At 70.9% G+C, this 922,746-nt stretch carries 813 protein-coding genes, 10 tRNA genes, 1 other RNA gene, 17 pseudogenes and 1 riboswitch (2 of these 842 only partly in view); of the genes and pseudogenes, 330 read left to right on the top strand and 511 right to left on the bottom strand.

The annotated features are described in order from the left end of the window. The 11 genes from gatA to O7601_RS12655 form a co-directional block, all read right to left on the bottom strand. Window positions 1-1,193, bottom strand: partial view of an Asp-tRNA(Asn)/Glu-tRNA(Gln) amidotransferase subunit GatA gene (gene gatA / locus O7601_RS12705; protein WP_281566362.1) — the 5' portion only. 283 nt of this gene lie to the left of the window's left edge; 1,193 of the gene's 1,476 nt are visible here — the first part of the coding sequence; it begins with the start codon at window positions 1,191-1,193; its stop codon lies off the left edge, out of view. Beyond that, a complete protein-coding gene (gene gatC, locus O7601_RS12700; RefSeq protein WP_281566361.1) occupies window positions 1,190-1,495 on the bottom strand; it encodes an Asp-tRNA(Asn)/Glu-tRNA(Gln) amidotransferase subunit GatC in 306 nt (101 codons plus the stop codon). The genes gatA and gatC overlap by 4 nt, the downstream gene beginning before the upstream one ends. A 159-nt stretch (window positions 1,496-1,654) precedes the next feature. Continuing rightward, window positions 1,655-4,087 carry an EAL domain-containing protein gene (locus tag O7601_RS12695; protein ID WP_281566360.1) on the bottom strand — a complete coding sequence of 811 codons (2,433 nt, stop codon included), beginning with the start codon at window positions 4,085-4,087 and terminating at the stop codon, window positions 1,655-1,657. A gap of 144 nt (window positions 4,088-4,231) precedes the next feature. Continuing rightward, window positions 4,232-6,364, bottom strand: a complete 2,133-nt coding sequence (gene ligA / locus O7601_RS12690; protein WP_281566359.1) for an NAD-dependent DNA ligase LigA — start codon at window positions 6,362-6,364, stop codon at window positions 4,232-4,234. 42 nt (window positions 6,365-6,406) lie between these two features. Further along, window positions 6,407-7,432 carry an ADP-ribosylglycohydrolase family protein gene (locus O7601_RS12685; protein WP_281566358.1) on the bottom strand — a complete coding sequence of 342 codons (1,026 nt, stop codon included), beginning with the start codon at window positions 7,430-7,432 and terminating at the stop codon, window positions 6,407-6,409. Window positions 7,433-7,535: 103 nt separating this feature from the next. Continuing rightward, the gene (locus tag O7601_RS12680; RefSeq protein ID WP_281566357.1) at window positions 7,536-7,904 is read right to left on the bottom strand and encodes a VOC family protein; all 369 of its coding nucleotides are present in this window, start codon (window positions 7,902-7,904) and stop codon (window positions 7,536-7,538) included. Window positions 7,905-7,940: 36 nt separating this feature from the next. After that, window positions 7,941-8,939 (bottom strand): methionine synthase, encoded by a 999-nt coding sequence (locus tag O7601_RS12675; RefSeq protein ID WP_281566356.1) that lies wholly within the window; start codon window positions 8,937-8,939, stop codon window positions 7,941-7,943. Window positions 8,940-9,117: 178 nt separating this feature from the next. Then, entirely contained in the window at window positions 9,118-10,191 is a 1,074-nt protein-coding gene (mnmA, locus tag O7601_RS12670) for a tRNA 2-thiouridine(34) synthase MnmA (protein WP_281566355.1), read from the bottom strand. A 48-nt stretch (window positions 10,192-10,239) separates the two neighbouring features. Next, entirely contained in the window at window positions 10,240-11,415 is a 1,176-nt protein-coding gene (locus O7601_RS12665) for a cysteine desulfurase family protein (protein ID WP_281566354.1), read from the bottom strand. Between the two features lie 60 nt (window positions 11,416-11,475). Continuing rightward, on the bottom strand, window positions 11,476-12,126 hold the full coding sequence (locus O7601_RS12660) for a class F sortase (protein WP_281566353.1): 651 nt from the start codon (window positions 12,124-12,126) through the stop codon (window positions 11,476-11,478). Then, entirely contained in the window at window positions 12,123-12,953 is an 831-nt protein-coding gene (locus O7601_RS12655; RefSeq protein ID WP_281566352.1) for a DUF4397 domain-containing protein, read from the bottom strand. The genes O7601_RS12660 and O7601_RS12655 overlap by 4 nt, the downstream gene beginning before the upstream one ends. Before the next feature lie 230 nt (window positions 12,954-13,183). Here O7601_RS12655 and O7601_RS12650 point away from each other — a divergent pair, with 230 nt between their 5' ends. Both O7601_RS12650 and O7601_RS12645 read left to right on the top strand, forming a co-directional pair. Further along, on the top strand, window positions 13,184-13,786 hold the full coding sequence (locus tag O7601_RS12650) for an RNA polymerase sigma factor (protein WP_281566897.1): 603 nt from the start codon (window positions 13,184-13,186) through the stop codon (window positions 13,784-13,786). Next, complete coding sequence (locus tag O7601_RS12645; protein ID WP_281566351.1) at window positions 13,740-14,495, top strand: anti-sigma factor; 756 nt, start codon at window positions 13,740-13,742, stop codon at window positions 14,493-14,495. Before O7601_RS12650 ends, O7601_RS12645 begins: the two co-directional genes overlap by 47 nt. 104 nt (window positions 14,496-14,599) lie before the next feature. On the opposite strand, the gene O7601_RS12640 is transcribed toward O7601_RS12645, so the two are convergent. From O7601_RS12640 to O7601_RS12625, 4 genes are all read right to left on the bottom strand, one after another. Continuing rightward, a complete protein-coding gene (locus O7601_RS12640; RefSeq protein WP_281566350.1) occupies window positions 14,600-15,559 on the bottom strand; it encodes an electron transfer flavoprotein subunit alpha/FixB family protein in 960 nt (319 codons plus the stop codon). A 12-nt stretch (window positions 15,560-15,571) separates the two neighbouring features. Beyond that, entirely contained in the window at window positions 15,572-16,351 is a 780-nt protein-coding gene (locus O7601_RS12635) for an electron transfer flavoprotein subunit beta/FixA family protein (RefSeq protein ID WP_281566349.1), read from the bottom strand. A 124-nt stretch (window positions 16,352-16,475) separates the two neighbouring features. Further along, entirely contained in the window at window positions 16,476-16,892 is a 417-nt protein-coding gene (locus tag O7601_RS12630) for a hypothetical protein (protein ID WP_239093581.1), read from the bottom strand. Between the two features lie 2 nt (window positions 16,893-16,894). After that, window positions 16,895-17,692: a GNAT family N-acetyltransferase gene (locus O7601_RS12625; protein ID WP_281566348.1), complete on the bottom strand. Its 798-nt coding sequence runs from the start codon at window positions 17,690-17,692 to the stop codon at window positions 16,895-16,897. Window positions 17,693-17,733: 41 nt separating this feature from the next. On the opposite strand from O7601_RS12625, the gene O7601_RS12620 reads away from it, so the two are divergent. From O7601_RS12620 to O7601_RS12610, 3 genes are read left to right on the top strand one after another with little or no spacing between them, the layout of a single operon-like run. Then, window positions 17,734-18,123 (top strand): DUF202 domain-containing protein, encoded by a 390-nt coding sequence (locus tag O7601_RS12620; RefSeq protein ID WP_281566347.1) that lies wholly within the window; start codon window positions 17,734-17,736, stop codon window positions 18,121-18,123. Continuing rightward, complete coding sequence (locus O7601_RS12615) at window positions 18,120-18,422, top strand: DUF202 domain-containing protein (protein ID WP_281566346.1); 303 nt, start codon at window positions 18,120-18,122, stop codon at window positions 18,420-18,422. Before O7601_RS12620 ends, O7601_RS12615 begins: the two co-directional genes overlap by 4 nt. A gap of 30 nt (window positions 18,423-18,452) precedes the next feature. Next, window positions 18,453-18,866 (top strand): PLD nuclease N-terminal domain-containing protein, encoded by a 414-nt coding sequence (locus O7601_RS12610; RefSeq protein WP_281566345.1) that lies wholly within the window; start codon window positions 18,453-18,455, stop codon window positions 18,864-18,866. Between the two features lie 22 nt (window positions 18,867-18,888). On the opposite strand, the gene O7601_RS12605 is transcribed toward O7601_RS12610, so the two are convergent. Further along, window positions 18,889-20,511: an acetolactate synthase gene (locus O7601_RS12605; protein WP_281566344.1), complete on the bottom strand. Its 1,623-nt coding sequence runs from the start codon at window positions 20,509-20,511 to the stop codon at window positions 18,889-18,891. A gap of 77 nt (window positions 20,512-20,588) precedes the next feature. Further along, on the bottom strand, window positions 20,589-21,362 hold the full coding sequence (locus O7601_RS12600) for an enoyl-CoA hydratase-related protein (RefSeq protein ID WP_281566343.1): 774 nt from the start codon (window positions 21,360-21,362) through the stop codon (window positions 20,589-20,591). A 193-nt stretch (window positions 21,363-21,555) separates the two neighbouring features. Here O7601_RS12600 and O7601_RS12595 point away from each other — a divergent pair, with 193 nt between their 5' ends. The 3 genes from O7601_RS12595 to O7601_RS12585 are packed head-to-tail and all read left to right on the top strand — an operon-like array spanning window position 21,556 to window position 23,278. Continuing rightward, window positions 21,556-22,032, top strand: a complete 477-nt coding sequence (locus O7601_RS12595; protein WP_281566896.1) for a DUF6232 family protein — start codon at window positions 21,556-21,558, stop codon at window positions 22,030-22,032. Window positions 22,033-22,080: 48 nt separating this feature from the next. After that, on the top strand, window positions 22,081-22,560 hold the full coding sequence (locus tag O7601_RS12590; protein WP_281566895.1) for a DUF6232 family protein: 480 nt from the start codon (window positions 22,081-22,083) through the stop codon (window positions 22,558-22,560). A gap of 46 nt (window positions 22,561-22,606) precedes the next feature. Beyond that, a complete protein-coding gene (locus tag O7601_RS12585; protein WP_281566342.1) occupies window positions 22,607-23,278 on the top strand; it encodes a hypothetical protein in 672 nt (223 codons plus the stop codon). 75 nt (window positions 23,279-23,353) lie between these two features. Here O7601_RS12585 and O7601_RS12580 read toward each other — a convergent pair whose 3' ends face one another. After that, entirely contained in the window at window positions 23,354-23,812 is a 459-nt protein-coding gene (locus O7601_RS12580; RefSeq protein ID WP_281566341.1) for a rhodanese-like domain-containing protein, read from the bottom strand. Between the two features lie 72 nt (window positions 23,813-23,884). On the opposite strand from O7601_RS12580, the gene O7601_RS12575 reads away from it, so the two are divergent. Continuing rightward, window positions 23,885-24,889 carry a helix-turn-helix domain-containing protein gene (locus O7601_RS12575; protein ID WP_281566340.1) on the top strand — a complete coding sequence of 335 codons (1,005 nt, stop codon included), beginning with the start codon at window positions 23,885-23,887 and terminating at the stop codon, window positions 24,887-24,889. Window positions 24,890-24,932: 43 nt separating this feature from the next. Here O7601_RS12575 and O7601_RS12570 read toward each other — a convergent pair whose 3' ends face one another. After that, entirely contained in the window at window positions 24,933-25,832 is a 900-nt protein-coding gene (locus O7601_RS12570) for a ribokinase (RefSeq protein ID WP_281566894.1), read from the bottom strand. A 30-nt stretch (window positions 25,833-25,862) separates the two neighbouring features. After that, window positions 25,863-26,705 (bottom strand): ABC transporter ATP-binding protein, encoded by an 843-nt coding sequence (locus tag O7601_RS12565; RefSeq protein ID WP_281566339.1) that lies wholly within the window; start codon window positions 26,703-26,705, stop codon window positions 25,863-25,865. Window positions 26,706-26,807: 102 nt separating this feature from the next. Here O7601_RS12565 and O7601_RS12560 point away from each other — a divergent pair, with 102 nt between their 5' ends. Further along, window positions 26,808-27,977, top strand: coding sequence for an ATP-binding cassette domain-containing protein (locus O7601_RS12560; protein WP_281566338.1), 1,170 nt, complete (start codon window positions 26,808-26,810; stop codon window positions 27,975-27,977). A 111-nt stretch (window positions 27,978-28,088) separates the two neighbouring features. Here the strand turns inward: O7601_RS12560 and O7601_RS12555 are convergent, their stop codons facing one another. After that, window positions 28,089-29,261: an ROK family transcriptional regulator gene (locus tag O7601_RS12555; protein ID WP_281566337.1), complete on the bottom strand. Its 1,173-nt coding sequence runs from the start codon at window positions 29,259-29,261 to the stop codon at window positions 28,089-28,091. A 165-nt stretch (window positions 29,262-29,426) separates the two neighbouring features. Here O7601_RS12555 and O7601_RS12550 point away from each other — a divergent pair, with 165 nt between their 5' ends. Continuing rightward, complete coding sequence (locus O7601_RS12550) at window positions 29,427-30,878, top strand: glycoside hydrolase family 3 N-terminal domain-containing protein (protein ID WP_281566336.1); 1,452 nt, start codon at window positions 29,427-29,429, stop codon at window positions 30,876-30,878. A 35-nt stretch (window positions 30,879-30,913) separates the two neighbouring features. Continuing rightward, a complete protein-coding gene (locus O7601_RS12545) occupies window positions 30,914-31,435 on the top strand; it encodes a TetR family transcriptional regulator C-terminal domain-containing protein (protein WP_281566335.1) in 522 nt (173 codons plus the stop codon). A 76-nt stretch (window positions 31,436-31,511) separates the two neighbouring features. On the opposite strand, the gene O7601_RS12540 is transcribed toward O7601_RS12545, so the two are convergent. After that, entirely contained in the window at window positions 31,512-32,171 is a 660-nt protein-coding gene (locus O7601_RS12540) for a GNAT family N-acetyltransferase (protein WP_281566893.1), read from the bottom strand. Between the two features lie 156 nt (window positions 32,172-32,327). Between O7601_RS12540 and O7601_RS12535 the strand changes: the two genes are divergently transcribed. Together O7601_RS12535 and O7601_RS12530 are read left to right on the top strand one after the other, a co-directional pair. Beyond that, on the top strand, window positions 32,328-32,516 hold the full coding sequence (locus tag O7601_RS12535; RefSeq protein ID WP_281566334.1) for a DNA repair protein: 189 nt from the start codon (window positions 32,328-32,330) through the stop codon (window positions 32,514-32,516). Between the two features lie 101 nt (window positions 32,517-32,617). Then, window positions 32,618-33,136, top strand: a complete 519-nt coding sequence (locus O7601_RS12530) for a hypothetical protein (RefSeq protein ID WP_281566333.1) — start codon at window positions 32,618-32,620, stop codon at window positions 33,134-33,136. 4 nt (window positions 33,137-33,140) lie between these two features. Here O7601_RS12530 and O7601_RS12525 read toward each other — a convergent pair whose 3' ends face one another. Beyond that, on the bottom strand, window positions 33,141-33,854 hold the full coding sequence (locus O7601_RS12525; protein WP_281566332.1) for a Clp protease N-terminal domain-containing protein: 714 nt from the start codon (window positions 33,852-33,854) through the stop codon (window positions 33,141-33,143). Between the two features lie 189 nt (window positions 33,855-34,043). On the opposite strand from O7601_RS12525, the gene O7601_RS12520 reads away from it, so the two are divergent. From O7601_RS12520 to O7601_RS12510, 3 genes are all read left to right on the top strand, one after another. Then, the gene (locus tag O7601_RS12520; RefSeq protein WP_281566331.1) at window positions 34,044-35,291 is read left to right on the top strand and encodes a family 16 glycosylhydrolase; all 1,248 of its coding nucleotides are present in this window, start codon (window positions 34,044-34,046) and stop codon (window positions 35,289-35,291) included. A 220-nt stretch (window positions 35,292-35,511) separates the two neighbouring features. Then, window positions 35,512-36,255: a hypothetical protein gene (locus O7601_RS12515; protein WP_281566330.1), complete on the top strand. Its 744-nt coding sequence runs from the start codon at window positions 35,512-35,514 to the stop codon at window positions 36,253-36,255. A 34-nt stretch (window positions 36,256-36,289) separates the two neighbouring features. Then, complete coding sequence (locus tag O7601_RS12510) at window positions 36,290-37,117, top strand: DUF72 domain-containing protein (protein WP_281566892.1); 828 nt, start codon at window positions 36,290-36,292, stop codon at window positions 37,115-37,117. Between the two features lie 29 nt (window positions 37,118-37,146). Here O7601_RS12510 and O7601_RS12505 read toward each other — a convergent pair whose 3' ends face one another. Further along, the gene (locus O7601_RS12505; protein WP_281566329.1) at window positions 37,147-38,154 is read right to left on the bottom strand and encodes an alpha/beta hydrolase; all 1,008 of its coding nucleotides are present in this window, start codon (window positions 38,152-38,154) and stop codon (window positions 37,147-37,149) included. A gap of 53 nt (window positions 38,155-38,207) precedes the next feature. On the opposite strand from O7601_RS12505, the gene O7601_RS12500 reads away from it, so the two are divergent. Next, window positions 38,208-38,798, top strand: a complete 591-nt coding sequence (locus tag O7601_RS12500) for a TetR/AcrR family transcriptional regulator (protein WP_281566328.1) — start codon at window positions 38,208-38,210, stop codon at window positions 38,796-38,798. Window positions 38,799-38,897: 99 nt separating this feature from the next. On the opposite strand, the gene O7601_RS12495 is transcribed toward O7601_RS12500, so the two are convergent. Continuing rightward, window positions 38,898-39,707, bottom strand: coding sequence for a metallophosphoesterase family protein (locus tag O7601_RS12495; RefSeq protein ID WP_281566327.1), 810 nt, complete (start codon window positions 39,705-39,707; stop codon window positions 38,898-38,900). Window positions 39,708-39,997: 290 nt separating this feature from the next. On the opposite strand from O7601_RS12495, the gene O7601_RS12490 reads away from it, so the two are divergent. Continuing rightward, window positions 39,998-41,236: a PQQ-dependent sugar dehydrogenase gene (locus O7601_RS12490; RefSeq protein ID WP_281566326.1), complete on the top strand. Its 1,239-nt coding sequence runs from the start codon at window positions 39,998-40,000 to the stop codon at window positions 41,234-41,236. Window positions 41,237-41,566: 330 nt separating this feature from the next. Here O7601_RS12490 and O7601_RS29480 read toward each other — a convergent pair. Further along, window positions 41,567-41,959: pseudogene (locus tag O7601_RS29480) on the bottom strand (replication-relaxation family protein); the annotation flags it as partial. A gap of 1,135 nt (window positions 41,960-43,094) precedes the next feature. Between O7601_RS29480 and O7601_RS12480 the strand changes: the two are divergent. After that, entirely contained in the window at window positions 43,095-43,547 is a 453-nt protein-coding gene (locus O7601_RS12480) for an NUDIX hydrolase (RefSeq protein WP_281566324.1), read from the top strand. A 66-nt stretch (window positions 43,548-43,613) separates the two neighbouring features. After that, window positions 43,614-44,270 (top strand): HAD family hydrolase, encoded by a 657-nt coding sequence (locus O7601_RS12475; RefSeq protein WP_281566323.1) that lies wholly within the window; start codon window positions 43,614-43,616, stop codon window positions 44,268-44,270. Between the two features lie 37 nt (window positions 44,271-44,307). On the opposite strand, the gene O7601_RS12470 is transcribed toward O7601_RS12475, so the two are convergent. The 4 genes and pseudogenes from O7601_RS12470 to amcA form a co-directional block, all read right to left on the bottom strand. Next, window positions 44,308-44,976, bottom strand: a complete 669-nt coding sequence (locus tag O7601_RS12470; protein WP_281566322.1) for a pentapeptide repeat-containing protein — start codon at window positions 44,974-44,976, stop codon at window positions 44,308-44,310. A gap of 88 nt (window positions 44,977-45,064) precedes the next feature. Further along, window positions 45,065-45,271 (bottom strand): annotated as a pseudogene (locus O7601_RS12465) (radical SAM protein); the annotation flags it as partial. Next, window positions 45,268-45,543 (bottom strand): hypothetical protein, encoded by a 276-nt coding sequence (locus O7601_RS12460; protein ID WP_348650261.1) that lies wholly within the window; start codon window positions 45,541-45,543, stop codon window positions 45,268-45,270. The gene O7601_RS12460 and the pseudogene O7601_RS12465, both read right to left, overlap by 4 nt. Window positions 45,544-45,611: 68 nt before the next feature. Then, a complete protein-coding gene (gene amcA / locus O7601_RS12455) occupies window positions 45,612-45,779 on the bottom strand; it encodes a multiple cyclophane-containing RiPP AmcA (protein WP_281566319.1) in 168 nt (55 codons plus the stop codon). 370 nt (window positions 45,780-46,149) lie between these two features. Between amcA and O7601_RS12450 the strand changes: the two genes are divergently transcribed. After that, the gene (locus O7601_RS12450) at window positions 46,150-47,376 is read left to right on the top strand and encodes a helix-turn-helix transcriptional regulator (RefSeq protein WP_281566318.1); all 1,227 of its coding nucleotides are present in this window, start codon (window positions 46,150-46,152) and stop codon (window positions 47,374-47,376) included. 6 nt (window positions 47,377-47,382) lie between these two features. Here O7601_RS12450 and O7601_RS12445 read toward each other — a convergent pair whose 3' ends face one another. From O7601_RS12445 to O7601_RS12435, 3 genes are all read right to left on the bottom strand, one after another. Continuing rightward, window positions 47,383-48,063: a YdcF family protein gene (locus tag O7601_RS12445; RefSeq protein ID WP_281566891.1), complete on the bottom strand. Its 681-nt coding sequence runs from the start codon at window positions 48,061-48,063 to the stop codon at window positions 47,383-47,385. A gap of 16 nt (window positions 48,064-48,079) precedes the next feature. Continuing rightward, window positions 48,080-48,286, bottom strand: coding sequence for a hypothetical protein (locus tag O7601_RS12440; RefSeq protein WP_281566317.1), 207 nt, complete (start codon window positions 48,284-48,286; stop codon window positions 48,080-48,082). Between the two features lie 70 nt (window positions 48,287-48,356). After that, window positions 48,357-48,797, bottom strand: a complete 441-nt coding sequence (locus O7601_RS12435; RefSeq protein WP_281566316.1) for an NUDIX domain-containing protein — start codon at window positions 48,795-48,797, stop codon at window positions 48,357-48,359. A gap of 148 nt (window positions 48,798-48,945) precedes the next feature. On the opposite strand from O7601_RS12435, the gene O7601_RS12430 reads away from it, so the two are divergent. Further along, the gene (locus tag O7601_RS12430) at window positions 48,946-49,836 is read left to right on the top strand and encodes a hypothetical protein (RefSeq protein ID WP_348650248.1); all 891 of its coding nucleotides are present in this window, start codon (window positions 48,946-48,948) and stop codon (window positions 49,834-49,836) included. Here the strand turns inward: O7601_RS12430 and O7601_RS12425 are convergent. Then, a complete protein-coding gene (locus O7601_RS12425) occupies window positions 49,826-50,122 on the bottom strand; it encodes a DUF4326 domain-containing protein (protein ID WP_281566315.1) in 297 nt (98 codons plus the stop codon). The genes O7601_RS12430 and O7601_RS12425 overlap by 11 nt on opposite strands. Before the next feature lie 180 nt (window positions 50,123-50,302). Continuing rightward, window positions 50,303-50,378, bottom strand: a tRNA-Lys gene (locus tag O7601_RS12420). Window positions 50,379-50,565: 187 nt separating this feature from the next. Here O7601_RS12420 and O7601_RS12415 point away from each other — a divergent pair. Together O7601_RS12415 and O7601_RS12410 are read left to right on the top strand one after the other, a co-directional pair. Beyond that, window positions 50,566-51,828 (top strand): Ig-like domain-containing protein, encoded by a 1,263-nt coding sequence (locus O7601_RS12415; RefSeq protein WP_281566314.1) that lies wholly within the window; start codon window positions 50,566-50,568, stop codon window positions 51,826-51,828. Between the two features lie 125 nt (window positions 51,829-51,953). After that, the gene (locus O7601_RS12410; RefSeq protein ID WP_281566313.1) at window positions 51,954-53,222 is read left to right on the top strand and encodes an Ig-like domain-containing protein; all 1,269 of its coding nucleotides are present in this window, start codon (window positions 51,954-51,956) and stop codon (window positions 53,220-53,222) included. A 153-nt stretch (window positions 53,223-53,375) separates the two neighbouring features. Here O7601_RS12410 and O7601_RS12405 read toward each other — a convergent pair. Together O7601_RS12405 and orn are read right to left on the bottom strand one after the other, a co-directional pair. Beyond that, window positions 53,376-53,448: transfer RNA gene (locus O7601_RS12405), tRNA-His, on the bottom strand. A 125-nt stretch (window positions 53,449-53,573) separates the two neighbouring features. Next, window positions 53,574-54,164, bottom strand: coding sequence for an oligoribonuclease (gene orn / locus O7601_RS12400; protein WP_281566312.1), 591 nt, complete (start codon window positions 54,162-54,164; stop codon window positions 53,574-53,576). A gap of 73 nt (window positions 54,165-54,237) precedes the next feature. Between orn and O7601_RS12395 the strand changes: the two genes are divergently transcribed. Further along, window positions 54,238-55,533 (top strand): glycosyltransferase 87 family protein, encoded by a 1,296-nt coding sequence (locus O7601_RS12395; protein WP_281566311.1) that lies wholly within the window; start codon window positions 54,238-54,240, stop codon window positions 55,531-55,533. 414 nt (window positions 55,534-55,947) lie between these two features. On the opposite strand, the pseudogene O7601_RS12390 reads toward O7601_RS12395, so the two are convergent. The 3 genes and pseudogenes from O7601_RS12390 to O7601_RS12380 form a co-directional block, all read right to left on the bottom strand. Next, window positions 55,948-56,175 (bottom strand): annotated as a pseudogene (locus O7601_RS12390) (hypothetical protein); the annotation flags it as partial. A gap of 667 nt (window positions 56,176-56,842) precedes the next feature. Continuing rightward, window positions 56,843-57,613, bottom strand: coding sequence for a YcnI family protein (locus O7601_RS12385; protein WP_281566310.1), 771 nt, complete (start codon window positions 57,611-57,613; stop codon window positions 56,843-56,845). 13 nt (window positions 57,614-57,626) lie between these two features. Further along, entirely contained in the window at window positions 57,627-59,291 is a 1,665-nt protein-coding gene (locus tag O7601_RS12380) for a copper resistance protein CopC (protein ID WP_281566889.1), read from the bottom strand. Window positions 59,292-59,590: 299 nt separating this feature from the next. On the opposite strand from O7601_RS12380, the gene O7601_RS12375 reads away from it, so the two are divergent. From O7601_RS12375 to O7601_RS12360, 4 genes are read left to right on the top strand one after another with little or no spacing between them, the layout of a single operon-like run. Then, window positions 59,591-60,148 (top strand): sigma-70 family RNA polymerase sigma factor, encoded by a 558-nt coding sequence (locus O7601_RS12375; protein ID WP_281566888.1) that lies wholly within the window; start codon window positions 59,591-59,593, stop codon window positions 60,146-60,148. Continuing rightward, window positions 60,145-60,642, top strand: a complete 498-nt coding sequence (locus tag O7601_RS12370) for a MauE/DoxX family redox-associated membrane protein (RefSeq protein ID WP_281566309.1) — start codon at window positions 60,145-60,147, stop codon at window positions 60,640-60,642. Before O7601_RS12375 ends, O7601_RS12370 begins: the two co-directional genes overlap by 4 nt. Then, window positions 60,635-61,351 (top strand): thioredoxin domain-containing protein, encoded by a 717-nt coding sequence (locus O7601_RS12365; protein WP_281566308.1) that lies wholly within the window; start codon window positions 60,635-60,637, stop codon window positions 61,349-61,351. Before O7601_RS12370 ends, O7601_RS12365 begins: the two co-directional genes overlap by 8 nt. Then, on the top strand, window positions 61,348-62,445 hold the full coding sequence (locus O7601_RS12360; protein WP_281566307.1) for a hypothetical protein: 1,098 nt from the start codon (window positions 61,348-61,350) through the stop codon (window positions 62,443-62,445). Before O7601_RS12365 ends, O7601_RS12360 begins: the two co-directional genes overlap by 4 nt. Here the strand turns inward: O7601_RS12360 and O7601_RS12355 are convergent. From O7601_RS12355 to O7601_RS12340, 4 genes are read right to left on the bottom strand one after another with little or no spacing between them, the layout of a single operon-like run. Then, entirely contained in the window at window positions 62,435-63,205 is a 771-nt protein-coding gene (locus tag O7601_RS12355) for an ABC transporter ATP-binding protein (protein WP_281566306.1), read from the bottom strand. The genes O7601_RS12360 and O7601_RS12355 overlap by 11 nt on opposite strands. 7 nt (window positions 63,206-63,212) lie before the next feature. Continuing rightward, the gene (cbiQ, locus tag O7601_RS12350) at window positions 63,213-63,983 is read right to left on the bottom strand and encodes a cobalt ECF transporter T component CbiQ (RefSeq protein ID WP_281566305.1); all 771 of its coding nucleotides are present in this window, start codon (window positions 63,981-63,983) and stop codon (window positions 63,213-63,215) included. 5 nt (window positions 63,984-63,988) lie between these two features. Then, on the bottom strand, window positions 63,989-64,375 hold the full coding sequence (locus O7601_RS12345) for a PDGLE domain-containing protein (RefSeq protein ID WP_281566304.1): 387 nt from the start codon (window positions 64,373-64,375) through the stop codon (window positions 63,989-63,991). Continuing rightward, window positions 64,372-65,088 carry an energy-coupling factor ABC transporter permease gene (locus O7601_RS12340; RefSeq protein ID WP_281566303.1) on the bottom strand — a complete coding sequence of 239 codons (717 nt, stop codon included), beginning with the start codon at window positions 65,086-65,088 and terminating at the stop codon, window positions 64,372-64,374. Before O7601_RS12340 ends, O7601_RS12345 begins: the two co-directional genes overlap by 4 nt. A gap of 153 nt (window positions 65,089-65,241) precedes the next feature. Here O7601_RS12340 and bcp point away from each other — a divergent pair, with 153 nt between their 5' ends. From bcp to O7601_RS12325, 3 genes are all read left to right on the top strand, one after another. Next, window positions 65,242-65,718, top strand: a complete 477-nt coding sequence (bcp, locus tag O7601_RS12335; RefSeq protein ID WP_281566302.1) for a thioredoxin-dependent thiol peroxidase — start codon at window positions 65,242-65,244, stop codon at window positions 65,716-65,718. Between the two features lie 56 nt (window positions 65,719-65,774). Continuing rightward, window positions 65,775-65,861: transfer RNA gene (locus O7601_RS12330), tRNA-Leu, on the top strand. Between the two features lie 90 nt (window positions 65,862-65,951). Continuing rightward, on the top strand, window positions 65,952-66,500 hold the full coding sequence (locus tag O7601_RS12325; protein ID WP_281566301.1) for a GNAT family N-acetyltransferase: 549 nt from the start codon (window positions 65,952-65,954) through the stop codon (window positions 66,498-66,500). 127 nt (window positions 66,501-66,627) lie between these two features. Here O7601_RS12325 and O7601_RS12320 read toward each other — a convergent pair whose 3' ends face one another. The 3 genes from O7601_RS12320 to O7601_RS12310 form a co-directional block, all read right to left on the bottom strand. Further along, entirely contained in the window at window positions 66,628-67,641 is a 1,014-nt protein-coding gene (locus tag O7601_RS12320) for an expansin EXLX1 family cellulose-binding protein (RefSeq protein ID WP_281566300.1), read from the bottom strand. 54 nt (window positions 67,642-67,695) lie between these two features. Next, window positions 67,696-68,001, bottom strand: a complete 306-nt coding sequence (locus O7601_RS12315) for a hypothetical protein (RefSeq protein ID WP_281566299.1) — start codon at window positions 67,999-68,001, stop codon at window positions 67,696-67,698. Between the two features lie 101 nt (window positions 68,002-68,102). Next, entirely contained in the window at window positions 68,103-68,921 is an 819-nt protein-coding gene (locus tag O7601_RS12310) for an MOSC N-terminal beta barrel domain-containing protein (RefSeq protein WP_281566298.1), read from the bottom strand. 96 nt (window positions 68,922-69,017) lie between these two features. Here O7601_RS12310 and O7601_RS12305 point away from each other — a divergent pair, with 96 nt between their 5' ends. From O7601_RS12305 to O7601_RS12275, 7 genes are all read left to right on the top strand, one after another. Next, on the top strand, window positions 69,018-70,091 hold the full coding sequence (locus O7601_RS12305) for an LCP family protein (RefSeq protein ID WP_281566297.1): 1,074 nt from the start codon (window positions 69,018-69,020) through the stop codon (window positions 70,089-70,091). A gap of 359 nt (window positions 70,092-70,450) precedes the next feature. Beyond that, complete coding sequence (locus tag O7601_RS12300) at window positions 70,451-71,746, top strand: sugar transferase (RefSeq protein WP_281566887.1); 1,296 nt, start codon at window positions 70,451-70,453, stop codon at window positions 71,744-71,746. 140 nt (window positions 71,747-71,886) lie between these two features. Next, window positions 71,887-72,849: a glycosyltransferase family 2 protein gene (locus O7601_RS12295; RefSeq protein WP_281566296.1), complete on the top strand. Its 963-nt coding sequence runs from the start codon at window positions 71,887-71,889 to the stop codon at window positions 72,847-72,849. Further along, entirely contained in the window at window positions 72,849-73,913 is a 1,065-nt protein-coding gene (locus tag O7601_RS12290; protein ID WP_281566295.1) for a glycosyltransferase, read from the top strand. The genes O7601_RS12295 and O7601_RS12290 overlap by 1 nt, the downstream gene beginning before the upstream one ends. Continuing rightward, the gene (locus O7601_RS12285) at window positions 73,910-75,259 is read left to right on the top strand and encodes an oligosaccharide flippase family protein (RefSeq protein WP_281566294.1); all 1,350 of its coding nucleotides are present in this window, start codon (window positions 73,910-73,912) and stop codon (window positions 75,257-75,259) included. Before O7601_RS12290 ends, O7601_RS12285 begins: the two co-directional genes overlap by 4 nt. 1 nt (window position 75,260) lies before the next feature. After that, window positions 75,261-76,604, top strand: coding sequence for an O-antigen ligase family protein (locus O7601_RS12280; RefSeq protein ID WP_281566293.1), 1,344 nt, complete (start codon window positions 75,261-75,263; stop codon window positions 76,602-76,604). A 70-nt stretch (window positions 76,605-76,674) separates the two neighbouring features. Further along, entirely contained in the window at window positions 76,675-78,786 is a 2,112-nt protein-coding gene (locus tag O7601_RS12275) for an acyltransferase family protein (protein ID WP_281566292.1), read from the top strand. Between the two features lie 20 nt (window positions 78,787-78,806). Here O7601_RS12275 and O7601_RS12270 read toward each other — a convergent pair whose 3' ends face one another. Then, complete coding sequence (locus tag O7601_RS12270; RefSeq protein ID WP_281566291.1) at window positions 78,807-80,630, bottom strand: trypsin-like peptidase domain-containing protein; 1,824 nt, start codon at window positions 80,628-80,630, stop codon at window positions 78,807-78,809. A 191-nt stretch (window positions 80,631-80,821) separates the two neighbouring features. On the opposite strand from O7601_RS12270, the gene O7601_RS12265 reads away from it, so the two are divergent. The 6 genes from O7601_RS12265 to hutH are packed head-to-tail and all read left to right on the top strand — an operon-like array spanning window position 80,822 to window position 88,660. Further along, the gene (locus tag O7601_RS12265; protein WP_281566290.1) at window positions 80,822-81,652 is read left to right on the top strand and encodes a MurR/RpiR family transcriptional regulator; all 831 of its coding nucleotides are present in this window, start codon (window positions 80,822-80,824) and stop codon (window positions 81,650-81,652) included. 16 nt (window positions 81,653-81,668) lie between these two features. Next, the gene (gene hutU, locus O7601_RS12260) at window positions 81,669-83,342 is read left to right on the top strand and encodes a urocanate hydratase (RefSeq protein ID WP_281566886.1); all 1,674 of its coding nucleotides are present in this window, start codon (window positions 81,669-81,671) and stop codon (window positions 83,340-83,342) included. A gap of 9 nt (window positions 83,343-83,351) precedes the next feature. After that, entirely contained in the window at window positions 83,352-84,572 is a 1,221-nt protein-coding gene (locus O7601_RS12255; RefSeq protein ID WP_281566289.1) for an allantoate amidohydrolase, read from the top strand. Continuing rightward, window positions 84,569-85,930, top strand: coding sequence for a formimidoylglutamate deiminase (locus O7601_RS12250; protein ID WP_281566288.1), 1,362 nt, complete (start codon window positions 84,569-84,571; stop codon window positions 85,928-85,930). Before O7601_RS12255 ends, O7601_RS12250 begins: the two co-directional genes overlap by 4 nt. Continuing rightward, window positions 85,923-87,128, top strand: coding sequence for an imidazolonepropionase (gene hutI / locus O7601_RS12245; RefSeq protein WP_281566287.1), 1,206 nt, complete (start codon window positions 85,923-85,925; stop codon window positions 87,126-87,128). The genes O7601_RS12250 and hutI overlap by 8 nt, the downstream gene beginning before the upstream one ends. After that, entirely contained in the window at window positions 87,125-88,660 is a 1,536-nt protein-coding gene (gene hutH, locus O7601_RS12240) for a histidine ammonia-lyase (RefSeq protein WP_281566286.1), read from the top strand. The genes hutI and hutH overlap by 4 nt, the downstream gene beginning before the upstream one ends. 22 nt (window positions 88,661-88,682) lie before the next feature. Here hutH and rdgB read toward each other — a convergent pair whose 3' ends face one another. The 11 genes from rdgB to O7601_RS12185 all read right to left on the bottom strand — a co-directional run bounded on the left by rdgB (window position 88,683) and on the right by O7601_RS12185 (window position 97,996). Continuing rightward, entirely contained in the window at window positions 88,683-89,300 is a 618-nt protein-coding gene (gene rdgB, locus O7601_RS12235) for an RdgB/HAM1 family non-canonical purine NTP pyrophosphatase (protein ID WP_281566285.1), read from the bottom strand. Beyond that, window positions 89,297-90,025, bottom strand: a complete 729-nt coding sequence (gene rph / locus O7601_RS12230) for a ribonuclease PH (RefSeq protein ID WP_281566284.1) — start codon at window positions 90,023-90,025, stop codon at window positions 89,297-89,299. Before rph ends, rdgB begins: the two co-directional genes overlap by 4 nt. Window positions 90,026-90,114: 89 nt before the next feature. Continuing rightward, window positions 90,115-91,224: a glycosyltransferase gene (locus O7601_RS12225; RefSeq protein WP_281566885.1), complete on the bottom strand. Its 1,110-nt coding sequence runs from the start codon at window positions 91,222-91,224 to the stop codon at window positions 90,115-90,117. 113 nt (window positions 91,225-91,337) lie between these two features. Further along, window positions 91,338-92,483, bottom strand: coding sequence for a glycosyltransferase family 1 protein (locus O7601_RS12220; protein WP_281566283.1), 1,146 nt, complete (start codon window positions 92,481-92,483; stop codon window positions 91,338-91,340). A gap of 90 nt (window positions 92,484-92,573) precedes the next feature. After that, window positions 92,574-93,320, bottom strand: a complete 747-nt coding sequence (locus tag O7601_RS12215) for an MBL fold metallo-hydrolase (RefSeq protein ID WP_281566282.1) — start codon at window positions 93,318-93,320, stop codon at window positions 92,574-92,576. A gap of 267 nt (window positions 93,321-93,587) precedes the next feature. After that, complete coding sequence (locus O7601_RS12210; protein WP_281566281.1) at window positions 93,588-94,553, bottom strand: pyridoxal-phosphate dependent enzyme; 966 nt, start codon at window positions 94,551-94,553, stop codon at window positions 93,588-93,590. Between the two features lie 10 nt (window positions 94,554-94,563). After that, window positions 94,564-94,923, bottom strand: coding sequence for a MoaD/ThiS family protein (locus O7601_RS12205; RefSeq protein ID WP_281566280.1), 360 nt, complete (start codon window positions 94,921-94,923; stop codon window positions 94,564-94,566). Between the two features lie 67 nt (window positions 94,924-94,990). After that, complete coding sequence (locus tag O7601_RS12200) at window positions 94,991-95,479, bottom strand: M67 family metallopeptidase (RefSeq protein WP_093401918.1); 489 nt, start codon at window positions 95,477-95,479, stop codon at window positions 94,991-94,993. A gap of 54 nt (window positions 95,480-95,533) precedes the next feature. Then, window positions 95,534-96,028: a DUF2017 domain-containing protein gene (locus tag O7601_RS12195; protein WP_210940216.1), complete on the bottom strand. Its 495-nt coding sequence runs from the start codon at window positions 96,026-96,028 to the stop codon at window positions 95,534-95,536. A 2-nt stretch (window positions 96,029-96,030) separates the two neighbouring features. Beyond that, window positions 96,031-96,321 carry an ATP-dependent Clp protease adapter ClpS gene (gene clpS, locus O7601_RS12190; protein ID WP_091084354.1) on the bottom strand — a complete coding sequence of 97 codons (291 nt, stop codon included), beginning with the start codon at window positions 96,319-96,321 and terminating at the stop codon, window positions 96,031-96,033. Between the two features lie 157 nt (window positions 96,322-96,478). Continuing rightward, complete coding sequence (locus O7601_RS12185) at window positions 96,479-97,996, bottom strand: hypothetical protein (protein WP_281566279.1); 1,518 nt, start codon at window positions 97,994-97,996, stop codon at window positions 96,479-96,481. A 199-nt stretch (window positions 97,997-98,195) separates the two neighbouring features. Here O7601_RS12185 and O7601_RS12180 point away from each other — a divergent pair, with 199 nt between their 5' ends. From O7601_RS12180 to O7601_RS12165, 4 genes are all read left to right on the top strand, one after another. Then, window positions 98,196-100,871, top strand: coding sequence for a LuxR family transcriptional regulator (locus O7601_RS12180; RefSeq protein WP_281566278.1), 2,676 nt, complete (start codon window positions 98,196-98,198; stop codon window positions 100,869-100,871). A 16-nt stretch (window positions 100,872-100,887) separates the two neighbouring features. Beyond that, the gene (locus tag O7601_RS12175) at window positions 100,888-102,174 is read left to right on the top strand and encodes a nicotinate phosphoribosyltransferase (RefSeq protein ID WP_281566277.1); all 1,287 of its coding nucleotides are present in this window, start codon (window positions 100,888-100,890) and stop codon (window positions 102,172-102,174) included. A 14-nt stretch (window positions 102,175-102,188) separates the two neighbouring features. Then, the gene (locus tag O7601_RS12170) at window positions 102,189-102,770 is read left to right on the top strand and encodes an isochorismatase family protein (RefSeq protein ID WP_281566276.1); all 582 of its coding nucleotides are present in this window, start codon (window positions 102,189-102,191) and stop codon (window positions 102,768-102,770) included. A gap of 71 nt (window positions 102,771-102,841) precedes the next feature. After that, window positions 102,842-104,074 (top strand): MFS transporter, encoded by a 1,233-nt coding sequence (locus O7601_RS12165; RefSeq protein WP_281566884.1) that lies wholly within the window; start codon window positions 102,842-102,844, stop codon window positions 104,072-104,074. A gap of 659 nt (window positions 104,075-104,733) precedes the next feature. Here O7601_RS12165 and ctaD read toward each other — a convergent pair. Together ctaD and O7601_RS12155 are read right to left on the bottom strand one after the other, a co-directional pair. Then, complete coding sequence (gene ctaD / locus O7601_RS12160; protein ID WP_281566275.1) at window positions 104,734-106,491, bottom strand: cytochrome c oxidase subunit I; 1,758 nt, start codon at window positions 106,489-106,491, stop codon at window positions 104,734-104,736. 118 nt (window positions 106,492-106,609) lie between these two features. Beyond that, window positions 106,610-107,716, bottom strand: a complete 1,107-nt coding sequence (locus O7601_RS12155; protein WP_281566274.1) for an FAD-dependent monooxygenase — start codon at window positions 107,714-107,716, stop codon at window positions 106,610-106,612. A 350-nt stretch (window positions 107,717-108,066) separates the two neighbouring features. Here O7601_RS12155 and O7601_RS12150 point away from each other — a divergent pair, with 350 nt between their 5' ends. Beyond that, complete coding sequence (locus O7601_RS12150; RefSeq protein ID WP_281566273.1) at window positions 108,067-109,200, top strand: cellulose binding domain-containing protein; 1,134 nt, start codon at window positions 108,067-108,069, stop codon at window positions 109,198-109,200. Between the two features lie 157 nt (window positions 109,201-109,357). On the opposite strand, the gene O7601_RS12145 is transcribed toward O7601_RS12150, so the two are convergent. Continuing rightward, a complete protein-coding gene (locus O7601_RS12145) occupies window positions 109,358-110,143 on the bottom strand; it encodes an aldo/keto reductase (protein ID WP_281566272.1) in 786 nt (261 codons plus the stop codon). Window positions 110,144-110,245: 102 nt separating this feature from the next. Here O7601_RS12145 and O7601_RS12140 point away from each other — a divergent pair, with 102 nt between their 5' ends. Together O7601_RS12140 and O7601_RS12135 are read left to right on the top strand one after the other, a co-directional pair. Beyond that, a complete protein-coding gene (locus tag O7601_RS12140) occupies window positions 110,246-111,292 on the top strand; it encodes a DNA polymerase ligase N-terminal domain-containing protein (RefSeq protein ID WP_281566271.1) in 1,047 nt (348 codons plus the stop codon). Between the two features lie 16 nt (window positions 111,293-111,308). Beyond that, window positions 111,309-112,502 carry a threonine synthase gene (locus O7601_RS12135; RefSeq protein ID WP_281566270.1) on the top strand — a complete coding sequence of 398 codons (1,194 nt, stop codon included), beginning with the start codon at window positions 111,309-111,311 and terminating at the stop codon, window positions 112,500-112,502. A 42-nt stretch (window positions 112,503-112,544) separates the two neighbouring features. Here the strand turns inward: O7601_RS12135 and O7601_RS12130 are convergent. The 4 genes and pseudogenes from O7601_RS12130 to O7601_RS12115 all read right to left on the bottom strand — a co-directional run bounded on the left by O7601_RS12130 (window position 112,545) and on the right by O7601_RS12115 (window position 116,603). Next, window positions 112,545-114,341, bottom strand: a pseudogene (locus tag O7601_RS12130) (glycoside hydrolase family 15 protein). Between the two features lie 87 nt (window positions 114,342-114,428). Next, entirely contained in the window at window positions 114,429-114,833 is a 405-nt protein-coding gene (locus O7601_RS12125) for a cupin domain-containing protein (protein WP_281566269.1), read from the bottom strand. Between the two features lie 248 nt (window positions 114,834-115,081). Then, entirely contained in the window at window positions 115,082-115,489 is a 408-nt protein-coding gene (locus O7601_RS12120) for a hypothetical protein (protein ID WP_281566268.1), read from the bottom strand. Window positions 115,490-115,655: 166 nt separating this feature from the next. Beyond that, entirely contained in the window at window positions 115,656-116,603 is a 948-nt protein-coding gene (locus tag O7601_RS12115) for a sulfotransferase domain-containing protein (protein ID WP_281566267.1), read from the bottom strand. Between the two features lie 94 nt (window positions 116,604-116,697). Here O7601_RS12115 and O7601_RS12110 point away from each other — a divergent pair, with 94 nt between their 5' ends. Further along, the gene (locus O7601_RS12110; protein WP_281566266.1) at window positions 116,698-117,702 is read left to right on the top strand and encodes a hypothetical protein; all 1,005 of its coding nucleotides are present in this window, start codon (window positions 116,698-116,700) and stop codon (window positions 117,700-117,702) included. On the opposite strand, the gene O7601_RS12105 is transcribed toward O7601_RS12110, so the two are convergent. From O7601_RS12105 to O7601_RS12085, 5 genes are all read right to left on the bottom strand, one after another. Then, entirely contained in the window at window positions 117,686-117,967 is a 282-nt protein-coding gene (locus O7601_RS12105; protein WP_093401937.1) for an adhesin, read from the bottom strand. The genes O7601_RS12110 and O7601_RS12105 overlap by 17 nt on opposite strands. A gap of 193 nt (window positions 117,968-118,160) precedes the next feature. Next, entirely contained in the window at window positions 118,161-118,478 is a 318-nt protein-coding gene (locus tag O7601_RS12100; protein WP_281566265.1) for a hypothetical protein, read from the bottom strand. A 92-nt stretch (window positions 118,479-118,570) separates the two neighbouring features. After that, window positions 118,571-118,918, bottom strand: coding sequence for a DUF1330 domain-containing protein (locus O7601_RS12095; protein WP_281566264.1), 348 nt, complete (start codon window positions 118,916-118,918; stop codon window positions 118,571-118,573). Between the two features lie 81 nt (window positions 118,919-118,999). Then, window positions 119,000-119,539, bottom strand: coding sequence for a hypothetical protein (locus O7601_RS12090; RefSeq protein ID WP_281566263.1), 540 nt, complete (start codon window positions 119,537-119,539; stop codon window positions 119,000-119,002). A 136-nt stretch (window positions 119,540-119,675) separates the two neighbouring features. Continuing rightward, complete coding sequence (locus O7601_RS12085) at window positions 119,676-120,272, bottom strand: pentapeptide repeat-containing protein (protein WP_281566262.1); 597 nt, start codon at window positions 120,270-120,272, stop codon at window positions 119,676-119,678. A 72-nt stretch (window positions 120,273-120,344) separates the two neighbouring features. On the opposite strand from O7601_RS12085, the gene O7601_RS12080 reads away from it, so the two are divergent. The 3 genes from O7601_RS12080 (at window position 120,345) to O7601_RS12070 (ending at window position 123,817) form a co-directional block, all read left to right on the top strand. Next, entirely contained in the window at window positions 120,345-121,577 is a 1,233-nt protein-coding gene (locus O7601_RS12080) for a serine hydrolase domain-containing protein (RefSeq protein ID WP_281566261.1), read from the top strand. A 46-nt stretch (window positions 121,578-121,623) separates the two neighbouring features. Beyond that, window positions 121,624-122,268: an NAD(P)H-binding protein gene (locus O7601_RS12075; protein WP_281566260.1), complete on the top strand. Its 645-nt coding sequence runs from the start codon at window positions 121,624-121,626 to the stop codon at window positions 122,266-122,268. Between the two features lie 106 nt (window positions 122,269-122,374). Then, window positions 122,375-123,817, top strand: a complete 1,443-nt coding sequence (locus O7601_RS12070; RefSeq protein ID WP_281566259.1) for a M20/M25/M40 family metallo-hydrolase — start codon at window positions 122,375-122,377, stop codon at window positions 123,815-123,817. Window positions 123,818-123,856: 39 nt separating this feature from the next. On the opposite strand, the gene O7601_RS12065 is transcribed toward O7601_RS12070, so the two are convergent. Both O7601_RS12065 and O7601_RS12060 read right to left on the bottom strand, forming a co-directional pair. Continuing rightward, window positions 123,857-124,321, bottom strand: a complete 465-nt coding sequence (locus O7601_RS12065; RefSeq protein WP_281566258.1) for a PPOX class F420-dependent oxidoreductase — start codon at window positions 124,319-124,321, stop codon at window positions 123,857-123,859. A gap of 19 nt (window positions 124,322-124,340) precedes the next feature. After that, entirely contained in the window at window positions 124,341-124,970 is a 630-nt protein-coding gene (locus O7601_RS12060; RefSeq protein ID WP_269739628.1) for a hypothetical protein, read from the bottom strand. A 301-nt stretch (window positions 124,971-125,271) separates the two neighbouring features. Here O7601_RS12060 and O7601_RS12055 point away from each other — a divergent pair, with 301 nt between their 5' ends. Next, window positions 125,272-126,060 (top strand): D-Ala-D-Ala carboxypeptidase family metallohydrolase, encoded by a 789-nt coding sequence (locus O7601_RS12055; protein WP_281566257.1) that lies wholly within the window; start codon window positions 125,272-125,274, stop codon window positions 126,058-126,060. 91 nt (window positions 126,061-126,151) lie between these two features. Here the strand turns inward: O7601_RS12055 and O7601_RS12050 are convergent, their stop codons facing one another. The 3 genes from O7601_RS12050 to O7601_RS12040 form a co-directional block, all read right to left on the bottom strand. Beyond that, window positions 126,152-126,664, bottom strand: coding sequence for a hypothetical protein (locus O7601_RS12050; RefSeq protein ID WP_281566256.1), 513 nt, complete (start codon window positions 126,662-126,664; stop codon window positions 126,152-126,154). Window positions 126,665-126,777: 113 nt separating this feature from the next. Continuing rightward, a complete protein-coding gene (locus O7601_RS12045) occupies window positions 126,778-127,485 on the bottom strand; it encodes a response regulator transcription factor (RefSeq protein WP_281566883.1) in 708 nt (235 codons plus the stop codon). Between the two features lie 8 nt (window positions 127,486-127,493). After that, window positions 127,494-128,738 carry a histidine kinase gene (locus O7601_RS12040; protein ID WP_281566255.1) on the bottom strand — a complete coding sequence of 415 codons (1,245 nt, stop codon included), beginning with the start codon at window positions 128,736-128,738 and terminating at the stop codon, window positions 127,494-127,496. Between the two features lie 133 nt (window positions 128,739-128,871). On the opposite strand from O7601_RS12040, the gene O7601_RS12035 reads away from it, so the two are divergent. Genes O7601_RS12035 through O7601_RS12025 form a run of 3 tightly spaced genes read left to right on the top strand, consistent with a single transcriptional unit; the run spans window position 128,872 to window position 131,290 of the window. Further along, window positions 128,872-129,804: an ATP-binding cassette domain-containing protein gene (locus tag O7601_RS12035; RefSeq protein ID WP_281566254.1), complete on the top strand. Its 933-nt coding sequence runs from the start codon at window positions 128,872-128,874 to the stop codon at window positions 129,802-129,804. After that, complete coding sequence (locus O7601_RS12030; RefSeq protein ID WP_281566253.1) at window positions 129,801-130,592, top strand: ABC transporter permease; 792 nt, start codon at window positions 129,801-129,803, stop codon at window positions 130,590-130,592. The genes O7601_RS12035 and O7601_RS12030 overlap by 4 nt, the downstream gene beginning before the upstream one ends. Next, window positions 130,589-131,290 (top strand): hypothetical protein, encoded by a 702-nt coding sequence (locus O7601_RS12025; RefSeq protein ID WP_281566252.1) that lies wholly within the window; start codon window positions 130,589-130,591, stop codon window positions 131,288-131,290. The genes O7601_RS12030 and O7601_RS12025 overlap by 4 nt, the downstream gene beginning before the upstream one ends. 123 nt (window positions 131,291-131,413) lie before the next feature. Here O7601_RS12025 and O7601_RS12020 read toward each other — a convergent pair whose 3' ends face one another. Further along, the gene (locus O7601_RS12020) at window positions 131,414-132,886 is read right to left on the bottom strand and encodes a serine hydrolase domain-containing protein (RefSeq protein WP_281566251.1); all 1,473 of its coding nucleotides are present in this window, start codon (window positions 132,884-132,886) and stop codon (window positions 131,414-131,416) included. 104 nt (window positions 132,887-132,990) lie between these two features. After that, window positions 132,991-133,491, bottom strand: a complete 501-nt coding sequence (locus O7601_RS12015) for a helix-turn-helix domain-containing protein (protein ID WP_281566250.1) — start codon at window positions 133,489-133,491, stop codon at window positions 132,991-132,993. Window positions 133,492-133,591: 100 nt separating this feature from the next. Between O7601_RS12015 and O7601_RS12010 the strand changes: the two genes are divergently transcribed. After that, complete coding sequence (locus O7601_RS12010) at window positions 133,592-134,524, top strand: AAA family ATPase (RefSeq protein ID WP_281566249.1); 933 nt, start codon at window positions 133,592-133,594, stop codon at window positions 134,522-134,524. A gap of 76 nt (window positions 134,525-134,600) precedes the next feature. Beyond that, on the top strand, window positions 134,601-134,828 hold the full coding sequence (locus O7601_RS12005; protein WP_281566248.1) for a Rho termination factor N-terminal domain-containing protein: 228 nt from the start codon (window positions 134,601-134,603) through the stop codon (window positions 134,826-134,828). A gap of 11 nt (window positions 134,829-134,839) precedes the next feature. Here O7601_RS12005 and O7601_RS12000 read toward each other — a convergent pair whose 3' ends face one another. Then, the gene (locus O7601_RS12000) at window positions 134,840-135,046 is read right to left on the bottom strand and encodes a hypothetical protein (RefSeq protein ID WP_281566247.1); all 207 of its coding nucleotides are present in this window, start codon (window positions 135,044-135,046) and stop codon (window positions 134,840-134,842) included. Between the two features lie 247 nt (window positions 135,047-135,293). On the opposite strand from O7601_RS12000, the gene O7601_RS11995 reads away from it, so the two are divergent. From O7601_RS11995 to O7601_RS11985, 3 genes are all read left to right on the top strand, one after another. Continuing rightward, window positions 135,294-136,280, top strand: coding sequence for an aldo/keto reductase (locus tag O7601_RS11995; protein ID WP_281566246.1), 987 nt, complete (start codon window positions 135,294-135,296; stop codon window positions 136,278-136,280). A gap of 275 nt (window positions 136,281-136,555) precedes the next feature. Beyond that, the gene (locus O7601_RS11990) at window positions 136,556-137,572 is read left to right on the top strand and encodes an ATP-binding cassette domain-containing protein (protein WP_281566245.1); all 1,017 of its coding nucleotides are present in this window, start codon (window positions 136,556-136,558) and stop codon (window positions 137,570-137,572) included. Next, window positions 137,569-138,426 (top strand): ABC transporter permease, encoded by an 858-nt coding sequence (locus tag O7601_RS11985; protein ID WP_281566244.1) that lies wholly within the window; start codon window positions 137,569-137,571, stop codon window positions 138,424-138,426. The genes O7601_RS11990 and O7601_RS11985 overlap by 4 nt, the downstream gene beginning before the upstream one ends. Window positions 138,427-138,572: 146 nt before the next feature. Here the strand turns inward: O7601_RS11985 and O7601_RS11980 are convergent, their stop codons facing one another. From O7601_RS11980 to O7601_RS11955, 6 genes are all read right to left on the bottom strand, one after another. Then, complete coding sequence (locus tag O7601_RS11980) at window positions 138,573-142,067, bottom strand: AAA family ATPase (protein WP_281566243.1); 3,495 nt, start codon at window positions 142,065-142,067, stop codon at window positions 138,573-138,575. 47 nt (window positions 142,068-142,114) lie between these two features. Next, window positions 142,115-142,477: a hypothetical protein gene (locus O7601_RS11975; RefSeq protein WP_281566242.1), complete on the bottom strand. Its 363-nt coding sequence runs from the start codon at window positions 142,475-142,477 to the stop codon at window positions 142,115-142,117. Window positions 142,478-142,515: 38 nt separating this feature from the next. Next, a complete protein-coding gene (locus O7601_RS11970; RefSeq protein ID WP_093401959.1) occupies window positions 142,516-142,776 on the bottom strand; it encodes a hypothetical protein in 261 nt (86 codons plus the stop codon). A gap of 19 nt (window positions 142,777-142,795) precedes the next feature. After that, window positions 142,796-143,458: a hypothetical protein gene (locus tag O7601_RS11965; RefSeq protein ID WP_281566241.1), complete on the bottom strand. Its 663-nt coding sequence runs from the start codon at window positions 143,456-143,458 to the stop codon at window positions 142,796-142,798. A 145-nt stretch (window positions 143,459-143,603) separates the two neighbouring features. Continuing rightward, window positions 143,604-144,947, bottom strand: coding sequence for an AAA domain-containing protein (locus O7601_RS11960; protein ID WP_281566240.1), 1,344 nt, complete (start codon window positions 144,945-144,947; stop codon window positions 143,604-143,606). 606 nt (window positions 144,948-145,553) lie between these two features. Beyond that, the gene (locus tag O7601_RS11955) at window positions 145,554-147,164 is read right to left on the bottom strand and encodes a DHA2 family efflux MFS transporter permease subunit (protein ID WP_281566239.1); all 1,611 of its coding nucleotides are present in this window, start codon (window positions 147,162-147,164) and stop codon (window positions 145,554-145,556) included. Window positions 147,165-147,426: 262 nt separating this feature from the next. On the opposite strand from O7601_RS11955, the gene O7601_RS11950 reads away from it, so the two are divergent. Continuing rightward, on the top strand, window positions 147,427-147,747 hold the full coding sequence (locus tag O7601_RS11950; protein WP_281566238.1) for a GYD domain-containing protein: 321 nt from the start codon (window positions 147,427-147,429) through the stop codon (window positions 147,745-147,747). 160 nt (window positions 147,748-147,907) lie between these two features. Then, window positions 147,908-148,879 (top strand): cellulose binding domain-containing protein, encoded by a 972-nt coding sequence (locus O7601_RS11945; protein ID WP_281566237.1) that lies wholly within the window; start codon window positions 147,908-147,910, stop codon window positions 148,877-148,879. A gap of 118 nt (window positions 148,880-148,997) precedes the next feature. On the opposite strand, the gene O7601_RS11940 is transcribed toward O7601_RS11945, so the two are convergent. The 13 genes from O7601_RS11940 to O7601_RS11880 form a co-directional block, all read right to left on the bottom strand. Then, window positions 148,998-150,179, bottom strand: coding sequence for a Wadjet anti-phage system protein JetD domain-containing protein (locus tag O7601_RS11940; RefSeq protein WP_281566236.1), 1,182 nt, complete (start codon window positions 150,177-150,179; stop codon window positions 148,998-149,000). Continuing rightward, the gene (locus O7601_RS11935; RefSeq protein WP_281566235.1) at window positions 150,176-153,535 is read right to left on the bottom strand and encodes an SbcC/MukB-like Walker B domain-containing protein; all 3,360 of its coding nucleotides are present in this window, start codon (window positions 153,533-153,535) and stop codon (window positions 150,176-150,178) included. The genes O7601_RS11940 and O7601_RS11935 overlap by 4 nt, the downstream gene beginning before the upstream one ends. Further along, window positions 153,532-154,125 (bottom strand): DUF4194 domain-containing protein, encoded by a 594-nt coding sequence (locus O7601_RS11930; protein WP_281566234.1) that lies wholly within the window; start codon window positions 154,123-154,125, stop codon window positions 153,532-153,534. The genes O7601_RS11935 and O7601_RS11930 overlap by 4 nt, the downstream gene beginning before the upstream one ends. After that, complete coding sequence (locus O7601_RS11925) at window positions 154,125-155,582, bottom strand: DUF3375 domain-containing protein (RefSeq protein WP_281566233.1); 1,458 nt, start codon at window positions 155,580-155,582, stop codon at window positions 154,125-154,127. The genes O7601_RS11930 and O7601_RS11925 overlap by 1 nt, the downstream gene beginning before the upstream one ends. Window positions 155,583-155,776: 194 nt before the next feature. Next, a complete protein-coding gene (locus O7601_RS11920; RefSeq protein ID WP_281566232.1) occupies window positions 155,777-156,223 on the bottom strand; it encodes a nitroreductase family deazaflavin-dependent oxidoreductase in 447 nt (148 codons plus the stop codon). A 195-nt stretch (window positions 156,224-156,418) separates the two neighbouring features. Next, window positions 156,419-157,174, bottom strand: a complete 756-nt coding sequence (locus O7601_RS11915; protein ID WP_281566231.1) for a DUF6082 family protein — start codon at window positions 157,172-157,174, stop codon at window positions 156,419-156,421. 78 nt (window positions 157,175-157,252) lie between these two features. Beyond that, complete coding sequence (locus tag O7601_RS11910; RefSeq protein ID WP_281566230.1) at window positions 157,253-157,873, bottom strand: DUF6879 family protein; 621 nt, start codon at window positions 157,871-157,873, stop codon at window positions 157,253-157,255. Next, entirely contained in the window at window positions 157,866-158,135 is a 270-nt protein-coding gene (locus tag O7601_RS11905) for a hypothetical protein (RefSeq protein WP_281566229.1), read from the bottom strand. Before O7601_RS11905 ends, O7601_RS11910 begins: the two co-directional genes overlap by 8 nt. 126 nt (window positions 158,136-158,261) lie before the next feature. Continuing rightward, complete coding sequence (locus tag O7601_RS11900) at window positions 158,262-159,581, bottom strand: FAD-binding oxidoreductase (protein WP_281566228.1); 1,320 nt, start codon at window positions 159,579-159,581, stop codon at window positions 158,262-158,264. Further along, the gene (locus O7601_RS11895) at window positions 159,578-159,838 is read right to left on the bottom strand and encodes a DivIVA domain-containing protein (RefSeq protein ID WP_281566227.1); all 261 of its coding nucleotides are present in this window, start codon (window positions 159,836-159,838) and stop codon (window positions 159,578-159,580) included. The genes O7601_RS11900 and O7601_RS11895 overlap by 4 nt, the downstream gene beginning before the upstream one ends. Next, window positions 159,835-160,089, bottom strand: a complete 255-nt coding sequence (locus tag O7601_RS11890) for a hypothetical protein (protein WP_281566226.1) — start codon at window positions 160,087-160,089, stop codon at window positions 159,835-159,837. Before O7601_RS11890 ends, O7601_RS11895 begins: the two co-directional genes overlap by 4 nt. A 178-nt stretch (window positions 160,090-160,267) precedes the next feature. Further along, the gene (locus O7601_RS11885; protein ID WP_281566225.1) at window positions 160,268-161,071 is read right to left on the bottom strand and encodes a hypothetical protein; all 804 of its coding nucleotides are present in this window, start codon (window positions 161,069-161,071) and stop codon (window positions 160,268-160,270) included. Window positions 161,072-161,134: 63 nt separating this feature from the next. Then, window positions 161,135-161,593, bottom strand: coding sequence for a hypothetical protein (locus O7601_RS11880; RefSeq protein WP_281566224.1), 459 nt, complete (start codon window positions 161,591-161,593; stop codon window positions 161,135-161,137). Window positions 161,594-161,771: 178 nt separating this feature from the next. On the opposite strand from O7601_RS11880, the gene O7601_RS11875 reads away from it, so the two are divergent. After that, a complete protein-coding gene (locus O7601_RS11875) occupies window positions 161,772-163,271 on the top strand; it encodes a helix-turn-helix transcriptional regulator (RefSeq protein WP_281566223.1) in 1,500 nt (499 codons plus the stop codon). Further along, complete coding sequence (locus O7601_RS11870; protein ID WP_281566222.1) at window positions 163,268-163,819, top strand: GNAT family N-acetyltransferase; 552 nt, start codon at window positions 163,268-163,270, stop codon at window positions 163,817-163,819. Before O7601_RS11875 ends, O7601_RS11870 begins: the two co-directional genes overlap by 4 nt. Before the next feature lie 96 nt (window positions 163,820-163,915). Here the strand turns inward: O7601_RS11870 and O7601_RS11865 are convergent, their stop codons facing one another. Then, window positions 163,916-165,631: an AIPR family protein gene (locus O7601_RS11865; protein ID WP_281566221.1), complete on the bottom strand. Its 1,716-nt coding sequence runs from the start codon at window positions 165,629-165,631 to the stop codon at window positions 163,916-163,918. Between the two features lie 348 nt (window positions 165,632-165,979). Here O7601_RS11865 and O7601_RS11860 point away from each other — a divergent pair, with 348 nt between their 5' ends. The 5 genes from O7601_RS11860 (at window position 165,980) to O7601_RS11840 (ending at window position 173,332) form a co-directional block, all read left to right on the top strand. Beyond that, complete coding sequence (locus O7601_RS11860; RefSeq protein ID WP_348650247.1) at window positions 165,980-169,048, top strand: DUF3427 domain-containing protein; 3,069 nt, start codon at window positions 165,980-165,982, stop codon at window positions 169,046-169,048. Between the two features lie 489 nt (window positions 169,049-169,537). Further along, window positions 169,538-171,754: a choice-of-anchor J domain-containing protein gene (locus O7601_RS11855; protein WP_281566219.1), complete on the top strand. Its 2,217-nt coding sequence runs from the start codon at window positions 169,538-169,540 to the stop codon at window positions 171,752-171,754. 149 nt (window positions 171,755-171,903) lie between these two features. Next, window positions 171,904-172,257, top strand: a complete 354-nt coding sequence (locus O7601_RS11850) for a nitroreductase/quinone reductase family protein (protein ID WP_281566218.1) — start codon at window positions 171,904-171,906, stop codon at window positions 172,255-172,257. Between the two features lie 29 nt (window positions 172,258-172,286). Continuing rightward, entirely contained in the window at window positions 172,287-172,721 is a 435-nt protein-coding gene (locus O7601_RS11845; RefSeq protein ID WP_281566217.1) for a VOC family protein, read from the top strand. A gap of 146 nt (window positions 172,722-172,867) precedes the next feature. Further along, window positions 172,868-173,332, top strand: coding sequence for a DivIVA domain-containing protein (locus O7601_RS11840; RefSeq protein WP_281566216.1), 465 nt, complete (start codon window positions 172,868-172,870; stop codon window positions 173,330-173,332). A gap of 18 nt (window positions 173,333-173,350) precedes the next feature. Here O7601_RS11840 and O7601_RS11835 read toward each other — a convergent pair whose 3' ends face one another. Beyond that, entirely contained in the window at window positions 173,351-174,583 is a 1,233-nt protein-coding gene (locus O7601_RS11835; protein ID WP_281566215.1) for a multidrug effflux MFS transporter, read from the bottom strand. A gap of 108 nt (window positions 174,584-174,691) precedes the next feature. On the opposite strand from O7601_RS11835, the gene O7601_RS11830 reads away from it, so the two are divergent. After that, window positions 174,692-175,135 carry a MarR family winged helix-turn-helix transcriptional regulator gene (locus tag O7601_RS11830; protein ID WP_281566214.1) on the top strand — a complete coding sequence of 148 codons (444 nt, stop codon included), beginning with the start codon at window positions 174,692-174,694 and terminating at the stop codon, window positions 175,133-175,135. Between the two features lie 131 nt (window positions 175,136-175,266). Here the strand turns inward: O7601_RS11830 and O7601_RS11825 are convergent, their stop codons facing one another. From O7601_RS11825 to O7601_RS11810, 4 genes are read right to left on the bottom strand one after another with little or no spacing between them, the layout of a single operon-like run. After that, window positions 175,267-175,425, bottom strand: coding sequence for a hypothetical protein (locus O7601_RS11825; protein ID WP_281566213.1), 159 nt, complete (start codon window positions 175,423-175,425; stop codon window positions 175,267-175,269). Then, window positions 175,407-175,601 carry a hypothetical protein gene (locus O7601_RS11820; protein WP_281566212.1) on the bottom strand — a complete coding sequence of 65 codons (195 nt, stop codon included), beginning with the start codon at window positions 175,599-175,601 and terminating at the stop codon, window positions 175,407-175,409. Before O7601_RS11820 ends, O7601_RS11825 begins: the two co-directional genes overlap by 19 nt. Next, entirely contained in the window at window positions 175,598-175,705 is a 108-nt protein-coding gene (locus tag O7601_RS11815) for a 3-hydroxyacyl-CoA dehydrogenase NAD-binding domain-containing protein (RefSeq protein ID WP_281566211.1), read from the bottom strand. Before O7601_RS11815 ends, O7601_RS11820 begins: the two co-directional genes overlap by 4 nt. Further along, the gene (locus tag O7601_RS11810; protein ID WP_281566210.1) at window positions 175,702-176,571 is read right to left on the bottom strand and encodes an NAD(P)-binding domain-containing protein; all 870 of its coding nucleotides are present in this window, start codon (window positions 176,569-176,571) and stop codon (window positions 175,702-175,704) included. Before O7601_RS11810 ends, O7601_RS11815 begins: the two co-directional genes overlap by 4 nt. Before the next feature lie 149 nt (window positions 176,572-176,720). On the opposite strand from O7601_RS11810, the gene O7601_RS11805 reads away from it, so the two are divergent. Continuing rightward, on the top strand, window positions 176,721-177,077 hold the full coding sequence (locus O7601_RS11805) for a helix-turn-helix domain-containing protein (RefSeq protein ID WP_281566209.1): 357 nt from the start codon (window positions 176,721-176,723) through the stop codon (window positions 177,075-177,077). Between the two features lie 211 nt (window positions 177,078-177,288). Here O7601_RS11805 and O7601_RS11800 read toward each other — a convergent pair whose 3' ends face one another. The 10 genes from O7601_RS11800 to O7601_RS11755 form a co-directional block, all read right to left on the bottom strand. Continuing rightward, a complete protein-coding gene (locus tag O7601_RS11800; protein ID WP_281566208.1) occupies window positions 177,289-178,443 on the bottom strand; it encodes a hypothetical protein in 1,155 nt (384 codons plus the stop codon). Between the two features lie 181 nt (window positions 178,444-178,624). Continuing rightward, complete coding sequence (locus O7601_RS11795) at window positions 178,625-178,909, bottom strand: antibiotic biosynthesis monooxygenase family protein (RefSeq protein WP_281566207.1); 285 nt, start codon at window positions 178,907-178,909, stop codon at window positions 178,625-178,627. Between the two features lie 71 nt (window positions 178,910-178,980). Then, window positions 178,981-179,739, bottom strand: a complete 759-nt coding sequence (locus O7601_RS11790) for a MerR family transcriptional regulator (RefSeq protein ID WP_281566206.1) — start codon at window positions 179,737-179,739, stop codon at window positions 178,981-178,983. A 36-nt stretch (window positions 179,740-179,775) separates the two neighbouring features. Beyond that, the gene (locus O7601_RS11785) at window positions 179,776-182,100 is read right to left on the bottom strand and encodes an EAL domain-containing protein (RefSeq protein WP_281566205.1); all 2,325 of its coding nucleotides are present in this window, start codon (window positions 182,098-182,100) and stop codon (window positions 179,776-179,778) included. Between the two features lie 512 nt (window positions 182,101-182,612). After that, window positions 182,613-184,106 carry a hypothetical protein gene (locus tag O7601_RS11780; RefSeq protein ID WP_281566204.1) on the bottom strand — a complete coding sequence of 498 codons (1,494 nt, stop codon included), beginning with the start codon at window positions 184,104-184,106 and terminating at the stop codon, window positions 182,613-182,615. 64 nt (window positions 184,107-184,170) lie between these two features. After that, window positions 184,171-185,304 (bottom strand): hypothetical protein, encoded by a 1,134-nt coding sequence (locus O7601_RS11775; protein WP_281566882.1) that lies wholly within the window; start codon window positions 185,302-185,304, stop codon window positions 184,171-184,173. Window positions 185,305-185,451: 147 nt separating this feature from the next. Then, the gene (locus O7601_RS11770) at window positions 185,452-186,312 is read right to left on the bottom strand and encodes an SRPBCC domain-containing protein (RefSeq protein WP_281566203.1); all 861 of its coding nucleotides are present in this window, start codon (window positions 186,310-186,312) and stop codon (window positions 185,452-185,454) included. Continuing rightward, on the bottom strand, window positions 186,305-186,862 hold the full coding sequence (locus O7601_RS11765; RefSeq protein WP_281566202.1) for a helix-turn-helix domain-containing protein: 558 nt from the start codon (window positions 186,860-186,862) through the stop codon (window positions 186,305-186,307). Before O7601_RS11765 ends, O7601_RS11770 begins: the two co-directional genes overlap by 8 nt. 103 nt (window positions 186,863-186,965) lie before the next feature. Beyond that, the gene (locus O7601_RS11760; RefSeq protein ID WP_281566201.1) at window positions 186,966-188,306 is read right to left on the bottom strand and encodes a class I SAM-dependent methyltransferase; all 1,341 of its coding nucleotides are present in this window, start codon (window positions 188,304-188,306) and stop codon (window positions 186,966-186,968) included. A gap of 22 nt (window positions 188,307-188,328) precedes the next feature. Then, window positions 188,329-189,708 carry an FAD-binding oxidoreductase gene (locus O7601_RS11755; RefSeq protein ID WP_281566200.1) on the bottom strand — a complete coding sequence of 460 codons (1,380 nt, stop codon included), beginning with the start codon at window positions 189,706-189,708 and terminating at the stop codon, window positions 188,329-188,331. Window positions 189,709-189,832: 124 nt separating this feature from the next. Between O7601_RS11755 and O7601_RS11750 the strand changes: the two genes are divergently transcribed. After that, window positions 189,833-190,531: an RICIN domain-containing protein gene (locus O7601_RS11750; RefSeq protein ID WP_281566199.1), complete on the top strand. Its 699-nt coding sequence runs from the start codon at window positions 189,833-189,835 to the stop codon at window positions 190,529-190,531. Window positions 190,532-190,597: 66 nt separating this feature from the next. Here the strand turns inward: O7601_RS11750 and O7601_RS11745 are convergent, their stop codons facing one another. Both O7601_RS11745 and O7601_RS11740 read right to left on the bottom strand, forming a co-directional pair. Then, window positions 190,598-192,550, bottom strand: a complete 1,953-nt coding sequence (locus O7601_RS11745) for a VWA domain-containing protein (RefSeq protein WP_281566198.1) — start codon at window positions 192,548-192,550, stop codon at window positions 190,598-190,600. Window position 192,551: 1 nt separating this feature from the next. Beyond that, window positions 192,552-194,006 carry a sigma 54-interacting transcriptional regulator gene (locus tag O7601_RS11740; RefSeq protein ID WP_281566197.1) on the bottom strand — a complete coding sequence of 485 codons (1,455 nt, stop codon included), beginning with the start codon at window positions 194,004-194,006 and terminating at the stop codon, window positions 192,552-192,554. 79 nt (window positions 194,007-194,085) lie between these two features. On the opposite strand from O7601_RS11740, the gene O7601_RS11735 reads away from it, so the two are divergent. From O7601_RS11735 to fxsT, 3 genes are all read left to right on the top strand, one after another. Next, window positions 194,086-194,541 (top strand): GNAT family N-acetyltransferase, encoded by a 456-nt coding sequence (locus O7601_RS11735; RefSeq protein WP_281566196.1) that lies wholly within the window; start codon window positions 194,086-194,088, stop codon window positions 194,539-194,541. A 390-nt stretch (window positions 194,542-194,931) separates the two neighbouring features. Further along, the gene (locus O7601_RS11730; RefSeq protein WP_281566195.1) at window positions 194,932-196,221 is read left to right on the top strand and encodes a TIR-like protein FxsC; all 1,290 of its coding nucleotides are present in this window, start codon (window positions 194,932-194,934) and stop codon (window positions 196,219-196,221) included. Further along, window positions 196,208-200,254 (top strand): FxSxx-COOH system tetratricopeptide repeat protein, encoded by a 4,047-nt coding sequence (gene fxsT / locus O7601_RS11725; protein WP_281566194.1) that lies wholly within the window; start codon window positions 196,208-196,210, stop codon window positions 200,252-200,254. The genes O7601_RS11730 and fxsT overlap by 14 nt, the downstream gene beginning before the upstream one ends. Here the strand turns inward: fxsT and O7601_RS11720 are convergent. From O7601_RS11720 to O7601_RS11705, 4 genes are all read right to left on the bottom strand, one after another. Then, complete coding sequence (locus O7601_RS11720) at window positions 200,223-202,226, bottom strand: HEXXH motif-containing putative peptide modification protein (RefSeq protein ID WP_281566193.1); 2,004 nt, start codon at window positions 202,224-202,226, stop codon at window positions 200,223-200,225. The genes fxsT and O7601_RS11720 overlap by 32 nt on opposite strands. After that, a complete protein-coding gene (locus O7601_RS11715) occupies window positions 202,223-203,419 on the bottom strand; it encodes an FxsB family cyclophane-forming radical SAM/SPASM peptide maturase (protein ID WP_281566192.1) in 1,197 nt (398 codons plus the stop codon). Before O7601_RS11715 ends, O7601_RS11720 begins: the two co-directional genes overlap by 4 nt. Next, a complete protein-coding gene (gene fxsA / locus O7601_RS11710; protein WP_281566191.1) occupies window positions 203,401-203,571 on the bottom strand; it encodes an FxSxx-COOH cyclophane-containing RiPP peptide in 171 nt (56 codons plus the stop codon). Before fxsA ends, O7601_RS11715 begins: the two co-directional genes overlap by 19 nt. A 197-nt stretch (window positions 203,572-203,768) precedes the next feature. Next, window positions 203,769-204,737, bottom strand: a complete 969-nt coding sequence (locus tag O7601_RS11705) for an aldo/keto reductase (protein ID WP_281566190.1) — start codon at window positions 204,735-204,737, stop codon at window positions 203,769-203,771. A 71-nt stretch (window positions 204,738-204,808) separates the two neighbouring features. Between O7601_RS11705 and mgrA the strand changes: the two genes are divergently transcribed. Both mgrA and O7601_RS11695 read left to right on the top strand, forming a co-directional pair. Continuing rightward, window positions 204,809-205,804 (top strand): L-glyceraldehyde 3-phosphate reductase, encoded by a 996-nt coding sequence (mgrA, locus tag O7601_RS11700; RefSeq protein ID WP_281566189.1) that lies wholly within the window; start codon window positions 204,809-204,811, stop codon window positions 205,802-205,804. Window positions 205,805-205,913: 109 nt separating this feature from the next. Next, on the top strand, window positions 205,914-206,915 hold the full coding sequence (locus O7601_RS11695; protein ID WP_281566188.1) for a 2-hydroxyacid dehydrogenase: 1,002 nt from the start codon (window positions 205,914-205,916) through the stop codon (window positions 206,913-206,915). 85 nt (window positions 206,916-207,000) lie between these two features. Here the strand turns inward: O7601_RS11695 and O7601_RS11690 are convergent, their stop codons facing one another. After that, a complete protein-coding gene (locus tag O7601_RS11690) occupies window positions 207,001-207,909 on the bottom strand; it encodes an AraC family transcriptional regulator (protein ID WP_281566187.1) in 909 nt (302 codons plus the stop codon). An 80-nt stretch (window positions 207,910-207,989) separates the two neighbouring features. Here O7601_RS11690 and O7601_RS11685 point away from each other — a divergent pair, with 80 nt between their 5' ends. Further along, on the top strand, window positions 207,990-208,961 hold the full coding sequence (locus O7601_RS11685; RefSeq protein ID WP_281566186.1) for an SDR family NAD(P)-dependent oxidoreductase: 972 nt from the start codon (window positions 207,990-207,992) through the stop codon (window positions 208,959-208,961). A gap of 162 nt (window positions 208,962-209,123) precedes the next feature. On the opposite strand, the gene O7601_RS11680 is transcribed toward O7601_RS11685, so the two are convergent. The 4 genes from O7601_RS11680 to O7601_RS11665 form a co-directional block, all read right to left on the bottom strand. Next, complete coding sequence (locus tag O7601_RS11680) at window positions 209,124-210,437, bottom strand: aminotransferase class III-fold pyridoxal phosphate-dependent enzyme (protein ID WP_281566185.1); 1,314 nt, start codon at window positions 210,435-210,437, stop codon at window positions 209,124-209,126. 2 nt (window positions 210,438-210,439) lie between these two features. Continuing rightward, window positions 210,440-211,405: a transketolase C-terminal domain-containing protein gene (locus O7601_RS11675; RefSeq protein ID WP_281566184.1), complete on the bottom strand. Its 966-nt coding sequence runs from the start codon at window positions 211,403-211,405 to the stop codon at window positions 210,440-210,442. Then, window positions 211,402-212,358, bottom strand: coding sequence for a thiamine pyrophosphate-dependent dehydrogenase E1 component subunit alpha (locus O7601_RS11670; RefSeq protein WP_281566183.1), 957 nt, complete (start codon window positions 212,356-212,358; stop codon window positions 211,402-211,404). The genes O7601_RS11675 and O7601_RS11670 overlap by 4 nt, the downstream gene beginning before the upstream one ends. Before the next feature lie 82 nt (window positions 212,359-212,440). Then, window positions 212,441-213,799: an MFS transporter gene (locus O7601_RS11665; protein WP_281566182.1), complete on the bottom strand. Its 1,359-nt coding sequence runs from the start codon at window positions 213,797-213,799 to the stop codon at window positions 212,441-212,443. Between the two features lie 243 nt (window positions 213,800-214,042). Here O7601_RS11665 and O7601_RS11660 point away from each other — a divergent pair, with 243 nt between their 5' ends. The 3 genes from O7601_RS11660 to O7601_RS11650 all read left to right on the top strand — a co-directional run bounded on the left by O7601_RS11660 (window position 214,043) and on the right by O7601_RS11650 (window position 217,388). Next, window positions 214,043-214,807 carry a ferritin-like domain-containing protein gene (locus O7601_RS11660; RefSeq protein ID WP_281566181.1) on the top strand — a complete coding sequence of 255 codons (765 nt, stop codon included), beginning with the start codon at window positions 214,043-214,045 and terminating at the stop codon, window positions 214,805-214,807. Window positions 214,808-214,988: 181 nt separating this feature from the next. Next, window positions 214,989-216,818, top strand: a complete 1,830-nt coding sequence (locus O7601_RS11655; protein WP_281566180.1) for a RiPP maturation radical SAM C-methyltransferase — start codon at window positions 214,989-214,991, stop codon at window positions 216,816-216,818. A gap of 6 nt (window positions 216,819-216,824) precedes the next feature. Then, entirely contained in the window at window positions 216,825-217,388 is a 564-nt protein-coding gene (locus tag O7601_RS11650) for a DUF5825 family protein (RefSeq protein ID WP_281566179.1), read from the top strand. Here O7601_RS11650 and O7601_RS11645 read toward each other — a convergent pair whose 3' ends face one another. From O7601_RS11645 to O7601_RS11635, 3 genes are all read right to left on the bottom strand, one after another. After that, a complete protein-coding gene (locus O7601_RS11645; RefSeq protein ID WP_281566178.1) occupies window positions 217,389-218,000 on the bottom strand; it encodes a hypothetical protein in 612 nt (203 codons plus the stop codon). Window positions 218,001-218,193: 193 nt separating this feature from the next. Further along, entirely contained in the window at window positions 218,194-218,463 is a 270-nt protein-coding gene (locus O7601_RS11640; protein WP_281566177.1) for a hypothetical protein, read from the bottom strand. 54 nt (window positions 218,464-218,517) lie between these two features. After that, entirely contained in the window at window positions 218,518-218,658 is a 141-nt protein-coding gene (locus tag O7601_RS11635; protein ID WP_281566176.1) for a hypothetical protein, read from the bottom strand. A 226-nt stretch (window positions 218,659-218,884) separates the two neighbouring features. Here O7601_RS11635 and O7601_RS11630 point away from each other — a divergent pair, with 226 nt between their 5' ends. Continuing rightward, window positions 218,885-219,856: a helix-turn-helix domain-containing protein gene (locus tag O7601_RS11630; RefSeq protein ID WP_281566175.1), complete on the top strand. Its 972-nt coding sequence runs from the start codon at window positions 218,885-218,887 to the stop codon at window positions 219,854-219,856. 64 nt (window positions 219,857-219,920) lie between these two features. Here the strand turns inward: O7601_RS11630 and O7601_RS11625 are convergent, their stop codons facing one another. From O7601_RS11625 to O7601_RS11550, 16 genes are all read right to left on the bottom strand, one after another. After that, on the bottom strand, window positions 219,921-220,355 hold the full coding sequence (locus tag O7601_RS11625; RefSeq protein WP_281566174.1) for a hypothetical protein: 435 nt from the start codon (window positions 220,353-220,355) through the stop codon (window positions 219,921-219,923). Between the two features lie 67 nt (window positions 220,356-220,422). After that, window positions 220,423-221,175: an SDR family oxidoreductase gene (locus O7601_RS11620; protein ID WP_281566173.1), complete on the bottom strand. Its 753-nt coding sequence runs from the start codon at window positions 221,173-221,175 to the stop codon at window positions 220,423-220,425. Between the two features lie 74 nt (window positions 221,176-221,249). Continuing rightward, window positions 221,250-222,269 carry a guanitoxin biosynthesis L-enduracididine beta-hydroxylase GntD gene (gene gntD, locus O7601_RS11615; RefSeq protein ID WP_281566172.1) on the bottom strand — a complete coding sequence of 340 codons (1,020 nt, stop codon included), beginning with the start codon at window positions 222,267-222,269 and terminating at the stop codon, window positions 221,250-221,252. Beyond that, window positions 222,266-222,493 (bottom strand): MbtH family protein, encoded by a 228-nt coding sequence (locus O7601_RS11610; RefSeq protein WP_281566171.1) that lies wholly within the window; start codon window positions 222,491-222,493, stop codon window positions 222,266-222,268. The genes gntD and O7601_RS11610 overlap by 4 nt, the downstream gene beginning before the upstream one ends. 1 nt (window position 222,494) lies before the next feature. Continuing rightward, window positions 222,495-223,535, bottom strand: a complete 1,041-nt coding sequence (locus O7601_RS11605; RefSeq protein WP_281566170.1) for a class I SAM-dependent methyltransferase — start codon at window positions 223,533-223,535, stop codon at window positions 222,495-222,497. An 18-nt stretch (window positions 223,536-223,553) separates the two neighbouring features. Further along, window positions 223,554-224,243: a hypothetical protein gene (locus O7601_RS11600; RefSeq protein ID WP_281566169.1), complete on the bottom strand. Its 690-nt coding sequence runs from the start codon at window positions 224,241-224,243 to the stop codon at window positions 223,554-223,556. 158 nt (window positions 224,244-224,401) lie between these two features. Further along, window positions 224,402-225,220 carry an alpha/beta fold hydrolase gene (locus tag O7601_RS11595; RefSeq protein WP_281566168.1) on the bottom strand — a complete coding sequence of 273 codons (819 nt, stop codon included), beginning with the start codon at window positions 225,218-225,220 and terminating at the stop codon, window positions 224,402-224,404. A gap of 22 nt (window positions 225,221-225,242) precedes the next feature. Next, a complete protein-coding gene (locus O7601_RS11590) occupies window positions 225,243-227,192 on the bottom strand; it encodes a RiPP maturation radical SAM C-methyltransferase (RefSeq protein WP_281566167.1) in 1,950 nt (649 codons plus the stop codon). Beyond that, window positions 227,180-227,722 (bottom strand): flavin reductase family protein, encoded by a 543-nt coding sequence (locus O7601_RS11585; protein ID WP_281566166.1) that lies wholly within the window; start codon window positions 227,720-227,722, stop codon window positions 227,180-227,182. The genes O7601_RS11590 and O7601_RS11585 overlap by 13 nt, the downstream gene beginning before the upstream one ends. Continuing rightward, window positions 227,719-229,281, bottom strand: a complete 1,563-nt coding sequence (locus tag O7601_RS11580) for a tryptophan halogenase family protein (RefSeq protein ID WP_281566165.1) — start codon at window positions 229,279-229,281, stop codon at window positions 227,719-227,721. Before O7601_RS11580 ends, O7601_RS11585 begins: the two co-directional genes overlap by 4 nt. 2 nt (window positions 229,282-229,283) lie before the next feature. Next, the gene (locus tag O7601_RS11575; RefSeq protein WP_281566164.1) at window positions 229,284-229,496 is read right to left on the bottom strand and encodes an MbtH family protein; all 213 of its coding nucleotides are present in this window, start codon (window positions 229,494-229,496) and stop codon (window positions 229,284-229,286) included. A 27-nt stretch (window positions 229,497-229,523) separates the two neighbouring features. Continuing rightward, complete coding sequence (locus O7601_RS11570) at window positions 229,524-239,945, bottom strand: non-ribosomal peptide synthetase (protein ID WP_281566163.1); 10,422 nt, start codon at window positions 239,943-239,945, stop codon at window positions 229,524-229,526. Between the two features lie 35 nt (window positions 239,946-239,980). Next, a complete protein-coding gene (locus tag O7601_RS11565) occupies window positions 239,981-246,601 on the bottom strand; it encodes a non-ribosomal peptide synthetase (protein WP_281566162.1) in 6,621 nt (2,206 codons plus the stop codon). Further along, window positions 246,588-250,784 carry an amino acid adenylation domain-containing protein gene (locus O7601_RS11560; RefSeq protein WP_281566161.1) on the bottom strand — a complete coding sequence of 1,399 codons (4,197 nt, stop codon included), beginning with the start codon at window positions 250,782-250,784 and terminating at the stop codon, window positions 246,588-246,590. The genes O7601_RS11565 and O7601_RS11560 overlap by 14 nt, the downstream gene beginning before the upstream one ends. Then, window positions 250,781-252,559, bottom strand: coding sequence for a carbamoyltransferase C-terminal domain-containing protein (locus O7601_RS11555; protein ID WP_281566160.1), 1,779 nt, complete (start codon window positions 252,557-252,559; stop codon window positions 250,781-250,783). Before O7601_RS11555 ends, O7601_RS11560 begins: the two co-directional genes overlap by 4 nt. After that, entirely contained in the window at window positions 252,556-254,508 is a 1,953-nt protein-coding gene (locus O7601_RS11550) for an amino acid adenylation domain-containing protein (RefSeq protein ID WP_281566159.1), read from the bottom strand. The genes O7601_RS11555 and O7601_RS11550 overlap by 4 nt, the downstream gene beginning before the upstream one ends. A 423-nt stretch (window positions 254,509-254,931) precedes the next feature. On the opposite strand from O7601_RS11550, the gene O7601_RS11545 reads away from it, so the two are divergent. The 4 genes from O7601_RS11545 to O7601_RS11530 all read left to right on the top strand — a co-directional run bounded on the left by O7601_RS11545 (window position 254,932) and on the right by O7601_RS11530 (window position 259,185). After that, entirely contained in the window at window positions 254,932-256,185 is a 1,254-nt protein-coding gene (locus O7601_RS11545) for an MFS transporter (RefSeq protein ID WP_281566158.1), read from the top strand. A gap of 27 nt (window positions 256,186-256,212) precedes the next feature. Then, a complete protein-coding gene (locus tag O7601_RS11540; RefSeq protein ID WP_281566157.1) occupies window positions 256,213-257,511 on the top strand; it encodes a cation:proton antiporter in 1,299 nt (432 codons plus the stop codon). Window positions 257,512-257,630: 119 nt separating this feature from the next. Then, the gene (locus tag O7601_RS11535) at window positions 257,631-258,674 is read left to right on the top strand and encodes a trypsin-like serine protease (RefSeq protein ID WP_281566156.1); all 1,044 of its coding nucleotides are present in this window, start codon (window positions 257,631-257,633) and stop codon (window positions 258,672-258,674) included. 112 nt (window positions 258,675-258,786) lie between these two features. Next, window positions 258,787-259,185, top strand: coding sequence for a carboxypeptidase-like regulatory domain-containing protein (locus O7601_RS11530; RefSeq protein ID WP_281566155.1), 399 nt, complete (start codon window positions 258,787-258,789; stop codon window positions 259,183-259,185). Between the two features lie 48 nt (window positions 259,186-259,233). Here O7601_RS11530 and O7601_RS11525 read toward each other — a convergent pair whose 3' ends face one another. Next, window positions 259,234-259,644: a MarR family winged helix-turn-helix transcriptional regulator gene (locus O7601_RS11525; RefSeq protein ID WP_281566154.1), complete on the bottom strand. Its 411-nt coding sequence runs from the start codon at window positions 259,642-259,644 to the stop codon at window positions 259,234-259,236. Here O7601_RS11525 and O7601_RS11520 point away from each other — a divergent pair. Together O7601_RS11520 and O7601_RS11515 are read left to right on the top strand one after the other, a co-directional pair. Further along, entirely contained in the window at window positions 259,628-259,864 is a 237-nt protein-coding gene (locus O7601_RS11520) for a hypothetical protein (protein WP_281566153.1), read from the top strand. The two genes, O7601_RS11525 and O7601_RS11520, sit on opposite strands and share 17 nt — an antisense overlap. A 217-nt stretch (window positions 259,865-260,081) precedes the next feature. Then, window positions 260,082-264,005, top strand: coding sequence for a ThuA domain-containing protein (locus tag O7601_RS11515; RefSeq protein ID WP_281566152.1), 3,924 nt, complete (start codon window positions 260,082-260,084; stop codon window positions 264,003-264,005). Window positions 264,006-264,097: 92 nt separating this feature from the next. Here O7601_RS11515 and O7601_RS11510 read toward each other — a convergent pair. Beyond that, window positions 264,098-264,166, bottom strand: a tRNA-OTHER gene (locus tag O7601_RS11510). Between the two features lie 282 nt (window positions 264,167-264,448). Here O7601_RS11510 and O7601_RS11505 point away from each other — a divergent pair. Next, window positions 264,449-264,628: pseudogene (locus O7601_RS11505) on the top strand (transposase); the annotation flags it as partial. On the opposite strand, the gene O7601_RS11500 reads toward O7601_RS11505, so the two are convergent. The 3 genes from O7601_RS11500 to O7601_RS11490 all read right to left on the bottom strand — a co-directional run bounded on the left by O7601_RS11500 (window position 264,625) and on the right by O7601_RS11490 (window position 278,138). Further along, window positions 264,625-265,338 carry a hypothetical protein gene (locus O7601_RS11500; RefSeq protein WP_281567106.1) on the bottom strand — a complete coding sequence of 238 codons (714 nt, stop codon included), beginning with the start codon at window positions 265,336-265,338 and terminating at the stop codon, window positions 264,625-264,627. The pseudogene O7601_RS11505 and the gene O7601_RS11500 overlap by 4 nt on opposite strands. Further along, complete coding sequence (locus O7601_RS11495; protein WP_281566881.1) at window positions 265,335-271,604, bottom strand: RHS repeat-associated core domain-containing protein; 6,270 nt, start codon at window positions 271,602-271,604, stop codon at window positions 265,335-265,337. The genes O7601_RS11500 and O7601_RS11495 overlap by 4 nt, the downstream gene beginning before the upstream one ends. Window positions 271,605-271,733: 129 nt before the next feature. Beyond that, entirely contained in the window at window positions 271,734-278,138 is a 6,405-nt protein-coding gene (locus tag O7601_RS11490; protein WP_281566151.1) for a carboxypeptidase regulatory-like domain-containing protein, read from the bottom strand. 396 nt (window positions 278,139-278,534) lie between these two features. On the opposite strand from O7601_RS11490, the gene O7601_RS11485 reads away from it, so the two are divergent. After that, entirely contained in the window at window positions 278,535-278,657 is a 123-nt protein-coding gene (locus tag O7601_RS11485) for a hypothetical protein (RefSeq protein WP_281566150.1), read from the top strand. Window positions 278,658-278,967: 310 nt separating this feature from the next. On the opposite strand, the gene O7601_RS11480 is transcribed toward O7601_RS11485, so the two are convergent. Both O7601_RS11480 and O7601_RS11475 read right to left on the bottom strand, forming a co-directional pair. Next, window positions 278,968-279,040, bottom strand: a tRNA-Ala gene (locus O7601_RS11480). Window positions 279,041-279,130: 90 nt separating this feature from the next. Next, window positions 279,131-279,721, bottom strand: coding sequence for a YqgE/AlgH family protein (locus O7601_RS11475; RefSeq protein WP_281566880.1), 591 nt, complete (start codon window positions 279,719-279,721; stop codon window positions 279,131-279,133). A 283-nt stretch (window positions 279,722-280,004) separates the two neighbouring features. Here O7601_RS11475 and mdlC point away from each other — a divergent pair, with 283 nt between their 5' ends. Then, on the top strand, window positions 280,005-281,600 hold the full coding sequence (gene mdlC, locus O7601_RS11470) for a benzoylformate decarboxylase (protein WP_281566149.1): 1,596 nt from the start codon (window positions 280,005-280,007) through the stop codon (window positions 281,598-281,600). 70 nt (window positions 281,601-281,670) lie between these two features. Here the strand turns inward: mdlC and O7601_RS11465 are convergent, their stop codons facing one another. The 8 genes from O7601_RS11465 to pruA form a co-directional block, all read right to left on the bottom strand. Then, window positions 281,671-282,621: a hypothetical protein gene (locus O7601_RS11465; RefSeq protein WP_281566148.1), complete on the bottom strand. Its 951-nt coding sequence runs from the start codon at window positions 282,619-282,621 to the stop codon at window positions 281,671-281,673. Between the two features lie 207 nt (window positions 282,622-282,828). Further along, window positions 282,829-283,204, bottom strand: a transfer-messenger RNA (tmRNA) gene (gene ssrA, locus O7601_RS11460). 105 nt (window positions 283,205-283,309) lie between these two features. After that, window positions 283,310-283,789 (bottom strand): SsrA-binding protein SmpB, encoded by a 480-nt coding sequence (smpB, locus tag O7601_RS11455; protein WP_093406601.1) that lies wholly within the window; start codon window positions 283,787-283,789, stop codon window positions 283,310-283,312. Window positions 283,790-283,920: 131 nt separating this feature from the next. Next, window positions 283,921-284,796 carry a permease-like cell division protein FtsX gene (gene ftsX, locus O7601_RS11450; protein ID WP_281566147.1) on the bottom strand — a complete coding sequence of 292 codons (876 nt, stop codon included), beginning with the start codon at window positions 284,794-284,796 and terminating at the stop codon, window positions 283,921-283,923. Window positions 284,797-284,863: 67 nt separating this feature from the next. Further along, window positions 284,864-285,544: a cell division ATP-binding protein FtsE gene (gene ftsE, locus O7601_RS11445; RefSeq protein ID WP_093406596.1), complete on the bottom strand. Its 681-nt coding sequence runs from the start codon at window positions 285,542-285,544 to the stop codon at window positions 284,864-284,866. Window positions 285,545-285,662: 118 nt separating this feature from the next. Further along, window positions 285,663-286,784, bottom strand: coding sequence for a peptide chain release factor 2 (gene prfB / locus O7601_RS11440; protein ID WP_281566146.1), 1,122 nt, complete (start codon window positions 286,782-286,784; stop codon window positions 285,663-285,665). Between the two features lie 87 nt (window positions 286,785-286,871). Beyond that, window positions 286,872-287,387 carry a PadR family transcriptional regulator gene (locus O7601_RS11435; RefSeq protein WP_281566145.1) on the bottom strand — a complete coding sequence of 172 codons (516 nt, stop codon included), beginning with the start codon at window positions 287,385-287,387 and terminating at the stop codon, window positions 286,872-286,874. A gap of 210 nt (window positions 287,388-287,597) precedes the next feature. Next, a complete protein-coding gene (pruA, locus tag O7601_RS11430) occupies window positions 287,598-289,226 on the bottom strand; it encodes an L-glutamate gamma-semialdehyde dehydrogenase (RefSeq protein ID WP_281566144.1) in 1,629 nt (542 codons plus the stop codon). Window positions 289,227-289,509: 283 nt separating this feature from the next. On the opposite strand from pruA, the gene O7601_RS11425 reads away from it, so the two are divergent. Then, window positions 289,510-290,547 (top strand): hypothetical protein, encoded by a 1,038-nt coding sequence (locus O7601_RS11425; RefSeq protein WP_281566143.1) that lies wholly within the window; start codon window positions 289,510-289,512, stop codon window positions 290,545-290,547. Between the two features lie 27 nt (window positions 290,548-290,574). Here O7601_RS11425 and O7601_RS11420 read toward each other — a convergent pair whose 3' ends face one another. Continuing rightward, window positions 290,575-291,093 carry a hypothetical protein gene (locus tag O7601_RS11420; RefSeq protein ID WP_281566142.1) on the bottom strand — a complete coding sequence of 173 codons (519 nt, stop codon included), beginning with the start codon at window positions 291,091-291,093 and terminating at the stop codon, window positions 290,575-290,577. A 211-nt stretch (window positions 291,094-291,304) separates the two neighbouring features. Between O7601_RS11420 and O7601_RS11415 the strand changes: the two genes are divergently transcribed. Further along, window positions 291,305-291,532: a helix-turn-helix domain-containing protein gene (locus tag O7601_RS11415; RefSeq protein WP_281566141.1), complete on the top strand. Its 228-nt coding sequence runs from the start codon at window positions 291,305-291,307 to the stop codon at window positions 291,530-291,532. Window positions 291,533-291,642: 110 nt separating this feature from the next. Further along, the gene (locus O7601_RS11410; RefSeq protein ID WP_281566140.1) at window positions 291,643-292,323 is read left to right on the top strand and encodes an Rv3235 family protein; all 681 of its coding nucleotides are present in this window, start codon (window positions 291,643-291,645) and stop codon (window positions 292,321-292,323) included. Between the two features lie 127 nt (window positions 292,324-292,450). Here the strand turns inward: O7601_RS11410 and secA are convergent, their stop codons facing one another. Further along, window positions 292,451-295,378, bottom strand: coding sequence for a preprotein translocase subunit SecA (gene secA / locus O7601_RS11405; protein ID WP_281566139.1), 2,928 nt, complete (start codon window positions 295,376-295,378; stop codon window positions 292,451-292,453). A gap of 169 nt (window positions 295,379-295,547) precedes the next feature. Here secA and O7601_RS11400 point away from each other — a divergent pair, with 169 nt between their 5' ends. Together O7601_RS11400 and O7601_RS11395 are read left to right on the top strand one after the other, a co-directional pair. Continuing rightward, a complete protein-coding gene (locus tag O7601_RS11400) occupies window positions 295,548-296,693 on the top strand; it encodes a GNAT family N-acetyltransferase (protein ID WP_281566138.1) in 1,146 nt (381 codons plus the stop codon). Window positions 296,694-296,760: 67 nt separating this feature from the next. Beyond that, entirely contained in the window at window positions 296,761-297,888 is a 1,128-nt protein-coding gene (locus O7601_RS11395; RefSeq protein WP_281566137.1) for a GNAT family N-acetyltransferase, read from the top strand. Between the two features lie 86 nt (window positions 297,889-297,974). Here O7601_RS11395 and raiA read toward each other — a convergent pair whose 3' ends face one another. The 5 genes from raiA to mtrA form a co-directional block, all read right to left on the bottom strand. Beyond that, window positions 297,975-298,625 carry a ribosome-associated translation inhibitor RaiA gene (raiA, locus tag O7601_RS11390; RefSeq protein WP_281566136.1) on the bottom strand — a complete coding sequence of 217 codons (651 nt, stop codon included), beginning with the start codon at window positions 298,623-298,625 and terminating at the stop codon, window positions 297,975-297,977. A gap of 246 nt (window positions 298,626-298,871) precedes the next feature. Next, window positions 298,872-299,534, bottom strand: a complete 663-nt coding sequence (locus O7601_RS11385; protein WP_281566879.1) for a phosphoribosyltransferase family protein — start codon at window positions 299,532-299,534, stop codon at window positions 298,872-298,874. Window positions 299,535-299,577: 43 nt separating this feature from the next. Then, window positions 299,578-301,377, bottom strand: a complete 1,800-nt coding sequence (locus O7601_RS11380; RefSeq protein ID WP_281566135.1) for an LpqB family beta-propeller domain-containing protein — start codon at window positions 301,375-301,377, stop codon at window positions 299,578-299,580. Then, entirely contained in the window at window positions 301,374-303,143 is a 1,770-nt protein-coding gene (gene mtrB, locus O7601_RS11375; protein WP_281566134.1) for an MtrAB system histidine kinase MtrB, read from the bottom strand. Before mtrB ends, O7601_RS11380 begins: the two co-directional genes overlap by 4 nt. A 13-nt stretch (window positions 303,144-303,156) precedes the next feature. Beyond that, window positions 303,157-303,846, bottom strand: a complete 690-nt coding sequence (mtrA, locus tag O7601_RS11370) for an MtrAB system response regulator MtrA (RefSeq protein ID WP_093406568.1) — start codon at window positions 303,844-303,846, stop codon at window positions 303,157-303,159. A 207-nt stretch (window positions 303,847-304,053) separates the two neighbouring features. Here mtrA and O7601_RS11365 point away from each other — a divergent pair, with 207 nt between their 5' ends. From O7601_RS11365 to O7601_RS11345, 5 genes are read left to right on the top strand one after another with little or no spacing between them, the layout of a single operon-like run. Continuing rightward, complete coding sequence (locus O7601_RS11365) at window positions 304,054-304,896, top strand: hypothetical protein (RefSeq protein WP_281566133.1); 843 nt, start codon at window positions 304,054-304,056, stop codon at window positions 304,894-304,896. Then, window positions 304,893-305,465 (top strand): DUF4129 domain-containing protein, encoded by a 573-nt coding sequence (locus tag O7601_RS11360; RefSeq protein WP_281566132.1) that lies wholly within the window; start codon window positions 304,893-304,895, stop codon window positions 305,463-305,465. The genes O7601_RS11365 and O7601_RS11360 overlap by 4 nt, the downstream gene beginning before the upstream one ends. Next, window positions 305,462-306,841, top strand: coding sequence for a DUF4350 domain-containing protein (locus O7601_RS11355; RefSeq protein ID WP_281566131.1), 1,380 nt, complete (start codon window positions 305,462-305,464; stop codon window positions 306,839-306,841). Before O7601_RS11360 ends, O7601_RS11355 begins: the two co-directional genes overlap by 4 nt. Beyond that, on the top strand, window positions 306,838-307,824 hold the full coding sequence (locus tag O7601_RS11350; protein WP_281566130.1) for a MoxR family ATPase: 987 nt from the start codon (window positions 306,838-306,840) through the stop codon (window positions 307,822-307,824). The genes O7601_RS11355 and O7601_RS11350 overlap by 4 nt, the downstream gene beginning before the upstream one ends. After that, window positions 307,821-309,131 (top strand): DUF58 domain-containing protein, encoded by a 1,311-nt coding sequence (locus O7601_RS11345; RefSeq protein ID WP_281566129.1) that lies wholly within the window; start codon window positions 307,821-307,823, stop codon window positions 309,129-309,131. The genes O7601_RS11350 and O7601_RS11345 overlap by 4 nt, the downstream gene beginning before the upstream one ends. A gap of 41 nt (window positions 309,132-309,172) precedes the next feature. Here O7601_RS11345 and O7601_RS11340 read toward each other — a convergent pair whose 3' ends face one another. After that, a complete protein-coding gene (locus tag O7601_RS11340; RefSeq protein ID WP_281566128.1) occupies window positions 309,173-310,180 on the bottom strand; it encodes a stage II sporulation protein M in 1,008 nt (335 codons plus the stop codon). A gap of 41 nt (window positions 310,181-310,221) precedes the next feature. Here O7601_RS11340 and O7601_RS11335 point away from each other — a divergent pair, with 41 nt between their 5' ends. Both O7601_RS11335 and O7601_RS11330 read left to right on the top strand, forming a co-directional pair. Next, on the top strand, window positions 310,222-311,115 hold the full coding sequence (locus O7601_RS11335) for an RDD family protein (RefSeq protein ID WP_281566127.1): 894 nt from the start codon (window positions 310,222-310,224) through the stop codon (window positions 311,113-311,115). Beyond that, the gene (locus O7601_RS11330; RefSeq protein WP_281566126.1) at window positions 311,112-311,267 is read left to right on the top strand and encodes a hypothetical protein; all 156 of its coding nucleotides are present in this window, start codon (window positions 311,112-311,114) and stop codon (window positions 311,265-311,267) included. The genes O7601_RS11335 and O7601_RS11330 overlap by 4 nt, the downstream gene beginning before the upstream one ends. A 143-nt stretch (window positions 311,268-311,410) precedes the next feature. On the opposite strand, the gene ahcY is transcribed toward O7601_RS11330, so the two are convergent. The 8 genes from ahcY to O7601_RS11290 all read right to left on the bottom strand — a co-directional run bounded on the left by ahcY (window position 311,411) and on the right by O7601_RS11290 (window position 319,900). Then, window positions 311,411-312,910, bottom strand: a complete 1,500-nt coding sequence (gene ahcY, locus O7601_RS11325; protein WP_281566125.1) for an adenosylhomocysteinase — start codon at window positions 312,908-312,910, stop codon at window positions 311,411-311,413. Window positions 312,911-313,200: 290 nt separating this feature from the next. Then, the gene (gene manA, locus O7601_RS11320) at window positions 313,201-314,358 is read right to left on the bottom strand and encodes a mannose-6-phosphate isomerase, class I (RefSeq protein ID WP_281566124.1); all 1,158 of its coding nucleotides are present in this window, start codon (window positions 314,356-314,358) and stop codon (window positions 313,201-313,203) included. 3 nt (window positions 314,359-314,361) lie between these two features. Then, window positions 314,362-315,315 carry a cation diffusion facilitator family transporter gene (locus O7601_RS11315; protein ID WP_281566123.1) on the bottom strand — a complete coding sequence of 318 codons (954 nt, stop codon included), beginning with the start codon at window positions 315,313-315,315 and terminating at the stop codon, window positions 314,362-314,364. Continuing rightward, the gene (locus O7601_RS11310; RefSeq protein ID WP_281566122.1) at window positions 315,312-316,508 is read right to left on the bottom strand and encodes an SIS domain-containing protein; all 1,197 of its coding nucleotides are present in this window, start codon (window positions 316,506-316,508) and stop codon (window positions 315,312-315,314) included. Before O7601_RS11310 ends, O7601_RS11315 begins: the two co-directional genes overlap by 4 nt. Then, on the bottom strand, window positions 316,505-316,687 hold the full coding sequence (locus tag O7601_RS11305; RefSeq protein ID WP_203991675.1) for a Trm112 family protein: 183 nt from the start codon (window positions 316,685-316,687) through the stop codon (window positions 316,505-316,507). Before O7601_RS11305 ends, O7601_RS11310 begins: the two co-directional genes overlap by 4 nt. Before the next feature lie 62 nt (window positions 316,688-316,749). Next, window positions 316,750-318,129 carry a phosphomannomutase/phosphoglucomutase gene (locus O7601_RS11300; RefSeq protein WP_281566121.1) on the bottom strand — a complete coding sequence of 460 codons (1,380 nt, stop codon included), beginning with the start codon at window positions 318,127-318,129 and terminating at the stop codon, window positions 316,750-316,752. Window positions 318,130-318,198: 69 nt separating this feature from the next. Next, window positions 318,199-319,557 carry a hypothetical protein gene (locus tag O7601_RS11295; RefSeq protein ID WP_281566120.1) on the bottom strand — a complete coding sequence of 453 codons (1,359 nt, stop codon included), beginning with the start codon at window positions 319,555-319,557 and terminating at the stop codon, window positions 318,199-318,201. Window positions 319,558-319,669: 112 nt separating this feature from the next. After that, window positions 319,670-319,900, bottom strand: coding sequence for a hypothetical protein (locus O7601_RS11290; protein ID WP_281566119.1), 231 nt, complete (start codon window positions 319,898-319,900; stop codon window positions 319,670-319,672). A 136-nt stretch (window positions 319,901-320,036) separates the two neighbouring features. On the opposite strand from O7601_RS11290, the gene O7601_RS11285 reads away from it, so the two are divergent. Further along, window positions 320,037-321,245 (top strand): SUKH-3 domain-containing protein, encoded by a 1,209-nt coding sequence (locus tag O7601_RS11285; RefSeq protein WP_281566118.1) that lies wholly within the window; start codon window positions 320,037-320,039, stop codon window positions 321,243-321,245. A gap of 57 nt (window positions 321,246-321,302) precedes the next feature. Here O7601_RS11285 and O7601_RS11280 read toward each other — a convergent pair whose 3' ends face one another. The 16 genes from O7601_RS11280 to O7601_RS11205 form a co-directional block, all read right to left on the bottom strand. After that, window positions 321,303-321,980 (bottom strand): hypothetical protein, encoded by a 678-nt coding sequence (locus tag O7601_RS11280; RefSeq protein WP_281566117.1) that lies wholly within the window; start codon window positions 321,978-321,980, stop codon window positions 321,303-321,305. 120 nt (window positions 321,981-322,100) lie between these two features. Continuing rightward, window positions 322,101-322,736, bottom strand: coding sequence for a M15 family metallopeptidase (locus tag O7601_RS11275; RefSeq protein WP_281566116.1), 636 nt, complete (start codon window positions 322,734-322,736; stop codon window positions 322,101-322,103). Next, window positions 322,733-323,857, bottom strand: coding sequence for a D-alanine--D-alanine ligase family protein (locus O7601_RS11270; protein WP_281566115.1), 1,125 nt, complete (start codon window positions 323,855-323,857; stop codon window positions 322,733-322,735). Before O7601_RS11270 ends, O7601_RS11275 begins: the two co-directional genes overlap by 4 nt. Further along, window positions 323,854-324,825 (bottom strand): pyridoxal-phosphate dependent enzyme, encoded by a 972-nt coding sequence (locus tag O7601_RS11265; protein WP_281566114.1) that lies wholly within the window; start codon window positions 324,823-324,825, stop codon window positions 323,854-323,856. The genes O7601_RS11270 and O7601_RS11265 overlap by 4 nt, the downstream gene beginning before the upstream one ends. Then, entirely contained in the window at window positions 324,774-326,108 is a 1,335-nt protein-coding gene (locus O7601_RS11260) for an acyltransferase (protein ID WP_281566113.1), read from the bottom strand. The genes O7601_RS11265 and O7601_RS11260 overlap by 52 nt, the downstream gene beginning before the upstream one ends. 279 nt (window positions 326,109-326,387) lie before the next feature. Then, on the bottom strand, window positions 326,388-327,446 hold the full coding sequence (locus tag O7601_RS11255) for an ATP-binding protein (protein ID WP_281566112.1): 1,059 nt from the start codon (window positions 327,444-327,446) through the stop codon (window positions 326,388-326,390). Then, window positions 327,443-328,108 carry a response regulator transcription factor gene (locus tag O7601_RS11250; protein WP_281566111.1) on the bottom strand — a complete coding sequence of 222 codons (666 nt, stop codon included), beginning with the start codon at window positions 328,106-328,108 and terminating at the stop codon, window positions 327,443-327,445. Before O7601_RS11250 ends, O7601_RS11255 begins: the two co-directional genes overlap by 4 nt. A gap of 231 nt (window positions 328,109-328,339) precedes the next feature. After that, window positions 328,340-329,185 (bottom strand): type IV toxin-antitoxin system AbiEi family antitoxin domain-containing protein, encoded by an 846-nt coding sequence (locus O7601_RS11245; protein ID WP_281566878.1) that lies wholly within the window; start codon window positions 329,183-329,185, stop codon window positions 328,340-328,342. A gap of 210 nt (window positions 329,186-329,395) precedes the next feature. Then, window positions 329,396-329,860 (bottom strand): G5 domain-containing protein, encoded by a 465-nt coding sequence (locus tag O7601_RS11240; RefSeq protein WP_281566110.1) that lies wholly within the window; start codon window positions 329,858-329,860, stop codon window positions 329,396-329,398. Window positions 329,861-330,403: 543 nt separating this feature from the next. Further along, on the bottom strand, window positions 330,404-331,219 hold the full coding sequence (locus tag O7601_RS11235; RefSeq protein WP_281566109.1) for an ABC transporter permease: 816 nt from the start codon (window positions 331,217-331,219) through the stop codon (window positions 330,404-330,406). A 55-nt stretch (window positions 331,220-331,274) separates the two neighbouring features. Beyond that, complete coding sequence (locus O7601_RS11230; RefSeq protein WP_281566108.1) at window positions 331,275-332,201, bottom strand: ABC transporter permease; 927 nt, start codon at window positions 332,199-332,201, stop codon at window positions 331,275-331,277. Next, window positions 332,198-333,349, bottom strand: coding sequence for an ABC transporter ATP-binding protein (locus O7601_RS11225; RefSeq protein ID WP_281566877.1), 1,152 nt, complete (start codon window positions 333,347-333,349; stop codon window positions 332,198-332,200). The genes O7601_RS11230 and O7601_RS11225 overlap by 4 nt, the downstream gene beginning before the upstream one ends. A 1-nt stretch (window position 333,350) precedes the next feature. Next, on the bottom strand, window positions 333,351-334,535 hold the full coding sequence (locus O7601_RS11220) for a spermidine/putrescine ABC transporter substrate-binding protein (protein ID WP_281566107.1): 1,185 nt from the start codon (window positions 334,533-334,535) through the stop codon (window positions 333,351-333,353). 642 nt (window positions 334,536-335,177) lie between these two features. After that, complete coding sequence (locus O7601_RS11215; protein WP_281566106.1) at window positions 335,178-335,372, bottom strand: DUF397 domain-containing protein; 195 nt, start codon at window positions 335,370-335,372, stop codon at window positions 335,178-335,180. Then, entirely contained in the window at window positions 335,363-336,151 is a 789-nt protein-coding gene (locus tag O7601_RS11210) for a helix-turn-helix transcriptional regulator (protein ID WP_281566105.1), read from the bottom strand. The genes O7601_RS11215 and O7601_RS11210 overlap by 10 nt, the downstream gene beginning before the upstream one ends. A 303-nt stretch (window positions 336,152-336,454) precedes the next feature. After that, the gene (locus O7601_RS11205) at window positions 336,455-336,832 is read right to left on the bottom strand and encodes a DUF3499 domain-containing protein (protein WP_281566104.1); all 378 of its coding nucleotides are present in this window, start codon (window positions 336,830-336,832) and stop codon (window positions 336,455-336,457) included. 152 nt (window positions 336,833-336,984) lie between these two features. Between O7601_RS11205 and O7601_RS11200 the strand changes: the two genes are divergently transcribed. Next, window positions 336,985-337,434: a metallopeptidase family protein gene (locus O7601_RS11200; protein WP_093406503.1), complete on the top strand. Its 450-nt coding sequence runs from the start codon at window positions 336,985-336,987 to the stop codon at window positions 337,432-337,434. Window positions 337,435-337,510: 76 nt separating this feature from the next. Here O7601_RS11200 and O7601_RS11195 read toward each other — a convergent pair whose 3' ends face one another. The 3 genes from O7601_RS11195 to O7601_RS11185 form a co-directional block, all read right to left on the bottom strand. Further along, on the bottom strand, window positions 337,511-337,768 hold the full coding sequence (locus O7601_RS11195) for a WhiB family transcriptional regulator (RefSeq protein ID WP_013731688.1): 258 nt from the start codon (window positions 337,766-337,768) through the stop codon (window positions 337,511-337,513). A gap of 889 nt (window positions 337,769-338,657) precedes the next feature. Further along, the gene (locus O7601_RS11190) at window positions 338,658-341,237 is read right to left on the bottom strand and encodes a bifunctional FO biosynthesis protein CofGH (RefSeq protein WP_281566103.1); all 2,580 of its coding nucleotides are present in this window, start codon (window positions 341,235-341,237) and stop codon (window positions 338,658-338,660) included. 106 nt (window positions 341,238-341,343) lie between these two features. Then, window positions 341,344-342,417, bottom strand: coding sequence for a hypothetical protein (locus O7601_RS11185; RefSeq protein WP_281566102.1), 1,074 nt, complete (start codon window positions 342,415-342,417; stop codon window positions 341,344-341,346). A gap of 97 nt (window positions 342,418-342,514) precedes the next feature. Between O7601_RS11185 and cofD the strand changes: the two genes are divergently transcribed. Both cofD and O7601_RS11175 read left to right on the top strand, forming a co-directional pair. Then, window positions 342,515-343,462 (top strand): 2-phospho-L-lactate transferase, encoded by a 948-nt coding sequence (cofD, locus tag O7601_RS11180; protein ID WP_281566101.1) that lies wholly within the window; start codon window positions 342,515-342,517, stop codon window positions 343,460-343,462. After that, window positions 343,459-344,547 carry a coenzyme F420-0:L-glutamate ligase gene (locus O7601_RS11175; protein ID WP_281566100.1) on the top strand — a complete coding sequence of 363 codons (1,089 nt, stop codon included), beginning with the start codon at window positions 343,459-343,461 and terminating at the stop codon, window positions 344,545-344,547. Before cofD ends, O7601_RS11175 begins: the two co-directional genes overlap by 4 nt. Window positions 344,548-344,755: 208 nt before the next feature. Here the strand turns inward: O7601_RS11175 and O7601_RS11170 are convergent, their stop codons facing one another. Further along, a complete protein-coding gene (locus O7601_RS11170; protein ID WP_281566099.1) occupies window positions 344,756-345,748 on the bottom strand; it encodes a winged helix-turn-helix domain-containing protein in 993 nt (330 codons plus the stop codon). Between the two features lie 338 nt (window positions 345,749-346,086). Between O7601_RS11170 and O7601_RS11165 the strand changes: the two genes are divergently transcribed. Then, window positions 346,087-346,698, top strand: coding sequence for an NUDIX domain-containing protein (locus O7601_RS11165; protein ID WP_281566098.1), 612 nt, complete (start codon window positions 346,087-346,089; stop codon window positions 346,696-346,698). Here the strand turns inward: O7601_RS11165 and O7601_RS11160 are convergent. Together O7601_RS11160 and O7601_RS11155 are read right to left on the bottom strand one after the other, a co-directional pair. Continuing rightward, window positions 346,667-347,758: a sugar phosphate nucleotidyltransferase gene (locus tag O7601_RS11160; protein ID WP_281566097.1), complete on the bottom strand. Its 1,092-nt coding sequence runs from the start codon at window positions 347,756-347,758 to the stop codon at window positions 346,667-346,669. The two genes, O7601_RS11165 and O7601_RS11160, sit on opposite strands and share 32 nt — an antisense overlap. A 48-nt stretch (window positions 347,759-347,806) precedes the next feature. Beyond that, entirely contained in the window at window positions 347,807-348,952 is a 1,146-nt protein-coding gene (locus O7601_RS11155) for a glycosyltransferase family 1 protein (RefSeq protein WP_281566096.1), read from the bottom strand. A gap of 150 nt (window positions 348,953-349,102) precedes the next feature. Between O7601_RS11155 and O7601_RS11150 the strand changes: the two genes are divergently transcribed. Next, window positions 349,103-349,813 carry a TIGR03089 family protein gene (locus O7601_RS11150; RefSeq protein WP_281566095.1) on the top strand — a complete coding sequence of 237 codons (711 nt, stop codon included), beginning with the start codon at window positions 349,103-349,105 and terminating at the stop codon, window positions 349,811-349,813. A 575-nt stretch (window positions 349,814-350,388) separates the two neighbouring features. On the opposite strand, the gene O7601_RS11145 is transcribed toward O7601_RS11150, so the two are convergent. Next, on the bottom strand, window positions 350,389-352,371 hold the full coding sequence (locus tag O7601_RS11145) for an acetoacetate--CoA ligase (RefSeq protein ID WP_281566094.1): 1,983 nt from the start codon (window positions 352,369-352,371) through the stop codon (window positions 350,389-350,391). 198 nt (window positions 352,372-352,569) lie between these two features. Continuing rightward, entirely contained in the window at window positions 352,570-353,091 is a 522-nt protein-coding gene (locus O7601_RS11140) for a hotdog domain-containing protein (RefSeq protein ID WP_164446051.1), read from the bottom strand. 23 nt (window positions 353,092-353,114) lie between these two features. On the opposite strand from O7601_RS11140, the gene O7601_RS11135 reads away from it, so the two are divergent. Next, window positions 353,115-353,768, top strand: coding sequence for a hypothetical protein (locus O7601_RS11135; protein WP_281566093.1), 654 nt, complete (start codon window positions 353,115-353,117; stop codon window positions 353,766-353,768). A gap of 72 nt (window positions 353,769-353,840) precedes the next feature. Here O7601_RS11135 and O7601_RS11130 read toward each other — a convergent pair whose 3' ends face one another. After that, the gene (locus tag O7601_RS11130) at window positions 353,841-355,004 is read right to left on the bottom strand and encodes an acyl-CoA dehydrogenase family protein (protein WP_281566092.1); all 1,164 of its coding nucleotides are present in this window, start codon (window positions 355,002-355,004) and stop codon (window positions 353,841-353,843) included. 254 nt (window positions 355,005-355,258) lie between these two features. Between O7601_RS11130 and O7601_RS11125 the strand changes: the two genes are divergently transcribed. Then, window positions 355,259-356,686, top strand: coding sequence for a UDP-glucose/GDP-mannose dehydrogenase family protein (locus O7601_RS11125; protein WP_281566091.1), 1,428 nt, complete (start codon window positions 355,259-355,261; stop codon window positions 356,684-356,686). 110 nt (window positions 356,687-356,796) lie between these two features. Then, complete coding sequence (locus tag O7601_RS11120; RefSeq protein ID WP_281566090.1) at window positions 356,797-361,725, top strand: permease; 4,929 nt, start codon at window positions 356,797-356,799, stop codon at window positions 361,723-361,725. Between the two features lie 8 nt (window positions 361,726-361,733). Here O7601_RS11120 and purE read toward each other — a convergent pair whose 3' ends face one another. The 3 genes from purE to O7601_RS11105 are packed head-to-tail and all read right to left on the bottom strand — an operon-like array spanning window position 361,734 to window position 365,508. Continuing rightward, window positions 361,734-362,225, bottom strand: coding sequence for a 5-(carboxyamino)imidazole ribonucleotide mutase (purE, locus tag O7601_RS11115; RefSeq protein WP_281566089.1), 492 nt, complete (start codon window positions 362,223-362,225; stop codon window positions 361,734-361,736). Between the two features lie 5 nt (window positions 362,226-362,230). Next, window positions 362,231-363,418 carry a 5-(carboxyamino)imidazole ribonucleotide synthase gene (locus O7601_RS11110; protein WP_281566088.1) on the bottom strand — a complete coding sequence of 396 codons (1,188 nt, stop codon included), beginning with the start codon at window positions 363,416-363,418 and terminating at the stop codon, window positions 362,231-362,233. Between the two features lie 50 nt (window positions 363,419-363,468). Then, a complete protein-coding gene (locus O7601_RS11105; protein ID WP_281566087.1) occupies window positions 363,469-365,508 on the bottom strand; it encodes a thioredoxin domain-containing protein in 2,040 nt (679 codons plus the stop codon). Between the two features lie 140 nt (window positions 365,509-365,648). Here O7601_RS11105 and O7601_RS11100 point away from each other — a divergent pair, with 140 nt between their 5' ends. Beyond that, entirely contained in the window at window positions 365,649-366,683 is a 1,035-nt protein-coding gene (locus O7601_RS11100; protein ID WP_281566086.1) for a phosphatidylinositol-specific phospholipase C domain-containing protein, read from the top strand. A 118-nt stretch (window positions 366,684-366,801) separates the two neighbouring features. Here the strand turns inward: O7601_RS11100 and O7601_RS11095 are convergent, their stop codons facing one another. The 3 genes from O7601_RS11095 to mca all read right to left on the bottom strand — a co-directional run bounded on the left by O7601_RS11095 (window position 366,802) and on the right by mca (window position 370,737). Next, window positions 366,802-369,270 carry a bifunctional diguanylate cyclase/phosphodiesterase gene (locus tag O7601_RS11095; protein WP_281566876.1) on the bottom strand — a complete coding sequence of 823 codons (2,469 nt, stop codon included), beginning with the start codon at window positions 369,268-369,270 and terminating at the stop codon, window positions 366,802-366,804. Between the two features lie 240 nt (window positions 369,271-369,510). Continuing rightward, complete coding sequence (locus tag O7601_RS11090; RefSeq protein ID WP_281566085.1) at window positions 369,511-369,807, bottom strand: hypothetical protein; 297 nt, start codon at window positions 369,805-369,807, stop codon at window positions 369,511-369,513. A gap of 48 nt (window positions 369,808-369,855) precedes the next feature. After that, the gene (mca, locus tag O7601_RS11085; protein ID WP_281566084.1) at window positions 369,856-370,737 is read right to left on the bottom strand and encodes a mycothiol conjugate amidase Mca; all 882 of its coding nucleotides are present in this window, start codon (window positions 370,735-370,737) and stop codon (window positions 369,856-369,858) included. 220 nt (window positions 370,738-370,957) lie between these two features. Between mca and O7601_RS11080 the strand changes: the two genes are divergently transcribed. Together O7601_RS11080 and greA are read left to right on the top strand one after the other, a co-directional pair. After that, a complete protein-coding gene (locus O7601_RS11080) occupies window positions 370,958-371,392 on the top strand; it encodes a DUF4307 domain-containing protein (RefSeq protein WP_281566083.1) in 435 nt (144 codons plus the stop codon). Window positions 371,393-371,505: 113 nt separating this feature from the next. After that, window positions 371,506-372,003 (top strand): transcription elongation factor GreA, encoded by a 498-nt coding sequence (greA, locus tag O7601_RS11075; RefSeq protein WP_164446063.1) that lies wholly within the window; start codon window positions 371,506-371,508, stop codon window positions 372,001-372,003. Window positions 372,004-372,132: 129 nt separating this feature from the next. On the opposite strand, the gene ilvA is transcribed toward greA, so the two are convergent. From ilvA to O7601_RS11055, 4 genes are read right to left on the bottom strand one after another with little or no spacing between them, the layout of a single operon-like run. Continuing rightward, window positions 372,133-373,353: a threonine ammonia-lyase gene (gene ilvA / locus O7601_RS11070; protein ID WP_281566082.1), complete on the bottom strand. Its 1,221-nt coding sequence runs from the start codon at window positions 373,351-373,353 to the stop codon at window positions 372,133-372,135. A 2-nt stretch (window positions 373,354-373,355) separates the two neighbouring features. Next, window positions 373,356-373,520: a hypothetical protein gene (locus O7601_RS11065; RefSeq protein ID WP_281566081.1), complete on the bottom strand. Its 165-nt coding sequence runs from the start codon at window positions 373,518-373,520 to the stop codon at window positions 373,356-373,358. A 23-nt stretch (window positions 373,521-373,543) separates the two neighbouring features. Continuing rightward, window positions 373,544-374,953 (bottom strand): amidase family protein, encoded by a 1,410-nt coding sequence (locus O7601_RS11060; protein ID WP_281566080.1) that lies wholly within the window; start codon window positions 374,951-374,953, stop codon window positions 373,544-373,546. Window positions 374,954-374,969: 16 nt separating this feature from the next. Beyond that, the gene (locus tag O7601_RS11055) at window positions 374,970-376,112 is read right to left on the bottom strand and encodes a cystathionine gamma-synthase (protein ID WP_281566079.1); all 1,143 of its coding nucleotides are present in this window, start codon (window positions 376,110-376,112) and stop codon (window positions 374,970-374,972) included. Between the two features lie 76 nt (window positions 376,113-376,188). On the opposite strand from O7601_RS11055, the gene O7601_RS11050 reads away from it, so the two are divergent. The 9 genes from O7601_RS11050 to O7601_RS11010 all read left to right on the top strand — a co-directional run bounded on the left by O7601_RS11050 (window position 376,189) and on the right by O7601_RS11010 (window position 385,380). Then, window positions 376,189-376,515 (top strand): hypothetical protein, encoded by a 327-nt coding sequence (locus O7601_RS11050; RefSeq protein WP_281566078.1) that lies wholly within the window; start codon window positions 376,189-376,191, stop codon window positions 376,513-376,515. A 2-nt stretch (window positions 376,516-376,517) separates the two neighbouring features. After that, complete coding sequence (locus O7601_RS11045) at window positions 376,518-377,210, top strand: nucleotidyl transferase AbiEii/AbiGii toxin family protein (protein ID WP_281566077.1); 693 nt, start codon at window positions 376,518-376,520, stop codon at window positions 377,208-377,210. Window positions 377,211-377,262: 52 nt separating this feature from the next. Next, a complete protein-coding gene (locus O7601_RS11040) occupies window positions 377,263-377,679 on the top strand; it encodes an HIT domain-containing protein (protein WP_281566076.1) in 417 nt (138 codons plus the stop codon). Window positions 377,680-377,791: 112 nt separating this feature from the next. After that, the gene (msrA, locus tag O7601_RS11035; RefSeq protein ID WP_281566075.1) at window positions 377,792-378,454 is read left to right on the top strand and encodes a peptide-methionine (S)-S-oxide reductase MsrA; all 663 of its coding nucleotides are present in this window, start codon (window positions 377,792-377,794) and stop codon (window positions 378,452-378,454) included. Window positions 378,455-378,756: 302 nt separating this feature from the next. Next, window positions 378,757-380,541, top strand: coding sequence for an N-acetylglutaminylglutamine amidotransferase (locus O7601_RS11030; RefSeq protein ID WP_281566074.1), 1,785 nt, complete (start codon window positions 378,757-378,759; stop codon window positions 380,539-380,541). A gap of 2 nt (window positions 380,542-380,543) precedes the next feature. After that, on the top strand, window positions 380,544-382,436 hold the full coding sequence (gene ngg, locus O7601_RS11025) for an N-acetylglutaminylglutamine synthetase (protein ID WP_281566073.1): 1,893 nt from the start codon (window positions 380,544-380,546) through the stop codon (window positions 382,434-382,436). Continuing rightward, window positions 382,433-383,626: an osmoprotectant NAGGN system M42 family peptidase gene (locus O7601_RS11020; protein WP_281566072.1), complete on the top strand. Its 1,194-nt coding sequence runs from the start codon at window positions 382,433-382,435 to the stop codon at window positions 383,624-383,626. The genes ngg and O7601_RS11020 overlap by 4 nt, the downstream gene beginning before the upstream one ends. A gap of 318 nt (window positions 383,627-383,944) precedes the next feature. Then, the gene (locus tag O7601_RS11015; RefSeq protein ID WP_281566071.1) at window positions 383,945-384,874 is read left to right on the top strand and encodes a ribonuclease Z; all 930 of its coding nucleotides are present in this window, start codon (window positions 383,945-383,947) and stop codon (window positions 384,872-384,874) included. Further along, on the top strand, window positions 384,871-385,380 hold the full coding sequence (locus tag O7601_RS11010; RefSeq protein ID WP_281566070.1) for a GNAT family N-acetyltransferase: 510 nt from the start codon (window positions 384,871-384,873) through the stop codon (window positions 385,378-385,380). Before O7601_RS11015 ends, O7601_RS11010 begins: the two co-directional genes overlap by 4 nt. Before the next feature lie 125 nt (window positions 385,381-385,505). On the opposite strand, the gene O7601_RS11005 is transcribed toward O7601_RS11010, so the two are convergent. Both O7601_RS11005 and O7601_RS11000 read right to left on the bottom strand, forming a co-directional pair. Next, entirely contained in the window at window positions 385,506-386,876 is a 1,371-nt protein-coding gene (locus O7601_RS11005) for a cystathionine beta-synthase (protein WP_281566069.1), read from the bottom strand. A gap of 82 nt (window positions 386,877-386,958) precedes the next feature. Next, the gene (locus O7601_RS11000; RefSeq protein ID WP_281566068.1) at window positions 386,959-387,315 is read right to left on the bottom strand and encodes a YkvA family protein; all 357 of its coding nucleotides are present in this window, start codon (window positions 387,313-387,315) and stop codon (window positions 386,959-386,961) included. A gap of 139 nt (window positions 387,316-387,454) precedes the next feature. Between O7601_RS11000 and O7601_RS10995 the strand changes: the two genes are divergently transcribed. The 3 genes from O7601_RS10995 (at window position 387,455) to O7601_RS10985 (ending at window position 390,705) form a co-directional block, all read left to right on the top strand. After that, window positions 387,455-388,507 carry an SGNH/GDSL hydrolase family protein gene (locus tag O7601_RS10995; protein ID WP_281566067.1) on the top strand — a complete coding sequence of 351 codons (1,053 nt, stop codon included), beginning with the start codon at window positions 387,455-387,457 and terminating at the stop codon, window positions 388,505-388,507. A gap of 46 nt (window positions 388,508-388,553) precedes the next feature. Continuing rightward, a complete protein-coding gene (locus O7601_RS10990; protein WP_281566066.1) occupies window positions 388,554-389,357 on the top strand; it encodes an SGNH/GDSL hydrolase family protein in 804 nt (267 codons plus the stop codon). A gap of 85 nt (window positions 389,358-389,442) precedes the next feature. Beyond that, window positions 389,443-390,705, top strand: coding sequence for an acetyl-CoA C-acetyltransferase (locus tag O7601_RS10985; protein WP_281566065.1), 1,263 nt, complete (start codon window positions 389,443-389,445; stop codon window positions 390,703-390,705). Between the two features lie 547 nt (window positions 390,706-391,252). On the opposite strand, the gene O7601_RS10980 is transcribed toward O7601_RS10985, so the two are convergent. The 3 genes from O7601_RS10980 to O7601_RS10970 all read right to left on the bottom strand — a co-directional run bounded on the left by O7601_RS10980 (window position 391,253) and on the right by O7601_RS10970 (window position 393,052). Next, complete coding sequence (locus tag O7601_RS10980) at window positions 391,253-391,591, bottom strand: hypothetical protein (RefSeq protein ID WP_281566064.1); 339 nt, start codon at window positions 391,589-391,591, stop codon at window positions 391,253-391,255. A gap of 242 nt (window positions 391,592-391,833) precedes the next feature. Further along, complete coding sequence (locus O7601_RS10975) at window positions 391,834-392,667, bottom strand: Bax inhibitor-1/YccA family protein (RefSeq protein ID WP_281566063.1); 834 nt, start codon at window positions 392,665-392,667, stop codon at window positions 391,834-391,836. A 301-nt stretch (window positions 392,668-392,968) separates the two neighbouring features. Beyond that, window positions 392,969-393,052: transfer RNA gene (locus O7601_RS10970), tRNA-Leu, on the bottom strand. 101 nt (window positions 393,053-393,153) lie between these two features. Between O7601_RS10970 and O7601_RS10965 the strand changes: the two genes are divergently transcribed. Further along, window positions 393,154-395,007: a hypothetical protein gene (locus O7601_RS10965; protein WP_281566062.1), complete on the top strand. Its 1,854-nt coding sequence runs from the start codon at window positions 393,154-393,156 to the stop codon at window positions 395,005-395,007. Window positions 395,008-395,040: 33 nt separating this feature from the next. Here O7601_RS10965 and O7601_RS10960 read toward each other — a convergent pair whose 3' ends face one another. The 13 genes from O7601_RS10960 to eno all read right to left on the bottom strand — a co-directional run bounded on the left by O7601_RS10960 (window position 395,041) and on the right by eno (window position 406,456). Continuing rightward, entirely contained in the window at window positions 395,041-396,366 is a 1,326-nt protein-coding gene (locus O7601_RS10960; protein WP_093406382.1) for an NAD(P)/FAD-dependent oxidoreductase, read from the bottom strand. Window positions 396,367-396,521: 155 nt separating this feature from the next. Next, on the bottom strand, window positions 396,522-397,085 hold the full coding sequence (locus O7601_RS10955; protein ID WP_281566061.1) for a hypothetical protein: 564 nt from the start codon (window positions 397,083-397,085) through the stop codon (window positions 396,522-396,524). Beyond that, entirely contained in the window at window positions 397,085-398,476 is a 1,392-nt protein-coding gene (locus tag O7601_RS10950; protein WP_281566060.1) for a DUF58 domain-containing protein, read from the bottom strand. The genes O7601_RS10955 and O7601_RS10950 overlap by 1 nt, the downstream gene beginning before the upstream one ends. Window positions 398,477-398,482: 6 nt before the next feature. Next, complete coding sequence (locus O7601_RS10945; protein WP_281566059.1) at window positions 398,483-399,490, bottom strand: MoxR family ATPase; 1,008 nt, start codon at window positions 399,488-399,490, stop codon at window positions 398,483-398,485. Continuing rightward, window positions 399,490-400,077: a hypothetical protein gene (locus O7601_RS10940; RefSeq protein WP_281566058.1), complete on the bottom strand. Its 588-nt coding sequence runs from the start codon at window positions 400,075-400,077 to the stop codon at window positions 399,490-399,492. The genes O7601_RS10945 and O7601_RS10940 overlap by 1 nt, the downstream gene beginning before the upstream one ends. Continuing rightward, window positions 400,074-400,802 (bottom strand): DUF4129 domain-containing protein, encoded by a 729-nt coding sequence (locus tag O7601_RS10935; RefSeq protein WP_281566057.1) that lies wholly within the window; start codon window positions 400,800-400,802, stop codon window positions 400,074-400,076. Before O7601_RS10935 ends, O7601_RS10940 begins: the two co-directional genes overlap by 4 nt. Before the next feature lie 74 nt (window positions 400,803-400,876). Continuing rightward, entirely contained in the window at window positions 400,877-401,617 is a 741-nt protein-coding gene (locus O7601_RS10930; protein ID WP_281566056.1) for a uracil-DNA glycosylase, read from the bottom strand. Continuing rightward, the gene (locus O7601_RS10925; RefSeq protein ID WP_281566055.1) at window positions 401,610-402,296 is read right to left on the bottom strand and encodes a dienelactone hydrolase family protein; all 687 of its coding nucleotides are present in this window, start codon (window positions 402,294-402,296) and stop codon (window positions 401,610-401,612) included. Before O7601_RS10925 ends, O7601_RS10930 begins: the two co-directional genes overlap by 8 nt. Window positions 402,297-402,423: 127 nt before the next feature. Beyond that, window positions 402,424-403,377: a Ppx/GppA phosphatase family protein gene (locus O7601_RS10920; RefSeq protein WP_281566875.1), complete on the bottom strand. Its 954-nt coding sequence runs from the start codon at window positions 403,375-403,377 to the stop codon at window positions 402,424-402,426. Window positions 403,378-403,433: 56 nt separating this feature from the next. Then, the gene (locus O7601_RS10915) at window positions 403,434-403,928 is read right to left on the bottom strand and encodes an amino-acid N-acetyltransferase (protein ID WP_281566874.1); all 495 of its coding nucleotides are present in this window, start codon (window positions 403,926-403,928) and stop codon (window positions 403,434-403,436) included. 14 nt (window positions 403,929-403,942) lie between these two features. Next, window positions 403,943-404,500 carry a DUF501 domain-containing protein gene (locus O7601_RS10910; RefSeq protein WP_281566054.1) on the bottom strand — a complete coding sequence of 186 codons (558 nt, stop codon included), beginning with the start codon at window positions 404,498-404,500 and terminating at the stop codon, window positions 403,943-403,945. A 22-nt stretch (window positions 404,501-404,522) separates the two neighbouring features. Continuing rightward, entirely contained in the window at window positions 404,523-405,143 is a 621-nt protein-coding gene (locus O7601_RS10905) for a septum formation initiator family protein (RefSeq protein WP_281566053.1), read from the bottom strand. Window positions 405,144-405,172: 29 nt separating this feature from the next. Further along, the gene (gene eno / locus O7601_RS10900; protein WP_281566052.1) at window positions 405,173-406,456 is read right to left on the bottom strand and encodes a phosphopyruvate hydratase; all 1,284 of its coding nucleotides are present in this window, start codon (window positions 406,454-406,456) and stop codon (window positions 405,173-405,175) included. A 221-nt stretch (window positions 406,457-406,677) separates the two neighbouring features. Between eno and O7601_RS10895 the strand changes: the two genes are divergently transcribed. Further along, window positions 406,678-407,370 (top strand): hypothetical protein, encoded by a 693-nt coding sequence (locus O7601_RS10895; RefSeq protein ID WP_281566051.1) that lies wholly within the window; start codon window positions 406,678-406,680, stop codon window positions 407,368-407,370. A gap of 31 nt (window positions 407,371-407,401) precedes the next feature. Here the strand turns inward: O7601_RS10895 and O7601_RS10890 are convergent, their stop codons facing one another. From O7601_RS10890 to mfd, 4 genes and pseudogenes are all read right to left on the bottom strand, one after another. Then, window positions 407,402-409,021 carry a DUF885 domain-containing protein gene (locus tag O7601_RS10890; RefSeq protein WP_281566050.1) on the bottom strand — a complete coding sequence of 540 codons (1,620 nt, stop codon included), beginning with the start codon at window positions 409,019-409,021 and terminating at the stop codon, window positions 407,402-407,404. 138 nt (window positions 409,022-409,159) lie between these two features. Then, the gene (locus O7601_RS10885) at window positions 409,160-410,158 is read right to left on the bottom strand and encodes a nucleoside triphosphate pyrophosphohydrolase (protein ID WP_281566049.1); all 999 of its coding nucleotides are present in this window, start codon (window positions 410,156-410,158) and stop codon (window positions 409,160-409,162) included. A 2-nt stretch (window positions 410,159-410,160) separates the two neighbouring features. Then, complete coding sequence (locus O7601_RS10880; RefSeq protein WP_281566048.1) at window positions 410,161-410,928, bottom strand: hypothetical protein; 768 nt, start codon at window positions 410,926-410,928, stop codon at window positions 410,161-410,163. Between the two features lie 122 nt (window positions 410,929-411,050). After that, a pseudogene (gene mfd, locus O7601_RS10875) lies at window positions 411,051-414,542 on the bottom strand (transcription-repair coupling factor); the annotation flags it as partial. Window positions 414,543-415,242: 700 nt separating this feature from the next. Between mfd and O7601_RS10870 the strand changes: the two are divergent. After that, window positions 415,243-416,154, top strand: coding sequence for a cyclase family protein (locus tag O7601_RS10870; RefSeq protein WP_281566046.1), 912 nt, complete (start codon window positions 415,243-415,245; stop codon window positions 416,152-416,154). Window positions 416,155-416,302: 148 nt separating this feature from the next. On the opposite strand, the gene O7601_RS10865 is transcribed toward O7601_RS10870, so the two are convergent. Beyond that, entirely contained in the window at window positions 416,303-416,446 is a 144-nt protein-coding gene (locus tag O7601_RS10865; RefSeq protein WP_281566045.1) for a hypothetical protein, read from the bottom strand. Between the two features lie 250 nt (window positions 416,447-416,696). On the opposite strand from O7601_RS10865, the gene ppc reads away from it, so the two are divergent. The 3 genes from ppc (at window position 416,697) to O7601_RS10850 (ending at window position 424,282) form a co-directional block, all read left to right on the top strand. After that, on the top strand, window positions 416,697-419,483 hold the full coding sequence (gene ppc / locus O7601_RS10860) for a phosphoenolpyruvate carboxylase (protein WP_281566044.1): 2,787 nt from the start codon (window positions 416,697-416,699) through the stop codon (window positions 419,481-419,483). Window positions 419,484-419,682: 199 nt separating this feature from the next. Further along, entirely contained in the window at window positions 419,683-420,852 is a 1,170-nt protein-coding gene (locus O7601_RS10855) for a DNA recombination protein RmuC (protein ID WP_281566043.1), read from the top strand. Window positions 420,853-421,015: 163 nt separating this feature from the next. Then, window positions 421,016-424,282, top strand: coding sequence for a S8 family serine peptidase (locus O7601_RS10850; RefSeq protein ID WP_281566042.1), 3,267 nt, complete (start codon window positions 421,016-421,018; stop codon window positions 424,280-424,282). A gap of 76 nt (window positions 424,283-424,358) precedes the next feature. Here the strand turns inward: O7601_RS10850 and O7601_RS10845 are convergent, their stop codons facing one another. The 3 genes from O7601_RS10845 to O7601_RS10835 form a co-directional block, all read right to left on the bottom strand. Further along, window positions 424,359-425,303, bottom strand: a complete 945-nt coding sequence (locus tag O7601_RS10845; protein ID WP_281566041.1) for a hypothetical protein — start codon at window positions 425,301-425,303, stop codon at window positions 424,359-424,361. 147 nt (window positions 425,304-425,450) lie between these two features. Next, window positions 425,451-425,897: a hypothetical protein gene (locus O7601_RS10840; RefSeq protein ID WP_281566040.1), complete on the bottom strand. Its 447-nt coding sequence runs from the start codon at window positions 425,895-425,897 to the stop codon at window positions 425,451-425,453. 98 nt (window positions 425,898-425,995) lie between these two features. Next, window positions 425,996-426,988, bottom strand: coding sequence for a 4-hydroxy-3-methylbut-2-enyl diphosphate reductase (locus tag O7601_RS10835; RefSeq protein ID WP_281566039.1), 993 nt, complete (start codon window positions 426,986-426,988; stop codon window positions 425,996-425,998). 166 nt (window positions 426,989-427,154) lie between these two features. On the opposite strand from O7601_RS10835, the gene xseA reads away from it, so the two are divergent. Further along, on the top strand, window positions 427,155-428,393 hold the full coding sequence (xseA, locus tag O7601_RS10830) for an exodeoxyribonuclease VII large subunit (protein WP_281566873.1): 1,239 nt from the start codon (window positions 427,155-427,157) through the stop codon (window positions 428,391-428,393). A gap of 197 nt (window positions 428,394-428,590) precedes the next feature. Beyond that, a complete protein-coding gene (locus tag O7601_RS10825) occupies window positions 428,591-428,812 on the top strand; it encodes an exodeoxyribonuclease VII small subunit (protein WP_281566038.1) in 222 nt (73 codons plus the stop codon). A gap of 163 nt (window positions 428,813-428,975) precedes the next feature. Here the strand turns inward: O7601_RS10825 and O7601_RS10820 are convergent, their stop codons facing one another. The 3 genes from O7601_RS10820 to O7601_RS10810 form a co-directional block, all read right to left on the bottom strand. Further along, window positions 428,976-429,806: a hypothetical protein gene (locus tag O7601_RS10820; protein WP_281566037.1), complete on the bottom strand. Its 831-nt coding sequence runs from the start codon at window positions 429,804-429,806 to the stop codon at window positions 428,976-428,978. 225 nt (window positions 429,807-430,031) lie between these two features. Then, complete coding sequence (locus O7601_RS10815; RefSeq protein WP_281566036.1) at window positions 430,032-430,814, bottom strand: hypothetical protein; 783 nt, start codon at window positions 430,812-430,814, stop codon at window positions 430,032-430,034. A gap of 191 nt (window positions 430,815-431,005) precedes the next feature. Then, the gene (locus O7601_RS10810; protein ID WP_281566035.1) at window positions 431,006-431,581 is read right to left on the bottom strand and encodes a DUF4245 domain-containing protein; all 576 of its coding nucleotides are present in this window, start codon (window positions 431,579-431,581) and stop codon (window positions 431,006-431,008) included. Window positions 431,582-431,724: 143 nt separating this feature from the next. On the opposite strand from O7601_RS10810, the gene glpX reads away from it, so the two are divergent. Then, on the top strand, window positions 431,725-432,756 hold the full coding sequence (gene glpX, locus O7601_RS10805) for a class II fructose-bisphosphatase (protein WP_281566034.1): 1,032 nt from the start codon (window positions 431,725-431,727) through the stop codon (window positions 432,754-432,756). A 26-nt stretch (window positions 432,757-432,782) separates the two neighbouring features. Further along, window positions 432,783-433,781, top strand: a complete 999-nt coding sequence (locus tag O7601_RS10800; protein WP_281566872.1) for a DMT family transporter — start codon at window positions 432,783-432,785, stop codon at window positions 433,779-433,781. Here O7601_RS10800 and O7601_RS10795 read toward each other — a convergent pair. The 5 genes from O7601_RS10795 to O7601_RS10775 all read right to left on the bottom strand — a co-directional run bounded on the left by O7601_RS10795 (window position 433,711) and on the right by O7601_RS10775 (window position 438,032). Then, complete coding sequence (locus O7601_RS10795) at window positions 433,711-434,364, bottom strand: rhomboid family intramembrane serine protease (protein ID WP_281566033.1); 654 nt, start codon at window positions 434,362-434,364, stop codon at window positions 433,711-433,713. The genes O7601_RS10800 and O7601_RS10795 overlap by 71 nt on opposite strands. Before the next feature lie 101 nt (window positions 434,365-434,465). Further along, window positions 434,466-435,140: a lytic transglycosylase domain-containing protein gene (locus O7601_RS10790; RefSeq protein WP_281566032.1), complete on the bottom strand. Its 675-nt coding sequence runs from the start codon at window positions 435,138-435,140 to the stop codon at window positions 434,466-434,468. 287 nt (window positions 435,141-435,427) lie between these two features. Next, a complete protein-coding gene (locus tag O7601_RS10785; protein WP_281566031.1) occupies window positions 435,428-436,843 on the bottom strand; it encodes a PhoH family protein in 1,416 nt (471 codons plus the stop codon). Between the two features lie 387 nt (window positions 436,844-437,230). Then, a complete protein-coding gene (locus O7601_RS10780) occupies window positions 437,231-437,659 on the bottom strand; it encodes a hypothetical protein (RefSeq protein WP_281566030.1) in 429 nt (142 codons plus the stop codon). A gap of 28 nt (window positions 437,660-437,687) precedes the next feature. Continuing rightward, a complete protein-coding gene (locus O7601_RS10775) occupies window positions 437,688-438,032 on the bottom strand; it encodes a hypothetical protein (protein WP_281566029.1) in 345 nt (114 codons plus the stop codon). 264 nt (window positions 438,033-438,296) lie between these two features. Here O7601_RS10775 and O7601_RS10770 point away from each other — a divergent pair, with 264 nt between their 5' ends. The 3 genes from O7601_RS10770 to otsB all read left to right on the top strand — a co-directional run bounded on the left by O7601_RS10770 (window position 438,297) and on the right by otsB (window position 440,155). Continuing rightward, window positions 438,297-438,737 carry a helix-turn-helix transcriptional regulator gene (locus O7601_RS10770; RefSeq protein ID WP_281566028.1) on the top strand — a complete coding sequence of 147 codons (441 nt, stop codon included), beginning with the start codon at window positions 438,297-438,299 and terminating at the stop codon, window positions 438,735-438,737. Window positions 438,738-438,897: 160 nt separating this feature from the next. Continuing rightward, window positions 438,898-439,251, top strand: a complete 354-nt coding sequence (locus tag O7601_RS10765; RefSeq protein WP_164446118.1) for a hypothetical protein — start codon at window positions 438,898-438,900, stop codon at window positions 439,249-439,251. A 79-nt stretch (window positions 439,252-439,330) separates the two neighbouring features. Beyond that, the gene (gene otsB / locus O7601_RS10760) at window positions 439,331-440,155 is read left to right on the top strand and encodes a trehalose-phosphatase (RefSeq protein ID WP_281566027.1); all 825 of its coding nucleotides are present in this window, start codon (window positions 439,331-439,333) and stop codon (window positions 440,153-440,155) included. A gap of 27 nt (window positions 440,156-440,182) precedes the next feature. Here otsB and O7601_RS10755 read toward each other — a convergent pair whose 3' ends face one another. From O7601_RS10755 to O7601_RS10740, 4 genes are all read right to left on the bottom strand, one after another. Beyond that, complete coding sequence (locus O7601_RS10755; protein WP_093406300.1) at window positions 440,183-440,953, bottom strand: isoprenyl transferase; 771 nt, start codon at window positions 440,951-440,953, stop codon at window positions 440,183-440,185. A 31-nt stretch (window positions 440,954-440,984) separates the two neighbouring features. Further along, entirely contained in the window at window positions 440,985-442,127 is a 1,143-nt protein-coding gene (locus O7601_RS10750) for a geranylgeranyl reductase family protein (protein ID WP_281566026.1), read from the bottom strand. 484 nt (window positions 442,128-442,611) lie between these two features. After that, window positions 442,612-443,472, bottom strand: coding sequence for a hypothetical protein (locus tag O7601_RS10745; protein WP_281566025.1), 861 nt, complete (start codon window positions 443,470-443,472; stop codon window positions 442,612-442,614). A gap of 31 nt (window positions 443,473-443,503) precedes the next feature. After that, entirely contained in the window at window positions 443,504-445,354 is a 1,851-nt protein-coding gene (locus O7601_RS10740) for a phosphoenolpyruvate carboxykinase (GTP) (RefSeq protein WP_281566024.1), read from the bottom strand. Between the two features lie 417 nt (window positions 445,355-445,771). Here O7601_RS10740 and O7601_RS10735 point away from each other — a divergent pair, with 417 nt between their 5' ends. Both O7601_RS10735 and O7601_RS10730 read left to right on the top strand, forming a co-directional pair. Continuing rightward, complete coding sequence (locus tag O7601_RS10735; protein ID WP_348650260.1) at window positions 445,772-446,299, top strand: GtrA family protein; 528 nt, start codon at window positions 445,772-445,774, stop codon at window positions 446,297-446,299. A gap of 63 nt (window positions 446,300-446,362) precedes the next feature. Then, window positions 446,363-447,079, top strand: coding sequence for a GtrA family protein (locus O7601_RS10730; RefSeq protein ID WP_281566022.1), 717 nt, complete (start codon window positions 446,363-446,365; stop codon window positions 447,077-447,079). A gap of 67 nt (window positions 447,080-447,146) precedes the next feature. On the opposite strand, the gene O7601_RS10725 is transcribed toward O7601_RS10730, so the two are convergent. Next, window positions 447,147-447,704: a PH domain-containing protein gene (locus tag O7601_RS10725; RefSeq protein WP_281566021.1), complete on the bottom strand. Its 558-nt coding sequence runs from the start codon at window positions 447,702-447,704 to the stop codon at window positions 447,147-447,149. Between the two features lie 170 nt (window positions 447,705-447,874). Continuing rightward, window positions 447,875-448,750 (bottom strand): biotin--[acetyl-CoA-carboxylase] ligase, encoded by an 876-nt coding sequence (locus O7601_RS10720; RefSeq protein ID WP_281566020.1) that lies wholly within the window; start codon window positions 448,748-448,750, stop codon window positions 447,875-447,877. 75 nt (window positions 448,751-448,825) lie between these two features. Between O7601_RS10720 and O7601_RS10715 the strand changes: the two genes are divergently transcribed. After that, window positions 448,826-450,409, top strand: coding sequence for an acyl-CoA carboxylase subunit beta (locus tag O7601_RS10715; protein ID WP_281566019.1), 1,584 nt, complete (start codon window positions 448,826-448,828; stop codon window positions 450,407-450,409). 48 nt (window positions 450,410-450,457) lie between these two features. Here O7601_RS10715 and O7601_RS10710 read toward each other — a convergent pair whose 3' ends face one another. The 3 genes and pseudogenes from O7601_RS10710 to O7601_RS10700 form a co-directional block, all read right to left on the bottom strand. Next, complete coding sequence (locus O7601_RS10710) at window positions 450,458-450,748, bottom strand: hypothetical protein (RefSeq protein WP_281567105.1); 291 nt, start codon at window positions 450,746-450,748, stop codon at window positions 450,458-450,460. Between the two features lie 32 nt (window positions 450,749-450,780). Further along, window positions 450,781-451,022, bottom strand: a pseudogene (locus O7601_RS10705) (sigma factor); the annotation flags it as partial. Window positions 451,023-451,091: 69 nt separating this feature from the next. Beyond that, window positions 451,092-451,832, bottom strand: coding sequence for a M50 family metallopeptidase (locus tag O7601_RS10700; protein WP_281566018.1), 741 nt, complete (start codon window positions 451,830-451,832; stop codon window positions 451,092-451,094). Between the two features lie 298 nt (window positions 451,833-452,130). Between O7601_RS10700 and O7601_RS10695 the strand changes: the two genes are divergently transcribed. Further along, a complete protein-coding gene (locus O7601_RS10695; protein WP_281566017.1) occupies window positions 452,131-452,880 on the top strand; it encodes a GH25 family lysozyme in 750 nt (249 codons plus the stop codon). A 117-nt stretch (window positions 452,881-452,997) separates the two neighbouring features. Here O7601_RS10695 and O7601_RS10690 read toward each other — a convergent pair whose 3' ends face one another. Next, window positions 452,998-453,234 carry a hypothetical protein gene (locus O7601_RS10690; RefSeq protein ID WP_281566016.1) on the bottom strand — a complete coding sequence of 79 codons (237 nt, stop codon included), beginning with the start codon at window positions 453,232-453,234 and terminating at the stop codon, window positions 452,998-453,000. Window positions 453,235-454,474: 1,240 nt separating this feature from the next. Next, a pseudogene (locus tag O7601_RS10685) lies at window positions 454,475-455,848 on the bottom strand (protein kinase); the annotation flags it as partial. A 91-nt stretch (window positions 455,849-455,939) separates the two neighbouring features. Here O7601_RS10685 and O7601_RS10680 point away from each other — a divergent pair. The 6 genes from O7601_RS10680 (at window position 455,940) to O7601_RS10655 (ending at window position 460,723) form a co-directional block, all read left to right on the top strand. Next, complete coding sequence (locus tag O7601_RS10680; protein ID WP_281566015.1) at window positions 455,940-456,152, top strand: acyl-CoA carboxylase subunit epsilon; 213 nt, start codon at window positions 455,940-455,942, stop codon at window positions 456,150-456,152. 110 nt (window positions 456,153-456,262) lie between these two features. Beyond that, the gene (locus O7601_RS10675) at window positions 456,263-456,790 is read left to right on the top strand and encodes a hypothetical protein (RefSeq protein WP_281566014.1); all 528 of its coding nucleotides are present in this window, start codon (window positions 456,263-456,265) and stop codon (window positions 456,788-456,790) included. Then, window positions 456,787-458,154 carry a hypothetical protein gene (locus O7601_RS10670; protein WP_281566013.1) on the top strand — a complete coding sequence of 456 codons (1,368 nt, stop codon included), beginning with the start codon at window positions 456,787-456,789 and terminating at the stop codon, window positions 458,152-458,154. Before O7601_RS10675 ends, O7601_RS10670 begins: the two co-directional genes overlap by 4 nt. A gap of 44 nt (window positions 458,155-458,198) precedes the next feature. After that, entirely contained in the window at window positions 458,199-459,323 is a 1,125-nt protein-coding gene (gene mycP, locus O7601_RS10665; RefSeq protein ID WP_281566871.1) for a type VII secretion-associated serine protease mycosin, read from the top strand. Window positions 459,324-459,403: 80 nt separating this feature from the next. After that, window positions 459,404-460,060 (top strand): nucleoside triphosphate pyrophosphatase, encoded by a 657-nt coding sequence (locus O7601_RS10660; protein ID WP_281566012.1) that lies wholly within the window; start codon window positions 459,404-459,406, stop codon window positions 460,058-460,060. A gap of 9 nt (window positions 460,061-460,069) precedes the next feature. Continuing rightward, on the top strand, window positions 460,070-460,723 hold the full coding sequence (locus tag O7601_RS10655) for an O-methyltransferase (protein WP_281566011.1): 654 nt from the start codon (window positions 460,070-460,072) through the stop codon (window positions 460,721-460,723). 167 nt (window positions 460,724-460,890) lie between these two features. On the opposite strand, the gene O7601_RS10650 is transcribed toward O7601_RS10655, so the two are convergent. Together O7601_RS10650 and O7601_RS10645 are read right to left on the bottom strand one after the other, a co-directional pair. Further along, window positions 460,891-461,646: an ABC transporter permease gene (locus O7601_RS10650; protein WP_281566010.1), complete on the bottom strand. Its 756-nt coding sequence runs from the start codon at window positions 461,644-461,646 to the stop codon at window positions 460,891-460,893. A gap of 17 nt (window positions 461,647-461,663) precedes the next feature. Continuing rightward, entirely contained in the window at window positions 461,664-462,623 is a 960-nt protein-coding gene (locus O7601_RS10645; protein WP_281566009.1) for an ATP-binding cassette domain-containing protein, read from the bottom strand. A 185-nt stretch (window positions 462,624-462,808) separates the two neighbouring features. On the opposite strand from O7601_RS10645, the gene O7601_RS10640 reads away from it, so the two are divergent. After that, on the top strand, window positions 462,809-464,563 hold the full coding sequence (locus O7601_RS10640; RefSeq protein ID WP_281566008.1) for a biotin carboxylase N-terminal domain-containing protein: 1,755 nt from the start codon (window positions 462,809-462,811) through the stop codon (window positions 464,561-464,563). Window positions 464,564-464,580: 17 nt separating this feature from the next. Here the strand turns inward: O7601_RS10640 and O7601_RS10635 are convergent, their stop codons facing one another. Further along, the gene (locus tag O7601_RS10635) at window positions 464,581-465,477 is read right to left on the bottom strand and encodes a LysR family transcriptional regulator ArgP (protein WP_281566007.1); all 897 of its coding nucleotides are present in this window, start codon (window positions 465,475-465,477) and stop codon (window positions 464,581-464,583) included. 71 nt (window positions 465,478-465,548) lie between these two features. On the opposite strand from O7601_RS10635, the gene O7601_RS10630 reads away from it, so the two are divergent. Together O7601_RS10630 and O7601_RS10625 are read left to right on the top strand one after the other, a co-directional pair. Continuing rightward, window positions 465,549-466,145 carry a LysE/ArgO family amino acid transporter gene (locus O7601_RS10630; protein WP_281566006.1) on the top strand — a complete coding sequence of 199 codons (597 nt, stop codon included), beginning with the start codon at window positions 465,549-465,551 and terminating at the stop codon, window positions 466,143-466,145. A 14-nt stretch (window positions 466,146-466,159) separates the two neighbouring features. Further along, complete coding sequence (locus tag O7601_RS10625; RefSeq protein WP_281566005.1) at window positions 466,160-467,599, top strand: GuaB1 family IMP dehydrogenase-related protein; 1,440 nt, start codon at window positions 466,160-466,162, stop codon at window positions 467,597-467,599. Between the two features lie 17 nt (window positions 467,600-467,616). Here O7601_RS10625 and thrS read toward each other — a convergent pair whose 3' ends face one another. After that, window positions 467,617-468,834 (bottom strand): threonine--tRNA ligase, encoded by a 1,218-nt coding sequence (gene thrS / locus O7601_RS10620; RefSeq protein ID WP_281566004.1) that lies wholly within the window; start codon window positions 468,832-468,834, stop codon window positions 467,617-467,619. Between the two features lie 486 nt (window positions 468,835-469,320). Between thrS and O7601_RS10615 the strand changes: the two genes are divergently transcribed. Next, window positions 469,321-469,935: a DedA family protein gene (locus O7601_RS10615; protein ID WP_281566003.1), complete on the top strand. Its 615-nt coding sequence runs from the start codon at window positions 469,321-469,323 to the stop codon at window positions 469,933-469,935. A 106-nt stretch (window positions 469,936-470,041) separates the two neighbouring features. Continuing rightward, window positions 470,042-470,779, top strand: a complete 738-nt coding sequence (locus O7601_RS10610) for a DUF998 domain-containing protein (protein WP_281566002.1) — start codon at window positions 470,042-470,044, stop codon at window positions 470,777-470,779. Here the strand turns inward: O7601_RS10610 and O7601_RS10605 are convergent. Further along, the gene (locus O7601_RS10605) at window positions 470,713-472,116 is read right to left on the bottom strand and encodes an NAD(P)H-quinone dehydrogenase (protein WP_281566870.1); all 1,404 of its coding nucleotides are present in this window, start codon (window positions 472,114-472,116) and stop codon (window positions 470,713-470,715) included. The two genes, O7601_RS10610 and O7601_RS10605, sit on opposite strands and share 67 nt — an antisense overlap. A 106-nt stretch (window positions 472,117-472,222) precedes the next feature. On the opposite strand from O7601_RS10605, the gene O7601_RS10600 reads away from it, so the two are divergent. Further along, a complete protein-coding gene (locus O7601_RS10600; protein WP_281566001.1) occupies window positions 472,223-472,678 on the top strand; it encodes a gamma-glutamylcyclotransferase in 456 nt (151 codons plus the stop codon). Window positions 472,679-472,770: 92 nt separating this feature from the next. Here the strand turns inward: O7601_RS10600 and O7601_RS10595 are convergent, their stop codons facing one another. From O7601_RS10595 to O7601_RS10585, 3 genes are all read right to left on the bottom strand, one after another. Beyond that, a complete protein-coding gene (locus O7601_RS10595; RefSeq protein ID WP_281566000.1) occupies window positions 472,771-473,508 on the bottom strand; it encodes a hypothetical protein in 738 nt (245 codons plus the stop codon). Window positions 473,509-473,582: 74 nt separating this feature from the next. Further along, the gene (locus tag O7601_RS10590) at window positions 473,583-474,518 is read right to left on the bottom strand and encodes a hypothetical protein (protein ID WP_281565999.1); all 936 of its coding nucleotides are present in this window, start codon (window positions 474,516-474,518) and stop codon (window positions 473,583-473,585) included. 4 nt (window positions 474,519-474,522) lie between these two features. Beyond that, entirely contained in the window at window positions 474,523-475,155 is a 633-nt protein-coding gene (locus O7601_RS10585; protein ID WP_281565998.1) for an MBL fold metallo-hydrolase, read from the bottom strand. A 114-nt stretch (window positions 475,156-475,269) separates the two neighbouring features. On the opposite strand from O7601_RS10585, the gene O7601_RS10580 reads away from it, so the two are divergent. After that, the gene (locus O7601_RS10580; protein ID WP_281565997.1) at window positions 475,270-476,247 is read left to right on the top strand and encodes a DUF4349 domain-containing protein; all 978 of its coding nucleotides are present in this window, start codon (window positions 475,270-475,272) and stop codon (window positions 476,245-476,247) included. A 153-nt stretch (window positions 476,248-476,400) separates the two neighbouring features. Continuing rightward, window positions 476,401-477,189 carry a hypothetical protein gene (locus O7601_RS10575; RefSeq protein ID WP_281565996.1) on the top strand — a complete coding sequence of 263 codons (789 nt, stop codon included), beginning with the start codon at window positions 476,401-476,403 and terminating at the stop codon, window positions 477,187-477,189. On the opposite strand, the gene O7601_RS10570 is transcribed toward O7601_RS10575, so the two are convergent. From O7601_RS10570 to O7601_RS10545, 6 genes are all read right to left on the bottom strand, one after another. Next, window positions 477,145-477,741 (bottom strand): maleylpyruvate isomerase N-terminal domain-containing protein, encoded by a 597-nt coding sequence (locus tag O7601_RS10570; protein ID WP_281565995.1) that lies wholly within the window; start codon window positions 477,739-477,741, stop codon window positions 477,145-477,147. The genes O7601_RS10575 and O7601_RS10570 overlap by 45 nt on opposite strands. Before the next feature lie 51 nt (window positions 477,742-477,792). Beyond that, complete coding sequence (locus O7601_RS10565) at window positions 477,793-479,175, bottom strand: glutamate-cysteine ligase family protein (protein WP_281565994.1); 1,383 nt, start codon at window positions 479,173-479,175, stop codon at window positions 477,793-477,795. Between the two features lie 30 nt (window positions 479,176-479,205). Beyond that, the gene (locus O7601_RS10560) at window positions 479,206-480,246 is read right to left on the bottom strand and encodes a hypothetical protein (protein ID WP_281565993.1); all 1,041 of its coding nucleotides are present in this window, start codon (window positions 480,244-480,246) and stop codon (window positions 479,206-479,208) included. Next, window positions 480,231-480,992: a histone deacetylase gene (locus tag O7601_RS10555; protein WP_281565992.1), complete on the bottom strand. Its 762-nt coding sequence runs from the start codon at window positions 480,990-480,992 to the stop codon at window positions 480,231-480,233. The genes O7601_RS10560 and O7601_RS10555 overlap by 16 nt, the downstream gene beginning before the upstream one ends. Beyond that, a complete protein-coding gene (locus tag O7601_RS10550; protein ID WP_281565991.1) occupies window positions 480,989-482,284 on the bottom strand; it encodes an amidohydrolase in 1,296 nt (431 codons plus the stop codon). Before O7601_RS10550 ends, O7601_RS10555 begins: the two co-directional genes overlap by 4 nt. A gap of 524 nt (window positions 482,285-482,808) precedes the next feature. Beyond that, a complete protein-coding gene (locus tag O7601_RS10545) occupies window positions 482,809-484,392 on the bottom strand; it encodes a methylmalonyl-CoA mutase family protein (protein ID WP_281565990.1) in 1,584 nt (527 codons plus the stop codon). A 214-nt stretch (window positions 484,393-484,606) separates the two neighbouring features. On the opposite strand from O7601_RS10545, the gene O7601_RS10540 reads away from it, so the two are divergent. Together O7601_RS10540 and O7601_RS10535 are read left to right on the top strand one after the other, a co-directional pair. Continuing rightward, a complete protein-coding gene (locus tag O7601_RS10540) occupies window positions 484,607-486,697 on the top strand; it encodes a serine/threonine-protein kinase (RefSeq protein ID WP_281565989.1) in 2,091 nt (696 codons plus the stop codon). Between the two features lie 47 nt (window positions 486,698-486,744). Next, window positions 486,745-488,424, top strand: coding sequence for a phospho-sugar mutase (locus tag O7601_RS10535; RefSeq protein WP_281565988.1), 1,680 nt, complete (start codon window positions 486,745-486,747; stop codon window positions 488,422-488,424). 74 nt (window positions 488,425-488,498) lie between these two features. Here O7601_RS10535 and O7601_RS10530 read toward each other — a convergent pair whose 3' ends face one another. Then, a complete protein-coding gene (locus tag O7601_RS10530; RefSeq protein WP_210826232.1) occupies window positions 488,499-489,173 on the bottom strand; it encodes a GPP34 family phosphoprotein in 675 nt (224 codons plus the stop codon). Window positions 489,174-489,246: 73 nt separating this feature from the next. Continuing rightward, window positions 489,247-489,879, bottom strand: coding sequence for a uracil phosphoribosyltransferase (upp, locus tag O7601_RS10525; RefSeq protein ID WP_281565987.1), 633 nt, complete (start codon window positions 489,877-489,879; stop codon window positions 489,247-489,249). 134 nt (window positions 489,880-490,013) lie between these two features. On the opposite strand from upp, the gene deoC reads away from it, so the two are divergent. From deoC to O7601_RS10470, 11 genes and pseudogenes are all read left to right on the top strand, one after another. Then, window positions 490,014-491,003 carry a deoxyribose-phosphate aldolase gene (gene deoC / locus O7601_RS10520; protein WP_281565986.1) on the top strand — a complete coding sequence of 330 codons (990 nt, stop codon included), beginning with the start codon at window positions 490,014-490,016 and terminating at the stop codon, window positions 491,001-491,003. A gap of 5 nt (window positions 491,004-491,008) precedes the next feature. Next, entirely contained in the window at window positions 491,009-492,439 is a 1,431-nt protein-coding gene (locus O7601_RS10515; RefSeq protein WP_281565985.1) for an aldehyde dehydrogenase family protein, read from the top strand. Beyond that, complete coding sequence (locus tag O7601_RS10510) at window positions 492,432-493,256, top strand: aldehyde dehydrogenase family protein (protein WP_281565984.1); 825 nt, start codon at window positions 492,432-492,434, stop codon at window positions 493,254-493,256. The genes O7601_RS10515 and O7601_RS10510 overlap by 8 nt, the downstream gene beginning before the upstream one ends. Window positions 493,257-493,949: 693 nt before the next feature. Then, complete coding sequence (locus tag O7601_RS10505) at window positions 493,950-495,155, top strand: IS110 family transposase (protein ID WP_281565983.1); 1,206 nt, start codon at window positions 493,950-493,952, stop codon at window positions 495,153-495,155. A gap of 334 nt (window positions 495,156-495,489) precedes the next feature. Next, window positions 495,490-495,843, top strand: a pseudogene (locus O7601_RS10500) (BlaI/MecI/CopY family transcriptional regulator); the annotation flags it as partial. 235 nt (window positions 495,844-496,078) lie between these two features. Then, window positions 496,079-496,984: a M56 family metallopeptidase gene (locus tag O7601_RS10495; protein WP_281565982.1), complete on the top strand. Its 906-nt coding sequence runs from the start codon at window positions 496,079-496,081 to the stop codon at window positions 496,982-496,984. 114 nt (window positions 496,985-497,098) lie between these two features. Further along, window positions 497,099-498,352 (top strand): cytochrome ubiquinol oxidase subunit I, encoded by a 1,254-nt coding sequence (locus O7601_RS10490; RefSeq protein WP_281565981.1) that lies wholly within the window; start codon window positions 497,099-497,101, stop codon window positions 498,350-498,352. 10 nt (window positions 498,353-498,362) lie between these two features. Then, complete coding sequence (gene cydB / locus O7601_RS10485) at window positions 498,363-499,370, top strand: cytochrome d ubiquinol oxidase subunit II (RefSeq protein ID WP_281565980.1); 1,008 nt, start codon at window positions 498,363-498,365, stop codon at window positions 499,368-499,370. Further along, window positions 499,367-501,040: a thiol reductant ABC exporter subunit CydD gene (gene cydD / locus O7601_RS10480; protein ID WP_281565979.1), complete on the top strand. Its 1,674-nt coding sequence runs from the start codon at window positions 499,367-499,369 to the stop codon at window positions 501,038-501,040. Before cydB ends, cydD begins: the two co-directional genes overlap by 4 nt. Then, the gene (cydC, locus tag O7601_RS10475; RefSeq protein WP_348650246.1) at window positions 501,037-502,926 is read left to right on the top strand and encodes a thiol reductant ABC exporter subunit CydC; all 1,890 of its coding nucleotides are present in this window, start codon (window positions 501,037-501,039) and stop codon (window positions 502,924-502,926) included. The genes cydD and cydC overlap by 4 nt, the downstream gene beginning before the upstream one ends. A 67-nt stretch (window positions 502,927-502,993) precedes the next feature. Beyond that, entirely contained in the window at window positions 502,994-503,665 is a 672-nt protein-coding gene (locus tag O7601_RS10470) for a permease prefix domain 1-containing protein (RefSeq protein WP_281565978.1), read from the top strand. A 4-nt stretch (window positions 503,666-503,669) separates the two neighbouring features. On the opposite strand, the gene O7601_RS10465 is transcribed toward O7601_RS10470, so the two are convergent. Further along, window positions 503,670-504,011, bottom strand: coding sequence for a helix-turn-helix transcriptional regulator (locus O7601_RS10465; protein WP_281565977.1), 342 nt, complete (start codon window positions 504,009-504,011; stop codon window positions 503,670-503,672). A gap of 79 nt (window positions 504,012-504,090) precedes the next feature. Here O7601_RS10465 and O7601_RS10460 point away from each other — a divergent pair, with 79 nt between their 5' ends. The 3 genes from O7601_RS10460 to O7601_RS10450 all read left to right on the top strand — a co-directional run bounded on the left by O7601_RS10460 (window position 504,091) and on the right by O7601_RS10450 (window position 508,868). After that, window positions 504,091-505,113, top strand: a complete 1,023-nt coding sequence (locus tag O7601_RS10460; RefSeq protein ID WP_281565976.1) for a DNA primase — start codon at window positions 504,091-504,093, stop codon at window positions 505,111-505,113. 40 nt (window positions 505,114-505,153) lie between these two features. Continuing rightward, the gene (locus tag O7601_RS10455) at window positions 505,154-507,502 is read left to right on the top strand and encodes a transposase (protein WP_281565975.1); all 2,349 of its coding nucleotides are present in this window, start codon (window positions 505,154-505,156) and stop codon (window positions 507,500-507,502) included. Window positions 507,503-507,650: 148 nt separating this feature from the next. Continuing rightward, window positions 507,651-508,868 (top strand): ABC transporter substrate-binding protein, encoded by a 1,218-nt coding sequence (locus tag O7601_RS10450; protein WP_281565974.1) that lies wholly within the window; start codon window positions 507,651-507,653, stop codon window positions 508,866-508,868. Between the two features lie 98 nt (window positions 508,869-508,966). Here the strand turns inward: O7601_RS10450 and O7601_RS10445 are convergent, their stop codons facing one another. From O7601_RS10445 to O7601_RS10430, 4 genes are all read right to left on the bottom strand, one after another. Next, entirely contained in the window at window positions 508,967-509,560 is a 594-nt protein-coding gene (locus O7601_RS10445; protein ID WP_281565973.1) for an ATP/GTP-binding protein, read from the bottom strand. A gap of 1 nt (window position 509,561) precedes the next feature. After that, on the bottom strand, window positions 509,562-509,939 hold the full coding sequence (locus O7601_RS10440) for a DUF742 domain-containing protein (RefSeq protein WP_091634396.1): 378 nt from the start codon (window positions 509,937-509,939) through the stop codon (window positions 509,562-509,564). A gap of 100 nt (window positions 509,940-510,039) precedes the next feature. Then, on the bottom strand, window positions 510,040-510,444 hold the full coding sequence (locus tag O7601_RS10435) for a roadblock/LC7 domain-containing protein (RefSeq protein WP_013731521.1): 405 nt from the start codon (window positions 510,442-510,444) through the stop codon (window positions 510,040-510,042). After that, window positions 510,441-513,926 (bottom strand): nitrate- and nitrite sensing domain-containing protein, encoded by a 3,486-nt coding sequence (locus O7601_RS10430; RefSeq protein WP_281565972.1) that lies wholly within the window; start codon window positions 513,924-513,926, stop codon window positions 510,441-510,443. Before O7601_RS10430 ends, O7601_RS10435 begins: the two co-directional genes overlap by 4 nt. A gap of 460 nt (window positions 513,927-514,386) precedes the next feature. Here O7601_RS10430 and O7601_RS10425 point away from each other — a divergent pair, with 460 nt between their 5' ends. Beyond that, window positions 514,387-514,731, top strand: a complete 345-nt coding sequence (locus O7601_RS10425) for a hypothetical protein (RefSeq protein ID WP_281565971.1) — start codon at window positions 514,387-514,389, stop codon at window positions 514,729-514,731. A gap of 18 nt (window positions 514,732-514,749) precedes the next feature. Here O7601_RS10425 and O7601_RS10420 read toward each other — a convergent pair whose 3' ends face one another. Beyond that, entirely contained in the window at window positions 514,750-515,829 is a 1,080-nt protein-coding gene (locus O7601_RS10420) for an adenosine deaminase (protein ID WP_281565970.1), read from the bottom strand. A 144-nt stretch (window positions 515,830-515,973) separates the two neighbouring features. Between O7601_RS10420 and O7601_RS10415 the strand changes: the two genes are divergently transcribed. Next, window positions 515,974-516,870, top strand: coding sequence for a putative RNA methyltransferase (locus O7601_RS10415; RefSeq protein WP_281565969.1), 897 nt, complete (start codon window positions 515,974-515,976; stop codon window positions 516,868-516,870). Here the strand turns inward: O7601_RS10415 and O7601_RS10410 are convergent. The 9 genes from O7601_RS10410 to O7601_RS10370 form a co-directional block, all read right to left on the bottom strand. Continuing rightward, window positions 516,867-517,547: a DUF4272 domain-containing protein gene (locus tag O7601_RS10410; protein ID WP_281565968.1), complete on the bottom strand. Its 681-nt coding sequence runs from the start codon at window positions 517,545-517,547 to the stop codon at window positions 516,867-516,869. The genes O7601_RS10415 and O7601_RS10410 overlap by 4 nt on opposite strands. 106 nt (window positions 517,548-517,653) lie before the next feature. Further along, a complete protein-coding gene (locus O7601_RS10405; RefSeq protein WP_281565967.1) occupies window positions 517,654-518,934 on the bottom strand; it encodes a thymidine phosphorylase in 1,281 nt (426 codons plus the stop codon). A gap of 232 nt (window positions 518,935-519,166) precedes the next feature. Next, window positions 519,167-519,871, bottom strand: coding sequence for a cytidine deaminase (locus O7601_RS10400; RefSeq protein WP_281565966.1), 705 nt, complete (start codon window positions 519,869-519,871; stop codon window positions 519,167-519,169). Window positions 519,872-520,105: 234 nt separating this feature from the next. After that, complete coding sequence (locus tag O7601_RS10395; RefSeq protein ID WP_281565965.1) at window positions 520,106-521,386, bottom strand: ABC transporter permease; 1,281 nt, start codon at window positions 521,384-521,386, stop codon at window positions 520,106-520,108. Window positions 521,387-521,389: 3 nt separating this feature from the next. After that, window positions 521,390-522,715: an ABC transporter permease gene (locus tag O7601_RS10390; protein ID WP_281565964.1), complete on the bottom strand. Its 1,326-nt coding sequence runs from the start codon at window positions 522,713-522,715 to the stop codon at window positions 521,390-521,392. Window positions 522,716-522,791: 76 nt separating this feature from the next. Next, window positions 522,792-524,429, bottom strand: coding sequence for an ABC transporter ATP-binding protein (locus tag O7601_RS10385; protein WP_348650259.1), 1,638 nt, complete (start codon window positions 524,427-524,429; stop codon window positions 522,792-522,794). Window positions 524,430-524,682: 253 nt separating this feature from the next. Next, the gene (locus O7601_RS10380; RefSeq protein WP_281566869.1) at window positions 524,683-525,747 is read right to left on the bottom strand and encodes a BMP family ABC transporter substrate-binding protein; all 1,065 of its coding nucleotides are present in this window, start codon (window positions 525,745-525,747) and stop codon (window positions 524,683-524,685) included. Between the two features lie 276 nt (window positions 525,748-526,023). Then, complete coding sequence (locus O7601_RS10375) at window positions 526,024-526,365, bottom strand: hypothetical protein (protein WP_281565962.1); 342 nt, start codon at window positions 526,363-526,365, stop codon at window positions 526,024-526,026. Window positions 526,366-526,383: 18 nt separating this feature from the next. Further along, entirely contained in the window at window positions 526,384-527,355 is a 972-nt protein-coding gene (locus O7601_RS10370) for a hypothetical protein (RefSeq protein WP_281565961.1), read from the bottom strand. A 102-nt stretch (window positions 527,356-527,457) separates the two neighbouring features. On the opposite strand from O7601_RS10370, the gene O7601_RS10365 reads away from it, so the two are divergent. Continuing rightward, window positions 527,458-528,054 carry a TetR/AcrR family transcriptional regulator gene (locus O7601_RS10365; protein WP_281565960.1) on the top strand — a complete coding sequence of 199 codons (597 nt, stop codon included), beginning with the start codon at window positions 527,458-527,460 and terminating at the stop codon, window positions 528,052-528,054. A 58-nt stretch (window positions 528,055-528,112) separates the two neighbouring features. Here the strand turns inward: O7601_RS10365 and O7601_RS10360 are convergent, their stop codons facing one another. The 3 genes from O7601_RS10360 to O7601_RS10350 form a co-directional block, all read right to left on the bottom strand. Then, window positions 528,113-528,967 carry a sugar ABC transporter permease gene (locus tag O7601_RS10360; protein ID WP_348650245.1) on the bottom strand — a complete coding sequence of 285 codons (855 nt, stop codon included), beginning with the start codon at window positions 528,965-528,967 and terminating at the stop codon, window positions 528,113-528,115. Continuing rightward, window positions 528,967-529,983 (bottom strand): sugar ABC transporter permease, encoded by a 1,017-nt coding sequence (locus O7601_RS10355; RefSeq protein WP_281565959.1) that lies wholly within the window; start codon window positions 529,981-529,983, stop codon window positions 528,967-528,969. The genes O7601_RS10360 and O7601_RS10355 overlap by 1 nt, the downstream gene beginning before the upstream one ends. 105 nt (window positions 529,984-530,088) lie before the next feature. Beyond that, the gene (locus O7601_RS10350) at window positions 530,089-531,393 is read right to left on the bottom strand and encodes an extracellular solute-binding protein (RefSeq protein ID WP_281565958.1); all 1,305 of its coding nucleotides are present in this window, start codon (window positions 531,391-531,393) and stop codon (window positions 530,089-530,091) included. Window positions 531,394-531,722: 329 nt separating this feature from the next. On the opposite strand from O7601_RS10350, the gene O7601_RS10345 reads away from it, so the two are divergent. Then, a complete protein-coding gene (locus tag O7601_RS10345; protein ID WP_281565957.1) occupies window positions 531,723-532,802 on the top strand; it encodes a LacI family DNA-binding transcriptional regulator in 1,080 nt (359 codons plus the stop codon). A 172-nt stretch (window positions 532,803-532,974) separates the two neighbouring features. Continuing rightward, window positions 532,975-534,615: a glycoside hydrolase family 13 protein gene (locus O7601_RS10340; RefSeq protein WP_281565956.1), complete on the top strand. Its 1,641-nt coding sequence runs from the start codon at window positions 532,975-532,977 to the stop codon at window positions 534,613-534,615. Between the two features lie 148 nt (window positions 534,616-534,763). On the opposite strand, the gene O7601_RS10335 is transcribed toward O7601_RS10340, so the two are convergent. From O7601_RS10335 to O7601_RS10315, 5 genes are all read right to left on the bottom strand, one after another. Continuing rightward, window positions 534,764-535,201, bottom strand: a complete 438-nt coding sequence (locus O7601_RS10335) for a hypothetical protein (protein WP_281565955.1) — start codon at window positions 535,199-535,201, stop codon at window positions 534,764-534,766. A gap of 74 nt (window positions 535,202-535,275) precedes the next feature. Next, complete coding sequence (locus O7601_RS10330) at window positions 535,276-536,199, bottom strand: YhjD/YihY/BrkB family envelope integrity protein (protein WP_281565954.1); 924 nt, start codon at window positions 536,197-536,199, stop codon at window positions 535,276-535,278. 63 nt (window positions 536,200-536,262) lie between these two features. After that, window positions 536,263-536,832, bottom strand: coding sequence for a 2'-5' RNA ligase family protein (locus O7601_RS10325; RefSeq protein WP_281565953.1), 570 nt, complete (start codon window positions 536,830-536,832; stop codon window positions 536,263-536,265). Between the two features lie 36 nt (window positions 536,833-536,868). After that, window positions 536,869-537,894, bottom strand: a complete 1,026-nt coding sequence (trpS, locus tag O7601_RS10320; RefSeq protein ID WP_281565952.1) for a tryptophan--tRNA ligase — start codon at window positions 537,892-537,894, stop codon at window positions 536,869-536,871. Window positions 537,895-537,926: 32 nt separating this feature from the next. Then, a complete protein-coding gene (locus tag O7601_RS10315; protein WP_281565951.1) occupies window positions 537,927-538,925 on the bottom strand; it encodes a hemolysin family protein in 999 nt (332 codons plus the stop codon). Between the two features lie 81 nt (window positions 538,926-539,006). Here O7601_RS10315 and galE point away from each other — a divergent pair, with 81 nt between their 5' ends. Together galE and galK are read left to right on the top strand one after the other, a co-directional pair. Next, window positions 539,007-539,990, top strand: coding sequence for a UDP-glucose 4-epimerase GalE (gene galE / locus O7601_RS10310; RefSeq protein WP_281565950.1), 984 nt, complete (start codon window positions 539,007-539,009; stop codon window positions 539,988-539,990). Next, entirely contained in the window at window positions 539,987-541,156 is a 1,170-nt protein-coding gene (gene galK, locus O7601_RS10305) for a galactokinase (RefSeq protein ID WP_281565949.1), read from the top strand. The genes galE and galK overlap by 4 nt, the downstream gene beginning before the upstream one ends. A 122-nt stretch (window positions 541,157-541,278) precedes the next feature. On the opposite strand, the gene cysN is transcribed toward galK, so the two are convergent. The 9 genes from cysN to O7601_RS10260 all read right to left on the bottom strand — a co-directional run bounded on the left by cysN (window position 541,279) and on the right by O7601_RS10260 (window position 549,665). Then, window positions 541,279-542,580 (bottom strand): sulfate adenylyltransferase subunit CysN, encoded by a 1,302-nt coding sequence (gene cysN / locus O7601_RS10300; protein WP_281565948.1) that lies wholly within the window; start codon window positions 542,578-542,580, stop codon window positions 541,279-541,281. Then, window positions 542,580-543,488, bottom strand: a complete 909-nt coding sequence (gene cysD / locus O7601_RS10295; protein ID WP_281565947.1) for a sulfate adenylyltransferase subunit CysD — start codon at window positions 543,486-543,488, stop codon at window positions 542,580-542,582. Before cysD ends, cysN begins: the two co-directional genes overlap by 1 nt. 74 nt (window positions 543,489-543,562) lie before the next feature. After that, entirely contained in the window at window positions 543,563-544,396 is an 834-nt protein-coding gene (locus O7601_RS10290) for an inositol monophosphatase family protein (protein WP_210937689.1), read from the bottom strand. A gap of 176 nt (window positions 544,397-544,572) precedes the next feature. Then, window positions 544,573-545,163, bottom strand: a complete 591-nt coding sequence (gene pth, locus O7601_RS10285; protein WP_281565946.1) for an aminoacyl-tRNA hydrolase — start codon at window positions 545,161-545,163, stop codon at window positions 544,573-544,575. 116 nt (window positions 545,164-545,279) lie between these two features. Further along, a complete protein-coding gene (locus O7601_RS10280; RefSeq protein WP_281565945.1) occupies window positions 545,280-545,969 on the bottom strand; it encodes a 50S ribosomal protein L25/general stress protein Ctc in 690 nt (229 codons plus the stop codon). 269 nt (window positions 545,970-546,238) lie between these two features. After that, window positions 546,239-547,219 (bottom strand): ribose-phosphate diphosphokinase, encoded by a 981-nt coding sequence (locus O7601_RS10275; RefSeq protein ID WP_164446188.1) that lies wholly within the window; start codon window positions 547,217-547,219, stop codon window positions 546,239-546,241. A 63-nt stretch (window positions 547,220-547,282) separates the two neighbouring features. Then, window positions 547,283-548,818: a bifunctional UDP-N-acetylglucosamine diphosphorylase/glucosamine-1-phosphate N-acetyltransferase GlmU gene (glmU, locus tag O7601_RS10270; RefSeq protein WP_348650244.1), complete on the bottom strand. Its 1,536-nt coding sequence runs from the start codon at window positions 548,816-548,818 to the stop codon at window positions 547,283-547,285. Between the two features lie 101 nt (window positions 548,819-548,919). Further along, window positions 548,920-548,991 (bottom strand) — tRNA-Gln (locus tag O7601_RS10265). Between the two features lie 35 nt (window positions 548,992-549,026). After that, complete coding sequence (locus O7601_RS10260; protein WP_281565944.1) at window positions 549,027-549,665, bottom strand: resolvase; 639 nt, start codon at window positions 549,663-549,665, stop codon at window positions 549,027-549,029. A gap of 128 nt (window positions 549,666-549,793) precedes the next feature. Between O7601_RS10260 and O7601_RS10255 the strand changes: the two genes are divergently transcribed. After that, window positions 549,794-550,753 (top strand): acyl-CoA desaturase, encoded by a 960-nt coding sequence (locus O7601_RS10255; protein ID WP_281565943.1) that lies wholly within the window; start codon window positions 549,794-549,796, stop codon window positions 550,751-550,753. Window positions 550,754-550,859: 106 nt separating this feature from the next. Then, on the top strand, window positions 550,860-551,546 hold the full coding sequence (locus O7601_RS10250; protein WP_281566867.1) for a TetR/AcrR family transcriptional regulator: 687 nt from the start codon (window positions 550,860-550,862) through the stop codon (window positions 551,544-551,546). 26 nt (window positions 551,547-551,572) lie between these two features. Here the strand turns inward: O7601_RS10250 and O7601_RS10245 are convergent, their stop codons facing one another. The 7 genes from O7601_RS10245 to O7601_RS10215 all read right to left on the bottom strand — a co-directional run bounded on the left by O7601_RS10245 (window position 551,573) and on the right by O7601_RS10215 (window position 557,985). Continuing rightward, entirely contained in the window at window positions 551,573-552,049 is a 477-nt protein-coding gene (locus O7601_RS10245; protein WP_281565942.1) for a DUF4383 domain-containing protein, read from the bottom strand. A 281-nt stretch (window positions 552,050-552,330) separates the two neighbouring features. Then, on the bottom strand, window positions 552,331-552,786 hold the full coding sequence (locus O7601_RS10240; RefSeq protein WP_281565941.1) for a DUF4383 domain-containing protein: 456 nt from the start codon (window positions 552,784-552,786) through the stop codon (window positions 552,331-552,333). Window positions 552,787-552,911: 125 nt separating this feature from the next. Continuing rightward, window positions 552,912-554,714: an ABC-F family ATP-binding cassette domain-containing protein gene (locus tag O7601_RS10235; protein WP_281565940.1), complete on the bottom strand. Its 1,803-nt coding sequence runs from the start codon at window positions 554,712-554,714 to the stop codon at window positions 552,912-552,914. Window positions 554,715-554,957: 243 nt separating this feature from the next. Then, on the bottom strand, window positions 554,958-555,905 hold the full coding sequence (locus tag O7601_RS10230; protein ID WP_281565939.1) for a 4-(cytidine 5'-diphospho)-2-C-methyl-D-erythritol kinase: 948 nt from the start codon (window positions 555,903-555,905) through the stop codon (window positions 554,958-554,960). Next, the gene (locus tag O7601_RS10225) at window positions 555,902-556,153 is read right to left on the bottom strand and encodes a Uma2 family endonuclease (RefSeq protein WP_281565938.1); all 252 of its coding nucleotides are present in this window, start codon (window positions 556,151-556,153) and stop codon (window positions 555,902-555,904) included. Before O7601_RS10225 ends, O7601_RS10230 begins: the two co-directional genes overlap by 4 nt. Window positions 556,154-556,185: 32 nt before the next feature. Beyond that, window positions 556,186-557,058: a 16S rRNA (adenine(1518)-N(6)/adenine(1519)-N(6))-dimethyltransferase RsmA gene (gene rsmA / locus O7601_RS10220; RefSeq protein WP_281565937.1), complete on the bottom strand. Its 873-nt coding sequence runs from the start codon at window positions 557,056-557,058 to the stop codon at window positions 556,186-556,188. A gap of 18 nt (window positions 557,059-557,076) precedes the next feature. Then, a complete protein-coding gene (locus O7601_RS10215) occupies window positions 557,077-557,985 on the bottom strand; it encodes a TatD family hydrolase (protein ID WP_281565936.1) in 909 nt (302 codons plus the stop codon). An 89-nt stretch (window positions 557,986-558,074) separates the two neighbouring features. Between O7601_RS10215 and O7601_RS10210 the strand changes: the two genes are divergently transcribed. Further along, complete coding sequence (locus O7601_RS10210) at window positions 558,075-559,331, top strand: hypothetical protein (RefSeq protein WP_281565935.1); 1,257 nt, start codon at window positions 558,075-558,077, stop codon at window positions 559,329-559,331. Window positions 559,332-559,413: 82 nt separating this feature from the next. After that, window positions 559,414-560,265 (top strand): alpha/beta hydrolase, encoded by an 852-nt coding sequence (locus tag O7601_RS10205; RefSeq protein ID WP_281565934.1) that lies wholly within the window; start codon window positions 559,414-559,416, stop codon window positions 560,263-560,265. A gap of 108 nt (window positions 560,266-560,373) precedes the next feature. Here the strand turns inward: O7601_RS10205 and metG are convergent, their stop codons facing one another. Beyond that, window positions 560,374-562,176, bottom strand: a complete 1,803-nt coding sequence (gene metG / locus O7601_RS10200) for a methionine--tRNA ligase (protein ID WP_281565933.1) — start codon at window positions 562,174-562,176, stop codon at window positions 560,374-560,376. 150 nt (window positions 562,177-562,326) lie between these two features. Here metG and O7601_RS10195 point away from each other — a divergent pair, with 150 nt between their 5' ends. Continuing rightward, window positions 562,327-563,274 (top strand): hypothetical protein, encoded by a 948-nt coding sequence (locus O7601_RS10195; protein ID WP_281565932.1) that lies wholly within the window; start codon window positions 562,327-562,329, stop codon window positions 563,272-563,274. Between the two features lie 9 nt (window positions 563,275-563,283). Here the strand turns inward: O7601_RS10195 and rsmI are convergent, their stop codons facing one another. After that, window positions 563,284-564,132 (bottom strand): 16S rRNA (cytidine(1402)-2'-O)-methyltransferase, encoded by an 849-nt coding sequence (rsmI, locus tag O7601_RS10190; RefSeq protein WP_281565931.1) that lies wholly within the window; start codon window positions 564,130-564,132, stop codon window positions 563,284-563,286. A 192-nt stretch (window positions 564,133-564,324) separates the two neighbouring features. Here rsmI and O7601_RS10185 point away from each other — a divergent pair, with 192 nt between their 5' ends. Beyond that, window positions 564,325-565,905 (top strand): phospholipid carrier-dependent glycosyltransferase, encoded by a 1,581-nt coding sequence (locus tag O7601_RS10185; RefSeq protein ID WP_281566866.1) that lies wholly within the window; start codon window positions 564,325-564,327, stop codon window positions 565,903-565,905. A gap of 337 nt (window positions 565,906-566,242) precedes the next feature. Here the strand turns inward: O7601_RS10185 and O7601_RS10180 are convergent, their stop codons facing one another. After that, window positions 566,243-566,548 (bottom strand): hypothetical protein, encoded by a 306-nt coding sequence (locus O7601_RS10180; RefSeq protein WP_281565930.1) that lies wholly within the window; start codon window positions 566,546-566,548, stop codon window positions 566,243-566,245. Window positions 566,549-566,781: 233 nt separating this feature from the next. On the opposite strand from O7601_RS10180, the gene O7601_RS10175 reads away from it, so the two are divergent. The 3 genes from O7601_RS10175 to O7601_RS10165 all read left to right on the top strand — a co-directional run bounded on the left by O7601_RS10175 (window position 566,782) and on the right by O7601_RS10165 (window position 569,598). Further along, window positions 566,782-567,438: a 4'-phosphopantetheinyl transferase superfamily protein gene (locus O7601_RS10175; protein WP_281565929.1), complete on the top strand. Its 657-nt coding sequence runs from the start codon at window positions 566,782-566,784 to the stop codon at window positions 567,436-567,438. Window positions 567,439-567,510: 72 nt separating this feature from the next. After that, window positions 567,511-568,803, top strand: a complete 1,293-nt coding sequence (locus tag O7601_RS10170) for a VWA domain-containing protein (protein ID WP_281565928.1) — start codon at window positions 567,511-567,513, stop codon at window positions 568,801-568,803. A 3-nt stretch (window positions 568,804-568,806) separates the two neighbouring features. Further along, window positions 568,807-569,598 carry a peptidase gene (locus tag O7601_RS10165; RefSeq protein ID WP_281565927.1) on the top strand — a complete coding sequence of 264 codons (792 nt, stop codon included), beginning with the start codon at window positions 568,807-568,809 and terminating at the stop codon, window positions 569,596-569,598. Window positions 569,599-569,757: 159 nt separating this feature from the next. Here the strand turns inward: O7601_RS10165 and O7601_RS10160 are convergent, their stop codons facing one another. The 8 genes from O7601_RS10160 to O7601_RS10125 all read right to left on the bottom strand — a co-directional run bounded on the left by O7601_RS10160 (window position 569,758) and on the right by O7601_RS10125 (window position 579,555). Continuing rightward, a complete protein-coding gene (locus O7601_RS10160; protein ID WP_281565926.1) occupies window positions 569,758-571,206 on the bottom strand; it encodes a family 43 glycosylhydrolase in 1,449 nt (482 codons plus the stop codon). Between the two features lie 279 nt (window positions 571,207-571,485). Next, window positions 571,486-572,229 carry an SDR family oxidoreductase gene (locus O7601_RS10155; protein ID WP_281565925.1) on the bottom strand — a complete coding sequence of 248 codons (744 nt, stop codon included), beginning with the start codon at window positions 572,227-572,229 and terminating at the stop codon, window positions 571,486-571,488. A 545-nt stretch (window positions 572,230-572,774) separates the two neighbouring features. Continuing rightward, window positions 572,775-572,851, bottom strand: a tRNA-Ala gene (locus tag O7601_RS10150). Between the two features lie 280 nt (window positions 572,852-573,131). Then, window positions 573,132-574,082 carry a hypothetical protein gene (locus O7601_RS10145; protein WP_281565924.1) on the bottom strand — a complete coding sequence of 317 codons (951 nt, stop codon included), beginning with the start codon at window positions 574,080-574,082 and terminating at the stop codon, window positions 573,132-573,134. 184 nt (window positions 574,083-574,266) lie between these two features. Next, window positions 574,267-574,875: a GNAT family protein gene (locus tag O7601_RS10140; protein WP_281566865.1), complete on the bottom strand. Its 609-nt coding sequence runs from the start codon at window positions 574,873-574,875 to the stop codon at window positions 574,267-574,269. 61 nt (window positions 574,876-574,936) lie between these two features. After that, window positions 574,937-576,250: a gephyrin-like molybdotransferase Glp gene (glp, locus tag O7601_RS10135; RefSeq protein ID WP_281565923.1), complete on the bottom strand. Its 1,314-nt coding sequence runs from the start codon at window positions 576,248-576,250 to the stop codon at window positions 574,937-574,939. Continuing rightward, a complete protein-coding gene (locus tag O7601_RS10130; protein WP_210937715.1) occupies window positions 576,247-577,200 on the bottom strand; it encodes a UTP--glucose-1-phosphate uridylyltransferase in 954 nt (317 codons plus the stop codon). The genes glp and O7601_RS10130 overlap by 4 nt, the downstream gene beginning before the upstream one ends. A 261-nt stretch (window positions 577,201-577,461) precedes the next feature. Then, window positions 577,462-579,555 (bottom strand): diguanylate cyclase, encoded by a 2,094-nt coding sequence (locus O7601_RS10125; RefSeq protein ID WP_281566864.1) that lies wholly within the window; start codon window positions 579,553-579,555, stop codon window positions 577,462-577,464. Between the two features lie 130 nt (window positions 579,556-579,685). Between O7601_RS10125 and O7601_RS10120 the strand changes: the two genes are divergently transcribed. Beyond that, the gene (locus O7601_RS10120) at window positions 579,686-580,342 is read left to right on the top strand and encodes a 5-formyltetrahydrofolate cyclo-ligase (RefSeq protein ID WP_281565922.1); all 657 of its coding nucleotides are present in this window, start codon (window positions 579,686-579,688) and stop codon (window positions 580,340-580,342) included. Continuing rightward, window positions 580,299-580,544, top strand: a pseudogene (locus O7601_RS29475) (FmdB family zinc ribbon protein); the annotation flags it as partial. The gene O7601_RS10120 and the pseudogene O7601_RS29475, both read left to right, overlap by 44 nt. 14 nt (window positions 580,545-580,558) lie before the next feature. Here O7601_RS29475 and O7601_RS10110 read toward each other — a convergent pair. From O7601_RS10110 to O7601_RS10090, 4 genes are all read right to left on the bottom strand, one after another. Next, on the bottom strand, window positions 580,559-580,759 hold the full coding sequence (locus O7601_RS10110; protein ID WP_281567104.1) for a hypothetical protein: 201 nt from the start codon (window positions 580,757-580,759) through the stop codon (window positions 580,559-580,561). A gap of 230 nt (window positions 580,760-580,989) precedes the next feature. Further along, on the bottom strand, window positions 580,990-581,163 hold the full coding sequence (locus tag O7601_RS10105) for a hypothetical protein (protein ID WP_281565921.1): 174 nt from the start codon (window positions 581,161-581,163) through the stop codon (window positions 580,990-580,992). 402 nt (window positions 581,164-581,565) lie between these two features. Then, the gene (locus O7601_RS10100; protein ID WP_281567103.1) at window positions 581,566-581,766 is read right to left on the bottom strand and encodes a hypothetical protein; all 201 of its coding nucleotides are present in this window, start codon (window positions 581,764-581,766) and stop codon (window positions 581,566-581,568) included. A gap of 321 nt (window positions 581,767-582,087) precedes the next feature. Beyond that, a complete protein-coding gene (locus O7601_RS10090) occupies window positions 582,088-582,573 on the bottom strand; it encodes a DUF2231 domain-containing protein (protein ID WP_281566863.1) in 486 nt (161 codons plus the stop codon). Window positions 582,574-582,700: 127 nt separating this feature from the next. Here O7601_RS10090 and O7601_RS10085 point away from each other — a divergent pair, with 127 nt between their 5' ends. Then, window positions 582,701-583,558 carry an oxygenase MpaB family protein gene (locus O7601_RS10085; RefSeq protein WP_281565920.1) on the top strand — a complete coding sequence of 286 codons (858 nt, stop codon included), beginning with the start codon at window positions 582,701-582,703 and terminating at the stop codon, window positions 583,556-583,558. 85 nt (window positions 583,559-583,643) lie between these two features. Here O7601_RS10085 and O7601_RS10080 read toward each other — a convergent pair whose 3' ends face one another. The 11 genes from O7601_RS10080 to O7601_RS10030 form a co-directional block, all read right to left on the bottom strand. After that, window positions 583,644-584,579 carry a PD-(D/E)XK nuclease family protein gene (locus O7601_RS10080; protein ID WP_281565919.1) on the bottom strand — a complete coding sequence of 312 codons (936 nt, stop codon included), beginning with the start codon at window positions 584,577-584,579 and terminating at the stop codon, window positions 583,644-583,646. A 43-nt stretch (window positions 584,580-584,622) separates the two neighbouring features. Further along, entirely contained in the window at window positions 584,623-585,237 is a 615-nt protein-coding gene (locus O7601_RS10075) for a MarC family protein (RefSeq protein ID WP_281565918.1), read from the bottom strand. Window positions 585,238-585,277: 40 nt separating this feature from the next. Continuing rightward, complete coding sequence (locus tag O7601_RS10070) at window positions 585,278-586,138, bottom strand: PHP domain-containing protein (protein ID WP_281565917.1); 861 nt, start codon at window positions 586,136-586,138, stop codon at window positions 585,278-585,280. Between the two features lie 24 nt (window positions 586,139-586,162). Next, on the bottom strand, window positions 586,163-587,326 hold the full coding sequence (locus O7601_RS10065; protein WP_281565916.1) for a hypothetical protein: 1,164 nt from the start codon (window positions 587,324-587,326) through the stop codon (window positions 586,163-586,165). A gap of 92 nt (window positions 587,327-587,418) precedes the next feature. Further along, entirely contained in the window at window positions 587,419-588,159 is a 741-nt protein-coding gene (locus O7601_RS10060) for a SigE family RNA polymerase sigma factor (RefSeq protein ID WP_281565915.1), read from the bottom strand. A 100-nt stretch (window positions 588,160-588,259) separates the two neighbouring features. Continuing rightward, a complete protein-coding gene (locus O7601_RS10055; RefSeq protein WP_281565914.1) occupies window positions 588,260-589,132 on the bottom strand; it encodes a PH domain-containing protein in 873 nt (290 codons plus the stop codon). Window positions 589,133-589,138: 6 nt separating this feature from the next. Next, the gene (locus O7601_RS10050) at window positions 589,139-589,297 is read right to left on the bottom strand and encodes a hypothetical protein (protein WP_007455302.1); all 159 of its coding nucleotides are present in this window, start codon (window positions 589,295-589,297) and stop codon (window positions 589,139-589,141) included. Between the two features lie 116 nt (window positions 589,298-589,413). After that, window positions 589,414-590,097: a TFIIB-type zinc ribbon-containing protein gene (locus O7601_RS10045; protein WP_348650243.1), complete on the bottom strand. Its 684-nt coding sequence runs from the start codon at window positions 590,095-590,097 to the stop codon at window positions 589,414-589,416. Between the two features lie 189 nt (window positions 590,098-590,286). Next, window positions 590,287-590,910, bottom strand: a complete 624-nt coding sequence (locus O7601_RS10040; RefSeq protein WP_281565913.1) for an RNA methyltransferase — start codon at window positions 590,908-590,910, stop codon at window positions 590,287-590,289. A gap of 65 nt (window positions 590,911-590,975) precedes the next feature. Beyond that, window positions 590,976-591,443 carry a hypothetical protein gene (locus O7601_RS10035; RefSeq protein ID WP_281565912.1) on the bottom strand — a complete coding sequence of 156 codons (468 nt, stop codon included), beginning with the start codon at window positions 591,441-591,443 and terminating at the stop codon, window positions 590,976-590,978. Window positions 591,444-591,581: 138 nt separating this feature from the next. Then, window positions 591,582-592,097, bottom strand: coding sequence for a MaoC family dehydratase (locus tag O7601_RS10030; RefSeq protein ID WP_210937730.1), 516 nt, complete (start codon window positions 592,095-592,097; stop codon window positions 591,582-591,584). A 602-nt stretch (window positions 592,098-592,699) separates the two neighbouring features. Here O7601_RS10030 and trxA point away from each other — a divergent pair. From trxA to O7601_RS10015, 3 genes are all read left to right on the top strand, one after another. After that, entirely contained in the window at window positions 592,700-593,062 is a 363-nt protein-coding gene (gene trxA / locus O7601_RS10025) for a thioredoxin (RefSeq protein WP_281565911.1), read from the top strand. 146 nt (window positions 593,063-593,208) lie between these two features. After that, on the top strand, window positions 593,209-593,649 hold the full coding sequence (locus O7601_RS10020) for a hypothetical protein (RefSeq protein ID WP_281565910.1): 441 nt from the start codon (window positions 593,209-593,211) through the stop codon (window positions 593,647-593,649). Next, on the top strand, window positions 593,646-594,725 hold the full coding sequence (locus O7601_RS10015; protein WP_281565909.1) for an HTTM domain-containing protein: 1,080 nt from the start codon (window positions 593,646-593,648) through the stop codon (window positions 594,723-594,725). The genes O7601_RS10020 and O7601_RS10015 overlap by 4 nt, the downstream gene beginning before the upstream one ends. A gap of 193 nt (window positions 594,726-594,918) precedes the next feature. Here the strand turns inward: O7601_RS10015 and O7601_RS10010 are convergent, their stop codons facing one another. Beyond that, window positions 594,919-595,317, bottom strand: coding sequence for a DUF393 domain-containing protein (locus O7601_RS10010; protein ID WP_281565908.1), 399 nt, complete (start codon window positions 595,315-595,317; stop codon window positions 594,919-594,921). Between the two features lie 91 nt (window positions 595,318-595,408). On the opposite strand from O7601_RS10010, the gene O7601_RS10005 reads away from it, so the two are divergent. Both O7601_RS10005 and O7601_RS10000 read left to right on the top strand, forming a co-directional pair. Continuing rightward, window positions 595,409-596,455, top strand: a complete 1,047-nt coding sequence (locus tag O7601_RS10005) for an Rv2578c family radical SAM protein (protein ID WP_281565907.1) — start codon at window positions 595,409-595,411, stop codon at window positions 596,453-596,455. Window positions 596,456-596,551: 96 nt separating this feature from the next. Further along, window positions 596,552-596,959, top strand: coding sequence for a CoA-binding protein (locus O7601_RS10000; protein WP_281565906.1), 408 nt, complete (start codon window positions 596,552-596,554; stop codon window positions 596,957-596,959). A 3-nt stretch (window positions 596,960-596,962) separates the two neighbouring features. Here the strand turns inward: O7601_RS10000 and O7601_RS09995 are convergent, their stop codons facing one another. Further along, window positions 596,963-598,159, bottom strand: a complete 1,197-nt coding sequence (locus O7601_RS09995; RefSeq protein WP_281565905.1) for an acyl-CoA dehydrogenase family protein — start codon at window positions 598,157-598,159, stop codon at window positions 596,963-596,965. Between the two features lie 206 nt (window positions 598,160-598,365). On the opposite strand from O7601_RS09995, the gene O7601_RS09990 reads away from it, so the two are divergent. Beyond that, window positions 598,366-598,839, top strand: a complete 474-nt coding sequence (locus O7601_RS09990; protein WP_281565904.1) for a DUF4190 domain-containing protein — start codon at window positions 598,366-598,368, stop codon at window positions 598,837-598,839. A gap of 6 nt (window positions 598,840-598,845) precedes the next feature. On the opposite strand, the gene O7601_RS09985 is transcribed toward O7601_RS09990, so the two are convergent. Continuing rightward, window positions 598,846-599,682, bottom strand: a complete 837-nt coding sequence (locus O7601_RS09985; RefSeq protein WP_281565903.1) for an SDR family NAD(P)-dependent oxidoreductase — start codon at window positions 599,680-599,682, stop codon at window positions 598,846-598,848. A 190-nt stretch (window positions 599,683-599,872) separates the two neighbouring features. On the opposite strand from O7601_RS09985, the gene O7601_RS09980 reads away from it, so the two are divergent. Continuing rightward, window positions 599,873-600,442 carry a DUF4190 domain-containing protein gene (locus O7601_RS09980; RefSeq protein WP_281565902.1) on the top strand — a complete coding sequence of 190 codons (570 nt, stop codon included), beginning with the start codon at window positions 599,873-599,875 and terminating at the stop codon, window positions 600,440-600,442. Window positions 600,443-600,496: 54 nt separating this feature from the next. Here O7601_RS09980 and O7601_RS09975 read toward each other — a convergent pair whose 3' ends face one another. Continuing rightward, window positions 600,497-601,453 carry a CoA ester lyase gene (locus O7601_RS09975; protein ID WP_281565901.1) on the bottom strand — a complete coding sequence of 319 codons (957 nt, stop codon included), beginning with the start codon at window positions 601,451-601,453 and terminating at the stop codon, window positions 600,497-600,499. A gap of 110 nt (window positions 601,454-601,563) precedes the next feature. On the opposite strand from O7601_RS09975, the gene O7601_RS09970 reads away from it, so the two are divergent. Together O7601_RS09970 and O7601_RS09965 are read left to right on the top strand one after the other, a co-directional pair. Further along, window positions 601,564-602,388 (top strand): SDR family NAD(P)-dependent oxidoreductase, encoded by an 825-nt coding sequence (locus tag O7601_RS09970; RefSeq protein WP_281566861.1) that lies wholly within the window; start codon window positions 601,564-601,566, stop codon window positions 602,386-602,388. 95 nt (window positions 602,389-602,483) lie between these two features. Then, window positions 602,484-603,203, top strand: coding sequence for a GNAT family N-acetyltransferase (locus O7601_RS09965; RefSeq protein WP_281565900.1), 720 nt, complete (start codon window positions 602,484-602,486; stop codon window positions 603,201-603,203). Window positions 603,204-603,219: 16 nt separating this feature from the next. Here O7601_RS09965 and O7601_RS09960 read toward each other — a convergent pair whose 3' ends face one another. Continuing rightward, window positions 603,220-604,182, bottom strand: a complete 963-nt coding sequence (locus tag O7601_RS09960; RefSeq protein WP_281565899.1) for a DMT family transporter — start codon at window positions 604,180-604,182, stop codon at window positions 603,220-603,222. A 108-nt stretch (window positions 604,183-604,290) separates the two neighbouring features. Between O7601_RS09960 and O7601_RS09955 the strand changes: the two genes are divergently transcribed. Further along, entirely contained in the window at window positions 604,291-605,001 is a 711-nt protein-coding gene (locus O7601_RS09955; protein ID WP_281565898.1) for an HAD family hydrolase, read from the top strand. A gap of 44 nt (window positions 605,002-605,045) precedes the next feature. On the opposite strand, the gene O7601_RS09950 is transcribed toward O7601_RS09955, so the two are convergent. Both O7601_RS09950 and O7601_RS09945 read right to left on the bottom strand, forming a co-directional pair. Then, window positions 605,046-605,570, bottom strand: a complete 525-nt coding sequence (locus tag O7601_RS09950; protein ID WP_281565897.1) for a hypothetical protein — start codon at window positions 605,568-605,570, stop codon at window positions 605,046-605,048. Between the two features lie 22 nt (window positions 605,571-605,592). Further along, complete coding sequence (locus O7601_RS09945; RefSeq protein WP_281565896.1) at window positions 605,593-606,462, bottom strand: PhzF family phenazine biosynthesis protein; 870 nt, start codon at window positions 606,460-606,462, stop codon at window positions 605,593-605,595. 108 nt (window positions 606,463-606,570) lie between these two features. On the opposite strand from O7601_RS09945, the gene O7601_RS09940 reads away from it, so the two are divergent. From O7601_RS09940 to O7601_RS09930, 3 genes are all read left to right on the top strand, one after another. Continuing rightward, window positions 606,571-607,881 carry a CBS domain-containing protein gene (locus tag O7601_RS09940; protein ID WP_281565895.1) on the top strand — a complete coding sequence of 437 codons (1,311 nt, stop codon included), beginning with the start codon at window positions 606,571-606,573 and terminating at the stop codon, window positions 607,879-607,881. Further along, window positions 607,874-608,503 carry a DUF1003 domain-containing protein gene (locus O7601_RS09935; protein ID WP_281565894.1) on the top strand — a complete coding sequence of 210 codons (630 nt, stop codon included), beginning with the start codon at window positions 607,874-607,876 and terminating at the stop codon, window positions 608,501-608,503. The genes O7601_RS09940 and O7601_RS09935 overlap by 8 nt, the downstream gene beginning before the upstream one ends. Before the next feature lie 65 nt (window positions 608,504-608,568). Continuing rightward, window positions 608,569-609,717, top strand: coding sequence for a P-loop NTPase (locus O7601_RS09930; RefSeq protein WP_281565893.1), 1,149 nt, complete (start codon window positions 608,569-608,571; stop codon window positions 609,715-609,717). A 186-nt stretch (window positions 609,718-609,903) separates the two neighbouring features. Here the strand turns inward: O7601_RS09930 and O7601_RS09925 are convergent, their stop codons facing one another. Both O7601_RS09925 and O7601_RS09920 read right to left on the bottom strand, forming a co-directional pair. Further along, on the bottom strand, window positions 609,904-610,323 hold the full coding sequence (locus tag O7601_RS09925) for a preprotein translocase subunit TatB (protein ID WP_281565892.1): 420 nt from the start codon (window positions 610,321-610,323) through the stop codon (window positions 609,904-609,906). Window positions 610,324-610,396: 73 nt separating this feature from the next. Beyond that, entirely contained in the window at window positions 610,397-611,716 is a 1,320-nt protein-coding gene (locus O7601_RS09920) for a trypsin-like peptidase domain-containing protein (protein WP_281565891.1), read from the bottom strand. Window positions 611,717-611,967: 251 nt separating this feature from the next. On the opposite strand from O7601_RS09920, the gene O7601_RS09915 reads away from it, so the two are divergent. Further along, window positions 611,968-612,576, top strand: a complete 609-nt coding sequence (locus O7601_RS09915) for an O-methyltransferase (protein WP_281566860.1) — start codon at window positions 611,968-611,970, stop codon at window positions 612,574-612,576. Window positions 612,577-612,658: 82 nt separating this feature from the next. On the opposite strand, the gene O7601_RS09910 is transcribed toward O7601_RS09915, so the two are convergent. Both O7601_RS09910 and O7601_RS09905 read right to left on the bottom strand, forming a co-directional pair. Continuing rightward, a complete protein-coding gene (locus tag O7601_RS09910) occupies window positions 612,659-614,125 on the bottom strand; it encodes a leucyl aminopeptidase family protein (protein WP_281565890.1) in 1,467 nt (488 codons plus the stop codon). A gap of 150 nt (window positions 614,126-614,275) precedes the next feature. After that, entirely contained in the window at window positions 614,276-614,443 is a 168-nt protein-coding gene (locus O7601_RS09905) for a DUF3117 domain-containing protein (RefSeq protein ID WP_013283866.1), read from the bottom strand. Between the two features lie 190 nt (window positions 614,444-614,633). On the opposite strand from O7601_RS09905, the gene O7601_RS09900 reads away from it, so the two are divergent. Both O7601_RS09900 and O7601_RS09895 read left to right on the top strand, forming a co-directional pair. Next, the gene (locus O7601_RS09900; RefSeq protein WP_281565889.1) at window positions 614,634-615,458 is read left to right on the top strand and encodes a PaaX family transcriptional regulator C-terminal domain-containing protein; all 825 of its coding nucleotides are present in this window, start codon (window positions 614,634-614,636) and stop codon (window positions 615,456-615,458) included. Beyond that, on the top strand, window positions 615,455-616,246 hold the full coding sequence (locus O7601_RS09895; protein WP_281565888.1) for an enoyl-CoA hydratase-related protein: 792 nt from the start codon (window positions 615,455-615,457) through the stop codon (window positions 616,244-616,246). The genes O7601_RS09900 and O7601_RS09895 overlap by 4 nt, the downstream gene beginning before the upstream one ends. Window positions 616,247-616,342: 96 nt before the next feature. On the opposite strand, the gene O7601_RS09890 is transcribed toward O7601_RS09895, so the two are convergent. Genes O7601_RS09890 through O7601_RS09875 form a run of 4 tightly spaced genes read right to left on the bottom strand, consistent with a single transcriptional unit; the run spans window position 616,343 to window position 618,798 of the window. Further along, window positions 616,343-616,966, bottom strand: coding sequence for a hypothetical protein (locus O7601_RS09890; RefSeq protein ID WP_281565887.1), 624 nt, complete (start codon window positions 616,964-616,966; stop codon window positions 616,343-616,345). Window positions 616,967-616,970: 4 nt separating this feature from the next. Continuing rightward, window positions 616,971-617,561 (bottom strand): DNA-3-methyladenine glycosylase I, encoded by a 591-nt coding sequence (locus O7601_RS09885; protein ID WP_281565886.1) that lies wholly within the window; start codon window positions 617,559-617,561, stop codon window positions 616,971-616,973. 59 nt (window positions 617,562-617,620) lie between these two features. Next, window positions 617,621-618,118 (bottom strand): SRPBCC family protein, encoded by a 498-nt coding sequence (locus O7601_RS09880; protein ID WP_281565885.1) that lies wholly within the window; start codon window positions 618,116-618,118, stop codon window positions 617,621-617,623. Then, window positions 618,115-618,798, bottom strand: a complete 684-nt coding sequence (locus O7601_RS09875; RefSeq protein WP_281565884.1) for a DivIVA domain-containing protein — start codon at window positions 618,796-618,798, stop codon at window positions 618,115-618,117. The genes O7601_RS09880 and O7601_RS09875 overlap by 4 nt, the downstream gene beginning before the upstream one ends. 131 nt (window positions 618,799-618,929) lie before the next feature. Between O7601_RS09875 and folP the strand changes: the two genes are divergently transcribed. Then, window positions 618,930-619,799: a dihydropteroate synthase gene (gene folP / locus O7601_RS09870; RefSeq protein ID WP_281565883.1), complete on the top strand. Its 870-nt coding sequence runs from the start codon at window positions 618,930-618,932 to the stop codon at window positions 619,797-619,799. A 16-nt stretch (window positions 619,800-619,815) separates the two neighbouring features. Here folP and O7601_RS09865 read toward each other — a convergent pair whose 3' ends face one another. Continuing rightward, on the bottom strand, window positions 619,816-620,193 hold the full coding sequence (locus O7601_RS09865) for an NADH-quinone oxidoreductase subunit A (protein ID WP_093408387.1): 378 nt from the start codon (window positions 620,191-620,193) through the stop codon (window positions 619,816-619,818). Window positions 620,194-620,315: 122 nt separating this feature from the next. On the opposite strand from O7601_RS09865, the gene O7601_RS09860 reads away from it, so the two are divergent. The 3 genes from O7601_RS09860 (at window position 620,316) to O7601_RS09850 (ending at window position 624,922) form a co-directional block, all read left to right on the top strand. Further along, window positions 620,316-621,788, top strand: coding sequence for a hypothetical protein (locus O7601_RS09860; RefSeq protein ID WP_281565882.1), 1,473 nt, complete (start codon window positions 620,316-620,318; stop codon window positions 621,786-621,788). A gap of 256 nt (window positions 621,789-622,044) precedes the next feature. Then, window positions 622,045-623,892: a 2-oxoacid:acceptor oxidoreductase subunit alpha gene (locus tag O7601_RS09855; RefSeq protein ID WP_281565881.1), complete on the top strand. Its 1,848-nt coding sequence runs from the start codon at window positions 622,045-622,047 to the stop codon at window positions 623,890-623,892. Beyond that, window positions 623,885-624,922 carry a 2-oxoacid:ferredoxin oxidoreductase subunit beta gene (locus tag O7601_RS09850; RefSeq protein WP_281565880.1) on the top strand — a complete coding sequence of 346 codons (1,038 nt, stop codon included), beginning with the start codon at window positions 623,885-623,887 and terminating at the stop codon, window positions 624,920-624,922. Before O7601_RS09855 ends, O7601_RS09850 begins: the two co-directional genes overlap by 8 nt. 83 nt (window positions 624,923-625,005) lie before the next feature. Here the strand turns inward: O7601_RS09850 and O7601_RS09845 are convergent, their stop codons facing one another. Then, a complete protein-coding gene (locus O7601_RS09845) occupies window positions 625,006-626,019 on the bottom strand; it encodes a potassium channel family protein (RefSeq protein WP_281565879.1) in 1,014 nt (337 codons plus the stop codon). 161 nt (window positions 626,020-626,180) lie between these two features. Between O7601_RS09845 and O7601_RS29470 the strand changes: the two genes are divergently transcribed. Continuing rightward, entirely contained in the window at window positions 626,181-626,936 is a 756-nt protein-coding gene (locus tag O7601_RS29470) for a helix-turn-helix transcriptional regulator (protein ID WP_348650242.1), read from the top strand. 244 nt (window positions 626,937-627,180) lie between these two features. After that, window positions 627,181-627,768, top strand: coding sequence for an ATP-dependent Clp protease proteolytic subunit (locus tag O7601_RS09835; protein WP_281565878.1), 588 nt, complete (start codon window positions 627,181-627,183; stop codon window positions 627,766-627,768). Between the two features lie 13 nt (window positions 627,769-627,781). Here O7601_RS09835 and O7601_RS09830 read toward each other — a convergent pair whose 3' ends face one another. Beyond that, on the bottom strand, window positions 627,782-628,144 hold the full coding sequence (locus tag O7601_RS09830; protein ID WP_348650241.1) for a helix-turn-helix domain-containing protein: 363 nt from the start codon (window positions 628,142-628,144) through the stop codon (window positions 627,782-627,784). A gap of 119 nt (window positions 628,145-628,263) precedes the next feature. On the opposite strand from O7601_RS09830, the gene O7601_RS09825 reads away from it, so the two are divergent. Next, window positions 628,264-629,112: an SDR family oxidoreductase gene (locus O7601_RS09825; RefSeq protein ID WP_281565876.1), complete on the top strand. Its 849-nt coding sequence runs from the start codon at window positions 628,264-628,266 to the stop codon at window positions 629,110-629,112. A gap of 381 nt (window positions 629,113-629,493) precedes the next feature. Then, window positions 629,494-629,826: pseudogene (locus O7601_RS09820) on the top strand (transposase); the annotation flags it as partial. A gap of 61 nt (window positions 629,827-629,887) precedes the next feature. Here O7601_RS09820 and O7601_RS09815 read toward each other — a convergent pair. Then, a pseudogene (locus O7601_RS09815) lies at window positions 629,888-630,220 on the bottom strand (DNRLRE domain-containing protein); the annotation flags it as partial. Here O7601_RS09815 and O7601_RS09810 point away from each other — a divergent pair. Next, window positions 630,207-630,485, top strand: a pseudogene (locus tag O7601_RS09810) (MFS transporter); the annotation flags it as partial. The pseudogenes O7601_RS09815 and O7601_RS09810 sit on opposite strands and share 14 nt — an antisense overlap. A 71-nt stretch (window positions 630,486-630,556) precedes the next feature. Next, complete coding sequence (locus O7601_RS09805; protein ID WP_281565875.1) at window positions 630,557-631,270, top strand: MFS transporter; 714 nt, start codon at window positions 630,557-630,559, stop codon at window positions 631,268-631,270. A gap of 422 nt (window positions 631,271-631,692) precedes the next feature. Here the strand turns inward: O7601_RS09805 and O7601_RS09800 are convergent, their stop codons facing one another. The 14 genes and pseudogenes from O7601_RS09800 to O7601_RS09735 form a co-directional block, all read right to left on the bottom strand. Next, window positions 631,693-632,913 (bottom strand): alpha/beta fold hydrolase, encoded by a 1,221-nt coding sequence (locus tag O7601_RS09800; protein ID WP_281565874.1) that lies wholly within the window; start codon window positions 632,911-632,913, stop codon window positions 631,693-631,695. A gap of 244 nt (window positions 632,914-633,157) precedes the next feature. Beyond that, window positions 633,158-633,622 carry a G1 family glutamic endopeptidase gene (locus tag O7601_RS09795; protein WP_281565873.1) on the bottom strand — a complete coding sequence of 155 codons (465 nt, stop codon included), beginning with the start codon at window positions 633,620-633,622 and terminating at the stop codon, window positions 633,158-633,160. 929 nt (window positions 633,623-634,551) lie between these two features. After that, a tRNA-Arg gene (locus O7601_RS09790) sits at window positions 634,552-634,627 on the bottom strand. A 392-nt stretch (window positions 634,628-635,019) separates the two neighbouring features. After that, window positions 635,020-635,495: pseudogene (locus tag O7601_RS09785) on the bottom strand (SitI3 family protein). A gap of 160 nt (window positions 635,496-635,655) precedes the next feature. Further along, window positions 635,656-636,105, bottom strand: a complete 450-nt coding sequence (locus O7601_RS09780; protein ID WP_281565872.1) for a SitI3 family protein — start codon at window positions 636,103-636,105, stop codon at window positions 635,656-635,658. Window positions 636,106-636,118: 13 nt separating this feature from the next. Then, window positions 636,119-636,505, bottom strand: a complete 387-nt coding sequence (locus O7601_RS09775; protein WP_281566859.1) for a hypothetical protein — start codon at window positions 636,503-636,505, stop codon at window positions 636,119-636,121. Window positions 636,506-636,714: 209 nt separating this feature from the next. After that, window positions 636,715-637,242 carry a DUF6244 family protein gene (locus O7601_RS09770; protein ID WP_281565871.1) on the bottom strand — a complete coding sequence of 176 codons (528 nt, stop codon included), beginning with the start codon at window positions 637,240-637,242 and terminating at the stop codon, window positions 636,715-636,717. A 114-nt stretch (window positions 637,243-637,356) separates the two neighbouring features. After that, entirely contained in the window at window positions 637,357-638,034 is a 678-nt protein-coding gene (locus O7601_RS09765) for a histidine phosphatase family protein (RefSeq protein ID WP_281565870.1), read from the bottom strand. A 17-nt stretch (window positions 638,035-638,051) separates the two neighbouring features. Then, on the bottom strand, window positions 638,052-639,164 hold the full coding sequence (locus tag O7601_RS09760; RefSeq protein WP_281565869.1) for a glycosyltransferase family 4 protein: 1,113 nt from the start codon (window positions 639,162-639,164) through the stop codon (window positions 638,052-638,054). Between the two features lie 3 nt (window positions 639,165-639,167). Then, the gene (locus tag O7601_RS09755; protein ID WP_281566858.1) at window positions 639,168-640,295 is read right to left on the bottom strand and encodes a glycosyltransferase family 4 protein; all 1,128 of its coding nucleotides are present in this window, start codon (window positions 640,293-640,295) and stop codon (window positions 639,168-639,170) included. Continuing rightward, window positions 640,292-641,194, bottom strand: coding sequence for a phosphotransferase (locus O7601_RS09750; protein ID WP_281565868.1), 903 nt, complete (start codon window positions 641,192-641,194; stop codon window positions 640,292-640,294). The genes O7601_RS09755 and O7601_RS09750 overlap by 4 nt, the downstream gene beginning before the upstream one ends. Continuing rightward, window positions 641,175-642,116, bottom strand: coding sequence for a glycosyltransferase (locus O7601_RS09745; RefSeq protein WP_281565867.1), 942 nt, complete (start codon window positions 642,114-642,116; stop codon window positions 641,175-641,177). The genes O7601_RS09750 and O7601_RS09745 overlap by 20 nt, the downstream gene beginning before the upstream one ends. Next, window positions 642,113-643,114 (bottom strand): hypothetical protein, encoded by a 1,002-nt coding sequence (locus O7601_RS09740; RefSeq protein WP_281565866.1) that lies wholly within the window; start codon window positions 643,112-643,114, stop codon window positions 642,113-642,115. Before O7601_RS09740 ends, O7601_RS09745 begins: the two co-directional genes overlap by 4 nt. Further along, window positions 643,111-644,115 carry an NAD-dependent epimerase/dehydratase family protein gene (locus tag O7601_RS09735; RefSeq protein ID WP_281565865.1) on the bottom strand — a complete coding sequence of 335 codons (1,005 nt, stop codon included), beginning with the start codon at window positions 644,113-644,115 and terminating at the stop codon, window positions 643,111-643,113. The genes O7601_RS09740 and O7601_RS09735 overlap by 4 nt, the downstream gene beginning before the upstream one ends. A 225-nt stretch (window positions 644,116-644,340) precedes the next feature. Between O7601_RS09735 and O7601_RS09730 the strand changes: the two genes are divergently transcribed. Together O7601_RS09730 and O7601_RS09725 are read left to right on the top strand one after the other, a co-directional pair. Continuing rightward, window positions 644,341-645,246 (top strand): hypothetical protein, encoded by a 906-nt coding sequence (locus O7601_RS09730; protein ID WP_281565864.1) that lies wholly within the window; start codon window positions 644,341-644,343, stop codon window positions 645,244-645,246. After that, window positions 645,239-645,934 carry a RibD family protein gene (locus tag O7601_RS09725; RefSeq protein WP_281565863.1) on the top strand — a complete coding sequence of 232 codons (696 nt, stop codon included), beginning with the start codon at window positions 645,239-645,241 and terminating at the stop codon, window positions 645,932-645,934. Before O7601_RS09730 ends, O7601_RS09725 begins: the two co-directional genes overlap by 8 nt. A 199-nt stretch (window positions 645,935-646,133) precedes the next feature. On the opposite strand, the gene O7601_RS09720 is transcribed toward O7601_RS09725, so the two are convergent. Both O7601_RS09720 and O7601_RS09715 read right to left on the bottom strand, forming a co-directional pair. Further along, the gene (locus O7601_RS09720; protein ID WP_281565862.1) at window positions 646,134-647,009 is read right to left on the bottom strand and encodes a DMT family transporter; all 876 of its coding nucleotides are present in this window, start codon (window positions 647,007-647,009) and stop codon (window positions 646,134-646,136) included. A gap of 34 nt (window positions 647,010-647,043) precedes the next feature. Continuing rightward, the gene (locus O7601_RS09715; protein ID WP_281565861.1) at window positions 647,044-648,381 is read right to left on the bottom strand and encodes a hypothetical protein; all 1,338 of its coding nucleotides are present in this window, start codon (window positions 648,379-648,381) and stop codon (window positions 647,044-647,046) included. A gap of 527 nt (window positions 648,382-648,908) precedes the next feature. Here O7601_RS09715 and O7601_RS09710 point away from each other — a divergent pair. The 8 genes from O7601_RS09710 (at window position 648,909) to O7601_RS09675 (ending at window position 656,326) form a co-directional block, all read left to right on the top strand. Further along, window positions 648,909-650,225: an ISL3 family transposase gene (locus O7601_RS09710; RefSeq protein ID WP_281565860.1), complete on the top strand. Its 1,317-nt coding sequence runs from the start codon at window positions 648,909-648,911 to the stop codon at window positions 650,223-650,225. Window positions 650,226-650,254: 29 nt separating this feature from the next. Next, complete coding sequence (locus O7601_RS09705; protein ID WP_281565859.1) at window positions 650,255-651,565, top strand: APC family permease; 1,311 nt, start codon at window positions 650,255-650,257, stop codon at window positions 651,563-651,565. Then, window positions 651,562-652,590, top strand: coding sequence for an acetamidase/formamidase family protein (locus O7601_RS09700; RefSeq protein WP_281565858.1), 1,029 nt, complete (start codon window positions 651,562-651,564; stop codon window positions 652,588-652,590). The genes O7601_RS09705 and O7601_RS09700 overlap by 4 nt, the downstream gene beginning before the upstream one ends. After that, window positions 652,587-653,267 carry a GPP34 family phosphoprotein gene (locus O7601_RS09695; protein ID WP_281565857.1) on the top strand — a complete coding sequence of 227 codons (681 nt, stop codon included), beginning with the start codon at window positions 652,587-652,589 and terminating at the stop codon, window positions 653,265-653,267. The genes O7601_RS09700 and O7601_RS09695 overlap by 4 nt, the downstream gene beginning before the upstream one ends. Window positions 653,268-653,625: 358 nt before the next feature. Further along, window positions 653,626-654,273 carry a hypothetical protein gene (locus O7601_RS09690; RefSeq protein ID WP_281565856.1) on the top strand — a complete coding sequence of 216 codons (648 nt, stop codon included), beginning with the start codon at window positions 653,626-653,628 and terminating at the stop codon, window positions 654,271-654,273. Between the two features lie 60 nt (window positions 654,274-654,333). Continuing rightward, window positions 654,334-654,984 (top strand): GNAT family N-acetyltransferase, encoded by a 651-nt coding sequence (locus O7601_RS09685; RefSeq protein ID WP_281565855.1) that lies wholly within the window; start codon window positions 654,334-654,336, stop codon window positions 654,982-654,984. Between the two features lie 8 nt (window positions 654,985-654,992). After that, window positions 654,993-655,265: a hypothetical protein gene (locus O7601_RS09680; protein ID WP_281565854.1), complete on the top strand. Its 273-nt coding sequence runs from the start codon at window positions 654,993-654,995 to the stop codon at window positions 655,263-655,265. Next, window positions 655,250-656,326: a hypothetical protein gene (locus O7601_RS09675; protein WP_281565853.1), complete on the top strand. Its 1,077-nt coding sequence runs from the start codon at window positions 655,250-655,252 to the stop codon at window positions 656,324-656,326. Before O7601_RS09680 ends, O7601_RS09675 begins: the two co-directional genes overlap by 16 nt. 100 nt (window positions 656,327-656,426) lie before the next feature. Here the strand turns inward: O7601_RS09675 and O7601_RS09670 are convergent, their stop codons facing one another. The 4 genes from O7601_RS09670 to O7601_RS09655 form a co-directional block, all read right to left on the bottom strand. After that, entirely contained in the window at window positions 656,427-656,594 is a 168-nt protein-coding gene (locus O7601_RS09670; RefSeq protein WP_281565852.1) for a hypothetical protein, read from the bottom strand. Between the two features lie 71 nt (window positions 656,595-656,665). Next, window positions 656,666-657,271: a methyltransferase domain-containing protein gene (locus tag O7601_RS09665; protein ID WP_281565851.1), complete on the bottom strand. Its 606-nt coding sequence runs from the start codon at window positions 657,269-657,271 to the stop codon at window positions 656,666-656,668. Window positions 657,272-657,358: 87 nt separating this feature from the next. Next, window positions 657,359-658,828, bottom strand: coding sequence for a site-specific integrase (locus tag O7601_RS09660; protein ID WP_281565850.1), 1,470 nt, complete (start codon window positions 658,826-658,828; stop codon window positions 657,359-657,361). 199 nt (window positions 658,829-659,027) lie between these two features. Further along, the gene (locus tag O7601_RS09655; protein WP_281565849.1) at window positions 659,028-659,348 is read right to left on the bottom strand and encodes a helix-turn-helix domain-containing protein; all 321 of its coding nucleotides are present in this window, start codon (window positions 659,346-659,348) and stop codon (window positions 659,028-659,030) included. A gap of 1,827 nt (window positions 659,349-661,175) precedes the next feature. Here O7601_RS09655 and O7601_RS09650 point away from each other — a divergent pair. Beyond that, window positions 661,176-662,039 (top strand): hypothetical protein, encoded by an 864-nt coding sequence (locus tag O7601_RS09650; protein ID WP_281565848.1) that lies wholly within the window; start codon window positions 661,176-661,178, stop codon window positions 662,037-662,039. 181 nt (window positions 662,040-662,220) lie between these two features. Here the strand turns inward: O7601_RS09650 and O7601_RS09645 are convergent, their stop codons facing one another. After that, window positions 662,221-663,060 (bottom strand): IS5 family transposase, encoded by an 840-nt coding sequence (locus O7601_RS09645; RefSeq protein ID WP_281562259.1) that lies wholly within the window; start codon window positions 663,058-663,060, stop codon window positions 662,221-662,223. Window positions 663,061-663,395: 335 nt separating this feature from the next. On the opposite strand from O7601_RS09645, the gene O7601_RS09640 reads away from it, so the two are divergent. The 3 genes from O7601_RS09640 (at window position 663,396) to O7601_RS09630 (ending at window position 666,463) form a co-directional block, all read left to right on the top strand. Next, window positions 663,396-664,364: a replication-relaxation family protein gene (locus tag O7601_RS09640; protein WP_281565847.1), complete on the top strand. Its 969-nt coding sequence runs from the start codon at window positions 663,396-663,398 to the stop codon at window positions 664,362-664,364. Between the two features lie 612 nt (window positions 664,365-664,976). Continuing rightward, a complete protein-coding gene (locus tag O7601_RS09635) occupies window positions 664,977-665,912 on the top strand; it encodes a replication-relaxation family protein (protein ID WP_281565846.1) in 936 nt (311 codons plus the stop codon). Window positions 665,913-666,190: 278 nt separating this feature from the next. Then, complete coding sequence (locus O7601_RS09630) at window positions 666,191-666,463, top strand: hypothetical protein (protein ID WP_281565845.1); 273 nt, start codon at window positions 666,191-666,193, stop codon at window positions 666,461-666,463. Between the two features lie 228 nt (window positions 666,464-666,691). Here the strand turns inward: O7601_RS09630 and O7601_RS09625 are convergent, their stop codons facing one another. Genes O7601_RS09625 through O7601_RS09605 form a run of 5 tightly spaced genes read right to left on the bottom strand, consistent with a single transcriptional unit; the run spans window position 666,692 to window position 676,638 of the window. Further along, the gene (locus tag O7601_RS09625; RefSeq protein WP_281565844.1) at window positions 666,692-667,195 is read right to left on the bottom strand and encodes a very short patch repair endonuclease; all 504 of its coding nucleotides are present in this window, start codon (window positions 667,193-667,195) and stop codon (window positions 666,692-666,694) included. Between the two features lie 2 nt (window positions 667,196-667,197). Next, complete coding sequence (locus O7601_RS09620) at window positions 667,198-672,078, bottom strand: helicase HerA-like domain-containing protein (protein WP_281565843.1); 4,881 nt, start codon at window positions 672,076-672,078, stop codon at window positions 667,198-667,200. Further along, window positions 672,075-673,613: a hypothetical protein gene (locus tag O7601_RS09615; RefSeq protein WP_281565842.1), complete on the bottom strand. Its 1,539-nt coding sequence runs from the start codon at window positions 673,611-673,613 to the stop codon at window positions 672,075-672,077. The genes O7601_RS09620 and O7601_RS09615 overlap by 4 nt, the downstream gene beginning before the upstream one ends. Further along, window positions 673,613-675,487, bottom strand: a complete 1,875-nt coding sequence (locus O7601_RS09610) for an ATP-binding protein (RefSeq protein WP_281565841.1) — start codon at window positions 675,485-675,487, stop codon at window positions 673,613-673,615. Before O7601_RS09610 ends, O7601_RS09615 begins: the two co-directional genes overlap by 1 nt. Continuing rightward, entirely contained in the window at window positions 675,487-676,638 is a 1,152-nt protein-coding gene (locus O7601_RS09605; RefSeq protein ID WP_281565840.1) for a DNA cytosine methyltransferase, read from the bottom strand. The genes O7601_RS09610 and O7601_RS09605 overlap by 1 nt, the downstream gene beginning before the upstream one ends. A 331-nt stretch (window positions 676,639-676,969) precedes the next feature. Between O7601_RS09605 and O7601_RS09600 the strand changes: the two genes are divergently transcribed. Further along, complete coding sequence (locus O7601_RS09600; RefSeq protein WP_281565839.1) at window positions 676,970-677,665, top strand: hypothetical protein; 696 nt, start codon at window positions 676,970-676,972, stop codon at window positions 677,663-677,665. Further along, complete coding sequence (locus tag O7601_RS09595; RefSeq protein WP_281565838.1) at window positions 677,662-678,771, top strand: ImmA/IrrE family metallo-endopeptidase; 1,110 nt, start codon at window positions 677,662-677,664, stop codon at window positions 678,769-678,771. Before O7601_RS09600 ends, O7601_RS09595 begins: the two co-directional genes overlap by 4 nt. A 316-nt stretch (window positions 678,772-679,087) precedes the next feature. On the opposite strand, the gene O7601_RS09590 is transcribed toward O7601_RS09595, so the two are convergent. Genes O7601_RS09590 through O7601_RS09580 form a run of 3 tightly spaced genes read right to left on the bottom strand, consistent with a single transcriptional unit; the run spans window position 679,088 to window position 686,222 of the window. Beyond that, window positions 679,088-681,775 (bottom strand): RNaseH domain-containing protein, encoded by a 2,688-nt coding sequence (locus O7601_RS09590; RefSeq protein WP_281565837.1) that lies wholly within the window; start codon window positions 681,773-681,775, stop codon window positions 679,088-679,090. Then, on the bottom strand, window positions 681,772-685,107 hold the full coding sequence (locus O7601_RS09585) for a hypothetical protein (protein ID WP_281565836.1): 3,336 nt from the start codon (window positions 685,105-685,107) through the stop codon (window positions 681,772-681,774). The genes O7601_RS09590 and O7601_RS09585 overlap by 4 nt, the downstream gene beginning before the upstream one ends. Beyond that, entirely contained in the window at window positions 685,104-686,222 is a 1,119-nt protein-coding gene (locus tag O7601_RS09580) for a hypothetical protein (RefSeq protein WP_281565835.1), read from the bottom strand. The genes O7601_RS09585 and O7601_RS09580 overlap by 4 nt, the downstream gene beginning before the upstream one ends. Window positions 686,223-686,524: 302 nt before the next feature. On the opposite strand from O7601_RS09580, the gene O7601_RS09575 reads away from it, so the two are divergent. The 5 genes from O7601_RS09575 to O7601_RS09555 all read left to right on the top strand — a co-directional run bounded on the left by O7601_RS09575 (window position 686,525) and on the right by O7601_RS09555 (window position 698,122). After that, on the top strand, window positions 686,525-687,187 hold the full coding sequence (locus O7601_RS09575) for a hypothetical protein (protein ID WP_281565834.1): 663 nt from the start codon (window positions 686,525-686,527) through the stop codon (window positions 687,185-687,187). A 23-nt stretch (window positions 687,188-687,210) separates the two neighbouring features. Next, window positions 687,211-692,547, top strand: a complete 5,337-nt coding sequence (locus O7601_RS09570) for an ATP-binding protein (protein ID WP_281565833.1) — start codon at window positions 687,211-687,213, stop codon at window positions 692,545-692,547. A gap of 295 nt (window positions 692,548-692,842) precedes the next feature. Beyond that, window positions 692,843-693,721, top strand: a complete 879-nt coding sequence (locus tag O7601_RS09565) for a hypothetical protein (RefSeq protein WP_281565832.1) — start codon at window positions 692,843-692,845, stop codon at window positions 693,719-693,721. Window positions 693,722-694,568: 847 nt separating this feature from the next. Next, window positions 694,569-695,561 carry an AAA family ATPase gene (locus O7601_RS09560; RefSeq protein ID WP_281565831.1) on the top strand — a complete coding sequence of 331 codons (993 nt, stop codon included), beginning with the start codon at window positions 694,569-694,571 and terminating at the stop codon, window positions 695,559-695,561. A 95-nt stretch (window positions 695,562-695,656) separates the two neighbouring features. Continuing rightward, the gene (locus O7601_RS09555; protein ID WP_281565830.1) at window positions 695,657-698,122 is read left to right on the top strand and encodes a S8 family peptidase; all 2,466 of its coding nucleotides are present in this window, start codon (window positions 695,657-695,659) and stop codon (window positions 698,120-698,122) included. 606 nt (window positions 698,123-698,728) lie between these two features. Here the strand turns inward: O7601_RS09555 and O7601_RS09550 are convergent. Further along, window positions 698,729-699,898 (bottom strand): annotated as a pseudogene (locus O7601_RS09550) (IS110 family transposase). A gap of 563 nt (window positions 699,899-700,461) precedes the next feature. Between O7601_RS09550 and O7601_RS09545 the strand changes: the two are divergent. Continuing rightward, a complete protein-coding gene (locus tag O7601_RS09545; RefSeq protein WP_281565829.1) occupies window positions 700,462-701,022 on the top strand; it encodes a hypothetical protein in 561 nt (186 codons plus the stop codon). 40 nt (window positions 701,023-701,062) lie between these two features. Here the strand turns inward: O7601_RS09545 and O7601_RS09540 are convergent, their stop codons facing one another. From O7601_RS09540 to O7601_RS09525, 4 genes are all read right to left on the bottom strand, one after another. Then, on the bottom strand, window positions 701,063-701,908 hold the full coding sequence (locus O7601_RS09540) for a hypothetical protein (protein WP_281565828.1): 846 nt from the start codon (window positions 701,906-701,908) through the stop codon (window positions 701,063-701,065). Continuing rightward, window positions 701,905-702,486 (bottom strand): RNA polymerase sigma factor, encoded by a 582-nt coding sequence (locus O7601_RS09535; RefSeq protein WP_281565827.1) that lies wholly within the window; start codon window positions 702,484-702,486, stop codon window positions 701,905-701,907. Before O7601_RS09535 ends, O7601_RS09540 begins: the two co-directional genes overlap by 4 nt. A gap of 129 nt (window positions 702,487-702,615) precedes the next feature. Further along, on the bottom strand, window positions 702,616-703,749 hold the full coding sequence (locus O7601_RS09530; protein WP_281565826.1) for a hypothetical protein: 1,134 nt from the start codon (window positions 703,747-703,749) through the stop codon (window positions 702,616-702,618). Window positions 703,750-703,755: 6 nt separating this feature from the next. Next, the gene (locus tag O7601_RS09525; protein ID WP_281565825.1) at window positions 703,756-704,067 is read right to left on the bottom strand and encodes a hypothetical protein; all 312 of its coding nucleotides are present in this window, start codon (window positions 704,065-704,067) and stop codon (window positions 703,756-703,758) included. A 61-nt stretch (window positions 704,068-704,128) separates the two neighbouring features. Between O7601_RS09525 and O7601_RS09520 the strand changes: the two genes are divergently transcribed. The 4 genes and pseudogenes from O7601_RS09520 to O7601_RS09505 all read left to right on the top strand — a co-directional run bounded on the left by O7601_RS09520 (window position 704,129) and on the right by O7601_RS09505 (window position 709,405). Next, the gene (locus O7601_RS09520) at window positions 704,129-706,477 is read left to right on the top strand and encodes a DEAD/DEAH box helicase (RefSeq protein ID WP_281565824.1); all 2,349 of its coding nucleotides are present in this window, start codon (window positions 704,129-704,131) and stop codon (window positions 706,475-706,477) included. A gap of 53 nt (window positions 706,478-706,530) precedes the next feature. Then, window positions 706,531-706,908, top strand: a pseudogene (locus O7601_RS09515) (hypothetical protein); the annotation flags it as partial. A 134-nt stretch (window positions 706,909-707,042) separates the two neighbouring features. After that, window positions 707,043-708,305 (top strand): ATP-binding protein, encoded by a 1,263-nt coding sequence (locus tag O7601_RS09510; RefSeq protein ID WP_281565822.1) that lies wholly within the window; start codon window positions 707,043-707,045, stop codon window positions 708,303-708,305. 539 nt (window positions 708,306-708,844) lie between these two features. Then, on the top strand, window positions 708,845-709,405 hold the full coding sequence (locus tag O7601_RS09505) for a hypothetical protein (protein ID WP_281565821.1): 561 nt from the start codon (window positions 708,845-708,847) through the stop codon (window positions 709,403-709,405). A gap of 313 nt (window positions 709,406-709,718) precedes the next feature. On the opposite strand, the gene O7601_RS09500 is transcribed toward O7601_RS09505, so the two are convergent. The 4 genes from O7601_RS09500 to O7601_RS09485 all read right to left on the bottom strand — a co-directional run bounded on the left by O7601_RS09500 (window position 709,719) and on the right by O7601_RS09485 (window position 712,831). Continuing rightward, entirely contained in the window at window positions 709,719-710,468 is a 750-nt protein-coding gene (locus O7601_RS09500; RefSeq protein WP_281565820.1) for an ABC transporter permease, read from the bottom strand. Continuing rightward, window positions 710,465-711,406, bottom strand: a complete 942-nt coding sequence (locus O7601_RS09495) for an ATP-binding cassette domain-containing protein (RefSeq protein WP_281565819.1) — start codon at window positions 711,404-711,406, stop codon at window positions 710,465-710,467. Before O7601_RS09495 ends, O7601_RS09500 begins: the two co-directional genes overlap by 4 nt. Continuing rightward, window positions 711,403-711,837: a hypothetical protein gene (locus O7601_RS09490; RefSeq protein WP_281565818.1), complete on the bottom strand. Its 435-nt coding sequence runs from the start codon at window positions 711,835-711,837 to the stop codon at window positions 711,403-711,405. Before O7601_RS09490 ends, O7601_RS09495 begins: the two co-directional genes overlap by 4 nt. Window positions 711,838-712,030: 193 nt before the next feature. Beyond that, the gene (locus tag O7601_RS09485) at window positions 712,031-712,831 is read right to left on the bottom strand and encodes a GNAT family N-acetyltransferase (protein WP_281565817.1); all 801 of its coding nucleotides are present in this window, start codon (window positions 712,829-712,831) and stop codon (window positions 712,031-712,033) included. A gap of 190 nt (window positions 712,832-713,021) precedes the next feature. On the opposite strand from O7601_RS09485, the gene O7601_RS09480 reads away from it, so the two are divergent. Then, window positions 713,022-713,909 (top strand): LysR family transcriptional regulator, encoded by an 888-nt coding sequence (locus O7601_RS09480; RefSeq protein WP_281565816.1) that lies wholly within the window; start codon window positions 713,022-713,024, stop codon window positions 713,907-713,909. Between the two features lie 311 nt (window positions 713,910-714,220). Here O7601_RS09480 and O7601_RS09475 read toward each other — a convergent pair whose 3' ends face one another. Genes O7601_RS09475 through O7601_RS09465 form a run of 3 tightly spaced genes read right to left on the bottom strand, consistent with a single transcriptional unit; the run spans window position 714,221 to window position 716,187 of the window. After that, the gene (locus tag O7601_RS09475; protein ID WP_281565815.1) at window positions 714,221-715,075 is read right to left on the bottom strand and encodes an aldo/keto reductase; all 855 of its coding nucleotides are present in this window, start codon (window positions 715,073-715,075) and stop codon (window positions 714,221-714,223) included. A 34-nt stretch (window positions 715,076-715,109) separates the two neighbouring features. After that, the gene (locus O7601_RS09470; RefSeq protein ID WP_281565814.1) at window positions 715,110-715,757 is read right to left on the bottom strand and encodes a carboxymuconolactone decarboxylase family protein; all 648 of its coding nucleotides are present in this window, start codon (window positions 715,755-715,757) and stop codon (window positions 715,110-715,112) included. A 22-nt stretch (window positions 715,758-715,779) separates the two neighbouring features. After that, the gene (locus tag O7601_RS09465) at window positions 715,780-716,187 is read right to left on the bottom strand and encodes a cupin domain-containing protein (protein ID WP_281565813.1); all 408 of its coding nucleotides are present in this window, start codon (window positions 716,185-716,187) and stop codon (window positions 715,780-715,782) included. A 183-nt stretch (window positions 716,188-716,370) separates the two neighbouring features. Here O7601_RS09465 and O7601_RS09460 point away from each other — a divergent pair, with 183 nt between their 5' ends. The 6 genes from O7601_RS09460 (at window position 716,371) to O7601_RS09435 (ending at window position 722,794) form a co-directional block, all read left to right on the top strand. Continuing rightward, the gene (locus tag O7601_RS09460) at window positions 716,371-717,246 is read left to right on the top strand and encodes a helix-turn-helix transcriptional regulator (RefSeq protein ID WP_281565812.1); all 876 of its coding nucleotides are present in this window, start codon (window positions 716,371-716,373) and stop codon (window positions 717,244-717,246) included. A 761-nt stretch (window positions 717,247-718,007) separates the two neighbouring features. Further along, window positions 718,008-718,415 carry a four-helix bundle copper-binding protein gene (locus tag O7601_RS09455; protein WP_281565811.1) on the top strand — a complete coding sequence of 136 codons (408 nt, stop codon included), beginning with the start codon at window positions 718,008-718,010 and terminating at the stop codon, window positions 718,413-718,415. Between the two features lie 191 nt (window positions 718,416-718,606). Then, window positions 718,607-719,041, top strand: a complete 435-nt coding sequence (locus tag O7601_RS09450; RefSeq protein ID WP_281565810.1) for a ChaB family protein — start codon at window positions 718,607-718,609, stop codon at window positions 719,039-719,041. Window positions 719,042-719,511: 470 nt separating this feature from the next. Next, window positions 719,512-720,810, top strand: coding sequence for an NAD(P)/FAD-dependent oxidoreductase (locus O7601_RS09445; protein WP_281565809.1), 1,299 nt, complete (start codon window positions 719,512-719,514; stop codon window positions 720,808-720,810). Between the two features lie 528 nt (window positions 720,811-721,338). Then, entirely contained in the window at window positions 721,339-721,755 is a 417-nt protein-coding gene (locus O7601_RS09440; RefSeq protein ID WP_281565808.1) for a hypothetical protein, read from the top strand. A gap of 13 nt (window positions 721,756-721,768) precedes the next feature. Then, window positions 721,769-722,794, top strand: a complete 1,026-nt coding sequence (locus O7601_RS09435) for a polyprenyl synthetase family protein (RefSeq protein WP_281565807.1) — start codon at window positions 721,769-721,771, stop codon at window positions 722,792-722,794. A 52-nt stretch (window positions 722,795-722,846) separates the two neighbouring features. On the opposite strand, the gene O7601_RS09430 is transcribed toward O7601_RS09435, so the two are convergent. Genes O7601_RS09430 through O7601_RS09420 form a run of 3 tightly spaced genes read right to left on the bottom strand, consistent with a single transcriptional unit; the run spans window position 722,847 to window position 726,960 of the window. Then, window positions 722,847-724,037 carry an ABC transporter substrate-binding protein gene (locus O7601_RS09430; RefSeq protein WP_281565806.1) on the bottom strand — a complete coding sequence of 397 codons (1,191 nt, stop codon included), beginning with the start codon at window positions 724,035-724,037 and terminating at the stop codon, window positions 722,847-722,849. Next, window positions 724,034-724,438, bottom strand: a complete 405-nt coding sequence (locus O7601_RS09425) for a roadblock/LC7 domain-containing protein (RefSeq protein WP_281565805.1) — start codon at window positions 724,436-724,438, stop codon at window positions 724,034-724,036. Before O7601_RS09425 ends, O7601_RS09430 begins: the two co-directional genes overlap by 4 nt. A 38-nt stretch (window positions 724,439-724,476) precedes the next feature. Continuing rightward, window positions 724,477-726,960: a nitrate- and nitrite sensing domain-containing protein gene (locus tag O7601_RS09420; protein WP_281565804.1), complete on the bottom strand. Its 2,484-nt coding sequence runs from the start codon at window positions 726,958-726,960 to the stop codon at window positions 724,477-724,479. A 322-nt stretch (window positions 726,961-727,282) separates the two neighbouring features. On the opposite strand from O7601_RS09420, the gene O7601_RS09415 reads away from it, so the two are divergent. The 4 genes from O7601_RS09415 (at window position 727,283) to O7601_RS09400 (ending at window position 731,889) form a co-directional block, all read left to right on the top strand. Then, window positions 727,283-729,334, top strand: coding sequence for a copper-translocating P-type ATPase (locus tag O7601_RS09415; protein WP_281565803.1), 2,052 nt, complete (start codon window positions 727,283-727,285; stop codon window positions 729,332-729,334). Between the two features lie 118 nt (window positions 729,335-729,452). Continuing rightward, on the top strand, window positions 729,453-730,046 hold the full coding sequence (locus O7601_RS09410) for a copper chaperone PCu(A)C (protein ID WP_281565802.1): 594 nt from the start codon (window positions 729,453-729,455) through the stop codon (window positions 730,044-730,046). A 17-nt stretch (window positions 730,047-730,063) separates the two neighbouring features. Beyond that, window positions 730,064-731,263, top strand: a complete 1,200-nt coding sequence (locus tag O7601_RS09405) for a Dyp-type peroxidase (protein WP_281565801.1) — start codon at window positions 730,064-730,066, stop codon at window positions 731,261-731,263. A 17-nt stretch (window positions 731,264-731,280) separates the two neighbouring features. After that, a complete protein-coding gene (locus tag O7601_RS09400) occupies window positions 731,281-731,889 on the top strand; it encodes a copper resistance CopC family protein (protein WP_281565800.1) in 609 nt (202 codons plus the stop codon). Here the strand turns inward: O7601_RS09400 and O7601_RS09395 are convergent. From O7601_RS09395 to O7601_RS09385, 3 genes are all read right to left on the bottom strand, one after another. Then, window positions 731,886-732,989 carry an L-dopachrome tautomerase-related protein gene (locus tag O7601_RS09395; RefSeq protein ID WP_281565799.1) on the bottom strand — a complete coding sequence of 368 codons (1,104 nt, stop codon included), beginning with the start codon at window positions 732,987-732,989 and terminating at the stop codon, window positions 731,886-731,888. The two genes, O7601_RS09400 and O7601_RS09395, sit on opposite strands and share 4 nt — an antisense overlap. Before the next feature lie 145 nt (window positions 732,990-733,134). After that, on the bottom strand, window positions 733,135-735,102 hold the full coding sequence (locus O7601_RS09390; protein ID WP_281565798.1) for an ATP-binding cassette domain-containing protein: 1,968 nt from the start codon (window positions 735,100-735,102) through the stop codon (window positions 733,135-733,137). A 213-nt stretch (window positions 735,103-735,315) separates the two neighbouring features. Beyond that, window positions 735,316-735,651, bottom strand: a complete 336-nt coding sequence (locus O7601_RS09385; RefSeq protein ID WP_281565797.1) for a YnfA family protein — start codon at window positions 735,649-735,651, stop codon at window positions 735,316-735,318. Between the two features lie 186 nt (window positions 735,652-735,837). Here O7601_RS09385 and crcB point away from each other — a divergent pair, with 186 nt between their 5' ends. Both crcB and O7601_RS09375 read left to right on the top strand, forming a co-directional pair. Continuing rightward, window positions 735,838-736,326, top strand: coding sequence for a fluoride efflux transporter CrcB (crcB, locus tag O7601_RS09380; protein WP_281565796.1), 489 nt, complete (start codon window positions 735,838-735,840; stop codon window positions 736,324-736,326). Beyond that, on the top strand, window positions 736,323-736,697 hold the full coding sequence (locus O7601_RS09375; protein WP_281565795.1) for a CrcB family protein: 375 nt from the start codon (window positions 736,323-736,325) through the stop codon (window positions 736,695-736,697). Before crcB ends, O7601_RS09375 begins: the two co-directional genes overlap by 4 nt. A 46-nt stretch (window positions 736,698-736,743) precedes the next feature. On the opposite strand, the gene O7601_RS09370 is transcribed toward O7601_RS09375, so the two are convergent. Both O7601_RS09370 and O7601_RS09365 read right to left on the bottom strand, forming a co-directional pair. Then, a complete protein-coding gene (locus O7601_RS09370) occupies window positions 736,744-739,395 on the bottom strand; it encodes an HAD-IC family P-type ATPase (RefSeq protein WP_281565794.1) in 2,652 nt (883 codons plus the stop codon). 206 nt (window positions 739,396-739,601) lie between these two features. Further along, window positions 739,602-740,357 carry a potassium channel family protein gene (locus tag O7601_RS09365; protein ID WP_281565793.1) on the bottom strand — a complete coding sequence of 252 codons (756 nt, stop codon included), beginning with the start codon at window positions 740,355-740,357 and terminating at the stop codon, window positions 739,602-739,604. A 309-nt stretch (window positions 740,358-740,666) separates the two neighbouring features. Between O7601_RS09365 and O7601_RS09360 the strand changes: the two genes are divergently transcribed. The 3 genes from O7601_RS09360 (at window position 740,667) to O7601_RS09350 (ending at window position 744,879) form a co-directional block, all read left to right on the top strand. Next, window positions 740,667-742,277: a potassium/proton antiporter gene (locus O7601_RS09360; protein WP_281565792.1), complete on the top strand. Its 1,611-nt coding sequence runs from the start codon at window positions 740,667-740,669 to the stop codon at window positions 742,275-742,277. A 113-nt stretch (window positions 742,278-742,390) separates the two neighbouring features. Beyond that, the gene (locus tag O7601_RS09355) at window positions 742,391-743,278 is read left to right on the top strand and encodes an ABC transporter ATP-binding protein (protein WP_281565791.1); all 888 of its coding nucleotides are present in this window, start codon (window positions 742,391-742,393) and stop codon (window positions 743,276-743,278) included. Further along, complete coding sequence (locus tag O7601_RS09350; protein WP_281565790.1) at window positions 743,275-744,879, top strand: hypothetical protein; 1,605 nt, start codon at window positions 743,275-743,277, stop codon at window positions 744,877-744,879. The genes O7601_RS09355 and O7601_RS09350 overlap by 4 nt, the downstream gene beginning before the upstream one ends. A 58-nt stretch (window positions 744,880-744,937) precedes the next feature. On the opposite strand, the gene O7601_RS09345 is transcribed toward O7601_RS09350, so the two are convergent. Then, window positions 744,938-745,303, bottom strand: coding sequence for a sensory rhodopsin transducer (locus O7601_RS09345; protein ID WP_281565789.1), 366 nt, complete (start codon window positions 745,301-745,303; stop codon window positions 744,938-744,940). After that, a complete protein-coding gene (locus O7601_RS09340; RefSeq protein ID WP_281565788.1) occupies window positions 745,303-746,508 on the bottom strand; it encodes a D-arabinono-1,4-lactone oxidase in 1,206 nt (401 codons plus the stop codon). Before O7601_RS09340 ends, O7601_RS09345 begins: the two co-directional genes overlap by 1 nt. Window positions 746,509-746,630: 122 nt before the next feature. Between O7601_RS09340 and O7601_RS09335 the strand changes: the two genes are divergently transcribed. Both O7601_RS09335 and O7601_RS09330 read left to right on the top strand, forming a co-directional pair. Further along, window positions 746,631-747,257 (top strand): universal stress protein, encoded by a 627-nt coding sequence (locus O7601_RS09335; protein WP_281565787.1) that lies wholly within the window; start codon window positions 746,631-746,633, stop codon window positions 747,255-747,257. A gap of 111 nt (window positions 747,258-747,368) precedes the next feature. Further along, window positions 747,369-748,229, top strand: a complete 861-nt coding sequence (locus O7601_RS09330) for a zf-HC2 domain-containing protein (protein ID WP_281565786.1) — start codon at window positions 747,369-747,371, stop codon at window positions 748,227-748,229. A 9-nt stretch (window positions 748,230-748,238) separates the two neighbouring features. Here O7601_RS09330 and O7601_RS09325 read toward each other — a convergent pair whose 3' ends face one another. Continuing rightward, window positions 748,239-748,814: a sigma-70 family RNA polymerase sigma factor gene (locus O7601_RS09325; RefSeq protein ID WP_281565785.1), complete on the bottom strand. Its 576-nt coding sequence runs from the start codon at window positions 748,812-748,814 to the stop codon at window positions 748,239-748,241. Window positions 748,815-748,930: 116 nt separating this feature from the next. On the opposite strand from O7601_RS09325, the gene O7601_RS09320 reads away from it, so the two are divergent. Further along, a complete protein-coding gene (locus O7601_RS09320; RefSeq protein WP_281565784.1) occupies window positions 748,931-749,776 on the top strand; it encodes an MEDS domain-containing protein in 846 nt (281 codons plus the stop codon). Beyond that, the gene (locus O7601_RS09315; RefSeq protein WP_281565783.1) at window positions 749,773-750,732 is read left to right on the top strand and encodes a sensor histidine kinase; all 960 of its coding nucleotides are present in this window, start codon (window positions 749,773-749,775) and stop codon (window positions 750,730-750,732) included. The genes O7601_RS09320 and O7601_RS09315 overlap by 4 nt, the downstream gene beginning before the upstream one ends. Before the next feature lie 58 nt (window positions 750,733-750,790). On the opposite strand, the gene O7601_RS09310 is transcribed toward O7601_RS09315, so the two are convergent. From O7601_RS09310 to O7601_RS09295, 4 genes are all read right to left on the bottom strand, one after another. Further along, on the bottom strand, window positions 750,791-750,964 hold the full coding sequence (locus tag O7601_RS09310; protein WP_169598605.1) for a CsbD family protein: 174 nt from the start codon (window positions 750,962-750,964) through the stop codon (window positions 750,791-750,793). A gap of 73 nt (window positions 750,965-751,037) precedes the next feature. After that, complete coding sequence (locus O7601_RS09305) at window positions 751,038-753,287, bottom strand: heavy metal translocating P-type ATPase (RefSeq protein WP_281565782.1); 2,250 nt, start codon at window positions 753,285-753,287, stop codon at window positions 751,038-751,040. An 11-nt stretch (window positions 753,288-753,298) separates the two neighbouring features. After that, on the bottom strand, window positions 753,299-754,270 hold the full coding sequence (locus tag O7601_RS09300) for a hypothetical protein (RefSeq protein WP_281565781.1): 972 nt from the start codon (window positions 754,268-754,270) through the stop codon (window positions 753,299-753,301). Window positions 754,271-754,307: 37 nt separating this feature from the next. After that, complete coding sequence (locus tag O7601_RS09295; RefSeq protein WP_281565780.1) at window positions 754,308-754,517, bottom strand: copper ion binding protein; 210 nt, start codon at window positions 754,515-754,517, stop codon at window positions 754,308-754,310. A gap of 115 nt (window positions 754,518-754,632) precedes the next feature. Here O7601_RS09295 and O7601_RS09290 point away from each other — a divergent pair, with 115 nt between their 5' ends. From O7601_RS09290 to O7601_RS09280, 3 genes are all read left to right on the top strand, one after another. Beyond that, window positions 754,633-754,929 (top strand): metal-sensitive transcriptional regulator, encoded by a 297-nt coding sequence (locus tag O7601_RS09290; RefSeq protein WP_099847797.1) that lies wholly within the window; start codon window positions 754,633-754,635, stop codon window positions 754,927-754,929. Window positions 754,930-755,204: 275 nt separating this feature from the next. Beyond that, window positions 755,205-756,554, top strand: a complete 1,350-nt coding sequence (locus O7601_RS09285) for a YibE/F family protein (RefSeq protein WP_281565779.1) — start codon at window positions 755,205-755,207, stop codon at window positions 756,552-756,554. A 166-nt stretch (window positions 756,555-756,720) separates the two neighbouring features. Continuing rightward, window positions 756,721-756,852, top strand: a riboswitch (cyclic di-AMP (ydaO/yuaA leader). Between the two features lie 3 nt (window positions 756,853-756,855). Further along, window positions 756,856-757,872, top strand: coding sequence for a hypothetical protein (locus O7601_RS09280; RefSeq protein WP_281565778.1), 1,017 nt, complete (start codon window positions 756,856-756,858; stop codon window positions 757,870-757,872). A 121-nt stretch (window positions 757,873-757,993) separates the two neighbouring features. On the opposite strand, the gene O7601_RS09275 is transcribed toward O7601_RS09280, so the two are convergent. Next, window positions 757,994-758,692: a carbonic anhydrase gene (locus tag O7601_RS09275; protein ID WP_281565777.1), complete on the bottom strand. Its 699-nt coding sequence runs from the start codon at window positions 758,690-758,692 to the stop codon at window positions 757,994-757,996. 200 nt (window positions 758,693-758,892) lie between these two features. On the opposite strand from O7601_RS09275, the gene O7601_RS09270 reads away from it, so the two are divergent. The 4 genes from O7601_RS09270 (at window position 758,893) to O7601_RS09255 (ending at window position 762,073) form a co-directional block, all read left to right on the top strand. Next, window positions 758,893-759,228, top strand: a complete 336-nt coding sequence (locus tag O7601_RS09270; RefSeq protein WP_281565776.1) for a helix-turn-helix domain-containing protein — start codon at window positions 758,893-758,895, stop codon at window positions 759,226-759,228. A 96-nt stretch (window positions 759,229-759,324) separates the two neighbouring features. Then, window positions 759,325-759,723: a hypothetical protein gene (locus O7601_RS09265; protein ID WP_281565775.1), complete on the top strand. Its 399-nt coding sequence runs from the start codon at window positions 759,325-759,327 to the stop codon at window positions 759,721-759,723. Window positions 759,724-759,950: 227 nt separating this feature from the next. Beyond that, window positions 759,951-760,739: a hypothetical protein gene (locus O7601_RS09260; protein ID WP_281565774.1), complete on the top strand. Its 789-nt coding sequence runs from the start codon at window positions 759,951-759,953 to the stop codon at window positions 760,737-760,739. A gap of 92 nt (window positions 760,740-760,831) precedes the next feature. Continuing rightward, window positions 760,832-762,073, top strand: a complete 1,242-nt coding sequence (locus O7601_RS09255) for an AI-2E family transporter (protein WP_281565773.1) — start codon at window positions 760,832-760,834, stop codon at window positions 762,071-762,073. A 344-nt stretch (window positions 762,074-762,417) separates the two neighbouring features. Here the strand turns inward: O7601_RS09255 and O7601_RS09250 are convergent, their stop codons facing one another. Beyond that, a complete protein-coding gene (locus O7601_RS09250) occupies window positions 762,418-763,086 on the bottom strand; it encodes an alpha/beta fold hydrolase (RefSeq protein ID WP_281565772.1) in 669 nt (222 codons plus the stop codon). A gap of 167 nt (window positions 763,087-763,253) precedes the next feature. Here O7601_RS09250 and O7601_RS09245 point away from each other — a divergent pair, with 167 nt between their 5' ends. Continuing rightward, complete coding sequence (locus O7601_RS09245) at window positions 763,254-763,433, top strand: hypothetical protein (RefSeq protein ID WP_281565771.1); 180 nt, start codon at window positions 763,254-763,256, stop codon at window positions 763,431-763,433. Window positions 763,434-763,449: 16 nt separating this feature from the next. On the opposite strand, the gene O7601_RS09240 is transcribed toward O7601_RS09245, so the two are convergent. The 11 genes from O7601_RS09240 to O7601_RS09190 form a co-directional block, all read right to left on the bottom strand. Continuing rightward, window positions 763,450-765,825 (bottom strand): glycosyl hydrolase family 65 protein, encoded by a 2,376-nt coding sequence (locus O7601_RS09240; RefSeq protein WP_281565770.1) that lies wholly within the window; start codon window positions 765,823-765,825, stop codon window positions 763,450-763,452. After that, complete coding sequence (locus O7601_RS09235; protein WP_281565769.1) at window positions 765,822-766,574, bottom strand: HAD-IA family hydrolase; 753 nt, start codon at window positions 766,572-766,574, stop codon at window positions 765,822-765,824. Before O7601_RS09235 ends, O7601_RS09240 begins: the two co-directional genes overlap by 4 nt. A gap of 109 nt (window positions 766,575-766,683) precedes the next feature. Next, window positions 766,684-767,268, bottom strand: coding sequence for a hypothetical protein (locus tag O7601_RS09230; RefSeq protein WP_281565768.1), 585 nt, complete (start codon window positions 767,266-767,268; stop codon window positions 766,684-766,686). Window positions 767,269-767,823: 555 nt separating this feature from the next. Further along, complete coding sequence (locus tag O7601_RS09225; RefSeq protein WP_281565767.1) at window positions 767,824-768,288, bottom strand: DUF4442 domain-containing protein; 465 nt, start codon at window positions 768,286-768,288, stop codon at window positions 767,824-767,826. A 124-nt stretch (window positions 768,289-768,412) separates the two neighbouring features. Beyond that, the gene (locus tag O7601_RS09220) at window positions 768,413-768,799 is read right to left on the bottom strand and encodes a Scr1 family TA system antitoxin-like transcriptional regulator (protein ID WP_348650240.1); all 387 of its coding nucleotides are present in this window, start codon (window positions 768,797-768,799) and stop codon (window positions 768,413-768,415) included. A gap of 269 nt (window positions 768,800-769,068) precedes the next feature. Continuing rightward, a complete protein-coding gene (locus tag O7601_RS09215; protein ID WP_281565766.1) occupies window positions 769,069-770,370 on the bottom strand; it encodes an ABC transporter ATP-binding protein in 1,302 nt (433 codons plus the stop codon). A gap of 145 nt (window positions 770,371-770,515) precedes the next feature. Further along, a complete protein-coding gene (locus O7601_RS09210; RefSeq protein WP_281565765.1) occupies window positions 770,516-772,705 on the bottom strand; it encodes a bifunctional glycosyltransferase family 2 protein/CDP-glycerol:glycerophosphate glycerophosphotransferase in 2,190 nt (729 codons plus the stop codon). Window positions 772,706-772,720: 15 nt separating this feature from the next. Continuing rightward, window positions 772,721-774,754: a DUF5941 domain-containing protein gene (locus O7601_RS09205; RefSeq protein ID WP_281566856.1), complete on the bottom strand. Its 2,034-nt coding sequence runs from the start codon at window positions 774,752-774,754 to the stop codon at window positions 772,721-772,723. Between the two features lie 41 nt (window positions 774,755-774,795). Next, window positions 774,796-775,542: an ABC transporter ATP-binding protein gene (locus O7601_RS09200; RefSeq protein WP_281565764.1), complete on the bottom strand. Its 747-nt coding sequence runs from the start codon at window positions 775,540-775,542 to the stop codon at window positions 774,796-774,798. Then, entirely contained in the window at window positions 775,542-776,369 is an 828-nt protein-coding gene (locus O7601_RS09195; RefSeq protein ID WP_281565763.1) for an ABC transporter permease, read from the bottom strand. Before O7601_RS09195 ends, O7601_RS09200 begins: the two co-directional genes overlap by 1 nt. A 118-nt stretch (window positions 776,370-776,487) precedes the next feature. Beyond that, the gene (locus O7601_RS09190; RefSeq protein WP_281565762.1) at window positions 776,488-777,930 is read right to left on the bottom strand and encodes an L-serine ammonia-lyase; all 1,443 of its coding nucleotides are present in this window, start codon (window positions 777,928-777,930) and stop codon (window positions 776,488-776,490) included. Window positions 777,931-778,392: 462 nt separating this feature from the next. Between O7601_RS09190 and O7601_RS09185 the strand changes: the two genes are divergently transcribed. Further along, on the top strand, window positions 778,393-778,599 hold the full coding sequence (locus O7601_RS09185; RefSeq protein WP_281565761.1) for a PspC domain-containing protein: 207 nt from the start codon (window positions 778,393-778,395) through the stop codon (window positions 778,597-778,599). Between the two features lie 570 nt (window positions 778,600-779,169). Here the strand turns inward: O7601_RS09185 and O7601_RS09180 are convergent. From O7601_RS09180 to pdxH, 7 genes are all read right to left on the bottom strand, one after another. After that, window positions 779,170-779,922 (bottom strand): DUF4230 domain-containing protein, encoded by a 753-nt coding sequence (locus O7601_RS09180; RefSeq protein ID WP_281565760.1) that lies wholly within the window; start codon window positions 779,920-779,922, stop codon window positions 779,170-779,172. Between the two features lie 97 nt (window positions 779,923-780,019). Next, the gene (locus O7601_RS09175; protein WP_281565759.1) at window positions 780,020-781,180 is read right to left on the bottom strand and encodes an acyl-CoA dehydrogenase family protein; all 1,161 of its coding nucleotides are present in this window, start codon (window positions 781,178-781,180) and stop codon (window positions 780,020-780,022) included. Continuing rightward, window positions 781,177-781,482 carry a type II toxin-antitoxin system VapB family antitoxin gene (locus tag O7601_RS09170; protein WP_093404142.1) on the bottom strand — a complete coding sequence of 102 codons (306 nt, stop codon included), beginning with the start codon at window positions 781,480-781,482 and terminating at the stop codon, window positions 781,177-781,179. Before O7601_RS09170 ends, O7601_RS09175 begins: the two co-directional genes overlap by 4 nt. Window positions 781,483-781,670: 188 nt before the next feature. Then, complete coding sequence (locus O7601_RS09165; RefSeq protein WP_281565758.1) at window positions 781,671-782,273, bottom strand: nitroreductase family protein; 603 nt, start codon at window positions 782,271-782,273, stop codon at window positions 781,671-781,673. A 41-nt stretch (window positions 782,274-782,314) separates the two neighbouring features. Next, entirely contained in the window at window positions 782,315-783,244 is a 930-nt protein-coding gene (locus O7601_RS09160) for an aldose 1-epimerase family protein (RefSeq protein WP_281565757.1), read from the bottom strand. A gap of 10 nt (window positions 783,245-783,254) precedes the next feature. Continuing rightward, complete coding sequence (locus O7601_RS09155) at window positions 783,255-784,595, bottom strand: MFS transporter (RefSeq protein WP_281565756.1); 1,341 nt, start codon at window positions 784,593-784,595, stop codon at window positions 783,255-783,257. Beyond that, the gene (gene pdxH, locus O7601_RS09150; RefSeq protein ID WP_281565755.1) at window positions 784,592-785,245 is read right to left on the bottom strand and encodes a pyridoxamine 5'-phosphate oxidase; all 654 of its coding nucleotides are present in this window, start codon (window positions 785,243-785,245) and stop codon (window positions 784,592-784,594) included. The genes O7601_RS09155 and pdxH overlap by 4 nt, the downstream gene beginning before the upstream one ends. Before the next feature lie 254 nt (window positions 785,246-785,499). On the opposite strand from pdxH, the gene O7601_RS09145 reads away from it, so the two are divergent. From O7601_RS09145 to sepH, 3 genes are all read left to right on the top strand, one after another. Next, window positions 785,500-786,606 carry a citrate synthase 2 gene (locus O7601_RS09145; protein WP_210937455.1) on the top strand — a complete coding sequence of 369 codons (1,107 nt, stop codon included), beginning with the start codon at window positions 785,500-785,502 and terminating at the stop codon, window positions 786,604-786,606. A 378-nt stretch (window positions 786,607-786,984) separates the two neighbouring features. Continuing rightward, complete coding sequence (gene serC, locus O7601_RS09140; protein ID WP_281565754.1) at window positions 786,985-788,112, top strand: phosphoserine transaminase; 1,128 nt, start codon at window positions 786,985-786,987, stop codon at window positions 788,110-788,112. Between the two features lie 297 nt (window positions 788,113-788,409). Then, entirely contained in the window at window positions 788,410-789,492 is a 1,083-nt protein-coding gene (gene sepH, locus O7601_RS09135; protein WP_281565753.1) for a septation protein SepH, read from the top strand. Window positions 789,493-789,625: 133 nt separating this feature from the next. On the opposite strand, the gene O7601_RS09130 is transcribed toward sepH, so the two are convergent. From O7601_RS09130 to O7601_RS09110, 5 genes are all read right to left on the bottom strand, one after another. Further along, window positions 789,626-790,300, bottom strand: a complete 675-nt coding sequence (locus tag O7601_RS09130; RefSeq protein WP_281565752.1) for a 2'-5' RNA ligase family protein — start codon at window positions 790,298-790,300, stop codon at window positions 789,626-789,628. Window positions 790,301-790,317: 17 nt separating this feature from the next. Further along, entirely contained in the window at window positions 790,318-790,848 is a 531-nt protein-coding gene (locus tag O7601_RS09125; protein WP_281565751.1) for a hypothetical protein, read from the bottom strand. Window positions 790,849-790,988: 140 nt separating this feature from the next. Further along, entirely contained in the window at window positions 790,989-792,266 is a 1,278-nt protein-coding gene (locus tag O7601_RS09120; RefSeq protein ID WP_281565750.1) for an MFS transporter, read from the bottom strand. Between the two features lie 81 nt (window positions 792,267-792,347). Further along, window positions 792,348-792,797 carry a MarR family transcriptional regulator gene (locus O7601_RS09115; RefSeq protein ID WP_281565749.1) on the bottom strand — a complete coding sequence of 150 codons (450 nt, stop codon included), beginning with the start codon at window positions 792,795-792,797 and terminating at the stop codon, window positions 792,348-792,350. Window positions 792,798-792,911: 114 nt separating this feature from the next. Further along, entirely contained in the window at window positions 792,912-794,390 is a 1,479-nt protein-coding gene (locus O7601_RS09110) for an NCS2 family permease (RefSeq protein WP_281565748.1), read from the bottom strand. Between the two features lie 89 nt (window positions 794,391-794,479). Between O7601_RS09110 and O7601_RS09105 the strand changes: the two genes are divergently transcribed. Continuing rightward, window positions 794,480-794,722: a DUF2530 domain-containing protein gene (locus O7601_RS09105; protein WP_281565747.1), complete on the top strand. Its 243-nt coding sequence runs from the start codon at window positions 794,480-794,482 to the stop codon at window positions 794,720-794,722. A 21-nt stretch (window positions 794,723-794,743) separates the two neighbouring features. On the opposite strand, the gene O7601_RS09100 is transcribed toward O7601_RS09105, so the two are convergent. Then, the gene (locus O7601_RS09100) at window positions 794,744-795,580 is read right to left on the bottom strand and encodes a DUF3027 domain-containing protein (protein ID WP_281565746.1); all 837 of its coding nucleotides are present in this window, start codon (window positions 795,578-795,580) and stop codon (window positions 794,744-794,746) included. 87 nt (window positions 795,581-795,667) lie between these two features. On the opposite strand from O7601_RS09100, the gene O7601_RS09095 reads away from it, so the two are divergent. The 3 genes from O7601_RS09095 (at window position 795,668) to O7601_RS09085 (ending at window position 798,932) form a co-directional block, all read left to right on the top strand. Further along, the gene (locus O7601_RS09095; RefSeq protein ID WP_281565745.1) at window positions 795,668-797,284 is read left to right on the top strand and encodes an MFS transporter; all 1,617 of its coding nucleotides are present in this window, start codon (window positions 795,668-795,670) and stop codon (window positions 797,282-797,284) included. Continuing rightward, on the top strand, window positions 797,281-797,931 hold the full coding sequence (locus O7601_RS09090; RefSeq protein ID WP_281565744.1) for a futalosine hydrolase: 651 nt from the start codon (window positions 797,281-797,283) through the stop codon (window positions 797,929-797,931). The genes O7601_RS09095 and O7601_RS09090 overlap by 4 nt, the downstream gene beginning before the upstream one ends. A 152-nt stretch (window positions 797,932-798,083) precedes the next feature. Further along, entirely contained in the window at window positions 798,084-798,932 is an 849-nt protein-coding gene (locus O7601_RS09085) for a 1,4-dihydroxy-6-naphthoate synthase (RefSeq protein WP_281565743.1), read from the top strand. Here O7601_RS09085 and O7601_RS09080 read toward each other — a convergent pair. Continuing rightward, window positions 798,893-799,279, bottom strand: coding sequence for a cold shock domain-containing protein (locus O7601_RS09080; RefSeq protein ID WP_281565742.1), 387 nt, complete (start codon window positions 799,277-799,279; stop codon window positions 798,893-798,895). The genes O7601_RS09085 and O7601_RS09080 overlap by 40 nt on opposite strands. Window positions 799,280-799,307: 28 nt before the next feature. Beyond that, window positions 799,308-799,931, bottom strand: coding sequence for an HAD hydrolase-like protein (locus O7601_RS09075; RefSeq protein WP_281565741.1), 624 nt, complete (start codon window positions 799,929-799,931; stop codon window positions 799,308-799,310). An 83-nt stretch (window positions 799,932-800,014) separates the two neighbouring features. Here O7601_RS09075 and O7601_RS09070 point away from each other — a divergent pair, with 83 nt between their 5' ends. Further along, the gene (locus O7601_RS09070; protein ID WP_281565740.1) at window positions 800,015-802,483 is read left to right on the top strand and encodes a helicase-associated domain-containing protein; all 2,469 of its coding nucleotides are present in this window, start codon (window positions 800,015-800,017) and stop codon (window positions 802,481-802,483) included. Between the two features lie 11 nt (window positions 802,484-802,494). On the opposite strand, the gene O7601_RS09065 is transcribed toward O7601_RS09070, so the two are convergent. Further along, the gene (locus O7601_RS09065) at window positions 802,495-802,734 is read right to left on the bottom strand and encodes a hypothetical protein (protein ID WP_281565739.1); all 240 of its coding nucleotides are present in this window, start codon (window positions 802,732-802,734) and stop codon (window positions 802,495-802,497) included. 479 nt (window positions 802,735-803,213) lie between these two features. On the opposite strand from O7601_RS09065, the gene O7601_RS09060 reads away from it, so the two are divergent. After that, complete coding sequence (locus O7601_RS09060; RefSeq protein ID WP_281565738.1) at window positions 803,214-804,893, top strand: DNA repair helicase XPB; 1,680 nt, start codon at window positions 803,214-803,216, stop codon at window positions 804,891-804,893. 108 nt (window positions 804,894-805,001) lie between these two features. On the opposite strand, the gene O7601_RS09055 is transcribed toward O7601_RS09060, so the two are convergent. Continuing rightward, window positions 805,002-805,754: a TIGR03089 family protein gene (locus tag O7601_RS09055; RefSeq protein WP_281565737.1), complete on the bottom strand. Its 753-nt coding sequence runs from the start codon at window positions 805,752-805,754 to the stop codon at window positions 805,002-805,004. Window positions 805,755-805,871: 117 nt separating this feature from the next. Here O7601_RS09055 and O7601_RS09050 point away from each other — a divergent pair, with 117 nt between their 5' ends. Beyond that, the gene (locus O7601_RS09050; RefSeq protein WP_281565736.1) at window positions 805,872-806,909 is read left to right on the top strand and encodes a hypothetical protein; all 1,038 of its coding nucleotides are present in this window, start codon (window positions 805,872-805,874) and stop codon (window positions 806,907-806,909) included. Here the strand turns inward: O7601_RS09050 and ligD (O7601_RS09045) are convergent. Both ligD (O7601_RS09045) and ligD (O7601_RS09040) read right to left on the bottom strand, forming a co-directional pair. Beyond that, complete coding sequence (gene ligD / locus O7601_RS09045; protein ID WP_281565735.1) at window positions 806,906-807,817, bottom strand: non-homologous end-joining DNA ligase; 912 nt, start codon at window positions 807,815-807,817, stop codon at window positions 806,906-806,908. The genes O7601_RS09050 and ligD (O7601_RS09045) overlap by 4 nt on opposite strands. Further along, complete coding sequence (gene ligD / locus O7601_RS09040) at window positions 807,807-808,748, bottom strand: non-homologous end-joining DNA ligase (RefSeq protein ID WP_281565734.1); 942 nt, start codon at window positions 808,746-808,748, stop codon at window positions 807,807-807,809. The genes ligD (O7601_RS09045) and ligD (O7601_RS09040) overlap by 11 nt, the downstream gene beginning before the upstream one ends. Before the next feature lie 85 nt (window positions 808,749-808,833). Here ligD (O7601_RS09040) and O7601_RS09035 point away from each other — a divergent pair, with 85 nt between their 5' ends. The 5 genes from O7601_RS09035 (at window position 808,834) to O7601_RS09015 (ending at window position 813,479) form a co-directional block, all read left to right on the top strand. Beyond that, window positions 808,834-809,841, top strand: a complete 1,008-nt coding sequence (locus O7601_RS09035) for a Ku protein (RefSeq protein ID WP_281565733.1) — start codon at window positions 808,834-808,836, stop codon at window positions 809,839-809,841. A gap of 190 nt (window positions 809,842-810,031) precedes the next feature. Then, window positions 810,032-810,667 (top strand): FKBP-type peptidyl-prolyl cis-trans isomerase, encoded by a 636-nt coding sequence (locus tag O7601_RS09030; protein WP_281565732.1) that lies wholly within the window; start codon window positions 810,032-810,034, stop codon window positions 810,665-810,667. A gap of 179 nt (window positions 810,668-810,846) precedes the next feature. Then, window positions 810,847-811,671: a hypothetical protein gene (locus tag O7601_RS09025; RefSeq protein WP_281566855.1), complete on the top strand. Its 825-nt coding sequence runs from the start codon at window positions 810,847-810,849 to the stop codon at window positions 811,669-811,671. Window positions 811,672-811,770: 99 nt separating this feature from the next. Further along, window positions 811,771-812,427, top strand: a complete 657-nt coding sequence (locus O7601_RS09020) for an HAD family phosphatase (protein WP_281565731.1) — start codon at window positions 811,771-811,773, stop codon at window positions 812,425-812,427. A gap of 41 nt (window positions 812,428-812,468) precedes the next feature. Beyond that, complete coding sequence (locus O7601_RS09015) at window positions 812,469-813,479, top strand: NADPH:quinone reductase (protein WP_281565730.1); 1,011 nt, start codon at window positions 812,469-812,471, stop codon at window positions 813,477-813,479. Window positions 813,480-813,629: 150 nt separating this feature from the next. Here O7601_RS09015 and O7601_RS09010 read toward each other — a convergent pair whose 3' ends face one another. Next, complete coding sequence (locus tag O7601_RS09010) at window positions 813,630-815,312, bottom strand: fatty acid--CoA ligase (protein WP_281565729.1); 1,683 nt, start codon at window positions 815,310-815,312, stop codon at window positions 813,630-813,632. A 55-nt stretch (window positions 815,313-815,367) separates the two neighbouring features. Between O7601_RS09010 and O7601_RS09005 the strand changes: the two genes are divergently transcribed. Continuing rightward, complete coding sequence (locus O7601_RS09005) at window positions 815,368-815,859, top strand: NUDIX domain-containing protein (protein ID WP_281565728.1); 492 nt, start codon at window positions 815,368-815,370, stop codon at window positions 815,857-815,859. A 61-nt stretch (window positions 815,860-815,920) separates the two neighbouring features. Here O7601_RS09005 and O7601_RS09000 read toward each other — a convergent pair whose 3' ends face one another. After that, complete coding sequence (locus O7601_RS09000) at window positions 815,921-816,469, bottom strand: type 1 glutamine amidotransferase domain-containing protein (protein WP_281565727.1); 549 nt, start codon at window positions 816,467-816,469, stop codon at window positions 815,921-815,923. A gap of 146 nt (window positions 816,470-816,615) precedes the next feature. Between O7601_RS09000 and rfaE2 the strand changes: the two genes are divergently transcribed. Both rfaE2 and O7601_RS08990 read left to right on the top strand, forming a co-directional pair. Then, the gene (gene rfaE2 / locus O7601_RS08995) at window positions 816,616-818,520 is read left to right on the top strand and encodes a D-glycero-beta-D-manno-heptose 1-phosphate adenylyltransferase (RefSeq protein ID WP_281565726.1); all 1,905 of its coding nucleotides are present in this window, start codon (window positions 816,616-816,618) and stop codon (window positions 818,518-818,520) included. Beyond that, the gene (locus O7601_RS08990; protein WP_281565725.1) at window positions 818,517-819,383 is read left to right on the top strand and encodes a glycosyltransferase family A protein; all 867 of its coding nucleotides are present in this window, start codon (window positions 818,517-818,519) and stop codon (window positions 819,381-819,383) included. Before rfaE2 ends, O7601_RS08990 begins: the two co-directional genes overlap by 4 nt. Before the next feature lie 13 nt (window positions 819,384-819,396). Here the strand turns inward: O7601_RS08990 and O7601_RS08985 are convergent, their stop codons facing one another. Genes O7601_RS08985 through O7601_RS08975 form a run of 3 tightly spaced genes read right to left on the bottom strand, consistent with a single transcriptional unit; the run spans window position 819,397 to window position 821,545 of the window. After that, window positions 819,397-820,500, bottom strand: a complete 1,104-nt coding sequence (locus tag O7601_RS08985; RefSeq protein ID WP_281565724.1) for a glycosyltransferase family 9 protein — start codon at window positions 820,498-820,500, stop codon at window positions 819,397-819,399. Between the two features lie 8 nt (window positions 820,501-820,508). Further along, entirely contained in the window at window positions 820,509-821,042 is a 534-nt protein-coding gene (locus O7601_RS08980; protein WP_281565723.1) for an Hsp20/alpha crystallin family protein, read from the bottom strand. Continuing rightward, window positions 821,039-821,545, bottom strand: a complete 507-nt coding sequence (locus O7601_RS08975) for a DUF2231 domain-containing protein (protein ID WP_281565722.1) — start codon at window positions 821,543-821,545, stop codon at window positions 821,039-821,041. Before O7601_RS08975 ends, O7601_RS08980 begins: the two co-directional genes overlap by 4 nt. 151 nt (window positions 821,546-821,696) lie before the next feature. On the opposite strand from O7601_RS08975, the gene O7601_RS08970 reads away from it, so the two are divergent. Beyond that, window positions 821,697-822,314, top strand: a complete 618-nt coding sequence (locus O7601_RS08970; protein ID WP_281565721.1) for a pyridoxamine 5'-phosphate oxidase family protein — start codon at window positions 821,697-821,699, stop codon at window positions 822,312-822,314. 110 nt (window positions 822,315-822,424) lie between these two features. Here the strand turns inward: O7601_RS08970 and O7601_RS08965 are convergent, their stop codons facing one another. From O7601_RS08965 to O7601_RS08955, 3 genes are all read right to left on the bottom strand, one after another. Then, a complete protein-coding gene (locus O7601_RS08965; RefSeq protein WP_281565720.1) occupies window positions 822,425-823,108 on the bottom strand; it encodes a GPP34 family phosphoprotein in 684 nt (227 codons plus the stop codon). 97 nt (window positions 823,109-823,205) lie between these two features. Further along, entirely contained in the window at window positions 823,206-823,925 is a 720-nt protein-coding gene (locus tag O7601_RS08960; RefSeq protein WP_281565719.1) for a hypothetical protein, read from the bottom strand. Window positions 823,926-823,951: 26 nt separating this feature from the next. After that, window positions 823,952-824,833 (bottom strand): ABC transporter ATP-binding protein, encoded by an 882-nt coding sequence (locus tag O7601_RS08955; protein WP_281565718.1) that lies wholly within the window; start codon window positions 824,831-824,833, stop codon window positions 823,952-823,954. Window positions 824,834-824,941: 108 nt separating this feature from the next. Here O7601_RS08955 and O7601_RS08950 point away from each other — a divergent pair, with 108 nt between their 5' ends. From O7601_RS08950 to O7601_RS08935, 4 genes are all read left to right on the top strand, one after another. Further along, window positions 824,942-826,093 carry a histidine kinase gene (locus tag O7601_RS08950; RefSeq protein WP_281565717.1) on the top strand — a complete coding sequence of 384 codons (1,152 nt, stop codon included), beginning with the start codon at window positions 824,942-824,944 and terminating at the stop codon, window positions 826,091-826,093. Beyond that, a complete protein-coding gene (locus tag O7601_RS08945) occupies window positions 826,090-826,695 on the top strand; it encodes a response regulator transcription factor (RefSeq protein WP_281565716.1) in 606 nt (201 codons plus the stop codon). The genes O7601_RS08950 and O7601_RS08945 overlap by 4 nt, the downstream gene beginning before the upstream one ends. A 29-nt stretch (window positions 826,696-826,724) precedes the next feature. Further along, the gene (locus tag O7601_RS08940; RefSeq protein ID WP_281565715.1) at window positions 826,725-827,117 is read left to right on the top strand and encodes a DUF4260 domain-containing protein; all 393 of its coding nucleotides are present in this window, start codon (window positions 826,725-826,727) and stop codon (window positions 827,115-827,117) included. Between the two features lie 524 nt (window positions 827,118-827,641). Then, window positions 827,642-828,316, top strand: coding sequence for a hypothetical protein (locus O7601_RS08935; RefSeq protein WP_281565714.1), 675 nt, complete (start codon window positions 827,642-827,644; stop codon window positions 828,314-828,316). Window positions 828,317-828,458: 142 nt separating this feature from the next. Here the strand turns inward: O7601_RS08935 and O7601_RS08930 are convergent. After that, window positions 828,459-828,531: transfer RNA gene (locus O7601_RS08930), tRNA-Thr, on the bottom strand. Window positions 828,532-828,659: 128 nt separating this feature from the next. Between O7601_RS08930 and O7601_RS08925 the strand changes: the two genes are divergently transcribed. Further along, window positions 828,660-830,447: a metallophosphoesterase gene (locus O7601_RS08925; protein ID WP_281565713.1), complete on the top strand. Its 1,788-nt coding sequence runs from the start codon at window positions 828,660-828,662 to the stop codon at window positions 830,445-830,447. A gap of 107 nt (window positions 830,448-830,554) precedes the next feature. Here O7601_RS08925 and ricT read toward each other — a convergent pair whose 3' ends face one another. From ricT to tmk, 6 genes are all read right to left on the bottom strand, one after another. Next, window positions 830,555-831,394 (bottom strand): regulatory iron-sulfur-containing complex subunit RicT, encoded by an 840-nt coding sequence (ricT, locus tag O7601_RS08920; protein WP_281565712.1) that lies wholly within the window; start codon window positions 831,392-831,394, stop codon window positions 830,555-830,557. Between the two features lie 411 nt (window positions 831,395-831,805). Beyond that, a complete protein-coding gene (locus tag O7601_RS08915; RefSeq protein WP_281565711.1) occupies window positions 831,806-832,510 on the bottom strand; it encodes a hypothetical protein in 705 nt (234 codons plus the stop codon). After that, window positions 832,510-832,815: a type VII secretion target gene (locus O7601_RS08910; RefSeq protein WP_281565710.1), complete on the bottom strand. Its 306-nt coding sequence runs from the start codon at window positions 832,813-832,815 to the stop codon at window positions 832,510-832,512. Before O7601_RS08910 ends, O7601_RS08915 begins: the two co-directional genes overlap by 1 nt. A gap of 1 nt (window position 832,816) precedes the next feature. After that, on the bottom strand, window positions 832,817-833,146 hold the full coding sequence (locus tag O7601_RS08905) for a YbaB/EbfC family nucleoid-associated protein (protein ID WP_281565709.1): 330 nt from the start codon (window positions 833,144-833,146) through the stop codon (window positions 832,817-832,819). Between the two features lie 144 nt (window positions 833,147-833,290). Beyond that, window positions 833,291-834,505 carry a DNA polymerase III subunit delta' gene (locus O7601_RS08900; RefSeq protein WP_281565708.1) on the bottom strand — a complete coding sequence of 405 codons (1,215 nt, stop codon included), beginning with the start codon at window positions 834,503-834,505 and terminating at the stop codon, window positions 833,291-833,293. After that, on the bottom strand, window positions 834,505-836,601 hold the full coding sequence (tmk, locus tag O7601_RS08895) for a dTMP kinase (protein WP_281566854.1): 2,097 nt from the start codon (window positions 836,599-836,601) through the stop codon (window positions 834,505-834,507). The genes O7601_RS08900 and tmk overlap by 1 nt, the downstream gene beginning before the upstream one ends. 382 nt (window positions 836,602-836,983) lie before the next feature. Between tmk and O7601_RS08890 the strand changes: the two genes are divergently transcribed. Beyond that, the gene (locus O7601_RS08890; RefSeq protein WP_281565707.1) at window positions 836,984-838,192 is read left to right on the top strand and encodes an amino acid deaminase/aldolase; all 1,209 of its coding nucleotides are present in this window, start codon (window positions 836,984-836,986) and stop codon (window positions 838,190-838,192) included. A 140-nt stretch (window positions 838,193-838,332) separates the two neighbouring features. On the opposite strand, the gene O7601_RS08885 is transcribed toward O7601_RS08890, so the two are convergent. Then, on the bottom strand, window positions 838,333-838,986 hold the full coding sequence (locus O7601_RS08885; RefSeq protein WP_281566853.1) for a TetR family transcriptional regulator: 654 nt from the start codon (window positions 838,984-838,986) through the stop codon (window positions 838,333-838,335). A 224-nt stretch (window positions 838,987-839,210) separates the two neighbouring features. On the opposite strand from O7601_RS08885, the gene O7601_RS08880 reads away from it, so the two are divergent. Continuing rightward, window positions 839,211-840,527, top strand: coding sequence for a D-arabinono-1,4-lactone oxidase (locus O7601_RS08880; protein WP_281565706.1), 1,317 nt, complete (start codon window positions 839,211-839,213; stop codon window positions 840,525-840,527). Between the two features lie 64 nt (window positions 840,528-840,591). Here O7601_RS08880 and O7601_RS08875 read toward each other — a convergent pair whose 3' ends face one another. From O7601_RS08875 to O7601_RS08840, 8 genes are all read right to left on the bottom strand, one after another. Then, window positions 840,592-841,239, bottom strand: a complete 648-nt coding sequence (locus tag O7601_RS08875; RefSeq protein ID WP_281565705.1) for a DUF559 domain-containing protein — start codon at window positions 841,237-841,239, stop codon at window positions 840,592-840,594. A 28-nt stretch (window positions 841,240-841,267) separates the two neighbouring features. Further along, window positions 841,268-841,471 carry a hypothetical protein gene (locus O7601_RS08870; protein ID WP_281565704.1) on the bottom strand — a complete coding sequence of 68 codons (204 nt, stop codon included), beginning with the start codon at window positions 841,469-841,471 and terminating at the stop codon, window positions 841,268-841,270. 442 nt (window positions 841,472-841,913) lie between these two features. After that, window positions 841,914-844,706 (bottom strand): type I DNA topoisomerase, encoded by a 2,793-nt coding sequence (topA, locus tag O7601_RS08865; RefSeq protein ID WP_281565703.1) that lies wholly within the window; start codon window positions 844,704-844,706, stop codon window positions 841,914-841,916. A gap of 302 nt (window positions 844,707-845,008) precedes the next feature. After that, on the bottom strand, window positions 845,009-845,773 hold the full coding sequence (locus O7601_RS08860) for a hypothetical protein (protein ID WP_281565702.1): 765 nt from the start codon (window positions 845,771-845,773) through the stop codon (window positions 845,009-845,011). Continuing rightward, complete coding sequence (locus O7601_RS08855; protein ID WP_281565701.1) at window positions 845,764-846,306, bottom strand: hypothetical protein; 543 nt, start codon at window positions 846,304-846,306, stop codon at window positions 845,764-845,766. The genes O7601_RS08860 and O7601_RS08855 overlap by 10 nt, the downstream gene beginning before the upstream one ends. A 119-nt stretch (window positions 846,307-846,425) precedes the next feature. Beyond that, on the bottom strand, window positions 846,426-848,804 hold the full coding sequence (locus tag O7601_RS08850) for a sodium-translocating pyrophosphatase (RefSeq protein WP_281565700.1): 2,379 nt from the start codon (window positions 848,802-848,804) through the stop codon (window positions 846,426-846,428). 305 nt (window positions 848,805-849,109) lie between these two features. Further along, on the bottom strand, window positions 849,110-849,544 hold the full coding sequence (locus O7601_RS08845; protein ID WP_093404069.1) for an ATP-binding protein: 435 nt from the start codon (window positions 849,542-849,544) through the stop codon (window positions 849,110-849,112). After that, window positions 849,544-849,885 carry an STAS domain-containing protein gene (locus tag O7601_RS08840; RefSeq protein ID WP_099847876.1) on the bottom strand — a complete coding sequence of 114 codons (342 nt, stop codon included), beginning with the start codon at window positions 849,883-849,885 and terminating at the stop codon, window positions 849,544-849,546. The genes O7601_RS08845 and O7601_RS08840 overlap by 1 nt, the downstream gene beginning before the upstream one ends. Before the next feature lie 218 nt (window positions 849,886-850,103). Here O7601_RS08840 and O7601_RS08835 point away from each other — a divergent pair, with 218 nt between their 5' ends. The 3 genes from O7601_RS08835 to O7601_RS08825 all read left to right on the top strand — a co-directional run bounded on the left by O7601_RS08835 (window position 850,104) and on the right by O7601_RS08825 (window position 853,476). Further along, window positions 850,104-852,512, top strand: coding sequence for a DEAD/DEAH box helicase (locus O7601_RS08835; RefSeq protein WP_281566852.1), 2,409 nt, complete (start codon window positions 850,104-850,106; stop codon window positions 852,510-852,512). A 106-nt stretch (window positions 852,513-852,618) separates the two neighbouring features. Next, entirely contained in the window at window positions 852,619-852,825 is a 207-nt protein-coding gene (locus tag O7601_RS08830; protein ID WP_093404067.1) for a hypothetical protein, read from the top strand. A 72-nt stretch (window positions 852,826-852,897) separates the two neighbouring features. Beyond that, the gene (locus O7601_RS08825; RefSeq protein WP_281565699.1) at window positions 852,898-853,476 is read left to right on the top strand and encodes a hypothetical protein; all 579 of its coding nucleotides are present in this window, start codon (window positions 852,898-852,900) and stop codon (window positions 853,474-853,476) included. A 111-nt stretch (window positions 853,477-853,587) separates the two neighbouring features. Here the strand turns inward: O7601_RS08825 and O7601_RS08820 are convergent, their stop codons facing one another. From O7601_RS08820 to ssd, 7 genes are all read right to left on the bottom strand, one after another. Beyond that, window positions 853,588-853,956 (bottom strand): Rv3654c family TadE-like protein, encoded by a 369-nt coding sequence (locus O7601_RS08820; protein WP_281566851.1) that lies wholly within the window; start codon window positions 853,954-853,956, stop codon window positions 853,588-853,590. 182 nt (window positions 853,957-854,138) lie between these two features. Next, window positions 854,139-854,507, bottom strand: coding sequence for a TadE family type IV pilus minor pilin (locus O7601_RS08815; RefSeq protein ID WP_281565698.1), 369 nt, complete (start codon window positions 854,505-854,507; stop codon window positions 854,139-854,141). Beyond that, window positions 854,504-854,632 carry a DUF4244 domain-containing protein gene (locus tag O7601_RS08810; RefSeq protein WP_205808979.1) on the bottom strand — a complete coding sequence of 43 codons (129 nt, stop codon included), beginning with the start codon at window positions 854,630-854,632 and terminating at the stop codon, window positions 854,504-854,506. Before O7601_RS08810 ends, O7601_RS08815 begins: the two co-directional genes overlap by 4 nt. Before the next feature lie 62 nt (window positions 854,633-854,694). Then, window positions 854,695-855,279: a type II secretion system F family protein gene (locus O7601_RS08805; protein ID WP_281566850.1), complete on the bottom strand. Its 585-nt coding sequence runs from the start codon at window positions 855,277-855,279 to the stop codon at window positions 854,695-854,697. Between the two features lie 272 nt (window positions 855,280-855,551). Beyond that, on the bottom strand, window positions 855,552-856,463 hold the full coding sequence (locus tag O7601_RS29465) for a hypothetical protein (RefSeq protein WP_348650239.1): 912 nt from the start codon (window positions 856,461-856,463) through the stop codon (window positions 855,552-855,554). Window positions 856,464-856,882: 419 nt separating this feature from the next. After that, the gene (locus O7601_RS08795) at window positions 856,883-858,082 is read right to left on the bottom strand and encodes a TadA family conjugal transfer-associated ATPase (RefSeq protein ID WP_281565697.1); all 1,200 of its coding nucleotides are present in this window, start codon (window positions 858,080-858,082) and stop codon (window positions 856,883-856,885) included. Continuing rightward, complete coding sequence (gene ssd, locus O7601_RS08790) at window positions 858,079-859,182, bottom strand: septum site-determining protein Ssd (RefSeq protein ID WP_281565696.1); 1,104 nt, start codon at window positions 859,180-859,182, stop codon at window positions 858,079-858,081. The genes O7601_RS08795 and ssd overlap by 4 nt, the downstream gene beginning before the upstream one ends. Before the next feature lie 265 nt (window positions 859,183-859,447). Between ssd and O7601_RS08785 the strand changes: the two genes are divergently transcribed. From O7601_RS08785 to O7601_RS08775, 3 genes are all read left to right on the top strand, one after another. Beyond that, window positions 859,448-860,323 carry a hypothetical protein gene (locus O7601_RS08785; RefSeq protein WP_281565695.1) on the top strand — a complete coding sequence of 292 codons (876 nt, stop codon included), beginning with the start codon at window positions 859,448-859,450 and terminating at the stop codon, window positions 860,321-860,323. After that, window positions 860,320-860,838 (top strand): hypothetical protein, encoded by a 519-nt coding sequence (locus O7601_RS08780; RefSeq protein WP_281565694.1) that lies wholly within the window; start codon window positions 860,320-860,322, stop codon window positions 860,836-860,838. The genes O7601_RS08785 and O7601_RS08780 overlap by 4 nt, the downstream gene beginning before the upstream one ends. A gap of 457 nt (window positions 860,839-861,295) precedes the next feature. Beyond that, window positions 861,296-862,102, top strand: coding sequence for an HAD-IB family hydrolase (locus tag O7601_RS08775; protein ID WP_281565693.1), 807 nt, complete (start codon window positions 861,296-861,298; stop codon window positions 862,100-862,102). Window positions 862,103-862,208: 106 nt separating this feature from the next. On the opposite strand, the gene O7601_RS08770 is transcribed toward O7601_RS08775, so the two are convergent. Next, window positions 862,209-862,952, bottom strand: a complete 744-nt coding sequence (locus O7601_RS08770; RefSeq protein ID WP_281565692.1) for an oxidoreductase — start codon at window positions 862,950-862,952, stop codon at window positions 862,209-862,211. Window positions 862,953-863,524: 572 nt separating this feature from the next. Here O7601_RS08770 and acs point away from each other — a divergent pair. The 4 genes from acs to O7601_RS08750 all read left to right on the top strand — a co-directional run bounded on the left by acs (window position 863,525) and on the right by O7601_RS08750 (window position 869,820). Next, on the top strand, window positions 863,525-865,519 hold the full coding sequence (gene acs / locus O7601_RS08765; protein ID WP_281565691.1) for an acetate--CoA ligase: 1,995 nt from the start codon (window positions 863,525-863,527) through the stop codon (window positions 865,517-865,519). A gap of 266 nt (window positions 865,520-865,785) precedes the next feature. Next, window positions 865,786-868,191 carry an immune inhibitor A domain-containing protein gene (locus tag O7601_RS08760; protein WP_281566849.1) on the top strand — a complete coding sequence of 802 codons (2,406 nt, stop codon included), beginning with the start codon at window positions 865,786-865,788 and terminating at the stop codon, window positions 868,189-868,191. 119 nt (window positions 868,192-868,310) lie between these two features. Beyond that, on the top strand, window positions 868,311-868,799 hold the full coding sequence (locus O7601_RS08755; RefSeq protein WP_281565690.1) for a DUF5818 domain-containing protein: 489 nt from the start codon (window positions 868,311-868,313) through the stop codon (window positions 868,797-868,799). 88 nt (window positions 868,800-868,887) lie between these two features. Continuing rightward, the gene (locus O7601_RS08750; RefSeq protein ID WP_281565689.1) at window positions 868,888-869,820 is read left to right on the top strand and encodes an alpha/beta hydrolase; all 933 of its coding nucleotides are present in this window, start codon (window positions 868,888-868,890) and stop codon (window positions 869,818-869,820) included. Window positions 869,821-869,835: 15 nt separating this feature from the next. Here O7601_RS08750 and O7601_RS08745 read toward each other — a convergent pair whose 3' ends face one another. Then, a complete protein-coding gene (locus tag O7601_RS08745) occupies window positions 869,836-870,201 on the bottom strand; it encodes a hypothetical protein (RefSeq protein WP_281565688.1) in 366 nt (121 codons plus the stop codon). Further along, window positions 870,198-873,074 (bottom strand): SseB family protein, encoded by a 2,877-nt coding sequence (locus O7601_RS08740; RefSeq protein ID WP_281565687.1) that lies wholly within the window; start codon window positions 873,072-873,074, stop codon window positions 870,198-870,200. The genes O7601_RS08745 and O7601_RS08740 overlap by 4 nt, the downstream gene beginning before the upstream one ends. 151 nt (window positions 873,075-873,225) lie before the next feature. Here O7601_RS08740 and mycP (O7601_RS08735) point away from each other — a divergent pair, with 151 nt between their 5' ends. Further along, window positions 873,226-874,476, top strand: a complete 1,251-nt coding sequence (mycP, locus tag O7601_RS08735; protein WP_281565686.1) for a type VII secretion-associated serine protease mycosin — start codon at window positions 873,226-873,228, stop codon at window positions 874,474-874,476. A 38-nt stretch (window positions 874,477-874,514) separates the two neighbouring features. On the opposite strand, the gene O7601_RS08730 is transcribed toward mycP (O7601_RS08735), so the two are convergent. Together O7601_RS08730 and O7601_RS08725 are read right to left on the bottom strand one after the other, a co-directional pair. Further along, window positions 874,515-874,808, bottom strand: a complete 294-nt coding sequence (locus tag O7601_RS08730) for a WXG100 family type VII secretion target (protein ID WP_281565685.1) — start codon at window positions 874,806-874,808, stop codon at window positions 874,515-874,517. Between the two features lie 28 nt (window positions 874,809-874,836). Then, window positions 874,837-875,157: a WXG100 family type VII secretion target gene (locus O7601_RS08725; protein WP_281566848.1), complete on the bottom strand. Its 321-nt coding sequence runs from the start codon at window positions 875,155-875,157 to the stop codon at window positions 874,837-874,839. A 410-nt stretch (window positions 875,158-875,567) separates the two neighbouring features. Here O7601_RS08725 and eccE point away from each other — a divergent pair, with 410 nt between their 5' ends. The 4 genes and pseudogenes from eccE to rarD all read left to right on the top strand — a co-directional run bounded on the left by eccE (window position 875,568) and on the right by rarD (window position 878,978). Then, the gene (eccE, locus tag O7601_RS08720) at window positions 875,568-877,277 is read left to right on the top strand and encodes a type VII secretion protein EccE (protein ID WP_281565684.1); all 1,710 of its coding nucleotides are present in this window, start codon (window positions 875,568-875,570) and stop codon (window positions 877,275-877,277) included. A gap of 45 nt (window positions 877,278-877,322) precedes the next feature. Further along, window positions 877,323-877,709, top strand: coding sequence for a phage holin family protein (locus O7601_RS08715; RefSeq protein ID WP_093404048.1), 387 nt, complete (start codon window positions 877,323-877,325; stop codon window positions 877,707-877,709). Between the two features lie 130 nt (window positions 877,710-877,839). Next, a pseudogene (locus O7601_RS08710) lies at window positions 877,840-877,968 on the top strand (GNAT family N-acetyltransferase); the annotation flags it as partial. A 74-nt stretch (window positions 877,969-878,042) separates the two neighbouring features. Beyond that, entirely contained in the window at window positions 878,043-878,978 is a 936-nt protein-coding gene (gene rarD, locus O7601_RS08705; RefSeq protein ID WP_281565683.1) for an EamA family transporter RarD, read from the top strand. 12 nt (window positions 878,979-878,990) lie between these two features. Here the strand turns inward: rarD and O7601_RS08700 are convergent, their stop codons facing one another. Together O7601_RS08700 and O7601_RS08695 are read right to left on the bottom strand one after the other, a co-directional pair. Continuing rightward, window positions 878,991-879,683, bottom strand: coding sequence for a zf-HC2 domain-containing protein (locus tag O7601_RS08700; protein ID WP_281565682.1), 693 nt, complete (start codon window positions 879,681-879,683; stop codon window positions 878,991-878,993). Further along, window positions 879,680-880,201: a sigma-70 family RNA polymerase sigma factor gene (locus O7601_RS08695; RefSeq protein ID WP_281565681.1), complete on the bottom strand. Its 522-nt coding sequence runs from the start codon at window positions 880,199-880,201 to the stop codon at window positions 879,680-879,682. The genes O7601_RS08700 and O7601_RS08695 overlap by 4 nt, the downstream gene beginning before the upstream one ends. A gap of 220 nt (window positions 880,202-880,421) precedes the next feature. Here O7601_RS08695 and O7601_RS08690 point away from each other — a divergent pair, with 220 nt between their 5' ends. Beyond that, window positions 880,422-882,545, top strand: coding sequence for a PhoX family phosphatase (locus O7601_RS08690; RefSeq protein WP_281565680.1), 2,124 nt, complete (start codon window positions 880,422-880,424; stop codon window positions 882,543-882,545). A gap of 82 nt (window positions 882,546-882,627) precedes the next feature. Here O7601_RS08690 and O7601_RS08685 read toward each other — a convergent pair whose 3' ends face one another. Continuing rightward, entirely contained in the window at window positions 882,628-883,410 is a 783-nt protein-coding gene (locus O7601_RS08685) for an IclR family transcriptional regulator C-terminal domain-containing protein (protein ID WP_281565679.1), read from the bottom strand. 154 nt (window positions 883,411-883,564) lie between these two features. Between O7601_RS08685 and O7601_RS08680 the strand changes: the two genes are divergently transcribed. Further along, complete coding sequence (locus O7601_RS08680; protein ID WP_281565678.1) at window positions 883,565-884,764, top strand: MFS transporter; 1,200 nt, start codon at window positions 883,565-883,567, stop codon at window positions 884,762-884,764. Window positions 884,765-884,791: 27 nt separating this feature from the next. Here the strand turns inward: O7601_RS08680 and O7601_RS08675 are convergent, their stop codons facing one another. From O7601_RS08675 to mqnC, 20 genes are all read right to left on the bottom strand, one after another. Further along, the gene (locus tag O7601_RS08675) at window positions 884,792-885,877 is read right to left on the bottom strand and encodes a polyprenyl synthetase family protein (RefSeq protein ID WP_281565677.1); all 1,086 of its coding nucleotides are present in this window, start codon (window positions 885,875-885,877) and stop codon (window positions 884,792-884,794) included. A gap of 91 nt (window positions 885,878-885,968) precedes the next feature. Then, on the bottom strand, window positions 885,969-887,519 hold the full coding sequence (gene nuoN, locus O7601_RS08670; RefSeq protein ID WP_281565676.1) for an NADH-quinone oxidoreductase subunit NuoN: 1,551 nt from the start codon (window positions 887,517-887,519) through the stop codon (window positions 885,969-885,971). Between the two features lie 108 nt (window positions 887,520-887,627). Then, window positions 887,628-889,160 (bottom strand): NADH-quinone oxidoreductase subunit M, encoded by a 1,533-nt coding sequence (locus tag O7601_RS08665; protein ID WP_281565675.1) that lies wholly within the window; start codon window positions 889,158-889,160, stop codon window positions 887,628-887,630. 79 nt (window positions 889,161-889,239) lie between these two features. Then, window positions 889,240-891,186, bottom strand: coding sequence for an NADH-quinone oxidoreductase subunit L (gene nuoL, locus O7601_RS08660; protein ID WP_281566847.1), 1,947 nt, complete (start codon window positions 891,184-891,186; stop codon window positions 889,240-889,242). Between the two features lie 24 nt (window positions 891,187-891,210). Next, complete coding sequence (gene nuoK, locus O7601_RS08655; RefSeq protein WP_013731028.1) at window positions 891,211-891,528, bottom strand: NADH-quinone oxidoreductase subunit NuoK; 318 nt, start codon at window positions 891,526-891,528, stop codon at window positions 891,211-891,213. Continuing rightward, entirely contained in the window at window positions 891,525-892,295 is a 771-nt protein-coding gene (locus O7601_RS08650) for an NADH-quinone oxidoreductase subunit J (protein WP_281565674.1), read from the bottom strand. The genes nuoK and O7601_RS08650 overlap by 4 nt, the downstream gene beginning before the upstream one ends. Further along, window positions 892,292-892,933, bottom strand: coding sequence for an NADH-quinone oxidoreductase subunit NuoI (gene nuoI / locus O7601_RS08645; protein WP_093404032.1), 642 nt, complete (start codon window positions 892,931-892,933; stop codon window positions 892,292-892,294). The genes O7601_RS08650 and nuoI overlap by 4 nt, the downstream gene beginning before the upstream one ends. Window position 892,934: 1 nt before the next feature. After that, the gene (gene nuoH, locus O7601_RS08640; RefSeq protein WP_281565673.1) at window positions 892,935-894,281 is read right to left on the bottom strand and encodes an NADH-quinone oxidoreductase subunit NuoH; all 1,347 of its coding nucleotides are present in this window, start codon (window positions 894,279-894,281) and stop codon (window positions 892,935-892,937) included. Continuing rightward, complete coding sequence (locus O7601_RS08635) at window positions 894,278-896,773, bottom strand: NADH-quinone oxidoreductase subunit G (RefSeq protein WP_281565672.1); 2,496 nt, start codon at window positions 896,771-896,773, stop codon at window positions 894,278-894,280. Before O7601_RS08635 ends, nuoH begins: the two co-directional genes overlap by 4 nt. After that, entirely contained in the window at window positions 896,773-898,089 is a 1,317-nt protein-coding gene (gene nuoF / locus O7601_RS08630; protein ID WP_281565671.1) for an NADH-quinone oxidoreductase subunit NuoF, read from the bottom strand. The genes O7601_RS08635 and nuoF overlap by 1 nt, the downstream gene beginning before the upstream one ends. Then, on the bottom strand, window positions 898,086-899,126 hold the full coding sequence (nuoE, locus tag O7601_RS08625) for an NADH-quinone oxidoreductase subunit NuoE (protein WP_281565670.1): 1,041 nt from the start codon (window positions 899,124-899,126) through the stop codon (window positions 898,086-898,088). Before nuoE ends, nuoF begins: the two co-directional genes overlap by 4 nt. Beyond that, the gene (locus O7601_RS08620) at window positions 899,123-900,448 is read right to left on the bottom strand and encodes an NADH-quinone oxidoreductase subunit D (protein ID WP_281565669.1); all 1,326 of its coding nucleotides are present in this window, start codon (window positions 900,446-900,448) and stop codon (window positions 899,123-899,125) included. The genes nuoE and O7601_RS08620 overlap by 4 nt, the downstream gene beginning before the upstream one ends. Beyond that, window positions 900,445-901,176 (bottom strand): NADH-quinone oxidoreductase subunit C, encoded by a 732-nt coding sequence (locus tag O7601_RS08615; RefSeq protein WP_281565668.1) that lies wholly within the window; start codon window positions 901,174-901,176, stop codon window positions 900,445-900,447. Before O7601_RS08615 ends, O7601_RS08620 begins: the two co-directional genes overlap by 4 nt. Beyond that, on the bottom strand, window positions 901,173-901,850 hold the full coding sequence (locus tag O7601_RS08610; RefSeq protein WP_093404021.1) for an NADH-quinone oxidoreductase subunit B: 678 nt from the start codon (window positions 901,848-901,850) through the stop codon (window positions 901,173-901,175). The genes O7601_RS08615 and O7601_RS08610 overlap by 4 nt, the downstream gene beginning before the upstream one ends. Before the next feature lie 13 nt (window positions 901,851-901,863). Then, the gene (locus tag O7601_RS08605) at window positions 901,864-902,229 is read right to left on the bottom strand and encodes an NADH-quinone oxidoreductase subunit A (protein WP_210828576.1); all 366 of its coding nucleotides are present in this window, start codon (window positions 902,227-902,229) and stop codon (window positions 901,864-901,866) included. 108 nt (window positions 902,230-902,337) lie between these two features. Then, window positions 902,338-903,612 carry a geranylgeranyl reductase family protein gene (locus O7601_RS08600; protein WP_281565667.1) on the bottom strand — a complete coding sequence of 425 codons (1,275 nt, stop codon included), beginning with the start codon at window positions 903,610-903,612 and terminating at the stop codon, window positions 902,338-902,340. A 177-nt stretch (window positions 903,613-903,789) separates the two neighbouring features. After that, window positions 903,790-903,999 carry a hypothetical protein gene (locus tag O7601_RS08595; protein WP_281565666.1) on the bottom strand — a complete coding sequence of 70 codons (210 nt, stop codon included), beginning with the start codon at window positions 903,997-903,999 and terminating at the stop codon, window positions 903,790-903,792. A 96-nt stretch (window positions 904,000-904,095) separates the two neighbouring features. Further along, window positions 904,096-904,806 carry a demethylmenaquinone methyltransferase gene (locus O7601_RS08590; protein WP_281565665.1) on the bottom strand — a complete coding sequence of 237 codons (711 nt, stop codon included), beginning with the start codon at window positions 904,804-904,806 and terminating at the stop codon, window positions 904,096-904,098. A gap of 136 nt (window positions 904,807-904,942) precedes the next feature. After that, entirely contained in the window at window positions 904,943-906,124 is a 1,182-nt protein-coding gene (locus tag O7601_RS08585) for a cell wall anchor protein (RefSeq protein ID WP_281565664.1), read from the bottom strand. A gap of 575 nt (window positions 906,125-906,699) precedes the next feature. Next, window positions 906,700-907,890, bottom strand: a complete 1,191-nt coding sequence (gene mqnC / locus O7601_RS08580) for a cyclic dehypoxanthinyl futalosine synthase (RefSeq protein ID WP_281565663.1) — start codon at window positions 907,888-907,890, stop codon at window positions 906,700-906,702. Between the two features lie 250 nt (window positions 907,891-908,140). Between mqnC and O7601_RS08575 the strand changes: the two genes are divergently transcribed. Both O7601_RS08575 and O7601_RS08570 read left to right on the top strand, forming a co-directional pair. Continuing rightward, on the top strand, window positions 908,141-908,470 hold the full coding sequence (locus O7601_RS08575; RefSeq protein ID WP_281565662.1) for a hypothetical protein: 330 nt from the start codon (window positions 908,141-908,143) through the stop codon (window positions 908,468-908,470). A 25-nt stretch (window positions 908,471-908,495) separates the two neighbouring features. Beyond that, window positions 908,496-909,023, top strand: coding sequence for a hypothetical protein (locus tag O7601_RS08570; RefSeq protein WP_281565661.1), 528 nt, complete (start codon window positions 908,496-908,498; stop codon window positions 909,021-909,023). 199 nt (window positions 909,024-909,222) lie between these two features. On the opposite strand, the gene paaE is transcribed toward O7601_RS08570, so the two are convergent. From paaE to paaA, 5 genes are read right to left on the bottom strand one after another with little or no spacing between them, the layout of a single operon-like run. Further along, the gene (gene paaE, locus O7601_RS08565; protein WP_281565660.1) at window positions 909,223-910,362 is read right to left on the bottom strand and encodes a 1,2-phenylacetyl-CoA epoxidase subunit PaaE; all 1,140 of its coding nucleotides are present in this window, start codon (window positions 910,360-910,362) and stop codon (window positions 909,223-909,225) included. Continuing rightward, the gene (paaD, locus tag O7601_RS08560) at window positions 910,359-910,835 is read right to left on the bottom strand and encodes a 1,2-phenylacetyl-CoA epoxidase subunit PaaD (RefSeq protein ID WP_281565659.1); all 477 of its coding nucleotides are present in this window, start codon (window positions 910,833-910,835) and stop codon (window positions 910,359-910,361) included. The genes paaE and paaD overlap by 4 nt, the downstream gene beginning before the upstream one ends. A gap of 4 nt (window positions 910,836-910,839) precedes the next feature. Further along, the gene (paaC, locus tag O7601_RS08555; protein ID WP_281565658.1) at window positions 910,840-911,565 is read right to left on the bottom strand and encodes a 1,2-phenylacetyl-CoA epoxidase subunit PaaC; all 726 of its coding nucleotides are present in this window, start codon (window positions 911,563-911,565) and stop codon (window positions 910,840-910,842) included. After that, the gene (paaB, locus tag O7601_RS08550; protein WP_281565657.1) at window positions 911,562-911,849 is read right to left on the bottom strand and encodes a 1,2-phenylacetyl-CoA epoxidase subunit PaaB; all 288 of its coding nucleotides are present in this window, start codon (window positions 911,847-911,849) and stop codon (window positions 911,562-911,564) included. The genes paaC and paaB overlap by 4 nt, the downstream gene beginning before the upstream one ends. Continuing rightward, window positions 911,846-912,901 carry a 1,2-phenylacetyl-CoA epoxidase subunit PaaA gene (gene paaA / locus O7601_RS08545; protein WP_281565656.1) on the bottom strand — a complete coding sequence of 352 codons (1,056 nt, stop codon included), beginning with the start codon at window positions 912,899-912,901 and terminating at the stop codon, window positions 911,846-911,848. The genes paaB and paaA overlap by 4 nt, the downstream gene beginning before the upstream one ends. 356 nt (window positions 912,902-913,257) lie before the next feature. On the opposite strand from paaA, the gene O7601_RS08540 reads away from it, so the two are divergent. Next, a complete protein-coding gene (locus O7601_RS08540) occupies window positions 913,258-914,235 on the top strand; it encodes a hypothetical protein (RefSeq protein ID WP_281565655.1) in 978 nt (325 codons plus the stop codon). Then, window positions 914,235-915,170, top strand: a complete 936-nt coding sequence (locus tag O7601_RS08535; RefSeq protein WP_281565654.1) for a serine hydrolase — start codon at window positions 914,235-914,237, stop codon at window positions 915,168-915,170. Before O7601_RS08540 ends, O7601_RS08535 begins: the two co-directional genes overlap by 1 nt. 131 nt (window positions 915,171-915,301) lie before the next feature. Here O7601_RS08535 and O7601_RS08530 read toward each other — a convergent pair whose 3' ends face one another. Genes O7601_RS08530 through O7601_RS08520 form a run of 3 tightly spaced genes read right to left on the bottom strand, consistent with a single transcriptional unit; the run spans window position 915,302 to window position 918,165 of the window. Beyond that, entirely contained in the window at window positions 915,302-916,153 is an 852-nt protein-coding gene (locus O7601_RS08530; protein WP_281565653.1) for a menaquinone biosynthesis protein, read from the bottom strand. 33 nt (window positions 916,154-916,186) lie between these two features. Beyond that, window positions 916,187-917,542 carry an MFS transporter gene (locus O7601_RS08525; RefSeq protein ID WP_281565652.1) on the bottom strand — a complete coding sequence of 452 codons (1,356 nt, stop codon included), beginning with the start codon at window positions 917,540-917,542 and terminating at the stop codon, window positions 916,187-916,189. A 41-nt stretch (window positions 917,543-917,583) separates the two neighbouring features. Beyond that, window positions 917,584-918,165: a metalloregulator ArsR/SmtB family transcription factor gene (locus O7601_RS08520; RefSeq protein ID WP_210828548.1), complete on the bottom strand. Its 582-nt coding sequence runs from the start codon at window positions 918,163-918,165 to the stop codon at window positions 917,584-917,586. A 173-nt stretch (window positions 918,166-918,338) separates the two neighbouring features. Here O7601_RS08520 and O7601_RS08515 point away from each other — a divergent pair, with 173 nt between their 5' ends. From O7601_RS08515 to O7601_RS08505, 3 genes are all read left to right on the top strand, one after another. Next, window positions 918,339-920,417 carry an AAA family ATPase gene (locus O7601_RS08515; RefSeq protein WP_281565651.1) on the top strand — a complete coding sequence of 693 codons (2,079 nt, stop codon included), beginning with the start codon at window positions 918,339-918,341 and terminating at the stop codon, window positions 920,415-920,417. A gap of 135 nt (window positions 920,418-920,552) precedes the next feature. Then, entirely contained in the window at window positions 920,553-921,323 is a 771-nt protein-coding gene (locus tag O7601_RS08510) for a VOC family protein (RefSeq protein ID WP_281565650.1), read from the top strand. A gap of 73 nt (window positions 921,324-921,396) precedes the next feature. Further along, window positions 921,397-922,161 (top strand): VOC family protein, encoded by a 765-nt coding sequence (locus tag O7601_RS08505; RefSeq protein WP_281565649.1) that lies wholly within the window; start codon window positions 921,397-921,399, stop codon window positions 922,159-922,161. A gap of 6 nt (window positions 922,162-922,167) precedes the next feature. On the opposite strand, the gene O7601_RS08500 is transcribed toward O7601_RS08505, so the two are convergent. Beyond that, window positions 922,168-922,746, bottom strand: the 3' portion of a protein-coding gene (locus tag O7601_RS08500; protein ID WP_281565648.1) for an ABC transporter ATP-binding protein. The gene runs 219 nt beyond the window's last position; 579 of the gene's 798 nt are visible here — the last part of the coding sequence; its start codon lies beyond the right edge, outside the window; it ends in the stop codon at window positions 922,168-922,170.

Raw genomic sequence — 922,746 nt, 5'->3', positions numbered from 1 at the left:
GCGGTGAAGTCGCGGGTGATCAGCGTACGCACCTTCTGCGCCTGCCCGTAGTAGGCGTCGTAGTAGCCCGAGGAAAGCGCGTACGTGCCGAGCATGATGCGCCGCTTGACCTCGGGACCGAAGCCGGCCTCCCGGGTCAACGACATGACCTCCTCCAGCGACCGGTTGCCGTCGTCGCCGGTCCGCAACCCGAACCGGACGCCGTCGAAGCGGGCCAGGTTGGAGGAACATTCGCTGGGCGCGATCAGGTAGTACGCCGGCAGCGCGTACCGGAAGTGCGGGCAGGAGATCTCGACGATCTCCGCGCCGAGCTTGGTCAGCGTGTCGACGGCCTCGTTGAAGGCGGCCGTCACACCCGGCTCCGCGCCCTCGCCGCCGAACTCGGTGACGATGCCCAGCCGCACCCCGCTCAGGTCGCCGGTCGCGCCGAGTTTCGCCGCGGCCACCACGTCCGGCACCGGGGCCGGGATGGAGGTGGAGTCACGCGGGTCGTGCCCGCCGATCGCCGCGTGCAGCAACGCCGCGTCCAGCACGGTACGCGCGCACGGGCCAGGAGTGTCCAGCGAGGAGCAGAAGGCCACCAGCCCGTACCGGGAGGTGCCGCCGTAGGTGGGTTTCGCGCCGACGGTGCCGGTGACCGCCCCGGGCTGGCGGATCGAGCCGCCGGTGTCCGAGCCGATCGCCAGCGGCGCCTCGTACGCGGCGAGCGCCGCCGCGCTTCCCCCGCCGGAACCACCCGGGATGCGGTCGGTGTCCCACGGGTTGCGGCTCGGCCCGTACGCCGAGTATTCCGTGGAGGAACCCATGGCGAACTCGTCCATGTTGGTCTTGCCGAGCATCACCGTGCCGGCGGCGCGCAGCCGCTCCACGATCGTCGAGTCGTACGGCGGACGCCAGCCCTCAAGGATCTTCGACCCGACGGTGGTCGGCACCCCCTTGGTGGTGAGGACGTCCTTGACCGCGACCGGCACCCCGGCCAGCGGCCCCAACTCCTCGCCGGCCGCCCGGCGAGCGTCGATGTCGCGGGCGGCGGCCAGCGCGCCCTCGGCGTCGACGTGCAGGAAGGCGTTGACCCGGCCGTCGACGTTGGCGATCCGGTCCAGGTGAGCCTGGGTGACCTCGACGGCGGAGGCCGCGCCGGTGGCGACGAGCCCCGCGATCTGCGTCGCGGTCATTGCGGTGACGTCGGTCATGAGGCCACATCCTCGTCCAGGATCCGCGGTACGCGGAACCGCTGCTCCTCCGCGTCGGGGGCACCCGACAACGCTTCCTCGGGCGTCAGGCACGGCGACACGACGTCCTCGCGGAGCACGTTTGTCAGCGGCACCGAGTGGGAGGTCGGCGGGATGTCCGCGGCGGCGACCTCGCCCACCTGCGCGACCGCCTGGAGGATCACGTCGAGCTGACCGGCGAAGGTGTCCAACTCCTCCTCTGTCACGGCGAGCCGCGACAGTCGCGCGAGGTGCGCGACCTCCTCGCGGGAGATGGCGGCCATCGGTGCCCCCTTCGTGGCTGTGCTGCGTCTGCCTGACCTGCGCCCACCGCTGCCGGGTACGCGACGCGCGGTGACCGCAGCGAGTCTATTGTTTCCCGCCCGGCCGGCCGTTGCCGCCTCCCCGGGGTGCCCGACCCGGCCGGTCCCGGCCCCGCCGGATCAGCGGGCGTGCCGGCGGGGGATCTCCGCCTCGTCGTGGCCGCCCAGCGGGCGGAGCGGACGGTACCGGGCCAGCCAGGCGACCAGTTCCTCGGCCGGCATCGGCCGGGCGTAGAACCAGCCCTGGGCGGCGTCGCAGCCGGCCGCGTGCAGCATCCGCCAGGTCCGCTCGTCCTCCACGCCCTCGGCCACCACCCGCAGCCCCAGCGCCTTGGCCAACTCGATCGTCGAGCGGACGATCGCCGCGTCGTCGGCGTCCTCGGCCATGCCGAGGACGAACGAACGGTCGACCTTCACCTCCGACAACGGCAGTCGGCGCAGGTGCTGAAGGCTGGAGTAGCCGGTGCCGAAGTCGTCAAGCGCGATGCCCACCCCGATCCGGTGCAGCCGGGTGATGGTGGTCAGCACCCGACGCGGGTCGGCCATCAACGCGCCTTCGGTGATCTCCAGTTGCAGCCGCTCCGGCGCCACGCCGTAGCGGGCGAGCCGATCGGCGATCTGGTCGGCGATCTCGCCGGTGTGCAGGTCCCGCACGCTGACGTTCAACGCCGCCCGCAGCCCGAGGCCGGCCGCCGACCACTTGGCGAGCTGCTCCACCACGTCGTCGACGACCCGGCGGGTGAGCAGCCGCATCACCGCGCTCTGCTCGGCGACCCGGATCAGTTCCTCCGGATCGACCATTCCCCGGCGTGGGTGCCGCCAGCGCAACAGCGCCTCCACCCCGACCACCTCGCCGGTGACGATGGCGACCTGCGGCTGGTAATACATCATGATCTCGCCCGCGTCCGTGACCGGCTCAGCGTCGGAGCGGTCGCAGCCGGGATCCGCTCCGCCACCGCCGGGATCCGGCTGGCCACGCGTCCGCGACCACACCGCGCCGTCGGGCGGCGCAGCATCCGAACCCCCGTCCCGGGCCGCCCGGCGCAGGGTCGGGTCCGCGCCGGTGATGATCCGGGCGATCAGCTCGTCGTCGTGGCGCAACACCCGGGGGCGACGTCTCCGCCGACTCCACCGCCGGATGCCGCCCGGCTCCTGAAGCGGCGCGGAGGTGGGCAGCACCGCGCCGTCCCCGCCGCGCACGGTGGTCGCCTCGGCCGACGCGGACCTGTCGGCCCGCGCCGACGCACCGACCTCCAGCACCCGGCGCAGGTCGGCCAGCAGCCCCAACCGCTCGGCGGAGTTGTGGTCGGACTCGGCGGTGTAGACGGCGACGGTGTCGTTGCGGTGCTTCGCGTCGTACATGGCCACGTCCGCGTGCCGCATCAGGGTGGCGAAGTCCTCGCCGTGATCCGGAAACAGGGCGATGCCGATCGAGCCGCCGACGTCCAGCGGCAGCCCGTCCAGCGGCACCGGCTCGGCGAGGGCCTGGACGACCTGGTCGGCCAGCGTACGGGCCTGGTCTACACCGGTTAGCGCGGTCATCACGATCGCGAACTCGTCGCCGCCGAGCCGGGCGACCATCTGCGGTGGCGCGACCACGTCGGTCAACCGGGCGCTCACCTCCACCAGCAGCCGGTCGCCGACGGCATGGCCGAGCGCGTCGTTGACGTTCTTGAACCGGTCCAGGTCGATCAGGAGGAGGGCGAGGCGCGTCTCGGGCTCTCCTCGGGCGGCACGCTCGGCGTGCCGGTGCACCTGCTCGTTGACCTCGGCCAGCAACGCCTTGCGATTGGGTAGCCCGGTGAGCGGGTCGAGTCCGGCCAACTGGTGCTGCTCCACGGTGAGCCGGGCCATCCGGTAGACCGCGAACAGCGGCACCAGCACCAGCGGCACCAGGGCGGCACTGGCCCTGGCGGCGGTTACCAGCACCGGCGCGAGCAGCAGCAACGACCCGGTGGAGAGCAGCTCGAAGGGCAGGCCGTGCCAGGCGTTGGGCCACCACCGCTCCCCGAAGCGCAGCCGCACCGCGGTGGTGACCAACCCGTAGTTGACCGCGAACCAGGCGACCCCCGCGCCACCGATCGCGACGATGTCGCTCCAGCCCAGCGCCGCGCCGTCGTAGATCCCGCCGGGGCCGAGCCTGGTGATCGCGTACGCCGCCGCCAGCGAGCAGGCGTACTGCCCGGCGTTGAACGCCGTCCGCCAGGGCGCGTGTCGCATCCGGACCCCGGACACCACGACGGCGACCGCCTGCACCGCGACCGCGGGGCCGAGCCCCCAACCGAGCAGGATCGCGAAGGTGAAGCAGGTCGAGGGGAAGACCGCCGAGGAGGATTGCCCGCGACCGGGCGGCAGGAATGGCCGGGCGTCGCAGGCCACGGCGAGCACCGCCATCGTCCAGAACGCCGCCGGCAGGTCGGGCAGGGCCGAGGCGAACGACACCAACCCGTTCGCCGAGACGAGCACGGCCACCACGAGCACAGCCGCGACGAACGTCGCGAACTGCGCCGTCCGCCCGGGCGGGACGAGGTTGCGCGGATCGGGCGACTCCATCACACCTCCCGGCACGAGACCGGCCCGTGGTTCCACGCGCCGTGCCCCAATGAAACGCCCCCACCATCACTTACCCGCCGCGACAGTCACGAATCGGTCGTAGTCGTAATTAAGTTGGTATCCGACAGAGTGCCGTAAAGATCATCACTCCTCGACGCGGGCCACCTGCCGGGCCGCTTCGGGGCCGGCGTCGAGGAGCACCTGGAAACCCTCCTCGTCGAGCACGGGGACCTTGAGGCTGGCCGCCTTGTCCGCTTTGGAGCCGGGGTTGTCGCCCACCACGACGAAGCCGGTCTTCTTCGAAACCGAGCCGCTGACCTTGCCACCCCGGGACTGGATCGCCTCGGCCGCCTGATCCCGGGAGAAGCCGCCGAGCGTGCCGGTGACCACCACGGTCACCCCTTCCAGCGGGCGTGGCCCCTCCTGCACCGCCGCCTCCGCCATGCGGACGCCCGCCCCGGCCCACTTCCGAACCACCTCGCGGTGCCAGTCGACGGCGAACCACTCGCGGATGCTGGCGGCGATGGTCGGGCCGACACCGTCGACTGAGGAGAGTTCCTCCTCGGTCGCCTGGTCGATCGCCTCGACCGAGCGGAAGTGTCGGGCCAACGCCTGGGCGGCGGTCGGCCCGACGTGCCGGATGGAGAGGGCCACCAGCACCCGCCACAGGTCACGTTCCCGGGCCGTGGCGAGGTTGTCGAGCAGCTTGACGGCGTTGCTGCCGAGGCTGCCGTCCTTGTTGACGAAGAACGGAGCGCGGGCCAACTGCTCGGCGTCGAGCGAGAACAGGTCGCCCTCGTCGGTGATGATCTGCGCGTCGAGCAGCGCGGCGCCACTCTTGTAGCCGAGCGCCTCGATGTCGAAGGCGCCGCGCCCGGCCAGGTGGAACACCCGCTCCCGCAACTGTGCCGGACAGCTGCGCGAGTTGGGGCACCGGATGTCGACGTCGCCCTCTTTCGCCGGGGCGAGCGGGGTGCCGCAGGCCGGGCAGGTGGTCGGCATGACGAACGCTCGGGCATCCGGCGGACGCAGGTCGACCACCGGGCCGAGCACCTCGGGAATCACGTCACCGGCCTTGCGGATCACCACCGTGTCGCCGATCAGCACCCCCTTGCGTTCGACCTCGCGGGCGTTGTGCAGGGTGGCGTACTCGACCGTGGAGCCGGCCACCCGGACCGGCTGAAGCACCGCCCGGGGCGTGACCCGGCCGGTCCGCCCGACCTCGACCTCGATGTCGAGCAGGGTGGTGTTCACCTCCTCCGGCGGGTACTTGAAGGCGATCGCCCAGCGTGGCGCCCGGCTGGTCGAACCCAACCGCCCCTGGATGGGCACCGGGTCGACCTTCACCACCACGCCGTCGATCTCGTGCTCGACGTCGTGCCGGTGCGCCGCGTAGTGCGCGATGTAGTCCCGAACGCCGGCCAGGTCGGGCACCACCCGCCAGCGGTCGCTGGTGGGCAGCCCCCACGCCGTCAACGCCGCGTACGACTCGGACTGGGTGGCCGGCTGGAAACCGCGACGGGCGCCGATGCCGTGCACCACCAGGCGCAGCGGGCGCGAGGCGGTGATCCGTGGGTCCTTCTGCCGCAGGCTGCCGGCCGCCGCGTTGCGAGGGTTGGCGAAGGGGGCCTTGCCCTGCTCGACCAGGCCGGCGTTGAGATCGGCGAAGGCGGCCACCGGGAAGTAGATCTCGCCCCGCACCTCGATGAAATCGGGGGCCGGGCCGAACTCCGTCGAGTCGGTCAGCCGACCGGGCACGTCCCGGATGCTGCGCACGTTGGCGGTGACGTCCTCGCCGGTGCGGCCGTCGCCGCGGGTGGCCGCCCGGACCAGCCGGCCACCTTCGTAGGTGAGGTTGATCGCCAACCCGTCGACCTTCAGCTCGCACAGGTAGGGCACCGGACCACCGGCGTCCCGCTCGACCCGCTCCGCCCAGGCGGCCAACTCCTCGTCGGCGAAGGCATTGTCCAGCGACATCATCCGTTCGGCGTGGGCGACCGGAGTGAAGTCGGTGGAGAACGTGCCGCCGACCCGCTGGGTCGGTGAGTCCGGGGTGCGCAACGCGGGGAACTCCGCTTCCAGCGCCTCCAACTCGCGCAGTTGGCGGTCGAAGTCGGCGTCGGAGATCGTCGGTGCATCGAGCACGTAGTAGCGGTACTGGTGCTCGGTCAGCTCCTGACTGAGCGTGGTGTGCCGCTCCCGCGCCTGCGGCGTCGGCTCGGGGCCGGCGGCCTCCTGCGCCGCATCGACCTGCTGGGGAACCGCTTCCTCCGACACCCTGCCGCCTCCGGACACCGCTGTCGACCTCCCGTGATCGTGCTACCTCCGCACGGTAGTCCCCGGGTGGGACAACCGTGCGGCCAGCGCGGCGAGTTGATCGGCGTACTCGATCCGGCCGGCCCAGTCCACCGGCCAGCCGGCCATCCCGTTGGCCGCACCGACGAAGGCTCCGGCGAGGGCGGCGATCGAGTCGGAGTCACCGGCGCTCCGCGCACCCCGGGCCAGCGCGTCGACCGGGGCGTCCGGGTGCCGGAGCGCGCAGTACAGGGCCGCCGTGAGCGCCTCCTCCGCGATCCAGCCCGCGCCGGTGACGCGACACGGGTCGTCGCCGTCGTCCGGGGCGGCCAGGGTCACGTCGAGCCGGCCCAACGCCACCAGGCACTCGTCCCAGCCGCGGGCGATGAACTCCTCCGGCGTCCGCTCGCCCGGCCGTTGCCACAGCTCACCGAGCCAGTCGGCCCGGTAGACCGTGCGCTGCTGCCGGGCCCGGGCGGTGAGCAGGCCGGGCAGGTCGGTCAGCGGAGCGCCGTCGACCAGCAGCCGCACGGCGTACGCGGTCAGCTCGCTGGCCGCCAGTCCGGTGGGGTGTCCATGGGTCAGGCCGGCCTGGAGCTGGGCCAGCCCGGCGAGGGTGTCCAGGTCGATGTCGAGCAGCCCGACCGGGGTGACCCGCATGTTAGCCCCGCACCCCTTCGAGCCGGCCTCGGTCGCCTGCTGCCAGGGCAGGCCCCGGGACAGTTCGGCGCAGGCCCGCAGGCAGGTCATCCCCGGGGCGCGGTTGTTGTCCGGGCTGGCCGCCCAGTCCAGGAAGCGGCGGCGCAGCAGCGGCTCCACCGCCTCGGCGGTGTACGTCGGCGCGTCGTGCAGCGCCCAGCCCACCGCCAACGCCATCTGGGTGTCGTCGGTGACCAGCGCCGGATCACCGACGAGCTCACGCGGGCCGGTCGGCCCGTACATCTGGTCGATCTCGGCGACGGTGCGGAACTCGGTGGGTTTGCCGAGGGCGTCACCGAAGGCGAGCCCGAAGAGCGAGCCGGCGGCGCGCTGAGGTGCAGGGCTGATCATGACGGTGATGATGCCCGTCGCCCGCAAGTCCGCGCAGCGCCCCATCGGACCACCACGGTCGGCCTGCCGGCCCGGCGGAGGTCGGCACCGGCAGGCCCGGCGGTCAGTCCCAGCAGAGGCAGAACGGGTGGCCGGCCGGGTCGGCGTAGACCCGGAAGCCCTCGCCCTCGCCGGGTAGCCGGCGGGCGCCCAGGGCCAGGGCCGCCTGCTCCGCCACCTCGATGTCGTCCACCGTCACGTCGAGGTGGAACTGCTGGGGCCGTTCCGGGTCGGGCCAGGCCGGCGGACGCAGGTCGGGGGCCCGCTGGAAGGCCAGCCGGGGTAGGTGGCCGGGCGGGCCGCCGAGCACCACCCAGTCGTCACCGTCGGAGTTGTCCTCGATCAGCGGCAGGCCGAGCAGCTCCGCGTAGAAGCCGGCCAGCGCACGCGGGTCGGGACAGTCGATCACCGTCGAACGCAGCTGTCCAATCATGGCGAGCATGGTGCCCGACGGGTACGACGAGAAACCTCACTCCTCGGACAGCCGACGCCCGGCGTCCCGACAGGCCGCGAGAACCGCCCGGGCGTAGGCCGCGTCCGCCCCGGCCAGGCCGCAGGCGGGGGTCACCACCACCTGCTCGGCGAGGCGGCGGCGCGGAAACCCGAGGCGGTCCCAGAGGGTGCGTACCCGGGCGGCCAGCTCGGCGGAGGTCGGCGCGCGACCGGTCGGCGTCGTCGGCGCGGCACCGGCCAGCAGCCCGAACCCGGCGTCGAGCGCCTCGCCGAGCGGGTCGAGGTCGGTGAGCAGACTCAGGTCGAGCGCGACACCTATCGCTCCGGTGGTGCGAAGCAGCTCCAGCGGCACGTCCGGGGCGCAGCAGTGCACCACGGTCGGCACTCCGACCGCCTCGACCACCGTGCTCAGCAATCCACGGGCGTCGCCCGACTCCACCGCCCGGTAGGCACCGAGACCACTCTCCGTGGGAACCCGGCCGGCCAGCACCGCTGGCAGGGACGGTTCGTCCAGTTGGAGCAGCACCGACGCCCGGGGCAACCGGCGGGTCACCGCCTCGACGTGGCCGCGCAGCCCCTCGGCCAGCGAGCCGGCGAGGTCCCGCAGCGCGCCGGGGTCGCGCAGCATCCGACCACCGATCGGTAGCTCGATCGAGGCGGCCAGGGTCAGCGGGCCGGCGGCCTGGATCTTGAGTGGGCCGGCGTACTCCTCGGCCTGCTCGGCGAGTTGGTCCAGGTCGCGCTCCATCAGGTCGCGGGCCCGGCGGAGGTCGCGGCCGGGACGCGGGGCCACCCGCCAGCGCGCCGCGTACAGCTCGATCGGCAGCTCCACCAGCAGACCGCCGGTACGTCCGATCACGTCGGCGCCCGGCCCACGGGCCGGCAGCTCCGGCAGATGAGGCAGGTCGGATAGCTCACCGAGAACGATCCGTTGCGCCTCGGCGATGTCGGTCCCCGGCAACGACCCCAGCCCCGTCGCCGCACCCACTCCCCACGGCAGCCCCTGATCACTCACCGCCGCAGGGTACCTTTCGCGATCCGGACCACAGTGCGGTCACGGCTTGCGGCATGTCGGGCCATCACGGCGACGGGAAGGCCCGACATGCCGCAAGCCGCGACTCGATCCGGCGGTCCTCCGGCGACCGGTTGCGTCGCCGGGCGGCGGGCGGGTGGCGGGCGGCGGGCGGCCACGGTCAGTCGGAGATGGTGGCGGAGCCGAGGACGATGTCACCGGCGGGGTCGGGGCGGTACGCGACGACGGCCTGGCCGGCGGCCACGCCGCGCACCGGGTGGCGCAGGTCGGCGTGGAGGGTGTCGCCGGCCACCGTGACGGCGGCGGGCACCACCACGCCGTGGGCGCGCAGCTGCACCTCGCACTCGATCGGGCCCTCAGGTCGCCGGCCACCGGTCCAGACCGGGCGGGTGGCACGGACCGTCGAGACCTCCAGCGCCTCCGCCGGGCCGACCGTGACGGTGTTCGTCTTGGGCGTGATGGAGAGCACGTAGCGGGGCCGGCCGTCCGGGGCCGGTCGGTCCAGGTGCAGACCGCGCCGCTGGCCGACGGTGTACGCGTACGCACCGGCGTGCTGCCCCACCACCGCACCGGTGCTCGCGTCGACCACGTCGCCGGGCGTCTCGCCGAGCCGCTGGGCCAGGAAGCCCCGGGTGTCACCGTCGGCGATGAAGCAGATGTCGTGCGAGTCCGGCTTGTCGGCGACGGCGAGCCCGCGCTCGGCGGCCTCCTGCCGGACCTGCGCCTTGGTCGAGTCTCCCAGCGGGAAGATCGAGCGGTCCAGCTGCTCCCGGGTGAGCACGGCCAGCACGTACGACTGGTCCTTGGCCGCGTCGACGCTGCGGCGCAACAGGCCGTCGGGGCCGAGCCGGGCGTGGTGACCGGTGACCACCGCGTCGAACCCCAGGGCCACCGCCCGGTCCAGCACCGCGGCGAACTTGATCTTCTCGTTGCACCGCAGGCACGGGTTCGGGGTACGCCCCGCCGCGTACTCGGCGACGAAGTCGTCGACCACGTCGGCGTGGAAGCGGTCGGCCATGTCCCAGACGTAGAACGGGATGCCGAGCACGTCGGCGGCCCGCCGGGCGTCCCGCGAGTCCTCAAGCGTGCAGCAGCCCCGCGCTCCGGTGCGGTAGGTCTGCGGGTTGCGGGCCAGCGCCAGGTGCACCCCGGTCACGTCATGCCCGGCCTGCACCGCCCGCGCCGCCGCCACGGCGGAATCCACGCCGCCGGACATCGCCGCCAACACCCTCACCCGGACCACTCTCCCTTCCCACCGAGCCTATCTCCGCCCGCCACCGATTCAGCGGGGCGTACGCGGTGCCGCCGCCCGCCGGGCCCGTTCCACGGCCCCCGGGAGTGCGCCGATGAGCGCGTCGACGTCCTCGGTGGTGCTGGTGTGGCCGAGGGAGAACCGTAGTGACGAGCGGGCCCGGTCGTCGTCCGCGCCCATCGCCAACAGCACGTGGGAGGGCTGTGCCACCCCGGCCGAGCAGGCCGAGCCGGTCGAGCAGGCGATGCCCTGCGCGTCCAGCAGGAGCAGCAGCGCGTCCCCCTCGCAGCCGGGGAAGGAGAAGTGCGCGTTGCCCGGCAGCCGGTCGGTCGGGTCGCCGTTGAAGACCACCTCGGGGACCGCCTGGCGGACCCGCCGCACCAGGTCGTCGCGGAGCGTGGCCAGCCCGGTTGCGTACTCCTGCTGGCCCTTGACGGCCGCTTCGACGGCGACCGCGAAGGCGACGATGCCGGCCGCGTCGAGGGTGCCGGAACGCACGTCCCGCTCCTGTCCCCCGCCGTGCAGCAGGGGTACCGCAGCCACGTCCCGGCCCAGCAGCAACGCGCCGACCCCGACCGGGCCGCCGAGCTTGTGGCCGGTCACGGTGAGCGCGGCGACGCCGCTGGCGGCGAAATCGACAGGCACCTGACCGACCGCCTGGATGGCGTCGGTGTGGAACGGCACGCCGTACTCGGCGGCCACGGCGGCCAACTCGCCGATCCGCTGGACGGTGCCGACCTCGTTGTTGGCCCACATGGCGGTGACCAGCGCCGCCCGGTCGCCGTGTTCGGCCAGCTCCGCACGGAGCGCGTCCGGGCGCAGCCGGCCGGCCCCGTCGACGGGCAACCAGCCCACCTCGGCGCCCTCGTGCCGGTCCAGCCACTCCACCGCATCGAGGACGGCGTGGTGTTCGACCGCACTGGAGATCACCCGACACCGCTCGGCGTCGGCGTCCCGTCGCGCCCAGAAGATGCCCTTCACCGCGAGGTTGTCACTCTCGGTGCCGCCACCGGTGAAGATCACCTCGGATGGCCGGGCACCCAGCGCGGCGGCCACCCGCTCCCGCGACTCCTCCACCCGGCGACGGGCGCGCCGGCCGGACGCGTGCAGGGAAGACGCGTTGCCGACCTCGCGGGCGGTCGCGACGTACGCCTCCAATGCCTCGTCGAGCATCGGAGTGGTCGCGGCATGATCCAGGTAAGCCATCACGGTTCAGCCTAACGACCACTCCGGTGCCGACCGCAGACCGGATTGCCTGGCGGGACGTCAGGCCGGTACGGCGGTGACCACAATGTTGTCCCGGTAGCGGCGGGCGTCGGCGTCGAACGGCCCACCACAGGTGATCAGCGTCAGCCGGGCACGGCCGTCGCGGGCGAAGTAACGTTCCAGCGGGATCTTCGTCTTGTCGTACTCTTCGCGGGCCACCACCCGGTAGGTGCGCTCGGTGCCGTCGTCGCCGGTGGCCGTCACGGTGTCGCCCGGCGCCAGCTCCCGCAGCTGGTAGAAGGCACCCTTGCCCTGCTCGGCGCTGTCGACGTGCCCGGCGATCACCACCGAGCCGGACTCCGCCTCCAGTCCCGGGCCATAGCGGTACCAGCCGATCTCGTCGATGCTGGGCGGTACGTCGAACTCCTGGGTGCGCTCGTCGACGCCGACCGGGTCGACCCGCGCGGTGACCCCGATCGCGGGGATGCGCAGCCGGACCGGGCGTACCGGTTCGGCGGCGTCGGGCAGCGCACCCGGGGCCACCGCCACGGCGGGTCCGGCGCGCGACGGCGTGGGGCTGGCCAGGGCGGCGGCCTGCTCGACGCCGACGTTCCCCGCCGGCCTGGACACGACCGCCCCCACCGCCGCCACGGCGAGCGCGGCGGCGCCGGCGGCCACCGCCGCCAGCGCCCCACGTTTGCCGACGGTCACCGGCGACCCGACCGGACGACAGCCGCCCGCGCACCGCCCGCGACCAGCAGCAGGATCCCGGTGCCCGCCAGGGCGTACCACCAGGTGCCGAGGCCGGTGTCGGCCTGCCCGCCGGTGCCGCTCGGCACCCCGGACGGCGCCGAGTGCAGGCCGTCGATGGTCTGCGCCACGACGGAGAGGTTCTCCGCCTCGGCGGAGCCGATGGCGTAGACGATCGTCGCCGTACCCTCCCGCAGGTTGAGGTCGGCCGGCCCGATCACCACGGTGTCGGTGCCGGCGAGCACCACGTCCGCCGAGACACCGCCCGCGTCCACGTCACCCTTGGCCTCGTTCGGGTTGGTGAGGCCCTCGAAGACCGGGCTGCCGCCGGCCCGCACGTCCACGGCCGGCGCGGCGGCGGTGTGCCGGACGATCAGCCGGGCCTTGCCGGCGTCGACCTTCGCGGTGTCGTTGACGAACGGGGTGATCGTGGGCTCACCGTCGGCGTCGAGGTGAGCGGCGATGCTGATGTTCGCCCCGCCGGGCACCTCGGCGTCGTCGGCGGTGAGGATGGCCTGATCGATCGGCTCTCCCGGCCTGGTCAGGGCGAGGTCGTACTGCCCCTCGGGCAGGTCCAGCGGCCCGGCCACGTCACCGGGCTCGAAGTTCTCCAGGGTCTTTTCTCCGTTGACGTAGACGTCGACCGGGGTGTCCGGAATGCCGTGCACGACGGAGACCTTCGAGTCGGCGGCGTACGCCGGGGTCGCCGTCGCGATGCCGGCGCCGACGAAGGTCAGCGCGGCGACCGCGCCACCCGCGGCGACGCGGCGAAGGTACGCGAATTGCATGTCTGCCTCCTGGTGTTTCATCACACTTCGTCATGCTTGCTGGGCACCCCGAGATACGCCGGCTCCGCGCCGCCCGGATGCGGGCCGGTGCGACTTTCTTTTTCCGCTCGTGACCGCATCCGTCGGGCATCGAGCGGACGAAGAGAGGCCGAGAAGACACTGGGCTGACAGAGGGGACGGCACCGGTGCGAGCTACAGTCGGGCATGCCCCCAACCAGGCGAACCGTCCCGTGACCGGGGTCCGGCAGCAACCGGGCACACCCGAGGACGAGCTGGCCCGCCGCTTCCGGGCCGGCGACGAGCTGGCGCTGCGTGAGGCGTACGACCGTTACGGTCGGGCCGTTCTCCACCTGGCCACCAGCACGCTGGTGAACCGCAGCGACGCGGAGGACGCGACGCAGGCCACGTTCGTGGCCGCCTGGCTCGGCCGGGAGACCTTCGATCCGACGAAGGGTTCACTGGTCGGCTGGCTGCTCGGCATCGGCCGGCGCAAGGTGGTCGACCGGCTCCGGTCCGCGGCCCGGGAGAGCCGGGTGGTCGAGACCGTACGCCAACTGCCCGAACCGGCACCCGCCGGCAGTGACCCGGACACCGTGGTCGACCGGCTGGTGGTGGCCGACGAGTTGGCACGGCTGCCGGACGAACAGCGACGCATGCTGGAATTGGCCTTCTTCGACGACCTGACCCACCAGCAGATAGCGACAGTGACCGGGGTGCCGCTCGGCACGGTCAAGAGTCACATCCGGCGGGGCATGGCAAGTCTGAAGCGCAGATGGGAGGTGGACGGTGCAGCACCTGGAGCACGACCGGCTGGTATTTCTGGCGCTCGGTGAGAGTGAGGTGGACACCTCCGACCGCACCCACCTCGACGCCTGCCCGCACTGCCAGGCGGAAGTGGAGAGCCTGCGCCACGTCGCCGGCCTCGGTGCCGCCAGTCAGGAGCTGCGTGATCTGCCCGACCCGCCGGAGCACGTCTGGCAGGGCATCATGGCCGAGATCACGGCGGCGAAGGGCCTGCCCCGGCTCGCCGCCGACCGGCCAGGACCGGACCCGGCCGACCCGGTAACCACCGACCCGCCGACCGTGTCACGCCGGTCGCGGCGCGGGCGCTGGTCCCGGCTGGCCACGACGGCGGTCACAGCGGTCGCCGCCGCCACCGTCGGTGTGGTCGGCACGGCCGCCCTGCTGCGCGACGGTACGCCCGCCGAGCCGACCGTGGTGGCCAGCGCTCCGCTGGCGGCGTACGGGTCGACGCCACCGACGGCCCGGGGCGACGCCCGCGTGCTGGGCAGCGGCGAGTTGCACCTGCACGTGGCGAATCTCCCGGCCGTACCGGGGTATTACGAGGTCTGGCTCATCAACCCGCGAAACATGGAGATGTTCTCGGTCGGTGTGCTCGGCGACGGCTCCGACGTGCTGCTGCCGTTGCCGCCGAACGTCGACCTGGGGCAGTACTCGGTCGTCGACGTCTCGGCCGAGCAGTTCGACAACAACACCGCCCACTCCGGCGACAGCCTCCTGCGGGGCTCCCTGACGGGCTGATCGGCGGGCCGGTTCAGCTCCCCGGCCCGCCGATCAGCTCCCCGCGTGCCACCGACGACACAGCCGCCGCCCGCAGTTGCGGGCGGCGGCTGTGTCGGTACGACTCACTTGCGCTTGCGGATCTCCTCGGCGGCCTGCGGAACGATCTTGAACAGGTCGCCGACCACGCCGAAGTCGGCCAGCTCGAAGATCGGCGCCTCGCCGTCCTTGTTGACCGCGACGATGGTCTTCGAGGTCTGCATGCCGGCCCGGTGCTGAATCGCGCCGGAGATGCCCAGCGCGACGTAGAGCTGCGGGGAGACCGTCTTGCCGGTCTGGCCCACCTGGAACTGGTGCGGGTAGAAGCCGGAGTCGACCGCGGCCCGGGAGGCGCCGACGGCACCGCCGAGCAGGTCGGCCAGCTCCTCGACCAGCTTGAAGTTGTCCGCGTTACCGACACCGCGACCGCCGGAGACGACCACGCCGGCCTCGGTCAGCTCGGGGCGGGAACCCTTCTGCTCGGCCACCCGGTCGACGACCTTGGCCAGCTTGTCGCTGTCGGTGACGGCGACGGTGAGCTGCTCGACCGCGGCGGTGGCCGCGGCCGGCGTCGGGTTGACCGAGTTCGGCCGGACGGTGACCAGCGGCAGGCCCCGGGTGACCTTGGACTTCACGATTGTCGACCCGGCGAAGGCCACCTGGGTGGCGGTGCCGTCGGCAGCCAGGCCCACCACGTCGGTCAGGATGCCGTTGTCCAGCTTGACCGCCAGCCGGGCGGCGATCTCCTTGCCCTCCTGCGAGGAGGCGAGCAGCACGGCGGCCGGCTGCACCCGCTTGACCAGTTCGGCGACCACGGTGGCCTTCGGCGCCACCAGGTAACCGTCGATCTCGTCACTCTCGGCCGCGTAGATCTTCTCCGCGCCGTACTCGCCCAGCTTGCCGGCGAGAGCCTCGGCGGCGCCGGCTCCGCCGAGCACCACCGCCGACGGGGAACCCAGCTCACGGGCGAGGGTGAGCATCTCCAGGGTGACCTTCTTGACGCCGAACTCCGCAGTGGCTTCGACGACGACGAGAACCTCAGACATGTCCCACACCCCTCACACGAACTTCTCGGTGGCGAGGAACTCGACGAGCTGCGTGCCGCCGGAGCCCTCATCGGTGACCTTGACGCCACCCGAACGCGGCGGACGCTTGCTGTGCTCGACCACGGTGCTTGTCGCTCCGTCGAAGCCGACCTCGTTCGCGGCCACGCCCAGGTCGGTCAGGGCGAGCGTCTGCACCGGCTTCTTCTTGGCGGCCATGATGCCCTTGAACGAGGGGTACCGGGGCTCGTTGATCGTGTCCCACACGGAGACGATGGCCGGGGTCGAGGCGGTGACCACCTCGTAGCCCTCCTCCGTCTGCCGCTCCACGGTCAGCGTGGCCCCGTCGACGGTGAGCTTGCGGGCACCGGTCAGCGCCGCGATGCCGAGCCGCTCGGCGAGCATGTGCGGCATCACCTGCACCCGCCCGTCGGTGGACTCCGAGCCGCAGAGCACCAGGTCGGCGTTGAGCTGCCCCAGCGCGGCGGCGAGCACCTTCGAGGTGGCGACGGCGCAGGAGCCGTGCAGGGCGTCGTCCACGACGTGCACCGCTTTGTCCGGGCCCATCGACAGCGCCTTGCGGATCGACTCGGTCGCCCGGTCCGGACCCATGGTCAGGATGGTCACCTCGCCGCCGTGCGCCTCCTTGATCTTCAACGCCTCCTCGATGGCGTACTCGTCCATCTCGTTGATGACGTTGTTCGCCGAACCGCGGTCGACAGTGTTGTCGTCAGTACGCAGGTTGCGGTCCGCGCCCGAATCGGGCACCTGCTTGACGAGTACGACGATGTTCATCGCGCTTCGACGACCCTCCTGCTGTGGTTATGTGATCTTTTCGCCCCAGATCTGGGCGCAGCCTCGCGCGTGCGGTGCCGTCCGGTCAACCATGAGCTGCTGTGCGGTTGCCCACGGCGTCATGTTACCTGTCAGTAGCATCGGCGCCCAGCACGCCCCTGATCCGTTCGATGACCTCGGCCTCGGCCGGACTCACGCCGTCGTGGGCGCGGGCCGTACGATCGGCCGCCGCCAGCACCACCGCGCGGTAGACCGGGACGTCCTGCGGGACCTTCTCGGTCAGGATCTCGACCCCCCGGCGCAGCGCCGGCAGCACCACCGACTCCACCTCAAGCGCCGAGTCGCGCGGCAGCTTCGGCAGCGGCCCGCTGGTCAACGCCTCCTTCACCACCCCGCTGGCGTCGGCCATCGCCCCGGAGGCGGCGAAGCTCTCCCGGAACAGCGCGAGCACCCCCGGGTCGGCGTTCGAGACCATGAGCACCGCACCGAAGGCACCCGTCTTCAGGGTCATCTTCTCGTCGTCCGTCAGCCGCTGGCCCATGATCACGGAGTGTAGACGTAGGGCGTGGTGGTGGTGACCGGGACAAGCCCGAGCCGCTCCAGCACCGGGCGGCTCTCGTTGGACGCGTCGACCTGCACCAGCGTCCGGCCGCGCGCCCCGGCCAGCCGCGCCCGGTAGGTGACCAACGCCCGGTAGATGCCCTTGCGTCGCCACTGCGGCAGCGTCGAGCCGCCCCACAACGTGGCGAACGTGCTGTCGACCGGGTACCGCACCCAACCGGCGCTGACCATCGCCTCGCCCGCCTCGGCCACCACGACCGTGATCGCCTGCGGATCGGTGGCGATCTCCCGGGCCAGCGCGTCGACCAGTCCGGACAGGTCACGCCCCCACACCCGCAACTTGAGCGCCGCGATCCGGTCCAGGTCCGCGCGCCCGGTCACCTCCCGCAGGCGTACGCCCTCGGGCAACACCGGCAGCGCGGAGGCCAGCGGGGCGACCGGGCCGACCACGACGGTCTCCTGCTCTTCCGGCACGAATCCGGCGGCGCGCAGCCGCTGCGGCAGGTCGGCCGGCTCGTCATGGCCGTGCAGCTTCCACTCGACCGGCTCACCCCGCTCGCGGAACACCGCCACCTGCCGGGCGATCAGCTCGTCGAGCTCGGTACCGGCCAACCCGCCGAGGTCGCGGTAGGTCACCATGCCCCGCTGATCCAGGCCCCGCACCCGGAACACCGGACCGTCCGGCTCGATCACGACGCCGTCAGGCACCGGGTCGGGCAGATCCGGCCGCAGCTGGGTGTCGTACGCCACCCTCAGGGTGGTCGCGTCAAGATCCGTCATGCCCCCAACCTATTCCCGTCGGAAACCGGATAATCACCACCGTGTGGCAGATGATCAGGAACTGGTTCGATCCGCAGGAGATGCGGTCGGTGGGTAGCACCCCCGACTACCGCTTCTCCCTGGCCAACGAACGCACCTTCCTGGCCTGGCTGCGTACCGGACTGGCGTTGATCGCCGGCGGACTCGCCGCCGCGCAGTTCCTGCCGACCCTGTCCCTGGTCCACCTGCGCGAGGCGATCGCCGTGGCGTTGCTGCTGCTCGGCGGCGTGGTCGCGATCCGGGCCGTCGACCACTGGGCCCGCACCGAACGGGCCATCCGGCTCGGCGAGGAGTTGCCCGCGTCCCACTTCCCGGCCGTCCTCGCCCTGACCGTCGGCCTCGGCGCGCTGGCGCTGGTGGGGGCGGTACTGGCCGGCGCGATCAGCGGATGAGCACGGTCCGCGACCCGGGGCTGCAACCCGAACGCACCCGGCTTGCCTGGCGGCGCACCCTGCTCACGCTGACCGTGGTGGCGCTGCTGACCGTCCGGCTCGCGCTCACCGGCGGCCCAGGCGGGGCCGCACCGGCCGCGCTGACCATCCTCGGCTGGGGCATGGTCGTCACGCTCTGTTGGCGACGGGCCACCGGCAGCGGCGTACCCCGTGTCGGCGGTCGACTCCTCGCCCTGGTGGGGCTGGCCGCCGCCGGATTCGCACTCCTCGGAGCGCTGCTGGTGCTGCGCGGGCTGTGACCGCTGTGCGAGGTAGGTAATGATGGTTACATGGCCCGGCTGTACATCCTTCTCTTCCTGGTGCAGGTCGTCCTCGCCGTCTGTGCCCTGATCAGCTGCCTCTCCGCCGAGGAGGACGGCATCCGCCACCTCCCCCGGATCGCCTGGCTGCTGATCATCCTGTTCTTCCCGCTGGTCGGCTCGATCGCCTGGTTCGTCGCCGGCCGGGAGCGCAAGCCCGTCGGCGGATCGACGTCCTGGGCGGCGGGCGCACGCCCGGCCGAGCGTCCCCGGCCGGTCGCCCCGGACGACGACCCGGAGTTCCTTCGCTCGATCGAGGAGCGTTCACGCCGGGAGGACCAGGAACTCTTCCGCCGCTGGGAGGAGGACCTGCGCAAACGCGAGGACGACCTGCGCAAACGCGAGGGCGAGCCACCGCGCGAGGAGCCCCGCCCCGAGCTGTAGGGGCCGAGGCGGGGCTCCCGACTCACGCCAGGTTCGAGGAGCGGGGGTAAGCGTCGGCCGGGTCGGTGAGCACGTTGACCAGGTACGGCACCCCGGCGTCGAAGGCCCGTTGCAGGGCCGGCCCCAGCTCGGCGGCCTTGGCGACCGTCTCGCCCGCACCGCCGAGCGCCCCGACCACCTGGTCGTAGCGCAGCTCGGGCTGGAGATCGGCGGCCACGTCGTAGCCGTACATGGCCCGCATCGGGTGCTTCTCCAGGCCCCAGATGCCGTTGTTGCCGACCACGATGACCACCGGCAGTTTCTGCCGGGCCAGCGACTCCACGTCCATCAGCGAGAAGCCGGCCGCGCCGTCGCCCATCAGCACACAGACCTGCCGGTCCGGGTGGGTGACCCGGGCGCCCATCGCGTAGCCCATGCCGGTGCCGAGGCAGCCGTATGGTCCAGGGTCGAGCCAGGTGCCGGGCTGGGCCGGCTCCAGGTACCGCCCCGCGTACGAGACGAAGTCGCCGCCGTCGCCGATGGTGACCGCGTCGCGGGCGAGCACCTTGCGCAGCTCGCCGTAGATCCGGGCCGGGCGGATCGGGTCGGTCTCGGCCGCCATCTCCTCGGCGTCGCGGGCCTTCGCGGCGTCCTCCGCGGTCCGCAACTGGGCGACCCAGTCGTCGTGGTCGACCCGGTCGCCGGGGTGCTCGGCCAGGGCGGTGAGGATGCCGCGCAGGTCACCGGCGGGGGCAGCGGCGGGCTGTACGTGCCCGGCCCGCTGGCTGGGCGCGTCGACGATGTGCACCACCTGGGCCTCGCCGAAGTCACCGAAGGATAGCCGGAAGTCCAACGGGGTGCCGATCACCACGACCACGTCGGCGTTGGACAGGGCCACCCGACGGGCCTTGGCGAACGCCAACGGGTGCTCCGGTGGCAGGGCGCCCCGACCCATGCCGTTGGTGAAGACCGGCACGGTGAGCGCCTCGGCCGCGGCCCGCAGTTCGTCGACGGCGTCACCGGTCCACACGTCCGATCCGGCGATGATCACCGGACGTGCCGCGCCCGCGATCAGCGCGGCGGCGCGGGCCACCTCGGCGGGGTCGGCTTCGAGCGGGCTGAGCTGCGGCCCGGCCGGCAGCTCCGCGTCGCCGACCGAGAAGATCGCCTCCAGCGGGAAGTCGAGGAACACCGGCCCCCGGTGTGGGGTGAGGGCGGTGGTCAGCGCGGCGGCCACCGCCCGGGGGATGTCGTCCGCGCTGAACACCGTCTCCGCGTGCTTGGTGACCGGGGCGACCAGCGGGAGGTGGTCCATCTCCTGGAGGCTGCCCGAGCCCCAGCGGAACTGGGGTGCCCGGCCGCCCAGCACGAGCACCGGCGAGGCGTTGAAGAAGGCGCTGGTCAGACCGGAGATGCCGTTGGTCACGCCGGGACCGGCGGTGAGCACCGCCAGCCCGGGTCGGCGCTGGAGCTTCGCCACCGCCTCGGCGGCGAAGACGGCGGACTGCTCGTGCCGCACGTCGTAGATCGGGAAGTCGGTCTTGTGCGCGGCATCGTAGAGCGGGAACACGTGCCCGCCGGAGAGGGTGAACATCTCCCGCACCCCGTACGCGCGCAGCGCCGCGATGGCGAGTTCCCCGCCGTGGCCTTCGATCCGCTCCGTCATTCCCGCTCCTTCTCGTCGCCTGACCGGAGTCACACGCTACTGGCCGGTAGGAGGAATGTGAACCATTCTCGGCGCGCTCAGCGTCCGGTGAAGTCCGGCTTGCGCTTCGCCACGAAGGCCGCCATCCCCTCGCGCCGGTCGTCGGTGGCGAACAGCGCCGCGAAGAGCTGGCTCTCCCAGGCCAGACCCGAGTTCAGATCCATGTCCAGGCCACCGTCGACGGCCAGCTTCGCCGCCCGCAGCGCCTGCACCGGACCGGTCAGGTACGGCCGCACCATCGCCACCGCGGTGTCGTACACCTCGGCCGCCGGGGCGATCCGGTCGGCCAGGCCGATCCGCAACGCCTCCGGCGCGTCCACCATCCGACCCGACATGATCAGATCCTTGGCGCGGGCCGGCCCGACCAGCCGGGCGAGCCGCTGGGTGCCTCCCGCACCGGGGATGATGCCCAGCTTGATCTCGGGCTGGCCGAGCTTGGCGTCCTCGGCCACCACCCGCCAGTCACAGGCCAGCGCCAGTTCGCAGCCGCCGCCGAGGGCGTAGCCGGTGATCGCGGCGACGACGGGCTTGGGGATGCGGGCGATCGCGCCGAGCGCGCTCGACAGGTCGGCGGCCCGCCCTGCCATGTCCACGTAGGACATGTCCGCCATCTCCTTGATGTCCGCGCCGGCGGCGAAGACCTTCTCGCCGCCGTACACGATGACCGCACGGACGCCGTCGTCGGCGGTCGCGGCGGTGGCGGCGGCGCGCAACTCCTCCTGCACCTGGGTGTTGAGGGCGTTCATCGGCGGCCGCTCCAGCCGGATGGTGCCGATGCCGTCCCGGGTCTCCAGCCGCACGAACTCGCCCACGCTGAGCCTCACTTCCTCGTCGAAGTCGCGTGCCAACCTTACGACCCGGGTCGTTGGGGTAAGTAGTCTGGTGCCAGCCCCGTCAGTCGGGAGTCGCACGATGAACCCTCGTCAACCCGAGCCGCGCGCTGGCCGCGCCACGACGCCGTCGCCGCACCCCGGCGGGACGCACGGGCACGGCGAGAGGCGTTCCGTGGTCACCTACTACGACGACCGGTCGGTGCGGGTCACCTCGGCCGCCGTGACCGTCGAGGGCCGGGTCTACCCCCTGCCCGAGATCAGCGAGATCTGGCACCAGCACGGCACCCGCTCCTGGCGGGTGCTGGCCGGGCGGGGTGCCATCGGCGCCGCGCTCGTCGCCCCGCTGGTGGCCGCCGCTGCCGGAGTCGCGCTGGCCATCCGGCTGGACCGGTCGGCAACCGTGACGATCGCCATCGTCGGGGCGTCCGTGCTGGTCGGGCTGGCGATCGGGCCGGTCGCCGACTTCCTCTTCGAACACCTCGACCGCTCCTACGCCCGGGGCAGCCGGCAGCGGGAAGTCTGGATCCGCTGGCGGGGCGGCCCGGTGCAGTTGCTCCGCACCCCGGACGCGCTGCGGTTCGGGCAGATCTACCGCGCCGTGCAACGCGCCATGGAGGTCGGCCGCCCGATACCACCCCGTCGACGCTGAGCGACGGCACGACAGCACCACGTTGCCCAACGGTGCTTAAGCTTAGTGATGGCGCTCTATTACCGGGACGACGCGGTGCAGGTGACCTCCGAGGCGATCCGGGCCGGTGGGCACGTCATTCCGATCACCGAGGTCACCTACGTCTGGCATGCCAAGGGGCGCACCACCCTCGCCGTACGAGGGCGGGTCATCGGTCGGGGCGTCCTGGTGCTGCTGCTGTCGCTGCCCCCACTGGTGGGGCTGGTCTGTGTGCTCTCGCTGGCCTGGTCCGCACAGGACCGGGGCGAGTGGCTGCCGGCGCTGGTCGTGCTCGCCGCGTGCGTCATCGTGCCGCTCGCCTTCGTCCCGTTCCTGGAGATACCCCTCGGCTGGCTGGACCGCTCCTACGAGCGCGGCAACCGGGTCCTGGAGCTGTGGGTGCAGTACCGGCGGCAGGAGGTGCTGGTGCTACGCACACCGGACGCGCTGCGGTTCGGCCAGATCTACCGGGCGGTGCAGCGCGCCGTCGAGCAGCAGGGCGATGGTTGAACCCGTCGTCGGGCGGTGCTGGCCCGCCCGACGCACACTTGATCCCATGGCACTCCCCCTTCCCCGGCCGACCGCGGTCCTCGGTCTCACCCGTTCTGCCCTCGACCAGGCCGCGTCCTTCGCCGCCATCCCGGCCCGCGCGTTCGCGGTGCTCGACGAGGTGGAGGCGCTGCTGTCCCGGATCAACGGCGTGGTGGACCGGGTCGAGCAGACCCTGGACCGGACCGACCAGATGGTCGTCGACGCCGAGGTGGCGGTCCGTGAGGTCGCGGTGATCAGTGCCGCCGCCACCGCTGCCGTGGACAATGCCACCGAGGTGGCCGCAGCGGCGGCCGTCGTCGTGGAGTCGGCGCGGTCGGTGGCCGGGCGGGCCGCCGAGACCGTGGGTACGGCGGCGGAGGCCGCCGCCACCGCTGCCGAACTGCTGAAGGCGTACGAACCGGCGCTGCGCCGGGCCGCCCCGATGGCCAGCCACTTCGTCGAGCAGCTCAGCCACGAGGAGGTGACCGCGGCGGTCCGGCTGGTCGACGAATTGCCGAAGCTGCGGCAGCACCTCACCGCCGACGTCCTGCCGATCCTGGCCACCCTGGACCGGGTCGGCCCGGACCTGCACGACCTGCTCGACGTGACCCGGGACCTCAAGCTCGCGGTGGCGGGCATCCCCGGCCTGTCGATGCTGCGCAGGCGGGGCGAGAAGCTCAACGACGACGCCGGCTGACCAGCCGGCCCGCGCCCCGCCGGTTCGGCCGGGGCCGGGCCGTGTCCGCTGGACGGGCCGGGTGGTCGCCAGCGGTCAACAGTCGCAGGCGACGGCGGTGCGTGGGGCGGTCAGGTCGTCGACCGGCCGGTGGGTGAGTCCGGTGGCGGTCACCACGGGCAGGCCCTCCCGGACCCAGTACTCGTAGCCGCCGCGCATCTCCTTGACCGGGTAGCCGAGCCGGGCGAATTCCAGCGCGGCCCGGGTGGCGCCGTCACACCCGGGCCCCCAGCAGTAGGTGACCACGCGCGCGCCGGCCGGCACCGCCCCGGCGGCCCGCTCGGCGATCAGTTCGGTGGGCAGGTGTACCGCGGCGGGCAGGTGACCCTGCGCCCAGGCCGCGTCGCCGCGCGAGTCGACCACGACCAGGTCGGGCACGCCGGCGGTGAGATCGGTGTGCACGTCGGCGACGTCGGTCTCGAAGCGCAGTCGGGCGAGGAAGTGGGCGACGGCGGTGGACGGATCGGCAGCCGGTACGGCGAAGGCTCGGGTCATGCCCTGGATCATCGACCGACGTCGGCCGGTGGCACGAGTGGCGACAACGCCGTACTCCGCTAACATCCGGCCATGGAACCGGTCGACCGTAGCGTGGCCGTGCTCGCGTACCCCGGTATGTCGGGTTTCGAGACCGGCATCGTCACGGAGGTCTTCGGGCTGCCCCGGCCGGAACTCGACGTGCCCTGGTACGACCTGCGACTCTGCGCGGAACGGCCTGGCCCCGTTCCGCTGCTCGGCGGCGCCAGCCTGCACAGCCCGTACGGCCTCGACGTGCTGGCCGCCGCCGCGACCGTCATCGTTCCCGGCGTGCCCGACGTGCACGGCACACCGTCGCCGGAACTGGTCGCGGCGCTGCGTCTGGCCCACCGAGCCGGGGCCCGGCTGCTGTCCATCTGTTCGGGCGCCTTCGCGCTGGCCGGTGCCGGGCTGCTCGACGGTCGACGGGCCGCCACCCACTGGCGGTACGCGGACCTGCTGGCCCGCCGGTACCCACGGGTCACGGTCGACGCCGAGGTGCTGTATCTCGACGACGGGGACATCCTCACCAGCGCTGGCAGCGCCGCCGGCCTTGACCTGTGCGTACACGTGGTGCGACGGGACCACGGCTCGGTCGTGGCCAACGCGGTGGCCCGCCGGCTGGTGATTCCGCCGCACCGCGACGGCGGCCAGGCCCAGTTCATCGAGGCGCCGGTGACGCTGGACCCGGACGACGACCGGATCGCCGGCAGCCTCGACTGGGCGCTGGCCCACCTGACGGAGCCGCTCACGGTGGCCCGGCTGGCCCGCCAGGCGCACATGTCGACCCGTACCTACCTGCGGCATTTCGCGAGAGCCACCGGCACCAGCCCCATCCGGTGGCTGGTCGAGCAACGGGTGCGGGCCAGCCTGGCGCTGCTGGAAACGACCGATGCACCGGTCGGGCAGATCGCCACGGCCGTCGGCTTCGACGCCGCGGTCACCTACCGTCACCACTTCACCCGGGCGATGCGGACCTCACCGTCGGCGTACCGCCGCGCGTTCCGTACCGGTGACGCCGCCGCGCGTTCCGTACCGGTGACGCCGCCGCGCAGGTGAGCCGGGCGGGGCGGCCGAGCCCGGCCGAGCGGCGCTGATCCGGTCAGGGAGCGGGCACGTACAGCTGGTCGATCTCGACCCGGTGCGGCAGCGAGACGCTGGCGCCGAGCCGGCGTACGCAGCCGGCACCGGCGGCCGAGGCCCAGCGCACCGCGTCCGCCAGGTCGCGGCCCTCACCCCAGGCCACCGCGAGCGCGCCGGTGAAGGCGTCACCGGCGGCCGTCGAGTCGACCGTGTCCACCCTCACCGCCGGCACGTGCACCGCCGCGCCGTCCCGGTCGCCGTACCAGGCGCCCTGCGCGCCGAGGGTCAACACCGCCCGGGGCACCAGGTCGAGCAGCGCACGCGGGTCCTCCCGACCTCGTCCGGTGTACGCCTGCGCCTCGCTCTCGTTGACGACCAGCACGTCCACGGCGGCGAGCAGCTCCGGCGGAAGCGGCACGGCCGGTGCCGCGTTGAGCACCACCCGGGTACCGGCGGCGCGGGCGGCCACTGCCGCTCGGGTCACCGTCTCCACCGGGATCTCCAGCTGCGCGACCAGGACGTCGGCGTCGCGGACGGCGTCGAGTTCGGTCTCGGTCAGGTCGGTCAGTGACGCGTTGGCTCCCGGAGTCACCAGGATCGCGTTCTCGCCCTCGGCGTTGACCATGACCAGGGCCACCCCGGATGCGCCGTAGGTGGTGCGCAGCTGACTGGTGTCGACCCCGGCGGCGGTGATCCGGGCGCGCAGGGTCACCCCGAAGGCGTCCGAGCCGATCGCGCCCAGGAAGACGCTGGCGGCACCGGCTCTCGCGGCGGCGATGGCCTGGTTGGCCCCCTTGCCCCCGGGCACGGTGACGAAGTCGGTGCCGAGCCTGGTCTCCCCCGGACGGGGCAGCGCCTCGGCGGTGGCGACCAGGTCCATGTTGGCGCTGCCCACCACCACGACGCGGGTCTGTGGCACGGGCACCTCCCGAGGGTGGCGGGCGTCGCCTCAGGCGGCGCGAGCGGTGTAGCGGTCGCCGTTGCGCTCGACGAGCAGCGGCAGCCCGAAGGTCTTGGTGAGGTTGTCGGCGGTGAGAGTGTCCCGCAGCAGGCCCTGCGCCATCACGGCGCCGTCGCGCAGCAGCAGCGCGTGGGTGAACCCGGGGGGAATCTCCTCGACGTGGTGGGTGACCAGCACCAACGCCGGCGCGTCCGGATCCTGCGCCAGGCCGGCCAGGCGGGCGACCAGGTCCTCCCGGCCGCCCAGGTCCAGCCCGGCCGCCGGCTCGTCGAGCAGCAGCAGCTCCGGGTCGGTCATCAGCGCCCGGGCGATCTGCGTCCGCTTGCGCTCCCCCTCCGACAGGGTGCCGTACGCCCGGTCGGCCAACGCGCTGACGCCCAGTTGGTCGAGCAACGCCCGAGCGCGGGCCTCGTCGGCCGGGTCGTAGCTCTCCCGCCACCGACCGACCACCGACCAGGCGGCGGTCATCACCACGTCGACGACCCGCTCCTGGGCGGGCAACCGCTCGGCCAGCGCGGCGGTGGACAGGCCGATCCGGGTCCGCAGCTCCATGACGTCGGTGCGGCCGATCCGCTCACCCAGCACGTGCGCGGTGCCGGTGGTCGGGTGCAGGCGTCCGGAGGCGATGTTGAGCAGGGTGGTCTTGCCGGCGCCGTTGGGCCCCAGCACCACCCAGCGCTCGTCCAGTTCCACCCGCCAGTCGACGTCGTGCAGCAGGGCGGTGCCGGACCGGCGTACGGCGACGCCGTCGAGGCTGACCACCAGATCCGCGTCCACGGGCGAGGGGGCGGGTGCGGCGCCGGCGGCGCCAGGGATCAGGTCACCAGTCACCAGTCCATCCAACCACGCACGCCCGTGGTGCCCCCACGGGCGGGCGTCGCCGCCGTGGGGTGAGGCGCCGTGTCGTTGCTCACCCCACCCGGAGGACCACCCATGACCAGTGGGGTCATCGAGATCGAAGGTCTCCGGAAGACCTTTTACAGCCTGCGCCGTGGGCGACGGGTCGCGGTCGACGGCTTCGATCTGCTGGTCGAGGCCGGCCAGGTGCACGGCTTCCTCGGGCCGAACGGATCGGGAAAGACGACCACCCTGCGCGCGCTGCTCGGTCTCGTTCGCGCCGACGACGGGCGGCGGATGCGGGTGCTCGGCGCCAGCGCGCCGGAGCAGTTGCCCCAGGTCGCCGGCCGGGTCGGTGCGATCGTGGAGAGCCCGCAGTTCTACGGCAACTTCACCGGCTACCGGACGCTACGGCTGCTGGCCCTCGCCGGCGGCGTACCGGTCACCCGGGTCGACGAGGTGCTGGAGCAGGTTGGCCTGGCCGACCGGGGCCACGAGCGGGTCAAGGGCTACTCGCTTGGCATGAAGCAGCGACTGGCGGTGGCCTCGGCCCTGCTCAAGCGACCCGAGTTGCTGATACTTGACGAGCTTCACCCGCCAGGCCGAGCCGCTGCTCTACTTCCTGGTGGCATATCTGGTGCTCTTCGGGTTCCTGGTCGGCGCCTCGTACATCGGCGCCGACCTGAACTCCGGCGGAGTGGTCAACCTGCTGCTGTGGCGACCCCGCCGGCTGACCGTGCTCGGGGCCAAGCTCGGCACGCTGCTCGGTGCGGTGCTGACGGTGTCGGTGCTCGCCACGCTCGCCTATCTCGTCACCTTCTGGGTCATCGCGCAGGTCGCCGGCTATCCCGGGCCGACAAACACGGCCTTCTGGGCCGAGTTGGGCGCGATCTGGGGTCGTGGGTTGACGCTGGTGCTGCTCGCGGCGGCGATCGGCTTCGCCATCGCGACGAGGGCCGGCACACGGCGGCGGCGCTCGGCGCGGTGGCCGCGTACCTGGTCGTGTGGGAGCTGGGTGGGCGGATCGTGTTGCAGATCCTGGAGGTGGCCCGGCCCGAACAGCTCATGCTCGCCAGCTACGTCGGCGCGTGGCTGGCCGGCGAGGCCAGATTCTGGGACAGCACCGCCTGCCGGACCGTCGTCGACGGCTACTGCGACGGCAGCTACACGCTGACCTGGCAGCCGGCGCTGGCGGTGCTCCTGCTGCTCACCGCCGGCCTCAGCGCCGCCGCCTTCGCCCTCTTCCGCCGCCGCGACCTCATCTGACCCACCCACCCACCTGCCTCACCCACCTCCACTCCGGTTGATCATGAAGTTGTTGTCGAAGGCAAGCGCTCTCCCACACAACAACTTCATGATCGACGGGTGAGGACGGGGTCAGGTGACTGTGGAGCCGAAGACCTCGTCGCGGACGGCGTCCAGCGCCGTGCGCAGGGCACCGTGCAGGATCGGCTCCTCGGTCAGGCCGGTCGGCACCACCCGGGGGCGTACCAGGGTGATCGCGGCGACCTCGTGCTGCACCCGCTCGGCCAGGGCCGCGCCGCCGGCCTGCCCCACCTCACCGGCGAGCACCACGAGCGGCGGGTCGAGCACCACGCAGGTGCTCGCCACGCCGAGGGCGAGCCGGCGGGCCACCTCGTCGAGCATCGGCCCGCCCGCGGCGCCGGCAGCGATCGCGGCCCGGACCGCGTCGGCCGCGGCGTCCGGGTAGCCGTGGTCCCGGGCCAGGGCGCTGATCGCGTCCGCGCCGGCCAACTGCTGGAAGGCGGGCTTCGCTCGACGCGAGACGTCGCGTGGGATGGGTGCGCCGGGCACGGGCAGGTAGCCGATCTCACCGGCCGCGCCGCTGCTGCCATGGTGTAGCCGTCCGCCCAACATGATCGCCAGACCGACGCCGGCACCGACCCAGACCAGGACGAAGTCCGCCAGGCCCTGGGCCGCACCGGACTGCGCCTCGGCCACCGCGGCCAGGTTCACGTCGTTCTCGAAGACGACCGGGGTGTCCAGGTCGTCCCGCAACGCGGCGAGCAGACCACGATGCCAGCGGGGCAGGTTGTACGCGAAGGTGATGTCGCCGGTGCCCGGGTCGACCAGGCCGGGGGTGCCCAGCACGATCCGGCGAACGCTCGACAGCTGCGCCCCGGCGCTGCCGGCCACCCGGACGACCGCGTTGTGCACCACGCCGACCGGGTCGTCGGTGTCCTGGGTGGACTGTTCGACCCGGCCGAGGACCGTGCCGGTGATGTCGGCGCAGGCGGCCACCACCCGCTCCGGGCCCACATCGACGCCGACCACGTGTGCGCTGCCGGGGTGTACGGCGTAGAGCTGGGCGTTCGGGCCTCGCCCGCCGGCCTGCTCGCCGACGCGGGTGACCAGTCCGCGTTCCTCCAGCCGCTCCACCAGTTGCGAGGCGGTGACCTTGGACAGGCCGGTCAGCTCGCCGATCCGGGCCCGGGTCAGTGGCCCCTGCTCCAGCAGCAGTTCCAGCGCCGCGCGGTCGTTGAGGGCCCGCAACAGACGTGGGGTGCCGGGCAGCCGGGTCGCACTCATGCCATCTGTCCTCAAGTTTTAGTTAACTTTGCTAACTGTATAGCCTTTGAAACCGTGAACCGAGCTGTGAACGGGTAAGCCGTAGCGTATCGGCCACGCGGGAACGCGACCCTCCGCCGACCCGGTACGAGATCCGCGCCGCCCGGCGTCGAGAGGAGAGAGCACGTGGGGCTTGATCCAGGACTGCGCCGGCTGGCGTTGGGCACCCTGCTGGCCGCGTACCCCGGCCCGGTCCCGCCCGGGTGGGCCGTCGACCTGGTCGCCGACGGGCTCGCCGGACACACCCTGTTCGGCAGCAACGTGCACGATCCGGCGCAGGTGTCGGCGAGTACGGCGGCGTTGCGGAGCGGCCGGCCCGACGTACTGGTCGCCATCGACGAGGAGGGCGGCGACGTCACCCGGCTGGCACACGCCACCGGCAGCCCGTACCCGGGCAACGCCGCACTCGGCGCGGTCGGCGACGTGACGCTGACCCGCCAGGTCTACCAGGCCATCGGCACCGAGCTGGCCGGCCTGGGCATCACCCTCGACCTGGCGCCCACGGTCGACGTCAACACCGCAGACGACAACCCGATCATCGGCACCCGGTCCTTCGGCGCCGACCCGGAGAAGGTCGCCGCGCACGCCGCCGCCGCGACCACCGGGCTCCAGGCCGCCGGGGTGGCGGCCTGCGCCAAGCACTTCCCCGGCCACGGTGCGACGGTGGCGGACTCCCACCACGAACTGCCCACCGTGGACGTCGCACCCGACCTGCTGCGCCAGCGGGATCTGCCGCCGTTCGCCGCGGTGGTCGCCGCCGGAGCGCAGGCGGTGATGACCGCACATATCCGGGTACCCGCGCTGACCGGAGACGGGCCCGCCACGTTCAGCCGGACCGTGCTGGTGGACCTGCTGCGCCACGAGTACGGCTTCGACGGCGTCATCGTCACCGACGCGCTGGAGATGAAGGGCGCGGCCCTGGCCGCCGGAGGTATCGCCCCCGGCGCGGTACGCGCCCTCGCCGCCGGCGCCGACCTGCTCTGCATCGGCGCCAAGGTCGACGCCGACCTGGTCGAGCGGGTCGCCGCCGAGATCGTGGACGCACTCGGCGACGGACGCCTGGAACGGTCCCGCGTCGAACAGGCCGCCGGCCGCACCGCGGACCTCGCCGCCTGGACGCGGACCGTCGATCGCCCCACCGCGACCCCCACCGACCTGGGGTACGCGGCGGCCCGCCGAGCCGTGCGGGTGGAGGGCGTGCCGGCCGGGCTCGACCGGTCGCTCGTGGTGCACCTGCACGCCGACTCGACCATCGCCGAGGGCCGGGTGCCGTGGGGGCTCGGCCCACACCTGGGCGGCACCGAGCAGATCCGGGTGGTGGCCGCCGAGACGGACCCGGCCGACCTGCTGCGACGCGCCGCCGAGCGTCCGATCGTCCTGGTCGCCCGTCATCTGCACCGGCTGCCCGGCGGCCCGGAGCTGGTAAACGCGCTGGCCACCACGCATCCGGTGGCCGTGGTGGAGATGGGCTGGCCGGCCGCCTGGCGGCCTGACGGCGTCCGGGCCTTCGTCACCACATACGGCGCGAGCCACGCCAACGGCCGCGCCGCCGCCGAGGTACTCGGCCTGGTCCGTTAAGCCGCACCCCCGACTTCGCCGCCCGGCTGGCGGGAGTGCTGCACGCGGGCATCGACGTGCTGACCCCGTTACACGAGTTCGCGGCGAGCTTCTTCAAGACCGCTGCGGAACCCACCTCCCCGCTGAGCCCCTTCTCCGCGGAGTCCTCCGGGCCCCGCGAGGCCGCCATCGACCTCTACGCCGAGGTGTTGGCCGGCTCCACCGCCAAGATCGACGCGGAGCTGCGCCCGCAGCTGCCCGAGCTGCTCTGGCTCGCCTACATGGGAATGGTGCTCTTCTGGGTCTACGACCGCTCGCCGGGACAGACCCGGACCCGGGAGCCGATCGACGGCGCGGTGCCGCTCGTCGACCGACTGGTGAGGCTCTCGCGACTACGCGTACTGCGGCCGGTGACCCAACAGGTCATCAGCCTGATCCACACCCTGCGTCACCGACCGAAGCGAGCGGGGAAAGGCACTCCTTCCCAGGTCAAGTCCACAATTGGACAGCAACAAGACGGTGGCGGCGGCTTGCCGAGCGGGTTCTGGATACGTAGCGTGATCGGCATTGAAGCCTGATGCGGACCTGGGGGGGGGAGGCTGCGGACCGTGGATCCGGCCCGGGATCCACGGTCCGCGCCCTGCCAGCCACCGTTCAGCTCGGGTAGACGCCGTAGGACCGCCAGCCGCGGTCGAGGAATCCAGCAGCCTCCGCCACCCGCGCCGAGGCGCCGTTGCGCCGGTCGTGCAGGTAGGTGGGGACGGCGCCGTCGTCGAGCACTCGGCGGGCCGCCTGGGCCACCAGCCGCCGAGCCAGCCCGCGCCCGCGAGCCGCCGGGACGGTGCCCACCGCCAACTCGTGTCCGTGCCGGTCATGCCGCTTGATCCCGACGCCGGCCAGATAGCGACCCCGGTGGTCGCGCACGATGAGCACCGACCGGTCGAACAGCCGCAGCCAGGAGGGCAGGCCGGCGGTGGTGGGCGGCACCCACTCGCCGACGTCCGGCAGTGCCGTCGGCGCCACACTCCACCGGAACACGTCGTCGTGCACCACCCAACTCGGATAGCCGACGGCGTTCGGCAACGCGTTAAGCAGACCGTCCGGATGCCGCGCCAGCTCACGGACGGTCGCGACCCGATCGGGCGCCACGGAAAGCACGCCGCTGGCTCCGGCGTGGACCGCGATGGCGGGGCGCGGCCGGCCGTCCCAGGCGGGTCGGGTGCGCCGCCCGGACCCGACCACGTGCAGGCCCGGGCCGGCCGGCCACTGTCCCAACCAGGTCGCCAGGTGAAGGTGGAGCCGCCGGTCGAGCATCAACACCTCCCCGTCCGTCACCGCCGACGCCGCTCACCGTACGACGACCCGGGTCGGTTCGGGGCGTAGGTAGGCCCGATCCGGGGAACTTGAACGATCGATCGACCGTCATATCCATTTCCATACATGGACAACTTTATTTGGAACGGTGGGGGCATGCAGAAACAGCCGCAGGACCGTGATGAGCAGGACCCCGAGCGCGCCTGGCGCCACCACCGGCTCGCCGGCCGCTTTCCGGCCCAGGCGGCGTACCGCGGTCACCGCGCCCGTTCCGGCACGCTCTCCTGGCGCGAGCTGGACAGCCTGCCCGCCGGCCCCGTTCGGCACCACCTGAACCCGCACTGAAACACCAGCCGGTAGGACGGCGAGCCACCGCGCGCTTTCGCACACCTGTCGGGTAACGTCTGCTGGTCCTTCGACGGGTCACGACGGGAGCTGGCACATCCATGGGCAAGAAGACGATCCACGTCTCCGACTTCAGCGGCACGGTGCTGGGCGCCGACGACGAGGCCGTCCGCGTCGTCGTTGTCGAGCACCCTGACCTGGTCGCCGGGCCCGTGCAACTGGACGCCACCCCGGTCGAGGTGGAGAGCATCGACGACGCGGCGCTGGACGTGGCGGTGGTCGAGATCCACGATCGACACGGCCACGGTGAGCCGCGTCGGGTGGTGCTGACCGCGAGCGAGTTCGACGCGATGGCCACCGACGTGCCGATGGCGCAGTTGCTGAAGACCGCGGAGCGGGTACGCCCGCCAAAGGTCCGCCGCAGCGCCGAGAAGGTCGACTACAGCACGATCGAGTACGCGGGCCGGCCACACCGCGGGCGGGTCACCGAGGAGGAGGCCCGGTTGGTGCGCGAGCGACTCGACGAGGTGAACAAGCATCTCGCCGACGCCGGGCTGCGCCAGATCGAGCCGACCGACCCGGAACACGCAGCCCGGTACGGCTTCCCCGTCGAGCCGTGATCGACTATTCGAACGTCCGCAGTTTGGCCAGGGCCGCCGCGATGTTCGCCTCGGTGGCAGCCTTGTCCACCCCGAGGCCGGTGAGCACACCCTCGCCGTTCTCCTGTTCCAACAGGGCCAGCAGGATGTGCTCGGTACCGATGTAGTTGTGCCCGAGCCGCAACGCCTCACGGAAGGTCAATTCCAGCGCCTTCTTGCCTGCGGTGTCGTACGGAATCAGCTCGGGAACCTCGTCCGACGGCGGCGGCAGCGCGGCGGTGGCGGCCTCCCGTACCGCGTCGGCCGAGACACCACTGGCGGCCAGCGCCTTCGCGGCCAGCGCCTCCGGCTCGGCCAGCAGTCCGAGCACCAGGTGGGTCGGGGTGATCTCGGCGTTGCCGGCGGCCTTCGCCTCGTTCTGCGAGGCGATCACCACGTTGCGGGCTCGGGGCGTGAACCGCTGGAAGCCCTCCTGAGGGTCCATCGCCGCACCGACGAAGCGCTTCTGGGCGGCCTGCTTGCTCACTCCCATGCTCCGGCCGATCTCGGTCCAGGACGCTCCGGAGCGCCGGGCCTGGTCCACGAAGTGGCCGATCAGGTGGTCGGCCACCTCACCGATGTGGTCGGCCACCATCACCGCGCCGGACAGTTGATCAAGGGCGTCGGAGTGGGCCTGCTTGATGGCCTGGATCAGGTCGTCGAGCCGGACGGGGTTGTTCATCTGCACGGGTTCAGTCATGCGTCAACTTTAGGTTGACGACACGATTTCGTCAACCGCAGGTTGACGGCACCCGAGCCGCGAATCGATCGATGATCGCTGTTAACAACCTTGACTAATTCTTCCCAAATCGACAGACTCGGATTCGGAGAGCGCTCTCCATCCGCCTCGCCAGCACATCCGTCCCTCCACCCCCGAGGAGATCCGATCGTGTACGCCATCTCCCGCAGCCTCCGGCGGGCAGCCGCCGCCCTGGGCGCGGCCCTCGTCACCAGCGCGCTCCTGCTACCCGTGCAGTCCGCACCGGCCACCGCCGCGATCGGCGGGATCACCTGGCAGGACGAGTTCAACTCGCCAGCCGGCACCCCGGTCGACCAGTCCAAGTGGCGCTTCGACATCGGCGGCCACGGCTGGGGCAACAACGAACGGCAGTACTACACCAACAGCACCAGCAACGCCGTGCACGACGGCCAGGGCAACCTGGTCATCACCGCCCGCCGGGAGAACCCGGCCAACTACCAGTGCCACTACGGGCGGTGTGAGTACACCTCGGCCCGGCTGCTGACCGCGGCCACCTTCAGCCAGGCGTACGGCCGGTTCGAGGCACGCATCAAGATCCCCCGTGGGCAGGGCATCTGGCCGGCGTTCTGGATGCTCGGCCGGGACTTCGGCGATGTCGGCTGGCCGGCCTCCGGCGAGATCGACATCATGGAGAACGTCGGACGGGAGCCGAACACCGTGCACGGCACCATCCACGGGCCCGGTTACTCCGGCGGCGGCGGGATCACCGGCAGCCGCACCATCGGGCAGCCGCTTGCCGACACCTTCCACACCTACCGGGTGGACTGGGAGCCGAACTCCATCCGCTGGTATCTCGACGGGTCGGAGTTCTTCCGGGTCGACCCGGGCCGGCTCGGCGGTAACCGCTGGGTCTTCGACCACCCCTTCTTCATGATCCTCAACGTGGCGGTCGGCGGTAACTGGCCCGGCTACCCCGACGGCAGCACCCAGTTCCCGCAGCAGATGCTCGTCGACTACGTCCGGGTCCACGGCTACGTCCCGGACGGCAACAGCGGCACCACCCGGATCCGGGGACAGCAGAGTGGCCGGTGCATCGACATCCCCAGCGCCAACCCGGTCGACGGTGCGCCGCTACAGGTTTGGGACTGCAACACCACCGCCGCGCAGGCGTGGACCTTCGCCGCCGACGGCACCATCCGGGCGATGGGCAAGTGCATGGACCCGGCCTGGGCCGGCACCGCCAACGGCACCGAGGTCAATCTCGTCACCTGCAACGGCAACCCGGCGCAACGATTCACCCTCAACGCCGCCGGTGACCTCGTCAACCTCAACGCGAATCGCTGCGTCGACGTACGCGACAACAACCCGAACAACGGCGGCCGGCTGCAACTGTGGGACTGCGCCGGCACCCCCAACCAGAAGTGGTCGCGAGCCTGAGACCACCCTGCACCCGGCCTGGGATCGCATCCCACACCGTCCGTAGTGGGCACCCGAGCCAGTAAGCTTCTGCAACATGTCTGAGCGACATGATCATGTCGCTCAGACATGTCTGCTCCAACCATGTTGCCGCTGAGCCGATCCCGCCGGGCGTGACACGCGTAAGAGTCGGTGACAGGCGGGTAGTAATCCGTGCGGTCATCGATGTACGGGAGGCGACGTGGAGAACACTCAGGCGGCCGGCGGACGACGGACGTGGTGGTGGATCGGTGCGGCCGTACTGGTCATCGTCGTGGTGGTGGTCGCCACCTGGACGTGGGTGACGGTCCGGGGTGACGGCCGCAACGGGCACGTCGTCACCGGTGCCGTCGGCGATCTGCGGGAGGCGACCTTCGTCCTACTCGACGGTGCCGACGTGATCCAGGTGCGCACCGCCGACCTCGGCGACGACGCGTACCGGGTGTCGACCCCCCGCGACGCCAACGTCCGTCCCGCGGTCTCCCTCACCGACGGCAGCCTGCTGACCAGCCTGCGCGGCACCGACCGGGACGGCCCGGCGGTCGTGGAGGCGGTGCTGGCCGAGTCGGTCCGCTGGCACGTCCGACTCAACGGTGGCGCCAAAGAGCAGCACCTCGACCTGCGCGGCGGGCAACTCGGTGACGTCGAGTTCACCGCCGGCGCGAACCGGATCGAGTTGACGCTGCCCGCACCGGAGGGGACGCAGCGCACCCTGCTCGGCGGCGGAGCGAGCCAGGTCGTCGTCCGCCTGGCCGGCGACGCGCCCGTGCAGGTACGCGCCGGTGGCGGCGCCGGTTCGGTCACCATCGACGGCACCACCCACTCGGGGGTGGCCGGCGGTACCACCTTCACCCCGCCGGAGTGGAACTCGGCAACGGACCGCTACGACATCGACGCGACGGCGGGCGTTTCCGCAATCACCGTCGAACGCGTCGACGCCGGCTGACCAGGTGGCCATGCGACTGCACGTCGGCTGCGCGATGTGGACCCACCGGTCTTGGCAGGGGCGACTGCTTCCCCATCCCCTGCCGGCGCAGGAACGGCTTAGGCACTACGCCGGCTGGTGCGACGCGGTCGAGGGCAACACCACCTTCTACGCCACCCCGGCCCGCGAGACGGTCGCCTCCTGGGCGGAGCAGACCGGACCCGACTTCCGCTTCGTGGTGAAGCTGCCGAAGGTGGTCACCCACGAGCGCCGCCTCACCGACATCGACCAGCCGATGCGCGCCTTCCTCGACGCGATCGAGCCGCTCGGCTCCCGGGCGTACGCCCTCTGGGTGCAGTTGCCCAGCTCCTTCGGCCCGGACGACGTACCCACGCTCGCCCGTTTCCTGCGCCGCCTGCCCGCCACCCACCGACCCGCCGTGGAGGTGCGCGACCCGGCCTTCTTCACCGAGCCCCGCGCCACCCGGCTGCTGGAGACGACGCTGGCCGAGACGGACGCCGAGTGGATCCCGTTCGACACCACCGCGTTCTTCACCGACCCGCCGACCAGCGACGCCGAGCGGGATGCCTGGACGAAGAAGCCGAGGATGCCGCTGCGTACGGTCGCGCTCACCGATCGGCCGATCGTCCGTTACCTCGGTCGCGACGACCCGGCGCGCACCGTCGAGGGCTGGCGGCGCTGGGTGGACGTGACCGCGGCGTGGCTGCGCGAGGGCCGGTCGCCGACCGTCTTCATCCACACCCCGGACAACGCCGACGCGCCGATGCTGGCCCGCCGCTTCCACGACGAGGTACGCGCCCAGGTGCCGCAGCTGGACCCGCTGCCCGAGCCGATCCCGGTCGAGCCCACCACACTCTTCTGACCGAACCCGCCGGACTCGGTCAGCGGTGGTCAGGCAGTCTCCTCGACGAAACCGGCGATATCCTCGGCGATCCGTTCGGGCTGCTCGCCGTTCACGGCGTGGGAGGCGTTCGGGTAGAGCCGGACGGTGCCCCGGGGCAGGGTTTGGCGTGCGGTCCCGGCGGCCGACTGCGAATCGTGCATCACCGACTCCCCAGCGATGATCGCCAGGACCGGCAGGTCGAGTCGACGGAGTCGTTCCTCGCTGATCCGGGTGGGCTGCGGCAGCCGGAGCTTGTAGTGCTGCATGCCGGCTTCGATCATGTCGGCCACCGGCTCGTCCTCGACCGGAGCGCCGCCAGCCGTGTACGAGTTGAAGCTGTCCCGCCACGATCTCGGCAGCCAGGGCAGTGCAGCCGGGATGGAGCGCACGATGGTGCCGAACGGCAGGTCGGCGAAGACGTAGACCGGGTCGATGAGGGTCATCGACGCGATGCGCTCCGGTCGATGCAGCGCGAGGTTGACCGCGGTCCAGCCCCCGATCGAGAGACCGACCAGGTGAAACCTGTCCGGCGGGAGCGCCTGGAGGGTCTGGTGCAACCACTCGGCCTGCGCCGCGTCGCTGTCGATCGGGCGATTCTGCACGCTCATGCCCGGCTCGCCGAGCAGATCGACGGTGTAGACGTCGCCGATCGCCAGCAGCAGGGGCATGTTGTCCGCCCAGACCGGCGTGGCCGAGGCCCGCCCGGGCAGCAGCAGCAACGGGCTGGTCGCACCGCCTTGCGCGCCGGTGCCGGCGAAGCGGTAGACGCGCACGATGCCGAAGTCGGTGCGTACGTCGATGGTCTCCGCCGGGGTGGGCAGAGCGGCGAATGCCTCCGTGTAGGCCCGCAGGAACCGGTCCTGCCCGTCGGCACTGTCCCAGTGACCGATCGGAGCGGGCTGGCGAATGGCGAAGGTGACCACCAGCGCGATCAATCCGAGCCCGGCCAGGACCAGCCGTGACCACCGTGACCTGGGCCGCAACCGGTTGAGAGCCCTCATCAACCAGGTTCGCATGGCACCTCCTAACCGATCGGTAGATTTTTCGACCGTACGGTAGAATCTGCCTTGTGACAAGGAGACGAGACGGCGCGACGGGCGAACCGACCCTGATCGAGCGCGCCCGCCGCGCCCAACTGATCGAGGTCACCATCGAACTGGTCGCCGACCGGGGTTACTCGGGTGCCTCACTGGCCGCCATCGCCGAGCGCGCCGGCATCACCAAGGCCGCCGTGCTCTATCACTTCCCCACCAAGGCCGCCGTCGTACGTGCCGCGCACGAACACGCCCTCACCGCCCTCGTCGGAGACGTCGCCGCCGCGGTCGAGGCCGCCGACACCGCGAACCGGCCCGCCGCGTACGTCAGATCGATGGTCGGGCACCTGCGGGAGCATCCCCGGCACACCCGCATGATCATCGAGGCGATGGTGCACGACGACGGCGACCACGATCCAGCCGCCCGCTGGCAGCCCCTGGCCGAGCTCATCGACGCAGCCCGACTCGCGCGCGGCGGCGGCGACATCGACACGCGCACAACGGCGATCATCGTCGGTGGCGGCATCGACGCGATCGTCGCCGAGCAGCTCCACGATCCCGACTACGACACCGCGGCAGCGGCCGAGCACCTCGCGACGATGCTCGACGCGACGCTCTCGCAGTGACCCGGAGCACAGCGCAGATGCCCGCCACGGTTACGGTTTCAGCCGCTGACCGTCCCCAGGTCACCCGTTGCCGTGCGTACGACGGCGGTGCCGGACCGGTCAGGCGGCCGGTTGTTGCGGTCTCGGCCGCCTGTGGTACCTCGGTCCGTCCGGAGCGTGCATCGCGCCCCGGTAGATGCCGTGCCGCAACTCCGAGACGTACCCCGCCAACTCGGGCATGCCCAGCCGGGCCGCCACGGCCAACTCGGCCTCGAAGTCGTACGGCACGCGGACGAACTGGATCGAGAACGGCGCGTCGGCCGCCGCGTCGAGGACACCTTCGAGGATCACGTAGACCGGGGTCGGATCGCCCATGGCGTTGCCGACGCTGCCGGTGTTGAACAGGGTGCGGCGGTCCCGGTCCACCTCGTAGAACGGATCGTGGGTGTCGCCGTAGCCCACGACCGAGGGCGCCGGTCCGTCGCCGGTGGCCGGGGTGTTGGCGAACATGCCGAGGAACTCGGCCTCGTCGTGGTCGAACCGGACCCGACGGTGCACGCTTGTCGCCGACGCGTGGAAGAGCCGCACCCGCCGCCCGCTGAGCACAAAGTCGTGGCTGAACGGCAGGCCGCGCAGCCAGTCGCCCTGGCCGGCGGCGAGCTGCGCCAGCCACCAGGCCATCGCCTCGTTGTCGTAGGTCCGGTCCGGGTCGGGGAGAAAATCGTCCCAGTTGCCGAGGATGTTGACCTCGCAGCGTTCCCGGCAGATCTCGACCACCTCGCGACCGCGCGGCCCCTTGCCGACGTAGTCACCGAGGTTGAAGATCCGCTCGATGCCGCGTACGTCGATGTCGGCGAGCACCGCCTCCAGCGCGGTCAGGTTGCCGTGGACGTCGGAGATCAGGGCGATGCGATCGAGGGACCGGGCCACCGGCCGATCGTAGCCGCGCCGTTCCGGCGGTGGGGGTGACGGTCGCGCGCTGGCGGCCCGGCCCAGCCCGTTGTCGTACAACGCGATCCGGTTCACATGCTTTCGGGCGTCGGGCGGCAGATCGCTGACCCGCAGGTCCGGCGAGCACCTCGCCCTCAGCTCGGTACGAAGACCACTCCACCGGGCCGCCGACTCCGCGCCATCGGTTAATGCATTGATGATGATTGATGTAGTGTTGGACGCGCTCCCAGACCGCGTACTCCATTCCACCTGCTCAAGGAGCTGAAAAGATGTCGCGACGGCGTTGGCACCCAGCCCCCACGCTGGCCGGGTTGCTCGTTCTGGTCCTGTCCGCGCTCCTGTCGGCGTCGGTCGCCGGCACCGCCACGGCCGGCGCATCCCGCCCCGGCCCGGTGCCGCTCACCGAGTTGACCGTGGTATCCGAGCAGGTGGCCTTCGGTCTGCGGCGTCCAATCGCACTCGCCGGGCTGCCCGACGGCCGGATGCTGATCGCGGAGAAGAGCGGCACCGTCCGCGTCTACCACCCCGACACCGGCTTGGCGGCCGACCCGGTGCTCGACCTGACCGCCCGGGTCGACACGTCGGGCAACGAGCGCGGTCTGCTCGGCATCACCCCCGCGCCGAACTTCGCGCGGAGCGGGATGCTCTACGTGGCCTACACCAGTCTTCCGGACGGCGAACTGACCCTGGCGCGACTGCCGATCAGCGCTCCCGAACGGCTACAGGTGCTGCTCACGCAGGAGCACGCCGAGTACAACAACCACAACGGCGGACAGGTGGCGTTCGACCGCGACGGCTACCTCTACTGGTCCCTCGGCGACGGCGGCCACGCCAACGACCCGTACAAGGCCGGTCAGGACCTGGGCACCCTGCTCGGCAAGATCGTGCGGATCGACGTCAACCGCAGCTGCGGCGCGAAGCCCTACTGCGTACCCCGCGACAACCCGTTCGTCCGCACCCCCGGCGCGCGGCCGGAGATCTGGCTCTACGGGCTGCGCAACCCGTGGCGCTTCTCGGTCGACAAGGTCGACAACTCACTGTGGATCGGTGACGTGGGCCAGGGCCTGGTCGAAGAAATCAACCACATCCGCCCGTGGCAGCGTGGCGCGAACCTCGGCTGGTCCTGCCGCGAGGGCACCCCGGTGTTCGACCCGGAGCAGTGCCGGCCAGGCGTGAAGTACACCGACCCGGTCTTCGAGTACGAGCACTACATGACGGAAAGCTGCTCGGTCACCGGCGGTGTGGTGTACCGGGGATCCGCCACCCCGGAAGCCTGGGGCACCTACGTCGCCAGCGACTACTGCTCGACCCTCGCCTTCGCCGTACGCCCCAAGCCCTGGGGTGGCTACGAGTCCGCCATCATCGGCAACTTCCCCATCCAGCCGACCGCCATCGACGCCGACGTGCACGGCGAACTGTACGCACTCAGCGACCTGCCGGGCTGGCTGAGCCGGATACGGTTCGAGCGCGTCCAGCCGACTCCGACCAGCGAGCCGGCGACCAGCTGAAACCTGGGCGGGGGCCGGCGGCGCAGTGCGTGATCTGCGCCGCCGGCCTGCCTGCGTGGCCTACCCGGGCCAGTTGGCCAGGTAGTCGTCGAACGGAACATCGTCAGGCCGCTGGCCGCCGATCTCGACGTAACCGTCGATGTCCCGGTCGTACGGTGGACCGACGATGATCGGCAACTCATGGGTGGAGTGCCTGGCCAGAAACCGCCAGGCCGCCCGGTTGAGCACCGGCTGCCGGGAGTTGGCCGGAGCCTCCGGACCCCCACGGTGGAAGCACAACACTCGGCCGTCGGCGTCGCGCACCGCCTGCCCCAGGCAGAGCCGTTCCCGGGTGCGGGCGTAGCCGGCGAGGTCGGTGAAGAAGCCATTCACCCCGAGCCGGTGCTCCAGGGTGCGGCTCGACGTCCACCGTCGCCGCTCCACCCGGGCGTGATCACGACGTGGTGGCCGCTCATCGCGGCCGGCGGCCACGACCTCCGCGCCGAGTTGGTCGATGACGTAGTGATACGGGTACGAGCCGCCGTCGGCGCGCTGCGGCCGGAACCGCCCGATCAACCGCAGCCGGTACAACGTCAACAACCGGCGCTGACAGAAATCCAGCGACGGGAACAGGGCATGCGCGATCTGGAACGACGTCAGCACCCCGTGGTCGTACAGCCAGCCCAGCAACACCCGATCACGGGCGGTCAACTGCGACTGCACCCGCAGAACCGGATCATCCATCCACCATCACCTCCTTCTCCGATACGCATGTGGTCTCCCCAGGGGGAGAGACCCGAGACCAGCAGGGGTCTGTCGCAGGACAACCAGCCACCGCTGGCAGACCGGCTGACCTGCGATGTGAGAACGGACCAGGGGTCCGTCCGGGAGTCCGGTCGAAGACCGACACCAACCCGGACGGCCAGCCCGACCCCGGAACGGGGGCCAAGCCGGGAACTGTCACCACCAGCGGCCACGGCGGTGGTCGAAAGCATGGGGAACAACAACGGAACTCCTTGTCGATAAGGTCACCGACGCCGGCCAAGCACGGCATCGGGTGGAAACACGAAGATCGCCCGACAGACGCCCAGCAGCGGACGAGGGGCACGGGCAGCGGCAGCCCTCCCAGACCCGGAGGTCAGAGTGGGCGAGCGCTACCACTGTGGAGTTGTCAAGAGACAAGCCCGCCCCCAGGAGGCGCATAGACGGGTACGCCACGGAGCCACGCCAAGTGACCCTGACAGCGACGCACGGAAGGCGTACATCAGCGAGAAGTGCGTTCAGACGCGATCACGCTGGGCTCGGGCCTCGCGCGAGGGGTGGACAGGGGCGGCGCCGAACCCGGCAGCCACCGACGGTGAGGCTGCGGCGGCGCACCGGCTCAATCAGCCGGGGAAAGATCCTTCATCGCGGTCCCCCTGTCACTCAGAACCCTTTGACCTGCCCGCCCAGTCCTGAGCCCTCGAACGACAGGCGACGCTCCAAAGGAGCGCCACCACATCGGCCGATCGAACCCGGCAGGCAGACCGTCAAGCGGTCGCGTGCATCCCAGTACGCCTCCGCCAGCAGCGCCCTGTCAACCACATACACCAGCGGTCGATCATGACGGCAGGACGCGTCAGCACGGGCTGACCCGCATTGGTCTCCGTCAGCACGAATTCCCCGCGATAACAGGTGAAAGAATCTTGAAGCGCAGACGCCCGTATCTCATCTTTTGAGATGAATCCCCCGCCAGCCCCCTGGGCTCGGAGCGAAGCTGAGGGCCACACACTACGGTCGCCAGCCCAGCTCGATCCGGGCGAAACGCACGAGGCGAGGCCGTAGGGTCGGTCGCGTGGCCGAGACACAGACCAAACCTGATCTTTCGTACATTGCCAACGTGACGCGCGTCCGCGCCGCCGCCGGCATCGTCCTGCGTGACGAGGCCGGTCGGGTGTTGGTGGTCCACCCGACCTACAAGGACGTGTGGGAGATTCCCGGCGGGACAGTGGAACCGGACGAGTCCCCGGCGGACGCATGTGTCCGCGAGGTCAGGGAGGAACTGGGCCTGTCGGTGCTCGCGGGAGCGCTGCTGTGCGTCGACTGGGTGCCGGCCAGCCCACCGTGGGACGGCGGACTCATGTTCGTATTCGATGGCGGCGTGCTGACAGCGGACCAGATCGCGACGATCCGCCTGTGCCCAGACGAGCTGAACCGGTACGAGTTCGTCGAACCGGAACACCTCGGCGAGGTTTTGATTCCTCGGCTGGCTCGGCGGGTAGCCGCAGCGGTCGCCGCCATCGGACGCGGTGGTGTCTACCTTGAGGACGGAGTCGCGACCTCAAGCAGGTAGTCCGCCGTACTGGCCCGGCTCGTGTTGCACGTTGATCCTGATGGGAGCACCGGGCACAATCGCCGGGTGATCGCGAGCGTGTTCTGCGATGTGGGCGAGACCATCGTCGACGAGTCCCGGGAGTACGGCACCTGGGCGGACTGGATCGGGGTGCCGCGCCACACGTTCTCGGCGGTCTTCGGGGCGATCATCGCTCGCGGCCTCGACTACCGGGAGACGTTCCAGGTCTTCCGGCCAGGCTTCGACCTGGCCGAGGAGCGGGAGCGTCGGACGGCGGCGGGCCAGCCGGAGTCCTTCACCGAGGGGAACCTCTATCCGGATGCTCGGCCGTGCCTGGCCGCGCTGCGCGAGTCAGGGCTACAGGTTGGCCTGGCCGGCAACCAGACGGCGCGGGCGGAGACGATCCTGCGTGCCCTGGACCTACCGGTCGACGTGATCGGCACCTCGGACGGCTGGGGTGTGGAGAAGCCCTCCGCAGCATTCTTCGATCGCGTGATCGCCGAGGCAGGATGCCCGGCTGACCAGGTGCTCTACGTCGGGGACCGGTTGGACAACGACATCCGGCCGGCGCAGGAGGCGGGTATCGCGACCGCCCTGGTCCGGCGCGGCCCGTGGGGTTACATCCTCGGTGACGAGGCGGTCAGCGACCGGTGCCTGTTCCAGCTCGACTCACTGGCCGAGCTGCCCGACCTCGTCCGCAAGCACAACGAGTCGGCGCGCTAGCTACCCGGCTACGGGACCAGGTGTTTCTCGGCTTCGGTCAGCCCTTGGGGCGGACGACGATGTTCAGCGCCTCAACGGCTAAGCGGGTGAGGTCAGGAATCTGGTCTTCACCGAGAACGACGCCGTGAAGGTTGTCCAACGGTGTCCTTAAGTGGTGCAACCGGCTGCCCCGCAGATCAGCGCCGTCGAGGCGGCAGGATTCCAGCTCCAGGTCGCTAAGATCGCAGGAGCGCAGGGCGATGCCGGACAGGCGACAGGACGACCAACTGCCGTGGCCGAGGGTGCAGTTAGTGAAGGCAACCGAGCCGACAGTGCTGACTCGGTTCAGGGTGGCGTAGTCGAACCGGCAATTGTCGAACAAAACGTCTTTGAGGCGGACGTCGATGAACCGAGTGCCGGTGAACCGGGATCCCGTGAACGAGCATCGCTCGATGCTGATGCCGGTCAGGGTCGCGCCGGACAGGTCCGTCCCGACAATCTCGCACCCGTAGAAGGCGCCGGCCTCCCAGCTGATCTCACCGAGGTCCGCGCCGGTGATCCGGCTGCCTCGGATGCTCTGATCCACAAGCTGCTCACCACGCCAGGAGACCCCATCGACAAGGCCGTCGCGGACGTCACTGTCGGACAGATCGCTGACCTGGTCGAGATCTTCCGGATCGAGGTCCGGCAGGAGAATGGTGACGTCACCCACGATCGTCGTCCGCATGTCTCCTCAACCTGTTCGAGCGCGGGGTGGACGCGCCACCCCGCGTCGGACGATGCTGCCAGCTGCCGAACTACTTCTTCTTGCTCCTGACCGGATGACTGCTGTTCTGCTGGGCGATCGATTCGGCGCAGGCTTGCGCGACGGCATCGGTCATCAGGCGGATGATTCTGCGGTCGGGCAGATAGCAGTAGGTGCAGTCGAGGTTGCAGAAGCTGGTGGGCTGCACGACCAGTGTGTGGAACCTGCTGGCGATCGCCGGCTGACGATTGACGCTGATGAGGCCGATGCCGTTCACGAAGTCTCCTCGTTCCCGATCGCCGTGGCGGCGTTGGCTCGGTAGGCGTGGGTACGGGCGGGCCACCCGAGGAACCGGTCAAACAGTGAGGCGGTACCACCCGCCTCACTGGGATTGAGCCGGTGCAAATCATCGATCGCGTCGTGCAGGCAGCTGGCCAGGTAGAGGAACAGGCTCACCGGGCTGTCCCGGTACTCGACCGCGAGGGCGAGCTTCGCCGCGCCGCACGGCCACGGCTGACCGCACCGCCGGCAAAGCCACAATGGCTGCATTGGCAGATGTTCCTGCCGGAACACGGCTGCACCATTCGCTCGGGCCGGGCCCTGGTCCCGGTCGCCGGTCATCGGCGGCCGGCTTCCCGGACCTGCCGCTCGAACAGTTGACGCCAGGCATGGGTGAGCAGCGGCGGATCAGCCGGGCGAGTCGTTTGTGGCGCGGGGCCCTCGGCGATCAACGTCTGTCGCCAGAGGTGGTCGGCTTTCGCATGACGCGAGACGTACACCGTCATGCCAGCACGTCCGTTCGAGACGGTGAGCGGTGGGCTCGCCGGGGGAAGGGCGAGCCCACCGCCGCCGCACGGCGGCCTCGGGCAGACCGCCGATCACTCACCCACGCAGCCCCGATGGCGGTACGCAGGCGAGGAAGACTCCGATACGGTGCGCTCCAGGACAGTCCGAGCCGGCGATTCGAGCCGCGCTTTGGTAAGCCGGTCATCGATTCCTCCATCCGCAGCTCTCTGTCAGGCGATCCAGGCCTAGGCATCGACATGCGAAGGTGACCTGGGGTGCACTGAACGTAGGGGCGACCTGTCGAAGGGACCGGGAAAATTCGTACCGGGTCAGGCGGACATCAGCGGGCAGGGTGATGGTGTGCGAGGAATGACGGACGACATGACCATCGGCCAGCGCGTCGCCTTCTACCGGCGGCGGCGAGGGCTTTCCCAGGAGGTGCTGGCCGGACTGGTCGGCAAGACCCAGGAGTGGCTACGCAAGGTCGAGACGAACCGCGCCGACCTGGACCGCCTCTCGGTCATTCGGGCAATCGCCAGGGCCCTCGATGTCTCTCTTGGGGACCTCATCGGCGCACCGAGCTTGTTCGAGTGGTCCGACGACTCAGGGCGTGAAACCATTCCCGCGTTGCGCGCCGCGCTTCACGACTACCGGCACCTCGCGCCAGCTCTGGCCAGTCCGGCTGCTGTCGATGCGCCTGCCATGCGTGAGATCGAGAATGACGTGGCCGAGATCTGGACCGCTTACCAGCATTCGCGATACGGCACCCTCGCTCGCCGGCTTCCGTACCTCATCCACGACTGCCTGACCGCCACCGAGGCCTACGACGGAGACGACGGCCAGCGTGCACACGCGATGACCGCCTATGCCCACCAGCTCGCCGCGCTGTTCCTCACCAAGCTCGGCGAAGGTGATCTCGCATGGACCGCGGCCAGTCGAGGGCTGGCCGCCGCCAACGCCAGCCACGACCACGTCGTCATCGGCTCGCTCAGCCGCTCCGCCGCGCACTCTCTGATTGCGATCGGTGAATACGCGCAGGCCCGAGGCCTCGCCGCCATCGCAGCGCAGTTCCTCGAATCACGGCTGACCAAGCCCACACCGCAGTTGCTGTCGGTCTACGGCAGCCTGCACCTCGTCTGCGCCCTCGCCGCCGCCCGCGACGACGACCGCGCCTCCGCAGACATCCACATCGCCGAAGCCGACGCCGCAGCGACCCGACTCGGCGCCGACGACAACCACGTGTGGACCGCCTTCGGCCCCACCAACGTGTCGATCCACAAGACGACCGTGGCGATGGAACTCGGCGACGTGCAACGCGCCATCGCCATAGGTACCCCACTCGATACCGGTGCCCTGCCCATCGAGCGGCAGGTCCGCCACGCCATCGAGACCGCGCGAGCGCTGGCGCGCTGGAACCGCATCGACGACGCCCTCGGCGCGCTCTTGGACGCGGAGGTCATCGGCCCAGACCAGGTGCGCTACCACCGGCTCTCCCGCGACCTCGTCCGGGACATCCTCATCCGCCCCCGCCCGCCCCGTCTGGCCGTCGAACTCAGTGAACGAATGGGCGTCCGGTCGGGTGGACCGCGCTGGTAGCCGTCGTCAGACCAGCCGGCTCGTGTAACCGGCCGCCACCAGTCGCTCGAAAGCGACCCGGACCTCGTCCGGCATCTCCTGTGGGATCGCGAACCCGCGCTCGGCGTACACCTCGATCCGCTGGGTGTCACCGACCAGCATCTCCACCACCCGCCGCGGGTCCCCGATGCTGCGCACGTAGTCGTCGAGTGCCAACGGGTTCGACGCGCAGACCACGTCGACCTCCGGCCACATCAGCCTGCAGGTGGCGTACGCCCGGCGCTGCTGGTACGGCCGCGACATGATCAGCGCTGACCGCACCGGGATACGCCGTTCGGCCAGGAGCTGCCGGGTGTACTCCAGGTTCTGGGCGGTGTTCGTGGCACGTGGCTCCACGAGAATCGAGTCCGCCGGCACGCCCTGCTCCATCGCGTATTCGCGGTAGTGCACGGCCTCGCCACGAGGGAACCGCTCCACCGTCGTCGGCGCGTTCGCCCCGGTGAACACGATCCAGGGAAACAATCCCTCGTGGAACAAGCGCGTCGCGATCACCGCGACACCAAGGTCATGGCTGCCCAGCCCGATCCCCACGTCACACGGCCTCAGCTCGTGGCCCATGTCGTGGTAGCGCCACAGCGTCTCCACCTCGACACGGATCTCGTCAGGGATCGACTCGGCCGGCGCCGCCGGGCGCTGATTCATCAACAGGTACCAGGCAGGACCGTCACCGCAGCCCTTCGTCGGATCGGCCCAACGCCGCCAGGCCCGCCCTCGCTACCTCCAGCGGCACGACAGCGGCGATCGGTTCATCCTGCTCGCTGAGGTAGACGACCTGCCCCTCACGAACACTTCGCAGCAGCTCAGGCAGCAAAGCCGAGACCGGGAGGTCATCCGGCGTGGCGTAGGTCCGGTCCGCACTGGGTTCCCTCATGCCGCCAGCGTAGGGGTTGTGCGGCAGCGGGGCGACGCCGACTCCAAGCAAGGATGCTCTGCCGAGCTGCCTACACCGAGAGCAGAGACTCCCTGTTGGAGGTGATGAACTCGGTCAGCCCTTCCGGCTTGAGATCCACCGCAGGCAGCTTCTCGATCGTCACCCGGTCGAGCTGGTAGCCACCACGCGACGGATCATCGAACTCCGGCCCGCTTCGAGCATCTTCCCGCAGCTCAAGTAGCCGACAGACGAAGAAGTGCTGCACAGAAACGCCCTCACCAGCGGGTGCGGTGAACAGGAACACCTGGACGAACCGGTCCGCCTCGGCACCGAGTTCCTCCTGCAACTCCCGACGGAGCGCAGCCTCCAGAGAGACATCCGTCGACTCCACGCCACCACCCGGCGTCGTCCAGTACGGCGCCTGGCCGGGCTTGTTCCGCTTGATCAGCACAAGGCGGTCGTCCTCGTCCACAAGAATGGCCCGCACCGACCTGCGCACGACCCGACGCATAGCTAACCCCCTATCCACGCCCAACAGCCACTGCCTACAGGGCACCCAATCGGCACAGGTCGGTCGCACCGCCCATGGCTAGCGCCCAGCAGCTTGATATGCGAAGCTATCTATGTAACGAGAAGTGCACAGATGGCCACATTAAGCGATGCTGGTGGTTCTGTTGGGACAACTTCCGTTGTGGGGACCGAGCGCGAACGAGCACCCGTCGTCCAAACCAGTACTGACACGACCAGTGACACTTCGCCTCTTGATCACCGTGAAGGCGGCGCCCAGTCCCTCCGCCCGTTACGGGGAGACGGTCTGCGTCGGTGCGCTCGGGCTTGACCCGCCCTGGACGCGTTGGACGCGCCTCTACCCGATCCACTTTCGGGAACTCGCTGCCGACAGCAGGTTTCGCAAGTACGACATCGTCCGGCTCCAGGCAATGCCCGCCAAGAAAGACGTGCGCCACGAGAGCTGGACGCCGATCGTGGACACCATCACCACCGAGCAGCACCTTGCCAACCAGCAGTCACGTCGCAATCTCCTCGATCCACTCGTCGAAGACTCCATGTGCCGGCTCAACGAGCAGACCCGCGACGCCCCGAGCGCCCGATCGATCGCCCTGATCCGCGTCGCCGATGTCTCGTCCATGCAGATCAAGCGCCATCGCGGCTGGTCGGCGGAAGACCGCAGAAAGATAGCGGGCTACCTCAACCAGCTCGACCTGTTGGAGCCGTCCAAGCCCACCCCTCTCCAGGCACCACGATTCACCGGCTCCTACCGCTACCGGTGCGCAGACCGCCGCTGCCGCGGGCACCAACAGACACTGTGGGACTGGGAGTTCGTGGCCCTACAACGTCGCCTGACCCAGCTCACCGACGCGGAGGCTGCGGATCAGCTCAGACGAAAGTTCCTCGGCCAGCTCTGCGCGTCCGACCGCGACGTCGCCTTCTACGTGGGCAACCAGGCGGCAAGACCGCATTCCTTCAGCATCGGCGGCGTCTACGCACCCAGACGACCCACCACTCGATACCGACTACACGTCAACCGATGACCTCGGCCAGCACATCAGCGTGGCAGGCATCCTCAACGCGGCACCAACACGCCAACTGCTTCCCGGCGAGTTCCCGACGCGCCCGCTCGACAAGCGCCGGCTGGCTCACAAGCCACTGCCGATACAGGCGCAACGCCTCGACCCGATCATGCTGTCGAAGACTGAACGGATTGGCCCAGGGCGAACGCCGCAGCCCGAACCCCTGCCGCCCGACATAGACCGCACCGGACGGCACGACCGGATGGTAGAGATCCCCCTGCACACGAACCCGGGACTGCGCCACCACGCGGTCAGCCTAACGGCCAACGAGAGACTTCGACGGGAGCTCGCTCATCGGTACATCGCGTCCAGGACACGCCGACCCGGTCCAACGGCTCCCGAGCACCCAGCGAGCGACCACCCACCACCGGCGTACGCGAAAAAGGCCCCGACTGGCAGAGTTCTACCAGGTCAGGGCCTTGCTCGTTGGTGCGCCGCCAGGGACTCGAACCCCGAACCCGCGGATTAAGAGTCCGCTGCTCTGCCAGTTGAGCTAGCGGCGCTCGCTGACAACGGGGGAAACACTAGCACGCACTCTGAACCGGGTTCCAATCAGATCCCGGGGTCCTACCTTCGGTCGAGCTTTCCGGACATTTGACGAGAACCCCTTGCAAAGTGTGGGACCGGGGTGATGCCGGGCGGCAGCGATGCGGCACGATGTCCGCCAGGTGCGCAACGACAGGGGTGGGGATGGGCAGGTTCGCGCGGGCCGGGGCGTTGTTTAGCGCCTTGGGGCTGGTGGCGTCGCTGGCATTGTCGGGCTGCGGCGAGGATCGCGCGCCGGCCGAGTTCGTACCCGGTCAGACACCCGGAGCGTCCGGCACCGGGACGCCGGACACGTCCGGAGCGCCGGAGGTGCCGAGTGGCCCGCCGCTGACGGTGAGCCCGGCCGACGGGGCGAAGAATCGGCCGGTCAGCGTGGAGATCGGCGCGAAGCTGCCGGGCGGCGGCGAGGTGTCGCAGGTCACCCTCAAGACCGAGGACGGCAAGACGGTCAAGGGCAAGCTGCGTACGGACGGGTCGTCGTGGGTGCCGTCGGCCCCGTTGACGTGGTCGACCCGCTACATTGCCACGGTCTCCGCGAAGGGGCCGGACGGCGCGGTGAGCGAGGGCACCAGCACGTTCACCACGATGGCGAAGCCGGGCTCGATGATCACGTCGGGGCTGTACCTGTTCGACGACCGGACGTACGGGGTGGCGATGCCGGTGGTGGCGGAGTTCCACCCGGGCATCCCGGAGAAGGACCGGGCCAAGGTGCAGAAGCGGATGTTCGTGCAGTCCGACCCGCCACAGCCGGGTGCCTGGCACTGGGTGAGCAACGGTACGCAGGCGTACTACCGCGCGCCGGATTACTGGAAGGCCGGCACCAAGCTGACCGTACGCATCGCCCTGGCCGGCATTCCGCTGAGCAACGGCCGGTTCGGCAACGTCGACCGCAACGCCACCGCGAAGATCGGCTCGGCTTTCGAGATGAAGGTGACCAACTCCGACAAGCGGATGCGGGTGTACGAGGACGGGCAGCTGATCAAGACGCTGCCGGTCAGCCTGGGCAAGAAGAAGACCCCGTCGTCCAGCGGCACCCTTGTGGTGATGGAGAAGAAGGAAGCGACGGTCTTCGACACGATGGACGACCCGGATCCGGAGAACCGGTATGTTACGGACATCGAGTTCGCCCAGCGACTCACCTGGGGCGGCGAGTACATCCACGCGGCACCCTGGTCGGAGCACGTCCAGGGGCGGCAGAATGTCTCCCACGGCTGCGTGAACGTCTCGATGGCGAACGCCCGCTGGCTCTTCCAACGTACGAAGATCGGTGATCCGATCACCATCACCGGCACCGAACGTAAGCTGGCGGCCGGCAATGGTTGGACCGCTTGGAACCTGAGCTGGTCGGAGTTCGTCAAGGGCAGTGCGCTGCCAGTTCCGGACGGTGGCGCCGGTCCGGCCGTCTGACCGGACTAAATATGTCACCATCCGGACATCCCGCTCGACGTGTTTCGGTTCACTTGTCGCAACGGGTACGTGAACTCGTGCGTCAGTGATGTGGACGGGAAGCGGACCACGACTGTGAGGACACCATGCGGATTCGGGACCAGCGCAACCGGAGGCGGGGGGTGCTCGTCGCGGGCCTGCTCGCTCTGACGTTGGCACTGACCTCCGCCTGCACCGGCGGTAAGGATGGCGACAAGGGGCCGGGGTGGCAGGACGGCGCCGATCAGCCGGCCGCGAAGGCGACGGTGAGCATCAGCGAACCGGCCGCTGACGCCAAGGACGTGCCGGCGTCGGCGGCGATCGCCTTCGCCGCCGAGCAGGCCGAGGACGTCACTGTCGAGTTGACCGACGCCGAGGGTGAGGCGGTCGAGGGTGACCTCGCCTCCGACGGCCGCAGTTGGCAGCCGTCGGCGGCGTTGACCTACGGCGCCTCGTACACCGCCACCGTCACCGCGACCGGCGACGACGGCCTGCCGGTGACCGCGACCAGCGCCTTCACCGTGATGGAGGAGCCGGAAAAGCAGGTACGGATCAGCAGTTTCCTCGGCGACGACCAGACGGTCGGGGTGGCCATGCCACTGATCGTGAAATTTGGCCGGGACATCCCGGAGAAGTACCGGGCCGACCTGCAACGCCGGATGACGGTGACCTCGGAGCCGGCCCAGGAGGGCATCTGGCACTGGGTCAGCCCCACCGAGATCCGGTACCGGCCGAAGGAGTTCTGGCAGGCCGGCAGCAAGGTGTCGTACCGGGTGCAGGCCGGCGGGCTGCCGTTGGGCGACGGCTGGTACGGCCGGGCCGACCTGACCGTCGACATCGCCATCGGCCCGAAGCTGCTGATGACGGTGGACAACCGCACCAAGCGGATGACCGTCACCAAGAACGGCGAGAAGATCAAGACGATCCCGGTGAGCCTGGGCAAGAAGAGCACCCCGTCCTCCAGCGGCACCATGGTGGTGATGGAGAAGCTGCGCAAGACGGTCTTCGACACGTACGACGAGCTGGGTCCCGATGAGGGGTACCGGACGAAGATCGACTACGCGCAGCGGCTCACCTGGGGCGGCGAGTTCATCCACGCGGCACCGTGGTCGGAGGGGCAGCAGGGCACGACGAACGTCTCGCACGGCTGCGTGAACGTCTCGATGGCCAACGGCGCCTGGCTGTTCAAGAACACGAGGGTCGGTGATCCGATCGTCGTCAAGGGCACCGAGCGCAAGCTCCAGCTCGGCAACGGCTGGACCGACTGGAACATGAGCTGGGAGGAGTACGTCAAGGGCAGCGCCCTGCCGTACGAGCCGATGGAGTCTGACTCGGCCGACCCGGACCTCTCGCCCAGCGAGGCGCCCACGACCTGAGCACCTGCGCGACGGCGGCCGTTGCCGGTAGGAGGCCGCCGTCGCCTCGCCTGTCTCACCGGCGGGAAAGAACTCCCCTACCAGCCCCCTACAACGCGTCAGGCCCCGTCTGAAGACGGGGCCTGAACTGCTGTGGAGCAGATCCACTAGCCGGGTGACTGATGGGAATTGAACCCACGACAACCGGGACCACAACCCGGTGCTCTGCCAACTGAGCTACAGCCACCATGCCGCCGCGCCCGGTCGATCGCCCGGGGCGGGTGCGGTGAAATCATACCCCCACCACGGCCGACCACGTCCAGCGGGTTGCCGCCGAGCCGCGACAGGCAAACCGCGGCAGCCTGGGGGCGGTCAGAGTTCGCCGGCGATGGCCTTGGCGCTCTCCACGTCGGGCCCGGGCAGGGGGACGAAGATGGTGCGCCGGTAGTACTCCAGCTCCCGGATGCTCTCCCGGATGTCGGCCAGTGCCCGGTGCGCCAGGCCCTTCTGCGGCTGACCGAAGTACACCCGGGGGTACCAGCGGCGGCACAGTTCCTTGATCGAGGAGACGTCGATCATGCGGTAGTGCAGGTGGGCGTCGAGGCGGGGCATGTCCCGGGCGATGAAGCCACGGTCGGTGGCTATCGAGTTGCCGCAGAGCGGGGCGGTACGCGGATCCTTGACGTGGCGGGTGACGTAGTCGAGCACCCGGTCCTCCGCCTCGGCCAGGGTGACGGTGGAGCGGCGTACCTCGTCGGTCAGCCCCGACTTGCCGTGCATCGTCCGGACGATCTCGGGCATCGCGTCCAACGCGGCGTCGTCGGCGTGGATCACCACGTCGACGCCGTCACCGAGCACGTTGAGATCGGGATCGGTGACCAGCGCGGCGACTTCGATAAGTTTGTCACCGCCGAGGTCCAGCCCGGTCATCTCACAGTCGATCCAGACGAGAAGATCAGCCACCGGGACAGCCTACGCGCAGGCCAAGTCTCGTGGCTCCGCGCCGCCACGGTCACCGACCGCTAAGGTCTTCCCCGTGTCCGCCGAACCCGCCACACCACCGAGCGTCGAGCTGGACGATTCGGGTAGCCGTACGGCCCGCCGGATCGTGGGAGCGCTGGCGTTGGCGGCGGCACTTCCCGCCCTCTACCTGCCGGGACGCACCCACGACTTCTTCGACCTGAAGATCTACATGGCGGCCATGGACTGGTGGGCTGCCGGCAATCCGCTGTACGACTACGTGCAGCCGGACCGGGTGCAGGGCGAGTTGTACTTCACCTACCCGCCCTTCGCGGCTCTGTTCCTACTGCCGTTCTCCTGGTTGAAGCTGGGTGCCACGGTGGCGATCTTCACCGGGCTGACCCTGCTCGGCGTGGTGGTCACCACCAAGTGGCTGCTCGACCCGGTGATCCGTCGCCACCGCCTGCCCCACCTGTTCACCCTCGTGGTCGGCGTGCTGATCGTGCTCGGCGTGGAGAGCACCCGGGAGACGATCACCTTCGGGCAGATCAACATGCTGCTGGTGGTGCTGATCCTGGCCGACCTGCTGTTCGCCGTACCCCGCGACAGCCGCTGGGCCGGGGTGGGGGTCGGGTTGGCGGCGGCGCTCAAGCTGTTCCCGGCCATCTTCGTGATCTACCTGTTGGCCATCCGGCGGTGGCGGGCGGCGGTGGTGGCCGGGGTGACCGCGGCCGGGGCGACCCTGCTCGCCGCGGCGGTCGCGCCCGGTGACTCGTGGCGGTTCTGGACGCACGAGCTATGGGCGACCGACCGGGTCGGCCGCACCGACTACACCGGCAACCAGTCGCTGTTCGGTGTGCTGAGCCGGCTCACCGCCCCGGAGGAGCCGGGCCGGCTGGTCTGGCTGCTGCTGGTCGCGGTGGTCACCGGGTACGGGCTGTGGCGGGCGGTACGGGCGTCGCAGGCCGGGGACGCGCTGACCGGCCTGACGCTTACCGGCCTGGTGGCGGCGCTGGTCAGCCCGATTACCTGGACGCACCACATCTACTGGTTCATCCCGGCGATGGTGATCCTGGCCGACGCGGCGCTGGGCGCCGATCCGCGCACCGTCGCCGGGGCACGCCGACGCCGCCGGCTGCTGACTCTCGCCGTCGCCGTCACCGCGATCATCGTGTACGGGGTGGTGTCCTTCTACGACTGGGGAATCACGCCGTCGCCCACCGGCAGCCCATGGGAGTTCCTGCTCCGCAACGCGTACGTGTGGCTCTGTCTCGTGCTGCTGGTCGTCCTGCCGGTGCGTCCCGACACCCGGGCCCAGCGCCGACAGCACGCAAAGTCGGACACTCTTCCCGAGACCCCCATTCATCGGTAATCTGGCCCAGGGTTACCAAAGCCCCACGGACACCGATATCCCCCGGTGAAGGGCGGCCCTCCGCGTCGGCAGCACGGAGGGCCGCCCACCCCCACCTTCCCCACCCCCACCCCCCACCCCCACCCCCTCGCCGATCTTGCAGTTTTGGTCGCCAATACGCCACCTTCGCACCCTTTGCCGGGACCAGAACTGCAAGATCGCGGGCGAGACGAGCGGGCGAGGCGCCAGGGTGGGGGCGGGTCAGGTGGGTGGGGCGGGTGGGCGGAGGGGATGTGGTGGGGTGGGCGGGGTGGGGAGTTCGGCGAGGGTGGCCGGGCGTGGGACGGGGCCGATGGCGGGGCGGCTCGTGGTGGCGGGCACGGTGGCGGCGACCGGGACGAGTTGACGTGCGGGCAGCCTGCGGGGACCGGGCGGCACCGGAGCTCCCAGGCCGGCGAGCGAGCTGACTCCGAGTCGTCCGGCGAGCACCGGCACCTGGTCCGGCTCGACCACGATGACCACCTCGCGCGGGCGCACCGGCCGCAGCAGCACCAACGCGGCGAGGATCACCAGCAGCGTCCCGCCGGTGAGTGAGCCCCAGGTGGCCGGGGCGATCCAGCCGGCCCGCAGTTCCGCACGCAGGTCGAGGGTCACCCCCGCCCCACCGTCGGGTCGCATCAGCACCAGACTCAGTCGCTGCCCGGCCAGGTCGTCGGGGTTCCATTCGAGCACGCCGTGGTCGGCGCGTACCCAGAAGGTCTGTGCGGCGGGTGCGGCCGGGACGGTGGGCGGCGTCCCCGCCGCCGGGGTCACCTGCGCCAGCCGGACCGGCAGCGGACCCCGGGCCAGCGACATCCGGAGCACCGCGGCGTGCGGCGCGCCGGCCAGCCACCGCTGCGCCTCCTCGGCCGGGGCCAGGCCGACGAACGCCGGCCCGTCGGGAGTACGCGCGTCCAGCCGTAGCCGGGCCTGCCCGCCCCGGGCGAACGGCACCTCCTGCCGGACCAGGGCGTCGAGGTCGGTCACCACCACCGCGTGCCCCGGAGTCTGCACGGTCTCGAACCGGGCGGTGAATGCCCCGTCGGGGCCGGCGTGACCGGTCAGCAGACCGAGCGCGGCCGCGCCGAGCAGCGCGGCGGTGCCGACGGTCAGCAGCAGCATTCCGGTAAGCGTCCACACGAAACGCATGCGCCCTGTTCCCCTCTGTAGCCAGACACCCGGCCGACCTTACCTACGCCGACCCGTCAATCAGCGGATATCCACGGCAGGGACGCCGAAAGCGGACAGGCCCGCCGGGGATCACCCGGCGGGCCTGTGACTGCGGTGACGCTCAGGAGGTCGGAGTGGCCGCCTCGTCGCCCGGCACCGCGCCGCTGGAACGCCGGGTACGGGCGAAGGCCAAACCGCCGAGCACCAGGCCACCGAGGCCGGCGAGCAGCCCGGCGACGCCGAGGCCCACCGCCAGGCCGTTGCCGTCCTCGTCATCGCTGTCGTCAGACGGTGCCGCAGCGGGCGCGTCGGTGGGTGCGTCCGTCGGCGTGTCGGCACCGGCGGCGGTGAGGGTGAGCACCGGCGCCGGAGCGGCCGGCTCCTCGCCCCCGGGCTGCTGCGGCGGGTCGATCCAGCGCACCACGGCGCCGTCGGAGTAGGTCTGCAACGCCTTGAACACGATCTGGTCGATCTCGGGCAGCGGGCCCATGGAGACCGGGAACTCCTGGAAGGTGCCGGGGGCGATGGCGGCTCCGTCGCCGGCCGTCCAGGTGATCTTCGACACCACCTCGGTGATCTCGCTGCCGTGCACCTGCACCGGCGGGTCGACCTGCCGCTTCTCGACGGCCACCGTCCAGCCGGGCACCGGCATGGTCGACACCGAGCCGAGCGGCGCGTTCTCCGGCAGGAAGACCTCCAGCTTCGTGGTGGAAGCGGTGTCGCTCTCGTTCGGTACCCGGAACGCCAGCCGGCCGTAGCCGCCCTGGGTTGCCTCGCGCGGATTGACCGTGACATGCGCGGAGGCCGGGGCCACGAAACCGAACACGGCTGTGGCGACGGCGCCGAGCGTCAGAGCGGCAGCGGTGGCGGCGAAACGCCGGTGACGGAACATCGGTGGAACCTCTCTATCGGACGGGCACGGTGGCGGTCACCGTGGCCTGGTCGATCTCGGTGGTACGGGCGGTGACCCGCAGCTCCCACTCGCCCGCGGCGGGCAGACTGATCTCGCCGGTGGCGTGGTTGTCGGTGAGCGGCAGCAGGGGCACCTGGATCGCCTCGATCCCGGCCGCCGGCAGGGCGACCGTGACCTGCCACTCGACGACCGGTAGTGGTTGGTTCTCCAGCGTGTACGCGTACAGGTGCACCGAGTTGTTGCCCCGGCGGGCCGGTGACACCTCGATCTGCATGGAGTAGAGCGAGCTGGTCGCCGTGGTGCTGAAGTATCCGCTGTCGGCGGCGGACACGTCCGTGGAGACGCTACGGGCGGGGGTCGTCTGGACCAGGGTGGCCGACACCCCCAGCACGATCGCGGTGATCGTCAGCTCCGCCCAGATCGCTCGGCGTACCGGGGCCGGTCGGCTGGCCGCGACCCGGGTGCGCACCAGGTGCCGGGAGTAGGCGGCCACCGCGATGACAAGTACGAAGAGCCCGATCTTGGCCAGCACCAGCCGCCCGTACGTGGTGTTCACCAGGGCCGCCGGGGTGGCCACCTCGATCAACGCCTGGACGGTGCCGGCGAGCAGCAGCGCGGAGACCGCCAGGGCCGCCCACCGGGACCAGATCGGCAGGATCGCCCCCAGTTCCCGCTCGTCGGCGCGGGGCAGCAGGAACACGGCGAGCATCACCAACCCGCCCAGCCAGACGGCCATGCCGCCCAGGTGCACCGCGTCCACGAGCACCGACACCGCCGGAGCGGGCGAGGCGGCCGGGTGCCCGGCCATCGGCCAGGTGAGCAGCGCACCCACGGCAAGCACACCGAGGATCACCAGGTCCGTCCGGCCGACCGGGCCGGCCAGCAAGGGCCGGAGCAGCAGCGCCACCGCAGTCAGCAGACCGAGGCGGACCAGGTGGGCGGCGCCGAAGGTGCTGCCGAGCACCAGGCTCAGCCCGTCCCCGGTGATGTCGAACAGTCCACCGCCGTTGGTGTACGGCACCTGGAGCAGGACCGCCGCCACCGTGGCCAGCGCCACCAGCCCGAGGCCGGCCCAGGCCAGCCGGCCCGGCCCGCGCCGGGACAGCCGGCGCGGCCAGAGCAGGGCGAGCACCAGCGCCGGCCCGATGGCCAGCAGCAGTCCCGCGTAGCCGATGAACTTGGCGACCTTGACGGCGGTGCCGACCACCGGGTTGGCCCGGCCGTCGTCGCCGCTGTCCACCGGCGGCTCGGAGGGTGCCCCCACGGAGTAGGTGAACGCGCCGGAGACCGGGTGGCTGTCCGCGGAGATGACCCGGTAGGTGACCAGGTAGGTGCCGTTACCGCGACCGGTGTCGACGGGGATGTTGACCACACTGCCGGCGAAGGTGGGCTCGCCCTGGTCGGCACGGGACCCGTCCGGCGCGATCACCCGGATCCGGTCCGGCACCTTTCGTACCGTCTCGCTGAAGGTGAGCACCACCTCGGCCGGCGCGGCGGGCACCACGGCCGAGGCGGCCGGGCTGCTGCTGGACAGCACGGCATGGGCACTGGCCGGGCTGGCGGGGACGAGCAGCAGCGCCACGACGGCGACCAGCAGGCCGGCGGTCGCGGCCAGCCGGGCGCACCGGCGGCGATGGGCGGCAGTCATGCCGCCCATCGTCGCCGACGACACCCGTTCCGGGCGAGTCAGGTCCATCCATTGATCCCGATTTTCCAAGATCGAGCGCTGGCGCGCGGACACCGGACCGGGAGTCATGGGCGGATAGTCGGCCGAAACGCCGGAAAAGTTCCCGGAGTGGCGCATCCCATGGAAGGGCCGAAGGACCCTGCTGCTCGCCACGCCGCCGCGTAACCTGGACTGTCGTGATCCCCGCCCCGCGCGACACCCCCGCCGCCGCCGACACCGGCATCGTCGGCCCGGACCGCGCCGACGGCCGACCCCGGCGAACTGCCCCAATGTCGCAGCACGGGGAGCCGGACCCGACCGACGACCCGGCCACCCGGTGGGCGCTGGCCGCCCGGAGCGGCGACCCGGTGGCCCAGGCCGCCTTCGTGCGCGCCACCCAGGCCGAGGTGTGGCGCTTCGCCGCAGCGTTGATCGATCCGGACAGCGCCGACGATCTCACCCAGGAGACGTACCTGCGGGCGTTCCGCGCGCTGCCCGCCTTCGCCGGCCGGTCCAGCGCGCGCACCTGGCTGCTCGGCATCGCCCGTCGGACCTGCGCCGACCACCTGCGCACCGTGGTACGGCGGCGGCGACTCGATCAACGCCTCACCGCGCAGGCGCAGACCGACGTGCCGCACCCCGACCCGGCCGGTCAACTCGGCGCGAGCGACCTGGTCCGCCGGTTGGCCCCCGAACGGCGCGGGGCATTCGTGCTCACCCAGTTGCTCGGCCTGTCGTACGCCGAGGCCGCCGCGGTGGAGGGGGTGCCGGTCGGCACCATCCGCTCCCGGGTGGCGCGGGCCCGGGCCGAGTTGGTCGACGCGGTCGGCGAGGCGCTGGCCGGATGAACAGCAGCCTGCGCACCTGGCGTCCCTGGCTCGGTCTCGCCGTCCGGCTCGGCCTGGCCATCGTGTGGCTGTGGGCAGGCTGGTCGAAGGTCGGCGACCTGGCCGCATCCGGTCGCGCGGTGAACGCCTACCAGGTGCTGCCGTACGACGTGGCGATGGTGGTTGGCGCGGCACTGCCCTTCGTCGAGCTGGCCTTGGCCCTGCTGCTGCTGATCGGGCTGGCCACCCGGCTGACCGCCGGAGTCTCCGCGGCCCTGCTGCTGGTCTTCATCGCGGGCATCGCCTCGGCCTGGTCGCGGGGGCTGGCCATCGACTGTGGCTGTTTCGGGGTGGGCGGCGAACTGCCGGCCGGGGAGAGCCCCAGCTATCTCCCGGAGATCCTCCGGGACATCGGCTTCCTGGCATTGGCCGGGTTCCTGCTGATCTGGCCCCGTACCGCCGTCTCCGCTGACGGCGCGCTGACGGGCGAACCGGTGGAGGACGACAATGAGTAGTCGCAAGGGACGCAAGGACGCGGCCCGGGTGGTCCGGGAGCAGATGGCCCAGGAGCGACGCCGCAAGCGCACCCTATGGATCTCCCTGAGCGCGGTGCTGGTGCTGGTCATCGCCGGCCTGATCGGCTGGAGCGTCTGGTCCAGTCAGGAGTCCGACGAGTTCACCGCGCCGCCGGGCGCCAACGAGGCCGGCACCGGCGTCGTGGTCGGATCCGGGCCGGTGACCGTCGACATCTACGAGGACTACCTCTGCCCCGCCTGTAAGCAGTTCGAGGAGACCAGCGGCGCCACCATCGAGCAGTTGATCGCCGACGGCAAGGTGCGGGTGGTGTACCACCCGGTGGCCTACCTCAACCGTTACTCCAGCACCGACTACTCGACCCGGTCCTCGGCCGCGTCCGGCTGCGCGGCCGAGGGCGGCAGGTTCACCGAGTTCAGCAAGGCGCTGTTCGAGCGGCAGCCGCCGGAGGGCGGCGCCGGCCTCAGCAACGACGAGTTGATCGACATCGGGGTCGAGGTGGGACTGGACCGCGACGCATTCGGCAGCTGCGTCCGGGACGGCAAGTACCAGCCGTGGACGGCGCACGTCACTGCCGAGGCCAGCCGGGCCGACGTCTCCGGCACGCCGACCATCCTGGTCGACGGGGAGCCGGTGCGGGAGTGGACGCCGGAGAACATCACCGCAGCGGTGGAGGCGGCCGGCCGGTGACCCCGCTCACCCGGGCCGGGCTGCTGCTCGCCGCCACGGTCACCGCGCTCCTCGCGACCGCCGCCCCCGCCCTGGCGCACGGGGCGGACGCGCCGAATGGGACGGACTACCGGGTGACCGTCACCGACGCCGGCCGCCCGGACCTGCGGGTACGGGTCATCGAGGCGGGTGCCCGGCTGGAACTGACCAACACCGGCGACACCCCGGTCGAGGTGATCGGCTACTCGGGTGAGCCGTACCTGCGGGTCGGTCCGGACGGGGTCTACGAGAACTCCCGCTCGCCCGCGACGTACCTCAACCGCACCATCGTCGGTGACACCGCCCTGCCGGCCGAGGCCGACCCGGCCGCCGAGCCGCGCTGGCGTCGCGTCGACGGCGGGACCACGGCCCGATGGCACGACCAGCGGGCCCTGTGGCGCGAGCCGTCACCGCCCGCCCAGGTCCGCGCCGCGTCCGACCGCGAGCACCGGGTACGCGACTGGGTGGTACCGCTGCGCGACGCGGACGGGCCACTGGAGATCCGCGGCACCCTGGACTGGGTACCACCGCCGGACGCGTACACCTGGTGGGTGGTGGCGATCGTCGGTGCGCTGGCGGTCGGCGCGCTCGGGGTGCTGCCGGCGGCCTCCCACCCCGGCCGGCGGGCGCTGGTCGCGCTCGGCGGGCTGCTGATCGTCGGCGGGGCCGCGGCGGTCGCGCTCGCCCTCGGACGGGCGCTGGACGCCGGGGCGCAGGGGCTGGGTGGCGTGCTGGCCGGCCTGCTGACCGGTCCGGTGTGGACCCTGCTGACCGGCCTGGCGGCGATCGCCGCCGGGGCGCGGGCGATGACCGGCGGCGGCCACGCGTCGGCCGGTGCACCGGCACCGCACTCCCACGTCGATTTCCTGATCGCGCTCACCGGGGCGTGCCTGGCGTTGTTCGCCGGGGTGACGAATATCGCCGGGTTCGCCCGCGCGGTGCTGCCGGTGCCGTGGCCGCCCACGATCGCCCGGGTGCTTGTCGTCCTCGTGCTGGCCGGGGGTGCCGGCGCGTTGGCCGCCGCGTTGCTGCGCCTGCACGCCGCCGGCCGCCACGCGACGGCCGCTACTCGCTGATCGGCGTGCGCCCCGGGGCGGGACGGAACGGGTAGGGCAGTTCGAGCCGGTGCCGGGCGAGCAGATCCTCGTCGTCCAGCAGGACGGGGGTGGGCCCGTCGGCCACGATCCGCCCGCCGTCGAGGATGACCGAGCGGTCGCAGAGTTCGTACGCGTACGGCAGGTCGTGGGTGACCATCAGCAGGGTCACCGGCAGGGTGCGCAGGATGTTGGCCAGCTCCCGCCGCGCCGCCGGGTCGAGGTTGGACGACGGCTCGTCGAGCACCAGGATCTCCGGCCGCATCGCCAGCACGGTGGCCACCGCCACCCGGCGACGTTGCCCGAAGGAGAGATGGTGCGGGGTGCGGTCGCGGTGCTCGGACATGCCCACCGCGGCCAGCGCCTCCTCCACCCGGGCGGCCAGCTCCGGCCCGCGCAGCCCGAGGTTGGCCGGCCCGAACGCCACGTCCTCGCCGACGGTGGGCAGAAAGAGCTGGTCGTCCGGATCCTGGAAGACGATACCCACCCGGCGGCGGATCTCCGCAAGCGTCGCCCGGTCCGGGCCGACGGTCAGCCCGCCGACCACGATCTGCCCCTCGGTGGGCGTCAGGATGCCGTTGAGGTGCAGCACCAGCGTGGTCTTGCCGGCACCGTTGGGGCCGAGCAGCGCGACCCGCTCGCCACGCCCCACCGTCAGGTCGACGCCGTCCAGCGCCAGATGGCCGTCGGGGTAGGCGTACCGGACGCCGCGGACGTCCAGGCTGGGCGGGGTGGGCTGCACGCTTCGATCATGTCAGGACGGCGGCCGTGGCGGCGACGGTGCCCGCCAGGACCGGCACGGTGGCCGCCATCAGCCACTGCCCGGTCGTCGCCACCGAGGTCGCCTGCCACACCGTCGGCAGGCGACCGGTGTAGCCGCGCGACAGCATCGCCAGGTAGACCCGTTCGCCGCGCTCGAAGGCGCGCAGGAACAACGCCCCGATGCCGGCGGCGAAGCCGCGCAGCTGCCACACGAAGCGCGGGTCGTCGCCCCGGGAGATCCGGGCGACCCGCATCCGCCGTGCCTCGCCGACCAGCACGTCGAGGTAGCGCAGCATGAAGGTGGCGATCTGGGTGAGGATCTGCGGGCAGCGCAGCCGGTCCAGCCCCACGATCAGGTCACGGGTGCTGGTGGTCGCCGCCAGCAGCAGCGACGCCCACACCCCGAGGGTGCCCTTGGCGATGATGTTCCACGCGCCGTAGAGACCGTCGACCGACAGGTGCAGCCCGGCCACGTCCACCCGCTCGCCCGCGCCGAGGAACGGCAGGGCGAAGGCGAAGAGCACGAACGGCAGCTCGATGGTCGATCGGAGCAGCAGCCAGCGGGCGTTCACCCGGGCCAGCGCCGCGACGGCCGCGATCAGCAGGGCGTACGCGCCGAAGGCCCAGAGCGCCTCGCGGGGGGTGGCGACCACGGCGATGGTGAACGCCACCATCGCCGCGATCTTGACCTCCGGTGGTAGCCGGTGCACCGACGATTCGGACGCCCGGTACAGCACGTCGGCGTGCCCGGCCCCCACCTCGGCTACCCGCCGCTCGTGGTGGCCGGGTCGGTGCGCTCCGCCCCGGTCGCGTCCTGCGCCGCCGGCTCCCGGCGGCGGACCAGCCAGAAGCCGCCGCCGGCCACCGCGAAGGTGAGCAGTACGCCCAGCACGCCGGCGAGCCCGGTGGAGAGGAATTCGTGGTCGATGCCCGTGATGCCGTAGTCGGCAAGCGGTCCACCGATCTCGTGCTCCCGCTCCTGCTGCGCCGGGCAACTGCCGCCGGTGATCTCGTCGTCGGCGTCGAAGGTGCAGCCCTCCCGCAGCGACGAGTCCAGCCCGTCCGGATGCGACGAAGCGAAGTTGCTGACCACTCCGGCCAGCAGCAGGGCGACGAGGAGCCCGCCCACGAGGAAACCCCACTTCTTCACCGGACACCTCCGACGGTCGGGACGGCCGCCGGCGCGGCCGGCTTCAGGGCGCGTAGCGCGTACACCAGGTCGGGGCGGACCTTCGCCACGGTGACCACGGTGGTGGCCGTGATCAGCCCCTCGCCGATGCCGATGAACAGGTGGGACACGGCCATGGTGCCGGCCAGGCCGGCCAGGTTGCCGCCGAGGTCGGTGGTGCCGCCGAGCTGGTACTGCAAGACGAAGCCCAGCGCCGCGACGACCACGCTTACCAGCGCGGAGACGAAGGCGGTGACCGCCAACCCGGCCGGGGTGCGTGGCAGCACCCGGAGCAGCAGCGCGACGAGCAGGTATGCCACGGCGATGCCGATGACGGCCATGTTGGTGATGTTGAGCCCGAGCATGGCCACGCCGCCGTCACCGAAGACGAGAGCCTGCACCACCAGCACCACCGCCACGCAGAGCGCGCCGACCCAGGGCCCGACCAGCATGGCGGCGAGCGCACCGCCGAGCAAGTGGCCACTGACCCCGGCGGTGAAGATCGGAAAGTTGAGCATCTGCACGGCGAAGATGAACGCGGCGACCAGGCCGGCCATCGGCGCCAGCCGGTCGTCCAGGTCCTGCCGGCCACGCATGACGCAGTACGCCATCGCCGCCAACGCGATCACCGCGAAGACCGCGGCGACCGGACCGTTGATGATGCCGTTGGAGATGTGCATCGCCAGGGTTTCCACGTGACCTCCCACGTGCCGGCAGACCCCTGTCCACCGGCCGAGGTGAGCGTATTTCCCGTACGGCACTGTTGCCAACAGCTGGCAACAGTGCCGTACGCCTCGCTCCCGTGCGGCGCCGGCCGGGCCGACGGCGCCCGACGGTAGGGTCGTGCCATGACCGCACCCACCCGCCTCTCCCCCGGCGACCCCGCGCCCGGGTTCAGCCTGCCCACCGACACCGGCGGGCAGCTCGCCCTGGCCGACCTGCGCGGTCGCAAGGTCATCCTGTACGCCTACCCCGCCGCGATGACGCCCGGCTGCACCAAGCAGGCCTGCGACTTCCGCGACTCGTTGGCCTCGTTGCAGGCCGCCGGATACGAGGTGGTGGGCATCTCACCGGACAAGCCGGAGAAGCTGGCGAAGTTCCGCGACCGCGACGCGATCACCTTTCCGCTGGTCGCGGACACCGACAAGACGGTGCTGACCGCCTACGGCGCGTACGGCGAGAAGCAGATGTACGGCCGCACCGTCACCGGCGTGATCCGCTCCACCTTCGTCGTCGACGAGGAGGGCCGGATCGAACGGGCGCTCTACAACGTCAAGGCCACCGGCCACGTCGCCAAGCTGCGCCGCGACCTCGGCCTGGACTGAATCGAGGGAGGGCCGGGCTCGACACGGCCAGGTGTCGCTCTAGAATCACTCTGCCGGCGGGAGTGGCGGAATCGGCAGACGCGATAGGTTTAGGTCCTATTGTCCGAAAGGATGTGGGGGTTCAAGTCCCCCCTCCCGCACCACTGGACGCTCCCCACATCAGGAATCGAAGCGCTGTCTGGCTCGTCACCATCGCGCGCGGCGAAGACTACCGGCGGGTCAGGATGAGCGGCGTGAGCCTACGCTTCGTCCTCAACCCCGAACTGACCACTGAGCTGCGCGAACAGATCGTCGCGCTCTGGGTCGACGTGACGAATGCCGGCGGCGCGGTCGGCTTCGTGGCACCGGTCACCGCCGACGAGGTCCGCACCATCGCCGACCCGACGCTGATGGGCATCGCGGACGGGCCGGACCGGTTGCTGCTGGGCTACGACGGCCACCGGCTGGTCGCCATGGCGATCCTCACCGATCCCCGATTCCACCTGAAGCCGCACCTGCGGGTACTCACCCGGGTGATGGTGCATCCGGACACGCAGGGGCGTGGTTTCGGCGAGGCGCTGATGCGCGAGGCCGAACGGGTGGCCCGCCGCCTCGGGCTGGCCGCGCTGCACGTCACAGTGCGCGACGGGCTCGGGCTCGACCGGTTCTACCAACGGCTCGGGTACCGGGTGGTGGGTCGTTGGCCCGCGGCGATCCGGGTCGCCCCCGGCGATGACCGCGACGAGATCCTGATGTGGCTCGGCCTGACGGCCGACCGACAGGATCAACACACCAGCGCCTGACCGGCTTCCGGCGGGGCCGGGGGCGGGCTGCGAAGCGTCGTTGTCGCCGACCCACTCGCCGCCCGCGACTCCGGCGGGCCGGCCGGTCGAAGCTCCGACAGCCGGTGCGAGCCCGCCGATCGCAGCGTCAGCCGCAGGCGGGCGAGGGCGCGGCGGGCGGCGCGGCAGCGAACGCGTCAACCCCGGTCGACTCGACCGACGCGGTCGCGTCGATCGGCACCGCGACCGACGGCGTCGGCCGGGCCGAGGCACGCGTCGACGCGCTGGCGGACGGTTTCGGCCGCTTCGACGGCGTCGCGGTGGCCGCGACCGACCCGAGTGAGCTGCCTCCGTACATCCGGACGGAGCTGCGCTGCACCTTCCCCGGCGCCATCCGGATGCCCGCAGCGGTGACCCGGTGCCCCCTGGTGTCGGTGACCCGGAGCTGGTACGGCCCGGGCCCGGCACCAGAGTCGATCAGCCAGTAGTTGTAGCTCTCCCGCGCGGCCGCCCGCCACGGCCCCGAACCGCCCTGACGCACCTCGACCGAACGCAGCGGATTGCCGTGGCCGGCAACCAGCACGGCGAACCACCACTGCGACGCGCCCTCCTTGATCCGGAAGGTGAGCGGGCCGGACAGCGTCGGGTCGATGACCAGCCGGTAGCTGACGTCGACGATGCCGCGCACCGGGTCGGCGATGCGGGCGAAGGCCTCCCGGGACAGGTCGAGATGGCCGGGAGCGCACTCGGGGCACTGGTCCATCACCATGACCCGTACGGTGCCCTTCGGGCCGGTCACCTCCAGGTACCCGCCGCAGGCGGCACCGTCGGCGTACTCGGACGGGCCGAGCGCGACGTAGCGTCGGTCGGCCGGCGCGGCGGGGTAGGAGCAGTTCCCGCCCGCGCCCTTCGAGTCGTAGAAGGTGGCCTTTCCCTTGTGGAGGGTGCCGGCGGCGGGCGGGGCGAGCAGCGCGCCGACAGCCGGGAGCGCGGCAACCGGACGGGCCGGTGCGGCGCAGGCCGGCGCGGCACCGGAACGGAGGGCGAGGCTGAGCCCGACGACCGTGGCGAGAGTTGCCACCGCCCCGCCGGCCAGCCAACGACGCAGCGCGGAACGCTGAGTCGTTGCCTGGTCGGCGGGGCCGTCGATTCCGTCGGTCACGTGCAGACATGCTGCCGGAGACTCGACCGCCCGGACAAGCGAGCTAAGCGAAAGCTAAGACGAGATCCATCTCGGCTGGGCGGTGGCGACCAGTCGGCGCAGCGGTTCCACGGCGTCCGGCTGGCTGCGCAACGCATCCTCGATCCGGACCCGCCACACGCCGGCCTCCACGAGGTCCCGGCCGTCGTGCGGAGCCGAACGCAGCCGGTCCCGCGTCTCCCGCAGCGCCTGCGCCATCCCCTCGCCCAGCAGTCGTTCCAACTCACCGGCGATGCTGCGGAAGCGCTCGTCGTCGGGTACCGCCCCGACCAGCGTCCGGGCCGCGTCCCACGCCACCCGGGGATGATGGATCACCGACATCTCAGACTCCTTGGTCGAGGTCCCCTTCGGCCATCATCGATCCGCTAGCGGCCCAGCGGCAAGGGCTGTCCACCGCTCGTCGCCGAGCCGTGTCCACCTGGTCAGTCGCACAGTTCCACCGGGTCGCCGAGCTTCACCTCACCCGCCTCCAGCGGCACCAGGTTGAGTCCGAACAGGAGCTTGCGATCGATGTTCCGGTGCCGGGCCAGGGTACGCAGCGGCTCCCGGCCGCGTACCCCAGTCTCCTGGTCGATGCTGATGACCAGACAGCGGGCCGATAGGTCGGCGGCGCGGAAGCGGACGGACCCGATCCGCAGCCCGCGCCCGACCCACTCGTCCTCCGCCCAGGCAGGAGCGCCGTCGACCACGAGGTTCGGCCGGAAGCGGGTCATCGGCACCGGTTGCGCACCATCCGCGACGAGCCAGTCGCCGAGCACGGCCAGCGACGCCGTGCTGGTCAGCAGCACCGGGTACGCGTCGGCGAAGCTGACCTGGTCACCGGGGTCGTACTTCCGGTCGCCGCGCGGGACGTGCCGGGCCGGGCGAGCCAGCCGGACCAGCCGGACCGGCCGGTCGAGCACCGCGCCGAACCAGGCGTCGGCGGCCGGGCCGGCGGGCAGCGCGTCGACAGTCAGCACCCGCCTGCGGAAGGTCCGCACCGCAACCGGCGGGACGTCGGTCGGTACCGGCACCACCAGCTCGGGCTGGCCGTCGGCGCGCAGCAGCAGCCCGTCGGGGCCGGGGCGGGCGTCCACCCGGGCCAGTGCCGTGACCTCACGCTGGGTGACGCCGACCCCGGCGGCGTCGACAAGCATCCAGCGTCGGTCGTCCTTAAGCCCCCACGGCTGTACGACGGCCGCGTCGTGGACGAGGCCACGGCAGCCCTTGACCGGATAGGTGGTGATGCCGCTCAGCCGCACCTGGTTACCATGCCACGCCGATGCCGTCGCCCGGGTACCAGTGGGGCCGGGGACAGGGGCCCACGGCCGGAACATGAAGTCAGTAGCATCTCCGCCATGTCGAGTGGAGAGCAGGCGGGGACCACCTCCCCGGAGCAGACCCTGCCGACGGGGGACAACGACGGTTCGGAGAAGATCGGCGGGCCGGCAGGAAAGCCGCGCCGCCGGTGGCTGCGGATCACGCTGATCGTGCTGCTGGTGCTGTCGCTGCTCGGCGTGGGTGCCGTGGTGGCGAGCGGCTTCTATCTCAAGTCCGTCGAGTCGGACATCGAGCGGGTCGACGCGTTCGACAACGTACCCGAGGAGACCCGACCCGAGGTGGTCGTCAAGGGTGCCTTGAACATCCTCATCCTGGGCAGCGACTCCCGCGACCCAGAGAGCACCGGTGGCTCCCGAGCGGACACCATCATTCTGGCGCACGTGCCGAAGGACCGGTCCACCTCGCAGCTGATCTCGATCCCCCGCGACACCTGGGTCGCCGTGCCCCGCTCGAAGGAGGGCCGGGGAGGGCGCGATGCGAAGATCAACGCCGCGTACGCCTGGGGTGGACTGCCGCTGATGGTGCAGACCGTGGAGCAGTACACCAAGGTCCGGATCGATCACGTCATGTTGGTGGACTTCGCCGGATTCAAGGAGATCATCGACGCTCTCGGCGGCATCGACGTCACCTCGGAAAAGCGTTTCACCTCGATCCATCCTCCGTTCCGCACCTTTGAGCAGGGCAGGCAGCGGCTCGACGGTGCGGCCGCCCTCGACTTCTCCCGCCAGCGCAAGCAGTTCGCCGACGGCGACTTCACCCGGATCAAGCATCAGCAGCAGGTAATCAAGGCGATCCTCGACGAGGCCGCCTCCGGCGGCATCCTGACAAACCCCGCCCGGCTCAATTCTTTCGTACGCGCCACGTCGAGCTCAGTCTCTGTTGATCGGGACATGTCGCTTGTGGACATGGCGATGGAGTTGCGGAGCCTGCGGGGAAACGATCTGACCTTCATGACCAATCCGACCAGGGGAACGGGCCGGGTCGGCAACGAGAGCGTGGTCCTCGCCGATCCGGAAAGGGCGAGGCAGTTCTACGAAGCTGTGCGGCGTGACTCAGTCGAGGACATCCTCCAAAGCGGAAAGTCGGGCTGATTTGCCCTAGCGGCTCTGGCGGCCGTCACCGGCGCGGTCGTATCCTTCGATCGCTCCGGTGGCCCTTTCTCAGGTGTCAGTGGTGCCGCATCACGGGGGAGGAACTGTAGATGTCGAGGCAACCTGTCGCGGGTTACCCGGCTACGAGCGAACATGGCAGTCTCGGGACAACACCTCCGGCGGGCCGAAGCCGCAGGGTCGAGTCCGGCGTGAACACTCCGACCAGCGGTCTCGGTGCGGACGGCGTGACGGAGATCGGCCCCGGCGCCGGCGACGAACGTCCGGGTCTCGACGTGACCACGGTGCTGCCGTACGCCGGCTCGCGCGCCTCGACCCGGACGCGGGCCCTCCGAGCCTGGATGTTGACGGCACCGGTCGACGTCGTCGCGTTGCTGTCCCCGCTTGCCGTCACCCAGCAGCATTGGCGCGGCACTCTCGCCATGACCGTGCTGACCGTGGGGGCTTTCGCCACCGGAGGGCTCTATCGGGCCCGTCGTCACGTCAGCATCCTCGACGAGTTGCCCAGCCTCTGCGGTCGGCTGCTGGCCACCGCGGCCGTGGTGGCCATCATCGCCGCGCTGCGACATGATTCACCGGCATATCTGGTCGGCTTCATCCGCGGTGTGGCCATGGCCGCCGTCCTGGTGATCGTCGGGCGACTCGTGACGCGGGAGGCGGCCACCCTCGCCCGCCGGCGCCGCTGGGTGGAGCACAACGCGATCGTCATTGGCGCCGGTGCGACCGCCGTGGAGGTCGCTCGGCTGCTACGCCGGTATCCCCGCTACGGGCTGCGGTTCGTCGGGCATGTCGACAGTTCCCCTCCGTCGGACACGCAACCCGCTCCGACCATCGGCACCCTCGACCAGCTACCCCAGCTCGTACGGCTGGCCGAGTGCGATGTCTTGGTCATCGCCGATCCACAGTGCCCGGAACCCGCGCTGATGGAGGTCCTGCGTCACCCGGTGGTGGCCGGATGCGATCTGTGGGCAGTCCCCCGGCTCTGGGGCTCACGCTCCCATGGCGACCACATCGGAGCCATTCCCATCGTGCGGGTCGGTGACACCACGCTGTCCGGGCCACGCTGGGCGCTGAAGCGCAGCTCGGATGTGACGTTCGCCGCCGTGGCTCTACTTCTGCTGAGCCCGATCCTGCTGCTCTGCGCAGCGCTCGTACTCATGGACGGCGGTCGCGGCGTCTTCTTCTACCAGGAACGGATCGGCCGGCACGGGCGGCCGTTCAATATCATCAAGTTCCGCACCATGCGACCGCTCGATGAGCACGAGTCCCAGACCAACTGGTCGATCGCGCACGACCGGCGGGTGTCCCCCATCGGGCGCCTTCTGCGCCGCACCTCCCTCGATGAGCTGCCTCAACTGTGGAACATCCTCAAGGGCGACATGAGTGTCGTCGGACCACGACCGGAACGTCCGTACTTTGTCCAGAAGTTCTCCGCGGAGTACCCGAGCTATGCGATGCGTCACCGGGTTCCGGTTGGCCTGACCGGTCTCGCGCAGGTCAGTGGCCTGCGCGGAGACACCCCGATCTCCGACCGTGCCCGGTTCGACAACTATTACATCGAGAACTGGTCGCTCTGGTTGGACGCCAAGGTGCTGCTGCGAACCGTGGCCGAGGTGTTCCGCGGCGGTGGTCGCTGAGCGACCTGTCAGCCACCCGGCCGCCGCCCCGGCCGACCGGGCGGCGTGTCCATCCCGGCCCTTGACGCATCCCGGCGTCCGAACTCGGACGCAGCAGAGGTCAGCGGCCGGGGTTCAGCCGAACTGCTTGGAGTATCCCGATGCCGGACGTTTCGGTAGTCATCCCGACGACGGGCAGGCCCAGCCTCGCCGAGGCGGTCGCGTCAGCCCGCGCCCAGGTCGGCGTCTCCGTGCAGGTGGTGGTCGTGTGTGATCTCGCCCGCGTGCCGGACGGTGTCGCGGCGATGCGTGGCCAGATCGACGAGATCGTTTGCACCGGCGGTGGGCGACGCGGTTCCCATGCCCGCAACCTCGGTGTCAGGCATGCCGCCCCCGACAGCCACGTGGCCTTTCTTGACGATGATGACGCCTGGCTCCCGGGCAAGTTGGCCGCTCAGTTGCCGGTCCTGGAGCGGCTGGCGGCAGAGAACTGGCTGCCCGTGGTGTCATCGCGGACGTTGCAACGCAGGGCGGGCGGCGCTCCGTTGCCCACTGCCGTGCCGGCCACGCTGATCGACGACGGCCAACGTCCTGAGGATTACCTCTTCCGCCGACGGCAGCTGGGCGTCGGGCGTCAATCGCTACCCACGTCGACGCTGCTTACCACCATGGACCTCGCTCGGCGGTGCCCATGGGACGAGTCGCTGCCCCGGCACCAGGACTGGGACTGGCTGATCCGGGCGGCCCGGATCCCCGGGGTGAGGATCGTGCAGGTCGAGGAGGCGACCGCCATCTACACCGTGGGCAGCCCCGGGTCGGTCTCAGCCGGTGCTGACTGGCGGACCTCCTGGTCGTGGGCGCGCCGCTGGGAGGGGGTGTGGGCACCTGAGACCTTCTCCGACTTCATCGCCGCCCAGACGCTGCGGTACGCGCTACAGGCCCGGGATCTGGCCGGAGTACGGGAGATGGTCGCCGCCATCCGCCGCAACGCGACGCCGTCTGCGCGCAACGCGCTGATCGCGGCTCTCGGGCTCGTGCCGCGTGCCGCCCTCGAACGGGTGGCGATGCGCCGATCGCAGTCCGCCGACCAGGCCACAGCTGCTTCGACGGGCGGGTCCCACTGATGCGTCTGCACTTCGTGCTTCCTCAGGTGGAACCGCTGTACGGCATGGAACTCGCCGCCGCGCTGCTGATGCGTGACCTGGTTGCCCAGGGCGTCGAGGTCTCGGCGACGGTCGTGTCCGGGTCGGTGCCCCCGGCGATGCAGGATCTCACGGTCGACACACTCGGCCTGGGCACCCGGATCACCCGTCTGATGGAAGCGGTTCCGCCGTTACGGCGCCGGCTGAGGGACCTTCCATCGGACGTGCAGATCGTGGCGAGCGGGCTGTGGGGCAGCGTGCCGGTCGGTGCGGCTCTGGCCGGCTCGGCTCGCACCTACGTCGCCTGGGAGCACTCGATACTCCCGGAACGGCTGCGCATCGACGGCCGCGTCCGCACCCTGGCTCGCCTGGTCCGGACTCGGGGTCTTCGACCCCGACTCGTCGTCGCCGTTTCCGAGGGCGTGGCACGGAGCGTCCGGCAACTCGCCCCCGGTCAACCGGTGACGACGATCGCCAACCCGGTACCGAATCGGCCGTTCGTCGCTCCCCGCGCCGTCGTGAACCGGGACCGGATGAGACTGCTCACCACGGCCGCGTTCCGTCCGTACAAGAACCATTCCTGCGCGCTCGAAGCGTTGGCGCTGCTACCCGCGACGTACCACCTGACGCTCGCCGGTGACGGCGAGGAACGTCAACTCCTTCATGACAAGGCGCGCGACCTGGGGCTGTCGGACCGGGTGACGTTCCTCGGCCGGGTGCCCGGGGTGGCGGGGCTCCTCAACGAAGCTGACGTGCTGGTACATCCGTCCCGCGCCGAGACGTTCGGATTCAGCCTGGTGGAGGCCGCCGAGGCCGGGCTGCCCGTCGCCGCCCTGCCGGTGCCGGCGCTGGACGAGATGATCCCTACATTCGTGCCGGGCACTCTGGCCACGGACACCACCCCACCGGCCCTCGCCGCCGCGATCGTGCGCCTGACCGGGGACGAACGTCCCACCGTCGCGGACTTTGAAAGGGCCTGGCGCGCACGGAGCGCAAACCTGGACCCGGCCGAGGTGAGCAGGCGGTGGGTGGTGGCGTTGTCGTGACGCCCGTTCCCGGTGGAGCGGACCGGCCCATCCCCGGCCACCCCGATCCGCAACCACGCCGAACCGATGCCCGGCGAGGCGATGGATTCCTGCGCAAGTCCGGCACATTCTTCGCCGGGACGTTGCTGCGTACCCTTGCCCAGGGCGCTCTCTTCGTGCTGCTGGCGCGGGAGATGGCACTTGACACCTACGGGTTGTTCGTCGGCGTCACGGCACTCATCGCGGTGGTGTCCCCGTTCGCCTCGGCCGGCGCGCCCAGCCTCATCATGCAGAACCATGCGGATTCGCCGGCCGAATGGGACCGGCACCTTGTCCGTGGCCTGTTCGTGTCCACGGTGTTCGGCTGCGGCGCCACCGTGCTGGTGACCGCCGCCGGTCTCGCCATCTGGGGCGCCGACGTCGGTCTTGTCGATCTGCTCTGTCTCGCCTTCGCCGATCTGGTCGCCTGGCGTCTCATCGAGGCCGTGGCCGCCTCGATCCAGGTCCGTGGCCGAATTCTGCTCGCCGCGCTGGTTCCCGCCCTGCTGCACCTCTGTCGGCTGGCCGCTGCGGTGGTGCTGGCCGTGTCGCCGGGGGCGATCGCGCTGCACGACTGGGCGGTGGCTTCGGCGGTGACCTCCACCGTCGTGTGCGTACCCGTTCTGCTGGGTGGGCTGCGAGGTGCCCGACCAGCGGCGATGAGGTTCGCGGGATCGCTCGCGCAGGCCCGGACCGGAATGCTGTTCGCCGTCGGTCTGTCGGCTCAGTCCGTCTACAACGACAGTGACAAGGTCATGCTGTCCCGCCTGAGCACCCCGGAGAACGCCGCCATCTACGCCGCGGCCTATCGGGTGGTCGACCTCGCGTACACACCGGCCCGGTCCATGAGTGCCATCGCCTACCCCCGGTTTTTCCAGGCCGGGCGGAGCGGCCCGCGGGAAACCCTACGGCTGGCCCGCCGACTGCTGCCGCGCTTCCTGGTCTTCAGCGTGCCGATGAGCCTGCTGCTGATCGCCTTCGCCTGGCTGATGCCGCTGGTGTTCGGCACCGAATTCGCGGCAGCCATACCGGCGTTGCAGTGGCTCAGTGTGCTGCTCGTGCTGAAGTCACTGCACTATCTGGCCGCCGACGCACTGTCGGGTGCCCGGATGCAGGGCCGGCGGACCGTCTGCCAGATCGGCATCGGCGTGGCCAACGCCCTGCTGAATCTCTGGCTCATCCCGGCCTACGGATGGCAGGGCGCTATCGTCTCAAGCCTGGTGTGCGACGCGCTGCTCGCCATACTGCTCTGGGGATGCCTCGCCGTCTCAGTCCGCCGCGACCCGGCCGGCACATCCGCTTCGGCACGTCCCATGGAAAGGGTCTGAGGTGACCACATTCTTCGGTGTCCTGCTGAGCCTGGGCGGCCTCGCGGTGGCCGGATGGCTGTTCCGCGCCCGGCGAACCGTCGCGGCCTCCTTCGGCAGTGGTGGGCACGCCGTCGCGCTGATCGGATTCGCGGTACTAACGAACGCAGCGCCCGTCATCGCAGGCGACCGTTCGTCCGCCCTCATCGGTGTGCTGGTCCTCGCCCTGGTCGGCTGGCTGCTCGTCGTAGGTCGGTCCCGCTTCACGGGCCCGCCGGGGATCTGGCGCCGAGCCTGCCTCGCGCTGGCCGCCGTGGTACTCGTCTGGTGCGTCGGCGTCGACGTGTTCACCGGCGACGGTGTGTACGGGTCGCGGCTGCCGGCGTACGCCGCCGCGGCGCTGCTGCTGCTCGCGGCGTGGCTGGCCGCGGGTGGCGCCACGGTGAGGCTCGGGGCCATGGCGTACACCGGGCTGGCCGTGCTGTCGTTGCTGACGATTCCCACCATCCTGTACGGACAGGCGTGGCGGCCCTGCACCTCCGGACAGTTGGAGAAGTGCTCGCTCGCAGGGGGGCTGTTCAAGAGCTTCTACGAGTCCGAGAACTACATTGCGCTGATCACCTCTTTCACGCTTGTCGCCATCGTCTGCGCGCTGCGGGGCATGGAGCGGCTGGCCACCGCCGCGTTCTGCTTGCTGGTGATCGTCGCCACCGGCTCCCGGACCAGCTACCTGGCCCTCGCCGCGGTGGGCATATGGGTGGCCGGGGCCCTGCTGATCGAACGGCGGCGGCAGTACTCGCGGATCCACGTAGCGCTCTGCGCGGGACTCGTCGCCGCGGCCACGGCCACGGCCGCCTACCTGACCTGGAGCGCATCCCGGACGACGCTGAGCAATCGTGGCAACATCTGGATCCACGCCCGGGAGCACATCGCCGGGGCGGAGATCACTGGCGTCGGTGTCTCGAAGTGGTACCAGCTGCGCGACCTCGGTGAGGCTCCGCACCACTTCTTCCACTCGGGCTACGTCCTGGCCATCTTCTCCGGTGGCTTCGTGGCGTTGGCACTGTGGGGACTCGTCCTCGTCACCCTGCTGCGGGCCCCCGTCGTCGACGGCCGGGTCCTCTCCGCCAAGGCACCGGTGGCGCTCTTCGTGATCTACTCCTTCACCGAGGTCGTCTGGAATCCGCTCTCCGTCGACGGACTCACCTGGATCTTCGCCCTGATGGTGCTGACCACGTCGGCGCTGTCTCCCGCCGACGCGTCCGGCGGGTCAGCGGAGGGCACCGACCAACCGGACGCGCTGGCTGGGCTGCGTCGGCTGATCGGACAGGGCACGCGCCGGGACGCCGTGGAAACGCCAGACTGAACCAAGGACCGCCGAGAACACCGAGCGCGGTCCGCACGGACGCGGATCCGCTGGCATGAGGAAGGACCCGATGTCGTCAGGCCCCCTTGCGACGCCGGTTCATGATGCCGCCCCCGGGGCGGCGGGAGGCGACCGCTCGGGTTTCCGCCCGGACATTCAGGGACTGCGCGCCTTCGCGGTCGTGGTGGTGATCCTCGAACACATTCTGCACTGGCCTGCCGGCGGGTTCGTCGGCGTCGACGTCTTCTTCGTCATCTCCGGCTTCCTGATCACCGGTCTGCTGATGAACGAACACGACCGGACGGGGAGCATCTCCTTCGCGAACTTCTACCGCCGACGCCTCCGGCGAATCCTGCCCCTTGCGGTTCTGGTGTTGGTGACCACGTACCTCGCGTCATCGTTGCTGTTCCTCGGTGAGCGGGTCCGCTCGACTGCCTGGGATGCCCTGTGCGCGGCGCTCTTCGCGGCCAACTGGCGGTTCGCGTCCGTCGGCACCGACTACTGGGAAACCGATGGACCGGTCTCGCCACTTCGGCACTACTGGTCGTTGGCCGTGGAGGAGCAGTTCTACCTGGTATGGCCGGTCCTGCTCGTGTTGATCCTGGGTTATGCCGCTCGACGCGGCCGGTACCGGGTCGCCGCCCGGTGGGCGGTGGGCGTAGCCCTGATCGTGATCGTTCTCGGCTCGATCGGGTTTGCGCTCTGGGAGGTCGAGCACCGGCCGACGGTCGCCTACTTCTCGACCCTCTCCCGTGCCTGGGAGCTGGGGATCGGCGCGCTACTGGCGGTGACCACACCGCTGCTGGCCCGCATACCGGCAACGGTTCGTCCCGCGTACCAATGGTCGGGGCTGGTCGGTTTGATGGTGTCGGTCTTCGCAATCACCGCGCAGACCCCGTTTCCGGTACCGGGCGCGTTCCTCGCGGTGATCTCGACAGCCCTGGTGATCGCCGGTGGCGTAGGTGGACAACGCCTGATGGCCCCGCTGACGAATCGCGCCGTGCGCTACGTCGGGGACATCTCCTACTCCCTCTACCTGTGGCACTTTCCGCTACTGATCCTGATCGGCGCGGCACTGCCCGGCGCCGCGACCGCCACGGTGGTGCTTACGCTGGGCGGTACCGCACTGCTGTCGGTACTTTCCTATCACCTGGTCGAGGATCCGATCCGCCGGTCGTCGTGGTTGGAGCGGCAGCGGACCGCCGGCACCCGTCATCGGAGCCGCAGCGCGCTGGCCCTACGGGGTGCCGGGCTGGTGGCCCTGGCCGTCACGGTCGCCGTGGTCACCACGGTCACCGTGCGTACGCCATCCTCCCAGGCACCGGCCGACTCGTGGGTGGTCACCTCCCGGTCCGAACTGGCAGCACAGGTCCGTGTGGCGCTTGACGCACGCGACTGGCCGGTGCTGACGCCTCCCCTGGGCGAGCTGGGCGCGGCAAGCTTCGCCTCGGGGGACGGGCGGGGTTGCCGACCGGCGGTCCCGGACGGCAACGACTGCGCCGTGACGGCTCCACGTCCTCGGCGACTGGCTGTCGTCGTCGGAGATTCGATCGGCGCCGCCTGGCTACCGCTGGTGCGTTCCGCTCTTGAACCGGCCGGCTGGGTGGTGCAGGACCTGACCTACGCCGGATGCCCGTTTCTCGCCTCGGACACCGTCTCCCCGATCGACAGCATCACCCGATCGTGCCCCGGTCACCGACGGACGGTGCGCACCCTCATCGACAACCGGAGACCCGATCTGGTGATCGTGGGTAACGCCTACCGGCAGCGGTTCATCAGGACCGGCGGCAGCCCGTCGCAGGCCGAATGGGAGCGGGCCGCCCGTACGGCCAGGCAGCAGTGGCTCGCGGCCGCCGGAAAGGTCGTGGCCCTGCAACCGCCACCCCTCGGCCCGGATCCCAAGACCTGCATCACTCGGCTCTCCACCCCACGCGACTGTGTCTCGACGCTGGCCGCGGAGCACCACGAATACGCCGAGGTCGATCGGAGGGCGTGGGGCGGCGGCAACTCATGGCACATTCCGACGGTCGACTGGTTTTGCGCCGCCGGGCGGTGTCCGATCTTCGTAGGCGGAATCATCGTCCGGCGCGACGGCAACCACATCACCGCCGAATACGCCCGCAAGCTCACCCCGCTGCTCGGCGAGGCCCTGGCACCGGTGCTCAACGGAGCGACGGACTAGGGCCCAGGAACCTCGGGAACTTACCGGGGGTTTCGACGCAGCCGCAGCCAGACCAATGCCGCGATGCCGCCGATCAGCGCGACGCCTGCGGCGATGAGCAGCGGCACCGCCCAGCCAGGACGGGACGGCTCGTCGCCGCCCGCAGCGACGGCGGCTTCCCGGTATGCCTCTGCCAGCGCGTTCGCGGGTAACTCGGTGGCGACCTCGGCGAATTGCGCGGCGGCTTTCGAATCGTCACCGCCGAAGTAGGCGTCCAGCGCTTCCCGGTAGAGCTGGTCCGGCCCACCGAGGGCATTCGCCACACCGGCGGCGTCGAGTACTCCGTTCACCCGCGACACCGGCACCACCAGGCGGTTCGGTCGGTCAGGCTGGAGCACGTCGTTGTCGAGGATGCCAACCACCCGCCCCTGTGGGTCGACGACTATCCCGCCCCGGGAGGAGACCCCGATGTCGTCACTGATGCGGTAGGTGGAGGACTCCAGGTCCACTTCGGTCACCTGCACCTGCTTGGACTCGACGCTGTAGGTGGCGGACTTGTAGTCGGTGTCGGCGGTGGCGTACCCGAGGGCGTGTAACTGCGTCCCTGCGGCGATCGTCGCCGAGGCATTCACCTCGGCCGCGGGTAGGTTTTCCTGGTCGAGCTTGACCAGCGCCAGGTTGCCCTCTTCGAGGGTGAGCGCCCGCACGACGCTGCCGGTAATCGCGGGGCTGCTGTTCAGGTCGCCCGTGGCCACGTTCAGCTGCCCGTACAGACTGGCCTCCGGTTGGGTACCAGGCTCGGAGCCGGTGAAGACGGCGGTCGCCATCCGGGTGCGGACGTAGCTGTCGACGTCCCCGGTCTTGAGGTCGCCGTCGGCGACCTGAGCCTTGGCCAGCTCACCGAGTGCGTGTTCGAGCAGGATGTCCGGGGTCGGCTGGACGCACTGGGCGTTGGTGACGACGTGCCCGTCGTGATTGACCACGACCCCGGTGCAGCGGCGGCTGAACGTGAACGGGTCAGGATGCAGCAGGTCGTTTCCCTGCTTACCGCGCACGTAGCCGGTGACGATGGCCTCCAGGAACACCATCGACGGCGCGGCGGTGGCGAGCGCCCGCTCCTCGTCGCTGCGGGGCGAAGCGGCCGCCCACGGCTTCAGACCAGGGGCGAGCGGGGAGGCGGACGGCGCCGGGGCGGGCGGCACGGTTCCGGGTCCGCTTGCCGAGATGGCCCAGACGCCGGCTCCCCCTCCGACAGCGGCCACCAGAAGCAGCGCGGAGATCGCGACCCAGAGGCCGGTCTGACGCTTGGGTGGGGCGGAGGGTTGAATCCGGCGTACCGGAGCGGTGAACGGGTCGTGCTGCGGCGCGTCGTCGAAGGGTGTTCCAGAGCCGGGCGACGCCGGGGTACCCGAGATCGGCTGTGACGGGCCGGAGACGGGCTGTGGTGGGCCGGAGGTGGGCTGCGGCCCACCCGACACCGGCTCGGGTGGAGAGGAGACCGGTTGGGGCGCCCCGGATACCGGCTGCGGCAGGCCGGAGAGCGTCGGTGGGGTGGCCGGCACGGGCTGGTAGTCCACGCCGAGGGCGCGGAAGAGACGCTCCGCGCCCGGTCCGGCCTCGGCCGGGTAGGCCACCCAGGGTGCGGCGGCGGAGAAGTCCGCGTAGACGAAGGGCATGCCGCCGGTCTGGGCGAGATTGTTCGTGATCGCTGCGAACGCCTCACGCCAGCCCGACGTGGCGGCCACGGTGGCATCCAGCACGGCCACCGTGACGAAACGACCCTGCCCGTCCACGGCCGCCCACGCTTTACCGACCGGTGACCCGCCCAGCAGGTGGGTGTACCGGTAGGGGCCGTCCGGCTGCATGGCAACTCCTCTACTCGACCGCGGTGCGGATCCTATCCACCTGCCGCACCCTTATCTGCCCGCCGGTCACCCCACCTCCGGGGACCGGCCCGAAACCGCAGACCAGCACCCGTCCACAGTAGAAACGAGCGATCGGCTTGCCGAATGAAAGTTTTCATGCATAGAGTCGCGGGGTGAATGAGGGAGTTGCCATGGCGTCGACGGAACGGGTCGTCGGCCTGTTCGACGGGGTCCGGCTCACCCCGACGCAGCGGCGCATCGCGCACTGTCTGGTGCAACACGCCCCCGCCGTCGGTTACCTCTCCGCCGCCGAGGTCGCCGAGCTGGCCGGAGTCAGCCAGCCCTCGGTCACCCGGTTCGCGGTGGCGCTGGGCCACGACGGCTACCCGGCGCTGCGTCGCCGGCTGCGCGAGCTGACCGCCGCCGCGCCCGGCCCGGCCCCCGCCGGCAACGAACTTCAGCAGGCGGTACGCGCCGAGATCGGCAACCTGGACCGGCTGGCCGGCCAGTTGGCCGACCGGGAGCGGATCGCCGAGACCGGACGCCTGCTGGCGACGAGCCGGCCGCTGCCGGTGCTCGGCCTGCGCTCCGCCGCGCCGTTGGCCGCGTACTTCGCGTACTTCGCCGCCAAGGTGCATCCCGACGTGCGGGTGCTCGACGACGGCGGCAGCCTGCTCACCGACCGCCTCGAACAGGCCGCCGAGGCGGGTGCGCGGGCGCTGCTGGCGTTCGTGCTGCCGCGCTACCCCCGGGAGACCCTGGACGCGCTGCGCGAGGCCCGCGCGGCGCGGTTGACGGTCGTCGCGATCACCGACTCACCGGTGAGCCCGGCGACCGAGTACGCCGACGTGGTGCTGCCCGCCGCGGTCGGCGCGCAGCTCGTGTTCGACCTGCACACCGCTCCGATGACCCTGGCCATGGTGCTGCTCCAGGCGATCTGCGACGCCGCCCCGGCCGAGACCCAGCGGCGGCTGGAGGCGTTCGAAGCCTCGGCGGCCCGTCGACAGTTGTTCCTCGGTTAGGAGGAGTCCCAATATGATGCGATCCGACCAGGCCGGGCCCGGCCCGGGAGCCAGCATCCGCGCCGCACACGGCACCGGACGCACCGCCCGAGGGTGGCCGCAGGAGGCCGCCCTGCGGATGTTGATGAACAACCTCGACCCCGAGGTCGCCGAACGCCCCGACGACCTGGTCGTGTACGGCGGCACCGGCAAGGCCGCCCGGGACTGGCCTTCGTACCACGCCCTGGTGCGGACGCTCACCGAGCTGCGTGACGACGAGACGATGCTGGTGCAGTCGGGTCGCCCGGTCGGCGTGTTGCGGACGCACGAGTGGGCACCCCGGGTGCTGCTGGCCAACTCGAACCTGGTCGGCGACTGGGCGAGCTGGCCGGAGTTCCGCCGCCTGGAGCAACTCGGCCTGACCATGTACGGGCAGATGACCGCCGGCTCGTGGATCTACATCGGCACCCAGGGCATTCTCCAGGGCACCTACGAGACGTTCGCCGCCGTCGCCGCCAAGAAGTTCGACGGCACCCTCGCCGGCACGTTGACCCTCACCGCCGGCTGCGGTGGCATGGGCGGAGCGCAGCCGCTCGCGGTCACCATGAACGGCGGCGCCTGTCTGATCGTCGACGTGGACCCCGGCCGGCTGGCCCGCCGGGCGCACGACCGCTACCTGGACGAGATCGCCGACGACCTGGACGACGCGGTGCGGCGGGTGCTCGCCGCCAAGCGGGAGCGTCGGGCGTTGAGCGTCGGTGTGGTCGGTAACGCCGCCACGGTCTTCCCGGAGCTGCTGCGCCGGGGCGTGCCGATCGACATCGTCACGGACCAGACCAGCGCCCACGATCCGCTGTCGTACCTGCCGGAGGGGGTCGAGCTAACCGACGCCCGGGAGTACGCGACGGCCAAACCGGCCGAGTTCACCGACCGGGCCCGGGCGTCGATGGCCCGGCACGTCGAGGCGATGGTGGGGTTCCTCGACGCAGGCGCGGAGGTCTTCGACTACGGCAACTCGATCCGGGGCGAGGCCCGGCTCGGTGGGTACGAGCGCGCCTTCGACTTCCCCGGCTTCGTGCCGGCGTACATCCGGCCGCTGTTCTGCGAGGGCAAGGGGCCGTTCCGGTGGGCGGCGCTCTCCGGCGATCCCGCCGACATCGCCGCCACCGACCGAGCCATCCTGGACCTCTTCCCGGAGAACGAGTCCCTCGCCCGGTGGATTCGGCTGGCCGGCGAGCGGGTCGCCTTCCAGGGGTTGCCCGCGCGCATCTGCTGGCTCGGCTACGGCGAGCGGGACCGCGCGGGCGTACGGTTCAACGAGATGGTCGCCTCGGGTGAGCTGAGCGCGCCGGTGGTGATCGGCCGCGACCACCTGGACTGCGGCAGCGTGGCCAGCCCCTACCGGGAGACCGAGGCGATGGCCGACGGATCCGACGCGATCGCCGACTGGCCGCTGCTCAACGCGCTTGTCAACACCGCCAGCGGGGCCTCCTGGGTGTCCATCCACCACGGCGGCGGGGTCGGCATCGGCCGGTCCATCCACGCCGGTCAGGTCTGCGTGGCCGACGGCAGTGCGCTGGCCGGGCAGAAGATCGAGCGGGTGCTGACGAACGACCCGGCGATGGGCGTCATCCGGCACGTCGACGCGGGCTACGAAGACGCGCGCGAGGTGGCCACCCGCACCGGCGTCCGCGTCCCGATGGCGGAGTGAGGAAGGCTCTTGTTGACACACGCGGTGGAGGAGGACGGGCACCTGCTCGGCAGGTTCCGCGAGCTGTGGGGACAGATCGCCCCTATCGGGCGGGACGAGCCCAGCGGCGGCTACCTGCGGTACGCCCTGACCGAGCCGGAGCTGCGGCTGCGGGAGTGGTTCCGGGCGCAGGCCGACGAGCGGTCCATGCCGGTGACCGAGGACGGTAACGGCAACCTGTTCGCCTGGTGGGGTGACCCGGAGGCCGGGGAGGCGGTGCTGACCGGCAGCCACTTCGACTCGGTGCCGCACGGTGGGGCGTACGACGGTCCGCTGGGCATCGTGAGCGCCTTCCTCGCGGTCGACGAGTTGCGTGCCGCGGGTGTCACGCCGGCCCGGCCGGTGGCGGTGGCGGCGTTCGTGGAGGAGGAGGGCGCCCGGTTCGGCGTACCGTGCCTGGGGTCCCGGCTGCTCACCGGCGCGCTTGACGTCGAGCGCGCGGCCGGGTTGCGCGACGCCCACGGGGTGAGCTTCGCCGAGGCGCTGGGTGACCGGCCGGCGGGCGCCCGCCCGGAGCTGCTCGGCCGCTTCGCGGCCTTCGTGGAACTGCACGTCGAGCAGGGCCGCGCGCTGGTCGAGCAGGACGCGCCGGTCGCCGTCGCGAGCGCCATCTGGCCGCACGGCCGCTGGCGCTTCGACTTCACCGGCGAGGGCAACCACGCCGGTACGACGCGGATGGCCGACCGCCGCGACCCCATGCTCACGTACGCGTTCACCGTGCTCGCCGCGAACAAGGAGGCCCGGCTGCGCGGTGCCCATGCCACCGTCGGTCGGGTGGCGGTGGAGCCGAACGCCACAAACGCGATCCCGTCGCGGGTGACCGGCTGGCTGGACGCCCGGGCGGCCGAACCGGAGACCCTGACCGGGATGGTCGACGCCGTCCACGGCAAGGCCGCCGAACGGGCCCGGCGCGACGGTACGCAGGTGACGCTTACCGAGGAGTCGGCGACCCCGCTGGTGGCCTTCGACGGCGGGCTGGCCGGGCTGCTGGCCGGGCTGCTGGGCGCGCCGGTGCTGCCCACCGGGGCGGGGCACGACGCCGGGGTGCTCGCCGCCCACGTACCCACCGCGATGCTGTTCGTCCGCAACCCGACCGGGGTGTCGCACTCCCCCGCCGAATCCGCCACCGACGCCGACTGCGCCACCGGGGTGACCGCGCTGGCCCGGGTGCTAGCGGAGTTGCTCCGATGACCGCCACCCGCTGGCTCGCGGAGTACGCCTGGCTCCCCGAGGAGGCCGAGCCGACCCCGGACGTGCTGATCGAGACCGTGCACGACCGGATCACCGGCGTCACACCCCTCGCACCGGACGGCCGGCCCGACGCCGGTGTCGAAGTGCTGGCCGACGCGGTACGGCTGCCGGGGCTGACCCTGCCGGGGCTGGCCAATGCGCACTCCCACGCGTTCCATCGGGCGTTGCGCGGGCGCACCCACGCCGGGCGAGGCGACTTCTGGAGCTGGCGCGACCAGATGTACGCGGTCGCCACCCACCTCGACCCCGACTCCTACCTGGCGCTGGCCCGGGCGGTCTACGCCGAGATGGCGCTGACCGGGGTCACCTGCGTGGGCGAGTTCCACTACCTGCATCACGGGCCGGGCGGCAGCCCGTACGCCGAATCGAACGCGATGGGCGCGGCACTGGTCGAGGCGGCGGCCCAGGCCGGGATCCGGCTGACCCTGCTGGACACCTGCTACCTGACCGCATCGGTGGACGGTCGGCCGCTGACCGGGCCACAGCAACGGTTCGGCGACGGCGACGCGTTGCGCTGGGCGGAACGGATCGACGGATTCCACCCGGACGGCGGGCACGTGCGTCTCGGTGCCGCGATCCACTCGGTACGCGCGGTGCCGGCCGAGCAGCTCGCCACCGTCGCCGGCTGGGCGCACCGCCGCGGCGCCCCCCTGCACGTGCACCTGTCGGAGCAGCCCGCCGAGAACGACGCCTGCCGGGCGGTCCATGGGTGCACGCCGACGCGCCTGCTCGCCGAGCACGGGGCGCTCGGCCGGGCCACCACCGCGGTCCACGCCACCCATCCGACGAGCGCCGACGTGAGTCTGCTCGGCGACAGCCGCACCGGGGTCTGTCTCTGCCCCACCACCGAACGGGATCTCGCCGACGGTATCGGTCCGGCCCGCCGGATGGCCGACGCCGGCATCCCGCTCAGCCTGGGTAGTGACAGCCACGCCGTGATCGACCTGTTCGAGGAGGCGCGCGCGGTCGAGCTGGACGAGCGGTTGCGTACCCGCAAGCGGGGCCACTTCACCCCGGTGGAGCTGCTGACCGCCGCGAGCAGCGCCGGGCACGCCGCGCTGGGCTGGACCGACGCCGGCCGGATCGCCGTAGGTGACCGCGCCGACCTGGTCACGGTGCGGCTGGACAGCGTACGCACGGCCGGGGTGACCCCGGCGGCCGTCTGGTTCGCGGCGAGCGCGGCCGACGTCGTGCAGGTGGTGGTGGACGGTCGGGTGCTGGTCCGCGACGGCCGGCACGTGCGCGTGGATGTACCGCAGGAACTGGCCAACGCGATCACGGAGGTCACCCGTGCCTAGTCTGCTGGTGGACGACATCGGTGAGCTGGTGACGAATGTGGCCGGTGCGGGCGAGGGCGGGCCGTTGGGGATCCGGCGACGGGCCGCGGTGCTGGTCGAGGACGGCGAGGTGGCCTGGGTCGGCCCGGCGGCCGACGCACCGGCGGCGGACCGGCGGATCGACGCTGCCGGTGCGGCGGTGTTGCCCGGCTTCGTGGACAGCCACGCGCACCTCGTCTTCGCCGGGGACCGGGCCGCCGAGTTCGCCGCACGGATGGCCGGCGAGCCGTACACCGGCGGCGGTATCCGCACCACGGTCGGCGCCACCCGGGCGGCCTCCGACGGCGAGCTGCGGGCCACCGTGCGCCGGCTGCACGCGGAGGCGCTGCGCCAGGGCACCACCACCATCGAGATCAAGAGTGGGTACGGCCTCACCGTCGCCGACGAGGCCCGCTCGCTGCGGATCGCCACCGAGGTCAGCGCGGAGACCACGTTCCTCGGCGCGCACGTGGTCCCGGCCGAGTACGCCGACCGCCCCGACGAGTACGTGGGGCTGGTGTGCGGGCCGATGCTGGCTGCCGCCCGGCCGTACGCCCGCTGGATCGACGTGTTCTGCGAGCGGGGCGCCTTCGACGCCGACCATGCCCGGGCGATCCTCGCCTGTGGTCAGGCCATGGGGCTCGGGGTACGGGTGCACGCCAACCAGCTCGGCCCCGGCCCTGGTGTGCGACTCGGGGTGGAGCTGGGGGCGGCCAGCGTGGATCACTGCACCCACCTGACCGACGCCGACATCGACGCGCTGGCGTCGACCCGGTTCGACTGCATGTGCCACGAAGGCGGGCACACCACGACCGTCGCCACCCTGCTGCCCGGTGCCGAGTTCTCCACCCGGTCGCCCTATCCCGACGCGCGTCGGCTGCTGGACGCCGGGGTCACCGTGGCACTGGCCACCGACTGCAACCCCGGCTCGTCGTACACCTCGTCGATTCCGTTCTGCGTCGCGCTGGCCGTCCGCGAGATGGGGATGACCCCGGCGGAGGCGGTCTGGGCCGCGACCGCCGGTGGCGCGCGGGCGCTGCGCCGCGACGACATCGGTGTGCTGCGGCCCGGTGCCCGGGCCGACCTGATCATCCTCGACGCACCGTCTCACCTGCACCTGGCCTACCGGCCCGGGGTGCCTCTCGTCCGCCAGGTTCTGCACAACGGAGTACCGCGATGACCGTCACCGTCCGACCCACCGGAATCACCCCCGCCGACGTGCTCGCCGTGGCGCGGGGCGGCGTCAAGGTGGTCCTCGACCCGGCCACCGTCGAGGCGATGGCCACCAGCAGGTCCATCGTGGACGATATCGAGGCCGCCGGCCGACCCGTGTACGGCGTGTCGACCGGTTTCGGGGCCCTGGCAAACACCTTCGTCACCCCCGAGCGCCGCGCCGAGTTGCAGCACGCGCTGATCCGGTCGCACGCCGCCGGCGTCGGCGCGCCGATGCCCCGCGAGGTGGTACGGGCGATGATGCTGCTGCGGGTCCGCTCGCTGGCGCTCGGCCACTCCGGGGTACGGCCGCTGGTCGCCGAGGCGCTGGTGGACCTGCTCAACCACGAGGTCACCCCCTGGGTACCCGAGCACGGCTCGTTGGGTGCCTCCGGCGACCTGGCTCCGCTGGCGCACTGTGCGCTGGTGCTGCTCGGCGAGGGCTGGGTGCTCGGCCCGGACGGTGAGCGGATGCCCGCCGCCGACGCGTTGCGCCGGGCCGGCCTCGCCCCGGTGGAGCTGGCCGCCAAGGAGGGGCTGGCGCTGATCAACGGCACCGACGGCATGCTCGGCATGCTGCTGCTCGCCATCGACGACGCCGCACACCTGTTCACCATGGCCGACGTGACCGCCGCGCTGGCGATCGAGGCGATGCTCGGCTCGGAACGGCCGTTCCTGCCGGAACTGCACGCGATCCGTCCGCATCCCGGGCAGAGCGTCTCGGCGGCCAACATTTACCGGTTGTTGCAGGAGTCCGCGGTGATGGACTCGCACCGCGACGACCTGGCGCACGCGGTGCAGGACGCCTACTCGATGCGCTGTGCGCCGCAGGTGGCCGGCGCGGCCCGGGACACCCTGGAGTTCGTCCGGACTACCGCGGCCCGGGAGATGGTCTCCGTGGTGGACAACCCGGTGGTGCTGCCCGACGGTCGGGTCGAGTCGACCGGGAACTTCCACGGCGCGCCGCTGGGCTTCGCCGCTGATTTCCTGGCCATCGCCGCCGCCGAGGTGGGCGCGATCGCCGAGCGTCGGGTGGACCGGCTGCTCGACGTCACCCGCTCCCGGGACCTGCCGGCGTTCCTCTCCCCCGACGCCGGAGTCAACTCCGGGCTGATGATCGCGCAGTACACGGCCGCCGGGATCGTCGCGGAGAACCGCCGGCTGGCCGCGCCGGCCTCGGTGGACTCGCTGCCCACCAGTGGCATGCAGGAGGACCACGTCTCGATGGGTTGGGCGGCGACCAAGAAGCTGCGCACCGTGCTGGACAACCTGACCAGTCTGCTCGCGGTGGAGCTGCTCGCCGCCGTACGCGGACTGCAGTTGCGGGCGCCGCTGGCCCCGTCGCCGGCCGGTCGGGCGGCGATCGCCGCGCTCGGCGAGACCGCCGGCGAGCCCGGCCCCGACGTCTTCCTGGCCCCGCTGATGGAGGCCGCCCGCACCGTGCTGGCCGGCCGCGACCTCCGCACCGCCATCGAGCAGGAGATCGGCCTGCTCGGCTGACCCGAAGGCCGAGGCGGAGTGGTCAGGTAGCTGGCGGGAGCACCTTGGCGACCAGGGCGGCCAGCTCGCGCAGCGCCTTACCACGGTGGCTGATCGCGTCCTTCTCCTGCGGGGTCAGCTCGGCGTTGGTGCGGTCCTGGCCGTCGCCGAGGAAGATCGGGTCGTAGCCGAAGCCACCGTCACCGCGGGGGGCGCGCAGCAGGCGACCCGCCTGCCGGCCGTCGACCAGGTGTTCCTTGCCTCCCGGCAGCACCAGCGCGACGGTGCAGACGAAGGAGGCGCCCCGGTGCTCGTCCGGCACGTCGCCGATCTGGTCGAGCACGAGTTGGAGGTTGGCCTGGTCGTCACCGTGCCGCCCGGCCCAACGGGCGCTGAACACCCCCGGCATCCCGTTGAGCGCGTCGACGGCCAACCCGGAGTCGTCGGCGATCGTCGGCAGCCCGGTACGCCGGCAGCCCTCCCGGGCCTTGATCAACGCGTTCTCGCCGAAGGTCAGTCCGGTCTCCGGCAGCTCCGGGTACGCCTCGACGTCGTCGAGCCCGATCAGGGCGACCCGGTGCGCGCCCAGCGCCCCGTCCAGGATGCGCTGCAACTCGATCAGCTTCTTCTGGTTCCGCGTGGCGAGCAGCACCTTGTTCATGGGAGTAGCGCCTTCCGCTGAGCTTCGGCCAGGTCCAGACAGCCGGCCACGGCCAGGTCGAGCAGAGCGTCGAGCTGTTCGCGGGCGAAGACGCCGGCCTCGCCGGTGCCCTGCACCTCGACGAAGTCACCGGTGCCGGTGCAGACCACGTTCATGTCGACCTCGGCGGCCACGTCCTCGTCGTAGCACAGGTCCAGGCGCGGCTCGCCGGCAACGACACCGACACTGACCGCCGCCACCGAACGGTGCATCACCTTCTCCGGCTTGCCGGTCAGGGCCTTGCGGGCGGCGAGCCAGTCCACCGCGTCGTGCAGCGCCACGTAGGCGCCGGTGATCGCGGCGGTCCGGGTGCCACCGTCGGCCTGCAGGACGTCGCAGTCCAGCACGATCGAGTTCTCGCCGAGCGCCTTGAGGTCGATCGCGGCCCGCAGGCTCCGGCCGATCAGCCGGGAGATCTCGTGGGTACGCCCACCGACCCGGCCCTTGACGCTCTCCCGGTCCGACCGGGTGTTGGTGGCCCGGGGCAGCATCGCGTACTCCGCGGTGACCCAACCCAGCCCGGAACCGCGGCGCCAGCGCGGCACCCCCTCGGTGACGCTCGCGGTGCAGAGCACCCGGGTGCCGCCGAATTCCACAAGCACCGATCCTTCGGGATGGGTGCTCCAACCGCGGGTCAGGGTCACCGGTCGAAGTTGGTCGGGTCGCCGCCCGTCAGGTCGCGCCATCCCTGCACCCTATGTGGTCCGCTGATCGACCCCTCCCCGGGTGTCCGCAGCCGGCCTCGACGCGGTAGGTCCTGCGGCACCGACACTGGTCAGCGTTCGGCGTCGTGCGCGCGGAGGAACCCGGCGATCGCCGACGGCCAGCCGAACTGCTCCGCCCGATCCCGGGCGGCGGTCCGCCGCCGCACCTCCGGGCGATCGAGGAGCTGACGGACGGCCTCGGCGAACGCCGCCGGGTCGCCGTCGGCGGCGAGCCCACCCGAGCCGATCACCTCGGGCAACGCGCTGGCCGCGTTGACCACCACCGGGGTACCGCAGGCCAGCGCCTCCAGCCCGGCCAGCCCGAAGGTCTCCACCGGACCGGGGGCCAGGACGACGTCGGCGCTGGCCAGCACCGCCGCGAGGGCACGACGATCGGGCAGGAAACCGGTGAAGGTGACCGGCAGGCCAGCCGCGCGCCGCCGCAACGCGGCGCGGCGCGGACCGTCGCCGACCATCACCAGCACCGCCGGCACACCGGCCCGGCGCAGCTGCGCCAACGCGTCGACGGCCAGCTCGGGTCGCTTCTCCACGGACAGCCGCGCGCAGTGCACCAGCAGCACCTCGCCCGGGCCCGCGTACCGGTCCCGGACCGCCGGGTCGGCGCGGCCGGGATGAAAGGTGTCCAGATCAACACCGAGCGGTACCAGGTCGACGTTCGGCACGCCGATGCGGGCGAACTCCTCGGCCGCCCATCGAGTGGTGCAGACGATCCGGTCGTAGCGGCGGGCAGTGTCCGCGTTCAGCCGGTCGGCGAGCCGCCGCCCCAACGCGGCGGGTACGCCCCAGGCATCCAGCAGGCCGGTGAGCGACTCGTGCGAGACCATCACCGACGGCACGCCGTTCGCCCGGGCCCAGTCGCCGGTCCAGCGCAACGTGGCCCGGTCGGACACCTCCAGCCGGTCGGGTGCGAGCGTGCTCAGCAGCCGTGCGAGCCGGCGTCGGGCGGTGAGCAACCGGTAGCCGCCACTGTGCGGCAGCGGCGGGCCGGCCACCGTGACGACCCGGCCCCACGGGTGTCGTTCGTCGTCGTCGCGACGGCCGGGCACCACGAGCACCGGTTCGTGTCCGGCCGCCAGATAGCCCTCCCCGAGGTGCTGCAACGCGGTGCGCAGTCCGCCCGAGGTCTCGGTGACGAAGCTGGCCAGCCGGACGATCCGCAGGGTGCCGGTGGGCGCGCTCGCGGTCTCGGTCCCGGTGGTGGTGCCGGCGGACCGGAGCGCGGTGGTGACGTCGCTGATGCGGAGCGTGCTGGTGCGGTCCGGGTGGGTGCCGGTCACGATGCCGCCGGCAGATCGATGGCGGGCATGCTGGAGCGGGCCGCCCGGTAGTGCCCGACGAGTTCGTCGCCGACCGCCGTCCAACTGCGTCCGCGCACCGCGGCGCGGGCGGCGATGCCGTACGCCTGCCGGCGAGACCCGTCGGCGGCCAGTCCAGCCACCGCCTCGGCGATCGCCGTGTCGTCCCCGGGTGGCACCAGTACGCCGGTCTGCCCGGGCGTGACCAGATCGACCGGTCCGCCGCTGGCCGGCGCGACCACCGGCACCCCGCTGGCCAACGCCTCCTGGACGGTCTGGCCGAACGTCTCGTGCGGACCGGTGTGCACGAACAGGTCAAGGCTGGCGTAGAGGCGGGCCAGGGCCTCGCCGTGCTGGACGCCGAGGAACCGCACGCCGGGCAGGTCCCGTTCGAGCTGGCGGCGGGCCGGGCCGTCACCGGCGACCACGACCCGGACACCGGGCAGGCGGGCGGTGGCGGCGAGCAGGTCGACCCGCTTCTCCGGGGCGAGTCGCCCCACATAGCCGACCAGGAGCTCACCGCCGGGCGCGAAGGCTCGGCGCAGGCTCGGGCAGCGCTTGTCCGGGTGGAATCGCTCGGCGTCGACGCCCCGACCCCACAGCCAGATCCGCTGCACGCCGTGCGCGGCGAGATCCTCGGCCGCCCCGGTGGAGGGGGCGAGGGTGCGGGCGGCCGAATTGTGGATCTCCCGCAGCCGCCGCCAGGCCGCGGCCTCTCCCCAACCGACCCGGTACGCCCGGGCGTAGGCGGCGACGTCGGTCTGGTAGACGGCGACCGTGGGCAGCCGGTGGCGGGCCGCCAGCACCGCCGCCCGGGCCCCGAGGATGAACGGACTGGCCAGGTGGACCACGTCGGGCGCGTGCTCCAGCAGCACCCCGGCCAGTCGGTTGTTCGTCGGCACGCCGAGCCGGAAGCCCTGGTAGCGCGGCAACGGCACGCTCGGGATGCGGACCACCGGGTACGGGTACCGGTCGGTGTCGCGGCGCAGCGTGCCCGGCGGGGCGGGTGCGATCACCAACGGTTCGTGGCCCCGGGCGACGAGGTGCTCGGCGGCGCGCACGACCGAGTGTGCGACTCCGTTGACGTCGGGCGGGAACGACTCGGTCACGATGGCGATCCGCATGCCTTCACCGTGGTGGTGACAGCGAAGGTCCAGGAGACGTCCACTTGACCGCCCGGCGAACAGTGCGGCACGAAACCCGCGCCCGGCGGATCAGACCTCGTAGCTGGCGCCGGGACGGACCACTTCCAGCGGGCCGGCGTACGCGGCGGAGGCGGCCGCCACGGTGAGCGCCTCGCTGCCCCAGGCGGGGACCAGATGGGTCAGCAGCAGCCGCCCGACGTTGGCCTTGGCTGCCGCCTCACCCGCCTCACCGCCGGTGAGATGCAGATCCGGCGGGTTGTCGACGCCGTCGAGGTAGCTGGCCTCGCAGAGGAACACGTCGGCGTTCTGGGCCAGCCGCAGCAGCGCCTCGCAGGGGGCGGTGTCCGAGGAATAGCAGAGCACCCGGCCGCCGTGCTCCAGGCGTACGCCGTAGGTCTCCACCGGGTGCAGCACCCGGTCGACGGTGACGGTGAACGGGCCGATCGGGAAGGTGCCGGGTTGCAGCGCGTAGAACTGGTAGACGTCCTCGACGGTGCTGTCCTCCTGCCCGTACGCGGTGGCCAGCCGGTCCGGAGCGCCGGCCGGCGCGTAGACCGGCAACGGCGGGTACGGCCCGTCCGGGGCGTACCGCCGCACCACCACGTAGGTCGCGGCGTCGAGGATGTGGTCGCAGTGCAGGTGGGTCAGGAGGATGGCGTCCGGGGCGTGCAGCCCGGCATAGCGTTGCAGGGTGGACAGTGAGCCCGAGCCGAAGTCGACCAGGAGTCGGAAGTCGTCGGCCTCGACCAGATAGGCCGAGCAGGGGGACTCGGGTCCGGGGAAGCTGCCCGCACAGCCCAGGACAGTCAGTCGCATCGAGTTGTCTCGCTGTCACGGTAGGTAGTGATCGTGCCGGCCGCCGCTCCGGCGGTGATCACTACCGACGCGTACGCCACGCTGGGCAGCCTACGCCCGCGCATGCAAGCGCAAGAATGATCTGCTGGAAGTTGTCATCAACGTGACACCGGTTTCGCCCGTCCGATCGACCACCCGTCACCGAAGTGGTCGGTTCGGGCAGACCGACGCGACGAGGGCCACCGCACGTCGCCGGTGGCCCTCGTCACATGTTGATGCTGCCGCAGGTCAGGCCCAGAGCTGGCCGTCCAGCGCCTCCTCCGCGTCGGCGAGCGTCCCGCCGTACGCCCCGGTGCTCAGATACTTCCAGCCGCCGTCACTGACCACGAACGCCACGTCGGCCCGGCGTCCGGCCCGGGCCGCCTCGTGCGCCACGGCAAGCGCGGCGTGCAGGACCGCGCCGGTGGAGAAGCCGACGAACAATCCCTCGACCTCCACCAGTTGCCGGGTACGCAGCACCGCGTCGCGGGTGCCGACGGAGAAGCGCCGGTTCAGCACGGTCGCGTCGTAGAGCTCCGGGACGTACCCCTCGTCGATGTTGCGCAGCCCGTAGACCAGCTCGCCGTAGCGCGGCTCGGCGGCGACGATCTGGATGCCCTCGACCTTCTCGCGCAGATAGCGCCCGGTGCCCATCAGGGTCCCCGTGGTGCCGAGTCCGGCCACGAAGTGGGTGATGGTCGGAAGATCGTGCAGCAGCTCGGGCCCGGTCGTCTCGTAGTGCGCCCGGGCGTTCGCCTCGTTGCCGTACTGGAAGAGCATCACCCAGTCGGGGTGCTCGGTGGCGATCTGCTTGGCCGTGGCCACCGCCTGGTTGGAGCCGCCCGCCGCCGGCGAGAAGATGATCTCCGCGCCGTACATCCGCAGCAGCTGCACCCGCTCGGTGGAGACGTTCTCCGGCATCACGCAGACCAGGCGGTACCCCCGCAGCTTGGCCACCATGGCCAGGGAGATGCCGGTGTTGCCGCTGGTCGGCTCCAGGATGGTGTCCCCGGGCCGGAGCCGGCCGGCGGTCTCTGCGGCCCGGACCATGAACAGGGCGGCCCGGTCCTTGATGCTGCCGGTCGGGTTCCGGTCCTCAAGCTTCGCCCAGAGCCGTACCGGCGGCGCACCCTCGGGCACCGTCGGCGACAGTCGGGGCAGCCCCACGAGTGGCGTCCCGCCGCAGGCATCCAGCAGGCTGTCGTACCGCGTCATCGCGGCCGCCTCAGCTCGCGGTGACGCGCGTCCGGCCCTCGGCCGGCGCGGCCGCGGCGTGCTGCGCCATCGCCGCCGCCGCGGCGAAGCCGAACGCGCCACCGGCCACCGCGGGCAGGATGGTCACGCTGTCGCCGTCGTTCAGCTTGGCGTCCAGCGCGCCGAGGAAGCGGACGTCCTCGTCGTTGACGTAGACGTTGACGAAGCGGTGCAGCGCGTCGGCCTCGGTGACCAGTCGGCCACGCAGCCCGGCGTGCCGGGAGTCCAGGTCGGTGAGCAGGTCGTTCAGCGTGTCGCCGCTGCCCTCGACGACCTTCGCGCCGCCGGTGTAGCTGCGCAGGATGGTGGGGATGCGAACCTCGATGGCCATGGTGTCGTACTCCTCGCTCGGGTGGACTGCTCGGTGACGGGGAAGGGCGTGCGGGGGCTGAGGGTGGTCAGCGGCCCGAACACTCGTAGTCGACCGTCGCCGGGCTCTGCCCGAACATGTATGACTGCACGGCGTGCGGATCCACCCCGGCGTCGAGGATCCGCACCGGCTCTTCGGTCACCACGCCGTCCACGATTCGGAAGGAGCGGATCTCCTCCGTGTCGGGCTCCCGCGTGGAGACGAGCAGATAGTGCGCGCCGGGCTCACCGGCGAAGGAGATGTCCGTCCGTGACGGGTACGCCTCGGTGGCGGTGTGCGAGTGGTAGATGACCACCGGTTCCTCGTCCCGGTCGTCCATCTCGCGCCACACGCGCAGGTGCTCCATCGAGTCGAACTCGTAGAAGGTCATCGAACGGGCGGCGTTCTCCATGGGGATGTGCCGGGTCGGCGTGTCACTGCCGACGGGACCGGCGACCACACCGCAGGCCTCGTCGGGGTGATCCCGACGGGCGTGGGCGACGATCGCGTCGACGATCGACCGGTCGATGCTCAGCACGTCGCCAAGAGTAGCGTCCGACAGCGGTCAACCGCGAGGCGGTGCCGGTCACAGTCAGTCGATCAAGGCGTTGAGCAGGGACTCCTGGAGATAGCCGAGATACGCGTAGACCGAAAGCTGGAACACCCGGCTGGAACTCGGGTCGTCGGCGACCGCGTCGTCGAGTTCCGCGCCCAGGTCCGTCCCGTCCTTGATCTCCAGCCGTACGCCCATCGCCAGCCGGGCGTCGTTGAGCGCGCGCAGCCACGCCTCCGCCGCCTCGGCGTCCAGGCGTACCTCCCCGCCGCTGTCGCCGGGCAACGCGGCCAGGATCGCGCCGGCCTGATCGATCTTGGCGGTCTTCAGGTCGCCTTCGGTGTACCGGCGGAACTCCGCAGTGCCCGCCGCGTCCTCCGGGTATGCCTCCGGGAAGAGCCGGCAGACAACCGGGTCGGAGTGGTCGAAACCGTCGGTGAGCAGGCCGACCACCTCAGAGGCGACCTTGCGGAGCACACGCACCTCGTCCACTGCGAAGGTGGCGACGTACCGGTCACCGCGGCGGCGGAACATGCTCACGACCGGTCCACCGTCGCCCAGAGCCCGTACGCGTGCAGCTGAGAGGCGTCGTGCTCCATGCGTTCCCGGGCCCCGCTGGAGACCACCGCCCTGCCCTTGTGATGCACGTCCAGCATGAGCTGCTCGGCCTTCTCCCGGCTGTAACCAAAAAGCTTCTGGAACACCCAGGTCACGTAGGTCATCAGGTTCACCGGGTCGTCCCACACGATCGTCACCCACGGTCGGTCAGCTGCCGGCACCTCATCGGTGTCCGGGGTCTCGACCGGTGCAACCTGCGGAGCCGCCATGCCCCCCATCGTGCCACCGGATCCGGGGAATCGAGGAACCGGAACGCCGGACCGGCCCGGATCACCAGCCGCAGCCGCGCCCACGCTCCGACCGGCCGCGTCCCGGACGTGCGCGGATCCCCCACCGGCACCGCCGGCAGGGTGCGGGGCGGCCCGATCAGGCGAGCAGGATGCCGTGTTCGGCAGCATCGGACAGCACCGTGCCGAGCGAGAGACGGACCGCCTCGAACCGGCGGGCGACCTCCCGTGACAGCTCCAACTCGATCTCCCGCAACGCCCGCTGCGCCCAGGCCCGCGCCGCGCTCGGGTCGTTGTTGCCGGGCGAACGCCAGTGCTGCCAGCAGCCGCCCGACAACGCCACGGCCACTGGCGGAAGCACAGCCGTACGGGGCGGTGCGGGGTAGACGGACAGCATGTCGATCGCCGCCGCACCGGTCAGCGAGGCCACGCCCGCCGTGCTGGTGACGAGGAACGCCCGTTCCAACTCCTGCCCGGTGGGATCGTCGACCAGGCTCCAGCGGACCGCCGTGTCGATGCGCCGGCGAATCCCCTGCGGCAACGGTGAGCCGAAGAGTCGACCGGCGGCGTCCTCGACGAGTTCGCCGGCATGGTGGTCGCACTGGGCGGTGGCCAGCAACGACAGCGCCGCCATCTCCCGGTCGAGCAGTTGGGGCAGACCGGCGCAGCCGACGCCGAAGACGATCTCCTGCACCAGGCGCATGTGCATGTTGGCCAGTTCCAGGGCGAGGTGCTGGCGGATGCGTCGGGCGGCGGTGCGGGCCTGCCGGTCGAGCTGTTCCGACCATTCGTTCGGTTCGGTCAGCACCGGCACCCGGCCGCGCTCGCCCGGCAACTCGGGCGGTTCCAGACTGCCCCGCCGTAGCTCCTCGCCGGAGGCCCAGTCCACCAGCGCCCGCCGCAGGTCGATCTCGCCACCGGTGACCACGGGAAACCAGCCGGCATCGGCCAGTCCGGGCACGGCGGCGAGCAGCGCGGCCCGGTGTGCCTCGACGGTGACCGTCACCGGGTCGACCACCGAGTCGCCGGACTCCCCCGACTCCCGCACCGCCGCCGTGCCCTCGCCGGCCGCCCAGCCGTCGGCGCCCGGCGTGACCGCGAAGAAGACCCGGACCGGTGTCCCGGCAAGGTCGGACAGCAGATTCAGCTCGGCGGCTGCGAACGACTGATCCGCCGCGATCACGAACAGAAGCGCGCCGGCCCGACCCACCGCCTCACGCAGGAGACCGCAACCGGTCGGCCCCAGCGTGGCGATGTCCGGCGTGTCGACCAGCACGAGGCGTTTCAACAACGGCTGGGGCAGGCTCAGTTCCACCCGGCGTGGCGGCCTGGCCAGCGCCGGCCCCGCGGCCGGCAGGTCGGGCCGGTACGAGTGCGGCGTGCGGTAGCCGGGCACATAGGCGGCCCGGGTGGGCTCGACACTGTGCCGTACCACCAGCCAGCTACCGCTGGGCACGGCGAGTAGCCCGGAATCGAGTTCCAGCAGCGTGGCGAGCACTCCGGTGCGGGAGGCATCGGCGGGACCGGCCGCGACCACCGCGACCGGCTCATGGGCGTCGGTGCTGGACACGCCGAGCCGCTCCGGGAAGGGCCGGCGACCATGCGGCCCGGCCGCGTCGTCGGGCGTACCGAGATGGTGGAGCGGGCCCGGCTTCATCAGGGGGCGGCCTCCGAGGCAGGGCGACCGGCGAGCCGGCCGCGGTGAGCATCCGGTGTCGACACTCGGATTCCGGAAGGGTAAGGGCGCGAGCGTCGGGATCGGGACAATTGCGATACTCAGCGGTAACTCCCCAACTACTCAAGTTCGCCCTCGCGCCCTGCCGTGCGAGCCACAGTTCCGTCGATATGCTGCGCGAATGAGTCGGTGGAGCTTCGTGGGCCGGGCTGAGCAACTCGACCGTCTCCGGATGGCGGCGGCCGGCGTCCGCGGCCGGGGAATCCTCTTCACCGGCAGCGCCGGCATCGGCAAGAGCCGACTGTTGCACGAAGGTGTCGACGCGCTGCCCGGGGAGAAGTACGCGGTCTGGCGGATCGCGGCCAGCGCCACCACCTCCGCGATGGCCTTCGGCGGGCTGGTCCAGGTGCTTCCGGAGCAGCCGCAGGGCCTGTCCCCGGCCGGCATCCTGCGCTGGGCCGTCGACGTGTTGCAGCAGCAGGCCGCCGGCCGGCGGATCGTCCTCGCGGTCGACGACGCGCACCTGCTCGATCCGCCGTCGGCCGCGCTGGTGCATCTGGTGGCCCGCGCCGAGAACGCCTCGGTGGTCGGCACCCTGCGCGACGGGGAGCAGATCCCCCTGCCGATTCGGGCACTGTGGACGGACGGTCTGGTCGAGCGGGCCGAGCTGGGCCCGATGACGCCGGACGAGACGGCCGCCATGCTCACCGCCATCGTCGGCGGCCAGGTGGACAACGGCTCCACCGACCGCCTGGGTCGGCTCAGTGCCGGCAATCCGCTGCTGCTGCGCGAGCTGGTGTACGCGGCCACCAACAGCGGTGAACTCGTCGAGAGATACGGCGTCTGGACCTGGACGGGGCGGCTGGAACTGGCACCCAGCCTGACCGAGCTGATCGACTTCCGGATCGGCCAGCTCACCCCCGGGGTACGGGCGGTGGTCGAGCTGGTCGCGTTCGGCGAGCCGCTCGGCCTGCGGCTGCTGCACCAGGCCGTGGAACAGCACGACGTGGAGTACGCCGAGGAGCGCGGCCTGATCACCATGGTGGAGTCCGACCGGCGGCTCGACGTCCGCCTGGCGCACCCGCTCTACGGCGAGGTGGTACGCCGGCAGTGTCCGGTGAGCCGGACCCGTCGGTTGCAGGCGCACCTGGCGGACCTGCTGGAGAAGGTCGGCAAACGGCGGCGGGAGGATCTGCTGCGGGTGGCCCGGTGGCGACTGGCCTCCGGCACCGCGCAGGACCCGGCGATGCTGATCTCCGCGGCCGGCGAGGCGTTCGCTCGTTACGACGTGCCACTGGCGACCCGACTGGCCCGCGCGGCGCTCGACGCCGGGGGCGGGTTCCACGCGGCCGAGTTGCTGGCGACCATTCTGATGTTCGCCGACCGGCCGGCCGAGGCGCTCGGCGTGCTCGACGCCGTCGCCACCGACGCCGGCCAGGAGGAACGACTCAGCCGGTGGCTGACGGTACGCGGCATGGTCAGCTACTGGGGGCTGAGCCAGGCGTCCACCGTGGAGGAAATCGCCGCCGAGGGTACGAAGCTGACCGACGCCGCCGCGCAGGCCCGGGTCCGCGCGTTCGAGGCGATCATGCGGCTACACCGGCTGGACGCGCCGGCCGCGCTACGGCTCGCGCAGAGCGTGCTGGACCGGCCGGCGGCCAGTGTCGCCGCCCGCGAGCTTGCCCGTTGCACGATCGCGCACCTGCAGGCCGTGCAGGGGCAGCTGAGCCGCAGTGCGGCCGCGGTGGACCTGGTACAGGCGAAGGTGGCCAACTGGCGGGCCGACATGCCGTACCTGCAACTGGCGGTGGAGCTGGCCCGGGGCACCCGGCTGGCCCTCTCCGGCGATCTCGCCGGCATCGACGCGCTGGTCGCCGACGAGTTCGCCGACCTCGCCGACGCGGGTGACTTCCGGCTCGGCACCGGCTACCTGGCGATCCTGCGGGCGTACGCGGCCCGGCTGCGGGGACGCAGCGACGCCGCGTTGCAGGCCGCGCTAAGTGCCTGCGCGGTCCTGGCGACCAGCCGGGTCTACGCCGGGCTGGCTCAGTCGGAGCGGGCTCAGGCCGCCGCGCTGCGCGGCGACGCCCGGCAGGCTGTCGAGGCGATGGCCGAGGCGGACCGGCTCCACTCGCCGAGTATGGGTGTGCTGTACCCGTGGCTGGAGCAGGCCCGGGTGGCGACGCTGGCGGCCGGCGGTGACCTCGCCGCAGCAGTGGGCCGGCTGCATGGCCTGGTGGACCGGCTGCGCGCCGACGGCTTCGCCGGACACGAGGCCCTGGTGCTGCATGACCTGGTGCGGCTGGGTCAGGCCGGGACACAGACCGGGCCGAGGTGTTCCGACGGCGGCCGTCGTACCATCGCCCAGCGGTTGACGGAGCTGTCGGAGCAGGTCGACGGGGAGTTGCCGCCGCTGCTGGCCCGGCACGCCCGGGCGTCGGCCGACGGGCTTCCGGAGGGATTGCTCAGCGCGGCCGACGGCTTCGCGGAGCGCGGGCTGGACCTGCTGGCCGCCGAGGCCGCGGCGGGGGCCGTGCAGCTGCTGCGGCAACGCCGGGCACCCGAGGTCGGGCACGCCCGGCAACGGCTCGGCGCGCTGCTCGCCAGGTGTGACATGGTGCACACTCCGGCGCTCCAGGCGGCCACCCCGACGCTGACCGAGCGGGAGTGGCAGGTGGCTCGACTCGCGGCGGTCGGCGGCACCAGCCGCGCCATCGCCGAGCAGCTCTTTCTCTCCGCCCGCACGGTGGAGAACCACCTGCAACGCGTGTACACGAAGCTCGGGGTGACCAGCCGGGCGGAGCTGAGGACGGCCCTCGGCACGATCCCGGGGCACGACGGCACGACAGCGGTGTGAACCCTACTCTGAGGGGGTGCACACCTCTCGTCCCGCGTTGCTGACCGACCATTACGAGCTGACCATGGTCAGCGCCGCCCTGCGGGACGGCACGGCCGACCGGCGCTGCGTGTTCGAGGTGTTCAGTCGTCGGCTTCCCGCCGGCCGCCGGTACGGCGTGGTCGCCGGCACCGCACGCCTGGTCGAGCTGATCCGCGAGTTCCGCTTCGACCCGGCCGACATCGAGTTCCTGCGTCGCACCGGCGTGGTCGACGAACCGGGCGCCGAATGGCTGTCCCGGTACCGGTTCACCGGCGAGATCGACGGGTACGCCGAGGGGGAGCTCTTCTTCCCCGGCTCACCGATCCTGACCGTCTCCGGCAGCTTCGCCGAGTGCGTGGTGCTGGAGACGCTGGTGCTGTCGGTGCTCAACCACGACTGCGCGGTGGCTGCCGCCGCGGCGCGCATGGTCACCGCCGCCCGCGGTCGGGCGCTCATCGAGATGGGCGCACGCCGGGCGCACGAGGAGGCGGCGGTCGCGGCGGCCCGGGCGGCCTACCTGGCCGGCTTCCGGTTCACCTCCAACCTGGCCGCCGGCCAGCGGTACGGCATACCCACCGCCGGCACCGCGGCGCACGCCTTCACCCTGCTGCACGACGACGAGCGGGCCGCGTTCGCCTCGCAGGTCGCCACGCTGGGCAAGGACACCACGCTGCTGGTCGACACGTACGACATCAGTCAGGGCATCCGTAACGCGATCGAGGTGGCCGGCCCGGAGCTGCGGGCGGTCCGCATCGACTCCGGGGACCTGGCCGTGATCGCCCACCAGTCGCGGCAGCTGCTGGACTCGCTCGGCGCCACCGAAACGAAGATCATCGTCTCGGGTGACCTCGACGAGTACGCCATCGCGGCGTTGGCCGCCGAGCCCGTGGACATGTACGGCGCCGGCACCGCCGTGGTGACCGGCTCCGGTGCGCCCACCGCAGGGCTGGTCTACAAACTGGTCGAGGTCGAGGGCCGTCCGGTGGTGAAGCGCTCCGAGCAGAAGGCCACCATCGGCGGACGGAAGGTCGCCGTCCGCCGACACAAGCCGACCGGTACGGCCACCGAGGAGATCGTCGTACCACAGGGGGTGCCGGACCACCGTCCCAACGACCGGATGCTGCAACGGTCGTACGTCGTGGACGGCGAGCCGATGGCCCTGCCGACGCTCGACGAGTCGCGGGAGCACCTGCGGCAGTGCCTGATCTCGATCCCGTGGGAGGGTCTCAAGCTTTCCGCGGGCGATCCCGCCATCCCGGTCACCGTGGTACCCACCGAGTGAGAGGAGTGGAGTCGGTGAGCAACGCGCTGATCATCGTGGACGTGCAGAAGGACTTCTGCGAGGGGGGCTCGCTGGCCGTTGCCGGCGGGGCAGGAGTCGCGGCGGGAATCTCCCGGCTGCTGGCTGCAGAGCCGGACCGCTGGGATCACGTCGTGGCGACGAAGGACTACCACATTGACCCCGGCACGCACTTCGCCGACTCACCGGACTACGTGAGCACCTGGCCCCGGCACTGTGTGGTCGGCACTCCCGGTTCGGAGTTCCACCCGGAACTGGCCACCGACCGGATCGAGACGATCTTTCACAAGGGCGAGTACGCCGCCGCGTACTCCGGCTTCGAGGGGCACGCCGACGACGGCGAGGGCCTGGCCGACTGGCTGCGGCGGCGTGGTGTGGAGCGGGTGGACGTGGTCGGCATCGCCACCGACCACTGCGTACGGGCCACCGCCCTGGACGCCGCCCGGGAGGGTTTCGCCACCACCGTGCTGCTGGACCTGACGGCGGCCGTCGCGCCGGACACCACCGACGTCGCGTTGCGCGCCTTCGAGGGGGCCGGGATCACCACATCCGGCGCCCCTGTGATCAGAGCCGCATGAGCCGTTAATTCGTTGGCAGCCGGGCCCCAGCCGGTCGAGGATGTCCGGCGGAGGTACGGACCGACGTGAACATGAAGCCTTACCGGGAGGCACTCGCCCTGCCCGGTCTGCGGTCACTGCTGTTCGTCGCGGTGCTGGCGCGGGTTCCGCTGACCGCCACCGGCGTCACGTTGACGTTTTACGTCGTACAGGATCTCGGGCGGGGCTACGGCGCGGCCGGTCTGGTCGGCGCGGCGATCACCGTCGGCGCGGCGGTCGGTGGCCCGCTACTCGGCCGGCTGGTGGACCGCCGTGGCCTGCGGCCCGTGCTGGTTCTCACCGCCGTGGCCGAGGCCGTCTTCTGGTCGACCGCACCGATGTTGTCGTACTACCTGCTGCTGCCGGCCGCCTTCCTGGCTGGCCTGCTGGCGCTGCCGATCTTCTCGGTGATCCGGCAGTCAATCGCCGCGCTGGTGCCGCCGGAGAAGCGCCGACCGGCGTACGCGCTGGACTCCATGTCGGTGGAGCTGTCGTTCATGATCGGTCCTGCCCTGGCCACGGTGGGTGTCACCACCATCTCGGCCCGCCTCACGCTCTACCTCGTCGGCGTCGGCATCGTCGCCGCCGGAGTGGTGCTGTGGCTGCTCAACCCGCCGGTGCGCAGCGCCGCCGAGGCGTCGACCGGGCCGCAGCCACGGGTCGCCCGCCGGCAATGGCTCACCTCACGGTTGGTGGCCGTGTTCGCGGTCAGCGCCGCAGCGACCCTGGTGCTCGGCGGCACCGACGTGGCGGTCATCGCGGTGCTGCGGGAGAACGGCGACGCCGGTTTCACCGGTGCGGTGCTCTCCGTCTGGGCGGTAGCCTCACTGCTGGGCGGATTCGCCTACGGCGCGGTCCGCCGCTCGTTCTCGCCGGTGGCGCTGATGGGCCTGCTGAGCCTCTGCACCATTCCCGTCGGGTTGGGTGGTTCCCACTGGTGGTTGCTCTGCCTGGCGTTGATCCCGGCGGGGGCGCTCTGCGCCCCGACCATCGCGGCCACCTCCGACACCGTCAGTCGGCTCGCCCCGGCCGGCGTGCGCGGTGAGGCGATGGGCCTGCACGGCTCGGCGGTCACCGTCGGCATCGCCGTGGGCGCCCCGCTAGCCGGTGCGGTCATCGACGCCTCGGCACCGCTGTGGGGGTTCGCGGTCACCGGCGCGATCGGTGCCCTGGTGGCCCTCGCGGTGTTGCCGATCGAGCTGCGCCACCGCCGCGCGGACATCGCGGCCACCACCCGGCCCGGCGACGAGCACACCACGACCGCCCTCACCTCGGCCGCCTCCTGACCCACCCCCGACGCGACGCGCTCCCGCTCCTCCGCCCGCCCGCCCCACGGCGCTCCCCGCCCCCGCCCAGTGCCGGAGCGCCCCACCACCCGACCGACCGCCCCACCCAACCAACCGCCCCGGCCGAACGCCGCCCCACCCAAACGCCGCGCCGGCATTGTGCCCCCGACCCAGGCCCGCACGTTGCGTAACCACCCACGCCACCCACCCTCCCCCATCGACTCCCTTTGCTCTGCTTCAACCCACGCAACGAATTACGCTCCGTGTCACACCGGGCCGACACGCCCTCACCAGGCCACCACATCACAGCAGGTCAATTGCTATTGCGTGGGTTGAAGCAGAGCAAAGGATGGAAGGGGGACGGGTGGTGTCCGGCCAAGGCCATCACGCAACGTGAGACTCTGCGCCTACGGCCGCTGGCCACAGAGAGCGATAACCGGTGCGGCGGTAGCGGTGCGGATGGAGTCGCGGACCTGCCACCGGCCGGGCAGCGGGGCAGCGTGATGGCCGGGCAGCGGGGTGGCCGGGCAGCGTGATGGCTGGGCGGCGGGGCGGCGGGGCCGGCATTGGTGGGAATGCCCCGGCCCGCGGCACCGGGCAGTACGAGACGGGCGCCGATCCCGCCATGGGGATCGGTGCCCGTCGTACGACGCGGTGGGTCAGCGGCGGTCGGTGTCGCTGGCCACGTCCTCGGTGTAGCTGGCGCCGCCGTCGGACTCGCTGGTGAGCGGCTTGGAACCACCCTCGGGCGGACCGGCCAGGGTCTGCCCGGCGGCCAGCTCGGGGAATTTGTGGTCGAAGGCCGGCCGCTCGGAGCGGATCCGTGGCATCCGGTCGAAGTTGCGCAGCGGCGGCGGCGAGGTGGTGGCCCATTCGAGCGAGTTGCCGTGACCCCACGGGTCGTCGACCTCGACCACCGGGCCGGCCTTGTACGACTTCCAGCAGTTGTAGATGAACGGCAGCGTCGAGATACCAGTGATGAACGCGCCGATCGTCGAGATCATGTTCAACGTGGTGAAGCCGTCGTCGGGCAGGTAGTCGGCGTACCGCCGGGGCATGCCCTCGCTGCCCAACCAGTGCTGGATCAGGAACGTGGTGTGGAAGCCGATCATCGTCAGCCAGAAGTGAATCTTGCCGAGCCGCTCGTCGAGCATCCGGCCGAACATCTTCGGGAACCAGAAGTAGATCCCGGCGAAGACCGCGAAGACGATCGTGCCGAAGAGCACGTAGTGGAAGTGCGCCACCACGAAGTACGAGTCGTGCAGGTGGAAGTCCAGCGGCGGAGCGGCGAGCAGCACCCCGGTCAGGCCACCGAAGAGGAAGGTGACCAGGAAGCCGACGGACCAGAGCATCGGTGTCTCGAAACTGATCTGCCCCCGCCACATGGTGCCGATCCAGTTGAAGAACTTCATGCCGGTGGGTACCGCGATCAGGTAGCTCAGGAAGCTGAAGAACGGCAGCAGCACCTGACCGGTGGCGAACATGTGGTGCGCCCAGACGCTCATCGACAGGCCGGCGATGGCGATGGTGGCGGCGACCAGGCCCTTGTAGCCGAAGATCGGCTTGCGGGAGAAGACCGGGATGATCTCGCTGATGATGCCGAAGAACGGCAGCGCGATGATGTAGACCTCGGGGTGACCGAAGAACCAGAACAGGTGCTGCCACAGCATCGGCCCGCCGGTCTCCGGGCTGTAGACGTGCGCACCCAGCAACCGGTCGGCGGCCAGCGCGAACAGCGCGGCGGCCAGCAGCGGGAAGACCAGGATCACCAGCAGGCTGGTGACCAGCATGTTCCAGGTGAAGATCGGCATCCGGAACATGGTCATGCCCGGCGCGCGCAGGGTCAGGATCGTGGTGATCAGGTTGACCGCGCCGAGGATGGTGCCCAGACCGGAGATGGCCAGACCGACCACCCACATGTTGGCGCCGACACCCGGGGCGTGCTCGCTGGTGCTCAGCGGCGTGTAGGCGGTCCAGCCGAAGTCCGCCGCTCCACCCGGGGTGAGGAAGCCGGCCGTGGCCATGGTGCCGCCGAACAGATACAGCCAGTAGGCGAAGCTGTTCAGCCGGGGAAAGGAGACGTCGGGCGCACCGATCTGGATGGGCACGACGTAGTTGCCGAAGGCGAACACGATGGGCGTCGCGAAGAACAGCAGCATGATCGTGCCGTGCATCGTGAACAGCTGGTTGTACTGCTCCGGCGACAGGAACTGCAGCCCGGGCCGGGCCAGCTCGGCCCGCATGATCAGGGCCATCAGGCCACCGATCATGAAGAACACGAACGCGGTGACCATGTACATGATCCCGATCTGCTTCGCGTCCGTGGTCCGCAACAGCCGCGCGATGGCCGACCCCTTGACCGGCTCCCGGACCGGCCAGGGCCGGGTCACGACCGGCTTGGGTGCGACGGTGGTCACGAGTGGCCTCCGGTTCTGGGTTGTCCCGCTCGGCACGCGCTGACTCGGCGGGCCGTCATCCGCAAGGAGGATAGTCCCCGGCAGGTGACAGCACCGCGTGGGGTCGCCCGGCGGTGGATCACAGCGGGCCGAGAAGCAGCCGGTAGTGCTCTCCGAAGATGCGGCCGCCACGCCCGCGCAGCAGCGGGTCGCGGAGCGCCGGCGGCACGTCGCGGGTGCGGTTGCGGTCCCGGGTCCGGTCCTGCACCCATCGGGTACGCGGCCGGCGGCGACTCTCGTACGCGGTCAGCGCCGCCTCGACACTGCCCGCCGCGTGCAGCGACTCGGCGAGCACCACCGCGTCCTCCAGGGCCATCGCGGCCCCCTGGGACAGGGTCGGCGCGGTGGCGTGAGCGGCGTCGCCGACCAGCACCACCCGTCCGCGGAACCAACGCCCGAGCTCAACCTCGTCGGTGGTCGTGGCGTGCACCCCGTCGAGCGCGTCCAGCACCTCCGGCACCGGTCCGCCGTACTCGCCGAAGAGTTCGCGCAGCCGGGCCGGCGGGTCCGCCGGCAGGTCGGTGCCGGCCTCGTCGGCATAGCAGTGCAATCGGCCGGCGCCGATCGGCACCACCAGGAAGCCGCAGCGCTGCCCGAGCAGGGCGGTCCACTCGTCGACCGGCGGGCCGTCACGAACGACGCCGCGGTAGACGACCTGCCCGGCGGGGCGGGGTGGACCGCCGAGCGCGGCCAGTGCCCGGATCGAGGAACGCCGGCCGTCGGCGCCGATCACCAGGTCGTACTCGGTCTGGGTGCCGTCGACGAAGGTGACGCCGACAGCGGACGGCAGCAGGTCGATGGTGCGTACCTCCGCGCCGTGCCGGACCGCGCCGCCGGCACCGCTGAGCAGTACGCGGTGCAGATCGGAGCGGGCCAACGCCCGGCACTCGCCGACCTCGGCCCAGAGTGCGTCGAGGTCGACCTCGCACAGTGGCGCGCCTGTCGAGTCGAGGAACCGCTGCCGGTGGATGACCTTTCCGTACGGACGGACCGGGTCGTATAGGTCCAGCCGGCGCAGCGCGCGGGCCGCGTTGCCGGGCAGGTAGAGCCCGGCGTCGGTGAGGTCGTGCGGCGGCGCCTTGTCGGTGAGGTCCGGCCGAAAGCCCGCCAGGCGCAGCGCCCGGGCCACGGCCAGCCCGGCGATGCCCGCGCCGACGACGAGGATGCGCAGGGGGGAGCCACGCATGGGGGTGTACGCCTCCGGAGGGGTTCGGCACGCGTTGAAGGCAAGAGACTACTCGGCGCAATCGGCACACACCAGAGGCAACCGGCCCACCTCCGACATCCCTCGGCACCCCCGGATCAGCCCGTCGGCGCCGGCCATCAGCGCGTGGAGTCGGCGAATGTCCGATCGTGGCGGCCACGACACACGTAGCAATTGACACCAATCACCCGTACCAGTTGCGCGCATTGTTTCAAGGATGTAAATGTGGCAATGAGCATGGGAGCGCTCCCGTAACGATCGACGGCGCGATCCCGACCGCTCCGTCCGCATCCGTCCCGGCGTCCGTACGGCGCCGCAGCGCTAGGAGCATCATGAGACGTACCTTGCGGGCCATCGTGGCCGTCGGGCTGGCCGCCGCCAGCTCGATCGTCGCCGTGACCCTCGGCGGAGCCGCCTCCGCCGACACCCAGATCTGCGAGCAGTACGGCTCGACCGTGATCCAGAACCGGTACGTGGTGCAGAACAACCGCTGGGGCACCACCGCCCAGCAGTGCATCAACGTGACCAGCAACGGCTTCGAGATCATCACCCAGAACGGCAGCAGCCCGACCAACGGCGCCCCGACGGCCTACCCGTCGGTCTTCCTCGGCTGCCACTACACCAACTGCTCCCCCGGCACCAACCTGCCCATCCAGGTCAGCCAGATCAGCAGCGCGACCAGCAGCATCAACTACCGGTACGTGAGCAACGGCATCTACAACGCCTCGTACGACATCTGGCTCGACCCGTCACCCAAGCGCGACGGGGTGAACCAGATGGAGATCATGATCTGGTTCAACCGGCAGGGCCCGATCCAGCCCATCGGTTCCCCGGTCGGCAACGCCAACATCGACGGGCGCAACTGGGAGGTCTGGCGGGGCAGCAACGGCTCCAACAACGTCATCTCGTACGTCGCCCCGTCCGCCATCAGCAGCGCGAACCTGAACCTGCTCGCGTTCATCAACGACACCCGTAACCGGGGCGCGATCACCAACTCCTGGTACCTGACCAGCATCCAGGCCGGGTTCGAGCCCTGGCAGGGCGGCGTCGGGCTGGCCGTGACGAACTTCTCGGCCGCGGTCAACGGCGGCGGCAACAACCCGCCGCCGAGCAACCCGCCGCCCACCACGCCCCCGCCCTCGGGCAGCGGCTCGTGTGCGGTGAAGTACACGGCCAACGCGTGGAACAACGGCTTCACCGCCGACGTGCAGATCACCAACACCGGCTCCAGCACGATCAACGGCTGGGCGCTGGCCTACTCGCTGCCGTCCGGGCAGCAGGTGACCAACTCCTGGAACGCCACGGTGAACCAGAGCGGTTCGTCGGTGACCGCCCGCAACGTCGGTCACAACGGCACGATCTCGCCCGGCGGCACGGCCAGCTTCGGCTACCAGGGCACGCTCAACGGTTCGTACGCCAACCCCACCAGCTTCACCCTCAACGGCACCACCTGCTCCCGCTCCTGACGAACGTCCGCTGGGGGTGTGGCACCCGCCGCACCCCCAGCACTGATCCGGTCGCGGTCGGCACGGTCGGTGCCGAGGCGCGACATGCGGCGTCCCGGGCTCACACCACGTCGAGGGAGCCCGGGACGCCGGATGTCGCGACGGAGGCCGGGTCGCGTCAGGAGCCGAGGGCGTCGATGTCGCGCATCTCCTCGGCGCTCAGCGAGAAGCCGAAGATGTCCGCGTTGGCGCGGATCCGCTCCGGTGTCACCGACTTGGGGATCGCCACGATCTCGTGGTCGAGGTGCCAGCGCAGCACCACCTGGGCGGGCGAGACGTTGTGTGCGCCGGCGATCCGGGTCAGCACCGGGTCGGACAGGTCGGTGGTCTTGAACGGGCTGTAGCCCTCCAGCACCACCCCACGGTCCCGGTGCTCGGCGTGCCGCTGTCGGTCGTAGAGCCGCGGCCCCCATTTGATCTGGTTGACCGCGGGGTTCTCCTCGGTCGCCTGGATCAGCGTGTCGATCTGGGCGGTGCTGAAGTTGCTGACCCCGACCGCCCTGGCCAGGTTCGCGTCGCGGGCAGCGAGCATCTCCCGCCAGACCGGGATCAGGTCACCGGGATCGTTCGGTGGCCAGTGCACCAGCCACAGGTCGACGTAGTCGACACCGAGGGCACGCAGGCTCTCCTCGATCGTCTTCCGTTCCTGGCCGACCCGCTCGGGTGGGAGCTTGGTGGTGATGAAGACGTCCTCCCGGCGCAGCCCGCTCTCCCGGATCGCCCGGCCGACCTCCTCCTCGTTGCCGTACATGGTGGCGGTGTCGATGTGCCGGTAGCCGGCGTCGAGCGCGGCGAGGACGGCCTTGTAGCCCTCCTCGCCGGTCGCCTGCCAGGTGCCGAAGCCGAGCAGCGGGATCCGGACGTCTCCGGGGAGAACTGCGGTGGGGTGGTCACTGTGGTTCATGTAGACCGTTCTACCCCCGATGACCCCCGGCATGCCCGAGATCGGGCGCGTCGAACCCCGCCCGCCGGGCGCGTCGGCGCGATTTGCCGGAGAATGCGGGACGTGGCTGACCGGCTGGAGGAGTACCGGCGCAAGCGGGACGCGGCGCGTACCCCCGAACCGGTGCCGGCCGAGCGTCCCCGACGGGTCCGGGCCGCCGACCGCGCCCGGTTCGTCATCCAGCAGCACCACGCCCGCAGCCTGCACTGGGATCTTCGGCTGGAGCGCAACGGCGTGCTCGTCTCCTGGGCGGTACCGCGTGGGCTGCCCCGCGATCAGGGGCGCAACCACCTCGCCGTGCACACCGAGGACCACCCCATGGAGTATCTCGACTTCTCCGGCGAGATCCCGGCCGGCGAGTACGGCGGCGGCCGGATGCTGATCCACGACCGGGGCACCTACCGCTGCGAGAAGTGGCAGGACCGCGAGGTGGTGGTCGAGTTGCGGGGGAAGCGGACCAACGGACGGTACGTGCTCTTCGCCACCGGCGGGCGCGACGGGCGGGACTGGATGGTGCGACGCACCGACCCGCCACCGCCGGGCTGGACCGGCATGCCCGACCTGGTCGCGCCGATGCGTCCCACGCCGGCCGGCCGGCTCCCCACCGATCAGGCCGCCTGGGGGTACGAGCTGCGCTGGGACGGGATACGCGCGGTGGCGTACGTCTCCGGCGGGCGGCTGCGGCTGCTCTCCGACACCGGCGAGGAGATCACCGGCGGCTACCCGTGGCTGCGGGCGATGGCCGAGGCGCTGGCACCGACGGAAGTCGTGCTGGACGGTGTGCTGGTCCGCATCGATCGTGCCGGGAAGGTCCGGCCGGCGCGGGGTGGGCGCAGCACCGTCGATGCCCAGTACCTGCTGGTCGACCTGCTCTGGTTGGAGGGGGTGAGCAGCCTGGAGTTGCCGTACCCGCAGCGTCGGGAGTTGCTCGACTCGCTGGCGTTGGCCGGGCCGCACTGGCAGACTCCGCCGTGGTTTCCCGGCGCCGGTGCCGAAACCGCGCGTGCGGCGCGGGAGCAGGGCCTGCCCGGGGTGCTGGCGAAGCGGCTGGACTCCGGTTACGAGCCGGGTCGCCGCAGCCGCGCGTGGCGCAGCGTGGACGCGAGCTGAGACGGCGAGGAGTGGCGTGTACCTGACCCACCTCGAATGCCCGCGCTGCGGCCGGGAGCATGACGCTGGCGTACCGCAGAACCTCTGCGAATGTGGCTCGCCGCTGCTGGCGCGCTACGACCTCGCGGCGGCGGCGCGGGTGATCGAGCCAGAGCGGTTCGGGCTGCGCCCGGCCGATCTGTGGCGTTACCGGGAGTTGCTCCCGGTGGCCGACCCCAGGAACGTCACCACGCTCGGCGAGGGATGGACGCCGATGCTGCGCGCGCCGGCCCACGGTGCGGACATCGGCATCGACGACCTACTGGTCAAGGACGAGGGGCTGACCCCGACCGGCTCGTTCAAGGCGCGTGGGGCGGCGGTGGGCGTGAGCCGCGCCCGGGAACTGGGCATCCGGCGGATCGCCATGCCGACCAACGGCAACGCGGGCGCGGCGTGGGCCACCTACGCGACCCGGGCGGGGCTGGGCGCCACCATCGTGATGCCGCTGTCCGCGCCGGCCATCTGCCGTCGGGAATGCGTGGCCGCCGGTGCCGACCTGCGCCTGATCGACGGGCTCATCGGCGATGCCGGACGCCAGGTGGCCGCGTTGGTCGCGGCCGCCGAGGGCACCGTCTTCGACGCCGGTACGCTGCGCGAGCCGTACCGCCTCGAAGGCAAGAAGACGATGGGGTACGAGATCGTCGAGCAGCTGGGCTGGCAGGTGCCCGACGTCATCATCTATCCGACCGGCGGTGGCGTGGGGCTGATCGGTATCCACAAGGCTCTCGGCGAGCTGCGGGAGTTGGGCTGGGTCGAGGACAAGCTGCCTCGTCTGGTGGCGGTGCAGGCCACCGGCTGCGCGCCGATCGTGCGGGCGTTCGCCGCCGGGGACGACCGGGCACAACCGTGGGAGGACGCCCACACGGTGGCGTTCGGCATCACCGTTCCGGCACCGTTGGGCGACGAGTTGATTCTCGACGCGCTGCGGGCCACCGCCGGCACCGCGATCGCCGTGGACGACACCGAGATCCTGACCGACCTGCGGGACTTCGCCGCCCGGGAGGGCCTGCTGCTCTGCCCCGAGGGGGCCGCCTGCCTGACGGCGGCGCGTCGGTTGCGGGCCGGTGGGTGGATCCGGGCGGGTGAACGGGTCGTCGTGCTGAACACCGGCGCGGGAGTGAAGTACCCGGAGACGATCGACGTCTCCGGCGTCCCGGTGTTGCCACGCTGACGGGCGCCGATGCCCCGCCGTCGATGCGCGACGTCGCGGGCGTCACTCGGCGGTGGGGTCGGTCAGCCGCCACGCGGCGTTGACCTGACCGATGTGGGACAACGCCTGCGGCATGTTGCCCAGGTGTGCCCCCGTGGCTGGATCGATCTGCTCGCTGAACAGCCCGACGTCGTTGGCGTGCCCGCTGATCCGCTCGAACAGCTGGGCGGCCCGCTCCCGTTCCCCGGCCAGCACCAGGCATTCCACCAGCCAGAACGAGCAGAGCAGGAAGCCCGCCGGGTCGTCGGCCCAGCGGCGGATCAGTCCGTCGTCACCGCCGAGTTCGCGCTCGACCGCCGCGATGGTCGCCCGCATCCGTGGGTCGGTGGCCGGCAGGAAGCCCACCACCGGCAGATACAGGGCCGCCGCGCCCAGTTCCCGCGACCCGAAGGCAGCGGTGAAGACGCCTCGGCGCTCGTCGAAACCGTCGCGCAGTACGGTGGCCCGGATCTCGTCGCGGATGCCGGCCCAGCGCCGCACATCCGCCTGCTCACCCAACTGCGGGGCGAGCCGCACCGCGCGGTCCATCGCCGCCCAGCAGAGCACCTTGGACGACAGGTAGTGCCGCTCCCGGTCACGCGATTCCCAGATACCCCGGTCGGGCAGTCGCCAGGTGGCCTCCACCTACTCGGTGAGGCCGAGCACCATGTCGCGCAGCTCGTCGGGGAGTTGCTCGCCGAGGTGCTCGTGCAGCCGCCACACCGCCGTGATGACCTCGCCGGCCGCGTCGAGCTGCAGTTGCCGCCAGGCGTCGTTGCCGACACGCACCGGCCCACTGCCTGCGTACCCCTTCAGGTGGGGACAGACATGCTCGGAAACGTCACGTTCCCCCTCCAGCCCGAACAGCACGGGCACCGGATCGGAGCCGACCCGACCGATCGAGCGGGCCGCCCATTCGAACAGGCGGGACGACTCGGTCGGGCAGGCCGCCACCCACAGCGCCCGCATGGTCATGGCGAAGTCCCGCAGCCAGCAGAAGCGGTAGTCGTAGTTGCGGTCGGCGCCGAGCTGTTCCGGCAGCGAGGTGGTCGGTGCCGCGGCGACCGCGCCGCTGCGGGTGTACGTGAGGCCGGTGAGCACCGTGGCGCTGTGCCGTACCACCTCGGGATAACACCCCTCGTACCGGTGGCTCTCGCGGAACGCCTCCCAGGCCAGCACCGTGTCCGCCAGCGTGCGGATCGGTTCCAGGCGGGCCGGTGGTTCACCGTACGCCGGCGCGTAGGCGAGATCGAAGCCCAGCACCTGCCCCGCGTCGACGGCAAACGTCCGCCGTACCCGGTCCTGTTCGGCGCTTAGGGGTAGCCCGGCGCAGCGCAGCACCAACGTCACCGAGCCGCCCATGGCCGCCACCGAGCCGTCGGGCAAGTCTCTCAGGTACGGGGTCAGCAGGCTGTACTCCGGTCGCGGGCGGTAGTCCAATGTCATCGGCACTCGGCCGGAGAGTCCCTCGACGACGCGCAGCAGCACGGCCGGGGAGCGCATGCCGAAATCGTGGGCGCGGGCGCCTACCTCGGCAGCGAGGGCGTCGGTGATCGCGACGCTGCCCTCCGGGGTGTGGTGCACGGTGCGCAGCACCAGCGTGTCCGGCTGGTACGAGCGCTCCACCCGGTGCCCGGCCTGTCCCGCGGCCGCCGGCGCGAGCTGCCAGTGACCGCCGTTCGGGTCGAGCAGCCGACCGAAGACCGAGGGCGAGTCGAAGCGATTCGGGCACCACCAGTCGACCGAGCCGTCCCGGCTGACCAACGCGCCCGAACGGCAGTCGGAGAGGTACCCGTAATCCGAGATCGCCGGCTGCTCCATGCGCCCGGCGTACCCGGGATTTCGGGCCTCATCACGCCGCCTCGCCGGTCTCCGCCTCCCGGGGCGGAGACCGGCGAGGTGATGGGCTCAGGAGGTGGGCGGTTCGTCCTTGCCGGCGGCCTCGGCGGCGTCGGCCTCCTCCTTCGTCCGGTGTACGGCCTGGTCGGCGTGCTCCGGCGGCCCGTAGACGGTGTAGAGCACCAGCGGGTTCGGCCCGGTGTTGACGAAGTTGTGGCGGGTGCCGGCCGGTACGACCACCAGGTCGCCCTGGACGACGTCGCGCTTCTCCCCGGCCACTCGCGCCTCACCGGTGCCGCTGACGAAGGTCAGGATCTGGTCGATGTCCTCATGGACCTCCTCACCGATCTCGCCGCCCGGCGGGATCGTCATGATCACCAGTTGGGTGTGGTTCCCGGTCCACAGCACCCGCCGGAAGTCCGGGCTCTTCTCGGCGACGGTCGCGATAGTGAAGTGCTCCATGCCCCGACACATACCCCATCGCGGGCCGGTCCACGCCGCGCTTTGCAGATGGTGGAATTCCCCACCGCCCGACGGTTTGGACCGATGCAGATCGGGGATCGACACCAGCGACCGGTGCGACCGGTCATGCCAGGTCCCCGCTGACGTACCGCCGTACGGCTGCGGCGGTGGGAGACGGCCGAGCGCGGCGCGGTTTCGACCCTCGGGTCAACGGCGCCGCGCGCTCGTGTGCGCCGTGCTCGTGTCGGCGTGGCGGGTGTTCAGGAGAGCACGGCCAGGTGGAAAGGGCGGTCGGCGGCCGACCCGACGCCGTCGAAGGTGGTCACGAAGACGGCGTTCGGAATGCCCGTTCGACCGGCCACCGCGATCTGGCCGGCGGGCGCCAGCCCGGTGCTGCCCGTGAGGCCGATGGTGCCGACCAGGCTGGCGCCGGTCACGTCCTGGTCGAAGACCACCTGGTACATCCCGGTCTGTAGCCGGTTCGCCGCGGCCGCGCCCAGTCCGCGGACCAGGAGGCCGTCGGCGCTGACCACGGCGAACAGAACTCTCGCGGTCAATGGCATGCCGACGCCGGCGCAGGTGGTGTGTTCGGCCTCGGCGTGGGCCGTGGCCTCGTCCCCCGGCACCGGCTGTGGTGCCCCCCTGCTCCTGGCTCTCGCGCTGGACATCGGACTCCTTCCCCGACCCGGCCGAGCGGCCCAGGCGTGTTGAGTTGTTGCGGCGGCTAAAGGAGGATCAGCGCCGATCAGCCCCCTTTGTTCCTCGAACGTATGTTGCGTTCCTGTCGGCAGCCAGGCGAAGAGCTGTCCGATAAAGGACATTAGATACTGCCGATCATGCCCTTGACCTGCGGTGACGCCCCGGAGCGGCACCAGCCGCCCGGGGCGTCGGCGTTGATGTGTCGGCTCGGTGCAGCCAGGCCAGCAGGTCCGGCGGTGCCAGGGTGGCGACCCGGGCGCGGTAGCGGGCACGCGCCGCCGCGTCGAGCAGTTCGTTGCCCTGGCCGGACCGACCGCTGCGAAAGAAGGCATGGCGCTCCTTCAGCACGCCGGCGGCGTCGGGCGCGAGCCGGTCGGCGCGGGCCCGCATCTGGTCGAAGGTGGCCGCTTCCACCAGGTCGGATCCGGGAGGTTCGAGGTCCAGGCGTTCGGCCAGGTGCCACATCTGCCCGGCCAGGTCGGCCCGGAGGTCGTCGTAGTGGACGAGGTGCACGTTCGGCTGGTGCCGGCGGGCCCAGGCGTCGCTCAGATGCCACAGGAAACCCGGCAGCGAGTCCAGTTCGGTGCGGGGCTCCGGATTCGCGTCGATCCACCGTACGAGCGCCTGCTCGATCGGTGGACGAGGGCTCTCCGCCTCCGGTGTCGTGGGCTGACCGGTCAGCTCGGCGAGCCGGGCGCGATCGAGATTGGCACTCTGATGGTGCAGCGAGACCGCCGCGTCGAGCGGATGCCGGGCCACCACCACGTAGTGCACCCGGGAGTCGATCGGTACCCCGTCCAGCGGGGTGTGGGTCTTGATGAAGCGACGGTGTCGCTGGGCGGCCAGCCGGGCGTACACCCGCTCCTGCGGCTCGACCAGCCAGTCGAGCCAGGGCGACAGCTCGGCCAGCGGTGCCGGCAGTTCCGGCGTACGCAGCACCAGTAGGGCGCAGATCATCTGCATCCAGGTCGTCCCGCTCTTGGAGCGGGTACTGATCACGATGTCCCCCGGACGGAAAGGAAAGCCCTGCCAGCGGGCGCTGTCCTCGTCGGCGGACCGGTAACGGATCGGTGCGTCAGACACCGCGCGAGGATAGTCGGGGAGTTGACACCTGTCCGGCGAATTGCCGCTGCTCCGCTCTGGGTGGTGGGTAATCGTCTGGCTACATTGAATTATGATGCCCGCCCCCGGAGGTCGGGCGGAGGAACCGGTCTACCGTCCCGTCCTCGCCGCACGGCGCGGAGAACTGGAGGCGCTCGGCCACCTCGACGACGCCCTCGCCCCGATGCTCAGCCCGATCCTGCAACTGTCCGAAGTCGACAAAACCATCATCGACCCGCTGACCCGACTGCCGCCCGGGCTGCTTCCCGCCGTCGACATCGGCGCCCTGCCCGACGCCACGGCATCCGCGTTGGCCTGCCGGGGCGTACCGCTGGTGCCGGTGATCGGCCTGACGGACGGTGAGCGGCGGCTGGCGGCGCTCGGCGCCGTGGCTCACGCACAGACCCAACGAGCCGTGGTGCGCATGCGGCTACGCCGGGACCGGGCCGGCCCCCACGCCACCACCACAGCCGTGGAACGGATCGGACGGCACGCAGGGCTGGCCACCGAACAGTGTGATCTGGTGCTCGACTGTGATGACGTCTGCTGCCCGGCCGACGTCCGGTTGGCCGAGCCCCGGGTCCGGCGGATGTTGGACTGGACCCGCCGGCACGCGTGGCGTTCGGTGAGTGTGGTGGCCGGTGGCATGCCGCCGGCCCTGTCCCGACTGCCCATCGACGAGCCGGTGCGGGTGGATCGTTGGGACTGGCTGCTCTGGCAACGGCTGGCCGACCTGGGTGTCACCTTCGGCGACTACGGCGTCAGCTCGGCCGCCGCCCAACCGAGTGTCGACCGGCACCTGACGGTCCCGTACACCGGCGACGGCGTCTGGTTGATCCACCGCTGGTCGCGCCGCCGTGGCCAGGGCGACCAGCGAATCGCCGACCTGTGTCGCACGCTGGTGTCCGGCCCACACTGGCCGACCACCGGGGCGAGCTTCTCCTGGGGCGACCAGGAGATCTCGCGCCGAGCCAGGCGGGGCGCCGGCGCCGGCTCGGCAACCAACTGGATGGCGTGGAGCACCTCGCACCATCTGGCCCACGTACTGAACGCGCTGGCCCGAGCTACTCCTTCTCGGTGAACCCGAACTGCACGACACCCTCGTCGTCGACTGTCGCGTCGACCGAGGCGTCACCGAGCAGGTCGGCCGCGTCGGAATCGAGGAAGATCCGGGCACCCTGGTTGTCGACCACGTGGTCGCCCTCGATCGGCGCGGGCACCAGCTCGACGGTGAGCGAGCCGGCGGTGGTGTCCGCGGCGATGCGTACGCCTCCCCCCTCGGAGACGTCCTGCTGCGCGGCGAGATCACGGATCACCAGCACGGCATTGTCGGTCATCGTGAGCATGGTGGGACTCCTCGTGGGTTTCTGGGCGCCCAGGCGGTGCCACCCACCGCCACATCGGGGCAGCTCAAGGCCCTTCCAGCACCCAACGGTGCCCGCTGTCGAGGCGTCCGTCAAATAGAGCGATGTCAGCACACCAGGAGGCATGACGGCCCCCTGTGCGGGTATCCGAGCAGGTCGCGCCCCCGCACTCCGGTCAGGCCGGAGGCCGGGGCGGCAGCGGGGCGGCGGGGTCACCCCGCTCGATCAGCGCGGCGATGTCGGCGTCGTGCAGACCGCGGAGCGCGAGCACCCGGGTGCCCCACCGATGCAGCCGGCACGGGTGCGGGCTGGCGTCGTTGCGGCAGACCGTGCCGCCCGACCAGCTTCGCGGCGCGTGCACCACGACAGCCCGGACAGCGAACTGGGCATCCTCGGCGGTCACGTAGGGCGGCAACGGGATCTCCCGCAGCCCCACCCCGGGCCGCTCACCGGTGGGCGGAGCGTGTCGGACGGTACTGCTGCTGCTGTTCATCGGCCTGGGCCTCCACACAGGACGGTCGAACACGGACAGCAGGACGTTACGGCCCGGTTGACCCGGAGTGACGGACAAACTGTCCCGTGGACTCAGCCGGTCGCCGCCTGCGCCCGCAGTGCCGCTGCGGTCTGGCCGGGGTCATAGCCCGGCCCCACCCCGTCGAAGATGATCGCCGAGGCATCGATGTGCCGGGTACGCAGCGGTAGAATCTCCTGGTAGGCCGGCGAGTCGTACCAGGCGTGCGCCTGCTGCCGGTCGGGAAATTCCAGGATGACCACGCTGCCCGGCCACTCTCCCTCGCGTACGTCCACCTCCGGGCCGTGCACCACGAACCGGCCGCCAAAAGGCTCCAGCGTCGCCTGGATCCGCTCCAGGTAGGTCAGAATATCCTCGTTGACCTGCGGGTTCCGCAGGTGCGCCAAAGCGAACGCGGGCATCGTTCGTCCTCCCGGTCGGGTGGGATGGTCGCCGACCAGGCTACTGCCGAAGCGGGCCGCCGGCCGGCCGGCGGCCCGCGCTCAACCGAGCGCTGCGGTGAGCCGGGCGATCTGTGCGGCCTCCGTGAGCGTGCTGCCCTGACCACGGACGTACCGTACGGTGCAGAAGAGCGTCACCCGGTAGCCGCCCACGATTGCCGCCACGGTCGTGCCATCGCAGTCCGGGCCGCCGGAGAGTCGCATCGCCACCAGTTCCCGGGCCTCGGCCGCGGCGTCCGTGAGATTGCTGCCGAAGCCGTTGGTGTAGGACCCCGGGCAGTAGATCTGCACGTCGAACCCGCCCACCAGCGAGTCGACGAGCGAGCCCCGGCAGCTCACACCGTAGGTGAGGTAGAGCTGGTACAGACGCAGCGCCTCCAGGTTCGCGTCGGTCAGCGTACGACCGAAGCCGTGGATGTAACCCGCGTCGCCACAGCGAAGGATGATCCGGTAGCCCCCCACGATCGCCTGCGACGACGAGGTCGAGCAACTGGCGGCCGCCGCAGCCGGCCCCGCCGGGACCACCACCGCGACCACGGTCAGCACGGCCGCGACGAGCGCGGCCCGAACGGCACGGAACATGGATGCCACCTCCTGGTCCGGATCGAACGGTCAGGTTCGCTCAGCTGAGCACCCGTCCATTAGACGCAGCTTTCATCGACACAAGGCGCGGGTTGCGCATAGACGACAGAGAATGGAAGGACGATGGCGCGGGCGGTCAGCCGTGGATGTCGAAGCCCAGGGCCCGGGCCAGGGTCGCCGCCTGCATCAGGTCGATGACCGCACCGGCGCGGTGCACCGTGGCCGGGTCGAGCCCGGCCAGGTCACTGCCGCGCAGGTCCGCCCTGGAGAGCCGGGCGCCACGCCACTGCACGTCGGACAGGTCACACCTGGTCAGCGACGCGCCCGTCAGGTCGGCCCCGGACAGGTCGATCTCCCGCATCCGCACCCCGGTGAAGCGCGCGCCGCGCAGGTCACCACCGGCGAGCGTGAGGAACGACCAGTCGCCCCCGGTGACGGTCAACGGCCGCAGGTCGCACCGGTCGAAGGTGCTGCCCAGCAGCTTGCAGCCGGTGAACTCCGCCTCGAAGAGATTGCACCTGATGAAGGCGCACCGGGTGAAGGCCGAATCGGTGTGCCGGGACACGTTGAACGCCACATCACCGAAGGTGCAGCCCTCGAAGGTCGCCCCCCGGCTGGTCGCCTCGGTGAGATCCACCCGGTGGAAGGTGCAGTTGACGAAGTGCCGGTCGACCAGCTCCTCGGCGTACCAGTCCTCGTCGTGGAAGGTGACGTCCTCGGTCGGCTCCGGCATGTCCCGCAGGCTAACCAGTGACCCCGACAACAAGCCTTCCCGCCCCGCGTACCGGCCGGTAGGTTCGCTGGGGTGAGCATGGCACCCAGCATCGAGCCGTCGCAGGTCGGATTCGACCCGACACGACTGGCCCGGATCGACGAACACTTCGCCAGCTACGTCGACACCGGCCGGCTCGCCGGCTGGCAGGCGGTGGTCACCCGACGCGGCGAAATCGCACACAGCTCGACGTACGGGCTGCGGGACCGCGAGGCGGGCACGCCGGTGCAGCCGGACACCCTCTGGCGGATCTACTCGATGACCAAACCGATCACCTCGGTCGCGGCGATGATGCTCTGGGAGGAGGGCCGCTTCGAGCTGACCGACGAGATCGAGCGCTGGCTGCCCGAGTTCGCCGACATGCGGGTCTACTCGAAGGGTTCGACGCTCAAGCCGTACACCGTGCCGGCGATCGAGCCGATCCGGGTCTGGCACCTGCTCACCCACACCGCCGGGTTGACCTACGGCTTCATGCAGACGTCGGTGGTCGACGGGCTGTACCGGGCCGCCGGCTACGACCTCTACCCACCGGCCGAGGTCGACCTGGCCGAGGCCTGCCGGGTCTTCGGTGAATTGCCGCTGCTGTTCCAGCCCGGCACCGCCTGGGGCTACTCGGTCGCCACCGACGTGCTCGGCCGGCTGATCGAGGTCGTGTCCGGGCAGAGCCTGGACACCTTCCTGACCGAACGGATCCTGCGTCCGCTGGGCATGGTCGACACCCGCTGGCACGTCGACGGCGCCGACGCCGAGCGGCTGGCCGCCCTGTACGTGCCGAACCCGACGTCCGGTCGGGCGGTACGGCACGACGCGCTCGGCGCCCTGGCGTACGAGAAGCCGGCGCTCCTCTCCGGCGGCGGTGGGCTGATCTCGTCTGCCGCCGACTACCACCGCTTCACCCAACTGCTGCTGCGCGGCGGCGAGCTGGACGGCACGCGTCTGCTCGGTCCCCGGACGGTGCGGTTCATGAGTCGCAACCACCTGCCCGGCGGGCGGGACCTGGGCACCCTGTCCACCGGCGGGTTCGCCGAGACCAATCTCGACGGCGTCGGGTTCGGTCTCGGCTTCGCGGTCGTCGACGACCCGGTGCCGAGCCGGGTGCCGAGCAGCGTCGGCGAGTACTACTGGGGCGGCGTGGCCAGCACCGCCTTCTGGGTCGACCCGGTCGAGGAGATCACCGCCATGTTCTTCACCCAGCTGATGCCGTCGAGCACCTGGCCGCTCCGCCCGCAGCTGCGCCAACTGGTCTACTCGGCACTTGTCGACTGAGCCGTTCCACCGACGGCCGCGCGATGAGATCCCTAGCCTGTAAGGCGTGAGTGATGTCGTCGTGTTCGGTGCGGCCGGCACTGCGGGTTCCCGGATCGTCAGCGAGGCGTACAACCGAGGGCACCGGGTGGTGGCCGCGGTACGGCGTCCCGAGGCGGACGCGTCGTACCTGCCGGCCGGGGTTCGGGTCGTCACCGGTGACGCGACAAGTGAGCGGAGCGTGCGGGAGCTGGCGCCGGAGGCGGATGCGCTGGTGGTGGCGATCGGCGGCGGCGACCGTACGCTGTGGCCCGACGCGGCGCGGACCCTGCTCGCCGCGTTGCGCGGGATGCCGGCGGCACCCCGCGTGATCCACGTCGGCGGCGGCGCCACCCTGCTCAACCCGGCGGGTGACCGGCTGCTGGACGACCCGGAGTTTCCCGACGAGTACCGCGACGCCGCGTTGGGGCAGGCGGAGGCGCTGGACCTCTACCGCGCCTCGGCCGACGGGGTGACCTGGACGTACGTCTGCCCGCCACCGCTGGAGTTCCACCCCGGCGAGCGCACCGGCCAGTACCGCACCGGCACCGACCAACCGGTGACCGACGCGCAGGGCCGCAGCGTGCTCAGCTACGAGGACCTGGCGGTCGTGGTGGTCGACGAGATCGAGAACGGGCGCTTCCCGAACATGCGGTTCACCGCCGGGTACTGATATCTGATCTTGAGCGACGGCGGTCCGCCGGATAGATTCGAGTCACTGTGACCCGGACGTCACACCCTGACGCGCGGGTCGGACCTCGAATCAGGAGGGCGCCGTCTTGGCCTCGCTCGACGACACCGTGACAACCCCGCACGAATCGTCCCGCACCACCGGATCAGGCTCGCTCGACCGGCGACGGATGCTGACCGTCGCGCTCGGTGGCGCCGCCGCCGTGACGCTTCCCGCCCCCGCCTGGGCGGCCTCCGACCGGCGTCCGGGCGCGCACCGGCCCCCGACCCTCACCCCCCACGACCGGATAGTCGTCGCGCAACTGTCGGCCAAGCGCGCCCTGCACCACCTGAAGGTGCTCTCCGAGGACATCGGCCCACGCATCGGCGGAACCGACTCGGAGCGCCGGGCGGCGCACTACATCGCCGGCCAGCTCGACCGGCTGCGCTACGACACCACGCTGCAACCCTTCCCGGTCGCCGACAAGTTCCTCGCCCAGCTCAGCTCGCCGGCCGGGCTGCCTCGGGACCTGAACTGGCAGGTCGGCGCGAGCGGACAGGCCGCGCTGGACACCAGGATCACCGCACCCGTGGTCGACGTCGGCGCGGGCACCCCCGGCGACTACCCGGCCGACGTCAGCGGCCGGATCGTGCTTGTGGACTACGTCGCGGCGCAGCGCGAACAGCTCGCCGCCACCGCGGTGGCGGCCGGGGCGGCGGCCGTGGTCTTCCTGCCGGCCGACCTGGTGGCACCACGTCGGGCGTCGGCGTTCTCGCCCACGCTGCCGGGATCCGCCGCCGCGCCGCTGCCGATCCCGGTCGTCGGGGTGGCCCAGGCGCAGAAACACCGGCTGCGCGCGTTGCTGGCCGCCGGGCCGCTCACCCTGACCGTGGCCACCACCGCTCACCGGGGTCTGACCTCGCACAATGTGCTGGCCGAGCGGCGCGGTCGAGCGGGCCGCGACGGCCCGGTCGTCATGGTCAGCGCACACTACGACTCGGTCATCGGCGCGCCGGGCGCCAACGACGACGGCTCGGGCACCGTGCTCTGCCTGGAACTGGCCCGGGTGTTGCGGGCGTTACCGATCAACGCCACGGTGCGGTTCGCCCTGTGGGGCTCGGAGGAGCAGGGGTTGATCGGTTCGCGCTACCACGTGGCTCAACTGCCGCAGCCCGAGCGGGACCGGATCCTCGCCGTCTACCAGAACGACATGGTCGCCACCAGCTGGGACCCGGCGACCCGGTACTGGCTGTTGTCGTTCACCGGCGAGAGCAACCGGGCCACCGACGAGGTCTCCGCCGCGGCCCGGCGACTCGGCTACGAGCCACGGATCTCGCCGGTCACCCAGCGTGGCGCCAGCGACCACCAGTCGTTCCAGGAGGTCGGCATCGCCAGCGCGAACTTCTCCTGGCGCGGTGAGGAGTCACCGGCGCTGCTGGAGCCGCCCTATCACAGCCCCGAGGACACCATCGCCAAGAACATCAGCCTGGAACGGCTCCAGGTGTCGATGGAACTGATCGGCTGCGCCGCGTACGCGACGGCTCGGCGCTGAACCCCGGCGGGGCGCGGCGTGCACCGCGCCCCGCCCACGTCATTCGGCCAGTCGGGCCGGGAAGCCGCCGGTCGCCACCGGGCCCCATCCGGTGATGGTGATCCTGATCAACGACTTGCCCTGCTGCCGCATCGCCTCCCGGTACTCGTCCCAGTCCGGATGCTCGCCGGAGATGCTGCGGAAGTACTCGACAAGCGGTTCGAGGGACTCGGGCAGGTCCAGCACCTCCGCGGTGCCGTCGACCTGCACCCAAGGGCCGTTCCAGTCGTCGGAGAGCACACAGGCAGATACGTGAGGGTCGCGGCGGATGTTGGCGATCTTCGCGCGCTCCGGATAGCTGGAGATCACCAGCCGGCCCTCAGCGTCCACCCCAGCGGCGACCGGCGAGGACTGCGGCCGGCCGTCGGCGCGGGTGGTCATCAGCACCACCCGGTGCCGGGGGCGGAGAAAGTCGAGTAGGTCGTCCCGGTCGACCCGGGTGTTACGAGCGATCATGCGTGCCATCGCTCGTTTCTACCAGCACTCAGGCGTGCTGACCGGCGGACGGCTGGCTGGGTACGCGGGGGCGCAGCGACGGTCGCCAGGCCCGGCCATTGGCGTAGATGATCCGGAAGCCCAGGTACGAGGCGAGCGGCGCCCAGTGCGCCGAGCCCATCCGCAGCTCGGCGGCGTTGTGCCGGCGGCCGTTGGCGAGCACGTCGAGCAGGACGGTCTCGAACGCCGCCGACTCGACCCAGTCCACCTCGCGGGTGAAGCCGCAGATCAACGCGGCGCCGGTGACCGCAAGGAAGTCCCGCAGCACCGGCTCGGGGGCGCGCAGCACCGAGCAGCTGCCGAAGTAGAGGCGGCGCCCCTCGCAGCGCCCGGCCATCAGCTCGGCCACCTCGGTGAGTTCGACCGAGTGCCAGTCGGTGAGGCACAGCCGGTTCGGCTCGCCGTGCATGGCGAAGAAGCCGAGCCGATGGTCGGCGTACTGCTTCAGCAGCCAGCGGTCGATGAAATAGAACAGCTCGTCGCGGGTGGCGGCGTCCTTGTGAATGAAGCGGACCTTGCCCAGCCGTTCGAGCAGTTCCAGGGTGGGCAGCACGGACCCGCGCTCGTTGAGATCCCGGTGCCACTGGCCCTCGACGCAGAAGATGCCACCACGCGCCACGCCCACCTCCCCGTCGTCGCCGGCGCTGACGTTACCGGGCCGGCCGGCCCGGGGAACATCACCCTCCGTGTCATCGGTTGCGGCATCCGCGCCGAAATGGCTGCTCTACGACCCCACGTCACCGATTGCCGGGTTCACAAACGGGTCCAATTCACAGCCAATGCTCAGGTACAGCGAATTGTGAGGACAATTCTCGTTAATCCCCTCCAATCGACAGCTCCGGTGCGAGGGTGGATCCACGGGACAGCCCGGTCGAAGTCCCGGAGGCCATCCCATTCACTCTCCTATCGGGAGGACTTCTGTGCGCGTACACACCTTGAAACGGGCAGTCGTCGCCCTCGCCCTGGCGCTGCCGGGCGCCGCGATCGCCTCGGTGGTCGCCGCGCCAGCGGCCCATGCCGACGGCTGCTACACCTGGGACCGCAACCTCTACCAGGGGCGCTCCGGCAGCGACGTGCGCGAGCTGCAACTACGGATAGCCGGCTGGGCCGGCAACAACAACGTCGTGGAACTCGACGGACGGTTCGGCCCGAAGACGGCCGCCGCGGTTCGTCGCTTCCAGTCCGCGTACGGCCTCCGCGTCGACGGAGTCGCCGGCCCGGAGACCTACCGGAAGCTCTACCAACTCCAGGACGACAACTGCACGCCCCGACACTTCGCCTACCGCGAGATGGACGACGGCTGCGGCGGCAGCGGGTGGGACGGCGGCCCGCTGAGCACCACCCAGACGCGGCAGAACGCGCTGCGCACCATGTGGAAGCTGGAGGCGCTGCGCAAGAGCCTTGGCGACCAGCCGCTGATCGTGACCAGCGGGTTCCGCAGCCGCACCTGCAACAACCGGGTGGGCGGAGCGTCGGACAGCCAGCATCTCTACGGCAACGCCGCCGACCTCATCTCCCGCGACAGGTCGCTGTGCCAGATCGCCCGGCAGGCCCGCAACCACGGCTTCAGCGGCATCATCGGGCCCGGTGTGTCGGGCCACAACTCCCACGTCCACGTGGACTCGCGGCGGGAGAACAACCAGGACCGCAGCGCGAACAACACCTACTGGGCGGCACCCGACTGCGGAATTCCCGCCGGGAACCGCTGATCGCACGACGCATCGCGACGCCGGCCCGGGCGCGGGCGGGGAATGGCCCCGCGCTCCGGGCCGGCGTCGTACCGCCGACGGACGAGCCCGCTCAGCTCGCCCGCGGCCAGCGCGGCGCGGTTGCGGGGGGTGCCACCGGCCGGCCGGAGCCGGGCGTCCGCACACCGGTACGCCCGACCGGGGCGGCCACCCGGGGTGCCGGGCCACGCGCCGGGTAACCGGCAGCCCGGTCGGGCCGCCCCGGATGCCCGGCGGCCCGCGGCGGGTAACCGGCGGCCCGGTCGGTGCCCGCCGGACGCGCGGCGGGAGTACGTCCCGCCGACGGCCCGTTGATCAGAAACGGGAACGGCACGTGCACGAACGGATTGCCGTGCCGGATCAGGGCGTCGAGCTGTCGCTCGTTGAGCCCGTGGTTCAGCAGTACCTTTCGACCCCAACGATGCAGCCGGCAGGGGAACCGGGCGCCGTCGTTGCGGCACAGCGCCCCGGACGGCCACTCCTCGGCCGCGTGCACGACCACCGCCCGGACGGCCAGCCGGACGTCCTCGGGGGTCAACGGCGTCGGGACCGGCAACTCGCCCAGAATCTGATCGATGGGATCCATCGACTGCTCATCGACTCGCACGGCAGACCTCCCGCAGCTCCGGTGGCGGTGCGCTTGAGCACCGCACCTCGAGCAGTGGTACGGCCACCGCGACGGGATGGTTCAAACGGTTTTCAGACCAGCCCGGCGTCGTGAACCAGCAGGGCCACCTGCACCCGGTTGTTGAGTCCGAGACGGGTCAACAGCCGGGAGACGTACGCCTTGACGGTGGCCACGCTCATGTACAGCTCGGCGGCGATCTCGGCGTTGGTACGCCCCATGCCCAGCGCCACGGCGACGGCGCGTTCCCGCTCGGTCAGGCCCTCGATCAGCCGCGCGGCCCGGTCCCGCCGCGGGTCGGCCGCCGGCCCCGCGGTGACGTGCTCGATGAGGGTCCGGGTGACCGTCGGTGACAGGGTCGCCTCGCCGGCCGCCACCCGACGCACCGCCCGCACGATCTCCACCGGCGGGGTGTCCTTCAGCAGGAACCCGCCGGCACCGGCCCGCAGTGCCCGCAGCACGTGCTCGTCGGCGTCGAACGTGGTCAGCACGAGCACCTCCGGCGGCTGAGGCAGCGCACGCAGCGCCTCGGTGGCGGCCAGCCCGTCCAGCCGGGGCATCCGGATGTCCATCAACACCACGTCCGGCCGGCACGCGGCGACGGCCTGGACGACCTCACTACCGTCGGCCGCCTCCCCGACCACCTTCAGGTCGGGCGTACCGCCGAGGATCATCGACAGACCGGCACGTACCAGCGCGTCATCGTCCACGATCAGGATCCGCACCGTCTGCTCGCCGCCGCCGGCGGCGGCCGCGCCACCGCCCTCGGCGGCGGCCGGCACCGGGCCGGTCACGTCGCCGGCCACGGCAGCCACGCGGCCAACCGGAAGTCGCCCTGGTCGTCGCAGCCGTGCTCCAACCGCCCACCGGCGAGACTGACCCGTTCGGCGATGCCGACCAGGCCGGTACCGGTGCCGGGGATGGCCGTCTCGGGCAGCTCACCGACCGGCCTGCGGTTGCGGATCTCCACCTGTAGCCCGTCGCCGGGCGCTCCGTCGAGGCCGACGGTGACGGCGGCGCCGTGGGCGTGCTTGCGGGCGTTGGTGAGCCCCTCCTGCACGATGCGGTAGACGCTGCGCCCCACGGCCTCCGGTAGCCGGTCCGGCGCGGCGACCCGTTCCCGCAGGTCGACACGGGTTCCGGCGGCCCGGGACTCGGCGATCAGGGCGGGTAGATCGTCGAGGGTCGGCTGGGGGCGTTCCGGGTCGCCGGGCAGCGCGGTCTCGGCGCGCAGCACGCCGATCACCTCGCGTAGGTCCTGAAGGGCGGAGTGCGCACTGTCCCGGATCACCCCGGCCGCCCGGGCCACCTCCGGTGCGGGCGCGTCGGGGCGGAACTCCAGCGCCCCGGCGTGCAGGCTGAGCAGCGAGATCCGGTGGGCGAGCACGTCGTGCATCTCCCGGGCGATGCGGGTGCGCTCCAACTGCCGAGCCTGCGCGACGCGTAGCTGCTGCTCGGCCTCGGCCCGCTCGGCGCGCTCCCGCAACGACAGCACCAGCTGCCGGCGCGCCCGCACGAACATGCCCCAGGCCAACACCAGCAGGGTGATCACCACCCCCCAGAGGGCGGACATCCAGTAGGGGCTGCCGGGCTCGGGACGCAGCAGGGCGAAGACCGTGTTGGTGACGAGCCCGGCAGCGGTGACGGCCAGGGCGACCGCCGTCCGACGGTGCACCACCGCCGTGAAGTAAATGATCAATAGGGCGATGCTGGAGGTGATGGAGACGAGCGCCACCGGCAGCGTCGCCAGCACCAGACCCACTGGCCAGCGACGCCGCAACCAGAGCGCCGCCGTACAGGCCAGACCGAAGACGGCGTCCGCGAGAATCATCCAGTCGTACGGCAGCTGTTCGGCCAACGCCGGGCTCGGGGAGGCGGCGTCGAAGGTGGCCAGCACCACCCAGGCCAGGGAGACCAGGAAGGCGAGGCTGTCGATCAGCCAGTCGCGGGGGGTACGCCGCGGCCGGCGGCCCACCCCAGGGTCCAGCGCCCCGGGCAGCAGACCCGGGTGTTCCAGTACGACGGCGCTGGTCACAGGCGCAATGGTAGGCAGCCGGTCGGATACCGGACCAGCTACCAAAGTCGAGACCTCAGCATCGACCTTGGTCTGCGCGGGCCAGACCGATGGCCGCTGCGGATGGCCGGCTGGCTCGGACAGGCTGGCAGCCATGATCGCCGTACACCAGCTCACCAAACGGTACGGGCGGCACACCGCCGTCGAGGACGTGTCGTTCCAGTGCGAACCGGGCACCGTCACCGGCTTCCTCGGCCCCAACGGGGCCGGCAAGTCCACCACCATGCGCATGATCTGCGGGCTCACCCCGCCGACCGCCGGCACCGCCACCGTCGATGGTCGGCCCTACCGGCAGTTGCCCAACCCGGGCCGCACGGTCGGGGTGCTGCTGGACGCCTCCGCTCAGCACGCCGGGCGGACCGGCCGGGAGGCCCTGACCGTGGCGGCGGCGACGATGGGCGTCGACCGGCGTCGGGTCGGTGAGGTGCTCGACCGGGTGGGGCTGGGCCCGACCGCGGCCCGGCGGCGGGTGCGGGCGTACTCGCTGGGCATGCGTCAGCGGCTCGGCCTGGCGCACGCGCTACTGGGTGACCCCCGGGTGCTGATCCTTGACGAACCGGCGAACGGCCTGGACCCGGAGGGGATCTTCTGGATGCGCGGCCTGCTGCGCGACTTCGCCGACCGGGGCGGCACCGTGCTGCTCTCCTCCCACCTGCTGCGCGAGGTGGAGGCGGTCGCGGACCGGCTGGTTGTCATCGGGGGCGGCCGGATCGTGGCCCAGGGCGGCAAGGATGAGCTGCTGGCCGGTACCGGCACCGTGGTGCGGGCCCGCGACGGAGCGGCGTTGCGGGCCGCCCTGCACCGGGCGGGCCTGACGGTCAGTGAGGGCTCCGAGGGCCTGCTGGTCGGTGCCGACACCCACGCGGTCGGCGAGGTCGCCCTGACCGCCGGGGTGGTCCTCAGCGAGCTGCGTCCGGCCGGCGGCGGTGGCCTGGAACAGCTGTTCCTCACCCTGACCGCCACCGCACCGGGTCCTGTCCTGCACTCCACCACCAGCGCCGAGCCGACCGGGGAGGTCGTCCGATGACCACTGTCAGCACCGCACCGGAACTCGCCCCGAGCCATCACCGCCCGAACGAACACCGACCGTCGCTGGGCCGGCTGACCGCCGTGGAGCTGCGCAAACTCGTCGACACCCGGGCCGGTCGCTGGTTGCTGATCACCATCGGACTGGTCAGCGCCGTGATCGTCACGCTCCTCCTGGTGTACGCCGAAGCGCCGGAACAGAACTTCACCATGTTCTTCACCACGTCCCTGTTGCCGGTCGGCGTGCTGCTTCCGGTGCTCGGCATCCTGTCGATCACCAGTGAGTGGTCACAGCGCACGGCGCTCACCACCTTCGCCCTGGTGCCTCGGCGGGAACGGGTGATCACCGCAAAGCTCGTCGCGGTGGTCCTGGCGGCGCTCGGAGCGGTGCTCAGCAGCCTGGCGTTCGCCGCCGCCGGCACGGCGATCGCCGGTGCCACGGGCGGCGCGGGCACCTGGCGGATCGAGGCGGCCCTGGTGGCGCACGCCGTGGTGTTCCAGGTGGCGAGTGTGCTGATGGGCGCAGGATTCGGTCTGCTGCTGTTCAACACTCCGTTGGCCATCGTGGCCTATCTGGTGCTGCCGATCATCTGGTCGATCGTGGGTGAACTGGTCCGGCCGCTGAACCGCGCGGCCGAGTGGCTGGACACCGGGCGGACCATGGAGCCACTGTTCACCGCCGAGGTAAGCACCGGACAGTGGCAGCGCCTCGCGGTCTCACTGTTGCTGTGGTTGGTCGTGCCGCTGGTCGCCGGTATGGTCCGCACCATGCGGCGGGAGGTGGCGTGAGGGCGTACGGGACGCCGACCGTGGTCAGTGGGGGCATCACCGAGCTGGTCGTGCTCTGGGGCGGCATCCCGCTGGTCGGCGGCGTGCTCGGTGGATTGCTGGTGGCCGGGGCGGGTTGGGTGGCCGACCTGCCCTGGGCTCCGGTGCAGGGCCTGTTCCGGGCGGTCGACGGTCTGCCCGACCAGTACGCACTACCCGGTGGGGTGGGTGTCGGTGTCCTGGTCGGGCTGGTGATCGGCGCCATCGGCACCGCCGAACGGGTACGGGTGACCGTGTCCGGCACCGAGGTGCGGCTGCGTGAGGGCAGCTCAGAACGGGAGTTCGATCGGCGGGACACCCGGGTGGTCTACCTCGACGGCAAGAACCTGGTGCTGCTCGACGCGGACGACGCCGAGCTGGCCCGGCAGTCGGTCGACCTGCCGGCGGTGGAGTTGGCCGACGCCTTCCGGGGGCACGGTTGGCCCTGGGCTGAGGCGGATCCGCACCGCGAGGCGTACCGGCTCTGGGTGCCGGACCTGCCCGGATTGCCGGCGGGCGCGGATGCGCTGCTGCGGGCCCGGCGGGAGGCGTTGAAGCACGACCGGGGCGGCGAGGCCAGGGAGCTACGCGCCGAACTGTCCCGCTACGGCGTGGTGGTCCGCGACGACGGCAAACGACAACACTTCCGGCTCACCCGCCGCGCCGCACTGCCCGACTGACCAGGCCGGGCATCCACGCCGACTGGTCGGGCAGACGGCCACGCCGACTGGTCGGGCAGGCGGCCCGCGCCGGACCGGCAACAGGGTCGCCGGTGCCGGGCGGGCGCGAGGCCGGACAGGCGGTCAGTTCAGCAGGGCGGCGGTCAGTGCCGTGGCGAAGGCCAACGAGCCGGCGGTCGCCGCCACCCGCAGCCACGGCCGGGGTGCGCCGTTGACCGGCAGGTGCCGCCAGCGGTACGCGGCCAGGGCCAGCCCGGCGCCGGAGACCGCGAGCCCCAGCGGCCAGAGCCAGCCGGGCACGGCCGACCAGTCACCGAGTTGGTGGCCCAGAGTCGGGTAGACAAGCGCCCAGACGGCGCCCGACAGCACTGCCAGCCGGTCCGACGCGGTACGCAGCACGGTGCCGAGCAGCGACAGGCCACCGATGAAGGTGAACAGCAACGCGATTCCGATGCCGATCAGGGCGGGTCGCCCCGGTGAGGCGTCGCCGGCCTGCTCGCGGGGTACCCCGAGCAGCCGCAGCCCGATGGGCTCGACGCCCCGGTCGGTGTTGCCGAGCACCACCACGCCCTGGCCGGTGGCCCGATCGAAGCCGACGTACGAGTGGAAGCCGCTGGTGGCCCCGTTGTGCCAGGTGATCTCGCGGTCGCCGTAGCGGGTGGTGAACCAGCCGTACCCGATGCGGCGGCGCTCGGTGTCGTCGAAGCGCGGGTCGCGGGCGTCGGTGCCGGGCGCGGTGCCGGCGGCGGTGGCCGCGACGAGCCGGGCGAGATCCGTCGCGGTGGACCAGTAGCCGATGCCGGCGGGAGCGTAGCCGGCGCCGGTCCAAGGGTCGGGGGTACGACCACTGCTGGCAGCGCCCTCGGCCCGCTCGGCGGGCAGCGCGTCCGAGCCGGTGACCTGGATGGTCGCGGTCATGCCCAGCGGGGTCAACAGTTCCCGGTCGAGCAGCTCGGGATAGCCGAGGCCGGCGTCGGCCGCGAGAGCCTGGCCGAGCACCGCCATCCCGAGATTCGAATAGCCGACCTCACCTCGGCCGTCGCCGGGTGTCTGGTCGTTCGCCCCGGCGCGGACCCGGTCGACGCCCTGCCCGGCGTACGGGTTGCCGGCCGCGAAGTTCGCCCAGAACAGGCGCGCCCAGTCGGTGACCGAGCTGAGTACGACCCGGGGCAGCCCGGAACGGTGGCTGGCCAGTTCGGCCAGGGTCACCTCCCGGGCGGCACCGGTGATCGCCGGCCAGGCCGCGCCGAGGGTGTCGTCGGGGCGTACCGCGCCCGCGCCGGCCTGGTGGGCCAGCAGCATGCCGGTGAGCACCTTCGGCACCGATCCGATCTCGAACGGGGTGTCCGACTCGACCGGGTTGCCGGCGCGGTCCCGTTCGCCGAGTCCGGCGGTGCGGATCTGACCCCCGTCGATCAGGGCGACGGCGAGCCCGCGGTAGCCGCCAGGATCGTCCACGACGGCCCGGGTGGCGGCGGCGAGGTCGGCGTCGCCGGTGGTCTGTGCGATGAGCCGGGGCTCCCGGGGCATGACGCCGAGCCCGGCCAGGCCAGCGACCACCCCGGCGACGAGAACGATGACGGGCGTCTTGCGCATGACGTGCTCCTTTCCGTTCCGGCGGAGGCGAGGGCCGCACCGATCCCCGATCCGGCTGGGCGTGGCCCGCTGGGGTCTGCGGACGGGTGATGACGGAGGTGCGGTCAACGACCGGCGGCGGTGAGGATGGCCAGCAGCGACACCACCCGCTCGGCGGGGATGGCGTACCGGCCCCGGCCGACGCTGCGCAGCCAGCCGGCGGCGGTGAGCTGGCGCAGGTGGTGGTGCAGTTGGCCGGTGGTGCCGAGATCCTCGATCCCGGCCAGCTCGGCGGTGGCCTGCCGGCCGCCGAGGATCTCCCGCAACAGGCGCAGGCGTACCGGGTGGGCCAGGGCGGACAGGACGGCCGGCAGGTCGGCCCAGTCGTCGGCCAGCAGATCCTCCACTCCCCGGCCGTACTGCCAGTCGTAGTGCTGCCCGTCGAGGCGGACGGTGCCGGTGTAGAGCACGCCGCCGGCACCGTCGCCGGCAAGTCGCTGCTTCAGCCCGTCGAGCGCCCAGAAGACCCCCTCCGGCGGCGTCGGGCGGTCCGCGCCGTCGAGCCGCTCCACCAGACCGGCGACCTGTTCCTCCAGCGCCGCCAACCGCTCCTCCACACTCGCCATGATGCGATAGTACGAACTTACGTAGTTACGTGCAAACGGAGGATGATCGACTTTGCGCCGGACGGCCCGCTACCGTCAGTCGTCTTGGGGAGGTACGTCGATGTACGTCGTGTCCGTGATCAACTACAAGGGTGGGGTCGGCAAGACCACGGTGACCGCCAACCTCGGTGCCGAACTGGCCAACCGGGGGATGAAGGTGCTGCTCATCGACCTCGATCCGCAGGCAAGTCTGACCTTCGGTTTCTACGACCCGGACGACTGGCGGGAGCGGCTGCGCGACACCCGGACGGTGAAACGCTGGTACGACGGCCTGCGCGAGGGCGGCCCGTCGGTCACCCTCGGTGAGCTTGTGGTCTCGCCCGGCCCGGCGAACGCCCGGCTCAGCGGCGCCGGCCGGCTCGACCTCATCGCCTCACATCTGCAACTGGTGGACATCGATCTGGCCCTGGCCCGCAGCGTCGCCGGTGGCGAGGAGTACGACGCCGAACTGTTCCGGGTCCGTGGTTCGCTCGCCGAAGGGTTGCTCGCCGACGGGCTCGACCCGTACGACATGGTGCTGATCGACTGTCCGCCGAACTTCAACGTGGTCACCCAGTCGGCCATCATCGCCAGCGACCACCTGGTCATTCCGGCCCGGGCCGACTACCTGTCCACGCTCGGCATCGACTACCTGCACGGCAACGTGCGGGAGCTGGTCGAGCAGTACAACGCCGACGCCCGCCGATTCGCCACCGTACGTCGGCACCAGAAGGTCGCTCCCGGCGTGGCCGGCGTGGTCTTCACGATGATCCAGTTGCTGTCCCAGCAGCCCATCGCCACCCACCAGAGCTACATGGACCAGGTCCGCAACCTGGGTCTGCCGGTCTTCCCCACCGCCCTGCGGGAGAACGTCACGCTCTACGCGACGAACACCCCGCGCGGCGTGCCGGTGGTGCTGCGCGACCGCGTCACGGTGCCCGCCGTCCGCGACGAGCTGCGTCGCCTGGCCACCGAGTTCCTCGACCACCTCCAGCCGGACCGGCAGCCGGCATGAGCGAGCGCCAGCGAGCGAATCATCAACTCTGCGTCTTGGTGCCTCGTGGCGGTCCGCAGCGCAGCGGAGGGCCGGCATGACCAGCCGGGGCGTGACCGACGCCGTCGACCGGTTGGCGACGATGACCAGCCGCGCCGACGGTACCGCGTACCTCTCCCCCTGGCCGCTCCGCGACCTGCGCGACCTGGCCACGGAGCTGGGATTGCGCGGCGTCGCCGGGTTGCGCAAGGCCGACCTGGTCGAACGGCTGGTCGAGCACACCATCGGCTACCGCCTCACCTCCTCCGCGCTGCGCCGCCGCTGATCCGGCGCAGCTCAGCCGCCGGTCCGCACCGCCTGGCGTGGCCGGCCGCTGCCACCGGTGGCCTGACGGCCGATCACGGTCCGCTCGGCGGTACGGGCCGTCGGTGCCCGGTCGAGCAGGGCCCGGTACGGGTTACGCAACGCCCGCTCCCGGCGGCTGGTCAAGCGCACCAGCACGACCCGCTCGAACCGTTCGTGCTCCGCGGCCCACCGCACCATCGAGTGAGTGCCGCGTACTCCAAGCCGCATGGCAGGTCCGGCAGCTGCGGCACCGGCGACTCCTCTACTCAGTGACATCGGGCAGGAACACACCGTATGGGTAGGACTGCCGATGCGCACCGGGTTCAGGTGCCACCGTCGATGGACCTTCGGCCAAGTGGGCAGGGTCGAGGGGTTGACCTCGAGTGCGCTCGAAGACGCAGGCTGGTGCCGCGTCCATCGGTTCGGACGCGCGAGAGGAGTTTCCATGCGGTACCGCACGATCGGCAGCGACCCGCGTACCCGGCGCGAGGTCAGCGTGCTCAGCCTCGGGGCGATGCTGTTCGGCACGAAGACCGACGAGGCCACCGCCTACGCGATCCTCGACCGGTTCGTCGAGGTCGGCGGCACCTTCATCGACACGTCGGACAACTACGCGTTCTGGATGACCGGCGGGCAGGGCGGCGAGAGCGAGGAGTTGCTCGGTCGGTGGCGGCGCAGCCGGGGCGTCGGCGACGAGATCGTCATCGCCACGAAGCTCGGCGCCCGGCCACTGGCCCCCGGCACCAGCTACCTGGACAACCCGGAAGGGCTGTCGGCCAAGGTGATCCGGGAGTCCGCCGAACGCAGCCGGGAACGTCTCGGCATGAACCGGCTGGACCTGCTCTACGCCCACATCGAGGATCACCGGGTGCCGCTACGGGAGACCGTGGAGGGTTTCGCCGAGTTGGTCGCCGAGGGCACCGTGGGGCTGCTCGGCGCGAGCAACCACCGCACCTGGCGGGTGGAGCGCGCCCGAGCACTGGCCGCCGCGGCCGGCCTGCCCGGGTACGAGGTACTCCAGTACCACCGCAGCTACCTGCCGGCCCGACTGGACGGCCCGACCGACCTCGACCCCGACGGCAACGTGGGCGCGGTCGGTGGCGAACTGGTCAGCTACCTGCGGGCCGAGCCTGGCCTGACCCTGGTGTCGTACGGGTCACTGCTGTGGGGCGCCTACGTCCGCGACGACAAGCCGCTGGGGCCGGGGTACGACCTGCCGAGCGCCCCGGTGCGGCTGGCCGCGCTCCGCGAGGTGGCGGCGCAGACCGGCGCGACGGCCAACCAGGTGGTGCTGGCCTGGCTGCTCGACGGCGACGTTCCCACCATCCCGCTGGTGGGAGTCTCCTCGGTGGCGCAGTTGAACGAGAGCCTCGCCGCCGTGGACCTGGAACTCACGCCCGAGCAACGGCACCGGCTCGACACCGCCTGGTAACGGGGGCCGGCAGCGCGGCTGGCCGCACTGCGGGTGGGTGGCGCGCGGACCGGTGCCGCGGGCGTCGGGACGGCCGCCGCTAGATCTGATCTAGCGGCGGCCGTCCGCTGTCTCGCGCCTCTGGGTTGAGCCGACGACTCCCGCCGGCCGGTGTCGTTGTAGCTGGCGGGTGGTCACAGGGAGGAGCATTCTGTCGTACCCGTGGGGTGTGGTGGGGCGCTGGGTCCCGGCGGCCTGGCTCATCGGCGTGACGAATGGAAGGAAACTTCGCAATCATGAGTAGACGCACCACCGGCCTCGCCATCGAGGCCGAGGGTCTGACCCGGTCGTTCGGCGAGACCCGCGCGCTCGCCGGCATCGACCTCCAGGTTCCGGCCGGCGCCGTGTACGGACTGCTCGGTCCGAACGGGGCCGGCAAGACCACAGCGGTACGCGTACTGGCCACCCTGTTGCGCCCGGACGGCGGGCAGGCCCGGGTGTTCGGTCACGACGTGGTCGGCGAGGCCGACGCGGTACGCGCCCGGGTCAGCCTGACCGGCCAGTACGCCTCGGTGGACGAGGACCTGACCGGCACGGAGAACCTAATCCTGCTCGGCCGGCTGCTCGGGTTGCCCAAGTCCGCCGCCCGGCAACGGGCGGAGCAGTTGCTTACCGCGTTCGGGCTGACCGAGGCGGCCGGACGGCAGGTGAAGAAGTACTCGGGCGGCATGCGGCGACGCATCGACATCGCGGCGAGCATCCTCAACACCCCGGATCTGCTCTTCCTCGACGAGCCGACCACCGGGTTGGACCCACGCAGCCGTAACCAGGTGTGGGAGATCGTCCGGGCCGTCGTCGCGCACGGCACCACCGTGCTGCTGACCACGCAGTACCTGGACGAGGCCGACAAACTGGCGAGCCGGATCGCGGTGGTCGACCACGGCCGGGTGATCGCGGAGGGCACCCCGGGCGAGCTGAAGTCATCGGTCGGCTCCGGCACGGTTCACCTGCGGCTGCGCAACGCCGACCAGCGGCCCGAGGCTGAGCGGTTGTTGCAGGCGACGCTGAGCGTGCCGGTCCAGCTGGAGGCCGACCCGGTGGCGATCACTGCCCGTGTCGGTGGCGACGGCAGCGAACTGGACGCCAGCGCGCAGGCCGCCCGGGCACTGGGCGAGCTGTCCCGGGCCGGGATCGTGGTCGACGACTTCTCCCTCGGCCAGCCGAGCCTGGACGAGGTCTTCCTGGCCCTGACCGACCACCCCGCCGGTGCGGCCACCGACGAACGGGACGACGAGCTGGAGGCAGCCCGATGAGCAGCGACACCGCCACCTCGACCGGCCGCGCGCCGACGGTCTTCGTACCCTCCTCCGAGGCGCTCGCGACGGTCCTCGCACCGGGCGCGCGACCGCCCCGGCCGAGCCCGCTGTCGGCGTCGCTCACCTTCAGCTGGCGCGCCCTGCTGAAGATCAAGCACGTGCCGGAGCAACTGTTCGACGTGACCGCGTTCCCGATCATCATGGTGCTGATGTTCACGTACCTGTTCGGTGGCGCGCTCGCCGACAGCCCCCGTGACTATTTGCAGTTCTTCCTGCCGGGCATCATGGTGACCAGCGTCGTGATGATCACGATGTACACCGGGGTCGGGTTGAACACCGACATCGAGAAAGGGGTCTTCGACCGGTTCCGGACGCTGCCGGTCTGGCGACCTGCCGCGCTGGTCGGCATGATCGTCGGCGACGTGCTGCGCTACGTCCTCGCCGCGCTGGTGATCCTCGGCGTCGGGCTGGTGCTCGGCTTCCGCCCCGACGGGGGCGTGATCGGCGTCCTCGCCGGGATCGGCCTGCTGGTGGTCTTCTCCTTCGCGTTCTCCTGGGTGTGGACGTTCTTCGGGCTGGTCCTGCGCAGCGAGAAGTCGGTGATGGGGGTCAGCATGATGGTGCTGTTCCCGCTGACGTTCCTGAGCAACGTCTTCGTCGACCCGTCCACCATGCCCGGCTGGCTCCAGGCGTTCGTCAAGGCCAACCCGATCACCCACCTGGTGTCGTCGGTACGCGCGGCCATGGCCGGCACCACCGACGCCTCGGCGATGATGTGGATCATGCTCTGGAGCGCCGCCTTCATCGTGGTCTTCGGCACCCTGACCATGTACCGCTACAACCGCCGCTAACCCACCCACCCCATCCCCCTGCCCCCACCCGCCCCCTGAATAGCCCCGTTGATCATGAGGTTAGCGGCACTCGTAGAGATCGAATACGCCGCTAACCTCATGATCAAACTTATTGGACAGGCGAGGTGGGGCAGGGGCGGGTGGGGTTAGAGGTGCCAGGGGAGGGGGGTGGGTGGGAGGTAGCGGCAGGCGGCGCCGGTGGAGATCGTGGCTCGCAGGTGGATGGCGAGGGGTGGGTGCCGTTCGTCAAGACGCCGTAGGGTGTCGCGGATACGGGCGGTGACCGTCTTGCGGGCCCGTTCCGCCTCGTCACCCAGCCGACGAGTACGACCGGCCAGCCCAGCGGCAGCCTTCAACTGGTCGATCAATGCCTGCCGCTCATTGTCCAACGCCACAACCCTGCGCTCGTCACCGCGCCCGGCCGCCAGGTCGATCTCGTCGTCGAGCCGTGCCAGGTGGCGCCGGTAGCGGTTCTTCGCCTCGTCGTCGAGCACCTGATCTCCGCTCATCCGACGGGCAGCGACAAGTTCCGGCCCGGCAGCCGGATCGAGCAGCTCGACCGCGGGCACGTCGGCCCCCGGGCGGCCGAGCAGGAGTCGCAGGTCGTGCAGCCCCTTGGCATCGGGTAGATGAACCGTGCCGCCGTCGAAGGTGAGCCGCCAGACGGCTCCGTCGCGCCGGAACTCGTACGCCGGTCCCACCGCACCACCGTTGCCGGCCGTCCCTACCGGTGCCGACCCCATAGCCGACCCGCCCGGCCCCCACCCGGCTGCGGCCGTCCACGCCGGGCCAGCCGCCAACCCCGCCGCTGTCCCTGCCACCGCCCCGTCGGCCGCCACAGAGCCCGCCGCCACGGAGCCCGCCTTCGCAGAGCCCGCCGCCACAGAGCCCGCCGCCACAGAGCCCGCCGTCGCGGGGCCGGCGGCCGGGAGCGTCGCGGCGTGCCGTTCGGGTTGCTCGACGGCTGGCAAGGCCGGGGCGGCGGCGAGTCGGGCCAGGATCTGCGGCATGTCGAGTTCGCGGGCCTCGCGCTCGGTCTCGACGCGCAGCGCGGCGGCGCTCGTGGCGTCTCCCGGGCCACCACGGGCGTCCAAGGCGTCGGCGAGTGCGGCCCGGGCGATCAGCGACCAGGGGCGGGCACCCATCCGGTCAGCGGCGGCGCGGGCGGCGGAGGAACCGGCTACGGCGTCGTCCCAGCGTTGCTCCACGGCGTCGACCACGGCGAGCCAATGATCGACCGGGCCGCTGACGTCGCAGCCGTACAGCGAGACGAGCCACTGGCCCCGGTACGGCAGCAGCGCCGCACGGACTTCGGCGCAGCGGCTCGGGTCGCCGACCGTGGCCTGCGCGCGCAACCGCAACCACAGCGGCGAGATCGACCCGGTGATCCGAGTACCCGCCGCTTCGAGTTCCGCGGTGAGGTCGGCCGCCGCCCGGTGGTCGCCGCGTTCGGCGGCGGTGATCGCCCGCAGCAGGCCGAGATGCGGATGATCTTTCGCGGCGAGCCCGTCGAGCAGTGCGTCGGCGTCGTCGAGCCGGCCCCGCAGCAGCTGCAACGCCCAGCGCAGATGGTGGCCGAGAAAGGCATGGTCGGCGTGCTCCCAGTCGTCCAGCTCACCGAGCTCGGCGTAGCAGTTTTCCGCCCCGGCGAAGTCGCCGCGGAAGGCGCCGATTATGCCGCCGTCGATGGCTGCCGCCATCTGGTGCCGAGGCTTGCCGGTCTGTCGTCCGCCGGTGACGAAGGCGGTCAGTTCGTCGAGATAGCGCGGATCGCCGAGTTCCAGCAACGCCACCCAGCGCAGGGAGGTGGACCACAGCTCGGTTTCCCGGTCGCCGCCGCGACGCGCGACGTCGCGGATCTCGCCGGTCAGGGCGGCCCGGTCGGTGGCGGTGCCCAACCCCCAGGTGGAGTCGTGCCGCACCCAGAGGCTGAAGGTGAGCGCCTCGTCGTCGCGCGTCGACCGGGCGAGCGTCTCGGTGGCGGTGATCAGGTCTGCTTCGAGGACCGCCGGCCCGGCGGTGTCGTCGGGCTCGCCGATCAGCCGCCGGTACGCCTCCCTCAGCAGCGCCTCGCCGTCGATGCCGGGTATCGGCTCGAGCTGCCAGTGGCGACGTACGTTGAGCGCGAAGCGGGCCAGCGTCGCCTGGTCGTCGACCGTCAGGGCCAACGCCGTGGCGTCGCTGAGCAGTTGGCGAGCCTCCTCGCGGGCGCCACAGTGAAAGAGCTGGTCGGTCAACGCCGTCATGATCTTTACCCGCTGAAGGTCGTCCCGGGCCACCTCCAGCGCCCGCCGGAGGTGCACGGTGGACTCCTCCAGCGCCAGCCGGCACCGGGCGTCCCGCGCCGCGTCGAGCAGCAACTCGGTGACGCGGAACGCCTCCAGGTGCGCACCGGCCAGCCACGCGTGGCGGGCGACATCCGCCGGGATCAGCAACCGGTCCAGCGTTTCGTGCTGCTCGACGGCCCGCACCACGGCGGCGTGCCGCGCCCTGCGGTCGTCCTCGGTCAGCGCGTCGTAGAGCGTCTCGCGGACCAGGTCATGCACGAAGGCGTAGCGGCCGTCACCCAGGCCGAACAGCAGTCGCGCGGTGACCGCGACCGCCAGCAACTCATCGACCCGGGTCGGCGGCAGGCCGACACCGGCCGCGAGGACCTCGCCGTGGAACTCCCGCCCCAGCACGGCGGCGACGGTGAGCGCCTCGGCCACCATGGCGGGCAGGTGATCCAGCCGCCGCCGCACCACCTCCCGTACGCCGGGAGGAATGGCCGCCAGCCCGCCGTCGGCGTGCCAGAGCCGGGCGGTCTGCTCCACGAAGAAGGGGTTTCCGCCGGTGCGTCGGTGTACGTCGTCGACGCAGTTCGCATCGGGCACCCGGCCGGCGGTGCGGGTCATCAGCTCGCCGACCTCGTCGCGGGTCAGGCCGGCGAGGCTGATCGTGGTGGCCTTGGCCACCAGTGACATCAGCAGCGGCCGCAGTGGATGGTCGGCGGCCTCCACCTCGGCGTCGCGGTAGGTGCCGACGAGCAGCAGCCGCTCGAACCAGGTGTGCTGCGCGGCGAACCGCAGTAGCCGCATCGACGCCGCGTCGGCCCAGTGCAGGTCGTCGAGGATCACCATGACCGGCCGGCGCTGCGAGACGGCGACCAGCGCGGTGGTGACCGCGTCGTAGAGGGCGAAGGCTTCCTGCTCCGCCGCATCGCCCTCGTCGGCGACGCTGGCCGGCATCAAGGGGGCCGCCTCGGCGTGCGCGATGTCCGGCACCGGGGAACTCGTCGCGGCGCGAGCGGTGCCCGGCGCGAGGGAACTCGCCTCACCGAGCAGCAGGGCGAGCGCCGGCTCGGCGGATTCCCTGGCGAGCGCCCAGTCCTCCGGCGACCGGCGCAGCCGGCGCAACACCTGCGTCCAGGGCCAGAATCCGGGGGCGCTCGCCGAATCCCAGCAGGCGCCACCAAGCACCAGTGCGCCCCGTCGACGGGCCTCGTCGGCTGCGGCGGTCACCAGGGTCGTCTTGCCGATGCCGGGCTCCCCGGCGACCAGCACCAGCCCGCCGTGGCTGGCGGTGGCCCGGTCGACCTCGGCCCGCAACAGAGCGGCCGGATGATCCCGCCCGATCATGAATCCACCCGCCTGCACGCCCATGGCAACCGACGGTAGCCGACCGGACCGACACGCCGGGGCGTCGCGGCTCAGCGGGCGTCGGTGACCACGTGGGCGCAGGCGGCGCAGGCGGCCGGTCCCTGTTCGGCGAACCAGCGGCAGGTGCGCCGGATGGCACAGCGGGGCAGTTCCACCTCCGGTTCGCCGACGGTCTGCGCGTACGACGCGACGAGGCGTTCGCCGAGCCCGCAGTGATCACCGGTCCAGAAGCCGCACTGGCTGGTGACGCAGGGACCGGCGAGTCGGTAGCGGGCCTCCACCGGGGCGTCCGACGTCGCTGCGGCGACGGCCACCTCGGCGGGCAGGGCCGGGGTCACGTACGCGACCCGGCCCGCCGGGGTGATCATGCCGAGGAACACCGTGGCGTTGCCCGCGGGCGTACTCGGGCACATCCGCTCCCCCGACGGAGCCGGTCCCTGCGGCGGTCCGGTCACTTCTGCAACCAGAAGCCGATGTCGTTGATCTTCTCACCGAGGTCCTGGGCGAACGGACCGTCGATCACCCACAGGCCGTACCACTCGGGCCGCAGCCGCAGGTTGGCGTGGCCGAGGGCGAGTGGATTGCTGAGTTTGGTGCCGGCGACCGAGAGCGCGGCCAGGCCAGCCTTCTGGATCTCACCGGCAATCTGGCTCTGCTGCTCGGATGTGAGGTCGACGCCGTCGACCACGAAGCGGAACTCGTGGCGTGCCATGGTGTTTCCTCCGGTTCGTTCAGTAGGTGTCCGTACGTAGCCCGCGCCGAAGTGCCGCCCTGGTGAAGGCCGCCCAGCCGGAACGGGAGACGGCGTCGAGGCGGCCCACCTGGTGGTGCCACGTGTTGGCACCGGCGGTACGCACGCCCCACAGCTCGCGGCAGGCCGCGACCGCGAAGGCGACCTGCTCGGGTGCGCCGGTGAACCCGGCCGCCGCGTCGACCACGCGCAGCCCACCATCGGCGGCGACGCTCACCTGGCCGCAGTGGTGATGCAGGCTGGCCAGGGTGCCCAGGTGCGTCCGGTCGCCTCGGCCGGCGCGGAACGCGTCGAGCGGCCGGTCCTCCAGCACCACCCGGATGGCGCGCAGGGTGAACGTCGCCCCGGCGGCGTCGGCCGTACCGACCACCTCGACGGGGACGCTCCAGCGATGCGGTGAGTTCGCCGACCAGAACGCCAGCCAGACGCCCAGCCGCTCGTGCAGGTCCGGTTGCAGGGCCGCCGGTGCGGCCAGTCGTGCGGTGGCGATCCCGTGGCGGACGACCGCCGGTGCTGCCGGGTGGACCGGGCCGGCCGCCGCAGCGGGCGAGGCGGCGACGGTTGCGGTGACGGCTGCGGCCGAGGCGACCACGGTGCCGGCGAGCAGCCTGCGCCGGGACAACGAAACAGATGGGGATGTCATGGTCCGCCTTTCTCCGACGGCCTAGGCATCCCACGCTATAGACGGCGGCAGATCATCTGAATCGCCGTTGTATCGGGACGCCGACACGAATCCCGGTGATCGACGACGGCGTGAATCCGTTCATGCTGCATGTCGTCGCCGCTGGTCAGGCCGGCGGCTGGGGCACCGCGGCGAGGTGGGCGAGAATGGCCTGGTTGGCCTCCCAGCCGTCGGGGAACCGGACCGGCACATCCAGTTGCGGCGCCTCGGTCGAGGGGTGGGCGTCCAGCAGTTCGCCGATGCCGGCCCGGGCCACCACCAGGCAGGCGTGCCGGTGCCGGGAGGTGAGCACGCAGAGCCGCCCCGATTCCAGGTGGAAGGCGGTCGCGTCGCGCCGGCCGGAGAGCGGATGCAACACGATCGTCACGTCGTACTCCCGGCCCTGGAGGCGGTTGGCGGTGTCGACGGTGACGTCCGCACCGGCCTCGCCGAGCCGCGCCCGGATGGCCGCGACCTGGTCGCGGTGGGCGGCGCCGACGGCGATCCGGTCCGCGGTGACCGGCGCGCCACCGGGCGCCTGCTCGGCGACCGCGACCGCCCCGCGCCGCAGCACCCGCAGCGCGAGCGCGGCGCACGCGGCGGCAGCTTCCCCGTCGGTACGCAGAGTGTGCCGGGCCGGCAGCTCGTACAGCGCCCAGCCGGTGGCGGCGGCCGACTCCACCGCCCGGTCGACGGCGTCACCCGACCCGGACTCGGTCAGGTGCAGGGAGCGATCGTCCGGGCCGGTGCCGGAACGGAAGCCGGTGAACGGGTAGAAGGCGCGGGAGACGATCGGGGCCGCCGAGGCCGGCAGCCGCCAGGAGACCGGCAGCCGGTGCACCGGCAGGTGCGGGTTGTGCCGCAGCAACACCGCCACCGCCGACTGCATCGGATCCCAGGTCAACCCCGCCCACCGGCCGCCTTCCACAGTGGAGAATGGGTCGAGCTGCCCCGGATCACCCACGAACAGGGCCCGCTCGAACCTGCCGGCCACGCGCAGCAGGGCGTCCGAGCGCATCTGGTACGCCTCGTCCACGATCGCCCACGGCCAACAGCCCTCGGTGACCGTCGCCCACTTGGCGGCCGTACCGATGACCACGGCCGAGGCGGCCAGGTCGCCAACCTTCGCGGCGACCCGGACCTGCGGGTGCGCCCGCACCCGGGGCGACGCCCGGTAGTCGCCTGCGGAGAGCCGCCCGACGCGCAGCTGCGGCGCCTTGGTGGCGAGCCGGTCGATCAGGTCATCGACCTGCTCATTCGTCTGCGCAATGACCATCAACGGCGCACCGGTACCCGCCAGCTCGATGGCGGCCCTCACCACCAGGGTCGACTTGCCGGCACCTGGCGGCGAGTCGACCACCACGCCCCGATGCTCGCCCGACCGCAGGTCGGCCAGCACGGCAGTGATCACCCGCTCGGCCGCTACCGGCGGCGGCACCGCCAGCTCCGGCGTCAGCCCGATCTCCCCCACCGACCGCACCCTACCGGCCCGATAGCGCTGACGAGATGCGGCATCGGATGGCCGCCGTGGCCCGGAGTGCCGCTGGAACTCGCTACCTGCGCTCGGCCCCACCGCCCCGCGACGCTCACGGCTTGCGGCCGTACCGCCCCGCGCCCCTCGCGGCTTGCGGCATCTCGGGGCCTCCGGGCACCCGGAAGCCCCCACATGCCGCAAGCCGCGAGGGGCGACGCCAAAAACGCCCTCGTGCCCGCCCCGAGGCCGAACGCCGCCCCGCCCGCCCGACGCCGAGCGCCGCCCCGCCCGTCGGACGCCGAACGCCGTCCCGCCCGTCGGACGCCGAACGCCGCCTCGCCCGCCCTACGCCGAACGCCGCCCCGCCCGTCGGACGCCGAACGCCGTCCCGCCCGTCGGACGCCGAGCGCCGCCTCGCCCGCCCTACGCCGAACGCCGCCCCGCCCGTCGGACGCCGAGCGCCCCGCGCGATATGCGGCATGTCGGGGCTTCCCCCGGCCCGGAAGACCCGACATGCCGCAAGCTGCGGGCCAAGCTGTGGGTCGGTAACGCCGAAGCGGAGCCGACCCGAGCGGGCCGGCTCCGTCGAGACGGGCGAAGCGGTCAGTGAACGATGACCGGGACCTTCGGCTGGTCGCCCGGCTGATCCCCGGGCTGGTCGTCGAGCAGGTGGGACCGTTCCCGCCGCCTGGGCAGGAACGCGGCCGGGATGAACGTCGCCGCCACCAGGGCGAACGCCACCCACAAGGTGGTGGCGAAGGAGTTGGCGGCGAAGTCCAGCCCACGCTCGATGAGTGACGGGTCGGGCAGCTGCTGCGCCAGCTCCGGCCGCTGCTGGGCGGCGATGGCCAGGCCGGCCTCGGTGACCGGGTTGCCGGCCTCGTCGGTGAGGCCGGGGATCTGCCGGGAGCCGTTCAACTCGTTGGTGAGGATCACCGACATCACCGCGGCGCCGACGGAGCCGCCGATCTGCTGGAGGATGTTCACAAGCGTGGAACCTCGGGCCACTTCGTGCCCGGTCAGCGTCTTCAGTGCCGACGTCATCACCGGCATCATCGTGCCGCCCATGCCCAGGCCCATCACGAACAGCGAGCCGCAGAGCAGCACGTACGAGGTGTCCGCGTCGAGCTGGGTGAAGGTGAAGAACCCGGCGAGGATGAGCAGCAGCGCGAACGGCACCGTCCGGCCGACCGGCACCTTGTCGGCGAGCATGCCGGCGATCGGCATGGTGACCATGGCACCGATGCCCTGCGGGGCCATCAGCAGGCCGGCGTGCAGCGTCGACTCACCGCGTACCTGGAGGAAGTAGCTCGGGAACAGCAGACCGGCACCCATGAAGGCGATGATGAAGACGAACATGGTCAACGCCGCGATGGTCAGCCTGCGATTGCGGAACAGCCGCAGGTCGAGCAGCGGGTGCTGAGGCTTGAACGAGTAGAGGACGAACGCCACCACCAGTGCGGCACCGATCAGCATCGGGCCCCACACCTCGGCATCGGCGAAGGTACCGGCCTCGGGCAGCGTGGAGACGCCGTAAAGGAAGAGGGCCAGGCCCGGCGAGAGCATCAGCATGCCGACGAAGTCGAACGACTCGGAGGGCTGCGGGCTGTCCTTCGGGAGAGCCAGCTGGGCGTACACCAGCGCGACGATGCCGATCGGCAGGTTGATCAGGAAGATCCAGTGCCAGCTCGCCACGTCGATCAGCCAGCCGCCCAGGATCGGGCCGCCGATCGGCCCGAGCAGCATCGGGATGCCGAGCACCGCCATCAGCCGGCCGATCCGGTTCGGCCCGGCCGCCCGCGTCATGATCGCCATGCCGATCGGCATGAGCATGCCGCCGCCAAGACCCTGCAAGACCCGGTACGTGATCAACTCGCCGATCGTGTCGGCGGTGGCGCACAGGCCCGAGCCGATGGTGAACAGCGCCAGCGCCATCATGTAGAGGCGTTTGGTGCCGAACCGGTCCGCGGCCCACCCGCTGAGCGGAATCACCGTGGCCAGCGCGAGCGTGTAGCCGGTCATCGTCCAGGCGACCCGGGCGTACGAGGCGTCGAACTCGCTCTGGAACGTCGGCAGGGCGACGCTTACCACCGTCACGTCGAGGATCGACATGAGCGCACCAAGCACGACGACGCCGGCCACCTTGAGTACCGCGGCGTCGAGCTTGTCCGAAGTTGGGACAGGCTGCGGTGCCGCGACGGATTGCTGTGTCACGAGGTCTCCTGTTGTCGGAACTGTCCGGGAGGACGAGCGGTGGTGGCCGACGTGGCGCCACTGGCCGGCGCGACGGCGGTGGTGAAGCCCGCACGGCACAGTAGCCCCCGCCAACGACACTTCGCCGCCCGTTTAGCGACCAGCAGAGCTTTCTGTGAGCACGGCCACGGTGACTCTGCGCCGCCAGGCGTGACCGGACGGGAAACGGGTAGGCGCGGCACGCGGTGAGGGCCGGGCAGACGACGGGAGAGGTGGTGCCAGCGTGGCGAAGTACCTGGTCACAGCGATCTACACGATCCCGGGCATGGCCGGGTTGGCCAAGGACGGCGGCACGGCGCGGGCCGAGGTCGTCAGGGCCCTGATCGAGAACGCCGGTGGGCAGGTCGAGGCGCTGTACTACGCGTTCGGCCAGTTCGACCTTTACGTGCTCTGCGACGTGCCGAACAACGTGACCGCCGCGGCACTCGGCATCGCCGTACGGGCGGCAGGCGGCGTCGACGCCCGGATCGTGCCGCTGCTCACCACCGCCGAGATCGACGCCGCCGTCCGACTCCCCATCACCTACCAGCCACCGGCCGCGTGACCTGACCAGGCCCGGTGTGAGCTGCCACCCAACACGAGATGCGGCATCTCGCGGCCTCCTGCGCATCAGAAAGCCCGACATCCCGCAACGCGGGACAGGATCGAGTCCCGCCGAACTGGGCCATTGATAGAGATGCATGTCGACCTCTAGCATGCGCACTATGCGTGCTCGTGGGGTCACCCTGGTCGCCGTCCTCGGCATCGTGCTCGGGCTCTCCGGTACCGCCGTCGCCCACGCGGCGGACGATCCGGTGTTGACCACTCCCGGCGCACCGGTCGTGGTGGCCAACGAGCCACACCGGCTCACCCTGACCTGGGCACCGTCGACCTGGATCGGCGAGCCGGGCGGAACGGCGATCCGGCACGAGATCCGAGCGTGGCTGGGCCCCAACGTGTACCGCAGCCTCGGCACCACCACCGGCACCGACCTCACCCTCACCGATCTCGCGCCGGGCACCCAGTATCGGCTCACCGTCTGGGCGTACGCCGACACCGGGTACTCCCTCGACTCGCCCGTGACCCCGGTGCGCACCGCCTACGGGAAGGCACGGGTCAGCTACCGGAACCTGAGCTGGTCACCGACAGACAACCAGATCCAGCACGTCCTCCGGGTCGTCAACACGGGCACCACCCCGCTCGACCTGGCGGACGTGCGGATCCGCTACCACCTGACGTTCGAGGGCGGGAACACCTCGCTGACCACCAACTGCGACTGGGCGGCGATCGGCTGCGCCAACGTGCAACACCACATCCAGTTCTTCCCACCGCCCCTGCCGCCAGGCCCGCCGGGTACGCCACCGCCGGCTGCGCCATCGCCGTCCGCCTCGGGATTGTCAATGGCCCCCGCGACGACCACGTCGCCGCTGCCGCCGACCCCGACGCCCACTCCGACGGTCTTCCCACCGCCCGGCACCCCGATCCCCGGCTGGATCGAACTGACCTTCACCGCCGGGCAACTGGCCCCCGGCGCCTCGACCGGCCCCATCTACCTCCGCCACCACCGGCCAAACTGGTCCGCGATCGACGAACGCGACGACCCCAGCTGGCAGCACGCCACCGGCGAGTGGGCCGACAACAGCCGGATCACCCTCGACGTCAACGACATCCGCGAGTACGGCGACACATACGCGTGAGCCAAGCGATGCCGCGCGGTGATCTTGCACTTCCTGTCGGGACAAAAGCATGCAGCCCGATCATTCCGCCGACCGAAAGTGCAAGATCTGTGGGGCGTGACAGCGGGGGGGCGACGGATTAGCCTGTCAGCGCTTGCTTCACGGCGCTGAATCGGATTCGTTCCTGTTCCAATCGCAGGGCGGGTGCGTAGTGGTCTGCGATCAGATCGTGGTGCACCTGGGACTCGGCGGGCGTCAGGTGGGTCAGCTCCGCCTTGGCCGGAGTGGCCTCCCGGCCCCAGTGGGCCCGGTGCCGCAGCAGCGTGTCGGCGTCCATGAGCGTCGACGCGGTGTGCGGAAACACCTGGCGAAGCCGGTCGAGAATGGCGAACCCGTGGGTGTCGATGTCACCCCAGTAGGTCAGCTCCCGGTCGTGCAGCCAGGCCAGCGGTGCCAGGGCGCGCACCGCGTAGCCGCCGCCGAAGACCGCGACCGTGTCGGGGACCGGCGGAAGCGCGAGGTAGGTGGTCTCGTTCTCCACGACGAGCACCCGTACGGCGTCGAGCGGGCAGGCGGCCAGCTCGTCGACGCGTACGGTCACCTCGCTGAACGGACCGAGCGCCGCCGGCGCAGGCCGGGCGAGGGCCCGCAGCCGCACGTACGCCGGCTTGGTGCGGAACCGGTACCGCTCGGCGAACCGGGCCGGCGGTTGCGCCGAGTCGACCCGTTCGGGTGCCAACTGCCGGTCCAGCAGCTGGGCCAGGACGCCCCGGTGCTGCTCGATGAACTTGGTGTCGACCCCGGGCACGTCGATCTGCCGCACATAACGCTCGGTGCCGGGGTGGCGGTCGATCCAGCGGACGACGTCGACCAGGCGGGGCCAACTCGGCTCGTGGTCCAGCACCTTGATCGGTTCGGCGATCATCAACTCGACCAGGCCGGGCACGCTGGACCGGGTGGCCTCGACCAGCCGCAGGAACGTCTCCACCTGCCGCTTCACCCGCAGTAGGGCCCACACCCGGTCGGCACTGTCGATGACGGCCCGATGCGGCACCTCGTTGCTGCCGACGAGCCGCCCGCCGACGCGTTTCCACTCCAGACGGACCAGGGTCGGGTCGACGGCCTGCCACGCGGCGAGCCAGTCCTGGGCGGCACCGAAGTTCTCGGCCAGCTCGACGGCGGTGGGCGCGCGCAGCGGCACGACGATCGGCTCCCACCGCTGCCGCGCGTACGCGGTGAGCAGCTCGCCGGAGTTCCACCGACGCCGCAGCTTCGCGACGAGGTCTGTCGGGGTGGACCAGCGCGTAGCCGGCACTGTCATTCCCCGACAGTGACCAGGTGGGCGAGCTGGTGCGTCTCGCGCTGGTGGAGGTACTCCTCAATGCTGAGACTGCGCAGCCGCGAATTGCTGCCGCTGGGGTTGTCGACGAAGCCGACGGCCGAGACGTACGGCTCGATAATGTGGATCTTCTGCAACGGAGTGACGATCAGCAGCTGCAATCCGAGCCGCTGAAACAGCGCGAGCGCGAACCGGGTCGACTCGTCGGAGCCACGGCCGAACGCCTCGTCGATGACCACGAAGCGGAAACTCTGGTCGCGGTCGGTGGTCAGGTCCAGCTTGAACTGGTACGCCAGCGACGCGGCGAGAATGGTGTAGGCGAGTTTCTCCTTCTGCCCACCGGACTTGCCGCCGGAGTCGCTGTAGGTCTCGTGCTCGCTGTCGTCCTCGCGCCACCGCTCGGAGGCGGAGAAGACGAACCAGTTGCGCACGTCGGTCACCCGCCGCGCCCAAGCCTTGTCGATGTCGGTGAACCCCGGCCGGCCCCTGAAGCGTTCGATGAGCTGCTTGACCTGGAGGAACTTCTGCTCCGAGTACTGGTCGGCGTCGTCGCGCGCGAGCGAGTTCTCGGTACAGGCGCGCAGGTCGCTGATGAAGTCGCGGATCTCCACATTGGGAGTGCGGTTGCCCTCCAACCGGATGTACCGGCCGTTGTTGTAGTCGATGTCCACGAGGGACCTGTTGATCGTGTCGATCCGTTCCCGGATGAGATCGGCCTGCTTGTGCAGCTGGGAGTGGAAACCGGCGATGTCGCGGATGGTGTTGGTGTTCAGGTACGTCTTGAACTCGTTCTCGAACCGCGGCAGGTCGTCGCGGACCAACCGCTCGTGCATCGTCCGGTACTCCGGCGCGGACTGGATGGAGCTGTCCAGCTCGGCGGCCTCCACCGGGTAGGTGTTGCGGAAGTCCTCCATGGCCCGTACCGCCCGGTTGCTGGCCAGCGCCGACCGCCGGGCCGACTCGTCGCGCTCCCTGGTGAACTGCGCCTCGGCGGTGCCGCGCAACCGGTCGTACTCCTGCGGGCTGGACAGCGGGGTCTCCCCGGCCAGCTCGGCGATGGCCGCGAACCAGCGTTCCGCGTCGCGCGCCGCCGGCTCCCGCAGCAGCGCCTCGGCGTCACGCTGGCCGTGCGTGGCCTGTTCCAGATGTACGTCGGTCTGGGCGATCCGGCGCTGTAGGGCGTCGCGTTCGGCGCTGCGGGCGTCGATCTCCTCCAGCACCGCGTTCAGCCGAGCGGTGATCCGCTCCAACTCTTGGGACGCGCCTTCGAGCTGCTGCTTCTCCTGGCGCAACGCCTGCACCCGCCGGGCGGAGGACTGCCAGTCGACGTCGGCGAAATCGGTGGCTTCGGCGAGCTTGCCCAGCACGCCGAGCCGGCGGTTGAGGGCGTCGAGCCGGTCGACGACCGCGTCCCGGTCGCTCACCGCCCGACCCTTGTCATGAGTGAGTACCCGCGCCTTGGCCAGCAACGCGTCGATCTTCGACTCGATGCTCCAGCCCAACACGTACGTGCTGCGGTCGTCGATGTGGCTGCGGTCGTCCTTCTCGTGCCGCCCGCCGGCGTCCTTGACCTGGCCGGCTCTGGTGATCGCCCGCTCGGCGCGACGGAACTCCTCGACCGTCTGCACGCACTCGTAGCCGGCGCGGCGGCGCAGCTGCCGTTCCAGCCAGGGCCGCAACGGCGACTCCTTCAACTCCAGCTTGGCGAAGAGCTGCCGCCCGGCATCGGCGGGCAGCGGCTCCGCCTGCCGGGGCACGGTCGCCGGCACCCGGTAGTAGACGAGTCGGCCGCCGAGGTGGTGCCGGTCGACCCAGCCGGCCACGGTCGGGTAATGCTCGTCGGGCACCAGGATCGACAGCGCGAAGCCGCGCAGTAGCCGCTCCGCCGCTCCCTCCCAGTCGGCGGCGTCCGCCCGGACCTGGATCAGCTCGCCCGCGAACGGCAACGCCGCCTCGGGCAGTTCCAACTCGGCACAGATGCGTGATCGTAGGTCGAGGTTGCGCCGGGGGATGTTGCTGCGCCGCTCCTGGAGGCTGCGCAGCTCGGCGTTCACCTCGCTCTCCTGCTGCTCCAGCTCCCGCACCCGCACCGCGGCGTCGGTCAGCTCGTTCTGCAGGGCGGCGCGATGCTCCTCGGCACCGGTCAGCTCGTCGGTGATCTCCCGTTGCCGGGCGGTGAACTGCTCGATCGTCTCCACCGGCGCGAGGCCGGCGTCGGCCAGCAGGCCACCGAACCGGTCGGAGCGGCGGCGCCGTTCGTCGCGGGTGCCCTCGGCGTCGGCGATCTGTCGTTCCAGCTCGGCGATCCGGTCACCGCCGTGCCCGGCGCGTTCGAGCTCCAGGCGTTGCCGCTCGGCCCCCAACTCGGTAAGCGTCGTCCCGGTCGCGGCCAGCTGCCCGTGCAGTTCGGCGAGCTCGGCGGTGTGCGCGGCAGCCCGGGCAGCGTACAGTTCGGCCTTGCCGCGCGCGCAGAAGTACGGCAGGGCCTCCCGCTTCGCGTCCAGCTCGCCGATGGCCTGACCGTAGGTGTCGTAGGCGTCGCAGGCGTCGAGCAGCGGTTTGAGCGCGGCCAACTGTTGGCGGGCCTTGACCACCGCCTCGTGGGCCTTGGTCAGATCCTGAAAGTGCTCGACGAGGCGACGGATCCAGCCGCCGGTGTCGAACGGCTCCAGCATGTGCTGGCGGACGAAGTCGTTGAGGTCACCTACCGCCTTCATCGACACGGTCTGGTGGAACAGCTCCATCGCCTGGTCCGAGGCGATGCCGAGGCGGCGGCGGAAGTCCCGGCCGTACTCGGGGAAGTGGTCGTACACCTTCGCGCCGGACTGGCGCAGCCGCCGCTTGAGCTGGCCGATCTCAGAGCCGAAGTCGGCGAAATCATCCGCGATGGTCAACTCCTGGCCGGCGGTCAGGTAGAAGCGCTCCGGCTGGCCCGGGTTACCGTCGTGCAACCAGAACACCTGCGCCAGGCTGGCCGCCGCCCCGCTGGCCGGCTCGACGAAGACACCGAGCAGCACCGAGTAGCAGGAGCCGCGGCGCAGGCCGACCGGCTCCGAGGCACCGGTCTTCTCGTTGCGCTCCGACTTGTAGTGCCCCAACACGTAGGAGCGCAGCGAGCGCTCCCGGCTGTCGGCGCCGGCCGCCTTGTTGTACGAGATCCGGTTCGCCGGCAGCAGCAGCGTGGTGATGGCGTCGACGACAGTGGACTTGCCGGAGCCGATGTCCCCGGTGAGCAGGGCGTTGGCCCCGTCGAGGTGCAGCGCCCAGACCCGGCCGTCGAACGTGCCCCAGTTGTGCAGCTCCAGCCGGCTGAGGCGGAACCCGCTCTCTGCGGTCATCGGGTCGTCTCCAGTTCGGCGGCGTACTCGGCCAGCCGGGCGTCGAAGTCCGCCAGCCACTGCGCGTCGACGAACGCCTTGATGATGCGCCGCACCTCGTACGTCGCCTCGGTGTCGTCGATGCGGCGCAGGAAGCCGAGCTCTACGATCTTGTTGAGGTGGCTGTCGATCTGGTCGATCAGCCGAGCCTCGCTGGTCGAGGTTGGCAGGAAGACCGCGCACAGGTCCACGATCTGCTGCCGGGTCAGCACCAGCCGGGTGTCGGCGTTGCTGGCGTCGAACTCGGCGAGCTTCTTGCGCAGCAACGCCAGCAGCAGGCTGGCGTGGAACGACAACGCCCGGCGCGGGATGAGCCGGGGAATGGCCGGCTGCGTCTCGTCGTCGCCGGGCTGGGAGCGCAGAAACGCGTACCCCTCGGCCTCGTCGATGACGACGGTGAGGCCGAGCACGGTGACGTAGTCGCGGACCTGTGCCTGCAACTGCGTCAGGTGATGCCACGGCACCGGATGCGTGTCGCGGTAGATGACACCCTTCATCAGGTGGGCGGCGGCCACCGAGAGACTCGGCTCCTCGCTTCTGGTCGTGGCCATCACACCTCCTGCGGCACGGGCACCCGGCGGACGAAAGAGACGGCGGGCAGGAGCGCGGTTCGCATCCGGCCGTCGGGGTCGCACCACCGCACCTGGTCGCGCCGGCCGTCGTCGAAGACCACGTCGAATCCCGGGTCGCGCAGCGACAGGTACGTCACCAGCTCCGCCAGACCCTGCTCCAACGGGCGGTCGACCAGCACGTCCGGCAGGGACACCTGAGAGCTGCGGCGCAGGGCTCCGCGTACCGCGTCGGTCAGCCGGGCCGGGTCGACGTGCACCTGCTCGAAGAGCCGGGATACGTCGATGTCCGTCTCGCCGGTGTCGACCGTGCTGTCCAGGGTCTGCTTCGCCCGGGGCCGGTACAGCGGGCGCTCCATCGGCAGCACCACCTGCGGGGCGGGCGCGTCGAGCGCAAAAACCAGGTCGTTGGTGGGCTGGTCGCGCAGCGCCAACGCATGCGCCTCGATACCGCGCAGCAGGTCCATCACCCGCCGGTTCTCCAGCCACACCTGGTCGTCGAGGAACCGGCGCAGCTGCTCCGACAGCAGCCGTACCGTCGCCTGGGTGCGCTCCGCCGCGTCGAGCCAGTCGTAGTGGATGCGCCGCATGCGCGGATCCGCCTCAGCGATGACGTCGAGCGACTGCACCCGGGCGAGCAGGTCGGTGAACTCCTGCTGGCGTTGCGGAGACAGCAGAAAATCATAGAAGGCGTGGAAGCTGCGCCCCTGGTCGGAGTCGGCGATGGCGTGCCGGTTGCCGACCACCTCGTCGAGCAGTTCACCCTTCGAGCCGCTCCAGGTGGCGATCTTCTCCCGCAGCGCCCGATCGAGCGAGCGGAAGTTCGCCTCGACCTCACGGAAGTCGGCGAGCAGCCCGCGCGCCGTCGACACGAACTGCTGGTAGCGATCCCGCTGCGCGGCACCGTCGAGCACCTCCACCTGCCCGCCGCGTACCTTGGCGATCTCGGCGTCGATCGCGTCGCGGCGCGCCTGCAACTCCGCCAGCCGGGCATCCGGGTCGGTCTCCGCGCCGTAGGCCATCTGGCGCAGCAGCTCCAGCACGATGTTCAGCCGGGACTCGGTGCCGACGAACGACCGGTCCTGCAACGACTGCACCCACGACAACGCCCGCTCCACCGCTGGCGTCGCGTCGAAGTGCACCTCGTCCGAGTCGGGCGGATAGTACTTCCGCAGCCAGCCCACCTCCGGCTGCGCCCAGTCGTCCAGGTACGCCTTGGCGGTTCGCGGGAACGTGCCGGCACCGTGCCGCTCGTTGAGCGCGAACAGCTCGTCGGACAGCCGCGCGGCCAGCTCGACGCCGGAGATGGAGCGTACGTTCTCGTCGACGAAGACCCGCCCCAGAAAGCTCAGCACGAGCGCGGCATGATCGGCACGCAACAACCGCCACGCCGCGTTGTTACGGCGCAGCCACTCAACCTCGTCGAACTCGCTCGTCACCGCCCCATGCCCACACCTGACCGCCCACCTCAACCGCCGCCCATGCTAAAGCCCGCCACGAACAACCCCGCACATCACTCCCAACCTCCCACCCCACCCCGTCGCGCTATTACCAAAGTGAATCTTGGACCCGGAGCGCCCTTCCAGGGGCACAAGCTGCCCAAGATTGCTACAAGAAGCGGGGGTGGGTCTGCTCAGGGGTTGGTAGCGGTTGGTTCGAGGATGAAGACGGGGATCTGACGGTCGGTCTTGCGCTGGTAGTCGGCATAGTCCGGGTACGCCTCGACCGCCCGGCGCCACCAGACGGCCTTCTCGTCGCCGAACACCTCACGGGCCCGGTAATCCCCTGTCTTTGTCCCGTCCTGAAGCTCGATCACCGGATCGGCGACCAGGGCGGCGTACCACTGCGGGTTCTTGGGTGCGCCACCCATCGAGGCGACGGCCGCATAGTGTCCCTCGTGCTCGACCCGCATCACCGGCGTCTTGCGGAGCTTGCCGGTCTTGGCACCCCGGTAGGTCATCAGCACGATGGGCCGGCCGGCGATCGTGACGCCGTCGGTCGTGCCGGTACGCACGATCCGCTCGACCTGCTCGCGGACCCACTCCAACGCGCTCGGCTCGTAATCACCGCTCAATCCCATGTCCCCAACCTACGCGACCTCTATGGACGCCGCCCCGCGCAACCGCCGACTGTCAAGGCTGATCGCGTCGGCAAGGTGACCCCACGTCGATCTTGCAGTTTCTGTCGAGGCAAACACCAAGATCCCGGTCATCTCGCCGACCAAAAGTGCAAGATCTGTGACGTGGCACAGGCGATGTCGAGGCTGCGGCCGCCGTCACCGTGGCCTCCGCAACCAGCCGGCCACGTACCCGCCTGCGGCGATCGCACCGGCGGTGACGGCCACGCCGACAGCAAGAGGAGCGAGCTGTCTCGCCGCCTTCCGCACAACGTTGGCCTGGTCGGGGGTGGTGACCGGAGCTGGCTCGCCCGTCGCTCGACCGGGCTGTGCGCTGTCTTCGGGCGAGCCTGCGGCAAGCGCGGCGAGATATCGCTGGTCAAGGACTGCGGTAAAGCGACGCGCCCGCCGGGACGTCTCAGCTTTCATCCGTGGTCCCCGGGCCTCGGCCCAGAAGCGCCGCCCCGATTCGCCCTTGAAGAACTGGTCGGCGAGGACTTGCAGGTGCGGCTCGCTGAGGACGTCGACCTCCCACATCAGTTGCCAGTGGGAAACGATCAGATTGGTGTAGACGTGCTTGCGGAACCACCCGACGTCGGACGGCTGCTCAATCGGGCCCCAGCACTCAAGCAGGCCGGGGTCGTCGATGGCCATCTTCAGCAGGTCAGCGTGCAGTGCCCGCAGCGTCTGTTCGCGGGCCGCCTTCGCTTCCCTGGCCTGAATAATCAGCGAGGTGACCACGCCGGTGAGCGCGAGACCGGCGAGGATCGCCGATGCCGCGCCGTACGCCTCTCCGACACTGCCCAACAGCGGCCAGTCGTAACCGGGCCGTTCACCGATCCAGAGCAGACCCAAAGGAGACAGCAGGACCGCCACGAGGATCACCAGGATCACCAGCAGCAGCGCGGTCGGCATCGCCGATCTTCGTACCCGGCCGGCAACCGTCCGCAGTTGGGGCATCACGCCTCCACGCTCACAGGTGGAGGCAGGCTACTACAGGTGCCCGCCAGGCGGCCTGCGCCCATCGACCTCCCGGTCGTAGAAGGAGTCGAACGGCTCCGCCTCGGCAAGTAACGAAGCGACCCGCTCCCGGCAGCCGTCCACCACCGCCGCGTCGGTGAACTTGTCCGCTCCGATCGGTGTCCCGCTCTCGTCGTAGCGGACCTCATAGACCGCCCGGCTGCCGACAACCATCAGCTCGGGGACGATCCCGTGTTCGCGCTCATGCTCCAGGATCGCCTCCGTGGTAGTGGCAAGCACCCGGATCAACTCCCCCACCTCGGCTCGGAAGCGGAGGAAGTGCAGCTCCCAGATCAGATAGGGACTGAGGGGCAGTGTCACGACGCGAAGCCGATGCAGCCCGGAGCCCAACTCGGCGAGACGGTCGAAGAAGCGCTTCAGCTCCGGGTTGGGCTCGGCGGCGATGCGCAGCGACTCCTCCCACTGGCCAGCGGCGAACGCCTCCCAGCTCGGGCTGCCCGGCTCGCGAAAGGTCTGCAGCCGCTCGGTCTTGAGGATCGGCCCGTCCACCGACTCGACCGCGGCATAAAAGTCGGCCTCGTAGTCGGGCAGGCTCAGCCGCTGACCGGAGCATGCCCGCAGCAGGTCACGCATTCGGGATGTCCGGCTTCGCCGCGATAATCATGCTACGTGGCAGGACCACGAGCCGCTCATCATCGCCGACGCTGACGCCTGAGGGCAGCCGACCCGCGTAGTGCGCCGTCAGGTCCCGGCCAATCACCGCGATGTCCCCGTTGGACAGCTCCCAGATATCGGGGCAGGTGGTCGTGCCTCCGCTCTCCCCGAGCTCAGCCGCCGACCGTCCGAGACGCCGCGCGAACGTCGCCGCGCGATCAACCTCCCACTGAGCTACCATCGCCACCTCCCAGAGTGATGGAGCGAGCACCCAGAATAGTTGCCATCGGGTTGCAGCCCCGGCGAGAGCGTTTCCGATTTATCGCAATCAGAAGCCGATCTCAGCACATGACGGGGTACCGAACCGTCACCGGATGTTGGGCAGGTGAATCCGGTAGGCGGGTATCCCGGTGGCGGGAAGTCGGTGGTGGGCGAGGTCGAGCATGGCGGGTGGGCCGCAGACGTAGACGTGCTGGTTGGGGCGGTAGCGGTCGAGCGCGAGAGTCAGGGCGTCGGCCTGTTCGGCGGGGGCGGCGATCGGGTCGTGGGAGAAGGTCGGCACGACGGTCAGCCAGGGGTTGGCCTGGTCGAGCTTGTCCAGGGTGATCGCATCGTAGAGGTCGGCGATGGTGCGTACGCCGACGATCAGGGTCACCCGACGACCGGCCGGTGCGGCGGCCACCTGCTCGACCAGGGCGCGCAGCGGGGACAGCCCGGTACCACCGGCCACCAGCAGCAGGTCCCGGGCAGTGGCTCGTCCAGCCCCGACCGGCGCAGCCCCGGCAGATGCCGCCTCGTCGGGGCAGTCAGGAGGGGACGGCTCCGGGGCGGTGGGCAGGCTCAGGCCGATGTCGACGGGTGGGCCGAGGTGGAGCAGGTCGTCGGGGCGTACCTCATGGACGAGGGTGCGGGAGACGGTGCCGGCGGAGACCGCGCGGACGTGCAGCTCGACGGTGCCGTCGGGGCGCGGCGCGTTCGCCGGGCAGTACCAGCGCCACCGGCCGGGATGCTGCGGCAGGCTCACCGGCACCGCCTGGCCGGGGCGGAACGGCAGCCGCCGCGACGGGCGTACGGTCAGGATGACGATGCCCTGGGCGGCCAGGTCGCGGCCGACCACCTCGGCGGGCCAGAAGGCCGGCCCGTCTCCCATCCGCCCGGCGGCGCGCTCGATAAGCGCCCAGGCCCGCCGCCACCGTCGCTCCCAGCCGACCTGCGGCGGGCACAGTCGCGGCGCCACAGGTGCCAGCGCGGCACCGATTAGCGGGCCGTGCTCGGGGCGCAGCCGGTACCGGCGGTGGACCCGGCCGAGCACCGCCAGCAGCGCCAACCGCCCGGCCCGGTCACCACCACCGCCGACCAGGCGGGCCAGCGCGGCGACGACGAGCGCCGTCGCCCGTTCCGGCAGCAGCCCCGGGGAGTACGCCTCCAGACCGGACCGGAAGCTCGCGGCAACCTGGCTGATCACCGCCTGATCACCCGTCGCCAGCACCCCGGCCAGGTAGTCGGCGGCCCGCCGCCGCTGCGCCTCCGGCAACCCCGGCCAGCCGTCGAACGCCTGTCCGCCGGCCGCGAGCTGCCGGGTCAGGTGCGCGGCGAGCCGGTCCCGATCAACCCCGATGAGGTACGCCGACAGCTCCGCGTCCGCCTCGACCAGCCGCAGCCAACGGGCCACCGCCTCCCGGCTCACCGCCGCTCCCCCGTCGGGTGGCCGTGGGTTGCCGGCCGGCAATCGGTGTGCCGGGACTGCCACTGCCGCAACGCCTGCCGGATCCGTTCCGACTCGGTGTTCGCGGTGGTCAACTCCCGGTGCAGCCGGGCGAGTTCGTCGGCGACCCGGTCGAGATAGTCGTACACCTGGGCGGGGTCCAGGCCCCGCCAGCGCCTGTCGAAGTCGACAGCTCGAACCTGATGTGCGTGGAGGCGTTCCCCGGACAGGTAGATCATCGCCGCGGTGCCTCCTGCTCGGCGATGAGCGCCTGCACCTGCCGGTCGCTGAGGCCGCGCCGGTCCAGCACCCGCCGCCCCCACCGATGCAGCCGGGACGGATGCGGCGCGCGGTCGTTCCGGCAGCGCGGCCCCTCGGGCCACTGCTCTGCGGCGTGTACGGTCACTGCCCGCACCGCGAAACCGACATCCTCTGCTGTCACGTACGGCGGCATCGGCAGCTCGCCGAGCACCTGGTCGATCGAATCCATGTCCCTCCCCTGCTGTGGTTGCGGCACCGAGGCGGGCGGGGACGGCGCACCGTCGGGGGTCGGCACAGCCGGAGCCCAGCACCCGCCCCGGGCCATGTCATGCAGAGTTGTGGATCAGCAGGGCGGGCCGTATGACGTGGGCGAAGTAGGCGACATGCACATGCCGTATGCGGTCGGGCTACCGACTGTTGCGAATCACCCGGTGGTCTCGCCATCGGCGGGCAGCATCAATCAGTGGTCCATGATGCGGGCCGGGTGCGGACCGTTGCTTGCGTTGCCACAGGCGCACGAGCGCGTCGGCGAAGGCGTGCAGCGCTTCGTCGGAGGCGTGCGCCCATGTCGGGATCTGCGCGGCCCATGCCTCGGCTCCGGCGGGAGGATGGCCGGCGCGGACGAGACGGACCAGCATGAGGGCGGTGTCGATCCACGCCGCTCCGCGCGCCGGGCTGGACCAGTCGACGAGCCGCAGCCGGTCACCGACGAGGAAGTTCCGCGGCGTCATGTCGGTGTGCAGAAGCGTTTCGCCGTCGACCAGGTCGGGAGCGATCAGCCCTCGCCAACGGTCAGCGAAGTGCTGCACCTGGACGGGCGGGCTGGGAGTGAGCAGGCGACTCTGGGTGGCGAGCAGGTCCGCGACCGCAGTCAGGTCCGGCGAGCCTGGAGCAAGGTCGGGATGCCGGCCGGCAACGTACTCGAAGCCGAGGATCAACCAGCCTTCTGCTTCAACCGTCCAGCGCAGGCGGGGTGCCACATCGGGCAGACAGGGGTTGACGCGGGCCTCGTTCCGGTAGAGCCAGCCGGACGGCCCTTCCGCCTCGCCACCCTTGCAAAAGACCCGGCCGGTGTCGGTGTCGACAACGGCGGCCAGGTCGCAGGATGCACCGGTCGGTACGGAGTAGGCCGCATGGACAGCACCGGTGCGTTGTTCGATCTGCCGGCGTACCTCCCCGGGAAGCTCGTGCCAGTCGCGGCGACGCGGCATCCGGTGGCCTCCCGAGGGCGAGCGGTCCCGGGCAGTGTATGCCCGGGACCGCTGGTGGCCCGCCTATCGAGTCGGGCTGTCGGTGCAGCCGGCGTGGCACTGGGTGCAGTCAGCCAACCGGCCGCCCCACAGCTCATGATCGACGGCGAAGCCGGCGGCGGTGATCGCGGCGACCGTCCGGGAGATTGGAGCGCCGATCGGCTCAGGTCCGGAGGGCGGCTCCTTCGATGTGGGCTCCGGCTGGTGGTGGATGAACCGACCGGCGATGCGCTCGCAGAAGTCGGCGTACTCACGGGTGTGGAGGATGAAGGTGTGCCAGCCGATGTCGACCAAGTCACTCGGCCCGAGCGGTCCGGTGGCGGTGGCGCAGGTCCCGAGGAAAGCGAGCGCCTGATCGAGGATCCTGGCCGGCAGGTCGGGGGCCAGTTCGGTGTGGTCGTGGGCGATGCGGGCGGTCAGCTGGGTGAACAGCTCGTCGGAGACGAGCGCGCGGCCGGTGCCGACGCGGTCGATGGTGAGCATCCTGCTCCTTCCGTTGGTGGTCTCACCGCAGGCTGCGCCCGGATGCCCTCGATCCTCATAGCGCTGTGGGCATTGTCGATATACGTGGTGCGTATACCGCGAGCCCAGGAAGGCGTTTGAATGGTTAGGCTCGACGGAGCGCAATGGACACAGCCGCCCGCGAACGGCGAGGTTGCCGGTGACACCTGCGAACTGCCCCCGCTGCGGGGCGCGCCTGGCCCGCGACAACGACAGCGGGCGCTGCGCGCCCTGCCAGGCCGCCGAACGCCACCGCCTGAGCGTGCCACCGGAGGTGCCGGCGTCGTTCTGGTCGCATCCGCCGCTGCGGGCGGCCCTGGTGGAACGACACCTCGGACGGGTGATCCGGGCGTACCGACACCACCCGTACCACGGTCGGGCGGCGTTACCGCAGGCCGTGGTGGCGAGTTGGCTGGGCATCACCCAGGCGCAGCTCAGCCGCGTGGAAAATGGACCCCCTCTGGTGCATCTGGACCGGCTCTCGCATTGGGCGGCCCTGCTACGGGTTCCTGAGGTTCAGCTGTGGTTCAGCCTGCCCTCGCGAACGCTGACGATGCAGACCGGGCAAATCTCAGTCGAGGTTCCGAAAGACGAACCTCCTACGATCGATGTCCCCGCCGTGGTGCCAATTACCCTGGAGGCGGCTCCCGATGAAGGAGGTGGCACCACGGACCGCCGCCGGTTCACCGCGCTGGCCGCCCTAGCTGGTCTCGCCGGCAACAGTCTCCTTGACACATTGGCGAAGGCGGACCGGAAAGCTGACGCCATCGGAATGGAGCACATACGTCTCGCCGGCTCGCTGGTCGAGCGGTTCAGGCAGGCCGACGCCGCGCTTGGGGCCGATGAGTTGTGCGATGTGGCGATGGGTATCCACACCCACCTTTCTGCCTGGGCAGCGGCCTCTCAATACGGTCGCGGGCTCGGCGAAGCCCTTCAATCCGCGCTGGCTGATCTTGCTAACCAAGTTGCCTGGCTGGCAGTCGACGCAGACCGCCGCCAGCAAGCACGCCCGTACCTGAACGACGCCATCACCCGTGCCAGGATCGCCGACGATCCGCGCGAAGAGGTTCGTGCGCTGGCCTGCCTGTCACTGCTGACTCGCGAAGATCATCCCGCCGAGTCACTGCACTGCGCCGAAGCCGCGCTCCGGGCCTCCCGAGGCTGGGCGACCCCCCGACTGAGGACTCTGTTGCGGCTGCGAGCGGCCCACGCCTACGCACATCTCAACGACGTGGGCGGGTTCAACCGGGAGATGACGAAGGCGCGTCACGAATTCGACCACGGGCTCCATGAGGACGACCTGCCGTTTCTTCAGTTCGTCACCGCCCAGGAGCTGACCGGCATCCAAGGGCTGTCATTCCTCGCTCTCGGCAAGCCAACCCGTGCCGCCGAGTCCTTCAGGGCCATCAGCAGCGGCCCCCACGCCGCGCATCGCCGCAACCAGGTGCACTACACGGTCCGCCTCGCGGAGGCCGAATATCGATCCGGTGATGTCCAGTCAGCCGCGCTGACTGGGCTTCAGGTACTGCCAGCGGTCAAGGGGCTCTGTTCGGGGCGCACCATGCGTCACTTTGCCCAGGTCAAGCAGCACCTCGGTCGCGAACAGTCGAACCCGGCGCGTACGTTCGTTGAGGCATACAGCAGGGTGTTCCAGCGATGAACGAACTAGAGATACGACAGCACGACGCCGTCGAGGCACAAGCCCTGGTTGACGTCATGGTCCAGGTCTACCTCGACGCCCATGCCGGCGACGGAGCGTTCTACAACGAAGAACGTTACCGACAGCAGCTTGCCGGGCACATGAAGGTTGCTGGCTGGACGTTGGTCACCGCCGAGGTCCGCGGACACCTAGTGGGCTATGCGTACGGTTTCCCCCTGTCGTCAAAGACTCGCTGGTGGGAGGGGATCCGGGGCGACGTTCCCCCGGACTTCACCCACGAGGACGGCCGTCGCACCTTCGCCCTGAGCGAGCTACTCGTACGCCCAGCCTGGCAGCGGAGAGGTATCGCCCGAGCGCTGCACGACAACCTGGCCGAAAGCCGACCCGAAGAACGACTGACCCTTCTCGTCCGTCGCGATAATGCCCCTGCTCAGGCGGCATACCGATCATGGGGCTGGAAGAAGATGGCGCAACTCAAGCCGGCATGGGAAGGTGCACCGATTTTCGATGTCCTGGTAGGCGGTTTCAACGATGACCGACAAATCTAGAGGCTCGCCATGACCGACAGCCCTCTCTACGAGAACGGAACAGCTATCAGCTACACCTTAAGCCGTCCATGAGCGAGTCATCGACATAAGCCTCAATCAAATTCCCACACTGCGCGTCGACGACCTGAGGTAGTGTCGCCCTCGCTCAAGAAGCCTCTTTGTCACGTCCTCGTCCTTAGCAAGCTGGTCTAAAAGATATACCCCAGAGATCCGACTACTCTGATCATATTCCTCCTGAACTAGGGTAAACATTTCCTTAGCAAGAGAGGTTCGGACTTCCACTCCCTCCAGCTTTGCTACGTCCCGCATGGTCGGCTGATTCTTCCTCGTCATCGCGACCGACAGTAGCATTGTCAGTTGATACTGGAAGTCTTCTACAGATATTTGCTTCCGATAGGCTGACAAAAAATCGCGGGACGACTGAAGCAACTGAACGCATGCATGGTAGGCGGCAAGCGGATGCCCTGGATGAAAGACCAGCTCATAAACATCTTCATCAAAGACTCGACCTGCATTCTTCCTCGCGACATGAGGGGTCTGCACAGTGGCACTAAGAACCGCCTGGCCCATCGCATCAATCGATACAATACGATCAACAGGGAACTGCCTGTTGAAATAGTGCCGCCTCCGGCGCTCGTAAAACAAATTCTTGTCGAGCAGGTACTCTTCTATCTGACGCTGCACAAGATCGGTCGCACGCAAAACGCTCGGACCGAACGCGGTTTGGCTATTTGTTGCCCGAATAATTCTGTCGCGCACGGCGTCGTCTGGCGCCTCTATAACCTTCACAAGTACGCTGCGTGAATCAGAATCCCCCTCTGCTCGCTTCTTTCGTTTGTATATCTCCGTTGATGTTTGCAGGCCGTTAACTATCTGAGGCGAATCCAGTTCAAGCATTTTATTGGCAGGCTGAACGCGGGAAGCGACTATCGTCACCCCATTATTGAGCCACCAGAAGTCGATCTCACTTTCGCCCTGCTCGAGGGTTTGCTGGATACTCCGATTGACAGCGGTTTCACCCTCATAGTCTCTAACGTTTGCCTCGAACAACCCTGCGTCCAGGTCTCCGGCAGGACCGGTAATGAAACGTTCGTAGTCGTCAAGCCTGACAACACCTACGTAACCTCCAGCCTTGTCGGTCGAAATAGGATTCTCTGCCAACTGAAGCCGTCGAACAGTTGGAGGATTGTCTCGAACTAGTGCACAAACCTCACCTGCACCCAGGAATTGGACGGACGTCTCGGAGCCACCGAAAATCCGGCCAACGGTCGTGCACAGATCATTCCCACGGAACTCAATCTGCGGGTGAAGATGAGTGGCGCGCAGCGAAGCGAAAGCAACAAAAATGCGCAACTGCGGCAAATCGAGACTCTTGTAGGTTTCAAGAAAACGGCGCGTCACTTCAATCAACTTCGGATTTACGTACTGCGCCAAGGCCTCTTCGTCGCGTCCAAAATCAAGCAGCTTAGGGAGGTTCAGCGCCAGCTTATCGATTGCGGGCTCGGCGAACCCGGAGGTGTTCTTGACTTGCAAAATTATCAGATCGAGGTTTGCCCGTCGCCCCAAACGCCCAACGGGTTCGTCATCACGAATACAAAGCGAATCGACGAAAACGTAAATTCCGTCAATGCCGCAGTCTTTCCCTCCATCCACCAAACCAGAGAGGAGATCATCGTGTGTGGGACTATATGCCTTTAGGTATTGCCGGGCGAAGAAGAAGGTATGGAAGTCGCTTATCTCAAGCTTGGAGGCGGTCTTCTTGCGCTCTCGCTCAAGCGTCGCTCCAAGCAACACGATGTCGTTAGTACTCATCTTCCTCCTCCGTCCGCCACGACCCACTCCCGACGGAATGCCCGCCGCGCGCCTGCCAGATAGGACGCTCACAGAGATCTGCACGCCGCGCCTCCACAGGGCGTGTCGGGCAGGTTACCGAACGAGTCACAGCGATGGGAGTCTTCGCAAGCCATTCGATCGGACCGAACCTCCTCGGAGTCCTTCCGGAGGTAAGCACCACACAGACAGCCGATTGCGCTGTGCAGCTTTGACCAGCGAGGAACTCAGCGCCGCCAGCCACGGCCGGTCGAGACTGTCGGCAAGGTGACATGGGATTACACTGATGCAGGTGGTGCCAAGTGCGGCAGATGTCGCTAAAGTGCGCGCGTGACGCACCTTGGCCGGGGGGTTTACGACCATCTCATCACCAGTCAGCTAGGCCAACAACTAAGCCGCATCAACCCGGCTCTCGTTCAACTGCGCTCTATGGACCCTGTCGAATCTCACGTGTACCTGACGCGACACATCGCCAAGTTGATCGATCGTGTGCTGCGTGCCGTGCCGGGGGGCGATGACAAGCTGGCTCGCCAAGTCGAACTCGCAAACCGTCTCGCGGCAGTCGCGGCCAGCCTGATATCGGACTATTCCGACACCAACGAGCAGGTCATCGATTTCGAGAACCTCTTGCACTCCATTGCACCCTCACCGGTCCCGCCCGCGCAGCCCACCTTCCCGCGACATCCCACCACCCCGCTTTCGACCGGTGCGCTCCTCGTCAACGGTCGTCACCAGCCGCGCATCGGCCACGAGGTCACCCACGAGATGGCTTCCGCCGACCAGGTCGACCTGCTCTGCGCGTTCATCAAGTGGCACGGCCTGCGAATTATCGAGCCCGCCATCCGCGACCTCATCGACCGAGGCGGTCGCCTCCGGGTCATCACCACGACCTACCTCGGCGCGACAGATCAGCGCGCCCTCGACCGCCTCGCCGAACTCGGCGCTGACATCAAGATCTCCTACGAGACCAGGACCACCCGGCTGCACGCCAAAGCGTGGCTGTTCCGCCGCAAAAACGGCATGACGACGGCGTACGTCGGGTCGTCGAACCTGTCGAAGGCGGCGCTTGTCGATGGGTTGGAGTGGAACGTCAGGATCTCGAACGTCGAGCAGCCGTACGTCATCGACACGTTCACCGCCACGTTCGAGGACTACTGGCACGATCCGGCGTTCGAGGATTACCAGCCGGGCAGGGACGCCGAGCGGCTCCGCACCGCGCTGCGCGGGGAGCGGCGCGACGAAACCCCGACCGAGATCGCCAACCTGGATGTAAGGCCGTACCCATACCAGGCGGAGGTCCTGGCGGACCTGGACGCCGAGCGGAGGGTCCACGGGCGCTGGCGCAATCTGGTGGTGATGGCCACCGGTACGGGCAAGACGGTGGTGGCGGCGCTCGACTACCGCCGGCTGCACCGGGAGAAGGCCGTCGACTCGCTGCTGTTCGTGGCGCATCAGGAGCAGATTCTGCGGCAGAGTCTGGCGACGTTCCGGCAGGTCATGGGGGACGGTAGCTTCGGCGAGACGCTCGTCGGCGGCCGGGCGCCGCAGCACTGGCGGCACGTGTTCGCCTCGGTCCAGTCGCTGCACCGGCGGGAGATCGACCCCGAGGCGTACGACATGGTGATCGTCGACGAGTTCCATCACGCGGAAGCGCCGACGTACGCCCGACTGCTGGAGCAGCTACGGCCGCGCGTACTGCTGGGATTGACGGCGACCCCCGACCGCAGCGACGGCGGCGACGTGCGGCGGTGGTTCGATGGTCGCGCCGCCGTTGAGCTGCATCTGTGGGAGGCGCTGGAGCGGCAACTGCTCGCGCCGTTCCAGTATTTCGGGCTGCACGACGATGTCGACCTGTCGCAGCTGCGGTGGAAGCGCGGGCAGGGGTACGACCCGGCGGAGCTGGACGGCGTCTACACCGGCAACGACGCGCGGGCGCGGATGGTGCTGCGGGCGGTACGGGACAGCGTCGATGTCGACCGGATGCGGGCGCTCGGGTTCTGCGTGAGCATCGGGCACGCCGAGTTCATGGCCGGCTGGTTCGGCAGGCATGGTGTGCCGTCGGCGGCGATCACGTCGCGGGTCGATGCGGCGGGGCGGCAGGCTCTGCTGAAGGAGTTCCGGGACGGCAGGCTCAAGGTGCTGTTCACAGTTGACCTGTTCAACGAGGGCGTCGACCTGCCGATGGTCGACACGATCCTGATGCTGCGGCCCACCGAGAGTGCCACGATCTTCCTTCAGCAGCTCGGCCGTGGGCTGCGCCTGGACGACGACAAGCCGTGCCTGACCGTGCTCGACTTCATCGGCGGGCAGCACGCCAACTTCCGCTTCGACCTACGGTGGCGCGCGCTGACCGGGGTCAGCCGCCGCGCGATAACCGAGGCGGTACGCGACGACTTCCCGTCCCTGCCCAGCGGCTGCCACATCCAGCTCGACCGGGTGGCCAAGGACATCGTGCTCGCCAACCTGCGCTCGGCAATGCCGACCTCGAAGACCGGGCTGGTGAAGGAGCTGCGGCTGCTCGGGGACGTGAGCCTGGGCGAGTTCCTACGCGAGGCGGGCGTGGAGATCGAGGACGTCTACCGGTCGGCGACCATCGGCGGGTGGACCGGGCTGCGGCGGCTCGCCGGGCGGGAAGCCGCGCCGGGCGGGGCGGCTGACCGCGAGTTGGGCCGGGCCATCGGCCGGATGCTGCACCTGGACGACCCGCACCGCCTCGACCTGCTGGCCCGGGTGGCGGCCGGCGAGCGACCGGCGGTCGGGCGGCTCTGGGACATGCTGCACTTCGACCTGTGGGGGCCGAACGCGCCGATTGCCGAGCGCGAAGAACGGCTCACCCGGCTCTGGGCCGAGCCGGCACGCTGTGCCGAGCTGCGGCAGGTCGCCGAGGTGCTGCGCGATCGCATCCACCGGGTGACGGTGCCGGTCGGCGGGCTACCGCTGAACGTGCACGCCCGGTACAGCCGCAACGAGGCGTGCGCCGCCTTCGGCATGCCGAACCCGGGATCGTTGCGGGAAGGGGTGAAGTGGCTGCCGGACGCCAAGGCCGACATCTTCTTCGTCACCCTGGTCAAATCCGAACAGCACTACTCCCCCACCACGATGTACGCCGACCGGGCCGTCACCGACACCCTGTTCCAGTGGGAGTCGCAGAGCACCACGTCGTCGTGGTCGGCGACCGGGCAGCGCTACATCAACCACGCCGCGCGCGGCTCCACTGTGCATCTCTTCGTGCGGGAGACCCGGGTACCGGATCGTGACCTGGGCGCACCGGCCTACCTGTACGCCGGCCCGATGACGTACCAGGACCACACCGGCGACCGGCCGATGCGGATCATCTGGCGGCTACGCCACCCGCTACCCGCCGACATGTACGCCACAGCCCGCGCCATCGCCGCATAAGCCCGTGTAGCTACGGAACGGCACGACTCCCCACCCTCAACCCACCGATCTCCTGACAACTACGGGGAAAATGTCGCCTCCCGTCGCGGCGAGGGGACACCTTCCCCGAACTTGCACCCATCCGGCCTCCCACGGCAGTCGGCGTAGTCGGCGGAGCACGCCCTTCCCTGGCGTTGGCCATCGCCATCGCTCGCCATTCCACCGCAACGTTGAGGAGATCGTCCATGCCGACTGAGGGTCGCAACACGACACGCGTGATGAACCACTACCGCTGCCGACGGTCGGCGCGAATCAAGCACCTCCCGATAATTGGCTCGAGTCTCCGCAAAAGGATGCCACTCAGTTTGTTCTGTCTGATCGATGTTGGTAGAGGGTTGCCTGATCGGGGGCGACGTGCACAGGATACGGGGACGCTCGATCAGCGTGCGTAGATCCACTGGTGCCCGGGCCACCCCGGGCCTGGTGGTCTTCCACCTATGAGGAGGTTTCGTGGCACGACGCCGCTTCGCGGGGATAGCAGCCAGCGCCATCGTCCTACCGTTACTCGTCATCGCCCAGCCGGCTCCGGCCTCGGCCACCCCGGAGGCCGCGACCGTGAAGCCGGTGCCCGCGCCGGCCACCGGGATCGCCAGCGATGTCCGGGAGCTGACCCGCAAGGACTTCACCTTCAACGGGCAGCGCCTGGAGGCCCCGACCCAGTATCAGCCGCGTACCCAGGCCCGGTCGAAGGCGGCGGCGGCCGAGACGCCGCCGGTCGGCACGGTGCGGCAGTGGCTCGCGCTGGACGACTATCAGGGCATCATCTACCTGAAGGACTACACGCTGCGCGGCGTGGGCGACAACATCGAGGTGTGGGTCGCCAACGACACGGAGTTCCCGGAGGGTGACTGTCGCCGGCAGATCGCGGACTCCACGGTGGTCACCGATGAGCAGGTCGCGGACCTGGTCAACGAGTTCGAGACCAACATGTACCCGAAGTCGACGGCCGCGTTCAGCACCCCGCCGGAGCGGGACGGCAGCAACGCGCAGATCGCCGGGGACTTCACCGGTGCCGGCAACCGGACGGTCACGCTCGTCGACAACGTACGTGACGACAACTTCTACGACTTCCCGGCCGCCCCGACCTACATCGCCGGCTTCTTCTTCTCGCTCTTCAACGAGCTGCTCGACCGCAACATCATGACCGTCGACGCGTTCGACTGGGCGCACCGTACCGGGGCGAACCCGCCGAACGAGCCCACCGACGACCTGTGCACCAGCCGGCCCGCCCGCCCGCAGCTGTACGAGGGCACGTTCATCCACGAGTGGCAGCACCTGGCGCACTACTACACCGACCCGTTCGAGACGACCTGGCTGAACGAGGGTCTCTCCGACTTCGTGCAGACGCTCGCCGGGTACGTCGACGCCACGGCCCGGGTCGACGAGCCCGGCACGGACAGCCATATCTACTGCTTCCAGGGCTTCGGCATCGTCCGGACGGACTACAACACGAATCCACGGGACTGCGGTGGCCCGGAGAACTCGATAAACCTGTGGAACGAGGGCAGTACGTCAAGTGGCGTGCTGGCCGACTACGGCAACGTCTACTCGTTCGTGCTGTTCCTGTACGACCGCTACGGCCTGGACTTCATCACGCGGTTGCACCGCGACGGTGAACTCCAGGGCTTCGCCAGCCTTGAGGCGGCTTTGAAGGCCGAGGGCGTCAAGGACATGTACAAGGTGATCCACGACTACCAGACGATGAACCTGGTGGACCGGATCGTCGGCAACTCCAAGTTTGGCGTCATGCTCGGGGTGGACAAGCGCCGGGTCACCACGGCCAGCCTCGACGCCACCGTCAACCTGGCCAACCCCGCCTCGTACGCGGCTGGCGGCGCAGCACCAAACGGCGCCGACTACGTCACCTTGCAGAAGGCCAACGGCAAGCCGCTGGGCCTTGGCGATCTGCGTTCGATCAAGTTCCAGGGCGCGAAGACGCTGCCGGCGGTCCCGCTGGCCTGGCAGATCGTCAGCGACGACCCGGATCGCAGCGGCAACCCGGTGCTGTGGTCCGGCAACGGCAACAGCCTGGACGTCGCGGCGGTCACCCCGGTGACCGTACCGGCCGCCGACCCGACGCTGACCTTCCTGGCGAAGTACGGCGCCGAGGCCGGCTACGACTACGGCTACGTCAGCGTCTCCACCGACGGCGGCGAGAGCTACACCGTCATCCCCGGCGAGGAGACCGTTGCCGGTCCGCTCGGCCCGGCGCTGAACGGCACCACCGACGGCTTCCAGCCGCACTCGTTCGACCTGTCCGCGTACGCCGGTCAGGACGTGCTGGTCAGCTTCCGGTACGTCAGCGACGGCGGTGTCAACGAGGGCGGTCTGCTGATCGACGACATCGCGGTCGGCGGCACGCCGATCAGCGACGGTTCGAGCCTGGAGCCGTTCGACTCGCCTTCGGAGATCAACCCGACGCCGGTGGCGAACTGGAACGTCCGCTTCGTCGGCATCAACGAGAAGCTGAAGCTGGCCTACCAGGTGGAGGTTGACGGCAAGTCCAACTTCACCCTCGGTCTGATCCAGACGGCGCTGCTGTCCGCCTTCCCGAAGGTGGTCGCCATCGTCGCCTACGACGAACCGACCGAGCAGGTCACGCAGTACGCCCCGTACACCCTCACGGTGAACAACGTGGTGCAGCCCGGCGGCGCACCGCTGAGCTGACCCTGAGCAGGTAACTCCCGGTGCCGCGCCACGCGGCACCGGGAGTTCTCTGTGCCGGGCGAAGCTGCCGGATCCGGCGACGCGGCCCGGCGTCGGTCCCTAGCCTGGCCAGCAGAGGTATCGTCGGGGGCAAGCAGCCGGGGGAAACCATGACCAACGCGATCGGTGACGCACTTGATGGCGTACAGGAAGTCGAGCTGACCGTGACCGGCCGCAGGACCGGGCGGCAGATCACCCATCCGGTGTGGTTCGTGCAGGAGGACGACAACGTCTTCCTGGTGCCGGTGACCGGCTCGGACAGCCAGTGGTACAAGAACGTCAAGCAGACCCCGATGGTCCAGTTGGCCGTCAACGGCACCGCGTTGAGTTCGAGCGCCACCCCGATCACCGAGGCCGACCGGGTCGATCACGTCGTGACGATGTTCCGCGACAAGTACGGTGCTGACCAGATCGCCTCTCTCTACCCGAAACACGACGTCGCCGTCCAGGTCCCCCTCGGATAGCCGTCGCAGATCCGGGCTAGGTTGCGCTGATGGAACAGCGACTCAGCCTGATCACGCTCGGCGTCGCCGACCTGGCCCGGTCCCGCGACTTCTACCGGCAGCTCGGCTGGCAGGGCCAGGAGGTCGAGCAGACCGTCTTCTTCCAGGCCGGCGGGCTCGCCGTCGTGCTGTGGTCGCGCCAGTCGCTGGCTGAGGACGCCGGTGTCGAAGACCGGGGCGCGGGCGGGTTCGCCGGGGTCGCGCTGGCCCACAACGTACGCGAGCGCGCCGAGGTGGATCGGCTGATGGTCGCCGCCGCCCGGGCCGGGGCCAAGGTCACCCAACCGGCCCGCGACACCTCCTACGGCGGGTACGCCGGCTACTTCACCGACCCGGACGGTCACCTCTGGGAGATCGCCTGGAACCCCGGCTTCCCGATCGCCACGGACGGCACGATCACCGTCCCCGACTTCGGCGCACCCTGACCCGACCCGGCGACCCCGCGACATGTCACAGCGACATGAATGCGTCTGTGTGTCAGGGATCAGCGGCGGCCGACGCCGACAGGGTCAGCGCTGGTTGCGGCGGCGTGGCTTGCTCTGCACGCCACTCAGCTGATCGAGGTGTCGCCATGGAGCTGCGCAGGAATCGACGTTCGCTGGCACCCGGGGTGTTGCTGCTCGCGTTCGGGCTCTCCCTCCTGCTGGGCTCTCCCGGAATGGGCACATCAATCTTCGCCAGTGCCGCGCTCCTGACGGGTGGTTGGATCACCGCTCGGTCGCTGCGACCGTTCCGCTTCCGGATCGGCCCCGACGGGCTGGACCTGAGGGTCGCCGGGCTCAACCGGTTGGCGTCGTGGGCCGAGATCAACACGATCGTGCTGGGCCAACCCGCCCGGGCAACGCCGGCGGGGACTGGACACGCTCGCCTCGGGGACGGCGCAGCGTCAGGCGGTCAGGGCGGAGCTGGACCCCACGACGCTCACGGCGCCCTGCGCGGCTACGACATGGGGCAGGTCGACGCCTACCTGGAGCGGCTCTCCGCCGCGCTCGCCAACGAGCCGGGAGAGCCAGCACAGCCACGACAGCCCGAGTAGCGGGCGCAGCCGGAGCTACTACCGGCCGCGGGCGGGGCGGGCGAGGGTCAGCAGCATCAGCAGGGAGGCGGCTGCTGCGGCGCTGAGGACCACGGCCATCGGGAGCGCGCTGCCCTCTCCGCCGAGCCCGACAAGTGGTGCGGCGCTGGCGGCGACCACGGCCTGAATGCCGCCGAGCAGCGCTGCGGCGGTGCCGGCGCGGGCGGCGTGCCGGTCCAGGGCTAGGGCGGTGCCGTTGGGCATCACCAGGCCGAGCGAGCCGAGAAAGACGAAGAGCGCGGCGACGACCACCGGCAGGTTGTTCAGCAGTGCCCCGGCGAGCACACCGAGCGCGGCGAGCAGACCGAGGCCGAGGCCGCTGACCAACAGTGGGCGGGGATCGTGGCGGTCGAGCAGGCGGGCGTTGAGCTGGCCGACGGCGACGAAGGCGAGCGCGTTGCCGCCGAAGACGAGGCTGAACGTGCCGGCGGAGAGACCGAAGACGTCCTGGAGGACGAACGAGGAGCCGGAGAGGTAGGCGAAGAGTCCGGCGAAGGCGAGGCCCTGGGTCAGCGCGTACCCGAGGTAGACGCGGTCGGCGAGCAGCGTGCGCCCGGCGGCGGTGGTCGCGGCCAGGCCACCGGTGCTGCGCCCAGTGGCGGGCAGGGTCTCCGGTAGCCGCAGCGCGACGGCGGTGGTGAGCAGGGCACCGACCAGGGCGAGGGCGACGAAGATGGTACGCCAGTCGCCGACGTTGAGCACCAGGCTGCCGAGGGCGGGGGCGACCATCGGCGCGATGCCGAAGATCAGGACGAGTCGGGAAAAGTACTTTGCGGCGGCCCGGCCGGAATACAGGTCACGCACTACGGCACGGGCGACGACCGTGCCCATGCCACCGCCGAAGCCCTGGGCGAAGCGGGCCACCGCGAGCGTCTCCGCCGACGGCGCGAGGGCGCAGACCAGCGACAACAGGGTGTACGCGGCGACGCCGACAAGCACCGGACGGCGTCGTCCCCAGCGGTCGCTGAGCGGACCGGTGACGAGTTGGCCCAGGGCCATGCCGATCAGGCAGGTGGTCAGGGAGAGCTGGATCTGTGCCTGGCTGGCGGCCAGGTCGCGGGTCATCCCCGGAAACGCCGGCAGGTAGGTGTCAAGCGACAGCGGACCGATCGCGGTGAGCGAGCCGAGCAGCACCAGCAGCGCGAGGGCGGCGCGACCGGTGGGCGGGGTGATGCGCTCCGGCGGGCGTACGGGCACGTCGGTCTGCGGCATCGGCGGTCCCCTCGGCGATCGGCGCCACCACGGCATGGCCGACTGCCGGGGGCGTTCGGCTACGGTAGCTCTGCCCACAGAGGTGTTGCAGCGTGAAGGGGCGGCATTGTGACCGACGAGACGCTCGACCAGCTCGGCGCGGCCCTCAGTGACCTGCACCGGGTGCTCCGCCGTCGGGCCATCCAGCGGACCGGGCGTGCCGCCCTGCCGGACGCGCAGGTCGAGGTGCTGCGGCTGGTGCAACGCCAGCCCGGGATCAGCGTCCGGGAGGCCGCCGAGCGGCTGGGTACCGCCGCGAACACGGTGAGCACCCTGGTCGGCGAACTGACCGCCGCCGGTCTGCTGCGCCGGGATCGCGATCCGGCCGACCGGCGTACCGTCCGGTTGACGTTGACCGACGTGGCGTACGAGCGCATCGCCGCCTACGGGCAGTACCGCCGCGAGCTGCTCGCCACCGCCCTCGACGCCCTCGACGCGACCGACCAGGAGCGGCTGCGCGCCGCCGTGCCCGCGCTGTGCCGTCTGGCCGACCGCACCGCCGAGCTGCCCTGACCCGGGCCGGCCGCGCCGCCCTCCGTCAGCTCCGGGCCCGGATCACCTCGTACAGGGCGGTCCCGCCCATCATCCGTACCGTGCTCAGGTCGCCCGGGTGCTCGCCGGCTACCAGTGCCCGCGCCAGCGGTTCATGCGGCCGTGTCCCGTGAGGTGTCGGGAGTGTCGGAGCTGAGGTTGACCAGGGTGCGGTCGGCCAGGGCGCCGGGCTCGCCGGCCACCGGGCCGAGAATGTCGTACATCGCCGGGTAGGCGGTGAGGCTGAGGATCGTCAGGCCGCTGGCGGCCACGGCCGCTGCCGGCAGCGGCCGCTGTCGGCGTCGGCGTCGGCGTCGGCGTCGGCGTCGGCGTCGGCGTCGGCGTCGGCGTCGGCGTCGGCGTCGGCGTCGGCGTCGGCGTCGGCGTCGGCGTGAGGGTGGCACCGTCGTCGACCAGGCCATCGGCCCGGCTCGGGGTACGGTTTCACAGGGTGACAGGATGTCCGGCCCGGATCAGGGCGGCAGCGATCGCCCGCCCCATCGGACCGAGACCGATGACGGTGACCGGTCGGAGTTCGCTCTTCCCGCTCATCTGACGCTCCGCAGTTCCTCGAACATGCGAGCGGTGCCGTGCTCGCCGAACCCGGCGGTGATCTGCCGCCGGACGAGATCGTGCACCGGCCTCAGAACCTCGTCGGTCACGCCCTGCCGGGTGCTGGCCCGCATCACTGTGGCGAGCGCCGTCTCGGTGAACCGCAAACTCTGCTGGCCCGGCCCGAGATAGTCCTGCTCGTCGATCGTCGCGGCGTAGTCGGCCAGTTGCTCAGTCATCGCGGCGAGGAACGGCGCCTGCCGCCGGACGAAATCGCCGGCCGGCACCCCCTCGGAACTGACCATGGCCGCGCCGTGCAGGAAGCCGGCGAACATCGCGTACATGCCGGCGAGCATCGCCGTGTCGTAGAGCGCCGCCATGCCCGGATCCGGCCCGAGGTAGCTGCTCTCGCCCCACAGGTCGAGCAGGAGCCGGTGTTGCGCGAAGCCTTCCGCCGAACCGCTGTAGAAGATCACCGACTCGGGGCCGCCGATCGTCTCCGGCACGGCCAAGATCGCACCGTCGAGGAGATCGATGCCACACTGACCGGCCCATCGGGCGAGGTCACGGGACTGCTCAGGCGTGGTGGTGGTCAGGTTGATCACGATGCGACCGGCCAGATCGGTCGCCACGGTTTCGAGCACCTCGCGTACGGAGGCGGCGTCGAAGAGGCACACGACGACCGCGCCCCGGCCGGCCACCGCTTTCTCGACGCTGTCGACGATGGTGGCGCCGCGTGCGCCGAGGCCGTGCGCCCGGTGGCCGGTGCGGTTCCAAGCGACGATCCGGTGGCCGGCGTCCAGTGCGGCGTTCGCGAGGGCGCTACCCATCGCGCCCAGTCCCAGGAAGGTGGTGCTGACAGTCATTTGCGATGGTCCCCTGCCTTGTTCGGTGATCTGACGGGCGCGCCGATCACCATCGTTGGCGACCACAATCCAATGGGCAAGTACCTACTATTCTGTTCAATACTTACCTAGAAGTAAGTATTGAAGATCGGTTAGTGGAAGGCGGATCCATGGCATCGAGTGAGCGGTGCGGCCCGTACATCTGCGGGATCGATGCGGCGATGGACGTGGTGTCCGGAAAATGGAAGTCGCTGATCCTGTGGGAGCTGGACAACTACGGCACCCGGCGGTTCGGCGAGCTGAAACGGAGTCTGCCCGGGGTCAGCGAGAAGATGCTCATCCAGCACCTACGTGAGATGGAGCAGGACGGTCTGGTCCACCGCGAGGTCTACCGCGAGGTCCCGCCCAAAGTGGAATACTCCCTCACCGAGCACGGCCAGTCACTCAACGAGGCGCTCGGGCCCCTGGGCGAGTGGGGGCAGCGTCGCGCCGAGCGTCTGGCCGCCGAAACCCCGGCCCCCTCCTGAACGCACCCCGTCGCCCGCCGGCCGGGTCGCACACCACTGAGCACCTTCGGGGAAACTGCGCCCTCACCCCCGTGACACACGAGCAACTTCGGGGATAGCGCGGCCTCGCACCTGGCATCACCCAGCAACTTCGGGGATAGTGCGGCTTCGCTTGGCGCTCTTCTCCACGTTGCGGATGGGTGGGGCGAGCGGATGCGTGGGGTGGGGTGGGTCAGGTCCAGATGGTGCGGCGGACGCCGCCGTGCAGACCGCAGGCCCGGGGGCTACCGCCGGCCAGGCTGACCTTGCCGTTCTCGCACTGCACCAGGTAACCGCGTCCCTCCCAGAAGCCGGGCACGCAGTCGAAGTGGTCGCACACCTCGCGGGCCGGCTCACGGACCCGTTTTCCGCCGCAGAAGTCGTACCCCATCGGGTTTTCGGGGGCGCCGCAGCGCCGCTCGGGTTTCGGGTTGGCCTTGGCTGGGCCGGTGGCACGTGGTGCCGGCGTGGAGCCGGTGGCACGCGGTGCCGGCGTGGAGCCGGTGCCGCGCGCTGCGGTCGAGGCGCTGGTCGCGGCCGGCGCTCCGGGGGCGGCAACCGCGGTCTCGGTGCTGGTCGGGTCGGACGGGCCGGAGTTGGCCAGGGCCACCGGCACCATCACGGCGAGCGCGGCGGCGACCACGGCGGTTCGTCGGCCCCCGGGAATGAGTGCCAACAACCGGGCCTGCCCGGGGGTGGCGATGCCGGGGCGGGACGGACGCAGCCGGGCGTGCTCGTCGATCAACTCGTCGAGCTGGTCGATGACCGCCTGGCGCTGTTCGATGGCGTCGGCGAAGGCCAGGGTGAGCACGAACCGGAACTCGGCCGCCACGTCCGGTCGCAGCAGCACCCCCGAGGTCCGCCGCCGGTCCAGCACCTGGATCAGGGTCACCGACGCGTGCGGGTCGTGGGCCAGACCGGTCATCCGGCCGTACGCCCAGTCGCGCCGGCCCCGCCCACCGAGCAGCACCAGCCGACGGTTGGTGATCACCGCCATGCCGGCGTCGGTGACCCGTACCCCGTCGGGCAGACGCCGCCGCAGCCGGCCGGTCGGCGCGCCCACGGTCAGATCCGGGGCGGGCAGTACGGCGTTGTGCCGCAACTCCACGAGTTGCGCCGCCGGCACCACCCGGAGCACCACCTCGTCAGGGGCCAGTTCGAGCGGGAGGCCATCGCCGGCCGTGGCCGAGCCCTGGCACTGCTCGGCGAGCGTACGCAGGCGGCGCAGTTCGACGTCGCGTCGCCGCCAGCCTCCCTCGACGCTGCGGAACAGCCGCAGCCGGCGCTCGTTCTGCCGGCGCGCCCACCGGTACCGCCATGTCGAACCCGTCGAATCAGTCCTCGCCACGCCGAACTCCTTCGCCGTGCATGCCACCAACCGCAGGCCACCAAATGGGGTGTCACAGTGTTAACGGCTGCGAGCACCGGCATGGACACGGGCAGAAGCGGTCGAATTACCCGATCGGTGGAGCAACAAGGACGAGATGGTGGTTTCGCGACGCCCGAAGAATGGCCCGGCGGCACCGGCCTCAGGGTGATTCGACCGTGCTGACCAGGAACTTGTGGACCTCGGCCTCGACGATCGCCACCCGCTGCTCCGGCTCCGGGCCCGAACCGCGGAAGTCCAGCATCTGTTCCTCGGACTCCCACCGCTCGTAGACGTTGATCCGACCCGGTTCCACCAGGTCGGGACTGATGGCGAAACCGAGGCAACCGGGCGCCTCGCGCGCCTGGCGGACGATCTCGGCGCAGGTGGCCAGGTAGGCGTCCCGCCCGGCCGGGTCGACCTGTAGCGTGCCGGCGACGATCAGCAAGGCAACCTCCGAAGATCGGGAGAGCGGACGCCAGTCATACTCTCCCGATCCTTCACGGTCCGCACGCCCGATCAGGCACGGGTGATCGCGTTGGCGTGGATCGCCTCAGCCAGATACTCCGTCAGACCGGGAGCCATCGCCTCGTAGTGGGCGGTGAACCGTTCGTCGGCCAGGTACAGGTCGGCCAGCCCGGTGTGGATCTCGTACGAGCACTCGTAGAACCACCTGCTGATCTGCTGCCGGTGTTCCTCGGCCAACTCCATGGCCGCCGGCCCGTCGGCCGGTGCGCCCGAGGCCAGTAGCGCCACGATCCGCCGCCCCCAGTCCTCGGTCTCGGCCTTGAACCGTTGCCAGTCCTCCTTGCGGTAGCTCGACGTCCGCCGGGTCGACTCCCGGTACGCCTCGGTGCCGCCCCACCGCCGCTCCGCCTCTTCGGCGTGCGCGTCCGGGTCGAAGCCCCCGAAGACCTCGAACCGCTCCTGCGGGGTCAGTGGGATGTTCATCTTGCTCGCCTCCATCGCGAATTCGATCGCCGCGACCATCTCCTGGAGGCGCTTGATCCGCACCGTCAGCAGCTCGTGCTGGCGGCGCAGGTGCGCTCCCGGTCCGCTCGCCGGGTCGTCGAGGATCACGGCGATCTCGTCCAACGGGAACCCCAGCTCGCGGTAGTACCGGATCAGCTGCAACCGCTCCAGGTCCGCCTCGGAGTAGCGGCGGTAGCCCGAGCCACTGCGCCCGCTCGGCGTCAGCAGACCGATCTCGTCGTAGTGGTGCAGCGTCCGGACCGTCACGCCGGCGAGCTTCGCCACCTGACCAACCGTGTGGGCCATGGTTCCCCCTTTCCGGAACCACGGTCCCGCCTGCCGTTACGTGAGGGTCAAGCCCGATTCTGCGACGCCGGGCACACCCGGAGGGTCAGCCTTCACCAGGAAGGTACGCAGCTCGGCCAGGGCGGTCGGGCGACCGTAGCGGTAACCCTGCCCCTGCACGCAGCCGATCGCGGCCACGGCCTCGTGCTGCCGCTCGGTCTCCACCCCCTCGGCCACCACGCTCAGATCGAACGCGTCGGCCAGCCGGGTCACCATCTCCACCGTCGCGTACGCCCGGGTGTCCTCGGGAATCCGGGCCACGAACGACCGGTCGATCTTCAACTCGGTCGCCGGGATCCGGTGCAGGTAACTCAGTGACGAATATCCGGTGCCGAAATCGTCGATGGCGATCCGGATGCCCAACTCGCGCAGCTGCCTCAGCCGGTCCAGCACCGCGTCGCTGCCCTCGATCAGCGCCGACTCGGTCAGTTCCAGGGTCAGTGCCCGAGGTGCCAGCCCGGCGCCCGCGGTGGCCTCGGTGACGGTGGCGATCAGGTCGGGGCGGCGCAGGTGCGAGGCGGCGATGTTCACCGCGACCGTCGCCGACGGAACCTGGTCCTGCCAGGTGGCCGCTGCCCGGCATGCCTCGTGGATGACCCACCTGTCGATCGGCAGGATCAGTCCGGTCTCCTCGGCCAGCGGCAGGAACCGGGCCGGGCTGAGCACGCCCAGCCGGGGATGCCGCCACCGCACCAACGCCTCCGCGCTGCGCACCGTTCCGGTGGCCAGGTCCACGATCGGTTGGAACTCCAGGTGCAGCTGCTCCTCGTCGACGGCCCGCCGCAGGTCGGCGATCAACTCGGCCCGGCTCACCGCCGACTCCCGCAGCCCCTGCGTGCACCTCCGGTACGCGGACTTGCCGGCCGCCTTCGCCGCGTACATGGCGATGTCCGCGTCGCGCAGCAGGTCGGTGTGGGAGATGTGCTGCGGTCCGTACTCGGCGATCCCGATGCTGGCCGACGGGTGCACCCCGACCAGTTCCTCCCCGGGCGACGGTTGCAGTGCCGCCAACAACCGCTCGGCGAGTCGTTCCGGCGCCAACGGCCGCCCATCGGTGACCAGCACCGCGAACTCGTCTCCGCCGATCCGGGCGATCATGCCGTCGTCACCGACCGCCCGACGCATCCGCCGGGACAGGCCGGACAGCAGCGTGTCGCCGGTGGTGTGCCCGAACCGATCGTTCACCTGCTTGAACCCGTCCAGGTCAAGCAGCAGCACGGCGACCCGATCGGTGCCGCGCAACGCACCCCGCAGCCGGCGGGTGAACGCCAGCCGGTTGGGCAGCCCGGTGAGCTGGTCGACGTAGGCGAGCTTGCGTAGCTGCACCACCAGACGCAGGTTCTCGTTCGCCGCCAACCCCTGCCGCAGCGCCAGCATGGCCAGCAACGCCATCATCGCCAGGAAGATCGGCATCGGGGTGTGACCGCTGGCGTCGCGGGCCAGCATCGTCGCCACGATCGCCCCGCCCACCGGCAGATAGGGCAGCACCACCCGCCACCACTGCGGCAACGGCGCCTCGCCGTCCTCCTCGGCGGCACCGTGGTCCCGGGGCGGGGGCATCCGGGTGGCCACCACGATCAGCAGGTAGCTCAGCGGCCAGAGCACGTCGACCGGGGTGCCGGGCTGGTAGGTGCCGGCAGCCACCAGCGACACGTAGACCGTGTCGGCCACCGCTCGTACGGTCAGGCTCGCGCCGAGCAGCGCCATCGGCCGCCACACCGGCCGGCCCGGGCCGACCACCGCGACCAGGATGGTCAGCTGCATCAGGTCGAACATCGGGTACAGCAGGCCGGCGGTGCGCAGCGGCTCGTCCAGGTCGGCCTGACTGACGTTGCGGAAGATCAGCAACCAGCCGATCGGGATCAGCGCCAGCCCGACGATCACCCCGTCGAGCAGGGTCCGGGCCCGACCCACAGTGGTACGTGGCGCGGTGACCGAGCAGAACAACGCGGCGGTGCCGGTCAGCAGGCTTGCCACGAAGATCAACCCGATGGGCAGGGTGTGTGGCAGGCTCTCCCCGAGCAGCCGCTGGGACGTCCACAGTGCCCGTCCGGCAAGCGACATCGCCATGGTGGCTGCCAACAGCAGCCAGAACCGGCGTACCGTCGGATGCTGGCGGGACGCCGCGACGCAGGCGATCGCGGCCCAGCCCGCCACGGTGAGCGCGCCCAGGTCGCTCACCAAGGCGCCGGCGGGCAGCCCGAGCATCAGCCAGAGCGCCTCGACCGCGACGACGACACCGGCACCGACCAGCCCCACACGGCCGACCCGGTCCGTTCCGGGCGAGCGCGCGGCAGCCCGCTCGACGTCCTTCCGCGACACAGCGATCGCTCCGGCTCTCTCTCGTGCGTACACCCTCGACGGCGAGGTCCTGCCCTGGCAAACCCCGAAAGCCTAGCCACGCCCGCAGCCACCCCGCCAGATCCACCGATAGGCGAGTCCGCAACCTGACGACTCCCGGTGCGGCGGCGCGGGCAACGACCCGCTCGCGGTCGCCCGTAGTCCCCTGTCGCGCTGGTCGCACCCGCACCGGGCGGAAAGGGTTCCCTCGGGGCCGGGCCTCCCGCTCCACCCGCCGATCGCGACCCGCCGCAACGCGACAATGACGCAGGGTGACCGCAACGACATATCACTAGACGTAACCGTCTGGTCCGCCAGCGACATTGCTGTCTTCCACCTTTGCTCTGCTTACCTATACGCAACCCCACGTTGAGCTGGTCTTAGCAGCGTTCACCCCAGTCACGCAGCGCAACCTGTGCGTATAGGTAAGCAGAGCAAAGCGTCCGAGGTGGCAGTGTCCCTACCGAAGGATGGTTACGATCCGCGATCCGCGCTCACGCCCATTCCTCGTCGGGCGCCGCCGCTGCGGTCGCGGGTGGGCCGCCGTGGGTCCACGGGGTCTCCTCGACGGCCGGAAACGCCGCGCCCGGCACGTAGGCATCGCTGAGCGTGGTGTAGCAGAGTCGCTCCCCCACCTCCGGCACGCTGCCCGGGTTGGCCGTCAGGCCGCGCCCCATCCCGCCGGACAGCTCCAACACCACCTCGGTCTTGCTGTCGGCCGTTGGGGTGAGGAACACCAGCCGCGCCTTCTGCCCGGGACGGGACGGGCTGGACAGGGTCGCGCCGACCGGCACCAGCACCGGGTCGGTGGTCATCAGCTGGATGCGCGGGCGCAGCACCGGCCGTCGGCCACTGTCGTCTACCCGGGTCGGGTCGGCCAGCAGCACCTCACCGACGAACGCCTCGCCGGTCAGCCGGTACTCGGCCATCACCAGCGGATCGTCGTAGGCGCGCTGCACCGCGTAGGTAGCGGCAGCCCGCTCCAGGCGGTGCAGCCGGGCGGCGGCGGCCACCGCGCCGTCCCGGCGCGGCTGCGGCGCACCGTCGGAGTCGAGGTGGTCGGCGTGGGCGGTGAAGGCGTCCCGGTCGCCGTCCCACCGCCCGGCCACCCGGGTGCCGGGCGGCAGTGCCCGAAGCAGCCCCAGGCCGCGCCACATCAGCTCCCAGGTGGGCGTCAGCTGGTCCCGCAGCAGCCGTTCCAGCTCCGCGTACGCCTCGACGCGCGTCGCCTCGTCCGTGCCGGCGGCGGCGTACGCCTCGATGGCCGGCGCCAGCAGCCGGTTGTCGAACCCGGGGTCGGTGGCCGGCCCGGCCGGCGGGCAGATCGACGGGTCCTCGGCCCGGGCGGCGGCCTCGGCTCCGGACAGCCCGGTCGGTGGGGCGATCCAGCCCAGCAGCGCCGGCAGGTGCAGATCCTCCACCGCGCTCTGCCCGGTCGCCCAGTGCAGCGTCAACGCCTGCGTCATCGCCATCAGCGCCGACGAGCCGGGATGTTCGGCCCGTTCGGCGAAGAAGGTGAGCCAGCGGCCAAGCAGTGGCACCTGCGGCGGCACCGGATACTCGCCGTCGACCCGACGGAACCGGGTGGACCGGCCGAGCAGCCGCAGGAACGTCACCCCCGCCGGGTTTGGTACCAGCAGCTGCGGGGCGTCGAGGTACCGGTAGCGGACGTCCCGGCCCCGGTCCACGGCGACCGCCTCGTTCGCGGTGCGGTGTGCGTCCACATAGGGCAGTACGATCGTGGCCAGCTCGGCGGCGAACGCGAACCGTTGGTCCCGGTTTCGCGGCTGCGGCACGATCAGCAGTCGTCCCTCGCCGGGGGCCGAGCCGACCATCGCGGCGAGCGGTGCGTTGGCCTCCCCCGCCATCGCCAGCGGTACCAGCACGAGGGGCCGCCTCGACAGGTGCAGATGCCGCACGGTGGCCACCGGTTGGGCGACTCCCGTGGCCACCGCCTGCGCCGCCGCCAGCGCCCGCAACGTGCTCAAGTCGGCACTCCGCTGCGCCGCACACCGACCTGAGGCACCACGACGCCGCGCCTGATGCGCTCGCTCATGCGGTGGCGAGGGCGTCGGCGCGCAGGCGGGCCGCGGTCCGCAGCAGCGCGGCGGCCTCCGCTCGCTCAGGGTCGGTCGCGGCTTCTCCAGCGGCGAGCGCCAGCACCTCACCGACGTCAGCGATCCCGCCGAGCGCCTCGCGGACCGGGCGGCCGAGCGCCCCGGTCTGCCCGCGCGCCTCGTGCCGGCAGAGGTACGCCAGCTCACAGCTGGCCAGGCAGTCGGGAGCGTACCGGGCCGGCACCCGGGCCAGCGAACTGGCCAGGGCCGCCGGATCGGCGGCGGGATCGGCGGTGAAGTCGGCCGGAACGTCGGCCAGCAGCGCGTCGAGCCGGTCCATCCGATCCAGTTGCCGGCGCACCACAAGCAGTTGCCGGCGTACGTCGAGCAGATGCGCCACCGGCTCGTTGCTGAAGTCCCGAGGACAGACCAGCACCACCTCGTGCGACACCAGGTACGGGTCGTGGCCTCGGGCGGTGAGCAGCTCCCGCAGCGCCAGTACGTAGACGGCGGACTGCACCGCCGCGGCGGCCAGCTTCGCCGGGTCGGCCTGGCCGTCGATCACCGGGAAGGACTTGATCTCGACCACGTGGAACCGGCCGCCCAGCCGGGCGGCCACCAGGTCCGGCTCCAGGTGCACCCGCTGCCCGGCGACCGTCAGGGCGAGCATCGGATGGTCGAACAGCGCCGCCGGCCCGCCGGTACGCGGCGGCTCCTCGGCATTGGGTGGGTCGGCGGTGTCGGCTTCGACAGAAGGCAGCGCCTCGGTGAGCAGGGTCGCCGAGCGTCTGGCTCGGGCTGCCGGTTCCTCGCCGTCACCGAGGTCCGTCCAGCCGGCCGCCGCCGGTACCGGTACGCCGAGCCGCTCCGCGACCAGCCGCAGCAGTTCGGCACCGCCGTCGGCCTTCACCTGTGCCTCGAACGTGTTGCCTCGGGTGATGGCGAAGCGGGACTGCCCGAACCGGGCGGGAAAGCCGACCCGCTCGGCCAGCGCCGGCTTGTCGACTCCGGCACCGTCCAGGACCGCCCGGCGGGTGCAGGCCGGGTTGCCGGTCAACGCCGCGATCGTACGGGCGTTGTGTCGTTTCGGCGGCGCGTCGCCCCGGATCGCGGCCAGTCGCTGCTCGATACCCGTCACGACAGGCCACGATAGCCGCGTCCGCGAACTCCGGCCCGTCGCGCCAGCCCATCAGGCGATCCGTTGCACGCCGGGTGACGCGTCGCGGGGCCGGGCGGCCACGGGGGATGTCCGGGTGGCCGCCCGCACCCGTGGGACTCAACCGGCAGTCGCGACGCCGCTCTCCTCGGGCAGCCAGATCGGCTGCCAGTCGGGCACCTCGTGGAAGCGACGCAGCTCGGCCCACCCGGACACGATGCCGGACCAGGACGCGTACGGCGGGTTCTGCTCGTCGAAGCCGCTCTGCACGAAGGTGAGCTTCGTCCTCCCGTCCGACTCGGCCAGCTCCCAGCTCGTCACACCGGGCGCTCCCCAGTCGATGGACATCTTGCGGCCCGGCTCCAGGTCGACCACCTTGGCGGCGAAGCCGCTGTCGAAGCCACCCATGGCGTACCGGCCGCCGACCCAGGGCTCGATCCCGATCGGGTAGCCGAACCAGGCGCTGGCCTGCTCGGAGTCGGTCAGGGACTCCCATACCTTGTCGGCCGGCGCGGCGATCTCCAGCTCGCCACGGAAGTCGGCGCTGGTGAAGTCCGTCCTGGGCAGCAACGGCTGGCCGGCAAGGTGGGCCTCCAGGTTGGCGATGGTGAGCGCCCAGTAGGTCTGGAGGACACCCCGGATGCTGGTGCCGTTGATCACGTCGTTGAAGTCGAAGTGGGTCTGCGACAGCCGCAGCACGGTGGCGTCCGGCCCGTCCGCGCTCAAGGTGATCTCGGTGGTGGTCTCCACCCCGTCGAGCAGCCAGGCGAAGCGCAGCCGGTCCTCGTCGGCGTGCAGCACACGCTGATGTGGAGCGTCGCCCTCGGGCGTGTAGCGGCCCCAGAACTCGTATCGCTCGGGCAGCTCGACCTCGGCATGCTCGGCCAGCCAGATGCGCAGCTCGGCGGGGTCGGTGAGGGCCTGGCGCACTCGCGCGATCGGCGCGGCGAGGCGGGCGGCGACGGTCATCGGTTCAGTCACTGTCGGTTCCCTTCGGGTAGCAGGCCACGGCGAGCTTGAAGGCGTCTCCCTCGGCGCCGCCGTAGCGCGTGAACAACTCCTGCAACGCGGACTGCAGGTCGTGCAGGAACTCCTGCCGACGCTCGGCCGGCACGCGGATCTCGCCGGAGACGCCGATGGACGGCAGCTCCGGGGCGGTGCGGTCCAGGGCGGCGACGTCGGCCTGGACCTCTTCCATCAGGTCCAGCAGGTAGCCCAGGCTCAGCTCGTCGCGGGCGCGGCGCAGCCCGATCCGACCGACCAGCCGCGGTGAGAGCCAGTACGACCGGGCGGCGGCCTGGTAGATGCCCTCGGTGATGCCGCGGACCTTGCGCCTGTCGACCTGCTCGACCAGCCCGGCCGCGACGAGTTGCTTGACGTGGTAGTAGACGCGCTGGGGCGTCTGCTCCAGCCGGGCGGCCACCTCGGTGCAGGTGCGTGGCTCGGCCAACTGCCGCAGGATCTCGACGCGCTGCGGTTTCAGCAGCACCTCGGCCTGCTCGATCTGCTCCAGGTACAGGACGTCTCTCATGGCAAAACCAGCTTGTACGTAAAAAACTTCTTTGTCAATAGCGTCGAGAAAGGCCGCGCCGGGAGCGTCCGGCGCGGCCTCGCTCAGTCGCGCGGTGCGGCGGTCAGGGCAGCCAGTCCGGGCGCAGCGGATAGCCGTTGACCGCGTCCGGTCCGTTGCGCGTCGCCACCACCTGATGCAGCTGGATGCCGTTACGCTCGAACGCCAGCCGGGATCCGGCCATGTAGAGCCCCCACACCCGGGCCGTACCCGCACCCACCTCGGCGACGCAGAAGTCCCAGTGCTCCACCAGGTTGCGGCACCAGGCGGCCAGGGTCAGCGCGTAGTGCTGGCGCAGGTTCTCCTCGTGGTGCACCTCCAGCCCGGCATCGTGGATCTCACTGATCACCCGCCCCGGGCCGGCCAGCTCGCCGTCCGGGAAGACGTACCTGTCGATGAACGCGCCGGAACGGTGCGGCGCCCGGTTGTCCGCCCGGGTGATGCAGTGGTTGAGCAGCCGGGCCCCCGGGCGCAGCCGGTCCCGCAGGAACCCGAAGTAGGCCGGATAGTTGCGGACTCCGATGTGCTCGGTCAGGCCGATCGAGGAGACCGCGTCGAACTGTTCACGCGGTGCGTCGCGGTAGTCCAGGTGCCGCACCTGCGCCAACCCGGTCAGCCCCTCCCGCTCGATCGCCGCCTGTGCCCACTGCGCCTGCGCCCTCGACAGCGTCACGCCGAGCGCCTTGACGCCGTACTCCCGGGCCGCGTGCCGGACCATGCCGCCCCAGCCGCAGCCCACATCCAGCAGCCGCATCCCCGGCCGCAGCGCGAGCTTGCCGGCGACCAGGTCGTACTTGCTCGCCTGCGCCTGCTCCAACGTGTCGTCCGGGCTGCGGTACACCGCGCAGGTGTACGTCATCGACGGGCCGAGCACCCGCTCGTAGAAGGCGTTCGACACGTCGTAGTGGTGCGAGATGGCGCTGCTGTCGCGGGTCCGCGAGTGGCGCAGGCCATCCATGATCCGTTTCCAGCGGGGCCGGGCCTCCTGCGGCGGCGCCGGCGGCGGCAGCAGCCGCTCCCAGCCCAGCTCGCGCACCAGCGCCAACCCGTCGGCCAGCGCGGGAGCCCGCATCCGTACCCCACCGAGCACCCGCAACGCCTCGTACGGGTCGCCCGGGTGCACTCCCTCCAGGGCCAGGTCACCGCTGACGTAGGCACGGGCCATGCCCAGGTCGCCAGGCGCGGTCAGCAGGTAGGACAGCCCGCGCTCGGAGCGGATCGACAGGGTGATCCCGGCGTCCGCCGGACCGATCGAGCTGCCGTCGTACCCGGTGACCCGCACCGGCAGGGGGCCCGAGGTCACCGCCCGGACGATGTCCGCCACGGTCGACCCACGCCGCCGGCCCCCGGGGGGCGGCGTGGCGGGAGCGCCTGCCGCTCCCTGGCTTCGGTCGGTGAGACTCATGCCGGCACTCCGCTTCGCTCGCTCATGCTCGTGCTACTGCCTTTTCGTACAGTCCGGTCAGCCGATGCTCCGGGTCGTACCGGTCCCGCACGGCGCGCCAGGTGCCGCCGCCGTAGAGCCGGTCGAACGCATCCCGGTCGTAGTACGCGTCGGAGTAGAGCGACTTGTGCCCGCCCGTCTCCGACACCGCGCGCTCGATCTCCCGGTTGACGTCGCCGTCGGAGGCGCCCTCAGGGATCGGCACGCTGCCCCAGAACCCGATGTTTACGTAGTCCTGCCCCGGCCGTAGCGGATACAGCGGCCAGGACCGGGCCGATCCCGGGCCGCCCGGCTCGCGCAGCCGCAGCGGACACAACCACACCGGCGTCATCCCGACGTTCGCGGCGAACCAGTGCAGGAACTCGGCGGTGCGCTCCAGCGGGATCTCCACGTCCTGCACGACCCGCTCCCGGGCCGGCTGCCCGCGCCACCTGTCAATCCGGGCCGCGACCCGGTGCCGGTGCTCCAGTCGCACGATGCGGTGGTAGACGTCGCTGCGTCGCCACCGCGCCGGCCACAACCGGCGCACCACCGGATGCTGCGCGCCGAACGCCGCCGAGCACCAGAACCAGTCGGTGTCCCAGCGCCACAGGTAGTCGTGGACGGTCAGCGCGTCGTGCGGGCGCTGGCGTAGCGAGCGGTAGTAGATCTCCTGGCCGGTGTAGTCGGAGACCGCCGGCACGTCGTCGCTGAAACTGCCCAGGACGAGGTACGCCTCATCGGGGCTGAACATCACCCCGTCCATCGCGTCGACGCTCGCACCGGCCCACCGGCGGGTCGCGGTGATCTCGCCGATCGCCTCGGTCAACGCGGTCAGGTTGGTGAACCGCAGGTTGCGCAGGCCCACGTACCGGCGGACCGGTTGCAGCTCGATCCGCAGGCGGGTGGCGTACCCGAGGCTGCCCAGCGAGTTGGGGAAGGCCGCGTACAGGTCGGCGTGTGGGCCGTCGGGCCGGGCGGTGACCACCTCACCGGCGCCGGTGAGCACGTCCAGCTCGGTCACCGACTCGTGCGGCAGTCCGTTGCGGAACGAGGTCGACTCGATGCCCAGCCCGGTCACCGCCCCGCCGAGGGTGATGGTGCGCAGCTGGGGCACCACCAGTGGCATCAGGCCGTACGGCAGGGTCGCGGCGACCAGCCGTTCGTAGGTGCACATGCCCTGCACGTCGGCGGTGCGGGCGGTCGGATCGACGCCCAGCACCCCGCCGAGACCACTGACGTCCAGGCCGGAGGCGGGGGCGCTGCGCGGACGGAACAGGTTGGAGGTGCGCTTGGCCAGCCGCACCGGCTGGCCGGGTGGCACCGCCGCATACGACCGTCTCAGCTGGGCCACCGCCAGGTCATGATCACGCACGGCGTGCATGGCATCACTTTACGCGGACCGCGACCGCCCGGCGGGATGTCCATCAGAGGCGTTTCGCACCCAGATCAGGTTTGACGCTGGGGGCGACTGGTCGCCGCCGCGCACCGTGGGACAGGATGCCGGGATGTCGGAAACCGATGGATCGGGCAGCGTCTACGGCACCCGCCGAGCCGGACCGTCCCGCGATCCACTGCTCGTGGCGGCGCTGGCGGTCGGGCTGGTCGGCGTACTGCTGGGGGTGCTGTTCGCCACCGGCGTGGTCGGCGGCGAGAAGCCGGAGCCGACGCCGACGGTGGCCGCGCCCGCCCCGAGCACGGTGCGGGCCAGCCCGACCGAGAGCGAACCGGAACCCAGCCCCACCCGGTCCGAGCCATCCCCCACACCGAGCCCCAGCGAGGATCCGGACGCGGTCACCGGACCGAAGGTGTTCCGTGGGGTCGGTTCCGGTCTCTGCCTCGGCCTCGACGGCACCGGCGAGAAGGCCGTCGCCAAACTGGCCGACTGCGGCGGCGGGCCAGAGCAGCAGTGGGTGGTGAACGCCTTCGGCCCGGACACGGTGACGCTTACCAACGCCGCCCACAACCAGTGCCTCGACGTCGAGGGCGGCAGCGGTGACGACGGTGCCCGGTTGCAGCAGTTCGGCTGCCACGGCGAGGGCAACCAGCAGTGGCGGCTACGACCGGTCGACGGCGGCGCGACCGTGCTGGTGGCCGTACACAGCGGCAAGTGTGCCCAGGCCCGCGACGGCGGCGCCGGGGCCGGCACCGACATCGTCCAGGCACCCTGCGACGGCAACCCGGCCCAACGCTGGACGCTCCAGTAGCCCCAGTTCCGGCCGGTGGACCTCGTCCAGTCCGCGTTTCATCGAACCGTGCCCGGCTACGCCGGACTAACGGCGGCCCCGGCGGGCCCGCAGGTAGTCGCTGACCACGTACTCGCCGAGGTCGTCGGCGTCCGGGGTGAACACCCGCCCACCGCTGCGGCGGGCCACCGCGTCGACGAACCGGCGCAGGCCGGGATCGTCGCCGAGCATGAAGAGGTTCAGGGTGGCCCCGTAGCGGGCGAGCCGGTCCACCTCCCGGACCGTCGCCTCGATCGTCTCCGCCGACGACGGCCAGGCGAACAGCGCCTCACCGTCGTCCGGATCCAGGTGGGCGGTCGGTTCCCCGTCGGTGACCACCAGCACCACCGGCTCCGCGTCCGGATGACGCCGCAGATGCCGGCCGGCCAGCCGCAACGCGTGTTGCAGGTTGGTGCCCTGCATCATGTCCGGCTCGATGGCGGCCAGTTCCTGCTGGGTAAGCGTCTCGGCCCGCCGGCCGAACCCGATAATCTGCAACGCGTCCTGCGGAAACCGGGTGGCCATCAGATGCGCCAGGGCCAGCCCGGTCTGCTTCATCGGCCCCCACCGCCCCTGCGAGATCATCGAGTACGACAGGTCGACGCAGAGCGCCACCGCCGCCGACGCCCGCCGTTCGGTCTCGACCACCTCGAAGTCCTCGACGGCCAGTTGCACCGGCACCCCGGGGCCGGCCCGGCGGACCGCCCGGGTCAACGTCCGCACCACGTCCAGCGGCTGCTCGTCGCCGTACTCCCAGGGCCGCGACGCCCCGGTCACCTCGCCGGCCGCCCCGGCCGAGCGCAGATCGTGCTGGCCCCTCGGGCCGGCGGTCAGCTCGGCGAAGACCTGCCGCAGCGCGGTGCCGCCGAGGCGACGCAGCGCCTTCGGGCTAAGGGTCAGACCATCGGCGTCGCGGGTCACCCAACCCTGCCGGCGCAGCTCCCGCTCCAGCTCCCGCAGCCGGCGTACGTCGTCGGCCGCGTCGCGGCCCAGGGTCCGGGTCACCGCGTCGACGTCGATGTCGTCCAGGGTCGCTCCGGGGTGCGCCTGACCCAACTGGTCGAGCAGGTCGTCCAGCTCGGCGATCTCGTCGAGCGCCCCGGTCGCCTCGCCGTAGCCCAGCGGCTGACCGCCCTGCATCCGCTCGCCCCGACCCCAGCGCAGGTCGGGCCGCAACGCCCGCAGGTTTCCCTCCAGCGCGTCCAGCTCGGCGGCGAGCCGGTCGCCGAGGGACTCGCGCATCAGCCCGGCGAGTTCCTCCCGCTGCCGCTGCGACAGCGAGTTCAGCAGCCGCTGCCCGGCCGCCGACCGTCGAGCCAGGATGTCGATCAGCTCGTCCACGTCACGCGGGCGCTCCGGGAAGAAGTCGCCGTGCCGGCGCATGAACTCGGCGAACGCGTCGGTGGTGTCCTCGGCGCGCGCGTGCCGGGCCAGCAACGCGTTGAGGTCCCGCATCATCTCGGCGACCCGCTCCTGCACCGCCGGGTCTCCGGCCAGCCGCGCCGAGTCGCGCAGCCCGGCGAAGCGCTGACCGAGCACGTCGTCGCGCAGCCCGTCGAGGATCCGCTGGTAGTTCTGCCGGGCCTCGTCGCTGGCCCACCGGTAGTCGGACAGGTCCCGCACCGCCTGCGCGGTCGAGCGGGGCAGGTCGTCAAGCATCGTCTCGGCGAACCGGGCCGCCTCGTCGTCGCGGCGGGCCAGTTCGTCCCGCTCGGCGGCCAGTGCCTGATCGAGCAGCGCCCGCGCCCGGGTCACCGCACCGTCCAGCTCCCCGCGGCGCAACGCCTCGCGCCGCAGCCGGCGGGCGCGGGCGGTCAGCCCGTCCAGCCCACCACGCCCCTGCGGGCCACGGCGCAGCAGATCCCGCAACGCGTCCCGCAGGCTGCCGCCGGCCAGCACCTCCGCGCCGACCTGATCCACCGCGGCCTGCACGTCGTACGGCGGCGCGAGCGGATCGGGGCCGCCGCGCCACTGCCCGTACCGGAACCGGTTGCCGGCCATCTCAGTCCCGGCCTCCGTAGCGGGTCCGCCCGGCGTCGGTGACGTCCTTGCCCAACCGGCGACTCAGATACAGACCTTCGAGCACGAACTCGACGGCTGCCGCGGCCTGCCCGGTGCTCGGCGCGTCACCGATGCCGAGCCGGTCGAGCACCTTGGCCAACCCCGGCACCGTGCCCACCTGCCGCAGCAGCTCAGCCGCCGACACCAACTCGCCGGTCTCGACCGCCTGCCCCTCCTCGACGAGTGCGGTGAAGCCGGACAGGTCCAGCCCGGCCAGCCGGGCCCGGAACGTCTCGGCGGTGGCCGTACGCAGCAGGTGGCCGAGCAGCTCGATCTCCCGGCCCTCCTCGCCGCTCTCGAACTCCACCTTGCCGCGCAGCGTGGACGTCACCGACACCGCGTCACCCACCCGGGCCACCGCCTCGGCCGACGGCAGTTCCGAGTCGCTGCCCAGCAGGCACGCCCGGCGCAGCGCGGCGGCGGCCACGGTCTCCGCGGCGGCGATGGCGAACCGGGCGGAGACACCGGAACGTGGGTCCACCGACGGCGACTCGCGCACCGCCCGGGCGAACCGGGCCAGCACCTCCAGCACGTGCTCCGGCACCTCGGCGACCAGGTCGGCCTCCTGCCGGATCAGCGCCAGCTCCAGCTCCAGGTCGGTCGGGTAGTGGGTGCGGATCTCCGCGCCGAAGCGGTCCTTGAGCGGCGTGATGATCCGCCCCCGGTTGGTGTAGTCCTCCGGGTTGGCGCTGGCCACCAGCAGCAGGTCCAGCGGCAGCCGCAGCTGGTAGCCGCGTACCTGGATGTCCCGCTCCTCCAGCACGTTGAGCAGCGCCACCTGGATCCGCTCGGCCAGGTCGGGCAGCTCGTTGACCGCGAAGATGCCCCGGTTGGTACGCGGCACCAGCCCGAAGTGAATCGTCTCGGGGTCGCCGAGCGTACGGCCCTGGGCCAGCCGGACCGGGTCCACGTCACCGATCAGGTCACCCACGCTGGTGTCCGGGGTGGCCAGCTTCTCGCCGTAGCGCATCGAGCGGTGCAGCCAGCCGACCGGCAGGTCGTCGCCGGCCTCGGCGACAAGCGCCCGCGACGCCGGGGTGACCGGGTGCAGCGGATGCTCGTTGAGCACCGAGCCGACGATCACCGGCGTCCACTCGTCCAGCAGCGCCACCAGCGACCGGATCAGCCGGGTCTTGCCCTGGCCCCGCTCGCCGAGCAGCACCATGTCGTGCCCGGCGAGCAACGCCCGCTCCACCTCCGGCAGCACGGTGTCGTCGTACCCGACGATGCCGGCGAACCGCGGCGCGCCGTCGCGCATCCGGGCCCGCAGGTTGTCGCGTAGCTCCTGCTTGACGGTGCGGTAGCGGTGCCCGGCGGCGCGCAACGCGCCGAGCGTGGCGGGCAGGTCGGCCGGTGGGAGCGGCGGAACAGACGAAGACTCACTCACCCCGCCCACGCTAGCGCGCACCTGCCGCCGTTGACCCCCATCGACCTGGCATGATCATGAACTCTGCCTGGATGAAGAGGAGGCGGCGGTGCTCACCATCGATCGCGAACCCTGGGAGTCGACCGACGCCACCCGGCTCCGCGCCGCCCAACGGGCCGAACTCGACGCCCGCTACGGCTGCGACGACCATGAGCCGGGCGAGGAACCCACGGCCGACACGGTGAGCGTCTTCCTGATCGCCCGCGACCCGGACGGCACCGCCGTCGGCTGCGGCGGCCTGCGCTTCCTCGCCGCCGGTTCCGCCGAGATCAAACGGATGTACGTCAGCCCGCCGGCCCGGGGCACCGGCGTCGCGACCGCCATCCTGCACGCCCTGGAACAGGCCGCCCGCGACGCCGGGGTACGCACCCTGCTGTTGGAGACCGGCACCGCCCAGCCCGACGCGATGCGCTTCTACGAGCGGGAGGGCTACCGGCGTATCGACAACTTCGGGCCGTACCGGGGCGAGACGCTCTCCGTCTGCTACGCCCGCGACCTGCCGTGACAGCCCGATCCGCCGCCCACCCCCCGTGTCGGACGACGGACGGGGCCCACCGTCACCCCTGATGGCAGCGACCGCAGGCGCCCCGCCGCGCCGAGCCCTCGGCCCGGCTCCCAGAGCTCGGGCAGGCTCAGCGTGTTGAGACCGGCCGCGGTGGCCAGGACCGCGACCAACGGACGCAGCGGCGCAGGAGTTCGCATCACCTCATGATGCCGATGCCCCGCCGGCCGGACACCGCCACCTGGGATACGACAGTTCCGCGGGCTGCCACGCTTCGTTTCCGCCCCTATACTCGCGGTGAAGCTCCCGCCGCCACGGCCGCTGGCACCTGGCCCACCGGCGACAGCCACGACCCAGCCACCCCATGGCCAGAGTCCCAGGCGCGGAGGTGCGGTGCTGTACTTCTTCCTCAGCTACGCCAGAGGCGACGAGGACGCACTCGTCCAGCGGTTCTACGAGGAGCTCAGTGCTGAGGTCCGGCTGATCGCCGGCTTGTCCCGGGACGAGAAGGTCGGGTTCGTCGATCGGACGATGCAGGTCGGCGAGCGGTGGCCGCAGCGGTTGGTCGAGGCGCTCGGCAGCTGCCGGTCCTTCCTCGCCCTGATGACGCCACGGTATTTCCAGAGCCGACCCTGCGGCCAGGAATGGCAGTTCTTCGCGGAGCGCACAGCCCGGTTCGAGAACCAGCGACAGGTGGACACCTCGCTACTCAAACCGCTGATGTGGATTCCGGCGCAGCCGGGACGGATCCATCCGGTGGCCCAGCCGCTGCAATATTCCTCCGACAGCTTCGGCGACCCCTACCAGCGCCTCGGGGTACGACAACTGATGCGCCTGCAGCGACACAGCGACGACTACCGGACCTTTCTGTTCGAGCTGGCCAATCAGATCGTGAGCAGTGTGGAGGCACATCCGTTGCCGGAGCACCGTCGCCCGGTCGAGTTGCAGGCCGTCGAGAGCGCATTCCACGCCCGGCAGACCGCGAACGGCGCTCTCCGTCTCACCGCCACCGACGGTGACGCCGAGTCGATGCTCGTCCACTTCGTCATCGCCACGTCCGACCGCGAGGAGATGCGCGACGTGCGCGAGCACCTGACCGTGTACGGCGACGATCCGTTGCAGTGGTCCCCGTACCGGCCCCCGATGCGGGAGCCTCTCGTCGAGTACGCCCGGGAGATCGCCGCGGAGCACAGTTACCGGTCCACTGTGGTCGAGGTGGAGGAGCTCTCCCGTAGCGCTGACCTCGCGGCTCGTTACAACCAGATCCTGGTGCTGATCGTCGACGCCTGGCTGACCCGCCTGCCACAGCGGCGACAGGCCCTGATCGAGCAGGCTGCCGTGGCGCTGAGCGGCCAGCAGACCGCCGCCGCGATCCTCATCCCCAGCAGCCGCGAGGACCCGGAGACCCGCGAGCACTGGCAGGCCCTGTCCCGTGCCTGTCGGGAGATCTTCGGCGGGTACACCTCCGACGACGAGCTCTACTGGTCGAACATTTTCACGCACCGGGCCTTCGAGGAGTTGCTGTCGCAGGTGCTGGAGGTTGCCCGGAACCGTCTGCTGAAGCGCAGTTGGGCACACCGGCCGATCGACTCATCGATGGACACCTCGCCGCCGCGGCTGGACGGTCCGTGGGTGCGTGACGAGAACAACGCGGAACGGGAGGACCAGCGTGACGAGCAGTGACCCGGTCGCGACGGCCACCGGCAGGGAAGGCCGGATCATCACGTTCTACTCGTACAAGGGCGGCACCGGACGCACCATGGCGCTGGCGAACGTGGCCTGGATCCTCGCCGCGAACGGCCACCGGGTGCTCGCCGTGGACTGGGATCTGGAATCCCCCGGCCTGCACCGCTACTTCCACCCGTTCCTGCTGGACAAGGACCTGCGCACCTCACGCGGGGTGATCGACATGGCGCGGGACTACGCCGACGCCGCGATACGCCCGGTGGACGAGACGGAGGACCCGGACTGGATCAGCACGGCAGCCGATGTGCTGCGACACGCGGTCTCGCTGGACTGGCCCTTCCCGCCGCCGCACCGCGACATCACCGGCAGCGACCGTCCCGGGCGGCCCGGGTTCCTGGACCTGCTGCCGGCCGGGCGTCAGGACCCGTCGTACACGAAGGCGGTAAGCACCTTCGACTGGCAGGCCTTCTTCGAGAAGCACGGCGGCACCACCTTCCTGACCGAACTGGCCGCCAGCATGCGAGCGAACTACGACTACGTGTTGATCGACAGCCGTACCGGGGTCGGTGACAGCGCCGGCATCTGCACGGTGCGGCTGCCCGACGCGGTCGTCACCTCCTTCACGTTGAACGAGCAGAGCATCGACGGCGCCGCCGCGGTGGCCCGGTCGATCGTCCGGCAGCGCGGTGACCGGCCCGTGCGGATCCTGCCGGTGCCGATGCGGGTCGACAACGCCGAGCAGCTCAAGCTGGAGGCCGGCCGGGACCAGGCACGTCGGCGCTTCACTCCGCTGCTGCCTCGGCTCTCTCCCGAGGAGAGCGACAGATACTGGGGTGAGGTCGAGATCCCCTACCAGCCCTACTACGCCTACGAGGAGATCCTGGCCGCCTTCGGTGACCGGACCCACCACGAGGCGACCCTGCTCGCCGCCTACGAGCGGTTGACCCGAGCGATCACCGATGGCGAGGTCGAGGAGCTGCCGCCGTTCGACGATCGACTGCGCCGCACCTGGCTGGCGAAGTTCGAGCGGCAACGGCTGGTAGGTGCCGCTCCCGACGTCTTCGTCAGCTACACGGCGCTGGACCGCGCCTGGGCGGAGTGGATCTGCGACGAGCTTGACGCCGCCGGGCTGCGGGCGGTGATGCGGGAGATCGACTTTCCCGCCAATCCATCCGGCGGTGACTGGGCCGTCGGCCTGGACGACGCCGCGCGGCTCGTCGTGCTGCTGTCTCAGGAATACATGCAGTCACCCAACGCGGTCGAGCTGTGGGGCCAGGCCATCAATCACGACCTCACCACCGGTTACCTGGTGCCGGTGCGGCTGGACAATTCCCGCGCCCCCGGGTTGTTCGTGGACCGCGTGCCGCTCGACCTGGTTGGGGTCAACGACGAGCAGGAGGCGACGGCCCGGCTGCTGGAGGCACTCGGACACCCCGGCCGACCCGCCCCCGACCCGGAGGACGCTCAGCGGCGTCACCGTTTTCCGGGCACCGAGCCACCGGTCTGGCGGGTGCCGCTGCCCCGCAACGTCCAGTTCGTCGGGCGCGGTCCGCTGCTGGAGGCGATGCGTGACTGGCTGTCCGGTTCGGATGCCGGGCACGTGCCGCTGGCGCTGCACGGTCTCGGTGGAGTCGGCAAGAGCCAGATCGCGTTGGAGTACGCCTACCGGTTCCGCGCCGAGTACGACATCGTCTGGTGGATCTCGGCGCAGCAGCCGAGCGTGCTGCGGCTCGCGCTGGGTGCGCTCGCCGACCGGCTGGCCGCCGAACTCGACACCCCGCTGAGCGGCAACGTCAGTGAACGGGTCACCTGGGTCCTCGACGTACTGCGCCGCGGCGTGCCGTTCCGGCGTTGGCTACTCATCCTCGACAACGCCGACGAGCCCACGGAACTGCTCGACCTCATCCCCCACGGTCCGGGGCACATCCTGGTCACCACCCGCAACCGCGCCTGGGCCCGGCCGGCCAGGATGTTGGAGGTGGGCGCGTTCGATCGGGAGGAGAGCCTCGCCCTGCTGCGCCGCCGGGCCGGACATCTGGCCGACGGCGACGCCGACCTGATCGCCGACCGGCTCGGTGACCTGCCGCTGGCCATCGAGCAGGCCGGCGCGTGGCTGGCCACCACCGGTGAGTCACCCGCGCAGTACCTCACCCGGATCCGACGTTATCTGCCGGACATGCTCGCCGAGGAACTGCCGCCCGACTACCAGAAGACCGGTGCCCAGCCGTGGCTGGTCTCGCTGGACAGCCTCCGCGAACGCAACCCGGCGGCGGCGAAGCTGCTGGAGGTCTGCGCCTTCTTCGCCAGCGAGCCCATCCCGATGTCGTTGATCACCGGTGACCGCTTCACCAGCGTGTTGCTCCCCTACGACCCGTCGCTGCGCGATTCGCTGCTCCGGGGCCGGATGCTGCGCGACATCGGCCGGTACGCGCTGGCCCGTATCGACAGCGTGCGCGGCGGCAGTCGGGCGCGCGGCCAGGGGAGCGCCGACGAGGCGGGCCAGACCAGCCTGAGCATGCACCCGTTGGTCCAGGAGTTGATCCGGGAGTCCCTCTCCGATCAGGAGAAGGAGCAGAACCGACAGCACGTGCACGCCATCCTGGCCGCCGCCAATCCCAAAGACCCCGACAACCCTCGATACTGGCCGATCTACGCCGAGTTGTGGCCGCACCTGTTGCCGTCGCGGACGCTCACCTCGGACCACCCAGAGGTCAGGCAGCTACTGCTCGACGTGGCACGCTACATGTGGATCCGGGTGGACTTCGCCACCTGCGCCGAGCTTGCCGAGCAGGCGATCGCGCTGTGGCAGCAGCGGTACGGCCCGGACGATCCGCAGACGTTGATGATGCGTTTCCAACTGGCCAACGCCCTGCGCCTGGAGGCGCGCTACCAGGACGCCTACGACATCGACTGCGACGTCTACGACCGGCTCCGCAGCGGCCTCGGTGAGTACCACGAGTACACCGTGATCGCGGCGGGGAGCCTCGCCGCCGACCTGCGCGCGCTCGGCCATTTCGAGCGGGCCCGGGAGTTGGACGTCCGCACCGAGGAACTGGCCCGGGAGGTGTTCGGTGAGGATCATCCCCGCGCGCTGATCGCGGCCCACAACCTGGCGATCTCGTTGCGCCTCGTCGGCGACCTGCGCGGTGCCCTAAGTCGCAACAAACGCACCCTGGCCCGGCGGCGGGAGACGCTCGGCCCGATGCACCCGTTCACCCTCTTCTCCGCCGGCGAGTACGGTCGCGATCTGCGCGACACCGGTGACCTCATCGAGTCCCGACGGGTGTTGGAGGCCGCGGTGGAGGCGACCCGGCTGGTGCTCGGCGAGGAGGACCCGGAGACGCTGCGGGCGTTGAAGAACTACGCGGTGACCCTGCGCAAGCTCGGCGAGTTGGAGCGGGCACACGCGCTGAGCACCGACGTGCTCATGCGGTCCCGCCGACGGCACGGCCCGGACCACCCGGACGTGCAGGCCAGTGCGATGAACCTGGCCTGCGACGAGTCGGCCCTCGGCAACGACGCCGGAGCACTGCGCCGGGCCCGCCCGGTGCACCGCTGGTACCACGACAACATGGGCGAGGACCACCTGTTCACCCTCGCGTACGCCAACAATCTTGCGATCTTCCTGCGCAAGGCGGGCGACGCGGAGGCCGCCTTCGAGGTCTCCGTGGAGGTGGTCGCCCGGCTCAGCGAGCGGATCGGGGCGGATCATCCGTACACCCTGGCGGCCAACATCAACCTGGCGAACTGCTGGTTCGGTCGGCGGCAGTTCACCGAGGCCCTGGCCAGCGACCGAGAGGCGTACGAGCGCAGCCGGCGGATCCTCGGGCCGGGGCACCCGGACACCCTGGCGGTGGCGAACAATCTCGCCACCAGCCTGAGCGTCACCGGGGACCACGGCGGTGCCCGGTCGCTGCGGGAGCAGGTCATGCCGCTGTTCCGTCGGGTGCTCGGCGAGGAGCACCCGAACACCATCGCCCTCGTCGAGGCGAACCGGCTCAACTGCGATCTTGAGCCGCCACCGACCTGACCGGTGCCGGTCCGACCGCCTGCGGACCGCCCTGCCGAACCGTCCCCGGTGCCACGCCCGGGGACGGCTCGCCAGGTGAGCGTCCGCTCGGTGCCGACCCGTCTGGTGGCGGCTCGTCCGCAGCGGGTACACACGTCACCGGGGCGAGCCAGCGGGACAGCTCAAGCGGGTCCGGTGCCGCCGTGGTCTCCGCTACCGTGCACAGGACGGCCCGGCACAGTTCCGGGTCGGCGCGCATCGCCGCCTCGCCGGTCGGGAGCCGGCCGTCGGCCAGGGTCAGGCCGACCCACGCCGCCACCTGATCGGGCTGCTGCCGCAGTTGCCGCTGGTACCAGGCACGCGCGGTGAGGTGGTCACCGGCGGCCAACGCCAGGTCGCCGGCCGAGGCTTCCGGGAGCACGTCGGCGAGGCGTTCGATGCCGCTGCGCAGCCGCTCGAAGCGCGCCGGGTCGGCCAACCGCAGCCGGACCAGATCCAGTCGCGGGCTGCGGCTCAGCCATCTGCCGTCGGCGGGGCGCACGGCAACCGGAACGGTGATCGCGGGGCAGGCCGCGCCCATGCGCCACGCCTCGGCGAGCCGCCGCACCAGCCGCGCCTCCGGCCGCCGGTTGCGCAGCCGCCACACCGTCCAGTGATCGTCGGCCGCCTCCCGGGCCAGCGCGGCGGCCTCGGCCGGCACCGCCTCGTCCCGCCAGCCGTCGATCACCTCGCCCAGCCCGGCCACGAACCGGCGGCCGGCCACCGTCAGCCGCCCGTAAGCCCGGATGTCGGCGCAGGTCCGGGCGACCCGGTCCCGCCAACGGGCAAACTCCACCTCGGCCAGTCGACTCCGGCCGGGCGGCAGCACCCGCCGTCGGGTACGCCAGAACTCCGTCACCGCGACGAAGGCGTAGACCCCGTGCAGCGCGGCACCGAGCGGGCGGGGATCGTCCCGCCAGGGCGCGTAGTAGTACCTCCGGTCCTCGGCTTCCTGCAACGGCTCGATGTCGATGGCGGCGCCGAGTTTCGCGTGCTGGAACTCGTGCAGCAGGCCGAGGGCCAGCGCCGCACCGTCGGCGGGCGGGGTCATCGAGACCGCACCGAAGGCGTCCATGCTTGTGACGTTCACCCCGGCGCTGGCCGAGTCCGCCTGTAACGGCACCACGATCCGCAACCCCTCGGAGATCGCCTCCGCATGCAAACGGTGATGCCGGACCAGGATCGGCCAGGCGTCGTCGAGGAGCCGCTGCCACCGCCCGACCACCGCCGCGTCCAGCCGCCCGGTCGCGCAGAGCCGGTGACAGTCGCGGTACGGGTCGAGGTCGTCGAGCCAGAGTGCGACGGTGAGGCCGTCGGCGCTGCTGGTCAGCCGGTGCAGACCAGACCAGCCGTCGCGGTCCACACCGGCACCCGCCGGCAGGTCACCGTCGGGGGTGGGAACCTCCACCGACCCAACCCGCACCCGGCCTCCGGACCGGGAAACGGTCACCGGGTCGACGCCGCCGCAGCGTGCCCGGCCCAGAGATGGCAGGAAGACCTCGCCCTCCGGTGCCGGGAGGGTCAGTTCGAAATCCAGGCCGGCGCGGATCGCCGCCGTGGCGGCCAGCGCGCCGAGATGTCCCAGGTCGACCTCGGCCGGATGGTCCGCCTCGGCCGGCGGCTTCAGGCCGGCGGTGGTGCGGCCGGACGCCGCCGGCACCGGGGGGCGCTCCCGCCGCTGCCGTAACCGTCGCAGGGTGACCGTGAGCCACGCGCCGGTGTGCGGCAGGGCGAGCAGTTCCGGCCCGACCGCCGGATCGTGCCGTACCGCGGCGGTGAGCAACGCGAAGTACGCCGAGGTCCGTGCCGGGTCCGCCAGGTCGAGCACCGCGCGCAGGAGCAGCATCCGTTTGCTGACCTGCCCGGCCCGCAGCGTACGCACCAGGTCGGCGCTGCCCGGGCCGGCCGCGAGCGCGTCGAGATCGACCGGCCGCAGCCGGTGGTAGCCGCTCATCGGCCCCGGCTCCGCAGGCCGGTCAGATCGGCCCGCAGCCGGCGCGACACGTGCCCGATGAGCAGCCGCAGATCATGGCAGTAGACGGAGGGGTTGCGGAAACTGCCGGCCCGGTACCGGTGCGGGTAGTTGCCGCCACCGCAGACCAGGTGGACGGGACAGGCCCGGCACTCGGCGGCCAGCGCCGACAGGCCCGCCTGACGTACGGCGACGGCAGGGTGCCGCAGCACGTCGTCGAAGGAGTGGTCGAAGACCGTCAGGTCGGTGTCGACCGCGCCGGAATACGTGGACCGTAACGTGTCGACCTGTTCGTACCCGCCGTCGGTGTTGACCACGACGGCGGCGACCGGGCTCAACCCCACCGACTCGGTCCGGCTGCTCCCACCCAGCAACAGGTTGATCAGTTCTTCGAAGAGCCGGACCCGGGTGAGCCGCACCGGCACGTCGTACCACGCGTCGAAGGCGTCGCAGAGCCAGCTGCCGTACGCGGCCTGACCCCGACCGGGCGGCGGGGCGTCCCAGTTGGCGTGCGGCAGCAGAAAGTCCACAATCGGCGGCCGATACGCCAGCAGGGCCTCGTAGGTCCGCCGGGGGTCGGCGTCGAGGTCGACCACGCAGAGAATGCCGGCGTACGCCCCGGGACGGTCGGCCAGCAGCCGCAACGCCCGGTCCACCTCGTCGAAGCTGCCGCGTCCCGAGGCGTACCGTCGGCGCCGGTCGTTGACGGCCCGGTCACCGTCCAGGCTGACCCCGATCAGCACGCCCGCGTCGGCCAGCACGGACAGCGCCCGTTCGTCGAGCAGGGTGCCGTTGGTCTGCACACTGACCCGGGCCGAGGTGGGTTGCACGGCCGCCCGTAGCCGCTCGGCCATCCGCGCCAACGTCGCGGCGCCGGCCAGCAGCGGCTCACCACCGTGCAGCACGATGCGTGCCGTGCTCAGCTCGTGCGCGCGGACGTGCTCGGCCACCCGCCGGCAGGTGAGCTCGAAGATCTCGGCGGACATCAGCGGCGGGTCGGTGCGGGCGCGGCGATCCGCCAGCTCGTACATGTAGCAGTAGTCGCAGGCCAGGTTGCATCTGCTGTGGACCTTGAGGATGAACTCGGAGAAGGGCACCGGCCGCACCGCTGCCGGAGGGTCCACCACCGCCTGACCACGCCCCTCGGCCGGCATGGTCACATCGCCGAGTTCCACCCGGCGACCGCGTCCTGCGGGCGGTCGATTTCTTCCAGGATCCGACGTAAAGAGCAGGCGAACGGCGATCCGTCCAGCTCCGGCAGATCGGCGAGGCTCACGTCGCTGAGGTCCACCAGGACTCCCAGGAAGCCGTCTTCGGTCGTATCCATAGTGATCCGTCCACCCGCGAAGGAAACTCGCGCCCGAATGAGCGATGACTTGTGCGGGAGCCGCCGGACCAGAGCCCGCCCCTACCGCCGAACCCGCCAACGAACCGGGCCATCGTAGCGGCATCGTGCAACGCGGCGACTCGGGTGGGTCATCTGGTTCAACGCTTCCGACGGTGCGGCGGACATCGGCCGCACGGTCAGCCGCGGGCCCGGGACCTGACCAACCTCGGGATCGCGGCCAGCCCGGTGACCGGTCGGAACGCTCGGGCCGCGTTGACCAGTGCGGCGTACTCGTCCTCGGTCAGATCGATCTCCGCGGCGGCGGCGTTCCGCTCCATCTGCTCCAAGCTGGAGGCGCCGGGAATCGCCACCACGTTCGGGTGACGCAGCACGTACGCCAGGGCGATCTGGCTCGGCGTCGCGTCGTGCGCGGCGGCCACCTGGCGCAACGTCTCGATCAGCGCGCTGCCGCGCTCCAGGTTCTCCGGCAGGAAGTACGGGTTGGCCCGGCGGACCGCGCCGACCGGCGGATGGTTCGCGTCGTACCGCCCGGAGAGAAAGCCCTGTGCCAGCGGGCTGTACGCGATGACCAACCGGCCGGCCTGCTCGGCGTACCGGAGAAGATCCTCCTCCGGTTTGCGGTCCAGCATGCTGTAGCGGACCTGGTTGCTGAGCACCCGCCGGCCCAGCGCCGTCTCCGCCACCTGCCAGCGGCGCAGGCTGTAGTTGCTCACCCCGACCTCGGCGACGAGGCCGACGTCCTGCAACGCGCGCATCCCGCGCATGGTCCGGTGGTGACTGACCAGCGGGTTGGGTTGGTGCACCTGGTAGAGGTCGATGCTGGTGACGCCGAGCCGCGCCGCCGAGGCGACCGCCCGCTGCTGCACCACCGACGCGACCGGCAGCACCGGAAGAATCTTGGTGGCGACAGCGACCTTGTCCCGATCCGTGGCCAGCGCCGCGCCGAGGAGCCGTTCGCTGCGACCGAAGCCGTAGACCTCGGCGGTGTCGAAGACAGTCACGCCCAGCTCGACGGCGCGCTTGACGATGTTCGCCGCCAGCCGCTCGTAGTCCGGGCCGTACCCCCACTCCCGCGAGCCGAACTGCCATGTACCGAGACCGATCCTGGACAAAGGCTTCGGAGTGTCGAGCCGCACGTAACGCATGGGTCGACGCTACCCGTCGCGGCGTACCACGGCCGCAGCTCGACTCGACGACGGGACCTCGGGTTATCGTCATGATCGTGACCTACCTCGCCGCTGACACGCGCTATGACCAGATGACCTATCGGCGCAGTGGAGCCAGCGGGCTTCGGCTGCCCGCGATCTCGCTCGGCCTGTGGCACAACTTCGGCCCGGACCGCCCCTTCGAGCGCCAGCGGGACATCGTCCGGCGCGCCTTCGACCTCGGCGTCACCCATTTCGACCTGGCCAACAACTACGGGCCGCCGCCCGGCTCCGCCGAGGAGAACTTCGGCCGGATGCTCGCCGGTGATCTCAAGCCGTACCGCGACGAGTTGGTCATCTCCAGCAAGGCTGGCTACCTGATGTGGCCCGGACCGTACGGTGAGTGGGGTTCCCGCAAGAATCTGATCGCCTCGCTCGATCAGTCGCTGCGCCGGCTCGGCCTGGACTACGTCGACATCTTCTACAGCCACCGGTACGACCCGGACACCCCGCTGGAGGAGACGATGGGTGCTCTGGACGCCGCCGTCCGCGCCGGCAAGGCCCTCTACGTCGGCATCTCCAACTACAACTCCAAGCAGACCGAACGGGCCGCCGCGATTCTGCGCGACCTGGGCACCCCGTTGCTGATCAATCAGCCCGCGTACTCGATGTTCAACCGGTGGACCGAGCAGGACGGGCTGCTCGACACGCTGGAGCGGGTCGGCGCCGGATGCATCGCCTACAGCCCGCTGGCCCAGGGGCTGCTCACCGATCGCTACCTCGACGGCATCCCGGCCGATTCCCGGGTCCGCACCAGCGTCTTCCTCGACGAGGGCGATGTGAACGAGCAGCGCCTGGCCACCATCCGGGGGCTGGCCGCCATCGCCCAGCGCCGGGGCCAGTCCCTCGCGCAGCTCGCCCTCACCTGGGCGCTACGCGACCCGCGGATGACCAGCCTCATCATCGGCGCCAGCAGCGTGGCGCAGCTGGAGGCGAACATCGCCGCGGTGGAGAACCTCGACCTGACCGCCGAGGAGTTGGCCGAGATCGACTCCCGGCTCACCTGAGCGGGCCCTCTTCGACACGAGCCCGGGCCGCCCGTCACCGATCGGCGGGTCGTCGGACCCTGCCCCCCGGGCCGGTGCCCAGTCTTAGCGTGGACGGTGGAGGTGGGCCATGCGAGTGGCAGTGTTCAGCACCAAGCCGTACGACCGGACGTTCCTCACCGAGGCGAACGCCACGGCCGGTCACGACCTGAACTTCCTGGAGCCGAGGCTCACCCCACAGACCGCCCGGCTGGCCGAGGGGTCGGACGCGGTCTGCGCCTTCGTCAACGACGACCTCTGTGCCGAGGTGCTCGACCAACTCGCCGAGATCGATGTCCGGGTGGTGGCGCTGCGCTCGGCCGGTTTCAACAACGTCGACGTGGCCGCCGCCCGCAAACGGGGCCTGAGCGTGGTGCGGGTGCCGGAGTATTCACCACACGCGGTGGCCGAGCACACCGCCGGCCTGATCCTCGCCCTGAACCGCAAGATCTACCGGGCCTACAACCGGGTACGCGAACACAACTTCGCCCTCGCCGGCCTGCTCGGCTTCGACCTGCACGGGCGTACGGTGGGCATTGTCGGCACCGGGCGGATCGGTGTCTGCGTCGCCCAGATCATGGCGGGTTTCGGCTGCCGGGTGCTGGCCACCGACCCGTACCCGAACGACGCGGCGAGCGCCGCCGGCGTGGAGTACGTGCCGCTGGAGCAGTTGCTCACCGAGTCGCACATCGTCACCCTGCACTGCCCGCTCACCTCGGACACCCGGCACCTGATCGACGCCGAACGCATCGCCCTGCTCCGCGAGGGCGTCATGCTGATCAACACCGGCCGGGGCGCGCTGGTGGACACCCGGGCCGTGATCGACGGCCTCAAGAGCGGCCGGATCGGCTACCTCGGCCTCGACGTGTACGAGGAGGAGAGCGACCTGTTCTTCGAGGACCGCTCCGAACGGGTGCTCGGCGACGACGACTTCGCCCGACTCACCACCTTCCCCAACGTGCTGATCACCGGGCACCAGGCGTTCTTCACCGATGACGGCCTGCACAACATCGCCACCACCACCCTCACCAATCTCTGCATCGTCGAACGAGACGGTCCCGACGCCGTCCCCACCCCGGCCCGGGTCTGCTGACCCCACCCCGCGACCGTGCACTTCCGGTCGCCGAGATGCCGGACAAGGCGGATCTGCCCCGACAGAAAGTGCACGATCGCGGGGGCTAGTGGGGGTGGCGGCGGTAGGCGCGGGGGGTGTGGCCGGTGGTGCGTTTGAAGGCGACACTCAGGGCGCTTTCGGAGCCGTAGCCGACCAGTTGCGCGATGCGGGCCAGGGTGTCGTCGGTCCGGCGGAGCCGGTCGGCGGCGAGTTCCACCCGCCAGTCGGTGAGGTACTCCAGCGGAGCCCGGCCCACCACCGTCCTGAACCGTGCGGCCAGGGTCGAGCGGGAGACCGAGGCGGCCCGGGCCAGTTCCGCCACCGTCCACGGGTGCGCCGGCCGCTGGTGCATCTCCCGCAGCGCCACGGCGACCACCGGGTCACCGAGGCCGGCCAGCCAGCCGGTGGCCGCTCCGGCGGCACCGGCGAGGTGGTGGCGGAGCATCTGGATCAGCATGACGAGAGCGAGATGGTCGGCGACGAGGCCGGCGGCGACCCGCTGCTGTCGCAGTTCCCTGTCGACCTGGTCGATGGCCCAGTGCAGGATGGCGGCCTCGGCGGCCGTCCCGGGCACGTGCACCACCGGGGGCAGCGCGTCGAGCAGCAGCGTGCGGGCCCGTTCGCCGAAGTGGAACGCACCGCCGACGGCCGCGAAGTCGTCGCCCGTCCCGGCACGGGCCACCCCGCCCGTCGCCGCCAGGAAGATCGGTCCCGCCGGCACCGGGACCGCCTCCGGGTCACTGAACAGGGTGTACGACCAGGAACGGGTCAGCAGGTAACAGTCGCCGGCGACCAGGGGCAGCGAGTCGGCGGAACCGTCGAGGCGCAGCCAGCAGCGCCCCCGGCGGACCGCGTTGAACTTGATTCCCGCGGGCGCCTCGAACTCGACCGCCCAGCTGCCGCCCGCCTCCATACTGGCGGAGACGTGGCCGCTGGCACCGACCAGAGCCAGCACGTCGTGCAGTGGATCCACCCCAGCTCCTGGACTGACTCGAAAGAGAACTGGACGCAAAACCATAGTACGTCCGGCAGCGGGAACCTAACGTTGCTCTCGTGAACGACAACACGAAGACCCACGCCCGGGTCGTCACCCCGTTCGGACCCCGGACGACCGCAGCGGAGGTGCTGGACGGCGTCGACCTCACCGGTCGCCGGATCATCGTCACCGGCGGCGCCTCCGGCCTCGGCACCGAGACCGTACGCGCCCTGGTCGGCGCCGGGGCGGAGGTGACCGTCGCCATCCGTAGACCAGCCGCCGCAGCCGACCTGGTCGAGGAGACGTCGGCCCTGCCGGGCTCGGCCCGGGCCGCCCAGCTCGACCTGTCCGACCTGACCTCGGTAGCCGCGTTCGTCGCGGACTGGCAGGGACCGGTGGATGCCGTCGTCGCCAACGCCGGGATCATGGCAGTGCCGCAGCGTGAGCTGACCGCGCAGGGCTGGGAGGCGCAGCTCGCCACCAACCACCTCGGGCACTTCGCGCTCGTCACCGGCCTGCACGACAACCTCCGCGCCGCCGGTTCGGCCCGCGTCGTCCTGGTCAGTTCGGGTGCGCACCTGCGGGCACCCTTCGATTTCGCCGACCCGCACTTCGAGCAGCGCGGGTACGACCGTTGGGCGGCGTACGGCCAGTCGAAGACCGCGACGGTGCTGTTCGCCGTCGGCATCGCCAACCGTTGGGCGGACGAGGGAATTATCGCCAACGCCGCCAATCCCGGCTACATCCTGACCAACCTCCAGCGGCACCTCGACGACGAGACGATGCGGGCCTTCGGGGTGCTGGACGAGGCCGGCAACCGGGTGCCGTTGGACTACTACAAGACGCCCGAGCAGGGCGCCTCGACCTCGGTGCTGCTGGCCGCCTCCCCGCTCGTCGAGGGCGTCACCGGTCGGTACTTCGAGGACAACCAGGAGGCCGAGGTGGTTCCGGTGCCCGCGGAGGCCGAGGCGGGGGTCGCCCCGCACGCCCTGGATCCGGCGGCGGCGGAGCGCCTGTGGGCGTACTCGGAGCAGGCCATCGCCGCCTGAACGGCAGCACGTGTCATCCGGGCCGTGGCCCGGGGAGGAACAAGTGTTCCTCCCCGGCCACGTCCGCCCCGGTCAGAACTGCACTGCCAGGTCCTCGTCGACCCCGACCAGTCGCAGTTGCTACAGGTCTTCACCGCCGTCCCGGGCAGCGGGCCGGCACGATCACGGCCGCAACGCCGCCACCGCCTTGACGAACCGCTCCACCAGTTCGCGGCAGTCGTTCGCGGTGACCGTCAGGTGCGGTAGCAGCGGCATCACCCCGATCGAGTAGCTGGTGAGCAGGCCGTACTCGCGGCACATCCCGCGCAGTGCGCTGACATCGCGCAGCGACCAGAGTTGGCCGTCGGCATCGTGCAACTCGACGCCGAGCATCATCCCCGTGCCCCGGACCGCACCGATGCGGGGTTCCGACTTCGCGGCGACCATCAGCATCTCGACCAGCTCGGCGGCGCGTCGACGCACCCTCGTGAAGAAGTCGTCCGCCGTGAGGATGCCGAGCACCGCCAGGCCCGCCGCCGCACCAACCGGGTGGCCGTCAGTGGTCGAGCCGTTGGGGAAGCCCAGCCGTACCGGCGGGTCGGCGAGGGCGTCGTAGATGTCGCTGGCGACGACCAGCGCGGCGAGCGGGAAGTAGCCGGCGCTGAGGCCCTTGCCGAGCACCAGCATGTCGGGAACCTCGGTGAGCCGCTCGATGTACGTCATCGCACCGACCCGGCCGGCTCCGGTGGTCACCTCGTCGGCGATCGAGTGGATGCCCCGACGCCGGCACTCGACGATCAATGTCTCCAGGTAGTGCGGCGGAGCAGGCCGGAACGAGGTGCCGGAGACCGGCTCGAACATCACGGCGGTGACTCGTTCCGCACCGACCGCCTCGACGGCCTCGATGACCGGGCGTACGCATTCACCGGTGCAGGTGGCGGGGTCACAGCTCACCGGCGGTGGGGTCGACACATGCACCACGTGCGCGTCGATCGGGGCGGAGTAGTCGTGCAGGATCGGTTCGTCGGTCAGCGCGGTCGCCAACGGTCCGGTTCCGTGGTACGCCTCGTGCAGGGCAATGACCGTGTGCCGGTCGGTCTCGCCGGTCATCCGGCGGTAGAACCGGGACAGCATGGCCGCCGACTCGGTCATCTGGCTTCCGGTGTTACCGAACCGCACGTGCCGCAGCGGTGCCGGCAGGACCGCCACGAGCGCCTCGGCATAGTCGACGGTCACCTGCGGTGGGTGCTCGTAGCGCAGGACCGTGCCGGAGGGCAGCAGATCGAGTTGACTGGTCATCGCCCGCTTCACCGGCTCGCACGAGTAGCCCAGCGTGACGTTCCACATCGACGAGCGGGCGTCGAGGTAGCGGCGTCCGGCGGCATCCACGAGGTGACTGTCGGTGCCGCTGACCAGGAACAGATCCGGACCGTTCTCCCGCAGGTGCGGGCCCATCGGGGTGAGGCCGTGCCATACCGCGTAGGGAGTGTTCGTCATGCTCATCTCCGCTGGGTGAGTGGGGCAAGGGAGTCCAGTGCCGTGCGGACGATCCGCGCCGCATCCGGTAGCAGACCGTCGAGCAGTGCCGCGCTCACCGGCGCGGGGATCGGGGCCCCCGTGAGCAGCTCGATGTGCTCGGCCCGGGCCACACCCGTGCGTACGAGGTGGTACGCCACCTCGGTCAGCACGGACCCGGTCTGTGGCTGCTCGTCCACCAGGATCACCGGTCGGTCCGGCAGCACCATCGCGGCGGCCCCGTCCCGATCCAGTGGGGCCGTGGTGCGCAGGTCGATGACTCTGGCCTGGATGCCGTGCTCCGCCAGCCGACGCGCTGCCAGCAGACTCTCGATGACGGTGTTGCCGATCCCGATCAGCGTCAGGTCGGTCCCGGGCCGGGCCAGGCCGGCGACACCGAACGGCAACGCGGCGGTGGAGGGCTCGGGCTCCGGCAGTTCCGCCCAGGTGGGAGTGAACAACCGCGGCGATTCCAGGACGACGACCGGGTCGGGGTGACGCAACGCGGTCCGCAGCAGTCCGCCGAGGGAGTTTGGCGATCCGGGTACCGCGACGACGAGACCGGGGATCTGGCTCAGCATGCCGTACGGCACGTGCTCATGCTGTGCGCCGAGCTGCTCACCGCCCCGGGTCAGCCCCCGGATCACCAACGGCACACAGAACTGACCGTCGCTCATGTACCGCCAGGTGGCGACCTGGTTGACCAGTTGGTCGAAGGCGCTGAACAGGAATGCCACCCGGTTGACGCTGAACAGCACCCGCCGGCCCACCAGTGCCATGCCCAGCGCCATGCCGAGCATCGCGTTCTCCGCGATCGGCATCCGGACCATTCTGTCGGCACCGTACTCGGCGATCAGGTCCTGCTGCTGGTAGGTGCTGAAGTGGCTCAGCGCCGGCTGGTGGTCGAACGCTTCACGGATCGCCTCGGCGGCCGGGTGGCGGCGGGTCACCGGCCCGCTCCGACCAGATCCGCGGTAACGCTGACCCCGGTCGTCGCGGTCGCCTGGTCCGGCTGCCCGGCGGCGAGCGCGGCCAGCAGTATCGCGTCGATCTCGGCGGCGACCTCGGCGCGCAGGTCGGTCAGGTCGGCCGGAATGCGTTCGGCCGCCACGGTGAGCGGATCACGCTCGGCCCACCGTCGTCGCTCCTGCTCCGGCCGGTACGACGGCGGCGGGTGCTCGCCGAGTTGGGCGTGAAAGTCACGCAGGTAGGTGTGCGCCACGATGACCTGCGGCCCGGCGCCGGCCCGGCAGGCGTCCAAGGCGACAGTGGCCGCGTCGCGTACCGCCTCGACGTCGTTGCCGTCGACCTCGACGTGCGGCACCTTCAGCCCCCCGACGAGATCGGCGGGGCTCAGATGGCGGACCCACCGGCTGTCGGTCTGGTCCTGCCAACCGTTGTCCTCGCAGACCACGAGCAGCGGGAGCCGCTTCGCGGCGGCTATGGTGAGGGTCTCGTACGCGCCACCGGCACCGAGCGCGCCGTCACCGCAGAAGACCAGTGCGGCGCGGCCGGCACCGTCGAGCCGGGCGGCCATCGCGGCGCCGGCCGCGATCGGAAGCTGGGCGGCGACGATCGATGTGGAGCCGAGCAGCCGGTGGGCCCGGTCGGCGAGGTGCATCGAGCCGGACTTGCCGCCGCAGAGCCCACCCCGGCGGCCGAGGACCTCACGGATTATCGACTCCGGCGAGCAGCCCGCAGCCAGGGCGTGACCGTGGCAGCGGTAGAAACTGACCACCCACTCATCCGGATGCCGGGCGCCCAGCACACCGACGGCGATCGCCTCCTGGCCGGTGTACGGGTGGATCGTGCCGGGCACCAGGCCCTGCTCCGCACACCGCAGCAGGCTTTCCTCGAAGAGTCGGATGGTGAGCATGTCACGGTAGGCGGACAACAGGTCCATGGCGCTTCCCGTCGTTGGCTTCTCGGCGAGTGCGGTCCCGGGCGGAGATCGCAGAGCGCGGGGCGCCATACGTGATGCCGGTTCAACTGTCGGGTCGGCGAGGTGTGGCGTCAACGGCTGGCTTCGAGGATGGCGCGTTGGTGCCAACCTGCGGGCCGCCGTCGGCGGCGTCGATTGGCGAGATCGTGCCAGAGTCCTCGACGGGCAGCACCGGGCCGACGCCGCGTAGGCCACTCACACAGCCGCCGAGCAGCGCGGCGGTGGCGAACAGGATCAACGTCGGTGTCAGACCCCACCACTGCGCGAGCGCCCCGCCGAGCAGGGCGCCGACCGGAATCGCGAGGGTCGTCGCGGCCCGGCCGAGCGCGATGACCCGGCCCAACTGGTGGGCGGGTACGAGCGACTGTTGGAGGGTCGTGGTGGCGATGAACCAGATGGTGGCGCAGAAGGAGAAGAGGGCCTCGTAGACCACGAGGGTGAGGAAGGGCGGGGCGACGACGGCCGCCGGGATCAGGAACAGCGCGGCACCGGCCAGCGGCGCGAACATCGGCACGACCCGAGCCATGCCGAGGGTGCGGATGACCCGACCCGCGATCGTGACCGCGATAATCGACACGACGCTGCTGACGACGTAGGTGATGCCAACCAGCCCGGGTGAGAGGTGCAGGTGCTGGTAGGCGAAGACGAGGTAGAGCGCGCCGAGGGCGGAGCCGCCGAAGTTGAGCGCCGCCGCCGTCACGGCCACCCGTACCAGGACCGGACGGTGCCGCAACGCCGCGATACCCTCGCGCAACTGGTCGACCATCCCACCCACGACGGCGGGAGGCACGCTGGCCGGGTCGGCGACGGCGACGGGACGCAGCCTGGCGTACCCGACGACGCTGACCAGTCGGGTAGCCGCGTCGACGCCCATCGCCACGGCGGCTCCGGCCACCTGCACCAGCCAACCGGCGAGGGCCGGACCGGCGACCTGCCCGACCGAGCGCGCCCCGGCCATGGCCGAGTTCGCCGCGACCAGTCGCTGTGGCGGCACCAGGGTCGGCACGGTCGCCTGTAGGCCGATCGTGACAAGGGCACCGAGTCCACCCGCAACCACGGCGACCACCGCGAGCAACGGAATCACGAGTACGTCGAGCAGGGCGGCGACCGGCACCGTCGATACCACGGCCGCGTAGCCGAGGCTCCCGACGACGAGCAGCCGGCGCGGCGTACGGGCCCGATCGACGAACACGCCGAGTACCGGCGATGCCAGCGCCTGGGTACCGAACTCGATGGCGAACAACGCGCTGGCAACCAGCGGCGACGCCCCCAGGTGGAGGATCGCCAGGGTGGGCAGCGCCAAGGCGGTGATCTCGGTACCGACGACACCGATGCCGTGCGCCGCGACGAGTGGGCCCAGCCCTTTTGCCCGGTGCCGCAGTCGCTCCAGTCCCGCAGTCATCAGCGCAGGGTAGGCCGGACCGGATGGCACATCTGTGCCACGACCAGGTACGGACTCCTTGACCATGATTGATGCCGTCGTTACGGTGGCGCCTAGCTCCGGGCGGAGAGGTGGCTGGCAGGACCGGCCGCAGGCAGGACGCGAGGCACCCCGAACGGTTCGGCCGAACCCATGGATCGCCGCCCGGCCTTCCCTGGCGAACGTGCTGCCGAGAACCTTTCTCCTGCTGCGTTGGAGCTGGTCATGGCACTCATTCGGCACGACGAACTCGACAGCGACGCCGTCGCGTACCGGGTCTTCGGGGTGACCCGGGACAAGAGGGCCTGGCGGGCAGCCGACATCATCGGCGATGCCTTGCGTCGCAGCGACTGGGACCGCACGGAGATCGCCTGGCGGGCCGCCTCACGTGGCTACTACGCCGAGCAGGCCGGGCTGGTCGCCGCGGCCACGCTCGCGGCACACACCGAGGATGCGCCGTTGCGCTTCAGCCTCGCCCTGGCCACGGCCGACGAGGCACGGCACGCCGACGCCTTCTACCAGTACGCCCGCGCGATCGGCGGCGATGTCGAGCCGGACGCGCAGGAGACGATGGAACCGCTGGACGAGATGCTGCTGAGCCTGCCGCACATGGGCCGGGCACTCGTCCACACGATCCTGGAAGGACTCGCGGCCGACGAGTTCATCCTGTTCAGCGAGATCTTCGCCGGAGATCCGCTCGGTCGGCTGTACCAGGCGGTGCGGACCGACGAGATCCAGCACATCGCCATCGGGCTCAACTACCTGTCCCGGGTCTCCGCCACCCCGGCCGGCGCCGAACTGTGGCGCGAGCACGGTCAGCAGTGGCACGACATCGGCTTCGACGTCACCGCACTGGACAGCATCTCCACGTCCTGTGCCCGGTTGACCGGCCGCGACCCGGAGCAGGTGCGGGCCTGGTTCGTCCGGCGGCACCGGGCCCGGCTACGGGCCGCCGGTCTGTCCTTCGTGAGGGGAGGTGAACGGACATGAAGATCAAGAAGGTGGCCATCAAGAAGGTCACGCACGGCTCGTGCAAGTACCACGTGATTCTCAAGCAGCAGGGCAAGTGAGCCCGGTGGTCCGGGCGGGACTCACCCGCCCGGACCAGCGCGGTCGCCCCTCGGCACCCACCACCTCCTGTCAACCGTGCCGGACCTCGGAGACGATGACGATGACCATCTGCCTCGCGGCCATGCCGTGGCAGTCCCTGGACTGCCCCTCGCTGCCCATCGGACTACTCAAGGCCGTCACCGTCGCCACGGGCCGACCGGAACCGCTGACCTACCACGGTGGGATCCGGTGGGCCGAGTTCCTGATCGAGGCCACCGACGGTGACCTGGGGCCATCGGAGTACACCGAGATCGCCGAGGAGGGCCTGTTCCATGGGCTCGGCGACTGGGTGTTCGCCGGGGTGCTGCACGATGACGAATCGTTCGGGATCGCGCAGTTGCGCTGCTATGCCGAGGAGCGCGGCGTCGACATCGAACGGGTCGTTCGAATGCGCGCACACGCCGCGGCCTTCGTCGAGGCGGCGGCCCGCGAGATCATCGCGACCGGGCCGGCCCTCGTCGGGTTCACCACGACGTTCATGCAGAACGCGCCGAGCCTCGCGACGGCCCGGCGGATCAAGGCTTTGGCACCGCAGGTGCCGATCGTCTTCGGCGGTGGAAACTGTGACGGCGCGATGGGTGCGGCAATCCACGCCAACTTTCCGTTCGTCGACTACGTGGTTCGCGGTGAGGGTGAGGTCGCCTTTCCGGCGCTGCTGGACGCGCTCGACGGCCGGATCGACTTGGCCGGCGTACCGGGGCTGTCCTGGCGCGGCCCGGACGGTCGGCACGACAACCCACAGGGCCCGCTGGTCCCACCGGCGCTGATGCCGATGCCGGACTACGACGACTGGTTCCAGCTGATCGCCGAGTCGCCGGTCGGTGAGTACGTGGAGCCAAAGCTGGTGCTGGAGAGCGCCCGGGGCTGCTGGTGGGGCGAGAAGCACCACTGCACCTTCTGTGGTCTCAACGGCACCGGCATGCAGTTCCGCGCCAAGCCGCCGCAGACCGTCATCGAGGAGCTGACCTCGCTGGTCCGGCGCCACCAGACGCTGGACGCCATCATGGTCGACAACATCATCGACAACCGCTACTTCCGAGAGCTGCTGCCGAGCGTGGCCGCGCTCGACTGGGATCTGCGGATTCACTACGAGGTCAAATCGAACCTGCGCCCGGACGAGATCGCGGTGTTGCGGCAGGCCGGCGTCACCCACGTCCAGCCGGGCATCGAGTCGCTGGTCAGCCCGGTCCTCAAGCTGATGGACAAGGGCGTCACCGGGGTACGCAACGTCCGGACGCTGCGCGACTGCGAGGCGGCGTCACTGACGGTCTCGTGGAACTGGCTCTACGGCTTTCCCACCGAGTCCACCGCCGACTACGAGGCGGTGCTGCGGCAGCTGCCGGCGCTGGTCCATCTGCAACCACCGGCCAGCGCGGCCCGGATCCTACTCGAACGTTTCAGCCCGTATTTCGAGAACCCGCTGCTGGGCTTTCCCACCCGCCGGCCCGCGAAGCTGTACGAGCACGTGTACGCGCTCGCGCCGGACCGCCTGATGGACATGGTCTACCTGTTCGACACCGATCCGGCCGGGCTCTCCGACGCTGAGGCCGAGGGTCTGCACAAGCTCATCGAGGTGTGGATCGACGCGTACCCCTCCAGCTCGCTGCGGATCCTGCACGCCGACGACCAGGAGATCGTCCTGGAGGACCGACGGGTCGGCTGGCCGGAACGGGACCACCGGATCACCGGATCTGGGTTCGTGGCCGCGTACCGCGAGTTGGAGAACGGGCGAACCGCCAAGGCACTTGCCGCCCGGGTGGCCGGGTACGGCCTCAGCGCGGACGACGTTACCGACTGGTTGGCGGGACTGGCCGGGAACGGACTGGTCTTCACCGAACAGAGTCAGTGGATCACCGTGGCGACTTCCACCGAACCATTGAAGGTGAGCTGATCTGCGATGACGACGGCGACGAGTACGGCCGTTACCTTCGATGCGCTGCGCGATGACCCGGCGGCCTACAGTCTGCGTGCCGTAGAACTGCCGGAGCCCCTGCGGTTCGGACACTCGCCAACGCAGGACCTCGACCTGCTGCGGCTGCTCCGCGCGGTGACCAGCCACGCGGTTCGGCTCCGGTGGGCGCTGAGCGGTCGCCCCGCGTTCCCCTTGCACACCTACTCGCACCTGCTGCCGCCATGCCTGGGGATGGAGTTCGACGACGTCGCCCACACCGTGGCCTGGGCTCGCGACTACCGCTATGGCTCGTTCTACTACCGCCGAGGGCCGGGGATAGTCACGATCAAGGATGTCCGACCCGGCCAACCCGCCGCTCGGATGGTCATCGAAGAGGGCGCTGACCGGTTCGCCCGGCTCGCCGAGTCGGTGGACGGCCGCTCGGACATCGTCGACGCGGACCTGGTCGCGGACGCGGTCGAGGCAGGCCTGGCGGTCCAGGCCGACGACCGGACGCTGGTTCTACCGTTTCGGATGCGGCACTGGCCGGTGCCGTACCTGTCGGTCTGATCAGATCCAGCCGCGACGGGCGGCATGGACACCGGCCTGGAAGCGAGTGCTGGCATCAAGTCGGTGCATCATGTCCGATACCCGCCGGGCGAAGGTACGCCGGCTCATGTGCAGGGTGACGGCTGCCTGATCGTCGGTCAGGCCCTCGCTGAGCGCGCGGATCAGGTCGTCACCCTCGTCTGACCGGGCGGTTGTCCGGGCGGACCGGGCCCGTTGCAGCGCGGTGTCCCACATCAGGCCGAACACCGTCGCCAGCGAGTCGCCCATCACGACACTGCGGATCCGCGTCAGTCGATCACTGCTCGGCCGCACCGGATCCTGGTGCGGTAAATAGACCACCGCCCGGTCCCGGACAACGAGAAAGTACGGCAGGTGCAGCGGGGTCGGCAGCGCGACCCCGTCGCGGGCGAGAGTCGCCACCGGGTCGGCCAGTGGTTCCCCGCCCGGGGTGAAGAGCACCCGTACCTTCAGGTTGCGGGCGCGAAGCTCGCCGAAGACCCCGGACGGCAGCGGCATCTGCCCGAGGGCGGGCGCGATGACCAGGAGTTCGGTTCGGGTCAGGTCGACCAGCTCGGCGCTGAGCAGGACGGCGCTGATGTCGGCGCTGAGCACGCGTCGATCCTGATAGGCGGCGCGCTGCACGAGGTTTCTGTCGGTTACGGTGGAATGTGTGACTGGATTATCATATATCACTTCATGTGCCCATCGATAACGGCAGGGGTGACCGACCGACTGCCCGGCTTTGGCGGCTTCACTTCTTCCCTGCGACCGGACATTGTCTCGACGCCTATGGTTTACGCGTCGTTCACAGATTCCACTGCCGCATGATTTCCCAGCCGTCGAGCCGGGCAGCGGCCCGCCCGCATAGATCAGCCAGATTGTGGTCGGCCGACTCGGTGTCGCAAATGGCGACGTAAGCCCCTATCCACATCAATCCGGCACGCTCAATGACCTTGACGTGTTCAACTCGGTCACCGTCCACCCGACAGCCGAGGATCAGGTCTTTGAGCCGTTCGGGCGTCAAAGGCGTCCGTGCCGTCGTCATTGGAATGAGCGTTACGGCTGACAGCTGCACGTTTCCATCCAATTGTCGTAGGCATCCCCCACCGACACCCCCGGTACACGTGGACTACCTCAGCGGCATGCCCCAGGAGAACCCGGCGGCCGGGTCCTCGACGTCGTTCACCGGCTGCCTGGGGTGGACGATCGGTGCGGACGCGCCAACCACGAGGGCCAGGGCAGCAAAAGCGATCTTGATGCGACGAGACATTGCGCCTTCCTTCCCGAATCAGGTGATTTGCCTTGCCGGTGCCAATGAGCACCGTTGATGGAGCCAGTCTCTTGACCAAGACGAAGGTGGTCAACAAGATCCAGGTGACGGGATCGCGCCAGGCGGGATTCCGTCAGCGCGATCGGATCTTGCCAGCCCTCATTGCCATCTGACAATCTCTTCCGGCAACCGCCGCAGGGCACGCACACTGAGTGGGAGGCGCAGAGTGTTCAGCACCCTGGGTATATCGACCACCGCCGAGGCCGTTTACATGACCATGTTGCGCCAGTCGACCTGGGGTATCGCCGAGATCGCCGAGTCGTTGGAGATCGACACCCAGCAGGTACACGACGCGCTCGACGAGCTGATCGAACTCGCTCTGGTCAGCGAGTCGCCGGTCAGCCCGGGCAGCCTGAGGCCGACCAGCCCCAAGGTGGGTCTCGCGGCGCTGCTCGCCCGCGCGAAGGCGGAGATAGCGCAGCAGCAGTACGAGATCGAGGCCACTCAGGCCGCCATCCATGCCCTTTCCGAGGCGCACCAGGCCGACCACCAGGACCAATTAATTCAGATTGTCCAACTCGAATCGGTACGTCAACGCTTGCAGCAACTCGCCCGGTTGACCCAGAAGGAATGCTTGTCGTTCAACCCGGGCGGCGCGCACCGGCCGGACGCGATGGCCGCCAGCAAGCCGGTCAACCAGGAAGCGCTGGAGCGGGGTGTCACCATCAAGTCGATCTACCAGGAAAGCTTCCGCAACGATCCGGGCACCCTCGCGTACGCCCGCTGGTTCAACGGCCTGGGCGGCGAGACCCGTTGTCTTCCGGTGGTCCTGTTCCAGATGGTCATCGTGGATCGCCGCATCGCGTTGCTTCCAGTCGACCCCAACGACGCCCGAAAGGGCGCCATCGAGATCCACAACGAGGGAATCACCGCGGCGCTCAGCGCGCTGTTCGACCACGCCTGGTCGACAGCCACGCCGTTCGGCGCCGCGGCGACTGTCGACGAGAACGGGCTCGAACCGACCGAACGCCAGTTGCTCCAGTTGCTCGGCGACGGCAACACTGACGAGGTGACCGCCCGCAAACTCGGGCTGTCGGTGCGTACCGTCCAGCGAATGATGTCCGACCTGACCGCCCGGCTCGGCGCGGAGAGCCGCTTCCAGGCTGGTGCCAACGCGGTCCGGCAACGCTGGCTGTGATCTCGCCCGCGCCCCCGCCCCGGAGGGGCCGTCATGCGGCACCCCGGGGCGCGGGCGCGGCCACTCACGCCGACGCTTCGCAGATCAGCCAGCCACCGTCCTCGCGGAGCAGTGACACCATCCGGTCCTGCGTCGTGCCGTCGGCGTAGTTGACGCGGACTCCCACGGTGCCGGTCGTCTTCCACGGTAGACCGTTGACCCGCAGCTCACCGGTCATCTCGTGGGAGCTTGGCAGCCGGGCATCGATCGCCGACGCGAACGCCTCCGGAGACTGGTCGGCGCGGACCTCGGGGCAGAGCATCCCGTACGCGTCGTCGAAGCGCCTCTCCTCCAGCGTGCGGTAGTAGTCGTCCACCAAATCCTTGGCGACGCCACCGCTGCGCGCGGTCAGGAAGACGATCGAGCCCGCACCGGCCAACACCAGAAACACCACCAAACCAGCCATCACCCACAACACCGTCTTTCTGGTCTGCGCCGACTCCCGCTGTCGTAGATTCATGCCAAGACCTCGTTCCGCGTCGCACCGTCATACGGCCCGACCACGCTCAGCCTGATGATCCGCTCGCTCATGCCACCGCCTCGACCTTCGTGCCGGTACCGAACACAGCGGTGGTCGCTCCGGCCGTTTCCGCGCCGTCGATGACCAACTCCTGGCCGGTGAGGAAACTCGCCTCTGCGGAGGCTAGGTAGTGAAACGCCGCAGCGATCTCGTCCGGCGCGGCGTGCCGTCCGGCCGGGATCTTGGCGTTCACGTCGTCAAGCATGGCCGGCGTGTACTCGGCCAGTTGCATCGGCGTCAGCACCGCCCCAGGGCTGACGCACGCCACCCGGATCCAGGGACTCAGTTCCAGGGCGAAAGTCCGACACAGCGCCACGATGCCGGCCTTGGTGGCGTTGTAGTCGGCGTAGAACGGGTACCCCCGTGCTCCATTGACCGAGGCGGTGGCCAGCAGGACCCCGGCCTGCTGCTGCACCATCACCCTGGCCGCAGCCTGCCACAACCCCAGCACGCCGAGCAGGTTGACGTCGACGACCCGGCGCGCATCGGCCTCGGTCAGCTCCAACACACCGTGCCGGACGCTGACTCCCGCGTTCGCGATCACCACGTCGATCGGCCCTGTCTCGGCCACCTGCCGTACCGCGGCGCGGGTCGCCGACCAGTCCGCAACATCGGCTTCGATCCACGTCACCGCAGGGTGGTGCGGAACGGTGGGAGGTCCTACGTCGAGGTTGATGACCCGGTCGCCGCCGCTGGCGAAGCGTTGCGCTGTCGCCCAGCCGATGCCACTGGAGGCACCGGAAATGATTACCGACCGCATCGGACTCTGCCCTTCCTGTGTGGCCGTGGTGGGCGCCACACCGCGCCCACCCCGGTGGTCCTGGTCTTTCCTGGTCAGACGAGCACCCGACTCCTAGCCGGCGCCCCGGTGGCCCTCCGCAGGTTGCGGCTGACCGTGATCTTCTTGAGCCACCGGTCGGTCCCGTCGTAGCGGGCCCGGAACGACTTGCGGCCGTGCACCGCCTGGTAGTTGTCCACGATCAGCAGCGTCCCGCGCTCCACCACCACATCGTGCTGATGCGCGAGCAGCTGCGTGTGCAGCGCGTCCAGCGCACGTTGGGCGGTGACGTCGTCGTCGCCCCCCACGCACTGCATGAACGGCAGGTCGATCCGCAGGTACGGCCGCGCCGGATCGCCGAACAGCACCGCCACCGGCTCCGGAGCGTCCCGCATCCGCTCGACCAACCTGAGCGCCGGGTGGTCCGGCTGGCTCAGGGTGAGCTGGCGAATGTGCTCGTCGTCGGGTCGGATGTGATACCGGGGCTGCCGGAGCACCTCGACGTCGGCCGCGTCCAGGGTCAGGTCCCGGACCGACGCCACCGTGGTGGCCACCTTGTCCTCGTTGCGCACGCCGAACAGCAACAGGTAGTCGCAACGGTGCGGATGGAACGCATCCTCGGTGTGGAACTCCAGCAACGCCTCGCTACCGTGCCCGTTCTGCCGCTCCTCGTCTCCGGCGATCGGCACGATGTTCTGCACCAGCCGTCCATCCTGAAGCGTGGCCCAGGTGAAAGGATCCCCCAACGCCATGCCGCACAGCGCCATGAACACCTCGACCTCGGTGACCTGGGCGCCACGCTGCTCGGCGTTCCAGTGCCTCGGCGTCGGCCCAGCTTCCCGATCGTCGATCGGGAAGCCGTGGACCGAGCAGGCCGCCGCCGGCTCGCCGTGCCGGAACTCGTCCAGGAACTCCCACAGGCCGGGCGGCAGGTGCCGCACCGCGTACCTGTTTCGGTCGTAGAACTCGGGGCGAAGAGGGTCAGCGAACGGTGCCGACCGGATCGTCTCGGCGATCGAGGCCAACGACGCGAGATCGGCGTCGCTGAGTTGATAGCGGGGCCAGTCGTTGCTCACTGCGACACTCCAGAGTCCGCCGCCATCGCCCGGACCAGGCTCGCCGGCCGCATGTCGGTCCAGGTGGCCTCGACGAAGGCGAGGCAGTCGTCCCGACCCGCCGGACCGTGCGCCACCGACCAGCCGGCTGGTACCGGGTTCGACTCGGGCCACAGGGAGTACTGCGTCTCGGCGTTCACCAGCACCAGGTAGGTGCCGTCCTGCCGGTCGAACGGGTTGGACATCTCAGGCGCTCCGAGGGGCGGACGGGACCAACTCGAACAGGATCCCGGACGGCGGCGCGGCCACCTGACGTTCGCGGACCAGCTGCCAACCGGCCGCGCGGAACGCCGACAGCCACTCCTCCCGACTCGGGATGTAGACGCCCATCAGCGCGTGGATCAGCTCGAAGCCGAGGGTGAAGATGGTGGTCGTCTCCGGGCTGGCCGGACCCGGGGTGCGGACCACGTCGCAGAGCAGCAGCCGCTTGACGTTCGGGAACGCCCGCCGCAGGTTCGCCAGCCCATCCACGCACCGCTGCATCGGCCAGAAGTCGTGCCCCATGAAGACACAGGTCACCACCTCCACGTCCGCGAAGACCTCGGCGGGCTCCAGGGTCAGCACGTCACCCCGCACGATGTGCACCCGACCCTCCAGGCCCGCGTCGGCCACCGACTTCTCGGCCAGTTCCACCGAGCCCTGAGCGATGTCGACACCGACTGCGGTCACTGACGGATCACGCTCGGCGATTCGGATCAGGCGTTGCCCGGAACCACAGCCAAGGTCGGCGATCGTGCCGAAGTCCAACCCGGTGATGATCTCGTCGAAGAGGGGTTCCACCTCGCTGTCGCCGATCAGGCGGGAACCGATCGCCACAGCTCGCATGTCGCGGTGGTAGAAGTCGCCGACCCGCTGCTCCGGTGCCGCGACGTCGGGAGCGATGGAGAACAACTCGCCGCAGCCCTTGACCACCCAGTAGAAGTAGCCGCGGGCGGCGAACACGTCCGCGAAACCCGGGCCGACGATGTAACGGTCGCCATCGGTGTCCACCACCTTCGCCCAGACCATGGTGTCCAGCAGGCGGCGGACGACACCGTGGTCCAGACGGTTGCCGGCCGCCGTGGCGACGTCGGTCCCGCCCTCGGCGTGCAGCAGGTCGAGCAGGCCGAGCTGGTGGCTGGCGGAGATGGCCGCGGTGACCACATAGGACGAGAAGAGGCTGGCGGCGGCACCGACCGTGTATGAGGGAGTCGTTGTCGGACGTGCCGCAGCAGTTGTGTCGGTCATTGTTTCCTCCTTGGTGGATCAGGGCGCCGCCGGAGCCGATTCGGCCCACAACGCGTCCATGGTTTCGTGTGAGATATGCCGTTCCAGATCCGTGGTGGCGGCATATCCCATATTGATGATCGTGCGGATCCCTGCGGTAATTGGATATACCCGGTGCAGGGTGGTGTCGGTGCGCATCAGATACAGGTCGCCGGGCACGAACGAGGCCGAATATGTCGGCCCGTCAAGGAACGCTCGATGAATTTGCGGGTCGTTCTTGTTCCACGTCGTGCCGGGCACGCACTGCACGAAACCGCCGTGCTCGACCGCCGGGCACTCGATGATCCACACTAATGCGAAGGCGTAGTCGTCCCAGTGCCAGCCGTGCGTGTCGCCGGACTCCTCCAGCCGGGTGATCACGTACTGCTCCGGCTCGTACGGGCACGGCAGCACGGCCTCCCCAGCCACCTCGGTGAGCAATTCGAGCAGTGCCTCCGAGTGATAGATCGCCGGGATGACGGTGCTGCGGCGCACTACCTCGTCGCGCCGCACGTTTCGCATTCTCCGTAGGGTGTTGCCGGTCGACGCGAAGCGCAGGTCACGGCGGACACCCGCCGCACCGACCAGCTCCAGCACCTCGGCCGCGACGGCAGCCTTCACCTCCTCCGGCACGATGAAGGACAGTTTCGCGAGACCGAACCGGGAGAGATGCTCGCGCGCCTCGGCCAACTGCTCCGAGTTCACCTCGTGCGCCGCGATACTTACCAGAGGATCCACCAATGAAGCTTCCATAATTACCTCCTATTCGCTTCGATTACGCATTTGTCGCCCTTTGCCGGCATCACGCTCGCGGCACGGGACGGCGCACAATCCATTGCAGGACGTGGTCATCGGACGCTTGACCGAAGAAACTCGACGAGCAAGGCGTTGACGGCTTCCGGGCGCTCCAGATAGCCGAAATGCCCGCACCGGGGGACTTCCTCGAAACGAGCGCCGGGAATGCTCTCGGCCACCTCCCGCCCCAGGTGCGGCGGCGTCACCAGATCGTCGGCGAAGCCGATCACCAGGCAGCCGTCCGGCGGCGGCGTGAGCCGGCGGTACGCGTCGAGCCGGTCAGCCATCCGTTCCAGTTCCGTCTGAGCTTCTGCTACCTCGATGGAGGGTGGAAAGAACTCCATCAGGTCCAGCCAGGAACGCGCCTGCTCCTCGTCGTTGAGCGTGTGCGGAGAAAGGCTCTGGATCAGCCGCCAAACGGCGTACGTCCGCGGTGGAAGCTTGGCCTCCCCCAGGGCGATGGTCGCCTCCGCCGAGGCGAGCACTCCCCGGAAGGTGTCGGTCCGGCCCCGGGTCGCCATCAGCACCGCCTGCTGCACGACGTCCGGACGGGCAACCATCACCTCCTGCACCACGTGCGCGCCCATCGACGTGCCGATCAGTCGGGCCCGACCGCCGCAGATGCGCTCCACCAGCGTGACGACATCGCCGACGATGTCCTCCACCGTTGGCTTCGCGGCACCCGGCGGCGACGGCGAGATCCCTCGGTTGTCGAAGGTGAGGACCCGGTAGCCGGCCGCCACCAGTGCCGGCACCTGGTGCAGTTGCCAGACGCTGCCCGGACTGCCGGTTCCCATCACCAGGACGACCGGCTCACCCGCACCACGCTCGGCATAGTTGATCCTCGTACCGTTGGCCACCACGATCGGCATGACTGGCTCCTTCGATCCGGGCCTAGGCCACGGGCACGGACAGATCCCGGATGTCCGGCGCTGGTCGGGTCGGCGACAGCGGTAGCGACCTCGTCCCACCGACCACGGTGCGGCGGGGCCGGGGCATCGGATCGACATCACTGTCGGAAACACAGAGACTCATCACCCGGTGCCCCTCGAAGAAGAGCAGCCGTCGCTCGCGCAACCCGGCCAGCCGGCTCTGAAGCACGTCCGCCAGGTGCGGCAACTCGGTGGCGAGCTTGTCCACCCGTACCGGCTTGTCGAGATGCAGCAGCAACTCCGTGTCGACGTCATCGAGCAGGTAGCTGTTTTCCTGGCCTGACCGCGTGTCTCGGATGGTGGTGACTCCGTCGGCCCGGGTGAGGCTCAGCACGGGCCCACCGCTCGCCACCCAGGCCGCGTTCCACTGGTCGACCCGGTCGCGCAGCGGACGTATCCAGGTCGCCGCCGAGATCATGTAGTCGGAGACGTTCTGGTCGGCGAAGTAGTAGGCAACGTCGCGTAGCCCCTCCGGGTCGAAGGGGTACGTGAGCCGGTAGTGATCCACCGGCTCAAGGTCGAGCCCGTACTCGGCCGCGTTGTTGAAGTAGGGGCTGAATCGGTCGAAGCGGACCGGGAAGCACCCCTGCGGCGGCGGCAGGTGGGACAGCAGCGGCAGATCCTCCACATACCGCCGGTAGGTCTCCTCCGCCTCACCGGGGAACCCGATCAACAGGTTCCACACCGGGGAAATGCCGAACCGCAGACAGTTCTTGAGGAACTGGATGTTCTGGAACGACGAGGTGCCCTTGCGCATCAGCTTGAGCGTCGGCGTCGCCATCGCCTCGATGCCGGGCTGGATCTCGTTGACCCCGGCGCGTTTCAGCACCGCCATGTCCTCGATGTCCAGACCCACCTTCACCTCGTAGAAAATCGAGATGTCCTCGGGCGGGTCGAGTTTCGGGAACACCTCGGTGAGGTAGTCCATCGGCATGATGTTGTCCGTGCAGCAGTACTTCGTCGCCCACGGCGCGTGCGAGAACAGCCAGTCGAACTGCTTGAGCGCGTTCTCCGGCCGCATCGCCCGGTAGGCCATGGTCTGGCCGTTGAGGCCGCAGAACGTGCAGTGCGCCCGCTCCCCCCACCAACAGCCACGGGAGGTCTCGAAGAACAACATCGGCTCCGCGGCGGCGGCCGGCAGCTGCACCATCTGCTCGAACGAGGCCCGGAACTCGGTGTAGTCCGGGTCGAAGTAGTCGTCGATGTCGGCGTTGGGGCCGATCGCCTTGCGGTACCGGCTCTCCATCTGGTTGCGCCGAGTCACCACGCCTCTGATCTGGTGCGCACGGTCCAGGTCGTCGTTCAGCACGCTACGCAGGAACTCGGGGAAGGTGACCAGGGCGGGGCCGGAGAAGACGAAATCGAGCTGCGGGCAGTGCCGCGCCAGAGCCGCGCCCATCGGCGCCTCGCAGTTCGCGCCCCCCATCAGCGTGGTCACCGCCGGGTTGCGCCCCTTGACCAGCCGGGCCGCCGCGAGGCTGGGCAGGTTCTGGGTGAACATCGAACTGAACCCGAGCAGTTCGGCCTCGTCGAGCCGATACTTGTCGATCATGCTGAGCAGGAAGTCCGTCAGGCCCTCACGACGGCGCAGCACCGTCCGCCGCAGGGCGGCCTTTGCCGGTCCGGTGAAGTAGCGACTGAAGTATTCGTCGACATTGTCGGGCAGTTCCGGAAAGGCGAGTTGCCGGAACATCCAGTCCCCCACACCGGCGACGTGAAAGTCCATGTCTCCGGCGATGGCGTCGTACTCCTGTGCGCCGAAGTAACGGACGAAGTCATGGTTGAGGTAACACACCCGAACGTCGAATTCGGTCGCGAAGTCGCGACGTACCAGCGCGGACAGCTGGCTGAGCCCGAACGACGGCCGACGCCGATCGGCAAACGGCATGTTGACGAGGGCTAGCTGGCGCATGTAGACCCTTCCACGGTCGAGGGCCGCCACGTCGAGTACTGGCGCAGCCCGTACAGCAGCGGCGTGTCGGCGGTGTACTGCACTTCGACGACCTGCCCCACCACCAGTGCGTGGTCGCCGACGACGCGGACGTCGGACCGGATGCAGGCCGCGAACCCGCACGCGTCCTCCACCAGCCACGGCAGGCGGTCATCGCCCCGGGGGCGCCAAACCACCTGGTGAAATCGGTCCGGCTGACCGGCGGCGAAGACCTCCGCGGTCCGCTGCCCCCGGGCGTGCAGCAGGTTGACCCCGAATCGCCCCCGGTCCTCGATGGCGGCCAGCGTCCGGCTGCCCACCCGCAGGCTCACCAGCAGCGTCGGTGGCTCCAGGGTGACGCTCATCAGCGACGAGCAGGTGAGTCCCCACGGTGCGCCCGCAGCGTCGACGCTGGTGACGACGGCCACCCCGGTGGGGAAGCCGCTCATGAAGGTCCGGCACCCCTGCACCAGGCCCGGTTCGGCAGCCGGCCGCGTCGGTACGACGGTCATGACTGAGCCACCGGTACCGGCTGAATTGTGTTTAGGTACTCGTACGCGCTGGGCAGCGTGTCGACCAGTCGCGCGGCGTCCGACCGGATCGCTGCCAACTCAGCCGCCGCCCGCGTCGGGTCGATGTGCGCCACAGCCGGACGGGCGGTCTTCGGAGCCAACCCCATGCCCAGCGTGATGGTGATCCACGAATACACCTCGAACCCGTGGTAATAGGGGTAGATCGTGCTCTCATCGAGCACCCGTACCGCGGCTGTCTCCAACCGCTCAGCCAGCCCGTCCGGAATGCTGCGCATTTTGGTTTCGCGCCAGTACGGGGTGTCCTGACGGGGCGAGGCGACGTAGTGCAGGACCAGGAACTCCTTCACTCCGTCGATCACCCGGGCGACCTTGTCGTTGTAGCCGCGGATCAGTGTTTGGTCCCAGGTGCTGTCCGGGAAGTGCTTCACCAGCTGCTCGATGGCGTGCTGGATGAAGAAGATGCCGGTGGACTCCAGCGGCTCGACAAAGCCGCTGGACAGGCCGACCGCCACGCAGTTGTTCACCCAGGACCGCTCGTTGCGGCCGATCCGCATCCGGATGTGATTGGCCTCCAGGTCGTCCTGACCGGGCGCGGCGAACTCACGCAGCGTGCGCTCCGCCTCCTCTGGCTCGCAGAACTCGTCGGAGTACACGTAGCCGGTACCGATCCGGCCGTACAGCGGGATGGTCCAGATCCAGCCGGCTCCCTTGGCGGTGGCCCTGGTGTAGGGCGCGATCCCGTGTTCAGCCATGTCCCGGGGTACCCGCAGCGCCACCGCGCGGTTGTTCGGCAGCACATCGGTGAAGGAGATGAACCGTTCCCGCAACGTCTGGTTGATCAGGAGACCCCGGAAGCCGGTGCAGTCCACGAACAGGTCGCCGGTCACAGGCCCCTGGTTGCGGGTGCTGACGTGGGTGATCCAGCCGCGTTCGTCCTGCCCCACGCCCACCACGTCGTCGACGACGTGCCGTACGCCCTGGGCGACACCCAGCTTGGTCAGGTAACGGGCCATCAGTGCGGCGTCGAAGTGGTAGGCGTAGGGAAACTGGGCCCGCTGCTCGTCGAGGGTGGAACGACCCAGGTCGCCGTCCAGGCTTGTGGTGAAGAGACTGCCGTCGAGCATCCGGGGCGAACGCTGGGCCTCGCACAGGTATGGCGTGATGAACGAGCCCCGGTCGAAGCTCTCGGTCGGGTCGCCGAGGGCCAGGTTCCACTCCGCCGCGGTGAACCCGTCGGAGGTACGCAGCCGCTCGAACGGGTGATAGAAGTGGCTGCCGTCGCCGCGCCAGTTGTCGTACTTGATGGCCAGCTTGTAGGAGCCGCTGCACTGCGGCATCCACTCGCGTTCGTCGAGGCCCAGGTAGTCGAAGAAGTGCCGGATGGTGCTGAAGGTCGCCTCGCCGACGCCTATCGTGCCGACCGCCGCCGACTCCACGAGGGTCACCGAGATCCGGTCCCGAAAGGCGGTCTTGAGGTAGGTGGCGGTCATCCAGCCGGCGGTTCCGCCACCGACGATGACAACGTCGCGAATCATCATCCCTACGCTCCCTGGGTCGCTGACTGAGCGGTCCGCACGCTGCGTGGCCGCATGTCCTTCCACACCCGGTCGATGTGGTCGAGGCACTCCTTGCGGGTGCCGTCGGTGCCCTCGTCCTGCCAGCCCGGCGGGTTGGGCCGGTCCGACCACCACACCGAGTACTGCTCCTCGTGGTTGATCACGACCTTGAAACGGATGTCATCCGACTGCGTCATCGGTGGTTCCTCTCTGTCCTGGGGATTTCAATGGCCGCGGGCGTCTCGCAGCCGGTCGGCCACCGCCGGGCCGATGCTGTCCAGCGCCGGGGCCTGCGTCATCCGGTCGTGTTCGCAGTCGACCCGCACCACGTCGACCTGACCCTCGACGTACGTCCGCCACACCGCGGCGGGGTCGAGCCGGTCGTCCCAGGTCCGCATGGCCACGAACAACTGCATGTCGCCGTGAAAGCGCCGAGGCGTGAACGCGTCCATCAGGCGGGCGTTGTTCAGCACCACCCCGGTCAGCGCCTCAACGGACTTGGCGTCGAGCAGTTCGTCGTCCGGTTTCGGCCGGAGTCCGCCGTCGGAGGGACCGGTCGCCTCACCCCGGTCGGCGGACGACTCCGGCAGACCGAGGGCGTCGAAGAGCAGCGCACGGGCTTCCACCTCGGTCTCGACCCGCACGTCCGCCACGTCGGTCGCCGGGTAGCTGTCGATCAGCGTGAGCACCGCGACGCGCTCGCCGTCGGCCTGCAGCCGGGTGGCCATGGCATGTGCAACCAGGCCGCCGAAGGACCAGCCGAGCAGGTGGTAGGGGCCGCGCGGCTGGATCCGTCGAATCTCGACGAGGTAGTCGTCGGCCATCTCCTCGACGCTGCCGGCCAGCAACGCGCCGCCGTTCGCGCCACGCGCCTGCAGCCCGTAGATCGGGCGAGCGATGCCCGCCTGCCGGAGCAGTCCCGAGTAGCACCAGCTCAGCCCACCGACCGGATGTACGCAGAACAGCGGCTCGCCGTCCCCGTGCGCACGCATCGGCAGGAGCACGTCGAACGGATCCGATGTCACCCCGGACTCGATGGCCGGGGCCAGAGTGGCGACAGTGGGATTCTCAAACAGCGTCCGGATGGTCAGCTCCACCCCCAGGGCCGTACGCACCCGCGACACCAGGCGGGTCGCCAGTAGGGAGTGGCCGCCCAGGTCGAAGAAACCGTCATCGACGCCGACCGAATCGATGCCCAGCACCTCGGCGAACAGACCGCACAGCACCACCTCACGGGGGCCGGCCGGTCCCCGGCCACCGGCACCGCCGGTCGACTCCGGCACGGGCAGCGCCGACCGGTCCAGCTTGCCGTTGGGGGTCAGCGGCAGCGAGTCCATCGACACCAGCGCCGACGGCACCATGAAGCCTGGAAGCTGCCGGCCGGCCCCGGCCCGCAGCGCGGCCACGTCGACCCGTCCGCCGGCGACCGGGCAGACGTAGCCGACCAGCCGCTGGTCACCGGGACGGTCCTCGCGCACCACGACCGCGACCTGGCCGACCGTGGGGTCCGCGGCCAGCACCGCCTCGATCTCGCCCAGTTCCACCCGGAAGCCGCGTACCTTCACCTGGTCGTCGGCCCGGCCGACGAAGCCGAGGTTGCCGTCCAACCCCCAGCGCACCAGGTCCCCGGTGCGGTACATGCGGGTGCCGGGTGGGCCGAACGGGTCGGCGACGAACCGGGTCGAGGTCAGCCCCGCACGCCCCCAGTACCCGCGGCCGAGTCCGGCACCCGCCACGTACAGTTCCCCTGCCGCACCCGGCGCCACCATCCGAAGAGCCTCGTCCAGCACGTACAGGCGGGAGTTGAGGATGGGCTTGCCGATCAGCGGTACGTCCCCGTCGGCGACCCGGTACGAGGCGGTGTCGTTCGAGCATTCCGTCTGGCCGTAGAAGTTGTAGCTGGCCGTGTCCGGCGCGGAGCGCATCGCGTCCCACAGCGTTTCGGTGACAGCCTCACCACCGACCATCAGCACCGTCGGGTGGTGCCGGCCGGCGGCGAACATGCCGGCCGCTACGAGTTGCTGCATGAACGACGGCGTGAGGTCGACGAAGCCGATCCGCTGCCGGTCGATGTAGTCGACGAAAGCCTCCGCGTCCCGGCGGACGAAGTCGTTGATCACGTGCAGCTCGTGACCGTCGAGCATCCACAGCAGGGAGTCCCACGACGTGTCGAAGGTCAGTGGCGCGGTGAAGCCGATCCGCAGCCGGCCACCGCCGGCGGCTGCCACCTCTGGCCGGAAGAATGTGTGTCGATGGCTCCAGTAGAGGTTGACCATGCCCCGGTGCTCGATCACCACCGCCTTCGGCCGGCCCGTCGACCCGGAGGTGTAGATGACATATGCGGGGTTCTCCGGTCGCAGCGGCTGGAGCCGCTCCGGGTCGGTCAGCTCCGCGTCGGAGAGCGCGGCCAGTTCGGCGCGTACCGCGTCGTGGTCGAGTTGGACCACGGGAGTGGCCAGCCGCGGCAGCGCGGCCAGGCCGTCGGCGGTGCCGAGAACGACCACCGGTGCCGCATCGGCCAGCATGAAGGCCAGCCGGTCCGCCGGATGCTCCAGGTCCAACGGCAGGTAGGCGCCGCCGGCCTTGAGCACCGCGAACAGGGCCACGATCATGTCGGCCGAGCGTGGCACGGCCAGGGCGACCACCAGCTCCGGGCCGACCCCCCGGTCGATGAGCAGCCGCGCCAGTCGGTTGGCCCGCCCGTCCAACTCGGCGAAGGTCATCCGCTGGCTGTCATGGACCACGGCGATCTCGTCAGGGGTACGGGACACCTGCTCGACGAGCAGGTCGACCAGCCGGACCGGCGGCGCGGGCAGGCTCGGGCCCATCCAGTCCTCGGTGAGTGCGCGGCGTTCGTCGTCCGACATCACCTCCAGCTCGCTCACCGGCAGGTGCGGATCGGTGGCGGCAGAGGTCAGCAGCCGCACCAGGCGTTCGGCCAGCGCACTCACGGACGGCTCGTCGAAGAGATCGGTCGAGTACTCCAGGTAGCCGCGCAGACCCGCTGGGGAGCCATCCGGGCCGTAGTCCTCGAACACGTCCAGAGTCAGGTCGTACTCCGACACTCCGTGCCGGACCGCCTCGTGGCTGACCCGCAGGCCCGCGAAGTCGAACGCGGCGGCGGCGTTGTTCTGGAACGCCAGCAGCACCTGGAACAGCGGGAACCGGGCCAGCGAACGGGTCGGACTGACCGCCTCCACCACACGTTCGAAAGGGACGTCCTGGTTGTCGTATGCGGCCAGGTCGGTGTCCCGAACCCGGTCGAGCAGTTCGGCGAAGGTGGGATCGCCACTGAGGTCGGTACGCAGCACCAGGGTGTTGACGAAGTAGCCGACCATCGCCTCCAACGCCGGATCGCCCCGGCCCGCCGACGGGGTGCCGATCGGGATGTCGGTGCCCGCGCCCATCCTCGACAGCAGCGCCGCGAGTCCGGCCTGCACCACCATGAACAGGCTCGACCGCCGGTCGCGAGCCAGTTTCAACAGCGCGTCGTGCTGGTCGGCGGCCAGGCTCAGGGCGACGGTGTCGCCCGCGTAGCTGGCGACTGGAGGGCGGGTCCGATCGGTGGGCAGGGCCAGTTCCTCCGGCGACCCGGCCAGATTCGTCCGCCAGTAGTCGAGCTGCCGGCTGATTTCGCTGTCGCGGTCAGCGTCGTCACCCAGGATCTCCCGCTGCCAGACGGCGTAGTCGGCGTACTGCACCGGCAGCGGCGGCCACTGCGGCACCCGGCCCTCGCGACGCAGCGTGTAGGCGTCGGCCAGGTCTCGGCTCAGTGGCGCGAGCGACGCCCCGTCGACGGCGATGTGGTGGATGACCAGCAGGAGGACGTGGAGTTCCGGATCAAGGCGGAACAGATGTGCGCGTAGCGGAATCTGCGCGGCAAGGTCGAAGCCGCCCGCGGTCGCCTTGGCCAGCGCGTCGGGGAGGTCCGCCTCGGTGGTGTCCCGCACCGGCATCGGCGGCCGGGTCGGGGGCAGCACCGTCTGGAACGGCGCTCCGGCGTCCTCGCCGAACACCGTCCGCAGCGGCTCGTGCCGCGCGACAAGGTCGGCTATGGCGGCGACCAACGCGTCCACATCGAGCGGGCCGGCCAGGCGCAGCGCGACCGGCGTGTTCCGGGCACCGGTGTCGGTTCCGTCCATTCGGTCCAGGAACCACAGGCGCTGCTGGCCGAAGGAAAGGGGAATACGCTCACCGCGCGGCACCGCGCGGACCGACGGGCGGGCGGGCAGGGTGGGGTCGACGGCCCTGGCGAGGGCGGCGACAGTCGGATTCTCGAACAGCGCGCGGACGGTCAGCTCCACCCCCAGCACCGACCGCACCCGGGCGACCAGTCGCGTCGCGAGCAGCGAGTGCCCGCCCAGGTCGAAGAAGCCGTCGTCGACACCGACCCGGTCGATGCCCAGCACCTCGGCGAACAGCCCGCACAGCACCGACTCCCGGTGACCGACTGGCAGCCGGCCGCCGCCCGTGCCCAGGTCCGGTGCCGGCAGCGCCGCTCGGTCCAGCTTGCCGTTCGGCGTCAGGGGCAACGCCTCCAGCAGCACGATGGCCGACGGCACCATGAAACCGGGCAGCCGCTCGGCCGCCGCTGCCCGCACCGCCTCCATATCGACCTGGGCACCGTCCGCCGCGCTCACGTAGCCCACCAACCGCTGGTCGCCGGGGCGGTCCTCGCGGACCACCACCGCCACCTGCCCCACCTGTGGGCCGGCAGCCAGCACCGCCTCGATCTCGCCGAGTTCCACCCGGAACCCGCGCACCTTGACCTGCTCGTCGGCCCGGCCCAGGAAGTTCAACCCGCCATCGGGCCGCCAGCACACCACGTCGCCGGTGCGGTACATGCGCGAGCCGGCCGGCCCGTACGGGTCGGCCACGAACCGGGAGGCCGTCAGGCCGGGTCGGGCCCGGTAACCCCGGGCCAGCCCGGGACCGGTCACATACAACTCACCGGCCGCCCCCGGCGCGACCGGGCGCAGCCCCTCGTCCAGCACGTACACTCGCACGCCCGCGATCGGACGGCCGATGTCGGCGCGTACGGTGCCCGGGTCCGGGGGGCAGGCCGGGTCGTAGCTTCGCGAGCTGACATCGATGCTCGCCTCGGTCGGGCCGTAGGCCATCACCATCCGACGGCCGGTCGACCAGAAGGCGGCCACGTCGGGCGGGCACCCCTCGCCACCGGTCACGATCGTGCTCAGGTGCGTCAGCTCCCGCTGCGGAACGGTGGCCAGCACCGAGGGCGGGATGTGCGCATGACTGATCTGGTGCTGGGCGAGATAGGCGTACAGTTCCTCGCCTGCGAGGGTGGCAGGCGCCAGCACGAGGCAGCCACCGGCCAGCAGCGCCATCGACACCTCCGCCACCATCACGTCGAAGCTCGGTGACACCAGCTGCGACACCCGCGCACCGGGTCCGGCGTCGTGCCGGGCGATCTGGTTGGCCAGCAGCCCAGCGAGGCCGCTGTGGGTCACCTCGACGCCCTTCGGGACACCTGTGGAGCCCGAGGTGTAGATGACGTACGCCGGGTGGGCGGCGCGCGACGGGCCGAGACGGTCCAGATCGGACAGGTTCGCCGGGGCTGCCGTGGTCAGGTCGAGCTCCTCCAGCACGACCCGCCCGGCCGCCGCGGCCACCGGCGGTACGGCCAGACCGGCCCGCGTGGTGAGGACCACCGTCGGTGCGCTGTCGTCCAGCAGAAAGGCGAGCCGTTCGGCGGGGTACGAGAGGTCCACCGGCAGGTAGGCGCCGCCGGTCTTGGCCACCGCTACGATGGCGACGATCAGGTCGATCGAGCGGGGCAACGCGAGCGCGACCGTCCGCTCCGGGCCGACCCCACGGGCGACCAGGGCGCGAGCTAGCCGGTTGGCCCGCTCGTTGAGTTCGGCGTAGCGGAGGCTCCGGCCGCCCGCCTCCACGGCGGGCGCGGACGGGGTGGCGGCGACCTGTGCCTCGAAGAGTTCGGCGAGTGTCGTGGCGGAGGGCTCGCCTGCCCTGCCCGCCCAGGTGCTGAGCAGATCACGCCGTTCCCGTTCGGCCAGGATCTCGACCTGGCAGACCGGTGTCGTCGGCTCGCTCACCAGGTTGCTCAGCAGGCGTACCAGCCGCTCGGCCAGCAGCGTGACGGTGCCACCGTCGAACAGGTCGGTGGCGTAGTAGAGCTCCCCGGTGAGTTGGTCACCGGAGAGGTGCATCATCAGCGCCAGGTCGAACTGGAGCGAGGTGAGCGCCAGGTCCTGCGTCCGCACCTCGACATCGACAAGATCGGCGGGCTCGTCCTCGGCGCCCGCCAGGGTGAACATCACCTGGAACAACGGCGACAGGCTCTGGTCCCGGACCGGATTGAGCCGCTCCACCACCTGATCGAAGGGCACCTCCGCGTGGCGCAACGCGCCGAGCACCGTGCCCCGTACCCGTTCCAGCAACTCGACGAAGGTCGGACCGTGCGGGGTGTCGCCGAGTTCGGTACGCACGACGACGCTGTTGACCAGGAATCCGACGACATCGGAGAGTTCGGGGCGGCTGCGGCCGGTGACCGGCGTGCCCACCGCGATGTCACGCTGGCCGCTCAGCCGTGCGAGGAGCACCTGAAAGGCGGCGAGTAGCACCATGAACGGCGTGACGCCTCGCGCCGCAGCCAGCTCTCGCAGCTGCCGTACGGTCTGCTCGGGCAACTCCAGGCGTACCCGGTCGGCGGCGAAACTGGGCATCGCGGGGCGCGGACGGTCGGTCGGCAGGCGTAGCACCGTGAGATCGGCTAGCTGCCGATGCCAGTAGCCGAGCGCTCCCTCGTACCGACCGTGCGCCTGCCGCTGCCGTTGCCACCAGGCGAAGTCGGCGTAGTGCAGGGCCACCGGGTCGAGCTGAGGTACGGTGCCGGCGCGGCGGGCTCGGTAGCACTCGGCCACCTCCCGCCACACGATCTGGTGGGACCAACCGTCGTAGGCGATGTGATGCAGCACGACGAGCAGGACGTGTTCGTGCTCGTCGACCCGCAGCAGGCAGCCACGCACCACCGGGCCCCCGGCGAGGTCGAAGGGTCGGGCCCACTCGTCGTGCAGGATCCGGCTCACCAGGTCGTCGGCGAGTCCGCCGACCGCGAGGACCGGCAGCGCGACCGGCAGCGGCGGGTCGACGACCTGCACCGGCCCCTCTTCGGTGGCGAGGTAGCGGGTTCGCAGGATCTCGTGCCGGGCGACCACGTCGCCCAGGGCACCGGCGAGGGCGCCCTCATCGAGCGCCCCATGCAGGCGCACCGCGACCGGCATGTTGTAGGCAGGTGACTCCGGTGCGTACTGCCAGAGGAAGTAGAGCCGCTCCTGCGCGTACGACAGCGGCATCCCCTCGGCCGGGCGCGGCGCCGGTGCCGGCGGCGGGCCGTCAGCGGGCCCGGCGGTAGCGAGCCGGGCCGCCATCGAGGCGACCGTCGGCGCGTCGAACACCGCCTGGACCGGCAGCTCGATCCCGAGCGCCTGACGTAGGCCGAAGACCACCCGGGTGGCCAGCAGCGAGTGCCCACCGATCTCGAAGAAGTCGTCGTGTACGCCGATTTCGTCGGCACGGCCCAGCACCTGCCGCCACACCTCGGCCACGGCGCGTTCGGTGTCATCTCGCGGGGCGACCCGGTTCACGGCATCGTCCTCGGGCGTGACCATCGGCAGCCGGGACTTGTCCACCTTGCCGCTGAGCGTGCGGGGTAGCCGGTCGATCGGCACGAAGGCCGCGACCCGCAACTGGGCCGGCAATCGTTCGTCCAGGTAGGCGCGCAGGTCGCCGGTGGACGCGGCACGGCCGGGCGCGGCCACGACGTAGGCGACAAGCCGGTGGTGGGACACTCCGTCGCGAATCGCCACCACGCACGCCTCGCTGACCGCGTCGTGCCCGCGCAGCACTGTCTCGATCTCGCCGGGCTCGACCCGGTGGCCCCGGATCTGCACCTGGTCGTCACTTCGGCCGATGAACTCGATGACACCGTCGGCGAGCCACCGGCCCCGGTCCCCGGTTCGGTAGAGCCGGCTGCCGCTGTCGCTGCCGTACGGGTCGGGTAGGAACCGGTCGGCGGTCAGTCCGGGCCGGTTGAGGTAACCCCGGGTCACCCCGTGACCGCCGACGTACAGGTCACCGACGACGCCGATCGGCACCGGACGCAACTGCTCGTCTAGCACGTGCACGGCGGTGTTCGCCACCGGAGAACCCACCGGGACGATGCCGGAGACGGTGGTGACGCCGGGCCGGGCCGCGAACATCGTGCTGTCGATCGACGTCTCGGTGGCCCCCCAGGCGTTGACGATCCGCACCCCGCTGGGCAGCACCCCCAGCGCGGCCGTGTAGTCGCTGACCGCGAAGCTGTCCGCACCGACCATCAGCAGCCTGAGGTCGGGCAGGGTACGGCCGGTGTCCGTCAGGTGCGCGGTGATCGCGGTCAGTACGGCGGGCACCGTGTCGAACGCGTCAACGCCTTCCACGGCGAGCATGTCCACCAGGGCCTGCGGGTCACGGGCGAGCGACCGGGGGCCGAGGATCAGGCAGCTACCGAAGGTCAGGCTGCGGACCAGGTCACCAACGAAGACGTCAAAAGCCGAGCTGGCGATGGTCATCCACCGGCGAAGCGACCCCGGTTCCCAGGTCGTCCAGGCCGCCCGAAGGTTCGCCGTGCCGCCCCGCGTCACCATCACGCCCTTCGGCGTACCGGTCGACCCGGAGGTGTGGATCACGTAGGCCAGGGCGGACGGGGGTGCGGTGCGGGGCGGCCGGTCGGCGGGCACCCCGGCGAGGGCGTCCGGGTCGTCGAGCCGGACCACCTGCCACGGGCCGGGTGGCAGGTCAGCGGCGGTGGCGGCGTCGCTGAGCACCACCGTGGGCGCGGCGTCGTTCAGGAGTACGGCCACCCGGGCCCGAGGCTGTTCCGGGTCCACCGGTACGAAGGCGGCGTCGGCCTTGAGCACGGCCAGTGGCGCGACGACCGTGTCGTGGCCACGGCCGACGCAGATCGCCACCCGGTCGTCGATGCCGACCCCGTGGCGACGCAGCAGGTTCGCGATCCGGTTCGCGCGCTCCTCGACGGCCGCGAAGGTGAGGACCTGACCGTCGCAGACCAGCGCGGGCGCGTCCGGTGTCGCGTCCGCGTACGCCTCGAAGTGCTGCTCGATCGAGATTGACGGCGAGTAGGTCAGCCTGGTGTTGTTCCAGTCCCGGATCTGGCGGCGCTCGTGGCTGGTCGACAGGTGGTAGTCACCGATCCTGCGGTCCGGTGTGGTGGCGATGCCGGCGAGCAGCTGCTTCAGGTGTTCCACGATCCGCTCGGCGGAGTCCCGGTCGAACAGGTCCACGCTGTACTCGAGCTCACCAGCCAGTCCGTCGGGGCCCTCGCGCAGACCGAGGGTCAGGTCGACCTGTGCGCCCTGCCCCGCCCCCGGGTACGGCTCGACGGCCACGTCGCCCAGGTTCCAGGCATCGTTGGCGGCGGCCGCGTCCCCGTCGGTGGTGAACATGACCTGAAACAGGGGGGTGGCGCTGGCGTCCCGCGCCGGGTTGATCCGCTCGACAACCTGGTCGAAGGGCACGTCCTGATGGGCCAGTCCATCGAGCACGACGGCCCGGATCCGGGTGAGCAGTTCGGTGAAGGTGGGATCGCCGGACAGGTCGCCCCGCAGCACGACGGTGTTGGCGAAGAACCCGACCAGCCCGGCGACCGCGTCCGAGTCCCGCCCGGCCACGGGGGTGCCGACCGCGATGTCCGACTGACCGGACAACCGCGACAGCAGCACCTGGAAGGCGGCGAGCAGCACGACGAACGGGGTACAACCGCTGGCCCGGCCGAGTTCACGCAGTCGGTCCGCGACCGGAGCCGGCACCCGTACCGGTACCCGATCCCCGTCGAAGGTGGGCACCACCGGCCGGGGTCGGGCGGTCGGCAGGTCCAGCACGGGCACCTGCGTCAGCCGTTCCTGCCAGTGACGCAGGCCCTGCTCGTACTCCCCGTCGGCTCTGCGACGCCGCTGCCACCAGGCGATGTCGGCGTACTGCACGGGCAGCGGTGGTAGCTGTGCCGCCGCGGCGACGCCGCCGCCGTAGACCACGGACAGCTCCCGCCACATGATCGGCAGGGACCATCCGTCGCAGGCGATGTGGTGCAGCACCAGCAGCAGCACATGCTCCTCCGGTGCCCGCCGGTACAGCATCGCCCGCAGGACCGGGCCCTCGGCGAGGTCGAACGGGCGCAGCGTCTCGGCGTCGATCAGCTCGCGCAGCTCCGCTTCCGTCCGGCGGCCGGCCGGTACGTCCACCACCGGCAACGGCACCGGGACAGCCGGGCCGACAATCTGTTCGGGACCCTGCGCGCCGTCGACGTAGCGGGTGCGCAGCACCTCGTGCCGGGCCACCACCGCCGACAGCGCCACGCCGAGCGCCGCCACGTCGACCGGCCCCCGCAGGCGCACCGCCACCGGAGCGTGGTACGCGGCCGAGGTGGTAGCCAGCCGCCACAGGAAGTAGAGCCGCTCCTGGGCGAACGACAGTGGGAGGGCGGCGTCGCGGGGTGCCCGTGGAACTCCGGTTGCACGCGCGTCGCCGCGGCCCAACCGCTCCAGCAGCAGTCGGCGTCGCTCCGGGGAGAGCTGGGCGAGCCGCTCGGCGAGGGTGTCAGACATGGCGGTCCCTTCGAACTGGACGGTCGGCGGGCCGGTCAGGAGTTCGCCAGGAGAGCGCGGACATCCGCTTCGGACATCGACTCGACACTGTCGAGCGCCTCGGCGAGGAGCTCACCCTGCTCGCCGAGGGCCTGGCTGATGGCCTTGGCCAGGTCCTCGACGTACGGTGCTTCGAGGATCCTGCGCAGTTCCAGATCCACCCCGAAGGTGGTGCGGATGCGAAATGCCACCTGCACGGCCTGGAGCGAGTGCCCACCAAGGGTGAAGAAGCTGTCACCGATACCGACCCGCTCGACGCCGAGGATGTCGGACCAGATGGCGGCCACTTCTCGCTCCAGGGCGTCGCGTGGCGCGACGTGCTCGCTGGCGAGGTCCGGGCGCTCGGGGTCAGGTTCCGGCAGCGCCGCCCGGTCGATCTTCCCGTTTGGCGTCAGGGGCAGCGCGCCCATCACCACGAACGCCGCTGGCACCTCGTACTCCGGCAGCCGTTCGGCCATGAACTCGCGTAGTTGCGCTGCGCCGACCGAGGCACCCGCCGCCGGCTCCACGTAGCCGACCAGACGCACCGCCCCGCCACCGGTACGCAGCGCCAGCACCGCACCCGACGCCACCGCCGGATGCGTCACCAGCGCCGACTCGACCTCGCCGAGTTCGACCCGGAAGCCGCGGACCTTCACCTGGTGGTCAGCGCGGCCGACGAACTCCAGCGTTCCGTCCGCACGCCAGCACACCACGTCTCCGGTCCGGTACAGTCGGGCGCCCGACGCACCGGAGAAGCCGTCCGGTACGAATCGGTCAGCGGTCAGCCCGGGACGGTTCCAGTAGCACCAGGCCACGCCCGGCCCGCCCAGCCACAGTTCGCCGGGAACGCCCACCCCCACCTGCCGACCCCACTCGTCCACCACGTAGGCGCAGGTGTTCGTGATCGGTGGGCCGATCTCGCCCGAGCTGGCCGGCACCTCGGGAAGCGGGTTGCAGGTCGAGATGCTGGTGACCTCGGTCGGGCCGTAGATGTTGTTGATCCGGGCCCCACCCGCCCGTACCGCGGCTGCGACCGAGCCGAGGTTGATCCGTTCACCGCCGACGTAGACCTGCCGCAGTGTGGTGAAGGCTTCCGGGATTTCGTTGACCGTGGAGTTGAACAGCGCGGTGACGATGGCGACCGCGGTGACCTGCTCGCGGCGCAGCAACTCGACGAAGCGCGGCGGGGAGAGCGCCACGTCGGTCGGTACGACGACCACCCGGCCGCCATTGAGCAGCGGCCCCCAGACCTCGAACAGCAGCGGATCGAAGGAGGCGTTGGAGACCTGCCCGACGGCGCGGAGGTCCTCGGGCCGGACGTAGTCGGTGTCGCGGAGCAGACGGATGATGCCACGGTGCGGCACGATCGTGCCCTTCGGCCTACCCGTGGAGCCGGAAGTGTAGATCAGAGTCGCGGCGTCTTCGGCGACCGTGCCGGGGGCGGTGGCGGCGTCCCGGTCGGCGGGCAGTGGCGTCGCGTCGGTGATGTCGACCGTCTCGCGGCCGGTCAGCGGGAGTTGGTCGAGCAGGTCCCGATGCCCCACCACCACCCGCACATCCGTATCCGCCAACATGAACTCCAACCGCTGCGCCGGATAATCCGGATCCAACGGCACATACGCACCCCCCGCCCGCAACACCCCCAACATCCCCACCACAAGATCAACCGACCGACGGCAACACAAACCCACCAACGAACCCCGACCCACACCCAAACCCGCCAACCGCACCGCCAACACATCCGCCCGAGCCAACAACGACCCGTACGACACCGACACATCCCCATCCACCACCGCCACCGCCCCCGGCGACGACCGCGCCCACCCCGCCACCACCGCATCCACGGTCAGCTCCGGGGAATGCTCCCGGCCGGTCCGGTTCCACCTGTGGATCTGGGCCAGTTCCGCTGGCGAGGTGAGGTCCACCTCGGCGAGCGGCCGGTCGGCGTCGGCCACGATGGAGCGCAGGGCGGCCAGGTAGTAGTCGCGGACGCGCCGGATCTGCTCCGGCGGGAACTCGGTGGTGTGGTAGTCGAGCCCCATCAGCAGGCCGTTGGCCTCCGGGTCGCGCAGGAAACCGCAGACGAACGGGTAGTTGGTCGGCTCCACCCGCATCGTGGTGAATGAGTTGATCTTCGGGTCGACGATCCGCACGTCCCGGTCGGCCAGGCCGCGCATGACGTGGAAGTGGTTGTAGACGAAGTGGGTCTCGTAGAGCGACTCGCCGCCGGCCAACCGTTGGATCTCGGCCATCGGGAAGCGACGGTGCGGCAGCAGCTCGTTCTCCTCGGCGAGCATCGCCCGGATCAGGTCCGCCCAACTGCCACCGGCCACGGTCGCCGACACCGGCAGCGAGTTGAGGAACAGGCCCCGCGACTCGGTACCGTCGAGCACTTCCAGCCGACCGTTGAAGGCCATCCCGGTGACGACCTCACGGCTGCCGGTCAGGTGGGCCAGCACCCGCATGTGCGCGGCGAGCAGCACGCTCTTCAGCGGTACGCCGACGCGGGCGGCCACCTCCTCCAGACCTGCGCAGAGCTCGTCGGGGATCTTCGTCTCCAGCCACCGGTAGAAGTCGGAGTGCCCCGGCGGCAGCTCCCACTCCAGCAGCGGCTGCCCGTCCGACCCGGGTTGCGGCTGCTCCAGCGCCTCGACCTCGGCGTCCTGTGGCCAGCGCGGCAGGCGGAGCCGGTTGGTCTGCCGGACCTTCTCCGTCCAGAACTCCCGCTCCGGCGCCGAGGCGAGGGCCTCGCGCTCGGCCTCGACGAACTCGCGGTAGGTCGACGCGGGTTTCGGCGCGGCGGTGCTCGACGGGTCCCGCACCAGCTCCATGTAGCGCTGGAGGATCTCGGTGATCGAGGAGTGCAGGCTCCAGCCGTCGAGGATGGCGTGGTGCTCGACCAGTGTCCACTCGAAGGACTCGGCGCTGCGCCAGTGGAAGACGAAACGCCACAGCGGCGGCCGGGCCAGGTCGAACGGGACGTCGCGCAGTCCCTCGATCACCGCGACGATCCGGCGGTCCTGCTCCGCCTCGTCCAGACCCCGTACGTCGAACACCTCGATCGGCAGCTCCGCCTCGCGGTGCACCACCTGGAGCATCTCGCTGTACTCGCTGACGTGGAAGGAGGTACGCAGGATGTCGTGCCGGTCGACGATCTGCCGTACGGCCCGCCGGATCAGCGCCTCGTCGAAGGGGGCGCGGACGTGGAAACTGTCGACGTTCTGGTAGAGCCGACGCCCCTCGTCGGCCTCCATGTGGAAGATCATTCCGGCCTGGAGCACCGCCATCGGGTACGCGTCCACCGCGTCCTCGGGCAGCCGTTGCCGGTCCGCCTCGGAGACCAGGGCGAAGGGCTGCCGGTCGGCGGCGGCCGACTGGGCGGTGGTGACCTCGCCGGCCAGGGCCGCGATGGTGGTGCGCTGGAACAGTTGCTGCAACGAGAAGTCCAGGCCCCGGGTGCGGGCCAGGCCGATCACCTGCACGCTGCGGATCGAGTCGCCGCCCAGGTGGAAGAAGTTGTCCTCGACGCTGACCCGGTCGAGTTCCAGCACGGTCGCCCAGATCTCGGCGAGGGTCCGCTCGGTGTCGGTGCGGGGTGCGACGTACGGCCGGGCCAGCACCGGACGGTCGGTGCCGGGGACCGGCAGCCGCTTCCGGTCGATCTTGCCGTTGGCGGTCAGCGGGAAGGCGTCGAGCACCGTCACCACCGACGGGATCAGGTGGCTGGGCAGGGTAGGTTCGAGGAACCGGTGGACGTCCTCCACCGTGAGGGCGCCCTCGGCGACGACGTACCCAACCAACCTTCGTTCGGTACCCGGCTCGCCGTGCGCGATCACTAGGCAGGCGGTCACCGCGGGGTGGGCCAGCAACGCGGCCTCGACCTCCGCCGGCTCGATCCGGAATCCCCGGATCTTCACCTGGTGGTCGAGCCGGCCGAGGTACTCCAGGGTGCCGTCGGGCCGCCAGGTGGCCAGGTCACCACTGCGGTACAGCCGGCCACCCGGGTTCGCCGGGTCGGCCACGAAACGTTGGGCGGTCAACGCCGGTCGCCGCCAGTAGCCGTGGGCGACGCCGTCGCCGCCGACATAAAGCTCACCGGGCACGCCGATCGGTGTCGGCCGACCGAACTCGTCGAGCACGTGCAGGCTCAGATCGGCGACCTGCCGGCCGATCGGGCTGTGCCGGTCGGCCAACAGGTCGGCGGTGAGCCGGCAGTACGTGGTGTGCACCGTCGTCTCGGTGATGCCGTACATGTTGACCATCTCGGGGGTGGTCTCCGGGTGCCGGGTCCACCAGCGACGTACCGCGTCCGGGTCCAGCGCCTCGCCCGCGAAGACGACGACCCGCAGGGCCAGTTCCTCCCGCCGTCGCTCGTCGACGGCCTCGAACTGTCGGAACGCCCCCGGCGTCTGGCTCAGCACGGTGACCCCGGCACCCGCCACCAGCTCGTAGAAGGCCTCCGGGTCGCGGCTCTCCCAGTACCGCACCACGGCCAGGGTGCCGCCGTGGGTCAGCGCGCCCCAGGTCTCGAAGACGGAGACATCGAAGGACGCGGAGTGGAACAGGCTGAACACGTCCTGCGGTCCGAAATGGAACTGCTCCTCGGTGGCCGCGAACAGCCGCAGTACGCTGCGGTGCGAGACCATGACCGCCTTCGGCCGGCCGGTCGAGCCCGAGGTGTAGATGAGATACGCGGGATCATCGACCGCCGGGGCGACGAGGACCGGGCCATCCGTCGCGTCGGTCCGCCGCGCCTCCTCGATCCGGACGGTGCGTACGCCGTCGGGCAGCGTGAGGTCGGCTGGGATGGCCCCGCTCTGCGCGACGACGACCCGCAGGCCGCTGTCCCGCACGATGAAGTCGAGCCGGTCGGCCGGGTAGTTGGGGTCCAGCGGCACGTAGGCGGCACCGGCCCGCAACGCGCCCAGCATGCCGACGACGAGGTCCGCGGACCGGCGGCAGCACACCCCCACCATGTCGCCCCGGCCCACGCCCGCGCGGCGCAGCGTGCGGGCCACCGCGTCGGCAGCGGCCACCAGCTGCTCGTACGTCATCCGGGTCTCGCCGTCGAGCACCGCGACATGGTCCGGGCGGTGGTCGGCGTGCCGGGCGACCAGGTCGCCGATGGGCGCGTCGACGGAGAACCTACGGTCGATTCCCGACCAACCCTCGATGGTGCGCAGCTCCCGCTCCGGCAGCCCGCAGACCTCGGTGACCGACCGGTCCGCGTCGGCTGCCAGCCGCCGGACGAGCGTGAACCACTGCTCGGCGAAGCGGTCCATGGTGGCGGCGTCGAACAGGTCGGTGGCGTACTCCAGCTCCACCCGCATGCCGCCGTTGCCGGCGTCGTACACGAGCAGGGTGAGGTCGAACTTGGCGGTGCCGGTGTCGATGCCGACCGGTACGGCGGTGACGTCGTCGCCGAACCGCCACCCGGCGAGGTCCTGGCGTTGCAACACGAACTGCACCTGCACCAGCGGTGACCAGGCCAGCTCGCGCTCCGGTGCCAGCGCCTCCACCAGGGCGGCGAAGGGCACCTCCTGGTGTTCCTGGGCGTCAGCCGAGGCGGCGCGGACCCGGGCGACCAGATCGGTGAAGCTCGGCGCGCCGGACAGGTCCACCCGCAGGGGGAGGGTGTTGACGAAGAAGCCGACCAGATCGTCCAGTTCGGGTACCGGTCGACCGGCGACCGGCGTGGCCACCACCACGTCGGTGCGGCGCGACCAGCGCCCGACCAGTAGGGCGAAGGCGGCGAAGAGAACGTCGAAGACGGTGCTGGCCCGCTGCCGGGCCAGCGACCGTACGGCGTCGGCCGCCTCGGGTGACAGTTCGGCGTGCAGCGTCCGGCCCGTGTGACTCTGCACCGGGCGGCGTACCCGGTCCGCGGGCAGTTCCAGCACCGGCGGCAGATCGGTGAGCTTCCGCCGCCACCACTGGACGCTGTCGCGCAGCCGGGCACCGGTCAGCTGCTCACGCTGCCAGGCGGCGAAGTCACCGTAGCCAAGGGCACGGGTGCCCGGCGACGGCTGCCTGCCTGCGACCAGCGTGCGGTACGCCTCGGCCAGCTCAGCCAGCAGGATCTCCAGCGACTGTCCATCACAGGCGATGTGGTGGATCGAGAGCCACAGCAGCCAGCTGTCATCGGCGTACCGGACCAACCCGCCACGCAGCAGTGGCGCCCGTGACAGGTCGAAGGGTTCGGCTACGGCGGCACGCGCTGCGTCCAGGGCCGCTGCCTCGGCCTGTGCCCCTGCCGTCCGCACGTCGCCGACACGCCAGGACACCTCGATCCCGGCGGGGGCCATGAGCAATCGCGGCTGTCCCTGCTCGGTGCCGATCGCGGTACGCAGCGCCTCGTGCCGGTCGACCAGGATCTGCACCGCGGCACGCAACGTGTCGGGGTCCACCGCACCTGTCAACTCGATGGCGACCGGCACGTTGTAGAGCGGCAGTCCGGGCCGCCAGCGGTCGAGAAACCACAGGCGTTCCTGCCCCGGCGACAGCACCGTGGGCTCGCCGTTCGCGGCGATGACCGGACGGGCTGCGGTGACGGTGATCCCCGCCTGGGCCAGTAGGTGATCGATGAGGTCATCCTCGGTCGGCCCCAGCGATCCGGTGGAATCAGTGGTCGTCACCAGTGTTCTCCTTCGTTGCTGCGGACGCGGTGCCGAGTCGGGCGGCGCGTTCGGTGGGGCTGAGTCGACGGACCTGCCTGACGACGGCGGCGATCTGGTCGAGCCGGCGCGCGTCCGGTCCGTCGGCGCGTAGGCGCCGGGCCAGGTCCGCGACAGTGGGTTGTTCGACGAGTTGGCGTACCGATACAGGGGTCCGCAGCGTGCGTTCCAGCCGCCCGCAGACCTGAACGGCGTGCAGCGAGTGCCCACCGAGCCTGAAGAAGTTGTCGTCGAGGCCGATGCCGTCGACGTCCAGCACCTCGCCCCAGACCTCGGCGATGATCTGTTCGAGTGGTTCATCCGGGACACGGAACGCGGCCTGACCAGGGGGGTGTCCGGCGTCCGGGGCGGGTAGCGCCGCCCGGTCGATCTTCCCGTTGGGGTTGAGCGGCAGCGCGTCCATCACCACGAACGTCGACGGCACCATGTGTTCCGGCAGCCGCTCGGTCAGGAACTCACGCAGCCGATCCACACTGACCGGAGCGCCCGCCACCGGTTGCACGTAGCCGACCAGGTGTAGCGGCGCACCGTCGCGCCGGACGGCGACCACCACTGCCGCCGTCACCGCCGGCTCCGCCAGCAACACCGACTCGACTTCGCCGAGTTCGACCCGGAACCCCCGGATCTTCACCTGGTGGTCGGTGCGGCCGACAAACTCCAGCGACCCGTCGGTACGCTGGAACACCACGTCACCGGTGCGGTACAACCGAGCGCCCGGCACCCCGGAGAAGGCGTCCGGCACGAACCGGTCAGCGGTCGGTCCCGGCCGGTTCCAGTAGCCCCAGGAAACCCCCGGTCCACCCAACCACAACTCACCGGGGACACCCACGCCGCTGAGGCAGCCCCACTCGTCCACCACGTACGCCCAGGTGTTTCCGATCGCGGAGCCGATGGCTCCGCCGCTGGCGGGCTCGGCGGTAAGCCGGGTGTACGTGGCGAAGGTGGTCACCTCGGTCGGGCCGTAGATGTTGTGCAACCGTGCGGGGCCCCGCCCACCGTCGATGACCCGTCCCACCGTTGCCGGGTCGAGGGTCTCGCCGCCAAAGTAGAGCTGGTCCACCGTGGCGAAGGCGTCGGGCACCGTGTTGACGGTGGCGTTGAACAACGCGGTGGTGATGAAGACCGTGGTCACCGACCGGGCACGCAGCAACGCTGTGAGCCCCACCGGGGAAAGCACCGTCTCGGTGGGCACGATCACCACCTGCCCGCCGTTGGCGAGCGCGCCCCACACCTCGAAGGTGATGGCGTCGAAGCCGGCGTTGGCGAGTTGCGCGAGGACGGTACGCGGGGTCAGCTCGACGTAGTCGGGCCGCCCGACCAGCCGGGTGATGCCCCGGTGCGGCACCACCACCCCCTTCGGCTCGCCGGTCGACCCGGAGGTGTAGATGACGTATGCGGCGTCGTCCCCGCCACGTGCCGACCGGTCCAGTTCGTCAGGGGTGACGGGGTCGATCTCAGCAGGCGCCTCGGGCAGGGTGACGGCGTGCCGACGGTCGAGTGGGAGTTGGTCGAGCAGGTCCCGATGCCCCACCACCACCCGCACATCCGTATCCGCCAACATGAACTCCAACCGCTGCGCCGGATAATCCGGATCCAACGGCACATACGCACCCCCCGCCCGCAACACCCCCAACATCCCCACCACAAGATCAACCGACCGACGGCAACACAAACCCACCAACGAACCCCGACCCACACCCAAACCCGCCAACCGCACCGCCAACACATCCGCCCGAGCCAACAACGACCCGTACGACACCGACACATCCCCATCCACCACCGCCACCGCCCCCGGCGACGACCGCGCCCACCCCGCCACCACCGCATCCACGGTCGACTCGGCGGGATAGTCACGGGCCTGCCCCGCCCGGTCCAGCAGCAGCCGCTCCTCCGACGCCGGCAGCGCGGACACTGTGGTGACCGGGGCGTCGACGTCGGCGAGCAGCCGCTCCAGCAGCACCGTCCACTGGCTGGCGAACCGGTCGGCGGTGGACTCGTCGAAGAGGTCGGTCGCGTACTCGACCTCCACCCCGAACTCTGCGTCGCCGGTGTCGATCACCGCCAGGGTCAGGTCGAACTTGGCGGTGCCGGTGTCCACCGAATCGAGTTCGGCGACCAGGCCGTCCGCTTCCCAGCGCCCCCGCGCGTGCTGATGCAGCGCGAAGGCGACCTGGGCGAGCGGGGCACGGCTCTGATCGCGTTCCGGGTCGAGGGCGTCCACCAGGGACGCGAACGGAATCTGCTGATGTGCCTGGGCGGCGGCCGAGACGCCGCGTACCCGGGCGACCAGTTCGGCGAAGGTGGGCGTGCCGCTCAGGTCGGCCCGCAGCACGACGGTGTTGACGAAGAAACCGACAACGGTGTCGAGTTCGGGTAGCGGTCGGCCGGCGGCCGGGGTCGCCACCACCACGTCGGTTCGACCCGACCAGCGGCCGACCAGCAGCAGGTACGCCGTGACCAGGAGGTCGAAGACGGTGACCGAGTGGGCCCGCGCGACGGACCGCAACGTCGACACGGTCGAGGAGCGCAGCCGGTAGCGCAGCGTCCGGCCAGCGTGGCTTGCCACCGGGGGACGACGGCGGTCAGCGGGCAGTTCCACCGTCGGCGGTGCACCCGCTAGTTGTTCCCGCCACCAGGCCACTCCGTCCGCGATCACCTGCGGAGTCAGCACGGTGCGCTGCCAGGCGGCGTAGTCGGCGTAGGACGCCCCGGTCCGAGACCGCACAACCGGCTGATCCCCGCGATAGCCGGCGAAGATCTCGGTGAGCAGGATGTCCAGCGACCAGCCGTCGCAGGCGGCGTGGTGGATCGAAAGCCAGAACAGCCACTCCTCGCCGGTAACGCGGATCAGCCCGCCGCGCAGCAGCGGGGCCGTCGCCAGGTCGAACGGCCGGGCGACGCCGGCGGCGGCCAACCTCCGCCCCTGTTGTTCGCCACCCTCGCTGGCGTCCGCGACGATCCAGTCGATCCCGGGCGGGTCGGCCAGGCGGGCGACCGGATGGCCGTTGACGGTTTCCAGGGCCGTGCGCAGCGCGGGATGAGCGGTCACCGCCGCCTGCACGGCGTCGTGCAGCCGCCGGACGTCGACCCGTCCGGTCAACCGCACCAGGACCGGCACGTTGTAGAGAGCCGAGCCGTGGCGCAGCCGATCGAGGTACCAGAGCCGTTCCTGCCCGAACGACACCACGGGATCACCTGTGTGCGCGGTGAGGGCGGGCATCGTGGCGGCCGGCTCGCTGGCGTCGACCAGGGCGGCGAAGTCGGCTAGGACCGGATGGGCGAAGAGCCGGTCCACGGTGAGCGTGACCCGTCGCACGGCCGCCGTCCGAGCCACCACCTTGGCCGCGAGCAGGGAGTGGCCCCCCAGGGCGAAAAAGTTGTCGTCGGCGCCGACCCGGTCCAGGTCAAGCAGCTCCGCCCAGATGGTGGCCATCAGTCGTTCGGTCGGGGTGGCGGGCTCGACCACGGCACCGGGCGGTTCCGTCACCGTCGCCGTGGCGAACGCCCCGCCCGCCGACGGCAGCTGCCCGGTGCCCGCCACCAGATCGGCCAGGATGTCGTCGAGGCGACGCAGATGGGCGGCGACGCTCACCGGGGCGTACCGGTCCTCGTCGTGGTCGCAGCGCACCACCAGCCGACCGTCGCGGGCGGTGACCTCCAGGACGGCGTCGCACCACACGGTTTCGTGCTCTAGGTCGGCGACATCGTGCGCGTTGAGTCCGTCGCCGAGGCGACCGAGCGGAACCACGGCGATCCGCACCTCACCGTCGGTCGCCGCCCGCGCCGCCGGTAACGCCGTCGCGGTTCGTTCGACCAGCCGCCGCAGCGGCAGCCCCGGTTCGACCGCGCAGCGCACCGCCCGCAGGGCGGCACCGCCGTCGGCGTGGGCGACGATCACGCCGACCACCACCGTCGTGGCAGCCGTCCGACCCCGGTCGCCGGCCACCAACGCCTGCGTCGCGGCGACCAGGACGGTCGCCGGCGTGGTGCCGAGTCGACCAGCGAGGGCGGTGAGGGCCGCCTCGGTGACATCGAGCTGCCGGGTCGCTTCGCCGCGACGGAACGACACGCCCGGTACCACCTCGTCGTCTGCGGCGAGGGTGGCGGCGACGAGCGGTTCCGGCTGGCTGACCCCGACGGTCATCGCCGGCCCTCCTCCACCTTCGGCGTCACGACGTGTCCACCGATGACCAAGCGGTCGAGCCCGCCCCGCAGCAACGTGTCGACGGCGACCTGCGGGGTCCGCACGATCGGTTGTCCCCGCAGGTTGAAAGACGTGTTGAGCAGCACCGGGATACCGGTCCGCTGCGCGAACGCCGTCAGCAGCTCCCACAACATCGGGTTGCCGTCACGGGAGACGACCTGCACTCGGGCCGTACCGTCGAAGTGAGTGACCGCACCGAGCGAAGCCCGGTGTTCCGGTCGGGTCCGGGTGGTGAAGAGCATGTGCCGGAAGCGGTCCTCGTCACCCGGCTCAATCTCGAAGTACGTCGACGCCGCCTCGACGGTGACCACCGGTGCGAAGGGACGGAAGTCCTCCCGGCGCTTGATCAACGCATTGATGTGATCGCGCATCCGCTCGTCCCGGGGATCGGCGAGGAGACTGCGGTTGCCCAGCGCCCGCGGCCCGAACTCCATACCGCCCTGGAACCACGCGACGACCTCACCGGCCGCCAGCGCCTCGGAGGTCTCGGCGAGCAGCCGCGCCCGCTCCGACACCTGGCGTACGACCACGTCGGTCCGTCCCCCGATGGCCGCACCGATCTCCTCGTCGGTGAAGGAGGTTCCCCAGTACGGCATCGACATCGCCGGAATCCTGGTCGCCGGCTCCTGCTGCGCCTGCACGTAGAGAGCCGCGCCGACGGCCGACCCGTCGTCGCCCGCGCCCGGCGGGATGAAGATGCGCTCGAACAGCCGGCTGCGGGCGATCACACCGTTGGCGGAGCAGTTGAGGGCGACGCCCCCGGCGTAACAGAGATCCCGCAGCCCGGTCTCGCGGCGGAAGTGGCGCAACACGTGCACCAGGCACAGTTCGACGACGGCCTGGAGGGCAGCGGCGATGTCCCGGTGCCGTTGCTCGATGGGGGTACCCGGCTCGCGGGGCGGGCCGAAGCGGTCGGCGAGCATGGCGAGCACGCCCCGGTGCGTCTCGCGCTCCAGCAGGTCACGATCAGCGGCCAGCGCGGCCACCGTAAAGGTGCCGCCGTCGAGCAACTTGACCAGCTTCGACATTTCAGCGAAGTGGGCCCGCCGGTCGCCGAAGGCGGCCAGGCCCATCACCTTGTACTCGTCCATCATCATGTCGAAGCCGAGGTACATGGTGAAGACGCCGTAGAGCGTGCCGATCGAGTGCAGGGCGGGGATGCGGTGCAGTACCTCGATCTTGCCGCCGGTGCCGACGGCCACGGTGAGGCTCTCCGTCTCCCCCATCCCGTCGGCCACCAGCAGCAGCGCCTCCTCGTAGCCGCTGGGGTAGTAGGCGCTGGCGGCGTGGGCGAGATGGTGCGGCACCGGTGTCAGCCTCGCCGCCCAGTCCACGCCGGGGAACTCCTGGCCCAGCCAGGTCAACTGCACCTCGGGGTGGTAGACCTCGGTGTACCGGGCGGCCAGGTAGGGGTCGGACAGGTCCAGGTCCGCGGCCCGGTGGGCGAACCCGTGGGCGACGACGTCGATTTCGTCCGGACTGATGTCGGACCGACGCAGCGCGTCGCGGATCGCGTGTACCGGAAAACTGCCAGTCGCCTTCTGCGCCGTGTACCGCTCCTCCGCGGCCGCAGCCCGGACGACGCCGTCGACCACCAGTGCCGCCGCCGAATCCAGACCCTGCACGATGCGGTACTCGCGGGCACTTAGGTCGGGCAGCTCGCTGCGTTTGAAGTCGACGCTGTTGTGCAGCCCGCTGAGGCCCAGAACCTTCATGATGGCGTCTCCCCGGAAGCGGTCCGACGGTTGAGGTATGTCAAGGCCGCCTCCCGTAACGCCCGTCGGTCGACCTTCTGGCTGGGCGTGAGAGGCAGTTCCGGTAGCGCGACGATCCGTTGCGGCAGCAGCGCCACGGGCAACGACGCCGCCAGGTGCTCCCGGAGGATCGCCTCGGTGACCGGCGCGCGGTCCGAGCCGGTCCGCACATACAGGAAGAGCCGCTGGTCGTCTGCGGCGGCAGCCACCACAACCGCCGCCGCCTGGCTGACCGCCGGGTGACGCTCGGCGTACGTCTCGATCTCTTCGAGTTCGACCCGGTGTCCCCGGATCTTGACCTGGTTGTCGACGCGTCCGTGGTATGCCAGCGTGCCGTCGGGACGCCAGGCACACAGGTCGCCGGTGCGGTACTCGCCGTCGCGGAACACCTCGGCGGTGCGCTCGGCGTCACCCAGGTAACCGACGGCGAGCTGCGGACCGCCGACATGAAGTTCACCGACCTGCCCGATCGGCACCGGGCGGCCGTTCCGTCCCCGGACGACGGCGGTGGTCCCCGGCAACGGCACCCCGATCGGTACCGAATCGGGCACCGGCTGGCCGACCCGGTGGGCGGTGCACCAGATGGTGGCCTCGGTCGGGCCGTAGACGTTCCAGACGCTCGCACCGGTGCCGACCAGGCGGCCGGCCAGCTCGGAGGTCACCGCCTCACCGCCGCAGAGCAGGGTCGATCCGGTGAGGTCCGGGGGCAGGTGCGGCAGGAGCAGACGCCATCCCGACGGCGTCGCCTGGATCAGGTCGGGTCGGCCGGCGGAAAGGTACTCGCCCAGCCGGACCGGGTCGCGCCGCATCGCGTCATCGACCAGGAGCAGCCGGCCGCCGGTGGCCAGTGGCAGGAGGATTTCGAGCAGCGAGATGTCGAAGGTCAGCGCGGTCGTGCCGGCGACGGTCGGAGTATCCAGTTCCAACACGTCGGCGAAGGTGGTGACGCAGTGCGCCAGCGCAGCGTGCGACACTCCGACCACCTTCGGTCGGCCAGTCGACCCGGAGGTCGATATCGCGTACGCCAGGTCACCGTCCGTCGGTGCGGCACCGCCGACCGGGTCGGCGCCGCCGACCGGGATCAGGTCCTCGGCGGGCGGGGCGACGGCTCGACAATCGGGCCGGGTGACCAACCGTGGATCGGTCAACACGGCGAAGCGCGCGTCCGCGGCGTCGAGCAGGGTTTCCAGCCGGGCGCGGGGGTGGGTGGGATCCACCGGCAGAAACACGGCCCGCAACGACCAGACCGCCAGCAACGTGACCACCAACTCGGCCCGACGGGCCATCCCGACGGCGACCGTGTCGCCCGGTCCGACACCAGCCTTGCGCAGGTCGTTCGCGTACCGGTCGGCCGCTCGCACGAGGGCGGCGTAGCTGACCTGTCGTACGGTGTCCTCGATCGCGATCGCCGTCGGTTGGGTGAGCGCCTGGGCGCGAACGAGGGCGGGCACACTGTCGCGAGGTGGGCCGCCGGCGCGGTGGGCCGCCGCGATGATCCGGGCGTCCTCCTCGCCGCAGAGGTCGATCGCGCCGACCGGTCCGTCACCCGCCTCGTCGAGGATCCGATCGACGCGGCCGGCCAGCAGCGCCGCGTCGGCCGACGGCGCGACACGTCCTCCGGTGACGACGATGTACGGTCCCTCGCCGTGGCCGACCCGGACCATGGTCGGCGGGCTGGCTCCGAGCCGCGTCAGCTGCTTCCCGACGGTCGCGACCAGCACCGCCCGGCGGGCCCGCCAGGGCAGCGAAACGGTTGCCGATCGCCCGGTCGTCAGGTCGGTCAACTCACCGGTCACCGCCTCCGCGGACCCGGCGTGTGCAAGCACCAGCAGACTGGCTGCCACCGTCTCGGCATTGACCGGAGCGCTCGTACTGACAGCGCTTTCCGCAGCCACCAGCGATCGGCTCATCGCGCACTCCCTAACACCGGGATCGACCGGATGAACAAATTCAACGCGCCACCATTCGTCCATTCTTGCGACGCGCGTGATGTTTGAATTACCGTCCGTTTCCGGCATTGGGGATCGAGTCCCGCCGGGGTTACGAGGCAGCACGCTAGGAGCGACTGCAACGGGGTGTCAACGGGCAGCACCGACAGGAACCAATCGGGACATGCAGCCGGAGATTGGGTCAGAAGGACCAGGAGACAGGGCATTCTTGTCCTGTTTTGCCTGGGTTCTTGAGCACTCTAGTCCCCCAAGTGGGCCGAGCCACGCTGGCAAGACTGTGCCAAGTGGAAACTGATTCACCCCTTCAGCTGCTCTTTTGTGTGACCCTTGGGGGCAGTCTTTAGGCCGCACCCGCGTCGGCGCCCAACAGACAGGGAGAAGGACATGTCACGGATTCTCGCCACGCGACGGATGCGGCTTTACGTATTGGCCGACACGGCATCGAATCTGGGTGACTTCGCCCTGTTCCTCGCCATGGCGATCTGGGTGAAGACGATAAGTGGCAGCACCTCGGCCGCGGCCCTGGTGATGTTCTCGTTCGCGGCCGGAAGTCTGCTGCTCCCCGCTGCCGGTCTGCTCACCGACCGGGTACGCCGACGCCCGCTGCTGATCGGCGCGAACCTCGCCCTCGCCACGGTCGTCCTGCTGCTGCTCCTGGTCAACGGCGCCGATCAGATCTGGCTGGTGTACCTGGTGATGTTCGCCTACGGCGCGTTGGGCAGCGTGACCGGTCCGGCACAGCTAGCGCTGCTGCCGTCTCTCGTGCCGAAGGACTCGCTGGGCGACGCCAACGGGCTCATCCAGTCGGTGCGCGGTCTGCTGCGGGTCTTCGCGCCCGTCATCGGTGCCGGCCTGTTCGCCTGGCTGGGCCCGCAGGCCGTCATCCTCATCGACGCCACACTGTTCGTCCTGGCTGCCGTGGCGCTGCTCGCCGTCGAGGTGAACGAGCCGAAGCCGACCCGGTCGGGCGAACACTGGCTGACCGAGATCAGCGCCGGCCTGCGCTTCATCGGCCGTACCGTGACGCTGCGCCAGCTCGTCATCTCCTGCGGACTGGCAATGCTGGTGCTGGGCTTCTTCGAGGCGATCGGGCTGGCGGTGGTCACCTCCGGCCTTGGTCACGCACCAACGTTCCTGGGCGTGCTCGGCATAGCCCAGGCGATCGGCACCATCGTCGGCGGGGTCACGGCGGGTGCGGTGATGCGCAGGACCAGTGAGGGCATGACCGTCGTCGTCGGCCTGGCGCTGGTCGCCGTCTCCAGCCTGCTGCTGATGATCCAGGTGACGGCGCTGGTGATCGCCGCGATGACTCTGCTCGGTCTCTGCGTCCCGTGGCTGGTCGTGGGTGCGACCACTGCGTTGCAGCGGCGCACGCCGGAGAGCCTGTTGGGTCGCACGTCGGCCGCCTTCGAGTTCGCGGTCACCGTCCCGCAGACCTTGTCGATCGCCGTCGGCGCGGCCCTGATCGCCCTGTTGGACTACCGGCTGCTGCTGGGCATCGTGGCCACCGCGGTCACGGTCTCCGCCGTCTACCTGGCCTCGCGTCCCGCCCAACGCAGCAGAGCCCTCGACCAGTCCGCCGACGTGCTGATCCCGACGGGGAGTCCCGTCGCGGTCACGCCCCCCAAGGGCTCCTGAGACGCCCGCAGCCTGTGGTCGGCCGAGGTGTCGACGACCGATTCGATCTTCGCGCAGGAGGCAGAGGCGATGCCGTCGCATCAGGTTCCGATGCTCCTCCTCGCCTTGGCGCTGATCTCACTGCTCGCTTTCGTGGCGGGTGCGGCGGCGCGGCGCCTCGGGCAACCGCCCGTCATCGGCGAGGTGGCACTCGGCATCCTGCTCGGTCCGACGCTGCTCAGCGGCACCATCTCGGACACCCTCTTCCCGGAAGACATCCGGCCGGTTCTGGGCGCGCTGGCCACTATCGGCGTCGTGCTGTTCATGTTCAGCGTCGGCGCGGAGCTGAACACCGACTTGCTGCACGGACGCCAGGTGGTCGCCGGCACCGTCGCCGCCGGCTCCATCGCGCTGCCGTTCAGCCTCGGCGTGCTATTGGCTCTCCACCTGTTCCCCCGGCATCCGACCGACAGCAGGCTCGGGTTCATGCTGTTCATGGGCGCTGCCATGTCGGTGACCGCGTTCCCCGTGCTGGCCCGCATTCTCATCGACCGAGGGCTGGACCGCACCTGGCTCGGCAGCGTGGCACTGGCCTGCGCCGCAATCGACGACGTGTTGGCCTGGTTGCTGCTCGCCGTCGTGGTCGCCGTGGTCGGTACCGGATCTCTGTGGACGTTGCTGTTCCTGCCGTACCTGCTGGCGATGTTCCTGATCGTCCGGCCGCTGCTACGGCGTCTGCTCGATGAGCGCGAGGCCGGCCCGCCCCGACCGGCCCCCCTGATCACTACCCTGGTGGGCCTGCTGCTGTCGGCGTCATTCACCGACTGGATCGGGTTGCACTTCATCTTCGGTGCCTTCCTGTTCGGCGCGATGATGCCCCGGGCCGTGCTTCCCGTCCGGTCCGCCACCGCTCAGGTCAGCGAACAGATCACGCACCTGAACGGCAGGTTGTTGCTCCCGGTCTTCTTCGTCGTCGCCGGGCTGAAGGTCGACCTGTCCGCCATGGAGATCGGCGACGTTGTCGAATTCGTCCTCATCCTCGTCGTCGCAGTGGGTGGCAAGTTCGTCGGCGCCTTCACCGCTGCGCGCCTCGGCGGGGTGCCCACCCGGCCGGCTGGGGCGCTGGCCGTCCTGATGAACACCCGGGGTCTGACCGAAATGATCATCCTCACCGTCGGCCTGGAACTCGGCATGCTCGACAGCCAGCTCTACTCGTCGATGATTCTGATGGCCGTGGCAACCACCGCGATGGCTGGACCGCTCCTTCAGATCCTGTACCCGCTGCCCCGCCCCGGGGGGAGCCCACCCTGGTCAGAGGTGTCCACCCGAACCCTCGCGCCAGACTAGAGCGATCTGTCTGGAAAGGGACGTAGCGGTGTCGACGGACAGACACACACGAGTGTGGATCAACCTGACCGATATAGCTTGCCCATCGGAAGCGTTCAGCTTCGATGAGGAGGGCTCTCGTGACGTCCACACCACTCAGCAGAACCCGGCCGGGGATCATTCTCGCGATCGGGATCACCGCCGTCCTGGCGTCGGCGCTCGCCGCCGCACCGGCCACCGCCGCACCGACCGCCGAGGCTCCGACCACCGCCGCCCGCACCGACGTGCACGGCGCGGTCGCCGACTCGGGCACCGTGCCCGCCGCCGCCGCGCAGCGCGGCCTCGATGGCGTACGGGGTTCCGGCACCACCGGGTCGGTCGGCACCGGCAAGGTCGGGCCGGGCGGCAGCCGGTTCGACGCCGGCGGTCGTCCCGCCGCGTCCGACGGCGACTCGATCGGCATCCAGAGCGTCATCGGCACCGACAACCGGGTCCGGGTCGACCCGACCACGGTCTTCCCGTCCAGCGCCATCGTGCAGATCGTCCGCACCACCAACGGCAGCACCTGGGGCTGCACCGGCTGGCTCTACGGCCCGAGCATCATCGCCACCGCCGGGCACTGCGTGCACCCGGGTGGCGGCCAGAACGGCGGCGGCGGCAACAACTTCTATCCGCGCGGGGACTTCCAGATCATCCCGGCCCGCAACGGGACGTCGACGCCGTACGGCACCTGCACCGCCACCCAACTCCTCTCGGTCACCGGCTGGACCCAGAGCGGCGACGAGACGTACGACTACGGGGCCATCCGGCTGAGCTGCGCCGCCGGCAACAGCACCGGCTGGTTCGGCATGTGGTGGCAGAGCGCCTCGCTCACCGGCACCGCGACCACCGTCAGCGGCTACCCGTGCGACAAGACCTTCGGCCAGCAGTGGCGACACGCCGGGCAGACCGTCGCGGTCACCCACGCCCGGCAGGTCTTCTACCAGAACGACACGTTCGGCTGCCAGAGTGGCAGCCCGGTCTACCAGACCCGGGCCGCCGGCAGTTCGTACTGTGTCGGGCAGTGCGTGATGGCGATCCACGCGTACGGCCTGCACGGCTCCTCGCCACACTCGACAAACAACCACGGCACCCGCATCACGGAGAGCGTCTTCAACAACCTGATCACCTGGCGTAACAGCTGACCCGAGCTGCCCGTGCGGGTGGGGCCGGCGAGCAGCTGCCCACCCGCACGGAACCGTCACCGCCTCGGGTACGTCCCAGCTACTGTCCGTCATCGCCAGTGAGGAAGCAGTCATGAGCCGTAAGCGCGTCGGGGTGCTCGCACTCCTGATCGCCGCGCCGTTGCTGATCGGGGCTGGCCTGCTGGCCTTCGGCGGAGACGACCCGGTCTCCGACGACGGGCCGCCACCCCCGCCCGGTCGCACCAGCCCGGCCGGCACGGTGACCGGCACCGTCACCACCCCGGCGGGCGACCCGGTGCGTCAGGCGTCCGTGCAGGTCACTGCCCTTGACGAGCCCGCGCCGGCGATCCCCGAGGTCGGCGTGCTGACCGGAGACGCCGGCCGCTACGAGTGGCGGCTTCCACCGGGCCGGTACGAGATCATCGTGAGCACCGGCGAACGGGACAGCGCCCCGCAGACCGCGACGGTGACCGCCGACCGGGTCACCCGACTCGACTTCACCCTTCCCTGAGCGGACCCGAGGTCTGCTGAACAGCCCCGAGGCGATGGCCGCAGCCGTTCACCGGGCCGCGCGGCGATGCGTACCGGCCCCGGCGTTGAACTGCCGGTAAGCGGCGATGACGTCGCCGAGAAACCGGGCGATTGTTCGTCGGTCCTCGCCCGAGTACGTCTCGAGGACCGCACTGAGCGCGTCTTCGAGTGGTCGCATCTGCCGCCGGACGCCGTCCAGTGCGTCGGCTGTGGGCTCCAGGGTCAACCTGCGGCGGTCGTGCCGGTCCCGACGACGAGCGAGATGACCGGCCCGTTCGAGTCGGTCGACGAGCGTGGTCGCCGCGCCTGAGGTGAGTCCGACCAGAGCCCCCAACTCGACCGGGCCGAGCGGACGCTCGGCTGTCATGAGGTGCTTCATCGCCTGGTACTCGCTCGGACCAAGGTCGAGCCGGCGGCCCAGCGTGGACGAGTTCGACACCGAGATCACCCCGCCCGACTACGCGTTCGCCGGCACCGCACACCGTCGCGCCCAGGCCGGCCAGCCACACGGTACCGACCATCTGGCCGCCCACAGCACCGGTCTGCTGTTCGGCTGGACAAGCGTCGCGTCCGTCGTCAACGTCTTCGCCGCCCGCAGACGCGGCAGGTTCGCGCCGAGCGCGTCCCGAGCCCGAGCAGGCGAGCGGCCCGCCTCCTGACCTCGAACCTGCCGATGCCGGCTGAGCTGCCGAGATAACGCTCTCACAAAGATGGCTTGAGCGCTTGACGCGCCCGTGACGCAGCCGTAACGATGTATGTACATGCCTCACGCTCGCACCGGCGACGGCGCGTTGAGCGGGCCGCGAGCATGCTCGGCTCCACCACCTGCACCCCACCAGGCGTGATCGGCGCACGCCGTCCTCGAAAGGACTCACCGTGCGCAGATCTCTGAGATCGTGGCTCGGCGCCGTACTGAGCGCAATCCTCGTGACGGGCGGCATCGTCGCCGTGCCGCCCGCGGCCAGCGCCGCACCGTTCACCGTGCTGGTCTTCAGCAAGACCGCCGGATTCCGGCACGGATCCATCGTGCCCGGCATCGCCGCCATCCAGCAGCTCGGCGCGGCCAACGGGTTCACCGTCGAATCCACCGAGGACGCGGCCCAGTTCACCGACGCCAACCTGGACCGGTTCGCCGCGGTGATCTGGCTGTCCACCACCGGTGACGTTCTCAACGCCACCCAGCAGGCCGCGTTCGAGCGGTACATCGAGGGCGGTGGCGGGTACGTGGGCGTGCACGCCGCCGCCGACACCGAGTACGAGTGGCCCTGGTACGGCGGGCTCGTCGGGGCGTACTTCGCCTCGCACCCGGCCAACCAGACCGCGACCATCAAGGTCGCCGATCAGGTGCACCCCTCCACCGCCGCACTGCCGCAGCGCTGGAACCGGTTGGACGAGTGGTACAACTACCGCACCAACCCCCGGGGCAGCGTGCACGTGCTCGCCACCCTGGACGAGAGCACCTACAGCGGCGGCGGCAACGGGTACGACCACCCGATCTCCTGGTGCCAGAACTACTCCGGCGGCCGGGCCTGGTACACCGGCCTGGGGCACACCGACGAGTCGTACGCCGAGCCGAACTTCCGTGCCCACCTGCTCGGCGGCATCATGAGCGCGGCCGGCGCGGCCGAGGCCGACTGCGGCGCTACCGTCACCAGCAACTTCCAGCAGGTCGAGCTGGCAAAGGGCGCGGCCGAGACGGGCGAGCCGATGAGCCTCACCGTGCTGCCGGACCGGGGTGTGTTCCACACCTCCCGTAACGGCGTCATCCGGCACACCGACGCGGCCGGCAACACCAAGGTCGCCGCCACGCTGCCGGTCTACACCGGCGACGAGGAGGGTCTGCAGGGCATCAAGGTCGACCCGAACTTCGCCACCAACCGCTGGGTGTACGTGTTCTACGCGCCACCGCTGGACACCCCGGGCGGCGGGGCACCCACCACCGGTACGCCGGCGGACTTCGCCCGGTGGGACGGCGTGAACCGGCTATCGAGGTTCACCGCCAACGCGGACAACACCATCAACCTGGCCAGCGAGACACTGATCCTGGACGTGCCGACCAGTCGGGGCATGTGCTGCCACGTCGGCGGCGACATGGACTTCGACGCGGCCGGCAACCTGTACCTGTCCACCGGCGACGACACCAACCCGTTCGAGTCGAGCGGCTTCACCCCGATCGACGAGCGAACCGGCCGCAACCCGGCCTTCGACGCCCAGCGCACCGCGGGCAACACGAACGACCTGCGCGGCAAGGTGCTGCGGATCAGGCCGAGCGCGGCCGGCGGGTACACCATCCCGGCCGGGAACATGTTCGCGCCGGGCACCGCGCGGACCCGTCCGGAGATCTACGCGATGGGCTTCCGGAACCCGTTCCGGATGAGCGTGGACAAGGAGACCGGCGTCGTCTACCTGGGCGACTACGGTCCGGACGCGGGCACCGCCGACCCCAACCGGGGCCCGGCGGGCAACGTGGAGTTCGCCCGGATCGACAAGCCGGGCTTCTACGGCTGGCCGTACTGCACCGCCCGCAACGACGCGTACAACGACTACACCTTCCCGTCCGGTCCGTCCGGCCCGAAGTTCGACTGCGCCAACGGGCCGGTGAACAACTCGCCCAACAACACGGGTCTCACCCAGTTGCCGCCCGCCATCCCGGCCTGGCTGCCGTACGGCGGTTCCGGCTCCCCGCCGGAGTTCACCGGTGGCGGTCTGTCCCCGATGGGCGGCCCGGTGTACCGGTTCGACCCGGACAGCACCTCCGACGTGGCTTTTCCGGAGTACTACGACGGGACGTACTTCGCCGGTGAGTTCGGCCGTCGCTGGATCAAGAACATCAAACTCGACTCGGCCGGCCAGCCGCTGAAGATCAACCCGTTCCCCTGGACCGGCACCCAGGTCATGGACATGGAGTTCGGCCCGGACGGCGCGCTCTATGTGCTCGACTACGGCACCGGCTGGTTCAACGGCGACGCCAACTCGGCCCTCTACCGGATCGAGTACGCCCGCGAGGGCAGAGCCCCACGTGCGGTCGTCTCGGCCACCCCGACCAGCGGCGTCGCGCCGCTGACCGTGCGGTTCTCGTCGGCCGGCACGCTCGACCCGGACGGCGACCCGTTCACCTACGCCTGGGACTTCGACAACAACGGCAGCACCGACTCGACCACGGCGAACCCGACATTCACCTACACCACCAACGGCACCTTCCGACCCACCCTGACCGTTCGGGACAGCACCGGCAAGATCGGTACCGCGAGCACCGTCATCACGGTCGGAAACAGCGCTCCGGTGGTCACCGTGAACACGCCGTTGAACGGGTCCACGTTCACCTTCGGGGACGCCATACCGTTCACCGTCACGGTCACCGACGCGCAGGACGGCCAGATCGACTGCGCCCGGGTGAAGGTGAACTACGTCCTCGGCCACGACTCACACGGTCACCAGCTCAGCAGCGTCCAGGGCTGCTCCGGGGTGATCCAGACCTCGGTCGACGGCGAGCACGACACCGCGGCGAACATCTTCGGCATCATCGACGCCGAGTACACCGACCTCGGTGGCGCCGGTCAGCCGCCGCTCACCACGCACACCCAGGCCGTTCTCCAGCCCCGGGTGCGCCAGGCCGAGCACTTCGGCGACTCGTCCGGCATCCAGGTCGTCAACGCGGGCAGCGCGCACGGCGGCGCGGCGATCGGCTACATCGACAACAACGACTGGATCTCGTTCCACCCGTACAACCTGACCGGCATCCAGTCGTTCAGCGCCCGGGTCGGTGCCCCGGCGGGCGGCGGTGGCACCCTCGAACTGCGGGTCGACTCACCCACCGGACCGCTTGTCGGTCAGGCGACGGTGGTGCCGACCGGCGGATACGCCACGTTCGCCACGGTCACCGGCGGGATCACCGCACCGACCGGCACCCGCACCCTGTTCCTGGTCTTCAAGGGCACCGGACCGTACTTCGACATCGACGAGTTCACCCTCTCGACCGGCGGCGGCCCCGGGCCCGGTCCGGAACCGGGCACCAACCTGGCCCGGGGCAAGCCGGCCCGCGCCTCCAGCGTGCAGGATGCCTTCGTCGCCGCCAACGCGTTCGACGGCGCGCCCGGCACCCGGTGGGCCAGCGCGTTCAGCGACCCGCAGTGGATCGACGTCGACCTCGGTGCCACGTACGACATCAACCGGGTCAAGCTGACCTGGGAGGCGGCGTACGGCAGCGGGTACCAGATCCAGACCTCGCCGGACGGGGTCAACTTCACCACCATCCGCACCGTGACCGGCGGCGACGGTGGCGTGGACGACCTCACCGGCCTGACCGGCTCCGGCCGGTACGTCCGGCTCACCGGCACCACCCGGGGCACCGGCTGGGGCTACTCCCTGTTCGAATTCGAGGTGTACGGCGGCACCAGCGGGCCGCCGCCGGGCACCAACCTGCTGTTGAACAAGCCGACGCTGACGTCCAGCAGCGAGGGGGCCGGCATGTCCGGCGCCCAGGCGGTGGACGGCAGCCTCACCACCCGCTGGTCGTCGGCGTTCTCCGACCCGCAGTGGATCCGGGTCGACCTCGGCAGCCCGACCGCCATCGGCCGGGTCAAGCTGAGCTGGGAGGCGGCGTACAGCAGTTCGTACCGCATCCAGACCTCGAACGACGGCACCACCTGGGTCGACGTGAAGACGGTGACCGGGGCCGACGGCGGGGTGGACGAGCACACCGCGCTCGGTGCCAATGGCCGCTATCTGCGGATCTACGGCACCGCCCGGGGTACGGCGTGGGGTCATTCGCTCTGGGAGCTGGAGGCGTACGCCAACTGAACGCATTACCACAGACGTGGCGATGCCCCCGTCCAACCCGGACGGGGGCACTCACGTTCAACAACCACCGGTTCGCACGATGCTGCGGTCGGTGGAGCCGAGGGGACTCGAACCCCTGACCCCCACACTGCCAGTATGGTCACAATTCTGTCACGCCATACCGCCGGATGCCGACAGGTGCTTTGATCAGGGAAAATTCTCTACGTCAAATCACACCCCCTGTCGCCACATGTCGCGCAATGATGACTATTTAATCTTGGGCTGTGACCACCAATGTGACCACGATCGGTGTGGGAGGCTTCGTGCCATCCCGTCCGCCCACCCTCCAAAAAGGTAGTCTGGTGGGTGGCCTTCCGGCGGGGTCGCTATAGATGGCAGTGGGTCGATGGGTTGAATGTCAGTTCTGGTCGTGACCGTCGGGCGGCTGTGGCGTTAGCCCGGTCATGGGTGATCGAAAGCCGTACCCCAGTGACGTCAGCGACGAGCAGTGGGAGCTGATCAGACCGTTTCTGCAGGCATGGAAAGCCAAGCGGGTCGCGGTCTCGGTATCGGGTCGTGAGAATGACTATGACCTGCGGGAGATCGTGAACGCGATCTTCTACCAGAACCGGACCGGGTGTCAGGGCTCGGCCGTAAGCGCGCGCGCTGCCTGGACGCTCAACTCCCCAACCAACTGCTCGGCCTGGTCGGCACCGGTGGCACGGGCCTGGATCCGGGTAGCGACCCCATCCCGCGCCAGCAACGCCGTGCAGATATATGTCGGCCGCTCCGGACCGTCCTCATCGACCACCTCGCAGAACATGAGCTGGCCGTCCAGCCCGGCCAACTTGGGCAAGTGCCGCTCGCCGAGGACACGGTGCGGTCCCTCGCGTTCCCGGTACGTGCCACAGCCCAGCTTGCCGCGGACTTGGGCGACAGCCTCGGCCGCCGGGATCACGCCCCAGGCGCCGGAGAACTGTTCGATCTCGAGATCCGGGCCGGTCCACTGACGACGCTGCCCGAACGCGCTCAGGTAGACCCCGCCGCCCGGGCGGTTCCCGCAGACAGGCGACAGGACGTCGTCGGCGTACGGCGACTCCAGCGGCACGCTCCGAACATCGACAACATCAAGATCTGGCCCGATCAGCGCCTCGCCGATCTGCTCCTCGACCCCTGGGGCGAAGTCATGAGGTGACTGCACCCCGGTAAGCGCAGAGCTCGTGCTGAGCGGGGCCGCCGACGACCGCTGCCCGCCGGCCGAGGAACTGCTGCTGCTGTTTAGCCCGCAGGCTGCGGTGAGGAGAATCCCCACCGCAGCCGCCAGGGCCGGCAGTGACCGCCGCAGGCTCGTCACCAGCGCTGCCTGTACGGTTCGGTCACCACCGCGCTCTTGGGCGATCCTGCTTTCCACACCACGTCCTTCACCATAGAGCCTGAGGAGTTGAAGCCCTTCGCCCAGCCCAGCTCAGCAAAGCGGCCGTTCTCGTTGTCAGAGATACCCGTCGCGAGGTCGTTCTCGTTCCTGTTGAAGTTCCACCGGTCCTCGGCGTGGATGGTAATCCGCATGGCGACGGTGTCGCCGGTGACGGTGACGTCGGCGCTGGCCCAGATGTTGAACGAGCCGATAGTCTTCTGCCAGCGTTCGGTGTCCGGATTCGACCTGATGTTCCGGTTCTTGCCGGTGATCTCGAACGAGCTGCTGCCCGATCTGCCTGCTAATTGCTCGGAGGCCCGTTGCGCTGCCGCGATCTCCGCGTCGATGACGTTGCGCAGGAAGGGATCCTGGTCGTAAGCGGGAGCGAAGTCGAAGACGTAGGGCTCGCCGGTTCCCGAGGCGAAGCGGTCGTACATGTAGGGGGCTTCGCCCCAATCAGCGCACTTACCGACCCCTGCCCGGACGGAAGCGATGCACCCATACCGGCGCGCCTGCCACTTGGCCCAGCTGGCGATGTCGGCCGGTGTGGCCTTGGCCTTCGGGTCGTACACGAAGCTATCGTTCCAGGGGCCGTGGTGCACTGGCTTGTGCGGCGCTCCGATACAGAAGCGGCCGGAACAGGAACCTGGCGGATACTTCTTTATCTTGGTCTTCTTCCCACCGGGCTCATGAACGATCTCTCCATCGGGGGTGGGCGTGGTGTACATGCTGCAATCGTCGTTGCCGCATACCTTCAACCCGCTAGGGTCGCTGGCATTGACCGGGCTGTTGTTGCTGTAGTTGTAGCCGTTCATCTGCTGCGGGTCGGACAGGTCCATCACCGGGTCGACGCTGATAAAGCGACCGATGGCCGGGTCGTATTCTCGGGCACCCAAATGAGTCAGGCCGGTGTTGTCCTTGGTACCCCCGAGGAAGCCCTTGTCGTTGGGCCACGCAGGGCTGAATCCACGCGGAGTGCCGAACGGGGTTTCCCGGCGAATCGTCGCCTGCTGGGTCGTGGTGTCGACCGCCACCCCGGCCGTGCCATGGTGGTCCCCGGTCAGCCAGCTCAGGCCGACGACCGTCCGGGACGCGATCGTTGCGCCGTTGTAGGAGTAGTAACGGGTGCAGGTGGTGGTGCTCGTGCCGGAGTCGTAGCGGATCTCTTGCCCCGGCAGATACAAGGTCTTGCCTGAAGGGTCTCGGCGGATCAGCCGGTTGCCGTTGGCGTCGTAGACAAAGCTGGTCTGGCCGGTGGAGTCGGTTGCCGTTTCGAGGTGGCCCTCGAAGTCCCAGGTCAGCGTCTGCGTTCCGGTTGAGGCGGCGGACCGTGTCAGCGTGTTGCCGGTCTCGTCGTAGGTATAGCTGCCGGTCTGTCCGCCAGTGGTGGAAGTCAGGCTGTGCGCCTTAGGCGCGCCGTCAGCCGGGTAGTTGTAGTTGGTCGTGGTGTTTCCGGTGGCGGTGTGCACGGTTTCCGTACGCCGGTTGCCGACGCTGTCGTAGGTCCACGACCGCCAGTACGGGGCGGGGCCACCCAGCGCTGTAGCCGAACGAGTCGCGGCGCAGTCACTTGACGATGGCGTCCACGCGTGGGTGAGCCGGCGCAGGTAGTCGTAGGCGAAGCACTGGGTGTCGTCGACCGGGTCAGGGGCGACGTCCACGACCTTGGTGACGTTGCCAGTGTTGTCGTATCGGTAATGGATGTCGGAGAGGATGTGCGGCGCAACCGAATCGCGGTCGGTTCGGATGCCGGTGAGGCGTCCCGTCTCCAACTCCCGGGTGTACTTCTGGTAGACTCGGCCGCCCGTGCCCGTATAGAGCTCCACCTGGTCGATTTCGGCTAGCGCGCTGTAGTCGGTGTCTGCGACGTACGAGGATTCGACTCCGCCGTACAACGTGCGTAGGCCGCTCTGCAGGCCGAAGCTGTTGTAATCGAACAGCAGTGTCTCCGCTGGCAGGTTACTATTCGTCGACGGCATGCTCTGCGATGCCACCGAGTTGTCCACGTTGTAGGTGGCGCCGAAGTGATATATGCCAGCGAGCCCGGTCTCGGATTCGGGGACCACGATCTCGCTGCCGGTCGGCTGGTACGTTTCCGTATAGCCAGTGATCTTCACCTGATAGGCGGCGCCACCGACGTAGCGGGTCGACTGGCTTAGCTGCCCCTTTGCCAGGGTGTCGTAGATCCACATTGCTCGTGTGGTGCCGCCGATCCGATCCTCGAAGACCGCGCGCTTGCGGTTGAGCGAGTCGTACCCGTACGCCAGCTTTTTGCCGCGGGCGTCCGTCAGGGTGGTGACCCGGCCACCGTTGTCGTAGGTGGAGACAGCCGTACCCTTGTCAGGATCGTCGACCGAAGTCTGTCGGCCCCGGATGTCGAAGGTGTACGTCCACGTGTTACCGCGGGAGTCGGTGACCGCCGTCTTCTGACCCTTGCGGTTGAAGGTGTACGTCATGGCGTCCCAACTGCCGGCGGTGCCGGGTGTCGGCGTGGCCCCATGGTAGTACCGCAGCTCCACAAGCTGTCCCCGGGCGTCGGTCAAACTGGAGGTGGCGGTGCCACCAGCCGCCGGGGTGACATCGGTGCGGTCACCGGCGTGATAGGTCGAGGTCCGCCAGCGCTCGGCGTCGTAGGGCTGGAATACCTCGGCCCTCGTCCGTCCGGCCCCGTCGTACACCGTCCGGGTCTGGTTTGGCACCAGGGCTCGCTCGGTGGTGGTCACCAACGTGATGCCGGCCGTCCCCGTCGTGTGATAGGAGCCGAAGCTCTTCGACTTGCGCCCCGCCGTGTCGTAGAACGTCTCGGTGATCAGCCGTCCGCCGGAGATCGACGGTGCCTGGGTCTGCCGTTCCCGCAGCATCCCGTCGTACAGGACGAACGAGGTCGAGTAGCCGCCGGACGGGGTGAGCTTGGAGGCGGCGACGGCCGATGCTCCGTCGGTGCGGACGGTGTAGCTGAAGGTCATGTTCGCGGTTTGAGTCGCCTTGTCCCGGTCCGGAAGCCACACTCCGGTCAACCGGCCGAGCCCGTCGTGGCTCATGTCGGTGCGCTTGCCGTTCGGGTCCACGACCGATGTCTCCATTCCGTAACCGGGCGAGAGGGTCGTGGTGGTGACGTGCAGCGCCGGGTTGGTGATCGTCTTGCCGGTTACCGGCCCTCCTGCCGCAGGCATGTACGCAGTCTTGGTCTCATAGTTGTTCGCGTCCCAAGTTGAGGTGATCCGGCCGTGGTTGTCGTAGGCGGATCGGGTGGTCGTGGTAAAGGTGGGCGCGCCGGCGTTCCAGGCGGCCAGCTCCTCCGTCCGCGTGGTCAGGCCACGGGTCGGTGCCTCCTGGAAGGCGTGGCCGTCGTACCAGGTGCGGACCTCGCCGATGACGTCGTCCTCGCCTAGGGACGCGGGGGTGGCGGCGTCGGCACACTTGACAGCGTACGTCTGGACCCGGTGCACCCTGTCCATCAGCCAGGCCTCAGTGTTGCGCGGACTGTAGTCGCTCTTACTACACCGCTCGTCGCCCGCGACGCCGTCCTCGCCCAGATCGTCCACGGCCACCGCCATGCCGTAGATGTCGTAGGTGGTGACGGCCTTGGTGACCCGCTCGCCACGCCCGGCGTCGAGTGTCACGTGCTTGGTGGTTGTACCGATCCGGTTGAACCTCGCAGTGACCGTGTCCCCGTTGATGGTCCGGGTGGCGGTCGGTGCCGAAGACCAGGGGGTGTTGCGCTCACGAGAGACGACCGAGCCACCCGGGCCGTCGAACACGATGCTCTCGCGCGTCACGCCGGAGTACCAGTCCTCGTCAGGAATCCCGTCAATGGTGACGACCTTGGTCCCGCCCGACGGAGTTGCGCGGTCACCATTCATACCGCGGAAGTAACGGGTTTCGCTGTACGTCTGCTCACCAGCGTCGCCCACCGTGACGCCAACCCGGCCATATCCCCGGTACTCCGACCACGTCTTACGCTTCTTGTCGATCAGCCCGTCGTCGTCGGTGTAGTGCCAAGCGGCTCCGTCCAGGTAGGTGTACTTGTAGGCGACCCGGGGACTGCCCTGCGGCGGGGCGCCACCGGTGTTGTCGTTCTCGTAGATCGTGTCGACTACATACTTGTGGAACCAGTCTGTAACAGGGCTGCTATAGCCCTCAGGTTCCCAGATGACCGGATAGCAGCGTCTCGTGTTCGTCTGGGGTGTGGGCATGGTCTGCCCCGCCTTGCAGTCCTGGTCCGAGTAGTTGACGCTGATCGTCCCGCCAGCCTCGTTGCGGATCTTCGTGATCCGCATCCAATTCATCGCCGCGGCGAAGTCGATGGTGTCCACCCGGTTCGGCAACTGCACGGGCGTGAATTCGATGTCCGGAAGGCTGGCAGTGCCACCTACGAGGCCGACGTGCGAAATCTTGGAGAGCCAGAGGCCGGCCCGGGTGCCGTCCCCAGGGTCGGGGAACGTGTGGGTCAGCGTCCAGCGCTCGACGTCGCTGTAACCGTTGCCGCTGCGCACCTGGGTCGTCACCTTGGAGAGCCGCTTGGTGGTCCAGAACGTCGGGGCGTACTTGTCCGTGCAGGACGAGCCGGTGCACTCGGAGTCCCAGGGGGTGTCCGGCCAGCGCGCCTCGTCGTGCGTGGTACAACCAGTCAGACAACGATCGGCCTCGGTGAGCTCGACGCGCAGCGGCGCCGGAATGCTCAGCACCGAGTCCACGCCGTTTGTCTGGCGGGTGCCGTAGTCGATTCGGTCAAGCCAGCCGCCCCGGACGTAGCTGACGGCGTCTTCGGCGTCGAGATTGCGCGCGTACTTGTTGGTCTCCTTGCCATACCAATAGGAGACGGAGTTGCCGTTCAGATCCACAACGTAGTCGAGGTTCCACCGCCATGCCTGTACGCAGTCGGAGTCAGCGAAGTCGGTGGCGTGACAGGGCTCGTTCGGCTCGTTACCGAAGACGGGCACAGTCCAGGTCGAGTTGGTCAGCGGGTTACCGGCGACCCAGCCAGGAAGTCGGTTGAGACCGAACCAGTACTGCGTGCCGGCAGTGGTGGTGAGCACCCAGTACTCACCGTTGTTGTCGCCGTTGCTCGCGCCGGTCCTCCGCTCAATCCGCGAGCCGTCGTCGTTGCGCAGGTGCCAACGCCCCTCGGTGGCGTTGTAGATCAGCTCCCCAGCGTGCCCAGCCAGGGATACGGTGGCGTTGTCCGTCTCCCAGCAAAGGTCGGTGGCCTTCTCGGTATTGTTCGCCGAGCCGCCCATGTCGTCAGAACAGTTCCGGTAGCTACGTTCTATGTAGCCGCCCGGCCAGCCCTCGAAGCCCTCGCCGATCCAAGAGGGCTGGTTGTTGGAGGCCGCGTGCCGACCGTCGACCGACTGGGATGAGTAGCTCAGCTCGACCTGCGGTTCGGGACCGCCGATGCCAGGCGGCACCCGCATCGGATACGACCAGGTGAAGGCGCCCGCGCTGCCGCCGGCGCTCCAGGTGGCGGAGGGCTGCAGGGAGGTAGCCTTGTAGTCGCCGGCAGGGCCGGAGTCGCCCGCCGCGAGCGCTACCAAGGTGCCGGCCGTGCCGACCGGAACACTCGCCGTCACCGAACGGGAACGCAGGTCGTGGCGGGACTTCACGGCGGTGCCCGAGCACTGCTTCTTCTCGGGCGTGCTCAGGGCGCAGTCGGGCAGCGTCACGAGCCGGAGTCGGCTGGCCCAGTCGGCGCCGTACGCGGTTGCGAACGACCCGTAGTCGACGGTGAGGTTGGCTCGGCCGCTCTCCGCGACCCCGTCCGCGCGCTTCACATTCAACAGCAGGCCTCGGACTCCAGCGCGCTCGGTGGCCGGGCGGTCGAGCACCTCGACGCGTACCCGGCCGGGGGCCGCCCCGCCGCGGGCGGCCGCGGTCGGCCTGGCGAGCCGCACCGGCAGGGTGCCTACCCGGGCTGCTGCGGCGTCGGGCCGGGCGGCGGTCAGGTCGACCACCGCGGAGCCGGCCGACGGCCAGACAGGAGCCGGCTTGGCTGACGCCGGTGGCGGCACCTCCGCCGTGGGCGCCGCTGCAGGCTTGACCGCCTTCACGGGTACGGGCGGCGTGGGCTTGGCGGAGGTCGGCTGGTAACCGGCCGGAATAGCCTCCGCAGGGACGGCTTGGAGCAGGCCAGCCATCAGGGTGACGGCGACGGCCGTCGCGAGCAACGCAGGACGGCGCGCCGGTACGCTGAGCGGGCGCAACATCACTGTAAGTACCGTTTTGGACGAATGTGAGGTCACCGGTCGCCTCCAGAGGCTCTGAGGATCAGCAGGTGTGGGCTGTGGAGGGGCCGCCTCATCCAGAGACGGCCCCTCGTGGTCACCGTGGCGGGGTCAGGGGGTGGGCGGGTTGAACCGCAGCCCCAAGCCGGGCCGGAGGACGGGTTGGCGGTAGGTGTACTGGATCGCGGCGGTCCCGTCGGCGTTCTCGATGCCGATGGTGGCGCCGCCGCCGCGTTCGAGGAAGGTGCCGTCGTTGTCGGTGTAGGCGAAGCTGTAGCCGCCGGCTTCGTCGAGGATCGCCTGGAAGGTGACGCGGGTGCGGGGGTCCTCGTAGGAGTGGACGTTGCGCCATTCGATGACGAACTGCCGGGCGGGTGCGCTGCCCCGCACGGCGGTGCGGACGCTGGCGTTGGCGTCGACGACCCAGTCGTGCCAGAACGGGTACAGCGCGGCGTTGGGTTCCTCGGGGCTGGCCGGCGATGGGATGGGCCAGGCGTCGGGTGACGGTTCGCCGGGGTTGAGGAAGCTGACCAGTCCGTTGGTGTCCACCCAGCCGGTGTTGTAGGTCTGCCCGTACAGGCTGACCGGGAAGGGCAGCGCGATCGAGGTGTAGGCGTCGTCGCCGGTCAGTGGCAGCACGGTGCCGTTGGCGGGGGTGTAGGTGACGGGTTGCTCGGTCAGCCGGTAGCCGCCCCCGGCGACAGTGTTGCCCAGGGTGTAGTCGGCGGTGGCCTGGGTGTTGGTGCCGACCACGACCTGCCGCACGTCCGAGCCCCGGCACGCCCCGGAGGGCACGGTGGCGATGACCGCCCAGCTGCCGGCGGGCACGGCGGTGATCTGGTAGGTGCCGTTGGCGGCGGTGGTCGTCGTCCGGTCCGCCACCGTGATCGTCGCCCCGGCCACCGGGGAGCCCTGACAGGTGACGGTGCCGGCGACGCTTCCCTGCCCGGGCGGGTTCGGGGTGAACGTGACGCCCTGCCCGGTGGCGAGCCACGGCTCGCGGAACAGGTACTGGAAACCGACGGAGCCGTCGCCGTTCTCGATCCCGACGGTGCCCTCACCGCCACGCTCGATCGACTTGTTTGGGTCGATGTCGGCGTAGGCCAGGGTGATCTCGCCGTTCTCCTTGAACACCGCCTCGAAGGTCGCGCGGGTGCTGGTGTCGCCGTAGATGTGCACGTTGCGCCACTCCACGACCCACTGCCGGTTCGGCGCGGTGCCGCTGACCTTGGTGGCGATCCGGGCCTGCGAGTCGACCACCCAGTCGTCCCACAGCACGTACACCGCCGCGTTCGGGGAGCCCTCCGCCGCCGGCGACGGGATCGACCCCGGCCAGGAACCGATCCACCCGAAGTACGCCGGATCCTTGAAACTGATCAGGCCGTTGGCGCTGATCCACGCCGAGGTGTACGTCTCCCCGTAGAGCTTCACCGGGAACGGCGGGTTCTTCTGCCACACCGTCTCGTCGCCCTGCCACGCTTCCACCGTGTCACCGGGCACGAACGTCCGCGCCCCGGCGGTGCACTTGTAGCCGAACTCGTCACCGTCGACCATCACCGACAGGTCCACTCCCGACACGCCGCCGGGGTGATTGATGATCTCGCGGGCGTACTGGCCGGCGCACCGGCTGTCGCCGGTCGACGCGGCGACCTTGTACTCCCCGACCGGCACCGCGGTGAACTGATAGCTGCCGTCGGCCGCGGTGGTGGTGCTGCGGTTGCCCGGATTCAACGTCACCGTCGCTCCGGCTACCGGGTTACCGGTCACCACCGTGGTCAACACGCCCTCGACCGATCCGGCCGGTGCGGGGGTGTAGGTGATCGAGCTGTTCGCCGTCAACGCCGCCTCGTGGTAGGAGTACAGCGCCGCGACCGTCCCCGAGGCGTTCTCCAGACCCACCGTCGCCGCCGCACCCTGCTGGGTCGGGGTGGACATCGCCCCGTAGTGGAACGCGATCCGCCCGTCCTCGTGGAAGATCACCTCGAAGGTGACCCGCTGCGCGTTCGTCGGCCGGAACCCGACGTTGCGCCACTCCACCACGAACGACCGGTTCGGCGCCGAACCCACCGTCTGCGTCCGCACACTCGCCGACGCGTCCACCTCGAAGTCGTCCCAGAACGGCGCCACCACCGCATTCGGCGCCGCCACCGTCGGCATCGTCGGGTTGACCCAGGTGTCCGGCTCACCCGAGGACGGACCGAAACTCACCAGACCGTTCGTGTGCACCCGACCGGAGGTGTACGACTCGCCGTGGAAACGCACCGGGAACGGCAACGCCACCATGGTCGCCGCGTCGTCACCGGTCAGCCCCAGCACCGTCGACGCCGACACGAAAGCGGACGGCCCGGTGCTGCAGGCGTATCCCAGACCCCCGTAGTCCGGCCCGAGTCGCAGGTCACGGACCACATCGGCGAACAACTCCACCTGGCTACGTACCAGCGCGCCACACCGTCCCGCCATCTGCGCGCTGACGGTGTAGCTGTCGGCGACCAGGCCGGTGAAGCTGTACGCGCCACCCGCGCCGGTCGTGGTGCTTACCCCGCTCGGGTCGAGGGTGACCGTCGCACCGACCACTGCGGCGCCGGCGGCGTTGGTGAGCGTGCCGGACAGGCTGTGCAGCTCCAACTCCCCTTCCGACTCGGGGCGGGTGAAGGTGATTGCCTGGCTGCTGGCCAGTACCGGCTCGGCGGTGGAGTACCGCAACCGGTCCTGGCCGTCTTCCGCTTCGATGCCGACGATGGCGTGGGCACCGCGCTCTGCGGCGTTGTCGAGCTGGTCGTAGTTGGTCGTCACGGTGCCGTCAGGGGCCAGGACCGTCGCGAAGGACACCCGCTGCCCGGTGTTGCCCTTGCGGTGCACGTTGCGCCACTCCACCACGAACCGCTGGCCGGCTCCCGAGCCGGTGGTCGCGGTGCGCACGCTCGCTGAAGCGTCGACGACAAGATCGTCCCAGAACGGAGCCACCGCGGCTGCCGGTGCCACCGGAGCAGGCTGCTGACCGGTGTACGGGTGTGAGCCACCCGGATCGGTGAAGGTCAGCAAGCCGTTGGTGTCCACCCAGGCACTGCGGTACGCGCCACCGTAGAAGGGGAACGCGAAGGGCAACGACACCGCAGCGACCGCATCGTCACCGGTCAAAGCGAGCACCGTACTGGCCCCGATGAAGGGCATGGTCTGCTCAGAGCAGGTGTGACCGAGGTCGTCGCTAACGAAGGCGAGGAAGATGTCAGTCGTCAGCCCTCGACCATCAATCTCGACCGGCTCGTTGAACGCCAACCCGCATCGCCCGCCGTACGTGACGGTGATCGTGTACGAGCCGGTGGGAAAGTTAGCCAGGGCGTAGGTGCCGTCGGCCTGCGATATCGCCTGGTAGCCACCAGGTTGCAGCCTTACGATGGCTCCCGCTTGCGGGAAGAAGTTCGGATCCCACACGGTGCCCGACAGGCTCGCCGCAGCAGACACCGTAATCACACCCTCGCCCATACCGCCGGCCCGGTTGCCGTCGTCAACCGCCACGGCGTAAACCGGCAGCTCGCCCAATGAACTGCCCAGGTTGATCGTGACGGTAGCGGTGCCGCCCGCCGTGGTGGCGTTCACCGTGCTTCCGAGCTCGGTGTCGTCGATGCTGTACCGGAACTTGGTGACGTTGGTGTCTCCACCGGCGTCGAACCTGACCGTCAGCTGGCCCCCGGCCGTGACGTCGGCCCCGTCGGGGAAGGTGATCTTCGGCTGCAGCGGCACGGCGAGTTTCGCCAGGTTGGCCGCGGTCTCGGTGAAGTTGTAGAACCGCACGTCGTCCACGACGCCGGTGAAAAAGCTGTCGTAGCCGCCGTTCCACTTACGCCGGCCGACGAAGAAGTCGCTGGTGGCGTTGAACCCGCCGGACAGCGTCGCGGTTTCGGTCTGCGCCACTCCATTGACATACAGGGTCAGCTTCTTGGACGCCCCGTCGAAGGTGGCGGCCAGATGTGTCCACTTACCCGCTGTGGGTGCGGCGTTGGAGTGCACGCTGACCATCGGGGCGTTGTCGATGTCAGCCGTGGCCATGGTGAACCGCCACCGTTGGCCACTGACGACGTAACCCAGGTGGTAGGCCGGCATGCGGGAACCGTTCGCACTCACCACCGCCTGCGCACCGGAGCCCGACAGTGAACTGATCTTGACCCAGGCGGCGACGGTGAAATCCGCGTCGGTGCGGACCGGCGTCGAGACTCCGGTGTCGGGGTTCGGCGTGTTGATCGCGCCGGCCCTGGTGGCCACGGCCGTGCCCGGCAGCGACAGCGCAGTTCCTACTCCGGACCGGCCGGCGACCCGCGTCGCCGACGCGCCGACGGTGAGGCTGTTGCCGTGCCCGGAGACGTCGGCGGCGGTGGTGCCGGTCTCCTCGAACGTCCACTCGGCGGCCGGACCGGACCCGGCCCGCACGCTGAAGGTGTACGTCACGGGGGTGGAAAAGCGTCCAGCGTGGTCCTTCGACCAGACGTACAGCACGTTCACACCGTCGTGCAACGGAGCCAGGTTGACCGACGCGCCGTAGTCCGTCGTCCGCGCCGCGACGGTTTTCGCCGCGGTCAGCACACCGGAGTCGAGGCTGTAGGCGTACTCCTTCACCTCGTAGGGGCGGGTGGTGGGCGCGGTGATGTTGAATGTGCCCGAGACACCTACGCCGCCCCGCGGCGTGCCGTCGTTTAGGTAGTAGGTGGAGCCGACGTTGGCCGGTGGCGGTGGTGGAGTGGCGTCCACGGTGAACTCGCACGTACCGGACCAGGCGCTGTGGTGAGAGCCGTCCCAGGTCCGGGCCTGCCACACATAACTGGTGCCATCGGTCAGCCGGCTCGAGGGGATGGCTTTCGACACGGTCGACGGGTTACCGGCCGCCTGTGCGACCTTGTTCGACTCGCTCCGCGCGCCACCGACCGGCCACCAGTAGAAGTCGGTGGTCAACGACTGCTGCGCGGAGTCCGGGTCAGAGTGCTTTGCGGCAAGTACCGGCGTCGTTGTCAGCACATACGGACGGCCGGACCCGGTAGCGCAGTTCTTGCCGTCGGACTTGCGGTCCGACGGAGCGTTCGGGCTCGTGTTGTAGGTGATCGCCAGCTTCGGTGATGAGTGGTTGAACCGCTTCCATTGGTTCTTGGTGCCCTCGTCAACCGCCCGCAGACCAACCGTCATGTTCGACCACTTGCTCGACGCCGCCTTGGCCACCATCGACTTCACGTTGAACTCGATGGTGCCGGTACCCAGGCAACCGTGCGCCGCGCCGTACTTGCGGTTGCCGACGGTCTGGGCCGTGTAGCTGCTGTTCCAGGTCGGCTGGTTGTTCCACGTCGTGCTCGACGAGATCGAACCCGTCAACCACAACTTCGCGTTGCTCTTCGGACTACACGTCCACGCGTGCCGCTGCTCGATACGGAACTGCGCGGCGAGGATGTGTTTGCCGGCCACCTTCGACGTGTTCATTCGGAACAGCGACCGGATGATGTGGTCCGCGCAACCGGAGCAGTCCTCCGTACGCCCGGCACCCGCCGAGCCGTACGTCGAGCCGTTGTTCAGCGCCGACGAGTTCTTCCAGAAAGAACTCGACTTGTACTTGCTCCACACCGACGTCCACGAGTTGCTGACGATCCCACCCGTCCACGACGGATCGATGTAGATCGGCAGCTTTGTCCGAGGGTCGGCCAGCATCTTCTTGTCCGGCAGCAACGTAATCGCGTCACCGTCAAGCCGTACCGGCATGACCGCCCGCCGCGCCGTCTCCGCCAACGCCGGTTCGCCCGGCGTCGCCGTGGCGGAGCGCTCCTGGCTCGACTGCGGCTCCTGCTCGATTGAACTGGGCTTGCGCTGACGATCATCGTTGCCGGGTGCCCGCTTCTCGTCCGGGGCGACCGCACCACCGGTGTCGCGGCCCGCAGCATCCGAGGAGTCCCACATCAGCGGTGCTGGAGCCGCGAACACGGCGGCACCTTTGGCATCCCGGGCTACCAGGCCGCCGGAGCTGTTCGGGCTCACCGTGACGCCCTTGGTCGCCAACCCGAACCGCAGCGTCGACAGCTTGGGATTCGCTGCCGCCTGACGCGACTTCACCACCAGAACCTCGGAGAAACCCAACGGCTGCGCGGTGACCCGCAGATCCACATCCGGCAGGACGTCCCGGTAGACCGCCGTAGCACCCTCCAACACGGGCTTCGGCAGTCGGCCCGGCCAGCTCATCGCCAGTTCCCGCGAGCCGTCCTTCAGCCGAGCCAGGGGAGCGTCACCACCGGCGGAGAAGACCATCGGCAGCACCGTCGCCCGCGGTTCCACCCCCTGGCCGGACACCTTGAGCGTGGCGTCCACCGGCGCCCAGGAATTTCCCTTACGCACCCGCGTCGGCTCGATGGTCTGCTCCAACGTGCGGGAGTCGTCGGCGTTGAGGAAGGTCTGCGACCACTCCGTCCGCTCGGCGAGGATCTCCACCCGCCGGCCGCACACCCCCACCATCCGCCGCGCCGAAGCCGCATCCGGCTGCTCATCCACGCATATCGGCGTCGGTGGCGCCGCCTCGACTCTCGCCGGCGCCGCCAGGCCGGTAGCCACAAACATCGCGACGACCGTCGCAGCCCACCAGCGACGCGACAGACCCGTACGTGCACCAGCCATCGGACACCCCCGTGCATACCAGCAGTGCACCGGACTGTAGGGATGCTCGATGATCTATGTAAAGGCCCGTCACAAGTTGGCACCACAAAGCAGGCAGGCAGGGTTAAATCACCCTACAAATTCACTGAAGGTAACTCCACAACTCCCACCTGACGCCACCATCGCTCGTCGAGTGCGCCAGCACCCCCAGGGCCGTCGGTCGACCTTCGCGTCGACAACGGTGGTCAGCGCCGGTGACACAGCACCTGGGCGATCTCCACGAGCGTGGCGCCCGTGACCAGCATCGACGTGGCGGCACTGCGCCGCAGCCGATGGGCGCCGCTCACCCAACCCGGCCCGCCGCGCGGCAGCGGCCACCGCCGGGGTGACACCCCCACCGGACAGGCCCCGATGTAGGGCCTGACCCGGATGAACACCGACCGGCCCAGGGCCGTGGCCGCCGACCCTCGCGCAGATCGTGCCGTACCCGACGGCACGGGCTGGCACCGGGTACCACACGGCTTTGCGCCCCACATTTCGCCCCCACAACGCCCGGGCAGCCAGAGCGGCAGAAGGATCCCTGCTCAGAGGCGTTTTTCTTCGAAATCTCAACACCGTTCGGCGAGGCGTAGTGTGGGGCGCAGTGTGACCACGGCTGTGACCACGAGATCACGAACAATCGGCATCGGTCGATGACCAATGCCGATTGACCTGCACAAACACAAGGTGGAGCCGAGGGGACTCGAACCCCTGACCCCCACACTGCCAGTGTGGTGCGCTACCAGCTGCGCCACGGCCCCTTGCTGTCACACCCGGTCGCCCGGGCACTGGAAGAACTATACACACGCCCGTCGGCATGGTCATCTCGCGGGGGTGCCCGCCGACGCCTGTCAGTTCAGCGCCACGTCCGGCGGGAAGTGTGCGACCGCGGCCATCATGCCGCCCTGTCGGCGCAGCACCATCGGCCAAAGGTCATCGGGCCGGTCGACGAACGCGTCACCGGGCAACGCGTCCAGCACGAACCAGGAACCGTCCTCGATCTCCTGCTCCAGTTGGCCGGTGCCCCAGCCCGCGTACCCGGCGAAGACCCGAATGCTCTGCACGTTCTCCCGTAGCCGCTGCGGATCGACCGACAGGTCGAGCGTGCCTACCGCGCCGGAGACCTGATGGAAGCCCTTGAGGCGGCGCACCGGCGCCCGCATGCGGGCCAGACAGATCGCGGAGTCGGGCTGCACGGGGCCACCCTCGAACAGCACCGCCGGGTGGCGGGCCAGGTCGCCCCAGTCCCGCAGCACGTCGGCCACCGGCACCTCGGTGGCCCGGTTGAGCACCACGCCGAGCGCGCCGCCGGGCTCGTGCGCGACCAACAGCACGACCGTACGGTCGAAATTCGGGTCCTTCAGCGCCGGTGTCGCCACCAGCAGCTTCCCCGCCATCGACTCCGTCGCCCGCCCGCCGATCGCCTGCCCCTCTCCCTGCATCACACGCACCCGTCAGTCGTGCACGGACAGGCGGAACCGGTGACACTCATCGACGGTGGGCCCAACCGGTGACATCTGCGCTGTCATCGCCATGCCTGGCACCATAGCTTGCGCCCCCGATCCAGGCGAAGGTCTGACAGTCGGGTGATCGACAGACGGTCGGCTGGGCCGGGGCGACGCCTCGCCGCCGGCGCGACGGCGGCCCGGTGCCGCCAGGAAGCTGACGTCACAGCAGCGGCGAAAAGGTCTTCACTCCCGACTTGCCCCGATACATTCAGAAGCGATGGCAACGGTCCGCGACACCACCTACGACCTGCTCCGGGCCCTGGGCATGACCACCGTCTTCGGCAACCCCGGCTCCACCGAGGAGCCGTTCCTGCATGCCTTTCCCGACGACTTCCACTATGTGCTCGCCCTGCACGAGGCGTCGGCGGTGGGCATGGCCGATGGGTACGCGCAGGTCACCGGGGCACCGGCGCACGTCAACCTGCACACGGCACCGGGCACCGGCAATGCCATGGGCAACATCGTCACCGCCTGGCACAACCGGACCCCACTGATCGTCACCGCCGGCCAGCAGACCCGGGAGATGCTGCTGCTCGAACCTCGGCTCACCGCCCGTCATCCCACCGAGCTCCCCCAGCCCTACGTCAAGTGGGCCCACGAGCCGGTCCGGGCCCAGGACGTCCCGGCGGCGCTCATGCGGGCGTACGCGACCGCGGTCCAGCCGCCGGCCGGGCCCGTCTTCCTCTCGCTTCCGCTGGACGACTGGGCGCAGCCCGCCGATCCGCCTCCGCAGGCCCGCACGGTGGCCACCCGCTTCGCTCCCGACCCGGAGCGGCTGCGTCAGTTCGCCGCGGCACTGGCGACGAGCCGGTCACCGGCCCTGGTGTTCGGGGCCGCCGTGGACCGGGCCGGTGCCTGGGCGGCCGGGGTCGCGCTCGCGGAGCGGCTGGTCGCTCCGGTCTGGTCGGCGCCCGCGCCCGAGCGGACCGCCTTTCCCGAGAGTCATCCGCATTTCCAGGGGGTGCTGCCCTTCGCGATCGGCCCGTTGGCCGACCAGCTCCGGGGGCACGACATCGTGCTGGTGGTCGGCGCCCCGGTGTTCCGGTACTACCCGCACGTGCCCGGCGAGACGCTGCCGGATGGTGCCCGGCTGCTGCACGTCACCGACGATCCCGAGGAGGCGGCCCGGGCACCCGTCGGCGACAGCCTCCTCGGCGATGCCGGTCTCACCCTCGCCGCGCTGACCGAGCTGATGCCACCGGCGGACCGGCCGCCACCACCCGCCCGGGCAGTACCGTCGCCGGTGGAGGATTCGGTTCCGCTCAGCGCCGATGCGCTCTTCGCCGCACTGGCCCGGCACTGGCCCGCAGACGGCGTGCTGGTGCAGGAGTCTCCGTCCAACCTGTCGGCACTGCGACGCCGGCTGAGGTTCGACACCCCCGGCTCGTACTTCACGATGGCCAGCGGCGGTCTCGGCTACGGCCTGCCGGCGGCCGTCGGCATCGCGCTGGCTCAGCGTGACACCGGCCGCCACCGGCCGGTCATCGCGGTGATCGGCGACGGCTCGTTCCACTACTCGGTCCAAGCGCTCTGGACCGCCAGCCAGTTGCGGCTGCCGCTGGTGATCGTCGTGCCGGTCAACCAGCAGTACGCGATCCTCAAGTCGTTCGCCGAACTCAAGCAGACGCCGGGGGTCCCCGGGCTGGACCTTCCCGGCATCGACGTCACGGCGATAGCCCGCGGTTACGGGTGTGCCACCACCGTGGTCGACGATCCCGATCAGCTCGGCGAGGCGCTGGCCACCGCGCTCCGGGCCGAGGGGCCGACGGTGCTGCCGGTGCCGATCCGCACCGACGTGCCGCCGATCCTCTGACCGGTGGCGGACGGGGCAGGGCAGCACCGGCCGACGCCGCCCCGGGACCGGACGGCGTCGGCCGGCACGGTCAGCCCACGGTGAAGCGCAGCGGCGTCGCGCTGACCACGTCGAGGACCGGTCGGTCCGCCAACGGCGCCCGCAGCGTCACCGTGACCGGCTCCAGCCTGAGCATGTCGTCGCAGACTCCGGTGCTCCGCACCACCGTGCCGCCGACCACGACCACATGATCGTGCTCCTGCACCAGTGGGGTGATACCGGTGTCGCAGCTACCGACGCCGAGCCGGAAGTTCAACGTCGTACCGTCGGCGGACTCGACGTCCTGCGCGCTGACCAGATCCTGCGGCGCGGGCGCGGACGGCTCGACCGGGTCGGGCAGGTCGCCCACGGCGTCGGGTGCCACCGCGAGCCGGGCCACCACGGCGTCGATCTCCTCGACGGTGAACAGCCAGGCCGGCACATGCGCCTCACCCCGGCTGGTCCGCACTGGCGCAGCACCCAGCTCGACGCCGGTGACGGTGAGCGGGATGCAGGCGGCCTGCGGGCCGCTGCTCACCGGGGCGTCCGGCCCGTCCGGCGGGTTCGCCGGCGGGGGCGTGCCCGGGTCCTTCGGCCGCCCGGGACAGGGCGGCGGGTCGCCCTGGTCGACCTGCCGATACGCCTCGGCGGCACTGACCAGTGGTACGCGGAGTTCACCGTCCGGGAAGCGGACGGTGCCGTCGGCTGGCGTCCCCGGCGGCAACGGCACCTGCTGCCGGTACCAGCCGGCGTGGAAGGCGAGCTTGGTCTCCTCGGTGAACGCGGGCTCGCCGACGAGCACCGTGGGCTCCTCAAGCGGCACGTAGCCGGTGGCCCACGCCGCACCCGGGCGCCACGCCTGGGCGACCGCCGTCGCACGCTGCTCGAACGCCTCGTGCCGGTCGTTCGGAATGCCCGGGCCGGTCGGTTCGGTGCCCGGACGGGCGCAACCGGCCATCATCATCAGCAGTGGCAGGCCCAACAGGGCGAGGACGCGGCGCATACCCACTTTGACGGCAGCGATCCCCCGCTGGTTCCCGTGCCCCCGATGCCGGCCGTCACCTCGCCCGGCCTTCGCGGCCCGCGGTTCTCCGCCCCGCTCGCCGGCCGGAGGCCCGCACGGCTTGTCGTCCTGATACCTCGCACGTCGGTCGACCGGTTCGGAAGACGACTGCGCGCCCCGGTCGGGTGACCGGGGCGCGCTGTCAGGTGGTGGAGGTGCCGGGAATCGAACCCGGGTCCTTCGCCGCCTTGTCAGGGCTTCTCCGAGCGCAGCTCGCTGTGCCTCTACTCGGCCCCTCCGATCACGCGAGCGAGTCGGTGTGACGGGCCCAGTCGCTGATTGATCTCGCCGCACGGACCCCGCGACCGGGTCCGGTTGGCCAGCCTTCTAGCTGATGCCGGCTAGCTGGGTCGAAGGCGCTCCCAGGCCGACAGACTTGCTACTCGCCTCAGGCGGCGAGAGCGAAGTCAGCGCGATTGTTCTTGGCGCTTATTGGTTTCCGACGAACGATTCTCGAGACGACGTCGGCTTCCTCGGCTCGCTTCCCCTGCCGCAACGTACGAAGTCGAAACCAGTCACCCCCTCGACAGGCCGCCGATCTCCGGCGGCTCTGACAAGACTAACGCCTGCCGCAATCGGATTCATCCCGAGCCCGGAGCGACACGTCGGATGCGACAAAACGGATAAATCAGTCGTTCATTCCTTTGCCTCGCCGGCCCACCGCCCGTTGGATCTCCCGGTCGGCGTCCCGCTTGGCGAGGTCCTGGCGCTTGTCGTACGCCTTCTTACCCTTGGCGAGGCCGATCTCCACCTTGGCCCAGCCGTCGGAGAAGTAGACCTGGAGCGGCACCAGGGTCAGCCCGCTCTCCCGGAGCTTGCCGATCAGTCGGTCGATCTCCAACCGCTTGAGCAGCAGTTTCCGGGTACGCCGGGGCTCATGGTTGGTCCAGGTGCCCTGCACGTACTCGGGGATGTGCATGCTGTGCAGGTAGAGTTCGCCGTCCCGCTCCTGAGCGAACGCGTCGACCAGCGAGGCCCGACCGGCCCGCAGCGACTTCACTTCGGTGCCGGTGAGCGCCATGCCCGCCTCGTACGTGTCGAGGATGGCGTAGTCGTGACGCGCCTTCTTGTTGGAGGCGACGACCTTGCGCCCCTTCTCCCGTGGCATCGCCGCGCCACCTCCTTTCCAGGCCGCCCGTGACCGACCTGGCCGGCCGCCGAGCGGAGATCATGCTACCCGAACGACAAGGGCCCTTCCGCGCCGTTTATTCCGGCGTGGAAGGGCCCCTGGTCGACGAACTAGACCCGCAGGTAGAACCGGAGCGTGACCCAGGCGGTGACCGCGCTGATCAGACCGCCGACGCCGGCCATCACCGGGAAGGTCAGGAACACCTCGCCCCAGCTCACCGGCGCGAAGAGACCCTGTAGGGCGCTGAGCGCACCATCGAAGAGGAATATCTTGAGCGCGATCAGGGCACCGAGGCCCAGGATCGAGCCGATCAGACCGGCGACCACCGCCTCCAGCACGAACGGCGCCTGGATGAACCAGTTCGACGCGCCGACCAGCTTCATGACCGCGACCTCACGCCGCTTGCTGTATGCGGCGACCTGGATGGTGTTGGCGACCAGCAGCAGCGCGGCGACGGCCATCGCGATCGCGGCGACCAGGGCGATGTTCTGCCCGGCGGTGAACAGGTTGAAGATCTTGTCGAGCACCTGACTCTGGTCGACGACCTGGTCGACCCCCTCGACCGCGGTGTACTGGTCCGCGATGGTCTTGTACTCCTCCGGGTTCACCAGCTTGAGCCGGTACGACTCCGGAAGCTGGTCCGCCTTGACCGCGCTGAGCAGGTCCGGCGAGTCGCGGAACATCTCCTGGAAGCGCTGGAAGGCCTCGTCCTTGTTGACGTACGTGGCCTGCGAGATCAGCGGGTCGGACTCCAGCTGGGCAGCGATCGCGCCGCGCTGCTCGTCCGTCACCTCGGCTTCCAGGAAGATCGAGACCTCGATGTTCTCGAAGTACAGCTGCTTCATGTCCGCGACCTTGGTGTAGATCAGGCCGCTGGCACCGAGCATGGTCAGCGAGACCGCCATCGTGATGATCATCGCGATGGTCATGGTCACGTTGCGCCACAGTCCGACCAGTACCTCGGACATGACGTATTTCATCCGCATCGGGATTTCCTCCGGCTCTCCGGCGTGAGGTGTTCGTCGTCAGATCGGGGTGCGGTGGGTAGGGCCGTCACCCGTAGACGCCGCGGGCCTGGTCGCGAACGATGCGGCCACTCTCGATCTCGATGACCCGGCGGCGCATCTGGTTCACGATGTTGGAGTCGTGCGTGACCATCACGACTGTGGTGCCGGTGCGGTTGATCCGATCCAGCAGGCGCATGATCTCGATCGAGGTGTCCGGGTCCAGGTTTCCGGTCGGCTCGTCCGCCAGCAGGATCAGTGGCCGGTTCACGAACGCCCGCGCCACCGCCACCCGCTGCTGCTCACCGCCGGAGAGCTCGTGCGGGTAGCGGTGCTCCTTGCCGCCGAGGCCGACCAGTTCCAGCACCTCCGGCACGACCCGGCGGGCCACCGCCTTGGTCTTGCCGATCACCTCCAGCGCGAAGGCCACGTTCTCGTACGCGGTGCGGTTGGGCAGCAGCCGGAAGTCCTGGAAGACGCAGCCGATCGAGCGGCGGAAGTGCGGGCGCTTCCAGGACCGCATCGACGTGACGTCCTTGCCGTTGACGACGACGCGTCCCTTGTTGGGGACCACCTCGTGCAGCAGCATCTTGACGATGGTGGACTTGCCGGAGCCGGATGGGCCGATGAAGAAGACGAACTCGCCCTTGTCGATCGACACGGACACGTTGTCGAGCGAAGGCCGCGACGCCTTCGGGTACGTCTTCGTCACTTGCTCAAGCTGAATCACGGGTGGTGAGTCTACGCCGTGTAACTGTCGTGCCAAGTCCCACGCCCCGCCGTTGCGGGGCAAGTCATCAAATCAGCACGTCAGGTGGAGATCGACGGCGCGCTCCGCCCACGATCGATCACGCACGGTCGCCAGCCAGTTGCTGTTGCTTGCGCCATCGGATGCCCGCCTCGATAAAGGAGTCCAGGTCGCCGTCGAAGACGGAACCCGGGTTGCCGGTCTCCTGCTCGGTCCGCAGATCCTTCACCATCTGATAAGGGTGCAGCACGTACGAACGCATCTGGTCGCCCCAGGACCCGGCGGCGTCGGTCTTGAGTCCCTGGAGCTTGGCCTGCTCCTCCTGGCGCTTGCGCTCCAGCAGCCGGGCCTGGAGCACCCGCAGCGCGGAGGCCTTGTTCTGCAACTGCGACTTCTCGTTCTGGCAGGTCACCACGATGCCGGTCGGAATGTGGGTGATCCGTACCGCCGAGTCGGTGGTGTTGACGCTCTGCCCGCCCGGACCCGAGGAGCGGTAGACGTCGACCCGCATCTCGTTCTCGGGGATGTCGATGTGGTCGGTCTGCTCCACCACCGGCAGCACCTCGACCCCCGCGAAGCTGGTCTGCCGCCGCCCCTGGTTGTCGAACGGGCTGATCCGCACCAGCCGGTGGGTGCCGGATTCGACGCTGAGCGTGCCGTACGCGTACGGGACCTTGACCGTGAAGGTGGCCGACTTCAAACCGGCCTCCTCGGCGTACGAGGTCTCGTAGACCTCGGTCGGGTAGCCGTGCCGCTCGGCCCAGCGCAGGTACATCCGCAGCAGCATCTCCGCGAAGTCGGCCGCGTCCACGCCGCCGGCGCCGGCCCGGATGGCGACAAGCGCCTCCCGCGAGTCGTACTCGCCGGACAGGAGCGTGCGGACCTCCATCTCCTGGATGGCCTTGGTCAGCCCGGCGATCTCGGTCTCGACCTCGGTGAGCACCCCCGAGTCGGACTCCGCCTCGGCCAACTCCAGCAGCACGTGGGCGTCGTCCAGCCGAGAGCGCAGGCTACCGAGCTTGTCGATCTCGCCGTTGACGTACGACAGCTGCGAGGTCACCTGCTGGGCGCGGGCCTGGTCGTCCCAGAGGTCCGGGGCGGACGCCTCCTGCTCCAGGCGGGCCTTGTCCGCGCGGAGACGGTCGAGGTCGAGCACCGCCTCGATGTTGCGCAGGGTGGCGTCGAGTTCCTTGAGCTGTTCGGCGAAGTCGGCAGCGGTCACGACAGACAAGGGTACTGCTCGGAGGAGGAGTGAGCTTGCGAGCCCCGCACTCCGAGCCAAACAAACCCAGCTCGGGCCGGTGTGCGGTCAGCCGGTGGCGGCGCTCTTGAGCCAGGACAGGGCGGCACGGTGGTACGCCACGGCGAACTCAAGCGCGCTCGCGTCGTACGTGTCGCCTTCCTTCTTGGCGTTCTTGACCTGCTCGCGGACCCGGGCCAGCGCGTCGGTGTGGTACTCGTTGGCTGCGGTCTGGAGGTTCTTCAGCTGGTTCGGGGAGTGCAGGTTCCCGAAGGCGATGCGTAGGGCGATCGGGTTGCGGATGGTGTCCCGCCCCGGATCCTCGGCCAGCCAGCGGGAGAATGTCCGTTTCCCGGCTGCGGTGATCGCGTACGGCTGACTCATCCGCGGCCCGGGCTTACCCAACCGGACGAAACCTCGCTCGGCCAGCACCGGCAACTCGCGGTAGACCTGGCTTCGGGTCATCGACCAGTACGGCGCCAGTCGGCGCTCGGCGGCGGCCATCAACTGGCCACCTGTCATGGGACCCTCGTGGAGCAGCCCGAGTAGGGCCGCCGCCGTGGGGTTCACTCCGGATTCCGCCATGCCCCTTACGCTGCCACTTTGCCGGGCCGGCGTCCAGGATTTCCCCTTTTCGCCACCGATCGGGGTTTCCTATGTGCACTGTCGGCGCGCGACGGTCCACCGGAGCCACCCACCTGCCGGATGCCGGGCAGGATTCTCTCCCCAAAAGCGTGGCGTGCGGAGGGCCCCTCCCGTAGAGGAGGCGTCGGGAGGGGCCCCTTCGTTACAACTTCAGCCCATGTGGGGGTAGGTGTGGTCGGTCGGCGGCACGAAGGTCTCCTTGATCGTCCGGGGGGACATCCAGCGGACCAGGTTGTGCCAGGAGCCGGCCTTGTCGTTGGTGCCGCTGGCCCGGGCACCGCCGAACGGCTGCTGACCGACCACCGCGCCGGTCGGCTTGTCGTTGATGTAGAAGTTGCCGGCCGCGTACCGCATCTTCTCGGCCACCGCGTCGACCACCCGCCGGTCGGTGGCGAAGATCGACCCGGTCAGTGCGTACGGAGCGATGGCCTCGGCCTGCGTGACCACCTCGTCGAAGCGGGCGTCGTCGAAGACGTGCACGCCGAGGATCGGGCCGAAGTACTCGGTCGTGAACGTCTCGTGTGCCGGGTCGCCACACTCGAAGATCGTCGGGCGCACGAACCAGCCGACCGAGTCGTCGGCGGTGCCACCGGCGATGATCCGGCAACTGTCGTCGGAGGAGATCAGCTCCAGTGCGGCGGTGTGCCGGGAGTACGCCTTGTCGTCGATGACCGCGCCACCGAAGTTGCGGAAGTCGGTGACGTCTCCGTAGGCCAGCCCGTCAGCGGTCGCGGCCAGCCGGTCACGCAGGCCACCCTCCCAGAGGGAGCGCGGGACGTACGCGCGGGAGGCCGCCGAGCACTTCTGCCCCTGGTACTCGAAGGCCCCCCGGATCAGCGCAGTGTGCAGCGCGTCGATGTCGGCGCTGGAGTGCGCGACCACGAAGTCCTTGCCGCCGGTCTCGCCGACCAGCCTGGGGTAGCCCCGGTAGCTCGCGATGTTCTCCCCGACCGTGCGCCAGAGGTGCTGGAAGACCTTGGTGGAGCCGGTGAAGTGGATGCCGGCCAGGTCGGGGTCGGCCAGCACCACGTCGGAGACCTCCTCACCCCGGCCGGTCACCAGGTTGATCACCCCGGGCGGCAGCCCGGCCGCCTCGAACAGGCGCATGGTGAAGTGGGCGGCGAACTGCTGGGTCGGACCCGGCTTCCAGACCACCGTGTTGCCGAGCAGGGCCGGCGCCGAGGGCAGATTGCCGGCGATGGCGGTGAAGTTGAACGGGGTGACCGCGTAGACGAAGCCTTCCAGTGGCCGGTGGTCGAAGCGGTTCCACACGCCGGGCGACGACATCGGCTGCTCGGCCAGCAGCTTGCGGGCGAAGTGCACGTTGAACCGCAGGAAGTCGATGAACTCGCAGGCCGAGTCGATCTCGGCCTGCACGGCGGTCTTCGACTGGCCGAGCATGGTGGCCGCGTTCAGGGTGTCCCGCCACGGCCCGGAGAGCAGCTCGGCGGCGCGCAGGAAGATCGCGGCGCGCTCCTCGAAGGGCAGCGTGCGCCAGCCCGGCGCGGCGTCCTTGGCGGCCTTGACGGCCGCCCGCGCGTCGTCGTGGGTGGCGTGCCCGGTGACGCCGAGGACGTGCGCGTGCCGGTGCGGCTGCACCACCAGGATCGGCTCGCCACCGGCCATCCGCTGTTCGCCCGCGATGGTCATCGGCAGGTCGATGCGCTCGGCGGCCAGCTCGGTGAGCCTCCGCTGGAGACGTTCGCGGTCGGTGCTGCCCGGCTCATAGCTGCGCACCGGCTCGTTACGTGGCTCGGGTACGGAGAACACGGCGTCCATCAGGGCTCCTGGCGATCTCGACGGCGGTGGCGAAACCGGCCCCGGGGTGGCGGGACCTGCGCCAATCCTCCCACGCCCAGCATCGGTCGATCACACCCCGGCCACCCGCAGGCCAATGATCAGGAGGCATTTCACGTCCACCGGAACCGATTCGTACCCGAAAGAGATACCTGGCCGAAGAAATGCAGGCCGTGCGGGCTTCAGGCGCACCCCTGTTCCGGCCGCGTACGCTGGGTTGCCGTGACGTTCCGGCCCGGTCGGGCCCGGCGGCGAGAGGGAGACCATGAGCAACGAGCCCGGTGGGCCGACCGCCGCGCAGCCCGACCAGTCCGCCACCGTCGACCCGGGCACGGACGACCAGTCCGAGGCCACCGGCCTCGACGCGGACGACCAGACCGGAGCTGTCGGCAACCACCTCGATGCCGGTCGCCCGGCACCCGCACCGGCAACGACGGCGCTGGCGCTGCTGGCGACCGGTTGGCTGGCCGCGATGCTCTGGTCGACCCGGGAGGCGATCAGTTCGGCGACGGCCGGGGTCACCGCGGTGAGTCTCTCCGCCTTCGCGCTGCCCGGCGTGATCTCGGCCGCGCTGGTGGCCGGTGCCGCCGTCGGGTTGGCGGCCGGGGAGCCGGTTGCCCGCCGGACCGACCGGGTGACTCTGCGCTTCGCGGTGGCGATCGGCGCGGGCCTGCTCGTCGGGCTGCTCGCCGCGCTCGCGATCGATCTCAGCTACGCGGGTGACGTCACCACCCGCACGATCGCCGGCACCACGGCCGCCGCGGCCGTCATCGGCGGCGCGCTCGCCGGGGCCCGCAACGGTGCCGTGGTGGGTGCCGTGGCCGCCGCCGCGCTGGGCACCCTGATCTTCGTGGTGGCCTTCAGCGTGGCCCGGGATCCGCTGTTCAACCTCTTCGGTGCCGGTGACAACCAGCAGTCGCTGGTCAACGCGGCCAGCTGGGTCTCCCGGACCGAGTCCCTGCTGGCTGGGCTCATCGCCGGTGGTTTGGCCTTCGGCTACCTCATTTGGGCACGGCGACGAGTCGTACGCGACGGCGGCGCGGCGGGACCGCGCTGGCCGGCGTACCTGGTGGCGGGCGCGGGACCGGGACTCCTGCTCTTGCTCAGCGAAGTGATCATCCGGATCGGTGGACGGTCGCTGATCGACCTGGCCGCCGCGCTCAGCGAGGCGGACGCCGTCGCGCAGACCTCACTCGGCACCTCACGGGTGGACAACGCCATCTGGGTGCTGTTCGTCGGCGCGCTGACCGCCGTGGTCAGCTTCGGCCGTACGCTCGGCTCGCCGACCGACGACGAGGCGTAGCCGGCGGTCGGCCGACCCGGACGGCGGTCAGCTTTCCGTGGCGGTGGCACGCAGCAGCGACTCCAGTTCGCTGGGGTCGTACCACTCCAGCTCATGGTCCTCGGCACCGTCGACGGTGAACTGGGCATCGGGGTCTCCGGCCAATGCCTCCAGTACCACCTGGACGGCGGCGGCGACGTCGGTGGCGGCGTCCGCCCCGTCCACGTGCACGGCCGCGACGGCTGCGACCGGCACCGGGGCCCGCAGCTCGACCACGCTGGAGCCGAGTTCCCCGTCGCCCCGGCCGATCGCCGTCGCGGGCAGGTCCGCCGAGACGACCACGCGTCGACGGGGTGCGGCCGGATCGTGCCGGATCAGTTGCAGGGCGTCCTGGGCGGCGCGGGTGAAGGCTACGTACTCCAACTCCTCCTCATCGCCTTCCGCATACCACTCGCGTAGCGTCGGGGTCACCGCGTGCGCCTGCGTCGCGGCGAGCCCCTGCTCCGGCAGCCCTGCCAGCATCGGCACGGTCGCCGGCACGTAGACCCGGACAAGCTCGTCGGTCACCGTGGTCTCCCCCGCTCTGCTCCGCCCGGCGACGACGCGCCAGGCCGGGCGTACGGCCCTGCCCGTCCGCCCTGACCGTCATACACCCCGTATCGCTCTGGTGGAAGTTCCGGCGACGGCCGGTGTGTCCCCGTCGGTCGACGAGCGGATTGGTCGGGAGGGGATGACCGGTGGCAAACTGAGGCGAACGACGTCAACCCGGGGAGTTTCGGTGGAACCGAGGTTCCTGCTCCTGTCCGACGTGGCCACCGAGCTGAACGTGTCGGATTCGCAGGTCTACCACATGGTACGCAGCGGAGAGCTGCCCGCGATCAAGATCGGCGGCCGGGGGCAGTGGCGGGTGGAGCGCGCCCGCCTGGAGGAGTACATCGAGCGCAAGTACGCCGAAACCGCCGAGTGGGTACGCGGTAACCCGTTGGCGGAGCGCGACTCCGACTAGCGGTAGCACCCCGGACATGGCATTGACCGCCAACTCTCTGATGCCCGACAATCAAGCCTGTCGAAAGCAAACGAAGGCAAACGCAAGCTTTGATGGCAGGGGGCAGCGCCATGACCGACCTCCGGCGGCCCGGGCCGGCACGCCCACCCGTGCGGCTGCGGCCAGCGCCCGCCTTCGAGCCGCCCTCCGTCGACGAGGACACCACCGGTTGGCCCAGACCGGCGGATGGGCAACTCGCCCTCGACCTCTTCGCCGCCGCCCGGCAGTGGCCCGGTAGCCGTGGCCCGGCCCGGCCGCCACTGCCGGGGGCGGCCTCGCGCTCCGGCGGCCGGCCGGTCGCGCCGGGAGTGCCGTGGTCGGGTGAGCCCGGCCGGCCCACCGGATCCGGGCCGCCGGGGCCCGGCCACGCGCCGGCCCGGCATCTGCCGGCCGGGGCCCTGACCACAGCCACCCCGGCGGCCACCCGGGTCGCCCACCGCTTCGTCGCCACCTGCCTGGAGGTGTTCAACGGCTTCCGGCCCCCGGTGCAGCTACGACGTCAGCTCGACCCGGCTCGGGTCGCCGTGCTGCTGCCCGAGCTGGCCCGCGCCACCGCGTACGGGACACCGGCCCGACGGCGCTCGGCGCGACCCGGGGTACGGCTGCGTCGCCTGCGTGTCTGCGAACCTCGCACCAGCGCCATCGAGGCCGCTGCCGTACTCACCGGCGCCGGTGGTCGTAGCTGGGCGATGGCGCTGCGCCTGGAGCAGCGGCGCGGCAACTGGCTCTGCACCGACCTGCGCGTCCTCTGACCGACCGCTGCGGCCTGACCGCCCCGGACGGCAGCCCGCACGAGATCGCGCCCGGATCCCGGGCGAGGGCTTCGCGGTGCGCGGCCACTCGCCCGGGATCGGGCGCGATCTTGCGAAGTCGGCGGGATCAGCCGGCCGAGGTGCCGCCGGGCGCACCGTGGCAGCGCTTGTACTTGCGACCCGAGCCGCAGGGGCACGGCGCATTGCGGGACGGTCCGTTGCTGGCGGTCGCCTGCCCCGGTGCGGGCTGGCGGGAGTTGCCGACCGGGACCGCCGGACCGCGCAGGCCGCCGGCCGGACGCTGCGGCGCGGTCGGCGCCGTGCGCCCCGGTGCCGCCGGGGCGGCCTGGTCCGGACGGCCGATGCCGAGTGCGGGAGCCCGCTGCTCCTCACGCTGCACGGCGACACCACCCGCGCCGGCCTCACCGTCGATGGTCGGCGCGGAGTACTGAAGCCCCTGCTGCTGCGGCGCACGACCCAGGCCCTTGGCCCGGATCTCCACCGGCTTGTCCAGCAGCTGGACCTCCTCGGCCTCCGGCTCCGGCTCGTTGACCTGCACCTCAAGGTTGTAGAGGAAGCCGACCGTCTCCTCCTTGATGCCGTCCATCATGGTGGCGAACATGTCGAAGCCCTCGCGCTGGTACTCCACCACGGGGTCGCGCTGGGCGTACGCCCGCAGCGAGATGCCCTCCTGGAGGTAGTCCATCTCGTAGAGGTGCTCACGCCACTTGCGGTCGATGACCTGGAGCAGCACCATCCGTTCCAGCTGCCGGGTGCCCTCGGCGCCGAGCTGCTCCTCACGCCGGTCGTACGCGGCGTTCGCGTCCTCCTTCAGCCGGGCGAGCAGGAAGTCGGCGTCGATGCTGGCCCGGGACCCGCCGGCCTCCTCCTCCAGCCCCTCGATGGTGACGCCCACCGGGTAGAGCTGCTTGAGGCTGGACCACAACTGCTCAAGATCCCAATCTTCGGCGTAGCCGTCCGAGGTGGCCCCCCGCACGTACGCCTCGATGGTGTCGTCGATCATGTTGCGTACCTGGTCGGAGAGATCCTCGCCGTTGAGCACGCGCAGCCGCTCGGCGTAGATCACCTGGCGCTGCTTGTTCATGACCTCGTCGTACTTGAGGACGTTCTTGCGGATCTCGGCGTTCTGCCCCTCGATCTGAGCCTGGGCGCTCTTGATCTGGCGGGTGACCATCTTCGACTCGATGGGCACGTCCTCTGGGATGTTGAAGCGGTCCATGACCGCCTCCACCGCACCGGAGCGGAACCGCTTCATCAGCTCGTCCTGTAGCGACAGGTAGAACCGCGACTCGCCCGGGTCGCCCTGCCGGCCGGACCGACCACGCAGCTGGTTGTCGATCCGCCGGGACTCGTGCCGCTCGGTGCCCAGCACGTAGAGCCCACCGGCGGCGGCAACCTCCTCGGCCTCCGCGTCGCACGCCTGCTTCCACTGCGGCAGGACCTCTTCGAGGGCCTTGTCGTACTCCTCGGCGTTCTCCAGCGGGTCGAGCCCACGCTGGCGCAGCTCGTTGGCCGCGAGGAACTCGGGGTTGCCGCCGAGCAGGATGTCGGTGCCCCGGCCGGCCATGTTGGTGGCCACCGTGACCGCGCCCTTGCGACCGGCCTGGGCGACGATCTCCGCCTCCCGGGCGTGGAACTTCGCGTTCAGCACCGAGTGCGGGATGCCCCGGCGGGTCAGCAGCCGGGACAGGATCTCGGAATTCTCCACCGAGACCGTTCCGACGAGCACTGGCTGACCTGCCTGGTGCCGCTCGGCGATGTCCTCGATCACCGCGTTGAACTTGGCCTGCTCGGTCTTGTAGATGACGTCGGCCCGGTCCTCGCGGATCATCGGCCGGTGGGTCGGGATGGTCACCACGCCGACCTTGTAGACCTTGTTGAACTCGCCCGCCTCGGTCTGGGCCGTACCGGTCATGCCGGCGAGCTTGTCGTAGAGGCGGAAGTAGTTCTGCAGGGTGATGGTGGCCAGGGTCTGGTTCTCCTGCTTGACCTCCACCCCCTCCTTGGCCTCGATCGCCTGGTGCATGCCCTCGTTGTAGCGGCGACCGTGCAGGATGCGGCCGGTGAACTCGTCGACGATCAGGACCTCGCCGTCGCTGACGATGTAGTCCTTGTCGCGCTTGTACAGCTCCTTGGCCTTGATCGCGTTGTTCAGGTAGCCGACCAGCGGAGTGTTGACCGACTCGTAGAGGTTGTCGATGCCGAGCCGGTCCTCGACCTTCGCCACGCCGCGCTCGGTGACCGCGATGGTCCGCTTGGAGTAGTCGACCTCGTAGTCACCCGCGCCGTCCTTGCCCGACTGGAGACGGGCCACCACGGCGGCGAACTCGCCGTACCAGCGGGCGGAGTGCTCGGCCGGGCCGGAGATGATCAGCGGGGTCCGGGCCTCGTCGATCAGGATGGAGTCGACCTCGTCGACCACGGCGAAGTTGTGGCCGCGCTGGACCAGCTCGTCCTTCGACCAGGCCATGTTGTCGCGCAGGTAGTCGAAACCGAACTCGTTGTTCGTGCCGTAGGTGATGTCGCACTCGTACGCCGCGCGGTGCTCGGTCGCCGGCCGGTTGGGCAGCACCACACCGACGGTCAGACCGAGGAACTCGTGCACCCGCCCCATCCAGGCGGCGTCCCGCTGGGCCAGGTAGTCGTTGACCGTGACCACGTGCACGCCCTTGCCGGACAAGGCGTTGAGATAGACCGGCATCACCGAGGTCAGGGTCTTGCCCTCACCGGTCTTCATCTCGGCGATGTTGCCGAAGTGCAACGCCGCGCCGCCCATCACCTGCACGTCGTACGGCCGCTGGCCGAGCACCCGGGCCGCCGCTTCCCGGCAGACCGCGAACGCCTCGGGCAGCAGGTCGTCCAGGGTCTCGCCGTCGGCGAGACGCTCCCTGAACTGCTCGGTCATGTCGCGCAGCTCATCATCGGTGAGGTTGACGTAGTCGTCCTCGATCGAGTTGACGGCGGCGGCGATCGCCTTGAGGCGGCGCACCATGCGCCCCTCGCCCGCACGGAGGACCTTTTCCAGAATCGACACGGATCAACGCTCCCCTAGACAGTCTCGAACCATCGTAGGCGTTCCATCCGGCCGATGGTCACTGGTGGCGGTGGTCGGCCGCCGCGAAACCGACATAACACTCCCCGCTCCCGTCCGCGTCCCGGTTATCCGGTTACGCCGTGCGCGAACGATCCGGCACGATGGCCCGGTGGAGCCCGTGGAGATCACCGAGGACGGTCTGCTGCTGCGGCCGTGGCGAGCGACCGACGCCGACGCCGTCTACCGCGCCTGCCAGGATCCGGATATCCAGCGCTGGACCACCGTACCTCGCCCGTACCGGCACGAACACGCGCAGAGCTTCGTCGCGGACCGCGCCCGTCAGTGGGAACTCGGCACCAGCGCGGGCTTCGCGGTCTGCGACGCCGCCAGCGGCGAGGTACTCGGTGCCTGCGGGCTCAACACCATCGACCGCGACCACGAACTCAGCGAGATCGGATACTGGACCGCACCGTGGGCGCGGGGCCAGCGGGTCGCGGTCCGCGCCGTCCGGGCCGTTGCCCGGTGGTCCTTCGACGAACTGAAGCTGCGCCGGCTGCTCTGGGGGGCCGAGGTGGGCAACCACGCCTCCCGACTGGTCGCCCTGCGCTCCGGTATCCGGATCGAGGGGCGGCTGCGGGCCGCCGACCCGGCCGGCAGCGCGCACGAGTGGTTCGGCACGTTGCTGCCCGGTGACGTACCGACACCCGGCGAGGTCGGCCCGGCCGGTGCGGGCACCCTGGACGCCCGACGCGCGGTCGTCTTCGGCCGGCCGCAACCGACCCTGTTCGCCACCACCGGCACGCGCGAGCTGAGCCTGCGCCCCATGGACGAACGCGACCTCGACGCGATCGTCACCACCTGCCGGGACCCGGAGACGCTGCGCTGGACGACCGTGCCGGAGAGCTACACGCGCGCGGACGCCGAGGATTTCCTGCGGTTCGTGCGAGCCACCTGGGCCGCCGGCACCAGCGCCAACTTCGTCTTCACCGATGCCACGGACCGGTACGCCGGCTCCATCGACCTCCGGCTGTCGGCCACCGACCCGCTCCTGGCCGATGTGGGCTTCATGACCGCGCCGCACGCCCGAGGGCGGGGCTACCAGCCGGCGGCGTTGGCGGCCCTCTGCACCTGGGGCTTCACCACCCTGGGGCTGGCCCGGATCGAATGGCGGGCCAACATCGGCAACGTCGCCTCCCGGCGGGCCGCCGAGAAGGCCGGTTTCGCGATGGAGGGCACCGCCCGCCGGGCCCTGAACCACCGCGGCACCCGGGTCGACGCCTGGGTCGGTGCGCTGCTCGCCGAGGACCTGTCATGAGCGAAGCGAGTCATCGAAGCAGCGCCTTGGACGCTCATGACGGCCCGCAGCGTCGCGAAGGGTCGTCATGAGCGAACCTCTGGGCAGCGGGCAGCGGATCGAGGCGCACGGGGTGCTCCTACGGCCGTTCCGCCTCGACGACGTCGAGGACGTCGCGGCCGGCTGCGCCGATCCGCTCACCCGGCGTTTCCTCGACGGCCTGCCCGACCCGTACACCTTGGCCGACGCGCGCCGGTGGGTCACCCAGGGCGCGTCGGCCGCCTTCGCCAGCGGTGGTGCCGCGTACGCCGTGGCCGACCCGGCGACCGACCGGCTGCTCGGCACCGTGGGCCTGAGCCATCCGGTGCCGCAGCGGGGGCAGGCGGAGATCGGCTACTGGGTGGCACCGTGGGCGCGGGGCCGAGGGGTGGCCACCGCCGCCACCCGCGCCCTGTCCGGGCACGCCTTCGCCAGCGGCACCGCCCGGTTGGAGCTGCTCACCCGGGTGGAGAACACGGCCAGCCAGCGGGTCGCGCTGGCCGCCGGCTTCCGGCCCGAAGGGGTACGCCGGTCCGCCACGCCGGTTCGGGGCGGGGACCGGCGGGACCTGACGGTGTGGGTACGGCTTGCCGACGACCCGCCCGGTCCGTCGCCGCGTCCGCTGCCGGACCTGCCCGACGGCCGACTCGCCGACGGGGTGGTCGTGCTGCGTCGGCTCGGACCGGACGACACCGAGCAGGCGTACCGCCTGCACAGCGATCCGGAGGTGGTGGCCAGCCGGGTGCCCCCGGGCGCGCCGGCCGGGAACGAGATCGAGCGACGCTGCCAGGGTGCGGAGAATCAATGGCTGGTCGGCACCGCCGCGGCCATGACCATCCTGGACGCCGTCTCCGGGGAGTTCGCCGGCAGCTGCATGCTCCTCCCCGACCAGCCCGCCAGCGACCAGGCGATGCTCGGCTACAGCCTGCTGCCCCGGTGGCGCGGACGCGGCTACGCCACCCGGGCCGTACGACTGCTCACCCGGTGGGGGTTCGACCACGTCGGCCTGTCCCGGTTGTGGGCCGGCACCCTGCCGGAGAACGCCGCCTCCCAGCGGGTGCTGGAGAAGGCCGGCTTCCGGCGGGAGGGGCTGCTGCGCGGCCGGCTGCCCGGCGCGGCCGGCAGCCGGGCCGACTCGACGATCTACGGTCTGCTACCGACGGATCCGATGGCCTGACGACGGCCGGTGGCGACGGCGGCCCAGGAGCGGTGCCGCGACGGCGGCCCGGGTCGGGTGGGTACCGACCCGGGCCGCCGTCACGGTCAGATGTCCAGCGAGATGATGCCGTAGTCGTACGCGTGCCGCCGGTAGACCACGCTCGGGCGGCCGGATTCCTTGTCCTGGAAGAGATAGAAGTCGTGGCCCACCAGTTCCATCTGGAACAGGGCGTCGTCGATGGTCATCGGCTCGGCGGGGTGCACCTTCTCCCGGGCGATGTGCCACGGCTGATCGTCGGCGTACTCCTCCTCGGGCCGTTCGGCCAGCGCGGTGGCGGTGCTGGTCTCCACGGCGGCGCTGCTGGTCTCCGCGGGGGCGGACAGCGCGGGGAGGTCGGTCACCGGCAGGCCGGCGGTCGCGGCGGCGACCGACAGCGGCGCGTGGCGGCCTCGGTGTACCCGACGCCGGTCGGCCGCGCGACGCAGCCGGGAGTCGAGCTTGGCGATCGCCGAGTCCAGAGCGCTGTAGAAGTCGCTGGTGCAGGCCTCGGCCCGGATCACCGGACCACGGGAATAGCAGGTGATCTCCACCCGCTGGCAATGATCGGCCTGGCGCGGATTGCGCTCGTGGAACAGTTCGACATCGACACGAATGAGCTTGTGGTCGTAGCGTTCGATCTTCGCAAGCTTGTCTGCTACGTGCACCCGGTAATGGTCCGGCACTTCGACGTTACGGCCCTTGACCACGATGTCCACGTGACCTCCCTCGTTCGGACGGTCTTCGATCCGGAACTCCGGTCGTGCCCGGGGACGGCCCCATTCGGCGCCGACCGGTCAATGCGGCTACGCCTCCTCTCACCGCCGGGGGTGGTGGGATGGCCTTCCTACCCCCGACAGCCAAACGCTAACTCCTGTTAGCCCACCAGTCACCCCCGGTCGCCAAGACCACCCGGAGAATTTCCACACCTCATACACGAAGGGGTGAAACGGAAACACGATCGGTCACTGTTGGTGCCTTTTCCGTGTCGCGGCAAGCACCGCCGCCCCGTACGGCGACAAACCGCGCACGGTCAGCACCCGACTGACCGCCGCGAGGGTCACCCCGGTGGTGACGATGTCGTCCAGCAGGACGACCCGCGCCCCCGCAATGGCCGGACCCCGGCCCGAACGGGCGCGGAAGGCCGCCGTGGCCGCCGCCGCCCGGCCGGCGCTGTCCAGCGTCACCGAGTCCGGACGGGGCGCGGCACGTACCGCGTTGTGCACCCGCACCGGCCAGCCCGCCGCCCGCAACCGACGGGCGCAGTGCCGGGTCAACCGGCCCAGGTGATCCCCGTAGCGGGCCCGGGCCGCCGCCGCGGTGTCCGGCACCGGCACCAGCAGCACCGGCCCCACCGGGCCGACCGCCGCGGCGACGACCTCGGCGAGCAGCGCGCCGAGTGGCCGGGCCAGACCGTGCCGGCCGTGTTCCTTGTACGCCAACAGCGTCTCCCGCAGCGGCCCGCCGTACCCGCCGAGGGCGTGACAGGGCGGTAAACCGGGTGGGGCCGCGACCGGGCGCACCGGACCGGGGCGCAGCGCCCGCAGCGCGGTGACGCAGTCCGGGCAGACCCCGTGCCGCAGCCCCGGGCGGCGTTCCCGGCAGCCGGCGCAGTCGGTGGGCAGCACCAGGTCGGCCAGGTCCGCCCAGAGCCCGCCCGTCACGGCCCGCTCAGTAGAGGAAGACGGGGGCGGTGGGGTTGCCCGGACGTACCCCCGCCGGGGGCGGTGTCACGTCCTGGACCTGGTCGCGGTTGATCCGGTCGAACGGATTGCTGCGGTACGCCACCCCGTTCGCCTCGTACATGAACGAGCCGGCCAGCGGGGACCGCTCGGCGGTGGCCGGGTACGCGGCAAGGTGGTCGACCTGGCTGCCGGTGTCCTCCCGCAGCGGGGTCTCCAGGGCGCCGTCGACGGTCACGTCGTAGATCGCCGGACGGCCCGCCGAGCCGGCCACCAGCAGGCGGTTCGCCGCCGACCAGTCCACCGCGGTGGCATCGGTCAGCGAGCTGACCAGCCGTCGGGCCGGTCCCACGGTGGGCACCCCGCCCTCCCAGTTGATCGCGGCGACGTGCAGCGTGCCGTCGACGATCAGCGCCAGCCGGTGCCCGTCCAGGGCGGGCGCCACCGCGGTCACTCGGCCCGGCAGGCTGAGCTGCACCTGCCGCGTCGCCGCCTGGCCGTCGAAGCGGTAGAGCCGGCCGTCGGCGACCACCAGGCCGGCCGGGCGGGCACCGTCGCTGCGGATCCAGACCGGGCGGCTCATCTCGGCGTACCTGCTGGGGCCGCTGGTGAGGGTTTCCACCACGCCACTGCTGCGCCCGACGGCCAGCCGCTGCCGCCCGTTCTCACCGGCCACCACGACGGCGACCAGGACGTCCGCGTCGACGCGACGCAGCCCGACCGAGACGATGTCGTGGTTGGCCTCGGGCGCCAGCGGTACCGAGCCGGCGGCCTCGCCGGCCACCGTCAGCGAGTGGATCGCCCCTTCGTAGACGCAGTATCGCCGGGCGTTGACCTCGATCAGGTCCAGCGGATTCAGCCTGCGCTGCTCCGCGAGGTCGATCACCTTGCGGGACTGGTTGAGGATCTTCACCTCGACGGTGCCGTGCAACTCCCGCAGGGACCACGCCAACTGGGTACCGAACTGCTCCAGCCGGCGCTCGTCAGCGCCCGGCATGTCGAGGTTGACCTCCCACCGGCCGTCCGAACCGGTGGCATTGTTGATCATCTCGGTGCGGTCGGGCAGACCGGAGACACCGATCCGCAGCCAGTCCGACGGGCCGGCGGTCAACCACCGGACGACCTCGCTCACCCGCCGCTGCGGGGGTACCGCCGAGGAGAGGTACCGCTGGTCGGGCACGAGCTGGGTGCGGTCGGAGTTCCAGAAGTAGATCGCCTCCGCCTGGTAGTACCGGCGCAGCGCATCGTCGCTGAGCAGCAGCACGTTCGGCGGGTCGCTGACGTAGTAGCCGGCATCGTCCTCACCGGCCGGGCCGGCACTGATCAGCCGGAACTCGTACGTCGGCTCGGTGGCCACCGGCGGCACCAGCATTCCGTTGGCCCGTAGCAGCCCGACCTGCTGCACGCTGATGGTGACCTTCATGCTGTCCACGTCAGGCTCGATCACCGGGTCGTCGGTGAGCCGCACCACCGACAGCGCCACCTCGCTGCCCTGCTTGTCCGGCAGCCCGCTGCGGTCTGCGGTCGCGATGAACCGCTTCACCCGCTCGTACGCCCGGTCTGGCTCGCCGGCCGCCGCGGCCAGAAAGTTGCGCACGAACGCCTCGGCGTCGCTGCCGCTGGCCTCCCGCGTCGGCGGCTCGGTACCGCGTCCCAGCGACCAGTTCGTCTCCGCGGCCGGCCCACGCTGCTCGATCTGCACCTCGCTGCGGTCGGGGATCCCGCAGCCGGCGGCGACGCCCAGCACCAGCACGCCGCCGAGGGCCCCGCTCAGCAACCGTCGCCTCACGAGCCCACCTCCGCGCGCGGCTGTCCGGCCGGCGGCACCGCGTCCGGGGCCGGACCGACGGCGAGCGCGCCGGCCGGGCCGGGCCCGATGGCCAGCAGCCCACCGGCGGGCGCACCACCGAACGGCAGTGTGGCGTCGGCCGGCACCAGCCGCAGCGGCGAAGTGGTGAGCCGGTCGCCGGCGCGCGCCGGCAGGGTGAGCCGGAACTGCGCGCCCTGTCCCGGCGCACCCCACGCCTCCAGCCAGCCGCCGTGCAGTCGGGCGTCCTCCAGGCTGATCGACAGCCCCAGGCCGGTCCCGCCGGTCTGCCGGGCCCGCGACGGGTCAGCCCGCCAGAACCGGTTGAAAACCAGCTTCTCCTCGCCCGGTTTGAGCCCGACGCCGTGGTCGCGGACGGTAAGCGCGACAGCGGTCTCGTCCATGCCGAGCGTGATCCGCACCGGCCGGCCCTCGCCGTGCTCGACGGCGTTGCCGACCAGGTTGCGCAGCACCCGTTCGACCCGTCGTGGGTCGATCTCGGCGATCACCGGCGCGGCCGGGACGTCCAGCTCGATGGCCACCCCGACCCGCTCGGCCAACCCCGCCAGCCGGTCGGCCACCCGGTGCACCACCGGCACCAGATCGGTCGGCTCGGCATCGAGCACCGCGAAGCCCGCGTCGAACCGGCTGATCTCCAGCAGGTCGGTCAGCAGTTCCTCGAAGCGGTCCAGCTCGGCCTGGAGCAGCTCGGCGCTGCGTGCCACCGCCGGATCGAACTCGTCGCGTTCGGCGAAGATCAGATCAGCGGCCATCCGTACCGTGGTCAGCGGGGTCCGCAGTTCATGCGACACGTCGGAGGTGAACCGACGTTGCAGTCGGGACATCTCCTCCAGTCGCAGGATCTGTCGTTGCAGGTTGGTGGCCATCTGGTTGAACGAGGCCGCGAGCAGCGCCAGGTCGTCCTCACCGTTGACGGCCATCCGCTGGTCGAGCAGGCCGGCCGAGAGTCGCTGGGCGGTCCGGGCGGCGACCCGTACCGGGATCACCACCAGCCGGGTCACCAGGGCGGCGAGCAGGCCGAGCAGCAACACCAGGGCGACTCCGGTGGCCACCACCGTGGCCCGCGCCTGCGCGGCCGTGGTGTCCTGCAGGGTCAGCGGGACGAAGTAGTAGAGCTCCACCTGGCCGAAGCGGGTCGGCACCGGAGAGCCGTAGACGAGGTACTTCGTCTCGGCGTCACCGGTCAGCCGGCCGGTACGGATCTGGTTGGCCACGTTCCCGTCGGCCACCGCGGCGCGCAGCTCGGGGCTGATCAGGGGCCGGACGTTCGCCGACGGTGAGGTACGCGCCTCGATCACTCCGGGCCAGTTGTCCGCGGTGAGGGCCACGACCACGCCGCTGTTCTGCTGGGGGTCGCCACCGGCGAGGTAGTTGACTGTGCCGTCGATCGTCTCCTGGAGCTGGGCCTCCTGGGGCTGGCTGTAGAGGCTGAACTGCTTGGCCGCGTACTCCGCGCCATTGAGCAGCCGCAGCTGGACGTCGGTCTTGGCGTTGTCCAGCAGAATGCTGGTGATCTTGTCGGCGATCAGGTAGGCGAAACCGCCGACCAGCAGGCTGGACGTCACCAACGTGATGGTCACCACCCGTACCTGCAACGACCGGCGCCAGGTCTGGTGCAGCCTCGCCAGTGATCGGGCCAGTCGCCCACTCACCCCACGCCACAACTCCCACGCGGCACCGTGCCGGCGGGAGGTCGGGTCGAGATCGGGGGTCGGGGAGGTGGTCACAGTGCGACCAAGGCTATCCGGTGCCCGCCTTGTAGCCCACGCCACGAACGGTGAGGATGATTTCGGGGCGCTCCGGATCCGGTTCGATCTTGGCGCGGAGCCGCTGCACGTGCACGTTGACCAGCCGGGTGTCCGCCGCGTGCCGGTATCCCCAGACCTGCTCGAGCAGCACCTCCCGGGTGAAGACCTGACGCGGTTTGCGGGCGAGCGCGACCAGCAGGTCGAACTCCAGCGGCGTCAGCTTCACCTCCTCGCCGTTGCGGCTGACGGTGTGCGCCGGCACGTCTATGGCGATCTGGTTGCCGGGCGGGCCGATGGTGAGCAGCTCCGGCGCGGCGTCCTCACCGCGACGCAGCCGCGCCCGCATCCGGGCCACCAGTTCCTTCGGCTTGAACGGCTTGACCACGTAGTCGTCGGCACCCGACTCCAGACCGAGCACGACGTCGACCGTGTCGCTCTTGGCAGTAAGCATCACGATCGGCACTCCGGACTCGCCCCGGATCGCCCGCGCCACGTCGATACCACTCATTCCGGGCAGCATCAGGTCAAGCAGGACGATATCGGGACGATTGTCGCGGAACGCGGCCAACGCCCGTTCCCCGTCCGCCACGAACGAGGGCATGAAGCCCTCGCTACGCAGCACGATGCCGAGCATCTCGGCGAGCGCGGGGTCGTCGTCGACCACCAGTACCCGGGCTCTCATGGGGTTAATGGTTCCATCCCGTCAGTTCGGTGGGCTCGGCGTCACCCGCACGCTACTGCCGTCAGGTGGGCCGTGCCCAGCACCGCTCGGTTGTACCGCCCGCGCGTGCCACCCGGGGGCGGGTCTGCACCCCGGGCGACCGCGCGTGTCAACATGATCCCCGGGTGCGCCGCAGCGCGCCACCATCACCGCCTTCCAGGAGTACGCGTGCCCGAAACAGGCCCGACCGTCGTACTCCCCGGTCGCCCGCTCACCAGCGGGGAACTGCTCGACTCCGCAGTGCTGCTGCTGCGCGGCCAGGCGGCGGTCCTGCTGCCCCTCGCCGCAGTGCTGGCCGCGGGCGAACAACTCCTGCTGCTGCCCCTACGGACCGTCGTGGGTGCCACGGGGCCGTTGTGGTGGCCGGCCGGCCTGAGCGAGTTCGGCGTCTTCTGGTTCCTGCTCGCCCTCGGCGCGGCGACCGAGGCGATGATCATCCTGCTGCTCGGCAACCCCGCCGCCCACGCCGCCGCCGGCGCGCTGGTCGGCCGCCGCCCCGCCGCCACGGACGCGTGGGGACCCGGCGGCCGCTGGGGCGCCACCGTCCTGCTCTGTCCCGCGGTCGGCGCGGTCATGCTGCTCGCGGCCCTGCTCGGCCCCGCCTGGTTCATCGGATTCGCCCTGCTGGGCGCGGTGGCACCGGCGCTCGTCGTCGACCGGGTCGCACCGGTACGCGCGATCACCCGCTCCGTCGCGCTGGCGCTGCGCCTGACCGGACGGGCCGCCGCGCTGCGGGTACTCGGATACCTCGTCTGGTGGATCATCAGGGTCGGGCTCGGTTGGGGGTTGTTCACCGGGCTGACCACACTCGATCTGGTCACCGAGGGCTGGGCCGAGGCCGTGGCGATGCTGGTCTGGGCGGCCGTGAACGCGGTCGCGTACGCCGCGCTGGCCTGCCTGGACGCGGTCGTGCATCTGGAGACCCGGATCCGCAGCGAGGGCCTGGACATCCGGCTCGCCCGTACGCCCGCCGCACCGCGCGCCACGGACCTGCTGGCGGTCGGCGGATGAGCGTCAGCCGGTGGTGGACCGAGACCACCGCAGCCCTCGGCGATCACCTGCCACTGCCGCTGGCCGCGCTGCTGCTGGTGCTGGCCACGGCGCTGACCGCAGCGGCCTGGTACACCTTCCCCGCCTGGCTGCCCCGCCGGCTTCCCCGGCCCCGCCGACGCCGCCGCGCCCCGGGCACCGCACGCGGGCCGGCGACCGTGCCGGTGACCGTCGCCCCACCGCCGTCTGCCGACCCGGTCGACTTCGAAGTGGTGGCCGACCGACTGGCCGCCGAGGGCCGCTACGGCGAGGCGGTCCGCGAGCGGTTGCGCGGCATGCTGCGCCAGCTCACCGACCGACGTGTGGTGCAGGTCCGGCCCGGCATGACCGTCGCCGAGGTGGTCACCGAGGCCGCCGCCCACCATCCACCGGCCGAACCACCGCTGGCCGCCGCCGCCACCATCTTCTCGGAGGTGTGGTACGCCCAGCGCCCGGCCACCGCCGAGCATGATCACCGGATGCGCGACCACGCCGGTCAGCTGGGCGACCTGCTCGCCGCGGCCCCGTCTGCGAAGGACGACGACCGGTGAGCGCACCCGGGCGACGCCATCGGATCATCGTTCCGGTGCTGGTCGGAGTGCTGCTGATGGCCGTCACACTTGTCACTCGTGAGATCGACCAGCCGGACCAGACGGACCGTGGCTTCCTCTCCCCGGTGGTGACCGACGACCACGGTGGCAGCCGGCTCGCCGCCAGCCTGGGTGAGCGCGGGGTGGTGGTGCAACGGGAGACCGACACGGTCCGGGCGTTGCTGGCCACCCGGTCCGCCCCGACCACCCTGTTCGTTCCGGCACCCGAACTACTGCACCCGCGCACCGTCGGCTACCTGGGTCTGTTGCCCGGAGGCACCCGGCTGGTGCTGGTGGACCCGCCCCGTCGGGTGCTCGCCGCCGCCGGGCTGCCGCTGCGCCCGGCGGGCCGGCGGTGGGCGACCCGGGCCGTGTCACCGCACGGCGTCGACAGGTCCTGCCCGCTGGCCGGGGTCGCGTCCACCGCCACCGCCGCCGTCGCCCGCCAGCGGTACGCATCGACCGGCGCTCCCGGCAGCGTCGATCTCTGCTATGCCGGCGGGCTGGCGCACCTGCCCGGAGCCGCCGAGAGCGTGGTGGTGGGTGCCAGTGACCCGTTCCGCAACGGCCGGATCGACGAATGGGACAACCTCGCCTTCGCCACCGGTCTGCTCGCCACCTCCGGCCGGGTGGTCTGGCTCGACCTGGACGGCCCGGCACCGCCGCCACCCGAGCCCAGCCCCGCACCCACCCGACCGCTGCCGGAACGCGACGACGGCATCGACGACCCCGGCGCGCCGGAGGACCTGGACAGCGGGGAGAACGGCGACCCGGCACCGGGTGGCCGTCCGGACGGTGAGGCGTCCGGCCCCGGCTCACGCGGCTCCTCCGCAGAGCCCAACCCGCTCTGGTCGGCCTTTCCGCCGTGGTTCTGGGCACTGCTGCTGCAACTCGGCCTGGCCGCGCTGCTGATCGCCATCGGCCGAGCCCGCCGCCTCGGCCCACCCACGCCGGAACCGCTGCCGGTGTCCGTATCCGCCGCCGAGACGGTCCTCGGTCGGGGCCGGCTCTACCAGCGGGCGCAGGCCCGCGAGAACACCGCCCGGGTGCTCCGGACCGCGACGCTCACCCGGCTGGCACGACGGGTGCACCTGCCCGCCGAGGCGCCGCCCGCCACGGTCGCCGCCACCGTCGCCGCCCGCACCGGCGACCGGCCCGACGCCATTCACGACCTGCTCTACGGCGACGCGCCACCAACCGACCGGGACCTGCTGGAGCTGGCCGGTGACCTGGACCGGTTGACGCGTACCGGCGGGCCGAGGCCCGGGCAGCCCGTCGCCGACCCGCCGGCCCCGCCCCGGCTGCCGAAGCCCCGATCCGAAGGAGACATCCGGTGACCCGACCCGCGACAACCGTGGACCAGCTCGCCGCCGACCCCACCCGGGCCGCGCTGCACCGGCTCCGCGCCGAGGTGGCCAAGGCGGTCGTGGGTCAGGAGGGCGTGGTCACCGGGCTGATCGTCGCTCTGCTCTGCCGTGGTCACGTGCTGCTCGAAGGCGTGCCGGGGGTCGCGAAGACGCTGCTGGTGCGTACCGTGGCCGCGGCGCTCGACCTGACCTCGCGGCGGGTGCAGTTCACCCCCGACCTGATGCCCGGCGACGTCACCGGCTCGATGGTCTTCGACGCGCGGACCGCGGCGTTCACCTTCCGGGAGGGGCCGGTCTTCACCAACCTGCTGCTCGCCGACGAGATCAACCGCACCCCACCGAAGACCCAGTCCGCACTGCTGGAGGTGATGGAGGAACGGCAGGTCACCGTCGAGGGCGAGCAACGCGTGCTGCCCGACCCGTTCATCGTCGCCGCCACTCAGAACCCGGTGGAGTACGAGGGCACCTATCCGTTGCCGGAGGCCCAGCTCGACCGGTTCCTGCTCAAACTCACCGTGCCGCTGCCCAGTCGGGACGAGGAACTGGGTGTGCTCCGGGCCCACCACGCCGGTTTCGATCCCCGGGATCTGACCGCAGCCGGCGTACGCCCGGTGGCGGACGCGGCCGACCTCGCCGCCGCGCGTGCGGCGGTGGGCGGCGTGCACGTTGCCGAACCGCTGCTCGGCTATGTCGTCGACCTCTGCCGGGCCACCCGCGCCACCCCGGCGCTGGAGTTGGGCGCCTCGCCGCGCGGTGCGACGGCCCTGCTCGGCACGGCGAAGGCGTGGGCGTGGCTGAACGGACGCGATCACGTGCTTCCCGACGACGTCAAGGCGATGGCGCGACCGACCCTGCGACACCGGCTCCGCCTGCGGCCGGAGGCCGAACTTGAGGGTGTCGGGGTGGATCCGATCCTGGACACGGTGCTGGCCACCGTGCCGACTCCGCGATGACCTGGCGGGTGGCGGCGCTGCTGGCGGCAGGGGCGTCGACCCTGCCGCTGTGGCCGGCACCCTTCGTCGGGGTGGCGGTGATGGTCGGCGTGGTCCTGCTGCTGGTCGGGCTCGACCTTGCGCTCGCCGTGCCGCTGCGGGCGCTGACCGCCGAACGGACCGGTCAGCGGTCCGTACGGCTCGGCGGCACCGCCACGGTCACCCTGTACCTACGCAACGCCTCCGGTCGGCCGCTGCGGGCCCGGGTGCGCGACGCCTGGGTGCCCTCGGCCGGGGCCCGGCCGGAGGTGCCGCCGAACCGGGTGGTGCGGGCCGCCTCCGGCGAGGTGCTCGCGCTGCCCAATCACCTCACCCCCACCCGCCGGGGTGATCGACCGGCCGTGGCCCTGACCGTCCGCTCGTTCGGGCCGCTCGGGCTGGCGTTCCGGCAGTGGGATGGCCGGCCGGGCACGCCACCGTGGACCCTACGGGTGCTGCCCCGCTTCGACTCGCGCCGGCACCTGCCGGAGCGGCTGTCGCGGCTGCGCGTCATCGACGGTACACAGGTCGGTCGGGGACGCGGACCGGGCACCGAGTTCGACGCGTTGCGGGAGTACGTGTCCGGCGACGACGTCCGGTCCATCGACTGGCGAGCCAGCGCCCGGCGGGCCGAGGTGCTGGTCCGGACCTGGCGTCCGGAGCGGGACCGGCGGCTGGTCTGCGTGCTGGACACCGGGCGCACCTCGGCGGTGCGGGTGGGCGACGAGCCGCGGTTGGATGCCTCGATCGAGGCAGCGCTGCTGCTCAGCGCGTTGGCGGCGCGGGCCGGCGATCGGGTGGACGTGCTCGCGGCGGACGCCGTGACCCGGGCCTCGCTGGGTGGCGCCGAACGGCCCGGGCAGTGGAACCGGCTGGCCCACGCGTTGGCCCCGCTGCAACCCGCGCTTGTCGAGACCGACTTCCGGCTGATCGCGGGCGAGTTGCTCCGGCGGCACCGCCCGCGCAGCCTGGTGGTGCTGCTCACCGCCCTGGAACCCGGCGCGCTCGGCGAGGGTCTGCTGCCGGTGCTGCCCCGGCTGGCCGCCCGGCACCGGGTGTTGGTGGCGGCGGCCCAGGATCCGGTGCTCGCCCAACTCACCGCCGCGCCCCCGCGACGTCCGGCGGACGCCTACGCCGCAGCCGCCGCCTGGCGCACCATCGCCGAACGCGACCGCCTCACCCAGGTGCTCACCCGCCACAACGTCACAGTGGTGGACGCCCCCGCCACCCACCTGGCCCCCGCCCTGGCCGACACCTACCTGACCCTCAAATCCCAAGCCCAGCTCTGACCCCACCCACGCCCCCGCCGACCACCCCGTTGATCATGAACTTATTGCCACCCGGGCGGCGTGTCGCGGGTAACAACTTCATGATCGACGGGGGTGTCGGTGGGGGTGCGGGGGGCAGCGGGGCGGGGGCCGAGGAGGAGGACGTAGGCGAGGAAGGCGAGCCAGGCGGTGGCGCCTAGCGCGATGCGGAGGGGCGCCGGCAGGGGGGCGGGGGTGATGAAGGCCTCGATCAGCGCTGCGACGGCGAAGAGGGCGACCAGGCCGACAGCGACCAGCACGCCGTCGCGTCCCGCCCGAGCCACCGCCTGTCCCCGGGTCAACTGCTCCGGCGGTGCGATCCACGCCCACCCGATACGCAGGCCCACCCCGGCGGCGACGAACACCCCGGTCAGCTCCAGCAGGCCGTGCGGGGTGATCAGGCCGAAGAAGACATCCGCCCGGCCGTAGGAGACCATCACCCCGCCGACCACGCCGATGTTCATCGCGTTCTGCCAGAGCAGGTAACCGACAGGCACGATCAGCACCCCCGCCGCCAGACACTTCGCCGCCAACCAGGCGTTGTGCGTCCACAGGTGGAAGGCGAACGTCGGCGCGGAGAACTCCGTGTAGTAGCCGGCGAAGCCGGACTCGACCAGGTTGGCGGCCTCGTCGTCGCCGATGAACGCCGCCGCCGTCTCTGGATTGTCCGCGACGAACCACATCAGGGTGAAGGTGAGCAGTGTGAAAGCGGTCGCCACCGCACACCACCACGGCGCCGCCCGCCAGACCGCTCCCGGCAGACCGGCCAGCAGGAATCGACGTACGGCCGACCAGGAGGGTCGGGGCCGGCCGGTGAGCCGCGCCCGCGCCCGTAGCACCACCTGGGAAAGCTCGCTGACCAGCGCCGGATCCGGCGAGCGGCTGCGCAGCACCGACAGTTGTGTGGTGGCCCGCTGATAGAGCGCGACCAGCTCGTCGACCTCGACCGGGTCGAGCCGTCGCTGATCACAGAGCTGATTCAGCCGACGCCACTGCCCGCCGTGCTCCGCGACGTACGCGTCGACATCCACCGGCCACCTCCGACGGCGCGATCATAGTGTTCACTGTCGGGGTGAGCACAGCGGCGCGAGCGTGGACCGCCCCGGGTTGGGGCGACGCCGGGCTGGTCAGCGGCGAAGCCGTCGAGCTGGACGTACGGGCCGCGCGGGTCGGCTCCCGGGCGCTCGCACTCCTGCTCGACGTGCTGGTGCAACTGGTGGCCGGGCTGCTACTCGCCACGTTGACCGGGCTGGTCCTGGCCGCCCTGCCGTACGGGGTGCTCGACGCCGCGATGGAACGCGCCCTGCTCACCGTCGGGCTCGTGCTGCTGCTGGTCGGCTATCCGGTGCTCTGCGAGCGGTTCAACGACGGCCGGACGCCGGGCAAGGCGGCGGTCGGGCTGCGAGTGGTGAGCCTCGACGGCGCCCCCGTCGGGCTCCGGCAGTCGCTGACCCGGGCGCTGGTCGGGGTCGCCGTGGAATGGCCGGGCCTGGTGCTGCCGCTGCTGTCCTGGGCGGTCGGGCTGACCGTGATGCTCAGCGACGCCCGTGGCCGGCGTCTTGGTGACCTGGCGGCGGGCACCCTGGTGGTGCACACCCGGCCGGCGACGAGGTGGCGGCCGGTGCCGGCGACGGTGCCGGAGCTGGCCGGTTGGGCGTACTCGCTGGACCTGAGCCGGCTGGACGCGAAGCTGGCGCTGGCCGTCCGGCAGTACCTGGCTCGGGCCCACGGATTCAGCGAGCCGGCACGCGGCGAGCTGGCCCGACTGCTGTGGCGGCAGGTCGCCACGGTGACCAGCCCGCCACCACCGGCCGGGCCATCGGAGGTGGCCTGTCTGGCCGCCGTCACCGCCGAGCGGCATCGGCGGGCCCGTCGTCTCCTCGCCGGTGAACGCACGCTCACCGAGGCGCTGTGGCCGCAGTTCCGGGCAACTCCCACCGAAAGTCAACCTGGGCGGTCGGCATGAGAGGTTTCGGACCCTGGCTTGCGGTGCTCGCGGTGGTGCTGCTGCTCAGCGCGCTGCGGCTGCGCACCCTGGCGGCACTGGTGTCGGTGGCCTGGCTGCTCTGGTGTGTCTGGACCTGGATCCGCCCCACCCGTCACCGCCGTTCCCGCTGACCATCGCGCACGGATGGTCGTGCGGTGGGCGGCGCGGCACCGCGCCCACCAGCTCGGGTGCCTCGCCGGCCGCCACGCCGCGACCGGAACAGCCACCTCCGGGGTCGGCCGGTGTGCTCCGGCCCCGGAGGTGACATCGATGCTCAGTAGCGGTAGTGGTCCGGCTTGAACGGGCCTTCCACGGCGACGCCGAGGTAGGCGGCCTGCTCCTTGGAGAGCGTGGTCAACTTGGCGCCGAGCGCGTCCAGGTGCAGCCGGGCGACCTTCTCGTCGAGGTGCTTGGGCAGCACGTACACGCCGATCGGGTACTCGTCGGTCTTGGTGTACAGCTCGATCTGGGCGATCGTCTGGTTGGCGAACGAGTTCGACATGACGAAGCTGGGGTGGCCGGTGGCGTTGCCCAGGTTCAGCAGCCGACCCTCGGAGAGCACGATGATCGCGTGACCGTCGTCGAACTTCCAGAGGTCGACCTGCGGCTTGATGTTCTCGCGGGTGACGTCCGAACGCTTCGCCAGGCCGGCCATGTCGATCTCGTTGTCGAAGTGGCCGATGTTGCCGACGATGGCCTGGTGCTTCATCCGGGCCATGTGCTCGTTGGTGATGACGTCGTAGCAGCCGGTCGCGGTGATGAAGATGTCCGCGGTCTCGACCACGTCGTCCAGGGTGGCGACCTGGTAGCCGTCCATTGCCGCCTGGAGCGCGCAGATCGGGTCGATCTCGGTCACCACGACCCGGGCGCCCTGGCCGCGCAGCGACTCGGCGCAGCCCTTGCCCACGTCGCCGTAGCCCATGACCACGGCCATCTTGCCGCCGATGAGCGTGTCGGTGGCCCGGTTGATGCCGTCGATCAGCGAGTGGCGGCAGCCGTACTTGTTGTCGAACTTGCTCTTGGTCACCGAGTCGTTGACGTTGATGGCCGGGAAGAGCAGCGTGCCGGCACGGTGCATCTCGTAGAGCCGGTGCACACCGGTGGTGGTCTCCTCGGTGACGCCCTTGATGCCGGCGGCGATCCGCGTCCACCGCTGGCCGCTCGCGGCCACCGAGCGGTGCAGCAGGCCCAGGATGACCGCGTACTCCTCGGAGTCGGCGGACTCGACCGGCGGCACGGCGCCGGCCTTCTCGAACTCGGCGCCCTTGTGGACGAGCAGCGTGGCGTCGCCACCGTCGTCCAGGATCATGTTCGGGCCGTTCCCGTCGGGCCAGTCGAGCACCTGCTCGGTGCACCACCAGTACTCCTCAAGGGTCTCGCCCTTCCAGGCGTACACCGGGACACCGGACGGCGCGTCGACGGTGCCCTCGGGGCCGACGACGATCGCGGCGGCGGCGTGGTCCTGGGTGGAGAAGATGTTGCAGGATGCCCAGCGGACCTGCGCGCCGAGCGCCACCAGGGTCTCGATCAGGACGGCGGTCTGGATCGTCATGTGCAGCGACCCGGTGATCCGCGCTCCCGCGAGCGGCCGCGCGGCGGCGAACTCACGCCGGATCGCCATCAGGCCGGGCATCTCGTGCTCGGCGAGGCGGATCTCCTTGCGCCCGAACTCGGCGAGCGACAGATCCGCCACCTTGTAGTCGCCCTCGGCGACAGTACGCGGCCGGACCTCGGACGACGTGCCACCGGGGGACGCCGGGAGGGTGCTGGTCATGAAAGCTCCTGTCGGACGATGGTGCTGCGCAACCTCCCACCTTACGCGCGTTGACGACGCGCGGTCGGGGCGGTTACGGACAGCGCACGGGGCGGCCGGTGTGGACGTGTGCCGTCCATCGCCGTCCGCCCCGTGCATCCCCCCGGTTTGGTTCCCCCGCGCGTTCTCGGACCATCGTCGCGATAACGCTACGCACCCTTAGAGTCACACTGAGCAAGACCGGCGTCAAGCTATTCCGGAAAAGTCGGACTTGTCGGTCGGCGCATGGCTTCATCCGAGGCTCGCCTGACTCAGAACTGACCGGTGGAGGCGATGTACGTCTCACCCGCACCGGTGACCGTGAGCGAACCGCCAGCGGCCGGTCCGACCGCGGCCCGACCGGGGCCGAGAGTCACCGGCGCAACCTCGTCGGTCACGGTGATCCGGCCGGCAGTGCAGAGCACCACCCGGGGGCCCGGCACCGGCAACGTCACCTCGCGCCGCCCGTCGCCGACGGTCACCCGGTGCAGCGCGAAGTCGTCCACCGGCACCGGCCAGGTCACCACCCCGTCGGCGACCTGGCGGGGCGCGACCACCGGCCGGTCGAGCACCTCGAAGCGGAGCACCCGCAGCAGTTCGGCGACGTCCACGTGCTTCGGGGTCAACCCGCCCCGCAGCACGTTGTCGCTGGCGGCCATCACCTCCACGCCGATGCCGCGCAGGTAGGCGTGCAGGTTCCCGGCCGGCATCCAGATCGCCTCGCCGGCGGCCAGCCGCACCCGGTTCAGCAGCAACGCCACCAACACTCCGGGATCAGCCGGGTACGCCTCGGCCAACAGCGCCACCAGGTCCGCATCCGGACCATCCGCCGCCCGGGCCACTGCCACCAGGCCGGCACGCTCCGCCGTCGGCCATTCCAGCAGCCGGCGTACGGCCTCGGCCAGCCCCGCCGTCCCGGCGGTCAACGCGTCGAGCACCGGCCGCAGCTGCGGTACGCCCAGCGCGGCGAGCGCCCGCGCCGAGGCTGCGGGGTCCCGAAAGCCGCACAGCGCCTCCATCGGCCCCAGCGCCACCAGCAGTTCCGGCTTGTGGAACGGGTCGACGTAGTTGCGGTGCCCACCGGAGCGGGCCAGCTCGGCGGCGTGACCGGCCCGCGCCTGTTCGGCGTCGGGATGGGCCTGAAGGCTCAGCGGAGCCGCCGCGGCCAACACCTTGAGCAGGAACGGCAGCCGGGGTCCGAACCGGTCGAGCACCGGGCGGCCGAGCCAACGGACGGGCTCGGCGGCGAGTACGTCGGTGAGCGCGACCCGCCCACCGTCGCGCTCGACGGCGGCCGGCGCGCCCGGATGCGCACCGAGCCAGAGCTCCGCCTCGGGTGCCGCGCTCGGCGCCGGCCGCCCCTGAAGCTCGGCGATCGCCGAGCGGGATCCCCAGGCGTAGTCCTTGATCGGCCCGTGTAGCGGTTCCACCGGTCAGCTCCCAGCAGGCCCGGAGGTGGTGGAGGACCCGGCCGGGAGCCGGTAGATGTCCGGTTCGAGATAGATGACGCGGGCGACCGGCACGGCGGCCCGGATCCGCTCCTCCACCGCGTCGATGCCCTGGGCCACCTCCTCGGCGCTCTCGCACCGCGACACCGCGATCTTCGCGGCCACCATCAACTCCTCCGGACCGAGGTACAGCGTCTTCATGTGGATGATCCGCTCCACCTCGGGTCCGGCGGTGACCGCCTGCTCTATGGCCGAGACGTCCGCCGGCTCGGCCCCCTCCCCCAGCAGCAGGCTCTTGGTCTCCACGGCCAGCACTATCGCGATGGTCACCAGCAGCAGGCCGATCATCGCGGTGCCGGCCGCGTCCCACCGGCCGTTGCCGGTGGCCAGGGTCATGCCCACCCCGAGCAGGGCGAAGACCAGGCCGACAAGTGCGCCGAAATCCTCCAGCAGCACCACCGGCAGCTCCGGCGCCTTCGACCGGCGGATGAACCTGGTCCACGACTCGCGGCCCCGGACCAGGTTCGACTCCCTGATGGCGGTACGAAAGGAGAACGACTCCATCACGATCGCCGCGAGTAGCACGGTCACCGGCACCCACTGCCAACTGGTGATGCCGTGCGGGTCGGACCACTTGTGCCACGCCTCGTAGAGCGCGAACAGGCCGCCCAGGCTGAACAGCACGATCGCGACGATGAACGCGTAGACGTAGCGCTCCCGCCCGTACCCGAACGGGTGTTGCGGGGTGGCGGCCCGCCGGGCCCGCTTGCCACCGAGCAGCAGCAGTGCCTGGTTGCCCGAGTCGGCGACCGAGTGGATGGACTCGGCGAGCATCGACGACGAGCTGGTCAACAGGAAGGCCACGAACTTGGTCACGGCGATGCCGACGTTGGCGAGCAGCGCCGCGATGATCGCCTTGCTGCCACCCTGGGTGCTCACTGGTTGGCCAGTTCCTTCATCTCGGTGATCGCCGGCACCGCCATCGGGTCCAGTCCGTGCGCCAACGCCAGGTAGATCGACGCGAAGTCCGGCACCGCCACCAGGGAGGCGAGCCGCTCCAGTGCCGAACCACCCTCGGCGGTGACCACGTCGCACCGTACGCCCCGGCGCTCGGCGAGGGTCTGCACCGCGTCCGCGCGCCGCTCCTCGACAGCGAGGGGCTCGTCGGCGTCGTCCTCGGCGTTCAGGCCACCGTCGCGCAGCAGCACCAACCGGAGTCGGGTGCCCTCACCGTCCGACTCGTCGGGATCGGCGAAGATGTCCCGCTCCCCCTCGGCCAGGCCCCCGAACACGCCGTCGAGCAGGCCGACCCGGCCGCGACCCGCCTCGCCGAGCGCACCGGTGACCACCGGGTACCGGGCGTTGGCGGACAGGGTGTCGCCGAAGCGACGCGCGGCGACCGCCGCCAGCGGAGACGAGCCCCAGACGATCGGGATCGACCCGGCCAGCCCCAGGGCGAGAGATTTCGCCGGATTGACGAACGATTCAGCGGTCGGACGACTGCGATCCGCGTCGGCGTCCAGCCGGGCCGCCGTCTCCGCCAGATCCGCCTCGTTGACCTTGACCAGGCCGAGGGCCCGGGCGGCGAGCAGGACCGGCACGGTAAGCCCCCAGAGGCTGGCCCGGGCGGGCGCCCGCCGGGGTACCGGAATGAACGGAGCACGGGCCCGCTCGGCGACCGAGTGCAGTTGCGAGTCCGCCGGACCCACCGCGACCAGCCGGGCACCCCGCCGGTGAGCGGCCTCGGCGGCACCCAGCGCCTCCGGGCTGCGGCCGGATGCGCTGACCGCGATCACCACGTCGGCCGCGCCCACCCAGCCCGGCACTCCGGCGAGGCGGTGCGCGATCACCGGTACCGGGCAGCGCGGCCCGGCGACCGTGGCCAGCACATCACCGGTACGCCCGGCGGTGCCGATACCGGCGATCACCACCGCCCGGGGACGTCCGTCGTCGGCGAGTACGGCGAGGTTCGCCTCGGCGGCCAGCGCGGCCGACTCGCGTACCTGTGCGCCCGCCGAGGCGGTGTGCCGCAGCATGCCCCCCGGATCGCGCTCGGCGAGCGCCTTTGGGTCGTCGAGCAGTCCTTCGTCGGCGTTGCGGTGCCCGCTGACGCCGGCCGTTCCGTCGATCACGATCCCTCCGCGGGGCCGCGCGCCTCGTCCAGCAGCAGCACCGGCACATCGTCGCGGACCTCGAAGATCCGGCCGCACTCGGTGCACGTCAGCGTCTGCGCCTGCGCGTCGTAGGTCAGCGGGGCATGGTGTGTGTCCGGGCAGGCGAGGATTTCCAGCAACTGCGGGTCGAGGGCCACTGCGCGGCTCCTTCCACGTGTGCGGCTTCACCGGTCGGGGGTGCCGACCGACGCGAGCGATCTTATCGGCGAACCAGGTCGAGCACCTCGTCGCGCAGTGCGGTCATCCGCTCGGCGGTCGGGGCCTCGACGTTGAGCCGCAGCAGCGGCTCGGTGTTCGAGGCGCGCAGGTTGAACCATGCCCCGTCGGCAAAGCGCAGGGTGAGACCGTCCATCTCGTCGGCCTCGGCGTCCGGGTACGCGGCACGCACCTCGGCGACCTTGGCCGCCTGGTCCGCCACCGTGGAGTTGATCTCGCCCGAGGCGACGTACCGCTCGTACTCGGCGGCGAGCGTGGACAGCGGCAGCGGCTGCTCGCCGAGCGCCGCCAGGGTGTGCATCGCCGCCAGCATGCCGGTGTCGGCGAACCAGAAGTCCCGGAAGTAGTAGTGCGCCGAGTGCTCCCCACCGAAGACCGCGTTGGTGCGCGCCATCTCCGCCTTGATGAAGGAGTGACCCACCCGGGCCACCACCGGCTCACCGCCGTGCTCCCTAATGATCTCGGGCACCGCGCTGGAGGTGATCAGGTTGTGGATCACCGTCGAGCCGGGATGCTTGGCCAACTCCCGAGCGGCCACCAACGCGGTGATCGCCGACGGGGAGACCGGCTCGCCGCGCTCGTCCACCACGAAGCAGCGGTCGGCGTCTCCGTCGAACGCCAGGCCGATGTCCGCGCCGTGCGCCACCACGGCGCGTTGCAGGTCGACCAGGTTGGCCGGATCCAGCGGGTTGGCCTCGTGGTTGGGGAACGTCCCGTCCAGCTCGAAGTACAGCGGCACGATCCGCAACGGCAGGGCTGCCAGGGCGGCGTCGCCGAGCACGCTCGGCACGGTGTGCCCGCCCATCCCGTTGCCGGCGTCGACCACCACGGTCAGCGGCCGGATGCCGGAGAGGTCCACCAGCGTGCGCAGGTGTGCCGCGTAGTCGGGCAGCAGGTCGCGCCGCTGCGTCGGCGCGGTCGGCTCGCCGATCGGCTCGTCCTTGTCGAGCAGGGCCTGCGCCCGGTCGCGGATCTCGGCCAGCCCGCTGTCCTGCCCGACCGGGCGAGCGCCGGCGTGACAGAGCTTGATGCCGTTGTACTGCGCCGGGTTGTGGCTGGCGGTGAACATCGCGCCGGGCAGCCCGAGCGCACCGGAGGCGTAGTAGACCATGTCGGTCGAGGCGAGTCCGATCTCGATGACCGGGCGGCCCTCGGCGCGTACCCCGGCTGCGAAGGCGGCGGCCAGCCCGGGACCGGAGGCCCGCATGTCGTGCCCGATCAGCACCGCCTGCCCCGGTTCACCGGCGGCGTCGAGCATCTGGGCGAAGGCGACGCCGAGGGCACCGGCGACACGCTCGTCCCACTGGTCCGGCACCGTCCCACGGACGTCGTACGCCTTCACGATCCGGGACAGATCAGACACCGATTCCACTCCTCGCCTGCGGGTCGTCAACGAACCTGAGCGTATCGGAGCGGCGGCACCCGCCCCGGCTCAGCCGCCGAGCCCGCGTCCGTACTCCGGCTCGTCACCCGTCCCGGCACCCGGCGACCGGTCCGGTCGCCCCGGCGCCCCGCCCTGAGCGGGCTCCACCGGCGGCCCGGAGGTCGGCGCGGCTGACAGGCCCGAGGCCGGCGCGGCCGGTGGACCCGACAGCGGCCTGGCCGACCCCGCGGGCGGTACGGCCGGGCCGGGGGTAGACGGTGCCGGTGGGGCGGAACTGGGCGGGACGATCCGCGCCGGCGGCACCGCCGCCCGGGCGGACGTGCCGGGTGGGCGGGTCGGTCCAGCCGGTTCACCCGGCCGGATCGCCTCGATCGGGTCGGCCGGCCGGGCACCGTACACCCCACCGGTCGGACGGGGCGCTGCGGTGCCGCCGTAGACCCGTGGCGTGCCGGCCCGGCTCGCCCCGTACGCCTGACCGGGCGGCGCCGGCGGCATGTTGCCCAGGCCGGGCGGCGATGCCGGCGCGGCATTCGGGCCCGGTGCAACCGGCACGGTGCCCGGGGCGGACGAGACCGGCGCGGCACCTTGGCCGGCGGATCGGTAGGTGGTGCCGCCCGGGTTGCGCGACGGTGGGATCGCGAACCCGTCGGTCGGTTGTCCGCGATTCTTGCGGTCTTTGCGGGAGCGGTGGATCAACACCCCGATGAGCAGTGCGCCAGCGGCGACCATGGCGATCCCGAAGTACATCACCGGCGACCCGCCGGAGGACTCACCGGCCGTCTGGGCGAGATCGTCCGTCGTCTCTGCGGCGAGCGCCACGGTGGGCGTGGCCTCGACGGTCGGTTCCTCGGCCACCTCCTCGCTGGGTGACGGTGACGGGGTGGGCGACGGGGAGGGCGACGCCGAGGCCCGCCCGCCGACCACCCGCGACGAGGCGGCGGCCCGGCCCAGCACGACACCGCGGGCCGTGGTCGCCTCACCGGTCACCACCAGTCGGCCGTTGGGGGCATCTGCGGCGAAGGCGACGCGGTACCGCATCGCCACACCCTTGCCCTTGCAGATCTCGTCCCGAGCCGGGGCGACCGGCGCGGTGGTGACCAGCCCTGCCGCGCCCGAGATGCCGACCGGCACCCAACTGCCTCCCACGTTGGCCTGCACCGCCACCTGGTCGGCTCGCACGTCGGGCAGGCTCAGACCCAGCGCGGTGCGCACCCGCACGCATCCGTTGGTGCGCTTGCGCACCTCGACGGTCACCCCCTGGACGGAACGGCCCGCGGTGAAGCTGCCCGCCGAACGCACCCGCACCCGGTCCTCGTCGGCGTGCGCGGGAGCGCCACCGAGCGCCACCAGGGCACCCAGGAACACGCATACCGTCGCGAGCCGCGCCGTGTGCCGACGTACCGACATGATCAACCACCGTTCCTCCCCCGACGGGGGAACGCCGGTCAGGCTACTACCGGGGCCTGACCTCGGCTGGCCATCGAGCACCCCGCATGTGCGCCGCGCCACGTCGCGCCGGTCATACCGAACGGTCCGGCCCCTTGCCGGGACCGAGCTCGCCGGGGCCGTCCGCGTCGCCGTCGCCACCCCCCGCACCAAGAGCCAGAGCGAGAACCACGCCGATGGCCACCCCGAAGGCGATGCCGGCGACACCATCCAGGGCCGCCATCCCGATCACCAGGCCGAGCAGGATTCCCGGCGGCCAGGCCCAGAGCCGTCGATCACGGCCCTTCCTCTCCGGAGCTGCCATTCCGCGAGGGTATTGCCCCCGGTCGAGACCCGCAGCGGGCACCGCTCGGCGCGGCAGGACGACCGCTCGCCTCACGAAGGGTAGGCTCCGCCGCACGCAGGGCCACACAACGACGTAGTCCGATAGGTTACCGGGTGTGATCGACCGCGAACAGGCCGAGCAGCTCGCCGCAGTGTGGGCCCGCCGCGACTCGCTGCGCCTGGGGCACGAGTGCCGACCGGCGGTCGTCGAGTTCGACCTCGGTTACGTCATCACCTCAACGGTGTCCACAGCGGTCAGGTCATTCTCCGGTGATCTGCCCACGACCGTGGTCGACAAACGGACCGGTGAGGTGACCACCTGGCCACGGGTCTCGCCCGACGCGGTGGCACGGCTCTACCGTCGCAGCCGGGCCACCCGCCCACCGGTCCCGCGCACTGTCGATCCGGCCGGTCAGCTGCTACGCGAGATCCGCCGGATGCCCGCACCGACCACCACCGCACGACTCACCGTCGAGGGGAGGATCTTCAGCGCCCAGGGGGCCAAGGGGGACGTGGACCTCAATCACCACCCGCTGGTCCGCGCGTACCTCGACGGTCGGCCCGTCGGTCATCTGGTGCGCGGCGGACCCCGGCACGCGGAGTTCGTCGTGGTCTCCGACGTCCTGCACGAGTACGACCACCGCCGCGCCGCCGAAGGCATCACCGCCATGAGCATGGGCGACGCGAGGGAGTTGCTGACCTCCGCCCGCATCGAGGTGTTCCAGGTCCGTGAGCCGGGCGATCCGCACGGTGGGCAAGCTGAGCGCCCCTGCGACTCCTGCCTGAACATGCTTGTGGAGTTCAACGTCCTGCCCCACGCCGAACGAGCCCACACCGAGCCCTGGTTTCCGCAACCGGCGCCGGATCCGGCGCCCGGCCGGTTTCCGTCAGAGGTGGCGCGGGCGCTGGTCGCCGCCGGTTGGCGGACCCAGACCGCCGACGCAGCCGCCGCGACCTCGGCAGGTCACCCGGCCGCCAGCAGTGCCAGCGCGCACGGGCCCGCCGCAGTCAACGCCCTTCCACGACTGTTCAGCCGGCGGCGCGGCCCCGGTGAGCAGGTGTGGATCTCCCGCTTCGACATCCATCCCCGTCAGGTCGCCCGATCCGCCGAATCGCTGCATGACTTCGCGGCGGTGCTCGGCGCCCGACTGTTCCCGATCGGCACCGAGAGCCGACACAGCATGATCGCAGCCGACGAACGGGGTCGGATCTTCGCCCTGGACCAGGCCGGTGAATGGTTCCTCGGAGTCGACATCGACGCCGCGCTCACCACATTGCTACTCGGCCGCGCCCCGGCCCGGGTACGCGACGACGGCGGCTGGTGACACCGCCGATCGTCGACCGAGCCGGCCGCGACGTCATGCGACATTGCGCCCCGCAGCTCAGCGCAGCACCTCGACGATGTTGTTGCGTACCAGGTTCTTGCCCGGCTCCCGGATCTGCTCCATGGCGGCGGAGTTCAGCAGCACGCAGCTGCCGGACGGGCCGGTGATGGTGACCGTGGTCGCCCTGTTGTTGTCCACGTTGGTCACCCGGAGCCGGGTGCCGACCGGGAAGCGGTCGCTCGTCGCGGCCGGTCCGGCGGCCTCCTCGAAGAAGGTGATCGCGCCCTGACAGGCCGACCCGGTGACCGGACGGGCCGCCGGCGGTGAGGCTGAACCTGGCCGGTCGCCGATCACGCCCGGCTGTCCCGCGCCCGGCTGCGCGGCGGCGCCGATGCGCTCGACCACGTTGTTCCGGATCACGTTCTTGCCGGGCTCGCGGACGAGTTCCATCGCGGCGGCGTTGAGCAACACGCAACTGCCCGACGGGCCGACCACGGTCACCTCGGCCGATCTGTCGTTGTCGAGGTTCGTCACCCGCAGCCGGGTACCGACCGGGAACTGGTTGCTGGTGGCCGCCGGTGCACCCGCCTCGGCCGAGAACGTGATCGATCCCGCGCAGACGCTCTGCCGATTCGGTGCGCTGTCAGCGAATCCCAGCCCGGTGCCGACCGCCACCGTCGCCGCGGCGACCACCGCCACCCCCGCCGCCAGCATGTGCTTCCGCTGCAGCTTCACCTGTTTCTCCCGTCCTCACATCTTTGTGTTCGCAGGCTGGTACGGCCAGGGAGCGCCTTCCAGTTCATCGCCGTGACACTTATCGAAACAATGCCCCGGGTGAACCAGCGACAGCACCGGTCATATCGGTCCGTATCGGGTGTGCGGCGCGCCGGTCAGCAACGCCCAGTAGCGATCCCCGTACGACCAGTGCCACCACTCGGTGGGGTAATTCACCAGGCCGACGCCGCGTAGGGCAGCAGCCATGATCTGCCGGTGCCGGCGGGCGTCGCGGCCGATCGACGACGCTGCGGTGAAACAGGCGTCGTCGCTCGCCTCCGGGGTGGCGTCCACCGCCGTGCCCATGTCCAGTTCGACGCCGTCCACGGTGCACAGGGTGAGATCCACCGCGCCACCGGTGCTGTGCGGCGCCACCTCCACCGGTGAGACGAACTTGGTCGTCTCCCGGTACAGCCGCTCCGGCGACCAGTCCGGGTGGGCGCGCCGCAACTCCTCCTGGTAGCCGGTGAAGATGTTCAGCTGCGCCTGGTAGGGCCGATACCCCTCGACGATCAGCAGGCGCAGGCCGTCGGGCAGCGCCCGCTGCGCCGCCAGCAACCGGTCCACCACCGGCTGGCGCAATCGGGCGTACGCGCCGGCCGGATCGGCCGCCCGAGAATCCAATCGCAGCTCGGGGACCTCGCGCAGGTCGACCAGCGGCTCACCGTCGTCGACACCGCGTACCGCCGCGACCCGCGGATCACAGAGGAGGATCATCGCTCGCCTCCCCCACGGGGCCGCTCCGCGTGCCAGGCGAAGGCCAGCGCGACGAGACGGTCCAGGATCTCCCGGTAGCCGATGCCGGCCGCCGCCCACACCTTCGGGTACATCGAGTGGGCGGTGAAGCCCGGCATCGTGTTCAACTCGTTGACGTACAACTCGCCGCCGGCCTCGTCGTAGAGGAAGTCGACCCGGGCCAGGCCCCAGCCACCGATCGCAGCGAACGCCCGCACCGACAGCTCCCTGATCCGCTCGGTCACCTCCCGTGACAGCGGGGCCGGGACGACCATCGGATCGCTGTCGCCGAAGTACTTCTGGCGGTAGTCGAACCAACCACCGCTGACCCGTACCTCGCCGACCGAGGACGCGTCCGGACGGGCACCGCCGAGCACCCCGCACTCCAGCTCCCGGCCGCTGACCCCCTGCTCCACCACGACCACCGTGTCGTGCCGCAGCGCCTCCTCGATCGCCGCCCCCAGGTCATCGCCCTCGGCCACCCGGGAGATACCGATCGAGGAGCCCATCCGGGCCGGCTTGACGAACAGCGGGCGACTCAGCCCCAGCACCAGCTTCTCCGGATCCTCCGTCGTCCGGTACGTGCTCGCGTCGAAGGAGACGTGCGGGGTGATCGGCACCCCCTCGGCCCGCAACGCGCGCTTCATCGCCACCTTGTCCATCCCGACGGCGGAGGCGAGGATGCCGCACCCGACGTACGGCACGCCCAGGGATTCGAGCACCCCCTGCACCACCCCGTCCTCACCGAACGGGCCGTGCAGCACCGGGAAGACCACGTCCAACTCGGCGTGCACCGCGCCGGGCGCGTCCATCCCGGTCACCACCGCCGTACCGGCACGCGGCCCGGCCCGCAGTTCCACGGCCGGCCCGATCACCGTCAGCCGGTCGTCGATGGCGCGCTCCGATGCCGTGCCAGCCAGGAACCCGGACAGCGCCGCGTCCGGAACGAGCCGCAGCCCACCAGCGCGGGTGACCCCGATGGCGACGATGCGGTAGCCGCCGCCGGCAAGCGCCCGGGCCACACCGAGCGCGGACGCGCAGGACACGTCGTGTTCCGCCGACGGACCACCGAACAGAATTCCAATGCGTACGGGTGCACTCATGCCACTGCCACCTCTTCCTCGGGTCGGGCGGCTGCCGCCAGTCGGGCGACCAGTTCCGCCTCCACGTTTCCGCCGGTCAGCACCACGCCAACCGTTCGCCGCCGTGCACCGGCGACGCCGTCCGGCAACCGCTCGGCGGCAGGCGCCCGCAGCGTGCCGACGGTGGCGAGCCGTAGCGCGCCCGCCAGGCCGGCTGCCCCCGACGGCTCGGCCAGCATCTTCAGCTCCAACAGGAGCAGCCGGAACGCCTCGGCGATCTCGTCGTCGTCCACCCGGACCACACCGCGCAGCCGGGTGCGCAGGATGGCGAAGGGCAGCTCACCCACACAGGAGGGGCGCAGTCCGTCGGCGATGGTCGGTGCGGGCCTGACCGGAACGGGCCGACCGGCCGCCAGGCTGCGGGCCAGCGAGTCACAGCCATGCGGCTCCACCCCGTACACCTCGATCGGCCGACCGGCCGCGGCCAGGCAGGCACCGGCCGCACCGCCCCCGCCACCGACCGGCAGCACGAGGGCGTCGAGTGGGGTACCGGCCCGTTCGGCTTCCTCGATCAGTTCGAGGCTGGCACTGCCCTGCCCGGCGATGACGTCCGGATGGTCGTACGCGTCGACGATCGGGTGGCCGGTCTCGTCCCGCACCCGGCGGGCCACGGCCAGCCGCTCCTCGACCGTCGTACCGGCGAGCACCACCCGCGCTCCTGCCGCGCGGGCCCGGGCCACCTTCGTCGCTGCCGCGTCGACCGGAAGTACCACCGTGGCGGCCAGTTCGAACCGCCGAGCCGCGAGCGCCACCGCCACCGCGTGGTTACCGGTGCTCTGGGCGACCACCCCGCCGTGCCCGGCCGCTGCCAGCCGGCTCACCGCGTACAGCCCGCCGCGCATCTTGTACGAGCCCCCGGCCTGAAGGTTCTCCGCCTTCAGCAGCACCCGGACACCGAGCAGCCGGTCGATGGCGGGTGCGCGTAGCACCGGGGTACGCAACACCCGGCCGGCCAGCCATCGGGCTGCCGCCGGCACGTCGATCGGAGCCGCGCCGGCTCCGGACGAATCAGTGTGGGACATGTCCTCTCCTCTGAAGTGATCAGCGAGACGCCGTTGGTGCGAGCGGTTCTGCCGCCGACGGCGTACCGGGAGGTCGGTCGCCGGGCGGCGCTGCCTTCGCCCGGCAGGTCGAACAGCCACGACGCCCGGACCGCCAGCAGCAGCCGGTGCAGGCCGAGGCTGATCGCCAGCACGGCGACGGTGAGCGAGAACGGGAAGCCGAGAGCCAACGCGAGCCGGACGGGTTCGTCCAGACCAGCGACCGGCTCGGCGATCAGTCGATGCAGCAGCGCCAGCACCGGCATGTGGAGCACATAGATCGGCAATGTCTGCCGGCCGAGGGCGGCAAGCGGCTCGCCCACCGCCGGCCGTCGGACCAGCCGGACCGCCACGGCGATGCCGAACAGCACCGCGAGGACGGAGACCAGCAACGCCACGCCGGGCAGCCGAGCGGTGCCGGTCGCCGCCACGGCAGCCAACGCGAGGGCGTACGCCGCTCCGGCCAGCAGCAATCGTCGGCCGGTGACGGCGTCGGCGAACCGAAGGACGTATCTGCGCAGGTACAGTCCGGCCAGGAAGAACACCAGGTTCTGGTACAGACCGCCCCGGTTACCGGGAGTGTCGACCAGCCCCGCCGTGGCGAGGGCACTCAGCGTGCCGGCGGCTACCAGCAGCACCGCCGGAGGAAACCGTCGCAGTGCCTTCGCCAGTACGAAGTACAGCGCCAGCGCGTACAGGTACCAGAGGTTCGAGGGGGTGACCGTCAGCTGCGCCAACAGGCCACCGAGGTCGCTCGCCCGGTCGGTCGGGAAATCCGGGGCGAGGGCCAGTACGGCAGTGTGGATCATCAGCCAGACGCCGTACAGGTAGAGGAAGCGGGCGGCCCTGGGCCGGGCGACCGACCGCCAGGGCCGCTGCACGGCGGTCGCCGCGAACATCCCGGAGATGGTGAAGAACAGCGGCATCCGCATGGGTAGCAGCAGTTCGCCGAAGGTCCCCCAGGCTCCCAGCACCGGCACGTCCAGCCGCCAGTCGATCTGGAGGTAGTCCTTGACGATCACGTGCCAGAGCAGTACCAACAGGATGCAGCCACCCTTGGCGACATCCGCCCAGGCCAACCTGGTGCCCGGCGAGACCGGCCTGGTGCCCGCACCGACGGGGGCGGACCCGCCCACGGCCGACTCGACCACGGTGTGTTCGCGGGTGGTCATGGGTCTCTCCTCTCCGTCTCTGGCACGCCGGCCAGGCGACTGGCATGCCGCTCACGTCCGCTGGCAGGCGGCCGAGGTCGCCGGCCGCCCAGTCAGGTCGCGCCCGCCGGACAGGTCACCGGCGGCCGGGTCGGTTCCCGGGCATGGCGGGAGCGCTCGTCTTTCGGGCCCGCCGGGGCCGTTTCACGGGCACGCTTCACGGGCACGCCGAAGGTCGGGGTGCCGCGGGTGCGGTCCCGTCCGTCGGGTGCTGGTTCGGATGCCGGCCGGGCGGCCGGGTCAGGGTGCGGTGGGTAGTTGGACGTCCACCCTCAACCCGCCGTACTCGGCGGGGCGGGCGGCGATCAGCCCGTCGTGGGCCTGCGTGATCGAGCGAGCGATGGCCAGGCCGAGGCCGGCACCACCGCTGTGGTTCGTCCGGTCCCGGGCCAGCCGCCGGAATGGTTCGAAGAGCCCGGCGACCGCCTCGGCCGGCACCACCTGGCCCGTGTTGACGACGGTCAGGGCCGGGTTGCGACCGACCGCGACGGTGAGGGTGCCGCCCGGCCGGTTGTACTTGATCGCGTTCTCCACGAGGTTCGTCACCAGGCGTTCCAGCAGCACCCGCTCGCCCATCACCATTCGCGGCTCCAGGTGACTGTGCACCGTCAACCCGGCCTCGGCGATCCGGTCCTGGTACGCGGCAAGCACCCCGGTGACGATCTCGTCGAGCCGCTGCGGGGTACGGGAACGCAGCCCCTGATCGCTCTCACTGAGCGCCAGCAGCCCCTCGATGAGCCGCTCGTTGCGTTCGTTGGTCTCCAGCAACTGCCCGGTCAGCAGTTCCAGCTGCTCACCGGTGAGCGAGCGGGCCATCCCGACCTCGATCAACGTCCGCTGCACCGCCAACGGCGTACGCAGTTCGTGGGAGGCGTTCGCGGCGAACCGCCGCTGTCCCTCGTAGCCGGCGGCGATGCGTTCCATCATCTCGTCGACGGACCGGGCCAGCCGGGCAAGTTCGTCGTTGCCGCGCGGCCGGAGCCGGTGACCGAGATTCTGCGGCCCGACCTGCGCGATCGGCCCGGCCAGGGCCCGCACCGGACGCAGGCACCACAGCGCGGCGGCCCAGATCCCGGCGATCGAGAGCACGAGGATGCCCAGCCCGGTGAGCGGGACGGCCAGGCCCACGAGTTCGCGTGCCGGCTGGCACACCAGACTCACGCCGGGCAGCCCGGTGTGGCAGAGCCCACTGGCACTCACCCACAGCTCGCTGAGCACCGACTTGGTCAGGCCGGGCAGGCTGTACCCGACCAGCAGGGCGAGCACGCCGACCAGCACGATGCGCCAACGCGGGGTCACTCGGCACCGCCGATGCGGTACCCGGCTCGGGGCACCGTGTGGATGACCTGAGGCTCACCGAGCTTCTTGCGCAGCGTCATCACGGTGACCCGGACAACGTTGGTGAACGGATCGGCGAACTCGTCCCACGCCTGTTCCAGCAGTTCCTCGGCGCTGACCACCCGACCCTCGGCGCGGAGCAGCACGTGCAGCACCGCGAACTCCTTCGGGCTCAGGCCGACCGGCCGCCCGTCGCGGGTGACGGTGTGCCGGGCCACGTCCAGGGCGACGCCATGCGCCTCCAGCACCGGCGGGACTGCCGGGGCGGAGCGCCGGCCCAACGCCTGCACCCGCGCAACCAGTTCGGCGAAGGCGAACGGCTTGGTCAGGTAGTCGTCGGCACCCAGCCCCAGGCCCTCCACCCGGTCCCTGATGCCGGCGGCAGCGGTGAGCAGCAGCACCCGCGTACCGGAGCCGGACGCCGCCAGGCTGCGACACACCTCGTCACCGGTATGTCCCGGCATGTCCCGGTCCAGCACCGCGACGTCGTACCGGTTCACCCCGACCCGCTCCAACGCTCCGTCACCGTCGTAGCAGACGTCCACCGCCATCGAGAGACGACGCAACCCCTCCGCGACGGTGTCCGCCAACAACCGCTCGTCGTCTGCCACCAGCACCCGCACGCTTCCGCTCCCCGTGTTCCTCGCTGTCGACCACACGCTCTCAGGCAGGAGTTAAGGGTTCTGTAAGTGCCCGCCCCACCAATACTCCACGTAACCGCACCCCCCTCCCCACCTCGCTCGCCGATCATGCAGTTGTGGCACCGGACAGGACGGACTAAACCCCACATTCCTGATGCCACAAGTGCATGATCGGCGGCGTCAGGGGTGGCGCGGGGATGACGGTGGTGGTGGTTAGGGGATGAGGAGGGTGCGGATGGTGGCAGTGATGTGGGTGGGGCGGCGGTAGAGATCGTGGGCAGTGAAGTGGCGCATGCGCCAGCCCTCGGCGGCCAGCCAATTCATCCGCGCTCGATCCTGCCGAAGACGGTCAGGGTCGAGGTGGGAGAGCCCGTCGTACTCGATACCGACCCGGTAATCACGGTAGGCCAGGTCGAGCCGATAGATCCCCAGGCCGTCCCGGTCGTAGACCCAGCACTGAGGCTCTGGCACCGGCAGCCCGGCATCCACGAGAAGTAATCTCAGTTGGCTCTCCTGCCGGCATTCGGCCCGAGGGTCGGCCAGATCGACCAGACGTCGCGCTTGGCAAATGCCCCGCAACGCGCGATGGGCCACCAGCTCGTTGCGCAGTCCACCGAGGTCGCAGGCACCGACCCGTAGACACAGATCCAGCACTGGCAGGGCGTCCATCCGCCGCAACGTCCTTGCGAGGTCTATCGCGCACCGGGCGGCAGGCGCACACGGTACGCCGCGAATCCAGATCGGATTCCGTACCGGCACGACAGACTCGTGCGTCACAACTCCTCTGAGGCGGGGCACCACCAGGCCAGCGGGCACGATCACATGAAGATCCTCGGAGCGGGCGTCACCAAAGCCGTGCAAGAAGGCGCCGCTGTGGTAGCCGAGGACGCACCCGTCGGGTAGCCGGTCGAACACCGCGATGAGCTGGTCGTCGAGGCCAGATTTGGTCATCGCCCCATAGACCCCTCGGCTCAACCGAGCGAGCGCCCCTGCCTCAACCCGATACCTAACCTGCCCGCGACTCCAGCCGGATGCCAACAACTCGGAGTACCGAAACACATCTGCCACACCGCCGCACTGTCCTCCGACGGCGAGCCGGTTTCCGCCCCCTGTGGACAACCACAGCCTCTGTGGACAACCCCCACCCCACCCCCAACTTCTGCTAGACCAAGGTCCCGCGCCCGTCGATCATGCAGTTTTGGCATGCAATAAAGGGGTGTATTGGGTACATATCGACGACCACAACTGCATGATCGACGCGAGGGGTAATCAGTCGCAGCCCCAGCCGTCGTTGTCGCGGTCGAGGTCGTAGATGTCCGTGCCGACGACTCTCACCGGGCCGGTCACGTAGGCGGGTCCGTTTCCGCTGCCGCCGGCGCAGTCGACATCGCTGGCGATCGGCACACATGGCGTGTAGTTCGGATCGCATCGGGAGGTCGGTTTGGTGCCCTTGGCGACGACCTCGGTGACGGGCTTCTTCGTCACGACGGAGCTGACCAGTTCCTTACCTGTCCGCACCCCATCCACCACGGTCACCCGGTAGGTCAGTGTGCGTACGCCATCCACGCCCCGGGTGCGGACCACCCGCTTCCCCTCGGCCAATGAGGAATCCTGCACCGTACGGGTGCCATGCCTGATGGTCTTCTTCTCCACGAGGCGGCGCGTCTGCACCACAGGGGTAGGGACGGAAGTCGGGCTTGCAGGATTGCTGCTCGGTCCAGCGGGTTCGGTCACGGCCGAGTCACCACTGGCGGCGGGCATCGGTGTCGAGTCACCGGAGATGGCGGGTACCGGCTCCGCACCACCAGTAGCGGGCGCGACCGGCTCGGGTACGACGATGGCCGGGGCGGGCTCCTCGTTGGCCGCAGCACCTGTTCGCCCGGGTTCTGGTTCAGTAATGAAGGCGCCCACGACGGTGCTGCCCGCGCAGCAGAGCAGGACAAACGACATGAACACTCCACCCAGGATCATCGTGGCTCGATGGGCAGGGCTGAGACGACTGAACCAACTCGACGGTGGAACGGGCTGAGGCGGACCAGGAAAGGTCATCGGAGTTGTCACATTCAATGAGTCTCATCGGCGGTACTCGCGGCGCTATCCCCTGCTCCGTCGGTCGCCCGCACCGAAATGCACCGGTCAGCTCACCAAGAGGTCATGGCTGGGTTCCGATCGTCACCCTGATGAAACAACTGGCTCCTGACCGCTATCGGCCCGGTAGCGCCACGCGTGCAAAGGTATGAGCCGGAACCGGTCGGCCTGTCGTCGGTGATCCGGGGGTCATGGGGCTGGTGGCCGCTGACCGCCGGCCCTTGCCGGTCGCGCCAACGAGGTGGCCAGCACCATTAGCAGCGCGACTCCGAACATGGTCGTGCCGATGACGTTGACCTGCGGTGGGATGCCCCGCTGGGCGGCGCCCCAGACGTACATCGGGAACGTGACCGTGGTGCCCGAGGTGAAGTTCGTGACGATGAAGTCGTCGAAGCTCAGCGAGAACGCCAGCAGGGCGGCGGCCACGATGCCGGGCAGCACCAGCGGCAGGGTGATCCGCCGGAACGTCTGCCACTCACTGGCGTACAGATCCATCGCGGCCTCCTCCAGCCGTCCGTCCATTCCGGACAGCCGCGCCTTGACGGTCACCACCACGAACGACACGCAGAACATGACGTGGGCGATGACGATGGTCCAGAAGCCGAGCGGCACCCCGCCGGAGACGAAGAGGGCGAGCAGCGAGGTGCCCAGCACCAGCTCCGGCGTCGCCATCGGCAAGAAGATCAACACGTTGAGCCCGGACCGACCCCGGAACCGGTGCCGGGCCAGGGCGAAGGCCATCAGCGTGCCGAGTACGGTGGCCGCCACGGTGGCGAGGAACCCGATCTGCACGCTGCGCAGCACCGCTTCGCACATCCCAGAACTGGCGCACGGATTGCGCCAGTTGTCGAGGGTGAACTCGTTGAAGTCGTACGACAGCCGGCTCGACGGGCGGTTGAACGACAGTGCGGCGACCACGGCGATCGGCAGGAAGAGGTAACCGAGCACCAGCAGGGCCACGCCCATCACCCAGTGCTCGGCGAGCCAACGGGAGATGCGGGTCACGGGGCCCGCCTTTCGTTCGCGACTGCGGGGCTCCGCTGCGCTGCACTCCTCACGCTCACAGGACTTCCTCCGCGCCGGCACGGCGCAGGTAGCCGAAGACCACCGCGAGGATCGCCGACATCAGCAGGAACGACAGCGCCGCACCCTGCGGGTAGTCGAGCCGGACCAGGAAAGCCGAGTCGATGACATTGCCGATCATGTACTCGTTCGGGGTGCCGAGCAGTTCCGCGTTGATGTAGTCGCCGGTCGCCGGGATGAAGAAGAGCAGCGTGCCGGCGATCAGTCCGGGCATCGACAGCGGCAGGGTGACCCGGCGGAACGTCCTCAGCGGGCTCGCGTACAGGTCGCGGGCCGCCTCCAGCAGCCGAGGGTCGAGCCGTTCCAGGCTGGCGTACAGCGGCAGCACCAGGAACGGCAGGAAGTTGTACGTCAGGCCGAGCACCACCGCGACCGGGGTGGCCAGCAGCCGACCGTCCGGGCCGAGCAGGTGCACGTCGCGCAGCAGCCCGACCAGTGCACCGTTGTCCGACAGGATCGTCTTCCAGGCCAGCGTACGCACCAGGAGACTGGTGAACATCGGCGCGATCACGCAGACCAGCAGCAGGTTCTGCCACCGACCGGCCTTCTGCGCGATCGCGTACGCCAAGGGGTAGCCCATCAGCAGCGCCAGCACCAACGCGCTGCCGGCGTACAGGAACGATCGACCGAACTGGGGCCAGTACGCCTGCAACGCCGCCGGATAGTTGTTGAAAGACCAGGTCAGCTCGTACCCGGTGGAGAGTGAGCCGGTGGGGTCGTAGAGGCTGGCTGCGGCAAGCTGCGCCAACGGCACGGCGAAGAAGAGGAACAGCCAGGCGGTGCCCGGCAGCAACAGCAGGTACGGCAGGAGCCGGTGCCGCCCCGATCGGGCCGCCCGGGACGACGCGGGCTGCCCGGACCCGGTGGGTACGTCAGCCAGCGTGGCCTCGCGTCCACGATTCACGGGGACGCGCCGACCGACTCGTTCCGGACCGGGCTGGTCGCGTCCGCCTCGTCGGCGTGGCGGCCGAGCAGGAAGGCGTGCTGCGGATTCCAGTACGCCACGGCCCGTTCGCCGACATTGAAAAGCTGCTGGGCACCGCTGTTGGCGACGAAGACGCTCAGCTCGGTGCCCCAGCCGGTACGGAGCAGGTACTGCGTGCTCACCCCGAGGTAGGCGGCATCGGAGATCGTTCCGGCGAGATGTTGGTTGCCGGCGGGCACCTGGACCGCCGCCCCGGCCAGGTGCAGCTTCTCGGGACGTACGCCCAGAAAGACCGGCCCCTGGTCGGCGCGGGACCGCGCCGACGGCACGGAGAACCGCGCGCCGTGCGCGGTGACCAGCAGGTCTTCCCCGCTACGGCTGGAGACGGCACCGGCGATCAGGTTGGACTGGCCGAGGAAATTGGCCACGAAGGCGGTCGCCGGGAATTCGTAGATCTCGGCCGGCGGGCCGAGTTGCTCGATCCGGCCGGCGTTCATCACCGCGACCGTGTCCGCCATGGTCATGGCTTCCTCCTGGTCGTGGGTGACGTGCACGAAGGTGATGCCCACCTCGGTCTGGATTCGCTTGAGTTCGATCTGCATCTGGCGACGCAGCTTGACGTCGAGCGCGCCGAGCGGCTCGTCGAGCAGCAGCACCTCCGGGCGGTTGATGAGTGCCCGGGCCAACGCGACGCGCTGCTGCTGGCCGCCGGAGAGCTGGGCGGGGCGGCGTCGCTCGTACCCGTCGAGCTGCACCAGATTCAGCATCTGCCGTACGTGGTCGTCGACCGAGCGGATACCGCGCCGCCGCAGCCCGAAGGCGACGTTCTCGAAGACGTCCAGGTGCGGGAAGAGCGCGTAGCTCTGGAACACCGTGTTGACAGGTCGTTTGTACGGCCGCAGCCGGGAGACGTCGCGGTCACCGAGCAGGACCTGCCCGCTGGTCGGCTCCTCCAGACCGGCGACCATCCGAAGCGTGGTGGTCTTGCCGCAGCCGGACGCGCCCAGCAGGGCGAAGAACGAGCCCTGCGGAACGGTCAGGCTGAGGTCGTCGACCGCGGTGAAGGTGCCGAAGGTCTTGGTGAGGTTGGCCAGCGTCAGGTCACCAGCCGGAGTCTCCCGCGCCATCTCACGCACCGACAACCTGCTGGAACTTGCTCTCGTACTCGCGTTCCTGCTGCTCGTCCAGCGCCATGAAGACCCGGGACCTGGCGAGCATGGTCTCGTCCGGGAAGATCAGCGGGTTCGCGGCCAGCTCCGGATCGATCTTCTCCATCTCCGCCTGTGCCCCCTGCACCGGGCAGATGTAGTTCACGTACGCGGCGAGCTGGGCGGCGACCGCCGGATCGTAGTAGTAATTGATCAGCTCTTCGGCGTTGGCCTTGTGACTGGCCCGGTTCGGCACCAGCATGTTGTCGGACCAGAGCAGCACGCCGGAGTCCGGCACCACGAACTTGATCCGTTCGTCTTCGAAGCCGAGTTGGATGATGTCGCCGGACCAGCCGACGCACGCGGCGATGTCGCCCTTCGCCAGTTCCGGGGCGTAGTCGTTGCCGGTGAACCGGCGGATCTGCCCCGAATCCACGGCCCGCTTGAGCTTGTTGAGCGCGTCGTCGAACTGGGCGGCGGTGAAGTCCGCCGGATCGTGGCCGTTGGACATCAACAGCAGGCCCATGGTGTCGTGCATCTCGCTGAGCGCGGTCACCCTGCCCTTGAGATCGGGGCGGGTGAGCAGCTCGTCGATGGTACGGATCTCCCCGGTGACCCGGCCGTTGTAAGCCAGTCCGGCGAGCCCGGACTGCCACGGGACGGCAAACTGGTTCTCGGCGTCGAAGGGGCGGTTCCGCAGCGACGGCAGGAGGTTGGCCTCGACGTTCGGCAGCTTCGCCCGGTCGAGTTTCTGGATCCAGCCGAGCCGGATCATGCGAGCGGCCATCCAGTCGGTGAGCACCATGATGTCCCGCCCGGTGCTCTGGCAGGCGGCGAACTGGGTCTGCACCTTGCCGAAGAACTCGTTGTTGTCGTTGATGTCCTCGGTGTAGGTCACCTGGATGCCGGTGCTGCTGACGAAACCGTCCAGGCTGGGGCGCTTCGACTCGTCGTCGGGGTCCACGTCCAGGTACTGCGGCCAGTTGGAGAACGCCAACATCTTCTCCGCGCCGGACAGGTCCTCGCTGACGCATCCCTCCTCGGTCTGCTGCGCGGCCGGGGTGCCGCAGCCGCCCAGGGTGCCACCGGCCGCGAGCAGCGCGGCCGAGCCGAGGGTGCCGGTGAGCAGGCCACGCCGGGTGAAGGGCCGGTGGGCACTACGCATGTGACGGTTCCTATCGATGATCGTCGGCGACGGGACGGGGGTAAGCCTGCCGGCTGGGGCTGAAGAGCCGGCGGCGACAGACGAATGATCCTGACACGAGGCGAGGGTGCCAACCACGCCCTGGGCACCCCCTGCCTCGCCCTGGGCACCCCCCTGCCTCGCCCTGGGCACCCCCCTGCCTCGCCGCCGCGGCCACCTGCTCCATCCACAGGCTGCGCTATGCGTGCAGGGCGCCGGCGGTCGGCTGCTTTCTTCATCCAGACCGCTTGATCCACTCGGGCCACCCGCTCACCCAGGCCGGCCCCTCCCGGGCCACCCGCTCACCCAGGCCGGCCCCTCCCGGGCCACTCGCTCACCCAGGCCGGCCCCTCCCGGGCCACTCGCTCACCCAGGCCGCCCGACCCACCCAGGCCGCCCGACCCACCCAGGCCGCCTGATCCAGTCGACATGCTGCTTGATCCACGCGACATGCCGCATCCCGCGTCATCCAGGTCGCGTAAAACCGCAAGATGCCGCATCTCGGGACGACCGAGCGGGGCGAGGGCAACCGGTGACGGAGCCGGGCGACCGAGGCCGGGCGAGGGCGACGAACCCGGGCTGGGACACCGAATGCGGCGACCGGGCCGTAAGGCGAGTGGCGGCTCAGACGGTACTGCGGACGGTGCTGATGACGAAGGCACGCCAGGCGGTCGGGGTGAAGGCCAGGGTGCCGCCGGTTCGGTCCTTGCTGTCGCGCACCAGGACCCGGCCGGGCAGGTTGTCGGCCACCTCGACACAGTTGCCGCCGTTGTTGCTGCTGCGGGTGGCGGTGCGCCAGCGGGCGTCGGTCAACTCCATGTCGTCGCCACTTCCCTGATCAGCTCGATGGACCGTCGGCGGGGCAGCGCCTCACCGGTGACGCTCTCCCACCTCGCGCCCAGGCTAGCAAGGTCGGCACTGTCGGTCACCACCTGACCGCGCAGTTGATTGTCCAGATAGGCCGCCTCCGCGCCGTCCGGCATCCGGGCCAGCACGAACGGCCCGGCCAGGCCGGTGTGCCACGGGTTCTCCGCCGGAATCACCCGGACCTGCACGTGCTCCCGCTCGCCCAGCGCGGCCAGATGAGCCAACTGCTCGGCCATCACGCTTCGATCGTGGCCGACCGGCCGCCGCAGCACCACCTCGTCGATCACCGCGACGAACTGGAGTGGAATCTCCCGCTCCAGCACCAGCTGCCGCGCCAGCCGCGCCGCCACGATCTCGTCGACCTCCGTCGGCGACAGAAGGCCGCCGGTGGCCAGCACCGCCCGGGCGTACGCCTCGGTCTGGAGCAGCCCCGGCACGAGCAGCGGCTCGTACGACCGGAGGGACCTGACGTCCTGCTCCAGTTCCGCCCACGCCCGGAACCAGGGCAGGTCCCGGCGGCGGAATGGCTCCGGCCAGAGTTCGGCGGCCCTGCGCCCGAGGAGGTTGGCGACGGCGATCCGGGTCCGTGGATGCGGGATCCGCCCGTCCGCCAGCCAGCGGGCCGCCGTCTTCGGGTCGACGCCCACCTTGCCGGCCAGGGACTCGGCCGTCTCGCCCTTGTCCGCCATCGCCACCCGCAGCGCCTCGTTGCCCACTGTCCCGTTGCCCATCGCAGCCTCCCGACTCGCGTCACCCTCCGGCGCACGCTAGTCACCAGGAGTGGCCATGTCCGCCGGCTGCCGGCGTGTTGCGGCCAGGACTGTTTCGCGCATCCGAGATGCGCTCCAGATGCCCCCGAGACGCCCCGCAAACGGCATCGATCACGGCCAACCCAAAAGCGCGGCGGCCGCCCACCCGACCCCCACCCCGCCACAAGCGTTGATCATGAGGTTAGCGGCATTTCTAGAGATCAAAAACGCCGCTAACCTCATGATCAACGCACGACAGCGACGCCGGGTAGCGGAGGGGGTGGGTTAGTGGGTGGGGGGGATTACGCGGAGGTGGCCGCGGCGGGAGGAAGGGGAGGCGGCGGGGGGTGCGGAGGGGTGGTTCTGGTCGTCCTGAGGTGGACGGGGGGCGGGGCGGGCGGCCTCCCGAACCGCCTCGGCCAGGGCCACCAGGTCGTCCGTGGTCGGCGGCGGCGGCTCGAACTCGCCCTCGTGCCGGACCACCTCCCAGCCGCGCGGAGCAGTCAGGCTGCGGGCGTGCGGCTCACAGAGGTCGTACGTATGCGGCTCGGCGAAGGCGGCCAATGGGCCCACCACGGCGGTCGACTCGTTGTAGACATAGGTCAGCGTGGCGACCGCTTGCCGGGGGCAGCCGTTGCGGGAGCAGCGCCGTGGTGACCTCACCGGCGCAGGGTATCTCCATTACCGGCTCCGGCGCACCGCTTCGCGTTACGACACGCCCGTCTTGGTGATCACATTTCTCGTCCGTGGCCGCAACGCGCCACGAGTTCGGCGCTGACGCGGCCAGCAGCGGGCCGGAAGCTACTCTTTGGCTCATGACGAGCCCGGAGAACCGCCGCCCCGGCACCGGCCGGCGGGCGCACCGCGACCGGCACGGCCGCGGTCTGCGTGGGCGGCTGGTGCCGGCCACCGTGCCGCTGGCGCGGACCAAGGCGGAGATCTTCGATGATCTGGTGCTGGACACCGTCGAGACGCTGGAGCGTCGGTTCGCCAAGGAGCTGGCCGGGGTGGAGTTCGCCGTCGAGGACGTCCCGCCCGACCTGAACGTCTACGACTCCGACGTGCTGGAGGATGGCGAGGTGCCGCTGGCCCGGCTGCTACCCGGGCGACCCGGCCGCCAAGAGGTTCCGCCCCGGATCGTGCTGTACCGGCGACCGCTGGAATTTCGGGCGATGGACCGGGAGGATCTCGCCGATCTGGTCCACGATGTCATCATCGAGCAGGTCGCGAACCTGCTCGGCGTCGATCCGGACGAGTTGGCCTGATCACCGCCGGGCCGGGTGGAACGACCTTGACCGCGCCGGGTGGGGACGGTCCCCAACCGCCCCGCCCCACGTCGACTCAGGCCGCCCGGCGCTTGAGCTTGCGCCGCTCCCGTTCGGAGAGTCCACCCCAGATCCCGAACCGCTCGTCGTGGCCGAGAGCGTATTCGAGGCATTCCGTCTTGACCTCGCACCGCGAGCAGATGCGCTTCGCTTCGCGGGTCGAGCCGCCCTTCTCGGGGAAGAACGCCTCCGGATCGGTCTGCGAGCACAGGGCCCGCTCCTGCCACTCCGGCGCGTTTCCGAGCAGGTCGGCCGCCTCGAGTTGGCCGTCCATTCAGTTGCCTCCTTGTCGCGCACCGGCGTCGTCGCCGCTGCAACCCCCCACGCGAAAGGCGTGCTTTTGTCCGTCCGGTCCCGTTATCGTGCGTTCCGTGCGAACAGCCCCATTCAAATTACACGCGTGTAATGCGTGCGCCGTCAAGCCAAACTTGATAATGGAGTCGCCCTCCCGACACGCCTCCCGGACGGTCGTCCGTACCACCCGGTCTCGCCCTGCCCTATCGATTCAGACCCCGGCCGAGTAACGCCCTCCCCGGCGAGTTGCCCGAGTTTTCTCCCGTGGCGCACCGAGCGCCGCCGGAGCGATCCGACTTCGCATCAACGTGGAGAGAGCCGCTGGACCAAGATCCGTTGATCTTGACGGGCAAGGCTATCCCGACTTCGCCAACCCTGCCCGCCGAGCGGGTGAACGACGCCGCGTCCCGCCCACATTGTGGACGGGACACGGCGGGCAGAAGCTCCAGCGGTCAGTCGGGTGGCGCGGTCAAGCTGGCCGGTAAGGCGAATTCGGCGGCCACGCCACCGGTCACGGTGACCGACCCGCCGGGCGTGTCACTGTCCCACCAAACGGTATAGACACCCGCCGTGTGGTCCGGATAGACGGCACTGTGGAAGGTGACGTCCCGGAGCGTACGACCCAGTGGGTACGCGTGCCGCCGTCCCGATCGGGCGCGGCCCACCTCAAGCTCCCGACCGAGCAAGTGCCGTCCGGTGTAGGTCCGCATCCCGACGACCGAGGCCGGCCCCCGCCAGCGGTAGCGGTCGGCGCGGCGGCGCAACCCGCGCGACCGGCCGAGCCTCCGAGCGGGGGGTGCCGGCGGCGGTCCTCGCCGTGCCGCCGCCGGCATCGACAGGTACGTCCGGCGGCGGGCGAAGGTTCGACGCTAGGCCGCGAGGTGACCGTACGCAGTCGTACGCCTACGCGCCGGCCGACCGGCCGCCGCCGCGATGGCCCGCAACTGCTCCTCGGTTCGCGCCGAACCATTACCGGACCCGGCCATCCGCGAGATGGTCTCCTCCATCAGCGTGCCGCCCAGGTCGTTGCAGCCACTGCGCAACAGCTCCGCGGTGCCGGCGTCGCCCAGCTTCACCCAGGAGCACTGGATGTTGTCGATCCGGCCGTGCAGCAGCACCCGCGCCATCGCGTGCACCACCCGGTTCTCCCGCCACGTCGGACCGGGCCGGGCGATGCCGGCAAGGTAGATCGGGGCGTTGGTGTGCACGAACGGCAGCGCCACGAACTCCGTGAACCCGCCGGTGCGGTCCTGCACCCCGGCCAGTACCCGGAAGTGCGCCAGCCAGTGCGCGGGGTGGTCGACGTGGCCGTACATCATCGTCGAGCTGGACCGGATGCCCAGCTCGTGGGCCGTGCTGACCACCTCCACCCAGGCGGCGGCCGGCAACTTGCCCTTGGTGAGCACCCAGCGCACCTCGTCGTCGAGGATCTCCGCCGCGGTGCCCGGGATGGTGTCCAGTCCCGCCTCACGCAGCCCCGCCAGCCACTCTCGCACCGGCACTCCGGCCTTGGCGGCGGCGGTGACGATCTCCATCGGCGAGAAGGCGTGCACGTGCATCTGCGGTACCCGGGCCTTGATCGCCCGGACCAGGTCGGCGTAGATCGTCACCGGCAGCTTCGGGTCGATGCCGCCCTGGAGGCAGACCTCGCCGGCACCGGCCGCCCACGCCTCCTGCGCCCGGTCCGCGACCTGCTCCACCGAGAGCCGGTACGCGTCGGCGTCCCGTTCCCGCTGGGCGAAGGCGCAGAACCGGCAGCCCACGTAGCAGACGTTGGAGAAGTTGATGTTGCGGTTGACCACGTAGGTCACGTCGTCACCCACGGCGGAGCGGCGCAGCTCGTCGGCGGTGCGGCACAGCTCGTCCAGGGCCGGACCGTCCGCGCCGAACAGCGCCAGCGCGACATCGGTGTGCCGGGGCTCCAGCAGCGCCGCCGGGTCGTCGGCGGCCAACCTCAGACCGGCGCGCAGGTCGGCGTCACCGGAGCCGGCGGTGCCCCGCCGGCCAGTCCCGGCCCGGTGCACCGCCTCGGGCGTCGGGCCGCCGTGGACTCCCGCCCGCGCCGGTGGCACGGCCGCCTTCGCGGCGACCTCCGTCCAGTCGCCGTAGACGTGGTCGAAGTCGCCCCGGCGGTCGTCCGTACGCCCCGCGGTGTCGATGGTGGCGTGCAGGTCGGTCCGTCCGCCGAAGGTCTCGTCGGGCTCCTGCCACGGCCGGCCCACCGGGCGGGCCGCCTCGACCGCCAGCCCGGTCGTCGGGTCGGCGAGCGCGGTCACGTGCGGCAGCAGGCGGGCGTCCAGCCACGGCTCGCCGGCCTGGACGTACTCCGGGTAGACGGTCAACCGTTCCCGGAGCGTGAAGCCGGCCGCCGCGGTGCGGGCCGCCAGTTCGTCGAGCTGTGGCCAGGGACGCTCCGGGTTGACGTGGTCCGGGGTCACCGGTGAGACGCCACCCCAGTCGTCGATACCGGCCCGCAGCAGCAGGTCGTACTCGCCGGCGATGAGGTTCGGTGGGGCCTGGATGCGGGCCTTCGGGCCCAGCAGCACCCGGGCCACCGCCACGGTGGCGGCGAGATCGTGCAGCTCGGCGTCGGGCATCCCACGCATCGCCGTGTCCGGCTTAGCCCGGAAGTTCTGCACGATCACCTCCTGGAGGTGGCCGTACTCACGCTGGGCACGCCGAATGGCGAAGATCGCGTCGACCCGTTCGGCGAGGGTCTCGCCGATGCCGATCAGGATGCCGGTGGTGAACGGGACGCCGACCCGCCCGGCGTCGTCGAGCACCCGCAACCGCACCGCCGGTTCCTTGTCCGGGGAGCCGTAGTGCGGGCCGCCGGGCTCGGACCACAGCCGGGTGGCCGTGGTCTCCAGCATCATGCCCATGCTCGGCGCCACCGGCTTGAGTCGTTGCAGTTCCGCCCAGGAGAGCACGCCCGGGTTCAGGTGCGGCAGCAGGCCGGTCTCCTCCAGCACCGCCACGGCGCAGGCCCGGACGTAGTCCAGAGTGGACCCGTAGCCCCGTTCGTCCAGCCACTGTCGGGCAGCCGGCCAACGCTCCTCCGGTCGGTCACCGAGGGTGAACAGGGCCTCCTTGCAGCCCTGCGCCGCACCCGCCCGGGCGATGGCGAGCACCTCGTCGCGGTCGAGGAAGGCCGCCGGCAGCCGGTGCGGCACCGTGGCGAACGTGCAGTAGTGGCAGCGGTCCCGGCAGAGCCGGGTCAGCGGAATGAAGACCTTCTTCGAGTACGTCACCACGCCGGGCCGGCCGGCGTCCCGCAGACCCGCGTCACGGATCGCACCGGCGATGCCGAGCAGTTCCTCCAGGGCCGCGCCCCGGGCGGTCAGCAGGGTCGACGCCTCGTCGACGTCGAGCGCCCGCCCGGCGGCGGCGCGACGCAGTGCCCGCCGTACGCCCCCGTCACCCGGCCCGCGCTCGCTCTGATCAACCATCCGCTCAGCCTATGCGCTGCGGCCCGGTCCGGTCCCCGCCCCGTGGGCAACCGCACGTCGCCACGAGGACGGCGAGCCTGGCACGGCCCGATTCCTGCGGTCTCGCTCAGCCGGGCTGGTCGCCCGGGTCGATCCGCTGGGTGCGGTCTGCCTCGCCGTCGCCCGGCCGGGGAACCGACGGGCCGGCGTCACCACCGCCCGGCCGCGGAATCGCCTGGGTCGGCTCGGCGCTCTGGTGCGGGATCGCCTGGGACGGCTCGACCCCCTGGCGCGGCGAGTGTCCGGCCGGGTCGCCCTGGCGCGGCATACCCCCGGCCGGGTCGCCCTGGCGCGGGATGCTCTGCGTCGGGTCGGCCGAGGCCGGCTGTCCGAACGGCGGTGCGGACGGCGCGGACGGCGATGCCGACTGCGGTGGCACCGCCGGCTGACCGTGCGGCGGCCAGGTGTGCGGGGACTCCGGGGGCCCACCGGCGGCGGGTGCCTGACCGGCCGTGGGCCAACCCGGGTGGCCGGAGCCGGGGTGAACGGCCGGATAGCCAGCGGATCGTTCGGCGCCCGGCCAACCACCCGACTGGCCAGGCGGCGCCCAGCCGCCGCCCGGGTGACCGGGCTGGCCACCGAACTGGCCCGGGCCTGCGGGCTGCGGCCAGCCCTGCTGCGGCGTGCCGTACAGGCCGGGCTCGGGCTTGGACCGGGGCACGTGGTAGAGCCGCTGCCACACGCTCCACACCACGTACGCGGCCGCCGCGAACAGCGCCACCCAGGCAACCCGGGTGAGCAGGCCGGTCATCGCGTCGAAGAGCTGCGCTTCGGCCAGCCGACCGACCACCCAGATCAGCAGGGTCAGACCGCCCAGCACGGCGCTTACCGCGTACTCGATCAGTGCCACCTGCGTGATCAGTTTCGCCCGTCCGACGGTCGGGGCGAGATGGGTGGCCAGCAGTACCGCCAGCACCGGCAGGACGACCGCCTCGACGCCGATGAAGGCGAAGAACGAGCTGGCCGCACGGCCGGTCACCGTGCTGTACGCGCCCTGCGGGGTGAGTAGCCGGATCAGGCCCACGAAGAGGAAGACGGCGTTCGCGCCCAGGAGCACGAGGGCGACGAGTTCACGCAGCGGCCCGGTCACCTGGCGGGCCGGGGTCGGATCGGTGGGTGGGGGCTCGGCGGGGCTGGTCACGAACTCTCCCTGGGGCGAAAGCGGACAGATGCCGACGTGAGCCTAGTCTCCCGGGGCAGCTGGGTTGCGGAGGCGTCACGTAGGCGAGGATGGGCGGATGCGCATCGTGGTTCTGACCGGCGGGATCGGCGGCGCCCGGTTCCTGCTGGGGGCGCGGGCGTACGCCCGCGAGGTGGGTGCCGAGGTGACCGCCGTGGTCAATGTCGGCGACGACCTCCGGCTGCACGGGCTGCGGATCTGCCCGGACCTGGACAGCGTGCTGTACACCCTCGGCGGCGGTGCCGACCCGCAGCGGGGCTGGGGGCGCGTCGACGAGAGCTGGACGGTCAAGGACGAGCTGGCGGCGTACGGTGCCGAGCCGAGTTGGTTCGGGCTGGGTGACCGGGACATCGCCACCCATCTGGTTCGCACCACCATGCTCGACGCCGGCTATCCGCTGCACCAGGTCACCGAGGCGCTGGCGGCGCGCTGGCGGCCCGGCGTACGACTGCTGCCGGCGACCGACGACCGCCTGGAGACGCACGCGGTCGTCGACATCGACGGTGGCCAGCGGGCGATCCACTTCCAGGAGTGGTGGGTACGGCACCGGGCGCAGATCCCGACCCACCGGTTCGTCTTCGTGGGGGCGGAGTCGGCGAAGCCGGCAGCCGGCGTCACGGAGGCGATCGCCGACGCCGACGTGCTGCTCGTCGCGCCGAGCAACCCGGTGGTCAGCATCGCGCCGATCCTCGCCGTACCGGGCCTACGCGAGGCGGTGGCAGGCGCTTCCGCCCCGGTGGTGGGCGTTTCGCCGATCATCGGTGACGCGCCGGTACGCGGCATGGCCGACCGCTGCCTGGCGGTCGTCGGGGTGGAATGCTCCGCTGGCGGCGTCGGCGGAATGTACGGCAGCCGGGCCACCGGCGGGCTGCTCGACGGTTGGTTGGTGGCCGAGGAGGATGCCGCAACTGTGGTGTCGGACGTGACGGTCCGCGCGGTGCCACTGCGGATGACCGACGAGGCGGCGACGGCGGCGATGGTCCGCGCTGCGGTGGAGTTGACGTGAGACTGGAGATCCTGCCGGTGCCCGGCATCGGGCACGTGACCGAGGGTGACGACCTCGTCGTACTGATCGGAAGCGCGGCGCCCTGGCTTCGCGACGGGGACGTGCTGGTGGTGACCAGCAAAATCATCTCGAAGGCCGAGGGCCGGCTGGTGGACGTACCCGCCGACGGCCCGGAGCGGCAGGCCGTCCGGGACGAGGTGTTGGCGGCGGAGACGGTACGGGTGGTGGCCTCGCGCGGCCCGACCCGGATTGTGCAGACCCGCCACGGCTTCGTGATGGCCGCCGCCGGCATCGACGCCTCCAACGTCGACAAGACCCGGCTGGTGCTGCTGCCCGAGGATCCGGACGCCTCGGCGCGCGCACTCCGCGCCGGGCTGCGCGCCCGGTACGGCGTGGACGTGGCGGTCGTGGTCAGCGACACCAGCGGTCGCCCCTGGCGCAACGGGCTGACCGATGTGGCTCTCGGGGTCGCCGGCATGGCCGCAATCCGCGATCACCGGGGCGAGGTCGACCCGTACGGCAACGAGCTGGTACTGACGCAGATGGCGGTGATCGACGAGCTGGCCGCGGCGGGCGAACTGATCAAGGGCAAGTGTGACCAGATGCCGGTCGCGGTCATCCGCGGTTACCTGACGACGCCGCTGTCAGGCGACGGCGAGGGTGCCCGGGTCCTGGTGCGAGACGCCTCGATGGACCTGTTCTCGCTCGGAACCGCCGAGGCGAAGGCCGCCGGGTTGGCTGCCGCCGCCACCCTGCCGGACCAGCCGGGGGAAGCCGCGCCCGACCCGGCCGCGGTCGACCGGGCGATCGCCTCGGTCGCCGCTGTGATCGCGCCCGGCACGGTCTTCACCCAGGTGACCGACGATGAGGTACGCGCTGCGCTTGTCCCCATCGTGCCGGGTTGGCCGGCCCACGCGACCGGCCTGGTGCTCTGCTCCCCACCCACCCCCGTAGGCGCGTTCCAGCTGGTCCGCTTCGGCACCGACGTGCAACGCCTGCGCACCGCCCTCGCGGCAGCAAACGTGCCCACCCAACTCCTCCCCCCACCCAACGGCACCACCGCCGCCGCCACCCTCGCCCTCTAACCCCCACCCCCCACCCCTCTCTCCCTCTCCCTCTCCCTCTCCCCCTCCCTCTCCCCCTCACCTCCTCGTTGATCATGGAGTTATTGCCGCCGGGGAGCGCTCTCCGGCGCAATAACTTCATGATCAACGGAGCCAGCCCCCGGGGGTGGGTTTCAACGGAGCCAGGCCCGGGGGGTTCCAACGGGAGCCAGCTCCGGGGGTGGGTGGGTCAGGGGTTGAGGACGGCGCGGCCGAGGGGGGTGAGGGTGTGTAGGACGGTGTTGCGGTCGCGGTGGCTGACCAGCAGGCCCGCGTTCCGCAGCACGGTGGTGTGCTGGCTGGCCGCGGCCGCCGAGATGTGCAGCCGGCGGGCCAGCTCGCCGGTGGTGCAGCCGTCGTCGCTGGCGGCGAGGACCGCAGCGCGGGTACGGCCGAGCAACGCGGCCAGCGCCTCCCGGCCGGTGTCGCCCGCCCCGACCGAGTCGGTGGTCAACCCACCCAGCTTGTCGACCGGGTAGACCAGCACCGGCGGCAGTTCCGGATCGAGCAGTGCGACGGGCGTGTTCGCACAGAAGAACGACGGCACCAGCAGCAGTCCTCGCCCCTCCAGGTGAAGTTCCCGGCTCCTCGGGTAGGCGGGGATCTCCAGCACCCCGGAATCCCAGCGCAGGCCCGGCCGCAGCGTGGTCAGCAGCCCTTCGACACCGCCGTCGAGCATGGCCCGCGCACGGCGGGCGCGGTCGGCCTCCACCGCCCCCTGGACCCGCGTCCAGTACGGCCCGAGGGCGAGCTCGCGGTAGCGGCCCATCGTCTCCGTCAGGTGGGTCAGGGCCGCCGGCTCGCCCCGGGCGATGGCGGCGACACCGACAGGCAGGTTCCGGTTGCTGTTGGCGAGCAGCGTCAGGTCGCGTTGCAGCAACGTCACGGGGGTACGCCGCAACGCCTCCATCCCCGCCTCGAAACCGTGCACGCTCTCGTACGGGGTCAGGAAATCCGGAAAGTAACCACGCGGCGGGTTCAACGTGGACAGTAATCGCAACGCCTCAGCATCCACCTGTCGACGCAGCCCCCGCGAAACCTCGCGACGCCAGCCGGCGAGCAGCGGGTCACGACTGCGCCCGGGCAGCAGGTGCAGGCTCAGCACCACTTCCCAGACCGGATCGGCCGCCGGCGCCACCCGGGTCCGGAGGATGTCCTCGCCGGAGAAATGGATCTTAAGCATGGGTACTCCCATCACCCGGCGAAGGGGGCACCCGGCGACCTTCGAACTCTACCCGGCCACGTCGGCCTCGGTCAGTTAAGCCTCAGCTAAAAGACCTCGACGCCCGTCATGTGAATCCGCCATGCTTCCCGTGCCACAGGGGGCGACGCACGTCGAACGTGCCGCCCCGCTGGGTGCCCGAGATCGGGCGGCACCATTCGAGGGTCTGCGGCTCAAGTTCCGCAGGGGGTGCCGCCCGATCTCTCTGCCCAGCCCCGGCACATCCGCCCGGCTCCACGCACCGCACCGAGGTGTCCACCAGCACCCCCGTACGCTGGCACGGACGAGAGGAGCGGCCGTTGTCGACGCCCCGAACAGTTGACGAATCCCCGCGCGGCGACGCGGACTGGACGGCGCTGCACGCCGACGCGGTGGCGGTGCTCAGCGGCTGGATGCCGACCAGCCCGGACGCGGCGGTGGCCCGGGACCGTACCCTCGGCCTGCTCGACGCCGGGCCGATCGCGATGGGCCGCGAACACCGGGCCGGCCACGTCACCGCGAGCGCATTGGTGTTCGACGCGACCGGCACCCAGGTGTTGCTCTGCCTGCACGGGAAGTTCCACAAGTGGGTGCAGTTGGGCGGGCACTGCGAGCCCGCCGACCGGACGCTGGCCGGCGCGGCGTTGCGGGAGGCCACCGAGGAGTCGGGCGTCACCGGTCTGCGGATCGATCCGATGCCGATCGACGTGGACGTGCACCCGGTGGCCTGCCAGGGCGGCTCACTGCATCACGACGTGCGCTTCGCCGTGTTCGCTCCGGCGGGGGCGACGGAACGGGTCAGCGCGGAGTCCGAGGCGCTCGGCTGGTTCCCACCGGATCGCCTGCCACATCCGCTGGCTGGCGGCACGGCCCGGCTCGTCACACCGGGCCTGGCAGCCTTCAGACGAGCCTGTCCTCACCCCGCCTCTTGAGTTCGTCCACGATCGACTTCACGTCCTGAGCGCGGTCACGCGGGCAGACCAGCAACGCGTCCTCGGTGTCGACCACGATCAGGTCCCGTACGCCGACGGCGGCCACCAGCCGGCCGGCCTGCGGCGCCACCACCAGGCCGCTGCTGTCGTGCAGCAGCACCTCGGGCTTGGCGTCGCCGGTGAGCACCACGTTGCCGTCGGTGTCCGCCGGCAACACCTCGCCGAGGGTGTGGAAGTCACCCACGTCGTTCCACCGGAAGTCACCGGGTACGGTCGCCACCCGGCCGGCCGCGGCAGCGCCCTCCATCACCGCGTAGTCCACGGAGATCTTCGTCAGCGTGGGCCAGACCGTTCCGAGCACGTCGTCCTGTTCCTCGGTGCCCCACGCCGCCGCGATCGCCGTGACCCCCGCGTGCAGGTCGGGCTGCTGACGGGCCAGCTCGGCGAGGAATGCCGACACCCGCCAGACGAACATGCCAGCGTTCCAGAGGTAGTGGCCCGACCGCACGTACGTCTCGGCCACCTCCGCGCTCGGCTTCTCCTTGAACTCGACCACCGGGCGCATCGGCCCGCCGTCGACGGGGTCGCCGGTCCGCAGGTATCCGTAGCCGGTCTCCGGCCGGGTCGGAGTGATCCCGACCGTCATCAGCAGCCCCTGCTCCGCACCCCGAACCGCCTCCCGGACGGTGTCCACCCAACGCTCAGGGTCACCGATCAGATGGTCGGCGGCGAACGATCCCATGACGGCGTCCGGATCGCGTACGGCGATCACCGCCGCGGCCAGCGCGATGGCGGCGCAGGAGTCCCGGGGCGACGGTTCGACCAGAATGTTCTCCTCCGGCAGACCGGTCAGTTGGCGAGCCACGGCCGCAGCGTGCGCGACCCCGGTGACCACCATTGTTCGTTCAGGAGTGGTCAGTGGCCCCAGCCGATCGACCGTCGCCTGGAGCAGCGACGCGGACGTGCCGGTGAACGGGTGAAGAAATTTGGGATGGCCGGCGCGGGACAGCGGCCACAACCTTGTGCCGCTGCCACCGGCCGGAATAACGACGTAGATCACCAGGACATCATGCCCGAACCACCCGGACCGGGCGCCTCGTTGCCGGCCTCAGGTCCGCGCCCTGGTCCACGCCGCGATGTGCACCTCGGCGCTGGACCCCCAGGTGAACTCCTTCGCCCGGTCGAAGCCGGCCTTGGCCAGCGACAACCGGCGCGGCTCGTCGTCGAGCAGCGCGGCCAGGTCCGTGGCGATCTGGTCCGGATCCTCGCTGGTGTACGCGACCGCGTCGCCGCCGACCTCGGGCAGCGACAGCCGGGGGGTGGTGAGTACCGGGGCGGCGCACGCCATCGCCTCCAGGATGGGCAACCCGAACCCCTCGCCGTAGGAGGGGTACGCGGCCACCAGGGCACCGCCGAGGAAGCCCGGCAGGTCGCCGTAGCGCAGGTAGCCGGGACGCAGCAGCCGCAGATGCGAGGGCACCTCGGCCACCGCACGGTCGATGTCGTCGTCGTGTCCCTGCCCGCCGGCCACCACCAGTGCCGGCGGGTCCTGCCGGTCGGCGACCGCCCGGACCCAGCCCCGGATCAGGTTCGGCACGTTCTTGCGGGGCTCCTTGGCACCGAGGAACGCGACGTAACTGCTACCGCCGAGCCCCAGGCGGGCCCGGACCCGGGCCTTCTCCTCGTCGCCGGGCGCGTGGAAGGCGTCATGGTCCACGCCGTGGTAGGCCACGTCGATCCGGGTCGGGTCAGCGTCCAGCAGCCGGATCAACTCGTCGCGGGTGGCCTTGCTGGGGACGATCACCCGGTCCGCTCGCCTCAGCGAGGTCTTGATGGCGCTGCGGAAGAACGTCCGGCGGGACTTGTCGTAGTGCTCCGGCTCGGTGAAGAACGTCGCATCGTGCACCGTCACGGTCACCGGACAGCCGGCCCGCAGCGGGCAGGTGTAGAAGGGCGAGTGCAGCACCTCAGCACCGACCTGTTGGGCGAGCAGCGGCAGCCCGGTCTGCTCCCAGGCGAGCCGGGCCGGCCGGTGCGCGACCGCGGCCGGCGCCGGGATGATCTCCGCGGGGGGCAGCTTCCGGCGGTAGCGCTCAAGATCGGTGCGGAGGCTGACCACCACCAGGTCCACCGCCGATCCGCACACCTTGCCGAGGGCGCCGAGCAGGCCATCGACGTATCTACCGACGCCGCCGCGATCGGCGGGAACACTCGTGGCGTCGATGAGCACGCGGGGCGGGCGACCGGCGGTCACGGGGCGACTCCTTGCGGTGGCGGGACTGTGGGGAACGACACTCCGGCAAGCCTACGCCGGAGCCCGGCGCGGACGCTGACTGCGACCCGACGGTACGCCGACTTGTCGTTGTCATCGAGTACGGCCGCCGGGCGCGTATCGTTCGCGCCGATGGCCGACAACATTGCCCGGGTCTTCACCGACGTGATCGCGACCGACCCGAACCGCCCGCTGCTGACCTGGTACGACGACGCGTCCGGCGAACGCACCGAGCTTTCCGGAGCGACCCTGGCGAACTGGGTGGCCAAGACCGCCAACCTGCTCGTCGACGAACTGGCCCTCGGGCCGGGCGGCACCGCGGCGGTGCTGCTGCCGCCACACTGGCAGAGCGCCGCCGTGCTGCTCGGCTGCTGGTCGGCCGGGTTGACGGTTCGGCCGACCGGATCGCCGGGCGCCGACCCGCCGGGCGAGGTGGACGTGCTCTTCGCCGCTGCCGACCGTGTCGCCGAGGCCGACGCCTGGTCGGCCGCCGACCGGTACGCGCTGGCGTTGCACCCGTTCGCGCTGCCGCTGCGGGAGGTACCGGCGGGCTTCGCCGACTACGTCACCGAGGTACGCGCACACGGCGACCACTTCACGGCGTACCCCCCGGGAGGGCCGGACCACACCACGCTGCGCGCCCGGGCCGCCGCCCGCGCCGCCGACCTCGGTATCTCCCGCGGCGGCCGGCTCCTCGTGGACGTCGACCGGCACCCGGACCCGCTCGACTGGCTGCTGGCCCCACTCAGCGCGGGCGCCACCCTGGTGCTCTGCGCCCACCCGGATCCGGCCCGCCTGGCCGACCGTCAATCGACGGAACGCGTAACCCAGACCCTCCGCTGACCTGCCCACCCCTCTCGGCCCTGTCCGCCCCCACCCATCCCACCTCGGCCCAGTTCGCCCGCGTATCCCGGTCTACCGGGGCTCGTCCCCTGCCCGATCCGACTGGCCCGCTCGGCCTGACCTGACTGGGTCGACCTCCCCTTGCGAGAACCCCTTCCGAGGCAACGATCGATCCACCGAGTCGAAACTTCGAGTCGAACCTCACCCTCCGTGGTTGTCACCCACCGTTGCCGTGCCCGCGCCCGGAGGCGTTCCCCCTCCCGTCCTTTGCTCTGCTTCAACCGACGCACAACCCGCTGAACTGCGACGACGCGGTTGGGGTCCGGCGACACTCGCGCGCCAGAAAACTGCGGAGAGTAACTGTTGCGTGGGTTGAAGCAGAGCAAAGGAGGAAGAGGGGTGTTGGTTGGGCGAGCTGCGACAGCACGCTGAGTGAGGACGGGTATCAACTCGTCTATGACCCCCGATCACCGCAGCGGGGGTCCTGGCTACCAGCGCGCCCGGCTCCTATACGCCAGAACCCGCGGCGAGACCCGGGGGCGGGCGGGTCGAGGGGGCGGCGTCTGGGGATCGGATCAGGTGGTGGAGCGGTCCGGGGTGCGAAGTTCAGCCAGGGTGGCGAAGGCGGCCAGGGACTCGGGGTTGGCCAGGGCGCCCTTGGCGGCGGCCTGGTCGACCGGGGTACCGGTGAGGATCTTCTTGACCGGTACCTCGAGCTTCTTCGCCGACAGGGTGCGTGGCACCGCGCGGACCTGGTGGATCTCGTCGGGTACGTGTCGGGGGGACAACGCGGTGCGCAGCTCGCGGCAGATCGTCCGGCGCAACTCGTCGTTGAGCGTCATTCCCTCGGCCAGCACCACGAACAGCAGCAGCTCACCGGCGCCGCCCTCGCCGTCCTCCAGGTGCACCACCACCGAGTCGACGACCTCGTCCAGCCCCTCCACGACGGAGTAGAACTCGGCGGTGCCGAGCCGTACGCCGCCCCGGTTGAGGGTGGCATCGGAGCGGCCGGTGATGACGCACCCGCCCCGGGCGTTGATGGTGATCCAGTCCCCGTGCCGCCACACCCCGGGATAGACGTCGAAGTACGCCTCCCGGTAGCGGACCCCGTCCGGATCGTTCCAGAAACCTACCGGCATGCTCGGCATCGGCTCGGTGATCACCAGCTCGCCCAGTTCCCCGATGACCGGGGTGCCATCCGGAGAACGGGCCTCCACCTTGGCGCCCAGGGCCCGGCAGGCGATCTCACCGGCGTGCACCGGCAGCAGCGGTACGCCGCCGACGAAACCGGTGCAGACGTCCGTGCCGCCGGAGAGCGACTGGAGCTGAAGATCGCTGCCGACCGTGTCGTACACCCAGGTGAAGCCCTCTGCGGGCAGCGGCGCGCCGGTGGAGCCGAGGCCGCGCAGCGCGGAGAGGTCGGCGATCTCGCGCGGGACCAGCCCGGCCTTGCGGCAGGCCAGCAGGAAGGGCGCGGAGGTGCCGCAGTACGTGGTGCCGGTCTGCTCGGCCAGCCGCCACATCTCGCCCAGGTCAGGGTGGCCGGGGTTGCCGTCGAACAGCACGATCGCCGCGCCCACCGCCGGCCCGGAGATCAGGAAGTTCCACATCATCCAGCCGGTGGTGGTGAACCAGAAGAACCGGTCCGCCGGGCCGAGATCGTGATGCAGGGCGAGCATCTTCAAATGTTCCAGCAGAATTCCGCCGTGTCCGTGCACGATCGGCTTGGGCAGCCCGGTGGTGCCGGAGGAGTAGAGCACGTACAGCGGGTGGTCGAACGGCACCGGGGTGCAGGCCAGCGGTTCGTCGGTCTCGGCCGCCAGCTCCGTCCAGGCCAGTGCCCCGTCCGCCGGGGAACCGTCGGGGTCGAGGTAGGGAATCGAGACGGTGTGCCGCAGCGACGGCAGCGCGGCCCGGATCGCGGCCACCTCGGCGCGCCGGTCCACCGGCTTGTCGCCGTAGCGGTAGCCGTCCACCGCGACCAGGATCTTCGGCTCGATCTGCTGCCACCGGTCGGTCACGCTGCGGGTGCCGAACTCCGGCGCACAGGACGAGAAGATGGCACCGAGGCTGGCGCTGGCCAGCATCAGCACGTACGTCTCGGGGATGTTCGGGGCGTACGCCGCCACCCGGTCGCCGGTGGTGACGCCGAGCCGGCGCAGCCCGGCGGCGACCCGGCGGACCTGCTCGCGCAGTTGCCCGGCGGTGAGGGTGACCGGCGCCCGGGTCTGCCCGTGTGCCACGACCACCGGCTCGTCGTCGGCCCGTCCCGGCATCCGCAGCACGTTCTCGGCGTAGTTGAGGGTGGCGCCAGGGAACCACCGGGTGCCCGGCATGTCCCGGTCGGTCAGGGTGGCGGTCGGCGGGGTGTGCGCGACGACGCCGAAGTGGTCCCAGATCGACCGCCAGAACGCGTCCAGGTCGGTGACCGACCACCGCCACAACGCGTCGTAGTCGGCGAACGTCAGCCCCCGGTGCTCGTCGAGCCAACGCAGGTAAGCCCCGATCCGGGACCGCTGGAGCACGTCCGCCGGTGGCGTCCACAGCACGTCCGTCACTGGTCCACTCCTCCCCTGGCCCGGCACGACGCTGTGCGGTGGGCCGTGGCGCCATCTTGCCCTACCTCGAAGCGTCATTCTCCGCACCCGCACCCTGCGGGCGCATGTGCCCGCACCACACCCCCGGCGGCAGACCAGTGTGGCCATGGCGCAGGGAGGGGCTGCCGATCGCCGCCGAAGCAGAGCCGGCCGGCGGCCTCAGGGTTCGCTGCGGGCCGCCTGGATGGCCTGACGGCGGGCCAGCCGGTGGGCGCGGCGGATCTCCGCCTCCCGCCAGCGCCGCTCGTCCTCCGGCGTCTCCGGTAGCACCGGACGCACCGGCCGGGGCGCGCCACCAACCTCGACCCCGACAAAGACGAGGTACGCGGTGGCCACCCGCACCGGCACCTCGTCGGCCGAGTCCCAGCGCTCCGCCATCACCCGCACGCCGACCTCCATCGAGGTCTGCCCGGTCCAGTTCACCTGGGCGTACGCGTGCACCAGGTCGCCCACCCGGACGGCCTCCGAGAAGACGATCTCGTCGATCGCGGCAGTCACCGCCGTACCGCCGCTGTGCCGTGCCGCCGCCGCGCCGGCCACGTCGTCGACGAACTTCATCAACACCCCGCCGTGCACCGTTCCGTACAGGTTCACATCCACAGCGGTCATGATCCGGCTGAGGGTTACCCGGGAGTACGAGGTCGGCTTGCCCGGCAGGGCGGTGGCGGGGTGCTCGGTCATGTCGGAAACGGTACGGTGCGCGGATGCGACATCTGTGGAGCTTCCTCGCAGGGCTGGTGGTGGTGCCGGTCACCTGGGTGCTGATCACCCTCGGTCAGGACGGGTCGGCCGGCACCGTCGACCGGTGGGTGGAGATCGGCACCTCCAACACGGCAAACCTCATCGAACCGGCCGTGTACCTCGCTGTCGGCGGCATCGTGCTGGGCCTGCTCGGCACGCTACGCATCTCACCGCTCGGCCCGCTGGTGGCCGGACTGCTGCTGGTCACCCCGTACGTCGGACTGTTCATCGCGCCCTTTGAGGTACGCGAACGCATCCCGTCCGACGGGGAGTTTCTCGGCGACCCGCTGCCGTTGGGGTTGCCGGTGGAGAACGGCACGCTCTTCCTGATCGGCATGCTGCTGCTGATCGCGACGTTCAGTGGGCAACGCTGGCGGCGTTGGCCAGCCCCGGTGCCGGCACCAGCGTCGGTGACACCCGACGCTCCGGCAACGGACCCGACGTCGACCGACTGGTCACCGAACCCGTCGACGGAACGGGACACCGCGCCGCTGAGCCTGGGCTATCCGGATCCGGATTCGACGCCGACCGAGCCGCTGCCCCGGCGTACCGGAGGTGGGTCGCCCTGGTCGGCGCCGCCGGGCAACCTGCCCCGACGCGACGACGCCACCAGCTGAACCCGCATCACCGATCGTCACCTCCGCCCGACAACCGCACGGGCGGAGGTGACGCTGGTTCTCCCCGGGCCGTCAGCCCTTGAGCAGTTGGCGGGCCATCACGATGCGCTGCACCTGGTTCGTACCCTCGTAGATCTGGGTGATCTTGGCATCCCGCATCATCCGCTCGACCGGGTAGTCACGGGTGTAGCCGTAGCCGCCGAGCAGCTGGACCGCGTCGGTGGTGATCTCCATGGCGGCGTCCGAGGCGAAGCACTTCGCCGCCGCGCCGAAGTAGGTCAGATCGGCGTCGCCACGCTCGGACCGGCCGGCCGCCGCGTACGTCAGCTGCCGGGCCGCCTCCAGTTTCATGCCCATGTCGGCGAGCATGAACTGCACACCCTGGAACTCGGCGACCGCCTTGCCGAACTGCCGGCGCTCGGCGACGTAACCCTTGGCGTAGTCGAGCGCACCCTGCGCGATGCCCACCGCCTGGGCGGCGATGGTGACCCGGGTGTGGTCCAGGGTCTTCATCGCGGTGGCGAAGCCGGTGCCCTCGGCGCCGATCATCCGGTCCGCCGGGATCCGGACGTTGTCCAGGTAGACCTCGCGGGTCGGGGAGCCCTTGATGCCCAACTTCTTCTCGGGCGCGCCGAAGCTCACCCCCGGATCGGACTTCTCGACCACGAAGGCGGAGATGCCCCGGGACCGGGCGGTGGGGTCGGTCGCCGCGAAGACGGTGTAGAACTCCGAGACACCGGCGTTGGTGATCCAACGCTTCACGCCGTTGAGCACCCAGTGATCGCCGTCACGTACCGCCCGGGTGGTCATCGCGGCCGCGTCGCTGCCCGCCTCCGGCTCGGAGAGGCAGTACGAGAACATCGCCTCGCCGCTGGCGACCGGAGTCAGGTACCGGCGCTTGAGATCGTCGGAGCCGGCCAGCAGCAGCGGCATCGTGCCCAGCTTGTTCACCGCCGGGATCAGCGACGACGAGGCGCAGGCCCGCGCGACCTCCTCGATCACGATTGCCGTGGCCAGCGCGTCCGCGCCGGCCCCGCCGTACTCGACCGGGATGTGCGGTGCGTGGAAGTCGGCGGCACGTAGCGCGTCGTACGACGCCTTCGGGAACTCACCTGTCTCATCGGCCTCGGCGGCGTGCGGAGCCACCTTGGCCGCACAGACCTCACGCACCGCTTCCCGGATCGCCTCGTGCTCCTCCGGCAGGCGGTACGCGTCGAACGACTGCTCTGCGGCCATGTCGGCCCCTCCCCTTCACCGCTATCATGCGCAGTCTGTAGCGTCACCTGGACACCCACCGCGCAGACTGAAGGATAACGACCACAGTTCAGGTGATGTTACCGGCGCGTAGGCTGGGGCAAGACGAAACCCTGAAGCCGCTCGGCGATGATGGAACCCAGCAGACGAACCACCACCTCTCCGGCGCCCCGCCTCGGCGCCGCAAAGGAATGCGACGCAGCCACGCGGCGCCAGTGCGAGCGGAGAAGACAGGCGTGACCATCCCGTACCCGAACACCCAGCCGGTGCCCGCCATCGCGGCGGTCACTCCCCCCTCGGGCGCCTCCCGCCCCCGGGTGACCTTCCTGGGCACCGGCTACCTCGGCGCGACCTACGCCATCTGCTACGCGGAACTCGGCTACGAGGTGCTCGGGTTCGACGTCGACGCGGACAAGATCGCCAAGCTGAACGCGGGTGAGGTGCCGATCCACGAGCCCGGCCTGGACGAGTTGCTGCGGCGTAACCTGGCCGCCGGTCGGCTGCGGTTCAGCACCGACATCGCCGAGACCGCCGACTTCGGTGACGTGCACTTCATCTGCGTCGGCACCCCCCAGCGGGCCGACGGGATGGGCGCCGACCTGTCGTACGTCGAGGCGTCGGTCACCGGCCTGGCTCAGCACCTGACCCGCAAGGCGCTGATCGTCGGCAAGTCCACGGTCCCGGTCGGCACCGCCGAATGGGTGGAGCAACTCGTCGGCAAGCACGCCTCCGCCGACCTCGGCGTAGAGGTCGCCTGGAGCCCCGAGTTCCTCCAGGAGGGCTTCGCCGTCGACGACGTGCTGCGCCCCAACCGGATCGTGGTCGGCGTCAAGAGCGAGTGGGCCAACGGCATGCTCTACGCCGCCCACAAGGGCGTATTCGACCTCGCCGCCACCGAGGACCGGGAAGTACCCCTCGTCGTCACCGACTTCGCCACCGCCGAGCTGGTCAAGGTCGCCGCGAACGCCTTCCTGGCCACCAAGATCTCCTTCATCAACGCCATGGCCGAGGTCTGCGAGGCCTCCGGCGGCGACGTCACCCAGCTCGCCAAGGCAATCGGCTACGACCCGCGCATCGGCAACCGCTTCCTCCAGGCCGGCCTCGGCTTCGGCGGCGCCTGCCTGCCCAAGGACATCCGCGCCTTCCAGGCCCGCGCCCAGGAACTCGGCGCCGGTGAGGCCCTGCGCTTCCTGCACGAGGTCGACCTGATCAACCTGCGCCGACGCACCCGCGTGCTGCAACTCGCCGCCGACCTGCTCGGTCGCCGCTCCGGTCCCGCCGGCCCCGACCTGTCCGGCACCCGCATCGCCGTGCTCGGCGCCACCTTCAAACCCAACACCGACGACGTACGCGACGCCCCCGCCCTCGCCGTCGCCGCCCTGCTGCACAAGGCCGGCGCCAACGTGCACGTCTACGACCCCCAGGGCATGGAGAACGCCCGCCGGGCGGTACCGGAACTGACCTACGAGCCCGACATGGCCGAGGCGGTGACCGGCGCCGACCTGGTCTGCGTCCTCACCGAGTGGGCCGACTTCCGCAACGCCGACCCCAGCCACCTCGGCGACCTCGTCGCCGGCCGCCGCATCGTCGACGCCCGCAACTGCCTCGACCCCGCACTGTGGACCCAGGCCGGCTGGGAGTACCGGGGCATGGGGCGACCTTGATCGCACCGTCCGGTGATGTTGGCGCTTGACCCGCCGACAACTGTCGAATTCCCGGCCCGCTTTGGGCATGCTGCGACAGTGGGAATCCACAGTGCGGGTGAAGGGGTGTCGTGGCGAACTTTCAGTGCCCTTCGTGTGGCCGGAAGATCAAGCCGGCGGTTCGCTGCCCGCACTGCGGCGCGCATCAGCCGCAGTGGGCCGATCACCTGACGGAGATCGAACGGTCCATCGCGGAGTTGAAGGCCCGCGAGGCCGCCATCGCCCGCGAGCAACGGCAGCTCGCCGCGAAGATGCAGGCCGCGCTCTTCCAGCGGGACATCCTCTCGCACGCCGGTAGTCAGGGTGACGAGCGAGTCCGGCAGTCCGCCCGCCCCCGCCGTGTGCTACGTCGTCGGCCGCCGCGACGACCCACGTCCGAGGGCGCCTCACCGCCCCGCGACGGTGCGACTCCGCCGCCCCGGGTCCCCCGGCAGGGCGCCGGCGCCCAGGAGCCACCGCCACCGACCGAACCTGTGTGGTTGGACGCCGACGACCCGGAGCACCCACCGGAAGCCTCCTCACGGGAGGTCCAGAACATCCCGCTCGGCCTCGGCGCGCTGCTGCTCGGCGTCGCCGCCGTGGTGTTCGCCGTGGTCGCCACCAGCTCGATGGACGCGTTGACCCGACTCGGCATCCTGCTGCTCGCGACGGTACTGATGCTGCTCGCCCCGCCGGTGCTGGTCCGGCGTGGGCTGACCTCCACGGCCGAGACCATCGCCGCGGTGGGCCTGCTCCTGGTGCCGCTCGCCGGGTACGCGTTGTGGGCCGTGGACCGGATCGGCAACGGCGGTGCCTCCGGTGCCGTCTTCGCTGGAGTGATCTTCGCGGTCACCGCTGCCGTCGCCGTCGGCTACGCCGGGTGGACCAGGCTGCGCGCGCCCCGGTTCGCCACCGTGCTGGCCGCCCAGCCGGTGGTGCCGCTGCTGGCGTACGACCGGATCACCGGTCCGGCGGGCTGGGCGCTGGTGTTGACCGTGGTAGCGCTGCTCGACCTGTGGCTGGCCCGCTCGCCGGTCACCGTGGAGCAGTCCCGCACCGACGGCATGGACGACGCCAGCCGGTCGACAGCGCCCCGACCGCGGACCGCCGAGGAGAGCCGGGCCGACCGCAGGCCGGAAGCCGCGCCGGAGGAGGGCGGCGAACTGCTTGACCTCGGCGTCGGCAGCACCGCGACCGCACCGAGCCGACCGGTGCCCGGGCTGCGGGTACTGACCTGGGTGCTGCACGGGGTGGCGGTCGCGCTAGCCCTGGCGTACGCGGTGACCGCCCTGCTGCGGACCACCACCGTGCCGGGCGCGACCGGCGCCGGCCTGGTCCTCCTCCTCGCCGCCGCGGTCTGCCTGGCCGGAACGCTGGTGCTCCGTCGCCCACCCCTACCGGACCTGGGGGCGGGCGTGTTCACGCTGGCCGTCATCGGCGCCCTGGGACGGATCGCCGCGGTGGCGCTGCCCGGTCGGGCCCTGCTGCTGATCGCGGCGGTCATCACGGTCACCGGTCTGGCGGTCCGGGCGGTACCCGAGTCGGCCCGCCGGGGACCGCAGCTGGCCTCTGCGGTGGCGCTCACGGTCAGCGGGGTGGTGGTCGCCGGCAGCGCGCTGCGCGCCGGAATCGCCCCCGTCCAGGCGGCGCTGCCGGCCTGGGCGGCGGACCTCGACCGGTACCCGGCCGAGCTGGCCGCCGCCGTGGGACCGGCCGCCTGGCAGCTCGCCGTCAGCGCCTTCCTGCTGACCGTGGCCGCGGTGCTGGCCCTGCCGCCGGAGATCCGCCGCGAGTTCGCCGTGACCGGTGCGGCGCTCACCGCGCTTGCCGTACCGGCCTCCTTCGGGCTGGCCTGGACGTTGGCGCCGTGGCCGATGGTGCTGGCGGCGATCGGCATCGGGGCCGCTGGCCTCTCCGCGCGGACGCCCCGCGCTGCGCTGGCGCACGCCATTGCCGCCGCCGTGGTCGGGCTGGTCGGCGCGGGCGCGGCCCTCGCCCGGCCGGCGCTGACCGCCGCCGTGCTGATCACCCTCGTCGTGGCCGGTGCCCTGATCGCCGCCGCCCCCCGGATCCGGCTCGCCCCGGCGGCGGCGGACAGTGTCTCCGCCTGGGCCGCCGGAGGTGCCGCCTTCGCGCTGCCCGGAGCGGTGGCCGCCTTCGTGGCGGCCACCCTGCCGGTAGACACCACGCCGACTCCGGCGAGCCTGCGCGAGGCGACCGTACCGGTGCTCGCGGCCAGCTTCCTCGCCTGCTGTGTCACGCTCGGCTACGCGGCCGTCGTGCAGGTGTCGCAACGCCAGATCCCGGTACCGCTGTCGGTGGGGACCGGTCTGGGCGCGTTGGTGGTCGCCGCAGCCGGCTTCGGCGCACCGGGCGCCACCGTCGCGGACGCCTGGGTCGGGGCGCTGCTGCTGGTCTCCGCGGTGCTGCTCTATCTGGCTCCGTCGATCGACACCGGCCGCCGCTCGGATCTCACCCTGGACGGTTCCGACCTGGCAGCCGCCGCGGTGACCGCCACGCTGGTCGCCACCCTGCTCCGGATCGGCGCCGTGCTCGCGCCGAGCGGGCAGCTCGCCGTCGCCGCCGCGCTGGTCCTGGTGGTCGCCGTGGCGGCCCGGGCGATGCCGGAGGAGTGGCGACGAGGCCCGGTGCTCGGCCTCGCTGTCGGTGGGGTGCTGATCGGGCTGCTGGCCGGCTGGATGGCGTTGCGCGGCGGCCTCGGCGTGCTGGCCACCCCCGGCCCGATCTGGAACGGTGACCTGAGTGGTTGGCCGGCCGCGCCGACCGGCGGTACGACCTGGCAGGGACCGATCGCCCTGGTGCTGCTCGCGGTCGCGGCCGGCATCCTGCTGCCACCGCCGTGGCGCTGGGACGTGGCCGGCGTGGCGGTGGTGCTCGCCACCATCGGCGCTCCCGCCGCCTTCGAGCTGCCCTGGTGGTCACCGGTACTGATCGGCGGCATGGTCGCCACCATCTTCGGGATGGCCGCGGTCGCCACGATCGAGCCCCGGGCGGCGCTGTCCCGGATCACGGTGGCCGGGGTGGTCGCGCTGCATGCGGCCGGTGCCGGCCTGGTGCGGCCGTGGACGACCGCGCTGGCCCTGGGCAGCATCGTCCTGATCGGCGCGGTGGTGGCCGCGCTGGCCCGTGAGATGGCCGAGCCACTCGTCGATGACATCGAGGCGGAGGGCATGCCGCCGCACCTGGCGCAGATCGGTGGCGCGGGGGTGTGCGCGGCGCTGTTGGCGTTGCCGGGCGCCACCGCCGCCCTCGCCGTCGAGTTCGGTCATACCCCTCAGGTGGTGCTCACCGCCGGCCTGGCCGCGTCCAGTCTGGGCCTGGCCGCGGTGGCCGCGGCCCGTCGGCAGGTTCCCCAGTACCTGCCCTGGGCCAGCGCCGGGGTCGTCGGCGGGGCGAGCGTGACCGCGCTCGCCGCCGTACCGATCGCCCTGCCCGTCGGGGTGTACGCCGCAGCGGCGGCCCTGCTCGGTGTGCTCGCCGAACTCGTACGAGGGGCGACCGAGCCGCCGGTCGGCGCGGCCCAACCGGTGCGCCGCTGGACGGTGCTGCTCGACGGGGCGCTGCGCCGCCTGCCCGACGACAACCGACGCCGGTGGCGGGTGAGCCCGGCCGCTGGCGCGCTGGCTGCTGCCGCCCTGCCGACCGTGCTGGCCCTGGTCTCCATCGCCCCGGCGCTGATCGCGGCTCTCGTCGACCCGCATCGCACCGTCGGCCGGATCTGGCAGGGACCACCGGCGGCCCTGCTGGCCCCGCCTCCGGCGGCGGTCAACCCGACCCATGTGCTCACCGCGCTGCTGCTCACCGCGACGGCGGCGCTGGCCGCCACCGGGTTCAGCGGCGGTCGCCGGTCCCGGGCGGTGCCGGTGGTGCTGCCCGGCGCCGCAGTCACCCTGCTCATCGCCCCGATCGCGCTGGGCGGCGGCTGGCCGGCGAGCACCCTGTCGGCGCTGGCGGTGTTCACCATCTCGATGCTGGGGCTGGCGTTGACGCCACCGCCGGCCCTGGTGGAACGAGCTCGTTCGCTGCGGCTGGCCCGGGTCCTGGTCTTCCTGATCGGGCTGGCGGCGGGCGGGGCCGGCCTCGCCGGCAGCCTCGCCACCCGGGAACTGACCCTGTTCACCCTCGGCGGTGCGGTCGGGGTCGGGCTGGTGGCCGCCCTGTACGGCCTCACCTCCCGGGCCCGTCTGCTCGGTTGGTTGTTCGCCTCGCTGATGGCGCAGCTGTTCGTGCTCACCGCTGGCCTGGTGGCCGGGCTCGCCCCGGTCTGGTCGGCGTTCGGGGTGCTGGCGGTCGGCGCGGCATTGCAGGTCTTCTCCGCCACGCTGCCCCGGCTCCGCCGTCCGGAGGCGCGCCGCGAGGCGGCGACCGTGGAGTGGAGCGGCCACGCCGCCGCGCTGATCGCGCTGGCGCTGGCCTTCGACTCACCTCGGCACATCGCCGCGCTGCTCGCCGCCTGGGGTGCGGTCCTCGGCCTCGCCGCGACCCGGCCCGGCCGCCGGCCGACGGAGCGACGGGTGCTGTTCTGGGCGGTGGTGCTCTGCGAGATCACCGCCTGGTGGATCCTGATGCGGGTCGCCGACGTCGCCCTGCCCGAGGCGTACACTCTGCCGTTCGCCGCGCTGGCCCTGCTGGTCGGGGTGCTGGAGCTACGTCAGCGCACCGACCTGAGCAGCTGGGTGGCGTACGGGCCGGCGCTGCTGGCCGCCTTCGTGCCGACCCTGGCGATCGTGCTGGCCACCGATTCGAGCACGATGCGCCAGGTGCTGCTGCTGCTCGGTGCGGTGGCGGTGCTGGTCTTCGGCTCGATGACCCAGCAGCAGGCGCCGGTCATCGTCGGTGCGGTGGTCACCGCCATCGCGGCCGTGCACGCGCTGTTCAGCCTCGGACCATGGCTGGCGCTGATCCCGGTCGGCTTCCTGCTGCTGATTCTCGGCGCCAGCAACGAACGCCGACGCCGCGCCCAGGAACGCCTACAGACCGCGCTCCGCGGCATGCGCTGAGTGTGGCGTCAGGCCAGGGAGGCGCGGAGGGCGGCGTCCTTCTCGGCGACCAACTGCTCCAGGTCGGCCTGGTACGCCGACATCCGGTCGAGCAGGGCACGGTCGGCGCTGGCGAGGATCCGCACGGCGAGCAGCCCGGCGTTGCGGGCGTTGCCGATGGACACCGTCGCCACCGGCACGCCGGCCGGCATCTGCACGATGGACAGCAGCGAGTCGATGCCGTCGAGGTGCTTCAGCGGCACCGGTACGCCGATCACCGGCAACGGGGTCACGGACGCGACCATGCCGGGCAGCGCCGCCGCGCCACCCGCCCCAGCGATGATCACTTTGACGCCCCGGTCGGCGGCGGCCCGACCGTAGTCGATCATCTTGACCGGGGTGCGGTGGGCCGAGACCACCTCGACCTCGTACGGCACCTCGAACTCGGTGAGCACCTCGGCGGCAGCCTTCATCGTCGGCCAGTCCGAGTCGCTTCCCATGATCACACCGACCGTGCTCACGCTGCTCATTCCTCCGGTGTTCCGTCCCGCAGCCAGCGGGCGGCCCGGGCGGCCCGGGCTCGTACCTCGTCCAGATCGTCGCCGAGCACCGTGACATGCCCGATCTTGCGACCCGGCCGCACCTGCTTGCCGTACAGGTGGACCCGGGCGGTCGGCTCGGCGGCGAAGAGGTGGTGCAGCCGCTCGTCGACCGACATGCCGCCCGGCCGACCACCGAGCACGTTCGCCATCACCACCACCGGAGCGGTCAACGACGTGTCACCCATGGGGTAGTCCAGCACCGCGCGCAGGTGCTGCTCGAACTGCGACGTCCGGGCACCCTCGATGGTCCAGTGCCCCGAGTTGTGCGGGCGCATGGCAAGTTCGTTGACCAGGAGCCGGCTACCGCCCGATGTCGCCGAATCGCCGACCTCGAACAGCTCCATCGCGAGCAGGCCCACCACGCCGAGCGCGGTGGCCAGGTCGATGGCGAGCTGCTGCGCGGCGACCGCCAGCTCCTTCGCCAGGCCGGGTGCCGGAGCCAGCACCTCGACGCAGATCCCGTCGCGCTGGACCGTCTCGACGACCGGGTAGACCGCGACCTGCCCGAACGGCGAGCGCGCCACCTGCACGGCCAGTTCCCGGCGCAGCGCCACCCGCTCCTCGACGATCAGCTTCGTGCCGCCGGCGAGCAGCCTCTGCGCCAACTCGATGGCGGACGCCGGATCGGTGGCCGGCCACACGCCCCGCCCGTCGTACCCACCACGGGCAGCCTTGAGCACGACCGGCCAGCCGACCTCGTCGCCGAAGGTGACCAGATCGGTGGGGGAAGCGACCGGTCGCCAGCGGGGATTCGGCGCGCCGAGGGCACCGAGCCGTTCCCGCATCACCTGCTTGTCCTGGGCGTGCACCAGGGCGTCGGCGGGCGGGAACAGCTTCACCCCCTCGTCGGTCAGCGTGCGGATGTGTTCGGTCGGGACGTGCTCGTGGTCGAAGGTGACCACCTCGCAGCCCTTGGCGAAGGTGCGCAGCGCGGCGAGGTCGGTGTGGTCGCCGTACTGGACGTCGGCGGCGACCAGGGCCGCACCGTCGTCCGGGGTGAGCGCGAGCACACGCAGTGACTGGCCGAGGGAGATGGCAGCCTGGTGGGTCATCCGGGCCAGCTGGCCGCCGCCCACCATGCCGACAACGGGCAGACCGGTACGGGAATCCATAGCGGCGTCAGCCTATCCGGGCCGGTCGCGGCACCGACCGGCGGTCCGACTCAACTCAACTGCCCGACCAGCTCCTCGACCCCGGTCACCGGCCGCTGACAGACGAAACCCCGACAGACGTACGCGGCGGCCCGCCCGTCGACCAGCGGACGGCCGGCCAGCAGCGGAACCCCCGGCTGGTCCGGGGTGCCCGCCACGACCACCGCACCGGGTGGCGCATGCCGATACGCCGCCGCCACCAGCGGGTCGCCCGCCGGGTCCCCGGTCGCCACCGCGATCTCGTACGGCCCGGAGAGCAGCGCCTCACCCACCGTCGCCGCGTACCCGGTGAAGCGGGCGTGCCGCCCGACGATCGGCGCGACGGTGGACAGGGCCGCCTCGGCGACCTCCCGGTAGCGGTTCTCCCCGGTCAGCGCCGCGTACGCGACAAGGGCGGCGACGATCGCGGACCGCCCGGAGGGGGTGGCGTTGTCGGTCGGGTCGGCGGGCCTCGCGACCAGCTGCTCCGCGTCGTCGGCCGTGTCGTGGAACGCCCCGCCGGGCGCGGCGAAGTGGGCCAGCGCGGCGTCGACCAGTTGACCGGCCAGGTCCAGCCACCGCCCCTCACCGGTGAGCTGGTGCATGGCGCAGAACGCCTCGGCCACGCAGCCGTAGTCCTCCAGCACTCCGGCCGGATCGCCGACGCGGCCGTCGCGGGAGGCCCGGCGCAGCCGCCCGTCGACGACGTGGACCCGGGCGAGGTACTCGGCGGCGTCCCGCATCGCCCCGTCGGCCACGATGGTGACCCCCTCCAGCAGGTTCGCCTCACCCTCGGTGCCGATCCGGCCGGTGGTCTCGACCAGCCGGACGAACTCGGCCAGCGCGGTGATCGCCAACCCGTTCCAGGCGGCCACCACCTTGTCGTCACGCGCTGGCTGGGGACGGGCGTCCCGGGCGGCCAGTAGTCGTCGGACCACCACCTGCCAGCGCTCCCGCACCGCCGGATCCGCGTCGTCGACGTCCCGCGCCAGCCGCAGCACGCTGGTGCCCTCTTCGAAGCTGCCGGTGTCGGTCACCGCGAAGAGGTCGGCGGCCCACCGGCCGTCCTCCTCGCCCAGCACCTCGACGAGCTGGGCCGGCGTCCAGACGTAGGTCAGCCCCTCGACGCCCTCGGTGTCCGCGTCCAGCGCGGAGGCGAAGCCCTGCCCGGGCCGGTGCAGCTCGTCGGCGAGGAACCGGGCGGTGTCCCGGGCCACCCGCAGCGCCAACGCGTCGCCGGTGAGCCGCCACAACTGGGTGTAGACCCGCAGCAGCAGCGCGTTGTCGTAGAGCATCTTCTCGAAGTGCGGCACGGTCCAGTGGCCGTCCACCGAGTAACGGGCGAAGCCGCCGGCCAGCTGGTCGTGGATGCCGCCGCGGGCCATCGCCTCGCAGGTGTGGCGGACGATCTCCAGGCTCCGCGCCGAGCCGGTCCGCTGGTGGTGGCGCAGCAGGAAGAGCAGGTTCATGTGCGGCGGGAACTTCGGCGCTCCACCGAAACCGCCGTTGACCTCGTCGTACTCCGTGGCAAGTTGGTCCGCGGCGGCGGCGAGCAGCTCGGCGGTGAGCGGGACGGTGGGGCCGCCGACGGCCTGGGCCCCGCCGATCGCCTCGACCACCGCGGCGCCCTGGCGCAGCACGGCCTCGCGCTGGTCCCGCCAGGCGGTGCCGACCGACTCCAGCAGCCGGACGAAATTCTGGCGGGGGAAGTACGTGCCGCAGAAGAAGGGGGTGCCGTCCGGCGTGGCGAAGACCGTCATCGGCCAGCCACCCTGACCGGTCATGGCCTGCGTCGCGGTCATGTAGACCGCGTCGACGTCGGGCCGCTCCTCGCGGTCCACCTTGATCGAGACGAAGCCCTCGTTCAGCAGCTTGCCGACGCCGTCGTCCTCGAACGACTCGTGTGCCATCACGTGACACCAGTGGCAGGCCGAGTACCCGACCGAGATGAGTACCGGCACGTCCCGCCGTTTCGCCTCGGCGAACGCCTCCTCGCACCAGGGCCACCAGTCGACCGGGTTGTCGGCGTGCTGAAGCAGGTACGGGCTGGTTGCCTCCGCAAGTCGATTCACCCGACGACCATATCCAGCCGCACCCTCGGTTGCCGGTCGGACGCCGTGTGCCGGTCCGCCTCCCGCCGTTCACATCTCTCTATTTAGATCTGTGCATGCCTGCCGGCGACGCCCGCCGGCTCGGCGACGAGGAGGTTCCCATGCGCAGACTCCGGCTCCTGTCCGTCCTCGCGATCGGTCTGCTGGCGGCCACACTGGCAGTGCCGGTGACCCCGGCCAGCGCCGCCGTCGATCCGGACGCTCGAATCTCGGCCACCACCGGCGTCGGCACTCACAACGCGTACGAGAGAGCCACCTACACCTATCTCGCGCAGTCGCTCGACGCCCGGCCGGGGCTGATCGAGTTGGATGTCTGGCCGGACATTCTCACCCGACAGTGGCGGGTCAGCCACTCCAACCCGCTCGGCAACGACAACAACTGCGTGGCCGCCGCCAGCGCCGCCCAGCTCTACACCGGCACCCGGAACCGAAACCTCGAACACTGCCTGGACAACATTCGACTCTGGCTGACCGCGCACCCGGACGCCGGGCCACTGCTGCTCAAGATCGAACTGAAGACGGGGTTCAGTGCCCGTACCGGTCAGGGCCCGGCGCAGCTCGACGCGGTGCTCGCCGCCCGGCTCGGCGACCGGCTGTTCACCCCGGCCCAACTGCGCGGCGGGCACGCCAGCCTGGACGCCGCCGCCCGCGCGAACGCCTGGCCGACCCGTCGCCAGCTGGCCGGGAAGGTGATCGTCTACCTGATCCCGGGCACCGTCGAGCACAGCAACCCGACCGACACGCTGCGCACCGACGTGGAGTACGCCCGGCACCTGGTCGCCTTGGACGCGGCCGGTAACCTCGGCGCCGCGAAGGCGTTCCCGGCCGTACACCGGGCCCGCACCGGCGACCCGCGTACCCAGTACGCGGAGACCAACCTGCGCCCCTGGTTCGTCATTTTCGACGGCGACGCCACCGCCTACGTCACCGGCAACATCGACACCGCCTGGTACTCCACCAACCACTACCTGCTGGTGATGACCGACGCACACAAGGTCCCGCCCGCCGTCGGCACCACCGACCCGGCCGCCGCCCGCGCCCGCCTCGCCGAGTTGGCCGCCCGCCACGCCACCATCGCCTCCGCCGACTGGGCCCCCATCCCCCAGGTCATCGCCGAAACCCTCCCCCGCGCCTAACCCGACCCCATCCCCCCGCGCCCACTCGTGTTGACCAAGAGGTTTGCGTCGGCGGAAGCGCTCTACTCCGGCGCAGACTTCTTGATCAGCCGGGTGGGGCGAGGATGGGTGGGGAGGGTCAGGAGGCACCGTCGGCGCGGAGGGGAAGGACGTTGTTGGGGGCGGTGTCGCGTAGGGAGTTGAGGACGGCGGCGATCTTGTCGGCGGGCATCGGTTTGAAGAAGTGGTAGCCCTGGGCGGCGGTGCAGCCCAGCTCGGCCAGGGCGGAACGCTGCGCGGCCGTCTCCACCCCCTCGGCCACCACCCGCAGGCCCAACTGGTGGGCCAGCCCGACGGTGCTGCGTACGATGGCCGCCGCCTGTGGTGAATCCGCCATCTGGAGCACGAAGGAGCGGTCCACCTTCAGCTCGTCCACGGCGACCCGGGTGAGGAACGCCAGTGACGAGAAGCCGGTCCCGAAGTCGTCCACGGCCAACTGCACGCCCATCGACCGCAACGAGGTGAGCACCTGGTCGATGACCTCCAGCTCGCTCATCACCACCGTCTCGGTGATCTCCAGGACCAGCCGGTCGGCGGGCACCTGGTGCCGGCGCAACGCCTCGGCGATCTCCGCCGGCAGTCGCGGATTCAGCAGGCTACGCGCGGACAGGTTCACCGAGATGGGTACGTCCAGGCCCTCCCGGGCCCAGTCGGCGGCCACGGCGAGCGCCTTGTCGAGCACGTAGCGGGTGAAGGCGCCGAGCTGCTCGCTGTTCTCCACCGGCCGGATGAAGTCGGCGGGCCCCAACCAGCCCCGCCTCGGGTGCCGCCACCGGATCAACGCCTCCACGCCGGTTGGCGCCCCGGTCACCAGGTCCACGGCCGGCTGCAACACGAGCACCAACTGGTCGTCGGCCTGCAACGCCTCCCGCAGCTCAGCGAGCAGGGCCAGCTGGTCGGTGCTGGCCGCGTCACGTGAGGTGTCGTACGCGGCCACGCTGACGCCACCCGACTTGGCCTGGTACATCGCGATGTCGGCCCGGCGCAGCAGCTCGGTCAGGTCGGCGGTGCCGGCCGGGGCCACCACCACCCCGACGGAGACCTCGACGGACATCCGCACCCCGGCCACCTCGGTGGGTGCGGCCAGCCGCTCGGCGATGTCCCGGGCCTGACGCAGCGCGTACGCCATGGGTGCGGCGCGGTCGCCGACCAGCGGGACCGAACTCAGCAGCAGGGCGAACTCGTCACCGCCGAGCCGGGCCAGCAGATCACCCGAGCGGGCCAGGGCACCCAGCCGGTTCGCGGTCAGCCGCAGCAGCTGATCACCGGCGGCGTGCCCGAGGGTGTCGTTGACCTCTTTGAACTGGTCGATGTCCAGCAGCAGCAGGGCGACCGGATGGTCATGGGCCAGTTGTCGCAACGCCTGGTCGCCCTTGCCGAGCATCGCGGCCCGGTTGGCCAGGCCGGTCAGCGGGTCATGCACCGCCTCGTACGACGATCGGGCCGTGACCAGGCGCAGCTCCCGATGGTTGGCGGCGTCGTGCAGAGCCCCGGCGAGGGCGTCGGCGAAGGCCGCGTGGGCGTCGCGTTCCCGGCCGGTGGGTGGCGCCGTACGGGGGAATCGCACCCGCAAGCGGCCTACGCGGGTTTCGCCGATCGACAGGTCACGGACCAGGTCCCCCGGTTCGGGCCCGTCGCCGCCGGGCGGGGCGATCTCCCGGTCGACCACCTGACCGCCCGGGTCACCCCGGTAGCGGCGCCACCGCCCGTCCCCCCGGGCCACCTCCACGTCGACGAGTTCCGCCTCGAACAGCGCCAGCGCCCCGGTGACACCCGCAGTGGCCACGCCCCGCTCGTCGAGCTGGTTGAGCGCCTTCGTGGCCTCGGCGAACGATCGCCAGGTACGCCGGTCGCGGTCCTGGAACAGCCGTTGCCGATAGGTCTGCTGTAGCAGCCACAGCGGAGCGGGCAGCAGCAGGAGCCAGTGCGGGTCGATCTCGATCAGTGCCACCACCAGCAGGCCGACCACCACGTTGCCGACGAACATCAGCAGCTTGCCGCGCAACGCGGCGAGCAATGGGCGCCCGATCGGCATGCCGTGCCGCAGCGCCAGCATCACCCCGCCCAGCCAGGCGCTGGCCAGGAGGTAGGCGACCGCACCGGCGGCCACCGCGAGGGTGAGTGACGGGGTCGGAACGGCGAGCGTCGGCTGCCCCAGGGCGGTGGTGACCGCCACCGCCAACGCGGTGGCGGCGGTGTGCGCGCCCGCGACGCGGATCACGTCCCAGGTGGTGCGCCCGTCGTCCACCACCGAGAGCGCCGTCCAGGCGAGTGTGACGCCGAGCAGCGCGGCCCCCGGCAGCCAGCCGGGCGGTACGAGGTAGAGGCAGACGATCAGGGCGGCTTCGGCCCAGGTGACACTGACCACGCCGGCCGCGGCGCGGAATCGGAGCCGGGCCAGCTGGGAGAGGGCGAACAGGGCGACCGCGAAGCCGAAGCGGGCGGGCCCGCCGAGCGGATCGTCGGCCGGCAGCCCCACCGGCAGACTCAGCCCCACCACCGCGGCAACCAGCGCGGTGGCCACGACGGCGGCGGTGAGCAGGTGCAGCCCTGTCGGCGTACCACGGCCTGCGGGCCGGTCGAGAGGTTGACCGGCCCTGCCGGAGGTCACCGACCCCCTCCCGCCGGCCGGGGACAGGCCACGCGGCGGGCGGACACGACTGACGTGGCCATCGGCGCCCCCTCCCGCGCAGCTTGAGGACTTTCGGTCCCCCCGGCGGAAGGCTAAGCCAAACCTGATGGTCGCAACAGGGGTCGACCATCCGGTTTGACGTGAATCATGCTCCGATCAGCCGTTGCGGCGCTGCTGGTGCCCGTTGGCAGCATCCGTGGATGAATCCTCCGTCACGATCCCACCTGTCGGATCATCGACCGAACGGTCCATCGGCTCCGCGCCGGGCGCCGCCGGCCCCTGGTCGGGGAACCGGTCCGGAAGGCGGCGCAGCCGGGCGTTCATGTTGCGGATCAGCAGCACGGTGGCGGCGCCGAGAACCAGGATCAGGAACAGGCCCATCGGCCCGGCCAGGCCACCCGTGCGGGTGTCACCGAAGTTGTTCTGGGCGAGCACCTGGGCAGCGGTCAGCATGGGATTCCTCCGGTTCGCGGTGTGCAACCAGGGTAGCCCGCCGCCCGCTCAGCGGGCATGAGCCGTCCCGCGTACCCCGGCGAACAGGTCGGACTCCGGCATGGGGCTGTCGACCGACGACCGGACCAACTCGAAATCCTCCGTCGGCCAGGCACGCTGTTGCAGCTCCATCGGCACCTGGAACCAGAAGCCGTCCGGATCCACCTGGGTGGCGTGCGCCCGCAAGGCGTCGTCCCGGACCGGGAAGTACTCGGCGCACGGAACCCGGGTGGTGATCCGTGGCCCCTTGTCCGGCCGGTCCTCCCAACGGGTCAGCCACTCCGCGTACGGCGACTCGGCACCGGTCGCGAGAACGGCCTCGTGCAGCGCCAGGATCTTGCCCTTGGAGAAACCGATGTCGTAGTAGAGCTTCAGCGGCTGCCACGGCGCACCCAGTTCCGGGTAGCGCTCGGCGTCGCCGGCCGCGTCGAAGGCCGCCACGCTGATCTTGTGGCACATGATGTGATCCGGGTGCGGGTAGCCACCCTCCTCGTCGTAGGTGGTGACCACGTGCGGACGGAACTCGCGCATCAGCCGCACCAGCGGACCGGCGGCCACGTCCACGTCCTGGAGGGCGAAGCAGCCCTCGGGCAGTGGCGGCAGCGGGTCGCCCTCGGGCAGGCCGGAGTCGACGAACCCCAACCACGCCTGCTCGATGCCGAGGATGGCTCGTGCCGCGTCCATCTCGGCGCGACGGATCTCGGCGATGTTCGCCCAGACGTCGGGCCGGTCGAGCTTGGGGTTGAGCACGCTGCCCCGCTCGCCGCCCGTACACGTCACGACCAGTACGTCCACCCCCTCCGCGACGTACTTCGCCATCGTCGCGGCGCCCTTGCTCGACTCGTCGTCGGGGTGCGCGTGAACGGCCATGAGTCGAAGTTGCTCTGCCAAGGTCGGCGCTCCTCGTCTCTGCCCACCGGCGACCCACCCCGGGCCCCCGTTGACCTGCCGGATTCCTCCCCGTAGCGGCACCGGACCGCGCCGGCCTGTCATATTTGACCCCAGCCGTACGCGACGCTGAGCCAGATCTGGCGACCGAGTCGAACAGGAATGGCGGACTCTGCCATTCTTGCCGATACCGCTGACAACAACGCCAGGGAGATACCCGACGGTGACCGAGACGCACGCCACACTTGGACCGAACGCGCCGGTCTTCCCGCCCGGTCGGTACGGCCACCGTCGCGCGCCCCGGCGCCACCGGCCGGTGCTGGCCGCGCTGCTGGCCATCGTCGTGGTCGCGACGCTCACCGTCGTCGCGGTCCGGCTCTACCGGCAGTACGGCGATCCGGCGTACGACGCCCAGGTGATCAGCTACGGCGACATCACGGACAATCAGGTGGTGGTCGACTTCCGGGTCAACCTGCCGGACGGCGGCACGGCGGTGTGCGTGCTGCGCGCCCGGGACCACGCCGGCGCCGAGGTGGCCCGCGAAGAGGTGCCGGTGACCGCCGCCGCCGGGCAGCGTCACGTCACCGTCCGGCACCGCCTCGCCACCACGGCACGGCCGTTCATCGGCGAGGTCGTGCGCTGCCGGCCGCCCGCCTGAGGCTCGGCGGCCCCACCTGCGGCCGGCGTGATCGCCGACACTCCTTGTCGTAGGGCACTGGTAACTTGGAGGTTCACCTGTCAGCCAGCACGCAGAAATAAGGAGGACCGCCTGTGTCCAATGGCAACGAGGCGCCCGCCACCTGGCTGTCCCAGGACGCGTACGACCGCCTGAAGGGCGAGCTCGACGAGTTGATCGCCAACCGGCCGGTCATCGCCGCCGAGATCAACGCCCGGCGTGAGGAAGGCGACCTGCGCGAGAACGGCGGCTACCACGCCGCCCGCGAGGAGCAGGGCAAGGCCGAGGGGCGCATCCTCTATCTGAAGGAGCTGCTCCGCACGGCCCAGGTCGGCGAGGCGCCGACCGTCGACGCCGTGGCGCCCGGGATGGTCGTGACGATCTACTTCGACGACGACGCCGACGACACAGAGACGTTCCTGCTCGGCTCGCGTGAGATCGCCTCGACCACGGACCTGACGGTCTACAGCCCCGAGTCGGCCCTCGGCCAGGCGATCCTGGGCGGCAAGGCAGGTCAGGCCTGCACCTACACCGCACCGAGCGGCGCCGACATCAAGGTGACGGTGGTCAGCTTCGAGCCGTTCTCCGGCTGACCGTCGTCCGCTGGCCGGGCCGGCGATCCGATCGACCGCCGTGCCGCCACCCCAGCCGGCAAGTCGACCGAGGACTGTTCCGCCACCCGGACCAGTAGTCCGTTCGTCCAGAGGCGTGACGCTGCGGCGTCACGCCTCTGGTGCGATCGTCACCTGATAGCCGCTGGCCCGCAGAGCGCTGATCAGCATGTCGGAGTGTTCGACACCCCGGGTCTCCACGGACAGCGCGACCTCCACCTCACCGAGACGCAGGTGCGGGTTGGCCCGCTGGTGGACCACGTCCACCACGTTCGCCCGGTGCTCGGCGATCTCGCGCAACAGCGAGGCCAACTGTCCGGGCCGGTCCGAGCAGCGCACCGTGACCCGCAGGTAGCGCCCCGCCGCCGCCAGGCCATGCTCGATCACGCGCAGCATCAGCAGCGGGTCGATGTTGCCGCCGGAGAGCACCACCACCGCTGGCGCGGTCACCTCGACAGCGCCGGCCAGCAGGGCGGCCACACCGACCGCCCCGGCCGGCTCCACCACCTGCTTGCCGCGTTCGAGCAGCATGAGCAGCGCCCGGGAGATGTCCTCCTCGGAGACGGTGACCATGTCGTCGACCAGCTTGCTGACGTGGCTGAAGGTGACATCACCCGGCCGACCGACCGCGATGCCGTCGGCGATGGTGGTGAAGGCCGGGAGCCGGACCGGCTCGCCCGCGACCAGTGACGGCGGGAAGGCCGCCGCGCCGGCCGCCTGCACGCCGATCACCCGAACGTCCGGCCGGAGCGCCTTGGCGGCCACCGCCAGCCCGGAGATCAGTCCTCCCCCGCCGACGCCGGTGACGATCGTGGTGACCTGCGGGCACTGCTCCAGGATCTCCAGCGCCACCGTGCCCTGCCCGGCGATCACGTCCCGGTGGTCGAACGGATGGATCAGCACCGCTCCAGTGCGCTCCGCGAACGTCTGTGCCGCGACCAGCGACTCGTCGACCGTGGCACCGATCAGCTCGACCTGGGCGCCGTACCCCTTCGTCGCCGCCACCTTCGGCAGTGGCGCGTTCACCGGCATGAAGACGGTGGCGTGGGTGCCGACCAGCCCGGCGGCGAGCGCCACGCCCTGTGCGTGATTGCCGGCGCTGGCCGCGACCACGCCCCGAGCACGCTCCTGCGCCGACAACCGAGAGATCCGCACGTACGCCCCGCGCACCTTGTACGACCCCGCCCGCTGAAGGTTCTCGCACTTGAGCCAGACCGGCCCACCGAGCGCGGCGCTGAGCGGACGGGACGGCTCCAGCGGAGTGGTACGGACGACCCCGTCGAGCAGGTCCCGCGCCGCGCGCACCTCGTCCAGGCTGACCAGTTCCGTCATGCCTAGATCGTGCCACCCGCTCCGTCCGGCGCCGCCGACGCCCGGCCCGGGCCAACCTCCGACGCCCGGCCCGGCCCAACCCCCGCGGCCTGGTCCGGTGCGGTCGGCACCGCGAGATCCGCCGTTGCGGCGATCTTCATGCCGGGCAGGATCGGACCGCTGGGCATCGACGGCACGGGAGCGTAGATGATCAGGCGGTGGCGGGCCAGCCCGTTCCGACGCGCGGGTAACCAGGGGCGTGCCGAGGCCAAGGGCTTTCCATCTCGAACTGACCGGCGACACCGAGCAGCAGCAGTTCCGAGCCGGGCGGTCCGACCAGCTGCACGGCGAGCGGCAGCCCGTCCGGGCGGCGGCCCACCGGCACCACCAGGGCGGGCAGCCCGGCGATGTTCCACGGTGCGGCGTACGGGGCGTACCGGATGCTGGCCAACATGTTGGCCTGCCAGGAGCGGGTCGACCAACTGGTCGCCGGTGGGGGCGCGCTGGCCAGCGCCGGGGTGAGCAGCAGATCCACCGAGTGGTCGGTGAAGAAGCCGATCGACCGTTCACGCCAGGCCAGCCGGTCGGCCTCCCGGACGTATCCGCGCCGCCACGCCCACTCGCCGAGCGCGACGTGCCGGCGACTGCGGCGTTGCAGGGCACGCCGGTCGACCCCGGCGGCGCGTACGTCCGCCGCGGCGGCGGCGAACCAGGTGGCGATGCCCTTCAGTCCCAGCGCGGTCGGGTACACCGGGTCGGCCGGCACGGTGTCGTGCCCGGCACGGGCGAGTAGCCGACCGGCGGCGGCGACCGCGTCCCGGTTCGGCGCGTCGGGCGAGACACCCCGCACCGGAGACCGTAGCGACACGCCGACCCGCAGGCGCTGCGGCGGAACGAGCTTGCCCTGGGCGCGACCGGCGAGCACCTGGAAGCCGACCGCCGCGTCGGCGACGGTGGTGCTGAGCATGCCGTGCTCGACCAGGCCGAACCAGTCCTCCGCGCCGAGCTGACAGGGCACCACGCCACGACCGGGTTTCAGCCCGACCAGCCCGCAGCAGGCGGCGGGGATGCGGATCGAGCCGAGACCGTCGTTGCCGTGGGCGATCGGGACCAGCCCGGCGGCCACCGCAGCAGCCGCACCGCCGGAGGAACCACCGGGGGTCCGGGAGAGGTCCCACGGGTTGCGGGTGACCGCCGTCTCGTCGTCGGTGATGCCCCACAGTCCCAGCTCGGGCATCCGGGTGACGCCGAGGATCACGGCACCGGCCCCACGCAGCCGGCGGACCACCTCGTGGTCGGCCTCCGCCACGCCGGTCCGGACGGCGGCGGAGCCGTTCCAGGTGGGCACGCCGGCCACCGGGGTGTTCTCCTTGACCGCGATCGGCACCCCGGCCAGCGGCAGGTTCGCCAGGTCCTCCTGCTCGTCGACCTTCTCCGCCTCGGTGACCGCCTCCCCGCCGCGTACCGCGCGGAACGCGGCGAGGTCGACGTCGGCCTTGGCGACGTGGTCGAGGTGGTCGGCAAGCACCTGGGTGGCCGAGACGTCACCCCGGCGTACGCCCCGGGCGATCTGTTTGGCGGTCGCCCCGACCCAGGTCGGCATGATGTCCTGCACGGCCACCCTCCCAAGCCAGCGGTCAGCCCAGCGCCTGCTCCAGATCGGCGAGCAGGTCTTCGACCGTCTCGATGCCGACAGACAGTCGCACGAGATCGGAGGGAACTTCAAGCGGCGAGCCGGCAGCACTCGCGTGTGTCATCCGACCCGGATGCTCGATCAGGGATTCCACCCCGCCGAGGGACTCGGCGAGCACGAAGAGCCGGGCCCGGTTACAGATCTCGACGGCGTGCTCCTCGCCCCCGGCGGCGCGGAAGGAGATCATGCCGCCGAACCGGCGCATCTGCTTGGCCGCCACCTCGTGCCCCGGGTGTGTCGGCAGGCCCGGGTAGAGCACCTGACCGACCTTGGCGTGCCCGTCCAGGTACGCGACGATCCGCTCGGCGTTGTCGCAGTGCCGGTCCATGCGTACCCCGAGGGTCTTGATGCCGCGCAGGGTCAGCCAGGCGTCGAACGGGCCGTTGACCGCGCCCATCGCGTTCTGGTGGTAGCGCAACCGCTCGCCGAGGTCGGCGTCGGCCGTCACGAGCGCGCCGCCGACCACATCGGAGTGCCCGCCGACGTACTTGGTGGTCGAGTGCACGACCACGTCCGCGCCGAGGGTGATCGGCTGTTGCAGGTATGGCGAGGCGAACGTGTTGTCGACCACCAACAGCGCCCCGGCGTCGTGCGCCACGGCGGCCAGGGTGGCGACGTCGGCGATGCCGAGCAGCGGGTTGGTCGGGGTCTCCACCCAGACCACCTTCGTGACACCGGGCCGGATCGCGGCCCGCACGGCGTCGGTGTCGGAGACCTTGGCCGGGGTGTACGCCAGCCCCCACCGCTCGGCGACCTTTGCGAAGAGCCGGTACGTGCCGCCGTACGCGTCATCGGGGATCACCACGTGGTCACCCGGACCACACACGGTGCGCAGCAGCGTGTCCTCGGCGGCGAGGCCGCTGGCGAAGGCCAGGCCGACCTGGCCGGCCTCCAGCGCGGCCAGGCACTCCTGGAGCGCGTCCCGGGTGGGGTTGCCGGAGCGGCTGTACTCGTAGCCGAGCCGGGGTGCGCCGACGGCGTCCTGGGCGTACGTGCTGGTCTGGTAGATCGGTGGGATCACCGCGCCGGTGCGGGCCTCGGGGTCCTGGCCGGCGTGGATGGCGAGCGTCTCGAAGCCGTGGGTCATTCCGCAGACGTTAGTCCTCCCGCCCGTCCCACCGGATTAAACCCACCCTGGCGGCGGGCTGGGTCATACTTGGCCGATGAGCCCGACGGAAATCCTGCCGTCTCGCCTTGCTGACGCGGCCGACCGCATCCCGACATCGCTGGATCAGCTCACCGGACCGGAGAGCGGTCACGTCGTGCTGCCGCTGCGGTTGGCCTGGTCGGGCCTCACCGAGTTCGAAATCGCCGATGCGCGGCAACGGCTGACTCTTTACCGGACGCTGCTTGACTGCGGCCAGCGTGACGACATCGTCCGCTACGTCAGTGCGACGCTGCTCCGCCACGACTGGCCCCGCATCAGGCGGCTCACCTCAAGGCGTCTGGTGGCGATCTGGGAACGTCAGCTTCCCGAACTCGTTTCCTGAGCGTGGATGAATTACACCTTCGGCTGCTACGGGTCGGCTTCGCTGCCGGCGAAGATCTCGGGCTGGTCCTGGCTGGCGGCTACGCCCTCACCGCGCACGAACTGGTCAAAAGACCGTCCCGGGACATCGACTTCGCGACAGCTACCACCCTTCCTCTACCGGTCGTCGCCGCCCGCCTTGTCGATGCGTACGTCGCAGCCGGATTCGACGCGCGCATCATCGAGGCGACCGCACGAATGGCACGGTTGATGGTCACCTCGCCGGAAGAAGCCTGCGAGGTGGACCTGTTGAAAGAGGCGATCGGGCCGCCGGCCGCGCTCAGTCTTGGGCCGGTTCTCGCCTTCGACGACGCGGTCGGCCTCAAGATGCGAGCGCTTCACGAGCGGGCTGCGCATCGCGACTACATCGACATCCACGCTGCCAACGACCGCCTCGGCAGGCGGGATCTGGAGCATCTGGGTGCCCGGCACACGGTCGGATTCTCGTTGGAGGAGTTGGCCGACCGACTCGGCGCCATCGGTGAGCTGGACGACGAGACGTTCGCCGCGTACGGACTGACCGACCCGAGGATCGTCGAGCTACGTGGCTGGGCCCTCGCCTGGGAGGCGGACATCCGGTCTCGCCTGGCGAACGGGGAGAGCGGTCCGGTCCCGGTCGCCGGCGACGAGTGGGACGCGTACCTCGACCGACTGTGACGGCGGTGCGGTGCGGGCGGCGGCGGCACCCGCCCAGGCTTAATCTGACCGGATGGCGGGGTGCGTGTTCTGCGGGATCGTGGCCGGTGAGGTGCCGGCGTTCCGGGTGACCGACGAGCCGGACGGGGTGGCGTTCCTGGACACCCGGCCGGTGTTCAAGGGGCACGTGCTGGTGGTGCCGCGCACCCATCTGGTCACCCTCGCCGACCTGCCGCCGGAGTCGCTGCCCGGCTACTTCAGGTTGGTGCGGCGGATCGCCGTGGCGGTCGAGTCCGGCCTTGGCGCGGGCGGCACGTTCGTGGCGATGAACAACCGGGTGTCCCAGTCCGTTCCGCACCTGCACACCCATGTGGTGCCCAGAACGAAGGGCGACGGGCTGCGTGGCTTCTTCTGGCCGCGTACCCGTTACGCCGACGACGCCGAGGCCACGGCCTACGCCGGCCGCGTGCACGCCGCGCTGCCGGCGTGAGCCCAGCGGCGAGCGGGCGCTGCGGTGCGCGGGCCTGAGCGGCGGCGCGGCGGGTAAGGAAGCGGGATCCGCCGGTGTTACACGCGGGGAAGGGTACGAAAGGAGTCCCACCGTGTTCCTCCGCCGCATGAAGGCCGAGATGATCTCACCTGACCTGGCCCTGCCCGGCCGTCCCATCGCGATGCCGGTGGCCGACCGGCACGAGGTGCTCGGGACCCCGCTGAAGGGCCCGTTCCCCGAGGGCTACCAGGTCGCCGTGTTCGGCATGGGCTGTTTTTGGGGGGCCGAGCGCCTGTTCTGGACCCTGCCCGGGGTCTTCACCACCTCCGCGGGTTACGCGGGTGGTTACACCGCGAACCCGACCTACGAGGAGGTCTGCTCCGGGATGACCGGGCACACCGAGGCGGTCGAGGTGGTGTACGACCCCACGAAGATCAGCTATGAGGATCTGCTGAAGGTCTTCTGGGAGAACCACGACCCGACCCAGGGCATGCGCCAGGGCAACGACGTGGGCACTCAGTACCGGTCCGCGATCTACGCCAGCACGGACGAGCAGCTGGCGATCGCCGAGGCGTCGCGGGAGGCGTTCGCGCCGATCGTGGCCCGCGCCGGCAAGGGCGACATCACCACGGAGATCGCCCGGCTCGGTGACTACTACCTGGCCGAGGACTACCACCAGCAGTACCTCGCCCCGACCAAGAACCCGAACGGCTACTGCAACCACGGCCCGAACGGGCTGAGCTGCCCGGTCGGCGTGGCCCGTACCGCCGGCTGAGCAGCGCGACACACCCAAGCGCCCCTTGACGGCCGGCCCGCCGATTTCGGCGGGCCGGCCGCCGCGTGGGCGTGGGACGGCAGACCCGTGATCGAGTCGATGCGACACGTATTGCGGCATTCGTCACACTTAACGCTGCTGCCCAAACGCCACAAGTGCTACGAGGCGGGCACGAAACATCACGTCGCTCGACCCCGAATGACAATGCCTTGATCGCGGGGCGCGGATTCTAGCAATGCTGTTACACGACCGTCATGGTCTCAACAGGCTAATCGCAACATCCTCTGGCAGCATGGGCTCACATGTGCGGACTGGCTGGGGAGTTCCGACGGGACGCGACGCGTGCCGACGTCGCAGCGGTGGAACGGATGGCCGCCACCATGTGCGATCGGGGGCCGGATGGCAGCGGGGTGTGGTCACAGGGGCCGGTCGCCCTCGGCCACCGCCGCCTGAAGATCATCGACCTGTCGGCGGCCAGCGGCCAGCCGATCGTCGACTCCGCCGCCGGCCTCACCGGCGTCTTCAACGGCTGCATCTACAACTACCGCGAGCTGCGCGCCGAGCTACAGGCCAAGGGTCACCACTTCTTCTCCAGTGGCGACAGCGAGGTCGTCGTCAAGGCGTACGCCGAGTGGGGGCTGAACTTCGTCGACCACCTGGTCGGCATGTTCGCGGTGGCGATCAGCGAGCGGGACACCGGCCGCCTGGTGCTGGCCCGGGACCGACTCGGCATCAAGCCGCTCTACCTCGCCGAGTCCGCCGGCGTGGTGCGCTTCGCCAGCACCCTGCCGGCGCTGCTGGCCGGCGGCGGGGTGGACACCAGCATCGACCCGGTCGCGCTGGGTCACTACCTCAGCTTCCACAGCATCGTCCCGCCGCCGCGCACCATCCTGCGCGGGGTCGCCAAGCTGCCCCCGGCCACCGTCCGGGTCTACGAGGCCGACGGCCGCAGCCACGAGCGCGTCTACTGGGACCCGCCGTTCCTCCGCCGCGACGAGCACGCCGGATGGTCCGAGCGGGAGTGGCAGGACGCGCTGCACGAGTCACTCATCACCGCCGTACGCCGACGGATGGTCGCCGACGTGCCGGTCGGCGTGCTGCTCTCCGGTGGTCTGGACAGCAGCCTGGTGGTGGCCCTGCTGGCCGGGGAGGGGCAGCGTGGGCTGTCGACCTTCTCCATCGGCTTCGACGCCGTGGGCGGCCGGGAGGGTGACGAGTTCCGCTACTCCGACGTGGTCGCCAAGACCTTCGACACCGACCACCACCAGATCCGGGTCGCCGCACAGGATCTGGTCCCGCCGCTGGAGGCGGCGGTCGCGGCCATGAGCGAGCCCATGGTCAGCCACGACTGCGTCGCCTTCTACCTGCTCAGTCAGGAGGTGTCCCGGCACGTCAAGGTGGTGCAGTCCGGCCAGGGCGCCGACGAGATCCTGGGCGGCTACCACTGGTATCCCCCGCTGGCCCAGGTCGGCCGGGAACAGGCTCTCGACACGTACGCCCGGGCCTTCTTCGACCGCGACGGCGCCGGCCTGGCCCGGGTGCTCAACCCCGACTGGCTCGCCGACGGCGACCCGGCCCGGGAGTTCGTCGCCGCGCACCTGGCGCGGCCCGGCGCGCAGACCGCGGTCGACGCCGGCCTGCGCATCGACACACAGATCATGCTCACCGACGACCCGGTCAAGCGGGTCGACAACATGACCATGGCGCACGGGCTGGAGGCCCGGGTGCCGTTCCTGGATCACGAGTTCGTGGAACTGGCCGCCGCCTGCCCACCGGAGCTGAAGCTGGCGCAGGGCGGTAAGGGTGTGCTGAAGGAGATCGGCCGTCGTGTGCTGCCGCACGAGGTCATCGACCGGCCCAAGGGTTACTTCCCGGTGCCGGGCCTGACACACCTGGAGGGCAAGCTCCTCGACCGGGTACGCGACGCGCTGTCCGCTCCGGAGGCCCGCCGCCGCGACCTGTTCCGCACCGATTACGTCAACGCCCTGCTCGACGCGCCCAACGCCGAACTGACCCCGTTGAACGGAAACAAGCTGTGGCAACTCGGACTCCTGGAAATGTGGCTCCAGAGCCACGGAATCGACTGACCGTGACCGACACCCTGGCCACCGGCGTCGCCCGGACAGACCGGGGCCGCGGCACGGGCAGACGGTACGAGCGGGTCGGGCCGGGCGGTGATCCGATCGCTACCGGCGGCGCCGACCCGACCACCGACGAACGCCCGAGCACCGGTGCGGATGTCATCGTCGACTGCGGTTGGGGGCGGCTGGTCTTCGGTCAGACGTTCGCCGACCAGTCCGCGGTCGCCGACGTGCTGCGTTCCGAGGCGGCCGGTGCCCGGGACATCTGCATCTACCTGCGGGATCCGCACGTGCTGGTCTCCCGGCTGCCCGACGAGTTGTTCATCGACCCGTCGCTGACCTTCCGGTTGCCGCTCGGCGGGGACCGTCGCGGGCCCCGTCCCGGCGCCGGTACCACCGAGGAGGCCGGCAGCGCCGAGACGCCGGCACCGCTCGACGGCCGCAACGAGCTGCCCGGGGTACGCATCCGTCGGTTGCGTGACGCCGCCGACGCCGATGCGGTCAACCGGATCTACGCCGCCAACGGCATGGTCACTGCCCCGGTCGACGTGCTTGTCGACAACGCCGCCACCGACCGGTTCCTGCACCTGGTGGCCGAGGCGGTCACCGGCGAGATCGTCGGCACCATCACCGGCATCGACCACGTGGCGGTCTTCGACGACCCGGACAACGGCGCCAGCCTGTGGTGCCTGACCGTCGACTTCAACCAGGCCCCGCCCGGCACCGGGCAGGCACTGATCACCGAGCTGGCCAGCCGGCTGGTCGCCCGGGGTCGCGCGTACGTCGACCTGTCCGTGCTCGCCGAGAACGCCGGTGCCATCCGGCTCTACGAGCGACTCGGCTTCTACCGCACCGCCACGCTCTGCGTGAAGCGGAAGAACCCGATCAACGAGCGGTTGTTCCTGCCGGCCATGCCGGTCGGCTACGACGGGCTCAACCCGTACGCGCGGATCGTCGCCGACGAGGCGATGCGGCGGGGCATCCGGGTGGAGGTGACCGACCCGGAGTGGGGCGAGCTGCGACTGACCAGCGGCGGCCGGACCATCCTCACCCGGGAGTCGCTGTCCGAGCTGACCTCGGCGGTGGCGATGAGCCGCTGCGACGACAAGCGGGTCACCCGCCGGATCCTGACCGAGGCCGGTCTGTCGGTGCCGCGCGGACGCACCGCCACCGGCGACGGCGCCGACGCGGAGTTCCTGGCCGAGGTGGGCCAGGTGGTGGTCAAGCCGGCGCGGGGCGAGCAGGGCAACGGCATCACCGTCGGGGTACGCACCAGCGAGGCGCTGGCCGCGGCCGTCGAACTGGCCGCCCGGTTCTGTCCGGAGGTGCTGCTTGAGGAGCTGTGCACCGGTGAGGACCTGCGGGTCGTCATGATCGATCACGAGGTGGTGGCCGCCGCCGTACGCCGGCCCGCCTCGATCACCGGCGACGGCGTGCACGACATCGCCGAGCTGATCGAGCGGCAGAGTCGTCGCCGGGCCGCCGCCACCGGTGGCGAGTCCCGCATCCCGCTCGACGACATGACCCGGGACGTGGTCACCGAGGCCGGATACGGGCTGCACGACGTGCTGCCGGAGGGGCAGGTGCTGGCGGTGCGACGCACCGCGAACCTGCACACCGGCGGCACCATCCACGACGTCACCGGAGAGCTGCACCCGGTGATCGCCGAGGCGTGCGTCGCCGCCAGTCGCGCCATCGACATCCCGGTCACCGGGCTCGACCTGCTGGTGCCGGCGCCGGACCAACCCGAGCACGTCTTCATCGAGGCCAACGAACGGCCCGGGCTGGCCAACCACGAGCCGCAGCCCACCGCCGAACGCTTCGTGGATCTGCTCTTTCCCGGGACTCGGGCACCGCAGAAGCTGTGGACGCCGGCGGGTGCGGCACCATCTGGGGCATGACCGTACGCAAGACCACTCCGCTCCCCATCGACCTGGACTATCTCCGTCAGGTGCTGGTCGAGCTGCTCGACATACCGAGCCCGTCCGGGCGCACCGACCATGTGCAGCAGTACGTGGGCGAGCGCCTGTCGGCGCTCGGCATCCCGTCGACGCTAACCCGCCGGGGCGCGCTGAGCGCCTGCCTGCCCGGACCTCGCGAGACCGGCGCGGACCGGGCCATCGTGGTGCACACCGACACCATCGGCGGCATGGTCAAGCGGCTGAAGGAGAACGGCCGGCTGGAACTGAAGCCGATCGGTACGCACAGTGCCCGGTTCGCCGAGGGCGCCCACGTACGGATCTTCACCGACGACCTGGACCGGGTGGTCACCGGTCAGGTGCTGCCGCTCAAGGCCAGCGGGCACCGCTACAACGAGGGTGTCGACCTGCAGGGCTTCGGCTGGGAGCAGGTGGAGGTACGCGTCGACGAGCCGGTGGAGGACATCGCCGGGCTGCGGGCGCTCGGCATCGACGCGGGCGACTTCGTGGCGTTCCTGCCCAACCCGACGGTCACCCCAAGTGGGTACGTCAAGTCCCGCCATCTGGACGACAAGGCCGGGGTGGCCGCGGTGCTCGCCGCGCTGAAGGCGATGGTCGAGGCCGGGGTGAAGCCCGCCGTCAGCGCTCACCTGCTGGTCACCGTGACCGAGGAGATCGGCCACGGGGCGTCCCACGGCCTCGACCCCGACGTGGCCGAGATCGTCTCGGTGGACGCGGCGGTGGTCGCCCCCGGGCAGCAGTCCCGGGAGCACTCGGCCACCCTGGCGATGGGCGACGGCGTCGGGCCGTTCGACTACCACCTGACCCGCAACCTGGCGTCGATCGCCCGGGAACACGACGTGGATCTCGTCCGGGACGTCTTCGACTACTACCGCTCGGACGTGGCGGCGGCGGTGGAGGCGGGGGCACACGCCCGGGTGGCGCTGCTCGGCTTCGGCGTCGACGCCACCCACGGTCACGAGCGCACCCACCTGGAAGGGCTGCGTCACCTGGCCCAGCTGATCTGCCTCTACCTCCAGAGCGACCTGGTGTTTCCCGAATGGGACGCGGAGCCGGAGGGCGACCTGGCCGACTTCCCGTCGCTGGCGGTGCAGCCGGCCAGCGCGGACGGCCCCCGCGAGGGGCCGATAGGCATCGCCCAGAGCGCCTGACAGCGGGGCCGACGGCAGTGTGATCGAAATCCGTTGCCGGTCGGCCGGCGGCTGGATAGCGTGGCGGTACACGGGAAAGGAGGTGGTCCAGACTTGTATAGCAATCGGACTCGTGAGGTGGCTGTCCGCTAGCCGCTGTCCTCGACAGTGACAGCCTGTCCCCCGGGACGGGCACGGTAAGAGTCGTCGAGACCGTGTGGCAGCGGTGCGGCGAAACCACGACAGCCACCCGACCCCCGGGGTGCCGGCCCAGTCCAGTCGGCCCGCGCGTCAGCGCGGAAGCCCCGGGGGTCGCTTCATTCCGTACCGGAGGCGGCCGTGTCAATGCGCGAGCTGGTGGTACTCGGCACGGCGAGCCAGGCACCCACCCGGACCCGCAACCACAACGGGTACGTGCTGCGGTGGGACGACGAGGTGATCCTCTTCGACCCCGGCGAGGGCAGCCAGCGGCAACTGCTGCACACCGGCGTCACCGCCAACGACCTGACCCGGATCTGCGTCACCCACTTCCACGGCGACCACTGCCTCGGCCTGCCCGGCACCATCCAGCGCCTGTCCCTGGACCGGGTGCCGCATCCGGTGGCGGTGCACTTCCCGGCCGGCGGCGCCGACTACTTCGCCCGGCTGCGGCACGCCAGTTCCTTCCACGAGACCGCCGAACTGGCCGTCACCCCGATCGAGTCGGACGGGCAACGAATCCTGCTGCGGCACGGGACGTTGGAGGCACGCCGGCTGTGGCACCCCATCGAGACGTACGGCTATCGGCTGGTGGAGCCCGACGGGTGCCGGATGCTGCCGGAGAGGCTGGCCGCGTACGGCATCACCGGGCCGGCGGTCGGTGAGCTGCAACGCACCGGCCACCTCGACCTCGACGGGCGGCGCGTCACCCGGGAGCAGGTGAGCACGCCACGGCCGGGGCAGCGGTTCGCCTTCGTGATGGACACCGGCCTCTGCGACGGGGTGTACGCGCTGGCCGAGCACGCCGACCTGCTGGTCATCGAGTCGACGTTCCTGGAGTCGGAGGCCGCGCTCGCCGCCGAGGTCGGGCATCTCACCGCCGGCCAGGCCGCGCGGGTGGCGGCCGAGTCAGGGGTACGCCGACTCGTGCTCACCCACTTCTCCCAGCGGTACGCCGACCCGGCCCGATTCGCCGACGAGGCCCGCCGGCACTTCGACGGGGATCTGGTGATCGCCGAGGATCTGACCACGATTCAGGTGCCACCCCGACGGGTACCCTCGGTCGAGTGACCGTCACGCTGCGTCCGGCAGGATCCACTGATCTCCTGCCGGTGGGGGCCCTGCACCAACGTTCCCGGGTCGCCGCCTACTCCTCGTTCCTGCCGGCGGAGGCGCTGGCCGATCCGACCCCGGAGGCGATGGGCGAATACTGGGTGCAGCGATGGACCTGGGAGCGAGCCGACCATGTGATGACGGTGGCCGAGCGGAACGGTGCCCTGGCCGGCTTCAGCTACTTCGGCCCCGACGACGCGGGCGATCCGGCGACCGGGCTGCTCAACGCCATCCACCTGGAGCCGTCCGAGCGGGGTCGCGGCGTCGGCCGGGCCCTGATGGTCGACGCCCTGACCAAGATGCGGACGCGAGGCTGGCGCTGGGCGGTCCTCTGGGTGCTGCGCGACAACACCCACGCCCGCCTCTTCTACGAGCGCGGCGGCTGGCACCCCACCGGGGTGACCCGCGACGAGATGATCGGCCCCGCGCAAACCCCCCAACTGCGCTACGAGCGCCAACTCTGATCCCCGCCCCACCCCACCCCACCCACTCCGTTGATCATGAGGTTGGCGGCAGTTTTCGATCTCCCCGATGCCGCTAACCTCATGATCAACACTGGTTGGGAGGGTGTGGGGGTTGGGGGGTTGGGTCAGCGGGCGCCGAGGTGGGCGAGCAGGTCCTGGCGGGTGAGGACGCCCTTGGGTTTGCCGTCGATCAGGACCAGCGCGGCGTCTGACTTCTCCAGCAGGTTCACCGCCTCGCTGACCGGCTGGCCACCGCCGACCATCGGCAGCGGCGGCCCCATGTGCCGCTCGATGGTGTCGTGCAGGTGCGCCTGGCCGGTGAAGAGCGCGTCGAGCAGATCCTTCTCGGCGATCGAGCCGGCCACCTCGCCGGTCACCACCGGCGGCTCGGCCTTGAGCACCGGCAACTGCGAGACGCCGTACTCGCGCATGTAGTCGATGGCGTCGCGGACCGTCTCGGTCGGGTGCACGTGGACCAGTTCGGGCAGACCGCCCGGCTTGCCGGCCAGGGCCTCGGACACCGTGGGCTCGGAACCGGAGGCGTCGAGAAAGCCGTAGCGGGCCATCCAGGCGTCGTTGAAGATCTTGGACAGGTAACCCCGGCCGCCATCCGGCAGCAGCACCACGATCACGTCGTCCGGACCGGCGGCGCGCGCCACCTCCAGCGCCGCGACCGCCGCCATCCCGCAGGAGCCACCGACCAGCAGCCCCTCCTCGCGGGCCAGGCGCCGGGTCATATCGAAGGACTGCTTGTCCGAGACCTCGATGATCTGGTCGGCCACGTTCCGGTCGTACGTCTCCGGCCAGAAGTCCTCGCCGACCCCCTCGACCAGGTACGGGCGGCCGGTCCCGCCGGAGTAGACCGAGCCCTCCGGGTCGGCACCGATCACCTTGACGGTGCCGTTGGAGGCCTCCTTCAGGTAACGCCCGATGCCGGAGATGGTGCCGCCGGTGCCCACCCCGGCCACGAAGTGGGTGATCCGGCCCTCGGTCTGCTGCCACAGCTCCGGGCCGGTGGTCTCGTAGTGCGAGCGCGGGTTCGCCACGTTGGCGTACTGGTTGGGCTTCCACGCGCCGGGGATCTCCCGGGCCAGCCGGTCGGAGACGTTGTAGTACGAGCGCGGGTCCTCCGGCGCGACGGCGGTCGGGCAGACCACCACCTCGGCGCCGTACGCCCGCAGCACGTCCTGCTTGTCCTGGCTGACCTTGTCGGGGCAGACGAACACGCAGCGGTAGCCCCTGAGCTGGGCCACCAGGGCCAGCCCGACGCCGGTGTTGCCGCTGGTCGGCTCGACGATGGTGCCGCCCGGGCGGAGGATCCCCGCCGCCTCGGCGTCCTCCACCATGCGCAGCGCGATCCGGTCCTTCACCGACCCGCCGGGGTTGAGGTACTCCACCTTCGCCAGCACCGTCGCCTGGATGCCCTCGGCGACGTTACGTAGCCGTACCAGCGGCGTGTTGCCGATCATTTCGACGACATTGTCGTAGTACTGCACCTCGTTGTGCCCTTTCGCTCCGGCACCGGCACGCCAGGCCGGGCGGGTGAACCAGGTGGAATTCCCGCCAAGGGTACGTCGGTCAGGGCACCACGTGGCCGGGGACCACGGTGCTGCGACGTGCCTCCCACTCCAGGAAGCGCTCGGTCTCGGCGAGCACCGAACCGGCCAGCCAGGTGACCATCACCGCGTCGTCGATCAGCCCGAACACGGCGAGGAACATTTCCGGCACCGCGTCGATCGGCGAGACGATGTACGCCGTGGCGGCGGTCATCATGGCAAGCCGCAGCCCGCCGTCGTACTGGCCCCGCGCGGTGGCCGCGATCATCCTGGGCAGCGCCCCGATCCGGGCGCCGAGCGACGGCCCTCCCCGGGAGCCGGCGGTCATCGCCCGCGCCAAGGCCACGAAGGCGGCACCTCGTTTCAACGTCTTAGCCATCGTCGTGCTCCTCTCCACGTGCAGCGTGACGCTCCGCCGCAACACCCTCCATCCAAGTACCCAGCGCGGTCGTTTTCCAGGCACCGGAGCGCCGCGACGATGACAGCAGGGCGTCAGACAGGCGCGCTAGTGTCACGGTATGGGGGTCGCTGGTTCCGTCGTACCGGATCGTCCGCGCTGGCAGCGTGCCCTGCGGGTGGCCCGTCTCGCGGCCATCGGCACGGGGGCCACGGTGGCGGCCGCGGCGGCGACGACAGGTGTCCTCTTCGGTCAGGCGAGGCAGGCCCGGCGCACCATTCCGATGGCCGAGGCACCGCCACCACGCTGCGACGGGGTCTACGGCGCGAAATTCACCGGGCCCGCGATCACCATGGTCATTCTCGGTGACTCGTCGGCCGCCGGTTACGGGGTGCACCGACGCCGGGAGACGCCGGGCGCGTTGCTGGCCACCGGCCTGTCCCGGCGTCTGCAGCGTCCCGTCCGGTTGCACCGCTTCGCGGTGGTGGGCGCCATCTCCGCCGGCCTGCGGTTCCAGGTGGAGGCGGCCCTGGAGTGCGAGCCCGAGGTCGCGGTCATCCTCATCGGCGGCAACGACGTCACCAACCGCACCCCGCCGGCCCTGGCCGTACGGTATCTCGTCGAGGGGGTCCGGGCACTGCGCGCGGGCGGTGCGGAGGTGATCGTCGGGACCTGCCCGGACCTGGGCGCGATCCGACCCATCCAGCCACCGCTGCGCTGGTTGGCCCGCCGGTGGAGCCGGCAGCTCGCTGCCGCGCAGACGGTCGCGGTGGTGTCGGCCGGTGGTTGGACGGTCTCCCTCGGCGACCTACTCGGCCCCCGGTTCACCGCCGAGCCGGGGCGGATGTTCGCCTGGGACCGATTCCACCCCTCCGCCGAGGGCTACGCGGCGGCCGCCGCCGCCCTGTTGCCGACGGTGCTCTCGGCGCTGGGCCACGGTGCCGAACGCAGGCCTTCGCCAACACGGCTCGAAGGCGTACGGTCGTTGCCGAAGGCCGCGCAGGAGGCGGCTCGGCACCCCGGGACGGAGGTCAGCGGTACGCAGGTCCGGGGCAGCGACGGCGGTCCGGCGGGCCGTTGGGCGCAGCTGCGCCGGCGGGGATTCTTCGGTGTCGGTCCGACGCCGCAGCCAGCCCGCACCGTCGACTTACCCGCAGTGGAAGGATTCTCATGACCGAGCGGATCAGGGGCCGTTCCGGTTCCGGCGTGGGGGCGGCATCATGACCAATCTGTCTGCCGGCACCCAGGTCGCCGTGCGGGTTGCCCGTACCGCCGCGTTTTCCCTCCTCGCGGGCGCACTCGGCGGGGCCGCGGTGCTCGCCGGCGAGGCCGTAGTGGCGCGCAACCGCCGCTACGCCCAGCCGGAACTCGGCCTGGCACTGCGGGCGACAGTCGGTCGGGCCGGTGCCCCACCGCTGCGCCTGGTGCTGCTCGGTGACTCCTCCGCCCTCGGCGTCGGGGTGGATCGGCTCGGCGACACCATCGGCGGGCAGTTGGCGGAGTTGCTCGCGGAGGGGCCGGGCGGCCGTCAGGTGCACCTGTCCAGCGTCGGTGTGTCCGGCTCGTGCTCGACCGACCTGGCTACCCAGGTGGCGCGGGCGCTGCTCGGCGAGCGGCCGGACGTGGCGGTCGTCCTGGTCGGGGCCAACGACGTCACCAGCATGCGCCGGCCCACCGAGGCCGCTGCCTATCTCGGCGCGGCCGTGCACCGGCTGCGTCAGGCCGGCGTCGAGGTCGTAGTCGGCACCTGCCCGGATCTCGGTGCCGTACGCGCGATCGCGTCGCCGCTGCGGCAGGTCGTCGGCTGGATGGGGCACCGCGTCGCCCGGGCACAGACCGGTGCGGTACTCGACGCCGGCGGGACGGTGGTGGACCTGGCCACCGAGACAGGCCCGGTGTTCCGGGCCGACGCCGGCACCTTCTGTCACGACGGCTACCACCCCTCCGCCGACGGTTACCGGGTCTGGGCCCACGCCCTGCTACCCGCGGTGGCCGCCGCCGCGGCCGTAACCCCACACCACTGACCGGGTCTACCCGTCCGACGCGAGGTGACATTTCCCGGCCAGCGAAAACTTCCGCCGCTAGTTACCGGCGAGTTAACGTGACGGTATGCCGATTGAGTCGTCCCGCGACGCCGTCATCGTCGCCACCGCCCGCTCCCCCATCGGCCGGGCCCACAAGGGGTCCCTACGTGATCTCCGCCCGGACGATCTGGCCGCCACCATCGTGCAGGCGGCCCTGGCCAAGGTGCCGCAACTCGACCCGCGACAGATTGACGACCTTTATCTCGGGTGCGGCCTGCCCGGCGGCGAGCAGGGTTTCAACATGGCTCGCGTGGTCGCCGTGCTGATGGGCCTCGACGGCCTACCCGGCGCGACCCTCACCCGCTACTGCGCATCCTCGCTGCAGACGACGCGGATGGCCATGCACGCGATCCGGGCCGGTGAGGGCGACGTCTTCATCTCCGCCGGCGTCGAAATGGTCTCCCGTTACGCACGTGGCAGCTCCGACGGCCTGCCGCCCGAGGCTCAGGCCCTGCTCGGCGGCGGCTGGGAGAACCCGCGCTTCGCGTCGGCCCGCGAACGCTCCCAGGCTCGTGCCGAGGCGGGCGCGCCGGTCTGGACCGACCCGCGTGAGAAGGACGCGCTACCCGACGTCTACCTGGCCATGGGGCAGACCGCCGAGAATCTCGCGCAGGTGTACGACGTCAGCCGCGCCGACATGGACGCCTTCGGCGTACGCAGCCAGAACCTGGCCGAGAAGGCGATCGCCGACGGCTTCTGGGCCCGTGAGATCACCCCGGTCACCACGCCCGACGGCACGGTGGTCAGCACTGACGACGGCCCCCGAGCCGGGGTCTCCCTGGCGGCGGTCTCCGAGCTGAAGCCGGTCTTCCGACCGGACGGCCGGATCACCGCCGGTAACTGCTGCCCGCTCAACGACGGGTCCGCCGCCGTGGTCGTGATGAGCGCCCAGCGGGCCGAGGAACTGGGTATCACTCCGCTGGCCCGGATCGTCTCCACAGGTGTCACCGCGCTGTCACCCGAGATCATGGGCCTCGGCCCGGTGGAAGCGAGCAGGCAGGCACTCGCACGCGCCGGTATGACCATCGACGACGTCGACCTGGTCGAGATCAACGAGGCGTTCGCCGCCCAGGTGATCCCGTCGTACCGCCAGCTCGGCATCCCGGAGGAGAAGCTGAACGTGATGGGCGGCGCGATCGCCGTCGGCCACCCGTTCGGGATGACCGGTGCCCGGATCACCGGCACGCTGCTCAACGCCCTGCAGTGGCACGACAAGACCATCGGCCTGGAGACCATGTGCGTCGGCGGAGGGCAGGGCATGGCGATGGTCATCGAGCGCCTGAGCTGACAGCACAAAGTCGCCGCCCCCGGTCTGCGCGGCCGACCGCAGCCGACACTAACCGCGGCCAGCGGTCACCGGCCCGCGGTCACCGGCCCGCGGTCACGGGGGCCGCGTCACGGGGCCGCGGTCACCGGGCCGCGACATGCGGCGACTCGGGCCATCAGCTCGGCCGGAGACCCCGACTTGCCGCATGTCGGACTGCTCGAGGGGGATCGGGCAGTCGAAAAGGGTCGTCGGGCAGCCGAAGGGGTCGTCGGGCGGGCGTGGGGCCGTTGGGCGGGCGTGGGGCCGTTGGGCGGGCGTGGGGCCGTTGGGCGGGCGTGGGGCCGTTGGGCGGGCGTGGGGCCGTTGGGCGGGCGTGGGGCCGTTGGGCGGGCGTGGGGCCGTTGGGCGGGCGTGGGGCCGTTGGGCGGGCGTGGGGCCGTTGGGCGGGCGTGGGGCCGTTGGGCGGGCGTGGGGCCGTTGGGCGGGCGTGGGGCCGTTGGGCGGGCGTGGGGCCGTTGGGCGGGCCGACGGTCTCTGAGGAGCGCCGCAGCTCGGTTCGGCCCGGTCGCTAGAGGGCGGTACGGGTCGCGGTCACCTCGGTAGCGGCCCGGGCCAGGGCCTCCTCGCTCGGGTTCGCGGCGAGTAGGTCGGCGGCAACCACCCGGAGCTGGTCGGGCAGGGCGAGGTCGTTGTCGAGCCGGGGTACGAGTCGTCGTGGCTGCCCCTCTGCGTCCGCGGCGAGGTTGGCGATCTCCTGCACCAGCCGGTGCACCAGATCCGCCCGGGACACGTTGCCGACCGATGCCGCGGCCGACCACCGTGGCTGCTGCCAGTGACTGACCTGCCGCACCAACAGCTCCACCCCCCGCACCACCCCCACCCCCACCCCCACCGTCACCACATCCATCCCCACCCCACCCCCACCGTCACCACATCCATCCCCACCCCCACCCCCACCCCCACCCCCACACCCTACGCACCCCCGCCCCACCGTCCCGCCGATCATGCAGTTGTGGTCGTCGATTCACCCCTTCCGCCCGTTATGGCGCGACCACAAGTGCATGATCGACAGGGCTGGGGCGGGGGTGCGGAGACGACGGCGCCCGCCCCGGGGTGGGGCGGGCGCCGGTCGTTCGGTGGGCGGCGAGGTCAGTCGTCGCCCTGGAAGTAGCTCAGCAGGCGCAGCATCTCGATGTAGAGCCAGATCAGGCTGACCAGGATGCCGAACGCGGCCACCCAGGAGTAGCGCTGCGGCAGGCCCATCCGGACACCGTCCTCGACCTCCTTGAAGCTGAGCACGAAGCTCAGCGAGGCGACCACGATGCAGACGATGCTGAAGCCGATGGCCAGCGGGCTGCCGTCCCGCAGGCCGGTGTTGACGCCGAAGAGCGCCAGCACCAAATTGATCAGCATGACGGCGAACAGGCCCGCCATCACCGCGATCATGCCCTTGACGAACTTCGGCGTCGCCCGGATGACCCGCGCCTTGTAGAGCATGGCCATCACGAAGAAGACACCGAATGTTGCGGTCACCGCCTGGAGCACGATGCCTTCGTACAGCGATTCAAAGAACTTGCTCACCGCGCCGACGAGGACACCCTCGACGACGGCGTACGCGACGACGAGCGCCGGGTTCGCCATCCGCGAGAACGAGATGATCAGGCCGAGCACCAGGCCGACGATGGCCGCGCCGATCCAGGCGACGCCGAGCAGCGCGTCGGGCACCAGCGCCCACGCCGCTGCGGCGGCGACGCCGACGATGGCCAGGAGAGTGACCGTCTTGACCACCACGTCGTCGATCGACATGGGGGTGACCGCCGGCGGGGCCGACGGAAAGCCGGGCGCGCCCGGGTAGCCGGCCTGCGGCGGAACCTGCTGGGGGTAGCCGGGCTGTCCGTACGGCCCGGACGGGGCGTACCCGGCGGCCCGCTCCCGCTCGGCCGCCTGACCGAGCCGGGCGAGCACCGGGTTCGAAGTCTTCACTGTCTGGCCTCCCTCAGGGGGTCTCGTTGCACGTCAACGTGCAACACAAGAGTAAACGTCCCGGCCAGCCCTTGGAGATCGCCAAGCTGAGGGAAAGCTGAGAGCTGAGTCGAACCGGCACCAAGCTCGGGACGAGAAAGGCCAGACCGTAGCCCAGAGTGCCGACGCGGAACAGGTCACTGATCGAGACCATCGCGTCGTCCAGGAGCGTCCGGGCCAGGACCGCGACGACGAGCAGCGCGATTCCGGCCCCTTTACCGATCTTGCGGCAGTCAACCCGCGGCCGCGGACCTCCGTGAGGTGGTGCCCGGGGCGGGGGTCGAACCCGCACGCCTTGCGGCAGCCGCTTTTAAGGCGGCCGTGTCTGCCTTTCCACCACCCGGGCGGGTGACACCGGCGTGCCGGCACGTACGGTGCAGTGCCACGGTAGCGGGTTCGTCGCCACTGCGGCGTCCCCCGCCGAGCACCGCCACTAGGGTCGAGGCCGTGAGCAGCCGCGCACCTCTCGCCCCTACCGACGACACGGCAACGCAGGCGGATCACCAAGTCGTACGGGTACCCGCACGGTGGCTGACCCGGCTGGTCCGAAGCACCGGCCGGAACCGGATCGACCTGCTGGTCGGGCTCTTCTACGCGGCGCTCGCCGGCGCGCTCACCCACCGGCTCTGGGCCGACCCGACCGGTCTGGTGCTCGCCCTCAACCCCGAGGACCAGGTGCTCTACGAGTGGTTCCTGGCCGTCGACGCGCGGGCGCTGCTGGGCGACTTCGGCCTGTCCACCGACCGGCTCAACGCCCCTGTCGGGGTCAATCTGATGGCCAACACGTCGGTCATCGCCCTCGGTGTGCTGTGCGCCCCGGTCACCCTGGCGTTCGGCGCTCCGGTCACCTTCGCCCTGCTGGTAACGGTCAACCTGGCCGGCACCGCGACCGCCTGGTACCTCCTGTTCAGCCGTACGCTGCGGGTTCACCGGGCCGCCGCGACGCTGGGCGGTGGGCTGTGCGGCTTCGCTCCTGGCATGGTGTCCCAGAGCAACAGCCACCTGCACATGACGGCGCAGTGGCTGCTGCCGGTCATCGTCTGGCTGGTGGTACGCCTGCTACGGGCCGCCGATCCCGCCGCCCGCCCCGGACCGGGTGGCCTGCCCGCCGCCGAGCCGCGCCGACGTCGGCTGATCACCTCCGCGATCGGGCTCGCCGCCGCTGTGTCCGCCCAGGTGTTCATCGGCGAGGAGGTGCTGTTCCTCGCCGCGCTCACCCTGCTGGTGATGGCGGTCACGATGATCATTACAGACCGCGATCTGGCCCGCCGGGCGATGCCCGCCTTCGCCGGCGCGATGGCCCTCGCCACCGGTACGGCCCTGCTGGTGCTCGCCCGTCCGCTGTGGTTCCAGTTCGCCGGGCCTCTCGGCGTCGCCGACGGCATGTTCAGCCCGCACTACTTCTCGGCCGACCTGCGAAGTTGGTGGGCGATCTCGCCGCTCTCGATGCTCGGCGACGACCGTTCCGCCCAGCTGAGCACCGGCCCGGCCGAGTACAACACCTTCCTGGGTTGGCCGCTGCTGGTGGTCACCGTCGGTTGCGCCGCCTGGCTGGGACGCCGCCCGCTGGTGCTGGCCTGCGCCGCCGGAATTCTCGTGATGGGTGCGCTGTCGCTCGGCCCCGAGGTGGTTCTCGACGGCGAAGGCTCCGGCCTGCCCGGGCCGTACGCACTGCTCGGCGGGGTGCCGGTGGTCGACGGCGCGCTACCGATGCGGTTCGCCCTGGCCGTACCGCCGCTGATGGCGACGCTGCTGGTGCTGGCGGTCGACCGGGCGCTGCGCGGCGCGGGCCGTGCCCGCCGGCTCACGCTGGTCGCGGTCGCCGTGGCGGTGGTACCGCTGCTCCCCGCGCCGCTGCCCACCGCACAACGCCCGCCGGTTCCGGAGTTCATCACCGCAGGCCACTGGAAGACCTGTGTCGAGCCGGGCGGCGTCCTGGTACCGGTGCCGCTGGCCACCCCCAAGGAACCTTGGCCGATGCGCTGGGCGACCGCCGTCAACGCCGAGTTCAGCATGCCGCAGGGTTTCTTCATCGGCCCGCACGGCCGGGGCGGCAGCGCCGCGATGGGCGTCGCCCCCCGACCCACCTCCGCCCTGCTGGCCGACGTGGCCCGCAGCGGCCTTCGGCCCGTCGTCGGGGACGAGCAGCGCCGCCGCGCCACGCAGGACGTCGCGCACTGGGGCGCCTCGTGCGTGGTGCTGGCGGCCGACACCGCGCACGCCGACAGTCTGCGGCTGACGTTGGAGGCGCTCTACGGACCTTCGACCCGACTCACCGACGCCTGGTACTGGCGGGTCTGAGCACGTGGGGAGCCATCGGCACCCCACGTGCGCTCACACCTTCGACGGTGGCTGGGACGCCTCGGCGAACTCCTCGCGCGGGTCGTGCAACTGGCCGAGGGCCACCACCTCGCGCTTGAGCACGAACGCCAGCGTCCAGTCGACCACGACCCGGACCTTCCGGTTCAGCGACGGAATCCGGCTCATGTGGTAAGTCCGGTGCATGAACCACGCCGGCCAGCCGGTCATCTTGATGCCGTAGACCTGAGCCACACCCTTGTGCAGGCCAAGGCTGGCCACGCTGCCGGCGTGCTTGTGCTTGTAGGGCACCGGCGCACGGCCCCGGATCACGGCGACGATGTTGTCGGCCATCCGCTGGGCCTGCCGTACCGCGTGCTGTGCGCTCGGCGAGCAGTAGTTGCCCGGCGGCTTGGTCAGATCAGGTACGGCGGCGCAGTCGCCGGCGCTCCAGGCGCCCTCGACCACGCGGTCACCGTCGACCACCTGCAACGTCGGCAGGCAGGTGACCCGGCGCCGCTCCTCGCGGGGGAAGTCGGTCGCGTCCAGCATCGGCGACGGCTTCACCCCGGCGGTCCAGACGATGGTGTCCGCGCTGAAGCTGTCCCCGTCGGAGAGCTTGACCACCCCGTCGACGCAGGACTCCAGCCGGGTGTCGAGCCGGATATCCATGTCCCGCTTCAGCAACTGCTGCACCGTGTAGGCGCCCATGTCCCGGTCGACCTCCGGGAGCACCCGCTGGGTGGCCTCGACCAGCACCCACCGCATGTCCGACGTGTTCAGCTCCGGGTAGTACTTCAGCGCGTGGCGGGCCATGTCCTCCATCTCGGCCAGCGCCTCGATGCCGGCGTACCCGCCGCCGACGAAGACGAAGGTCAGCGCCCGACGGCGTACCTCCGGGTCGGTGGTGGCGGCGGCCACGTCGAGCTGTTCGAGCACGTGGTTGCGCAGATAGATGGCCTCACCGATGGTCTTGAAGCCGATGCCGTGCTCGTGCAGGCCGGGGATGGGCAGGGTCCGGGAGACCGAGCCGGGGGCGACCACCACGTGGTCATAGGTGATCTCGCGGGGCGGGCCGATGATCGGCTGCACCGTGGCGGTCTTACTCGCGTGGTCGATCCGGGTGACCGCACCGGCCACCACCTTGCACCGGCGCAACTCCCGACGCAGCGGCACCACGGAGTGCCGTGGGGAGATGTTTCCCGCCGAAGCCTCGGGCAGGAAAGGCTGGTACGTCATGTGCGGCTGGGGGTCGACGACGACGACCTCAGCCTCACGGGGACTCAGCTTCTTCGACAGGCGCAGCGCCGCGTAGAGACCGACGTGCCCGGCGCCCACCACAAGGATCCGCTTCGGATTCACGCCTACCATCTTTCCCCCACCGACAGCGGTAATCCCGGGTGCGGCCCCCTTCTGTGACCGAGCACAAGGCGGCTGTGACCCCGGTAACGCCGGCCGATGTCGCCACCCTGGACGCGGGCACACCGCTTGTCACTCGGACCTCGGCGGCCCCGCGATCACCTGCGTCGCAGCAGCCCAGCCAGCAACGCGGTCATCCCGACGGCCAGCAACAGACCGGCCAGGGTGACCGCCTGCCAGCCGCCACCGCCGGCCCGGGCGCCGGAGAGTTCGAGCAGCAGCACGCCGAGCACCGACGTGGCGAGCAACACTCCGGCGGCCCGGGTGAGCCAACGCACTATCACGTCCGGATCCACCACGGCGTCGTACGGCAACACCGCCACCAGCGCGCAGAGCGTATGGGTGAGGTAGAGCGCCCCGGCCACCGCCATCAGCCGCCACAACGCGATAGGTCGGTCATATCCGTCGGTGGCGAGCAGCCATCCGCCGACCGTGACCAGGGCGGCGAAGGTCGGCCAGAGCCGGCGCGGCAGAACCGCCGGCAGCACCGCGACCGCCACCAGCGGGCCCAGCGCCTCCCCCGCCACCACCTCGGCGGGATAGGCCAGCAGCAACCCCACAAGTGCGCTGAGGAAGATCCCCACCCGGACCAGCACGGGAGCCAGGGAGATCCGTGCCGCGACGGTCCGCAACGCCCGAACCCGCCCGATGACCGCCCCCATCACCGGCCACCCACCCGGGGGGCGGTGGCCAGCCTCGCCACGTCGCGCAGCACCTGGTCGAGACTGCCGGCGCCGGCCCACGGCACCACCGGCACCCCGTGCTCCCGCAACTGCGCGATCATCGTGTCCCGGTCCAGTCGCCACAGCCGGTACGCCACCTCGGCCCAGCCCCGATCCTTCGGTGGTGACAGGTCCGCCGGAAGCGTGTCGACGGCCACCACGAACCGCCCCGAACGGGCCAACCGGGCCAGCATCTGGGCGGACCGCTCCTCCAGCAGCGGGGTGAGCACCACCACCAACGCGTCCGCGGAGAGCAGTTGCGGGCCGAACACGTGGTCGTACGGCTCGTGCGGGGAGGACTGGGCCTTCACGTCCAACAGCCACTCCAGCACGGTCAGGTACTGCCGTCGTCCGGTTGCCGGGCGCAGCCGCCGGGCACTCGGGCCGTACTCCAGCAGCGCCACCCGGTCACCCCGGTGCAGGTAGTGCTCGGCGATGGCGGCGGCCGCCCGGACCGTGGTGTCCAACACCGACGCCGTGCCGGTGACCCCACCGGAGCGACCCGCCTCGGCCAGCACGTCGAGCAGCACGACCACTTCGGCGTCCCGGTCGGAGAGAGTGGCCGCCACGTGCAGTTGCCGGGCCCGCAGCGACACCCGCCAGTCGATGCGGCGCAACCGGTCACCGGGGGCGAAGACCCGCACCCCGGCGAGTTCGCCTCCCTCACCGGGACGACGCGAGTGGTGGGCCCCGACCAGGCCGGCGGCCCGGGGCATCACCTCGACCGCCTCGAACGGCTCGGTCTTCGGGTACACCTTCGACCGGACCGGTTCGACGATCACCGCACGCGAGACGAGCAGGCCCTGCGCGGCGGCCACCCGGGCGCCGGCCGGGCCCAGCGGATGCCGACCCCACCGCAGCGCGGTACCGGCCAACTCCAGGTCGACGGCGGTGTCCGGCGCGACCGACGTGACGAACGGTCGATCCGCCACGGTCGGTCGACCGGCACCGGCGGCTCGGCCGGCGCCGACGACCGTGCTGCCGGCGACACCCGCGCGTTCGACCCGCAACCACGGTGAGACCCGGGTACGCAGCACCGCCACGTCGTAGGGGACCGTGCCCGGGTTGCCGACGGTGACCGTCCCGGTCATCGCACCGCCCTCCACCAGTGGGTCCTCGTCGGCGCTGAGCCACACCCGGGGCAGTTCGACGGGCCGGCGTCGCAACGCGTACGCGGTGCCGAGCGCGAACGGGACGGCCAGCACGATCAGATCCACCCGTCCCAGCAGCACCGCGGCGACCAGAAGCAGGCCGGTGATCAGCACCGCCCGACCGAACGCCCAGGTGGGCGTCCAGTTGGTGGGTGCCGTTCGCTCGCTCCGCTCGCTCACGCCGGGTCAGTCTCCCGGCCGGCCGGCGGCGTAGCTGGGCAGCGCGCCACTGGCCGGCGCCGGGGTGCCGTCGAGAACCTCACCGACCACGAAGGACGGATCGACCCGACGCAGCCACATCTCGGGCCGCAACGTGATCCGGTGGGCCAGCGCCGGGGCAGCGACGTCCTTGACGTCCTCGGGAACCACGTAGTCCCGCCCGGAGAGCACCGCCCGCACCCGGGACAGCAACATCAGCGCCAGCGAGCCCCGCGGCGAGGCGCCCACCAGCACCGACGGGTGCTCGCGGGTGGCCGCGGTCAACGCCACGATGTACCGGCCCACCGAGTCCTCCACCACGACGTCCTCCAACGCCGCCTGCATGGCGCGCAGCGTGCCGGCGTCGACCACCGGTTTGATGTCGGCCTCCTCCCGGCGGCGCGCCATCCGCCGACGCAGCACCTCCCATTCCTCGTCCTGCGCCGGGTAGCCGAACGACACCCGCAGCAGGAACCGGTCCAGCTGCGCCTCCGGCAACGGATAGGTGCCCTCGTACTCGATGGGGTTGGCGGTGGCGAGCACGTGGAACGGCTCGTCCAGCCGGTACGTCACGCCCTCCACCGACACCTGCTTCTCCTGCATCGCCTCCAGCAGGGCCGACTGAGTTTTCGGCGGGGTCCGGTTGATCTCGTCGGCGAGCAGCAGGTTGGTGAAGACCGGCCCGGCCCGGAAGGTGAAGTCACCGCTGCGCTGGTCGTAGAGGAACGAGCCGGTGACGTCGGCGGGCAGCAGGTCGGGGGTGAACTGGAGGCGCCGGAAATCAAGGCCCAACGCCTGGGCGAAGGAGCGCGCGGTGAGTGTCTTGCCCAGCCCCGGCAGATCTTCGAGCAGCACGTGGCCGCCGGCGAGGATGCCGGCCAGCACCAACTCCAGGGCGTCCCGTTTGCCGACCACGACCTGACCCACCGCGTCCAGTACGGCCCGGGCGAGGCGACCTACCTCGGCGGGGGGCATCGTCCGGCCGACGTCGTTCATCAGATTTTCTCCAGTTCGGCGACGATCGCCGCGAGGTCGCGCGGCGAAGGGGTGCGGCGGGGTGGGGTTTCCAGGAACGTCGACAGGTCATCGCCCAGCAGGGCGCGGGCCCGGGCCGGATCCGACTCGCGGGTGACGCCGTGCTTCAGGCGCATCCGCTCGTCCGCCAGCTCGGCCAGGCGGGGCAGGATCACAGTGGTGAACCGTTCGGGGCGGGTCTTGGACCACTCCAGGGGAGTCGCCCAACCGTTGATCGCCGCTCGCAGCGCGTCCCGGGCGTCCCAGTTGTAGGTGCCCGGCTCCTCACCACCCCGCGACGACGAACCGCCCTGGCCGGATTTCGGTGGTGGGGCGAGGGTGGCGACGATCCGGCGTACCACCAGCAGCGCGACCACGGCAGCGACCAGCACCAGCAACGACACCCGCAGGCCGACCGCGCGCAGCCCGGCGATGGCCACCACGGTCACCGCAGCGGTGACACCGAGCACGCCGGCGACGGTACGCAGCCGCCCGCCCCGGCGCGGCTCGGACTGGATCGGCCGCTCCTCGGAGAAGCTGAGCAGGTCGTCGATGCTCGTGCTGCTCACGTCGGCTCCCGCTCGGCCAGTGCGGTCAGTTCGCCGCGCAACCGGCGCAGCGCCGCCCGGGCCTGGTCCCTGGTCCGTTCGTCCACCGGGCGGGTGGCGTACCGGGCCTCGCGGTAGACGTCCGCGAACTCGGCCAGCACGTCGGCGCTCACGATCGCCGGCACGCCGGTGGACGGGTCACCACGAAGCAGCCGGGTGACCAGGTCGGTGGGGGTGTCGCCGGTCAGCCGGGGCACCCCGGCGACGGCCGCGGCCTCTTCGAGGCGTACCCAGCAGGCGATCACCGCGGTCCGCGGGTCGGTGGCGCGGTCGTCCAGGTCGACCAGGCCGGCGTCGACGGCCGCCACCACCTCCGCGGCGGTACCTTCGGCGCTGCGCCGGGTCGGCTGCGCGGGCAGTGCCCGGGTGACCCGACGCGCCACCCCCCGCGCCACGGTCCAGAGCAGATAGCTGAGGGCGGCGAGCAGCGCCAGCCCGAGCACCGCGACCGCTACCGCGCCGAGCCAGGACGGAATCCGGGTCCGGGTCTCCTCGGCGGCCTCGCGGGGCTCGGCCGGGATCGACGGACGCGGCTCCCCACTCGGGTACTCCAACACGAAGGGCGCATCCTTGACGGCGGGCGGTATCCGGCTCGCGCCGATCGACGAGTGCGCGGTGGCCAGGGTGACGGCGGCCAGCAGGGCGATCACCGCCGTCACCGGCCACCAGCTGCGAAGCACGTCCATCGGTTACCTCCGGGCCATCGGGGCGTACGGCGGACGGTACGCGTACCGTCCGCCATCGTCATCGCCCCGCCGCCTCAGTCCACCCCGGCCAGCAGTTTCGCCCGGGCGAACACATCGTCCAGCATCTCTGGTGTCAGCCGGCCGGTGAAGGTGTTCTGCTGGCTGACGTGGTAACAACCGAGCAGTTCCGGTCCGGCCGTGCCGGACCAGTGTGCCCCATGCCCGAACGACGGTCGCGGGCTGGGCGGAGGGACGCCGTACCCGGCGCGTAACGCCGGCCACCACGCGGCCCAGGCGAAAGCACCCAGCGCCACCACCACCCGCAGCGTCGGCCGGATCAGCTCGACCTCCCGATGCAGCCAGGGCGCGCAGGTGTCCCGCTCGCCCGGGGTGGGCTTGTTCTCCGGTGGGGCGCAGCGTACGGCGGCGAAGATCCTCGTCTCGCGCAGCGCCAGTCCGTCGTCGGCGGCCACACTCGTCGGCTGGTTGGCCAGGCCGGCCCGGTGCAGGGCGGCGAAGAGCACGTCACCGGACCGGTCGCCGGTGAAGATCCGACCGGTGCGGTTGCCGCCGTGCGCGGCCGGGGCCAGCCCGAGGATGCCGATCCGGGCCGTCGGATCGCCGAAGCCGGGCACCGGCCGTCCCCAGTACTCCTGATCGCGGAAGGCCGCCCGCTTCGTGCGGGCGACCTCCTCCCGCCAGTCGACCAGCCGGGGGCAGGCGAAACAGTCGGCGACAGCATCGTCCAGGTCGGCCAGATCCGTCGCCCGGGCGGCGCGGGCGACGACTTCGACGGGGGTACGCGACTCAGCCAAGCTTGGCCCGGAAGAGTTCCAGGGTGCGCGCCCAGGCGCTGGTGGCGGCCCGTTGGTCGAACTTCTCGGGCCGGTCCTCATTGAAGAAGGCGTGCGCGGTGCCCGGGTAGTCGTGCAGTTGGCAATTGCCGCCGGAGCTCTCGATTGCCCGGCGTACCGCCTGGACACCCGGGTCCGCGGAGGTGCCGTCCGCCTCGGAGCAGTGCACCAGCGCGTCCTTGCCCGCGTAGTCGGTCCACTCGGTACGCATGCCCTCCCAGGGCAACCGGGGATAGAAGGCGGCGGTGGCGACGATCCGCTCGGAGAAGTTCGCTGCCCACAGCGCCAGACTGGCTCCGGCGCAGAAGCCGGCGCAGCCCACCTTGCCGGTGACCTCGACCCGGCCGGCGAGGTAGTCGGCGGCGGCGGCGATCTCCCGCGCCGTCTCGTCCATCTGTGGCCCGTTGAGCAGGCGTCGCGGCTCACTCGGTTTCCCAGCCGGCCCACCGTGCCGGAAGTCGGGGGCGAGGGCGACGAAGCCCGCCTCGGCGAAACGGTCCACCACCGACCTGATGTGCGGCACCAGGCCCCACCAGTCCTGAATCACGATCACTGCCGGGCTTGCCGCGCCGGTGGCAGGTATCGCGAGATATCCCTCACCCGTGCCGCCATCACCACGGTAGGTCACCATCTCGCCCATCGGCCCGTCCTCCTAGCGGTCAGTCATCGTTGGCTGGTCGCCCAGTGGTCCTACGTGCGGGTAGCCTGCCACGCGGTGACCACCGCCGGGAAGATGCCGGAACAGTGGCATTCACCTCCTGTTCGCGCTAGCGCCGATACCTCCCGTTCGCGTTTGCGAGACTCCAGGCGATGCCGTCGAGGATGTCGTGCTCGGAGGCGACCACCGCGGCCATGCCGGCCCGCTCCATGGCGACGCGGAGCACCAACGCGCCGGCACCTATCACGTCCGCGCGGCCGGGATGCATCACCGGGATGGCCAGCCGCTGCTCGCGCGTCATGGCCAGCAGGTCGGCGGTCACCTCCGCCACCCGGTCGTACGACACCCGGGCGTGATGAATGCGGGCCGGGTCGTACCCGGTGAGGCCCTCGGCGATCGCGACCACGGTGGTGACCGAGCCGGCGAGCCCGACAAGCGTGGCCGCCTCCCGTCCCGGCACTGCCGTCAGCGCCCGATCCACCGCAACCGCGATGTCAGCTTGGGCGGCGGCGATCTCGTCCAGGCTCGGCGGGTCGCCGTGCAGGTGCCGCTCCGTCATCCGGACGCAGCCGATGTCCATGGAGATCGCGGCGTCGACCCCACCGTCCCGGGTGCCGACGACGAACTCGGTCGACCCACCACCGATGTCCAGCACCAGGTACGGCGACGGCGCGTCGGCGGGCAGGCCGCGCACCGCTCCGGTGAACGACAGCCGCGCCTCCTCGTCCCCGCTGACCACCTCCGGCGCGACGCCGAGCGTCTGCTCGACCATGGCGCGGAAGTCGGCCGCGTTCTCCGCGTCCCGGCTGGCCGACGTGGCACACATCCGTACCCGTTCGGCACCCAGCTTGTCGATTTCGGCGGCGTAGTCGGCGAGCGCGACCCGGGTCCGCTCGATCGCCTCCGGAGCGAGCCGGCCGGTGGCGTCCACCCCCTGACCGAGCCGGACGATCTCCATCCGCCGGCTCCGGTCGACAAGCGGGGCGCCCGGCTCCGCCGACGGATCCGGCAGATCCGCAATCAGCAACCGGATCGAATTGGTGCCACAGTCGATGGCCGCCACACGAGTCGTCACGCCGAAACCCTACCGCCGCACCCGTAAACTGGGCCGATGCGCCATCAGAGGCGTAGCAGCATGCGGGTGTTGCCCAGCGTGTTCGGCTTGACGCGTTCCAGGTCGAGGAACTCCGCGACACCCTCGTCGTACGAACGCAGGAGCTGTTCGTAGACCGGATGCGGCACCGGGGCACCGTCGATCTCGGTGAAGCCGAACGTGCCGAAGAACCGGGTCTCGAAGGTCAGCACGAAGATACGGGCCACCCCCAGCTCCCGTGCCGCGTCGATCAGCTCCGCGACGATCCGGTGCCCGATCCGCTGGCCCCGGCAGCGGGGATCGACCGCCACCGTACGGATCTCGGCGAGGTCCTCCCACATCACGTGCAGCGCGCCGCAGCCCACCACCGCACCGTCGGAGACCCGGCTGGCGACCCGGAACTCCTGCACGTCCTCGTACAGGGTGACCGTGGCCTTGCTGAGCAGACGGCGATCGTCGGTGTAGGTGTCGACCAGCTGTCGGATCGCCCGCACATCGGCGGTCCGGGCCCGCCGGACCATGACGTCGCCCTCGCTCACCCGGCCTCCGGGACGTCGACGCAGCGTCCGGTCGTCCACCACGGTTCGACCAGGTCGAGCGTCTCGTCGCCGAACGGGTTCACCCCCGGCCCGACGGCGAGCGCGTGGCCGAGCTGGACGTGCAGGCACTTGACCCGGCCGGGCATCCCGCCGGCCGAGATACCGGCGATCTCGGGCACCTCGGCGATGGCGTCCCGCCGGGCCAGGTAGTCCTCGTGGGCGGCGCGGTACCGGGCGGCCAGCTCCGGGTCGGTGGCCAGCCGCTCCGCCATCTCCTTCATCAGGCCGGCCGACTCCAGCCGACTGCACGCCGCGGTCGCCCGGGGGCAGGTCAGGTAGAACAGCGTCGGGAAGGGGGTGCCGTCGGCCAGCCGGGGAGTCGTCTCCACCACGTCGGGCAGGCCGCACGGGCACCGGTGGGCCACCGCCCGGGTGCCTCGGGGCGGGCGTCCGAGCTGCGCGGCCACCCCGGCCAGATCGGCCTCCGTGGCCAGCTCCCGCTTGGGCGCGGGTACGGAGGCCGCCGCCGGCTCCTGCGGTGGTACGACAGTCACGATGCCATCTCTCGTCGGGTGCTCAGTCTTCGGTCTGGTGGGCGTCGGCGGCCCGGACACTGGACCAGAGAGTGTCGTACCAGGGGTCGGGGGTGACCGGAGCGGCCGGACCCTGCTCGGTGCCCGCCTCGCGGGCCGCGCCGGCCGGGTCGTCGAGCAGAATGAGCATCTTCTCACCGGGCCGCCGCATGAAGAACCGCTCCCGGGCCTGGGTCTCGATGTACGCCTCGTCCTGCCACTTCTCCGCCTGGGTGGTCAGCTCGGCGATCAGCTTCCGCTGGGCCGCCTGCGCAGCCTCCATCCGCTCGATGTCGGCCTGCTGATCCAGGTAGACCCGGACCGGATAGGTGTAGGCCAGGGCGAGCGCGATCAGCACCGCGAACAGCACTGTGGCCCGGCCGGTGAGACCTCGGGATCGGGGTGCGGACAGCCGCGTCACCGCACCACCGGCAGCCGTGCGCCGGGCGGCGGCGGGGCGCTTCGCGGAGCGTACGCCCTCGGCGCCTCGGGCGGCCGACGGCGCCCGGCCGGCGGCGGACCGCGACTCGGCGCGGACACCGCCGTCGCGGGCCGTGCCAGGCCGGCCGGCGCGGGCCGGCCGACGGACCGGACGCTGACCACCCGGCGTGCGGCGCTGCTGCATCACACCCCTCCCCCGAGGTACGGCATCCGTCAGGCGGAACGGTAGCGCGGGAACGCGCCCGCCCCGGCGTACCGCGCCGCGTCGGCCAGCTCCTCCTCGATCCGCAGCAGCTGGTTGTACTTCGCGACCCGGTCCGACCGCGCCGGGGCACCGGTCTTGATCTGGCCGCAACCGGTGGCCACCGCCAGGTCGGCGATGGTGGTGTCCTCGGTCTCGCCGGAGCGGTGGCTCATCATGCACTTGAAGCCGGCCCGGTGGGCCAGGTCCACCGCGTCGAGCGTCTCGGTGAGCGAGCCGATCTGGTTGACCTTGACGAGCACCGCGTTGGCCGCCTGCTCGGCGATGCCCCGGGCGATGCGCTGCGGGTTGGTGACGAACAGGTCGTCGCCGACGATCTGGACCCGGTCGCCGATCGCCCCGGTCAGCGTCTGCCAGCCGGTCCAGTCGTCCTCGGCCAGCGGGTCCTCGATGGAGACGATCGGGTACGCGTCGGCCAGCTTGGTGTAGTACTCGCTCATCTCCGCGGCGCTCTTGGCCGCGCCCTCGAAGGTGTAGCTGCCGTCGGCGAAGAACTCGGTGGCGGCCACGTCGAGGGCGAAGACGATGTCGGTGCCGAGCCGGTAGCCGGCCTTCTCCACCGCCTCGGCGATCAGGTCCAGCGCGGCGGCGTTGGTCGGCAGGTTCGGCGCGAAGCCGCCCTCGTCGCCGAGCCCGGTCGACAGGTCCTTCTTCTTCAGCACCGACTTGAGCGCGTGGTAGACCTCGGCGCCGGAGCGCAGCGCCTCCCGGAAGCTCGGCGCGCCGATCGGCGCGATCATGAACTCCTGGATGTCGACGTTGCTGTCGGCGTGCGCCCCACCGTTGAGGATGTTCATCATCGGCACCGGCAGCAGGTGTGCGTTCGGCCCGCCCAGGTAGCGGAAGAGGCTCAGGTCGGCGCTGCCGGCCGCGGCCTTCGCCACCGCCAGGGACACCCCGAGGATCGCGTTTGCGCCCAGCTCGGCCTTGTTGTCGGTGCCGTCGATGTCGAGCATCTTCTGGTCGATCGCCCGCTGCTCGCTGGCTTCGTAGCCGATCAGCTGGTCGACGATCCGGTCCTCGATGTTGGCGACCGCCTTCTCCACTCCCTTGCCCAGGTAGCGGCCCTTGTCACCGTCGCGCAGCTCGATCGCCTCGAAGGCGCCGGTGGAGGCGCCGGAGGGCACCGCCGCCCGGGAGATCGTGCCGTCGTCGAGCCCGACCTCGACCTCGACCGTCGGGTTGCCCCGCGAGTCCAGGATCTCCCGAGCCTCGATTACCTCGATGGTTGCCACTGAGTCGCTCCTCGTTCGTGTGGTCTCGTCCGGTTTGGGCCGCGACGGTGCGGCAGCGGCAGGTGTTGAACGCAGCGTATCGGTCCCCGCTGCCCGGCACGGCGACCGGGCGGGTCAACGACCACGCTCCGGTACCCGACGGGTCGGACATTCCCGGATTCTCGTACCTCAACCGGCAACCGGTTTGCACGAGCGGGACCCGATCGACAAGGCTGGTCGCCATGCCCGCCGCCTCGACCACTCTCCGTACGCTCGCTGTGTCGGTCATCGCGTTGCTCACCGTTACCGGCTGTCAGGCTCTGGACGATGCCGGCCGGGCCATGGGGCGATCCGACATCGTCAACGACCTCGCCGCGCGGATGGACCGGGCACTGGAGCTGACCTACTCGGCGGAGTACCAGCTTCCCGGCGGGCGGAGCGCCTCGTTCGTCCAGTCACAGGACCCGGCCCGGTCCAGCTACACCTGGCCCGGCGGAAAGCTGACCGTCACCGACGAAGCGACCACCCGGTGCGACACCGACGGCGACCGGCCGGTCTGCACCCTGGAGGAACCGCCCGCGCCCAACAGCAAGCCCTCGGTCGTGGTCTTCGCCGAGGCCGAGCTACAGGGGCTGGTCACTCCTCCGATGGTGATGGGTCGACTGACCGCCGCGGCGCTGGATCCGGACGCGGTCATCACCGAGCGCAGCAGCACTGTCGTCGGCCACCACGCGACCTGTGTCGACGTACGACAGGCCGCGGAAAGCTTCACCGCCTGCGTCACCGGGGAGGGCGCGCTGGGCAGCTTCACCGGGCAGGTCGACGGGCAACCTGTCGAGTTGGCGCTGAGCCGCTTCCGCGATCAGGTCGACGGCGGTGCCTTCGACCTGCCGGCGGGCGCCGACGTGGTGGACCGACGCACCGAGGGTCCGTGATCCAAACCCGGGCAGCCGGGCTGCCTGCGGCCTACAGGTCGAGCAGGGTGCGCAGGTGACGCGGGGGTGGACTGCCGTGGGCGAGCATCCGGTCGTGCCAGTCCCGCAGCGACACGTGATGCGGTCGGGCGGCGGCGATCTCGGCCACCTCGCTGTAGCCGACGAAGTACGTCGACAGCTGCGCCGAGGTCAACAGCGCGCGACGCCACTTGCCGGCCGCCTCGCCCTCCTCCTGGAAGCCGCGGCCGGTCAGCAGCGCCATCGCCTCGGCCTCGGGCAGGTCCTCGGCGTGCGTCAGCTGATCGAGCAGCGCGTTGAGGGTCATCCGTAGCTGCATCTTCAGCTGCTGCAACCGCACCGGCAGGCCAGCGAAGCCGCGGCCGACCATCAGCTCCTCGGCGTAGACCGCCCACCCCTCGACGAACGGGCCGGAGCGGATCAACGCCCGTACCCGGGTGGAGCCGGCGTATCGTCGGGCGTGGGCGAGTTGGAGGAAGTGGCCCGGCATCGCCTCGTGCACGGTGAGGTTGCGGATCATGTGGTCGTTGTACTCGCGGTAGAACGACTCCACCCGGCGGGCGGGCCAGTCCACAGGCGTCGGCGCGATGCAGTAGAACGTCGGCACGGCAGCCGTCTCCAGACCACCTGGCGCATCGCAGTAGGCCACCGCCACGCCCCGGGCGAACTCCGGCATCACCTGGATGGCGCACGGATCCTCCGGCACGGTCACCAGGTCGTGCGCGCGGACGAAGTCACTCGCCTCGTCCAGGGTGATCGAGGCCAGGTCGACGATGGTGTGGTCGTCGGGATGTTCGGCAGCGAGCAGGTCGAGGGCCCGGCGTACGGTCTCGTCGTCGGCCGGACCGCCGACCAGCTCGACCGCCGCCGCACGAATCTCGTCGGTGACCCGGTCGAGGTTCGCCCAGGCCCGGCGCTGGATCTCGGCGGCACCCAGCTCGGTGTCGAGCGCATGCCACAGGCGTGCCTCCCAGCGCCGCCGGCCGAGCCGGGGGTCGCGACCCGGGCCGGCGTCGGCCGCCAGGCCGCCGCGCAGCCAGGCGACGAACTCGTCGAGCGCGGCCAGCGCCGCGGTGGCGGCCGGCTCGATCCGGCCGATGCCGGCGGGAGCGTGCGCCAGCAACGCGGGAACCTCGTCGCGGATCAGCGCGGCAACACCGGTGAACTGCCCGACCGCCGTCTCGGCGTGCACCCGGGGCATGTCCCGCAAGGTCGCGCGCGCGGTCGCCAGCGCGTCCGGTACGGCGGCGAGACGGCCGGCGAGGGCGGTCAACCGCACCTCCACCGGCGCGTACGGGCGGGACAGCAGGGCGTGCAGCAGTGGACCGGGGTTGTGCACGAGCGGGTCCCACTCGTGCCCCCGGATCTCGGTCAGCTCGAACAGCTCCTGGTCGACCAGGGCGGAGAGCAGGGCGTGGTCGACGCGCTCCTCGACGTCGAGGTCGTCGGGGTCGATCTCGACGAGGGCGCTCGCCGCGTCGATGAGCATCGCCCGGTCCGCCGCGACCGCGTCGCCCGAGAAGTCCGGCAGCCGATCGTCGACCCGATGGTCTCCCGCCGTTCCGGCGAGCCCCGGACGGCTCCCCAACAACGCCTCGACAACCCGCTCCCCCACCACCTGAAACCGCTCCACCCCCCGACCCTAACCACCCCCACCCAAACCCGCCCGCCAGCGCTCCACCCCAGCCCACCCCACCCCAGCGCAGCCCAGCCCGGTTGATCATGAGGTTAGCGGCGCGAATTGTCGGATTCGGTGCCGCTAACCTCATGATCAACTCAGCTGGGTGGGTGGGGTGGGTGGGCAGGTGGATTCGGTGGTGCGGATTGTTTGGGCGTGCCCCAGGGTGGTGCGGCGTAGGGCGGCTTCGGGGTCGAGGCCGGTCGTGCGGGCCTGGGCGACAAGCGCGAGCAGCTGGGCGCCGAGGGTGGTCTCGGGATCGGGTTGCGCCTCCGGTGACGGCAGGGGCGTCGTGATGCTGACCCGGGCGGCACGCTCCAGGATCTTCGCTGCCAGGGCGAGCGCCGGCTGGCTCAACGCGATGCCGTCGAGTACCGAGTCACGGGCCTTCTCCGCCTGCTTGATCCGCTCCCAGTTGGCGGTGATCTCCTCCAGGGTGCCCGCCTCGGCACCGGCGAAGACGTGCGGGTTGCGCCGGATCATCTTGTCCACCAGCGCACCGGCCACGTCGTCGATGCTCCAGCGTTCGTCCTCGGGCAACTCCTCGGCCAGCCGGGCGTGCAACACCACCTGGAGCAGCACGTCGCCCAACTCCTCGCGCAGCGCGTCGGTGTCCCCCGCGCTTATCGCGTCGTACGCCTCGTAGCTCTCCTCCAGCAGGAACCCGGCCAGGCTGCGGTGGGTCTGCGCCCGCTTCCACGGATCACCGCCGGGCGAGAGCAGCCGGTCGAGCACCGCCACCGCGTCCAGCAGCCGCGCGCCCGGTGGATCCCAGGAGCCGTACATCAGCTCCAGCTCCGCCAGCCCCGGCTCGCGGGCCAGGCGCAGCCCCAACTCCCGGGCCAGCGACTCGTCCCCGGCCGGGCCGGCCAGCCAGACCACGGTGTCCTGCGCCGCCGCCGCGTCCAGCAGTGCCGGCACCGGCGGTCCGTCGAGCACCCGTACCTCGGCGCCTGCGGACCGCAGCGCCGTGGTCAGCTCGCTCTCCTCGGCGACCAGCACCGGAGCGGCGCGTACCACGTCCCAGGCGGCTGCCGTCAACAGCCCGGCCGGCAATCGGGGCGAGGTCACCAGCAGGACGATCCGGGGCATGCTCAGCCGTCGGTCGGCACGGCCGGCTCGGGCCGTGGCCTCGGCGTGGAGATGTCGTTGACCGCGTCGGAGGCCGGCTCGCCCAGCGGCACGCCCACAGCGATGGCCTGCCCGGTGAAGCTCAGCACCGGGAACACCAGCGGCCGGTACCGGGGGTTCACCGTCACGTCGTACGTCTCGACGGCCTCACGCAGCGAGTTGCGGTTGGCCAGGGCCTGGCGCAGTTGATCCCCGTCAAGCTGGGTGGCGGCCTGCTCGACGGTCACCTCGGGTGGCACCGCGCCGGCCCGCTTGCCCGCCGCGACCAGGTCGATCAGCTCCTGCTCGGTGGGGGCCACCGGAGCGCCGATCGGAATCCCGGACAGGCAGGTGTACAGCTCGGCGATCTGCCGCACGTACCCGGTCTCCGGGTTCAGGCCGATGCCCTGTGCCACCTGCGCGGGGTCGACCTGGCCCTCCGGCCGGTAACCCTCGGCGGCGGAGATCCGCTCGCAGACCTCGCTGAGCACCAGGGTGCTCACCACCTGGCTACGCCCGGGCAACTGGGGCTCCTGGCCGGGCAACTGCGGCTGCTCGCCGGGCGGCGCCTCAGCCCCCTCGGTCGGGGTCGGGTTCTTCGCCTGAGCGTCCTCGATGACCTCGGTGACCGCGTCCTCGGTGATCCGGTGGTCACCGACGTACGCGGCGACACCGGGCTCGGAACGGCAACCGGCGAGGGCGATGAGGCCGACCGCCACGCTGGCGACGGCAACAAGACGGCGAGCACGCATGCCCGTCACTCTCTCATGCCCCACCCCAACCACCCCTGACAGGTCCCCGCGCCCGCCACCCCACCCGTCGATCATGAAGTTGTTGTCCCCCTGCTCGGCGTGGCATGACAACAACTTCATGATCAGCGAGGGGAGCCGGCGACGGCGGGTGCGCTGGCGACGAGGGGTGGGCCGAGCACGTCGGAGAGGAGTTGGGCGCACCAGTCCAGCAGGGGCTGGTCGCGCAGTGGCTCGCCGCCCACCCGGCGGGTCATCGGCCGGGGGACGCTGACCTGGTCGAGGGCGGCCTTGTAGACCGAGTCGGGGTGGTAGCGCTTGAGCCGTAGCTGCTTGGAGTCGGGCAGCGGCAGCGGACCGAAGCGGAGGTGCCGGCCCTGGAGGCTGACGTCGGTCAGGCCGTACTGGCGGGCCAGCAGGCGGAACCGGGCCACCGCGATCAGGTTCTGCACCGGCGCGGGCGGCTCGCCGTACCGGTCGGACATCTCGGCGGCCACCTCGCGCAGCCGCTCCTCGTCGCGCGCCTCCGCCAGCTTGCGGTACATCTCCAGGCGCAGCCGTTCCACCCCCACGTAGTCGTGGGGCAGGTGCGCGTCCACCGGGAGGTCGATCTTGATATCGGTCTCCTCCTCCGGACGCTCGCCCTTGAACGCCTGCACCGCCTCACCGACCATCCGCACGTACAGGTCGAACCCGACGCCCTCGATGTGCCCGGACTGCTCGCCGCCGAGCAGGTTGCCGGCGCCCCGGATCTCCAGGTCCTTCATGGCCACGTACATACCGGCACCCAGCTCGGTGTGCTGGGCGATGGTGGCCAACCGCTCGTGGGCGTGCTCGGTGAGCGGCTTGTCCGGCGGATAGAGGAAGTACGCGTACGCCCGCTCCCGGCCCCGGCCGACCCGGCCCCGGATCTGGTGCAGCTGAGCCAGGCCGAGCAGGTCGGCCCGCTCCACGATCAGCGTGTTGGCGTTCGGGATGTCGATGCCGGACTCCACGATCGTGGTGCAGACCAGGACGTCGTACTCCTTCTCCCAGAAGCCGACCATGACCTTCTCCAGGGCGTCCTCGCCCATCTGCCCGTGTGCCACCGCGACCCGCGCCTCGGGCACCAGCTCCCGCAACCGGCGGGCGGTCCGCTCGATCGACTCGACCCGGTTGTGCAGGTAGAAGACCTGCCCGTCGCGGAGCAACTCGCGGTGGATCGCGGCGGCCACCTGCCGGTCGTCCTGCGCACCGACGGCGGTGAGCACCGGGTGCCGCTCCTCCGGCGGGGTGGCGATGGTGGACATCTCCCGGATCCCGGTGATCGCCATCTCCAGGGTGCGCGGGATCGGGGTGGCCGACATGCTCAGCACGTCGACCGCCGCCCGCATCGACTTCAGGTGCTCCTTGTGCTCGACGCCGAAGCGCTGCTCCTCGTCGACGATGACCAGCCCGAGCGACTTGAACCGGGTGGCCGACGCCAGCAGCCGGTGGGTGCCGATGACGACGTCCGCGGTGCCGTCGGCGACCATGGCGAGGGTCTGCTCGGCCTCCTTCGGCGTCTGGAAGCGGGACAGCTGCCGGATGGTCACCGGGAACTGACTCATCCGCTCGGCGAAGGTGTTGTAGTGCTGCTGCACCAGCAGAGTGGTCGGCACCAGCACCGCGACCTGCTTACCGTCCTGCACCGCCTTGAACGCCGCCCGCACCGCGATCTCGGTCTTGCCGTAACCGACGTCGCCACAGATCAGCCGGTCCATCGGGATGCTCTGCTCCATGTCCCGCTTGACCTCTTCGATGGCGGCGAGCTGGTCGGGCGTCTCCTGCCAGGGGAAGGCGTCCTCCAACTCCCGCTGCCACGGGGTGTCCGGCCCGAAGTTGTGCCCCTTGGACGCCTTGCGGGCGGCGTAGAGCTGGATCAGCTGCGCGGCGATCTCGCGGACCGCCTTGCGGGCCCGCGCCTTGGACTTCTGCCAGTCCGAGCCGCCCATCTTGTGCAGGGTCGGTTGCTCGCCGCCGACGTAGCGGCTCAACTGGTCGAGCTGGTCGGTGGGAACGAAGAGGCGGTCACCGGGCTGGCCGCGCTTGCTCGGGGCGTACTCGATGACGAGGTACTCCCGGGAGGCGCCGTTGACGGTGCGCTGCACCAGTTCGACATACCGGCCGATGCCGTGCTGCTCGTGCACCACGTGGTCACCGGCGCGCAACTCCAGCGGGTCGATGGTGTTGCGCCGCCGGCTCGGCATCTTCCGCATGTCACGGGTGGACACGCCCCGGCCGCCGGTCACGTCACTGCCGGTGAGCAGCACGAACCGGGCCGCCTCGTCGACGAAGCCGCCGGACAGGCTGCCGCAGGTGACCAGCAGCTCACCCGGGGCGGGCGCGGCCGGCACCTCGTCGGTCAGCCGGGCACCGAGACCGCCGTCCCGGAGCACCTCGACGGCCCGCTGGGCGGGACCGTGCCCCTCGAAGACCAACGCGATCGACCAGCCCTCGCTGGCCCACCGCTTCAGGTCGTCGACCACCCGGGCGGTCTCGCCGTGGTAGAGCGGTGCGGGCTGGGCCGCCAGGGCCACCGCGATGGCGTCGTCGGGCGTGACGTCTACCGCCGCCGGCTCGTCCTCCCAGGGCTGCCGGGTCGCCGCTGGGCCGGCCGGCTCGGACAGGCCGAACGGGGACAGTGTCCACCAGGGCTGGCGCAGGGTCGCGGCGTGCGCGCGTACGTCGGCGAGAGTGTGGAAGGCGGCGGCGCCCAGGTCGACCGGGGCCTGGCCACCGACGGCGGCCGCGGCCCAGCTGGCCTGGAGGAACTCCTCCGAGGTACGCACCAGGTCGTGCGCCCGGGTGCGGATCCGCTCCGGGTCGCAGAGCAGTACGTGCGTGCCGGCTGGCATGCAGTCCAGCAGCAGCTCCATCGAGTCGTTGCCGATCAGTGCCGGGGCCAGGGACTCCATGCCCTCCACAGGCACCCCGCCGGCCAGCTTGTCCAGGATCTCGGCCAGCTCCGGGTGCTGCTGCGCGAGGGTGGCGGCCCGCTCCCGGATCTCGGGGGTGAGCAGCAGCTCCCGGCAGGGCGGGGCCCAGAGCTGGGGGATCTGCTCGATGGTGCGCTGGTCGGCGACGGCGAAGGTGCGGATCTCCTCCACCTCGTCGCCCCAGAACTCGACCCGGGACGGGTGCTCGTCGGTGGGCGGAAAGACGTCCAGGATGCCGCCGCGCACGGCGAACTCGCCCCGCTTGGTGACCAGGTCGACGCGGGCGTACGCCATGTCGGTCAGCCGGCGGGCGATCTGCTCCAGGTCGGCCTCGTCACCGGCGGCCAACCGGACCGGTTCCAGATCGCCGAGTCCCTTGAGCTGGGGTTGCAGCACCGAGCGGACGGGGGCCACCACCACCCGCAGCGGGCCGGTGCGCCCGTGCGCGTCCGCCGAGTCCGGATGCGCGAGCCGACGCAGCACGGCCAGCCGGCGGCCGACGGTGTCGGAGCGTGGCGAGAGCCGCTCGTGCGGCAGCGTCTCCCAGCTCGGGAAGATCGCCACCTGCTCGGGCGGCAGCAGGCTGCCCAGCGCGGCGACGAGGTCCTCGGCCTCGCGGCTGGTGGCGGTGACCGCCAGCACCGCCCGCCCCGCTCCGCCGGCAGTCGCGCCGTTGCGCTGACCGTCGATGCTGTGGCCGTCGATGCTGTGGCCGTCGGTGCGCTGGCCGTCGATGCTGTGGCCGTCGGCGCGCTGGCCGTCGGCGCGTTGACCGCCGGTGCGTTGACCGCCGGTGCGCTGACCACCGGTGCGGTGGCCGTCGGCGCGGTGGCCGTCGGCGCGTTGACCGCCGGTGCGCTGACCACCGGTGCGGTGGCCGTCGGCGCGTTGACCGCCGGTGCGCTGGCCGTCGGTCGGGTCGGCCGCGACGGCGGCGACCGCGAACGGGCGCAGCGCGGGCGGGGCGGTCAGGTCGAGCCCGTCGACCTGGGCAGCACCGGAGCGCGCCAGGTCACGGACGCGGGCCAGGCCCGGGTCGGCCAACGCGGCGGCGAACAGTCCGGTGAGCGCAGTCATGATCACTTCCGAGGTGGGGACACGACGATCACCCCGCGTCCAGACCGGACGGGGGGTGTACGAATGCCAGCCTAGCTCCACCCCCTGACCGCCTCACCGCTTCCCGCCGCCCGAACCGCCCGAACCGCCTGAACCGCGTGCGCAAGTTCGGGGAAAGTGCAGCCTGCGGTGCGAGGAAGGCCACACCTTCCCCGAAGTTGTCGCCTCGTCAGGGCGGCAGGGGGGCAGGGGGCAGGGGGCGGGGATCTTGACTGGTCGGGGCGGAGGGTGATCGGCTGCGGGGATGAGCGGGGAATATCGTGTGCGGTTCGACGCGGAGGTCGCGTTCGCCAACGGCGGGGGCCTGAGCACCCAGGGGTTCCGGCTGGACATCGCGGGCGACCGGATCGACGACGCCGACCTGGCGGCGCTGTTCGTCCGGCATCTCGGCCTGCTGATGGTCTCCGATGTACGGATCACCAACAAGACGGTCATCGAGGAACCGCACAAGGGCGGTCGCGCCGTCGGGGGCAGCCCGGACGGCGCCACCCGGCGGCTGATCGAGCTGAGTCACCTGGTCACCGACGGGATGATCACCCTGCCCGGTTGGCCGGCCCCGAAGATCACCGAGTGGCTGACCCGCGAGGCGTCCCGGAAGCATTACGCCGCGGGCACCGAGTTCCACGTGGCCCGGATCGACATGATCGCCAACACCGGCACCTACCTGGACACCCCCGCCCACCGGTACGCCGACGGTGCCGATCTGTCCGCTTTTCCGCTGGACCGGCTCGCCGACCTGCCCGGACTCGTCGTCCGGCTGCCCGCCGGCACCCGCGCGGTGGACCGGCTACTGCTGGCGCCGTACGACGTCGCCGGCAAGGCGGTGCTGCTGCACACCGGCTGGGACACGCACTTCGGCACCCCCGGGTACGGCACTCCGGAAGCCCCCTACCTGACCGCCGACGGCGCGCAGGCGCTGGTGGACGCGAAAGCCACCCTGGTCGGCATCGACTCGATCAACATTGACGACATGGGTCCGGCGGCCCGTGGTGAGCGGCCCGCGCACAGCCTCCTGCTGGCCGCCGGCATCCCGATCGTGGAGCACCTGACCGGGCTGGACGCCCTGCCCCCGGCCGGCTTCCGGTTCACCGCCACACCCCCGAGGGTTGCCGGCATGGGCACCTTCACCGTCCGCGCCTTCGGCGTCGTGGACTGAGGTAGAGGGGCCCAGCGCCAGTTGCGGCATGTCGCGGCTTCCACGGGGCGCGGACACCGCGACATCCCGTAACTGGAGTGGATGTTGCGTGTCGGCATGGCGGTCAGTAGCGGACCGAGACGTGTCGCCGGACCGCATCCACCGGACCTCACCGCCGCACGGAATTCTCCATCCGGGTGGTCGGGTACTCGGCCGGCTCCAGGCCGCACTCCTCACGCAGCCGGCACAGCCCCAGTTCGTACGCGTACGGGAAGAGACCTGGCGGGCCGGCGGAGGGTGAGACGATCGCCACTCGATCGCCAGGATCGAGGCTTCGAGGGCTGGACCAACGAGGTCATGTCCCGACGCTATCGGCCGTGAACAGCGGTTTTCGACCTCCGGAAGTCCTCGACCGGCGCGCCTCGGCAGCGTCGGCGTCCGGCTGGGGTCCCCCGGGAACGAAGGGCGTTATCAAGGGGCCCTTCCTTCCGGGTGGGTTCGCGTGGATACGATCGGGGCAGTCGGACAGCGCTGTCCTTCGTACTTGACGTGAGGAGCGCATGGTGACCGACCAGCATGATCATGACGGACCCGACGCCGCCCTCCGCGCCGACATCCGCAGGCTGGGCACGTTGCTCGGGCAGACCCTGGCCCGCCAGGAGGGTCGCCCGCTGCTCGACCTCGTCGAGGAGATCCGGGCCCAGGTCCGCACCGACGCCCCGGCCGCCGCCCGGCGACTCGGCGGCCTGGACGTGACCACCGGCACCAAGCTGGCCCGCGCCTTCTCCACCTACTTCCACCTGGCCAACATCACCGAACAGGTACACCGGGCCCGCGACCTGCGTCGCCGCCGCGCCATCCAGGGCGGCTGGCTGGATCAGGCGGCCAAGATGATCGCCGAGCGCGGGGTGCCGGCCGAGGAGATCGCGTCGGTGGCCCGCCGGTTGGCGGTACGTCCGGTCTTCACCGCCCACCCCACCGAGGCGGCCCGCCGGTCGATCCTGTCGAAGCTGCGCGCGATCGCCGACGAGCTGGACGCCGAGACGGCCAACGCGATCCTCTACGGCGCCAGCGACGAGGGCCCGGCGAACCGGCGGCTGGCCGAGTTGCTCGACCTGATGTGGCAGACCGACGAGCTGCGGCTGGATCGGCCGGACCCGACCGACGAGGCGCGCAACGCCATCTACTACCTGCGTGACCTGTACGCCGAGGCGGCTCCGCAGGTGCTCGACGATCTCGCCGAGACGCTGCGTACGCTCGGCGTGGAGACCTCGCCGACGGCCCGGCCGCTGACCTTCGGCACCTGGATCGGCGGCGACCGGGACGGCAACCCGTTCGTCACACCCACGGTGACCCGCGAGGTGCTGGCCATTCAGCACGAGCATGGCCTGACCGCCACCGAGGCGGCGATGGAAGAGTTGATCAGCGAGGTATCGGTGTCCCGCCGACTGCGCGGGGTGTCGCTCGACCTCTCCGCCAGCCTCGCCGCCGACCTCGACGCGCTGCCCGAGGTGGCGCCCCGGTTCCGCCGGGTCAACGCCGAGGAGCCGTACCGGCTCAAGGCCCGCTGTGTCCGGGCCAAGCTCGCCAACACCCGCGCCCGGCTGCGCCAGGGCACGCCGCACGTGCCGGGGCGCGACTACCGTGGTTCGGCCGAGCTGATCGCCGACCTGGATCTGCTGCGCGCCTCGCTGGCCCGCAACGCCGGTCAACTCACCGCCGTCGGCCGGCTCGCCTCGACCATCCGTACCGTCTCCGCGTTCGGCCTGCACCTGGCGACCATGGACGTCCGCGAGCACGCCGAGAAGCACCACGAGGTGCTCACCCAGCTGTACGCGGCGGTGGGCGAGGTCGACGACTACCCGTCGCTGAGCCGCCTGGAGCGCACCAAGCTGCTCGCCGACGAGCTGGCCAGTCGCCGGCCGCTGTCGACCTCGGACACCCCGCTGAGCGAGTCGGCCCGCAAGACCTTCGACGTGTTCAGCACCATCCGGGAGGCGCAGGACCGGTTCGGCTCCGAGGTGATCGAGTCGTACATCATCTCGATGACCCTCGGCGTGGACGACGTGCTCGCCGCGGTGGTGCTCGCCCGCGAGGCCGGCCTGGTGGACGTGCACAGCGGCCGGGCCCGGATCGGCATCGTGCCGCTGCTGGAGACCCCGGCCGAGCTGAACTCGGGCGGGGACCTGCTCGACGAACTGCTGTCACTGCCGGCGTACCGGGCGCTGGTGGCGGCCCGGGGTGACGTGCAGGAGGTGATGCTCGGTTACTCCGACTCCAACAAGGAGGCCGGCATCACCACCAGCCAGTGGTCCATCCACCGGGCCCAGCGCGCGCTGCGCGACGTGGCCGCCCGGCACGGCGTGCACCTGCGGCTCTTCCACGGCCGGGGCGGCACGGTCGGGCGCGGCGGCGGCCCCACGCACGACGCGGTCCTGGCCCAGCCGTACGGCACCCTGGACGGAGCGATCAAGGTCACCGAGCAGGGTGAGGTCATCTCCGACAAGTACACCCTGCCCGCACTGGCCCGGGAGAACCTGGAGCTGAGCGTGGCCGCCGTGCTCCAGGCGACGCTGCTGCACACCGGCCCCCGGCAACCGGCCGAGATGCTGGAACGCTGGGACGCGACGATGGACGTGGTCTCCGAGTCGGCGTTCCGGTCGTACCGGTCGCTGGTGGAGGATCCGGACCTGCCCGCGTACTTCTGGGCTTCCACCCCGACCGAGCTGCTCGGCGCGCTGAACATCGGCTCCCGGCCGGCGAAGCGGCCGAACACCGGCGCCGGGCTGTCCGGGCTGCGGGCCATCCCGTGGGTGTTCGGCTGGACCCAGACCCGACAGATCGTGCCCGGCTGGTTCGGGGTCGGTTCCGGTCTGGCCGCCGCCCGGGAGGCCGGGCTCTCCGACGTGCTGGCCGAGATGCACCGCAACTGGCACTTCTTCCGCACGTTCCTGTCCAACGTGGAGATGATGCTGACCAAGACCGACCTCGGCATCGCCCGCCGGTACGTGGAGACCCTGGTCCCGAAGAAGCTGCACCCGATCTTCGACAAGATCGAGCAGGAGTACGAGCTGACCCGGCGCGAGGTTCTCGCGGTCACCGACTCACCGGACCTGCTGGACAACTCCCCGGTGCTGCAACGCACCCTCGCCGTACGCGACACCTACCTGGAGCCGTTGCACCACCTTCAGGTGGCGCTGCTGCGGCAGTACCGCGACTCCGGTGCGGCCGGCCGGGCGGTGGCCACCGCACCGGGTGGCCGACGCGCCCCCAGCGACGGCACGGCACTGGAACGCGCCCTGCTCACCACCGTCAACGGCATCGCCGCCGGCATGCGCAACACCGGCTGAGCCACCGGATCGTGCCCCAAGATCCGCACAGTTTCAGGGATGTTGCTGCCTCAACTCCGGCCGAGGCGGCAGTAACAGGGAAGTTGCGTGGAACTCGCGGGCAGCGCGTTCCTGATCCCCGCTGCGACGAGCCCGGTGCTGCGGAATCGCTGCGCGCCCGGACGGGTGCGCAGCGCCCGTCTTTGGCAAGCTGCTGAGGATGGAGTTCTCGACCCTTGCGGTTGTCGTCGTCTGTCTCGGTGCCGGCGGCGCGGTCGGCTGGTTCGCCGCCCGGGCCCGCTCGGCGACCGAGATCGCCCGGCTGGACGCCACGCTGCGCGCCACCCGCGAGGGTGAGGGGCGGCTGGAGCAGTCGATGCGGGCGTTGAGCTACGAGGCGACGGCCCAGTCGCAGGAGGCGGTCGCCCGGGCGGTGGCCCCGCTGCACGAGACGCTGCGGCGTTACGAGCAGCGGGTCGCCGACCTCGAACGTGAGCGGGTCGACGCGTACGCCGAGCTGCGCGAGCAGGTCCGCGCGATGAGCACGGTCTCCGGCGAGCTGCGCACGGAGACGAAACAGCTGGTGGCGGCCCTGCGCGCGCCGCAGGTACGCGGGCGGTGGGGTGAGCATCAGTTGCGCCGCATCGTCGAGGCCGCCGGCATGTTGGAACACTGCGACTTCGCCGAGCAGGTGACCGCCGCCACCGATCAGCAGACGGTACGCCCCGACCTGGTGGTCCGCCTGCACGGCGGCCGGAGCGTGGTGGTGGACGCGAAGGCGCCGTTCGACGCGTACCTCACCGCGATGGAGGCGCGCGACGAGCGGGGCCGGGACACCCACCTCGACGCACACGCGAAGCATCTCCGGGCGCACGTCGACGCGCTGGCCGCCAAGTCGTACTGGTCCGCGTTCGAGTCCACTCCGGAGTTCGTGGTGCTGTTCGTGCCGGCGGATCCGTTCCTGGACGTCGCCCTGCAACGCGACCCGACGCTGTTGGAGCACGCGTTCGCCCGCAACGTGGTGCTGGCCACCCCGGCCACCCTGGTCGCGCTGCTGCGTACGGTCGCCTGGTCGTGGCGGCAGGAACAGTTGACCCGCAACGCGATGGCCGTGCACACGGTGGCGCGGGAACTGTACGGACGGCTGTCGACCCTCGGTGACCACGTCGGCAAGCTCGGTGCCTCACTCGGTGCTGCGGTCACCGCGTACAACCGGGCGGTGGGCTCGCTGGAGGCGCGCGTGCTGGTGAGCGCCCGCAAACTGGCCGAGCTGGGTGTGTCGGATCAGGAACTGCCCACCCCGGGGCAGGTGGAGCTGGCACCCCGACAGCCCCAAGCGCCGGAGCTGCTCACCGATTCCACTTCAGATGATCGAAGTCGGTCCAACTGAAATTGGCCCTTACCATCTTCGATGTGACAATGAGCGTCTCGCATATCACGAGATGGTCACAACGTACCCGACGGTAGTGACATCGACGGTCGGCACCACGAAGGATTTCGCTCACGCGTGCCCTGCTTCTGAGGGCGCCTGAGTTCTCTGGAGGAAAGAGAACGTGAGTAAACCCCGAAACCTGAGCCGGCGTACCTCCGCCGCGCTCTTCGCCTCGGTGATGGCGGCCAGCGCCGTGACCGTGGCGGGCGGTGCCGCCACCGCGAGCGCCGCTCCTGCCGGACCCGACGCCGCGCAGGCCACCCCCGCCGAGTCGTTGGATCAGCACGATGCCAAGCTGCTCGCCGAGGCGGAGGCGAAGAAGGCCCCCACCGTCACGATGATTGTCGCCACCGACAAGGGCAAGGCGAAGGACGTCGCCGCCGACCTCGAGGACCTCGGAGCGGCCGTCACCGAGCGCTACGACACCATCGGTTACGTGCTCGCCAAGGTGCCGACCGGCAAGGCGGTCAAGGCCGCCAAGCTGCCGGGCGTGGCCACCATCGACCTGGACGAGAAGATCCAGCTGCCCGACCCGAAGCCCGAGGTCGCCCCGGGCGGCACGAAGGGCGGCAAGCAGGGCGACACGCTCAGCGGACCGGGCGCCCGGACCAAGGCCGACAACCCGTACATGCCGACGAACGAGACCGGTGCGGTCAAGTTCGTCAAGCAGCACAAGAAGTGGGACGGCCGAGGCGTCACCATCGGCATCATGGACTCCGGCGTGGACCTGGAGCACCCGGCGCTGCAGGAGACCACCACCGGCGAGCGCAAGATCGTCGACTGGGTCACCGCGACCGACCCGTTCGAGGACTCCACCTGGCGTCCGATGCTCAACCAGGTAGCCGGGCCCACGTTCACCCTCGCCGGTCGTACCTGGACCGCCCCGGCGGGGACCTACCGGTTCAACCTGTTCAGTGAGAACATCACGAACCAGAGCGACCCGGCCGGTGATGTCAACCGGGACGGGGACAACACCGATCAGTTCGGCATCCTCTTCGACCCGGCGACCAACAACATCTGGGTCGACACCGACCAGGACGGTGACTTCACCGACGAGGCCGTGATGCGGCCATACAAGGAGAAGTTCGACGTCGGTTACTTCGGCACCGACAACCCGGCGACTCCGATCACGGAGCGGATGTCGTTCGTCGTCGAGTACCGCAAGAACGTCGACACCACTCCGGTCGGCGGCCCCGGCCTGGTGGACTACGTCAACATCGGCATCATCGAGAGCGCCCACGGCACGCACGTCGCCGGCATCACCGCCGCCAACGACATGCTCGGCAACGGCGCGTTCGACGGTGCCGCCCCCGGCGCCAAGATCGTTTCCTCCCGTGCCTGCTCCTGGGGTGGCGGCTGCACGGCTGCCGCACTCACCACCGGCATGGCCGATCTGGTCATCAACCGCGGGGTCGACGTGATCAACATGTCGATCGGTGGCCTGCCGGCGCTCAACGACGGCAACAACGCCCGCGCCACCCTCTACAACAACCTGATCACCACGTACGGGGTGCAGATGTTCATCTCGGCCGGCAACTCCGGCCCGGGCGTGAACACCATCGGCGACCCGTCGGCGTCGACGAACGTGGTGAGCGTCGCCGCCAGCATCAGCAAGGACACCTGGCTGGCCAACTACGGCTCGGTGGTCAAGAAGAAGAACGCCCTGTTCAACTTCTCCTCGCGCGGCCCGCGTGAGGACGGTGGCGCCAAGCCGAACATCGCCGCGCCGGGTTCGGCCATCTCCACCACGCCGGTGTGGCAGGCCGGCAGCCCGGTCGCCGAGGCCGGCTACGCGCTGCCGCCGGGCTACGGCATGTTCAACGGTACGTCGATGGCCTCTCCGCAGGCCGCCGGCGCCGCCGCGCTGCTGCTCTCGGCCGCCCGGGCGACCGACAAGGGCATCACCCCGGAGATGCTGCGGCGGGCGATCTTCACGTCCGCCAAGCCGATCGCCGACACCCCGACCTACGGGCAGGGCTACGGCATGTTCAACGTGCCGGGTGCCTGGAAGCTGCTCAAGAAGGGTGTCCAGACCCGCTCGTACACCTCCGACGCCCCGGTCTGCACGGTGCTCTCCGGCCTGCTGGCCACGCCGAACCAGGGCACCGGCGTCTACAACCGCTGCGGCTCCGCCGACGGCGGTCACAAGGTCAACCAGTCGAAGTCGTACCAGGTCAAGCTGACCCGGACCAGCGGCCCGGCCGGCAACGTGAAGCACAACATCGGCCTGCGCGGCAACGACGGCACCTTCTCGGCGCCGAAGAACGTCACGCTGCCGCTGAACACGCCCGTCACCATCACGATCATCGCCAAGCCGAAGACCGTCGGCGCGCACGGCACGATCGTGACCGTCGACGACCCGGCCACCAGCACGATCGACTTCGAGGTCTCCGCCGTGGTGGTGGCCTCGAACGACGTCAGCAAGCCCAACTTCGCCTACTCGGCGCAGGGCTCGGTGGACCGGAACAGCACCACGTCGTACTTCGTGACGGTGCCCCCGGGTGCCGGTGCACTCCAGGTCAACCTCTCCGGCATCGCCACCGGGTCGCAGACGCGCTTCATCGCGTTCAACCCGTGGGGCGTTCCGGTGGAGAGCACCTCCAGCCTGGCCTGCTTCACCAACCACAACAGCACGGTCGTCTGCAACGCGTTCGAGCGCGACTACCAGAACCCGATGCCGGGTGTCTGGGAGATCGAGGTCGAGTCCCGGCGGACCTCGCCGTCGCTGAACAACCCGTACCAGATCCAGGCACGGGTGCAGGGCGTCGCGGTCGAGCCGGCCGTGGTCGAGCTGCCGTCGGTCACCGCCGGCACCCCGACCCCGGTCACCTGGTCGCTGAAGAACACCTTCGGCCCGGTCACGGTGACCGGCCAGGGCGGCGCGCTGTCCAGCTCGCACGCGGAGCGGCCGACAATCGTCGAGTACGCCACGCAGGAGTACACCGTGGACGTGCCGGCGGGCGCCACGAGCTTCACCGCCCGCATCGGTAACACCTCGGACGCCGGAGCCGACCTCGACCTGTTCGTGTACCGGGGCGGCAGCCTGATCGCGTACAACGCGGACGGCGACTCGGAGGAGTTCGTGACCCTGAACAACCCGGTAGCGGGCACCTACACCGTCGTCGTCGAGGCGTACTCGGTCGACGGGGCCGGTGGCAGCACCGAGTACGACTACCGGGACTCGTTCTCCTCCCCGGCGCTCGGCACCCTCTCGGCGTCGAGCACGCCGCTCACGCTGGCCCACGGTGCCACCGGCACCATCTCGGGCACGGTGACGGCCCAGTCCGCCCCGTCCGCGGGTCGGAGCCTCTACGGTGAGCTGACCGTCGTGACCACCGAAGGCGCGGTCGTCGGCCGCGGCGCGGTGGATATCGGCGCGGTGAACTGACACCACCCCGCACCATCAGGAAGCCCGTCTCCGGTTCTCCGGAGGCGGGCTTCCGTCTGTTCATGGGCCGGGCCGGTCAACTGACCGGCCCGGCACGTTGCGGACGGCGGGCACGCAGACCCAACACAAGCAGCAGGTACGCGGCCAACTCCAGGGCGACGAGCGCGGCCGGTCGGGGTGCGGCGAGACCGGGCGCGGGATCAGCGGCGGCCGTGAACAGGCTGCCCCGGCTCATCAGATCCAGCGGCACCGGCAACGCACCGTAGACCACGTCGATCCGGGTCAGCGCGACAAGCACCAGCAGTACGGCGCCGCTCGTCGCGAGCCGTCGCCGCTGCTCGTAAAGCAGGACCACCAGGACGATCGCACCGAGCGCCAGCGCAAGTGGCAACGACGCCGCCACTCCGGTGGCGACGATCTGCTCGCCGGAGTCGTCGCCGAGCCCGGGTCGCTGTCGCCGCGCCTCCGCCAGTTCCAGGTGAGCACCGATCAGGCGGGCGGTTGCATACCCGGTCACCAGCACTCCGGCCAGCACCGCAGCCACGCGGACCGGCCGACCGAGGCGGACCGGCCGATTCGATCCGAGCCGCACCGTCAACGCCAACACCACGACGAAGACCAGGGCCGCCCAGTTCGCCACGAGTGCGGCGATGACCTCTTCAGTCGGGTCAGGCCGGCCCGCCACCATGAACGCCCAGTGCCCGGGACCGGCGGTGGGCATGGCGATCCATGCGTCGACCACCAACGCTGCGAGCGCCACCGGCATCCCCCAGTGCGAGACCCGCATCCGGGAGGCAGCGCTCGGCATGGGCGACTTACCCGGCAGGGCCGGACTGTCCGGCGCACCGGCCGACATCTCCGGATCCAGCCCGGCCCGGAGACCGGTCAGCGCGTACGCCGCCAGCAGTAGCAGCGCGAGCACCTCGGCCTGGCGCAGCAGGGCGACACCGGTGACAGTGCCGAGGACGTGGACGGCTGCGAGGATGCCGGCCGCCGTAGGAAGGATCGCTCGGTACCGCACCCGGGCATCCTGCCATCGATTGATCCACATTGTCGGCCCGTGCTGTCGCCGAGGCTGACCCGGAGCCGCGCGTCGGCACGCCTGACGGCCGGGTCTATTTACACGCCTAGCGGCTGGGTCTGCTTGGCGCGCCTGGCGGCCGGGTGCTCAGCCGCGCCTGGCCGACGCCACCACGAACGGGGTGCCCTGCTGGCAGGTGGTCATCATGGTCGGGTCGGGGCGGCCGGTCACCGTCACTGACGCGCCTGCGGTGAGCACGTCGCGGGGGCCACCGAGCAGCAGGTAACCGTCGAGCAGCAGGCAGCCGGGCTCGACGCCGGACTCGATCCGGCCGGTCACGGTGATCTCGCCGGTCACCGGTGGCTTCGACGGGGCGGTCGGCCTGACCGTCGGCCGGGTGGTGGGTACGGTCGGGTCCACCGGATCGGAGGGTGCGGGTGCGGATCCGGTCGGGTCGGGGGTGGGCAGCTCGGTCACCGGTGACGCTCCCGTCGGGGTCGGGGTGGTGGTGTCGTCCCCCGCGTCCTGGCCGGCACAGGCGGCGAGCGCCGTGCAGACGATCAACGCGGCGGCGGCAATCCGAAGGGTCCTCATGCCAAGCTTTGACGCACCTGGCCGGTGAACAGTTCCATCACACCAGCCCGGCATACTCATCGGCCTGCTCGGCGGGCTCACGGGCCTGCTCGGCGGGCTCAGTCGCGGGCCGCCGCTGCGGCGGCCTTCAGGTCGCGCTTGAGCTCCTGCGGCAGGGAGAAGGTGAGCCGCTCGTTTGCGGTCACCACCTCCTCCACGTCGGTGAAGCCGCGCTCGGCGAGGTGGGCCAGCACCTCCTGCACCAGTTCCTCGGGCACGCTGGCACCCGAGGTCAGACCCACCGTCCGCGCGTCGGCCAGCCAGGCGTCCTCGATCTCGTGGGCGAAGTCGACCAGGTGGCCGCCCCGGGCGCCGCCGTCCAGGGCAACCTCGACCAGGCGTACCGAGTTGGACGAGTTGCGTGAGCCGACGACGAGCACCACATCGCACTCCGGCGCGATCTCCTTGATCACGTGCTGCCGGTTGCTGGTGGCGTAGCAGATGTCGTCGCTGGGCGGTGACTGGAGCATCGGCAGCCGCTTCTTGAGCCGGGCGACCGTCTCCATGGTCTCGTCCACCGACAGCGTGGTCTGCGACAACCAGACCACCTTGTTCGGGTCCCGCACGGTGATCCGGTCGGCGTCCTCCGGGCCATCCACCAGCTGGATGTGCTCCGGCGCCTCGCCGGAGGTGCCGATGACCTCCTCGTGCCCCTCGTGGCCGATGAGCAGGATGTCGTAGTCCTCGGCGGCGAACCGCTTCGCCTCGTGGTGCACCTTCGTCACCAGCGGGCAGGTGGCGTCGATCGCCTTGAGCGACCGCTGCTTCGCCTGCTCGTAGACCTCGGGTGCCACGCCGTGTGCGGAGAAGATCACCGTTGCGCCCTCGGGGACCTCCTCGTTCTCCTCCACGAAGATCGCACCCTGGGCCTCCAGCGTCCGCACCACGTGCTTGTTGTGCACGATCTGCTTGCGGACGTAGATGGGGGCACCGTAGAGCTTGAGCGCCTCCTCGACGGTCTGCACCGCCCGGTCAACGCCCGCGCAGTAACCGCGGGGCTTGGCCAGGAGCACGCGCTTGCCGGTCCGGGGAGTCGCCTCAACCTCAGTCACCCCTTCATCCTACGTGCCACCCCCACACCCGGCAGCGACCCACAACCAACCCCCGCGCCAACCCCTGTCGATCATGAAGTTGTCACCCGCGACACGCCGCGCCGAGCACAACAACTTCATGATCAACGTGAAGTGGGGCGGTGGGTCGTAGGGTGGGCGGGTGGGTGTGGGCGAGGGGGCTGGAGGGAAGAGCAGCGCTGGAGGGAAGAGCAGCTCGGAGGAACCGTGGCCGGTACGCGTGGTCAGTCAGAAGATCGGCGCCTGGGTTGCCCGGCTCGGGTGGGTGTGGGTCGACGGGCAGGTGGCGCAGATCAGCCGGCGACCCGGCGCCAGCACCGTGTTCCTGACGCTGCGTGACCCGTCCGCCGACCTGAGTCTCACGGTCACCACCAACCGCGACGTGCTCGACTCCGGCGCACCGGAGTTGCGCGAGGGCGCCCGCGTGGTGCTGCACGCCAAGCCGGAGTTCTACGCCGCCCGGGGCACGCTCAGCCTGCGTGCCGACGAGATCCGCCAGGTCGGCCTCGGTGAACTGCTCGCCCGGCTGGAGAAACTCAAGAAGCTGCTGGCCGCCGAAGGGCTGTTCGACCGGGCGCGCAAGCGCCGTCCCCCGTTCCTGCCGCAGCGGATCGGGTTGATCACCGGTCGGGCCAGCGCCGCCGAGCGGGACGTGCTGACCAATGCCCGCCGACGCTGGCCGGCGGTGGAGTTCCGGACGGTGAACGTGGCCGTGCAGGGCCCGACGGCCGTATCCCAGATCCTGGACGCGCTCAAGGTGCTGGATGCGGACCCGAGCATCGACGTGATCATTCTGGCCCGCGGCGGGGGCGGCATCGAGGACCTGCTGCCCTTCTCCGACGAGGCGTTGTGCCGGGCCGTCTTCGCCTGTCGTACGCCGGTGGTCAGTGCGATCGGCCACGAGACGGACGCGCCGCTGGTCGACTACGTGGCCGACGTTCGGGCATCGACCCCCACCGACGCGGCCAAACGGGTGGTGCCCGATCTGGCCGAGGAGGTGCGCCTGATCAAGCAGGCCCGGTACCGGCTGCACCGGGCCGTGCACAACCTCGTCGACCGGGAGTCCCACCGCATCGACGCGCTATGCTCCCGACCGGTGCTGGCTAGGCCCCAGGTGATGCTTGAGCAGCGGGCCGCCGAGGTGGTCGCCCTACGCCAGCGCGCCGGCCGTTGTCTTGACCACCGCCTGGCCGCCGCTGGTGACGACCTCCGGCACACCCTGGCCCGGCTGCGCGCCCTGTCCCCGGCCGCCACCCTGGACCGCGGGTACGCCATCGTGCAACGCGCCGACGGTCATGTCGTACGCGCCGCCACCGAGGTGGCTCCCGGCGACCCGCTGCGGGTACGCCTCGCCGACGGCGAACTGTCCGCCACGGTCGACACCTGACTCGCCCGGGAACCGCTCCGGCGCGGGCGCGGGCAGATGACGGCTCTCGATCCCGGGGCCGGGTGCGGCCCGGGACCACTCGATCCCGGCTCCGGTGGCCGTGCTGCCTGGCCGGCGACAGCACCGCCTGACGCCCGGCGTGCCGAACGGTGGTGCGGTCGACGGTGGCGTCGGATGGTTGTGCTGAGATGGGTGCGATGACTGACGAGAAGACCAGTGGGTCGGACGAGCGGCTCAGCTACGAACAGGCCCGCGCCGAACTCGCGTCGGTGGTGGAGCGGCTGGAGGCCGGCGGCACGTCGCTGGAGGAGTCGTTGGCGCTGTGGGAGCGCGGCGAGGCGTTGGCGGTCATCTGCCAGCGATGGCTCGACGGTGCCCGCGCCCGGATCGAGGCCGCCCGACCTGATCCGGCCACCTGACCAGGCAGAAGGATGCCGCTCCGGCCGGGACAGGCGGAACGGCCGGCGTGCGGGTGAGCGGCACGCCAGCACGGCGCGACGGGAGCCGGTGGGCTCCCGCCGCGGTGCGTACGGTTCATGACGGGCGAGGCGTACGGTTCGTCCGCGCCGCCGCGCCCCGCTCTCAGTCGAACAGGTTGTACAGCTCCGGCGGCGCCTCGACGACCTGGTCGGCCGGTGGCTTGGTCGCCTCGGTCGCGTTGCCGTAGTCGGAGTAGGTCACCCTGATCTCCTGCCCGGCGGACTGGCCGCCCTGGGGCAGTTGAATCACCATCTCGGTGAGCCGCCCCTGGGTGTCGGTCTTCGCGGTGAACGGCACCGACTTCGCCTCCGGGCCGAGCGCGGTGATGACGCTCGGGTCGAGGGATCCGGCGTCGGCCGCCTTCGACAGATCGAGGGTGCCCGCGTACGCCCCGTCGCCGGTACGGCGGACCTCGGTGACTGCCTGGGTCAACGCCTCGCTGCCGGCGGGGTCGACCTTGTCGAAGTCGAAGCCGAGGCTGCGGTTGCCCTGAATCCGGCTCTGATCGAGGTGGTGGTACTTGCCGAGGTTGAGTCGGTCCGCCCCGGGCACGCTGGTGGCCGCCTGGCCCTGCAGATCCAGCTTCACCCAGCTGTCCGGTTTCGCGTGAACGAGGTCGAGGCGGATCGCCAGGTCGTCGGTCGACTCGCCGAGGCGTACCTGAATCTCGGCGCTCTGACTCGGCTGGTGCACCTGTCCCTCCGCCACCGAGCCGGCACCGGTCATGCTGAACCTGAAGTTGCCGTTGCGGATCTCCCGGGTCGAGTCCATCAGCGCCTGCTTCGCCTCGGTGTCGACCTCGGGCGCGGCACCGGTGGCGGTGGCGGACGGTGTGGCACTCGGCCCGGCCTCGCCGGTGGTGGTGCAGGCGGCGACTCCGGGGGTGAAGAGGGCGACGGCCACGAGGCCGGCGCTCAGTCGTCGAACGGTCATCGGTGTCTCCCAGCAGGGTCATCCGGTGCGTTCTCGCGCCGGAGGCTCCCTTCTCTGTTCCCTGCCGGCCACTCCCGCAATCACCCGAAACCGACCAGATCCCCCGGACCTTCGCCGCCGGCCCGACCGGCCCTACGGCACACGCGACCTGGGGTGCGGTGAAACGGTCCGCCGGAACGCGAACGGGGGTGGGCCGAGCCCACCCCCGCAGCAGTGCCGCTCGGCCTACTTGAACATCTCGTAGGTCTGCTCGCCGGCCTCGATGACCTGGTCCGCCGGCGGCTTCTGCACGGCGGTCGCCGCACCGTAGTCGGCGTAGGTGACCTTGATGTCCTGGGCCTTGGTCTCGCCCGCCGCCGGGAGGGACATGACCAGCTCACTCAGCCGGCCCTCGGCGTCCAGCTTCGCGGTGAACGGGATCGCCTTGGCCTGGTCACCAAGCGCCTTGAGCATGTCCTCGTCGGCGGCCACCGAGTCCTTCACGGAGGTGAGGTCGAAGGTGCCGCTGTAGGTGCCCTCGCCGGTCTCCTGCACCTCGGCGAGCCCCTCGAACATGCCGGCGGCGTCGGCCGGGTCGGTGCCCTCCTTGAAGATGTCGAGGTTCTTCGCCTCCTTGGCCTTGGCGGCGTCGAGGTGCTGGTACTTGTCCTTGATCGCCTCCATCCCCGGGACACCGGCGAAGAGGTCACCCAGGTCGACCTTCACCCAGGTGTCCGGCTGAATCTGGATGAGGTCGAAATTCATGGTGAAGTCTTCGTCGCCCATGCTCATCGTCATCTGAGCGCTGTTGCTGGGCTTGTGGAACGTGCCCTCGCCGGTCATCGAGTCAGCCGCGATGGTGAAGGTGAAGTTGCCCTCGGCCAGGCCCTTGGTGGAGGCGACCAGCGCCGCCTTCGGGTCGGCCGGGATGCCCGACTCGGTCGAGGAGCCCGAGGCGGGCGAGTCGCCGCTGGAGTTGTTGCAGGCAGCGAGCCCGGGAACGAGCAGCGTGGCGGCAATGAGGCCCACGCTCCACCGTCGAATGTTCACAGATCGTCTCTCTTCAGGCAGGAGACCCGACCGACGCAGCCGGTCAGGCATCGAACCGGGGGAGCGTAGCGGATCGGACCGACACGCAGGGGGCACCCGATGCGACGGCCCGCTTCCGCCGTCGGCCAGCGCACCGGCGTCGCCCGATGACACGACCGGATCGAGGGTGCTCAGTCGACGGCGGTGGCGAGCGCCCGCAGTTCGTTGTCCCGGGCGTCGCCGACGACGATCACCGTACGCTCCGGCCGGAGCAGCACCAACGCCTGCTCGTTGCCGCGTGCCGTGTACCGCTGCCAGGTGCCGGACCCGAGATCGGTCTGTCCCTGTGGCCGGCCCTTGTCGGTCAGCTCGGCCGGCAGCAGCCGGTCCGGCGGCACGTTGCTCTGCACCAGCTGCAGGCCCCGCCCTTCCGGAGTGACATATCCCACCCGGAGAATCGCCCCATCCTCGGCCGTGCGGTAGGTCGCGCGTACGGCCCGCCACCCGTCGCCGAGCTCGGCCGGTTCGCTCACCGGAAACACGCCGGCCGTTCTCGCCTGTTCGAAGGCGGGTGCCGGATCGACGGTGTTCGGCTCGTCCCCGCCGAGAAAGCCCCGGTAGAAGGCGAGTAACAGGGCGATCGGGATCAGCAGCACCAACAGCGAGATGGCCATGTCCCGGGGTGAACGCTCGGACCTCGCGGCGGCGGCGGACGGCGGCACGGGCTCATCGGCGGGCGCGCGGTCATCAGGCTGTGCAGGTTCCACCCGCCCATTGTCTCAGCAGCCCGACCGGCGGTATCCGTGCCATCACCGCCCCGACCCGGCCGCGCGTCCGCCATCGTGTGAGGATCAGCAACGAAGCCGGCAGCGCCGGCCCGCCCCGCACCGCCGCGAGGAGGAGCCGTTTCATGACCACCATCAGGACGCGAATTCCACAGAATCTCGACCGCAACCTCGCCCTCGATCTGGTCAGGGTCACCGAGGCGGCGGCGATGGCCGCCGGCCGGTGGGTCGGCCGGGGCGACAAGGAGGGCGGCGACGGCGCCGCCGTCGACGCGATGCGTAAGTTGATCAACTCGATCCCGATGAAGGGCATCGTGGTGATCGGCGAAGGCGAGAAGGACAACGCCCCGATGTTGTTCAACGGCGAGGAGGTCGGCGACGGCGACGGTCCCGAGGTGGACGTCGCGGTGGACCCGATCGACGGCACCACCCTGATGAGCAAGGGGATGCCGAACGCGCTGGCGGTGCTGGCGGTGGCCGAACGGGGCGCGATGTTCGACCCGAGTGCGGTCTTCTACATGGAGAAGCTCGCCGTCGGCCCCGCCTACGCCGACGTGGTGGACATCGAGGCCGGCACGGTCGAGAACCTGCGCCGCATCGCGAAGACCAAGGGCACCAGCGTCTCCGAGGTCACGGTCTGTGTGCTCGACCGTTCCCGGCACGACGGCCTGGTCGACGAGATCCGCCGCGCCGGGGCCGGCATCCGCTTCATCTCCGACGGCGACATCGCCGGTGCGATCGCCGCCGCCCGCGGCGAGTCGGACGTCGACGTGCTGATGGGCATCGGCGGCACCCCGGAGGGCATCACCGCCGCCTGCGCTCTGAAGTGCATGGGCGGGATGATGCAGGCCAAGCTCTGGCCAAAGGACGACGCCGAGCGCGAGAAGGCGGTCGCCGCCGGCCACGACCTGGACCGGGTGCTCACCACCGACGACCTCGTCACCGGCGACAACTGCTTCTTCGTGGCCACCGGCATCACCTCCGGCGACCTGCTGCGCGGCGTGCGGTACCGGGCCGGGGGCGCGTACACCCAGTCGATCGTGATGCGCTCCAAGAGCGGCACCATCCGGGTGATCGACTCGTACCACCGGTTGGAGAAGCTCGCGCTGTACTCCGCGGTGGACTTCGACGGTCGGCCGCTGGACGAACAGGCTTGAGTGCCCCCACGGCGACCCGGCCGGCGGTGTCGGCGGGTCGCCGATTCGGCGCGGTGGCGCTGGCCACCCTGGCCGGGGTCGCGGTGGCGACGCAGTCGCGGATCAACGGCGAGCTGGGCGTACGCCTCGGCGACGGGGTCACCGCCGCGGTCATCTCGTTCGGTTCGGGACTGCTGCTGCTGTTGGTTCTGGTCCCGGCCACGGGTGCCGGGCGACGCGGGTTGACGACGCTGCGTACCGCGCTCGGCCGGGGCACGCTTCGGCCCTGGCAGTGCCTGGGTGGTGCCTGTGGGGCATTCCTGGTGTTCACCCAGGGCGCCACCGTCGGCACCCTGGGGGTCGCGGTGTTCACCGTGGCCGTGGTGGCTGGCCAGTCCGCGAGCAGCCTGCTGGTCGACCGGGCGGGAATCGGCCCGAGTGGCCGGCAGGCGGTGACCGGTGCCCGGCTGGCCGGTGCGGCGCTGACCGTGGTCGCGGTGCTGCTGGCGGTCAGCGACCGGTTCCGCGAGCCGGCGACTCTCGGGCTGGCCGTGCTGCCGCTGCTGGCCGGGGTGGCGGTGGCCTGGCAGCAGGCGGTGAACGGGTGGGTTCGGGTGGTCACCGGGAGCACGCTGACCGCCACGCTCGTCAACTTCGCCGCCGGTACGGCGGTGCTGCTTGTCGCGTTCGTCGTCAGCCTCGCGCTGCGGGGTCTGCCTCCGGGCGGGCTGCCCGCCGATCCCTGGCTCTACCTCGGTGGGCCGATCGGTGTCACGTTCATCGCGGTGGCCGCTGCGGTGGTCCGCCTCACCGGTGTGCTGCTGCTCGGCCTGGCCACCGTCGCCGGTCAGGTGGTCGGTGCGGTGCTGCTGGACGTGCTGATGCCCTCCGCCGCCTCGCATCCTGACCCGACCACCCTGCTCGGCGCCGTGCTGACCCTGGTCGCCGTGGCGGTCGCCGCGCTCGGCGGTCGGGTCAGGGCATGGTCATCGGCGACTCGGAGCGGTACGGCCCGTCGAGGTCGGACCGGCGACGACGGAAGATGATGGCCGCCACGATGCCGCCGAGCAGCCCGAACAGGTGCCCCTGCCAGGAGATCCGTTCGTCGGTGGGCAGCACGCCGACCAGTTGGCCGCCGTAGAGGATCCCGACCAGCAGGAACACGGCGAAGTTCCACCAGCTCCGCTCGAAGATGCCCCGGGTGAGCAGGATGCCGAGGTACCCGAAGATCACCCCGCTGGCGCCGACCACGATCGTGCTGGACGAGCCGGTGAACCACACGCCGAGCCCGCTGACCAGGACGATCACCAGGGTGGACCAGAGGAAACGCCGGGCACCCGCCGCCAGCACGAACGTGCCGAGGAGGATCAGCGGGATGCTGTTGCTGTAGAGGTGGTCGAAGCCGTGGTGCAGAAACGGTGAGAAGAAGATGCCGTCCAGCCCGTCGATGCGTTGCGGGATGATCCCGGCGGCGGCGTCGAACCCGGCACCGAGCCAGACGTCGAGTCCCTCGATCAGGAACAGCACCGGAACCACCGCGCACATGGCGACGAACGCCCGGCCGATGGACGCGTAGAAGGCCACGGTGCCGAAGCGGTGGGCATCGCCGTTTCCGGGGAGCAGGGTCACCCGTCAACAGCTATCAGCAAACGCCGACAGCCGCCACTTTTCCCGACACGAGACACACGGCGGCGGGGTGCGGTCGCCCGCCCCCGCCGCCGTGACTCAGCTCAGTAGTAACCCTTGGCCTGCGAGTGGTTCCAGGCTGCGCAGGGTGTGCTGTAGCGGCCCTTGATGTAACCGAGCCCCCACTTGATCTGGGTGACCGGGTTGGTCTCCCAGTCGTCGCCGACCGAGGACATCTTGTTCCCCGGGTACGCCTGCGGGATGCCGTACGCCCCGGAGGAGCTGTTACGGGCCTTGTGGTTCCAGCCGCTCTCCTTGGTCCAGAGCTTGTCCAGGCAGGGGAACTGGTCGATCTTGAAGCCCGCGTCGACCATGAGCGCGCAGCCGACCTTCCGGTTGCCGCTGTATTCCTCGCAGGACTCGGGGATCGGGCCGTCGTACGGCTTGGCGGCTCGCGCCGCGGCCTCCTTGGCGGCCTTCTCCTCGGCCTTCCGGCGTGCCTCCTCCTCGGCCTTGCGGGCCTTCTCGGCGGCGGCCTTGGCCTGCTTGCGCACCTCGGTGGCCTGCTGTCGGGCAGTGCGGACCTGGCGCGAGACCGTCTCCTCTTGCCGGTACTCGACGTTGACGTCGATCTCGCTGACGCTGCCGGCCACCTGAGCGCCGGGGCCTGAGCGCTGGGACTGGCGGTCCTCACTGAGGTAGAAACCGCCGGCCACGCCCACCGAGAGCAGCGCGACGGCTGCGGTGCGGGCGGCGAACCGGCTCCACGGCCGACTCACGAAGTGATCCCTTCGTCGGGTTCAGGGACGCGGCGTGCTGCTACCGCAGAGCGGTCGTAGCGCGCCACGGGCGCCCGTGGCCGGCGTGCCGGCCACCGTGGACGCACCGCGTCGCCTCGCGGCGTCGCCCGCTCCGGTGTTGGAGTGACGAACGACCACCAACGATGCGTCGGGTGCGTGGGCGCCCGTGGGAAACCATCGCGCACAGTGAGGCCGATGGGAAACCACCAACCTCAATTGTGACATGCGTCACGCGAAGAATCGCCGCGAGGCACCCAAAACGGTCGTCAGGTTGGCACATCCTCCAACAGGTCCGTCACCATCGCGGCGATCGGCGACCGCTCCGATCGGCTGAGCGTCACGTGCGCGAAGAGCTGATGGCCCTTCAACGCCTCGATCACCGCGGTGACGCCGTCGTGCCGTCCGACCCGCAGATTGTCCCGCTGAGCGACGTCGTGGGTGAGTACCACCCGGGAACCCTGGCCGATCCGGGAGAGCACGGTCAGCAGCACTCCGCGCTCCAGCGACTGTGCCTCGTCGACGATGACGAAGGCGTCGTGCAGGCTGCGGCCCCGGATGTGGGTCAGCGGCAGCACCTCCAGCAGACCGCGCGAGGTGACCTCCTCCAGCACGTTCTCGTGAACCACCGCGCCGAGGGTGTCGAAGACCGCCTGCGCCCAGGGCGACATCTTCTCGGACTCCGAGCCGGGGAGATAGCCCAACTCCTGCCCGCCGACGGCGTACAGCGGGCGGAAGACGATCACCTTCTTGTGCCGGCGACGCTCCATCACCGCCTCCAGCCCCGCGCACAGCGCCAAGGCGGACTTGCCGGTCCCGGCCCGACCACCGAGCGAGACGATGCCGATCGACTCGTCGAGCAGCAGATCCAACGCGACCCGCTGCTCGGCCGAGCGCCCGTGCACACCGAACGCCTCCCGGTCGCCACGGACCAGCCGCACGGTCTTGTCCGGCAGCACCCGGCCGAGTGCCGAGCCACGGGACGAGTGCAGCACCAGCCCGGTGTGGCAGGGCAGACCGGCCGCCGCGTCCGCGTCGATGACCTCTCCCGCGTAGAGCCGGGAGATCTCGTCCTCGGCGAGATCCAGCTCGGCCATTCCGGTCCAGGTCGGGTCGCTGGCCTGACCGTGCCGGTACTCGTCCGCGTGCAGCCCGACGGAGGCGGCCTTGACCCGCAGCGGCATGTCCTTGCTGACCAGGGTCACCTCCCGGCCCTCGGCGGCGAGGTTCAGCGCGACGGAGAGGATCCGAGCGTCGTTGGACTCGTTGCGGAAGCCGGGCGGCAGCACCCCGTCATCGGTGTGGTTCAACTCCACGCGCAGCGTGCCGCCGACATCGTTGGCGGGCACCGGCCGGTCCAGCCGACCGTGGCGCACCCGCAGCTCGTCCAGCATGCGCAGCGACTGACGGGCGAACCAGCCCAGTTCCGGGTGATGCCGCTTGCCCTCCAGCTCGGAGATCACCACCAGCGGAAGCACCACCTCGTGCTCCGCGAAGCGGTGGAACGCCGCCGGGTCGCTGAGCAGTACCGAGGTGTCCAGAACGAAGGACTGGCCCGCTGGTCGGGGCTCCCTGGGGTCGGCCGAACCGGCGGCCACCGTACGGCGGCTCCGGGTGCTGCGGCGGGTCGTGGTAGTCGCGGCCGGGCCCTGGTCGGCACCGGCGGTCGTACGGCGAGTCGTCACAGGCCTGCTCCGGCGGATGGGCACCCGGCCACCCGCGGTCCGCCTCCTCCGGATGCCCGGCTGACACGGGGTCGGATGCGGGCCCCGTGCGCGAGGTCGCAGGCCGGGCGGGCCGGCTGGCTCGGGACAACCCCGCGCCATGCCTAGACGCTAGCTCCCCGCACCCGTCCGGGCTAGTGCCAAGTCGTTCATGAACGGCCGCTGGCCGGGGGTGCGAAGGTCAGGTAGCCGCGAGGGCCCACGACATGAACCGGCCGGGATGCATGCCCCCTGCGCGCATCCCGGCCGGTGGGACCACCGCCACCGGTCTGACGTGGCCCCGGCGGCGCCACCCGCAAGGGGTGTACGCGCCGCGCCTGTGGACGGGCCCGGAGCCCGTCGACCGGTTCAGCCGGTCCGTCGGACGAGGGTGCCGGTCGGGTGCCGCCCGGTGACCGAAGCGGCCGGCTCCGCGAATGACGATCCGGTGTACGTGGTGCCCGGGCGAGCCGTGGCAGCCTTCTCGATCTCCCCCGGTGGACCCTCGCCGCGCAGCGCCGGAGGTGGCGCGCACGCGCCACGTGGCGGCAGTGGATTCACGGTGGCCGAGACCCGAGCGGGAGTCGATGAGGGCGCCGTGACGGCGAGGGCGGAGGCGATGGCGGCCTGCGCCTCCCGACGACGTCGGTTCCATGCCCCACGGTCCCCGTCGAAGTAGCCCTGCCGGTAGCCGAAGCGATATCCGATCCGGTAGCTGAGCTGCCCGTGCAGCCGCCCTGCGGCGTAACTCGTGGCGGCGAGCACGAGCACCAGGAAGATCGCCAGGAACGGGCTCATCCGGCGGCCCCGGTACGCCGCGACGCCCTCATCGTTCCTCCGGTTCGACAGTGGTGGGGTCGACGACCAGCAGCCGGTCGAGGTCGTCGGTGCCGATCTCCTCCACCAGTTCCACGCTGATCCGGCAGCCGTCCATGACCACCTCCGCCATGGAGGAGCGGCGGATCTCGCCGCCGGCGTCGTAGACCCGGACACTCAGCTCGGGGCAGCCGAGATGGGTTCGCCAGGCGTTCCACTCGGCCCGGTCACCGACGCTGAGCGACAGGTAGCGGCAGCCGCGGGCGAGGTAGAGGCGCCACGGCGCACTCAGCCCGGCGGCGACCCCCTCGGCCACCAGGCTGAACGCCTGAGCACGGGTTGCGAGTTCGGTCACCGCGTCCACCTCGCACCGGGCGCGTGACGCAGGTGAGCACTGATCGTCTCATGCACGTGACACACCGTAGGTTGTCCCATGAACGTGACAGTATCAGCTTTTCGTTCGTTTGCCTCCGCACCTACGTACATCTATCCTGCCCAGGTGACACCCCTCAGGAAGAGTGCCGGACCCCCCTCCGGCCACATGTCGATGGCGTCACGCAAGCGTGACAGACGCGTGGCAGGCACCGTTATCCAGGCTCAACGGTCGTACGGTCACGAGGTGACCGAGACGGCCAACGCGCGGAAGATCGCCTTCGCCACCTTCGTCCGGCGCGCCCTCGACGAGGCCCGCGCGACGCGGGCATGGAGCGGCACTGAGGTCTCCCGGCGTACCGGCGTCTCGCGGCAGACCATCAACCGCTGGGTACGCGGCGACTGGGCCAGCGACCCGGAAGCCGAGCGGGTGGTGGCCTTCTGCGAGGGCCTCGGGCTCGACCCGGCGGCGGCCTTCGCGGCGCTGGGCTGGGACCGGACGGCCTCCCGCCGAACCGCGCCGGCGCCACCACCGATGGATCCCGACGTGGAGGCACTGCTGCGCCGGCTGGTCGACCCGGACGTCTCGGACGCGGAGAAGTTCCACATCCGAGAAACCATTCGTTACCTCGCATATCGCCCGACACTGCCGCTCGATGTCCGAAAACGAGGCGACGCCGCCAGCTAGTTCCTCAGATGGCGAAAGAACGGCAGGTCAGCCTCATTCGTTTCGCTACGGGGCGGGATCGGGCGCGCTAGCGTCCGTGTTTGTACTGCTTGGGCTCGTCGTCGGCGGGGGGACGGGACAAGGCCGAACCCAGCCCTGCGGGACAGAAAGGGGTCTCTCCATGACCCTGAAATGGTTGGCTGTCGTGGTCGCGACGGTCTCGGTGACGCTGTGCATCACCGGCAACGCGGTGACCCTGACCCTGAACGGCGGGCAGCTTCCGCTGCTCGTCAACCTCTTCGCGCTCGCCACCGCGGGCACCGCGATCGTGCTGGCCGTCGTCGCCGAACTGCACGACCGGCTCAACGACCGGCTCACCGCGCTCACCGAGTTCCTGGTGGAGCGGCTACGGGAGATCGAGGCGCACACCGGCGACCGGAACTCCGGCTTCGTGGAGGGCTACCTGCTCAGCCACGGCCAGGAGGCGGCGGTGGTGCCGTTCGGACGCCGGGGACGTGGGGCCGCCGAACGCTGAGTCACGCTGAATCACACCTGTCGCCCACACCGGATTCACGTCAGGATTGACCGGTGGAACCCGGGGTACGCTGTCGCGCGTGCCGCCGTTGAATCTGGGCAACCAGCAGCCGAAGACCCCGCTGAACGCCGACCGGGCCTGGCGGGCAACCGCCGACCGGGCGGCCGAGACCGTCCTCTTCTTCGACTTCGACGGCACCCTCGCGCCGGTCGCCGACGATCCGACACAGGTACAGCCCGCGCCGAAGGTGCTGGCTGCCATCGAGACACTGGCCCCGATCGTGCGGCGCATCGCGATCGTCTCGGCCCGGCCGGTGGAGTTCCTGCGCGAACACTTCGGCGGGCTCACCGGCGTCGACCTGTACGGCCTCTACGGCCTGGAACACAGCCACTCCGGCGGCGACACGGTCACCGAACCGGCCGCACTGCCGTGGGTGCCCACCATGGCCGAACTCGCCGAGCGTGGCCGCGCCGAACTGCCACCCGGCACCCTTGTGGAGTACAAGCGGCTGTCGGTGGCTCTGCACTGGCGTACCGCACCCCAACTCGCCGCCACCGTCGAGCAGTGGGGCCGGGATCAGGCCGAGCGACTCGGACTGCGGGTGCAGGTCGGGCGGATGGTCCTGGAGATCAAGCCGCCGGTCGACCGGGACAAGGGCATGGTGATCGACGAGCTGGTGCAGGGGGTACGCGGAGCCTGGTACTTCGGCGACGACGTCTCCGACATCAAGGCCTTCGCCGCGCTCCGGGCCCGCGCCGCCGCCGACCCGGATTTCCTCGGTGTCTGCGTCGCCGTCGCCAACCCGGAGACCGGCGACGAGGTCGCCGAGGCCGCCGACCTCACCATCGACTCCCCGGCCGCCCTGGGCGACTTCCTCACCGAGGCCACCCACCGCCTCAGCTGAGCGACCGTCCCCCGTCCCGCACCGCTCTCAGACCCCGTAGCGGCGCTGGCGGGTGGCGTACGAGCGCAGCGCGCGGAGGAAGTCGACGCGGCGGAAATCGGGCCAGTTCAACTCGCAGAAGTAGAACTCCGAGTGCGCCGACTGCCAGAGCATGAAGCCGGAGAGGCGCTGCTCACCGCTGGTCCGGATGATCAGATCCGGATCCGGCAGGCCCCGGGTGTACAGATGCTCGGAGATGTCGTCGACATCGAGCGACCCGGCCAGCTCCTCAAGCGTGCCGCCGTTCGCCGCGTGCTCCAACAGCAGGGAGCGCACCGCGTCGGCGATCTCCCGCCGCCCGCCGTACCCGACGGCGATGTTGACCTGGGCGCTGCCGGCGCGTTCCCGGGTCCGCTCCTCGGCGGCCTTGAGCGCCGTCGCGAGGCGCGTCGGCAGCACGTCGAGCGCGCCGACCATCCGCAGCCGCCAGGGATTGCCCTCCTCGGCCAACTCGGTGGTGAGGTCCTCGATGATCTGAAGCAGCGGATCCAGCTCCGCCGCCGGGCGCGAGAGGTTGTCGGTGGAGAGCAGCCACAGGGTCACGTGCCCGACGCCTGCGGCGTCGCACCAACGCAGTAGCTCCTTTATCCGCTCGGCGCCCATCCGGTGCCCGTCGTTCGGATCGACGAAGCCCATCTCCCGGGCCCATCTGCGGTTGCCGTCACACATCACACCCACGTGGCGGGGCACCGGCCGACCCGCGAGCTTGGCCGTGAGCCGCCGCTCGTAAACGGAGTAGAGAAGTTTCCGCAGACTCATCACCTAGCAGGGTAGCGAGCCGCCGTACGGATCATTGTGCCGGTGGCCGATGCCGCACCGACAGGCCGAGGGCGATCAGGCCGAGCGTCCGCCCGTCCAGCAGGCCATCGCCCAGTCCCAGCTCGGTCACCCTGCCGAAAACGCGTCCGTCACGACCGGCCGCCCGAACCGCCGCGTCCACCACCCAGCGACGCCGGGCCAGCCAGGCCGCCGTCGAACTGTGCCGCAGGTGCGTGCCGAGCCGGCGGCGCAGCGCGGTTCCGTACCGCCGCGCCGCGTGCTCCGGTGCCCCGAGCGCGGCGTGGCCGGCGAGCGCCCCGGAGCGCAACGCGTAGAAGATCCCCTCGCCGGTGAGCGGGTTTATCAGCGAGAGCGCGTCGCCGGCCAGCACCACCCGGCCCCGCCCCGGCACCGGCCGGAAGGTGGAAAGTGGCAGATGATGGGCGCGCAGCGAGCTGACCGCCGCCGGATCCGTGCCGGGCAGCAGCGCGGCCAGCCGGTCGAGCAGGTGCGCGCGGGTCAGCGACTCGCCCCGCAGCACCTCCCCGTACCCGACGTTCGCGCGGCCGTCCCCGATCGGGAACGACCAGGCGTACGCCGGCCAACGGGCGGACGAGGTGACGATGAGCTGCGTGGGTGGGCCGGGCGGCGCGGGCGCGTACCCCCGGATGGCCAGCGCCAGGTGACGGTCCGGATTGCTCGGCTCACCCAGCGCACGACGCACGACGGACCCGGCGCCGTCGGCACCCACCACCACCCCGGCGGAGATCTCCCCGTCCAGCACCACCCGGTCGGCACGCACCTCGACCCGGCGCACCGCCCGCCGACCCAGCGGCACGCCGTCCCGGACCGCCGCCGCCACCAGCCGCGCGTCGAACACCTCCCGCGGCACGGTGTACGCGGGCCTGGGCAACGCCCGCGCCACGGCACCGCCGTCCGGTGCCACCAGCCGCAGCGCCGGCACCGGCGCGAAGCCGGCCACCGCGTCGGGCACACCCAGTTCGGCGAGTACGTCCAACGCGTGTGCGGCGATCCCGTCACCGCAGGCCTTGTCCCGGGGAAACTCGGCCCGGTCCAACAGCAACACCTCCGCACCCGCCTGGCGGGCCGCCAACGCGGCAGCCGCCCCCGCCGGCCCCGCCCCGACCACCACCACGTCGAACTCGTCCCGCACAGCCCCTCCCCGCCGCTCAGCATCCCGCTGCTTCTCCGCCCCGCGCCCCCGCTGCCCCCGCTGCTTCTTGTCCCGCTGCCCCGCTGCTCCTTGTCCCGCTGCCCCGCTGTCCCCCTGCCCCGCTGCTCCGCCTCGACGGCGCGGCGCTTGCTGCTCTGCCGCCTTTGCTCTGCTTCAACCCACGCACCGCGATCGTCCCGGATCCAGCGCGCCCGTTGAAGCAGAGCAAGGGGGTCCGGCCCGAATTGTCGACCAGCCGCACGTCAAGATCCGGGCAAACTCGCCGCCGCGGGAACAGGAAGCAGCAACATCAGCGATGTTGTCCCCTCACGGGCGCCCGAGACAGCAACGTCGGGGAAGTTGCTGTCTCAAGACGTCCGGGCAGGGCCCACGAGAACAAGATCGGGGACGTTGTCCTACCGCGTCCGAGGCAGCAACATCGGCGATGGTGTCCGTTCGGGCGGAGGTCACGGCGGGACGGAGGTCACGGTGGCGTGGGGGTCACGGTGGGTTGGGTGGCGCGGTGGATGCCGTAGACGGTGAGTACGGCGGCGACGACCAGGGGTGCGCCATCGCGGATCAGGCCGTCGACGCCGAGCAGCCACCAGCACAACGGAAGGTCGACGGCGAGCACGGCGACTGTGACGACGACGAGCAGGGTGCCCGCCCAGCGCCGGCCGCGTAGCAGGAACGCCGTGCAGAAGAGCACCAGATAGCTGGTCGCGATGCCGGCCGCCAGCCAGAGCAGCACGGCGGGCACGGCGAGCAGTCGGCCGTCCAGGATCGCGGCCGTGGCGACCAGGGCCGGCACCAGCATCAGCGGGCTGTAGGTGAACGCCGCTACCCGGGCGGTCAGCAGCCAGGCGCTCGCTTCTGGGCGGCGCGGTGGCGTTTCCCGCCAGGAGATGCCGGAGCGGTCGATCACCAGCCGGGGTCGGTGCCGCACCAGGTGCTCGGCGAGCGCCGGTGACCGGTACAGCAGCCAGACCACTGTCGCGCAGAGCGCGGTGAGCAGAGCGAAGCCGAGCAGACCGGGCAGCGGCGGTACGCCCTGGCGGGGCACGATCAGCCGCCCGACCGCGAAGACCGTGGTGACGGCGAGGATCAGGCCGAACGGGCGGGCCACTGTCCGGCCGCGCCGCACATGTCCGATGAGCAGCAGGAAGCCGAACGAGCGCAGCATCGCCCAGCCGGTGCGTACGGCGAGTCCGAAGCCCTGCTCCGGCGCGTACCACCAGTTGAGCACCTCGACCGCGACGGTGGCCGCGGCCGTCACCGCCAACAGTGCGGTCAGGGCCCGGACGGCGGACGGCCGCCGGACCTCGGTCTCGGCGGCCGTCCTCATGGGATCCGATGATGCCCGGATCCGTCGTCGATCACACCCCCTGCTGCGGCTGCTCCGCGTCGAGTCGAGCCCGCAGCGCGTCCAGCTCCGCCCAGAGAACACCGGGCAGCTTGTCGCCGAACTTCTCGAACCACTCGGTGACCAGCGGCAGCTCGTTGCGCCACTCGTCCGGGTCCACCTTCAGCGCGATGCGGACGTCCTCCGGCGTCATGTCCAACCCGTCGACGTCCAGGGAGTCCAGGGTCGGCACCATGCCGATCGGGGTCTCCACGGCCTCCGCCCGGCCCTCGATCCGCTCGACGATCCACTTGAGCACCCGCGAGTTCTCGCCGAAGCCCGGCCAGAGGAAACCGCCCTCCGGGTCCTTGCGGAACCAGTTGACGTAGTAGACCTTGGGCAGCTTCGACTCGTCGCCGTCGGCGCCCTTGCCCATCTCGATCCAGTGCCGGAAGTAGTCGCCACCGTGGTAACCGATGAACGGCAACATCGCCATCGGGTCGCGACGGACCACACCTACCGCACCGGAGGCGGCGGCCGTGGTCTCCGAGGAGAGCGTGGCGCCCAGGTAGACGCCGTGCACCCAGTCCCGGGCCTCGGTCACCAGCGGTACGGTGTCGCGCCGCCGGCCACCGAACAGGATCGCGTCGATCGGTACGCCGTTGGGGTCGAAGTAGTCCTCGGCCAGGATCGGGCACTGGGTGATCGGGGTGCAGAACCGGCTGTTCGCGTGCGAGGAGAGGTTCTCGCTCTCCGGCGTCCAGTCGTTGCCCTTCCAGTCGATCAGGTGGGCCGGCGGCTCGCCCATGCCCTCCCACCAGATGTCACCGTCGTCGGTGAGGGCGACGTTGGTGAAGATCGAGTTGCCCCGGTCCAACGTACGCATGGCGTTGGCGTTGGTCTTCCAGTCGGTGCCCGGGGCGACGCCGAACAGGCCGTACTCCGGGTTGATCGCGTAGAGCCGCCCGTCCGGGCCGAACCGCATCCAGGCGATGTCGTCGCCGATCGTCTCGACCTTCCAACCGGGAATGGTCGGCTCCAGCATGGCCAGGTTGGTCTTGCCGCAGGCCGACGGGAAGGCACCGGCGATGTGGTAGACCCGCCCCTCCGGTGAGGTGATCTTCAGAATGAGCATGTGCTCGGCGAGCCAGCCCTCGTCGCGCCCCATCACGCTGGCGATACGCAGCGAGTAGCACTTCTTGCCGAGCAGCGAGTTGCCGCCGTAGCCGGAGCCGTAGGACCAGATCTCGCGGGTCTCCGGGAAGTGGGAGATGTACTTGGTGTCGTTGCACGGCCAGGCCACGTCCTGCTGACCGGGGGCCAGCGGCGCGCCGATCGAGTGCAGAGCGTGCACGAAGTCAGCGTCGTCGCCCATGGCCTGTAGGACGGAGGCACCCATCCGAGTCATGATCCGCATCGAGGCGACCACGTACGGGCTGTCGGTGATCTCGACGCCGAACATGGGGTTCTCGGCCTCGACCGGGCCCATGCAGAACGGAATGACGTACATCGTCCGGCCGCGCATCGAGCCGCGGTAGAGCTCCGTCATGGTCCGCTTCATCTCGGCCGGCGCCATCCAGTTGTTGGTGGGCCCGGCGTCCGCTTCGTCGACGGAACAGATGAAGGTGCGCTCCTCGACCCGGGCGACGTCCGTCGGGTCGGTACGCGCGTAGAAGGAGTTGGGCTTCTTCTCGGGGTTCAGTCGGATGAGCGTGCCGGCTTCGACCAGCTCGTCGGTGAGGCGACGCCATTCCTGGTCGGATCCGTCCACCCAGACGACCTGGTCAGGGGTGGTCAGTTCAGCGACCTCACGGACCCAGGCGAGGAGTTTCGGGTGGGACGTAGGGGCTTGATCGATACCCCGAACGGTAGCCGGAGCAACCATGACACATCTCCTTGTGGTCGACGCTGACCGGTCTATGGAGTGCACGAGTCTCGGCGCCGCGATGCGCGTCGCCTTCGTGGAAACCTGGGATTGGCCTCAGCGTAAACCGAGGGACCTCTCCAGTCAGTGGGACTGGTTGTGAAGAACTGCACAAGGTGCGGTCACGCTGCGGCATCACGAGCCTTTACCCGCTTTCACGCGCAGTTTCACGCAAATCCTTCGGTGGACCTCCTGCTGACGGCACCCGCAGCGGCGTTTTTCACCCGGCAGCGCCGGAGCGGCAAACAACACCTGATCGCACGGGTCCGGTTACGCTCCGTTCGTGCCCGTCCGTGCCGTGGCACCGGTGCACCCTGGTGTCCGTTGCTACCCGCTCCCGAGGCCGCCAACCGGTACGCTCGCACGGTGGCCGCCACGATGACCGGAGAGCCAGGCTCCCGGCAGACCCGCCCGGGTCTGGTTCACTCCCTGATCGACCGTTTCGGTCACCTCGTCCGGGAGATGAGCAAGTTCGCGACCGTCGGCGGGATCGCCTTCCTCATCGACTTCGCCCTGTTCAACTATCTGATCGGCCCGCAGGGCGTGGAGCAGATCACCGCCAAGACGATTGCCACGGTCATCGCCGCGACCTTCGCCTTCCTGGGCAACCGGTTCTGGACCTGGCGGCACCGCAAGCGCTCCCACCCGGCCCGGGAGTACGCCCTGTTCTTCTTCTTCAACACCGTGGGGCTGGGCATCGCGGTGGCCTGTCTCGCCATCAGCCACTACGGGCTCGGCAGCATCTGGCCGGCCGTCTTCCAGACCCGGCTGGCCGACAACGTCGCCAGCTTCATCGTGGGCACCGGGTTCGGCACGCTGTTCCGATTCTGGTCGTACCGACGGTTCGTCTTCGTCGAAGCGGGAACGCCATCCGTCGCGGAAGCGAACCAGGACCGCCGGGCGTGACCTGCCGCCCACTCGTTCGGTCGGAGCCAGCCGACCCCGACCCACTGCCTTAAGGTGTTGCGCATGCCTCTCGTCCGTCTGCTGCCTGAGCGCTGGCAGAAGTTCATCCACGAGGCACTCAAATTCGGCCTGGTCGGTGGCATCAACACGGTCATCAATTACGCCGTGTTCAACGCACTCGCACTCACGGTTTTCGTCGACGGTCAACTCAAAGCGACAGTCGTAGCCACCATCGTCGCCACGATCACGTCGTATCTGATGAATCGGCACTGGACGTACCGAGATCGACCGAAATCGGCGATGCAGCGGGAATACGCCCTGTTCTTCCTATTCAACGGAGCCGGCCTGCTGATCGAACTCGGTGTGCTCGCCGCCGCCAAGTACGGACTGGGCGTGACCGGGTTGCTCGCGCTGAACATCGCCAAGACCGGCGGCGTGGTGCTGGCGACGCTGTTCCGCTTCTGGTCGTACCGGACGTTCGTCTTCCAGCCCGCCGCGCCGGTCGAGGCCACGCAACGGTGGCACGGCCTGCCCCGCGACGAGTGGGACACGATGGCCGGGATGGACCCGGTGGCCGAACTTGCCGAGTCGGTGACGGAACTGGAGGAGGAGCAGCCGTCCGCCGCCCAACCCGGCGTGACCCCCCGGCCGCTCCAGCCGAGACCCGCGCCGCTGCCCGACGAGGCCCGACTGACCGCCGAGTTGGACGCCGAGCTGGAGGCCGAGTTGGCCGCCCAGTTGCAGCCCGCCCCGGCTCCCCGCCGTCCTCGTCGCCGCTGACCGGCCACCCGAACAGGCCGGCGGTGCCGGCTCGCACGCGCGGGCCGTGCCGGATCGGCCCGGGCGGTTACGCGCCGCCGCTCTTGTCCCGCTCGCCGAGAATCTCGCGCAGCTCACCGTCGCCGAGCGAGTGCCGGTCGTGAAACGCCTCCACCAGTTCGTAGAGCTTCGTCTGGACCCGGTCGACCTTGGGCACGTCGTGCAGCACGGACTGCCCACGCTCACCTGCCGACTCGATGGTGAGGGTGCCGTAGCCCAGCACCCGCCCGGCGAACTGCTGGCTCATCGAGTGGTCGTTGACCCGACTCAGCGGGATGTCCCGGCGCTCCCGGGAGAACACGCCGTGCTGAAGCACGACCCGTTCGTTGGTGAAGAGGTAGTGCGTGGTGCGCCAGGAGACGTACGGCCACACCGCCAGCACCATCACGGCCAGCAGGGCCAGCCCGCCGATCACCGCGAGCGTCACGGAACCGCCCCCGCCCGAGGGGAGGAACAGCACGCCGGCCACCACGGCGGCAACGGCGAGCACCAGCACTGCCACCGGCCGGATCAGCCCCTTCCAGTGCGGATGCAGGTGCAGCACGACATGCTCATCCTCACTGAGCACGTCCTCGGGAAACGCCACGGAACCCTCCTCGCCGAAACGGACGCCCAGACCGTAACCCCCACCCCCACCGCCCCACATCCGCCACGCGGCTCGTACCCCCACCCCACCGCGCCGATCATGAAGTTGTTGTCGCCCAGGCGTGATCCACTCGACAACAACTTCATGATCAACTAATCAAGGGGGCGGGGTCAGCGGAGGTGGTGGAGGTCGGCGGCGGCTAGGGGGCGTTGGCCGGTGGGGGTGGAGAGGAGGAGCTGGCCGGTGGGGTCGATGCCGGTGGCGGTGCCGGTGACGGAGGTGCCGTCGGGGAGCAGGGCGCGGACCTCGCGGCCGATGGTGCCGCACGCCGCCAGGTATGCCTCACGCAGACCGCTGGCGACCGCGTCCCCACCGGCGTCACGCCATCGGGCGTACCAGTCGGCGACCGAGCGGAGCAGGGCCCGTAGCAGCGGATCCCGGTCGGTGGCGGCCGCGCCGGCCAGTTGCAGCGAGGTGGCCGGCAGACCGGTCGGATGTTCCGGCAGTTCGTCGGCGCGCAGCGTCACGTTCAGCCCGATCCCGACGACGACCGCAGGTGGGTCGCTCAGCCCCGGCCCAGGCACCCCCTCGGCGAGGATCCCGGCGCACTTGGCACCCCCGATGAGCAGGTCGTTCGGCCACTTCAGGGTGGCCTCCAGCTCGGCCAGCAGCGCCACCGCCTCGACCAGCGCCACACCCGCCAGCAGCGGCAGCCAGCCGTACCCCGCCGGTGGTGCCGGCGACCAGCCACGGGCCGACACGGCCTCGCCGGGCCGCAGCAGCACGCTGGTGGCGATACCGGCGCGCGGCGGCGACTGCCAGACCCGCCCGCGTCTGCCCCGGCCGGCAGTCTGCCGCTCGGCCACCACTACCAGGCCCTCCGGCTCCCCGGCTCGCGCCGCCTCGGCGACGTCGGCGTTGGTGGACCCGGTCTCCGTCCGCAACTCCAGCCGGGACCACGGACCGTACGGCGCGACCAGCGCCCGACGCAGCCGGGCCGCCGACAGCGGCGGACGATCCAGATCGGTGTACGGAGAACCCGGCACACCACCAGCCTACGGGTAGCCCGGTGAGGCGAAGTGCACAGCAGCGGTGACCTGAACCATCGTTATATTCCCAGGGTGACTACCGAGACCGGGACCAACATCCACAGCACCGCGGGCAAGCTGGCGGACCTGGCGAGACGGGTCGACGAGGCGGTGCACGCCGGGTCGGCCCGCGCCGTGGAGAAGCAGCACGCGCGCGGCAAGAAGACCGCCCGGGAGCGCATCGAGATGCTGCTCGACGAGGGGTCGTTCGTCGAGCTGGACGAGTTCGCCCGGCACCGGTCCACGAACTTCGGGCTGGACCGGACCCGCCCGTACGGCGACGGCGTGATCACCGGGTACGGCACCATCGACGGCCGGCAGGTCTGCGTCTTCGCCCAGGACTTCACCGTCTTCGGCGGCTCCCTCGGCGAGGTCTTCGGCGAGAAGATGGTCAAGGTGATGGACCTCGCCATGAAGATCGGCTGCCCGGTCATCGGCATCAACGACTCCGGCGGCGCCCGGATCCAGGAGGGCGTGGCCTCGCTCGGGCTCTACGGCGAGATCTTCTTCCGCAACGTCCGGGCCAGCGGCGTCATCCCGCAGATCTCACTCATCATGGGACCGTGCGCCGGTGGGGCGGTCTACTCCCCCGCGGTCACCGACTTCACCGTGATGGTCGACCAGACCTCACACATGTTCATCACCGGACCGGACGTGATCAAGACCGTCACCGGCGAGGACGTCGGCATGGAGGAGCTGGGCGGCGCCCGCACCCACAACAGCCGCAGCGGCAACGCGCACTACCTCGCCACCGACGAGGCCGACGCGATCGACTACGTCAAGGCGCTCCTGTCCCACCTGCCCTCGAACAACCTGGACGAGCCACCGGTCTTCGAGGCACCGGCCGACCTGGAGATCAGCGACGCGGACCGGGAACTGGACACGCTGATCCCCGACTCGGCCAACCAGCCGTACGACATGCACCGGGTGATCGAGCACGTGCTCGACGACGAAGAGTTCCTGGAGGTCCAGCCGCTCTACGCGCAGAACATGGTGGTCGGCTTCGGTCGGGTCGAGGGTCGGCCGGTCGGCGTGGTGGCCAACCAGCCGATGCACTTCGCCGGCACCCTGGACATCGCGGCGAGCGAGAAGGCGGCCCGCTTCGTCCGCACCTGCGACGCCTTCAACATTCCGGTGCTCACCTTCGTGGACGTTCCCGGCTTCCTGCCCGGCACCGGTCAGGAGTGGGACGGCATCATCCGCCGGGGCGCGAAGCTCATCTACGCGTACGCCGAGGCCACCGTCCCGAAGGTCACCGTCATCACCCGCAAGGCGTACGGCGGGGCGTACGACGTGATGGGCTCCAAGCACCTGGGGGCCGATCTCAACTTCGCCTGGCCGACCGCCCAGATCGCGGTGATGGGCGCGCAGGGCGCGGTGAACATCCTGTACCGGCAGGAACTGGCTGCCGCCGAGGATCCGGCGGCGGTCCGCGCCGAGCGGATCGCCGAGTACGAGGACACCCTGGCCAACCCGTACGTGGCCGCCGAGCGCGGGTATGTCGACGCGGTGATCCCGCCGCACGAGACGCGTACCCAGATCGTCCGGGCGCTGCGGGTGCTGCGTACCAAGCGGGAGACGCTGCCGCCGAAGAAGCACGGCAACATCCCGCTGTAGGTGCCACGAGCGTGCCCCTTCCGAGCCCGGTTTGTCGGGAGGGGCAGGTCAGCACGGTGGATTGGCGGCGGCGCACATCCGCCCGGCGGCGATCACCGCCAGCCGGCGCAGCTCCGACTGACTCACACCGACGTCGACGTTGACGACCGTGACCAGGTCACCGACCCGCACCACGGCGATGATGTCCGGCGGCATCGGTCCGGCGAGCAGCTCACCGTCGGCGTCGCCCCGACGTGTCTCACCGACCGTGTGCCGGATCAGCACCGACTCGTCGCCGGCAAAGTGCCGGTCCACCACCTCCCAGTGCTGAATCGCGTGGAAATCGACCCACTCCGACATGTCGTCGATCGCGCCGACCTCGACACTCTCCCAGCGCGGGCGCGGCTGCGCAGGCTGCGCCAGCGGCTGACCGCGATCCGGCCGCCACCACGCGTACCCATGCCTCCGGGTCGTCGTAGCCGCCCACGCTGGACCAGCGCTGCCAGGCCCGGATGAACGCCTCCTGGACCGCGTCCTGCGCCTCGGTGAGGTCACCGGTCAGGACGTAGACGTACCCGAGCAACCGCTGCCGGCTGCCCCGGTAGAACTCGTCGAACCCCTCGACGTCGGCCACCCGCACCTCCCGTACCTGACAGAGCACACGCACCGGGGGGTGGGGCAGGTTGCCGACCGGCCGACGGAATCAGGTGAGTCCGGCCTCGGCGAGCAGCGGGCCGGCCAGCAGCAGGCCGCCGGTCGCCAGCACGGCGAGGTTGGCCAGGCCGAAGAGGACCACCCAAAAGAACGCCGGCAGCGGGGTGATCCCGGCCAGCTGGTCCGCGTCGGAGGCCGGCATGCCGCGCCGCGCGCGCATCCGCTGCAACTCCACCACCGGGCGTACGCCACCGAGCAGCAGGAACCACACCCCGGTCCACGCGAAGGCGGCCTGCACCTGCGGGCTGGCGTACCAGGAGACGGCGAGCACCGCACCCCCGACGATCACCAGAGTCAGCGCGCCGTAGAGGTTGCGGATCATCACCAGCATGGCGAGCAGTAGGAGCACCGCGATCCACAGCAGCAGGGTGATCCGGTTGCCGGCGAGCAGCCACGCCCCACCCAGGCCGACCAGGGGCGGGGCCAGGTATCCGGCGAGCAGGGTGAGCACCATGCCCGGGCCGGTCGGGCGGCCGGCGGACAACGTCAGGCCGGAGGTGTCCGAGTGCAGCCGGATGCCGTGCAGCTTGCGTCCGGTGAGTACGGCGACGAGTGCGTGACCGCCCTCGTGGGCGATGGTGATCGCGTTGCGGGCGATCCGCCACGGCAGCCGGGTGACCACGACGAGCAGCGCGACCAGCCCGGTGAGCACCACCAGCAGCGGAGGCGGATCCGGCTGCGCCCCGAAGAGGCGGTCCCAGAAGTCGGTCATGCCCTCGATCGACACCATGAGGCGGGAGCCTACCGCTCACGTTCCGCCGCCGGCGCCGAGCCGGGTGAGCGTTCCGGTGTCGGTCCCGGGCCGACCGGTCGTATCGTCTGAGACTGACCGGGCGGGGCCAAGGCTGGTGAGACGCTCACCCTCGCCGAGCCGTTCCGCTGGCAGATCGATCCGGCCACGCTGCGTTGATCGCCAGGTGGGTCGCCACCACAACCGGTACATCGAAAGTTGCCTTGATCCCTCTTGCTTTGGCCGACGATCGCCTTCAAAGATGTCTGTCTATCGACAGTCGTCTCAGGAGGACGCCATGGGTCGGACCAGATCGCTGCGTCGGCTGACCGCCGCCGCACTCGCCGTACTCGCCACCGCAGCCGCCGGGCTCGTCGCCACCGCGACCCCGGCCGCCGCCGCCACCGTGCCGGGCATCGACGTCTCGCGGTATCAGGGCACCATCAACTGGACGAGCGTCCGCAACTCCGGCATCCAGTTCGCCTTCATCAAGGCCACCGAGGGTACGAGCTACCGCGACCCGAACTTCAACACCAACTACGTGAACGCGTACAACGCGGGAGTCATCCGAGGCGCCTACCACTTCGCCCGGCCCAACATCTCCTCCGGCGCGGTCCAGGCGAACTTCCTTGCCTCCAACGGCGGCGCGTGGTCCGCGGACAGCCGCACCCTGCCGGCCGCGCTGGATCTGGAAGCGAACCCCTACAGCGGCGGATACTGCTACGGCCTGAGCACCACCGGCATGCGCAACTGGGTACAGAGTTTCCTCAACACCTACCGGTCCCGCACCGGCCGGTACGCGGTCATCTACACCACCACCAGCTTCTGGAACCAGTGCACCGGCTCCTGGAGCGGGCCGTGGAACAACCACCCGCTGTGGGTGGCCCGCTGGTCGTCCTCGGTCGGCTCCCTGCCGGCCGGCGCGCCGTTCTGGAGCTTCTGGCAGTACACCGACTCCGGCAGCGTCCCTGGCATCAGCGGCGGCGTCGACCGCAACTACTGGAATGGCGACCGCAGCCGACTGATCGCCCTGGCCAACAACACCTGACGTACGCCGCGACGGCGGGCCGACGTCCTTCGCTCGGAGCGGACGTCAGCCTGCCGTCGCGCCGTCCACGACCCACTGTCGTCGGCGCGCTGCGCGGCTTCGGCTTCGGCCAGTTGTTCAGGCCCGCCGCCGCGCGGTCATCGCGACCGGCACGCCCATGCCCGCGCTACGGGACACGCTGCCCCGGCGGGTGAGGTGCCAGCCGGCGAACGCGGCCCCGGCGAGCGTCACCAGGCTCAACATGGTCGCCAGCACCGTGACTCCGACGGTGGCGACAAGCAGTACGACGTTGCCCAGCACCACGGCCGTCCACAGTGCCAGCCGGGGCCGGGCATCCCTTCCTCGGTAACCCATCTCGGGCCTCCCTTCCGTCGTCGGAGATCAGATACCCCGGACGGTGGGAGGCCATGCCTGCCGATCAGTCCTGACGGTCGGGCACGAACTCGCGGAAGATCATCTCAAAGTTCTCCAACTGCTCGTCCCAGTCGCGGTCGGCGACCTCCCAGCGCAGCGCGAAGCCCCGGTTGCTGGCGGGCACGAAGGCCCGGTTGCGGACCCGGATCGTGGTGCCGTCGCGGGTTTCCCGCCAGTCCCAGTCGGCGCAGGTCCGCCACTTGCAGTCGAACGAGGAGATGTCGATGTACTCGTAGTTGCGGACCAGGTTCTTCCGGTTCGGCTCCTGCGACCGCCAGTCGGCCTCGGCGTCCCGCTTCGGCGTGTCGGTGCGGTCGATGAGCAGTTCCCGTACCCCGTCCGGCTCCCGGTAGATGACCGAAGTGCCGCTGGTGCTGCGTCGCCAGCCGTCGGGGATCGGCACCTTGAAGCCCACCGGGTCGGTCTTCAGCGTCCAGCCTTCGGGCAGGCCGCCGGCAGTTTCCGACGGGCTGGGCGAGGCCGACGGGCTGGGCGACGCCGACGGGCTGGCCGGCGGGTCGCTCGGTGGCGGGGCCGCCGGCTCCGAGCTGGCCGGCGGCGGTGCGCTGCTGGTGCCGTCCGCAGCCGGCGGAGTCCCGCCGTCCTGGTCGCCCCTGTTGAGCAGCGGAATCGCCACCACCACGCCAAGCAGCAGCAGCGCCACCACGGCACCGACGAGCACCGCACGCCGGGTCCGCTCCGAACGGAACTGCCCGGCCTTGAAGACGTGGCCGCGTGTCGGGGCGGGACTGACCGGGGCTGCCGGCATGACCGAGGTCGGCTGTGGCGTCCGCCCCATGCGGTCGCGGTGGCCGCGATCGGCGGCGTCACCACCTGTACTCCGACCGCCCGGTCCGGCTGCGCCCGCAGCGGTCCCGCCGCCGTGCGTACCGGCCTTCGTCGCGCTCGGCCCGCCTGAGGTTGCGTCGCCCGCGGTGGCCGCGCTTACGGCCGTCTCGGCCTCCGTCGCGCCCGGACCGGCCGTCGCGGTCTGGCCCACGCCGGCCTCCGGGTCCGCCCCGCCGTCGTCCGTCCGGTCCAGCGTCGCATCGGCACCGGCAGGCGCCCGGTCCGTCGGGTCCGAGCCGCCCCGGTCGACGGCGGCGGTACCCGATCCGGCCTGCTCGTCCAGGGACGCGGGTTGCCCGTCACCAGCGCCGTCTCCGGAGGCGTCGGCCGCCGCAGCGGCGGTGCCGTCCCCCGCCGCTCCGGCTGCCGCAGCCTGCGCGGTGGCGGCGCTGTCTGACGGCGCTCCGGCTGCTGCGGCGGTCGAGGCGGTACCGGCAGCAGCAGCCAGGGCGGCATCCCGATCACCCGTCGGCGAATCGACCCGGGACGATTCCTGCTCCGAGTCGTTCGGACCGGCCTCGGACCGTCCTGGGCTGGTCGGCGCAACCTTGGCCGTCGGATCGGCATCGGCGCGGCCGTCCGGATCGGCGACCCGCGCCGTCAAAGCGGCATCGGGGCGACCGTCCGACTGGTCGACCTTCGTCGTCGGGTCGGCACCCTCGCCGGGCTGATCACCTGTCGAACGGTCCGCTGTGGAACCAGCAGTCGCAGCACCGCCGGCCAGTAGTCCTGACGTGGGTGGCGTGCGGGGCGCGGGCGGGGTGACGGGGGTGGACGGCCGCTCACCGGAGGGGCGCGGCGCCGGCACCAGCGGCGGGCGCGGCTCGCGCGGGCCGTTCGGCCCGGGCCGGCGTACGCCGTCGAGCAGTGAGATGGTCCGTGCCCGCCGACCGCCGGCCTTGCGCAGCATGCGCTCGGCCGACTCGGCGGTGATCCGTTCCTGCGGGTCCTTACGCAGCAGCCCGGCGAGTACCTGCTTGAGCGGGCCGGCGTTGCGGGCCGGCGGCACCGGCTCGGTGGCCAGCGCGGCCAGGGTGCTGATCGCGGACGGGCGCGCGAAGGGGGACTTGCCCTCCACGGCGGCGTACAGGGTCGCACCGAGCGACCACAGGTCGGCCTCCGGGCCGAACGTGCCGTCCCGGGCGCGCTCCGGCGCGATGTACGCGGGCGAGCCGAGCACCATGCCGGTACGGGTGACGTTCGGGTCGCCGGGGATCGTGGCCAGGCCGAAGTCGGTGAGCACCACCCGGCCGTCGGTGCCGAGCAACACGTTGCCGGGCTTGACGTCGCGGTGCATGATGCCGGCCTTGTGCGCGGCCTTCAACGCGTTCAGCACGCCCAGACCGATCTCCACGGCACGCGCCGGCGACACCGGACCGTCCTCGGCGATGGTGTCCTGCAACGACTTGGACGCGACGTACTCCATGACGATCCACGGGTCACCGTCGGTGCGGAGCACGTCGAAGATGCGTACCACGTTGATGTTGTTGAGCCGGGCGATGGCGCGTGCCTCGCGCAGCGAACGTTCGCGCATCTCGCGGCGCTCGTCGCTGGTCAGGCCCGGCGGCGGAACCAGCTCCTTGATCGCGACGTCGCGGTGTAGCACCTCGTCGCGCGCCTTCCATACCCGACCCATGCCACCCTGACCGAGCGGCGAGAGCAGCCGGTACCGGTCGGCGACGAGTTGGGGGGCAGCTTCTGACATCGCTGAGACGGTACCCGGCAGCGCAGGCGGTCACACCGCCGGCACGCCACTGTGCGATGAAGGTCCACCTCTGCCCGCGTACCCTGAGGTCATGTCTGTCGAAGAGCCGCTGTTCCGGGTCGTGCGCGGCGTGCCGACCGCCGAGGAACTGGCCGCGCTGGTCGGCGTGATCGCCGTGCGGTCACGCCCCGCGGCCCGGCCGACGCCGACGGCGGTGTCGGCTTGGACGCGCAGCGGCCGGCCGGCGGCTGCGGCGCTGACGCCCGCTGCCGGTGCGTGGCGCACCTCCGGCCTGCCTCGTTGAACCACCGCTGGTACGTGGCAGCGCTGCCGGACGCGGCAGGGCTCCCGGAGGGGGCGTTCACCGTCTAACCTCACTCAGGGGAGCGAGCCCGTGACAGATTGGGAGGGCCGATGATCCCTGAGGAGGATCGACAAGCGTCCTGGCTACGCGGTTCCGCTGGCGTCGAGGCCGACATCCGTCAGCTACGAGATTTCGCCGAGCAACTCCGCGCCGAGGTGGAAGGCAGTTACGCACCGTACCTGCGACACATCGCAGATGACATGCTCACCACCGTGCCCAACCCGGCAGACGCGTTCGTCGAGCTGGTGCACTTCATGCGTACCCATTGGGAAACCCAACAGGCGACGACCAACGCGGTCTGGGGCGTCGGTGACGCCACCGGCCACCTCGCGGAAGCCGCCAAGCTCGTAGCCGAGCAGTACGCCGACACCGACGCCTTCTCCGCCGCCCGGGTCGCCGACGTCCACCGGGCACTCGGACAGCACGGTATGCCGCTCGCACCCGACAACGACGAGACGCGCGGGCAAACCTTCCCGCCGCCACCGGCTGCCGTGGCGTCACCACCGGCTGCCGTGGCGTCGCCATCACTCGGCGACCCGACCGGCACCGACAACATTGGCCCGGTGGTGGTGCCATGAGGGAACCGGGCGTCGGCCGCAGCGGCGGCCTGACGGAGTGGCAGCTGATGAACGTGGCCGACATGTGGGCCTGCCTTCAGGACCACCACACCGACAACCACTGGCGACACGTCGCGGGCTGGCGCAAAATCGCCGAGCTGGCGGGCCAACATCTCGCAAGACTGAGGACCTACCGCGAACGCCTAGCCCAGGCGTGGCCGCCCGAGACCAGCGCCGCCTCCCACGCCTACCTCGCCAAACTCGACGAGCTGATCAACCAGGTCCAGCACACCCACGACGCCGCCACCACCAACCAGACCGCACTGTCCGCCGCCACCCAGGCCCTCAGCAGCAGTCGAGACGAAATCGGAAAAATCTACCAGGAGTACGCCGACAAGTTGCAACAGAAGCGATCCTGGGAGGAAACCGCCGCCGACCCGAAAGCTGCCGCCGCCAGCCGAGCCATCCAGCCACCGGTGACGGACGCCGACCTCGAACGGCTGAACATCCAGGCCCGCAACGTCATGTACGCCCTCAGCACCGAACTCCACCAAGCCCAAACCCAACTCCGCCACCCACCCCCCACCAAAGCGATTGCTCTCGATGGCGCTGCCCCTGATACTTACGGCGGCGATGCGGCACCGATCATTCCGCCCATCGCGCCCTTCTCGCCGCCACGCAGGCAGACTTCATTGGGAGAGCAGAGTTTCCCGCCGGAGAAATTACTTCCCAACTCGTCGACGCCAGCTATCGGGCCAGTGCTCGGCGGAGTCGACTCTCATCTGATTCCCTCTCCGGCCCCACTCTCGTCACCCGGAACCACGCCACCTAGCCTGAACTCGCCAATATCTATTGCCGGGATTCCGCCGACGTCAGGATTGGTTATCCGACCGAGCCTTGGCGGCCCCAGCCAGGAGACTAAAGCGACCGGCAAGGTAACCAGCAGCTCGACCAGCAAGAGTTTATCGTCCTCAAAAACCCCGCAAAGTGGATGGATCGGAGGACCAACAGGACGCAGTGCCATCCATTCCGGGGCAAGCAACAATCAGCCGCGCTCGTTAAATCCCTTCGGTGGGCTCATCGGTGGGGGAGCAGCAGGAACTGCACCGACCGGAGGTGCAGGATCGCGACCAGGCGGAAAAAGCTGCTTCGGGATTATCCAAACGCCCGTCGGCGGCTCACCGAGGTTCGCTCCAGCCAGTGGGACGGGCCCTAGCAGGACCTGTTCGCCCTTCAGCCGCCAAGATCCCGTAGATGATAACGAAGCGCGCAGGTGGGATCCGGACGACCCTTGGGCAGTGGATACGGGGATCAGCCCAATTATCCGTCCACCAAGTGAAGAGGGACCAATTGACCCAGGCCCCGCCATCGGCCTTACGCAGTGATACCAATCGCAAATGGCAAGTGGCTTCCGGCATTTGCGCTAGTGATGTTCATCCTTCCGCTAGCGCCGCCTACCGCAGCTCATTCTCGACAAACGCCCGATGACCCCGACCGCGTGCGGACGGATCAATGGCACCTGCCGTACCTCAGAGTTCAGGACGTCCACGAAGAAACCCAAGGAGAAGGCGTCACCGTAGCAGTAGTAGACACGGGGGTTGATCCGCACCCAGACCTACGCGGGAATCTACTTCCGGGAACCGACCTTTTAGAGGGTGGCGGTAGGGACGGACGTCGGGACATAACTGGGCACGGCACTGGAATGGCAGGCATCATTGCCGCTCACGGCCGAAGCGCCAATACCGGCGCCTTAGGCATAGCACCAGAGGCGAAGATCCTTCCCGTCCGCTGTTTGAATAGCGAGCTCGAGGGCAACGTTGATTGCTTAGCCAGCGCTATCGAATATTCGATTCGGGCAGGTGCCGATATAATCAGCATTTCCGCTGGCGGCGGGGCAAGCCCGCAACTCCTCCGCGCCCTCGGCGCAGCACGGTCGTCCGACGTAGTCATCGTGGCAGCAGCAGGCAACCAGCCCAGAAATTCTGACGTACCGTATCCGGCGGCATCGGATGATGTGATTGCAGTAGGCGGAATTGACCGCAGAGGAAGTATTGCCGAGATTTCTACCATTGGATCCAGCGTGGACATCGCTGCACCGGCAGTAGATATTTTCAGTACGAGCATCCGCAGCCGATACAGAAAGGGCACGGGGACCTCTGGGGCGGCGGCGATTGTGGCGGGGGCGGCAGCTTTGGTTAGGGCCAAGTATCCGTATCTGCCGGCTGACGAGGTGGCTCATCGGCTGACTGCGACTGCGATCGACAAGGGGCCGCCGGGGAGGGATGACCAGTATGGCTACGGAGTCATCGATCTGGTGGCGGCGCTGACGGCAGACGTACCGCCGAGGGGTTTTGGGCCGGTGCCGACGGACGGACCGGACGCAGCTGGCCCTACCACGGCGGGGGCCGATGGGCCGCCGGCTGACGAGGGGTCGGCGGCGACTGTCCGCGGCCTGGTGACGCTGGGGGTGTTGGTGGCGGCGGGCGGCGCTTGGGCGCTGGCGATCCGTCATCGACGCCGCTCTGATGATCCGCCGCCTCGGATCACACGCTGACGCATCGGCATGGTGCCGGTATTTCATAGCGACATGAGTACGCGGCGCGGCGTACCCGGACAGGCGGTAACGTCGGCGGGGTGTCTGACGCCCTGCCGCTTCGCCTCGTGCTCGCGTCGGCGAGCCCAGCCCGCCGTAAGTCTCTCCAGGCTGCCGGCATCGAGCCTGACGTGCTGGTCAGCGGGGTCGACGAATCGCTCGTGGTGACCGAACGAGCGGAGGATCTCTGTCTCGAACTGGCTCGGCTCAAGGCGCAGGCCGTACTGGGCCGGCTGCGTCCGACCGACGATGAGCGCACCCTTGTGCTGGGCTGCGATTCGGTGCTCGCCTTTGACGGCGAGATTCTCGGTAAGCCCGACAACGAGGCTGACGCTATCCGCCGGTGGAAGCGGATGCGCGGGCGTTGCGGCGTGCTGCACAGCGGTCACTGTCTCGTCGACATCGTGGCCGGGCGGCGCGCGGAGGCCGTGGCCTCCACTGTGGTGCATTTCGCCGATATCAGCGACCACGAGATTTCTACCTATGTTGCCACCGGCGAACCGCTGGCGGTGGCCGGCGCGTTCACGATCGACGGACTGGGCGGGCCGTTCGTGGAGCGGATTGAGGGGGATCCGGGGACCGTCGTCGGACTTTCCCTGCCGTTGCTGCGGAACCTGCTGGCCGAGTTGGATCTGCGGATCACCGATCTGTGGACCAAGGTCGCGCCTGGTAACCAGATCGTCGAACCTCTCGGTTAGGTTCCGAGCATGACGCTGAAGTCGATTCCGCTCACCGATGACCTGCACCGATACCTCGTGGCGCACGGTGCCCCGCCCGACGAGGTCATCAGCGACCTGGCGCGGGAAACGCTGGCGCTGCTTCCCGAGCACGCGTCGATGCAGGTCGCGCCGGAACAGGCCGCTTTTCTGACGTTCCTGACCCGGCTGCTCGGTGCCCGGCAGGCGGTGGAAGTAGGCACCTTCACCGGACTGTCGTCGCTGGCGATCGCCCGCGGGCTGGCCGAGGGCGGGCGGTTGACCTGCTTCGACATCTCGGAGGAGTACACGAGCGTTGCCCGCCGGTACTGGGCGCGGGCCGGTGTCGACGACCGGATCGACCTGCGGATCGGCCCGGCCGGCGACACGCTGCGTGAGCTGCCGCACGAACGGTACCTGGACTTCGCGTTCATCGACGCCGACAAGACCGGGTATCCGGTCTACTGGGCCGAGTTGGTGCCTCGGATGCGGCCCGGTGGCGTGATCGCCGTCGACAACGTGCTGCGTAACGGTCGGGTGGTGGCACCGCAGAGCGCCGACGACCGGGCGATCGCAGCGTTCAACGAGGACGTGCTGGCCGACGTACGGGTGGATGCCGTGATGCTGCCGATCGCCGACGGGCTGACCCTCGCCCACGTGCACTGAACACCCGCCGCGAGGGGCGTCGATCCACTCCGGTTGCGGCATGTCGGGGCATCCCGCTGCGGGGAGACCCCAACATGCCGCAACCCGCCCGCCGAGCCGGCCAAGCCGGCCAAGCCGGGCAGGCCGGCCGAGCCGAGCCGGGCGGGCAGGCGGGCGGGCGGGCGGGGTCAGCGGACGCTGCGGGCGAACTGGCGGGCGGCCCAGTAGACGCCGGCTGCGGCGAGCACCGCGATGATGCTCAAACCCTGCCAGACCCGGTCGTCGCCGATGTCGCCGTTGAACAGGGCGCGGGTGCCGTCGACCGCCCATGAGAACGGGTTCCACTTGGCGACGCCCTGCAACCAGCCCGGCGCGAAGGCGAGCGGCAGGAGGATGCCGGAGAGCAGCAGCACCGGCTGGGCCACGGTGTTCATCAGTGGAGCCAGGGCGTCCTCGCTCTTCACCTTCAGCGCGACGCCGTAGGAGACCGCCGAGGTCATCAGCGCGATCAGGGCGAGCATCAGGTACGCCAGCAGCAGGTCACCGATGAACACCCGCAGGTCGAACAGGAGCGCGAGCAGCGTGATGATGACGGCCTGGGTCATCAGCGACACCACGTCGCGCAGCGACCGGCCGAGCAGCAGGGCGAGTCGGCTGACCGGGGTGACCCGGGAACGTTCGATGACCCCGGCCCGCAGCTCGGCGATGAGGCCGAAGCCTTGGAACAGGCCACCGAAGATGGCCAGCAGGACCAGCAGACCAGGCACGAAGATCTTGTACGCCTCGGCCTGGGTGGGCGCGCCCAGCGCGGGCTTGAGCAGCGGGGCGAACAGCAGCAGGTACATCACCGGCTGGAAGACACCGACGAAGACCCACACGGGGTTGCGCAGCAGCAGGTTCAGCTGCCGTTGGAAGATCAGCCAGGTGTCGCGAGCGAGCTTCATGAGATCTCCGGGTCGGGTCAGGACTCGCGCAGCGAGCGGCCGGTCTTGGTGAGGAAGACGTCGTCGAGGCTCGGACGGTGCAGCTCGATCGACTTGAGGTCGAGCCCGGCCGCGTCGACCCGGCGCAGGATCCGTGGAATCGCCGTGGCTCCCTCGTCGACGAAGAGCCGCAGCCCGCCCTCGTCGAGCAGCTCCAGCCGGTTCACGTACTCCTCGCCGTCGAGCAGCTTCTCGGCCTCGCCGGTGGCGGTGACGTCCAGGCCGACCTGGACCACGTCGCCGGAGATCTCCCGCTTGAGGTCGGCCGGCGTACCCTCGGCGACCACCTCGCCATGATCCATGATGGCGATGCGGTCGCAGAGCGCGTCGGCCTCGTCGAGGTAGTGCGTGGTGATGAAGACGGTCATCCCGTCGGCGCGCAACCGGCGGATCTCGTCCCACATGTGTGCCCGGCTCTGCGGGTCGAGCCCGGTGGTGGGCTCGTCCAGGAAGACGATCTTCGGCTCGTGGATGATGCCGAGCGCGATCTCGACCCGACGCCGCTGGCCACCGGAGTACGTCTTGCACTTACGGTCGGCGAACTCGACGAGTTGGAAGGCCTCCAGCGCTCGGGCGGCCCGCCGCTGCGCCTCGGTCTTGCGGATGCCGTACATCCGGGCCTGGAGCACCAGTTCCTCACGGCCGGTGGATTCGTCCCAGGTGCTCCCGCCCTGGGCCACGTAGCCGATCCGGCGACGCACCTCGCCCGGGTCCTTGAGCAGGTCGGCGCCGGCGATGGTGGCCTGGCCCCCGTCCGGCTCGATGAGTGTCGCCAGCATCCGCAGCGTGGTGGTCTTGCCGGCACCGTTCGGGCCCAGGAACCCGAAGATCTCACCGGCCGGGACGTCCAGGTCGACGCCGCGTACCGCCTCGACGGTTTTCGTCTCCCGACCGGCCCGGCTGCGGAACGACTTCCGCAGCCCTCTGGTCTCGATCATGTCCTGCTCCCCGCTCGTGGCCTTTGTCGGCCATCATCGTCACCGGCACTCGACCACATCGGTACGACACCACGCCGCTCAATTACCGCGCCCGCACAGTGCGCCATCCCACACTGAGCGATCGTTAGGGCCATCGGGGTGCCCGATAAACTCCCGGTCAGTAACCCGCCGGGAGGAGCCACCAGGTGCGCAAGGTACTCATCGCCAACCGAGGCGAGATCGCCGTCCGGGTCATCCGCGCCTGCCGGGACGCGGGCCTGGGCAGCGTCGCGGTGTACGCCGACTCGGACCGGGACGCCCTGCACGCCACGCTCGCCGACGAAGCGTACGCCCTGGGTGGTGACACCGCCGCGGATTCCTACCTGCGCATCGACAAGCTCATCGACATTGCCGGCCGTTCCGGTGCGGACGCGGTGCATCCCGGGTACGGCTTCCTCTCCGAGAACGCCGACTTCGCCCAGGCGGTCATCGATGCCGGCCTGACCTGGATCGGTCCGGCCCCGCAGGCGATCCGCGACCTGGGTGACAAGGTCACCGCCCGGCACATCGCCCAGCGGGCCGGCGCCCCGCTGGTCCCCGGCACCGCCGACCCGGTCGGCAGCCCCGACGAGGTGATGGCCTTCGCCGTCGACCACGGCCTGCCGGTGGCGATCAAGGCTGCCTTCGGCGGCGGTGGGCGCGGGCTGAAGGTGGCCCGCACGATGGAGGAGATTCCGCAGCTGTTCGAGTCGGCCACCCGGGAGGCGGTCGCCGCGTTCGGGCGGGGCGAGTGCTTCGTCGAGCGGTACCTCGACCATCCCCGCCACGTGGAGGCGCAGGTCCTCGCCGACCAGCACGGCAACGTGATCGTGGTGGGCACCCGGGACTGCTCGTTGCAGCGCCGCCACCAGAAGTTGGTCGAGGAGGCGCCGGCACCGTTCCTCACCGCCGCGCAGCGGACCCAGATCCACGACAGTGCCAGGGCGATCTGCCGGGAGGCCGGCTATCACGGCGCCGGCACGGTCGAGTACCTGGTCGGCAACGACGGCACCATCTCCTTCCTGGAGGTCAACACCCGCCTTCAGGTGGAACACCCGGTCACCGAGGAGACCGCCGGCATCGATCTGGTCCGCGAGCAGTTCCGCATCGCCGACGGCGAGAAGCTGCGGTTCACCGAGGACCCGACCCCGCGCGGGCACTCCATCGAGTTCCGGATCAACGGCGAGGACCCGGGCCGCAACTTCCTGCCCGCCCCCGGCACGGTCACCGCGCTGCGGCTGCCCACCGGCCCCGGGGTACGGGTGGACGCCGGCATCTCGGCCGGCGACGTGATCGGCGGCAACTTCGACTCGCTGCTCGCCAAGGTCATCATCACCGGTGAGACCCGGACCGAGGCGTTGGAGCGGGCCCGCCGGGCGCTGGACGAGATGGTGGTCGAGGGGATGGCCACGGCACTGCCGTTCCACCGTCTGGTGGTGCGCGATCCGGCGTTCACCGCCGAGCCGTTCACCGTGCACACCCGGTGGATCGAGACGGAGTTCGACAACACCGTGCCGCCGTTCACCGCCGCCGCCGGAGCGGTCGCCGGGGTGGCGGAACGCGAGACCGTCGTGGTCGAGGTGGGCGGCAAGCGGTTGGAGGTGAGCCTTCCCGCCGGTCTCGGCGCCGGTACGGTCGGTGCCGCCGCGCCAGCCGCCCGGAAGCCCACCCGCCGGGGCGGCGGGACCACGGCCGGCGCGGCGGCGAGCGGTGACTCGCTCACCTCGCCGATGCAGGGCACCATCGTCAAGATCGCGGTCGCCGATGGCGACACGGTCGCCGAGGGTGACCTGGTGGTGGTGCTGGAGGCGATGAAGATGGAGCAGCCCCTGAACGCCCACAAGGCCGGTACGGTCAGCGGCCTGTCGGCCGAGGTCGGTGCGGTGATCACCGCTGGCGCGGCGATCTGCACCATCGCCTGAGGTGTGCCTCGCGTCAGTCAGCGGAGGGTTTCGGCGGCGACGGCGCAGACGGCGGTGGTGAGCGCGGTGAGCACCTGCGAGTCGAGCCGCCAGTGCTGCCAGTACAGCGGAACGTCCAGCACCCGGCCGGGTGCGATGTCCACGTAGCGGCCGGCGGCGATGTCGGCTTCGGCGAGCTGCTCGGCCATCAGCCCCCAGCCGAGACCGAGCCGGATCGACTCGTTGAACGCCGGCACCGACGGGACGTAGTGCACGGGCGGGTCGAGGGCGCGCCCGGTCACCGTGCGCAGGAAACGATGCTGGATGCGGTCCTTGCGGTCGAAGACCATCACCGGCGCGACGGCGGCCGACGGCCGGGTCAGCCCGTCGGCGAACCAGCGGTCCACCAGCGCGGGCGCGGCCAGGGCCCGGTAGCGCATCGCCCCGAGACGGCGTACCCGGCAGCCCTGCACCGCTTCCCGCTGAGCGGTGACCGCGGCGGTGACCGTGCCGGCGCGCAGCAGCTCGGCGGTGTGGTCCTGGTCGTCCTGCCGGATGTCGAAGGAGAGTTCCGGCTGCTCGGGCAGCCGAGCCAGGGCGGTCGGGAACCAGGTGGCGAGCGAGTCGGCGTTGACCACGATGGCGACCCGGGTACGCCCCCGGTCGCCGCCGAGCGGCCCGCGGGCGTCGGCAAGCGCCTCCCGTTCCAGCAGTGCGAGCTGACCGGCCAGCCGCAGCAGTGGGCGGCCGGCCTCGGTGGCGTCGCAGGGCCGGTGGCGGCGGACGAGCACCTGCCCGACGGTCTCCTCCAGCGCCTTGATCCGTTGACTGACCGCCGAGGGGGTGACGTGGAGCAGCCGGGCCGCCGCCTCGAAGCTGCCCTCCGAGACGACGGCGGCGAGCGTACGAAGCTGGGTGGAGTCGAGCCCGTTCATGTAGCCGAGCTTAACCAGCTGAAGAATCTTTAGCTGGACTCAGGCAACGGGACACTTCTACCGTCGGCCGCATGCTCACCTCCGTCGTTGCCGGTTTCTCCCTGTCCATCGCCCTCATCGTCGCCATCGGCGCGCAGAACGCCTTCGTGCTGCGTCAGGGCCTGCGCCGGGAGCACGTGGTGCCGGTGGTGTTGACCTGCGCGCTCTCCGACGCGTTGCTGATCGGCGTGGGCATCGCCGGGGTGGGCTCGATCGTGGCCGGCCGCCCGGTCCTGCTCACCGCGATCCGTTGGGGTGGGGCCGCCTTCCTCCTCGGGTACGCGGCACTCGCCGCCCGCCGGGCGCTGCGGCCCGCCGCGCTCGCGCCGGCCGACCGGCCACCGGCCCGGCTCGGCCCGACGCTGCTGGCCTGCCTCGCCTTCACCTACCTCAACCCGCACGTCTACCTCGACACGGTGCTGCTGCTCGGCGGCATCGCCCAGCAGCACCCGCACCGGTGGCTGTTCGGCGTGGGCGCGACGACGGCCAGCGTGCTCTGGTTCGCCGCACTCGGTGCGGGCGCGTACCGGCTCGCGCCACTGCTCGCCCGCAGGCGGGTCTGGCAGGTGCTCGACGGCGTGATCGCGGTGGTGATGATCGCAGTGGCGATGGCACTGGTGCTGGGCTGAGTCATGATGGCCGGGTGCGGTTCCTCAACGGCGTGAATCCTGGCTACGACCTGACCTACAACGACGTCTTCATGGCCCCGGCCCGCTCGGAGGTGGGTTCGCGGCTCGATGTGGATCTGGCCACCGGCGACGGCACCGGCACCACCATCCCGTTGGTGGTGGCGAACATGACGGCGGTCGCCGGCCGGCGGATGGCCGAGACGGTGGCCCGACGCGGCGGCATCGCGGTGATCCCGCAGGACATCCCGATCGACGTGGTGGCGGAGGTGGTCGCCTGGGTCAAGCAGCGACACCTGGTGCACGACACGGCGATCGCGCTGGGCCCGAACGACACCGTCGGCGACGCCATCCACCTGCTGCCCAAGCGGGCGTACGGTGCGGTGATCGTGGTGGACGACGACGGCCGCCCGATGGGGGTGGTGACCGAGGCCGACACCGTCAGCGTGGACCGTTTCACGCAGTTGCGCCACGTGATGTCGACCGAATTGCACACCGTGCCCGTCGACGCGGATCCGCGTACCGGCTTCGACCGGCTCTCGGCGGGCCGGCGGCGGCTGGCGCCCGTGGTGGACGACGCGGGCCGGCTGGTCGGTGTGCTCACCCGTCCCGGTGCGCTGCGGGCGACGCTCTACAAGCCGGCGGTGGACGCCCGCGGCCGACTGCGGATCGCGGCGGCGGTGGGGATCAACGGCGACGTGGCGGGCAAGGCGAAGGCGCTGCTGGAGGCCGGAGTGGACACCCTGGTCGTGGACACCGCGCACGGCCATCAGGAGCGGATGATCTCCGCCCTGCGGACGGTACGCGGCCTCGACCCGGCCGTGCCGGTGGCGGCCGGCAACGTGGTCACCGCCGACGGGGTACGCGACCTGGTCGACGCGGGTGCCGACATCATCAAGGTCGGGGTCGGTCCGGGCGCGATGTGCACCACCCGGATGATGACCGGGGTCGGTAGGCCGCAGTTCTCGGCGGTGCTGGACTGCGCGGCGGCCGCCCGGTCCCTGGGCCGCCACGTCTGGGCGGACGGCGGGGTGCGGCACCCCCGGGACGTGGCGCTGGCGCTGGCCGCCGGGGCCTCCAACGTGATGATCGGCTCGTGGTTCGCCGGCACCTACGAGTCCCCCGGCGACCTCTTCACCGACGAGGAGGGCCGGCGCTACAAGGAGAGCTTCGGCATGGCCTCGGCGCGGGCGGTCAGCGCGCGTACCGGCGACGACAGCCCTTACGACCGCGCCCGAAAGGCGATCTTCGAGGAGGGCATCTCGTCGGCCCGGATGTACCTGGATCCGACCCGTCCCGGCGTGGAGGACCTGATCGACGAGATCATCTCGGGGGTGCGCAGCGCCTTCACCTACGCCGGCGCGCGCACCCTGGACGAGTTCCACGAGCGGGTGCTGATCGGCGTCCAGAGCACCGCCGGCTACACCGAGGGAATGCCTCTGCCGACCAGTTGGTGAGTGCCGCGGCAGCGTCGCTACGAAGGGAGCAGGTCTCCGGAGCGAGCCGCCACCACCGCGCCGATCAACCCGATCGCCTCGGCCGATGGCTGCGGCTCCAACGAGCGGCCGTCGCGCAACCGCAACGCCACCCGGCCGTCGGCCGCCTCCCGGGCGCCCACCACGGCGGCGTACGGGATCCGGCGGCGCACCGCGTCGCGGACCCGGGCACCGAGCGACCCGCCGTGGTCGACCTCGGCCCGCAGTCCCGCCTCGATGGCCCGCCGGGCCAGGTCGACCGCGGCGTCGACCTGGCCGTCCCCGACCGGCAGGACGACCAGTTGCACGGGGGCGTACCAGGGCGGGAACGCGCCCCCGTGCACCTCGATCAGGTACGCGAAGAGCCGCTCCATGCTGCCGGCCAGGCTGCGGTGCACCATCACCGGACGCCGGCGGGCACCATCGGCGTCGGTGTACGACAGGTCGAACCGTTCCGGCTTGTCGAAGTCGAGCTGGACGGTGGAGAGGGTGTACTCACGTTCGGCCGCGTCCCGCACCTGAATGTCGATCTTCGGGCCGTAGAAGGCGGCCTCGCCCGGCACCTCGGTGTACGGCACTCCGTCGAGGCCGGCGCGGAGCAGGTCCTCGGCCCGCGCCCACTGCGCGTCGTCGCCAACGTACTTCTCCCCCGACCCGCGTAGCGACAGCCGTACGCCCGCCGGCCGCACGCCCAGCGCCATGTGCGCGGCCCGGATCAGCCGCAGGATCTCCGACACCTCCTGGCCGACCTGCTCCAGCGCGCAGAAGTTGTGCGCGTCGTTGAGGCTGATGGCGCGCACCCGGGAGAGGCCGCCGAGCACTCCCGAGCGTTCCGCCCGGTACATGCCCCCGATCTCCGAAACCCGCAGTGGCAGTTCTCGGTAGGAGCGTCCACGGGACCGGTACACCAGGGCATGGTGCGGGCAGAGCGCCGGACGGAGCATCAACTCGTCGTCGCCCTCCCCGAGTCGCATCGCCGGGAACATCTCGGTGGCGAAGTAGCCGAGATGCCCGGAGACCTCGAACAGCTCACGTCGGCCCAGCGGCGGGCTGTACACCTGCTGGTAGCCGGCCCGGCGTTCCAGGTCACGCAGGTACTCCTCGACGGCCTGCCGGGCGGCGGCGCCGGCCGGCAGCCAGATTGGCAGGCCGGCGCCGGAGAGCGGATCGGTGGCGAACAGGTCCAGGTCCCGGCCCAGCCGGCGGTGGTCGATCATGTCAGGGCTCCTTGGTCCTACGCCCCGACACGACCCCTGACCCACGATGCACGAGTGCCCCGGGCGGATCGCCCGGGGCACTCGGCAGACGAAGACGTCAGTGCGACGCGCCAGGCTTCCCCGGCGTCGTCGTCAGCACCGCACTGCACATGTGCGAAAGCGTACGCCCGTCCGGCGCACCGCCGCACCTGATTTGACCGGGCCGCTGGCACGGGACCTGCCAGCGGCCCGGCGGCGGCCCGGGCGTCAGGAACGGGGGACCCGACGCTCGCCGGGCCGCGCGCCGACAACGGTACGCCGCCGAAGGAGATTTCGGCGACCGTGCCTCGCCGTCAACCTTCATCTATATGCTGCGGTGGGACGGGTGGCCCACCGCCGCCCGGGCGAGGTGTCAGTGGTCACGGCCGGCCAGGGCCGGTTGCGGGTGACCTCGGACACCGCGTCAGGCTCGGTACGTCCATTCGGAGAATTCCGCGAGGTGGCCCGGTGCCCGAACTGCTCACCCAGGTGGCATCGCCCCAACTGGCGTACCTCGCGCTGTTCACCCTGCTGGCCGTGGACGCTTTCGTGCCGGTGGTACCCACCCAGTTGCTGATGCTCACCGGTGGCGCACTCACCGTGTACGGCGGGCTGAACCTGCCGACGACCGTCGCCGTCGGCGCGCTCGGCGTACTCGCCGGGGATCTGGCCTGTTACCTGCTCGGTCGGTACGCGTCGGGACGCCGGCCACTGCGGCCGGTGGGCACCGGTCGAGCCCGCGGAATCGCCGGACGCCTGACCCGGGGTCTGCGCCGTCCGGGGCCGATGATGATCCTGCTGTGCCGTTTCGTGCCGGGTGGCCGGATGGCCGCCTGCTTCGCCGCCGGCCGCAGCCGGTACCCGATCCGGCTCTTCCTGCCCACTGCCGGCATCGCGGCGGCGGGCTGGGCGTCGTACGGCGGGCTGGTGGGGCACCTGGGCGGGGCCGCGTTGACCGGTTCCGGCTGGCGGATGGTGGTCGTCGCGGCGGTGGCCGCCGCCGGCTTCGCGTTGGCCGGCTGGGCATTGGCGTCGGTCAGCGCACGGCTGAACTCGACCCCGGCCGAGACCCCCGTCGACTAGCCGGTCATCCGGGGGAAATCCGGATGGGCGGTCGGGGTGGTCCCGGGGTCGGATTTCGGTGCTCGTCCCGGATCCGCCTGAGGTGCGAGTGACGACAGGCTGAAGCATGCCTGGAATCCGGAACAGTGGAGCACTGGCCCTCGGTGGGATCGTCCTCGCGGCGGTGCTCACCGTCATCGGGCATGCCGGAGTCAGCGACCTCGACCCGGTCAGCCTGACCGTCAGCGACTACGCCGTCTCCGACTCCGGCGGGATCATCCACGTGGCCATGCTGCTGCTCGCCGCCGCCTCCGCCGTACTCATCCCGGCACTCAGCCGGCTCAGCCCGCCGGGCGGTCTGCGAGCCGTCGCCGCCAAGCGGCGGGCCGTCGGCCCGACCGGCCCCATGGCAGGCACCCCTGAGTTCGGCACCGCGACGAGCGACGGTGGTCGGGGCCGGGCCGCCGAGTGGCTGTTGGCGGTCTGGGCGGGCGGGCTGCTGGTGTCGGGCCTGGTGCCGACCAACCCGCCGGGCACCGAGATGGGTACCGCCGCCTACGTGCACCGGTACGCCTCGGTGGTGGCGTTCCTGGCGCTGCCGATCGCCGGCTGGCTGCTCGCCACCCGGCTGCCCGTCGGTGCCCGCGCCGGGCGCTGGCTGCGCGCCCTGACCGTGACCAGCCTGCTGCTCGCCGTCGCCATGGCCTGGTCCGCCTATCCGGGCGACCGCGCCTACTACGGCCTGATCGAACGGGCCCTCATCCTCGCCGAGGTGGGCCTGCTCACCGTGGTCGCCGCCTACTCCAGCTCGTGGAGCATCAGTTGGCGGCCCGCTTCCGTGACGGACCCGGAGAGGCTGGGGTAGATGGTGATGGTCTGCGCCAGTTCGTTGACGGTGAGGTTGTTCTCCACGGCGAGCGTGATCGGCATGATCAGTTCGCTGGCCTTCGGCGCGACCACCACCCCGCCGATCACCTGGCCACTGGCCGGGCGGCAGAACAGCTTGACGAAACCGTCCGGGATCTCGTCCATCTTCGCCCGGGCGTTGCCGCCCAGCGGCAGCATCACCTGACGTGCCGGCACCTTGCCGGCGTCCACCTCGTCCTGTGAGACCCCGACAGTGGCCAGTTCCGGGTCGGTGAAGACGTTCGCGGAGACGGTACGCAGCCGCAGCGGCCGGACCGCCTCACCGAGCGCGTGCCACATCGCGATTCGGCCCTGCATCGCGGCAACGCTGGCCAGCGGAAGCACTCCGGTGCAGTCACCGGCCGCATAGATGCCGGGCACGTTGGTGCGGGAGACCCGGTCCACCGTCACGTAGCCGCCCCGGGCCAGCTCGACGCCGTACTCGGCCAGACCGAGTTCGGCGGTGTTGGGGATCGAGCCGACCGCGATCAGCGCGTGGGACCCGGAGACCGTACGGCCGTCGGAGAGCTCGACCTCGACGCCGTCGCCGGTGTGCCGGACGCTCTCGGCGCGGGAGTTGTTCAGAATGCTCATGCCCCGGGTGCGGAAGACCCGCTCGATCGCCTGCGCGGCGTCGGCGTCCTCGTGCGGCATCACCCGGTCGCGGCTGGAGACCAGGGTCACCTCGACCCCCATCGCGAGGTACGCGCTGGCGAACTCGGCGCCGGTGACACCGGAGCCGACCACGATCAGGTGCTCGGGCAGCTCGGGCAGGTCGTAGACCTGTCGCCAGGTCAGGATGCGCTCACCGTCGGGCAGCGCGGTGGGCAGCTGGCGGGGGGTGGCACCGGTGGCGATCAGCACGGTCGAGGCGTCGATGGCGTACGCGGCCTCCTCACCGTCCGGCGTGACGATCACCCGGTGGGTGTGACCAAGCGTGTCCTCGCCGAGGCGGGCGCGCCCGGACACGAAGGTGACCCCGGCCTTGACCAGCTTCGCGTGGATGTCGCCGGACTGTGCCAGGGCCAGCCGCTTGACCCGGTCGTTGACCGCCTGGGCGTCGACGGTGACCGCCTCCAGCCCGTCGGAGTGCACCCCGAACACCTCGGTGTCGCGGTAGCCGGTCACCACCTCGGAGCTCGCGATGAACGTCTTCGACGGGACGCAGTCGGACAGCACGCAGGCGCCACCGGCGCCCTCGGCCTCCACGACTGTGACGTCGGCGTCCAACTGGGCCGCGACAAGTGCCGCCTCGTAGCCCGCCGGCCCCCCGCCGATGATCACGATCCGGCTCACCACGACCGCCCTTCCTCCATGCTCACAGTGACTTTCTTCTCCCCGCCGCGTCCGACACGCACCGTCGTATTCTCCCCCACGCGCCGGCCGGGCTATCGTCATCGCCGTGCGTCACTACGCCGCCTACGGCTCGAACCTGGACCCCGCGCGAATGCGTGCCTACTGTCCGCATTCCCCGATGGTGGGCATCGGCTGGCTGGAAGGCTGGCGGCTCACCTTCGCCGGTGAGGATGTCATCGGCTGGGAGGGCGCGGTCAGCACCGTGGTCGAGTCCCCCGGCGACCGGGTGTTCGTGGCGCTCTACGACATCCACCCGTACGACGCGGCCCAGCTGGACGAGATCGAGGGCGTGACCTCCGGCACGTACCGGAAGCTGACCGTCCGCATCTCGACCCTGGACGGCGACGTGACCGCCTGGGTATATGTCTTCGACGGTTACGAGGGCGGCCTGCCCACGTCCTGGTATCTCTCCGAGATCGCCAACGCCGCCGAGAAGGCGGGCGCGCCGGACGACTACGTCATCGAGCTGCGGTCCCGACCCACCGGCACCGCCTCGGCGTGACTCGTCTCCCACCTCCCCAGTCTGCTACCGGGCGTGGTGGCCGCGGGCGGCGACCCCGGGTTGCGGGGAGATCGTCCCAGGATGGGCGGGTCTCAACCCGGTACGTGGGCCCGCGCCAGGGTCAGCAACTCGACCAGTTCCGCACCGTCGGCCGGACCGAGCGCCGTGAAGGCGGGCGCGACGAGCCGGTCGGTCATCGCCTCGGCCCACAGCCGCCGCCGGACCAACGGTCCGACCGGCGGGTAGGGCGGCGGCCAGCCACAGGCCATCGCGCCACTGGCCCCCTCGGGACCGGCCAGCACCGCCTCCAGCGGAGTCATCCCGCTGGCGCGTACGGCCACCAGGTGCGCACCGGTGAAGTGCTCGCGCAGCAGACGTAGGCCGGCGGCGACCCGGGCACCGGCGGTCGCCGCGTCCGACGGCATGGCCCGCCACGCCGCGAACAGTGGCATCGCGCTGGCATCGGCCGCCGCGACGGCCCGTTCCACAAGCACCGCGAGTCGGTCGACGCGGGGCAGGTCCCCGAGCACCTCCTCGCCCCAGCGGCAACACTCGGCGAAGCTGGCGGCGGCCACCTCGGACGGGCGGACCGCACGGGCGGCGGCGTCCCAGCCGTCGGCGACGGCGTCGGGGGCGATGAAGCCGAGGGCCGCCGCCACGGTCTCGGCCCGGACGTCACCCAGCGCGCCGGCCCGACCGGTGACGTAGAAGGCCCACCCGGAGATGCCCAGCAGCCGGGCCCGGCGCAGCGTGGTCGGACACCTGTTGTACGCCTCGCCGAGGGCGAGCACCGTGGGCTTGCTCGCCGCCGCGACCTGCTCCGGCGTCATCCCGCCCTGCCCGGCAGGAGGCCACCCGAAGGTCCGTACGTGAAGGATCCGCCCGACGGTCCGTCCATGGGGGATCAGTCTGCCGGTCGGCCGCCGGAGTCGGCATCCCCCTCCTCGGCGTCCAACGCCTCCATTGCGGCCTCGACCTCGCCGGCCCGTCGCCGGGCGGTGCTGACCGACCGCTCGGCGGCCCGACGGGCCAGCCGGGACCGGCTGAGTTCCTGCTCGGCGACGGCCCGGCGACGTTCCAGTTCGGCCAGTTCCGCCTCGACGGCGTTCAGCGCGGCCAGCCCGTCGCGCTCGGCCACCACCGCGCCGGCCAGGTCCGTCTCGGCCCGTTCCTGGTCGGTACGCGCCCGGTCCAGTTCCTTCTCCAGTGCCCTGCGACGACGGGACCGTTCGGCGCGGGCGGCCCGCTGCGCCTGTTCGGCCCGCAGCGCTCCCCGGTCCGGGGGACGCTGCCGGACCGGAGCGGCGGGCGGCGGTTCCTCGCCGCCGGTCACCAGACGCAACTGTGGCCGGGGCACCTCACCGAACCCGGCGTAGTGGGCCGGCCGCAGCAGTCTCCCGGAGCGCACCTGCTCGGCCACCTCGACGTCGGAGAGCGCGGCGTTGAGAGTCGCCTCGACCTCGGCCATCGGCAGCTTCCCGCCCGACGGGGCGCCCTCGACTCCGGCGGCGAGCCGGCGTACCTCGGCGACCAGCGCGCCGACCACCGCCCGCCGCTGCGCAGACAGCTCACGCAGGCGTGGGCCGCGCAGCTCGCGCTGGGCCTGTCGCAGCGCTTCGGCCAGCTGCGCCAGCTCGGCCACCAGCTCCGGCCGCTCCAGCGCCAGCAGATTGACCAGCCAGGCGGCGACGGTGGGCCGACGCAGCCGGGCGATCTCCCGGGCGGTACGCGGGTCTCCGGCCTGGCGGGCCTGCGCGGCGGCGGCGTCCCGGGCGGCGACGAACCGGTCCGGCGGCGTGCGGTACAACTGCTCGACGAGGTCGGGTGGGGGTTCGGGCATCGACTCAGCCGTCGATCCGGCTGCCCGGCTCCAGCCGCTGGTAATCGCTGCCGGACAGCGCCGTGTACTGCCGGTCGAGCACCGCGTAACCGTTGTCGTTGAGCAGGGCGTCGTGCAGCGCGAAGACCCGACGCGGCGCCATCCCCCGGATGAAGTCGACCACCTCGGAGAACTTCGACCAGGGGGCGTGGATGGGGGCGAAGAGGGTGTCGACCTGGACGTCGTCCGGAACGTACAGGGCGTCGCCCGGGTGGTAGACGACGTCGTTCAGCAGATAGCCGAGGTTGTCGAGCACGGGGATGTCCGGATGGATCACCGCGTGCCGGCCACCGTGGGCACGTACCGGAATCCCGGCGGCGGTGAAGGACTCCCCCGGGGTCACCGGGCGCAGCACGTCGGCCGCGTCGCCGAGCGCGCCGGCCAGCGACGCCGGGCCGTGGATGACGAAGGGACGCCGCTCCAACTGCCGGTTCACCGCCGCCTCGTCGAGGTGATCCGGGTGCTCGTGGGTGATCAGCACCGCGTCGGCCCCGTCCAACGCCACCGCCGGCTCACTGAACATTCCTGGATCGATGACCAGCACTCCCCCGTCGTGCTCGACCCGCAGGCACGAGTGGGCGTACTTGGTGAGCCGCATCGTGATGCCTCCCATATCGATTCGTGACGTCCTGAGCGCAGTCTGCCGGAACCCGTGCGGTGGTGTGTGGCGTCCGAGCCATTGCCTGTTCGGGCAGCAGAGAGGGGAACGGGGATGGAAATGCGAAGAGCCCGCCGTCACGGGACCACGGCGGTGGCGACACTCGCTGCGCTGCTGATGCTCGCCGCCTGCGGAAGTGGCGGCGGAGACGACTCGGGATCGACCGGCACCGCGGCCGACGCCGTGGCACCGGCCCGGGAGGGTGGCGCCGCCGCGCCCGGCGAGGCCGCCGCGCCCGGTAACGCCCAGGGCGGTGCCGGCGCGGCAACGGACACCCGGGTCGACCAGCGGTCCATCATCTACACCGGATCGATCCGGGTGCAGGTGGACGATGTGGACATCGCCGCCCGGGACGCCGTCGCGGCGGCCACCCGGGCCGGCGGCTTCGTCGGCGGGGACCAGCGCCGCAGCTCCGACGCCGACGCGGTGGCCGACCTCGAACTGCGGGTGCCGGCGGAACGGTTCTACGCGGTCGTGGAGGAGCTGGCAGGTCTCGGCACCCAGGAGCGCCGGGAGATCGGTACGCAGGACGTGACCGAGGAGACCATCGACCTCGACGCCCGGATCGCCAGCCAACGGGCCCGGGTGGAGAGTGCGCGACGGCTGCTCGCCCAGGCCGACTCGATCAGCGACCTGGTGAGCATCGAGAACGAGTTGGCCCGGCGGGAGGCCGACCTCGCCTCGCTGGAGGCGAAGAAGCGGCGGCTGAGCGACCTCACCGCGCTGTCCACCATCACCGTCACCCTGGTCGGACCGGGCGTCACGATCCCCGAGGAGGAGACCGAGATCGGTTTCCTGGTGGGGCTCAAGGGCGGCTGGCAGGTCTTCCTGTCCTCGATGACAATCCTGCTCACCGTGCTCGGTGCGATCCTGCCGTGGCTGCTGGTCCTCGGCGTACCGCTGGGGGCGCTGTGGTGGCTGGCCCGCCGTCGCCGCCGGAACCGACTCACGGTGCCGGCCCCCCGCGGGCCGGTAGCCCCCGCCCAGCCGGAGGCGCTCCATACGGCTCCGGGAACCGGAAGCACATCCTGACGGAGCACTGCGGACACGCTGGTGGCCGGTCCCGTCGGTGCGATCGGCCATCCCGTGGAGGGCGAATTCCACTGGCAACACGTAGAGCGGCGCTCTGACATACTTATCGTGATGGCCGCTCGGGAAGTGTGGCGTCGATGGGAGGTAGCGCCCTTGTCGAACGACCGCATTCCGCAGCCCAGGATGGAGGAGCTGGAAGCCCGGCTCATCACTCTCGCCCTCGTGGTGGCCCTGGCGGTCAGCATCGCCGACAACATCTTCAACTTCATCGACAGCGCGAACTGGGCCACACCGCTGATCTTCCTGACGATGTTGATCTTCTTGCGCTGGCTGGATGTCACGCGGCGGCGGGTCATGTCGATCGCCACCGGTGCGCCGCTGCGGGTCTACGACTCGTCGTCGGCCTTCTACGGGGAGGCGCTGCACGCGATCCAACGCAGCTCCAAGTCGGTCTACGCGGTGTTCTCGCACGCCAAGGCACCCCGGCAGCAGACCGACGAGTCCCGCCGTTACTACACCGCGACCATCCGCTGGGCCCGCAAGATGCCGGGCAAACGGCACCTGCACCGGGTCATCCGGCTGCCCCACCACAGCCCGGACATCCAGACATGGGTCGACGAGCAGGTCGACCTCGGCGAGAAGATAGAGAACTACCACGTGCGGGTGCTGCGTTACCCACCTGGGATGGAACTGGAGGGTGAGAACTTCGCGGTGATCGACTCCTCGGTGGTGTTCCTCGGCTTCGCTGTCGACGACCGAGGCGAGATGCACGGATTCAGCATCCGGGACGCGGGGGTCGCGGCCGCCTTCGAGCACCATTTCCGCGAGTTGTGGCGACTGGCCAACTCCACACCACTGGTGCAGCCGCCCCAGCCGCGACCGTCGTTTCCCCACCCGTCAGACGGGGTGGGCGACCCCCAGCGTCCGACCCGCAGCGCGTAGCAGGTCCGGCCAGCCGTCCGTGGCGGGCGGGTCGAGATAGGCCATTCCGTCGCGGAACGCCTCGGCCAGCACGGCCGGCTGCCTGGGGTGGTACGTCAAGCCGATGGTGGTGGCCAGGTCCCAGGCGTGCAGGTGCCACTCGACGGCGAGCACGCCGACGTTGCACCGGGCACTCCACGTCCGGCCCCGGAAGGAATAGGTGGGCAGGTCGGGTTCGGCGGTAGCCATCCGCAGGAAACGCCACGCGGCGGCCTGGAAGTTCCGCAGCGAGACATGCGGCGCCACGGCCGACAGTGCCGTCAGGGACTTGGCGTTGAACTCGGCGAGTTCCGCCGAGGTCATCAGCTCCTTCGGACCGAACTGGAGGGCGTGCAGGTGTCCGGTCACGCTCTCCTGCGCCGTCACGTGCAGATGACGTAGCAGGTCGAGCGAGGACCACGGCGCACATGGGCCGGTACGCGCCCAGTCCGAGTACCCGTAGCGGGCGAAGATCCGGGCGATCGCTGCCACGCCTTCGCCGTACGACCGCTGGTAGCAGGCAACGCATGCCATGACAAGATCGTAGCGACCGGGATCCCGTTATTGATCGTCCGATCTGTCCGGTCAGTCTTCCGGCACGGCCATCGCGGCGACGTAGCGGTCCGGGCGTCGACGCCACGGTCCCGTCCAAGCGGCTCGCAACGCCTCCGCCGGTGGACGCCCGGTCGCCGCCCATTCCCGGGCCGGATCGAGCAGCCCGAGCACCTCGGGAGACTCCGTCCCGTCGGCCACCCGGGCGGCCAGCCCTTGGTCAGCCAGCATGACAAGCTGCTCGGCGGTCTCCCGGATGGGAGCGGCGATCCCGTCCGGCCCGCTCTCCGCGGCCTTCAGGGTGATCAGGTCGAGGGCCTCGGTACGCAGGTCGGCCAGCAGGTCGGTCACCTTCCGGCGAACCGCCGGCTCCTCAGCCAGGCCGAGGAACAGCGCGGGAAGCACACCCAGGTGCTCCCACGCCTGCCCGTCGGGCAGGCGGGTCTCCAGTGTCTGACGCGGGCGCACCGCCGGCCACACCTGGCGTAGGTGGGTTTTCCAGTCGTCGAGGGTCGGCATCGTGCCATCCTCGAAGCCCTCGCGTACGACCTGCCGGAACGACCCGACCTGGCCGGCGACGTAACCAGTGCCGGAGCGGCGGTAGATCATGGGCAGGTCACTGAGCGTCTCGGCCAGCTCCGCCAGTGCCGACACCTCGTACAACCGGGCTGTGAGGTGCTGGCAACGGGCCGGGTCGATCCGCCGCCAGTAGGTCATCCGGCGCGACGCGGTGCCGTTGCTGCTGGCCGCCTCGCCCGTGTCCAGCGCCGGAGTGTTGGCGAGGATGGCGGCGAGGAACGGCGAGACGGCGAGCAGCACCTTCAGCTTGTCGAGGTATTCCGCTTCGTCCAGCGCGTCCAGGCTGAGCTGAGTGGAGAGGGTCAAGCCCATCACCTGGTCACCGAGCCGGCCACCGTCGCCGAGTCCGGCGAAGTAGCGCCGCATGATCTCGGTGCGCGACTTCGGCGTCCACCGGATCCCATCCGGCGCGTCGAAGGGCAGCTGCCCACCGGTCAGCAGCCGAAGACCGAGCGGAGCAGCTACCCGGGCCACCTCGGTCAGGCATTCCCGGGCCCGGCGCAGTCCCTCGGTGAGGCTGGCCGTCGGGGCGGACGAGTACTCGATCGCCCCGGCCATCTCCAGAGTGAGCGTGGCACCGTCGGGGAGCCGGAGCCCGACCAGGGACCCGTCCTCCAGGACCGGCTCGCCCGCCATGCCGTCGAGCAACGTCTCCAGCAGGGCCCGGGTGCCGCCGGGCTCGTCGTACCGGACCGACCTGCCCGAGTCCGGGCGCACCAGGCCGCACTCGACCTCGATACCGACCAGCCGCTCCGACTTTCCTGGCGGAAGGAAGGAGCGTACGAGATCGTCGAATTCCAGGCATGGACGATCGTGTGGTACCAGGCCCTGGCTCATCGGCAAACCGCCACTCCGGATCCTCCCAACTCAGCCCGCATTGGCGGAGGGGACGGCGTCCGTGTCAGAGGGTACCTCTGCTGGTCCCGCCGCCGGGAAGCGCCACGGCGCGGTACTCACCCATGAGCGTAGTTGCCGATCCGTGGCGAGCAGGTCCTTGCGTAGGTCGTAGACGAGGTGACGCGGGGAGTCCGCCGGGTCGCCGCGGCGCGTGCCACGGAATGGCAGCACCGGCAGCAGCAGTGGGTAGTCGACCTGGCCCGTGCCGTTGCCGACACCGATCTCCCGCTCCAGGAAGTTCCGGATGCTCTCGCGCACCCGCTCGATGTCCTCCAGCCGCGCCAGACCCGGGTCGCCCACGGCTGCGTGCTCACCGGCCCGGCGGACCAGCGGGCGACTCCAGATCAGCTGGAAGGCCGGACGCTTGGGCGTGAAGCCTCGGTCCCAAGGGCGAGGGCTGATCGAGTACACGTCGTAGGTGTGGTGGTGGTAGACGGAGCCCTGGCCACCCATCTCGCGCAGCATGTCGTCGACGGCCGCCAACCAGGGCAGCAGTTCCTCGTCGCGCAGCCGTAGTCCCTCACTGAGGTGGTAATCCCGGTACAGCTCGCCGCTGCCGGCGTACGGGTTCTCCGGGACCTGCTCGTGCACGGCGTCACGGTTGGCGTCGAGCATGATCCGGGACAGGTGGAATCCGGCCACCGCAACGCCCGGGGCCCGCCCGGCGACGATGTCCTCCACCAGCAGCCGGTAGATGGCGGCGGTGCCCAGGTCGAGGTTGTCATGCACGAGCTGGGCCAGCCTGCCGTAGTCCGCCGGATCGACGGCGGCAAGCAGGTCCGCGGGCAGCTCCGTGCCGCAGTGCGGAAGCACGTGCAGCTCCCGCAGCGGGCCCGAGGTGTCGGCCACGATCGTGCCGCCGCCTACCCGGCGTCGGCGCACGTGCGGACCGGCCCCGGTCAGATCAAGGTCGAGATACGGGTGACCGCAGTCGGAGCACTCGTGTTCCCGCTGGTGCTTCATGAACAGGTTCGCAGTGCCCGGATCGGCCATTGTCACCCTGGGATGCATGACCGCTCCTCCTCGTCTGCTTGGCTTGCCGTGACGGTGCCGTCCTCGGACAACAGAAGTCGGATCTCCTCCGGCGTCCAGCTGCCCACCGCACCCGGTCGGCTACTGAGGTAGGCGGCGATCCGGACGGGTGACCACTGGTGTGCCTCGGCCAACCCGACGGCCAGGTGGCGGAGGTAGACCGCAGCCGGCTTGCGGTGTTCTACCTCGTGGCTTCGCCACGGCGAGGTGAAGGTGAAAGCGGGCAGTCCGTCCAGCACGCCGAGGTGCAGCAGCGTCTGGTAGCAGCCGGGTCCGAGGGTGAGTCTCCCCCGGCCCATCACCCCGCTCAGGTCGATGTCGTCTCCGGGTTCGAGGCACATCTCCTGCGCCATGATGTCGGAGAACTGGGAGACTGTGACTCGGAAGGCGCGAGCGGGCGTGCCGCCAAAGTGATCATGGTCGTAAAAGGCCATCCCGCCGGTCCAGGCCCGCGCCTCAAGGGCGAAGTAGACGGTACCGGGCAGTCGGATCGCCCGGCTGTCACTGGGTGGGCTGCTGTCCCGGCAACCCGGGTAGGTCAGGGCACCTGCCGGGGGACGTCCACCTCCCAGGTAGTACGTCAAGCGTTGAAGGCTCATGTTGGAGCCGTAGCAGACGTACCAGAGGTGCGCTGGTGCTTCCGGCGAGCCCTCCGGCGTCAGCGCGTCGACCAGTTCCACAACCTGGTCGACGAGGTCCTCGGCGTGCGACGGAGGAGGCTTCATCGGGCACCTCCCGGGGCGGCGGTTCCGGGATCCGGGTGGCCGAGCGCGATCAGGGCGGTATGCGCGAGGACCCGTACGCCGTACTCGATCGACCGCTCGTCGATGTCGAAGCCGGGTTGGTGGGTGTCGCACTGCTCGCTGGTACCGGGGGGCGCCACACCGAGCCGGATCATCGAGCCGGGAACCCGCTCCAGGTAGAAGGAGAAGTCCTCGCCACCCATGCTCACCTCGGCCTCGAAGACGTTCTCGTGGCCCAACGCCCGCCCCGCCGCGGCCCTGATCAGGTCGGAGGCGTGCTTGTCGTTGACGACTGGTGGAAAGCCCAGGACGTACTCCACCTCGACGTCGGCACCGGTACCGCTGACCAGGTCCGGCACCAGCTTCGCGATCATCTCACCGGCGTTGTGCCAGGCCTCCCGGTGCAACGAGCGGACCGTCCCCCGCAGGTAGCCGACCGAGGGAATGGCGTTGAACGCGACTCCGGCGTGCACCGCGCCCCAGACGACCGAGACCGGCCACCGCGGATCCATGCGCCGGCTCAGTTGGGCGGGCACGTCGACGGCGAGACGGCCGAGCAGGTCGACCAGGTCGGTGGTCAGGTGCGGTCGGGCGGTGTGCCCACCCGGCCCGCTGGCACGGATCTCCAGCGTGGCCGAGGCCGCCGTCAGCGGGCCGGTACGCACGCCGACCGAGCCCACCGGAAACTGCGGCGCGCAGTGCACCGCGAAGATCATCGACACCCCGTCCAGGCCACCCGCCTCGATGACCTCCGGCGCGCCCGAGGGCACCGACTCCTCCGCCGGCTGGAAGATCAATCGAACCCGACCGGGCAACCCGCCCCGCTCGGCGAGGTGAGCGAGCAACTCCGCCAGACCGAGCAGGATGGTGGTGTGTGCGTCGTGGCCGCAGGCATGACAGACGCCCGGCACAGTCGATCGGTAGTCAACGTCCTTACTGTCGACAAGCGGCAGCGCGTCCAGGTCGGCCCGGAAGGCGACCAGCGGACCATCGCCGGAGCCGATGTCGCAGATGACACCGTTGCGCTTGGGGAGCAGCCGGGGCCGTAGGCCGATCCCAGTCAGCCGCCGGAACACCAGGGCCGCCGTCTCGAACTCCGCGCCGGACAGTTCGGGGTGTGCGTGTATGTGTCGACGGACAGTGACGAGTTCCGGCGCCAGTCGGGCGAGCAACCCGTCCAGGCCGTCCGGCAGGGGCTGCGGGGCCGGTGCGGTCGTAAGCGAGGTTGAGGCTGACGCCCAACCGCCGGCACACGGCGTCAACGCACTCGTCACGTCGAATTCTCTTCGATCACTAGGAATGGATGGATCATCGGGAACAGCAGACAGCGTAGACCCCCGACGGTGACTCTGCGCAACCTCGTTCCGGTGATGATCGGACCGCACAGCGTCACGTATGCCCTGCTGAGAGCGTCCGCAGGTGAGCGGGACAGCAGGTAGATCGTGGTCATCCACCGCCATCCACCCCTCACCTCCTACAACGCGTAATCGTTCGCCGGGCATCGAGAATCTTCCCGAAGCTATCGTCGCTGTTCCGAATTGTCGCATTAGTCGTGCCGATGAACTGACGGTACGACAATTACCCGACCACCGACGGCAACGATCACCCGTGGACGTTCACACGCACGGGAGCCGTCCAACCGCACACCGTGTGCGTCCGCGTGATCACCATGAGCGGGGTACCCGGCCAACGCCGGTTCGACACGCTGCGCGACGACGGGGGCGTGGCGTCCCCGCGACAGCGGCTGCGCATCCGCCAAGGACGGGCCGCCGCGCGCGGCAACGACCCGGAGCCGGGGTCAGAACCGGTCAGTGGGCTGGTAACGGCCCCAGACCTCGCGGAGCGCCCCGCACACCTCACCGACTGTGGCGCGCTCGCGCAGCGCCGCCTTCATCGGGTAGAGGACGTTGCCGGTGCCGGCGGCGGTCTCCCGCAACTCGACAAGCGCCCGCTCCACGGCGGCGGAGTCCCGCTCGGCCCGCAGCTTCGCCAGCCGGTCGGCCTGGGCCACCTCGATCGTTGGGTCGACCCGCAGCGGCTCGTACGGCTCCTCGGCGTCGATCGCGAACCGGTTCAGCCCAACCACCACCCGCTCGCCCGAGTCGATCTCCTGCGCGATCCGGTACGCGGACTGCTCGATCTCCCGCTTCTGGAAGCCGACCTCGATCGCGTCCACCGCCGACCCGTGCTCGAACACCCGGGCCATCAGCGCGTCCGCCGCCGTCTCGATCTCGGCGGTCATCGCCTCCACCACGTACGAGCCGGCGAACGGGTCGACCGTGGCGGTGAGATCGGTCTCGTACGCCAGCACCTGCTGGGTACGCAGCGCCAGCCGGGCCGCCTTCTCGGTGGGCAGCGCGATCGCCTCGTCGAAGCTGTTGGTGTGCAGCGACTGGGTGCCGCCGAGCACCGCGCCGAGCCCCTGCACCGCCACCCGGACCAGGTTCACCTCGGGCTGCTGGGCGGTCAACTGCACGCCCGCGGTCTGGGTGTGGAAACGCAGCATCATCGACTTCGGGTTCTTCGCCCCGAACTCGTCGCGCATCAGGCGGGCCCAGATCCGTCGGGCCGCCCGGAACTTCGCCACCTCTTCGAGCAGGGTGGTACGCGCGACGAAGAAGAACGACAGCCGGGGGGCGAAGTCGTCCACGGCCAGCCCGGCGGCGATCGCCGCCCGGACGTACTCCACGCCGTTGGCCAGCGTGAACGCGATCTCCTGCACGGGCGACGCGCCGGCCTCGGCCATGTGGTAGCCGGAGATCGAGATGGTGTTCCACTTCGGCACCTCGCTGCGGCAGTAGCCGAAGGTGTCGGCGACCAGCCGCAGCGAGGGCTTCGGGGGGAAGATGTACGTGCCCCGGGCGATGTACTCCTTGAGGATGTCGTTCTGGATGGTGCCGTTGAGCGCCGAACCCGGCACGCCGTTGTCCTCGGCGACGAGCTGGTAGAGCAGCAACAGCACCGAGCCGGGCGCGTTGATCGTCATCGAGGTGGAGACCTTGTCCAGCGGGATGCCGTCGAAGAGCAGCCGCATGTCCTCGATGGAGTCGATGGCCACGCCGACCTTGCCCACCTCGCCGTGCGCGATCGGGTCGTCGGAGTCGTACCCCATTTGGGTGGGCAGGTCGAAGGCGACCGACAGGCCCATCGTGCCGGCCCTCAGCAACTGGTGGTAGCGCGCGTTGGACTCGGTGGCGGTACCGAAGCCGGCGTACTGACGCATGGTCCACGGACGGGAGGTGTACATGGTGGGATAGACCCCACGGGTGTACGGGAACCCGCCGGGCACGCCGAGGCGGGAGTCCAGGTCACCGGGAAGGTCGTCGGCCGCGTAGACGCCCTTGATCGGAAAACCGGACTCGCTTGACCGCCGTTCGCTCATCACCGGATGGTAGGACGGGTGGAACGGGCGGCGGGTGAGGGATACCGCACATCGCGCCACCGGCCACGACAAGGCGCGACAAGAGGTGAGTGCCTGCACACGTACCGTCGAGTACTGGAAACGTCCGCCGCGCCGGCTTTCGCATCGGGCGTCTGAACCAGCAAGATAGGGGGGTTGTGTCCCAGCCCTCTCGACTTCCCCCGGTGGCTTTTCTGTGACTCAGATCCCGACGTGGAGCGGCGGACCAGTCAGCACTCCCACCAACGGACGCGCGACACCCGGCACCGTCATCGGTGACCGGTACTCGCTGCGCTCGGCGGTAGGTAACGGTGGCATGGGTACGGTCTGGCGGGCCACAGACACCCTGTTGCGCCGTGACGTGGCGGTCAAGGAGGTCGTCCTCCCACCCGGCCTGGCGCCGAGCGACCGCGACGCGATGTACGAACGCACCCTGCGCGAGGCCCGCGCCGCCGCCGCCATCGCCCACCCGGCGGTGGTCCAGGTGTACGACGTGGTCACCGAGGCCGGCCGCCCCTGGATCGTGATGGAGCTGCTGGACGCCCGCAGCCTCGCCGACATGGTGATCGAGGACGGTCCGATCGCCCAGCGCGTGGTTGCCAAGATCGGGATCGCGCTGCTCGGCGCGCTCGAGGTGGCGCACGCGATCGGCGTGCTGCACCGTGACGTCAAGCCCGCCAACGTGCTGATCTGCTCCGACGGCCGCTGTGTGCTCACCGACTTCGGTGTCGCCCGGATGCCCACCGACGTGCAGCTCACCACCCCGGGGATGGTGCTGGGCTCACCGCACTTCATCTCGCCCGAGCGGGCCATGGGGCAGGAGTTCGGCCCGCCCAGCGACCTGTTCTCCCTCGGCGTGACGCTCTACACCGCCGTGGAGGGCCGCCCGCCCTTCGACCGGGGCGACCCCATCGAGACCATGCACGCAGTGGTCGAGGATCCCCCCGCCCCGCCGCAGCGCAGCGGCCCGCTGACCCGGGTGCTGATGGGTCTGCTGGAGAAGGACCCGGCCCGCCGGCTCGACGTGCACACCGCCCGCGCCATGCTGCGCGAGCTGCTGGCCGGCCCGCTGAGCAGCAGCGCCGCCGGGGTCAACTCGCTGACCGACCAGTACTCCGTGATGCCGGTGCCGCAGCCCGCACCGATCACCGCGCCGGCCGCCCCGGCCAAGCCGGCCCCGTCCGGGCAGATCGGCGGCCGGGCGATGCTGGGCCCCGGTGAGTCGCTGACCGACCGGCTGGCCGCGTTGCGCCGGGGCGAACGTCCCGGCCAGGCTGCGGCGGCCAGCGCCGCCGCGATGGAGGACACCAGCGCCGACGCCCTGGCCCGTCCCGGGCAGCGGGGCGCCGCGATGTCCTCGCCCGCCGGCCGCACCTACGGCGGCGCCGAGGCGACCCAGCGAGTCGGTGCGGACACCACCCAGCGGGTCGGGCCGGAGATCTTCGGCTACGGCGCCCAGCCCGACGCGACCCAGCGGATCGGCGGCTACGGCGCCGGGCCCGATGCCACCCAGCAGCTCGGCGGCTACGGCGCCCAGCCCGACGCGACGCAGCAGGTCGGCGGCTACGGCGCTGCCCAGTGGCCGGCCGCGCCGAACCAGCCGTACGGCACGCCGGCACCCGCTACCGGCGGCGGCAGCCCGGTCGACCGGGCGAAGGCCGCCGGCACGCGGGTGGTCGACACCGTGAAGGGCTGGCCACGCAAGATGCAGCTGGCGGCGGCCGGTGGCCTCGCGGTGCTGCTGCTGATCGGCATCGTGGCCTTCGCCAACGGCGGCGACGAGACGCCCACCACCCCGGTCGCCGAGCCGTCCAGCTCGGCGGACGAGGGCCCCGGCCTCGAAATGCAGGAGCATTCGGCGCGCGGGGTGCAGGTGCTGGTGCCCAAGGGTTGGAAACGGGCCGCCCCCGCTGGCGGGGTCTACATCGACTACACCGACCCGGAGGACAGCGGCCGCCGGGTGCGCATCCTCAACGAGGAGTGGAGCGGCACCTCGGCCCGCTGGGCGGAGGTCGCCGAGAACGGCCTGAAGACCCGGTCGAAGTCGTGCGCCAAGCCGTACACCCAGATCGCCATGGCGGAGAAGGAGTTGGCCGGGAAGCCTTCGGCCGAGTTCGAGTACACCTGCGGCGAGGGCGGCGAGATGCGACACGGCATCTGGCACGGGGTGGCCCACGACGGCCGGCTCTACTCGTTCTACCTCACCTCGACCGACTCCCGCTTCGAGGAGAGCAAGCCGATCTACGCGGAGATGGTCGAGTCGTTCCAGCTCACGGCGTCCGGCTGAGCCAGGGCACCCGCCCATGGAGATCCGGGCCGTGCTATCAAGAGGCCATGGCGGCGGAGACCACTGACCTCGACACCATCCGCGAGCGGGCCGAACGCTGGCTCGCCGACGACCCGGACCCGGCCGGGCGGGCGGAGCTGCGGGCGGTGCTCGACCAACTGCCGGGTAGCGCGCCGGAACTGGCCGACCGGTTCGCCGGATCGCTGACCTTCGGCACGGCCGGGCTGCGCGGGCCGCTGCGGGCCGGCCCCAACGGGATGAACCTCGCGGTGGTCACCCAGGCCGCCGCCGGCCTGGTCTCCTGGCTCGCCGCCCAGGGCGGCACCGGCCCGCTGGTGATCGGGTACGACGCCCGGCGCGGTTCCCGCGAGTTCGCCGAGCGGACCGCCCAGGTGGCCACCGGCGCGGGCCGCGAGGCGCTGCTGCTGCCCCGCCCACTGCCCACCCCGGTGCTCGCGTACGCGGTGCGTCACCTGTCGGCGGTGGCCGGCGTGATGGTGACCGCCAGCCACAACCCGCCGCAGGACAACGGCTACAAGGTGTACCTCGGTGCCGAGCTGGGCGGGGAGCTGGGCGCCGGGGCGCAGATCGTGCCGCCGGCCGACGCCGGCATCGAGGCCGCCATCCGCGCCGTCGGCCCGCTGGCGGAGGTGCCACTCGGTCCCGCCGGGCAGGTGCTCGGCCACGACCTGGTCGCCGCGTACGTGGCGCGGGCGGTAGGTGTCGTCTCCCCGGGCGGCCCTCGGGAGCTGACCGTGGCGTACACCCCGCTGCACGGTGTCGGTGCGGCGGTGCTCACCGCCGCGTTCGCCGCCGCCGGTTTCCCGACGCCCGGCGTGGTGCCCGACCAGGCCGAGCCGGACCCGGACTTCCCCACCGTCAGCTTCCCCAACCCGGAGGAGCCGGGCGCGGTGGACCGGCTGGTCGCGCTCGCCGAGCGCACCGACGCCGACCTGGCCATCGCCAACGACCCCGACGCCGACCGCTGCGCTGTCGCGGTCCGCGAGGGGTCGGGTTGGCGGATGCTGCGCGGGGACGAGGTGGGTGTGCTGCTCGCCGATCACCTGATGCGACGTGGGGTCTCCGGCCGGTACGCCACCACCATCGTCTCGTCGTCGCTGCTGCGGACGATGTGCGCCGCGCGCGGGCTGCCGTACGGGGAGACGCTCACCGGGTTCAAGTGGATCGTCCGGGCCGGTGACGGCGGTGAACCACTGGTGTTCGGTTACGAGGAGGCGCTCGGCTACTGCGTCGCCCCGGACCACGTACGCGACAAGGACGGCATCACCGCGGCGCTGACCGTGGCCGAGCTGGCCGCCGGCCTCAAGGCGCAGGGGCGCACGCTCACCGACCGGCTCGACGAGTTGGCCGCCGAGTTCGGCGTGCACCAGACCGACCAGCTCTCGGTACGCGTCGCCGACCTGCGCCTGATCGCCGACGCGATGGCCCGGATCCGTGCCACCACCCCGACCACCCTGCTCGGCCAGCCGGTCACCGAGACGCAGGACCTGCTCCCGGAGGCGGACGTGGTGATCCTGCGTACCGAGACGGCCCGGGTGGTGATCCGCCCCTCCGGCACCGAACCGAAGCTCAAGGCGTACCTGGAAGTGGTGGAACCGGTCGCCGACGGCGACGTAACGGCGGCCCGCACCCGCGCAACGTCCGCCGTCACCACCCTCCGCACCGAAATCGCCCACGCCCTCGGCATCCCCAACCCCCCGGGTTGATCATGAGGTTAGCGGCAGTTTTAGAGATCAACTTCGCCGCTAACCTCATGATCAACGGAGGAGAAGGGGGTGGGTCAGCGGCGGGGACCGAGGGCGTGCTCGACGGCGCGGCCGAGGGCGGCCACCACGAGGGCTACCGAGGGGCGGATCACGCTGTCCTCCAGGTTCACCTCGCCGGAGAAGCCGGCACCGCTGGCGATCTCCTCCAGCCGGCGGCGGGCGGCGTCGGCGTCCTCGCCGGTGACCCCGAGAGCGGACTCCATCCGCAGCACGGCGACCAGGGTGGCGAGTGCGGCGGTCCGCTCGTCCGGTGCGGCGCCGGTGAGCACCACGGCGAGCCGCTGCCGGGTCTCCTCCTCCACCGTCGGGTCCACCACCGGGTAACGGTGTACGTGGATGAAGCCCAGCTCGGTCTCGTCGACGTCCCGGACGACGCCCTGCTCGCAGAGGTCGCCGAGGATGCGGTCGCGCAGACCGTGCCGCAGCCGCTGTACCCAGGACGAGGGGCTGTGCGGGGTGTCGGCAACGATCTTGGCCAGCACCGCGTCGGTGACCGGTTCGCCGGTCGGCGTCGGGTCCACCGCGGTCAGGGCACCGTCGGTGTACGCGATCCGCCCGGCCAGCGCCAGTTCGATGAGAACGGCGGCGGCCATGCCCAGGTCGAGGCTGATCCGGGGCAGGGTCGCCTTGCCCGTTTCGTCGTCGTACGCGAGCAGGAGCAGTTCCTCGGCGAGCGGGACACCAGTCATGGCCCGAGACGCTAGCCGCTGAACGCCACCGCCCGCAGCACAAACCGCCGCCGGGCCTGCGGTGGCCGTCCGCTCAGAAGCGGGGCATGCCACCGAACTGCCGGTCACCGGCGTCGCCGAGGCCCGGCACGATGAACATGCTGTCGTTGAGGCCGTCGTCGATCGAGGCGGTGACCAAACGCAGCGGCAGTCCGGAGCGTTCCAACCGCTGGATGCCGGCCGGGGCGGCGAGCACGCAGAGCACGGTGATGTCGGTGCAACCACGCTCGGCCAGCAGTCGACAGGAGTGCTCCAGTGAGCCGCCGGTGGCCAGCATCGGGTCGAGGACCAGCACGGGCAGGCCGGCGAGGTCCCGGGGCAGGGACTCCATGTAGGCGCGCGGCTCGAAGGTCTCCTCGTCGCGGGCCAGGCCGACGAAGCCCATCGAGGACTCGGGCAGTAGCCCCAGCGCGGCGTCGGCCATGCCGAGCCCTGCCCGTAGCACCGGCACCAGCAGCGGCGGATTGGCCAGCCGGGTGCCCTCCGTGCCGGTCACCGGCGTCTGCACCGGGTACGTCTCCACGGGAAAGGAACGTGCGGCCTCGTACACCAGCATGGTGGTGAGTTCGTGCAGCGCCGCCCGGAACGTAGAGGAATCGGTGCGCTCGTCCCGCATGGCGGTCAGCCGGGACTGGGCGAGCGGGTGGTCAATGACGAGTACGTCCACGATCGCTCAACCTACCCGGCCCGGATATCGGCGCGCCGGTCCCGGCCGCGACCAGCGACCTCGCTCACCCGTGCGCGCTCCGGCGAGCCCAGTGACCAAGATCACGCGACGTCAACCTGCGTAGACTTCGAGACATGACGGCGACAGCGACGTCGGCCCGCTCGGACCTCTCCGAGCTGGGACGATCCGAGACCGCTCTGCGGACCTTCCTGCACGGCCTACCGGGCGTGGACCAGGTCGGCGCGGAGCAGCGGGCAGCCCAACTCGGCACCCGATCCATCAAGACCACCGCCAAGGCCGAGGCCATCGACCTCGCCATCCGGATGGTCGACCTGACCACGCTGGAAGGCGCGGACACCCCGGGCAAGGTACGGGCGCTCGCCGCGAAGGCGCTGCGACCCGATCCGGCCGACCCGTCCTGCCCGCACGTCGGCGCGGTCTGCGTCTACCCCTCCATGGTCCCGTCCGTGGCTGAGGTGCTGCGCGGCAGCGACGTGCATCTGGCCAGCGTGGCCACGTCCTTCCCGTCGGGCCAGGCGCCGCTGGAGATCAAGCTCGCCGACACCCGCGCCGCCGTCGAGGCGGGCGCCGACGAGATCGACATGGTGATCAACCGGGGCGCGTTCCTGGCCGGCCGCTACGCCGAGGTGTACGACGAGATCGTCGCCACCAAGGAGGCGTGCGGCGGTGCCGGTGCCGATCCCCAGGGGCGACCGCGAGCCCACCTCAAGGTGATCCTGGAAACCGGCGAGTTGGCCACCTACGACAACGTGCGCCGCGCCTCCTGGCTGGCGATGCTCGCGGGCGCCGACTTCATCAAGACCTCCACCGGCAAGGTTCCGGTCGCCGCCACGCCGCCGGTGACCCTGGTGATGCTGGAGGCGGTACGCGACTTCCGCGCCGCCACCGGGCGGCAGGTCGGCGTGAAGCCGGCCGGCGGTATCAAGACCACCAAGGACGCGATCAAATACCTGGTCATGGTCAACGAGACCGTCGGCCCGGACTGGCTGCACCCGGACTGGTTCCGCTTCGGCGCGTCCAGCCTCCTCAACGATCTGCTGATGCAGCGCACCAAGCTGACGACCGGCGTCTACGCCGGCCCCGACTACTTCACCCTGGACTGACCGCGATGTTCGAATACGCACCCGCCCCCGAGTCACGCTCGGTGGTAGACCTCAAGCCCTCGTACGGGCTCTTCGTCGACGGTAAGTTCGTCGACCCGGCCGACGGTGGCAGCTTCAAGTCGATCAACCCGGCCTCCGAGGAGGTGCTGGCCGAGATCGCCGAGGGCGGCGCACAGGACGTGGACCGGGCGGTCCGGGCGGCCCGCAAGGCGTACGACAAGGTCTGGGGTCCGATGCCGGGCCGGGACCGGGCCAAGTACCTGTTCCGGATCGCCCGGATCATTCAGGAACGCTCGCGTGAGCTGGCCGTGCTGGAGTCACTCGACAACGGCAAGCCGATCAAGGAGTCCCGCGACGTCGACCTGCCGCTGGTCGCCGCCCACTTCTTCTACTACGCCGGCTGGGCCGACAAGCTGCCGCACGCCGGCTTCGGCGCAAACCCACGGCCGCTCGGCGTGGCCGCGCAGGTCATCCCGTGGAACTTCCCGCTGCTGATGCTGGCCTGGAAGATCGCCCCGGCGCTGGCCGCCGGCAACACGGTGGTGCTCAAGCCGGCCGAGACCACCCCGCTCACCGCGCTGCTCTTCGCCGAGATCTGCCAGCAGGCCGACCTGCCGGCCGGTGTGGTCAACATCGTCACCGGCGCCGGCGAGACCGGCCGGGCTCTTGTCGAGCATGACGGCGTGGACAAGGTGGCCTTCACCGGCTCCACCGACGTCGGCCGGGCCATCGCCCGCGCGGTCGCCGGCAGCCGCAAGAAGCTCACCCTGGAACTCGGCGGCAAGGCCGCCAACATCGTCTTCGACGACGCCCCGGTCGACCAGGCGGTCGAGGGCATCGTCAACGGCATCTTCTTCAACCAGGGGCACGTCTGCTGCGCCGGCTCCCGGCTGCTGGTCCAGGAATCCGTCGCCGAGCAGGTGCTGGAATCACTCAAGCGGCGGATGGCCCAGCTGCGTCTCGGTGACCCGCTGGACAAGAACACCGACATCGGTGCCATCAACTCCGCCGCCCAGCTCTCCCGCATCCGGGACCTGACCGCGGCCGGTGCCGCCGAGGGCGCGCAGCAGTGGTCGCCCCCCTGTGAGCTGCCCGAGCGCGGCTTCTGGTTCGCGCCGACCATCTTCACCGGAGTCACCCAGGCCCACCGGATCGCCCGCGAGGAGATCTTCGGCCCGGTGCTGTCCGTGCTCACCTTCCGCACCCCGGCCGAGGCCGTGGAGAAGGCCAACAACACGCCGTACGGGTTGTCGGCCGGAATCTGGACCGAAAAGGGCTCCCGGATCCTGTGGACGGCCGACCGGCTGCGCGCCGGTGTGGTGTGGGCCAACACGTTCAACAAGTTCGACCCGACCTCGCCGTTCGGCGGCTACAAGGAGTCGGGCTACGGTCGCGAGGGCGGCCGGCACGGGCTGGAGGCGTACCTCAATGTCTGAGCGGGTCGCGGTACGCAAGACGTACAAACTCTTCATCGGCGGGAAGTTCCCGCGTAGCGAGTCGGGACGGTCGTATCTCGTGCAGGACTCCAACGTGTCGCTGGCCTCCCGCAAGGATGCGCGGGACGCCGTGGTGGCCGCCCGTGCGGCGGTGAAGGGGTGGGCCGGGGCGACCGCGTACAACCGGGGTCAGATCCTCTACCGGGCCGCCGAGATGCTGGAGGGCCGACGCGAGCAGTTCGTCGCGCTCGGCGTGCCGGGCGACGAGGTGGACGCGGCCACCGACCGCTGGGTCTGGTACGCCGGCTGGTCGGACAAGCTCCCGCAGGTGTACGGGGGCGCGAACCCGGTCGCCGGGCCGTACTTCAACCTGTCGGCACCCGAGCCGACGGGTGTGGTGGCGGTGGTCGCCCCCGAGACACCGGCCCTGCTCGGCCTGGTCAGCGTGATCGCCCCGGCGATCGTCACCGGCAACACGGTGGTGGTGGCCGCCTCGCCGACGGCGCCACTGGCGGCGGTGACCCTGGCCGAGGTGCTGGCCACCTCCGACCTGCCGGGCGGGGTGGTCAACATCCTCACCGGCCGGCTTCCGGAGACCGTACCCACGCTGGCCGCGCACATGGACGTCAACGCCATCGACCTGACCGGCGTGACCGACCCGGAGCTGGCCGCCGACCTGGAGGTCAAGGCGGCGGAGAACCTCAAGCGGGTGCTCCGGCCGGCACCGGCAGGCCACGACTGGTCGGCGGATCCCGGTCTCGGCCGGATGACGGCCCTGCTGGAGACGAAGACCGTCTGGCACCCCAAGGGGGTCTGACTCTCCTCGCTCTTGGGGGGTTCTCGGGGGCTCCCGCTTTGTGGGTTTCCGGGGAGCCCCCGCTGTGGGGGTTTCCGGGGAGCCTTCGTTCTTGGGGGTTTCCGGGGAGCCCCGCCCGCTCCGGGCGGTCAGGCTTGATCCCTGCGCGGGCGGGGCTCCCCGGAAACCCCGACCTGGGCACGGCCATCCGTTGGTCACGGCTTACGGGCAGCCGCCAAGCGTCGGGCCTCCGCTCCGTCGTCTCCCCCGGCCTGCGTCTCCCCCAGTCCGTCGTCTCCCCCAGTCCGTCGCCTCCCCCGGCCTGCGTCTCCCCCAGTCCGCCCCCCCGGTCCGTCGTCTCCCCCCGGTCCGTCGTCTCCCCCGGCCTGCGTCTCCCCCAGTCCGCCCCCCCCGGTCCGTCGTCTCCCCCCGGTCCGTCGTCTCCCCCGGCCTGCGTCTCCCCCAGTCCGCCCGTTACCTTTTTGATCGTCCCCAGCCGGGGACTGCTCGGTCGCCCGGCTCGGTATGACTGATTGCCCCTGTCGTTCGCATGATCCGGGGGGTGTTGTCGCCGGGCCGGGTGGCGTCGGCGGACCGCTGATAGGGACCCGGCCACCCCCGCCCGTGGGGTAGGTCTCTCCGTAACGTGGATGCCGGCAGTCCGGCGCTGTGACCAGCGGCCGAGCCAGGACCTTGCGGTGAGGAGGGCAGGCTGTGCACGACGGGTTCGGCGTCTTCATCGGACTCGATGTGGGCAAGGAAGGACATCACGCGGTCGCGTTGAACCGTGAGGGCAAGCGGCTGCACGACGCGACCCTGCCCAACACCGAGACCGGGCTGCGGAAACTGTTCGACAAGCTCGCCCGCCACGGTCGGATCCTGGCCGTGGTCGACCAGCCCGCCTCGATCGGTGCGCTGCCTGTCGCGGTCGCCCGCGCCTGCGGCCACCAGGTGGCCTACCTGCCTGGTCTGGTCATGCGCCGGTTGGCCGACCTGCACCCGGGCACCGCGAAGACCGACGCCCGCGACGCCTACGTCATCGCCGACGCCGCCCGCACCCTGCCTCACACCCTGCGTCGGGTCGACACCGGCGACGAGACCCTGGCCGAACTGGAGGTGATGGTCGGCTATGACGACGACCTCGCCGGCGAGGTCACCCGCGTGGCTAACCGCATCCGGGGCCTGCTCACCCAGATCCACCCACCCCTGGAACGCGTCCTGGGACCGAAGCTGCAGCACCCCGCAGTACTCGAGGCGCTCTCGCGGTGCGGCGGACCCACCGGTCTGCGCAAGGCAGGCCGGGCGAAACTCACCGAGATCGTCAAGGCCCGCGCGCCACGCATGGGTACCCGCCTGGTCGAGCAGATCTTCACCGCACTCGACGCGCAGACCGTCGTGGTCCCGGGCACCACCGCCGCCGAGACCGTCCTTCCCCGACTCGCCGACAACCTGCGTGACCTGCTGCGACAACGCGACCAGGTCGCCGAACAGGTCGAAGGGATGCTCGATACGCACCCTCTTGCCCCGGTCCTGACCTCGATGCCCGGCATCGGCGTCAGGACCGCAGCCCGAATCCTGCTCGAAGTCGGCGACGGCAGCTCGTTCCCCACCCCCGGCCATCTGGCCGCCTACGCCGGCTTGGCCCCGGTCACCCGCCGCTCCGGCACCAGCATCCGCGGTGAACACCCACCCAAGGGCGGCAACAAGCAGCTGAAACGCGTGTTCTTCCTGTCTGCGTTCGCCGCGCTCGCCGACCCGCTCAGCCGCGCCTACTACGACCGCAAACGCGCTGAGGGCAAGAAACACAACGCCGCCCTCATCTGCCTCGCCCGCCGCCGCGTCGACGTTCTCCACGCCATGCTTCGCACCCAGCGGCCATACCAGCCCAAAACGGCGGACGAACCCCGCCTCGCTGCTTGACACAACCCATAGGGACACCCCCCGGTCCGTCGTCTCCCCCCGGTCCGTCGTCTCCCCCTGGTCCGTCGTCTCCCCCGGCCTGCGTCTCCCCGGGTCCGTCACCCGCTCGCCTCCTCCCGTTCCGTCCCCTGCTGCCTGTCGCCGGGGTGCTCGCTCAAGATCCGGACAACTTCCGGGAAACTGCTGGGTCGAGTGGTGACGAAGCAGCACTATCCCCGAAGTTGTCGCGGCGGAGATGGGTGTGGGGGTGGGTGCGGGGTGGGTGCGGGGTGGGTGCGGGGTGGGGGTGGGTGCGGGGTGGGGGTGGGTCTACTACGGGGGGTAGGATTGCGGGGTGACTCGGCTGGGGGATCTTGAGCGTGCGGTGATGGACGTGCTGTGGGACACGGTTCCCGCCACGTCGGACGGGGTCACCGTGCGCGAGGTGGCCGAGGCGCTGGACGGACGCGAGTTGGCGTACACCACGGTGATGACCGTGTTGGACCGGCTGGCCGGCAAGGGCATGGTGCAGCGCGAGCGGGAAGGGCGGGCGTGGCGTTACCGCGCCGCGGCCAGCCGTGAGGCGTACATCGCCCAGCTCATGCTCGACGCGCTCGACCTGGGCGGCAGTCGGGACGCGGCGCTGGTCCGATTCGCCCGCTCGGTGACCGGCACCGAGGCCGACGTGCTGCGCGCCGCGCTCGCGGCGGAGGCCGGGCTGACGGCCGACGCACCCGGGCAAGGCCAGCCGGCAGGTGCCGCACCGAGGCGGACCCCGACGACGGACGAGGCGCCCGGGCTGGACCGGACGACAAGCGACGTGCGAGGCGATGCCGGAAACAGCCCCGGTCGCGGGCTGACCAATCGGGTCGAGCCGCCGCCGGCCGACCGGACGTCGCGCGCCGGCCTGGCCGACGAGGCCGCGGAGCGGTAGGGGCGACGCCATGGCGCACACCCTGCACTTCGCCGCCTCGATGGTGGCGTGCTGGCTGATCGCCCAGGTGCTGGCCCGTTCCACCTGGACGTGGCGCAGCCCTCGGGTGGCGATCCTGTGCTGGCAGGCGATCGGTCTGGGGGTCGGTCTTTCCGCGATGGGTCTGCCGATCGCGCTGGGTCTCACCCCGTACCAGCGGGGTACCGGCAGCGCACTGCTGGCGCTCGCTGACGACCTCTGGCACGGCACCCTGCCGGCCGGTCTAGGCGCCGTGCACCTGGGGTTGGTCGGCGTCGGTCTCGGCATCGGGGCGGTGCTGCTGACCACTACGGTACGCAGCATCCACGGCGCGGTACGCGCCCAGCGTCGGCACCGGGATCTGCTCACCCTGGTCGCCCGACGGGATCCGACCGTGCCGGGCGCGCTGGTGCTCGACCATCCGGGTGCGGCGGCGTACTGCCTTCCCGGGGTCAGGCCCCGGGTGGTGGTCAGCGCGGGCACGCTCAGCCTGCTCGACCGGGCCGAACTGGCGGCGGTGCTGACCCACGAACGGGCGCACGCGCAGGAGCGACACGACCTGGTCCTGCTGCCGTTCACCGCGCTCTGCCGGGCGCTGCCCTGGTTCCGCTGGGTCCGGGAGGCACACGAGCGGGTCTCGCTGCTGGTCGAGATGCGCGCCGACGACAAGGCCCGCGAGTTGCACGCCGAGGCCCCGCTGGCCGGCGCGCTGCGCCGGTTCGCCGCCGCCGGGAACCGGATCACCCCGGCCGGCGCGCTCGGCATGGGCGACCAGGATCTGGACGTACGGGTGCAGCGACTGCTGGTCACCGCGCGCCCGCCCCGGCTGATCGGTGCCACCGCGCTGTCCGTGACCACGACCGTGGCCGCCCTGCCCGTCTTACTCTTCCTGAGCTGACCGACCCTGAACTAACCCTGATCATGCCGGCCCGACCCGTTCGCGGATCAATACGTAGCTTCGCTACGTGTAGGCTCCCTATCTGCATCGACCCCCGTCCCCGGGAGAGCCGACATGGACGCCCTGCTCCTCGCTCGTCTGCAGTTCGCCACGACCGCCTCGATCCATTTCCTCTTCGTGGCTGTCACGCTCGGCCTGGTCACCCTGCTGGTCGGGATGCAGACCGCCTGGGTGCTGACCGGCAACCATCACTGGGAGCGGCTCACCCGTTTCTGGGGCCAGCTCTACGTGATCAACTACGTGCTCGGCATCGCCACCGGCATCGTGATGGAGTTTCAGTTCGGGTTGAACTGGAGTGGACTGTCCCGCTACGTCGGCAACGTGTTCGGCGCGCCGTTGGCGATCGAGACCCTGGTCGCCTTCTTCCTGGAGTCGACATTCCTCGGCATGTGGATCTTCGGCTGGCACCGGCTGCGCCGCGGCACGCATCTCGCACTGCTCTACGGGGTCGCGATCACCGCGTACGCCTCGGCTTTCTGGATCATGGTGGCCAACTCCTGGTTGCAGAACCCGGTCGGCTACGAGGTACGCGACGGCGTCGCCCACCTGACCGACTTCGCGGCGCTGCTGACCAACCCGGCCCTGTGGATGGCGCTCGGGCACGTGGTGTCGGCGGCGCTGCTCACCGGCGGGCTGCTGATGGCGGCGGTCAGCGCCTGGCACCTCAACCGGCGTACCGCCGACCATGCGCTGTTCCGCACCTCGCTGCGGATCGGGCTGGTCACCGCCGCGCTGGCGATCACCCTCGTGCAGGGGTTCGGCTTTGCCCAGTTCGGGCCGGTGGGCGGGGTACAACCCACCAAGTTCGGCGGCAACCCCGAAGCCGACACGCTGATCGCCGACTGGACGGCCAGGTTCGGCCCCGGCGACTACCTACCTCCCCCGCTGTCCAGCGTCGGGCTCGGCTTCATGATCCTCATCGGTTTCGCCCTCGGCCTGCTCTGGCTGCTCGTCCCACTGCTCTGGCGGGACTGGATCATCCGCCTCCGGTTCCCGCTCTGGCTGATCATGCTCACCCTGCCACTGCCGTTCGTGGCGCTGATCCTCGGCTGGATCGCCCGCGAGGTCGGCCGCCATCCCTGGGTGGCGTACGGGCTGCTGCCGGTGGACCAGGCGGTCTCGCCGATCAGCCCGTGGCTGATGGCGACCTCGTTGGTCGGCTTCACCCTGCTGCTCGGCACGCTCGCCGTCACCAACTGGACGCTGCTCGCCCGGCACGCCGCCCGGGGTGCCGCCGACCCCGCGCTCGGCCGCCCGCCGGCCCAACCACCGGCCGACGAATCCCGTCCCGAACCCGCGTTCGTCTGAGGAGCCCGAGATGGAACTCGCCTGGTACGCCTTGCTCGGCCTCTTCTTCGCCGGCTACCTGGTGCTCGGCGGCTACGACTACGGCGTCGGTCTGCTGCTCGCCCGTGGCGCCGACGCGCCGCGCCGACGCGCCGCCCTCAACGCGGTCGGACCATTCTTCCTCGGCAACGAGGTGTGGCTGGTGGCCGCCGTCGGCATCCTGTTCGGCGCGTTCCCCGTGCTGGAGGGCGAACTGCTCGCCGGCAGCTACCCGGCGGTGGCCGCCGCGCTCGCCGGGGTGATCCTGGTGACCGCCGGAGTGCAACTGCGTAGCCGGCCGGGCGGCGGATGGGCCCGGACCGCGTGGGACCGGGTGATCGTGCTCGGCAGCCTGCTCGCCGCGCTCGGCTGGGGCGTGGTGCTCGCTGGGCTGCTTCAGGGGGTGCCGCTGCGGGCCGACGGACACGTGGCCGGGGTGACGCACCTGTTCACCCCGTTCGCCGCCGCCACCGGACTGGCCGTGCTGGCAATGATCGTGGCGCACGGTGCGACCTTCCTCACCCTCCGCCTACCTACCGTAGAGGGCGACCGGGTTCGTCAGTTGGCTCGCCGTCTGCTCCTCACCGCGCTCGTCGCGGTCGGCACGGCCACCGCCATCGCCCTGCTCTCCGACCGGGTACGCACCGCCGCGCAGCGCCCCGCGGTCGGCGTACTGCTGACGGTGTTGCTGGTGACGGCCCTGCTGGTGGCGCGGGTGGCGCTCGGGCGGCGTCGGCCCGGCGTGGCCTTCGCCGCCACCGCGACCGCGCTCGCACTGCCGGTGCTGCTGGTCGGGGCGACGCTCTGGCCGTATGTGCTGGTGTCGACCGTGGAGCCGAACGCGTCACTGACGGTGACCGATGCGGCCGCCAGTGGGCCGACCCTGCGGCTGCTGGGCTGGCTGGCGGTACCGCTGCTGCCGGCCCTACTAGGCTTCCAGGCGATGTGCTGGTGGATTTTTCGAGGACGAACCGACGGCAGGGCACCGGTGTACTGGTGAGCCGCCGCCCCTTCGACCCGAGGCTGCTGCGCCGGGTCCCTGCGGCCCGACGCGACCTCGCCCTGCTCGCGCTGCTCGGCGTGCTCGCCGCCGGGCTGGTCGTGGCGCAGGCGACAGCCCTGGCCGTGCTGCTGGCCACGGCCTTCACCGGGCGGCTCGACCGCGCCGCGCTGGTCGGTCTGCTGGCCACGGTCGCGGCCCGCTCGCTGGTGGTCTGGGCGCAGGGCGCGGTGTCGGCGCGGGTGGCCGCCACGGTCAAGGCGGCGCTGCGAGCCGACCTGCTGGGTGCCGTCGCCCGGCACGGACCCGGCTGGGTAGCCGGCCAGCGGGCCGGGCAACTGGCCACGCTCGCCGGTCGAGGTCTGGACGCGCTGGACGCCTACTTCACCGGCTACCTGCCGCAACTCGTGCTGAGCGTGACCGTGCCGGTTGCGGTGCTGGGCCGGGTCCTCTTCGCCGACTGGAGTTCGGCGGTGATCATCGCGCTGACGCTGCCGCTCATTCCGATCTTCGGGGCGCTGCTCGGCTGGCAGGCCCAGGCCGCCACCGAGCGCCAGTGGCGGCGGCTCTCCCGGCTCGGGGGGCATTTCCTGGACATGGTGGCCGGGTTACCCACGCTGCGGGCGTTCGGCCGGGCACGGGCGCAGACCGAGGCGGTACGGCAGATGGCCGACGGGCACCGCACCGCCACCATGAAGACGCTGCGGATCGCCTTCCTCTCCGCGCTGGTGCTCGAACTCGTCGCCACCCTGTCGGTGGCGCTGGTCGCCGTACCGGTCGGCATCCGGCTGCTCGGCGGCGGACTGGCCCTACAGACCGCGCTGCTGGTGCTGCTGCTGACCCCGGAGGCGTACCTGCCGCTGCGGGCGGCCGGTAGCCGCTTCCACGCCAGCATGGAAGGGCTCACCGCGCTGGACGAGGCGCTCACCCTCTCCGGCGCGGTGCCGCCGGCACCGCCGGGTCGGGCGAGCCCGCTACCGGACGGATCCGCCGAGATCCGCTTCGAATCGGTGACGGTGGCGTACGAACGCACCACGGCGTTGCGCGACGTGACGCTGACCATCCGGCCCGGCGAGCGCATCGCGATCATCGGGCCGAGCGGCGCTGGCAAGAGCACTCTGCTCAACCTGCTGCTCGGCTTCGTGCGCCCAACCGAAGGCCGGGTCACCGTCGGCGGGGTCGACCTGACCGACGTCGACTCGGACGGCTGGCGGCGACAGGTGGCGTGGGTGCCGCAGCGGGCCCACCTGTTCGCCGCGTCGCTGGCCGACAACATCCGGCTCGGCACCCCCGATGCCACGCCTACCGCCCTCGCCGCCGCGGTTCGTGCCGCCGCGCTGGACGAGGTGGTCGCCGCCCTACCCGACGGGCTGGACACCCTGCTCGGCGAGCGGGGGCACGGCCTGTCCAGCGGCCAGCGGCAACGGGTGGCGCTGGCCCGGGCGTTCCTCCGGGACGCGCCGGTGGTGCTGCTCGACGAGCCCACCGCACGCCTCGACGCCACCGCCGAGGCGGTGGTGCTGTCGGCCACCCGCAAGCTGGTCGCCGGCCGTACCGGCCTCCTGGTGGCCCATCGGCCCGCGCTGCTTAGCGACGTCGACCGCATCCTTCGGGTCGAGGACGGCCGGGTCACCGAACTGACTCCGGTACCGGCCGGTGAGCGCGCATGAGCGAGCGCGACGAGGTGGCCATCAGCGACGGACGCCCACCCGAACTGGTTGTGCTGCGGTTGGCCCGGCCGTACCTGACACGCCTGATCGGTGCCGGGCTGCTCGCCGCGGCCACCGAGTTCGCCGGACTGGCCCTGATGGCGACCGCGACCTGGCTGCTGATGACCGCCGCCGGTCAGCCCCCGCTGGATCGGCTCACCGTGGCGATCGTGGCGGTACGGGCGCTGGCGGTGAGCCGGGGCGTGCTGCGTTACACCGAACGCCTGGCCGGGCACGACGCGGTGCTGCGCCTGGTCACCGATGTCCGGGCCCGGGTCTTCGACACCCTGGCGACCCGACGCGGTGAGCCGCCGCGCAGTGGGGACGCGCTGAGTCGACTGGTCTCCGACGTGGACGCGGTGCAGGACCTGCTGCTGCGGGTGCTCGTGCCGGCCGCCGCGGCCGGGCTGGTGAGCGTACTGGCTGTCGGGCTGACCGCGCTGGTCTCGCTGCCGGCCGCGCTGACGCTCGCCGTCGGGCTGCTGGTGGCCGCCGTCGCCCTGCCGGCGCTGGCGACCGCGCTGACCCGGCGGGCCGGCGCGGAGGTGGCACCCCTGCGCGGAGCGCTCGCCACCGACGCGATCGATCTCACCCACGGTGCCGCCGACCTGGCCGCCTTCGGGGCGACCTCGGACGCGCTGGCGGCTGCCGGTCGGCGGGCCCGCCGACTGGCACGGCTGGAGCGCCGACTCGCCGCGCTCGGCTTCGCCGTCGACGCGGCCGGGGTGCTGGTGGCCGGCGTCACCGCCGGGGCGGTGGTGTACGTGGCCCTCGGCGCAGGTGTGGACGGGGTGCTGGTCGGCGTCCTGGCCGTCGGCACCCTGGCCGCCGTGGAGATCGCTCTCGCGCTGGTCGGCGCGGCCCGTCAATGGACCGGACTGCGGTCCGGCCTGGCCCGGGTCGCTCAGCTCCTGGCACCGGACGACGCCGATTCGGGGACCGCCTGGATCTCCGCCGACCGGCGTCCGGCCGGCACCGCGAGCTTGCGCGACGCCAGCACGCCGGGCTTGCCCGACGCCCACCTGGCGGGCGGGTACGGCGCTGAGCCGGCCGAGACCGCCGAGAGCGTGACGGGACCGGTCGACACGGCATCGACGGTTCGGTTCGAAGCGGTGACGGTTCGGTACCGGGCCGGTGCTCCCGCCGCGCTCGATGGCGTCGACCTTGAGCTGGCACCCGGACGTCGGGTAGCAGTCGTCGGTCCCAGTGGCGCGGGCAAGAGCACCCTGGCCGCCGTGCTGACCGGCGCGGTGTCCCCCACCGCCGGCCGGGTCACACTGAACGGACGGGACGTGTCGGCGTACCCGCCCCAGGAGTTGCCCTACCTGGTCGGCGGGTTGCTCGCCGAGGCGTACGTCTTTCACGCCACCGTCCGGGACAACATGCTGCTCGGTCGGCCGAACGCGGACGAGGACGCGCTGCTCACCGCCGCCACCGCCGCCGGGCTGGCGGACTGGGTCCGGGATCAGCCGGACGGCTGGGACACGGTGGTCGGCGAGGAGGGCGGACAGCTCTCCGGTGGCCAACGGCAGCGTCTCGCGCTGGCCCGCGCCCTGCTCGCCGCGCCGGGTGTTCTGGTGCTCGACGAGCCCACGGAGGGTCTCGACCCGGCCGCCGCCGATGCGGTGCTGGCCAGCGCATCGGCCGCGACCGTCGGGCACTCGGTGCTGCTGATCACCCACCGGCTCAGCGGCCTCGCCGAACTCGACGAGATCGTGGTGCTGGACGCCGGCCGGGTCGTGCAGCGGGGCCGACACGCGGCGCTCGTGGCGACGCCCGGCTGGTATCGGGAGCAGTGGGTGTTGCAGCAGGCCGCCGAGCACGGCTACCTCGCGTTGTCGGGCTGATCCGTCGGGGCCGCCTCCGGGATGTCCCCGAGGCCGGAACGTCAGGCGGCATGGCAGGGTTGGGGCCATGCAGGTCAGGGATGACGTGTTGGTCGAGGAGCACCTGCGGCAGCTCGCCGGCCGGCTCCGTGGGCCACGCCGGCTGCGGGCCGATCTGATCACCGAGGCCCGGCACGGGCTGCTCGACGCCGCCGAGGCGTACCAGGACAGCGGACTGCCGGCGGGTGAGGCGTCGCGCCAGGCGGTTGCCGACTTCGGTACGCCGGATCAGCTCGCCCCGGCCTACCAGGCCGAACTCGCGGTGGCCGCGCTGCGCGGGCTGTCCCTGCGGGTGGTCGCCTTCGCCGCGACCGCCTCGATCGCCGGTGACCTGACCTGGCACGGATCGAGCTGGAGCAGCGGGCCGCGACCACCCGCCGGTTACCTGCTGTTGTCACAGTCGGTGGAGTGGATCTGGGCGGCTGCCTTCCTGCTCGGTCTGGCCGGGCTCGTGCTGGTCGCGGCCACCGCCCGCTCGGCTCGTCCCGCACTCACCGCGCTGGCGCGCGGCGCCGGTGTCGCGCTGACCGGGACCGCCCTGCTGGGCGCGGTGGCCGGGGCCGGGCTGTTCTCCTGGTCGATAGTGCTGTGGGACGCGGCCCTGACCTGGCCGCCGATGATCATCGGAATGGTCGTCGGCGCCACAGCCCACGTATGGCTGGGCAGCGCCGCCCGCACCTGGCTGCTGGCCGTCCGCTGACGGGTCAGCCCGCCGGGGTGGGTGTGGTGCCCGGGTCCAGAAAGCGGCCGACCGTCGAACTGAACTCACGCCACCCCGACCGCTGGTCGGCCAGCGCCCGCCGGCCGGTGTCGGTCAACTCGTAGGTCCGCCGTTCCCGCCCGTTCACGGTGCTCCACGCACTGACCACGTGTCCGGCCCGCTCCAGCCGTCGCAGCGCCGGGTAGACGGTGCCGGTGGGCAGGTCGAGGCGACCGTCACTGCGCGCCCGCAGGGCCTCGATGATGGCGTAGCCGTGCAGGGCCCCCCGCTCCAGCACCGCCAGGAGCAGGGCGTCGAGGTGTCCGTGCAGCGCCTGGGCGTTCATGCGTAGACACGCTACTTGTTATCCGCGTGGTGAGCCATCGGGGTGCGGCCAGCGGTTACCGAGCGCAGCCAACTAGGGTATGTGCCCAGAGTCACTCACCGGCATCAGCGCCGGGGGTGGTAGCCCGACGCACACGGAGGTCACCGTGGCACGCCAGTCGCCCCAACGGCCGGACGCCGACGAGCCCGAGCTCGATGACACGACCGGCACCAGCGAGCCGGACGTCGCCGAGCCGGCCGACTCCGCGCCCGACGTCGCCGCGGCGGAGACCGCGAACCGCGCGCTCTGGGACGAGCTGCGGATAGCTCCGGTGGAGATCGCCCTGGCGGCCGGCACCGGCTTCACCCTGCGCGCGTACCGGGCGGCTCGCGAGCTGACCCCGACCGACGTGGCCGAGCGCGACGCCGACGACCCCTTCCTCGCCCGCCGGCAGGTCGGCCCGGCCGAGGGCCACGACGACGACGAGGAGGAGGGCGACGTTGTCATCCTCGACGAGGACGTCGCCCGGGAGTTCGCCGAGAGCGAGGACGAGGAGAAGCAGGCGCAGCGCGGCGACGACGCCACCGAAGACGACAAGAAAGACGCGGACGAGGTCACCGCGGACGAGGCCGGTGACGAGGAGGTGCCGGTCTTCCTGACCCACAAGGGCCGGCTGCTGCTGTTCAAGACGCCCGAGTCGCTTGTCAGTTTCGTCCGTTCCGGCGCACCCAACGATCTGTCCCAGCTGGACAGTTGGGATGAACTGTCCGAACGGGTGGAACCGGCCGACATCGCGCCGCTGGACGATGACGTCTACGAACTCGACCTCGTCGTGGAGAACCTCCGCGGCGGGCACGACACCTGGGACCCGACGCTGCTCATCGAGGCCGGCGAGGTCGCCCGCGACCTGGCGTACGCCCTGCGGCTGCCTGCGGTGCTGGACATGCTCTCCACCGGCTCCAGCCTCGACGACCTGGACGAGGCGCTACGGGCATCGGTCGGCGGCGGCATCGGCGGCTTCATGGGACGGCGTAGGCTGAAGAGAATCGGGGCACAAACCGCAAGTCTGGGTTGGCGGACCATTGTCGGAAAGATCTCTGCGGTCGTGGACTGGCGCGACTGACCCGCACCAGGGAGCATCAGTCTCTGGCAGAGAAAGCCCTGTGTCCCGGGAGGAGGACGACGCCGTGGCGCTCGTGCGCGTGTACTGCGGTCTGACCTCGGCGGACCCGGCCGACCGACCGGTCTCGACCGGATCGGCGCTGACGTCCGCTGTGGTCGACGACGCAGGCCGTCTGCTGCATGTCTGCGAGATCGGCGACGACCCGACGGGCTACGCCCGGCTGGTCACGCTGCTCGTGGAACGCTCGGGCGGGCCGAGCGGTGCGGCGATAGCGGCCGACAGCGACGACCACACCATCACCTCTCTGCTCAGCGCCGCAGGTCGCCCGCTGGCGATCGCCGACGACGACTCCGTCGACGACTTCGCCGAACGGTTCGCCGACGACGACTCGCTGGAGGAGATGCAGTCCCCGCCGGCCGTCCGGCGCGCCGTCGGTCTGGCCCGGGCGTTGCAGGCCGGGGCTCTGTCGGCGGTGACCCTGCCGGCTCCCCGTGACCTCGCCGGGTACAAGCAGGTCCTCGCCGCACACGCCGCGCTGGCCAGCGGTCGGCACTCCGCCGCAGTCGCGCTGCGTGAGGTGCTCCGCGAGCTCTACCCGGCCGCGTTGCGCGCCTACCCCGATCCGGCCGAGTCGATCCCGCTGGCCGTACTGGACGCACTGCCCGAGCCGGGCATGCTGACCGACGCGGCCGGCCGGGGCCGCGACGCCGCGGTCACCGCGGACGCCGTCACCGCACAGCTCACCGCCGAAGGGGCGGGGGACGCGGAGGCGATCGACGAGGCCGTCACCGCGCTGCGCGTCGCCATCTCCGAGACCCCACGGCGGGCCACCGTCAACCGGGCACTCACCTCAGCCGCCGCGGAGACCATTCGACAGGCGGTCGCCTCGGTCCGGGCCTGTGACGCCGGCTGTGCGGCGCTCGTCGGTGCGTTGCGCGCCCGTACCGCCGGCCCGACGGCGGCGCCCGGCCGGCGAGCCGCCGCGCGCCGCGGCGAACAGGTCGGCGAACTGTCGGCGAGCGTGCCCGGCATCCAGACCGGCCTGCGGTCGGTGCGCCCCAGCGGCCCTGAGCCGGCCGGTGGCCGTCGCAGCCGGCCGGAGCCGGTGCCGGGCAACGCCCAGCCGGCCTCCCCGCGTCCACTCGGCCCACCGCCGGTGGCGCCCGCGCCGGTGACGCCCCCACCGGTCGCGCCCGCGCCGGTGACGCCGGCCGCCGCGGCCGGCCCGCCCGCCTCGCCGTCGCGGGCCGAGTCGCAGCCGTCCTGGGTGGACGGCCCGACCAACCGGCCAATCTCCGCGCCGCCGCCACCGCCCCCCGGCATCACGCCGATCGCACCGACGCAGCGCGGTTCGATCCCGCCCGCCGAGGCGGGCGAGCCGTTCCGGCCGACCCTGACCACGGCGGCGATCAACAACGCCCGCGCCGAGCGTCAGCGCACGGTCATCCCGCCCCGGCCGAAGACGAACGGCGAACCACCGACACCGACCGGCGGATTCAGCGCCACCGACCTCAGCGTCCCGGTGCCGGCGCCTCGTCCCGAGCAGGAGAAGACCGCGCCCCCGGGAGCCCGCTCGAACTGGCCACTTGTCAACAACCCGGAGCACCCGGCCGACACCTCGCCCCGCAATCCGGTCGTCAGTTCGTACGACGACCGTGGTCGGCGCGCTGCCCCCGAGCCACCCACCGACCACGGTGCAGACCGCCGGGTCACCCCGCCGTGGCTCGCCGACGACCTGCCGCCGGAGCCGCCGGTACTGCGGCTGGTGGAGCCGCCGCCGCTGGCCGACCGGGCGCTGCGCAACGGGGCCCAGCCGCCACCGGAGACGCCGCCGCTACGGCTCGTCGACCGCAGCGGCACCGAACGCGGCAACCGGGGTGCGGAGCGGTCGGACCTCCCACCGGCCCGCCGTGCGGCGGAACCGCCGGTCGAGCACCGGCCGCCGCCGGTCTCCGACGAGGGCGATGGCGATCTGCTGATCTTCGCGCAGGCCCGTTCCGCCTGGTTCGTCGGGCACGGCGAGGAGGCCGACCTGGACTGGTCGACCACGGCCGACACCGGCTGGCAGGCCGCCGAGCAGGCGGCCCGTCCCGCAGTTGGTGCCGAGACGAACGCGGGGCTGCCCAAGCGCGTACCGCAGGCCAACCTGGTGCCCGGCTCGCCACTGCGGGAGGAGCGTCCGCTGCGGATAGTGCGCGACGCCGCCAGCCTGGCCGAGAACACCACCGGATACTTCCGCGGCTGGCGTCGGGGGCAGGAGATCGGTGGCTTCGCGGTCGGTGGTCGTCCCGGGCGGGAATCGGCCGGCGGCTGGGACTTCAGCCGCGACACCGGTGACCGCGACGACGATCGGGAGTACGAGTACCGCTCCGCCGGCTACCGTTCCTGACCGCGCCGCAGTGCCGCTGGTGGGCTGATCCAAGCCCCCTCACCTGCGTGTTTCTGCCCACACCCGGATAATTTGACGTCGGGTCGGCAGGGCCGGAAGCATACCCGCGGAACATCCGGCGGCAGTTCGCCGGGCGGAAAGGCGACTCATGGCGACACCGGTAACCGGCCCATCCGTGGTCACTCGACGCGGCGTACTGGCTGCGGCGGCGAGCACCCTGCTACTGAGCGCCTGCGGGCGTGACGGTGGCCGGGAGGACGCCGTCGCCCGGCCCACTCCGGGTCATGAGCTGGTCGTCGGCGCGACGCTGGAGCTGAGCGGCCCCGGTGCGGCGCTGGGCGTGCTCCAGCAACGGGCGCTGGCCATCAGTGCGGCGGCCCTCAACGAGAAGGGCGTGGCGGTCGGCAACCTCCGCCGGACGGTACGCGTCGAGGTGCTGGACAACCGCAGCGATCCCCGGCTGGCTGCCCGGCAGGCGACCGAGTTGGGCCGCCGCGACGACGTGCACGCCCTGCTCGGCACCACCCTGGCGGAGACCTCCATGTCGGTCATCGGGGTGGCGCAGAAGCTCCGGCTGCCGTTCGTGTCGTTGGCGTTCGGTGACTCCATCGCCGTGCCGCTGGCCCAGCGGGCCTACGTCTACAAGGTCACCCCGGACGCGGCAGACGTGGCGCGGCGGCTCGCCCAGCTGATCAGCTCCGAGGGGCTGCGCCGGGTCGTGGTGCTGGCCGAGGATGGCCTGCACGGCGACTCGGGTGTCCGGGCCATGCGGGGTGCGCTGCGCACCGCAGAGGTGGACCTGGCCCGCACCGTACGGCTGCCGGCCGGCAAGGCCGGCGTGGCCGGCGTGGCCGAACAGGCCGTTGCGGCCGGCGCGGACGGCGTGGTGGTCTGGGCCACCGCACCCCGTTCCGCTACCGCCGCACGGGCACTACGCGCGGCCGGACATGACGGCGAGTTGTTCTTCGATGCCGGGGCGGTGGCCGAGGAGACCCTGGACCGTTCCAATCTGCCCGCCATCGAGGGCGCCTACGCGGTCCACCCGTCCTCGCTGGGCGGCTCCACCATCGCCAACAGCAGCGCCGCCGGGCGCGCCTACCGCGACCTCGTGTCGGCGTACATCCGCGCGCACGGCGCCTATCGCGGCTTCGCCCCGTACGCCTCGGACGCACTGCTGCTCATCAGCATGGCGGCCCGGTCGGCCGACAGCGTGGACCGTGGTCGACTGCGGGCGTACCTACAGAACCAGGTCACCGATGGCCTGGCCGGGATGTACTCGTTCACACCCATCCGGCACAGCGGCATGGACCGCCACTCCCTCGGGGTGTACCGCGTCGACGGCGGTGCCTGGAACCGGCTCAGCTGACGACGGTGGGTGCCCGGGAAGGCACCCACTCACATCACCGGTCACCGACCAGCGTCCGGTGACGACGGTGGCCGTCACCGGACGCTTGGCACCGAGCGTCAGGCGGGCGCGACGGCCCGGGAGCGACGCATCGTGAGCACGTACTCGACAAGCGAGATCAGTACGTGCTTCGTCGACTCCCGGTTCCGGGCGTCGCAGGCCACCACCGGCACGTCGCCGGAGATGGCGAGCGCATCCCGGACGTCCTGCGGATCGTGGTACTGCATCCCGTCGAAGCAGTTGATGGCCACCAGGTACGGCAGCCGCCGGTGCTCGAAGAAATCGATCGCCGCGAAGCAGTCGGCCAGCCGGCGGGTGTCCACCAGCACGACCGCGCCGATCGCTCCCCGCACCAGCTCATCCCACATGAACCAGAAACGGGTCTGACCCGGCGTACCGAACAGGTACAGGATCAGGTCACGATCGATCGAGATGCGGCCGAAGTCCATGGCCACCGTGGTCGTCGTCTTGCCCGGCACCTGCCGGGTGTCGTCGACGCCGACTCCGGCGGAGGTCATGATGGCCTCGGTGGTCAGCGGCGTGATCTCCGAGACCGAGCCGACCAGCGTCGTCTTGCCGACGCCAAATCCACCGGCGATAACGATCTTCGCCGAAGTCACGCGCCCGCTCGGGGCCGGCGGCCGGTGCGACATGTCAGAGCCTGCGAAGTCCACTCAGCACCCTCTCCAGCAATTCAGTGCCCACCGCGTCGTCCGAGTCGTCCAGGATGGTCGGCTCGTGGACCGCGACCAGGCCGTCCGTCGCCATGTCGGCGATGAGCACCCGGGCCACGCCGAGCGGAAGCTGCATCCGCGCCGCGATCTCCGCGAGCGACTGCACGCGTCCGTCACACAGCGCGGCGATGTACTGGTGCTCACGGCCTTGGCCACCATTGCCAGTGGCAGCGGCCCGACCGCGCACCGTCGTCTCGACCAACGCCTCCAGGGCGATGTCGAGGCGGGGACGGGTACGACCGCGGGTCACGGCGTATGGACGGACCAGCGCGCCGGTCGGCTCGTCACGATCAGCCATGTTGCCGCTCACCTCCTTCGTACCCGGCACCGGTTGGACCGGTGCTACCCGTCGTATGCAATGTTGTCGCCCCGCCTGCCCCCACCGGCCGGCGCGACGATCAGCCCATCATCCCCACAGCCGTACGCGGCTGCGGGGTCAGGGCGTCGCCCACCCGGTCAACGAGCAGGGCCATTTCGTAACCGACCTGTCCCACGTCGCAACTACGCGCGGCGAGTACCGCGAACGACGAGCCGTCGGAAATCGACATCAGGAACAGGAAGCCATTGTCCATCTCGACCACGGTCTGCAGCACGGCGCCTCCCTCGAAGCAACGGGCCGCGCCCTGGGTCAGGCTGACCAGGCCGGAGGCGATCGCCGCCAGCTGGTCCGCCCGGTCCCGGGGGAGGTCTCGGGACGACGCCAGGAGCAGGCCGTCCGCGGAGACGGCGACCGCATGCGCGACACCGGGTACCCGATCGGCGAAGTTGGCCAGCAGCCAACCGAGATCCTGCGTACTAGTCATCCTTCTTGCTCCTTCTGCCCGCTCCCGGCCACCGGGCCAGAGCCAGACTGCGAGGATTGCTGCCCGCCCGGAGTTCCGTCCGGGCCGGTCGGGTTGCTGTCCGAGGGGTGACTACGTCCCCGTTGGACACCCCGGTGGTAGGCGGAGAGCAGACCGCGTACCGATTCCGGGTTACGGCGCTGCACCGAGGTGGTGGGCTTCTCCACCGCCCCCGGCACGAGCTGTGCCATCGGCGTACGCTTCGGCAGCCCCGTCTCGGTGGTGCCGGCCGCCGGCGCCTGGCTGGCGGCACTGGCTGCCCGCCAACCGTCGTCGGCCGCGGTCCGCCAGATGTTCTCCTGCGTTGTCGGGCGATGCGAGGGCGCGTTGTCGGCAGCGTTGGGCCGGGGCCCGCCAGTCGCTGCCGCGCCGTGCCCGCCGGACGCGCCCGCCCCCGTCGGAGTCTTTGGTGCCATCGGTGCGTTACCTGTCGTCCCGGTCTGGGTCTGCTGCTGGGCCGGCCGATTGACGACGTCGACCGTGGAGAGCTGCTGGGTCGTCGCGGCGGCCGTGGCGGACTGGCGCGCGCCCGCCGACTCCTCCGGGCCCGGCCGACGGGTACGGAACCACGCCGACTCCAGCTCCCGGAAGATCGGCAGTTCCATCGTCTCGTCGGCGTACCGCTGCCGGTTCTGGGCCTGCGGTGGCGTGGGAGCGGTGGGCTGGCTCTGCGCGGAAGCGGGTCGCGCTGCCGGGGTCTGACGCTGCACCCGAGGCAGTTCGGTGGTCATGTCCAGGGCGGCGGCCAGCCGCTCGGGCACGGGCGGGGCGGCCGGTTCTCCGGCGACCGGCGGCCAGGCCGGGGGGACCGCGGGCGCACCCGCACCGGGCGCCGCCGAGACGGGCCGCTGCGGCAGCGGGCCGCCGGGCGGCGTCGAGACGGGTGAGCCGGAGACGGGCGAGGCCGACACGGGGTGACCGGAGACCGGGGCCGCCGAGACCGGCGGGGCCGAGTACGGCGTACCGGAGACCGGGGGCGACGACACCGGGGGCACCGGCGGAGCGGACACCGCCGGTGGGGCGTACGGGCCGGTCTCGGGGCTGCTCGGCAGCTGACGCGGGATGGCCGGTGGCTGACCGCTCGGCTCGTCGGTGGACCGGCGCTGCGGCAGCGGATCGATCGGGTGACCGTTCGAGGTGAGCGGCGCGAAGCCGTTGCCGTTGCCGTTGCTGGTGCCGCTGGCACCGGTCAGGTCCGACCAGGCGGGCAGGTTGCCGCCGCTGCCCACGGTGGTCGGCGTCCCGGAGCCGTTACGGCTGGCCGGGTCGAAGGGCCGACCGCCGAGAGTCACCTGGTTACCCGAGCTGCCCGGGGTGCGCGCGGCGGGCGGGGCCGGCGGGTGCGCGCCGTTGCCGAGCGCGGCCAGCGCACCGAACGCCGGGTTCGGCCCGGACGACGGGCCGGCGGCGGCCGACAGTGCGGGAGGCTGCTGCCCACGGCCGGACAGCGCCCGAGGCACCAGCACGGTGGGCGGCAGCGTGACCTCGGCGACGGTGCCCCGGTCGCCACCGGGGCGCAGCTCCACCTTGACGCCGTGCCGGGAGGCCAGGCGGGCGACCACGACCAGGCCCATCATCCGGGAGACGGCGACGTCCACCTGCGGTGGCGTGGCCAGTCGCTCGTTCAGCTCGGCCAGCTGCTCGCCGCTGATGCCGATGCCCCGGTCCTCGACGTACAACGAGGCACGGTCGCCGACCCGGCGGGCCTCCACCAGCACCTGGGAGTCGGGCGGCGAGAAGGCGGTCGCGTTGTCGAACAGCTCGGCGACGAGGTGGACGAGATCGTTGACCGCGTGCGCGGCGACCTCGATGTCCCGGTCGATCACCCCGAACTCGATCCGGGTGTAGTGCTCGACCTCGGACTGGGCGGCCCGCAGCACGTCGATCAGTGCGGCCGGCTCGCGCTGCACGCGGGTCGAGTCGGCACCGGCGAGAACCAGCAGGTTCTCGTCGTTGCGGCGCATTCGGGTGGCGAGGTGGTCCAGCTGGAACAGCTCCGCCAGCCGGTCCGGGTCCTCCTCGCCGCGTTCCAGCCGGTCGAGGTGGCCGATCAGCCGGTCGACCAGGATCTGCGACCGGCGGGCCAGGTTGACGAACATCGTCGCGACCGACGACCGCAGCGCGGCCTGCTCGGCCGCGGTGCGGACCGCCTCCAGGTGGACCGCGTTGAACGCCTCGGTCACCTGACCGAACTCGTCCTTGCTGCGTACCGGCAGCGGCTCGGCGATCTGGTTGGCCAGCTGCACCGGCGAGAGCTGCCCGGTGACCTGCGGGTCACGCAGTCGGGCCACGGCCTGGGGCAGCCCGTACTGGGCGATGGAGAGCGCACCCTGACGCAGCTCACGCAGCGAGCGGGCCATCGAACGGGCCACCAGGAACGCCAGGAAGATGGCCAGCAGCAGCATCGTGAGCAGCAGGCCGGTCTCCAGGAACACCGTGCGCTGCACCTCGGAGCGCAGCTCGCCGGCCTGCTCCACCACGTCGGAGTCGAACTTCGACTCGACCGAGCGGATCAGTTGGCCGTTGGCGACCAGCGCCTCGTCCCACTGCTGAGGGGTGAACGAGATGCCGGCGAGATTCTGCGAGTTGTCGGCGTTGACCTGGCTGATGTAGATCGTCGCCTGCCGGCGGTCACCGCCGCCGATGGTCTGGGCGTGGAACTCGGCCTCCGCCTCGGTGGCCACCGCGTCGAAACTCTGCTGCGCCTGCTGCTGACCGGTCTCGCTGGAGATGTAGTCGGTCCGCAGCGTCGAGCTCATGCCGCCCAGGATCAGCGCCCGGTGCACGACCACCCGGCGGACGGAGAGCCACTCCTTCTCCCGGGCCACCGCGGCCGCGGCCCGCATCCGGTCGCTCAGGTCGTTGTCACCGGCGAGCTGGCTGGCCGAGTCGCGAACGGTGAGCAGCTGGTTGATCAGCTCGTCGTAGGACTGGATCGCGTCGGTGATCCGGAACTTGCCGTTCAACACCTGGCTGCGGGCGCCGGGCAGGTCACCGAGGCCCTCATCGATCTGCTGGAGCAGCCCGTTCAGGCTGACGGGCAGGTCACTGAGGTCGGACCGCTGCTGCGAGTAGGGAGCCTTCTCCTGGTCCACCCGCGACGAGACCTCGTTGTAGCGGGTGGCCGCCGCCTCCTTCTGCGCGGCAGTGGCCTTCTCCGGGTCCTGGCCCAGCAGCAGGACCGCCGCGGTCCGCTCGTCCTGCAGTCCGTCCACCAGGCCACCGGAGTGACTGATGAGTTCGGCGAGGTCGCCGGCCCGGTTGGCGTCGTCGAGCGCGTCCAGGTGGTCGACCAGACCGCTGGTACCCACGACGACCGTGGCGATGGTCGGCACGATCATGATGAGACCGAGCTTGGACCAGATCGGCATGTCGCGGAGCCGACCTGCCGGCCGGCGTAGACGCGACAGGAGAGAACCTGCCGTCTTCGGCCGTTTGCTCACGTCACCGCCCTCGTGATTGCAGCGTCCGCGTTGCCCCCGGACAACGCCCAGCAGCCGACCCGGCGGGTCGGACCATCCGAGATTCCATCACGCCGCCACGGAAAGAGAAAGCCCAGGTTGGCCGCAGCCGGAGGTGTGATGAGATGTTGATGCAATTTGATCGCGGTCCGTCTGTTCGGAGTTACTTCTAGTAATGAGCAACCCGCACCGAGTCGTCCTCCTGGCCGGCCCTTCCGGCTCCGGAAAGTCGTATATAGCGCAACAAACCGGGCTGCCAGTGCTCTGTTTGGACGATTTCTACAAGGACGGTGATGACCCAACGTTACCGAGACGGAACGGTCAGATCGACTGGGAGTCGCCCGATTCGTGGGACGCTGCGGCAGCGGTGGAGGTTATTGACCAATTGGTCCGACACGGCCGGGCCGACGTGCCGGTGTATGCCATCAATGAGGATCGACGGGTGGCCACTCGGCGCTTCGAGCTGGCCACTTCGCCACTTTTCGTAGCCGAAGGGATCTTCGCCGCCGAGATCGTCGGGGAGTGCCGGCGACGCGGGCTTCTCGCCGGGGCGTACGCCCTGCGCCGGCCGCGCAGCGCGACCTTCCTCCGTCGGCTCGCCAGGGATCTCGCCGAGCAGCGCAAGGGCCCCCGGGTGCTGCTGCTGCGCGGCCTGGCACTACTGCGCGCGGAGCCGGCCGTGCTGCGTCGGCAGACCGGCCTCGGTGCGGAGGCCGCCCGCGGCCGGGACGTGCTGCGCCGGGTGGCCGGTCTGCTCGCCGCCGGTCACCCGCCCCGGATCGGCTGACCGCCGACCGGACGTCGGTCAGCCCAGCAGCTTCGCGTACGCCGGCTTGATCACCTCGTCGATGATCCGTAGCCGCTCGTCGAAGGGGATGAAGGCGGACTTCATCGCATTGATCGTGAACCACTGAAGCTCGCGCCAGCCGTAGCCGAACGCGTCGACCAGCAGCGCCATTTCCCGGGACATCGAGGTGCCGCTCATCAACCGGTTGTCGGTGTTGACGGTCACCCGGAAACGCAGATCCCGCAGCAGCCCGATCGGATGCTCCGCGATGGACGCGGCGGCACCGGTCTGCACGTTCGACGACGGGCACAACTCCAGCGGGATCCGCTTGTCCCGCACGTACGCGGCCAGCCGGCCGAGCTGGGCCTGCGGGCCGGGGGTGATGTCGTCAACGATGCGGACTCCGTGGCCGAGGCGGTCGGCACCGCACCACTGGATCGCCTGCCAGATGGAGGGCAGCCCGAACGCCTCACCGGCATGAATGGTGAAGTGGAAGTTCTCCCGCTGGAGGTATTCGAAGGCGTCCAGGTGCCGGGTGGGTGGAAAACCCGCCTCCGCACCGGCGATGTCGAAGCCCACCACACCACGGTCGCGGTGCCGTACGGCCAACTCGGCGATCTCCTGCGAACGAGCCGCGTGCCGCATCGCGGTGAGCAGCGTGCCCACCCGGATCGGCGTGCCGGCCTCGGCCGCGAGCGTGCTGCCCTCCACGAAGCCGGCCAGCACCGCCTCGACCACCTCGTCGAGGGTCAGGTCCTGCTCCAGGTGCTGCTCCGGGGCGAACCGGACCTCGGCGTAGACCACCCCGTCGGCGGCCAGGTCGAGGGCACACTCCCGGGCCACCCGACGCAGCGCGGGAGCGGTCTGCATCACGGCGACGGTGTGCGCGAAGGTCTCCAGGTAGCGCTCCAGGGAGCCTGAGTCGGCCGCCGCCACGAACCAGCGCCCCAGTTCCGCCGGGTCGGTGGTGGGCAGTTCATGACCGATTCCCGTGGCCAGGTCGACGATCGTCGCGGGGCGCAGGCCGCCGTCCAGGTGATCGTGCAACAACGCCTTCGGCGCCCTGACGATGTCCTCGTACCCGATATCCGTGCTCATCGCCCCTCGCCCCGCTCCCAGCCCATGCTTCCGACCCTAGTCCGCCCGTCCGGCCGGGTGCCCGCGCAGGGCGTGTGTCGAGGCCCTCCGTCGGCCAGGATGGCTCCGATGCCCGCCCTAGACTCGACGCGTGAGGCAGCCGTGATGCATTCCGACGTCGTGGCGCGGCTGCGGTGCCCCGTCTGCCAGGACCCGCTCGCCGAGGTCGTCACCGGTGGATCCCGGGCGTTGCGGTGCCCGCGCCGACACAGCTTCGACATCGCCCGGCAGGGCTACGTCAACCTGCTCACCGGCCGCGCCCCGCACAACGGTGACACCACCGAGATGGTCACCGCGCGGACGGACTTCCTGGCCGCCGGTCACTACGACGTCATTTCCGACGCCCTCGCCGCGGCCACCGACACCGCCCTCGCCGCCGTCCCCGACCCGGCTGTCCCCGGCGCGTACCCGCTGGTGGTGGAGGCGGGCGCGGGCACCGGCCGGCACCTCGCCGCGGTGCTGGCGGCCGTGCCCGCGGCCGTCGGCCTCGCGCTGGACATCTCCAAGCCGGCGCTGCGTCGGGCCGCCCGCGCCCACCCTCGGATCACCGCCGCGCTGGCCGACACCTGGCAGCGACTCCCGCTGGCGGACGCCTCGACGGCGCTGCTGCTGAACGTCTTCGCGCCCCGGAACGGTGCCGAGTTCCGCCGGGTACTCGCCCCGGGCGGGCGACTGCTGGTGGTGACCCCGGCCGCCGACCACCTCACCGAGCTGGTCTCCGCACTCGGCCTGCTGCGGGTCGACCCGGCCAAGGCGGACCGGGTGGCCGCCAGCCTGGCCGGGCACTTCACCGAGGAGTCGACGACCGTGCACCGGCAGGAGCTGACGCTCTCCGGCCCGGAGATCGCCACCCTGGTCGGCATGGGTCCGAGCGCCTGGCACACCGATCCGGCGGGGCTGGCCGCCCGGATCCGTACCCTCGGCGAGCCGGTCCCGGTGACCGTCGCGGTGCGGCTGGGAACGTACCGACTTCAGGGCGCGTCTCCCGGAGACCCGCGTTAGGTGGAGAGGTCGACCTCTTCCCAGCCCGGGGGCGCGTCGTGGTACGGCCCGCGCAGGATCACCGCCCACTCCAGCGCCCACCGCCGCTGACCTATCGCGTTGGCGTCCACCAGCCCCGGCAGGCTCCGGCCGGCGCGGCTCACCTCCAGGTACGACCAGTCCAAGCAGTAATGCAGGTCGAGCAGGGCAGCCGCATCCGCCGGATGCTGCGGCGCGGCCAGGATCCGGGACCGCCACTGCCGGAAGGTCTCCCCCTCGGCGATGTGCGGCAGCCGCTCCACCAGCCGGTCGTCGGCCGGCATGGTGGGGTCCAGTTGCTTGGTCAGGCCGAGCACCCAGGCCAGCGAGAACAGGGCGTCATGGTGCAGCACGAAGGAGCGGTGGTCGCCCTTGGCCCCGGTGACGAACTGGAACTCCGGCGGGGTGACCATCTCCACCAGGTGCGAGGCGAGCAGCCAACTCATCGCGGCCTGGGGCGGCATGCCGAAGCACCGGGCCAGGATCAGGTGCAGCACCGCGATCCGCGCCTCGATCTCCGCCGTCGGCCGCAGCTCGATGTCGTCGCCCGGCTCCCAGACCAGCGGAAACTGCGGCGGGGGCAACGGCAGCCGCAACCGGGACAGCTCGTCCAGGCTCGCCTCACGCACCTCGCGGGGGTCGGGGGCAGGCACGATCACGGCAACATCCCTGTCTGATCACGGTGTCTCGGCGCCGACGGTCCCCCCTGGCCTGCGAGAATAGCGGCCCTCACGCTCCGACACCATGCCCGGGACCAGGGTTTCGTCACTCGACGCGTTCGATCACCAGCGGCACCGCGGCGGGTGGCCGGGCGGCGACGGTCACCGCCGGGGCGGCCTCCGCCAACGCCGCCGGGATCAGCTCCGCCCGTTCGGCGCGCAGCTCGTAGAGGGGTTCCCCGACGCGTACCGGGTCGCCGGGGCGCTTGTGCAGCAGCACGCCGGCCGGCACGCTCACCGGATCCTCCTTGCGCGCCCGACCCGCACCGAGCCGCCACGCGGCCACCCCCATGGCGTACGCGTCGACCGCCGCTACGTGACCGTCCGTGTCGGCGCGGACCACCTCGACCTCGGGTGCCTCGGGCATCGGAGCGTCCGGGTCCCCGCCCTGCGCCCGGATCATCGACCGCCAGGCGTCCATCGCCCGCCCGTCGCGCAGAGCGGCGGCGGGGTCGGCATCGGGCAGCCCGGCCGCGTCGAGCATCTCCCGGGCCAGCGCCAGGGTCAGCTCCACCACGTCGGCCGGCCCGCCGCCGGCGAGCACCTCCACCGACTCGGTCACCTCGATGCCGTTGCCGATCGCCCGGCCGAGCGGGGTGGACATGTCGGTGAGCAGGGCTACGGTCTTCACCCCGTGGGCGCCGCCCAGCTCCACCATGGTCCGGGCCAGCTCCCGGGCGTCGTCGACCGACTTCATGAACGCGCCGGAGCCCACCTTCACGTCCAGCACCAGCGCGCCGGTTCCCTCGGCGATCTTCTTGCTCATGATGGAGCTGGCGATCAGCGGGATGGCCTCGACGGTGCCGGTGACGTCACGCAACGCGTACAGCTTGCGGTCGGCCGGGGCGAGCCCGGAGCCGGCCGCGCAGATCACCGCGCCGACGTCACGTAGTTGAGCGGTGAACTCCTCGTTGCTCAGCGCGGCCCGCCAGCCCGGGATCGACTCCAGCTTGTCCAGCGTGCCGCCGGTGTGGCCGAGACCGCGCCCGGACAGCTGCGGAACCGCGGCCCCGCACGCGGCGACCAGCGGGGTGAGCGGCAGCGTGATCTTGTCACCGACGCCACCGGTCGAGTGCTTGTCGACGGTCGGCCGGGTCACCGAGGACAGGTCGAGCCGTTCCCCACTGGCGATCATCGCGGCCGTCCAGCGGGCGATCTCCGGGCCGGTCATCCCGTTCAACAGGATCGCCATGGCCAGCGCCGACATCTGCTCGTCGGCGACCAACCCCCGGGTGTACGCGTCCACCACCCAGTCGATCTGCCCGTCCGACAACACCCCCCCGTCCCGCTTGGCCCGAATAACATCAACCGCCGCAAACCCACTCATCAGAAGATCTTTCCTTAGTCGTCCGGCATTACCGGATATGTGCACCGCATCGCCGAGGGACCACCGTGCCGTGGCAGTCGCACGACCGCTGACCACGACGGGCCGGGGCCTGCCGTACCCGGCGGAGGGATCAAGCCTGACCGCCCGGAGCCGGGTACGGCAGGCCCCCGGCCCCAACCGCAACCGCGGACGCACCGTCGACCCCGGCCTCAAGCGCAACCAAACGACAAGCTCAACCCCAGCGAACCGGAATCTCCGTAGGCGGCTCGCCCTCACCGGCCCAGAAGATCGTGCCGGACGCGTCGACCACCACCACCCGGGGTGTACGCGCCAACCCCCAGCCGATCGCCTCCGCCGGGTCGTCCCAGCTCGGCCCCTCCTCCAGCACCCCGGTCTCGGCACCCGCGTCGTCACCGGCCGAGCGCTCCCAGTAGGCCGTCCAGACCTGCTGGCCGTCCGACAGGTCGGGGTGCACGAAGACGGTGCCCCGGCCGCGCCAGGCGGCCAACCGGTCGGGCACCACCGGCACCGGCCGCTCCCCGGTGACCGCCTCGATGTCGGCCACGTCGAAGGCGTGCGGCAGCAGTTCGGCCATCCGCAGCGGGCCAGCCTTGGCCTCCACGAGGCACTCCGGCCCGCCCTGCTCCCAGAGCAACTGCCGGCAGCGCCCGCACGGCATCAGCGGCTCACCGGTGGCGTCGACGCAGGACAGCGCGACGATCCGGCCACCGCCGGTGGCGTGCAGCGAGGAGACCACCCCGCACTCGGCGCACAGCGTCACGCCGTACGCGGCGTTCTCGACGTTGCAGCCGACCACGACCCGGCCGTCGTCGACAAGTGCCGCGGCACCGACCGGAAACTTCGAGTACGGCACGTACGCGTGCCGCATCACCTCGGTGGCGGCTGCCCGCAGCCGCTCCCAGTCGATCTCACTCATCCCGACATTCTGCCGCATACCCGCTGACCAGCTTCAACGCGCCACCACCCACGCCAGCGCCACCGACCCCACAACGCCCCAGAACTTCGAGCCCCCGTCTCACCACGCTCCCGAGAACCGCACAGTTTCCGGGATACTGCTGCCTCAGCCCCGGCCGAGGCAGCAGTATCAGGGAAGTTGCGTGGATCATGGACGTCGGCATTCGACGACCTCGTCGAGGGGTGAGAGCACGGGTCAGCCCTTGATGTACGGCTTGCCGTCGGCGGCCGGTGCCCGTACCCGACCGACCAGCCCGGCCACGGCCAGGATCGTCGCCAGGTAGGGCAGCATGGCCAGGAACTGGCCCGGGATCACGCTGTTGATCGCGCCGAGGTAGGTGGCCAACTGGTCGGCGAACCCGAAGAAGAGCGCGGCGAGGAGCGCACCCGTGGGGCTCCACCGCCCGAAGATCAGTGCGGCCAGGGCGATGAAGCCCTTGCCACCGATCATGTTCTTGGTGAACGAGAAGAGGGCCAGCGTGTAGGAGGCCCCGCCGATGCCGGCGACCGCCCCAGCCATGATCACATTTCGGTAGCGCAGTCCGAGCACCCGTACGCCCAGGGTGTCGGCCGCCGTCGGGTGTTCACCTACCGACCGGGTCCGCAGGCCCCACCGGGTCCGGAACAGCGCGATGTGGATCACGAGCACCAGGAGCAGGGCGAGGTAGAGGAAGATGTTGCCCCGGAACAGCGCCGGCCCGAGCAGGGGGATGTCCGACAGCAGCGGGATCTCCCAGTTGCTGAACCGCGGTGCGCTGTTGTACCGGGCGGCGTCGGTCTGCATCAGCCGCTCGTAAAGGAAGCCGGTGATGCCGACGGCCAGCAGGTTCAGCACGATGCCCATGACCACCTGGTCGACCAGGTAACGAATGCTGAACACGGCCAACAGCAGCGAGATGAGCGAGCCGCCGATGGCCGCGGCGACGAGTCCCACCCAGACGCTGCCGGAGATGCTGCCGAACAGCGCGCCGCTGAAGGCACCCATCAGCAGCTGCCCCTCGATGGCGACGTTGACCACGCCGGAGCGCTCACAGAGCACGCCGGCCAGTGAGCCGAAGATCAGCGGCAGGGCGAGCAGGAAGGTGCCCCGCACGATGTTGACAAGCGGCATGAAGTTCTGCCCGGTCGGTGCGGCGGAGACCTGCCAGCACAGGAACGACAGCACGAAGGCGACCAGGCCGACGGCGAGCACCGGGACGAACCACCGCTTCGGCAGCCCGGCGAGCATCGAGCCGCCAGCGGCGAGCGCGATCAGGCCGAAGATGACCGCACCGACGGTGCCGTCGACCTTCAGCGCGGCGCCGGCAGCATCCTCGCTGAGCGTGAAGCGGGCCGGCTCGCCGGTGGCGAGCGCGCCGAACAGCACGGTGGCCAGCAGCCCGAGAGCCACCAGCACCAGGCCGACCTTGCGGTTACGGGTCCAGAAGCCCTCGTTTACCGACGCGAGCGCGACGTCGGGAACAGCCGTGGTGGACATGCCTCACCAGCCCTTCGCGAGGCTCGTCTGCAACCGGGCGGCCCGCGCGGCCCGGAGCTGGAAGATCGCCTTCACCAGTGCCGGCGCGGCGATGAAGATGACGATCAGGGCCTGGAGCACGGTGACCAACTCCAGCGAAATCCCTGAGTACGACTGCATCCGGTTGCCGCCGGCCTGCAACGCGCCGAACAGCAGCGCGGCCAGCGCCACACCCCACGGTTTCACCCGACCGAGCAGGGCGACCAGGATGCCGTCGAACCCGATCTGGGCGACCACCAGGGGAGTCAGGGCCGCCGCGGTGGTGCCGAGCACCATCTGCGAGCCGCCGAGTCCGGCCAGCGCCCCGGCAAAGACCATGATCAGGACGTACGTCCGGGTGACGCTGATGCCGGCGGTGCGGGCGGCGTCCGGGTTGGCGCCCACCGCGCGCAGCTCGAAGCCGAGCGTGGAGCGGTTGAGCAACCAGGCGACCGCCCAGGTGGCCAGCACGGCCAGGATGATGCCGGCGTGGGCGCGCAGCCCGTCACCGAAGAGTCGCGGCAGTTGCGCGGAGGCGTCCACCGGCCGGCTGATCGCGTCGGTACGGTTCGGGTCCTGCACCCCGCTCTGCACGATCAGCCAGGTGAGGAAGTAGACAGCGATGTAGTTGAGCATGATCGTGTTGATCACCTCGTGGGCGCCGGTCCGCGCCTTGAGGATGCCCGGGATGAACCCCCAGATGGCCCCACCGAGCGCGCCGGCCAGGACGGCGACCAGCAGGTGCAGCCCGGGCGGCAGCGGCAGCAGGAAGCCGGCCAGCGCGGCCAGGATGACGCCCATCGTCGCCTGCCCCTGCGCGCCGATGTTGAACAGGCCGCCGCGGAAGGCCAGCGCCACCGACAGACCGGTGAAGACCAGCGGCGCGGTGTAGGTGAGCGTCTCCGAGATGGGGCTCAACGCCGCGTTGACGCTGCTCGCGGCCGGGTCGAAGACCGAGCCCTTGAACAGGTTCGCGTACGCCTCACTGACCAGGGTCCAACTGGCGTTTATCGCGTCCGACGGGCGGGCGGTGATGTAGCCGTAGGTGGCCAGCACCTCCTGATCGGAAATGATCATCAGGACGGCACCGACGACCATCGCCAGGACCAGCGACAGCAGGGTCACCGTGAAGGTGTTGGCGGCCCACAGGTTCTCCAGGAAGAGCCGCCCCAGCGTGGGGCGCTGGCCGGACTCACCGGGTGTGGTGGCCGCCTCGGCGCGTTCGGTGTTGCCGAGCGCGGTGTGGGTGGCCTGGTCCTCGGTCGCCGGTTCCTTGTCCGGGGAACTCGGCTGGGAATTGCGCTCGCTCATGCCGGCCCTTCGCTGCGCTGCGGGCCGTCATGAGGCTCCGGGACGCTGGGTTGGTGATTCGCTCGCTGGCGCTCGCTCATGCCTTCTCGTCCTTGCTACCTGGACCCTCGGGGGCAGGTGTCACGCCGTCGGTGGTGGCGGCCACGTCCCGGTCGGTGGTCGCCGGGATGCCCGCGTCGGACACGGCGTCCGCGTCGGTGGTGGCCGCCACGTCCGGGTCGGTGGTCGCGATCGGCGCGGATCCGTCCGCCGGCGAGCCACCCGTGGCGTCCGGGGTGATGCCGGCCATCAGCAGGCCGATCTCCTCGCGGGGGGTATCCGGGCCGACCACGCCGATGATCCGCCCGCGATACATCACCGCGATCCGGTCGGCCAGCCCGATCACCTCGTCGAGTTCACTGGAGACCACCAGCACGGCGGTGCCGGCGTCACGCTCACGGACGACCCGGCTGTGGATGAACTCGATCGAGCCGACGTCCACCCCTCGGGTCGGCTGGGCGGCGATGAACAGCGTCAGCTGCCGGGCGAGTTCCCGGGCCACGATCACCTTCTGCTGGTTACCGCCGGAAAGGGTGCCGACCGGCGCATCGGCCGACGAGGTACGTACGTCGAACTGCTCGATTCGTTCCCGGGCCGACCTGTTGATCTCGTCCGGCCGCAGCGACAGGCCCCGGCCGAAGGGCGGCTGGTCGTACATGTCCAGCACCAGGTTCTCGGCGACGGTGAACTCCTTGACCAGGCCGTCGACGCTGCGATCCTCCGGTACATACCCGACGCCCGCCCGGAGCACCTTCTTGGTCGACCAGCCGTCGATCCGCTGCCCGTCCAGGGTGATCGTGCCGGCGAGCACTGGGCGCAATCCCATGATCGCTTCGATCAGCTCGGTCTGTCCGTTGCCCTGCACTCCCGCGACGCCGAGCACCTCGCCCGCGCGTACGGTCAGGTCGACTCCGTCCACCGCGCGGACCTGGCGGTCGTCGTCGACGACCAGGCCGGACAACTCCAGGACGGGCCCGCCGGGGGTGGCCGGGGTCTTGTCCACGGTGAGCCGGACGGTTCGGCCGACCATCAGCGCGGCCAACTCGTCCCGGCTCGCCTCGGGCGACGCCGTACCTACAGTTTTCCCGCGCCGGATCACCGTGATCCGGTCGGCGATCGCCTTGACCTCGCCGAGCTTGTGGGTGATGAAGACGATCGACTTGCCGGCGGCCTTGAGCGACCGCATCACGGTGAGCAGTTCCTCGGTTTCCTGAGGGGTGAGCACGGCGGTGGGCTCGTCCAGGATGAGCAGGTCGACGTCCCGGGTGAGCGCCTTGACGATCTCCACCCGCTGCTGGACGCCGACCGGCAGGTCCTCGATCACCGCGTCCGGGTCGACCCGCAGGTTGTACCGCTCGGAAACCTCGGCGACCTCGCGCCGGGCGCGACGCCGGTCCAGGAAGCCGGCGATGCCGCCGCGCACCTGCTCCGCGCCGAGCATGATGTTCTCGGTGACGGTGAAGACGGGCACCAGCATGAAGTGCTGGTGCACCATGCCGATGCCGGCCGCGATCGCGTCGGAGGGGCCGCGCAGCCTCAGCGGCTTGCCGTCGACCAGGATCTCGCCCTCGTCGGGCTGGTAGAGCCCGTACAACACGTTCATCAGGGTGGACTTGCCCGCGCCGTTCTCGCCGAGCAGGGCGTGGATCTCTCCAGGCTCCACCGTCAGGTCGATGTGGTCGTTGGCGACCAGATCACCGAACCGCTTGGTGATGCCGCGCAGTTCGAGTCTCAGCGCAACCTCCTGGAGTGCGAAGCGATGGTGCAGCGTAGCTGCTGGCGGGCGGGCCCGGCGTCGGCCGGACCGGTGGCGCGGATCGGCCGCTGCGGCACGGCGGGTCTCCCCGCGCCGCAGCGGCCGGATCAGGTGTGGCTCTGCTCGCCGGCCGCCTCCGGTGATCGTCTCACCGGGGGCGGCCGGCGACGGGTCACTTCGGCTGGGCGGCCGACTCGACCTTGACGGTGCCGGCGGCGATGTCCGCCTTGAGCTTGTCGACCTCGGCCTTCAGCTCGGCCGGGACCTTGCTGTCGAACTCGTGGTACGGGGCGATCGAGACGCCGTCGTTGGCCAGGGTGCCGATGAAGCCCGGGTCCGCCTGGAGCTGCTCGCCACCGGCGGCCTTGAGCACGGCCTCCTTGACCGCGCCCGGGATGTTCTTCACCACGGTGGTGATGATCGCCGGGCAGTTCGGGGTGCTCTCGCAGCCGTCGACGTCCACCCAGATGGTGTTGTACTTGCCACCCGAGGCCTGGGCCGCACCGGTGGTGCCGAGGCCGGCGCCGCCGGCCACCGGCATGATGATGTCCGCGCCCTGAGCGACAAGCGCGTCGCTGACCTTCTTGCCCTCGTCCTGCTTGACGAAGTCGTTGGTGAAGGAGCCGTTCTGGGTCTCCTTGTTCCACCCGAGAACCTGGACGTCCTTGCCCTTGGCCTCGTTGTAGTAGGCGACCCCGTCGGCGTAGCCGTCCATGAAGATGGTCACCGGCGGGATCTTCAGACCGCCGTAGGTGCCCACCTTGCCGCTTTCGCTCATGCCGGCGGCGACGTAGCCGCCCAGGAAGGCAGCCTGGGCGGTGTCGAACTGCATCGGGTAGACATTTGCCACCCCAGGGTCGGCGTCGACGATGCCGAACTGCTGGTCCGGGTTCGCCTCGGCGATCTTCTTGGTGGCCTCGCCCATCAGGCCACCAACCGCCAGGATGAAGTCGCAGTCCTGGTTGACGTACTGGGTGAGGTTCGGCTCGTAGTCCGCCTCGGCCTTGGAAGCGACGTACTTGATGTCGATGTTGTCGTTCTCCGCCTTGGCGTCCTCCAGGCCCTTCCAGGCGGAGGCGTTGAACGACTTGTCGTCGATGCCGCCGACGTCGGTGACCATACAGGCGGTGTACGCCTCGCCGCCGGAGCCGGCGTTGTTGTCCTCATCCGGGGCCTCGCCACAAGCGGCGGCGCTCAGTACGAGCCCACCCGCCGCGATGATCGAGGCGATCCGCATCCCACGCACCGAGCGCAAGACGTCTCCTTCCCATTGCACACCGCGGGGTACGCGGTGGCAGCCCTTGAGCCGGCCTGCGCCTTGCCGCCGGCGTCCCACGTTACGGGAGCAGAGCGTACGCCCGCGCCCACCTGCCGACCGACAATCGTGCAGGACTGTTGGAGCCCTGTTACCCCTACGTAATGCTTGGGTGGGGCACATCACTCAGGGTGCCGGCAGGCGGGCGCTCTCGCTCCGGAAAAGCCCCTTTTTCCCGGTAGGGCCGGTGGTCGCCGGCTATCGCCAGAAGACCGCCACGGCCGCGTTGACCAGGGTCAATCCCACGATGGCGAGGAAGTGCCCCCGGTTGACCTCGGACCGCTTGCGGGAGAAGAAGACCATTACGAAGATCAACAGGGCGAGCACCAGCTTTGTCACAAGCTTCGCGGGTGCCGGCTCGTCGCCGTCGCGCAGCGGCGCGCTCAGGCCGATGCCGGTCAGCAGCTGGATCACCGAACCCCACAGCATGGCGGCGTTGATCCGGATCTTGCCAGTGAGATATTGGGCGATCGCGCCGCCGAGCAGCAACGCGAAGCCGATCAGATGGACGTAGAGGAGGATGAGTCGAAGTGCTTCCACCCGACCCATCCTGCCCTATCAACGACCGATCGTAGTAGAGGCATCTCGGCGGATCCGGGAGGCCACCAGCACCAGCGCGAGCCCGACCACCGCGTAGCCGGCCAGCACGGCGATCGGGCGACCAGCGCCGGCGCCGTCGAAGAACGCGACCGAGCGCAGCAGCGTGCCGCCGGCACCCACCGGTAACCACTGGCCGAACGCGCCCCACGGCTGCGGCAGCAGTTCCGGCGCGGCGCCGACCGCGGAGAGCGGGTTGCCGACCAGGAAGACCAGCAGCGCGCCCAGCCCGATGCCGGGCCGTCCGAGGAGAGCGCCGAGGCCGGCCACGATGGCCGACGCGGCCAGCGCGAACAGGCCGATGGCGGCGCCTTCGGCGAGCCGATCCCCGGCGATGACGCCCAGCCAGCCGTGCAGGACCAGCACGCCCACCAGACCCGCCAGTACCCCGGTCGCAGTCAGCCCGACCAGCCGGGCCCAGCCACCGGCGACCAGCAGGACGAGCAACGCACCGGCGAGCAGGCTCGTCATCGCCAGGGGCAGGAAGCCGGCGGCGAACCCGGCCCCCCGAGGATCGTCGGAGGTGGTCGGCACCACGTCGACGACGGCCACCGGCCGTCCTCCGCCCAACTGGCTGGCCGCCTCGGCGAGCATGGCGGCAACCGTGGGACTGGCGGCCGACGCGGTGTGCAGGGCGACCCCGTCGGCCCCGAGCACGAACGCGCCGTAGACCTCCCGGTCGCGCAACGCCCGGTCTGCCGCTTCCGCGTCGGGCAGCGTGGTCACCGCGAAGGCGCCGGGACGCGCGGCGGCGAGCCGCCCGGCCGTCTCGGCCACGGCGGGTGCCGGGCCGGCGACGGCGACCGGCAGGTCGCGCGGGGCCAGGTTCGTCGCCGGAGCCGCGAACAGGGGTACGAGCAGCGCCTGCCCGGTGACCGCGAGGGCGGCGACGAGGACGGCGAGCAGCAGGGGTGACCGGTTCCTGGTCGACATCGTTTCACTCTCCCAAAACGAATGCTCGTTCTTTATAGGATCCAGGCTCCTCCCGGTCATCGATTCCTGTCAAGAACGAACGCTCGTTCTAAGATGTAACCCGTGCCACGTGTCTCGGAGGAACACCTCGCCGCCCGCCGCCGCCAGATCGTCGACGCGGCTCGCCGCTGCTTCCTGCGTGAGGGCTTCCACCGCACGACGATGCAGGACGTGATCGCCGAGGCAGGGCTCTCGGTCGGCGCGGTCTACCGCTACTTCCCGAGCAAGGCGTCCCTGATCAGCGCCATCGCCGAGGAGACCATCGGCGGTGCCGAACAGGTCCTCGACGAGTTGGCCCGGCAGGATCCGCCGCTGCCGCTGGACAAGGCGCTGGAGTACGCGCTGGCATACATGGCGGACCAGGCCGGCGACGACGGAGTGCTGCGGATCGCGATCCAGGTGTGGGGCGAGGCCCAACGGGACCCGGCGCTTGGTGAGTTCGCGGCGACCAGGTACACCAAACTTCGCGGTTACTTCGAGGTGCTGGTCGCAAGGGCCCAGGAAGCTGGCGAGCTACCCGCCGACGCCGACCCGGCGGCCGTGGCCGCGGCCCTGTTCGGCCTGTTGCCGGGCTGGTTCCTGCAACGCATCATCACCGGCGGCCCGGACGTGGCGACCTACCTCTCCGGCGTGCGCGTCCTGTTCGGCCGGCGGCGCTGACCACCAGCGTCGGCGCCGGGTGGGCGCAGCTGACTGCGCCCACCCGCACTCCAACCGATCAGCCCTTCGTGCCGCCGGCGGTCAGGCCGGAGACCAGGTGCTTCTGGGCGAAGAAGAAGACCAGTCCGGCCGGCAGGGTGACCAGCACGGCCGCGGCGGTCAGGTACTCCCACTGCGGATTGAACTGCGGCACGAACTGCTGGAGCCCGTACGCGAGGGTGAACTTGTTGTCGGTCTGGATGAACGCCGACGCGTACGCCACCTCACCCCACGCGGTGAGGAAGGTGTAGAACGCGGTGACCGCCACGGCCGGACGGGCCAGTGGCAGCACCACCCGCCAGAACGTGGCGAACGGGCCGCACCCGTCCAGCGCCGCCGCCTCGTCCAGCGAGGTCGGGATGGAGTCGAAGTAGCCCTTCAACATCCAGGCGCAGAACGGCACCGCGATGGTCAGGTACGCGATGATCAGCGCGGGCATCGTGTTGATCAGCCCCAACCGGGCCATGATCGTGTAAATCGGCACGATCAGGATGGCCACCGGAAACATCTGGGTGACCAGGAAGACCATCATCAGCGGCCGACGGCCCGGGAAGTTGAACCGGGACACGGCGTACCCGGTGGTGGCCGACAGGAAGATGCCGATGCCCATGGTGAAGGCCGCGACGACCACCGAGTTCAGGAACCATCTGGGAAAGTTCGTCTCGGTCAACACGTAGCTGTAGTTGGCCAGGGTGGTGTCCCGGAAGAGAGTCAGCTCGCTGCTCTGGATCGCGTACCCGGGCTTCAGCGAGGAGAGCAGCACCCAGACTATCGGGCCGATCGCGATCAACGAGGCCAGGACCAGGGCGCCGTGCAGCAGGACGGAACGGGCCGGGCTGCGCCCGCCGCGTCCGGGCCGTCTCACCCGACTCATCACCACACCTCGCCTTGCTTGCGCAGCGCCCGCCGGTAGAACACCGAGAACACCAGCAGGATGGACAGGATCAGTACGCCGTAGGTCGAGGCCAGCGAGTAGTTACGGATGCCCTCGAAGGCGGCCCGGTAGGCGCCGGTCACCAGGATCTCGCTCTGCCCGGCCGGCTGTCCCTCGGTCACCAGGAAGATGATCGGGAACATGTTGAACGTCCAGATGGTGCCGAGCAGGATCACGGTCATGCTGACCGGCCGCAGGCCGGGCAGGGTGATGTTCTTGAACCGCTGCCAGGCGGAGGCACCGTCGATCTCGGCCGCCTCATACAGCTCCGACGGGATGGTCTGCATGCCGCCGAGCAGCGCCACCATCATGAACGGCACGCCGAGCCAGATGTTTGTGACGATGGCGGTGAGCAGCGCCGTCCACCGGTCGGCGAACCAGGAAACCGGGTCGATGCCGACCGCGGAGAGCAGGGCGTTGGCCAGGCCGAAACGCTCGTTGAAGATGAACTTCCAGGCGAACGCGCTGACGAAGGCCGGCACCGCCCAGGGCAGCACGAGCAGCACCCGGTAGAGACCACGGAACCGCATCGGGCGGTTGAGCATGGTGGCCAGGCCGAGGCCGAGACCGAAATGGAAGGCCACGCAGACGAAGGTCCAGATCAGCGTGGTGCCGGTCCACTGCCAGAACTCGCCCACCTCGCCGGTGAGCACCCGGACGTAGTTGTCCAGCCCGACGAACTCCCACTTGTTCGGGTTGTCGGCGCAGACCTCGCTTCCGGTGATCGACTTGGTGCAGATCTCGGCGACCTGATTGGCCTCGTTCAGGTTGGTGAAGGACAGCCAGATCCCGCGGAACAGCGGGTAGAAGATCAGAACCGCCAGGACGATGACGACGGGCAGCACCATCGCCCAGGCGTACCAGTGCTTCTCCCAGCTGCGGCGCAGCCGGGAGGGACGAGCGGATCGGCCGGACGGCGCCGCGGGAGGCGCCGGATCGGCTGTCACGGTGGTCATCAGCTGCGCTCCATGAGGGGAGGTCCGGCAGGGCCACGCGACCGGGGACGGTCACGCGACCCTGCCGGGTGCCGAGTGGTCACCGGCGGGGAGCCGGCGGTGAGATCACTTCTCGTAGGAGGGGACGACCTCGGCCTTGTACTTGTCGGCGACGGTGTCCAACGCGGCCTTCGGGTCCTTGTTCTGGATCAGAACCTCGGTGGCCATCTGGTCGAGCGGGCCGAAGAACTGACCGGCCTCGGGAATCCAGGGACGGCCCACCCCGGCCTCCACGACCGGCTGGAACGCGGCCACGGTCGCGTTGTCCTTGACCGCGTCGAGGTCGTACGCCGAGGTACGGGTCGGCAGCAGGCCCAGCTTCTCCGAGAGGAACGCCTGCGACTCGGCAGAGCTCATGAACTTGACGAACGCGACGGCGGCGTCGACCTTCTCCTGCGGCATGCCCGACCAGATCACGTAGTTGTGGCCGCCGACCGGGCCACCGGCCTTGACCGAGCCGCCCGGTACCGGTGCGATGCCCAGGTTCTCCAGGCCGCCGAAGCCCGGCGCCTGCTGGACGTTGTTGACCTCCCACGGGCCGTTGATGATCATGGCGACCTTCTTCTCCTTGAAGAGGGTCATCATGGTGCCGTAGGCGTCGTTGGCGGACGGCTTGGCGGCCGCACCGCTGTCGATGAGGTCCTTGGCGATCGCCAGTCCGGCCGCGTTCTGCTCCGAGTTGATGACGATCTTCTTGTTCGCGGTGTCGACCAGGTCGCCGCCCTCGCCGTACATGAAGGGCAGCAGGAAGTAGCCGGCCGGGTTGATGTAGACACCCTCGGCGTCGGTCTTCTCCTTGATGGTCTGCGCCGCGGTCTTCAGCTCGGCCCAGGTCTTCGGGGGCGCACTGATGCCGGCCTCGCTCAGCAGCTCCTTGTTGTACATCAGCGCCAGGCTGTCGGTGACCTGGGGAACGCCGTAGGTCTTGCCGTCGAACTTGTTGGAGGCGAGCGGGGTCTCCAGGAAGTCGGACTCGTCGGCGAGCAGCTCGGAGCCGTCCAGCGCGTACAGGTAGCCCAGCGAAGCGAACTCGGGCACCCAGGCGACCTCGGCCCGCAGGATGTCCGGGGCGCCGGTCTTGGCCTGGGCGGCGGTCTTGAACTTGTTCTGCGCCTCACCGAACGGGACCGACTGGTAGTTGATCTTCACGTTCGGGTAGGTCTGGTTGAACTTGGCGATCAGCTCCTGGAACGCCGGGCCCTCGTTCTTCGGATCCGAGGTGTCCCACCAGGTCAGTTCTGCGGTGAGGGAAGCGGGGTCGACCGCCGGCTGCTCCCCGGCCGCCTTGTCGTCCTCCCCGCCGCATGCGGCGACGGAAAGGGCGAGAGTGGCAGCGGCGAGTACGGCGATTCCCCTGGCTGTGCGGCGCATGTTCGCTCCTAGATTGCCTGCCGGGTAACGGCGGGGACAGTAGCAAGAACTTTCGTAACTAGAAACCCCTTGCGAACACCCCTGCAACAACCGTGCCCCATCCGCAACTTCACCGGCCGACAAGTGTCGCTCTCTGGGCATTTTGTGCCCATCTGCGGTGACCGAACTCCCAACGGCGGTCACCTAGCGCACACCGTCCCCCCACCCATCGTGCCCCTCACGGCCGGCCTGAACCGGGTTCGTGGGCACGCTCCCGAAGCCCGCTGCTCGATCCTGCAAGTTCTTGCTGGCTAATGCGCAAGAACTTGGCGGTGAGCTACAGTGCCGCCATGCGCGCTCGCCTGTCCGACATCGCCCAGCAGGCCGACGTCAGCGAGGCCACGGTGTCGCGGGTGCTCAACGACCGCCCCGGCGTGGCACCCGAGACTCGGCAGGCCGTCCTGACCGCCCTCGACGTGCTCGGGTACGAGCGCCCCGCCCGGCTGCGCAAGCGCAGCGCCGGACTCGTCGGCCTGGTGGTCCCGGAGCTGGACAATCCGATCTTCCCCGCGTTCGCCCAGATCATCGAGTCGGCCCTGGCCCCCACCGGCTACACCCCGGTGCTGTGCACCCAGACCCCCGGCGGGGTACGCGAGGACGAGTACGTCGAGATGCTGCTGGACCGGCAGGTCTCCGGGATCGTCTTCGTCTCCGGCCTGCACGCCGACACCGCCGCCGACCACGACCGGTACCGGACCCTGCTCGCCCGTCCGCTGCCGATCGTGATGATCAACGGCTACGCGCCTGGCATCCCGGCGCCCTTCGTCTCCTGTGACGACCGGGAGGCCGCCGAGCTGGCCGTGGCCCACCTGGTGGCGCTGGGCCACCGGCGGATCGGCCTGATCACCGGGCCGGACCGGTTCGTGCCGGTCCAGCGCAAGGTCGGCGGCTACAAGGCGGCGATGGAACGCCTCGCCGGTGTCGACGACGACGAGCTGGCCGAGCTGACCGAGCTGTCGTTGTTCGGCGTCGAGGGCGGGGAGGCGGCGGCCGGCCGGTTGATCGAGCGCGGCGCCACCGGCATCGTCTGCGGCTCCGACCTGATGGCGCTCGGTGCCATAAGGGCCGCCCGGCAGCGGGGCATGTCCGTGCCGGAGGAACTCTCGGTGGTCGGCTACGACGACTCGCCGCTGATGGCCTTCACCGATCCGCCGCTGACCACCATGCGGCAGCCGGTGGCCGCGATGGCGGTCGCCGCGGTACGGGCACTGGTCGACGAAATCAACGGACACGGCGCCCCGCACTCGGAGTACCTGTTCCGGCCGGAGCTGGTGGTGCGTGGGTCCACCGCCGTGGCCCGGCAGGATGCCACGCCGAGCGGCCCGGGCCGGCAGCGGCCGGCGCCGCCCGCGTTCGCGGTTCCGGCCTGACCGGCCCGGCCGGCGTGACGTAGCCCGCAGCAGGAGCATCACCGGCCTTCTTGCGCAAGATTTGCTTGACTCTTGCAGAGTCGGCGCGGCATTCTTCTCAGACACCCGTGCGTCCCCACCTCACCCAACGCCGGGTGGCCGCCGTCCCGCGCCACAGAACGGGGAACACCCGATGACCGTCAGCACCCCCTCGCCGCTGACCTCCGACGCCGACTGGTGGCGATCCGCCGTCGTCTACCAGGTCTACGTCCGCAGCTTCGCCGACTCCGACGGCGACGGCATCGGTGACCTCCAGGGCATCCGCGAACGCCTGCCCTACCTGCGCGAGCTGGGGGTGGACGCGCTCTGGCTGACCCCCTTCTACACCTCACCCATGGTCGACGGCGGCTACGACGTCGCCGACTACCGCGACGTCGACCCGATGTTCGGCAACCTCGCCGACTTCGAAGCGATGATCACCGACGCCCACGCGCTCGGCCTGCGGATCATCGTCGACATCGTGCCCAACCACACCTCCGACCAGCACCCCTGGTTCACGGCGGCGCTGGCCGCCGCCCCCGGCTCACCGGAACGAGCGCGCTACCTCTTCGCCGACGGCAAGGGCGACGGTGGTGCGCAGCCCCCCAACGACTGGGAGAGCATCTTCGGCGGCCCGGCCTGGACCCGGGTCCCCGACGGCCAGTGGTATCTGCACCTGTTCGACCCCGCCCAACCCGACCTCAACTGGCGGCACCCCGAGGTACGCACCGAGTTCGAGGACATCCTCCGCTTCTGGCTGGACCGTGGGGTCGACGGATTCCGGATCGACGTGGCCCACGGCATGATCAAGGCCGACGGGCTGCCGGACGTCGGTTTCAACTCGATGACCACCGGCCGACGCCAGTCCGAGCTGCTCGGCAAGGGCCGCCTACCCTACTTCGACCAGGACGAGGTGCACGACATCTACCGCGCCTGGCGGCCCATCCTGGACAGCTACCCGGGCGGCCGGATGGCCGTCGCCGAGGCGTGGGCCGAGACGCCGCAGCGGCTGGCCCGCTACATCGGCCCGGACGAACTGCACCAGGCTTTCAGTTTCGACTTCCTCGACGCCACCTGGTCGGCCGACTCGTTCCGCAAAGTGATCGACACGGCGCTGGCCGAGTCGACGGTCGTCGGCGCCCCGACCACCTGGGTGCTGTCCAACCACGACCGGCAGCGGCACGTCACCCGCTACGGCGACGGCGAGATCGGGCTGCGGCGGGCCCGGGCCGCCGCGCTGCTGATGCTCGCCCTGCCCGGCTGCGCCTACCTCTACCAGGGTGAGGAACTGGGCCTGCCCGAGGTACTCGACCTGCCCGACGAGCTTCGTCAGGATCCGGCCTTCCTGCGCACCGGCGAGAGCCGGGACGGCTGCCGGGTGCCGATCCCGTGGAGCGGCGAACTGGCGCCGTACGGCTTCGGGCCCGCCGGCAGCGAACTGAGCTGGCTACCAGCCCCGACGACCTGGCGTGCCCTCTCGGTGGCCGCGCAGACCGGCGACCCCACTGCCACGCTGGAGCTGTACCGCGCGGCGCTGCGGATCCGTCACACCCACCCGGCTCTGGCCGGCCTCGACGGCATCACCTGGCTGGAGACCGGCCCCGGCTTGCTCGCCTTCCAGCGCCGGGCCGGCGACACCGCGCTGACCTGCGTGGTCAACATCAGCGACGCGGCGGCGGTGATCGACGGATACGGCACGCCGCTCGTCGCCAGCGCGACACTCACCGAACGCGACGGCGGCCACCTGCTGCCGGTCGACGCGGCGGTCTGGTTCGAGCGGCGCTCCAACGGGTAGCCGCCATCGACTCGGCCGTCCGGCGTGCTCCGCGCCGCCGGGCGGCTGGGCACGACCCCTTGTGGTGGGGGGTGCGACGGTGCCGGTGTCCTCGGGGCGATCCCCCCCGGGGCACCGGCACCTGTGTCTCGGCCACCGGTCGACCGGTTCAGCCGCTGGTGAGCTGGGCCGCGATCCGGGCGAACCCGGCACGCAGTTCCGCCACGTCCGGCGCCGGCAGCGGGCCGGCGGCCCGGTCGTGCTCGGCCGCCTCCAACTCCTCCTGGTCGATGGTGTCCTCGTAGTCGCCGTAGAGGTCGGCCTGGTCCACCCGCGCCACCTCGTCCTGCGCGGCAAGTTGCGCGGCGGCGATCTCGCCCCGGATCTGCTCCATCGACACCGCCGGCACCAGCGGTTCCACCACCGCCATCAGCTGCTCCTCGGCGACCACCGCCTCGGCCAACGCCAGCGCGTGCGGGCGCTCGTACGGGCCGCACACCACCGGCTCCCACTCGTCGGCGTCACTGAGCGGACCGAACGTGATGATCCACGGCAGCTCCAGCATCGGCGAGTCGGCCGGCAGGTCCAACGTCACGAGTGCCCCCACAATCCCCATCATCGTCGGTGTCCGGGCAGGTGGGGGTGGGTTCGGCGGAACGTTCAGCCGGCCGGATCAGCGGCTCAGCCCGCCCCGCCGGGTGTGCCGGGATCGGTGTCCACGTCAAGGTCGACCGGCGGACGTCGACCGGCCAGGTCCACCGTCCGCCCGCGCCGGCTCGTCGCCGCCAGCGCGGCGCCGAAGAGCACCAGCTGATTGAGCAGGTAGAGATAGACCAGCAGCCCGACGGCGGTGGCCACCACCGTGTACGCGGGGTTGTGTTCTACCCGGCCCACCCAGAACCGGCCGACGGTGTTGAGCAGGGTGATGCCGACCGCGACGATCAGCACCACGGGCCGCAGCCGGGACCGGCTCATCCGCACCCGAGGGACCGCGACCAGCAGCAGCGTGGCCAGTACCGCGTTGACCAGCACGCTGAGCAGCGCACTGACCGTGGTGAGCGCAAACGAGCCGGTGCTGCGCAGCAGGAACCGCAGCAGCGTCTCCAACGCGTCCACGGCCGCCACCGAGAGGCCGAGCAGCACGAAGACGACCAGCAGCACACCCAGGTCGACCAGGCGGCGCACGACCAGGTTGCCCGGGTGCTGGTTGAGCCCGTGGATCAGCCGCTGCGAGGAACGGATCGCCTCCACCCAGCCGATCCCGGTCAACACCAGGATCAACAGACCGACCACCCCGGCGGTGCCGCTGCTGTCGGCGACCTGGGCCGGATCGAGGAACGGCAGGTTCTCGCCGAGGAACTCCTCCGCCGCCGCGCTCACCTCGTAGTTGTCCTCCAGTATCGCGCCGAAGATCGCGTACGCGACCAGGGCCAGCGCGAAGACCGCGAAGAAGCCGTAGTAGGCGATCGCGGCGGCCAGCCGGCCGCCCTGGAGGTCGGTGTAGAGCACCCCGGCACGCCACAGGTGGCCGAAGGCCGGGGAGCGGCGACGCGCGGCGGTCAGCCGGTTGTCGACGGCCGCCTCGACCCGACCCAGAACGTTCACGTCGTCATCCTCACCGATCCGTCGTCGCCGTGTCAGAGGTACCCGACGTGCCGGCCGGGACGCTCAGCCGCCCAGTCGGAAGTCCCGGCGTGGCTGCCAGCGCGCCTGTCCGCTGTGCGAGAAGAGCGTGAAGTGGTCCACCTCGAACATCGCGGAGAAGTCCGCCAGGTCCTCGTACGCCTGGTCCAACGCCTCCGGCGCGACGTCCTGGGCGACCGTCACATGCGGATGGTAGGGAAACCGAAGCTCCCGGCGTAGCTGCGGGGCGGCGTTGATCGCGGCGGCGAGCAGTTCGCACTCGCTGATGCCGGCGGCGACCGCGACGAAGACCACCTGGGTCACCGGCCGGAAGGTGCCGGTGCCGCGCAGGTGCAGGCTGAACGGCAGGTGGGCGGCGGCGACCCGGGCGAGGTGCCGCTCCACGGCCGGCAACGCGGCCACCGGGATCTCGGTCGGCCCGAGCAGGGTGACGTGGGCCGGCACCGCGTTCGGGTCACCGGCCTCCAGCCGACGCCGGGTCAGCAGACTGCCCCACGGCTCCGGAATGTCGACCGCGATGCCGATCTGGACGCTGTCACCGACCGCAGGCGCTCCGGTCCCCTGCTCCACGCTGCACGCCATCCCTCCGGCCATCGACCCCTGCCCGCGCCGCCGTCCCCGCTCGGGCGGTCACTCGCCGCGTACCGGTGGGAAGAAACCCACCCGCTCGTACGCGGTCCGCAGCGTCGGCGCCGCCACCGCGCGGGCCTTCTCCGCGCCGGCGGCGAGGAGCTTGTCCAACTGGGCGGGATCGTCGAGATACGCGCGGGTGCGCTGCTGGATGGGGCTGACGAACTCCCGGACCACCTCGGCGAGGTCCTTCTTCAGGTCCCCGTAGCCCTTACCGTCGTACGCCGCGACCAGGTCGTCGATGCCCCGACCGCTCAACGCCGAGAAGATGGTGAGCAGGTTGGCGATGCCCGGCTTGGTGACCTCGTCGAAGACGATCTCCCGGCCGGTGTCGGTGACCGCCGACCGGATCTTCTTCGCCGACCGCGCCGGGTCCTCGAGCAGGTCGACGATGCCGCCCGGCGACGAGGACGACTTCGACATCTTGGCGGTCGGGTCCTGCAAATCGGTGATCTTCGCGGTGGCCTTGACAATGTGCGGCGCCGGAACCGTGAAGGTCCGGCCGAACAGCGAGTTGAACCGCTGGGCCAGGTCCCGGGAAAGCTCCAGGTGCTGGCGCTGGTCCTCACCCACCGGCACGGCGTTGGCCTGGTAGAGCAGGATGTCGGCGGCCTGCAGGATCGGGTAGGTGAACAGGCCGACGCTGGACCGCTCGTTGCCCTGCTTCTGCGACTTGTCCTTGAACTGGGTCATCCGGCTGGCCTCGCCGAACCCGGTGAGACAGCCGAGCACCCACGCCAGCTGGGCGTGCTCGGGCACCTGGGACTGCACGAACAGGATGCAGCGTTCCGGATCCAGGCCGACCGCGAGCAGCTGCGCGGCGGCCACCCGGGAACGCTGGTGCAGCACCTTGGGATCGTGCCCGGCGGTGATGGCGTGCAGGTCGACCACGCAGTAGAACGCGTCGTGCGACTCCTGCAACGCCACCCAGTGCCGCACCGCGCCGAGGTAGTTGCCGAGATGGAACGAGTCGGCGGTCGGCTGGATGCCGGAGAAGACGCGGGGGCGGACGGGAACGTCGGACATGCCGGCAATTCTGTCAGCTGACCCGACGTACGTCATGGCGGGCCGGCGGGTCGTGCCCGGTCGGCGGCCGAGACCACCTCGCGCCGCTGTTCGGGCAGGCGCGCGACGGTGACCGCCAGCCGGGCCACCCGTCGACCCTCCAGGGTCAGCACCCGCAGCAGCCAGCCGCCGGCCGGCGGCTGCGCCGATTCGGCGGGGACCGGTATCTCGTCACCCGGCGCCGGCAGCCGTCCCAGCGCGGCCATCACGAACCCGCCGACCGTCTCGTACGGCCCCGTCGGCAGGGCCACCCCTGTGCGTTCGGCGAAGTCGGCGAGATTGAGCCGACCGTCCACCACCGCCGGCAGCCCGGTGTACGCGGGCTCCGGGACGTCCGCGTACTCGTCATGGATCTCGCCGACCAGTTCCTCGATCAGGTCCTCGCAGGTGACGATGCCGGCGGTGCCGCCGTACTCGTCGACCACCACCGCCAGGTGATGCCCCTCCCGTCGCATCTCGGTCAACGCGGCGAGCACCCGTTTGCTGGCCGGCAGCCGCTTCACCTCGCGGGCCAGTTGACCGACAGTGGTGCCCGGCGCCCGGTCCGGGCCGAGCAGCAGGTCCCGCAGGTGCACCACACCGACCACGTCGTCATGGGTGCCGTCCACCACCGGATAGCGGGTGTGCGGGCCGGCCCGCACCAGTGGCTCCGCCTCGGCGATCGTCAGGGCCGTGGAGAGGAACACCACCTCGGTGCGGGGCATCATCACCTCGCGTACCAGGCTCGCGCCGGCCACCAGCACGTCGTCGATGATGCGCCGCTCCACCGGATCCAGGACCGTGTTGGCGGCGACCAGATCCCGCAGTTCCGCCTCACTGATCCGTTCCCGGCCAGCGGTCGGGCCGGCGCCGAGCAGGTCGGTGACGAGCCGCAGGGCACCGTCGGCGGCCCGGACCACGACCCGGGCGACCGCCCGGGCCACCGGTCCCGGCTGACGGCGGTGCAGGTCGTGGCCACGCCGTCGGGGTACGCGCCGACGCGAGGCCCGCATGGGACTGATGGTAGCCAGCCCCGGGCCGTAGGGTGACCACCACGAGGCCGCTACCATGCCGGCCAGGCGGGAGGAACCGACGTGAAACTGCTCGTCACCGGCGGGGCCGGCTTCATCGGCAGCGTGGTGACCCGGATGCTGCTCGACGCCGGGCACGAGGTGGTCGTGCTGGACGACCTGCGCACCGGCCACCGGGCCGCGCTCGCCCCCGACGCCACCCACGTCGAGGCCGGCATCCACGACGCGGCCGCGGTGCTCACCCCGCAGGCCAAGTTCGACGGCGTGCTGCACTTCGCCGCGCTGATCGCCGCCGGTGAGTCGATGGTCGCCCCCGAGCGGTACTGGCACGTCAACACCGTCGGCACCCTGGCGCTGATCGACGCGGTGCGGGCCGCCGGCGTACCGCGGCTGGTGTTCTCGTCCACCGCCGCCGTCTACGGCAATCCCACCGAGCTGCCCATTCCGGAGACCGCCGTCAAGGCACCCACCAACACGTACGGGGCGACGAAGCTCGCCGCCGACATGATGCTCACCGCCGAGTCGATCGGGCACGGCCTGGCCGCCGTATCGCTGCGCTACTTCAACGTCGCCGGTGCGCACCTGGACGGTGACGTCGTCCTCGGCGAACGGCACGACCCGGAGACCCACCTCATTCCGATCGCGCTGGAGGTGGCCGCCGACCGGCGGGACAAGCTGCAACTGTTCGGTGACGACTACCCCACCGTCGACGGCACCTGCGTCCGCGACTACATCCACGTCGCCGACCTGGCCCGGGCCCACCTGCTCGCCCTGGACGCGGCCACCACCGGACAACACCGCATCTACAACCTCGGCAACGGCAACGGTTTCACCAACCGGCAGGTGGTCGAGGTCGTCCGCGAGGTCACCGGGCACCCGGTGCCGGTCGAGGTGGCACCCCGCCGCGAGGGCGATCCGGCCGAACTGGTCGCCTCCTCCGCCCTGGCCCGCGCCGAACTGGGCTGGGAGCCCCGCAAACCCACCCTGCACGACATGGTCACCGACGCGTGGGCCTTCTACCGTGCGCAAGTCCTGGACCGCCGGTGACCAACCACCCCGACGCGGTGGCCGACCGCGCCACCGCCTGCTTCCGGCACGCGTACGGCCAGACGCCCGCCGGCCGCTGGGCGGCTCCCGGCCGAGTCAACCTGATCGGCGAACACACCGACTACAACGACGGATTCGTGCTGCCGTTCGCCCTTCCGCTGTGCACCGTCGTCGCGGCGACACCGCAGCCGGCCGGCAGCTGGACGGTCTGCTCCGAGCTGACCGGTGAGACGGTCAGCTTCGGCACCGACGAGGTGACCCGCCCCGGGCGGGTGACCGGTTGGGCGGCGTACGTGGCCGGCGTGGTGTGGGCGCTGCGGGAGGCGGGACACCCCGTCCCCGGTGCCCGGCTGGCCGTCGCCTCGGACGTGCCGCTCGGCGCCGGGCTCTCCTCCTCCGCCGCGCTGGAGGCCGCCGTGCTCGCCGCGCTGGTCGACCTGGGCGGGTTGGCGCTACCGCCCGAACAGCAGCCCCGGCTGGCCCAGCGCGCCGAGAACCAGTACGTCGGCGCGCCCACCGGCATCATGGACCAGTCGGCGGTGATCCGCTGCCGCGCCGGACACGCCCTCTTCCTCGACTGCCGCACCCAGCAGGTGGAACACATCCCATTCGACCTCGACGACGCCGGCCTCGCCGTCCTGGTGATCGACAGTCGAGCCCCTCACCGGCACGCCGACGGCGAGTACGCGGCCCGCCGCGCCAGCTGCGAGAAGGCGGCCGCGCTGCTCGACGTACCCGCCCTGCGTGACGTGCCGCCCGCCGACCTCGACGACGCGCTCGCCCGGCTTCCCGACGACGAGACCCGCCGCCGGGTCCGCCACGTGGTCACCGAGAATCAACGGGTACTCGACACCGTGGCGCTGCTTCGCGACGGGCAGGTCCGGCAGATCGGGCCGCTGCTCACCGCCTCGCACACCTCCATGCGGGACGACTTCGCCATCACCGTCCCCGAGGTGGACGTCGCGGTCGAGGCCGCGCTGACCGCCGGGGCGCTGGGCGCCCGGATGACCGGGGGCGGCTTCGGCGGCTGCGTGCTGGCCCTGGTCGAGGCGGGCCGGACCGACCGGGTCGGCGCCGCCGTCACCGCCGCCTACACCGCCCGGTCCTTCACCACGCCCACCGTCATTACCGCCACCCCCGCCCCCGGCGCCACCCGCCTGGCCTAACCCCGACCCCCACCCCTCGCTAGGCCGCACGGGCAGCCCAGGGTTGATCAAGAAGTTTTTGGTCGGGATCGCGCTGGATCCCGACCAGAACTTCTTGGTCAACTAGGGAGTCACGGTGGAGGTCAGGGGGTTTCGACGATCATGCCGGCGCCGACGGTACGGTTGGTGGCCTCGTCGATGATGATGAACCCGCCGGTGGTGCGGTTACGGCGGTACTCGTCGGCCAGCAGCGGGATGGTGGTCCGCAGGCGAACCCGACCGATCTCGTTGAGCCGCAACTCGTTGGCCGACTCGTCGCGGTGCAGGCTGTTGATGTCGAGGCGGTAGTGCAGGTCCCGCACGATGGCACGCGCCGCGCGGGTCGTGTGTTTGATCGAGTACTTGCCGCCGACCTGCAACGGACGCGTCTCGTCCATCCAGCAGACCATCGCCTCGATGTCCTGCGCCACCGCCGGCGCGTTGTTCGGCCGGCAGATCATGTCGCCGCGCGAGATGTCGATCTCGTTTTCCAGGCGTACCGTCACCGACATCGGCGGGAACGCCTCCGCGACCGGCCCGTCGGCGGTCTCCACCGCGGAGATCCGGCTGGTGAAGCCCGAAGGCAGCACCATCACCTCGTCACCCGGCTTGAGCACCCCCGAGGCCACCTGGCCGGCATAGCCCCGATAGTCGGTCACGGTGGTCGACTGAGGGCGGATCACGTACTGCACCGGGAAGCGGACATCCACCAGGTTGCGGTCGCTGGCGATGTGCACCCGCTCCAGGTGATGCAGCAACGCCGGGCCTTCGTACCAGGGCATGTTCTCCGAGCGGCTGACGATGTTGTCACCCCGCAGAGCGGAGATCGGCACCACCGTCAGATCCGGCACGTCCAGCTTCGCGGCGAACGCGGTGAACTCGTCGGCGATCCGCTCGAAGACCTCCTGCGAGAAGTCGACCAGATCCATCTTGTTGACGCAGAGCACCAGGTGCGGCACCCGCAACAACGAGCAGAGGAACGCATGCCGGCGGGACTGCTCGACCAGCCCCTTGCGGGCATCCACCAGGATCAGCGCCAGGTCGGCCGTGGAGGCCCCGGTGACCATGTTCCGGGTGTACTGGATGTGCCCGGGGGTGTCGGCGATGATGAACTTGCGCCGGGGCGTGGCGAAGTAGCGGTACGCCACGTCGATCGTGATGCCCTGCTCCCGCTCCGCCCGCAGCCCGTCGGTGAGCAGCGCCAGGTTGGTGTACTCGTCGCCCCGGGCCGCGCTGACCGCCTCGACCGCCGCCAACTGGTCGGTGAACAGCGACTTCGTGTCGTAGAGCAGCCGACCGATCAAGGTCGACTTGCCGTCGTCCACGCTCCCGGCCGTGGCGAAACGCAACAGATCCATCGGCCGACCCTCGGCCACGTGAGCGGCGTCCAGAGTCTCGGTGCTCATCAGAAGTAGCCCTCCCGCTTGCGGTCCTCCATCGCGGCCTCGCTGACTCGGTCGTCACCCCGGGTCGCGCCACGCTCGGTGATCCGGGTCGCGGCGACCTCCTCGATGACCTTCTCGACCGTGTCCGCGTCCGAGCGCACCGCCGCCGTGCAGGAGGCGTCACCCACCGTGCGATACCGCACCCGGGCCTTGAACCGATCCTCACCGGCCCGCGCCGGCAGGAACTCGTTCACCGCGTAGAGCATCCCGTCGCGCTCGACCACCTCACGCTCGTGCGCGTAGTAGATCGACGGCAACTCGATCCGCTCGCGGGCGATGTAGTGCCACACGTCCAACTCCGTCCAGTTGGACAGCGGGAACACCCGGATCGACTCGCCCGGATGATGCCGCCCGTTGTAGAGCGCCCACAGCTCCGGCCGCTGGTTCTTCGGATCCCACTGGCCGAACTCGTCCCGGAAGCTGAACATCCGCTCCTTCGCCCGGGCCTTCTCCTCATCCCGGCGAGCCCCGCCGAAGAGGGCGTTGAAACGGTGCTTCTCCACCGCCTCCAGCAGCACCGGCGTCTGGATCCGGTTTCGCGTCCCGTCTGCGGACTCGCGGACCAGGCCACTGGCCAGAGCCTCCGGCACGCTGGCCACCACCAGTTGCAGGCCCAGCTCGGCCACCCGCCGGTCGCGGTAGTCGAGCACCTCCGGGAAGTTGTGACCCGTGTCGACGTGCATCACCGGGAACGGAATGTGACCCGGCGCGAACGCCTTCTGCGCCAGCCGGAGCATGACGATCGAGTCCTTGCCACCGGAGAAGAGCAGCACCGGCCGCTCCAACTCGGCGACCACCTCGCGCATCACGAAGATGCTCTCCGCCTCAAGCGCGTCGAGATGGGTGACCTGGTACGCAGCACTGGTCATGACACGGGCTCGATTCGCTCGGTCATCCGCTTTCCAGACCTTTCCGGTCGGGGATGTCAGGAAGTAGCGACAGGCTACCCGCAATGCCGATGCAACGCCGCAAGTAACCGGCTGGCGAGATCCTTACGGCACACCAACAGGTCCGGCAGGCGCGGATCCGCCTCGTTGTATTTCAGCGCAGAACCATCGATCCGGGAAGCGTGCAGTCCGGTGGCCGTCGCCACAGCGACCGGCGCCGCCGAGTCCCACTCGTACTGCCCGCCGGCATGGATGTACGCATCCACCTCACCGGTCACCACCGCGGCGATCTTCGCCCCGGCCGAGCCCATCGGCACCAACTGCGCCCCGACCTCCTCCGCGAGATCGGTCAGGAACACCGGCGGCCGACTGCGACTCGCCGCCAACCGCAACCGCCCCGCACCGCCCGCCGTGGCCGCCTCAGGTGTCATCGGCGGATAGGCCGGCGGCAGGTCCGTACCCAGCACCCGATGCTGGGCCGGCAGCCCGACCGCACCGGCGACCAGACCGTGCGAGGTGGTCGCGTTACGCGCCCAGAGCGCCACGTGCACCGCCCAGTCCGCGCGCCCCTCCTCGCTGAACTCCCGCGTACCGTCCAACGGGTCGATGATCCACACCCGATCGGCGGTCAACCGCGAAACGGCACCGGTGTTCACCTCGGCCGCCCACGCCAGTCGGGAACCCTCGTCCTCCTCGGAGAGCACCGCGTCACCCGGGCGCCACCTCGCCAACTCGGTGCGGATCAGGTCGTGCGAGACCTTGTCCCCCGCCGACTTCAACGCGCCGGCATCGGCGAACCCCATCTCCGCCCGCAGGCCCAGTAGCGCCTGCCCGGCACGATCCGCCAGCCACCGCGCGAACGCCCCGTCGATCATCGGTGGACCGCTCATGCTTCCGCTCCCGTCGCCACGATCCGCGTACGCCGAGCGGCCGGCCTCGCCCGACCGCCGAACCCGCACACTACCGGGCCACCGACGAACCCAACCGCCGCGGTCCGCCCCCGACACGTGTGTCGACACCCCCGTGGCCCCCAGGCCGACCCCGAGCGGGCACCCCGGCGCCCGCGCTAGACCCCGTGGTAGAGGTTCTGAGTCGGCTCCACACCCCGGCTGACCACGGATTCGACCACGTCCGCAGCCCGGTCCACCAGGAAGTCCAACTCCTTGCGTTCCGCCGTGCCGAAATCCGACAGCACATAGTCCGCCGGATCCTGCCGCCCCGGCGGTCGACCGATCCCGAACCGCACCCGCACGTAATCCTTCGTGCCCAACGACTTCGACATCGACCGCAGACCGTTGTGCCCACCCTCACCACCGCCGCACTTGACCCGCACCTGGCCGTAACCGATGTCCAGCTCATCGTGCACCGCGATGACCCGTCCCGGCGGCACCTTGTAGAACTGCGCCAGACTGGCCACCGGCCCACCGGAAAGATTCATGTAGGTCAGTGGCTTGGCCAGCAGCAACTTGGGCCCGCCCAACCCCAGCCGCCCCTCCGCGACCTCCGCCACCGCCCGCCGGTGCCGGCCGAACTTCCCACCCAGCCGACCAGCCAGCAGGTCGGCGACCATGAACCCGACGTTGTGCCGGTTGCCCGCGTACTCCCGACCCGGGTTACCCAGGCCGACCACGAGCCACGGCCCGGTCTCGTCCGTCACCGCCCGCCCCTCCCGCCCTCACCGGCGGCCAACCACCGCCCACGCCGCCGATCATCCGATACGCCGACAGGCGCCCCCGCAGAACCCGGGGACGCCTGTCGCAAACTGAGAGACTGTCAGGCCTCGGTACGAGCCTCGGTGCCCGCCTCACCCTCGGCGGACGGCGCCTCGGCAGCACCCTCGGTGACCTCGCCGACCTCGGCCTCGGCCTCCTCGGTGGCCTCCTCGACCTCGGGCAGCGTCGACTCCAGCTGCTCGGCGGTCGGCGCGGCGGTGACCGTGGCGATCGTCAGCTCCGGGTCGGCGACCAGCTCCACACCCGCCGGCAACGACACGTCAGCGGCGGTGACCTGGGAACCCGGCTCGGCGCCCTCGATCGAAGCCTCCAGGTGATCCGGCACCTTTGTCGCGTCCGCAGTCACCGAGAGGGTGTCGTGGTCGTGCACGATCAGCGTGTCGCGCGCGGCCTCACCCGTGAGCTGGACCGGCACGTCCACGGTGACCTTCTCGCCGCGACGCACCAGCAGCAGGTCGACGTGCTCGAAGGTGTCCTTGATCGGGTTCCGCTGGATCGCCTTCGGCAGCGCCAGCGCCTGCGTGCCGTCGCTGATGTCCAGCGCCAACAGCTGGTTGGCACCACCGTTACGGATGGCCGCCGCGAACTCGCGGGCCGGCAGCGCGATGTGCTTGGGCTTCTCGCCATGGCCGTACAGCACGGCGGGCACCTTGCCGGCCCGGCGGGTACGGCGGGCACCACCTTTGCCGAACTCGGTGCGGGGCTCGGCGCTGATCTTTACCTCGGACACGGGGAAACTCCTGATGCTTCGCTGCGGCAGCTTGTCGTCTGGCGGTGCTGGGCGGGGGGCTCGCAGGGGCTCATGCGTCAGCAGACTGCCCGGAGCACCGCGTCGATCACGGTGCCTCCGTGCGGCGCTTCTCAGCGGCCCGCAGGGCACCCTCGCCGTGGCAACCGCACCAGTCTACCCGAGCGATTTCCCGGGTTTCCGGCAGTCCCCGTACCCGCCCGGACACCCCCGCCCCGGCACCAGCCAGCCGGCTCAGTGGTGAACCGCGCTCAGCTCAGCCCACCGAAGAGCGTGGTCACCGAGCCGTCGTCGAAGACCTCGCGGATCGCCCGGGCCAGCAGCGGTGCGATCGACAGCACGGTCAGCTTGTCGAGCTGCTTCTCCGGCGGCAACGGGAGCGTGTTGGTCACCACGACCTCGCTGATCGGGCTGTTCTTCAACCGCTCCGTCGCCGGGTCGGACAGCAGCGCGTGGGTGGACGCCACGATCACGTCCGCCGCTCCCGACTCCTTCAGGATGTCCGCCGCCCGGCAGATCGTGCCGCCCGTGTCGATCATGTCGTCGACGATCAGGCAGACCCGACCCTCGACCTCACCGACGACCCGGTTCGCCACCACCTGGTTCGGCTTCATCGGGTCCCGGGTCTTGTGGATGAACGCCAGCGGGCAACCACCCAGCCGGTCCGTCCACCGCTCGGCCACCCGCACCCGGCCCGAATCCGGCGCGACCACCGTCATCGGCCGGCCCGCGTACTTGCGCTCCACGTACTCGGCCAGGATGTCCATCGCGAAGAGGTGGTCCACCGGACCGTCGAAGAAGCCCTGGATCTGCGCGGTGTGCAGGTCCACGGTGAGGATCCGGTTCGCCCCGGCGGTCTTCAGCAGGTCGGCGACCAACCGCGCGGAGATCGGCTCCCGGCCGCGGTGCTTCTTGTCCTGGCGGGAGTACGGATAGAACGGCAGGACGACCGTGATCCGCTTGGCCGAACCGCGCTTCAGCGCGTCCACCATGATCAAGGTCTCCATGACCCACGTGTTCACCCCGTGCGTGACCGACTGCACCACGAAGGCGTCCGAACCACGTACCGAGTCCTTGAACCGTACGAAGATCTCGCCGTTGGCGAACTCGTACGCGTCGGCCGGCGTCGGCGCGACGCCGAGCACCTCACCGATCTCCTTGGCCAACTCCGGAAAACCACGTCCGGAGAAGAGCATCAGGCTCTTGCGGTTTTCGGCGACGATGCTGCCCATGGGCCCGTCTGCTCCCGTTTTCGGTCGGCGGTACCCGGCCTGTTGGTGGTGGTCGGCCGGGGACTATTCGGTTGCAGTATCTCCCGGCTCGGGCGTACCGCCCACCGACTCGGCGGTGCCGTGGATTGCCTCACCTTCGCTTGCGGAGGACGTCGCGGCCGGAGCACCCTGCCCACCCCGAAGGGCACGCTCGGCCGCCTCGGCGGAAGCCGTGCCCGCGCGCTTGCGCGCCACCCAACCCTCGACGCTGCGCTGCGGCGCCCGGGTCAACCCCAACGCCCCCGGCGGCACGTCCTTGCTGATCGCGCTGCCCGCCGCCACGTACGCCCCGGCACCCACCTCGACCGGTGCGATGAGGCTCGTGTCGCAGCCCACGAACGCCGCCTCGCCGACCACGGTGCGGTGCTTGTTCACCCCGTCGTAGTTCACGAAGATCGTCGCCGCGCCGATGTTCGCCCTCGCTCCGATCGTCGCGTCACCCACGTACGACAGGTGCGGCACCTTGGCGCCGGCGCCCAGCTCGGAATTCTTCACCTCGACGAACGTGCCGACCTTCGACCGCTCCGCCAACCGCGCGTCCGGCCGCAGGTACGCGTACGGCCCGACGCTGGCGCCCGGACCCACCTCGGCGCCGACCGCATGGCTGCGCAGCACCGTCGCGCCGGGCCCCACCACCGTGTCGATCAACGTTACGTCCGGCCCGACCACCGCGCCGCTGCCGACCACCGACCCGCCACGTAGCTGGGTGTTCTGATCCACCACCGCGTCGCGGTCCAGGGCCACTGTCACGTCGATCCAGGTTGTCTCAGGGTCGAGCAGGCTGACGCCGGCCCGCATCCACCGCTCGTTGACCCGGTCACGCAGCAGCCGGCGCAACGCCGCCAGCTCCACCCGGTCGTTGCAACCGAGCGTCTCGGTGTGGTCGGCCGCCAGGTGCACCCCCACCGGCTCGCCAGCGGAGACCAGCATCTTGAAGACGTCGGTGAGGTACTCCTCGCCCTGGTCGTTGTCGGTCGACAGCTTGCCGAGCACGTCCCGCAGCCGGGCCGCGTCGAACGCGTAGATCCCAGCGTTGATCTCCCGGACAGCCAGCTGTGCGGCAGTGGCGTCACGCTGCTCGACAATCTGTTCCAACCGACCCGCCGCGTCCCGCACGATGCGTCCTAGCCCGGTCGGGTCCGGCACCTCCGCCGCGAGCACGGTCGCCGCGGCGCCCTTGCTCTCGTGAGCCGCCACCAGCGCACCGACCGTCTCGGGCCGCAGCAACGGCACATCGCCGTTGAGCACCACCACCGTGCCGGTGACCTCCGGGGCGGCCTCCAGCGCGATCCGCACCGCGTGCCCGGTGCCGAGCTGTTCCGCCTGATGGACCGCGGTGGCCTCGGGGGCGATCCCGGCGAGGTGGGCGCGGACCTGGTCGGCGCCGTGCCCCACCACCACCAGGGTGCGCGCCGCAGCCAGCGGGTCGGCCGCGTTGAGCACATGACCCACAAGCGTCCGACCGAGCAGCGGATGCAGCACCTTGGGCAACGAGGACTTCATCCGCTTGCCCTCACCGGCGGCGAGTACGACGACGGTACGGGTGTGGGGCTCGGGCACGACGTGGCTCCCGTCGGAACGCGGACAGTCTCGCGGCCATGCTAACCAGACAATCCGGTCTGTTCGGCAGGGGCACGAGGATCGGCGGTTGAGAGTGCTTGCTGGGGTGCCTGGATTCGAACCAGGAGCTCAAGGCTCCAAAGGCCTGCGGGTTGCCGTTACCCCACACCCCATAGAAATGTCAAGCCGACAGGCCGCATCAAACCGCCTAAGTGCGTTCAGCTGCGGACCGGAACAGCTCGGCGATCATACCTTCTATTCGCCAGTAGAGCTCGCGGCTACGCGGCACATTGATCACGAGACAGCCTCGGTACTCGTCACCGACGTTTCGCCGGACGGTGGTCGGCTTGTGCTTCTTGAGGGTCGCCGGGCGAAACTGCTCGCGTGGCACTTCGAGCTCGGCCGCCCACCACTGGGCCGCCACGTCCGGGTCGGCAGTCCCATGGATGCTCACCCGATAAGTCGGCACGGCGCGGTCGACTCCGCAGACTTCGAGGAAACGCGGGAAGAGAGCGTGCAGGCCCGGATCGCTGTTGACGAACTGCAGATGGTCATCGCGACGCCACGGCTTCGACTTGGTGCCCTCGCACCAGTAGATCGCCGCACCGAGGATGAGCAGATCACGTTCGCTGAGTCGACCTACCACCCGCCCGGCCATCGCCCGTGCCTCCTTCTGGGCTTCGTCCCGCGCCCGACGATGGTCCGCCCACCGCGCCTCGGCAATCGCCTTCGAGTGGGCACGTCGGCGCTGGCGTTCCTCCTCCGGGTCGCGTTCGAGCGGGATGTGCCGGACCCAGAGGTAAGCCGTCGACCGGCTCACCCCGAGCTGCCGCGCGATCTCCGGCACCGGACAACCCGACGAGCGTACGACCCATCAAGCATCCATTCGTGTCGCTGTCTGATGTGATCTTCCGGGCCCTTAAGTTACGGTGACGTAGGCGTAGATTGCGAACCGATCGTCCCCTGCGAGGTGCCATGTCCGCCGCCGTTCTCGACCCGCAACCGACCAGCCCGAAGCCCCTCACCCAGGGCACCCAGTCACGCGGCATCCTGATCGCGCTGTGGTCCTTCGTGGTGATCCCGTTCGCGGCGCTGATCGCCGCCGTGCCGGTGGCCTGGGGTGGCTGGCTCAGCTGGGTCGACGTGGGCATCGCCGGCTTCTGGTACGTGCTGTCGGGCCTGGGCATCACCGTCGGCTACCACCGCTACTTCACCCACGGTTCGTTCAAGGCGAAGCGGTGGCTACGCATCGCGTTGGCCGCCTCGGGCTCGCTCGCCGTGCAGGGCGAGATCATCCAGTGGGTGGCCGACCACCGGCGGCACCACGCCTTCTCCGATCTGGAGGGAGACCCGCACTCGCCGTGGCGGTTCGGCACGACGCTGCGCGGCCTGGTCAAGGGGCTGTTCCACGCGCACATCGGCTGGCTGTTCGGCCGGGAGTTGTCCAACCGGGAGCGTTTCGCACCGGACCTGCTGGCCGACCGGGACATCCGGCGGATGGACCGGCTCTTCCCGGTGCTGGTGATCGTCTCGGTGCTCGGGCCGGCCTTGATGGGCTGGTTGTTGACGTGGTCCTGGCAGGGCGCGTTGAGCGCGCTCTTCTGGGCCGGCCTGGTCCGCATCTCGTTGCTGCACCACGTCACCTGGTCGATCAACTCGGTGTGCCACGTGTACGGGGAGCGGCCGTTCATGATGCGCCACGGCGACCGGGCGGCGAACTTCTGGCCCCTCGCGCTGTTGTCCTTCGGGGAGAGCTGGCACAACCTGCACCACGCCGATCCGACGAGCGCCCGGCACGGTGTCCTGCGGGGGCAGATCGACATCTCGGCCCGGATAATCTGGCTGTTCGAAAGGGTCGGGGCGGCGTGGGACGTGCGTTGGCCGAAGCCGGAACGGATCGCGGCGAAGCTGGTCCAGCCGGCGGCCGAGCGGTAACCGGGCGGCCAACCCGCAAGTTACCTGGCAGTATGTTCGAGTGACCGGGCGGAAAGCAGGCAGCATCCCACGACAGGGCGTCACCGAGCGCCAGCGAGGCGACGAGATGGCCGATACTCCCCGCGCCGAGGGCGGCAGACGGCGGCGGTCGGTGCCCGCCGCGGCGGCCAAGCCGACGTCCCGGGTACGCATGTCCGCCGCTCAGCGTCGCGAGCAGTTGATCTCGATCGGCCGGCAGATCTTCGCCGAACGTGGTTTCGACGCCACCTCCATCGAGGAGGTGGCGTCGCGCGCGAAGGTCTCCAAGCCGGTGGTCTACGAGCACTTCGGGGGCAAGGAGGGGCTCTATGCGGTGGTGGTGGACCGCGAGGTGCGGTCCCTGCTGGACCGGATCACCACGGCACTGACCGCGGGTCATCCGCGGGAGTTGCTGGAGCAGGCCGCGTTGGCCCTGCTCGGCTACATCGAGGAGGAGACCAGCGGGTTCCGGGTGCTGGTACGGGAGTCGCCGGTGCTCTCCGCGACCGGCAACTTCAGCAGCGTGATGAACGACGTGGCGCACCAGGTGGAGCACATTCTCGGTGCGGAGTTCTCCAGCCGCGGTTACGACCCGAAGTTGGCCGAGTTGTACGCGCAGGCGCTGGTGGGCATGGTCGCGTTGACCGGCCGGTGGTGGCTGGAGGTGCGTAAGCCGCGGAAGGAGACGGTGGCCGCGCACCTGGTGAATCTCTCCTGGAACGGGTTGTCGCACCTGGAGGCCAAGCCGGGTCTGATCACCGCGGGCGGACGCTGAGCGGCGTCGGTGGGGCGCAGCCTCGGCTAGCGGCGGTGGATCTCGGCGACGGGGTGGTTCCGGCGGCTCCGCTCGGCCTCGGCGTCCTCGTGCGGGCCGACCTTGTCGTAGAGGCCGGTGCCGAGCAGGATCAGCCCGAAGAGCATCGAGACGATCACCGTCGACATGGAGAAGTTCAGGAAGTTGGCGTCGGTCTGGAGCACCGACATCATCAGGATGCTGGTGACCAGGAATACGGCTCCGGCGGTGAGGTTCATGTAGTGGCCGAGGTTGGTGCGCCGGGACGCGCCGATGATGAGCACCACCCCGAAGGCGATGGAGGCCAGTGAGAAGGCCAGGTTGGTGCGTAGGCCCAGAGCCCAGTTGCCGTTCCGGCCGAACAGCGGGTCACCCCAGGTGAGCGCGGTCCCCCAGACACCGAAGATCAGGATGTAGAGCCCGACCAGACCGGACAACGCCCGGTAGAACGGCCGCGCCGGATGGTTTACCGGAAAATGCGGCATCGACTCCTCCACGCAAAGCGGGACAACAAGAACATTGTCCCCCAGTCGCGCAGCCCACGTCCCCCGAACGCCAATCCGGCGGCATAGCCACGCCGGGATTCGACCGCGGGGCTGCCCGACGCGCAACCATGCACCTCAAGATCCCCACCCTCGGGCCCGACGTTCCGTACGGATGCGCAACCCCGACAGGTTTTCGCCGGAGCCCGACCCGCGCAGGGATCAAGCCTGACCGCCCGGAGCGGGTCGGGCTCCGGCGAAAACCCAACCGAGACAGCAAAACCTCAGAGCACGAGCCGAGCCTTCTGCCACGCCTCGTGCTCCTCGTCGCTGCCGACCTTGCCGTACATGCCGGCCATCAGCAGCACCAGGCTGAGCACCATCTGGACGATCACCGTGGCGACGCTGACGTTGAAGATGTTGGCCTCGGTCCGGATGAAGGCGAGACCCGCCAGGCTGACCACCATGATCAGATATGCCGACCACTGGTTGATCAACACGTCGAGGTTGCGTCCGATCGCGGTGCCGGCCAGCACGATCGCGCCGACCACGATGTTGAACAGGGAGAAGCCGAGGTTCGTGCCCTGCCCCAGGATCTGAGTGTCGCCCTGGCTGAAGAAGGGCTCGCCGGTGCTGGTCAGGAGGCCGATCACACCAAAGGCCACCAGGTACAGACCGATCAGCCCGCCGATCGCCCGGTAGATCGGCCGCGCGGGGTGGTTGACGGGGGTGTGGGCCATGTCTGTGTCTCCAACGCCGTTGGGTGAGGGTCGACGGGGATTCTCCCGCATCCGGCCCTGTGACGCCGCACACGGGGTCCCGGGATCGGCGCGGCAGCACACCGTGACCAGCCGGGTCAGCCGGATCAGCTGGCGGGGATCTCGTCAGCCAGGGTCAGCCAGGCCTGCTCGGCCTCCTCCCGCTCACCGCGTACCTGGGTGAGCTGGGCGTCCAGCTCGGCCACCCGGGTGTAGTCGGTGGCGTTGGCGGCGAGCTGGTCCAGCAGGGCGGCCTCCTTCTGTTCCAGCTTGCCGACCTGCCGTTCGAGGCGGGCCAGTTCCTTGCGGGCCTGCCGGGCCTCGGCGGCACTCATTCCGTCGCCGGCCGGGCCACCGGTCGGTGCCGAAGGTGCCGGGGTACGCCCGGTGCCCGGCCGGTCGTTGGCGCGGGCGAGGTACTCGTCGACACCACCGGGCAGGTGCACCAGCCGGCCGTCACCGAACATGCCGTACGCCGAGTCGGTCACCCGCTCGATGAGGTAGCGGTCGTGGCTGGCCACCACGATCGTGCCGGGCCAGGAGTCGAGCAGGTCCTCCAACGCGGCGAGGGTGTCGGTGTCGAGGTCGTTTGTGGGTTCGTCGAACAGCAGCACGTTCGGTTCGCCGGCCAGCAGGCGCAGCATCTGAAGCCGACGCCGCTCGCCGCCGGAGAGGTCACCGACCGGAGTCCAGAGGCGCCGGTCGTCGAAGCCGAACACCTCGGCGAGCTGGGCGGCGGAGATCTCCCGATCGCCGAGGCGGACCCGCCGGGCGACCTCCTCGACCGCTTCGAGCACGCGCAGGTCGCTGGGCAGTTCGGCGAGTTCCTGGGAAAGGAAGGCGGGCCGTACGGTGCTGCCGGTGGTCATCCGTCCGCTGTCGGGGCGGGTGACGCCGGCCAGCATCCGTAGCAGGCTGGTCTTGCCGGCGCCGTTGGCGCCGAGGATGGCGACCCGGTCGCCGGGGCCGACCTGCCAGGTGGTGTCGTCGAGGATGGTCTTGGGGCCGGCGTGCAGCCGGACGTGTTCCAGGTCGTAGACCTGCTTGCCGAGGCGGGCGGTGGCCAGCCGTTGCAGTGACATGGTGTCGCGCGGCGGCGGCACGTCGGCGATCAGCGCGTTGGCCGCGTCGATGCGGAACTTCGGCTTCGAGGTGCGGGCCGGCGGGCCACGGCGCAGCCAGGCGATCTCCTTGCGGAGCAGGTTCTGCCGGCGTGCCTCGGTGGCGGCGGCGATCCTTTCCCGCTCGGCGCGGGCGAGGATCCAGGCGGCGTAGCCGCCCTCGTAGGCCCGTACGGTCTGGTCGGCGACCTCCCAGGTGGTGGTGCAGACGGCGTCGAGGAACCAGCGGTCGTGGGTGACCACGACCAGAGCGCCCTTGCGGCCGAGCAGGTGCCGGGCCAGCCAGTCGACGCCGCTGACGTCGAGGTGGTTGGTGGGCTCGTCGAGGATGAGCAGGTCCGCGTCGCGGACCAGCAGGGCGGCCAGGGCCACCCGGCGGCGCTCGCCACCGGACATCGGCCCGACCGGGGCGTCGAGTCCCAGGTGCGGCATGCCAAGCCCGTCGAGGATGGCACGTACGCCGGCGTCACCGGCCCACTCGTGCTCCGCGCCCATGCTCTCGGCGAGCCACTCGGTGCCGAGTACGACGTCGCGGACGGTGGCCTCGGGGCTGAGGGTGAGGTTCTGCGGCAGCCAGGCGACGCGCAGGTCGCGACGGTGCGTGACTCGACCGTCGTCGGGCTGCTCGCTCCGGGTCAGCAGTCGGAGCAGGGTGGACTTGCCGGCGCCGTTGAGCCCGACGACGCCGATCCGGTCGGCGTCCTCCAGGCCGAGCGAGACCTCGGTGAGCAGTGGCCCGGCCGCGCCGTAGCCCTTGGACACCCGGTCCAGGTTGACGATGTTGGCCACGTACCCACCTTCCATGATCAAGGCGTCCCGGTGCCGGCGGGCACCTGGGGACGCCTGTCGTTCCAGGGTACGCCGGGTCGCCGCCGACGCGACCGACGCCGACCGGCTGGGCGAACTCGCCGACGGCGTGACCGCCATCTACAACTGCCTCAACCCGGCCTATCACCGGTGGCTCACCGACTGGCCGCCACCTGACCCACCGGCCGGTGATTGGTGCGGCGCGCGCCGGGTCGGCGGGTGCCGTCAGGTGATCCGGGCGCCGTGCACCGGGCCATGGGCGACGCGGGCCTGCCGGCACACCCCGGCGGCCTCCAGTTCGGCGGCGACGCGTTCGGCGTCGGCGGCGTCAGCGGTGAGGAACACGCAGGTGGGCCCCGAGCCGGAGACGATGCCGGCCAGCGCCCCGGCCGCCTCGCCGGCCTTCAGGGTGTTCGCCAGCGACGGCCGCATGGCCAGGGCGGCGTCCTGAAGGTCGTTGCCGAGGGTCGGTGCGAGCACCCGGGGGTCGCGCTGCCGCAGCGCGGCGAGCAGCCCGTCGGTGCTGCCCAGGGGCGGGCCGGCGGCACCGGTCTCGCGGAGCCGGTCGAGTTCGCGGTACGCCTGCGGGGTGGACAGGCCGCCGTCGGCGATGGCGACCACCCAGTGCCAGGAGGTGGGCCGGGCCAGCACCGGACTGACCGCCTCGCCACGACCGGTGCCCAACGCGGTGCCGCCGTGGATCAGGAAGGGCACGTCCGAGCCGAGGTCTGCGGCGATGCTCGCCAACTCGTCACGGGACAGGCCGGTGCCCCACAGGGCGTCGCAGGCGACCAGGGCGGCTGCGGCGTCCGCGCTGCCGCCCGCGAGCCCACCGGCCAGCGGGATCTGCTTGCGCAGGTGCAGCCGGGCGTGCGGCATGACGCCGGCGTACCCGGCGAGGGCGTGCGCCGCCCGAATGATCAGGTTGGAGTCGTCGAGGGCGAGTTCCCCGGTGCCCTCGCCCTCCATGGTGAGGGTCAGCGTGTCGCCGCGTCGCGCGGTCAGCTCGTCGTAGATCGAGATCGCGTGGTAGACGGTGTTCAGCTCGTGGTAGCCGTCCCGGCGCAGTGGGCCGACCCCCAGATGCAGGTTGACCTTGGCGGGCACCCGTACCCGGACCGGACCGCTCGCCCCGCGCGGCTCGTCGTCGTCCGGACGCCAGGCCTCGGTCACGGGGTGATGTCCCGGACGGGCAACCGCACGTCGAACGGCTTGGTCACGGTCAGCTCCTCGGCGGAGTCGGCGACCAGCTCGTAGCGGCCGTCGACAAGGTCGTACGCGTACACGTGCACGGGATTCTGCTCGATCCGCCAGTAGTGCGGGATGCCGGCGTCGGCGTAGTCGGCGGGCTTCTCCAACCGGTCGCGACGCCGGGTCCCCCACATGCCGGACACGTCGGGATCGATCGGCTGCGCGGTCACTGGTATACCTCCTCGGCGGGCACGGCCTCAGCCTACTGGGCTGCCGGCGTACGGCTCGGGGCCGACGCGGCCACGGCGGCGAACTGATCGACGGTGAGTGACTCGCCGCGTGCGCCGGGGTCCACGCCGGCGGCGGTGAGCGCGGCGGCGGCCCGGTCGGCGCCACCGGCCCAGCCGGCCAGGGCCGCGCGCAGGGTCTTGCGCCGCTGCGCGAAGGCGGCGTCCACCACCGAGAAGACCTGCTCGCGGGGTACGTCGGCGCGGGGCGGCTCGCGGCGGGTGAAGGCGACCAGACCGGAGTCGACGTTGGGCACCGGCCAGAACACGTTCGGCGGCACCTTTCCGGCGGCTCGGGCGTGGGCGTACCAGGCGAGCTTGACCGACGGTATGCCGTACACCTTGGAGCCGGGACCGGCGACGAGCCGGTCGGCGACCTCCTTCTGCACCATCACCAGCCCGTGCCGGAGGCTGGGCAACGCGGCGAGCAGATGCAGCACCACGGGCACGGCGACGTTGTAGGGCAGGTTCGCCACCAACGCGGTGGGCGGCGGGTCGGCCAGGTCGGCGGCGGTGACCCGCAGGGCGTCGGCGTGGTGCACGGTGAGCCGGGCGGCGGTCGGGCCGGCGTGCCGGGCGGCGGTGCCGTCGAGCGCGCCGGCCAGCGTGGCGTCGATCTCGACGGCGTGCACGTGGGCGGTGGCGGGCAGCAGGGCGAGGGTGAGCGAACCCAGCCCGGGGCCGACCTCCAACGCCACATCGTCGGGGGCGAGACCGGCGGTGGCCACGATCCGGCGGACCGTGTTGGGGTCGTGCACGAAGTTCTGGCCGAGCTTCTTGGTGGGTGCGACGCCGAGCCGGGCGGCGAGGTCCCGGATCTCCGCCGGGCCGAGCAGGTCTGCGGCCATAACCCGACAGCGTACGGGTCAGCCGCCGACGCCGGCCGGGTGCCAGGGACCGAAGGCCCGTTCCCCGGCGGCCGAGATGGCGGCGCAGAGTTCGTCGAGGTCGGCGCCGGTTGCGGCGGCCAGCGCCCGGACGGTCAGCGGGATCAGGTACGAGGCGTTGGGCCGGCCTCGGTGCGGAACGGGAGTGAGGTACGGGGCGTCGGTCTCCACCAGGATCTGGTCCAGCGGAGTCAGGGCGGCAGCCTCCCGCAGTGCCCCGGCGCTGGCGAAGGTGACCGTGCCGGCGAAGCTGAGCAGGTAGCCCCGGCGGACGCACTCGGCGGCGAACTCGGCGTCGCCGGAGAAGCAGTGCATCACCACTGTGTCCGGTGCGCCCTCGTCGTCGAGGATGCGCAGCACGTCGGCGTGCGCGTCCCGGTCGTGGATCACCAGCGTCCGGCCGTACCGTTTGGCGATGGCGATGTGCGCCCGGAAGCTCTCCTCCTGCGCGGCGCGGCCCTCGTCCCCGGTGCGGTAGCGGTCCATGCCGGTCTCGCCGACACCGCGGACCCGCTCCTGACCGGCCAGTGCCTCGATCTCGCGCAGGGCGCCGTCGAGGTCGGCCAGCCGGGGCGCCTCGTTGGGGTGCAGCGCGACCGTGGCCAACACCGCCGGGTAGCTGCCGGCCACCTCGGCGCCCCAGCGGGAGGAGGCGACGTCCACCCCGACCTGCACCAGCCGGTCCACCCCCACGGCGGCGGCGACGGCGATGGCGGCGGCGACCGGGTCGGCGGGATCGCCGCCACCGGGTACCCCGGCCTCGCTGACGGTGATGTCGAGGTGGGTGTGGCTGTCCAGCACCGGGCGGAGCAACGGCTCGGGTGCGGGTGGAAACTCTCCGGCGCGGCGGGCCGCACGCTGGCTACGGGACTCGGTCGGCTCACTCATGTCCTCGACAGGATCACACACCGGACGAGTCCACCCGGAGGCCACCCGGAGTTCACCTCGGCTACGCCCCACGCACCTACCGTCGCGGCGTGGACGCGCGAAGCGAGCTTTCCCGGACCGGAGGTGCGGTGCCGGAGCGGACCGGTCTGCGGGTGGCGTTCGGCGGCGCGGTGTACCCGGCGGAGGAGATCGCCCGGGGTGCGGCGTACGAGTTGTTCAGCGCCGACGAGGTGACCGGTTTCGAATGGGCGCCCCGGGTCAACTCGGCCCTGCCGTGGCGGCGGTTCGTGCACGTCACCGAGGTCGACGCCGTGCACGGAGCGACCGAACAGGCCGAGGATCCGGAGGCTCCCCTGCTGGTGCCGCTGCATCGGGAGCGGGGCTGGACGGAGGTGCACCGGCTCGCCCAGCAGCCGGCCGCCGCGGACGACCCGCTGATCACGGCGGTACGCGCCTCGGCCGGCGTACGGCGGGGCACCCGGATGATGAAGATCCTCTCGGCCCGGCAGCTCGCCGGATACGTACGCGGCTGGCTGCCGCACGGATTCTGCTACCGGGAACACGACGTCGCGCACCTGCGTACCCCGCTGACGACGAGTGTGCTGCGCACCGACGGCGGGGACAGCCGGGACGGCGCCGACGTGACGTACGCGTTGCGCTGGCGGGCCGCCGACCCGGGCGACTACGACGTGCCGGCGGGCGCGGCGTACCGGGGGCTGGCGGCGCTGGGTGCCCGGGACCGGTTGGGTCCGGCGGTGCTGGGCACCGGCTTCACGCCGAGCAATCACCACCTGATCCCCGAGTTCGTCACCCGGGACTTCGCCGACCTGCCGATGCCCGCGAACGCCACCCTGCTGGCCTACCCGGCGGAGGGCCTGGAGGTGGTGCTCTACGCCTACCAGGCCGAGCAGCGGGGCTGGCTGCGGATGGTCGGGCCACAGTGGCGACACCTGCTCGCCGCGGTGCCGGGTCTGTCTCCAGATCAGGAGTACGTGCCGACCGGGGAGGCGCCGCGGTCGACCCGCCTGGTGGGCACGTACGCGGGCGGGGAGTACGAGGCGGTCGCCGACCTGCCCGGCGATTTCCGGGTGCTGGCGCTGACCCGGGCCGCCCGGTACCCGGTCGACGGGGTGAGCCGACGGCTACGCCTGGCCGCCTGGCGGGGGGTGCCGTGTCTGGTGTTGCGTGAGGAGGCGGGCTGGCTGCGGTTGCGGCTGCGCCGCCCGGATCCGGACGCGGTCGCCGCGACCGGCGCACAGTGTCACGAACGGGGCGTCTACGAGACGTGGGCCCCGGGCGGTGAGGTGACCGACGACCAGGTGGTGGACCACCCGTATCTCCTCTGACCTGGCCCGTCAGGTCGGGCGGCGCAGGAATATCGGATGCCCGCCGGGGAAGCCTCGGTTTCCACCCTGACAGGAGGACGAGATGCCCTTCATCACCGTCGGCACGGAGAACTCCGCGCCCATCGACCTGTACTACGAGGACCACGGGTCGGGTCAGCCGATCGTGCTGATCCACGGCTTCCCGTTCAACGGGGCGACCTGGGAGAAGGTCTCCGGGCCGCTGCTCGACGCCGGCTACCGGGTGATCACGTACGACCGGCGTGGTTTCGGCAATTCGGCGCAGCCGGCGTTCGGGTACGACTACGACACCTTCGCCGCCGACCTCGACGTCCTGATGACCGAGCTGGATCTGCGCAACGCGATCCTGGTCGGTCACTCGATGGGTACCGGTGAGGTGACCCGCTACCTGGGCGCGTACGGCTCGGACCGGGTGGAGCGGGCGGTGCTGCTGGCACCGCTGGCGCCGTACCTGCGGCAGGCGCCGGACAACCCCGAGGGTGTCGAGGCGAGCCTCTTCGAGGGGTTCAAGCAGGCGATCACGCAGGACCGGTTCGCCTACCTCACCCAGTTCTGCAACAACTTCTTCAACTACGACGAGAACAAGGGCAAGTTGGTGAGCGAGGAGGCGTACCGGGCGCACTGGAACATCGGCGCGATGGCCTCCGCCACTGCCACGCACGACAGCGTGGACGCCTGGGGCACCGACTTCCGGGCCGACGTGTCGCGGATCGACGTGCCGGTGCTGATCGTGCAGGGCGACAAGGACAACGTGCTGCCGTACCCGAAGACCGGCCAGCGGTTGCAGCCGATGCTCGCCGACAGCCGGCTGGTCACCCTCAAGGGCGCACCGCACGGCACGCCGTGGACCAACGCCGACGAGGTGAACAAGGCGATCATGGAGTTCATCGGTTCGCCGACCATGGCCCGCGCCTGACACGCGCCGGGCCGACGCCCGGTGTCGCGTCGCGCCGGACGCGGGTCGGACGTTCACGGCACGGGCGCGACCCCGAGCGGGTCGCGCCCGTCGCGTCTGACCGGAACGTCAGCCTTCGAGGCGGGCCAGCTCCTCCTCGACGATCGAGGGGTCGAGCTTGCGGAAGACCGGCTTGGGCGCCGCGAGCGTCCGGCCCACCACGAGCGGTACGGACTCCCACCGCGCGCCCTGGGTGTAGTCACCGGTCAGCACCGGGTAGGCGGGCCCGACGTCGAGGTCGGCGACCTCCTCGATCACCGGCATCGGTGCGTGCACCCCGGTACCGCCGAGCAGCTCGTGGATCTTCTGCGCGGAGTGCGGCAGGAACGGGGTGAGCAGCGTGTTGGCGTCGCTTACCACCTGGAGGGCGACGTGCAGGATGGTGCCCATCCGGGGCTTGGCCGCCTCGTCCTTGAGCTTCCACGGCGCCTGCTCGGAGAGGTACTTGTTGGCCTCGGCGACCACCTTCATCGCTTCGCCGATGGCCTGCTTCTGCCGGTGCCTGGCGATCAGGTCGCCGACCGTGCCGAAGCCGGCGCGTGCCACGGCCAGCAGCGCCTCGTCGGCCTCGGTGAGCCCGTCCGGGCCGATGGGTGGGATCTCGCCGAAGTTCTTCGCCGCCATCGAGATGGACCGGTTGACCAGGTTGCCCCAGCCGGCGACCAGCTCGTCGTTGTTGCGGCGCAGGAACTCGGCCCAGGTGAAGTCGGTGTCGTTGTTCTCCGGGCCGGCCACCGCGATGAAGTAGCGCAACGCGTCGGCGTCGTACCGCTGGAGGAAGTCCCGGACGTAGATGACCACCCGGCGCGAGGAGGAGAACTTGCGTCCCTCCATGGTCAGGAACTCGCTGGAGACCACCTCGGTGGGCAGGTTGAGCCGGCCGAGCCGGCCCGGCTCGCCGTCGCGACCGCCCTCACCGGAGTAGCCGGCCAGCAGCGCGGGCCAGATCACCGAGTGGAAGACGATGTTGTCCTTGCCCATGAAGTAGTAGGCCTGCGAGTCCTTCCCCTCCCCATCGGTGGACCACCACTTCCGCCACGCCTCGGGATCACCGGTGCGGCGGGCCCACTCGATGGACGCGGACAGGTATCCGATGACGGCGTCGAACCACACGTAGATCCGCTTGTCGGTGCGGTCCCGCCAGCCGTCGAGCGGGATCGGCACGCCCCACTCCAGGTCCCGGGTGATGGCCCGGGGGTGCAGGTCGTCCAGCAGGTTCCTGGAGAAGCGCAGGACGTTCGGACGCCAGCCCTCCCGGGTGTCCAGCCACTGCCGCAGCACGTCGGCCAGGGCGGGCAGGTCGAGGAAGAAGTGCTCGGTCTCGACGAACTCCGGCGTCTCCCCGTTGATCTTCGACCGTGGGTTGATCAGGTCGATGGGGTCGAGCTGGTTGCCGCAGTTGTCACACTGGTCACCCCGGGCGCTGTCGTAGCCGCAGATCGGGCAGGTGCCCTCGATGTACCGGTCGGGCAGGGTCCGCCCGGTGGACGGCGAGATCGCGCCCATGGTGGTCTTCGGCACGATGTAGCCGTTGCGGTACATCCCCTCGAACAGCTCCTGCACCACGGCGTAGTGGTTGCCCGTGGTGGTGCGGGTGAACAGGTCGTAGGAGAGGCCCAGGCCGTGCAGGTCCTCGACGATCACCCGGTTGTACCGGTCGGCCAGCTCCCGCGGCTTCAGCCCTTCTGCGTCGGCCTGCACCTGGATCGGCGTGCCGTGCTCGTCGGTGCCGGAGACCATGAGCACGTCGTGGCCGGCCATCCGCATGTACCGGGCGAAGACGTCGGAGGGAACGCCGAAACCGGAGACGTGGCCGATGTGGCGCGGGCCGTTGGCGTACGGCCAGGCCACTGCCGCGAGAACGTGACTCATGGACAGAAAGCCTAGTGACCCCGGCGGGGTGACCGCGAACCAATAGGGGTCCCTGGTCGGCACGGTGGGTCAACCACCCTCGACAAATAGTCCGGATTGTCATCGACACGCTGCCTGAGCTGCCCGATCAACCCCGCTCAGCGGTGTCCAATGAAACGCGTGACTGGCAGCCGAGCCGCCCGAGACCACTCCGAGGGCCCCCTTGCCGAGCCCGGGGCGGATTCCGCCGCCTCGCCGCGTACCCAGACGGTGGCACCTCAGCCCCGCGCGGTGCCCCCGCCGACAGCGGAGCCGGAGAACGGCGCGGCCGGGCCGGAGCAGGCCGATCCCGTCACGGTCGAGTCACGCACCGAAGTCGAGGTGGAGCCGACGACCGGCGCGCCGGTGGACACGCTGCCACGGCGGGTCCCGGTCCGGCCGGCTGGACGTCGGGGCCGTCGGCAACGATCGCGCGACGACGGTACGCCGGACGAGGACACCTTCTGGGCACCGATCGAGCAGGTGCACTGGGACGGGACTCCGGTGCGGCAGGAGGAGCCCGGCGACGCCGAGCCGTGGTGGCGGCGGTTCTGGCCGGTGCACCGGCGTCGGGAACGCGCCAGCCACCCGCCCGATCCGCTGGCGGGGTTGTCCGCGTTGATCGGGCTGAGCCTCGCGGCGGCCTTCTTCGCCTGGGTCAGCGCCGGTCCGCTCTGGCTGGCCGTCGGGCACGCCACCTCCGGCACGGTGGTGGTGACCAGGTGCACCGGCGACGGTCTGACCCAGCGGTGCCGGGGCATCTTCACGGCGGCGGAGGAGGAGTTCCGGATCCACGGCGTACGGGTCAGCGGGGTGTCCCGGGACCGCGCGGTGCCTGGTTCCGCCCTGTCCGCCCGGGTGACCGGCCCGGACGGTCACGTCGCGTACGCCGACCGTGGGGTGGGTGCCCAGCTGCGATGGCTGCTCGGGGTGTTCGCGGTGCTCGGCTGCGCGGTGGGCATCGCCCGCTGGACCGGCGCGACCCGGCTGCCCGATCGAACCGAGCGGCGTTGGGCGATCGCCGCCTCGCTGGCCGGCCCGCTGCTGACCGCCCTCGGCTTCCTGATCGCCGCCTGGTAGCGCCTGGCCTCACTGGTGCACGAGCGTGTAGACGTCACGCCGGCGCAACCCGTACTCGGCCGCGACGTCAGTGATCGCGTCCCGGCGGCTCCGGCCCGCCGCCTCCCGCTCGGCCACCGCCGCGCGCAGCGCGGCGTCGTCGGGACGGACGGCAGGTGTGGCGGGCGCACCGGCCACCACGAGGGTGATCTCGCCGCGCGGGTCGCCGTCGGCGGCCCACCGGGCCAACTCACCGAGCGGGCGACGCAGCACCTCCTCGTACGTCTTGGTCAGCTCGCGGCAGACGGCGGCGGGCCGGTCGGGGCCGAACGTGTCGGCCAGGTCGGTCAGCGCGGCGGCGATCCGGTGCGGCGCTTCGAAGAGAACCAACGTCCGTTCCTCGGCGGCCAGTGCCCGCAACCGGGCGCGCCGGGCGCCGGGGGCACGGGGCAGGAACCCTTCGAAGCAGAACCTGTCGCACGGCAGCCCGGACAGGGCCAGGGCGGTGGTGACGGCGCTGGGACCGGGCGCGGCGGTGACCGGCACCCCGGCGTCCAGGGCGGCGCGAACCAACCGGTAGCCGGGGTCGGAGACGCTCGGCATGCCACCGTCGGTGACCAGCGCTACCACGTATCCCTCGCTGAGCACCTCGACCAGCTCCGGGGTGCGCCGGTCCTCGTTGCCCTCGAAATACGAGACGATCCGGCCGGGAATGGTCACGTCGAGATCGCGGGCGAGTCGGCTCAGCCGGCGGGTGTCCTCGGCGGCGACCACATCAGCGGCGGCGAGGGTGTCCCGTAGTCGGGTGGAGGCGTCGGCGGGATTGCCGAGCGGCGCGCCGAGCAGAATCAGGCGACCGGTTTCGGACATTTCACCCACGACAGCGCACTCCTTCATCGACGGGCGTACCGGATATGGGGACGACAGGCACCACCGACCCCCTTGGCAGCCTACGATCGCCGGGTGACGAGTGCGTCGACAGCACAGAGCGCGAGCCCCGACCAGCCCGCGGAGCCGGGAGCGACCACAGCCACCGCCACCGGTTCGGCGGGGGGTGGCGTCCCGGCGGCGATCCGCCGCCGGCTGGCCACCGTCGAGGCCGGGCTGGACGATCGTTCATGGCTGGCCACGGCGGTGGTCGTGGTCATCGCGGCGGTTCTCCGGTTCGCGAATCTCAGCCATCCGCCCGGCAAGATCTTCGACGAGGTCTACTACGCCCGGGACGGCTGGGGGCTGATCGACAAGAGCGTGGAGTGGAACTACACGAACAACGCGCCGTCGTACGTGGTCCACCCGCCGCTGGGCAAGTGGTTGATCGGCTTCGGCGAGTGGGCCTTCGGCTACAGCGACGCCGAACACGGCATCTCGGTACCCGGCCACCTGTTCACCACCGCGCCGGAATTCGGCTGGCGCTTCTCGGCGGCGCTGCTGGGCACCCTGTCCGTGCTGCTCATGGTCCGCATCGGCCGTCGGATGTTCCGCTCCACTGTGCTGGGCTGCGCCGCCGGCCTGCTGCTCGCGGTCGACGGGTTCCATCTGGTGCTCTCCCGCACCGCGCTGCTCGACATCTTCCTGCTCTTCTTCATCCTGGCCACCTTCGGCGCGCTCGTGCTGGACCGCGACGCGACCCGCCGCCGATGGGCCCGGGCACTGGAGGCCGGGCTGGATCCGACCGCCCGGGGGCGGGCCGGTCGCCCGGCCGGCGGGTGGCGGAACTGGCCCTGGTGGCGGCTGGCGACCGGGGTGCTGCTCGGTTGTGCCTTCGGGGTGAAGTGGAGCGCGCTGTTCTTCGTACCCGTCTTCGCCCTGCTGATGCTCCTCTGGGACGTCGGCGCCCGGCGGTCGGCCGGGGTACCCCGGCCGTGGCGGGACACCCTGCTCGACGGCGTGCCCTGGATGGTGCTCGCCGGTGTGCTGATGGCGGTGACGTACGTCGCCACGTGGTCCGGTTGGTTGTTGAGCCAGGAGGGCTACTACCGGCTCGCCGAGCGGTATCCGGACGCCGGGCTCAGCGACGCGCCCCTCGTCGGCCCGCTGTGGAACCTGATTCAGTACCACCAGGCGGCGCTGGGCTTCCACAGCCAGCTCGACGACCCACACAAGTACCAGTCGTGGCCGTGGCAGTGGCTGCTGCTGGGCCGGCCGGTGGCGTTCCACTGGACCGGAGAGGGCCCCTGTGGCGCGGCGAGCTGCGCCGAGGAGGTACTGCTGCTGGGTACCCCGCTGCTGTGGTGGTCCTTCCTGCCGGCGCTGGTGGCACTGGTCTGGCTCGGCCTGGCCCGCCGGGACTGGCGCGCCGGAGCGATCCTGCTCGCCGTGGCCGCCGGGCTGCTGCCCTGGTTCTGGTTCGCCCTCGACGGCCGGACGATGTTCTCCTTCTACGCCGCGCCCACGCTGCCGTTCCTGGTGCTAGCCGTGGTCTACGTGCTGGGCGCCATCGCCTCGCCGGCCGGTCCGAGCGGCGCCCTGGCCGTGACCGGCGCCCACGAGGAGGCCAGCCGGGACCGCCGGCTGGTCGGCGGGGTGATCGCCGGGGCGTACGTGGCGCTTGTCGTCCTCTGCTTCGCGTACTTCTATCCGATCTTCGTCGGCTCGGTGTTGCCGTACGAGGACTGGTCCGCACGGATGTGGTTGAACGGCCGCTGGATCTGACACCACGCAGGGCCCGTACGCCTCGGCGTACGGGCCCTGCGTCGGAAATAGGACGCGCCCCGATCGCCTGCCACGGGGGAAGCGGGCGATTGGGGCGCGCACCAGCAGCTTAACCACCCGCGACCAAGGGCACAACGGTGCGGCGTCAGTCAGATTTCCGACGAATGCTGAATGCGACAAGAAGTTGCGACCAGGGTTGTCGCAGCGTGACTCCTCGGGGACGTTGCGCCGCCCGGAGCCACCGTCCGACGGATGGCTGAACCGTTGCGTCCAGCCACTCAGCTCCCCGTGACATCGCCCGGGATCGAAGCACGTCCATGTCGTACGGACGAGATGGTCAGTGTCGTCTCGGGCGGGGCGGCAACCAGCCGAAGAACCTCTCCTGCAACGACGTCGACCCGGCGAGATGCAGATCCTCGGCGGCGGCGGCGAGACAGGCGCCCAGGTAGACACTGAGCATCGGCCGATCCACGCCGTATTCGGTCAGCAGCTGCTCCCGTTTCGGGGCACAGGGCCACTCGGCCCCACAGGTGCCACACGTCCATTCGGGGGTCACCGGGGCGTGCTCGCCCGCCCGCCCGGGTGACGCGGCTCCGTCCGCCGCCGCCACCGTGACACCCGAGCGATCCGTAACACCCGTCATCGCGCTCCTCTCCGTCTCCACCGTGACGGCGGGCTATGCCGCCCACCGCCGGGTCGAACGTGCCCGTGCTTATCTACAGCGCCCGGGAACGCAGCGGCGTTACGTCGTTGCGGTACGTTGACCAACCATGGCCGCCGCGACCCGCTCCGGGCACTGCATCGACCGGAAGCATCCATCGTCGCCGGTCGCTGGTACCGGCACCACCGGCCGAAAGCACTACTCCGGAGCCGCAGGTGCGTGATCTGCTCCCACCCGCCGTCGCGGTGGCCGTGGCGGGGCCGGACGACTGGTCCGGCCGGTTGCACGCGGCCGAGGCGGCCTGTCTCGGCGACCGCGCGGTGGACAGCCGCCGCCGGGACTTCACCGCCGGCCGGATGTGCGCCCGCCGCGCCATGGCCGCGCTCGGCCTGCCGCCGGCCGCCGTACCGGCCGCCGCCGACCGCTCACCCGTCTGGCCGGCCGGCCTGGTCGGCACCATCACGCACACCCGCGGCTACTGCGCCGCAGCCGTCGCCCGTAGCGACGAGATCCGGGCGGTCGGCATGGACGCCGAGCAACATCGCGAACTCAGTGCGGGGGTACGCCGGCTGATCTGCCTGCCCGAGGAGGACGAGCAGGTCGCACAACTACCACCGGACATCCACTGGCCGGCGGTGATCTTCAGTGCGAAGGAGACCGTCTACAAGGTGTGGCATCCGGTCGTCGGCAACTGGCTCGACTTTCACGACGCCCTGGTGCGGCTCGATCCCGACGCCGGCACGTTCACCGCGCGGATCTCCCCCGCCCGGGTCACCGAGGCGTCGGTCGACCACCCGCCTACCCTGATCAGCGGCCGCTTCGCGGTCGATGCCGACCTCGTACGCACGGCCGCCACGCTCGCCCCCCGGTAGCGCACGGCACGGCGGCACCGCGACCGGCGACCGGCTGATGTGTCCTGAATGGACTTGTCTACACTCCGCTCGGTGATCAACAAGAGATGGTCGTCAGCCGCCCTCCTCGGGATGCTGACGGCGACCACGCTGGCCGGCCCGGTGCCGGCACTCGCCGACGACCGGGCGGAACCGCCCACCGAGCCACCCCGGGTGCAGCTCGTACTGGATGTGAGTGGCTCGATGCGAGCCGCCGACATCGACGGACGCAGCCGGATCTCGGTGGCCCAGCAGGCGTTCGGCGAGGTGGTGGACGCGCTGCCCGACGAGACCCAGCTGGGCATCCGGGTGCTGGGCGCCACGTACCAGGGCAAGAACAAGCAGCAGGGCTGCCTGGACACCCAGCAGATCGTGCCGGTCGGCCCAGTCGACCGGGCGCAGGCCAAGGCCGCCGTGGCGAGCCTGCGCCCGACCGGCTTCACCCCGGTCGGGCTCGCCCTGCGCGAGGCTGCCAAGGATCTCGGTACCGGTGCCACCGCCCGCCGGATCGTGCTTATCACCGACGGCGAGGACACCTGCGCCCCACCGGACCCCTGCGAGGTGGCCCGGGAACTGGCCGCCAGGGGCACCACGCTGGTGGTGGACACCCTCGGTCTCGCACCGGACGAGAAGGTGCGCCGGCAGTTGCTCTGCATCGCCGCCGCCACCGGCGGCACCTACACGGCCGCGCAGAGCGCCGAGGATCTGACCGACCGGCTGAAGCAACTGGTGGACCGGGCCCGCGACACCTACGCCACCACCCCGGCGAAGGTCGACGGGACGAACGCCTGCCCCGGTGCGCCCCTGCTTTCTCCCGGCGTCTACACGGACCGGGAGACCTTTTCCGAGCATCGCTGGTACCGGGTGCCGGTACGGCCGGGGCAGGAGCTACGGGCCTCGGTCAGCATCGCGCTCGACCGCCCGGTCAATCCCGACCACGGCGTACTGCTGCGGGCCACCACGGCGGACGGCCGGGAGCTGGTCCGCGGAGTGGACGCCGGCAGCGGACGTACCGACGTGATCTCCACCGGCCTTCGTTGGTCGGCCGGGGACGACGCCGAGCGGGCCGAGGAGACCGACCCGACGCCGCAAGTCAGCGCGCCCTCGGCCGTCACCACCGTCTGCCTGGTGGTCAGCAACATGTTCTCACCCCGAGCGGGCACCGCGGCGGACCCGGGCATGCCCGTCGAGCTGACCATCGACGTGGTCGCCGCGTCGTCCGCCCCGGACGGGCCCGACCTGGGCCGCGGCTGGGTGCTGCTGCTCCTGCTGACCCTGGCCGGCCTGCTCACCGGGCTCGTCACCGGCCTGCTCACCCGCTGGTGGGTAGCCACCTGGAGGAACTGAGAGATGCGTATCCGTTGGGCAACCGCCGCCGCGCTGATCGCCGCCGGTGTCGCCCTGACCCCCGGCACGGCGCTCGCCGCGCCGACCCCCACCCCTTCCCCGGGTGCCGTCACCGTCACCAGGGCCGGCACCTCGTACCTCACCGCTACCCCGGTCGCCGCCGGCCAACCCGTCCGGGTCGCCGCCTCGACCGGTGAATACCTCTACTGGTCGTTCCCGGCGGCTGCGGGTGAGATCCACGAGATCACCGCGACGGTCACCCTCGCGCAGAACCGCAACGGCCGATCCACCTGGACCGTGGAGGTCTTCGACGGGCTGCGCCGCCGGCAGGCGTGCACGGCCGGTGCGCAGACGCCGACCGCCGACGCCGCGGCGCGTACCGTCGACATCGGCTGCGCGATGCGGCGGGTGCGCCCGTGGGCCGAACCATGGTCCGGCGACCCACTGCCCGGCACCTACTACGTGCGCCTGGCCGTGGTCGACGTGCCCGAGCCCGACCTCGGCCTGCCGATCGACGTGGACCTGCTGGTCTCGACCACCGACGACGCCGGCACCTCCGCCGACGACGGCAGGCTGGAAGCGGAGCTGGTACCACCTACCAACGCCGGCACCGTTCTGGACGCCGAACCGACGATCGCACCGGCGGGCGACGGGGACGACGGCTGGAGCCTGAGCCTCACCGGTTGGCTGCCCGAGGCCGGCTCCCGCTGGATCTGGACCAGCATCGGCGGAATGCTGGCCGCGGTCGCGGGCGTGGTCGGGTTCGCCCTCACCCGACGTCCCGCCACCAGGTGAACCCCGCCGGCAGGTCGTGCTGAGGTGCCCACCCGACCTGCCGGCGGTCCCGGCACGCCACGAGTGTCGGCGGGCCGGGCCACTTGAATCCGGCGGCTACCCGGCCGGTCTGATCTGACGGGTGATCGACGCGTCGGTGATCTCGACGGCCGCGACGGTCTACTCCAGGGCGAAGGTGGCCGACGCACGTCCGCCCGCGTCCGGTACCGCCTCCAGGTAGAGCAGGCCGTCGCGATGGCGGACGTACTGGCCGGGGAAGTTCACCGACTCCAGGGACACCTTCGTCGTGTCGGCGAGCCCGGCCCTTCGGGTGAAGGTGGCGTCCTGCCGGAACAGGTTCGAGCCGTCGTTGCGTTCCACCCAGATCTGGTGGTTACGGTGCCGCAGGTAGTAGCCGGGATAGTTGGTCGACTCCAGCGAGATCGCCGCGGAGTTCGACAGACCCGCGACGATCCGGAACTGGGAGTCGGCCAGGGTCGTCACGTCCGGCTCCAACCGGACCCGGAACTCCCAGTGCCGCAGGTAGCGGTCGGGCAGGTCGTGAGCGCGTAGCCGAACCGGGGTCAGGCCGTCCGGCACCGGTACGCCGAAGTTCGGGGTGCCGTCGGCGTTCCAGTAGACCCGCTGGATCCGGGTCCGCCGGTTCGGGTCGCTCAGCGGGTCGTAGCCGTTGCCGAGGTACCGCTCGTAGTTGCGGGAGTGGTAGACGATCACATCGCTGCCGTCCTCGGCGACGGTGAACGAGTTGTGCCCCGGGCCGTACTGGCCGGTGCGGCTGTCGCTGGCCAGCACCGGTGTGGCGCGCTTGCTCCACGACGCCGGGTTCAGCAGGTCACTGTTCGCCGAGGCGGTGAGCAGCCCGACCGCGTAGCTGGCGTCGGTGGCGCTCGCCGAGTAGGTCATGAAGACCCGGCCGTTGCGGATCAGCACCGCCGGTCCCTCGTTCACCCGGTAACCCCGGGTCTCCCAGGCGTACGTCGGGGTGGCGATCAGAGTCGGGGTGCCCGCGTACGTCCAGGGGTTGACGGCTCGGGCGAGGTAGATGTTCGAGTTGCTGCCGGCGTACTCCGCCCAGGCCAGGTAGCGCTGGCCGTGGTGCACGAAGGTGGTGGCGTCGAGGGAGAAGCTGCTGCGCGCCGGCTGGAGTTGGCCCCGCTCTGTCCACGGGCCGTCGAGCGGGTTCGCGGCGCTGCTCTCCAACACGTACGGCCGGATGGCCCAGATGTCGTCGGTGCGGCCGGCGGCGAAGTAGACGTACCACCGGCCGTCGATGAAGTGGATCTCCGGAGCCCAGATGTGTGCGCCCATCTCGCCGCTGGCGTGCCGACGCCAGATCACCCGCTCGGTCGCGGTGGCCAGCCCCTGAAGGGTGGTGGCACGGCGCAGCACGATCCGGTCGTACTCGGGCACCGTGGCGGTGAAGTAGTAGTAGCCGTCGGTGTGCCGGTAGATGTGCGGATCGGCACGCTGCTCGGCCACCGGGTTGGTGAACGTGACGGCGGCGGCCCGCGCCGGAGCGGCCGGCCCCACCAGGGAGCTGATCGCCGCCATCATCAGGGCGGCGGTCACCGCTGACCACTTGCGGTACGTGTGCCTCCGTCGCGTCATCGCCTTTGCCCTCCCGTCGACCGCGGGCCGGCCATCCGGGATGGGCACGGTCCCCGTCCGACCGTGCCCGCCGCGCCCGCTCCCCATTGATAGCGTTAACATTTATCAACGTCAAGGCAATGACATGTATCTGAATCCTGGCCGTAACGCATTGACGGCGGCAGACGCCGTCGCCCGTCCGACCGCATCGAAGGATTTCGGGCATCCGCGGGGCAGGACGGCCGAGCGGCACTGCCGACGCCGTGGCGGGCCAGCACCCGGCCCGTGACGGCAGGCCGCTCAGGCGGTCGCGCCGCCGTCGATGGCGATCGAAGCGCCGGTGATGTGCCGTCCGCCGTCGCCGACCAGGTGACTGACCGTGGCCGCCACGTCGGCCGGCGCCGCGTACCGACCGAGAGCGATCTGCGACCGCTGGGCGGACGCGCCGGCACTGTCCGCCGGGTTCATGTCGGTGTCGGTCGAGCCGGGCAGGATCAGGTTGACCGTGATCCCGCGCGGTCCGAGTTCCCGGGCCAGCGCCCGGGTCAGCCCGTTGACCGCACTCTTGGTCATCGCGTACGCGCTGACCCCGGGAGCCGGGACGCGGCTGGCGAAGCTGCTGCCGATGTTGACGATCCGACCTCCGTCGCCCAGGTGGCGTACCGCCGCCTGGGTGGCCAGGTAGACCCCGCGTACGTTGACCGCGACAGCTCGATCGAGGTCGTCGAAGCTGACCGACTCGATCGGCCCGCCCGCGAACACCCCGGCGTTGTTCACCAGGATGTCCAGCCGCCCCAACTCGGCGACGGTCTGCTCCACGGCACCGACGACCGCCGTCGGATCCGCGCTGTCCGCACGGATCGGCAGGCCCGTACGCCCGTACGCCTCGATGTCGGCGAGCACGGATTTCGCGCCGTCCTCTGCGGCGCGGTAGGTGAATGCGACATCGATGCCGTCAGCGGCGAGCCGCCGCGCGACGGCGGCACCGATGCCCCGGCTGCCACCCGTGACCAGCGCGACCCTGTCACCACATTGGACCGTCATGCACCAATCCTGACAGTTCACTCAGGACGGCGGTGAGGCGGGGCCCTGGTCAGAACGGGTGAAACCGCTCAAAGGGCGGCTCGACCAACGACTCGGGCAGCCGGATGGTGGAGTCCAGACCGGCGGCACAGCAGATCCCAGCCGACATTCGCGTACGCCGACTCCTGAAAGGGATCGACAACGATGTGCCGGGGATGCGGCGGGTCGATTGTGACCAGCGCCTCCCCGATCGCGAGCGCAGAGCTGGCGTACGCGAGCCCGACCTCGACGACAGCCGAGACCCGTTCAGAGATCAACAGGTCACGGAGCAGGTCACAGTCCCGTTCCGGCAGGGTGACAGTCTCGAAGTCCCGCTCATGATCTCGCGTCCACGGCTACCGTGCTGCGCGAGCCGGCGGCGCACCCTGCGAACCCGTGCTGCCCGGTCGTCATCCTGCATCCCGCCAGTTTGACCAGCCTGGACTCCCAGCCGTGATCATCTGCCGAACAAAGACAAAGGGCAGGTGCTCGATTTCCGAGAACCCGCCCTTTGTCTACTGCTTCGGTGGTGGAGCTGAGGGGATTTGAACCCCTGACCCCCTCGATGCGAACGAGGTGCGCTACCGGTCTGCGCCACAGCCCCTCCGCCGGTCAACCGACGTCGGTCCCACCCGGCTGTCACCGGGCGGGCCGGCGACAAGGCTAACAGGTCGAGCGCTCCCGCCGCGAACCACCCCGCCCACCAACCTCGCGAGATCCGCCACTGCCGGCCACGCTATCGCCGTCGGCGATCCGTCCATGCCATCAGCAGTTTCCCCGATAATGCGGCCTTCGGCCCGAGTGAGGCAGCATCTTCCCCGAACTTGTCGCCTCGCCCGGGCGAGGGGGTGACGAGGGCGGGCGAGGGGGTGACGAGGGTGGGTTCAGGCGCTGTGGGAGCCGGGGCCGGCCTCGTAGGGGCGGCCACGCAGGCCGCCGGCACGGCGGTAGGAGACCGAGCCGCCGCCGCTGGCTGCCTGCGGGAGGTCGGCCGGGCGGTCCAGGCCCATCGCGCTGCGCCGGACGGACTCCCGCTGGGCCGCCAGGCGGCGCTGCGCCTCCCGGCGGGCAGCCGCCCGGCGTGCCTGCTCCCGGCGTACCTCGGCCTGGCGGGCGGCCAGCCAGGCGGCCTCGCGGGCCCGGGTCCGGCGTCGACGACGGTCGGCCACCGCGCGGGCGCGCAGGTGTACGACGTACACGATCAGCAGAGTGCCGGTGACCGCGAAGCCGATCCAGAAGCCGGGGCCCACGACCAGCACGCCGACCAACTCGACGGCGTTGAGCAGCACCAGCGCGGCCAGCACCCGGCGGCGGCGGTAGATGGCCGGGGTGTGGTGGCGGCGCCGGTCGGGGCGGCGGCGGGGACGGCTTCCACCCGCCGGGACGGCGCGCAACCGGCTCGGCCGACCGGAACGTCGGGGCAGCGCGCGCCCGCCCGCCCCACCGCGCGCCGGCTCACCGCGCGCCGGCTCATCGCCGGAGCGGCCGTCACCTGAGTCACCAGTGGGACGTGACCGGGGCACCCGGCCCGGTGCCGCACCGGGACGAGGTGGCGGGGGAACCGCGCGCCGCAGGGCGGGCGGGCCGGAGACCGGGGTGGCGAGTTCCCCCGAGTCGGGATCCTCACTGAGGGTGATCACCAGGGCGCGGGACGGGTTGACCGGTCGCCGGCCGGGGACAGTGCGACGACGCCGGCGGCGCTGGAGCACCCGCGCCGTCGACTGCGCCCGCTCCGCCACCAGCCGCTCGGCGGCGTCGTACCGGCGGACCAGCGCCGGCGCGAGAGCGAGCAGCCCGGCGGCGGCGAGGACGGCGAGGAGCACCGAGGTCGGCACCCTCACCCCTCCCGTCACCAGATTCGAAGCAAGCGTCGACCGGCCGCAGGATCTTTCACCGATCGGCGTCGGCGACGTGATTCGTGCGGGGCGGGCAGCGCCTGCCGCAGCTTGCAGTTACCTGAGGTTACGGGTCACCGTCGCCGGAACCGCCGCGCCGCGCCGATCCCGCACGTGGGACGGCTCACGGGGTACGGGCGCGCAGCCGGTGCCACCGGGCCAGCAGGCCACCCTCTGCGGCAATCTCCTCGCTGGTCATCGCGTAGCCGATGTGATCGCGCCAGGCGCCGTCGATGTGCATGTAGCGCGTGTGGTACGCCTCCTCGCGGAAGCCCAACTTCTCCACCACCCGACGGGACGGCCGGTTCTCGGGGCGGATGTTTACCTCGATCCGGTGCAACCCGCCGGAGCCGAAGGCGTGGTCGACGGCCAGGGCCAGCGCGGTGGGGATGACCCCTTGCCCGGCGACCCGCCGGTCCACCCAGTAGCCGACGTACCCGGAGCAGAAGGCCCGCCGCACGATGTTGCCCACGTTGATGTGACCGACCAGCCGCTCCACGCCGTCCGTCTGTAGGCAGACCGCGAACGGCATCCCCTCGCCGGTACGCCCCGAGCGTCGCTGGTCGCGATAGACCCAGCGGAACGTCGCCGGGGAGTTCAGGTCGTCCCAGTCACCGGGTACCGACGACTCCCAGGGAGCCAGCCACTCCCGGTTGGCCCGGCGCACCTGCGACCAGGCCACCGCGTCCGACCGCCGGTACGGCCGCAGCAGCACCGGGCCGTCGGAGAGCACAGCCGGCCAGCCAGGTGCCCGTCGGAACACCGAACCTCCACTCCCGAGCGTCACCGGTGGTTCACCGGCGGCGGTCCAGCAGCAACACGTCGACGGTGGAGCCGGCGGCGGCGGCGGTCACCCGCTCGCCGAGAACGAGAAGTCCGTTCGCCTCTGCCAGGCCGGAGAGCGTGAACGGGCCGCCATTGAGCGGCTGAACAGTGTAACCCCCGCCACGCCGCTCAGCGACGTGCGCGGGCCGGAACTCGCGCAGTCCGGCCGGCGAGGAGACGGTCTCCAGCAGGTGCGCCCGTACGCTGGGACGGAACACCGGCTCGGCACCGGCCAGCAGATTGATCGCGGGCCGGGCCAACACCTCGAAGCCGATCATCGCGGCCCCCGGGTCGCCGGGCAGGCACACCACCGGCACCTCCTCGGCACCGACAGTGCCGAAACCGAGGGCGGTACCCGGATAGAGCGCCACGTCGGTGAAGGTGACCGGACCGGCGCGGCTGCCCTCCCGGCGCGACAGGATCCGGCGGACCATGTCGCCCGGCCCGGTGCCGGTACCGCCGGTCGTGATGATCAGGTCGGCTCGCAGGGTCTGGTCCTCCAGCAGCCCGCGAAGCCCCTCCGGGTCGTCGTCACAGATGCCCACCCGGTAGGCCAACGCACCCACCTCCGCCGCCGCGGCGGTCAGGGCGTGCGAGTTCGCGTCCACGACCTGACCGGGCTGGCTGGCCCGACCCACGTCGACGAGTTCGTCGCCGGTGGCCACGATCACCACCCGGGGGCTCGGACGCACCACCACGTGACCGATGCCGGTGGCGGCGAGCACCGCCACCAGCGCCGGGGAGACGTAGGTGCCGGAGCGGGCGAGCAGCGCGCCAGCTGCCACCTCCTCGCCCGTGCGACGGACCCCGTACCCCCGCTTCGGAACCCGGAAGATCTCCACCGCCGCCATGCCCTGGTCGGTCCACTCCACCGGGACGACCACGTCGGCGCCGATCGGCAGCGGCGCCCCGGCCGCCACCGAGAAACATGAGCCCGGGGTGAGTCGGACCGGCCGCCAGCTCGCCGCCCCGAGATCACCGACGACATTGAGTCGTACGGTGCGGCCACCCGGCCGGCTGGACTGGGCCGGGACGTATCCCACGCCCCGACCCCCACCCGCGATGTCCTCCCAGCGCGCGGCGTACCCGTCCACGGCCGCCTGGTCGAAGGCCGGGAACGAGTGCGGGGCGACGACATCCTCGGCGAGGACGTTGCCGTACGCCTGGGTGAGGTCGAGGTCGAGCGGAGGCAGCGCGCGCAACCTGCGCAGCACGCTGCCCAGGTAGTCGGCGAGCGGCGTCAACCCGTTTTCGGCCGCCTCGGCGTCGGCCGTCGCGGTCATGTATTCGGACCGCCCGACGCGTCGGAGTTGACGAACTCGGCCAGCCACTTGCGGAACTCGCTGCCCAGATCCTCGCGGTCGGCGGCGATCTGGACCACGGTCTGCAGGTAGCCTAGCGGCATGCCGGTGTCGTAACGGATGCCGCGGTAGACGATCGCGTGCACCGGTGTTCCCTCGGTACGCAGGATCTCCATCGCATCGGTCAGTTGGATCTCGCCGCCGCTGCCGGGCTGCGTCCGGCGGATCGCGTCGAAGATCTTGCCGGGCAGCACATAGCGGCCGAGCACGGCGAGGTTGCTCGGCGCGTCCTCCGGCTTCGGCTTCTCCACCATGCCGGTCACCTTCACGACCTCACCGATGTCGGTCAGCTCGGACTCGGCCGGCTCGACCGAGGCGATCCCGTACCGCTTCGTCTCCGCCGGGTCGACCTCGAAGAAGGCGAGCACCACTCCACCCGTACGCGCCTGGAGTTCGAGCATCGCCGGTAGCAGCGGCTCGCTGAGGTTGACGAACTCGTCGCCGAGCAGCACCGCGAAGGGCTCGTTGCCGACGTGCGACTCGGCGTACCCGACGGCGTGGCCGAGACCCAACTGCTCCGGCTGGCGGCAGGTGTAGATGGACGCAAGTTCCTCGGTGCGCTTGACGGCGGCGAGCAGATCGGGCTTCTCCGCGAGGCGTTCTTCCAGGTCGGGGCGACGATCGAAATGGTCCACCATCGATGTCTTGCCGCGACCGGTGATCAGCAGCACGTCGCCGATGCCGGCTTGAGCGGCTTCCTCGACGATGTACTGCAACACCGGACGGTCGACCACCGGCAGCAGTTCCTTGGGCACGGCCTTGGTGGCCGGCAGGAACCGGGTGGCCAGGCCGGCGGCCGGGATGACGGCCTTGACGGCACGGGGACGGCCGGTGGCGGTGGCCGCTGAGGGGTTCGCTGAGTGCTCCGACATGTCGCGAGACTATCGGCCACGGCCCCACCTCGGCGGGTGAGGACCAGAAGACGCGCCGCCCGCCGGACCGGTTCTGCCGGTGCCGATGATCCCCCGGTCCGGCCGGCGGAGCACCGGTGGCCGGACCGCCCGGACCGACCTCAGACCCATCCGACAGACCGACGCCGACAGGTCCCTGCCCAGCCAGCCAGACCGCCGTGCCCCCGCCAGACAGGGCGACGCTGACAGGTCCGGACCCGGCCGGCAATCGTGGCCGACAGGTCAGGCGCCGGTCGCCGGGTCGGTGGCGACGGCCGGCATGTCGGGTCCGGCCCGGGGAAGTCCGTCGACGGGGCTGCGGGCCGCCGCCGGCACCGGCACCTCACGGGTCGGCGACGGCTCCCGGGCCGGTGCCAGTCGCCAGGTGTCCCGGCTGGCGGTCTTCGCGGCGTACAGCGCCTCGTCCGCCGCCGCCAACACCTGCGGGCCGGTGTCGGCGTGGTCGGGAAAGACACCGATGCCGATGGAGACGGTCACCGGAATCAGCTCGCGGACACCGGCGTGCCCCACCGCCGTCACCGGAGTGTCGCGGACGGCCGCGCCGAGCCGCTCGGCGACGATGGTCGCGCCCCGGGCGTCGGTCTCCGGTAGCAGCACCACGAACTCCTCGCCGCCCCGGCGGAAGGCCAGGTCCACCTCGCGGATCTCACCGCGTACCCGCCGGGCGAACTCGGCCAGCACGGTGTCCCCGGCCGCGTGCCCGTACGTGTCGTTCACTGTCTTGAAGCGGTCCAGGTCGAGGGCGAGCACGCTGACCATGCGGCCGAACCGGCTGGCCCGTTCCACCTCCCGGCGCAGCGACTCCCGCAGGTACCGGTAGTTCCACAGCCCGGTCAGCGGGTCGGTGAGCGACAGTCGTTGCGCCTCCTCATGTACGCGAACGTTGTCCACCGCGACCGCCGCATGCCGGGCGAAGGTGCGCAGAGTGGCCAGGTCGTCGTCGTCGAACTCCTCTCCGCCGAGGCGGTCGTAGAGGGCCAGCACGCCCAACACCACCTCCGCCGGTCGACCCGGCGGCTCGACCACTGAGGCCCCACCCGGCGCGTCGCCGGTCGCGTCCGGGGCGGCGAAGGGCACCGCGATGTACGTCCGGCAGCGCGGCTCGTCCGGTGCGGCGCCTGTCGATTCCAGCCGACCCCGCCGGGGCTGTCCGGTCGCGGCGACCGCGCCGACCACGCCGCTGCCCAGCGGCACCCGCAGTGGCGCGGCATCGAACCCTCGCTCGTCGAGTCCCGCGCTGCACCGCGCGACGAGCTGCTCACCCTGCTCGGTGAGCAGCACGGCACCGGCCCGGGCCCCGGTCGCGGCGAGTGCGCTGTGCAGGATCACCCGCAGGATCCGGGGCAGGTCATGGGTGCTGGCCAGGGTGTCGCCGAGTACGGCCAGATGGCCGCGCAGCTGGTCCCGGCTGCTGGCCAACGCCGCCAGGTAGCCACCCGTCTCGCGAGTCATCCGGTTGAAGGCGACGGCCAGCCGACCGATCTCGTCGCCGCTGCGCACCGGCACCCGGGCGGTGAGATCGCCGGTGGCGACCCGATCCACCGCTCCGGCCAGTTCCACAAGTGGCCGGGTGGTGACCCGGGCCAGCCGCCAGGCCACGGCCACTCCCAGCAGGGCGGCCATCAGCACCATGGTGACCAGCACCGCGTGCAGGCCGGGGGGCTGGTCACTGGGTACCGAGAGCACCAGAGGCAGCGGCTGGCCGGCGGTCGGGCCGGCACGGCGCACGTACCGACCGTCGGTGGTGCCGGTGACATGCTCGTCGCGCAGGGAGGCCGCTGCGGCGAGCACCGCGTCCCGACCGGTGCCGGACTCGGTGGTGTGGGCCACCTGGATGGGGGCGACCCCGTCCAGCAGGGTCACCGCCACCCCGGTCACCGCGGCGAGCCGCGCGACGAAGGCGGGATCGACCGGGAGGGCGGCAGCGACCGCACCGAGTGCCGAGCCGGCGGGGTCACGCAGCTGCACCCGCGCCACGAGGGCGCTCACCGGTCCGCCGGGCGCGGCCTGCGCCGTGCAGTCCCGCCAGGGCGCCGGGGGCGGGTCGGGGGTGGCGTAGCTGACCCGGCCGGTCACGTCGGTGACGAGCACCGCGGTGGCCAGGCCCCGACTCACCACCTGAGCGGCGGTTGCGGCGTGATCGGCGGTGACGGCGACCGCGTCGGCGGCGGCGCGTAGCTGCTGGCAGAGGGCGTCGATCGAGGTGCGTACGGCCGTGGCGGCCACCGCCAGCCGCTCGGTGGCACGGCTGCGGTCGACCGCCGCTACGGTGGAGGCGACGAAGACGGCACCGAGCAGGACCGGGCCGAGCGCCACCGCCAGGAAGGCTGCGGTCAACCGCCCGCGTAGCGTCAACGCTTCCCCTTCCCCCCGGAAGTTGCGCGACCGTTGCCTGCGATGCTGACACAGAGCGACGGCAAGACGAGCGTTGCGTGAGGAGTGTTGCGTGCCGGAATTTGCTGAGGGAGCGGAAGTGGCGCATGACGCGAAGCGCGTCGCGCGAGTAGCGCTGCTCGCACGACGCCGCGCCCGCACCGAAGCCGACCACACGGCCGCCGCGGCGCGCGTCCAGGCCGAGCTGATTTCCCTGGTACGCAGACTGCGGCCGAGCCGGGTGGCCGCGTACGCCCCGGTCGGTGGGGAACCGGGTGGGCCGGACCTGCCGACGCTGCTCGCCGACGCGCTGCCCGCCGGGGCGGATCTGCTGCTGCCGGTGCTTCGCGACGATCTCGATCTGGACTGGGCCCGCTGGGGCGGGCCGCAGGCGATGGTCGCCGCCGGGCGGGGCATCCGCGAGCCGGCCGGGCCCCGGCTGGGCGTCACGGCCGTCGCCACCGCCGACCTGGTGGTGGTGCCGGCACTGGCGGTGGATCGACGTGGCATCCGCCTGGGTCGCGGCGGCGGTTCGTACGACCGCGCCCTGGCGCGGGTGCCAACGACCGCCCTCACGGTGACGCCGCTGCACGACGGCGAGCTGCTGGCCGAGTTGCCGGCCGAGCCACACGACCAGCCGGTACGGGCGGTGGTCACACCTGCCGACGGCCTGCTGACCCTCTCAGGTGTCGTGCCCCACACTTCCGCTGGACGAATCGGGGGGCGATGACGCACCATTGGCACTCGAATACGTCGAGTGCCAACCGGCCGTGCCAGATCCGGAGGAGAACGTGCCCACGTACCAGTACGCCTGCACCGCGTGCGGTCACCAGCTCGAGGCGGTGCAGTCCTTCTCTGACCAGCCGCTGACCGACTGCCCGGCGTGCGAGGGACGACTGCGCAAGCTGTTCAACTCGGTCGGCATCGTCTTCAAGGGCTCGGGTTTCTACCGCACCGACTCCCGCTCCTCCGGCTCGGAGACCACGTCGAACGGGTCCAACGGCAAGTCGGAGTCGTCATCCTCCGGCTCGAACTCCTCGAACTCCTCGTCGAGCGGTTCCGGTTCGTCCGATTCCGGTTCGTCCGGCTCTGGTTCGTCCGGCTCCGGTTCGTCCGGGGGCTCGTCGGGAGGGTCCTCCGGCGGCACGAGCAAGGCGACGGCCGCGGCCAGCCCTTCCTGACCGATCGGTGCACCCGGCCGCGGGGCTGCGCGGCATGTAGCCCCGCTTGGCCACCGTCTGCACGAGGCGGGCGCCTTCAGGCCGGCCCGGCCCTCCCGCAGGGGGGCACCGCTGCCGGGCAGCCCGGCTGCTGGTCCAGCGCGGCCGGGTGCGTCATCCTGCGAGGGGGCGTCATCCTGCACGGGGGCGGACGGGCTCAGTCCCAGTGTGGCGGACGCTCGGCGAGCAGCCAGTCGTCGTTGCCGCCGGCACGCTCGCCCCACCCATGGTCGGTGTCGTCCGCGGTCTGCTCCGGCAGCACCACGAAGTCGTCGGTCAACTCGACCGCGCGATCATCGTCACCCCACCCGCCACTTGCCCCAATGCCCACAAACGGCAACCCTAACGCAGCCACGGCACTGAGAAACCGAGCAACTTCGGCGATAGTGCTGGGTCCCGGTCGCGGGAGACAGCACTATCGCCGAAGTTGTCCGAGCCGACCGCTACGGGCGCGGCCTGACGGTACGGCAACGAGGTGGTTGGTAGCGTCGGACGGCGTGACGATGCCCCGCCCCGGTCTGGATCCCGACGACCCTTGGCGCCGGCCCGATTCCGGCGACGGGTCCCCCGCTGGCCCTCCGGCCGAGCGCGTCCCGGCAGCGGCCGACGCCAGTCAGCCCTCGTCTCCAGATCCATCCGTACGCGGGCCGCTTTCCGACCCCATGACCCCCCTGAGCCCGAGCGGCACAGGCCCCGACGTCGGCGGCGGCCTGACCGACACCACCAACCCAACTCACACCTCGGCCCCGGGCACCCCAAACCCGAGCCACGGCCCGAACCCGAGCGGCACGCCAACCCCGGCCAGCACCCCAACCCCGGCCAGCACCCCAACCCCGGCCAGCACCCCAACCCCGGCCAGCACCCCAACCCCGGCCAGCACCCCAACCCCGGCCAGCACCCCAACCCCGGCCAGCACCCCAACCCCGGCCAGCACCCCGACCCCGGCCGGCGCCCCGACCCTGGGCCCTGGGCATGTCACCTCGGGCGAAACGGGCGGCTACAGCGGGCCGCCACCCACCACCGCGCCACCACCCGGTTGGCGGCCCCCGGTGCACCTGCAAGCGGCACCGCCCCGCCAGCTACCGGCCCAGGACATGGCAAGCCTGGACGCACAGGAGCAGCGGGCGCAGCGAATCACCTGGACCGTCGGCGCGGTCGCCGGAGCCGTCCTGTTGGTGCTGACCTGTCTGCTCTGCACTCGGCTGCTGTTCTGAGGAGACATCGGGACTCCGTGGTGCTAGACGCCGCGCGCGGCCTACTCGTAGGTGTTGCCCCAGACCATCTCGGAGCCGGAGTGACCGGTGAGCCAGACGTAGACGAGCGCGGCGACGCCCAGGCCCAGCACCACGACCGACAGCACCGCCGGCACCCAGCTGGGCAGCTTCGGCACCCGTGGATGATTGCTGGTGGCGACCAGCAGCAGGATGACCGCCAGGCCGAGCCCCAACGTCACGCGGAACAGCACCTCGCCGTACGCGGCATGCTCGTTGATCTTGTCGAGGATCTCGCCGGAGAATCCCCGCTCGATCTGCCGGGCCTGTAGCGCCTCACCGGACCTCGTGGAGACCCATGCGGTGATCGGCGCGACCACCGCCAGGAGCGCCACCGCCCAGTCCAACCGGGCGCGGAACCGGGGCAGCACGATGTACGCGAAGGCGAGCAGCACCAACAGCGGTACGAAAACGACGACCGCGTGCACGACCAGCACGTGTAGGGGCAGGCCCAGCGCCTTCTCGAACATCGGCACCTCCAAGGATGATCGTGGGTGTCAGCGTACGGGCCCCTGCTTGGTCAGCCCAACGCCCTGTTGCTTCACACGCAGGCCCGACCGGACAGGTTCATGCCGGTCGGCGTGGCACCCTTGACTGGTGGATACCGTCGACGTCGGCCTGTTCGGTCCCGGTTCGGTCACCTGGAAGCTGCACCAGGAGCCCATCCTGTTCGTCGCCGGTCTGCGTTCCCTCTACCTGCAGGCGTTGCATCCACGGGCGATGGCCGGAGTGGCACAGAACAGCAACTACCGTCAGGACGCCTGGGGACGTCTGATCCGCACCGCCGACTACGTGGGCACCATCGTCTACGGCACCACCGACGAGGCGGAGCGGGCCGGACAGCGGCTACGTCGACTGCACGCCCGGATGACCGCGGTCGATCCGGCCACCGGTGAGCGGTTCCGGATCGATGAGCCGGACCTGCTCCGCTGGGTGCACGTCACGGAGGTGGAGTCGTTTCTCGACACCGCGCGGCGAGCCGGCGTACCGCTGGACGCCAACGAGGTGGATCGCTATTACACCGAGCAGCGACGCGCCGCCGCGCTCGTCGGCCTGGCTCCGCAGACCGTGCCCGGCACCGCCGGGGAGGTGGCCGACTACTACCAGCGGATCCGACCCGAGCTGCGGATGACCCGAGAGGCCGCCGAGACCGCCCTGTTCCTGACCGCTCCGCCCCTGCCGTGGAAGCTCAGCCTGCCGGCCCGGATCGGGCTGAATCTCGGCCCGCCCCGCTGGGCGTACCTGGGCATCGCCGGCACTGCCCTCGCCCTGCTGCCGCCCTGGGCACGGCGGCTGTACGGCGGACTGGGCCTGCCGACCACCGCGCTGTCGGCCGACGTGACGGTACGCGCATTGCGGCTCGCTCTCACCGCCCTGCCGCGCGACTGGCGGGAAGGCCCCATGCAGCGCGCCGCCAAGGAACGTGCGGCGCGGCTCATCGCCGCCTCCACCTGACCCACCGCCACAGCGCGTCCACCCGCCCGTCCACCTCGAACGGCCGATGCGGTTCAGTCCTCCTCGGTCGCTGGCCCGGTGCGATTCAGTCCTCCTCGGTCGCCGGCCCGGCGAAGCGGTCCACGGCGGCCCACGGCTCCTTGCCCGGTAGGGCGGCACCCGCCGGGCAGGTACGCCGGTAGTCGCACCAGGCGCAGCGGGGGCCGGGGGCGGTCGGGAAGGCGTCGTCCGGATCCGCGCCGTCGGCGACGGACCGCTCGGCGGCCATGATGTCGCGGGCGGTCTCCTCCGCGCGGGTCACCTGCCGCGCCAATGACTCGGCACTGTGCTCGTGGGCGGCGACGGTGCCGCTCGGCAGGTGGTGTAACTCGACCCGGCGGCACGGCCGGCGAAAGACCCGCTCGGCCGCGTACGCGTACAGCGCGAGCGCCTGCGAGCCGCGCGCGTCGTCGCCGTCCAGCCCGGCGCGGCCGGTCTTGTAGTCAACGATGACCAACTCGGGCCCCTGCGGGCCGGGCCGCGAGTCGATCCGGTCGGCGCGGCCATTGAAGGCCAGCACCCCGGTCTTCACCGCCACCACCCGTTCCACCCCGATCGGCTCGTCGGCCGGATCCAGCCCACCAACGTACGCCTCCAGCCAGCCGAGCGCCCGCCGGTAGGCCCCGCGTTCCTGCTCGTCGTCGCGGTAGCCCTCGCGTACCCAGGTGCTCTTGAGCAGGGTCGGCAGCACCTCCGGACGGCGTCGGTCGGCGGGCAACGCATACCAGTTCTTCAGGGCGGTGTGCACGCTCGCGCCGAGCGAGTTGTGTGCCCAGGGTGGGCCCTTCGGCGGCGCCGGACGGTCGACGTAGGAGTGGCGGTAGCGCCGTGGACAGTCGGCGTACGTGCCGAGGCGGCTCGGCGTGCAGACGAAGAGGCGGTCCGGCATGCCGTCGAAGCCGAGTTGCTCGGGCTGCGCGTCACGGGGCCGGGGCGCGCGGCCACCGGCGGCGGGTCGTCCGGCTGGAGAGGCTCGTCGCACGACCTGATCCTGCCATCCACCCCCGACAGACCGGGCGGGCCGGTCAGCCGGCGCCGTTGTACTGGGCCACGAACGCCGCGATCGCGTCCGCGATGAGCTGTACGGCGATCGCCGCCAGCAGCAGGCCGGCGATCCGGGTGAGCACCTCGATCCCGCCCGGACGCAGTACCTTCACGATGCCTCCGGAGAATCGCAGCACGATCCAGACGGTGAGCATCACCGCGACGATGGCGGCGGCGATCGCGGAGAAGTCGCCCGCCCTGTCGGCCCGCTGGACGAAGAGCATCGTCGCCACGATCGCGCCGGGTCCGGCCAGCAGCGGCGTACCCAGCGGCACCAGGGCGATGTTCGCGGTGGCCTGTTTGGTCGGGTCGTCGGTCTTGCCGGTCAACAGTTCCAGCGCCACCAGGATCAGCAGCAGCCCACCGGCCGCCTGCAACGCCGGCAGGTCGACATGCAGGTAGGCGAGCAGGGTCTGACCCGCCACCGCGAAGATCACGATCACGCCCAGCGCCAGCGCGACCGCCTGCCAGGCAGCCCGGTTGCGTTCCCGCGCGGACAGCGGGCCGGTCAGCGCCAGGAAGATCGGCATCATGCCGGGCGGGTCGACGATCACCAGCAGGGTCACGAAGACCTCGCCGAAGAGCTTGAGATCCACCCGGTCACCGTAGCCGTGCCGGTCGGCGTCGAAACCCAGGTCAGCCCGAAGCGACCTCGGTCACCCCGGAGGAGGCGGCGACGATCCGTTCGTACGCCTCGACGCCGGTGGTGAAGGCACCGAGCCGTACCGTCTTGTGGCTGCCGTGGAAGTCCGACGAGCCGGTCACCAGCAGGCCCAGTTCGGCGGCGAGGCCGCGTACGTGGGCCCGCTCGACGGTCGAATGGTCCTCGTGGTCGGCCTCCAGGCCGACCAGCCCCGCCGCGGCCAGTTCGGCGATCAGCTCGTCGGGCACGATCCGGCCACGCCGACTGGCCCGGGGATGAGCGAACACCGTCACGCCGCCGGCCGCCCGGATCAGCCGTACGGCCCGAAACACGTCGATGTCCTCCTTGGGCAACCGGTACCGCTCCCCCAGCCAGTCCGGCCCGAACGCCTCACTGGTGGTGGCGACCAGACCGGCCCGGATGAGTGCCTGAGCGATGTGCGGTCGGCCCACCGTCCCGCCGCCGGCCAGGGCCAGGATCTCCGGCCAGTCCACTTCGATGCCGTCGGCACGCAGCAGGTCCACCATCCGCTCGCCCCGGGCCAGCCGCGCCGCGCGCACCCGGGTCAGCTCGGCGACCAGATCCGGGTGCGCCGGATCGAAGAGGTACGCCAGCAGGTGCAGCGGCACCGGGGGCTGCTCGCCGTCCCATCGGCAGGAAAGCTCCGCGCCACGGACCAGCCGCAGCCCGGGCGGCAGGGCACGCAGCGCCGGCGCCCAGCCGTCGGTGGTGTCGTGATCCGTGATCGCCACCACGTCCAGTCCCGCCACGGCGGCGGCACGCACCAGCTCGGCCGGGTCGAGCGTGCCGTCGCTGGCCGTGGAATGCGTGTGCAGGTCGATCCGAGGGGTCATCGCCCGCGGTCACCGCATCCCGGGTCAGCCACCGCTCACCACCACCGGTAGCTCACCGGCGGGGAGGCCGGGCAGAGCGTTCGGCGCGGCGGGACGGCCCGCGGTGGCCCGATCGACGGACAACCGGACCAGGCCGCCGGCGGCATCGGCGTAGTAGGCCGTGTCGGGCCTACTCCAGACCACGGTGTCGGTCATCGGCGGCCCGGCGGGTACCCCGGTGGACGTTTCGAGCCTGGCCAGATCAACCAGCAGCGCCGAGTCCTCACCCGCCGACCGACCGTTGACCAGCAGCCAGCGCCCGTCCGGCGACACTGCGCCCCGGCCGTCGCCAGCCGTCTCCGGACCGCAGTCCGGCTGGCTGGGCCGAAGATCCCGGGCCGGTTCGAGCAGGGTGAGGCAGGCGGGCGACCCGGCGCCTGGGCTGATCTCACCGACCAGGCGTCCGTCGGGCAGCGCACCGAAGATGTGGGTACTGGCCCGGTCGGCGCCCTGGGCCAGTGGGCCGGGGCTCAGCGGCCACAGCACGTGCCCGGGGCGGTCGGGCGTCAGCCTGACCAGCACGGCACCATTGACGAACCGCAGCGGCACCGCCTCGGCCGGCGCTTCGGCCCGCACGGTGGTGGCAAGCTCGCCGTTGACGATTCCCGCGGCCGCCAGCACGGTGCCCTGTTTCCAGGCGACCTGCCGGCCGACTGCATCCAAGACGATCTCGTCGGCACCGGCCAGCAGCACCTGCGCGGTGCCGTCCGCAGCCACCGCCCACAGGAACCGCCCGGCCAAGGTCGGTGCTCCGACGGCCAACCAGCCATGGCCGTCGGTGAGTCGATGTGCCCGTTCCACCTCGCCGGTGCCGAGCAACGGCACCCGTCGGCCCTGCGCGGTGGCGATCGACCCGTCAATCAACAGGTCGACCTCGGCGAGCGGAGGGGCGGTGTCCGGCCCGGGCGGCGGAATGGTGCGATCGACGAGCAGCCGTTGATCTGGGTCTCCGATCACCACCGTGCCGCTCGCCGGTGGCCGGTTGTCACGCAGGTGCAGGCTGCCTCCACTGACCACGACGATCGCCAGCACGGCCAGGCCGACGCCGGCCAGGGTCCGGCGGCGCTGCATCCGGTTGGCCCGTCGGATGGCCGCACCTGCTGGATCGGTGGCGACCGCACGCGTCACGGCTGCCCGCCGGGACAACATCTCCCGGAGGGCACCTTCGAGGTCATTGGGCGGCACGTCCAATGAACGATTCGGGAGTCGGCTCTGGTTGTCATGAGCTGGTGATTTGCGATTCACTGTCGCTCTCCGACCAGCGCCGTTCCGGGCCGGCCGGCGCCCTCCGGTTGCGGATCTTCGGTGCCGGGCCGGTTGCCCGGCTGCTCGACCCGCCCCACCGTCCCGGCCGGCTGCGCAGCCTGCTCCGACCTTCCGGTCGGCCGCGTCGTCGGCTCCGACCTTCCGGCCGGTTGCGCCTTCGGCTCCGACCTACCAATTGGCTGCTCGGCTGGCTCCGGCCGGCCCGCGCGCGGACCGAAGGCCTCCTCCGCGCCGATCCGTCGACGCAGCGTGGCCAGTGCTCGGGAGGTCTGACTCTTCACGGTGCCCGGCGAGATCTCCAGCATGGCGGCGGTCTGCGCCTCCGACATGTCCTCGTAGAAACGCAGCACCAGCACCGCACGCTGCCGGGCGGGCAGCGCACGCAGGTGCCGCCAGAGCACGTCCCGGTCCAGTTGGCGTTCGATCTCGTCGGTGGCGGCCTGTTCGGGCAGCGCCTCGGTCGGCCGCTCACCGTGCCAGCGACGCCGCCACCAACTCGTCGAGGTGTTGACCATGACTCGTCGGGCGTAGGGCTCGATCGCCTCGATCCCACCCAGCCGCTTCCACGCCAGATACGTCTTGGTCAGCGCGGTCTGGAGAAGATCCTCCGCGGTGCCCCAGTCCCCGGTGAGCAGGTACGCGGTACGCAGCAGGGCGCCGGAGCGGGCCGCGACGAAGTCGCGAAACTCGTCTTCCAGCGGATTGCTGCTGGCCACACGCCACCTCCGTGCCTGATCCTGCCGCAGCCTGCCACAGCGTGACCAGCGGGTCGAGGACGGAAGGTGCGCAATATCTCCGATGTTCGGTCAGGAAGTTTCAGGCACCGTCGTCGGCCTTCGCCTCGTCCTGCTCCTTGCCCAACCGGGCCTCGACCGCCTGCGGCTCGTACATCTCCTCGACGACGCGCAGATAGAGCTCGTTGGGGTTGGGCAGGTTCTTGACCTCGCGTAGCGCCTGCTCCTGACCGGCGGACTCCAGCACGAAGGTGCCATAGTTGAGCGCTCGGCCCGCTGGCGTCTGCTCGTACTTCATGTCGGTCACCCGGGTCAGGGGCATCATCGCCACCTTCCGGGTGACGATGCCGTTGACCACCATCACCCGTTTGTTGGTCAGGATGAAGCGGTCGTACCACCAGTCGGCGACCCGCCACGCCACCCAGCCCATGACCGCGAACCAGAGCAGCACCGCGATCGTGGTGAGCGCGCCGACGTCCTGACCGGCGAGGAAGCCGGAGAGGTAGCCGAGCACGAAGGTGGCTGCGATGCCGACGATGATCGGGGTGACGAGGTGGACCCAGTGCCGCTTCCACTCGCCCCGGTACCGCTCGGTCGGAAACAGGTATCGGGCGACCAACGAGCTGGGCTCGTCCTCCAGCGGCAGCACCCTGCGGGGAGTGGTGCCGCTGGCATCGGCGCGCAGGCCGGCCAACTCCTCCTCGGAGATCTCCGGGGACAGGTAACCGGCCTCCGGGTCGCGTGCCCAGGCCCGACCCGACCGACCCTCGCCGGCGTACGGACCGTCGCCATAGCCGGCGTCGTCGGAGAAGGACGGACCGTCGGAGCGACGGGGGCCGGTGCCGTAGCCCGGCCCGTCGTCCGGATCGATTCGAGGGATCGGCTCTGTGTCGCGTTCCCGGCGGGCCCGGTCGGGATCGTCGGGATCGAAGGGTGGGCCGGAGGGGCTTCCCATCGGAGGCTAGGCGACCAGTGAGGTGAAGAAGTCGCCGAAGCCTTGGGCGATGTCCATGATGCCGCCACCCAGCGACTTGAACACGTCCGCGGCGGAATTTGGCCGGTAGGCGACGAAGAAGATCAAGAATGCGATTCCGGCCCAGGTGAGGACCTTCTTGACCATGGCGGGCCATCCTCTCGCGCGGCGCCGGGTCCCATTACCGCAGCGGCACCCAGAGTATCAGCGTGGTGTCTTACCGTGAATATCTGCGTCCGTTCTCCGACATTCAGGGAGACTTGTCAAGCCTTCCCGTGCAGATACGGAGATGGTGCGCCGTACACGAGCTCGGGCGGCGTCCACTCGACCAGGTCGTGCAGCAGCACGTCCTCCGCGAGCAGATGCCCCGCACTCGCCGGCCAGGCTATCGCATAGAGCCACATTCCCCGAGCCTCGCCGGCGTACGCGCTTCGATCCGGTAACGAGTTCACCAACCACAGTGGAGTTGGGTGACCGGCCACCTTGATCCCGGCGCGTCCGACGTGGCCAGGATGCCCCGGGCCGGGGTCGGTCAGCGCCTCCGCCAGTTCCGGACCGGCGTCCGGGCCGGGCACCCCGGCGTATCGCGTGCCCAGCCCCACACCGGGCTCCTCGGCCACGAAGACCAGATCCGCCGGCCCACCGCCCAACGGCGCCGGCCCGGCACAGGCGACCGCCGTGGCGCGTACCCCGAGCCGGTCGTCGCCGGCCCACGCCACTCCCGTGGTGGTCCAACCCGGAGGCAGCGGCCACGGACACCACAGCGGAACCACCGGCCGCTGCGACTGGGCGGCGGTCTGGATATGTTCGACCACGCTGGCCACGATCTCGGCACCGATGTGCTCGGGCACGTGCAGCGGGGCGACCGGCCCACAGTCGGGACAGCGGGATTCCGGATGCATGAGGTCCGGCGCCCGCACCGACCCGCCGCATCTGGGACAACTCACCGCAACCGTCACCACTCCACCGTCACCCCCTGGCGGCTCCCCGTCAAGCCGAGCGCCCCCATTCCCCCCAACCCACCGCCCCCCCGCATCCCCGCTCGATCATGAAGTTGTTATCCCCCTCCTCGGCGTGTCGCGACAACAACTTCATGATCGACTGCAGGCGGGGGTGGGTGCGGGGTGGGTGGGCTGTTAGGTGGGGGGTGGGGAGGCGTGGGTGCGGATCCAGGTGTGCATGGCGATTCCGCTCGCCACCCCTGCGTTGATCGAGCGGGTCGAGCCGTACTGGGCGATGGAGAAGATCTCGTCGCACGCGGAGTGCGCGGCCTCGGAAAGGCCCGGACCCTCCTGACCGAACAGCAGGACGCACCGCCGCGGCAGCGTGGCGGTCTCCAGTGGCCGGCAGCCGGGCAGGTTGTCGATGCCGACCAGCGGCAGGCCGCGCTCCGATGCCCAGAGGATCAACTGGTCGATTGTCCCGTGGTGGCGTACGTGCTGGTAGCGGTCGGTTACCATCGCGCCGCGGCGGTTCCAGCGCCGCCGGCCCACGATGTGCACCTCGGCCGCCAGGAACGCGTTGGCGTTGCGTACCACAGTCCCGATGTTCAGGTCGTGCTGCCAGTTCTCGATCGCCACGTGGAAGTCGTGCCGCCGCCGATCCAGGTCGGCGACGATCGCCTCGCGCCGCCAGTAGCGGTACTTGTCGACGACGTTGCGCCGGTCCCCCGCGGCGAGCAGTTCCGGGTCGTAGCGGGGGTCCTCCGGCAGGTCCCCGGGCCATGGACCCACGCCGACGTCGAGCTGCTCACCGGTCACGGTCACGCACGTTACGCCCCGCGGGGCGGGCCGCACCCGGCCGCCCGGCCCCGGCGACACCGCGGTCAGCACAGGTCGAGGGCGTCGCCGAGCCGGTCGAGGAGACGGCGGTCGGCGGGAGCCAGCATGCCGCCGGACAACGCCGAGGAGGCGGTACAACAGACGCGGGCGGCCACTGACTGCACCCACTGCCGGTAGGCCGCCGAGTCGGCCGGGTCGGCATGACGATCCAGTACCCGCACGACGGACCGGCAGGCGGCGAGCACGTTCACCAGGTCGGTGAGCTGGGTCCCCGACGGCGATGGCCCGTCGTGCCGCGCGTAGATCGCGGCCACCACCGCCCGGACGAGATCACTGTCGAAGGCCCGTCCGGCCGCCACGGCGTCCAGTCCGGCGAGGCCCGCCGCCACCCCCCGGTGCGGACGCCCCGGGCCGGGCTGGGCAGCGGCCACGATCACCCGTCCCGGCAGACTGGTGAGCAGGTCCCACTCGGTGGCGGAGTAGGCGGTGGCGGTGGTGATTCGCTCGCTCATGGCGGGACCTCCGGCGCCAGCATATGCGCCCGGACCGGGGACCGAACCCCGACGCCGGTAACCCGCCGCGGCGCGGCGCCGTGCCCCCGCCGAGCGGGTGCGACGAGCCCACCTCGGGCGGAACCACCCGGGTACGGGTCAGCGGGGCTCGGGGAAGCTCGGCCGCTCGGGGTCGACACCGTCCGGAACGGCTGCCGCCGCGTACTCCCGTTTGGGGACCATCACCTTGCGCCGGAAGACGCAGACCAGCGTGCCGTCCTGGTTGTAGCCGCGGGTCTCCACCGCCACCACGCCACGATCCGGCTTGGAGGCGGACTCCCGCTTGTCGAGCACCGTGGTCTCGCCGTAGATCGTGTCGCCATGAAAGGTCGGAGCGACGTGCCGCAGCGATTCGATCTCCAGGTTCGCGATGGCCTTGCCGCTGACGTCCGGCACCGACATGCCGAGCAGGAGCGAGTAGATGTAGTTGCCGACCACGACGTTGCGCTTGAACTGACTCGCCGTCTCGGCGTAGTGCGCGTCCAGGTGCAGCGGATGGTGGTTCATGGTGAGCAGGCAGAACAGGTGGTCGTCGTACTCGGTGACCGTCTTGCCCGGCCAGTGCCGGTAGACCGCGCCGACCTCGAACTCCTCGTAGTAGCGGCCGAACTGCATCCAGGTCTCCTTCGACGGAGGCGGCGGAGTTCGGCACAGCATGCCTTATCGAGGGTTAAGGCGCGTCGTGGGGCGGGACAGGCACCGGAATGTCACATCCGCCGGCGGGACGAAGACCGCTTGATCAGCACCTGCGCGGGCGGGGCCGACGACCGTCGACCGAGGCCGGACGCAATGAGCGGCGGGGCCCTCCCCGGCACCCGCCGCCCACGCTCTGATGCCTCAAGATTCTGCCGTACGTCCGTCCGGTCGCACAGAGACCGACGTCACATTTATCTTTTTGTTACATTACTCTGGGTGACTGATCGTCGGTCAAAAGGCGATCTCCGCAGGTCGAATCCCCGCTCGTCAGCGCCAAAGTTACCGCTTCGTACCCGGCCAGAGCGTTGATCTCATTGGAAACGCTCCCATTACGGGCGGTCACGCAAATGCGACATGCATGTGCGATTTGCGGACACCTCCGAGAAACCGATGCCGATCGATGCGGACAAAGGCCCCACCCGGACTGCGACCAGGGTTACGGTGGCACCACGGCGGGAATGCGATGGGGTACGCCCGAGTTCCACCAGACGTAGCTGTTCCGCGTGATCGGAGAGACTCACATGGCAACCGTCGAGCTGACCACGGCGAACTTCGACCAGGTGACCGAGGCCAACGGCATCGTGCTGGTCGACTTCTGGGCCGACTGGTGCGGTCCCTGCAAGCGGTTCGCTCCGGTCTACGAGCGATCTTCCGACAAGCATGGCGACATCACCTTCGGCAAGGTGGACACCGAGGCGCAGCAGGAACTCGCCGCCAAGTTCGACATCCGGTCCATCCCGACCATCATGGCGATCCGCGACGGCGTGATCGTTTTCGCTCAGCCGGGCGCGCTGCCGGAGTCGGCCCTGGAGAACCTCATCGAGCAGGTTCAGGCGCTCGACATGGATGACGTGCGCAAGAAGCTCGCCGAGCACAAGCACTGATCTCACCGACACGATGGCCGGGCCCGTGACGGGCCCGGCCATCGGCGTCCGCACTCCCACCAGGACGCCGGGCCTCGTCACAGCTGGGACACGGCCCGCCGATGAGGCCACTTGAACGCGCGCCGGTGCCGTATCTTCGGCGAACGATGGATGCGTTGACGAGCCGCGGCCGTACGGCGCGGGTGGCGGTGACGGCACTCGGCCTCGCCGTCCTGCTCGCTGGCACCGTCTGGGGCGTGGACGACCACTTCCCGTTCGGTCCCTTCCGGATGTACTCCACCTCCGATCCGGCCGACGCGGACGCCCCGGACACCCGGGTCGAAGGGGTCGACCTCAGCGGCAACCTCGTCGACCTGGGCGAGGGCGCGACCGGCATCCGCCGAGCCGAGATCGAAGGCCAACAGAGCCGGTACGTTGCCGACCCCAGCCGGTTGCGCGAGATCGCCGAGGCGTACGGCCGACGCCATCCCGACGCACCGGAACTGGCCGAGGTCCGGATCGTGATCCGGTGGCACGACATCACCGACCGTCGGCCCACCGGCCGGTGGGTCGACGAGACCGTCGTCCACTGGCAAGTCGCCCGATGAGTCGCTGGCTCACCGAAGCGGTGCCTCGCGGTCGGGTTGCCGCGTTCCGCACGCTTGTCTACCTCTTCGTCGCCGCCGACCTGGTCGTCTTCACCCCCTGGGTACGCGACCGCGTCGACGTGCCCGGCAACCTCTACCAACCGCTCTTCGTCGGGCGGGTACTGCCACTGCCCACCCCCACCGCGACGCTGGTGAGCGTGATCTTCTGGGCCCTGCTGCTACTGGCCCTGCTCGCCGCGACCGGACGGGCCCCCCGACTGCTCGGTTGGACGGTCTTCGCGCTCTACCTGGAGTGGATGATCATCGCGATGAGCTACGGCAAGGTGGACCACGACCGGTTCGCCCTGCTCGTCGCGCTGGCCGTGCTACCCACCGCGGGCCGGGCCCGGCACGGCGACCCGACCAGGACGGAGGCCGGCGGCTGGGCGCTGCGGGTCACCCAGATCTCGGTGGTCTGCACCTACTTCCTGGCCGCCTGGGCGAAGTTCCGCTTCGGCGGCCTGGACTGGGCGACCGGCTCGGTGCTCGCCAAAGCGATCATCCGACGCGGCACCGACCTGGCGGACCTGATCGCGCAGGTGCCCCACCTGCTGCTCGTCGCCCAGTTCGGCATCCTCGCCTTCGAACTGCTCAGCCCCCTGGTCTTCGTGCTGCCCGAGCGCTGGCGGCTCGCCACTGTCGGCTTCTTCTACTCGTTCCACCTGGTGACGATCGCGACCATCACCATCTCGTTCGCACCCCACCTGGTCGCCATGACCAGCTTCCTGCCGCTGGAGAAGGTCCGCCCGCTCGTCGCAACGCGACAGCTCCTGGCCCGCAGGTCCACGCCCGACCAGCGAAGGCTCGACTCCGTCCCGCTGCCGGCCGATGCCCCGTCGAACAGCCGCTCCCCAGCGGCCGATGCCCCGCCTGTTGATGCTCAGGTCGGCGGGCGGGTGGACACCGCACCGATCACGGAGGACGCCGGACCGGATGGCGCACTGACGACCCGCACGGTGCCGCCGGCCGGCACCGCCGCGCCCGCGAAGACACGACGCGGTGGCGGCGAGCCGATACCGGACCCGACAGCGCCCTGACCGGTCCACGATCCGTGCTCGCACGAGACCCGGGCCGACAAGCAGCCGAACCGTGCCGCCCCAACCACCGAGGCCATCGACAGCCGCATTCCGGGCGTCGCCCCGTAGATCTTGGACAGTTTCCGTTAACGCCTAACGGGAACTGTCCAAGATTGCGCCACGCGAGCCGTAGCGCGGGCGGGCTGGCGAGGTGTCAGCCGGCGGAGGGGCCGTAGAGGCGGTCCCGGGTCTCCTGGGGCAGCGAGCAGGCGGCCGTGCCGCCGGGCATCCGGTGCCGGTTGCGGGCCACCCAGCGGTACACGGGCCAGGCGGCGGCGCGTACCGGTGGAAGCCGTAGCCCGGCCCCGGCGATCCGCCACCCGCGGCCGCTGCTGGCGAGCAGCGCGGCGATGGCGTCCGGGCCGGCGGCCCGGCTGCCGTCGGCACCGACCCACTGCACCGCCTCCTCGCACTCCGCCTCGGTCACACCGAGCCGGTCGAGGTCGGCGAACTGCCAGGGCACGACGCGAGCACCGGTCGGGATGCGGCGCTCGATGAACTCCGCGCAGCGGGTGCAGAAGGCGCAGTCCCCGTCGTAGACGAAGGTCGACATGCCCTCATCCTGCCCCCACCGTCGGGCACCCACACGCGGGTGTCCGGCGAGTCACTTGCACACGGATAGCACATGTGTTCGAATACTGGCCATGCGCTGGGACAACCTCACCGCTCCCCCGGTCGAGGGAGTTCCCGGACGGGCAGCGCCAGCGACACCACCCCTGCCGCTGGCGCTGCCCGATGCGGTCGTCCGCACCTTCGACACCCCCGATTTCGCCGGCATGACCTTCTACGAGGTGCGCGCCAAGTCGATCCTCAACAAGGTCCCGGGCAGCTCCCGCGTCCCGTTCGAGTGGACCGTCAACCCGTACCGCGGATGCAGTCATGCGTGTTTTTACTGCTTTGCCCGAAATACCCATACCTACCTAGACTTCGACGCGGGGGCGGATTTCGACACGCGGGTGGTCGTCAAGGTCAACGCAGGTGAGCTGCTTCGTCGTGAGCTGGCCGCGCCGCGCTGGCACGGCGCGCACGTGGCGATGGGCACGAACGTCGACTGCTACCAGCGGGCCGAGGGGCGTTACCGGCTCATGCCGCCGATCATCGAGGCGCTGCGCGACTTCGCCAATCCGTTCTCGATCCTGACCAAGGGCACCCTGATCCAGCGTGATCTCCCGCTGCTGCGGCAGGCGGCCGAGGTTGCCCGGGTGAGCGTCTCCTTCTCCGTCGGCTTCCTCGACGAGCAGCTGTGGCGCTCGGTCGAGCCCGGCACGCCGAGCCCGCGCCGGCGGCTCGACGCGGTACGCCGCTTTGCCGACGCCGGCTTCGAGGTGGGCGTGCTGATGGCGCCGATCCTGCCCGGTCTGTCCGACGCGGACGAGTCCATCGAGGCCACCGTGGCGACGATCGCCGCCGCGGGCGCAGCCAGCGTGACGCCGCTTGCGCTGCACCTGCGCCCCGGCGCCCGCGAGTGGTACGCGCGGTGGCTCGGGCGGGAGCATCCCCGGCTGGTGCCGCGCTACCGGGAGTTGTACCGGGCGGGCGCGTACGCGCCGCAGTCCTACCAGCGAGAGCTGACCGCGCGGGTTCGCATCGCCGCCCGTCGTCACGGACTGCTCCGGTCCGGGGCTGGTGAACACCGCAACACGCCACAGCAAGCACCGACACCGCCGCCCGAGCAACTGAGCCTGCTCTGATCGACTCTTGGACCCCGGGCCGGGCGAGGCCGAGCGCGCCGCGAGGTCCCGTCGGTCGATCCGGCGGCCCGCCGGGGACGCGGCTACAGTCGGCAGGTGCGTTCCGCCCAGAAGATTCTCGCCGACGCCGCCGTGATCGCCGTCGTCGGCGCGTCCCGCGATCCGTTCAAGGCTGCTCACCGCGTACCGCTGGAGATGCAGCGGCATGGCTGGCGCATCATCCCGGTCAACCCGACCGCCGACGAACTCTTCGGCGAGCCGGTGTACCGGTCCCTGGCCGACATCCCGCACCCGGTCGACCTGGTCGACGTGTTCCGGCCGGCCGACGACGCCGTGGAAGTCGTTCGGCAGGCGGTGGCGATCGGCGCCCCGGCGGTGTGGTTGCAGCTCGGCATCGTCTCGCCGCAGGCCCGGCGGATCGCCGAGGAGGCCGGCATCGACTATGTCGAGGACCGCTGCCTGATCGTGGAGCGGGCCGCCGCCGGGCTGACCCGCCGCAGTTGATGCTCAGAGCTTGTACTCGCGGAGCAGGCCCCGGGAGATGATCGTCTTCTGGATCTCCGAGGTGCCCTCGCCGATGAGCAGGAACGGGGCTTCCCGCATCAGCCGCTCGATCTCGTACTCCTTGGAGTAGCCGTAGCCGCCGTGGATGCGGAACGCCTCCTGGACGACCTCGGCGCAGTACTCCGAGGCGAGCAGCTTCGCCATCCCGGCCTCGACGTCGTTGCGCTGGCCGGCGTCCTTGAGCCGGGCCGCGTTGACCATCAAGGCATGCGCCGCCTCGATCTTCGTACCCATCTCGGCCAGCTTGAAGGCGATGGCCTGGTGCCCCGCGAGCGGCTGACCGAAGGTCCGGCGCTGCTGGGCGTACGCGACGGCCAGTTCGAAGGCCCGGATGGAGATGCCGCAGGCTCGGGCGGCGACGTTGACCCGGCCGACCTCGATGCCGTCCATCATCTGGTAGAAGCCCCGACCCACCTGGTCGGGTCCGCCGAGGACGGCGCTGTCGGGAACGGTGACGCCGTCGAGCACCATCTCGGTGGTCTCGACGCCCTTGTAACCCATCTTGTCGATCTTGCCGGGGATGGTCAGGCCCGGGGCGGTCTCGCCGAAGCCGGGCTCCTTCTCCAGCAGGAAGGTGCTCATGTTGCCGTAGACCGTGTCCGCGCCGGTCTCGGTCCGGACGAGGGTGGCCACCACCGACGAGTACGCGCCGTTGGTAAGCCACATCTTCTGCCCGTTGATGACGAAGCGGTCGCCGTCGCGGACCGCCTTCGATCTGATCGCCGAGACGTCGGAGCCACACTCCGGTTCCGACATGGAGAAGGCACCCCGCACCTCGCCGGCAGCCATCCTCGGCAACAGCCGGGCCCGCTGTTCGACGGAGCCGTGCTGGGAGATCAGGTACGCCACGATGAAGTGCGTGTTGACGATGCCGGAGATCGACATCCAGCCCCGGGAGAGTTCCTCCACCACCAGGGCGTAGGTCAGCAGGGACTCACCGAGACCGCCGTACTCCTCGGCGATGGTGAGCCCGAACAGGCCCATCTCCTTCATGCCGTCGAGGATGTCGGCCGGGTACTCGTCGGCGTGCTCCAGACGTTGCGCGTGCGGAATGATCTCCTTGTCCGCGAACTCCCGGACGGTTCCCAGGATCGACTGCTGCTCGTCGGTCAGGCCGGGCGTCTGCGCGAGTCGAGCCATCTCAGCCTCCGGAATTCGGCGCACCTACTCACTGGTAACTAAACGCTCGATCAGTATCGTCGCCCGGACCGGGGCGGCCAAGACGAGCAGTCCACACAACCCCTGTGAAAAGCTTCACCGCTGCGGGTAGCGTCCCGCAAAGAGGGCCTTCCCACCAGGGCGGACGGGCCACGCGGAAAGCGTGGGTCGGTACGGAGGAGGAGAGCGTGGGCCAACCACCGGAGCCGGACCAACCACCGTCGCCCTACGAGCCACCGCCGGGCGGGCAGCAGCCGCAGTACGGCCAACCGTACGGGCAGCAGGGCGAGCAACCGGCGTACGGACAGCCGGCGTACGAGCATCCCGGGCAGCCGCCACACGGCCAGCAGTGGGGGCAACAACCGCCGTACGCCCCGCAGGTGCCCTACGGGCAGTACGGACCGCCGGCCGGCCAGGGCAGCGGACGCGGCACCAACGTACTGGCCATCCTGTCGCTGGTCTTCGCCTTCGTCTTCGCTCCCGCCGGCATCGCCCTCGGTCAGCTGGCCAAGCGGCAGCTGCGCAGCAGCGGCGAGGACGGCGAGCAGCTGGCCACCTGGGGCCTGATCCTCAGCTACATCTTCACCGGCCTCTTCCTGCTGGCCTGCTGCGGCTGGCTGGCACTGGCGATCTGGGCCGGCTCCGACGGCACCAGCACCTGAGCCCGTTCAGCGGAACTGGGCCTCCCGGACGCTGTTGCCGCCGTCGACCACCAGCATCTGCCCGGTGATGTAGGACGCGGCGGGTGAGCAGAGGAACGTGATCGCCGCAGCCACCTCGTCGGGGGTACCGGGGCGTCCGACCGGCGTACCCAGACCCTGCTTGATCTCGGCCATCGTCGAGGCCGCGGTGTAGATGGTGCCCGGGGCCACCGCGTTGACCGTCACTCCGTCGGCGATCATCTCCATGGCCAGCGCCCGGGTCAGGCCCACCACGCCCGCCTTGGCCGCGGCGTACGCCGCCTCGGTGGGCAATGCGTTGACCGGACCGGCGGTCGCGGCCAGATTCACGATCCGGCCCCAACCGCGCTCGGCCATCCCGGCGATGAAGGCCCGGCTGCACAGGAAGGCCGTGGTCAGGTTCCGGTCGATCTCGCCCTGCCACTCCTCGTAGCTGAGCTGCGCGACCGGACGCAGCACCTCCGGGCTGGCCCGGCTGGCCAGGCCGGCGTTGTTGACCAGCACCTCGACATCGCCGAGTTGCTCCGCCACCGCGTCGGCCAGCGCGCCCACCTCCGACTCGTCGGTGAGGTCGGCGACGAAACCGGTCACCCCGAGCTCACCGGCCCGCTCGTGGATGCGCCGGGTGGTCGACACGATCGCCACCCGGGCGCCGAGGTCGGACAACCGGCGAGCGGTGGCGTAGCCGATGCCGTCCGGGCTGCCCGCCCCGGTCACCAGCGCGACCTTGCCATCCAGCCGCATGGTCACCGGCTCGGGCAGTGCCGCCGGAGCATCCTGGTCGCCGGGCTCCGGTGCCGCGGCGGAGCGTGGCCGCCGGCTCATGCCCGGTCGGCTGACGTCCCGTCTCGGTCTGTTGCCGGAACGGTCCGCCGCACGCGCGTCAATCCCCATGCCGAGATCCTGCCCTTCCCGCCGCTGTCGGGCAACGCGCACCCGGTGCCGGGCGCGTCGCGGGGTGCGCGACGGTGACTACCCTGACTGCGCCACATCATCGCGACGGAAGAGATGCCCGATGACGCAACCCCCGCCGGCCGGCGGCTGGCCGGACCCCGCATCGACCGGCCAGCCGTCCGGCCCACCCGCCGACCCGACCCTGCCGGTCAGCCCGCAGCCACCGATTCCACCGCAGCCTCCCGGGTACGAGCCGTACCAGCCGCACGCCGACCCGTACGCCGGTATGAAGTCGGACCCGGCCGCCGCGCCGTACCCGCCGACCGGTTACCCGCCGGCTCAGCCCGCCGCTTACCCGCCGGCTCAACCCGCCGGCTACCCGCCGCCCCCGCCCGGCTACGGCTATCCCCCGCCCGGGTACGGCTACCCGCAGCAGAAGACGAACACCATGGCGATCGTCGCCCTGGTCCTCTCCCTGATCGGGATCGGCTCATGTATCACCGCCCCGGTCGGCGCCATCATGGGACATGTCGCCATGCGCCAGATCCGGGAGACCGGTGAGAGCGGCGAGGGGATGGCCAAGGCCGCCATCATCGTCGGCTGGGTCCTCACCGGGCTGCTCGCGCTGGTGATCATCGGTTACGCCATCGCGATCGCCTTCGCCATCGCGAACTCGTCCTCCACCACCTGACCAGCCACGCCCGCCCCGGCCGAGGTCGGGGCGGGCGTGGGGTGAGTGGTAGGGCTACTCGGCCGGCGGGTCGAACGTCGTGGTGCGGGTCATGCCGGCTGCCCGGCCCTTGGCGGCGATCACCAGGGCCATCTTGCGGGAAGCCTCGTCGATCATCTCGTCGCCGAGCATCACCGCACCCAGCCGGCCACCCGCCTCCGAGGTGTAGTGCTGGTACGCGTCGAGGATCAGTTCGGCGTGGTCGTAGTCGGCCTGGGCCGGCGAGTAGACCTCGTTCGCGGCTTCGATCTGCCCGGGGTGCAGCACCCACTTGCCGTCGAAGCCGAGCGCCGCCGACCGCTTGGCGACCTCGCGGAACGCGTCGGTGTCCCGGATCTGCAGGAACGGGCCGTCGATGGCCTGCTTGTCGTGCATCCGAGCGGCCATCAGGATGCGCATCAGGATGTAGTGGTACGGGTCGCCCGGGTAGTCAGGAATGAGGGCGCCGACCACCAACGACCTCATGTTGATCGAGGCCATGAAATCGGCCGGGCCGAAGATGATCGTCTCGACGCGTGGCGACGCGGCGGCGATGGCGTCGACGTTGACCAGGCCGGCGGCGTTCTCGATCTGCGCCTCGATGCCGATCCGGCCCACCTCCAGGCCGAGGGTCTTCTCCAGTTGGGCGAGGGTCATGTCCAGCCACTGCACCTGCGCCGCGTTCTGCACCTTCGGCAGCATCACGCAGTCGAGGTTGGCCCCCGCCCCCTCCACCACGTCGATGACGTCCCGGTACGTCCACGGGGTGGTGAGGTCGTTGACCCGGACGACCCGGGTCTTGCCGGCCCAGTCGCCCTCGTTCAGCGCGGCCACGATGTTCTTGCGGGCGTCCGGCTTGGCCAGGGGGGCGACCGCGTCCTCCAGGTCGAGGAAGACCTGGTCGGCCGGGAGTCCCTGGGCCTTGCCGAGCATCTTGACGCTCGATCCGGGCACGGCGAGACAGGACCGACGGGGACGCCCAACAACGGCCATCGGCGGCGCTCCTTTCGGGTACGGCAGGTCCGCCGCCCCCTTGCTTAACGATCCCAAAGGCGCTTGTGACGCCACGGTAACCTCGTGCCGTGACCGCGGTGAATGGACCTGTGGAAGATGTCACTGACCGTCGACTGGTCGTGATCACCGGAGCGAGTTCCGGCATCGGGTTGGCCGCCGCCATCGATCTCGCCTGCCGGGGCGACCGGGTCGTCCTGGTCGGCCGGGATCCGGCCCGACTGCGGGCTGCCGCCGACGAGGTACGCGAATCCTCCGGGGAGCGGCCCGAGGTGTTCCGCGCCGACTTCGCCGTCCTCGACGACGTGCGGCAGATGGCCGAGCGGCTGCGCGCCGCGTACGACCGGATCGATGTGCTGGCCAACAACGCCGGCGCGATCGTGCTCCAGCCGGTCACCACGGTCGACGGTTTCGAGCTGTCCATCCAGGCCAATCACCTGGCGCCCTTCCTGCTGGCCAACCTGCTGGCCGACCGGGTGGGTCGAATGGTGGTGACCGCCTCCGGCGCGCATCGCAGCGGCACGCTCGACCCGAACGACCTGAACGCGTCGCTGCGCCGCTACCGCCCGATGTCCGCGTACGGCACCAGCAAGCAGGCGAACATCCTGTTCACCGCCGAGGCGGCCCGGCGGTGGCCCCGGGTCGACTCGTACTGCTTCCATCCCGGGGTGGTCCGCACCCGCTTCGGCAACGAGAGCCGGGTGGTCGCCCTGGGCATGCGTCTGTTGCCGTTCCGCAGCCCGGCGAAGGGCGCGCAGACGCTGGTGTGGCTGGCCAACCAGGACCGGTCCCGGCTGACGGGCGGTGCCTACTACTTCGACTGCCGGCCACGCCGTCCTTGGCCCAAGGCGGCCGATGCGCGGCTCGCGGCGCGGCTCTGGGCGGCCAGCGCCGCCGCGGTGGGCATCCCGGACTGACGGCCCCCGCGGCGCAAGCGGGTCGCTTGGCCTGCGCCGCATCGCGCGGGGCAACCGGGTCGCCCCGGTCGGGAAACATTGCCATACTTCGCGCCATGACCGTCACGGAGGGTGTCAACCTGCGGGTGCTCGGCAAGGACGAGGAGCTGACCGCCCGGCTGGATGCCGAGCTGACCGCCTTCAACCAGCGGGCCACCGGCGTCGCCGACGAGGCGGAGCTGTCCGTCCGGGTCACCGACGCGGACGGCGAACTGGTGGCCGGGTTGACCGGCTGGAGTTGGGGCACCTGCGCGGGGATCAACATGGTCTGGGTCCGTGCTGATCGCCGTGGCGAAGGCTGGGGCGGCCGGTTGCTGGCGGCGGCCGAGCAGGAGGCCCGACGACGCGGCTGCACGGAGATTTCGGTCGCCTCGTTCTCGTTCCAGGCTCCGGGCTTCTACCGCCGGCATGGCTACCTGGACACCGGTCGCCGGGAGGGCATCCCGGGTGGCCACGTCGATCACCAGTTCTGGAAGTCGCTGGTCACCGACCCGGCCGCCGCGGTGCGCCTGGTCGCACTGGTGGAGCTGCCCGACGGCGCGGTCGAGGCCGGGCAACGGTACGAGGACACCGTGCTCGCGCTGTTGCCCCGGCACGGCGGGCGGCTGGAACGGCGGCTGCGCACCGGCGACGGGCGTACCGAGGTCCACGTCATCCGCTTCGACACCCGGGCCGGCTACCAGGCGTTCCTGGCTGACCCGGAGCGGACCGCGCTGCGCGGGACGCTGGGCGAGACCGCGCCGCAGACCCGGGTGCTGGAGGTGCACGAGGTGTGACCGGGCAAGGCTGCGCTCAGTCGCGGACCGGGGCGGCGTCCGCCGGCACCGCCGTACTGACCCGTGCCGTACGCCGGGCCGTGCGGGCGCTGGACAACACCACCACGGCCACACCGACCAGCAGCAGCGACAGGCCGGGCAGGGTCACCGGGTCGGGCAGCTGACCCAGCCACGCCCAGCCGATCAGCGCCGCACCGGGCGCCTCCAGGAGGATCAGCACGCTGACCGTGGTGGCCGAGACCCGCCGCAGCGCGTAGCTGAACATCGAGTGGCCGAGCAGCTGCGCCCCGCCGACCAGGGCGAGCACGGCCAGCCAGGTGCCGGTGTCGAAGCCGCTCAGCGGAACCCCGCCGACCAGGCAGACCACCAGCAGGATCAGCCCGCACACGCTGTAGCAGATGGTGGTGTAGGTGGCGTTGCTCACGGTGACCCGGGCACGCTCCCCCAGCGCGGTGTACACCGCCGCGAACAGCCCACCGGCCAGCGCCAGCAGATCGCCCGCGAAAGCCTGGCCGGAGACCGTGAAGTCGGCTCCGGTCGCCAGCACCGCCCCGGCCACCGCCACCCCGATGCCGGCCCAGACACCCACCGGCAGGCGGCGGCCCTGCGCCCGGGCGATCAGCCCCTGCCAGACCGGCTGGGTGGCCACCAGCGCCGTTGCCGCGGCGACCGAGGTGAGCTTCGCACTCGGCATCCAGGTGGCGAAGTGTGCCGCCAGTGCCACCCCGGAAAGGACACAGAACATGCCCTCGCGACGGCCGACGCCGGTGGCCACGAAGCGGAACTCGGACCGCCGGCGGGTCAGCGCGAACGGACTCAGCACGGCGACCGCCAGCACGTTGCGCCAGAACGCGACCGCCAGGGCGGGCGCGGCGGCGAAGGCGATCAGCGGCGCGGATGACGAGACGGCGAGGACGGCCACGGCAAGAGCCGCGCCGGTCCGCAGGTCAAGCGGGGGACGATGGGGTTCGGGGACCACGAGGTGCAATCTTCACACGTCGCCCGGACGCCCCTTTCCGTCAAGGTTCGGTTACGCTCATGCGCGTCCTCGTCAGGGCTCCTCCCCGTCCGCCCGGAGGCGGTTGCCATGCCCAGGTTCCGGGCGGTGCTGTTCGACTTCTTCGGCACGTTGACCCGTCCGGTGCAGCGTGGCAAGGGTCACCTCAGCACCGCCGAACTGCTCGGCTGCCCGCCGGCCACCTTCCTTGAGGTGCTCGACCGCAGCTTCTACGAACGCGCCAGCGGGCGCTTCGACACGGTCGAGGCGACCCTGCGCTGGGTGTGCGAGCAGGCCGGCGTACACCCTTCCGCGGAGGCGGTGCGGGCTGCCGCCGCCGCCCGGCACCGGGCCGTACGCGCGGACACCCGGCTACGGGACGAGGCCGTACCGACCCTGCGGGCGCTGCGGCGACGTGGGGTACGCACTGGTGTGATCAGCGACTGCACCCACGAGCTGCCGGCGTTCCTGCCCGAGCTGGCGATCGCCCCGCTGCTCGACGTCCAGGTGTTCTCCGTGCAGGTGGGGCGATGCAAGCCGGACGCGAGCCTTTATCTGGCCGCCTGCGCGCGACTGGGCCTGTCTCCGGCGGACTGCCTCTACGTGGGTGACGGCGGCAGCCAGGAGTTGACAGGTGCGCAGCGCGCCGGCCTGAGCGCGGCCCGACTCGCCTCGCCCGACCTCGCCGACCATCTGGTGTTCAACCTCGACGCCGCCTGGGCCGGCCGGACACTGGGGTCCCTCCGCGAGGTGGTCGACCTGGTCGACGAGGCGCCGAGCCCGGTCGGCGCACCGGCGTAGCCACGCACGTGCCCCGGACGGGCGTCGCCTCGGCGGCCGGCGGGTCAGCGCCGTCGGACACGGTGCAGCCGGAACGGCCGACGGGTGGCCCGGACGGCCGGCGTCGGCCGGGGCGGCTCGGCCAGCGATCCGGCCGGCAGCTCGCTGCCGTGCGCCGGCTGGCCGGCCGGCGCGAGTCGCACCAGGGCACAGCCGTCGGCAGCCCAGCGGGCGACGAGTTCGGTGGTCGGTCCCGGCGCGTTCAACCGCTTGGCCCCCACCAGCGGGGCGAGCGTGTCCCACTGCTCGGTGCCGGGTGTCAGCCGGCTGACCTGCGCCGGCCAGGTGACGATCCGGCCACCGTGGTCACCGCGCAGGGTCACCTGGGCCTCGTCGGCCTCGGCCAGCCCGGGTGCGGCCTGCTCGCCGGGGCCGCTGACCACGAACAGCGCCGACTCCAGGGGTACGCACCACAGGGCGAGTGGCGGGCGGCCCGCCACCGCGACCCAGGCCACCGAGGCCTTCTTCATCGCCTCGTCGACCAGGGGGTGGTTCTCGCGTTCGTCGGTCACCGCGGCATCCTCTCGCATCCGGGCCGGTCCGCGTCGGCGGTCAGCCGACGAACGGCGGGACGAGGATCTCTCCCCGGGCCACCGGCATGACCTGACCTGCGACGCTCGCGCCCACCGCCACACCGCCGGCTACGGTCACGGCGCAGGCCAGCAAGGACGGCCGGCCCATCTCGACGCCCTGAAGGACGGTGTACGACGATCGTCCCTCGCCGGTCAACAGGCCGCTGGCGACCAGCCACACCCCGAGACCGAGCGCGGCCGACCCGGTGGCCGGATCCTCGGGTACGCCGAGACCCGGGACGAAGACCCGGGCGTGCGCGGTTTGGGTCGCCGGGTTCCAGGAGAAGACGCTGACATGCTCGATGCCGTACCGCCCGGCCGCCACCGGGTTCACCTGGGCCCGGGCGAGGGCGTCGGGGTGCACCGGAAGGAACGGGAACTCCAGGCCGCAGCCGGCGACCCGCGGGGCTGGACCGGGATGGTCCTCAGCGCCGAGCCCGACCATCTCCAGCAGCGGCTCCGGCTCCAGCTCGGGCCCGAGGGTGGGGCTGCCGCCGGTCAGGATGGCGGCAGCGCCGCTCACCTCGATCGGCAGCACGCCGGCACCGCATTCCTGATAGACCTGCCCGGTCGGGAACATGCCCCGGCGGGCGGCGGTGACCGCGGCGCCGACGCTGGGATGGCCGGCGAACGGCAACTCGTCGACCGGCGTGAAGATCCGGGCCCGGTAGGTGGCGCCGACCTGGGTGGCGGGCAGCACGAAGACCGTCTCCGACAGGTTGAACTCCCGCGCCAGAGCCTGCATCTGGTCGGTCGCCAGCCCGTCCGCGCCGAAGACCACCGCGAGCGGGTTCCCGGCGTACGGACGGTCGGTGAAAACGTCCACGATCTCGTAAGCCAAGGTCGACATGTTGATAGACACTAGGCCCTCAGGGCGTACGCCGGGGCCACTGCCGTGCCGTGCCGGCCCTGGACCATCGCCGGCCGGGTCGTCGACCTACCCCCTAGGCTGGTGCCCGTGAGCACGCCGACCCGGGTGTACATCGCCCGACTTGCCGGAGTCGCCGTCTTCGACCCCAACGGCGACCAGGTCGGCCGGGTACGCGACGCGGTGGCCCGGCTGCGCGCGAGTCAACGGCCGCCCGAGGTCGTGGGTCTGGTCGCCGAGATGCCGATGCGCCGACGGATTTTCCTCTCCATCAACCGGATCACCTCGATCGACGCCGACGCCATCGTGCTGGGCAGCGGCACGTTGAATCTGCGCCGGTTCGAGAAGCGGCCGAACGAGCTGCTCGTTCTTCAGGAGCTGCTGGATCGTCGGGTGCAGGTCGCCCCGGAGGGCCGCGCGGCGTCGGTGGTCGACGTCGCGATGGAGTGCAGTCGCAGTGGCGAGTGGTCGCTCACCCGGGTGGCGGTTCGCGAGCAGACCGGTCGGTTGGCTCGCCGGGGCCACCTGCACCAGGTCGATTGGAACCAGGTACGCGGGCTCAGTGGTGTGGCGGAGACCCGGGGCACCGCCAACCTGCTCGCCGTGCTGGAGGACATGCGTCCGGCGGACCTGGCCAACGCGCTACAGGACCTGCCCGACGCGCGGCGCAACGAGGTCGCGGCGGCCCTGGACGACCAGCGGTTGGCGGACGTGCTCAGCGAGCTGCCCGAGCACGACCAGGTGGAGATTCTCGCCGCGCTGGACCGGGAGCGGGCCGCCGACATCCTGGAGGAGATGGACCCGGACGACGCCGCCGATCTGCTCGGTGAGTTGCCGCCGCCGGAACAGGACGTGCTGCTCGACCTGATGGAGCCGGACGAGGCCGATTCGGTGCGGCAGCTGCTCAAGTACACGCCGGGCACGGCGGGCAGCGTGATGACGTCCGAACCGGTCATCCTGCCCCCGGACGCGACGGTGGCGGAGGCTCTCGCCCGGATCAGGGAGCCTCAACTCTCCCCGGCGGTGGCCGCACAGGTGTTCGTGGCTCGCGCGCCGATGGCCACGCCCACCGGCCGTTACCTGGGCATGGTGCACTTCCAGCGGCTGCTCCGGGAACCCCCGGCCGACCTGCTCGGCGGGGTGGTGGTCAACGACATCGATCCGCTGCGCCCGACCACGCCACTGCCGGAGATCACCCGTCGGATGGCCACCTACGATCTGGTGGCCATGCCGGTGATCGACCGGAACAACCGGCTGGTGGGCGCCGTCACCGTCGACGACGTGTTGGATCACTCGCTGCCACGGGACTGGCGGGACCGGGACGCGGCGTCGAGCGGCCTACCGAACGGCACCACGGGCTCGGCCGTTCCGGAACCGGCGACGGACGGTGGCCATGACTGAACAGCGGCGCGCGGAGCGGCTGGACCTGCCACGGGAGCCCCGGGGATTCAAGCTGCCCCGGGTGGACCAGGAGACGTTCGGACGTTGGGCCGAGGGCATCGCCCGTGGCATGGGCACGGCGAACTTCATCGTCTACATGACGCTGGTGATCAGCGCGTGGTTCCTCTGGAACACCCTTGCTCCGGCGGGAATGCGTTTCGACCCGTACACCTTCACCTTCCTCACCCTGGTGCTCTCCATCCAGGCGTCGTACGCGGCGCCGCTGATCCTGCTGGCCCAGAACCGCCAGGCCGATCGCGATCGGGTGGCGATGGAGGAGGATCGGCGCCGGGCGACCATGCAGAAGGCGGACACGGAGTACCTGGCCCGGGAGATCGCCGCGCTGCGGATCGCGCTGGGCGAGGTGGCCACCCGGGACTTCGTCCGCTCCGAGCTGACCCGGCTCGCCGAGGAGTTGGACGAGGCGGCGCAGCGGCGACAGCGGCTGGAGCGCCGGCACCGGGAGGACCCGGCCGCCCGGACCGGTGGTGACGGGTTGGACGAGCCTCGCGACGAGGTGGACGGCGACCAACCGGGTGACGGTCGTCACGACCGGGCGGCCTCGCACCGCCCGGAGAGCTGATCGACTCGCTCACACCGCTCTGACCGGCACCGGTGGCGGCCCGCTGTCGACGTAGCATTACGGGCATGTCAGCTCCCGTCAGCACCGTCAACGACGCCGTCCTGGCCGCCCTGGCCACCGTCAACGACCCGGAGATCCGCCGGCCGATCACCGAACTCGGCATGGTGCGTTCCGCCGAGGTCGGCGAGGACGGCGTGGTCCTGGTCGAGTTGCTGCTGACCGTGGCCGGTTGCCCGCTGAAGGACAAGCTGCGTTCGGACATCACCGCGGCCGTGAGCGCGGTGAGCGGGGTCAGCGGCGTCGAGATCGAGTTCGGCGTGATGAGTGCCGAGCAGCGCCAGGGGCTTCAGGCGAAGCTACGCGGTGGCGGCGCGACCGAGGAGCCGGTGATCCCGTTCGCCCAGCCCGGCTCCCGCACCCGGGTGTACGCGGTGGCCAGCGGCAAGGGTGGCGTCGGCAAGTCCAGCGTGACGGTCAACCTGGCCGCCGCGCTGGCCGCCCGGGGCCTGTCCGTCGGCGTGGTGGACGCGGACATCTACGGGCACTCCGTGCCGCGGATGCTCGGTGCGGACGGCCGGCCCACCCGGGTCGAAGACATGATCATGCCGCCGCAGGCGCACGGGGTGAAGGTCATCTCGATCGGCATGTTCACCGCGGGCAACGCCGCCGTGGTCTGGCGTGGTCCGATGCTGCACCGCGCGTTGCAGCAGTTCCTCGCCGATGTCTACTGGGGCGACCTCGACGTGCTTCTGCTCGACCTGCCCCCGGGCACCGGCGACGTGGCGATCTCCCTGGCCCAATTGCTGCCGAACGCCGAGATCCTGGTGGTCACCACCCCTCAGGCCGCCGCCGCGGAGGTCGCCGAGCGGGCCGGTGCGATCGCCCTGCAAACCCACCAGCGAGTGGTCGGGGTGATCGAGAACATGTCCTGGCTGGAGCTGCCCGACGGCTCCCGGATGGAGATCTTCGGCGCCGGTGGCGGTCAGACGGTGGCGGATTCGCTCACCCAGACCATCGGCGCGCAGGTGCCACTACTGGGCCAGGTGCCGCTGGACACCCGGGTCCGGGAGGCGGGCGACGAGGGCAACCCGATCGTGCTCGCCGAGCCGGACTCCCCGGCGGCGAAGGCGCTCGGCGAGGTGGCCGACCGGCTCGCGCTGCGCCGCGAGTCCCTGCTCGGCAAGCCGCTGGGCCTCAAGCCGGCCGGGCGCTGACACCGACGGCCCGCGCCGGGCCCTCCGCGAGGTGTGGCGTTGGCCTCGGCGCGGCCGACGCCGTTGCCGGCGGCCCGTTCCATGAGACTCACCCGAGCGCGCCGGGACGCGGGCGCTGGTCGGTCAGCGCGGGCGCTGGTCGGTCAGAGCCCGGCGCGGTCGTTCTCATCGGGCAACCGGTGAATGTCAGGTGACGTCGTCGTAACCGACCGCGCGGGGGGCCGGGGCGGGGCTGGCGGTGCTCGTCGTAGTCGGGCCGGACCGGCGCGGGTCGGCTGCGTTCGCGACATCCTTGAGCTCGTCGTGCACGCCCGTGACGTCCGCTCGCAGGCCGTCGTAGACGCCCTGAATCGGCTTCCGGATCGCCTGCTCGTCCTCCTCGCTGAGCAGATGCTTGCGGATGAACGCCTTGGGGTGCAGGTCCTCCAACTGGATGTCGGTGCCCAGCTCCTTGCTCAGGTCGGTGGTGGCGCTGCGGGCCATGTTGCGGAGGTTGCGCACCATCCGCAGCCCGTCACTGATCACCACCGGCAGCCGGTCGCCGAAGATCAACAGCGCCAGCAACAGCAGCGCGCCGACCTCCCACACGTTCAGGTTCTCGAACATCCTCGGCCCCCTTCCCCCGGCTACCGCAGCCAGAGTACGCACGTCGGTGCCGCTGCCAGAAGGGGGTGAGAGGTCACTTCGCGTCCGCGGCGAGGGTGACCGAGGCGTTCTGCCGGGTCGAACCCCGGCGGTACTCGACCGTCACCACCGACCCGGGTGCGTACTTGCGGACCAGGGCGATGAGGTCGGTCGGCTCGGTCATCGGCCGGCCGTTGAGCTTCAGGATCACGTCACCGGCGCGCAGTCCGGCACCGGCAGCCGGTCCGGACGGCTCGACCGTCGCGAGCCGTACGCCGGCGCCGTTGGTGCCCGAGCCGGGCCCGCCGACCTGGGCGCCGATCACCGTACGGCGGGCCTTTCCAGTGCCGATGATGTCCTGGGTGATCCGTTTCGCCTGATTGATCGGGATGGCGAAGGCGAGACCGATGTTGCCGGCCTCCTGCCCCTCGGCGACCAGGGACTTGATCGTGGAGTTGACGCCGATGACCCGCCCCGCCGCATCCACCAGCGGGCCGCCCGAGTTGCCGTGGTTGACCGCGGCGTCAGTCTGGATCGCGGCGTAGTAGCGCGTCGGGCCGCCCGGCTCCCCGGCATGCATCGTCCGGTCCAGGGCGCTGACGATGCCTGCGGTGACCGTGTTCGCCAGCGACAGCGGCGAACCCATCGCCAGCACCGGGTCACCGACGGCCAGGGTGTCGGAGTCGCCGAACTCGACCGGACGCAGCCCGGCGCGGGAGACCTTGATCACTGCGATGTCGGACTCCGCATCCTGCCCGACCACGGTCGCGGAGGCCGAGCTGCCGTCGTTGAAGACGACCGATGCCTTCCCGGTACCGCCGGCCACCACGTGATCGTTCGTGATCACGTGGCCGTCAGCACTGACGATGAAGCCCGAGCCCTCGCTGGTGCCGCCGAGGCCGGCGACCCGGACGGTGACCACGCTGGGCAGTACGCGCTCGGCGACCCCGGCCAGCGACTCCGGTGGACGCTGGGCGAGCGTGGGCGCCGCACCGGGGACCGCCCCCAGCACCGCACCGCCCGCACCACCACGAATCGCGAACGCATAGCCGAGCGCGCCACCGAGCGCGCCGGCCAACAGGGCCGTCACCAGCGGAATGAGCAGAAGCTGCTGGAGCCTCGGCCGGCCGGCCGCATCGGGATCGGTGACCGGTTCCGGCTCGCTGCCGGCCTCCGGGGCCGCGGGCAGCACCACCGCCGCCGGAGCGTGCGGATCCCGCCACGGATCGGCGAGCGCGTCGGACCACCACGGCGACGCGGCACGGCCGCCGTCCTGCGGTGTCCCCGGCCCACCGGCCGGCGGATGTCCGGCCGCCGGCTGCCCGGCCGGTGCTCCGCCCACGCCGGGCTGGCGCCAGTCCCAGCCGTCGGTCACTCGGTGCCTCCCACTCCCGTCCCCGGCATCCACGCGTCCGCGGTCCGGCGCGGGCCACGGGACACCGCTTCCAGGATTGCACGGATGCGCTGCGCGGGGTCAGCGGTTGTCACCGCGGGTGGATGCCCCGCTGCGCTCAGGACGGGCCGCCTTTAGAGTCACAGTGCCCAACCGCCCTGCGCATCACGCTCGTCGCCCGGAGGTGCCCCATCGCCACGGTCGCCGGTTCCGGCAGTTCGACGAACCCGGCCCTGCAGTTCGCCGAGTCGTACGTCACCGAGGACCTCGTCCTACGGACCGCGCGCAGCCTCGCCCGCGAGGTCGGTCTGGACGCGGTCACCGCGGGCGCGGGTGCCGCGTTGCGCCTGCTCGCCGCCGCCGGCAACGCCCGCGCGGTGGTCGAGATCGGCACCGGCACCGGCGTCAGCGGCGTCTGGCTGCTGCGCGGCATGCGGGCCGACGGGGTGCTCACCACCATCGACGTCGAGGTGGAACATCAGCGGATCGCCCGACGCATCTTCGCCGAGGCCGGCTTCGTCTCCGGCCGGACCCGGATCATCACCGGCCGGGCGCTGGACGTCCTGCCTCGACTCGCCGACGGTGCGTACGACCTGGTCTTCGTCGACGCCGAGGTGACCGCCTTCAACGCCTGCGTGGACGCCGCGCTGCGGCTGCTGCGGCCGGGCGGAGTGCTGGTGCTCAACGGTGCGCTGGCCGACGGTCGGATCGGCGACCCGGCCGCCCGCGACCAGGAGACCGTCACCGTCCGCGAGACGGTGAAGGCCATCCGCGAGTCGGAGCACTGGATTCCGGCGCTGCTGCCGGTCGGCCACGGGCTGCTGGCCGCGGTGCGCTGCTGAACCGACGCGACCGGCCGGCTGGCGGGTCGGCAGCCGTACCCAGCGGCCGACAGCGGGACCAGCCGGCCCGCCGTGGGCACGGTCAGTCCAGCGCCGCCAACCAGCGCAGCAGCCCGCGTACGCCCCAGCCGGTCGCACCCCTGGTCAACTCCGCGTCGGCGCGTTCGCTCCAGGAGGGTGCGGACATATCGATGTGCAACCAACGGTCGCACAGGTCGCCGGTGAACTCCCGCAGGTAGAGGGCGGCCAGCACGGAACTGGCGCCCTGTGTCGGCGCGCTGTGCAGGTCGGCCAGGTCGCTGCCGAGGTGCTCGACGTAGTCGTTGGGCAGCGGCATCCGCCAGGCCGACTCGCCGGCCGCGCTGATCGCCGCCAGCAGTTCCTCGGCGAGCTGGTCGTTGTCGCTGTAGAGGGCGCCGGTACGGGTACCCAACGCCACCGCGTTCGCACCGGTCAGGGTGGCCAGGTCGACAAGCAGGTCGGGCTTGAGTTCCTGCACGGCGTACGCCAGGGCGTCGGCGAGGACCAGCCGGCCCTCGGCGTCGGAGTTCGTCGTCTCGCTGGTCAAGCCTCCGTAGTGCCGGATGACGTCGCCGGGCCGGAACGCGGCCCCACTGACCATGTTCTCGGCCAGCGGGGCAAGTGTGGTCACCCGGACCGGCAGGCCCAGCGTGGCGGCACCGATGGTGGCCGCCACGACGGCGGCGGCACCGGCCATGTCCTTGCGCATCAACTTCATCGCCGGCACGGGCTTGATGGAGATGCCGCCGGTGTCGAAGGTGATGCCCTTGCCGACCAGGACCACGTGGGTGCGGGCGTCCGCGGGGTGCCAGTCCAGCTCGACCAGGCGTGGGCCGCTGGCCGATCCGCCACCGACGGCGAGGAGGCCGCCGAAGCCCTCGGCGGCCAGCTGCTCCGGCTCGCGTACCCGCAGCGTGAGCCCGGGCAGGTCGGCGACGGCCTCGGTGACCTGCTCGGCGAACCACTGCGGGTTCTTCACCGAGGAGGGCATGTTGGTGAGGTCCCGGGCCAGTCGGGTCATCCGGGCGGTGGTCCGCGCCACGGTGACGGCCTGCTCGTACGCCTCGGGGTCGGTGACCACCAGGTCGACGTCGGTAAGCGTGGGAGCGTCGGTGTCCGCACCCAGCCGGAACCGGTACGACCCCAGCAGCATCCCCTCGACCAGCCCGCGCACCGCCTCGGGGGCCACCCCGGCCGGCAGAGCGAGTGTGACATGAGTCTCATCTTTTGCCGCACGGGCCAGTGCCGCCCCGCCCGCCCGCCAGGCCGCCTCGTCCCCCGTACCGATACCGAGCAGCACCAGCCGGCGGGGAGTACCTCCGGGTCGCAGCTGCGTGTGCACGTCACCGGCCCGGCCGCGGAACCGCGCCACCGGGATCAGCACGGCCACCTCGTCGGCGACCCCGTCGGGTGGGGCCACTCCGGTCGGCATCTGCTCGGCCGGCGCGTCGTCGGCGGCACCGGGCCGCACGGGCAGGACCAGGGTGTCGAGCCGCTCCGGCTCGGCGGTCAGACGGATGGCGAGCACGCGGAGCCGTACCTCCTGAAGACGGACGCGCGGCGGACCGACCCGCGCGAAGGTGTGACGGCCCTGAGCCACCGGTGGGACCGGTGGCTCAGAGCCAGGAATCAGACGAACTGTCCGCGGCGGCGAGCGTCGCCGACGCACCGGCCTCACTCAGCCGGCGGCCGCCTTCAGCGCGTCACCGAGAGCAGTCGCCTCGTCGGGAGTCATCTCGACGACGAGCCGGCCACCGCCCTCCAGCGGGACCCGCATGACGATGCCCCGGCCCTCCTTGGTGACTTCCAGCGGACCGTCGCCCGTCCGCGGCTTCATCGCCGCCATGTTGTCTCCCCTCAGACCTACACCAGGGTCGGTGGGTTGCCCCACAGCCACTTCGCCATGACCACCCGCAACTTGCACGTGGGTGTCGACCGACGATTTTCCCTGATGAACACCGCCGGACCCAAACCGAAGCAGCATTGATGTAACAGCATCTAGCTTATCCTTAGATGGCCTGTCACAATGTGCGGTCATGCAGGCACGGTCGGCACTCTTCGACCTGTACGGCGACCACCTCCGGCCGCGGGGTGGTCGCGCACCCGTTGCCGCGCTGGTCAAGCTGCTGGCGCCGCTCGGGATCGCGCCCCCTGCCGTACGGACGGCGGTCTCCCGAATGGTGCGCCAGGGCTGGCTCGAACCGACCAGACTGGCTTCCGGCCCCGGATATTCGATCACACCGAAGGCGGCCCGCCGACTGGACGAGGCCGCCTCCCGGATCTACCGCACCGGTCGGGTCACCTGGGACGGGCGTTTCGACCTGTTGGTGCTGGACGCGCCGAGCGCACGCCGGGACCGCCAGCGACTCGCCGCCAACCTGCGGTACCTCGGCTACGGCACCCTGGACGAACAGACCTGGGTGGCCACCCGTCCGGCAGAGGACGTCGACCTGCTGCTCAGTGAGGCGGGCGTACGCTTCGAGCGGTTCAGCGCCGCGCACGCCGCCGGCACGCCGGGCGCGATGGGCCTGGTCCGCCGGGCCTGGAATCTGGCCGAGATCGGCCGGGCGTACGAGGAGTTCGTCGCCGAGCAGCGGACGCTGCTGACCGGCGTCACGGCCCGCAGCGGCGACGAGGAGGCGTACGCGGCCCGATTCCGGCTGGTGCACGCATGGCGTACGTTCCTGTTCCGGGATCCGCAGCTGCCCCCGGCACTGCTGCCCGAACGCTGGCCCGGCATCGCCGCGGCCAGCTTCTTCGACCGCCACGCGGCCCGGCTCCGGCCGTCCGCCGACCGGTACGTCGAGCAGTGTCTCGACGGTGGACACCGGACAGTCCGACAGAAGGGCCGCCAGACGTGACCGAGCCGCTGCTCGTCGACCGCACCGACGCCGTCGTCACCCTCACCCTGAACCGCCCGACGGCGATGAACTCGCTCGACGTGGCGCTCAAGGAGGCGCTGCGGGACACCCTCGCCGAGTTGGAGTCCGACCGTGGCTGCCGGGCGGTGGTGCTGGCCGGGGCGGGCGGATCGTTCTGCGCCGGCCAGGATCTGCGTGAGCACGTCAACACCCTCCAGGCGGGAGACGGCAACCCGCTGGACACCGTCCGGGCGCACTACAACCCGATCGCCGCCCGGCTGGCCAACCTGCCGAAGCCGGTGGTGGCCGCCGTCCGGGGCATGGCCGCCGGAGCGGGTGCCTCCCTGGCCTTCCTGGCCGACATCCGCATCGGTGGCCCGTCCACCAGCTTCCTGATGGCGTTCGCAAAGGTCGGGCTGGCCGCCGACACCGGCGCCTCGTGGACGCTGCCCCGACTCGTCGGCCATGCCAAGGCCGTCGAGCTGCTGATGCTGGCCGAGCCGGTACGCGCCGAGGATGCCTGCCGGCTGGGGCTGCTGAACCGGATGACGGACGACGACGAGCAGGTGCTGCCCACCGCGCAGGAACTGGCCGCCCGGCTCGCCGCCGGACCGACCGTGGCCTACGGGGCGATCAAACGTCAGCTCTCCGTCGCCGACGCCGGCACCCTGGCCGACGCGCTGGCCGCCGAGGCACAGGCACAGGCCATCTGCGGCGCGACCACGGACCACCGGACCGCCACCATGGCCTTCGTCGGCAAGCAGAAGCCGGTCTTCGAGGGCCGTTGAGTCGCCGCCGGCCTGCCGGCGGGCGGCGTTGAGTCGCACCGCCGGCCGGTCGAGTCGTCGCCGGCCCACTGACCCGCGGCCCCGGGTCCGGGTCGGTCAGTCGTCCTCTTCCGGGTCCTGGTTCGCCTCCGCGCCGAGCACGAACGCCTGCATGGCCAGTTCGTCACCGGAGGGTGAGACGAAGGCGGGCAGTTCCCGGGGGCCGAGCTCCTGCACGTACGCCCAGAACAGCCGGACCGCCTCCGCCGGCGAGTCGGCTTCGATCGGCAGATCCAGGCTGACCAGCCAGGTGCGGCGCTGCGGTGCCGGACCCAGCCGGTCGACCAGCTCGCGGAACGTCGCCGCGTCGAGCGCCGTGACCGGCCCGCCGAGCACCAGTGCGTCGGCCGGCACCGGCTCGTCGAAGGCCCGCCGGGTGTACGCGATCACCAGTGTGTCCGGTGCCCGGTCGGACTGCGGGTCGTCCGGGTCCTCCGGACGTCGGGCCGCCGCGCCGGCGACCCGGCCCACCGCAACCAGCCGCGGCGGCTCGTCGGCCAGCACCGCGACCTGGTCGCCGCAGCGGGGCAGGCCGGTGCCGCCCAGCCCGGTCAACTCAAGCGTCTCGTGGTGGACGAGCCGTTCGGCGTCGTACCGTCCGGCGGGCAGGAGCACGGCCCAGGTGCCCGTGCCGTCCGCCTGGCTCGCCCCGTTCACCCGGTGTGCGGTGTCGGTCGTCATGCCCTCATCCCATCACGCCGGTCGCGGACGTCACGACGTGGCAGCCGGTCAGATGGTCGTCGACCATCCCGGTGGCCTGCATCAGCGCGTACGCCGTGGTCGGGCCGACGAACCGGAAGCCCCGTTTCTTGAGCGCCTTGGCCATGGCCGTGGAGGCGTCGGTCAGCGCGGGCACGGCGGCAGCGGAGCCCGGTCGGGCCCGACCGGGTGGCGGGGCGAAGGACCAGAGCAGCGCGGACAGCCCTTCCGGAAGCTCCTGTGCGGCGCGGGCGTTCGCGATCGCAGCTTCGATCTTGGCGCGGTTACGGACGATGCCGACGTCGGCGAGCAGTCTGGCCACGTCGGCCTCGCCGTATTCGGCCACCGTGTCGATGCGGAACCCGGCGAAGGCCGCCCGGAAGGCGGGCCGCTTGCGCAGGATGGTCAGCCAGGACAGACCCGACTGGAACGCCTCCAGCGTCATCCGCTCGTAGAGGGCGTCGTCACCGTGCAGCGGGCGGCCCCACTCGGTGTCGTGGTAGACCGCGTAGTCGGGCGTGCTGGCACCCCACCCGCACCGGGCCAGCCCGTCGGCACCGATCACCAGTTCAGTCACGGCGTCAAGGCTAGTTTCCGCCTCCGACAGACCCGGTGCCGCCTCGCGGAGTACCGCGGTCAGGGCAGGCGGCCCTGCTCGACCTGACGGGCGAAACGTCGCAGCGCCTGGGTGAGGCTGAACTTGGAGCCGGGCCAGAGCACCGGCCAGGCCACCCGCCCGGCCGGCCCGCCCGGCAGGTGGAACCACTCGTGCCAGACCACCTGAGTGCGCCCGCTCTCCAGCGGGGTGCACCGCAGCACCCCGGGGCCGCGCAGCAGCGTGCCGCAGTGCACCACGCCGATCTCGTACGGCGCGTCCACCCGGACCACCCGCATCTCGTCCCGCAGCACCGCCGGGCCGAGCGAGGTGACCGCCTCGACCAGGCTTCCCTCACCACCGTCGCCCTCCACCACCCGGACGGTGGTGAACGGGATCCACTCGGACTGCCGTTCCCAGGCCAGCAGGGCGGCGAAGACCTTCTCGGCCGGCGCGTCGACGATCACCGTGGCGGTGACCTCACCGGCACCCGGTTGGGCCGCCTCTCGAAGATCGTCAGCGCCGTCCGAGCCGCTCACGCCGACTCCGACCGGACCACCGAACCGTGCGGCGCGGATCCCGGCGCCCCGCTGTCAGCCGGCTTGCCACCGGAGTCGGCAGCGGCGGAGGGGGCGGCGTCGGCCGACACCGGCTGCTCACCGGCCGCCCGGCCATCGCCGTCGGCCGGCTCCGTCGGCGCTCCCGCCGCAGCCTGCGGTGCCGCCGTTGACGCCGGGCCGATCTGCGGACCCGAGCCCGGCCGGTCACCGGTCTCGGCCACCGCCGGAGCCACCGAAAGCTCGATCGTCGATCCTTCAGCCGCTGGAAGGTCCGGGAGCGAGGGCCCCGCCTCGGTCGACTCGGCCGCCTGCTCGCGGGCCTGCCGGAGCGCGTCGGCGTCGTCGATCCGTCCGTCCCGCAACGCCGTCACCTCCGCCTCCAGCACCCCGATCAGCTCGGCCTTGTACCCGATGTCGTACGCCGCCCGGCGCATCGCCTGATCAACCTGGGTCATCCGGTACCCACGAAACGCCGTGTCGAAGCGCACCTCGCCGACGTCCGACTCACGCAGCGGACGGTCGCCGGGCAGCGGTATCGCCCGTCCGTCCGCCTCGACCGGGGCCAGGCCGGGATCCCGACCACTGACCAGCACCGTCACGCCGAACACGACCGCCGCGACGGTGACCGCCACGACCAGCAGGAGCAGAAGCTGACCCATGCACTGATCGTGGCACGCCGAGGGGAACGGGGCGACCCCACCCGGCGCGGCGTACCGCGAACCGGCAACCGGATAGCGTCAGTGTGGCGGCGGCGTGATCGTCGGTGGCGGGTGGCGATGTGGGAGGTGGCGTGGCCGGGGTGCTGCGGCTCGGGGCTCGGCGGTTCGGTGCCGAAGACCTGGTGGTGATGGCGATCGTCAACCGCACTCCGGACTCGTTCTTCGACCGGGGCTCGACCTTCCAGGCCGACAGCGCGCTGCGGGCGGTGGAGAAGGCGGTGGACGAGGGCGCGGACATCGTCGACATCGGCGGGGTGAAGGCCGGGCCGGGTACCGAGGTGGATGTCGCCGAGGAGATCCGTCGGACGGTGGGCACCATCGCCGCCGTACGGGCCGCGTTCCCGGAGGTCGTCATCTCGATCGACACCTGGCGGGCCGAGGTCGCGGTGGAGGCCGTGGGGGCCGGCGCGGACCTGCTCAACGACACCTGGTCGGGGGCGGACCCGGCGCTGGCCCGGGTGGCGGCGCAGACCGGGGTCGGGCTGGTCTGCTCACATGCGGGTGGACTCAGCCCACGCACCAGGCCGCACCGCGCGGCCTTCGACGACGTGGTGGCGGACGTGGTCGCGACGGTGACCGGGCTCGCCGAACGCGCGGTCTCCCTGGGCGTACGCCCCGACGGAATACTCATCGACCCGGCGCACGACTTCGGCAAGAACACCCGCCACTCCCTGGAGATCACCCGGCGGTTGGGCGAGCTGGCCGCGACCGGTTGGCCGGTGCTGGTGGCCCTGTCGAACAAGGACTTCGTCGGCGAGACGCTGGACCTGCCGGTCACCGAGCGGTTGGAGGGGACGCTCGCCGCGACGGCGGTCTCCGCGTGGCTGGGCGCCCGGGTCTTCCGCGCCCATCAGGTCCGGCCCACCCGCCGGGTGCTGGACATGGTCGCGGCCGTCCGGGGCGATCGGCCACCCACACTCAGCCGCCGCGGCCTCGCCTGAGCCGTCCAGCCGTCGGTCAGGTCCAGCGGAGGATGTTGCGCCGCCATGCGTAGAGCAGGCCGAGCGCGAGGACACCCACGAAGATCGCCATCTCCACCACGGTGACCATTCCGAACCCGGGCCGGTCGAAGACCACCGCCCAGGGGAAGAGGAACACCGCCTCGACGGCGAACAGCACGTAGAGGTACGCGTAGACGTAGTAGCGGATCTGCATCTGTGCCCAGTCGCCGCCCACCGGGTCGAGGCCGCACTCGTAGCTGGCGCGTTTGCCGGGCGGATCGGCCGGGCGGGCGGGGCGCAGCACCCGGTTGGCGGTGAACGCGACGACGAGGAAGAGCACGCCAGCGAGCAGCAACAGCCCGAGCGTCGCGTACGAGCCCAGGTAACCGGTCACGGTCGGTCAGCCTACCGTCCGTCGGCAGACCATGGCCGCGTCGCGAACTTCTTTTCAAGTGGGACTAGTGTCCCAGGGCAACTTCTGACCACCATGGGAGCACCACCAGCACCGGAGGATCAATGGGACGGCTGCCCGGACGACGCGCCCGGCGTCGTACGCTCGCGTCCGCCTGCGCCCTCGGCCTGCTGCTGGGTGCCGGAGCCGGCGCGGCGCCAGGTGCGGTGGCGGCCGTGGCGTTGCCGAGCCGGGCAACCGAGCCGGGGCCGTACAGTCCACCGGCCGAGCCGACCGACGAGCCCGAGCCGACGTCGCCGCCACCGACGGTCGAGCCGCCGGTCGAGACGAGCACGCCCGCCGCGCCGTCGACGACGCCCACACCGGGTGCCACCACCGGCGGACCGGTCCCGAGCAGCGCTCCCCCGGCCGCGACCGTGGCACCGCCCCGGCCCACATACTCCCCGCCGACCCGGCCGCCCGCGCCCACCGTCGCCCCGCCCGTATCGGCCGGCGTGACGGTCACCACGGGCGACGTCACCCTGCCTTCGGGTTACTGGAATGCGGCCAGCACGGTGGCCACCCTGAACGTGACAGTCACCAACACCAGCAGCGCGAGCGCCGGTGTCCGCCTCGCCTACACCCTGCCGGCCGGGCTCTCCGACGGCGGCACGGACGGCTGCGCCACCGCCGGGAACCGGGAGTACCGCTGTGGGCAGTGGACCACGGCACCCGGCGCGCAGTTCAGCACCCGGCTGCGGATCCGGGTCGACGGCGATGCCTGGCGCAACATGCCGCTGGCCGGCTCGGTACGGGTGACGGCCACCGGCGCGGCCGGCACCGCGAGTGACGACGAGGGCTTCGCCGTGCTGTTCCCGCCCGGTCCACCCGCGCCCGGGATCACCATGTCGGCCGGTGAGGTCACCTTCGACGCCGACGGCGCCAGCGAAGGATTTCTCATCCGGCTCGGCAACACCGGTCGGGCCGACGCCAGCGGTCGGGTCGACGTGCTGCTGCCCGCCGGGGTCACGGTGGCGACGCCACCCGCCGGCTGTGTCGCGGCGGCGGCGACCCGTACCCGCTGCGAGCTCGGCACCGTGCGGTCGGGGCGTACCGAGGAAGTCAGGTTGTCGGTGACGGCGACGCCGCAGGCGCTGCGCAGCGTACCGCTGTCCGGAGCGGTGATCGGCCGGCTCGACCCGCGCCACGGTGCCGACCGGCGGATGCAGCTCAGCTTCCGGATCACCGCGGCGTCACCCGAGCAGCTCGCGGTGGTGCCGCCGCCCGTAACGGCGAGTCTGCGGCCGGCCGGGGCGGCACCGGGTGACACCGAGGAATCGACGTCGAGGCAACGCACGGCGATGCTGCTGATCACGGTGTCGGCGCTGCTGATGCTCCTCGCCGTCGGACTGGTCGCGGCGCGGTTGCGGCGCCGGGCCAGCGCCTCCGGGACCGGCGGCGGGGAGACCACCGCTGCGGCGCTCCGGACCGAGGCGAACGACCCGCTCGCCGGCGCGCCGAAATCGGACAGCGGGATCTGGTTCCGAGCCCGGCGACCGGCCCGGGCGCAGGACCGTCCTGGCTGGGACGTGCGGTGATATGGATTACGGCGGCCCCGGCGAAACACCGCAAGTGACCACATAAACCCTCAGATTTCGATCCCAGTCGGCGGACCTCCGGGCAGGGCGCGCCCTCGATCCGACGTAGGCTCTCGGTGAGGAAGGACAGGCGGGCCGGACGGTTACGGACGGCCGGCGCAGCGGCGCGTCAAGGAGGTCTCGTGGCCGGGCAAGGCGAGGTCACCATCCAGTTCAGCCGGCCGCGCCACCGCGCGCTACGAAGCGAGGTGCGGCCGTGAGCAAGCAGATCCGCCAGCTCGAACGGGTGGTCATCCGGTTCGCCGGCGACTCCGGCGACGGCATGCAGTTGACCGGCGACCGGTTCACCTCGGAGACGGCGCAACTGGGCAACGACATCTCCACGCTGCCCAACTTCCCCGCCGAGATCCGGGCTCCCGCCGGGACCCTGCCGGGTGTGTCGAGCTTCCAGGTGCACTTCGCCGACTACGACATTCTCACCCCGGGGGACGCGCCGAACGTCCTGGTCGCGATGAACCCGGCGGCCCTCAAGGCGAATCTCGCCGACCTGCCCCGAGGCGCCGACATCATCGTCAACACCGACGAGTTCACCCGGCGCAACCTGGCCAAGGTCGGCTACGCGAGCAGCCCCCTCGACGACGACACCCTCGCCGGGTACGCGGTTCACCCGGTCGCGCTGACCTCGATGACGATCGGCGCGCTGGCCGAGTTGGACGTGTCCAAGAAGGACGCCGAACGGGCCAAGAACATGTTCGCCCTCGGCCTGCTCAGCTGGATGTACTCCCGGCCGTACGAGTCGACCCTGCGGTTCCTGGAGCGCAAGTTCGCCAAGCGGCCCGAGCTGGTCGCGGCGAACGTGGCCGCGTTCAAGGCCGGCTGGAACTTCGGCGAGACCACCGAGGACTTCGCGGTCCGCTACGAGGTCAAGCCGGCCAAGATGCCGCCGGGGACCTACCGCAACATCACCGGTAACGCCGCGCTCTCGCTCGGCCTCGTCGCCGCGGGCGTCCGCTCCGGCCTGCCGGTCTTCCTGGGCGCGTACCCGATCACACCGGCCTCGGACATCCTGCACGAGCTGAGCAAGCACAAGCGGTTCGGCGTCACCACCATGCAGGCCGAGGACGAGATCGCCGCGATCGGCGCGGCACTGGGCGCCTCGTACGGCGGCGCGCTCGGGGTGACCACCACCAGTGGCCCGGGTGTGGCGCTCAAGGGCGAGACCATCTCCCTCGCGGTGGCGTTGGAGCTGCCGCTGGTGATCGTCGATGTGCAGCGGGCCGGGCCGTCGACAGGCATGCCGACCAAGACCGAACAGGCCGACCTGAACATGGCGCTGTTCGGTCGGCACGGCGAGGCACCGGTGGCGGTGATCGCGCCCAAGTCCCCGTCCGACTGCTTCCACGCGGCCCTGGAGGCGGCGCGGATCGCGCTGACCTACCGCACCCCGGTCATCCTGCTGTCGGACAACTACGTCGCCAACGGCTCCGAGCCGTGGCTGCTGCCCGAGGTCGACTCCCTGCCGGACCTGCGGGTCGAGTTCGCCACCGCGCCCAACGGCGAGGACGGCACGACCTTCCTGCCGTACCTGCGCGACCCGCAGACCCTGGCCCGGCCGTGGGCCGTACCGGGCACCCCCGGTCTCGAACACCGCATCGGCGGGCTGGAGAAGGCCGACAAGACCGGCGACATCTCGTACGACCCGGCGAACCACGACTACATGGTGCGGACCCGGGCGGCCCGGATCGAGACCATTCCGGTGCCGGACGTGGAGGTAGAGGACCCGGACGGCGACGCCCGGGTGCTGGTGCTCGGCTGGGGCTCGACGTACGGCCCGATCGGCGCTGCCTGCCGCGCCCTGCGCCAGCGCGGTCTGCCGGTCGCGCAGGCACACCTGCGGCACCTGGCCCCGATGCCGGCCAACCTCGGTGCGGTGCTGCGCTCCTACGATCGGGTGGTCATCCCCGAGATGAATCTCGGCCAGCTCGCGCACGTGATCCGGGGTCGCTATCTGGTCGACGCCATCGGCTACAACCAGGTCCGCGGCCTGCCGTTCACCGCCGCCGAGCTGGAGACGATGCTGGAAGAGGTCCTGAAGAATGTCTGAGCCCGTCGCCCTCAAGCTCACCGCCAAGGACTTCAAGTCCGACCAGGAGGTGCGCTGGTGCCCCGGCTGCGGCGACTACGCGATCCTCGCCGCCGTCCAGCAGTTCATGCCGGAGCTGAACATCGCCCGGGAGAACACCGTCTTCGTCTCCGGGATCGGCTGCTCGTCGCGCTTCCCGTACTACATGAACACCTACGGGATGCACTCGATCCACGGGCGGGCTCCGGCGATCGCCACGGGCCTGTCGGTCTCCCGGCCGGACCTGTCGGTGTGGGTGGTGACCGGTGACGGCGACGCCCTCTCCATCGGCGGCAACCACCTGATTCACGCGCTGCGCCGCAACGTCAACCTCAAGATCCTGCTGTTCAACAACCGGATCTACGGGCTGACCAAGGGGCAGTATTCTCCCACCTCCGAGGTCGGCAAGATCACGAAGTCGACGCCGGTCGGCTCGGCCGACGCGCCGTTCAACCCGCTGTCGTTGGCGCTCGGCGCGGAGGCGACCTTCGTCGGCCGGACCATCGACTCCGACCGTAAGCACCTCCAGTCGGTGCTGCGCGCCGCCGCCGAACACTCCGGCTCCGCCTTCGTGGAGATCTACCAGAACTGCAACATCTTCAACGACGGGGCGTTCGAGCAGCTGAAGGAGCCGAGCACCCGCGACGACTACCTGATCCGGCTGGAACACGGCCGACCGATCACGTTCGGCAAGGACGGGCAGTTCTGCGTCGTACACCCGCCCGGCGGGTTCGGCCTGGAGGTACGCGAGACGGCGTCGACCCCGGCGGCGGAGATCGTCGTACACGACGCCACGGTCGACGACCCGGCGTACGCTTTCGCGCTGTCCCGGCTGCCCGGCTTCGACCTGCGGAACACCCCGATCGGCGTGTTCCGCTCGGTGCGCCGGCCGTCGTACGACAGCGTGGTGCAGGGACAGCTGGCCGACGCCCGGGCCACCGTCACCGAGAGCCCCGAGCAGCAGTTGGCCGGGCTGTTGGGCAGCGGCGACACCTGGACCATCGTCGGCTGACCCGTGCCGTGACCAGCACGACCGGGCCGTTCCCTCGGGACGGCCCGGTCGACGTTTCGGGCCCGGTGGTGGCTGACCGTCGGTCAGGGCAGGGTGTTGGCGGTGGGGCGGTCGTCGCGTACGTGCACGAGCATGTCCCCGGTCTCGATGACCGCACCGGCCCGGTCCGCCAGGGTCACCACCTTGCCCCGCCGGACCAGCGCGATGACCAGGGTGTCGAGTTCCCGGGGCGACCTGCCGACCTCGCTGCGTTCCGCTGAGCGCATGGCCAGCGCCATGCCCTGACCCGGGGTGAGCAGATCCTCCACCACGTCGATCAGCGGTGGCGCCGACGTCGAAAGGCCCAGCAGCCGGCCGGCGGTCGCCGAGGAGACGATCACGTGGTGTGCCCCGCTCTGCTTGAGCAGTGGGGCGTTCTCCGCCTCCCGGGCCGCGGCGATGATCCGGACCTGGCCGGCGGTGAGCTGACGTACGGTCAGCGCCACCAGCACCGACGCGTCGTCGCTGTCGGTTGCGATGATCACTGCTTTGGCGGTCCGTACGTGGGCCTGGTTGAGCACGGAGGATCGGGTCGCCGAACCTTCGATGGCGACCAGCCCGTTCGAGGTGGCTTGGCGCAGGGCCGGACCGGCACGTTCCACCACCACGATCCGGGACTTGTCCAGCCCGTTCTCCAGCAACGCCGAGATCGCGCTACGGCCCTTGGTGCCGTAGCCGCAGATGATGACGTGATCCTTCACTTTTCTCTCCCACCGGTGCAGGCGACGGCCGGTCCGGTACTGCTCGGTCAGGACCTCGAGGGTGGTACCGACCAGGATGATCAGGAACAGCACCCGAGCCGGGGTGACGAACACGATGTTGACCAGCCGGGCCTGCTGGGTCATCGGCACGATGTCGCCGTAACCGGTGGTCGACAGCGAGACCACCGCATAGTAGAAGCAGTCCAGCAGCGTCAGGCCGTCCCCGTTGGCGTCGCGGTACTGCTCCCGTTCGAGGTAGACCACGGCCACCACGGCGAGCACCAACCCGATGGCGGCGGCCAGCCGCAGACTCAACGCGCTGAGCGGGCCTCGCCGCTGGGCGGGAAAGTGAATCACCGGGGGCCCTGCCCCGCGTCGGTCGCCTGCACGTCCACAACATAGCCGCTGATCCGGGAACCGCACGGCGGGGTGGCGTTTCAATGGTGCGGTACGGCGAACGGGGCGGCGGACGGGCATGATGGGACGGTCAGCGCAGGAGCGGCGAGAGTGAGGCCCGCATGTCGTTGCTGAGACGGGTGATCGGCGCGGTACTGCGCCGCGAGCGCCAGCACCAGGGCCGCACCTTGCGGGAGGTTGCCCAGGCCGCCGGGGTGTCCGTGCCCTACCTGTCCGAGGTAGAGCGTGGGCGCAAGGAGGCGTCCTCCGAGGTTCTCGCGGCGATCTGCCGGGCGCTCGGCCTGCACCTCTCGGATCTGCTGGAGGAGGTTCGCGACGAGCTTCGGCGGGTCGAACGCCGACTGCCGGCCACCGGCCCGGCCGCTCAGATCCGGACCGGCGGTGTCCCGGCCACCCGGCGCGGCGATCCGGCTGCCGCTGGCCGCGGTACGGACGGATCCGCCCAGACCGTCGCCCGGCTCAACGCCGTCGGCTTCGGCTCCGAACCGGACTCGGACCTGACCGCAGGGCTGGGCGGCGACGCCCTCCACGGGGGCTCGGTTCCCTCGGTCGGGCCGCTCGGCACCGCCGGCCCGACCGGCGGCGCGCTGGCCGGCGGACTGGTCGGCGGCCGGCTCGCCGGCAGCGGGCTGGCCGGCGGCGGGCTGGCCGGCGGCGGGCTGGCCGGCGGCATCAGGGTCGTCGCCTTCGCCGACCGGGTCGGTCCGATCCATCTCATCGCCCGGGGACCGCTGCTCCGTCGTCGCACCTCGCCCGGCCGATCGTCCGGCGGCCCGCTGCACCGGTCCAGGGCGCGTCGGCCGGCCGCCCGGCGGACGGCCACCGTCCGAGCCACCGTCGGTAGTCACCGAGGGTGAGGCCACCAGGGGTTTTGTCTCCTCAGCCCCGATGCCCCACCGAACTTATCCATGCCACTCTGGCATCAGGCCGACGGGGAACCCGCCCCTGAGAATCACCTGAGCTGGCGGCCGGCCCCCGTCGTTCTGCCGTGGGCGGATCTGCCCCCGGCAGAACCGCTGGTCGTACACCGACGGGGTCCCGCAGGCTCAAGGAGCCGGTCCCCGGGCGCTCGACGTCGCCGCCGGCGGGTGGAGGTTGATCATGATTACGATGCTCGACGACGGCCAGCGGACCTTCGGCGACCAGGTGTTCGAACGGTTGCTGCGAGAGCGGATCGTTTTCCTCGGCAGCGAGGTGAACGACGAGATCGCCAACCGGATCTGCGCCCAGATCCTGCTGCTCGCCGCCGAGGACCCGGAGCGGGACATCACCCTCTACATCAACTCGCCGGGCGGCTCGGTGAGCGCCGGAATGGCGGTCTACGACACGATGCGCTTCGTACGCAATGACGTGGCGACCCTGGCCATGGGGCTCGCCGGCTCGATGGGCCAGTTCCTCCTCTGCGCCGGCACGGCCGGCAAGCGGTACGCACTGCCGCACGCCCGGATCCTGATGCACCAGCCGTCCGGCGGCATGGGCGGTACCGCCTCCGACATCACCATTCAGGCCGAGAACATGCTGCACGTGAAGCGCACGATGCAGGAGCTGATCGCCGGCCACAGCGGGCGGACCCTGGCCGAGATCCAGCAGGACTGGGACCGGGATCGCTGGTTCACCGCCGAGGAGGCCCGCGACTACGGCCTGATCGACCAGGTGGTGACCGCCGCCGCCCAACTGCCGGCCAGCTAAGGCCGCTCACCGGTCAACCGGGAACGCGGGCGTCGTAACGGGCGCGGGCGGCCTCGACCTCGGCGAGATGGTCCGTGGCCCACGCCTCCAGCCCGGCGAGCAGGTTCAGCAGGTTACGCCCCAGGTCGGTCAGTTCGTAGTCGACCCGGGGCGGCACCGTCGCGTGTACCATCCGGGTGGCCAGGCCATCGCGCTCCAGCCCGCGAAGGGTCTGGGTGAGCATCTTGTGACTCACCCCGTCGATCCGGTCGGCCAGTTCGCCGTAGCGTTTCGGACCCTCGGCGAGGGTGAGCACCACCAACACGCTCCACCGGTCGCCGATGCGGTCGAGGACCTGCCGGCTACCGCACCTGCGGTCGTACAGATTCGGCTTCACGTCTTTACTCTCCATCAGTAAGTCGCGCACTTCAAGGTGCCTACTCTCCAACGGGAAGTGCTGGTCCAATGTTCCGGTTGACGCCGACGTCAGACAGTTTTCCTGGAGGGAGCAGCACCATGTCCATCGTCGTCACCGGCGCCACCGGGCACCTCGGCCGGCTCATCGTCGCGTCACTACTGGAACGGGGCGTACCGGCCACCGAGATCGTGGCCGTGGGCCGGGACACCGGCCGGCTGGCCGACCTGGCCGGCCAGAACGTCATCGTCCGCCGGGCGGACTACGAGGATCCGGCATCGCTGCGCGCCGCCTTCGCCGGCGCCACCAAGCTGATGTTCGTCTCCGGCAGCGAGGTCGGCCGGCGGGCAGCCCAACACCGCAACGTGATCACCGCCGCCAGGCAGGCCGACGTCGACCTGGTCGTCTACACCAGCATCGCGAAGGCCGACACCTCCAGCCTCGTCCTGGCCACCGAGCACCGGCTCACCGAGCAGGAGATCAAAGCATCCGGGCTGCCCTACGTCTTTCTCCGCAACAGCTGGTACCTGGAGAACTATCTGCCGCAGCTGCCCGCGTACCTGGAGCACGGGGTGGCGGGCGCGGCGGGTGACGGACTCATCAGCGCCGCCACCCGCGCGGACTTCGCGGACGCCGCCGCCGAGGTGCTGACCGGCGACGGCCACACCAACCAGGTGTACGAACTCGGCGGCGACGCCTTCACCCTGGCCGAACTCGCCGCCGAGGTGGCGAAGCAGAGCGAACAAGAGGTCAACTACACCGACCTGCCCGTGGCCACGTACGTCGAGGTCCTGGTCGGTGCCGGTCTCCCCAGGCAGTACGCGGAGGTGCTCGCCGACGGCGACCGGGGCGCCGCCGAGGGCGAGCTGCACGTCGAGGGCGACGACCTGGCCAAGCTGATCGGCCGCCCACCGGTGACCCTCGCCGAGGCGATCCGCACCGCCCTCTGACGGACGCGGCGGCCCGCCGTCGGCGCATCGCGGCCGGTGCGGCCGCACCAGCACCACGGCCGGGGGTCCGGTGGCGGTGTGGACATCGCGTACGTCGTGGTAGCGCCGGTCAGGCGGAGGGAGGGTCTCGACCACCTCCGCCTGCCGGTGCGGCCAGATCCGCCACTCGGCGGGTGCGGGGCCTGGCGAACTCCGGGGACGTGCTGCCACGGGCGGCGGTCCCCCAGGTGCGGCGGGTGGCCGACACCCAGGGGACCCCGTCCGAGAGTTCGGCGGTGGCCGACTCGGGCGGTCGACGCCGTGGGATCGTGACTAGGAGACCGCTGAATAATCTGGCGTGCCGCTCACATGTTTTGATCGGTTTTGGTCGTTAATTGGTGGGTGCAGGGTCGTTCGGATTCTGAACCGGAGTTGCTGGACACCGCGGCGTTGGTCGGGCATCTGGTCCCGGCGGGCAGTGTGTATGCGTTGCTGGCCGAGCATCGGCAGGTGTTGTTCCCGGACGGGATGTTCAAGGATTTGTTCCCGTCCGGGCGGGGCCGGCCGTCGCTGCCGGATGCGGTGATCGCGTCGGTGCTGGTGCTGCAGACCCTGACTGATTATTCGGACCCGGAGGCGGTCCAGGCGGTGCGGTGTGACCTGCGGTGGAAGGTCGCGTGTGGGCTGCCGATCGATCACGCCGGGTTCCATCCGACGACGTTGACGGTGTGGCGGTGGTGATCACGAGCTGCGGCGCGTCGGCACCGCTCTCCCGCGAGTCGTAGTAGGCGCCGTCCGTGCTGGAGGAACTGGCGCCAAAGCTGTAGGTGCCGTTGCCGGCGACCGCCGCCGTCACGTCCACCTCGTACCAATTGTCGTTGGTGACCGAGCCGATCGAGCCCAGGGTGGCGCCGTCGAGGGGCGGCTGGTTGTTCCAGGTCGTACCGGTCTCCGACCAGGTCGTGCTGGACAGCGTGTACCTGTCGACCGTCTCCCGGCCGGCGGCCGACCCACCGGATCCCGCCGACAGACCCGCCCGCCGCCGGTTCGCACTGGTCAGCGGCAACGTCGTCGCCCTCGGCACGGTCAGCCTGATCACCGACGTCTCCGCCGAGATGGTGACCGCCATCCTGCCGCTCTATCTGGTGCTCGGCCTCCAGCTCAGCCCGCTGGCCTTCGGCGTGCTCGACGGCGTCTACACCGGGGCCACCGCGCTGCTGCGGATCGTCGGCGGCTTCGTCGCCGACCGCACCCGGCGACGAAAGCTGGTCGCCGGTCTCGGCTACGCGCTCTCCGCGGTCGCCAAGCTCGGCCTGCTGCTCGCCGGTCGCTCGGTGCCGGTGATCGGTGCCGTGATCGCCGTCGATCGTCTGGGCAAGGGCGTACGCACCGCACCACGCGACGCGCTCATCACGCTCTCCACGCCCCGGAGGCGCTGGGCCGGGCGTTCGGCGTGCATCGGACGATGGACAGCATCGGCGCATTCCTCGGGCCGCTGGCCGCCATCGGGGTGCTGCTGGCCGTCGGCGAATCGTACGACGCGGTCTTCGTCGCCAGCTTCTGCATCGCCGCGCTGGCCGTCGTCGTGCTCGCCCTCTTCGTGCGGGAGCATCCGATGCAGCCCTCCGAGCATCCCGGCTCCGGCAAGATCTCCGTCCGGGAGGCGCTCGGCCTGCTGCGCGACCGGCCGACCCGCCGGCTCGTCCTGGCCGCCGGCCTGCTCGGGCTGACCACCATCGGCGACGGCTTCGTCTACTTGCTGCTGCAGCGCCGGGAGGAACTGGACCTCGTCTGGTTCCCGTTGCTCGCGGTGGGGAACAGCCTGGCATACCTGGTACTCGCGATGCCGCTCGGCCTGCTCGCCGACCGGATCGGACGGCTGCCGGTGGTCCTCGGCGGGTACGTCGCGCTCGGCGCGACATACCTGCTGCTCGCCGGTCCGGTCGCCGGCTGGCCGCTGCTGGTGCTGGCACTCGTCCTGTACGGCCTGTTCTACGCCGCCACCGATGGCGTGCTGATCGCGCTCGCCGGGCCGACGTTCCCGCAGCGTTTGCGGACCACCGGGATCGCGCTGGTGCAGACCGGACAGGCGGTGGCGTACCTCGGCGTCGTCGGTCCTGTTCGGGCTCGCCTGGCAGGGCATGGGGGCCGCAGGCCGCGGTCCGGCTCGCGGCGGTGACCGTCGTCGGCGTCGTTGTCGCCACCGCGTTCCTGCTGGCTCCCGGCTTCCGCCTCACCGACCGGAGGGTGTCCCGATGACGGCGTTGTCGACCCGCGCCAAGCTCGGGGTGGCTGCCGCCTCGGCCGTGTTGCTGGGGGCGGTGGCGGCGGGCTACGCCGCCGTGGCCGTCGAGGCGCCGCCGCCAGCCGCCGACGCCGTCGGCGGCGAGCTGCCCCTCGCTCCCGGGCCACGTCTGCTGATGGTCACCGACCGGCGCCGAGTCCCCGTCCCCGCTGGCCTGAGCCCGGTCAGCCGCCTGACGAACTCGACTCGTGGGCGCTTGCTGTCCACAGGCGCAGGCTGCCACCCAGGTCAAACGCCCCCGGGCGACCACGCAAGGCGCTGGTCCGTCCGGAAGGGCACCCCAGGAGGCCGCAACATCACCCGCGCAGGAAGTCGTCGATGTGGAGCAGGAACTCGTCCCAGGCGGGCTCGGTGGCGGTCAGTAAGTGATTGCGGCTCTCCAGCAGGACCAGTCTGCTGTCGGGGATCAGCGCGGCCAGTTCCCTGGCCTGCGACACCGGCACGCGAGCATCGTCACGGGAGTGGATGATCAGTGTCGGACACCGCACCAGGTGCGCGATGTCCGACACGTCGATTCGAGCGAACTCCTCCAGAAACCGGACGCCGTTCTCCGGCGATGTCGTCTGCCGCTGGAAACCGATGAACTCCTGCCACTCCTCCGGCGTCCCGTCCGGCAGGAACTGGGAGGCGAACACCCTCAGGAAGGCCGGATCCTGATGCAGCCAGCCGACCCTGGCCAGGCTCAGGTCAAGCGCGGCTGCTTCACGGTCCGCAGCGGTGCCGGCACGGACCCGACGGCCACGCGCGTAGGCGCCAGCCAGAATCAGCCTGCTGACCCGTTCCGGACGCCGCACCGCGTAGGCCACCGCCACGGCGCCCCCCTGCGAGACGCCGAGCAGCGGAAACCGGTCCAGGCCCGTCGCCCGCACCACGGTGTCCAGATCGTCGACCCAGTCCGCGAAGGTGTAGCTCGGCGCGGCCCAGTCGGACAGGCCGCATCCCCGCTCGTCGTAGCGGATCAGCTGTCGATCACGCGCGAGACCGCTGAGCCAGTGCGACCAAACCGGAGTCACCCACTCCAGGTCCAGGTGTGTCATCCAGTTGGCTGCCTTGAGCAGCGGCCTACCGGTGCCGACGGTGGCGTACGCGATCGCGGTGCCGTCCGCTGCGGTGCAGAACTGGATCACTTGACGCTCCCTACCGGGCGTCGGTCCGACCGTGGTCTCGGGCTCCGGCACCGGGTCGACCGCCGACTCAGCCCGCGACACTGTCGTCGGACCGACGAACTGGTAACCCCGGCGATGGACGGTACGGATCATCTGCTGCTTGCTGCCCGTGTCACCGACCGCCCGGCGCGCTGTCCGCAACGCCGTGGTGAGCGCAGCCTCGCTGACGAACCTGTCACCCCACACCTCGTCGAACAACTCGTTCTTCGGCACCATCCGATCCCGGTGCTTCACCAGATGGCACAGGAGGTCGAGGGCGCGAGGCTCGACATGGACGGCCGCGCCGGCCCGGCGGAGCTGGTGTCGGGACGTGTCCAGCTCGTACTCGCCGAAGTGATAGATAGCACGCACGAGGCATTCAGCCTACTGTCCGCCTCGGCCTCGCTCCAGGACCACGTCGTCACCACTGGGAGCTTCCGGGTCAGAGTCGAGCCGGGCTGCTCCCTCAGCAGCGACGTCGGTCGGCCAGCACCGCCACGTCAGCGTCGATGCCGAAGGGCGCGGTGGGCGGCACCACACCGCCACACCACACCTTCGACCGGTTCCCCACGTCACCGGCCCTGGCGACACCCCCGAGCCGGGCGATGTTCAGGCGTCAGCCGACGACGACATCGCAGTCGGCCTGCCCGGTGGCCACCAGCGCGTCGAAGCTCACCTCGATGAACGGCTCGTACGCGGAGGCGTTGAGGCTGCGGGTCTTCTTGCCCGGCACCCACTTGGTGCCGGTCGACTTCCGCAGGTCCGACGAGCCCAACGTCAGGTCGCAGATCCAGTGGGCGTTACGGCCGATCAGGTTCCCGTTACGGGCGTTCGCGGCGATCTCCCAGTTCCCGTCCCGGTTGATCGTGAATGAGACGTTCCCGCTGACCTTCCGGCTGCTGTCGCTGGTGGTGAAGGTGACGGAGTCACCGTCGGACGCCACCGTCTTGGTGGTCGCGTTGGCGTACGCCGGAACGGCTCCGAGCAGCACGGAGCCGGCCACCGTCCCGGCGGCGACCACCAGTGCCAGGCCTCGTCCGCGGAGGAGGGCTGCGGTCGTACCGGAGTTGGTCTTCTGCATTTTCGTTACCCCACTTCTCTCGTTGTCCACGATGGATTTTGACTGCTGCCGGCGACGTACCACTGCCGACGCATTCAAGTATCCGGAACAACCCGCGTCTTCTCATGAGGAAGAAATGAGGAAAAGAAAAGGGCTACCTGAGCTTGAACGAATACGCCGAAGTGCGACAGCGACTCGGACCGAAATCCGACAGTCCCAGACTTGACCTGGGCGGCAATAACTGTTCAGCGGTTCAGGTGGCGAGGCCGGAGTATTTCGTCGAAGGTATTCGTCACTTCCCCCACACGGCCGTTTCACGCTCATACGCGTGGTTGAGTCGCGGTGTGGCGCCGTCGGCGTGTCACCCGAGAAGTGAGGACGAATCCCTGGTAGGACCAGGTCTTCTCAGGAATCTCGTTCTCACTCTGCGCGCCAGCGAACCACAGGGCTTACTTGAGCCAGATGCACGGAAATCGTGCACGTCCGGTCCGCGAGGCGGCGGCGCAGCAATGCGCCGGCGCTACCTCGGCCGATTCGGGCGACAGCCCATGTCCACCGGTTACTCATCGTGAGCAACGGACGTACGTCGCTGGGGCGACCGGCACTGCAAGGTCCCCCAACGCCACTCGCCCAAGCCCTCGCACATGTGGCGTACCTGGCTCTGCATCGGAACCCGTACCCCGACAGAGACGATCCCAATTTCGGTTGTCTGGCCGGTTGGCCGGTTGGATGGGCTGGTGTACGCGCGTCAGCTCGACGGGATCCTTCACTATCCGGAGCGGCAGCGGTTCACCGTGATGGCCGAAGGCCTGGAACAGTTGGCCTCGAGTGTCGCCACGCTTGAGGCAGATCCCAGACGAGCGCCCCGATCGTCTCGTCGCGGTGGGGCAGGGGCAGGGGCAGGGTAGCGGACACGACTAACACCCGACCGGCCGTGTCGCAGTTGTTCGTGGTGCCCCCGGCAGGATTCGAACCTGCGACACACGGTTTAGGAAACCGATGCTCTATCCCCTGAGCTACGAGGGCGCGAGGGCCAAGTCTAGCGACCTGGGGGTTCACCTGGGGTGGCAGGGAGTGGCCCACGTTCCCCGGACCGCTGTTGTCGCAGCCCAGGAGCACGCCCGGAGCACACGGACCCCGGTTTGCGACTGGCGGTCGGCCGCGGTGACCCGCGTTGGTACCGGTTCACCCGGGTTGGCCTCCGCTGGAGAGCACACACCGCGCACATCATCGAAGATCTCGTGGGTTTGCCCGCTCCCCCGGCTGGGCGCCGCCTCCCAAGGGGGATTCCGGCCAGGTCGCCATCAGCCGCGCGGTGGCTGGTCGTCGTTGTCGCGGGTCAGGTCCCTCGGGTCGAGGAAGACGACGTCAACGTCGACCACGGACGACGGGTCGAAGCCGCGTCGTTCGTCAGCGGGTCACCCGCGCTCGGCTGGTTCATTGGTGATGATGAGGTCGTCTATGCCGTAGTGGCTCCACCAGGTGGGCCGGTGTCTGCGGAGTGTGCCCCGGACGCGGGTCAGCAGGAGCCAGTTTCCGTTCTGGAGCAGCGCCGCGTCCTCCTGCCGGGCGGCCAGCACACGGGCTACGGCCTGCATCATGTTCGGGATCCCCTTGTCGACCACGTCGTCTGCCCGCATGGAGAAGTCGATGTCGACGTACGTCTCCGGCTCCCACTCCCAGCGGGCACCGTCGTCGGCCTCGGCATCGAAATAACCTGGCTCCCTGAAGAGACGGTCGGCGCTTACCCGCGGGTGTCGTAGAGGCGAGCACTGAACAGCCGCAGGTTGGTGCCGCTCGGCCTCGGCCTCTCGCCGGCGTCCGCCGCCATGAGATCAGCCACCTCGTCCAAGGGGAGGTCACCCGCCAGGGTGAACCTGAACTCGACAGCCATCTCGACGGCTCTCCTCAGCCCCGACCAACGATCCGAACGATCGCGCCACCCGGCATTACCAATCCGAGTTTCTTCGCGTTACGCGCGATGCTGCTGCAGACGACGCAGCCCAACGACGGCGAGCCAGAACACGCCCTCGCCGCACCGACTGATAAACACGTCAGAGGTGAAGAATCCTGTCGTAATCCTCGTCGTACCAACCGTCAGTGTTGTGCTTCTGCATGGTCCCCGCGACGCGCGTCAGCATCAGCACGTCGCCGTTGAGAGTCAGGGCCGCGTCCTCGGCCCTGCCGGCGAGGATCCTGGCCACGGTGGCAAGCATGTGGGACTTGCCCTTGTCGGCCAGGGTGTCCTTGCGCATGTAGAAGCTGACGTCGACGTAGACCTCCGGCTCCCACTCCCACAGAGCGCCACCGTCGTCCTCGGCGCTGCAGTAGCCGTGCCGGCCGCCGGTGATGTCTACGACGTAACCGTGCTCGTCGTTCAGGTCGGCGCTGAGCATCCTGCCACCGGACACCGTGGACGTCTCGACCGCTTCGGGAGCAGCCAGTTCCGCCACCTGCTCGAGTGGGATGTCGCCTGCCAGCGTCAGCCGGTACTCGACAGCCATCTGCACCCCTTCATCAGTCTCGCCGGATGATCTGAATGATCGCACCGTCGCGCGTTACCGCCGCCAGTTCCTTCAGCCCTGCGATGGGCCAGTCGTCGAACTGCTTGTGCAGGGCGGTGAGGTCTCCCCGCCAGTCGTGGAGGTTCAACATCACGCGTTGGGTCTGCTCCGTTTCGACCTTCCTGGACACCGCGCTCCAGACGGCGCGCGCTGGCACGGGAGGGGTGGGCGCGTAGCAGTCAAAGACATGCCCCTCGATGAGGAAGTCGGGCGCCTTCTCCGGCCTCCCAGAATCCCCGGTCTCGCGTCGCGCGTCCGCGACCTCCTGCCTCGTGGGGTTCTGGTGAACCCGGTACCCCTTGCCGGCGACCCTGTCGGCACACTCGTTCTCCAACTCCAGGGCACGCCGCTCCCGTGGCTTCTCGTTCGCGGAGATCCGGGTTCGATGCCCAGTAGGGGACCCGCCGACGACGCCGGTGGGACGCCTGGCCCACAGGGTTGCTGCGTCAGTGTCTGCGGAGACGGCGCCGCCTAGGGTGCGGGCCGTCGGGGATGGGCGGCCGGTGGTAGCAGGGGCGGGGCTGGCCGGTGGGTGTCCGCCAGCCCCCGTCAGTTTCCCGACGACCCCAACTGCCGGGCCTGCGCGATCGCCGCTTCGACAGCCTGCCGGGCCCCGCCGGTGCGTTGAACGACCAGCACCAGGACCTGCTTGATGCTGTCCAGGGCCTGCAGCAGCGGCCCAGGCTGCCCGCCCTGCAGGACCATCGCGACGAGTTGCTGCGCCTCACCGACTCCGGTGATGGCCCCGGTCGCCGCGTCCCGAGCGGCGTCAACGGCGCTCTGTACGGGCGCCAGCCCGGCGATCGTCTCCTGCGGGGTGGCTTCGTTCGGCACCGCCGCAGTGGCCTTCGTCGCCTCACCGATCGAACCGGCGAGACTTCCCAGGCCGCCCTGGATGCCCGTGATCGCGCTGCGTACCCGGGCCACGCCCGCCGCCACAGCGACGAAGCCGGCGCCCGCGGCCCGCAGCGCCACCTCCTGCGCCTGACTGTCGGCGGCGGCTGCCAACCCCTGCGCGCGTTCGACCCCGGTCATCACTGCGCGGAGTTCACCGGTGATCTTCTCGATCTGCGACACGTGGCCCGCATCCCCCAATCGATGAAAGTGAGAGCGCTGGATAGCTGAACCTACCGGGCTCCTCGCGAGGCCACCAGACACCGGCGAGGCGGTCGGCACCGCAGACAGACCCCGCTAACATTCGGTCATCTCTACATCTGCGGACAGATGCCGGGTGTCGTTGTGGCTGGTCAGGGTCCATCGCCAACCAGCTGAGGGTCGGGTCCACGAAAGCGGTTGCTGCACCCAGGTCGTGACGCTCGCGTGGTACGCCGCGACAGCCGCGGTGACCCGAGCGGCGATAGGCACGGCCAGAAAGTGGTGGAAGGCGGCGTCGATGGTTTCGCCGTGGCCGACGACGAGGACCCGCTCACCTACATGCCGGGTCGTGATCTCGCCGATGGCGACGCTGGCCCGTTGCAGGTAGTCGCGCCAGGTTTCGCCGCCGGCCGCGAGCGGACGGTCCGCGTCGAGGGCGGGGATGTCCCCGTACTCAGTGACGACGTCGGTCCAGGGCCGGCCGTCGGCGGTGCCGTAGTCCTGTTCGGTGAGGTCGGCGACGGTCTCGGCGTCCAAGCTGAGGTACGCGCCGATGATCGCGGCGCTTTCCTGGGCTCGGCGCAGCGGCGTGGTGTAGATGGCGTGAATCGGGCGCTCGTGGTGCTCTTGACCGAGTCGTTGGGCCAGTCGTTCGATCTGGCGTCGGCCCCGGTCGGTCAGTCCGCGACACCCTTGCGGGCCTCCGACGATCTGTTCGCGGTTGCAGTGCGCCTCGCCGTGGCGAGCGATGATCAGTTCAGCGGGGAGTGTCATGGTCGCTGGTCCCGTTCTCAGCGTCTGATGAGGGTGTCGTAGAACCGAAGGCATTGGGCGGCGTGGTGGACGACGCTGAAGCGGCGGGCGTGGCATCGGGCAGCACTGGCCAGGGTCCTACGGTATTGAGCATCGTGGATGAAGCGATCGACCGCGTCGGCCAATGACTGGGGATTCGCGGGTTCCATGACCACTCCCGCGTCGCCGATCAGTTCGGCCATGTTGGCAACGTCCGTTGCGAGGACGGGCACACCGTGGGCGAGGTAGTCGGCGATGGCACCGCTGCCCTGGAAGGTCGGCTGGGTACGGTACGGGAAAATCGCGAAGTCCGTCGCCGTGACGAGCGCCAACCGGGTGGCGGCATCGAGGTACGTCGGTACGACACGCAGCTGTGTTGATCCGTGCGTGGTGCCCTTGACCTCGGCGGCGAGATCCAGTCCTGCCTGTGATGGGTCGTCCCAGAACGGGCCCGCGACGATTATGCGGCCGGGTTCCTTCGTCCGCTTACATGCGTTGATGAGGTTCTCGGTGTCTTTCCAGGGGGCGGCGTAGCCGTAGAGGCTGCCAAGCGGCCGGGGGTCCGAGGGTTCCAGGGCTGCGGCAAGATCCTTCGGGTATCTCGGCAAGGTGCCCGATGGGATGGTGGTCGGCAGCCAGGAGACAAGGCGTGGTGCGTCGGGCCCAGCGAGGGTCTCGAGGCGCTCGGCTCCGTAGGTGCCGAAGCATACGAAGGCGTCCATGCCGGTGACTCCCCTGTTCACCGCCTGGCGTAGGTCCGGCTCGGGGACGTGGTCGGTGAACAGGGTCCAGTCGAGGCTGTGTAGGTGGTAGACGGCCGGAGGTCGGCGGGCCGGCCACAGTTGGGGTAGCAGTTGTTCGACGTCGAGATTTCCGAAGTGGACAGAGAGCAGGTCGTACGCGTTTACGTCGACGTCGGCGAGCATGCCCTCGGCCTCCTGGCGGACTTGCTCGGCCGTCCAGAATCGGTCCTGCTCCTTGTCGTAGGGCACGCCCGATGAGCCGAGGCGGTCGACCTGCACGCCGAGGAATCGCAGCGCGGCGGTGAAGACGTCGAGGTAGGGCGGGATGCTTCCGCCGGTGTGGTGTGGGCCGATCAGCAGGATTCGCACGGGTCACCTGCCGACGAGCGCTCGGTAGAGCCGGAGGCTTTCGGCCGCGTTGACTGCCCAGTCGAAGTGGTCGGGAAGGCGGCCGGCCGGGCGTTCGGCCCGGGTCAGGATGTCCTCGAGGTGATCGAGGTCGCGGTACGTGTAACCGCCACTGGCGGCGAGCAGCTCGGGCGCGGTGCCGAGGTGCCCTGGCAGCAGGACCGGGGTGCCACAGGCGAGCGCCTCGGCGATGGCGAGGCCGAAGCCTTCCCAGCGCGACGTGGACAGCAGCCAGTCCGCCGCGCGGTAGAGGCCCGGAAGGTCGGTGTCGTCCAGATCTTGAAGGACGGTGAGTTCGCTGCTGGCTGATGTGACCGGCGCGAACGTTGGTGAGTGGCCGAGCAGCACGGAAATGGAGGCGATGTCCCGAAGCCGGGTCGCGGCGGTCTCGAGCAGGTCCCAGCCCTTCACCGGGGTGATCTTTCCGACCCATACGAGCCGGAGGCGTCCCGCCGGATCGGGCGACCATGGCGAGACTGTTTCTCCGGCTGCGAGGAGGTCGGGTATCGGTCTGCGGCCTGCGACGTGGCCGTCGGCCCCGAGGTCGATGTGGAAGCCGCTGGCGGGCGTGGTTGGCCTCCCAGGGTGGAACCGTTCGCGGTCGACTCCGTTGGCCACCGCGAGTGGCAGAGGAATGCCGTACTCCGTCGCGAGATCCTGGGCCGCGTACTGGCTGACGGCGATGACATGGTCGGCGGCTTGGACGAGTTGGTGTTCGTCGCGGGCGCGGTCGCCCGCGTCGAGGCGGGCGGCGCTGAACTCGCCGCGTACGAGGACGGGGGCTCGGTCTTCGCGAGGTTTGGCGAGATACCGAAGGGTCTCCGCCTCCCAGGTGGAACAGTCGACGACATCGGGCCTGACCGCGTCGAGGGCGTCGGCAACGGCCTCGCGGTGCCGAACCAGGTCTTCGGTGCGGGGAAGCGAGACGACGGTGACATCTTTCGCCTGCAATGGGTGGGGTGACTCCTGCGTGATCATGGTTACCGATGTGCCCAGGTCGACCAGTTGCCGGGCCAGGGAGCGGTAGAGCGTGCAGATACCGCCGCGGCTCACTTCGTGGAGGTCCCGGTGGACCAGGGCTACGTGGATCATGCTGGCCTCGCCGCGGCGACCCGTTGTAGGCGGGTGCTGGCCGAGGTCCAGGCGGCCTCGATGATCGGCAGACACCGCGTCCGGGCCGGGTCGTCCTCGGGCAGTTCGTGGTGCAGGCGCAGCTCGCGGGTCAGGACCACAGCGAGGTTGAGCGTGAATGCGGCCTCGATGCCCGTCTCACTCACGATCGCCTCGATGCGCTCGCGGATCATTGGCGTACGTGCGCCGACCTGGGTGTGGAGCATCGCGAGGTCGAAGCCAGGAAGGAACAGTCCGGTGAACTCCCAGTCGACCAGCACCGCCGTGGTCTCGGCCTCGTCGTTGCTGTCGGAACGGCCGGCATCGAGGAGAATGTTGCTGGCCAGCGGGTCGCCGTGATTGAGCTGTGCCGGCGCGTCGCAGCGGGCCAGCAGACGGTCCAGAGCCTCTCTCTGGCTCTCAGTGAGGTACCCCTTGGCCTGGTACCGAGCCACGCGGTCGGAGTAGTCGAAGGTGGGCGAGAACCGGACGGCGGGGTAGGTCCACTCATTCAACGCGGTGATGCAGTCCAGGACGGCATCGATTTCCCGGGTATCGAGCTCTCGCTGGGGGTAGCGTTCGACCGCGAGGGGCGATACGTCGACCCATTCCAGGACCAGCAGCCGGTCACGGTCGGTATGCAGCAGTCGAGGAGTCCGGACAGGCGGGGTGGTGTCAGCGAAGACCTCGTACACGTCCAGCTCGTGCCGCCACTTGGCCGCCCAGAACGGATCTGGGTCGATCAGATACTTCACCGCTGCCGGTTCGCCGCGGAACGAGCCGCGCGCCAGCAGGGTCTTGTCCGTGCGCCGTAGCACCGTGTCGATGGTCAGCCCGATCGTGGCTGCTGAGCCAGGCAGATCAGGCGGCGTGTGCGACATCGGCGGTCTCCTTGATCGAGTCGATGATCCGCTGGCGAAGGCCAGTCTCGGAGCGCTCCCCGTGCCAGACCGCGGCGATCTCCGCGACGCAGCGTTGAAAGTATTGGTCGCTGAGCGCATGACCGGCCGCCAGGCGCGCCAACGAGTGCCAGTACATGACGGCGATGTACAGCCGGAAGTGCTGAGCCTTGGGCGTGCGGGCGGGCCAGCGACACCACATCTGTTCGGTGAGGGTCCCGAAGTGGGCGAGGGCATGCCCATCGCCGACGGTCGCGCCGACCATGCTGGCCTCGCTCGCGATGCGGTGGTAGACGACGGTTGGCTCCGGGACGTGCACGAACCGGTAACGATGATCGCGGGCCAGACGCAGCCACATGTCCCAGTCCTCCAGCGCGGGAAGGTCAGGGTCGAACCGGGCCGACTCCGGTGGGCGCCGAAGAACCGCGGTATGGACCGGCATGAAGTTAGCCACCGACAGCAGGTCCGGATCGAACGAGAACGTCTTAGGGGTGCTGAATGCCGGCGGGTTCGTGGGGTCGACGCGCGCTTCCTGGACGACGCACACCGTGTACGCGAGGTCGGCATCCCCCGTGCTCAGCGCTGCGAGGGCTGTGCCGAGGTGACTGGGCAGGAAGATGTCGTCGTCGTCGAGGAAGGCGAGGTAATCACCTCGTGCGACCTGAATGCCGACGTTGCGCGCTGAAGGAAGACCACCGTTCTGGTCCAGATCGATGAGGCGGACGACGAGGCCCTGCTCGCGAGCTGCGTTCGCGACCGTGCTCACGTCGCATCCGCCGTCATTGACGACGACTACCTCGACCGAGCCGGGTACGGCGCGCTGGGCGGCGACGCTGGCCAGGGCATGCCGCAGAGGGCCGGGCCGGTTGTACGTGGGGATCACGACGGTGACGAGGGGTTTCATGCCAGTCTCCGATTGGCGGCGAACTCCAGGATCGGGGCCGGATCACCGCGGTGAGTCCAGCGAACGACTGTCGACCGCTCGGCCAGGGCGGTGACGAGGCGGCGGGCGTCAGCGAGGTACTCATCCCGCCCGCGCTCGGCCCGCGGAAGGTACCGCTGGTTCAGCGTCGGGTCGAACATCCAATCGGTGCGCACGTGAGCGAGAAGCTCCGTTACGGGATCCGCGACGGATACGGGTTCGCCAGCGTCGCCCGACGAGTAGCTCGCCAACACGATCAACGTCATCACCGGGGAGTCCCACGGGCCGAGGTCTACCGTGATCGGGTTGTCGTGACCCAGGCGGCGGTACGTGTAGAGCACGCGCCGATCGAGAGAATAGACCTCGGATCTCGCCGAGGCGCGGTATGCCTCGACATCGAGCCCGTCACGATCCCACGGCTCCGGCAGTGCGCCTTCGAGGTCCAGAAATGTGCCGATCTTGAGCGGAATCAGCGTGGGAAGCGATGTCAACGTGAGGGTGCCCGCGCCATCAGGCCCGTACATGATCAGGTGGTCGTTGGACACATACCGCATCCCGTGCCGGAGCGCGGCCTTCAGAGCGAGGGTGGTCTTGCCGCTTCCCTTGTCCCCGACAACAACGATCCTGAGGGCATCATCAACGACCGCGGAGGCGTGCAACATCGTGTACCGCCGCTGCTCGCAGTAGTCGACCAGGACTTCCCGTACGCATTTCCGGGCAGTGATCGCGAGGCTCTCGGCGGCCTCGGCCCGCAGATGGACCGTGTGCTCAGAGCGGTCTATCCGCCAGGAAACGCCCCACTGGTTGGTGTTCGCATCTGGTTCTGGCGAGCCAATCTGAGCGTCGACCGTCCAGTCGTGTCCCGGCAGGGCGGCACCCGTCGCGGTGTAGAACTCGCCAAGATAGTCGAGGACCGATTCTTCGTTCGAGGTCACCTGCACCTCGACCGGCCCGACCGCGAATCGACGCGCGTACCTCATGACGCCTCCTTGATCGAATCGCGCCGCCGCGCGGCCCGGACGGTGATCCGGACGCCTTCCGCGAGCGGGGTCGTGGGGTGCCAGCCGAGCAGGTCCCTCGCCCGCGAGATGTCCAGCGCCATGCGCCGCACCTCACCTGGCAGCGGATCGGCATGCCGCAGCGCTCCGGTGCCAGCTGCCTGAGAGACCAACCCAGCGATCTCGCCAACGGTCGTCTCGACGCCCGAGGCAATGTTGACCAGCCCGAGGCCGCCAGTGGTGCAGGCGGCGGTCACCGCCTCGGCAACGTCGGCGACGAACACGAAGTCTCGCGTCTGGTGGCCGTCGCCAAAGATTGCCAGATGCCCGCGCGTCATCGCGGCTTGCGCCATCAGGCCGACGACGCCGCACATCGGGCCAACTTGGCGCGGCCCGTAGACGTTGCCCAGCACGAGCGCCGTGTAGTCGACGCTCCGGTGATCTCGGTACCAGTCGAGGTACTTCAGCGCTGTCGCCTTGCTCAGCCCGTACGGACTGGTCGGCGCGATCGGCGCGGTCTCCGCAACAGGCACGGCGTCGCCGTCCACCGTGCCGTAGATCGCGCTGGTGGCCGCGTACACGACGAGCCTGGTCTCTGCCTCGGCGCACGAATCCAGGACGTTCACTGTTCCCCGGATGTTGATGTCCGCGTCGACGAGCGGCGACCGTGTCGAGGCCGGCAGGTTCGACTGCGCTGCGAGATGGACGACGATCTCCGGCCGCCACAGCCGTATAGCGTCGACGGCATCGGTCGACCGCACGTCACAGATCCGAATGTCCCCATCGGCCAGGCCGGCACCGAGGCTGTCGCGCAGGTTCTCTAGCCGGCCCGTCGAAAGATCGTCGATGACTTTGACGGTCGCGCCCTCAGCGAGCAACCGGGCGACCACGTGGCTGCCGATGAAACCGGCGCCACCGGTCACGACGATCGTGGACTCGTTCAGCCGACCACCTGCGTCAAGCCGCAGAACGGGATCAACCATGGCCCGCCTCAACTCCTTCGATTTGCGTCACCTCGACCGCCGGGAGGTCCGGCGTGGTCGGTCACGTTTGGAGTTTGGGCCTGTCGACGACACCAGGAAATTGGCGCGACCCGTGGTCCGAGTCCACGGGCGTCGGACAACAAAGCGGTGGGACCAGGCCACGCGAACTTCCGTCGTAATCCACTACCCTCTGGTCATCACAGATCGACGACCAGTGGGGGCGGGGTGGCTCGACGCAAGACGTTCGACGTCACCGGCGTCTCGCTCCTGTTCTGGCGGCGCGATGACGTGCGGCTCGCGCTGGCCCGCCGCGAGATCGGGACCCTCTTCAAGATCTACCTCGAAGTGCACCCGGACTGTACGCAGACCCAACTCGCGCTCCTGACCAGCCACGACCGGTCCGATGTATCGAACTTCATTCGAGGAACGCGTGGCCCGCGCGTCACTGACATCGACGTGCTCGCCCGCGTCGCCGATGGGCTCCTGATGCCCGACGAATCCCGCGTGATGCTTGGCCTCGCCCCAGTCGATGTGGCCATCTCCGCGTTCACCGCGCCGAAGCAGCGCGGAGCCCCGGCTGGCGACAAAGCCGCGGTGACAACCGGGTGGTTCCGGCCCACCCGATCAGAAGAGCCGCCACGCATCTCGATCTGCGGAAGTCGGTCACCAGAGGCGGACGACAAAGCGATCGACGGCTGCATCATCGCCGTGAGCCGATGGCTCATGAACCACCACCTCGACGTCGACCATGGACCACGGGGCGTCGGTATCGAGATCATGACCTACATCGCCAACCACTACCGCCCACCCAGCCTCGGAGCGGCCGTCGGCGTCTTCGGCCATCCGAACGTCGTCCGTAACGCCGACTACGTCCTCGTATTCGGTGGCGGCCAGGGCACGCTGGACGAGATCGACCTCGCCGTCTCCATGGACAAGAAGATCATCCCTTACGGCGCCACAGGCGGCGCGGCCCGCAGCGCGCTCAACCGAATGCGGACCAATCTACGATTGCGCGAGTGGATCACGCAGGACCTATTCGACTCGCTGGATTCATGCGCCATCGCTGACGAGTTCATAGAACTCGTCGAGCGGATTATCACCACCGACCGTAGGAGTGACATCCGTGAGTGACCGACCGTACGTCCTGCTCAAGTGCGCCATGTCCCTCGATGGCTACATCGACACGGCCGGCCCCACGCGACTCATCCTCTCCAACGAGCAGGACCTCGACCGGGTCGACGCGGTGCGGGCCACCTGCGACGCGATCCTCGTCGGAGCCAACACCATCCGCCGAGACAACCCCAGGCTCATGGTGCGGTCCGAAGCCCGCCGCGAAGCCCGGACCGCCGCCGGACTCTCGGCTACGCCGGTCAAGGTCACGGTGAGCCGCGGGGGTGACCTCGATCCCACCGCGGCGTTCTTCACCACCGGCAACATCGAGAAGATCGTGTACTGCGAGACGAGCGCGATCGACAAGCAACGGGAGCACCTCGGGTCGGTGGCGACGGTCGTCGACGGCGGTGAACCGCTCTCATTTCCGCACGTACTGGCCGACCTCGCCGGGCGCGGCATCGGTCGGCTCCTGGTCGAGGGCGGCAGCAGCGTACACACCGCACTGCTGACGGCGGATCTTGCCGACGAGCTGCACCTTGTCGTGGCGCCCTTCTTCGTCGGCGAGGCCGACGCTCCCCGGTTCGTGAACCCGGGGCCATTCTCATGGACATCAACAAGCCGGGCCCGCCTTGCCGAGGTACGACAGGTCGGAGACGTCGTGTTCCATCGCTACGCCCTCTCCGACCGCTTCACTTCGATTGACTGAGCGCCTTCCGTCGAGTGCGTCTCGCCGCCGTTGACCCCCGGCTGATCACGTAAGGGCCGGGCAGCTTTCCGCGCTTGTCAATCGCCGGACCGATGTGTTGGCTCGAGGGCGTAGGCGAGGTATGGGCGGCGGATTGAGCGGTCGTCGGCCAGACGGCGGCGGACGTCGCGCTGGCCGGCAGCCCGGGTGTAAATGGGCATCACGGAGGTCTCGGCTCGCTGCGGTGGGCGGCGAGTACGGAACCGACGATGATCGCCGCGAGCCCGAGGACCGCAGCCATGCTGATCTGCTCGCGCAGGAAGACCACGCCGAAGGCGACGGCGAATGCGGGTGAGAGATAGAAGGCGAGCGCGGCGCGGGCAGGTCCGATCTGGGTGATGAGCTTGTAGAAGAGCGCGAGCGTCGCGCCCGTGCAAGCGATCCCGAGCACGAGCAGGGCCGCTGTCGCTTCCAGGCCGGGCAATCTGCTTGGAACCGTCGCCGAGGCGGGCACGGCCACGGCGACGGTGGTGACGAGCATGGCGGAGGTGGCGACACCGAGGGGCGGAGCCTCGGCGTACCTGCGATGTATCAGCATCGCGCCTGCGGCATAGCAGACCGCCGCGACGACGATGAGCGCGCCGCCGAGCAGCGCCAGCCGGCCTCCACGCAGGTCGACGCCAAAAAGTAGGACCAGGCCGACCAGGCCGAGGAGCACCCCGGTCAGGCCCTTCCAGCCTTGCGGGCGCTCGTCGGGTGCGAAGCAGAGGGCGAGGAGCCCGACGAACAGTGGCTGCGCACCGACCAGGATGCCGGCGACGCTCGCCGACACGTACTGCTGGCCGTAGGTGAGCAGCAGCAGCGGCGCCGTGGACTGCACCAGCACCGTCTCGATGATCGCCCGAGGGTTGCGCCAAACGGGCCGAAGCGCGTCCCGGCGTATCGCGAGGGGGAGCAGCAGAAGCGCGGCGAGGAGCACTCGGCCAAGAACGACGAGCGTTGGCGAGAGATCCCGCAGAGCGACGTTGATGAGCGGGTACACCGCGCCCCACAGGGCGGACAGGATGACCAGTTCGATCCAGGAGCGGCGGGTCACAGCGGGTCGGAGCGGGTCGGCGTACGCACGCGTTCTAGTTAATCAGCACCTGCCGGTAGAGGCTTCGCACGCAGTCGAGGCCGGTCCAGGGCAACAGGTCGATCAAGAGTTGCCGTAGGCGCTTGCGGTTGCGTTCGGATCCGGTCCGGCGCGCGAGGACGTCGGCCTGGGTGGCGGCGTGGCAGGCCTGCTCGATCTGGTTCATCTGCGTATACGCGACCGCGAGGTCGATGAAAGTGCCGGAACGTTCCCGGACGAAGTCAGCGGGCAGCAGGGTCAATGCTTCGTAGAGCGAGCGGGTCGCCTCGCTCGGACGGCTGAGCCGGGTCAGGCATCGACCCTTGAGCCGGGCGGCGTGGCAGTCGGCGTTGAAGAAGCTCAGCCAGACGGGCGTATTGGCCGCGCTGACGCCGTCGAAGACCCGTTCGGCTTCGGCCAGGGCGGTCATTCCCCGGCGAGGCTCGTCAAGGAGGCCGTACGCCTCACCGATCGCCTCACCCAGCCAGGAGTGGACAGCGGCCGGTGCGCCCTGCCCGCCGACGTCACGGGCGGTGCCCAGCAGGCTGAGGGCGGTACGGCCGTCGCCGCAGTGCAGGTGGATCTGGCTGAGAACGCCGAGACCATACGAGTGCAGAGCTCGGTCGTTCGCCTTCTCGGCGAGCGAGATCGTGAGCCGGCAGAAGCCATGTGCCTGTTGGTACCGCTGAGCGTCGATGGCGAACCAAGCCGCGAGTTGGGCGGCGTCGCCTGCGGCGCGCAGTAGCCGGTGATGGGTGCCGGTGTTGGTCGTGCGGTTGCTGACCTCCAACATCCGGTGCAGGTGAGCGCCGACATCCGCGCTCACCCGACCTGAGCCCTCCCGGTAGTCGAGATGCCGGTAGGTGTCGGTCAAGATCTCGAAGTCCTCGACGATCCGATCGGTGACCCGGGTCAGGACCGTGCCGGCGGGCAGCGGGGCGCCGGTCATGCGCTGGCCGGTCGACCGGCCAGCGTGCGGCTCCGGTTCGCTCGCGCGCAGGGCCGCTGTGTCGAGGTGGCTGTGGTCCTCGCCGCCGAGCAGGTCTCCGGCCGCGCACCGGTAGAGAAACGCCAGCTTGTTCAGTGTGTCCAACGACGGTGCCCGGCCCGCCGGGCCCGGCCAGATCTCCCAGTACGAGATTTGTTTAGCGGTCTTCGGCGCGTCCGCGTCCGGCCACTGCTCGTTCCAACGCCGCGCCACGTCAGCCTGCGTCAGGCCGTGCGCGAGGCGGAAGGCCACCCGCGGGTTGAAGCGGTACCGCTTCCGCCAGTGCGAGGCGATTTGCTGGTAGGTCCAGCCGCTGGCGCGAAGCTCGTCGGCCTCCTGCTGGTAGCTACGCGCGCTCCTCGCCATACCCGCCTCCTCTCCCGGGCCGCCGTGGGTAGCACGTTAGCGATCACCGCCGCTGTGACGGAAGCCATCCACCCGAGTACTCCCCGTGATCCGTGGAGTCCCGTCGGATCGGTGATCCCCACCAATCGGGGTCGATCTTTCTGGCTGCGGACGCGACCCTCGATCACGACGCGGATCGCCTGATCACCGGGGCATCGCCTGGCAGCACGCGATCCAAACCGGCCGGAGGCGCGGGCGCTGATGGCGTCGCACTCAAGCCGGTGGGGCGCCCACCATCTGGCGCTGCGCCCGAGCAATCGATGGGGAAGGAGAGGCTCGCTGATGTATGAGCAAAACGAGTTAGCCCGATACGGCTATCGCCAGGAGTTGGCCCGGAGGCTGCGGTTCCGGGACCTGGTCGCATATGGGGGCTCTTCGAAGTTGAGCGGGGCGCGTGGTCAGAGCTGGCCCGAGTGTGAAGGGCTCGCAGCCCATCAGTGATCATCTGAGCGGCTACTTCGGATGGTCACAAGTGAAGAGCTGCGAGCATGGTCAACGATACGACCCGGCTATTGGGCCTGGACGGCCTGGTGGCCGAGCGGGTCGAGCTGGACGCCGCCGGCGTCCCCGTGGTGAGCCTGGCCACCGGGTGTGAACAGGCGCGATGCTGCCCGCAGTGCGGGCAGCGGGCGGTGCGGGTGAAGCAGTGGACCACGACGCGGCCACGGGACCTGCCCGTCGGCGGGCGGCCGGTGAAGCTGCGCTGGCGTAAACGCCGCTGGTACTGCCCGACCCCGGCTTGTCCGCGCTCGTCGTTCACCGAGCAGGTCGCCCAGGTTCCGGCCCGCTCCCGGCTGACCGCGCGGCTGCGGGAGGCGGCCGGGGCGGCGGTCGGCGATGGTGGACGCACGATCGTGCAGGCCGCCCGCGATCACGGCGTGTCCTGGCCGGTCGTCGCCGCTGCGTTCACCGCGCACGCCACCGCGGTGCTGCCGGCCGAGCCGGAGCCGGTCACGGTGCTGGGTATCGACGAGGTTCGCCGCGGCAAGCCGCACTGGAAGTGGGACGAGCAGGCAGGCTCGTGGACCACGACCGCAGACCGGTGGCACGTCGGCTTCGTGGATCTGTCCGGCGGCCAGGGTCTGCTCGCCCAGGTTGAGGGCCGCACCACCGCCGCGGTCACCGGCTGGCTCACCAAGCGTCCGCAGACCTGGCGTGAGCAGGTCCGGGCGGTGGCGATCGACATGTGCACCGTGTTCAAAGCCGCGATCCGCCAGGTGCTGCCACACGCGGTGCTGGTCGTCGACCACTTCCACGTCGTGCAGCTGGCCAACCGGGCGGTCACCGAGGTCCGCCGCCGGGTCACCCTCAGCCAACGCGGACGCCGTGGCCGCGGCACCGACCCGGAATGGCGGATGCGTAACCGGCTGACCCGCTGCGCCGCCCGGATGCCCGGCAAGCACGTCGACCGCCTGGTCGACACCCTCGAGGCACTGCCGGTCAAGATCGGCGTGCCGATCCTCGCCGCGTGGAACGCCAAGGAAGACCTCCTAGACCTGCTCGCCACCGCCCGCACCCAGCCCAACCGGGAACACGTCCACCGGCTGCTACACCGCTTCTACACCCGCTGCGCCGCCACCAACCTGCCCGAACTGCACCGACTCGCCACCACCATCGAAATCTGGTGGCCGCAGATCCACGCATTCCTGACCACCGGCATCACCAACGCCGGCTCCGAAGGAACCAACCGCGTCATCAAGACCATCGCCCGCGACGCCTACGGCTTCCGCAACCCCGAAAACCAACGCCTACGCACCCGCACCGCCACCACCCGACGCCACCGCGGACACCTCAACCCCGCTTAACTTCGAAGAGCCCATATGGGCTGGTGTACATGGTGCCGATCGCGCCGATGGCGATCTTCGGCAGCGTGTACGCCGGCTCGGGCGGGATGGTGGCCCTTGCGTACGCGGTCGGTGTGGTGGCGTTGGTGTTCACCGCGTTCTCCTACGCGCAGATGGTCAAGGCGTTCCCGATGTCAGGCAGCGTCTACAACTACGCCGGCCGGGGCATCAGCCCGCCGGTCGGGTTCCTCGCCGGTTGGGTGATCCTGCTCGACTACGTGCTCGTGCCGGGTCTGCTGTATCTGGTGGCGTCGGTGGCGATGCACGCGACAGTGCCGGCGGTGCCGGTGTGGTTGTGGCTGCTCGGATTCGTCGCGGTCAACACGGTCGTCAACTCGGTGGGGATTCGGATGACCGCGATGGTGACCCGGGTGATGCTCGTCGGTGAGTTGCTCGTCCTGGCGGTCTTCCTCGCTGTCGCTGGTTGGGCTCTCGCCTCGGGCCGGGGCCGATTCAGTTGGGATGCGTTCTACAACGCCGACACGTTCACCTGGTCCCTCGTGGCGGGGGCGGTGTCGATCGCGGTGCTGTCCTTCCTGGGCTTCGACGGGATCAGCATGTTGGCCGAGGAGACCAAGGGCGGTTCCCGGCAGATCGGCCGTGCCATGGCCGCCGTCCTCGTCCTGGCGGGGGTGCTGTTCATCGCCCAGACGTGGCTGGCCGCGATGCTCGTCTCCGAGCCGGCCTCGCTGCTCAGCGACGGGGATCCGAACGGCACCGCCTTCTACGACGCCGCAGCCGTGGCCGGCGGAGGGTGGCTGGCGACCATGTGCGCGGTGGCGACGGCGATCGCGTGGGGCCTGCCGAACTCGATGGTCGCGCAGGTCGCCACCTCACGTCTGCTGTACGCGATGGCCCGCGACCGGCAACTGCCTGCCTTCTTGGCCAAGGTGTCCATCCGCCGGAACGTGCCGATCAACGCGACCCTGCTCACCGGTGCCGTGTCCCTGGTGCTCGGCCTGTATATGGCGACCCGGGCTGATGGGATCACGCTGCTGTCGACGCTGATCAACTTCGGGGCGATGGTCGCCTTCCTCGTCCTGCACGTCTCCGTGGTCGTGCACCACCTCATCCGCCAGCGCAGTAGCAACTGGTGGGCGCACCTGGTCATGCCCGGGATCGGGTTCGCGATCCTCGCCTACGTGGTGGTCAACGCCAACATCGCCGCGCAGCGCCTGGGCCTTGCCTGGCTCGCCCTGGGCATGGTCGTTCTCGCCGGCCTGTACCTGACCGGCCGCCGGCCCGCCCTGTCGGGTCTGGCGGCCGCGCAGCCTCACGCCCGCCACGTGGAACGGGTGTGACCGCCATGGACACGATTACCTACCGTCCCGCCCGCGACGAGTTGGCCTACACCTTCGGCGGCCGGATGCCGGTGGCCCACGTCCGCTCCGGCGACATCCTGCGGGTGCACACCGAGGACTGCTTCGGCGGCCTCGTGCGCGGGCCGGCGGACCTGCCGTCGCAGGTGTGCCGGATGCCGTACCTGAACCCGGTGTCCGGACCGTTCTTCGTCGAGGACGCCGAACCCGGCGACACCCTCGCCATCCACATCGCCTCGATCATTCCCGCCCGTGACTGGGGCATCTCCTCAACGTTCCCGCACTTCGGGGCGCTGACCTCCACCTCGCACACCGCCACCCTGCAGCCGCCACTTGAGGAGCGGGTGTGGGTGTACGACATCGACCGGCAGGCCGGCACGGTCCGCTTCCACGCCACGGAAACTGACCACACCGTCGACCTGCCGCTGGACCCGATGATCGGCACGATCGGCGTCGCTCCCGGCGGGTTCGAGGCCCGCTCCACGATCGTTCCCGACACGCACGGCGGGAACCTGGACACCGCTGAGCTGCGCGCCGGGACGACTCTCTACCTGGGGGTGGCCGTGCACGGGGCGATGCTCGCCCTCGGCGACGGACACGCCCGCCAAGGCGAAGGCGAGGCCTGTGGCGTCGGGGTGGAGATCGCCACAACCACCACCCTGACCATCGAGGTCATCAAGGGCGTCCCGACGGTGTGGCCCCGGCTGGAGACCGACGGGTCGATCATGTCGGTCGGCTGCGCCCGACCCTTGGAGGATGCCTACCGGATCGCCCACCGCGACCTGGTCGGCTGGACGAGCGATCTCACTGGCCTGGAGACCCTGGACGCCTACCAGTTGGTGTCGCAGGCCGGCAGGGCGCCGATCGGCAACGTGTGCGACCCGAACTACACGGTCCTCGCCGCCGTGGACAAGGCGCTGCTTCCGGACCCGACCGCCGCCTACACGGGGGTGCACCCCCGGTTACTGCAGCACGCGGCCGGGCTGCGGAAGGAGCCGCCGCGATGACCGCGTCGATTCCTCAGCTGCCGTTGCGGGACGAGTTGTTCCTGCTCGGCCACAACGACGACACCGGCCACCCCCACATCCACCGCCAGGCCCTCGCCCTCGGCATGGCCGGCGCGGTCCTGACCGACCTCTTCCTGGCCGCACGGATCGCCCTCGACGACTCCGAGGACGCTCGCCCGGCCGGCGAACAGCGGATCCGGCTGCACCGCGACCGGCCCGTCGGTGACCTGATCGCCGACACCGCCATCGCCTCCGTCCGCTACGCCAATCCGGCCCCGACGCTGCGGGGATGGCTGACGTGGTTCGCCGTGGACCTGTACGAACGCACCCGCGCCGGCCTGCACGCCGGCGGGATCCTGCACCGCACCAGCCGACGCCGCCTCGGCGGGCTCGCCCGCACCGACGTCTACCTCGCCACCGACAGCAAATGGGCGGTCGTGGCCCGATCCAGGCTGCGGTATCTCGCCGCCGGACGCGAGCCGCCGGACAACCACACCGCCGCCCTCGCCGGCCTCGTCACCGTCCTCAACCTGACCGCCCACCTGTACCTCGACGACACCAACGCCGTCACCGGCCAGCTGCGGGCGATCGCCGAGCAGCACCACCGACCGGTACGCGACATCACCTCCGCCGTCGACGCGGCCGTTGGTGACCTCGCCACCGCCGCCTACCGCTGACCCCCACCACAGCCTCCCGGAGCCATTGACCGTGATCCACCCACCTCACCCACCCGCGATGCCCACGGATCTGCCGGCCCGCTGGCGTCGGCGGCCCGCCGTCAGGATCACTGCCGCGCTGTCCGTGTTATCCCTGCTCGTCGTAGCTGCCCTCGCCCCCGCCTGGGCCGCCACGCGACTGTCCGCGCAGGACACCAGCGGCTGGCGGGTCACGCCGCCCGCCCATACGAGTACCGCACCGTGTGGGATCCCCGCGCCGCTGACCGCCGCCGAGCTGCGCGACCTCGCTGGGCGGAGCGCCGCAGTGCCACCCACCGCCCTACCCGCACCGCGGCCAGCCGCCGACGTGCTTCCCCAGGTGGCCGCCGAGGCAAGCTGCGACGTCCCAGGTCGGTTCTCGTTCGTGCAGATACGGCAATGGGCCGCCGACACCCGCATCGACAGCGGACGCGCGACCAGCACTGTCGTGGTCTTCCAGCATCGGCACTGGCGCGCCGACAACGGGTCCGGACGGGCCGTCAGCCTGCGCCACCCGCCCGGCTCACATCCCGCCACCGATGAGACCTACCCGCCGGGCACGATCGACGGGGTGATCGGCCCGATCGCCCTCGACCCCGCCGGACTCAGCGGGCAGATTGCCAGCATCTCGCCGCTGTTCCTCGGTCCGTCGGCGGTCCTGGATACCATCGCCAGCCTGACGTCGTGGCGCACACCCGACCGCGACGCACGCACCGCGATCCTCACCCTGCTGAGTCACACCAACGGGCTCACCTACCACCCCGCCGTGCGAGACCGCGCCGGGCGCACAGGTGCCGGCGTCAGCGCCACCGGCGACGACGGGGCAATCCGCGGCCTGCTCATCCTGCACCCCAGCACCGGCGAGGTCCTCACCTACGAACGCGCCCACTTCACGCCATTAAGGCGCGGCCACACCCGCACCGGCGACGTCGAGGACTACCTGCTGTTCAGCATCCACACCCGCACGAGCACCACCAACACGCCCTGACACCGCGCCGCTAATCACGCGGCAACTCCCGTCCGTTTCCGGACTGTCGAAGGGATCCTCATGGACGGCACTGCTCGCATCCGCGCCGGCCGCTGGGCCGACAGAGACATGGCCGCCACGCTCATCGCCGACGCCCTGCACCCCGACCCGCTGGCCACCTGGCTGGTGCCCGAGGCGACCCACCGGCGCCGCATCCTCACCGAGGTAGCGGCGATCTGGGTGGAACACGCCATGTTCTACGGCGAAATTCACGTCACCGACGACCTGAACGCCGCCGCAGTCGATTTCCACCGCTACCGCAGCATCCCGCCACCGGCGAACTACCGCAGCCGCCTCGCCGACGCCGCCGGCGACCACGCTGACCGCTTCGAGATCCTCGACGGGCTGCTCAGCGCACGCCGGCCCACCGAACCGCACTACCACCTGGCGTTCCTCGCCGTCGCGCCCGCCGCCCAGCGGCGAGGTATCGGCGCGGCGATGCTCGCCCACCACCGCGACAGACTCGACCGCGTCGACCTGCCCTCGTGGACCGACACCACCGGCGAGTGCCAGAACGTCTACACCCGCTACGGATACACCCCGAAGGACGCCATCCGGCTGCCCGCAGGCCCGGTCATCACCCCGATGCGCCGCACCCCCACGTCGGGCCCCGATCCCCTGAACACCATCAGCGCAGCCGGTGGCTCGCAGGCCAGCGGTCTGGGCGTTTGATCCACGCGATGGCCTCACGAACCGAACCGTGGCCGATCTGCGCCACGTCACACGTGGTCCTGGACGAGACCGTGCCGATCCCGGACGAACCCGACGAGCGTCGTGCCCGCCGCAACGCCCTCGCCCCCCCGCTGACCCCAGAACTCAAGCCCAGGACCGATCCGACATGCCACACCCCCGCAAGTACCCGCGAGATCTCATCGACGCCGCGGTTTCCCGCGTACACCAGCAGCGCGCGGCGGGCGACCACCGTGCTGTCACCGCTGTGGCCGAAGAGCTGAACCTGCAGCGCCGGCTCGTGCAGAAATGGGTCAGCGACGCACGTCAGGCGGCCGAAGCGTCAACTGCCGCGCGGGAAGGACCCGCTCTCCAGCGGGCCGACGACGCCGACCCGTGGGAGGTGGTGCTGCCGCCGGGGCTGCTGTGGTGTCGCCTCTGCGCCCAGCCCATGACCGCTTTTATGGACTGCGACGAGGACCTCGTCTACGACTGCCCACCCGGGTGTTGCCGCCCCGGCCTACCCGCTGTGCTCGTGGTGGATGCCATCGGCCGCGCCGTGCTGCGTCACGCACCCCGCATCGTGCCCACGACGCTGGTCCACCCGCACAGCCCACTGATGGGCGCGGCCTGCGCCGGACGGGTCATTAGCCGCGTGACTGCCGGGCGCACCTGCACCGATCTGCGCATCACCTGGCGACCCGTCGTCACCGGTCTCGTTCCGGTCACCGAATATGTCGAACTCGCCCGCAGCCTTGCCGCCAGCAATCCCGCTCACGCCCGGGAACTCCTGCACGCCGCGCTGGCCGCCGTCGACCCCATCACTGCGCCGGCCGACCCGCTTCACGCCGACGCCGCCTGCATCCTCGGCGAGGTGCTCATCCGTCTCGGCCACCCCAGTGCGGCGATCCGCTGGGCCACCTACGCCCACCACGCAGGCACCCACCTGCACGGCCCCGCCGCCGGCACCACCCTGACGGCCCTGCACACTCTCGCCACCGCGCACCGCTTGGTCGGGCATCACCAGCGCGCCTATCACCTCTACCGCCACCTCGCCGAGCAACTCGCCACCACCGCCGGGCCCGAGGCGCACCGCACCCTCGCCGCGCAGGCGTCTCTCGCCGTTGTTCTGCACCAGCTCGGCCACTGCGCCCGCGCGCGGACGCTGCTCGCCGACACCATCACCGCCCACCGACACGCACATCCTGGGCACCCCGCCAGCGACCGGATGGTCGGGCACCTGGCCGGATGTGGCAGCACTGCGCCGAGCAGCGACACCAACACCCGGACGTGGGATGACAGATGGTCGGGACGCAGCCAGGCCAGAACGATCCGGACCAGCTAGCAGAGATTGGCCCAGGTCACCGAGTGGCTCGGCGGTAAGTGCCCGCTCCAGCAATCCCGGCTGGCCCGAGCCCTGTCGAAGGTGACTCCGCCGGCACTCTTCAGGCGTCCGCTGCCCGATCTGTGCGACCGGTCAGAAGGGCAGAGTCGTTTCGGCGCGGCACCGTGTACAGCGCGGTGACGTAGTTGTCGGCCACCATCCCGCCGGGCTGGCCGGCGACCACCTCGGCGACGCCGTCGAGGAACGCCTCTCGCCGGTCAGCGCTCATCTCGCGCACGTTCGGGAAGGTCCCCCACAGCCCGCGCGCACGGTGCGGCGTCAGCTGGTGCTCCCAGCGGATCATCTCGACCCGGACGGGACCGAACCAGTCACCTGCCCGCAGTCCGCCGTGCGTTCGGCGACCCGCAGGGAAGCTGGCACGCCCGCCGGGCCGCGCCCCTGCGCCGGTAGCCACCGTCGGTAGAGCGCGTTCAGGTCCGCACGCCAGGGCGGGCTGCGCTCGGGGGCACCGAAGACGGTCCACCACACCGCCAGTCCTCCGCCCGGCCGGACCAGGCGGGCCAGCCGCCGCACCGCCGCGCCAGCGCCCAGCCAGTGCAAGGCGGTGGCGCAGACCGCCAGGTCGAACGGGTGGGCGGGCAGCGGCACGGTGGCGAAGTCACCCTCAATGACGGTCACGTCGTGGCCCGCCATGTTCGTCCGCAGCCGGGCTGCCAGGCGGCCCCCGAGTTCCACCGCCAGCACCGACGCACCGGCGGCCACGAGGGGACGGGTCACCTGCCCGGTTCCGGGTCCGATCTCCAGGACGCGGGCACCGGGCCGCAGCCCGCAGTCGGCAAGCACCTCGTACACCCGCCGCGGATATCCCGGCCGCGCCGCCTGGTAGTTGTCCGGATCCTCGTCGAAGCTGCCCCGCCGGCTCAACCGCTGGTCGTCACCGCCCACAGCGCGAGCGTATTCGCTCGCGTGACCGGTATTCCGGCCCTGCGGGCCGTACACGCTCAGCCGCTACCGTTTCGGTGAGGGTAGGTCTCACCCCGCCTTGCGGGAACCGCGGCTCCTCTGGTTGATCTTCTTCGCGACGGCATCGGCGGCATCCTGGTGCAGTTGTTTGGTGACGCTCTGGTATGTGTCGCGGGTCAGGGTCGTGGTGGAGTGGCCAAGTTGGTCGGAGAGGACCTTGATGTCGACGCCGGCGTCGAGGGCAATGGTGGCGGCGCTGTGGCGCAGGTCGTGCAGCCGGATCGGCGGTAGGCCGGCTTTGCGGACGAGCCGGCGGAAGCGTTGGGTGACGGCGTTGGGGTGCCAGGGCTGCCCGTCGGGACGGACGAAGAACAGTCCGGTGTCGGGCCACGCCGGGCCGGCGGCGAGTTGCCATTCGGCGCGGCGGGCCTTGTAGGCGGTGAGGACCTTGGCGGTGTCGGTGTCGAGGGCGACGTCGCGGTTGCCGGCTCTGCTCTTCGGGGGTTTCTGCACGGGGGTGTAGCCGTGGGTGGCGATCTGGTTGTTGATGGTGGTTTCCCGGCGGTGCAGGCGGACCTCGCTGTCGCGCAGTCCGCAGGCTTCGCCGCGGCGGGGCCCGCGGTAGGCCATGTAGTGCCACATGGGATGCAGGTCCGGGGCGTGTCGGGCGGCGTGGTCGAGGAAGTCCACGACCTGGGCGTCGGTCCACACCATCACCGGTCCGGGTACCTGTCCGGTTTCCTTCCAGCGTTGGACGCGTTCGTCCTCCCACACGATCGGCAGCGGCCGGTCACCCGGGGTCTTGACCAGGGCGGCCGGGTTGGAGCCGACGATCAGTTCGTCGGCGAGGGCGTCGTTGATGGCCTTGCGCAGGCAGGCGCGGATGCGCTGCCGGGTCGTGGGGCCGGTGGGCCGCACCCCGGCCGCGGACCTGCGCACCGCCGGGTCGGGGCTGGTCTTCGCGGCGCGGATGTCGTCGTTGCGGCGTTCAATCGCGGCGAACATGGCACGGACGTGGCTGGTGCGTAGCTTGTCCAGCGGGATCTCGCCGAGGTGCGGGATCAGGTGCACCCGCACGATGGACTCGTAGCCGCGCAGGGTGTTGTCGTCCACGGCGAGGTGGGTCAGCCAGCCGGTGAGGTAGTCGGCGACGGTGGGCGCGTCAGCGAGGGGGCCGTCGCCGCGCAGCCGCTGGCGGATCCGGTCGACCTCGGGCAAGGGCCGTTTGGCGCGTGCGGCGTTCTGGAGCAGGTCGCCGATCTCGGTGCGGCGGCGCCGGTCGCCCTTGGCGAGGGCGAGCAGTTGGCGCGCGTGGTCGAGTTCGTCGGCGGCGGCCCGGCGGGTGGGCAGGCCGGAGCGGCGTAGCTGCCGGCGCCCGCCGTCGGCGGTGGGTGGGAGTTCGAGTTGGTAGGTCCAGTGGCCGTGCTCGGAACTCCAGGAGCGGTTGGCGCGGCGCAGTTTCGGGCAGTCGTTGCCCAGTGGCTTGCCAGTCTCCGGGTGGCGGCAGCCGCAGCGTTTGAAGATGCTTCCGTCAGGCATGGCAGGTGGTGCTCCTCGATCAGGTGGGGGTGCATCGGTTTGCGCTGATCGACATCCACGCGTGATCCGCGGACACGATCAAGTCGCCGGGACCGTCGTACGACGGTCCCGGCGCAAGGTCGGGGCTGGAAGAGAACCGCGCGCGTTGGCGCGGCGTGAGGGCTGGGGCGGGATGGGCTCCCGCCAGCGCGGAGGGCGCCTACGGTGGGGCACTCGTGGCACCGGCGGCACGCTCCGGCGTGGTCCCCGGTTCGTGCAGGTGCAGCGCGGCGAGCAGCGGTGCCGTCGGTATCCGGTAGCGGGCGCCGACGCGGAAGTGCGGCACGGGGAACGCGTCGCGGCGGATCAGCTTGTAGGCGGCAGAGCGGGACATGCCGAGCACCGCCGCCGCGGTGACCAGGTCCGTGCTGACGCCCAGGCCGTGGATTCGCTCGGCCGTCCACGCCGGCTCCCGCTCACCGGCAGCCGGCCCTTCCCCGGACCGCGGTGGCACGGTTCGATTGCGTCTGGACGATCTCATGGTCATCTCCTCGGCGGTAGGCACGGGCGTACAGGTCAGGCCCGGGGTGCGCAGCGGGTAAGGCTGGATGCTGGAGACGGGCTCAACCCTCACCGCCGGATCGCAAGAGCAGATCCGATGGGTGCTCGATCTGGTCCCGGCGACATCCAGCACGGCCGGCCGGTACGACTCAAGCGGCGCTTACCTCGGTGCTCGCCCATGTCGATGTCGGCTCCGCGCCGGACCGGTCGGGCGCTGACATCTGTAAACCGGCGTCTGTGTGCTCTGGCGAACGCCTGCCTGACTCACCGCCACTCACGAGGGCTCACAGGGCTGCCCGGCCGGCCGCTCGCCGGGCCAGCGCGCGGTTGTGCCATCGCCTCGACGCCAGCCCCCGGGACAGTGGCGGAAGTCGATGACACGGCGGGTGATGTGACGGCCCACGGGCGCTCCGACCTCGTGCCCGCCGACGGCTCGACAGTGGTGTCAACGTGTCACACACCGCCTCGGCGACAACTGGCCGGGCACTCATGGACGTCGATGACAAGCTGTCCGCGGACATGTCCGCAGCCGACGGGCGCCGACACAGCTGGCGGGCAGTTGAAACACCCGTCCATGCGACGCGGCGATGTCATGCCGGTTTGGCCATCGCCGCCACAGGACGGACTCTCGTCGTCGACGCCAGTGCCATTTCAGGCTGGCGAAACGCGCGAGACTGCGTTGTCCCGGGCCTGCTCAGAGATCCCGCCGGACACCTTGTCAACGATCAACATCGATGACATGCGCGACGTCGCGGACGCCGGGCCGGACACGGAGGACACGCTGCGCCCACCTCGATGCCATGGCCGCGCGCACGACGCCGATCTCCACTTCTCAATTCCATCTGACCGCCGCTGAACGCGTGCCCGGACAAAGTGGCACGGCGCTCATGCCGACGTTCCTGTCCTCGCGGACGCGGTCACCGCCGCCCGCACGGACAACCTGTCAATCGACCGCCCTCGTTGACAACCAGTTCGCGCGCTTCCCAGGCGAGGCAGCCAGGACGAAGGTTTCCCACCACTGGTGCTCATACTCCGGCGACCGACATGGGTGAGACTCCGGGCATGACGCCCGGGGACAGGGACACGGCAGATTGTCGGGATTCGCGCCACGCCAGCGTCGTCCGCTGGCCGACCGGGCGTGCCGGCAGAGGATGTCACGCCACCGTGAGTCGCTGTGAGTCTTTGTGAGCGGTTGTGAGTCGCTGTGAGGGGGAGGGTGTAGGGGCTCTCTGAGGATCTCTTGTCGGCCATTTCTCGCACGGGCCCCTACTCTCACAGCCCTGGTCAGAACCCCTCGCGCGAGGTGACCAGCGGCGTTGCCACCCCGGCGGCGAGACATGACTGCGGCGCAGCTTCGATGGCACGAAGTTCAACGGCGCTGTCAGTCCGATGCCAGCCAAGATGGTCCAGTGCCAACGAAAGCGATCGATCGCCGATGGCGAACGAGATTCGCTGACCAGAAGGGCTGGTCAGCGGCTGTGAGTGTCTGCGAGCCGCTGTGAGTGACCGTGAGCGGTGGGCGCGGCCCGACGATCGTGACCTCGTCGCTGAGCCGTCTGGTGCCGCGCCCGACGTGCGCCGGCGGCTCACAACCCTGCTCAGCCGTGCTGTGGCCAGTCCGCGTCGCCCGCCTGTGCCGGACTGACGCCCGAGTTCGGACGGGGCGCAACGGCGATCCGTTGGGGGCAAAGAGCGGGCCTGACCTGGGCTGTGAGCGGTTGTGAGTCGGTCGTGGCGTAATCGGCATCCCAGCGTTGCTAGAACACGGCGGCGATATCCGATGGTCTCTGACCGAGGAGTACTGATCATGAGTGTGTCCGACACAATCTGGCCCGCCGCGCCCCTGGACGCCGTCGACGTCGCATTCGCGGCGCTGACCAGCGACCCGGCGCCCCTGTCCCTCGACCTCGACGCGTTCGGTCCGGATGTCGGCCTGCCGACGGGTGTCCTGGCGCTGCCGGCGCTGCGGGACTGGCTGCTGGCGAATCCGCGCGCCTACGCGGCCCGCGACGCGGTGTGGCGGGAGCTGATCCGTCGTGCCCGCCTGGATGGTCCGCAGTGGGTCATCGCCGCGGTCGGCATGGCGATGCCGGCGCTGCGCCGCTACGCGCGGCGGTTGTCCGACGGCTACCGCGGTGACCCCGACGACATCGGCGCGGAGATCCTCGCGGGATTCCTGGCGGCGCTGCGTGACCACGTGGACGTGGCCCGCCGGGCGCCGTACGCGTCGTTGTGCCGGGCCGGATGGCGCGCCGGGCACGCGCTGCGTCAGCAGGCCAGCGAGTTCGTTCCGGTCGAGGACGTGGAGCGCGTCACGGGACCGCGGACCCCGCAGGTGCCCTACGGGCATCCCGACGTGCTGGTACGCCGCGCGGTACGCCTGGGGATCCTCGACGCCGACGACGAGCAGCCCTACATCGACGTGCGGCTGGGCCGGCGGGCCATGGATCCGATCGCGGCCCGGATGGGCATCAGCACCGACGCCCTGCGCATGCGGTTGGGTCGCATCGACACCCGCCTCGCCGAAGCCCTCGCCAGCGGCATGCTGACCGGCGCGGCGTCCCCGCAGGCCGCCGAGGCGTTGGCGGCGCAAGCCGAACGCCGGGCGAGTCTGCGCGCCGCCAGCCGCCGTCGCGTCCCCACCATCGCTACGTCGACAGCAGCGGCGTAGGTTCGCTGTGTCCCCCGAACCCCGTCTCGCGGCGCCGTCATCCTCGCCAGTTGAAGCTGCTGATCCGGATCACCTCGACTGAGTAAACCGCCTCCTGTGAGTGGCTGTGAGCGGTTGTGAGTTGGGCAGGCGTTCGCCAGAGCACACAAACGGCGGTTTCTTAGAGCGTGTTTGAGAAGGGTCAGGCTTTGAGGTTGTCGAGGGTCCAGGCTCGTTGACGGCGTGCGGGTCGGCCGCGGGTGAGGCGGCGGAGCATGCCGTTGATGGCGGCCCAGCGGATCATGGCTTCGGAGGTGGCGGGGTGGCGTTCGTAGTCGCGGGCCAGTCTGCGGTGGCCGGTCAGCCAGGCAAGGCTGCGCTCGACGACCCATCGGCGGGCGATTACGGCGAATCCTTTCTGGCCTGGGGCCTTGCGTACGATTTCCAGGGTGGTGCGCAGGATGCGTTGGCACCAGTCGACCAGGGTTCCGGCGAAGCCGGCGTCGGCGTAGACGAACCGGACCGGGGTGAACAGGTACGCCGACAGCAGAGTCGTCTTCGCTCCGTCGCGGTCCTGCACGCTCGCGGCCATCACGCACACGACTAGGAGCAGACCCAGGGTGTCGGTGACGATGAACCGTTTGCGGCCGTTGACCTTCTTGCCCGCGTCGTAGCCACGGGTGTCCCGGCCGACGGTGTCGGCGCCTTTGACGCTCTGGGAGTCGATGATGCCTGCCGTGGGTTCGGCGGCGCGGCCTTGGGCGGCGCGGACCCTTCGGCGCAGCGCGACGAGGATCCGCTCGGTGACATCGTCTTCCTCCCAGCGGGTGAAGTACCAGTACACCGTCTGCCACGGCGGGAAGTCGACCGGCAGTTGCCGCCACGAGCAGCCGGTCCGCACCACGTACAGGATCGCGTTCACCACGTCGCGGCGTGGATGTTTCTCCGGCCGGCCACCGGTTCTCGGTGGTGGCAGCAGCGGCTCGACCAGCGCCCATTGGGCGTCGGTCAGGTCCGAGGGGTAGCGACGCTGACGCGACATCGAGCCACTATGGACCAACGGCCGCTAACCGACGGCGCGACACGCCACCCATCACGAGAACTTCTCAAACACCCTCTTAGTGAAGGCACCGGAGCCGCGGTGCGCTCGGCTTCACGCCGTGCCGCATGCCTCAACCGTCGATCCGGCCGCGCGGACCGGCCGGGCGGCGCGTTCGGGCACAGAGCCAGCGAGCCGGCGCCGCCCTGTCACCCGCCGCGACACAGTCGCCGCGGTGGCGTGATCCGCCCGTGTGTGCCGTACCGACGCGGGTGCACGGCAGTCAATCACCCCAGCCATCCCCTCCGAGGGATGGCGCCATCTTGGAGGTACTGGTCATGACGACCACCTACCACTCCCAGTTCACCGTCCCGTCCACCCGACCGATCCCGGCGGAGCTGCTCCTGACCGAGAGCGGCCGCATGCGCCCGCCCGACTGGTGGGCCGTCGAAATGCTCGCCGAGCACCGCGTCCTGACCACCGCGCAGCTCACCGCACTCGGCTTCGCCACCACCACGGCGTCGGCCACCCGACGTCTGACGGTCCTCGCCCGCCGCGGCTGGATCGACCGCCTCTGGAACACCGGCGCCGCGGCCACCGCTGACACCTCGTGGTGCCTGGGCCCGATCGGCGCCCAACTCACCCCACTCGACGAAGACCGCGACGTCACACCGGCGCAGGTATACCGGGCCCGCGACAGGCTCCGCGAGCATCCGGCGCTGCCCGGCCTGCTGCAGGCCAACGACCTCTTCGTCGACCTGGCCACCCACGCGCTCACCGAACCCGGCAGTGACCTGCGCACCTGGTGGTCACCGCGCACCTGCCGATACGTCACCGCGGTGCGGCATGCCGCCTGGCATGGCGAGTACATCCACGACCGCGACCGCCACGCCTTCTGGTACCAGCCCGACCCGGGCCAGATCCGTCCGGCCGACCTCGCCGACCGCGTCCACGCCTACCGGCACCTAGCCGAACAAACCGGCCTGGCGACCCTGCTGTTCCACGCCGCCGACCCGCAGCGCGAGCAGGACCTGCGCCGCTACCTCGAGCGCCGCAACACGCGGCACCTCACCGTCGTCACCAGCAACCCCGAGCACGGCCACCCGGCCAGCCCGGTCTGGCAGCCGATCGGCGAGACACACCGCCTCGCCCTGACCGACCTTCCCCACACCCCCGAGCAGTGGCCGCCCGACACCGTGACCTTCAAGGAGGTACGGCCCCGAGCCCCACACCCCATCTACGACCCCGAGCGCCCCTACGACGAATCCGTCGCCAACGGCACGTACCACTACCCGCCGCGCCCCTGACCAACCGACCGCGGCTCCTCGACCGGCCCGCGGGCCGGCCGAGGAGCAGGTTGGGGCGGCCCACGGAAGCGACCACCCGGTCACTGTCAGGGGACTGGTGAGGTTGCCGTTCGCTTCGAACCCGAACGGCAACGCCGGCGGCTCCCACACCGCAGGTCGCAGCCGCTGTGACCAACGTCGATCGCGGCGACTGACGCTGCCCGTGTCACCGGAAGTTCGCCACACGCCCCAGACCAGGGAGATTGGCATGTCCAACCAGGCTTCCGTACAGCGCCTGCGGACCTCCGGTCACTGCCGCCCGCTGCGGCCGCGGGGCACACCAACCTCCCACCTGCACCCTTGGAGCAACGACGATGATCGCCCCGCGCCACGAACCTCACCAGCGTCACCGGCCCGACTCACACCCACCCTCACGGCACCTTCACGCCGAACCCGCTGTGCCCGGCGCTTCAGCAGTCAGTGCCGATCTCCGTTCTACCGTCCGTCTTGATCCTGACCCCCAACCCGACCCCTCACGACCGCTCACAGCCCAGGTCAGCCCCGCTGTCAGCAGTCCGGGACCGCTCCAGACAGACCCTCCAGTCTCGGGTCTCCCCCCAAGGGCTTGTGCCCATGGGTAAACACCTACCGACCGCGGACCCGCTGCTGCGACTGCAGGCCAGCATCACCGCCCGCGACGACCGGCTCCTCGGCTGGCTCTACGACCACGGCGTGCTCACCACCGACCAGATCGCCGCCGCCCTGTTCCCATCCCTGGACTTCACCCAGCGCCGCCTACGCCGCCTCACCGCCCTGCGCGCGGTCGACCGGTTCCGACCCAACCGGGCGTACGGAGGCTCCCACCCCTACCACTACGTCCTGGACCAACTCGGCTACGACCACGTCCACGCCCAACGCGGACTCCCACGAGGCCGCCGAGACCAGGCCCGCCACCGCAAACACTCCCTGACCAACCGACCGGACCTGCCGCACCTGCTCGGCGGCAACCAGGTCTTCATCGACCTCGCCGCCCACGCCCGCAACCACCCCGACAGCGACCTCGTCCGCTGGCAGCCCGCATCCGCCTACCACGAACCCGGCACCCTCTACCGCGAAGGCGGCGACCCGCACATCATCATCGCCGGAGCGACCGGCTTCCCCCGCCCGGACGGCGCCGGGGTGTGGACCGAACACGGACGGTCCGTGCCGTTCTTCCTCGAGTACGACACCAGCCGTGAGAACCTTCAGGTCCTCATCGACAAAGTCATCAAGTACGAGCGGCTGTACACGATGAGCACCTGGGCCTGGCCGGTACTGCTGCACCTACCCTCAGCACGACGCGAGGCGAACCTGCACCACCGCCTCGCCGGCACCGACCTGAAGACGGTCATCGCCACCACCACCGCCGAACTGCGCACCGCCCTCGCCTCCAGCCCCGCCCACCAGGTCTGGCAGCTACCCGGCCGTACCGGCCGTCACCGCCTCATCGACCTGCCCTACACCGACACCCACCACGACGACCAATACCCCACCCGCCACCAGTCCACCCCCGACGAGCGGGCCGCCTAATGAGGGGAAACGGAACACACGGCGCCCAACCCACCCCTTACCCGCCAGCTCGCCGGGCCGGTAACCGTCACCCGTCGTACGGGCGCGCACCGAAACGACCGGAGCGGACTGCGCCTCGACCGGAAGCTGTCAGAGTCTGTCAGCCACGCTGTCCGGCGACAGCGCCCGCATCGCTGTGCGGCACCTCCCGTCATCACCGCCGCGGCAGCTACAGTCCTCGCCATCCTCGCTGCCGAGGCGGCACTGGCCGCGACGCTCGGCAGCTCATCACCGCTGCGGTGGCCGGCACGGCACTCGGCGACGGGTACCTGCTGCTCGCCCTTATCGCCGGCAGCGGCACGGGAGTCGGCGACTTGAGGCTCGCCGTGGTACTGGGTACCGCCCTCGGCACGCTCGGCTGGAATGCAGTACTCCTCGGCGCAGTCCTGGCCTACCTCGTCGCCGCGCCCGCCGCCTTCACCCGCCTAGTACACCGGGGTGAGGACAGCATGGCCTTCGGGCCGTACCTCGTGGCCGGTGCCCTCTCTGCGCTTCTGCTCGCCTCGCTGTGAGCAGGTCGGGACGCGGTCGGGCGGATGTCCGGCTTTGTCAAAGGCCCCGGGGGTAGCGCCCCCCTGCCCCGTTACGACCGGGGCTGTCGGCGCGAAGGCGCGGGTCAGCTTGCGCTGATGTCGGCCCCGGTGCCGCAACTTCGCTGACAACCAGACCGATGCGACGCATCTCGCGACACGCACATATGGCCCTTGCCGTGAATGCCGAACTACGACGGGGCTGCGGCATCATGGGCTGCCGCCACCGGCTCCGTGGCTGCGTCGGTGCTGCACGATTCTGGCAATCCGTTCGGCGGCTTCGCCGGGGTCCTCGTGCTCCCAGACGCGGATGACGAGCCATCCGTCGCGTGTCAGCAGCTCGTCGGTGGAGGCGTCGCGGGCCTGGTTTCGTGCGATCTTGTCCGACCAGTACGTGGTGTTGGCCCTGGTCTCTCTGCTTCCGTGCTGGGGGCACCCGTGCCAGAAGCAGCCGTCGATGAAGACGGCGACGCGGGCGGGGCCGAAAACTACGTCGGCTCGGCGACGGAGGGCCCTGGTAGGCGCGACGTCGACTCGGTAACGCAGTCCAGCAGCATGCAGCAGGCGTCGTACCGCGAGTTCGGGCTGGGTGTCGCGGGTCTGCTGCCGCTGCATACGGCCGCGCACGCCTGGGCTGCTCGCCCAGGAGGCGGTGGTGGCGTCGCTCTTCGGTGTCCGGCGGGCGCTGGCGGGGCGACCGCGCTGCTGCTTCATAGTCAGCCGGTGGTTTCCTCGCTGGGCAGCCCGAGTTCCTGCCGGTCTCGGTATGCCTGGGCCATGCGCAGGAGGCGAGGCCGGGTTCCGCCGAAGCTGACCAGCGCCTCTCCCTTGCCTAGAGTGCGGATCTGCTCCGCGAGGCGGGAGTCCGCCGGGTTGAGCTTGCGGGCTGCTACGGCTGCCACTGTCGCATCCGGCAGGCGGAAGCACACCTTCGTCTGGGCGTTGGTCGCCACGACGTCGGGCAGGTCGCCCGGCTGCTGGGTGGCGAGGATGACCCCCAGACCCTTCGAACGGCCTTCCCGAATCATGGTGTCGACAGCCTTGAAGGCCGCGACCCGGTGGGCCTCGTCAACCACTACGACATAGCGCACCGAGTTCGGCACGGGCGGCAGGGACTGCACTCTGAGGAGCAGCGCGGAGAGGATGAACCCGGCCGCCAGAACGGTCGTCTGGCCGTTGCCAGGGATTCGGCTCAGGCCAAAGACGACGTTCTGGTCGATGACTTCCCCGAGTGGGGGGCCGTCTCGGAACAGCTCGTTGTGGGTCAGGTCGCCGATGACCCCGGCCAGGTCGGCATCGAGTTCGTCGTCCAAGAGCTTGAGCGTGGGCCAGCGGCCTTCGGAGCGCCCGACCGCGTACGCGCTGCGCAGCGCCTTCTCAAGCTTCGCGCGCTGCCGCACTCCGATGCGGGTGAACGTCTTCGTGGCGACTTCGACGGTGTCGCGCAGTTCGATGACGGCGGTGTTGACGGCACGGTCGGTGAAGTCGTCGAGCGCCAAGGGGTTGTACGGCGCCCCGTCGTTCCAGAGATCGAGGAACTTTGCACCTGCCATCTGCGGGAAGTCCGTCTCGTCGCTGTAGTCGTTCTTGAAGTCGGCGATGCCGAACTTGCTGCCGCTGTGGTGGGCGAGCTGGGCCAGCAGGCTCATGGTGAACTGGGTCTTGCCCATGCCCGAGCTGCCCCAGACCTCCACGTGGCCGTTCTGGAGGACGCCCTGTTCGGGGCCGGCCGGGTGCCAGCGCACTTCCTCGCCAGTGGAGGCGTCCCAGCCCAGGATAGGGGCTTGGAAAGGCCGCGCTCTCTCCGTTACCGCGCTTGCGCTGTCCGTCTGCTGTTGCGAATCGGTCGGGGCTGGCTGCATGGAAGCAGGCTCCGGCTCCTGCTTCGGCGTCGCGGCATGGGCGGTAGCGACCCTTGGAGCGGAGGTTTCCTCCCGGCGGGGCTCCTGAGTGCTTGGCGCCTCGCGGGCGGCGTCGGCTGCCTGTTCTGTGCGGAGGGCCGGCTTTGCTTCCGGGCGGCGGCGGGTCCGGCCGCCCTTGAGCGGCGGCCTGTCGGCTTCGACTGTCCGCAGGTCCGTAATGCGCACTTCGGTGGCCCGCTGCAGCAGCGCCTCGGTGAGTTTGATGCTATGCAGGACCACGGGCACGATGTCGCCTGCTACCTGTTGCGGGTAGTACCTGTCGAACACGTCGACCTTGGGGCCGAACACCAGCCCTACGCCGGCCCACTCGAGGGTGCCGGTTCCGGTCCGGAATTCCTCTAGGGCTGCCAGCTCCCTGGCGTCGAGGCGGAAGCGGGATTCGCGGGCCACTGAGTATGCCGCTTCGGCGATGCGGTTGAGCCACAGCCTGCTGTGGATCGACTCCGGCACGGGGTAGGCGGCCCACTGTGTGGCGGCGAGGGTCTGGTTGAGCTGGTCCAGGGCACCGGCTGCCGCATCTGTCTCGTCGCTGCGCCTGGCTTTCACCTCGATGGCCGCCACGTGGACACCGCCTTCGGCGGGGTCGAGCGCGATCGCGAGCAGGTCCGCGCGGCGGCTCGGGAACCAGTGTCGGTACTCGTCGAGGCTGACGAGCAGGACGCGGCACCCGGGCGGCAGCGGCCAAGGGGTGGTGGTCGTTGCCAGCAGAGAGAACGCCACGACGTGCCCGACAAGCTCGTTGATGCCGGTGCCGCTGGTGGCGGCCTCGAGCGCAAGGATGCCGTAGCCCTGGCTCGCGACCCGGCGGAGGTCGGCACCCACGCTGAGCGCCACGTCACGGTCAGAGACGATTCCTGCCGTCCGCAGACTCCGCCCGATGGCCCGGTCCGCAGGTCCTCCCGACTTCTGGCTCAACACTAGCGACAGGGGACTGTCGCCGCCGAGGCGGCGCTCCTGGTGGAGGATGGCGATCCGGTCGGCGCCGAGGGCCTGTTCCAGGCTGTCACGGGTCGCGTACCGGTCGAGCGTCGCTACCCACAGCGCAAGTTCGTGCACCTGTCGGAGCTGCTCGGCGATGTCCATGGCCCCGGTGCGCACCTCCGGCACCGGGATCTTGTCGCCGTCCGCCGGCCAGGCGTCCTCCACCGCCGTCTGCAGCTTTAGCCAAGTGATGCCCGCGCTCGTCGCCGCCGGCGGCATGAGCAACATCCGCCGGTCCTTCTGGGGCCGCTGGGAGGTTCTCGGCGCGAACAGGACCTCAGAGTCCTGGCGTGGCGGCACCACCTCAGGGAACTCGATCTGGAGGCGGTTGCCGCCGTCGCTGATGCCGGTCACCAGGGCAAGGTGAACGGCCGGGCTTCCCGAGCCGGGTTGCTGCAGGACCTCGCGGGCGCGGTCGAGGCTGTCGAGGTAGCGCAGTTCGAGGACGTCCCGGCTGTCGCGCAGCTCCTCGTCGGCGCGGGCCAGCGTCCGCCAGTGCGGCTTGTCGCTCGCCTCCTGCCCGACGCAGAACACCTCGATCTTGGCGATGGTGCCTCGGCCGGTACGGCGGCCGATCAGCTTGACCGCCTGCGAGACGAGCAGGTCCGCCGCGCCGGGGCCGTATGCCAGGCACCGCAGGTGCCCCGCTGCCTCGGGCTGCAGAGTCAGCAGGCGCACGATGACAGAGGTCAGGGCCGCGCCGGCGTAGCCGCTCTCGTCGCGCGTGTCCGCGCCTCCGTAGAGGCTCCAGAGGCGCCCCTCGGAGGTGGGCAGCAGCGCTCTGTCCCGCAGGCGGACGCGGATGTGGGCAGGGTGGTGGGAGGCGGTGGTGCGGGCGATGCTCGCGGCCGTGGCGGTTACCGGCTTGTCGCCGGAGGCGTCAGGTGCTTCCTGCAGCAGCGACCACAGTGCCTCGAGGTACTGGCTGAGCCACTCGGCCTTCATGGGCGCGAAGCCGGTGAGGGCCACCGAGTGGTTCAGGCCGGTGACGGCGCCGGCGAGCGAGAGGGCTTCGGCGGCAGCTGGTCCGCCCTGCGTTGCTTCGGCGTTGCAGACCGCGTTCCAGCTCGCTGCCCAGCGTCGCAGGTGCTGCGGCGTGAGGCCTTCTCTCAGTGACAGGCGGGCGAGGTCATAGAGTTCCTGCGCGAGCGGCTTGAGCTGGCTCGGGGCTGGCACAGCGCTCGCCGGGGCGTCTCCGCAGAACGACGACAGGGTCGGCTCTTGTGGCGTGGCGAGGGCCAGCGTCGGGTGCTCGGCGAAGAGCAGGGCAGCTCTGAGCAGAGCGGCGTCGTCGAGGTCGGGTCGCCAGTCCACCTGGACGGTGCTGCCGTCTGCGCCGTGGAGCCGCAGCTGCATCAGCGCGAGTTCGCCGGACGGGAGGTCGGCGTCGTGGAACGATTCGACCGCTGTGTCGTTGTCGGCGGGCTGCAGGAGAAGCCCGTCAACGTCGACGCCCCTGCTCTCGAGTTGGTGCATCAGTCCGCCCAGCCGTAGGCGCGCGCAGCCCAAGGTGATGCAGCGTACGGCGCCGCTGCGGTTGACCCGACCGGTGCCCGAGGGGGGCTTCGGGTTCAAAACCTGGATTCGCTTGAGGGGGCCGCCGAGCTGCTGGACCGCCTTGATCAGCGCATACTCGGGGCACGACGGGTTGCTCCCGCTGACAGCCTTGTCGCGCAGCAGCTTCTCCAGCTTGACCCGGGTGGTCTTGTCGAAGATTCCGCGGGCCTGCGCATCGTCGAGGTCGAGGAGTTCCCGGGCTGCCTCCCGCTGCTGGGCGGCGTGGCGGAGATCCTCCGCTCGGGACTGGTACTGGGGCCACGGTAGGTCGGCGACCTGTCCTCCCCCGTGGGTGCGCTGGTAGTCCCGCAGGGCCCTCAGCGCGGTGTCAGCTAAGTCCTGGGTGCGCTGCTCGAGAATCTCGCGCGCCTCGTCGAACTGCAGCCGGTGCAGCAGCTGCTCGCTACCCGACTGCAGCAGAGTCATCACGCTCGAGGCGGCGACCTTGGCGCCCGCGGGGTCGTCCCGCAGTCCGGGCCGGCGACCGAGGACGGACTCGGCCCGCCTGCGGATCTCGGCGTAAGCGGTGGGCCGCAGGACGTCGTCGCTCGTGCGCCGGGCGGCCAGGGCGAGGTTGTCGCCGATGCGGTCGGCGTCGACTCGGTCGCCGGTGGCCGTGTCGGCGAAAGCTCCGAGGGCCGGGAGACAGGCCAGGGGGTCGTCGCCGGCGGCGACCCGGTCGAAGTACGCGGCCACCTGCGCTGCACTCGGCTTGTGGGCGATGCCGGCCCGCGTGATCGCATCCCGCACCGCCCGCACCGGCCCGTCCAGGCTCGCTGCCGGCTCTTGGCGGGCGAGCCTAACAAGTCCCTCGGGAGAATTCAGCAAGACTCCGGGGGCGACGTTCTCGAAGAGGTTAAGGCCGCTGCGGTCGGGCACCTGCAGGCCTTCGCACAGGACCAGCACGATCCCCTGCCGATAGCGGTTGCGCAGTCCTGTCCCGGAGCCGTCCAACGCGTGCGTGCCGAACCGGTGGGGAGTGTCAGAAACCACGGCCAGGGGTGGGAGTTCGTCGGTCCATGCCGCCACCATGCCCAAGGCCAGACTCGACGGGACGCCCTCCACCAGGACGAACTTGGAGCCGCCGCTCATATTCTTGATGTGTTCGGCGAGTGCGCCGCCCAGTCGCTGGCTCACTTGCCCCACCTCTGGGCGCGTTCGCCGACCACCGTGGTTCGGTCGGACAGGCTCAAGGCCAGCCCTGCCTCGCTCATGAGCTGCTCAGCCCGGCGCGCGTTGCGTTCGAGGCCCGCGCCGTCGACTTGGCCTCGCAGGCTGGTCGACGACGCCGACTCCTGGTTGATCACGAGTCCCCACTCCTGCCGGATGGCGGCGAAGAATTCGTTGCTGGGCATCGGCATCCGGCTTGACAGCGCTCCCACCAGGGCAGCCAGCAAGTCGGGCGTGGCCGTCAGGTAGCGGTAGCGCGTGCCGGCGATCAGGCCGACGGACTCCAGCAGGACGCGGAATCCGTCCTCTGCACGGCCGTAGTTCGCGTTCTCCACCGACGAGCGCGCCAGTCTGAGGAACTCCTCGTCTGGGCTGTCCGCCGTCAGCTGAGTGAGCTGGTGGGAGACACTGTCCGCGCGGTTCTCGACCAACCGGCTGCGCTTCTCGAACTCTTCGTCCCAGACAACAGTCTTCTCGCCTACCAGCTCTCGCATCCGCCGCGCAAGGGTCGAGATCGTTGCCTCGTTCAGGCGAATCCGCGCCCGGCGGTAGGACTCCTCCGACCGCTGCCTGACCCGGTCTTGCGCCCTGGGCCCCCGGCCGAAGCTGAGGAGGAGGAACCGGTCCTCCTCCGGAGTCGACGTCGTCTCCCAGGCAACCCTGAGGGCATGCACGGCGAGGTCAAGGGCGAGGATCGTCCGCAGCTGCCAGAGCTTGGCGGGGCCGCTGGCACTTCCCTGGCGCATCACCCCCTCGGCGTGGCGGCAGATGCTCGTGGCGAGCGGTTGAAGGAGCTTGTCCCTGCCCCGTTCCCACGCCTCCTTCTCGTCTTCCTCGACGTCAGGCGGACTGGTGTACGTCGCGTCCGTCGGGAGAGCTGACTCGAGCCGCTCGCTGATCTCAGCTAGTGGACTCGGGCCGGTCAGCGCCTCCTTGATTGCCTCGACCGCCCGGGCGCCCAGCGCGGTGGACTCCGGGTCGCCGGGGTCTAGCAGCAGCCGCGCGAGAGTGATGCCGCTGCCGCGCATGTACACCTTCCGCACGGTCCAGTCGGCCCGGCTTGGGCTCGCCTTGCGTGCGTCGTACCACAGCAGCGACTCGTGGAAGGGCCGCAGCAGCCACGCCCCGGGCTGGCCCCGCTGCGTGTCGGGGTCGACGAGGCCCTGCAGGGCGTTCTGGGCGAGAGTTAGGTTGGCGCTGTTGCGCACCTCGGAGCCTTTGGCGAGCAGGTCGCCGTAAAGCTGCGGCGTCATGTTGTCCTCGCCGGCTCGCCCGTCGCGCCCGCCGAGGAAATTGGTGGCTAGGGCGAGGCTGCGCAGCGCGAATCGCTGCCGCTTCGGGCTCTGGATCGGCGCGCCGGCTGCGGGAGCTCGGTACCCGTTCTGCACGAGGGTGAGCAGCGTCTCCGCGCACAGCTGCGGAGCCCGCTCGTCGCGGTCTGGGTCCAAGCCGAACAGGACCTGCGCGACCTGGCCGGGAGCCAGACGCCGTTTGGGAGCCACTACACCCTCCGAGAAGTCGCGAAGTGCGGCAGGTTGACCTTGACGAGAGCCGGCGGGTTCGAGTCGGGGTCTGCCACCCGGATGCCGTCGCCAGCAGCCTCGGCCGATGCGAGCCGGCTGTAGAAGCCGCGCAGGTCGTTCATCTCGGCTACGCCCTGGCCGACCGGCCCCTGGAAGTCCGCAGCCTCCCGGATGGCCTCATACATCCGCGGGCGGATGCGCAGCGACAGTTCGGCGCGGCCGTCCACGGCCAGTTCCACGTCCACGTGGTCCACGTCGAGCAGCTGTTCCACGAGGCCGCGGTCGGGCACACGCACGGCGAGCCGGTCCAGCGGCACGAGCCCGTACACCAGGGATGGTCTGGCGGGCCGGAAGGACCCCGGGTCTCGGGCGAACAAGCAGGCCGGGTCCGGCACGACCAGTCCCTCGGTCGGGCTGGAGAAGCCGGTGACGAGGAAGTTCAGGCCCCTCACCAGGCCGGCGACCTCGATGACCACGTCCTCGCCGCCGGCGGCCTTCTCCGCCAACTCCACGAGGTCGGCAACGTACCGGTAGCCCAGCAGTCGCCGCGATGCGACGTCCGGGCCGCCGAGTGCCGCGCTGGCCTCGAAGTACAGGCGCTGACGCCACAGGACCTGGGCGGGGGCGTTGCTGTCGCCGTCGCCCGCGACCAGGGCATCCAGCCCGTCGTCGACCTTCGTCGGGTCTTCGCTGGTGCTCACAATCTCGCCCAGGTGCTGGAACGTCATCGTGCCCTGCTTGGTGCGGACCCGGTCCAGCGGAGACTGGCTTCCGGCAAGCGCCAGGCTCCCGTCTGCGCCGTCTTCGGCGACCGCAGGGTCGCCCGCGAGTAGCCGCACCTCGTCAGGCGCACCTGTCGTGTCCCTGAGCCAGCCGTCGATCTCAAGGTCGCTGACGTGGCCCAGCAGGGCGGTTCGCATCCCCGCCATGAGCGGCGACCGCTCGATGGCGTCGGGCTGCAGCCCGCCGCCTACGACCCTGGTGAAGTAGCCGCTGGTGGCAGTGAACGCAGATCTGTCGAGGTCGCGCGTGGCTGCCTTGACCTTCCGGCACCCGTGTTCGCCGACGACCGCCCATGACAGGACCGAAAGGACTTCGCGGATCGTCGGGACCGCTTCGCCCGCGCCTAGCCGCACGAGGGTCCGCAGCTGGCGGCGCACATCGGGGTTCCTGAGCGCCTCGGCGTTGCTGCGCATCGGACAGCCGCCCAGCTTGAAGGGGCACCCCGTGCAGCCGGTCCACAGCTCTTCCCTGGTCAGAAAGTCCAGCAGGGCGTCCCATAGGCCGAGCGCCGTGGGCCGCTGTCGGTTGACGTTCACGACCACCAGCCCGCCGACCTGGGCGGCTCCGCTGCGCAGCGCCTCCTCCAGTGCACCGGCGAAGTCGCTGTGGTCGAGGACGTCGAGTGCGTCCCGGAGCACGCCCTCGTTGGCGCAGACCAGGTACTGCCCGGACCCTGCGGCCACGCCGTCGAGAACCGCCTGGAGCGCGGACCGGCGCGCCTCGTCGTCCGAGAGGCCCGAGAGGTCTTTAACTACCCATCTGCCGGGGGCGACCTCGCAGGGCTCGTCGCTGGCCGGCAGCTCTCCGCCGACCCTTTGACAGTAGGACTCGGCCACTGCGGTCTTTCCCGTCCCGGCGTTGCCCGTGAGCACGATGGCCCCAGGCTCACCTCTGCCAGCCCACGCCGTGACGTGGCTCGCCAGCCTGGTGGGCACGTCCTCGCCGAGTGCGTCGCTGAGAGACTGGAAGTGTTCGCGATAGGCGCCGGCCTGGTCAGCGCTGAAGATGGACAGCGACCTCAGGGCGGCGACGGCGGGCAGTTCGTCCAACAGGTCTTCGGGAGCAGTCACTAGCCGGCTGCCTTCCTCTCGGCTCGGCGCTCAGTCTTCGCGGTCGTGCCGGCGTGCCGGCGTGCGGCGGTTAGCTCTGCTGCCTTCCGCGGCGGCACGCCAGCGGCGAGCAGCACCTGCGTCAGGGCACCAACAATCTCTTTCGCGGCGGGCGGGGGGACCGCATTGCCGATCTGCCGGCGCACGCGAGCGTACGCCGAAGCCCGGTTGCGCACTGTCCCGTACTCGAATACGAAGTCGTCAGGGAAACCCTGCAGCCTGGCCTTCTCCCGGTTGCTCAGTCGCCGGGGCTCGACGTGGTGGTAGCCGTGCGTGCCGCCACCGCCGCCGGCGATCATCGTGTAGGCCGGTTTGTTCGGATCCAGCCTCCGGTACACGTGGCTGATCAGTCCCTTAACCGACGACGGGTGGTCCGCAGGGATGACCCCATAGTTGGCCCCCGGCGGGATGAGCTCAAGCCGCTTGACGACCTCAGGCCCGTCCAAGCCCCGCTCGTGGTTTGGGGCATCGTCGGGGATCGGGTCTCGGTCCAGCGCGTCCGCGACAGTGCGGTGGCGCCCTGCGAAAGGTTCCGGGATCATCGGTGGCCGCACCATCAGGTCACGGCGCACGCCGACGACGATCAGGCGCTCGCGGTTCTGCGGCACGCCGAGATCGGCCATGTCGACGATCTGAGCCGACAGGTCGTAGCGAACTCCGCGGACCTCCCGCGGGCCGCTGACGAAGCTGGACGGCGACCGCAGCGCGTGGCGGACGAGAGTCCACGCCGCCCCGTGGTTGGCAGACAGGAGACCCGGGACGTTCTCCAGCACGAAGGCCGCCGGTCGCAGTGCATCCAGGAAGCGCGCGACGTGCCGGAACAGGTTGCCCCGTGCGGTCTTCAGCCCGTCGTGGTTCCACAGCGTCGAATAGTCCTGGCACGGCGGGCCCGCGAGCAGGATGTCGCACGGCACGTCCGGAACCTCGAGCTCGGCGATGTCCTGGGCGACGATGTGCCGCCCGATGTTGCGCCGGTACGTCTCGACAGCCCAGGGCTCGATGTCGTTGGCCCAGACGACGCCGACCCGCTTGGTCTGCTCTGCCCCCAAGTCCATCCCGCCGCAGCCAGAAAACATCGAAACTGCCGCGTAGCGGCCTGTCGGGAACGCCATCAGGACCCGCCCCCCGGCACTCGGAAACCTGCGCGACGAGCAGCCATAATAAGATGATCTACTTCGCGCCGCGCTACCGCGCGTCGCGGGGTGGTCCTGAGCATGGGGTGCACGATATCGGCAGGCACCGACAAGTGACAGGGCGACCCGCGCACCGCGCTGAGAGCCGGCGGCCGATGTGATCGGAGTGTTCGCCGGCCGGAGTCCAGCGTCCGAAGACACGAACGACAAGCACCCCAGATTGCGTGCAGCTTGAACTCCGACGACGGACTCGGCGTGCCTGCACTTGAATTCTTCAACATCAACAGGTGAAGCTGGTATGTTTTCGCGCGTGGATCATCTGGGCGAAGCCGTCGCGACCCTCGACCAAGGTGGCGTCCTCACACCCCTCGCAGACCTGGTCCGGCAGGTGTACCGGCGGGCAGCCGACCGACACGAGCCGGAACTGGGCGACGATGCGATGAGCTTCGGAACCACGGTCTGGCGCAACCTGGCAAACCTGGGGGCTGCGCAGTTCGCCGGGCTGCCCGGCGTGGACGCGCGGATCGAGGACAACTCGCTGGAGATTCTTTGTAGGGGCTACATCGTGCGGCTGTACTCGCTGCATGGCGGCACTAGCTCGAGTGTGGAGACAATCCGCTGGGAGGGCAGCGAAGCGCGGCTCGGCGGGGCCGTGGAGAACAGCCAGGGCGGGCAGCTCGCCCTGGATGACGACGAGCAGTTCCCTGAGGCGTTCCCTGGGATAGTCCCCCGCAGGCGCCACGTGCGTATCGCTCACGCCGGCGACATCGGCACCGGCGAGGTGGTGGCGTACCTCGGTCTGCCGCGTGACAACCGCGACGGCGGGTCGCCCTGGTTCCAGGTGCAACTCTGGTTCGGCCAGCCGACCCAAGCTGTGCTGCCGCTGGCTTCCGGCAGCCTTGCAGGTGTCGGCGTGCGGCTTCCCGGCGAGGTGCCGATACCAGAGCTCGACGTGCACGTCCGCCCGCGTTGCGGTGAGGGCGTGCCGCTGTCAGCGCTCGCGTGACGACCGCCCGCGGGCGGGCCGAAGCACCAGCGCTGGCAGTAGCAGCGTTCCAGCCGCACGCTCTGACACTTGCTCGACGGTGGCGACGCCTCCGCAAAAGGGAGCTGGCCCAGCAGATCGGTGTAACCGCCACCGCGGTGAGTCAGTACGAGCTGGGACAGGCACGGCCGTCGCCCGCGACGCTGGCCCGCCTCGCGCTCGCGCTCGCCGTGCCGGTCCAGTTCTTCGCCACAGGCATCCCCGCTCCCGCCACGGCAGGGCACCCGCACTTCCGCAGCCTACGCACGACCACACAAGCCGAACGGGACCAAGCCCTCGCCTTCGGCGAAATCGCATGGCGCGTCGTCGAAGTCATCGAACAGCACCTGGAGCTGCCGACACTGCGCCTGCCGTCGCTCGAATTGCCGGAGGACACCTGCAGTCGCGACCTCGAGACGGCAGCGCTTGCCGCACGCCATGCGTTCGGCCTGGGTGACGGGCCCGTACCCCACATGGTCCGCCTAATCGAGGCCGCAGGCGTCGTCGTGCTCACCCTGCCGGACGTCTCCGAGCGGGTAGATGCTTTCTCCCACTGGTACGGGTCCAGGCCTTTCGTGTTCATCAGCCCCAGTAAGAACGATAAGGCACGCTCTCGGATGGACGCGGCCCATGAACTGGCTCACCTGCTGCTGCACCACGACGCCGAACCCGGCAGCCAAATTCTCGAGCGGGAGGCCACGGCCTTCGGCTCGCAATTCCTCGCACCGAGCAGCCTGCTCCGCGACGAGCTGCCCGCCCGGCTCGACTTCGATCAGCTGCAGCATGTCAAGCGCCGATGGGGCCTGTCGCTCAAAGCACTTGTCTACCGGGGCCACGCCATGGGCATCTACAAGGACTACACATACCGGCGAGCCATGAACATGCTCACCGAGTGGGGCTACCCGGAGCCGGGGGATCTAGGCCCCCGCGAACAGCCCTCCTTGCTCGGCAAAGCAGCAGGGCTTCTCGCCGACCACCACCACAGCTTCGGATCCGTCGCACAGCAGGCCGGCATGTCGGCCGATCTGCTCCGCGTCGTTCTGTCTGCAGGCTCAGAGGTTACTCCACGCGTCACGGTCGATACTTAGGGCGCATCGCTACTCTGAACGGCTGCGGAACCTCAAGCCCTGGAATCCGGGATTTGGCTGGTGCCACCGGCCGTCGGTAACCGTGGCGGGGGGGGGCCTCACCCCCGCGCCCCAAGCTCGTCGCGCGATCTGTCCGAGATCGCGGCCAATCTTTTTCGCCCACATCGTAGGAGCCGCCGAACGATGGTGGAATGAGTGGTTACCGATAGGCGATCTCCGAGCATGCGCTGGGCGCCTGGCAACCTTGATGCCTCGTAAGGCGGGCCCCACCTGTCAAGCTGTAGCTGCCCAAGATCCGTCCATGCTCCGGACGGCCTCAAAGATACTCGTCGGCCAGCGAGCAGAGGTGTAGGACGCCCGGGTACTTGGTGGCTTGGTCGGTGTGTGCGTGGGCTCGGCGTAGCAGCGATACCAGGGTGGCGAGTGCTGCCGGATCGTCGTCGGGCTGTTGGTGGGCGACGCAGATCTCCAGGGGCACTGGGTTCGACGCCTGCACGGAGAAGTTGGTGTGGATGTCGGGGTCGAGCTTGGTGCGGCCGTGCGGGGTTTGCATCTGATCGGACTTGGGGTTGACGGAGTAGTAGACGCGATCGCTGGCGCGGAACAGCCCGCTGACCCTGGGGTGGTGCTTGTCGAGGTCGTGGGCGAAGCCGCGGGGGACTTCCATGGTGCTGGAACGGTCTCGGACGCGGACGATGCGCAGGCCCGGTGTCTTGTCCGGTCCGATGCTTTCGGGGAGGTCGGCGTCGTCTTCGATGCCGACGCCGGGCAGGATGACCTGGTCGGGACGAAGGTGCTTGTCCTGCATCCAGTCCCAGCCCCAGTTCCGGAATCCGGCAGCTCTGACCATGACGATGCGGTAGCGGGTTGCCGAGTCGGCGGTGCCGCCGATGCCCAAGACGTTGACGAGGAAGCCGGCGAGGATCTGCTTTTGTTGTCGGCTGGGGCCGATCCGTCCTTTGCCGTCGGCGAGGAGGGCGGGTAGGTCGGCGTAGGGGACCGGGTGAGAGGGGCTGCCGTCTGCGCCGGTGAGGTAGGCGGTTGCGGTGCCGTCTGGTTGTTGGCGGATGACGATCGGGATGCAGGTGGGACCGTCATGGTGTAGCCAGATCCCGACCTGCTCGATGTCGGGCAGTCCGACGGGCATCTGGTAGGAACCGAAACGGCCGAGCTGGCGAAGACAGTCGTTGATGGCGGACGCCACCCGCAGGATGGTGCCGGCCCCGAACCGGGTGCCGGGGTAGGGCTCGGGCTTCTTCCGTTTGGCGTTCTCGGGCCAGGTCTTCGGCTCGGTGAACAGCTGGGCTGGTCGCAGGCACTGCAGGCGCCGGTTGGTGCGGGCGAAGGCCTTCTTCAGGCCGGGTTTCGGGTCGATGAGCCTGCCTCGTTTGAAGAAGGCAGCGTCCTGCAGTTCGACGATGGCCCCCAGGCGGTCGGTGCTCCCGCCGAGGACCTCCCTTGCAAGCCGGTTGGTGTGCAGCTGGAGCATGGCGTCGTCGGTCTTCTTCTTGTCCGGGTCGGGTTGGACGCCGACGCCGACCTCGGCACCGTTGCGCAGGCGGACGGTGATGTTGAGGTCGCCGTGAAAGCGGACCACGCTGTTGTCGGCCGGGTCAGACTCGCGTGCGAGGCCGAAGTGATGCTCCAGGGTCGCAAGTACGGCCTCGCGAGTGATGTCGCTCTGCGTCCACAGTTCGATGGTGTACATGGTGTTCGGGTCGAACGCGGATTTGATCTTGCGGGTGGCGCGTGAGCCGACACGCTCGAGGTCGGGCAGCGGCCGGATCCCGCGGGTGGCGAGGAGGTCACGCAGCCTGTCGTGGACGTCGACGTGGTCTCCTGGCACGAGGCCGGTGTTGGCGGCGTGAACAAGTGTCTTGGCTCGTCTGGTTTCCTTGCCGTCGGCGTCCACGCTGGGTGCCGCGTCGGCGTCCGCCGTTTGACTCTTGGTGCCTTCGCTGTACAGCACGTAGGCGCGGATCGCCCGTTCGTCGAGCAAGTCGGCGGCTGCCGCCGGATCGGCGAGGGTCTTGTGCGGGTCGGGGAACGACAGCTGGGTGAGCTTCGCGAGGGCGCGGGCCAGGCCGGGGCTCCACTGCCACTGCCAGCCGCCGCCGGGGATCCGCATCTGGCGTGCCGGCGCGGACAGCAGGGTGTGGGGTTCGTCGTCGCGGCCGAGGAAGCCCTGGGGTCCGTGGAGCCAGATGGTGGCTGAGGTGGGGCCTTTGCCTCGGGACGGCACGTAGGCCACAGGCATGAGGGGGAAGCGGCTGATGCTGACGTCGGCGTGGATGCGCGGTACGGAGAAGTTGGGTGCCGTCTCCACGTGAAAGTCGATCTTGGCGGTGACGAGTCCGGCGCCGGCTCGGTCGTCGTCGGTCCGCTGGGGCGGCCAGAGGACGGCGCTGCGCCGGCCGTCGCTTCTGGGTGGCCCGAGGATGAAGTCGCGCCGGGCCTTGCCGAGCAGGTCGAGTTTCTTGTCGACGACCTCTTTGGCGAGGAACGAGGGCAGCATCTGGTAGACGTGCGGGGCCACCGCGGCGGTGCCGTTGGCGCGGACGGTGTATTCGAGGAGATTGAAGGAGCGGCGGTCGAAGACGAGGTCGGCTGGTTTGAGCATCTGGTACCAGTCGACCTGGTCGGTGATCTCGGTGGTGGCCCAGCTGGCGATCGCGTCGGTGACCACGTACGTGTCGATGCCGGGGAACGCGACGATGAAGTCGTCCGACCTCAGGTCCCAGTTGACGTACATGATCGCCGGGTCGATGCCGCAGAGGAGCTCTTTGAGGCTGCTGGTGGGCAGCGAGTTCCCGGGGCGGCCGAACGGCCGGGTGCGCCATTGCTTGTCGAGTTCGGTGAACCATGTGGCGGGCATCGCCGCGACGTCGCACTCGACGTCCCAGCGGGTGCCTGGCTCGATGTCGAACGCGAGCAGGCGCAGGTGGTCGCCGGTGGTCCTGCGGGGTGGTTTGGCCGTGTTCTCGCTGGTCTCGGTGTCGGTCACCGGGGGGTCCTCCTCGATCCCAGGGGCTCGTTGGTGCGGACCAGGTGGCCCATCAGGCCCCACACGGCGGTGTTGACGGCGTGCTCTCGCAGGCGTTGCTGGCTTGCGCCGTCGGCGGGCGTGGCCAGCAGTTGTCCAAGGTACTGGTCGGTGGCCACGACGATGCTGGTACGCGCCGTGTCCGCGGTTTGCTCCTCGGGGTCGGCGAGTCGTTCGGCGAAGGCCGCGTCGCACAGCAGCACGGTGGTCGGCTGGTTGCCCCGGATGCTGCGTCCGATGGTCTGGCTCATGGGGACGAGGTTGTTGGCGACGAAGACGCGCCGGTCCTGGGGGGCGAGGGCGCGGAACTGGATGGGGCGGCCGATGGCGTCGAACCAGACCTTGCGGGCGGTGGAGCGGAGCTGCTTCACGAGGCTGCCGACTTCGCCGGGGGCGGCGGCCGGCGGCCGTTGGAGGTGGTCCATGGCCAGTTGGCTCACCAGTGAAAGGGGGAAGGCCAGGTCGAAGGGCGGCGGGTGGGAGCGGGTCAGGTAGATGACGGCGCCGAGGGCGGCGGTGTCGTTGGCGTTGAGGATGTTGTAGCCGCGCTGGATCGACATCTCGGCGGCAACGAGGATGTCTTCCTCGCCGGTGCCGAAGCGCCCGACGAGACGGCGTTGGATGCCGCCGGCGCAGGGGTCGGCGGCGTCGGGTACGACGATCCGCGCGCTGAGCTGGGGCACTCGGGCGTTGATGTGGTCGCCGACGGTGCGTGCCTCGTCGCCAGAGAGAACTACGAACAGGATCTTGCGCCGGTCTGCGGGCAGCTTCGTCCGCAGCTCGTCGACGAGGCTGCGGGGGCGGCCGTCGACGGGCTGGCACAGCGCGGTGACCAGCAGCCGCAGGGCGTCGTGACGGCGGCTGCCGGTCTTGCCGGATACGAAGATCGGGTCGGCGCCGTTCCTCTGGGCCTTGACTGCCATGTGTGACTTTCGCAGGGCGGTCTCGTCCTCGGGGGGTGGGCGCAGCACGGCGGTGGGCTCGATGGGGATGTGGTAGAACGACGAGCCGGGTGCCCAGCTGGTGGCGGAGGTCAGAACGACGTGGGGGCCCTGCACGCCCTCGCAGGCGAGGAGGTCGTGCGCGTGGTGCAGTAGCCATCGGCCAACTCCGTGGACCCACAGCAGTTGCAGCGAAGCGCCGCCGTTGCGGCTGTCGGCCCACCGCAGGGCGAGGATGTTGCCCATCGGGGCCTCGGGGACGAGCGGCCGGTAGTCGCGTGGCGGCTGGTCGGCCCAGAAGGTTTCCTCGTCGGGTAGTTGCAGGTGTTCCCGCACCGACGGGTACATCGTCGTCATTGTGAAGAACGTCATGGTGATGCGGCCGGCGCAGATGGCTGCCTCGACGACCAAGCGCAGCAGGCCGCGACGCTGGTCGAACCATTCGCGGCGCACGTGTCCTGCGTCGATGTTCGGTTTCAGCCACCGGTCGAGCCAGTCGTCGATGGCCAGTGCCACCGCGGCGTCCGTCCGTGGCTGGCGGGTCACTTGGGCGACGACGTCGTCGAGGCTGTGCGGCTGCTCGCTCAGCGGGCTCTCCGCGAATTCCTGCAGCTCGTGGCGGTAGAAGTCGTCGGCGAGGTCCTCGACGCGCTTGTTCCCGTCACCGCGCGAGGGCAGGCCGAACAGGGTGCGGGCGACGCGGCGCAACAGCGAGTGCGCCGTGAACGGCGCGTCGCCGAGCAGCTCCTTCAGCCGCTGTCCGGATGGCGAGAGGGCCAGCCGGTTCAGGACGAAGACCGCGTTCTGGTGGATCTGCAGCTGCGTGTGCCAGCGGTCGACCTCGTCGTCGGCGGCCGGGGCCATGCTCTGGTTGTCCAGGGCGGCGTTAGTGTGCTGGACCATCCGGTGCGTCCAGCCCTTGCCCGCGGCCACCAAGGGCTCGGTCTGCACGAACCGGGAGTCCAGCACCTGCTGGACCGCGTCCGCCTCGTCGATGACGAGCAGGTCGGTGTGCGGCTGGAATGCTTCGAACCAGCGCATGGACGCGTCAGCGGGTTCCGCGCGGCTGGCGATGAGGCACTGCGCGGTGGTGACCCAGACCTGCGCGTTGGCGATCTCGCGGTGAGCCTTCTGCGCCGGGCAGATCGACAGCAGCGGGCAGTCGTAGGTGGTCGGCTCGTCTGACTCGGCGTCGCGGAGCTTGCCGTGGCACGGGAACTCGTTCGGCTCCAGCGGCTTCCAGTCGGGGTTGGCCGAGCGCCGGAAGGGTTCCAGCAGGCAGGAGGCGTTGGCGTAGGCGGCAGCCGGGTCGGCGGGGTTGTCGTCGTCGGGCACGAGGACGGGAGATTCCTCGATCGCGGAGCGCCAGTACCGTGCGGCGTGCTCGGCTCGGTTGCTGTGTCCTATCAGGGGCACGGCGTCGATGCCGATCGACCGGAGGAACGACACCTTGGCGTAGACGTCACCGACCGAGCCCAGGACCATGCCGACCCGGTTGCCGTGCTTCAGCACCCGGTTGACCGTCAACACGTCGGTGAGGGTGGTCTTACCGGAGTTCATGAGCCCGACGATGTGGGACACGCCGTCGAGGACGAACGTCTCGGGTCTGTCGAGCAGGCCGGGGCCGTTGCGGTCGACGGAGCTGAAGCGCATGTTCTCCGTCAGGCGCTTGTGCCAGTTCCGGTTCGTGATGTGGGGCTTGCCGACGAGCCTGCGGTCGATCTCCTTCGCCGTCTCCAGCAGTTCCTTCTCGAACGACACCGTCCAGGGTTCCCGGGAGCGGCGGGGCACGAGGGGAAGCCGCGCGACGGGCGGGGCCGGCGGCAGCGTCGACGGCAGGTGCACCACCTCTACACCGTCTCCGACGCGGAACTCGTACCGCCGCCCGGCCGGCGCCGGCGGTCGCGACGGGGTCAGCCTGTACTGCAGCGGGTCAGTCAGCGCCGCGTCGTACGTCGCCACACGGTCCTGGCACAGCGCCGAGCCCGCGACGGTGAACACCGTGTTGTCGTTGACCTGCCCGTCCGCGGCGTCCGTGCGGGCGAAGCGCCGCCATTCCTGCGGCACCCGCAGGTAGTGGTTGAGCAGCCTGCGCCAGTAGCCGCGCCGGGCAACGTCACCCATACGGTGCCGCGCCCGCCGGCACGCCGCCACGAGCTCGGGCGGCAGGTCGACGTACCCGGACAGCAGTGGCTGCAGCGCCCCCACCGGCTCGCCCGGGAAGTGCTTCGTCAGGAAGTGCAGCCCCAGCTCGACTCGGCAGAACGCGTCCCGAGCCATCACCGCTTCCGGGAACTGCTCCCGGCGCATCTGCTTCATCAAGCTGTCGCGCCACGACGACGTCTCTCTCACGCGGCCAACTCCTTCACCCGCTCCTTGACCCGAGCCACCAGCTGGTTCTCGTCGATCACGCGCACGCCCGCGATCCGCCCGTCGAGCTCGGCCTCCAGGTCGCTGATGTATCCCGGCTGCACCGCCCGGTGAGCGGGAAGCGCCAGGTACCGCCGGTCGCACGCCGGTGCCTGCGGCCAGGTGAAGCCCCGGCCCAACAGCCGCGCGCTGACCTGGTCCTTCGCGTCCACGCCCCAGGTCTCGGCAACCTCCGGCACGCCACTCGCGCCTGGGCGCAGGAACTCGATCAACACGTCCAGCGCGTCGACTCCCGGGTACGGCGTAACCCTGATCACCGGCGCCAGCGCGTCGACCGACAGCGCGTCGATGATCCGCGCCTCCACTAGGCCCGGGTCGTGGATGTACTTGCGGGTCGCCCGGTGCTGCTCGTAGACCACCGCCATTGGAACGGCCGTCCACGTCTCCGGTGACCCCCCGGGACAACCCGCGGTCGCGCAGCACGCCGATGGATCGGCCAGCACGTTGCGGCACGAAGGGCACAGCAGGTAGTCCTGCGGCTCCCGGGCGGGCCTCGAGTGGTAGGCGAGGCTGATCAGCCGGTGGACATGCGTCTGCCCGCTGTTGTCCGTCGCCGGAAAGCGCCGCTCAAGGCCGCGGACCTCACGGTCGGCGACGACCGCGTGGTCGATGAGGTAACGCCGCAGCACCGCGTACGCCCCCGCGATCTCCTCGTCCGAGGAGCCGTTCGCGGCCGCGGCTTCCCGCAGTGCCAGGTGCACCTGGTTCTCAGTCCACTCGGCCTCCACGTCGTGCCGCGCGAGCCGAGAGCCCTGCACCGCGAACTCGGTCAGGTCACCGTCGGCCAGCAGACTGTTCTGTAGGTCGGTGATCGACAGGTCGAGCTGCACAGGCCACGTCGCCAACGGCTGCGCACAGAGTTCCAACAGGACGAGGTCGCTGTCGAGCGGCTGCAGACCCTGGTCGGCGAAACGCCACCACAGACGCGAGAAGCCCACCCGCCACGGGGCCGGCAGCAACCCCACCTCCTTCGCCGACCCGCCCGCCGCCTGTCTCCTCCGCTGAACGATGCCGGCCAGTCCGGCGGACAACATCATCACCGTCAGGTAGTCGTCATCCGGAGTCCGAACTCGTCCGAGATGCCCGCCAACGATTGGCGCCTGAGCATGAACGTCCATTGAAGCCGTTCCTCACAGCTAAGTCCGACCGGTTTCCCCTGCAAGGGGCGGCGGCTCCAGTAGACACCCCGTCCCTGACACTCTCGGGGCTCACACGCCCGCGACTTACCGTTCGGGCGCCCTCGACGGCACCCGGGGAACCTGAGGCGGTTCGACGGCTGGCTCCATGTCGGACCCTGCTGGTTCACTTGGCCGCGAGTGACTGACGAAAGAGGCGTGGAGTGACCGATCAGCCGGACGAACCCTCGCGGCAGCACCCGAGCCTGCTGCGGGTCGCCGCGTGGATCCCTGACGTCGACGAGAACCTGGAGCGGTGGGAGGAACTCGAGCAGATTGCGGTGCAGTGGATCGAGGAGCAGGCCGCCTCCGACGGGGTGACCCCGGTGGTGTTCTACAACGCGGCGAAGGCGCACGGGGGCCCCGGCCCGGTCCACCGGCTGGCGAGCCGCTACCGGTTCAGCTACCCGCTCGACCGAAACCGGCCTCGTGGCGCTGTAGTGGCGTTCCACCCGGACGCCCGGTCGCTGCGCCAGGCGACTGACCTGGCGCGCGGATCGGCGCTGGTGGTCTTGGAGAGTGCGATGACCCCGCTGGCCGGATGGGCTGCCGGGACCCGGGCAGAGGACCTGTCCGGGGTGTATCCGCAGGTGCCGGCGCTGGATCCCGAGGCGCAGAAGGCCCTCGACCGTGCCCTGTTCTTCGGCGGGCACAACAACTGGACCGGAAGTCACGAGCGTGAGCACGCCCGCAAGGCATTGGACGCCGTGCTGCGCGGCGGGCTGATCGACGTCGACACTGCCGTGGGGTATGCCCTGGCACACGCAGGGGTCTCGGAGGTGGGCGCGAAGAACCTCCGCAGCAGCCTGGAACACAAGAGGCGGTAGTTCCACTCGGGGAGACAGAGCAGATGAAAGGTACCGAGCCGGCCTCACGTGCCGAGGCCGACGCGCAGCTGCGTGACCGGGCCGAGCGCCTCGTCCAGGCACAGCTGATGACCCGGGAGGATCAGGACTTCGCGCGCAGCCAGAAGAGCATGATCGGCCAGACGATGCGGGAGTACGGCGGCCGCTTCCTGTTCGAGCTGATCCAAAACGGGTACGACGCGCAGCCGCCGGACGCCGGCAGCGGGCGCATCGCGGTGGTGCTGGCGCGCGGCGAGGGCACACACGGCACTCTCTACGTAGCCAACACCGGGCGCGGATTCACCGCCAGCAACGCCCGGCGGATCCGCTCACTCGGGCTGAGCGACAAGCCGATCGGCGAGGGCATCGGCAACAAGGGGGTCGGCTTCAAGAGCGTCCTCCAGATATGCGCGACTCCGGAGGTCTACAGCACCCTCGACAGCGGAGACCCGGGGTTTTGCTTCCGGTTCGCTACCGAGGACGACGTGCCAGGGCTCGTCGGCGCAGATCCAGTGCTCACTCGGCAGATCATCGACGAAGTTTCGCTCTACAGCATCACGTTGCCGGCCGAGGGAACGCCCGCTCGGGTGGCCACGCTCTGGGCTGACGGCTATGCCACCGTGGTGCGGTTGCCGCTCGACGAGGGCGCCGCCGATGCGGTGGCCGAGCGCCTCGACGAGCTCGAAGCGTCAGAGGTGCCGCTCATGCTGTTCCTGAAGCGGCTGGAAAGCGTCACTGTCCGGAGAGAGGACGGTTCCGCCAGCGAAGAGCGGGTGCTGACCCGGGTGCGCAGCAGTGCGCCGGTGGTGGCCGGTGACTTCACCTGCGAGCTTGTGACGTTGGACGAGGACGGCACATATCTGGTGCTGTCTCGGCGGGTCGATCCGGCCGCCTACCGCCGGGCGGTGCAGGAAGCGATCGACCGGCGTCAGCTCGACCCCCGGTATGCCGAGTCGACGGCGGTGGTCGAAGTCTCGGTCGCGGTGCCGTACGCGGCCGCGGACGCCCACGTCGGCCGGTGTTACACCTTCCTGCCGATGGGCCGTAAGGCGCCGTCGCCGTTCGCGGGGCACCTCAACGCGCCGTTCTTCACCGACCTGTCCCGCACCGACATCGACGAGACGAACTCGCTGAATCGGCTGCTGCTCACCTCGGCGGCGGAACTCTGCCTCGACGCGGCCGAGGCGCTCACCGGCTGGCCGGACAACGCCGCCCCCACCGCTGTACTCGATCTGTTGTGCTGGGATGACGACCGTCTGGGCCTGCTCACCTCTCGCGCCGAGGAGCAGGGCCGGCCGCTGGGCGAACGCCCCCTGCTGCCCGCGCAGGCGCCCGGCCGCTGGCTCACACCAGCCGCGGCATGGCGCTGGCCCGTACCCGACACAGGCATGCTGACCGCGGCGTTCGCGACGGCAGCCAGCGGCGCGGAGTTCCTGCGGGAATTGCCGACGCGCCGGCAGGCGCGGCTGAGGAGCCTGCTGTCGCGGCTCGGACTTGGCGTGACGCCGGAGCCGGAGCGTCTGGCCGGCTGGGTCGAGCAGATGATGGCGGTGATGCAGCGCGACCGCCGCCCGATCAGCGACTGGGACCAGGCCTACGCGGACATCGCGCGCCTTTTCGACAAGGCGCCCGAGGCGTTGCGGGCGCGGCGCATTCTGCTGACCGACTCGGACGAGCTCGCGCGGTGCGCCGGCCGGCGGACCGGCGAGACGCCCGCGAGCCGGGAGGCGGCGCCTTTCTTCCCGCCGACGACCCAGCGGATCGCCGACGAAGACGACGTCGACCCCGGCGCCGACCTGTCGCTGCCAGCGAGCCTGTCCAACCGGCTGTTCTATCTGCACAGCGAGCTGACCTGGCACGCCAACCGGCAACAGACCCCGGCGCGCAAGTTCCTGCAGGACAACCGGCTTGTGCGCGGCTTCGAGACGCGGGGCATCCTCGAACACATCCGCGCCGTGCTCGCCGACAGCCGAGCGCAACGGGCCGCCCGGGACGCGCTGACGTTCATCTTCAACCTGAGCCGCAGCGGTGCCCGCATCAAGACCGACCTGGCCGCCTTGGGCCTGCGACTGCCGACTGCGAACGGCGCTTGGACGGCCGCCGAGGACTGTCTGTTCTCGTCCGACTGGCCGGGCACCACCGGCAAGGAGCTGTCCGCGATCGCGGCAACTCCAAAGGACCGGTCGGCCGAGCTGTACTCGCTCGCGGGCCGGTTGCTGACATCCCCAGCGCAGGTTATGCGAGCCGGCGACCGCGTCACCGACTGGGTGGCTTTCCTGCGGCGTATCGGCGTGCGCGAGGTGCTGCCGCTCGCATCGGTACACGACAGCCGGGAAATCAACGGCCGCGACCTGACCCGTGATCGGCTCACAGCCGTGCGCGGGCTGCCCGATCCGGTCCGCGAGCAGTGGGCGAACGTCCTGCCGACCACATCGCTCACGTGGTCACCAAAAACGCCCTATGTGGCAAAAAGCCCGGTTTGGTGGATGCCTGGACAGGCCGACTGGGAACGGCTGACCGACCGGGTGCGCTTGCACTTGGCACGGCAGATCCTGCGCGGGCTCAAGGGCGCCTGGCCGGCCGACGCCTTGACGGCCGTCTGGGAACGCGACCGGCCCGGCGACAAGAACCCGCAACGGCGATGCACGCCGCTCGGCGCGTTCCTGCGTACGGTGGCCTGGTTGCCAACGCAACGACCCGGCCAGAGCGGCGGGGCTTTCGCGACGCCGGCCGAGTGCTGGACGTTTCCGGTTCGCAGTGACGACGTGCCGCCGCGGTTCGCGACGCTGCTCGTCAAGCCGATGCGGGATCTGCTCGACGACGACCCGGTGGCGCTGCGGCGGCTGACCGAGCTGGGTCTGGGCGTGTGGGGCCGGGACGCCGATGCCCCGCGCCTGGTGCGCCACCTGGGCGCGCTCTTGCACACCGGCGCGGTTGCCGAGATGCACGCGGCGCAGTTCCACAACACGTACCGGGCGGCGTGGGCGGCCTGTGCCGCCCGTGGCACCGAGGTGGAGCCGTTCCCGCCGGACACCCGGGGCTACCTCGTTGTCGACGTCGGCGGCTCGTCCACAGCCCTGCCGCTCGAGCCAGCCGGTGGCGACCAGGAGCCGCCCGACGTGGTAGTCGCGTCGCGGGACGACGAGCAGAGCCTGCTCCGGCTGATGGCCGACTTCGGGTGGCGAGTCCTCGAAGTAGACGCGCATCCCGAGACGGTGACCGCCATCTTGCGCCGCCGCCTCGGCGACCGGGTCTCACGTGCCAGCGGCGTCACGCCGGTCGTGCTGCTGGACGGCGACGAGTTCGGACCGCCGGCCGTCGCCGGCGCCCGACCGATCGTCGGCATCCTGCCGTGGCTGCCGCTGTTCGTGGCGACGCTGCTCGAACACCAGCGCAGCCACTTCACCCGCCTCGGCCAGCGGGCGTTCGACGACACGCTCGACGCGTTGCGGCGGGTGCGGGTCACCTTCGCTGGCACGGTCGAGGTGCGCCTCGGCGAGGAAACCCGGCGGCTTCCGGACCGGCTGCACGGGGTGCTGCCGATGCCGCACGCCGCGCATCCGACCCTGATCGTCGAGGGCGCGGAGACGGAGCTGGACTGGGACATGCTAGAGGCGATGGCGGAGCCGCTGGCATACCTCATCGGCCGGCGGGACTACGCCCGCACCTTCCGGTGGGCCGCAGAGCGGACCCGACGGGTCGGCGTCCCCGTCGCCCAACTCGCCGACGACGACGTGGCCGAGATATGCGACGTCACGGCCGAGAACGTCCGGACGACGGCGCGGCGCATCCAGTCCTCACTGCGACCCTTACTACATAGGCTCTATCCCGTCGTCGCGCATTACCTGGACGCCGAGTCGGCCGCGCCGTTCGACCCCGACTCACCGTCGGTGGAAAGCGAGCAGGAGGCCCGAGACCGGCTTACTGCGTTGGGCGACCGATTCGACCACGAGCCGGAGGAGCTGTTTGCCGCCGCGCTCGACGCTCCGACGCTCGCGGCGCTCCAGCAACAGCTGAAGATCCCGGTAAGCGAACTCAACGCCACCCTGGCCAGCATGGGCGGGCGCTATCCGCTCATCGACTACGACGCGCAGCACGCCGAGGACTTCGCCGACTACGTACGCCACCATCGCGACTCCCTGCTTGACCGGCTGCGCTGGCACCGGTGGGACCGCTTCGCGGCCGGCGACCCCCAGCCGGACTGGCCCCAACTCCGGCGGGTTGAGTTGCTCGCCCCGGACCCGGAGTGGGGCACCACCGTTGACGTCCTCTCGACCGATCTCATGGCGGCGCGCGTCGAGGAGGAACTCACGGCGCGGCTGGGCGAACAGCCGCCAGAAAGCGGCCCGCCTCTGCCGCGCCGCAGCGACTGCGCCAAGGCCAACGCCGAGTTGGTCGACACCGCCGCCGGCAGGCTGGCCAAGCTCGTGCGCGCCTGGCTCGAACGGCACAGCCGCCCGGTCCCCGCGCCGTGGACGGACGAGGCGTCGGCAGGCCCGGCGCTGCGCGCAACGCTCGACTCGGCCGGCGCGCTCGACTTCGCCATGCTGAGGCTTCCGGACGTGCTCTGCTGGCTGCAAACGCTCGGCGTCTGGCCGACGGACATGCCCGCGACCGACGACGTTGACGCGCTTGGTCTCACCCCCGACGACCTCGACCGCCAGAAAGCCGAGGAGCGGCAGCAACGCGCCGAACGGGAACGGCAGCGGCGGACCGTGAACATCGACGACAAGCCATTCGACCTGGACGACGGCTTCACCTCGCTACGCGCGGCTCTCGACAATTCGCTGGACCGGACACCCGCGTTCCTGGCCACTCAACGCAGGTTCACCGGCCTCAAGGCAACCGACGCTCGGTCCGGCCCCGGCGGCCGGATCGCGGGTGGCGGCTTCGGCGGCGGTGGGTTCGCGTCCGAGCTGTCAAGCCTGCAAAAGCTGGGGGTGGGTTTCGCTGGCGAGTGGTTCGCTTATCGATGGCTGGAGCGGCAGTACGGCGCCGACTTCAGCCCGGAATGCTGGGTGTCGGGATACCGTGAGCGGGTCTTCCCCGGTACCGGTGACGACAACCTGGGCTGGGACTTTGAAGTCCCCGGCCGGCGCGGCACCTGGTACTACGAGGTCAAGGCCACCCTCGCCGAGGGCGGTCGAATCGAACTGGGCGAGACTCAGGTCATCGCGGCGCAGGAGAACGCCCGGAACCGGCGGTGGCGGCTCCTAGTGATCACCAACGTCATGAATGAGAACCGCCAAATCCGTATGCTCCCGAACCCGTTCGACCCGGCGAGCCGCGGCCGGTACCGCTTCGTCGGCCAGGGTCTGCGTCTGGAGTACCACTGGTCGTGACCGCCCGCATCTACACGGGTATCCCTGAACTTCGCTGTCGCGTAGAGTTGCTGAGCGGCTTCGGCTCGTGTGACCGAACGCTTCTTAACCACGCCGCCCTGCAGTAGCGGAGCCCGACATCGGCCGATGATGCCGAAGGGCTGAGACCCCGCCAGCGGCAGCCCTCACGCCTCGTCCACGCGCTCACGCATGAGCCGGTCGTTCTTGCTGCCCTTCCCGCCACAGGCTGCCTGCCGGTCATTGACAGGCCGTGTTGGAAGCCGCACTGGCGTGCCCTCCTGCCGAGGAGCGTCCGATGGATGTGTTCCGCCCCGACCTCGAGCCGTTGTCGTCGAAACGGTGGCTTGCCCGCCGTTTCCCGTACCGCGAGGAGCTGATCGCCGACCTACGCCACCGCATCCGCCGCGCTCCTGCGCCGATCACCGTGTGCCCGCCGAGTCCGCGACACTTCGGCCACGCTATCGAGAAGACCTTCGCACTTGACCTGTGCGACACCCCGCCGTACCCACACCTGTTCGCCAGCCTGCCCAAGACCGAGCGCCAGACCCTCCTCACCACCGCCGGATACCGGCCCGACCACCGGAGAGGCGACGCGGCGTGGCGCAGGACCAACTCTGAAGTGCCAGGTGCCCGCCTGCTCACGGTGGGCAGCGTGCTCACCAGCCTCGAACAAGCCCTGCGACAGCTTCCCATCACCACGCCGGACGGGGTCCATGCCGCGCTGCAAGGGCCGCTGCGGCATCGCCGGACCATCGCCATCTGCGCGACCGCGACCCGTGCCGCCCGACCAGCATTTGCCGCCTTCTGGGCCAGCTACCTCAGCGGATTCCGTGCTGCGCTGTGTAGCTACGGCCCCCTAACCACCGGTCCCGCCCTACTCGATGGGCTGAGGGTCGCCGACCTACTCGCCGGCGCCACGATCGTGGAAGTCAAGACCGGCCACCTCACCGAGACCCACCAGTTCGAGGGTCTCATCGACCAGGTCCTTACCTACACGCTGCTCGCCGCTGTGAGCGGTTACCACGTCTCCGCGGTTGCGGCGTACCTGGCCCGCTACCACGTACTTGCCCGCTACCCGATTGATGCACTCACCACCGAGTTGGCCGGCGGACCTGTCGACACCACCGAAGCCGGCAACCACCTCGCCACCCTTATCCGGGCCGAGTATCCATAAGCCGCCGCAGCGCTATACGAGACGGCTGCGCAACGGTCCCACTCGGGGCGGTGAGGCGGAAGCCCGCAGGATCATGCCGGCCCCCAAAACCTGGTGCCGAGGTAGGGCTCGGGCTTCTTCCGTTTGGGGTTCTCGGCCAGGTCTTTGGGCTCGGTGAACAGCTGGGCTGCCTCCAGCACCGCAGGCGTCGGTTGGTGCGGACGAAGGCCCTCTTCAGGCCAGACTGCGGGTCGATGAGCCTGGCAGGTTGGAAGAAGGCGGCGTCCTTCAGTCCGACAATGGCGCCCAGACGGTCGTGCTCCTGCCGAGAACATCCCTTGCGAGGCGGTTGTTGTGCAACTGGAGCGTGGCGTCGCCGGTCTCCTTCTTGTCCGGGTCGGGTCCGGACACTGGCCCCGACCACGGCGCCGTTGCGCAGGCGGACGATGATGTTGAGGTCGTCGTGAAAGCGAACCACGCTGTCGTCGGCCAGGTCGGACTCGCGTGCGAGGCCGAAGTAGCGCTCCAGGGTCGCCAGGTGATTCGTAATGAGCCGGAGCACTCGGACCAGTGGTGGGCCTATGCGGTGTTCGGCGGGGACGGCCTTGCTGATCCGGTGCATCACCGCAATGATGGTGGCGCTGGCCGGATGAAGTCTCTGCCCCGCAGGCTCCTTGCGACCGAACCGCGGCGGCCCTGCCACCTGTCTTGGCTCTAAGCTTGGTCGGCAAGTGGGGGAATCGCGAAGGTCGCGATACTCAAGATCATTCTTGGTCATGTCGCACAGGGAAGTCAGTCGTTGACGCTAGGGTCAGGTCAGCGTCTGCGGCGGCTTCATGCACGGCAGCTGGGGGGAGGTGCGGCGTACGTGGCGACAGCTGATCAAGTCAAGGCCCTGGTCAGAAGTCATGGCGAGGGTGACGATGCCCGCTTCTACTCGGTAGCCCTGCAGGTAGCCGCGAAGGCCGCTCGAAGCGGTCAAGCGCACTTCGCCCAAGAGCTGCGAGATCTAGTCGATGGACTCCGAGCAACTTCTGAGAGGGCAGACAGGCCAGTTAGTCGCCCGGTTCCTGTCGCTCGACCACGAGGTGAGCTAGCTGACCTCCTGAGCGTCGCCTACCCGACCACGCGTTTGGCAGACCTCGCGCTGGAGCCGGAAGTTCGGCAACGGTTGGAGCGTGTCTTGCTTGAGCAGCGACAGCAAGACAGACTCCGAGAACACGGCTTCGACCCTCTGCGTCGCCTCCTACTAGTCGGCCCGCCCGGGACCGGAAAGACGATGACGGCGCGCAGCCTCGCCGGCGAGCTTCGACTACCACTCTTCACCATCCGCTTGGACGCCCTGATCACCAAGATGATGGGCGAGACGGCTGCAAAGCTGCGGCTTGTGTTCGATGCGCTAGCGGAGACCCGGGGAATCTACCTGTTCGATGAGGTCGACGCTCTTGGGGGAGAGCGCTCCAGGACCAACGATGTTGGTGAGATCCGACGCGTGCTGAACTCCTTCTTGCAGTTCTTGGACCAGCAGGACTCGGACAGCCTCTTGGTGGCCGCGTCGAACCACCCTCAACTGCTCGACCGCGCGCTGTTCCGGAGGTTCGACCTCGTTGTCGGGTATCCGCTACCCACGCCGGAGGTCAGCAGGGCTGTTATCCGCAATCGGTTGGCTACGATGGGGCCCAAAAAGTGGGCGTGGAGTGCTATCGACGAGGCCGCAGCAGGCCTGAGTCACGCCGAGATCACAGTCGCCTGCGAGCTAGCCGCCAAGGAGGCCATCCTGTCTGGTCAGCAGCACGTCACTCCTGCCACCCTGGCGGCAGCCCTGCGTGATCGGCAGAACATGGCCCACGAGAAGCAGTAAAGATGGCCCCTCGAAACCGCCCCCATCTCCTCCTCACGCGAGCCGCCACTGCCGAGCCATACCGCCGCCCCGGAAGCGGGGGCGACAACGGCACCGTGGCGGCACCCTCGGATCGTCAGGCTCACGCGCAACGGCTCTCCGAGCAACTGAGAGAAGTCGACATAGCCGCACAGGCTAGGCGTGCGGAACGAGAGGCGACCGTCGAAGGAGCAATCGACGGCCTGTATCTAGTGTTCGAGAGCTTTCCTGGCGTCGGCCTAGCACTCCAATCGCTGGAATCGCAGCGCAGGGGTCTCCAACCAGAACTGGTCTCGGTCCATGAAGTCGAAACGCCAACAGGACCGGTGGAGCAGGCGACCGTCTTCGTCCCAGACGGCAAACTTGGTCACTTCTTGTCCAAGCTCGAGGGCTACGCTGAGACCACTAATGACGCCAAGCCGAAGAACGCCAACCTCGTCGACCGGATCGCAGCGGTTAGGCTAGCTTCAGTCGAGGCGCTATGGACCGATCCGCCAGAGCAATTTCCAGAGCCGGATGCCCGCGTCTGGTGGGAAGTGTGGCTGCGTCGCCGCGACGGCAACGAGATCGGCCGTCTTCAGCAGTTCGCCGAGCGGGCGAGAGTCCGGATGGGCCCGCGCACCCTGGGCTTCTCGGACAGAACGGTCGTCTTGGTCGAAGCGACCGCCCGGGATCTGGCAACCGCCCTAGACGTGCTCGATGACCTCGCTGAGCTACGTCAACCTCATGAACTCGCGCAACAAATTGCCTCTGAGCCCGCCAGCGAACAGCGTGAGTGGGTAGACCAACTCGTCGACCGAACAAGCGCTGCTTCAGCCGAAGCCCCCACCGTATGCATCCTCGATACCGGTGTTCACAAAAACCATGCGCTCTTGGAACACTCACTCGACCTAACCGACTGCCACTCTTGCGATCCGAATTGGCGGCTTGACGACCACGGTGGCCATGGTACAGAGATGGCCGGCCTCGCTCTCTATGGCGATCTTGGCAAGGTCATACGATCAGCGGGACCAGTAAAGCTTCGGCACCGCCTAGAGTCTGTCAAGCTGGTACCGTCGCCTCCTCAGGCGCATCCACCCGAGCTGCATGGTGCAGTTACCGCCACAGCGGCGAGCCTTGTGGAGGTTCAAGCCCCTGCGCGTCGCCGGGTATTCTCGATGGCTGTTACGGCAAAAGGAGGACCGGTCCGAGAGGACGGCAGCCGCCGTCGCGTGACGGGCGAACCGACGTCGTGGTCTGCAGCTGTCGATGCGCTCGCGGCCGGAAGAAGCATCGACGTCACCGACAACGGCTTGGTCTATCTTGACCAGGCCGAGGAGGCAGCTCGTCGCCTCTTCCTCATTAGCGCCGGGAACGTGGAGCGCACCAAGTTCCAGCAGGACTACCTGACCCGAAACGATGTCGAGCCGGTCGAGGACCCCGGACAAGCGTGGAACGCGTTGACCGTGGGGGCCTACACAAGCCTGGATAATCTCGCATCCGCAGGGCAAATGTGGGACGGCTGGATACCGCTTGCCCCCCGTGGCGAGCTATCACCACACAGCCGAACTTCCGTCCCGTTCAGCCGTAGATGGCCGGTCAAGCCCGACATCGTGCTCGAAGGCGGCAACGTCGCCTGCTCGCCCGCGGGAACGAGCTATGACACTCCAGAGGCCCTGCAGGTGCTGACCACCCGACACCCGGGCGTCGATGCACGCCTCCTCACAACCACCTGCGCAACCAGCGCCGCCACAGCCCAGGCTGCTCACCTAGCCGCATCGATCCTTGCTGACTACCCGACACTTTGGCCTGAGACGGTTCGTGCCCTGATCGTCCATTCTGCGGAGTGGACGACTGCCATGCAACAGCGCGTCGACCGAGCCCGCAGGGTAGGCAAGGCCGCGGTCCATCAGCTCCACAGACGATACGGAATGGGCCTACCCAGCCTAGATCGTGCGACCCGCAGCGCGAGCGACGCACTCACCCTTATCGTTCAGGACACAATCCACCCTTACCGCGACGGAACCATGAGGGAGATGCACCTTCACGACCTGCCATGGCCCACTGACGTCCTGACAGGACTCGGAGCCGCGCAGGTCAGGATGCGCGTGACATTGTCGTACTTCATCGAGCCCAACCCCGGACGCCGCGGTTGGCAACGGAGATACAGCTACGCATCCCACGGCCTTCGCTTCGACATCCGGCGGCCTACAGAGTCCACTGATCTTTTCCGCAAGCGCATTAATCAACGAGCGCTAGCCGAAGAGGAGCGCCGACCGAGTAGCACCAATGACGCCAAGCAGTGGATCTTCGGGAGTAATCAACGAACCGCAGGCTCCCTCCATACCGATATCTGGGAAGGATCAGCGGCGGATCTCGCCGGGTGCGGCGCCATAGCCATCTTCCCCGTGACTGGATGGTGGAAGGAGAACCCCAAGCGTGACGGCAGCGACTCCGGCGCACGCTACGCTCTCGCCGTATCCATCGAGACCCCGGAACAAGACGTCGACATTTGGACACCCGTCGCCCAGCAGATCGGCGTTCCCGTCGCAATCCAAGTCTGATCGGACTCATTACTGCCTGCGCGTCCCCCGCAAGAGCCCGCGGGCTTGACCAAGCCCGCAGCAGGAGCGCGACCAATCGCACGCACCGCCTCGATTGCCGACCTCCAGCGAGCGAGCCCCGCCACACCACGCGACGAGTACGACCAGCTCCGTGCCGCCCTTCACAACAACCGCCCGGAGCGGCTTCGCCCTGCAGAGCCGGACCGGCCACCCCGACTTCGCCCAATATCTCACCGGACGAGCTCTGGGTCGGTCACCACCACCCGGCACGCGCAGCCAAACCCGTCACGCTGCTGACCCCGGCTCTCGCGGCACCGTAGACTGACGCGGCGCGGCAACTTCACCGGATTCCGGCATGAACGCGTCGGACCGACCAAAGTACGGCCTGAGCAGGACTTACGTCAGCTCTGCTGATCTTCAGCAAGCGACCACAGCAACGCGCGCGTGCGACCCACTGAAGTGAATACAAAATAGGAACCGCAGGTCACCAGCCTATAGGTAGAGATAGAGCGTCGTCTTAGGAGTCTCCATGTGACTCCGGTTAATCTTGGTGGGCAGGGTGGATCGACCGGCGCATGGGGTTGCGTCGGCGGGGAGCGGTTTGGTTCAGGCTGCCGCGCGGATCACCGGTGCCGGTCGAGTGAATGTCTTGCGGTCGCGGATGAGTGCCCAGAGAACGTCGACGCGCCGTCGCGCGAGCGCGAGTATGGCTTGGCGGTGGTTCTTTCCTTCGGCGCGTTTTCTCTCGTAGTAGGCACGGGAGGTGGGGCATTCCCGGGCGGCGGTGAACGCGGCCATCCACAGGATATGTCGCAGCCGACGGTGATAGCGGCGAGGCTGCCGATGATTCCCGGAGACCGTTCCGGAGTCGCGGGAGACAGGCGCCAGGCCGGCGTGGGCGGCCAACTTCGCCGGGCTGTCGTACTCGGTCATGCCCGCGGTGTGGACGAGTAGTTCGGCGGTGAGCAGGTTACCCATGCCGGGAAGGCTCCCGATGATCGGCGCGAGGGGATGCTGGTCGAGCTGCTCGGCGATGAGGTCGTCGACGGCGGCGATGCGTTGTTCGAGGGCGAGGATCTCGGTGGCCATCTGCCCGACCACCACTGCGGCGGAACGTTGGCCCGGCAGGTTCACGGTTTGCTGCCGGGCGGCGGCGACCATCGCCTCGGCCACCTGGACGGCGTTCTTGACGTGACCGCGTCGGAGTAGGGCGGTGATCCGGTCGACGCCGGCGTGCCGAATCGCGCCCGGGGTTTGCCAGCAGGCGAGGACCATCATCGGGGCCTTCCGGTTCAAGTCGACCGCGCGTTCGAGGGCGGGGCTGATTCCGGTGAGGAGTTCCTGCAGCCGGAAGAGGGTGGCGACGCGCTGCCCGACGAGGTCGGCGCGGTAGCCGGTCAGGACGGTGAGTTCGGCGAGGAGCCGGTCGGAGGGTTCGAGGACGGGGATGTCGGGGCGCATGCGGATGGTCTGGGCGATGACGACCGCGTCGCGGGCGTCGGTCTTGTTCTCCCCGGCGAAGGCGGCGGCCATGTGGAACGCGACGGTGCCGGAGACGTAGCGGACCTGGACCTGGCGGCGCCAGAGCAGGGTCAGCAGGAGGGCGGACAGGCCGGTGGTGACGTCGACCGCCCAGCAGACCGGACGGCCGTGTGTCGACACCTAGGCCATGACCGTCAGCAGGGCGGTTTCGTCGTTGGCGACCCGGCGGGAGTAGACGAGCCGGCCGTCGCCGTCGACGGCGGCCACGTGGTGGTGGGTCTTGCCGATGTCCACGCCGATCCACAGCTTCGCCACCGTCGCGCTCTCCTTTGTCGGTCGGTTTGCTCGAATGTGCCTCGTCTAGGTTCGGGTTTGCCGGCACCTTCTACGGATGCGAACGCGAGTCGCGGGTCTCCATCAGCGGTCTACCGAATCTCGCAGACGACGAAGCGGCGGGTGGCATCTCCTACCGTGAGCCAAGCGATCTCGACGAAACACACGCAGCCATACCCACCGCCTCCTGGGCATCAGGATCTACGGCCACCAGGGCCGCGCCCGTTCAACCAACCGGCCCGCGAGGCGAGAGCGGGCGGCACCTCGAAGTTCAGCCACGATCCCGGCGGAACACACACAGCCATCCCCACTCCCGGCCCTGCGGGCGCGGCAACCTCGAGCCTGCCGCCGTCGCCGGCCGGCACCTCGGACACGATGTGCGGGACCCTGCGCAGCATCAGCGTTCCACCGCGCGCAGGGCACGCGTACGGCATGGTGGCCCAAAACGGCTGGTTCGCCGGCCGCCGTTCCGCGACCGGACTGATTCCGACGCCAACCGTCGCGGCAGCGGCTTGAATAGCGATGTGCAGGTCAACAAGGACGGGCGGGACTGGCGCGTCGGCGCCGCCGCCGACGTGAGCTGGATCGCCGGGCACACCACTGCCGGCGTCTCGATCACCACCGCCATCCCATCGGTCTTCGACGCCTACGCCAGCACGTACCAGACCGACGACGTCACCACCGCCGCCTACGAGCAAGCCCTGATCGAGGACCTCACCACGCAAACGCCCGACCAGCCGTGGTGGTTGGCCTACCTCGACACCGGCGCCCACGACGTCGTCTTCCCCCACGCCCCGAGAGTGTTCCTCTACTGGAACTGGCCGTACGTGCTGGTCCAGGTCGGCCCCGAGCAAGCCCTCGCCTGGCGCACCGGTGGGCACATCCGCCACCCGCACGGCGCCCTACCCGATCTGTTCTTCCCTGCCGACCGGTCATGGCTGGTCTCCGCGGTCTGGGACGACACCTGGACCTGCGTCGGCGGCCCGGCGCCACTTATCCACACCCTCGAGCGCGACCCCGTGGCCAACGCCCGCCAGGTCCGACTCGACGAGGACGCGCTGCCGCCGGGGCTGGTCCGCGAGTGACGACCCACGTCCCCGGTCAGCGGTCAGCCTCCGATCGTGGCTATCGCCCCCACTTCTCGGCAGGACGGCAGTCGCTGGTCGGTTTGCCGTAGATCCGCTTCCCGTCCGGGCCCGTGTAGCAGTGCTCAAGTTGGTCCTCGGCCTGGAACAGCGGGCGCCTGTCGATCTCGGTCCCTCCGGAGTCGTAGCTGACCAGTTGAGGGTCGTTGCTCGCTTTGAGTCTTGCGTCGCTGGTCATGAGGCCGAACGTGCCTTTGGAAAGTCGTGCAGTGGTGGTGTGGCCGTCGCCGTGGTCGAGTACGAGCCGGTGGACGCGGCTGCTGACCCGGCCGCTGACGCTGACGTCCCCGCCGTCGGACTCGGTGGAGGTCAGCAGCAGCCGCTGCACCGGCCCGGGCAGCCAGGCACCGTGCGGCCACGGCTCGGTGGCGCCCCCGCCGGACTCCCGGGCTGTTCCCGCCCACTCCACGTCGCAGGTGGCGTAGCCGACGTCGTTCATGAACAACACCAGTGCGCGGTCATCTCGCTCGGTGGCCACCGCCAGGTCGGCCATGGACACCGGGACGGGTCGCTCACCCGGATTCTGCCGGGTCTGTCGTTGCGGGGAGTTCCACTGCAGGCACCGCTCGGCCGCTTCCTGCAGCGTCGGCGACAGCTCCCCGGGTCCCATGGCCAGCACCTGCATGGTCGAGCGCTCCGGCCGGTCCCACACCACCGCCGCCGCACCGGACGCCACGGCCAGCAGCACCGCCGCAGCAATGGCGATCCGCAGTCGTGGAATACGCGGCGGAGGCGGGCTCACGGAGCCGAGAATCCGGGCCCGCATCGCAAGCGCCGCCTCCGGCGGCAGGTCCCGCTCCGCGGGCAGGTCGAGAACGTCCTTCACCGCTTCCCCTCCTGGATCTCCTCTGGCATCAGACGGGCCAGGCGGCTGCGCGCACGGCTCACTCTCGACCGCACCGCCGCCTCGCTGATGCCCAACACGGCCGCTGCGTCCGGGTACGACACGCCGGACCACAGGCACAACGCCACCGCTTCCCGCTCGGCCGGCGGCAACCGGCGGACCACCGCGAGGACCTCAGCCATCCGCCGCTCGTCGTCCAGCCGCGCGGAAACCTCGTCCGCGAGGTCACCGTCGGCGTACCGCTCCGCCGGTAGACGCCGTAGCAGCGCAAGCCATCGGCGCCCCGACCGCCACTCGGTGCGGACCGCGTTCGTGGCGACGACCAGCAGCCATGGCAGCGCCGATCCGTCCACGAGTCGGGCGTTGTGCCGGCGGCGCCACGCGACGAGGAACGTCGCCTGAGTGACGTCCTCGGCCGTCGACCACGACCCGGTCAGCCGGAACGCGTGGTTGTAGACCGGCCGGGAGTATCGGTCAAAGAGCCGACCGAACGCCGCCTGGTCACCGGCGGCGATCGAGGACCACAGGTCCTCGTCCGACGGCCATACTTGATGCCTCACACCACACTATGGCCGCCCACGCCGACCCTGTTGCAGGCCGACGGTCGACGTCTGAGGCCGTGGCGCCGGCGCGAGAGCCGCAGCGCGTGTAGGCGATGGTGGCCAGCTCACCGGGCGGCGAACCAAGCGTCAGGTGTCGAGGCCTGCGAGGTTGAGGCGTTCGAGCAGGCTGGGCTTGCGGGCGTGCACCGCCCGTAGCTCGGCCAGCCGGTCTCGGAACGATGCGCTGTCTCCGTCGCGTTCGCCGAGGAGTTGTACGGCGGTGTCGTACTCGCGGGGTTTCTTTGTGGCGATGAGTTCGTCGACCCGCTGCCAGGCGGCGGGTTGGTCGACTGCGAGGGTGTCGAGGTGCCGTTGCCGGGCGGCTGCGGCGGAGCGTTCCCGGCGGACCCGGTCGCTTTCGCGCTGCTCGGCGTCCCGTCGTTCCCGTTCGGCGCGCAGGTCCGCGGCGGTGGCGAGCAGTTGCCCGGCAGTACGGACGGCCGTCGGGGTCAACGCGTCGGTGGGATGCGCGACGCGGTAGCGGCGCAGCAGTCGGTTGCGCAGGTGGCTGTCGCCGCCGGTGATCAGGTCGGTCAGGATGGCGTCCTTGTCCCGGGCGGGCAGCCCGACGACCCACTTCCGTAGTTGCGCAGCGGTCGGTTCGCCGGCGGCGGCCGGCGCCGACCCGGCCGCTGCCGCCGCGATCAGATCAGGGTCGATACGCAGGAACTCGGCGACGGCGGTGAGAGGCGCATCGAGGGTGCCCAGTCCGGCGGGGACGGGCGGTTCGGGCTCGTCGTCGGCGATCTCCTCGGACTGTACGCAGCGCAGCCAGGCCAGGTACAGCAGGCGCAGGTCGCCGGCGGCGAGGCCGGCCCGGACCGGGATGATCGAGGTGAGCAGACCGTGGCCGTCGAGGTCCCACTCGTCGGTGCCGTCCTCGTCCTCGTCGTGCAGGTCGATGATGACGTGCGTGCCGGCGGTCCAAGCGGACGCGCTGTCACCCTGGCAGTACCGGGCGACGGTGGCGGGTTCGAGCACGTGTTTCGGTAGCCGCAGCATGAGCTGGCGGGTGCCCCAGTTGGCCAGGTACAGGTGCGCGTCGAAGTACCGCTCCATCAACGTGCGCGGGTCGCCCTTGAAGTTGCCCCACTCGTAGGTGTTGACGAAGCTGGTGGCGGTGATGTCGGCCCGAGTGGACAGCGACCGCAGCTCGGCCCGCTCCCGGCCGGTGAGGGGCCGGTCGACGGCGGTGAACTCGTAGTACTGGTACTCGCTCATCGTGGCCTACCTTCCGGCCCAGTGCCGGTAGGCGTCGATCCACGCGGCACCGTCCGGCGCCGGTGTGGGTAGCGGCAGGTCGAGAAGGCCGACCCGTTGCCGGTGGCGGCCTCGGGCGCAGACCGCGACGACGCTGTCCGCGGCCAGGTCGATCTTGCGCACGGTGACCTCGACGCCGAGGACGGTGGTGGTGAACGGCACCGTCAGATGCTCCTCGATCATGGTGAACAGGCCGGTGAGCTGCTCGTCGTCGCCGTACGCGTCGACTGTGGCTTCCTCGATCATCGCCTCCAGCGCGGCGTTTGTCTTCGATGCCATCGGCGGAGGATAGCGGACCGGTGTCGAGGTGTTCGGAGCCTGATGCGCGAGGATGGTCGGCATGGGTTCGGTGGCCGAGTTCGTCGATCTTCGGCGGGAGGTGGAGCGGCTACGGGCGGAAAACGCCCGGCTGGGACGTCTGCTGGAGTTGCGTGGTCAGGAGACGTCTGCGGGGCCGGAGCAGTTGTCCGCGCCGGTGGAGCCGCTGGGGCTGGTCACCATGGCTTCGCCGACTCGGGACAAGCTGGCGTTGTTCGCCGACCGGTTCCGGGCCCGGGTCGACGTGTACGCCGTGCGGTGGGACAACGCCCGTACCGGCGCTGCCGGCTGGATGCCCGCGGTCGCCGGCGGTTGGCGTAAGGGTATGGACCGGCGGGACGTCACCTACCTGCCCCGTACGACGGAGGTCGTCGCGGCGCATCTGGTCGGCGACGTGTTCATGGGCCTGTACCCGCTGATGCCCGGCAACACCTGCCACTTCGTCGTGGCCGACTTCGACGGGCCGACGGCGATGCTCGACGCCCTCGCCTACGTGAAGGCGGCACGCGCCAACGCGGTGCCCGCCGCGTTGGAGATCTCCCAGTCGGGCCGCGGCGCCCACGTGTGGGTCTTCTTCACCGGCGCTGTTGCCGCGGCCACCGCACGGGCCGTCGGCACCGTTCTTCTCCGTGAGGCGATGGTGCTGCGCGGGTCGATGGACCTGCGCTCGTACGACCGGCTGTTCCCCAACCAGGACGTCCTGCCCGAGGGTGGCTTCGGCAACCTCATCGCCGCACCCCTGCAGGGCCGCCACCGCAAGGACGGACTCACGACCTTTCTCGACCTCGGCACCCTCGAGCCGCACGCCGACCAGTGGGCGTTCCTGTCGACGCTGGACCGCCTCAGCCCCGGCGACGCCGAACACGTCGCCCGGCAGGCCAAGCAAGCCGTCACCGGTGCCGACGTCGCCACCATGAGCCGGTCCGCCGCGACCCAGGTCCATCCACCGCTACCTCCGGTGGTCCACGCGGAGGCCGGTGCCGGGCTGAGCATCGACGCCAGGCAGCTCACGCCCGCCGCGCTGGCGACGTTCAAGCACGCCGCCGCCATGGTCAACCCGAAATTCTATGAGTTGCAGCGACTGCGCAAGTCCACCTGGGACACCCCGCGCTTCATCCAGGGCTACGACCTGACCCTCGATGACCGTTTGGTCCTCCCGCGGGGCCTGCGGCATTCCATCGCCGCCATCGTCGAGCGCGCCGGGTCGCGGCTGGCCGTCACGGATGCACGGAACCCCGGGGCCGAGATCGACACCGCGTTTACCGCTGAACTCACCGGCAAGCAGGCCGACGCGGTCGGCGCGCTTCTCGCCCACGACGACGGGATCCTGGTCGCCCCACCGGGCTCCGGCAAGACCGTCATGGCCTGCGCCGTGATCGCCGAACGCAACACCTCCACCCTGATCCTCGTCGACCGCAAAGCTCTCGCCGACCAGTGGCGCACCCGCATCCAACAGTTCCTCGACATCAAGCCCGGTCAACTCGGCGGCGGCCGACGCAAGCTCACCGGCACGGTGGACATCGCGCTGCTGCCCTCCCTCGCCCGGCGCGACGACGTCGCCACCCTGACCCAGGAGTACGGGCACGTCATCGTCGATGAATGCCACCACCTGGGCGCCGCAGCCTACGAGCACTCGGTCAAACGGATCGCCGCGCAGTTCTGGCTCGGCCTCACCGCCACACCCACCCGACGCGACGGCCTCGGCCAACTCGTCACCTGGCAACTCGGACCCGTCCGCCACACCCTGACCGACGAGGAACAAGGCACCCTCGCAGCCGCGATGCACACCGACGCCGGACCCCGTCGAGCGCTGTTCATCCACGAGACCACTTTTCAACCCGGCGACGTCGACCTGGATGCGCCCGGCGCGCTCGCCGAGGTGCACCGAAGGCTGGCCCTCGACGAGCCCCGCAACACCCAGATCGCCGACGATGTCGCCGCGGCCCTGACCCGCGGTCGCAACTGTCTCGTGCTGACCCGACGGGTCGCCCAGGTCGAGGCACTCACCGCCCTGCTCGCCGCACGCGGACATCAGGCGCTTGTGCTCCAGGGCGCGATGAGCACCCGCGAACGGCGGGCCACCGTTGACCGGCTCGACGGCGCCAAGGCCGGCGACGGTCTGCTGGTCATCGGCACCACACCGTTCATCGGTGAAGGCTTCGACGCCCCCGCCCTCGACACCCTCTTCCTCGCCGGCCCCATCTCCTACGACGGCCTACTCGTCCAATGCGCCGGTCGTGTCATCCGCGCCGCGCCCGGCAAGGACGTCGCCGAGGTCCACGACTACCACGACCCGGCCACACCTATCCTCGCCGCCTCACTCTCGCGCCGCATGCCCGGATACCGAGCACTCGGCTTCACCAGAACATGAGTGCATCCGATCGCGATCACCATGACTGGTCCCGCCGGCTATGGGGTGTGACCAGACGAGCAACCAACCTCAGCCGGCGCAGGACGTCACCCCAGCCGCCAGCGGACTACCGGCCCTACGGCGACCGGCGGCCCTACGTGGTGGCCGAAACCCTTGCCGAACTGCACGGCCCGACCGAAGGCACGGTGACGCTTCCGCGTCACCTCGACTGGTCCGGGCACGCCGAGTACGACCTTGACCGGCCCGCACGGCTGGCCAGCATGTACAAGGTGGTCCTCACCGAAGCCAGCACCGTCGAGGACCTGAACAAATGGCTCGACGCCGACCTCCTCCGACGGCTCTGGCCCACCCTCTGGCTGCCATCCCAGCTCCGCCAGCGCTGGGAGGACACCTTCCCCGAACTCGCCATCACCCGCAACAACGTGACATAGAGGTAGACCCGCGCAAGAACGCCCCAGAGGTTCCGCAAATCGAACACCGAGTCGCCGCATCTCGAACGCATTTTTGCCGCAAATCGAATGCGAAGGCCCTCGCGGATCGAAACCGTGCTGGCTATCATGCTGTCGTGCCGACTCCGCACCTGATTCCACGCCGGGCCGCCGCGCAGGTCGATGCCGCGCTGGCCGACACCCGCGTCGTGCTGATCAGCGGAGCACGCCAGACAGGCAAGAGCACGCTGGTCCGCATCGTCGCCGGCGATCGTCTCGCCGAGCGCCGCGACCTTGACCGGGCACAGGACCGGGCGGCGGCGATCGCTGACCCGGTCGGCTTCGTGGACTCCGCCGAGCTCCTGGTCGTCGACGAGATCCAGCGCGCCCCGGAGCTCCTACTGGCCATCAAGGCAGCCGTCGACGAGGACCCGCGCCCTGGCCGGTACCTGCTCACCGGCTCGTCCCGCCTCTTCGGCATGGTGGCCGCCCCGGACGCCCTGCCCGGCCGGATGGAAACCGTCGAACTCTGGCCGCTGTCTCAAGGCGAACTCGACCAAGCGCCGGACGGATTCGTCGATGCCATCTTCGCGCTCGGCCCTGACCTGCGACACGAGTCGGACGTGACCCGCGCCGACTACGCAGCCAGAATCGTGCGCGGCGGCCTACCCGAGGCCACCACCCGCACCGACCCGCGCCGCCGCCAACGTTTCCTCGACGCCTACGTCCAAGCGCTCATCGACCGCGATGTCCGGCAACTGTCCGACATCCAGCACAAGGGCGAACTCCGCAAGCTGGTACGCCTACTCGCGGCCAGATCCGCGACCATCATCGCCGCCAACTCCCTCGAATCCGCACTCGGACTGAGCCGGCCGACGATCGCCCGCTACCTCCAAGCTCTGGAGGAGATCTTCCTGATCAAGCGGATCCCCGGCTGGTCCCGCAACCTGGGCACCCGCGCCACCGCCGCACCGAAAATGATCTTCGTCGACTCGGGTATCGCCGCCAACGAGACCGCGACCGACGCCCGGGCGCTGCTCCGGCCGGGCGCACCATTCGGCCCATTACTCGAATCATTCGCCCTGTCCGAACTCTCTCGCCAGCTCACCTGGTCCGAGCAGCCCGTCGACCTGTCCCACTACCGCGACCAGAGCAGGTACGAAGTCGACGCGGTGCTCGAGAACCGAGCGGGCCAGGTCGTGGGGATCGAGGTCAAAGCAGCCACCACCGTCGGACCCGACGACTTCCGCGGGCTACGCCGACTCGCCGACCGCCTGGGCGGCGACTTCATCGCCGGCATCGTCCTCTACACCGGCACCTCCACGCTGCCGTTCGGCGACAAACTCCGCGCCCTGCCGGTCAGCGCACTGTGGCAGACGTCCGCACCGCCACCAGCCTGACCTCGCCCCCTTCCGTAGGTCGCTCCCGTAAGTACGCCAGGGTGGGGCGCAGCCCGACGCCGGGCCAGGCGCAGCCTGTCGCAGGAGACCTACACGGCGGTCGATGGAAGAGTGAAGCTGAGCAGCACTTACGCACTTCGCTGGGCTTCCGCAGGCGATCACAGCGGCGCGCGGGTGCGACCGGCGCAAGACGCCTGGAAAGGGAGAAGCAGCAGGCCGTCGGCCTGCGGCTACACACGGAGCGTCGGGTTAGGAAACCGATGCTCTATCCCCTGGGCTACGAGGGCGCGAGGGCACAGTCTAGCGACCAGGGGTTCGCCTGGAGTGGCAGGGCGTGGCCACGTTCCCCCGATCACCGTTGTCCCAGCCTGCCGCCGTCGCTGGCCGGCACCTCGGCCCTGATGTACGGGACCCGTAGAGCATCAGCGCTCCATCGAGCCCGGGACAGGCGTAGGGCAAGGTGGCCCATGACGGCTGGTCGCCGGACACCACCGGTCTGGCTCCTGGCCAATCGAAGCTGCAGCGACTTGAATGGCGGGGTGCGGGTCAGCAAGGACGGACGGAGTTGGCGCATCGGCACCGCCGCCGACGTGAGTTGGATCGCTGGTCACACCGCTGCCGGCGTCTCGATCGCCACCGCCATCCCGCCGGTCTTCGACGCCTACGCCACCACGTACCAGGCCGACGACGTCACCGCTGCCACCTACGAGCACGCTCTGATCGAAGACCTCACCAGGCGCACCCCCGACCAGCCGTGGTGGCTGGCCTACCTCGACACCGGCGCCCACGATGTTGTCTTCCCCCAAGCCCCGAGGGTGTTCCTCTACTGGGACTGGCCGTACGTGCTGGTCGAGGCCGGTCCCGAGCAGGCCCTCACCTGGCGCACCGGTGGTCATATGCGCCACGGCCGCGGAGCGCTACCCGATCTGTTCTTCCCCGCCGACCGGTCATGGCTGGTATCCGCTCTCTGGGACGACACCTGGACCTGCGTCGGCGGCCCGACACCCGTGATCCACGCCCTCGAACGCGACCCCGTGGCCAACGCCCGCCAGGTCCAACCCGGCGAAGACGCGCTGCCACCAGGACTGGCCCGCGAATAACCACCAACGCCGTGCGGTCACCCCGCTCGATGGCCACCGCCAGATCCGCCAGGGACACCGGGACGGGTTGCTCGCTCGGGTTCTGCCGCGTCCGCCATTGTGGGGAGTTCCAGTGCAGGCACCGCTCGGCCGCGTGATGCAGCGAAAGTTGCGACGTGAGCAAGACGGCGCCTGATCTGACTGATTGACACGGACTTGCCGGTGACGGCCGTGCGGCCGGGTGCCGAGCGCAGCCGCTCTCGACCCGGTGCGGCGCCGCCTCGTCGGGCTTCGTTCACCGAGACGGCGCCGCGAAGGCCCACACCGGCCGGGGTCACGCCCGCTTCGTGAAGGTGGAACGCGCCCACAGGTAGCCGACGAGGGCGATGGCCACGCACCAGGCGACGGCGATGGCCGCGTCGGTGGTGTCGGGCGCGCTGTCGAGCAGCCCGCGCATGGTCTCGATGATCGGCGTGAACGGCTGGTACTCGGCGAACTGTCGCAGGCCCGGCCCCATCTTCTCCGCCGGGACGATCGCGCTGCTGAAAAACGGCAGCATGACCAACGGTACGGCGGCCATGCCCGCCGTCTCCGGTGACTTCGCGAACAGCCCCAGTGCGACGGTGAACCAGCCGGCCGCGATCGCGAGCAGCAGCGCGACACCGCCGACTGCGAACCAGTCGGTCAGGCTCGCCGCCGGGTCGAAGCCCAGCAGGAAGGCCACCCCGACGAGCGCCACGATGGCGATCATGTTGGTCAGCACGCTGGCGACGACGTGGCCGGTCAGCACCGCGCCACGGGACACGTCCATGGCCTTGAACCGGTTGATGATGCCCTTGGTCATGTCGGAGTTCACCGCCGTGGCGGTGGCTCCCAGCCCGTAGCAGACCGCCAGCAGGATCAGGCCCGGCGTCGCGTAGTCGATGTAGTCGACGCCGACATCGAATGCGTCACCGAACATGTAGACGAACATCAGCATGATGATGATCGGCATCAGGACGGCGTTGAACACCGACGTCGGGTTCCGGGTGAGGTGCTTGAGGTTGCGACGCAGCATGACCAGCGAGTGGGACTGGGCGCTCATTTCGGGTCGACCTCCGTGGCGTGGCTGGTCAGGGCGAGGAAGACGTCGTCGAGGTCGGGGGTGCGAACGGAGCACTCCTCGGCGCTGAGGGAGTGCTCGTCGAGCCGGTCCAGCAGGGTCCGCAGTGAATTCGTGCCGCCGTCGGCGGGCACCCGCAGGGCCATTGCGTCGTCGTCGCGGCTGGCCTCGGGGAAGATCCCCGCGGCGGCGTCGAGTTCGGCGGCGGTGGTGAACCGCAGCCGTACGTGGGTTCCGGGGATGAGGCGCTTGAGCTCTTCAGGCGTGCCCTGGGCGACCAGGCGGCCCTGGTCGAGCACCGCCAGGCGGTCGGCGAGTTGGTCGGCCTCCTCCAGGTACTGCGTGGTGAGGAAGATGGTCGCGCCGTCGGCGACCAGGTCACGCACGATCGACCACATGGTGCGGCGGCTGCGCGGGTCCAGGCCCGTCGTCGGCTCGTCGAGGAAGATGATCTGTGGGTTGCCGACCAGCGTCATGGCCAGGTCGAGCTTGCGACGCATGCCCCCGGAGTAGGTGGAGGTCGGCTTGTCCGCCGAGGCGGTCAGCTCGAACCGGTCCAGCAGGTCCGCGACGATCCGCGCGCCGCCGCCGGCGACCCTCCGATTGAGGTCCACCATCAGCTGGAGGTTCTCGCGGCCGGTCAGTAGTTCGTCGACGGCCGCGAACTGGCCGGTGACGCCGATGGCCGCGCGGACCGCCTTGGCGTCGGTGGCAAGGTCGTGGCCGGCGATCCGGACCGTGCCGCCGTCGGCCTGCACCAGGGTGGTCAGCACGTTCACCGTCGTCGTCTTGCCCGCGCCGTTGGGGCCGAGCAGACAGAACACCGTGCCGACGTGGACGTCGAAGTCGACGCCGTCGAGGACGGTCTTGTCCTTGTACGCCTTGCGCAGGCCGGAGACCGAGATCGCCGGGATCGTCACGTGGTCACCTCCGGGGTGGCCGCGGCGGCGTCGAGCGCCGCGATGATCTTGTTGGTCATCTCGGCGACGGTGGGACCGGGCGCGCCCTGACGGGTACGGACGGCGGCGTCGAGGGCGACGACGACAGTGCGGCGGAAGTTGTCGGCCTCGGCCGGAGCCTGCTCGGCGAGCAGGCGCATCGCCTCGGTCAGGGCGGGCAGCACGCGGTCGGCAAGCTCGGCCACCGACCTGCCGTCCAGGTCGACGCGCGTGGACTTCTCCGCAAGTACGTGCCCGACCAGGCCGGTTGCCGAGGCCAGGGCGATGGACCCATCGGTGGCGATCTTGTGGGGCGAGCCGCCGGCGGCTCCGGCGGCCGACAGCAGTGTGACCGCACCGTACGCGGCCGTGCGAAGCGTGAGTTTGTCCTGGGTGGAAAGGTTGACGGACACGGTGGTGAGCTCCTTGATGTTGACGTGGGCAGGTGGCGACCGCCGGGTGGCGGCCCGGGATCACCGGGCGGGTCTCGGCTCCCGACCGGGGCGGCCCACGTCCGGGGGCGGACAGGATCTTTCATGACAAACCTCTCTTCATCGGGCAGGGGTCGGCCCAGACGTGCCACTGGATCGGAGTCAGGGCCGCCGGTTACGGCAGGGTGAGTTCGTAGCGGAGACGCCGCCCGAATGGGCGGAAGCCCAGGTGTCGACGCAGGGCGACCAGATCGGTGTCCTCGTCGGCGGTGCGGGTCTCGATCTCCTCGACGTGGGGATGGATCTCGCGTAGTCGGGTGAGCAGAGCGGCGTTGACCCACAGCCCCAGCCTCCGGCCACGATGACCGACGAGCACGGCAGGGCCGTACTGGCGGGCGCGAACCTGCGGCAGTGCGCCTGTCATCGCCAGGACATAGGCGACCACGCCGCCGTCCGCCTCGGCGGCGCTCACCACCGCGGCACCGGGCCTGCTCGGATGCCGGAGCAGTTGCTCGACGCTGGTCGCGCCGCACGGGTCCCCGGTCCAGTGACGCAGTCGGTATCCGGGGTGCTCGACGTCGACCAACTCACCCAGCCAGGCATGGTGGACATCGCAGTAGGTGAGCAGGTCATGGCTCCCGGATCCGGTGCGCCGAAAGCCGTGCCGCTCACAGAACGACTGCACGCCGGAGCCCGGGCCGGTCTCCACGATCAACCGCCGGCCCACGGCGTACGCACCGACGGCGGCCAGCAGCCGCGATCCGATCCCTCGACGACGCCACTGCGGCTGCACGTACAGGTTCAGCTCGAGGGTGTCCGGCTGCGGGGCGGTCGGCGGTGGCAGTTCGTACTCGAACGGCATGACCGGACGCAGATCGGCGACCCCGGCCACCGAACCGGGCGACGTCACAGCGTGCCAGCGTGGGGTGCCGAGATGATCCGGCGCCGCCACGATGTGGATCACGCTTTCGCTCATGCGTCCACCATCGCCCGGCCGCCCCGGCCGAACAATGCACAAGATCGCATCGCCGCATTAGCCAGCGGTGATCGATCGACGACAGAACCTGTGACGGCCGGTGGTCCGAGCCACGCCCGCGCCGCCCGGTCTCGCCGCGGCCGTAGACTGCCCAATCCCAGGCCGCAATGATCGAAGGTAGGGCCGTCTGGTGGAACTGCGCGACATCGAGATCTTCCTGACGCTGACCGAAGAGCTTCACTTCGGTCGCACGGCCGAGCGTCTGCACGTGTCCCAATCGCGGGTCAGTCAGTCGATCAAACAGCAGGAACGCCGGATCGGCGGGGGCCTGTTCGAGCGGACGAGCCGCGCCGTTCGGCTCACCCCGCTCGGCGAGCGGCTGCGCGACCGTCTGCGCGCCGGCTATAGCGAGATCATCTCCGGCATCGAGGAGGCCACCGCCACCGCCCGTGGCCAGGCCGGCACGCTGACCGTCGGCACCATGGCCACCCACTACCAGTCGGTCGAGGCCGTCCTCGACCTGTTCCGGCAGCGGCACCCGCAGTGCGAGCTGCGCCTGCGCGAGATCCTGCCGACCGACCCGCTCGGGCCGCTGCGGGCCGGTACGGTCGACATCGGAATTCTCTGGCTGCCGATCCGCGAGCCCGACCTCACAGTCGGGCCGGTCCTGCACCGCGAGAAGCTGGTGCTGGCGGTGGCCGCCGGTCATCCGCTGGCCGGCCGGGGCAGCGTCGAGCTGGAGGATCTCGGCGATCATCCGGTGGTCTACCCCGAGGGACCCATTCCGGACTACGTGTGGGAGGCGCACACCCCGTCCACCACCCCGGCCGGGCGGCCCGTCCGGCGCGGACTGGGCATCGTCACCCTTGAGGAGGCCTTCCAAGCGATCGCCGGCGGCAGCGTCGTGTCCCCGATCGGATCGGACGTGAAAGCCACCCGGCAACGAGGCGACATCACCTTCCTGCCCATCACCGACGGACCGGTGCTGCGCTACGCGCCGGTGTGGCGCAAGGGCGGAGAGAATGCCCTGGTACGCGCCTTCCTCCAAGTCCTCACGAAGGCGCAGCAAACGACCTAGCCGGGCCTGGCGCCGCCCTTCCCACCGGCAGACCGCGACTGCGGCTCAACAAGCTTCCGACTGCCGCACGCCACACATTGGCCGGTGCGGGATAACCCGAATGCCGGGGCCTACGAAGCCAAGCACGCTGCGCCTAGTTTCGTGGGCTGACTGGCATGTTCGCCCGAGACGAGGTCTTTCGGGTCCATCCGGGCGGGACCGCCTCCGTGGTCGGGGCGAACTTCAACTCCTCGCCGGCCTGGCCGCGGCGGCGGCCCCGGCATGGTGGTCGTACACCGCTCCCCGTCGGGACGGTCACCGCCGCGGGTTGGTCATCTGCCGCTGTAGACGGGGAAGACGCTGTGCTCGCCGTAGTCCCGCTGAACCATGTTCCGCAGCAGGTCCATGTCCTCGTCGGAGACGACGAAGTCGAGCTGGGCGTTGCTGCGCATGTGCTCGGGGTTGGCGGTCTTGGGCAGCGATACGGTGCCCAGCTGCAGGGTGTAGCGGATGCACAGTTGCGGCACACTCACGCCGTACTTCTCCGCCACCGCGGCGACGTCCGCGTTCTTGAGCATCTCACCGTGCGCGATCGGCGAGTACGCCTCGACGAGGATGTTCTTGCTCTCGCAGTAGGCCATCAGCTCGGTGGGAGTGTTGCCGAGGTGGACGAGCAGCTGGTTCACCTGTGGCGCGACGGCGCACGACGCGAGGATGTTCTCCAGGTCCTCCCGCAGGAAGTTCGACACCCCGATGGAGCGGAGCTTGCCCGCGCGGAGCCCCTCTTCGAGGGCACGCCAGGCTTCGCGGTTTCCCTCGGCGTAGTCACCGCCGCGGAAGTCGTTCCACGGCTGCGGGGCGTGGATCAGCATCAGGTCGATGTGGTCCAGGCCCAGAGTCCGCAGCGAGCCGTCGATGGCCGCCATCGCGTCGTCGTAGTTCTTGATCTCGGCGGCGAGCTTCGTGGACACGAACAGCTCTTCGCGGGCGATGCCGCTGGTGCGGACGCCCTCGCCGACGCCGTGTTCGTTGCCGTAGGCCTGCGCGGTGTCGATGTTGCGGTAGCCGATCTCGACGGCGTCGCGAACGGCTTGGGCCGCCTTGCCGTCGTCGATGAACCAGGTGCCCAGCCCCAGCTTGGGAATGGCCACACCGTTGGACATCGTGTACGTCTCGTGGAAAGTCATGATCTCCTGTCTTCCTTCGTTGCGGTAACGGTTCTCAGCTTCGGCTGTCGGCCAGAACCTGGTCGAGCAGTTCACCGGCCCGGTCGGCCGCGGCCGGGCCGACGCGGGAGCGCAGCGCCGCGACCAGGCCCCGCAGTTCCGCCGGGCTCAGCCCGCTGTTGAGCGCGATGCCGAGGTGCGACGTCAACTGGCCCTCGACGCCGTCGAGGTTGGCCAGGGCGGCGACGGTGGCGATCTCCCGGCTCTGCCAGTCGAGGGTGTCGCGGGCGAAGATGTCGCCGAACAGGTGCGCCTTGAGGAACTGGTCGATCGCGGGAGCGAAGTCGAACAGTGGCCCCTGCACCGGCGCACCGGCGAGCCGGGTCTGGTTCTCGGTGCCCAGTGCGAGGACGTCGGTGCCGGCGGGCAACGGGGTCGGCTGGTCGCCGGCCGGGTCGTCGATGCCCTCGCCGTGGCGGTCTTGAAGCAGTGCCATGAAAGTGCCGAGGCCGTTGAGGGCGCGCGGGAAGCCCGCGTAGGCGTACATCTGCACCAGAATTTCGTTGATCTCGCTGATGGTCAGCCCGGCGTCCAGACCGTCGGCAAGCGCGTCGCGCAGCTGCGGCAGCTGGCCGGTGGCGGTGAAGGCGGCAATCGCCGCGGTCGCCTGCCGTTGCGGGCTCAGCTCGGATTCGTTCGCCATGGATCGACTTCCCCCGGGTTTGTCAGTGCTTGTTGGCCTGCTCGTAGACCTCGGCGGTGACCGGTTCGAGCCAGGTCGTGGGGTCGCCGCCCTCCGGGGCCGCCTCGAGCATTGCCAGGTGGCTCATGAACGTGTCGGCGGCGGCCCCGTGCCAGTGCTCCTCACCGGGCGGGCAGACCACCGTCTCACCGGCGTGGATCCGCACCACGGAACCGTCGCGGGTTCCGACCAGGCCGACGCCCTCGGTCACGTGCAGGGTTTGACCGACGGCGTGGGAGTGCCAGTTGGTCCGCGCACCGGGGACGAACCGCACCAGCGCGACGGTCATTCGCGACGGCCCGGTGCCGTTGTAGATCGGCGTCAGGTACACGTCGCCGGTGAACGTCTGCGCGGGCGCCTTCGCGGTCTGCCGCACGGGCTGAAGTTCCATGTCAGTTCTCCTCAGGAGGCACGAAGGCGCTTTGGGCCTGCATTCCGATCACCACCAACGATTCAGCGGAGCGGGGTCACGTCACCCATGTAAGCGGCTGCCGAAGGCCCGTGGGAGGGGTTGTCGAAACAGGTAATGACAGAGCCCCTCTGACAGCCTGGTCGAGCCCGTACCGTCGCAGAGGTGGACAACAGAGCTGACATTCGCGAGTTCCTCGCGACGCGCCGGGCCAAGATCACGCCCGAGCGGGCCGGTCTGCCGGACTTCGGCGGCAGCCGGCGGGTGCCGGGCCTGCGTCGCGCCGAGGTGGCCATGCTCGCCGGGGTCAGCCCCGACTACTACACCCGCCTCGAACGCGGGAACCTGTCCGGCGTCTCCGACAGCGTGCTGGACGCCCTGTGCCGGGCACTGCAGCTGGACGAGGCGGAGCGCTCCCACCTGTACGACCTCGCCCGCGCCGCAAACACCAACCCGCGGGCACGCCGGCGGCCCACCAAACAGATCCGCCCCGCCACCCTGCATCTACTCGAGGCAATGACAGACGCGCCCGCCTTCGTCCGCAACGGGCGCCTCGACATCGTCGCCGCCAACCACCTCGCCGAGGCGCTCTACCTGCCCGCCTTCCAGGCACCGGTCCGACCGGTGAACCTGGCCCGGTTCTGCTTCCTCGACGCACGAGCCCCGCAGCTCTACCCGAACTGGGAGGCGGCGGCCGACACCACCGTGGCACTGTTACGCACCGAAGCGGGCCGAGATCCCTACGACAAGGATCTGAGCAATCTCATCGGCGAACTCGCCACCCGTAGCGACGACTTCCGCACCCGCTGGGGAGCCCACAACGTCCGCCTGCACCACACCGGCCTCAAAACCTTCCGCCACCCGGTGGTGGGACTCCTCGACCTGAACTTCGAGGCCATGCCGATGCCCGCCGACCCAGGACTCACCCTCACCGCCTACAGCGCCGCACCCGGCACCCCGACCGCCGACGCCCTCCGTCTCCTGTCGAGCTGGGCCGCATCGAGCAACGATCCGGCCCTCCGCGGGTCCGGCGAGGCATGAGCGGGGCTCGGTTCATCGGGCCCTACCTCGCTCCCCCGCCAAGACACTGACGGCGGTCACAGCAGAGCCAGATTCCGCGCTGACGCCGGCGTGCTCGTGACCCACCGGTGCCCCGACGGACCGCAGCCGCAGCGCTTCTGATCATCGCCACGACCAAGCTGGCGCGTTCCAGCCAGTTCCTGAATTGATCTCGACGCCTGGCTCGACGCCGACCTGCTCCGGCGGCTCTGGCCCACCCTCTGGCTGCCACCCCAGCTCCGCCAACGCTTAGAGGATGCCTTCCCCGAACTCGCCGCGACCCGCAGCACCGTGGCGTAGCGGTGGACCCCCTTCCACGAACGCCTCGCCCATACCGGGTCGCGGCAACCAATCGGTACGGCTTCGCGCTGGCCGGCGGCTGTGCGGTCCAAGCCGCCGGGCTCGTCGGACGGCCCAGCCAGGAACGGTCGACCCGCTGTTGGACGCGGTTGCGCCAGGGGCCGCAACCGCGTTCACGCCGGCCGGACGGCTGATCGTGCTGTCCGTCGTACTCCTGGCGGTCCTGGTGACCGGACTCCGCGGGCTGGCCGCGTCACTGAGCGACCTGGGCCAGCGCAACGCGGCTCCCGATGGAGGTTTGCGCTGGCCGCGCCGGGAAAGGTGACGACAGAGACGCCTTTCGCGACGGCTTCCTCGACTGCTACCGCGACCAGTTCCGCCGCTCGCTGCCAGGCGATCGGTTGATCCGAGCGCCACCAGAAACCGACAGAGAGGAGTGCCCGATGCCGAGCACCACGATGCCCATGCTGGAGACATACCCGAAGTCGATCAACCTGGACCGGACGAAGCTGGCGGCCACCATCGACGCTCTCAACGACTGCGCGCACGCCTGCACCGCGTGCGCGGACGCCTGCCTCAGCGAGGACATGGGCGCCGAACTGACCAAGTGTGTCCGGACGAACCTGGACTGTGCCGACATCTGCGCGGCCACCGCACGGGTGCTGTCCCGACACACCGGCTACGACGCGAACATCAGCCGTACCCTGTTGGAGGCGTGCGTCACGGCCTGCAAGTCGTGCGGGGACGAGTGCGCCGCTCACGCCGACAAGCACGAGCACTGCCGGATCTGCGCCGATGCGTGCCGCGCCTGCGAGCGGGCCTGCCTCGACCTGCTGGCCACCATCGCCTGAGCGAGGAGCGGGTGGTGCCGGCACCACCCGCTTCGTCACCGCTGTCTGTCCGGCTTTGCGGGACCAGCCACCGCCCATCTTCAGGTGTTTCCCGCTGCACTGGCCGGGCATGCACCTTTCATGCGTCTCAACGTGCTACCGCTCCGGCGAGGTAACCACGTCGCCGGCATCACCCAGGAGAGGACTTGGTCATGCCTGACAAGCACGAACAGGCCGAGGAGATGCGCGACGACGTGCCGTCGACGATTGCGCGTTCCGACGACAAGGCGGTCCGGACCTACAAGAAGACCCTGGAGTCGGCCGAGGAGTCCTACGGCGACGGCGAGCGAGCCCACCGCGCCGCGTACGCCTCGCTGAAGCACACCCACGAGAAGGTCGGCGACCACTGGGAGCCCAAGGAGCACAAGGGCCCCTCGGACCCGCAGGCCGCGCAGGGTACGCCCGAGTCCGCGCGGGGACGGCGCGACACCGCCCAGGGAGTGGACGCCAACGCCAGCAAGGGCCACCTCGACGACGTCGCCCACCGGGTCGGTATCGACCAGCCGGAGGACCTGAACAAGGACGACGAGGTACAGGCAATCGAGAAGGCCAACGCCCGCGCCACCACCCGGGCCCGGAAGAAGTAGCACCGGCCACCGCCGGCGGTGTCGCGCCCAGATCGACGAGGACCACAATCGGCGCTGTGGCTTCCCGACCGGCCCGTGGGGCCGGTCGGGAAGCATGGTGATCGGTGGTTCAGGTGGCGAGGGCGACCTTCAGCCAGCCGGGGTCTCGGTCCTGAAACTCGCGGTACGCCTTCAGCGCCCACGCCGGGTCGGTCACCGGGGCGACCTGCCGAACTTCCTTGTCGAACTGCTGCGCCTGCTGGTCGGCTTGCTCGGCCGCCGGTCATCTCCACGATCGTCTGCACCGGATCCTCGGCGTTGAAGTTGACCACCTCGGCGTGCTCCGCTTGCAGGCCGTCAAAGCCGCCGACGGCCTCGTGACCGAGGACGATTCCCGGACGCATGCCCGGCTCGGGCGTTTCTCCGAAGCTTCCGGGGTTACCTCTTGAACGGGACGAAGAACGACAGCCGACCGTTGAGAGGGACCCGTCATGGCCCGACCCAGGATCGTCATCGTCGGCGCGGGATTCGCCGGCTTCCACGCCGCCCGCCGCCTGGCCCGCGTCTCACGCGGTAAGGCCGACGTGGTGCTGGTCAACCCGACCGACTACTTCCTCTACCTACCGCTGCTGCCGGAGGTCTCCGGTGGGGTGTTGGACCCGCGTCGGGTCACCGTGCCGCTTGCCGACACCCTGCCCGGGGTGCAGGTGGTCCTCGGCGAGGTCGACGGCATCGACGTCGACGGTCGGGCTGTTTCCTACGTGGACCCCGAGGGACGAACTCGTCGACTGTCCTATCACCGCCTGGTCCTCGCCGCCGGCAGCGTCAACAAGCTGTTGCCGATCCCCGGTGTCGCCGACCACGCCCACGGCTTCCGCGGCATCCCCGAGGCGCTGCATCTGCGGGAGCGGCTGATCCAGCAGATCGAGCTGGCCGACACCACCGACGACCCGGCCGAGCGGGAAGCGCGCTGCACCTTCGTGGTCGTCGGCGCCGGATACACCGGCACCGAGGTAGCTGCCCAGGGCCAGCTCTTCACCGACGAGATAATCCGTCACCACCCGAGGCTCGCCGGGATCCGGCCGCGCTGGCTGCTGCTGGACACCGCCGACCGGGTGCTGCCCGGCCTCGCCGAACGCATGTCGGCCGTCGCCGGGCGCGTACTGCGCCAGCGCGGGATCGAGGTGTGCCTGGGTACGTCCGTCACCGAGGCCACGGCGGACGGGGTCCATCTCTCCGACGGCCGGTTCGTGGCGTCCCGCACCCTGGTGTGGTGCGTCGGCGTGCGACCCGACCCACTCGTCGAGGCCACCGGCCTGCCCACCACCAGGGGACGGATCACCGTCGACGAGCACCTGGCCGTGCCCGGTCATCCCGAGATCCTTGCCTGTGGTGACGCCGCCGCCGTGCCGGACCCGGCCCGCCCCGGCGAGATCACCCCGATGACCGCTCAGCACGCCGTCCGGCAGGGCCGCCTCGCCGCCGACAATATCGCCGCCTCCTACGGTGTCGGCAGGCTCCGGCCATATCGGCACCGCGACCTCGGCTTCGTGGTCGACCTTGGCGGCTGGCAGGCCACCGCCAACCCCTTGCACGTGCCGCTGTCCGGTCTGCCGGCCCGAGTCGTGGCCCGTGGCTACCACCTGCTGTCGCTACCGGCGAACCGCGCCCGCACCGCCGCCGACTGGATCTTCGCGGCCGTCGGCTCTCGACCCAGCGTCCAGCTCGGTCTCGTGCCCGGCGCCGCGGTGCCGCTGGACACCGCCGCCCCGGAACTCGTCCGCCACTGATGCCGCCTGCCGACACCGTGGTGCTGCCCGAACTGGCTGCTCAGGGCTTCATCGACCTGCTCGACGAGGTCTACCGCACGGGTGAGCCCTACACCGGCCGGGACGCCCGCGTCGTGCTGGGCACCGGGCCGCACGCGCGGGAGACGTACTTCGACTTCACCTACGAGCCGCGTCGGGACGCCGGCAGCACCGTGCGCGGCATCCGTGTGATCGGCGTGGAGACCACCCAGGTCAAGCAGGCTGTACCACCGCACTCCGCGCGTGCCGCAGGACACCGACCTGGCCCTCGCCCGGGTCTTCGCCGGCACTGCGGCACTTGCCATCGAGCGGCACCACATCGAGCAGGCAAAACATCCTCAACGTGCGGATCGTCTTCATCGCCAGCGAGGAACTCGGCGGCCTGGCCGCTTACCTCAACCGCTGACCGTCCGCCAGAAGGCCGCGCGGGGCTTTCGACTCGAACTACCCTCAGTCACCATTTCGACACATCTCTACCCGGTCGGGTGCCGGCTCACCAACACTCCTTTCATGGAGAGCAGTGGGCGTGAGCACAGCGACGAGCGTTTTCAAAAGGTGGCCGAGGAGACCTCCGAGACGGTGACCCACGCGGCCAGCGTGCTGGAGGAGGAACTCGCGGCGGGCATTGCCAGCGCGCGGCGGCTGGAGGAGAAGCTGAGCGCCGACCGCCGGGTGGACCCGGAGGCGTTCGACGAGTTGGTGACGCGGGTCCGCACCGACGGGCACGCACTTATCGACACCGTGGTCGCGCAGTTGAAGACCTCCGACGACCGGCGTGGTGAGGTCATCCGGCGGTACACGTCGGACGCTCACGACGTCCTCGACGGCGTGCTCAACCTCGCGCGGCTCGTGCCGGACATGACGAACGGACTGGTCGACCGGCTCACGCCGGAGGCCAGGCAGAAGCCCACGCCCTCGGACAGGTAGCCGGATCACCGGCGTGACCGGCGGCCATGTCACCCAGATGCTGGAGCGCTATCGCGTCCTCGCGGTCGACGCGCTCCTCGCTGGTGTGCCATCGGGCGGACCGAACTACCTCTACGACCTGGTGAGTGAGTATCCCCGGCGTTGGGGCAAGGGGCTGCGGGCCGCGCTCTGCCTCGCGGCCTGCCGGGCCTTCGGTGGCACGCCGTCGGTGGGACTCAACGCCGCGGTGACTGTGGAGCTGTTCCACAACGCGTTTCTGATCCATGACGACATCCAGGACGAGAGCGAGCAGCGGCGCGGCGCACAGACCCTGCACGGCGAGTACGGAGTCGGTGTCGCCCTCAACGTGGGGAACATGACGAACCTGCTCGCGTTGCAGCGGCTCGCCGCCAACCGCCGGGACCTCGGCTCGGGGATCGCGTGGCGGCTGTTCGAAGAGACCCAACTCATGCTGCGTCACTCGTTGGAGGGGCAGGCGATCGAGGTCGGCTGGATCCGCGACAACGTGTGCGACCTCGACGCGGACGACTACTACCGGATGTGCCTGAAGAAGACCTCCTGGTACACCTGCATCTACCCGTGCCGTACCGGCATCCTGGTCGCCACGGGCCAGCATGACGCGGTCGACGTCCTCGACCGCTACGGCTGGTATCTGGGTGCCGCGTTCCAGATCCAGGACGACGCGCTCAACCTCGTGGGGGACTTCGCCCGCTACGGCAAGGAGATCGCGGGCGACCTCTGGGAGGGCAAGCGGACGCTTATCCTCATCGACTTCATGCGGCGGTGTACCGGTGACGAGCGCGAGCGGCTCGTCGCGTTCCTGCGCCTCACCCGAGCGGAGCGCACGGCGGCTGAGGTGCGTTGGCTGCACGGGCGGCTGCTCGCCTACGACTGCGTCGAGTCCGCCCGCCGCAGCGCCCGTGACCTGGCCGCCGCCGCATCTCGGGAGGGAGAGCGGGCGTTGGGGCCGGCGGCCGACTCCGAGGACGGGCGATTCCTGCTCGGCCTACCCGAGTACGTCGTGGAACGCAGCCGGTAGCGCCCGGGCACCGCTTGCCCGCCAAGGCGGAGTTACCCGCAGACCGCCGGGGTCAGCCGCCGAGGGTGGCCAGTTCCGAGACGACGACGTTCGTCAGGGCCCGTCCGTCCCGGCGAACCTGGCGGAGGTACCACTTCTGGATCGGCGCGTGGGTGGACTTCGCGAACTGCCAGGGCCCCCGAGGGCTGTTGAGCTGCCCGAGGCCGGCGATCGCGGCGTTGATCTGCTCTGGGGTGGGGTTCGTGCCCGCTGCGGCGATCGCCCGGTCCAGTACGGCTGCCGCGTCGTACGACGCCATCACGATCGAGGTGGGTACCCGGCCCGGGTAGGCCGCGTTCCAGGCGGCGACGAATTCCCGGTTGGCCGCGTTGTCGAGGTCGGGTGAGTAGTTCAGCCCGTTGTAGATGCCCTCGGCCGCGTCGCCCTGCTCGACCAGACTCGCCGGCTCGGTCACGAAGCCCGCCGCGTAGAGCGGAAGGTCGGCGACGGGGGATGCGGCGTACTGCTTGACGAAGGTGATGGCGTTCTGCGCGTCGAAGAAGCAGTAGACCGCGTCGGCGCCGGACTCGGCGATCTCGTCCAGGTACGGCCCGAAGTCCTCGGTGACCGGGAACGGGCTGAAGACGGCCTTGCCGCCGGGGTTGGCCAGCCGGCCACCCAGGTCGGTGAACGTCTCGACGAAGCCGCGCAACTCGTCGCGACCGCTCTGGAAGTCCGGCCCGATGGCGTAGACCCGACCCTGCCCCACCTCCTGCTTGACGAACGGCGCCATGGCCACGCCGGGCTCCACGGAGATCAGGTTGGTGTGCCAGATGTACGTCACGTCGGTCAGCGCCGGCCGCCCCAGGGCACCGACCAGCGGAACCTTGTGCTTGTCGATGAGCGGCAGGATGGCGGCCACGCTGCCGCCGTTGATGATGCCCGTGATCGCCGAGACGCGATCCTGCTCCAGCAGCTTCGTGGCGGATTCGACTGTCACGTCGCGCTCGTATCCCTCGTCGGCGACGATCAGCTCGGCCGGGTGGCCGCCCAACTGCCGGCCGCGCATGTCCAGGTAGAGCTGGAAGCCGTCGCGCAGCTCGGAGCCGGGTGCCTCAAGCGACCCGGCCAGGGCGGTGATCATCCCGATCCGGATGGTCTGCCGTTGCGGTTCCGACCCGCCGTCACAGGCGGCGGTGGCGGCGACCAGCACGCCGGTCAGCAGGGCCGCGACGAGTCGACGGGCGGGGTGGCTGGCGCTCACAGCATCCCCAGCAATTGGGACCGCACCGCCGGGGTCAGCACCTCACCCATCCGGTTCGCCAGGTCGGTCATCTCGTACGAGACCTGGCCCACGTCGCAGACCGGGGACGCCAGCACGAGCAGCGAGGCCCCGTCGCTGAACGACATGCAGAACATGAAGCCGCCGTCCATCTGGGTCACGTTCGAGATCACCGAGCCCGCCTCAAAGAACCGGGCAGCTCCGACGAGCAGGGCGATCAGGCCGCTGCCGGTGGCGGCGAGCTGATCCGCCCGGTCGCGGGGCAGGCCGTGATTGTGTGCCAGGACCAGTCCGTCGGTGGAGATGGCGAGGGCATGACTGACCTCAGGAGTACGGTTCACGAAGTTCTGCAACAGCCAGCTCAGGTCGTTCGGGCTTGTCACGACGTCACTCCAGATCGGGGAGGGGTGGACGGTCAGCGTCAGAAGGAGTTGGGGGCCCGGCGTCCGGCGACGCCCTTGGCGTAGGCCGACATGGCCGCCGCAACGGTTGCCGGATCCAGCTTCCGCTGCGGGTCCGCGCTCGGTTGCGGCGTCTCGGGAACCAGATGCGGCTGCGGCACCCGGCGTGGCAACCCGACCTGGGTGGACGGCGCTGGAGTGGCGCTCGCCCACTTCTCACCGGCATCGACCGGCCAGGTGACGGCCACCGAGTCACCGTCGAGGGCGGTCTTGAACCAGCCGTTCACCGTCGGACCGGCCGGCAGCCGCACCGCGGCGGGTTGCGGCTGGAACAGCGGTGCGGGTACGGGCGGCGCGGCGACGGAGTTGGGCGGCGCCGGGGTACTCGCGCGAACCGCGCCGACACCGACCGGGACTCGTCCAGCGTCCGGCACAGGGTTGCCGGAGCCGGCCACGGGGAGGCTGGCGCGGGTCCCGGAGGGCATGGCCGGGCGTCCCCCGGCGGCGGAGGGGCGACCCCGGCCCAGTTCGGACTCCACCGGCTGCGGCTGCTGCACCGGCCGGCGTACGACGATCGACGCCGGCAGCGTGATCTCGGCCACCGTGCCGCCCGTAGGCCCGGGGTGCAGCTCGACCCGGACGGCGAGCCGGGCGGCGAGCCGGGCAACCACGGTCAGACCCATGGCCCGCACGCCCGACACGTCGATCGACGACGGGTTGGCGAGCGCCATGTTCAGCTGCTCGCACCGCTGGGCGGAGAGCCCGACGCCCTGGTCCACCACCTGCACGATGGCCCGGTCGGAGAGAGCGTGCCCGGTGACCAGCACCTCGGCCTCCGGCCGGGAGTACCCGGTCGCGTTGTCCAGCAGTTCGGCGACCAGATGCACGATCTCGTCGACCGCCGTGCCGGCGATCGCGAGTTCCTTGTCGACGGTGCCGATCCGGACCCGGGTGTAGTGCTCGATCTGGGACAACGCGGCCTGGATCACGTGATCCAGCGGAACCGGCTCCTGGCGTACCCGGGAGATGCCGGAACCACCGAGCACCAGCAGGCTCTGGTTGATCCGGGCCATCCGGGTCGCGAGATGGTCCAGTTGGTACAGCTGCTGGAGACGTTCGGGGTCGGCCTCGTCGCGCTCCACCTCGTCGACCTGAGCGAGTATCGCGTCCACCAGCCGCTGCTCACGTCGCGAGAGATGGACGAAGATCTCCGCGATGTTGGCCCGCATCACCGCCTGTTCGCCTGCGATCCGGACCGCTTCCCGGTGCAGTGCCCGGGTCGCGGTGGCCACCTCGGCGATCTCGTCGGAACCGGTGATCTGGAATTCCGAAACGGAACGGTCCGCCACCTCGTTGGGTTGCACGCTGCCGGGTGGGGCGGCGCTGAGCTCCCGGACGACGGCCGGTAGCCGGTCGTACGCCACCTTGGTCACCGTGTTGCGCAGCGACCGCAGCCGCCGGGTGATCCGCCGCGCCACCACACCGGTCAGTACGGCGGTGAGCGCCAGGACCAGGAAGATGCCGACGCCCTGTAGCAGCGCGTTGCGCAGCAGTTGCCCGCGTTCGGTTGACACCCGGTCGGCGACGGCGGCATCCAGGTCGCTCTGGATCCGGAACATCTGGCTGACCCAACCGTCGGTGGCCTCGACCCAGGCGTCCGGGTCGACGGCGAGCCGTCCACCGGGAAGTGTCCGGCCCACCTGGTCCTGAAGCCGTTGGGCGGCGACGACCTGGGGATCGGTACCGATCTGCTCCCAGCTGGCTGCCCAGCCCGGTTCGGCGAGGGCCAGGAAGGCGTTGGCGGCCTCGGCGTATCGGGCCTGGGCACCGACGATCTCCTGCTGTCCGGCCGGGGTCAGTTCGCCCCCGGCGAGGCTGCGCAGCACGATGACCTGAAGCTGACCGATCGCCTCGCCCGCCTCGGAGACCGCCACCGCGGCCCGGACGTCGTCGGCGATGTTCGTCGAGGTGTCGGTGGCCACGGACGCACGGAAGGTGAGCAGGTCCGCGACGAGGATGCGGTAGCTGAAGGCGATCGCGGACAGGGTGGCGCGAGGGCTCGATCGGACCTGCTCGCGTACCGAGCCGAGCGCCGTCAGACCGGCGTCGATCCGTTGCAGGGCGGAGCTCCCGGTCGACACGTCGTCCCTGCGCCGCTGGAACTCGACGATCTCGGCGTCGGTCCGGGCGACCTGATCGTCGAAGGTGGCGCTGGCGGCCTGGCTCTGGGTGGTCACCTCGACCGCGGCGATCACCCGTTCGGCCTGTAGCGCACGGGCGAGCGCGCCGGCCTGGGTGGAGAGTGTGACGACGTCGTGCACGGTGCCCGCGTTGAGCACCTGCCGAACCGTACCCTCAAGGGCCAGGCCGGCGAAGGCTACGACTGCGATCAGTGGTACGGCGACCAGCAGCCGTAGCAGACGGACGATGCTGCCCCGCGTCAGCCATCCCCGGCGCGCTTCGGCATGGGTACGCACTGCGGCTGCCGCTGTAGCACGTGTCACCGGCGAACTCCGCCCCTAGCCTCATCGACGTTGATCTCAGCAGAAACCGACGTGCCCGTCGCTTACATGGTGGAGGGTGGGCGTGCCTGCCCACGTCAGAGCGCCATTCCTACCACGATGTATCGGTTCACCTCTAGATCCCTACTCGCCCGCCGGCGGGTTGACTGACGTCTCGGACATGGGCCGGAAGCACGAAAGCGAAACTTGTCCGACCGATCATTGGAGATGAATGGCGGAACGGGCGAGGTCCAATCTGGCCCGATTTTGTTAAGAGCGTAGCGATACCCCCATGGGGTATATGTTGGTGTCGGGAGGCGATGACATGTCCCACGGCGACACCCAGCACCACCCGAAGCAGCACGGGCACGGCGGGCACGACAAGCACGCCGGGCATGATCCTGCGGCGTTTCGTCGCAAGTTCTGGCTGAGCCTGGCACTGACCGTACCGATCGTGGCCACCAGTCACATGGTGATGGACTGGCTCGGCTACGAACTGGACTTTCCCGGGATCGGCCTGGTGGGGCCGGTGCTCGGCACGGTGGTCTTCGGCTACGGCGGCTGGCCGTTTCTTCAGGGCGCGGTGCGCGAGATCCGGGACCGGGCGCCGGGCATGATGCTGCTGATCGCGATGGCGATCACGGTTGCCTACGTGGCATCGCTGGCCACCTCGTTCGGCGCCTTCGACCTGGACTTCTGGTGGGAACTCGCGGCACTGGTGACAATCATGCTGCTCGGGCACTGGCAGGAGATGAAGGCGATCGGCCAGGCCCGGGGCGCTCTGTCGGCGCTTGCCGCATTGCTGCCGGACGATGCCGAGCGACTCGACTCGAACGGAGCACCGCACCGGGTGACGGTGGCCGACCTGGGCGTCGGCGATGTGGTCCTGGTCCGTCCGGGTGCCCGGGTTCCGGCGGACGGCACCGTGGTGGCCGGTAGCGCCGAGATGGACGAGTCAATGATCACGGGCGAGTCGCGTCCGGTGTCGCGCACCACCGGCGACCGGGTGGTGGCCGGCACGGTGGCCACCGACGCGGCGCTGCGGATCAGGATCGAGGCGGTCGGGGACGACACCGCGCTGGCCGGCATCCAGCGGCTGGTGAGCGAGGCCCAGCAGTCCAGCGGCCGGGCGCAGGTGCTGGCCGACCGGTTCGCCGCCTGGCTGTTCTACATCGCCACCGCGACCGCCGTGTTGACCCTCGTGGTCTGGTCTGTGCTGGGCACTGTGGACGAGGCCGTGGTGCGGACGGTGACGGTGCTGGTCATCGCCTGCCCGCACGCGCTCGGACTGGCCATCCCGCTGGTCATCGCACTGTCCACCGCGGTGGCCGCCAAGGGCGGCATCCTGGTCAAGGACCGACTGGCCCTGGAGCGGATGCGCACCGTCGACACGGTGCTGTTCGACAAGACCGGCACGCTGACCCGGGGCGAGCACGTCCTCACCGATGTCGCCGCCGGCCCCGGCGCGATTGAGCGGGATGTACTCGCCATCGCGGCGGCGGTGGAGGCCGACAGCGAGCACCCCCTCGCCCGGGCGATCGTGACCGCCGCCGCCGACCGGAGCGACCAGCGGACGGCGTCCGGATTCCACTCGATGACCGGTCGCGGGGTACGCGCCGAGGTGGACGGGGTGACCTATGCCGTCGGCGGTCCGGCGTTGTTGCGGGAACTCGACGTCACCGTGCCGGACGACCTCGACGAGCACCGGCAGGACTGGTCGCGGCGCGGCGCGGCGGTGCTCTACCTGCTGCGGCTCGGCCAGGACGGCACCGTCGTCCTCGGTGCCCTCGCGTTGGCCGACCAGGTTCGGCCGGAGGCCCGGCAGGCCGTCGCCGACCTGCGGAGCCAGGGCATCCGCAAGATCATGATGATCACCGGGGATGCGCGTCCGGTCGCCGAGGCGGTCGCCGCCGACCTCGGATTCCGCGCCGGTGAGGACGAGGTCTTCGCCGAGGTGCTGCCAGCGGAGAAGGACGACACCGTGACCGGGTTGCAGCGCCGTGGACTGCGGGTGGCCATGGTGGGCGACGGGGTCAACGACGCGCCCGCCCTGGCCCGCGCGAACGTCGGCATCGCGATCGGTGCCGGCACCGACGTGGCCATCGAGTCGGCAGGGGTGGTGCTCGCCTCCTCCGATCCGCGCGGCGTGAGCGGCGTGATCCGGTTGTCCCGGGCCGCGTACCGGAAAATGCTCCAGAACCTGGCCTGGGCCGCCGGCTACAACGTGGTCGCGCTGCCACTCGCCGCCGGGGTCCTGGCCTGGGCCGGCGTGGCGCTGAGCCCGGCGGTCGCCGCCGTGCTGATGTCGGCCTCCACCATCGTGGTCGCGCTCAACGCTCAACTGCTGCGCCGCGTCGAGCTGCGCCCACCGGATTGACCAGCAGGGTGATTTCGTGCCGAACCCGGCGCGGGTGACCGGCGCAACTCTCGGCCGCGGAACTTCCGGACAGCACCGGACGACAAACCTTGTGACGTCGATCTTCGAGGGGAAATTCATGCCCAGCACCCTGCCTCGCCGGCTCCTGCGCCCGGCGGTCCTGCTCACCGGGGCCACGCTCATCGTCTCGCTGGCCGCCTGCGGGTCGTCCGGGACAGAGTCGTCGACCACCCCCACGCCGTCCGCCACGGCCTCCGCCGAAGCCACCGTCGAGGCCGGTGTGCTGGGCGTACGCGATCCTTGGGTGAAGGCCGCCGACGAGGGGATGACGGCAGCCTTCGCCACGCTTGTCAACGACAGCGACACCGACGTCACGGTCACCGGTGCCGCCACCGACCTGTCGCCGATGGAGCTGCACGAGATGGCCATGGCGGACGGCAAGATGGTGATGCGGGCCAAGCAGGACGGCGTGGTGATCAAGGCGAAGAGCGAGTACAAGCTGGAACCGGGCGGCGACCACCTGATGCTGATGGACCTCGCCAAGCCGGTGCGGGCCGGTGACGAGCTGTCCTTCACCCTCACCTTCGCTGACGGGCGCAGCCAGACGTTCCGCGCGGTGGCCAAGCCGTTCACCGGGGCGCAGGAGAGCTACGCGCCCGGGCACGGGGAACCGATGCCGGACATGCCGACGAGCCACAGCCCGGCACCGTGAGGCCCACCAGCCGTCCGGTGAGCCGGCGTGGCCTGCTCACCGGCGGCGCCCTGGCCGCCGGTGGCACGCTGGCCGGCGCCGCCGCGGTGGCCAGCACCCGCACCGAGCCAGCGGAACGCCCGCCGGAGCGGACACCGGTGGCGGGCGTCGGCGAGGCGGTCGAAGCGTTCCACGGCAGACGGCAGGCCGGAGTCGTCGACGAACCGCAGGCGCACGCCGCGTTCGTCGCCTTCACCCTGCGCCCCGGCACCGACCGCGCCGACCTCGGGCGGCTGCTGCGGCTGCTCTCCGACGACGCCGCCCGCCTCACCCAGGGCCGGCCCGCGCTCGCCGACACCGAACCCGAGCTGGGGCTGCTGCCGGCCCGGCTGACCGTCACCTTCGGTTTCGGCCCTGGGTTGTACGCCGCCGCCGGTCTCGACGACCGCCGCCCGCCGTCCGTGGGAGACCTGCCCGCGTTCCGCATCGACCGGCTGCAACCCCGCTGGTCCGGTGGGGATCTGCTGGTGCAGATCTGCGCCGACGACCCGCTCACCGTGGCACACGCGCAGCGGGTCCTGGTCAAGGACAGTCGACCCTTCGCCACCGTACGCTGGGTGCAGCAGGGTTTCCGTCGGGCGGCCGGCGCGGAGCCGGGCCGGACCCAACGCAACCTCTTCGGCCAACTCGACGGCACCGCCAACCCGAAGCCCGGCGCACCGGTGGAGACCGCGGTCTGGGTCACCGACGGGCCGGACTGGCTGCGCGACAGCAGCACCCTGGTGGTGCGGCGGATCAGCATGAACCTGGAGACCTGGGACCTGCTCGGTCGCACCGACCGGGAACTGGCCGTCGGGCGGCGGCTGGACACCGGGGCTCCGCTGACCGGCACACGCGAACACGACGAGCCCGACTTCGCCGCCCTCGGCCCCGACGGGCTGACGGTCATCCCGGACTTCTCCCACCTCACCCGGGCGCACGTCACCGACGACCGGTTCCGGATCCTGCGCCGTCCCTACAACTACGATGGCGTACCCGCAGCCGACGGCACCGCGGACAGTGGGCTGATCTTCGCGGCGTACCAGGCCGACATCGCCACCCAGTTCCTGCCCATCCAGCGGCGGCTCGCCGAGCGGGATCTGCTCAACGAGTGGACCACCCCGATCGGCTCCGCCGTCTTCGCCGTACCGCCCGGCTGCCCGGAGGGTGGTTGGGTCGGTCAGCAACTGCTCGATTGACGAGGAGAATGACCGTCATGTCTCGCCACCTGCACCGGCCGCTCGCCGCCGCCCTCGCCGCAACGCTGGCCGCCACCGCCCTGCTGATCGGGCCGGTTGCCCCGGCGTACGCCCACAACGTGCTTAGCAAGGCCACTCCTGCGCAGGACGCCAAGCTGAAGAAGGCACCGACCCGGATCACCCTGGAGTTCCTCCAGAAGCTGAACCCGTCGTTCACCACCATCACCCTCAGCGACGCAGACAAGCAGCAGGTGACCACCGGCGAGCCGGAGGTCAGCGGCACCAAGGGCACCGTCGCCATCGAATCGCCGCTGGCCAACGGCGTCTACACCGTCGCGTACCGGGTGGTCTCCAAAGACGGACACCCGGTGCAGGGGTCGTACAAGTTCACCGTCGCCGACCCGACGGCCACCGCCGCACCAAGCCCCAGCCCCAGCCCCAGCCCCTCGGTAAGCGCGCCGGCACCGACCACGTCGGCCCCGAGCGCCGAACCGACCGCCGCAGCCGCCAGCCCGGCCGCGAGCAGTTCCTCCGGCGGTCCGGGCACGATGGCGCTGCTGGCCGGCGGCGGGGTTCTGCTGGCTCTGGTGGCCGCCGCGGCGGTGCTGCTGCGGCGCCGCCGCTAGCGCCGCAGCAGCACCGGCCCGGCGTCGATCCGGGTCCGGAACAGCGCGTACGGCTTGCGGCGCAGATCCCTGCCCTGCTGGAAGCTGGGCTGCCGGTGCAACTGGTTCGCGGTGACGTAGAGGTGCCCGTCCACCGCCACCGACAGGGTGTCCGGCCAGAGCAGCCGAGGGTCGTGGACGACCGTCTCGTACTCGCCGTCGGGACGTCGCCGCAGCACCGCGTTGTGCTCGTACGCGCTGAGGTAGATGCGCCCGGCGTCGTCGGTTTCCAGGCCGTCGGAGCCGGTGCCCTTGTCGCCCTCGTGGATCACCGTCGCGGCGACCTCGTCCGCGCCGGCCGAGACGTCGGCGAGCGCGTCGGTGGCGACGCTGTACCACTGGCGCGAGACCAACGGACAGTAGTGGAGCCGGGAACCGTCGACGGAGATGGCTATCCCGTCCGCGCCGATGGTCAACGGACCCGGCGGCCCGGCGGCCGGTCTTTGCAGGAGGGGTCTCCCCTCCACCACCGGCCGGAAACGGGACAGTGGCTCCGCCTTGGTCGAGGGATGGTCGTGCAGTCGTCGCCAGGAGGCACCACTGGCCAGGTCGACCACGATGATCCCGTTCGGCCCGGCGACCGCGGAGTCGGTGATGTACGCCAGGCCCGCCTCGCCGCGCCGCAGGTCGAAGCGCACGTCGTTGAGGTACGTGGTGGGCAGCGCCACGTCCGGCGGGAAGGTGATCACCTGGGTGACCGTGTCGCTGCCCAGGTCGATCCGGACCAGTTTGGGGCCGCCCGGTCGCGTCGGTTGGAATTTCGGGCTGCCGGTGTCGAGCACCCAGAGCCGGTCGACGGGGTCGACCACCACGCTCTGCACCGAGACGAAGGCACCCGGGTCGTCGTCGTCACGCGGCTGGTTCCACCGCTCGTCCGGGTACGGCACCTCGACACCCTCACGCAGCTCGACCACGGTGGCGGGCACCTCGTCGCCCCACCGGGGAAAGTTGACGAAGATCCGGCCGGTGTGCGAGACGCTTACCCCGGTGGGCATCGGCCCGGTGAAGGCGTGGACCAGTTCCAGCTCGCCGACGGGCTGGTCGGACACGGGCTCACTCATCCGCTGCTCCTGCCGTCGGGCCACATTTTCGTCCGACCCGTGCCCGGGTCCTCCTGCCGGACGCGGCCGGTGCAACCCCCGTTCCCGTCCTCGGTTGAGGCAAACGCGGCCATGCGGCTGCGCCGCCCGACGCGCCGCGCCGGTGTCAGCCAGCGGCCGGGTGCGGATGTTGCCGGGGCGCGGGTGAGCGGTCGGTGTCCGCGTACCCGGCGGCCTGGAGGGTGAACAGCTCGGCGTACCGGCCACCGGCGGCGACGAGTTCGTCGTGGGTGCCCTGCTCGATCAGACGACCGTGATGCAGCACGAAGATCCGGTCGGCGTGTCGGACGTTGGCCAGCCGGTGTGTGATCAGGATGGTGGTGGCCCGACCGCGCCGGTCGCGGATGGCCTGGAACAACGCGTCCTCGGCCCGCGGATCGAGCGCCGAGGACGGCTCGTCCATCACCAGCAGCTCCGCGTCGCGGAGGAAACCACGAGCGGCGGTGATCCGCTGCCACTGGCCGCCGGAGAGGTCCTGCCCCTTGGCGAACGTGCGGTCGAGCAGCGTCTCGTACCCGTGCGGCAGCTCGCGGATCATCTCGTCGGCGACCGCCCGGGCGGCGGCGGCCTCGATCCGGTCCTGCCGGGCCTCGGTGTCGATGTCCCCGATGGCGATGTTCGTGGCGGCGGTGAACGGCCACTTGTGGTACTCCTGAGTGACCACGGCGATGCGACCACGCAACTCGTCGCGGTCCAGCTCGGGCAGGGGCCGCCCGTTCCAGCGGATCACCCCGTCGCTGGGGGTACGCAGGGCCGCGATCATCGCGGCCAGGCTGCTCTTGCCGGATCCGTTCTCCCCGACGAAGGCCACCGTCTGCCCCGCCTCGACGGCCAACGTCACGCGATCGACCGCCGCGACGTCGCGATCCGGGTAACGCAGGCTCACCGCCTCCACGGTCAGCACCCGCAGCCGCTCGGGTGCCGCCACCGCCGCCTGCTCCGGCAGGTAGGTGGCAGCGCGGGTCATGAACCCGGTGTAGTCGCGGAAGTGCTGGCCCTCGGTGTAGACGCGGTCCATCTGGAAGGTCACCACGGCCAGCGAACGTTGTGCCGCCTGCACCGCGATCACACAGGTGGCCGCCGCCGCGAGCGGAATCTGGCCGTCGACGAGCAGCAGCCCGAGCAGCACGTAGACCACGGCGGTGGCGACGCCCCCGATCATCGAGCCCACCGTGACCGTCGTGGTCACCCGACGCGCCAGGGCCAGCTCGATGTCGGTCTCCACCGCCATCACCCGGTCGTACTGGTTCAGCAGGAACCGCCGCAGACCGTACGAGCGCAGTTCCGGTGCCGAGGCCCGTTCAGCCATCAGCCGGTGCAGCAACCACATCCGGCGTCGCCGCACCGAGCCGGCGATGTAGGTCTGGTACCGCAGGTGCCCCGCCCGCAGCGACGCCCACGCGTTCGGCACGGTCGCGACCAGCAGCGCCGGCAGCAGCAGCGGGTGGATCACCGCCACGGCCACGGTCACCGCGACCACCCCCACCAGCCCGGCGAGCAGGTTCATCGAGGCGGGCACCAGGTCGACAGCGGAATCGGTGCCCCGCGAGGCGCGCTCCATGTCGTCGGCGAAGGCGTCGGCGTCGAATGCCTCCAGCCGCACGGCCGTGGTCACCTCGAACAGCCCGCGCTCCACCTCGCGGCTGACCCGGGGCGTCAGCCCGTTCAGGGCGTAACCGGTGGCGATCGCCATGCCGGAGCGCGTCGCCGTCGCGGCGGCCAGCACCGCGAGCGCCGGCAGCGCGGCCACCACCTTCTCCCCGGTCGGCCCACCGGCGAACAACTCCACCAGCACCCGCTGCGTTGCGAGCAGCCCGAACGCCGACATCACGCCGGCACCGACCGTCGCCACGGCGACCACCGAGGTGCGCAGCCGGTCGGCCCGCCAGCTGATCCGCAGGGCTGCCCAGATCAGCCGGGGCAGTTCGGCGAAGACGGCGAGCAGACCGGCCTCGGTCCGCGCCCGCATCCCCGTCTCCCACCACATGGCCCGCATCTCGGGGAGCACCGACTCCCCGGCCGGCGGCTCGGCCTGCTCCGCTCGGTCAGGACGCCGGGTCGACGTGGCGGCCATGGCACACCTCCTGGTCCGTGGAACGTGGCCGCCAGCTCCGGCCGGGCGGCGGCACCGCAGTACGGAGCGGGACGGCCACCAGCAGTAGCCGGGAGCATTCGACCAGCTACCTATAGTCACCGTCGATGGGACAGAGGTCCAGCCCTGTCGGCGCGCCGACCCGCCCGGCCGGTCCGGTCACCGCCCCTCGGCGAACCCGGCAGCGGACCGCCGTCAGGCACCACGCGGGGCGTACATGATGACGGCGACGCCGAGCAGGCAGATCGCGGCACCGGTGAGGTCCCAGCGGTCCGGACGGAAGCCGTCGAAGATCATCCCCCAGGCGAGTGAGCCGGCGACGAAAACCCCGCCGTACGCCGCCAGGATGCGGCCGAAGTTCGGGTCGGGCTGGAAGGTGGCGACGAAGCCGTACGCGCCGAGGGCGAGCACTCCGACGGCGACGAACCACAGCCCCCGGTGCTCCCGCCAACCCTGCCACACCAGCCAGGCCCCGCCGATCTCGGCGATCGCGGCCAGGGCGAACAGCAGGACGGAACGCAGCACGGTCACCTGCCGCACCCTACCGTCGGCGGGTGGGGCGCACCCCGGGTCGACGTCCAGCGAGCGGCGTATCCTCGGTACAGGGCGCCCACCGGAGGTGCCCGTGGCGGCGGGGCCCGCCAGCCCGCCCGTCCGGGATGCCTGCGGCACCTGCCGCCAACCGTCCCTGCCAGGGCAGACGCGTACTGGTAGGTGGTGACCGTGAGGGCGCAGCGACCGCCCGTCGATCCGGATGTCGATCTCAGTGTTCCGGGTCAGCGCGCGGAGCTGCGGGGCGCGACCGCCAGTCTGCTCGCCGCGATCGCCGTCGGCGGGATGGTCGGCGCGCTGGCCCGTTACGGGCTGACCGTGGCCTTCCCGCACCCGCCGCGCGGCTTTCCCTGGGCCACCTTCGCTGTCAACGTCTCCGGCTGCCTGCTCATCGGGGCGCTGATGGTGCTGATCACCGAGGCGTGGACCGCGCACCGGCTGGTCCGGCCCTTCCTCGGCGTCGGCGTGCTGGGGGGCTACACGACCTTCTCGACGTACGCCGTCGAGGTGCAGCAGGCGGTGACGGCCGGTGCGGCGCGGACCGGCCTGCTGTATCTCGCCGGTACCCTCGTCGCCGCCCTCGTGGCGGTCCGGCTGGGCGTGACCCTGACCCGGCTGGCGACCGGCGTGGACCGGAGCCGGAGCGCCGGATGACCGTCATCCTGGTGGCGCTCGGCGCCGCTGTCGGCGCGCCACTGCGCTACCTCGTCGACCGGGCGGTGCAGGCACGTCACGACTCCGTCTTTCCGTGGGGCACCTTCGTGGTCAACGTGGTCGGCTCGCTCCTGCTCGGCGTCCTCATCGGTGGGGCCGCCGTGGGCGCGGTGCCCGGTTCCCTGCTCGCCCTGCTCGGCGTCGGTCTGTGCGGCGCACTGACCACCTACTCGACCTTCGGCTACGAGACGATCCGGCTCTTCGAGCACGGTGCCCGTCTCTCCGCGCTGGTCAACGCCGGGGTAAGCGTTGTCGCCGCGCTGGGTGCCGCGTTCGTCGGCGTCACCCTCGCCGAGTCGATCTGGGCCTGAACCGGCACGGTCTCGCGCTGGCCCGGAGCGTGCCGGGTGAAACCGTTCAGCCGAGATTGTGGCGCAGCCGCTTGTCGACGGCGACCACGACGGCGGAGACCGCACCGATGGCCAGGATCCGCAACCACACGTCGGGTCCGATCGGCGCCGTGTCGAAGATCGCGTTCATCGGTGGCAGGTACGTGATGGCGAGTTGGCACAGGGCCTGCGCGGCGACGCCGAGCAGCAGCAGGCGGTTCGTGAAGAAGCCGATCCGCCATGCCGAGCGGCTCAGCGACCGGCAGCTGAACAGGTAGAAGGTCTCGACCACGACGAAGACGTTCATGGCGGCGGTGCGCGCCTGCGCGACATCGGCGCCGTTGGACTGTTCCCACTGGAACACCCACCACGCGCCGGCCACCAGCAGCGTGGCCACCAGCAAGATCCGTATCACCAGAGGGCCGGTCAGCAGCGGCCGGGCCGGGTCGCGGGGCGGCCGTCGCATGATGCCGCGCTCTTTAGGCTCGAAGGCCAGCATCAGGCCGAGCAGGACCGCGGTGGTCATGTTGATCCAGAGGATCTGGGTGGGCAGCAGCGGCAGCGTGGCACCCAGCACGATGGCGACCAGCACCACCAGCCCTTCACCGAGGTTCGTCGGCAGCGTCCAGACGATGAACTTGGTGATGTTGTCGAAGACCCCGCGGCCCTCCTCCACCGCGGCCTCGATGGTGGCGAAGTCGTCATCGGTGAGGACCATGTCGGCCGCTTCCTTGGCCACCTCGGTCCCGGATCGGGCCATGGCGATGCCGATGTTCGCCTGCCGCAGCGCGGGTGCGTCGTTGACCCCGTCGCCGGTCACGGCGACCACGTGGCCTCGTTGCTGAAGCGTCTCGACCAGGCGGAGCTTCTGTTCCGGGGAGACCCGGGCGAAGACGGCGGCCCGGTCCACCGCCTCGCCGAACCCCTCGGCGGGCAACTCTTCGAGATCGGTGCCGGTGACCACCCGTTCCGGGCGGTCCGAGTCGAGCAGGCCGAGTTGGCCGGCGATGGCGCCGGCGGTCGCCGCATGGTCACCTGTGATCATCTTGACGTCGATGCCCGCCGAGTGGCACGCCCGCACCGCCGGGGCCGCGGCGCTGCGCGGCGGGTCGAGCATCGCCTGTAGCCCGGTCAGGACCAGGGTGCCGGGCAGCGCGACCTCGTCGAAGCCGTCGTCGGGGCCGTCCGGTGGTCGTACGGCGGTGGCCAGCACCCGCAGCCCGCGACCGGCCAGGTCCTCGGCCGCCCGGAGCGCGGCGTCGGCACGGAGCGGGCGGATCTGCCCGTCGGCACCCATCTCGCCCCGGCACATCGACACGATCCGCTCGACACCACCCTTGGCCAGGACCACCGCGCGGCCCGTGGCCCGTTCGTCGTGCAACGTCGCCATGTACTGCCGCTTGGAGTCGAAGGGGATGGTGTCCCGGCGTGGATAGTCGGCGGACAGCCGGCCGTGGTCGATGCCCGCCTTGGCCGCGACCACCTGCATCGCACCCTCGGTCGGATCGCCGGCCAGCAGCCACTCGCCGTCCTGTTCGCGTACCCGCGCGTCGTTGCATCCGGCACCGGCCAGCAGCGCCCAGCGCAGCGCCTCGCCGCCCCGGCCGCCGTCGCGGACCTCCCCGTCCGGCCGGTAGCCAGCGCCGGTCACCTCGAACTCGGCGTCCGGGGTCCACAGCGCCCGGACCGTCATCTGGTTCTCGGTCAGGGTGCCAGTCTTGTCGGAGCAGACGACAGTCGTGCTGCCCAACGTCTCGATCGCCGGTAGACGACGGATCACCGCCCGTCGGCGGGCCATCCGGGTGACCCCGATCGCCAGGGTGATGGTGACCGCCGCCGGCAGCCCTTCGGGGATCGCACCGACGGCGAGCGCCACGGCCGCCGTGAACGTCTCGACCACGTCCTGGCCACGGAGCAGGCCGACCGCGAACGTCACCGCCGCGAGCACCAGGATGATCACGGTCAGCACCTTGCTGAACCGGGCCAGCTTGCGGGTCAGCGGGGTGGCCAGGGCCTCCGCCGCGCCGACCAGTCGGTGAATCTGGCCGAGTTCCGTCTCGGCTCCGGTGGCCACCGCGATGCCGGCGCCGCCGCCGGCCGCGATGAGCGTGCCCGACCAGACCATGTTGCGCCGGTCGGCGACCGGGGTGCCCACCGGCAGTTCCGCCTCCAACTTGTCCACCGGCACGGATTCGCCCGTCAGCGCCGACTCGTCGACCCGCAGCTCGGCCAGCCGGACCAACCGCAGATCCACCGGCACCTTGTCGCCCGCCTCCAGCACTACCAGGTCACCGGGGACCAGGTCGTCGGAGGAGATCGCCCGCAGCTCACCGTCGCGGATCACCCGCGCCTCGGTACGCACCATCGAGCGCAGGCTGTCCAGTGCCGCCTCGGCCCTCGACTCCTGGGCGTACCCGATCGCGGCGTTGATCAGCACCACCGCGAAGATCACCGCGGAGTCGACGTACTCCCCGAGGACCGCGGTGACCACGCCGGCCGCGATCAGCACGTAGATGAGCGGGTTGTGGAACTGCCGCAGGACCCGACGCAGCAGGCCGCCACCACCGGCGGCAGGCAGCACGTTGGGACCGTACCGGGCCAGCCGCCGGGTGGCCTCGGCGTTGCTCAGGCCGCGCTGCGGATCCGTCTCCAGCAGCAGCACCACCTCATGGGTGGACATGCCGTGGTGTTCGTTGGACCGCGACCCCGCTGACTGTTCGAGCGTCACCGTCACCCCGCCGACGATCAGAAGACCGGATCCGCGCCGCCGGCCCGGGTCGCCGCCCGCGTCCCGGTGGCCGGCCGGACGCCGCGCCCACCATCTTCCGGGACAAACTGCGTCCGGCAGGCCGGAACGCCCGATCACGCACCGCCGGCCGGCATCGTTCAGTCGGCGGACCGCTCGGCCGGATCGGAGTCGAGGCGTCGCCGCAGGGCGGCGATCTCGGCGCGTAGGGCCGCCACGTCCTCGCCGGTGACCTCCGCCGGCTTGTCGGCGGAGGCCGAGACGCGGTCGACGATCCAGGTCGCCAGCGAGCCCGTGACGAAACCGATCAGGCCGATCCCACCGATCATCAGACCGAGGGCGACGAATCGCCCGGCGGTGGTCACCGGATAGAAGTCGCCGTAGCCGACGGTGGTGATGGTGACCGTCGACCACCACAGCGCGTCGTCGAAGGCGGTGATGTTGGCGTCCGGCGCTAGTCGTTCGGCGTCGAGCACAGCCAGCGCGGAGACCAGCACCAGCAGCGCCGTGGTGGCGGCGACGTAGACGGCCAGCCGGCCGCGCGCCCAAACCTCGGTGCGACGGTTGATGGTCAGCACCACCATGACCAGGCGTACCGCGCGCAGTGGTCGCAGCATCGGCAGCGTCAGCACCACCAGGTCGAACAGGTGTTCCCGGAGGAACTTCCGCCGATTCGTGGCCAACCGCAGGCGAACGAGGATGTCCACCCAGAACAGCGCCCAGACGATGACCGTCGTGGCGGTGCAGGCGGCCCGCCATGCCGGGCTGAGATCCGGGCGCAGGATCGGCGCCGCGTACACCACCAGGAACACCACGGACAGCACGGTGAGCGGTGCGGCGCTGACCCGCTCCCATGCCTCCAGTCGATCGGTCCGCTGTGCTGTCCCGCCGCTCATGAGCCGGCTCCCGTCTGCTCCGTCGTCGTACGCGTGACCGGGCCATGGTCGCGCAGTCGGGCATCGGTCCCCGCAGGTGGTCCGCAGACCGTCCGGGCAGTGCGTCCCCGTCACGCTCGGCATTCGGTGGCTGCTCACCCGGTAACGTGAGCGCGGGGACACACCGTGGCACGGGTTGCCGCCCGGCTGGTAGCGCCGGGCGCGCCGGCTGTGCGACCCGTGGGGGCGGGTGTCGGCGTTGTACCCCCAGCGGGCACGAGCGTGAGGGAGCGGATGCATGGGTCGACTGTGGCTGGGACGGGTTCCGGGATGACCCTGCAACAGGTCTATCTGCTGATGATCGCCGCGGCGGCGACCGTGCTGGTGAGCGTCACCGCCGCCCGGCTGGCCACCCGGGTCGGCGTACCGATGCTGCTGGCGTACCTCGGCATCGGGCTGCTGCTCGGCGAGAACGGACTCGGCCTACGCTTCGACGACGCCGCCATGGCGCAGGCCCTGGGCACGGCGGCGCTCGCGGTGATCCTGGTGGAGGGTGGCCTGACCACCCGGTTCTCCGACATTCGGCCGGTACTGGCGCCGGCGACGGCGCTCGCCACCGCCGGTGTGCTGATCAGCGTCGGGGTCACCGCCCTCGGCGCGCACCTGCTCCTCGACGTCTCGTGGCAGTTGGCGCTGCTGCTGGGCGCGGTGGTGTCCTCCACCGACGCGGCGGCGGTCTTCTCGGTGCTGCGCACCCTGCCGTTGCCCCGGCGGCTGGCCGGGCTGGTGGAGGCCGAGTCGGGTCTGAACGACGCACCGACCGTCATCCTGGTGCTCGCCTTCAGCGCCACCGGGTTGACCGCGACCAGCCCGCTGGAACTGTTGGTCCAGATGGTCTACCAGCTCGGCGTCGGTGGCGCGGTCGGCGTCGCGATCGGCGTCGCCGGAGTATGGTTCCTGCGTCGGCTCACCCTGCCCGCCTCGGGTCTCTATCCGATCGCCACCTTCTCCTGCGGCATCTTCGCCTTCGCCGCCGCCGGGCTCGTCCAGGCCAGTGGCTTCCTCGCCGCGTACCTGGCCGCACTGATCCTGGGCAACGCCCGGCTGGCGCACCGCCGGGCCACGGTGTCGGTGGCCGAGGGGCTCGGCTGGATCGCGCAGATCGGCCTGTTCGTCATGCTCGGACTGTTGGCCAATCCCAGCGAACTGCCCGCTGCGGTCCTGCCCGCCCTCGCCGTCGGTCTGGTGCTGCTGCTGCTCGCCCGGCCGCTGTCGGTGCTGATCACCCTGCTGCCGTTCCGGATTCCGCTGCGCGAGCAGGTGCTGCTTTCCTGGGCCGGGCTGCGCGGTGCGGTGCCCATCGTGCTGGCCACCATTCCCGTCGTGGCCGGGGTCGGTGGCAGTGGGCAGCTGTTCAACATCGTGTTCGTGCTGGTCGTGGCCTTCACGCTGGTGCAGGCTCCGACACTGCCGTGGCTGGCCAAACGCCTGCGGCTCAGCTCGGTCGGGATCGGCCCGGACCTACAGGTCGAGTCCGCGCCGCTGGACGCCATCGACGCGGACCTGCTGCACCTCACGGTCGAGGCCGACTCCCGGATGCACGGCGTGCACATCCGCGAGCTGCGGCTGCCGCCACCGGCCGCGGTCACCCTGGTGGTCCGCGACGGCACCGCCTTCGTACCCGAGCCGGACGCCCGGCTGCGCCACGGTGATCAGCTGCTGGTGGTCACCACACCACATGTCCGGGACCGGGCGGAACGCCGCCTACGGGCGGTCGCCCGGGCCGGACGGCTCGCCCACTGGCGCGGCGAGACCGGCGACCCGGAGCGGCCGGCCAGGATCCGGCGTCCCCCGGAGACCCCCACGGTCCCGCCACGCCCTGCACCCTCGCCGGACACCGGCGACGAGTCGCCCTCGGCCCTCGTACCGACGGCTGGTTGAGCAGCCCGGTGAGTGGCCGGCTTCCCACCGTTGCGGGCCGGAACTAGGGTGAGGATGGTGTGCCGGGAAGCCTGGTCGGCGGTCGTGGTCCTGACAACCTCACGGAGGCCGCCGTGCAACCACCCGCCATCCGTACCGAGCACCTGACCAAGCGGTACGGTTCCCTGCTCGCCCTCGACGATCTCGACCTGACCGTCGACGCCGGTGAGGTGTTCGGTTTCCTGGGCCCCAACGGCGCCGGCAAGTCCACCACCATCCGGCTGCTGCTCGGCCTGGCCCGCCCGACCGCCGGCCAAGCGTGGATCTTCGGCATCCCCGCCGCCGAGGTGGCCACGGCACACCAGCGGGTCGCGTACGTCCCGGCCGATGTGACGCTCTGGCCACAGCTCACCGGCGCGGAGATCCTGGAGTTGCTCGGCTCGACCGGGCCGGGCGTCGACGTCGCCTACCGGGACGAGCTGGTGGCCCGGTTCGCCCTCGACCTGTCGAAGCCGGGACGGGCCTACTCCACCGGCAACCGGCAGAAGGTGGCACTGGTTGCCGCGTTCGCCACCCGCGCCCCGCTGCTCGTTCTGGACGAGCCGACCGCCGGCCTGGACCCGCTGATGGAACGCGAGTTCCGCCGCGCCGTGGTCGAGGCCCGCGACGCCGGAAGCACGGTGTTCCTCTCCTCCCACCAGCTGGCGGAGGTGGAGGCTGTCTGCGATCGGGTGGGCATCCTGCGCGCCGGGCGCCTGGTAGACGTCGCCACCATGCCCGAGCTGCGACGACTGCACCGCACCGAGGTGCTGGTGCGCTTCGCCGGCGCCGTGCCCGAGTTGACCGACGTCGACGGGATCGACGGCATTCAGGTCGACGGGGCTGCCCTGCGGTTCACCCTGACCGGGCCGCCCGGCCCGGCCCTGCGGGCGCTGGCGGCGGCCGACGTCACCACCCTCACCATGCGCGAGCCCACGCTGGAGGAGATTTTCCTCGACTACTACGGGGAGGGGAGTCGATGAGCGCCGGTGACGCAGGCACCGCCACGGCTGCCGTCACCCGGCTCGCCCTGCGCCAGGTCCGCCGGCCCGCACTCGTCGTGTTCGCAGTGGCGGCCGGCGTCACCGCCGTCGTCGTCGCCGGGTACGAGAACACGGCCGGCACCCCCCTCGACGCCGCCGCGTTGGCCGCCCTCGCCGAGAACCCGGCGGTCCGCACCCTCTTCGGCGAACCGTTCGCGCTGGACACCCCGGGTGGGTTCACCGTCTGGCGGACCGGCACCGTACTGGCCGTCCTGCTCTCGGTGTGGGGGGTGCTCGTCACCACCCGGGTCACCCGGGGCGAGGAGGAGAGCGGCCGGTGGGACCTCCTGCTGGCCGGCCGGCTGGCGGTGCCGGCCGTGCTCGGTCGGCACCTCGCCGTCCTGGCCGCCGCCGTGGTGATCGCGGGGAGCGCGGCCGGCGTCGTGCTCGTCGCGGCCGGCACGCCACCGGGCGGCGCACTCCGGTACGCGGCGGGTCTCGTGCTGGTCGCCCTCTTCGCCGTGTCGACGGCGCTGTTGAGCGCGCAGGTGATGCCGACCCGGGCCGGGGCGAGCGGGTTGGCCCTGGCCGTGCTCGGTGTCGGGCTGCTGGCCCGGATGGTCGGGGAAGGTGTCGCGGCGTTGGGGTGGTTGCGCTGGCTGTCGCCGTACGGGCTGCTCGCCCTGATCCGCCCCTACCGCGACGACCGGCTGTTGCCGTTGGTCGTGCTCGCCGGTGCGGCACTCCTGATCGCGGTGGCCGCGATGGCGTTGGCCGGGCGTCGTGACGTGCGGGCCGGGCTGGTCGCCGCACCGGCCGGCCGGCCGCCCCGGACGTGGCTGCTCGGCACGGCCGACGGGTTCGCGGTACGGCGGATGGTGCGCCCGCTGGCCGGCTGGTCCGCCGGGATCGGCGCGTACTTCCTGCTGATCGGTCTGCTGGCGACGTCGATGGTCCGCTTCCTGTCGGACAATCCGCGCTTCGCCGGGCTTGCCGCGCAGGCCGGCTTCACCGAACTGGGCAGCGTACGCGGCTACACCGCATCCCTGTTCGTCCTGCTCGCCCTGCCGGTCGGGGTCTTCGCCGCGTCCCGGCTCGCCGAGTTCGTGGCCGCCGAAACGGATGGCCGGCTGACGTCGCTGTACGCGCAGCCGGTCAGCCGCAACCGGCTGCTGACCGCCGAGACGCTCGCCACCCTCGCCGGGGTGGCGGCACTCGTCAGCGTGGCGGCGACGGCGACCTGGGTCGGCGCCTATCTGGTGGACGCCCCGCTGCCGCTGGCCGCAGCCCTGGCCGGCACCTGGAACGTGCTGCCGGTCGTGCTGCTCTGCCTCGGCGCGGCGATACTCGCACTCGGCTGGCTGCCCCGGGCCACCGCGGCCGTCGGTGTCCTACCCGCGGTCGGTGGGTTCCTCCTCCAGGTGCTCGCCGACAGCGCCGACCTGCCGGGGTGGGTGGCCGCGATCTCGCCGTTCACTCATCTGGCGGCTGTTCCGGCCGCGTCGGCCGGCTGGACGGCGTGGTGGACCATGATCGGGCTTGCGTTCGTCGCCGCCGTCCTCGGCATGCTCGGCCATCGGCGCCGCGACCTGCTGGGTTGATCACCGGCGGGCGGTTCACAGCCGGCCGTGGCTGTGCCGGCGCGGGAGGAGACGCCGCCTAACCGACCGGGTGGGCCATGGTCCCGGTGAGCGCCACCGTGCCCGGCAACCGGGTGTCCTGCCGGAGGAACTGCACCACCACCGGCACCGGCGAGCCGAGCACGCAGCCGTACGGGCGGTCGAGGCGGACCGCCTCGGGATCGATCAGGTCGTTGACCCGTACGTGCCGGATGCGCCGGGCAGCCACGGTGAACCGGTACGGCCCGACCGGTTCGGCGTCCTCGTAGTAGAAGGTGAGCGTCACTTCCGCCGCGGAGTCGGTGGTGTTCAGCACGCACAACTTGTCGAAACTGGTGAACTGCGGCTCGCCGTCGGTGCCGCCGAACGGTACGTGCCCGCCCGGCACCGCCCACACCTGCGCCATCAGGTTCCCTCCAGCAGTCGGGCCAGGTCCGGGGTGAGGAACACCCCGTCCGGGTCGAGGCGGCAGCGGGCCGCCTGGAAGTCGTCCCACCGGGGAAAGAGCGGGCGCAGGTCGTCAGCGGTCAACCAGTGCTTCTTGCCCCAGTGCGGCCGTCCGCCGTACTGCCGGAAGACGGCCTCCATGTCCCGGAAGTACTCCTCGTACGGCAATGAGGCGTTCTGCAGGCAGGCGATGGTGGTGGTCGGGCGACCGTACGCGTTGCTGAGCCAGATGTCGTCGGCGGCGATGCTGCGTACCAGCACCCGCCAACCCACGGTGCGCCGATGTCGGCTCAGGATCCGTCGCCGGACCTCCGCGAAGCAGGCCGGGAACGCCTCCGACGGAAGCATGTACTCGATCTCCTCGAAACGCAGTTCCCGGTTCTGCGGGATGGTGCGGTGGGTCGGCCCGACCTCCAGTTCCCGGGGCTCGTACCACCCGTCGGACCTGGGCGTCGTCGACGACGGTCCGGATGCGCCGTCTGCCCGGTTCATGGTGCGGATCTGAGTCAGGTCGCTGCGCGGGTACCAGTAGAAGTCCATGTTGCGGTTGGTGTGTTGCAGGTCGGCCAGATGGTCGAGGGTCCACTCGACAGGTGCGCACCACGCTCGCCGACGCAGGTCGTAGCGGGGCTGCAGGTCGAGCGTGAGTTGGGTGACCACACCGAGCACGCCGAGCGAGAGCCGGGCTGCGGGCAGCAGGTCGCTGTTGCTGGTCGCGGAGACGTCCAGCACCTCGCCGGTGCCCGCGACGAGGCGCACCTCCGACACCTGCGTGCAGAGGCTGCCGAAGCCGAGGCCGGTGCCGTGGGTACCGGTGGCGGTGGCCCCCGCGATGGACTGGTAGTCCACGTCGCCGAGGTTGTCCATCGCCAACCCGGCGTCGTAGAGGCCCGCACCCAGCTCCCTGAGCCGGCTACCGCCCCGGACCGTGGCCCGGTCGCCGGCCTTGTCGATCACACCGGCCATCCGGTGCAGGCTGACCAGGGTGCCGTCGGTACGCACCAGCGGGCTGGACGAGTGGCCCGAGCCGACCGGGCGCAGGGTGTCTCCCGACTCGCGTGCCCGCAGCACCAGTTCCCGCACCTCGTTCTCGTCGGCCGGCTCGGCGTAGCCGAACGGGGTGAAGGCGAGACTGCCGGACCAGTTCACGAACGGACGGGACACCCCCGGCAACCTCCTCGCGGCGGACGGACCGTGCGCTTACCCCCGGCCTGGCGGGGTAGTCACGGGTATGGCCGAACCTGTCCCTGCCGCCTCGAAGGCCCGACCCGTCGGCGAGAAACGTCGTGTCTGAGTGGTGGCACGCGGCGCTGGTGGCGGTGCTGTGGCTGGCCGTCGGCCTGGGCACGGCGGCGGTTTTCGTCACCCGGGGCGGGCACCGCAGCCCGCTCTGGTACCTGGTGGGTGCGCTGCTCGGTCCGCTGTTCGTGCCGATCGCGGTCGAGCGGGGCCGGGCCCGCCCGCAGCTGGTCGACGTACGCCACCGGCCGGCCGAACCGGTCGGCACCGGGCTGCGCGTGCTGGTCGGGGTGGACGGTTCGGCGCATTCAAACCGGGCGCTGCGAGCCATCGCCCACGCCCTCACCGGAAGCACCAGTGAACTCGTCCTGGTCACCGTGACCAGCCCCGACCTGACCGACGCGGAGTCCCGGCGGGAGCACGAGCAGGCCCGCCGCATGATCGACGAACGGGCCGCCGGGCTGCCCGACGGGCTGCCCCGGCCCACCACCGTTGTCGTCACCGGTCATCCCGTCGACGCCCTGCTGACAGTCGCCGACGACCGGGATGTGGACCTGCTGGTGGTCGGCCGGCACGGACACGGGATCGAGGACCGCTTGCTGGGCAGCGTCGCCGAGGGCCTCGCCCACCGGTCCACGCGGGCCGTCCTGCTCGGCAGCCTGCCGGGCCGCTGACCTTCCACGGCCCGCGCCCGAGTGCTGCGCCCGGGGCCCTGACCTCGGTGCCGGGCGGTTCCGCCGGTCCCGACCGGGAACCATGCCGGCCCGGGGAGCGACTATAGGTACATGCGGTGTGAGCAGTGGCGGGAGATTCTGTCGGCGCAGCTGGACGGCGAGGTCACGGCGGACGAGCAGCGCAGGGCCGGTGGGCACCTGGAGACCTGCGCCGGGTGCCGGACCTGGCTGGATTCTGCGGCGAAGGTGACCCGCCGGGCGCGTACCCAGGTGGTGACCCCGCTGCCGGATCTGACCGAGGCGATTCTCGCCGCCGCGCCGCCGCCCCGCCGGCGCTGGCGCACGCTCGTCGCCGCCGCGCTGCCGAGTCGCTGGTCGCCGGCTGCCGGCGGGCGAGCCAGCCTGGTCAACGGCCTGCGGGCAGCACTGGGTCTGCTCGGTGCCGTGCAACTGGTGCTCGGGCTGGCGCAGATCGGCCGGGCCGAGGTCGCCGAGCACCTGCACTCCAACGGCCAGCACCTGTGGCACGAATCCGCCGCGTGGAACGTCGCGGTGGGCGCGGGCTTCCTGTTCGTCGCGTTGCGTCGGACCTCACCGTCGGGGCTGCTGCCGATGCTCGGTGCCTTCGTGGTCACCCTGGTGTTGCTGTCGGTAAACGACCTCGTCGCCTCGCAGGTCGCGGTGGAACGGCTGGTGAGTCACGGCTTCCTGGTGGTCGGTTACCTGATCACCTTGTTGCTGGCACGAAGCTCCCGCCGGCCCGGCACACCGAGCGACCGGCAGCCGGAGCGGTCCCGCTGGCAGTTGCGCCTCGACGAGGTCGACGAGCCCGCCCCGCTGCGACTGCTGCCGCCCTACTCGGCCCAGGCCCGGCACTCTGCCGCCCACGCCCACCAGATTCCCGCACCGGTTCGCAGCCGGACCGTCCCCGCTGATGACGGCCGGCGCCGCCACCGGCGGCGGGTGGCCTGACGGGACGCCTCAGCCGACAGCGCCGGGGCGGTCCGCCGGATGGTCGGCCGACCGCATCGCCGCAATCAGGTCCTCGCGGGCCCGGGCCACCCGGGACCGGATGGTGCCGACCGGCACGTCACACACCTGCGCGGCCTCGACGTACGGCAGGCCGAGCAGCTGGGTCGCCACGAACGCCTCCCGCCGCTCGGGTGCGAGACCGTCGAGCAATCCACGGAGCACCACCTGCTCGTCCACCCCGGCACGCACGCCGGCCGGTGTGCTCTCCGCGGCGGTCTGCCAGTCGCTGAGGTTCGCGGTCCGTGGCCGGCAGGTGGCGGCGCGTACCTGGTCCACGGCGACCCGACGGGCGATGGCGAGCAGCCAGGTCCGTGCCGTGGAGCGGCCGGCGAACGACGGCAGTGCCCGCCAGGCTCGCAGGTACGTCTCCTGGACCAGGTCGTCCACCTCCCGCACCCCGGGCAGGTGGGTCAGGAACCGCCGTACGTCGTGCTGGGTGGCCCGCACGAATGCCGCCGCGGCGGCATGGTCGCCCCGGCCCGCGGCGAGCGCGTACCCACTGATGTCGTCGGTCACGGCTGTCATCGCCGTATTGGTCGGTGGAAATCGCCGATTGGTTCCCGCGGGCCGGCAACCGGTGCGACCGGCGTGGCCGGCCCGCTCCGGACGACGCCGTAGACTGCACTGATGGGGCACCTCACGTGAGCGAGCGGAGTGCCGTGCTGATCGACCAGCCACCGCGGTACGGGCACCTGTGCTGGGCGTACGACGACCCGGCCGGGTTCATGACCCATGCCGTGGAGTTCCTCCGCGCCGGCTTGGCGGTCGGCGAGCGGGTCTGGTTCGTCGTCTCCGGTCCCGCCGAGCCGGTCCGGGACCACCTGCTCGGTGTCCGGGATTTCGCCGACGGGCTGCTGACGGGTGCCGCCCAGGTCCGTTCCCTCGACGGCGCGTACGGCAGCACAGCGGTGGTCGATCCGGCTAGTCAGGTGGCGGTCTACCACCGGGCCACCCGGGAGGCGGTCGCCGCCGGATACACCGGCCTGCGGGTGGCCGCCGACGCCACCGAGCTGGTCCGTACCGCCGCGCAACGCGACGCGTTCGCCCGTTACGAGCAGCGCGTGAACGAGATGATGCGCACCGAGCCGTTCCGGGCGATGTGCGCCTACGACCGCTCGCAGCTGGGCGAGCCGGCGGTCGCCGAGCTGGCCTGTGTGCACCCGGAACACAACCTCGGCCAGTTGCTGTTCCGGCTGTACGCCGTACCGCTGCGCCAGGGGCAGGCCGCCCTCGCCGGCGAGTTGGACACGTCCAATCACGACCTGTTCCGCACCGCCCTGGACCGCGCGGATCTGCAAGCCGTCGATGACGAGTTGGTGCTGGACGCCGACGGGCTCCGGTTCCTCGACCACCGGGCGCTCATCCACCTGAACGAGTACGCCCGGGACCGGCAGGTGACGGTGGTGCTGCGGGCCGCCCGCTCCGGGGTGGCCCGGCTCGCCGCCCTGTTGGACCTGCCCGACCTGCGGGTGGAGGTGACTCGGTGAGGACCGGTGCGGCCGCCGGACGCACCGGCTACTTCCACGAGGCTCTCTGTTACGGCTCCGACGAGGAGCTGCTCGCCGTCGTGGTGCCATTCCTCGTCGGTGGGGTGGGGGCGAACGAGCCCACCTTCGTCGCGCTCGGCGAGCGCACCGGCAACCTGGTCCGCGCCGCGCTGCCGGCCGACACGAAGGTCGAGTTCCTGGCCGGCGGCGACGTCTACGCCCGGCCCACCGCCGCCATCCGGATGTACCGTCAGCTCCTCGCCGATCTGGTCGCCGACGGCGCCACCCAGATCCGGATCATCGGCGAGGTGCCGCCGGTCGGTCTCGGCCCCACCTGGGACTGGTGGGCCCGGTACGAGTCTGCGATCAACCACGCGTACGACGACTGGCCGTTGTGGAGCATGTGCGCCTACGACACCCGGACCACCGCTTCCGGGGTGCTGGCGGACGTCGCCGCCACGCACCCGTGCTTCGCCGCAGCCGACGGGCGGCACCTGCCGAGTGTCGACTACGTCGCGCCGGAGACCTTCCTGCGCCAGACTCGCCCGATGCCACCCGACCCGATGCAGACGACCCCGCCCCTGGTTGACCTGCTCGGCCCGACTGCGGCGCAGGCCCGCGCGGCGGTGCACCAGGTGGGCCAGGGCGGGCTACGGGATGACGAGTTCGACGACTTCGTCGTCGCCGTCAGCGAGACCGTCACCAACGGTCTGCGGCACGGCCGTCCCCCAGTCCGCTTTCAGCTGTGGGCGGGCGCGGACCGCATCGTCGCCACCGTCAGTGACGTCGGTTCCGGCCCTCAGGATCCGTACGCCGGGCTGTTGCCGTCGGCCAACGGGGTGCCGGGCGGGCTGGGCCTGTGGATCACCCACCAGTCGTGCAACCACGTCACCTACCACAGCGACGACCAGGGGTTCATCCTGCGACTCACCGCCGGCCGGCCGCTGGGCGCCTGAGCACACACGAACCGCCGGGCCGGTGTACGCCGGCCCGGCGGTTCGTCGCGTACCTGGACTACTTGCGGAACGCGTCCTTGATCTTCTCGCCGGCCTGCTTGAGGTTGGCGCTCATCTGGTCGCCGCGACCTTCGGCCTCCAGGCGCTCGTCGTCGGTGGCGCGACCCACGCCTTCCTTGATCTTGCCGCCGGTGTTCTCGGCGGTGTTGTTGAACTTGTCCTCGACGCCCATGTCACCCTCCCGGGGGATCCCTGTCGCTACATTCAGTCAGGTACCCAGCCCGGCGTCGGCCAACCAGAGAAATTCAAGAAACAGGGCGGAACCGGCGCAGCCGGAGGCTGTTGGCCACCACGAACACCGACGAGAACGCCATCGCCGCCCCCGCGATCATCGGGTTGAGCAGCCCGACCGCTGCCAGCGGCAGGGCGGCGACGTTGTAGGCGAACGCCCAGAACAGGTTGCCCCTGATCGTACCGAGGGTGGCGCGGGCCAGCCTGATGGCGTCCACGGCGGCCAGCAGGTCGTCCCGGACGAGAGTGAGGTCGGACGCCTCGATCGCCACGTCGGTGCCGGTGCCCATCGCCAGGCCGAGGTCCGCCTGGGCCAGCGCGGCGGCGTCGTTGACGCCGTCGCCCACCATCGCCACCACCCGACCCTTCCCCTGCAACCGGGCGACCACCTCGACCTTCTCCGTCGGTAGCACCTCCGCGATCACCTCGTCGATGCCCACCTCGCCGGCCACCGCCCGGGCGACCGTGGCGTTGTCACCGGTGAGTAGCACCGGCTTGAGGCCGAGCACGCGCAGCCGCCGTACCGCCTCCCGGCTGGTCGGCTTCACCTGGTCGGCCACGGCGAGCAGGCCACGGGCCTGGCCGTCCCAGCCGACCAGCACGGCCGTGCGCCCCGCAGCCTCCGCGTCGGTCGCTGCCCGGACGAGATCATCCGGTACGACCAGACCCCGCTCTTCCAACAGCCGCGCCCGGCCGAGCAGCACCTGGCGGCCGGCCACGGTGCCGGTGACACCCAACCCGGCCACGTTGGCGAAGTCGGTGACCGGCGGCAGCGCGCCGACCTCGGCGGCACCGGCCACCACCGCCCGGGCGACCGGATGCTCCGAGCCGCTCTCCAGGGCGGCGGCCAGCCGCAACACCTCGTCGCGTCGCTCACCTGAGGCGGGGGTCACCGTAAGCAGGCTCATCCGGCCGGTGGTCACGGTGCCGGTCTTGTCGAGCACCACGGTGTCCACCCGCCGGGTGGACTCCAACGCCTCCGGCCCCTTGATCAGGACGCCGAGCTGAGCGCCCCGCCCGGTGCCGACCAGCAGCGCGGTCGGAGTGGCCAGGCCGAGGGCGCACGGGCAGGCGATGATCAGCACCGCCACGGCGGCGGTGAAGGCGGCAGCCGGTCCGGCGCCGTTGCCCAACCACCAGCCCAGCGTGCCGGCGGCCAGGGCGATCACGATCGGCACGAACACCCCGGAGATGCGGTCGGCGAGCCGCTGGGCGGCGGCCTTGCCACTCTGCGCCTGCTCGACCAGCCGGGCCATCTGGGCGAGTTGGGTGTCGGCACCGACCCGCGTCGCGATGACCACCAGCCGGCCGCCGGCGTTGACGCAGCCGCCGATCACCGCGTCGCCCGTTGCCACCTCCACCGGTACCGACTCACCGGTGACCAGGCTGGCGTCGACCGCCGAGGACCCTTCCTCCACCGTTCCGTCGGTGGCGATCTTCTCGCCGGGCCGCACCACGAAGCGGTCGCCCACCGCGAGCTGGTCGACCGGGATCCGGATCTCCACCCCGTCACGCAGCACGGACACGTCCCGGGCGCCCAGTTCCAGCAGGGCCCGCAGGGCCGCCCCGGCGGTTCGCTTCGCCCGCGCCTCGAAGTAGCGGCCGGCGAGGATGAAGGTGGTCACCCCGGCGGCCGCCTCCAGATAGATGTTGCCGGCGCCGTCGGTACGGCCGATGTCCAAGCTGAACGGGTGGGTCATCCCCGGGGTGCCGGCGGTGCCGAGGAACAACGCCCACACCGACCAGCCGAGGGCGGCCAGCGTGCCCAGCGACACCAGGGTGTCCATGGTCGCGGCGCCGTGCCGCAGGTTGACCAGCGCGGCCCGGTGGAAGGGCAGCCCGCCGTAGACCACCACCGGGGCGGCCAGGGTCAGCGACAGCCACTGCCAGTAGGTGAACTGCCAGGCCGGCACCATCGCCAGCGCGATCACCGGCACACTCAGCGCCACCGCGACCCACAGCCGGGTACGCAGGGCGGAAAGCGGATCCGCCGGTTCGGCGGCCGCTGGTGCGTCCGGGGTGGGCGGCGGTGGCAGGGTGGCCCGGTAACCGGTCTTCTCGACCGTGGCGACGAGGTCGTCCGGGGTGACCGGGTCGGCGTAGGAGACGGTCGCCTTCTCGGTGGCGTAGTTGACGGCGGCCTGCACGCCGTCCATCCGGTTGAGCTTCTTCTCGATCCGGGCGGCGCAGGACGCGCAGGTCATCCCGCCGATGGCCAGCTCGATCAGGTGCGGTGCGGCGGTCAGGGGTCGGCTCGTACTCATGGTTGGTCCCGTCAGTCGTGCTCGTGCCCGGGAGTCCCGTGCCCGTCCTCGGGGGCTGGGGTGGCGGGCCGGTCGGCCGGCCCGGTGGTGCCGCCCGGATCACCGACCTGCACCGTGAACTCGGCGGTGCGCACCACACCCCGGTGGCGGAAGTCGAGGTAGAGCCGGTAGGCGCCGGTCGAGGGGAACTCGGTGGCGAAGCTCACCCGTGGACCGGGGGCGGTCCGCCCGTCTCCCGGGCTGCCCTCCGGGTGCACGTGCAGGTATGCCAGGTCACCACGGCGCAGCGCCACCAGGTGACCGTACGCGCCGAGGTAGGGCTCCAGATCGGTGATCGGTGCGCCGTCTCGGCTGACGGTCAGCGTCAGCGTCGTGGTGCGCCCGGGCTGCGGGCTGCCGGAGAGGACGACTGTGTAACCGTCGACCGTGGCGCTGCTCGTCGGGGCGGGTAGCGGTCGCTCGCTCAGCGCTCCGGGGACGGTCACGTCGACCCCGAGCGTCAGGGGGTCACCGCCGGTCGGGGTGAAGTCGGCGAAGGCCCGCCACACCCCCGCAGAGCCCAGCGGCGAGGCGATCCGCCAGGTGCCGTCCCCGGCCAGTTCCGGATGGACGTGCCGGAAGCCGGAGAGGTCGCGGCGGGCCACGATGAGGTGCATCCGTTCGTCGTGGGTGACGTCGTACCCGGTCACCGGACGGCCGTCGGGGCCGGTGATCCGGAACGCGAACTCACCCGGCGGCGCGTCGACCGGCACCAGGGTGTAGCCACGGTCGGAGACGAGCAGGCCGCCGGGCAGGTGCCCGGCCGCTCCCTCCGGGCTGTCGTCGCCCTTGTGGCCGGCGTCACCGCCGTGGTCCGCGCCCCCGCTGTCGTGGCCGGTGTCGACCACGTTGACCGGGTCGGTCAGCTGCCCCACCCCGTACGCCGCGCCGAACACCGCCGCCAGGCCGAGCACGAAGCCGCTCAGCTTCGTCGCCGTGTGCATGGTTGACCTCTCGGTTTCCGCCCACCGGCCGACCGGCTCAGGCGCCGGCCAGCTCGTATCCGGCCTCGTCCACGGCGGCACGCACCGCGTCGTCGGACAGCGGCTGGTCGCTGGTGACGGTGACCCGACCGGCGGCCAGATCAACCTGCACGTCCTTGACGCCCTCGAGCGCACCGATCTCGGTGCTGACCGCGTTGACGCAGTGTCCGCAGGTCATGCCCTGCACCTGGTACGTCGTGCTGACCATGGAGCTCTCCTCACCTCTTCGAGCTGGTGGGCCGAACACCCACCCTGATACCCGCCGGGGGTATCCGTCGCATCGACCGTACCATACCCCCAGGGGGTACGTTATCCTTGCCCGCATGAGCACACCCGCACCGATCCGTGGCTACACCGCCAGCAAGGACCAACTCCTCGCCCGGCTGCGCCGCGTTGAGGGCCAGGTGCGCGGCATCGAGAAGATGGTCGACGACGACCGTTACTGCATCGACGTGCTCACGCAGATCTCGGCCATTCAGGCCGCCCTGGACAAGGTCGCCCTCGGTCTGCTCGACGGGCACGCCCGGCACTGCATGCACGAAGGTGCCGCCGAGGGTCGGGCCGACGAGATGGCGACCGAGATGATGGCCGCCGTGGGCCGACTGATGAAGCGCGGCTGAGCCGACCCGCCGACGTACCCTCACGACAGACGTCGGCAGGTCGGGCTGGTTACCATTCGCACACGATGGCCAGCCGAAATCCGTGCCTCGCGGCCCGAGGTCGCTGTCAGGCGTACGCCCGCACGGCCGTCACGGGCCGGTCCACAGCTCACGGTACGCAGCTGCCTCGCCACGTTCAGGCCATTCGGGCTGCCCTTCCAGATCGCCGTCCGGCAGCACTGAACCGTCTCGCCCATCGACACGTACTCAGCCCTGAAATCGTTGGGAGACACTGAATGGGCGCCGACCACACCCGTTCCGCTCCGCCCACCCCGCCGGGGGTGCGGCGGATCCTTGTCGTGACGGTGGTCCCCCTCTTTCTCGCCACCCTGGTCGCCGCCATCGTGCTCTGGCCCCGGGACGCACCGCGCCCCGAGGCCGCCGATGACACCCCCCGCTACCACGGCACGGTCACCCGGGTGGTCAGCGAGCCCTGCCCGCCCAACCCGGTGGTACCCGAGGGCACCCCGACGGCCGCGGACGGTCCCTGCGGCACGGTCAGCGTCCGGGTACAGACCGGACCGGACGCCGGGCAGGAGGTGCAGACACCCATCCCGGCAGGGCCGGGTGCTCCCCGCGTCGAGGTCGACGACGACATCATCCTGGTCTCGCTCATCGATCCGGAGGACCCCTCGGTCAGCGCCTACAACATCGCCGAGCACCAACGCGGTAAGCCGCTGGTGTGGCTGGCCGTACTCTTCGCCGCCGCCATCGTCGCCTTCGGGCGACTACGCGGTCTGGCCGCCCTGGGCGGTCTGGCCGCCAGCTTCGCCATCCTGCTGACCTTCGTGCTGCCCGGTATCAGCGCCGGCCAGCCACCGCTCGCAGTCGCCATCGTCGGCGCATCGTTGATCATGTTCGTGGTGCTGTACCTGACCCACGGGGTGTCCGCCCAGACCTCGGTGGCCGTGCTCGGCACGCTCGCCAGCCTGGTGCTCACCGGGCTGCTCGGGCTGGCCGCGACCGGGGCCACCCACCTGACCGGTTTCGGCAGCGAGGACGCCACCACCCTGTCCATGTTCCGCGCCGACGTCGACCTGCACGGCCTGCTGCTCGCCGGCATCATCATCGGCTCGCTGGGCGTACTCGACGACGTCACGGTCACCCAGGCCGCCGCCGTCAACGAGTTGCGCCACGCCAACCCGAACCTCTCCCGCCGGGAGTTGTACCGCTCGGCTACCCGGGTCGGGCGGGCACACATCGCCTCGGTGGTGAACACCATCGTGCTGGCGTACGCCGGAGCCTCGCTGCCGCTCCTGCTCCTGCTGACCGCGGACTCCCGCGCGCTGGGGCAGATCCTGACCAGTGAGTTCCTCACCACGGAGATCGTTCGAAGCGTGGTCGCCACGCTCGGGCTGATCGCCGCGGTACCGCTGACCACCGCGCTGGCCGCGGTCGTCACCACCGCCGGACGCGGCGGCGACGCCGGCGTCCCCGGCGGTGCGTCCACCCCCGTGATTCCCCGGCCGGCGACGGACCGGGCCGAGGCGCTCCGCGCGCTGAGCACCCCACCCACCCGAAACACGCCCCCCGCCACCCCTTCGGGGTGGCCCGACCCGGACAGGAGCACGGACACCACATGGTGACACTCCTCAACGTGACCGCCCCTGCCAATGCGGCTCGTAATCGTGTCGCTAGTCACCCAAAGCGATTACGAAATGACGCATCTCGTCGGGTTCGGGGCGTAGAAGCACAGATGGACCGTCAGGTAACCTCACTGCCGGTCACCGCCGAAGGCGCGCAGCGGCGCCTGCGGTGCCACCGCCCAATCGCCGCGAGGCGAGCCGGGGACCCAGGTACGTGGGGTGAATCCGCGAGAGCGGTAGGGGCCACTTCCGTCCCGAACCCGTCAGCTAACCCGGTCGGCGGTCGATGGAAGGGAAAACAGTGACGGCACCCCTACGCCGCTGGTTGACGCCCGTGGTGGCCGTGTTCGCCGCGTTCGCCGTGTTCGCCGGTCCGATGCCGGCGACGGCCGCACCGAACGACCCCAAGCCCGCCGAGCACGACGACGACCCGCCGATGCTCAACGATCTGATCGAGGCGACCACCCGGGACTACTCCAAGGCCAAGGCCAAACTGGAGAAGTCCAAGAAGCGCCAGCTCCAACTGGCGGTTGAGGTCCGCTCCGCTCAGGCCGACCTGGACGCGCTCTCGCCTCAGGTCGCCCAGATCGCCACCCAGTCGTACCGGACGGGCCGGGTCGGCGCGATCGCCATGCTGTTGCAGAGCAGCGCACCGGACTCTTTCATCAACCGGGCCTCGGCACTGGACGAGCTGAACCTGGTGAACGACAAGAAACTGGGCGAGGTCAACGCGATCAAGCTCCGCGCCGAGCAGGCCAAGCTCGCGCTCGACGCCGAGGTGCGCGAGCAGAAGAAGCTGACCAACGACATGGCGCGCAACAAGAGCGAAGCGGAGAAGTCCCTCCGGCTGGTCGGCGGTGTCGGCCTGACCGGCGGGCTGGTGGACGCCACCTCGCCGGTGGCCAGGATCGCGCCGAACCGCTCCTCGGACGGCGGCTGGAAGCCCGAGTCGTGCAGCCAGAACGACCCCACCACGTCGGGCTGCATCACGCCGCGGACGCTGCACATGTACAAGGAGGTCAAGCGGGCCGGATTCAACCGGTTCGTCGGCTGCTTCCGCCCGGGTGACAAGTTCGAGCACCCCAAGGGCCGGGCCTGTGACTGGTCATTGCAGAACAGCGGCTTCAGCCCGTGGCACAACAACGACACCCGGATCTACGGCAACAACCTGGCGGCCTTCCTGGTCCGCAACGCCGACCGGCTGGGCATCTACTACGTGATCTGGAACCGGCAGATCTGGTTCGCGGCCACGGAGCGCTGGAGCTCATACAGCGGCCCGTCAAACCACACGGACCACGTTCACGTGTCACTGCTCTGACCACCCGACGCGACGCACCAGGGGCCGTCCCGCCAATCGTGGCGGGACGGCCCCCGCCGTTCAGGATGGTCGTCGTCGTCGTTCAGGGCCGTCGTCGTTCAGGACGGTCGTCGGGCGTGGATCAGGGCGCGGTCGCCAGCGCACCGCGGAGTTCGGCTGGTTCCGCGGCGACCGCCCGCACCTCGCCGGCGGCCAGTCGGTACGACATGCCGACCACCGCGCACCGCCCGGCAGCCACCTCCGCCGCGAGGGCCGCAGAGGAGTCCAGCATCGTCTCGACGGTCCGGGCGATGTGGATGTCCACGATCCCGTCCAGGTCGTCCACTCCGGCGTCCTGTGCCCGGTGCAGGCTCGGCACCACGGCGTCGACCACGGCACCCAGATGCCCGGGGGGCGTGGTGGCGGTGGCCAGTGCCTCCCGGGCCGCCTGGACGGCGCCGCACGAGTCGTGGCCGAGCACGACCACCAGCGGCGTACGCAGCACGGCCACGGCGTACTCCACGCTGCCCAGCACCTCCGGCCCGACGGTGTGCCCGGCGGTGCGCACCACGAAGAGGTCGCCCAGCCCGCGATCGAAGATGATCTCGGCGGCGAGCCGGGAGTCGGAGCAGCCGACGATCACCGCGAAGGGGTGCTGTTCGGTCGCGACGGCGGCCCGCCGCCCAGCGTTCTGGTTGGGATGCCGCAGCGCGTCGGTGACGAACCGCCGGTTGCCGGCGAGCAACTCGGCGAGGGCCCGCTGCGGGGCACCGGGAAGATCCGCGGTGAGCAACTCGCGGTCCGGTCCGGGCTGTGGACCGATCGATCCGGGTCGACTCATCCGGCTGCACCTCATCTCTGGAAGAAATGCCTGGTCATCCCGGCCGGCGCTGGTCACGGGCTGCCATCACGGTCACACGCGCGATAACGCACGTCAAGCTATACGTGATATGCACTTCATGCATCAGTCGACGCTTGCGTTCGGCCGCACCGGGGGCCGGTAGCGGCGCGAGCCGGGGTACTCGAACGGCGGGTCATACGATGGCGGGCATGGCGAGCACTGACGGACGGGAAAGCGCGCGGAACTGGACTTTCCTCACGAACCATGCGCACGTCCTGCTCGCCATCGCCCGTAACCCCACCGCCCGGCTACGTGACGTCGCGGCGGAGGTGGGCGTCACCGAACGTGCCGCTCAGGCCATCGTCGCCGACCTGGAGGCGGGCGGCTACCTGCACCGCACCCGGGTGGGCCGGCGCAACGAATACACCCTCAACCCGGCCGGGCGGTTCCGCCATCCGGCCGAGGCCGACCACGAGGTCGGTGACCTGCTGGCCCTCTTCGCCAAGGAGCAGGTGACCGACCCCGCCGAGCGCTGAGGCGGCGGTCCTCCTGATCGGACGACGTGGCGCGCTTCACCCGCTCCGAACGATCGCCGCGCTGCGCTCATGCCGACGGCGGGATAGGTTGGACCGGTGCCGTCTCCAGCGTTCGCCCGTCCACTGTGGCCGGCGATGCTGTGCGCACTACGTGAACTGACCCGGATGGCGCTGGCGACCCTGGTGCTCGCCGTCGGCATCGGCGGGGCCGTCACGGCCGATCCGCCGGCCCGGCCCACCGCCGTACCGCCACCGAGCGCCACGGTCTTCGTCGGCTCGCCATCCACCGCGATGTCGACCGTCCGGCCCGCCGTCGAGCCCGCCCATGCGGTCGAGGACGCCCAGGATTGGCGGGTGTCGGCGAACAGCGCGCCACTGCCATCCGCAGGTGCCGACGCCACGCCGGCCGACGCCACCCGGATCGACCACCGCGTCGCCCCGGTGCCCGCCGTCCGTGCGGGCGAGCCGACCCGGCGCGGCCCACCCACCGGCTGACCGACGGTGGTCCGGCCGACCGATCGGGCCAGGTGACGCTGCCGCCCGCCGGCCGTGCCCAGCGGCCACCCGGCCTCATCGCGCCACCGCCACGGTGATCCCGGGACCGTCCCGGCGAGTCCGATCCGACCGCCCGGGAACGGCATCAACCGTGCTCCAGGTACCCGGCCCGCCGTCACAACCCGCGTCCATCACAGTCGACGACTCATCCCGACCGCGAGGTGTTGATGATGCGTACCGCTCTCTCCTCCGTTCTGCTCGACGCGCCCCGTGCCGCCGCCATCTGGCTGGGCCTGCTCGGCGTGGTGCTGCTCGCCGTCACCGGCCTGCTGCTACGACCTCGACTCTTCCGCTTCGACGCCGGCACCCGCATTCGCGACGCCGCGCTGCCGAGCCGGTCCGACCACGCCGATCAACGACGTGACCAGGAACGCTGGGCCGAGGAGGTCACCATCGCCGCGGAGCGGGCCGACGCGACGGCCCGGCACCGCCGCGACGAATGGCTCGCCGCGCAGGACGAGGCCGAGCAGGCCTGGCGGGCGTACGAGACGGCGGAGGCGGACGTACGCCGGCTCTCCGATGCCGCCGGCATGCCGCTGCCGCAGACCGCCCGCACCCCTGCCGAGTACGCCGACCGTGAGCGCTGGCTGCACCGGGCCGCCCTGGACGCGTACTGGCGGCGGGAACTGTCGGTGGAGCAACTCAGCGACGTCTTCGCGCACCGCGGCTGGGATCCCCGGTTGCACCCGGTGGAGCAGGAGTTGCTGCTGCGTCGGGCGGTACGCGACCACCTCCTGGCCCGGCAGCGGGCGGCCCGGGAACGGGAGCAGGCGACCTGGCGGGCCGCGGAACTCTCCGCCGCCGCGGCGAGGAGCCTTCGCGAGGAAGCGACCGCCGCGCTGTTGCCGGTGGCAGCGGAACGCGAGTCGGTCCTGCCATTGACCGCACCCGGTGCCGCCGAGCAGACCCGGGAAATCCCGGCGGTCGTCGGCCGGGCAGCGGTCGCCGCGTACTGATAGCCGAACGCCCGCCGGCTCGGTCTCAGGCGATTAGTGTCGGAGGAACGTCGACCGGGTACCGACCTCGCCGGACATTGAGGAGGGCCGACGTGGTCGCAAGCGATGGCGGGAACCAACCCGACGAGACGGCGGTTCGGGGCGCCGGGCCGCGCCAGACCTGGGCCGCCCTGCCCTGGCTGGTCCGTTCCGCGGTGGTGTGGAGCGCCTGCCTGGTGGTGATCGCCGCCGGGCTCTACCTGCTGGCGCGGATCACGCTGCTGGTCACCCCGCTGGCCATCGCCGTGGCCGCGACCCTGTTCCTCGCCGCGCTGCTCGATCCGGTGCAGCTGGCATTGCGCCGGCTGCGCCTGCCGGCCGCGCTCGCCGCTCTGCTCAGCGTCCTGCTCCTACTCGGCATCCTGGGCGGCGTCGGCGCACTGGTGTGGAGCCTGACCGCCGACCAGTTCAGCGAGTTGGGCCAGGAACTGCGGCAAGGGCTGGAGCACACCCGCGACTTCGTCACCTCCACGCTGCCGGTCAGCGACGCGCAGCTCGACGGTCTGCTCGACCAGATGCGCAAGGCGATCAGCCAGCAGCAGGTGGACCCGGTCGCCAGCGCCCGCACCGTGGCCGAGGTCGTGGGCTCCGCTCTGCTCGCGCTGGTGCTGCTGTTCTTCCTGCTCAAGGATGGCCGGGAGATGTGGCGGTGGACGCTGCGCCGGGCCGCCGGGCGCAACCGGGACATCGCCGCCGAGGCGGGCCGCATCGGCTGGCGCACCCTCGGTTCATACAGCCGGGGCACCATGTTGATCGCGGCCATCGACGCCATCGGTATCGGCTTGGCGCTGGTGCTGCTCAGAGTGCCGCTGGCGTTCCCGCTAGCGTTGATCACGTTCATCGGCGGGTTCGTGCCGATCGTCGGTGCCACGGTGGCCGGCGCGGTCGCGGTGCTGGTGGCACTGGCCGCCAACGGACCGACCACCGCCCTGCTCACCCTGGCCGCTGTGATCGCCGTTCAGCAGATCGAGGGCAACCTGCTGGAGCCACTGGTGATGAAGCGCCAGGTCCGGCTGCATCCGGTGGTGATCCTGGTCGCGGTGACCGCCGGCACCCTCATCGCCGGCATCGCGGGTGCCTTCGTGGCGGTCCCGATCACCGCGGTCGCCTGGCGGGTCATCGACAGCGTGCAGCGTCAACGGCAGGCCGCCGCGAACGCGTCCGATTCGGCGTCCCGCCCACCGGCACCCGACTCACCACCATCGAAAACGCCGCCGCCCGGCCCGACGACCACACCCCCCGCACCATCGCCCCCCGCACCGTCGTCGTCCGGACCCACCCCCGAGCCGAGCTGACGTCGCCGACGCCCAACACCCGGCGCTCGACGCCCGAACGCCCGGCGCCCGGCGCTCGGCGCTCGGCGCTCGGCGCTCGGCGCTCGGCGCTCGGCGCTCGGCATCAGGTTGCGGCATGTCGGGCTGTCAGCCCGACGGGAAAGCCCGACATGCCGCAAACCGCGACCCCACCGGCAACCGCGCAGACAGGAAATACCCGAGTCGCGCGCCTCAGGCCGACCCACGGACCCGACATGCCGCATGTCGCACCCTCACGCCCACCGGATGACCCGACATGCCGCATGTCGCGACCACCCACCCACACGGGCCGCACCCGAGCGGAGAGCGGAGAGCGGGTGGGTGTTTTAGGCGGCGGCGGGCTGGGGGTGCAGGTGGTCGTGGAACCAGTCAGCCGCCGCCCCGGCGACCTGATCGAGCGTGCCCGGCTCCTCGAAGAGATGTGTCGCGCCGGGGATCACCCGCAGTTCGGCCCGGGAGGTGAGCTGACCGAGCGCCCGCTCGTTGAGGGTGATCACCTGCTCGTCGAGCCCGCCGACCAGGAGCAGCGTGGCGGCGCGCACCTGGCCCAGCAGGGAGCCAGCCAGGTCGGGCCGACCACCGCGCGACACCACCGCGCGTACCAGATCAGGTCGTTGAGCCGCAGCGACCAGCGCGGCGGCGGCCCCCGTGCTCGCGCCGAAGAGGCCGACCGGAGTCGTGCCGAACGGCCGCTCGGTGGCCAGCCAGTCCACGATCCCCGCGAGACGGTCGGCCAGCAGACCGATGTCGAAGCGCAGCTCGGCGGTGACCACGTCCACCTTGTCCTCGGCCGGGGTGAGCAGATCCACCAGGACGGTGCCGAACCCGGCCCGGTTGAGCTGGTGGGCCACTGCCACGTTGCGCGGGCTGTGCCGGGAGCTACCGCTGCCGTGCGCGAACAGGACCACCCCGACCGGCTCCGCCGGCACCAGCAGATCGGCCGGGAGCAGGACCTCACCCGCCGGGATCGTCACCGCTTCGCCGCGCACGTCCATCTCGCCCCCCAGTGGCTGACTCGTCAACTCGGATACCCGGCCCGGCCGCCAACACGCCCTCCGGCCGCCCTCGGAGCGGGTTTGCGCCGGGGGGTGCCGGGTAGCCGACGGGCGACCGCAGACGGACCGGCGTCACCGGCGCCGCCGACAGATCGCGAGGGACCGTCATGGCGCATCACCAGCGCGAGCCCGTGCAGTCCGCCGCCGAACGTGAGCGGCGGAAGCAGGACGATCGGCGCGGACGGGACTGGGCGGACGAAGCGGCCCAGGCGCGTTCGGCCGACGATCCCCGGGCGAGGACACCCCACGATGCCACCGGCCGCCCCTCCCAGGGCGAGCCCATCTGACGACGAGGTACCCGGGTCAGGCCGGGTTCTCCGGCAGCCGGAGCAGGGGTGCCCGCCCGGGTGCCTGCTCCGGTGTCGGCAGGCCCGTGCGCGGCGGCGGATTTGGTACGGTCACCGGCTCGTCGCAGGTGACGCGCACCGGTTTTCCGTGGTGCCGCAGCTCGATGACGGCGTCCGCGGCGGCGTGGTGCAGGGCGTACGTCGTGTCATGGCCGCGTACGTCGACCCGCAGCCGCATCCCGCACCACTGGAGCGAGAACGACAGGCCGTTGAGCCGGCTGGACAGGCAGGGCGCGAAGGACAGCGTCCCGTCATGGTCCCGCAGGCCGCCGAACCCGGCGACCAGTGCGATCCAGGCACCTGCGAGCGAGGCCATGTGCACGCCGTCGCGGGTGTTCTCGTTCAGGTCGTGCAGGTCCATCAGCGCGGCCTCACGCAGATAGCTGTGCGCCAGGTCGGAGTAACCGACCTCCGCCGCCAGCACCGCCTGGGTGCAGGCGGACAGGGACGAGTCGCGGACCGTACGTCGCTCGTAGTAGAGGAAGTTGCGCAGCTTCTCCTCGGTGGTGAAGGCGTCGCCCCGCCAGTGCATGGCCAACTCCAGGTCGGCCTGCTTGATCACCTGCTTGCGATACAGGTCGAAGTACGGATAGTGCAGCAGCAGCGGGTACTTGTCGGGCGGGGTCTGGTCGAAATCCCACTCCTGCAACCGGGTGAAGCCCTCCACCTGTTGGTGCACCCGGAGTTCCTCGTCGTACGGGATGTGCATGGCCGCAGCGGCATCGCGCCACGCGGCGGCCTCCTCGTCGGTGACGCGGAGGTGGAACGCCTCGTCGCGGTACCGCATCGCCACGTCGGCGGCGGCGCGGAGGTTTCGTTGGGCCATCAGGTTGGTGTAGATGTTGTCGTTCTTGACGGCGGTGTACTCGTCGGGACCGGTGACCCCGTCGACGTGGAAGTTGCCGGCGCGGTCGTGGTGCCCGAGCGAGCGCCACAGCCGCGCGGTCTCCACCAGCAACTCCAGCCCGATCTCCCGCTCCAGTTGCTGATCGCCGGTCACCAGCACGTAGCGCCGCAGCGCGTCGGCGATGCCCGCCGCGATGTGGAACGCGGCGGTGCCCGCCGGCCAGTACCCCGACGACTCCGGCCCCTCGATGGTGCGCCACGGGAAGGCGGCACCGGCAAGATTCAGCGTGCGGGCCCGTTCCCGGGCCTGCTCCAGAGTGGAGAAACGCCAGTACAGAGCGTCCCGTACGGCGGCCGGATGGGTGTACGTCAGCACCGGCAGGACGAACATCTCGGTGTCCCAGAACGCGTGCCCGTCGTACCCGGGACCGGTGAGCCCCTTGGCCGAGATGGGCCGGCGTTCCGCCCGCGCACCAGCCTGGAGCACGTGGAACAGGCCGAACCGAACCGCCTGTTGCACCTCCGGATCCCCGTCGACCACGACGTCGGCGGCGTCCCAGAACTCGTCCAGATACTCCCGCTGCTCACGGACCAGCCCGTCCCAGCCGTCCAGCTTCGCTGCGGCCAACGCGGCACCGACCTGGTCGCGCAGCGCCGGCAGCGAGCGCCGGCTGGACCAACCGTAGGTCAGGTACTTGACCACCTGGAGCTTCTGCCCCGGCTCCAGCACGCACGCCACCGTGGTACGGACCCAGTCCTCGTAGCCTTCGGAGTTAACGGACGTCCGGGCCGGCGAGGCCACCTCGTGGTCCATGGCGGCAGCGACCCGCAGCCCGGAGACCTTGGTCTGGTGGATCAGCAGCCCGCCGGCCGGGGTGGTCAGTTCCTCCTCCGCCTGCAACGGCGACTCCAGCACGGCGGCGACGCGCGGGTCGCGGCTCTGTGGCGGCAACGTCTCGTTGGCCACCAACTCCGACTGGATGATCAACCGTAGCGGCTCGTCGTCGGCCACCTCCACCTCGTAGCGGATAGCGGCCACCGAGCGCTGCCGGAAGGAGACCAGCCGGGTGCTGTTCACCCGGACCTCACGCCCGGCCGGCGAGCGCCAGTGCAACGAGCGGTGCAGGGTGCCGGCGCGCATGTCGAGGATCCGCTCGTGGGCGAGGACCTCGCCGTAGCGCACGTCGAGCGGCTCGTCGTCGACCATCAGCCGGATGAGTTTGCCGTTTGTGACGTTGACGATGGTCTGGCCGGACTCGGGGAAGCCGAAGCCGGCCTCCGCGTACGGCAGGGGCCGCAGCTCGTAGAACGAGTTGAGGTAGGTGCCGGGCAACCCGTGCGGCTCCCCCTCGTCCAGGTTGCCGCGCAGCCCGACGTGCCCGTTCGACAATGCGAACACCGATTCGGACTGGGCGAGCACGTCCATGTCCAGCCGGGTCTCCCGGACGTGCCACGGCTCGACCGGGTACGCCCGCTCCCGGATCACTCGGGCCGCCCGGTGTCGAGCAGGTCGGCAAGATCATCGACCACGACGTCGGCACCGTGGGCGCGCAGCTCGTCGGCGTGGCCGGCCCGGTCCACGCCGATCACGTACCCGAAACCGCCGGCCCGGCCGGCTTCGACACCTGCCAACGCGTCTTCAACGACAGCCGCCTTCTCCGGCGTGACATCGAGCAGTTTCGCCCCGGCGAGGAAGGTGTCGGGGTACGGCTTGCCGCGCAGCCCTTCGGCTCGGGCGGTGAGCCCGTCCACCCGGGCCTCCAGCATCGGCTCCAGGCCGGCGGCGGCGACCACCTCGCGGCCGTTGGCGCTGGCCGTGACGACCGCCCGCCGCAGGCCCGCCGCGGCCACCGCCTTGAGGTACGCGACCGAGCCGGGATAGACGTCCACCCCGATGGTGCGGATCCGCTCCAACACCATGGCGTTCTTCTGGTTGCCGAGGCCGTACACGGTCTGGGCACCCGGCGGATCCTCCGGTGCGCCCTCGGGCAGGGTGATGCCACGGGAGGCGAGGAAGGTGCGCACCCCGTCGAGACGCGGGCGACCGTCGACGTATCGGTGATAGTCCGGCCCCGGATCGAACGGCCGGTACGGCTCACCTGTGGTGGCCGATCGCCGCCGCAGGTAGTCGTCGAACGTCTCGGTCCAGGCGGCGTTGTGCACCCGGGCGGTCTGCGTGAGCACACCGTCGAGGTCGAACAGAACAGCGGTCACATGGTCAGGCAGGCCGAGCATCGTATCAATCTATCCGCCGACGCGTGCCGGCAAACGCACTTCCACGGATACCGGCGCGGCGGCGCGCGGGGTGCGGTCAGTCGGCCGCACCCCCGCCTGCCTGGCGTGGTCAGAGTCCGGCGGCGGAGTCGTACCGGCGGCGCAGATCGGCCATCTCGGACGGCTCCAGGGCCTCCCTCTCCGCCAGCTCCGCGTACTTGGCCGGGAACATCTGTCGCAGCCGGTCGATGAACCTGGTGTCCTCGGTCGCCTCGACCACCTGGATGCCCGCCGGTTCGGTGGACATGTCGATGATCACCGGGCCGGCCAGCTTGACCGCCCAGTCCCAGGGGCGCCCCTGCTCGGCGACCCCGCAGAGGTGGAAGCCGTAGACCGTCTGCACGTCGGCGAGCACGGTGACCTCGGCCGGCTCGTAGCCGTAGACGTGCACGCCGCAGATCACCGCGGGCTTGGTCTCCTCGCCGTTGGCCACCTGCTGAATGTCGTGCCCGGCGTGGTTGTGCTGCTCCGGGTCCGCGTCCTCCAGCGTGGTACGCATCCAGCTCATGATCTGCCCGTGCAGATCCGGCGGAGCTGTCTTCGAGCTGGCCGAGTTGACGAGTACGACAGCGCCCGCCGACACCACCAGCAGGATCGCCGCCGCCAACACGTAGCGGTGCCGGAGCCACCCTGCGAAACTCTCCCGGGAAATCATGATCGCTTCTCACCTCGTCGCCGGTATGTACGTTGCGGACCGCTGGGACGCCCCCGGCCTGTCGACGCTCGACCGCCTCGGTCGACGCGAAGACGCATGCCGGTGATACGAACGGAACACCGTGCCCGGATAGGTGTGACCGGTGAAGTTGGCCCAGGTGAGCGACCGCGCGGGCAGCCGCCCGAGCGATGCGCAACCGGCACTGCGTTGCTCCCGTGCTGGCCGTACTCAGCGCGTTTGCCCCCGCGCTGCGGCGATATGAGCCATTCCAGCACGCTTGGGCCCACTCCGGCAACATCGACGACCCTCGACGGTCTCAGCGCGGGACGGGCGCAGCTTGCGGCATGTCGGGCAATCCCCGGGACAGCAAGCCCCGACATGCCGCATGTCGGGCGCGCAACCGGGGCAGGAGGCAGCGGCGACTCGCGGCATGTCGGGCGCGCTGCCCGGCCGCCCCGCCGCACTGCTCCATCGCGGGAGGGGCGACATGCCGCATGTCGCGCTCGACTGGGGCCGGGCGTTGCGGTTGGCGACTGACGAGGTGAGCTTGCGGGGTCAGTTCGGACGCAGGGTCCAGATGACGGTCATCTCCGAGGTCGGCTTGCCCTCCTCGGTGGCGATCTCCACGAGTACCGGAAATTCGGGTCGCTCGCCGGCCTCCAGTTCCGCGACCACCTCGGCCGGTGGGCGGCCAAGCCGCGCCGTTGCCCGCACCGGGCCCAGGGCGAGCTTGCGGTACGCGATCTCCGCCCGCACCGCCAGCGGCGTGGCTTGGTCGAGCAGGTGACCGAACGCGGCGAGCACCACCGCACCGGAGGCCGTCTCCCCGAGGGTGAACATGGCCCCGGCGTGCGGGCCACCGATGTGGTTGTGGGTGGCCGGCGAGTCGGGCAGCCGGACCACCGCCCGGACCGAACCGTCCGCCTCCGGGGCCACCTCGACGAATTCGAAGCCGAGCGTACGGGCGAAGGGCACCGCCTCAAGCATGCCGGCCGCCACCTGCCGCGAGTCGATAGTCATACCGTCAAGCTACCCGCCAGTAACTTCGCCAGGCAAGGAGCGACCGTGGCAGTACAGGTGGCCGACACGCCGACTCCGGCGCACCTGCACTGCCACGGACCGGGTCAGCTCCGTTTGGCGTACGTCAGGAAGGAGCGCCAGGTGAGCGGTTGTCGAGGTAGGCGAGGTCGTCGCCCTCGGGCGGCGTGGCGATCACGAAGGCACCGTTGAGCCCGGCATAGGCGCCCACACCCCGGGGCGCCACGTGCAGGTGCCCCAGCCTCCGGTCGCCCACCGCCACCAGGTGCCGCAACTCCTCCCGCTTCACCTTCGGGCCGCCGACCGGGCGCTCCTTGAGGATCGCCTCCCGGATGCGCAGCAGCAGCCCCTCGCCGTGCAGTGCCTCGTCGCAGCGCTGGATGAACTCCTCCCTGGGCGCGCGGCGGCACAGCTCGACCGAGGCCACGAGCGAGGCCGAATAGTTGTTCTGCTCGCCGAGCGCCTCCTGGGAGCGGCCGGCCTTGGTCCGCAACCGGCGCCCGCTGTGGTGCTGCCGGGCCTGCGGGCATCCGTGGCCCCGCTCGATGGCCCGCCTACTGCCCAAGGTCGAGTACGGCCGCAACGAGATCGGCCTCACCCGCTACCTCGCGTGGTCCCCCTCCCCCCGCCCCCCCGCCCCCTCGCCCCACCGCGCCGATCATGCACTTGTGGCACGGGATAAAGGGGACTTATGCCGCATATCGAGTGCCGCAACTGCATGATCGACGGGGCGGGGGCGGGGGGTAGGGGGGCGAGGGTTGGTCAGCGCCAGCCGACGTCGATGCGGTCGCCGCGTTCGTCGAAGAAGTGCAGGGCGTCCATGCGTACCTGGACCGCGAGTGGGTGGCCGGCGGTGACGGCGGGGTACGGGGCGAGCCGGACCGCGAGTTCGGCCGGGCGACGGTGGTGCCGGCCCGGGTCGTGCAGCACGCTGGTCCGGCCGCCGTCGGCCGCTGGTGTCGTCGACTCGTTGGCCCGGCCGGTGATTCGCTGCATCACCTGGCCGAACCGGCGCAGGCCGCGCTGACCGGGCGGAGCGTCCGCGTCCGCTGGGGCGCCGATGTCGTCCACCATGATGGCGGTCGCGCCGATGTCGAGGAAGGCGAGCGACTCGTGGCCGTGATGCTCCAGGTAGCGGATGCGGCCCTGGAGCACGTCGCCGGGGGTGTCCGGGGCGACCGGGGTGAGCGCCTCGGCCCGCATCCCGACCACGATCCGCTCGCCGTGGTAGTGCGCCACGGCTCGGCTGCGGATGTCGTCCCAGGGCAGGTAGAGCGCCTGTTCCCCGAGGGTGAGCGTGACGTAACGATCGAGGTGAACGTAGACCGACGCCTCCAGCAGGTTCATCCGGGGACTGCCCAGGAACGCGGCCACGTAGAGGGTCGCCGGCCGCCCGTACACCTGGGTCGGAGTGCCGACGTCCTGGAGTACGCCCTTGCGCATGATGGCGACCCGGTCGGCCATGGTCAGCGCCTCGGCCTGGTCGTGCGTCACGTAGATGGTGGTGACCCCCAGCTCGCGGGTCAGACCGGAGATCTCCGCCCGCAGTTCCGCGCGCAGCCCGCTGTCCAGGTTGGACAGCGGCTCGTCCATCAGGAACAGCCCCGGCCGCCGGACGATCGCGCGGCCCATGGCGACCCGCTGCCGCTGCCCACCGGAGAGCTGGCTGGGGCGCCGGGCCAGCACGTCACCGATGCCGAGGGCGCTGGCCACGTCGGTGACCCGCTCGCCGCGCGGGGTCGGCTCGACCCCGGCCAGCTTGAGCGGGAAGGCGATGTTGTCGTTGACGCTCATATGCGGGTAGAGCGCGAAGTCCTGGAAGACCATCGCGATCTTCCGCTCCCGGGGCGGCAGGTCGTTCGCCAGCTCTCCGTTGAGCATCACCGCGCCGGAGGTCGGGTCCTCCAGGCCCGCGACCATCCGCAGCACCGTCGACTTGCCGCAACCCGACGGCCCGAGCAGCACCATGAACTCACCGTCGTTCACGTCCAGATTGATGCTGTCGACCGCGACCGTGCCGTCGCGGAAGACCTTTGTGACGTCCTTGAGCGCGACGGTGGTCACCGTCTCCTCCCCACCTTGTCCACGGAACCCCGAATGACCGTGGCAAGGATCATGCGGGTGGCACATCGGGTAAACGTGCCATGTTTGAATCGTGACAGACCTATTACGTTCCATCGATTAGCAGCGATTACACGGAACTTCCAACTCAGCCCGGGTTCTCGCCGAGGAACACCTGGCGTACCACCCGCTCGGCGGCCCGCCCGTCCTCCAGGGCGCAGAACCGCTCCCGGAAGCGCGCCCGGGCCCGCTCGCCGTCGGGCGACCGCAGCGCACCCGAGCGGAACACGTCGAGCAGTTCGGGGAAGGTCCGGGCCACCGGGCCGGGCGGCTCGGCGACGATGTCCAGGTAGACGCCCCGGGTCAGGCGGTAGGCGTCCCAGTCCGGCGCGTAGATGACGATCGGCCGGTCCAGGACCGCGTAGTCGAACATCGCCGACGAGTAGTCGGTGACCAGCACGTCGGCGGCGAGGTACAGATCCTCGACCCGGGGATGGGCACTGACGTCCAGGAGACGACCACGGGCGGCCGGCGGTGGCGACCGCCGGTCCCGGTCGTGGAAGTAGTGGCTGCGCATCAGCAGCAGGCCGGCGGGGCCGAGCGCGTCCAGAAAGCGCTCCGGGTCGAACGGCGGCCGGTACCGGGGCAGATGCTCCCGATGGGTAGGCGCGTACAGCACGACCTGCTCGCCGAGACCGGCGTCGAACTCCGCGCGCAGTCGCAGCACCTCTTCCGGGGTCGCGGTGACCAGCCGGTCGTTGCGCGGGTATCCGACCTCCAGGGTGGCGTACCCGGCCGGATAGGCGCGTTCCCACATCTGGGTGGAGAAGCCGTTCGAGGTGACGCTGTAGTCCCACCGGTCCACCCGGCGCAGCAGCCCGGCGAAGTCCATCCCGCCCGCGCCCAGCGGGTAGCGCTGCTGGTCCAGCCCCATCACCTTGACCGGGGTGCCGTGGTGGGTCTGCACGTGCACCGTGCCCGGCCGCTTGCGCACCGAGTCCGGGAAGTTGACGTTGTTGATCAGCCATCGCGCCCGGGCCAGCGCCCGGTGGTACGCGGGGGTGCCCGCGACCACGTACTCGACCCCCTCCGGCAGGGTGTGCACCCGGTCCCGTCGGACGATCCACACGCCCCGGACCTGCGGTGCCAGCCGGCGGGCCGCCTCGTAGATCGCGGCGGGATTGCAGGTGTAGCCGCGGTACCAGTACGCGGCGTAGACGGCCAGGTTCTCCTCCACCGGCCGACGCCGCTCGGCCCGCTGGTACTGGCGCAGAACCGCGTCACGGGCCCGCCGCACCCCGACCCGGGCCGGTGGCAGCACCCGACGACGGGTCCGGCCGGCAACCCGGCGAACGGTCTCCCCCGCCCGACTCACGGTCCGCAACGCGCTGAACGTACGCCAGCGACCGGCCGCCACCAGCCGGTGCTTGAGCCCGGCCGCCCCGCCCGGCACCCGGTGCCCGGCGGGCGGTCGGTACCGGGCGTGCTCGATGGCGACCCGGGCGAAGAAGGTCGGTCGCAGTTCGGGTCCGATCCGGTCGCCGTTACCGAGCACCACCAGGTAGTGCCACATCATCCGCTCGAAGATCACCGGCCGCAGCTCCGCCGCGCCGAGCCGGTCCAGTTCCCGGAACACCCGGTGCCACTGCTCGAACACGTCGAAATGGCGCTCGCCGCGGGTCCTCGTGATCGCCCCCGCCCGCCGCTGCCGATAGTTGACGCAGACCAGGTCCAGCACGCCGATCCGGTCGGCGGCCAGCAGCGCCGGATAGCTGAACGAGACGTCCTCGTACCAGCCGGGCGCGAAACGCAGCCCCACGTCGGCCAGGAACTGCCGGCGGACCAGTCGATTCCACGCGGTGTGCAGCAGCCGCACCGTCTCCGGCCGCTCGACCAGCCGGAACGTCACCGCCCCGGGCGGCACGGGAAAGACCTCCGCCATCGCGCTGCGGGTCACCGTGTCGTCCCAGTGCGCGCGTACGTGGTCGACGAGCAGCACGTCCGGCCGGGTCTCGCGCAGTCGGGCGGCCACCTCGACCAGGCAGTCCGCCGTCAGCCAGTCGTCACCGTCGACGAACCAGACGTACTCGCCGACGGCCCGGTCCAGCCCGACGTTGCGCGCCGGGCCGAGCCCGACGTTGCGGTCCAGGCGTACGGCGGTCACCCGGTCGTCGCGCTCGGCGTACTCGGAGAGGATGTCGCCGCTGCCGTCCGGTGAGCAGTCGTCGATCCCGATCACCTCGATGTCGGCGACCGGTTGGGCGAGGATCGAGTCCAGGCATTCGCGCAGGTAGCCCTGCACCCGGAAGGCCGGGACGACGAAGCTGACAAGCGTCATCGTCCCGGCCCCTCCTCAACGCGTCGCACGACCTCCCGCACCCGCCGGCACCTGCGCGGGGCGTACCGGCCGGACCACCCAGGCCAGCACCACGCTCACCACGAACAGCGCCAACAGGTAGATACCGAGTGTAGCCAGACCAATACTCACGATTCCGGCGATCGCCGCCAGGGCCAGCAGCGCCGAACGCCCCTCCCAGCCGAGCGTGGCGGCGTGCAGCGGCGGTGCGGGCTGCCGCTTCTCCAGCCGGGCGACCAGGTCGTAGTGGTGCAGGGTGAGCACGAAGACGTACCCGAAGATGAGCCAGGGCGGCGCGCCGCCGATCACGCCGACCGCGATGGCGAACAGGTACTCCCCGGCCCGTAGCGCCGCCGGCACCAGCCAGTCCAACGGCCCGTTGTGTGCCGCCCCGGACCCGGCCGCGGCGACCAGCAGGGCCGCCAGCACCACCAGCACCGCCACCCAACGCAGCCACGGTGGCGCACCGCCGTCCGTGCCGTCCACCAGCGTCACCAGCAGCAGGATCGCCGCGCCCAGCGCCGCACCCACCGCGAGCACCAGCGGACCCGGCCGACGCAGCGTGGGTAGCCGGGCGGCCAGCGGACCGTCGTCGCGGTGCAGGGTCGCGTCCAGCGTGTCCAGCACCGGCACCCACATCCAGCGGGCGCGCAGGGTACGCAGCGCGCCGGTGTACCCGAACGCCAGCAAGGCCCAGGTCAGCACCGCGAGCAGGGCGATCCGCTGGTCGAAGAGCGCCACGGCCAGCGAGATCAACGCCCACCGCTCCCCGATCGGAAAGACCACAGTGCGCTTGAGCCAGTACGACACCGAGCCGGCATCGGCCTGCACCCGGGTCGACGCGGCGTTCAACCGGTCACCGATGCCGCCGCCACCAGCGCCGACGCTCTTCGGCCGGCGTGCCGCCTCGTCGTGCAGCACGCCGTACCACGCGTCGGTCATGTGCCGCACGGTCTGCATCGTCATCGCGGCGATGGCGAGAGCCCAGCCGTACCGGAACCCGGCCTGGGTCGCGCCGAGACCGAGCCCGGCGTAGACGAGGTACTCCTTCGCCCGGTCGGCCATGGTGTCCAGCCAGCCGCCCCAGGCGCTGAAGTTGCGGGTGTAGCGGGCCAACTGGCCGTCCACGCAGTCCAGCACGAACCCGAGGTAGAGCAGCACCGCCCCGACGACCAGCAGCGGCCGGCCACCGGCGGCGAACATCGCCGCCGCAGCCGCCGCGAAGGCCACCGACACCATGGTCACCGCCGTCGGGCTCAACCCCAGCCGGGTGCAGACCTTGGTGACGTACGGCGACCAGGTGCTGACGAAGTAGGTGGTGAAGAAGTCGTCCTTCTCCTTCACCGACAGCCGCAGCTCGGCCCGGTCCTCGTCGACCGCGGCCACCGCCGCCTCCGCCCGGGTCAGCCCTGCGGCATCGTCGACCCGGTGCGCGACGAGCAGGCGTACCCGGTGCGCGAAGACCAGCGCGCCCTGCCCGGTGAGGGCGGCGAAAAGCTGATCCACGACGGGCCCCGCCGCCGTACCGGCGCGGGCGACCGGCCCTGCCGGTTCGACAGGTCCCGCACTCTCGACCGGTCCGGCCGACTCGAACAGCTCGACCGCGACGGCTCCGGCCGGTAACCGACCGGCGGCGACCGCACGAGCGGCGGCCACCAGCGCCGGTACGTCCTCCCGGCCGACCCGGACCGCACCGCCGAAGATGCCGGTGGCCGTATCCCCCGCCAACTGTTCGGGTCGGCCCGCGTCGACCACCTGGCCGCGCTCCTCGCGCAACACCGTCCGACCGTCGCTGGGCGGATCGGTCAGCACCAACGCCACGGTCGGCCCGACCGGGCTGGTCAGCAGGTGCCGCAGGACGGCCGTGTGGGCAACCAGGTCGGCCCCGCTGATCACCACCGGGGCGTTCGCCGAGCCGCTCAGTTCGGCCAGCTCGACCAGGTCGGTGGCCACCCGCACCTCGGTCGCGCCGGCTTGGCGCCACTGGGTGGCCAGCCGTTCGACATTCGTCTCGCCGGTACCCGTCGGCAGGCTCGCGGCCGGTGATCCGGCGGCGAGCACGATCGCGAGGGTCACCGGGTAACCGCGTCGTGGTACGCGGCCAGTGCCTCGGCGATCGTGCCGTCGACGCTCAGCCGACCCGCGTCGAGGTAGAGGCCCCGACGGCAGAACCGGGTCAGATCCTTTTCGTTGTGTGACACCAGCACCAGAGTGCGCCCCTCCCCGAGCAGCCGATCGATTGTCGTGTAGCACTTTTCCCGGAACTCGGCGTCGCCGACCGCCGTCACCTCGTCCATCAGCAGGATCGGGTGCGGCAGGTGCGAGATGATCGCGAAGCCGAGCCGTACCTTCATGCCGGACGAGTAGTGGCGCACCGAGGTGTCGATGGCCCGTTCCACCTGCTCACCGGCGAACGAGACGATGTTGTCGAAGTGCCGTTTCAGGTAGCCCGACGAGAGCCCGTGCAGGCCGCCCACCAGGTACAGGTTCTCCCGCCCGGTCAGGTCGTTGGCGAAGCCGGCGGAGAGTTCGAGCAGCGGCGCGACGTCGCCGGAGACCCGGATCCGCCCCTCGTCGGGGATCAGCACCCCGGCGATCAGCCGTAGCAGGGTGCTCTTGCCGGTGCCGTTGCGGCCGATCACCCCGACGGTCTCCCCCGGGGCGATCGCGAAGGAGACGTCGCGCAGCGGCCAGAACCGGCCGTCGGAGGCACCCCGCGTACCCCGGTGGATGAACAGCTCCCGCAGCCGCAACTGCCGGCGGCGGTTGCGGACGAACCGGATGCCGAGGCCCTCCGCCTCGATGATCGTCTCACTCATCAGAGTTCCTTGAGCACGGCGGGTTCGAGCCGGCGGAAGGCCCACCAGCCGGCCACGAGCAGCAACACGCTGATGCCGACGGTGGTGGCGAGCAGTCGGCCACCCGGAAACTCGTCCGGGTACCACACCGCGTGGTGCAGCTGGAAGATGCCGACCAGCGGGTTGAGTTCGTAGATCACCCGGACCCAGCTCGGCAGGCCGGAGTCGTGGACCAGGCTCAGCGGATAGATGATCGGGGTGGCGTAGAAGAGCACCCGGACGACCAGCCGCATGAACCGCTCCACGTCGCGCATCAGCACGTTGAATGCCGACAGCAGCAACGCCAGCCCGATCAACAGGGTCGCCTGCACCAGCACCGCGAGCGGCAGGGCGAGCAGCGACCAGCCCGGTTCGATCCGGCCCTGCGCCGCGTACCAGACCGCGATGCCGGCGAGGATCGGCAGGCCGGCGGCGTACTCGGCGAAGCGGCCGGCGACCCGGCCGATCGGGAAGACCTGCCGGGGCACGTTCATTGTGGTGATCAACCGGGCCTGGCCGGTGAGCGCGTGAGTCGCCTCGCTCAACGCCGAACTGGTCCACATCCAGGCGAAGATCCCGGTGATCAGGAACAGCGGGTAGGACCCGGCGGCCTCGCCGAGATACCGGTTGGTGTCGCGGGAGTAGAGCACACCGAAGACGAACCAGTAGATCGCGCCCATGCCCAGCGGCTCGATCAACGACCAAAAGTAGCCCAGCACCGACTGCTGGTACTTCACCGCCAGGTCGCGCCGGACCAGGATGCGCAGCGAGTTGCGGTGCGACCACAACGCCCCGACGCCAGAGGTCACCGCCGTCTCCCGCCTGCTGAGAGCCTCGGCCAGGACCCGCCTCGCCACCACCGCCCTGCCGCCGGCCGCTCCAAACGGACGACAGGTTAGCAGCCGGTGAACGCCGCCCCACGAGCGCTCAGCACTCGATCACGTTGACGGCCAGGCCACCGCGCGCCGTCTCCTTGTACTTGACCTTCATGTCGGCGCCGGTCTCCCGCATGGTCTTGATGACCTTGTCGAGCGAGACGGCGTGCACCCCGTCGCCGCGTAGCGCCAGCCGAGCGGCGGTGATCGCCTTGATGCTAGCCACCGCGTTGCGTTCGATGCACGGGATCTGTACCAGGCCACCCACCGGGTCGCAGGTCAGCCCCAGGTTGTGCTCCATGCCGATCTCGGCCGCGTTCTCCACCTGGGCCGGCGTGCCGCCCAGCGCCTCGGCCAACCCGGCGGCGGCCATCGAACAGGCCGAACCGACCTCGCCCTGGCACCCCACCTCCGCGCCGGAGATCGACGCGTTCTCCTTGAACAGCACCCCGATGGCGCCGGCCGCCAACAGGAACCGCACCACTCCCTCCTCGGAGGCACCCGGCACGAACCGGGTGTAGTAGTGCAGTACCGCCGGGATGATCCCGGCTGCCCCGTTGGTCGGCGCGGTCACCACCCGGCCGCCGGCCGCGTTCTCCTCGTTGACGGCCAACGCGAACAGCGTCACCCAGTCCATCACGTGCAGCGGATCCCCACCGGAGCCCACTACCGGTCCGGCCAGCGTCCCACCGGTCAACGCCACCCCGGCGGGCGCAGCCACGGTCGGAGCGGCAGCGTCGGCCTCCAGTTTGCGCCGCAGTTCGGCGGCGCGGCGGCGCACCTTGAGACCGCCGGGCAGGGTGCCGTCGCGGGTGCAACCGCGCTCGACACACTCCCGCATGACCCGCCAGATGTCGAGCAACCCGGATCGGACGTCCGCCTCGGCACGCCAGGACACCTCGTTGGCGAGCATGATTTCGCTGATGGACAGCCCGGTCGTGGCGGTCACGTCGAGCAGTTGCGCGCCGGTGAGAAACGGGTACCGGACCCGGGTGCTGTCCGGCTTGATGCGGTCCGCGCCGGCCGCGGCCTCGTCCACCACGAACCCGCCACCCACGGAGTAGTAGGTACGCGTGCGCACCTCCGCCCCGCCCGCGTCGTACGCCGAGAAGAGCATCCCGTTCGGGTGGTACGGCAACGACCGGCGGCGGTGCAGCGTCAGGTCCCGCTCCGGGTCAAAGTCGATCTCGTGGGTGCCGAGCAGGGACAGCCGGTGCTCCGCCCGGATCCGGCTCACCCGCGCCTCGACGCCGTCCGTGTCGACCGTCTCGGGAGCCTCGCCGGCCAAGCCGAGCAGTACCGCCCGGTCGCTGCCGTGCCCGTGCCCGGTGGCGCCGAGGGAGCCGAACAACTCGGCCCGCACCCGGGCGGTGCCGGTGAGCAGACCGTCGGCCTTGAGCCCGGCGACGAAGGTACGCGCCGCCCGCATCGGCCCCACCGTGTGCGAACTGGATGGCCCGATACCCACACTGAACAGGTCGAACACGCTGATCATGGCTGTGCCTTCTCGCCGTCGCCGGGGTCACCGGTCAGCGGCCGGTCATGGTCGGCTCCGTGCTGCGGAGCCGATCCGGTCGTGGCCGGTCCTGGCTGCGATCCGGCCCTGGTGACGCCCGGGTGCGGGCGTCCGACCGGCGAGCCTACTACCCAGGACGCCACCATGACCGACGTGCGAGCGCTGTCGAGCCGACGGCGCAGACGAATCACCCCCGTGACGGCACAAACGGTTCAACTCGACAGCGCCCACCGGAGCACGTCTCCTCCACCCTCGGCGTCGCAGTTACCCCTGATCCCGTACCCCTGATTCCGACCGGAGGCGTCGCCTGGAACCCACGCGGGTAAGCACCTACGGGTCAGCGAGGTGGCCTTCCTCCTCCCGACCGAGGGCAGGGCGGCCATCCGTACCTAGCGTTGACTCCAGCAGCGGCGGAACGCCGCAGAGGGGAAGTGACACGAAATGAGTCGCAAACTCGTCCGGCCCCGGCAGGGGCGCATGCTCGCTGGCGTCTGCGCCGGCCTGGCCCGCCGGTTCGGCACCTCGGCCGGGTTGATCCGGCTGTTGTTCCTGCTGTCGCTACTGCTCCCGGGCACCCAGGTGATTGTCTACCTGGCGCTCTGGATCATCATGCCCAACGAGGACCGCCACCTGGTACCCGGCCACTGACCCCACCCCCACCCCACCCCACGCGCCGCGCACCCCGCGCCGCGCACCCCGCGCCGCGCACCCCGCGCCGCGCACCCCGCGCCGCGCACCCCGCGCCGCGCACCCCGCGCCGCGCCCGCAAGCCGGTGCAACTTCAGGGTTGTTGCTGTATCCGACGCGCGGCAGGCAGCAGCAACCCTGAAGTTGCACGTCCCAGCCACGTGGCGGGTGGGGCGTGGGCGCGCGGGGCGCGGGCGTGGGCGCGCGGGGCGCGGGCGTGGGCGCGCGGGGCGCGGGCGTGGGCGCGCGGGGCGCGGGCGTGGGCGCGCGGGGCGCAGGACGCGGGCGTGGGGCGCGGGGCGCGGGCGCGTGGGGCGCTGGGCGCGTGGGGCGCTGGGCGCGTGGGGCGCTGGGCGCGCGGGGCGCGGGCGTGGGCGCGCGGGCGTGGGCGCGCGGGCGTGGGCGCGCGGGCGTGGGCGTGGGGCGTGGGCGCGCGTGGGCGCGTGGGCGCGCGTGGGCGCGCGTGGGCGCGCGTGGGCGCGCGTGGGCGCGTGGGCGCGCTCGTGGGCGGGAACGGGGGGGCGGGGGCGGTCAGGGGGCGATGTAGGTGACGCTTACCTGTTCGAAGCCGAGCGAGCGGAGCAGCCCTTCCAGCATCTTGCGGGTGTTCTCCTCGGCGCGGGCATTCAGGCCGCTGTCCCGGGCGGCCGCGGTGATCCGGTCCTCGGCCAGCCGGTAGACCTCCTGCTGCCGATTCGGGTCACCGCCGATCAGGTCGCCGACGCGGTTGAGCAGACCGCGCTCCTCCGCGAAGACGTAGCTCTTCTCCAGGTCGAGGTTGGTCTCGGCCAGCTGCGGTGCCGGCAGCTTGATCTCGACCGACTTCCCGTCGGCCGACTGCACGATCGCCCCCTCGGTAAGCGTGCCGAAGTCGACGTATGCCTCGACGCTGCCCGACCCGACGAACAAGGTCCGCTGGTTGAGCAGCCAGTCCGGCACGTTGCGCCGGTCGTTCTGCAGGTCGACCACGACCTGGAAATTGCCCTCGGCGGCCACGTAGCGGCTGAGATCCTGCATCGACTCAAGCAGCGCCGGCTGCGTGCGGTCGGTCTGTTCCTTGGTGAACGGGTTGCGAAACTCGGGCAGGATCCCGGTGGTCTGCACACCGAGCAGCACGACCACCGCGAGCGCCGCAGCGCCGAGCACCCAGAGCAGGGCACGGACCGCTCCGCCACCCGACTGTGGGGTCTGCGGTGGTGTGTCCGGGGCGTCCGTGAGCACGTCGCCCGACCGTTGGTCGGCAAACCTGCTGGTGGGCTCGTTGATGTCGCCGTCGCGTGCCATCGCCCTCACCGTCCTCGTCAGACGCGGTCTCTGTTGATGACGGTAAGCCCAACGTACGACAGCCGCTCGTCGAGCCCGTCAGATGGCCCGGCCAGGGTCAGGTGAACGCCGATACCCCGGTGAGCCGCTGCCCGACGACCAACTGGTGGATCTCCGAGGTGCCCTCGTAGGTCAGCACGCTCTCCAGGTTGTTGGCGTGCCGCATCACCGGATAGTCCCCGGAAACCCCGTTGGCGCCGAGGATGGTCCGGCACTGCCGGGCGATGGTCAACGCCTCCCGTACGTTGTTCAGCTTGCCGACGCTTACCTGCTCCGGGCGCAGCTTCCCGGCGTCGGCCAGCCGGCCGAGCTGGAGGGCCAACAGGTAGCCCTTGTTCCACTCGACCGCCATGTCGGCGAGCTTGGCCTGGGTGAGCTGGAAGCCGGCCAGCGGCCGACCGAACTGGGTGCGGGTCGTCGCGTACGTCAGCGCGGTTTCCAGGCAGTCGCGGGCCGCGCCGAGGGCGCCCCAGACGATGCCGTGACGGGCCTCGGTCAGGCAGCTCAGCGGCGCTTTCAGCCCGGTCGCGTCGGGCAGTTGCGCGTCCGCCGGGAGCCGGACGTCGTCGAGTGAGATCTCCCCGGTCAGCGACGCGCGCAGCGACATCTTCCGGGTGATCTCCCGCGCCGCCACCCCTGGCGTGTCCATCGGTACGACGAAGCCCCGCACACCGGAATCGGTGCGTGCCCAGATCACCGCCACGTCGGCGATCGGCGCATTGGTGATCCACATCTTGCTGCCGTCGAGCACCCAGTCGTCGCCGTCCCGGCGCGCCCGGGTGGCCATCGAGGCCGGATCGGAGCCGTGGTCCGGCTCGGTCAGTCCGAATGAGCCGATCGCCTCGCCGGCAGCCAGCGCCGGCAGCCAGCGCTGCTTCTGCTCCTCGCTGCCGTAACGCCAGATCGCGTACATGGCCAGCGAACCCTGCACCGAGACCAGCGACCTGAGGCCGGAGTCGCCGGCCTCCAGTTCCAGGCAGGCCAGCCCGTACGCGACGGCCGTCGAGCCGGCGCAGCCGTACCCGGTCAGGTGCATACCGAGCAGGCCGAGCTTGCCGAACTCGCGGGCCAGTTCGCGGGCCGGCACGTGACCGGCCTCGTACCAGCCGGCGACGTGTGGGCGGACCAGATCGTCGACCACCTGGCGCACGACGGCGCGGATCGCCCGCTCCTCCTCGGCCAGCGACGCGTCCAGGTCGAGCAGGTCAACCGGGGTCACTCGACCGCCTCGGCGAGCACGAACACCCGGGCGTGGATCTGGTTGCGCTGTTGCAGCGCGGCACGCAGCGCTCGGTGCAGGCCGTCTTCCAGGTAGAGACCGCCGTTCCACTGCACGACGTGTGGGAACAGGTCACCGTAGAAGGTGGAGTCCTCGGCGAGGAGCTTGTCCAGCGCCAACTCGCGCTTGGTGGTGATGAGCTGATCCAGGCGCAGCGGGCGGGGCGGAATCTCCGCCCACTGCTTCAGGGTCAGGTTGTGTTCCGGATAGGGACGCCCGTCCCGGACCGCTCTGAAGATCACGACGGACGCTCCCCTCCCCCTGGCCGGCCGGTACCACGACGCCGGGCCGGGTCGCGGCATGGCGCTGCGACCTGCGGCGCCGATGACCGTGCCAGCGTAGCCGGACCCCGCACCTCACGTTCTGCTCCCTGATGTCAGTTTCGCCACCGGCCGTCCGGTTCTCAACCGGACGAAACCACCGGTTCGGGTCAGGTCCACCGCCCTCGCCGGACGACCTCGTCCACCGGACGGCGGCCGCGACGCAGCGATGGTGACCGGTGGTCGGCGGCCCGATAACCGATAGTGAGGGCACCGATCGGGTGGTACGCCTCCGGCACACCGAACGCCTCCCGATAGGACGCCAACCGCTGCGGTGGGATGCCGAAGAAGCAGGAGCCCAGCCCTTCGTCGACGGCGGTGAGCATCATCAGCAGCGCGGCGAAGCCGGTGTCGACGTACCAGTAGGGCACCGGCCAGCGATCCGTCGACCGGTCCGCCCAGCCCTTGTCCGGCTCCGCGTACCGCTCCAGGTAGACCGAGCGGTTGGCGTGCGGCACCACGATCAGCGGCGCCCGGCGCATGCCGGTCAGCCAACGCTGCATCCCGCCGCCCTCGGGGGTGCTGGCCGCCCAGAACCGCTCCCGGTCCTCCGGAGACTCCAGCACCAGGAAGCCCCACCCCTGGGAGAACCCGGCCGACGGGGCCCGCACGGCGTGCTCCAGCAGCCGCTCCACCACCTCCGGTGGGACCGGGCGGTCCGGGTCGTAGTTACGCACCATCCGGCGCCGCCGGACCACCTCCGCGAACTCCACGCCGTACTCCTCACTTGCCGGCCCGGCCCCTGGCCGGACGCTCAGACACCGGGCCGGATGCCCCAACTCCCGCGCCAGGTGTCGCCCGGTGCCAGCGTGATGAGATCCCGACCGGAGCGAAAGGCGTCCGGCGGGCAGGTCATCGGCTCCACCGCGACCGACCGGCGAAGCCGCTCGCCGGTCAGCGTGTCACCGGTGAACACCTGCCACCAACCGAACTGGTCGTCGGCCCAGATCCGTAGCCCGGCCGAGGAGTCCGGCCCGGTCAGGGTCACCGAGGAACCACCGTCGGTGTCCCGATTCACCTGCCCGAAGGCGAGGTCCAGGACGGCCTCACCGATGCGCCGTGGCTCGGTGTAGTCGTACTCGGTGCCGGCCACCGTGGCCGCGCCGACCGGCAGCAGCCGGCCGTCCAGCAGCAGCCGGGTCCGGCCGGGTACGCGCAGTGCGATGTCCTCCACGGACACCCCCGGCAGTTGCAGGTACGGGTGCACGGAGAAGCCGAAGGGCACCGCCTCGGTGCCGACGTTCGTGACGTCGTGCTCGGCGCGCAGCCCGTCGGCGCTCACGCTCCACCTGGTACGCAGCCGTAGCGGCCACGGGTAACCGGGCTGCGGCAGCAGGTCGTAGCCGACCGTGACCTCGTCCGGCTGCTGCTCGATGAGGTGCCACGACACCCAGTTCACCAGGCCGTGGATGGCGTTGTGCCGCTCCGGCTCGGTCAGATTCAGCTGCCTCGACTGCCCGCCGAAGGTGTACACGCCGTCGCGGATCCGGTTCGGCCAGGGGGCCAACACCTGCCCCGCCGAGCCCGGGCACACCTCGTCGGTGGCGTACCCGTCGACGTGCTCGACGCCGTCCTGACGGTAGGCGCGGAGCCCGCCGCCAGACTCGACGATGACCGCCTCGTGACCGGCGGCGGAGATGCTCCACTGGGCTCCCGACAGAGGAAGCGGATCGCGGCTGTCCATTCGCCAGACCCTAGCCGCCGACGCCGTCGTCCGCTCGCCGCGGTCCACGGCCCTCACCGTGCTCGCGCCCGCCCACCGCGCTCGGCGGCCGGTAGCGGGTCAGCGCCGGGAAGGCCACGGCCAGCAGCACCGCGAGCACCGCCGCCGCGACACCGCCGCCGATCCAGGCCACCCCACTGCCGAGTCCGGCCGCCATGGCACCGGCCCGCAGGTCGCCCAGGCGCGGACCGCCGGCCACCACGACGGTGTTCACGCCCTGGAGCCGGCCGCGCATCCGGTCCGGCGCGTAGATCAACAACATCGACTGCCGGACCACCGAGCTGACCAGGTCGGCGGCACCGGCCAGCACCAGCAGCACGACCACCAACCAGAGTTGGCCGGCCAGTCCGGCCAGCGCCACGGCAACGCCCCAGCCCACCACGGCGAGCACCAGCACCAGACCCTGCCGACGAACCTGGCCGATCCAACCCGACACCAGGCCGGCGAGCAGTGAGCCGATCGCGATGGAGCTGTAGAGCCAGCCCACCGCCGCGCCGCCACCGAACCGTTCGGCCGCCACCTCGGGGAAGAGTGCCCGCGGAAAGGCGAACACCATCGCGATCAGGTCGATGGCGAAGGAGAGCAGCAGCACCGGGCTGCCGGCCAGGTACCGCACCCCGTCGACGATGCTGCGCAACCCCGCCTGCCGGGGCCCGCCGTCCGGATCGGGTTCCGGCGGCATGGCCGGCAGCCGCAGCGCCGCCCAGACCAGGGCGGCCAGCAGCGTCGCGTCCACGGCGTACGCGACGGGCAGCGCCACTCCGAGGTCCCAGATCGCCAGGATCAGGCCGGCGGCCAGCGGCCCGAGGACCGCGGTGGCCATGGCGGTGGTGAAGTTCAACGTGGTGGCCGCGGGCACCAGCTCGGTCGGGACCAGCCGGGCCACGAGCGCCGCGCGGGCCGGCCCGGCGATCGCGAACGCCACCGAACTCAACGCGACAAGCGCCAGCAGCAGGACCGGGCTACCGACGCCGAGCAGCGCCTGGGCCAGCAGTCCCAGCACGGCGACCCAGAGCAGGGCCGAGCCACCCAGCAGCACCCGCCGCCGGTCGATGGCGTCGGCGACCGCGCCACCCCAGAGCCCGAAGACCAGCAGCGGTACGAAGGCGGCGACACCGAGCAGACCGACCCAGAGGGAGTCCTCAGTCAGCGCGTACATCTCCACCGGCACCGCGACGGCGGTGAACTGGAAGCCGAACATCGCGATGGCGTTGCCGGCCCAGAGCCGCCGGTACGCCGGCACCCGCAGCGGGCGCAGGTCGATCGCCCAGCGGCGCTGCTCGCGCGGCCGGTCGGTGCTGCCGACGGTCACGGTGCCAGCCGCTCCACGACCCAGCCCGCGCCGGTACGCCGGAACCGCAGCCGGTCGTGCAGCCGGCTGGCCCGGCCCTGCCAGAACTCCACCGAATCCGGGCGCACCCGCAACCCGCCCCAGTTCGGCGGCGCGGGGATCGGGTCCACGTCGGCGAAGCGTTCCGCCGCGGCCCGGTAGGCGTCGTCGAGGGCGGCCCGGTCCGGCAGCACCGACGACTGGGCGCTGGCCCAGGCGCCGAGCTGCGAGCCACGCGGCCGGCTGGCGAAGTACGCCTCCGTCTCGGCCCGGTCGACACGTTCCACCGGGCCGGCGACGATCACCTGCCGCTGCATCGGGAACCAGGGAAAGAGCAGGCTGGCGTACGGGTTGGCGGCCACCTCGACGCCCTTGCGGGAGCCGTAGTTCGTGAACAGCACGAAACCTTCCGGGTCGTACCCCTTGAGCAGCACCGTCCGCGCGCTCGGCCGCCCGGCGGCGTCGGCGGTGCCGAACACCATGGCGTTCGGCTCGGGCAACTCGGCGGCGACCGCGTCGGCGAACCACCTGTCGAACTGGGCGTGCCAGTCGGCGGCCAGCTCGCTCTCCGTCAGGCCGGAATCGGCGGCGTACTCGTGCCGCATCCCGGCTGGCACCGGTGTGTCCCCCATCACGTTCCCGCTCCTCCCCCGTCGGGCCGGTACGCGCCCGCCGACCAGCCCGTCCGGCCCAGTCTTATCCGTGCCGGGAGGAGCCCGGCAAGCGGGATGTCGCCAGCAGCACATCGACAGCGTCTCGCGCACCCGGCCACCAGCAGGCAAGATGTCACGAACACATCCCTGAGGGTCGCCTAAGGCGCTCACCCGGCCGGGGCCGGGACACCGAGCCCGGGCGGGCGCACCGACCACACACCAGGAGCAGTGAGATGGCCGATTTCAAACCCGGACTTGAAGGCGTCGTAGCCTTCGAAACCGAGATCGCCGAGCCCGACCGCGAAGGCGGCGCGCTGCGCTATCGCGGGGTCGACATCGAGGACCTGATCGGCCAGGTCTCCTTCGGCAACGTCTGGGCGCTGCTGGTCGACGGCCGCTTCGGCCCGGGCCTGCCGCCGGCCGAGCCGTTCCCGGTGCCGGTGCACTCCGGCGACATCCGGGTCGACGTGCAGTCCGCCGTGGCCATGCTCGCTCCGTACTGGGGCTTGCAGCAGTTGCTGGACATCTCCGACGGGCAGGCCCGTGAGGACCTTGCCCGGGTGTCGGTCACCGCGCTCTCCTTCGTCGCCCAGTCCGCTCGCGGCCTCGGGCTGCCGGCGGTTCCGCAGAAGGAGATCGACAAGGCGGAGACGGTCGTCGAGCGCTTCATGAAGCGGTGGCGCGGCGAGCCCGATCCCCGGCACGTCAAGGCCGTCGACGCGTACTTCATCTCGGCCGCCGAGCACGGCCTGAACGCCTCCACCTTCACCGCCCGGATCGTCGCCTCCACCGGAGCGGACGCCGCCGCCTGCATCTCCTCGGGCATCGGCGCGCTCTCCGGCCCGCTGCACGGCGGCGCGCCGTCGCGGGTGCTGACCATGCTGGAGGCGGTCGAGCGCAGCGGTGACGCGGAGGGCTACGTCAAGGGCGTGCTCGACCGGGGTGAGCGGCTGATGGGCTTCGGGCACCGGGTCTACCGGGCCGAGGATCCGCGCGCCCGGGTGCTCCGCCGCACCGCCCGGGAGCTGGGTGCTCCGCGCTTCGAGGTCGCCGAGGCGCTGGAGAAGGCGGCCCTCGCCGAGTTGCAGGCCCGCCGGCCGGACCGGGTGCTCGCCACGAACGTCGAGTTCTGGTCCGCCGTGGTGCTCGACTTCGCCGAGGTTCCGGCGCACATGTTCACCTCCATGTTCACCTGTGCCCGGATGGGCGGCTGGAGCGCACACATCCTGGAGCAGAAGAAGCTCCAGCGGCTGGTCCGTCCCTCGGCCCGCTACGTGGGCCCGGGCACCCGCAAGCCGCACGAGGTCGACGGCTGGGACGCCGTCCCCCACGACGTCTGAGTTGAGACGTACCGCCTCAGGTGGCGGCAGGAGCCCCTACTGACGGAGCGCGGAGATCTCGGCCGACCAGCCGAGGTCTCCGCGACGCCGCACCCCGCCCGGCATCAGCACGAGCCGCCGAGCGCCGGTGCGCCTCCAGGTGCGCCAACGGATCGTTCGCTGGTTGCGGCGGAGGCGGGCGATGTGGTGCAGGACTCAGGCCCGGTCGTGGGACCAGCGGCCGGTCGGGGTGGCGCTGGTGCGAGGATAAGGATCGGCAGTGTCGCCGGACCGGGGCCCGGATCCCTGACCGCACCGTGCGGGCGTACGCACGGCGTCCTCGATCCGCACCGGCGTGGACCGGGCCCGCCTCGCCCATTCGGAAGGATCTTCAAGACCGTGGCTGACGCACCGACCATCCGGATTCCCGACGAGATCAAGCCCGCCGACGGCCGATTCGGCTGCGGGCCGTCCAAGGTCCGTCCGGCGGCGGTCTCCGCGCTCGCCGAGGTGGCCACGAGCTACCTGGGCACCTCGCACCGGCAGAAGACCGTCCGCGACCAGGTGGCCCGGTTGCGCTCCGGCATCGCCCAGTTCTTCTCTATCCCCGAGGGCTACGAGGTGATCATCGGCAACGGTGGCACCACGGCTTTCTGGGAGGTCGCCACGTTCGGACTGATCCGCGACCGGGCGCAGTTCGCCAGCTTCGGCGAGTTCGGTGCCAAGTTCGCCAAGGCCGTGAAGGACGCGCCCTTCCTCGGTGAGCCGACGGTCCGCAAGTCCGACGCGGGCAGCGCCCCGGCGCTGGCCGCCGAGGCTGGCGTGGATGTCTACGCCACCCCGCACAACGAGACCTCGACCGGCGTGGCGGTGCCGATCACCCGGGTGGCCGGTGCCGACCCCGGCGCCCTGCTGCTGGTCGATGCCACCTCCGGCGCCGGTGGGCTGGAGGTCAACGTGGGCGAGACCGACGTCTACTACTTCGCTCCCCAGAAGTGCTTCGGCTCCGACGGTGGGCTCTGGCTGGCCCTGATGTCGCCGGCCGCGCTGGAGCGGGCCGCCGAGGTCAAGACCTCGGGGCGGTACATCCCGGCGTTCCTCGACCTGGTCACCGCGATCGACAACTCGCGGCTGGAGCAGACGTACAACACCCCGGCGCTGGCGACCATCTTCCTCGCCGCGGAACAGACCGACTGGATGAACTCCCACGGTGGTCTGGCCTGGGCGGCCAAGCGCACCGCCGAGAGCGCCTCGGTCGTCTACGGCTGGGCCGAGCGCTCCTCCTTCGCCACGCCGTTCGTCACTGACCCGGCGCTGCGCTCCAACGTGGTCGCCACCATCGACTTCGCCGACGGGGTGGACGCCGGGGCGATCGCCAAGGTGCTGCGTGCCAACGGCATCGTCGACACCGAGCCGTACCGGAAGCTGGGGCGCAACCAGCTGCGGGTGGCGCTCTTCCCGGCCGTCGAGCCGGCCGACGTCGAGGCGCTGACCGCGTCGATCGACTACGTCGTCGAGCGGCTCTGACCGCCGGACTCGGCCTGACCACGGGCCCGGCACCCCGTCCGGGGCGCCGGGCCCGCACCGTACGATGCCCCGGTCCACCTCCGACACCCGGCTGACCCCGCACCACTTCGGACCGTGTAGCACGCCACTGTCGGCCGTCGACAGCTGACCCGCGACACAGCGCCGGAGCAGGCGGATCCGCCGCTTAACCGGGCGTGGCGTCTCCCACCGGGGGGCGGATGGGCGTACCGTGGAGCGCAACGCCCCGGGTGGCCGGCTCGTGGCGTACGGCCAGCGAAGCGGGACGGAGGCAACGCGATGCGCCCAGTACGCTTCGTCGCCCTCTCCGAGGACGGCCAGGCCCTGGTGCTCGCCGACGAGGTCGGGCGACTGCTCGCCCTGCCGTTGGACGAGCGTATCGCCGGAGCGCTGCACGCCGAGCCGGGTACGCCCACGCTCGCGGTGGCACCGGCCGCCGCCGCCCCGGTGCCCTCGCTGTCTCCTCGGGACATCCAGGCCCGGATCCGCTCCGGCGAGTCCGCCGAGGACGTCGCCCGGATCGCCGGTGTGCCGGTCGACCGGGTGCTCCGCTACGCCGGGCCGGTGCTCCAGGAGCGCGCGATGCTCGCCCAGCACGCCCGGCGCACCCGACTAAAGGGTGCCGAGAAGCCCACGCCGCTGGCCGAGGTGGTCAACGGTCGGCTCGCCCAGCACGGGATCGACACCGAGAAGATCTCCTGGGACGCATGGCGGCGCGACGACGGCACCTGGCGGATCGTCGCCACCTGGCCGTCCGGCAAGGCCACCGCCCAGGCGGTCTGGGATCTGGACAAGACCCGGCAGTCGGTCGCCCCGCACGACGACATGGCGCAGTACCTGTGCGCCGAGCGCCCGACGCCGATCCTGGGCCAGGAGCCGGCACCGGAGCGGGGCGGCCACGCCCTGCCCGGCCCGTCGCGTGGCGAGCCGAGCCGGGGTGGGCACGGGCTGCCGTCGCCCGCCGAGCCGGGTCGCTCGGGTCGTGACCCGATCCGAGCCGGCCGGGACGCCCTGCTCGCCTCCCTCGACCGGCCGCTCGGCGCGACCTCGGGCCGAGGTCTCGAACCACGATCGCCGGCCGCGCTCGCCGGCGGTCCGGACGCGCAGCGCCAGCGGGCGGTCGCCGGGGGCGCTGCGGCGCTGCTCGGCGGCGGCCAGGGCTCGGCCTTCGACGACGACGCGGACGCGCCCAAGGAGGTCCCGGCCGTGCCGTCGTTGGCGGTGCTGCGCCCCCGCCGGACGAACGCGCCGGCCAGTGGTGCCTCCGAGTCCGGCGAGGCCGGTGGCAAGCCACGCAAGCGCCTGCCCAGTTGGGACGACGTCCTCTTCGGCACCGGCCCGGCGGCCCGCGAGTCATCCTGACCTGCGGGCCCCGCGCCGCCGTCCCCGTCGCCGCGTCGATCTTGCACTTCCTGCCGGGACATTGGTCCGATAACGGACGTTTCAGCGACCGCAAATACAAGATCTGCGAGAAGTCAGCGGGGCGGTGCCGGGTTCAGAGAGGCCAGGCGGCGAGACGGTGGTAGCGCGGCGGGAGTTTGGGCCGGCTCTGCACCAGCACCAGTTCCTCGGCCAGCCAGGGCGGGCCGAGGTAGTCGTGGAGGGTTGCCAGGTCCGCCTCGATGTTGGCGTGTGGCAGCCGGTCACCCGGTCGGGCGATGGTCAGGTGCGGTCGGAACGGCTTCTCGTCGCCGGGAAACCCGGCGGCGCTCAGCCCGGCGCGGACAGCGCCGGCCAGCGCCCCCAGACGGTTGACGTCGCCGCGCACGTCGACCCAGAGCACGGTGCTGCGTCCCCAGCCGAATCGACCACCGCCGCCAAGCCGCAGCACTGGCGGGCCGTCGCACCCGCCGGGTGCCTCCGCCGCAGCACCGCCGGGTGCCTCCGCCGCAGCACCGCCGGGTGCCTCCGCCGCAGCACCGCCGGGTGCCTCCGTCGCAGTACCACCGTGGGCAGCCTGCACGGCGCGTGGGAGGACCTGCCGCAGCTCGGCCAGCCGGGCGGGATCGACCTCGCCGAGGAAGGCGAGCGTGAGATGGGCCGTGGCCGGGTCGACCAGCCGGACGTTCGTGCCGGCGGCCGAGGCCGCCGCCAGGCGTAACCCGGCCAACCGGGTGGTCAGGTGCGCGATGGCCTCGACCGGCGGGTAGATCGCGATGAAGAGTCGCACCTGTCACATGGTGGCAGCTAATAGTTCCGCTCAGGCTGCTCGGGATGGTTCCGCTCGGGTTGCTCGGGGCGGGCGGCCGGCAGCCGTAGGCCGGCCGCGTCCAGCTCGGCCTCGACGCGTACCCGTTCGATCTGCCGGTCCAGACCGGACAACTCGGCGAGATGCTCGGTGATGCCCAGCGCATGGCAGGCCAGCCGAAGCCGATCGTCGTACGCGCCGAGCACGTCGCTGTGCCACACCACAGGTCTGCTGCCGCCGGCCCGATCCCGACGCAGACACCGCAGGTCGGCGGCGATCTGCTCCAAAGGCCGCCGCTCCGAGCGGTCGAGCGCGTCGAGATCAATCCGGTCGGCGACCGCGACCGCGTCGACGGCCTCGTTCAGCCGGGCGATCAGGCGCCGTTCGCGGCGCCGCTGCCGCCACTCGCCGTACCGACAGGTCAGCCGGTCGACGACCTCGTCGGTGCAGATGACAAGCGCGATGAGCACCGGCACGAAGACCACGGCGGCAAGCGCCACGGCCAGGAGCAGTAAGCGTAGGACCTCCACCCATCGAAGCTATGTCGCTGCGTAGCGTCAGGTAACCGAATTTCCGCATCTCGCGCATGCGGTGGCGCGTTACCGCACCGCCGGTAACACCCCAGCGTCGGACCGACCGGGCAGCGGGCGGGGCCGGCAACAGAAGCTCGTCACATCTCGGTGACGTAGAAGCGGGGCAGCGGCAGGACCCGGAACCGCAGCCGGGCCCCGGCTCGGCGTAGCTGCCAGGCCAACGCCAGCAGTGCGGTGGTAAGCGAGAGCAGGCCACCGGCCCAGATGCTGGCACCGGCCCCGAAGGTCTCCGCGACCCAGCCGATGATCGGCGCGCCGACCGGGTTGGTGCCGAGGAACACCAGCACCCACAACGCCATCACCCGGCCACGGAACGCGGCGTCGGTGCCGAGTTGCACCCGCTGGTTCGCCGCCTGGGCGAAGTAGACCATGAAGAAGCCGGTGGGCGGCAGCAGGGCGACCACCATCCAGTACGCCGGAGCCAGCCCGACGAGCGTGCCGAAGGTGGCGCAGCCGATCGCGGCACCCAGCACCAGCCACACCGAGGGCCGGCTCCGCCGCCCGGTCCCGGCCAGTGCGCCGACCAGCGCGCCGGCCGCGAGCGTGGTGCTGAACAGGCCGAACGAGGCCGCCCCGGTGTTGAAGACGGTCTTCGCCAGGGCCGCCAGCGTCAGCTGGAAGTTGAACAACGACATCCCGATCACCGACATCACCACCATCGGGAGCAGCAGGTCGGGGCGGCGGGCGACGTAGCGCAGCCCGTCGAGCACGGTCGCGGCGGCCCGCTCGCCACGCGCCGGCAGCGGCTCCCGGTGCAGTTCGGTCGACCGCATCCGGATCACCGTGACCAGCGGCGCGATCGAGCTGAGCGCGGTGACGAGGAAGACCGGCCCGACGTCGAAGACGGCGATGGCCAGGCCGGCCACGGCCGGGCCGACGATCCGGGCCGAGTTGAACACGGCCGCGTTGAGTGAGAGCGCGTTGGGCAGCAGTGCCGTGCCGACCAGCTCGGAGACGAACGCCTGGCGTACCGGGGTCTCCATCGCGTTGGCCACACCGAGCAGGGCGGCGAAGACGAAGACGTGCCAGAGCTGAACCAGATCGGTGAGCACCAGCACGCTCATGGCCAGCGACAGCACGGTCCAGAACGCGTTGGCGATGAACAGGAGCATCCGCTTGTCGTATCGGTCGGCGAGCCGACCGGAGAGCAGCGTGAGCAGCAGTACGGGCGTGAACTGGAGAGCTACGACCACGCCGAGCGCGGTGGCCGAGTCGCCGGAAAGCTCGAGGACCAGCCAGTCCTGGGCGATGAACATCATCCAGACACCGATCAGCTTGATCAGTTGCCCGAATGCGAAGAGCCGGTAGTTGCGGACCTGTAGGGACTGGAACATCGTGCTCAGCCTTGCCTGCACTCTTGGTGCGCCTCCTCGCGGTCGTACGCGTCGTCAACGACGGACGGCACGGCGCGGGGCGCACACCCGGTGTGCGCGGCGTCAGGCGCGGGAGATTCGCTGAAGGATCTCCGCGGCTTGGTGCAGGGTCTCCCGGTCGGTGTCAGTCAGCTCGGCCAGCCGGCGGGCCAGCCACTCGTCCCGGACCCGCTCGAACTGGTCGAGCACGGCCCGGCCCCCCTCGGTCGTCGCGAGGATGACCTGCCGGCCGTCGGTCGGGTGCGGGGTGCGCTGCACGAGGCCACGCTCCTCCAGCTTCGCGACGATCTTGGTCATCGTCGGTGGCTGCACCCGTTCGACGTCGGCGAGCTCCCGCGGCGTGAGCGCGCCCGCCAGCCGAAGGCTGGTGAGCGCGGACAGTTGGGTGACCGTGAGGTCACCAACCGGCCGGGCCTGGCGGACCCGCCGGTTCAACCGGGTGATCGCATCACGCAACTGGAGGGCCAGCTGCGCCGGTGGCATGCTCTGAGCCGTCACCGTCCGCTCCGTCACGATAGTTAGCCTAACTAATTAGCTGACCGAGCCGCAGCGGATATGACCATGCTCACCTCGACGTCTCTGCTCCCGGGCCGGACAGGCGGATCACCCACCCGGCCCGGGCGGCTGTCAGAAGAGCAGCGCCTCGATCGGACCGCGCAGGAAGTACACCACGAACAGCGCCGCCACCGCGTACAGCAGCGGGTGGATTTCCCGGGACTTGCCCTTGGCCAGCTTGATCACCACGTACACGATCAGCCCAGCCCCGATCCCGTTCGAGATCGAGTAGGTGAACGGCATCAACACGATGGTGAGGAAGGCCGGGATGGCGATCTCGTAGTCGGACCAGTCGATCGTCCGTACCGCCGTCATCATCAGGAAGCCGACCACCACAAGCGCGACGGACGCCGCCTCGAACGGGACGACCACCACCAGCGGTGCCAGGAACATGGCCAGCAGAAAGAGCACGCCGGTGACCAGGTTGGCCACTCCGGTCCGGGCACCCTCCGCGACACCGGCGGCGCTCTCGATGTACGACGTGTTGCTGGAGACGCTGGCCGCACCACCGCTGGCCGCCGCGATCGAGTCGACCAGCAGGATCTCCCTGGTACGCGGCGGAGTGCCCTGCTCGTCGAGCATGCCGCCTTCCTGGCCGACGGCCACCATCGTGCCCATGGTGTCGAAGAAGTCGGTGATGAGCAGGGTGAAGATGAACATCAGCACGACCAGCCAACCGGCCCGCCCCCACGAGTCCAGCACGTTGAACTGGCCGAGCAGGGAAAGGTCCGGAACGTCGAACGGGTTGCTCGGCAGCGTCGGAACGTTAAGCGACCAGCCCTTCGGGTTCGGCACCCCGTCGACGAAGGACGGACCGATGTCGCCCACCGCCTCCACCAGCATGGCCAGCACCGTGGAGGCGAGGATGCCGATCAGGATGGCGCCCTTGACCCGGCGTACCACCAGCACCAGGGTCACCAGCAGGCCGACCACGAAGACCAGCATCGGCCAGCTGACGAGTTTGCCGCCGATGCCGAGGCCGACCGGGACCGTGGTGTTCGCCTCGTCCGGAATCCGCCTGACGAAACCGGCGTCCACCAGGCCGATGATGGTGAGGAACAGGCCGATGCCCACACCGATCGCCGTCTTCATCTGGGTCGGCACCGAGCGGAAGACCGCCGTACGCAGCCCGGTCAGCACCAGCACCGCGATGATCAGACCCTCGATCACCACCAGGCCCATCGCGTCGGCCCAGGTCATCTCGGGCGCGATCTCGTACGCCACCAGGGCGTTGACGCCGAGCCCGGCGGCGACCGCCAGCGGGAAGCGGCCGACCACGCCCATCAGGATGGTCATCAGACCCGCGATCAGGGCGGTGGCCGCCGCGATCGCGGGGATCGGCAGGGTCTGATTGTCACCGTCGACGGCGCTGCCGAGGATGAGCGGGTTGAGCACCACGATGTACGCCATCGTGAAGAAGGTGGCCAGGCCGCCGCGTACCTCGCGGGTGAGCGTCGAGCCACGGGCCGAGATCTCGAAGTACCTGTCGAAGCCGTTGCGCGGCTGGCGGGAGTCGGGTGGGGTGCCGTTGTCGGGCGGCGCTACTGCCATCAGGAACCTCACAGCGGATCATCGGGTTGTCGCGCGCATCGTCGCAGATGGCCGGCCTGTCGGGAAGCAGGGTCACGTACGCTGGCCGGGTGCCGACCCCGCCACCCCGCCCCGAGCCGCTCGACCCGCCGATGGTGCCGTTCGCCCTCGCCGGGATGGCGGCCTGGACCGTCGCCGGGCTGGTGCTGCTGATCTTCCGCGACCGGTTGGTCGCCAGCGGCCACGAGAACTGGCTCTGGATCTGCCTGGCCGGATTCCTGTGGGGCTTCCCCGGTCTGGCGGTGATGATGCGGCACGACGCCAACCGTCGCCGCCGTCGCGCCGCAGGTTGACCCGACGGCGGGCGGCCCCGGTCAGGAGTGCCCGTACGGTTCCGCCGGCTCGCCGCTCTCCACGGACCCGGCGGCGCGGCTGACCGCCATCGGCTCCACCGCGCTGTCGTCGTAGACGGTGGGCATCTCGTCGACCGCCGTGTCGGCCTCGACAAGCGTCTCCGAGTGGGCGCCGCAGCCGTGGTCGGCGCTGACCACCCGGCCGTCGTCCGGTGCGTAGAAGTTGCCACAGACACCGAAGCACTGCCGCAGCTTGCCCGCGAGCGGCAGGTAGAAGCCGCAGGTGCCGCAGCGCGCGGCGGCGGGCGCGGAGGCGGAGATCGGCGCCGAGGGGCCGTGATCGCCGTCGTACCAGCGCTGGGCCGTCTCGATCCGACCCTCCCGCGACATCACCCGGGGCCGGCCCAGCCCCAGCTCCCAGGCGGTCTCCTCGACCGCCGGATCGTCGGAGAGGAGGTAGCCGGGCTGGAGTCGCTCGTCGTCCGACGGGGTCGGCAGCAGGTCGCCGGGACCCAGGTCGCCGGGCTTGAGCCGCTCCTGCCACGGCAGCCAGCCGGGCGCGAGCAACGCGTCCGGCCCGGGCAGCAGGACCGTCTCGCAGAGAGTCACCGTACGGCTGCGCGGCACCCGGGTCACGGTCACCGCCCACCGCCAGCCGCGATAGCCGGCCAGCCGACACTCGAAGTAGTGCGTGACGAGCCGGTCGCCCTCAGCGACGGCCTGGAGGTGGTCGCCGACGTCGTCGGGGCCCACCTCGGTGATGCCGGCGCGCGCCACCTCGACGGCGGCGGCGCAGACCTGGTCGAGACGGGCGGCACGGGCGGAAGCGGGCCTGGTCACCCGACCATTGTTCCCCATCGGGTGGGTGAACTGTGAGGCACTCCCCAGAGGTGTTCTCCGGCGGTGGCGCAGCATTGCCCCGGCCGATGGGCCAGGATGGGTGCCATGCCGCTGTTCTCCCGCTCTGAGCGGTCCCTCCTCGGGCGGACCGTCGGCACCGGCATCCGCGCCACCCGGCTGATGCTGCGCGGCTCCCTGACCAGCGGCCGCTGGATGACCCGCAGCGCCGCGCGGGCCCGGGCCCGGGGCGCCGGCGGGGAGACGGGCATGGTCCGTCTGTTCGACCTGCACGCGATCTCCTGTGCCGGTGACACGCTTATCGCCATCGGACTGGCCGGGACGATCTTCTTCAACGTGCCGCTCGGCGAGGCGCGGAGCAAGGTCGCGCTCTACCTGCTGGTGACCATGGTGCCCTTCGCCATGCTCGCACCCGTGGTCGGGCCGCTACTCGACCACTTCCGGCACGGCCGTCGCTACGCCCTGGCCACGACGATGTTGGGCCGGGCGTTCCTGGCCTGGCTGATCTCCGACTACATCCACGGCTTCGGGCTCTATCCGGCGGCCTTCGGCGTGCTGGCGCTCTCCCGGGCGTACGGGGTGGCGCGTTCCGCAGCCGTACCCCGGCTGCTGCCCGAAGGGCTCGGCCTCTCCCAGGTCGGTGCCCGGGCCAGCGTCTACGGCACGGTCGCGGGCGCCCTGGTCGCTCCGATCGGCCTGGCCGCGTTCTGGTTCGGACCGCAGTGGCCGTTGCGGGTCGCGTCAGTGATCTTCCTGGTCGGCATGGTGATCGCCCTCCGGCTGCCACCGAAGGCGGACTCCGAACCGCCGGAACGGGTACCGCGACCACTGCGGGCGCTACGTCGAGGCACTGACGAACGGCCGCTGGGCCGGGGCAGACCCGCCGGACGACTGGTGATCTCGACCCTGGTCGGTGCGGCCACGCTGCGCGCGGTCTACGGTTTCCTGCTGCTCTTCCTCGCCTTCACCATCAAGGCAGGCGACCTGACCACCGTGATGTTCGGGCGTGATCTGGGGGACGAGGGATCGCTCGGCCTGGTCGGCGGCGCACTGGCAGTCGGCACCTTCCTGGCCACCGCGATCGGTACCCGGTTGCGCATCCACCGCCCGGCCGCTCTCCAGTCCAGCGGCATGGTGATCGTCGCCGGGGTGGGCGTACTCACCGTGCTGAGCTTCTCGCTGCCGATGGTCGCCCTGCTCTGCGTGGTCACCGCGATGATGAGCGGCATCGCCAAGCTGGCCGTGGACGCCTCGATCCAGGAACGCATCCCGGAGCGGTTGCGGGCCAGTTCCTTCGCCCACTCCGAGACGGTGCTGATGCTCGCCTTCGTCGCCGGTGGCGGGCTGGGGCTCGTACCCTTCGACGGCCGGATCGGCATCGCCGTCGCCGCCGGTGTCGGTGCCCTCGCCGCCGCCCGGGGTCTGGTGATGGCCCGGCGGCTCCGGGCCGAGAAGCTGCACGGACGGCCACTGACCGACGACGAGCTGGCCGCCGAGAAGCAGGCCGAGTCGGAGCACACCGACGAGTCGGAGCACGCCGAGCCCACCCCCACGTCGCCGGCCCCCTTCCAGGGCGGACGTGGTCCCGACGAGCCGGGTATGGCGCCGCCGGGCTTCCACATCTATCGCCCGTCCTCGACGATCACCGGTTCCGGTGGTGGCGACGATGAGACGCGGCGCAGCTCACCGGGCTCGCTCACGTGAGCGGTCTGCTGGTGGTGACCGCGGTTCCCGCCGAGGCGGAAGCCATCCAGGCCGGCCTCGCCGACCCGGCCGTGGCGGTGCTGCCGGTAGGGGTGGGCCCGGCGGTCGCCGGTGCGGCGACCGCCCGGTTGCTGGCGCTCGCCGAGATGGCCGGCCGCCCGTACCGGGCAGTGGTAAGTGCGGGGGTCGCTGGCGGCTTCGCCGGCCGGGTCGCGGTCGGTGACACCGTGCTCGGCACCCGGGCCGTCGCCGCCGACCTGGGCGCGGAGTCTCCCGACGGTTTCCTTCCGATCGACGAACTCGGCATGCCGGCCGAACTGCTCGGCGGCGGCACCGCCGTCGACGTCGACCCGACACTGCTTACCGGCCTGCGCACGGCGCTGCCGGCCGCGATCGTGGGACCGGTGCTGACCGTCAGCACCGTGACCGGCACCGCCGCCAGCACGGAGGAGCTGGTCCGGCGTCACCCGGAGGCGGTGGCCGAGGCCATGGAGGGGTACGGCGTGGCGGTCGCCGCCAGCCAGGCCGGCGTGCCCTTCGCGGAGCTGCGTACCATCTCGAACCCGATCGGCCCCCGCGACCGCGACGGGTGGCGCATGCGCGACGCCCTCACCGCCCTCACCGCCGCCGCGTCCGCCCTACGCTGACCCGCCAACCCCATCCCAAGATCCGCGCAACTTCGGCGATGTTGCTGATTCTGGCCGAGTTCAGGCAGCAAGATCCGGGAAGTTGCCCGGATCTTGGGTGGGGGCGCTGCCGCGCTGGCAGCGGGTCGGGTCGGCGGGGTTACGGTGGGGGTGTGGCGCTCTCGCTGGCGATCTCGCCCTGCCCCAACGACACGTTCGTCTTCCACGCGCTGGTACACGGACAGGTGCCCGGTGCGCCGCCGGTCAAGGTGACGTACGCCGACGTGGACGTCACCAACACGGCTGCCGAGCGGGGCGCGTTCGACCTGGTGAAGGTGAGTTACGCGGCGCTGCCGTGGCTGCTGGGTGATTACCACCTGCTGCCCTGTGGGGGTGCGTTGGGTCGGGGATGTGGCCCGTTGGTGCTCACCCGCACCGACCGCGGTGGCGGGCCGGAGCGCGACGATCTCACCGATGCCACAGTGGCGGTGCCGGGTGACCGGACCACGGCGTACCTGCTGTTCCGGCTCTGGGCGGCCGGGCGGACGCCGCGGCGCATCGAGGTGGTGCCGTTCCACGAGATCATGCCGGGCGTGGCCGAGGGTCGGTACGACGCCGGGCTGGTGATCCACGAAGCCCGGTTCACTTATCCCCGCCACGGTCTCACCGCCCTGGTCGACCTGGGCGAGTGGTGGGAGTCGGACACCGGGCTGCCGATCCCGCTCGGTGCCATCCTGGCCCGGCGGGGCGTGGTCGACCCGCAGCAGGCCGCTGGCTGGATTCGGGATTCCGTCCAGCGGGCCTGGGACGATCCGGCGGCCAGCCGGGCGTACGTGCTGGCGCACGCCCAGGAGATGGAGCCCGACGTGGTGGACCGGCACATCGGCCTCTACGTCAACGAGTTCACCGCCGACCTGGGTGAGGCGGGTTTCGCTGCCGTCGAGGCGCTGCTCGGTCGGGCCGCCGACGCCGGGCTCGTGCCTCAGACCTCCAGCTCGCGGGCGACCGCGTGGACCAGCTGAGCGATCTTCTGCGCGGTCCTGCGGTCCGGGAAGCGGCCCCGGCGCAGGTCCGGCTGCACCTTCGCCTCCAGCACCTTGATCATGTCTTCGACCAGGCCGTGCAGCTCCTCGGCGGGGCGTCGGCGCAGTTCCGCCACCGACGGCGGCGCGTCCAGCAGCTTCACCCCCATCGCCTGCGCACCCCGCCGGCTGTCCACCACGCTGAAGTCGACCCGCTGGCCGCCCTTGAGATCGGTGACACCGGCGGGTAGCGCGGCCTTCGGCAGGAACACGTCGCCACCCTCGTCACTGGTGACGAACCCGTATCCCTTGGTCGCGTCGTACCACTTCACTCGACCCGTAGGCACCTGAGAACCTCTGCTTCGCTTGAACCGTCTACTGCCTCAAGGCTAGCCGGATCATCCCGTCGAGCGCCGCCGGGAATCCGGTGAGATCCGCCAGCACCGCCGCCGCCCCGGCGGCCCGCAGCTCGTCGGCCGTACACGGGCCCGAGGCCACCGCGATGCCGGGCACCCCGGCCGCACCAGCGGCCACCATGTCCGCCACGTGGTCGCCGACGTAGTGGGTCGCCCCGTGCGCCCGCAACGCGGTCGCCTTCTGCTCAGCGAACAGGTCGCCGGCCAGCTCGTCCACGACCAGCCCCAGATGGTCCAGGTGCAGCCGGGCCAGCCGGCCGATCTTGGAAGTGACCACCAACACCCGGCCGCCCCGGTCGCGAATCGCATCGAGGGCCGCCGCCGCGCCGGGCAGCGGCACGGTCGGCGTGACCGCGTAGGCCGGATACAGCTCGCGGAAGATGCTCACCGCCTCCTCGACCTGATCCGGTGGAAACCAGCGGGCGATCTCGGTACGCAGCGGCGGGCCGAGCCGGGACACGGCGGCGTCGGCGTCGACGGGTACCCCGGTCCGCTCGGTGAGCGCGCGATAGGTCGCGGCGATACCGGGACGCGAGTCGACGAGGGTCATGTCGAGGTCGAAGCCAACGGTCAACGGGGGCATCCTGGAAAGCTACCCGGCCAGCCGGACCGGCCGGGTCGTCCGATGGGCGGGAGTGGCCCCGACCGGGCTAGCGTGGAACGACGATGAGCACCTCACTCGCCGACCACCTGCGGTCGCTGCCCGACGAGTCCCTCGCCGCGCTCCTTCAGCTCCGGCCCGACCTCGTCGTACCGGTCCCCGCCGACGTGGCCGCCCTCGCCATCCGGGCACAGTCCCGCGTCTCGGTGTCGCGCGCGTTGGACGGGCTGGACCAGTTCACGCTTCAGATCATGGATGCCGCCCGGTTGACCCGTGACCCGGCCGACGGCACCACCTCGGTCGACGGGGTGCTGGCCCTGGCCACCACCGGCCCGAATCCACCCGCCCCCACCGCCGTCCGGGCCGCCGTCGACCGGCTGCGGGCCCGGTTCCTGCTGTACGGCCCCGACCACGCCCTGCACCTCGTCGGCGGCATCGACGAGATCTCTCCGTACCCTGCGGGGCTCGGTCGGCCGGCGACGGAGCTGGACGCGCGCACCGCCGCGCTCTGCGCGGACCCGGCGAAGCTGCGGCGGACGCTGCTGTCCGCGCCGCCGTCGGCCCGGGCGATCCTGGACCGGCTCGCCGCCGGCCCACCGGTCGGCAGCGTGCCGCCCGGCGCGTTGCAGGCACCGGCGGTCGGCGCGGACGACGACCTGCCGCCGGACGACACCAACGGCGGGGCGCCGACCGGTTCCCCGGTGCGCTGGCTGGTCGACCACCGGCTGCTGGTGCGGGTCTCCGGTGGCAAGGGTGGCACCACCGGCATGGTCGAGCTGCCCCGGGAGATCGGGTTGCTGCTGCGCCGTGAGACCGGTCCGCTGGGCCCGTTGAGCAGCAGTCCGCCCCCGGTGGCCGCGACGCCGCGCGAGCCGAAGGCCGCCGACTCCGCCGGAGCCGGGCAGACCATGGAGGTGGTACGCCACACCGAGGCGCTGCTGGAGCAGTTGGTCGCTGAGCCGGCGCCGGTGCTGCGGTCCGGTGGGATCGGCGTACGTGACCTGCGCCGGCTGGCGCGGGCCACCGGGCTGGACGAGTCGACCGCCGCACTGCTGCTGGAAGTGGCGTACGCGGCCGGGCTGACCGGTGAGATGGAGCTGCCCGGTGCCGCCGGTCGATACGGCGCCGACCAGCAGGTGCTGCCCACGGCCGGGTACGAGCTGTGGCGGGCTGGTTCGCTGGCACAGCGCTGGGAGCAGCTGGCCCGGGCCTGGCTGACCATGACCCGGCAGGTCGGGCTGGTCGGGCAGCGCGACGACCGGGACCGGCCGATCACGGTGCTCTCGGCGGAGGCGGAACGGGCCGGCGCCCCGGCCGCCCGGCGGGCGGTACTCGGTGTGCTCGCGGATCTGGAACCGGCCGCCGCGCCCAGTGCCGAGGAGGTGCTGGCGCTGCTGGACTGGCGGGCGCCCCGACGCAGCCGTGGCCGGGAGAACGCGCATCGGGAGGTGCTGGCCGAGGCGGCCACGCTGGGCGTGACCGGGCTGGGGGCGCTCACCTCGTACGGACGGCTGCTGCTGGCCGAGGCGACGGCGGGCGAGGACGATGCCACGGACGACCCGCTCGGGCTGCGGGCCGACGCCGAGGACGGCGGCAGCGCGATCCGGGCCCTGGACACGTTGCTGCCTGCCCCGGTGGACCACTTCCTCGTCCAGGCCGACCTGAGCGTGGTGGTGCCCGGGCCGCCGGAGCCGGCGCTCGCCGCCGAGTTGGAGGTGATCGCCGAGCCGGAGTCGGCCGGCGGGGCGAGCGTGCACCGGATCACCACGGGCAGTGTGCGGCGGGCCCTGGATGCCGGCTACTCCGCGGACGACCTGCACGACCTGTTCCGTCGTCGGTCCCGCACACCGGTGCCGCAGGGATTGACCTACCTGGTCGACGACGTGGCCCGCAAGCACGGCGGGCTGCGCATCGGCTCCGCCGGGGCGTACCTGCGCAGCGACGACGAGGCGCTGCTGGCCGAGGTGCTGGCGGACCGGCGGGTGGAGGCGCTGGCGCTGCGCCGCCTCGCGCCGACCGTGCTGGTGACCCCGTACCAGGGCGGTCGGCTGCTCACCGTGCTGCGGGAGGCCGGCTACGCCCCGGTGGCCGAGGACGCCACCGGTTCGACGGTGCTCTCCCGGCCGAAGACCCGACGGGCACCGGCCAGGGTGTCGGTGGCGACCCGGGCGCTCGACCCGCTCGCCACCCCACGTCTGCCGCTGCCGCGTCTGCTCGGCGTGGTGGAGCAGATCCGGCGGGGTGACGCGGTGGCGCGGGCGGCCCGACGGGCCCCGGCGGTGGTGCGCGGCGCGACGCCGGGCGGGCCGGTTCCCGCGCACAGTCACCACGACGCCCTGGCCGTGCTTCAGCAGGCGGTACGCGACAAGGCGCTGGTCTGGGTCGGCTACGTCGACGCGCACGGGGCAACCGCGTCCCGGCTGGTGCGACCCGTCTCGCTCGGCGCGGGCTACCTGCGCGCCGAGGACGAGCGGACCGAGATGCTGCACACCTTCGCCCTGCACCGGATCACCGCGGCAGTGCTGGAGAAGTGAGGGCGGCCGGTTCAGCGGCGGCTGCGCCGCACCGACCCGACGATCGCCACGATCAACAGCAGGGTGAACCCGGTGCCGGCCGCCTCGCCGACCGAGTCGACGAAGCCCTGCTGGAGCACCAGCCAGCCGAACAGAAACCAGCCGAACAGGACGACACCGACGATCGCGTACGCGACCACGGTGGCGGTGGAGACGGTTTCGGACGACTCTGCCTGTTCGCGCTCGGGGACAACTTCCTGGTCAACGGTCATCTGCCCTCCCCCGTACGGTCCAGCCCTGGACGTCAAGGGTGTCACCCTTGACGGCCGTCGGCCAGCACCATCGGGTGACGATCCGACTCGGCTCGTACCCTGCGGTGCCGGGTGCGCAACGAGTGCGGAGGGGTGCCGGTGCGGTCCGGGCGCGCCGCTCGCCCCCGTTGGCTTCCACTGCGACGGGAACGGCCCCCGCTTTCCTGGCCCGTCCGGCCGTGGATCGAACGCGCTGCGCACCGGCACCGACCGGCATGACGACCGCGAGGGCGTACGGGTGGCCCGTCTCGCGACCCGGCGGGCCGCCGACCTCGACAACTCGTCCCCTACTGCTAGACGCGCCGCAGCACCGGCAGGGTTGCGCAGGATGAGCACTTTCTCGCCGCCCGCCCGCGCGTGCAACACTGGATGGTCGCCCAGTGGCAGGTCAGCCACCTGCCTCGGCGGCCGGATCAGCCGTACGGACGAGAGGATTCGGCGTGAGTGGTGGACCACTTATCGTGCAGTCGGACAAGACCCTCCTGCTGGAGATCGACCATCCCGACGCACAGTCCTGCCGGATGGCCATCGCGCCCTTCGCCGAGTTGGAACGCTCGCCCGAGCACGTGCACACGTACCGGCTGACGCCGCTCGGGTTGTGGAACGCCCGCGCCGCCGGGCACGACGCCGAGGGCGTGGTGGACGCGCTGATCAAGTATTCGCGGTACCCGGTGCCGCACGCGCTGCTGGTGGACGTCGCCGAGACGATGGACCGGTACGGGCGGCTCCAACTCGCCAACGACCCGGCGCACGGCCTCGTCCTGCGCGCCCTGGACCGGGTGGTCCTGGTCGAGGTGGCCAAGAGCAAGAAGCTCGCCGGGATGCTCGGCAACCGCATCGACGACGACACCATCGCGGTGCACCCCTCCGAGCGGGGGCGGCTCAAGCAGGCCTTGCTCAAGCTCGGCTGGCCGGCGGAGGACCTCGCCGGGTACGTCGACGGTGAGGCGCACCCGATCGAGCTGGCCGAGGCCGGCAAGGACGGCGGGAAGCCGTGGACGCTGCGGTCGTACCAGCGGGAGGCGGTCGAGGCGTTCTGGGCCGGCGGATCGGGTGTGGTGGTGCTGCCCTGCGGGGCCGGCAAGACGCTTGTGGGTGCGGCGGCGATGGCGGAGGCGAAGGCCACCACGCTGATCCTGGTCACCAACACGGTGGCCGGCCGGCAGTGGAAGCGGGAACTGATCGCCCGCACCTCGCTGACCGAGGAGGAGATCGGCGAGTACTCGGGCGAGCGCAAGGAGATCCGCCCGGTCACCATCGCCACGTACCAGGTGCTCACCTCGCGGCGCGGCGGCGCCTTCACCCACCTGGACCTGTTCGGCGCCCGGGACTGGGGCCTGGTCGTCTACGACGAGGTGCACCTGCTGCCCGCGCCGATCTTCCGCTTCACCGCGGACCTCCAGGCCCGCCGCCGGCTGGGCCTGACCGCCACCCTGGTACGCGAGGACGGCCGGGAGGGCGACGTGTTCAGCCTGATCGGCCCGAAGCGGTACGACGCGCCCTGGAAGGACATCGAGTCGCAGGGCTGGATCGCCCCCGCCGAGTGTGTCGAGGTCCGGGTCACCCTCACCGACGCCGAGCGGATGGCGTACGCGACGGCGGAGGCGGAGGAGCGCTACCGGATGGCGGCCACCGCCCGCACCAAGCTGCCGGTGGTGCGCGCCCTGCTCAACCGGCATCCGGACGAGCAGACGCTTGTCATCGGCGCGTACATCGACCAACTGCACCAGCTGGGCGAGTATCTCGACGCCCCGATCGTGCAGGGCTCGACCACCAACAAGGAGCGCGAACGCCTCTTCGACGCGTTCCGCACCGGGGAGGTGCGTACGTTGGTGATTTCCAAGGTGGGAAATTTCTCCATCGACCTGCCCGAGGCGGCGGTGGCGATCCAGGTGTCCGGCACGTTCGGCTCCCGCCAGGAGGAGGCGCAACGGTTGGGCCGGGTGCTGCGCCCGAAGGCCGACGGCCGGCAGGCCCACTTCTACACCGTGGTCTCCCGGGACACCATCGACACCGAGTACGCCGCCCACCGGCAGCGCTTCCTCGCCGAGCAGGGGTACGCGTACACCATCGTCGACGCCGACGACGTCCTCGGCCCGACGCTCCCCTCGTTCGACTGACCGCACCCTCGGCAAGATCTGCGCAACATCCCTGTTGTTGCTGCCTCACCTCGGAGGCTCGGAGCCGACACAGCAACAACAGGGATGTTGCCGCATCGGAGTCGTCTCTTAGAGGACGCGGGTGATCTGTTCGGCGGCGGCGACGGTGTCCCGGTGGGTGGGGTCGAGGTTGGCGCAGAGCAGCACGGTGGCACCTGCGGAGAGCGGAGCGAGCAGCCACTTCAGCGGCTGCTCGTGCTCGGCGACGTCGACCAGCAGTCGGTCACCGGCCCGCAGGTCGAGTTGCTCGGCCACCGCCCTGGCGATCGAACCCCACTCGGCGTAGCTGGTGCCGTCCGGGCTGGCCGCGTCGTTCGCGTGCAGCACGGGCCGGTCGCTCGGGGCGACGCCGTGCCGCAGCACCTCCACGGACCAGTCGAGCCAGCCGACCGGCACGTCGACCAACTCCTGCGGCCCGGTGCCCACGAGGTAGCGGTGCAGCCCGTCCGGCACGTCCTCCAGCCAGTCGTCCAGGCGTTCCGGGGTGACCAGGACCGCGTCGTACGGCCGGTCGCCGCCGGGCTCCAGCACCGGCAGCCCGGCGGTGGCGCGCGGCCGGAACGACACCTCGAGCCCCACCGCCCAGGCCCCCAACAGCACAGCAGCGGTACGCCAGTGCGGCGGCAACAGCACCGCCACCCGGCTGCCCGGGGTCAGTCCGCAGCCGTCGCGCAACAGCCCGGCGGCCCGCGCCGCCAGGTCACCCAGCGCGGCGGCGGTCAGATCGTGACGCTCGCCGCTGCGGTGGTCGAGGTAGCTGAGCAGTGGCCGGTCCGGATCGGCGAGACCGGCGGCGGACGGTACGGGAAGAGCGGCGCGCATACGTACGTCCTACTCCTGCCGTCCGGGTCTGTCGAGGTCGACCCTCCCGGTCGGGCCGGCGAAGACATGACTGATGGCATTGGTGGTGGGTGCCCCGTCGCAGGGAGAGTCAGTGGCATGACCACTCACGGAGAAGAGCGGGCGGCTGTCGACGGCGGCCGGCAGCCGATGCGGCGGCGACTCGCACCGGTCCTGGCGCTGCTGATCCTCGCTCCCTGGGCCGCCGAGTGCTCGTGGGGCGGCTTCGCCGGCACCGACATGCTGGTCGTGGTGGTCGTCCTGGCACCGATGTACGGGGGCGCGGCGGTGCTCATCCGGGAGGCGGCCCGGCGTACGGGCGGCGGCTGGCCGATGATCGTGCTGCTGGCGGCGGGGTTCGGGGTGGTCCAGGCGGGCCTGGTGGACCAGTCGCTGTTCAACCCCGACTACCTGGCCGACACCGAGTTCGCCGAGTTGAGCGCGGCGGACCGCACCCGCATTCCAGTGCTGGGCATCAGCGCCCAGGAGGCGATCAGCTTCCTCGGCAATCACGTGGCGTTGACCATCTGCGCGCCGATCGCCATCGTCGAGTCGTACCTCTCCCCGGCCCGCCGGCTGCGGCCCTGGCTGGGCGCGCCCGGCCTGGTCGCGGTGACCGTCCTCTACCTGCTGGGCAGCCTGCTCGTCTTCGCCGACGACAGTGGCCGCAAGGGGTTCCTGGCCAGCCCGGGTCAGCTCATCGGGGCGACGTCGGTGGTCCTCGCCCTGGTCGTGGTGGCGGCCCTGCCCCGATGGCGGCGTCGGCCGGTGCCGGCTCCGACCCGCTCGCCCCGGCCGGTCCGTCCCGGCCTGCTGGTGCTGCTCGGCTACCTGGGGGTCAGCATGCTCTCCGGCTGGATCGGCGTCGCCGTCTCGGTGGTTGTCGCCGCCGTGCTGGTGGGGCTGCTGGTCCGTTGGGCGGGACGCGCCGGGTGGGGTCAGCGGCACGTGCTGGCCAGCGCCGCCGGGGCGCTGGTCGGGGCGGCCGTGCTGGCCTACCTGGTGCCTCCGTACGCACCGGCGTCACCCACCCAGGCGCTGATCAGCGACGTGATCGTCAGCCTGCTCGCGGTCGCCATGCTCACCGGGGCGTACGCGCGTCTGCGGCGGCACGAGGGTGAGCAGGCCGCCGGCTAGCCCGGCAGCTCGGGGCCGCCGTCGAGCAGGGGGGCGAGCAGGTCGCCGTGCTTCTCGACCCGGTCCAGCACCTCGCCTGCGGTGTAGGGCTTGGTGGCCGGGCGTCGACCGGCCGCACCGGCGGAGACCTCGTCCCAGGTCAGCGGCGTCGACACCGACGGGACGGGCTGGGCACGCAGCGAGTACGGGGCCACAGTTGTCTTGGCCGCGTTGTTCTGGCTCCAGTCGATGAAGACCTTGCCCGGTCGCAGGTTCTTCGCCATCTTCGACACCACCAGTTTCGGCCTGTCGCGTTCGAGTTCCTGGGCGATGCGCCGCGCGTAGGCCGACACGTCGTCGGCGGGCTGGCTGCCGGAGATCGGGCAGCAGAGCTGCATGCCCTTCTTGCCGGAGGTCTTCGGGTACGCGTCGATGCCGTCCTCGGCCAGCCGGTCCCGCATCAGCAGCGCCACCTGGCAGCACTGCTTCAGCGCCGCCGGGGTGCCCGGGTCCAGGTCGACCACCATCAGGTCCGGATGCGCGCCGACCTTCCACTGCGGGGTGTGCAGTTCCAGGGCGGCGAGGTTGGCCAGCCAGACCAGGGTGGGCAGCTCGTCGGCGACGACGTAGTCGATGGTCTCCCGGCCCTTGGTGGAGCCCGGTGCCGGCAGCGTCTCGACACGTACCCAGGAAGGGGTGGCGGCCGGGGCGTTCTTCTCGAAGAACGAGCCGCCCGTCACCCCGTTCGGGTAGCGGATGCGGGTCAGCGCCCGGTCGGCCAGGTGCGGCAGCAGCACCGGGGCGATCCGGGTGTAGTAGTCGATCACCTCGCCCTTGGTGAAGCCGGCCGTCGGGTAGAGGACCTTGTCCAGGTTGGACAGCTCCAACGTGCGGCCCTGCACCTCGACCGGGAACCGGTCAGCTGGCATCGTCGACCTCCTCGGCCGGCTTGTCCGGGCGGATCCGCAGGACCCGGGGGAAGCGCAGCCGCCCGTCCGGAGTGCGCTGGCCGTATTTCACCTCCACCACGATCCGGGGAGTTACCCAGATCGCGCCCCGGGCATCCTCGCGGGGGACGTCGCCGCCGAACGGCGAGGCGGTGGTGCGCAGCGGCTCCAGCTGGCGCAGCAACTCCCGCTCGAGGGCGGCGCCGATCCCACCACCAACCCGACCCCGGTAGACGAGCCGGCCGTCGGCGCCGGGGACCCCGACCAGCAGGCCGCCGATCCTCCGCGCGCCGGGCCGCCAGCCGCCGATCACGAAGTCGCCGGTCACCTCCAGCTTGACCTTCACCCAGTCCGGCGAGCGCACCCCGGGCCGGTAGGCCGACTCGATCCGCTTGGCCATCACCCCTTCGAGGCCGTGCTCGCCGGCCGCCTCGTAGGTGGCCGGGCCGTCGGAGAAGACCGGGGGCACCGCCCAGCGCGCCGCGCCCAGCGCCAGGCCGTCGAGGGCTTCCCGCCGTCGGGCGTACGGCCAGCCGGTGAGGTCCTGACCGTCGAGCCGCAACACGTCGAAGATCATGTACGTGACCGGTACGGTTGCCGCCAGCCGGGCCGCCTTGGCGGCGTTACGCACGTGCATCCGCTCGGCCAGGGCGGTGAACGAGGGCCGTCCGGCCTGGTCGAACAGGACCACCTCGCCGTCGAGCAGAACGTCGTCGACCTGCTCGCCGAGCGGAATCAGCTCGGGATAGGCGGTGGTGATCTCCACGCCGGAACGCGCGTACAGGCGTTGCCGTCCGGCGGCGACGTCGGCCAGCGCGCGTACCCCGTCCCACTTGAACTCGTACGCCCAGTCGGGACCGGTCGGTAGCTGCCCGGTCATCGCGAGCATCGGCTTGAGCGGCGCGCCGGGCACAGGACGACTGTAGTAGCAGGCCGAACGCCTCGCGTCCGGTTCGCTGTGATGCGAGCATGGTCGATACCGGGGAAGGGAGCGCAGCATGCGGGCCATCTGGAAGGGAGCCGTGTCGTTCGGCCTGGTCTCGATCGGGGTCAAGCTGTATTCGGCGACCGAGGAAAAGGACATCCGGTTCCACCAGGTGCACCGCGAGGACGGCGGGCGGATCCGGTACAAGCGGACCTGCCAGGTCTGTGGCGAGGAGGTCAGCTACGACGACATCGCCAAGGGCTACGACATCGGCGGCGGGGAGATGGTCATCCTCACCGACGACGACTTCGCCGACCTGCCGCTGAGCACCTCCCACGCGATCGACGTGCTGGAGTTCGTGCCGGCCGAGCAGGTCGACCCGATCCTCTACAACAAGGCGTACTTCCTGGAGCCGGAGGGCACCGCGACCAAGCCGTACCTGCTGCTGCGGGACGCGTTGACCGACTCGGAGCGGGTGGCCATCGTCAAGGTGGCGCTGCGTCAGCGGGAGCAGCTGGCCACCCTGCGGGTCCGTGAGGGTGTGCTGCTGCTGAACACGATGCTCTGGCCCGACGAGATCCGTAAGCCGGATTTCGGTTTCCTCGACGAAGACCTCAAGATCCGTCCTCCGGAGTTGGCGATGGCCACCTCGCTGATCGACTCGATGGCCGGGGAATTTCACCCGGACGAGTTCACCGACGACTACCGGGCGGCGTTGCAGGAGGTCATCGACGCGAAGGTGGAGGGCCGCGAGGTGGTCCAGCCGGAGGAGGTGGAGGAGGCGCCCGCCGCCGCCGTCGACCTGATGGCGGCGCTCAAAGCGTCCGTGGAGCGGGCCCGGGCGGCTCGCGGCGAGGCACCGGCCGGCGGTGGCGCCGAACCGACCCCGATCTCGTCGGCACGCTCGGCGCAGAAGAAGGCGGCGGAGAAGAAGGCCACCAAAGCACCGGCCAAGAAGGCGCCCGCGAAGAAGACCGCCGAGAAGAAGACCACCGCCAAGAAGGCCCAACCGGCCAAGAAGACGGCGGAGAAGAAAGCCACCAAGACCGCCAAGAAGACCACTCCGCGTAAATCCGCCTGACCGCACCTTTGGTCGCCCGAATGCGCCTTCGGGCGGTTGCGGGGCGACCTGGACTCCCTGGTCGGCACAGCCCTGCCTGCGGACGCGGGCCATCGATGGTCGGAAGTGCCTCGTACACCAGGTACCGTGTGTCGGCGACGGCTGCCCGTGGCCGGACCCACCCCACACCTCTCAGCAGGGAGTCGAGGACGTGAGCGAGCAGGAGACCAAGGCGCGGCGGCGGCTGGCCGAGCAGTTGGCGGCTCAGAAGGCAGCCGAGGCGAAGCGCCGCCGGCAGGCCTGGGCCGGCGCCTTCGCCGGGATCGCCGTCGTGGCGGTGCTGATCACCGTGTTCGTGATCGTGGGCCAGCGCGGTGGTGACGACGCGCCCGAGCAGGCCGCCGGCACCCCCTCCGCCCCGGCGGAGGCGACGAACGAGCCGGGTGCGCCACCCGCGCCGCAGCTACCGGAGGGCGCGGACCCGGCCCTGGGCAGCAAGCCGACCGTCACCGCGGGAGAGGGCGAGCTGACCAAGCTGACCGTCACCCCGCTGATCGAGGGCACCGGGCCGAAGGTGCAGGCCGGCCAGTCGATCACCACCAACTACGTCGGCGTCTTCTACGAGAGCGGCGAGGAGTTCGACTCGTCCTGGGAGCGGGGCGAGCCCGCCACCTTCCCGATCGGCGTCGGGCAGGTCATCCCGGGCTGGGACAAGGGCCTGGTGGGCGTGACCGTGGGCAGCCGGGTGCAGCTCGACATCCCGGCCGAGGACGCGTACGGCGACGGTGGGGGCGGTCGCCCGGCGGGCCCGCTGCGTTTCGTGGTGGATGTGCTCGCCGCCGAGTGAGCCTCGGTTCGGGTCGTCCGACAGAACATCGATGCCGTTGACCACAGATGGCTTCCGAACGGTCACCGACCGGCAGTAGGTTCGACAAGCGTCCCGGGCAGCTCGCCCGGGACGCTGGTCGAGGCGACACGGAGGTGCACGTGACGGCAGTGGACGCCGACGGGCGGACCGCCCGGTTGATGTGGACGCATTACGAGCCGGTGCACGCCGTCACCTATTTCCACCCACGCGCCCGCGCCGCCTACGGCGCAGCCGGGCTGCGCGGCTACTGGCGGGGTTACTTCGCTGGTCGCGCCGCCCCGCTCGGCCCGACCGGCCCGGCACCGGTGATCGCCACCTTCTTCAACTTCGCGCCGCACATGGTGAGCCGGGCTCTGCCGGCGGTGTGGCAGCTGGCCTCGCCGGACCAGGCGCTTCGTGCCCGGTTGACCGGGGCGGTGCAGGCGCTCGCCGAGTTGACCTACGAGTTGCCCGAGCGGCACCTCGTGGAGGCCGCCGACCTGCTTGAGGCCGCCACCGACGGACTCGGTACGGCCGGCCGGGTGCTCGGCGCGGCGAATGCCGCCCTGCCCCGTGGTGAGTACCCACTGGCTCGGCTCTGGCAGGCCGCCACCACGCTGCGCGAGCATCGCGGCGACGGACACGTGGCGGCGTTGGTCGCCGCCGATCTCGACCCGGTGGAGACGCTGGCCTGGCGGGTCGCGGTCGACATGCCGCCGGCCAACCTGCTCGGCCGGGGCTGGTCGGAGCAGGACTGGTCGCAGGCGCGCGAGCGGCTCACCGGCCGTGGTTGGCTGGACGCCGACGGCAAACCGACCGAGCGCGGGCGGGCGGCCTTCCAGGCGATCGAGGACGCCACCGATCTCGCCGCCGTCCGTCCCTGGCTCACCCTCGGCCCCGAGCGCGCGCACCGACTACGCGAGCTGCTCGACCCGATCGCCCGCGCCGCCCACACGGTCATCCCGCCGGACAGCCCCATCGGCCTCCCGCCCCTGTCGGGTTGACCAAGAGCTTTGCGTCTGAAAGCTGCGGATCCCCGCCGCGAACTTCTTGATCGACGCGGTGGGTGGGTGAGGTTCGGGTGGGTGGGAGAGGATGGGGGTGTGACGGTGGATGGGGTGGTTTTTGATCTTGACGGTGTGATCGTCGACTCCGAGCCGGTGTGGGAGGAGGTTCGGCGGGCGTACGTAGCCGAGCACGGCGGCAGCTGGCAGGACGACACCCAGCGTCGGCTGATGGGAATGAGCACCGGCGAGTGGGCCCGGTACCTCAGCGACGAGTTGGGGGTGCGGCGCAGCGCCGACCAGGTCGCCGCCGAGGTGGTCGAGGAGATGGCCCGCCGGTACGCCGCCCGGGTGCCGGTGATCGACGGCGCGGTCGACGCGGTCCGTCGGACGGCCGCGCGGTGGCCCCTGGGGCTGGCCAGTTCCTCACCGACCCGGCTGATCGCCGCGGCGCTGGCCGCCACCGACCTGACCGACGCGTTCGGCAGCACCCTGTCGACCGAGGAGACCGAGCGCGGCAAGCCGGCACCTGACGTCTACCTGACCGTGGCCCGGCGGCTCGGCCTCGACCCGACGCGCTGCGTGGCGGTGGAGGATTCTTCCAACGGGGTGCGTTCGGCGGCTGCCGCCGGAATGGCGGTGGTGGCGGTGCCGCACGGGGCGTACCCGCTGGATCCGGACGCTCGACGGCTGGCCGTGACGGTGCTGGAGTCGATCGACGAGTTGACTCCGGAGGTCGTCGACCGGCTGGGCTGAACCGGCACCGGGCGGTCCCCGGCCCGCCTACGGTCGGTGGCATGAAGGCGATGGTGTACGAGCGCACCGGTGATCCCTCCGTGCTCCAGCTTGTCGAGCGGCCGGTGCCGGAGCCCGGTCCCGGCGAGGTGCTGCTACGGGTCGCGGTGTCCGGGGTGAATCCGACGGACTGGAAGTCGCGCCGGCAGGGCCAACTGCCGGCTGGCTGGCAGACGCCCGGCCAGGACGGGGCCGGGGTGGTCGAGGCGGTCGGCGAGGGGGTCGACCAGGAGCTGATCGGCGAGCGGGTGTGGGTCTGGGAGGCCGCCTGGCAGCGGCCGTGGGGTACCGCCGCCGAGTACACGGTGGTTCCGGTCCGCCAGGCGGTACGCCTGGGCGACGCCTCCTTCGAGCTGGGTGCCTGCCTGGGCATCCCCTTCCTGACGGCGCACCGCTGCCTGACCGCCGGGGAGTATCTGCCGGACAGCCTGCGCCCGGGTGCGTTGAGCGATCACACGGTGCTGGTGCAGGGTGGGGCAGGCGCCGTGGGCAACGCCGCGATCCAACTCGCTGCCTGGGCCGACGCCTGCGTCATCGCCACGGTGAGCAGTGCCGAGAAGGCTCAACTGGCGGCGGCGGCCGGTGCCTCCGCAGTGGTCAACTACCGGGAGCAGGACGTGGTGGAGGAGGTCCACAAGCTCGCGCCCGACGGGGTGCACGGCATCGTGGAGGTTTCCCCCGCCCGCAACGCGGCCACCGACGTACGGTTGCTGCGCCCCGGCGGCGTGGTCTGCGTGTACGCCGACGACGGCGGTGACGAGTTGACGTTGCCGGTCCGACAACTGATGGCACCGAACGCCCGCTGGCAGTTCGTGCTGGTCTACACCATGCCGAAGGCGGCCAAGGCGCAGGCGGTGGTGGACGTCGCGGCGGCCGCCGCGCAGGGCGGGATCCGGGTCGGCGAGGACGCCGGCCTGCCGTTGCACTCCTATCCGCTGTCGGCGACCGCCGCCGCGCATCAGGCGGTGGAGGACTCGGTGGTCGGCAAGGTGCTGCTCAGCGCCCGCGGATAAGCGGTCCTACCTGGGATTTTTCACCGTCCGCAGGACAGAGGCGAATAAGTCTCGCAATACTGGCATTGCGGGTCGTCCCGCAAGGAACGGGCGGCCCCGGCGCGGTGCGAACGCCGGGGCCGCCCACCGGAGAGAGGTCTGTGCAGGCCACTACTCCCAATGGCGATGATGCGCCGAAAAACGATACGGCGTGGCCAGTTCCCGCACATTGAGGTCGCCGTCGGCGTACCGGGAGCGCACCACCTTCTTGTCGAACTTGCCGACGCTGGTCTTCGGCACCGCCTCGATGAACGCCCACCGCTCCGGCAGCTGCCAGCGCGCCACCGACCCGGCCAGGAAGTCGCGCAACTCCTCCGGGGTCGCCGAGGCGCCCTCCCGGAGCACCACCGTGGCCAGCGGCCGTTCGTCCCACCGCTGGTCCGGCACGCCCACCACGCAGGCCTCCAGCACCGCCGGGTGGGCCATCAGCGCGTTCTCCAACTCCACCGACGAGATCCACTCGCCGCCGGACTTGATCACGTCCTTGGCGCGGTCGGTGAGGGTGATGTAGCCGTCCGCCGACAGGGTGCCCACGTCACCGGTACGCAGCCAACCGTCACGGAACTTCTCCGGGTCCGGCGCGTCGTCCCCGACGTACCGGGCGGTGATCCACGGCCCACGGACCTCCAGCTCACCGACGGAGGCTCCGTCGGCGGGCAGCGGCTCCCCGGCCGGACCCACGATGCGGGCCCGCACTCCCGCCGGCACCCGGCCCTGCGTGTACCGGTACCGCCAGGCGTCGTCGCCGCTCGCCCCGGCCGGCGGGCGCGACACCGAGCCCAGCGGCGACATCTCGGTCATCCCCCAGGCGTGGATCACGTCGACGCCGTGCCGCTCGTCGAACGCGTGCATCAGCGACGGCGGACAGGCCGAACCACCGACGATCACCTCCTTGAGCGAGGCGGTGTCGACGTCGTGGCTGTCCAGGTAGGCCAGCAGGTCGGTCCAGATGGTTGGCACCGCACCGGCCAGGGTCGGCCGCTCGGCGGCGATCATCTCGGCGATCGGTGCGGCCTGGAGGAAACGGTCCGGCATCACCAGCGACGCGCCGGAGAGAAAGGCCGCGAACGGCAGCCCCCACGACATCGCGTGGAACATCGGCACGATTGCCAGTTCCCGGTCGGTCGGCCCGAGCCCGAAGCCCTCCGGCATGCAGATCTGCAACGAGTGCAGGTAGATCGAGCGGTGCGAGTAGGCCACTCCCTTGGGGTTGCCGGTGGTGCCGGAGGTGTAGCAGAGGGCGGCGGCATCGCGCTCGTCCACCTCGGGCCAGTCGTACACCTCCGGGCGGTCGGCCAACAGCGCGTCCCAGTGGTGTACGGCGATCCGGTCGCCCGCCGCCGCCACCAGGGGAGCGGGATCGCCGCCGCCGACCACCACCACGTGCCGCACGCTTGTCATGCCACCGAGGGACTTCGCCAGCAGCGGGATCAGCGTCGAGTCGACAAGCACCACCCGGTCCTCGGCGTGGTTGGCGATGTAGGTGACCTGGTCGGGAAAGAGCCGGATGTTGAGCGTGTGCAGCACCGCACCCATGCTGGGCACCGCGAAGTACGCCACCAGGTGCTCGGTGTTGTTCCACATGAAGGTGGCGACCCGCTCGTCGCCGGTCACCCCGCACTCCGCCCGCAGGGCGTGCGCGAGCCGGGCTGCGTCCCGCCCGACCTCGGCGTACGTGCTGCGCCGTGGCTCGGCGCCGGTCCACGTCACCACCTCGGCCGCGCCATGCACGGTGGCGCCGTGTTCGAGGATCCGGGAGACCTGAAGAGGGGCGTCCATCATCGTGCTACGCATGGGTAACAAGTTAGTGTCGCCGGTCACACGTTGGGAACCCCCGTAAATTGTCCGGGTGAGCATCTCCTGGGCTGATTCGTACGTCGGGCAACTGCGTGCCCTGGCCGGCGACCGGACGCTGATGTTCGTCGGCGCGCGGGCCGTGGTGCGCGACAACTCGGCCCGCACCCTGCTGATCCGCCGCTCCGACAACGGCCAGTGGGCGCTGCCCGCCGGCGCGATGGAGCTGGGCGAGTCGATCGCGGACTGCGCGGTGCGGGAGGTACGCGAGGAGACCGGGCTGCGGGCGCTGCGGGTCAGCGCCTTCGCCCTCTACACCGGCCCGGACCGTACCCACACCAACATGTACGGTCACACCTATCAGATCTTCACCACCGCGTTCCGGGTCGAGGAGTGGGACGGCCGGCTGGCCCGGGTCACCGACGAGACCATCGACGCGGGCTTTTTCCACCGCGAGGCGATGCCCCAGCCACTCTCGGCAAGCGTCCTGGAGACCCTGGCCGACCTGGACGTCTTCGAGCAGACCAACCGCCTGATCCTGAAGTGATCAGTAAGCACGGTGGCCCCGCCCGGACGGGCGAGGCCACCGAACGAGTGCTGCCGCCGGATCAGTGCCGGCCCTCGGCGAACTCCTCGACGATCTTGGCGCAGAAGGCGGGCAGGTCATCGGGCTTACGGCTGCTGACCAGCCCGTTGTCGGTCACGACCTCCTCGTCGACCCACTCCGCGCCAGCATTCACCAGGTCGGTACGCAGGCTGGGCCAGCTGGTCAGCCGCCGCCCCCGCACCACGTCCGCCTCGACAAGCGTCCACGGGCCGTGGCAGATCACCCCGACCGGCTTGCCGGCGTCGAAGAACGACCGCACGAACCGGACGGCGTCGGCATCGGTACGCAGGAAGTCCGGGTTTGCCACCCCTCCGGGCAACACCAGCGCGTCGTACCGGGCGGGATCCGCGTCGGCCGCGCTCACGTCCACCTCGTACGTGGTGGAGGGGTCCAGATGCTCGAAGGAGGTGATCTTCCCAGGCTTGATCGACACCAGCTCGGCGGTCGCGCCGGCCTGCTCGACGGCCTGACGCGGCTTGACGTACTCGACCTGCTCCACGCCGTCGGTGGCCAGGAAGGCAACCCGCTTGCCCTGCAACGTCGCTGCCATGATGTTCTCCTCTCCGGGGGTTCGTCCATCTCCGTTCCCGGCACCAACGTCACGAAACGCGGCGGGTCGGTGGCCCACCACACGTCGTCGCCAGCAGGTGCCCGGCCGGCAGGTTTGACCCCGCCGACCGGAGGGGAACCGCCGGCATGGCACGAGCAGCAGCGGAACAGCTCCGGCTCGCCGACGTCGTGCAGAGCTGGCTCGGACGTCCGGTCCTGGTGATCGGCGACGCCATGCTCGACGAGTGGCGGTTCGCGGACTCCGACCGGTTGTGCCGGGAGGCCCCCGCCCCGGTCCTCACCCTGCGCCGCCGCATCTCGGCGGCGGGCGGCGCCGCCAACACCGCCGTCAACATCGCCACGCTGGGCGGGCGCTCGGTGCTGGTGGCGCCCGTCGGGGCCGACGCCGCCGGCGACGAGCTGCACGACTGCCTCGACCGGGCCGGCGTCTGGGACCGTACGGTCAGCCAGCCCGGGCGGCCCACCCCGGTCAAGCGTCGAATGTTGGCCGACGACCAGATCCTGCTGCGGGAGGACTCCGGCGACCCGGACGACCCGCTCAGCGACGTGGGGGTGGACTGCCTGCTCACCGCCCTGGACTGCGCGAGTGCGGAACTGCGGGCGGCCAGCGGAGGCGAGAAGCCGACCCTGGTGGTCTGTGACTACGGCCTGGGTGCGCTGCCCGCGCCGGTCCGCGCCTGGCTGGTCGAGCACCGGGACCGGTACGCCACGGTCGCGCTCGACGCCCACGACCTCGCCGACTGGCGGGGCCTTGCCCCGACCGTGGTGACCCCGAGCTTCGCGGAGGCCACCCGCCTGCTCGCCCGCGCAGGCATGATCGGGCCGGCCACGAACCCGGCGTCCCCCGCTGACCCGGCCGACACCGCCACTGCCGGTGGGCACGAGCTGCACCTGGAGCATCCCGAGGTCGACCCGGCCGACGGGCCCTCCGAGCTGACCGTGGGAACGGCCCCGGGCGAGGCCGGGATGCGGCGCACCGACGGGCCCACCGGGGAGCCCACCCCGGGCGAGAGCCGGGTGGCGATGACCCGCGACGGGCTCAGTGTGACCGGCACCGGAGTGACCGTGAACACCGAGGTCGGTGCCGGCGTGGACCGGGCTGTTCTGGCCGAGTCCCGGCTCGCCGAGTTGCGTGCCCACACCGGTGCGGCCGTGGTCGCGGTGACCCTGGACACCGAGGGTGCCGTGGTCGGCGGGATCGACGGCGAACCCGCCCGCAGCCACACCACACCCGTGCCCGCCAGCCACACCGTCGGTGCCGGTGACGCGTACCTGGCGGCGATGACGCTCGCACTGGCCGCCGACGCTCCACTGTCCACCGCCGCACAACTGGCCCAGCTCGCCGCGACCAGCACTGTCGCCGGCACCGGCACCTGCGTGTGCCGCCGCGAGGACCTGCTGGCCGCGCTGGGCCGGTCGACACCCGACGGCCGGCAGGTGCTTGTCGACACCGGGCACCTCGCGGAGATCGTGGCCGAACACCGGCGCGCCGGCCGCTCGATCGTCTTCACCAACGGCTGCTTCGACGTACTGCACCGGGGGCACGTGCGCTACCTGGAACAGGCCCGCACCCTCGGCGACCTGCTGGTGGTGGCGGTCAACTCCGACGGCAGCGTACGCCGGTTGAAGGGTGCGGGCCGGCCGGTGAACCCGATCGAGGACCGCGCCGCCCTGCTCGCCGCGCTTACCTGCGTCGACCACGTGGTGGTGTTCGAGGAGGATTCGCCGGCCGCCCTCATCGAAGCGGTCCGACCGGACGTCTACGTCAAGGGCGGCGACTACCCGCCCGAGCTGGTGCCGGAGGCGCCGCTGGTGCAGCGGCTGGGCGGCCAGGTGCGCACCCTGGGGTACGTGGCGGACCGCTCCACCTCGGCAATCATCGACCGGATCCGCGCGTACGGCCAGGAGGGCGCGACCGGCGCGGAGGTCGGGCCGACCGCGCCCGCTCCGGAGGTGGAAACCTCCGGCGCGGCCGGAAGCGCCGTCACGACCGGTGCGGACACGCCGCCACTGACCGGCAAGGCGCCGTGAACCGACCCCTCGACGCCGGCACGCCCGCGCAGTTCCGCGTCGACCGGCTGGTCGACGTGCTCGTTCCGACCCGCAACCGGCCCACCGAACTCGCCGTCACCCTCTCCGGGCTCGCCGCCCAGGAGGGGGTGCCGGGATTCGGCGTGGTGGTCAGCGACCAGTCCGACGGCGACCCCGGGTACGCCCATCCGGCGACGGCCACAATGGTCCGGGCGCTGCGTCACCGGGGACATCCGGTGCTGCTGACCCGGCGGCTGCCCCGGCGCGGGCTCGCCGAACACCGCGATTTCCTGCTCGCCACCTCCACCGCCCGGTACGTGCTCTTCCTCGACGACGACGTCTGGCTGGAACCGGGGGCGCTGCGCCGGCTGGTGACCGCGATCGGCGAGTTGGGCTGCGGCTTCGTCGGCAACGGGGTACACGGCCTGTCCTACCTGGACGACGTACGGCCACACACGCACCGGCACTACCGGGAGTGGCCGGGACGGCCGGTGCCGGAGCGGGTCCGGCCGGGCACGCCCGAGTGGGACCGGGCGCAGATCCACTCGGCGGCGAACCTGCTGCACGTGACGGCGTCGCTGACGCTGGCGGACGACGAATGGCGGGCGTACCAGGTGTCCTGGGTCGGCGGTTGCGTGCTCTACGACCGGGCCAAGCTGGTCGACTCGGGCGGTTTCGGCTTCTGGCGTCGGGTGCCGGTGCGGCACCAGGGCGAGGACGTCGCCGCGCAGCTCGCCGTGCTGGGCCGGCACGGCGGCGCCGGTGTCCTGCCCAGCGGCGCCTACCACCTGGAGTCGCCGACCACGGTCACCGAACGCGACGTGGAGGCGTGGGAGGTCGTCCTCGCCGACCCGGAGGCCTGAGCCAGCGGACGTCTCAGCGGAACAGCAGCTCGCGGGCGGCTTCGAGCACCTCGGCCACCGGGACGTCGGTGACGAAGGAGTCGCGGTGCGGGCAGTCGCCGTCGCCGGGGCGGTGCGGGTAGATGCCGGGGGTGCAGTCCACCCCGCAGACCGGACAGTGCACCGTCCACGAGGTGATCGGCCGATGCCGGCCCCGTAGCACGGGAGCGGTGGTGATCAGGTTGCCGACCCAGAAGATGCCGACGGTGGGGGTGCCGACGGCGGCGGCCAGGTGCAACGGACCTGTGTCGTTGGAGACCACCAGCTCACAGCCGGCGTAACAGCCGGCCAGCCCGCCCAGACTGAGCGTGCCCACCTGCGGCCGGACCGGCACACCGGCGGTGGCGACCACCCGGTCGACCGCCTCCTGCTCGGCAGCGGTGCCGGTGACCAGCACCTCGTACCCGTCGGCGTGCAGCGTCCGGGCCACCTCCCCGAAACGGTCGGCGGGCCAGCGCCGCCGGGTGTCGGTCGCCCCGGGATGCAGCGCCACCCGGGGACGCTCCGGCTCGCCCAGCACGGCCCGTGCCTCGGCCCGGTCGGCTTCGGTGACCGCCAGCTCCGGGGTGATCGTGGTGGCCGGAGCGCCCACCAGGGCCACCGCCTCCAGGTAGCGGACCACCTCGTGCTGGTAGTAGACGTAACGCAGCCAGCGGTCCAGCGGCGGCGCGTCCTCGGCCCGCAGGCCGGCGGTGACCCGGGCACCAAGCGCGGCCACCAGCGGGTTGGAGTTGGCACCGCCGCCGTGCAGCTGCAACGCCAGGTCGAACCGTTCCGCGCGGGCCTCGGCCAGGAAGTCGACCATGCTGGACTCTGGCTCGCCGTCGGTCGCCGTCCGGATCCCCGGCGCGGGCGGCACCACCAGCACCCGGTCGACCGGACCCGGCCGGTCCCGCCACAGCTGCGCGTGCCAGGGCGCGCCGAGCAACACGATCTCCGCCCTGGGGTACGCCGCCCGCAACGCCTCCAGCGCGGGTAGCACGAAGATGAAATCACCGAGCGCGTTGGCGCGCAGCACCGCGACCCGGGCCACGTCGGGCACCCGGTCGGCGGCCTCTTCCAGCACGGGCGGGGCCACCGGGCGCGCTACCGACCGGAATCGCCGATGGCGACGTCCGGTTGGTGCAGTTCCCGATCCGCCGCCGGGTCGACGCTGCTCGGCACACCGCCGGACGAGCCGGCCGGCCGGGGGCCGGTACGGCCGACGGTGATGGTGCGCGGCGCAGGCCGATTCGCCCGGGGCAGCCGTACCCGCAGCAGACCGTGGTCCATCACCGCGTCGATCGCCTCGGGGTCCACGCGCGACGGCAGCTGCACGCGGTACTCGAAGCCCCGGGTCTCGAACCCGCCGGGAATGCCATGGTCGGCGTTGACCTCGGCCTCCGTACGCGCCCGCACGCACAGCTCGCGGTCGTCCAACTCCACCGCGACCTCCTCCGGAGCGACGCCGGGCAGCCGGACGACCACCTCCCAGCCGTCGCTGGTCTCGCCCAGCTCCACCTCGGGCGGACCCGGTCGACCACCGACCAGCCGGCTCAGCTCGGCCCGCAGCGACTGCAACTCGCCCATCGGGTCCCAGCCCTGCTGACCGCCCCGCCAGCCGCGTCCCGGCCTGGTCATCGCGCATCTCCCATCCGTTGACTGGCGGCCACCGGCCGCAGGGAACTCGGCGCGTCGAGGCTGGCCTCCCGGTCGACCCCGACCCCGAGCCGGTCGACGAGTTCACCGCCCAGCCAACCGCCGACACCGAGGATGCCGAGCGCCACCACCTCGATGGCGACAAGTGCCCCACCCGCGGCCCGCGAGTCGGCGTTGAGGCGTACCACCCAGACGGCGGCGAAGAGCAGGATCACCGCGACGTTCGCGGCCGCGTGGGTCAGCGCCACCCGCTTGGCCCGGGTACCGGAGGGGATCGCCAGCAGGTCGAACGTCCCGGCCGCCGCGGCCAGCAGGCCGCCGATCAGGCCCACGGTGAGATTCCAGTACGCCACCTCGCCGAGGAAATCCGGCCCACCGACCGTGTCGATGACGTCGAACAGCACGGCGGTGACCAGCAGGGCGAACGGAAACATCACGAGCATCGGATGGACGGGGTGCCCCAGAATCTTGAGCCGACTCTCCATCTCCGGGCCTCCACTGCTCTCCGAGGGCGCTCATTGGGTCCGTACCCCGGGCACCGAGGGACAAACCTCACGGGCGGGCGCGACTAGACTGACCCTGGCGGTTTCCCGCCCGGGTGCCGTCATCACGGTCAACTCCATCAGGAGGCACCCAGTGACGGTGGAGATCACATCCGCAGCCGAATTGACCGAGTTGCTCGGCACCCCGGCCCCCCGCGCAGTCGCCAAGGAGCGCACCAGCCTGCACGAGCGTGACCGGCAGTGGCTCGCCGAGTCGCCGTTCTGCCTGGTGGCCACCGCCGGAGCGGACGGCACCTGCGACGTCTCCCCCAAGGGTGACCCGGCGGGTTTCGCTCTTGTACTCGACGAGCGGACCATCGCCATTCCGGAGCGTCCCGGCAACAAGCGCGCCGACGGCTACCGCAACATCCTGGCCAATCCACACGTCGGCCTGATCTTCCTCATCCCAGGGCGCACCGACACTTTGCGGATCAACGGCCGGGCCCGGCTGCTGCGCGACGCGCCCTGGTTCGACGACATGGTGGTCAAGGGGCATCGGCCGGTGCTCGCCGTGGTGGTCGAGATCGAGCAGATCTTCTACCACTGCGCGAAGGCGTTTCTCCGGTCACAGCTGTGGCAGCCGGAGACCTGGCCGTCGGACCCGCTGCCCAGCCGGGCCCGCCTGATCAAGGAGGTCGAGGCCCCTGCCGAAACTCTCGCCGACCTGGAACACCACTACGGCCCCCAGTACGCCGCCACCCTCTACACCTGACCCGCCCCCGCACCGCCCCCCGCCCGCAACTTCGGTGATGTTGCTGCCTGCGGCCCACCGAGACCCGACAACATCCGTGACGTTGCAGGCCGGGGCTTCACGGGGGTGTTCTAGCTTCGGGGGATCACTGTGGTGGTGACGATGACACTGTTGACGACGGTTGCGGTCACGGTCCGGGTCACGGCTTCCGCTGCGGCACCGGCGCCCCAGTTGCCCTGTTCGAGTTCCTTGGCCCGGGTGATCACAGGTGTGGTCCACGGGATGTCGCGGTAGAACTGGGGCAAGGTTCCGCTGCCCGACAGCAGCGCCACCAGCGCGGCCACCCGGGCCGACGGTTCCGCGCCGTCCACGAGCACCTGCCGGACCTCCGCCAGCAGACCCGCGCGGCGTCCGGTGCCACCGTCGCGCAGCGCGGTCGTCCGGAACAGGCCGAGCAGCTTCCGGTCCTCGCGCCGGATGTCGCCGCGTTCGACGAGCCGCTCCAACACCGGCTTGCGCAGCTCCGGGCCGATCGCGGCCAGCACCGTCTGGACGCCGCGGGGCTTCTCGGAGAGGTAGTCCCACGCCGGTCGGAGCAACTCGTCCGACGGTGCCTGACCCTCGGCGATCTCCACCTTGCGCCGGTTCCCCACGGTCACCCGGTCCGCGAGGGCGAGATCCGCGAGTACGGCACCGGCGAGGACGTAGAAGAGGGTGTTCTCTCCGGCGATGGTGCCCGACCTCGGCTGGAACAACAGGAGCAGCAGGTCCTCCACCAGCGTCGGTGCTCCGGGTCGCGTCGTCTCGGCGGTCACGGTCGCTCCTTCGTCGTACGTCTTCCAGGGCAGTGCGCGGCGTGGTCGGATGGCTGGTCGGGGTGTTGCGCGGCCATCTCCGCGACGCTTGCCGCCCTCACCGGCGGGGCTCCCACTTGAACAGGCGGGTGGCCGCCACGACGGCGATGACGACCCAGCCCAGCGTCGGGGCCAGCAGGAGCAGGGAGTCGGTCACGGCGACGCCACCGTTCCAGGCGTTCATCACCATCTCGGTCGCGGAGCCACCGGGCAGCAGCCGCTTGAGCAGGGCGAGGTCCTCGGTGCCGCTGATGCCCACCCAGCTGGCCACACCGATCACACCGAGGGTGACGGGCAGGGTGGTGACCTGGGCGTGCTCGGGTGAGTTCGTCAGGCCGGCGGTGGCCAGCCCCAGGCCGAGCAGCATGGCCACGGTCGCGACGATCGCCACCACCAGCAGGGGTATGTTGGCCGGCCCGCCGGCAACCATGGCCAGCGCGGTCAGGATCGCAGCCACCTGCACCACGGCGACCACGGTGGCAGGCAGCAGCAGGCCGGCGATGATGCCGGCGTCACCGATGGCCGTGGAGCGCAGCCGTTTGAGGAAGAGATTCTGCCGCCGGGACGCCAGAGTCGTCACGGTCGTGGCGTAGAGACCGAACGCGGCCACGGTGAACAGCACGATCGCCGCGATGTAGCCGAGGCTGCCGAGCGCGGCGAAGGTTTCGTGCTGACGGACGAAGTACGCGGAGACGACCACCGGAATGATGAAGCTGGTGACCAGCACCAGCCGGTTCCGGAAGATCTGGATCAACTCGCTGAAGGCGATGGGGAACACGGGAAGAAATCCTCTCGGGAGACGGGTCAGCCGCTGATGGCGCGGAAGACGTTGTCGAGCCGGGTCGGCCCGGCCTCCAGGTCCCGCAGCTCCACGGCGTGGTCCTGCGCCCAGGCGAGCAGGACGTGCAGGTCCTTCTGCAGGCCGAAGGTCTCGATCACGACCCTGCCGTCGCCATCCGTGGCGGCCTGCACCGGCAGCGCCGGTGCCGTCGGCGGCAGCGAGAAGCGGATGACCGCCGGCAGCGTGCGGGTCAGCTCGGAGACGGTGCCCTCACGGTGGAAGGTGCCCTCGTGCATGAGCCCGATCCGGTCGGCGCGCTGCTGCGCCTCCTCCAGGTAGTGCGTGGTGAGCACGATCGTCGCGCCGTTCTCCCGGAGCCGGTCCACGGTCGTCCACAGGTGATCCCGCGACTGGACGTCCAGGCCGGTGGTCGGCTCGTCCAGGAAGATCAGCTCCGGGTTGCCGTAGACGGCGGTGGCGAAGTCCAACCGCCGCTTCTCCCCGCCGGAGAGCTGGGAGACCTTCCGGCCGGCCTTGCCGGTGAGGTCGACGACGTCGAGCACCCGGTCGACATCGTCGGTCCGCCGGGTCAGGGTGCCGATCAGCCGGACCGATTCGCGGACCGTGAGGTCGGGGGAGAAACCACTCTCCTGGAGCATCACCCCCATCCGGGGACGGACCACCCGACGGTCGCCCGGTTGATGGCCGAAGACCCGCACGCTGCCAGAGGTCGGCGTCCGGTGTCCCTCGATGGTCTCCAGGGTCGAGGTCTTCCCCGCCCCGTTCGTGCCGAGCAGCGCGTACAGTTCGCCGCGCCGGACCTCGAAGGAAAGATCCTTCACGGCGTGGAAGTCGCCGTACTTGACGTTCAGCCGTTCGACTTCGATCACTGGTGTCGTGGACATGCACCAATGACAGCAGCGGTTGCGCCGATCCATCAGTGGTGCCACGTCACGGGTACATATGACGTGGTGTCACTGCTCGCCCGGTCAGGACGTGGGAATACTGGCTGGGTGACCGCGAGATCGCCGGCCTTCACCAAGACGACGCAGAGGCGGCTGCGCCGGATCAATCTCCTCACGTCACTTCCACCGGTCGTGTTCGCCGCGGTGGTGCTCCTGGCCACCGACGCGCACACCTGGTGGCATTTCATCGTCCTGGCCCCCGGTGCCGTGGCAGCGGTGGTGGCCTTCGAACGCTGGACGGCGGACGACCTCGCCCGGGTCGCCCTGCCCTGCACGATCGTCGGGGCTGTGGTGTGGCCGCTCGGGGTGCTGCTGACCGGCAGCCCCAACGCCTACTGGGGGGTCTGCGCCGTGGGGTCCCTCGCCCTCCGCCAGGTACGCCTCCGGGCCCCGGCAGCGGTCGGGCTGTTCAGCTACGTCGCCGCCGTCGGCGCGATGCGATTCCTGGTCGAGCAGGACGACGTCCGCGGCGTCCTGATCACCTATGTCCTCGTCCCGACGGTCCTCACCATCCTGGTGACCGTCCTGACGATCGTCGGCGAGCGCTTCTACGACCTCATCCGGGAGTTGGACCACGCCCGGGAGCGGGAGGCGGAGCTCGCGGTCATCCGCGAACGCGTCCGCTTCGCCAGCGATCTGCACGACATCCAGGGCCACACCCTGCACGTGGTCAAGCTGAAGATCGCGCTGGCCCGGAAACTGGTGCTCAGCGACACCGACCGAGCCGAGAAGGAGCTGCGGGAGACGTACGCTCTGGTGAGCGACACCATCACCCAGACCAAGGAACTGGCGTACGCCCAGCGCCGACTCAACCTCTCGGCGGAACTCGAGAACGCGAAGAACCTGTTCGAGGCGGCGGGCATCCGGGTCCGGGTGACCCGGGAGGCCGAGGTGGATCCACGCAGCAGCGAACTGCTCGGCCAGGTCCTGCGCGAGACCACCACGAACATCCTGCGACATGCACAGGCCACCCAGGTGCAGATCACGCTCTCCGAAGCCGGCATCTCGATCGTCAACGACGGCGTGAGCGGCGATACGCTGCCCGAGCTCAGAGGGCTGTCCAACCTCCGGCAACGGCTGGCAGCCGACGGCGGTGAGCTGGCCGTACGACAGCAGGACGGGCGCTTCCTGACCGCCGCGAGGTTCCCGGCCGCCCGTGCCGATGCTGCCACCGGCGGCGCTGCGGAGGATCACCGATGACCATCACCATCGTGCTCGCTGACGACGAGGCCCTACTGCGCAAGGCGCTGGCGGCGCTACTGCCGCTCGAAGGCGACATCGACATCGTCGCCGAGGCGACAAACGGCGAGACCGCCGTCGAGGCCACCCTGCGGCACCGGCCCGACGTGCTGGTCATCGACCTGGAGATGCCCGGCACGGACGGCCTCGGCGCCATCACCCAGATCCGCCGCGTCCGACCGGAGCAGGTGGTCCTCATGCTGACCCGACATGCCCGGCCCGGCGTGCTGCGCAAGGCGCTGAAGCTCGGCGTCCAGGGTTTCGTCAGCAAGTCGGCCGAGCCGGCCCACATCGCCTCGGTCATCACCGACCTGCACGCGGGCAGACGGTGGATCGACCCCGACGTCTCCGCGCTCGCCATCGTCGACGACTGCCCACTCACCGAGCGGGAACTCGACGTGCTGCGGGTGACGAGCGAGGGCTACTCGGTCGCCGACATCGCCGCCCGGCTCCACCTCGCCCAGGGCACGGTACGCAACTACCTGTCCAACGCCATGCAGAAGACCCAGACCCACACCCGCCACGAGGCCGCGCGTTACGCCCGCGAGCACGACTGGCTGTGACCCCTGAACCGCCAGCTTGGAGATGTCGGATGTTGAACCCGGTCCAGACACAGCGCATCGAGGGCGTCGTGGTGGCAGCCTTCGCCATCGTGGTGACCATCGCCGTCGGGTACGCGTGGTGGTGGCTGCTCGCCCTCTTCCTGATCTTCGACATGTCGATGGTCGGCTATCTGCGCGGCCCGCACGTGGGCGCCTTCTGCTACAACCTGGTGCACTCCTACGCGCTGCCGGCGCTGCTCGGCGCGGTCGCGGTGGCCCTCGCCGCATTCCGGGAGCCGATCGACTGGCTCGGCGTCCTCGCCATCGCGTGGGTGTTCCACATCGCCGTCGACCGCGCACTCGGCTACGGCCTCAAGACGACCGAGGGCTTCGAGCACACCCACCTCGGTCCAATCGGGAAGCGACGCCGCAGCGCGCAATGATGGCCATCTAGCGGATTGTTCAGCAGGTCGTTGGCGACCCACCACGAAGTCGCCGCGGCGACGCCGGCCTGCACCGCCGTCAACAGACTGAGCCTCAGTCCCAGCGCCCGCTCCTGCGCGGCGTTGCGCCCCGAACGGTGGGCCGCTTCCACGGCAACGGCAACCGGGCCATTCGAGGGCCCGGTATCCTGCCGCCGCTCTGTAGCAAGGATCAGCGCGACCTAGTGGCAGGCTGTCCGGAATCCGACTGTTGGCGGTTGCCACGGCTCGACATCATGAGAGGCATGTCGATCCCCGGCGATGGTCGTGACCATCCGAAGGAGAGCCGCCCAGCCGATCACAGAGCCGCTGAAGCGCCCGGTGGCGACGGCGAGATAAGCCCCTACCAGGGCGGCTCGGTTAGACCGTCGGAGCCGCCCCACCCGCCTGCGGCTGTCCCGCCTGCGCGGCCGCCGGTCGTACTGGAGGCGCGGATGCCACCCCGGCCACCGGGCCGACTGGCCACCACCTGGTCTCATCCACTGGTGATCGCTGCGGTCCTGCTGCTGATCCTGCTGTTGATCGTGGCGCTGGCCTGGGCGCTGTCGCGAACGCCGGAGACCCTCGACGGCGCTGGGGGCGAGGAGACCAGCTCCACCCCGTCGTCGAGCGCCTCGTCCGTGGCGCTTCCGACGCCATCGATCAGTAGCGACCCCGCGCCGACATCCGCGTCCGAATCACCGATTGGCGACGAGGCACCCACGGGGAGCACGTCGGGCCTGCCGGTGTTCGGCACCTCGAACGTGCCGGCCCGCTCGAACGGTGTGGTACGGCTCGACCTCAACGGCTACGGGATCGAGGTCGACTCGGCCGGCCAATGGGCATCCGCTCGCAACCGCGGCGGAGACCCCGATGGCGAGGACAGCGACATCACCTTCACCGACAGCGGAGTCGCAGGTCGGGAAGGCATTCAATTTGCGCTCCTGGCCGGTGTCGAGCGGCCGAATTTCGACACGTGCAAGGCCCAACGGGGGTGGACTCCTTCGCTCACGTGGAACGAGGCGAAGCGCGGCGCTTTCGTGTGCATAAGAACGAGTGAGGGCCGCCGAGGGCTCATGCGAATCGACGAGGCTCCCGACCTGGATGCGGGAAATGCCGGGGACACCGAACCCAGCACGCAGGTCACGGGCATACTGTGGACGCCGATCGTGGACGAATGACCGCGTTCGCCGCAGCCTCCCAGCTCTCACTGTGGTGCCTGCCCGAGGCCGCGGGGCGGGTGGCGGCGACCGACACTTCCGGCGACATCATCGGCCTCGGGAAACGGCGAAGCCCAGGTCGGTGACCTGGGCTTACGTGCCGAGCCGCCTGACGGAATCGAACCGTCGACCTACGCATTACGAGTGCGTCGCTCTGCCGACTGAGCTAAGGCGGCAACGGTGGTCAAGTGTACGGCACGCGCCGCTCCGGGGCCGAGCGGGATTGCTGCCGGGTCGAACGAACCGGGCACCGGGGGCGTTTCCGGGGTCGTCGGGCCAGCCGGGCCGCACTACGCTGCGGCGAATGACCGACGATCACACCTCTCGCGACGAACCGGGCGATGTCGGGCCCTCGACCGGCGATCGGACGCAGCCGCAGGGGCCGTACGCCGGGGAGGCCGCCGGAGGCCGGGCGGCTCGGCGGCCTCGCAGCACCGATCCGTTGGAGTTGGGTTTCACCCCCCGTAAGCCGGTGCCGTGGCTCGCGCCGTTCCTGCTGATCAGCACCGGCCTGCGTACGCTGCTGGCGATGCTGTTCGGGGCCTACCTGGACAAGCGGGAGCTTCAGAAGGCGCTGGACGCGGAGATCTCCCGGCAGGTGGGGCCGGACGGCGGGCTCTGGCTCGACTACGTGGCCGACCTTGGTGACGGGTTCAACGCCACCTACTCGGTGGCCTACCTGCTCGCCCAGCGGGAGATCACCGTGGACGGGCACCGGCTGCCCCGGGCACAGACCCTGGTGATGGGTGGCGACCAGGTCTACCCGTCGGCGGAGTACGCGGCGTACGAGGACCGGTGCAAGGGGCCGTACCAGGCGGCACTGCCGGCCACCCCGGCGGAGCAGCCGACGATCTTCGCGGTGCCCGGCAACCACGACTGGTACGACGGGCTGACCGCGTTCCTGCGGCTGTTCGTCCGTACCCGGGACCGGCACTTCGGCGGCTGGCGTACCGGCCAGTCCCGGTCGTACTTCGCCGTCGAGTTGCCGGCCGACTGGTGGCTGCTCGGTCTCGACGACCAGTCCGGCTCGTACGTCGACGACCCGCAGCTCACCTACTTCGACGCGGTCGCGAAGCGACTCGGACCGCAGAGCCGGGTGATCATGGCGGTGCCGGCTCCGGCCTGGGTGAAGGCCGTCGACCAGCCCACCGCGTACGACTCGATCGACTACTTCATCCGGACCATCGTCGCGCCCACCGGCGCTCAGGTCCGGCTGCTGATCTCCGGCGACCTGCACCACTACGCGCGGTACACCGGTCCGGACGGGCGGCAGCTGGTCACCTCCGGCAGCGGCGGCGCCTACCTGTACCCGACGCACAAGCTCCCCGAGCGCCTTGAGGTGCCACCGCCCGACACCCTGGCCCGCCGGTCCAGCCCGACCCGGGCGTACGAGTTGGCGGGCCGCTACCCCGACGCGGCCCGCTCCCGCCGGTACGGCTGGGGGATCTTCGCCCGGCTGCCGCGCCGCAACCCGGGCTTCTCGACGTTGCTGGGCGTGCTGCAAACCCTGCTGATGCTCTCCATGGCCGGTGTGACCGACTTCCGGTCCGAGGCCTCCGAGCAGCGGCTGTTCAGCGTGCCGCTGGTGATGATGGTGCTGGTGACGGTGCTCGCGGCGGCGATGTTCGCCAAACCGCCCAGTTCCAGCGGCAAGCGGCACGCCCGACACTGGATCCTCGGCGTCGGGCACGGGTTGGCACACGTCGGGCTGGCCGCCGCCGGCACCTGGGCCTGGCTCGCGCTACCGTTCCACGACTGGTCCTGGCCGCTGCCTGCGGTCGCGGCGGCAGTGGTCTACCTGCCGGTGATCGGGCTGGTGGCCAGCCAGTTGGTGGCCGCCTACCTGCTGCTCGCGAGCGCGTTCGGGGTGAACGTCAACGAGCTGTTCGCCGGGCAGGGCATCGAGGACGCCAAGGGCTTCGTCAGGATGCGCATCGATCCCGACGGCACCCTCACCCTCTACCCGATCGCCATCGACCGCGTAGCCCGCGACTGGCGCGTAAACCCCCACGACTCCCCCGACTCCTCCTGGCTAACCCCCACCACCCCGCTGACCCCCCGCCTAGCCGAACCCCCCACCACCCTCACCTAACCCCGCCCACCCACCCAACCCACGCTGTTGATCATGAGGTTAGCGGCAACTCTGGAGATCGAAACTGCCGCTAACCTCATGATCAACGCATAAAGCCAGAAGAGGTGTCAGGGGATGTGGGTTTGGTCGTGGGCGCGGCGGGAGCCGCAGACGTCGGCGCGGGAGCACCTGGAGCGGGAGCCGTCGGCGTCCAGGCGGACGGTGACCGCGTCTCTCGGGACGCTGTGACCGACGACGCGGCCCTCGCCCTCCGGGGTGGTGACGCGGGTGCCGATCGCCGGGGCGGATTCGGCGAAGTTGGCGTAGAGGGGATGTTCGTACTTGAGGCAGCACATCAGCCGACCGCACGCGCCGGAGATGCGCAGCGGGTTGAGGGGAAGATCCTGGTCCTTGGCCATCCGGATGGTGACCGGCTCGAAGTCGTTCAGAAAGGTGGCGCAGCACAGATCCCGCCCGCAGGAGCCGATGCCACCCTGCACCCGGGCCGAATCGCGGGCTGACAGTTGGCGCAGTTCCACCCGACAGTGCAGGGTCGCGCCGAGATCGCGGACCAGGGAGCGGAAGTCCACCCGGTGCGGGGCGGTGAAGTAGATCGTGCTGCGCTCACCGCTGCCCTCGCCGTTGCCGAGCACGTGGTCGACCGCCACCACCTTCATCGGCAGGCCGTGCTCGCGGATCAGCCGTTTGGCCGCGACCTTCGCTTCGGCCTTACGCCGCCGCAGTTCCTCGTCGCGGCGCAGGTCCTCCTCCTGGGCCAGCCCTGCCAGCCGGGGAAAACCCGCCGTGTCGTCGGTGACCCACTGCGCCGCCCACACGCACTCCGCCACCTCGGGGCCGTCGTCGGTGGGCACCAGCACCTTGTCGCCCACCTGCGGACTCAGCTCGCCGGGGTCGAGGTAGTAGAGACGCCCGTACCGCTGGAAGCTGACCGCGCAGAGCATGCCCATCCCCTCACCCTACGTCGCGCGGGCGGGAACGCGCCGGGTCGATCGGCGGCGGCGTTCCGCCAGGGCCCGCGCCGCCGCACGCCGTGCCCCCATCCACGATTGTCGACTCGACCGATCCCCATCCCGACCGCAGGTACGACGATGCCGCCCGGACGGCTGAAACCTGCGTCACGGGCGGGACAAGACCGGGCCGAACGCGTTGTGGAGAGCAGACCTGCGGGGGGTGCAGGGAAGGTCACGGCGTCGCTGACGGACCACCCGCAAGGGTGCCCGCGAGCGGCGCCGTGCACCCTGCGGAGTGCGGGCCGACGGATGTCCCGGGCCCAGGCGAAGCGCGAGCGCAGGAATCGGCGACGGTGTTGGCGGACGCCCGACGACGACCGGAGCGATGACCGGACGGTCTCGCCGGCCTCACCAGCCGACCCGGGTCGTCCGGCCGCCAGCCGGGCCACCACCGGCGTCCGGGCGGAACCGCCCGCCTCCCGGCCGCCACGGCGACTCGGCCAGGCTTGGTGACCACTGCCGCAACAGGGTCTCCGCGCCGTCGTACGCGACGCAGAGCACCGCCAGCACCCGGGCGCCGATCTCGGCGGCGGCCACTCCAACCGACCCGGACGCTCCGGAGTCCGGCGCCCCGCGGCGTACCGAGGTGGCGGCGACGACGGCCACCGCCTCGGCCGAGCCGATCGCCTCGGCCAGTGCTCGGGCCACGGCGAGCCGGCTGCCTTCCACCCAGTCGGCGAGCGCGTCGGCGTAGCCGGCGGTGGCTTCCAGCCGCCCGACCAGGCTCTCGGGGCCCTCGTCAAGATGCCGCAGGAGCGCCGCGCGGGACTGGCCGTACGCCATGGCGGCCGAGCCGGACCAGAGCAACGGGTCGGTCAGCGCGGCGCAGGCGTGGTCGTAGCCGTGCACGTGCCGGCGCACGGCGTGCCCCGCGGTGGCCAGCGGCCCCGGCCGCAGGTCGAGGAAGCCGCGCATCGCGTCACCGGGCAGCACCTGCATCCGGCGCAGCAAGGGCCAGACCCGGTGCCCCTCGGGAGCGCCCGCCGCGAGCAGCGTGTCGACCCGCCCGAGCAGGTCGAGGCCGGGCTCGGCGAGCCGGTCCAGGAGATCCATCACGCCTCACCGGCGAGCCTGCGGGCAACTGCGGAATCGGTGTCGGAGTAGCGCTCAGCGGCTTCGCGCAGCGCGGCGGCCACGGACGCCACCTGCGTGGCAGCGGTGTGCGCCTCCCGGGCGCGATCACCGGTGGCGGCCACCCACTGCCGGTGCAGCGCCCGACCGATCTCGCCCGGTCGGCCGGGTGCGTCGGCGCCGAACGCCACCTGCGCCGGATCCCCGGCGGTGACCGATCGGGAGAGCGCGGTGAGCGTCGCGCTCGCCTCGTCGAGGCGGCCAGCCAGGATGCGAAGGCTGTCCATCTCAGGCCCCTGTCAGCGGTCGGTACGCGGTGAAGGTCTCGTTGTGCAGCTTTTCCCTCGCCCACTCGGCAGCGTCGGCGGCGGCGGCGACCGCGGCTCGCACCGAGTCGGCGACGTCGCGCGGTGCCCGGGCGTGCAGGGGGCCGAGAAACCGCACGTCGGTGATCCGGCCGCCGGCGGTGACCACCACCTCGACCAGGCCGTCCGGGGAGCGGACGGTGACTTCGACAGTTGCCACAGCCTGGTCGAACTCGGCCTGGAGGGACTCGATGCGGCGGTAGCGCCGGACCGCCTCCTCTATCCATGCCTCGTCGATCTCACCCCGCGGCATCGCCGGACTCCTCCCGGTTTCATCACTGTGCGTGCCGTCACCGTCACCACGGCACACCGGACCGTACCGCACGCGAATTGCGCCTGTCGATGGCTGTGGGCAACGGTCCGGCTACAGGCGGCCGGGGACGCCGAGCGGCGGCGGTCAGCCCTTCCACAGGGCGAGCATCATCGCCTCGACGGCGATCCGGGGCTTGACGTTGGCCTCGATCGCGGCGCGACAGGTGAGCACCGCCTCCAGGCGGCGCAGCGTCCCCTCCGCCCGCCAGCTACGGGCACCGGCCTCGGCCAGCTCGGCGGTGTCGGAGTGCACCGGCGACACCGGCGCACCCAGCGCCAGGGTCAACGCGTCCCGGTAGAAGGCGGCGAGGTCCACCAGAGCCCGGTCCAGCGCGTCCCGCTGAGCCCGGGTCGCCCGTGACTTCTGGCGTCGTTCCAGGTCCTTGAGCTGCCCGGCGGCTCCCCGGGCGGCGCCGGCCGCGCCCCGACCGGTGCCGCCGGCGCCGAGCGCCGTCTCCAGCGCCGCACGCTCCGCGGTATCGATCTCCGCGACCGACGCCTCGGCCTCGGCCTCAGCGGCCTCGATCAGCGCGGACGCCGCGTCGAAGGCGGCACCGACCCCGGTGAGCCGACGCGGCACCGCAAGCACCGCCTCCCGCCGGGCACGAGCCTGTGGATCACGCGCCAACCGGCGGGCCCGCCCGACATGGCCCTGCGTGGCGGCGGCCGTCCAGCGGGCCACGTCGGGGGCGATCCCGTCCCGACGGACGAGCACGTCGGCCACCGCCTCGGCCGCCGGCTGTCGCAACGGCACCACCCGGCACCGCGACCGGATGGTCACCGAGATGTCGTCCGGGTGGGTGGACGGCGCGCAGAGCAGGAAGACCGTACGCGGTGGGGGTTCCTCCACCGCCTTGAGCAGTGCGTTGCCGGCCGCCTCGGTCAGCCGGTCGGCGTCTTCGATGATGACTACCTGCCAGCGCCCACCGGACGGCGTACTTGCCGCGCGCAGCACCAGCGCCCGCATCTCGTTGACCCCGATGGAGAGCCCTTCGGGCACCACCAGCCGGACGTCGGCGTGGGTGCCGGCGAGGGTGGTGTGGCAGCCGGGGCACTCGCCGCAGCCGGTGCCGTGCACGCACTGCAACGCGGCGGCGAAGGCCCGTGCCGCGACCGATCGGCCCGAACCGGGCGGTCCGGTGAAGATCCAGGCGTGGGTCATACCTCCGCCCGGGTCAGCGCCGAGGGCCGCCTCGGGTTCGCCGGTGGTGCGCAGCACGGCGGCGGCAGCCGCGGCGGCCCGGCGCAGCGTCTGCACCGCCTCGTCCTGCCCGACCAGATCGGCGAAGGCGTCCGGCATCAGGTCCGCTCCGTCGTCACCAGCTCCGACGGGGATAACTCGGGCTGCACCGAGGTGTCCGGACCCTGCGCCCGGCCCGGGTGATCGACCCCGTCGGCGTTGCCGAGCAGGTCCTCCACCCGGCGGGCGACCCGCTCGGCGATTTCCTCGACCGAGCGGGCGGCGTCGAGCACCAGGTAACGCTTCGGGTCGGCGGCAGCGAGATCGAGGAAGGCGTACCGGACCCGGTCGTGGAAGGTGATCGACTCGGCCTCCAGACGGTCGGCGCTCTCCGCGCGCGCGGCGACCCGGGACAGCCCGGTACGCGGATCGACGTCGAGCAGCACGACCAGATCGGGCTTGAGCCCGCCGGTGGCCCAGGAGGAGAGCCAGGACACCTCGTCGACCGGCAGCGTCCGGCCGGCACCCTGGTAGGCCAGGGACGAGTCGACGTACCGGTCGCTGATCACGACGGCGCCCCGGGTCAGGGCGGGCCGGACCACGGTGGCCACATGATGCGCCCGGTCGGCGGCGTAGAGCAGCGCCTCGGCGCGCGGTGAGGGCGCCTCGTCGGTCGCGGTGTCCAGCACCAGTGACCGGATCCGGGCGCCGACGCCGGTGGCGCCCGGTTCCCGGGTGACCACCACGTCCCGTCCCTGGCCGCGCAGCAGCTCGGCCAGCTTGCCGAGCTGGGTCGATTTGCCGGCGCCCTCGCCGCCCTCGAAGACCACGAAGAGTCCGGCGGAGACGAACGGCTCGGCCGGCATCAGCGGACGGCCCCGGATCGACCCCCACAGGTCGGCCAGGACCGGCACGCCCTTCTTGTCGTCCATCTGCCCGAAGGCGCTGATCCCGGCGAAGATTCCGGCCGCGCCGGCAGCGAGCAGCAGCAGGCGGGTGGAGGAGACGGAGATGCCGAGGTCGGCGATGGTGAGCGTGCGGGAACCACCGACACCGGCCAGCAAACTTCCGAGCGCGATCGCCAGGATCAGCACGAGCCGGGTACCGATCTGCACCACGGCGAAGACCCGGCCGCGTACCTCGTCGGCGACCTCGCCGCCGAGCAGGGTGGTGCCGGAGAGGAAGGCCATCCCGGCGCCGGCCCCGACGAAGACCGCGCCGACAAGCGCCATGGACAGGTGGATGGCGAAGGCCAGGGTCATCACCGAGGCGCTGGCCAGCACGATGCTCATGCCGAACCAGCGACGCCGGGACATTTCCCGCACGATCATCGGCCCGAGCCCGATGCCGATCGCCAGGCCGATGAAGATCGCGCCGAACAGCAGGTAGAACGCCGCGTCGCCGGCACCGAGCGAGTCGGCGAAGAACCGGGCCGTGCCGATGACGATGCCGCCCCCGGCGAAGGCGCCGAGGATGCCGAGGACCAGCCCGCGCACCAGCGGGGTCTGGCCGATGAACCGCCAGCCCTCGGTGAACTGGCGCATCATGCTCTGCTCGGTGCGCTCCTGCTCGTCGGTCTGACCCTGGCTGATCTCCTTGATGCCGAAGGCCACCACGACGGCGGTGGCGAGCCGGGAGAACGCGTTGAACCAGAGCGCGAGTTGGGCCGGCTGGGCCCAGTCCGGCATCTCGCCGCCGGTGGCACCCCGGACGATGCCGTCGAGCGCGGAGAGCACGATCGCGGCGAAGACCGGGGTCAGGCCATACGTGGTGATCAGGGTGAGCTGGTTGGCCGACTCCAGCCGGGCCCGTGGGATCAGGTTCGGTACCGCGGCTTCCTTGGCCGGGATCCAGAGCAGGGTGACCGTCTCGATCAGGAAGGTGGCGATCGCCGCCCAACTGACCACCCGCGCGCCGCTGGCGCCGGTCAGCGCGTAGAGCGGGATGGAGGCGAAGAGCACGAACCGCAGCAGGTCGCAGATGACCATCGTCCAGCGCCTGTCGAACCGGTCGGCGAGCACTCCGGCGACCGGGCCGAGCAGCAGGGCGGGTAACAGCCGAATGGCGATCACGCCACCGAAGGCCGCGCCCTTGGCGGTGCTCCCCTCCACCTGGGCGGCGGCGAAGACGCTTGTGGCGAGCAGGCCGAGCCAGTCACCGAAGGAGGCTGCGCCGAGCACGATCCAGAGCCGCCGGAACGGCCGGATGCGCAGCACCGAGCGGATCGCACCGTACCCGGTCAGGTCGGGTTGGCCGCCGGGGCCGCCCGACGGGCTCTGCGTCCCCGCCTTGCCGGACTGGTTCGTGGCACCGCCGGGCTGGCCGGTCGCGCCGGTGGGCTGCCCGGCCGTGCCGGCAGGTTGGTCCGTGGACGGCGACACGCCGGACGACTCGCCGTTGAACTCGCTTTCGATGGCCGTACCTCCACGTGCCGGCCCATCGCTGGGCACCCCCGGTGGAACACTCTAGACCCGGTAAGGACGTCCTCCCGTCCTGCACCGCCTGCTCGCCGAGCCTAGGCCGCCGTGGCCAGCCCGACCCAGGCAACGCGGACGCGAGGGTATTTCGCATTCACCGTTTCACAGTTAGCGTGCACACGTGGCCACCGACAGCGAGAATCTGCGCCACCGGCTGGACCGGGCGACCGCACACCTCGACCCGCCGTACGCGGTGGTCGACCTCGACGCCTTCGACGCCAACGCCGCCGCCCTCGTCGGCCTGGCCGACGGCAAGCCGTTGCGGGTCGCCAGCAAGTCGGTGCGCAGCCGCGAGCTGATCGCCCGCACGCTGGCCCGGCCGGGCTGGCCGGCGGTGCTGGCATTCACCCTGCCCGAGGCGATCTGGCTGGTTCGCAGCGGGACCAGCGCCGACGTGCTGGTGGCGTACCCCACCGTCGACCGAGGCGCGCTCACCGAACTCGGTGCCGATCCGGTGCTGGCCGGAGCGATCACCCTGATGGTCGACGACCCGGATCAACTGGACTTCTGCGACGCGGTGTCGCCCCCGGGATGCCGCTCCGAGCTGCGCATCTGCTTGGACCTGGACGCCTCGTGGCGGCTGCTCGGCGGGCGGCTGCACGTCGGCGTCCGCCGGTCACCCGTGCACAGCGCCCGGGCGGCCGGCCGGCTGGCCGCCACCGTCGCTCGCCGGCCGGGCTTCCGCCTGGTCGGGCTGATGTCGTACGAGGCGCAGATCGCCGGCCTGGGCGACGCACCGCCCGGGCGGGCGACGCTCGGCGCCGCGATCCGGTTGGCCCAACGCGGTTCGTACCGCGAGCTGCTGGTCCGCCGGAGCGCGGCGGTGGCCGCCGTACGCGAGCACGCCGACCTGGAGTTCGTAAATGGCGGCGGCACCGGCAGCGTGGCCGCGACCCGCGCCGACCCCGCGGTGACCGAGATCACCGCGGGATCGGGCCTGTACGGGCCGACGCTGTTCGACGCCTACCGCGCCTGGCGTCCCACCCCGGCGGCCTTCTTCGCCTGCGGGGTGGTCCGACGCCCGACGCCCGACCTGGCCACTGTGCTGGGCGGTGGCTGGATCGCCTCCGGCTCGGCCGACCGCAGTCGGCTACCCCGCCCGTGGTTGCCCGCCGGGCTCAGCCTGCTCGGCACCGAGGGTGCCGGCGAGGTGCAGACCCCGCTGACCGGCACACCCGCCGCCCACCTGCGCATCGGCGACCGGGTCTGGTTCCGGCACGCGAAGTCGGGCGAGCTGTGTGAACGGGTCAACGAGCTGCACCTGGTCGACGGCGACCAGGTGGTGGCCACCGTGCCGACCTACCGGGGCGAGGGTCGGGCCTTCCTCTGACCATCCGGTCGGTGACCGTTCCCGCCCCCGGGTCGGTCGGCCCCGGGTCGGTCGGCCCGGCTTGGCTTGGCGGCCCGGCTTGGCGGCCCGGCTGGTCGGCCCGGCTGGTCGGCCTGGCTTGGCGGTCCGGCTGGTCGGTGTCAGGCGGGTTGGGCCGCCGGCTGCACGGGCTCGGCGTCGACGACGATCTGGTCGTCGGCCGGCTTCGCCGGCTGCCCCACCGGCCGGCGACCGGCGTCACCCCGAGCGTTGACCTGCCGGTGCAGGTACTCCCGGATCAGCGCCTTCGCCTCGGTCAGCACCCGGTCGTCCCCGTCCGGCTTGCGCCGGAACGCCAGCTTGATCAGGGCGTCGGCCGCTTCGACCGCGATCTCCAGATGGAAACGCAGGTCCGGCACGTCAGCCAGCCCGAACCGCTCGGTGAGCACCCGGGCCAGCTGGTCGGCGATCACCCCGTTGTTGTCCCGCTGCTCATCGAGCAGATGCAGGTCGACCACGTCGCCGAAGTGCAGGGTACGGAACCCGGGAACGGTGCGGTGCATCGTGATGTATTCATCGATCCCCGCGTCGACTCCGTCCCACCAGTGGGTCAGGTCGTCCGAGGCGAAGCGTTCATCGAGCCGCTGGAGGTAGGACTCCATCGTGCGCAGCGTCAGCGCCTGCACGATCGCCCGCTTGTCCGGAAAGAACTGGTAGACCGACCCGATCGCCACCTCGGCCCGCTCGGCGAGCAGGGTGGTGGTCAGTCCCTCGTACCCCACCTCGTCGACGAGTTCGGCGCAGGCGTCCAGCATCCGCTGGACCCGCGCGACACTACGACCCTGCACTGGCACTCGACGCAGTGGCCCGGTCGTGGCGGCTGAAGTGGACACTCGCCACCCCCTCTCGACGGATGAACATATCTGCACGTCACGAGTCCGTGACTACCGGTACAACGAGCGGACCTCGATTGCGGTGTTTACCAGGGACAACGTTCCTGATATGAATTCGGTTCATATTCATCTTGAGGAGCGGGCCCATGGCCGAGAGCACCGCCGCCGAGACCGCCGCCTGGTCGAACTGGGCGGGCAACCAACGCGCCGTGGCCAGCGCCGTGCTACGGCCATCCTCGGTCGACGAGGCCGCCGAGCAGATTCGACGTGCCGCCGAAACCGGTGAGCGGATCCGCCCGGTCGGTAGCGGCCACTCCTTCACCCCCGTCGCGGTCAGCGACGGGCAGCGGATGGACCTGACCCGACTCGCCATCGACGTACGTGTGGACGTCGATCGACGCCTCGTCACCGTACCGGCCGCGATGACGCTACGGGGGGTCAACGCGCTACTCGCCGGTCACCGACTGGCTCTGCCCAACCTCGGTGACATCGACGCACAGACCGTGGCCGGCGCCATCGCCACCGGCACCCACGGCACGGGTGCGGCCCACGGTGGCCTGGCCACCTTCGTCGAGGCGCTGACCCTGGTCACCGGCGCCGGGGAGGTGCTGCACTGTTCCGCCGAGTCGCATCCTGAGGTGTTCGACGCCGCCCGGGTCTCGCTCGGCGCGCTCGGCGTACTGGTCGAGGTGACGCTGCGCTGTGTGGACGCCTTCGTCCTGCTGGCTCACGAACGACCGGCGTCGCTGGACACCGTGCTCGCGCAGCTGCCCGGCCTGGTCGACGCGCACGATCACCTGGAGTTCTTCTGGTTCCCCTACACCGACCGGGTGCAGCTCAAGACCAACGACCGGGTACCCGTGGACGACCGCCCGCTGTCCCGCTGGCGCGGTTGGCTGGACGACTACTTCCTGGCCAACACCGTCTTCGCCGGCGCCTGCCGGCTCAGCCGCGCCGTGCCGGGCCTGGCACCGGGCATCAGCGCGATCTCCGCGCGGGCGCTCAGCGAGCGCCGCTACACCGGCCGCTCCGACGCCGTCTTCTGCAGCCCGCGCCGGGTCCGCTTCCTGGAGATGGAGTACGCGCTGCCACGGGAGGCGCTGCCCGAGGCGCTGGCGGCGGTGCGTCGCATCATCGGCGGGTTGCCGTTCAAGGTGCTCTTTCCGGTCGAGGTTCGCTTCAGCGCGGGGGACGGCATCTGGCTGTCACCCGCCCACGGCCGGGATTCGGCGTACCTCGCCCTGCACCAGTACGTCGGCATGCCCTACGAGCCGTACTTCCGGGCCTTCGAGGAGGTGGCGACCGGGCTGGGCGGTCGACCGCACTGGGGCAAGCTGCACTGGCGCGACGCCGCCTCGCTCGCCACCGCCTATCCCCGCTGGCCCGACTTCCGGCGCATCCGCGCCCACCTCGACCCCCACCACACCTTCACCACCCCCTACCTGGCCAGCCTCCTCGGGTGAACCACCGCGAATCATGGTCCGAATCCGCCCCTCAGGGGGCGCTGTCGTACCAAGATCTGCATGGTCACGGGCACCAACCCGCCGTCGTGAGGGCGGCGCGGAGTTGGGTGATGACCTGGCTGGGTGCGTGGCGGATCGCCCACGCCGGGAAGCGGAGTACCCGGTCACCGCGCTGCCACAGGTCGTTCTGCCGTCGCATGTCCGCCCAGGCGGTAGCCGGGTCCAGGTGCTGACCGCCGTCGATCTCCACGAGCACCCGCCACTCCTCGAAGAGTGCGTCCAGGTAGCGGCGCCGGCCGGCAGCATCCCGCCGAACCACCTGCCGAGTCGGCTCGGGCAGCCCGGCGCGCCGGACGAGGGCGAGGGCGAGGGCGAGGAAATCCAACTCCGGCAGGGAATGAGCACCACCCGCCGCATCGACGGTGGTCCGTCGGATCAGGGCGCGCCGCCGGGCGCGGGGCAGCCGATCGAGTACCTTCCGCACATCGTCGCCGCCGACGAGGCGCTGCTGAAAGCCGGCCGCGATGATGGCACACGCGTCCTGGTCGCTGGCCGCCCACTGCGCCGCGTCCACTATCGAACGGGCGGGCATCGTCCGGCGCGGCAGCCCGACATCGAGGATGTCCTCGGCGGTCAGGATGGTGGTGCGGTGCACCCGGACGCTGGGCGGCAGCGAACGCGGCCGGCGCCCGGCCGGTATCAGCAGATGCACGATTCCGTCGCCAGGTCTGCGCAGGACCTCACGCCCGCGCGGCGCTCAGCCCGCCGAGCACCGCCGCCGGGCCGACCGACAGGACGGCGATCCACGGCAGTTGCTCAGGTGTCACCGGCCCGTTGTGTGTCACATAAACGGCCCGGTGCACCTGCCGCCAGCGTCCGGAGGCCACCCGGTGCCGGATGGCCTTCGGCGACAGGTGCAGCCGGGCCTGATCGAGGCTGAGCACCTGCTCCTGGTGGAACAGCAGCCAGGTCAGCTCGTCCGCGTCGTCCCGCGGTAGGGCCGGTCCCCAGCCCCGGAACGCCGCCCCCCGATCACGCCCCCAAGCCTCTCGCCGACCCGCCCCCGGATCACGCCCCCAAGTACTCCGCCGACCCGCCCCCGGATCACGCTCCCAAGCGTCTCGCCGGCCCACCCTTTGGCCCGGTCCGCGGCGGGTCTCCTCCCGCCCACCAGGTGGCCGCAACTGCCCCATCCCGCGTTCTGCGGACGCACCAGCCCCGGTTCCCCATCCCACCCATCCCACATCCCGACCCGCCACATCCCGACCCGCCACACCCCCACCCTGCCCACCTCCCCTCCCCCCGCGCTGCCCCTGTGGACAACCCGAGAGATCTTGGTCCGCGAGCGCCCTCCTGCGGGCGTTTCGGGACCAAGATTCGGCGAGGTCAGTCGGTGGTGCGGGCCTTCGCCGGGGTGGACTTGGTGGCGGGGGTCTTCTTGGCGGTTGCCTTCGTGGCCTTCGTGGCGGTCGCCTTCTTCGCCGTCGCCTTCTTGGCCGGGGCCTTCTTCGCGGCGGCCTTCTTCTTCGGGGCCGGACCCTTTGCCCGCTTCTCGGCGAGCATCTCGGAGGCCTCCTCCAGGCTCAACGCCTCGGGCGTCTGGCCGCGCCGCAGTGAGGCGTTGGTCTCCCCGTCGGTGACGTACGGGCCGAACCTGCCGTCCTTGATGACCAGGGGCTTCTCGGTCAGCGGGTCGTTGCCCATCTCCCGCAGCGGCGGGGCGGCGGCCCGCCGCTGGCGGGTCTTCGGTGCGGCCAGCAATGCCAGGGCCTCGTCCAGCGTGACGGTGAACATCTTGTCTTCCGAGTCCAGCGAGCGGAACTCGTCGCCACGCTTGACGTACGGGCCGTAGCGGCCGTTGTTGGCGAACACCTCCACGCCGTCCGGCCCGACCCCGACCAGTCGAGGCAGGCTGAGCAGCTTGAGTGCCTGATCGAGGGTGAGCGAGTCGGGCGACTGCGAGCGCAGCAGCGACGACTTGCGCTCGCCACTGGCCACGTACGGGCCGAACCGGCCGGACTTGAGCAGGATCGGCTCCCCGGTCGCCGGGTCGTCACCCAGCTTGCGTTCGCCCCCGCCGCCGAGGAACAGCTCGTGCACCTTCTCCGGGGTCAGTTCGTCAGGTGCCAGCCCCTCCGGGATCGGCGCCCGGTCGCCCGGGGTGGTGGCCTCCTCGCCCTCCGCGGCAGGCGTGTGCTCCTCTCCGGGCACCGAGCGTTGCAGGTACGGCCCGTACCGGCCGACCCGCACCACCACCTCACGCCCGTCGTCGTCGGTGAACAGCGGGATCGAGTTGACGCTGCGCGCGTCGATCTGGCTGAGGTTCTCGGTGACCAGCTTCTTCAGCCCGCCCGCGTGCGCGATGGCCTGGTCGCCGGTGCCGTTGCTGCTGCCGAAGTAGAAAGCGGTGAGGAAGTCGACGGCGGCGTGGTCGCCACCGGCGATCTCGTCCAGCTCGTTCTCCATGCTGGCGGTGAAGTCGTAGTCGATCAGGCGCGGGTAGTGCCGCTCCATCAGCCCGATCACCGCGAAGGCCAGGAACGACGGGATCATCGCCTGGCCACGCTTGACGACGTACCCACGGTCCTGGATCGTCTGCATGATCGACGCGTACGTCGACGGGCGGCCGATGCCCAACTCCTCCAGGGCCTTCACCAGCGACGCCTCGGTGTAGCGGGCCGGCGGCTGGGTGTGGTGCCCCTGCGCGGCCAGTTGGTCGGCGGTCAGCGGCTGGTCCTTGACCAGGTTCGGCAGCCGACGCTCGGCGTCCTCGGCCTCGGCGTTCTCGTCGTCGCTGGACTCGACGTACGCCCGCAGGAAGCCCGGGTCGGTGATGGTCTTGCCGGTGGCGCCGAAGTCGGCCTCCTCGCCGCCGGTGGTGGTCGCCCGGATCCGCACCGAGACGCTGGAGCCCACGGCGTCGGTCATCTGTGAGGCGATGGTGCGCCGCCAGATCAGCTCGTAGAGCTTGAACTCCTCGGCCGACAACTCCTTGGCCACATCGCCCGGGGTGCGGAAGTTGTCCCCCGCCGGACGGATCGCCTCGTGGGCCTCCTGCGCATTCTTCACCTTGCCGGTGTAGCGACGCGGCTCCGGCGGCACGCTGCGCTCGCCGTACAGCTCGACGATCTGCCGGCGAGCCGCCGCGATGGCGGTGTCCGACAGGTTCACCGAGTCGGTACGCATGTAGGTGATGTAGCCGTTCTCGTAGAGCCGCTGCGCGGTGCGCATCGTCTGCTGCGACGAGAACCGCAACTTCCGGGCCGCCTCCTGCTGGAGGGTGGAGGTGATGAAGGGGGCGTACGGGCGGCGCCGATACGGCTTCTCCTCGACCCGGGTGACGGCGAACGGCCGCCCCGCCAGGCGGGCGGCGAGCCCTCGGGCGCCGCCCTCGTCGAGGTGGACCACGCCGGCACCGGGCCGGACCCGGCCGGTGGTCGGCTCGAAGTCCTTGCCGGTGGCGATCCGGTCGCCGTTCAGCGCGACCAGGGTGGCGTTGAAGCTGCGCGGCCCCTCGCCCGGGTTGGTCACGGCGAGGGTGGCCAGGATGTCCCAGTACTCGGCGGTGCGAAAGGCCATCCGCTGCCGTTCCCGCTCGACCACGATCCGGGTGGCCACCGACTGCACCCGGCCCGCCGAGAGCTTCGGCATGACCTTCTTCCACAGCACCGGGGAGACCTCGTAGCCGTACAGCCGGTCGAGGATGCGTCGGGCCTCCTGGGCGTCGACCAGGTCCCGGTCGATCTCCCGGGGGTTGGCCACCGCCGCCTGGATCGCCGGCCTGGTGATCTCGTGGAAGACCATCCGCCGGACCGGCACCTTGGGCTTGAGCGTCTCCACCAGGTGCCAGGCGATCGCCTCGCCCTCGCGGTCCTCGTCCGTGGCCAGGAAGATCTCGTCGACCTCCTTGGCCAGCTTGGTCAGCTTGCTGATCTGCTGCTTGCGGTCGGCGGAGACGACGTAGAGGGCGTGGAAGCCGTTGTCGACGTCGACGCCGAGCCGCGCCCACGACTCGCCCTTGTACTTCGCCGGTACGTCGGCGGCGTTGCGGGGCAGGTCACGGACGTGCCCGAAGCTGGCCTCCACGACGTACCCCGGGCCCAGGTAGCCCGAGATCGTCTTGGCCTTCGCCGGAGACTCGACGATGACCAGACGGGTGGTTCCAGCGTTGCTCGGCACGTCTGTTTCGACCTCATTCCCACTCAATGGCCGCGCCTGGCCGGCTTGGGGCGCACTCGGCCCACCGGTGCCCGGCGGTCCGGATGTCCAACGTAACGCGCCGTCCGTGTTTCGGGTTTCGCGGGCGGCGATCCGCCCCGGACGATCTGTGGTCACGCCGGACGGCGTCACCGTACACCCTGGGTAGGGTGTCGAGCGGGCCGCTGTGACCATGGCAGCCCCTCGGTGGAGGTCAAACCCGGCCGATTCTCCCTGTGTTCCCGGACACCCGGCTGTCTCAGATCGGACAGCCGCCCCGGCCGTCAGGCCCGGGTCGGCCAGGCCGAGGGCGGGCTCGCGGGCGGGCGCTCACCGACCAGCTCGGCCAGCCGCTGCGTCCCGCGACGGCCCGCGATCCGGTACGCGGGCCCGCCCGGTCCCGCCTCGACCAGTTCTCCGGTCAGCCCGGCCGTGGCCAGGGCGGCACCGACCGCGGCCCATCCCGTCGGGTCGCCGCCGAGGTGGAGCAGGAAGTCGGGCGGATCGGCCACGCCGGCCGCGGCGAGCCAGAGGCGCAGCCGCCGGCCGTCGAGCTGGAACCCCGGCGGCGGATGCTGCGTCGGGCCGCGCAGCCAGGCCGCCGCGAGCGGCACGATCGTCCGGGTGTACGCGGTCCGCACCGCGTAGCGCTGGTCCTCGGTGGGTGCCCAGCTGCTCCGGACGCCCCGCTGGGCCAGTTCAGCGATGAGCACGTGCACCCGCCACGCCGCGGCCACCACCACCGACAACCGGGCCGTGCCGCCCATCCGGTGCACCTCGCCCGGGCCGGCGAGTAGCCCGGCAAGGTCGGCCACGGAGGGCTCACCGGTCTCCGCGCCGAAGAAGACCAGTTGCCGATCGCTGCCGGTGGCGTCGGCCGGCGACGTTGTCGGGCGGTCCGGAGAGTCGTGATCGGCCGGCGGGCCGGCGGGGGCGGGCCGCCGGCCGGTTGGCCGACGAGGGCGCACCGGTGATGTCTCGTCGGGCGGTGGGAAGGACACCGGCAGCGGTTGCGCCGCCGGTGTCTCGCCGGAACCGCTCAGCGGCATTCGGGTACCTCGTCGAAGGCGCGCTTCAACTCCTCGGAGTCGAGTCGGCTGGTGTCCAGCGCGCTCGCGTCGTACTCCTGCTGGAGGGTTTCCACGGCGGCCTGGACCCCGTCGTAGAACGTGCTGGCCTCACCGGTGCCCAGGCCGTCGATGGTGGCCCGGGCCCGGCCGTAGGCGTCCCGCATCGACGCGAGCGAGGCGCGGAAGCCGGCGGAGACCTCCTCGCCGTGCTCGACCTCGGGCACTCCGGCCTGCTCCACCTTGCGCCGGGCGGTCTCGCTCGCCTGCTCTGCGCCGCCGAAGAGCCGGACCAGGTTCTCCTTGGCCTGCGCCGGGGTGGTCTGCGCGGTCATCTGCTGGTCGGTGCTGTTGGTCAGCTTGCTGATCTCGGCCCGCCAGGGGGTGAGCGCCGAACAGACCGAGGCGGCCCAGGCCCGCGGACTGGGGCCATCGGCGCCGCAGGCGACCAACATCATCAGCGTGGCCAGGACCACCGTGAACTTTCCGGCGGCTGCCGCCCGGCACGTACGCATGCGTTGCAGCGTACGGCTTCTCTCCCCGGTCGGCACCGGTCATCGGTACCGGGTCCGGAGAGGCGACCGGTCCCCGGCCGGCAGACAGCTGCCGACCGGGGACCGGTGTGCGCCACGCGTCAGGCCTTGATCTCCTCCGGACGCGGGTCCGCGCTGCCGGAACCGCTGTCGGCGTCGTCGCCCATCGCGATGCTCTTGCGCTTGCTGAACACCACCGCCGCGACGACGATGAGCGTCGCCACCACCGCGATGGTGACCCGCAGACCGACGTTGCGGTCGTCGCCCACGCTCCACGCCACCACGGCCGGCGCGATCAGCAGCGCCACCAGGTTCATCACCTTGATCAGCGGGTTGATCGCGGGGCCGGCGGTGTCCTTGAACGGGTCGCCGACGGTGTCACCGATGACGGTCGCGGAGTGCGCCTCGGAACCCTTGCCGCCGTACGCGCCGTCCTCGACCATCTTCTTGGCGTTGTCCCAGGCACCACCGGAGTTGGCCAGGAAGACCGCCATCAGGGTGCCGGCACCGATCGCACCGGCCAGGTACGACGCCAGCGCGCCAGGCCCGAGGCCGAAGCCGACCGCGATCGGCGCCAGGATCGCCAGCAGGCCGGGGGTGAGCAGCTCACGCTGCGCGTCCCGGGTGCAGATGTCGACGACCTTGCCGTACTCCGGACGCTGGGTGCGGTCCATGATTCCGGGCAGCTCGCGGAACTGCCGACGGACCTCCATCACCACGGCACCCGCCGAGCGGGAGACCGCGTTGATGGCCAGACCGGAGAAGAGGAACACCACCGCCGCGCCGATGATCAGGCCGACCAGGTTCTGCGGGTTCGACACGTTCAGCGAGTTCAGGATCTCGGCGCCCACGTCGGTCACCCCGGCGTCGGCGTACGCGGTTCGCAGCGTGTCGGTGTAGGAGCCGAACAGCGCGGTCGCGGCCAGCACCGCGGTGGCGATCGCGATGCCCTTGGTGATCGCCTTGGTGGTGTTGCCGACGGCGTCCAGCTCGGTGAGCGTACGGGCGCCGTGCTCGTCGATGTCACCGGACATCTCGGCCACACCCTGGGCGTTGTCCGAGATCGGGCCGAACGTGTCCATCGCGACGATCACGCCGACGGTGGTGAGCAGACCGGTACCGGCCAGCGCCACGGCGAACAACGACAGGGTGATGGAGCCGCCACCCAGCAGGAAGGCGCCGAAGACACCGGCACCGATGAGCAGCGCCGAGTAGACCGCCGACTCCAGGCCGACGCTGATGCCGGCCAGGATGACGGTGGCCGGACCGGTCTGCGAGCTCTTGCCGATGTCCTGTACCGGTCGTCGGTCGGTCTCGGTGAAATAGCCGGTCAGCGCCTGGATGGCGGCGGCCAGCACGATACCGATGATCACCGCGCCGATGACCACGCCACGGGGGCCGAAGAGCGGGTCGCCACCGTTCACACCGAGGGTGGTCCGCCAGTCGTCACCGAGCTGCGCCGTCCAGGACGGCTGGAGGTAGGCGAACGAGGCCACCGCGACCAGCACCGCCGAGATCAGCGCGGAGAGGTAGAAGGCCCGGTTGATCGCGGTCAGGCCGTTGCGGTCGGAGGCGCGCAGCCGGGTGATGAAGACGCCGATGATGGCGACCAGCACCCCGATGGTGGAGATGATCAGCGGCAGCACCAGGCCGTCGGTGCCGAACGCGGCCCGACCCAGGATGAGCGCGGCGACCAGGGTGACCGCGTACGACTCGAAGAGGTCGGCGGCCATGCCGGCGCAGTCGCCGACGTTGTCGCCCACGTTGTCGGCGATGGTGGCGGCGTTACGCGGGTCGTCCTCGGGGATGCCCTGCTCGACCTTGCCGACCAGGTCGGCGCCGACGTCGGCGGCCTTGGTGAAGATGCCGCCACCGACCCGCATGAACATGGCCAGCAGGGCGGCGCCGAAGCCGAAGCCCTCCAGCACCGTCGGCGCGTCACCCCGGAAGATCAGGACGACCAGCGCGGCACCGAAGAGGCCGAGACCGACGGTGAGGAAGCCGACCACGCCACCGGTCCGGAAGGCGATCTTCATGGCCGATTCCCGGCCACCTTCGCGCTCCCGGGCGGCGGCGGCCACCCGCAGGTTGGCCCGGGTCGCCAGCCACATGCCCGCGCCACCGATGAAGGCGCTGAACAGGGCACCGACCACGAAGAAGAGCGAGCGACCGATCTTCACCGCAGTCTCGCTGCCGTCGGTGTCGTGCACCGGCAGCAGGAACAGCAGCACCACGGCGATCACCACGAAGATCGCCAGGGTCCGGAACTGCCGGAGCAGGTAGGCCGAGGCGCCCTCCTGCACGGCCCCGGAGATCTCCTGCATGTTGGTGGTGCCCTTGCCGGCGGCCAGCACCGTTTTCGTCAAGGCGGCGGCGAAGGCGAGCGCGACCAGCGCGATCACCGCGGCGATGACGACGTACGTGACATTGGCTCCGGTGAGGGAGATCCCGCCGCCCTCGGCGGCCAAGGTGTCGGACATCTGTGTCCTCCTGTGCCGAACAACGCGCCGGCCGGTGGAGACGCACCGCCCGGCGCCTGGATGCGAATTCGCAAGCGCGCGCCGATCCACCCGACGAACCAGCGCTCCACGCCCATCTGCGCTGGGTGCCGGGTGGATCACTTGCTGACAACCCGCGTACTCTAGCCGCCCCCAGTGTTCGAGGTCACACCGAGGTGGCGGCGGGTCTGGATGATCTCCGTCGCTGTGTTATGAACCGAAATCTGATATGGGAGGCGGTCCATGGTGATCCGGCAGCGGGCGGCCGGGGCGGCCGGACCGTCGGTTCAGTGGTTGACCGGCCAGACCATCCGCACCTCGGTGCCGACGCCCTCGTCCACCGGACGGACCTGAAGATCCTCGACGAATCCGGCGAGCAGAGCGAAGCCGACCCCGGTGGTCAGGTCGTCCTCGTTCAGCGACTCGTTGGCCAGCTGGTCGGCGTCGAGCGCGGCCAGACCGATGCTCGCCTCGATCGGCGCCCGATCCACCACCCGCACCGAGTACGCCCCCGAGTCGGACATCTCCACCAGCACCGGCTCGGCGACACCGTACTGGCGGTGCAGGGCGACCGCCCGGGTGCACGCCTCGCCGATGGCCAGGCGGACCTCGTCGAGCAGATCCTCGCGGACGCCCGCGCGCCGGGCCACCGCGACGCCGACCAGGCGGGCGGTACGCACGTGCACCGGCGCGGGCGAGAAGGAGAGCCGGACCGTGGCCATCACTGGCCGGCGCCGGTCGCTGCTTCGACCGTCGGGTACAGCGGAAACACCTGGTCCAGCGCGGTGATCCGGAAGATCTTGAGCAGCGGCTCCTTGTCACAGACCAGGGCGAAGGTGCCGTCCGCGGTACGCAGCCGCTTGAGCGCGCCGACCAGCACGCCCAGACCGGTGGAGTCGAGGAAGTCCACCCGGCCCAGGTCGACGACCACGTGCCGGGCTCCGGCGTCGATAAGTTCCAGAAGCCGCTCGCGCAGCCGGGGGGCGGTGTAGACGTCCACCTCACCGCCGACCTCGAGCACCGTGTGCTCACCCACGGTCCGGGTCGCCAGTGACAGCTCCATCCGTCCTCCTCAGGCAGCCGTAAACTCTTTTGGCATCTAACCACTACCCCAGGGGCGGGCCGACGACTCACCGGGGCAGGTGGATCCGTACCCGGCACGCCGATTTCCCATTTCCGAACACCAGTGCGAGAGTGCAGGACGTGACCTCGGCAGCCACCGTATCCGCCGGCAGCGGCCCCGAGCGACCGCCCGGCGCGGTCCCGGCGGGTCCGGTTCCGGTGGCCGGCCCGCCGGAGGACGTCCCCACCGGCGCGCCGGTCGCGTCGCCGGGAGAACTGCTGCGCCGGCTACGCCAACGGCACCCCGCCGATCCGGTCACCCACGTCGAGCGGGTGCCACCCCGGACCGGGTCGCCGGCAGCGTGGCCGTCCTGGGCACCGGAGGAACTGCGCGCGGCGTACGCCCGGCGCGCAGTGGTGACACCGTGGCGGCACCAGGCCGAGGCGGCCGGTCTGGCGTACGACCGCCAGCACGTCGTGGTGGCCACCGGCACCGCGTCCGGCAAGTCCCTGGCGTACCAGTTGCCGGCGCTGGCCACGCTGCTCGCCGACCCGCGCGCCACCGTGCTCTACCTGGCACCCACCAAGGCGCTCGCCGCCGACCAGTTGCGCGCCGTCGCCGCGTTGGAGATCGAGGGCGTACGCCCGGCCTGCTACGACGGAGACACCCCGCGCGCCGAGCGGGAGTGGATCCGGCGGCACTCCCGGTTCGTGCTGACCAATCCCGACATGCTGCACCACGGCATCCTGCCCGGGCATGCCCAGTGGTCCGGTTTCCTGCGTCGGCTGGCATACGTGGTGGTCGACGAGTGCCACGTATACCGGGGCGTGTTCGGCTCGCACGTCGCCCACGTGCTGCGCCGGCTGCGGCGGCAGTGTGCCCGGTACGCTCGCGCCGCCGGCCCGACGTTCGTACTGGCCTCGGCGACGTCGGGCGATCCGGCCGCGGCGGCCGGCCGGTTGACCGGCCTCCCGGTAACGGCCGTCACCGAGGACGCCTCACCGCGCGCCGGGGTCACCTTCGCCCTCTGGGAGCCGCCGCTGCTCCCGCCGGACCCGTCCGCCGCCGGGCCCATGCCGGCACCACGCCGGGAGCGGGCCGGGAAGCCAGCCGCGTCCGGGGAGCCTGACCCGGGGTCCGATCTGACCCAGGTTCGCCGGTCGGCGCTGCGGGAGACCGCCGACCTGCTCGCCGACACCGTCGCCGCCGGGGTACGCACGCTGGCCTTCGTCCGCTCCCGCCGGGGTGCCGAGGTGGTGGCGACCAGCGCCCGACGCAGCCTCGACGAGGCGGTGCCGGGGCTCGGCGACCGGGTGGCCGCATACCGGGCCGGCTACCTGCGCGAGGAGCGTCGCGAGCTGGAGCGGGCGCTGCTGCACGGCGAGTTGCTGGGACTGGCCTCGACAAATGCTCTGGAGCTGGGGGTCGACCTGATCGGGCTGGACGCCGTCGTGATCTGCGGCTATCCGGGCACCCGGGCGTCGCTGTGGCAGCAGGCGGGCCGGGCCGGGCGCTCCGGCCAGGAGGCCCTCGCGGTGCTGGTGGCCCGGGACGACCCACTGGACACCTATCTGGTGCACCATCCGGAGGCGGTCTTCGGCGCGCCGGTGGAGGCGACCGTGCTCGATCCGGCCAACCCGTACGTGCTCGGTCCGCAACTGGCCTGCGCGGCGGCGGAGGCCCCGTTGACCGCGGCCGACCTGGAGCTTTTCGGTGACGGCGCCAAGGAGGCCGTGGCAGCGCTGGTCGAGGCGGGTGCGCTGCGCCAACGGCCCACCGGCTGGTACTGGCGACACCGGGAACGTCCCGAGGTGGATCTGCGCGGCGAGGGCGGTGCTCCGGTCTGCGTGGTGGAGGCGGCGACCGGCCGGCTGCTCGGCACGGTCGACGGCGGCTCGGCGCACTTCCTGCTGCACGCCGGCGCGGTCTACCTGCATCAGGGCGTGTCGTACGTGGTCGACTCGCTCGACCTCGACGACGGATGCGCGCTGGTGCGGCCCGAGGAGCCGGACTGGTCCACCCACGCCCGCGACGTCACCTCACTGTCGGTGGTCTCGGTGCGTTCCTACGTCGACGCCGGACCGGTCGGGCTCTTCCTCGGTGAGGTGGACGTCACCAGTCAGGTGGTCTCCTATCAGCGACGACGGATCGCCACCGGCGAGGTGATCGACACCCGTCCGCTGGACCTGCCGGCTCGCGAGCTGCGTACCGTCGCGGTCTGGTTCACCCTCTCCCCCGAGTCGCTGATCGCCGCCGGGGTGGATCCGGCCGACGTGCCGGGGGCGTTGCACGCGGCCGAGCATGCCGCGATCGGGCTGCTGCCGCTGGTCGCCACCTGCGACCGGTGGGACATCGGCGGGCTCTCCACGGCGGTGCACCCGGACACCGAGGCCCCGACCGTCTTCGTCTACGACGGCCATCCGGGGGGTGCGGGCTTCGCCGAGCGGGCGTACGGCATGGCGGCGTCCTGGCTGCGGGCCACCCGGGCCGCGATCGCCGAGTGCGGCTGCGAGGCCGGCTGTCCGTCCTGCGTGCAGTCACCCAAGTGCGGCAACGGCAACAATCCGCTGTCCAAGCCGGACGCGATCCGGGTACTCGACGTGGTGCTCGCCAACCTGCCGGAATGACATCGCCGGGTATGAAAACCGGGGCCACCGGGCAATGATGGTGGGAGCGCTTCCATAGAGCGCCGTGCTTGCCGTTCACCGTCCTTGCCAGCATGGAGGAGAGGCCGTGGCCGACACCATCGCCGAGACCGTCGACCTGCTCTACACCATCGATCAGGAGAAGCTCGACATCAACCAGCAGATCGCGCTGGGGACCGCGCTCGCCACCCTGGCCCAGGCCGAACGGCTGGATCAGATCAACGAACGTCTGCGCACCATCCATCTGCTGCTGACCACCATGACGCACCGGTCGGGCGTAGACGGCGTCCGCTGACCCCGGCAGACCCTGGGCGCAGCCGTTGTCCGACTGTGCGACACTCCGGCGCACCACAATCGAGGAGTTCTCATGCAGCTCGACAGCTTGCAGGCACAGCAGCAGTTCCACATCCGTCAACGGGTGCGGTTCATGGTCAACCAGTACGAGGTGCACAGCGTCGCGCCGGACGGTTCCGAGGGCGGGCTGCTGGCGTTCGCCCAGCAGAAGCGGCTCGCCTTCAAGGAACAGGTGACGATCTACACCGACGAGTCCAAGCAGCAGCCGCTGCTCGGCTTCAAGGCGCGCCAGCGCCTTGACCTCGGTGCCACGTACGACGTCACCGACGACGCGGGCAACCCGATCGGCCTGTTCCGGAAGGACTTCGCGCAGTCGCTGCTCCGCTCGACCTGGCACGTCGAGCAGGCCGGTCTGCCCAACGTCACCGGCCAGGAGCGCAGCATGCCGGTGGCACTACTGCGCCGTTTCGTCGACTCGCTGTCCTGGTTGCCGTACCACTTCGACTTCGTCGCGGACGGCCAGCCCGTCTTCTCCGTGGTCAAGAAGTGGGGTCTGCGCGACCGGTACGTCGTCGAGATCCAGAACCCGCAGATCGACCGCCGCCTGGTGATCGCCATGGCCGTCGCCCTCGACGCCCTCCAGGGCCGCTGACGCCGGTCCCGACCCGCGATCCACCTGGCCCCGGGCCCGGCCCGCTCGACATGGTGGTCGAGCGGGCCGGTCCACCACCACCGACCAACCGCCCTGCTGGCCGGTACGCGGTCAGCCGCGCAGCGGGCCGGCCCGGCTGGTGGCCCTGGCGGCCCGGGTCATTCCCGGCAACGGGCTCACGATCACCTCAGTGGTGACCAGCACGTCCAGCCCATCGATCTGGCACCGCACCAGTCGGGCAGCGTTCGCGGCGACCAACTCCGCTGCCCGCGCGCACGCCACCGGCTCGTCCTGAAGGACCCGAGCCGCACCGGCCAGAGCGCCGAGATCGGCGGCCACCCGGGCCTGCTGCCGCGCCACCCGAGCCGCTCCCACACCCGCGCCGAGCAGACCCGCCACGACGAACAACAACCCCACGCCGAGCAGGCAGATCGTGGCTCCGCCCCGCTCACCACCCCCGGTCGCCGGCCGGCCCGCCAGCCCGAGCGGTTGGGCAGACGGTTGGGCCGGCCGCCCCCTCCGTGGCCCGAACCGGCCGCACCATCGGCCGACAAGACTCAGCCCTTCCACCACAAGAGACCGCCACCGGGAAGGACGACGCGGCCGACGGGCGTGCAGGCCGCGCCCGGGGGCGGTGGTGGCAGGGCTAACTGCGGGGGCGCTCACGGTTGCGGCTCCGGCGCACCCGGCTCGACCGCCGCGACGGCCGTCGCCACGACGCTGATCGCGGGCAGATCGGTACCGAGGGCGCGGACGGAGGCGCGGACCGTCGCCCGGACGTGCTCACCGTCCGAGGCGACGAGCACCTCCGCCCCGGTCGGTGCGTGCCGGCTGCCGGCGGCGGTGCCCGGCTCCCCCCGGGAGGCGGCGAGCGCCGCCTCCCGGGCCGCGTCCAGGCACGCCGCCTTGGTGCTCACCGCGTTGATCGTGGTCAGCCCGGTGAGCAGGAGCAGCACCAGCGCCGGCAGGCCGGCCGCCATCTCGGCCGTGAACGATCCCCGGTCGTGGCCGGCCGGCCGGCGCCCGGTCACTTCAGTGCCCGGTCGATGACGGCGGTCAACGCGGACTGCACACCATCGGAGGTCAGCACCTTGAGCAGGACGCCGCCGAAGGCCACCGCGGCGAGGGTTCCGACCGCGTACTCCGCCGTGTTCATCCCGGCGTCCCCGCGAAGGCGGGCGAGGATTCTGCGCACGTGTTCGTCCTTTCTCGATGAATTCACAGCACGTCGCCAAGGACAGCGACGATCACCGGCACCAGACCGGCGAGAATGAAGGCGGGCAGGAAGCAGAGCCCCAGCGGCAACACGATCAGCACGCCCGAACGGCGAGCGGCCGTTTCGAGCGCGACGGCCCGGTCTGCTCTCAGGTCGTCGGCGAGCCGGCTGAGCGCTCCGGCCAGGGCTGCGCCGCTGCTCGCCGAGCGGATCGCGGCGGTCGCCACCCGGTGCGCTCCCGGAACCGCCGCCAGATGTCCCCACGCCTCCTGGGGCCCACCGCCGAGTTGCAGGATCCGACCGACCCGGGCAAGTTGCCGGCCCAGCGGCCCGCCGAGCGCGTCAGCCACTGCGAGCACCGAACGCTCCACGGGTGCCCCGGCCCGCAGCGCCGCCGCCAGCAGGTCAGCGGCGAGTGGCAGGTCGGCTGCGGCACGCAGTCGGTGACGGCGTACGGCCGGCGGCTCGATCCGCCGGAGCAGCCGGTCGAGCAACACCGCCGTGGGCAGCGCCGCCACCGGGCCGGCCCAGCCTTCGACCAGCACCGCCACCGCCAGCCCGGACAGCCCGGCGGTCAGCCGGACCAGGTCCGGCCGCCACTGACTCGACCATCGTGACTCGACTGCCGAAGCCGGTGCCGAGGTCTCGCCGGCTGAACCGTCCCGCTGGACGGCCGGCGGCACCCCACGCCACCTGGACCGTCGGAGCATCGAAATCCAGAACCGCTGACCTGTCCGGCTGGCCGTCACGTTCCTGGACAACCGGCGCAACCGACGCCGGGGCCGGTATCGGCCGACCGCGAGCGCGGCGGCCAGAGCTGCACCGGCCAGGCCACAGGCGACAAGTGGCGTCCCGGACATCAGCTGCCCCCGGACGAGGTGGCCGAGAGACGCTCCGCCCAGAGCAGCCCGATCACCTGAAGGCCCACGGCAGCGATCGCGCAAGCGCCGCCGACCGGGGTGTGCAGCAGCACCTGAAGTGGGTCCACCCCGATCCCGTAGCCGAGGCCGATCCCGCCCAGCGGCAGAGCAGCCAGCAACCAGGCGGTGGCCCGGGCACCGGACGCCTGGGCCGCGGCCGCAGCCAACCCTCGGTCCGTCGATCGGGCATCGGCCTCGATCCGCTCCACCAGATCGGCCAACGGCGCTCCCGTACGTTCAGCCAGACGCACCGCAGCCCCGGCCAGTCGCCCGAGGCGGTCTCCCGCCGAACCGGGCGCGCTGTCGTCGGACAGACGCCGCTCGGGCCCGACGGGCTGGCCGGCGTCGGCCTCGTCTGGCCGGACCATTTGCGCCGCAGCTGAAGCGGCGCTGGGAGGCGCACTGGTCAGCACCTGCGTGGCCACCGGCACCGGCAGCCCGACCCGCAGGTCCCCGGCCAGGGCAGCCAGCTGATCCAGCCGCTCCCGGCGCTCCCGGTCGGCCCGGCCCACAGTTGCCCGACGGCGCAGCGCCCGCACCCCCAGGGTGCCGTAGCCGGCCAGCGCCGTCGCCGCCACCGGACCGGCGAGCAGCCCGCCGACCGCCGCGCCGACCAGGCAGGTCAGCACCAGGATGCGTCGTGGCTTTGCGAGCAGCGCCGCCCGTCGGCTCAACCCCGTCGAGCGCTGATCGGTCGGCTCGCGGCGGTCAGCGTGCTCGCGGCGGTCGGCCTGATCACGGTGATCCGCTTGCTCGCGGTGGTTGGCCGGTGCCGGGTGTTCGGTGCCGGCTGCGGCGATCTGATTCTCGTCAAGCACCGCCGTGCCGAGCGCCCGCGCCGTCGACTCCACGACGGCGGGTGCTGGTCCCCGTACGACCACCCCGGGCCCGCCACCGGGCCGATTCGGCCGCCGGCTTCCGCGCGGCCCCGGCGGACGAGGCGCGGTCGGTGCTGTCGGCGGTCCTGACCTGGGCCAGGCGATCGGTGAAGCAGCCGGCCTGCACGGGTGGGCCACCATCGAGTAAGGCGGTGTCTCCTTCGCCGGCCACCCGACACCGGTCGGTTGCGGGCCGCTCCGACGCGGGACCTGCGGCCCCTCGCCGTCACTCCGACCGCCCTCCTGTCGCAGGGCGACGACCCACGCGACCAGCGCATCGTCGGCTGCCTTCCCGCCGTCTCCGGACCAACTCAGCACCCGTCGCCCACGCAGCCGGTGTGCGAGTGCCAGCAGGACCGGCAACACCGACACCGCCCACCACCACGCGCCGCTCACGACGAGACCGCCGACGCGGGCCACGGCTCACACAGGATCGGCGGCACCGGCACATCGCGGTTGCGGATCAGCGTGCCCAGCGCCCGGGCGGCCACACCGAGCCCTCGACTGCGGATCCACGCCGGGACGGCGGTGACCAACCGGTCGGGCCCCTCCGGCAGCAGCAGACAGATGGACTCCAGCACGCGGCCCTGCGGCGTACGGCGAATCTGGAGCACCACCTGAAGCGCCGCCGCCACCTGGGCGTGCAGCGCCGGACGTGGCAGCCCACCGAGCAGACCGAGCGCCTCCAGCCGGGCCGGCACGTCCGACGGGGTGTTGGCGTGCAACGTCCCCGCCCCGCCCTCGTGCCCGGTGTTCAGCGCGGCCAGCAGGTCGACCACCTCCGCGCCCCGACACTCGCCGACCACCAGGCGATCCGGCCGCATCCGCAGCGCCTGCCGGACCAGCTCGCTCAGGCCGACGGCACCCGATCCCTCCACATTGGCCGTACGCGTTTGCAGACCCACCACGTGCGGGTGCACCGGCCGCAACTCGGCGGCGTCCTCGACCAGCACGATCCGCTCGGTGGTCGGCACCAGGCCGAGCAGCGTGTTCAGCAGGGTCGTTTTGCCGGAGCCGGTGCCGCCGATCACCAGATAGGCGAGCCGGGCCGCCACCACGGCGGCCAACACCGGCGCCACCGGCCGAACCACCGCACCCTGTGCCACCAGCTCGTCCAGCGTGAACGGCCGTTGCCGGAAGGTACGCAGCGACAGATAGGGCCCGTCGGTCGCCACCGGCGGTAGCACGGCGTGCAGCCGCGTACCGTCGTCCAGTCGTGCGTCGGCGCACGGCGAACCGTCATCCAGCCGACGACCGGCCCCGGCCGCGAGCCGTTGCGCGAGCCGGCGGACGTCGTCCGGAGTGCCCACCGGCACCGGCACCTGGTGCAGCCCCTGCCCCCGGTCGACCCACACCCGCGCCCCGTTGACCAGGACGTCCGTCACCTCGGGATCGGCCAGCAGCGCGGCCAGCGGACCCGCGCCCACCAGGTCGTCGCGCACCCGGTCGGCCATCCGCAGCAGGGCGTTGTCACCGAGTACGGCGGCGTCGGGTTCGGCGCGTACCGCAGAAACGATCGCGGCCGGGGTGACCGGCGTGGTGGTGGCGGCGATCCGCTGCCGTACCCGGGCCGCAAGGTTCTCGCCGGTCATGCCGCACCCGCCACGGGCTGGCCGGTGAGTTCGTTGACGATGCGCTGGCAGAGCTCGGCCAGCGGGCCGCGCCCACCGGCCGCCGGGGCCTCGCCCCGTTCCAGCGCCCGACACAACCCGGGCTCGGGTCGTAGCGAACCGGCCAAGGGCAGACCGAGCGCTTTGGCGACCTCGGTGGCGCGCAGGCGGCCGGGAGCGGGACCCCGGACGATGACGGACAGGTCGGAACAGTGCGGGGTGACCGCCGCTACCACCCGGGCCGCCGCGGCGGTCGCCCGCAGCTCGGCGGGCACCACCACGAACACCCGGTCGGCCGCCTGAAGTGCGGTCACCGCGGCGTCGTCGAGGTGTCGGGGCAGGTCGGCCACCACGAAGTCACGCCCCCGCCGGGCGGCGTCCAGGGTGGCGGCCACCGCCTCGGCCGGCACGGCGAGCAAATCGCCACGGTCCCAGGAGAGCACCACCAGATCGCCCCGACTGGGCAACGCCCGCACCAGGGCGGGCGCGTCGACCCGCCCATCGGCCCCGGTCAGGGCCGGCCAGCGCAGCCCTTCCAGCTGTTCCCAGCCGAGAACCAGATCCAGGCCACCGCCGAGCGGATCGGCGTCGAGCAGGAGCGTACGCAGCCGTGCCCGGGCGGCGGTGACGGCGAGGCCCCCGGCGAGAATGCTCGCGCCGGCCCCGCCCCGGCCACCGACCAGCGCGACCATCCGGGCCGAGGCGGTGGCCGCGCCCTCGACCCCGCAATCGGCGAACCGGTCCACCAGCCACGGCTCGGCCGCCGGCAACACGGCGACGTGTTCGGCACCGAGCAGGTCGGCCACCTGCCAACCGGACTCGACGTCACCGGACCGTCCCACCAGGACCAACCCGGAACGCCGGGGAAGTCGCGCCCGCAGGCAGGGTTGCGCCTGGTCGCTGCCGACAAGGACCAGCGGGGATGGCCGCCAGCGGGTGCGGGCGGCCGCCGGATCGGCGGCCACCTCCACCTCGACTCCGCCTGCGGCGGCGAGCCGGAGCAGGTCATCGAGCAGGTCACCGTCCGAGGTGACGACCAGCGGCAGACGCCGGTCCGGTGGGACGGAGGTACGGGATGGCATCGCGGCCTCCAAGCGGTCGGCGCGGGTTCACTGGGTCGAACCCTGCCGCCGCTGCCGCCTCGACCGCCGCCCCTGTCGGCTGGCCTGTGGACAACGAACCGTTGTGTGGACAACGCCCACAAGGGGCGTTGATCTGTTACGGGAACGGGACGCACATCGCACCTATCTCGACCCTCGCCAGCCATGGCGCAACGTGACGCGCAACACGCATAATCGACGTTCCGTGCCGTCGGCAGAGAACGGCATTCCTCGTCGGATCGAGGTCATGACGCAGTCGCCAGATCACGAACATGCCCGTGTCGAGCCGAGGCTGCGGGTCGGCCCCTGGCTGTTCGACCCACGTTCCCGCGCCCGGCAGCTCGCGGCACGCCCGGTACCGCGGGCACTTCCGCCAGCGCCGGAGCCGCCGGGCGGGCCGGGCGATCCACCCCCGCCCATCCGGGCCGCCGCCGTCTCCGTCGAACCCACCCATCGAGCTCCCGGTCGAATGTCGCACCGGCTGGTGCTGGCCGGCCTCGCGGCCGCCACGCTCGGGCTCATGCTCACCGTGCTGTGGCCGGCGACCGAGCCACCGACGGTCGCGGCCCCCGATGTGCCGTCGGACTGGGTAGCGCCGCCTCCGGACAGCCCCGGGTCCAACCCGGACGGCTCCGCGTCCGCCGACGCGCCTTCGCCGTCCGCCGCGTCGTCCGTCGGCGGGGTCTCGTCCTCCCGGCCGCAACTAAGCCGCAGGGCGACGCCGGCCCCGTCGCCGACCCAGGCCGACTCATCGACAGTGCCCGCCACACCGAGCACCCGCCCGACACCCTCGCCGAGCCAGCCGGCGAAACCGCCAGCGAGCACCCGGCCACCCCGGCCGGAGCACCTGACCCCGCTACCGGCATGGCGGGAGCGTGGGCTGCGCTCGGTCAGCGGCGGCAGCGAGACCAGCATCGAGTTCGTCAACCTGCGTTCGCGATCGGTGATCGTGTACTGGTTGGACCACCACGGGCAGCGGAGGCAGTACGCCGTGCTGCACCCGAGCGAGTCGCACCAGCAGCACACCTACGTCGGCCACCCCTGGGTGGTGACCGACCGCCGAGGCCGCGCCCTGGTCTGCTTCGAACCGACACGCGAACCCGCCCGCGCCGCGATCAGGTGACCGTCTTTCCGGCCGTACAACTGACCGGCTGTTTCCCCGAGGCTCACGGGTTCGTGCTGCTCGACCCCGCGCGCCTGGACCGGCACCTCGGTGCGGACGGCACGGGTCGCGACCTGCTGGAGCTGTTCGCTACCACCGAGGCCGGTGGCACTGTCGCCCGGCAGGGGATAGCGCTACCGCTGACAGGTTTGGCTACGGGGTACTACACCGTGCTGGTGCGTCACGCGGCGGATCATCCACCATGGCCCGCCGCTACCCTCTCCTCAACGGGTTGGGTCCTGGGGACGGAGACCGGCTCGTTGCTGCTCTGCGGCATCGGCTACCTCCGTCACTGGCGGCCCGACCACCCGAAACACCGCCGCGTGACAGTGCCAGCCGGTTGGTACGAAACCGAAGTCCGAGCACATCCGCAAGCTGCGGGAACCGACGACGCTACGTACGAGTTCGTGCTGACCCCCACCCCGGCTCGACCCGCCTTCCGCGCCGACCCAGCCCGACAGCTCGCGATCCTCTGACGCACGATCGGCCGGCCGGACCGACGCCCCGGAGCGAAGCGACCTGGTAGCAAGCAGCATCGACGGACGCAACGGCCGTGCCTTGGACATCGGACCTCGGCAGCCCAGGTGCCGACGCACTCAGGGCGCAAAGGGACGACCCCCGTCGGGGGGAGACGGGGGTCGTCTGAGGTTCGGCTCCGGGGGGGTCGAGCCGAACCCGCTCAGCGGTCACGGGGGGTGCAACCGCCGAGGGTCTGCCGGTGTACGAGATATGAATGCTCGTGCTCTACACAAGTCTGCCTGAGCGGACCTGTGTACGTCGAGTGGTGTAGCCTCCACTCCCCGCGAAATCCTGTTCGCAGCGTGTGACCGCAATCACTGTTCGCAGGCGGGCGGGGGTCGGCCCGCAGGTCCGAGTGCTCTTCAGCCCCCGGGCACCCGCCGACCATAGTGCATCGGGCTAGACTTTCGCGCCGTGGGCCGAAGTGCCGCTTTCTTCGATCTGGACAAGACCGTCATCGCCAAGTCGAGCGCCTTGGCGTTCGGCAGGCCGTTCTACCGGGACGGCCTGATCACTCGGCGTGATGTGGTCAAGTCGGCGTACGCGCAGCTGATGTTCCGGCTGGGCGGCACCGACGAGCAGACCATGGCCCGGACCCGCGACTATCTCGCCACGCTCTGCAAGGGGTGGCCGGTGGAGCAGGTCCGCCAGATCGTCGCGGAGACGCTGCACGAGCTGATCAACCCTTATGTGTACGCGGAGGCCGCCGCGCTGATCGAGGAGCATCAGGCCGCCGGTCGGGACGTGGTGCTGGTGTCCGCCTCGGGCGAGGAGATGGTGCGTCCCATCGGCGCGTTGCTCGGGGTGACCGACGTGATCGCCACCCGGATGGGCGTGGTCGACGGTCGGTACAGCGGTGAGGTCGAGTTCTACGCCGCCGGTCCCAGCAAGGTCGAGGCGGTAAGCGAACTCGCCACCGCCCGCGACTACGACCTGGCCGACTCGTACGCCTACTCCGACTCGTACAGCGATCGCCCGTTGCTGGAGTGCGTGGGTCATCCGTCGGTGGTCAACCCGGACCGGCAGCTACGCCGCCTGGCGGTGGAGAACGGCTGGCCGGTGCTTGAATTCCGGCACCCGGTGCCGCTGGGCCGGCGACTGCGCGAGCGGCCCGCCGTCCCGGTCGCCGCGGCGGCGCTCGGCGTGGGCGTCGGAGTGGCCATCGGCATCGCCTGGTACGGCCGGCACCGCCGCACCCGTGCCGCCACCTCGCCGGCCTGACCCGGCCGAACACCGTAGCCATACCCGGGCCGGCCGCGCCCCGTCTGACCTTGCCGCAGGGCGCAGCCGCACGAGCAGGCGCAGGCGCACGAGCAGCCGTATGCGGTCAGGCGGCGAGGATCTCGTCGCCGATCGCGGTGAGCTGGTCGGCGCCCACCTCGACGGCGGACATGTAGTGGCGGAGCCAGGATCGTAGGCCGTCGGGGGTGCCGGTGGCGAAGGCACCGGCCGCGCCCACGTACTCCGGCTCGCGTTTCCGGTGCCCGACATCGACGGCGAGCAGGCCGCGTGGGTCGAATCCGGTGGAGAGCAGCACGAGACGGGCCGCGCCCCGGGCCACCACGCCCGACGGGCCGGCGAACGGCCGCAGGTTGATCAGCTCGCCGTGCACGACGGCGGCCAGCACCAGCGGGGTGACCCGGGTGCCGCCGGCCACCAGCGTGGCGAGGGCGTCGAGCCGGGCGGCGACCACCGGGTCGTCGACCGGGCGGCCCAACTCGGCCTCGGTGACCAGCTCGCGGGCGGCGAGCACGTGCAGCTTCGCCAGCGCCTGCCGGGGGGCCTTCGGCCAGAGTTCACTGAGCCCGGGCAGGGCTCCGGCCACCCGCAGCGCACCCTGGAGCACCGGTTCGGTGACCGTGCCGGCGCGTACCGCCTCCCGCTCGTGGTGGTGGCCCTCCAGCCCGGCGCTGGCCACCGCGGAGCGCAGGCTGACCTCGGCGGCTACCTGGCCGCCGTGGCGGCGCAGCGCCCGGTGGCCCAGTGCCCGGTCGAACCGGTCACGGGCACGCTCCACGGCGGCGGCGATGTCGGCGAGGTCGAGCAGCGGCGCGAGCGGATCGGCGGTCACCCCGACACGTTAGCGACGATGCCTGTTGCCCCGGGCGCGAGTCACCGGCAACGCGATCCCCGCCACCCGCCCGGCCCGGCGGGCAGGACCACCCACCCGGCCCGGCAGGAACCACCCCGCCCAGCCAGAGACGACCCCGGCAAGGACCCCGGCGACCCCCCGACAGGGCTGCGAAAGGGCTGCGAAAGGGCTGCGACGGGAGGCCCGCGGTCGCGCCGTGCGGCATGTCGGGCTTTCACGCCGACGGGAAGGCCCGACATGCCGCAACCCGACGGGCCCAGCTGCCGACCCGGTGAGCGGCCCAGCCGGACGGGCACGTCACGCTGCCCGGCCGATGAGACGCACCGGGTAGTGGCAGGTCCGCGCTGCACCTCGGCGCGTGGGAGGGGCCGTTGAGCGACGGGCGCGTCGGGGATCGGTCGCCTCGCTCGGCCGCCGCGACTAACCTGCCCGGGAGAGACCCAGGTCACCCGAGCAACGAGGAGTCACCGCATGAGCGAGCGGCAGCGAGCGAATCATAAATGCAGCGCGCTGGTGCCTCAGGGCGGCACGAAGCGAAGCGGAGTGCCGGCATGAGCGAGGCATTGGCCAATCTGCTGAACGAGACGCGCCAGTTCCCGCCGCCGGCCGAACTCGCCGCTGACGCCAACGTCACCGCGGACGCGTACGCCGAGGCGGAGGCCGACCGGCTCGCCTTCTGGGAGCGTCAGGCCGCCCGGCTGGCCTGGACCAAGCAGTGGGACCAGGTGCTGGACTGGTCCCGGCCGCCGTTCGCGAAGTGGTTCGTCGGCGGGCAGCTGAACGTGGCCTACAACTGTCTCGACCGGCACGTGGAGGCCGGCCGGGGCGACCGGGTGGCGATCCACTGGGAGGGCGAGCCCGGTGACAGCCGCACCATCACCTACGCCGACCTGCACCGGATGACCTGCCAGGCGGCGAACGCGCTCACCGACCTCGGGGTGACGGCCGGTGACCGGGTGGCGATCTACCTGCCGATGATCCCGGAGGCCGCGGTCGCGATGCTGGCCTGTGCCCGGATCGGCGCCACGCACAGCGTGGTCTTCGGCGGCTTCTCCGCCGACGCGCTGACCAACCGGATCCAGGACGCCTCGGCGAAGGTGGTGATCACCGCCGACGGCGGGTACCGGCGCGGCAAGCCGTCCGCGCTCAAGCCGACCGTCGACGAGGCGGTGGCGAACTGCCCGTCGGTCGAGCACGTCCTGGTGGTCCGGCGTACCGGCGAGGAGGTCGGCTGGTCCGAGCGGGACCACTGGTGGCACGAGACGGTGGAGCAGGCGTCGGCCGAGCACACCGCGGAGTCGTTCGACTCCGAACACCCGCTGTTCATCCTCTACACCAGCGGCACCACCGCCCGCCCGAAGGGCATCCTGCACACCACCGGCGGTTACCTGACCCAGGCGGCGTACACCTCGTACGCGGTCTTCGACCTGAAGCCGGACTCCGACGTCTACTGGTGCACGGCGGACATCGGCTGGGTGACCGGCCACTCCTACATCGTCTACGGCCCGCTCTCCAACGGCGTGACCCAGGTGATGTACGAGGGCACCCCGGACACTCCGCACAAGGGCCGTTTCTGGGAGATCGTCGACCGGTACCGGGTGACCATCCTCTACACCGCGCCGACGTTGATCCGCACGATGATGAAGTGGGGTGAGGAGATCCCGGCCGAGCACGACCTCTCCTCGTTGCGGCTACTCGGTAGCGTCGGCGAGCCGATCAACCCCGAGGCCTGGATGTGGTACAGGCAGCACGTCGGGCGGGGTGAGCTGCCCATCGTGGACACCTGGTGGCAGACCGAGACCGGCAGCATGATGATCTCGCCGCTGCCGGGCGTGACGGCAGCCAAGCCGGGTTCGGCGATGACCGCCCTGCCGGGCGTCGTCGCGGACGTGGTGGACGACCAGGGCCAGTCGGTGCCCAACGGCGGCGGCGGTTACCTCGTGCTGCGCGAGCCGTGGCCGTCGATGCTGCGCACCATCTGGGGCGACGACAACCGGTTCATCGAGACGTACTGGTCTCGGTTCGGCGCGGGTGCCAGTGGCGACGCCAACGACCCGTGGATCTACTTCGCCGGGGACGGCGCGAAGAAGGACGACGACGGGCACGTCTGGCTGCTCGGCCGGGTCGACGACGTGATGCTGGTGTCGGGGCACAACATCTCCACCACCGAGGTGGAGTCGGCGCTGGTGTCGCACCCGTCGGTGGCGGAGGCAGCGGTGGTCGGCGCGACCGATCCGACCACCGGGCAGGCGATCGTCGCATTCGCCATTCCTCGGGGCAGCACCGAGATTTCCGGCGAGGCCGGTGAGCAGCTCATCGCCGAGCTGCGCAACCACGTGGCGAAGACGCTCGGCCCGATCGCCAAGCCCCGCCAGATCATGCTGGTGCCGGAGCTGCCGAAGACCCGGTCCGGCAAGATCATGCGGAGGTTGCTGCGGGACGTGGCGGAGAACCGTTCGCTGGGCGACGTGACCACGTTGCAGGATTCGTCCGTGATGGACCTGATCGCCTCCGGCATGAGCGGCGGCAAGTCCGACGAGGACTGACGACAGGCGTACGACCCGAAGGGTGGCGGTCCGGGATCGGGCCGCCACCCTTCGTCATGTTTGCGCACGTCAACCCGTACTCGAATGTGACAGTGAAAACGCCTGCCAACAAAAAGGTGCAACAAATTCGGCCGTAACTCTTCTCACCAGCCCCAGTAGTGCCTAGGTTCACCACTGGCCCCATTCACGGGGGCCACTTTCACCGGTCCGCAACCCCCGACGGGCCGGTTCCCTCAATCCGGAGGTACCACGTGCGGAAAGTCGCAGTGGGTCTGCTCGGGCTCTCGTTGACGGCGACAGGACTAACGGTCGGCTCATCCGCCGCAGCCGCGCCGCAGCCGGAGGCTCTGGCGGCCGCCCCGTCCATCGCGGAGCCCGCCCACGCCGAACACGACCTACCGAACCCGCTTGAGGCCAAGCGCCGCGCCCTGCGTCAGGAGGGCCTCAGTGAGGTGCTCTCGGGCCGAGCCAAGGCCGAACGAATCAACGGCAGCACGGTGGTCAAGGTCGGCGAGCGGGCCGCCCGTGGCGGTGAGGCCGGTCCCAACGCGAAGGCCACCAAGCGCGGCCGAGGCCCAACCGAGAAGCAGTACGTCGAGCTGTCCCGGGAACAGACCGACCAGATCTTCGTGATCCTCGCCGAGTTCGGCAACGACCGGCACCCCAGCTACCCAGACCAGGACACCGACCCGGATACCCCCGGCCCGACGAGGTTCGACGGCCCGCTGCACAACGAGATCCCCGAGCCGGACCGGTCGGTGGACAACTCCACCGTCTGGCAGGCGGACTACGACGCCGACCACTACCGGAAGCTCTACTTCGGCACCGGTTCCGGTGACCAGTCGGTGAAGCAGTACTACGAAGCCCAGTCCTCCGGCCGCTACAGCGTCGACGGCGTGGTCACCGACTGGGTCAAGGTCCAGTACAACGAGGCCCGCTACGGCCGCTCCAGCGGCTACCCGTGCGAGGGGATCGTCTGCAACAACGTCTGGGCGCTGGTGCGCGACGCCGCCAACCAGTGGGTCGCCGACCAGAAGGCGGCCGGGCGGACCGACGAGGAGATCGCCGCCGACGTGCGGGCGATGGACGAGTGGGACCGCTACGACCACGACTCGGACGGCAACTTCAACGAGCCGGACGGCTACATCGACCACTTCCAGATCGTGCACGCCGGCGGCGACATGGCCGACGGTGACCCGATCCAGGGCGAAGACGCCATCTGGAGCCACCGCTGGTACGCGTACGCCTCCGACCAGGGCCGCACCGGGCCGTCGAACTTCCCGGCGGGCGGTACCCAGATCGGCGACACCGGCGTCTGGATCGGCGACTACACCATCCAGCCGGAGAACGGCGGTCGCAGCGTCTTCTACCACGAGTACGCCCACGACCTCGGCCTGCCGGACGACTACAACGTCATCAGCGGCGGCGACAACAACAACGAGCACTGGACGCTGATGGCCCAGAGCCGGCTCGGCGCCAAGAACGACGGCGGCATCGGCGAGCGCGGCGGCGACCTCGGCGCCTGGAACAAGCTCCAGCTCGGTTGGCTCGACTACGAGGTGATCGTGGCCGGGCAGAAGCGGACGCTGACCCTCGGCCCGCAGGAGTACAACACCAAGGAGGCCCAGGCCGCCGTGGTGGTGCTGCCCGAGCGGGAGTACACCTTCGACAACGGCGCGCCGTTCGAGGGCGACAAGCAGTTCTTCTCCGGCAACGCGGACGACCTCAACAGCACCATGACCCGCACGTTCGACCTGACCGGCAAGTCGGCGGCGGCCCTGTCGATGAAGGGCCGCTACAGCATCGAGGCTGACTACGACTACCTCTTCTTCGAGACCTCCGTCGACGGCGGGCAGACCTGGACGTCGCAGAACGGGACGGTCGACGGCGAGCCGTTGAAGGAGATCTCCCCCGGCCGGTTCGCGCTGGACGGCAGTTCCGACGACGAGTGGGTCGACATCGAGATCCCGCTGGACCAGGTGGCCGGGGACAGCGTCGCGTTCCGGTTGCGCTACCAGACCGACGGCGGTGTCTCCGAGGGCGGCTTCTTCGGCGACGCGGTCGCCCTCGTCGCCGACGGCGAGACCGTCTTCACCGACGGTGCGGAGTCCGACGCGGACGGCTGGACGCTGGCCGGCGGGTTCGAGGTGGTCGAGGCAACGTACACGCGGAACTTCGCGAACTACTACATCGCGGGCACCCGGCAGTACATCTCGTACGACAGGTACCTCAAGACCGGCCCGTACTTCTTCGGGTACGGGAACACCAAGCCGGACTACGTGGACCACTACGCGTACCAGGAGGGGCTGCTGATCTCGTACTGGAACACCCGGTGGGCGGACAACGACACGTTCGCGCACCCGGGTGAGGGCCGGAACATGATCATCGACGCCCACCCGCGGCCCATCTACAACCTGACCGGGCAGCCCTGGCGGGCTCGGATCCAGGTCTACGACGCGCCGTTCGGTCTCAAGAAGGCGGACTCGTTCACGCTGCACCTGAACAGCCAGCCGCAGTACATCCGTGGGCAGGCCGCGCAGCCGCTGTTCGACGACACCAAGAAGTACTGGTTCCCGGAGCTGCCGAACCACGGCGTCAAGCTCCCCGCCACCGGCACCAAGATCAAGGTGCTGGAACAGAAGGGGATCTACACCAAGGTCCGCTTCTCCTGACCCACGCCGAACCGACGACGTGCTGCCCCGGGCGTGCAACTTGCCCGGGGCGGCACGCTTTCTCGGCACCGGCCTGACCCGGCAGGGAACCGCAACGAGCCTGCTCACGTCGTACCCTGATGCCCACCACCAACCGCATCCGCACGCCGGCGACCTGCCTCGCCATGCTGCTGGCCCTGGCCGGTTGCGGCGAGCCGGACGGAGGCGCCGTGACCGCCGACCAGAGCCCCACCGCAACCGGCAGCTCTCCGGTCGGCAGCCCCGACCGCCCGGCCGGCGATGCCAGCGGGCAGCCTCCCGTGGGGCGGACCGGCAGCCCTCCGTCACCCACCGACCCGCCGCTGATCGGCACCCCGACGGCACCGCCACGCCATCCCACCGAGCTGCGCAAGTCCAATGTCCTGGCCGGCCGACTCAGCCGGGGCGGAAGCGGTCCCTGCTACACCCTGGTCACCGACGACGGCCGGGAGTACGCGTTGCACGGCACCGACAAGGGCACCTTCGCCACCGGAACCTGGGTACGGGTGACCACCGCTCCGGCAACTGCCGAGGTGGACTGCGGCCCGGGAACCCCGGTCAGCATCCTCAAGATGAGCCCGGTGGGTTGACCGACAGCGCCCTTCGGTCGGACCGGCCCGGCACCCACGCCGACGGCACCAACCGATCGGCAGGACAGCGGGCCCTAGGCTGTCGGGCATGACCGAGCAGCGTGACGAGGCCGTCGACGAGTCCTGCGTACTCACCGAGGGGCCGTGGACGCACCGGTTCGTGGGTGCCAACGGCAGCCGCTTCCACGTCGTGGAGGCCGGCACCGGGCCGATGGTGCTCTTCCTGCACGGCTTCCCCGAACACTGGTGGGCCTGGCACCGGATGCTGCCGGCGGTCGCCGACGCCGGCTTTCGCGCCGTCGCGGTGGACCTGCGGGGCTACGGCGCCAGCGACAAACCACCCCGGGGGTACGACGGCTACACCCTCGCGGCCGACATCGCCGGGCTGATCAGGGCGCTGGGCGAGCGCTCGGCCACGCTTGTCGGCACCGGCGCCGGCGGCATGATCGCCTGGACCGCGGCGTCGTTCCACCCCAACCTGGTACGCCGCCTGGTGGTGCTCGGCGCCCCGCACCCGCTGCGGCTGCGGGCCGCCATCTTCGCCGACCCGCGCGGTCAGTTCGCCGCGTCGACCCCCGCACTGAGGTTCCAGCTGCCCCGGTACGAACACCTCCTCACCCGCGACAACGGCCGCGCGGTGGAGGAGATCCTGCGCCGGTGGGCCGGCGACCGCTGGGTCAGCGGCGCTGACTTCGCCGATTACGCGCGGCGCTACCGGGAGGCCATGCGGATCCCGCAGGCTGCCTTCTGCGCCCTGGAGGGCTACCGGTGGGCGTTCCGATCGGTGCTGCGGCTGCACGGCTACCGGTTCGTGAAGCTGATGCAACGACCGCTGTCCGCTCCCACCCTGCAACTGCACGGCGCACGGGACGTGGCCGCGTTGCCGCGCACCGCCCAGGGATCCGGACGCTACGTCAGTGCGCCGTACGAGTGGCGACTGCTCGACGAGGTCGGGCACTTCCCTCACCTGGAGACACCGGAACTGGTGCTCGGTGAGATCCTGCGCTGGGCGAAGTCCTGACCCGCGCGGACGGGCTCAGACCCGCTGCTCGCGTACGTCGGTGACCTCGCCGACGGGGGCCCAGCCCTGGTAGACGCCGAAGTCGAACGCCTCCAGCCGCATCGCCTGCGCGACCGGCCAGCGTCCACCGGTGTACTCGACCCGCAGCCATCCGTCGTGCTCGGCCAGCACGATGAACGGCTGCCCCTTCCAGGTGCAGGTGGTGCGGACGTACGCCAGTTCCTCGATCTCGTTCGCCGCGACCACCCGGACGTGCCGGCCGGGACGCACCTCGGTGAAACCCTCGGTCGCCTCCGGCTGGTACAGCCGAACCTCGCCGCCGTCCGGGCTGGCCTGGAACTCCCGCCCGCGCCAGCGCGCCACATAGCCGTCCCGCGTCACCGCTCACCGACCTCCTGCCAGGAGAGCGTGTCGGCGTCGAGCACGGCGATCAGCCGCTCGGTACCCGAGGCGTCGATGCGCACGAGTTGGGCACCGTGCGGGAGCCGGACGCTGTCCACCTTGAACTCGGCAAGCACGTCGCTACCCGAACCGGGGGCGAAGCCGTTGCCCCGGAACGGGGGCCGTTCGATCACCCAACCCTCCATCGCCCGCATGGCCGCCTCGTTCTGCCCGCCGTAGGGGATGCGGTACAGGCTCGGCCGGTAGGCCGGCCACCTGAGCACGTAGATCTGTTCGGCGTCGGGCGCGAAGGGCGACTCGGCATGGTTGAGGCCGAGCGCCTGGTACAGGGCGGCCGGGGTGGTGAGATGCGCCAACTCGGTCGCCCGGTGGACGAACCCGGAGACCCGGTCGTAGCCCCGTTCCAGGTAGTAGCCGAGTTGGCTCGGGGCGATCGCCTTCTGCATCACGATCGGCCGGGCCGGGTCGCCCGACGGTGCCGCCTGTCGTGGACTGCTCGCCGGTGCGGGAGCCTCGACGGTCGTCTCGGGCTCGCCCTCCGCGTCGTCGCCGAGGCCGAGTTCGGCAGCCCAGTTGGCCAGCCCGACGATCTGCTCGCCGGGCAGCTTCGCGCCCACCGGGGTGCCGGGGTTGACCGCGAACGACCACGAAGGGTCGGGCCACCTCCGGATCAGCTGGACGAAACGGACCTGGACCGTCTCGGCCGCCGGATCGGTGTGGTCGGCGAGGCGCTGCGGGGAGGTGTAGGCCACCACGAAGGTCTGCCCGTCCAGCTGCACCGCCGGCCAGACGAAACCCGGGTCGCCGGGGCGGCTACCGGTGGCGGAGTCGGCCGCGACCGGCATGAGGACCCGGGCCAGCAGCAGCGTGGACAGGAAGGTGTCCGTGCTGCCGGTCTCGGCGGCGCCGTACAGGTCGTCCTCTACCTCGTTGGCGGGCCGGAAGGGCGGCGCGGCGGCGGGCGCCGCCGACGCGGGCTCGGGCTCGGGTTCGGGCTCCGAGGATCCGGCAGCCGGGGGCGCTTCCGTGGCCGGCGCGGTCGATGCGGGCACCGAGGACGGCGACGCCGCCGACGGCGGTGCGGACACCGGGGTGAACAGCGAGGGCGTCTCCGTGACCGGGGCGGCCGTCGGGTCGGCGGTGGCCGGTGGTGCCGCCCCGCCGTCGGTGTCCGTCCGGGGCCGGCTGTCCGTTGCCGGGGCTGCCGTCGGAACAGCCGCCGTCGGCTCGGGCGTCACCGTCCGGACCGGCACGGTCGGCTCGGGCGTCACCGTCGGCGTCGCCACGGTCGGCTCGGCTTCCGAGACGCTCGGCGTCGGGAAGCGCACCGTCGGCTCCGGATCGGCGGCCGTCGGCTCCGGTGCCGGCACGGGCGGGGCCGCCACCTCGGTGTCCTGCGGTGCCCGACGAGCGGACGGTGCCCCCGCCCGGGGCACCGGCCCGCTGCCGTCGTGCGGCGCCCCGCCGGGTTGGCCGGGGTGACCGTTGGTCATGGTGAGGTCGCGGGCCTCGATGATGGTGCCCTCTATGACGATCGGGGTGAAACCGCGGCGCGGCGCGGGCGGAGCGGAGACCGGCTCGGCCGCCGTGGCCGGCTCCTCCTCGACCGGCTGGCGCCGGGGTAGCGCCTGGGTCGGGTCACCGCCGCCAGCGGTCGGATCACCGCCGCCCGGTGCCGCCCAGCCCGCCGGCGTGCTCACCCGCAGCGACCGGACCGGCCCGTCGGGCGGCGGCAGCGGTTGGGTCGCCTCCTCGTCCGGGACCTGTCGCGTCCGGGTGGCCTGGTCGGTCTCGCTGAACACGAAGGCGCGAGTCGGCCCGTCGGATGGCGGTTCGCCGGCCGGTCCGCGCCGGGGAAACGGCTGACCGCCCCGGAACCGGGACGGTGGCGCGGCCCGCTCGGCAAGGCGGTCACCGCGATGCGTCGAGCGACCGTTGGCGGGCTCGAAGAAGGAGCGCTGAGCTGGCGGGTCGGAACCGGTCGCTCGTCCGTTGCTGGGCGCTCCGGGCCGCTCCGGCGTCGCGGGCCATCCCGGCCCGGCGGAGGTCGGCTCCTCGTTCCGGCCCGGCGACGGCCGCCGGGGCGCCATGCCGTCCCTGCTCGGGTCGTCCGGCCGGACACCGCCGAGATCACCCGGCCACTGTGGGCCGGCCGCACCGGTACGGCCCATACCGCTGCCGTCGGGGCGGGCCGGACGGGGCGGGGCGGGTGCCCGGTCGGCGGGCTCCGGTCGGTGCGGGCCGGCGACCGTGCCCGCCGCCGCCGATGGCACCTCGGGAAGATGGAAGGCCGCCGGCACCACCGGCGGCGCCGGCGAGTGCTGGGTCGGTCGGACCGGGCCCGGTTGTCGCGGTGGGGACGGCGGATTCGGCGTCGCCGGGGCGCCTGCGGAGGCGGCGTCGCGAGCCCGGTTCAGCGCCTCCACGCGTTCCAACCGGGCGCGGGCACCCACCGTGCGGCCCGGTAGCCGGACGTCACCTCGGGACAGCTGGGAGACGTACCAGGCGGGCAGGTAGCCCTCGATGGGCAGGCCCGGGTTCACCGCCAGCCACCACTCGTGGTTCGGCCAGCTCGCGGCGAGTTCGGCGTAGCCGGTACGTCGGCTGGGGCCGGCGTGCTCGCCGAGGCAGGCCCGCATCGCCTCGGCGGAGGTGAACGCCAGCACGTGTGTGCGGCCGCCCGTCGTCCAGGTGCCCCAGCCCACCGGCGTCTGCCCTGCCGCCGCCTGGGCGGAGACCGGCAGCAGCAGCTCGACACCGGACAGGATACGGAAGTAAAGCTGCTGGTCATTGCCGTGCAGCGCGTCGCGCATCGCCGCCTCGGCCCCGGTGGCCGGCTCCCAGTCGGTCACGGCCACCCCTCCTCCCGGGCACAGCCATAGGTATCGGATACAACCTACAAGGTGATCACAAGATCACAATGCCAGGCCGGCGGTGGCCCGCCCGGTTCACCAGCAACCGATAACATCCGGTCCCGGTGTCGACACGATACGGAGGCGGTCGATGTACCGGGTACCAGGTGCGTGGCGACACCGGCGGGCTGCTCGACGCCTGCCGTACCTCGTCCTGGCGGGTCTGGTCGCAGCCCTGCTGGCCGGCCCGATGACGCCAGGCGCGGTGACGCCGGCCCGCGCCGCGCCGGGATGCGCGTCGCCACCGGCACCGGCCCGACCGGTTGCCGCGACCCCGTGGGCACAGCAGCGGTACGCACCGGAGCGCCTCGCCCGGCTGGCCACCGGTGCCGGAGTGACCGTGGCGGTGGTCGACTCGGGCGTGGACCGGCGGCATCCCCAACTGGCCGGGCGGGTGCTCGCCGGCAGCGACCTGCTCGATGCCGGCGGCGACGGTGGCCTCGACTGTGTCGGTCATGGCACCGGCGTGGCGAGCCTCATCGCCGCCGCGCCACGCGCCGGGACCAGCTTCCGTGGGCTGGCACCGAAGGCCCGGATCCTGCCGGTCCGGGTCAGCGAACAGCAGGTCGTGGATGGGCATGGGACGGGACGCACGGTAGCCCCACGGGACCTCGGCCGGGCCATCCGATGGGCGGTCGACCAGGGCGCCACCGTCGTCAACCTCTCCGTGGTGCTCTACGTCGACCATCCCACGGTCCGCGCGGCGGTCGGATACGCGCTCAGCCGGGACGTGGTCGTGGTGGCCGCCGCCGGCAACCTCTCCGGTGGTGCCGAACGCCGCCCGTATCCAGCCACGTACGAAGGGGTGCTCGCGGTCGGCGCGGTCGGCGAGGACGGGGCACGGGCCGACTTCTCGCAGACCGGAGCGCACGTGGATCTCGTCGCTCCCGGTGTCGATGTGCTGATCGCCGCCCCCGGGCACGGTCACCGCAGCGCCGACGGAACCAGTTACGCGGTGCCCTTCGTCGCCGCCACCGCGGCCCTGCTGCGCCAGTACCGCCCGGACCTCAACGCGGTCGAGGTGGCACGGCGGATCGTCGCCACCGCCGATCCGGCACCCGGTGTCGGGTACGGCGCGGGTGTGCTCAATCCGTACCGGGCGGTGACCGAGACCGGATCGGCGTCGGGACACCCGCGACCGGTGACCGGGCCGGCTGGCGATCGGCCTGATCCGACATTGCTGGCGCAGCAGGACCGTAGGAGCGACGCGCGACGCCATGCACTGCTGCTGACCGGTGCGGGGGTGCCGATGGTGGCTGCCGTCGTGCTGGCCGCGGCGGTGCTGCCCCGAGGGGTACGCCGCCGATGGCGTCCGGCCGACCATGACCACGACGCGGGGTGACGCCGATCGACGTCACCCCGCCGTCGGTGCGCAGCGGCTCACTGGAAGAGGTTGGTGTTCCGCTTCTCGGTGTCGAGATAGTCGGCAGCGGACTCGTCCACCGCGAGCTTGATGTCGCGCAGCATCACCTGGAGATCCTGCGAGGCGTTGCGCCACCGTGCCTGCCGCTGCTCGTAGGCCTGCTGGGCCGCGCCGGACCAGCTGGCGACCAGCGGCGCCGCGTCGCGCTCCAACTGGCCGAGTTGGGCGTCCAGTGTGTTCAGCGCCCGTTGGATGTCCGCGCTGGCCTGTTGCAGCGCGGCGAAGTTGACGACCAGCACACCGTGCTCCATCGGATTCTTCTCCCTGTGGTCGTGGGCTCTAGAGCGGCAGTTGGATGCCGCCGCGGTTGGTGGCGGCCACCCGGACGGCCGCCTCGGCGTCCGACGCGTCGTACCGCGTGCCGGCGGCGCGGATCGCCCCCGCCGTCTCTCGCAGGGCCTGCTGCAACCCGGCCTGGTCCTCCGCCCACTTCCGTTTGACCTGCTCGAACGACCGGCCACCAGCCCCGCGCCAGGCCTGCTGGAGGATCTCCAACTGGACCAGCAGTCCACTGAGCATCGACTGCAACGACTGGTCGGTCTGCTCGAACTTCGCCGCGGTCTGCTGCATCACCGCGGCCTCTGCCTGGGTCTGGGACACCTTGGACGTCACCTCGTCTCCTCGATCGTGGCTGGCCCTACGGCGGGAACGCACCACCCACGACGCCGGAGGGGGAGCACGACGCGGGATGGGCCAACGAGAACTCGTCGCTGAGAGTAGCGACACGATCGCGGTTCTGCTACCCCGCCGAGTTCCCCTGTGGACAACGCGATCGCTGCCCGGTAACTACGATGGGCGGCGGCAGTGTCGCGATGGGTGATCGGCTCTGGGGAGGTGTGGTGACGGCGACCCTAACTCCCACCCGCCCGGATGCGGCCGCTCTCCCTTTCTACGGCGATCCGTCTGCCGGCCCCGAGCCTCGAATCCTCCCCGCCGGGGCCCCGCCACGCACCGGCCGTCGAAGGCAACCGGCTCGGCTTCGGTCGGGGCAGATCGTCGCGACCCAGGTGGTGGCGGCGACGCTCATCGCCGTACCGGGCCGGGGCCTCCTGGCGACGATTGCCACGACACTGGTGGCCGCCGCGCTGCTCACCGTGACCTGGTGCCGGGTTCGCCGGCGCTGGTTGCACGAGTGGCTGGTCGTCGGCCTCGGCTACCTGGCCCGACGGCGGCTGACCAGCCCCCACTCCGGCCAGGCCGAGCTACTCGACCTGGTGGACCCGCACGCCGTGATCCGTGTCGTGGAGTTGGGCGATGGTCCGGCCGCCCTGCTGGACGATCCGGGCGGCCTGGTCGCCCTGCTGGAGATCGGCGATCCGGCCGACCTGCTCGGTGACGGCGAACTGTCACTACCGTCACCCGCATCGCTGCTCCCGGCCGAGACCGACCAGGCACCACCCGTACGCGTACAACTTCTCCTGACCGGCACGCCGGCACCGGCGGTCGGTGCCGGCGGCAGCGCGCCGGCCGTCTCCTACCGTCAGCTCACCGACGGGCAGCTGGCCGGCCGCGAGCGGGCCGTGCTGGCGGTGCGGGTGTCGCGGACGCGGGGCTGGCCGGAGGAGGCGCTGCGGCACGCCCTCGCGGGCACCGTTCGGCGCATCGTCCGGCGGCTCCGACCGGTGACCGTGCGGCCGATGGGCGAGCAGCCGATCCGGCGGGTGCTCGCCGAGTTCGCCCACCACGACGGACGTCCGCTGCGGGAGTCCTGGCAGGCGGTCCGCTGCGGCGGCCTGTTGCAGACCACCTTCCGGCTGAGCCGGTGGCCGGGCGGGGACGCGGCCACACTCTTGCCCCGGCTGTGGGAGCTGCCGGCGACCGCGGTCACGGTGTCGCTGCACACCGGGACGGAGCGGCCCACGGCCGCCGGGCTGCTCGTCCGGCTGGCCGCGACGACACCCACCGAGCTTTCGGTGGCGGCCCGGCAGTTACGGCGGACGGTGGCCGCCGACGGCGCGGCGGTGGAGCGACTCGACGGCGGGCAGTTGGACGGGCTCGCCGGAACGCTGCCGTTGGCTCTGCCCGGGACGCCGTCACCGACCGGTGCCGGAGAACCGGAGCGGGAGGCACCGATCGGTAGCGAGGGCCTGGCCCGGGAACTGCCGATCGGTGCCGCCGGGCTGATGCTCGGCGTCAACCGGCGCGGCCACGCCGTCACCATCCGGCTGTTCCGGCCGGAAAGCACCCGACTGATGCTCGTCGGCGGGGTACCCGCCGCCCAACTGGTCGTGGTGCGTGCGGTGGCACTCGGGGCCAGGGTGATCGTCCAGACCGCCCGGCCACCCGCCTGGGAGCCGCTCGTCCGGGGCGTCGGCTGGCCGGGCGGGCCGGTCCGGCTGACCCCACCGGACCGCCCGGTGGCGGGAGAACCCGGCACGCCACTGGCCCCGGTGCTCGTGGTGCTGGACGCGCCAGCGCCCGCCGGTCCCCGGCCGGGCACCGCCTGGCACACCACGCTGCTGGTCCGCGACGTGCTGACCACCGCCGACGCGGACGCGCTGAGCCGGGCCGACCTGGCAGTTTTCCAGCCGCTCAGCCCGGCGGAAGCCACCGTCGCCGGCAACGCGCTGGGGCTCGGCGACGCGGCGGAGTTGCTGACCCGGAGCCGGCACGACATGGTCGCCGTGGTCAACCGGCGCGCCCTGCGGTGGGCACTGCTCGCCTGCACCGCGATCGAGGCGCAGCTCATCGACGCCCGGACCCTCCGCCGGGCCGGATGATCTCGCGGGTTCCGCCCACGCGCCCGCCGTGGCACCATGCCCGCCATGGGTTTTCTGAAAGGTCTACTGATCCGGGTCGGCGCCACGGCGGTGGCCTTCTGGCTGGCCACGCTGCTCATCCCCGGCATCTCACTCGACACCGAATCGGTCTCCGAGACGATCCTGACCCTGATCCTCGTCGCGGTCATCTTCGGGGTCGTCAACGGGGTGCTCCAGCCGATCATCAAGACCGTCGGCTGTGGTTTCTACCTGCTCACCCTCGGCCTGATCGCACTTGTGGTCAACGGTCTGCTCTTCCTGCTCACCGGCTGGATCGCGGATCAGGCCGGGCTGCCGTTCGACGTCGACGGCTTCTGGCCGGCCGCGGTGCTGGGGGCGCTCTTCGTCGGCGTCGTCACCTGGATCCTCGGCGCCATCCTCGACCGCGACTGACCGCCTCTCGGCACACCGCTCGCCCCCGGCCGGCGGCCACCCGCCGGTGACCACCGGCCGGGGCGAGCGGCGGCCATATCCCGGGAATTGGCTGCCGAGAAGCCCCGGGTGCGGCACTAGCTTCGGTGGAGTGTTCACTCTCGCCCGCGATGACGGCTACACGATCAGCACCGATCCGGCCCGGCTCGATCTGGATCTCGTGCATACCCGGCTCAGTGGGGACGCGTACTGGGCGCTCGGGCGGGACCGGGAGACGGTGACGTTGCGCTACCAGGCCGTGAGCCCGCTCACCAGCAAGGATCGACAACCCCGTACGCCCCTTACGGTGGAGCCGTGACGTCGCTCCGCCTCGGATACCTCTACGGACTCGGTGCGTACCTGCTGTGGGGGTTCTTTCCGCTCTACTTCAAGCTGCTGCGCCCGGCCGGTCCGCTGGAGATCCTGGCCCACCGGGTGGTGTGGTCCGTCGCCTTCGTCGCCCTGCTGCTCGTCGCGCTACGCAATGTCGGTTTCCTGCGATCCCTGCTGCGTCGGCCCCGGACGCTCGCGGGGATCGGCGCCGCCGCCACGCTGATCGCGGTCAACTGGTTCACCTACATCTACGGCGTCAACTCCGACCGGGTGGTGGAAACCGCCCTCGGCTACTTCATCAACCCGCTGGTGGTGGTCCTGCTCGGGGTGCTGGTGCTACGCGAGCGGCTACGCCCGGCGCAGTGGCTGGCCCTCGGCGTCGGCGCCCTGGCCGTGGCCGTGCTCACCGTCGACTACGGCCGGCTGCCGTACCTCGCGCTGATCCTGGCGTTCACCTTCGGCGGGTACAGCCTGGTGAAGAAGCGCCTGGGCCTGCCCGCGGCGGAGGGCCTGTTCGTCGAGTCGGCGGTGCTGTCGCTGCCCGCGTTGGGCTACCTCGGCTGGCTCGCCGCCACCGGTGACGCCGCGTTCGGTCACGTCTCGGCCGGGCACACGGCCCTGCTGGTGCTCGCCGGAGCGCTGACCGCCATCCCGCTGCTGCTCTTCGCCGGTGCCGCCAACCGGCTGCCACTGACCTCCCTCGGCATGCTCCAGTACGTGGCGCCGATCCTCCAGCTCGGCTGCGGCATACTGATCTTCCACGAGCCGATGCCGCCGGCCCGGCTGGCCGGCTTCGCCCTCGTCTGGCTCGCCCTGATCGTCTTCACCGCCGACGCCGTACGCCAGGCGCGGCACGCCCGCCGCCTGCGCCTGGGCGGCACCGTGCCACCCACGGCGGCGGTCGCCACCGGCCGCTGACACTGGCCCGCTTCAGCGGACCTCGTAGGCGAGCACGGGGGTGCCGTCGGCACGGATCAGTTCCAGCCGGACCAGCTCGGCGTTGGTGAAGCGGGTCGCCCCGGTGATCCGCAGATCGTCGCCGGGCGCGGCCAGCCAGGAACCGATCTGCTCCTGCGAACCGTCCCCGGCGTGCGCCACCAGCCGGAAGGCGTTCGCCTTGCCGTACCCGGCCCGCTCGTCGTAGCCACAGTGCATGGTGACCTCGGTGCCCCAGTTGGTACCGGTCAGGCCGATCTCGGCGTGCAGCGACACCGTGCCGGAGACCGGTTGCATCTGCACCATCCGAACCTGTGCCAGCGGCCCGTTCGGTCCCTGCCCGGGCAGCACCGTGGCCACCCCGAAGCCGACCACCAGCGCGAACGCGGCGGCGGCCAGCCCGATCACCGCGTACCGCAGCCGCCCGGCCTGCCGCTCGCGGCGTCGGCGCTCCCGCGCGGCGTCGAGCAGCTCGGGCACCCGGGGGTTCTCCGGCGGCGGCAGGAACTGTTCGAGGCTGGCCGGGTCCAACCGACCGAGCAGGCCGGGCAGCACGGCGATCTCCGAAACCGACTGCTGGCAGGCCGGGCAGTCGACGAGATGCCGTTCGTAGGCCACGCGGTCGGCCGGGGAGAGCGCGCCCAGCACGTACGCCCCGTCGTCGTACGCGAACTCGCAACGGTTCATCCGGTCACCCCCATCTCGGCCAGGACCAGCCGTAGGGAGCGCAGCGCGTAATGGGTGCGGGACTTCACCGTGCCCGGCGGCACGCCCAGCCGGGAGGCCGCCTCGGAAACCGATCGTCCCTGGTAGAAGCACTCCACCAGGACATCACGGTGCGAGGGACTGAGCCGGTTGAGCGCCTCCGCGACCGTCCACGCCTCGACGGCCCGCTCGGTTTCGTCTACGACCTCCGGCGGCTCGGGAAGCTCGTCGGTGTAGACCTCGCCGACCCGGGTGGACCGCCGTCGCCAGGCGTCGATCGCGAGGTTGCGCGCGGTGGTGAAGAGCCAGGCACGTACCGAACCGCGCCGAGGGTCTAGCGACTCCGGATGCCGCCAGGCCCGCAGCAGCGTCTCCTGCACCAGGTCCTCGGCGCGCTGCCGGTCGCCGTTGACCAGCCGCAACGCGTGCGCGTACAGCGCCTCGGCATGCTCGTCATGCAGGGCGCGCAGCAGGTGGGCGTCGTGGTCGCTGATGGTCATCTCCTCGCTCTCGGCGCGAGCGGGCGCGGTGTTACGACAGGAGATACGTGCTGTCACACCGAACGGTTCATTCCCAGCTCAACCTGGGATTCCCGGGGGATGGAGTTCATCGCTGGTTCACATCGACGCCGACCCGCGCTCACCGCGCCGCCCTAGCGTCCGGCGGGTACGCGTCGGTGACCTGCACCGACGTGCACCGACCCTCAGGAGGATCCTCCCCATGAGCGACCGTCCCCGGCTGCTCCCGCTGCTGGGCACCCCCCGCCACGGCAGCCGCGACGCCATGACCTGCCTTTACCGCTGCGGCAACGCCTGTGACCACCCGGTACCCAACACCTCCGACAACGCGTACTTCGGTGACGTGGTGAACGCCGAGGTCAGCCGCCGCGGTGTGGTCCGCGCCGGAGCGGTCGGCGCTTTGGTGCTCGGTTTCAGCGGCGCTGCGGCCGGCGCGCTGGCCGGCGCGGCCCCCGCCGCTGCCGCCCCGGTTCCGCCGGTGCCCCCGGCCGGTCAGCCGGCGGCGGCCGGCCGTCGCCCGGGCAGCGGTGCCCTGAGCTTCAAGCCGATCCCGCCGAACACCCTCGACACGTTCGTCGTGCCGAACGGCTACGACCACGCCGTGGTCATCCGCTGGGGCGACCCGGTGGTGCCCGGTGCGCCGGAGTTCAACCTGCGCCGGCAGACCGCCGCCGCGCAGGCCAAGCAGTTCGGCTACAACAACGACTTCGTCGGCGTGCTGCCGCTGGACAAGCGGGGCAAGCGGGCGCTGCTCGTGGTCAACCACGAGTACACCAACGAGGACCTGATGTTCCCCGGCTTCACCAGCCAGGACGCGCTAAGCGTCGAGCAGGTGAAGGTGGCGATGGCCGCACACGGGATGTCCGTGGTGGAGATCGAGCGGGTCGCCGGCACCGGCCAGTGGCAGGTCGTCGACTCCGGCCGCCGGCCGTACAACCGCCGCGTCGACGCACTGAGCAGCAAGTTCGAGCTGACCGGCCCGGCCGCCGGCTCGTCGTTCGTGAAGACGGCCGCCGACCCGAAGGGTCGTACGGTCATCGGCACACTCAACAACTGCGCCGGCGGCGTGACCCCCTGGGGCACCGTGCTCTCCGGTGAGGAGAACTTCAACCAGTACTTCGTCGGCGGCGACGCGGCACCGGAGTCGGAGAAGGCCCGGCTGGCCCGGTACGGGATCAGCACCACCGCCCGCTACCCGAGCGGCAGCCGCAAGTGGGACCGGGCCGCCGAGCGCTTCGACCTCGCCAAGCACCCCAACGAGGCCAACCGGCACGGCTGGGTCGTGGAGATCGACCCGTTCGACCCGGAGAGCCGTCCGCGCAAGCACACCGCGCTCGGCCGGTTCAAGCACGAGGGCGCGAACGTCATCGTCGCGCGCAGCGGGCACGTGGTCGCCTACATGGGCGACGACGAGCGCTTCGACTACCTCTACAAGTTCGTCTCGGACAAGAAGTTCATGAAGGGTGACTCCTGGGTCGCCCGCAAGCACAACCTGACGCTGCTGGAGTCCGGCACCCTGTACGTCGCCAAGCTCGACCAGACCAGCGCCGAGGAGATCGACGGCTCAGGCGCCCTGCCCAGCGACGGCGCCTTCAACGGCCGGGGCCGCTGGATCAAGCTGGTCAGCGGCAACCGTTCCTACGTGGACGGGATGACCGCCGCCGAGGTGTTGACCTTCACCCGATTCGCCGGTGACAAGGTCGGCGCGACCAAGATGGACCGTCCGGAGGACGTCGAGCCGAGCCTGCTCACCGGCAAGGTGTACGTGGCGCTCACCAACAACTCCAACCGTGGGGTCGGCAGCAACCCGGCGCCGGACGAGGCCAACCCGCGTACCGCGAACCGGCACGGGCAGATCCTGGAACTGGTCGAGGACCGGGGGGACAACACCTCCGACACGTTCACGTGGTCGCTGCCGATCGTCTGCGGCGACCCGGCGGACCCGTCGACCTACTTCGCCGGGTACGACAAGACCAAGGTCTCGCCGATCTCCTGCCCGGACAATGTGGCGTTCGACGCCACCGGCAACCTCTGGATCTCCACCGACGGTAACGCGCTGGGTAGCAACGACGGCCTCTTCGCCACCGCGACCGAAGGGCCGGAGCGCGGCCACCTGAAGCAGTTCCTGACCGTCCCGACGGGTGCGGAGACCTGCGGTCCGTTCATCACCGAGGACAGCCGCTCGGTCTTCGTGGCCGTGCAGCACCCGGGGGAGATCACCGGCGCCACGGTCGACAACCCGGCCTCCACGTGGCCGGACGGCGACTACGCCAAGCCGGGCGTGGTCGTGACCTGGCGGCTGGACGGCGGACCGGTCGGTAGCTGACCCCGATCCGGCATCGCGCCGGCCGCCCATCCGACGGCCCTCTCCCCACCAGGGAGGGGGCCGTCTCGGCGGGTGGCGCCGGTCAGTTGTCGGCGGCCAGGCCGTCGGCGATGGCGCGCGCGGCGGTGAGCAGTTTGGTCCGCACCACCCGGGCGGAGGTCATCATCTCGCTGGCGGGCAGTGCGCAGGCCAGCACCGTCCGCCGCTCCATGTCCTTGTCCGGGCTCACCAGCACGGCGGCGCAGGCCACGCCCTGCCGGAACTGACCCAGCTCCAACTGCATCCCGCGTCGGTCCCCCGCGGACAGGTCGGCCTCGAACGCCTCCGGGGTGGTGAGGGTGGCGCTGGTGAACGGACGCATGCCGTAATCACGCAGGTAGCGGTGGCGCTGCTCGGCGGTGAGCGTGGCCAGCAGGGCCTTGCCGAGCGCGGTCGCGTGGGCCCCCTCGTCGAAACCGGGGACCAGATCCTCCAGGTACGGCGAGCGGTTGCCCTCCGCCACTGCGGTGATCGCCACCTGGCCACCCACGAACCGGCCCAGGAAGTGACTCCAGCCGGTCTCCAGGGCCACCCGGCGCAGGCTCTCGCCGATGGCCGGTGAACCACGGAAAGCGGCGACCAGTTCCCGGTAGCGGTCGGCCACCTCCAGGCCCACGATGTACGTGCCGTCCTCCCGACGAATCACGTATCCCTCGTACGCGAGGGTACGAACCAGGTGGTACGTGGTGGCCACGGTCAGCTCGCAGCGGCGGGCGATCTGTTTGACCGTCAGGCCCCGCGGGGCACGACCGACCGACTCAAGCACTCGAAGCGCGCGGGAGACACTTCGGATCAGGTCCGAAGGTTCCGCCAGGGGGTCACGCACAACCACCTCCGCCACCGGGGACTTACACCATATGAAAAAGCGGCTCGGCGCGAAACGCCTGATCGGGTGGATGATCCAGGGTAATCGAATACGCGATGTGAAGTTGACCGCACTTTCCGTCGCCAAGATGCGGCTGGCGTAGGTTAGCCGCACCATGGCCCGCATCGCCCCTGCACGCACCTCGGAAGCCGCCGCACGACCCGTACGGGCCAGTGCGGTCGCGGTCACCGTCACGATCGTCTGTGTCCTGCCGGTCTTCCTGGTCGGCGGGCTCGCCGTGCAGATGCGGGAGGAGCTGGGCTTCTCCCCCGCCGGTCTGGGACTCGTCGTGGCGGTCTACTTCGGCGTCGGCACCCTCGCCTCGGTGCCGTCCGGTGCGCTGGTCGAGCGGTGGGGTGCCGCCGTGGTGGCCCGGGCCGGCATCGTGGTGTCCGCCGGCGCCCTGCTGGCCGTGGCGGTGGTTGCCCGGTCGTACCCGGTGCTGGTCGGTCTGCTCGCCGTGGCCGGCACCGCGAACGCGCTCGGTCAACTGTCCAGCAACGCGCTGCTCGCCCGGCACGTCCCGCCCCGACGGCAAGGGCTGTCGTTCGGCGTCAAGCAGGCAGCCATCCCGGTTTCCACGCTGCTGGCCGGAGTCGCGGTACCCACCCTCGCGCTGACCGTCGGTTGGCGATGGGCCTTCGTGGCGGCAGCCGGTGCCGCGCTGGCCGTGTTGCCGGCGGTACCCGCGCAGCGCGCCCAGGCCGCGCGGCGGCGCACCAAGCGGACCGGCGGCGCGAACCCGGGCCTGGTACTCGTCGGGGTGGCCGCGACGCTGGCGGCGGGTGCGGCGAACGCGCTCGGCACCTTCGTGGTCGACGCCTCGGTCGACCGGGGGCTCGGGCCGGGCATGGCCGGGCTCACCCTGACCCTCGGCAGCGCGGTCTGCGTCGCGGCCCGGATCGGGGTCGGCTGGCTGGCCGATCGACGCACCGGTGGACACATCGCGGTGATCGCCGGTCTGCTGGTGGCCGGTGCCGTGGGGCTGGGCCTGCTTGCGGTGGCCGGCCCCGGGCCGCTGGTGGTCGGCGTGGTGCTCGGCTTCGGTCTGGGCTGGTCCTGGCCCGGGCTAATGAACTTCGCGGTGGTCCAACTGCACCCGCAGGCACCGGCCGCAGCCACCTCGATCACCCAAACCGGGGTGTACGCGGGCGGCTGTCTCGGCCCGCTCGCCCTGGGCCCGCTCGCCGCCACAGCCGGCTACCCGGCCATGTGGCTCACCGCAGCCGCCGCCATGCTCGCCGCCGCCACCCTCATGCTCACCGCCACCCCGCTCCTCTCCACCCCCACGCGTACGGCGACCAAGACTTTTTGATCAACCCGGTGGGGTGGGGTGGGGGGGTTAGCTGGTGCGGTCGGCGATGTGGTCGCAGAGGGATTCGAGGGCGCGGCGGGCCGGGCCGGGTGGAAGGGGTGCGAGGTGGGCGCGGGCGTCCTCGGCGAAGCTGCGGACGGTTTCGCGGGCCCGCTTGAGCGCCGGGCTCTCCCGGAGCAGGCCGAGCGCCTCGGCGTGCAGGGCGTCGTCGGTAAGTGGACCGGTGGCCAGGATCTCCCGCAGGCGCACGGAGGCGGCGTCGGCGTCGTCGGAGGCGAGGGCGTAGAGCACCGGCAGGGTGGGCACGCCCTCCCGCAGGTCGGTACCGGGCGTCTTGCCCGACTCGGTCGACTCGCTGGCGATGTCGAGCAGGTCGTCGGAGAGCTGGAAGGCCACCCCGATGGTCTCGCCGTACCCGGCCAGCGCCGCCACCTGCTCCGGGGCGGCCCCGCTGAACTGGGCGCCGAAATGCACGCTCGTGGCGATCAGGGAACCGGTCTTCTCGGCGATCACCCGCAGGTAGTGCGCCACCGGATCGTCACCGGCCCGTGGGCCGATGGTCTCGGCGATCTGCCCGTGCACCAGCCGGGCGAAGGTCCGCGCCTGGAGACGTACCGCCTCGGGGCCCAGCTCGGCCGCGACGTCCGCGGCCCGGGCGAAGAGGTAGTCGCCGACCAGGATGGCCACCGAGTTGGTCCATCGGGAGTTGGCGCTGGGTGCGCCCCGACGCACCGACGCCTCGTCCATCACGTCGTCGTGGTAGAGCGTGGCCAGGTGGGTCAGCTCCACCACCACGGCCGCCGAGACGACCTCGGCGCGGGTCGGATCGCCGAACTGGGCACCCAGGGCCACCAGCAGCGGCCGGAACCGCTTACCGCCGGCCTCCACCAGGTGCCGGGCCGCCTCGGTGACGAACGGGTCGGCGCTGGCGATGCTCGCCAGCAGCTCCGCCTCGACCGCCGCCAACACGCCGAGCACGGACTCCTCGGTGCGCGGATCGGCGAGGTGAAGGCCGAGCGCGCCGAACTGAGCCGCGCCGGACCGGCTCCGGCGACCACCGGAGCCGGTGACGCCTGAACCCTCGCCACCCCTAATCACCACGCCTCCAACCATGCCACACACGTTCTACCTGCACCGGACCGGGGATACGCGGCGAGGGCCGGCCCACAGCGCGTGGGCCGGCCCTCGATCGGCAGGTCAGCCGTTACCGGACGAAGTCGGCGGCCGAGGACGCGAGGTCGAGCAGCGGCGACGGCGCGACGCCGAGCACCAGCGTGGCGAGCACCCCGATCACCAGGGCGGCCGAGGTGAGCCCGCCGGGAACGGCCACCGTGGGCGTCGAGTCACCCGGCTCGGAGAGCCACATCAGCACCACGACCCGCAGGTACGGGAAGGCCAGCACCATGCTGGTCAACACGCCCGCGATGACCAGCCACACCTGCCCACCGTCCAACGCCGGACCGAAGACCGCGAACTTGCTGGTGAAGCCGCTGGTCATCGGGATGCCCGCGAAGGCCAGCAGGACGAAGGTGAAGACGGCGGCGTAGACCGGCGAGCGTCGACCGAGCCCGGCCCAGCGGGACAGGTGGGTCGCCTCACCGTCGGCGTCGCGCACCAACGTCACCACCGCGAACGCGGCCAACACCGTGAAACCGTAGGCGACCAGGTAGAACATGGTGCCGGAAAGGCCCTCGCTGCCCGGTGCGAGCACACCGACGAGCAGGTAGCCGGCGTTGGCGATCGACGAGTACGCCAGCAGCCGCTTGATGTCGGTCTGCGTCACCGCGAACAGCGCGCCGACCAGCATGGTGAGCACCGCCACAGCGCCCAGCACCGGGGTGAAGTCCCAGCGGGCACCCTCGAAGGCCACATGGAACACCCGCAGCAGGGCACCGAACGCGGCGACCTTGGTGCAGGCCGCCATGAATCCGGTCAACGGCGTCGGCGCACCCTGGTAGACGTCCGGCGTCCAGACATGGAACGGCGCGGCGGCAGCCTTGAACAGCAGACCGATGGCGACCAGCGCCATACCGGCGAAGAGCAGCACCGGGCTGGCCGTCGAGTTGGCCACGGCCGCGTTGACGGTGGCGAAGTCCACCCCGGCCGCCCGGTCACCGAGCCCGGCGGTGAAGCCGTAGATCAGCGCCAGGCCGAACAGGAAGAACGCCGAGGCGTACGCGCCGAGCAGGAAGTACTTCATCGCCGCCTCCTGGCTCAGCAGCCGGCGGCGACGGGCCAGCGCGCAGAGCAGGTAGAGCGGCAGGGAGAAGACCTCAAGCGCGATGAACATGGTCAGCAGGTCGTTCGCCGACACGAAGATCAGCATGCCGCCGATGGCGAAGGTGGTGAGGGGGTACACCTCGCCCGCACCACCGGCGCTCTCCGCCTGCTGGCGGTCCTCCGGCGAGTCGGCGGTCACCGCGGCCTGCGCGACGAACGCACCGCCCCGCTCGACCACCCGCTCGCCGAGCAGCAGCAGCGCGACCGCCGACAGCGCGAGGATCGCGCCCTGAAGGAACAGTGTCGGCCCGTCGACGGCGATCACCCCGATGGTGATCACTCGCTTGTCGGCGTTGACCACCACCATGGTCAGTGCCGCGAGCACCGCCAGCAGCGCCAACGGCAGCTGTACGGGGTGCCGCAGCCGCCGGGGCACGAACGCCTCGACCAGCACCCCGACCACCGCCGCGCCCAGCATGATCAGGATCGGCGCGATCGCCGCGTAGTCGATCGGCGGCAGTTCAAGCTCGGTCACTGGACCAGCCTTTCGTTCGCGACTGCGGGGCTCGCAAGCTCACTCCTCGCGCTCACCCCACCAGCCTTTCGTTCGCGACTGCGGGGCTCGCAAGCTCACTCCTCGCGCTCACCGACTCGCCTCCTGGACGGTGTCTACCGACGGGGCCGGGTCGGTCCGGCCGACGTCCTGCATGGTCGCCTGGATGGCGGGGTTGATCACGTCCGTCACCGGCTTCGGATAGAAGCCGAGCAGCACGATCAGCACGATCAGGGGGGCCACGACGACCTTCTCGCGCAGGTTGAGGTCACGCTTCATGCCGTCGATCTCGGCCAGCGCCGGGTTCAGCGTGCCCTGCGTGGTGCGCTGCACCATCCACAGCACGTACGCCGCCGCCAGGATGATGCCCAACGTGGCGATCACCGCGACCGGCTTGTTCACCGTGAACGTGCCGATCAGCACCAGGAACTCGGAGACGAACGGCGCGGTGCCGGGCAGGGCCAGCGAGGCGAGACCGGCGAAGAAGAGCACACCGGCCAGCACCGGCACCAGTTTGCCCGCGCCACCGAAGTCGCTTACCAGCGCCGAGCCCCGACGCGCGATCAGCATGCCCACCACCAGGAACAGCAGCCCGGTGGCGAGGCCGTGGTTGACCATGTAGAGCACCGCCCCGGTGCCCGCCTGCGTGGTGAAGGCGAAGATGCCCACACCGATGAAGCCGAAGTGGGCGATCGAGGTGTACGACACAAGCCGCTTGAGGTCGTTCTGCCCGACGGCCAGCAGCGCCGCGTAGATGATCCCGATGACCGCCAGGGCCAGCGCCCACGGCGCGAACCACTGGGCCGCGTCCGGGAACAGCGGCAAGCAGTACCGCAGGATGCCGAAGGTGCCGACCTTGTCCAGCACGCCGACCAGCAGCGCGGCGGCACCGGCGGGTGCCGCCCCACCGGCGTCCGGCAGCCAGGTGTGGAACGGGAAGAACGGTGCCTTGATCGCGAACGCGACGAAGAACCCGAGGAAGAGCCAGCGCTCGGCGCCTGTGGAGATGTCCACCTGCGACAGCGCCACCCAGTCGAAGGTCTTGCCGCCGACCACCCACAGGCCGATCACGGCGGCCAGCATGAACAGACCACCGACGAGCGAGTAGAGGAAGAACTTCACCGCCGCGTACTGCCGCTGGTGACCGCCGTAGCTGCCGATCAGGAAGTACATCGGCACCAGCATGACCTCGAAGAACACGTAGAACAGGAAGACGTCGGCGGCGGCGAAGACACCGATCATCGTGCATTCGAGGACGAGTAGCAGCGCGAAGTAGACCGGCACCGACCGCCTTGAGGACTCCGCGTCGTGCCAGGACGCCAGGATCACCAGCGGCACCAGCACCGCGATCAGCATCAGCATGACAAGCGCGATGCCGTCGGCGGCGAAGGTGAAGTTGACCCCCCAGTTCGGGATCCACGGGTACGACTCGCGGAACTGGAACCGGTCGCCACCGACCTGGAAGGTCACCCACATGACCACCGACAGCGCCAGCACCAGCAGCGACCAGCCGAGCGCGACCTGCTTGGCCAGCGTCGGCCGGCTGCGCGGCAGGAGAGCGACGACCACGGCGCCGACAAGTGGCGCCACGGTGAGCACCGAGAGGAACGGGAAGTCGGACATTATGCGGCCTTACCTCCGTCGTCACTGTGCGGTCCGCCGGCGACGGCCGCCTGTGAGGCCGACAGCCTCAAGAGGTCGATCACGCGAACCACCCCGCCTGCACCGCCAGGAAGGCGGCCACCACCAGCAGCGCGCCGGTCAGGATCGAGGTGGCGTACGACCGGACGAAGCCGGTCTGCAACCGCCGGAGCCGGCCCGATCCACCGCCGACGCCCGCCGCCAGGCCGTTGATCAGCCCGTCGATGCCCCGGTTGTCGAGATAGACCAGCGCCCGGGTGAGGAAGATGCCCGGCTTCTCGAAGACCGCCTCGTTGACCGCGTCGGTGTAGAGGTTCTGGCGGGCGGCGGTGACCAGCACCCCGGCCGGCTGCGGCGCGGTAGCCGTTCCGTTGCGGAACAGGAACCAACCCAGCAACGCTCCGAGCACGGTGACCCCCAGCGACAACGCCACGATCGCCCAGTGCGGCAGCACCGCGTCGTGGTGCGCCTCGGCCGTGCCGAGCCCGGCGGTGGTGGTCAGCCAGTCCGGCACTGAGGTGGCCAGCAGCCAACCCGCACCCAGCGAGCCGATGCCGAGCAGGATCAGCGGGATCGTCATCAGCGCCGGGGACTCGTGCGGGTGCTCGATGTCCTCGGTCCACCGCTTCGGCCCGTGGAAGGTCAGCACGAACAGCCGGGTCATGTAGAACGCGGTCAACGCGGCACCGAGCACCGCCGCCCCGCCGAACAGCCAGGCCGTCCAGCCCTCCCGCTCGAAGGCGGCGGCGATGATCGGCTCCTTGGAGAAGTAACCGGAGAACGGGAACATGCCGATGATGGCCAGCCAGCCCGCGCCGAAGGTCAGCCAGGTGATCTTCATGTACTTCGACAGCCCGCCGAAGCGACGGATGTCGACCTGATCCTTCATGCCGTGCATGACCGAACCAGCGCCGAGGAACATGTTGGCCTTGAAGAAGCCGTGCGCCAGCAGGTGCACGATGGCCAGCGCGTACGCCGCGCCACCCAGCCCGACGCCGAGGAACATGTAGCCGATCTGGCTGACCGTGGACCAGGCCAGCACCCGCTTGATGTCGTCCTTGGCGCAGCCGATGATCGCACCGATGAGCAGGGTCAACGCACCGACGCTCACCACCACCAGCTGCAACGTGGCGTTGGCCGAGAAGATGACGTTCGAGCGGGCGATCAGGTAGACACCGGCGGTCACCATCGTCGCGGCGTGGATCAGCGCCGACACCGGGGTCGGGCCCTCCATCGCGTCCGGCAACCACGCCTGGAGCGGGAACTGGCCGGACTTGCCGGCCGCGCCGAGCAGCAGCAGCAGGCCGAGCACCAGCACGGTGCCTCCGGCCAGCGCGCTCACCCCGTTGAACACCTCGTCGTACTGCGTGGTGCCGAGGGTGGCGAACATGATGAAGATCGCGATGGCCAGGCCGGCGTCGCCGACCCGGTTCATCAGGAACGCCTTCTTACCGGCGGTGGCGGCGGCCGGCTTGGTGTACCAGAAGGAGATCAGCAGGTACGACGCCAGACCGACGCCCTCCCAGCCGAAGTACAGCATCACGTAGTTGTTGCCGAGCACCAGCAGCAACATGGCCGCGATGAACAGGTTGAAGTACGCGAAGAAGCGACGCCGGCCCGCGTCGTGCGCCATGTACTCGACGGCGTACAGGTGGATCAGGAAGCCCACACCGGTGATCAGCAGGACGAAGACCCCGGCCAGCGGGTCGAACAGCAGACCGAAGTCCACGTGCAGGCCGCCGACCGCGATGAAGTCCCAGAGGCTCAGCTCGACCGACCGGTTCTCCAGGCCGCGCAGGCCGAGGAAGTAGCTCAGGCCGAGCAGGAAGGCGGCACCGACGGCGGTCACCCCGAGCCAGTGCCCCCAGCGGTCGGCCCGCCGGCCGAGCAGCAGCAGGATCGTCGCGCTGACCAGCGGGATGGCCACCAGCAGCCAGACGCTGCTCAGCAGCCCGTCCGCCGTCGCGTACGAGACGGTCTCGGCCGGAGCAGCCTGGGCGTACGTCATGATTTCGTCCACCGGTGGGCCCCTCTAGTACTTCAGCAGGTTGGCGTCGTCGACGCTGGCGGAGCGTCGGGTGCGGAAGATCGCCATGATGATGGCCAACCCGACCACGACCTCGGCCGCCGCCACCACCATCACGAAGAACGCCATGATCTGGCCGTTGAGGTCACCGTTCATCCGGCTGAAGGTGACCAGCGCCAGGTTGGCCGCGTTGAGCATCAGCTCGACACACATGAACAGCACGATCGCGTTGCGCCGGACCAGCACCCCGGCCGCGCCGATGGTGAACAGCACCGCGGCGAGGACCAGGTAGTAGTTCGGCTCGACCGAGAAGAAGTCACTCATTTCTCAGTGCCCTTCAGCGTGGTCTCCTCGGCGGTCAGCTCCCGCACCGGCAGGATGTCCGGCGTGCTGCGGTCGCTCAGCCGGCCGTCCGGCAGTCGGGCCGGGGTGGCGACCGACGAGGAGGTGGCGAAGACACCCGGGCCGGGCTTCGGGCCGGGGTAGTTGCCGGGCGCGAAGCGGGCCTTCATGGTGGCCACCTGGTCGCGCTTGTCCTCCTTGCGCCGCTCCACGTGCGCGAGGATCATGCCGCCGATGGTGGCGGTGATCAGCAGCGCCGCGGTGAGCTCGAAGGCGAAGACGTAGTCGGTGAAGAGCAACCGGGCGATGCCCTCCACGTTGCCGCCCGCGTTCGCCTGCTCCAGGCCGACCGGGGTGCTGCCCTGCGTGGCCCGGTAGACCCCGCTGCCGAGCAGGCCGGCGAAGCCGAGGCCCAGCCCGATCGCGGCGATCCGCTGGCCGCGCAGCACCTCGATCAGTGAGTCGGAGGCTTCCCGGCCGACCAGCATCAGCACGAACAGGAAGAGCATCATGATCGCGCCGGTGTAGACGATGATCTGCACCATGCCGATGAACGGTCCCGCCTGGAGCACGTAGAACACCCCCAGGCTGAGCATGGTCAGCACCAGCCACAGCGCCGAGTGCACCGCGTTGCGGGCGACGACCATGCCGATCGCACCGGCCAGCGCGAGCGGAGCGAGGATCCAGAAGGTCACCGCCTCGCCGCCGGAGACCGCACCGGAGGCGGCGAGCAGCGTCGAGGTGTTCATGCCGACTCCCCCTTCTCCGCCTCGGCCCGCGCGGCGGCCTGCTCGGCACCGGGGAAGGTGACGCCCGGGTGCTCGTCGACCTGGTAGCGGCCCGGTCCCATCGGCGAGCGCTCCGCCCCGGCGGAGGTGCCCGGGTTGGTCAGGCTGCCGACGTAGTAGTCCTTCTCGCTGTCACCCAGCCGCATCGGGTGCGGCGGCTGCTCCATCCCCGGCAGCAGCGGGGCCAGCAACTGCTCCTTGGTGAAGATCAGATCCTGACGGTTGTCCCGGGCCAGCTCGTACTCGTTACTCATGGTCAACGAGCGGGTCGGGCAGGCCTCGATGCAGAGCCCGCAGAAGATGCACCGGGCGTAGTTGATCTGGTAGACGCTGGCGTACCGCTCGCCCGGCGAGAAGCGCTGCTCGTCGGTGTTGTCGCCGCCCTCGACGTAGATCGCGTCCGCCGGGCAGGCCCAGGCGCACAGTTCACAACCGATGCACTTCTCCAGCCCGTCCGGGTGCCGGTTGAGGATGTGCCGCCCGTGGTAGCGGGGGGCCGGCGTCGGCGGGGTGAACGGGTAGTCGGTGGTGACGACCTTCTTGAACATGTGCGAGAAGGTGACCCCGAAGCCCTTGAACGTTCCGGTGATCGCGCCCACGTCACACCTCCTCAGAGTCCTGGCCGGCGGGGGCGTTGGCCGGCTCCCGCTCGGCGACCATGCGCCGGGTACGCGGGCTCGGTGGTACCTGGAGATCCAGCGGGGGCAGCGGGAAGCTGCCCGGCGGCCGGTTGTCGACCTGCTCGGCGAGGGTCGGCTTCGGTGCCGCCTTGCGGCTCGGCCAGAACAGCGCGGCGAGCAACACGATGCCGGCCGGGATGCCGATGGCGTACATCCGGCTCTGGGTGTCCCAGTCGTCGATGGTGCGCAGGCCGGCGAGGACCACGATCCAGACCAGGCTGATCGGGATGAGCACCTTCCAGCCGAAACGCATCAGCTGGTCGTACCGCAGCCGGGGCAGCGTGCCGCGCAGCCAGACGAAGACGAAGACCAGCAGGATGACCTTGCCGAAGAACCAGAGCATCGGCCACCAACCGGAGTTGGCCCCCGACCATTCGGTGATCGGCCACGGCGCGTGCCACCCGCCCAGGAAGAGCGTCACGGTGAAGGCCGACATGGTCACCATCGCGACGTACTCGCTGAGCATGATCAGCGCGAACTTGAGCGAGCTGTACTCGGTCATGAAGCCGGCGACCAGCTCCGACTCCGCCTCCGGCAGGTCGAACGGCGGCCGGTTGGTCTCGCCGACGATGGAGATGAAGAAGACGATGAAGCTCGGGAAGAGCAGCAGCGCGTACCAGCCGGGCGTCGGGATGTCCACGCCGAACAGGGTCAGCTGGGTTCCGTTGCCCTGGGCGGCCACGATCTCGCTCGTGGACATCGTGCCGGCGAGCATGAACACCGCCACGATGGACAGCCCCAGCGCCACCTCGTAGGAGATCAGCTGGGCGGCGGACCGCAGGCCGCCGAGCAGCGGGTAGGTCGAGCCGGACGCCCAGCCGGCGAGCACGATGCCGTAGACCGCCATCGACGAGAGGGCGAGCACTACGAGCACCGCGACCGGCACGTCGGTGACCTGCAACGGTGTCTGGTGGCCGAAGATGCTCACCATCGGACCGAACGGGATCACCGACAGTGCGGTGACCGCGCAGATCACCGAGATGGCCGGAGCGAAGAAGTAGATGACCTTGTCCGCCGACTTCGGGAGGATGTCCTCCTTGAAGGCCATCTTCAGTCCGTCGGCGAGGGTCTGCAGCAGACCGAACGGACCGAGCTGGTTGGGGCCGGGGCGCACGGCCATCCGCCCCACCACCCGCCGCTCGAACCAGACGCCGAGCAGGGTGCCGAGCAGAGCCACGACGAAGGCGAAGACGATCTTGCCGAGGACCAGCCACCACGGGTCGTGGCCGAAGTCGCTCAGCGACGGCGCCTGGGCGATGACGTTCATGCGACACCCCCGGAGGAGTTGAGGAGCGGGCCCGAACGGCCGGCCGCGTCGGCGGCGACCGGCTCCGTCACGCCGGGCGCGGAGATCCGTACCACCGCGCCGGAGGTCGCGCCGAGGCTGCGCCGCACGGTCGAGCCGGGCGAGTTGGTGGGTAGCCAGACCACACCGTCCGGCATCTCGGTGATCGCCGCCGGCAGGGTCACCGCACCCCGGTCGGTACCCACCGTGACCGGGTCACCGTCGGCGACACCGAGCGCCTCCGCGCTGCCCTTGCCCAGCCGGATCACCGGCGGGCGGGCGGTACCACCCAGGTGCTCGTCGCCATCGGTGAGGCTGCCCAGGTCGATCAGCTGATGCCAGGTCGCCAGCACCGCCTCACCGGTGCCCGGCTGCGGCACCGAGCCCGGCTGCACCGTGGGCGCGGCCGGGCGCTCAGCGCGGGTCACCGGCAGGCTGCCCAGCTCACGTCGAACGGTCAGCACGTCCCCGGTGCCCAGCCGCACGTCCAGCTGGGCGGCGAGCGCGTCGAGCACCCGGCCGTCGGTCATCGCGGCGGTGTCCAGCACCGCGTCGAACGGGCGCAACCGGCCCTCCCAGTCGAGGAAGCTGCCGGCCTTCTCCACCACCGGTGCGACCGGGAGGACGACGTTCGCCCGACGGGTAACGGCGCTGGCCCGCAACTCCAGGCTGACCAGGAACGGCACCGTGTCCAGAGCCTGCTCGGCCAGGCGCGGGTCGGCCAGGTCGGCCGGATCGACTCCGGCCACCACCAGCGCGCCCACCTGGCCCGCGGCGGCGGCACCGAGAATGCCATCGGTGTCCCGGCCGGCCTGACTGGGGATCACCCCGGCCGGGATGTCCCACGCCTCGCCCAGCTCGGCACGTGCGCCCGGCTCGGTGACCAGGCGACCGCCGGGCAGCAGGTTCGGCAGGCAGCCGGTGTCGACGGCACCGCGGTCACCCGCGCGTCGCGGCACCCAGGCCAGCTTCGCCCCGGTACGCGCGGCCACCTCGGCGGCGGCGGAAAGGCCGCCCGGTACGGTGGCCAGCCGCTCGCCGACGATCAGGATCGCCCCTTCGGCGCTGAGCGCCTCGGCGACCGTGGCGTGCTCGGCGAGCACCCCGGCCTCCTCGCCCGGCACCACCCGGGCCAGCTTGGCGCCGAGCTTCTCCAGGCCGCGGGTGGCGAACGGGGCGATCGCGTACACCTTCAGCTTGTTCTTCAGGTACGCCTTTCGCAGCCGCAGGAAGAGGATCGGGCACTCCTCCTCCGGCTCCAGGCCGACAAGCACCACGGCCGGCGCGTTCTCGACGTCGGTGTAGGTGACCTCGGTGCTGCCGGCGACCGTGCTGGCCAGGAAGTCGGCCTCCTCGCGGGAGACCGGGCGGGCCCGGAAGTCGATGTCGTTGGTGTGCAGTGCTACCCGGGCGAACTTGGCGTACGCGTACGCGTCCTCGACGGTCAGTCGACCGCCGGTGAGCACCGCGGCACCCTGGCCGGTGTCCCGGGCGGCCCGCAGCCCTTCGGCGGCGACGCTGAGCGCCTCGCTCCAGGACGCCTCCCGCAGCTCGCCGGTGTGCTCGTCGCGGACCAGCGGGGTGGTGAGCCGGTCGGCGGCGCGGGCGTACTGGAAGCCCCAGCGCCCCTTGTCGCAGTTCCACTCCTCGTTGACCTGGGGGTCGTCCCCGGCCAGCCGGCGCAGCACCTTGCCCCGCCGCCAGTCCGTGCGCTGGGCGCAGCCGGCCGAGCAGTGCTCACACACGCTCGGGCTGGAAACCAGGTCGAACGGACGGGCACGGAAGCGGTACTGGGTGCCGGTGAGCGCGCCCACCGGGCAGATCTGCACGGTGTTGCCGGAGAAGTACGAGTTGAACGGGACGTCGCCGTCCTCGCCCTCGGTCCCGTAGTCCTCGTCCCGGTAAATGTTGATCTCTTCGGCGGAGGAGCGGTTCATCAGGTCGATGAACTTGTCGCCCGCGATCTCCTCGGAGAACCGGGTGCACCGCTGGCAGAGCACGCACCGCTCACGATCGAGCAGCACCTGGGTGCTGATCGGCAGCGGCTTCGGGTACTCCCTCTTGTGCTCGTGGAACCGGGAGTCGGTGCGGCCGGTCGACATCGCCTGGTTCTGGAGCGGGCACTCGCCGCCCTTGTCACACATCGGGCAGTCGAGCGGGTGATTCACCAGCAGCAGCTCCATGATCCCCTCCTGCGCCTTCTTGGCGACCGGGGAGGTGAGCTGGGTGCGGACCACCATGCCGTCGGCGACCGTCTGGGTGCAGGAGGCGACGGGCTTGCGCTGCCCCTCCACCTCCACCAGGCACTGCCGGCAGGCGCCGGCCGGAGCCAGCAGCGGATGGTCACAGAACCGGGGGATCTCGGTGCCCATCTGCTCGGCGACCCGGATCAGCAGCGCCCCCTTCGGGGCGGTGACCTCGACGCCGTCGATGGTGAGGGTGACCGTCTCGGTCGGCTTGGCTACGTCCGTCATTAGTGGGCTCCCACCAACTGCTTGTCGGACAACTTCGGCGCGGTTCGTCCCTCGATGTAGTCGAGGTAGTCCTGCTTGAAGTACTTCAACGACGAGGTCACCGGGCTGGTGGCACCGTCACCCAGGCCACAGAACGAGCGGCCGAGGATGTTGTCACAGGTGTCGAGCAGGGTCTCCAGGTCGTCGTGGGTGCCCTGACCGGCCAGGATGCGCCGGTAGACCCGGACCATCCAGTAGTTGCCCTCCCGGCACGGGGTGCACTTGCCGCACGACTCGTGGTGGTAGAACTCCAGCCACCGGTAGGTCGCGTAGACCGGGCAGTCCTGGTCGGAGAAGATCTGCGTGGCGGTGGTGCCGAGGATCGAACCGGCGGTGGCCACCCCTTCGAAGTCCAGCGGCACGTCGAGGTGCTCGGCGGTGAGCAGCGGGGTCGACGATCCGCCCGGGGTCCAGAACTTCAGGTTGTGCCCCGGCTGCATTCCGCCGGCCAGCTCGATCAGCTCGCGCAGCGTGATGCCGAGGCCGCACTCGTACTGGCCGGGGTTGGCGATCCGGCCGGAGAGCGAGTAGATCATCGGGCCGGCGGACTTCTCCGTGCCCATCGACTTCCACCAGTCCGCGCCGCCGAGCACGATGTACGGCACGCTGGCGATGGTGCCGACGTTGTTGACCACGGTGGGGCTGGCGTACAGCCCGTGGGTGGCCGGGAACGGCGGACGCAGCCGGGGCTGGCCCCGGAAACCCTCCAGGGAGTCCAGCAGCGCCGTCTCCTCACCGCAGATGTACGCGCCGGCACCCGAGTGGACCACCAGATCCAGGTCGAAGCCGGAGCCGAGGATGTCGCGGCCGAGGTAGCCCTTGGCGTACGCCTCGTTCACCGCGTTGCGCAGCCGGCGGGCGGCGTGCACGGCCTCGCCCCGGATGTAGATGTAGGCCCGGTTGGCCCGGATCGCGTACGAGGCGATGATCACGCCCTCGACCAGCGAGTGCGGGTCGTGGGTCATCAGCGGCAGGTCCTTGCAGGTGCCGGGCTCACCCTCGTCGGCGTTGACCACCAGGTAGTGCGGCTTGCCGTCACCCTGCGGGATGAAGCCCCACTTGAGACCGGTCGGGAAGCCGGCGCCGCCGCGACCGCGTAGCCCCGAATCCTTCACCAACTGGATCAGGTCGTCCGGGTGCGCCTTGATCGCCTTACGCAGCGCCGCGTAGCCGTCCAGCTTCTCGTAGGTGCCGATCCGCCAGGCGTCCGGGGACAGCCAGCGCTTGGTGAGCACGGGCGTCAACTTGGCCAGGGTCTGCGGCGCAGGCGTGGTCACTTCTGAGCCCCCTTGTCGTGCGCGGAGTCCCGGCCACCGCCGGTCGACTCCGCTTCCCTGAGGTTGCGCTCCTGCGCCCCGGTGTCGTCACCGGCCGGCTTGCCGTCGCCCGCCGGTTTGTTTGCCGCGGCACCGGCGGCCTCCGCAGCCCGGGCGTCGTCCGGCGCGGGCGGCTGCCCGTCGACGGGGACCTTGGTGCCGGGCGCGTCCGGGACCGCGGTCTGCGCGTCCGGCTGCCGGGTCTCGGCGGTACGCACCTGCGGCGACTTGCGGTCCGGCGCCGAAACGTCGGGTGCGGTGCTGCCGGTCGGAGCGGCCTTCGCCGGGGTGGCCGGTGCCGGCTTGTCCCCCGCCTTGCCGCTGCGGATCGGGGTGTTCGGGTCGAAGCCCGGAGCCGAGATGCCGTGTTGCTGGGCCAGGCGCAGACCGCGCAGGGTCGGCTCGCCCGGCACCCCGTCGGCGACGGCACCCTCCCGCTCGTCGGCGAAGCCGGCGAGCTGGACCGCCATCTCCTTCAGGGTGCAGAGGCGGGCACCACGGCTCGGCGTGGGCCGGCCGTCGGCGCGCAGCTCGTCGACCACCCCGACCGCGGTCTGCGGGTCGACACCGTCGAAGAAGTCGTAGTTGACGGTCATCACCGGGCCGTAGTCGCAGGCGGCCAGGCACTCGGCGTGCTCCAGGGTGATCTTGCCGTCGGCGGTGGTCTCGTCGTGCCCGACGCCCAGGTGCTCGGCGAGGGTGTCGTAGACCTCCTGGCCACCGAGCACGTTGCACATGGTGTTGGTGCAGACGCTTACCAGCCAGTCACCGGTGGGCCGGCGCTTGTACATCGTGTAGAAGCTGGCCACCGCGCCGACCTGGGCCTTGTTCAGGCCGAGCACCTCGGCGCAAAACGCCACGCCGGCCGGGGAGACGTAACCCTCCTCGGCCTGCACGAGGTGCAGCAGCGGCAACAGGGCCGAACGGGACCGGTCCGCCGGGTAGCGGGCGATGATCTCCCGCGCCCTGGTCCGCGTCTCGTCAGTGAAGACAGTCACCGGTCACAACCTCCCATGACGGGGTCCAGCGAGGCGCCGCCGGCGATGACGTCGGCGATCAGGCCGCCCTCGGCCATCGCCGGCAGGGCCTGGAGGTTTACGAAACTCGGCTCCCGGTAGTGCACCCGATACGGCCGGGTCCCGCCGTCGGATACCGCGTGCACGCCCAACTCGCCGCGCGGCGACTCGACGCCCACGTACACCTGACCCGGAGGCACCCGGAAGCCCTCCGTCACCAGCTTGAAGTGGTGGATCAGGGACTCCATCGACTGGCCCATGATCTTTGCGACGTGCTCCAGCGAGTTACCCATGCCGTCGACGCCGATGGCCAGCTGCGCCGGCCAGGCGATCTTCTTGTCGGCCACCATCACCGGACCGGGCTTGAGCCGGTCGAGTGCCTGCTCGACAAGCTTGAGCGACTCGCGGATCTCCGCGTTGCGAACCAGGTAGCGGCCCCAGACGTCGCCGTCGGAGTGGGTCGGCACGTCGAACTCGTACGTCTCGTAACCGCAGTACGGCATCGTCTTGCGCAAGTCCCAGGCCAGCCCGGCCGAGCGGAGCACCGGCCCGGTGACGCCGAGCGCCACACAGCCGGTGACGTCCAGCACCGCGACGTTCTGCGTCCGCTCCAGCCAGATCGGCTGCCCGGAGAGCAGGTCCTCGTACTCCTTGAGCCGCTTCGGCATCAGCTTGAGGAAGTCGCGGATCTTGACGATGGCCTCGTCCGGCACGTCCTGGGCGACGCCGCCCGGCCGGACGTACGCGTGGTTCATCCGCAGGCCGGTGATCAGCTCGAAGATCTCCAGGATGTACTCGCGCTCCCGGAAGCCGTAGAGCATCATGTTGATCGCGCCCAGCTCCATCGCCGTGGTGGCCAGCCAGACCAGGTGCGAGGAGATCCGGTTCAGCTCCATCATGAGCACCCGGATGGTGGTGGCCCGCTCGGTGATCTGCTCCTCGATGCCGAGCAGCTTCTCGACGGCCAGCGAGTACGCCGTCTCGTTGAACAGCGGGGAGAGGTAGTCCATCCGGGTCACGAAGGTCGAACCCTGCACCCAGTTGCGGTACTCCAGGTTCTTCTCGATGCCGGTGTGCAGGTAGCCGACGACCGAGCGGGCCTCCCGGACCGTCTCGCCCTCCAGCTCCAGGATCAGCCGGAGCACACCGTGCGTGGACGGGTGCTGGGGGCCCATGTTGACGACGATCCGGCCCTCGTTGATCGGGTCGACGCCGGAGACGACGTCGTCCCAGTCCCCGCCGGTGACGGTGAAGACCCGGCCCTCGGTCGTCTCGCGCTCGGTGGCGTAGTTCGACGCGGTCATTGGTAAGACCTCCGCTTGTCGGGCGGCGGGATCTCGGCGCCCTTGTACTCCACGGGCACGCCGCCGAGGGGGTAGTCCTTGCGCTGCGGGTGACCCTCCCAGTCGTCCGGCATGAGGATGCGGGTCAGCGCCGGGTGGCCGTCGAAGACGACACCGAACATGTCGTACGCCTCCCGCTCCTGCCAGTCGGCGGTCGGGTAGATGGCGGTGACGCTGGGCAGGTGCGGCTCCTCGACGCTGACCGCCGCCTCCAGCCGGACCCGCCGCCGGTACGTCATCGAGGTGAGCTGGTAGACGACGTGCAGTCGGCGGGCATCGGCGCCCAGGTAGTCCACGCCGGACACCGACGAGCACAGCTCGAAACGCAGCGCCGGATCGTCCCGCATCACCTGGCAGACCTCGGCGATCCGCTCCGGGCGGATGTGCAGGGTCAGCTCGCCCCGGTCGACCACGACCTTCTCGATCGCCTCGCCGAACGCCGGGTACGCCTCCTCCAGCGCGTCCCGGACCTCGTCGAAGTAGCTGCCGTACGGCCGCGGTGAGTCCTCGACCGCGTGGTGCTGCCGGACCAGTCCGCCGAACCCGGAGACGTCGCCGCTGCCCTGGTTGCCGAACATGCCCCGGCCCGCCGGTGCGGCCGGCGGGAACTCGGCCGGCGCCCCACTCGTCGCGCCGGCCGGCGTCACCGGGATCGGCACGCCGCCGGTGGTCGGCTTGTCGTCAGTCACTTGATCCCCCCGTACGGGTGGAGGTGGTTCTGGGCCTTCATCCAGTTCTCGATCCGCAGCTGCTCCTCGCGGCCCTCGCGGACGGCCTTCGTCCACTCGGCCCGCCGGGCCTTGTCGCTGCGGTACGACGACGGCATCGAGCCGTACGGCACCACCGGCACGTCACCGCGCGCCTCCCGGGCCGCCAGCATCTTGCGCCCGTTCGGGCCGAGCGGCTCGTGGCCGATCTTCTCGCGCAGCTTGAGGATCGCGTCGATGAGCATCTCCGGCCGGGGCGGGCAGCCCGGGAGGTACATGTCGACAGGTACGACGTGGTCGACGCCCTGCACGATGGCGTAGTTGTTGAACATGCCGCCGCTGCTGGCGCAGACGCCCATGGAGAGCACCCAGCGGGGCTCGGCCATCTGGTCGTAGATCTGGCGCAGCACCGGGGCCATCTTCTGACTCACCCGGCCGGCGACGATCATCAGGTCGGCCTGCCGGGGCGAGGCCCGGAAGACCTCCATGCCCCAGCGACCCATGTCGTAGTGCGGACCACCGGCGGCCATCATCTCGATCGCGCAACAGGCCAGGCCGAACGTGGCGCCCCAGACCGACGACTTGCGCGACCAGTTGACCAGCTTCTCCACCGAGGTGAGCAGGACTCCGGCGGGAAGTTTTTCCTCGATACCCATAGCCGTTCCTCCCTCAGTCCCAGTCCAGGCCGCCGCGCCGCCACTCGTAGGCGTACGCGACGAAGACGGCACCGATGAACACCAACATGGCGACGAACCCGAAGACCGGCAGGATGTCGAAGGAGACCGCCCACGGGTAAAGGAAGATCATCTCCACGTCGAAGACGATGAAAAGCATCGCCGTCAGGTAGAACTTGACCGGAAACCGGCTACCGCCGATCGGCTGCGGGCTAGGCTCGATCCCACACTCGTAGGCTTCGAGCTTGGCCCTGTTGTAGCGGTGTGGGCCGGCGAACCGGGCGGCGGCTATCGAGAACAGCGCGAAACCCGCGGCGAGGGCGAACAGCCCGATGATGGGTACGTAAGGCGAGAGCGACATTTTTTCTCCTGCTCGTCCTTCCCTGCCCTCGGTGGTTGGCGAAATTCACACTATTCACATCCCACCCCGCGCCCTTCGGCGGGGGTGGACCTTGCCTGCTCCGCGCCCCTACACGGCGGGCGCGACCCGGGTCATCGCATTGATCACCCGGTCCATCGCGTCACCGCCACGCGGGTCGGTGAGGTTGGCCAGCAGCTTGAGCACGAAACGCATCAGCGTGGGATGGGGCATCCCGTGCTTGGTCGCCACCCGCATGATCTCCGGACGGCCGATCAGCTTCACGAAGATCCCGCCGAGCCGGTAGTAGCCGCCGAACCGGGTCTTCAGCTCCTGCGGGTACGCCATCAGGGCCCGCTCCCGCTCGGCGCCGGCCGGCCGGGCGAGCGCCTGGACCGCGACCTCCGCGGCCAGTTCGCCGGACTCCATGGCGTACGCGATGCCTTCGCCGTTGAAGGGGTTGACCATGCCGCCGGAGTCGCCGACGAGCAGGACCCCCCTGGTGTAGTGCGGCACCCGGTTGAAGCCCATCGGCAGCGCGGCGCCGAGGATCGAACCCTCGGCGTTGGCCTCGTCGGTCATCCCCCACTCCGGCGGCGTGTTGGCCAGCCAGTCGGTGAGCAGCCGCCGGTAGTTCGTCTTGCCGAACGCCGAGGACGAGTTGAGGATGCCGAGCCCGGCGTTGACCCGGCCGTCACCGAGGCCGAAGATCCAGCCGTACCCGGGCAGCAGTTCGTTGGTGCCCTTGGCCCGCAGTTCCAGCCAGGACTCCAGGTAGTCGTCGTCGTGGCGGGCCTCGGAGCGGTAGTAGCGCCGGACGGCGACACCGATCGGGCGGTCCTCCCGCTTGGCCAGCCCGAGGGCGAGCGGGAACCGGCCCGAGACACCGTCCGCGGCCACCACCAGCGGGGCGTGGAAGGTGACGGGTGCCTTGTCCGGCCCGTCCTCGCCCTGCACCCCGATCACCCGGCCGTCGCCGTCCAACACCGGGCCGATGACGTTCACGCTGGTCCGCAGCTTGGCTCCGGCGGACACCGCGCGCTGGGCGAGCAGGTCGTCGAAGTCGAGTCGGGTGCGTACCAGGCCGTAGTTCGGGAAGCTGGCCAGATCCGGCCAGTCCAGTTCCAGCCGGACACCGCCACCGATCACCCGCAGGCCACGGTTGTGCAGCCAGCCGGCCTCGGGGGAGGTGTCCACCCCCATCCGGACCAACTGCCGCACGGCACGCGGGGTCAGCCCGTCGCCGCAGACCTTCTCCCGGGGGAACTCGGTCTTCTCCAGCAGCAGCACGCGTACGCCGTGCCGAGCCAGGTGGTACGCGGTCGCCGAACCACCGGGACCGGCGCCCACGACGATCACGTCGGCGTCGTTCTCCACCGCGGTCATTAGCGCCTCCTCCCCGCCCTGCTCGTGAAATGCTTCACAAGCCAGCCGGGACGAGTCTATGACCGGCACCGTAAGCTCGCCTTGTTAGGTCGACCTAACCTGCTGGGCGCAGGGAAGGGCCCCGGTCACCGGAGCCGACTCCTGCTGACATCTGCCGATCAGCTCACGACGCGGCACTCAGGGGCGCGCCGCTGCGGCACTGTCGAGGCTGGCGCGGATGGTCTCCGGCAGTTGCTCACGCAAGGTGCCGCCGGCGGCCCGGTCCAGGGCCGCGAGCACCTCGGTCACCACCTGGCGGACGTCGGCGGGATCCGCTCCGGCCAGGCCCCGGAGCTGCTCCACCAGCTCCGCGGCATCCCCGATGGCCACATTCTTCGGATCCGTCATGCCGGCCAGCTTAAGCCGCAAAGGCGACATAATCGCCTTATTTCCCTAAATGACGTATTACTGCCCGGAGAGTAACGGATGCCGGATAAGTGGCGCTCAGGTGCGGACCGCGCGGTGCAGGGCCACCACGCCACCGGTCAGGTTGCGCCACGCCACCCGACCCCAGCCCGTGGCGGCCACCCGCGCCGCCAGCGCCGGCTGGTCCGGCCAGGCCCGGATCGACTCGGCGAGATAGACGTACGCGTCAGGGTTGCTGGAGACCGTCCGGGCCACGGCCGGCAGCGAACGCATCAGGTACGACAGGTACACGGTGCGGAACGCGGGATTGACCGGGGTGCTGAACTCGCAGATCACCAGCCGGCCGCCCGGACGGGTCACCCGGGCCAGTTCAGCCAGCGCGGCATCGGTGTCGTTGACGTTGCGCAACGCGAAGGAGATGGTCACCGCGTCGAAGCTGGCGTCGGCGAAGGGCAGCCGCAGGGCGTCTCCGGCCAGCAGCGGCACGTGCGGGCGGGTGCGCTTGCCGGCGTACAGCATGCCGAGAGACAGGTCCGCCCCGATCGCGTACGCCCCGGACTGGGCGAGCTCCTCGGTGGAGACGCCGGTGCCCGCGCCCACATCCAGCACCCGGTCGCCCGGTCGCAGGTCGAGCGCGGCACGGGTGGCCCGTCGCCAGAACCGGTCCTGACCGAACGACAGGACGGTGTTGGTCAGGTCGTAACGGGCCGCGACACCGTCGAACATCGCGGCGACCTCGTGCGGCTGCTTGTCCAGACTGGCGCGCTGGCCCTGCGGGGTACGGCTCACCCCTTCACTCTGCCAGCCCGGCCGTCGACGGCCCGCCCAGGGTCGAGCGACACAGCGAGGGCGGGATGGTCACCCATCCCGCCCTCGCTGCCGTGCGTTATGTGAACGGCCCGCGCGGGCCGATAGAGGACGAACCTCAGGCGTTCGTCTTCTCGTCGCCCGGGGTCACCAGGACCACCCGGCGACGGCGGGCAACCAGGAACATGGCCACACCGGCGGCCAGCACACCCGCGCCGACGCCACCGATCAGGCCGACCTGCACACCGGTGACCGGCAGGCCGGGGCCGTCACCGTCGCCACCACCGGAGCCGCCCTCGGCGGCCACGACCACCGCGAAGTCGTCGGTGTTGTCGCTCGGGTCGACGTCGTTGGCCGCGACGCCCGTGGCGTTCTCCGGCAGGGCCGAGGTGGCGGCGGACCGGAGGACGCTGGGGGACTCCTGCACCGACAGCGAGTCGATGGTGACCTTGCCACCGGTCAGGCTGCTCGGCTTCACACCGTCGGCGACCTTCACCAGGTTGTAGAAGCGCGCACCGGAGTAGAGGTCGTCACCGTCGGTGTCCTGCGCGGCCGGGACGAGGACGGCCTTGGTGTACTCGCAGGTCAGTGAGGTCATCGCGGCGTTGTAGGTGCAGTCCGGCTCCTTCTCCGCGAAGGTCGCGCCCTTGGGCAGCTGCACCTCGATACGCAGACCGCGGGCGGCCTGGTCACCCTGGTTGAAGGCACCGTAGATGAGCTGACCGGTGTTGCCCGCGTACAGGTCGCCGACCTCGGTGATCGTGCCGCCCTCGGCCTTGACGGCCTTGCGGACGTCGTCGGCGACGACGGTCAGGTCCGGCCCGGTGCCCTCGACCTTGACGTCCACGGTCACCACGTTGTCGGACTCGTCCGGGTCCGGGCCGCCGTGCAGGATCACCGCGGTGATGGAGCCGGCCGGGCCGACCTCGGCACCCTTGCGGGTCAACGGGAAGAACCAGTCGACGTCCTCGCCGGCACGGATGGTGTCACCCTCGATGCCACAGAGGATCCAGCCGTCCTCGCGCGGGTTGCAGCCGCTCTCGTCGATGTCGACGAGGTCGGTCTTCAGCTTGCTGATGTCGAGGGCGACGAGCACGTTCTTGGCGTCGACGTCACTCTTGTTCAACAGCGAGACGCTGGCGTCCTTGCCCGGCGCACCGACCGCGATCGTGGTGCCGGTCGCCTTGATGGCGAGGTCCGCGGTGTCGTCCGCCAGAGCCGGTGCGGCGAAGGTACCGGCCGCGAGGACACCGGCGGCACCGGCACCCAGGTACGCGGCAGCCCGGTTTCGGAAAATCATCTGAGGTGTCTCCCCGTGGGGTGAAGGAAACGTACGGCCGGGGACGTTAGCGGTCAGCGATCACCCGCGCCACCCTGCATCACACCCGTCGCAAGCTGCTCAGCTAATGGCAACTTAAGGATTGTCCGGATTGATGGGTCTTGCTACCTGGTCACGCCTGGGCACATGGCCGGAGCGGCCCGGCGCTTCGAACCAGACGGATGATCCACCCGAGCCGTTCGGCTGACAACCGATCGCACCCACCACTGTGACGCAACGCCCGAACCACAGTGACCCATAGTGATCTCTCGCCCGCTGCCCCTACCCGAGAACCCGTGGGCCGCCGACAGCCTGCCCGGGATGCCGCAACTCGCGCGTCACACCGCTGGCACGGCCAGGACGCCGGGCCTTGCCGGCCAGGGATGGTAAGCGCGAGATGCCGCAACTCGCGCCATCCCGCCGACAGGAAGGGCCAACATGCCGCAAGTCGCGCTCGCGGCGGCGGCTACTCGCGGCGGCTACTCGCGGCGGCGGCTGGGGCAGGCGGTCCCGGCGCCGATCGGCGTCGGTCTCGACTTGTCGAGATTGGGCGTCGGTCAGCTCGCCTGGACCAGGGGCAGCGAACGGCCGGCACCGCCACCGGGCAGGGCGATCGACGAGAAGTGCGAGACCACCCGGTCGTCGCTCGGGTCGTCGTCCGCCGTGTGGTGCACGGCCAGTCTGTTGTAGAGCGTGTCGCGTTGGGCGGGGATCCGGTCGGCGGAACGGATCATCCCGATCAGCTCGTGCAGGTTGGACCGGTGTCGGGCCCCCGCCGAGGAGATGACGTTCTCCTCCAGCATGATCGACCCGAGGTCGTCGACGCCCATGTGCAGCGCCAGCTGACCGACGTCCTTGCCGGTGGTCAGCCAGGAAGCCTGCAGGTGCGGCACGGTCTCGAAGAACAGCCGGGCCACCGCCACCAACCGCAGATACTCCAGGGTCGTCGCCTGGGTGCGGCCCTTGAGGTGGTTGTTCTCCGGCTGGTACGTCCACGGGATGAAGGCCCGGAAGCCCTGCGTACGATCCTGCACCTCGCGGATCATCCGCAGGTGCTCGATCCGCTCGGCGGCCGTCTCGCCGGTCCCCATCATCATCGTCGCGGTCGACTCGACGCCCTGCCGGTGCGCGAGCTCCATGACCTCCAGCCAGCGCTCGCCCGACTCCTTCAGCGGCGCGATGGCGGTACGGGGTCGCTGCGGCAGCATCTCGGCACCCGCACCGGCGATCGAGTCGAGCCCGGCGGCCTTGATCCGGGCGATGGCCTCGTCGAGGCTCACCCCCGAGACCTTCGCCATGTGCAGGATCTCGCTCGGCCCGATCGAGTGGATGGCCAGCTGCGGGTACGCCTTCTTCACCGAGGAGAACAGCTCCTCGTAGTACTCCACGCCGTAGTCCGGGTGGTGGCCGCCCTGGAGCATGACCTGGGTGGCGCCCAGCTCGACCGCCTCGCCGCAGCGACGCAGGATCTCCTCGGTCGGGTGGGTCCACCCTTCCTTGTGCTTCGGTGCGCGGTAGAAGGCGCAGAACTTGCACGCCGTCACGCAGACGTTCGTGTAGTTGATGTTGCGGTCGATCAGGTACGTGACGATGTTGTCCGGGTACCGCCGCCGACGGACCGCGTCCGCCGCCTCGCCGAGGGCGTGGAAGGGGGCGTCGGTGTAGAGCAGCAGAGCCTCCTCGGGCGTGATCCGCCCGCCGTCGGCGCCGCGCTGCAGGATGTCGTCGATCTCCCGATTCACCGTCACGTACCCGAGGGTACGCCGACCACCCGCTCAGCTCTCAGCGGCGCACTTGACCTGTGATCCAGCCCCCGCCCGCCCGCCCGGATATGTTTTCATGATCGTTATAAGATATCCCTGTGTCATTGACAAGTTGTGAACCGAAGCTAATCATTCTGTAGTCGGAACACCCAGGGGACGGGCGGCAGCTGTGGTTGATGACGAAACGGCCCCGAGCATCTCTGCGCGATGCCAGGCAGACGGGGGCTTAACGAGGGTGAGTCTCGGCGAGTTACGAGACGAGCTCGGCTACCGGAAGTTGGGGCGATGGGTTCTCGCAGAGATCGCCGACACGCTGCAGGCGACGGGGCTTGGGTTCTTTCCGACTCATCGCCTGGACGCTGAGATCAACAAGGAGCCACGCCAGTGGCAGACGGTGTGGATCTACCAGCGGGACGAAGGGCCGCGCGCCCGTCTGATCGAAGCGATTCTTCATCCGGACGACTACGACGTGCGGGGCGTGCTGGACAGCATCGCCGGGATCAACCTGGACGCACTCAGCGACTCCCAGCGACTGCAGCGAATTCGCGACATCGTCAACGCCTAGAGCCCAACCTGGAGGGAGGCGGCCAATGAGTGCCCACATGTTCGTGGACGAGACCAAGGAACGGGGCTTACTCGTCGCCGCCGCAGTGGTCATGGGTCCTGACCTCGCACCAGCCCGCAAGGTCGTCCGCAGCCTCGTTCTTCCTGGGCAGCGTCGGATTCACTTCCACAAGGAGCGGGACGACAGACGCCGACAGATCATCACCGCCATCGGCAGAGTGGGCGTCCAGGCCGTGATCCTCGATGCGAGCAGTCACCGCAGCGTGAAAAGCGGCCGTGACGCGTGCCTGGCCGGGATCGTCGGTCATGCAGCGAAGATCGGTGCAACTCGGCTTGTACTTGAACGTGATGACTCGACGCTGAAGGCGGACCGGCGGCTCCTCTTCGAGGAGGTACGCAGGGCAGGTCTGGCTGACACCCTCCACTACGACCACCTGCGCGCGCACGAGGAATGCCTGCTGTCCATACCTGACGCTCTGGCGTGGTGCTGGGCCAGGCGGGGACGATGGCGGGCAGCCGTGCAACGAATGGTCGATGAGGCACACGAGGTGTGAAGACGCGAAACCCGGCCCACCCACCGTCCGGAAGGCTGCCGGGTCCACTTCCAAAGAGCTACTGCTCCTGGCAGCCACCAAGATACCGCCCCGGTAACTGCGATAACAAGCTTTATCGCAGTTACCGGGGCGGGGTCGGATCACGATCAGGCCGGGGTTCTCGGCGGAGCAGCTTGATGACGGCCGCCGAGTCGAAGCGTCACGCGTCGTAGTCGATGGTGAGGGTGTCGGTCAGCGGGCTGGACTGGCAGGTCAGCACGTAGCCGGCGGCCACCTCGTCGGGCTCCAGGGCGTAGTTGCGGGCCATCTCCACCTCACCGGAGACGACCTTGGCCCGGCAGGTCGAGCAGACCCCACCCTTGCAGGCGTACGGCAACTCGCCGCGGACCTTCAGCGCCGCGTCCAGCACGCGTTCGTCGCGGCGCATGGTGAAGCTCGACGAGCGTCCGTCGAGCATGATCGTCACGTCGGTGCCGCCGGACGCGTCGTCCGTCCGGCGCACCGGCTCGGGCGGCGCGTCGACGTGGAACAGCTCGGTGTGCACGGCCGACTCCGCGACACCCCGCGCGGTCAGCACCGCGCGAGCGTCCACCACCAGTCCGTACGGGCCGCAGAGGAACCACTCCTCGATCGCCTCGCCGGGCACGATGGTCTCCAGCAGCCGGCCCAGCCGCTCCGCGTCGATCCGACCCGACAGCAGCGACGAATCGCCCTGTTCCCGGGAGAGCACATGCACCAGGTGCAGCCGGGTTGGGTAGCGGTCCTTCAGGTCGGCCAGTTCCTCGGCGAACATCACGCTGCCGGCCGTGCGGTTGCCGTACACCAGGGTGAAGGTGCTGGCCGGTTCGACGGCCAGTGCGGTGGCGACCAGCGAGAGCACCGGGGTGATGCCCGAGCCGGCGACCACCGCGCCGTAGCGGCGAGCCCGGTCCGGCGCGAAGGCCGTGGTGAAGTGCCCCATCGGCGGCAGCACCTCGATGGTGTCGCCGTGCCGCAGCGCCCCACAGGCGTAGCCGGAGAAGGCCCCGCCCGGGATCTCCCGCACACCGATCCGCAACCGCCCGTGCCGCGCCAGGTCCGCCGGGGTCGAGCAGATCGAGTACGAACGACGCACGTCCCCGCCGGAGGCCACACCACCGTCACTCTCCGCCGCACCGGCGGCGGCCGGCAGGCGTACGGTCAGGTGCTGGCCGGCGCGGAAGGCGAAGGTCTCGCGCAGTTCCTCCGGCACCGCGAAGGTGATCGCGACGGCGTCGGCGGTGAGCCGGTCCACGGCGACGACGGGCAGCGGATGGAACACCGGCCGGCGGCGGACGGGGCGGGTGATGGTGACAGTCACAGGGCCTTCACCTGGTCGAAGGGTTCGGTGCAGGAGCGGCAGCGCCACAGCGCCTTGCACGCGGTGGAGCCGAAACGGCTGAGCTGCTCGGTCTCCGGCGACCCACAGCGTGGGCAGCGCACTGACAGGGTGATCGGCACGACGCCGTCGCGCCGAACCGGGGCGGGTGGGGCGATGCCGGCAGCGGCCAGCTTGGCCCGCCCGGCGTCGCTGATCCAGTCGGTGCTCCAGGCCGGGCTGTGCACCGTACGCACCTCGGCGTCCGGATGACCGGCGGCGGCCAACGCGCGCCGGATGTCGGCGCGGATGACGTCCATCGCCGGGCAGCCGGTGTAGGTGGGGGTGATCGTCACCACCACCCGGCCGGTGGCCGGGTCCTCCTGCACCGAGCGGAGGATGCCGAGATCGTCAATGGTGACCACCCGGATCTCCGGATCCACCACCGCCGCCACGGCCTCCCGTGCCCGGCTCATCGGGTCACCAGCGGGCTCCGGGGTGCGCGCGATGCACCACCTGCATCTCGGCGAGCAGGTACGACAGGTGTTCGGTGTGCACTCCGTCGCGTCCGCCGGCCGGCGTCCAGCCGACCCCCGAGACGGAGAGGGTCGCCTCGGTGAGCACGGCGGTCACGGTGTCGTCGAACTCGGACCGCAGGGTCGCCGGGTCGACCGGCGCGTCCGGCCATGCGGTGAACAACTCGTCGGCGTACGGCCAGATCTGGTCGACGCCGGCCTGCATCCGTCGGTGCGACTCCTCGGTCCCGTCACCGAGCCGCCGCACCCACAGCGCGGCGTGGTCCAGATGGTACGCGGACTCCTTGCGGGCTTTGCCGCCGACGGCGGCCAGCCGCTCGTCCGGGCAGCCGGCCAGGGCGGTGTAGAGCGGCACCTGGTACGCCGCCAGGGCGAGCAGCTTCGCCATGGTCACCGCGAAGTCACCGTTGGGCAGCTCGACCAGCAGGCAGTTGCGGAACTCCCGGTCGTCGCGCAGGTACGCCAGCGCGTCCTCGTCCCGGCCGGCGCCCTCCAGCTCGCCCGCGTACGACAGCAGGAGCCGGGCGGCACCGAGCTGGTCCAGGGCGATGTTGGACAGCGCGATGTCCTCCTCCATCTCCGGTGCCCGGGTGCTCCATTCGGCCAGCCGTTGCGCCGCGATGAGCGCGTCGTCGCCGAGGGCGAGGGTGAAGGGGAAGAGATCGCTCACAGGTGTGCCACCCCGTCGGGTACCTCGTAGAAGGTGGGGTGGCGGTAGACCTTGTCGGCGGCCGGGTCGAAGAAGGCGTCCTTCTCGTCCGGGCTGGAGGCGGTGATGGCATTCGCCGGCACCACCCAGATCGACACCCCCTCCTGACGTCGGGTGTAGAGGTCACGGGCGTTACGCAGGGCCAGTTCGGCGTCGGGCGCGTGCAGGCTGCCGACGTGGGTGTGCGCCAGCCCGCGCCGGGCTCGGACGAAGACCTCCCAGAGCGGGGTGTGTTGCCGGCTCACGCTGCCACCTTCTCCCTCTCCGCACGCTTGGCGGCGTACGCGGCGGCCGCCTCGCGCACCCAGGCGCCCTCGTCGTGCGCGCGGCGCCGGTGCTCCATCCGCTGCCGGTTGCACGGCCCGTCACCCTTGATCACCCGCATCAGCTCGTCATAGTCGGGCTGGGTGAAGTCGTACGCCTGGCGCTCGTCGTTCCAGCGCAGCTCCGGGTCGGGCAGGCGTAGCCCGAGCGCCTCGGCCTGGCCGACGCACATGTCCACGAACCGCTGGCGCAGCTCGTCGTTGGAGAACCGCTTGATCTTCCAGGCCATCGACTGGGCGGAGTGGGTGGAGTCGCCGTCGGGCGGGCCGAACATGGCCAGGGACGGGTACCACCAGCGGTCCACCGAGTCCTGGGCCATCGCCTTCTGCGCCGGGGTGCCGTGCGCCAGGGTGTGCAGGATCTCGTAGCCCTGGCGCTGGTGGAACGACTCCTCCTTGCAGACCCGGATCATGGCGCGGGCGTACGGACCGTAGGAGCAGCGGCACAGCGGCACCTGGTTGACGATCGCGGCACCGTCCACCAGCCAGCCGATCGCCCCGACGTCGGCCCAGCTCAGGGTGGGGTAGTTGAAGATCGAGCTGTACTTCTGCCGGCCGTTGAGCAGCAGGTCGACCAGCTCGTCCCGGCTGACGCCGAGGGTCTCGGCGGCGGCGTAGAGGTAGAGGCCGTGGCCGGTCTCGTCCTGCACCTTGGCCAACAGGATCGCCTTGCGCTTGAGCGACGGGGCGCGGCTGATCCAGTTGCCCTCCGGCTGCATGCCGATGATCTCGGAGTGGGCGTGCTGGGCGATCTGCCGGATCAACGTGCGCCGGTAGGCCTCCGGCATCCAGTCGCGGGGTTCGATCTTCTGGTCGGCGTCGACGACCTCGGCGAAGTAGGCGGCCAGGTCACCGCCGGGCTCGACGGCGCCACGGCCGCGTTCCGCCGCCGCACGCAACGCCGCCTCCGCCGCCTCGACCTCGCCGAGCAGCCCGCCGGGCGGGTCCTCGCCCGGGAAGTCATTGCCATACATGCTCCCAGTGTTACAGCTAGGGGTGGAAGGCGCCAGAGGGTGTCATACAAATTCGAGACCTCCCACCGTGACGTCCCGGTCGCCATCAGTGGCGCCGCCGACTATGAGTTAGGTCACGAACCAGCGACAAATCCTCGCAACGACCGCATAGCGGTTCGTTATCCCGTCTTCACGGCGAGTCGCCAGGTGTCGAGTCCTGGCATAACGTCGATCCGCACGTAGACTTCCCCCGTCACACCGATCGGCTGAAGACGATTGCCAGCTCAGGGCCACTTCCCCCGGCCCAGGCGATCCGCACCGGTCAGTCCTGGCAACCAGCCGGTCCCCCGGCCCCGACATCTGGAGCTCACCCGCTCATGCGACCTCGCGTGACAATGGTGTTCGCCGCGACGGCGGTACTGCTCGGCGGCGTCATGCTGGTGCCGGCCGCCTACGCCCGGCTCTCCGCCGGCAAGGCGGAGGCCAGCCCGGAGAGCGTCGCCGCGCCCGCACCCGCGCCGCCCCCGCCGCCGACCCTTGCCGCCGGCAAGGTCTCGGTGAATTTCAAGGGCGAGTTCTTCTCCTGGGCGCTGCTGGACCGGGAGACCGACCAGCTCGCCGGCTCCAAGAACATGGCCGCGACCAGCTCGACCGAGTCGATGCTCAAGGCCTGGATCGTCGCCGACTACCTGCGGCAGCTCGGCGACAAGGAGCCGCCCGCGTCGATGAAGAAGATGGCCAGCACGGCCATCCGGGACAGCAACGACGACGCGGCCAACAAGGTCTACGCCGCCGCGGGCGGTTCCTACCGCGCTCCCTCGAACGGGCAACCCAACCCGGTGATCAAGCGGGCGATCAGCCTGTGCGACCTCACCGACACCAAGCCCGGCAACGTCAAGGGCTACGAGGGCTGGTGGAGCTTCACCCGAATGTCGCCACGCGACGCGGTACGGCTCGGAGACTGCATCGCCGACGGCACCGCCGCCGGACCCAAATGGACGAAATGGCTGCTCACCGAGATGAGCAAGGTTCGCGGCAGCACCGCCGCCAAGGACCAGAAGCCCCGGGAGGGCGGCGGCCGGTGGGGCATCATCGACGGCCTGCCGGAATCGATCACCAGTCAGGGTCCGGTCAGCATCAAGAACGGCTGGACCCCCCTCGCCTACGACGGCAACTGGCACGTCAACTGCCTGGCCGTGACTGAGAAGTGGAGCCTCGCGGTGATGCTGCGGTACCCCTTCAAAGGCGGGCTCGACTACGGGTCGGACGTCTGCGCCAGCGTCGCCAGCCAGTTGGTGACGCCGCAGCCAGGTGGTGCCCTGAAGGTGCCGCAGCAGCCGATCGGGAAGCTCTGATGGCCGGCCGCAGCCGCAACGGCGAGGCATCGCCGATGCGTCTGATCGCGATCGCGGCCGTGCTGATCGGGCTGGTCCTGGTCTCGCTGCGCCTGCTACCCGGCTCACCCTTCGAGTCCACCGCCGCCGCCCAGTGGGGTCGGGGTGAGTCCCCGGCGGCCCGGGACGGCGCACTGACCGACCGCAGCGAACGGCCGTCGCCGTCACCGAGCCCCTCGCCGGAGCCCGAGCCGCTGCCGTTCGAGGCGAAGGAGATCGACCTGGACATCGACGGCTGGTACGGGTGGAGCGTGCTGGACCGCCGCTCGGGGGAGATCATCGGCTCGGACAACATGGACGAGACCAGCACCACCGCCTCCCTCATCAAGGCCTGGATCGTCGCCGACTATCTGCGCCGTACCGCCGACGCCGGGCAGACCCCGAGCGACGCGAAGCTGGACGACCTGACCAGGATCATCCGGGACAGCGACAACACCCGCACCGAGCAGCTCTACACCCAGATCGGCCGATCGGCCTCGATCAAGCGGCTGCTGTCGACCTGTGAGCTGACCGACAGCAAGGTGTCCAGTGATCTCGGCTGGAGCCGTACCGAACTCTCCCCCCGGGACACCGCCCGCCTCGGCGAGTGCATCGCCGACGGCACGGCCGCCGGCCCGAAGTGGACTAAGTGGCTGATCAGCGAGATGCGCCAGGTACGCGGTGCTGGCGACTTCGGCATCCGCAAGGCGTTCCCGGCCGCCCAGGCGAAGAAGATCGCCATCAAGAACGGCTGGGTCGACCGCACCCGCGAGCAGGAGATCCACGTCAACTGCCTGGCGATCGGCGACACCTGGACGATGGGCGTGATGCTCCAGTACCCGATCAACAAGGGCTACGAGTACGGCATGAACAACTGCGAAAAGATCACCAACGCCCTCCTCACCCAAACCCCCTAACCACCCCACCCCCACTCCGAAGCTCGCCGATCTTGCACTTGGGGTCGTTGATTCGCGGCTTATGCCCGAAAGGCGACGACCAAAAGTGCAAGATCGCGGGAGGGGTCGGGGGAAGGGGAGCTGGGGTGGGGTTAGCGGGTGAAGAAGGTGGGGCCGGTGGGGGGTAGGGACGGGGTTTCGCCGTGGGCGGCGGCGCGGCGGGCGAACTCGCGGATTCCGGCGACCTGACGTTCGCCGAGGGAGAAGTCCAGGGCGCGGAAGTAATCCGCTAGCGTGCTGGCGTCGAACGGCTCCCATCGGGCTGCCGACTCGGCGACCTGGTCCAGTTCGGCCAGGCACAGGTCGCGCGAGCGGAGGAACGCCTCGTGCACCTCCTTGACCAGTCCGGGATGGGCGGCGGCGAAGTCGCGGCGAACGGCCCAGACCGCGAAGACCATCGGCAGCCCGGTCCACTCCCGCCACGCCTGACCCAGGTCGGTCACGGTCAGCCCCTGCCGGGGTGCCTCGTACATCGCCCGCAGCGCCACGTCGCCGATCAACACCGCGGCGTCGGCCTCCAACAGCATCTGGGTCAGGTCCGGCGGGCACCGGAAGTACTCCGGTTGGACCCCGTACCGTTCGCGCAGCAGCAACTGGGCGAGCAGCACCCCGGTCCGTGAGGTGGAGCCAAGCGCCACCCGGGCGCCGTCGAGGTCGGCCAGCGGCCGGGTGCTCACCAGGTTGACCGACAGCACCGGCCCGTCGCTACCCACGGCCAGGTCGGGCAGGAGCAGCAACTCGTCAGCATGCTTCAGGTACTCGACGAAGGTGATCGGCCCGATGTCCAGGTCACCGGCGACGAGTTGGGCGCTGAGCCGGTCCGGCGAGTCCTTGCGCAGGTCGATGTCGACCAGGGTGCCGGAGCGCATCAGCCCCCAGTAGATGGGCAGGCAGTTGAGGAACTGGATGTGCCCGACGCGGGGGCGGGCAAGGCGCTCGACCATGCCCCGACCGTATCCCCGCCGCCCTTGACCTGCTCAGCCGGACGTCGCGGAAGTGGCCAACCCCGCACCCGCCGGCCCGGCTTGCGGTGGCCCGACGTCCACCGGCTCGGTCTGCGCGGAGCCTTCCGGGTTCCGCAGCTGCCCGATGCGGGAGCGCTCGGCCCGCACCGTCCGGCGGACCGGCACCACGAAGCCGAGCAGCACCAGCAGCCCGGCCGCCCCACAGCCGACGATCAGCGGGCGAGGTTCGGTCACCTCCAGGAGCAGACCACCGACCAGGTAACCGAACATTGCCGCCCCCTGCACCGCGGCACCCACGGCGGCGAAGGCCCGCCCGCGGGCCGCCTCGGGTACCCGCCGCGCCACCACCACGTTGTGGAAGACGTTGTCGCCGCCGTTGCAGAGGCCGCCGAGCAGCCAGAGCGGCACCAACAGCGGAGCCGTGGGCACCGTCACCGAGAGCAAAACCGCCGCGCAACAGCCGCCGAGCAGCAGTAGGCCACCCTGTACCAGGGCACCGTCGTCGATGAACCGCCCGGCCACCCTGGCGAAGATCCAGGCACCGGCGAGCACACCGAGCGTCCAGGCCCCGGTCACCAGGCCGTACACGGAGGCAGAGGCGCCGAGGGTTTCACGTACGTAGAAGACCTCGATGACGTTGATCGCGCCGACGGCCGCGATCACGCCGGCCAGGGTCGCCACCATCGCCACCAGCAGCGGATCCCGCCGGAGCCGCCAACCTCGTGCTGCCTTGACGTCGCGGTCCGCGACCGCCGCGCCCACCGAAGGACTGCCGGGCACCGCTGCCCGCCGCGCACCACCCCTGCGGGTACGCACGAGCAGGCCGGCGACGACGAGCGGCAGATAGCCGCTTGCGGCGATCAGCAGCGGTACCCGGGAACCGAAGCCGCCCACCAGGAACCCGGCCATGGCCGGTCCGGTCAGCACACCGAGCATGCCTGCGGTCTGGTTGAGTGCGGTGGCCCTGGGCAGATCGGTGGGGAGGACCATGGCGGGGACCAGCGCGGCGAGCACCGGCTGGGCGACTGCCAGGCCGCTGGCGAGCAGCGCGACCAGCCCCACGACCAGCAACGGATGGTCGGCGTACGCCAGCGCTAGGCAGATCACCGACTGGGCCAGACCGGCTCCGACCAGCAGCGTCCGGCTGTCCACCCGATCGGCGAGCCGACCGGTCAGCGGGGCGAGCACCACGAGCGGCAGCGTCGCCGCCAACAGCATCCCCGCGACGGCACGGCCGCCTGCGCCGGACGACTGGAGGGTCAGCGTCAGCGTGGTCGCCGCGAGGAACTGCCCGCAGGTGGCGAGACCACGGGCGGCGGTGGCCAGGGCGACGTCGGCCCACCGCGACTCGCCAGATGTGAAGGACATGCTTCGAAAGTAATGCTTCACATCTGGTTGACGCAAGCAGGTCAGGCCAGCGGCAGCGCCCGGTACTGGACGGCCACCCGGCGCGCGCCCGGCGGCGGATCGGTCCGGGTACGTTTGCGGTACGGCCGGAGCAGGGCCGTCACCGCCTCGTTCAACTCCGCCAGCTCCTCGGCGGTGAGCAGCAACAAAGACTCGCTGAGAATCGCGCTGCGATACCACTCCTCGGATTCGTCCGGAGCCCGGCGCAGCCAGTCCCGGCTGCGCTCCAGTTCCCGGGCCAGAAATACCTCGACCAGGGTCTGCTCGGCGTCGCGTACCGACGGGTCGGCGTCCCGGCCGGCGTCGATCGTCCACGACTGGATCGCGGCACGCCACAGTCGCTCGCGGGCGTCCCCCCGGCTCGGCGCCTGCTCCACCAGGCCGAACCTGGCCAGTGCCCGCAGGTGGTAGCTGGTCGCGCTCGGCGACAGGCCCACCACCTCGGCGCACTCGGTGGCGGTCACCGCGCCCTCGGTCGTCGCCAGGTGTTCCATGATCGCGAGCCGGGCCGGGTGAGCGAGTGCCCGCAGCGTCTGCGGGTCGCTGATCGTCACCCGGGGCGGCTCGGGGTTCGCCTGCGTCATGTCCCCATGATCCCCGGCCGGGAGGAAAACCGGTTGTCCACGGCGCGCCCTCCAGTAGGCTGTTCGTTCCGCCTGACGGCCGCGGTGAGTAGCACCGCAGCGGACGTCCCCGCGCCGACCCACGAGTCGGAAACGCGAGCGGCAGCCTTCTTCCCGTGTCGAGGAGTCCGTGGATGAGCCTGCACGCCCAAGAAACGCCCCAGCCGCCCCCGCTCGACGACGAGTTGGCCGCCGAACGGGCACACCTGACCCGCTCGCGGGCGGCGCTGCACCGGATGCGGGAACGCGCCGAGGCGCTCTTCGCCACCGGCGACAAGGTGGCCGGGGACGCGTACACCGCCGAACAGCTCGGCCGGCACCTGGCTCGGCGGGTCGCCGAACTGGCCGACGACCCGCGTACCCCGCTCTTCTTCGGCCGACTCGACTTCGGCGACGCAGATGCCGCACACGCCGGCCGCCGTTACCACGTCGGCCGCCGGCACGTCACCGACGATCAGGGCGAATCGCTGGTGCTGGACTGGCGGGCGCCGATCTCCCGCACGTTCTACCGGGCCAGTGCCCGCGATCCGCAGGGCCTGGCGGTACGCCGCCGGTTCGGGTTCGGCGACGGGAAGCTGACCAGCTTCGAGGACGAGCACCTCGACCGGGGCGAGGAACTCGGCACGGCCAGCCGGATCCTCACCGCCGAGATCGAACGTCCCCGGGTCGGGCCGATGCGCGACATCGTCGCCACCATCCAGCCCGAGCAGGACGAACTCGTCCGGGCGGACCTGGCCGACTCGATCTGCGTGCAGGGCGCCCCGGGCACCGGCAAGACCGCCGTCGGGCTGCACCGGGCGGCGTACCTGCTCTACCTGCACCGGGAGCGGCTGCGCCGGTCGAAGGTGCTGGTCGTGGGGCCGAACCGGGCCTTCCTCGGCTACATCGCGGCGGTGCTGCCCGCGCTCGGTGAGATCGAGGTGGAGCAGGCCACCGTGGAGGACCTTGTCACCCGGGTACCGGTCCGCGCGGTGGACCCGCCGGTGGTGGCCGCGCTCAAGCACGACGCCCGGATGGCCGAGGTGCTGCGCCGGGCCGTCGACGCGTACGTCGGCGAGCCGGCGGAACCGGTGCTCGTCTCCGACGGCTCGTTCCGCTGGCGGATCGGGCTGGAGCCGCTGCACCGGCTGGTCCAGGACACCCGCACGGAACGACCGCCGTACGCCGTCGGGCGGGACCGGGTCCGGGCCCGGGTGGTCGGACTGCTGCAACGGCAGGCCGAGGCGCGGCGGGCGGAGTCACCGGGCGACGCGTGGCTGCGCCGGATGAGCCGGTCGAAGCCGGTCACCGGGTTTCTGGACGCCGTCTGGCCGGCGCTCACCCCGGAGGGTCTGCTGCACGCGCTGTACACCGACCGGGAGCGGCTCGCTCGGGCCGCTGACGATCTGCTCACGCCCGACGAGCAACGCCTGCTCACCCACCCGGCAGCCGGGACCGGGCGCGCGACCGGCACCGGGTTGGGGCGGACGGCGAAGGCGACCCGGTGGACGGCCGCCGACGCGGTGCTGATCGACGAGGCGGCCGGACTGCTCGAACGGCCGGGCGGCTACGGCCATGTCGTGGTGGACGAGGCGCAGGACCTCTCCCCGATGCAGTGCCGGGTCATCGCCCGGCGCAGCGAGCACGGCTCGCTCACGCTCCTCGGCGATCTGGCGCAGGCGACCGCGCCGTGGGCGGCCAGCGACTGGCGGGAGAGCCTGCGCCACCTGGGCAAGCCGGACGCGACGGTGGTGCCGTTGACCATCGGGTTCCGGGTGCCCGCCGCCGTGCTCTCCTTCGCCAACCGGCTGCTACCGGTGCTGGCCGTCGACGTGCCGCCGGCCGAGTCGCTGCGCAACGACGGCGCGCTTGAGGTGCGTACCGTCAGCGATCTCGCGGCCGCGACGGTGGCCGAGGTGCGGGCGGCGCTCGCGTTCGAGGGGTCGATCGCGGTGATCGCCGCCGACGACGCCGTGGACGGGCTGCGGTCGGCGCTGGCCGAGTCGGGGGTGCAGACCGCGACCCCCGACGAACCGGCCATCGGCGCGCGCGTCACGGTCATGCCCGCCACTCTGGTCAAGGGCCTGGAGTACGACCACGTCATCGCGGTCGAACCGGCCGCCATCGCGACCGCCGAGCCACGCGGCCTGAACCGGCTGTACGTGGTACTTACCCGGGCGGTGTCCCGGCTGTCCGTGCTGCACGCCGCGCCGCTACCCGCCCCGCTCGGCTGACTCCCGACCGGGCGGGACCGGGTCGCCGGTTCAGTTGACGTTCCGCCGGTTTCCACCCCGAACTGCGGCGCACCGGTGCCACGATGCCGAGAAGGGTGACCGGTCGGTGGTCGCCGCGGGTCGGGAGGGGTGGCCGTGGTCAGCGTCGCGCCGGGTACGCCCTGCTGGGCCGACCTGGCGACGCCGGGACTCGACGCGGCCCGGCGGTTCTACCCGGAACTGTTCGGCTGGACCGGCCGGGTCGACCCCGAGCCGGAGGCGGGCGGGTACACGGTCTTCCTGCTGGACGGGCGGGCGGTGGCCGGGGCAGGCCCACCGGCCGTGCCGGACCAGGTGCCGATCTGGTCGACGTACGTGGCCACCGACGACGCCGATCTGGTCGCCGGTCGGGTGGAGCGGGCCGGTGGACAGGTGGTGGTGCCGCCGTTCGAGGTCTTCGACCGGGGTCGGATGGCGGTCTTCACCGATCCCGCCGGGGCCGCGTTCAGTGTCTGGCAGCCGATGGCCTTCGCCGGGGCCCAGGTGTTCGACGTGCCCGGTGCGATGAGCTGGACGGAACTGGTCACCCCCGATCCGGACGGGGCACGGATCTTCTACGAGCTGGTCTTCGGCTGGCAGCCGGAGGAGGAGCCGATGGGCCAGGTCGCGTACACCGGTTGGCGGCTCGGCGACCGGTTGGTGGCGGGGATGATGCCGCCGCTGGGCGACGAGTTCCCCTCGGACGGGCCGGCGTACTGGTCGGTGTACTTCGCGGTGGCCGACGCGGACGCCTGCGCGGCGCGCGCCGCCGAACTGGGCGGCACGATCCTGGTGCCGCCCCGCGACATCCCGGCCGGCCGCTTTGCCGCGCTCCGCGACCCGCACGGTGCCCTGTTCCACGTCATCGCCCTCGCCGGGACCCGCTGAACCGCCAGTGAAGTGTCGGACCCGGATGTGACCCTCGCACCGCCCATCATCGACGGAACCGGAGCGTACGCGCATGACCAGCATTCCACCGGGAAGGCCGGCCTGGGTCGACCTGTTCACCAGCGATCCCGCCGCGGCGGCCGGCTTCTACGCCCCGCTGTTCGGCTGGGCGGTCGCCGAGGCGACCGGCGAACCGCCGACCGGCCGTCTCGTCTTCCACCAGCAGGGCAGACCGGTCGCCGGCGCTGGCCCGACCGACGACGGGCAGCCGGCCTGGACGCCCTACCTGGCCACCGAGGATGTCGACACGGCCTGCGAACTCGCGACGGCCACCGGTGGGCGGCTCCGCTCGGGCCCCGTCGAATTGTCCGGCTCCCGTCGCTCGGCGGTGCTCACCGACCCGGCCGGCGCGTCGTTCGGGGTGTGGCAGTCGCTGGGCCGCTCCGGCGCGGAGGTCTTCGACGTGCCGGGCGCGCTGACCTGGGCCGAGCTGACCACCCGGGAGCCTGACCGGGCCAAGGAGTTCTACGGCGCGGTCTTCCGCTGGACGGCCGACGACCAGCCGATGGATGCGATCACCTACACCACCTGGCAACGCGACGGCCAGCAGGTGGCCGGGATGATGCCGATGGTCGGCGAGGAGTGGGGCGACCTACCGTCGCACTGGATGGTCTACTTCGCGGTGACCGACACCGACGCGGTGGCCGACGAGGCGCAGCGGCTCGGTGGCAGCGTGTCCGTCCCGCCGACCGATCTGCCCCGAGGCCGGTTCGCGGTGCTGACCGACCCGCAGGGGGCGTTCTTCTCCATCCTCGGCCCGGTGCCCGCCCCCGCCTGACTCGCCCTACTGTCGCCTGGGGCGTACCGGCACCACTACCGGGCCGTGCTCACCGTCGACGACGCGGACGCTGGCCCGGTAGTGCTCGGCGAGTAGCCGGTCGGTGAGCACCTCCCGGGGGGTGCCGACCGCGACCACCCGGCCGGCGGCGAGCAGCACCATGCGGTCGGCGTACTCGCCGGCGATGGACAGGTCGTGCATGGTGGCCAGCACCGTCAGGCCGTGCGTCCGACGGAGCTGGTCGACCAGTTCGAGGACCTCCTGCTGATGGCCGATGTCGAGGGCGCTGGTGGGCTCGTCCAGCAGCAGCAGGGTGGCGCCCTGAGCCAGCGCCCGAGCCAGGAAGACCCGCTGCCGCTCACCGCCGGAGAGGGTGGCCAACTCCCGGGCGTGGAAGCCGGCAAGGTCCAGCCGGTCGAGCACCTCGTGCACCACGGCCAGGTCGACGGCGGACTCCCGGCCCAACGGCGGGATGTACGGGTTACGACCGAGCAGCACGTAGTCCAGCACCGCCATGCCGGGCGGTACGACCGGCGACTGGGCGACCGTGGCCACCACCCGGGCCCGTTCCCGGCGGCGCAGCTC

This window comes from Verrucosispora sp. WMMD573, assembly GCF_027497175.1.
Classification (GTDB): domain Bacteria; phylum Actinomycetota; class Actinomycetes; order Mycobacteriales; family Micromonosporaceae; genus Micromonospora.
This window is presented reverse-complemented; position numbering and strand designations above follow the sequence as displayed.

Coding starts and splice junctions, on each gene's coding strand:
- O7601_RS11910 (WP_281566230.1), bottom strand. CDS start 157,873: ATGCGTGACCTGCTGCGGGCATGCTCCGGTCAGCGGCTGAGCCTGCCC.
- O7601_RS10675 (WP_281566014.1), top strand. CDS start 456,263: ATGATCCCTGAGGAGGATCGACAAGCGTCCTGGCTACGCGGTTCCGCT.
- O7601_RS08700 (WP_281565682.1), bottom strand. CDS start 879,683: ATGAACCGTTGCGAGTTCGCGTACGACGACGGGGCGTACGTGCTGGGC.
- O7601_RS09330 (WP_281565786.1), top strand. CDS start 747,369: ATGCGGTGTGAGCAGTGGCGGGAGATTCTGTCGGCGCAGCTGGACGGC.
- O7601_RS12450 (WP_281566318.1), top strand. CDS start 46,150: ATGACGGACGACATGACCATCGGCCAGCGCGTCGCCTTCTACCGGCGG.
- mdlC (WP_281566149.1), top strand. CDS start 280,005: ATGGCAACGGTCCGCGACACCACCTACGACCTGCTCCGGGCCCTGGGC.
- O7601_RS11330 (WP_281566126.1), top strand. CDS start 311,112: ATGAGAGGTTTCGGACCCTGGCTTGCGGTGCTCGCGGTGGTGCTGCTG.
- O7601_RS10420 (WP_281565970.1), bottom strand. CDS start 515,829: ATGAGCACGGATATCGGGTACGAGGACATCGTCAGGGCGCCGAAGGCG.
- O7601_RS12385 (WP_281566310.1), bottom strand. CDS start 57,613: ATGTTCCGTCACCGGCGTTTCGCCGCCACCGCTGCCGCTCTGACGCTC.
- O7601_RS12090 (WP_281566263.1), bottom strand. CDS start 119,539: ATGTTCCGTGCCGTTCGGGCCGCGCTCGTCGCGGCCGTGCTGACCGTG.
- O7601_RS10020 (WP_281565910.1), top strand. CDS start 593,209: ATGGATGCGTTGACGAGCCGCGGCCGTACGGCGCGGGTGGCGGTGACG.
- O7601_RS09310 (WP_169598605.1), bottom strand. CDS start 750,964: ATGGGCGTCGAGGACAAGTTCAACAACACCGCCGAGAACACCGGCGGC.
- O7601_RS10495 (WP_281565982.1), top strand. CDS start 496,079: ATGGCGCACACCCTGCACTTCGCCGCCTCGATGGTGGCGTGCTGGCTG.
- O7601_RS12695 (WP_281566360.1), bottom strand. CDS start 4,087: ATGGAGTCGCCCGATCCGCGCAACCTCGTCCCGCCCGGGCGGACGGCG.
- O7601_RS09360 (WP_281565792.1), top strand. CDS start 740,667: ATGACCCTGCAACAGGTCTATCTGCTGATGATCGCCGCGGCGGCGACC.
- O7601_RS12270 (WP_281566291.1), bottom strand. CDS start 80,630: ATGCAGCCGGACGGCCCCTACCGGTACACCCACCTGCTGGGCGGGTCA.
- O7601_RS08750 (WP_281565689.1), top strand. CDS start 868,888: ATGACCGAGCAGCGTGACGAGGCCGTCGACGAGTCCTGCGTACTCACC.
- O7601_RS09185 (WP_281565761.1), top strand. CDS start 778,393: ATGAGTCGCAAACTCGTCCGGCCCCGGCAGGGGCGCATGCTCGCTGGC.
- ahcY (WP_281566125.1), bottom strand. CDS start 312,910: ATGACCAGCACCCTCCCGGCGTCCCCCGGTGGCACGTCGTCCGAGGTC.
- O7601_RS08650 (WP_281565674.1), bottom strand. CDS start 892,295: ATGAACACCTCGACGCTGCTCGCCGCCTCCGGTGCGGTCTCCGGCGGC.
- O7601_RS12655 (WP_281566352.1), bottom strand. CDS start 12,953: ATGCAATTCGCGTACCTTCGCCGCGTCGCCGCGGGTGGCGCGGTCGCC.
- O7601_RS09365 (WP_281565793.1), bottom strand. CDS start 740,357: ATGAGCGGCGGGACAGCACAGCGGACCGATCGACTGGAGGCATGGGAG.
- O7601_RS11660 (WP_281566181.1), top strand. CDS start 214,043: ATGGCACTCATTCGGCACGACGAACTCGACAGCGACGCCGTCGCGTAC.
- O7601_RS12265 (WP_281566290.1), top strand. CDS start 80,822: ATGGCGTCGACGGAACGGGTCGTCGGCCTGTTCGACGGGGTCCGGCTC.
- O7601_RS10855 (WP_281566043.1), top strand. CDS start 419,683: ATGGAGTTCTCGACCCTTGCGGTTGTCGTCGTCTGTCTCGGTGCCGGC.
- O7601_RS08680 (WP_281565678.1), top strand. CDS start 883,565: ATGGCCCGCATCGCCCCTGCACGCACCTCGGAAGCCGCCGCACGACCC.
- O7601_RS10245 (WP_281565942.1), bottom strand. CDS start 552,049: ATGCCGCATTTTCCGGTAAACCATCCGGCGCGGCCGTTCTACCGGGCG.
- O7601_RS09750 (WP_281565868.1), bottom strand. CDS start 641,194: ATGTCGCACACGCCGCCTGATCTGCCTGGCTCAGCAGCCACGATCGGG.
- O7601_RS08825 (WP_281565699.1), top strand. CDS start 852,898: ATGCAGCTCGACAGCTTGCAGGCACAGCAGCAGTTCCACATCCGTCAA.
- O7601_RS08955 (WP_281565718.1), bottom strand. CDS start 824,833: ATGTCCACGACACCAGTGATCGAAGTCGAACGGCTGAACGTCAAGTAC.
- O7601_RS10465 (WP_281565977.1), bottom strand. CDS start 504,011: ATGAACGCCCAGGCGCTGCACGGACACCTCGACGCCCTGCTCCTGGCG.
- O7601_RS09015 (WP_281565730.1), top strand. CDS start 812,469: ATGAAGGCGATGGTGTACGAGCGCACCGGTGATCCCTCCGTGCTCCAG.
- O7601_RS09230 (WP_281565768.1), bottom strand. CDS start 767,268: ATGATTTCCCGGGAGAGTTTCGCAGGGTGGCTCCGGCACCGCTACGTG.
- O7601_RS08795 (WP_281565697.1), bottom strand. CDS start 858,082: ATGACCGGCGAGAACCTTGCGGCCCGGGTACGGCAGCGGATCGCCGCC.
- O7601_RS11130 (WP_281566092.1), bottom strand. CDS start 355,004: ATGGCCGCAGAGCAGTCGTTCGACGCGTACCGCCTGCCGGAGGAGCAC.
- O7601_RS11870 (WP_281566222.1), top strand. CDS start 163,268: ATGAACGAACTAGAGATACGACAGCACGACGCCGTCGAGGCACAAGCC.
- O7601_RS09975 (WP_281565901.1), bottom strand. CDS start 601,453: ATGGCCGTTGTTGGGCGTCCCCGTCGGTCCTGTCTCGCCGTGCCCGGA.
- O7601_RS29470 (WP_348650242.1), top strand. CDS start 626,181: ATGTCGTTGCTGAGACGGGTGATCGGCGCGGTACTGCGCCGCGAGCGC.
- cydB (WP_281565980.1), top strand. CDS start 498,363: ATGGAACTCGCCTGGTACGCCTTGCTCGGCCTCTTCTTCGCCGGCTAC.
- O7601_RS12470 (WP_281566322.1), bottom strand. CDS start 44,976: ATGCGGACGACGATCGTGGGTGACGTCACCATTCTCCTGCCGGACCTC.
- O7601_RS12120 (WP_281566268.1), bottom strand. CDS start 115,489: ATGTCCAGCGCGAGAGCCAGGAGCAGGGGGGCACCACAGCCGGTGCCG.
- O7601_RS09905 (WP_013283866.1), bottom strand. CDS start 614,443: ATGGCGGCGATGAAGCCGCGGACGGGCGACGGTCCGCTGGAAGTCACC.
- O7601_RS08910 (WP_281565710.1), bottom strand. CDS start 832,815: ATGGACAGCCTTCGCATCCTGGCTGGCCGCCTCGACGAGGCGAGCGCG.
- O7601_RS10415 (WP_281565969.1), top strand. CDS start 515,974: ATGCATTCCGACGTCGTGGCGCGGCTGCGGTGCCCCGTCTGCCAGGAC.
- O7601_RS09475 (WP_281565815.1), bottom strand. CDS start 715,075: ATGACTTTCCACGAGACGTACACGATGTCCAACGGTGTGGCCATTCCC.
- O7601_RS09530 (WP_281565826.1), bottom strand. CDS start 703,749: ATGAGCGAGTACCAGTACTACGAGTTCACCGCCGTCGACCGGCCCCTC.
- O7601_RS10695 (WP_281566017.1), top strand. CDS start 452,131: ATGGGTCGGACCAGATCGCTGCGTCGGCTGACCGCCGCCGCACTCGCC.
- O7601_RS10030 (WP_210937730.1), bottom strand. CDS start 592,097: ATGCAGTTCGGCCGCTACTACGAGGAGTTCGAGGTCGGCGCGGTCTAC.
- O7601_RS12300 (WP_281566887.1), top strand. CDS start 70,451: ATGTTGACGGCACCGGTCGACGTCGTCGCGTTGCTGTCCCCGCTTGCC.
- O7601_RS09965 (WP_281565900.1), top strand. CDS start 602,484: ATGACCGTCACGGAGGGTGTCAACCTGCGGGTGCTCGGCAAGGACGAG.
- O7601_RS11055 (WP_281566079.1), bottom strand. CDS start 376,112: ATGACCCACGGCTTCGAGACGCTCGCCATCCACGCCGGCCAGGACCCC.
- ssd (WP_281565696.1), bottom strand. CDS start 859,182: ATGCCATCCCGTACCTCCGTCCCACCGGACCGGCGTCTGCCGCTGGTC.
- O7601_RS09755 (WP_281566858.1), bottom strand. CDS start 640,295: ATGATCCACGTAGCCCTGGTCCACCGGGACCTCCACGAAGTGAGCCGC.
- O7601_RS09190 (WP_281565762.1), bottom strand. CDS start 777,930: ATGATCAGCGTGTTCGACCTGTTCAGTGTGGGTATCGGGCCATCCAGT.
- cofD (WP_281566101.1), top strand. CDS start 342,515: ATGCGCATCGTGGTTCTGACCGGCGGGATCGGCGGCGCCCGGTTCCTG.
- O7601_RS11195 (WP_013731688.1), bottom strand. CDS start 337,768: ATGGACGGCCAACTCGAGGCGGCCGACCTGCTCGGAAACGCGCCGGAG.
- O7601_RS11000 (WP_281566068.1), bottom strand. CDS start 387,315: ATGGCTAAGACGTTGAAACGAGGTGCCGCCTTCGTGGCCTTGGCGCGG.
- O7601_RS09275 (WP_281565777.1), bottom strand. CDS start 758,692: ATGAGTCGACCCGGATCGATCGGTCCACAGCCCGGACCGGACCGCGAG.
- O7601_RS10515 (WP_281565985.1), top strand. CDS start 491,009: ATGTTCGAATACGCACCCGCCCCCGAGTCACGCTCGGTGGTAGACCTC.
- O7601_RS10895 (WP_281566051.1), top strand. CDS start 406,678: ATGCCCGCCGCCTCGACCACTCTCCGTACGCTCGCTGTGTCGGTCATC.
- O7601_RS10585 (WP_281565998.1), bottom strand. CDS start 475,155: ATGCGGCTCACCAAGTACGCCCACTCGTGCCTGCGGGTCGAGCACGAC.
- O7601_RS10730 (WP_281566022.1), top strand. CDS start 446,363: ATGCCTCTCGTCCGTCTGCTGCCTGAGCGCTGGCAGAAGTTCATCCAC.
- O7601_RS09670 (WP_281565852.1), bottom strand. CDS start 656,594: ATGAGCGCTGACCGGCGAGAGGCGTTCCTCGACGGCGTCGCCGAGGTG.
- O7601_RS11410 (WP_281566140.1), top strand. CDS start 291,643: ATGACCGACCTCCGGCGGCCCGGGCCGGCACGCCCACCCGTGCGGCTG.
- O7601_RS09000 (WP_281565727.1), bottom strand. CDS start 816,469: ATGGCAGCGACGTTGCAGGGCAAGCGGGTTGCCTTCCTGGCCACCGAC.
- O7601_RS11100 (WP_281566086.1), top strand. CDS start 365,649: ATGCGCAGACTCCGGCTCCTGTCCGTCCTCGCGATCGGTCTGCTGGCG.
- O7601_RS10440 (WP_091634396.1), bottom strand. CDS start 509,939: ATGGCTGATCGTGACGAGCCGACCGGCGCGCTGGTCCGTCCATACGCC.
- O7601_RS09695 (WP_281565857.1), top strand. CDS start 652,587: ATGACCGCGTCGATTCCTCAGCTGCCGTTGCGGGACGAGTTGTTCCTG.
- O7601_RS09660 (WP_281565850.1), bottom strand. CDS start 658,828: ATGCCTGACGGAAGCATCTTCAAACGCTGCGGCTGCCGCCACCCGGAG.
- O7601_RS10745 (WP_281566025.1), bottom strand. CDS start 443,472: ATGAGGACGGCCGCCGAGACCGAGGTCCGGCGGCCGTCCGCCGTCCGG.
- O7601_RS10635 (WP_281566007.1), bottom strand. CDS start 465,477: ATGAACGGGCTCGACTCCACCCAGCTTCGTACGCTCGCCGCCGTCGTC.
- O7601_RS08880 (WP_281565706.1), top strand. CDS start 839,211: ATGGCCGAGAGCACCGCCGCCGAGACCGCCGCCTGGTCGAACTGGGCG.
- O7601_RS10610 (WP_281566002.1), top strand. CDS start 470,042: ATGCCTGGAATCCGGAACAGTGGAGCACTGGCCCTCGGTGGGATCGTC.
- O7601_RS11555 (WP_281566160.1), bottom strand. CDS start 252,559: ATGAAGGTTCTGGGCCTCAGCGGGCTGCACAACAGCGTCGACTTCAAA.
- ligD (WP_281565735.1), bottom strand. CDS start 807,817: ATGCCAGCTGACCGGTTCCCGGTCGAGGTGCAGGGCCGCACGTTGGAG.
- O7601_RS08515 (WP_281565651.1), top strand. CDS start 918,339: ATGAGCCTGCACGCCCAAGAAACGCCCCAGCCGCCCCCGCTCGACGAC.
- O7601_RS12590 (WP_281566895.1), top strand. CDS start 22,081: ATGGCGCTCTATTACCGGGACGACGCGGTGCAGGTGACCTCCGAGGCG.
- O7601_RS12085 (WP_281566262.1), bottom strand. CDS start 120,272: ATGCCGGAGCCGACCGAGGACGTCACCTTCCACGACGAGGACTGGTAC.
- O7601_RS09900 (WP_281565889.1), top strand. CDS start 614,634: ATGCAGGCACGGTCGGCACTCTTCGACCTGTACGGCGACCACCTCCGG.
- O7601_RS09470 (WP_281565814.1), bottom strand. CDS start 715,757: ATGGCGAACGAATCCGAGCTGAGCCCGCAACGGCAGGCGACCGCGGCG.
- O7601_RS10980 (WP_281566064.1), bottom strand. CDS start 391,591: ATGGATGTGGTGACGGTGGGGGTGGGGGTGGGGGTGGTGCGGGGGGTG.
- O7601_RS09520 (WP_281565824.1), top strand. CDS start 704,129: ATGGGTTCGGTGGCCGAGTTCGTCGATCTTCGGCGGGAGGTGGAGCGG.
- O7601_RS08845 (WP_093404069.1), bottom strand. CDS start 849,544: ATGGCCACGGTCCGGCTCTCCTTCTCGCCCGCGCCGGTGCACGTGCGT.
- O7601_RS12110 (WP_281566266.1), top strand. CDS start 116,698: ATGCCCGCCCCCGGAGGTCGGGCGGAGGAACCGGTCTACCGTCCCGTC.
- O7601_RS11980 (WP_281566243.1), bottom strand. CDS start 142,067: ATGGGCGTGCAGGCGGGTGGATTCATGATCGGGCGGGATCATCCGGCC.
- O7601_RS10470 (WP_281565978.1), top strand. CDS start 502,994: ATGCAGGTCAGGGATGACGTGTTGGTCGAGGAGCACCTGCGGCAGCTC.
- O7601_RS12435 (WP_281566316.1), bottom strand. CDS start 48,797: ATGCGTCGGGTCGTGCGCAGGTCGGTGCGGGCCATTCTTGTGGACGAG.
- O7601_RS12000 (WP_281566247.1), bottom strand. CDS start 135,046: ATGGTGCGGTGGGCCGCGGAGCACGAACGGTTCGAGCGGGTCGTGCTG.
- O7601_RS09245 (WP_281565771.1), top strand. CDS start 763,254: ATGGCGCATCACCAGCGCGAGCCCGTGCAGTCCGCCGCCGAACGTGAG.
- O7601_RS09465 (WP_281565813.1), bottom strand. CDS start 716,187: ATGGAACTTCAGCCCGTGCGGCAGACCGCGAAGGCGCCCGCGCAGACG.
- O7601_RS12305 (WP_281566297.1), top strand. CDS start 69,018: ATGTCGAGTGGAGAGCAGGCGGGGACCACCTCCCCGGAGCAGACCCTG.
- O7601_RS09500 (WP_281565820.1), bottom strand. CDS start 710,468: ATGAGCGCCCAGTCCCACTCGCTGGTCATGCTGCGTCGCAACCTCAAG.
- O7601_RS09565 (WP_281565832.1), top strand. CDS start 692,843: ATGGATGTGTTCCGCCCCGACCTCGAGCCGTTGTCGTCGAAACGGTGG.
- O7601_RS08810 (WP_205808979.1), bottom strand. CDS start 854,632: ATGAACACGGCGGAGTACGCGGTCGGAACCCTCGCCGCGGTGGCCTTC.
- O7601_RS09375 (WP_281565795.1), top strand. CDS start 736,323: ATGACCGTCATCCTGGTGGCGCTCGGCGCCGCTGTCGGCGCGCCACTG.
- O7601_RS11585 (WP_281566166.1), bottom strand. CDS start 227,722: ATGACCGTCGTACCGACGCGGCCGGCTGCCGAACCGGGCCTGGTGCAG.
- O7601_RS11200 (WP_093406503.1), top strand. CDS start 336,985: ATGACGAGCCCGGAGAACCGCCGCCCCGGCACCGGCCGGCGGGCGCAC.
- O7601_RS09950 (WP_281565897.1), bottom strand. CDS start 605,570: ATGCGAGAGGATGCCGCGGTGACCGACGAACGCGAGAACCACCCCCTG.
- O7601_RS11940 (WP_281566236.1), bottom strand. CDS start 150,179: ATGACAGTGCCGGCTACGCGCTGGTCCACCCCGACAGACCTCGTCGCG.
- O7601_RS10590 (WP_281565999.1), bottom strand. CDS start 474,518: ATGCCCGAACCCCCACCCGACCTCGTCGAGCAGTTGTACCGCACGCCG.
- amcA (WP_281566319.1), bottom strand. CDS start 45,779: ATGACGGTGTACGTCTCGCGTCATGCGAAAGCCGACCACCTCTGGCGA.
- O7601_RS09735 (WP_281565865.1), bottom strand. CDS start 644,115: ATGGTTGATCCCGTTCTGCGGCTTGACGCAGGTGGTCGGCTGAACGAG.
- O7601_RS09445 (WP_281565809.1), top strand. CDS start 719,512: ATGGCCCGACCCAGGATCGTCATCGTCGGCGCGGGATTCGCCGGCTTC.
- O7601_RS09955 (WP_281565898.1), top strand. CDS start 604,291: ATGCCCAGGTTCCGGGCGGTGCTGTTCGACTTCTTCGGCACGTTGACC.
- O7601_RS08570 (WP_281565661.1), top strand. CDS start 908,496: ATGAGTGCCCACATGTTCGTGGACGAGACCAAGGAACGGGGCTTACTC.
- O7601_RS12510 (WP_281566892.1), top strand. CDS start 36,290: ATGTGGACCCACCGGTCTTGGCAGGGGCGACTGCTTCCCCATCCCCTG.
- O7601_RS10255 (WP_281565943.1), top strand. CDS start 549,794: ATGTCCGCCGCCGTTCTCGACCCGCAACCGACCAGCCCGAAGCCCCTC.
- O7601_RS10435 (WP_013731521.1), bottom strand. CDS start 510,444: ATGACTAGTACGCAGGATCTCGGTTGGCTGCTGGCCAACTTCGCCGAT.
- O7601_RS09605 (WP_281565840.1), bottom strand. CDS start 676,638: ATGGCGTTCCCGACAGGCCGCTACGCGGCAGTTTCGATGTTTTCTGGC.
- O7601_RS11605 (WP_281566170.1), bottom strand. CDS start 223,535: ATGACCGACACAACTGCTGCGGCACGTCCGACAACGACTCCCTCATAC.
- O7601_RS12205 (WP_281566280.1), bottom strand. CDS start 94,923: ATGGCCATCGAGGTTCGCATCCCCACCATCCTGCGCAGCTACACCGGC.
- O7601_RS11595 (WP_281566168.1), bottom strand. CDS start 225,220: ATGCCGATCGTGGTGGCCAACGGTACGAGGATCAACTATGCCGAGCGT.
- O7601_RS09935 (WP_281565894.1), top strand. CDS start 607,874: ATGACTGAACAGCGGCGCGCGGAGCGGCTGGACCTGCCACGGGAGCCC.
- O7601_RS09250 (WP_281565772.1), bottom strand. CDS start 763,086: ATGGACGTGCGCGGCGAAGCGGTGACGATCCCGGCGGGTGAGGTCCTG.
- O7601_RS08635 (WP_281565672.1), bottom strand. CDS start 896,773: ATGACGGACGTAGCCAAGCCGACCGAGACGGTCACCCTCACCATCGAC.
- O7601_RS10820 (WP_281566037.1), bottom strand. CDS start 429,806: ATGACCGTTCGACGACTGAGCGCCGGCCTCGTGGCCGTCGCCCTCTTC.
- O7601_RS12540 (WP_281566893.1), bottom strand. CDS start 32,171: ATGCTCGACCGGCGGCTCCACCTTCACCTGGCGACCTGGTTGGGACAG.
- O7601_RS12020 (WP_281566251.1), bottom strand. CDS start 132,886: ATGCGCAAGACGCCCGTCATCGTTCTCGTCGCCGGGGTGGTCGCTGGC.
- O7601_RS09745 (WP_281565867.1), bottom strand. CDS start 642,116: ATGAAACCCCTCGTCACCGTCGTGATCCCCACGTACAACCGGCCCGGC.
- O7601_RS12610 (WP_281566345.1), top strand. CDS start 18,453: ATGGCCCGGCTGTACATCCTTCTCTTCCTGGTGCAGGTCGTCCTCGCC.
- O7601_RS12035 (WP_281566254.1), top strand. CDS start 128,872: ATGATCGCCGTACACCAGCTCACCAAACGGTACGGGCGGCACACCGCC.
- O7601_RS10580 (WP_281565997.1), top strand. CDS start 475,270: ATGGAAATGCGAAGAGCCCGCCGTCACGGGACCACGGCGGTGGCGACA.
- O7601_RS11750 (WP_281566199.1), top strand. CDS start 189,833: ATGTCGGAAACCGATGGATCGGGCAGCGTCTACGGCACCCGCCGAGCC.
- O7601_RS08885 (WP_281566853.1), bottom strand. CDS start 838,986: ATGCTGGACGCCTGCGCCGAACTCGTCGACGAGGTGGGGTACGAGGGA.
- O7601_RS09525 (WP_281565825.1), bottom strand. CDS start 704,067: ATGGCATCGAAGACAAACGCCGCGCTGGAGGCGATGATCGAGGAAGCC.
- O7601_RS12220 (WP_281566283.1), bottom strand. CDS start 92,483: ATGCGGATCGCCATCGTGACCGAGTCGTTCCCGCCCGACGTCAACGGA.
- O7601_RS11840 (WP_281566216.1), top strand. CDS start 172,868: ATGGAGCTGCGCAGGAATCGACGTTCGCTGGCACCCGGGGTGTTGCTG.
- O7601_RS11850 (WP_281566218.1), top strand. CDS start 171,904: ATGACCAACGCGATCGGTGACGCACTTGATGGCGTACAGGAAGTCGAG.
- O7601_RS12555 (WP_281566337.1), bottom strand. CDS start 29,261: ATGAGTGCGACCCGGCTGCCCGGCACCCCACGTCTGTTGCGGGCCCTC.
- O7601_RS10510 (WP_281565984.1), top strand. CDS start 492,432: ATGTCTGAGCGGGTCGCGGTACGCAAGACGTACAAACTCTTCATCGGC.
- O7601_RS09715 (WP_281565861.1), bottom strand. CDS start 648,381: ATGGCGAGGAGCGCGCGTAGCTACCAGCAGGAGGCCGACGAGCTTCGC.
- O7601_RS12050 (WP_281566256.1), bottom strand. CDS start 126,664: ATGGATCCCATCGATCAGATTCTGGGCGAGTTGCCGGTCCCGACGCCG.
- O7601_RS09650 (WP_281565848.1), top strand. CDS start 661,176: ATGAGTGTGTCCGACACAATCTGGCCCGCCGCGCCCCTGGACGCCGTC.
- O7601_RS12615 (WP_281566346.1), top strand. CDS start 18,120: ATGAGCACGGTCCGCGACCCGGGGCTGCAACCCGAACGCACCCGGCTT.
- O7601_RS09395 (WP_281565799.1), bottom strand. CDS start 732,989: ATGAGTGAGCCCGTGTCCGACCAGCCCGTCGGCGAGCTGGAACTGGTC.
- O7601_RS10710 (WP_281567105.1), bottom strand. CDS start 450,748: ATGTCGGAGTGGGTCGATTTCCACGCGATTCAGCACTGGGAGGTGGTG.
- O7601_RS12490 (WP_281566326.1), top strand. CDS start 39,998: ATGTCGCGACGGCGTTGGCACCCAGCCCCCACGCTGGCCGGGTTGCTC.
- O7601_RS11720 (WP_281566193.1), bottom strand. CDS start 202,226: ATGAGCGGCTACCACCGGCTGCGGCCGGTCGATCTCGACGCGCTCGCG.
- trpS (WP_281565952.1), bottom strand. CDS start 537,894: ATGTCCGACGTTCCCGTCCGCCCCCGCGTCTTCTCCGGCATCCAGCCG.
- O7601_RS08690 (WP_281565680.1), top strand. CDS start 880,422: ATGAGCGACCGTCCCCGGCTGCTCCCGCTGCTGGGCACCCCCCGCCAC.
- O7601_RS11570 (WP_281566163.1), bottom strand. CDS start 239,945: ATGTCTGACACCCTCGCCGAGCGGCTCGCCCAGCTCTCCCCGGAGCGA.
- O7601_RS09050 (WP_281565736.1), top strand. CDS start 805,872: ATGACCACTCACGGAGAAGAGCGGGCGGCTGTCGACGGCGGCCGGCAG.
- O7601_RS11395 (WP_281566137.1), top strand. CDS start 296,761: ATGAGCGAACCTCTGGGCAGCGGGCAGCGGATCGAGGCGCACGGGGTG.
- O7601_RS11835 (WP_281566215.1), bottom strand. CDS start 174,583: ATGCCGCAGACCGACGTGCCCGTACGCCCGCCGGAGCGCATCACCCCG.
- O7601_RS09805 (WP_281565875.1), top strand. CDS start 630,557: ATGGACAGCATCGGCGCATTCCTCGGGCCGCTGGCCGCCATCGGGGTG.
- O7601_RS10840 (WP_281566040.1), bottom strand. CDS start 425,897: ATGAGGACCCTTCGGATTGCCGCCGCCGCGTTGATCGTCTGCACGGCG.
- O7601_RS08505 (WP_281565649.1), top strand. CDS start 921,397: ATGACCAGCATTCCACCGGGAAGGCCGGCCTGGGTCGACCTGTTCACC.
- nuoL (WP_281566847.1), bottom strand. CDS start 891,186: ATGACGTACGCCCAGGCTGCTCCGGCCGAGACCGTCTCGTACGCGACG.
- O7601_RS12665 (WP_281566354.1), bottom strand. CDS start 11,415: ATGGCTTACCTGGATCATGCCGCGACCACTCCGATGCTCGACGAGGCA.
- O7601_RS08600 (WP_281565667.1), bottom strand. CDS start 903,612: ATGACCGCGGTGGAGAACGACGCCGACGTGATCGTCGTGGGCGCCGGT.
- O7601_RS09765 (WP_281565870.1), bottom strand. CDS start 638,034: ATGACACTCCCCGCTGAACTGATCATCGCTCGCCACGGCGAGGCGCAC.
- O7601_RS09160 (WP_281565757.1), bottom strand. CDS start 783,244: ATGGACAGCCGCGATCCGCTTCCTCTGTCGGGAGCCCAGTGGAGCATC.
- rph (WP_281566284.1), bottom strand. CDS start 90,025: ATGGCGCGACCTGACGGGCGGCGACCCGACCAACTTCGACCGGTGACC.
- O7601_RS08860 (WP_281565702.1), bottom strand. CDS start 845,773: ATGCCGCTGAGCGGTTCCGGCGAGACACCGGCGGCGCAACCGCTGCCG.
- O7601_RS09985 (WP_281565903.1), bottom strand. CDS start 599,682: ATGAGCCGGCGGCCACGCTCCGCCGCGGCACCGGAGCCCGGCGACCAG.
- O7601_RS11995 (WP_281566246.1), top strand. CDS start 135,294: ATGCGGTACCGCACGATCGGCAGCGACCCGCGTACCCGGCGCGAGGTC.
- O7601_RS12005 (WP_281566248.1), top strand. CDS start 134,601: ATGACCAGCCGGGGCGTGACCGACGCCGTCGACCGGTTGGCGACGATG.
- O7601_RS09110 (WP_281565748.1), bottom strand. CDS start 794,390: ATGGCAGTAGCGCCGCCCGACAACGGCACCCCACCCGACTCCCGCCAG.
- O7601_RS09635 (WP_281565846.1), top strand. CDS start 664,977: ATGGGTAAACACCTACCGACCGCGGACCCGCTGCTGCGACTGCAGGCC.
- O7601_RS10765 (WP_164446118.1), top strand. CDS start 438,898: ATGACCCTGAAATGGTTGGCTGTCGTGGTCGCGACGGTCTCGGTGACG.
- O7601_RS10050 (WP_007455302.1), bottom strand. CDS start 589,297: ATGGTCAAGAAGGTCCTCACCTGGGCCGGAATCGCATTCTTGATCTTC.
- O7601_RS12370 (WP_281566309.1), top strand. CDS start 60,145: ATGAACAGCAGCCTGCGCACCTGGCGTCCCTGGCTCGGTCTCGCCGTC.
- O7601_RS09455 (WP_281565811.1), top strand. CDS start 718,008: ATGCCGAGCACCACGATGCCCATGCTGGAGACATACCCGAAGTCGATC.
- O7601_RS09100 (WP_281565746.1), bottom strand. CDS start 795,580: ATGGGGAACAATGGTCGGGTGACCAGGCCCGCTTCCGCCCGTGCCGCC.
- nuoH (WP_281565673.1), bottom strand. CDS start 894,281: ATGAACGTCATCGCCCAGGCGCCGTCGCTGAGCGACTTCGGCCACGAC.
- O7601_RS10275 (WP_164446188.1), bottom strand. CDS start 547,219: ATGGGCAGCATCGTCGCCGAAAACCGCAAGAGCCTGATGCTCTTCTCC.
- O7601_RS12375 (WP_281566888.1), top strand. CDS start 59,591: ATGTCGCAGCACGGGGAGCCGGACCCGACCGACGACCCGGCCACCCGG.
- O7601_RS10735 (WP_348650260.1), top strand. CDS start 445,772: ATGACCGGAGAGCCAGGCTCCCGGCAGACCCGCCCGGGTCTGGTTCAC.
- O7601_RS11140 (WP_164446051.1), bottom strand. CDS start 353,091: ATGACCGAGCACCCCGCCACCGCCCTGCCGGGCAAGCCGACCTCGTAC.
- O7601_RS09270 (WP_281565776.1), top strand. CDS start 758,893: ATGGCGGGCATGGCGAGCACTGACGGACGGGAAAGCGCGCGGAACTGG.
- O7601_RS11680 (WP_281566185.1), bottom strand. CDS start 210,437: ATGACGAACACTCCCTACGCGGTATGGCACGGCCTCACCCCGATGGGC.
- O7601_RS12635 (WP_281566349.1), bottom strand. CDS start 16,351: ATGAACATCGTCGTACTCGTCAAGCAGGTGCCCGATTCGGGCGCGGAC.
- O7601_RS08915 (WP_281565711.1), bottom strand. CDS start 832,510: ATGGATCTCCTGGACCGGCTCGCCGAGCCCGGCCTCGACCTGCTCGGG.
- O7601_RS10915 (WP_281566874.1), bottom strand. CDS start 403,928: ATGGTCCGGCGGGCCCGGACCGCCGATGTGCGGGCGATCCGACAGCTG.
- cydC (WP_348650246.1), top strand. CDS start 501,037: ATGAGCGAGCGCGACGAGGTGGCCATCAGCGACGGACGCCCACCCGAA.
- O7601_RS12535 (WP_281566334.1), top strand. CDS start 32,328: ATGCAGAAACAGCCGCAGGACCGTGATGAGCAGGACCCCGAGCGCGCC.
- O7601_RS11970 (WP_093401959.1), bottom strand. CDS start 142,776: ATGGCACGCCACGAGTTCCGCTTCGTGGTCGACGGCGTCGACCTCACA.
- O7601_RS10360 (WP_348650245.1), bottom strand. CDS start 528,967: ATGAGTCGGGTGAGACGGCCCGGACGCGGCGGGCGCAGCCCGGCCCGT.
- O7601_RS11545 (WP_281566158.1), top strand. CDS start 254,932: ATGTCACGGATTCTCGCCACGCGACGGATGCGGCTTTACGTATTGGCC.
- O7601_RS09055 (WP_281565737.1), bottom strand. CDS start 805,754: ATGCGCGCCGCTCTTCCCGTACCGTCCGCCGCCGGTCTCGCCGATCCG.
- O7601_RS10995 (WP_281566067.1), top strand. CDS start 387,455: ATGGGGGTCGCTGGTTCCGTCGTACCGGATCGTCCGCGCTGGCAGCGT.
- O7601_RS09645 (WP_281562259.1), bottom strand. CDS start 663,060: ATGTCGCGTCAGCGTCGCTACCCCTCGGACCTGACCGACGCCCAATGG.
- O7601_RS11475 (WP_281566880.1), bottom strand. CDS start 279,721: ATGCAGGGAGAGGGGCAGGCGATCGGCGGGCGGGCGACGGAGTCGATG.
- O7601_RS12180 (WP_281566278.1), top strand. CDS start 98,196: ATGAGTCGGTGGAGCTTCGTGGGCCGGGCTGAGCAACTCGACCGTCTC.
- O7601_RS12630 (WP_239093581.1), bottom strand. CDS start 16,892: ATGGGCCAGCGGCTGACGGACGACGAGAAGATGACCCTGAAGACGGGT.
- O7601_RS12430 (WP_348650248.1), top strand. CDS start 48,946: ATGCTGGTGGTTCTGTTGGGACAACTTCCGTTGTGGGGACCGAGCGCG.
- O7601_RS12525 (WP_281566332.1), bottom strand. CDS start 33,854: ATGACTGAACCCGTGCAGATGAACAACCCCGTCCGGCTCGACGACCTG.
- O7601_RS09680 (WP_281565854.1), top strand. CDS start 654,993: ATGGCCTCACGAACCGAACCGTGGCCGATCTGCGCCACGTCACACGTG.
- O7601_RS11610 (WP_281566171.1), bottom strand. CDS start 222,493: ATGTCCAACCCGTTCGACCGGCAGGACGGCACCTACCTGGTGCTGGTG.
- O7601_RS11880 (WP_281566224.1), bottom strand. CDS start 161,593: ATGCTCACCATCGACCGCGTCGGCACCGGCCGCGCGCTCGTCTCCGAC.
- O7601_RS12150 (WP_281566273.1), top strand. CDS start 108,067: ATGAGACGTACCTTGCGGGCCATCGTGGCCGTCGGGCTGGCCGCCGCC.
- O7601_RS10670 (WP_281566013.1), top strand. CDS start 456,787: ATGAGGGAACCGGGCGTCGGCCGCAGCGGCGGCCTGACGGAGTGGCAG.
- O7601_RS10065 (WP_281565916.1), bottom strand. CDS start 587,326: ATGTTGTCCCGGCGGGCAGCCGTGACGCGTGCGGTCGCCACCGATCCA.
- O7601_RS10925 (WP_281566055.1), bottom strand. CDS start 402,296: ATGGGCGAGATGGTGACCTACCGTGGTGATGGCGGCACGGGTGAGGGA.
- O7601_RS12365 (WP_281566308.1), top strand. CDS start 60,635: ATGAGTAGTCGCAAGGGACGCAAGGACGCGGCCCGGGTGGTCCGGGAG.
- O7601_RS10205 (WP_281565934.1), top strand. CDS start 559,414: ATGCCCTTCATCACCGTCGGCACGGAGAACTCCGCGCCCATCGACCTG.
- O7601_RS11890 (WP_281566226.1), bottom strand. CDS start 160,089: ATGGATTCGATCGACCAGGTGCTCGGCGAGCTGCCGATGCCGCCGTAC.
- O7601_RS10870 (WP_281566046.1), top strand. CDS start 415,243: ATGAGCGGGGAATATCGTGTGCGGTTCGACGCGGAGGTCGCGTTCGCC.
- O7601_RS10565 (WP_281565994.1), bottom strand. CDS start 479,175: ATGAGCCAGGGCCTGGTACCACACGATCGTCCATGCCTGGAATTCGAC.
- O7601_RS08675 (WP_281565677.1), bottom strand. CDS start 885,877: ATGGTTGGAGGCGTGGTGATTAGGGGTGGCGAGGGTTCAGGCGTCACC.
- O7601_RS09930 (WP_281565893.1), top strand. CDS start 608,569: ATGTCAGCTCCCGTCAGCACCGTCAACGACGCCGTCCTGGCCGCCCTG.
- O7601_RS11090 (WP_281566085.1), bottom strand. CDS start 369,807: ATGCTGACCGCTGCCCAGGTGCTCGCCCAGAACAACTTCGGTGACACC.
- O7601_RS09625 (WP_281565844.1), bottom strand. CDS start 667,195: ATGAAGCAGCAGCGCGGTCGCCCCGCCAGCGCCCGCCGGACACCGAAG.
- O7601_RS08945 (WP_281565716.1), top strand. CDS start 826,090: ATGACCATCACCATCGTGCTCGCTGACGACGAGGCCCTACTGCGCAAG.
- O7601_RS12105 (WP_093401937.1), bottom strand. CDS start 117,967: ATGCTCACGATGACCGACAATGCCGTGCTGGTGATCCGTGATCTCGCC.
- O7601_RS12295 (WP_281566296.1), top strand. CDS start 71,887: ATGCCGGACGTTTCGGTAGTCATCCCGACGACGGGCAGGCCCAGCCTC.
- O7601_RS10560 (WP_281565993.1), bottom strand. CDS start 480,246: ATGCATCCCAGGGTGACAATGGCCGATCCGGGCACTGCGAACCTGTTC.
- O7601_RS09300 (WP_281565781.1), bottom strand. CDS start 754,270: ATGCACACGGCGACGAAGCTGAGCGGCTTCGTGCTCGGCCTGGCGGCG.
- O7601_RS11065 (WP_281566081.1), bottom strand. CDS start 373,520: ATGCCCAGCGGTCCGATCCTGCCCGGCATGAAGATCGCCGCAACGGCG.
- rdgB (WP_281566285.1), bottom strand. CDS start 89,300: ATGAACAAGGTGCTGCTCGCCACGCGGAACCAGAAGAAGCTGATCGAG.
- O7601_RS12275 (WP_281566292.1), top strand. CDS start 76,675: ATGTCGTCAGGCCCCCTTGCGACGCCGGTTCATGATGCCGCCCCCGGG.
- O7601_RS11705 (WP_281566190.1), bottom strand. CDS start 204,737: ATGCGTTACGTGCGGCTCGACACTCCGAAGCCTTTGTCCAGGATCGGT.
- O7601_RS12380 (WP_281566889.1), bottom strand. CDS start 59,291: ATGGGCGGCATGACTGCCGCCCATCGCCGCCGGTGCGCCCGGCTGGCC.
- O7601_RS09640 (WP_281565847.1), top strand. CDS start 663,396: ATGACGACCACCTACCACTCCCAGTTCACCGTCCCGTCCACCCGACCG.
- O7601_RS08715 (WP_093404048.1), top strand. CDS start 877,323: ATGGGTTTTCTGAAAGGTCTACTGATCCGGGTCGGCGCCACGGCGGTG.
- O7601_RS10700 (WP_281566018.1), bottom strand. CDS start 451,832: ATGGTGTCGATCGAGGGCATGACCGACTTCTGGGACCGCCTCTTCGGG.
- O7601_RS09400 (WP_281565800.1), top strand. CDS start 731,281: ATGTCTCGCCACCTGCACCGGCCGCTCGCCGCCGCCCTCGCCGCAACG.
- O7601_RS12605 (WP_281566344.1), bottom strand. CDS start 20,511: ATGACGGAGCGGATCGAAGGCCACGGCGGGGAACTCGCCATCGCGGCG.
- O7601_RS11580 (WP_281566165.1), bottom strand. CDS start 229,281: ATGATGATTCGCGACGTTGTCATCGTCGGTGGCGGAACCGCCGGCTGG.
- O7601_RS12680 (WP_281566357.1), bottom strand. CDS start 7,904: ATGATTGGACAGCTGCGTTCGACGGTGATCGACTGTCCCGACCCGCGT.
- O7601_RS08755 (WP_281565690.1), top strand. CDS start 868,311: ATGCCCACCACCAACCGCATCCGCACGCCGGCGACCTGCCTCGCCATG.
- O7601_RS12185 (WP_281566279.1), bottom strand. CDS start 97,996: ATGAAGCCGGGCCCGCTCCACCATCTCGGTACGCCCGACGACGCGGCC.
- O7601_RS09200 (WP_281565764.1), bottom strand. CDS start 775,542: ATGAGTGAGACGATCATCGAGGCGGAGGGCCTCGGCATCCGGTTCGTC.
- O7601_RS10350 (WP_281565958.1), bottom strand. CDS start 531,393: ATGCGCCGCACAGCCAGGGGAATCGCCGTACTCGCCGCTGCCACTCTC.
- deoC (WP_281565986.1), top strand. CDS start 490,014: ATGACGGCGACAGCGACGTCGGCCCGCTCGGACCTCTCCGAGCTGGGA.
- O7601_RS10195 (WP_281565932.1), top strand. CDS start 562,327: ATGAAACGCGTGACTGGCAGCCGAGCCGCCCGAGACCACTCCGAGGGC.
- O7601_RS11575 (WP_281566164.1), bottom strand. CDS start 229,496: ATGACGCAGTCGGATGACATCCGTTTCAAGGTCGTGATCAACCACGAG.
- O7601_RS11110 (WP_281566088.1), bottom strand. CDS start 363,418: ATGGATTCCCGTACCGGTCTGCCCGTTGTCGGCATGGTGGGCGGCGGC.
- ilvA (WP_281566082.1), bottom strand. CDS start 373,353: ATGACGGAACTGGTCAGCCTGGACGAGGTGCGCGCGGCGCGGGACCTG.
- ftsX (WP_281566147.1), bottom strand. CDS start 284,796: ATGCGGATGAAATACGTCATGTCCGAGGTACTGGTCGGACTGTGGCGC.
- O7601_RS08940 (WP_281565715.1), top strand. CDS start 826,725: ATGTTGAACCCGGTCCAGACACAGCGCATCGAGGGCGTCGTGGTGGCA.
- O7601_RS10555 (WP_281565992.1), bottom strand. CDS start 480,992: ATGAAGCCTCCTCCGTCGCACGCCGAGGACCTCGTCGACCAGGTTGTG.
- hutU (WP_281566886.1), top strand. CDS start 81,669: ATGCGATCCGACCAGGCCGGGCCCGGCCCGGGAGCCAGCATCCGCGCC.
- O7601_RS12195 (WP_210940216.1), bottom strand. CDS start 96,028: ATGTTCCGCCGCCGCGGTGACCGGTACGTCGCCACCTTCGCAGTGGAC.
- O7601_RS12095 (WP_281566264.1), bottom strand. CDS start 118,918: ATGCCCGCGTTCGCTTTGGCGCACCTGCGGAACCCGCAGGTCAACGAG.
- O7601_RS09370 (WP_281565794.1), bottom strand. CDS start 739,395: ATGTCCACCCATGAGGTGGTGCTGCTGCTGGAGACGGATCCGCAGCGC.
- O7601_RS09235 (WP_281565769.1), bottom strand. CDS start 766,574: ATGCTCGGCCTGCCTGACCATGTGACCGCTGTTCTGTTCGACCTCGAC.
- O7601_RS12250 (WP_281566288.1), top strand. CDS start 84,569: ATGACCGCCACCCGCTGGCTCGCGGAGTACGCCTGGCTCCCCGAGGAG.
- O7601_RS10530 (WP_210826232.1), bottom strand. CDS start 489,173: ATGACTGGTGTCCCGCTCGCCGAGGAACTGCTCCTGCTCGCGTACGAC.
- O7601_RS09825 (WP_281565876.1), top strand. CDS start 628,264: ATGTCCATCGTCGTCACCGGCGCCACCGGGCACCTCGGCCGGCTCATC.
- O7601_RS09290 (WP_099847797.1), top strand. CDS start 754,633: ATGAGCACACCCGCACCGATCCGTGGCTACACCGCCAGCAAGGACCAA.
- O7601_RS11260 (WP_281566113.1), bottom strand. CDS start 326,108: ATGACCACCCGCGAACACACCGTGGTCGAGTCGGCCGTGGGCGGGTCC.
- O7601_RS09035 (WP_281565733.1), top strand. CDS start 808,834: ATGCGGGCCATCTGGAAGGGAGCCGTGTCGTTCGGCCTGGTCTCGATC.
- O7601_RS11965 (WP_281566241.1), bottom strand. CDS start 143,458: ATGACATCCCCATCTGTTTCGTTGTCCCGGCGCAGGCTGCTCGCCGGC.
- O7601_RS10405 (WP_281565967.1), bottom strand. CDS start 518,934: ATGAGTGGGTTTGCGGCGGTTGATGTTATTCGGGCCAAGCGGGACGGG.
- paaA (WP_281565656.1), bottom strand. CDS start 912,901: ATGTATGGCAATGACTTCCCGGGCGAGGACCCGCCCGGCGGGCTGCTC.
- rsmA (WP_281565937.1), bottom strand. CDS start 557,058: ATGGCCGCAGACCTGCTCGGCCCGGCGGAGATCCGGGACCTCGCCGCC.
- O7601_RS09580 (WP_281565835.1), bottom strand. CDS start 686,222: ATGATGTTGTCCGCCGGACTGGCCGGCATCGTTCAGCGGAGGAGACAG.
- pruA (WP_281566144.1), bottom strand. CDS start 289,226: ATGGACGCCGTGTTCTCCGTACCCGAGCCACGTAACGAGCCGGTGCGC.
- O7601_RS12640 (WP_281566350.1), bottom strand. CDS start 15,559: ATGTCTGAGGTTCTCGTCGTCGTCGAAGCCACTGCGGAGTTCGGCGTC.
- O7601_RS08695 (WP_281565681.1), bottom strand. CDS start 880,201: ATGACCATCAGCGACCACGACGCCCACCTGCTGCGCGCCCTGCATGAC.
- O7601_RS10315 (WP_281565951.1), bottom strand. CDS start 538,925: ATGCGGGCCTCGCGTCGGCGCGTACCCCGACGGCGTGGCCACGACCTG.
- cysN (WP_281565948.1), bottom strand. CDS start 542,580: ATGAGCACCGAGACTCTGGACGCCGCTCACGTGGCCGAGGGTCGGCCG.
- O7601_RS10340 (WP_281565956.1), top strand. CDS start 532,975: ATGACCGTCAGCACCCCCTCGCCGCTGACCTCCGACGCCGACTGGTGG.
- O7601_RS11050 (WP_281566078.1), top strand. CDS start 376,189: ATGAGCCCGACGGAAATCCTGCCGTCTCGCCTTGCTGACGCGGCCGAC.
- O7601_RS10215 (WP_281565936.1), bottom strand. CDS start 557,985: ATGAGTGAGCCGACCGAGTCCCGTAGCCAGCGTGCGGCCCGCCGCGCC.
- O7601_RS09305 (WP_281565782.1), bottom strand. CDS start 753,287: ATGAGTACGAGCCGACCCCTGACCGCCGCACCGCACCTGATCGAGCTG.
- O7601_RS11665 (WP_281566182.1), bottom strand. CDS start 213,799: ATGACTGCGGGACTGGAGCGACTGCGGCACCGGGCAAAAGGGCTGGGC.
- O7601_RS10825 (WP_281566038.1), top strand. CDS start 428,591: ATGACTGACGAGAAGACCAGTGGGTCGGACGAGCGGCTCAGCTACGAA.
- trxA (WP_281565911.1), top strand. CDS start 592,700: ATGGCAACCGTCGAGCTGACCACGGCGAACTTCGACCAGGTGACCGAG.
- O7601_RS11290 (WP_281566119.1), bottom strand. CDS start 319,900: ATGGCAGCTCCGGAGAGGAAGGGCCGTGATCGACGGCTCTGGGCCTGG.
- O7601_RS08730 (WP_281565685.1), bottom strand. CDS start 874,808: ATGGAGCACGGTGTGCTGGTCGTCAACTTCGCCGCGCTGCAACAGGCC.
- O7601_RS12685 (WP_281566358.1), bottom strand. CDS start 7,432: ATGATCAGCCCTGCACCTCAGCGCGCCGCCGGCTCGCTCTTCGGGCTC.
- O7601_RS09835 (WP_281565878.1), top strand. CDS start 627,181: ATGATTACGATGCTCGACGACGGCCAGCGGACCTTCGGCGACCAGGTG.
- O7601_RS12505 (WP_281566329.1), bottom strand. CDS start 38,154: ATGCGAACCTGGTTGATGAGGGCTCTCAACCGGTTGCGGCCCAGGTCA.
- O7601_RS08525 (WP_281565652.1), bottom strand. CDS start 917,542: ATGTCCTTCACATCTGGCGAGTCGCGGTGGGCCGACGTCGCCCTGGCC.
- O7601_RS10595 (WP_281566000.1), bottom strand. CDS start 473,508: ATGACGCCGGAGCAGGTCGCGGCGGCGAGCAAGCCCACGGTGCTCGCC.
- O7601_RS09850 (WP_281565880.1), top strand. CDS start 623,885: ATGTCTGAGCCCGTCGCCCTCAAGCTCACCGCCAAGGACTTCAAGTCC.
- O7601_RS12440 (WP_281566317.1), bottom strand. CDS start 48,286: ATGAGGGAACCCAGTGCGGACCGGACCTACGCCACGCCGGATGACCTC.
- mycP (WP_281566871.1), top strand. CDS start 458,199: ATGTTCATCCTTCCGCTAGCGCCGCCTACCGCAGCTCATTCTCGACAA.
- O7601_RS09655 (WP_281565849.1), bottom strand. CDS start 659,348: ATGAGATCGTCCAGACGCAATCGAACCGTGCCACCGCGGTCCGGGGAA.
- O7601_RS11935 (WP_281566235.1), bottom strand. CDS start 153,535: ATGACCGCAGAGAGCGGGTTCCGCCTCAGCCGGCTGGAGCTGCACAAC.
- O7601_RS11150 (WP_281566095.1), top strand. CDS start 349,103: ATGGCCGACAACATTGCCCGGGTCTTCACCGACGTGATCGCGACCGAC.
- O7601_RS10015 (WP_281565909.1), top strand. CDS start 593,646: ATGAGTCGCTGGCTCACCGAAGCGGTGCCTCGCGGTCGGGTTGCCGCG.
- O7601_RS09875 (WP_281565884.1), bottom strand. CDS start 618,798: ATGGGTCAGCTTCTGCTCCTGCTGGTCGTGGCGGTCACCGTCGCGGCG.
- O7601_RS08595 (WP_281565666.1), bottom strand. CDS start 903,999: ATGACGGATCCGAAGAATGTGGCCATCGGGGATGCCGCGGAGCTGGTG.
- O7601_RS09025 (WP_281566855.1), top strand. CDS start 810,847: ATGTGGACGCATTACGAGCCGGTGCACGCCGTCACCTATTTCCACCCA.
- O7601_RS10650 (WP_281566010.1), bottom strand. CDS start 461,646: ATGAAGCTCGCTCGCGACACCTGGCTGATCTTCCAACGGCAGCTGAAC.
- sepH (WP_281565753.1), top strand. CDS start 788,410: ATGCGCCCAGTACGCTTCGTCGCCCTCTCCGAGGACGGCCAGGCCCTG.
- O7601_RS10780 (WP_281566030.1), bottom strand. CDS start 437,659: ATGAGCCCGTTCCTGGCGATCTTCCTGGTGCTCGTGCTCGCCGCCACG.
- O7601_RS11885 (WP_281566225.1), bottom strand. CDS start 161,071: ATGCCGCGTCGCCGCGACTGGCACGAGCTTCCCGGGGAGGTACGCCGG.
- O7601_RS12125 (WP_281566269.1), bottom strand. CDS start 114,833: ATGTGTCGGGGCATGGAGCACTTCACTATCGCGACCGTCGCCGAGAAG.
- O7601_RS11465 (WP_281566148.1), bottom strand. CDS start 282,621: ATGCGCCGCGTCCTCGCCCTGTTGGGCCTGCCACTGCTGATGATGATG.
- gatC (WP_281566361.1), bottom strand. CDS start 1,495: ATGGCCGCCATCTCCCGCGAGGAGGTCGCGCACCTCGCGCGACTGTCG.
- O7601_RS12010 (WP_281566249.1), top strand. CDS start 133,592: ATGTACGTCGTGTCCGTGATCAACTACAAGGGTGGGGTCGGCAAGACC.
- O7601_RS08850 (WP_281565700.1), bottom strand. CDS start 848,804: ATGTCCGACACCTTGGCCGCCGAGGGCGGCGGGATCTCCCTCACCGGA.
- O7601_RS10010 (WP_281565908.1), bottom strand. CDS start 595,317: ATGTCGACCTTCGTCTACGACGGGGACTGCGCCTTCTGCACCCGCTGC.
- O7601_RS09450 (WP_281565810.1), top strand. CDS start 718,607: ATGCCTGACAAGCACGAACAGGCCGAGGAGATGCGCGACGACGTGCCG.
- O7601_RS09180 (WP_281565760.1), bottom strand. CDS start 779,922: ATGGCACGCGACGGCGACATCAACGAGCCCACCAGCAGGTTTGCCGAC.
- O7601_RS10570 (WP_281565995.1), bottom strand. CDS start 477,741: ATGGCATGCGTTGCCTGCTACCAGCGGTCGTACGGCGAAGGCGTGGCA.
- O7601_RS12410 (WP_281566313.1), top strand. CDS start 51,954: ATGCGGATTCGGGACCAGCGCAACCGGAGGCGGGGGGTGCTCGTCGCG.
- O7601_RS10450 (WP_281565974.1), top strand. CDS start 507,651: ATGGCGACACCGGTAACCGGCCCATCCGTGGTCACTCGACGCGGCGTA.
- O7601_RS11225 (WP_281566877.1), bottom strand. CDS start 333,349: ATGGCGCGGGAGACTCCGGCTGGTGACCTGACGCTGGCCAACCTCACC.
- O7601_RS08975 (WP_281565722.1), bottom strand. CDS start 821,545: ATGGAGAGTCGGCTCAAGATTCTGGGGCACCCCGTCCATCCGATGCTC.
- O7601_RS10370 (WP_281565961.1), bottom strand. CDS start 527,355: ATGTCGACCAGGAACCGGTCACCCCTGCTGCTCGCCGTCCTCGTCGCC.
- O7601_RS12460 (WP_348650261.1), bottom strand. CDS start 45,543: ATGCAGCCATTGTGGCTTTGCCGGCGGTGCGGTCAGCCGTGGCCGTGC.
- O7601_RS09070 (WP_281565740.1), top strand. CDS start 800,015: ATGAGCACCTCACTCGCCGACCACCTGCGGTCGCTGCCCGACGAGTCC.
- O7601_RS11695 (WP_281566188.1), top strand. CDS start 205,914: ATGCGAGTGGCAGTGTTCAGCACCAAGCCGTACGACCGGACGTTCCTC.
- O7601_RS09325 (WP_281565785.1), bottom strand. CDS start 748,814: ATGACAGCCGTGACCGACGACATCAGTGGGTACGCGCTCGCCGCGGGC.
- O7601_RS11435 (WP_281566145.1), bottom strand. CDS start 287,387: ATGGCGGAATCCGGAGTGAACCCCACGGCGGCGGCCCTACTCGGGCTG.
- O7601_RS11210 (WP_281566105.1), bottom strand. CDS start 336,151: ATGGGCAACGGGACAGTGGGCAACGAGGCGCTGCGGGTGGCGATGGCG.
- O7601_RS08520 (WP_210828548.1), bottom strand. CDS start 918,165: ATGACGCAGGCGAACCCCGAGCCGCCCCGGGTGACGATCAGCGACCCG.
- O7601_RS11655 (WP_281566180.1), top strand. CDS start 214,989: ATGACCATCTGCCTCGCGGCCATGCCGTGGCAGTCCCTGGACTGCCCC.
- O7601_RS10690 (WP_281566016.1), bottom strand. CDS start 453,234: ATGGGTTACCGAGGAAGGGATGCCCGGCCCCGGCTGGCACTGTGGACG.
- O7601_RS11590 (WP_281566167.1), bottom strand. CDS start 227,192: ATGCGCCAGCTAGCCCTCGTCAACATGCCGTTTGCCGATCGGCGTCGG.
- O7601_RS10160 (WP_281565926.1), bottom strand. CDS start 571,206: ATGACGCGACGGAGGCACACGTACCGCAAGTGGTCAGCGGTGACCGCC.
- O7601_RS10165 (WP_281565927.1), top strand. CDS start 568,807: ATGCGTATCCGTTGGGCAACCGCCGCCGCGCTGATCGCCGCCGGTGTC.
- pdxH (WP_281565755.1), bottom strand. CDS start 785,245: ATGGGGGACACACCGGTGCCAGCCGGGATGCGGCACGAGTACGCCGCC.
- thrS (WP_281566004.1), bottom strand. CDS start 468,834: ATGATCGACCACCGCCGGCTGGGCCGGGACCTGGACCTGTTCGCCACC.
- O7601_RS10990 (WP_281566066.1), top strand. CDS start 388,554: ATGACCAATCTGTCTGCCGGCACCCAGGTCGCCGTGCGGGTTGCCCGT.
- nuoK (WP_013731028.1), bottom strand. CDS start 891,528: ATGAGTGACTTCTTCTCGGTCGAGCCGAACTACTACCTGGTCCTCGCC.
- O7601_RS09860 (WP_281565882.1), top strand. CDS start 620,316: ATGGGACGGCTGCCCGGACGACGCGCCCGGCGTCGTACGCTCGCGTCC.
- mgrA (WP_281566189.1), top strand. CDS start 204,809: ATGATCGTGACCTACCTCGCCGCTGACACGCGCTATGACCAGATGACC.
- O7601_RS11220 (WP_281566107.1), bottom strand. CDS start 334,535: ATGCGTAGTGCCCACCGGCCCTTCACCCGGCGTGGCCTGCTCACCGGC.
- O7601_RS11990 (WP_281566245.1), top strand. CDS start 136,556: ATGAGTAGACGCACCACCGGCCTCGCCATCGAGGCCGAGGGTCTGACC.
- O7601_RS10460 (WP_281565976.1), top strand. CDS start 504,091: ATGTGCCCAGAGTCACTCACCGGCATCAGCGCCGGGGGTGGTAGCCCG.
- O7601_RS11040 (WP_281566076.1), top strand. CDS start 377,263: ATGGCGGGGTGCGTGTTCTGCGGGATCGTGGCCGGTGAGGTGCCGGCG.
- O7601_RS11845 (WP_281566217.1), top strand. CDS start 172,287: ATGGAACAGCGACTCAGCCTGATCACGCTCGGCGTCGCCGACCTGGCC.
- O7601_RS08530 (WP_281565653.1), bottom strand. CDS start 916,153: ATGGTCGAGCGCCTTGCCCGCCCCCGCGTCGGGCACATCCAGTTCCTC.
- metG (WP_281565933.1), bottom strand. CDS start 562,176: ATGAGTCACGTTCTCGCGGCAGTGGCCTGGCCGTACGCCAACGGCCCG.
- O7601_RS09225 (WP_281565767.1), bottom strand. CDS start 768,288: ATGACTATCGACTCGCGGCAGGTGGCGGCCGGCATGCTTGAGGCGGTG.
- O7601_RS10355 (WP_281565959.1), bottom strand. CDS start 529,983: ATGACCACCGTGACAGCCGATCCGGCGCCTCCCGCGGCGCCGTCCGGC.
- O7601_RS09390 (WP_281565798.1), bottom strand. CDS start 735,102: ATGGCCGCCACGTCGACCCGGCGTCCTGACCGAGCGGAGCAGGCCGAG.
- O7601_RS10290 (WP_210937689.1), bottom strand. CDS start 544,396: ATGAGCGGTCCACCGATGATCGACGGGGCGTTCGCGCGGTGGCTGGCG.
- O7601_RS11755 (WP_281566200.1), bottom strand. CDS start 189,708: ATGCACGCCGTGCGTGATCATGACCTGGCGGTGGCCCAGCTGAGACGG.
- O7601_RS09925 (WP_281565892.1), bottom strand. CDS start 610,323: ATGTTCGAGAACCTGAACGTGTGGGAGGTCGGCGCGCTGCTGTTGCTG.
- O7601_RS12315 (WP_281566299.1), bottom strand. CDS start 68,001: ATGTCGGTGATCCATCATCCCCGGGTGGCGTGGGACGCGGCCCGGACG.
- O7601_RS08900 (WP_281565708.1), bottom strand. CDS start 834,505: ATGCCGGACGCCTTCGCCGATCTGGTCGGGCAGGACGAGGCGGTGCAG.
- O7601_RS09260 (WP_281565774.1), top strand. CDS start 759,951: ATGATGCGTACCGCTCTCTCCTCCGTTCTGCTCGACGCGCCCCGTGCC.
- O7601_RS10005 (WP_281565907.1), top strand. CDS start 595,409: ATGCGCTGGGACAACCTCACCGCTCCCCCGGTCGAGGGAGTTCCCGGA.
- O7601_RS10400 (WP_281565966.1), bottom strand. CDS start 519,871: ATGAGTGAGATCGACTGGGAGCGGCTGCGGGCAGCCGCCACCGAGGTG.
- O7601_RS09410 (WP_281565802.1), top strand. CDS start 729,453: ATGCCCAGCACCCTGCCTCGCCGGCTCCTGCGCCCGGCGGTCCTGCTC.
- O7601_RS09995 (WP_281565905.1), bottom strand. CDS start 598,159: ATGGCTCGACTCGCGCAGACGCCCGGCCTGACCGACGAGCAGCAGTCG.
- O7601_RS09345 (WP_281565789.1), bottom strand. CDS start 745,303: ATGGCGCAGGTGTGGGCGGTGCCGGGCGGGCACGTACCGTTCGGCGGC.
- O7601_RS12210 (WP_281566281.1), bottom strand. CDS start 94,553: ATGACGCGGTACGACAGCCTGCTGGATGCCTGCGGCGGGACGCCACTC.
- O7601_RS09295 (WP_281565780.1), bottom strand. CDS start 754,517: ATGGTCAGCACGACGTACCAGGTGCAGGGCATGACCTGCGGACACTGC.
- O7601_RS08620 (WP_281565669.1), bottom strand. CDS start 900,448: ATGACCGCGTCGAACTACGCCACCGAGCGCGAGACGACCGAGGGCCGG.
- O7601_RS12625 (WP_281566348.1), bottom strand. CDS start 17,692: ATGACGGATCTTGACGCGACCACCCTGAGGGTGGCGTACGACACCCAG.
- O7601_RS11790 (WP_281566206.1), bottom strand. CDS start 179,739: ATGGCCCACACGGTTGGTCAGGTGGCGAAGCTCGCCGGCGTGACGGTC.
- O7601_RS10240 (WP_281565941.1), bottom strand. CDS start 552,786: ATGGCCCACACCCCCGTCAACCACCCCGCGCGGCCGATCTACCGGGCG.
- O7601_RS10905 (WP_281566053.1), bottom strand. CDS start 405,143: ATGCAGCAGCGCCGCACGCCGGGTGGTCAGCGTCCGGTCCGTCGGCCG.
- O7601_RS10680 (WP_281566015.1), top strand. CDS start 455,940: ATGTCTGTCGAAGAGCCGCTGTTCCGGGTCGTGCGCGGCGTGCCGACC.
- O7601_RS11135 (WP_281566093.1), top strand. CDS start 353,115: ATGCGACATCTGTGGAGCTTCCTCGCAGGGCTGGTGGTGGTGCCGGTC.
- O7601_RS08905 (WP_281565709.1), bottom strand. CDS start 833,146: ATGCCGCGGGGTGAGATCGACGAGGCATGGATAGAGGAGGCGGTCCGG.
- O7601_RS11670 (WP_281566183.1), bottom strand. CDS start 212,358: ATGGACCTGTTGTCCGCCTACCGTGACATGCTCACCATCCGACTCTTC.
- O7601_RS11895 (WP_281566227.1), bottom strand. CDS start 159,838: ATGATCTACCTGTCCGGGGAACGCCTCCACGCACATCAGGTTCGAGCT.
- O7601_RS08785 (WP_281565695.1), top strand. CDS start 859,448: ATGACGCAGTCGCCAGATCACGAACATGCCCGTGTCGAGCCGAGGCTG.
- bcp (WP_281566302.1), top strand. CDS start 65,242: ATGACCGCACCCACCCGCCTCTCCCCCGGCGACCCCGCGCCCGGGTTC.
- O7601_RS11530 (WP_281566155.1), top strand. CDS start 258,787: ATGAGCCGTAAGCGCGTCGGGGTGCTCGCACTCCTGATCGCCGCGCCG.
- O7601_RS10645 (WP_281566009.1), bottom strand. CDS start 462,623: ATGATCGAGACCAGAGGGCTGCGGAAGTCGTTCCGCAGCCGGGCCGGT.
- O7601_RS11905 (WP_281566229.1), bottom strand. CDS start 158,135: ATGGTAGCTCAGTGGGAGGTTGATCGCGCGGCGACGTTCGCGCGGCGT.
- O7601_RS11745 (WP_281566198.1), bottom strand. CDS start 192,550: ATGGCCGGCAACCGGTTCCGGTACGGGCAGTGGCGCGGCGGCCCCGAT.
- O7601_RS11635 (WP_281566176.1), bottom strand. CDS start 218,658: ATGTCTCGTCGCATCAAGATCGCTTTTGCTGCCCTGGCCCTCGTGGTT.
- O7601_RS11495 (WP_281566881.1), bottom strand. CDS start 271,604: ATGTTGCGCCCGCTCAGCGTACCGGCGCGCCGTCCTGCGTTGCTCGCG.
- O7601_RS08665 (WP_281565675.1), bottom strand. CDS start 889,160: ATGTCCGACTTCCCGTTCCTCTCGGTGCTCACCGTGGCGCCACTTGTC.
- O7601_RS10130 (WP_210937715.1), bottom strand. CDS start 577,200: ATGTCGGAGCACTCAGCGAACCCCTCAGCGGCCACCGCCACCGGCCGT.
- O7601_RS09145 (WP_210937455.1), top strand. CDS start 785,500: ATGGCCGATTTCAAACCCGGACTTGAAGGCGTCGTAGCCTTCGAAACC.
- O7601_RS09945 (WP_281565896.1), bottom strand. CDS start 606,462: ATGTCGACCTTGGCTTACGAGATCGTGGACGTTTTCACCGACCGTCCG.
- O7601_RS10630 (WP_281566006.1), top strand. CDS start 465,549: ATGCTCACCTCCGTCGTTGCCGGTTTCTCCCTGTCCATCGCCCTCATC.
- O7601_RS10250 (WP_281566867.1), top strand. CDS start 550,860: ATGGCCGATACTCCCCGCGCCGAGGGCGGCAGACGGCGGCGGTCGGTG.
- O7601_RS10445 (WP_281565973.1), bottom strand. CDS start 509,560: ATGTCGCACCGGCCGCCGGCCCCGAGCGGGCGCGTGACTTCGGCGAAG.
- O7601_RS10535 (WP_281565988.1), top strand. CDS start 486,745: ATGGCGGCGGAGACCACTGACCTCGACACCATCCGCGAGCGGGCCGAA.
- O7601_RS09705 (WP_281565859.1), top strand. CDS start 650,255: ATGGTGCCGATCGCGCCGATGGCGATCTTCGGCAGCGTGTACGCCGGC.
- ricT (WP_281565712.1), bottom strand. CDS start 831,394: ATGGGCATGCTCTGCGCGGTCAGCTTCCAGCGGTACGGGCGTCTCTAC.
- O7601_RS11625 (WP_281566174.1), bottom strand. CDS start 220,355: ATGAATCTACGACAGCGGGAGTCGGCGCAGACCAGAAAGACGGTGTTG.
- acs (WP_281565691.1), top strand. CDS start 863,525: ATGAGCGAGGCATTGGCCAATCTGCTGAACGAGACGCGCCAGTTCCCG.
- O7601_RS10740 (WP_281566024.1), bottom strand. CDS start 445,354: ATGGTTGCTCCGGCTACCGTTCGGGGTATCGATCAAGCCCCTACGTCC.
- O7601_RS09890 (WP_281565887.1), bottom strand. CDS start 616,966: ATGACGACCGACACCGCACACCGGGTGAACGGGGCGAGCCAGGCGGAC.
- O7601_RS10325 (WP_281565953.1), bottom strand. CDS start 536,832: ATGGCCGGAGGGATGGCGTGCAGCGTGGAGCAGGGGACCGGAGCGCCT.
- O7601_RS10885 (WP_281566049.1), bottom strand. CDS start 410,158: ATGCCCCGGATCGTCCTGCTGGTGACCTCGCCCCGATTGCCGGCCGGG.
- O7601_RS11020 (WP_281566072.1), top strand. CDS start 382,433: ATGACCGTACGCAAGACCACTCCGCTCCCCATCGACCTGGACTATCTC.
- O7601_RS10035 (WP_281565912.1), bottom strand. CDS start 591,443: ATGAGCGAGCGAATCACCACCGCCACCGCCTACTCCGCCACCGAGTGG.
- O7601_RS11620 (WP_281566173.1), bottom strand. CDS start 221,175: ATGCGGTCGGTAATCATTTCCGGTGCCTCCAGTGGCATCGGCTGGGCG.
- O7601_RS10090 (WP_281566863.1), bottom strand. CDS start 582,573: ATGTTCGAGAAGGCGCTGGGCCTGCCCCTACACGTGCTGGTCGTGCAC.
- O7601_RS09350 (WP_281565790.1), top strand. CDS start 743,275: ATGAGCGCCGGTGACGCAGGCACCGCCACGGCTGCCGTCACCCGGCTC.
- O7601_RS10070 (WP_281565917.1), bottom strand. CDS start 586,138: ATGACCCCTCGGATCGACCTGCACACGCATTCCACGGCCAGCGACGGC.
- O7601_RS12530 (WP_281566333.1), top strand. CDS start 32,618: ATGGGCAAGAAGACGATCCACGTCTCCGACTTCAGCGGCACGGTGCTG.
- O7601_RS11920 (WP_281566232.1), bottom strand. CDS start 156,223: ATGGGATTGAGCGGTGATTACGAGCCGAGCGCGTTGGAGTGGGTCCGC.
- fxsA (WP_281566191.1), bottom strand. CDS start 203,571: ATGGATACGACCGAAGACGGCTTCCTGGGAGTCCTGGTGGACCTCAGC.
- O7601_RS08535 (WP_281565654.1), top strand. CDS start 914,235: ATGGCCGGCCGCAGCCGCAACGGCGAGGCATCGCCGATGCGTCTGATC.
- O7601_RS12585 (WP_281566342.1), top strand. CDS start 22,607: ATGGCACTCCCCCTTCCCCGGCCGACCGCGGTCCTCGGTCTCACCCGT.
- O7601_RS12575 (WP_281566340.1), top strand. CDS start 23,885: ATGGAACCGGTCGACCGTAGCGTGGCCGTGCTCGCGTACCCCGGTATG.
- O7601_RS09980 (WP_281565902.1), top strand. CDS start 599,873: ATGACGCAACCCCCGCCGGCCGGCGGCTGGCCGGACCCCGCATCGACC.
- O7601_RS08610 (WP_093404021.1), bottom strand. CDS start 901,850: ATGGGTATCGAGGAAAAACTTCCCGCCGGAGTCCTGCTCACCTCGGTG.
- O7601_RS11275 (WP_281566116.1), bottom strand. CDS start 322,736: ATGATCCTCCTCTGTGATCCGCGGGTCGCGGCGGTACGCGGTGTCGAC.
- O7601_RS10395 (WP_281565965.1), bottom strand. CDS start 521,386: ATGTCCACCACGGCTGTTCCCGACGTCGCGCTCGCGTCGGTAAACGAG.
- O7601_RS09780 (WP_281565872.1), bottom strand. CDS start 636,105: ATGGCTGTCGAGTACCGGCTGACGCTGGCAGGCGACATCCCACTCGAG.
- O7601_RS10155 (WP_281565925.1), bottom strand. CDS start 572,229: ATGACGGTCCAATGTGGTGACAGGGTCGCGCTGGTCACGGGTGGCAGC.
- mtrA (WP_093406568.1), bottom strand. CDS start 303,846: ATGAGAGCCCGGGTACTGGTGGTCGACGACGACCCCGCGCTCGCCGAG.
- O7601_RS10180 (WP_281565930.1), bottom strand. CDS start 566,548: ATGACGGGTGTTACGGATCGCTCGGGTGTCACGGTGGCGGCGGCGGAC.
- O7601_RS09740 (WP_281565866.1), bottom strand. CDS start 643,114: ATGAGGTACGCGCGTCGATTCGCGGTCGGGCCGGTCGAGGTGCAGGTG.
- O7601_RS09065 (WP_281565739.1), bottom strand. CDS start 802,734: ATGACCGTTGACCAGGAAGTTGTCCCCGAGCGCGAACAGGCAGAGTCG.
- O7601_RS11425 (WP_281566143.1), top strand. CDS start 289,510: ATGAGCAACGAGCCCGGTGGGCCGACCGCCGCGCAGCCCGACCAGTCC.
- clpS (WP_091084354.1), bottom strand. CDS start 96,321: ATGGCGGCTCCGCAGGTTGCACCGGTCGAGACCCCGGACACCGATGAG.
- O7601_RS11975 (WP_281566242.1), bottom strand. CDS start 142,477: ATGTGCCCGAGTACGCCCGCGGGCAACGCCACGGTGTTCCTCGGCATG.
- O7601_RS11985 (WP_281566244.1), top strand. CDS start 137,569: ATGAGCAGCGACACCGCCACCTCGACCGGCCGCGCGCCGACGGTCTTC.
- O7601_RS08855 (WP_281565701.1), bottom strand. CDS start 846,306: ATGCGTACGTGCCGGGCGGCAGCCGCCGGAAAGTTCACGGTGGTCCTG.
- O7601_RS09210 (WP_281565765.1), bottom strand. CDS start 772,705: ATGACGCTTGTCAGCTTCGTCGTCCCGGCCTTCCGGGTGCAGGGCTAC.
- O7601_RS11560 (WP_281566161.1), bottom strand. CDS start 250,784: ATGACCGTCGGGGTCAGCCAGCCGGAACCGCTCGTCGCCGCCACCCTC.
- O7601_RS09095 (WP_281565745.1), top strand. CDS start 795,668: ATGCCGCTGTTCTCCCGCTCTGAGCGGTCCCTCCTCGGGCGGACCGTC.
- O7601_RS09440 (WP_281565808.1), top strand. CDS start 721,339: ATGGAGAGCAGTGGGCGTGAGCACAGCGACGAGCGTTTTCAAAAGGTG.
- O7601_RS10945 (WP_281566059.1), bottom strand. CDS start 399,490: ATGAACGACGTCGGCCGGACGATGCCCCCCGCCGAGGTAGGTCGCCTC.
- smpB (WP_093406601.1), bottom strand. CDS start 283,789: ATGCCACGGGAGAAGGGGCGCAAGGTCGTCGCCTCCAACAAGAAGGCG.
- O7601_RS08980 (WP_281565723.1), bottom strand. CDS start 821,042: ATGACCAGGCCGGGACGCGGCTGGCGGGGCGGTCAGCAGGGCTGGGAC.
- O7601_RS09415 (WP_281565803.1), top strand. CDS start 727,283: ATGTCCCACGGCGACACCCAGCACCACCCGAAGCAGCACGGGCACGGC.
- O7601_RS08925 (WP_281565713.1), top strand. CDS start 828,660: ATGACCGACGATCACACCTCTCGCGACGAACCGGGCGATGTCGGGCCC.
- O7601_RS08585 (WP_281565664.1), bottom strand. CDS start 906,124: ATGATTTTCCGAAACCGGGCTGCCGCGTACCTGGGTGCCGGTGCCGCC.
- rfaE2 (WP_281565726.1), top strand. CDS start 816,616: ATGGCACGAGCAGCAGCGGAACAGCTCCGGCTCGCCGACGTCGTGCAG.
- glp (WP_281565923.1), bottom strand. CDS start 576,250: ATGACCGCGACGGCCGACGCCGAGGCGGCCGAAAACGGGTTGACGCCG.
- O7601_RS11760 (WP_281566201.1), bottom strand. CDS start 188,306: ATGAGTCTCACCGACCGAAGCCAGGGAGCGGCAGGCGCTCCCGCCACG.
- O7601_RS11190 (WP_281566103.1), bottom strand. CDS start 341,237: ATGGTTGATCAGAGCGAGCGCGGGCCGGGTGACGGGGGCGTACGGCGG.
- cysD (WP_281565947.1), bottom strand. CDS start 543,488: ATGACCAGTGCTGCGTACCAGGTCACCCATCTCGACGCGCTTGAGGCG.
- O7601_RS10955 (WP_281566061.1), bottom strand. CDS start 397,085: ATGGGGGCGGTCATCGGGCGGGTTCGGGCGTTGCGGACCGTCGCGGCA.
- O7601_RS10985 (WP_281566065.1), top strand. CDS start 389,443: ATGCCGATTGAGTCGTCCCGCGACGCCGTCATCGTCGCCACCGCCCGC.
- O7601_RS12065 (WP_281566258.1), bottom strand. CDS start 124,321: ATGGCACGCATGATCGCTCGTAACACCCGGGTCGACCGGGACGACCTA.
- O7601_RS12580 (WP_281566341.1), bottom strand. CDS start 23,812: ATGACCCGAGCCTTCGCCGTACCGGCTGCCGATCCGTCCACCGCCGTC.
- O7601_RS10545 (WP_281565990.1), bottom strand. CDS start 484,392: ATGAGCGAACGGCGGTCAAGCGAGTCCGGTTTTCCGATCAAGGGCGTC.
- O7601_RS12145 (WP_281566272.1), bottom strand. CDS start 110,143: ATGAACCACAGTGACCACCCCACCGCAGTTCTCCCCGGAGACGTCCGG.
- O7601_RS10390 (WP_281565964.1), bottom strand. CDS start 522,715: ATGAGCGAGCGCAATTCCCAGCCGAGTTCCCCGGACAAGGAACCGGCG.
- O7601_RS09010 (WP_281565729.1), bottom strand. CDS start 815,312: ATGCGTAGCACGATGATGGACGCCCCTCTTCAGGTCTCCCGGATCCTC.
- O7601_RS09710 (WP_281565860.1), top strand. CDS start 648,909: ATGGTCAACGATACGACCCGGCTATTGGGCCTGGACGGCCTGGTGGCC.
- O7601_RS10380 (WP_281566869.1), bottom strand. CDS start 525,747: ATGCGGATCGCCTCGATCATCGCGGCGGGTGGGCTCGTACTGAGCGCC.
- O7601_RS12100 (WP_281566265.1), bottom strand. CDS start 118,478: ATGAACAGCAGCAGCAGTACCGTCCGACACGCTCCGCCCACCGGTGAG.
- glpX (WP_281566034.1), top strand. CDS start 431,725: ATGACCACCATCAGGACGCGAATTCCACAGAATCTCGACCGCAACCTC.
- O7601_RS11765 (WP_281566202.1), bottom strand. CDS start 186,862: ATGAGAGACGTCCTGTACCTGGAGCAGATCGAGCAGGCCGAGGTGCTG.
- O7601_RS11550 (WP_281566159.1), bottom strand. CDS start 254,508: ATGAGCCGATCGCTGGTGGCTGCGGAAAGCGCTGTCAGTACGAGCGCT.
- O7601_RS09795 (WP_281565873.1), bottom strand. CDS start 633,622: ATGCAGAAGACCAACTCCGGTACGACCGCAGCCCTCCTCCGCGGACGA.
- O7601_RS10935 (WP_281566057.1), bottom strand. CDS start 400,802: ATGGACGTGCTTCGCAGCTGGTGGCCGGTGACGGCGGTGATCGCCCTG.
- O7601_RS12015 (WP_281566250.1), bottom strand. CDS start 133,491: ATGGCGAGTGTGGAGGAGCGGTTGGCGGCGCTGGAGGAACAGGTCGCC.
- O7601_RS10655 (WP_281566011.1), top strand. CDS start 460,070: ATGACGCTGAAGTCGATTCCGCTCACCGATGACCTGCACCGATACCTC.
- O7601_RS11945 (WP_281566237.1), top strand. CDS start 147,908: ATGCGTGCTCGTGGGGTCACCCTGGTCGCCGTCCTCGGCATCGTGCTC.
- O7601_RS11295 (WP_281566120.1), bottom strand. CDS start 319,557: ATGTCGGTACGTCGGCACACGGCGCGGCTCGCGACGGTATGCGTGTTC.
- O7601_RS12290 (WP_281566295.1), top strand. CDS start 72,849: ATGCGTCTGCACTTCGTGCTTCCTCAGGTGGAACCGCTGTACGGCATG.
- O7601_RS08540 (WP_281565655.1), top strand. CDS start 913,258: ATGCGACCTCGCGTGACAATGGTGTTCGCCGCGACGGCGGTACTGCTC.
- O7601_RS12165 (WP_281566884.1), top strand. CDS start 102,842: ATGAAGCCTTACCGGGAGGCACTCGCCCTGCCCGGTCTGCGGTCACTG.
- O7601_RS10755 (WP_093406300.1), bottom strand. CDS start 440,953: ATGAGTCTGCGGAAACTTCTCTACTCCGTTTACGAGCGGCGGCTCACG.
- O7601_RS10490 (WP_281565981.1), top strand. CDS start 497,099: ATGGACGCCCTGCTCCTCGCTCGTCTGCAGTTCGCCACGACCGCCTCG.
- O7601_RS11170 (WP_281566099.1), bottom strand. CDS start 345,748: ATGCTTAAGATCCATTTCTCCGGCGAGGACATCCTCCGGACCCGGGTG.
- O7601_RS09570 (WP_281565833.1), top strand. CDS start 687,211: ATGAAAGGTACCGAGCCGGCCTCACGTGCCGAGGCCGACGCGCAGCTG.
- O7601_RS12415 (WP_281566314.1), top strand. CDS start 50,566: ATGGGCAGGTTCGCGCGGGCCGGGGCGTTGTTTAGCGCCTTGGGGCTG.
- O7601_RS11865 (WP_281566221.1), bottom strand. CDS start 165,631: ATGAGTACTAACGACATCGTGTTGCTTGGAGCGACGCTTGAGCGAGAG.
- O7601_RS09285 (WP_281565779.1), top strand. CDS start 755,205: ATGGGCGCCGACCACACCCGTTCCGCTCCGCCCACCCCGCCGGGGGTG.
- O7601_RS11915 (WP_281566231.1), bottom strand. CDS start 157,174: ATGCCGACCGCGCTGCTGCTGGTGATCCTGGTGATCCTCGTGGCGGTC.
- O7601_RS11815 (WP_281566211.1), bottom strand. CDS start 175,705: ATGAGCGGGAAGAGCGAACTCCGACCGGTCACCGTCATCGGTCTCGGT.
- O7601_RS11215 (WP_281566106.1), bottom strand. CDS start 335,372: ATGGAGTTGACCGACGCCCGCTGGCGCACCGCCACCCGCAGCAGCAAC.
- O7601_RS12560 (WP_281566338.1), top strand. CDS start 26,808: ATGACCAGTGGGGTCATCGAGATCGAAGGTCTCCGGAAGACCTTTTAC.
- O7601_RS11345 (WP_281566129.1), top strand. CDS start 307,821: ATGACCTGGCGGGTGGCGGCGCTGCTGGCGGCAGGGGCGTCGACCCTG.
- O7601_RS10345 (WP_281565957.1), top strand. CDS start 531,723: ATGCGCGCTCGCCTGTCCGACATCGCCCAGCAGGCCGACGTCAGCGAG.
- O7601_RS12155 (WP_281566274.1), bottom strand. CDS start 107,716: ATGCGTGGCTCCCCCCTGCGCATCCTCGTCGTCGGCGCGGGCATCGCC.
- O7601_RS09075 (WP_281565741.1), bottom strand. CDS start 799,931: ATGCCCCCGTTGACCGTTGGCTTCGACCTCGACATGACCCTCGTCGAC.
- paaD (WP_281565659.1), bottom strand. CDS start 910,835: ATGAGCCGGGCACGGGAGGCCGTGGCGGCGGTGGTGGATCCGGAGATC.
- O7601_RS11030 (WP_281566074.1), top strand. CDS start 378,757: ATGTGCGGACTGGCTGGGGAGTTCCGACGGGACGCGACGCGTGCCGAC.
- O7601_RS09485 (WP_281565817.1), bottom strand. CDS start 712,831: ATGAGCGAAAGCGTGATCCACATCGTGGCGGCGCCGGATCATCTCGGC.
- hutH (WP_281566286.1), top strand. CDS start 87,125: ATGACCGTCACCGTCCGACCCACCGGAATCACCCCCGCCGACGTGCTC.
- O7601_RS12030 (WP_281566253.1), top strand. CDS start 129,801: ATGACCACTGTCAGCACCGCACCGGAACTCGCCCCGAGCCATCACCGC.
- O7601_RS11270 (WP_281566115.1), bottom strand. CDS start 323,857: ATGAGTGCACCCGTACGCATTGGAATTCTGTTCGGTGGTCCGTCGGCG.
- O7601_RS08605 (WP_210828576.1), bottom strand. CDS start 902,229: ATGTCGCTCTCGCCTTACGTACCCATCATCGGGCTGTTCGCCCTCGCC.
- O7601_RS08840 (WP_099847876.1), bottom strand. CDS start 849,885: ATGGAGCTGTCACTGGCGACCCGGACCGTGGGTGAGCACACGGTGCTC.
- O7601_RS11805 (WP_281566209.1), top strand. CDS start 176,721: ATGGCATCGAGTGAGCGGTGCGGCCCGTACATCTGCGGGATCGATGCG.
- mycP (WP_281565686.1), top strand. CDS start 873,226: ATGTACCGGGTACCAGGTGCGTGGCGACACCGGCGGGCTGCTCGACGC.
- O7601_RS11360 (WP_281566132.1), top strand. CDS start 304,893: ATGAGCGTCAGCCGGTGGTGGACCGAGACCACCGCAGCCCTCGGCGAT.
- O7601_RS10880 (WP_281566048.1), bottom strand. CDS start 410,928: ATGCGTGCTCGCCGTCTTGTTGCCGTCGCCAGCGTGGCGGTCGGCCTC.
- O7601_RS10055 (WP_281565914.1), bottom strand. CDS start 589,132: ATGGGAAGCCCCTCCGGCCCACCCTTCGATCCCGACGATCCCGACCGG.
- O7601_RS11810 (WP_281566210.1), bottom strand. CDS start 176,571: ATGACTGTCAGCACCACCTTCCTGGGACTGGGCGCGATGGGTAGCGCC.
- O7601_RS09685 (WP_281565855.1), top strand. CDS start 654,334: ATGGACGGCACTGCTCGCATCCGCGCCGGCCGCTGGGCCGACAGAGAC.
- O7601_RS12215 (WP_281566282.1), bottom strand. CDS start 93,320: ATGCGACTGACTGTCCTGGGCTGTGCGGGCAGCTTCCCCGGACCCGAG.
- O7601_RS11650 (WP_281566179.1), top strand. CDS start 216,825: ATGACGACGGCGACGAGTACGGCCGTTACCTTCGATGCGCTGCGCGAT.
- O7601_RS11930 (WP_281566234.1), bottom strand. CDS start 154,125: ATGGCCACGACCAGAAGCGAGGAGCCGAGTCTCTCGGTGGCCGCCGCC.